Below are 741,547 nucleotides of genomic sequence, written 5' to 3' on the forward strand. Positions count from 1 at the left end.
ATCGTACCAATCGTAAACCGACTAAGTAGCTTTGTGACGGCCACCATATTACCGATGGTACGGCGTTTAAACTTGTAATATTTGGGTGTTTGCTCCACGATTTATCTTGTTTCAAATCGTTGATTGTAATATATTTAAGTGTACATTTTAGGTTGTTTAAAAGGATGGGTCGCCACTGTGAAGAGTGGTGGCCTTTTTTTTATCGCGTTGAACTTTGTGGAGTCGTAGCGGTTGAGCTAGGCGATTGCGTCACCGCCGTTCCATTATTCGCGCTGGTAGTTGTCCCATTTGATGGCCCACTTACCACCGTACCGCTACTAACCGTTGAAGAGGTTGTCCCACTGGTTGAAATACCAATGTCCGTTACCGTCGTTCCATCTGGTACATTCAGTTTAATTGTAATCGTTGTCATGGCCAGAATAGCAATGACAACGAACTTTGCCGCGTAATCGACTCGAAAGGATTGTGCTACTGTTTTCATGGAAACTGTTTTCATGGAAATTGATTTAAAGTGAAGTTGTATGTGATCAGTCAGGGTAGGCTGCCCAGTTTATTTTTATCGTACCAAGCGAGACAAGGGTATTGATGGTAATCGTAATATTAGTGGCGTCGGCCGACCAGCTTGTACCAAACTGAGCAGGCGAACTAAGCTGAAAGTTGTAGAGTACATTGACAGGCGTAGATGATAAGCCATGCGCAAACACGAACGTTTGCGAACCCAGCAGTGTAGTTGTAAACTGGTTGACACCCCGCTTCATGGTCAACGTCTCTGACTTCATATAACGCCCTTTTGTCCATGCGCCAATTGTTCGTTTGCCATCATCAGTCGCTACGCTGGTAGAGTCCCAGAAGAACACGCCACCCATCGCATCGCCCATCGACGTACCATACCGAACCAGTGCCCAACTCGCGTATGTACCGCGTTGAGCACGCAGGGAAGAGAAGTTTTCAAAACGTTGCTGCGCGTAAACTGAGCCATTTACAAGCAGCAGGAGTACTAGCTTTTTCATTTTGCTTCAATGTAAAACGTTAAGTTATTAACACCCGTTACGGGGGCTGTGGCGAACGTGGCCGTAACGTTGGTGGCGTCGGCCGACACGAACTTGAAGTTGCGCTGATCGGCATCATTAGAGCCCGAACTGAACAGCAGGAACGTTGGTGTATAGCCTAGTCCGTGGGCCGCCGTGAAGGTGGTGGCACTTCCGTTGCCCGATGTAACGACTGTGAGCTTATTACCTCCAGCGCTTACCCATGCCGTACCATTGTATAGCCATGTCCCCACCACGCCGTCAGTCTGATACACCATCAAGCCAGTGGCTGGAGAAGAAATAGCGGCCCGTTGTGAAGCGGTCATTTTTGGGAAAGGCAGCGCACCTTTTGTGGTCGAAATAACCTCCAGCTGAGCGCTTGCAGTGGCTACGGCTGAGCTACCAAGTGCCAGCGAACTAGCTAGATACCCCTGTCCGGTTGGCGTTACCCGAAACATTGCATTCGTGTAGTTTCCTGCTGTGGCAGATACGTTTGCTCCCACCGCAAAATTCCCGTCGTTGGTGATTTTTAACTGTACTGCATTGCCTAGCGTACTACCCGCTGCGGCACTAGCCCCAAACCGAAACTGCCCCTCGTTGCCCAGAAAGTAAAACAAGCCAGCCGCGCCGGTTGCGCGGTATTTAAAACCTGACCCATCGAAATACACGTTCTCGGCCAGCCAGCCATTGTTTAGTGAATAGGGCTGCATTTCCAGACTACCAATCTTTAGAGGTGAATCGGATGTATTGAATCCGGGACGCGTGAAGGAATTGGCAGTTAGTGCCCCCGTAACCGTTTCACTACCGCCCACCGTTAGATTGCCCGTCACTGCCGCGTTGGCGGTTACACTCAGGCTGCCTGTTGCGACGCTACCGGAAACCGCACTGCCCGAAACAACCGAATTCCCAGTCACGCTAATGGCAGAGGTCGAAACGGCTGAACTGCTGAGTGTACCCCCGATTGTGGCGTTTCCTGTTGTGCTGAGCGTATTGGTAGTTGTGGCTCCGGTTACTGTCAGGCCTGCCGAATTAATTGTAGTAGCGGTCAGACTACTCGTTGTCGTACCGCCGTTCAATTGTGCCAATCCCGATGCCGTGAGTGTACTTAACGCGCCTGTGCCAGTGTGTGCGCCCGAAAATGCCCCATTCATCGACACGCCATAGCCCGTAGTGTTGGTAATCGTTCCGTTGGCAATATCGAACCCATCACGAGGCTGGTAAGCCATCGTACCAAGCGTAGTAGTAAACGCATTGAACGTAGTGGTTAATAGCCGGGCGGTTAGTGCGGACGCTACCCCTGCGGTATAGCTGTTAAATGGCGTAATAGACACCTTATCGTTCAGCGACGCAGTTGTCGAGCTTACAAACGTGTTGTAGGTATCGGCCGAAACAAACCCTGCGGTATTGGTACTAATCGATTTGACCTGCAAATGCCCCCCTGAATTCTCCGCAAACGTCACGAACCGGCCCGGATAAGCAGGAATAGTCACGGTAGCAGACAGTGCCCCTGTGACCGGATTCTTTATCATATTGGCAGGATTGGTGGTGGTAAACACCCACGTACCACCACTGCCAGGGTAATCCACAAACGAAACGTTCTGACCCGATTTGAACTGATTCACCGGAATAGTAATATTTACCGTACCGCTATTTTCAATCTCTACCACATTGGTCGTAACTGGATTTAGCGTAAAGCTGCTGGCACTGGTATAAGTAAAGTTATCTGCGTTGGTTACGTGAGCGAGTGCCGCATCCCATCCCTGATCTGTTTTTTGTAGCATACTACGGTTGGGCGCGTTGGTTGCTGAGCCACGCACAGTGAGTTTTGCCTGCGGCTGCGACCCTAAAGGCGACCATAACCCGCCATTCGCTGGCTGTCCATTCGAAATGCCATTGATTGCACCAGCCCAGTTTCGAAACGCGCCAATGGTACTATTCTCATAAGCAGAGGAAAGGCGCACCAGATAGGTTTTTTGAGCACGTACAGTGGCGTGAATATCGAGATTGACGAAGCCGCCCTGCCCATCGAGCCACACAGATGAATGAGTCGTGTCGTTGGTAAACACAAACAGTGAACCAAACACACCATCCGCTTTCTTGACGTAAACGCCGGATGTGGGGGGAGCAAGTCCGGTACGGTTCGTAATGTAGAACTCAGGATGCACAAACGTTACCTGACTGAACCCATCCAGATATACCGCTTCCCGGTACGAATTAATGTGGGTGCCCTCGATTTTAACAATGGGGGTCGGATAGGATGGAGAAGTACCGTAAATACCATAATCGACACCCACAATTGACCCTTTTGTCCACGTCTCCCCCTCAATCGCAGGAACGCCATTGCTTTTTATCCAGAACCCTTTTTGCGCGGTCTGGATATTGAAGTCAATGAAATTATGCTCGACGGAAGGAATATTGGCGGTGTTCTCCACCACTACGGCGGAGAGGGTGTTCTGGTTGGCACCAACAACGTAGAGTTTTTGTACTGAGGTTCTGGAGCAATCTTTTAGATACAAGCCTGTCGTCCACTGGTTAGCCGCAACGACCGATTTGATGGCTACATCCGACACCACAGGGCCGGGTATTTGTAGGTGGTACGTACTGAGTTGTAGTGCAATACGCCCGGCTGATTTGGCTCCTGTGGATTGAATTTCAATATCCCGGATATTCACAGGGCCATAATTGCCCGTGCCGCCCAGATCCGGGTTGATAATTTTTAGCCCGTCGGTGTCATTATAGAAGCGGATCACCGACCGCCCCATCCCGGCCCCCGCAATGGTAATACCTCCTCTGTTGTAGCGTTCTAACTCAATACTCGAATCGTATACGCCAGCAGGGCAGAAATGGCGAAAGTTCCCCACTACGTTCAGCCACGCCAGCAGTGCCGCCCCATCATCCAGCCCATCGTTGGGAATAGCACCAAACATCTGGGGCGTCGCATCCCGGTTGAGTACGTTACGCAGGTAGTTTTGCCCCCCATTGGTAACGACCGACATAAAGCCATCGTCAGGCTTTGGGATACCTGTATTGAGTGAGAACGTACCACCCGCAATGGAGTCCGACACCACCACCGTTTTGGGGGCAGTAAGGGCCGATAGGGTATCTGATCGTAAGTCAGCGACTGAAGTGCGAACGCCTGAAATTTTATTAGTGGCAACGTTAATTTTCAACGGAGCCACGATCCCGGCTTTATTGCGCGTGTTCCAATAGCCGCCAGCGTCAGGACCAAGCTCGATAAGGCCAGACGTTTGGGGGACACGTGGTGTTCCAATGTAGAACTGCCCCTGCACACACAGGGTACTAAGTACAAAGAGTAGGGTGAGTAGCTTTTTCATGTATGGGTTGTATTAACTATTAATGACACGTCCAGCGTAGCCGGGCTTACGTTCGCCCTCGACCACAATAGGTAGTGCCTGATAGGTTTGATTGGAGTCCCCATTCTGCACAGCGAACTCGTACCACTGCGCTTCTGGCCCAATAAGTTTTACTTCAAACTGATTGCCACTTAATAGCCCTCCTGTTGCTCGCACCAAATCAGTCCGGGTATCATTCCAGCCCTGATTCATGCCCCCCAGTATCCAGACCGTGTAACCGAACGGTGTCGATTTATAGCGCATGATATAGGCAGGCTTCTGGCCAGCACTTGAAGAGGAGTTATACGCATCGTTGTAAGCCACCACCCCCGTATAGGACTCCCAATTGCCGACCCCGTTTATTTTTACTTCAGGATCTTCAACCAGTGTCGAGCCGGGAAAAAACTTCTCCAGCGGCTGCATGTCGAACCGAGCCTGATACAACGCTGTGTAAAAGTGGAGGTGATGGTTATAGAGTCGCCATTCGTGCGAATTCAGATCACCCCGAACGAAAATGTTACTGGTTGGAAAAATGTAAATGCCAGCCAGCGGAAAATCAGCCCCATGCAGAAACCGCCCTACCGCGTAAATACTGTACGAGCGGTAGGGTTGTAGCCAAACCTTTGGTGTTTCGATAAAATCACCGATCTGAATACTATTGTAAAGGTCAGCAAAGGGCGCACGAACGGGTCTTGGAATACCGTTTATATGGCAGGGCGCATCTGGCTCGTAAACGGGTTCAATCATGCGAATGATACCGCGCTTAACGCCCTGATTTTGCATCATCTTTTGCCGACAAAGCTGTAGATACCCTTTCTCCTCTGCTACGATGTGCACAGGATGCATCTTGCCCCACAGGTATTCGTAGGTCTGCGTACCCGGCAACCGCTGTTCCCAGATTTCGCTGAAATCCTGCTGTGAAATATCGAATCGGTAATGATAGAAGTAACCAAGCATGGCGTCTTCCTTATCGTACTGATTACCCGTCAGCGTGTAGCTACGACCATTCAAGGTAATATTCCCCGAATTATCACCGCCCACGTGCTTTACGTTCGCACCAGCAAAGGCCATAAACTGCGAAGGGTCGCCAATCTGGTTGGTGCGGGGAGGGCCTTGCTGGTTCGATGAACCGTATATGATTTTCGTACCAGCAGCCGACTTATTACGCACTACCTGAAAGAGCAGTGTCAGCCGATTTGAGCGACGTGTATGCCCCTCAATTTCAAGCAGGTTTGCATTATGTAATTGCTCTACGGTAGCGTAGCCAGATGGGAAGGTCGATTTCGCTGAATCGGATTCAAGTTGTACCGTGTTGTTCTTATGCGAATCCCAGCTTGTCCAGTGCGGGGGATTATCGTACTTGACGCGCTCCCAGCTATTACTGTTCTCGATGTTGAAGATCAGAATACCGCAAAACTTGTCGGGGCCATTGACCCCGCAGGCAGGGGTAAACTGCACAATCTGCTGTTCGTAGTCAGCGATTGTACGTTCGAAATAGCTTGCTCCTTCCCATCCGTTATTATGGAATGCCGATTCGGTAATGTAGTACATTCCGTCGGCTGGACTTAGCGACGCCTTTTCAGCTTCCGAGATAGCCCAAACGTTGAAAAGACTTATTCCATCGTTCTTACGTTCCGCAACCGTTTTAGGTCCAGGATTGAAGTCAACGCTAAACCTGTATTTTGGGTCAAAATATAGCCCTGAACCAAACTGACCCGGCACAAATGTTCGCTTCGCTTCTCTGGTATATTTCTTCTTCTGAGAAATACCTTTACGCGCTGGTGACTTGGTGATGATGCCCGTTATTAATGTGTCGGGGTTGCCCGAACCTGCCACCGACTCCGTGTAATCTTTTGTGTCGATTACAGTGCCGCCAGCATCTAATGTTTGTATCGTGAATCCGTTTGGCATATTAATAGGTGAACGTGGCCGATAGCCGGGTGCCTGATTTATCAGTTGTATCGTTACCGCCACCAGAGGTGGGATAGATGGTTGTGCGCGGCACCGATAGTGACGCACCGCCGGGTATCTGAAACTGAGCCGAAACTTCTCCGCCAGCGGGCGAACCCGTAGGGCGTACCCAAACTTTAATAAGCTGGTTTGTTATGCCGTTCGTGCTGTAGGCGTGAGTGTACCCGCTGGGGTCGTTGGTAAGCTGATAGAAGCCAGATACGTTATTTTGCCGTACGCCTGCTCCAAAGTCTGGACCTGCGTCAATATCAAGCTGCATACCACCGCCATTGCTGATCTTGAAAAAGAACGTGTACTGATTCTCCGCGTTGGGGTCGCCCGGTTTTGCCCGGTACCAGCGTGCATCGATAGCCACTACCTCTTTCTTCGCTGTTTCGGGCGGTGGCGTGGTAGGTGTATCGTTGTTTACTGTGGGTTGGGTATCCTGTAGTGTAAGCGCCTGCGTAAGAGACGCGCCGTTCCAGACAGCTTTCGCGTATTTGACGACGCCGTTATGGGTGAACTTTAGTGCGTATTCGCCAATGGGCATATTTACCCACCCTAAGAAATGGTAGTTATACTCCAATCCGCCTAGTGTCGCATCGAAACGCGTGGTCTGATATTCTGATTTGTTAACCCCTGTCGGCCCTTCCACGATCTGCACTTTAGGTGTGCCATTGCTGCCAACCGATAAAGGCCCGATGAGTGGGCGAAGCATCCGATCCGATGCAGTAGCGATTAGATACGCACGCATTGCTGGCGCTTCAGCAGGCGAACTAACCAGAAAGGCAAAAGATTTATTGGCAGTGCGTCCGTCTGATTGTATACCCTGCAATTCGAAGCTTACCGCACTACTTGAATAGTCCGACGGTAGTGTACCGCGTAGTACAGGGTTGTCATTGGGCCGGGCAAATACTTTAAGAAAGTCAGGTAGCGAAGCGCCTATAATATCTACTATTGTTTTTCCTGACGCTGGCGTGAGATAGGTAAAACGTAACTCTGCTTCGTATAACTGCCCCTTAATCCCTTCAGGAAAATCGACTGTGCCATTCCAATAAGGATCTTCTGGTGCTGGCGTTACATCGATACCACATTCTGTATCTAAGTCGGCGATATTACCCAAATAGCGTTTCCATCCATTGCGCAAAGGAGAATATACGCTCTCCAGACTAACCGCACCGTCCTGCCCAATAGGCACCAGATAGTAGATGTAATCAGAATCCTGATCAGTTCCGGATAGTACCGTTTCGATAGCCAGCCGGGGAAGTTTGACGATTATGGTTTTTCCGTTTGGCATGGCTTAGTTGGTGATTTTTTCGAGTTTGACCTTAATTGTTGCGTCTGGACTTTGCGAGGTGACAGTGAACGTCCACGGTGCCGTATTAGAGAATTCTATATCCGAGTAGGATTGCGCAGGCCGGTTGTCTGATCCAAGCAGGATTGGCCATATCTGCGTACCGGGCACTTGTAAATTGTGCTCTATGGGAAACCCGAAATCTTCGGGTGCTACACTGAAATACTGCTCTGTTTGTGGCTCAACCGGTGTGTCCATGCAGAAGATTTCCAGTACATTTCTGGAATCCCCGTCGATGGATTGACTGGGTAGGTAAGAAACAATCCGACTCGCAAGGGCAGCGAACGAGAGGTGCTTATATTCCCAAACTTGTTTTGCTGAATTGTATTCAGGACATAGTACGTAGTTGGGGTCTTGCGCTAGTGGTGCAAGGGCTGTCGACAATGTTTTGAAGATCGCGTCTGCTCCCTCTGCGCGTAGCAAAGGCGTAATGAGCTTAAAAAACGTATCATAGAATAACAATACGTGCCCGAATTCATTGGCTATTCCTCGTCCACCGTCCCCGAAAATACCTGTTGTTAAACGCGTCTGCGGGTTGGTGCCGTCACCATCGGTTTGCCGGAACGAGGTGAAGATTTGTCCGTTGTTGTGGGTGCGTGGTGTATCCAGTACCAAACCCACTTCAGGCCCACCGATAACGACCGTTTTATCGAATAAAAATTCGGTTAGGTCACGAGCGCGGTAGTTTATTACCTCTTTAAAGTCGTCTATTTCCCCTACCTGTTGAGCATCTTGTGCCAGTTCAAGCAGGGTTTTTGTGTCGATTTCTGGAGGTGCTCCCGGTTTAATTACGGGTCCATCTGGCGTTATGACAGCAATTAAATATTGCCCGTCCGCTATGCCAGTTAAATCAAAATCAGGGAACAAGGCAGCGAATCCCTCAAACTGACCATGTAGCTGCTCGGCGTTGACGTATCCTGTACCTATGCCATCGTTAACTTCTGGATCGGTCGCGTTACGCGATAGTCCAAATGTTACCTTGTCCGCGTTTGGAATTTCAGTAGAACCGCTCCCGCCCCCTTCGGCTAACTTTTCAGCAATAGCACCAGCGGAAACGGGAAGTGTATTACCAAGCGTTATTTGTGACTTATTGGTAACGAGCTTGATTGACCAGAGATTAGGGTGCGTTTCGGGTGATTGGCCCGCAACTGTATCGCCCTGCGCCTGTATCAGAATGCCATCTTTTACCGCATATTGATATTGATCATAGGAGGCTGTATTATCGTAGTCCTGAATAGCCCCTTTGGTAAGGTCTTCCAGTAAGGTACCGATACGATTCGCTGAGTTTTCGCCTGTAATCTGCGCAGTTCGAACTACACCAGCCCGTTGTAATAAGTCTTTTAGCTTCTTAATCACGATAGCGAACGGTTAAAGTTTGAGAAACAACATCTTCACCATTCGTCACCCATAGCTGAGCGGATTTAACCGTTGAGGCAGGGTCGGCATTAAGCCGGATACGCTGTACTTTTGGGTTGCCTGTTAACGGTTCGGTTTCTTCTGTTCCGACCATTACGTTAGCGCCATTAAAATACTTGGTATGCAATACGTATTCGGCCCCTTCTTCAATCAACCACAGCAATACGTCTGAATAATACCCCCGAAACACGACAGGCTCGGGTAGTAGTGTGATCCAGCGAATCGTGCCGTACACGTAGCTGGAGAGGTCATTGTCCTTTCCGGGCGGCTGCATATTAGCCGCACCAAAAAGAAAGCCGCCATTGATGGTTTGTGGCCCTTCAATAGAAATGCTACTATAGCTCACCTCGAGTCGATCCGAGAAATCAGGATCAACCAGCGCAACTTGTCCGTCAGGCACTAGATTGGGCCGTGGGTGCAGGCGGACTCGGCTTTGCAAATCGACCTGCGCTACTCCATCCACAACGGGCGTTTCAAGGGTTGATGTGCGCCCGTCGCTGTGATCGATCTTAAACTTTAAAAGCTCCCAATCAAGGCCCGTTGTTGGCGAATACCCTTTTATATCAATTGGATGTAAAGCAGAGAGGTGGCTAACAGGCGGTGTTTCTATTTCATAGGGTCCCGTTGCAGAGGTACTACGCAGCAGATTGGCCGTAAAATTCCCCTTTCCGTTGAATGAGGTGCTGGTTGATGTTTCCCAGAGCTGGAACCCTAGCGCAACAACCTGAATGAAATAGGTTTGACCTGTTGGCAACGCACCACCATTGATAACAAAAAACTTTTCTAGCTGCCCACTGGCGTCCGTTTTAGGGTAACCCGAAACACCTGTAAAGAACAGTATAGTTACATCATGTCTCCCGGCGTCGAGGATACGAACGGATGCGTCGACAACTGGCGTACCATTAGCGCGCAAAGCAGTTAATCGAAAAATTCCGTACGTAGACATTAGCCGAACAGGGTTGTTTTAATTTCTTCCTTGATGATGGGTGCTAGTTCGCTACTAACCTCCTGCGCAATGCGCGTGGCGTCGAGTGGATCAGTAATCACACCGCCGGGATTGTAAGCATTAGGAACCGCGATACCCTCTCGTGCAATTTTTGCCGCAATCGGATAGCCCGCTTCTTCTGGCATACCGTGACGGACTGCCCACGCTTTCATTTTTTGCACCATGTCGCGACTCGGCTTGCCCGATCGATTCGGGCCACGTCCGCGTTCCTGAAAACGCCAGTAGGCTGGACCTACGATTTCGAGTGTAAACCCACTACTACCGAGTCGTACCTGTGCAAACGTATTGTCGGCTGAATAGCCCGTATCGCGTAACCCTTTCTGCTGCTGGGATTGCACAACAGCTGCAACGAGTGCATCACCTTTCTGGTTGAGGTAATCGGTTCGGTTCAGCATAGCGATAGGGCGTCTAAGGTGAGCGATAGCGTTAGGCGAATTCCGTCCAGATTGCGGTCGGTTAGATTCAGGGAGAAGTTGGCCGACTCGTTGGCGTTGTTGATGATGCCCGCATTATCCAGCAGTTGATACAACCGCATGGATATTGGCGCGAGTAGATCAATATGTGCCCGTTTCTGCTCAGGCTTGTCGGATAATGCAGAAGGAATAAACAGAAACAGTGTTAACTGGTATACGCGCTGAAAAGCACCATTGGTGAGTATACGGGGTTGGGATTGCAAATAACCTTCATGAAATAGCAGTACCTCCCGTTCGTGCAAATCAGCCAGCACATTGAGTTGCGCGCGGGTGCCATAACCAAACAGCACGGCAGGCCCACCCTTGCTTTGCGAAAGGGCAGACAATTGCGACGTGATTTGTTCTAACTGGTCCAGCACAGAAGCAAATTACGTGGGTGCTTTTGTGCTATTAGGGCCTTGCTGGCTCTAAGGAGAGGAAAGATATAGGGGATTCCGTTAGGGCGAACCAACGGGCTGGGTGAGTCGGTGGAAATGGCTCAGGTAAACCACCTTTTTCTGGTCAGCAAGTCGGGCAAACATCGCTTCGTCGTGAGGTAACAGCTTCGCTTGCTGATACGAGATACTAAAAATGGAACTTAGCTGGCGAAGCGCAAAATGGTTCGTAAACGCACTAAAGCCGGGCGTAAGTTCAGCCGCCACTTTAGCCGCTTCATCGTCGGGACTGCTGCTTTGTGAAAACTGATCCTGCCAGAAGGCTGTGGACTGGTGTATCCAGTCAAAAAAAAAGCGGACAACCCCATCGCCAGGGGCATGGGCAGGCTGTTTATGTGAGGCAATACCGCTTTGGCCTGTTCAATATCGGTGTAGGGCTGGCCTGTAATCAGCGGGGCAAGGTAAATGGAGAGTAGCGTTTGGGCCACTACGGGCAATGAATCGGTTTCGGGCGTTTGCAGTGCCGATAGTTCGTCTTCGATATCCCACCGCTGCCCGATGGTGGTTTCAGCACCAATGTTTTTCGGTATCCGTATGGACTTACCGTCGATAATGATGCTCTCCGGTACGGTGGTGGAGGAGAGAAACGACAGGTCGGAAAGGAAACCAAGTTGAGACGTGGTCACCTCCGCAATGTCAGGGGCACCTAAAGTGCGAAAATCAGACTCGGGCAAGCCGGACAGGATGGTAAGGAGTTGCCGGGGCGATTTGGCATTAAAACAGGCTAGGCCCTGCATTAGCGTTACTTCATCCCATGATTCAGGTAGCGAGAAAGTGAGGGTATCAGCGCGAACGGTGATCATATTAATTAACAAAGTCTAATGTATCATATCCCATATCAAACCGAGCAAAAAGCATTTTTTCTTCTATATAGAAATAAAGATTGATCCAACTTTTGCTTTTGTAATAACCACCTATTTCAGTGATAGTAACAACTATAGGCTGTTCATTGCTACTGCTAAAGCTATAATACTCTTTACCCTTTACTTGATCTATACGCTTCCATACGTGAATCTTTTTACCAACTAGTGCGCTAGATATTATCTGCTGGAAACTTTGGGCAACTTTCATATCCTTAATTCAAACTTATCAAACACTGCACTTTACCTGTGGTCATTGTCAACTCACCGTACTTGGTGTCCTTCTGAATCATCACCCGCATGAATCTGGCTTTGTCGAGGGTGGTCAAGTCTGTGTGCCACTTGGTTAGTCGGTTCATTCGAACGAAGTAGGTATTACAACAACTTCTTTATATGGCCCCCGACTATCAGCACCGTCCCGAATGGAATATATTTTCCAGTCAGTTTTTAAGAGATCTTCTTCTTGCGGATGCCCGATAAAGTTTGCACTACCAATAGGCGAATCAACGACTGGCTGATAGGGAGAACTAACTGTTAAAGCTTCATTGATTGAAGTTGTTTCACTTTTAAAGACGTACTTTATACGATACATGATTCAATATTTAGTTTTCCGCAAAGCTAGCATTATAAAGCCTTAACACTGAATACCAAAACTTATAGTTGCCGCCTAATAACCGCTCTTGCCGTTTCTGATGATGAAGAGTTAATAGTAAAAGCTTTTCCTGACATCCAGGCTTTGCAAAAGTATTGGCAAACAAAATTAAATCTTCTAGTTCGCTCTTCGCATCTCTTCGCTTCATATCTCAACAACACGCACTATAGTGATATTCTTATCCCAATCAGGAAACACCTGTACTTCAGGGTTTTCGATCTGCTCCCGACCAATCAACTCATTCGCTTCTTTCGTTACCTCTGCTTCCATCGCATTCATAAGCGATTTAGAGCCAATGGGATTTTGCTCAATCACATTCTCCATGAATTTCTCTAAATGCTCATTCGTATAGCGAAATTCTGCAATCGTTTTCATAACCGCATCTTTCTAACAGGTGGACGGTAGGCGCGGGAGGTGCCTTGTATGGGTGAATTTAACTCAAAATATTCACGCATCATAAGCACATCGGAATTATCTGGCGAACGGTCGATCAGCTTTTTAATATCCTCCTTACTCATAACCGCCCGCTTACCCTCGCTGTCAATATCACGCTGCTTGACTTGTTCTAATTCCTCAACTGTTTCTTCGATTTCTGAATCACTCATCGTCCCCGCTTCAACGTGCATACCTGCTTTATTGATTCGGTCGGCTAGTCGAAAATAACACTGAGATTTAAGGTTTAGGTAATTCGGTGTCTGCATACCCTCAAGCGGTTGCCGTTCGTCCATTGGCCGGGCATTGTTATTGAACGCCTTACAGCCTACCAAATCGGTAACACCACCGCCCACCCCATCATCATCAACCAGCACGTGCGAAGCCGGTATGTTGAACCGATTCATGGCCTCCCGTAACTTATCAGCCAGTTCGGGAATAGATAACTTCTTGAACGTATAGTACGCAATAACTCGCCACCCATCCCAAACACATATCTTGGAGCTATCGCGACCATACCGGGCAACGTCACACGTAATATAGCGTTCGCCCGTAGCTGGCACATGTTCGTTACGCCAAATATCAAGAATGGACTCATATTCGATTAAGGCAGCCGGATCATCATCGTACTCCCAGTTTCCGTATAGCAATCGTTGCTTTTCATTGGTGGTGAGTGTACGATGAAGGTTTTCCAGATAGCCAGACGGTAAACGTTTATTATCCTGTGGTAGAGCCTGAACGAATCGTTTCCAGCTTTCGAGTTCTGAATCCTTATGCTTCCTGTAATATTGCTTGTAGAGGTAGTTCTTAGCCGGGTTGCAAGTTTGAAGTAGTTTAGGCGATAAACCGTACACATCGTTTTTCCACCGCCCAATACTGGCGGCAAGGTTGTTTTTAGCAGCTTCTTTGAACTCTCCCGCTTCTTCAATCCAGCCCCGAGTCATCTGCATGGAGCCAAACCGAGCATACAATGGATCGCGCGGAAGGTACTTTGCATCAAGTAGGTAGACCCGACTTTTATTGTAGCAGGTAAAGTAATTATCCTGCCCGTTATAGTCGTAATACGCTTCGCCAATGCCCCAATGTTCAAATACTTCGTGAATAGACGGGATAGTGTGTTTACGGATATTGGTCAGCGAATCGCGGGCAATGAAGTAGTGAGTTTCGGGGTAGGTAAACGCATCGCCGAATATTAACGAACAACCGAGGTAAGATTTACCTGAGCCTTTAGAGCCACCATAAACAATGTCTGAGACGCCTTTATCCTGCCAGAGTCGGCAGACCTGCTTTTGCTTCTCGTTACCGTAGGTGTCAAATTTAAGCTTCACGGCTACAGCACCTCCATGCCTGTTATCTGCTTGACTTCGATAGTACTGTTAACTTCTGTTTTGTCCTCCCAACCCATGTTCTTTAATGCAAAAATAACTCCTCCTCCCTTGGCGAATGGAAGTATATCTTCATATTCGCTTTCAATAATAAGTAGCGCGCGTTTTATCGGGTAAGAAAAACTCTCCCGTTTCACGTAATCCGCTAAAGACTGTCTAGACTCGAAACCTAAAAAGAGAGCAAGAGTTGTAATTTTTGGACGTTCAGGCGCACGAACACAGACCCGGTTTGATACCTCAACAGGCACTAATTCCATCTTTCCTGTTTCTTGGTTCTTTCTCCGCTTATTTACTGTATTAGTTTGGTCTTCATATTGACCTTCACAGTAAATAAAATACTCTTCTATGCGACTCTCCAACTCCTCAACAGTGGAATATTTTGCAGGGCGTCCATGCCCTAGAGCGTATTTATTTCCTTTGGGAGCTGCAAATGCCATATATAAAGATACAAACTAATTACCTAATCGGGAAGGGCTTCGACGCTGTGCTTTCTGGATAACAGGACGGCCGGAATAACCTAGCGAAGGCGAACACACATCAGGCTCTTTTAATAACCGCGAGAGTTCAACAGCTTTGCGCTCAGCAAGTGTTTTGTACTGGAGTGAAATCTCGGTTCGTCGGCGGTCAGATATGGGATCTGAATCTTGGTTAAGTTTCGTCACAATACCCGTATCCGTAACCTGTGCACCGTCACGCAGGATATACGCCGACCAAGCGGCATACGTTAGGAACTGAAGCAATACCCGCCCTGTATCGTAGTCACGCTCAGTAAGGTCTGAGAACAGCAATAGGCCGCCGGGATACCCGTCTGGTTGATCGTATATAGTGAACCGTCCATCAGCAAAGAAACCGTTCCAGTACACGAACTGCGTGGGTGTGAGTAAGTCTGTTAACCACCCTTCGTAGATTTGCGTCAGGATGGGTTCGAGCTTTTCAAAGCGAAAGGTCGGGGGAATATCGCCGATGAAGCGGTCGAACTCATTCCGCCTGGGCCACATCGTTGCCGTCATCAGGGAAGTAGTTTAAATTCTCGATTGTGAAATCGCGGTCGGTTATCGGAATATGCCAGTGACTGAAGACATCGGTAAACACACGGGCGATAGATCGCTGGTCGCGGTTTACCGTCTGCTGCATGAGTTGCGAGAATAGCTTGATTTGAATCTGAGTAAAGCTAATACCCGAACTCGTTTTACGAATACCCATCAACTCGTTGGGTACGCGGGTTCGCCGGGATATGTGGGATTCCGTTTCCTCAGCGAGTGAGTTGTAACGGTTCGCCAGATCATTACCCGCCATTGATTCAAACTTAATGGCGTCTAGTTCCTCAACGGTCGATGCTTCGATAACAAAGACCGAACCCGCGTTATCCGCTCCCTGATGCTGAGTTACCCGATTCGCCACTGAATCTTCATCGCGCTGATCCTGTTTTGCTGTTCCGCCGGGACGGAGCGCCTTAATGAATCCGGGTGAAACTAAATCAGACGTTATTAATCGGTAGCGGTATTTAGATAATTCAGCTTCCGTTTCAAAAGCAGAAGTGCCACCTGCATAGGAAGGGATATGGTAAACGTCACCCCGTTTTCTACTGGCGGGCACGTAGAGAAGTTGTCCATAATATTTCTCAATGCCGCCTACTGACTCTATTTGCGCCAGTACCACGCTCGGGTCTGGATTATACACAAACACCTCCCGCTTTTCTTCCCTACGTTTTGGGTAAATCGTAGAGTTCAGATAGGGGAATATACCCGCAATAGTGACGTTGCCCAGATCGTCAGGCTCCTTAAAACGTATTTGTTCCCACGGAACCGCCTGAATCCCTACAATTTGACCAAGCATGTTGTAAGCGACATGCAAACAAATTACTTCACCCACCGCTACGTTCCACGCTGTTTCGGCTAGAATATCATCAAGGGTATGTCCCCTTCGATTCACGACAAATTCAGCAAGCGTAACATCTTTAAACCCATTCCCTTCGATGAACTCAGCCCGTACGCTCATCGCGGCACTAGCCGTGTCCGAATCATCAATAACATCGAGAAGAGTTTGGGGAAACAAGTTGTCGGAGCCAAACGAAAGAAAGCCCGCCACTCTGCCTTTGGTGACGGGCACTTTCTTATTGACAAGTGGCTTTGCAACGCGGGCCATAGAGAGTTAGTTACTTACCGTCGCCTTCTTTTTTTTTGTCCGGTTCGGGTGCTTTGTAATCAGGATTGACAATGATATACTCCTTGTAGCCCTCGTCCAGCTTGAAAAGGTCTTCAGCGATTTTATCGGTCAGGGGCGTGTTGCCAGGCGTCTTTACCGGGCCGTTCACCAGATTGCCGAGGTTTGCTACGTGGAGTGAGCCAATCTCTGGCTTAATCATGTATTTATTTATCGCACTCATGATTGGTCTGTTTAAGAGTTTAAAGTGTTGTCGGAAGTACATAAACATCTCGTGCTTCCAGTCCGGACAACTTGTGCAGGCCGATAGTCCGAGTTGATGCAGGTACTCTTCTTTCAGGCGGGCGAGGTCGGGGCCGTTGGGTTCTCCCTCCCTCACCCACGCATTCAGTAAGTCGTAAAGCTCGTCGGTCGACATACTACGGCGTTGTCAACGTGATCAAATACGCTTCGGTGTCCTCGACACTGGAGGTAACGTGCTTGAGCGTGTACGGCGTTGTTTTTTCCTGCGCTGCCTGAAATTCCAGCACGAATTGTCCGGGCGTGTTAGCGTCGTTAGAATCGTTTGTCAGGTTCGTGCAAGCGAGTCCGGTTGGATAGCCAAACACTTTCCATCGACCTGTTGCCCCGTTCTGTTTCGCAATCGCAAACAGATTTGTTTGGTTAACAATGCTATCGACTTCCTTGTCGGCCGCTACAGAGTTATCGAGGACAACAAAGCGAAGTCCGTGAGGCAGATTGTTGCCGTAGTCGTTAGCAGCAAAGCCAATCGTTGCCTGATTCGAAAGTTTGAAACCTTCCCAGAGTTTAAGCTTTTCACCTGACTTGAGGGTTATACCAGTGATGGTTTTATTGTCGGCGTCAAACGCGACCGATTGAATCTGATCAAGGTTGCCGACGTACATTTGCGCTTTCAGTCCCTGCCCGTTCGGCTGGCAGTTATTGACCAGGTTTCGCGTAAGGCTACTGACCGAGCATGCCATAATTGAAAGATTGGATTAGGGAGCCTTTCGACTCCCGGTGAAACAATTAATAAGCAGCTACAACCAGAGCATCATCCGCGATTTGCTGGTCGCCAGCGTAAAGCTGTTTCGCGTTCCAGGTTTCGCTCATCTCATCGTAGAACACGCGCAAATCACCTTTTCCGTTGCTGTCGACAGGGTTGCCATCGAAGCGCAGTTGCAGGTTTCCTTTTACAGTCAACAGGGCGCGGTGGGGGCGATCAACCTTACCTGACAGTGAAGCAGGCTTGAAGAACTGGTTGATATACTCATCCCACTCATTAACGACCACAAACGGAACGCCCCGGAACGTTGGACGAGCCACACCGTCGGCCTGCGCTACGTAGGCTAAATCAAGGTTTTTGCTTTCGCGGTAGATGGTCCACGCATCGAAAAACGAGTTGGTAACTAGCAGTTGCTTGTTGGCGGTTGCCTGACCGGCAAGGCGCGGATCTTGCGCAGAAAACATCTGCTGCAAAATGCCCGGCACATCATTTGGATCGAGAATCTGATCCCCCGAGGTATCGTTGGCTTCAATCTCAACGTACTTAGTGAGGGTGGCCGCAACACCTAATTCAACGTTCCGCCATAAGCCGTTGAAGGTTTTAAAGAAAGGCAACAGGGCGGCAGCATTCAGTGTACGCCCGTCGGGAAGTGTAACACTGCCAGTTAATTTTGTTGACACTAAGCTCTTGTCAGCAAAGTGAGCCATGCGAACCAAGTCGTTACCAATAGCTGAACTAAGAAGCTCAACCATCAAAACGCCATATTCGGTATCGGTCAGGTCGGGCTTGTCATTGCCGGGCTTTAGCCCCCATTCCTCGGCGGTGCCGCGAATATTTGTCCAGCACTCTTTGTGCCACGCCTTGAGGTCGACAGGCGCCCATTTTTTGTTTGACTTCTTGGTGCCAAACGTGGTAGCCCCCTGACCGCATCCGGGGTCAACAATGGTGACCAGCCCTAAGCGTTCGAGAAAGCTTACGTACTGAGTACCCTTTAAGCCCTCAGTGATTGCAAAAATATCGGAAAGCGCAGGGCGCTCAACCGCCGGACGAATCGTTAATTCAGCGGCTTCCTGTCCGTTGTAGGTGTAGCTGCCATCTGCAACAAATGCCATAATCTTATTTTTCCTTTAGCTGTCTATAAATTTTACTTCTTGCGGGCTTGCTGGCGCTGTCTCGACAAAGCCAGTACCGGATCTTCGTTTGATGGCACACGGCGTTCCACTGGTGTTTCGGGTAGGCGGTTGACAAGCGGGTCCTTACTTTCCGTTTTCGCCATTGCGTCAAGAACTGGCTTTAGGCGAGCCATGAGTTTATCATGTTCGCCTACTTTTGCGGCTAGTGCCGTTTGCGATGTTTCCGATGCCTTAAGCCGGTCAAACTCTGCTTTGCTGATTGTTACCGTTTCGCCATCCTCTACCGATGCGGTAGGCTGAGCTTCTTCAGTAGGTTGTTCAGCGTCTTCCGTTGGCTCCGAAATAGCAGTGATACTACCGTCTGCCACAGTGATCGTGTTGCCATCGCTCAGGATGTAATCGCCATCGGGTACATCCGAACCGTCATCGAATTTGACCGCGTCGCCAATCACATAGGTGTCGCCGGTTGTTTCGATGTCGAGTTTTTTGCCGTCGGCAGTATCGACAACAATGTTTTTCAAGGGCTGACCGTTAGCAACGGCTTGCGCAACCCCAAAGGCGGCTAAGAGCCGTTTGCCTAGTTTGCTCATAATTGAATTGTCTGATTGTTGTTGTGGTATTTCCAATGCCTGACGACCATCCGACAGATGGGCCATGATGGGGCGAAAGCGAAGCTTATTCGTTGAAGTCTTTGTGGTTTCGTAGATGCCCGTTATCCAGCCGTAGTCAAGGGCTTGCTGGGCGGTATATTCGTGATCTTTACCGTCGGCTAGTAGTTCAGCCAGTTCGGTGTCGGGCTTTCCAGTACGCTGGGCATATACTTCGAGAAGGCGGGCTTGCTCGGACTCCAGACTATCCAGATAGGATCGGATGTCGTTGATGTTACCATCAATGCCGCCACTGGGCTGATGAACCGTAAATTTGGCGTGAGGAGAAAGTAAGCGCTCGTCGCCCAGCATCATCAGCACCGTCGCCATTGATGCTACTATACCGACGCTACGCACCTTAATGGGCTTACCTAATCCTTTCAGGTAGTCGTAACACCGCCACCCTTCTTCGATGACACCCCCACCAGAATCGAGGTCTATTTCAATCTCATCGAACTCCCCGGCTTTTTGAACGGCAGTCTGTAAACGTTTAAAGGAGATGCCTTGTCCGGGCGGATAATACGCATCGCCGGGAAACAGCCATTCGTCGGGCTGGATATAGCCAACAAGGTTGAGATTTAATGTTTTGGGCATCACAAATTGATTGATGCCGAAAGGTATAATGTAAGAAAAGTTTATTAATTTAGAAGCATTGGAAAGAACTATATCATTCCGCTCTATGGCTTCTGAACAGGAAGAAAAACAGGCACGTATTGACCGGATTCTGGTACGGGTACGCGCTGGTGAATTTATTCGAGATGCGTTGGTTCACGAAGGGCTACGCCACTGGTTTTACGGACTTCCCGTCGAGGAACGTGCCCCGGTAATGGCCGCCCGCCGGGAGTTTGAATACAGGGGGGGGCAGGCGAAGAAGCTGGGCGTAGAGTCGATTGCTAACAGCTTCATACTCGTAGAGGTGCCAACCGAACGAAAGGAATCGTTCGACGCGCTGTGCTTCCAGAAAGGCACATCAATGAACCGACGGATTAACTCGCTCATCGTCGCCGATCTGAACCTACACAAAAATACCTTTTAGCGGCTCCTTTATCGGGAGCTTTTTTGTTGGCAAATAAAAAACGCCCCGGCCAGTAGCCAGGGCGTTTCTGCATTATCAGAACAACAGTACACAGTACTGTTTATTTGTAGACCCGGTCTCTGACCAGTCTAATGTCGTTAAGCTCAGGCACCACCCGCACAGCTTCAGCGGGGATAATACCTCTGGCAATCCAGTTTGTAACGGTGTTGATACCCACGTTGTATTTCTCGGCGTATCGTTTGATAGTCAGCCATGCCGTTGTGTCCAGTATATGGTCGGGCAGGGTATGGCCCTTTGATTGAATAAACGCAATACTGGCGGCTAACTGGGCTTCAGCTTCCTGAATGGCCAGTTCTTCCGGGCTGATGGTTTGTTTGGTCTGGTCGGTTGTCATATCGGGGGATGTTTAGTTGCTTGACACGTATAGGGAAAGGGGAGATAATCTCCCCTTTTTTATTCATCGTCGGCTTTCTGTTGGTTCAGCCATCTGATTAAGTCCCGGTGGCCGATTAGCTGAAACCAAAGGCGGTAGTAGAGAGTGGCTAGTGGTTCGCCTTTTCTGTCCATCTCTCCCAGCGTTTGCCCTAGCTTTTTGATCTGGCTCTCGCTGAGAAGGATCATGTTGTCAATTTCTTTTCGTGTCATGTTGTTCTGATTAATTACTCTACAAATATACGCTTTGTGTGGTTATCACACAAGAGAAAGAGCAATTATTTTTGTCCTATCTTCAAGTATTTTTGCCTGTATGGAAGAGGGAGATTTGTACTACAATAGCGGAAAGAATATCTGGCTACGTATCAATGGTGTTCATTTCAAACGTGTAACTGGCAAAGGATGGGAGATTGTGAGTAAAGAAGAAGTAGAAAGTGGGGAGGTGAAGCGTTGGGCAGCCTTACACGAGAATCAGCGAGAAGTCTACTTGCCGCAATTGAAAAAGGAGGGGTTGATTGGGGAGTAATATAAACGCCAGCCCCGTAATGAGACTGGCGGTTTGTATTTGTACTACTGCTCAGGTTGTCGCTGGCGTAGCGTTCACCTGCAAAATGTTCGTCGCAATCGTATACAGCTTATCTAAATGCCCCAATCGCTTCAAAAGTTGAATCTTGGTTTCTTTTGGCCCTCGATTATAAGCATTGACAGAAATACGGTAGCGATAAAGCAACTCAGTATATAACATCCGCCATACCTCAACCTGAAGAACCGATTTAGCTTGTGCATACAGATTAACCAATCGGATAATCTTACTTTCTGTTGCCATATCCGGCATTTCTTCAGTGGGTGCTGGTATTGCTAGTAGTTCAGCGGTTGCGGCCTGCTGGTTCTGCTCTATGCGTTCAAGCTTTTCCTCGACAACTGACAAACGTTTCGAAGTTTCGACGTTACGCTGTGCCAACATCAGAATCAATTCGTCTTGTGTGGCTGGTAAAGTCTGCTGTTCCATCGCATCGGCAGTCTTATGAAAGACTTGACGGTAAACCTCGAAAACCTCCTTCACCTTTCTAGCTACTAAGTGTTCCATACACGAAGAGGTTAATCGATATTCTTTCTCTGGTCGGCCACCGTTTGAGTTTTTGACATTTTGGTCAAAAACCTTATAGTCCTCATTTTCAAAGAATCCCTTTTTCAGGACTCGGATTGCGACCCCTTTTTCGGCATAAACCAATGGCCATACTTCATCCAACGAAACTGGATATTCTTGACCATCTTTTACCAGTTGGCGCACTTTCTCAAAGTAAGCCTTAATTGTGACTGGATTTGTAAGGATGATTTCGTTTTTCACAGTCATTTATCGTTTAGAAGATGCTAGTTCATGTACACTGTTAATATACCCATTTCTTACCGCAACATCAATAAGATGTTCGCCTTTATAGCGCACTGCCTTGTGGATGTCAATACAATAGTATTTTTCAAAATCTTCCCACAAATCTTTCCAAAGGGTAGCGTATCGCGAAGTATAATACCTTTCGTCGCATCGTCTACTGATCATTGCAACCACCTCGTCACGTTTAACCTTAGCTGCTGATTGTTCTTTCTGGCGATCCTGCTGCTTACGTTCAATAACTTTCGCCTGAAAGTATTTCGTACGGGCTTTGTGAACTCGATCTAACTTACCTTTCAAGCCTACTACTTCATCGAGTAGCGTATTTACGACCTGCACTAAACCCTCTTCCTGCTTCTGTGTAAATTGAGTGAGTGAGTTACCCCAACGGTGAAACACTTCCCGGTAAACCTCAAAAATTTCGCGGACTTTACGAGCCACAAACCATTCTAGGCAGGGAATAGAGATATAGTACTCTTCTATTTGTCTGCCTTTTGTTTTTTCCGGTGACTTGCGTAAACTCTGATAATCAACGTGTTGCATAAAATCGGCCTTTAAAGACCGAACAGCCATATCTTTTCTATCGTAAACTAATGGCCAAACTTCATCTAGGTTCGCTGGAAACGGAACACCTGACTGAGCGAGTTGCAATACCTTTTCGAAGTATTGCCTAATGGTTGGTGGAGAGTCAAGCGACAGTGCTTGATAGGTTTGATTGGTTAACATACTGGATTTCGCAAATTATGTCCTACAATGGCATCGGACGTGAAAAAGAAAGGCGCGGCTTTGCCACTCTAACCCGCTTGCGAAGTTCCAGTTAGGGACTTGATAAGGCCATTACGACCACAATCACGGGGTGTAGCAAAGCCGCGCCTTTATATAGACACAACTGCTATAGATCCAATAAACAAAAAAGCCCGAACCGGACGTTGGGCATCGCTGCCCCTAACCAAAACTTCGCACTTCAAAAGTAGGCGGTTCTCATGGATTCTCCAAACCGTTCATCAAGTTTTTATGCCGTATAGTAAAGACAGACAGGATAGTCTGTAGCTCCATATGAATAAGTAATATTTTTTTAGGATTTTGGCTGACCTTTTTTGTGGCTGTCAGATAAAGCACCAAAAGCAACTTAACAGTCAAGTCAAAATGAAAAAGTTAATCACATTAATCGCCATTCTAATTACCTGCAACTCATGTGACGTTTTGGGTGTTGGGCCACAATGTTACACTTGCAAAACTGAGAACATGCACACTGGATCAATTGTCAAAGAAAAAGATGTTTGTGGTGTCGATGAGATGAGGCAATATCAAAAAGATAATACCGCCATAGGGCCGGGATACTTTATTCAAACAATTTGCCGTAACAAATAAAAATCAAACCCTATGAAGTATTACATATACGTTTCGTTCTTCTTCTTTATTAGTATTATTCAGGTATTTGCTCAAGCCAAAATAGAAGGCATTGGCAAATTTAAAATTGGGGTCACAAACCTTAGTGTTATTGAAGATTTATCCAATGAGTTGCGAGTAAAGCCGAAAGTATTAACTACATACTCCGAATATTTTCAAGCCGAACGGGGAAAGAGCGGAATTTATATCTTACAGGATGACGGTAAGTCTGTTTCGACCTTACCCCACAGTTCATTGTGTGATGGTGTCGAGGTGTATTACATCAACAAGTACACTATTTCTGAAATAGAACTGGAAAATATCTTTCTAACCTTTAACGATGGTGTACTTGTTGAGTTTGCATGTGATTCAAGTCGAGAACTAACTGAAGCTATAGAGCTTAAGTATGGCAAAGGGGAACTTGAAGCTAAAGCCAAAAAAGTAAGCTGCTTGTACAATTATACAGGCGCGAAAGTAGAGCTTGAAGAAACTACTTATACTACCACCTGGCAAAACAAATCAATTAAAGCTGTCAGCCTATTAATGGCCTATTATGATCGAAATTGCAAAAAGAGTTTTATAAACTCATTCGACATATCATTACCATTAGACATGCGTTATATTCACGAATGCAATGATGAAAAGAAATCTAAAAAGCAGCAATCAGACGAAGTAGAGAAGAAAAAGAAACTAAAAGACTTCTAGGTATCACCCCCCACCTCAGCATAGTAAACGTCTTTCTGCTTCTGCGTAATGGCATCAACGCCTACGCGGATATTAACCCCATTCATGCCCCGCACGATGGCATCGGCAATGTTATTAGATGTAAGCCCCAGATTAACGCCACCGTAGTTATAGCCGGGCTTGATGTTGCTAATTCGTTCGGGCGTGAATCCCATCATTGCTGATATATTGGGGAATGGCCGACCGCCCCCCGCTACGTTCATCCGGCTTAGTTCGGGGTAGAACATCTGCGTAGCTTTTGCGGTGAGGACTGATTCACCATTACTGAGCCGTGCGTTAATGCTATCGCTCTTACCTGTTCCCGGCCCCTGAATGTATGCTCCACGACCATCAGAACGGTATACGCCCCCACTGGCAAACTTTTGGTTGTCAATCACTACTTGTTGCGCAATACCCGTTGCGACAGCTAAGGCGGCTAAAATTGCGCCAACAATTGGCCCGGACGTAGCGAAAGCCTTGGTGACCGCAGCAGCGGTGTTGATAATATTCTCAATACTGGCAACCTTTCTACGTTTCTCAGCCGCTTCCTTTTCAATCTCAGCTTTTCGTTTTTGAAACTTCTCTTCTAATTGGGTACGCTGTTCAGCAGTCAAAGCAGCTGAGGATAAAACAGCTTCCTGCTCTTGTTCCAGTGCGTTTATCTGACGGGTGTAACTTGCTTCAATAAACCGGGAAATAGTAGCCGTGCCCTGCGAAAGTGCATTGATTGTTTGGTCGACTATGTTTTGGATATGATCCCGCTCCGCATCTTCATCAGCCCGACGGAACTGATCTTTAATAGTCTTCTTCTGCTCTTCTGTTTTATTTACGTCGTCAAGTTCTTTCTTTAACTGAACCGCCCGCTGCTCTTTTAGGACACGGTATTCCGCGTCAGACCCCGCACGTGTTTTCGTGAGTTTCTGTTTTATAAATTCATCCTGTCGGTTTAGCTCCGCTTGTCTAGCTTCCTGCTCAATAAGTGCCTTATCTTTCTCATATTGCTTATCAAGCTCAAGAAGTCTAAGGTTCAATTCTTCTTTGTTTTTAATCGTTGCCCTTGCTGCGTTTACATCTTCAAGGTAGGCACGTTGCAGTAACCCCTTTCTTATGTTGAACTCTTCGTCGCTTTGTGTTTTAGCCAAAGCAAGCCGCTTCCTTAGTTCACTTGCTTCAATTCTATTTTTTCGATCAAGCTCTGAAATGACTGCATTATTACTAAGCTCTGCCATTTCGGTTTGATACCGTTTACGGATAGCCTTTTCCTGTTCGCTACCCTTAACAACTCCAACCAATTCAAGTGTTAACTTCTTTTTGAGTAAGTCTTCCTGTAAAGTGCCTAATTCGAGGTTTGTTTTTTTACCTGCTTCAACGGCCAGATAGAGCGCGCGCTCCGCATTAGCAACAGCCAATTCGGCCGCACTACGTTCACCTTCGATACGTATCTGATTAAGCTTATTTTGAAGTTCAATTTGCCGGGTCGTACTTTCTTCTTTTAATTCAGAGTATCGCTGTTCAGCTTCAGCTAGATTGTCTAAGCCTTCTTTGGTATCGACACCCCGTAGCTTATTCTCAGCTTTTATATTTTCAATCTTTTGCTGCTGAATCTTTAACTGTTGCTGTAGCAAGCCATTTTCAATATTGTACGCACGTGTAGCGGCTCCTAAGCGTACCTCATTGGATTTTGTAACATCATCACTCAGTTGTTTTTGCTTCTCAACTTCAGCGCGGTTTCTTGCGCGCTCGACACTTAGTTTACGTTCAGCGTCCGCAATCTTCTGGGCTTGTTTGGCCACGGCTTCGCCAGCGACAGCAGCCTGCCGGGCCTCTTCGGTTAACTCACTTACCTTACGTCCTGCGTCTTTTATACCCGTAAATAGCTGAATAAAACCATCACGCAATTTGCTTAAATCTTTACTGGATATAGCATCAAGAATTACCGAAAACGCCTGAACGCGGTTAGTGAGGTTTTCTTTTATCAGGTCTCCTAAATCTTTTAACGCCTGCCCGGGATTTTCGAAAGCCGCAACAATGGCCTTCCCTAGGCTGACCATCTTGCTGAAAAACAGATTCACAACTGCGGTAACAGCGGCAATCTTTCGCTCGAATAGTTCAGCACCTTCTTTTGACCGGGTGAAAAACGAAACGATAGCAGTAAGTACCAGTATAATCGGTACGGCCGTTAGTGCAATGAGTGCGCCACGTGTCGACAGTATTGCTTTAGCGAACGTGCCGACGCCTGACGTACCGTTTTTAAACTTTTCGGATACGTCGCCAACGTTGATACCCATTATGTTGACTTCCTTGATGTAGTCTTTTACTGACTTCTTATTATCATCAACGGCATCAGCGTTTTTGTGCTGAGCTACAGTTAGTACATCCGTATCTTTTGCTACTTTACCTAACGCATCGCCATAATTCCCGACGTTACGTTGATTCGACCCATAAGCCGATTCGGCCTCTTTGAGCGCATCAGTAATGCTACGTATCGTTTTTTCGAGTTCCTGCCCTTCTTCCGAGTTCTCCCGCATCTCTTTTGACATGGGCGAAAGCTGGGCAATCAATAGCGGCAGTTGCGCCCGCATCTGGTCTAAACTTCCTTCAGCGGCTTTGGTAACTTTATCGTAATCGGAAAGGGTTTTCTCTCCTTTTTTGATCTCGGACGAGGCCGCTTTGATTTGTTTCTCAATGGCCTGTTGCGATTTGGCGTACTCTTTGGCGGTAATAACCCCTGTTTTATACTCCTTTTCAAGTTCTGCCTTTTCTTTACGTAAGCGAGCCAACGCTTCTCGGGCCGATACCATTTTTTCTTTCACCTCTTCCTCAGATACTTTTATCTGAATCAGGACTTCGTTTTGTGCTTCCTGTGCCATAGCTTAGAAAAATGGAATTAGCGTAACCACGCAGGGCTGATTGCCCGTATAGTTGGCTATTTTGTTGAGGTAAAAGAAACTATCTGAGATTTGCAGTGAACCGGCCCGCACTTTCTGGAGTCGTATCGGCCGCGTTAAGTCCAGTGTCGCAATATCAATGGGCTCGAGTTGCATGGATGGCGAAAACGCCCGTGGTCGACGCAGGATTCTGAGCAAGCCTTGAAAGTAGCGAGCCGCCATTGTTTGCTCCCTGCCCATATCAGGCGTTTTATTGAACGCCAATGCGAACGCTGTTTCGGGCCTGATAATCGCAAACGGACGAGGTGCCCACCAGCAGCCTGTAAGCTTTAACGATACTTTGCTGGTTACGCCACTCGGGTTCGTTTCATTCGCCTGCGTCTGCACAATCGTTTGCGCATCGATCAGAATCAGTCGGGGTGTGGTAGCTGTGCGCTCCAGCGTAGGTGGCGAGCCGGTTAACCGGCGGGTACGGATCAGTAACGGGCTTCCGTAATTGGTTATCGATGCCGTAGATAACTGACAGGCCGCAAATGGCAATTCGAATAGCTCAGTAAATGCGGGCAGGTTGGCGGAATTGCTGGTTATCGTGCCATCGCCATACTGTAACGGGCGTGGCGTCGCACTGGAAGTAGTAGTGCTATTGGATTTGGTTGGCGATAGCTCAGCCGGAAAGTCGAACTGCTTCCAACGTAGGTAGTTTACCTGCCCGTATGGATCGAGCGTTACGTTAAGTTCTGGCTCTGTCGACTCTTCAAGTTTGGTCGACCAGTCTACAGCTTCATTAACTCGGGCAATAACGTGGTCCAGCCGAATTAGCTCTACCGTTTTTTTGAATGTATCGACCTGATAGGACGAGCTGGTTAGTAAGGCCAGCGTTTTTAATAAGTCCGTGCATGACATTTCAGGCAGATTCTGCGCGACAAGCCACGTATCGTTGGGGTAGATATGTGGATCGGGTGTAAAGCTGGCCCACGTTTTTTCTGGCTCAATGATTAACACGGCCTGATAATCGGCTAGTACCGTGCGCTTACCGAACTGAAACCGGATGCGTACCTGATCGTTTGCTCGACAATCGATAGTTTCATCAAGCACCAGCGTATCCGTCTTGGTACCCGATAAATTATAAGGCCCGGAAAGTGAAAGATAGGTCTGCGCAATCTCGCCGTTACTGCGTTTGGCGGGCTGACCGTTTACTTCGACCGTCAGTTTTGCTTCAATAGCACCTGAGCTAATGTAAACGCCAAAGGTCTGGCTTGCCTGAACTTTAAGTCGCATCGCCACGTCGGGCTGATACGCATTTAGTCCAGGCTTAAAGTTATCTTTTGCTCCATCGAACCATTGCCCGTCGTTGTCGACCGTAAACGGAAGAATGATATTAATCCCCTGCGGTCGAACAATGGGCGGGGCGGCAACGGTAACTCTTGCTTTTCGGTCGTCAATCCACGACTGTTCGCGAGCCTGTGGTTGATCGTACACGAATGGCATAGCCAGACGCTTAATTACATCATCTTCCAGCCAATCGCCTACAATGCGGTAGCCCGCCTGCTTCATCATTTGCCGAATAGCGGTATGTACGTACATGGCGGGGAATACCGCATCGGCCGCAAACGTATTGCTATCGTAATTGCCGTAGTCGACAACGGGGTAAACCACCCCTTCAGTTTTGCCAGCTAGTTCGTTTATAGCCGCTACGTTCCACTTGTGGTTATATCGATCAAAATCCAGATCGCGCAGCGAGAGTGCTTGCAGAATATCGAACAGCCCTTTTTCGGCCCCGACCAGATTTACTTTCCAGCCCGCCTGAAAGGAGGAGAGTTTGGCAATACCTGAAAATATCACATCGCCCCTGTCGATTAATCGGGCCGGGATTGGTACGTACGGGTGCTTACTACCAGAATCAAGCTGCTCAGCGTTCTCTAATAGATCGCGAACGATAAGCGAATCGGGAAGCTGGAAGGAAAGTGAATACGTCGTATTGAGCGTATCGGGCTTGGTCAGATCGTTTGCCTGAATATTGAGCACCGTTCCTACTTCAGCAACCCACGTTTTATCGAAATACAGCCCATCGATCATGCCCGGGCCGACCTCCTGCCGGGAAGCTGAAGAATAACCGATAAGTCATGCACGTTCTGTCGGCTATCGTGAAGCTCGAACGTGCCGGGATCGATACTGACGTATACCTGATGGAACTTACCCGACGCGTCAGGCGCAAGCAGGTAAATAGCGACAGATTCGTAAATGGTGGCAACCGCTTCGACGGTTTGGGTAGGCAGGTTCGAGGTTCTAACCAGCAGAATATCGCCCGACTCTTTCTGATTATGAATGGTGACACCTGCCTGACGACGAAACCCGCGCGATGCAACGGATTTTTGTTTGGTAATCGGCCCCTCGAAAAGCCAATACATCCAGCCCACAGGGGATAGCCACGTTAAGTACGCTCCCGGTTTTCGGCAGGCTGTTTCGGTTGGCTGGGTAGGCGTGATGAGAACCGTTTGAAACGTATGATCAAACGTTAGGTCGAATGTTCCGGTAGCGGGAGTTGTTGGCACTCATGCAAGTTCGTAGAGTGAACTGCGCAGAATGGCACGTACTGTCGGAAAGATATAGGCGATTCCTATACAAATATAACCCGAAAATATTTCTAAAATAATCTCCTTTTTCCACTCACCTTTTCTTGTCTCGTCCTATATACTAGAAAAACAGACATAGCCATGAAGGATTTAGCAGAACAACTGGTGATTAAGTTAGAACAGGCAAAGAAGGCGGCACGTCCGAACAAGCGGCAACGTGGGTTAATGAAGATGCTGGAGCTTCCGGTTCCTCGCTAATCCCCAACACCTCCTCAATCTCCTTCCTCTGCCTCTCCAACTCGTCGGGCGTAGGTTCGGTTCGTGTGGGTTGTCGGGGCATGGTTTAGTTGAGCAACGAGTGAATGACTGCACAGTGTTCGAACATCTGCCTGTGTTCGTAATAGGCCAATAAACGCTTCTTTTGCGACTCATCCATATCAGCGCAAAATTCAATCAGATCATTGGGCGATAAGGAAGGTAAAAACGAACTCATCACATTGCCTGTTTTTTCGAGCAGGTTGGAAACTTCGGCAACACCTCTACTTAATTCGTGGAGAGCTTTTCTAGTACGGTCGAATTGATTCATGGTGCAAGTTACTTCATCCTTCGTTTATCTCGTTCTGTATCGTTTCAACTGCGTTTACAGAGCCGTCCCTAATCGACTGGTTAACCAATACATTACCACGAGCACTACGCTGTAAATCGCGTAAATTAACTGGCACTGTAGCGACTGCATAACCATTGTTTAAGTCCTGAATGTTATCTGGATCTTGGTAAGATATAATAGCCTCCATTTTCCCATCCACAGTGCTAACATGGATAACCTCAACATTTAAAAGGTTTTTCATAAAATTAACTCTTTAATGATTTCAGCCTTTATTTTAGTAAGCCGGGAAATATCAGCAGGGGTAAAATGCCTATTTTGATACCCAGTGAGCTTATTATTAAGTATAGATAGCCGCCAGCCCATACGTCGAGCTATCTCTGTTTTATTAATTGCTGGATGGTTAAGCCAATTCATCCCGTCACCTCCTCCTTTTCCACGGCAAGGCCTGATTTCAGCCAACCACGTACATCAATGGAAATTGAGTCGAGGTAGTCGTAGAGAGCAAACGTGTTGCCCCATGATGCAACACCTAAACTAGCCTTTTTACCATCCAATGTTCGACAGAATGTTTTGCCATCGTAGCCAACGTATAACCAGAATATTTCATCGCTTATGACAATTCCTTTTTTGCCTTTCACTTTAAAGTTAAAAGATGGTTCTGGATCAAGGTTAAAAGTAACAGTATAACACTTCCTTGCTTCCTCATCTATCAAACTCTCCAGCGGCCGGAGAATGGGGAATATGTTGCGGATGGTGCCATTCTGCAAGTTGGTCAGCATGTATGGTTCAAGTGCATCGGTAGCTTCGAACCAGTTGCCGTACGAAGTACCCGTTCCTTTGTACTCATACCGAACGGGCTTGCCGATGAAACGCGCCAGTTCAGCCATCGTGGCGGTGGTGGGGGTAGTGGTCGACATGGCTTAAGCTTGATCAGGATAGTTTTTATAGAACTTTGCAAGTCTACGCCTGGATTCGTCAATTTGCTTTTTCAGTGTAGCTTGGCTGGCTTTTAGCTTCATCAAATCCTTAAGTTCTTTTTCTAGAACGATTCTGGGATGATTTGCGGCATTCCATATACCAACCATTTCTGTCTTCTTTGGCAGGCAGCCTACACCTCCTGTTACTTCGTGCTTACATTTTTTACAAGTACCTCCACCTGTATTGAATGCTGAGTCATTATTATCCCAAATCATAATATCATCACTTCCGCATTTGATACAGGGAGCAACGAAAACTTTCTTGGTAGTACGTACTTCAATTTCCATCATCATGCCCAGCTTCCCGCCGGGAGGGGTGTTATTTAATTAACTCAAGCAGATCACTCTCTGAAATCGGAATACTTCGCTCTTCCCATAGTGAATGAATACGAATGTCTTCCCAATATTTTAAGAGCTTCAGTTCGGGGTAGATATACAGCGATTCGCCTAAATTGGGCTTACGGAAAACATATATATTCTTATTATCAACCTCCCAGCCTTCACTTAGTAGAATTCTAGCAATCTCCTGATACTCCTCTTCCATCGCGTTTTCTCTCGTTTATCCCTGACCCGGCATGGAGAGGGGGTTAGTTGCCCTGCATTTCCGGGCCAATCGTTGCCCGTTTTTGCATCACTTTCTCGTAGCTAATACGAGCCAGTTCGTCAATGGTCAGACCTCGACCTATAGCAATTGCGTTGAGGTAATAGAAACAGTCAGCTAGTTCGAGGTTGAAGCTATTGCCTTTATCATTACAGGCTACAGCAATACTTCTTCGCTCACGAATACCATCGGACTGGCGTAGTTCCTTTTTTATACCATCAATCTCCAAAGCGGCTTCGATAAACTTATCGACATCCTGACTGAAGGCTGTAATATCATCCTGCGCTTGCTCACGCAAAACATCCCGTAAATCAGATGCTGGAATAAAATTACACTCGTTGGCTACTTCGCCACATTCGCCCATCAGGCCAAGCATAGCGACTGGGTGTACTTCGCCCGGCACGTAGCCAATTGTTTTCTGTAAGTCTGTTAGTTTATTCAGGTATTCCATATTCCTTTCGTTGTCTAGTTATCCCTCAGCGCGTGGGGGAACGGTGGAGGGTTGTTGTAGCAGGGGCCTGATTCGAACAGGCATGGTATCATCTAGAGCATCAGCGCTTATAGGTCGCCGTAGGGATACCTCACTCGGGTGTTAGCCTAACCACGTTCGTTAGTCCTCTTAGCGTCTACCGTTCCGCCACCCTGCTAAGGTTTATTATAAGCACTGCAAACGATCTATTTCGGCAGCTAAAAACGCCCCCGCCACTTTCAATTGTCCAATTCGGTCTTTGTTCTTGATCTTTTCCTCGAAATGTTCATACCATCCATCAGGCCAACGCTTTTCGAACTCCCCATTTGGCGCAATAGCGAACAGGGCGGCTTCAACTAATTCGCCGTTTTGGTAATCATCATTAGCCTCATCAAAGCCGTGTTTATTGATCTGCTCGTTGCGCTCTTTTGCAATCAACTCAATTCCCGTTTCCATACCTATAGGGGTTATTTAATGATAACACACTCGTCAATAAACTTCTGCTTATCCGTATAAACCTTACTACTAAATTCCCATTCCTTAAAATCGTATTCTTTACCTTTAGAAGAAATGGTATAAATCGTATCCTGACTGATTCTTGCATCTGGATAATCCCAGTCAGGACCATGATACTCCTGAATATATCTACGCTTTAGGAGCCAACCCTCGTGCGGTTTACCATCCACCATAAACCATACTTTTATATTCAAATGATACCTAAACAGGTCGTCTCTGGGCTGTTCCATATATCAAATATAAGCCTACTAGGGCTTATTTTCAAATTAAATCTAAACTATTTTTAAGCCTACTAAGGCTTATTTTATATTTTTGTTTATGACGAAGGGAAAAGCAGGAGAACCGCCTGGCATCTGGTTAAAAAATGCGATCCAAGCACAAGGAAAGACACTTAAGGAAGTAAGCGAAATGATGGGGTATGTAACTCCAAGCAAGTACGACAAGCACTCACAGAATAAAAAAAAGATAGGCTTTGATTCTCTTGCTGAACTAGCCCATGCGTTCCCAACCATGAACATGCGTTACGTCCTAACTGGCGAGGGCTCGCCTATTTTATGAGTCGCGCCAACACCACCCAATCCATCCGCGACCTCTACCGTGCTAGCCCTGAATCGCTCGAACAAGCGTATATTCGCCTAAAGACTAATTCAAAATGGATAATTTAATAGTTAAAGGACAAAAGATAGACAAGAACTGGCTTGTCGAATTGGCTACTACAACTCGCTATAGCTTAGACGACCTTAACAACGCATTCTACCTGATTAAGGATAAAGACAAGTTTCTTAAGTGTGTAGACTTAGCGGCTACATATAGGCAGTCTAGCGTCTACAGCTTTATATGCGATTTAATAGCTAATGGCATAGTTACCAGACATCTTTAATACGTGCCAATCAGGACGATACAGCGATACGTAACGTGCAGACGCTGCTGGAGGATTTACCGGGTCTGTTGCCATGACACGCAAAAGGCCACACGATCCGGTGCAGCCTTGTCTACTCCCCCTGCCTGGCTATGAACTGGTAGTGGGTGGCGGTGTGGTGCCCACTACCAGTATTGAAAACTACAGTAACGAATTCTTACCAACCCGTAAACGTGCCCTGTCCACACTGGAGCCTAGCACCCGAACATAATGCTGCTCCGTTGTCGATATGCGTTTATGCCCAAGCATCCGGCTTACCTCGCCTATGTAAAAGCCATTTATGAGCATCAAACAGCCAAAGGTTTTACGGGCAATCTTGCAGGTAATTCGCCACTCTATTTCCAGTTCATCCTCAATATGTTCGGTATACCTGTTCACACAGTCTCCTGAAATATCGCGGGGACCAGTAGGGTATTTAGCGAAGAGCGTATTGACCTCATCAAGAAACGGAACGTCATACGCTTCGTGTGGAGGTTTCATGCGATTCCCTACTAACTTAGGCCCAGCCGGACCAACTCGCTCAAACTGCTGACGATTTCGGGCATACTCGACCGCGTCTGGGTAATCGAGTCCTGTACAGCACATTAACAAAAACCACCACAGCGCAATTCCTTTCGTGCCTTTCCATTTCAGGGTAAACAGGGTTGCAATGTGCTCTGGCTCAAGAAAAGATATTTCCTTATCGTTATAACGGGGCCATGTACGTTTCTTCGCGCTATTATGAGTAAGCAATTCATCTTCGACCATCCATTGCAAGACCTGCCCGATCTGACCAATATAACGTGAAGCCATTGGGGCACTGATGGGCTTTGACTGCTTTTCACTTTGTTGCCCAATAAGCCACTCGTGATATTCATTAAGCCAGGATAATGTCACCCGACAACAGGGTGGGATTGGGCGTTGTCTTACATTAGCCCACGTTTTTAGTAAATAAAGCCCCCTCTCCCATCGTAAGACTTTAATTTTCTCTTTTTTCTTAGGGCTAGGTCCGTGCTTGAGTTTCATTTCAATAATGAATGTCAATAACGCATCCTGAAGGCCACTTTCTTCAGTAAGGCCACCAAAGCCCTCAACGGTTTCGGGATGCTTCGTATATACCCAGCCTCTGCCTTTTACGTAGACCGGAGCAATAGATTCGGTTATCTCGTGGGTTACAGATTTTACGGTTGGTACCCCCGAAACACATTGCCGCTCAAAGATTGATTCAATATGTGCTTTAAGGGCTGTTATTTTTCGGTTTACCGGATCGTCACGTCTGGATGAACGTTGCGCCTTAATTTGCCATTCAGCAGGATTCACCAGTAGTTTAGCACCCGTGCCAACGGGCCAGACAGCACCAAAATGTACACGGCTACCGTTGACGGTTATCCAGACTTCGAGTAAATGGGGGTTTGTGTAGGTGTCTCCCTTTTTAGGAGAACGAAGAGCAAAACGAACGCTGATTGGCATTCTTTTTTAGTCGCATGGTTTTATAGGATTATTATATGAAAAAATAAACCTATGCCAACAATATATATACCTATGTATTTTGCACACACAACGCACTTTACTTTCCGGTATGTGTGCAAATATGATATTTACTAAAAGGTAGGTTATGGCAAAAAATGCGACTCAAGAGTGACAAAAATGCCAAAACCCGCTTTGAGGGCGGGTTTGTGGTTGGCAAGTGACATTTGTTAGTGACCGATACGGGAATCGAACCCGTGTTACCGCCGTGAAAGGGCGATGTCCTAACCGCTAGACGAATCGGCCGTCTTGTAGCCAAGACCCAACATTTTGGTTTGTTAGCCGCTGTGTTGGCGAATCGTGGTGCAAAGGTAAGGCGATGTTTTTATAATGCAATAGTCAACCGCAAAATTTTCTAAAAAAAAGTATTCGCACTCGTTTTCCTGCTATTTTTGAGGAGATTAGTTTTTCATCTTTACCTCCTTCATGAAATACATTTTTCTATGGGCAAGCCTGATTGCCACTACGTTAACGGCGGCAGCACAGGGGCCTTCATCATCAACCACCGTAACTTCAAGCACTGTCGATTCGCCCGAAAAATTTCTTGGCTATAAAATCGGCGAACGCTTCACCCCACATCATCGCGTATTGGATTACGCCGAACAGATTGCCCGGCAGCGGCCCACACGGGTAAAGCTCATTCCATATGGCACAACCCACGAAGGGCGGCAACTTATGGTGGTAGCTATTGGTTCGGAAGCCAACATAGGCAAGCTCGAGGAGATTCGAACAAACAATCTCAAACGTATTGGATTACTCGACGGCACGCCGACAGCCACTCCTCAACCACCAATTGCCTGGCTTAGCTACAACGTTCACGGGAACGAAGCGGTAAGCTCCGAAGCCTTCATGGACGTATTGCATCGGCTACTTAGCACAACAGATGCCGTTTCGCAGAAAATTACCAATACCACCGTCGTCCTGTTAGACCCTGGCTTGAATCCCGACGGTCACGACCGCTACGTGAACTGGTACAATCAGATGGCCGGACGTAACGCAGACCCAACACCTTCGGCTCGCGAACACAACGAACCTTGGCCGGGTGGTCGTTATACCCATTACTTATTCGACCCTAACCGCGACTGGGCTTGGCAAACACAGGAAATAACCCAGCAACGGATGGCACTCTATCAACAATGGATGCCACACCTTCATGGCGATTTTCACGAAATGGGTGTCGAAAGCCCGTATTATTTTGCCCCATCAGCAAAACCTTATCATGAAGACATTACCCCTTTTCAGCGGAAGTTCCAACAAACGATTGGCGATTATTGTAGTCGTTATTTTGACAAAAATGGCTGGCTTTATTACACTCGTGAACGATTCGACCTGTTTTACCCAAGTTATGGCGATACGTATCCGACCTATAATGGCGCTATCGGAATGACCTTTGAGCAGGGTGGAAACAGCCGGGCTGGCTTAGCAATTGAAAAAGCCGATGGTGATACGTTAACGCTTCGCCAACGTATCGACCATCACGTTGTGGCTAGTATTGCTACGCTCGAATCAGTCGCCGACCGGCCCTCCGAAATTGTGAAAGAGTTTGGACAGTTCTTCGACAAGGCGCGTAATACGCCAATTGGTGCGTACAAAAGCTACGTAGTGAAATGGCCGAAAGACGATAATGGCGGACGCGTGAAAGCGCTCTTGCAATTGTTGGAACGTAACAAAATACGGTACGGATACGCCGGGAAAGCCGCAACCGGTGCGGGTTATAATTACACAACCCAGAAAAATGACAAGAACGTAGCAATAGTTGCCGAAGATGTTGTTATCAGTGCATACCAGCCAAAATCTACGCTGTTGAAAATTTTGTTCGAGCAAAACTCAGCACTCGAAGATTCTGCTACGTATGATATTACGGCCTGGTCGCTGCCCTACGCATTTGGCCTGCAAACCTATGGCTTAACCACAAAGCTTGAACCATCGAGCACAATGACGGTCTCAACAGCCCCTGTTTCGGCAACCCAGAGTTCACCGAAAGCGTATGCCTATCTCATCAAATGGCAATCAGTACAATCAGCTCAGGCGTTGGCTTCGCTTCTAAAGCAGAAAATCAGAGTACGAGTTGCTGAGAAACCGTTTGAACTGGCCGGAAAAACATATCCTTCTGGCACGCTGATTATACCACGAGCAGGTAACGAGCGCTTTGGCGACCGTTTCGACGGATTAGTAACACAAGCTGCCACTAAAACCGGTTCCGGATTTGAGCCTGTACAGACAGGCTTTGTCACGAAAGGCTCTGATTTCGGCTCTGATTTTGTTTCCGGATTAAAAGCACCACGCGTGGCACTGGTCATTGGTGAAGGCACTCCCCCCCCATCAGCTGGTGAGGTCTGGCATTTTTTCGATCAGGAACTTGATTATCCCATTACGTTAATCGATGGCAACACGCTGGGTAACGTAGCATGGAATAAACTGGACGTGCTGATTCTGCCTACTAACTACAACTACGCCCGTTACCTCAACGACCGGGTATTGGCTTCGTTGAAAGAATGGATTCGGGCGGGTGGAAAGCTCATTGCCATGGAACGCGCTGCCGCTTTCCTTGCTGGTCGGGAAGGGTTCGACCTGAAAGAAAAAGCCCCTCAAGACGACGACAAGAAGGATAAAAAAGGCAATCCTGCCGATTCAGTAAAATTGTACGGCGACCGTGAACGTACCGCTATTTCCGACGAAATACCGGGCAGTATTTATCGGGTAAATATGGATACATCACACCCGCTGGGTTTTGGCCTGAACGACGGTTATTATACGCTCGTGCAAAACGCCTTCAATTTCGATTTTTTGAAAGATGGCTGGAATGTGGGCTATCTAAAAGGCAACAATTACATCGCCGGTTTCTCAGGACGTAATGCACGGGAGAAATTAAAAAATACGCTACTGATGGGTGTTCAGAATGTTGGCCGGGGAAGTGTTGTGTATCTGGCCGACGATCCGCTTTTCCGGGGATTCTGGTACAATGGCAAACTTTTGTTTAGCAACGCAGTCTTTTTTGTAGGCAATTAATTGAGCTCGTAGTTAATTTTACTCAATTCTGAATTTACTAGTACGAAGGCGTAACGATTTGCAAATCGTTACGCCTTCGTACTTTTGCACTATTCTGGCGAGTATAAAGCATACGAAAAAATACTTACTACGCATACGTAGCAGAAACAGTGAGTGTTTCTGCTACGTATCAACTCGTTCGCTTCGGGCAGGTTAATCAACAAGCTTATTTAGCCAATTATTAAACGTATCAGTTTGGTGAAACTTCTTCTACCACTTTCTTTTATTGTCCTTCTGTTAAGCCATTCGCCGGTACTGGCACAGAAGAAAAATGAAAATTACCAGCTTCATATCAGCCGTGCCCAATCGTCGGTTGTTGTTGACGGCGTTGTTGATGAACCAGCGTGGCAGGCGGCTGAAATTGCTACTAATTTCTGGATGGTGTTACCGATGGATACCAGCCGCGCGCGCGTTCGGACGGAGGTGCGCATGACATACGATGACTACAATCTTTATCTGAGCGCCGTTTGTTATCATGGGTATGTAGAAGGCCCTTATATGGTTGAATCACTCCGGCGCGATTGGGCGTTTACCAAAAACGATAATTTCATTTTTTTCATGGACCCGTTCGACGACCAGACGAATGGATTCACATTTGGAACAAATGCCGCCGGAGCTCAGTGGGATGCCCTTTTGTATGAAGGTGGTAAAGCCAATTTAAGCTGGGACAACAAGTGGACATCGGTCGTCAAAAACCATCCAGACCGCTACGTTGTTGAAATGGCTATCCCGTTCAAAACCATTCGGTACAAAAAAGGAATTAGCCGATGGGGCATCAATTTCAGTCGACTGGATTTGAAAACTACGGAGAAATCGTCCTGGACACCCATACAACGACAGTTTCCCACAGCTTCGCTGGCACTAACGGGCGTTTTAATCTGGGACCAACCACCGCCACAACCCGGCCCCAACATTTCAATTATCCCCTACACGCTTGCCGCTTTAACCCGAGATTATCAGAACAACGTACCAAACCAATATCGGCTCGACGCGGGGCTTGATGCGAAAGTGGCCGTTACGTCGTCATTGAATCTGGACCTCACGGTCAATCCCGATTTCTCACAAGTTGATGTTGACCAGCAGGTCACAAATCTTGATCGTTTTGAGTTGTTTTTTCCGGAAAGACGGCAATTCTTTCTGGAAAACGGAGACCAGTTTACCAATTTCGGATACGACCGAATTCGTCCATTTTTCAGCCGTCGGATTGGTCTGGGTGGAGTTCCGATACGTTTCGGTGCCCGGCTAAGCGGTAAGTTGAATAAAGACTGGCGCATGGGAATTATGGACATGCAAACCGGACGGGTTGATGAAACCGGATTGCCTGCGCAAAACTTTGCGGTGGTAGCCTTACAACGGCGCGTATTTGCCCGTTCGAACATCGGAATGATGTTTGTGAATAAAGAATCACTTTCCTACGAACCTGTAGCTGATAAGCCCGTTTACTCTCGGTACAACCGGAATCTTGGGTTTGAATACAATCTGGCTTCGGCCAATAATTTATGGACTGGTAAAGCGCTCTACGTTAAATCGTTTAGTCCAACGCAACCGGGCAATGATGCTGTTTATGCAGGTAACTTGCAGTATACCAGCCGTCAGTGGTTAATTAGCGGACAAGTTGAGGCAGTCGGGCAGAATTACACAGCAGAGGCTGGCTACGTTCCGCGAAGAGGTTATGAACGCGGTATGGCTACGTTGGGATATACATTTCTGCCAGCCGGTGGCAACGTACTGAATCATGGCCCTGTACTAACATCGACCTACTTTTTTGATCAGAACTGGAAACAGAGCGACAATGAGAGTGTGTTGAGTTATGCATTAACATTCAGAAGCAGAAGCACGTTTACGGGATGGGTAGCTACGGATTACGTCCGACTTCTGCAACCGTTCGATCCTACCAACACAGGCCGGGAAACCTTAGCGACTAACACCGAACATCAATGGACGGCCTGGGGCGTCGAATTTATTTCCAAACCACAAAGTGTATTTACTTACGGTTTTACGTCCCGATATGGCGGTTATTACGCCAATGGAACCCGTTTGAATCTGACTGCTACGTTAGGCTATCGCATTCAGCCTTACGTCAGTTTGGCAGCTACTGCAAGCTATAATGATATTCGCTTGCCTCAACCCTGGGGGCGTACTACGTTCTGGCTCATAAGCCCGCGTTTCGATCTTACCATGACCAATACGTTGTACCTCACTACGTTTGTTCAGTATAACGAGCAACAGAAAAACATGAACGTTAACGCTCGTATTCAATGGCGTTACAAACCTGCTTCTGACTTTTTTCTGGTTTATACCGATAATTATCTGCCTAATGCGGGCCAGATTGGGCAGGACGTACCCGGCTTCTTCTCGGTTAAAAACCGGGCACTGGTACTCAAGTGGACGTATTGGTGGAATCTTTAATGATTATGGTTTAAACAAACTGAATTTGGGCTAGTTATTTGTGCAATCTGTCGAATAAAGACAGCCATATCCTACACAAAACAAAATCAACGTTATGAAAACGCTAGTAAAATTTCTCCCAATTACTCTGGTGGCCTTCTTTCTAACTTTCCTGCTATCTAGTTGTGAGGTAGTTGGTGGTATTTTTAAGGCAGGTGCCTGGACAGGCGCCATCCTTGTTGTTCTGGGAATTGGCATCGTTATCTGGCTCATATCCAAGCTTTTTGGAGGTGGAGGAAATTCGTAGAATCATCTACTTACAAACATAAAGAGGCCGCTTCTCAGTGAATGAGAAGCGGCCTTTTTACTATTAAGTACTTTCTTAAGCCACTAATTCCAGAAACCCATCGCGCTGGAGAATAGCCCGTTGGCGTTCGCTGAGATCATCCGATGCGCGCATAAGCGGCAGGCGAACTTCAGCCGAAATCAGGTTTAATATTTCCATGATATTTTTAACGCCAACTGGGTTGCCTTCTTCGTAAAGCAATGGGTCGATACGTAGGAAATGACCAAGTTCTTTTTGCGCGAAACCAAAGTCGCCTTTCAGCGCGGCATCAATAACAGCGGAGAATTTTGCAGGGAACGCATTGGCTATCACTGACATAACTCCTACTCCACCAATGCTGATAATGGGTACTGCCTGAACGTCATCGCCCGAAATAAGCAGAAAATTATCGGGTTTATCACGCGCAATTTCCATGCATTGTTCAATTACACACGATGCTTCTTTTACACCAATAATATTCGAATGTTGAGCCAGTTCGCAAATGGTTTCGGCACTCATATTGATGCCCGTCCGGAACGGAATGTTATACAGAATAACAGGAACAGGACTTGCATCGGCAACACGGGTAAAGTGCTCAATTACACCGCGTTTTCCGGGTTTATTATAATATGGGCATACCGACAGAATAGCATCAACGCCCTCAAAATCAATATCTTTCATTCCCGACACTACGTCGGCTGTTACGTTACCACCTACGCCAAACACGATAGGTAGGCTACCCGGATTGTTTTCCTTGAGATATTGCAGCAACTGTTTCTTCTCCTGTTTGGTCACCGTTGGCGATTCGCCGGTGGTACCCTGCAGAACAACGTAACGGACACCGCCATCGGTGATGTGCCGGATGATGCGGCCGAAGCCGTCGAAATCAATTGACTGATCGGCATTGAAGGGCGTCACAATGGCAACGCCTACGCCGTGAAATTTGGTTTCCATTCTCGGAGACTTAGGTATATATTATGACAAAGTTACGGGAATTGAGCGGTAAATCTCACTCAATTTGGTAAAGGCATTACAACTACGTAGTGGAATTATGGCTCTCTGCTCAATAAACTCCTCAACGATGCGTACACTTGTTGCTTTTTTTCTGCTCGTCCTGTGTAGTTGTCAATCAACCGCTGTTTTGCCCGATGCTTCAAGTACAATTCTTGACGTACGTAATCAATCTGGCTGGAAGACAGAGCGGCTGAATGATACGTATAGCATTCAATTTCCAAATGATTACAAAGGTGGTATTGGTCAAACAATTGAAGGGCCGGAATTTAGCCTCCAAAAGAACGATCAGCGTGTTTATTTTCTGGGTGCTACGCCTTTTTCAGGCGCTGGCATATTATTGCCAACACCCGCCCCTACTCAGATCGACTACGCGAAGTTGGTTCTGGACAAAACCGTTACGATTCGGCGAGATGGGCAAACGCAGGGCATTCTATATTACGTACAGCAACAACAGGCACGCGGTCAGTTATATTTACGCCAGAATGATCAGCTTGTTTTCGCGATGACCCTTCAATACGATTTCGAGCTGCATCAGGAAGTACTCGGTATTTTGCAAACGATACGTCCCAACCAATAACCTCCAACCAAGAGGACTGATGAATAAACTCACTACGTTCTTGAGCGACCACAACTTGCGGCCTTTATGCCTTTATTTGGGATGCACTCTCTATGTCCGAGAGCTACTTATTTTTCAAAGTTGACTGGATTAGTATTGATTCGCAAATTTTCTATACTCCAATCCAAGCCTCGTAAAATACTCTTGCGATTTCCTTGCAAAGAAAAATCGTTGTCAACTTCCCATTTTCTACTTTTCAATTCTAATAGACTTGTATTTTTTGTCACTGACCAACCCGCCAATTCCTGAGTACTTTTTTTGGTAATCTGCAAATACTCACGACCTTTAACATCATATTTTTCTATATAAAACGATGAAATATACTGGTCGGATAAATCATAAATTAGAAATACCTCGTTTGAATTTTCGCTCAAAATAAACTTCCAATACTTCAGCAAATCTTTAAAAATATCTCTAATCGACAGTTCGTAATCACCCTCCTCATTTTTTTCAATTTCAAGAAAATCGGCAATATAGTAGAAATCTACTGTCTGAATTGAGCTATCCGTAATTACGACAATATTGGTTGTTTGAAAATCAAGTAGAAACCTTATCATTTTGAATTAAAACTGCGTGATGATCATTACATAATACTTATGTCAGCTTGTCAACGGATCGCTTCTCCTGTCGACTGAGCCACACAAGCTACACTGTTCCGCCTGTTCATATCATCCAACGACCGGTTACATGTTCAGCATCGCTATAAATTCATCTTCGTTAATCATGGGTACGTTCAATTTCTGCGCTTTGTCAACCTTCGACGGTCCGGCATTTTCGCCTATGATCAGGTAATTCAATTTTTTCGAAACGCCACTTACCAGCTTTCCACCATTGGCGGCAATCCGGTTTTCAAGTTCTTCCCGGCTGAAATTTGCGAACGTGCCGGTATAGAGAAACGTTTTCCCTGTCAACGTATCGCCCTCTCGTTCAACCACTTTCTTCTGGCCTACAAACTGCAAACCAGCCGCCCGTAATCGTTCGACAAACTGTCGATTCGCTTCATCGGCAAACCATGTAACGACGCTTTCAGCAATACGTGGCCCTGTATCGGGCACTGCCAGCAACTCATCCAGACTTGCGTTCATAATGGCATCCATTGAGCCAAAATAATCGACTAGTTTTTCGGCTGTGGTATTACCAACGTAGCGAATTCCAAGCGCAAAGAGCACGCTAGAAAACGGTTGTGCTTTTGAGCGCTCAATGGCTGTCAGTATGTTTTCAACCGTTTTTTCGCGGAAGCTGACCACTCGTTTCCGGGCTGGTGTTGCTTCGCCGGACGTAGTGTCTATACTTTCTTCTTCGACAAACGTTTTTTCAAGCCCCAGCAATTTATCGAAGGTTAAATCATAAAAATCGGCAGGTGTTTGTACCAGACCTTTATCGATAAGCAGTTCTATTTTGCCCTCGCCAAGTGTTTCGATATTCATTGCCCGACGCTGGATAAAATGTTCAAAACGCGCTTTACGTTGCGGAGGACAACCTTGTTCATTAGGGCAATAAAAATTCGCTTCGCCTTCTTTCCGAACCAGTGGTGTGCCACAGGCAGGGCAGTTTGTTGGATAGATAATCGGTTCGCTTTGGTCGGTACGTCGGTTTAGGTCTACACCGGTAACCTTTGGAATAATTTCTCCGCCTTTTTCAACAAATACGGTGTCGTATAAGCGAATTCCAAGCCGCTCGATTTCATTGGCATTGTGTAACGAAGCCCGTTTGACGGTGGTACCTGCCAGGAGAACCGGCGTCAGTAAAGCCACTGGAGTGACGGCGCCTGTCCGGCCTACCTGATACCGAATGCCTGTCAATACTGTACTGGCAGCCTCAGCTTTGTATTTGAAAGCAATGGCCCACCGCGGACTTTTGGCCGTATACCCGAGTTCGCGCTGCTGATCGTATCGGTTTATTTTAATAACAATACCATCGGTACCTAGCGGCAAGTCGAATCGTTTGGTTTCCCACTCGTTTATGTACGTCATTACGTCCCGAATGTCGGCGCATTTCCGCCAGGTTGGCGATACGTTGAAACCCCATTGTTTCATGGCGATAAGGCTTTCTTCATGCGTCTGGAAAACGTCCTGCTCAGAAAGAAACGAGTAGATAAAACAATCAAGTCGTCGACGAGCAACGGCCGCAGAATCTTGTTGTTTGAACGTACCCGAAGCCGCGTTACGTGGGTTTGCCAGCAAAGGTTCGCCAATATCTTCGCGTTCTTTATTGATACGTTCAAATTCGGCAAGCGGCAAAAAACCTTCCCCCCGAACCTCGAAAATAGCCGGGATGGCAGTGGGCTTGGATGGCTCGGTTTGAAAATCAAGTGAATACTGACTATTCTGATTAGCTATCCCTGCCCCCTGCCCCGTGCTCTCCACACGTAGCGGCATAGTTCGAATGGTTCGTATGTTGTTGGTAATATCGTCGCCACGAACACCATCGCCACGGGTAGCCCCCTGCACCAGCAAGCCATTTTCATAGGTCATACTTAGTGCCACGCCATCGAACTTTAGTTCGCAGATATATTCGTAAGGTTGCCCATTCAATCCTTTTCGTACCCGATTATCGAATTCCGTCAAATCTTCTTCAGAATACGTATTTCCCAGCGACAGCATCGGGAAGCGATGGTATACCGTCGGAAATTCTTTACTGATCGTACCGCCCACACGTGCCGTCGGCGAATCGGACTGGCGAAACTCAGGGTGCAGTTTTTCAAGTTCAGTCAATTCAGAAAGTAGCTGATCGAACGTAAAATCATCTACTTCTGATACGCTGTTCTGATAATATTGAAAATTATAATAATTCAGGCGATTTGTGAGTTCAACAATGTGTTCCTGGGGCGTCATGGCAAATCAGGCAATAAATTATGTAGGATAATTAGCGTATTAGGAAATGGCAATATTGGGTTTGTTTCCTCGTTCAAGCAAAAAAATAGTAGTTTTACAGAATAAAAAACTAAGCAAATCTTATAAAGGGTCTTTCAATTGTCTGATAAATAAACGATTGACTCCCACAAATTATCCATGACTCAGCCTCTCATAGCTCCTTCGCTGCTCGCATCTGACTTCGGCAATTTACAACGCGACCTGGAGTTAGTAAACAATAGTGAGGCCGATTATCTGCATTTCGATGTCATGGATGGTGTTTTTGTACCTAATATTTCCTTTGGGTTTCCGGTTCTGGAAATAGCCCGAAAGCATTGTAAAAAGCCTCTGGATGTGCATTTGATGATCACAGATCCAGATCGTTACGTTGATGCGTTCGCCGAAGGAGGTGCCTCTGTTATTCATGTTCATTACGAAGCCTGCACACATTTACACCGGACATTGACTCACATTCGTCAGTTAGGTTGCCGGGCGGGTGTAGCGTTAAATCCGCACACACCCGTTTCCGTACTGGAAGATATTCTGGAGCAAATTGACGTTGTGCTGATTATGTCGGTCAATCCGGGTTTCGGCGGTCAGTCATTTATTCCACATACACTCCAGAAAGTTGCCAAACTGAAACAGATGCTGATTAGCAGTCAATCATCGGCACTGATTGAAATTGATGGGGGCGTGGGCCTGAACAACGCACAATCCTTACTCAACGCCGGAGCTGATATCCTGGTTGCAGGAAGTTCAGTTTTCGGAGCCAAAGATCCGGTAGAAGCTATACATCTGTTAAAAAACAGCGGTCAGCCGATGCTCGCTTAATATCCTTATATCCTTTATCCAATTGATTCGCAGGAAAAATTTATGAAGACAACCCACCTGGCTGTAGTACTTAGTGTGCTGTTATTAGCTACGGCTTGTCGTGATAAAGACAAGACAAAAACCGAAGCCACTTCTGCCGACTCAGCCACAAAGGCCCCTCCTGCTCCTGACTGGGCAAAAAATGCGACGATCTATGAAATAAACCCGCGTCAGTTTTCGACGCAGGGCACCTTCAAAGCGATTGAAACACAATTACCTCGTCTGAAAGAATTGGGTGTAGATATTATCTGGCTGATGCCTATTTTTCCAATCAGTCAGGTCAATAAACAAGGTACATTAGGCAATCCGTATGCGATCACTAACTATACAACCGTCAACCCTGATTACGGTACGTTAGCCGATTTCAAGCTGCTGGTCAGTCGTGCTCATGCCCTGGGTCTACGCGTTATTCTGGATTGGGTGCCCAGCTATACTGGCCATGACCATGTATGGGTAGAGCAACACCCCGACTGGTACCTTAAACTCAATGGTAAAGTAACGGCCCCAATCGATGAACGAACCGGTAAACCCTATAAACAGGCCGATATTATTGCATTGGATTATACCAAGCCGGAACTACGGAAAGGAATGATCGAAGCCATGCAATACTGGCTAAAAGAATGTGATATCGATGGGTTTCGCTGTACGGTAGCCAGTATGGTTCCGAACGATTTCTGGGCATCGCTACGTCCTGAACTTGATAAGATCAAGCCGGTGTTTATGCTGGCTGAATGGGAAGACGATCCTAATCAATTTAAAAGCGGCTTCAACATGAACTATGCATGGAGCATGCATAACATGATGAAGGCCGTAGCCAAAGGAGCCCGAACCGCCGATAAAATTGATTCAGTACGGGAAGCAAATCAAAAACGATTCCCGATGTGGTATTACCAGATGATGTTTACCCAGAATCATGACGAAAATACCAAAAACGGTACGTTGACCGAGCTATTTGGCCCAGCCGCCGATGCTATGATTGTGCTGAGTAGTACGCTGGAAGGTATGCCTATGATTTATAATGGCATGGAATCCAATTTATCTAAACGTCTGGCCGTTTTCGATAAAGACACGATTGCCTGGGGGAATTACGCAAAAAGCGGTTTTTTTAAAACTTTGTTAACGTTAAAACACCGTAATAAGGCCCTTTGGAACGGGCTTGATGGCGGAATGGCCACGAAAATCGGTACAGATCACGACGATAAAATTTACGCCTTTTACCGTCATCGCGATAACGACCGGGTGGTTGTTCTGCTCAACTTAAGTTCAGAGCCACTTACTGCCCATTTGTCAGGTGATTCGTATACAGGTATGTATACCGACGTATTTAGCCACCAACCCGTTGAACTTCGGCCCGATATGTCGGTTACACTTAAACCGTGGGAATATCGTGTACTAACGAATTAAGATTTTTCTTAACTTACCTAAAGTAATCAGAGTTGCCGTTTTATTCGATTTATTTATCGAATAGACCCACGTGCGGCATGATTATGGATAGATTTGGAACGTAGTATACAGAAACAACAATTGCTCAATGGTTGACGAGTTATGCGTGTTTGGAGCATTTTATCAGGTTTTCTGATTTTAGTAGTGAATGGTGTCGGTATGGCGCAACCGGCCGACGAGAAGAAAAAACCGAGTAATTCCAGTGAACAAAGCGCCGTACAATGGGCGAGCCGTGTAGTTGGTGTTTCTTCTGAAAAAAAGGGCGAACCAACTGGCGAACAATATAAAGCGTCACAAGCACTGGGCCGCCCCAGTAAAGTCCCCGATATAGGAGAAAGTCCATGTGCATGGGCTCCATTTTATGTCGATGGCACCGCCGACGAATGGATTCATGTTGAATTTTCAACTCCACTACGTGCCCGTCAGATCGTTGTTGCGGAGAATGTCAATCCGGGTTCAGTTGTGAAAATAGTGGCCTTCGATGAAAAAGGAGGTGAGCACATCGTCTTCCAGTCGACCGGAATTGAGGCCCAAAAAGAACCTTTACTACGTATCTTTCCTAAAGATTCTGCCGTTTATCTATGTCGTCAGCTCAAAGTATTTATTAATGGAGCTGCGCTGAAAGGCATAAATCAGATTGATGCCATTGGAATTTCGGAAAGTACGAACCCTATTTCGGTAGGTATAAACTTGTCGAAAGACACGCCCAAAGACCTGAAAAAAGAGAATCTGGGTAAAACTGTCAACTCCAATGGGCAGGAAGTAGCTCCTGTTATTTCACCAGATGGCCGCACGCTCTACTTCACTCGAAACTTCAATAAAGCGAATACCGGCTCACCCAACCGGCAGGATGTCTGGTACTCAACGCTGGAGTCAGGTGTCTGGAGTGAGGCTATCAATATGGGCTCTCCAATTAATAACGCCGGTGATAATGCAATAAGCGGTCTTGCTACGGATGGCCGAACGGCCTACCTTATTAATGTCTATCGCCCTGATGGAGGAATGTCGTTTGGTATTTCCAGTTCGATACGTACCAAAGCAGGCTGGTCGCAACCGGTTGAGTGTAAAATCGCGAACAATTATAATCTACACGAAAAAAATCAGCTTGAATTTTGCGTAACGCCTAACGGTCAGGCCATTATTCTGGCTGTTCAGCGTAAAGACACCCGTGGTGACCGTGATCTCTACGTATCATTACTCAAGCCAGATCAAACCTGGTCTGAGCCAGTTTCGCTGGGTGGTGTTATCAATACGGCAGATTCGGAGAGTTCGCCTTTCCTGGCTGCCGATGGGCGAACGCTCTATTTCACGTCGGCTGGTCATCCGGGTTATGGGAATGGCGATATTTTTGTAAGCCGGCGGCTCGATGAGTCATGGGGCAACTGGAGCGAACCTGAGAACCTTGGCCCATCTATCAACACTGCTGAGTGGGATGGTTATTTCACCATTCCGGCCGCTGGCGACTATGCTTATCTAAGTTCACGGGCAGGTTCGCTGGGCGAAGATGATATTTTTCGATTAAAACTATACCCAGCCATAAAGCCCGATCCCGTTGCTATAGTGTCGGGGCAAGTTCTCGATTCGCAAACCAAAAAACCAGTTGCATCTGAAGTTGTATCAGGTTTGTTTGGCGAACAGAAGGAGATTTCGAAAGTAGAATACAGCCCCGAAACTGGTGAGTATAAACTAATTCTACCGACTCAGAAAACGTATAATCTGGTTGCCAACAAAGACGGCTATTTCCCTACATCTGAAACCCTAGACCTGAGTAAGGATAAGCGGTTTCGGGATATTCGTAAAAACCTGTATCTGGTAAAAATTGAACCCGGTCAGAAAATTGTGATGCGGGAAGTGCTCTTTCAGCAAAGCCAGTTTGAACTACTACCCGGTGCCAACACCGAACTTGATCGGGTAGTTGCCATGCTGGAAAAATACCCGACTATGGAACTGCTTATTGAAGGCCATACGGATAACCAAGGCGAGTGGGAACCTAATATGAAGCTCTCCGAAGATCGGGTTCGGGTTGTAAAAGAATACATTGCAAGTAAAGGAGTAGTAGCCACACGCATTCAGACAAAAGCCTGGGGACCTAGCAAACCTATTGCCAGTAACGAAACTGAAGAGAAACGTAAACAGAACCGGCGAGTAGAATTCACAATCCTGAAACTATGAGAACCGGGATTTTGCTCGTAGTTTTGGCCTAATGTTTTCCCACATATCTCGTAACACGCTCTTTTTATTAGGCATCATTCTGGTGCTGGCTTTGGGGCTTCGCCTGTACCGAATCGGTACGTATGGCATCTATTTCGACGAAAAATCGACGTTGTTGATTAGCCAAAGTGTTTGTTTGGAAGGCTTCAATCAGAAAGACGTTTTCAGCAAGCCCTATTTTACGCCAGCCGAATTCTGGAAGCCCAAAAACTTCAATGACTTTATCGAAGCCAACATTCGGGGCGACATTGGCAACAGTCCGGCCTATTATGGTGTGCTTTGGGCATGGCTTAAGGTTTTTGGTCTGAGTGATACGTCGTTACGTATGCCTTCGGTCATTTTTGGTACGTTACTCGTTGGCTTATTATTTATATTTGTACGCCGTCATTTTCGGGAGATACTACGTACTGACAAGTTCGGTGGCACTGCTTTTTTCGGCCTTACTCCATTGGACGCACTAGCGTTGCTAAGTGCCTCGATTGCCGCTGTAGAGCCGTTTTTTGTAGCCTCCAGCCACATCGCCCGGAATTACCCAATGACGTTTTTCCTAACCTTGCTTGCTACGCACCTGTTTCTATTAATTATGGAACGTGTGCAACCAATAGCTCAATATGGTCGGCAAAGTTCATCAGGAACTTCTCTACGCAGCTTATACGTAGCATATGGCTTTGTATTTATCCTTGCTATACTATCTCATTATCTGTCGGTTACAGTATTCCTGTGTCATGGTATTTATGCACTATTTTACCTGCGTAAGCCATCGGCCTGGATAACCCTGGCCCTGACCAGCGTAGTAGGAATTGGAATTGTTTCGTTGTGGTTTTTATATGGTGGGGGAAAATATACATTTTTTACCCTTGATTATCAGGCCAAGTTCTACCGAAACATTGCCTTGACAAATCCAACGGGAAGTGAATTTGGAACCATTTTACCTGCTACCATTCCGAACATTGCCGTACGGGCAATTCCTATTTTTTCCGATTTATTTATTTTCATTAACGGTCTTGGCCCTGCATTAGGCGGTCTGCGGAATTCGATACTCGCTTTAGCAATTGGTCTAGTGGTAACGGTTGTCATACATCGTTATCTGAAAAACTCTCAGCCTCCCGTTTGGATATATGCAACTCTGCCCGTATTATTTGCGATTGGCATACCCCTCTATAGCGTAGTACCGCTACGTCTGCTAGTCTTATCTGCCGCGATTCCGTTTGTGTATCTTATTGGTCGCTACGTAGTTGAGACGATCAAAACAAGCCAATACCGGCTGATTCTCTTATTGTTGCTCCTTGCATTTATTCCGACATTCTTTTTACTGTTTATGTCTTGGCGCTCGGGACATACGTTCGGTATTACACAACGATACTCCGGTTTTTCTTTTCCTTACGTTTGTATTTTTGTAGCAATGGGCTTGTTGCAATTAACGCGACTTCGGTGGTGGTTTAGTGCACCAATTGGTGTTATTCTGTTGATTCAGGCAGGATACATTGTACAGCTTTTAGGCGATATTTATAACGATGTGGCTCCGAAATATACTTTTTTCGACAAACCTCGTATTGCGAACCCATACTGGTCATCAGCACAGAAGCTAAAAGAATTGTATGTTCCCGGTGATACAATTCTGTACCCAAATAAGGAACGGAAAATTTATTCTGAGAAGATAGACAAAACTTATTCACCTGTTACGCTCATCGATGCGCAAATGGTGAATGTTTATCTGCCGAAAGATGCTCAGTATATACAGCGCGTTGACCCCAACGAACCTGACCGGATTGTTCTGGTAAAAGGAAATTCGGGCAAAAAAATTACTATTTTTGACTTTAAGGGCACTACGTATCGCTACGGTGGCTAGGCCTATAACGAGTATGACTTCAACAATAGAACTAACTGACTTCCAGACCCTTCAAGGTCAACTACGGTTAAAAATATTAGGTCTTTATCATCAGGCTCATGCCGGACATATCGGCTGCTCGCTGAGTTGTGTCGATTTGATGATTGCGACCCTTCTGCTACGTAAACGCGAGCAGGATACCTTTTTGCTGTCTAAAGGTCATGCTGCGGCTTCACTTTACGCCTGTTTGAATCATCTGGGCGATATTTCTGACGAAGAACTTGCTACGTATTATCTCAACGGTACTACGTTACCTGCTCACCCCGCTCCCAACCAGCATAAAGGAATTCCTTTTGCTACGGGTTCATTAGGGCATGGATTACCTATTGGTACGGGCATTGCACAGGCTAACAAACTCCTCAATAATGGTGGGCGCGTTTTTGTTCTTATGTCGGATGGCGAAACCAACGAAGGTACTACGTGGGAAGCCGCCCATTTCGCCATGCAGCACCAACTGGATAATTTAATTATTCTGGTCGATAAAAATGGCTTACAGGGTTTTGATAAAACAGCCAACGTACTGGGTGATACAGCCGATGTGAGAACTTGGAATGCGATTGGTTTTGAGACAGTTGAAGCAAACGGTCACACTATTGATGAATTACTGGAAACTATCGATAACCTTACCGCATCAACCAATGGCAAACCCAAAGTGTTGATTGCCAATACGGTGAAAGGTAAGGGTGTGTCGTATATGGAAAACAAGCTGGAATGGCATTACCTACCCATGACCGAAGCTCAATATGAGCAAGCCTGTGCCGATGTTAATGAGCGGTATTTACAGCCGCAACCAACGCAGGTCTAAACGCTTTCCATCGACCGTTGGCTATAAAACTAGATGGCGAGAAAGTATATACAAGCCTTTTGACGTAATATTGCGGTCTGAATGAATCAGCCTGCTGTTAATTTGCTACCTACTACTATTACCCAGCTAAATGGTCCTATCGTTGTTTTTGGGGCCAGTGGCTTTATTGGGGCCAACCTATTCGAGCAACTTTTCCGCGTACGCAAGGATGTTTACGCGCTCACCCACGACGCCACCAAAGCCTGGCGTCTGAAGTTGCTGGACGTACCAGCCGAGAACATTGTCCATTGCGACATTCTGTCCAATACGTCTGTTCAGGATGTATTCGGTCGTATAAAGCCACGTACCATTTTTAATCTGGCGGCATACGGTGCTTACAGCAAGCAGAAAAATGTTGGCTTAACCTACGAAACAAACGTATTAGGAACCGTTAATATTCTGGAAAATTGCACGTCCGACATGGTTTACATCCACGCCGGAAGCAGCTCAGAATATGGGTTTAACTGTACAGCGCCCAAAGAAACCGACCGTGTTGAGCCAAACAGTCATTACGCGGTATCGAAAGTATCGGCTGCCTATACACTCGAGTACTACGCGAAAGTGCATGGGCGGAATACGCTTAATCTCCGACTCTATTCGATTTACGGCGGTTGGGAAGAACCCGACCGGCTAATCCCTCGACTGGTAGAAGAGAATCTGAAAGGTCAGCTTCCGCCACTTGTATCACCTGATATTAGCCGTGATTTTGTTTACGTCGACGATTGTGTTTCGGCCTTTGTACAAGCTGCGCTACGTGTCAACTCTGAGATTCGGGGACGCTCGTATAACATTGCGACGGGACAGAAAACGACGATGCGCGAGTTAGTCGACGTAGCACGGGAAACGTTTGATCTCGCTCAGGAACCCGTTTGGGGAAGTATGAGCAACCGCAACTGGGACCTCTCCGACTGGTATGGCGACCCAACAGCCGCCGAAGCTGACTTAGGCTGGAAAGCTACTACGTCTCTAAGCGATGGACTACGTATGACGGCCGATTGGCAAACCAGCCACGGCTATCATGATCGGGTGATTCCGGCATTCCAGACGCCCACGTTAAATCCGGTTATCTCGCCAATTATCGCGTGTTATAAAGACGCTCAGGCTATTCCGTATATGTATGAGCGGCTGGTGAAAACATTCAACGAAATGAAGGTTCGTTACGAAATCATTTTCGTGAATGATAATTCGCCCGATAATACCGATGAGGTGCTGAACGAGCTTTGCGCCAAAGATCCGAACGTAATAGCCATTAAACATTCACGCAACTTTGGTTCACAGTCAGCGTTTTTGAGCGGAATGGAAATTGCTACGGGCGATGCCGTTGTATTGATGGATGGCGACTTGCAGGACCCGCCCGAAATTATTCCGAAGTTTTACGAAAAGTGGCAGCAGGGATTCGACGTTACGTATGGCGTTCGGGTTCAGCGCGAAATGGCGCCCCATGTTCACTTTTTCTATAAGCAGTTTTATCGCTTGTTTAAACGGACAGCCTATATCAATATTCCGGTCGATGCGGGTGATTTTTCGTTGATCGACCGGAAAGTAGTTCGCGAGTTGGTAAACCTGCCCGAAACTGAGCAATTCCTGAGGGGCTTACGGGCATGGGTTGGTTTTCGACAAACGGGTGTTGACTACGTCCGGCCAGAACGCATGTTTGGCGTATCGACCAACAACTGGACAAAAAACATCTGGTGGGCTAAGAAAGCGATTTTCTCGTTCAGCTTTGCGCCATTGGAGTTAATGACCTACGCCGGTTTTGTACTGACGGGCTTATCGATGTTAGGCATTATCTGGCAAATTATTTCCCGGCTTATCAACTTCGATCCTCATACGCCTTACGGTCTTTCAACGGTGATTATTCTGGTCACGTTCTTTGGCGGCATCAATCTGCTGGGTATTTCGTTTTTAGGCGAGTACATCAGTAAGATTTTTGAGGAGACGAAAAAACGTCCGAAATTTATCCGAACAATGGTCCGAAAAGGCCAGCGGGTCTATAAAACGGCAGCCGAAATCAGTACGTTGGTAGAGCAGCGAAAAAGTAAGTAAAGCACTACGTCCATTTCATCAGCAATAATCGGCAAAAGTCGGTACACGCTATGCGAAAAGAATTTTCAGCCGCCATTGAAAAAATTGCGCGGGAAGACGAAAAAGTTATATTCATCACGGGAGACCTGGGTTATGCTGCGCTTGAAAACGTAGCAGAAGCCATTGGCCCTCGGTTTATCAATGCGGGTGTTGCCGAACAAAATATGGTCGGCGTAGCAGCCGGTATGGCCTACAAAGGCTATAAGGTGTTTTGCTACAGTATTGCTCCGTTTGTGGTATACCGCTGTCTTGAGCAGTTTCGCAACGATGTTTGCTTGCACAAAATGCCGGTTTTTCTGGTCGGAAACGGGGGTGGGTATGGGTATGGAATCATGGGGAGCACGCACCACGCTATCGAAGATCTTGCCTGTTTGAGTAGTTTGCAGAATGTGAATACCTATATTCCAGCATTTGCCGACGAAGTACCGCCGATGCTTGATCAAATTGTAGCTGAAGGCCGGCCTACGTATCTTCGGCTGGGTGCAGGCCCTAATACACCAGATGGGGCAGTAACCTATGGTTCGTTTAAACACATTGTTCGTAGTGCGGCTTCAATTGGTACTGTCGTAGCACTTGGCCCGGTAGCAGCTAATGTATTGACAGCGCTTCAGGATGAATTATTAACGGGGCAGTTTGATGTGTATACGGCCACTAATCTCCCGCTTGACCTCCCCTCCGAACTGGCTCACCGTTGGGCAAGTAAGCCGCTTCTAGTCGTCGAAGAACATGTATCGGTTGGTGGACTGGCGCAGCAATTATCCGTTAAATTACTGGCCGATGGTGCTGCGCCAAGTCGATTTATAAGTCTGTCAGCACAGGGTTATCCGAATGGTCTATATGGCGATCAGAAATATCACCAACAACTGTCAGGGCTTGACCCGGTCAATATTGCCCGTCAACTGGCTTCATTTACCAATTAGTTTTCTGCTATCCTTTGCTGATCTCAACACCTGATACGTCACATCCGACCCACCAGCGTGGTCCGAGCCAGCCATCGATGAAGTTTGCAACTTCTGGATGGAAATGGTTAGGCTATTTACTGGTGTCGTTGCCCGTTCTTGTATTTGTACTGGTCTGGAAAGCGTATGCTCTGAATATACCGAAATGGGACGATCACGCACTACGTGCTTTTTTATATTACTCTCATCAGGAAACCACGTTTTCAGGCAAAATTTATCAGCTCTTTCGGCAGCATAACGAGCACCGTATTGTGCTCGATCGAATTATTACGTTGCTGGATTACTCGCTGTTTGGTAAACTCAATTTCATACACCTGATGGTGGCTGGAATCCTGAGCCTAATCGGTTTATTAACTGTTTTTATCGCCGTTCTGAATCGGGCAGGAAAGTCTGTCCTGTATGCCGTACCAGCGGCTCTACTCATTTTCAATCTGTCGCACTGGGAAAATATGTATTGGGGTATGGCCTCTTTGCAAAACTTTTCGGTGGTGCTCTGGATTATTGCCGCATTCTATTTTCTGAGTTATACTAATCAGTTAGGATTGGCGTTTATAGCCGCCGTTTTGGCCACGATTACCAGTGGAAACGGGTTGGTAGTCTGGCCAATTGGCCTCTTACTGATTCTGCTACGGACCACTGGTACTACGTTCAAAAAGCAAACGCTACGTTCATTAACTAGCTGGCTGGTCGGTGGCGGTCTTGTAATTGGCTTGTATTTCACCGGTTTTTCGAAACCAAATGATATAGCCTACGTTCGTCCCGGCCTATTCGACTTAGTAAAAGGCTGGTTTGCATTTCTCGGCGCAGCAGCCGAAGTTATTCCTTTTGGTTCACCGCTAAAGGCAAGTATCGCTCTGGGCGGTCTATTGGCAGTAACAACCCTTGGCCTGCTGGCATTGACTCTGCTACGTTATCGACTTACCATCATTCAGACAATTCTGAGTTTAATTAAGCCGAAATCGTTACGTAGCACTCGAACAGAATCGATTCCATCTGTTACGTTATTTTTCTGGGGATGTGCTGCTTTTCTGCTTGGAACCGCTGCCATCGTCGCCTGGGCTCGAACAGGGTTTGGCATGGATATTCTTATAACGAGTCGCTATAAGATGTACTCGCTCACGCTGATTGCACTCCTCTATGTATATCTGCTTGTTACGTTAAGTGAGCGAATAAGCCACTGGGTTTTTCTCAGTGGCAGTATCGCTACGGTTGTTTTTGCGGGTATTACCTATCTGTCATTTCTGGATGAGACAATTTGGTGGCGGCACTGGTTTACATCAAGTCAGTTCAATTGGACGTATACAACCAACCAGCCAATCGCTACGTTAGATTCGGTGTCAGAGCATTATACAGAGACTTCGCCAGCATTTTACGATGCGCATCTGCAAACAATTTACGCCCCCGCGCAACAGCCCACTCTCGACTTAAAGGTTTCTAAAACAGGAAACGGATTTGCAGTACAGAACTCAACAGTTCCGGTGCTTGGCCTGAGCGATAATGGCGCCTATTTGCTGGCACGTTCGAACAAACGAACATATCTGTTTCCAGTCTGGCAGAATCAGCAATCTGTTTTGAAAGCATTATTTTCTCCAGTCAACATTTTTGTGCCCGGTTTTAGAGGCAATTTTTTGTCAGCGGATTTAGAACGTGGTACCTATCAGCTCTTTATTCTGACAATTTCAGACAATAATCAAAAAGCGACACTTCATCCAACGAACCAGACTATATTTTCTGAAGGCCCGCCCCAACAGGCAAGGCCTAAGAACTGGTAATCAGGCTACTATAGTGCCCGATTACGCAATATTTCAATTATGCAAACGAACACCCCAGTAGTGGTTCCTTCACGTCCGGTGCTAAATCATCTACGACAGTTAGATGGTCTTCGGTTTATTGCCGTCGGTCTGGTGCTATTCGATCACTGGATGGCTGAGCACTGGTCGTCAACATATTTCGAACTTCCACTCGGCCCTCTTGGTGTGACCATCTTTTTTGTATTGAGTGGTTTTCTCATTACCCGGATTCTTTTGTCAAGCAAAGACAAACTACAGAACCAACCTTCTGGTGGGTTGGGAAAATACCTAAAAACCTTTTATATCCGCCGAACGATCCGCATTTTCCCGGTTTATTATTTAACCCTATTCGTTCTTTACCTCATTGACGAACCGCCCGTCCGCCGAACGATTGGCTGGCTTGCTTTATATGCGTCTAATATTTATATGGCATATTATGGCACCTGGATGGGTACAGTTGACCATTTGTGGTCGCTGGCGGTGGAGGAACAGGTCTATTTATTTTTTCCCTTACTACTTTTTTTCGTTCCTAAACGTTGGGTACCGCTTACTGCTACGTTGATGATTGTGGGGGGCGTTACACTACGTTACGTTCTTTTTGGGGCACGTATGCCTTGGTTCATTGGCTACGTATCGATGCCTGCATGTCTCGACTCATTCGGTTTAGGCGCCATTATGGCGTATTGGTGGTTATACCAACGGAGCCGGTTCGAGCAGGTTTTTCGTCCGACTTACTGGCTTTGGCTCAGCATATTGCTATTTGCTGTTATAATAGCTCTGACGAAAATACTACCCGCCGTTCCTGATCTTCACGGCTGGACGGGCCATCATAACATTATGTCCGACGTATTTGAGCGTTTAAGCGCTTCATTTATAGGCTTCTTCCTGATTGGGCGAGCCGTACTCGGATTTGGTGGCGCAATGAAATGGATCCTGGAAAACCCTGTAAGTCAATATCTAGGCCGTATCAGTTACGGACTTTATTTATACCACAATTTTGTCTTTAACGTATATCATACGCAACCCACACACTTCACCCTACGTGCCTGGCGACGGATTACGGATATATTACCATTTCTGAATAGTTCTTATTTTTTTCAATTCTCTTTTTTTCTGTTTCTAACTATTCTGTTGGCTACAATCTCATGGTATTTGATCGAAAAGCCAATTAATAACCTAAAAGACCGTTTTTCTTATTAAACCGATCTGCTAAAGTTAGCATCCCGCTTAATAAGTCATTTTTTGGGTAGCAGAAACAAGACAAGAGATTTCTGTATATTTGCGGAGTTTATATCCCTATAATTCACCTGCGTTGGAGCATTTTGTTTGCTTCGCGCATTGGCGGGCCGGCCCAATCGGACCACCTATAATTTCCTAGATACACTGCATGAGCATCCTGCTATCCATTGTAATGCCTGCTTATAACGAGGAAGAAGTCATTGAAGCCGTTGTTAAGCAGTGGACCGACTTGCTAACCCGTCAGTTCCCCACCGAAAACACCCGCCTGATTGTCGTTAACGATGGCTCACGCGACAATACCGGAGCGATTCTGGATCAAATTAAAGAACGTTACCCAAAGTTGATGGTTGTTCATCAGCCAAACGGTGGTCACGGCAATGCGGTTGTGAACGGATACCGGCAAGCGGTGGCACTGGACTCCGAATACGTGTTTCAGACTGATAGTGATGATCAGTTCATTGCCGATGACTTTGCCAAACTATGGTCTAAACGCCATGATTCGCCATTTATTCTGGGCTATCGGGAAGAGCGCTATGATGCGCCAGCACGGCTGGTTATCACCCGGATTCTACGGTTTAGCATTGCATTGATTTACGGCACGTATATCATGGATAGCAATATTCCGTTCCGCCTGATAAAAGGTTCATTCTTGCGCAAACTTCTTGCCCAGCTACCTACTCCAACACCGTTTGCCCCAAATATTTTTCTGGCTGTGATGGCAAAGAAATCGGGCAATACTACGTATGATATACCCATTACCCACAAAGAGCGGCTAACGGGTACAGTATCTATTTTGCGCTGGAAGTTGCTGAAAGTTTGTATGCAAAGTTTTAAGGAATTGGCTCAATTCCGGTTTGATTTAGGCGATAAAGTCAAAGCAATCAAAAAGCCAGAACCAGTAGCAGCTTAAGGGTAGTTGTAAAGTTTAGGGTTATAAAGTTATAGAGTTGAAACGTTATAGAGTTGTATTGGCAAAATTGGCGACTCTATAACGTTAGAACCATACAACTTTATAACCCTAAAACCTATCAACCTGACCCAACTCAATTATGAAATATAAATATGTCATTATTGGCTCAGGGCCAACCGGCTTGGGAGCAGCTTACCGCCTGAAAGAATTAGGCATCACCGATTTCATTGTTCTGGAACGGGAAAATAGAATTGGTGGTTTGTCGAAAAGTTTTGTTGATGAACAGGGATTTACCTGGGACGTTGGCGGACACGTACAGTTTTCTCACTATAAATACTTCGACGATCTGATGCTCAAAGCATTAGGTCAGGATGGATGGCTTAGTCACCAGCGCGAATCTTGGGTATGGATTGAGAATCGGTTTGTGCCGTATCCGTTTCAGAACAATATTAAATACCTGAGTCCAGAAACAATGTGGAAGTGCCTTGAGGGTATTATTCACAACTACAAATTTCCTTCAAATACAAAACCAGCCAATTTCCGCGAGTGGATTCTGGCTACGTTTGGACCAGGTCTGGCCGAAACGTTTATGTTTCCTTACAACTTCAAAGTGTGGGCGTATCCACCAGAGGATATGAACGCGGTTTGGGTTGGCGAACGGGTTGCTGTAACTGATTTACAACGCGTTACAAAAAATATCATCTTTGATCAGGACGATTTCTCCTGGGGGCCAAATAGTACGTTCCAGTTCCCGAAACAAGGTGGTACTGGTGGAATCTGGGAGGCCGTTGGGAATCTGGTTGGTCGCGATTATATCAAATTGAATGCATCTGTAGAGAAAGTGATCGGCCCGGAAAAGAAAATTGTTCTGGCCGACAGCGAAGAAATACAGTATGATTATTTGATGAGCACGATGCCACTCGATCTGTTTACACAACGGGTAGAAGGGCTAGACTCCGAAATTGTTCAGAAAGCACAGGGGCTCAAACACTCCTCAACCAACGTAGTGGGTATTGGTTTGAAAGGAAAACCGAAGGAAAGCCTGAAAACCATGTGCTGGATGTATTTTCCAGAATACAATAGCCCCTACTATCGCGTAACTGTATTCTCGAACTACAGCCCAAATAACGTTCCTGATATTGATCAGCATTGGTCGCTAATGACCGAAACCAGCGAATCGGCAGCCAAACCCGTTAACCGCGAAACGCTGATTGATGACACGATACGTGCGCTTATCGAAGATCAGCTTATTGAATCGGCCGACGACGTAGTATCTACATTCCATATGGCTTTCGATTACGGCTATCCTACGCCATCGGTTGAACGTGATGGTATTCTGAAAGCTGTCTTACCAAAGCTGGAGCCTTTTGGAATTTATTCACGTGGTCGTTTCGGTGCCTGGAAATATGAGGTTAGCAATCAGGATCACTCTCTTATGCAGGGTGTTGAATGGGCAAACCGGGTAGCGGCAAACGTCCCAGAAGTAACGATGCCCTTCCCTGAAACGGCCAATGCCATGTGGGGCAAATAAGGAAAGATAAAAAGTTGTAGGGTTATAGGGTTGTAAAGTTATATAGAGGTTTTTTGAAGCACTCTATCCTATAACTTTACAACCCTATAACCCTACAACTTTTTAACCCAGTAAAACACCATAGCGATTACATGACAAAACGTTTCTGGCTTGGTATTGCAGCAGCAGTGCTGGTAATTGGTGGCTGGTTTGGATATCGGCTGTTGTTTCCGGCAAAACAAACTGTTAGTTCATTCATACCGCCCGGCGCGTTGATGGTGTTAGCCAGCGATCGGTTACAGGATACAATTCCAGCGCGCGTTTTACGAACACAGATGGCAGTACGTCAGGTACCTGTTTTCGATGAAGCACGACAGCGACTTGACCGTTTTTTATATGCAACCTCTGATACGGCCACGGTTCTGAAATTCGTTTCGGGGCGAAATATCCGGTATTCGCTACATCCGATATCTAAATCAAGGTTTGATTTTATTTTCTACATTCCGGTCACCAACAACGATCAGGTTTTTCTGAACAGGGTAACCAACCCTGATCCTCGGCAATTTCGAGTTCTAAATCATACCTTTTCGGGCGAAAAAATTCTTGACCTTGTTTCGCGCGACAATGAACCCATTGGCTCTTTCATTCTTACCGACAATTTTCTGATAGGCAGTGTATCAGGAATTCTGATTGAGAACGTAGCAAAGCGGATGCACCAGTCATTGAAGCTTGATGAAAGTAAAAATGACCCGGTTGTGAATGGACCCGATTTTCGGGTCGATGCGCAGCTTCTAGCTGGGATGTCGGTACGTCCAGAGGTATTGCAATCGCTTTTTAACAATGTAGGTTCGTTGGTTCGTTTATTCCTTCCCGAACAACTGACCCTGCAATTTCGTCAGTCCGCTGCCCGCACCCATCTGATCGGGTATTCGGTCGATGAAATTGGTGCAAGACGCGACGTAGCAGCGCTTTTTGCCAACCAAAATCCGCAGCGGATTCAATATCCGCATCTTATTCCGCAAACAACCGCTACGTTATATCATATTAGTGTAAGCGATGCGGCTCGATTTGGGAAGTCGTTAAGCAATTTGCTAGGTTCAGCTTCCAGCGATTTTCTACGTGACCGATTCAGTCAGATTGAACCCGTAACAACTTCGCTTTACGAGTCATTGGGGAGCGATTTACTACTGTGTCGGATGGAGTCGCCAACGGGAACACTACGTCAGATACTGATTCTAACCGCTACTAATGGTAAGCAACTCGCCAACTCCTACCAACAGGCCGCCTATAGCGCAGGTGCCCGAACAACTGGCCCGCCCAAAACGTATCTAGGTCATAAGCTACTGCAACTCAACGTATCAGAATTACCAGCCTCACTCTTTAGCAGTTTATTTCTGGGCTTTTCACAAAGCTGGATCACTCAACACGGTACGTCGCTTATTGTCGCAAATAGTGAGGAAGCCCTTCAGGATTACCTGCAGCAAATTCAACGGGGAGCTATCTGGACTACTGACCAGCGGCAAGCCGAGTTTCTAAAAACGACGCTACGTCCGGCTAACTTCACGGCATTTGTTCGCTTGAATCGGGCACAGACTACCGTGCCTCCAACCTGGCCCCTCGCCTGGCAGAACCTCCTCGATAAAATTGATCCGATTACAGGTACAACTGCACTGGCCAATCTGGAAAATATGGCCTATCAGGCCAGTTACGGCAACGAAAATATCCAATCAACCGTTGTTTTAGGGCGTACTACGCGACGGGCAAGCCAAATGGTGCGAAACAAGTTACTGTTGCAAAAGAAAACGGAGTTTAACGCACCGCTGGTTTCTGCACCAATTGTAGCTGGTAACCTTAGCGATAGTTCAGCGCAGTTTTATGCACAAAATAACGCCGGACAGTTTGTATTAGTAACACCAAGGGGCGATAAAATCGTGCAGAGCAATATCGACGGTCCGATACGTAGCAATGCGGTAGGAGTCGATTTTCTGAATAACGGTCGCTTACAATATCTGTTCATGACCGACAGAACCCTTTATATTGCCGATCCGGTTCGTATTTCAAAAACTGTAACGCTACAATCTATTCCATTACCGGCTGGTATAGATGCTTCTTATCTGGCTCGCCCGCGAGGTAGTCATCAGCGGAACTTTGTGGCATTAGCAGCTCATCAGGATGGCCACATTTACGCACTTGACCGTCAGCGACGCACCTTCGTTCGGATTATGTCTGCTCCACATAAAGGCGCTCCACAGCTTCCGTTTCAGGTAATTCCGACCGAAACAGGCATGGACGTATTGATGATTCAGGTGAATGGTACGTTAAATTACTGGCGCGAAAATGGTTCGCAGTATCCGCATTTTCCGAGTCGAATTGAGCGGCAGAACGAAGATGAACCGGAAATTCAATTTAAAGGACCAGCGTTATTGCCCCCGGGAAGTACGTTTATCCAGACGATTGCCGATGAAGGTCAGTTACTCACAATAAATATGAACGGGCTGGTTGCAAAGCGAACGCAACTGTATCGACCGGTTCGCAGAGGCTATTTCCGATTATTTCCTGACGAAGACCAAACCAACTGGTTGTTGATACGTACTACCGATACGGAAGCAACCATTCTGGATCAGCAAGGACAGCGTCGATTCGATGTGCGAGCCTTACAATCTGGCCGAAATAACGTGCGTTATCATCGGCTTGGTGCAGGTGTCGAAATAATTAGCGTTAAATCAGGTGGTTTCACTACGTTATATGATCTGGAGGGACGAATTATTGGTGATCGCCCTATTCCCAGCGATTTTCCGGTTGCGTTACAATTCGATGAACGTACCAACGAGTTATATATTCTGAGTGGTGCACAGCAGGCTGTTTTATTATTTCGAATTCGAATAAGGTAAAGTAGTAACTGTGTGCAAGAACTATTTAGTAAATGCTCAAAGCAGTTACTATCATTAAAAATATGTCAATACTACGTTATGTTGTTCTGGCCCTTGCGCTGATTCTTTGGGCAGGCGGTATATCAAGCACAGTGTCGCACTGGCTTTATGATGCGGGAATAATTGCTGATGACTATCGATTTGGTGATCTATATCGGTTATCACCCCTGCCCCAATTTAAACAGGCTCCAACCAATTGTTCATCAGAAAATCGGTCGAGTGATACAGCATCGACACAGTTATATATTATTGGTGATAGTTTTACTGAGCCCCAACGTCTTGGTAAAAATGATTTTCGAGTAAGTCATTATCAGCGTGTTGCCTGGGACTTTCAACAACGAGCGCAACTCAACTCTACTAAACGTAACATCTTATTAATTGAATCGGTAGAACGGCATTTTAGAGAGCACTTTGCCCGTCCTATCACTGAGCTCGCTGTTCAGAATGATACGACTCAAAATCCCAAACCCCAACTTCCACTACGTCAACGTATCAGTAATGAATTTCACCGGAGCGACGTAGAAGAACGGCTGGAATCAACGTTGTTCAGTCATAATTGGGCCTTCTGGTTCAAAGAACTGAAAGCGCTGATGACTTTAAACTGGTTTGGACGCGATAATGGTAGTGTTACGTTATCGACTGATCAGCAACATGTGTTCCTAAATCTGGACACCGACACAACCAAACTCTTAAATTCATCGTTTTCGCCACTTACTGATCAGGAAGTTAACACTCTTGTCGATAGTGCAAACGCCGTAGCAGACCGGTATAGGCAGCTCGGTTTCGATGAGGTATATATTTCGTTGATTCCCAATAAGACCAGCATTCTCGAACCTAACCGGGGAAATTACAACCACCTGATTGAGCGAATTCAGGCCAATTCACGGCTAAAAGTACCCTACATTGATACGTATAGCGCATTCAAAAACGCACCCTCATCGCCATACATGATAAGTGATACTCACTGGAATTGTGAAGGACGGGCAATCTGGTTGAGGCAGGTACGCCAAAAATTACGCCTTTAAAAGAGCTATTCGAACGTAGCGACTAAGTTATCTGCGACAGAATCTGGTTATCTGACGACACAAGATCACTTAATACAGCGATTAATTAACCAGATATGGGAGGTAAGGCTCAAGTTTATCTGTATCCCGAAAAGCCGAAACCTGATGCAGTTGGCTATTAAATGCATCGTAACGAAGCTCAACGTAGAAATCACGGAGGTTATAGAGCAGAAAAATGTTTTCGCCCTCATAGCGATTGGCAAGTATATCGCCAGCAAAGTATAACGTATCGAGTTGTTGATTGGCGGGAAGTTGGGCAAAATCGGCGGGTTGCATAAGCAGACGGGGTTGACAAGCGAAATAAACAAAAGTCGGGCGGCTCACCAAATGAGTTGCCCGACTTTATATAATACAACTAAAACAACATAGCTTACATATAAAATACCATCATGTTTAAATAGCCATAATTCAGCCGATTACGCTCAATATTTAAACGATAAAATTTTAGAGTTAAAACATACTCTATCAAACTATTTTTACTTCTTTCCCGGATTTGGCGGCTGCATGAATTGCTTCTACGATTTTTATATCACGTAATCCTTCTTCGCCCGGAACCAGCATCGGTTTTTTGTTCATAATGGCTGCGGCATCGTCATCCATCTGCATAGCCTGCTGATTCGGTACGTCATACGGATGTTCAATAATTCCGCCATTACTCCAGCGACCTTTCTGGCCGTTATAACCTGAATAGGGTTCCACACGTAGCGTGCCCTTGGCTCCTACTACGTCCAAAAAATTCATATTCATGCCAAAGCTGGTCTGGATAGCGGCCCGTGCTCCACTCGGAAAAATCAACTGAGCCATACCCGTTTCTTCCAAACCATTTTTATAGATTTCCGGCCGATTTGTGTACAGTTGGGCAGTTACAGAAATTGGCTCTTCGCCCGTAGCCAGTCGTGCGCCTTGTATGGCATATACGCCCATGTCATACATGACTCCCCCTCCCATTTCTTTTTTTTGCTTCCAGTGATTAGTCCGGTTGTCGAAATAAGCCGCCGAACAGTTAACCATCTGAATTTTACCGATTTTCCCATCTCGAAGCCCTTTCATCCACGCCTGCGTATTCGGTTCATGTTGCAGTCGATAACCGATTGCCAGCGATACTTTGTTTTTGGCACAGGCATCAATCATATTCTGACACTCTTTAGCTGTAACGGCCATTGGTTTTTCGCACCAGACGTGTTTACCCGTTTTTGCGGCTCTTACTACGTATTCTTCATGCATCGACGGCGGTAGCACAACGTAGATTACGTCAATATCAGGATTATTGGCAATCTGGTCGAAGGTTTGGTATGTGTAAATATTCTTATCTGGAATGTTATACTGTTTCTTCCATTTTTCGGCTTTTTCCGGGGTGCCGGTCACAATACCAGCCAGATAACAATTCTTCGTTTTTTGAAGCGCAGGTGCCAACAGATCAGTACTGTAATAACCTAGCCCAACCAATGCTACTCCGAGCCGGTCTTTCGCGGGTTTGGTAGATGCCCAAAGTGAATTGGGTAAAATCGTGGCAGCAGCTCCTGTAAGTGCTGTAGTCTGAAGAAAAGTTCTTCGTGTTGTCATATCCTGAATGATTAAGCAGTAGAACGGATTGATTGGCACGTCCCCAATCAATATATTAGAATAAAACTAATTGATTGCTAACGAGTTAATTCAATTCGATACGTTACTTCGTTAGGTTGTATACTTCTAAACTATTTTTCTGTCGACGGGAAAGTTGCCCAGTAGTTGATAAAATCCAAAAAATCACTTCATCACTTCACTAACCAGTATAGTCGGACTGATGTTGGTATACTTTAGAATATCTGCCCGTATCGCATCTCTATTTGGGGTGATAGCGGTCTGATAATCAGTCAAACTTTTAACATAAAAACTACCAATTGCCACAAAAGGTAATGGAGCGTTAGGCATTCCATTTGCAATTCCTTTTTCTATGGTATAACGTACCAGATTAGTTCCTAGCAAACCTGCTACGTATGGCATATGGTTTTTTTCATAATAATCCATATCGAACGTTTTGCCTTCTGCATACGGATACATAACAGATACTTTAATCAATCCTTTTTCGACAACATCCGCTTTAGTTTCGGATTTCCGTTGAGCAAATGTTGAAACCGATGTGCCAAGAATTAATAAAACGAATAGGTGCTTGATTTTCATAATGATATTTATTAGGAGTTAATACACTAATTTGGGCTAATCACTCTCTCAAATTTACATAAGTACGTAGTATCACATTCCTAACGAACGAATTTTGTCTTTCTAGCAAATGTTTCGGAGCCTAGAATGAATTCTATATTATTCTTCTGGCAATCTTCAAATTGCCGTCATAAGTAGAGCACTTTTTTTTCAGCTAGTTTTCGTCCATTCACCACTCATCAACCCGTTCCCCTTCGAACCCTACCTATTACCTTTTTGTTGATAATACGGAGCGTTCGGATAGAACGCCTTATTTTTGCCCTATGTCTAAGAACGTAAATATCGGTTTAGTACAAATGAGCTGCTCGGCAGATGTCGAAGCTAATATTCAGAAAGCAATAAATGGCATTCGCGAAGCAGCCCAGAAAGGTGCTCAGATTGTTTGCTTACAGGAGTTGTTTACCTCGCTCTACTTCTGCGACGTTGAAGACCATCACAATTTCAGTCTGGCCGAAGCCATTCCTGGCCCTACTACTGAGCGGCTTGGTCAACTGGCGGGCGAGTTGGGTGTTGTCATTATTGCATCTCTGTTCGAGAAACGGGCGCAAGGACTATATCACAACACCACGGCCGTACTCGATGCCGACGGTACGTATCTGGGAAAATACAGGAAAATGCACATTCCCGACGATCCTGGTTATTATGAGAAATTTTACTTTACACCGGGCGACCTCGGCTATAAAGTTTTCGATACGAAATTCGCCCGTATTGGCGTACTAATCTGCTGGGATCAATGGTATCCAGAAGCGGCTCGTATTACGTCCTTGATGGGTGCCGAGATTCTTTTTTATCCTACCGCTATCGGTTGGGATACCAACGAACCTGATCCGAAGCAAAACGAAGAGCAATATAACGCCTGGCAAACTATTCAGCGAAGTCATGCCATTGCCAACGGCGTGCACGTAGTGTCGGTGAACCGGGTTGGTCGTGAAGCCGATCAGCAGTTCTGGGGTGGTTCATTTGTTGCAAATCCGTTTGGATCGTTACTCTATTTGGCTCCACACAGCCAGGAACTCGTTCATGTTCAGACTATTGATCTGGCTCTATCTGACAAATACCGTACTACGTGGCCTTACTTCCGCGACCGACGTATCGACTCATATAAACCCATTACCAAGCGTTATATCGATTAGGAAAATACCTCACGATACGTTTGTTACGTTAATACAGGTAAGTCGATTGCTTACCTGTATTTGTTTATTAACTCTCATCAAACCAAGTAGGCGATGCTCGCTCAGGCTTCCAATTTGCGTTACGTCTAAATTTTTCTACCCTTGCGTGCTGTGATGAAACTTCCGATAATATTAGCCGTGACGGCCCTCGGCGGTCTTGGCATCTGGTATTTATTCCCCAATACGCTTCCTGACCCGGTAGCTATTCACCTGGAGGGGCCAATGCCTCCGCAAACATCGTTAACGCCAACGCCACGGTCGCGCTTTACTCCCAGCACACGTAAAGGTTATTACAATATCGACGTTGTTGGCGATTTTACGTTGCCTCCAACCAAAACCATTACGTTCTGTGGAGCCGGGCGAAATCTGCACGTTCAGCAGGATCGGACAAAGCTTTTCCGAAGAGGATTTTCGGCTGTTGACCAAAGCCGGATGGTTCCGAATGTAGAAATCTGGAAAGATGGTTTTCCGGCAAAAGGCTGGAAAAGCGCCCTTCAACCACGTCAGCGTGCCTGGATTGTATATCGAAATTATTTTACCGATTCATTTGGGCTTGATTGGGCGCTCAATAGCGATAAGGGCAGTGAGACGTTGTATAAAGCTCCGCCGAGCCAGCCCGGTGCGCGCGTCAATCGGAATACCTTGTATCAGTCCACATCTGAAATGAGTGGTGGCTGTATCGCTTTTGGAGATTGCCCACCTAGTGGTATGAAAAGTACGTATGGTTTTATCTTTCTGGATATCGAAAATGATAACTATACCATTAGCAACAAACAGGAACAGACGAATCTGTATACGTTCATGATGAAAACCATCAGGGATAACGTGAGTCCTCAGACCGAAATCGGTTCCATCGATCCCGTAGCGCACAATAGTTTTGGCTATTCACGGGCCGAAGATTATACAGCAACAATGCGATGGCTGTTCGATATGCCTGCTAAACATACGTCGACCAGTCGCCAGCGCGGTATGCCCGATGATATAGTAGGAAAATCATTTGCCGATTATGCTGATTTTCAGATGCCCGGCACGTATTTTCTTTACCCAGAATTCGATTATTCGTTCCCACACACGGGCAACGGTGACCGGCACTGGCTGGCTGCGGTATTGGGCGAGCAGGAAGTGAACATGAAACTGTCGCCCAAGAAACGTATTGCCTGGCAATGGGTCTTCAATACGCAGGGCGATTTTCCGAAAAGTGCGAAAGCTGAACACCCAGCCCCTCCTGCCGTTGCCGAAGGAACAGCCATTTTTTACTGGTTCACTGGAGCCTACGGAGTCCTATTCTGGGACGATCACGATGCGCTAACGCCCGACCAGCCCTCTCCTACTGACCCGGCTATACAAGGTCTTGGTAATGATCGTAACTATGCTTGTTATGAACATTATATTCACGGACTCTGGCGGCTGTTCAAACACCACGGCGAACTCTTCAACGGCAAGGAAACGTACCTCAACGAAGCAACCGAATGTTCGTATGATGGAGGGAAAACATGGTTGAAGTATAATGCCAATCAGATTAAAACCCGCAACCTGCCCTTTGTTCGAGCAATTGTTAATGGTGATCAGATTCTGGTAGCTGCAACCAAAGCCTATGCCCAACCAAATCAGGCAAGTCAGGTGATGCTACGGTATATTCAGAATGGATATTCGTTTTATACGACAATCAACCTGAAAGGCGACGAAATTTATCTGGGCCGGTCTACCATGAGCCGGCCCAACGGAGGAAATTAATTCTGTACGCTATTTTTCCTTTGTGTTATCTTTCGGGATCGTTCTTTTTTCTGGCATCCATCTATAGTTACTTTACTCCATGAAGCTTGGAATTGAAATTGGTGGCACAAAATTACAATTGATAACAGGCGACATGACGGGTCAGATTACGCAGCGATTCCGCTACGTTGTTGACCAGAAACAGGGAGCCGATGGAATTTTAGCGCAGATTGCGTCCACCATTCAGCAATTACCTGAACCTCCGCAAGCAATTGGTGTTGGTTTTGGCGGCCCTGTCGATTGGCAAACGGGCCGTATTGCTACGTCGCATCAGATTGGTGGCTGGTCGGGGTTCGAGATGGTTAACTGGCTTCAGCAACAAGCGCCGGGGGCTCATGTTCGGGTAGAAAACGACGCCAACGTAGCAGCTCTTGGCGAAGCTCGTCGGGGCGTTGCAACAGGATTCAAGCATGTTTTCTACGTAACGCTCGGCAGTGGTGTAGGCGGAGGCATGGTTGTTGACCGCCACTTATATCATGGTGCTTTACCGGGCGAATCTGAAATTGGGCATTTATGGCTAGTGCCACCCAGTGCCAATTCCGAAGGACAGACCATTGAACAAACGATTTCTGGCTGGGCTGTTGACAAGCAAATTCAGGAATTGTTACCGCAACTTCCCGACGATTCGGCATTGAAAATTGCCGTAAAGCAAAGTTACGCGGAAGGAGTCATTGGAAAAGAAGCCCGGTTTCTTCACCCTGCCTACGAAGCCAGCGATCCGGCAGCCCGAATGTTGATCGAACAGATCGGTTCGGTACTCGCTCTTGGCTTATCACACGTAGTACATTTATTTCATCCCGATGCGATTGTGTTGGGAGGAGGTTTATCATTAATTGGCGAGCCACTTCGTGCTGCTGTTCGTCAGGTATTGCCTCGGTTTGTGATGAAAGCTTTCCATCCGCCATTGGTTTTACTGGCAAAACTGGGCGAAGATGCCGTACCTGTCGGCGCTCTTGAATTAGTTTACGATTGATTGATAAGCTACGTATCCTAAGAAGCCGTTTGACTTAATCTTTTCGGCCATAAAACGCGCTTTTTTGCCACCTTATAGCCTAAGAAATCCTCATTTAGCGCTGCTAAACTCCGGTTTATTAGGCTATAAGCTGACAAAAAACCATCGCTTTCTATCACAAAAATTTAAGTCAAACAGCTTCTAAAAGCAATAGAACACTTTTCACTACGTAGTAAACACTATAATTACATACCTCAATTATGAATCAAGCTTACTTCCAAACCTACCTTGACCGCCAGAAAGCTACGTATGATACGATTCCTATTGACCGCGTAGAACATATTATTCAACTAATGAAAAAATGCTGGGAAGAAGACCGGCAACTGTTCACATTCGGTAATGGTGGTAGCGCAGCCAACGCATCCCATTTCATCACCGACCTCGGCAAAGGCGCATCTGACGTACTGGGTAAGCGTTTCCGTTGTCTATCACTGAACGACAACGTAGCATGGATAACTGCCTTGGGCAACGATTATGCCTATGACGATGTGTTTGTTCGGCAATTAGAAAACTATGCCCGTCCCGGCGATTTGGTACTGACAATGAGCGTAAGTGGCAATTCGCCGAATCTGGTAAAAGCCGTAAAATGGGCGAATGAAAATGGCCTGATTACCATTGCACTGGTTGGCGGCAAACGCGGTCAGTTAGCCGATCTCGCACAGGAGGTTATCGTGATTCAGGATGAACATTACGGCCGGGTTGAGGATGCGCAGATGACAATATGCCACATGCTCTGCTATGGGTTTATGGAAGAAGAAAAACCGAACCAATAAATCTCTACATTAACCGCTCAGTAAAAGACTTTGATTTATTTTTATAAATAGATTGTGCCCCAACGTTTATCATGAAAAAGACAGGTTTAAGCCTTGTACTGCTGCTTTTTATGGCCTTTCAGGGAATTACAAACGCGTTTGCTCAGGAAACGCTTTACCTAACCAACTATACGTATTCGCCTAAGCAACTCGTAGTTGGAACCCTTCACTCGAAACAACCTGTGGCTCGCTACGTTGTGCAGGGTCCCAATGCGGCTCTGTTTAATGTAGATAAAGCCAATCAGTTATCGATCAGTCCGCAAGCAGCAAAATCGTCGGAGCCGTGGTATGATATCACGATTGAGTCACAAAATACGTCAGGTTCTCGGCGTGACGCGTTTCGGATTGTAAATGATACGTTTATCCGTAATCAGGTAATTGCTCACCGAGGGGCCTGGAAACAAAGTAACACGACCGAAAACTCATTAACCTCATTGAACAACGCCGTTAAGCTGGGTTGCATGGGCAGTGAGTTTGATGTACACATGTCGTCAGATTCGGTCATATTCGTTCACCACGACCCTACAATTGATGGTATTTCCATCGAAAAAACGTCGGCAGAAGAATTGAGTAAAATCAAACTCAAAAACGGCGAATCGTTACCGACACTAGAAGCCTATCTTAAAGAAGGCATGAAGCAGACACGTACCAAACTGATTTTGGAAATCAAAACGTCGAAGCTGGGCCGTTCAATGGCCTTAACGGAACGTGTAGTGTCTATAGTTCACGATTTAAAAGCACAGGCTTGGGTCGAATACATTGCGTTTAGTTACGATGTATGTAAGAAAGTCAGAGAATTAGACCCTACGGCTAAAGTTTCGTACCTGAACGGCGACAAAACGCCCGCTGAATTGGCCGCCGATCAGTTAAACGGCTTCGATTATTATTTATCTGTTCTGAAGAAAAACGAAACCTGGATTTCAGAAGCCAAGCAGCGAAACCTGACCACAAATGCTTGGACGGTGAATTCTCGCTCGGATCTGCAATGGTTTCTGGATCAGCATATTGATTATATCACGACTAATGAGCCTGAGCTACTTCTGGAGCTAGTCGCCAAGTAGTTTCTACTTTCGGAACGATTCCTAAATAAAAAGCGGATATACTTTGTGAGGTATATCCGCTTTTTATTTAGTGTCAAATTGCCAGCAAGATAGCGAACAAGCCCGCATTACGTCAGGAATAACGGTCATTCCGCCAAGGGTAGGCTGTGTTCGAATACCCTCGCTCCTCCCAGAAACCTAACTGGTTTTTCGAAAGAAACTCGATTCGCTTAATCCATTTAGATCCTTTCCAGGCATACAATTGTGGGGTTATCATACGCAGCGGACCACCATGCTCGCGCGTCAGTGGCTGGCCGTCGGCTGTATGCACGAGCAGTACGTCTGGCTTAAGTGCTTCTTCGAGTGCTACGTTGGTTGAGTAACCATCATATCCGTAGCACATTACGTGCGTAGCTGTCCCTTTCGGATCAACAAGTGCTGCTACGTCCATAAACCGAACCCCAACCCAAGGTACGTTCAGTCGCGACCACGTAGTAACACAGTGAAAATCGCTGGTGTCTTCTACCTGTGGTAAAGCCAGCAAATCGGCCCATTTAAGACGTATTGGATTATTGACCTCGCCATCAATCTGAAGTTGCCACTTATCAATTGGAATATTCGGTTGATAACCCAGATCCAATACTGGCCATTTCGTGGTGACGGTCTGCCCAACGGGCACTTCCGGCATTCCATGTCGATTGATTGGACCAGAACCACGCGGTTTTCCATCGGTCATGGAAGGAGTTTGAGCCATCTTCTCCTCAAACCGTCGTTTGAGCTTCATACGGGCCTCTATAATTTTGTCGGTCTTTTCGTTCGCTTCCATAGTTACATAAGTCTTATCAAACCAAAAAAGTTACAACCCCAGCCATGTTTTCACTACATTCTGGCCGCCGTAATAAGGATATTGATGTGAATAATGGGATACGTATGACCACCAAGTTACAGTCAACCTTAATAAGGTATTTGCAGAAGACGAATTTCATGCCGTGCCAGTTATTGAAGAAGATACCTAGTTGGAATTGCTACCATTATATTATTCTATTAAACATTTTATTTACCATTACTGATATTAATAAACAATGTAACCCTGTATGAGCATCAGAAAAAAGCTGCTCATACAGGGTTATGATTTAATTCCTTTACGTTTCGTTCGGTCAATACCCTAAAGGTTTTATTATGCCACCCGAACGTAGCTTCCCAACAGCTTCACTTCAGCAGCATGATGGTTCAGCACCTCCTGTAAATCGAGGTCGCTGGAGTGACCTTCACATTCTAACAAAAACCAGTATCGGAACGTAGCACCGTCACGTAATGGGCGACTTTCTATCTTGGTTAAGTTGATACGTCGGGCATTGAATTCCTGCAGAAACTCGGCCAGTACGCCCGGGCGATCGGTATTGGGAAGGCGGGCGATCAGGGTTGTTTTGTCGTGTCCACTAGGCTGGTTTACAAAATCTTTCGCTAGAATCAGGAAACGGGTCCGGTTCAGGTCACTGTCTTCAATATTATCGAACAGCACCGGTACGTCGAACAACTTGGCAGCAATGCTAGAACACACAGCGGCCGACTTTGGATTTTGCGCTGCCATCTTTGCAGCCTTTGATGTCGATTCTACCGGAACAAGCTCGGCATTTAAACCGTCGAACGAATCATTCAGAAATTTACTACACTGACGAAACGCAATATCTTTCGAGTAAATGTGCGTAATGTCGGCCAGGTTTTCAGCCTTGGTAGCAAACGTAAAATGAACTGGAATCTGTGCTTCGGCGGCAATAGTAAGATCTTTTTCGAGCAATAGATCGATGGCTTCACTGACAACACCTTCCTGATTATTTTCGATAGGAACTACGCCAAATCGAACCCGACCAGTCTCCACACTTTCGAACACTGATCGAATAGTTGGCAAAGCCATGTAAGAGCTCATCGCACCAAAGCGGCTTTCGGCCGCCTGATGCGTAAAGCTACCTTCTGGGCCTAAATACGCGACCCGTTCGGGTAGTTCCAGATTACGTGAAACGGCAAAAATTTCCAGAAAAATAGCCTCAATAGCAGCCCGATTCATCAGACCACTGTTTTTTTCGTGCAGTCGGTCTAGAATTTGCTTTTCGCGCTCGGGGCGATAAATAACGGCGTTGGTAGAACGTTTAAGCTCACCTACCCGACGTACTAGTTCCATTCGCTGATTCAGCAATGTTAAAAGTTGGTCGTCGAGGGAGTCAATGTCGTTGCGAAGGGATTGGAGCGTCATCAAAAAAATCGTCAGTCGATAGTCTATTAGCTACAGGTAGCTGTGGGTTTTGCAAAATAACGGCTAAAATCACTAACAACGAATAACTATCGACCAACGACGATTGGTGTTACGTACTATTTATACGAGAGCAGGCTCGTCCATGTCTTTTTCGATACGTAGATTATCAATAATAAACCGCTGACGGTCGGGGGTGTTCTTACCCATATAATAACTCAGCAGTTTGGGCACAGACGTCTCTTTTTCCATAATAACGGGTTCCAGCCGCATATTTTCACCAATGAAGAGGCCAAATTCTTCGGGTGAAATCTCGCCCAATCCTTTGAATCGGGTTATTTCAACTTTTTTACCGCCTTTCGTTAATTTGTCGATGGCCTTCTGCTTTTCCTCTTCCGAATAGCAGTAGTTCGTTTCCTTATGGTTTTTCGGATTTCGGACGCGAAACAGGGGCGTTTCCAGAATATACAAATGTCCGTTACGTACTAAATCCGGAAAAAACTGTAGGAAGAACGTCAACATCAACAGGCGAATGTGCATTCCATCAACATCGGCATCGGTAGCAATTACAATTCGGTTGTAACGCAGCCCTTCCAGCCCTTCTTCAATATCGAGCGCGTGCTGCAACAGGTTAAATTCTTCATTTTCATAAACAACCTTTTTGGTCAACCCAAAGCAGTTAAGTGGCTTACCACGAAGGCTGAATACGGCCTGATGCTGTACGTTACGTGATTTTGTAATGGAACCGCTGGCCGAATCTCCTTCTGTAATAAACAACGTTGACAGATACCGGTCGTCAGCCTTTGGATCTGGCAAATGGTTGCGACAGTCGCGCAGTTTTTTATTGTGCAGACTTGCTTTTTTGGCACGATCATTAGCTAACTTCTTGATACCAGCAAGTTCTTTACGCTCCCGTTCCGATTGTTCAATCCGCTTTTTAAGTGAATCGCGCACGGCTGGGTTCATATGCAGGTAATTATCCAGGCGCTCTTTCACAAAATCAAGTACAAACGAGCGCACTGACTGACTATCAGAGCCGGGTGCCATATTGATCGAGCCTAATTTCGTCTTGGTTTGCGACTCAAACACAGGCTCCTGCACCCGAATACTGACGGCAGCTATAATACTGGCCCGAATGTCGGTTGTATCATAGTTTTTGTCAAAATGCCGACGTACCGTTTCAACAATAGCTTCTTTAAGCGCATTGAGGTGTGTGCCGTGCTGGGTTGTATTTTGGCCATTTACGAACGAGTAATACTCTTCGCCATACTGATTGCCGTGCGTAATAGCAATTTCGATATCGTTTCCTTTCAGATGGATAATAGGGTAACGTAGTGAGTCTTCGTCCGTCCTATTCCGAAGCAGGTCAAGCAGTCCGTTCTGGGAAATATATTTCTGTTTATTAAATGCAATGGTTAAACCAGCATTCAGATAACAGTAATTCCAGATCATGTTTTCCAAATATTGTGGAATGAAATGGAAGTTTTTAAATACGGTATCATCGGGCTCAAAGCAAATCAACGTACCATTCCGTTCGTTGGTTATCTCTTCGCCCTGCTGCTTAAGTTCGCCCCGTTCAAATTCGGCCCAAACGGTACGTCCTTCGCGGAACGACTGAACCCGAAAATAACTCGACAACGCATTAACGGCTTTAGTACCTACCCCATTAAGACCAACCGATTTCTGGAAAGCTCCCGAATCGTATTTGCCACCTGTATTAATTTTGGAAACAACTTCTACTACTTTTCCCAATGGAATACCTCGCCCAAAATCACGCACTTCGACCCGGTGGTCGGTTACTCGAACATCAATTACTTTACCATGGCCCATAACGTGCTCATCGATACAGTTATCAATTGTTTCTTTGAGCAGCACATAAATACCATCATCAGCGGCCGATCCATCGCCGAGTTTACCAATATACATGCCCGGGCGCAGCCGAATGTGTTCGCGCCAATCGAGCGAACGAATACTATCTTCGTTATATTGAACGGTTTGATTTAGCAATTCTGCCATATAAAATGGATAACAAATAAACAGGGAAATGCAGTTGACGAACTTAATCTATCGACACAAACATCGGAAAAGTTATACCATGATGCCATTAAACCGGAAAACTCTCCGGACAATAGAAAAGTATTCATAATCCAACAAAAGTTCGCTTACTTTGCCGAATGAACTGTAGTATGTACTTATAACTGGTTGAGTTACGTTAGCTATAAAGCTTTATCTCAACTGCTTATAAGCTTGTTCGACTTCTTAAAATTATGCAAAATCGGTCAATTTTTCACGACTTTCCATCAAAATATTTTCGCTCTATTCCAATGTTTTCGACCCGTTGGTTGCGGACAAGCACAGCAACTCTTTTCTTTTCGGCGATTAGTCTGATTTCTCAGGCTCAGGTTTTACCCACAACAGGCGGTGCTACTGCCCCTGGCCTGCCGGCTGGTTCTGCCGGACGAGGTGCCTTGCCAGCAGGTGCCAATACAAATAACCTACCTGCCAATATTCGGCAACAGATTCAGCAACGGGGAGGAAAGCCTCCAGGGCAAAATATTCAGACTGCTCCTGACGGCCGTGAACTGGCAGACCCATCAGACACAACAATTTCGGCAACAAAGCCTGAAAATATCTCTCTCGCCAATGAAACGGCAGATGAAAAAGCACAACGTCTTGAAAGAGAGACAATTCGTCGAAAATTGTTCGGTTATTCCATTTTCAACGATCCTTCTCTAAAAACCTCGTTCCAGGCTGCCACCAATATAGCCACTCCTCGTAATTACGTGGTTGGCCCAGGCGATCAGCTTAATATTCAATTATATGGCTATACAGAGACCGACTTTAGCCAAAAAATTTCGCCCGATGGCAATATTTATTTTGCGCAGGGAACAGGAATTGGTCCGGTTATGGTAACTGGCTTATCCGTTGAACAGGTTAAAGCTCGTTTGATCGAACGGCTATCCAAACGATTCGTTGGCCTTCGCAAGTCATCTTACGGCCCCCAAAACACCTTTCTGGAAGTTTCGCTGGGTGGCGTAATACGTAGTATCCGCGTGACGGTTACAGGCGATGCCGTCCGGCCTGGTACGTATAGCATGTCGTCTTTATCGACCGTAATGAATGCGATTTATCAGGCAGGTGGTCCAAACGAACTAGGCTCTTTCCGCAAAGTGCAACTGATACGTAACAACCGCGCCATTGCTACGCTTGACCTATACGATTATCTGCTCAACGGAACCCAACGTAACGACATTCGTCTACAGGATAATGACAATATCCGTTTCACTACGTTCATTCAACACGTAGAAATCACGGGAACCGTTAAACGTCCCAACATATTCGAGATGCTGCCGGGCGAAAACATCGAGCGATTACTGTTTTATGCAGGTGGTTTCTCAGCTCAAGCCTATAAAAATCGGATAAAAGTTTCTCGCCTTACTGAACGTGAAATTAAGGTTATTGATGTGACCAGTTCTGAATTCAGTACGTTTGTTGTGCAGGATGGCGATCTTGTAACAGTTGAGCGTCTGCTAGATCGTTTCGAAAATCAGGTAACTATAGAAGGTGCTGTGTATCGTCCGGGCCAATACTCGCTTGATAATAGCCCCACTCTAAAGCAACTTATCACTACGGCTGAAGGTCTTAAAGGCGATGCGTTTACTGGTCGTGTTAACATTGTTCGGACACGCGATGATTTGGCGCTGGAGAATATTACAGTTAACCTCGCTAATATTCTGGCCGGCACAGAAGCCGACTTGCCCCTTCAGCGTGAAGATCAAATTATTATACCATCTCGTTTCGACCTCACCGAACGGGCTACGATTTCGGTACAAGGCGAAGTAAACCTCCCGAATACTGAAATTCCCTATATTGTAAATATGTCGCTAAATGATGCTCTGCTCCGTACTGGTGGTTTGAAAGAATCTGCAGCAGCATCAATGGTAGAAGTAATTCGCCGTAAGAAAGATGCAGATCCACGTTCCGCTTCGTCGCAGATTGCTGAAGTATTCCGGTTTAACGTAAATCGTGATCTATCGCTCAGCACCGATGATAATAAGATTGTTCTGGAACCATTTGATCAGGTTGTTGTTCGCCGTTCGCCAAATTATTTTGTTCAGACCTATGCCAGTGTTGAAGGCGAAATTATTGTTCCGGGTCAATATCCAATACGTAGTAAAGACCAGAAAATATCAGATCTGATTAGTCAGGCGGGTGGTTTAACTCCGCAAGCCTACGTAGAAGGTGCTACGTTAGTCCGGCAGATTAAACTAAGTCCAGACGAGATTGCTCGTCGGAAGCAGGCCGTAGCCGATGTAGCCGATGGCATATCGAACACACCAACGGTTGTTGAAGCAGACAGTATCGATACAAACGCTACGGAGTCAATCGGGATAAACCTGAAGAAAATTCTGGCTCGTCCTGGCTCTTCGGAAGATATCATGGTTCAGGAAAATGACATACTACGTGTTCCCAAACTTCTTGAAACGGTACGTATTCAGGGGGAGGTGTTAATGCCAAACACGGTAAAATACCGCACAGGCCAAACGTTTCAGGATTACATTTCAAATGCGGGTGGTTTCACAGCTAAGTCGCAAAAACGTCGTTCGTTCGTTATCTATGCCAATGGCTCGGTAGACCGGACACGTAAATTTATGTTCTTCAACGTATATCCGCGTGTTGAACCAGGGGCCGAGATCGTTGTTCCTAAAAAGACATCTGTACCTCTAACGGCAGCACAGGTGCTGAATTCAACAGTTGGTATTGCAGGCTCTTTACTAACCCTGATTACGACTGTCTTACTTATTACCCGAGTTCGATAAACGGTTTTTCATTTCTATGAATCCAACTAATTCAACAACTTCGACCAACGTAAACTCACCGGCCGCACCGCGTGCATTGCCACCGGATCAGATATCGCCGAAGTCTGTTGTGCTACGTCTCTTTAAACTTAAAGACGTAGCCAAACGTAACTGGAAGCTGCTGCTTATTTTGACTGGTATTGGTGCAGCAATTGGGTTTATTTTCGACATAACCCATAAAAAGGCCCCTATTTACAATTCGTCAATTATGTTCAACCTGGGTAGTGGCTCATCGGCAGGTGGCTTGGGTGAACTCAGTCAGTTAGCTGGTGCTTTTGGCTTAGGTGGTGGCGCCCCAGATGCAAATATTTTCTCAGGCGATAACTTTCTTATCTATGCACGCTCTCGTCCGGTGGTGGAAAAAACGCTGATGAAGCATGACACTATCAACGGGAAAGATACGTTGCTGGTGAATTATTACATTCGTCACAGCGGTATTCGCGATGAGGAATGGGAAGACGATGATACGTTACGTTCCTTCTATTTCAACCGTGCCAAGAAGCCCAGTGAGTACACACGGACGGAGCAAATTGTTATGTCTACGATTTACACGCGGATTCTTACTGAAATTGCGGTGAAACAACCCGAGCGAAAATCGTCGTTTATGACGCTAAGCTGCGGTATGGAAGATGAACAATTGACGGCTGCTTTTCTGACAACCCACCTCAAAACTATTGAAGAGGATTATCAGCAGAAGCAAACCAAGAAAACTCGTGAAATGTATGACTTGCTTACCTCACGAGCCGATTCGATTGCCCGAATGCTGTCGGGAACCGAAAACCGCTTGGCGCAATATCTCGACCAGAATCAGCAGGTGGTGGTAGCTCAGGCACGTATTACGGAAACCAAATTAAGTCGTAACTCGTCCTTCTTAACAACGCTGTATTATACGGCTCTTCAACAAGCCGATAATATGCGTCTGTCGCTTATTCGGGAAACCCCGTTGTTTACCATTATTGAGCCGGTTGCCTTCCCGCTTTATAAAGAAATTAAAGCATCGTTGGGTATGCAGGCTGGCATTGCTGTCGGCTTATTTTTATCGATCATCATCATCTTCCTGCGCGAGACATATCGCTCAATTATGAAGGGGGATTAAATTGGTTGTAAGGTTGTAAGGTTATAGTGTTGCAAAGTTGATTAGAAGCATGAGGCTTGTTTCTCAACAAACGCTATAACCTTACAACCCTACAACATAATAACTATCAAACTATCTGACCTAATTGAAAAATTACGAAGTTCTTATTCAGCCCGGCCGCTCCGAACGGCACTATTGGCGAGATCTATGGCGTAACCGGGAGCTGATGTATATTCTGGCCATGCGCGACGTATCAGTACGGTATAAGCAAACTGCACTTGGTACTGCATGGGGGCTAATTCGCCCATTAACCACTATGCTGATTATGGTATTCGTTTTCAGCAAAATTGCCAGACTTCCTGCCGATCCGGGTATTCCATACCCACTAATGGTGCTGGGCGGTATTACAGTCTGGACGTTTTTCGCTACGGCCTTTACGCAAATCAGCAATAGTGTAACAATGAATGCCAACCTTGTTACTAAGGTTTATTTTCCAAGGCTTATTATGCCAATCAGTTCAATCGCCATCAGTTTTGTCGATTTTCTGGTATCGTTGGGGCTTTTTATTGTTATCGCTTTGTGGTATCAATTCATACCTGACTGGCATTTGTTGCTGCTGCCTGCTTTTATTCTATTAGCCTTACTAGCTTCTTTTGCGTTTGGCCTGTTCTTTGCTGCCATCAACGTTCGCTTCCGAGACATAGGTCAGCTTATTCCGTTTATTGTTCAGGTTGGTTTTTATGTCTGCCCTATTGCCTACAGTAGCAGACTGGTTGCAGAAAAACCAGCAACCTGGTGGACCCCACTCTACTGGTATAATCCTATGGTGGGTATTATCGATGGGTTTCGCTGGTCGTTACTTGGAGAAAAAGCGTATTTCAATCCTCAGAGTTTAGTAATATCTGTTGTTGTTGTTCTCGTTTGTCTGGCATTATCGCTTTATTTTTACCGAAACCGCGAAAACACATTTGTGGATGATATTTAATCAGTTAAAGGTTTATGTTTCTCAGAATGAGCATTACAATTAGCTGGTGACCTTGATACTATGTCTGTAATTACTGTCGAAAATATTAGTAAACAATACATCATCGACCACAAGAAAGGGAAGGGTTCGAATACGTTGCGCGATATGATTGCCGAAAATTTTCGGTCTGTATTCGGTCGTAACAAAGATCAGAACGCTATTACTCACGAAGAATTCTGGGCGCTACGTGATGTAAATTTCTCGATTGAGCAGGGCGATCGTGTGGGTATTGTTGGGCACAATGGCGCCGGGAAATCGACGATGCTCAAAATTCTGAGCAAAATCATCGAACCAACCTCGGGAAGTGTTCGTATTCGTGGCCGCGTAGCAAGTCTGCTTGAAGTAGGAACAGGTTTTCACCCCGAGCTAACGGGCCGCGAAAATATCTACCTGAATGGCTCCCTTCTGGGTATGACACGTAGCGAAATCCGGAAGCAATTCGATGAAATTGTTGCATTTGCCGGCGTAGAAAAATTTCTGGATACTCCTGTTAAACGGTATTCATCGGGAATGTATGTGCGGCTTGGCTTTGCCATTTCGGCCCACCTCGATCCTGAAATTATGATTGTGGACGAAGTACTGGCCGTAGGTGATGCTGAATTTCAGAAAAAAAGTCTTGGCAAAATGCGAGACAATTCGGCCAGCGGACGTACTGTTATTTTCGTAAGCCATAACCTGACAGCGGTTCAGTCGCTCTGTAACAAAACGCTTTACTTCGAAAAAGGCCGGCTTATTGAGCAGGGCGAAACAAACGAAGTGATTGCTTCTTATTTGAGTAAGGTGTCGAAAGTACGACTAACTCGCCAGTGGAATACGCCGGAAGAAGCACCCGGCAATGATCTGGTACGTATTCGCAGAATCGAACTTATTCCTCAATTTGAGCCCGACTCGAACCGTATCGATGTTCGAACACCCATGAAACTTCAGTTCGAGTTCTGGAATCTGATGGATCGGGCCAATTTAAACTTAAGCCTGCACCTGAATTCGCTCACAGGCGAATGTATTTTTAACGTGGGGACTCAATCGCAACCCTTCGAAAAAGGATTGATTCAAGGCGAATGCACGATTCCGGGCTACTTTCTGAATGACGGTACGTATACTATATCGATGATGATTGTGAAGGATACGGTTACGGTACTGTATAATCTGGAAGAAGGCATTACCTTTGATGTAGAAGATTATCGGGAAGGAATTGCCTGGTACGGTAAGTGGCCAGGTTACGTGCGACCGCAGTTTCCTTTCCTTGCAAAAATGCTGGAACCAGCCGCCACAGAACCAGCGTCGTAAGCAGTAAGTAATAACCATATCTGGTTTACTACCCAATGCTACGTCGCCTACTTACAGCAAACTGCTACTGATTGATGATTTACGTAACAAAGTCTTATCTCCCTGATATTGAAGAATATAACAAGTATCTGGAAGAAATTTGGAAATCGGTTCATTTAACCAACGATGGCCCACTACTACGTCGGCTGGAAGATGAACTTAAGGCCTATTTGGGGGTTAAACATCTGAAATTCTGCACGAACGGTACCATTGTACTCCAGATGGCCCTTAAGGCATTGAATATTACAAAAGAGGTCATTACGACTCCTTTTTCCTACGTAGCAACAACGAACGCGCTTCTTTGGGAAGGCTGTACGCCTGTTTTTGCGGACATTCGCCCCGACGACTTCAATATCGATCCGGACAAAATCAGACCGCTGATTACGGAAAACACGCAGGCAATTCTGGCTACCCACGTTTATGGAAATGCCTGCCAGATTGAGCAGATTCAGGCAATTGCCGACGAGTTTAATCTCAAGGTTATTTATGATGCTGCCCATACATTTGGGGCTAAATACAAAGGGCAATCAATATTGAACTACGGCGATCTTAGTACATGTAGTTTCCACGCAACTAAAGTTTTTCATACGGTCGAAGGTGGTTGCATTGTAACCAACGACGATGCTATGGCCGAGAAATTGCATTTTTACCGTACGTTTGGCCATAAGAATGATGATTATAAAAGCATCGGTATTAATGCCAAAAACTCGGAATTCCATGCAGCTATGGGTCTGTGTGTACTTCCAAAAGTAGACAGTCTGATTGCAGCCCGTAAGGAGCGTTTTGGTTATTACGACAGCCAACTTGATTTTACCCGCATCAAGCGCCCAACGCTCTTGCCGGGTATGGAATACAATTATGCGTATTATCCTGTGGTATTCGATTCGGAAGAAACGCTCCTGCAGGTAATGAAAGCACTACAGGCTCAGGATATTATTCCTCGCCGGTATTTCTACCCCTCACTCAACATACTTCCGTTTGCGCTCGATAAGACAGGCGCTCAGCCTTGTCCAATTTCGGAGGAAGCTGCCCTATGCGTTCTCTCTCTGCCGATGTATCCTGATTTACCGAAAGAAATCATCGACAAGATTGCTACCATCGTCAATGAAACGGTGGCTGTTCTCGACGAAAATGTATAATGTATCGAACGGGCAGGTTATGATGGCTGACAAGTTTTTTTGAATCAGTCGTTAAGCCCCCGTGTATTCTCTATGGTCATTTTATATCTTCTCTCGCTTCTTCTTTTTCTTTATTATCTGGGGCGTATCTCGACTTACATCAGCCGTGAGTCACTAACCGAATGGTGGCTAACCACATTTCTGTTAGGTGCCGGTAGCGTCATTTTAACTGGATTTATTTTATCGGCTTTTTACCTAACAGCCAGCGCACCTGTATGGGCCGGTTCAGTTTTCATTACAGCCACAGTGTTAGGTACAATTCTGAAACAACTGGTTGGCTCACAAAAGACGTTTTCGGTACGTCAGCTCATCGTGCTACGTCGGCAAACCTTTCGAGACTGGTTTCGTCATCTTTCGGGCTATTCGAAATTTCTGTTCGCAACATTATTTGGCACGTTGCTGATCATTGCGCTCATGAATTTGTTACTGGTTTTCTTCACCGTTCCGAACGAATGGGATAGCATGACCGGACACTTGAATCGGGTGATGCAATATCTCCAGCGAGGTACCATGCGTCACTTTGGTGGTACGAACTGGAACATGGATACGTATCCGAAAAGTGTCTGTACGCTTCAGATTTATTCGTTTTTGATAACTGGCCAATTCGAGAACGGATTTAAATTTATTCACCACCTTAGTTACTGGACAGCCCTTGTTGCTGTTTTCGGAATTGTACAACGTATCGGTCAAAATCGTCTGTCGGCCAGTTTTTTTTGTGCGTTAGGTTATGCACTCCTGCCCGACTTTCTGATGCAGGCCATCACAACCGAAACAGATATCGTTCTGACAGCGTATCTGAGCGTACTGCTTTACATGCTTTTCTCCTATAGGCAAGCGCAGGATAATCGCTACCTCTATCTGGCCGGAATGGCATTCGGTATTGCCCTGGGTCATAAAATCACGTTTGCGCTTTTGCTACCGTCGGTATTTATCGTCATGATTTATACCGTCTTCCTATCCCCTTCCTGGCTTATTACGTTCGGGCGCACCTGGCGATTAGGAATTGCTATTGTGCTGGGCGTGTGCCTATGGACTTTACCAACCGGATACCTAAAAAATATCGAAGTATTTGGTCACCCGATAGGCCCGCCAACAGCTCTAAAGCATCAGTCGGTTGAACGGGCTGGCTCATTTGCGAATCTTCTGGAACAAGGTAGCCGCAATGTTGTTCGTTACGGCTATGACCACATCAATCTTGATGGCATTCGGAACATTAAAGCTGGAGCAGACCTAAATCACACGATGCGTCTACCGCTGGTTTGGCTGGAAGATAAACTACATATGCGATTGGACGAAGAAACTGATTTTTCCATCCAGACTTTCTCATTCGACCGTCGGTTTGTTTATTACAATGCCAACCCATACTGGGGAGTTATCGGTTTTGGGTTGATTTTCCCGCTACTACTTCTTGTTTTGGTAGGCTATTTGCGTTCAACTGCGCACCTCTTTCTAGGAATAGCGTTTCTGATTCATTTCATAGCCCTCTCCTACTCAGCACCTTACGACCCATTTAAAGGCCGCTATTTTATTGAGACTGGCCTCTTCGGTATAACGTTTCTGGCTCTGGTTTTTCTTTCTCCACGCTTGAATGTAGAAAGTCCGAAGCGTTACGTCTGGAAGGGCTACGTTGGGTTGATAACTGTTATGGGCTGTTTTTCGGCGTTGATGTGCGTGTTTTTCAATATTAGGGCTCTACCTTTTGCCTGGACATCACCCGACGGCATTCAGTTTACATCGGTGTTCGAGGCCGACCGAATTCGACAAATCACCATCGGACGACCTGATACGTATATTCCTTACAAACGATTTGACGAACTGGTACCTGATAGTGCCATTGTGGCGCTGGCTACCATAAACGACGATTACGAATACCCATTATATGGCCCGAAATTGTCGCGTCGGCTCATTGCCATCAATCCGTTTGAGAAAGGATTACAACCTATTCCGAAAGATGCTGATTACCTTTTCTTCGATAAATCGGTAATGAAGCCACAACCCGGTGATTTGCGGTTAGGCACAGACACAACCATGCGGGCAATAATGACCGTACCGGGGGAAGATTATTATTTACGAAAATTAAAATGAGTACGTAAAAGTGATAAGGGCGACTATGAAAAACGTTTGTCGCTTTTATTGCTCCTCACCATAGCCTATGACACTTGCCATTATGCAGCCTTATTTTCTGCCTTACATTGGCTATATGCAGCTCATGAAGGCAGTTGATACGTTCGTTCTCTACGATGACGTAGCGTTTATCAATCGAGGCTGGATAAATCGAAATCGTCTACTAATTAATGGCCAGGAATACTTGTTTACAGTGCCACTAAAAGACGCCAGCCAGAACAAACGAATTAACGAAGTACACATTGCCGACGATCCGAAATGGCGCAGCAAACTGCTTAAAACTATTGAGCAAGGCTATCGGAAAGCTCCCTTTTACCAAACGGTGATGCCATTGACCGAAAATATTGTCAACTTTACTACCGATTCAATTGCCGATTTAATTCACTTCAGTCTGGTTGAATTAAATCAGTATCTGGGCTTAACCACGCAATTGATCAAATCCTCAACGGTTTACGAAAACGACGATTTAAAAGCGCAGGAACGAATTCTTGATATTTGTCGGCAGACAGGGGCTACCCAATACATTAACCCGATTGGTGGCACCGAATTGTATGATAAACCAACGTTCGCACAAGCGGATATTCAATTAAATTTTATCAAGTCCACGAAAGTCGAGTACGCGCAGTTTAGCAAAACAAATGAGTTTGTCCCATGGCTTTCAATTATTGACATCCTGATGTTCAATGACGTAGCAGCCATCCAAACGTTGCTCGACCAATATGAACTAGTTTAAAATGGTGAAAGAGCGAAAGAATGAAAGGCTGCCCAACACGGCAATAGTCTCCCTCTCCTCCACTCTTTCGCTCTTTCACTCTTTCACTTATTAAGCATGGCAAAAGTTGTAATTTTTGGGGTAATGGACACAGCCGAACTGGCTCATTTCTACCTCACACATGACTCAGAACACGACGTAGCAGCTTTTACAGTTAGTCGTGAATATATGAATGGTAACGAATATAAAGGCCTGCCTTTAGTTGCCTTTGAAGAAGTTGAAACACTCTTCTCTCCCCAGGAATACAAGTTTTTTGCTCCTATGACGGGCCGGAATATGAATCGCAACCGCGAACGGATTTATCTGGAGGCAAAGGCAAAGGGCTACGAATTTATTTCATACATCAGCTCGAAAGCCACTCTTTTCGGAAATCAGATTGGCGAGAATTGCTTCATTCTTGAGGACAATACAATTCAGCCATTCACAACAATCGGCAATAACGTAGTGCTTTGGAGCGGAAATCATATTGGTCACCACGGGCAAATTAAAGATCATGTCTTTTTCACATCACACGTAGTGATGTCGGGCCACTGTGTTATTGAGCCTTATTGTTTTTTCGGCGTAAACAGCACCATTCGCGATTATTTGCACATTGCCACGGGAACACTGTTAGCCATGGCTTCGGCTGTTTATAAGGATACCGAAGAATGGGGGATGTATCTGGGTAATCCTGCTAAAAAACTACCCAGGCCTAGTTACGAAGCGTATTGATTCAGCGAAGAGAGCTGGATGGGTAAGTCTTGTCTAATCCTGTATCTGGCTCCTCACCTCCTTTTCATTGAAAAAAGTTCTCTTCATCGGCCACGACGCTAACCGAGCTGGTGCTCAGTTAGTTCTGTTAAATTTGATGCGCCTGCTCAAGGAGCAAGGTATTCAAATGCACCTCCTTTTAGGCGATGGTGGGCCTCTTTTGGCCGATTATCAGGCTATTTGTCCGGTAACAATCTGGCCAACTCCCAAACGATACGTAGTGGGAGCAACTGCGGATAAAGTGTTGTGGAAATTGGGGCAATGGCAAAACTTTCATGACCGAAAACAAAAAGCTGAACAGGATGCCATTCAGGCGTCCTTACAACTCGATACGTTCGACCTGATTCTGGTCAACACAGTCACTAGTAGTCGGTGGTTTTGCCAGCTAGCCATTCCCGAAACGACACCTGTTGTTACGTTTGCACATGAGCTAGCTATTTCGGTACGTATTTATACAAAACCCGATGAGCTGGAATATCTGCTACGTCGTACCAATCGTTTGCTAGCTGTATCAGAAGCAACAGCACAGTATTACGCCCAAACGCATGGTTTTCCTGCCGACCGTATAGTGCTTTACACGCTTATCGATACACCAGCTTTACAACGTAACGTAGAGACTGCCCGTCAGCTACCGAGTATTTATGAATCACTGAGCGTACCGACCAATGCGTTGATTGTGGGAGGCTGCGGTAATGCCGAATGGCGTAAAGGCAATGATTTGTTCATCACGTTAGCACGCCAGGTAATTGGTCGAATGGTAGATACTAGTCAGCCTGTGCATTTTGTGTGGGTTGGTGTACCGCAGGGCTCTCTTCGCGATGATTTGCTGCTTGATATTCAAAAGGCAGGTCTGTCGGATTACGTGCATCTGATTCCTCCTACCCCCGACGTGCTACGTTACATGAGCAGATTCGATGTATTTGTTCTCTGCTCACGCGAAGACCCCTATCCTCTTGTTGTATTTGAAGCTGGTCTTTCCAGCATTCCTGTAGTTTGTTTTCAGAATGCCGGAGGCTCTCCAGAATTGATTGAAACCGACGGTGGATTCAGCGTTCCTTACCTCGATCAGGATGCCATGAGTGCGCGTGTCATTGAGTTGCTTCAACAGCCTGCCCTCCGTCGAAAGTTAGGCGAACAGTTAAATGAAAAAATTCTCCAGCGCCATCCTGCTCATCAAAGTATTGAAAAAATAGTGACTTTATTCAACCAGCTAACTCTTAAGTAAGACAATTGCTTTTTGATTAAACGGCCTATTTGCCTAACAATCTGATTCTCAGAAAGGTTAGGATTATTTTTAATCATATTAAATCTTTTCAGGTTAATATTTCGTAAAACTTGAAATAGAGAGGTAACTTTCAGAATCAATATTGGTACACTTTCTTTTTCTCCCCTACGAATGTTAGCGGTTTTAAAAGTTCACTTTCCGAAATAATCATATAGATGAGTATTTCTTAAACAGTTTCGTATGAAAATTGCTGTATGGCACAACCTTCCTAGTGGAGGAGGGAAACGCGCAATGTTTTACCATCTGAAAGGGTTAAAAGAGCGTGGCCACCATATCGAAATCTGGACAACTCCTCAAGCAGACAGTCAATATCTTGACTTTGAATCCATTGGCCCTATCCATATTGTTCCCTTAGATTCCCCTGAAGGGCCCATTTCGACCAGTGACCGTATTGGTTATATGGGATTTCAGCAGGATTCAGCCATGCGCGCTATGGAAGCTCATAGCCGAACCTGCGCTCAGCAAATTCAGGCAGCCAATTTTGATATTCTGTTTGCTAATAGCTGCATGACGTATGCAGCGCCTTATATTTCCCGCTTTGTCGAGATTCCAACTCTTCTTTATCTGGGAGAGCCATTAAGATACCTTCATGAAGCACAACCTACTCTTCCTTGGACAGCTCCTGAAGGTACGCCGAAATGGACGAGCTGGGCTTATTGGCGCATGCTCGGTAATGATTTATGGAGAGAACGTCGCTTCCGTGTGTTACTACGCGAAGAACAGTTAAATTTTCTGGCTTTCGACAAAGTAGTGGTCAATTCGTTCTTTTCAGCAGAAACATGTGCACGAGCATACGGTAAAGATGCCGAAGTTGGTTATCTGGGTGTTGACACAGAAGTTTTTAAATCGCTTGATCTCGACCGCGAACCCTTTGTTATCTGCACGGCTAGTTTTCAGGCGCGAAAAGACCCAGCTTTCGTTATTGATGCTCTAAGCTATATACCAGCTAATAAGCGGCCTACTTTAGTCTGGGTTGCCAATTCGACAAGTTCTGCCTATGAAGCACAGATGCAACAGCACGCTCTGGATGCAGGTGTAGAGTTAGTGCTGAAAAAAATGATATCTGACGATGAACTGGTTACGTTGCTCAATCTGGCAAGCGCCTTTGTGTATGCTCCCCGGCTCGAACCGTTTGGACTAGCTCCTTTAGAAGCTAATGCCTGCGGATTGCCCGTAGTGGCTGTTGCAGAAAGTGGCATTCGGGAATCCATCCATCATCTTCAGAATGGCCTGCTGGTTGAACGAAATCCTCGTCAAATGGGTCAGGCTATTGACCGTTTACTGCATGATGATGATCTTTGGCAAAAATTATCAGCAGAAGCTCTGTATCACATAGAGACAAAATGGTCGATGAAACACTGCACCGACCGTATCGAAGACGCCCTCTATCAAACAGTGGTCAGAGCCAAAGAAATAAATCTTAAATGAAACTTGCTTTTACGATTTGTTCAGTCAATTATCTGGCGCAGGCACGAACCCTGGGCGATTCTCTTCGACAAACAAATCCTGACTACACATACATCATTGGTCTGGTCGATAAACTGAGCGTAGCCAATTTACCGGATGAGCTTATGCCAGTATATCCGATGGTTGAAGTCGATAAAATCAACATTCCTGACTTTCAGGCGATGTGCGATCGTTATGACATTACGGAGTTAAACACAGCCGTTAAGCCATTTTACTTCGATTATTTTTATAATACGTATCCCGAATTAAGCCAGATCATTTATTTCGACCCGGATATTATTGTTTACCAGCCGCTTACTCAACTGAATAATGCACTTGAGCAATACAGTCTGGTTCTAACACCTCATACCTGTTCGCCTACTCCAGATTGGAAACGCCCAAATGACCAACACCATTTAAACACAGGCATTTTCAATCTCGGATTTATTGGCCTCCGTAATGATTCAACCGCCCGACAATTCGTTGACTGGTGGAAAGAGCGGCTGGTTTACGAATGCCGAATTGACCTTTGCAGCGGTATGTTCGTTGATCAGCAATGGGTAAATTTTGCCCCCGCTTATTACGATAATGTTCTGATTGACCACCACCCGGGCTACAACGTAGCGTATTGGAATATTCACGAACGATACTTGTCGCAGAATGAGGCTGGTCAATGGCAGGTTGCCGAAACGAATAGTAAACCCGGACCACTATTACAATTTTTTCATTACAGCGGATACGACCCCTATAAACCCGATAACGTATCGAAATATCAGGATCGATACACGTTCGAGGAACGGCCAGATATAAAACCAGTATTTGAGCTGTATAAAAACCAGTTGCTTGCAAACAACAACGAGCAGTATCGCAAATATCCCTGCGTATACATAAAGCCGCCTAAAGTGCTACGTTATAGACGGGTACGTAAAGCGATTAATATGCCGTTTAATCAACTTATTTCGTTATTGGAATCGCTCTAATTGTTTCAGACTGTCCGCTTAGACGAGTTTTCAAAAACTATAGTGCCCATATCCTCACAATTGCGAAATTTGCGGGTAATTTGCTCAGTTCGCGAGGAAGTTGTCACCTGAATGAAGTCATCTGTTTCTGTTAATGTAGTCATTCCAATCTATAAGCCAGAGCTTACTGATTACGAACGTATTTCGCTAACCCAGTGCCTGCGCGTGTTAGGCAACTATCCAATCTGGTTCATCGCACCCAATTCTCTCGATATTGCTACATATCAGACCATTGAGCCATCCTTACAAATCCATCGGTTCGACGATAGTTATTTTACCGACGTACAAGGCTACAATCGGCTAATGCTTTCGGAGGAATTTTACCGGACATTTTCTGATCAGGAGTACATTTTAATTCATCAGTTAGATGCCTTTGTTTTTCAGGATGATTTAACGTACTGGTGTCAACAAGGGTATGACTACATTGGTGCTCCGTGGCTCCGCGACCGGGATTTTACCGGATTCTACGACCGTGCTACGTTCCTTATGCGTCAACAAATAGCCACCTGGCTCAACCTGAAAAAACCAGATGGCATTACCCCCCGCGAAATCATTAATCTGAATGGTGTCGGTAATGGTGGCTTTACGCTACGCCGGGTTTCGGCTATGCTACGTTGCTTGAAGAAGTTTCCGGAGAAAGCGAAGGAGTACGAACAAATTCACATGCATCAGTACCACGAAGATGTTTTCTGGAGCATTGAAGTGAACCGATACTGGCCAAATTTACGGATACCCACGTATCGAAAAGCACTCCATTTTTCGATTGAGTTTTTCCCAAAATGGGCCGTTGAGCATTACAATCATGGCAAACTGCCGTTTGGCTGCCATGCCTGGGATATTCACGGAACCGACTACTGGCGGCCAATTTTTGCCCGTTACGGATACCAAATTTAGTTCAGACCTATGACCGTACCGGAAAAACTTAGGATTTCGATTGCGCTTTGCACATATAATGGCAAAGCATATCTGCCAACGCAATGGCAAAGCCTGCTCGATCAGCAATTACTACCGGATGAGATTGTAATTTCGGATGATCTTTCGACCGACGGCACGGTTGAATTACTGAAACAGTTGTCCGCCGATGCTCCTTTCTCCGTTCGTATTCTTAACAATATCACCCGGTTAGGGTCGAACAAGAACTTTGAACGGGCGTTGTCGGCCTGCACCGGCGATTTGATTTTTCTCTGTGATCAGGACGATGCCTGGCTCCCGGAGAAAATCAGTACGATGACCCAATATATGTCGGAAAACCCTGACGTTCAGGTATGCTTTTGTGATGCCTGGGTTACAGATGAACAGCTTAAGGGTCGTCAGCAACGGTTCTGGGAAGTCGTTCGATTCGATGAACAGGCGAAACAGCGCGCTCTGCATGGCGAAATGATGGAAATTATACTCGATGGTAATCGGATGATGGGCTGCGCTACGGTTATCCGACGCTCTTTTCTTTCTGTTGTTCTTCCCATCCCGTCCGATATTTCCGGCTATATTTATGATGGCTGGATTGCTTTGGTAGCCGCCATACATAATCAGCTTCATTTTATTGATAAACCGTTGCAACTTTACCGAACCCACGTACAACAACAGGTGGGCGTTCGCGAACAGGAGGCTGCGCCAACGGTTCGGCTTCAGGATCGTTTTGCCCGACGTAGAGCCGGTAAACTAGCTCCGCTACGTGAAAAAGAAGCTTTATTCGCCAAGATTCATCAATTGTTAGGTGATCGGGTAAATGGCACCGCTTATGGAACAGCCATGCTACGTCGGCGATTAGCCCATTTTAGTATGCGGAGTCACTTACCCAGCAATCGGCTGAAGCGAGTTGGCCCAGTATTCAGTAGTTTTGCAAAAGGAAACTACCATCGTTATGCCGATGCATCGGCAAACTGGTACGCTCCTTATCTGGCTATTCTGGGCGATTTGCTTGAGTAGTTTTTTTATTACTTTAGTTTGTCCCCACTGTGTTACTAACCATCTGCACGATTCGTCAACTGCCACAAGCCTACGCGTTGGCTGATAATTTTCGTCTATTTTCTCCTAAGTCAACTGACCAGTCCAATGCGGTAATTATCGGTTTGGCCGATGATCATATCCAATTACCAGCCGGATTTGTTTCGCCTTACCCAATTCTGCCGGTTGGCGAACTGTTATCGGTTGACGAACTAAATACACTATCGGCAACCTACACACCAACTGAATTTGTAGCTGCCGTTAAGCCTCTGTTTATCAAAGAAGTATTTCGCCAATATCCTCATGCCGAGACAGTAGTATATGCTGATCCAAACATTCATTTTTTCGGAGCGTTAACGCCTATATACGAACAGCTTACGAACACCAACGCTATACTGACACCACACATCACCCAACGTCTGGAGAGTTCAGACACGTACTGGCCCGACGAAAAAGCGTTTCAGAACGTAGGGTTATACAGTGCAGATTTCATGGCTTTTCGCCGTTCTACTGAAACTGACCGACTCCTGAACTGGTGGGACGACCGTGTTCGTTCTCGTGCATATATCAACTTCTGTGAAGGTCTTTGCACTGACCAGATATGGTTGATGCACATGCCCGTTTATTTCCAGAACGTAAAAATTGTCCGAAATCCAGGTTGGCACGTTGCCCTCTGGAATTTCCCCGAACGAACCTTACGTCAAGAAAACAATAACTGGCGAGTCGATGGGCCAGCTGGAGGTAACGAAAACGTACTATTCGTTAATTTTAAAGGACTGCACAATCCCGACGAAGGTTTTTTCCCACATCAAACTCGGTTGCGCCCCGCTAAACGAGTCGACGTTACGTCGCTACTAACTACGTATCATCAGGCACTTTCGCTCCAAAAACTACCTAAGCTGGCCACAATAAAACCAGCGTTTGGCCAAAAGCCGGAGCCTGTTGTGCTACGTGGCTGGCGCTACGTAACGGTCAAGTCGCTACGTAGTATTACTGGATTCATTAGCAACGTACCGCTTCCGGTTATTAGGTAGCATGGTGCCAGAAGGCTGACAACAACAAGGTTTTATCAACAAATAGCACTATTTTTGCGGGTGTACTATCTCAGAAAAATACAACTGACTAGGCACGTACCGCTTCCTTTATGAAAGTTTTGTACGATCATCAAGCCTTCACCGGTTTACCATATGGGGGCGTTCCGCGCTACTTTTTCGAACTGATGCGTTCGTTTGCTAAATGGCCTGAAATTGATTTCGAACTCTCCTTACGCTTATCCAACAACGAATACCTCGAAGAAGAATCTTTCAGTAACCACCTTCGCTATAAACGTTTTTCGGCTTCCCGAAATGCAAATCGACTGGCGTCTTTATTAAACCGTTTATATAGTATGCAGCGGGTTCAGGCTGGTAAATTCGACGTGTTTCACCCAACGTATTACCATCGTTATTTCTTAAATGCCGTTGGCAACAAGCCTTTTGTCATTACGTTTCATGATGCCGCCAGCGAACGTTACGCAAAAGAATACCCAGATCTGGGAGAAGGTTTATACGAATTAAAAAAGCAGTTGCTACGTCGGGCCGATGCAATTATCTCGGTTTCTGAATATTCGAAGCAGGAAATATTACGTTATTTCTCCGTCGAGCCGGACAAAATAAAAGTAATTCATTTAGGTACCCGGCTGAAAAAACAAGCCTCGGAAAAAGTGCCGATGAATCGCCCCATTCCAATGCCGTATCTACTTTATGTGGGGAAGCGTGGGCTTTATAAAAATTTCAATGGATTTTTTCGGGCTATTCAACCTGTTCTTCAACGTCATCCCGATTTGCATCTGGTTTGTGCTGGCGGTGGGCCATTTACGCATCAGGAACAAAGTTTGTTCTATGCATCCCGGCTGTCGGACCGAGTTTTGTATCGTTCGGCAAGCGACGAGAATTTGCTGAAGCTCTACCAACACGCACGGGCATTTGTGTTTCCATCGTTGAATGAAGGGTTCGGAATTCCGGTACTGGAAGCTTTTGGAAATGATTGTCCGGTAGTGTTGAGTAATTGCAGTTCATTACCGGAAGTAGCTGCTGAAGCAGCTTTATATTTCGATCCGGAAGATGATGATTCGGTTGCTGATGCAATCGAACGTATCGTAACAGACGACGTACTCTGCAATGAGTTACGCCAGAAAGGCACCGAACGTCTACGTGATTTTTCATGTGATAAAACCGCCCGGCAAACGCTGGATGTTTATCAGTCATTAGCTTAACGCAATCATGGCTAAATTTTTTCGCTTTCTGCAGACAATGGATCTGGTCCGGTTAACAGTCGGAATCTGTATACTGCTCGATGGCTACCCAATCATCTTTTTCTTTCGCGATACGTTACATCTGGCACCTAACAGCACGGCTTTTACGGCCGCCGGGTTTGCAGGTGGGTTGGTACTCATGGTACCATTTACGTTTCTTCGTCGGCTTTATCGCCCGAACATATTAATGCTCACACTGTTGATTGGCTTTTTGGCTATGAGTGTGTTCTATATGTATGTGTTTAACGGCGATCCGAGTTTCAAAGATTATAATAAGGACCTGATTTACTACACGTATGTGTTGATTTTCATGTTCCTGTTGATCAATATTCCTAATGACATCATTCGAGTATTTATTCCGGTAGTGGTGTTTTTCACGCTGGTATCGAATATGGCATTACTTTTCTCGCTGATAACCGACCCTAGCTGGACGATTGGCCAACGGGCAACAATTTCGCTTGGCGACAGTGACGACGGCTCTGGTAATCCCCACGTGTTTGCCCGAAATGCATTTATGGGTATTATAGCCTGCGGTATCTGGATTTTTCGGCCAAACACGCACATTCTGTTCAAGCTCCTTTCGTTTTTTTCGGGCTCTTTCAGTCTGGCCATTCTCATTCTGACGCAAACCCGATCATCTATTGTAGCGCTTATTTTAGTTGTTGCTTTCTTCCTGTATTTCAATGCCCGTCCGGCTCAGATTCGGAATACGGTAAGAGGTCTGGTGAAGCCTGTTCCAATAGCCATTATGCTGATTGGTGTGGTCAGTATTATTGTTTTCTTCCAGCGAAATTATGATACCTACGCGGTGTTATATGGCTATGTAATCGGGTTTATGGAGCGCAATCTCGACAATATTTATGCTTTGCTGGGTTTGAAAGCCCAAGGAGCTGATTATAAAGCGGTTCTTGACGAATCGGCGGCTAACCGATCGACGAGTGCGGGGTTCTTTTATATTGTAATCACCGGCCACTTGCACATGCTGATTTTGGGGTACGGATACAAATATTTTTATCTCGATATTCCATTGGTCGAATCGCTGATCGATCAGGGTATTTTCGGACTTCTGCTGTTCGGTGGTATAAATGCCATGATTATGTACTACGTCATTAACATTATGCGGATAAACCCAAATCCGCTCAGTGTGTTTCTGGCCTATTTCTACATGCTTATTCTTGTATTACTGTTCACTGGTGGACGACCTTACGAGATAACATTCTTATTTCCGCTTGCGATAGCCACCCGATTTATGGGGCTTGAGCATCTATTTCCGGCTTATCTTCAGGAAAATCAACCTGTACCAATCGAGGAATCGCCTTATGTAGTTGTCCAGCCAGAAAGTCAGCTTTCCGTTTAGTCAATGTTTATCCGCCAATTTGCTCAGGGTGGTTATCTTGAACGATTTTTTGCTAACCCGTACTGGCACTTTTCAATAAATGCGTATTCTAATTGTCCATAACCTGTTATGGGCTCACTATAAATCCAGTGTTTTTCAGGCACTCCAACGTCTGGTCGATCAGCGTGATGATTGTCAGGTACACGTATTGCAGATTGCCCGAAATGAGCGGTCGCGGGCTGGGCTGGAAGCAATAGCCAACGACGTATCGGCACCAACGTATCAGTATAATTATGAGTTGCTTTTCGACCGATTTCTGGAAGACATTCCATTTCGAGAACGAGCGAAGGTTTTGCTACGTCGGGTAAAAGTCTATCGTCCTGACGTAATCAATCTAACTGGCTACTATGACCCCGCTCAGCTTTTAGTCCTGATCTGGGCCAAACTCAACGGTGTTAAGGTTATCATGCAAAATGAAAGCACCGAAACCGACCATCAACGTAAAGGCTGGAAAGAGCGACTAAAAAAGTGGATTTTCGACCGCTGTGATGGTTTTTTCTGTTTTGGCAGTCAATCTGCCGATTATGTCATCCAGTCGGGAGTGCCTGCCCATAAAATTCTACTACGTAAAAATGCGGTCGATAACCATAGCCTTCGGGTTGTTTACGATCGTGCGCTACATATACGGAGCCAAACGCAGGCTAATTTGGGCATACGAGCCAATAACTTCATTTTCATAGGTCGGCTGATTCCTGCGAAAAATTTATCGGCTTTAGTTAAGTCTTTTGCCGATGCCCAGCAACAAACGGCAAATGGCCAAAACTGGGGGTTACTTTTTCTGGGAGATGGGCCAGAACAGACTCGTCTTCAACAACAGATCGATACGTTGAACGTAACCGATTCGGTTCAATTTTTACCGGGGAGGCCGTGGTTTCACGTACCAGAAATTCTGGCTCTCAGCAACGTGCTTGTACTGCCAAGCCTATCAGAGCCCTGGGGTTTGGTTGTCAATGAAGCAATGGTTTGCGGGCTACCCGTCATCGTCTCGAATCGGTGTGGTTGCGTGCCAGATCTGGTATTGGACGGCCAAAATGGATTTGTATTTGACCCCAAACAACCAGATGTATTAACCCAGCGTTTATGTGAGTTTATGGAAGAAACTGTCGACGTAGCAGCGATGAGTAACGTAGCGCAAGAACATATTGCACCATACTCGCCAGAGGCCGTTGCCCAGGAAATGCTGGCTGGCTTTATGAAAATTGCATCATAAACGGTTATTTCGCCTTATCTATGCGAATTTTAAATATATGCGCCTATAGTTGGGAAACCGGTGGACCTCCCAAAATCATCTTCGATCATACACAGGTCGCGCTACGTCATGGTCATCAAGTTGATATTTTGAGTCCCATTTCTCCGGGCGAAAAACCATATACCGTTCCCGATGGAGCCCGATTAATTCTGTGCAAACGGACGCCCGGAATCAGTCGTTATTTTCGGGAATTTTCGATTGAGCTGTATCAATATCTGAAAAAGCATATTCGGGAATATGATGTTATCCATTGTCATGGCCTATGGCATTTTGGTACGTTGGCTCCGTTCATGGTCGATCGTAGCGTTGCCAAAGTCATTACCATTCATGGCGTGCTGGATCGCTGGGTATACGCACATAACAATTGGAAAAAGCGGCTCATGGATACGTTGGCGCAGAAAGCCTTTCTACGCCGGGCCGATCTGGTTCAGATCAATAATACCGATGAGCGGGAAGATTTGCTACGTTACCTGGGTTATCAGCATCCGAACGTAGTGATTATTCCGAATGGGGTAAAAATGAGCGATTTCGCTAAACTCCCGCCCCGCGCCATGTTTCGGCAAAAGTTTAAGTTTCCAGCCAATAAGAAGCTCGTGTTATTCATGAGTCGACTTAACGCCAAAAAAGGGCTGGATTTACTTTTGCCCGGCTTTCGGAATTACGTTCGCGACCACCCGGCTACTATTCTGGCGTTGGCTGGCTCTGACGATGGCTATGAAGAAGCTGCCCGGCAATTTATAGCTCAACACAAACTCGAAGATTCGATTCGGCTTGTGGGAATGTTAACGGGAGAAGACAAAAAAGCCGCTCTCGCAGGTGCCGATTTATTCACGCTTCCCTCCTACTCAGAAGGTTTCTCAATGGCCGTTTTGGAAGCAATGGCCGCCGGAACGCCAGCGCTGGTTTCTGATCGGGTCGGTTTTGGCGAGACAATACGTGAACACGAAGCCGCCGAATTAGTAGAATTAACCCCCGAAGGAGTTCGGGCTGGTCTAGAGCGAATGCTTGGTAATGATGCCCGCCGTCAGCAACTCAGCCAGAATGCAACTGCTTTGTTGAAAGCGCAATATGACATCGAAATCGTGGCGAAACGTCTGCTCGACGAATATGCGAAAATTGTAAAAAAATAAAGTTATAGGGTTATAAAGTTGTAGGGTTGTAAAGTGTGATGGCGTTCGAGCCTAACTTTACAACCCTACAACTTTATAACCCTATAACTCCATAACCCTGCAACTTTATAACGCTACAACCTTACTTGATACGTTTTTCCAGTCGACTTGGTGGTCAGCTTCAGCCAGATCGACAAAAGGAAACTCCTGAAGCAATTGCTTTAGTTTAGGCCAGCATCCTTTCAAACCATAATACGACTTAAACTGTCGGGCACGACTAAGCCCCGGAATCATCGGTTGGTCGGCGTCGAAATCACGTGGGTGAAAATAGGTCATTACGTAGTTAGATTGCCGGGTCAATTGTTTGATGAGGCTGTATGGAAATAGCCGAAAATAACCGCCACCCGAAAAAATAAGATCCTGTCCTAATATAGGTTGCGTATTGATCGGAAATTCCTTCAACAACGTACCATTCACATTCAAATAACCCGGTTCAAACATACCCAACGACGCATCGCCCCCATGCGCACGCCGGGCAGAAAATACAGAGCAATCAATCTCGATTCCCTGTTCGATCAGAATTGGAAATACCCACCGATTATACGCTTTGATCGAAAATCCGGGTGCTCTGTACGAACGCACTTTTTTGCCCGTCAAATCCTGTAGATGCTTTATCGACCGTTCTAAATCAGACTGAAATTCGGCAGGTGTTTGTTCGTAGGCCAGTTGGTGCGCGTACGAATGAGTTGCTATTTCGTAACCAGCCGCGTCGATTCGCCGAATTACGTCGGGGTGTTTATCGGCTACCCAACCCAGACAAAAAAACGTAGCACGGCTGTTGGTTTCGTCCAGAAGCTTAAAGATCAGGTCCATGTTTCGGTGAATCCGAGTCTCATATTGACCCCAGTCAGCTTCGGTTTTGGTCGATTTATTGTCCAGAATATGAAACCACTCTTCTATATCAAAAGTCAGGATGTTCATTGTAAGTCGTCAGTCGACAATTTTGGGTCGATAGAATGCGGAATTAACAATCCGGAGCTATTGACGTTATCGGCAAAAATTTAATAAAACCGTTTTCCGGCAGCCTGGAAAGCTTTTACGTCTTCGCGAGTAGGAAATGTAAAATAGGTCATTTGGGACGCGTCGTTCTCAATAAGTTCGTACTTTCCGGAGTGAACCTTTTCAATAGCTTCCAGAATGGCATCCATGCCCATTTTTTTCGTTACGTCGATCAACTCTGCCTGACTCATATTGCCAATTGCCAGTTTGTTCTGTACCAGAATCGGTCCGCTATCGATCCCCTCGTCCACAAAGAAAACAGATACCCCCGTATGCGTTTCGTTATGACGTAACACCCAGAACGATGGCATCAGTCCACGATACTTAGGCAGTAATGCTGTATGCAGATTAATACATCCATGCGTAGCAATATCGAGCAACTTACGTTTAAATATCTGATTACCAGCAATGGATACTAACAAGTCAGGCTTGTATTCCCGTATTTTATCTAGATTTTCCTCTTTGTTAATAGCACCCTCAATGGCAATAAGCGGAATATTTCGATCGGTAAGTATTTTTCGGACATTGTTGCCGCTGTCTAATTTAGACGCGACAAATTTGAGTCCGTAACGAATAAAAAATGGCAGACCAAAGATGTCATACGTTTTCTTCATCTTGTCAAAAAAACTTTCCCGCTTCCCAAACGGCGATACGTCGAAAACGACTGTTGCGACGACTTCGGCATAAGGCGGCATTTTTTTCAGCAGGTAGTCAATATTCCGGGCAAGATAAAAGGGATCATCCTGCGTAAGAATCACAATTCGCATAAACAAGTTAGAATAGTTGCGTGCAAAAGTACATATTCCAGCCGAATGCCCGTAGCCATCCTAATTCAGAACAGATACTTTCTGGCTAATGATCTGCCCGCTGGCAATTTGCGCTTTCACGATATACGTACCAATCTGAAGACTCTCTAACGAAAGAGCAAGGGTGTTAGTGGCGGTTCCCTGCCAATTTTTCACCGTCCTCCCCATACTGTCGTATAGCAGTACTTTTGTAAATACTGTTTCATAAGCCACCAGATTCAATATTCTGCCTGTACTAACAGGATTGGGAAATAGCTGTACTGTTGGGGACTTTATTTCTATATCCAGCACTAATGGACGAGCGTTTACTACGTTACTATAAAGCGATTCCGACGTAGCACTTGAAGCTCGTAATCGATAATAATAGGTACCGAACGGATCAGGAATAGTAGCATCGGTAAACGTAGTAGCCGTTCCAGTCAACGTAGTAACCGATTTAAAATTCGCGGGTGTGCCATCAGCGCGTTCAAGCACCTGCGTCTGTGCACCAGCCGATGCTGTCCAGGTTAACTGAATTTGTTTATCAGAAACTGGTTTAGCAGCTAACGTAGTGACAGGTGTAATGGGATCGGCAATCGCTACGTTATCGAACGTAAAAGCGCGCATACCCAACGTGTTTCGCAATGTTGGTCCATTGTAGAATGGCGACGCCTGATCGGCAAAATAATCGGGCAAGTAACGTAGCGTTTTAGCTGAAGCTGCTTGTTTCAAGCCCAGAACAATACGGTTTCCGCGCGCTACGCCCCCTGTTACCCATCCTGTTTGCTTGTCGAGGTAGAAATAATCTTTTTGCAGACGTGTCGACGTTATGGCTCCCGTAGCGAAACTATAAAAGTTCGTATCGGCCTTCCAGACCATTTGCATCTGATCGTCAAACACCAATGAAATAGAATCTTTTCGGGCATTATAAAAAACTTTCTTTATATCAGGCGAATTGATCTGTAAGGTATCTTTTGATCCGTAAAAATCGCGGGCTATTTGCCGGAATTGTTCAAAAGCCAACCGCTGATTCGCCAATCCATCGTAATGAACCCCATCGTAGCCCGGCGTACCGACCGTAGCAATTGTCTCTACGTTCTTAAAAAGATATTTCGTACGTCGCTGAAAATCACGTAATGCCGAGGCTCCATCTGCCAGCGCCATCAAGTTAATTTGACTCACGTAAATTCGACAATCGCCATAATCTTCCCGAAACTGATTGTAGAGCGTAGCAAATTTGGTATCGTAGCCAGCCAGACCAGTACCTGCATCTTCCTCTCCCTGTTTCCAGATAATGGCTTTTATCGATTTATCCACCCCTGCCCATTTAGCTCTGTACAATAAACGGCCATAAATAGTATTCAGGTTAGCGTGGTTCGTAGCATCGCGTGCAGACAGGTCGGCAATTGCGGTTCCGCCTTGTGCACCATTCAGTACACAGGTGGGTATACCATAGGTCTGGAGAATTAGTCGCTGAAATGTCAAGCCAAATCCGCCAACGCTCCCAAACGGGTCTTTCGCGGCAGACCAACTCATATACGCCGGAATATCATTAACCGCGACGCCGTAAGGGAAGGTGCAATTTCGCAGGTATTTATCATCAAAATTAAACGAATATAACGATTCCAATCCTGATGAGGCCAATGCATTCGACTGACCATGAATGACATAAATATCGCCACAGACAATACGCTGACGTGTCGTAAAAAGTGTGGAATCGGTTCCTTTGTAGAGATAAACTCGAAATGTATACTCAGCGGCTTCTGCTTTTATGGTATTGGCGAGTCGGAACGTAGCGTTATTAACTGCTGGGGCCAGCGTCTGGCTGACCATGTTTGAAATGGCCCCTTCACGTAGTAACTGAACTGCAATTTTTGTATAACCAGACGCAGTCATTCTGCCACTAAAAACTACTTCAGCCTGATTATTTGCGTTACGTGGATAGAGTTGTAAATCGTGTGGAACCTGATCGAATGTTAGTTGAGCGTTGGCGGGAAAATAGTACAAAAACAATATAAGACCCACGTAAAGTTGCTTCATTGGCTTTGTCACTTATAAAAAAAGTTATAATATTGCACGGTTAATATACCGGCCAGAGGATCTTGTAAAAATAGCACCTTTTTCCTACAAGCAGTAGCACTTCCGGCTATTTATTGCATTAATAGTAACTTAGAGTATGCCCGACGTATCTGTCATTATTCTGACGCATAACGAAGAAAAGCACATTACTCGCTGTTTACAGAGTCTGCTTCCATTCACAGATAAAATATTCATCGTCGACTCATTTTCTACCGATAAAACTGTAGAAATAGCCCGTTCGATGGGAGCTATAGTTGTGCAGAATGCGTGGGTAAACTATGCCACTCAGTTTAATTTCGGGATTGCCAATACGCCTTTCGAGACCGATTGGCTGATGCGGATGGACGCTGATGAGTACGTAATGCCTGAGTTAGCGGCTGAAATTAACCAGCGTCTGATGGGCTTACCAAGCCATGTTGGTGGTGTATATGTAAAGCGTCGTGTATTTTTCCTGAATCGATGGATGCGTCATGGTGGTTTTTATCCCATCTGGTTACTCCGGCTTTGGCGACGGGGCGATGGTTTCTGCGAGCAGGTTTGGCACGATGAACACATTAAACTGACAAAAGGAGAATCAATTCAGTTTGCCAACGACATTGTTGACCATAATTTAAATAACCTGACCTGGTGGACTCAGAAACATAACCATTACACAATTCTGGAAATGGTTAATTTACTGAATTATCGCCACCATTTCGATCAAGCCGATAAGGTACAGCCCCGTTTATTTGGCACGCAGGAGCAGCGAATTCGTTATCTAAAGGAGAAGTACGCATCGATGCCCTTCTTTACGCGCCCGATTCTCTACTTTATCTATCGGTATTTTATCCGGATGGGATTTCTGGATGGACGACCGGGACTCGTTTGGTGTTTTTTACAGGCACTTTGGTATCGTTTTCTGGTTGATGCCAAACTAATGGAAGTCAAACTGCGGGTTGGCGATGATAAAGAAGCACTTATCAATTATTTCCGAACGGAATATGGAAAAGACCTCCGACCAAACAAACTTGAACAAGCCAATCAGCAGTGATGGCCGTTCGGAATCGGAGATTTCAGGTAAAACCGATTTATCCCGATTCGATAATAGTTGGTACAATCCGGGGCCGAAATGGAAGGTCGTGCTTTGGTTTTTAGTCAATGCCTTCTTTCTGAACACGTACCTACCCATTCCAGTTAAATTAAAATTGACTGTTTTGCGTTTGTTTGGTGCTAAAGTTGGGCGAGGTGTAATGATTAAGCCAGCCGTAAATATAAAGTATCCATGGTTACTTCAGGTTGGCAATCACGTCTGGATTGGTGAACAGGTTTGGATCGACAATTTGAGTGAAGTACGTATCGGTGACCATGCCTGCCTATCGCAGGGAAGTATGCTTTTGACAGGTAATCATGATTATCGTCGATCAACGTTCGATCTAACGACCCGCCCAATCACTTTGGCTGATGGCGTCTGGATTGGTGCTCGGTCGGTTGTCTGTGCAGGTGTTACCTGTGAGTCACATGCTGTTCTGTCTGTCAATTCAGTGGCTACGCGATCATTAAATGCGCATGGTATTTATCAAGGGAATCCAGCAACCTGGGTTCGTCAACGAATCATTAACTCGTGAAAGTTTCTCTTATAACGGTTGTCTATAACGGGGCAAGCCATATCCGTGATTGTATCGAATCAATTCTCAATCAGACCTATTCTGATATTGAATACATTATTGTTGATGGAAAATCGACAGATGGTACGGTAGATATCGTAAAATCATACGGTTCAAAAATTGCACGATTTATATCCGAAAAGGACAAAGGTTTGTATGATGCCATGAATAAGGGTATTCGTATGGCTACCGGCGATGTGATTGGGCTGCTCAATGCTGACGATTTTTATCGGCATAATCGAGTTATTGAGAACATGGTTGCTACGTTCGAACGTACTGGCAGCGATGCTGTTTATGGCGATATGATCTATGTACATCGCGATAACACCCAAAAAATACAGCGCTACTGGCGTTCAGGCTGGTATAGCGATAATGATTTTATGTGGGGTTGGATGCCCGGCCATCTTTCGTTTTTCGCAAAAAAAGAGCTCTATGATCAACACGGACTGTTTCGAACGGATATGAAGAGTGCGGCCGATTATGAATTACTATTACGTTTCATTCATAAAAATAAAGCTAAGCTTGCTTACATGGATGAAGTAACGATTGTAATGCGGGCGGGCGGTGTGAGTAACAGTAGCTTATCGAATAGACTGGAAGCCAACCGTGACGATAAGTTAGCCTGGAAACTAAATGGAATGAAACCCTATTTTTTCACGCTTTGGTTAAAACCGTTACGTAAAATAACGCAGTATATGACAAAGCCTCCCGCAAAACCCGATGCAACCGTTTAATCAAATTTTAGTACAGTACTTGAATAAAGCTGTGAATTTTACCTATCATCGTACTGTAAAGTGTACAGTGGTATCGAAATAAACAGCACCTCAGTAAAAAAACTGGGGGTAACCTGGTGAGAACGCCTGCATTTAACTGTTCTGACTTATGAATATTGATTTATTTATCGCGTACCTGCAACATAAATTCAGTGATGAACTGTTTACACTTGGCTTGTACCAGTGTATACTTTCGTTTCTGGTGGCCACGTTTGTTTCTATCGTCTCAATTCCGGTTGTTATCAAGATTTCAGAGCTTAAATCGCTCATGGAAAAAACCGGCGAACGACGGTCACACACGGTTCCGACGCCTACGTTTGGCGGCATTGCTATCTTCGCAGCCGTACTGATTGGCTATTTCCTGTGGCCCAGCATTGATCAAACCGACATTTATCGTACCAATCTTTCCATTGTAGGTATGACAATCCTGTTCTTTATTGGAATCAAGGATGATTTAGTCGGAATTGACCCTACTAAGAAGATTCTCTTTCAGGTCTTAGCGGCTATGATTCTGATTTTCTTCGGTGATTTACGCGTTGATTATCTATATGGTATTTTCGGTTTTTACCACATTAGTGGTATTGTTGGAATAGCGCTTACTTGCTTTATTTTCATCGCCTTAACAAATGCTATAAATCTAATCGATGGCATCGACGGTTTGGCGGGTGGCATTGCAACAATAGCCAGTGCTACGTTTGGTGGATGGTTTTTGCTAACCAATCACTTTACAATGTCTTGTCTGGCATTTACGCTGGCTGGCGCGCTAATCGGCTTTTTGCGGTTTAACTTTTCAAAAACCAGCAAAATCTTTATGGGCAACACAGGCTCGTTAATCATTGGATTCATGCTCGCCTTTTTTGCCGTTCGTTTCGTTAGCTTAAATGCGTCTTATCGTTACGAACCAACTGCCTTTTTTAATGCACCGATTATTGCAATTGTCATTCTAATCATTCCAATTTTTGATACGTTACGTGTCTTTTTGGTTAGAATTCTTTCAGGGAAATCACCTTTTTCGGCCGACCGAAACCACATGCACCATATTCTTTTGGACAATGGTTTATCACATATTGAAGCGACTATGGTATTGTGTGGCGTGTCATTATTCAATACCATTACGTTCCTTCTGCTACATCGGAATATATCCAATACGATGTCGCTGGTGATTCTGTGTTGTTTATTTGGCTGTTATATGTTGATCAGTTTTGCGCTTAAAATGCGTATTAAATATATAACCACACATCCTCGTCGCCGGGCGGTTGTATTACGTCAGGAATTCCAGAAAGGTATTTCGGGAAAACGTATCGTCGATTATCTGTAAGACTTTAATCGGTTAGATCAGGAATTTGGAATAACCTGATAAATAGCGAAATCTACTATTTATCAATTCATACGCCCCAATTATAAAATTGATTTAGTAAGGCCAGATTGGTGAAGTTAGTTTTACTTCATCGAACTACTTAACTGCCCATTCCGGGTCATTAATAGTATGGCACTACTTTGGCTTTTCTGGGGAATTGATTTTATCGCATTTCTGGCAACTATTTATTTTTTCACCCAGGCACTACGTACTGGCCCCATCGCTGATCCTATTTTTTTTACTGGCTGGCTGAGTTTGTTAGTTATTCCATGCCTATTGATGGTGGCCAGTTATGAACTTTATGTATCTAGTTTTTATCTACTGTCCATTATAACGGCTGCCATTCTTGCCTTACCCGCAGTTTGCTATGCATGCTTAACTGTTTTACTCGTTCCGTTTGTATCAGACGTAGTACGCAAGTAGTCAAAAAAATTGGCCCTATACACAAATCGTATATAGGGCCAATTACGTTAATTATATTCCTTTCCGGAAATCGGATAAGGTTTCTATTTCTTACTTGCCTTAGCTGCTTTTTCTGCACTTTTCACCCCAAGTACATCCTGCATTTGTTTTACCTGTGCGGCCAATTGATTATAAGCTGTTTCACTTGCCTGAACTTTCGCTTTAAGCTGTTCTACCTCCGTGTTCAAATCTTTTACTGCCTGTACGAGTGGTATTACAAATAGTGTATAACCAAGCGTGTAGTATTTTCCACCTTCTTCCTGCTTTACCCCTTCAAAATCATAGCCGACGGCTTTTGCTGCGGCTTCAACGTCCTGCGCCAGAAAACCACTATGGCGTACTTTATCTGGCTGAATATTGGTCGTATTGTACCCAACTAATTGAGCCTCTTTCTGTTTATTAACGTAATACGTAACAGGATTCAGACGGGTAATAAAGCCTAACCCTGGTACGTTGGCTTTGATAGATTCCTTAATACGTTTGTCAGAAAGCGTTGATATTGATGTTACGTTACAACGTAGCGACGAAATCTGATTGTCGCCCAACACAATTGTGTTACTCGCATTTACCTTGGCATTTGCGCCAATTGCAGTAGTATTTGATAAATTTCCGCTTCCAGAAGGCGGTCCTGCATCGTAACCAAGAGCCGAATTATAATTTCCGGTAACATTATACCGTAATGAATTAGTACCTGCTGCAGAATTGTTTACCCCATTTGTGTTAATACTTAACGCGAGGACTCCGGCAGCCATATTCCCACCTCCCTCTATATTATCTTCTAAAGCCGAAGCTCCAATAGCTGTATTAGCATACCCTACTGTAGTGTTATATAAAGCATCTATTCCCACAGCCGTATTTACATATCCTGTTGTATTGGTTTTCAAAGCATTGAACCCTACTACTGTATTTTGATAACCAGTAGTATTATTTTCCATAGTACCAGCGCCTATAGACGTATTTTGATCGCCGGATATATTTTTGTTCAAAGCTACCTGTCCCAATGCCGTATTATTTGACCCCGTTGTATTGGCCAACAATGCAACGGCTCCAACAGCAGTGTTTCCTATACCCGCCGTATTGCTTCTTAATGACTGATAACCTGCGGCTGTATTAAAATTACCGCCTACATTAAACTGTAAAGCAGTTGCTCCAAAAGCCGTATTTCCGGTTCCTGTAGTATTTGTTGTTAGTGCCTGTAAACCCGTTCCTGTGTTATAATTTCCAGACGTATTATTGGTTAATGCCAACGATCCGAAAGCCGAATTTCCCAGACCCGTAGTAGCTAAATTCATCGAAATATAACCTAAACCGGTATTATTTTGCGATACATTGATCTGGCCTGAGTTCTGATTATTCACCCTAAAATACAGAGGAGCATTATCTGTGGTTCCTAAAAAATTACCACCACTTGTTCCAGCATTACCTGATAGATTCCAGCTACTCCCACCACCACCACCGCCACTAACAGCCCCTCCCGGAGTCCAGACTGGCCCTCCCGGCGTACCTGTATTTACTTCTATCTGATTGGTGCTCGTATTAAAAACCATTAAACCAGTTGCAGGACTTTGAATCTGATTTCTCTGAGACGTGTTTACTTTTGGCATCAGTAAACCACGGTATGGGCTACCTGATGGATAAGCGCCAGCATTGACATCAAGTGTAGCCGATCCCTCAACCACGCCCGTAGGCATACCTACCCGAATTTGCGCCTGTAGCCCTCCAGTTAAGCCTAGCAACATGGCAAGCATATACATTCTTCTGATTCTTATAGTAGTCCTTTTCATAGTTTTGTTATATTTAATATTAATAAAAATGCCAATTGTAAAACTAAACTAAATAGTTCTACAATTGGCACCATTCAATAAGACTAGTAACAAGTTTTGAAGCTAAGATCAAATGCGCTTATACTTTTCTCTTACCTGTAATCAGAGAGTAGTTGAGCCGTTGTACCAACAAAATCTTAAGTGACTGATTTCAAATTATTCGCTTTAAAGATTCTATTTATCTTTCATTAACAACTTCATCATTTGCCGTAACTCCTCAATTTCGACTTGTTGTTTCTGAAGTTTTTGTTGATGTTGGTCATTAATTGATTTCTGCTCTCGATTCGCTTTTTCTAATTGGATAGTATAGAGCGTTAATTCTTCAATTTTTTCCAGCAACTTGGCGTCCGTCTGATGCAAATCGTTTCCTTTTTCCACCATCTCCTGAGCAGAAGGAATTCCCGGCAAATGTTTGTGCGCTTTTATGTAATTTTCTATTTCAGGTAATCCCTTCAACTCATACGTATCGTCAAAAACCTTATCGCTCCAATCAGAGGTATTTTTTACAGCAACTTTCACTTTCTCCGCCAAAATCCCTCTGCTTACAAACAGATTATAACCCGCTGGCGTTTTACTCACCCCCTCACCGATTATAACAGCGTCATTCTGAACGCTTTGCAGAAATGTCCCTTTCCGCTGCCATAATGTTTCAGCAACGCCTTCACGAGTAGATGTATTCAAACTGCCCAGAATCACATCCCCCTGTGCATTCACGGTCAGAAATTTATACTGACTCGTTACGCTGGCCGGAGAGGAACTGGTTAAATTGGTAAACCGTAAACCCGACTGGTTAGCCGCCCCTTTGGTGATCTCCAGCTTGTTGGCAGGAGCCGTATTGCCGATACCCACATTCACCTGAGTATTACCCAGAATCATGGAGTTGGAGGCTGTTACGGCAGCATTAAAACCGATAGCCGTCGAATTAGTCAGGTTACCGCTGCCCACCGGATTGGTAGCGGCTACCCCAATAAAGGTATTTCGGGAACCTGTCGTATTATTGATGCCTGCATACCGGCCGATGGCGGTGTTTTCAAGTCCAGATAAATTATTATAAAACGACCCATCTCCGATAGCCGTGTTGCCCTCTCCACTGGTATTACCGTTTCCTGAACCGTTCCCAATAAACAGGTTGTAGGAACCATTGCTGTTGGCACCAGCCTGCTGGCCCAGAAATAGATTACCTATTCCGGATGTGTTGCTATACCCAGCCTGACTACCTACAAACACATTCGCCTGCCCTGTAGTACTGCTAAAGCCAGCCTGATTACCAACAAACGTATTAGCAATACCCGTAGAATTGTTTATCCCTGCTCTGGAGCCTAAAAATGTGTTATTCTGGGCTGCTAATGGCTTACTTAGCAATACAATAAATAAATAGAAGAGCTTTTTCATACGTAATCTTCTTTAAAAAATTGCTATAGTACAACTTTATGAACCCAACAAATCCTGAAAGTGAATATATAAAAGTAAGGTAACTCATTAATATTACGTTAATGAATTATAGATCATAGTCCTATTTTTATTTTTCGGCAATTACCAATCCACCGAATGGTAAAAGAATAGTAAAATTTACTTACAGAGTCAAAGCCATGTTTCGGCTTTAATGATACACAATCCGTATATTGGAAACTTAATCCGTAATAGGCAGGGTGAGGGGCACAAAATGCTTTTGATTGAGGGGCAAATTTTCTGCCGTCCATTCTACGTCTTGTACAAAAGCAAAAGCACGTACTGGGCAGTTCACTACCCGACAATAGTGACAACACTCTTTCTGACAGGGGTCGGTATGTACAAAAATCTCAACTTCTCCTTGGTTACCATCTTTCAATGTGTCCTCAAAGTGATGCACTTCATCATGAACCTGATGCAATTCCCAGTAATACGGCAAGGTAAGATGGCAGTCGATATGAAGGTCGGCCCCATATTTCTGAACCCGTAAATTATGGACATCAATCCAATTATTGTCTTTGTGGGAATTCAATTGGTCAACAACCCGATGAAGTGTCGGAATATCGGTTTCATCCATTAACCGAGCAACCGACTGACGTGTAATTGTAGAGCCATTGTATATAATCACGACGGCCAGCACTAACGATAATGCACTATCGATCCACAACTGGCCAGTCAGCCATACCAACGCCACACCAATCATAACCACTACACTACTGAACGTATCGGTCAGGAGGTGTTTTCCATCGGCAGTAAGCGCGGCAGAATCGGTTGCTCGTCCTGTTCGAATGAGCATCCAGCCGACAAATGCATTGGCCAAAGCCGTTACCGCTACCAACACTAGCCCCCAATCAAGATTGCTTAATACCTTTGGCTCGAAAAAACTCAGAATAGCCTGCCAGATAATAACCAGACCAGCCGATAAAATCATCGCCCCTTCAAAACCGGATGAAAGGAACTCAATTTTACCGTGACCATACGGATGGTTCTGGTCGGCGGGTTGCCCAGCGAGATAGATACTGTAAAAGGCAAATCCGCTAGCTATTACGTTCACAATCGATTCAACGGCATCGGTCAGAATTGCCGTTGAATACGTTAAAAAGTACGCTGTGAATTTGAGAATCAGCAGGACAATACTCAGCCCCAGCGAGATACCCATCCAGCGATATTTAGTTTGTTGATTGGCACTCATCGAAGCCTGATGAAATCGTGTTTGGTAGTGCAAAGATAAAGATTTCAGCAGGGATTTACGGCCTTGTTTCCATTCAACGGAGATAAATCAGATAGGCTCAAAGCATCAACAGAAGCGTTTCATTACGTGGTTAATTTTTAACAAATCAACAATTTATACTATCCTACTGGACTTATGGAGTCATAAATACCCAGTCAACAGTAGTATAGTGAAAGCCCGTATTCTTAGTAGGATTCCATGATCCAAGTAACGTACCGTTTTTATTTCTTTTCACCTCAAGCCGCGTCCAGGTATACGTACCGTTTTCGTAATCAAACGTCTCTCCATCATCGTCATATAGAGACCATTCTGCTTCTTTTTTCCCGTACAAACGTACCGTCAACGGTAATTTCTGATCTTTAGTTGGTGTATGAACAACAGGCGCAATCATCGGAATGATGCCACCTTCCTTCACAAATAATGGGATTTTGGCGAGTCCGGGAGTGATTTCAATAATTTCAGCTTCTCCAGCTAGTTTCCCCGTGTAGAAATCGTACCATTTGCCAGCGGGCAATACCACTTTGCGCATTTTTTCACCGGCAAACAGCGGTGCTACCAGCAGGAAATCCCCAACCATAAACTGATCGTTCAAATCTTTCCGAGTAGCCATTGCATACGGATTATCGATCGAATTTAATTGACCATTCACGGCCTCATTATTAAACGTAAAGCCATCGACTAGTTGCATCGCCCGAATCGGTGGTTTTCCCTCGAAGTGATATTGTGCGAACGTAGTGTACAGATACGGCAGGAGTTGCATACGTAGCAGCATGACGTCTTTTACCTCCTGTGCTACGTCCGGAAACGTCCAGGGTTTTGTTCCGTCGGCCCAGGCATTGAGCATGGCCATCGGCGAAAAACAAACGGTTTGCATACGCCGAAGCCATTCTTCCGATGTTTTCGACGAGCGTGCTTCTGGAGTCCATAATACACCAATAAAACTGCTACTACAGAGCGCCGTAATGAAATCGCGGTGATCGTAATAGTCGTTATAAATGACGTAAGGCATGGCCGATGCACCAGCGTTTGAACCACGTACTAGTCCATACGTCCGACGATTTTGCTGCCGAAACCAGCCATCGGTCATTTTCTGAAATTGCAACCCATAAATTTGGCGCATCTGTTCAGCATTAATCCCTGACGGAAAAGTTGTTACGTCGGGCCAGAGCCAGTTATCATAACCGTCGACCTCATCGACTTTATAGCCCGAAATACCATTTGCGAGATGCTGTTTCGTAAATAAATCTTGATACAGATCTCTAGCCTTTGCCATCGTAAAATCCGGCACACGCCCCACCCAAACCATGTGCGAAGCCGTAAACGGTAATACGTCTCTGAAAATAGGCGAGTGCGACGATACGTATGGATTCATCCACAGATTGGCCCGAATATTTTTCGCCAGTAATTCATCGAGAAACTGTTTTGGTTTTGGAAATCGGGTGCTATCCCAGACAAAGCTGTTCGGGTAGGAATGCGATTGCCAACCCGGCTCCAACCCCACGAAACTGAGTGGGTATCCTTTCATCTCAAAATCAGCTACTTCCTGCAAAATTTTTCCATCAGAAAACAAGGTTGGTGTTCTATGTGTAAAGCCCAGTCCCCACTTGGGCGGCAACGTACCACCGCCACAATATAGATTATACCGCTGTACTACGTCCATTGGATTGGTACCAGCAAACACATACACTTCGGTTCCTGCCGCAGGCACAAGTACTTCCACCGCATCGGAGTAGGGTTGGGCGCTCCAGTCGCGCTGGGTGTTACGATCTTTTTCCGGTGGTACGTCTTTACCGTCGGCTCGAACACCCGTTCCGGCATAGACGGTAATGTAGCGGGCGGAGTTAATCAGAACTCCATAACCAAGACTCGATACGTAGAACGGGACGGGTGCATGTGTACGACCATTGTCTTTACCGTTGTAATGATCGACGTGCAGCATTTTAATAGTTCCACGTTGCTGTACCGATTTGAAATTCAAGCCTAAGCCAAATAGTTGCTCACCTTTTTTAAGTGGAAATCGCAGGTATGTTTTCCCATCGGTATGTCGAAATACGCTTTCAGCCAGCGCGTTTGGAAAGGGTTTTTCGCCTAATTTTTTCAGGCCATCCAGACGAGGAGTTATGCCTGCAATCGACAAAGGGGTTATAGTTTCGGGTACACCTGCGGCACTTTTCCAGACACCTGGCGCGACCTGTTCCCAACGAAAGTTTGACTCCTGTGCAAAAAGTGAAGAATTTGGAGCCAATACGGTTGCCCAAATAATTAGGCAGTAGATGATAAACGTCTTCATTTCGGCGGGTCAGCTTTCTGATAAAACAGTACTACGTAATACGGTTACGTTACTCCTGTTTTATCTGAAAGCTATTTTTCCCCCGATTTAACCATCCACCTGATAACTTTAGTTAACAGCCTTCGCATTTAGCCACTTATCGCGAAAAGCCTGCATGGTGGGCGTAACTGATTGACCTGCTTTTTCGGCCAGCTCAACCAGAATCGCGGGATTTTCGATTAACATAACAGACGCAGTTTTAGCCTCACCTCGGTGCAGATAAGCTACGTCAATTGTTTCACCGGGTTTACGTTGATTCAAAACCGACGTAACGTCAGCCGATTTGGCAACAGTTTGGCCACCAATAGACGTAATAACGTCATCAATATCGATTCCGGCTTTGTAAAACGGTGTATCCCGAACCGTACTGACACTCAACATCGGCCCTTTCTCGGACTCGGTGTATCGAATATTACCCACCCAAGCTTTGCCTTCCTGCGCTTTTTTAATGGTTAAACCAGCTTTTGCCAGCAACGTAGTATAATCAATTGGTTCGTGTCCGTATATATATTTACTGAAAAAAGAACGGGCATAATCGGGCGTTGTTACCTGCGCCAAAACCGTCTGCAACCCATCGACCGTATAGGGCTGTTCGGTTTTACCAAAACGCTGCCAGACAGCCTGCATGTACGTATCGAGCGATAAATTCCGTTGCCGTAACTCCAGATCGAGCGCCAGCGCAACGGCGGCCCCATACGTATAATACGAAGTGAACATGTTGGCGTAATTCGACCGATCAATTGAAACACCGGCATCCACAAAAACAGCATGGCAACTGGCGTCGATTGGCGAGTAATACGTACCGCCGGGCGTCAGTTGCTTGCCCGATACAATGCTAGTCAGAATGCGTGTGTAGTCTTCAACAGGCGTAAGTCCGGCACGCACCAGCAATAATTCTCCGTAATACTGGGTAAATCCTTCGGCAAACCAGAGCTCGTAACTCATGTTGCTTTTCTCGAAATTGAACGGCTCCAGCGTTTTGGGGCGGATACGTTCTACATTCCAGGAGTGAAAAAATTCGTGGGCAAATACGCCCAGTACACGTTCTGTTCCAGTAAACGCAATTGGCACCGCAATCATCGTTGAATTTCGATGCTCCATACCATCGCCCCGAACGTAGGGATTCAGGCTTGCCAGAAACGTATACGTACCGTAGTCGTACTTGGGAAATTCACCGTAAACGGCTTTCGCCTGATCAACAATTCGGGTGATTTTCTTCGCAAAACCATCTGCTGTCGAATCAGGAACAGCAGCTTCCAGCGCCACCCGAAACGTCAATGGCTTCCCATCACTATTGCTACGTTGCCACTCTTTGACATTGAGTTTACCAATCTTTATGGGCGAATCCATGAAATATTGCAGATGGGGGGCCGTAAACGTAAAGCGATCACCAGTCGAAACGAGTTGCGTTGCTACTACGCCCATATTTTCGCCCGGTACGTTGAATTTCACTTCTATCGGACGTTGCTCCAATCCCTTGACCCACATAAACGTAGCGGGTATATTCAGATGGATACTTTGCGGATCGATGCCCATATACGTACCATCGGGGTAATTTCCGAAAATTGTATACGTGAGTTTTATCGTTCCTTTGTGCGTCGGAACGGTATACACATCGCCATCGGTTCGGGTAATAACAAGCGGCTGATTCTGCTCATCCGTTGCCACTACGTTGTAGACATTTTTACCAAACTCATGCGTAGCGTAACGCCCCGGCGACGAACGGCTCATCCGAAAAATAGCCGTCTGTTTAGGCAATTGCGTAACCGTCAGGCTGATCTGCGCTTCGTGGTGAATGGCGTTTGGAAATGAAACCTCATATCGAATAGGTTGTGCCTGACTAAACCGAAAGAGTAGCAGAAAGAGAAAAATAAGGCCAGTAAATTTCATGTTGAAAGATTCGCTCTTGAATGACAGGTTAAAAATAATTCAGGCTGCTACGTTCCCGTAAATCGTTACGTATCGTATCAGCCTGAATTATTTGATGATACTACGTAGCTATTACCGTGCAGCCTGAGCAACAGGGGCTTTACGAGGAAGTTTTTGATCGCGCATTGCCGCGTTATATACAAATCCAGCCACTACGGTTGCTGCCTGTTTCAGATCGTCGGGTTGCAGATGGTCGTAGGTATCCATGTTGGTATGGTGTGTGCGGGTGCTGTATTCAATCGGGTCCTGAATAAACTGAAATCCGGCCAGTCCAACCCGGTCGAACGAAAGGTGGTCGGTGCCACCCGTATTTTTAGGCGTAATGGTGGTAGCACCCAACTCATTAAACGGCTTTAGCCACTGTGAGAAAATTGGGCCAACGGCCTGATTACCCTGCAGATAAACGCCCCGAACTTTACCAGTTCCGTTATCGAGGTTAAAATAAGCGGCAATGTTATCGCCTTCTTTTGTCAGCTTGTTCGATGCATCAACAAGGTGATTATTTACGTAATTTTTAGAACCGTGCAATCCCTGTTCTTCACCACTCCAGAGTGCAATCCGAATGGTACGTCGCGGGCTAATGCCAATCGTTTTCAGGATTCGAACGGCCTCCATCATCACTGCACTTCCAGCGGCATTGTCAGTAGCGCCAGTTGCGGCATGCCACGAATCGAAGTGAGCACCCAGCATCACGATTTCATCTTTCAGTTTTGGGTCAGTACCCGGTATTTCGGCCAGTACGTTATATCCTTTCGTATCGTCGGTAAAAAACTTTGTTTTTACGTCGACGTCCAGCTTAACGGGCACGCCCGCTTTCATGAGTCGGCAAAGGGTCAGGTAATCTTCAACAGCTATCGACAGATCGGCCAGATCGTCGGGTGTAGCACCGATTGCCGCGTTAGCGTAGTCGCCACTAACAAACAACGTACCGTCGATACTATTCTGGGTGGTGCTGAGCATCCCAATTGCGCCCTCCTGCTTGGCGAGTTTCCGCATTTTCTGGTTAAAAGCATTTTGGGTACGCATCGCCCGTATACGACTCCGGAACGTAGTATCGCCCTCGCTACGTTGGCTGGGTGGTGCTTCGTTAGCCATTTTCTGCAATTCTTCGTCGGTATATCGAGCCGCATCAGCTTTGAAAGTGGGCGGAATTTTATACGACTGATCGATCAGAATAACTTTGTTTTTAAGTTTACTCCGATAACTTTCCAGGGCTGTGGTATCAGTTGAACTAATGTACAGAATCTCAGCAGCCTGTAATTTATTGGTACTGCCACTCCAGGCTCTGGGCACCGCAATAATTGACTTGTAGTAAGGAGCCGTCATGGCCAGATAACAGCGTTCAACAGTCCAGCCTTTCCCCCATTCTCCCCACGGTTCCAGCCGCGCATTCTGCAAGCCCCATCCCGTCAATTTGTCTTTAGCCCAGTTCGCGGCTTTCATAAAACCGGGTCCCTGCAACCGGGGGCCACTTACATCGGTCAGGTAAAAAGCCGTTTCCATCACCTGCGATTTTTGTATTCCTTCGGTTTTAATTTTCTGGATAGTCGCCATATCCAGTTTCTCTTCCTGAGCATTGGCAAGCAGCGAGCCTCCCAGCAACAGGCTGGTTAAGAGTAGTTTGTTGTGCATGAAATTGGTTAGATTATGTACCAGTCCGAAGATAGCCGATTTAGCAGGAGCGACCAGTGATCCCAGCTATCTTTTAATTAAATTTCAATAGTGTCTTTTTTTTATACAATACGTAGCATATTAACAACTACCAGCGAAATAATAGTTATGCTACGTATTACCGAAAGCGGCTACCTTTGTCGCTGTAGAACAACCTTTTCGTTGTAGATGACTGATAGCTCTTCATCAAATAAGAATGTTTCGATTGAAACGTCTGATCATGTAAATGCAACCGATAATCCCTGGCAAACGCTAAATTCGTCGGTCAAATATGAAAATCCGTGGCTTTCACTTCGCCACGAAGACGTAGTAACACCAGCCGGTACACCGGGCATTTATGGTGTTGTTAGTTTTAAAAATAAAGCCGTTGGCGTAGTGCCTATCGATGCCGAGGGTAATACGTATCTGGTTGGTCAATACCGATACACACTGAACGAATATTCCTGGGAAATTCCGGAAGGTGGCTCCCCTATCGGCACAGAGCCGCTCGATTCTGCCAAGCGTGAATTGCAGGAAGAAACGGGCCTGATAGCCAGCAAGTGGACACAAATTGCCCGTATTCACACATCAAATTCGGCTACCGACGAAGAGGGCTTTCTCTACATTGCCGAAGACCTTGTTCAGGGCGAACGCGCCCCCGAAGAAACGGAAGAACTTCGTGTCTGGAAGCTTCCCTTAGCTGAAGCAGTTAATATGGCTATGACCAGCCAGATTACCGATGCGCTCAGCGTAAGTGCTTTGCTAATCGTTGCCCGATTACGGGGAATCTAACAGTTATAGCGTTTAACTAGTTGTACAGTTATAGTCCGATAGATAGGTAGCGAGTCTACACCTATTGCCGGAAAACAACTTTACGACTGTATAACCGTACAACTATACAATTTACAATCTGTGTTTTTACCAATTCTCTTCGGCTTTTTACTGGGCGTTGCCCTATGCCTTACGTTTGGAACAGTTTTTTTCGCCTTAATTCAAAATAGCGTCGATAACGGATTTCGCTCAGGGCTAAAAATGGTAATGGGTGTTATTGTCGGCGATATAATTTTCGTCATTGCCGCTCTGGTCGGCACCTCATTTATTCCTAAGATTCAGGGTTTTGAGAATCTGATGGCTATTGTTGGCGTGATCTTTCTTGTAGCCTTGGGATTGGTCAATATTCTAAAAGGAACGCCCCGTCTGGCGTACCCGAAAACCCGGTTTGGCAACTTCGTTTATTATTTCTCGACGGGCTTTTTCCTGAATGCGCTCAATCCGGTCAACTTCGTAGCCTGGGTGGCTATTGTAGCTTATATCCGGTCGCATTTACATTACACCGAAGCCCAGCAATATGCGTTTATGATCGCTTCGCTGGTTGGGGTTTTCGCCACCGAATCGGCTTTGGCTTACTACGCCAACCGGCTCAAGCGGCTATTTACACCCCGTGTTGTCAAAATTTTCAACCGCACCACAGGCGTTGTTTTCCTTATCGGAGCGGCTAATATCGCTTATAATCGTCTGCTGGAACCGCTCACTAAAGCGTTGAACTGGTAATTTTAAAGAGCGAATGAGTGAAAGAGCGCAAGTGTGACACACTTGCGCTCTTTCACTCATTCGCTCTTTAAAAACTTCTCCCACTCCTGAATCAATCCTTTTTTCAGTACGCGGGGAAATTTATGCTGCCCCCCCATCTTTCCTTTTGATTTCATCCAATCATAAAAGGTATTAGCGGGAAGAACAGTTACGGTAATGTTTTTCAGGGCGTGTCTACGTTCAACGGCGTAATCGTCGTTCAATTCTTTAAGCTTGTTGTCAAGTCGGTCGCGGAAGTCGGTCGCATCAACTTTGTCGTCGGTGCCAATGTACCAGTTATGGGCAAACAACGTATCATGTGCCACACCAGCTACCGTAAACTCACGTATCGAAACGCTCAGTTCATCTGAAACCATTTCAATGGCCTTGTTCATATTATCGACCGAGAGGTGTTCTCCGCAAAGGCTCAGAAAATGCTTGGTACGTCCGGTAATGACAATTTCAGCCTGACTTTTATTGACAAATCGAATGGTATCACCAATCAGATACCGCCACGCCCCCGAACAGGTCGACAGCAGCAGCGCGTATTCTTTACCTTCTTCTACCTGATCAATCATCAGGGTTTCCGGATTTTCGGTCAGTTCACCATCCGACGAGAAGTTTTTTTCGTTGAACGGAATAAATTCAAAAAATAGCCCGTTGTTCAACACTAGTTGCATTCCTTCGGCATTCGGATGCGTCTGATACGCAATAAAGCCTTCGGAAGCCAGATACGTCTCGATATATGTGATCGGATGCGCCAGCAACTTCTCGAAACCCGCCCGATACGGTTCAAACGATACGCCACCATGACAGAATACCATCAGATTAGGCCAGATATCGTGAATAGTTTTTACGTTGTAGCGGGCAATGATTTTTTCCATCAGCAACTGAATCCATGCCGGAACTCCCACTACGTAGCCAATGTCCCAGTTTGCTGCCTGTTCGGTAATTTCGTCAAGCTTTAATGCCCAATCACGTTCCTGCGCAATTTCTTTACCGGGCTTGTAAAATCGCTGAAACCAGAATGGAATCTGACTTGCCGTAATACCACTCAAATCACCTTCGAAATGGCCTTCGCGCACGCTGAGTTCGGTACTGCCCCCAAGCATCAGGTACCCTTTTTCGTAGAGCGTTGACGGTAGGTTCTGGTATTTGCCAAGCGTGAGTATCTGGCGAATACTTGTCCGCTGAATTGCCTTCGACATGGCCTTAGTGACCGGAATGTATTTCGAAGCCGCTTCGGACGTACCAGAGCTTAAGGCAAAATATTTCACCCGACCGGGCCACGTAACGTTACGTTCGTTGGCCAGTGTGCGTTTCCACCAGCCGTCGAACATCTTGTTATAATCATGAATAGGAACAAATTCTTTGTACTTTTCGTAGTATTCGCGCTCGGTGCCAAACTCGACGGCACGTAGCAAATCACCGAAACGATACGTTGTTCCAAAATCCGTAAACTGCGCTTTCTGAACCAGTTTACGAAAAGTTTTTCGTTGTTGACGTAGCGGATTTACTTTCCGCAAGCGAACGACATTCGTTAGTCGAATACCGTTTTTTAGCAAACTTCCTAAGAGAGCCATGCGTTGCTGTATAATATAGGATGTATGATATAGGATGTATGATATAGGATGTAAGCCCCCTTTGTCCATCATACATTATACATCCTATATCATACATCCTACATACTTAAAGTTTCCAGTTTTTCAATTCGTCCATCATGCTGTAGGCCGTCAGATCATACTGACAGGGCACAACCGATGTATAGTTGTTGGCCAGTGCGTACTCGTCGGTATCTTCGGCGTGGGTATCGAAATTGACAAAATCGCCAGCCAGCCAGAAATAACGACGGCCATGTGGGTCGCGCCGTTCATCGAATACTTCCTGCCATTTGGCATTAGCCTGCCGACAGATACGAATCCCCTGCAACGGTTCAGCACCACGCGCCGGAAAATTCACATTTAGGGCCGTACCGGGTTTGATGCCCTTCTCTAATACATTACGAGCAATGGACAGGATATGTTCGTGCGTATGCGAAAAATCAGGTTGCCGCGTGAAATCGTTCAGCGAAAAGCCAATCGCCGGAATACCTTCAATGGCAGCCTCAATAGCGGCAGACATCGTACCCGAATACAAAATACTGATTGCCGAATTACTGCCATGATTGATGCCACTGACCACCAAATCCGGAGCTCGATCTTTCAGTACGTGGTGTTTAGCCAGTTTCACACAATCGGCAGGCGTACCGGAGCATTCATAGGCGGGTACGTCGCCGTATAAATCGGTTGGATAAAGTCGGATTGGATTGGCAATTGTAATAGCGTGTCCCATACCCGACTGCGGGCTGTTGGGCGCTACAACAACTACCGTTCCGAGTTGTTTCATCAGTTCAACTAACGTCCGAATTCCGTAGGCTGTAATGCCATCGTCGTTCGTTACTAAAATCAGCGGTTTCTGGTCTGACATAAAACTAATCGATACGTTACTGGTCGATCGTTATCACTCAGTAGCCTTGTTTTTCCTGTAGACCACTGACTGGCGAGTTCCGACCTTTATCCTGCAATACTACGCAAATACGAACGAAGCGTAGATGAAATTTATGTTGAGGTCGATTCTATTGATACGTTCAGACGTAGTGTTTCTTTTTAAACTGAAGCGGATTTTCACCCGTAACACGCCGGAAAATCTTGTTGAAATACGATAGACTTTCGAAACCGCTGGCAAAGCAGGCTTCCGTTACGTTACTATCGAGCAGTAACAGTTGCTGCGCCTGATGAACACGATATTGATTCAGAAACTGCGTGAACGTCAGATGGGTCATCCGTTTGAAATAATGACAGAAAGCCGCTTTTGTCAGATTTGCTACGTCGGCAACTTCATCAATGGTAAGTTGTCGTTGGTAATTTTCTTCGATAAACTGATATACACGTCGAAGCCGCTGCTGTTCTTTCAGTTTGTACGTAGCACTGACGGGTTTTCCATGAAGAATGGTGCGTTCGGAACTTATCGCCAGTTGCTGAAAAATAGTCAGTAAGGTCATCAATCGCTCGAAAGGCGGCAGGTTGGGCAATGTTTCGAGTTGCTCACCGATACGTCGCTTGGTTTCGCCATGAAACGAAATGCCGGTTCGAGCCAGCTCAAACAGTTGCGCGATGGCCGCAAATTCAGGCGCTTTCCAAAGCTGATCGCCCAGAAACGATTCTTTCAGTTGAACAACTACTTTTCGATGGTCGGTTCGCACACCATAATCAAAATTCAGGTGCGGAATATTAGGGCCGATAAATACCAAGTCGCTGCCTTCGTACCGCGAAATATGATCGCCCACATGCCGGGTTCCGTTGGCTCCGGTTATGTATACAATCTCGTATTCGGGGTGGTAATGCCATAGAAAAACATCGCTCAGCCGGGGCGTTTCCAGGATATGAAACGAGCTGTTGGCATCGGGGCTTATTTCCTCAAACGCAATCTTCATACAAATTCATGAGATTCTAAAGGCGAACGTACTGAACGTAGCATTCAGGTAATATGAGTCACAAAATTTGTGCATTATTTATAAATATAGCTTTCACTACGTAGCATTACAACAATATAGTGCAAAAAATGAGCAGTATCGGTGTGGAAATGAGATGCTACATTACCCTAACTTTGTTTCAACAAAATAGCTGAAAAATCCTAAACATATGGAAACGATACAACCCACGATGGTTCCGACTATGGTGCCTGACAATGCGCACAAAGACATTCCGGGCAATCCGTCAACGGCAACTAGCAGTAAAATTTCCCTCAATGACCGCTCGAACGGGCAGCCGTTACGTGTGTTATCGGAAGCAGATTGGGCTTTCTGGAAACACAACGGCTATATCATCATAAAACAGGCTGTACCAAAAGAGCAGGCAGAACGGTTAGCGAACTTCCTATGGGAGTTTGAAGAAAAAGATCCGAAGGATGCTGCTACATGGTATGCACCACCAAGGGCCGAGATGCAGATGAAAGAACTGACCAACAGCGGCATGGTCGAATTATATAATCATCAGTATGAATGGGATAACCGGCAGCAGCAACGTATCTATGATGCTTTCGTCGACATTTGGGGTACCGAAAAACTATGGGTTACCATCGACCGGGCGAATCTGAATTTCCCGGTTCGACCGGGGCATGAGTTCAAAGGGTTTATTCATTGGGATTACGACCCGGAAACTCGTCCGCAGAATGTGCAGGGCGTATTGGCTCTGGCCGACCAGACCGACGAAAATATGGGTGGTTTTCAGTGCATTCCGGAATTATACCGGACATACGACACCTGGAAACTGACCCAACCCGCCGACCGAAATCGCTTCAAACCTGATACAACCGGATTTGATTTCGTGAAAGTGAAAATGGAAGCGGGCGATCTGCTGATTTTTAACAGTACACAACCACACGGTATTCGCCCAAACCTATCTACCGATAAGGTACGTATTGCCCAATATATTTCGATGATGCCCGCTCAGGAAGAAAACGAAGCACTACGTCAATGGCGCATTACGTCCTGGCGCGACCGGCAGGCACCCGAAGGTTATGCCTTTCCCGGTGATCCGCGCAACTGGGAAAAAGAACGTCATCAAACCGCCGAACTCTCAGAACTGGGCCGTAAACTGCTGGGGCTCGATAGTTGGGAAAGCTAATTTCAATTGAGCATGTTGGGTTATCTTTGACCTCGTTAGGTCGTAAATTGATTTACTCAGCATGCTCTCTTTTCGCCAGACGTTATTTTCGGCCACCGACCAAACTCTCTGTCGGTTCCAGTACCACTATAAGTTTATACGTATTGCCGCCTGTTCTTTCGGCTTATCTTCAACGGAATACGCATCTTTAGATTAACATACTAAACCGCAATTCGCACAACATTCAGAATACACTTTTGGCACACAATATTGATGGACGTATTGTGTAGGTAATGACGCATGGATAACGTAAAAGGAAATTGGCTATAAAAAAGTAAGTATTACAACCCATTTAACTTACTTAGAGTCATAACTCTAGATAACGAAAAACCTAGCTATAGTTAACCATGAAAAACGTACTACTACTTTGCTTCCTGTTATGCGTTGGGGTTGGCTGTAAAGAGTCATCCCCCAGCCCCGATGGCTATGTAAAACCGTTATGGCTACGTGTCGAGCCTTTCCAAAATGGGGTTTCCTTGAAATGGGCTCCTGTATTTCACTTTGAAGAAGGAATGCATGGTGGGCCACTACCAGTGCCGCCAGAGCAGTATGAGGTTTACATTTCTGAAGATGTAGATAATGAGTTTAAGAAAATCGCAACACTCGACGGTACCATACAGACGTATTCAGTACAGAATCAACTAAATAGCAGAACTATTTATGTAAAGATAAAGGCCATTCATCGCCACCTTAATGGCAGCGAATCGAACGTAGCAACAACCAACATTGGTCAGTTGGGTATATCGGATATATTATTCCCCAACGATACGCTAAATACTACTTATGGGGCCTGGAGTGGGGCTGATTTGATTTATTCGACAACAGATGGCATGATTATCAGGCGCAAGGATGGCAGCATACGTAAATTAAAAAAAGGTGCCAGCAATCCCGTTCTCTCACCTGATGGCCGTTACGTTGCTTATGTCGGAACGGTAAACAATACAAGCTACATAGCACAACTCTTTATTGAATCTCTCGACACAGGTGAGATAATATTACTAGATACGCCGAATACTATTTTTTCGGTCGAATGGTCGCATGATGGTCACTCGCTGGCTTATGTTTCTGCTCGTAATATAATAACAATACGCTCCTTGATCGACGGCAAAACCACCTGGCTGAACACTCCGAAAAATATCGGCCCAAGCTATCAAATCGACTGGACTCCCGACGATCAATTTATTGTGTTTTCTCAGGAACGTATAGAAATGAATAATGAACCGACAAGTGTAGCATTTAATTTAATGAAAATGCCCATAAAAGGCGAAACAGCTCAACCTCTATTATCCTCACGATGGCAAGATGAACAACCTGCTTTTTCGCCCAATGGCCAACAGATAGCCTTTGTGAGTAATCGGGCAGGTTATAAAGCCATCTGGCTTATGGATATGCAAACGGGTAAACTTCGGCAGATTACGGGCCCTGACGAAGCTATTTATTATGAAAGCCGACTTGATTGGATGAGCGACACCCAACTAACCTACGCAGCTAATTTGCCTAAGTCTGCTGGTGTCTCTTTAAAGAAAGTCACCTTACCATAAATCGACTACAGGCTCACGTCTGTTTTCTGTCCCTGTCGGGTTTTAAAACCGAGTAGCGGAGTGTAATTCTGTGTTATTTTTCCGTAATAGCCTGAGCCATCGTATGCCCGGAGGTTCGGATCGTTTTTACAATCGTCGGTGCACGTGCCCTGATGATCGTGACCGCAGGTTTCGCACATGGTGACGTGATTGTTGCAGGTTGGACTAGAGCAGTTGATCATCCGACTGGTAGGCGTTCCACAACGAAAACAGGTTGAAACCACTGCCGGATTAACGTGATTGACAGGCACCGTTACGCGATTGTCGAATACGTAACACTCGCCATCGAAATCTTCGCCACCGGATTCCATCCCGTATTTGATGATGCCGCCGTGAAGCTGATACACATTTTCAAATCCCTGCGATAATAAATAAGCCGACGCTTTTTCGCATTTGATTCCACCGGTACAATACGTAACAATTTTCTTACCGGAACCTTTCAGGTGTTCGATTTCAGCAATATGATCGGGCAACTCGCGCAGGTTGTCCATATCGAACGTAATGGCTCCTTTGAATTTACCAACAGCGTGTTCGTAATTCGAGCGCATATCAACCAGCACTACGTCGTCATCGTTCTTGAGTTTTCGAAACTCCTCAGGTTCGAGGTGAATACCAGTTTCTATTAACGGATTGACGGGAAACTCAGAGTGAACAATTTCGGATTTTACCCGCACATGCAGTTTTTGAAACGTATGTCCGTCCGACTCATCTAGCTTAAATTCGATTCCGGCAAAACGTGGATCGTTACGTAGCGTTTCCATGTAAGCCTCACAATCGGCAGTCAATCCCGAAACGGTTCCGTTGAGTCCTTCAGGAGCCACGATGATACGTCCGAGCAGATTCAGATTCAGACACAACAGGTGATGCTCTTCCCGATAGGCCTCCGGGTTTTCGATGGGCGAATAGATATAGTATAAAAGAACACGGTACGGTTTCATAATATCAAGCGCAAAGCGGTAGTAGCCGGTGCCATACAATTGCTGCGGTTACTACGTCTTATTTATATTTACAAAATTAACTCAAAACAGTGATTAGTCGGCAGTCGTTAAAGAATAGTCGGCGGATATGCAGATAGAGAACAGGTAACGGCCCAAAAATGTCCATCTATTCTGGCCAAATCTCAATTTCGCATTTTCAGTTATCATTATTCGTTCACTACGTCATGCACATTGCCATAACGGGAAATATTGGAGCAGGGAAAACGACATTGGCCGAAATGCTGGCCGCTCATTATGGCTGGGAAGTTCTTTACGAAGCGGTTGAAGGAAATCCTTATCTCGCTGATTTTTACGAAGATATGCCCCGATGGTCGTTTAACCTTCAGATTTATTTCCTGAACAGCCGGTTCGCCCAGATGAAAAAAGTCATCGACAGTCGGCAAGCTGCCCAATCTATAGCTACCCAACCCCATACGATGGTGCAGGATCGGACGATCTATGAAGATGCGGCTATATTCGCCCGAAATCTTTATCAAAATGGCAACATGAGTGAACGGGATTATGGCACGTATCAGCAAGTGTTCGAGAATCTGACGAGTCTCGTACGTCCACCAGATTTGATGATTTATCTGCGGGCGAGCTTACCTAAACTACGTCAGCGAATCCAGAAACGGGGTCGATCTTATGAACAAAGCATTAGTGATACGTACTTAAGCGCGCTAAATCAGCTCTACGAAGAATTTGCGGAAAATTATGAATTGGGGCCACTACTGATTCTAAATGCCGACTCGATCGACTACGTATCAGATAGAGATGATTTCGACAAAATTGTGGCAATGATTAATACAAAACTAACCCATTAGTCAGCTAGATCAATAGATTTTATTCTTCAAAAAACGTGTTACTGAAACGTCATGTTCGTATTTTGCGAATGGAGAAGACCGAAAACCCTAACTTTCTCCAACGCACTTGTAAATAAATAGCTACGGTATCCTAAAGATCAACGTGAACGAAATTGATTCATCCATCAATCTGTCTGGTAGTTCGACTCAGGAGTCGGAACGTTTAAAACTTATTATTGAAGCCGCACAGGTGGGCACATGGGATTTTAATCCGATGACGGGTGAATTGATTTGGGACAATCGATGTAAAGCTTTGTTTGGTTTACCACCTGACGCAAAAATTGACTATGACGTATTTCTGAGTGGTTTACATCCTGATGATCGCGACATTACGGATCAGGTCGTACAGGAAGCACTCCGCCCCGGCAGTACTGGCCGGTATAATATCAACTATCGCACGATTGGCATTCAGGATGGGCAATTGCGCTGGATTCGAGCCAATGGTCGGGCCTTTTTCGATCAGACAGGAAAGGCCAATATTTTTATTGGTACTGTAATCGACGTAACCGAAAACTACTGGCAACAGCAGGAGTTAGAAAGACTCGTAGCTGAACGAACACAAGCCCTTCAGGAGGCAGTTCAGACCAGTAAACGGCAGGAAACCCTTGCGCAACAACAGTCGGAGGAACTATTACGTAGTAATACTGATCTTCGGCATAGTAACGAGAATCTGCGTCAGTTTGCGCAGATCGCCAGCCACGACCTTCAGGAACCGCTACGTAAAATTCAGACATTCAGCGATGTACTCCTGAACCAGTTTCTTGACAATCTGGCAGATGGCGAGCGCGATATGATACGTCGAATTCAAAAGTCGGCGCATCGTATGCAGATGCTGGTAAAAGATTTGCTTACTTATTCGCAGATAGCTACTAACCGTGATGCACCCGTGCCCGTTAATTTGTCGACTGTTGTAACGGATGTAATCGGTGATCTGGAAATTGCAATTTCTGAAAGGCAAGCCAAAATCGATGCAGCTAAACTCCCAACCTTGTTAGGCAGTTCATCCCGATATGGTCAGTTACTACAGAATCTGATTGCCAACGCGCTGAAATTTGCCAAACCAGACCAACCTCCTCTTATTGTCATCCGCGCCCAACTCAGTCAGCCAACACAACTGCCACCCACTCTTCAACATCGTCCTGACTCGTTCTGGCTCATTACTGTTTCCGACAATGGAATTGGTTTCGATGAAAAGTACAAAGACCGTATTTTCAATCCTTTCCAACGATTGCACGACACAAAATCCTACAGCGGTACCGGTATCGGACTCGCCATTTGCCAGCGAGTTGTTGAAAGTTACGGCGGGGCAATCGACGTAACCAGCCAACCCGGAATTGGGTCGGTTTTTAAAATTTACTTACCGACCTACGACGGCCTGACTACGTAGTTATTTTGCTACGTTCACTATAAAAAAACCTCCTCCAGTTTAACTGGAGGAGGTTTTCAAGACACGATATGTAAAAAAATCGCTACGGATAAAGCAGGTATTTTTTGCGCATCTTCTTATAATTCGACAAACCGGGCTCCCAGCTTTTGCGGATTTCGGCTTCGCTTACACCGTCGATAATTTGCTGTTTTAATAAACTGTTACCAGCTAATTTATTAAAATCATTAATCTCTTTACTTTGACTCGCATCAAAAAACCGGGCCTTATCCGGGTAAGCTTTGTAAAGCTCCATCAGCCAGTTCAGGTTCAGCTTTTCTGACTTACGAAGTTGATCGGTGTCGTACTTTCGCAAATCGAGCCCATAGCATTCGGTATCCTGATGCAACGGTGCTTCTTTCATTCCCTTTATGCTGATGGGTGTAAACGAGAATTCATAATTGCCTTTCAGTGCAGGTGCGCCTAAAACAGTAAATGGGAAATAGGTTCCCCTACCCTGGCTGATAATTGTTCCTTCGAACAGGCAAACACTTGGGTAAAGCACTATCGATTGGGCCGTATTCAGGTTAGGCGAAGGTGCAACCGGCAATATGTAAGGCGTATCGTGCGTGTAATGAGCCACCTTAACGATACGTAGTTTACATTTTTGTTTATTGGGCAGCCAGCCTTCTCCGTTGATCATCTGCGCAAATTCACCAATCGTCATGCCATGTGTTATAGGAATCCGAAACATACCGATCCCTGACCGCAAACGATCTTCCAGAATCGGCCCATCTACACAATAACCATTTGGATTGGGTCGGTCTAGAATCAGCAACTGTTTTTTGTTTTCGGCGCAGGCTTCCATCACATGGCTCAACGTATTGATATAGGTATAGAAGCGAGCCCCCACGTCCTGAATATCGTAAATCACTACGTCTACATCGGCCAGTTGTTGGGCCGAAGGTTTGCGGTTTTTACCATAGAGCGAGATGATCGGTATGCCCGTTTTAGGGTCTACACTGTCATCGACTTTAGTTCCATTGCTGGCATTTCCACGAAAGCCGTGTTCTGGCCCGAAAACCTTTACAATCTGAACACCAAGCTGAATCAGGCTATCGACGCTGGGCTTATCTCCAATAATTGACGTTGGATTGACAACCATTGCTACCCGTTTGCCTTTCAGAAAGGATACGTACTGATCCGTACGATCGGCCCCGGTTACTAATGAAGCAGGTGCTCGATGCATATTTTCTTCGACCGAGCCAATGCTGGGAGTCAGCGGAGATGCAATTCGAATCGTCAGCGAAATAAACGCAACCAGAGAAAAAAAGCTTACTGCTCGGAAGTCCATTGGAATAAATGTTGATACGTACGAAATGCCTGCCGAGCCCCTTCAACAATCTGATCGGCCTGATCCCCCTCCCGATTTGTCAGAAAAACGCCAAAATCACGCCATTTCAGACCGGTTTCGGCTCCATATCCTTGATAAAAACGGGCATCGGATAAAAGCGGCCTCAAATCTGGACTTTGTTGAAGGTAGTGCCAAACTGTTTTTCCGCCAAGCATAGAACCTTCTCCTACATACGTAGCACCCAGCAACGCTTCAGGTGTCCAATCGGCAAAAACGGAATCAGCCAGTATCTGGTTTTCGGTGAAAATGCTCAAATCGGCTACTAACCAGGGAGTTTTTCGGCGCGTATCTGGCGCATAATCCTGAAAGAAATCAGGGTATAGGTCTATCTCTTCTTCCAGAGCCTTATGAAAGGCTAGATGGGTACGTAATAAGTGTTGGTAATTTTCAGCCGATAACGTACCATTCCTCAATGAATCCGAATACAGTAGTTGTTCGGTTTCTTCGTGAAGCGGGCGTGTTTCAATTTTAAGTCGTTCCAGCAAAGAGGTCATGAATGGGAATGCAAAGTGTTGTTTTCGAGCCAGAACTGGCAAAGCCGTTGGAGTAATAGCCGTGTTGCCTGATAGTTGCCCGGTTTTACTATATACGCGTTGATTCCTGCAGCATAAGCCTCCCGAATGTCATTAGGACTATCGGAGGTGCTGAACGTTACAATCGGAAGCCAGCGCGTATGATCAACAGCGCGTAAATTTCGGATTACATCAAAGCCACTAAGCCCAACCAGATTCAAATCGAGCAATAAAAGTTTAGGCAACGTGTTCTTTTTTTGCCGGCCTTTCCCCGTCAGATAATCAATAGCTTCGGAACCACTTCCTAAAATAGTATATGAAATAGGCTTCTCTAACTTGCTTATTAATCGGGTGAAGATATCGGCATCATCCGGATTATCTTCAACATAGACTATATCAACCATGGGATAGAAAAATCGCTAAATGTTCGTTGTTACTGTTCGTTCGGATAACGAATTAACAAGTATTTATTTTATGTTCAGAGCTACGGTTAGGCCTGAAATTCAAAGATTTTGCTACTAAACTCTATGTTTACACTTCAATAGGAACAATTGGGAATGAAACAAAAAAAGTAGCTCCCCTGTTTGGTTCGCTTTGGTACCACACCCTCCCTTGGTGTCGATTCACGATACGTTTAACAATGGCCAGTCCAACACCACTTCCTTTAAAGGAACGGGCATTTTCCAGTCGTTTAAACAAATCGAACATACGGGCAGCCTCTTTCATATCAAACCCAATGCCATTATCGCTTATGGAATAAATAACCTCCTGTTCGTTACGTTCGCCTTTAACCTTAATCTGCGCATCTTTCGTGTTACGGGTGTATTTAGCCGCGTTCGATAATAAGTTGGTAAACAGTTGAAGTGCCATAGTTGGGTCGGCGTCAATGGCAGGCGTATCGCTAAATTCAATATGTAGTGAACGATCTTTTTCGGCAACCATAATCTCTTCCCGAATCTCTCCGAGAAGTTTTTGCATATCCACATGTTCGGCATTGATATCGGTACGGCCCATGCGCGAATAGAACAGGATGTGCCGGATAAGTGCCCGCATCCGGTCGGTCGAGTCTATTATTTTCTGAAATAACAGCTTCGCATCGGGATTAAATTCTTCCCCATATTCTTCCAGCAGAATCTCGGAATAACAGCGAATCGACGAAAGAGGTGTCCGCAAATCATGTGATACGGTATAGCTGAACGCATCCAGTTCCTCATAGGCAGCCTGAAGCTTCTGGTTCAGCAACCGAACTTCGTTTGCCTGCCGCGTTACGATCTGCAAGATATCTTCGCGTAATTTTACAGCAGCCGCTACGTCGGTTTCACTCCACGGATCAGACGTATGACGTACCAATTGAGTCCAGGCGCTAAAGCTTTTACGAGGGCTTAGCCGAATCTGGTCATCATCGGTGATGGTCATAGGCTTTTCTGGATTGCCCGCCCAAGTAACCTGCTGAATTTGTTCGGGTTTAAACCAGAATAGGTATTCGTTCAGTTCTTTCGACAACACAATGGCCAGCATACCCGCCCCAGTCGAGCTAAAGGATTCGGCAGGCGCATACAGCTTCGACAGTTGCGAAGTTTCCAGAAAGGTTTCAGTATCTGTCGTTTTGAGCCAGTCGGCCAGTTGAACGATTTCTGCATCGCTTGGTACATTGCCTAAACGATATTGGTGGTTGTTAAATACCAATACGGCTCCTGCTCCCGATGTAATATCTAATGCCGTTACGTTATGCCGGGTAAGCGCCCGCACTACGTCCTCATCGGCCAGTAATTGTTCATGAAGCATTTGCCCTTTTTGCAGGCTTTGCTGGCGAATAGTCTGATCTTCGGTATCGCGTCGAAATTCAAGCGCAGCAGAAAGCAACTGGCTAACGAATTTCGCATTTTGACGGGCCGAATAATCGACAAAACGGGGCGAATTGTGGTGGCACGACATGAGCCCCCACAATTCGCCACGATATAGCAGTGATATACTCATGGACGCCTGAACGCCCATATTTTTCAAATACTCAATATGAACAGGCGATACTGCCCGTAGCGTAGAATGCGTGAGATCGAGCGGCTGATCATCGGGCCAGATAGGACTCGATAAGATTGGTGACGGCGTACTGTTGACATCGGCAATCAGACGAATCATGTTTTTCTTATAGAGTTCGCGTGCCTGTCGAGGAATATCAGATGCGGGATAATGTAAGCCAAGAAAAGGCTCTAGTTCTGGCTCTTTCTCTTCGGCAACGACCTGTCCATGCCAGTCTGAGCTAAATCGGTACACCATCACCCGGTCGAAGCCAATTATGTCTTTTACGCGCCGGGCGGTGTTCTGAAGTAAATCCATCAATTGCCGACTCGACTGAACTTCTGTCAGGGCCTCGGTAATTAGCCGCTGATTCATAGCTTCATGAGATAGCGAATCAACAGGTTCCCATTCTAACAAAATAAACCCATTGTATTCGTGCCCAACCAGATTCCAGGGTTTGCCATTTATTTGCAATCGATACGGATTAATGGTAGCCCATGAATTGTTACGGTGCCCTACATTTAACAACTCAATAAGCGTAGCTTTCGGCAGATCTGTTTTGCTAAGTAACGTATCAAGTGGTTTTCCAAGAATGCCCTGTACGGGTTGACCAATCAATTCAGCCATGTTTGCACTGGCATGAATTATGGTATACGTATCGGGCGAAATGGCAATCAGGTATCCATGTGACTGAATATGTCCCAGAATATGAATGGGTTCCTGATCGCAATTTGTTATATCAACGCTGAGTTCGGGCATCAAAAAGAGGTTAATGGGCTAGTGTTGTACCTATTGTATAAACGCAATATAGTTCTTTTAGTAGACTATACCAGACCGTAAAAAAATAGGAAGCATATTATTAAAATAGCCAAAGACCACGTCAAAACCCCCTCTACAGGTAAGTTATGGCGTGGTCTTTGGCTATTTTATACTTGTAAATGTAGATCCAGATTAAGGCTGTTTAATCAGACGAATTGTTTTTTGCTCTCCACCTGTCTGTAACTGATAGATATAGGTACCGGCTGGCAGATTGTCGCCCGATAGATTTACTTCATGACGGCCGCTTTCTTCCCACTTAGACTCTGAAGGCAAACTCACTACCTGACCCTGTAAATTCGTCAGTGTAGCTTTCACCTGCGTAGCACGGGGTAATACGTACTCAACGCGAGTTTGCTGACGGAATGGGTTTGGATAGGCGATAACGGTCAGTTGATTAGCAGCTTCATCACCCAATACCGGACGGCTTTCGATGGTTGCTGAAAAAACAGAGCCAGCATTAGCTACAAAACCAGGTTGCAGGGTAACTGAGTTACCAGCCGTATAAATAGCAGAAGCTCGAGACGCAATTTGGTTACGTGCTGTCAGAGCAGTAACAGCATGTTGAGTCTGTTGTTCATTAGCTTCTACATTTTTGGTAAGCACGGTAGGTGCCTGCCCAAATGCAGATGCAGATGCCAACAAAGCAATGGCGAGAGATAGTTGTTTCATCGGTTTATAGGCAATTAGTTCTGAATGAATTATCGGGAACGTGTAACTGAGTGCAATATATGTTTAATTTTCTTATTTTCTTTCTGAAGTGAGTAAACGGTATTTTTAAGCTGCTGGTTATCTTTTTTGAGTTCAATCATATATAATGTTAGCTCTTCAACTTTTTCCAGCAACTTGGCATTCATGGTCAATACGTCCATACCTTGTTCAACCATTTGTTCGGCACTCGGTACGTTGGGCAGATGCTGGTGTTTATGGATGTACTGTTCTACTTCACCCAAAGATTTTAACGAATATCCGGGTGCAAACACTTTATCGCTCCACTGATCGGTATTCTTAACGGCTACTTTTACTTTTTCGGTCAGGATTCCATCTTCCACAAATAACTTATACCCGGCCGGAGTCCGATTTACGTTATTTCCAATAATCACGGCTTCACCTTCCGTGTTTTGTAGGAACGTACCGTTTTTCTGCCAGAATCCATCAGCAACGCCTTCACGAGTAGATGTATTCAAACTGCCCAGAATCACATCCCCCTGTGCATTCACGGTCAGAAATTTATACTGACTCGTTACGCTGGCCGGAGAGGAACTGGTTAAATTGGTAAACCGTAAACCCGACTGGTTAGCCGCCCCTTTGGTGATCTCCAGCTTGTTGGCAGGAGCCGTATTGCCGATACCCACATTCACCTGAGTATTACCCAGTATCATGGAGTTGGAGGCTGTTACGGCAGCATTAAAACCGATAGCCGTCGAATTAGTCAGGTTACCGCTGCCCACCGGATTGGTAGCGGCTACCCCAATAAAGGTATTTCGGGAACCTGTCGTATTATTGATGCCTGCATACCGGCCGATGGCGGTGTTTTCAAGTCCAGATAAATTATTATAAAACGACCCATCTCCAATAGCTGTATTTCCTGTGCCATTAGTATTACCGTTTCCTGAACCGTTCCCAATAAACAGGTTGTAGGAACCATTGCTGTTGGCACCAGCCTGCTGGCCCAGAAATAGATTACCTATACCGGATGTATTAGCAGCACCGGCCTGAGCGCCCACAAAAACGTTTGCTACACCGGTGGTATTTACCTGCCCTGCTGTGCTACCCAGGAATACATTTCCAATACCAGTAGTGTTATTTCGGCCCGAATTAAATCCTACAAAGACATTATTAATACCTGTGGTGTTTTGCGATCCAGCACCATTTCCCAAAAACGAATTTTGATTGAGAAAGAGAATAGAGTTTTGAGCCCAACCACTCGTCGTGTGTAACGTTATCAGACCCAGAATTGGCAATATCAAATGTAAACGTCTTACTTTCATGAAATCTATGCGCTGAATTTCACCTCCAGATTCAAAGGAGAGTTTTTCGTTAAAGATAACAGACGCTGCCCGAAAGAACATATGCATAACCCTCCATCCTCAAAAAAGTTATTCGAAATATAATCTTCGTTCTGGCTTTAGTAAATCGGGCAATTTCGGATAAATCACAACGTAATGATGCTATTCAATTCATCACAGTTTCGTACTTTTACCCAAATACGGCCAGCTTTCGGGCGTTTATTCGACAAGCTAACCTTTACTCATTGACTACTTACATTCGTATTACTTGAACCTCCCCGCTGATCATATTCGCTTATTGTTCGGGCTAAAACTTCGGCAACTTCGGCTCGATAAAGGCTTGTCTGTCAGTGAGCTGGCACAAAAGGCCGGTTTATCCATTTCATACGTAACAGAAATCGAAAAAGGCCGAAAATACCCCAAGGCCGACAAAATTTCGTCACTGGCCGATGCCATGCAGGTCGATTATGACTCGTTGGTGTCGCTCAAGTTGAGCAAAAAGCTGGAGCCTATATCCGATCTGCTACGTTCGAAATTCCTGACCGAAATTCCGCTTGAACTTTTTGGAATCGACCCTTCCGACCTGCTTGAGTTATTGGCCGAAGCTCCTGCCAAGGTGAGTGCCATGATTCGGACGTTCATGGATATTGCCCTGAGTTACAACATGAGTGTAGAACGGTTGTATCTGACTATGCTACGTTCGTATCAGGAAATGCACGATAATCATTTTCCTGAAATTGAAGCTGATGCGGCTCGTTTTCTGACAGAGTTTGCGCCGGGCTCCGATACGTTTGTGGATGAAGTGTTACTCACAAACTTGCTCAAGACGCGTTATGATATTCGAATCGAGCAATTTGACCCACTTACGCAACCTGAACTGATATCGTTACGTTCTATTTTTCGGCCAGAGCACCTTACATTACACCTCAATGCTGGCCTTTCTACCGAGCAGCGATTATTTATTCTGGCACGTGAAGCTGGTTTTCAAATACTGAATCTAAAAAATCGTCCGTATACCTATTCGTGGGTAGAAGCCGATTCGTTCGAGCAAATTCTCAATAACTATAAAGCTTCGTATTTTGCTGGCGCCATTCTTATTCGTAGAGAATCGCTGGTCGAAAAATTACGGGATTTATTTGCCCGCGATACGTGGAGTAACGATGCTTTTTTAGCGTTGATTACTCATTTTAGAGCAACTCCCGAACGGTTTTTCTATCGATTGAGCAATATTCTACCGGTCGATTTTGGCATCGATCAGTTATTCTTTTATCGCTTTAATCATACACCCGGTCAAACAACGTTTCAGCTCACAAAAGAAATGCATCTGTCTCGGCAACAGGGGCCACGTAGCATTATGGATGAGCACTTCTGTCGACGCTGGATTGCCTGGACAATTTTGCAGGAACTTCAGTTTTTGCAGCAAAACAAAGGGGTCGACGGTACGTTGTGTCGGGCACAGTTATCTGAATATGCTGATTCTGGACTTCAATACCTGATCATTTCGGTTGCCCATCCATTTCAGCCTCAATTTCAACAGAATATGAGTGTGTCGATGTGTTTCGCCGTAAACGATACGCTTAGAAAGAAGATGAAATTTATGGCAGAACCGCACACCAGTAAAAATCTGCCAGAAATTCCCTTCCGAATTGTGAATCAGACCTGCGAACGTTGCGGGATTTTCGATTGCCGGGAGCGCGTTGCGGCTCCTACTGTTCTTCAGACTAAACGGCGGTTTGAAGCGACAAAAAAAGCGATGGAAAAGCTGAAATAATCAACTACACTTTCATAAAATATTCCTTTGCCTTTAATTAATTGAAACTATTCTGTTACTATGTCCCGGATTTTAGTATCGCTCGTTTTTTGCACTCTTTTATTTCCCATATCCCAAAGCTGGGCGCAACAAAAGAAAACGTCAGGCAATCCCGTTTTTCCGGGGTGGTACGCAGATCCTGAAGGCGTTATTTTCGATAAAAAGTACTGGATTTACCCAACCTATTCTGACAAATACAATCAGCAGGTATTTTTCGATGCTTTTTCATCCCCTGACCTGGTGAACTGGACCAAGCACAGCCGAATTCTCGATTCAACGGCCGTGAAATGGGCAAAACGGGCCATGTGGGCACCTGCCATTATTGAAAAAGGAGGCAAGTATTACTTTTTCTTTGGCGCCAACGATATCCACGATCATAAAAAAGAAGTAGGTGGTATTGGCGTTGCCGTTGCCAACAATCCGGCCGGCCCTTTCCGCGATTATTTAGGCAAACCTCTGGTTGGTCAGATTATCAATGGCGCACAACCAATCGACCAGTTTGTTTTTAAGGATAAAGACAACCAATATTATTTGATTTATGGCGGTTGGGGTCATTGTAACATTGTGCGTTTAAAGGACGATTTTACAGGATTTTTACCGTTTCCAGATGGCACTACGTTCCGCGAAATCACGCCTAAAAATTACGTAGAGGGGCCAATCATGTTTATACGTAACGGTACGTATTACTTCATGTGGTCGGAAGGTGGCTGGACTGGTCCGAATTATTCTGTGGCGTATGCTACGTCTAAATCTCCCTTCGGCCCGTTCGAACGGGTTGGTAAAATTCTGGAGCAAGATCCCAAAGTTGCCAGAGGAGCTGGTCACCACTCGGTGATTCAGATTCCGGGTACTGATGAATGGTACATTATTTACCACCGCCGACCACTTACCGAAACCGACGGCAATCACCGCGAAACCTGCATCGACAGAATGTATTTTGACGAGAAGGGTGCTATTATGCCCGTAAAAATTACTGTTGAAGGCGTATCAGCCCGTCCACTACGATAGCATAAGAATACTACGTAGCAGGCGGTTAATAGTTTGCTACGTAGTACTTATTGAGGCCTCTGATCGAGAGCTTTGCGGATCAGGTCGGCAGTGTTTTTTACCCCAGCTTTTCGGATAATACTCGCTCGTTGGTTAGCCACCGTATTCGGGCTGATGCTGAACTTTTCGGCGATCTCCAGACTACTCATTCCGTCGATCAGGCAGGTCAAAATCTGTGCTTCCCGCGAGGTAATTTTACCCCAGATCGAAGGAGTTTTGGGGCTTGTGGGTGTAGTTTCTTTTTTTGACGTATTGGGTATCAGTAAATGTCTGATAATGACCGACGATGCATTGGGGGGATAATATAAATCGCCATTGACAACGGTACGTACTGCCTCCAGAATTTCTTCCTGCCCTGTGTCTTTCAACAGATATCCTGCGGCCCCATTTTGCACCGAATTCAGAATATAGTCTGGGTTATTGTGCATACTGAACATCAGTGTTCTAACATTAGGATACTGCTTCGAAACAACCTTCAGCGCTTCGATACCCGACATACGTGGCATTGTAATATCCAGTAGCAACACATCGGGTTGAATATCCGAAAGTAACGCAATTGCTTCATCGCCGTCGGCCGCTTCGCCAACAATCTGCATATCGGCTTCATCTTCCAAAAGCATCCGAATTCCTTTCCGCACAACAGAGTGGTCATCGGCAACAAGAATACGTATCGACATAGCTAACTATCTGATAAATTAATACTAACCTTAACCGTTGTTCCTTTTTTTAGCCGTGAAGATATCGTCAGATTACCCTGAAGCAAGCGCGCCCTAGTTTGCATATTGTCAAGACCATTTACAATCAGCGAATCATTTTCTTTCTTGGGCAATGACCGTATCGAAAATCCTTTCCCGTCGTCTTCAACGGCCAGCCCCAATTTCCGGCTATCCTGACGTAACGTAATACGTATCAATTGAGCATCGGCATATTTAATCGCATTGTGTAGTGCTTCCTGCGCAATACGATACAATCCGATTTCTATTGCTGGGCTCAGGCGTTTCCCTTCCCGATTTCCATCAAAAATAACGTTAACGCCCGACGAACGAGCGGTTTGTTCGGCCAGTAAATGCAAGGTAGCACCCAAACCGAAATCACTCAGGGTCGACGGCATCAGATTGTATGAGATTTGCCGGGTTGTCTGAATAGTATCGGCAATCAAATCACAGAGTTCGGCAAATCGCTGACGCTGTTTCTCTTCCAGCGTTACCGTCGATTTTAGTTTCTCAGCGTGTAGTTTCAGGCCGGTAAGCATTTGACCGATACCGTCGTGAAGTTCCCGCGCAAACCGCCGTCGTTCTTCCTCCTGCCCTTCGAGCAAAGCCGCTGAACGTATCGTGGTTTCTGAAAGTTGTAATCGGTATTTTTCCTCGGTTGCCTGAAGCAGTTCGGCTTGCGTAGCCACCAGTTTTTGGTTTGCTGCCGCCAGATTCTGATTCGTAGTTTCCAGTTCGCGATTTGCTGTTTCTTTCCGATTATTTGCCAGTTGCAAAGCTTTCTCCGAATGGTCGAGCCGTCGGATTACGTGTTGGGTATAATTGACTACCGGCCTGAAAATCAATAGTCCCTCAATCAATAACGTCAGCAACGTAGCGACTGCCAGTATCCATTCGATACGTTCCAGCGTTTTTACTCGCTCAAAACTTTCGGTATCGAACTGAAATACGATATCATTCATCTGCTGCACAAACGACAGTTCGTCCCTTAAAATCGTCTGAAGCGCAGTTTGCTTTTCTGATGCTACGTTTCTTCCGTTATTTAAACTGCTAAAACTTTGATAGAGCGACTGAAAGTAGGGTTCAATTCGAGTAAACATGCTGTCCAACGTAGCGCTTTTACGTACTGTATAGACTTTCTCCATCCGAAACACACCGTTACGTAGCTGAATGTGAGTTTGGCTCCAGGTATGTAATAATGAATCGAACGAAACTGTATCAGCCGCCGAAAATCCTGTAGAACGTAGCAGAGCAAGCTTTGTCAGTCGCTGACTTAACATACGCTGTCGCCCTGCTACGTTAACTATCCGGCTGTCGTCGTAATGCGTACTGATGGTACGTCGGATAAACAGAAGCCCACTAACCGACAAGACCGCAATAACGGTCAGTGCCAGTATATAAAAACGGGTCAGTCGACGGGCTACCTGCTGATCGAGTTGATTCACGTGCTACTACGTTATGTGTGTTGGAAGTTCTTGTAAAAACTTACCAGAATGACAACTAAAAGCTAGACACCTACATACACAATTCCCTGCTCTACCCGAATTGGGAACGTATTGATCTGATAGCCATCATCGTTCAGACATTGGCCGGTTTTGAGCGAAAAGGTGCGTTTATGAAATGGACAGGCCACTTTTGGTTCTTCACCCTGGCTTCCAATCATACCCCGACCTAGTGCCATCTGCTTCCGATGCGGACATTCGTTGTCGGTAGCGTACCATTCACCCCGGCGGGTAAAGTTGTAAATCGCGATTTGTCGCCCATCGATAAGGGCACAGGCACCGCCATCTTCAGGAATATCATCAATCCGGCAAGCTGCGTGCCAGGTAAGTTTATGGGTATTTATAGTGAGTGCTTCCATTGGTTTTTTGCAGTTGTAGAGTTATATAGTTGTAGGGTTATACAGTTGTAGAGTTGTAAGGGCAGGCGTATGTCATAAAATTCGTAACCCTACAACTTTACAACCTTACCAAGCCCATTCTTTTGCCTGAATCTGATCGCGCAGGGATTCGAATTGCACAGAAGGATCTTTCACTTCGGGCGCATTCACGAAGTGCGTGAAACGTTTGCGGAGTTCGGGGTTTTCGACAACCTCTTTCCATTCGCAGGCATACGTATCGACAATGAGTTGCATCTCACGCTCTAATTCTTCCGCGATTTCCAATACGTCGTCAACGACAACGGCTTTTAGATACGTTATGCCGCCCTCCATTTTATTCAGCCACGTAGCCGTACGGGCCAGTGGATCAGCCGTTTTTATGTAGAACATCAGGAAGCGGTCGAGGTATTTGATGCAGGTTTCCTTGTCAACATCCGACACTAGCAGTTGGGCGTGTTGCGGTTTTGTTCCACCATTGCCGCAGACGTATACGTTCCAGCCTTTTTCGGTAGCGATGATTCCAAAATCCTTACTCTGCGCTTCGGCACACTCACGCGTACAGCCCGAAACTCCCGACTTCAATTTATGCGGAGAACGTAATCCTTTATAACGGTTCTCCAGTTCGATGGCGAACGTAACCGAATCCTGAACGCCAAACCGGCACCAGGTTGTGCCGACACAGCTTTTCACGGTACGTAGCGACTTGCCATATGCATGGCCACTTTCAAAACCAACGGCAATGAGTTCCTCCCAGATTTTGGGTAAATCGCCTACGTGTGCGCCAAACAAATCGATACGTTGACCGCCGGTAATTTTAGTGTAAAGACCATATTTCTGAGCAACCTGCCCCAGCACAATCAACCGTTCGGGCGTGATTTCGCCACCAGCAATACGTGGCACTACCGAATACGTACCACCCCGTTGGATGTTGGCCAGAAACCGGTCGTTCGAATCCTGGATTGGTGCACGATCTTTAGTTAAAATGTTTTCGTTCCAGAGTCCGGCCAGAATCGACGCCACCGCAGGTTTACAAACTTCACAGCCATCGCCATGCCCGAACGTATTCAGTACGTCGGTATAGGTTTTTTGCCCGTTCATTTTCACCATGTCCAGCAATTCCTGACGGGTGTAATCGAAATGTTCGCACAGGATGTTACGTACATACACGCCTTTCTGCTTCATTACGCCCTGAATCAGGTCTTTCACCATAGGCGTACAACCACCACAACCCGTACAGGCTTTCGTCGCTTTTTTAAGCGAATCGACACTGTTATGCCCGTTCTCACCAATTTCGTGGCAGAGCATGGCCTTGGTAATAGCTTCGCACGAACAAATCAGCGCATCGTCGGGTAAACTCATCACGCCCGCGCCAGCTTCTTCTCCCCCACGCGAACCTAGGATAACATCCTCAGGGTCAGGCGGTAAAATGGTTTTATTCTTGCAGGTTTGCAGCAACATATTATACTGATCAGCATCGCCCACAAGAATGCCGCCCAGCAATTGCTTACCATCGGCCGATACGTTGATACGTTTGTAAACGCCCTTCGCTTTGTTCTCGTAAACGATGGTTCTACAGTTGGGCTCGCTGGCAAATGGATCGCCAAAACTACCCACATCTGTACCAATTAGCTTTAGCTTGGTCGACATGTCGAACGGCTTAAACTCCTTCGTTTCGCCTACTAGTTGCGACGCCACTACGTCGGCCATTTCATAACCGGGGGCAACAAGTCCATAAATCATGTGGTGTGCTACGGCGCATTCACCAATGGCAAAAATCGATGGGTCGGATGTCTGAAGCGAATTGTCGACAAGGATTCCTCCACGTGGATGCGTATCGAGCCCGGCGGATTTGGCTAGTTCGTCGCGTGGGCGAATACCTGCCGAAATAACCAGCATATCGACCTCCAGATGTGAGCCATCGGCAAACTGCATTCCCGTAATACAATCGTCGCCAGTTATTTCCTGCGTACTTTTCGAGAGATGAATAGTGAGCCCAAGCGATTCAAGTTTCTGTTGCAGAATGCCCGAACCCGCATCGTCAATCTGCCGGGGCATCAGACGAGGGGCAAATTCTACTACGTGCGCTTCATCGAGTCCTAAATCCAGCAGTGCTTTTGCAGCTTCCAATCCTAGCAGACCACCACCCAAAACGGCTCCTTTAGTGGCCAATCCAGGCCGGGCCCTGCGCGCGTACGATTGAATGAGCTCTAGATCTTCGATGGTTCGGTAGACGAAAACACCGTCTTTTTCGACCCCGGCCAATGGTGGCACAAACGCGCCTGAACCCGTTGCCAGAATCAGATAATCGTAAGGAACTACGACACCGTGGTGCGAACGAACTTCCTTCCGCTCTCGATTAATATCGACAACCGGATCGGTTAGGTACAACGTAATACCCTGTTCGGCATACCATTCTGCGGGTGCCAGGGTCAAATCCTCGGCTGTTTTACCCGCAAAATAGGCGCTCAGATGCACGCGATCGTAAGCCACACGTGGTTCTTCCCCAAAAACCGTTAGTGTAAATCGATCCCTATTTTTTTCTTTGGCTACCAGTTTTTCGCAGAATTTGTAGCCGACCATGCCATTGCCTATCACAACGACACGCTTGTTTGTGTGTGTAATCATAGTTAATAGTAACTATAATAGTATGAAAACCCTGTTTAAATATTGAACTAATTCAAGAAATCAATCAACTTTCCCCAAAATTGATTACGTCAAATTTAAAAGGTGTTTTTACAAAAACCTAACTTTATATTCCGTTTAAAGTTGATAACGAAAGATATTTTTTTGAAAATCACTTGTTTTTAAGAATTTCGACTCTAATTTTGAAGCAAGTTAGTACATAGTTAATAATAACTATAAATAGTACATTTCTACTATTTACCACTAAACACAAAAACAAATATGCAGCCAAAGCTAACACTCGTGGGGGCGGGTCCCGGCGACGGCGAATTGATCACCTTAAAAGGGATCAGGGCGCTCAGGCAGGCCGACGTTGTTTTATATGACGACCTTGCCAATGCTTCCTTATTAGATTTCGCACCAGCGCATTCATTAAAAACATATGTAGGGAAACGTGCCGGAAAAGCATCGTTCTCGCAGGACGAAATCAATACGTTAATTGTGCGACTGGCTCAGGAGCATGGGCACGTAGTACGGCTAAAAGGTGGTGATCCGTATGTATTCGGACGCGGTTTTGAAGAATTTGATTACGCACGTCAGTACGGTATTCCCTGCGAAATCGTGCCGGGTGTGTCGAGCAGTATTGCAGTACCGGCTTCACAGGGTATTCCGGTTACGAGCCGGGGTGTAAGCGAAAGTTTTTGGGTCATTACCGGCACCACACGTAACGGCGAATTATCCGACGATTTGCGGCTGGCCGTTCAGTCGAAAGCAACCGTTGTTGTGCTTATGGGGCTCAGTAAAGTAAATGAGATATGTGCGCTCTATTGTCAGGCCGGACGCGGCCATATGCCAATGGCAGTTGTACAGAACGGCACACGTGCCGATGAGCATTGTGTGGTTGGTCAAGTCTGGAATATGCCTCAATTGATAGCAGAGCAAGGTGTGGGGGCACCGGCTGTGCTGATTATCGGCGAGGTTGTTACATTGCATCCGTCGTATTTGTCGGAATGCCTACGTAACGTTTCAGTAGCCTGCTAAAATTAAAAAAGCCGATCCGGTGTGGGGGCACCTTTGGACCGGCTCAACAGGGTTTTGTCTATGCGAAAAACACAAACGCTTCAAAGAAAATGAAAAAACGTACGTAAAGCAAATCTGCCTTCCGTTCTGGCTGGCCCCGATGCTACGTTAAGCATCCGTATTTCTTCGCCCAGTCTTCTGTTGTTCTGCACGCTAACGGTCTGACCATTACCCATCTTTCATGGGCTGGGTGACTCTTGTCTTTGCCATTCATTTTCGCTCTTCTAATCACCTATCATCATGAAACCTTACCTCCGGCGAGTATCGCTTTTGGGTATCTGTATAATCGGTTTACAACCGACGCTTAGAGCACAGTTTTCCCTAACCGGACAGCTTCGTACCCGTACTGAACTACGTAACGGCGTCGGAAACTTGCCCATTAAAGATGCGCCGATGTCGGCATTTACGTCGCAGCGAACACGGCTAACGTTTGGTTATAAATGGAACCGTGCTACGTTTGGGTTTGCCATTCAGGACGTACGGGTTTGGGGGCAGGATGCCTCTACTATTTCCAATGCCGATGGCAACCGATTGATGGTACACGAAGCCTGGGCCGACCTTACGTTGCTCAACCGGGCCGATACAACCATTACAACAAAAGCAATTGATTATCTGTCCTTAAAAATTGGTCGTCAGGAGCTTGTTTACGACGATGTTCGACTATTGGGTAATCTGGACTGGTTACAGCAGGGCCGCCGTTTCGACGCTGCCGTGTTGAAAGCGCAACACAAAGGCTGGGCGCTGGACTTAGGCGTTGGTTTTAACCAGAATACCGATGCATTTGGTGTTGCCGGTACGTATTACACACCCGCCAACGTACCCGTTTCGGCGCTGTCGACACAGAACGTTACGTTAGCTGTTCCGGCGGGTTTTCTGCCTACTACTGGTAAAGGTGGTGCGCCAGTTGTTTCCAACGCGGTTAGCACGAATGGCCAGAACCAGCAGTTCAAATCGTTTCAGATGGCCTATTTGACGCGAAAATTCAATAGAACGAAATTCTCAGCGCTGGTATTCAAAGATGATTTTCAGAAGTACCGTATCGACTCCATCGGCTCAGCAACTGCAGGTTACGTATATGGTCGCCGTTATGACGTAACAGGAACAAATTCGCGCGTTACGTATGGCGCGATGCTGACCGGGCAATCAGGTGCAACGGGCAAAACGACACAGGTTTTGTGGCAGGCTTTCGGCTATTGGCAAAGTGGCAAAGACCGCGATGGACTACAGCTTAAAGGTGCACATCATTATGGAGCGAATGTCATGTTCCAACGCGGTGCGCTTAGTGTTGGACCGGGTTACGAAGTGCTTTCAGGCAACGATGACGCTACGTTAAAATCAGGCGAAACCAGCCGATTTGATCCGCTTTATGGCACCCCGCACCGGCATTGGGGCTACATGGATTATTTCTATGTCGGTACGGGTTCGCCCGCAGGTGGTTTACAGGATGCGTTTCTCAAGTTCAAATACGCGGGCAAACGCCTGACCACTACGTTCGATGTGCACTATTTCGCGCTGGCAAACACTACGTTCAACAAAATGCCCGACGTACCTACGGCAACTCCCCTATCGTCGAAGCTGGGCATGGAATACGATCTGATTGCTACGTATGCACTGAACAAATTCACGGCGATTGAAGCTGGTTATGCCATTATGAACGGCACCAATACGCTGGAATACACAAAGCAGGGCACTATGAATCAGAAAGATAAAATCGGCACGTGGGCATATCTGATGATTAATATCCGCCCCGATTTTTTCGCGGCTCAGAAGTAAAAAGTACCCCACCCTAAAACTAGGGGAGGGATTGGGACAGTCGGCCGCTGCCGTGGGGTATTCAAGTATCTATCACATTTTCAAACCTGAAATAATCATGACTTCCAATAAACCGCTTGATTCGCTGAACGTTCTCCGTTTCAAAGGCATTCAGATGCGTACCTTCCACATTACGTGGCTTACCTTTTTTGTCTGCTTTTTTGGCTGGTTCGGTTTGGCTCCACTTATGCCTGCCATTCGGGCTGACTTAGGGCTGACTAAACCACAGGTTGGCAATACGATTATTGCGGCTGTTTCGGCCACCATTTTCGCCCGATTGCTGGTTGGTAAACTCTGCGATACGTGGGGCCCACGCAAAACCTATACGGCCTTATTGGTGATTGGTGCATTGCCCGTTATGCTGGTTGGGCTGGCCCACGATTACACTACGTTCCTATTGTTTCGGCTGGCGATTGGCACCATCGGCGCATCGTTCGTGATTACACAATTTCATACGTCGATGATGTTTGCGCCCAAAATCAAAGGCACGGCCAATGCTGTAGCTGGTGGATGGGGCAACCTCGGCGGTGGTATTACGCAACTGGCGATGCCGATGATTATGGCTGCTATTGTTGGTTTCGGATACACCAAGCCCGAAGCCTGGCGGTTGGCAATGGTGGTTCCGGGCGTGATGATGCTGGTTATGGCATTCATTTATTACCGCTTTACGACTGATACGCCAAACGGCAACTACGATAAAAACAATCAAGTAGTTAGTATAACCGAGAAAGTAAGCTTCGGGAAAGCCGTTTCCGATATCCGGGTGTGGGCGCTGGCACTGGCCTATGGCTGCTGCTTTGGTATGGAAATCACCTTCGATGGTGTAGCGGCTTTATACTTCTTCGACAATTTCAAGATGGAAGAAACACAGGCCGGTTTCTGGGCCATGCTGTTCGGTGGCATGAACATTTTTGCTCGTGCACTGGGTGGTATCGTGGCCGATAAAGTCGGTACTAAATACGGTATGCGCGGAAAAGGGCTTCTGTTAGCCAGTATGTTACTCCTCGAAGGTATCGGCATAATGCTATTTGCGCAGGCAGGCAGTCTGCCATTAGCTATCGTTTCAATGATCACCTTTGCCCTGTTCCTCAAAATGGCGAACGGTGGTACGTATGCCATTGTTCCGTTCGTCAATCCAAAAGCAGTTGGTACGATCTCCGGCGTGGTTGGCGCGGGCGGAAACGTGGGTGGTATGTTAATGGGTTTTCTCTTCAAATCGCAATCCATTACGTATAGCCAGGCTTTCCTCTATATCGGTGGTATAGTTGCCGTATCCGGCCTGCTGCTTTACTTGATCAATTTCGGAAAAGCCGTTGTGGTTGAACCCGTCGAAGCCGAATTACAAACCGCTTAATCTAGTGATGAGCGATAAGTGATGAACGATGAGTTGGCTTACGCTTGCTATTCATCACTCATCACTTATCACCTATCGTTTAAAAAACTATGACTCACCAAACTACCTGTTGTTATTGTGGCGTTGGCTGTGGAATCGTGGTCAAACAGGAGCAGAACGGACGTCTGAGTCTCGAAGGTGACACCCAACACCCGTCCAATAAAGGTATGCTTTGCTCGAAAGGCATGAATCTGCATTATACGGTTATGGACCAGTCGGATCGGTTACTCTATCCACAAATGCGGTTCAACCGGAACATGCCCATGCAGCAGGTCAGTTGGGATGCGGCTCTGGAACGTACCGCAGCTATTTTCAAAACGTTCATCCAGAAATACGGCCCCGATTCAGTAGCTTTTTACGTATCGGGCCAATGCCTGACCGAAGAATATTACTTGGTCAACAAGCTCATAAAAGGGTTTATTGGCTCCAACAACATCGATACTAATTCCCGGCTCTGTATGAGTTCGGCTGTGGTGGGCTATAAACTCTCTTTAGGCGAAGATTCGGTGCCGGTTTGTTACGACGATATCGAAGAAGCCGATTTATTTCTGGTCGAAGGGGCCAATCCGGCTTGGTGTCACCCCATTCTCTGGCGACGTATTGAAGCACACAAAGCAGCTAATCCGCATGTCAAAATCATTTGCGTTGATCCACGTCGAACCGATACGGCCCGCTCGTCGGATTTGCATCTGCCACTACGTCCCGGTACCGATATTGTCCTGAATAACGCCATCGGCAGACTACTGATTGAAGGCAATTTTATTGATAACGAATTTATCGTTAACCACGCCGATGGGTTTGCTACGTATCGGGAGCAGGTAATGCTACGTTCCGTTGAGGAAGCGGCTGACATCTGCGGAATTTCTGCGGATGATATTCGTACCGCTGCAAACTGGATTGGCCGTTCGAAAGGCTTTCTGTCGCTCTGGACAATGGGGCTGAATCAGTCGGTCGTTGGTGTCAACAAGAATCTGTCGCTGATCAACCTACATCTTATTACGGGACGTATCGGCAAACCGGGCAATGGACCTTTCTCGCTTACGGGTCAACCCAATGCAATGGGTGGTCGCGAAACGGGCGGACTAGCGAACGTATTACCGGCTCACCGCGACGTAACGAATGCCGCTCACCGCGCTGAAGTGGAAGCATTCTGGAACAGCCCGGTCAAAATTGCCGATAAGCCGGGTTTGACAGCAACCGAAATGTTCGACGCGCTGGCCGACGATCGCTTGAAAGCCATCTGGATTATCAATACCAATCCGCTGGTTAGTATGCCCAATGTAAACGCCGTTGAAGAAGCTTTAAAAAAGGCGCGTTTTGTGGTGGTGCAGGACGTATCGAACCGAGCCGATACGGTGCAGTTTGCCGACGTAGTACTTCCGGCTGCGGCATGGCTCGAAAAGGAAGGCACCATGACCAACGCCGAGCGTCGGATTGCGTATTTACCGAAAGTGCTCGATGCGCCCGGCGAAGCGTTGGCCGATGTAGAAATCATCTGGCGGTTCGCGCAAAAGATGGGATTTGGTACCGATTTTTCCTACAATAGCCCATCCGACGTTTATCAGGAATACACACGTATCACCGCTGGAACCAACGTCGACGTAACGGGCGTGAGTTATGAATTGCTCAAGCAGAAACGTAGCGTTCAGTGGCCGTATCCGGCAAAAACCCAACCCCTGCCCATAAAAGCCCCTCCCTTGTTTTCAGGGGCAGGGGTTGGGCGGTCGGCCGCTGCCGTGGGGTTTGGCACGAAACGACTGTTCACTGACAAACGGTTTTACACGGCCAACGGGCGGGCACAAATTCATGCGGTTCCCGACGGAAATGCATCGGAGCCAACCGACCCCGATTTTCCGCTTGTACTAACCACAGGCCGCATTCGTGACCAGTGGCACACCATGACCAAAACGGGTCGGGTGGCTAAACTGAACCAGCACCTTCCGCAGCCATTTCTGCAAATTCATCTCAGCGATGCAAAAGAACGTAGCATTCGGGATGGACAGTTAGTAACAGTACGTGGCCGACGGGGTGAGGTTCGGGTGAAAGCGCAACTGACCGACGATGTTCGCCCGGGATTATGTTTCCTGCCGATGCACTGGGGAAAGCTGTTGAACAGCAACCTCAATCGAGCCAACAACCTGACAAGCACGCTGATTGATCCACGCTCGAAAGAACCTGATTTTAAATTTACTGCCGTCGACGTAGTACCGTATCAGAAGCCCACTGAGAAAATCATTATCATCGGAGCTGGTTCGGCAGGTCTGGGCTTTATCAATACGTATCGAACGCTGAATGTGACGGACGAAATTCATGTTTTTTCGAAGGAGATTTATCCGTTCTACAACCGGGTTTTGCTTCCTGATTACATCAGTGGCGCGCAATCGTGGGAACAACTTGTCAAGTTGCGCGAAGATCAGTTTTCGGAAGCTAATGTCATCGTTCACAAGGGCGTAGGTATCGCGCATATCGACCGAAAGGCGAAAGTAGTTATCGACACAAACGGTGACGAACATGCATACGACAAACTTCTGCTGGGCACAGGTAGTCGTGCATTTATGCCGAAAGGTGTGCCCCGTTTGCCGGGCATTTTCAACATGCGCACCCGACTCGATGCCGATGCGCTCATGCCTTTTTTTAACCAACCCGAACCGCATACCGTAATTGTGGGCGGTGGCCTGCTCGGACTGGAACTGGCGGCTTCGCTACGTCAGATTGATGTTCGTGTTACGTTGATTCAACGCGGTGGTCGCTTCATGGAACGCCAGCTCGATCCGCTTGCCAGTGAGCTGCTTTATCTGGAATTGCTGGACCGGGGCATCGAGATTTATTTCAATGAAGAAGTGCAGACCTTCGCCGGTACAGATCGGGTTACGGGCATTCGGCTGAAATCAGGTCGAAAAATTGATTGTCAGGCCGTTGTAATTGCCGCCGGAACCGAGCCAAATACTGAACTGGCGCGCACCGCCGGACTTAGCTGCAACCGGGGCGTAGTGGTCAATGATTATCTGCAAACCGACGACCCGGATATTTTTGCGGCCGGTGAAGTAGCGCAGTGGAACGGCCAGATGTGGGGCATCACGCTGGCTGCCGAACAACAGGCCGAGGTAGCCGCCCGATACATTGCCGGTGATATTTCGCAACCGTACCGGGGCAGCCTGAGCATCAGCATCCTCAAAATGGAAGGACTGCACCTCTGTAGCATGGGCCTAACAGAGGTGCCTGCCGGAAAAACGAACTACGAAGAAATTGTCTTCATTGACAAAGCAAAACGGTATTACAAGAAATGCATCGTTCACAACGACAAACTCGTTGGGACGATTCTAGTCGGCGACAAAAACGAATTTGCGGAGTTCCGCGAACTGATTGCTAATGGCATCGAACTATCCGACAAACGGCTTCAGCTCCTGCGAGCCAGTAAGAAAGTTGATCCGGTCGAAGGCAAGCTCGTTTGCTCCTGCAACACCGTTGGTCAGGGTAATCTGGAACGCGCCATTCAGGGCGGTTGCACTGATTTTCAGCAACTCTGTCAGAAAACAGGCGCGGGCACCGGCTGCGGTTCCTGTCGTCCTGAGATACGTAGCATTCTTGAAAAAATAATTGTAGAGACAGGGCATGCCCTGTCTCCCGTGCGTCAGCAATAAAAAACCATCCGGCCAGGAGACAAGGCATGCCTTGTCTCTACGTATTAAAAACTATGCGCGACTATTATACACTGAAAATCAACCTGCCTGCGGGTATTGTATCGCCCGGTACGTTACAGTCGGTTCTGCGAATAGCTTATGATGCCAAGGTCCGTACCGTTCGGCTGGGGGCTCGCCAGCAGTTGTTGATGACGGTACATTACGAAGACCTGCGTTTTCTGGAAAAAGACCTGAAAGCCGCCCAAGTTACCTACGAAATCAACACCGATCAATTCCCTAATATTATCAGTTCTTACTGTGGTGAAGACGTATTTCGAACGGGCGACTGGCTGCGGGAAGGCGAATACCACACGGTGCTGGATCAGTTTGATTATCAGCCCCGACTGAAGGTCAATCTATCTGATTCGAACCAGAGTTTTACCCCATTTTTCACAGGTAATCTCAATTTTATTGCGTCATCCGAACCGCATTTCTGGCACCTCTACATTCGGCCGAAACAAAGCAATTCGCTCTTTCACTGGCCTGATCTGATTTATTCGAACGACATTGGCCGTCTTGCGCAAACGATTGAGAAAGCGATGCTGGACGATGGTTTTCGCGATGAATCTACACTCTATCAACATATAACATCGACGCAGACGTTTATTACGCAATCTGCTACGCAGGATGTTGATTTGCCCGAATTTTCACTGCCGTATTACGAAGGCTTTAACCGATATGGGCAACGTTCGTGGATGGGGTTGTATCGGCGTGATGAGCAATTTTCGATTGCTTTTTTGCTCGACGTCTGCGAACTGTGTCTGAAAACTCGTGTCGGCGAGATTTGTACTACGCCCTGGAAATCACTCATTATTAAAGGTATTGAAGAAAAAGACCGGGCAACGTGGTCTCATATTTTAGGGAAGCATAACATTAACGTTCGTCATGCCGCTAACGAACTGGCTTGGCAAACAGAAGACCATTCCGACGAAGGAGCTAAACTCAAAAATTACGTACTACGTTATTTCGAGAAGCAGGACACGCGCACATTTGGCCTGTGCTTTGGCGTTCAGACACAGCCGAAATCGGAAGTGTTTGGCTCCGTACTTATCCGCAAACGCTCGCTGCTACGTATTGGCCAGCTTGATCTCCTGAGCGTCTACGACCTGTATTACACCGAAAATTTCAATCCAAACAGCCGAACGTATCATCTGGCCGAAAAAGGGCTTTTTAAACTATATGTACCCAATCAGTTAGAGCGACTTTGCCGACGGTTCAATACGCGACGGGCGAAAGAGACAACCGAACGGCTTCAACCAGAAGTGGAGAAACCGGAATCGGTACTACACGTAGCACCGGTTGTGTATCAGTGTCCGCATTGTTTTACGGTCTATGATCCGCAATACGGCGATGAACGTAGCGGCATTGTTGCTGGAACTTTGTTTGAGTTGTTACCCAAAACTTACAGTTGTTCTACCTGCGATGCGCCCAAAACCGACATGTTGGCCATTCAGGAAATGCTTGTCAGTTGACATCCACTATGTCACATGTGATTACTTATACAGATAACTACTCTGCTGATATACATACGAAACCACTTGGTTTATGCTAAATTGACGTCGCAGATTAAACACGGGCAGATCAAGATGGAGCATTACTACCAGCGGTTCTTCGATTTTATTGAAGAAATCATTACGTTGCCTGAATCCGATAAAGCGTCCATTCGCCAGACGTTTAAACCCGTTTTTGTTCCCCGAGACACTATTCTCGAACCCGCCGGAAACATACCTCAATACCATAATTTTATCGTATCGGGCTACATGCGCAATTTTCATCTGGACAAAGACGATAACGAAATCGTAACTGATCTGAACGACGGCCCTCGGTTTTTTACGTCTTATTTTCACTTCATGAATCGCACGGTTTCTCACGAAAACCTGCACTGCATAACCGATTGCGAGTTGCTACGTATCAGTCGGGATGATGTTGACATAACCGCCCAACGAAGTCGTACGCAGAAGGATTATACGATTCGGATTCTGCAGAAACATCTTGAAGAAGACAAACAGCGGCTTACGGACATGTCGACGCTGACCGCCGACGAACGCTATCATAAATTTCTGCGGAATAAACCAAACATCATTCAGAACGTACCACTACGTTACGTTGCGTCGTATCTGGGCATCACGCAACGCCATTTGAGCCGACTCAGAAAGGAACAAAACCCCTGACATTCGGCCCGAAATTCAACCGTTTATCCCTATTGGACATTTGTCTACTCATTGAAGAAACGGAGCATTTTAAGTTTGACCAAAACTTAACTTCTCTACTTCATGACGATGACGACATCTGTACGGCTTCCCAACGCCGGAAACGCTACGTTCGCAACCCGAATTCTATCGATTGCAGCAGCGACTTGGCTTGTTGTAACAACTGTGGGACAATGGTTATTCGGTACGTATATTCTTCTGTTCTACGGTAAGGCAACCATTGAAGGAGATTTTGAGCGATGGAATAACGTATTGCCTCACGGCTACGTTGAAGGCGACTGGAAAGGTAATTTCATTGTAGGACTCCACATATTGCTGGCAGCAATACTGGTCATTGGCGGGCCTTTGCAACTGATTCCTCAGATACGTCAGTATTTCCCTCGTTTTCATCGCTGGCTTGGCCGATGCTACGTAGTAACCGCCATTGTTGTGAGTGCAGCCGGGCTAATTATGGTCTGGACACGCGGTGCCGTTGGCGACCGCACCCAACACATCAGCATTAGTATTCAGGCTATTTATATCATTACGTTTGCCTTACTGACAATACGTTACGCCAGAATCCGCCAATTAGGTAAGCATAGAGCTTGGGCGTTGCGGTTGTTTATGGTGACTAATGGCGTCTGGTTTTTCAGGGTTCAGCTTATGTGCTGGTTACTGATCAATGGCGGCCCCGCCGGTTTTGATTCCAAGACGTTTACAGGCCCTTTTCTTACATTTCTGGCTCTGTTCACCTATGCCATTCCCCTTTCGCTGATGGTGCTGGAACTTTATTTATATGCGCAACGCCGACAAACAAGGATTCTCAGTTACGTTACGTCAGCTCTGATTTTTCTTGCAACTGTTTTGATGGCGATTGGCATTTTTGCTGCCACAATGGGCATGTGGTTACCCAGAATTTGAACAACACACCCACCCCATCACAATAGTCAATTGTAAACAAGCTACTTAAAAACCATATAGTCAACTATGCTTAACCAATGAAATAACATTAATTTGGCGGCATAACCATTCACGTCTTGCACAATCACCGATATAAGGTTTTCGTAGCTAACAGGAATCTTAAAGGTGTGATGTAAACAATTCATAAACCAATATGCAGACTTTTCAGGAAGCTCAATCGGATATGCGAGAGGGCTATGCCAACGGTTCGTTAGGCATAATCGTTTCTGGCTTTATCTGGCTTATCAGCGGACTTGTTGCTTTGTATCTTTCTCCGAAACAGGCGATTGGAGTTTTATTTTTCGGAGGTATGCTTATTCATCCGCTGAGTCTGGTAGTTGGTAAACTACTCGGCATTCGAGGGTCTCATACTAAAGATAATCCACTGGGTACACTTGCCATAACGAGCACAATCATCATGATTATGTGTATACCGCTTGCCTACATACTTTCGTTTCAACGAGTTGAATGGTTCTTTCAGGCAATGCTTGTCATTATTGGCGGGCGCTATTTATTATTTACTACGTTGTATGGCCTCTCATTTTACTGGATTCTGGGAGCACTTTTAGGAGTGGCAGGCTATGCATTGTTTTCACTAAAAGCTGATGCGGCTGTTTCTGTTTTGGCAGGCTCGTTCATCGAAATCTCACTTGGCTTATATCTTTTCATGGTTACTAGCCGGAATACCACCCAAAGCGAAGGCTGACAGGGTTTTATACCGTCTGAAGGTTATTTCAAAAGTATAAAACGTTCCAATACGGCTTCCAGTTGAAATAAGCCTTTTTTTAATGAAATCACTGATAAATCGACTTATTCTGGCTGGATTATTTTTTTGCGGCATTCATACAACACAAGCCCAGAATCGTTCACTAACAATTACCAAACGCTTTCTGAATTTGCCCGTATCACAGGCGCAAAGCCGAGGCAATATGCAGTTTGCCGTAGCAGGAAAGCCCGAACGTTCATTTAAGATACGATTGGCTGCCGATAAACCTGATTATTGGGTCTTTTGCGACATGTCGGCCTTGCAAGGCAAAACCATTACCATCAATTACAGTGGCAATACAGAAGGGCTAAACAAAATTTATCAGGACGATAAAATTGCCGGTCAGGATTCGCTCTATCAGGAAAAAAATCGCCCACAATTCCATTTCTCGACCCGTCGGGGCTGGATCAATGATCCGAATGGGATGATTTTCTATGAAGGCGAATATCACCTTTTTTACCAGCATAATCCGTACGAACGGGAATGGGAAAACATGTCATGGGGTCATGCTGTGAGCAAGGATATGGTTCACTGGCAGGAGTTACCAACGGCCCTCTCGCCCGATAGTTTGGGAACGATGTTTTCGGGGTCAACGGTGATTGACTATACCAATACAGCCGGCTTCAACAAGGGCAATACACCCGCTATGGTCGCTTTCTACACGGTCGACAATCCCGACAAGCAAATTCAGTGCATGGCCTATAGTCTGGATAAAGGACGTAGCTGGACAAAATACAACAAGAATCCGCTGATCGATTCGAAAGCCAAATGGAACAGTAAAGACACCCGCGATCCGCGCGTAATATGGTATAAACCGGGTAACCATTGGGTAATGGTATTGAATGAACGAGATGGGCATTCGATTTATACCTCTAAAAACATGAAAGACTGGACGTACCAAAGCCACGTAACAGGTTTCTGGGAATGTCCCGATTTATTCGAATTGCCCATAGATGGCGATAAGAGTAAAACAAAATGGGTGATGTACGGGGCATCTACTACGTATATGATTGGGGCTTTCGATGGCAAAACCTTCACGCCTGAATCGGGCAAGCATTATTATACCACAGGTTCCATTTATGCCGCCCAGACGTTCGCCAACATGCCCGAAAGCGATCCCCGTCGGATTCAGATTGGCTGGGGCCGGCTTGCGCAAGCCGGAATGCCCTTCAACAACATGATGCTGTTGCCAACCGAATTGCAACTCCGCAGCACCAGAAACGGCCCTCGCCTGACTAGCGTGCCGGTGAAGGAAACGGAACAACTTTTCTCCCCCGTTCAGCAATTTTCTTCACTGAGCCAAACAAATGCGAACGATAAACTGAAATCATTCAATCAGCTAGAGCGATTTCGGATGAAAACGACGCTTAAATTATCTCATGCAACCAGTGCCGGGCTTTCGCTCATGGGCCAGCGAATACTCGACTATGACATGAACAGCAATCTGGTCAATGGCGTTTTCTATTCGCCCGAAGACATGACCAGTATGGAAATAACCGCCGATATTTATGTAGATCGAACCTCAATTGAAGTGTTTATTGATGGCGGTGCTTATTCGTACTCGCTTGAACGGAAACCAGTTGCCAATAATCAGGAAGGTTTGAAGTTCTGGGGAAATCGCATCGATGTTAAAGAGCTGAAGCTTTATACTGCCAAATCCATCTGGAAGTAAGTGCTACGTTTATTATCGTTTGAATTGATACGTTCGCGTTCGGCAATCGCTCCTGTTTTGTCAGCTTTGATTGTATGGCGAATGAGCTTTACCTCTATCTCGATTCTGAGCAATTGAAATAATCCGCTTACGAAACTGTAACTTTGCCGGATGGAGAACCCCGAAAAGCCTCGCCCACGACGCGGCCAACGTAGCGATCAACAGTTTACCGTTTCGGAACCTGATCAGTTGATGACGTTTCTGATTGCCCAGTTACCGCATAAGAATCGGAACAACATCAAGTCGCTGTTACGGAACAAACAGATCTTGATTGATGATAAAGTTTATACACAATTCAACCATCCGCTACGTCCGGGGCAGGTGGTAAAAATAGGTGCCAGTCGTGCGCCTGAAACCTCGCAATATCGGGGGCTTACCATTCTTTTTGAAGATAGCGACATTATCGTCATCAATAAACAGTCGGGATTGCTCTCTATGGCTACCAACAAAGAGCGCGACCGGACAGCCTATGGCATTCTGAGCGACTACGTTAAAAAGGAGAACCCTAAAAATAAAATCTTCATCATTCACCGACTCGACCGCGATACGTCGGGCGTTATGATGTTCGCCAGAAGTGAGAAAGTGCAGCAGCTCATGCAGGAATTCTGGAATGCCACTACCAAACAACGTACCTATGTAGCATTGGTAGAAGGTGTACCCGAGCCTCCTCGAGGCACCATTACGTCGTACCTGCGTGAAAGCAAAGCTTTGATTGTGTATTCGAGCCAAAACCCCGACAATGGGCAGTTGGCCATTACCAATTACAACGTAGTGAAATCGAATCGCCATTTCGCTCTGCTGGAACTGGAACTGGAAACCGGACGTAAAAACCAGATTCGGGTACACATGCAGGACATTCAGCATCCAATTGCGGGCGATACCAAGTATGGCGCTACGTCTGACCCGATTGGTCGGTTGGGTTTACACGCCGAAGTACTCGCCTTCGATCACCCTATTACGGGCGAACCGATGCGGTTTGACGCGCCCGTTCCCAAAAGCTTTCTGAGCGTATTAAAAGAGACTAATTAACAGGCAGATAGACTTCTAAAACTTTAGTCTGCAACAGCAGTTTACGAGAGGAATACAAATCTATTTATTGTTCGTTCCTCTCGTTTGTTGTTTGGTTGTTACTGACCTCCGTTACCGGTTTCTCGCTTTCAGCAGTCAAAAATCGGCATTCGACCAGAATAATTTTCTGGTTCAGTACTCCTGACGGACCTTTGGGGCGTTAAACCTGAAGTCATGAAAACGCTGCTACTTTCCTTACTCACTCTCGTTAGCATAACCGTTTCGTTTGCGCAGGCGCCTACTATTCCGGGCACCTCAACAACAACGACACCGGCCATTAGCACACCGCCTGCTACGTCAACTGCACCCGTGTCGCCACCCGATCCGTTTGGCAACAAACCTACGAATACAGCCCCTGATAATTTTACCCTTCCCGGCTCAACACCAACTACGATTCCGGTTACGCCCGATAACGTACAGCCTCAGGCCGGGGCAACACCATCGGAAGCAGAACCGCTTGCTCGCGGAAACGGGAAAATTACGGGCGTTCTTACTGATTCGTCGACCAACCAACCGGTTGAATTTGCGACGATTGCCCTGCTAAACATTTCGACAAACAAGCCTATCGACGGCACTACGGCTGATGCAAAAGGACAGTTTACACTGCCTCGACTAGCTCCGGGGCGTTATCGGTTACTCTATTCGTTCATCGGTTACAAGGATAAACGGAGTAGCGTTATCACCATCGAGAAAGGAAGCACCATTAATGTCGGAAGCGTAAAACTAAGTGCCGACGTGCGTACGCTTAAAGAAGTGAACGTAGTAGGTCAGGCTGCTGTAATCGAGGAAAAAGTTGACCGGCTGGTATACAACGCCGATAAAGACATTACGGCCAAAGGCGGTGACGCTACCGATATTATGCGGAAAGTGCCGATGCTTTCGGTTGATTTAGATGGGAACGTATCGTTACGGGGTAGCAGCAATGTAACTGTACTGATCAACAACAAACCATCGACCATAGTTGCCAGCAGCGTAGCCGATGCGTTAAAGCAGATTCCGGCCGACATGATTAAAACGGTGGAAGTGATTACGTCGCCCTCGGCCAAATACGACGCCGAAGGTTCAGCGGGTATCATCAACATCGTTACTAAAAAGAATACCTTACAGGGCCTAACCCTCGATATTAACGGTGGAGCGGGTAACCGGGGCGCCAACCTCGGTTTGAATGGCAACTATCGTACTGGTAAAATGGGATTTTCGCTGGGCGGTTTCGGCCGGACTGAGTATAACGTAAAAGGCGCATTCCTCAACGAGCAGACAACCCGTTCCTACGATCAGGCAACCAATACGTATTCTGGCGTAACACGTACTGTTCAGAGTGCCAATACGTTGAATCAACGTTTATTTGGTAACTATCAGTTGGGTTGGGATTATGACATCGACAAGAATACGTCGCTGGTAGCCAGCATTCGTTATGGTGCTCGAAATGGTGTCAGCAACCAGTTCAACCTGCTGACACAAACTACCACACCAACCAGTTATTTCCCATCAATTAATAACCGGAATGTAAAAACAAGCGATTTATCGGGAACGGTCGATGCCAACGTAAGCTATACGAAAACCTACAAACCACAGCAGGAATTCAGCGTTCTGGCCTTGTATAGTCGGAATAACCGGACCAACAATTTCGTTGCTGATATTTTAAGTAACGCTGATTTCCAGACCATCACGTCTCGGCAGAAAAACGACAACGATAGCTACAATCAGGAGTCGACGTTACAGATTGATTATCAGACACCCATCAAAACCAATCAGTTGCTTGAATTCGGTGGTAAAGGTATTTTTCGTCAGGTAAACAGCCAGTATCAGTATTTCTTCTCAACGGGCGACAATGGAGTCTATCAACCCGATAACAGCCGTCCAGCCAACACGCTGTTCTACGATCAGAATATTGCCGGTACGTATCTGTCGTATACCTATTCGACCAAGAGCCGGTTCACGATCAAGGCTGGTGCACGTTACGAATACACCTTTATCAACGCAAAGTTCAGCAACGAATCAACCGGACAGACTTCAACCATTCCGAACTATGGCGTGCTGGTACCGAGCTTCAATATCTCGAAAAGCCTGAAAGGCGGACGTATCATTAAGTTGGCTTATAACCGCCGGATTCAACGGCCCGGTATCCAGTTCCTGAACCCGAACGTTAACTCAGCCAACCCAACCAACATCTCGATTGGTAACCCATACCTTTCGCCCGAATTGACTGATAACGTTGAATTTAGCACCAGCATGAACATCAAAGGGTTGTACCTGAATGGTTCGCTGTTTGCCCGTCGTACCAACAACGAAATCACGGCAGTACGGGACGTATCTACGCAAGCTGTTGGAGACGTAGTAAATCCAGTGTTCCAGCAGGTGATCCGTACCAGCTTTCAAAACGTTGGTCGTCAGGATGCTATCGGCATCAACCTCTTCGGTAACGGTACGTTGTTCTCGAAACTGCAATTAGGCGGTGGTATCGATTTATACCACGTTAGCCTAACCAACAACAACGCCAATCCAATCTATTCGGCATCGAATTCGGGTTGGGTTATCGGCGGGCGGGTGATGAGCAGCCTATCGCTGAGCAATGGTTGGGGTGTCCAGCTCTTCGGCGGTGGCCGTGGCAAACAGGTGCAGTTGCAGGGCGAACAAAGTGCGATGTATTTCTATAATCTGGGTGTCCGGAAGGAATTCAACAACAAGAAGGCCAGTCTGGGTATCGCTGCTGAAAACTTCTTTAACCATCCATTCACCCAACGTTCGGAATCGATGTCGCCAATTCTGACACAGAATTCGCAGAACCAGTTCTACAACGCGGGTGTTCGGCTGACGTTCAACTACAAACTTGGCAAAATGAGCTTCGACGCTCCGCAGAAAAGACGTAAATCTATCGACAACGACGACGTGAAAAGCGGTGACGACGGCGGTGGTAACAACGACAACGGCGGTGGTCAGCAACAATCTTCTCCATCGGGCGGTGGTAATCGTGGTGGTGGTGGCGGACGCGGTGGACGTCCAAGAGGTTAATCAAACTAGTTCCACAACTGGCTTTTAATTGGAAAAGGTAATGCAAAAAATCCTCCTGCGCTGCGGGAGGATTTTTTTAGTATAGTCAGTTGTCGCCATTTTTTGCAACGAACCCCCTCACTACTACGTATTGATTTATAACGATGACTCACTACGTGTTTCATCGCCTAACTACATTGATTTATAGTACTCTTAAATCAATAATCTGCATTTTTTCAGGTTTCTTTCCATTTAGTAAACTCTATTGACTACTTAAAGGTTAGCAACTTAATACGACCTGATACCACCATTTGAATGAAGCGAACACTACCCCTTGTGATTGGTCTGTTGTTGATTGTCTGGGCTCCTCTGGCTTGGGCTCAAAACAACTATATCATTAGCGGTCGGGTAACAGATGCCGCTACAGGTGAAGGCATTCCGTTTGCCAGCATAGCCCTAAAAGGCAAAACTTCGGGCACTACGTCTGATGTCGACGGACGCTATTCGCTCCGCCTGACCAGCTTGTCAGATTCCCTGCTTATACTCAGTTTAGGGTACCAAGCAGGCGCCTATGCAATTGCACAAAAATCCACCCAAACAATTGATGCCCAACTGGTAGCGGCTGCCACAAAGCTAGCCGAAGTAAAAGTATATGCTAAAGGGGGCGACCCGGCCTATCGGGTTATTCGGGAAGTAGTCCGTCGACGTGATCAGTTTAATCCGGCCCAACTATCGGGTTATCAATACGAAAATTATAGTAAGATTGAGGGCTACATAAACAGCTTCACCCACGAACGTAAAAACAAACGACGCGAGGGACTTATTAATCGTTTTCTGGGTAAACTTCCGGCAATAACCGATGCAAATGGTCAACCGGCTGTACCCGTATTTATCTCCGAAACATCGTCCAACTTTTATGCACGTACCAACCCGGAACTGGTTAAAGAACACATTCTAAAATCGCGGGTAGCGGGAGTTGGCGTTAGTGATGGCGGGCTAATTTCGCAGTTTACGGGCGCTTCGTTTCAGCAGTACAATTTCTATCGCAACTCGCTCCTGATTCTTCGGAAAGATATTCCTTCGCCAGTCGGTAGCCAGTGGGAAACGGTTTATAACTTCCGGCTTAAGGATACGGTTTTGGTCAATAATGCCGTTTGCTACGAAATCGAATGTACGCCCAAACGTACAAGCGACCTTGCGTTTACCGGAACTGTCTGGATCGATACGTTACAAAGTGCGTTGGCTCAGGTGGATGTGCTGGTCGACAGGCGGGCCAATATCAATTTTGTTGACGCTTTACACATTGAGCAAAGCTGGGAAACTCTGCCTTCTGGCATGCGGTTTCCGACCCAAACCGAGATCACGATTGATACGTATCAGCCGCTTCCCAACTCACCAGGCGCATTGATACGTTTCTTTTCAGCCGCCAGCAACATTGTCGCAAACCAGCCACAGGAGGTTAGTTTTTACAATCCATCCGTCGAAATTGCCGATAATTTTAAAGATACTGACGCTACGTTCTGGCAACATGCACGACCTGCTTCTCTTGACCCCAGCGAATTGCGGGCCATACAGGTAGTTGATTCGGTGCGCAATGTACCATTGGTAAAATTTGCTGGCGAAATTATTAAACTTGGCATACTGGGCTATGTTCCGCTGGGCAAATCGAACGTTGAACTGGGGCCAATTCTGAATACGTATGCAAGCAATAATATTGAAGGCTATCGGTTTCGGCTTGGGCTACGTACCAATGCAGGTTTCAGTCGAAAGTGGCAACTCAATGGCTATCTCGCATACGGCACCAAAGATAAGGAACTGAAATATGGCGCTACGGTTGAGTACATTTTAAGCCGCAAACCCTGGACCGTTGTCGGTATTCGACATAGTTACGACCTTGAGCGCGTGGGTGTTTCGACCGATAATATTGGCAACAACTCGCTGTTTGCAGCTTATTCCCGTTTCGGCAATATCCGACGACCTTATTTTCAGGAAGAAAATATGGTGTATTTTCGGCGCGAAATGAAAGGGGGAATTACGCAGACATTGGCGTTACGTAGCCGCAGTTTCGACCCACTGTTTGCGTTTGCGTTTCAGCCACAGGCTAACGACCCCGATCAGACCATTCGGGGTACGTATCAGACTTCGGAGTTAATAGCCGAAACCCGATATGCTCCCGACGACGTTATTCTTCAAAATGACAATATTCGGGTAAGTACGGGAGCAACCCGCAAACCCATTTATACGCTACGTTACGCACTAGGCTTTCGGAATGTGTTTGATGGTGATTTTACGTATCACCGAATTAATTTCAGCGTACGACATTCATTTCGGGTTGGTGTACTGGGACGAACGTATTACAACGTTGGTGTTGGTATTATTCCATCTACTGTTCCTTATCCGTTACTGTACATGCCATTGGGTAATGAGTCGTCGTTTTACGTCGGAAACGCTTACAACCTGATGAATTATTTCGAGTTCGTCTGCGACCGCTGGGCTACTGTGCAGTTCGAGCATAATTTTGGTGGCCTGTTGTTCAACCGGGTACCTTTGCTACGTCGGCTCAAATGGCGCGAAATCGTTACAGCTAAAGTGCTGGCAGGCAGTGTTTCTTCCAATAATATGGCGATGATTCCGACCTACGATGCAAAAGGACAGGCTGTAGAAGGGTTCAGTTCCCTCAATCACACGCCTTATATTGAAGTAGGCTACGGTATCACTAACATTTTAAAAGTGTTACGTGTTGATGCCATTCATCGGCTTACCTATCGCGACAATATCGGGCGTACTGGTATTCCTGTTACGCCCTTTGCCATCAAAGTATCGGGCTGGTTATCGCTTTAATTTCTGACTATCTCACCACGTATCACCTTCGTATTGAGTAGTGAAATTGTCTCAGACAGCATCTTGCTGTCAAATAACCGAATGGTCTGGTTAGCTGTTATTGCAGGTCAGACAGCAAGATGCTGTCTGAGATAATTTCACCACTCAGTTTATGTATTGATTAGCCGTTTTGGCAACTAATACGTAGTAGCTTATTTTATTTTCACTTTATCTCCTACTTTTTCGCATCGAGATTGGGTAAAAAAGCTGTTAGAATTCCCAGCAAGGGTAAGAACGCGCATACCTCAAACACATATGTAATGCTGGTATAATCAGCCAATTTACCCAGTAAAGCCGACCCAAGTCCGCCCATTCCGAACGCAAATCCGAAAAATAAGCCAGCAATCATACCCACTTTTCCGGGAACCAGTTCCTGTGCATACACAATGATTGCCGAAAATGCCGACGAAATAAGCAACCCTGTACAGATCGAGAGAATTGTTGTCCAGAACAGGTTGGCATGTGGCATTAACAGGGTGAAGGGAGCCGCGCCAAGAATAGATATCCAGATAATGTATTTTCGTCCAAACCGATCACCCAACGGACCACCGGCCAACGTGCCGACAGCAATAGCAGCCAGAAAGATAAACAGGTGAATCTGAGCACTTTTTACGCCCAATTGAAATTTATCCATCAGGTAAAACGTGAAATAACTCGTCATCCCTGCGAGATAGAAATACTTGGAAAAAATCAGCACAAGCAGAATAAATAGTGACAGCAGAATCCGGCGCTGGCTCAATCCTGATGAAGCCGACTCAACTACTTTATTCACTTTTGGCAAGGCAACTAGTTTGTACCAGTGTCCAATCCGAGTTAGCAGAATAATACCAATAATAGCCGCTACGCCAAACCACATCACGCTACGTTGCCCATACGGAACAACCAGCAATGCAGCCAAAAGCGGTCCTAAAGCGCTCCCGGCATTTCCGCCCAACTGAAAAATAGATTGAGCCAGTCCACGCTTCCCTCCCGATGCCAGATAAGCAACCCGCGATGAATCGGGGTGAAAAATGGATGAGCCAATTCCAATCAGACTTACGGAGGCCAGAATCCAGAAAAAACTAGGAGAAAGCGATAAACAGATTAAGCCCAGCAGCGAAATACCCATACCGACAGCCAGGGAGAAAGGCTTCGGATGCCGATCAGTATAAAGCCCCACAAAGGGTTGCAGGATAGATGCTGTAAGTTGATATGCCAGCGTTACCAACCCAATATCGCTGAAATCGAGGTGAAAATCTTCCTTGATGATTGGGTAAATCGCCGGAATAACCGCCTGAAGCATATCGTTCAGCAGGTGGGCAAAGCTGATGGCATACAAAACGGAATAGGCCGTTTGCTGGACAGTTTTCTGCGACTGTTCAGGTTGCATAATCACTTTGTTCATCATATCATCTGATGATTAATTATAAAAAATTAATGTCTTAAAATTTGATTTGCATAGAACAGCGTTTTCTCCTCGTCGCGCTCTTTGATACTCTGGAATAGAAATTTATGCAGATCGTTTGTTTGAATAAACGATTGCGTGTCTGGATGAATTTGTAAGAACCAGCTTTTAAGTTGCGAAGAGAAGGCCTGATACAAATCTATTAAAATAGCGTTGCCGGATGCTTTCGCGATACTAAGATGAAAGTTAATATCGGCCTGTACGCATTCTTCCAGCAAACCCGCCTGAGCTGCGTTTCCTCGCTGAATAAGAAACCCTTCAATGACAGCGAGCTGTTCCTCAGTATGATTAATCGCTGCCTTTTGCGCAATTTTGACTTCGACTAACTGACGTACTTCGTCAATATCTCTGGCTTTTGCCCGCCTTAGTCGCTGCTGTAATGTCTCATTGCCGCCTGAATATTCCTCGATAAATGTCCCTACACCCTGCTGCACACGTAGCATTCCAGAATTGGCCAGCATACGGATAGCTTCACGTATTGACGACCGCCCAACTCCAAACTGTTTCATAAGTTCAGGCTCGGTAGGTAATTTCTGGTTCGCTACGTAGTGCCCCGATTGTATATAAGCACTAATCTGATTGGCGACTTCGTCGGCTAAGGAACGTTTTTGAATTGGAATATTCATCCTATCATCTGATGATTAAGAGCAAAGGTAAATCGTTTTTTGACAACGACAATACCTCTGATATATATGAGTAAAGTTTTGGCAGTACGTAGCGGATACGCTCTGCTCTTAGCTTCCGGCCTTTTTCAGTACGTCTTCAACTGTTAGATTTTCAAGCGAGGGCGCTACCAGATCCGCCTGCGTCAATACGTCAGGTGAGCCTAATCCAACAACAAACATACCACCCCGCTTACCCGCTTCTACTCCTGCTACAGCATCCTCAAACACAATACACTCAGATGGCTCCACTTCCAGTTCGGCAGCTCCTTTGGTAAATACTTCCGGATCGGGTTTGCCTTTACTGATTTTTGTACCGTCGATAATGGCGTCAAAAGCTTCAGACATACCGATACGTTCCAGAATCAACGACGCATTCTTACTCACCGAACCCAGTGCCGTTTGCAATCCGGCCTTACGCACCTGCGAAAAGAAATTAGCAACACCCGGCAGAATATCGTCGGATGTCATGCGACTTACCAGTTCCAGATACCATTGATTTTTCCGCGAAGCCAGTTCGGCCTTTTCCTCGTCGGACAAAATCAGACCACCGTGAGCCAGAATAATATCCAGCGACTCCGTGCGACTAACGCCCTTGAGTTGCTCATTAAATTCTTCCGAAATATCAAAACCAAGTTCGTTGGCCAGCCGTTTCCAGGCCTGATAATGATAAATAGCCGTGTCGACAATAACCCCATCGAGGTCGAAAAGAAACGCTTTAATAGGCATAATATAATCAGATTGACGAATGGCAAAAGTAGCCGATTCAGCTGTTGATTGTGTCAATAAAAAAAACTTCACTCAAAAATTGTAAAATTCAATTTCACTTCACTTACTTTGCAACACAAAGTACTTTTATATCATCTATCATGGAACAACTACCTGCCTCCGGGCAACCTGCTTCTGTTATTGACCGTATTAACAACTGGATTCGCACATCTACCATGCTGAAACTGGCCGTTATCGGGTTTCTAGTACTTGTTTTACTGATTCCAACCAATATGTTGCAAGGGTTGATTCAGGAGCGGGAAGCCACACGCAACGAAGCCACGGCTGAGGTAAGTGCCAAATGGGGTGGTCAGCAAGTTATCGGCGGCCCGGTTCTGTCGGTACCGTATGACGTTACCACAAAGGACGACAAAGGTCAGATGCAAACCGTAACGTACTACGCTCATTTTCTACCCGACGATTTAGAGGTTGATGGCAACGTAACACCCGAACGGCGCAATCGGGGAATTTTTGTGGTCATGCTCTACAATACGAAGCTGACCATCAAAGGGAATTTCAGGAAACCGTTGGTGGCATCATTGGGATTGTCGGAAAGTAACATGCAGTGGAATAAGGCATTTTTATCGCTGGGCGTCAGCGATATGAAAGGAATTCGAAACGCCATTACGTTTCGGGTAAACAACCAAACATTGGAGGCTGAACCGGGCATTCCTAGTGCTGACCTGTTGCCATCGGGCGTGAGTGTTCCGATTAAACTCGATGCGGATACGTACCGGTTCGAGTCGGTTATTAATCTGAACGGCAGCACACAATTGAGTTTTCTACCGTTCGGTAAAGAAACCCGCGTAACGCTACGTTCGCCCTGGAATACGCCCAGCTTTGTTGGCTCTTATTTGCCCGACCAACGTAGCATTACGGCGCAGGGGTTTCAGGCATCGTGGAAAGTGTTGCAGTTTAACCGAAATTTCCCTCAGCAGGGCATTGGCAATTTCCTCGATAAATCCTATGCAAATGAGGCATTACCGACGTTTGGCGTCAAGCTGTTACTCCCGGTCGATGAATACCAGAAAACAATGCGGTCGGCCAAATACGGTATTCTGTTTGTGATCCTGACGTTTGTATCGTTTTTCTTCATCGAAATTCTCGACCGCCGACGTATTCACCCGATTCAATACCTATTGGTTGGCTTCGCTATCTGTTTATTCTATCTGTTGCTCCTGTCCATCTCTGAGCATATTTCGTTCGACGGCGCTTACCTGATTGGCAGCGGTATCATCCTGACACTCATTACGTTCTACGTTCGCTACGTATTCCAGAACACGCGACTTACCGTTTTATTTAGCGGGATTCTGGCGCTTTTGTACGGTTTCTTCTATTCGCTGCTTCAGTTAGAAGATTACTCGCTGCTGCTTGGCAGTTCCGGCCTGCTCCTGATTCTCGGTCTAATCATGTACCTGACTCGGCATGTGAACTGGTATCGGGGCTATTCGGTAGAGAAGGCTGACGTTGCTACGTAGTTCTGTTGAGTGATACGTTGTCTCAGGCATATAGGCCTACTTAGTTGCTAATCGCAGCCAGACAGCAGGATGCTGCCTGAGACAACGTCTTACTCTTTCACACCCATAAACTCCAGACCCTCGGGTTTATTGAGCGCGTGACGTACCATCAATACCCAGCGTTTTTGCGTGGAGTTGAGACTACGTAGTTCCTCAAAATTGTACTGCCCAATGGACTGGCCGTTTAGCTGTAAATCGTAGCTCACAGGACTGAGTTTTATGGCTTCAATACCCGTAAGCTGGTAACTACCAACACCAAACCGATCATACGTAAACTGGTATTTGTCAGCACCTAACGATTGAATTGTCAATCGCTGCGTAATGGGCATGGCACAACGTATCGGATCAATTTCCACACGGAAACGGCCCGGCAACGTACCGTCATCAGCAGTTGTGACTGACTTTTCTTTACAACCTGCCAGTGCGAGAATCAGGACAAAAAGTAACGTAGTGATTTTCATAGGGAAAGGATTTTAACAGAAGACTCTTAAAATCCATAAATAGTTGGAATGGAGTGTTACCTTACCGGCTGTCCTAAGAACTTACCGCCTACTTTCCCAACTCCAGAACCAGCGCCGTTTTGGCGGGAAGTTTCAGCAGCTTCAAATCGGTAATTGTTGCATCAGTCAGTACATCGCGGGCCGACGTAACGCCGTTCATTCGTTCGGCAAATCGGGACGTATCGAGCGAAATTTCTTTGTCGTTGGTGTTCGTCGCAATCATTACCGTTTTAGTACCATCGTAGCGAAAGTAAACATACGTACCGTCCTGCGGCAAAAACTGCATCAATTTACCGGAATGTAACACCGGATTGTCGCGTCGATACGTAGCGAGTTTCCGAACGTACTGAAACGCTTCATTTTCACGATTGCTACGTCCGGCCGCTTCAAACTTATTTTCCTTATCGCCCGGAAATCCTCCCGGAAAATCGCGACGTACTTCAGCATCGGAGGGGTCTTTAAAATTCTTCATCAGAATTTCTGTTCCGTAGTACATACTCGGTATTCCACGGGTTGTCAGCAGCCAGGCCAGCCCAATTTTGTACTTTTCAAAATCCTCACCAATCACCGATAAGTAGCGGTCGGTATCGTGGTTATCCAGAAACGTAACCAGCTTATCTGGATCGGCGTAAACGGCATCCTGCGCCAGTGCCTGATAGAAGCGATTCACCCCATCGTCCCAGCTAAATTTCTGTTTCAGCGCATCCAGCATCGACGCATAAAGCACAAAATCGAGCCCACCCGGCTGGTTAGACTTAAACGGAAAATCGATCCTGTTCCGAACGTAGTAGGCCTGATCCACTACGTTGTTTACCCACGATTCGCCAAAAATATGAATCTTCGGATATTCGTCCAGAAGTGCCTGATTACAGCGATTCATAAACGGCTGATCGTTATACATATACGTATCGACACGCCACGCATCGACACCAAAATTCTCCACACTCCAGATGGCGTGCTGAATCAGGAAATTCGCTACGTAGGGATTGTTTTGGTTGAGATCGGGCAGAAATGGTACGAACCAGCCATCGAGCATCACCCGTCGGTCGCGGTCGGCACCATGCGGATCGGTAACGGATTGATATTTATAGGACGTATTGGTGTAGCTTGGCCACTGGTGGAGCCAGTCTTTACTGGGCATATCTTTAATAAACCAGTGATTGATACCGCAGTGATTATAGACAGCATCCTGCACCACTTTCAGACCCATATCATGCGCTTTTTTCACGAAGGCTTTGTACGCATCATTACCGCCCATCCGCCGGTCAACGGCGTAGTGATCGGTAAAACCATAACCGTGATACGCTGAGCGCATTGAGCCTCCCTCGTTAGTGAGTGGTTGATTATTTTCCAGAACGGGCGTAAACCAGACCGCCGTAACACCCAGATCTTTGAGGTAATCAAGCCGTTGAGCCGCCCCTTCCAGATCACCCCCGTGTCGATAGAAGGGGTTAGCCCGGTCGGCGTTGGGGTCGGCCATATCATCGAATTTGTCGTTACGTTCGTTGCCATTGGCAAAGCGGTCAGGCATGGCCAGATAAATAAAATCCTTCGACGTAACCCCCTGCCCTTTTGGACCTTTATCGCGAGCTTTCAGTTCAAACGACTGCGTTAAGCTCTGATTCCCTCGCTTGCCGATAATTTTAAGCGTACCGGGTTTTGCCGTTGCCGCCACGGTTAAGTCGAGGAAGATATAGTTCGGATTTTCGACCGTATGCGTTTTGAGCAATTTAACGCCCGGATAGCTAATCGAGTAACTCAATGTTCCGGCATTGGGGCCATACACAAGCAGTTGTACATTCGGATTTTTCATACCGACCCACCAATTCGTCGGATTAACACGCTGAATTGTGGCCTGCTGAGCAAACAAACCATAAAAGGAATTAATCAGGAGTAGAAAACAGATAGCAGTACGTCGATTTATCAGGATCATAGGTTTTTCATAAAATAATGCAACAAGAACGTAAAATTAGCCCAATAGTTTCATCAAAAAAGGCCATAGTTTTGCGTCGAGAATTTAAAGAGCGAAAGAGTGAATGAGTGAAAGAGCGGCCATCCGTCAGGCTCAATCGCTCATTCACTCATTCACTCTTTCGCTCTTTAAAAATCAAATCTGGAACTATGTACACGTCATCTGCTGCCCCGGTAATCGACAAATTAATTATCTATCAGATTTTTACCCGCCTTTTTGGGAATCAGAATACAACCAATCGCTGGAACGGAAGCCGCGATGAAAATGGCGTCGGTAAATTCAACGATATCAACGCTGAAGCACTACAGGCCATTCGTCAGTTTGGGGCAACACATGTCTGGTTTACGGGCATTCTGGAGCATGCCACCCAGACGGATTATTCGGCCTTTGGTATTCGCCCCGATGATCCGGCAGTAGTAAAAGGACGGGCAGGTTCGCCGTATGCCGTAAAAGATTATTACGACGTTGATCCTGATCTGGCAGTTAGTGTGCCCGACCGGATGGCTGAATTTGACGCGCTGGTACATCGTTCGCACGCGCACGGGCTAAAAGTCATCATCGATTTTATACCAAACCACGTAGCACGTCAGTATCATTCTGACGTAAAACCTGCCAACGTAGTAGATTTGGGACAGAACGATGATACGTCGGTGAGCTTCTCGCCGAACAACAATTTTTATTACCTGCCGGGCGAAACCTTTGTGGCTCCCGGTGGCTCGCCGGGCAACGTATCAGCCGCTACGTTACACGAATTTCCGGCAAAAGTTACGGGAAGCGGCTCCATTACGGCCACGCCCGACCAGAACGACTGGTACGAGACGATAAAGCTCAACTACGGCATCAACCTGCACGACTGGAGTAACCACTTCGACCCAATTCCGGCTACGTGGCACCAGATGCTCGATATTCTGCTATTCTGGTCGGCGAAAGGGGTCGATGGGTTCCGCTGTGATATGGCGCACATGGTGCCGATTGCATTCTGGAATTGGGCGATTCGGCAGGTAAAACAACGGTATCCTAATCTTATTTTCATTGCCGAGATTTACGATCCGGGTCTGTATCGGTCGTTTATTTTTGAAGGTGGGTTCGATTACCTGTACGATAAAGTGGGGCTATATGATGCAGTCCGTGAGTTAATGGAAGGGCACGGTTCCTGTTATAAACTTACGCAAGTGTGGCAACGGGAATCCGGCGATTTCGCTCAACACATGCTTCGGTTTCTGGAAAACCACGACGAACAACGTATTGCATCGCGTTTTTTCGCAAACGACCCCTGGGCGGCCATACCCGGCATGACGCTTACGGCAACGATGCATACAGGACCGGTGCTTCTTTATTTTGGGCAGGAAGTGGGCGTACGGGCAGAAGGTAGTGAAGGGTTCAGTGGCGACGATGGACGTACTACCATTTTCGATTATTGGGGTTTATCCGACTGGCAGGGCTGGATTAACGAAGGACGTTTCGATGGTGCCGAACTCACAGATGAACAACGGTCGCTACGTTCCTTTTATCAGCAATTGAATCATCTGGTCAACGGGTCCGACGCAATTCAGAATGGTTATTTCTACGATTTGCAGTACGTAAACGATAATGGACAAAGTGCAGGTTATGACGCTCACCAGATTTATAGCTATCTGCGTTTCACCGACCGTCAGAAACTTTTGATCGTCTGTAATTTCTCAAATCAATATACCTACGACACAACCATCCATATTCCGTCGGGAGCGTTTGATGCCATGCAGCTCGAACCCAGCCGAGCGTACCGATTTACAGACATTTTCCTGACTGATACAGTTATAGAAAGTGTAGGATCGGCGGGGGTTCCGCTATTACTTCATCCACGTAGCGCATGGGTGCTGGAAATTAAATTGTAGTTTAGTGGTACTTTTCGTGTTTTTGGCAGTCTATAGGTTGTGCACGAGAAACCCACCAAACTATGCAAAAACTCTACACGGCACTTTTTCTGCTGCTGATACCCTCTATCCTGTGGGCACAGGATGGTGTCACGTCGCTTCAGTCATTGAGCTTGGTTGGCAGTAAAACACCTGCCGAAACAGCGGTTAGCTTCGGCAAAAAATTTCTGGGTTATCCGTATGTACCCCACACGCTCGACAACCAGCCTACCGAACAACTGGTAACAAATCTGCGCGAGTTTGACTGCACTACGTATCTCGAGACTGTACTGGCACTTACGCTGGCATGGCATGACGTAAACGATCGGCAGCGTCAGCCTGTACAGGAGCAAACGTATCGTAAATACCTGACGAAGCTTCGCTATCGTGACGGACGTATCGATGGCTATGCCAGCCGTTTGCATTATTTTTCAGACTGGCTACGCAACAACGAACGTAAAGGGCTGATTATTGACGTAACTGGCGAGTTACCGGGTAGTCTGTCCGTTGCCAAGCCCATTTCCTATATGACGTCGGCTACATATAAATACCAGCCGCTACGTGATCCGGCTATCTATAAACAGGTGGCACTTACCGAAGCTTCCTTAAGTCAGCAATCGTTTTCGTTTATTCCGACGAAAAACATCCGTCAGGCAGAAAGCCAGTTACGTGAAGGTGATATTGTAATGCTGACAGCCGCTCGTCCGGGCCTGGATATGAAACACGTCGGTATCGCCGTTCGTCAGCCTAACGGGCGGATGTATCTTATGCATGCATCGTCAGATCAGGGCGAGGTGGTTATTTCGCCCTACCCAATTACTGATTACGTACAACTGCATAAACGGCTGTCAGGCATTCGCGTGGCTCGTTTACGGTCAGGAGCAATTTTATCAGCTTCAACCATAGCACAGGATTAATCTACATAAAAGTAAAGTCACTACGGCGGACAGAATGTCCGCCGTTTTTTTAGATAGTCCTTACCGAACCAGATTTGTATAACTACGGATATACTCACTGGGTGCCATGCCCGTGATTTCCTTAAACTTACGGTTGAAGTTCGACAGATTGGTATAGCCACACGAAAAGGCAATCTGGCTAATGCTTAGTTTGGACTCCCGCAGGTAACGACAGGCATGCTCCACACGTACCTCGTTCAGCAACGTTGAAAAGGTTTTGCGGGTATGCTGACGAAAGAATCGGCAAAATGCGCCAGAAGTCAGATTGGCTACGTTGGCTACATCATCCAGCGAAATTGGCGTGTGGTAATTCTCCAGAACATAAGAAAACACCCGCTCGAGCCGCTGATGATCTTCCGGTCGTTGGGGATGCTCAAAAGCGGTAGCCGACAGTAGTTCACGGTTCGTGCTGGTCGACAGAAAATCCAGAATCGTCAATAACGAAAGCAACTGGTTAAACGGTCGTTCTGCCGATAACGTATCAAACTGCCCGGCCAGCCAATGCCCTTCTGGACAACGAAATCGAATACCATGCTGTGCTTCGCGAAGCAGTTGCTGCAAATGACGGGTTTCGGGGAGATTTAAAAGGGTTGATTCCAGATATTCGGGGCGAAACAATACCGAAACCGACGTTGAACGTTGGTCTGTATCAGGCCGAAAATAATCGGGGTCACTACGTAGTACGTGCGGCAGATTCGACCCAAGCATCAATACATCATTTCGGCCGAAGCGATCTAGTTTATCCCCCGCAATCAACGTACCGACTCCTTCCTGAATCAGGGTTAATTGAATTTCGGGGTGAAAATGTAAATGTCCGTAAAAGTGCGGAAAACTATATTTTTCAACGCGAAACGACCGCTCATCAATAGTTGGTACTTTGAATAATAAGGCCTTCATTCAATACCTTTTTGACGTATTACTTTTGCTACGTTTACAAATCTAGTGAAAATAGTACCAGTATTTACTAATTTCAGAAGAGCCATTTAGTAGAACAGCCTTTACTTTTACGGTAACATCGCAACATCAAAAACCTGTACAAACTGCTATGAATGTTTCTGTTCGTTGGGAAGGTGTTTATCCGGCACTTCTGACCCCTTTTACGGCTGATGATCAGCTCGACTTACCCCTTTTCGAGAAGAATCTGAACGCACAGCTCGACGCTGGTGTGCATGGGTTTATTATTGGTGGTTCGCTGGGCGAAGCCAGTACGTTGCTCAACACCGAAAAAATCGATTTACTCAAGTCGGGACTGGCCGTTTCGGATGGAAAAGTGCCCGTATTAATCAATATTGCGGAGCAGGCAACGAAACAGGCTATCGTTTGCGCGCAGGAAGCCGAAGCCAACGGCGCCGACGGCCTGATGCTGTTACCGCCTATGCGCTACCCAGCCGACTCCCGCGAAACCGTTACGTTCTTTAAAGCCATAGCAAAGGAAACATCATTGCCCATCATGATTTACAATAATCCATACGATTATAAAATCATGACCACCGTAGCCATGTTTGAGGAATTGGCCGAATTACCAAACATTCAGGCGGTTAAAGAATCCACCCGTGACCTGACCAACGTAACGCGAATGCGCAACGCTTTTGGCGACCGTTTTAAGCTGATGGGCGGAGTTGATACGTTGGCACTGGAAGCGTTATTGCTCGGCTGCGATGGCTGGGTTGGTGGTCTGGTCGATGCGTTCCCGCAGGAAACCGTAGCGATTTTTGATCTGGCAAAAGCCGGGCAGATCGCCGAAGCACTCGAAATTTACCGTTGGTTCATGCCTCTGCTCGAACTCGACATTCATCCTAAACTGGTACAATACATCAAACTGGCTGCTACCGCCACCGGCATCGGCTCGGAATATGTACGTGCTCCCCGTTTACCACTCATCGGCACCGAACGCGAGCAGGTTCTGAACATCATCGAAACAGCACTCGCAAAACGACCTGTATTAGTATAAAGAGCGAAAGAGTGCAGGAGTGAACGTAGTACGAATCATTCTTTTGCTCTTTCGCGCTTTCACTCTTTAAATCATGGGTGACTATCATTTTTTCTGTATCGATGCACATACCTGTGGCAATCCGGTTCGGGTAGTTACGGGCGGTAGTATTCCGTTTTTGCAGGGAGCGAATATGAGCGAAAAGCGCCAGCATTTTCTTCGTGAATATGACTGGATACGCACCGGCCTCATGTTCGAGCCACGCGGCCACGATATGATGTCGGGAAGTATTTTGTATCCACCCACCGATCCGGCTAACGATGCGGGCGTGCTGTTCATCGAAACATCGGGCTGTTTGCCGATGTGCGGTCATGGCACGATTGGTACCGTAACGGTCGCGATTGAGCAGAATCTGATTCGGCCAAAAACGCCCGGTCTGCTCAATCTGGAAGTACCCGCCGGACTGGTTCGGGCTGAATACGTGCAGGAAGGCAAAAAGGTGACGTCGGTGAAGATTACCAATATAAAATCGTATCTGGCTGCTGAAAATCTAACCGTCGAATGTCCGGATTTGGGTACACTTACTGTCGACGTAGCATATGGGGGTAACTTTTACGCCATTGTCGACCCACAAGCCAATTTTCCCGGACTGGAACATTACAAAGCCGAACAACTTGTTGCCTGGGCACGTGTAATGCGTCAGCGGATGAATGAACAATACACGTTTATTCATCCCGAAAACCCGACGATCAACGGACTTAGCCATATTCTCTGGACCGGAAAACCGCTCAAAGAAACATCAACGGCACGTAACGCTGTATTCTACGGCGACAAAGCCATCGACCGTTCGCCCTGCGGAACCGGAACATCGGCCCGAATGGCGCAACGCTACGCCAAAGGGTTGCTAAAACCGGGCGATGTGTTTGTGCACGAAAGCATTATCGGCTCTATTTTCAACGGACGTATCGAGGCCGAAACCGAACTGGCAGGCAAACCGGCTATTGTTCCGAGCATCGAAGGCTGGGCTCGAATTCACGGTTACAACCACCTCATTCTGGACGACGACGACCCCTACGTTCACGGTTTTCAGGTCATTTAATGAGTGAAAGAGCGAAAGAATGAAAGAGCGATTACTGACTATGAAGATCGCTCTTTCGTTCGCTTCGGTGACTCAATTCGCTCTTTTGCTCTTTCATTCTTTCGCTCTTTAAAATATGTCACACGTTGGTATTGTTGGCGGTGGTATTGTTGGACTTTGCTCCGCTTATTATCTGCACAAAGCTGGTCATCGGGTAACTGTTTTCGATCAGGATTTTATTGCCGATGGCTGCTCGTTTGGCAATGCCGGTATGATTGTGCCGAGCCACATTATTCCATTAGCGCAACCGGGTATGATTGCTAAGGGGTTGCGCTGGATGCTGAAATCAACTAGCCCGTTCTACGTTAGGCCCCGACTCAATGCCGACCTAATGCGCTGGGGATGGTTGTTTTACCAACATTCAACCCCCGAACATGTCGAGCGGTCGATTCCGGTGCTACGTGATCTGAGTTTACTGAGCAAAAATCTTTATCAGGATTTGGCGGCCAACGGCGATCTGACATTCGAGTGGCAGGAACGGGGTCTTTTTATGCTCTATAAAACGGCGTCGGCTGAACACGAAATGGCCGAAGAAGCCGACGTAGCAAATCGAGCGGGTATTGAAGCCCGCATTTTTAACGGACAGGAAGTACAGGAACGCGAACCCAATACGCGGGTCGATGTTCGGGGCGGCATCTGGTTTCCGGGCGATGCGCACGTTAACCCCGGCGAACTGGTGCATTCGCTGGTTGCCTATCTTCGTAAACAGGGGGTTCAGATTCTGGAAAAGCAGACGGTAACAGGTTTCGAGAAATCTGCATCACGTATTACGTCGATACGTACCGAGCAAGGCTCATTTCCTGTCGACGTAGCAGTTATTGCGGGAGGAGCCTGGTCGCCGGATATTGCGCGTTCTCTGGGAATCAACCTCTCGATGCAAGGCGGTAAAGGCTATAGTTTTATGCTACGTAACGTACCGAATAACGTGCGTATTCCAGCCATCATGCTCGAGTCCCGTGCCACGGCTACCCCGATGGACAACAATTTACGGTTCGCAGGAACGCTCGAAGTTGCCGGAACAGATATGACGGTGAACATGAATCGGGTACGTGGTATCGTTCAGTCGATCAATAACTATTATCCCGATATCAACGTCGAAATGCCTGTTGTCGATAAAGTATGGCGCGGCTTACGTCCTTGCTCGCCCGATGGTCTTCCTTACGTTGGCCAAACCAACCGTTTCGACAACGTAGTAGTGGCTACAGGTCATGGCATGATGGGCCTGAGTCTGGGGCCAGCAACTGGCAAACTTGTCAGCGAGTTAGTGGATCATAACGTAGTGAGTATGGACATTTCTGCTTTCAGTCCAGACCGTTTTGCGTAAACAGCAGATATAACCGCAAGTGTATGGCTTTATTATTACGCTTGCCGACGAGATTTACCCATTATCAGTTAATCAGATTTATACGATAAAATATATAGTTTGGTCAGGAATCAGCATTTCATAGCCTACTAGCAGGTTATGATTGATAGAGATAAAGCGTTAAAATTGCTTAGAAAACGCTTCAACCTGATTTATGCATACCATTTTACCGTTTCTACTTGCCATGATTGCTGCCATCGTGTTACTAAACATGTGGGCAGTTAAACTACGGATTGCTTATCCAATTCTGCTGGTAGTTGCCGGACTGCTTGTTAGTTTCATGCCGGGATTGCCAAGGGTGCGAATCGACCCTGACATGATCTTTTTTATTTTCTTACCACCACTCCTATTCGAAGCTTCCTGGACAATCTCTTTCAAGGAAATGAAACGGTGGTACCGGATCATTGGTAGTTTTGCTTTTCTGGTCGTGCTTTTCAGTGCCTTGTCGGTGGCAATAGTGGCTAACCAGTTTATTCCAGGATTCACCATTGCTTTAGGCTTTTTACTGGGTGGAATCGTATCACCACCGGATGCAGTTAGTACCGGAGCCATCACCAAATTTGTCAAAATCCCCAAATCTACATCGGCCATTCTGGAAGGCGAAAGTCTGCTCAACGATGCCTCTTCACTCATAATTTTCCGCTTTGCTTTGGTCGCGGTTGGTACTGGGCAATTCGTCTGGCAACAGGCTGCCTTGAGTTTTGTCTGGATGGTTATTGGCGGTGCGGGTATCGGCTTGCTTCTGGCCTGGATTTTCGTTCAGGGGCACAAACGGTTGCCCTTAGATGCGCAATCACATATTGCCCTGACACTCATTGAGCCTTATTTTATGTATTGGGTGGCCGAAGAATTTCACTGTTCAGGCGTATTGGCTATCGTAAGCGGTGGCCTGTATATGTCGGCCAAGCGACTCATCTTTCTAAACAGCGCCAGCCGCATCCAGAGCTTTAGCGTCTGGGAAAGTTTTGTCTTTATTTTGAACGGTATCGTTTTCCTGATTATCGGACTGGAACTGCCCGAAATTGTCGATGGATTACGTACTGAAGGAGTTCCGTTACGTACCGCCATTAGCTATGGCGTGTTGGTAACAGGCGTATTAATTGCAGCTCGTATGATCAGCTCGTATGCGGCATTGATTGCTACGTTGATTTTCCGACCAAGTGTAGCGCCATTTTCCAGGTCAAACAGACAGCGCTGGCAGATGCCTATGTTACTGGGCTGGACAGGTATGCGTGGGGTTGTGTCGCTGGCTGCGGCTTTAGCGATTCCTATTACGTTAGACAATGGTACGCCTTTCCCACATCGGAACCTTATTCTGGTAATTACGTTTGTGACGATCCTGCTTACGCTATTGGTGCAGGGCCTTACGCTTCCTTATTTTATTAATCGAACGGGATTGTTTGAGGGGTTGGTTGAAGAAGAATCAGAAGAATTGACCCGACAACGCATAAAAAAGGAGTTGAAACAGCATGTATACCAGTTTTTGAAGGCTAAATACGAAAATGAAGCTAATGGCCATGCTGGAATGGAAAAGTTTTTAAAGCTGTGGGAAGACAGGGCAAAAGCGTCTGACGATAGCTGGATGAATCGAAAAACAAAGGTGATTTTTGTGGAGATGCTCGAAATTCAACGGCAATACCTTACCGAGCTAAATAAAGATCCACAGATAAACGAAGACATGATTCGTCAGCAGTTGTATCAAATCGATCTGGAAGAAGAACGGCTAAAGATTATTTAGTGCCACCAGCAATTTTGCAACCTTTGAAAAAAGAGCCTCCTGAAGCCTAGTTACGGCATATAACTCTTTTTACTTTTTTGCCAACCCCGCTCGCCAGCTTAGCAATTTTTGCCGCATGTCTTCTACCTGTCTGGCATTCTGACTGGCTACATCCGTTTGTTCGGATAGATCGACAGCAAGATTATACAGTTCGGCGCCGGAACCATCGGAGTTTACCAACAGTTTCCAGTTGCCTTCGCGCATGGCCAGATTCGGGCTTTTGTCGCGGCCAGTCGGGTAACGAAACGATTCGTTGTTACGTCCATATTCCCAGAAAAGAGGCTTCTGACGAGCGGCAGGTTTACCTAGAAATACGGCAGCCTTGTTTTCACCATCAGCCTGAGAACTGATCCCTTTTTTACCCGCTAGACTTACAAACGTAGGCAATAAATCGACCGCGCTTAACACCGATTGATTATCAATTTTGCCTTTAGACGTTTGAGCGGGATAGCGAACAATAAATGGCATGCGAATACCGCCTTCGTAGAGTGAAAGCTTGCTGCCTCTGAACGTACCTGACCGATTACCCTGAAACGTAGGCAGAGCACCGTTATCGCTCGTAAATACAACTAGCGTGTTTTCATCAACGCCCAACGCTTTCAATCCCGCCATCAATCGACCAATCTGCACGTCGAGTTCGGCCAGAACAGTCTTGAATTCACGGGGTTTTTCGGTTCCTTTCGGAAACTCATCAAGCGTTGTTTCATCGGGTACCCAAGGTGTATGAACATCGTCGGGCCAGAGATTAACGTAGCAGGGTTTGTCTGGGTTTCGTTTCAGAAAATCGAGCGTTTTGTCGACAAAGTAGGCTGTACGATTCCAGCGTTTTATGCTATCCGATTTCGCCCAAATCCAATCAGTCGATGTGAGTAGTGGATCAGGGTCAGGACTTTCCCAGGTACTGGCATATTCATCGAAACCGTATTGCCGAATACCGGGCGCATTATCGACATCGCGTCCACCGCCCATGTGCCATTTACCAAAATGCGCCGTAGCATAACCTGCTGTTTTGAGTTCGCGTGCCACCGACGGAGCGGAAGTATCCAGAAAATCGGCCTGTTCGCAAGTGCGGTTGTGTTTCCGATCGGCGAGAAACGACGTAATACGCCATTTACCCGGTACGTTGCCCGTTGTGAGACCCACCCGCGACGGCGAACAAATGGGTGCTGCACTGTAATAATTGGTGAATTTAATTCCCTCGGCAGCCAGCCGGTCGATGTTGGGCGTAGGCGGTAATTGGTTAGCAGAGTTAGCAGGTCGATAACAACCGACATCGGCAGAACCCATGTCATCGATCAGAATCAGAATGATGTTTGGCGGTCGTTTGGCTTGCTGCTGTTTATACGGTGGTGTCGAATGACCAAAGCCGCAAAGAAGTATCGCGATACCTATTACTGAAAGTGCCAGCCGAAAATTCATAATACATTCAGATATAGGACTTTATAAAGTTGTCTCAGATAGCATCTTGCTGTCTGAGCTGTCATCGAATCACTAAAACACTTTGCAAACAGATCGCATTTTCCAGAATGCTCAACGTCTAACGTCTACTGCGGTTCTTTACGTCGAATTTTATCCAGTTGCTGTTTCATTTGTTGCACACGGTCGGGATGCTGAGCCGCTACGTTCTTTTTCTCGCCGATGTCATCGCTCAGATTGTAAAGTTGCGGGTTCGAATTATTGCCGAGTTCGGTATTAGTCTCTTTTGACATAGCAGGCCCTTCACTCGGTTCGATGTACTTCCAGTTGCCTTTAACTAGCGACAACGTACCAGCATGTTCAACAATTACCGAACGGCCAGCCGGATTACGACCCAATAACGCATTCAGTTGATTCTCACTATCGGGCGAGTCAGTTTTATTAAACGATTGGCCCAGCAACGCGGCAAAATCGGCCAGAAAATCAATTTGACTGACAGGTGCTTCTGAAACACCGGGCTTTATCTGCCCCGGCCAACGTACCAGCAACGGAACGCGTGTACCCGCTTCGAATGCGCTATACTTTCCGCCACGTAGCGGTCCTGCGGGCTTGTGACTTCCCAATTTCTCCACCGCCTGATCCTGATAGCCATCATCCACAACCGGGCCGTTATCGCTCGATAACATAACAATCGTATTATTGGCTAACCCCAGCCGATCCAGCGTTTTCAGGACTTCGCCCACTTCCCAATCAAATTCCAGCAACGCATCACCACGAGCACCTAAACCACTCTTGCCCACAAATCGCGGATGCGGTACGCGCGGTACGTGAACGTCGTGCGTGGCAAAATACAGGAAGAACGGAGTCTTCTGATTCTTTTCAATAAACTTAACCGCCTGACTTGTAAATACATCGGCCATATCCTCATCTTTCCAAAGCGCAGCTTTTCCGCCAGTCATCCAGCCGATACGTCCAACACCGTTCACGATGGTCATATCGTGGCCGTGCGAATGCTTCATTTTCAGCTTGTCGGGATTCTCACTTCCGGTTGGCCAGTTGCCGATTTTCTGTTTGTAATCGACCTGAATCGGATCTTTTGGGTCGAGATTCACAACCCGATGATCTTCTACGTATACGCAGGGCACGCGGTCGCCGGTGGCGGCCATGATGTAATTATGCGTAAAGCCAACTTCCATCGGGCCGGGTTTCAGCTCACCATTCCAGTCGGGGCCTTCGGGGCCACCCAGGCCTAAATGCCATTTACCAACAGCACCCGTCTGATAACCAGCCGCTTTAAATACGCCTGGCAACGTACTACGTCCGGGTTTTATGATAAGTGAAGCATTTCCCGGTGCAATACCCGTTCCTTTTTGTCGCCATGCATACTCGCCTGTCATGAGCGAATAACGCGAAGGTGTACAGGTGGCCGACGTAGCATAAGCATTTTTAAAACGTAAGCCCTGACTAGCCAGCCGATCGACGTTGGGCGTTTTTACGTTCGATGTACCCGTACCGGCGGACCGGTAGCAACTCAGATCGCCATAGCCAATATCGTCGGCATAGATAAGCACTACGTTCGGGCGCTGGGTTGGCTGTGAAGTAGCCGATGCGCTAACAAGCAGCAATCCAGCAATGAGAAATTTATTCATCCGATTGAAGACGTAAAATGTTGTAATACAATCAACTAATCGACCTGTTCGGGCTGAAGCGAAGAGCGTATTTCCGACGTAGTACCTTCGTCCACCGAAACGATGTAGGCGCGACCGCCTTCGCGTTCAATTGCTTCAGCAACCTGTTCGGCTTTGTCGGGGGCGTAGGCAAACATACAGCCACCTCCACCCGAACCATTGATTTTTCCACCCAATGCTCCCGCGTTCAGCGCAGCATCGAGCATCCGGTTGATTTTAGGCGTGGAAATCTGTTGCGCATCACGCAGATTTGCCTGATGTTCAGTCAGTAACCGACCAAATTTCACATGATCGAACAACGTAGTATCCGCTTTTAAAACCGTTAGTGCTTCCCTTAGAATGTCGCGATTGGAGAGCGTACCTTTCAGCAGAATATAATCGTCTTTGGTCAGTACGTCTTTGTATTCGGTAATGGCTGTAATGTCGGTTTTATGCAGTGAAAAATCTGGGTTCAACGCTGTTAACTGTTTGGCAATACGTAGCATACCATGCTTCACCCGTGCCAGAATACCAATGGTATCTTTGGGGTCCTGCGAGTTGCCCAGCACAAACGTACCTAACGGCGGATGATACGTTTCGAGATGAATAGTCGGTTGCGATTCGAGATAAATTACTCCTCCTACTGCTGTCGAATAATGGTCCATCATGCCACCCGGCTCACCAAATTCCAGCACTTCGGCTTGGTATGCCAGTTCAGCTAACCGCTTGGGAGACAACACCATAGCATTATCTGCCAGTTGCGTCAGTACATTGAGCCATGTAATCAGCAGAGCCGACGAACTCGACGTACCAGCGTTGATGGGAATACGTCCCCGCACTTCACCATCGATCCCCGCACTAAACTCAAAACCGTTGCGTAGCAATACGTTGATGGCACTTCGAAAATAATCACGATCGTGCTGGTACGTCAACGGCAGCTTGCTCAGGCTAAATCGTTCCTGACTACCAATATCCGGAAGGTTCAAGTGGACATAGTTGTCGGTGATACGTTCGGCTGCAATCTGGATACGGCATGATATGGCTGCAGCAATAACAGGCAGACCCAGATAATCCTGATGTTCGCCAAAAAGGCATATACGACCGGGCGTGGAGACGGAAATAGCGTTGTGTTTCATTCAGTAAGGAAAGCGTAACGTATCACGAACCTAATCGTTTTTGAGAAAGATATGGCTTGGGATACATCACCTTTATCGTTCGTACTAATTTATGTCAAAGCCAGATTAATAGTGACTTCTCTTTGCGGAATCGTCTAGCGTTCGTTGATTTCAGGCAAGATAGTAAGCCAACGAATCGTCTGTCAAAAATGATGACGCGGCCACATATGTTTGACCGCGTCATACATGAACCAACCTAAGTGTTAACTGAAAATAAAACCTGTACTAATCAGAATTCTGCGAGAATTTAGATCGAAAAAATTAATACACGTCTGTAAGCCCAAAAATGGGTTTGTTCGTTTTCCATTTTCCCCGCGTAAAATCGGGAATGTCAATGGGTTTGCTTCCTTTAGCGATACTTTCTTCCGAAAGCGGACTGATGGCACTCCATGCGGCTGCATCGTAGACGTCCATAGGCGGTGCAACCTGATTTTTAATGGCTTCGATAAACCCACGTAGCACGAAGAAATCGATACCGCCGTGTCCAGCATTCTGTGCCGTCTGTGCATGTTGTTTCCAGAGCGGATGGTCGTACTTATCCTGATACGTAGCAAACGGTTCCCACGTATGTGCCTTTGGGCTAAGTGGTTTGCCGTTGGCATCTTCCAGATAAATCATATCGTTATCATCCATCCAGATGCCCTGCGTTCCCTGCGCCCGGAACCCAAGCGAATAAGGGCGAGGTGAATTAGTGTCGTGAATAATCATGATATTTTCACCATTCGCACATTCCACCATCGTTGTCACTACGTCGCCCAGCTTGAATTTCGTTTTCGCATTGGGGTGATTTTCACCACCTTTATCCACTACGTACTTATGTAACCCCCGACTTTTGGTGGCCATTGAGGTAAGCCGTACAAACTGATTTCCCCGGTTGATATTGAGCCAGTGCGCTACGGGGCCGAGTCCGTGGGTTGGGTATAAATCGCCGTTACGATCAACGGAATGTTGCGTACGCCAGCTTGCTTCCGAAAACGCATTTTTACCAAATTCGGCACCTATTCCATGGCCTTTACCATCGTTGAATTTGATATTACGCAGGTCGTGCTCATAGCCACAGTGGGCGTAGGTCATCTCACCAAACATTCCCTGACGAACCATATTCAGAATCGCCATAACATCGCGACGATAACAGACGTTTTCCAGAATCATACAGTGCGAGCCGGTTTTCTCAAACGTATCGACCAGATCCCACGATTCTTTCAACGTAACGGTTGCCGATACTTCTACACCCGCATATTTCCCCGCTTTCATAGTCGCCACAGCCATCGGTACGTGCCATTCCCAGGGCGTCGCAATGACCACCCCGTCAATATCGGCGCGTTTGAGCATCTCCTTGAAAGCTTCGTCGCCTTTTGTATAGGCTGCTGGCGTTTTACGACCTGCTTTCTCGATCATAGCGTTCGTTTTGGCGATGGCATCAGTCGAAATATCACAAATGGCCGTAATTTCGACATCAGGCCGAAAAAGGGCCTGCTGCACATGATTTCGCCCACGTAAGCCCACGCCAATAAACCCCAGCCGAACTTTATCAAGCGGGGCGGGTTGATTACCACGAGCCAGACTTGTATTATACAAAGAAGGCAAAAAGGGAACAGCAGCGGTACTCACTGCGGCAGTTCGTAGAAAAGAGCGACGAGTTGTCATTTTTAAGCAGGCTTTAACAATACATTCAATGTATCGTTTGTTAAGGGAACGTGATTGAAAATTAGTGGTTTACCCACGCAACGTCAAGTATTTAGCTAGTGTATGTCTGCAAAAAAATGCGTTTGGAGCCTGCGCAAACGTTTGTCTTATGTTGTGCAAACGTTTGTCTGAAGCGACATTTATTTTTATATTTTGGCTTTATGAAGCTAATTAGATTTGGGCCAATCGACCGTCGATGAAAGAATCTATTACGATAAAGGAGATTGCCCGCCAGTTACGTATCTCACCATCGACCGTATCGAGAGCGTTGCAGGATAGTCCGCGCATTGGTGCGCAAACCAAACAGGCAGTTCGTGCCTTGGCCGAGCAGTTACAGTATTTTCCCAGTATTACCGCCCGAAATTTGCGGCAGGGCAGAACGGGAATTATAGCGGTTGTGCTGCCTGAGATTCGGGAAAATTTCTTTTCGGAAGTGGTAAATGGCATTGAAGAAGTCGTTTTTGCGGCTCACTCTACGGTTGCTTTGTATCAATCGCACGACCGTTATGACCGGGAAAAACAGATTCTGGAAACGTTGGCGTCGAATCAGGTCGACGGGGTATTGTTATCGGTCGCGAAAGAATCACAACAATTCGACCATATTCAGCGATTGCTTAACCGACGTATTCCCGTGGTATTGCTTGATCGGATTCCGCCCAAAATAGACACGCATCAGGTCGAATGTAACATGGAAAAAGGCGCTTTTGAAGCCACCAAATGGCTTGCGCAACGAGGTTGTCAACGTATCGCTTTGCTGAATGGACCGCAGCCACTGGTAGCCAGCGAAGAACGGTATCGCGGCTACGTTAAAGCCTTGATCGAAGCGAAACTTTCGGTCGAAAACTCGCTGATTAAACGGGTCGATTTAACGACGACCGACATTACCGAGAAAATGAATCAATTGCTCGATGTGGCCCAACCCGATGCAGTACTGGCCTTCAACGACTACGTAGCACTCGATGCCATGCAGGTGTGCCGAAACCGGGGCAAACGTATCAATCAGGATATTTCGTTCGTCAGTTTCTCCAATCTCCCACTCACTACGTATCTCGAATATCCGCCACTAGCGTCGGTAGAACAGCATCCTTACAAAATCGGCTTCACAGCCGCTAACATTCTCATGCATCTGAACAACGGTACGTTGAACGGAGCTGAATTACAAAAAATTGTTCTGGAGCCGGAACTGGTTGTTCGGGAACGGTAAAAAAAGCAATCGGTGATTATTACATCCTGATAAAACCGACTGGTGCAATGCACATTACACCCGAATCGTCCTTTTTGATTCCCAAAATGAACCGGTATAGCTATAAAAACTTGGAGATTGAGGTAATAGATGAATCAACCTATAGTTATGGTTCAACTGATAACAATTTCAGTTATTCAAAAACATACTTTGGTAAAGATGCTCAAGATTATCCAACGTCAAAATATGGCATCAAACTTTATAGTGACAATCAAATCATTGACAGTTGTCTTATTGTTGGTTCGGGCGGAGCAACAAGGCTTCATAAAAACTCATCTGTTTTTGATAATGACCAATTGGTTATCTGTTGTAGTAGTACAATTTTCTGTATAGGATTTCCTGAACTTAACCTTAACTGGCCAACAACAGCAGATCAGGCAACTTGCTTCCAAATTTTCAATCACGAGGAAAACTATATTATTCATGGCGAACTTCAGATAACGATGTTAACCAAAGAAGGAGACATAAAATGGGAATTTTCAGGAGCCGATATATTTGTTTCTTTCGATAATGAAGAGGTGTTTGAAATTGAATCTGATGGTATACAACTGACAGATTTTTCTAAGACAAAATATAAAATCGACTTTGAAGGTAAACTTCTTTGGGATACTTATAAACAATAAGAAAACAGAACGTACAGCCAATTCACTACTCGTCCGTGATTGTATCGCGGACGAGTAGTGAATTCAGGTTTATTGTTAGACTAGTGCTTTCCGAGCTTCGCGGTCGGGGTCGTTGGTTAGGGCGGGGGCATCGTCCAGAATCATGGTTTCTCCATTTTGTGTCGTGTACGGTTTCCAGTTGGGTAAACCTCCGCCATTTGGATTGCCAGTTTTACAGAAGTTGATAAACGAACCCGCCATCTTTTCCGACAACGCTCTGGGTCGCTTTCCTCCGCCTGTATGGGTGAGCATCAGATCGGTATTATAAAACCAGAAGCAAATATCATCGCAATGGAACGCCCGCATCCGACCGTCGAACAGCGGGGGTTGCCATCCGAACCACGCTACGTAGACAGGTGCTTTCTGCTGAGCGGCTTTCGCATCGGCAGCGGCCACCGCATTCTTACGGTTCGAGACGATCAACGCCCAAATTTCAATCGGCCGGGCTTTAGGGAAATTCTTGGCATACGCATCGACAATATCGCCCGATTTATCGCCGAAACGTGGTTTAATTTTTTCTTTTACGTCAGCCAGTGAAACGCTTTCCAACGTAGCATCCGTCCGGTTCGGATTCATCTCATGGAACGTAGTACAGAGCATTAGCGGAATGTTAGCCGAAAAATGGTTCGGGTCACGGAAGAAAGCGCCCTCGGCCATGTAGTTGCCATCGCCCACTGGACTATAACCACCGCGCTGAATGTTTAGCCGTTTGGCTTCCTCGGCCATTTTTTCAGTGGCCCGATTGGCAATGTCGATGTATTCTCGCCAGGGTATTTGTTGAAGTTTCTCGATTTCGCCGGGTTTTAGTCCTGCCTCTTCCATCACTTTCAATCCCAGCTTTTCTGAGTATTCTTTATTAACACCCGCCAGCGAACTACCGCTCAATGCTACGGCCTTATGAAACAGACCTTTGGCCGATGGCATGTTCATCAACGTAGTAACTTTCGCTCCTCCCCCCGACTGCCCGATTATGGTTACGTTATTCGGATCGCCACCGAAATTGGCAATGTTTCTCTTGACCCATTCAAGAGCTGCCACCATATCCAGATTCCCCACATTGCCCGACGCTTCGTGGCCGCCCGCTGCTTTCAGATTGGTGTAGCCAAGCGAACCCAGTCGGTGATTGAGCGAACAGAAAACAAGGTTTCCATGACGAGCCAGATTTTCGCCGTGATAGCCATCCTGTTCGATACCGTTTCCATTCACAAAGCCACCACCATGCAACCAGACAACTACGGGACGTTTCTGCGAATCCAGCGCTGGTGTCCAGACGTTTATCTTCAGACAATCTTCCGATACGTCATCGTAATTCCAGTGATCCACGAAAGATGCGTACTGATTGGCATAGCGTTTTTCCATGATCTGCGGAGCCGAATTTCCCCACCAGAGCGTCGGACGAATATCGTTCCATGAAGCGGGTTTTTGCGGTGGCATAAATCGGTTTTTGCCCGACGTATCGGCCCCATACGGAACGCCTAAAAACTGATGAATTCCACGCAGAATAAATCCACGAACTTTACCGTATTCGGTGTTGGCAATAGCAATATTATCGCCCACAAACAGAACCTGGTCATCGCCCGACGGCTTAGCTAACTTTGGCGGATTTAAAGGAGAGGCTAAAGATGGGGTCGATACGCCCAGACCGGCCACGCTAACACCCAGCGACTGCAGAAAATTACGTCTTGACGGCTTCATCGTTGACTATTTTAAACGGTTTAGGAAAGGTAAACACCAACTCCGACAGAGTCTGGCAACTGTCAATTGATCAGTATTTTGAGAAAGACCCGAAGAAGCTATTTTTTACTTTACGCTGATTGCCAGAGTTCGATTTGTTTTCTTTTACTACGTATCAAGGACTATATAACCTTAATATTTGCTTCTTTAAACGTTGTCAGTAATCGTTGTAGCAACTGACTTTTAATACTCGCTTCCGAATAAATACTACGTATCCAGACCAGCACTTTTAGTTCTACACTATCTCCGCCGATGGCTGTAATCAGTATCTCCGGTGGCATTGTGTTTATCGCTTCATCCAGCTTACTAACTTCCGTTTTTATGATGTCCTGCATCATTTGCAGGTCGGTATCGGCGCTTACTTTCAGTGTAAATTCTGATTTCAGGTACGTTTCGCTGGATGTCCAGTTCACGAGTCGGTTCGACAGTAAATCGCCGTTAGGAATAATTACCTCCGATCCCTGCGCAGTGATCATCTTGCTCGAACGAATACCAATGTCGCGGATTCTCCCTTTTTTATCGCCCAACTCTACATAGTCGCCAATCTGAAACGGCTTTTCAAAAATCAGGATAATACCTGATACAAAGTTGTTTACCAGATTTTGCATACCCAGACCAATACCTACGCTCAGGGCACCCAGCACAACGGTAAATTTATCAATTGAAATACCTGAAGCCGCAACGGCCAGCAATACACCAACAACAATAATTACCAGTCGAACCAAAGCCAGAACCGAGCTTAATTGTCCGACTTTCCCGTCTGTAACGGGCAGTTGACTTTCGCCAAAAAACAGGCCGATTTTCTTTTGTAAGAGACTCGATAGGTAAATAATAATGGAAAACGACAGCACATTGCCCAGCGTGAAACTGATGCTGCCAAACGTACGGGATTGGGTCAGGAATTTAGCGAGTAAGGCAAAGACCCAGTCTACGATTCCGATGTTGATAAAGAACACAAGCACCCACAACAGAATAGCGACAAAAGCTAACCCCTTTTTGATAGATCGACGGGTATGATTGATATTCACACGGGAGAAAACTCCTGCCGAGCTGGCACTTATTTTAATTTGAAGATCCAACGCTTCAAGCATTATTTCTATAAAAACGCCCAGCCCCATCAGTTGAATCAACCCAATAACCGACGTAATGCTAAAGGCTTTCGCCAGCGTCATGCGACCCAGAACGTTCAGGATGATGGCCAGCCCCAACCCTATCAGATACAGCTTACTAACTGACCGACTGAGTCGATTACGCGAATATTTCCGCTGCAATCGGCTAAAAAAGACAATGCCAATATACAAAAACGCTACGTCCAGCCCGATCAGGCCAAGCCGCATCACAATAGAATCAGCCACTAACGTATTGACTAACAGCAATGCTACGTATAAACCTCCCATCGACAACCACATCCACGTATCATGCTTCGAAAACTGCGGCCATAGGTGAATGGAAAGAACTATGAATAAAAGAAGGTGGGTAATTTCGATGTATAACGAAGGCGAATACGGCTCGAATAAAGGCGCCAGAATAAGCAGCACCAGCAACGAGGCTACGATTGGAACAGGCTTCAGGTTTTCATAACGTAGAAGCCCAATTTCCTTACGTAGCGTTGCTGTACGGGCTTTTTTGTAGTTGGAAAACACCCAGATAAAAAATAAGCCAGCCAGCAGAACCAGCAAAAACCGATTGTCCCAGTTCGACGAAAAGAAAAAGCTCAGTATCTTGTTTTGCCCCTCATAACTCGCCTGAAAGGCAGTCAGTAATGTATTGACATTGGGCAAATCAGGCGCTTCCCACAAATACGGCGACTCTTTTTGAAATGCATTTATTGTCGACTTCTGTAGTTGCTCGTTGATGCTGGTTTGCAGCGTACTTATGCTTAAATACGTTCCCGATACGTCGGCCAGCAAACGGCTAACGGTATCCAGTTTGCCACTAGTGCGGATACCCGCATCCTGCAATTGAACTTTCAGGCCCGATAATTGATCAACATACAGCTTTTTTTCTGTCGAATCACTTCCCGCCACTATTAGCACGGAATCACTGCTCAGGGCCAGAACATTATCGAGGTTTCGCTGTATATCGTTCGTCGATTTTGAGAGTGTAGTCCGCCATTCAGCCAGTTTTTTCAGCCCATCGTTCAGAATAATGCTGTAATTGGTCAGGCTTTTGGCATCGATCTTTTTCCTATTCCGTTGAATATCTGCGGCAATGGGCGATACGTTGGCTTTTACATTCGCTAACCCATTACGTATACGCGAAACGCCATACCCTCGCTTATTAGCCGCCTTTACTTCGGTTATGACCGATTGCGCCTTCTGTATTTTAAATAATAACGTATCTGGAATCGTTTGGACAACTTCCGGACGTATCGGCTTAGTTGTATCCTGCGCCTGTGTCGGCCCGATTATTAACCATGAAAATAAGCTGACTACTAGTATATTGAATGAAACTTTAACAACCATATTGACCTAAACGGATTGCTCTAACAATAGAAGCGTGATGGACTGATTAGCAACGAAATCAGCCTCGAAGTTTATCAGGACGAAGGCTTCTCGAACAGCCTTATCCTCTCTTTTTAACTCCCAGAATCGCCTAATGTTATTTTACCCGTTCAGTGAACAGGAAACTCCTCGGGATTAGGTTACGGCCCAAACAGGCTCCGGCTGTTTGAACCGTAGGTTTAGTTTATAGCTACATCTCAGCCATCTGATCAAACAGCCGGAGTCTGTTTGGTCCATTTAGACCATAAACGAAAACGCGCCGACAACCCAGGTTATCGACGCGTTTCATTTGTTGATGAAGGTGTTCTATTTCACTAATTCTGCGGCTGGAATGACACCTAGTTCCTGACCAACTTTTGTAAACGCAGCCACAGCTTTTTCCAGATGCTCTGGCTCATGCCCTGCTGAAATCTGCACCCGAATCCGAGCTTTGCCGTTGGGAACAACCGGATAGAAGAAACCAATTACGTAAATGCCTTCTTCCAATAGTCGGGCGGCAAATTTTTGCGCCAGCGGTGCCTCATACAGCATGATGGGTACAATCGGATGTTCGCCGGGAAGAATATCGAAACCAGCCGAAGTCATGGCGTCGCGGAAGTATTTCGTGTTCGATTCAAGTTTGTCACGTAGCGCCGTTGAGCCTTGCAGCATATCAAGCACTTTCAGTGATGCACCAACAATCGTCGGAGCTAACGTATTGGAAAACAGGTAAGGACGCGACCGCTGACGTAGCAATTCGACAATTTCCTTACGAGCCGCCGTAAATCCCCCTGATGCGCCCCCGAGTGCTTTTCCATACGTACCGGTAATGATATCGATACGTCCTACAACGTTGCGGTGTTCGGGCGTACCACGACCGGTTTTGCCCATAAATCCGCTGGCGTGGCACTCATCGACCATTGTCATGGCCCCGTACTGGTCGGCCAGATCGCAGATTTTATCGAGTTGGGCAATGGTCCCATCCATCGAGAAAACGCCATCCGTTACAACCAGAATCCGACGCGACCCCGTAGCGGCTTTCAACTGCGCTTCCAGATCGGCCATGTCGTTGTGCTTATACCGGAACCGTTTGGCTTTGCACAACCGAATGCCGTCGATGATTGATGCGTGATTCAGTTCGTCGGAAATGATGGCATCCTGTTCGCCCAGAATTGGTTCAAATACACCCCCGTTTGCATCGAAAGCAGCCGCGTATAAAATGCAGTCTTCAGCACCTACGAACTCGGCGGTACGTTTTTCCAGTTCCTTATGAATATCCTGCGTACCGCAAATGAAACGTACCGACGACATACCAAAACCGTGCGTATCCAACGTATCGTGCGCGGCCTGTACTACGTCGGGGTGCGACGACAGACCAAGGTAATTGTTGGCACAGAAATTTAAGACTTCGCGCCCGCCGTGAATGGCAATGACCGACGATTGGGGCGACACGATGATACGTTCGGATTTATACAGACCGGCTTCTTTGATGCCGTCCAGCTCCTGCTGAAGTTGTTCTTTGATCGTTCCGTACATAGTTTAATGTGTTGCGACAAGCGGCTGATAAACCGATGTCAGATGAGTAATCATTTCCTGGGTCATGCGAGTCAGATCGAAGGCGGGTTTCCAGCCCCAATCCTGTTCAGCTACTGAATCGTCGATGGTTTTAGGCCACGAATCGGCAATTGCCTGTCGGAAATCGGGTTTGTAATACGTAACAAAATGAGGAAAATGAACCTGAATCGCTTTTGTCAGTTCGGCGGGCGTAAAACTCATACCTGCCAGATTATAGGATGTACGTATCGAAATTCTGGCTTCGGGCGCATCCATCAGCTCCAACGTAGCACGTAACGCATCGTCCATATAAATCATGGGCAGCAACGTATCTTCCGAAAGAAAACACTCAAAATTATGTCCCTGAACGGCTTCGTGAAAAATGGCTACGGCATAATCGGTTGTACCACCGCCAGGCATAGACTGATAACTGATTACGCCCGGATAACGTAGCGAGCGAACATCAAGACCGTAGCGTTTGTGGTAATACATCGACCAGTTTTCGGTGGCAACTTTGCTGATGCCGTAAACCGTAGCCGGGTCCAAAAACGCCATTTGTGGAGTTTCATATTTTGGCGCATGTTCGCCAAAAGCCGCAATCGAACTTGGAATAAAGACCTTTTTAACCTTATGCAAACGAGCCACTTCCAATACGTTAAGCACGGTTTGCATGTTCAGATTCCATGCCCAAAGCGGATCGCTTTCACCTTTTGCCGATAAAACGGCCGCCAGATGATAAATCTGCGTAACGCGATACCGGCGAACAACCTCCGTTAAAGCTTCAGGTTTGGTGGCATCGAGCAGTTCAAAAATTCCCTGCTCGGTCTGCGGTTTGCGAAGATCGGCTGCAATGACATGGTTCTGGCCAAACTGAGCCTGAAGAAGGGGAATAAGCGCCGTGCCGATCTGACCGTTTGCCCCGATAACTAAAATGTTTTCTCGTTTCATAGCCAATGAATTGAACCTGTGAAAACGGATACTAGTAGTTAAACTATTTTTATTGATGAAGTGCAATCGTATTACGGCACAAAGTTATATTTACCGATAATTCACATATCAAAATAGAAAAAATTAGAAAATATTGTTGATATATCTAACTATCTCAACGAAAATTACTGATTAGATTTAGCAGAGAATTTATTTGTAGAAAAATTTTCGGCATGGAAACACTCGATGATATTGACAAGAAATTATTAAGGCTTTTGCAGAAGGATGCAAAGCTGACTACGAAAGAATTGGCGGCCCAGCTCGGACTAACCTTATCACCTGTTTATGAACGTATCAAACGACTGGAAGGGCTGGGATTTATCAAGCAATACGTAGCGGTTCTGGATAAAAGTATGCTGGGGCAGCCCATCACTACGTTCTGTCAGGTATCCATGCGCTACCACGATCAGGGATTTATCAATAATTTCGAACAGGAAGTGCAGAAGCTCGAAGAAGTGCAGGAGTGCTATCACATGGGTGGTCAGGTCGATTTCCTGCTTAAAATTCACGTAAGCAGTTTAGCCGCCTATCACGACTTTGTGAAGAACAAACTCTCTCAGATTGAGAACATTGGCGTATTGAACAGTACGTTCGTGCTTAAGGAAATCAAGCATAATCTGGGGTATTATATTCCGTAGATAGTAACCGCAAAGAGCGCTAAGGTTTTCGCAAAGATTCGCAGAGTATATCTCTTTTGCGAATCTTTGCGAAAACCTTAGCGCTCTTTGCGGTTAAATAAGCAAACTATTTATACTCTAATAACGTAGTGGCTTCACAAGCTTTATCGGTTTTAAATCGAATCCACCGCGCCTGAAAATCAGCAGGAAACGCGTAATCAACCGTTTTTCCGGCAGGCACCGAAATCGTCTTATACGGCATCCACACACCCGTACCAACCGGGTCGGCTTCGATAGTGAACGTAACAGGTGTAGTGGCTTTGTGCGACAGTTTCAAACTACGCTGGTCGTAGAAACCAATCAAATAGGGGTCCGATGCTTCATTAACGTTTACCGACGTAGCATTCCATGGGCCGCCGTGACCAGTTGGTTTGCCAAGTTTCCATAGATCATCAATTGCCCCTGCCCAAACGGCTGCCTTTTTATCGTCCGATACAACAATGTGCTCATTTTTAGCCGCTACGTTCAGATCAATACCCGTCATAACCAGCAACCCACGGTACGATGCGTAATCGTTGATACGTAGATTATGTGACGAAACAGGGCGGATTTTGGCGTATCCATCGGCATTTTCGGCGGGCAATTCATAGAACGTACCGTGGCAGTTGAGCAAATCGCGTTCGGTAGCTACTTCGCGACAGATACGTAGTGCCGCCTGATTGGTCAACTCAGTGAACGAATTATTTCCCAACGGCAACCGCCACCGACGGCCTTTATCATCCACAATCAGAACACTCGATTTGTCAATTGTTACAACCTGCTGTGGAATGGCAAATTTGCTCTTGATAAACGACTGATCGGCTGGGTTTTCTTTCCGAGCCAGTTTCATATCGGCACCCAGTTCGTAGTAGCCTACGTCGGTCGGCGTAACGTTCTGATACGTCTGCGCAGCCAAAGCCAACGCCCGCCGATCTTTCCCTAAACCATACATTAAACCGCCCGTCGTTTTGGCCGACGCTACGTTGCTCAGACCGGCAAAAATCGCATTGGCCGACGTAGTACGCGTATCGCTGGCGGAATAGGTAAACTGTGCCGAAAGGTTAGTGCCTTTATCGGTTTTCACCCGAATCCATTCACCCGATGCGTTGGCCGGAAACGCTACGTTAGCCGCGTTTTTGGCACTAACCTTTGTCGTTTGCAACGTAGTCCAGTTGCCATTTCCCGTTTTATCCACTTCGAACGTAATTGTTACGTCAGCATCGCCGTTGTTTTGCAGCCATGCCGAGCGGTTATTCCAGCCAGCAAACAAAAACGGCTCCGATGCTACGTTAGCTGTTACAGATTCGTTCAGCCAGACGGCTCCTTCGGCGGTGTTTGGACCAAGCTGGTCGGGCAGATTAAGCGGTGTAAACCATAGATTGGAATTCGATTGACCGGGGCCTTCGATGTGTCCCTTCGTTTTCCGTTTGTTCAGGAATTCCTTCTGCGCCGAATCATCACAACCAAAAACAAGCTGATTATTCCAACGCGTATAATCGCCAATCACTTTCAGATAAGCCGTTCGGGGGCGAATGCCTGCCGTATTCGATGCCGTGAATGTAGCCGGAAACTTCCAGAACATGCCGTGCATCGTCATCAGGTAATCAGCCTGCTGGTCGGTACCAATGTCCCGGATGCGCGGCCATTCGGTGTTCCACCCGTGAGCGCCATCGTAGCTGTGACTGGCTTTGGGAAGTCGGTAGAAATGCCAGCCGGATGTTTTATCACGCACCCCCATCAGTACTGATTTATGGTCCCAGCCGGTTGCCCAAATCGGATCGGTTTCGGGGTTCTTATTCCCGTAAATACCGCCCGGACCCGTCACTTCCACAAATTGATTCCGACGTACCACTTTCCAATCTTTGCCGTTCCACTCCGACAACGAACCGGCGTCAATATCGAACTGTACGAGTGCTTTTGGCCCCGGCTCACCATTGTTCGAATACACCATAACGCCCTGACCCGAATACACCCCTTTGCCATGCGCACCGGGCAGCAATGAGCTCTGATGATTATTCGCTACGTCGTCTTCTTTTTTGTGCCGAACGTTTCCGTCTTCATACAGCATTGTGGGCGTCAGGTTGTTAACATCAACTTCGTAAAAACCTTCTTCCATCGTTCCATACAGGATTTTACCTTTCGGATCAGTCAAATGGCGAGCGTTTCCGGTATGTCGACCGGGCATGGCTTTATACGGAATCGTGCGTATCTGCCCCGCGCTGTTGATGGCGTATGGCCCGATAAATAACTGATTACTTTCGGGATGAATCATCCGGTTGGCGGGCGTTCCGCCGATGCTTTCCGACCGAACAATCTGCTTCAAATCGGGCGTGATTTCATACAATTTATCCGACGAGCCAAACGGCAAATGCGGCCCATACGTAACGACCCAGAGTTTACCAGCCCAAGGCACAACCGCTCCCGTTCCGCATTCGCCTTCGTTGTTATACATGGCCAGTTGTGGGTAAATACCGCTAAACGAAGGCGTCTTTTTTGATTGGGCGACGGCGTAATTCAGGCCAAGCAACCAGCCCAGTAATGTAGCCGACAGAATGATTTTTTTCATCTGAAAATAAAGAGAATATGTGAGGTAGGATATGGGGAGTATATTTATGTTAAAAGTTTACCACCCCCACCCCCCTCCTAAAACAGGAGGGGGCTAAAAATCGCCGAGCGTAAGCCCCCTCCTGTTTTAGGAGGGAGTTGGGGGGTGGTAACTCTTTTCAAACAGTCAGAGCCTGTTTGAGCCATACACCCTACATAAATTAATAACCAGGGTTTTGCGTGATGTTGGGGTTTACGCGCCGTTCTACGGCGGGAATTGGCCAAAGGTACTGGCGGCTTTTGTCGAATTTCCGTTCAATCAGGCTTTTAACATCAGTCCCGAAAACCGAGTAGTCGGCAATATCGTCGTTGTCGAGGGGCGTAACACCGGGGAACGGCCATTTGGCACGATTCTGAACGGTTGGATCGGGTAGCCCAATAACGGGTTTTACCAGAATTTTTTCGGCCGTTTTCCAGCGAATCAGATCCATATACCGCAAGCCTTCCCGCACAAACTCAACCCGTCGTTCGCGCCGAACTAGCTGACGTAGCGCGGCAACATTGGTCGACGTAACGGCTGGATACGAGGCCGTTTGTCCAACGGCTACGCCATACGCCCGCGCCCGAACCTGATTGATGGCGTTAAGGACACTAGCGTCAATTTCGCCCAGTTCAATCTTGGCTTCAGCGTAGGTGAGCAACACTTCGGCGTATCGGAAAAGAATGGCGTCGTTGTCTTCAATCCGCCGGTCGGCCCAGGTCTGGTCGATGCCTTTTTTCCAGACGAACCCAGTAAAGCTGGCGAAAGCCGCCACGGCACGGGTGTCATTGTTTGTTACCCGCCGGTTCAATCGTGAACTAAATACCATCAGCGAATCAGGATGCGGTGTGTAGTTATAGCCGAGCCACTGCGTATTGAACTCTACTACGGTAGCCGTCAAGCGGGGATCTCGATTTTTGAACGGAGCCTTCGGATCATACAAAGACGATTCGTCGATGGGTTTGCCATCCGTACATTCAAAGGCGTCGACAATATCGCGGGTGGGCAATTGAGCACCAAAACCGCCAGCGTTTCGGGTAATGTTGTCCTGAACGTAGCCAGCGGCACCGAATACCTGAAGCTTTTCGTCGCGGGGAATGCTGATAATCAGCTCCCGACTGGTTTCGCCCTCTTTCAGAAATAACGACGAAAAACTGCTGTTTAAAACGTAGCCCGACGCGCCCAGTTGCATAATGGCGTTTGACGCTTCTTTCGCAATGGCCCATTTGCTCATATACAGCGCAGTACGTGCCTTGATGGCCAGAGCCGCGCCTTTTGTCAATCGTTTTACGTCGGCAGCAGCGTAGGAAACAGGCAGGTTTGTGGCCGCAAAATCCAGCTCTTTAAACACAAAATCGAGAATCTCATCTTTGTTCGTTCGGGTCACACCGTATGAATTTTCGAGCAGGATTGGGTCGGTCAGAAACGGTACGTCGCCAAAATGGGTAATCAATCGCGAATATTGATACGCCCGAATCAGGCGCATTTCGGCTTCCAGACGTAGCAGGATGTTGGCGGGTGTATTGGAAGCCGCTTTGTCTTTGTTGGCCAGAAAGGAATTAGCGCGGGCAATGGCTTTGTACGCGTTGAGCCAGAACGTTTGTACGTTGGCATCGTCAGCGTTCATCGTACCGCCAATTACAGCATTTGTAAGCTGGCCCCGGTGCCATTCGTTGTCGCTGAACAATTCGCTGTCGTTTCCCCAGAAAGCTAGCCGATAGAGGTCATTGACAGCCAGTTCCAACTCGGTCTGATTCGAATAGAACGTACCGGTCGAAGCCTCGGAAGGCGGATTGAGATCGAGGGTGTGGCAAGCCGATAATCCAATCGAGACCGCCAGAAAATAAACCAGTTTTTTCATGAATGATAAGGTCGTAGGAAATGATACGTAGCGTTTCATTAGAATCTGATAGTCGCTCCGGCCAATAGTGTCGTTACAATCGGATAGGCGTAGTTGCCCGATTCAGGGTCGAGATAACGCGGGAATTTGCTCACCGAAAACAGGTCGTTGGCCGATACGTAGACACGTAGCGTTTGTACTCCCGCCCGTTGTTTAATCAGGTCGCTCTTCAGTGTGTAGCCGAGGGTGATGTTTTTGGTTCGGAAATAAGAACCGTTGATCAGCCAGAAATCCGAAAGCGCGTAGTTCGATGCACTGGACGTCCGCGACAGCCGGGGATACGTAGCGAGCCGGTTTTGATCGGCCGTATTGTTCAGACTCCAGAACTTGCCAACCATGTCGGCGGGCATATTGCCAAACGCTTCCGCAAACGGCTGATTCACCTCACTCGGCAACCGCGACAATCGTTTGCCAACTCCCTGAAACGCTACCGAAAAATCGAAACCCTGATAATCGAGCCGGATGTTGCCGCCGTAGAGGTAGCGGGGCAGCGATCCGCCCAAAAGTACCCGGTCGTCGGTTGTAATGCGGCCGTCGTTATTGGCGTCAACGTAGCGCACATCGCCGGGTTTGGTCGTGGTATTCAGAACCGGAGCATTGGCAAGTTCGTCCTGCGTTTGGAAAAGCCCTGTCGACTTATAGCCGAACCATTCGTTGTATTCGCTGCCGTTCCGCGTCACCATATCGCCCCGAAACTCAGTGCCTCTCAGATCGCCAACGGTTGATCGGGCGTCCGAAAAATTAGCAGCTACCGTATAGTTCAGTTTACCGACCCGGTCGCGCCAGCCTAGCTCCAGTTCCCAGCCCCGCACGTTCATGATGCCCGCGTTCTGGTTGGGTTTGTCGTAGCCGATATAGAGCGGAATATCGAGCGGAAGCAGAATATTTCGAGTTTGTTTCAGGTAATAATCAGCGGCCACCGTCAGGCGGTTATTCAGGAAAGCGGCATCAAGCCCTACGTCGGTTGTCTGGCTGGTTTCCCAGGAAATATTTTCCACGGCATACACCTGCTGACCGGCTCCGGTAAGCGGCACTACAGCCCCATTCTGATAAAACAGTGCCTGTGAAAAATCGACCGTTGCCTGATACGGATAATAAGCCGGATTGTTGTTGCGGTCGAGCAAGCGTTCGTTCCCCGCTTCACCCCAAGACCCTCTGATTTTCAGGAACGACAGCCAGTTGTTATTCTTCAGAAACGTTTCTTCCGACAACGTCCAACCAGCCGATATGGACGGGAACACGGCCTGCCGATACTGTGAAGCAAACCGCGACGAGCGGTCAGCCCGCAGATTTCCCTGAAGGAAATATTTGTCCTTGTAGTTGTACTGTAACCGGCCAAAGAACGAATGCAGCCCCGACGCGTTGGCATTGCCCGAATTATCGCGCAGCTCCGTCGAACCGGCATCCAGATAGGGGAATCCTGTCAGGGCAAAACCACCTCGCGAAGCATTCAACGATTCGAACGAGCGGTAGTTTTCTTCAAAGCCCACCAGCAGGTCGATGGTGTGTCCGCCTTTAATTTCTTTCACATAATTGGCCAGCAATTGCCCGTTCATGCTCAGGCTTTCGCTACGTCCTTCCGACAACGTAGTGCGGGCCTGATTGACCACTGTGCTCAACGTACCATTTGGGTTGGTAAAGCGAATCTGCTTGTTGAAATATTTATTCTTGTCGTAGTCGAAAATCGGCGCCACCAGAGCCGTCAGCGTCAGGCCATTGATGGGTTTATAGGTGAACGATATTCGGCCACCAATCTGATTGTTACGGGTTTGTGAGAAACCGCCATCCCGAATCTGCGCCAGCGGATTCCGGCCATCTTTCCCCAACGCTAGCCGCCCATCCGAATACACATCGTCGTAGATCGGTGGCATCACCCGCGCTTCGTAAATGGGGTTAAACGCGCTGCTGGATAAAAACTCATTGGCATTACCGTCGCTGTTGGTACGTTTGAAAAATACGTCGAGGTTGACGTTGACTTTGTCGTTGACCTGCAAATCGTTGTTGACCCGGAACAGGTAGCGTTCGTAGGAACGATTGTCGTAGAATGCCCCAGCTTTTGAGTAACCCAGCGATGCTTTCGTTTTGATCTTGCCCGTTCCCATCGTAAACACCAGATCGTGGCGGATACGGGGCGCCGTGCTACGTGTCAGGATGGATTTTTGCCAGTCGGTATTCGGAAATAGATCGGGTTTCACGCGGTTGCTGTCGAGGTAGGACGTAATGAGTGCCTGCGAATACGGCCCAGTGCTGGCACCGTCGTTGGTCGATTGCTCGTTGAAATACCGCATGTAATCCTGAACGCCCACGTAGCTGGGTTGAGCCGTTGGCCGTTGTACGCCGTACTCGTAATTGTATTCCAGACTACTTTGGCCAGATTTTGCCCGTTTGGTAGTTACCAGAATAACCCCCGCAGCCCCACGCGAGCCATAGATAGCGGCCGACGACGCATCTTTCAGGACCGTAATATTCTCTACGTCGTTCGGGTTTACGTTATCGATGGTGCTCACCGGCACGCCATCCACAATCACCAGCGGACTGTTGGTGCCGATGGTTGTAATGCCGCGAATCAGGATGCTGGAACCCGAACCCGGCGCGCCACTGCTACGTGTCACCGACACCCCGGCAATGCTTCCCTGTAATGCTTCGGACACCTGAATCGTTTGCCGACCAGCCACCTCCTGCGATCCAATTGTGGCCACAGCTCCGGTCAGGTCTTTTTTCTTTTGCGTACCATAACCCACCACCACCACCTCGTCCAGCGAGTTGTCGTTAGGTTGCAGGCTGACGTTCAGAATTGCCTGATCTGCTACGTTCAGGTCCTGACTCTGATACCCCACAAAGGAGAACGTAACCGTAACCGGACCTTTGTCGGGAATGCTGAGCGAATACTGCCCGTTTGCATTGGTGACCGTCCCCCGTTGCGTTCCTTTCACCACAATGCTGACGCCGGGTAGTTCTTTGGCCGATTCGTCGGTAACTTTACCCGTTAGTTGCCGCGTTTGCGCGAACGACGGGATTAGTCCGATCAAAAAAAGCGCACAGATAAGTACAAGTTTGTGTCGCATATTTTTTCGATATTTAGTAGTTTCATGCCTTCCAAAAATGGAAGTTGATTAAGAGTTAATTTGGAGACAGCAAATTTAAAATTGGATTATACGGTGTTAGACCAAGCTGACTTAACCATTTCCCTAATCAAAATTTTGGACAAGATAATTTTCTAATAGACAGCAGGTTACATAGTTATGGTAGTAGAGAATGGACAAGGCAAAGCGGAGTTTTACGACTATCTGGACCGCTGTTGTCAGTTAATCAGCGAAACGTATGGAAAGCCAAACCCGGCCGAATGGCTCAATGGCGACTACGTTCAGTTGAGTACGATCCTTTTTCGGGCTACCAAAGTGCAGATTAGCCCCAATACGTTGAAGCGTATTTTCGGTAAAATCAAAACCGACGTTCGCTATTTCCCCCAGAAAGCGACCCGCAATGCACTGGCTAACTACATTGGCTATTCGAGTTGGGAGCAGTTTGTGCAAGTGCAGCAACTGGCCGGAAAAACCACTCCCCGAACAAAAGAATCTGTCGCCGAAAATCAGGTTCCAGTACGTTCGGTCATAGAAGAAAGTCAGCCCGTTCGTTCCCGAAAATGGCTGTTTCCAGTTCTGATTGTTGTAGTGCTGGCGTTGATTTTGGGAATTGTTTTTACCACCCGGCAAACTGAATCAGACGTAACGGCGAAGCTCATTTGCCGGAATCCGCTGGGTGAAAATCCCCATTCGGCCGTTTTCGAATTGCGACGTTCCACTACCGATGAGTCAGCTACGTATCGGATTCTGTTTGGCGATAACAAAAAACGAATAATGTCGCTGAGCGATAGTGTATATACGCATTATTACGAGCGGCCAGGGCGTTATTTTGCCATTCTGGAACGTAATGGAAAACATATTGATACAGTAACTGTCTATTTGCAAACAAAGGGTTGGACAGTTACCGCCAATATGATGCATGACACCAGCCGGGTCTATCCGATTGAGGTAAACCACCTTTTTAGTAACGGGCAACGTAGCGTTAGCACTTTAGAAGCGGCCCATGCTGGCGTCGATACGAACCGGACGTTTTTCATGGAATTTATTAACAGCCAGCCAACCTCTATCGACGGTGATAACTTTGAATTGATTACCCATGTGAAAACCTCCCCCGACCGGGCCGGGGTTCGTTGTTCGCAGGTGGGTATTACGGTTTGGGGCGAATCGTCGCAGCACATGTTCGACGTTATGAAGCCGGGTTGCGTTCACTGGATTGACCTGCAAACATCCGACGTATTCAAGAGTGGCCACCATGATGATTTAAGTTTTCTAGGAGCGGACTTACGGGCGGGCGGGCCAATACGTCTGGAAGTGATCGATAAACACGCCCGGATTTTTATTAATAACCAGAAAGTATACGAAGCCCGTTACCAGACACCGCTACGTCGCGTGTATGGCGTTCGGATTCAGTTTGCGGGTATCGGTACGGTCGATTCGTTTTCGCTGAGGGATTTAAAAACGAAAGAAACCTTTTCAGGAAATTTTTGAGCGAAATTCACCTAAACAGCATGAATTTACCCGAAAACGTCTGTCAATGCCACAAGCCGCCGATTCTCTATAGCGACTATACCAGTACGTTTGTCGGAGTGGACGAGACCAACGGCCGTTTTGCTAACGTAGCAATAGAAACCTGTCGGCATTGCGGCACAAACTGGATAACGTATCAGGTAGAGTATGAGGCAATCACAAAATCGGGCCGTTGGTACAGAGGAATTTTAACGCCTGAAACACAAGCAATTCGACCAGAAGATGTAGTGGCCTATCTCAAAAACCTTAACTGGCACATCTACGGCGGCTCTTACTTTGATACGCCAGGAAAATTTGGACGCGGCAACGTATGGGTTGAGTAACGCTGACATTCTGTCCGCCGGTTTACACCCCATTTTCAAAAACATGCACAAGGCCAACATCCAAAAAACCAGCGCGTTGGTAAATACGTAGTCCATCGGGCGAAGCTTGCAACACAACTTGCCTTGCATTCAAGCGATTAGCTTCCCGTAACAGATAACCAAACATTACCGAACCGAAGCCCTTCCCACGTGAAGTCGGCCGGGTAGCAATGTCGTAAATACCCGCTACGTCGCCATCAACAAAGAGCGTCCCCGTTGAAACGATCTGTCCAGCGCACTCGCCGATGTATAAACGTATCGGTTGCTCGGGTTTGTGAGCGTGGCTGATTAACTGATGATACGTTCGGATTTGCGTTGCTTCAGGCAAGTTGCCAAAAAGGTCGGCCAGTACGTCGGCAAAGTGAGCGTAGTCATCAGGCGTCTTTACGTAACGAATGTGAAAATCGGGAAGGCTTGTATCCGCTGGTGCTACGTTTGTCAGATCAGCCCACATTGCTACGTTCCGTTCTTCACCAATTAATTTGTGTTGCTGTACCAATTCCGCCAACGCATCAGAGAAGCACCACAACGCAACAGGAAAACTGTTTCTTGTAAATGTATTGATACGTTCAAAAAGCGGCAATAAAAATTCAGACTGACCCGTTTTCGGGATTGCTACGTTGAACGTACTAGTGGGCAAACCCGTATCGACAAAGGCGTATTCAGCCGTTTCAACAGCGGTCATTCCGGGAATGAGTTGCGCAAAATAAACTGCCTTCGCGATGAAATTCTGTCGAACAAGCGCCAGCCGCTGTACATCCATAATCGTTTAAAACAAACTGGCCGCTTTCAGAATCAAAAGCGGCCAGTGGAATTAATTTTTATCGTCTTTCAACGTAGCCAGGAAACTCACTACGTCTCGAATTTCCCGCTTTGTAAGCAGGTATTTCATGTCGGGCATACTCGACGGCGCATAGGTCGTTTTGGCAATCTGACTCTTTTTGAGGGTCACTTCTGGATCGTCGCCACTTTTTATCACCATTTCCGAATCGGTTTCTCGCTGAACAATGCCGACCACCGTTTTACCGTCTTTCATCTCCAGCGTGGCTGTTCCAAAACCCGGTGCCAACCGGGCACTTGGGTTGATAACGGCTTCGAGCAATTGCTCACGCGATAGGCGACTCGCGACACCATTTAAACGAGGGCCAGCGTTTCCACCCAGATCGTCGTACGAATGACACCGAATGCACTGCGCCGTCTGATGCCGGAAAAATATCCGCCGACCTTCATCGGGTACGCCACCAAACAAACTGGCCTGATACGATGCCAAAACCGCATCGGGCGATTGTTTCGCCAGCAGTGCTTTGTGTTGGGCTATTAGCTGTGGCGATTTCGTGGTAGCAATGGCTTCTTCCAGTTCCAGCGTAACCTCAACCGGCACTTTCCCCGCCGACAAATCGGTCAATAATTGATCGAAAACAGGCTTGGTATACGTAATAGGCTGTTTTCCTAACGTAACAAGTGCCGCCTGTTTTTCTTCGTTCGAATGCGTTTTGATAACGTCGGCAAGCTGCGCCACCATCTGCGGTTTAGGCATGCTGGTTTTACCAATCAAATCCAGCGCAGCTACCCGCACCTGTTTGTCTTTATCGGCAAGCGCCGTTTCAATGGCTTTACCTATTTGCTTATCGTTCAAGGCGGCCAATGCACGTAACGCTTCTACCCGAATTTCGGCATCACGGTCATTTTTCAATTCATCCATCAACACAGGTGCTGCCGAAGCTAACGACAACTTACTGATTGCCCGAATAGCACTCCGGCGTATCGGTACTTCTGAGTTAGTTGCTAAAGCTGTGTACAGACCAGACGTTTTTGTTTTAACCAATGCCAAATCGCGATTTACGACACCCCGGTAGCGTCCATCGACCCGGTCGAGCAGGGATGGTTTCGCCCAGGTACTCAGAGCATCCATTGCTTCAGCACGTAGCGCAACGGGGTTTCCATTACTGTTGGCATACTGAATCAGATTCTGCATGGCTGCGGGTGACCCAACCCGCAGGTTCGCGTTGATGGCTCGGCGAATCAGGGCTTCGTTCGTGAATTTCGTCTTCGCCAGTACGTTACCTAACGCCGGTAGTGCCGCAGGAATCGACAAATCATCGTTAATACCGCGAGCTGCTTCGGTGACGATAAACTCGTCGGAATCATTGAGGAACGTAGCAATACCTGCGTTGCCCATCCGACGTAGTGCCACCACCGCAGCGATACGTAGCGCGCGCGACGAATTGCCGGACAAGGCAATAATTGGTTCAACTTTGCCGATACGTGCCAACGCCAGACTACCCGCATGACGCAGATACGTATCTTCGTCCTTATTGGCCTCGAGCATGGCAATTACAGGCTGAACAGCAGGCGCATATGCGATACGTCCGAGTGCTTCGGCGGCAAAGAAACGTACCCGACTGTTTTCGTCTTTCAGCATCGAAACCAACGTAGCACCTGCTTCCTTGTAACGCATATCGCCCAGCCAGCGAGCCGCCTGCGCCCGAATTTCAGCATCGCTATCTTTAAGCAATGGCATCAGGCGTTGTGCATATTTGGCATCTTTACGCGCCAGTTGACTCATTCCCCAAATGCTGTGGATACGTGCCAGTTGATGCTCCTTTTGTTGAATCATCTGCCCAAACGCCGTAGCTCCCTGCTCACCCCGTTTCGCCAGTTCGAACTGCGCCTTCTGCCGAACACGCATGTCTTCGTTTTTCAGATAACCGCTTAGCTCGCCTACCGACGTTTTCGCGAAGCTCTGAGCCAGCAGTTTTTTGGTCAACGCCCGTTCGGCCCAGTTAGCACCGTCCTTATCATCGAGTTTCCAGATACGGCCATAATCTTTCGTATCCCAGCCGTTGATCCAGTCGGCAATGTACATGGCTCCATCGGGTCCGAAATCGATACCGGTAGCCAGAATATTCCCCAGAATTTTTTTGTGGTTATCTAACTCAAAACCTGCGCCTTTTGGCTTCAGCGTGAAGGTGTGAATACCCGATTTTGCTGGATTACCGACAAATTCACCAATAAAAAACGTGTTTTTGTACTTCGGACTGAGTGCTGTACCGGGATTATACAACATACCCGTTGGGCCGCTCACGAAGTTTGCCAGTGGTGGCAGAAAATACGCAGCCTGTCCATCGAAACGGGGTTTGTACATATTTTCGTCCATCCAGACTTTGTACGGATTGTTGAGCGGGTCGCGGTATTTTCCGTACTGCCAGTTGCTACGCCATCCCGTATCAGAACCGTTGACGATGTAAACCAATCGTTCTTTCTCGCCCGGATGGTCGCCGTCGTTGTCTTCGCTGATGAGGTTGCCGAACTGATCGAAAACGAACTCGTGGGTGTTCCGTACGCCATAGGCAAACACCTCAAAATCACTACCGTCCGGGTTTGAACGTACCACTACCCCACTGTTTGGGTGCTCCCATTTTTTACCATCGGCGCCAACACCGTTAAAGCCAATATCGCCGATCTGCCAGTAGATACGTCCATCAGGACCCATCTCAACGCCCGACAAACCATGACCGCTAAACCCAACGTGAATGCCGTATCCGTGCGAAAGTGATTTTTTCTCATCGGCAATGCCATCGCCGTTTTTATCGCGCAGCCGCCATAAATCCGGCGCTACCGTTACGTACAAATCGTTCCCATCCGACAATACGCCACCCATTACGTCGGTCACTTCGTCATGGAAATCTTCGACGGCCAGTTTCGATAAGTCAGCCACGCCATCACCGTTGGTATCTTCCAGTCGAAACACCTGCTCTTTCTCAACGGTCATATCGCGCCAGTCGTGCGAGCCATCACCGTTTAAGTCTTTGAGCCATTCGTTCTTTTTGCTGTTGGCGGGTGACAATACTTTATGCAGAAAGGCCCGTTTATCTTCGACGGTCTGCAAGCGATTCGATTCGATTTCCCAATCCTGATGCCCCCGAATATCGAATTCCGAATTTTTCTGACGATTAGTACGGGTATAATACAGTCGACCCAGATCGTCGATATCAATCGCAATCGGGTCAGATACCAGCGAATCGACACCCCAAAGGTTCAGTGTAAGCCCATCGGCTAGTTGTGGTTTTACCAACGCTTCTACGGCTTTCGCCATTTCAGCCGCTTTTTCGGGGGCGAGTCGTTTAATGCGTTTACTAACGGGATCTTCCTTAAATGCGGTCGAACCGGCCCAAACGGAGAGTCCAACAACTGTTAAGGGAATTAGCGATTGTCGGAACGGAAATCGAATTTTCTTTTTCATGCAGAGCAGTGGTCATCAGTCATGGTTACAGGTACGACTGAACTTTTCAGAGAAAGAGGCTTTTGGCATTGATTTACTGGAAAGTCTCCTGCGAATTGAGACAGATGATTCCGTTAATAAGTTGTTGAGGACTGTTTTTTTGGATAGAGACGTAGTACCCTACTACTAACTAATCAGGCTGCTGAGCGAAACCATAAGATTCCACAGAATCAACCTTAACCCTAAACACAATACCAGCCATACTACCTTTTTGCTTCATCGGCTGTATAGCTGTTGGCAAGCATTTGTTAATTTTGATATCCTTAGCGTTCAAATAGTAAATTCGTTGTATGCAGATCGGTGATTTAGCAACGGCCATTCCCAGCCCATTACCAGAGGAGTTAGTTGACGTACTGATAGATAATCCCAACGTTCGTATTGAACGGATTGTGTCAAGAGGGCATGCTTCTCCCGACGATTTCTGGTACGATCAAACAGAAAACGAATGGGTCGTTCTACTAACTGGCGAAGCAATTCTTGAACTGGAAAACGTAGCAGACGCCATCCATTTGAAAGCGGGAATGTACATCAACCTGCCAGCCCATCTCAAACATCGTGTTGCCTGGACAGCACCCGACGTAACGACGATCTGGATAGCCGTTTTCTATTGATACGCCCGGTTTATCGACTGGCTTTACTAACCCCCGAAGGTAATTTTTGCGGTGTGGTCGTAGGCCCTGTTATTGTGATTCGGCCGTCTTTCGCTTCCATTCTGTCAATACAAACGACACGTTCATCGCCCGTTTTAGCGGTTCGGGCATGATAAACGCAGAACATCTCTTTCCCATCTGGCGAATAGGTAATACTGTTGTGTCCTGTGCCGGTTACGTTTCCGCCCTGTTCGGTATTTTTTTGCAACACAGGATTATTAGCAGCTTTTTTGAATGGCCCCAAAGGCGAGTTGGACGTAGCATAGCCTACGGCATAATTGCCCCCGGCAAAGTGATTGGCCGAATACATCATGTAATACGTATTGCCTTTTTTAAACGTCACCGATCCTTCTGTCCAGCGCCGATTCACTTCCCGCGCTGTAACCGAGCGGCTCTCCCACTCCGCTTGTTTATCACTCAGTTTCGTGGGCGGACGTAGCAACAAAACCGGCTCACCAACAACGCCGGAGAAATCAGATTTAAGTTCGACGCCATATACCCAGCTTTCCTCAATTTCTTTATACCAGCCATTTTTGCGGGCCAGATCAGCAATTTCACTCTCGACCGCATGTTTATAACAGCAGCGTGAGTAATACAGATACGCTTTGCCATTTGTGTCGAAAAATACGTTGGCGTCGATGATGGGATAACCGGGATCAAAAACAGGTTTGGCAGCCAGATCAACAAAGGGTCCCGTTGGCTTATCCGAAACCGCTACACCTATGCGAAAATTTTCTACTTCTTGCGTCGGATTTTCTTTCCACTGGGCACTGTAGAACAGGTAAAATTTACCATTCCGCTCATACACTTCTGGCGCCCAGTAGGCACCACCCCAGCTTGCCTTGGGATCGCTCCAGCCGTTTTTATTATCGTGAAAATATACCTGACCTTCCGGCTTCCAGTTTACCAGATCATCCGACGAATAGGCCATAAATCCTTTATCGGCTCCCCCACCCGTGCCATACAGATAATATTTCCCCTTCGTAAACAATACGTATGGATCGCCAAACTGAAGCGGAAGCGGATTGGAATAGGTAGCTTTATTTGAAACGCTACGTTGTGTTGTCTGCGACAGCGCTGATTGACAAATCAGTACAGCAAGACCGAAAATCAGAAGGGTTACTTTATTCATTAACTGCTATTATTGATTGCTATTGACTCAAATGTAGTATCTAAACGAAAAAGTAGTGTCGGAATTCATATTGGTTTACTGCCAATCCGAAAAAATGAACTAAGACCGCAACGTACGCTTAGTTATCGTTTAATCCGTAAGCTCAACTATCATTGTAAGTTGAGTATTCTATCTTTACATTTATTGAATACCCAATGAGAGTGCCCACCTACTCTAGTTAGCAAGAAGTATTCGCGCCCAAAAATAGCTGATATGAAATACGCAATATTTATACTGATAATTCCTCTTTTCCTGGGTTTCTTTTCCGTTTCAACTCACCCCGATTCGCCAATAGTGACTAACGATATCGTTATCTGCGGAACAAGTGCCAACGGAATGATCACTCCGCTAGAAAACGGGAAATTTATAGTGCCTTTACCCGGCTGGGGAAACTATTCCTATACGATTTCTACACGGGTAGATAGTGCGCAGTTCTACTTCAATCAGGGGCTGACTATGTACTATAGCTACCACATGAAAGAAGCGATGGCGTCTTTTAAGGAAGCAGCCCGATTCGATTCAACGGCTGCTATGGCCTGGTGGGGGCAAGCCTTGGCCGGAGGGCCTTACTATAATACGGCCCATTTATATAAAGTCCCTGCCGACATGCCTGTTATTCTGGCGCGGATGAACGAGCTGGCTGATCAGGCAAGTCCGAAAGAAAAGAAATTGATCGAGGTGATGAATACCCGATATAATTCCGATCCGGCCGATGCCCAACGGAAGCAGCTTAATGTGGCTTACGCCAACGCTACCCGACAGTTGATTACCGAGTTCGATGATCCAGACACTAAAATGCTGTATGTAGATGCAATTATGTTACTACATGCCTGGGACTTCTGGAATACTGATGGTACGCCTAAAGAATGGACTCCCGAAGTTGTTGACATAAGTAAGAACGTACTCGAAAAATCGCCCGATCACCCGGCCGCGTTGCATTATTACATCCATCTTACCGAAGCCTCTAAACATCCGGAAGTGGCTTTTGCCAATGCGGATAAACTCAAAGCGTTGTTTCCCGGCGTAGCCCACATGGTGCATATGTCGAGCCATGAATATCAGCGAAATGGTTATTATGCACAGGGCGTGGTGGTTAACGATCTGGCCGATGTGAATCTGCTACGTTATGATTCGTTAGCCACAAATCTGGGTCTGGTAAAACATTCTCCTCACTATTTTGCCGTACAAACGTATTGTGCGCTGACAGGCGGTATGTACAAAGTTGGGCTCAACGATGCGCTACGTTGCCGACAATCGGTTTCACCGACGGTCGAGAATCCGTATGACCAGTATCTGTACATGTTGCCCTCATTAGCCCTCGTCAGACTAGGAAAATGGAACGACGTACTAGCTTCTGAAAAACCAAACGAAAAATGGGCTTATGCTATGCTACTAGATCATTTTTCGCGCGGGATGGCGTTGGTACGTACCAATAAACTCAACGAAGCAGAGCAACAGTTAGCGCAACTTCGCGAGCAACTAAAAGACCCCATTCTGGAAAAACGTCGGATTCCGTTTAATGCGTTCCTGCCAATGGCTCAGGTAGCAGCGCATATTCTGGAAGCTTCTATTTTGTTTTCATCCAACAAGCAGAAACAGGCAATGACAAGCTTGCAGGGAGCGATTACTATTGAAGACCAGTTGATTTATACCGAGCCTGCTGACTGGCCATTACCGGCTCGTCAGTTTCTAGGAGATTATCTACTAAAAATGAATCAATGGAAGGAGGCCGAAACGGTATACCGTCAGGATTTAGTGCATAATCCGGGCAACGGCTGGTCAATGGTGGGGCTTCATCAGGCGCTGAGCCGACAAAATAAAAGAGCCGAATTAGGCTCTCTTAAAAAAAGGTACCAGATGGCGTTTTCGAACGCGGAGCAAATCCCCACTACGTCTGTTTATTAATCGACTCCGTTACGTAGTGAATCTATAAACCTGTCGATTTTTCCATTTGTTCTGTATAACGACTTCCTACTACGTCAATTTTATTGGAAGCCTGCTCTATTTCCTGTAGTTCGTCGGTCGATAACTGAATAGATGCCGCTCCATTATTTTCGGCCAGACGATGCAGTTTTGTTGTTCCGGGAATTGGCACAATCCATGGTTTTTGCGCTAATACCCAGGCAAGGGCAATCTGAGCGGGCGTAGCCTGATGCTTTTCGGCAAACTGCTGAATCAAATCGAGCAACGCCTTATTGGCAATACGTGCTTCTTCGGTATATCTCGGCAATACGTTCCGAATATCGCCTTCTGCAAATTGAGTGGTTTCGTCGATTTTACCCGCCAAAAAACCTTTTCCAAGCGGACTGAAAGCTACCAGACCGATGCCTAATTCTTCGATGGTTGGAATAATTTCGTTTTCGTGCTGGCGTGTCCAGAGTGAATACTCACTTTGCAGGGCCGTAACTGGCTGAACCGCGTGCGCCTTACGAATCGTCTGTGCACCCGCTTCCGACAGACCGAAATGTTTTACTTTTCCTTCCTGAATCAGCTCTTTCACCGTACCCGCTACGTCCTCAATTGGTACGTTAGGGTCAACACGGTGCTGATAAAACAAATCGATAACGTCGATACGTAGTCGTTTCAACGAAGCTTCGGCTACCTTACGAATATTCTCGGGTCGACTGTTTACACCCGCCATTTTGCCGTCTACTATATTGAAACCGAATTTAGTAGCAATCACTACGTTCCCCTTAAAGGGTTCCAGTGCTTCGCCAACTAGTTCTTCGTTGGCAAAGGGGCCATAAACTTCTGCGGTATCGAAGAACGTAACGCCTTGTTCTACAGCGGCTCGAATCAACGATATGCCTTGCTGTTTATCAACGGCTGGCCCATAGCCAAAGCTCAGGCCCATACAGCCCAAACCAATTGACGAAACAGTCAGGCCGTTCTTTCCTAGTGTGCGCGTTTGCATTGTTGTACTCATAACGATGTGATTTTAGTATATCGCAAAATTACCCCGTTCGCAGAAGATCGAACAATGAAAAGCAAACGAAAAATTACGAAAATCAAACATTGCGAAACTTCAACGGACTCACATTGACATGTTTTTTGAAGAAGTTGTTGAAGTGCGTGGCTTCTGTGAAACCCAGTGCATACGCAATATCTACTACGTTCCAGGTACTACGTTGCAGCAGCGTTTTTGACTCCTGTAAAATACGTTCGGCAATCAGTTGAGAGGTTGTTTTCTGGGTTGTTTCTTTTACAGCCCGATTCAGGTGATTGACGTGAACGTTTAATTGTGTAGCGAAGTCGGAAGGCGACCGAAAAGTAACTTGCTGATGGGTGTCATCGATTGGAAACTGCCGTTCCAGAAGCTCCAGAAACAACGTCGAAATGCGCTGGGATGCGTTGAGCGGCTGCTTTTCGAACTTCGACGTCGACTGCATTTTCATAGCAAAGTGCAACAGCTCGAATACCAGATTCCGCAGTACGTCATATTTGTGGATGTAATCGGAGCCAATCTCCTCAAACATCCGCTTGTAGATCTGCTCAACCTGCGGCACCTGTTCGTCGGTCAGTTCGAAGATGTGATTGCCGCCCGGCTGAAAAACATCATACTGGCTCAGGTTACCATATTGGTTGAAAAACTGCTGATTGAAGATACAGTAAAAACCGCTACGTATCTGATCCAGATGCTCCCATCGGTAGGGAATAAACGGATTAGAAAACGAGAGAGCCTGTTTGTTCACTTTTATCACTTTATCGGCATAATGCACCTGACTATTGCCCACCACAAGCATGATTTTATAATAATCCCGCCGTCGGTAAGGTGCCGGTTTAGCTTTATCGCCAACCACCGGTTCTAAGCGAAACAGGTTGAAATGCCCGATCTCCCGGCGAATGTTGTCGGGAATCCACGGGTAAGCTTCTTCGTCAAACTTTCGTTTATATAATTCTTCTAAGGTTTCCCCTTTTTCCATGTACAAATTAGTGATGGGTTGCCGGTTTTTATGACTTGTGTTAAGCGCATAACCGGCGTTTTATTTCATTAAACAGCAGCCATATTAAACGGTAGCTTGCGAATCCGTTTGCCGGTCAGATCAAAAATAGCGTTGGTCAATGCCGGAGCGAAAGCGGGCAAACCGGGTTCACCAACGCCACCAGCATCGGCATCGTTTTCCATGATGTAAATATCGATGGGCGGAATATCGGTGATACGTGGTAACTGATATGAATAGAAATTTTTGTCGACCGGAATGCCGTCTTTAAACGTTACCTGATGATGCGTAGCAGCGCCCAACGCCATCACAATCGACCCTTCAACCTGCGCTTTGATAGTGTCTGGATTAACGTACCAGCCGCAATCCATAACCGCCCAGACGTGGTCAATTTTTAGTTTACCGTCTGAGCCTTTCGACACTTTCACAACCTGTCCAACCGTGCTGGCGAAACACTCCGTAATAGCCGCGCCGTAACCTTCTTTTGTCTTCCGATTTTTCCAGCCCGATACCTCTTCCATCTTATCGATGAGCTTGTTTAGCCGCTCTTCTTTAAGGTGCTCGCGACGAAACGATAGTGGATCTTTACCGGCTTCATGGGCCAATTCGTCCAGAAAACTTTCGTAAGCAAAACCGTTTGTCGACGCATATACCGACCGCCACCACATGGTTGGAATCGGTGTTTCGAACGGAACATCCTGAATGCTCAGGTTTTTAATATTATCGAAATACGGCTTGAGAAAACCTTCTGACGCACTTCGGTTCGGCTCGTCTTTTTTGCCGCCCCGCCAGTGGTTATTATTCTGTCCCGCCAGCTTGACTTTGAAAGCACTGATTTCGCCATTGTTCACAACGCCCTCGCATCGATACGTAATACCGGGTCGATAAGGTCCCTGCGTTGCGTCGTCTTCGCGGGTCCAGATGACCTGTATCGGCGCACCAACTTCTTTCGAAATTACCGACGCTTCGTGCGGATAATCCATAAACGCTTTTCGGCCGAAACCGCCACCCAGAAACGTCATGTTCACAATGACGTTTTCGCGGGGAAGATTCATCTCTTTACTGATGTAATCCTGCACCCAGTCGGGTGCCTGAATCGGCCCCCATATTTCGAGCTTATCAGCTTGATAATGAGCCACGCAATTCAGCGGCTCCATGCAGCTATGGTACTGATAGGGCGTTTCGTATAGCACGTCGAGTTTCTTCGGAGCCTGCGAAATAATAGCCGCTGGATCGCCCTGCTTTTTGAACGAAAGTCCTTCCTGCGTCTGGAGTGCTTCACGCTGACGTTTGTAGATTTCGTCGGTGCTCAGGTGCTCAAAACCACTATCGTCCCAAACCACTTTCAGCGCTTTTTTGCCCTGCAAAGCCGCCCAGGTCGAATCAGCCACTACAGCAACACCTTCGCGATACGTATTGAAAACGCCCATTCGGGTTTTTACTACGTGTTTCACACCGGGAATTTTACGAGCGGCACTATCATCGAAGCTTTTCACTTTACCACGTAGCCGGGGATTCCTTTCAACAGCCGCATACAGCATTCCCGGAATCTGTTTATCCAGCCCGAACGTAGCAGTGCCGTTGGTTTTCAGTTTGGTATCCTGACGTAGCATCGGCTTACCGATCAGCTTATACTCCGACCGTTTTTTCAGCACTACGTTCTTCGGCGTTTCCAGTTTCGACGCATCGACAACCAGTTCGCCGTAATTGGCTTTCTTGCCAGAAGGTTTGTGTAGTACGTATCCAGCCTCGGCGTAACAGTCTGCTTTTGCTACGTTCCATTTTGTCGCAGCCGCCTGAATAAGCATTTCGCGCGCTGTGGCACTGAGATTCAGCAGATTTTTATACGAACCCCGTATCGTTGAGCTTCCGCCTGTGACCTGATTGCCGTACTTTTTCTGATCGCCTTTGGCAAAAACAATGTTTACTTCATCCAGATTTACCTCCAGTTCTTCGGCAACCATTTGCGGAATGGCCTGATAAACCCCCTGTCCCATTTCGGCCCGGTGGCTGAAAATTGTAACCTTGCCCGACGTATCAATATGAATCCAGGCGTTCATCTCAACGCCAAAAGTCTCAGCTTCAGCAGCCTTAACTATTTCGGCACCTTCGCCGTGTTCGGGAACGTAGAAGCCCAGCGAGAAAACCGCTCCGGCCATGCCCGACATTTTCAGGAAATTTCTTCTGGAAACTGTCATCGTTTCGTTGATTAATGATGGTCGAAGGGTTTATGGTTTCGGGGCATAAGCACCTGTTTTAATCCAGGTAGACCAGGCTTTCGCGAATTCGGCGTGACTCATCGGCGGTAACGTCCGACCTTCGCCGGGATTCCAGCCAGCCAGTACTAATTCATCGTTGGCGTGTTCCAGCAGTTGCTCCATATTTTTACCGCCGTTCTGCTTAGGGTCGACAAGTTGTTTGGCTAACTGATGCGGAGTTCGCCCCTCAAAAACCATTTTCATGGTAGCGGGTGGCAAATGCCAGTTCGGGTTGCCCGGTGGCGTATGTACTCCCGGCGTATTGGTCGGTTGGTGACAGTTCGAGCATTTCATCGCATAAAGACCTTTGCCGTCTGTTCCCCGTCGCGGAGCCATAGTATGCAAGTGGCTATCATCGCCCTGTAACGGTACGTCGCCCGCCGGGTGGCAGTTCATACAGCGGGGACTCATCAAAACTTTATACACACTGGCAAAGGCTTTTACCGACGTAGCACTATCTTTTTTGATGGGCGCATACGTAGCGGATTCTGACTCCGAGGTAGTGCTACGTAGCGTAGTATTCGGAGTAACCGTAGTGGCCATAATTCCCGTCACCGACAGCAGAATAGCCAGAAAATAGATTGTCTTGAAAGGCATAACTGATGAGTTTTTTCTCTAACTGTTATTCGTTTTTACCAACTTTCCGATCCATTCCGGCGGCAAGGTGAATGGCTTTTCGGATACGCAGATAGGTACCACAACGACAAATATTCCCAGCCATCGCAATGTCGATATCCTCGTCGGTTGGGTTCGGATTGTCACGTAGCAGCACGGCCGCCGACATGATCTGTCCGGAATGACAATAGCCGCACTGCGGTACGTCGATTTCCTGCCAGGCGCGCTGAACAGGATGGTCATTGTTAGCCGATAAGCCTTCAATCGTTACCACTTTTTGCCCGCTAATCCGGCTCACTTTGGTAACGCACGAACGTACCGCTTCGCCGTTCAGATGTACGGTACAGGCACCGCACTGAGCCACTCCACAGCCATATTTCGTGCCTTTCAGCCCGACCACATCGCGAATTACCCAAAGTAATGGCATTTGCGGGTCAACGTCGAGCGATTGCTCCTTGCCGTTAATAATACATTTGATGAGGGCCATAACGGTGATTGTTAGGGGTTGAAACAGTTCTTCTTATAAGTGAATCGGCTAGTAGCCGTGAAAATTTTCGGAACGGATAAACCGGGGTAAACCAGCTAAAAAAGAGTATTTTCAAATAGTAGAAATCATTCATTTACAACCAGATAATTCACCATTTGTTGCTCATCTATTGATATACGCTTTATTCCTTTATTCTAATGGAGAAAAAGCTATTAAATAACCCCACCCTAAATCCCTACGTAGGGATTTAGGGTGGGGTTATTTAATTCCGCTAAATTATTGCAATGTGTTGGGCTACCATTATCATTTTCAAACAGGTAATTACAAAAATCAAACAATTCATAACAACAGCGTAGTCAATAACAGTCGCTACGTTATAAATGCTACGTTGCGAACGTAAAATCATCGAAAGCAGCTAACTAGTAATTGCATTGAGGGTAACTCATACGGCTAGTGCCGTTTTTTCGATAACTTTGACCTGTTATAGCCTGCTAAATCAGGCTTGTTTTTACGTGAACGCTACGTGTCTGGATGGGCACAGGCGGCTATTATGAAACGAATTCTGCTGTTTGATTCAATCATTGATGGGCACCATGCCGATTATCTGTCTCATCTGATTACGTACTGGCTTCAACAACAAGCTGAGGGCGAGCTAGTCGTGGTAACTCAGGCTTCGTTCGAGCCAAGATTTCGGCAATTGATCGACGCTTTACCCGCTGGTGCTTCTGTGCAGTTTGTGGCAATTCCTCAGTCGGTTATTCAGGAAACGCATCAGGCATCGATAATCGCCCGTTCGTTTAAAGAGTGGAATCTGTTGTGTAGTTACGCCAAACAGCATCGCTCGACCCACGCTGTGCTGATGTACTTCGATATTTTTCAGATGGGCTTATGGATGGGCCGAAAAGCACCCTGTGCAGTTTCGGGTATTTATTTTCGGCCTGATTTTCACTACAAAACCGTTGCTGGACTGAAAGCACGTCTGAACGTAGTACGGAAAAAACTGACGCTACGTGGCATTCTCCGCCGGGGTGCGCTAACGAATTTATTTTGTCTCGATCACTCGGTTGTTCCAAGGTTGCAGGCTATGCACCGGAGCGTCAACGTAGTGCCCTTACCTGACCCCGTTAAAGCCTATTCCATTCCATCGGCTGAAATCGATGAATTGCGAAACCAACTGAAAATCGAGGTCGGGCGTAAGGTATTTCTGCTGTTCGGTTTTCTTGATGATCGGAAAGGTATTGAACCCCTACTCGATTCACTAAAGTATCTGGATTCATCGCTTCATTCTCGTGTTTGTATTCTGTTGGCGGGAGCCATTCATTCTGATTATCAGAAACATATCGAACAGAAAATTGCAGCCATAAACCCGGCGATACAGATCGTTTGTGAGTTCAAAGAAGTGCGCGGTCAACGTATTCAGGCGTTTTTCGATCTGTCTGATTATGCGTTAGCCTTATACCAGCGCCATGTTGGCATGGCTTCGGTAATTATACGGGCTGCGGTATCGGGCAAACCGTTACTGGCGTCTGATTACGGCTACGTTGGAAAGATTGTTCAGGAAGAAAAATTAGGGGCCGTTGCCGACTCAACCTCACCCGAAGCCATTGGAAAATTGCTGGAAAAAGTACTGACAACGGGCATTCCCTATTCAGAAGAAAACCTTAAAAAGCTGGCTTACCAGAATTCTGATACCTGTTTTGCCGAAACAATCTTTAACGTATTGTAAGAGTTTTTACCGTAACGTGTGCTAAGTTTTCCGCAAAGGCCGCGAAATCCTTCTGTAATCTTAGCGAAAAGCTTAGCACACGTTGCGGCAAAAAAACCGATCTTATCATGCTTTACGGCTTATTTTCAAGATATTTTCTAATTTTTTAAAAAAATAATCTTAAAACAGGGTTAACTTTTCCTTAAAATCTGCTCATAGCTATATAGCCACCGTATAGATATGAGCAGACGGTTACCCCCACGCGAAGCGCAGCAACTTTGGCAGGATTACCAGGCAGGCGATATGTATGCCCTGGCGAAACTTATGCAGAGTTACTATCCCGATCTGTTTCATTGGGGAATGCGCCTGCATGCCAACCGCGAGTTTGTGAAAGATTGTATTCAGGAGGTATTTATGAATCTCTGGAAAATGCAGTCGTCGATACGTTCCGTCGAAAATGTCCGGTCGTATTTATTGGTGGTGCTCAAAACCCGAATTCTGCGTGAGTTAGCCAAAAATCAGACAACGTATCAAGTGTCGCTGCCCGATGAATATGCATTTTCAGTTGAGTTCGCTGCTGATGTCCGACTGATTGAAGAAGAACATGAAATCTATCAGATTCGTCGGTTACAGCACGTAATTAACCATCTGCCCGACCGACAGAAAGAACTCATTTACCTTCGTTTTTATCAGAATCTGAATTTCGAACAGATCGCCGAAGTCATGCAGCTTGGCCGACAGTCGGTTTATAATCTGCTGCAAAAATCGCTGAATAGTCTGCGCAAACACCTAGCTGTCAGCGTCACTGGAATCATGGTTTACTGGCTAAACCAGCTATAAACCAGAACCGTATCATGAGCAAAACCGAACAGTAAACGGACATGAAAAACTACGACACATACGGGGCCGATGATTTCATTCAGGACGAAGACTTTCGCGACTGGGTGCAGGGACGTAGCAACCGGGAAACATTCTGGCTTTCGTTTCTGGACCAGTACCCACAAAAACAGGAAGCGTTTCAACAGGCCGAACGATTTATTCGAGCCACTGCTGTTACGTCGGACGAAATCAGTGAAACAGAAATCAGAAATGAAATCGATCAATTTCTCGCAAAATCTAATGCGTATATACCAAACCGTTACGACAACAATACTACGCTACGTATCAGAAATGGCCGATTAAAGGGTCGTTTTCGGCTTGGCAAAAAGCTGATACTTGCAGCCTGTTTGGTTACGGCATCAGGCTTAAGCTGGTACGTTACGTCCTATAGCCCTATACAGTTCGTCCCACATCTGACTAAACGTATTGCGGCTCCCCAATTGGTTGAAACCGTCAATGCTACGCAGCAACCGCTTCGGGTAGTTCTTGGCGATAGTTCGGAAGTGTTGCTGAGTCCGAAAAGCCAGCTACGTTATCCATCCCAGTTTGCTGGAAACACCCGTAAAGTTTACCTAAAAGGCGAAGCTCAGTTTTCGGTAAAGCGTAAGAATCAACCGTTTATGGTCTATACGGGCGATATGGTAACGAAAGTACTCGGTACGCGGTTCGTAGTGCGGGCGTTCGATCTCGATAAAAAAATCACGGTTCAGGTATTGTCGGGAAAGGTGTCGGTTTATAAGCCGAAGCCGGACGCATCGCCCGAAAACAAGGAAGTGAACGGGTTGATTCTACACGCAAATCAGGCGGCAATTTTCGAAAAAGGCGCGGGCAATCTAACCAAAACGCTGGTAGCCAACCCAATCCTGATGAAGCAACGTAGCAAAGCCAATCAATTTGTGTATGATGAAGTAGCATTGCCTATCATTCTACGCGAAATGGAGCAGAGTTACGGCATTCCGATTCAGTTCGACGAAGAGAGTTTTGAGACCTGCAAAATTACGGCAGCACTAACCAGCGAGTCGCTTTACGAAAAGCTGGACGTATTGTGCAAAGCAGCATCGGCGAGTTACGAAATCACTGACGGACAGATTGTTATTACGCGTAAAAGTTTCCGATAGAAGGCCCCGACAGGCTCCGGCTGTCGGAGTTGCATAGCAACTAATTAGTACGCGAACCTATATCCGACGGCCAGAACCTGTCGGAGCCACCAATCCCCTAAACCTTTAACCATAGCTGTAATCATGAAAAAATGCCTCTCCAGCCAGCTCTGGACTACGCTTATGAGGTTTTCGCTGCTGCAAAGTGTCGCGATGCTTCTGGTGGTAGGCGTATCCTCAGCCTATCCATCCAGCGCGCAGGATTACCTTCGACGTCGCCTGACGATACACGCTGAAAATCAGGAAATAAAGAAAGTGCTGACCGACATCGAAAAAGCCACGGGCGTTCAGTTTGTCTACAGCACCGAGGTGATTGAACCGAAGCAAAAAATTACGGTTCAGGTCAACAACGCTACGTTGGAAGAAGTGCTGATCAAGTATTTTAAACCGCTTAAGGTGAATTATGAACTGGTTGGACGCAAGCTGGTTTTATCGGCCATTGCATCGGCATCACGCGAAATGGGTTTGGTTGAACCTATTGAATCAATTTCAACGGTTGATCCCAAGCGCATGATTTCGGGGAAAGTGACCGACGAAAAAGGAGCTGGTTTGCCCGGCGTAAGTGTGCTGATTAAGAGCACCCAACGCGGAACAACCACCAACTCCGAAGGCGCGTTTCAGCTCGACATTCCCGAAAGCGGAAACCCGGTACTTGTTTTTAGCTTTGTTGGTTACGACACTAAGGAAGTAACAGTAGGGAATCAATCTACGTTTCAGGTGTCGATGGCACCCGCCGACAAAGCACTTAATGAGGTCGTAGTCACGGCCTTGGGCATTAAAAAGCAATCCAAAAGTATTGGCTATGCTACGTCGACCGTTACCTCGGATCAGATAACGGTGAACCGGACAGCCAATTTTATGAATTCGCTGCAAGGCAAAATTCCGGGGGTAAACATTACGTCGCTGGGAACCGGCCCGGCGGGTACGTCTAAAATCAGGATTCGTGGGCAATCGTCGTTTGGTGGCAACAACTCACCACTGATTGTGGTCAATGGCGTACCGATTGACAACACAAACTTCGGTGCTCGGGGAGACGTATCGGAAAAAGGCAGCAACCGCACTTCAGATGGTGGCGATGGCTTGAGCAGCATCAATCCCGACAATATTGAAACGATGACGGTACTGAAAGGTGCCGCAGCGTCGGCTTTATACGGGTCACGGGCGAAAGATGGCGTTATCATGATTACGACCAAAACCAGAGGTGCTGGCTCAGGCATCGGCGTCGAATACAACACCAACTTTACCAGCGAAACGCCCCTCGATTACACGGATTATCAATACGAATACGGGCAAGGTGAAAACGGTGTACGGCCAACAGCTCCGTTTCCGACGTCGGGTCAGTGGAGTTTCGGCGAGAAATTTCAGCCGGGCATGACGCAGACTTTGTTCGATGGTATACAGGCTCCTTACGAACCGCAACGGAATCAGATTACAAAATATTACCAGAAAGGCCAGACCTGGACCAACACCATTAGTTTATCGTCGGGTGGCGAATTTGGCGGTTTCAATCTGTCGATTTCCAATCTGGACAACCGGCTGATTCTACCCGGTTCGAGCTACAACCGTAAAACGATCAATTTGGGGTTTACGCAAACATTGGCAAAAAAACTGACTGTGTCGGGTAACGTCAACTATTCCAACGAGTTCCGGAAAAACCCGCCCAATATTGCCGAGCAGGATTATAGTCCGGTAGTTATTTTTAGTATGGCAAATTCGATGCCCTTGGACTTATTGGAAAAATACGCTTCAGATGCGAATGGAAACGAGGTTGTCTGGTCGCGTTTTACTAACCGTACCAACCCATATTTCGCCCTCAAACGCTTCGATAACATACGTAACGACCGGATTTTCGGCAATCTGACCGCTCGTTATAACTTCACCGACTGGCTGTTTTTACAGGCTCGGGTTGGTCAGGATTATTACTCCCGCGAACAGGATTACAACCTACCTACTGGAACCCAGCGTCAGCCAGCCGCACCAGCGGGGTTTGTAAACGGGCAATACACGCAGGATTCGCGGATGGTTCGGGAACTGAACACCGACTTTCTGATTGGCGCGAATCGAACATTTGGCAGTTTTGGTATTAACCTAAACGCGGGTGGAAACCAGATGTACCGACGTATCAGCCGACATAACGTATTTGTTCAGGATTTCTACACCCGCGATCTCTACACCATTGGCAACGGCCGTCAGCGCGACGCTACGTATGAATTTTCGGAGCGGCAGGTAAACTCGCTTTATGGTTCGGCTGAAGTTTCGTACAAAGATGTTCTATTTGTAAACGGCACGGTACGTAACGACTGGTTTTCAACACTTTCGGCCGCTAATCGCAGTATTCTGTACCCATCTGTAACGGCTAGTTTCGTGGTCTCACAAGCGTTTGCCCAAAGTCTGCCCAGTTGGATTTCGTTTGCCAAAATCCGGGCCGCTTATGCCGAAGTGGGGAGCGATACCGACGTGCAGCCCTATTCTAATAATCTGTTTTACGGCATCAACGCGCAACAGTTCCCATCGCCGAGCGGAGCGGCTCAGCCACTGGCTACCATCAGCGGGTCAACGGTTCCCAACGCCAATCTGCGACCCATGCGTGTATCGGAAAAAGAGTTTGGCTTAGAGTTGAGGTTATTCAACAATCGCATCGGTTTCGACTTTACATATTACGACAAGCTCTCGTCGGACCAGATTCTGCGAGCCCAAACCTCAGATGCGGGCGGTTACCTCTCGCAGCTTATCAACGTAGGGCAAAGTCGGAATCAGGGTCTGGAAATGTTAGTAACGTTTTCCCCTCTGAAAACGCCCAATTTCGTCTGGGATGTTAACGTAAACGCGGCCTACAACAAAACAAAAGTACTTGACCTCGGCCCTAGTGTGAGCGATAACATGATTACGGTTGGAACGGGCGAATTTACCGGCGAACTGCGGCAGGTAGTAGGTCAGTCAATGGGTCAGCTCTACGGCTTTGGCTACTTGAGAGATGCGCAGGGACGGCAGGTGTTCGATGCCGGAAATGGTCGTCCGCTACGTACCGCTACGCAGATTCCATTTGGCAGTGCATTGCCGTTGTGGGTGGGCGGTATCACAAACAGTTTTACGTATAAAGGCATCAGTCTGTCGTTCCTGATCGATTTCAAATTGGGCGGCAAAATGATTTCGGGAACGAACCACAACGCGTGGCGGCATGGTCTTCACAAAGCCACTCTGGTTGGTCGGGCCGAAAATTTCGTGATTGGCGACGGCGTAAATCCGAACGGCGAAGTAAATAAAACGAAGTCGGGTGTACAGGCGTATTACGAAACGGTACGTTCGCAGAACATTGCCGAAGAGTTTGTGTATGATGCTGGCTTATGGCAACTACGTCAGATAACCCTTGGCTACGATTTCACCAAATTTCTACCATCACGGATTCCATTTATTAAAGGCATCCGCCTGAATGCCGTGGCTAACAACGTAGCAGTTATCAAAAAGTGGGTTCCGAACATTCACCCCGAACAGTTTGGCTTTCCATCTGATAACCTGATTGGTCTGGAAGCCACCGGCTTACCCGTAACACGTAGCATCGGCTTCAACCTGAACGTCAAATTCTAACGACAGACTATCATGAAAACTTTCCATAAATCTCTTTCGGTTAGCGTTCTAAGTGTTCTGCTACTGGCTTCCTGCGATAAAGGATTCGACCAGATGAACGTCAATCCGATTGCCCTAACAGCAGTAAATCCCGGTTTTCAATTAAATACGGCCATCGTTAACAGTGCGCCCGCTTATGGCAATTTGAGCTATGAGACAACTATTGTAAAACAGATGATTACGCCCTTCAGCGGACAGGGATCGGCGGCTAATTTCAATCAGGATAATCGGAACGTAGCGGCTGGTAACTGGAATTCGTATTACCAGACCAACGTAAAGGAACTGACCGACGTACTAGCACAGACAAAATCGGACCCGGCCCGCACGAACCTGTATAATATGGCCCGCATCTGGCGTGCCTACACATTCATGCTTCTGACCGATACGTATGGCGATGTGCCTTATACGCAGGCCGGAAAAAGCTATCTGGAAGACGTTGTTACGCCCATTTACGATACGCAGGAGTCGATTTATACCGATATTTTAAACGAACTGGATGCGGCTTCGGCGGCTCTTGATGCGTCGAAAACCAAAGTTGCCAGCGATATTATGTACGATGGCGACGTGCCGAAATGGAAACGACTGGGTTATTCATTGTTGCTACGTGCCGCCATGCGTCTGTCGAAAGTAAATCCAACCAAAGCGGCCGAATACGTAGCAAAAGCGGTAGCGGGTGGCCTGATGCAATCGAACGACGATAACGCCATTGTCCGGCATACGGCCAGCTTTACCAACCCGATTGGTTCGCAACTCAATGGCGGTCAGTCGGCTTTCTTTTATCTGGCCGACGATTTTGTGTCGTACCTGAGCAAAAATAACGACCCTCGGCTGGCATCCATCGCCGTTCGCTACGTCGGTGCAACGAGTGGTGCGCAACAGGTCGAGTCGAGAGCGAACCGCACCCCCGCTGTTCAGATTGGCGCTCCGCTTGGTTATGACAACACAACTATCAGCACTGCTGTAACAGCCAGTAAATTAGCCAGTTTGTGGGATTACAGCCAGCTCGACCGGACCCGAATGGCCAGTTTATTGGCTCCTAGTTTCCTCGTTACGTATGCACAAACACAGTTGCTACTGGCCGAAGCCGCTTTTCGGAAATGGACAACGGGCGATGCTGCTGCACTTTATGCCAACGGTATCCGGTCGCACATGCGCCAGTTTGCCAGCTACGGAGCCAGTACGGCCATTGCCGATGCCGCCATCAATACCTACGTAACGGCCAACCCGCTGACAGCCGGAAAAGAACTGGAGCAAATCAACACGCAGTATTGGGTCGCTTCGTTCCTGATTGGCCCCGAAACGTGGGCGAATTTCCGACGTAGTGGTTTCCCGGTGATGACGCCCAACCCCTACCCCGGCAGTGATCTGAAAACGGAGCCGTTTATTCGTCGCTTAACCTATACCGATGCTGAACTGAACGTGAATAAAACTAACGTTCAGCAGGCCATCACTCGGCAGGGACCAAATTTATTAGACACCCGCATTTGGTGGGATAAGAAGTAAAGCCTTCATTTCCTCGCCTTTACGTGTACATGAAAAATCTAAAAAAACGACTCCAGCAGGGAGAAACCTTAAACGGTTGCTGGTTGAATCTGGGAAGTTCGCTCACGGCCGAAATCGTTGGGCAGGCTGGTTTCGACTGGGTATTGATCGACCTCGAACACGGTGCCGGTTCTGAAAAAGACGCACTTTATCAGCTACAGGCGCTCGAACACACGGGCGTTGGTGCCATCGTTCGGGTCGAAAGTGCCGAAAGTCAGCGTATTCACCGGGTGCTGGATATGGGTGCCGAAGGAATTATGTGCCCTAAAATCAGGAATCAGGACGATGCGCAGAAAGTAGTAAACGGCCTGCATTACCCACCCCACGGAAGCCGGGGTGTAGCAAAGATGGTACGTGCCACCAACTTTGCCCAGAATTTCAATGAGTACTACGAACAATCCCGCGAGACGATTCTGGGTGTAGTGCAGATTGAAACCGTAGAAGTGCTGAATCATCTCGATGCCGTAGCTAGAATGGATGGTGTCGACGTACTGTTTATCGGCCCCGCTGATTTGTCGATGGAGTTAGGCATTTTCGGCCAGTTCGATCACCCCCGGTTCAAAGAAGCCTTACAGGAAACCGTAAATGCCGCCAAGAGAGCGGGCAAAGCAACGGGTATCCTGTTCTTCAACCCCGACGATTATCAGCGGTATTACGATCTAGGTATTCAATTGATTGCCTGCGGAGCGGACGGTACGTTCGTAGCCGAAGGCGCCCGAAACATGGCTAAAAAACTGAACGGCTTCCGCGCGGCTTATAAATAGCCAACACTACGGTTTATAAAATACCATCAGCTTACCTGCTTCCTAAACCTTAAATTCTTAATGACTGACCCACTTTTTATTTTAGCCATAGGTGTAATTATCGTAGTAGGTGGCATCATCGGGTTGAAACTACATCCATTTCTGGCCCTTTTGCTGGGTGCATTTGTGGTTGCCCTGATGACGCCAGCCGCTGCCATCGAAGCGTTTGCGATTGCCAAAGGAACCGCTCCGGCCGCAGCCGCAGCACTGGCGAAGAAAAGCGTTGGCGAACGTATCGCTACCGAATTTGGCAGTACGTGTGGCAAAATCGGTATCCTGATTGCTATGGCTGCTATCATCGGTAAATGTATGCTCGAGAGCGGGGCTGCCGAACGTATCATTCGATCAATGCTACGTCTGACCGGCATTGAAAAAGCGCCAATTGCCTTCCTGATCAGCAGTTTCTTTATCGGGATTCCCGTTTTTTTCGATACGGTTATTTTTCTGATGATGCCCCTAGCGAAAGCTATGACACTACGTATCGGCAAAAATTATCTGCTACTGGTACTCTGCATCATGGCCGGAGCCGCTATGGCAAATTCATTAGTTCCGCCCGCGCCGGGACCGTTGTTCCTTATTGGCGAAATGAAAATCCCCATCGGTATGATGATGATTGCCGGAACTATTGTGGGACTATTTACCATTACGTCGGGGTATTTTTTCGCACTCTGGGCGAATAAGAAATGGCCAATTCCGCTACGGGATTCGCTCGATGCCAGGCTGGAAGACATCAAAGCCATTGCCGCGAAAGAAGATTCTAGTCTGCCGTCATTGGGCGTATCGCTTCTGCCGATTCTGATTCCGTTGGTGTTTATCTGTGTCGATACCGCTTTCGGTGCAATGGATTCGGTCTCTGCTTCGATGAAACCGATAGCCAGTGTGTTCCATTTTCTGGGCGAAAAAAATCTCGCAGTCGTTACGGGGGGCGTAGCGGCTATGCTGATTATGATTAACCAGAAAAAAGGGGGTAAAGAAGGCTTAACGCCCTTCGTTCAGGCAGCGCTGATGAGTGGCGGGGGTATTATTCTGATCACGGCTGCCGGTGGCGCTTTTGGCGGAATGTTACAGCAATCGGGTATCAGCGGACGTATCGCCGAACTGACCAAAGGGTATCAGATGGCGTTGATTCCGATGGCGTTCTTTATCGCGGCAGTTGTCCGTACAGCGCAGGGTTCGGCAACGGTGGCGTTGATTACCGCTTCGGGAATTTTATCGGGCATGGCCACGAACGCAAATCTGGCGTTTCACCCGGTTTATCTTGGGTTAGCCATCGGTTGCGGCTCCAAACTGATTCCGTGGATGAACGATGCCGGGTTCTGGATTGTCTGCAAACTCAGCAACCTGACTGAGAAAGAAGCCCTGAAAACCATCTCTCCATTACTCGTTGTGATGGGCATTACAGGACTGATTATCATCATGATTGGCGCACAATTATTCCCACTGGTTTAAACCAGATATACGTCATTAAAATAGATTGCAACGAATGGAAAAAGTAGGATTTATTGGATTAGGAATCATGGGAAAACCCATGGCCTTAAATTTACACAAGGCAGGTTACGACGTAGCGATTTTAAGCCAGAGCAAGGCGGCTGATACGTTGGTCGAAGCTGGCGCACAGGCTTATTCAAGCAGTAAAGAACTGGTGCAAAACTGTGATATACTCATCACGATGCTTCCCGATTCGCCTGATGTAGAACAGGTTGTAAACGGTGCCGATGGCGTGCTGGAAGGCATTCAGCCGGGAACTTTATTCATCGATATGTCGACCATCGCACCAGCTACGGCACGTAGCATTTACACCAATATGCAGAAAAAAGGCGTGGAAGCGTTGGATGCGCCGGTATCGGGCGGACAGGTTGGAGCAGAATCCGCTTCGTTGTCGATTATGGTTGGCGGTAGTGAAAGCGCTTTTCAGCGAGCGTTGCCGTTGTTTCAGGTAATGGGTAAAAACATTGTTCACATCGGCGAACCGGGGGCGGGCCAAACAACCAAAGCCTGTAATCAGATGATTGTCGGCATTACGATTCAGGCCGTTGCCGAAGCATTTGCACTAGCCGACAAAGCGGGCGTGAATCTGGAAAAAATGCGCGACGTATTGCTTGGCGGATTTGCGCAGAGCCGCATTCTCGACCTACACGGCAAACGCATGATCGACCGAAATTTTGCGCCGGGTTTCAAAATCAAACTGCACAAAAAAGACATGGGCATTGCCCTGAAAACAGGTGACGAATTTTCGGTACCCTTACAGGCAACAGCATTAATAGCGAAGCAAATGGAAAACGCAGTGGCTGCCGGAAATGGTGAGTTAGACCACAGCTCGCTCCTGTTGTTGCTATAGAAATAAACGATGTTGTCAAATTCCTAAACAAACCTTACACCATGAAACGGAAGAATTTCCTTCGAACAATTGCGGCTGGCTCAGTGGGTGCCACTATCTGGAAACCAGAATCGGCCAGCGCTGCGAACGTAGTGAAACCCAAGAAAGTCTTGATGAAAGTCGGCTGTCAGTCGGGGGGCACATCCATTGAAAATCTGGAATTTAAAGCCCGGCATGGTGTCTATAATCTGGATGGCGGAGCACCCAAAACCATAGCGGGTAAAGGCTGGGATCTGGAGGATTCACTACGTAAGAAAGAAGCCTGCGAAAAATACGGGATCGCGCTGGATGCGTATCATTTTCCGCTGGCATCGTCGGGTATCGACAGAGCTGAATATCCAAACATCATGCTTGGCAAAAGCCCGGAGCGCGACCGCGAAATCGAGATTCTCCAGCAGATGATTCAGGTGGCCGGCAAAACGGGAATTAAGGTTTTGAATTATAATACCACCATTTTGCCCGTGCTTCGTACCGGACGTACTACCGACCCAAAACGAGGGAACACTACGTATAGCACCTGGAATTACGAAGAAGCCCTGAAGCAAAACCACCCCAAAACAGTAGCGGGCGACGTAAACATCGAGCAAATGTTCGAACGTATTACGTATCTCCTCGACCGGATTCTACCCGTAGCGAAAGAGTATAAAGTGAAGCTGGCCAATCACATTGCCGATCCGCCAACGCCAGTAGGTTATCGGGGCATCACCCGCTGGAACAGCCCTGACGTATTCAAAGGAATTCAGCGATTTGCTAAACTTTACGACAGCGAATACCACGGCTTCAACCTTTGCATCGGTTCAATTGCCGAAGGGCTGAAAGACCCAAAAACGGAAATTATGCCGATCATCAAATGGGTAGGCGAACGGAATCAGATTTTCAACGTACACCTACGTAACATAAAAGGCGGCTGGAACAACTTTCAGGAAGTTTATCCCGATAATGGCGATATGAATTTCCTGCACGTAGTGCGTGCCCTGCGCGATGTGGGGTATTCAGGTATGGTGATGCCCGATCACGTACCACACCATCCGGCCGCTGGCAGCGATTTACAGGCTTTTTCGTTCTGCTACGGTTACATTAAAGGGCTCATTCAAACCATAACCGACGAAGCGGCTTAGTTTTAATCAATGGATAATGTAAAATGAATAATGGTTAGTTGCTAATAAACCGACCATTGTTCATTTTGCATTATCCATTTTACATTATTCATTAATTATGGGTCCAAAGATTAAAGAAATTCATATCACGCCCATTGCCATTGTTGACCCGCCCTTGCTCAATGCGGCAGGTTTACATGCGCCCTACGCGTTACGTACCATTCTGGAGATCGTTACAGACGATGGCATTTCGGGCATCAGCGAGATTCCGGGCAACAAGGATATTGATCTGGCACTGAACGAATCGATCCGATTATTAATTGGCAAAGACGTATTTCAGCTCAACGAAATCCAGCGGATTCTTAGCAATCATTTCGGAACCGAAACGGCGGCTGAGCGGGGCGAAACGCCTTGGGATCAACGGAAGCTGGTACATATTTTTAGTTCTATTGAGGTAGCCTGTCTCGATATTATCGGGAAAGTCACAGGTCGGCCTGTTGTCGATTTATTAGGCGGAAAAATGCGCGACCGCGTACCTTTTTCGGCTTACCTTTTCTACAAATACGAAGGAGCCGGTGGCGAATTAGGTTTCGGTACCGATCCAAATGCAACAGGTTGGGCAGCAGCTCGACAGGCCAGCGGATTGACACCAGCCGAGATTGTTGCGCAGGCGAAAGCGATGTGTGCCGAGTTTGGCTTTCAGTCGATTAAACTAAAAGGTGGCGTATTTGAGCCACAGCAGGAAGTCGATGCTATGTTTGCCTTACACGAAGCATTCGGCCCCGACATACCGTTACGTGTGGACCCGAACGCCATCTGGAAGATTGAAACAGCTTTACATTACGGAAAGCTTATGGAGCCAATTCTGGAGTATCTGGAAGATCCGGTTCGCGGGCAGGAAAACATGGCGAAGGTACGTAGCGTTCTGAAAACTCCGTTGGCAACCAACATGTGTACTACGTCGTTTGGCGATATTCCCAAAAGTATTGCCATTGGTGCAGAAGATATTATTCTGAGCGATCACCATTTTTGGGGTGGTTTACGTGCATCAATGACCTTGTCGGGTATTTGTGGTACGTTCGGACGAGGATTGTCGATGCACTCCAATAGTCATTTAGGTATCTCGTTGGCCGCTATGGTTCATCTGGGCGCAGCTTTACCGCAAGTTCCTTATGCGCTCGATACACACTATCCCTGGCAGTCGGACGAAGTAATTACGGCCGGGCGTTTCAAATTTGAAGAAGGTGCCGTTCTGGTTCCACAAGAGCCTGGGCTTGGTGTAGAACTAGATCGTGAAGCACTGGCCAGACTGCACCAGAATTACCTGAAATGCGGATTGACCAAACGTGATGATGAAACGGAAATGCAAAAAAAACAGCCCGGCTGGAAATTTCAATCGGTACGTTGGTAAAAGCTTAGTTTAGCAAAGTGAAATACAGCGTGTGAACGCTACGTTCCAACATTCTTTTTCTAAGGCATGGGAACGTAGCGTTTTGTTTATGCAATGATCATACTACGTCGCCGAACTACTATCACGCGTATTTTTCTGAACGGCAATGGCAGCAAATAACGCCAGTAGAAAAGCAAACGCGTAAAATCCTTTCTCACTCGGAAGCAACGTAGCATTCCAGAGCCCCACAGAAAGTAAGACAATCGACAGGATCGTTGAAAACCAGCATATTCCGTAGTATATATCAGTAACAGGAATACCATCTAAGCGATCGCGAACGCTTTTTTGCACAGAGACTACTGAAAAAAGACCATACATCAATACGGTAAAGTAAAATCCTTTTTCGTTAAGCTCCATATCTGAACGCCATAGTCCAATTAGAAAGCCAAACATGCCCGCACCAAGTGCTACCCATGATGCACCAATAAAAGCTGCTGAAGGTTTTTGATTCATTGTATAATGATGATGGTGGTAAAGTAGTTAGGCTATAATCTTATTAGTAAAATACGTGTTATCGATACGTCAAAGTTGATAGGAAAATTAAGTGCAAACTAGCTAAAATCAATACGTAGCAGTTTTGAATAAATAATTAACACTCTGGGCCATGTAAATCCCATAAGTCTATTATTGTAATAAACTCGAATTAAACGTACTTTTGCGCCACTAAAGGGTTTGATCGTATATGTACAAAACGGTTTTATACATCTAGTCTTTCAACAACCTTTATAATTTGGTCCTGTAGCTCAGTTGGATAGAGCATCTGCCTTCTAAGCAGACGGTCAAGCGTTCGAGTCGCTTCGGGATCACCCTAGAAATCAGCCAGTTAGCCTTGTGTCTAGCTGGCTGATTTGCATTTAGGTACAACACTAGGTACAACAACATCTTCTAAAGTCCACTATGGTGTTGGGATTTAAACAAATCACCTCCGTTTACTAATACCTTTTTGCGTATTTCATAAAACGCCGTGTATAAGTTATATGAAATACTCTGTCATATGTAAAATAGAACTTGGGATCAACATCGGGATAACTATAAGTAGACTTTCAGAGATATGCTTACAATGCTGCAAAGCCTTCTTGTTAGACAACTCCATTTCATCTATAACGATAAAATATTTAGATATACCTTAAGTGATTTTTATAAAAATTGCTTTATTTGTTATAAAAAATACACTTGTATATAAAAACGGCAATGATACTCCCTAATTATTTAATTCAGAATTCTGATAGAATTAAATCTCTACCCGAACAAAATATTGCCTTGTGGAATAAAAACTACGATTATTTTCTTGATGACTACTCTATTGTTCAAGACATTTATAAATTATTCCCAGATCGAGACCCACAAAGAAAAGATGTTACACGACTTTTTGAGAAGGATTATTTTATAGGTTTTATAGCGGCTATGATGTGGGGAGGCATCAAACCTATACATTTTAATTTGTTGCTAAAATACACTGTCAATAACTTAAAGAAACTTGATCAAAGTATCCAATATGCAGAAAAGCAAATAAAGAAGAGTAATTTTAAGGAGCTATTTATGGCTTTCGATTCAGGGGCAAATAAAATACCTGGGATCGGCCCATCTTATTTCACAAAATTGTTTTTCTATTTAGGCGAAATAAATGATATAAAAATTAAACCATTGATTTTTGACAAGTGGACTTCTAATGCTCATTGTGCGCTTTCAATCCAACAACTTTCAAGTTATCCAGAGCGCATTTTTTATTATACTGGTATAAATACTAATGAAAAGCATATGTTAAACTATCGAAATAGAGAAGATCTTTACGTGCAATATGTTAATGATTTAAATAACTGGGCTAATGAATTAGATGTGCCTGCTTCTAAATTAGAGCAATTCTTGTTTGGGATATCTTTAAAAACTAACAAAGACAAAACGAACCCCAGACTAGAGTTATGGAGTATAAATAAAAATCATTTTCCTCACTTTCTTATTAAAAAATCAAATAATATATCATTAGAAAAACCCAAATTAGTGAACAGCGGAATTTCTGAGCTTTCTCCTGATAATACGTACTTTCCATTACAATTAGTGCTGAAAAAATCGGCTATAAACAAAGTTGATAAAGTAAGATTAACTATTAACGAGATTGAGAAAATTATAATGCGGCCTTTACCCCCTTGGGCTTTTTCCCATATTAAAATTTTCTGGGGAAATAGCGGCTCACAATACCATGTTCAAAAAAGTGCATGGTTATCACAAGGTTATAAAGTTGACTTATCAAGTATTACTCAAGAAAGAAGTAAAATAATTACTTTCATTAAAGATTGAATGAAGTAAACTAACGATCATGAGATTTTTAATCTTTTCGGTTGTTTGGTAAGATAAAGAGCGTTCCAACGTTAAATTTTCTGGCGTAGTGCTTGGCTTCTCCTAATGTCATTCGATGCTCTTTCCCTTTTTGTAAAAGTGTACGGGATCATCATCACTCATTGTTTGACCGCTTTCAAAGTCTAAATAATCAATGAACGGGAACTCCTCTCCATAACCTGCTGCAATCGTAGGCGGTTGGCTTGGCTTTTACTACCTTGTAAAATCTTTGTAAGCAGCCCTACCTTTTCGGCTCGTTTCATCCTGTTATTTCTTAAAGTGCCAATCGAACTTAGGAGGATCTGAGTCTAGGGAAAGCAGTAGAAAGGGGTATTTTTCAAAAGCTGACGCCGATTGCTTAAAATAATTACGGAGATCGGCAATTGTACCGCCTTGCAAATAAGTGTTGGAATAGTTGGAGTGTCGTATCTGTATATAATCTAAGGCTACAGCATCGTACTGGCTACTGTCAGGGTCTAGTGAACCGATTGCGCTGTATGAATAATATTGTTTAAGGGTAACCTCATCAAATCGGCGTAAGCAGTCTTTCAGGGTTATATAATCGTTTCTATTACCGTCTATGATGCTTTCAGTAGGCAAAACCAGTAAGTCCAACAGCAGCGGGGAACATTGGCGAATATGAACGAATCCATAAACCTCCAGAAAGGGCATTTCTTTTTTACGCTTTTGAAGATGCAGTTCCTGTAATGTCCTGTTATTACCCTGCAAGACCTCCGACAAAACCTTCAACTTGTCAAGCCGCTTCATCGGGTAAAACGGTTTGGTGAATTGTGCAAAACAGATGGTATTGCTTGCCTAATTCAGCCTTGAGTGTGTTGAACTCATTACGGCTCATGGCAGGATGGTGAACTACATGAAGAGGATGATAAAGCTGAGGATACGAAACTGTAATGTCTGTAATTAAGTCTCCGTGATGCTGTTCCGAGGTTCCTAACCTCGACAAGGGTAAGCATATTGTCGCATCAATCAAGATAAACGTTTTATGCCGCTCTTTATAACGCCGTAATAGTTTGTCATTACCTTGCAGAGCGGCTTGCAAGGCTCCCAGCCTTCCCTTTCTCTCACTAGCTTTCACGCCCACCCTGTTTAATAATTGCTTCTAATTCCTCATCCGTCATTGCTTCAAAATTGGAGCAGGATTTACCTGGCCTCAGTCGAATAAGGGCTTCTAGTTGCTCATCACTCATAGCCTCGATTTCCTCTTGGGTAAATATTGACTTTCTAGGAGGAAAGCCTTTTAACTGACGTAATAAGGCTGATTCACCCGTCAAGACTTGATGCAAAATCTTTAGCTTTCGGGTTCGATTAATAGCATTCAAACGCATGGTTAATCCAGTTTAGTCATTGCCTTATCCAGCAACTCGTCTATCTGCTCATCAGTCAGCGTTGACAGATCTATCTTCTGTTCACGTTGTTTAGGCACTACGTATTCCAGTAACTTCAGGTAGGCCGAAACGCGGTCTTTGGGCTCCAGTAACGACACATCCGTAGCGATGCTATCAAACTGCTCGCCAATCAAATTGACGATTCTGGTTTTTATATCAGCAGTGGCTTTGTTTAGACTACCTGGCTTACGCCCTCCCGTTTTTTCACGGCCTTTTTCGAATTTCATGGTCAACAGTTAATTGGTGGTAGATAGATTCTTTTCGCTTTGCGTCAAAACCATACCTAGCCATTCTGGTTTTCCTCGTTGAGGTTGGTCTTGCTTTTATTCGGCTTTAAGTTCAACGCTGGTTAGTTTCGGCATTACATAGTATAGTAAGGCCGTAAGCAATCTGGCTCGCTCGACGGGCTCTAATTGATTAAGTAATTCGGCAATTCGTTCAGGGTAGAACGAACAATACTTTGGAGTTGTTGGCGTAGCTCTGAGGTGGATTTATTGGTAGTACCAACTTGCCTTCCTCCTGTTTTTTTACGCCTTTTTTTGAACTGCATAACGTCCTCTATTTTCTCTCTAATTTAGAGGAAATATTGCGAAAATGAAAAAGACAGAAAATAATTGACAGTCTCAATTAATCATTGGTGAAAGCTTCTTAAATTCTGATTCGAATATTTGTATGTATCAATACAGAAATAAAATACTTTTATTAAAAATAAATAAACTATTGGAGACAAGTGAATAATACAAAAGATATTAGCCGAATGCACATTTATTTATTATTTTAGTGTTTGCCTATTGTACTCACTTATTAGGCTGATAGTCCGTAAAAGTATATCATCATAATTAGAGGTTCCTATACTGTTTATAACTGATGGAAGAACTGTATCTCTAAAAAGTAATATCTCAAAATTGTCTGGCTTTAGATTATATTCCTCTGCTATTTCATTTTTCCAAGCTTCAATAGTTGAGCTTTTATCACTTAAGCACCAAGTACACCAAACTCGAATTACCTCGTCGTATTCAAGACCCAGATTTTTGTATGTTGCTTTTATAGAGTTGAGATATGACTTGCCTTTCATGAAATCAGTCTTTGGATTGTTTGGGCGAGAATTTCGTACCACACCAAAAAATTTATACCCCATACTTTTTTTTATATCATTAAATGATAAACTCCATTATTCACCATGTGCAACACTTACTTCTATGTGGTAATATTTCTTTGTTTTAATATTGATGGCAAGTAAATCAAGTTGTCTATTGTTGCCACTAATAACTTTTATGTCTGACATAGTAAAACAACCTGCTTGACGATAATATATTTCAACTAAGTGTTCAGCGGTGTTCATGTAAATCAATTAAATAATTTCCAGGGCTTTACTATGTTAATCGAATTCTTTTTATAACTTAAGTTTAATAAGGAATTTGAATTTATGTTTAGAATACAAATTCAAATGTACGTTTTCTAGTTAAACAAATTAGTGCTTTTTGCTTTTCGTCTAACTAGTTTTGAATTTCTTTTTGAAATGATTTCTAACTCAGGGATTTTATTAATTATCTCTACAACCATATTTGATTTTAGTTTGTGACCTGTTATAGTATTAATCATCGAGGTTAATTCTGTCAATTTAATTTCTAGTTTTGTAGAAAATGTTTTATTGATAATGTCAAAGTATTGATTTAAGGAAATAGATTGACTAAACTCTCCCAAAGTGTTAATATTGAAGGATTCATTTAAGACACTATCTTTTGCGTTGCCTTCAAGTATAATATCAGAAGTATCAACTAGTTTTAATTTATTAATATTCGATTTTTGATCTATTACTAACGCATCACGTTTTTTGAAAAAGCGCAAATTCAATGCATCATAATAGGAATCATAAAACTTTCGAAATCCAAAAAAAGCACCTAATAAAATAACTGTACAGTAAAAATTGTCACCAAACGTCTTTAAATAATCTAAGTTTTTAAATAATCTTGTTTGTGTAAGCTCATCAGATTTGCGGATTTCATTTCGAAGCATTAAATAAAGTGGTGCTATAATATAAAGCTTTAGATTTGCTAAAGTAGTTTGAGAAATATATTTTTTAGATCTTTCGTCGGTTTCTAATTGTCTAATAATCTCAGGAAATTTAATTGTTGAATTTTCTACATTGAGATGTTCTAATAACTTATAAAGATCACTACCTTCAAAAGTTGTAAGACCTTTGCTAAATGCAAATACTTGTCCTGCGTCATAAAAATACCCAAGTGTAGAATTTGGGAAATAGTCAAATCGGTCGTAAGCTAACAGGCATTCCCAGTAGTTTTTGCCTATAATTTTATCGGCTTTAGCACCTACTCTTCTAAGCTCTATTCCTTTAAATATATTCTCAGTACCTATCGTAGATACAAAATTTTCTCTATTAACATCAATTTTACAAATAATCCATAGTGCAGAAATTGCATTCTCAATTTCCTTTTTCTCAATTTCAAATTCAATCCTAGGTAATTCAATCTCAAAAATAGGGTTTTCAAGCTTGATCCTTTGGTCAATTTTTAATTCAATTGAGGATTTTGATCTTTCAGAAAGTGGATATATTGTAACGATATCTTGTATTTCAAAAAAAATAAATTCTTCATAACTTAAAGATTTTTGAAAGTGAATTATTAAATATTCTTCTTCGTATTCGAAGGGAGCCGCCCTTGCAAATTGTTTTACAATAGCATCTTTAACGTCATGGGTAATATGGCCTTCAAATTCAATAAGACTTGATTTCGGTAAAAAAGTGTAACCGAATCTGTAAAATAGCCGAAATTGATCTCTTAATAATATATTAAGGAAATGTTTCATCACTAAAAGTCAAAATTGTCAGTTGAATGATTCGACGCCCTTTGGTTCAGTATATCTGATACCGAAATATTAGTACAATCACCTTTAAATTTATCGACAAGATCATGTGTATAACCGAAATAAGTTAGATACAAATTTTTTCTACTCCTTGTCATCGCTACCATAAAAAGTGTTTCTCTATTATAAGGGCTTATAAATAAACTATTATTCAGGAATGGTAAGAAAACATTGTCAAAATCCAAACCCTTTGAGCTATGATATGTCATAACAATAATATTCTTATTGTTTTCAGCATTTTTGAAAGAGCCTTGATTATTTCCGATATACTGTATTTTTAAACCGTACTTTCTTAAATGATTATTCAAGTTCTCATAATCAGGTCTTTGTTTCTCTTTTGGTTTATTTATATCAAACCCGATTGGCTTAAATACCCATTGTGGGCAATTATTAATTTCCAATAAAATTTGAAAAAAAGAGATAATTGATGTATGGGTTGGCAATAGAACAACTGATTTTTCATTAATATTTGCTCCTTTTTGTGATTCTAAATATATATAATTAACCTCATCTTTTATATTATCTGCTTCGCAAAGTCTTACAAAAACATCTTCCTTCGTTAAGTCTCTTTTGGAACTCCAAATATTCATATTTGGAATTAATTTTTGAACTACTTCAATTATACTTTTTGTTAACCTATGAATAAAATTTAATGTATATGGCCTAGCATTAATTATGTCACCTATGACTTCTGAATCGACTACATTCTCAAACCATTTCGGATCACTTTGATATATAGATTGATTAGAATCCCCAGCAACGATGATTTTTTTACTTCGATTTTTCATTTCATATAATACTTTAGCTGGCAAATCCTGTACTTCATCGCAAAATATATAGTCATAGTTTAAATTATCCTTATCAACAAAATCATAATAAGTTTTAACAGGGATATTTCTTGTTATTTTATAATATGTTTTAAGTTCTTCAATCCCATTCTCAAACATATCTTTTAAGGAATGAGTAAATACAAGTACAATAACACTAGATTCTGGTTGCTTTTGTAAAGTATCCATTAGCGAATGAACTAGCAACACAGATTTACCGCTACCTGCGTACCCTTTTACCCAGATGTTTCCTGTTTTCTTTGACTCAATATTAATAAAGTCCTTTTGATCTGGATCTAGTTGATCTTCTCGTATCATCCAAGCCATAGTTGATTATGATTAAGTGCTGATTGGTTTTTTTTATTCTTTTGAAGTAACTGTTAAATTTTCAGAATTATATAATTTGTCGCTTTTAAATTGAGGTTTAGATTCTCTTACTTTCTGCGCAAAATCCCTCAAGCCCAATTCGTCTGCCGCTGTTGATAGCCAACTATAATCACTTTCACTCATTTGGTTTGTTTCGAATTTTATTTTCCATATTCTAAATGCTTCTTCAATCATTTTTTTTCCTTCCATATAGTTTTCTTTTATCATTAATCTTCCCAATTCAAACAAACTATGTGGCATTTCAGGATCAAGCCTTAAAGCTTCTTCTAAAATTTCTTTGAATTTTGCTTTATCCTTATATTTATGTGAGTGTGCGTAATTAAATGCTGCAGTTGCGTTTTTATTTTGATTATATCCATTTTTATAGTGCTCTAAAGCTTTATCATAATAGCCAGCATTAGAATATAAAACCCCAATTTCATTATAATTGAATTTATTTGGATATATTTCGTTCAACAGTTCTAATGTCTCAGCCGCCTTAAAATCATTACCTATTTGTTTATAGGCTTTATATAATACTTCTAAACCTTCCTTTGTCGGCGTTCCACCATTTTGTTCGGCTTCAATATAAGCTTGTCGTTCAGCTTTCAACACAATTCTCTGCTCAGTAGTTAATTCTTTGTTAGCAAACGGATTTATAGGATCTATAAATATGGATTGCCCAACTGCTGAAGCTTTCGCAAGTAATAGTTTATCAGTTGTTATTTCTAATTCTAGTTTTACTCTTGTATTAAGTTTAAAACCATGTGGACTATCACTTACTATCTTAATATTGTATAATATTTTGTTTATATTGCCTAAGCAAATTGGTAACTCTATTGCCTGTTGCCCTTCTTGATTGGTTACTAAATCGTCAATTACAATTAAATCACAAGGTATTTGTGTCCCTGCTCTTAATATTACTTTAGGTATTTCATCCTTTGTTATTATTAATAAAGGTTCACTTGTTATTGGTTGGATTATATTTTTGTTGAACCCATTATACATGAGCGAATGTATTGCGGCACCAGCCGATACATGAGTTTGTAAATCTTTAGGAATTAATAAATATGAATCATTAAAATAAATTTTTAAAACCGCTTGTACATAAGGATTTTTAGAACTCCCACCAATTAATAATACATTGTCAATTTCATTCTTTGATAATGAAGCCTTTTTTAGCGCTGTTTGAATTGAACTAAATATTGTTACAAACTCACCCTCAGCGTACTTTGATTTGTAAGTAGTTAAATTTGTAGATTTTAGAAATACTTTCATTACTTCGTTAAATTCTTCATATGAAAGTTTTGGTTCTGTTAAAGTCAATATCCCTTTTCTTGAATCTATTTCGATACGATATCCTACTGAAACATAATCTTTGCTCACAGCTGCTATTGGCAGTATAAAGTCACTCATTTGTAAAGATATGTTCTCACAAATCAATATCTTTAATTGTTCTGATGCTTTAAGTAATTGACTTATAATTCTATTTTTTTCAGGCGTCCTGAAATCTTCTATTTTTTTATTACTTTCTTTAAGCAATTGAGGAAATAAGTACTCAGTTGCAATAAGGAGGTCTATATCGTCGCCTCCGATTTTTTCAAATTTTGAAATCGAAATATTTTTAGAATATATGCCCTTTAAATCTTTTCCTAGCTCAAGTATAGAAATGTCACAAGTTCCTGCGCCAAAATCAAAAATTAATATTTTCGGATTATCCCCTTCTGAAATAGTTAGTGAATTACTCTCTTTTGCCGAAACTTGAATATAGCTAAGGAAGGCCGCATTAGGTTCATCAATTAGTGATTGTTTATTTATGGATATCCCGGTTTGCTCTAGGGCATAAATTAGTTCCTTTCGTTGATTTGCTTCAAAAGACGCTGGAATACTTACAGCATATTGAATGTTAGAAGGTAAATTATTTGTTCTAACGTATCTGTCAATTTGAGCTTTCAAATATTGAAAGAAAATTTTTGCGGCATCTTTCGGATTTAGGATAGGAAACTTGCTGTTACGGTTGAGTTCACTGTTATAGTATTTTGAGCCAAGATCTTCGCCCAGTTCCATCTTAAAAGAGTACCAAACATTGACTCCTTTCTTAAGCTGATATTTTAAATTAGCTGCCCCTTTTCCTATTAGAAGCTGTTGATTGTACCATGCTATAACTGTAGGAATTTTTTCTGAAGCCATTATTGCACCATCATAAAGTTTTTGATTTAGCCAAATAGGGTTTGTAGCTATTTCTCTAGTTAATTTATTAATTGTTGCAACCGATACAACGGTGGTGGATGTGCCGAAATCAATTCCAATAAAAGTTGTATTGAAAACATCAAATGTTGGTCTGTCAATAAATGTTTCTCCTAATGCGGGAAATAAACTTTGAATATTAATATCTGTCGCCATTATTCTATTTTGAAATGATGTTGTTACGGAGTTGAAGTTTAATTAAATTAGAGAAGGTAAAATTTAGCTTCCGCTGATGTTGAGATTTTATTGAAATTCATTAATTCTTTGACTTATTGTATTTTCTTGATTTTCTACTGTCAAGTACTTGCATTTTGATAAATGACTTCTAGTTAAACGGAATTGATAATGATCTAGCTTCAATTTATTCTCCAAGTTAAGTCAGCTTACTAGTTTCTTAGGACTGCTTTGTAAGCCCCAGGTAATAAGGCTGTTATTTAAAAATTGTATTTGAGCAGGTGATTATACTACAAAATTTGAACCAAAGTATGTATAATCAATATTATCTGAAATATCTGCTTTTACTCTATTTCTGGGATATCTGTGAAAAACTTCTCGACAAATTCCAGAATTTTATCCTTTATTCGTTCGACAATGCTTTTCCTCTGAAGCAATTTCGGCTTTTCAGTTAGAATGCTTACCACCTCATCATTCAGCGGTGGACGTTCGGTAAATAGGTAATCACTGATTATCTTTTGCAGCCCCTCTTTGTCCAGCTTCTCTTCTTCTGATAGCTGATCTAGTGCTTTGTCTCGTTCGGCCTGTATGTATTCATCGAATGATTTAGGAACCTCATCAGCTGTAGCAATACCTGGCAGGTTTTCGGCTATGAACTTTTCTATCAGTTCGCGTTTACTACGTAGCTGCACTTCACTTGATAGTATCTTTTGAATGGCGGCACGTTGTTTACCCTGATCGGCTGGTTTAGCGGCTTTGAGGGCCATTAACAGACGAATGATGTACGCTACATTGATTTCGTCGCGTTGAATCAATTCAAGCTCAAAATCAACATCATTCAGGATGGATTCTTTTTCCTTGTGGGTACTGGTTTTTACTTTTTCGTAAAGGTCTAGATACTTGCTTTTGTAATCTTCGAAGGTCTGCTCATCGATTGCTAGACCGTCAAAGCTGAAATCACTGAAGCAGGAAAGTATATTTTTCAGGCGGATTAAATCCCGAAACGCTTTGACAAACTCCAGTTCCTCTTCTTCGCTGGGTAGCTCGTCTACGCTATCGACAGTGGGCGCAAGAGAAATTAGTTTTTGATACGCTTTATCAAACTTCTCTACGTAGTCTTCATAGGGCTGCATAATGATTTCTTCTATTGCCTCTTTGTTAGAAAAGAGGGTAATAGCTTCATCAGTAGCGGCTTTGAGGTTGCGAAAACAAACAATGTTGCCTTGTGATTTCTGTTCGTTTAAAATTCGGTTGGTACGGGAATAGGCTTGCAGTAGACCATGATAGCGTAAATTCTTATCGACATACAACGTATTGAGTTTCTTAGCATCAAAGCCTGTTAGAAACATATTGACCACTAATAGAATATCTACGCGGTCAGTCTCCAGAAATCCTTCTTTTTCACGTTCCTTTACCCGCTTGGCAATATCCTTGTAATAGTTGTAAAAAGACTGGCTGTCTTTGGTGGTGTATTTGGTGCCGTACAAAGTGTTATAGTCTTCTATATATTCTTCTAGCTTATCACGGCTATGCTGATTGACGGGCGTTCCGTCTGGTACGTCTACATCCACATCAGGAATAAAGCCGTTAGCGTCTTTGTCCTCCTCGTTGGCGGTGTAGGAAAAAATAGTAGCGAGCCGTAACGAGTGCTTGCCCTCCTGCTTTTTGCGTTTGAAGGTATCGTAGTACCGTATCAGCATATCGACGCTACTCACGCAAAGCATAGCCGAAAACTCTTTACTGTGGGTTTTGCGGTTGTGGTTAGCTATTATGTAATCAACAATTTTATCCAGCCGGTCTTCCGACTCCATTAACTCTTTGGTGTCAATGGCTTCTACGTTTATATCCAGTTCAGTACGACTGTCGTCTTTGTGCCGATAACGGCCAATGTACTCAACTGCAAACTTTAATACGTTCTCATCCCGAATAGCATCGGTAATCACGTACTTGTGTAAACACTCTTCAAACAGTTCTTTGGTAGTACGTTTACCTAGCTCATTTTTTACGGCATTGTCGGCAAAAATGGGCGTACCAGTAAAGCCAAAAAGCTGGCTATTGCTGAAGAACTCTTTTATTTTCTTGTGGGTGGCTCCGAACTGGCTCCGGTGGCACTCATCGAAAATAAAGACAATCCGCTTATCCTTCAAGGTATCCATTTTGCTCAAATGTCGGCCTTTGCTGATAGCGGTGTTGAGCTTCTGAATGGTGGTGACAATGATTTTACTATCGTCGGCAAATTGAGTAACGAGCTTACTGGTATTATCGGTAGTATCGACGCTGCCTTTAGCAAACGTATCAAATTCGCGTTGGGTCTGGTAGTCCAGGTCTTTACGGTCTACCACAAACACAACCTTGTGCACTTGCGGCATGGCCGTTAATATCTGGCTTGCTTTAAAAGAGGTAAGGGTTTTACCGCTGCCGGTGGTATGCCAGATGTAGCCGTTTTTATTGCCCGTTTTAACTCGCTCCATAATGGCTTCTACAGCGTAATACTGATAAGGTCGAAACACCATCAGTACGTTGGTTGTAGGCAAAACGATGTAGCGGGTTATCATCTTGGAGAGGTGGCAAGGCTCCAAAAAGGCTTGGGTAAAGGCTTCTAACTGCTTAATAGGCTTATTATCAACGTCCGACCAATAGAAAGTTTGCTTAAATGACTGTTTCCGGTTATTAGCGTAATATTTGGTATTTACGCCGTTGCTTATCACAAACAACTGCACATACTGAAATAGGCCGAAACCCGCCGTATAGGAATGCCGCTGATAGCGGTTGGTTTGATTAAAAGCTTCTTTGAGTTCCAGCCCACGCCGTTTTAGTTCAATCTGGACGAGTGGCAAACCGTTAATTAAAATTGTTACATCATATCGGTTTTTGTAGCTGCCTTCAATACTGATTTGATTGGTAACCTGGTATTGATTCTGACACCAAAATTCCTGATTTATGAACTCCAAATAAAGGCTAGTCCCATCAATGCGAGTAAGCTGTATCTTATCCCGTAGGATTTTAGCCCTTTCAAATACGTTACCTTTGTTGAGGTGGTTGAGCACGGTGTCAAACTCATCATCGGTTAAAGGCGTATCGGCTAGGGCGGCTTTATTGTGGGTTTCCAATTGGGTTTTCAGGTTGGCTAGCAACGCAGTTTCATCCGGAATAACGACCCGCTTATAGCCTAGCCCGACTAACTGCTGTAATAGGTTTTCTTCTAATGCTGCTTCGGATTGTGTAGCCATTAGCCCATGTATTTTGTTAACTCTTTCGATTTTAATAATTTCTTCAGCAGTAAGTACTTCATTCTGCACGGAATTAGGTTCGTTATTATCAAAATTTTCATCAAAATCATTAACCTTTATATCTACTAAATTCAACTCATTTTGATAATTTAATAGTTCTTGTTTGTAAGCTTCAACATCTTGGTCAAATAATGCTCTGCTATAACTTAATAGACCAAAAGAGTTTTCACTATCTATTTTTTCGTTAAATTCTGGATTATCCTCATATTCAATTTTTCTAACAAGTGAGACATTAGAGAAACATTGTAAAACATAATAAAGCATGCTATCAGTTAAGTTTACAACTAAATTTGAAAACTGGGCATCGCTTATATACGCTTTTGGAGCAAGTTTACCGTGAGATATGTCTCCTCTTTTATTTCTTACTTCGCCAATAGTTACAATCAAACTATTCAATCTATTCACAAAATCTATCTCAATATCACCATGCAGCTCTCCTAGCTTGGTAACAGCTTTCTTTACCAACGGCTGAAAATCCATTTTGTCTACAGCAACAGTGTCGTATGCTAAATCTATTTGTTTCCAAATAAATTTGGACATCCCTTCCAATAGAGACTTACAACTTTCAATAGCTATATCTGGATATTTATCTACGTTTTCTTCTATTTTTTCGACTATCGTAAAGTAATAGCTGATATTTTTATGCTGATTTTCAAGATGACTTAATATATCTTTTGTCTGTTTCATGTCTAACAAAACATATTTTGCAATAAACCATCTTTCCAGATTTTCATTTTTGAGACTTGCAGATTTAAAATATTTATTTTTTCGTCAAAAGCCGATAGAAAAGTTGATATTTTCTGTTGTTCAGGCAGAGACGGAAGCGAAATGTTTATTTTAGCAAGATCATTCGAGTTGATGGCAGGGTACCCGGTTCCAGTACACCTCATCATAACTTCATCAACAAATTTATCTGTATGTAGGAAGTGATAGATATATTTTGGATCATTATTAGTACGTATCTGTGCGTATCCAGTAGAAGCCACATAATCCTTACCCTCGTGAAAAAAGAGATTATTCTTTTGATATGGTCTAACCATTTGAAATATAATATCATTATTCGTAAGCAATCGTTGAGCCCGACTTGGAGCGTTGCTTGCTTCGATAATATTCCTTTTAATCAACACTCCCTTCTCAACACTTTCTAGATCTATATAAACAAATGATTGAGGTAATTCTTTCGTTTTAGGGTTTATTGTAGCCGCTTCCTCTAATTTGAGTATTTTCCAATCTGGAAAAGCATTACCCTCTTCATCTTTAAAGCGAATTTGCTGGCTAAATAACTGCTGCATAACTCCTTTTTTGTACTGCTCAAGCAGAGCTTTCTTTTTGACTAGTAGCCCAATCCTAGCGTCAACAGCCGTTAGGAACGATGCTACTTTTTGTTGTTCGGGTAGGGAAGGGACAGAAATTTTATCAGTTAAAACATGAGCATTGTTAACCTTCATATCGTTCTTTGCACCTTTTTTGACCAAGGGGCGTAGATAACTATTTAGGTTATCGTCTAACGAAAAATAATAGTCGAAGAAATTCCCTAAAGCCTTTTCATGAATCACTTTATACACAGCGTATAAAGTTGATACAATACCCGCATTCCCTTTATTACTTTTAATGATTCCGTAGGGAGCATTCTTTAAAGGGCTTTTAGTGTATACTACATCTCCATTCTCAACTACATGATAATTATGCACAGATTCTCCTGCGTATGATCTTCCTAAATGTTCTATCTGATTAACAACACCTAGTTCACCAGAAACAGAAAGTACGTCAGATTTATCGAAATGCAGCTTGGTGTTACGCTTCTTTGACTCTTGAAGCCATTGGTTTAGTTTGTCATATTCCCAATTTCCTTCAAATTCAGGGAAGCGTAGTTTGGGTACATTATGTTGGTCGATATTCATAGATCAAAAAGGCGTAGAAATATTCAATTCTTTGCAATAATCGGCAATCGTGGCATCGATAGCCAATATATCCGTTTGCAGTGCCATCAACTGTTCGGCAGTGGCTTCCAAGTCAATGTCATCTTCTGCCGCGAACGTGTCTACGTATCGCGGAATATTTAGGTTATAGTCGTTTTGCCTGATTGTATCTAACGAAGCCAGATAGCTGAACTTCTCCTCTACCCGTCGTTCGCGATATGTGTCTACAATCTTGTCAATGTCGCTTTCACGTAGGCTGTTCTGGTTCTTGCCTCTTTCGTAGTACGCGCTAGCATCTATAAACAGTACGTTGTTAGGGTTTTCGCGACACTTCTTGAACACTAGAATAGCGGTTGGAATGCTGGTGCCGTAAAAGATGTTGGCCGGTAAACCAATTACCGCGTCTAAGTAGTTTTTATCTTCAATCAAGTGTTGGCGTATGTGACCTTCGGCTCCTCCTCGAAATAGCACGCCGTGTGCCACCACTACGGCCATTGTCCCGTTTTCGGCCAGATGGTGTACCATGTGCTGCACAAAAGCAAAATCGGCTTTACTAGCCGGGGCTAACTTTCCGTACTGACTAAAGCGGTCGTCAGATATATGCAAAGGGTTCGCGCTCCATTGCGCCGAAAAAGGTGGATTAGCTACAATGGCTTCAAACCGTTTGTCAAGGTGTTGCGGGTGTTCTAAGGTATCGTCCTGCCGTATGTCAAAATTTCGATAATGCACATCATGCAAAATCATGTTCATTCGAGCAAGGTTATACGTAGTACGGTTTAGTTCCTGTCCGTAGAAGCTTGATACCTCTTTCACCTCTTTGGCAACACGTAGCAGTAATGAGCCAGAACCACAGGTAGGATCGTAAACCGATTTGAGTTTGGTTTTGCCACTCGTTACAAGCTTGGCTAATATCTTGGATACCTGTTGTGGGGTGTAAAATTCCCCCGCCTTTTTTCCGGCTCCACTGGCAAACTGTCCAATCAGGTATTCGTAAGCATCTCCTAAAACGTCAGCTTCAATGTTTTCTAACTGAAAGTCAATTACGTTCAGGTGTTCCAGTACTTTAACAATTAGGCTGTTTTTTGCCGCTTCGGTACGTCCTAACTTACTCGATGTAAGGTCAAGGTCTTCAAAGAGTCGGTTAAAATCCTCCTCACTATCCGTACCCATCGTACTTTGTTCGATGTTATTGAGGATGTTAGCCAGATCGCCCAAAATAAAATTAGACTGGCTTTCACCTATCTCATCGCCGTTTTTTCCCTGTCCACGTCTGACAATCTCTTTAAAGAGTTCGGAGGGTTTCAGAAAGAAACCTAATTTCTGAATGGACTCTTCTTTGATCGCATCCAGAAACTCTTGGCCTTCGTCGCTCTGTTCGTTTAGTTTCACGTAGGTAATCCCATCCTCGGCCAATAACTGATTGGCATACAGTTCCATTTTCTCAGATAGGTATTTATAAAAGATGAAGCCTAAAATGTAATCCCGAAAATCGTCGGCATCCATCTTGCCCCGTAGGGTATTGGCAATGTTCCAGAGTTGTTGTTCTAACTGCTTTTTTTGATCGACTGACATTCGATACGTAGCGTAAAAAGTGATTTAACGAATTGGCAAAAGTGCTGATTTTACTCCATACAGAAAAACAATTTCAGCCGGGAACTACTGCTTTTAGGGGCTTGTCTTCATTATAGAGAACGTTACGTAGCACGAAATCGAAACGGTATGCACTACAAAGTTTACGAACGTATAGAGGCTGTTCGGCTTGGCAAAACCGACACACTGGAGTTAGGTAATCTGGACTTGACGGAATTACCTGAAGAGGTATACAGCCTGACCAACTTAAAAGTATTGTCTGTTGCCAATCTTCTACTGATGAGCAATCAGGGTATTATAGATTTACTAAGTGAAGACCAGGCCAGGAGTGCAGATACTGAGACGTATTTAGAATTTTTGCTGGAAGCGGAAAAGGAATTACAGGCTGATTTGCTTGTGCCGAAGCAGTTGCAATCGATTGATGCACGAATCAGTCAGCTACGTTCGCTAGAGGTGCTTGATTTGCGTTTTAATCGGATCGAATCCCTTCCTGATTCGATTGGTACATTACCTCGTTTACGTCGACTGATTTTACATGATAATCAATTGACAATCATACCGGAGTCATTGGCTGGCCTTGCTACGTTAGAACTTCTCGATATTCGTAACAATCCAATTCAATACGTTCCGAACTTGCCACAACTTGGCAAGTACAACGTGTACAGCGAACATTACCGTTTGCAGAGAAACGAAGCGTTTAGGCAATCAAAAGATATTGATTTAAGTATTTGGCTTTATCGGAAAGAAACACAATACGGGCTGATTCAGTAAAAAGCATGGAAACCCCATATGGTGAACTAAATTTCAAATTCTTAATTGGTGGATGGGATAGTGAAAAAACAATCCTGAAAACCAAACAGAACAATGTGTATTATTTCCGTTCGGAATACCCATTCCGTGATGATGAGGCTCGTGTAGAATACGACTTTGGCGAGCCTGAAGTCATTCAGGTTGATCGAGCGGCATTATACGTAATGCTATTACCTTGCTTAGATTGGGAAAGTCTTTATGACGAAGGAATACTTGACGGAGAACAATGGACATTAGATATTGAAATGGAAGGTAAGCGTCTCCACTGTTACGGTTCTAACGTTTATCCTGATGATTTTTATGCCGTTATCGGCCAGATCGAATGGTTAATTGGTAGGCAGATATTAGGATATTCAGATGAATAGGTAAAATGAAAACACCCATAGGTTATCTGAGTTTCCGGCTGGTTATTTACTCATTCGTCTTTGGAGAAGAAATAGAGTTGCGAACCTACCGCAATAAGCTCTTGTATTTTCACGGTGAAATGGTTTCCAGATTTAACTATGAATGTCTTGAATTCACCCCTGCAAAAGAATATATACGTTACAAAAATGAACGCTTTTTAAACAATGCCGAATTACTTACTGTCGATACTATTAAACTGTATGAAATTTTAGCTCTTTGTCTGGATTGGCCAACTTACGATTATTATGCTATTTCCTATAGCTCTGGATGGGAGTTGTTTATTAGTGTTAATGATAAAAGTCGATTTATTGACTCCAGCTATCCTGATTCAGAGAAATATAATTTGTTCAGAATGGAATTAAATCAGTTGATTCAAAGACCACTGTAACAAAAACTATCTAAGTGTAAAATTATGTATCCCAATCAGCAGGGTAGCTGTCGCTTGGCTCGAACGCCAATACTTCGCCGTAAATTAGTCGCCCATCTAATAGCCAGGTATTGTTAGGCCGAACGTCACTTTGCGCTGATTGGTTTGGTATCAGTAGAAAGTCGGCAAGGTCTAATCCTTTTTGCTTCTGCTCCTCGCTGGTTACCTGCTCCAGATAGTCCGACACCTCAATATCAAACCCATTTGCCTGTAACTGTTTGGCGCGGTAGCTCCAATCAACAAACCCGTTTAGGTCGGGGAATAGCATGATTTTTCGGCCACGAATGGGTGCTAACCGGTCGGCATTCAGATATGATAAAGCTCCAACGGCTAACCAAATAAAATCAGGTAAGTAATACGTACAAATAATCGCTGTTTTTGGGGCTTCAACAATCGCAATGGGTGTATTTAGGGGCGCGGTTAATAGCTGAGACAATCCAAACAGGCAAGACGAACATTCCCCGTTTTTATTGTATTCGACTAACCAATCAGGTAAAGGTGTTCCGGCTTTTTCTAGCCGATAGGTCAAGGCCGAATGTACCCAACTTGTCTTACTGCGTTTACGGCCTTCATGGTCAATGTATTTAGCCGTATGCCAGTCAGAGCCGAACAGTTTAATTTGCCCTCCTCGCTTGCGGCCCTGCTCATCAATGTACCAGAATACACAAGCACCCGGCCAACGTGCCGACGTACCAACTTGGAACAGTTTCAATAACTCAAGAGCCTTGTTTTGTCCAAATTGCTGACTGAGCAACTTAGCAAATTGGTTTTGGTCGTAATGGCCTAATGACTGGTTGAATAGACTATCAGGAATACAGTAAATTGGTCGGGGTGGTTTCTCGCTACGGGAGACAGTTTTGGGATGTACGTTGGTTTTGGGTTGCATCGGATTATTTTCTTTCCATTGCTGGTATACCTCCTCAGCATAGCTTAGGCCCGATGCTGTTTTTTGGTAGGGGCTGAGGGAATAGCCGCAATTACTTTCCCGGTCACAACGTCCGTATAGTTTGGGCAATAGTTCGTCCGTTCTGGTATCCACATACCGGCTCAGGGTTTTACGATAACGCGGCCCACATTGGGGGCAATCGCTTTTTATGGCCTTTTTCGGTAATTGGTAGCGGTATGAATTTACACGTGGCATTTTGACACAATGGCACTAAGAGCCATAACGCATTAAGTTTCAGACTTAAGGTTTTATAGAAAGTGCCAAAGTGATTGCCAAAGTGCCAATCTAAGAGAAACGACTAGGGCAGTTTAAACAAAATCTCTTTGGCACGTTGACATTTTTTTTGGCACGTCAATGAAATGTATAATACTCTGTTTCAAGTTATTACAGCTGAAAGTGTCAAAGTGCCAAAATGCCACAGATTAACAGCATTTTTCGTATTCACCACGCCCTATCCGTTTAAATACAAGCGGGTTCCTGAGCAATCGCATGACTGTTCTTTTGGATATGGGCGGCATCATTTTAATTCCCATTTCAATGGCATCGGCTGTATTGACTTCATCAGGCATTCCATTGAAAAGGCGTTGTTGCTCACGAGGTAGGCGTTCGGCTGCGCTCTGTTCATTCAACACGTAATACACCTTTTCGGCATTTGCCTGAAAATAGGCGGTTAATTCAATGGCTCGTTCTACGCTGGAAAGCTGTATATGGGTCAGGTCAGAATCACGGCAAGTCCAATCCAATAATTCAATCAGTAGTGCAAACCGGATGCAGTACGCTTCCAGTTTGGCGTATAATCCTTTTAAGGCTGGATTATCACTTTGGTTACGCCGGTCGGTACTGGCATTCTTCCAATTTCTCATGGCCGTAAAAGCATCGGGGGCAAAGGGTAACCATCTCGTTTGTGGATTACCGTTTTCGTCGTTGGTGACACTCTCACGCAATCCGAGTAGCTTTTTGATGCAGATTCGATAATCGTCCGTAATAGCCGAATTTAAGCTACTATCCGCATCGTAAGGCGTTGTTTGTTCATCAGGATAGGCGAACAAAATCCGGTCAATAAACCCATTCTGGTTACGCCGGTCTTTTGCCAGTTCACCCAGGACGCCGGGTTGAATAGTTCCGGCAATTGAAATAAAGGGTTGATCGATTAGGATAGGGGCCGTAGTCTTTCGGATGATACTAACTGGCGAAAACGACCAGTTTGATAGCCAGAATTCCTGTTCACTCCCTTTTTGATAGCGATTGAAATTCTGGAACCATCCGGCCAACTCATCCATGAACAGACCTAGCCCAACCGGGTTATTTTGATGGGTTTGGGCTAACCCCTCAGGAGTTACATCGGAAACCAATAGCGTATGATAAAACGGTGGGTACATCATTGTAGGCAAACCCTGGTTTTTGCGTTCAGTCTTGCTCAAATTCTCCCATCGGTCATACTCGGCTTTTTCTTCTTTATACCGTTTGTAGTACTCGGCATTTAGTTGACGTAAGGGCTTTAGTGCGTATTCTGGAGGGCCGCTTTTGTTCGTTCCTGGCATGCCAACAATGGCCAGATACAGCGTTGCTTTTTGCGGCCAGTTATTGTATTTGGTTCCTATACTGTTCCCCGTTGCTACACTAGCAGCGTACAAAATCGACGTGGCTATCCATTCTGTACGGTATTGTAAATGCCGGGCTGTTTGATCAATAACCCGTTGCAGCAACTTTGGAAATATAGCGATAGGGAAAGGGCCAACATTGGGTTGTTCTCCCTGTTTAAGCCGTTGAGCATTAGCCGCAACATTGGCTTTTAAATCTTCAGTAATATTCATAACTTTGGTAAGATCAGTACAGTGCATTAGGGGCGTTCGGGGGAACGCCTTTTTTTGTGGTCAATCCTGTTCGCGGGGGGCGGGGCCAAATGGGAAGTCGTCAGGATTTTCTTCAACTTCAATTGCCGCTGGCATTGAGACGGGACGTTTTCGGGGCAATCTGAACCTCCAAAAAGTAAAATAGTTCAGGATGTCCGGTTGGAGTAAAATCAGCAGGACTATCATAAGTCTTGCTCTCCTATCATTTCACGGTTGCCTTCGTCTAGCCATTCTAAAAGCTCAGATCGTCGGAACGTTAATCGATTTCCACGCTTCTTATGGGGGAGTTTTCGCTCAGAAACGAGCGTGTAGATTCTAGCGGCACTTAAACGCGTCACGTCCTGTGCTAATTTAATACCGCCAACCTCATCGTTTGAGGATGTGGTTGTACTACGTAGGAGTTGTAGTACTTCTAAAGTTAACGCTTCTAAATTATTAAGCCGGGCGTTAATCGGCTCAAATGGATTATTCATTGCCTACCATCGTTTAATTTGATGGGGGCAAGTTGCATAAGCAGTCACGTCCGTGACTAGTCAAGACTAGTCTTGAATTTTATTATTAATCGTTTGTATCTCTGTTTGAGCTTGTCTTCTCTGCTGCTCGTTAAGATAAGGCATGATTTTCTCAATATCCTTTATCAGTGGTTTTATTGCTTTACCTTCTACGCCTGTTCTGTCACAAGTACGACTATATTTATTATAAAGTTTGTATAACCGCTCCCCACTTTGATGTTGATATTGACGAGCAACTTTATTAGCCTCATCGCCCCTGCTTAAAGGCTTGTTTTGATATATGAAAAGCAATGCAATTTGTCGTAATGATAAATTTTGCTCAGGGTCAATAAAAACTACTTCTTCGAGGGGAGCAGGTTGGGAAGATGTTTCATGTTTATAATAAGGGTTTGTTAATATCCAAGTTATAGTAGCATCTGCTTCAGCTTTATATAACAGGTTACGGTTATTTGCTAGATCCGCCAGATATTTCACATAGTCAAAGAAGGGCTGTGCTGATTCATTGGCCCGTAAACCATTATAATACTTCTCAAATTGAAAGCTCAGAAAGGGAGCTATTTGATTGACATGGCAAGTCGTAATGTAATTTATGAACGCTTCGTTTATATCTTCATTGGTTAGATTAACATTCTTTCTCTCAATCACTTTACCATTCTCATCTGTCACTACTTCATCTTTATTTACTTCTAACACGTAAGGTGACGAACTATAGTGTCTAAATTTTGTATGCCAAAAAAAAGGATGTTTATAGGGGGCTGGATTTCCTTTTGCGGCTTGGTATTGATGAACAAGCGATGTTACTCCACGTTGAAGCTTAGGGGGGTCATCAAAGCCAGGAATTTCTATTTCTATTGGTTTAATATTATCGTTAATAAGTTTATTCTCTAATGTAGTAGCGGCTTGAACTCTATTTAGTGCTTTTATTCGCTCTTTATTCCAGATATATGAGAGTATTCGCGAACTACGAAACTTGGGGTCGTCTTTATCCTGCTGCACATAAATACTTGCTTCTCTCATCTCTTTCTGTGCATCTGTAATTTCAGCATTACAGTATTCCGTGAATTGTATGTCAGTTAAAATTTCTTTTTGTTGGTTGGCCTGGAAAACTATCTGTTCGTCTATTTTAGTGGAAATGTATTCAATAAGAGGGCATTTAGGGCACAATTCACTTAAATCAACTTTAAATTCATTAGCGGTACAATGCGAGTAAATGTCATGTGAACTAGTAGCCTGTAGAGATTTTATCACTCCAGTTATATAAACATCATATTTGTTCAATTCAACTATATTCTCTGGCCTATCTTTTGGGGTTTCCTGTTTCCATCGGGCAATATTATTTTTCTCTTCTTCCAGCCAAAGCTGTTGAAAAGCATTTATTTCCTTATTACCTGTTATCAGACCAGCATTCCATCGCCTTCGGTCAATAAACTCTTTTAATTGCTTTAAATACAGGTCATAGCGAACTAATTTCATTTGTTCTGAATCATCCGTAGGTATATAAGGCAATCCTGTTATTTCTTCCAGTTTTTTAATCATTTCTTGAAATGCGACCGATTGACTACGGGGTAACCTTTGGCCACCCTGTTGAGGATCTGCATCATAAAATTTGGCATTGCGAAAGCCTTCACGAAGCATTTCTCTAATCCCCTTTTCAATCCCGGCTTTATCCATTATATCAAATACATACTTCATCGTAAGTTGTTAAGTTTAAAGTAAAGCCTCATAAGCCAAATCAACAGTTTCCGATGCAAACGAATCCAGATAAATAGCAGTAACAGCTTCGGACTTATGGCCCATTGCCTGACTTATAACAGCGGTAGACGTACCTTTTTGCCGTAAAGCGGTAGCGAATGAATGTCGTGCAACGTAAGTGGTCAAAGGGGTATCAATCTTAGCCCTTTGGCCTATTATCTTGAGGTCAGCATTTACCATTGCAGAAACCTTATGCGTTCTATTATGAATTTGTTCAGGGGTTCGGTGTTTCTTTTCGTTAAGGATTGGGAATATGTATCCCTCTTGCATGTTATGCCTAAAAGATTTGTATAGATCAATAATGGCAACAGCAGGGGGGAGTAATCGAACTGAAAACTTTCCACCTGTCTTTTGTCGAATATAAGTAAGCCGTATATTTCCTTCGGCATCAATTGCCAGATTGCTCCAACGTAATTTTACTAAATCAACAAAGTTTATTCCACCAGCATAGAAACTGAATAGGAATACGTTTTTTGCCAATGTTAAGCGTTCGACTTCAACAGTATTACGTAAACTAGCATGTGGCCCGATAGCTGTTCCGGTTGGCGTGAAGTTTTCGATTTTACGAATGTCATCCCGGCTTATAGCTCTTTTTTGTGTTGAGGTGTCGAATTTGCCGATGGAAAACCTATGCTTTTCTGCCACATTTCGAGCGAAAGGATAGTGCTCTGATTTGGCTATTCCTTCGGCAATAGCTTTATTAAGTACTGCTCGTAGGGTTCGGAAACGATTACTTAGGGTTGTATCTGAATTACCTCTTTCTCGAAAAAATGTTTCCAGCCTATTACAAAACTGTACTGTTACTTCACTAAACGAAACGTCTGCAACGTTGTACTGAAATTTGATAAAATCGGCTAATTGATTTCTAAGGTCTCTATAGATAATACTGTTGCCCTTCTGCTTCGCCTTGACCATAGTTGCTGCTAGTTCATCAATGTAAGCCAACAGTGTTACTCTACGGGCTTGTTTGCGGCTTTCAATAGCTTTGCTGGCTACGCTTTTGGAATCGTGTATTTCATCAGTATCAGCTAATGCTTCAGCGGCAATGCTATATTTCTTTTCCCACTCGTTTAATTTATTGATTAATTCGTTTCGGAATGGTTCAGGATAATTTTTACGAATGGCCTCTTTGTAACCTGTATAGTTACTATTCCAATACTTCGGTTTGAGGCTTATGCCTGTGGCAATAAAAGTAGTTTTCCGATTTTTGGTTATACGTATCCAAAACGGGTGTGAGCCATCTGAAAGAGTCTTAGCAGTTCGAAAAATAATTTTAACAGTTGCTTTGCCTTCTTTGTGTTCGGTAGTCCTTGCCATCTGTTGTACCTAACTTTTGGGTACAACGTTAGGTACAACAAATATAATAAATAACACTAGAGAACAATAAAAGACAATAATTGAATTTGATATAACCAATTGAATTTTAAATAGTTAATAAATAACGACAAACAATAAATAGTATTAACATTACGCCTTCTAAGCAGACGGTCAAGCGTTCGAGTCGCTTCGGGATCACATTGGGAATTAGCCAGTTAGCTGTAAAGTTAACTGGCTTTTGTATTTTCAGTTTAAACAATGACTCTATTCCCTTTTTGCTTGGATTGCATAATGATTAAGACTCTCCATATATTTTTTGATGAAACTTAAACGCTTTATGGTAGGAAACAACTTAGGTATTGCTCAAAAAAGGCATGTGAGATTCTATGAAATTACAGCATGAATGACTGGGTTAAAACCGTTAGGAAAAAATAAAATAGCTTTGTAACCATGTACCGCTAGTAAAGGTCAGAGCGAAAAATTACTCAAAATCTAAAAGCTCCAGAGTTAAAAATATCCCGGCTCCGGGTGGCCAGACTGATGAAATGAGCTATTCTAAAAAGTGTCATTCAGAAGAAATATATAGTCACTGCTACGAATTCCAAGTACACTTACCCAGTTGCTGAAAACCGTTTGAACCGCCAATTCAATCCAGCAAACCGACCCTCTCGACTATTATAACAGGCAATGTCAAAATGTTGCTTAGGGATTTGTCCAGTGTTTTGTTAAAAATTCAATTATAATTGTTGTAGATCAGTTAGACGGAGAAGTCAGCATCGTGAGCATATTGAAACGCCTTTTCGATGTAGTCTTCAACAATTAATATGGATGGGCCACATTTTCATGGCATTTTGGGTGTCATCCTGTTAAACTGTGCTTGAATCAGTTCAGCATCCGGATCGTGCTACACCATACGCTGATTCACGGCCAGACCAATCGGGAACTAGTTTTTGTAATAATCTTTCAGCCCTTTTTCAGGCGCTATCTACGGAGGCAACCGTCAGGACAATTAGGACGTAGAAAGTGAGTTAAGCATCAGGAAATAATTTAAGATTTTCGACTGGATTGACATGACTTACAGAATCCCAACAAGTCATGTCAATCCAGTCGAAAAAGCTTATTTATATGCGTCAATCGGCTTGATCGTCCCATCGGGATTGTATGTCAATTCGGTTACTTTCACATTCCGTAGATGGGTCTTTCCAGAAAGCTGAACATCATGGTAGAACAAATACCATTTTTGGTCAATCTGTACAATGGAATGGTGATTCGTCCAACCGAGTACGGGTTTGAGAACGATACCCTGATACGTAAAGGGCCCGTACGGATTGTCGCCAATAGCGTAGCAAAGGTTGTGCGTATCACCGGTAGAATACGAGAAGTAGTATTTGTTGTTGTATTTATGCAACCAGGCTCCTTCAAAAAAGCGTTTGTCGTTATCCTTTTCTAGAAATGGTTTTCCAGCCTTATCCAGAAGCTGCACTTCCCGTATCGGTTCGACAAAGCTTTTCATATCAGCACTTAGTTGGGCTACACGGGGCAGGTACGCTACCTCATCTTTTTTCTTCAAAGCTCCTTGGGGGTTATACGTATTGCCGCTCCAGCGTTGCAACTGCCCACCCCATATGCCTCCGAAGTAGAGATATGCCTTGCCGTCGGCATCTTGAAAAACAGTTGGGTCGATGCTGTAGCTGCCTTTAATGGGTGTTGGCTCAGGTTTGAACGGCCCCGTTGGGCTTTTGCTGGTTGCTACGCCTATGCGGAAAATATCCTGCTTGTCCTTCACCGGAAAATAGAGGTAATACGTACCATTCTTATACGTAGCATCGGGCGCCCATAGCTGACGACCCGCCCAGGGAATGTCTTTAATATCGAGGGCTACGCCATTGTCTTTCACCGGACCGCCAATTTTGTCCATCGATAGTACGTGGTAGTCACGCATGGCGAAGTGTCCCCCTTCGTCGTCCTCCTTCACATCCTTCGCATCTATGTCATGCGAGGGATAAATGTAAATTTTGCCGTTAAAGACGTGAGCCGAGGGATCAGCGGTATACATATGCGACACCAGCGGCTTATCCTTCGGCGTTTTGCCTCCGTTGGTCTGTGCATCCGTAGGTAGCGAGCAAACGGTCAGAGCTGTTAGCGTAAGACCAGGATATAACCATTTCATACAGAAAATCATTAATAGTTAAATAAAAACACTGAACACAAATTTCGTATGATTACCTAAACAGTAACGGTGTAAACATGAACAGATCGTGCCGCCAGACAGGCCAGGTATGACCACCAGCATATTCACTGTAGCTATATTTGACTCCCATCTCGTCGAACTTTTTCATCATAATCTGACAGTTCTGATAGGCAATATCTTCCTTCCCACCCATCGAAATCCACAGATTTTTCAGGTTATTGTTGATGGTGCTGGCGTTGGTTTTCATGAACTCGTATTGTGGATCAGACAGCTTGGGATTGTTAGCGAACCAGCCCGAACTAAAGACCCCAAGCGACGAAAACATATTCGTATTTTTGATACCTGCATACAGTGTCTGCAAACCACCCATCGACAGCCCTGCCAACGCCCGGTTTTTCGCATCGGTCTCGACCCGAAAATTGCTTTCCACAAAGGGGATTGCGCCCTGTTTCAGCTCGTTCTCAAAAGATCGTAATACGTTCTCGTTGAAACCCGCCAGCCCTGCGTTGCTCACATTGCCATCGAGCATCACGATCACCATCGGTTTGGCTTTTCCTTCGGCAATCAGGTTGTCCAGAATCAGGTCCGTTTTGCCCTGCGTAGCCCAGCCCCGCTGATCTTCGCCCCCACCGTGCAGGAGATACAGCACTGGATACTTTTCTGTCGACCGATCATAAGCCGGTGGGGTATATACGTACATTTCCCGCCAAGTGTTCGACGCTTTCGACAGGTAGCGCTTAATTCGTATGTCGCCGTGTGGTACGTCTTTTACTGCGTAATAGGCACCGTCTTTGTCTGGAATCTCGATGCCACTGGCCATGCGACTCATGCCGTAAAAGGATTCGCTGGCTGGGTCAGCCACGGGTAGGCCATCAATCAGCAGCGAGTAATAATGAAAACCCCGGCTGACGGAATCCGTCGTTACGTTCCAGAACCCGGCCGTATCTTTTACCATATCGTATTTCTTGCCGAGATCAATCTGTACCCTCTGCGCACCGGGCGCTTTGAACCGAAATACAACACGGTTGTCCGGTAAAATCTGGGGGTATTTGGCAGATCGGATATTCGTAGACGCTGGCGATCCTAAAACCGTGTACTTCGTCAACGTGGACGTATCGACCGGCTTGAACAGGAACTGCGAGAACATATACAGGCCATTCTTCCAGACCTTAAAATCGTGTACGCCCGGTTCAACGTAGTAAATGTGTGGTACGTTATTCTGGTATAGATAGTCGTGGGTGCGTTTGCTGAACGTAATAAGCCCATCGTTATCTCCGCACGAAATCCAGAGCAGTTTGAGTTTCTTTCTGGCTTCTTCCGCGTTCGGGACCAATTCCTGAGGAGGTTTCGTGTTGGGCGCCGACGAAAAACCACCGACCCACGCAAACGTATCGAGATTACCCAGACCGAAATTCAGCGATTGCCCGCCCCCCATCGACAACCCGGCAATGGCGCGATTCTCCCGATCTTTCAGAACCGAATATTTCTTTTCTATAAACGGAATCAGGTCGTTCAGCAAATCTTTCTCGAACGTAGCAAATGCTTCGACCTTGTCTTTGTCGAAAACGTTGCCAACCGCCCGGTCGTCTTTCATGGCGCGTCCGTTTGGCATCACCACAATCATAGGCTGGAGCTTCTTTTCTGCGTACAGATTGTCCAGAATGACCTGCGGAGTGCCGCCCCGAAGCCATTCTTTCTCATCCCCACCGATACCGTGAAGCAAATACAGCACCGGATATTTAGTCTTTTTGTTGAAACCCGGCGGAGTGTATATCAACGCTTTACGAGTAGTGCCTACCGTTTTTGATACGTATTGAATAGTATCGAGTTTGCCTGTAGCAATTCCCGTCCGAAGTTGATCGAACCCTTTGGGCGCTTCTTTTTCAATGGTCTGTGAATAGGCAGTTGACCCAATTATTAAGGTAACAACCAGATACCACCATTTTATGAATGAAATTTTTATCATGTTTTTAAGGAATGTTTTCGACAGGATTAACAGCCGGGCCGACGCTTCGGATTTTCAGGATTCTTTTCAATTCAACAAATCCTGTCAGAAAAAACGTTTATTTAAACAGCAGTGGAGCCATCTCGTGCAGGCTACGGCGCCAGGTCTGGAACTCATGACCTGTTTTATCGGACACATACGAAACCGCATTATAACCGGCGGCTTTCAGGTCTGTAGCCGACTTATTAACGCCATCGGGCCTTTCTTTGCTGCCACAGCTCAGAAAAATAAGTTTCGGTTTCGTCTTGTCCTTGAGGTCATCAGGTGAGTAGACACCGCCACTGAGCAGACCGTAATATCCAAAAACATCCGGCTTATTGAGAGTGATGGTTTTGGTTTCCATACCACCCATCGACAGCCCCGCCATCGCCCGATTGTCGCGGTTCGCCAACGTACGAAAATTAGCGTCTACGTACGGAATTAGTTCTTCGATAAGCACTGTCTGAAAGGGGTCTATCTTGAACTCTCTTATCTTACCGAATTTCACCTCGTTGGTCATGCCATAGGTCATTACGATAATGAAGGGCTTTATTTTACCTTCGGCAATCATATTGTCCATAATCAGATTTGCATGTCCCTGATTACTCCAGGCCGTTTCGTCCTCACCCCAACCATGTTGCAGATACAGCACCGGATATTTCTTTGATTTCTCTTTCTGGTAGCCCGGCGGGGTGTATACAAACGCCCGGCGGGACGTATTGGTGCTTTTGGAAGGGAACAGAATCTGCTGCACGTTTCCGTGGGAGACCTCCTTCAGCGCGTAAAAATCCTGATCATGAGCAGGTATTTCAATGCCACTCTCCCACCGCACCGAACCGTAATAATTCAGCGCGCCGGGGTCGTTGAACTTGCCGCCATCAATCGTTACGTTGTAATAATGAAACCCTTCGTCCATCGGGCCAGCCGTTGTGCCGCTCCAGAAGCCATCGTCCCCTTTGTTGAGTATCGTACCTCCGCGTCCGCCCAGCCCCAGGCTCACCCGAACACTATCGGCTTTAGGCGCTTTTATGCGGAACCGGGCATAGCCCTGAGAGTTTACCTGCGGGTACTCCTGCCCCGGCTGGTTCAACGTAGAGGGTTTAAAATCCTCTGTGACTGTTAATTGGCTGCCCTGAGAAAAACAGGTTACACTGGCTATCGCCATAGTGACGAGTGTAACTAACGAATTGCGAATCATGGGTTTGTTGGTTTAAGAAATAATGATTTTTTCTTAACTGGTTTGTTTACCCATAAGTCCCCATCAGGGGATGTATGGGTTTTTATCCTCACTTAAAGATCTCCTGTAACGTAGTGGCCAGATACTGCCTGCAGTTCATCCAGGTATGGCCACCGGGCACGATGTAGCTTTTCGTTTTGATTTTTTTCTCTTCGAACATGGCGATGTTCTTTTTTACCGGCTCGTACAGAAAATCGTCGGTGCCTACGCTGATGGTGAACAACTTCAACTGGCTGTTGATCTTATTCGCATCGGGCGACCAGTTGGCAAAGTTTTTCTGAAATTCTTCAGTAGCCGTATAGGGCGCATACGAACAGATGTAGGCGAATTTGTCAGTATTGGTCAGGCCAATGTTAAGCGTTTGGCCACCGCCCACTGAAAACCCAGCCACCGCCCGGTTTTTGCTGTCTTTCAGAACCGGATAATTTGCCTCCACGAACGGAACGATGTCATTCACCATGTCTTTCGTAAAGTCGGGCATGGGCGCGGGACGAACGTTACCGTAGGGCATCACAATCAGCATCGGTTTGGATTTGCCCTGAGCTATCAGGTTATCAGCAATCAGGTTGGCGCGGCCAACTTTGGTCCAGGTTTCTTCGGTATCCGAACCACCGTGAATCAGATATAGCACCGGGTATTTGATTTTGCCGTTGGAATTGAAGCCGGGTGGTGTGTATACCAGCAATTGACGCGTAGTGCCCAATGTGCCCGATTTGTAGTACCGATAGCTGATCTTCCCATGTGGTACGTTCTGGAGCGAATGAATCAGCGGCTGATCGCCTGGTATGTCGACAATGCTACGTTTGAAACGCTCGTTGGCAAAAATGTACGTATTGTTCGGGTCGGCAAGCTGCACACTGTCGACAGTGAAACTGTAGGGATAAATGTCGGGCTTGACGGGCGGAACCGTTACGCTCCAGATGCCAGACGTATCCTTTGTCATAGCAACGGGCGCTTTCAGGAACTCACCGCTCAGCATAACCTTGTTGGCTTTCTTCGAATAATAGCGGAACGTAACGCTGTGGTCAGGATGTACGTCAGGTGAGCTAATAGCCGGGGGCCGCTGCTGGGCGCTGACCGTCACCGAAAAAAACAGCAGAGCTTGGAATAAGTAAAGAATTCGTTTCATGAGGGTTGACGGGTTAGCGGAAGAGTAAAGGCGTAGTTTCGGCAACGTAGTGTTTGACATTCATCCAGGTATGACCGCCGTCGGTGATCAGGCTTTTGTAGTTCACCTGCTTCGCCTTCAGATAGTCCATAAATTCGACGGTGCCTTTGTAGAGAAAATCGTCGCTGCCTACGCTCACCCAGAGCAGCTTCAGCTGCTTGTTGGTTTCATTGGGCTTGCCAACTATCTGCGGGAAGCTCTTTTCCATTTCCTGGGGCGACAGATACGAACTATAGGCACATACCCACGCAAACTTATCCATGTGCCCGAAACCCGTGCGGAGCGTTTGCCCACCCCCGCGCGAGAAACCGCCGATTGCCCGATTTTCCCGGTTAGGGAGGGTACGGTAATTTTTCTCAACGTAGGGGATTACATTACCGACCAGATCATCGCCAAACGCGTTGGCCCGTTTGACGGCATCGTCGCCATCACGCACCGTTGGATCGGCGGGTTTGGCTCCCCCTTTTTGTTCGGAGATACGTGCCGCAATGTTCCCATACGGCATGACAATAATCATGGGTTTGGCTTTTCCGTCGGCGATCAGATTGTCCAGAATCCAGTTGGTTTTGCCCACTTTGAAAAAGGTTTCTTCAGTATCGGTCGTGCCGCTGATGAGGTAATAGACCGGGTATTTCTGCGACGTATTTTTATCATAACCCGGCGGGGTATACACGACCACCGAGCCAGTAGTCCCATCAGCGGATGGGTAATATTCATAATTGACTGAACCATGTAGTACGTCCTTCATCGAATGCACCAGGGGTGTATTACCGGGCACATCCACCAGACTGGCTTTAAACCGCTCGTTCGGGAAAAACGCTACGTTGGCCGGGTCCATGACTGTTACGCCATCGGCCTGGAAGCTGTAGGGATAAATATCGGGCTTGATGGGACTTGTCGTCACGCTCCAGATGCCCTGCGCGTCTTTAGTCATTGCAACGGGCGCCTTTTCAAACTGTGCGCTCAGTCGAACCTCTTTGGCCTGCGGAGCCAGATACCGGAACGTAACAGACTTATCGGCATTTACCTGGGGCGACACCACCAGCGGCCCGCGCGGAGGCTGGGCTATTGCCAGGCTACTGAGGCACAATAGTGCCCAAACAAACAGAAAACGGACGGGTAAGGGTTGATCCATAGTTATGAAAGTCTAGGAATTACGAGTTAAGTTGACTGTTTTTGCGAAACGGAAGTAGCTTATTAATAACACATTTTTTATAGCGACTTGTACTTATTCAGATGGTCTGGGCCTATTACCCAGCAACAACAGCATTTGCATGGCGTAGCGTTTCCCCAGTTCCCGATACCCGGCCGCGTTGAAATGCAGGTTATCAGCCGAGCCGGTGCAGCCAGCCGACGAAATCACGTGTGAATTTTTGATCGTCTGTGGGAGCGTAGCAATGATTTTATTCATACTTGCACATTTACCTTCCTGATCTGCATTGACCGTTTCCCCGGCCAGCAATGGCACTTTTCTGGGTTTCAGATTCAGATCGTTCATCAAGTTGTCATACACGACTTTCACCTTTTGCGTCCACAACGTATCGTTGGTGTTCGACTCACCCTGGTGCAGCAGAATACCCTTGATGATCCCATCTTTCTGAGCCAGTTTCGCCATCTCGACCAGTCGGGCATATGGATTCCCATCGTATTCCTTAATGAAATTTTTCATCCAGCCCGGCACCGTCTTAACGTACGAATCGTAGTGATCTTTATCGAACAACTCGATTTTGCAGCCGCCAATCGCTACGTTAATCACGCCCACCCGTACTTTTTCGGGAAGGTTAGATACCAACTCCCGACCAAAATAGTCGGCGGGGGTAAGGCCAGTTTTACAGCGGCACAAAGGTGGAATGGCGGTGTACCAATTCCCTTTGGTTCGGTTCAGGCTGGGGCAATCAACCGCTTCCATCACCTGAAACCGGCTAGTTACGTTAACGGTATCCTGCGGTTCAATTTTGGCGTTCCCTTCCATGTTCGACTGTCCGAAACACAGGAAAATGTAGAAATTTTTATCCTGAGCCTTCGCTAAAAAAAACTGGCAAAATAGACACGTAGTAAGAAGCAAGGCTAACTTATTCATGGTGTATCGTATCGCTTATGTGGAAATAATCGAAGTCGGCATACCCACCCGTATTCGCAGTGGCGTAGTTGAACAAACCAAATCGGTAGCCCATGAAATGCGGAATGGTGTATGACATCTTCAGCGATTCGCCGATGGGGGTCCAGGTTTTGTTATCCAGGCTGTAAAAGAGATGAACCGTATCGGCTTTGTTTTTAAAGTTGCATTCGGCTTTCAGATATACCGTTTTCTGCATTAGCGGAATGCGTTGTGCTTCAATTGGTTTGCCTGAAGCCGCACTTACCATCACTACAAAATACTGTCCATTCTCCCGCTTCACGCCGACCAATCCATAACTCTTCTGCAACAGACTCAACCCCGAAAAATCACCATCTTTCAGATTCGCTACGTCCAGCGCAGTTGCTCCAGTACATTCGGGACCTATGGTACGTTGTGTAAGTGTATTTCTGGCCATCACAAACGACGTATCCATTCGATTGGTTTTCAGCCGCAGAAAACCCTTGCGCTCGCTGACCGACCAGAGGCTGTTGGCAGGGTTGTGGTTCCACTGCCATACCAGCGGCAGGGCCGGTTCACCTTTTTTACGAGTAAACTCATCGGAAGCTACTATACCGGGTATAAAGCCTTTACTGACAGGCAGGTCAAGCGTTTGGGGTACTTTTCCATCGACACCCAACACAGGCCAGCCCCCCTCCCATTTTACCGGAACCAGATACGGAATGCGCCCCACGCCACCGAAATCACGGAACAGATACGCGTACCACCTGCCGTTGGGCGTATCGATGAGTCCACCCTGCGCTACGCCTAAATCATGCAAGGCAACCTTCCCCTCCCAGGGACCTGTCAGTTTATCGGCCCGGTGAATCACTACGGTACGCATACCCCCACGTGGCCAGGTAATGTTGAACAGGTAATATTTCCCATTCACCTTAAACAATTGAGACCCTTCGGCTGGCAAACCACCACCCATTCCCGACGGCGTACTGGCGTTTTCAATTAACACCTGCTCAGTAGTACCCGGTTTTACACCAGAAGCATCAGCGTTGAGTTCAAGTATTTTGAGTTTTCCAGCCCCGTAAATCAGATAAGTGCGACCATCGTCGTCAAAAAACAGGCTGTGATCGTGGTAGGAGGGTTTAAACGAAGATTCTTTCCAGGGACCTTTTTCAATATTTTTTGTGGTGTAGATATAGGTTTTGCCGGTAGTCTGGGCAAAGGTTGTTACGTAGTACGTACCGTTGTGGTAGCGCAGACTACTGGCCCACGAACCCCGACCATACGCACTTTTTCCGTTTGTCAGATTCAGAGCGTCCACAGTAGCCAAGGTATCGTACGCATAACCAACCATTTCCCAATTCACCAGGTCTTTCGATTTCATAATGGGTAGGCCCGGACTCAAGTGCATGGTCGTGCTGCTCATGTAGTACGTATCACCCACCCGGATCATAGCCATATCAGGCACGTCGGCGAAGATGATCGGGTTTTGGGCGATTTGCGCCACTGCTGTTACGTATCCGAGCAGCGCCCCAATTACCAGCAGACCATATCGGAGCATTCCGTTTCTCATATATCAGTGCTATTAAACAGAGCCAGCTCTATAAATATCTTCTTACTCGTGTGTATATGACCCAATTCTATTATGCAGACGAGTTAGATTATAGCCCGGGGGGATGATTTACTTTTTATACATCGGATCTTCACCCTTATAAGTCAAAAACTGGAACGAAGCTGTATTCGTACTCGGCTCACCCGACGACGTAGCATACAGGCCGTATACACAACCGACAAACCCACCCGACACTTTGGTGCTCAGAAACTTACCGTCTAGTTTATCTTTTAACAATGTCCAGTTCTTGGCATCGGTCGAGGTATAAAAACTATACGTATCGCCCTGCGACGTAATGCGAAAACCGACTTTTCCCGATTTCGGGTCCAGTAGTGTTTCCGTCAGCAACTCCATCTCCTTCGACCGGGGAACTCCTTTGTAAAGTTGAAGCACATCCTTACCTCCTGATTGTGATTTGCACAGGAAATAGAAATGACTTTCATCCTGCAAAATCACCAGACCAGCTTTTTCTTTATCTGATTTTGGCGTAAACGTCAGCTCGGTTTCGGCCGTGCTGTAAAGGTGTTGCTGGCGTTTCCCGACGAACGACGGGTTCCCGAAGTCCATTACCGTTTCGGGCTTCAGTTTTAGAGTCAACCCCTGCTTCTTCGACAGCGAATATGAATTTTTATCATGCGTCCGCATGAATAAAAGCGACGGATCAAGTTCTTTATCAAAAGAGAGGGTGTAGCCAAAATTACCCGATTGCGGCAGCGCCCCCTTTTGCTTAACTTCCTTGTAATTAACGGAATAACTATAGGCAATAGCTTTCTCGCCATGCTCGATCATCGGCCAGTCGTTTTTCCACGTCAACGGTGCAATGAAGGTTTCGCGGCCGGTGTTGTAATAATCGCCTTCGTAAGGACGTACCGCCAGAAAAATCGAATACCAGTTTCCGTCAGGACCTTCCACAAATTGCGCGTGCCCCGCCGACGTAATGGCATCTTTCCGATCAGCCGGCAACTCCCGTTGAGTCAGAATTGGATTGCCTTCGAACGGTACGTAAGGCCCCCAGACATCTTTGCTACGTAGCACCACTTCGGAGTGATTGACCGACGTACCGCCCTCGGCTGCGTATAAGTAATACCAGCCATTCCGTTTGAGAATATGCGGCCCTTCAATCCAGACCGGCTTTTTCGACAGGTCCACGCCACCGTTAACCAACTGTTTTTCTTCGCCAATAACCGTCAACTTCACCGGGTCGAACTCATACATGCGGATAGTCCGGTGGCCCGAATACAACGGCTTCCGGTCGGGGGCATCGCTGTTGTAGATAATGTAGGCTTTATCAGTACTTTCATCAAAATAAATGGATGGATCGATGCCCCGTACCTGCGGAATTTTGACGGGATTGCTCCAGGGACCAGCGGGATTTTTGGCCGTAACAACAAAGTTGCCGTCGTGGTCAATGTCGGTGCAGGTAACGTAGAATGTGCCCTTGGAATAACTAATACCCGGCGCAAAAAGACCACGGGTCAGCCGTTCGCCCATAAAGTCCATCTGTTCGGGCCGGTCAATAACGTTACCGATTTGCTTCCAGTTTTTGAGGTCTCTACTGTGCATAATCGGAAGACCGGGAAAGTACGAAAACGTGGAATTAACCAGATAATAATCCGGACCAACCTTCACGATGCTGGGGTCAGGATAAAAGCCCGTCAGGATTGGATTGACCAGCGTCATTTGAGCAGGAGCCACAAAGCTCAAGAACAAACTTAGTAGTACGAAAAGAGCCGAATAAAGGCGGTATTTCATTAGGTTATAGGTTAGTTACTTTAACTTATTCAGTGTTTTTGGTTAGCCTTTTTTGTTGTCGTCGCTTTTTTGTCATCCCAATGCAGAAGCATCTTCGGATGATACCCAAACTACCTCTTTACCGAAGATTGCTCCTGCGTCGGGATGACAAAAAACCTACTCCATCAACAGCGTATACACCTTCCCGCGCTGCGTCGGTAAGTCATAAACCAGCGTTTCTTTCAGCGATAAAGGTGTTACGTTGGCCTGAGCCGATTTAATGGCCGCTGGCGTTTCTTCCACTGTATAGAACGGGTTTGTATTTGGTCCTGATGCCAGTTTCAACATACCGCCATTGACTTTCACGGCATTCGGTATACGTAGGCGCAGGTTGCCACCCAGATTCGATTTAACGGCGGCTTTTGTAACCTTACCATCTTTCCATTCCAGGTTTATGATTTCAAAACCACCACGTGCCCGTAGGCCGCTGATGCTACCCGTTGGCCAGACATCGGGCAGGGCGGGCAGTAACTGAAGGCTACCATCAGTGCTTTGCATGAGCATTTCTGTGATACCCGACGTACAGCCAAAATTGCCATCGATCTGGAACGGAGGGTGTGCATCGAACAGGTTGTTATACGTACCGCCCCCGCCCTTCACGACGCCCAATGGCGTTAGTTGATTCTGAATCAGCGCGTAAGCATGGTTACCATCCTGAAGTTTGGCCCACCAGTTCACTTTCCAGCCCATGCTCCAGCCGGTCGATACGTCGCCCCGATGCGTTAAGGTCGTTTTGGCGGCACTAAATAAATCCGCAGTGCGGTAGGCCGAAATTTGATTGGACGGAAACAGGCCATATAAATGTGATACGTGCCGGTGGTTATCGTTGGGATCGTCAATATCTTCCAGCCATTCCTGCAACTGACCGTGTTGCCCGATGTGCATGGGCGGCAGTTTGCTACGTTTCTGCTTCAGCAATGCGACAAAATCCTTATCTTTTTTCAGCAGTTCGGCGGCTCGGATGGCCGTACTGAATACGTCGAAGACAATCTGGTTGTCCATTGTCGTACCCGCATCCAGCGACGAGCCGCCATGCGCTTTCGGTGCGTTTTCGGGCGAGGTACCGGGGTTCACCACCAGCCAGTGGTATTTCGGATGCTCAACCAGAAAATCGGCGTAGAACTGGGCGGCTCCTTTCAGAACCGGGTAAATCGATATCAGATACGTCTGATCACCGTTGTAGAGGTAATGTTCCCACAGATGCTGACTGGTCCAGCCGCCACCCGCTGTCCACATGCCCCAGAAAGCACCATCGACCGCCCCGTTTGTACGCCAGATATCGGTGTTGTGATGCGCCATCCAGCCCCCGGCGCCATACATGACCTTAGCCGTTTCCTGCCCCGTTTCAGCCAACTCCCTGACCATCCGCAAAAACGGTTCGTGAAGTTCGGCCAGATTGGTTTTCTCGGCGGGCCAATAGTTCATCTGGGCGTTGATGTTGATGGTGTATTTACTGTCCCAGGGCGGGCGCATTTTGTTGTTCCAGATTCCCTGTAAATTGGCCGGTTGGCCCAGCGTACCATCGCGGCCCGGTTGCGAGGACGAAATCAGCAGATACCGCCCGTACTGATAATACAACGTAACGAGTTGTGGGTCGTTGACTGAACGAAAGTTGTTCAGCCGTTCATCGATGGGCAGTTTGGACGCATCCGTAACGCCCAAGTCGAGCTTAACCCGATTGAAAAACTTCTGATACGTAGCAACGTGCGGATTCAGAATGGTTGCAAAGGATTTCGAAAAAGCCTTGTTTAGATACGTAGCAGTCCGCGCATTTTCGTCTCCACTTAGGTCTTTATAGTTATTAAAATTTGTGGCAATCGCTACGTAGATGGTTGCCGCATTAGCGTCTTTCACCGTGAGCGACGTATCGTTGGCCGCTAGCGTACCGCCCGACGTTTTAATTCGGGCGATACTTTTGAACTTCACCATGCCTTTTACACCCTCATGGTCCGACGTAGTGCCGAAAAGTGTGAGTTCGTTGGTAGCTGTAGTTTTGATGTCGAACGATTTGTGCTGGGTGGAAAAAGAAGCGGAAAACGACAACTTACCAGGTTTGCTGGCGGTTAGTTGCATCACAATCACATTGTCGGGAAACGAGGCCAGAACTTCCCGCGTATACGTTACGTCTCCGATGGTATAGGACGTTTTTGCTACGGCCCGTTCAATATCAAGTTCGCGGTAATAATTCGTTACGTTGTCTGATCCGTCGAAAGTAAGATTCAGATTGCCCACGGGCTGAAACATCTGCCCATGCGATTTTTTGGTGATGATGGATTTATTGGCAAGTTGCTCGGCCTCTTTCTGTTTGCCATCAAAGATCAATTGCCGGATTTCGGGCAAAGCAGCCAGTGCATCGGGATTGTCGTTTCGGTTCGGGCTACCCGACCACACCGTCTGTTCATTCAACTGAATGATTTCCTTCGCTACGTTCCCATACACCATCGCTCCCAGCCGACCGTTGCCGATGGGCAGCGCATTTTCCCAGGTTTGCCCGGAGGGTTTATTGTACCAAAGTTTTAGAACTGACTTCGTTTGTGCATAGCCAGTCGTTGAGATAATCAGTAAAAAAAGAGAAAGGAATGATCGCATCATCGTACAGAGGAAACACCTACTTCAGATTCGGAGAGGTACAAGAATAAATAATTCGTATACCTCTCCGAACGCACTTTGTTATGGCAATTAATAGCCAGGATTCTGTGGAAACTTCGGCCCATCCACTACCCGGTCTATCTGCGACGACTGCGGAATGGGACGTAGCATGTGAAAATCCTGGACATAAGGTGCAGCCTCTGGATTCCAAGCTTTTACGCGACGCACCAGCGAACGGGTACGAACCAGGTCGTGCCACCGTTGCCATTCACCGAATAATTCGCGGCTTCTCTCATCCAGAATAAAGTCTACCGTTACGTCAGCTGCGGTGATGGTCATGGCCGTAACAGCCGCTGCGTTCTGAGCCGCTGTGTTCGTTTTTCGGTAAGCGGCTCGCTGCCTTACTACGTTCAACAGAGCGGCTGCTCTTGTCGCGTCACCCGCTTTCAGATACGCTTCGGCACCAGTCAGATATACATCGGCAAAGCGATACATTACAACGGGGCGAGTTGAGGGGTCGTTGAAGTTGGCGCCCCGGCTGGGGTCCATGAATTTCTTCAAAGCTGGGAAAACATTATTATCCCATAAGCTCGGAGGAACAACAATGCCTTTGAACGGACGCGTCCCAACAAATTGTGGCGCTCCTGCTACCTCAAAATCAGGTATCCAAATGGCTGTATCCGCGCCAACTACGGTTGTATACCCAATTCCTCGGCTGTTATTAGCCGCGTTGGCTGTATTAGTAACAGACGTATTGGCGATGTAAACGGTATAGAACGAGTTTATAAATCGTGAATCAACGTTTCGATTTGTGAATGCCTGATCCAGAAAATAATTCTTACCAGCATTGGCCCCAGATGGCCATTTGTAGCTGTTTGGACGCATACGGCTGTAGGGACGTCCATACTGCGAATCGCGGATCATCAGCGACGTACCGTTATTTACAATCGTTCCCGCTGCACTTTTATAAGAGTTAATGCCGCTGAAGTTGGGGTAATTCCAGTTCGTAAACCAGGGCGACAAATTATTAGCAAAACCGCCCCCTTCCGCAGCACCTACCTTATAATAGCCATATTTTGGATCAAGTACGTGATCGCTGACAAACATGGTTTCTTTTCCATAGTCATTGGCCGGAACAAAGGCATCGCCAAAATCCTGCCATAAATCGAGTCCGTAGGTTGATTTATTAGCAATAATATCGGCGCAAAGGGTAGCAGCCTGCGTAAAATCCGAGGCTGTATTGTTCAGCCAGCCACGGGTCAGATATGCCTTGGCGAGCAGAAACTGGGCAACGGGCTTGGTGGCCGCTTTGCCCAAAAAAGGAGCCGTTGGCGTATTGGGCAGATCAGCAGCCGCTTCGGTTAGATCTTTGATAATTAACTCGTAAACCTGAGCCGCTGGTTGACGAGAGGCCGCCTGTGAGGGAACCGTAATGAATTCGGTGCTCAGTGGTACGTCGCCCCAGGTCTGCACCAGATAGAAGTACCAGAATGCCCGCAGAAACTTAGCCTGTGCCAGGTATTGCTTCCGGGTTGCTTCCGGCAGATCGATCGTTTGACCGTATTTGAGTACGCCGTTGATGGTGTTAATATCCTGAAAAGCTGTGCCCCAGGCCGCACCGAAGTTACTTCCATTTAGTCCATTATACGTGTAAGGTGGAACCCCTCCGCTACTTGACCCCTGTATAAAATCGTCGGTACCAGCCTGCATCTCTACCGTGAACCCTTCGGTGCCCCACTGGCCGCGAATGTCATTGTAGACACCGGCAATGCCGCCCAATACGCCGGATGGACTGTTGAAATAAGACGGAACAATCTGAGATTGCGGGTTTTCCTGTAGTATTTTTTCGCAGCCCGTGTTAAGCAACGCTGCAAGGCCAACTATAGACCAAATTTTTATTGTCTTCATTGTTCGATCAATGATTAGAATTTAAGATTGACCCCCAGAGTAAATTGACGCACAGGTGGGTTGTTCAGGTTTACGGAAATCTGCCGCTCGGGTGTACCGCGCTCACTGGCATTCTGCGGATTCAGCGTCGACTGACCACTGGCATAGCCGTTTCCTTCCGGATCGATGGCCAGCTTCTGGCTCACCAGGGGTGAATAAAGGATCAACGGATTGGTGGCGTTAAAATAAACCCGGGCGGAATTCATACCGATTTTCCGGATCAGCGCGCTGGAAAAGGTGTAGCCCAGATTAATACTTCTAACTTTAATGAACGACCCGTCATAATACCCCAAGGTTGATCCAAACCAGGCAACTGCCTGACCGGCATCGGGAGCTGGGTAGGCATTAGTCGGGTTCGTTTCGGTCCAGTAGTCGGTTTTCACCTGATTTACCCGGGCCTGATTGAAGAAGGCAAAACCGCCTGAACCTGTTGAGTTACCAGTCAGATACGGCACGATTACTTTCATACCCATACGGGCAAAAGTGACAATCGACAGATCGAAGTTTTTGAAGCTGAAGCGGTTGGTCAGGCCTCCCTCCCAGCTGGGCTGAAAGTTGCCAAGAATCTGACGATCAGCCGGATCAATTTTCCCATCGCCGTTTACATCTTCTACCCGGATTTGGCCCGGAAACTGAACGGGTGAGGTTTGCTTGGCCAACGTACCGTTTTCTTTATCCGATGTCTGCCAGATACCAATCTTTTTATAATCGTAGATGACCGAAAGGGGTTGGCCAACAAACCAGCCTGCGCCCAGGTTAGCCTGTTCGGCTGGCGTCGTGAGCTGCGTAATTTTCTCCCGGTTAAAGAAATAAGTAAGATCGGCACTCCAGTTAAATCCTTTCGGGTTCCGGAAAATCTCAAACGTCAGCGCCGTTTCCAACCCTTTGCCTTCCGTCCGTCCTAGGTTTTTCAGGGTCGAACCAGCCCCATTGCTAGCTGGCAGCGGCACAGACAAGAGAATGTCTTTGGTTTGCTGATGATACCAGTCTACCGAACCCGTAATGCGATTATTCAGGAAGCCAAAGTCGATACCCAGATCTACTTGTGATGTCGATTGCCAGCCCAAACTTGTAGCGGGTAAACTTGTAACGGTATAGGCCAGTTGCTGTCCGGCGGTTCCCGTACCGAAATTGTAATAGCCCGCCGATAACGCACCCAGAGTAGCATACGCACCTACGTTTCTATTACCGGATAAACCCCAGCTACCCCGTAGCTTCAGATTCGAGATAACGGGAATTTCCTTCATAAATCCCTCCTCGATAATATTCCACCCTGCGCCGATAGCCGGGTAATTAAAATATTGATTTCCAGGCGACAACGTAGACGAACCATCCCGTCTCAGCGTCAGAGTCAACAGATAGCGGTCGTTGTAGCTATAGTTTACCCGGCCCATGTAGGAGAGCAAACCGAGTTCCGAGAATGAGTTACCAAAGTCCGAAGGAGCAACCGGCGTTCCGGATGCCAACGAGAAATTAGACGTCTTGATGTAATCGGCCGGAACTCCGGTTACCGTAAAGCGGCTGCCCAGCGAGTGGTTTTTGGTAATTTCATATAGCCCGGTAACGCCAATTTTATGCTTACCGATTGTCTTGTCGTAGTATAGCAGGTGCTGGAGGTTGATGTCCCAGTATTCGGTGTTACTGATCTCGGCAGTAGACGATGACTGAACTGTCGCGTTGTTAAAATAGGTCAGTGGACCACCATAATTATTGAGGTTCGACTGGCTGTAATTCAACCCAGCATTCATTCGGTACCGCAGCCCAGACAGGATATTCACCTCCGCGTATAGGCTATTGAAGGTACGTATCGAACGGGTACGGCCCAGGTAGGCGTCTTTTTTGGTAATGATCGTCAATGGGCTGATCGTAGCGGCATCTATAGAGCCTTCTGCCGGAAACAGGTTTACCGTACCATCGGCATTGTAAGGCGCTGCCAACGGAGTTAACCGTACAAGCCCACCCGGAACACCGCCACCACCGGGCGTATTCGTATAGGTAAGCGTATTCAGTGTGTTCAATCCAAACTTGATATGTTTGCCAATACGCTGGTCAATCGTTGCCCGGATAGTATAGCGTTCAAACTTTTGACTGGGAATAATCCCCGTCTCGTTGAAATAACCTAGTCCCATCGAGTACTGCGTTGTTTCAGTACCGCCAGCCATGCCTAGCTGATGATTGGTATTGAAGCCTTGTTTATATAGTAAATCCTGCCAATCAGTTGAAATACCGGCCGCCAGCGCGTCTTTTTCTTTCTGGGTAAGCGGATAAGCAGTCGTGCCGGGGCTGGTGCGGTTATACTTGGTCGCATCGTCTTTAAACTGGGCATATTCCTGTCCATTCATCACGTTGAATTTACCCATAACATTGGTCACACCGTGGTAGCCATCGTAGCTGAATACAGGCTTGCCAACTTTACCCCGTTTGGTCGTGATTAGAATAACGCCACCCGATCCTCTCGATCCATAAATAGCCGTAGCCGACGCATCTTTCAGAATTTCCAGACTGGCAATATCATCCGGGTTGATGTCATTCAGTCCACCGTAAGGTATTCCGTCAACGACAACCAGCGGACCGTCTAGCCCATCGCTGTTCGAGCCCTGGCCGCTCGTCAGGGTACGGTTACCCCGAATTCGGATCTGCCCCTGTGAACCGGGCGTCGATCCGTTACTGACGATCGTTACTCCCGCTGCCCGGCCTTTCAACTGGTTAACCAGGTTCGGGGCGGGAACTTCTCTAAGGGTTGTTTCATTTACCGATACGACCGATCCCGTAACATCGCGTTTGCGTTGCACACCGTAGCCGACCACAACTACTTCGCTGAGGGTTTTATCGTCGGCAGCCAACGTAACGTTGACGGTCGATTGCGAGCCTACGGTGACTTCCTGGCTCAGGTAGCCAATAAAGGAAAAAACGAGGACCGTATTCCGATCCGGAATACTAATCCGGTACGTACCATTCCCGTCGGTTGTCGTTCCGCGCTGGGTCGACTTGATCTGAATATTGACGCCCGGCAAACTTTCGCCGTTCTCAGCCGTAACCCGACCGGTTATCTGAATATCCTGTGATTGTTCCAGATTAACCTCACCGGAGGTTGTTTTCTGCAGCATAACAGCGGAAACGCTCTCCTTTCTGATAACGATTTGTTGCCCGGCTATCTCATAGCTTAAATTGAGTGGAGACAAGATCTGCGTCAACACCTGCGAAAGCTGTTCGTTTTTGGCCTGATAGTTCACGTTCTGCTTCGACTGAATAATCTCCCGGCTAAACAGAAACTGAACGTTCGTCAGTTTTTCAATCCGCCGAATTACCAATCCAACATCCTCATTTTCAGCAGCTATACTAACTCTTCGATTCAGAAGTTCCTTCGCTTTACCGTTACGTGCAAAGCCCACATGGGTTAGGGTAAGGGCAAGCAAAAGTTGCAGGCTGGAAATTTTTATAATCCTGATCCAATCAATGTGATTGATGTACGGGTATTGCATACATTTATGCGTTTTTGTTGTTTTTGGTAGAAATGACAAGAAACTGGTCTCTTCTCTTATTAAAGAGCAAATGTGTGTATTTGACACATTCAGGGACTTTCGAGCGATAGTGTTGGTAGCACTATCGCTTTTCTGCTGAAAAGGATAGTTTTTATTCCATAGGTAAAAGGTTGGATTAGGGGTTAAGGGATACTTAGTTACAATTGTGATTGTGAGTGATGCCTAGGTTAACAACGATTTCAAACGTAGACTCCATAGTTAGACACATAAGCCGACTTTTCCCCAGAAAAGACGTATCGTTGAGCTGACCGGTAAAGGTGGATTTGTAAAGCAATTTTCGGTCATAGTGAATGAGAATGTAGTGCTGGACTAAGACAGGGATCGTATATGTGTGGGCTGACGTTTTACGTAAAATCAGCATTAAACAGGAATTGAACATGTAGCCGTTAAGTAAACCTTTCTGTTACTGCATATTGCTCTGAAAACCCTGTTGGAGATACACCATATAGCTCCTTAAACGCCACCGAAAAATTGTTTACGTTCGCATAACCTACGGCAAATGAGACTTCTGAAACACTTAGCCCTTTAATGGTTAGCAATTCCGCAGCCTGTTTCATCCGAATGTTTCGGATCAGGTCTCGGGTTGTTAAATTCGTTAACTCCTTGAGTTTACGATGCAGATGCACCCGACTGATGCCTATATCACCAGCGATCATTTCAACACTCAAATCAGGGTTATTCAAGTTCTTGTTGATTACCAAATGAACTTTCTCCAATAACTTTTCTTCAGCAGCCTTTATACTGATCTTTGAAATGAACTCCTCCTGATACTGCTGTTCATTTTCGTTGTTCTTCAGGATCTGCCTGTTTCGGATCAGGCCCTTAACAGTTTTTAATAATATGTCAATATTGAACGGTTTAGTGATGTAAGCATCTGCTCCCATATCGAGCCCCTGAACATTACTTGACTCCTCGGTTTTGGCGGTCAAGAGAACAATTGGTATATGGTTGACCAGCGGGTTGGCTCTCATTTTACGACAAAGCGTCATTCCGTCCATAATGGGCATCATTACATCACTAACAACCAGATCAGGTTTCTCTTTCACTATCCCTTTATAGGCTTCTTCTCCATTAGCATAGGAGAATACGCTGTACTCTTCTGATAATTCGTCGAAAAGGTAGTTGCATATTTCACTGTCATCATCAACCACCACCACACGTCTCGATTTCCGTCTGATTCGCGCTTTTATAGGTTCTTCAGGTTCGGGTAAGCGTTGGACAATACGTGTAAATGGGACCACTACTGGGAGTTCAGCAGGAATAACCTCGTCGACAGAGAGCATTATCGCAAAACAGCAGCCGATAGACTCTTTATTTTGGACTTTAATAGTCCCGCCGTGTAATTCTACGAGTTGCTTTACCAAATGAAGGCCAATGCCCGTACCATATTGATTATAGTCCCGGTGGTCGGCCGATTGGTAGAAGCAATCGAATATCCGTTCTGTCTCACTCTCATTAATACATTGGCCAGAATCTTCGATTGAAATAACCAAGTTCTGTTTGTTCTTATCTAATTTTTGAATAGATGGCTTTACTGTCAGAGTTACCCTAATTGTCCCACCGATCGGCGTAAACTTGAATGCGTTCGACAGGATATTGATAAGCACCTTATCAAAATTCAGTGGGTCAATACGGGCAAAAACTGAATCTGCCGGAAAATCCGTAACAAAGTGAATTTGCTTGTCCTGAATCTGCTCTTCGAATAACTGACAGGTCTCATTGATGAAGTGCACGATATCTACTCTGGCCAACTGCAGGGTCATCTGTCCTTTTTCGATCTTGCGGATATCCATTAGCTGACTAACCAGATCCAGTATACGTTTTGTATTACGCCCCATAATCTCATACAAGTGCCTACGGTCTTTATCCTGATCCTGACTAATCAGTTTTTGCAGCGGACTGACAACTAGTGTCAGTGGAGTACGTATCTCATGAGCAATGTTGATGAAAAACTGGAGTTTAGCTTCATTGACCTCTTCGAGTCGTTGATGAGCCAGCCTTTCCTCCTGGGTTCGTCGTCGATTACGGATCATCCGGTACACTAAACCCGATAGGAGCAGGAGCAGTAAGCCATAAACAATCTTCGCCCAGATCGATAAATACCAGGCGGGGTGAATAACGATGGTTACCTGATGCTGGTCCGATACGGCATTCGTAGCATTCGCTTTTAACCGAAACACATACGTTCCCGGTGCTAAATTGTCGAAGGTTAATCGGTTAGCCCCTGGACGTAACGCCACCCAATTATTGTTATTGATCGAATACAGGTAAGAGACGCGTTCGGCATCAATAAAATCCATAGTGGAAAACTCCAGAGTAAATGAGTTATCCTGATGCGACAAGTGAAATTCGCGGGCACTATTGACGGTTGTGTCGATTACTTGATAACCACCTGATGTTGTCCCCTTTCGGACCGGCTTATCATGAATGTAGAGATCCACAATCTGCACCGACAGCCGTTTGTTGGCGATACGTATCTCATCCGGTTTAAAATGGGTAATTCCATTTACGCCACCGAAGTAAAGCTCACCATTGTCCGTTTCGATGGATGCCCCCTGACTAAATTGATTATCCTGAAGTCCGTCGGCCGAATAGAAATTGACAAACGTATTGGTTTCCATATCCATTCTGGACAAACCTCGATTAGTACTCAGCCACAAATGTCCGTCGTTGTCACCCCGGATGGCACTGATCAGATTGCTGGGTAAACCATTATCCATATCAAACGAGGTAACCTGCCCGGTTGAACGACTAATTTTTTTCAACCCCTGAGATGTGCCTACCCACAGATTACCTTTATCATCGTCGAACAGCGAATAGATGACAACGCCCCTTAGAAGGCTATTACGACCAAACGTGGAGACAAAATTTTCTGTATCCAGATCCAGACAGGCCAGGCCGTTGAATGTACCGATAAACAACTTATTGTCTTTGGAGATGAGCAGACAGTTGATCCAACTATTCGGAATATAATTGTCGGTTGGCCGGTACAATTTGCTGGACAGCGCGTCAAAGTTTTTGACGTTGCCAGAGCGGAGATCCAGAGAAAATAAGCCGGAACCCATCGTAGCCACCCAAAGCCGCTGCTGGGAATCCTCTTTAATGCTAAAAACCCGTTGAACATTATCGCCGTTCTTATCGACAATCTTACTGATGTAGCTGCTTTTTCCTGTTTTTGGGTTGAATTGCACCAGACCGCTTAGATAGGAACCAAGCCAGACATTTTTCTTGGAGTCCTCGTAAATAGCCATGATATTGGATGGTACAGGCCCCTTTTCGGTATCAGGTTTATAGTGTATACTGGTGGTTGTGCCAGGCAAAAGTGTATATAAGCCATCGTTGTCAGTACCTACCCAAATCGCTTTTTCGGTATTCTGGAATAAAGACATGACCGTACTTGAGCCGATAGAATTGCGGTTAACCGACTTGTAGCCTATGTAACTGAACCGATTTGGGTTACCTGCCAGCAGCAACAGACCCTTCTGAAAAATTCCGATCCATAGATTCCCCGCTTTGTCTTCCAGAATTGAATGCAGCTTGGATTTAGAAAAATCGAAGGTGGTCACATTCGTGTTCAGGTCGAGAATTTTGCTGGTTGCCGGATCGAAATACTTGAGGCCTTTTCCACTGGTGGCAATAACAATCTGGTTGTTCCGATTCACGAGCAACTCCTCAATCGGAAGATCTGTACCTCCATTATACAGAATGGCAGTAAAAGATTGACTGGCAGGTGCATATTGATACAGCCCGCTGCTCATGTTACCAACAAATAGACGACCGTACCGATCCTGACAAATACTTTTTATTACGTTGTTCTGCACTTTTTTGTATCCAAAGAAGGCCTTGACCGTGGAGCCGTTAATTCGATACAGTCCTTTATCTTCGGTGGATACCCATAAATTCTGATTAATGTCCTCGAAAATCTTGATAATCAGCTCGCTGGGAATATTTAGAATGATTTTTTGGGCCCAAAGTTGTTCTCTATTTCTGGTGAGTTTAAAGATGCCCCACCCTGAGGTACCAACCAGAATATCCCCATTTTTTCGTTGGCACATACTTACTATACGCGTGCTAATGACGTCTCCATTATCCAGTTTGAGGGGAATATTGTGAAAGGAATCACTGGCCGGGTTGTAATACTGCAAACCATCGATTGAACCGACGTACATTCTACCTGCTCTATCCTCAAACAAGGTTTGAAGCAGGTTATTCAGTATTCCGGTGTCGTTTTTTTTATCGTGCCTGTATACTGTGAATTTGTTCCCATCGAACCGATTTAAGCCGTCTTCAGTGGCTACCCACACAAAACCACTACGGTCTTGATGGATATCACTGACCACACCACCCGATAAACCGTTTTCGACCGTAAACAATTTATCGGATTGGGCCAGCGCGGTGTAAGAACACCACAGCCAGAAAATAAGGAATAGGATTCGTTGATTCATGTAATATACTTTTTGCTTTGCCATTAAATCATCTACCTGCATAAAGGCTCAGCAACTAAGTTATCCTTATTCTAGTGACTTTTCCATACCGTCCACATGACAACGGGTCTACTTTTAAACACATTGAAAAGCATCCAGAGTTATTTCCTCTACGTTAACTTCTCTGTTGCGACTATCGCTTGTATGTATCTTTTCAGGTAATATGAATCAATCCAATACTAACTGAGGACAAAAGTATATTGACATAATCCAAAAACGAACAAAAGCATGTTACATGATTAATTGGCTATGTTACATTTTTGGGAGTTAGTCTAAATGAACGCGGCTGCCCAACCGCAAAGCACTGATAGTGGTGGCAAACTCAATCGGATTTTGAAGACCTTAAGACAATTTAATCTTATCCTAAGCTCATCCTTAGACCACCCAACGTATTTAGCCTCCTCAACCAAGGACTACTAACTACGTTGGGCACGAAACGAACGATCTACCTTATCTTTCTCTTACCCGCAATCAGTACACCACTTTTTGCCCAGCTCGATTGTAATAACATTGGCTTTGAACTGGGAAAAACCGACGGCTGGACGCTGACCAATGGACAGGTAACGAATAAGGGGCAACTGGTCGTCTTTCAAAGCGAAACTACCGGAACGCTTGAGAACGGACACCGAATCACAAGCCTGAGCGATGGCAACGATCCCAAAATAACTACTGAGGCAATCCCGATGGTCGCACCCGGCAGTATGCACTCGATTCGTATTGGCAACGTAACCCGTGGGAGCCGGTTTGACCGTATTAAAGGGTCGTTTTTCGTTACGGCCGACAATACGTTGTTTCAATATAAGCTGGCCGTTGTTTTGCAAAATGCCAATCACGAGGCTTACGAAAAACCAGGCTTCACCATCCGAATTACCGATAGCGATGATCAGGAATTGCCCTGTAGCTTTTACGATGTGCAGGTTTCAGCTGCCGGTACGGTCGATGGATTCAAGACGCAGGGCGATATCCAATACCGCAACTGGACCGTTGGGGCGATCGACCTGCGCAATTACGTAGGGAAACGTATCACAGTGGAAGTGACAGCGCACGGCTGTACACATAATGGTCACTTTGGCTACGCTTATTTCGATGCACAGTGCCTTAAATCGGAAATAAAACCAGCGTCGGCTTGCCCCGATGCGGAAGGTTACGTTATCCTGAATGCTCCCGACGGTTTTGAAAAATACACCTGGAACACCGGTCAGACCACTCGCTCGGTTCGAGTGAAAGCAGCAGTCGGCCAGAAATATTGGGTCAAAATAACGCCGTTCTCCAGCCTGAACGCAAGTTGCGAATTCCAGCTCGACCATCAGATTCGTTTTCAGCCCGTCGAAACCACAGTGGTAAAGAGCATTTGTGAAGGCGACGGGTTTGTGGTGGGTGACACGACGTACCGCAGCAGTGGTCAGTTCACACGCACCATCACCCACACCGCCCTGTGCGACAGCACCGTCAAACTAACCCTGACCGTCAAACCGATAGGTCGTTCAAAACAGGATGTAACCATTTGCGAAGGGGGCAGCCTGACCGTTGGCGATTCAACGTATCGCCAGGCCGGTACGTATGTCAATTACTTCACCAGTCCATCGGGATGCGATAGCGTGGTTACTACTAGACTAACTATCAATCAACTGGCTATCCAAATCAACCCTGACGTAACGATCACCCAGGGCGATAGTACGCAATTAGACGTAGTGGCAACGCCATCGGGTATCTATACCTATCAGTGGCGTTCTGCCGATCGCTTAAGTTGCCCCACCTGCGCGCAAACCTGGGCAAATCCATCGGCCAACACACAGTACGTTGTGCAGGTTTCGGATAAAAGCGGGATTTGCAGACAGGAAAAATCCGTTACGGTGACTGTCGTTCCGTGTGGCCTGTATCTGCCCACCGCATTCTCGCCCAATGCCGATCAGATGAACGATTTCTGGGAGATTAAGGGTAATTCCTGCATTCGACAGATCCGAAAAATGACGATATACAACCGCTGGGGCGAAGTGATCTATCATCAGGAAAACGTCGCACTATCGGACCAAACCCGTTGCTGGGACGGACGGTATCAGGGGCAGCAGGTCCTCGCAGGCGTCTATCCCTACACGATTCAGGCCGAACTAACTAACGGTGATTTGACAAATTATCAGGGCGTTGTCCAGTTGGTTCGATAAGATGGTTAGTTACCTAGTAACCAGTCATTAATTTATTTCTGATGGCTCGCTAATCAAAACATATTCTGACTAAAAAGGTAATCCTATTGAATGCGTATTCACCAATTGTCGCCTATGACCCAATCACTACGTTCATTTATTACTTTCTTTCTCCTGCTGTTGAGTTTGATGCGAGCAGTAGCCCAGACAACTACGTCCATTTCGGGCCGGGTGCTTGGCTATCTGGCAAACCGGGTTGGTGATTATGATGGACTACGATTACGAATAGCAACGGGGGAAGTTCACTTATCTTTCCCACCTCATGCAGCCGCTCGTATCCGACCGATAGCCGCAACCGGGCAGCAAGTAACTGCCGACGTAGCGCCCGGACTAGCCCGGCCAGTGCCCGGCATCCAGACGGAAGAAAAAAACAGAACGATACCGATAACCTACCGGTTGATTCGGCTCCGTAACGAGAAATCAGGCATCACGTTTCAACTGGCCGATTTCCCGCCACCTCCACCCCAATCGGGGCAGTTGGTGCAATCTGAGGGGCCACTGGTGAAGAAGCTATACGATGAACAGGGACGATTAACAGCTCTACTGACCGATAAGTATTTACTTGAATTAAAACCCCATCAGATTGAACAAATAAGCTCACTGCTGGACGGGGTCAAGCGAGTAGGGTTTACCGGATTTGAACGAACCGCAGAAGGCTTTGTCAATCAAACTGGTCGGCCCGTGTTACATCCTACTTCACTAACCATCCGAGGCCAAACGTTTGCACTCTAATGAAAATTCTGCTGATCGACGACGAAGAAAAACTCGTTTTGCACTTGCAAAAAGGCCTTCGACAGGCCGGTTATACGGTCGATACTGCACTGTCGGCAGCCGCTGGTCTCGAACAGGCCGCAGTGGGTAGTTACGAGTTAATTCTGCTGGATTTGATGTTGCCGGGAACAACTGGTTTCGATGTGCTACGTACGCTGCGGGCGTTTGGTATCGACGCGCCAGTCATGATACTAAGTGCGCTTAATCAGTCCCGACACGTAGTCGAGGGGCTGGATTTGGGTGCCGTCGATTATCTCCGTAAACCCTTCGAACTGGACGAACTGCTGGCCAGGATTCGTACGGTACAGCGCAGCCATGCCGGAAGTCGACTGGCCGTTTGGCGAGTAGACGATCTGACTATGGACCTGGCCAGTCGTCAGGTCAGTCGGGCAGGCCAGCCCATTACGCTAACACCCCGAGAGTACCAACTGCTGGAGCAGCTCATGCGCCAGGCCGGACGGGTTCTTTCGAAAGCGCAGTTGACCGAAAAAGTGTGGGAGTCGGATTTCGACCGGGGTAGCAACGTAGTAGAAGTCCACGTACATCAGCTTCGTAAAAAAATTGACCGGGGCTTTACGGCGCCCCTACTCGAAACGGTCGTTGGCGTTGGTTACCGGCTCAAAGGAACGCTTGAGATTAATTAACCCTTCTATCTTTAGCGTCTATGGTAGTGTTTCGGCCAGTACGTAGTATTCGGGTAAAGATTGGTCTGGTCTTCGGCCTCACGTTCTTCCTAGGCTTTGCGGGGGCAGCTACCTATGTGTTTCATGAAGTAAGAAAGGTCTTGATTCAACAGGAAAACCGGGCCATGACCGACCGGGCCATCCGGCTATCCGAGCGAACCTCGCTCTATCCGCTGGTGATTCCCCTGCCAGATCGGGGCGAAATGCTGGCACTGTGGTATACGACAGGACGGTTCTCCAAACGGCTTTACCAGTCGCCTAACTTCCCGGTGAATCCCGGCAACATGGGCAATAGCTCGGCCATGCAGCTCGATACGTTTCAACTGGCCCGTTACGTTCGAAATGCGGAAGGCGGCTACGGCAGGCTGACGACTATCGTAGGACATAGCAAACGGCCGCTGGCCCGTCAGCTACAACGGATTGGCTGGTTACTAATCATTACTCTTCTGTTGAGTATGATGCTGTCTGGCCTGGGTGCCTGGATACTAAGTGGCTGGCTGCTACGTCCACTAAAAACCATCATCACCTCGGCCCGCTCTGTCAACCTCGCCGAAGAGGTTACCCCCATCCCGACACCCAATTCGAACGATGAGCTGAAGGAGTTAGCTGAGACAATCAACGACATGCTGGCTCGTATCCGGCAGGCCGTCGATACCCAGCACAACTTTTTTGCAGCCGCTTCGCACGAACTACGTACCCCACTTAGCATCCTGCGTACCGAAATCGAAGTGGCCCAACGGGAAGCCATCAACGACCGCGAACGGAATTTTCTAGCCAGCCAATTGGCTGAGCTACGACGATTAAGCCGTCTGGTCGATGATTTACTGGCGATGAGTCAGCTTCGGGCGGGTACGCTGCAGCTCCGCCCGGAAGCCATCGAACTCGATGATATGACGCTCCAGCTAACAGAACGTTATCATTCGTCGATTAACCAACGGCAACTTTACCTGTCGGTGCAATTGGACGATGCGGCTCCTTCGCTCACCGTCCGCGCTGACCATGACAAGCTGACCAACGTATTGTTGAACCTGCTCGACAATGCCGTTAAGTATGCCCGACCAAATACCCAGCTTGACCTGAACATCACCGCACAAAACGACATGATTATCTGGTCACTAACCAACCTGACCAGCGTTCCCATCCCCGACCCGGACCGCCTGACGCGCGAGTTTTATCAGGCCGATACCCGCCACGATGGCTATGGGTTGGGCCTCTGGATTAGCCACCAGATTGTTCGGCTGATGGGTGGTACGCTTTCGGTCAGTGCAATAAATGATACGTTCCGGGCGGAGGTTCACTTTACTAACCAATAAAACCAGCCCCCTTTGGAGACTGGTTTTATTGGTTAGTGTGACGTGGCACTAATTACCCTTTTGCTTCGGCCTTCAACAACTCACCGGATGCTGAGAATCGAAGTTTGTACAATTGCTGCCCAATAGCCAGATCGACGTTGTATTCGCCCGTGGTTCCCGTCGGGGGAGTGTGCATGTCTGCCGCTAGAAATTTATACCCGCTGAAATTGGCCTGCAAATACGACGTAATGACCGATGGTAATTTAGTGGCATCCAGAATAAACTGATGATTAGCCGCAGTAGGTGGGGTAACCGTTCCCGATGCAGGTGGAGTAGTCGTACCTGATGCAGGCGGAGTTGGACCACCTGGCTTCGGCCCTGGGCCAGCCACTGCCGTTGTTGAACCCGGTCCGACTGGCCCACCCGGACCCGCTGGAGCAACCTGTGTTCCTGCCGTATCGAAATGCAACACGATGGGCTGGCTATTAATAAATAGCTTGACATCATACGTAGTCGTTCCGTCGTGAATGTGTTGCTCGGACCACCCGTAGGTATAACTCGAGTAGGTGCTGCTCAACGCGGTTTTGACAGCATCCGGCAGATTATCCCGCGATACGTAGTTGACCGAGTGCGTCGTGTTCAGATTACCGGGAGCCGTATGCGCATCGCGAAACGTACCGCTACCATCAAAATGAACGTCGACCCGTTGATTGTTAGTCAAAATTTGCACTCGGTACTCCTGCACAGCTCCACTAATCCGCATCGATTCAGCAACAACAAGCTGATAACCAGCATACGTCTGATTGAGGTAACTGCTTACCGAAGCGGGTAGTTGCCCAGCCGTCAGGCGTGTAACGACTTCTCCCCGTGGCCCGGCAGGCCGGTTCGTTGGCGAGCCATTCGTATCGAAGAAATAATCGACGGGAACGCCATTTTGCAGGACGGTCACTTTCGTTCCCCAATAGGTCGTCGTACCGGGCTGAATCATTTTTTCCACACGTATCAGCGTATAGCCCGATACGTTCTGATCCAGATAATTTTTTACCGACGCCGGTAGTGTTGAAGTTGGCAAGGCAACTAAACCCGCTGACACACGAGCACCAAAAAGCACACTGGTTTCAGTCGCCTGAGTTTGATCGGGAACCATCGCCGTTTTACTGCAACTTGCGGTGAGCAGCATTACCAGAACGGCAACGGATAAAAGGGTTCTTTTCATTGGCTTATTTGTTTGTTTAGCCAAAGGTGACCTCGCCAGATGAAGATTCCCTTAAGATAGAATTAATTCCAGGCTGAACATTCTCCAGTAAAAAAAGTACTACCATCAACGTCTTTTCAAATGCTTGACAATAGCAGATTTAGACCTGAGTATGGGAGTTAACCTATCGATTGATTTGTGTTTATTCGAAGAACTAGGTTATGATCGCTTCTTGAGATATGAGCTTATCTATGAACCAATTAATTCTCACAACCCTGCTTGTTCTGACAACGTCGGGCCTGCTAGCCCAGACCTCTTCCCATAGATCGTTCCTCATCAACGACGTGAATGTCATTCAGATGACCTCACCCAATAAAGTCCTCTATCATGCCAAAGTGGTTATTACGAATAATCACATCGAATCGATTAACGGAGCGGTTATCAACGATGCAGTCGTCATTGACGGAAAAGGGAAATGGCTTATTCCAGGACTGATTGATATGCACGTTCACCCGCTGGCCGATTTTTCCATCAATCCGCCTTTGCCAACCCAACCACCCAGTTTTACCTTCAACACACAACATCTCATGACCCCCTATATTACGAATGGGGTGACCACGATATTCAATCTGAATGCCAGTACAGAGTCCTTTTATCAACGGAAGGAAGTCGAAAAAGGCTACGTGATAGGACCTCGTATGGCGCTGGCCGCTCTCATTAATGGGGGGAGCGGGCCGGGCAGAATAGCGAATACAGCGGAAGATGGTCGTCAGGCCGTTCGAGATGCCAAAAATGAAGGATATGAGTTTATAAAGCTCTACTCGAAGTTAAGCTCCGAAACATTTATCGCCATTGTAGATGAAGCCAAAAAACTCGGATTAAAGACGGTTGGGCATATACCTGATGCGTTTCAGGGAAAGCTGAAACAAGCTTTTGTCCCTCATTTTGGACTGGTTGCCCATGCTGAGGAATTCTCCAAGCAGGCCAGAAATTTTAGTAATCAGGAAGCCCAGCAATTTGCAGAGCTGGCCAGAGAAAACGGAACCTGGCTATCGCCTACGCTAACGGCAATTGTTCGAATCGCCGATCAGGTACGTTCGCTGGATAGTATAAAAGCGTTACCAACGTTATCTTATGTGCATCCGCTACTGCAAAGCAAATGGTTAACGGCCAACAATTACAACAAGAATACTAGTCCGGAACGAGTCGCTTATTTCGATAAATTGATCCAATTTCATAGTCACCTAGTACGTGCGTTTAAAGAAGCTGGCGTGCCGATAGTTGCCGGAACGGATGCCGGAGTTTCGGGGGTGGTGTGGGGGTTTTCATTACATGATGAACTGGAGTTGTTAGCAAAAGCCGGGTTAACTTCTGAAGAAGTACTGGCTTCAGCTACCCGATTGTCGGCCATTTGGCTGGGAGTGAGCAGTCAGGTGGGAACAATTGAACCGGGGAAACTGGCCGATCTGGTTTTGCTGGATGCCAATCCACTGGAAGATATTGCCAATACCCGAAAAATTTCGGGTGTATTTGTCAATGGTCAGTGGTTAAGCAGCGGTAAATTAAGAGCTATGCTCATCGAGTTGTCAACATGGAACAGAGCCCACAAAGATCAATTTGACTGGAAAACAATAATGGGTAAATAAAGAACCGTCTTCCTATTTTTTTCAAAATACATTGTTGGTGTTCGTTTTATTATTTCTACTATATAAACTTCATCGGCGGTCTTCCTTGCATAGTTGTGTCCTTGTTTCCTACCTGTTCTCAGACAACCCTTCGGGGCATTTGTTGAGGGAGCCAGACCTCTACCCTCTCGTAATCATGAAAAAGACTAGCCGCCTATCTGTGTCAATTGAAAACGCCAGATTGATGATTAACAATCCAGCATACTGGCTTTTGATAAAACGACTTATCGATTAACTACCGCTTCCGGGACTGTCTGACAATTTCATTGAGCAGTATAGTTAAATCATTGTTCATTAATTGAAGTTCGGTTGCTAGTTGGCCCAGCATAGTCGAGCGAACGGTTAGCTCTTCAGCGGTGTAAAAATCCCCGTCGCCAAAATAATCGATTTCCTGTCGCTTACGGTGACGTGCCTGCTTCGCTTGCGTATCGAGCGACAACATAATGTTCCATCGGCTCCGCAGGGCATCGATCAACGGGGGGCTACCGGCCGATTTCGGTTTATTAACGTAGTACCAGACCAGCGGAGGAAAAACGGTTGATGTGGCCGGATGCGTCCATATATCCCGTAGCGGATTGCGCAAGTGACGATAATCGGCTTTGCAAGGTTTTTGCCAAAGGGACGTAACACCCAGACCCGCTTCCGACAGGCCGCCCCCAATACCGACCCACTCACCAGCATTATCATGGCTGCCTAATTTAAGCATACCAACCGCTAAGGCCGTCAGCGCACCGGTCGTGATTGCACTAATAGTCAGAATCTTTTCCCGGCTGTTTTCCTGCCGAGTGAGTAACGTAGCGGTTAAGGTAGCCCGTTTGCTGTCGCAGTCGACCAGCGCAACCGCCGTGGCAATATCAAAGCTGGCCAATTGAAGCTGATCGGTCATTTTTTGACGTATCGTCAGGTATTCGTTCGAGGCTGGTCCATCGGAGGTTTGTTCCCGTTCCAGCAACGTAGCGCGTACCAACAAGGGCGTAAGTCCTACGGCTTGCGCCATCCGAAGCCCACGCTCACCGTAACGCTGCCGAAGCAGTGAATCGTCCGTTGAGCCAGACAGTAAATCAACAGGGTGAAAGACATAGCCCGACGTACCGCTGGAGTCAATTGCACAATTATCACTTGCCACTTTTGCCAACATGGATGCCATCTGTCGTGATGTCATACAGCCAGTAAGCGTAGCGGCAAAATATAAACTTAGTAGGTAAACTGGTATTCTGTTCAGTGGAAGGTTGGTCATATACTCTGTGTCAATCAGTAGTAGTGAGGAATTGATCAGCCAGTGCCGATATGTGTTCCGAAGAAGTCAGCTCGCCTGTGAACTCGTTTCCGGCACGAAAAACCAGAGTACGACCAGAGCGACGACGGCCAGGGCGGCCAGGGTCAAAAAAGCAACATGGTAACTCGTCTGTTGCAACAACATTCCGGCAAACGCATTGCTGAGCGAAGCCCCTAACCCAACGGCTGTAGCAATGGCTCCCTGTGTAGTGTTGAACAGGCCTGACCCGCGCGTCAGGTCCGAGACAATTAGGATGGACAATACGCCGAAAATCCCCGCGCCCACACCGTCCAGAATCTGAATGGCAACCAGCAACATCGGGTCACTCGTGAGGGTATAGAGCAAGCCACGGATGGGCAATACAGCAAAGGCAATGATTAACAACCGCTTACGTCCACCGGCTGCTAATTTTCCGGTTAGGTAACTGACGGGAATCATCACGATCTGCGCCACAATGATACAGGCCGACATGTAGGCCGATGAAGCTCCTGCACTGATTCCCCGAGCAAGTCGCTGACCAAGCAGCGGTAACATGGCGGCATTGGCAAAGTGGAAAAGCACACAGGCCAGCGCAAAAAAGAGAATCGACCGATTGTGGAGTATGGCCTGCCAACCTGATGGTTTGTCGTCTTTATTCTGATCCTCTTCCTCCGTACAGCCTCGCGCCAGTTGATGGTCGATGTCTTTTTCTTGAATGCGCCAGATTGACAGGCTACTCATGACCGACATTCCGGCCAGCAGCAGAAAAATCCCTTTTGTGCTGACGTAGTAGCCTAGCAATCCCGCCAGCAAAGCGGCAAATACGTTCCCAGCATGGTTGAAGGTTTCATTACGTCCCACCCGCTTATCCAGAGCTTTAGGCCCAACCAGTCCCAGCGTAATGGCGGCAACGGCCGGAGCAAACCAGGCGGCTGCTACGCCCATGATGGCCTGCCCGCCTATAATCACAGGGTAAGTCGGTAAAGTAATTGTGATGATGGCAGCAAAAGCAATTAGAAGCGATGCGATGATCGAATAAATACGTTTCTGACGGGTTCGGTCAACCAATGCGCCTGCCGGTGTCTGGGCCACCACAGTAGCAATACCCATCACCGACATGGCGATACCAATATTCTGCGCATCCCAATGCAGCGTCGTTAATAAGTAGATAGCCAGATATGGACCCAGCCCATCCCGAACGTCTGCTAAAAAGAAATTGGCCACATCCAGCGCCTGCAGACTGGATGAACTTGGCTGCCGGGTCGCTGGTTTCGTTGGTGATTTAACCATTTTTTAATGATTAACGAATGCTGTTAAAATGAATGATGAGATAACATCGTTCAGGCTACGTAAATAATGTACCAAATCGGACGGATGGCCTTGATTACAGCTTAGTGTCTGATTTTTAAGGAGCAGCCTTTCGCGCATTCCACAGCTACTTACTTCTCCTGTAGAGAAAAATACCTACTAGTGGTGCTGGATATACTCATGGTTAATACGAATCATTCTGGCATGACGAATGACTCATATTAACCATGACAACGAAATCACGAGTTTTTGTAAAATGAATCCGCTTTAACGAACCAGAAACGATTGGCCGTTTACGGTGATCTGCGTAGCATTGATAATGGTCTGTTTCGAGAGCCGAACCTGGCCTTCACCAATCGGATGAACGTAGCCCTCTACCGAAATCGTGCTTTCTTTGGGGGCTACACTAACGAGCTGAGTCGCTACGTGAGGAGGCACCCGTACCAGCGTCTGGTCGCTCAGGCGTAAGCCGTTGACCTGTCCCTGTCGATCTAGCTGATAGTCTACTACTTTTCCTTTCACACTCGTGGGTGTCGGGGTGGGCAAGGTCGCAGGAGCAGCGGGTGGCGTTTCTGTTAACACGGTTTTGCCGCTGGTCAGACTAGCCAGGCGAAAAACAGTTATCCCTTCGGGTGTTGTGTCAGAAGAACCAGTCACGGTTACTTTACTACCCGCCTTGGTAGCGGCCTGAATCGCCTGACCCATGTGAGCAGGAAACCGAACCGCGACGGTTTGCGAACCCGTGTTGATGGTAAATCCATCCAGAACCGATTCGTCATTGGCCGTGAACTGCTGAACTGTACCGGAAAAAGTTGTCAGAGCAACCATACCGGGCACTTGTAGTGGACGGATACCGGCAAAGGCAACAGGGCCAGGTCCACGACCGGGACCTAGTGAGGGTTGTGCTTGCGTTGTCAATGCGACTGCCACACCAATAATGATTAGCAGAGATAATAGCTGATGGTTGCGTTTCATAATTCATAGTTGATTAATTACGAAGGCAAACCTACCGCATCCGTCTAAGAGCAATCTGAGGAAAAAATTAATTTCTCTTAAGTTTCAGCTTAAGAGAAATTCTATCAAAAATAGTGATAGAAGAGCCAGATAGTGCCCAGCGTACAGAGTAGCGGAATCGTCATCACCAGAGCACCCAGTTTAAGAAACGTCCAGGCGCTCACCGAAAGTCCTTCCCGCCGTAATGCCACTAGCCAAAGTATTGTAGCCAGCGAGCCTGTAACGGATAGATTGGGTCCTAAATCAATACCAATCAGAATGGAGCTTTTAATCGCTTCGGGCAACTGGCCCACCTGAACCACAGTGCCCGCAATTAACCCTGCGGGCAAATTGTTGACCAAGTTGCAGGCAATAGCTACACTGATGCCACTAAACCAGGTTGTTTCAGATACCGAACGGGTTGTATTTGTCCGCAACAGTGTGGTCAGTTCCTCAATCACCCCCGTCTTGGCTAGGGCTTCTACCAGCACAAACAACCCAGCCACCAATGGTAGCACAGACCAGGAAACGCCTTTAATAACGACCCAGGGATGTTTTTTAGCCCGAAGTAGTACCAATGCCGAAGTGATAATACCGGTAATGGCAGTGGGCAGTCCTAAAGGTTCATCAAGTGCCGACGCCCCCAACAGGATGAGTGCCGTGGCAGCAATACCGAAAATGGCCAATTGTCCACCTGATGAAAGCATTGGCACCGTAATATCTTGGGCAACAGACTCACGTAGCGCGTCGCGTTGGGAAAAGCGTAAGACTAGATACGTAGTGACAATCGAGATAAAGGAGGGCAATGTATAGTGACCAAGCCAGACCAGTAAAGGAGGCATATGGGCGCCGTAAATAACCAGGTTAGCGGGGTTGGAGATAGGCAGAACAAAAGAGGAGGCATTTGCAATGAACGCACAGATAAACAGATAGGGCAACGGATTTTTAACCCTTGCCGTTTTCACTGCGGCCGCCACCGCCGGAGTGAGCACCACAGCCGTAGCATCATTCGACAAAAAAGTCGTTACAACTACACCCACCAAATAAATCAGCCCAAATAATCGACCGGCCGAGCCAGTAGCCCGAACAGTTGCATGAGCTGCCAGCCAGTCAAATAGCTTTTCTTCCCGAGCGGTTTCGGCTAGGAGCATCATGCCCGTTAGGAATAGATAAACGTCCAATCCTTTGGCAATCCCCGACAGGCTTTCGGTAGGAGTAATCAAACCAAGAGCAAGCAACAAAACTGCTCCCCCAATGGGCCAAATGAATTCGGGGGTTTTAAAGGGGCGGAGGATAACCCCCGCAATCGACAAAAAAGTTATAGTCCAGATGAAGCTGTAGGTCATGTGGTGGTAAAATTAGCTTTGTTATTCCGGCTCTTCCCCAATTTCGTGCCGGAAACGCTGTTCGGTACAAAGTGAACGATATCTCATGCCTAAAATCATTCGGAGAGTTTTGTAGCGATTTAATAAAATACTAAAACGACCAGCTTAGGATAAAATTAATTTTTCTTAAGGTATCCGGATTCACTCTGTTCTTCTATACGTAAAATCTGGAACATTAAGGCGCCCGGTTCAGAGTAATGGATAAGATACTATTGATGAAGAAGTATAACGGTACTCCGTGGTGCCTGCGCAATCCGCTGATTCAGAAGGCTCGTAATGACAATCATTTACGAAAAGATTGCCTTAACAACCAAGTCCCTAGTGACCAATTATGATTGATTACCGATGTTTCAAGCCGCATGGTATGGACAATCCATTCGAAAAAGGTCGGCTTTAAGCGGTATTTCCAATAAGCTACGGTAATAGTTTCGCCTATCTTATCTATTGGCATTGAAAACAGGTCTTACACGAGTGTGCAGGATGTTGATCACACTTGACACCGGTCTGCGTTGAATGCGTTGATCCATACTTTGGCAGTTTTGGTGGCATCCCATTTTTATGAAACCAAGCCCTGTTCCTTTGTCAAATCAAGCCGAATATAGTCCCGAATTTACGTTAAGCTCAAAAGACGGTCAAACGTTTGAATCGCTTCGAGATCATACCATAAAAAAGGGTTACACAGAAATAGTGCAACCCTTTTTTATGACAATAGCCCAATATATGGCCTAATTAAGCTATCAACCTTTAAAACTAGATCATTTTATAGGTTGATAGCTATTTAAGAAATCTAAAAGGAAACCTGATGAGCTGTTGCTGGAGTCGTCATTTTTTGAATAGGCGGTGAAAACTGAGTTAGCTTAATACCTTTTACCGCAACTTTATATTCATCAATGGTAGGGGTTCTACCCAGAATGGCAGAAAGGACAACCACTGGGGTAGACGCCAATAATGACTCTCCTTTCTTGCGGTCTGAATCTTTCACCACCCGTCCCTGAAACAGACGAGTAGAGGTAGCCATCACAGTATCGCCTTTCTCTGCCTTTTCCTGATTACCCATGCACAGATTACAACCGGGCCGCTCCAGATACAAGATGTTTTCATACGCTGTGCGAGCAGTAGTTTTAGGAGCCGCATCATCGAATTCAAATCCTGAATATTTTTGCAGTACATCCCAATCCCCTTCTTCTTTGAGTTCAGCAATGATGTTGTAGGTTGGGGCTGCCACGACTAAAGGAGCCTGAAACTCAACTTTCCCATAGTGATCTTCCAGGTTTTTCAGCATTTTGGAAACGATCTTGATATCTCCTTTATGCACCATACAGGAGCCAACAAAACCGAGATCAACATGCTTCTCACCTCCATAATACGTAAGATCGCGGATAGTATCATGCGTATACCGTTTTGATGCATCCACATTATTTACGTCTGGATCGGCAATCATTGGCTCATCAATGATATCCAAATCGACTACGAATTCTGCATAATATTTAGCGTTCTCGTCAGGGGTTAATGGGGGCGTTTCTCCCGATCTGATTTGATCGATCCGTTTATTAGCTTTATCGATAAGGCCTTGAAGTACCTGTTTCTCATTATCCATGCCCTTTTCGATCATGATCTTGATTCGATCTTTCGCGATCTCTAAGGATTCGATAAGGGTATCAGGCTGAGAAATACAGATCGACGCTTTGGCTTTCATTTCAGCCGTCCAATCGGTGAAGGTAAATGCCTGATCAGAAAGCAACGTACCAATGTGTACTTCAATCACTCTTCCCTGAAATACATTCTCTCCGTTGAATTGCTTCAACATCTGTAACTGAGTAGCGTGCACCACATCCCGGAAATCCAGGTGATCATTCATTTTACCTTTGAACGTCACTTTTACGGATTCAGGGATGGGCATAGAGGCTTCGCCCGTGGCCAACGCAAGCGCAACTGTGCCGGAGTCTGCCCCAAAAGCAACACCTTTCGACATCCGGGTATGCGAGTCACCACCAATAATAATCGCCCAATCATCAACCGTAATATCATTAAGTACCTTATGAATTACATCGGTCATCGAATGATAGGCTCCTTTGGGGTCCCGAGCAGTGATGAGACCGAAGTCATTCATAAATCGCATCAGCTTGGGAATATTCTGCTGCGATTTGCTATCCCAAACCGATGCCGTATGACAACCCGATTGATAGCCTGCATCTACAATTGGCGAAATCACCGTTGCCGCCATCGACTCCAACTCCTGAGCCGTCATCAATCCCGTTGTATCCTGAGAACCAACAATGTTTACCTTGACACGCACATAAGAGCCTGCATGTAACGTAGCACCAGAGGTTCCAACCGCATTTCTATTGAATATTTTTTCGACAGCAGTAAGACCTTGTCCTGGATTCGAAATCTCTTTGGATGGGGCAAATACAGTTGGAGCCGTAATGCCAAGGGTTTGAGCGGCAAACGTCTGTAGTTTTTTACCAAATTCGATGGAATAAGACCCTCCAGCCTTCATGAATTCGATCTTCTGAGGAGTGAATGCTGAAGCCACATCCATTATCTCATGTCCATCTTTGTACAGCTTTTTGGTCTTTGTATTGACGGTCAGAACCGTGCCAGTATCTACCGAGTAGGATTGTTCTAAAATGGGCTGACCGTCAGCATCAACTACCAGCTTACCGTTTTCATCGAACTTTTTAACCCAGTTTTTAAGATCTAATCCAATTCCCCCCGTTACGCCAACGGTTGTTAGAAAGATAGGAGAAATCCCGTTTGTTCCGGCCACCACTGGAGCAATGTTAACGAATGGCACAAACGGACTGGCTTGTTTACCAATCCACAGTGCTACGTTATTCACGCCTGACATCCGCGAAGAACCTACCCCCATAGTGCCTTTTTCAGCAACCAACATGACCCGTTTATCAGGATGTTTTTCTTTAAGTTCCTTTAGTGCAGCTTGTTGAACTTTATTGTGTTCAAACATACACTGGCCATGAAGTTCACGGTCTGATCTGGAATGCGCATCACTTCCCGGCGAAAGTAAGTCTGTCGAAATATCGCCAATACCAGCAACGAACGTTACTAATTCAATCTCTTCAGGAATATCTGGCAACTTAGTATAGAACTCCGCCTGAGCATAACTTTCAAGAATATCTTTAGCGATTGGGTTACCACTGTTATACGCTTTCGCCAAACGATCGGTATCAGCTTCGTAGAGAAAAACTTGAGTTTTTAAGACCTCTGCGGCATTTTTTGCGATTGTTTCATCATCACCCAATGCTAAATCTAACAATACCTCAACAGAAGGTCCGCCCTTCATGTGAGACAATTGTTCAAAAGCAAAGGCAGGCGAAATTTCATTTACGGCAAACTCTCCAAGAATAATTTCCTTCAAAAACTTCGCCTTTACACGAGCGGCACTGGTGGTTCCCGGTAGTACATTATAAATAAAGAACTTGAGTGAATCCTCTCGGTACTCATGGTTTGCATATTTAATTTGTGCAATGACCTCGTCCATCAATTCAGCACCGTCAATCGGTAATGGATGAAGCCCCTGAGCTTCTCTTTCTATAATCTGTTTTTGATACTCACTATATCTGCTCATAAATTGAACCTTTCGTTCAAGAAGTTTTGATAAATTATGCAAATTTACAAACCTAAACAATTAATCTAAGAACGTTTTGGGAAATTGAGAAAGGTGGAAAAACCATACCAACTTTATGGATGCTCAATGACAAAGCCGTAGATTGACGGACGTAAGCCCTGTGGTATATAACTTATTTTGCTCTTGCCCACTACGTATTAGAAGTCTTCAAAATAAGGTAGAGCAAATTGCTACGTACTTATGACCTTATAACCAGATTTCCCTATTTGCCTACGCTACGTACTGGACCGTACTTTGGTTGTCGTTTGTGGTGTCATGAGCTTTCGGCGCCTTCCTAATTCCTCTACGTTCCAACATCAGTCCTATTTCAGACGCCATATAAATAGAAGCCTCAATCTCAGCTTTCCGAATAGCTACACTTTCAATATTAAAGCCGAACGGAATAGCATGTTCGGTACAAAATGTGGTTAGTTCCGACGCAATGTCGAGGCATAACTTTACTGATTTCTCCAGAATGTCGTCCGATTTTTTTAGCTCATCTTTTAGCTCATCCGGAACATGAATACCCAACCACTCCATAAAATGAAGCGTCTTTTCTGACCCGCAGGCGGTTATAGTGAATATAATTGTCGGAGGTTTTATGTTCTGCTCCTTGCACGTCTTCCCTATATCCTCGATTAACTTTCTGGCGTAATCAAGATTGAAAATACACTGTGAAATAAAGTAACTCACCCCACAGTTCATCTTATCCAGCATTCTGACGTCCTCATCCTTCAATACGTAATGTCTTTCAGGAATAGTTACTGCCCCAATAGCCGATGAATCCTGATACTGGCGCCATAGCTGATATGCTTCGGGAAGGCTAGTTTTTACCGGAAAATCGGGAGCCGGTACACCCACAAAAACTGGAAATGAATTGTGTTGGTGTAGATTTTCAAGCCAATCAGTTAGTTCCTCACTTGAAAATTTACCAGCAGGCCGGTAGATTATTTTGGAAAAAGGTAACGTATTCAGATAGTTGGAGGAAAAAACAAATGGATCGAGTGCATTAACAAACGGGAAAGGTCTTTCGGCCGTTGTCCGCGCAGACTCATCCTGTACGTCATAGACTACAAGTGCATCAATATCCAATCCCATTAGTCGCTCCATTGTTTTTTGGGCAATCTCGGCAACACGTTCAGGAGAAGTGCCAGCTTTGGGTGGAGTGATTCCGTAAAGTAATACGCCTGATTCTGCAGATTTAATTTTTTCTAGAAACATGAGGTAATTAAACTTGGGCCTTTCTTCTGTTGGTAAGGTACTAGCTAGCTTAAAATAGATTTAGTATTGCGATTCTGTTCTACCCTTCATCCATTCTTTTTCAATTATCACGCCTAAAATTACAACACGTAGCGTCATTCTGCGTGTTTATATTTCATTTATACTACGTAGTGACTATCACTGATAGGCAACAACATTATTACACATTAGCGTTGACGATGAGTTAAATGGCCTATTGGCTCCTATGCCGAACGTAGCATGTGTGTCTCTCTGGCACTCTATCGAAGATTAATTTTGTGCCTTATCAACCATCTGTCGGTAGGGTTTCAGTGATAAATACATAAAAAATACTCCTAGAAGCGTTCCGAGAATCGTCACGATCAAAATAGAATAACGTATCATCGTGGTATCCTGAAAGTATTTATCCGTTAATAAAGCAACTGAAAGGGGGCCAAAAACCAAACCTAAAATATTGACTATGAACAAATAAACAGCAGAAGCCATAGCACGCATCCGGTTAGGTGTTACTGCAGCAATGGCTGCGGTACCCGCGCCAAGCGGAGAAGATGAAAAGAAAGCGACTGGTATAATAGCACACGCAGCCCAAATACCCTCAGACATAAGTGGGAATACCCAACCAGTTAGTGAAAATGCTCCAATTAGATAAACACAGGCTCGCAATCGGCCATCCTGATAGCCTTTCTTTATCAGGTTATCGGCTAATTTTCCACCAAACCATAATCCTAATGGGCCTAATATGAAAATCAAAATTCCGAAAACAGACCCTGATTTTGATGCAGACCAGCCATACGTTCTGACGAAAAAAGAGGGTATCCAGGCTGAATTGGCATAGTTTACCAGCGTTAAAAAGCCAAGTCCCAGATTTATCGCCATATAGGTCTTTGCGTTTTTCAGCATAAAAATCCAGGTTTGGGTCAACGTCGCCTTATCTCCTTCCCCTCCTTTACGAATCGGCTCTTTTATTCTTGAAATCAGAAAAACAATTAACAGGCCGGGAAGTCCTACAACAAAGAAAACCACCTGCCACGGAAACACGTCTCCGATCAGTGGGATGTGCCACATCGTTTGTACTTTAACTAGATTTATGACAAGACCACCAATTAAGAAGGCCAAACCTGAGCCAATGAAAATGCCCATATTGTAAACGCTATTCGCCATAGCCAGTTTACTTTTTGGGAAAAGGTCGGCAATCATCGAATAGGCTGCCGGAGAAAGAGTGGCTTCGCCTACACCCACGCCCATACGAGCAAAAAACAGTTGGGTAAAATTACCAGCCATACCACAAACAGCCGTCATGAGCGACCAAAGGCCAATACCCCAGGCTACAATTTGTTTTCGACTGCGCAGATCGGCCAACCGGGCAAGAGGAATTCCCAAAAGGGTATAAAATATACCAAATGAGAGTCCCATTAACAGGCTAATTTGGGTGTCTGAAACCTGTAAATCCCGTTTAATGGGCTCAACTAGCAACGAAAGAATCTGGCGGTCAATGAACGATGAAACATAAGCCAGAGTGAGTATCCCAATAACATACCAGGACTGGCGAAGCGCGGTTGTAGATTCCAAGAGATTGAATTTATCTATTCCAGTAAAGTTTTGTCTAACCAAGCAACCACCTGATTCCAGCTTTCTACCGGAATTTTCGCATGCGTCGTATTTTTCATGACTAAAAATTCTTTCTGATTGCCCGGTACAAGATTGTAAAACTCATGTGCTTTATCGAGAGAAAATAATTCATCCTTATCGCCCATTCCTACCAAAACCGGACTATTTAACGTAGTAGGCAGCCGAAGTTCCTTAACATTCAACATGGTCAAAAACCGAAGGGTATACCTGAAATTGAACAGAGAATCTTTAGTCACGGTCATCCCTTCCCGATAATATTCAGCCGCCTGATGCGATGGACGGAAAATAGAACTGGCGAAAATCCTTGCTTTATCAAAAAATGTAGGCTGTGCTGCTACGCCCTTTCTGCCCTCATAAGCCCCCGAAAGTAAGACTAATCCAGAAATTTCATTGGGAATAGCATCGGCGACACAGATTGCAGACGCTACGCCTAAACTATGCCCTAGAATAACCACTTTGGGAAAGCCAAGCTTTTTGATGTAGCGTACTGATTCTACTAAATCAGCAATCCATCTGTCTTTGCCTGGACTATCTCCCCGATTGCCTCCCGATAAACCATGCCCTCTATAATCTAACCCAAATGTTGTATAACCTCCGGCCGCCAGGGGTTTACCCGCCATATCATATGGCCCACTATAGGCGGTGATGCCGTGAAAAATCAACACAGCAATGTCTTTTTTTGATGAGATAATACTATCGGGATTCCATCTTCTCAGAAAAAGTGTTTCCCCATCCGACGTAGTAAACAACTGATGGGGCCCTGTAAAATTCTGTCTTAAACTGGCCGCTTTTTCAGGAGAAATTCCGATATGTTTAGTCTTTGGTTCAACCGGTAGAAATGCCAGAATTAATCCAATTAGACAAACAGTTCTTAGGAAGACGATAATAGCTGTTAAGATTCGTATACCAATTTTCATGATAATTATCATTATTATCATGAATAAATATACTTTTCCGCTTTAATCCTACTATCTACGAAGGTTTACGACACAAACGATTTATAAAAATGAGGCTATGATAAATGTTTAGTGAAAGTTCACTACGTTGGTTTAGTATGAAGGGCTTATGGTTACAGACGTACGTAACGATATAGGAATACCCTTGTTACTAAAAAAATTCTTTATACGAAGAAATTAACCAAGGTAAAGTCCTCCGTCAACTTCCAGCGTCTGGCCGGTAATAAATGAGGATTCACTAGAAGACAAAAAAAGTGCTACGTTAGCAATATCTTCTGGTTGGCCCAGGCGACCTACCGCAATACGTTGCTGAATCATTTGTTTCAGCGAATCGGGTACTGCCTCAAACATGGAAGTTTGAATAGCCCCGGGCGCAATAGCATTAACTGTAATGCCATATTTCCCCAGCTCGCGCCCCCATACTTTAGTCATACCAATCAGCCCGGCCTTTGTTGCTACGTAGTTGGTCTGGCCAAAATTGCCATGGATACCTACCGACGAGGCCATATTAATAATTCGCCCATATTGTTGGCCAATCATAGTTTCCATTACGGCCTGTGTACAGTTAAGTGCCCCTGTTAGGTTTACATCAAGCACTCGTTGCCATTGTCTGGCATCCAGTTTGCGTAGGGTTGCATCTTGTGTAATACCAGCATTGTTAACCAGTATATGTATGCTCCCGAAACGACTGACAACTGAATCCACAGCCTGCTGAATTGCATCGGTTTTCGTAATGTCGATGCCAGCCATGCCCATTACAGAGAATCCTTTTTCACTTAATTCCTCAGCAGTACGTTGAGTTGCCTCAGCATCGACATCCCAGATAGCAACCTGAGCTCCTTCCCGGGCAAACCGTTCAGCAATAGCGCTCCCATTCCCCCTGCGCCACCCGTCACTATGGCTATCTGTTTGTTTAACTTATTCATGTTTTAGAGTTTTATGCACTCCGATAATTCGGCCAGTACGTATCGGCAATTAGGTAAATATAGAGATGTTGTGGAACTTTGTGACAGCCTTTACAGCCGGACTACTGACCCTAAAAGGGGGCAAATTGTTCATTTACTAGCCGATAAAGTCGTTTTCTATTTTATTAGATCAGGTTGGCGTTTAATTAGTCTCATCCATATATATGGTTATTTGGTACATAATTGATTTAGTGGGTACAAGTGTCTTTGCGATCTCAGGGGCACTTTCTGCGCTTAGTAAAAAAATGTATCACGATATAATCGCTTTATTTTTTATTGGCTTTCTAACAGCAGTAGGTGGGGGTACAATTCGGGATGTAATTATGGGCTCCTATCCTATCGCCTGGATACGAGACCCCAATTATCTGATTGTTATTATCGGTAGTGTTCTGATTGCTGTTTTCTGCCGTAAATGGTGGCGTAGTACTCTCAAACGTACTTTATTGATCTTTGACACCATCGGGATCGGGCTTTTCACCATTTTGGGCCTACAAAAAGCGCTATTAGCGGGCGTAAACGAATGGGCCTCCATTCTACTTGGCATCATCACAGCTCTTTTTGGCGGAGTGATACGTGATACCTTGGTAAATGATTTACCGCTTATATTAGACAGACAGCTTTACGTTACGCCTTGTCTGGCTGGCGCCTTGCTTTATCAATTAGATAGAACGTTAGGAATGGACTCAACCCTAAATGTTGTTGTATCAGCAGGATTAATCACATCAATCCGATTGCTCGCCATTCGGAAGAACTGGACACTGCCCCGAATTCAGGATTGAGTGAACCCTGTTTTCAATTACTTTTTTAGCTGATATTGAATACCGACACTGGTCTGCCAGAGATTAGGATATGACGAAGGGAACCAGTTCTTTCCGGCTATAGCTTCAACTGTCAGTCGTTTTCTAAGCTGATATTGAATACCAATACTGGTATTGGTTTGCCAGTTGGTATTACGTAGCGTTTTTTGAGAGGATTCTACACTGGCGGGCTGTCCATTCCCATGATGATTTTTTCCGCATAGTCCCTCTGCCTGACCGAACAGCGCGTACTTATCTGCTTTTATAAAATAATACCGAACAGATCCGCCAGCCCCCAGATAAGAGAGTTTTTGGTTTGAACGCTCTTTCTGATACCGACCAACCACAGAAACTGACCATCTGTCGGCAAGGAAATATTGAATTTGGGGCGAAAAAAAGTTAGCCGTAGAGGTATTCTCCTGACCGATGTGTAACCCCACTGTTATGACTCCCTTTGATGAAGGATATTGTTGTTTAGCAATGACCAAATTCTGAGCCTTCCCCAAAAAAGGGATACCCAGGCAAAGCAAGAGTAGATAACTGCGCATCAAAAACCAGCTTAGTTTACATCTGAGATTCTTAACTAATTCAGGTAGTTGGAAATGCTGTCAGCATTTTAAGTCTTTTTAACATACAAACGGACCTTCACAATCGACTAATGGAAAAAACTAAGTTGGAATTAATGTCAACTGACGAAGAAAAAGGATCAAGTATATGGCTGAGTCAGCCAATATAGGAAAAACTCCACCTTCCGAATCCTGCGAAACTGACTTCGAAACGCCTTGATCTTGCCATTGAACGACTCGGCAAAGGCATTGGTGCTCCGATTGTCAAAATAGTTGAAAATAGTTTCGTAGTGATTCGGGATGGATCGGCTACCGTATTAAAGCTTTTGAAACCCGTTTAGCGAACTTTTTCATGCCATTTAGCCAACCGCCCGAAGCCGTAGAGTTTGTCGGTCGTATTCTGGAAGATACAGCTCAGCGTTTGACTCAATTCATAGGCCTTCTTTAAATCAGGATATCGCTCGAAAAGCAGGCCAGCTCGTTCTTGCTGACTTTGGCTCCAATCGGTGGATTTTTTATAGAGCACATACCGGCTGCGAGCCAGCAGCTGTTTGAGCGTATAGCCATTGGTAAGAATATCGGGTTGATAGTCCATCTGCTTGAGCTTCGCTTGGTCAATGGCCTGATTTTCGGCCTTCAGGGCTTGCCAGCGATACTGGATGCGCATGTCCTGAACAGCGTTTAAGGCCAATTGTTGGGCGTGGAAACGATCAGTCACCTGGGTAGCCTGAGGGAAACATTTTTTAGCAATCAGAAAAGCCACTTTGACAATCCCGGTAGTGACGCCATAAGGCTCGGCCATCAACCCATAAAAACCACCAATTGAGTGGACGCTAGTAGGGTTGGTATCGACTGATTTGTTTTAAAAAGCGGAAAACTCACTGGTCATCCGCGTTCCATCCGCTACCTGCGTCCAGTCTCGATAAACGACTTTTCCCGTTTGGTATTGAGCCAGCGACGGCGTTTGATGTGCATGAATAACTGATGACCACGAATGGGGAAGTCCTGGACGGTGATGGTGGGCAAGAAACTTTCCAAAACGAATCGGTTTGATCAATTCACAAACCTAGAAAAATACAACCCTCTCCACAACTTTTGCACTTGATCCTGATTAATCCCACAAACCTAGAAAAATACAACGCCCTCCACAACTTTATGAATTGATCCGCTAAAAGTTGTTGTACCTAACGTTGTACCCAAAACAAAAAAAGCACTTAACATTTCTGCTAAGTTCTTGATTTTCAGTGTCGGGGTGGCAGGATTCGAACCTACGACCTCCTGCTCCCAAAGCATAAGTCTCTAATATCTGATAGCTTTTGATCAACACTCTATTTCTCTGAAAATCAACTATTTAGTAAGAGAATAATTTTCGTTGATTACTATTATTTTTGGATGTATCTTTAACAAATGCAAACCACAGTGCAAACCGGTTTGCATTTGTTAAAGCCTAAAAACATGGCAGAAATCAAAAGACTTAGAGAAAAAAAGGCCAGTGTAAAGATCGTTTTATGGACATCTAAAACATTGGCCGATGGTACACACCCATTTGTAGTTCGTATTCATAAAGAGGGAACTCGTAAACACATCACTACTGGCTTAAGCTTACATCCTCAGTTCTGGAATTCTAAGAAGCACGAAATTCGCCAAAGCTATCCGATTGAAAAACGTAAAGCACTCGAGAAGAGCTTAGAAGCATGGAAGGATAGGTTTAATGATGCCGCCGAAGAACTTGCTATAAATGATACTCGACATGATGCAAGTAGTATTGTTCATAAAGTTGCAGATGAGCGTAATGATTTGCGTCGTTTCAGGTTATTAGAATATTTTAATGATTTAATCAATCAGTTTGATAGCACTGGCAATATTGGCAACAAGCGAGTTTATAGGGATGTTCACAACGCTTTACTTCGACATATTGGCAGAGGACAAGATATATCATTTGATGCGGTTTCTGTTAAGTTTTGCAATCAATGGGAGATCAAAATGAGAAGTGAGGGAGTATCTGAAAACACTTTATCAGTCCGGTTTCGCACACTTAGAGCTGTTCTTAATAAAGCTATTGCTAACGGCTATGCTAAGCCCACCTCCTACCCTTTTGCCCGTAATACCGCCGAAAAACACAAATTTCAAATTGGCAAGTTCAATACAAAGACAGTCAAACGTGCAATTAGTAAAACCGATATCCGTAAAATAGAATCTTATCAGCCTCCGAAGAACACCGAGAAGTATAGTACATTACGTAATACACAAGAGCGGCTACAACTAGCCAAAGACTTATTCCTTTTCTCTTATTACTGTGGCGGCATTAATTTCGTTGATATGGCTGCCCTGCGCTGGTCAAATATTAGTACTGATTTGGATAATAAACTACGCCTAACTTATATACGTCAAAAGACAGGTGGTAAATTCTCAATTCGACTTATGCCGCAAAGCTTAGCAATTCTTGATCATTACCGAACAGATAATATTTATCAATCGGATTATATATTTCCTATCCTTAATACTTCTATTCACAAAACACCAAGCCAGCGGAAAAATCGTTGTAGTAAGATTATGGGACAAGTTAATATTGACCTAAAAACGATAGCTGTTAGTATTGGAATCGAAACTAATTTAACAACATATGTGGCTCGTCATAGCTTTGCTACAGCCTTAAAGCATTCAGGGGTTGCTACTGGTATAATCAGCGAAGCAATGGGACATAGTGATGAAAGGACGACTCAGATATATTTATCAGAATTTGACTCCAATATAGTTGATGCTGCCTTTGAAAATTTGTAATACAATTTAATAGAATGATGCATTGAAAGCCATGACAGAACCAGCCTACAATGATGACCAACTACTAAATAACCATGCTTATAGGTATGAAATAGTTGACCAATTCACAGCTTATATGAAAACAGTAGTGGATACTGACGAACGCTTTGAATACTTTCTGAAAATGACAAAGGCAATGGGGTTTGAGTTAAGTTTAAATGGTCATTATTCGGTTTTCAAACATCCTTACTATAACTATGATGGTCAACGATACATAGGCAATAATGGTGAAGAAATACCGCAGCCTAAAAATTGGTCTCCATATTATACCAACATAGAACGAGAGAGGGGTATAATTATAAAGGCTTATTTTTATGAGTGGAGTAAGAATTATAAATCTATTCTTTTTGGCATTAATATCATCCCAATAGATGAATTGGTTTTAAATTATCGCAAACAACCTCAGACAATAGAATATATCCAATATGAACTCAATCAAGTCATTTGCGATATAGAAGATAGATTTGAATTGATTGGTAAATTTTTACAAAGCAAACCAGAATATGAACGTCCTGAAGAGATATGTAAATTAATACCAATAAAAGAATACGGACAAGAAGAATATTATGAGAAACAGGTCAGCAAAACCATTGGGAGAATTGAGCGAGAAATTAAAGGAGTAGCATCAATAAACTGGGGAGTATTTGTTACCCGAACTCATTTAAAATATTTACTTGCCATTTGGAGCAAGATAGAATACAAACTTTTTTTAGAGCAACATATTCATCAATCAACAAAAAATACAGGCAAACAACAAAAGCGTATTAATACAGTTGCAAGGGATAAACACAAGCAGGTAATCGAGAAGTACGAAACTTATCTAAAACGCGGTTTTACAGAAACGAAAGCGATTGATGCATTAGTGCATGACTTTAGACGTGAGTATGGCAAAGGTACCCTCGAACATACAAGAAAGAGAATTCAAGATATTATTAGAAATTGGCGGAATAATAAGGAATAATTAATTTAATATTACCAATAAAAACACACCCTAAAACACTCATTTTCAACCTCTTTAATCGCGAAATATAATAATAAGAATAATAAGAAAATATCAAAGTTTTAAATAATGATTTTTACAGAACGAAAATATCTTCTGTAAAATGAAACTTGAAACAGAAATAAACATTGCTCTAACGGAATTCTTCCGACCAATAATAGCCCAGTGTCTCCAAGAGGCTATTCAAAAAATTTATACTACATCTCATACTATTTCACCTGATGTTGAACCTTACGGTGATTTCAACTGGCTTGTAGCTACCTGTGCTGGAGTACCACCGAGTACTTTACGAATAAAGTCAGCGGCAGGTGAAATTCCTGGTGTTGTCAAATTTGGCAAACGTGTTCTTTATGATAAAGCTGCCGTTTTAGGCTGGTTGCAAGGACAAACCCGACCAACCCTTGATTTAACTAAGATTAATCAAGCTGCCGAATTGCAAATGAAGACTCAGCTTGGCAAACGTTCACCAAAAAGAGAAGGAATAGCATGAGCCAATTACATCACCAACTGATTACATTGAACATGTCATTCTCTGAAAATGATACGTTCGCGCTAGCGGAGTTACTTGTAACTATAGCAAAGAATCTGCCAATAACGGACAAACAGCGCGAGTTAGCTGCCATTCTTTTTGTCAAAATGGATAAGGCAGCGAAAAACACTACAATAAAAATCAATTCAACCTCTATCCGTGCCGATTTACGACCAGCACCATATAGCCATCGCCGTAAGAAAAAGGGTAGACGATAAATTTCATCACCCACACTGTGCCGAATAGGTCTTATCGATAGAACAAAAGCACATGGGTTGGGCTAAATCTTTACAAGCCATGAACGCAAAAATTGCAAATCGGGTGATAAGCCTTTATAAAAATGCTTATCAGAAAGAATCTTATGACGAAATAACCATAACAAACTTCCTTGAAGGCGTTGCGATTGGCCGATGGAGAAAGGAAGTTGAACGCGTACGGGCTGCCAAGTATAACAAGGAGAAATACAATCAATTAAAAAAAACTGCTCCAGCAGTAACATTAGCGGGTACATTTAATCAGCGTAACACAAAGTCCATTAGAGATTTTTCAGGACTAATGGCCATTGATCTGGATCATCTTGGACCCGAGTCAGAGGGAGTTATTAACATCCTTAAATCAGACCCATATGTCTTGGCTGTATTTCGTTCCATAGGCGGTGACGGTCTTTGTGTCATCTTTCAAATCTCGCCAGATCGTTGGTTAGAATCTTTTGAAGGCATACGTATATACCTAACCGATACGTATGGACTAATAACTGGATGGGATGAATCAGTAAAGGATATTTGTCGACTGAGATTCGTTTCCTATGATCCTGATACGTATATTAATTACCAAGCGAAATTATTTAACAAGTACCCACGTAAGGAAAAGAATCAGCCAAAGAAAGAAGGCTTCGTTCATACTGAAAAGAATATTCAATATATAGTTGACCAAATCAATCAACGTGCCATAGATATTGCGCCTGATTATAATGCTTGGTATAGAGTCTGTTGGTCATTAATAAGTCAGTATGGAGTAAATGCATTGGATTTATTTCAGCAAATAAGCCAGCATAATGATGACTACAACTCGGTTGAAGTTGAAAAGAAGTTTAATTACCTAGTCAAGACTCAGCCGCAAAAAATCACAATTGGTACATTTTATTACTATTGCAAACTAGCAGGGATTGATATAATGACCCCTGAAACCAGAGAAATTGTAGGTAAAGCTGTTGCTTCAAAGCGTAACAAAGTGACTATTGAAAGCTGCTTGAAGACTGCCATAGAATTAATGGGCTCTACTGAGGAATTCGCAAAACCTATTATTGAGCAAGTTTATGCGAGTAATGAATCTTTTGATATTCAAGAAACTCTGTTTGATCAGATAGCAGATTTTTTGAAAATGAATTATTCAATACGTTACAACGAAGTAAAACGTGACTTTGAGGATGATAATGGCAATCCGCTTGAAGACTATCACTACAATGCAATGTACTTTAATATTAAGCGTGCATTAGGAGATAGTGTACGCTTCGATGATATGTATAGGATCATTCATAGTAGAGTTGTCTGTGAGTCTTTTAATCCGTTTACTTCATTTTTTAAACGCTATAAACAGCGTGGGCAAACTGGCAATATTCAGGCTTTGGCTAACACGATTGCCTCAGACACTGGTTTGGGGAGTAGTGATTTTGAATCTACGCATGTCTACCGTTTCCTCCGCAAATGGCTTATTGGATTGATTGGTTCAATCTACGGTAAACCTTGTGACTTAGTACTTGTGCTTACTGGTGGTGATGGTATCGGTAAAACGTGGTTTTTTAGATACCTCCTTCCTGAAGAATGGCAAGCTTATGCTTACGATTCAAAATGGTCTGCCGATAAAGATGAATATATTGATATGTGCAAGCATATTCTTGCTATTAATGATGAATTCAAAGGGCGAGACACGAAGGATATGGAGCATTTCAAAGCCATTACCTCCAAGCAATATTTCAATGTTCGAGAAGTCTATGCTAAGAAATCAGTTAAGTTACCTCGATTAGCTGTTCTTTGTGCGACTAGCAATCATAAAGGTATAATCTGCGAACCGGAGTACAATCGCCGAATAATTCCAATCAATGTTTTGTCGATAAATCATGAAGCCTACAATTCCATTGATAAGATTGATTTGATTATGGAAGCCTATCACGCTTATCATGCAGGTGAACAATCTACTCTCACCAAAGAGGAAAGGATTTTGTTAGGAAGTCAAACAGAAGAGTTTCAAAATAAGTCTGTTGAGCGACAACTTATTGAGCAATACTTACAGGTTCCGACTGGTAATGGTGGTGAGCAAGTTCAATTTATGAGCACGATGGATATCTTGGCAAAGCTAGAATTAAAACTTAATAATCGTAGACTTGATGATCGTAAGATGGGACGTGAATTAAACGCGTGTGGATTTACACGTAAACAAAAGCGGATAGACCATAGCAAACGGGCATGGGGGTACGATGTGGTATTACTTGAAAGTACTGTCACTAATGTCACCCAAAAGTCACTCTAAAAAAAGTTAATTGGTGACAAGCCTTAAGTTGATTATCAATACATTACTTAAGTGTCACCATTGTCATTACTTAAAATAATAAAATGTATAAAAGAGGGAATATTGATAATAAATATTTTGAACTACATAATCTTACAGTATAAACTTTTGCAAGTCATGATTGGTGACAATATTTTCAATCATTATACACTCATAATCAATCACTTACATGTCACTAAATATTTTTAAAATTACTGGTGACAGTCGTGCGATTGTTTATCTAAAATAACAAATTAAAATGAACCATAAAAAACGAGGTGCTCCAACTAAATACAAATCTGAATACGCCGAACAAGCTCGTAAATTCTGTTTACTTGAAGGAGCCACTGATGAGGAATTAGCCACAGCTTTTGGCGTATCAATTCGAACCATTGACAATTGGAGACACCAACATCCTGATTTTTTGCAGGCAGTCCAAGAAGGAAAAAAAATAGCCGATGCCAACGTTGCGGAAGGATTATATAAACGTGCTACAGGCATGAATTATACTGAGGTGATCCGTGAGTTAGTTGACGATGAGATGAAAGTCGTTAAGGAGATAACCAAGCTTATCCCCCCTGATACAGGAGCTGCTCTAAACTGGCTCAAGAACCGTCAACCGACTAAATGGCGTGATCAGCAGACAATTAATTATTTAGGTAAGATTGAATCAAATGAACTTAGTAATCTCAGCAATGAGCATTTGAATCAACTCTTAACTGAACTACAATTCAAAGCCAGACAAAACCATGATAACCCCTGACCAAATCCGCCTAGAGCAGGTACGAAGAGAGTTAGCCAGACGTGACTTTAGCCACTTTGTACAATATATTAATTCTGACTATCAGATGACTTGGTTCCATTTGGTAATCTGCCATAAGATGCAAGCATTTGCCAAAGGAGAGGTCAACAAATTAATGGTGTTTATGCCTCCTCAGAATGGTAAGAGTGAAATTGCTACGCGCTGTTTTCCGCCTTACCTATTTGGGCTGAATCCTAACCTGCGCATTGCCGTATTGAGTTATGCAGCATCCAAAGCAAAGAAGTTTAACAGAGAAATACAGCAGCGATTAACTTCATCTCGCTATCAAATGCTTTTCCCAAATATACGATTGGGAACGGCCAAAGATGAGGCAGTTGCAAGAACTACTGAACAATTTGAACTAGTAGGCTATAGAGGCTCTTTAAAATCTGTTGGTAGACAAGGCCCCTTAACAGGTGATTCAGTTGATATAGCAATTCTTGACGATTTAATAAAAGACCGTTTAGAAGCCCAATCCTTAACAATTCGGGAGAATACTTGGAATTGGATTGTAGATGTTGTTGAAACTCGCTTTCATAACGACAGTCAGATTCTGTACGTTACAACCCGTTGGGATGAGGATGATCCGGCTGGCCGTTTTCTAGAACGTGACGGATATCGTTCCGAAGAAAATCCTAAGGGCTGGGATGTCATCATCTTTCCAGCGATCAAAACAGCAGACCAAGTACCATATGATTTACGCCCAGTAGGCTCTGCCTTATGGCCAGAACGCCATTCATTGGAACGCTTACATTCTATCCAGCATAATAGTGGACTAACATTTAATAGCTTATATCAGCAAGACCCCAAGCCCTCAACCGAAGCATTAGTATTTTCAGATTGGGTAGAAGTAGATACATTTCCAGATTGCAATGTTCAGTTTTTAGGAATGGACTTTGGTTACTCAAATGATCCAACCACTCTTATTCGAATTGGGCTATCAGGGAAAAATATGTATTTAGATGAGTTAATCTATGAAACAGGTTTAACCAATCCCGATATAATACAACGAGCGCATTTAGCTAAGGTTTCGTCTTATGAAGAAATAATAGCAGATAATGCCGAACCCAAAAGTATTGAAGAAATCAGAAGAGGAAACAATCAATACAAAGGTTTGAATATCAAGGCCTGTACGAAAGGACAAGGGTCGATTAATGCAGGAATTCAAAAGTTAAAGGAGTATCAAGTACATTATACTAAACGGAGCTTAAACCTTCGTCGAGAAGTGCGCAACTATCAATGGATCATGGCTGGTGGAGTTGCAACTAATACCCCAATTGATGCCTATAATCATGCATTAGACGCCGTTCGGAGTGCGGTATATACGAAATATGCAGTACCTTTCAGCCGCCCTAAAATAACTAGGCCTATGCGCCGTAAAAAAGGCTATTTTTCCTAGGTAAGGTTTAGGCGATATTTACTTTCTCATTTAATGAATAAGTAAATTAAATCGAATTACTATCATCAAATTCACATACCGAATCATGTAGTAATAGAGCTTATTTAAAAGATTTACTTTAAAGCTTATTTATAAATAGGCTTTAAAGTAACAGATTATAGTTGGTTACAATCATTAAATCAATCAGTTTTATGTAGCCATTTACATGTATAAAATCCATAATTTTTCAAAAAATATAAAAGATAATTATAACAAATTTTATACCTTAAATTCTAAAAAAACTTTAACCTATTCATATCCAGCGACTTAACAATACTAAATATACTATTTACGATAGAAAAATTATAAAATTTTCTTCAAATAGTATATAACCTTTAAAATAGTAGTCTAAATGTACTAACTATGCGTATATGAACATAATGTAAATATACATTATAGGCAAAAACGATAAATAAGTGAGTTAAAAAACAAAAGCCACTCCTAAATTATGGAAACAATAGAAGTTAAAAGCAACACTCTGCTTGATATAAGTAATACAATTCCAGAGTCACTGGAAATAGAAGTGAGTAGAGCCACGGTGATTGACACTATTGAAAGAACATTTGATAATGGTATTGATATTGTGTTTATTGAAGGAAATACTGGTATTGGTAAAACCACCTTATTAACTCAATTTGCAAAAAAAAACCCTATAAACTCAATCACTCATTTTGTAAATCCAGCAGATAGATTTACTTACGATATTAATTTTTTTCGAGCTAGTCTTTATAATCAAATTTATTTTTGCATTAACAATAAAATTAATCCAGAAATTCAATCTGACATTACACTTTTTGAAATACGGCCTCAATTAGACAAGTTTATAAAAAAAGTCAAAAAACCTCTTTATTTTGTCTTTGATGGTCTAAATGAAATAAATCCAGAGAAGAGGGAAGTATTATTTAACACAATCGCTGATTTGCCATGGGGAAAAGTTAGATTTTTAATAAGTGGCGACTCTGATACTCTTCAAAATATTATTCCGTATTCAAGTATAAAAAGTAGAAGCTATCCATTATCGTTTTTTAGCTACACGGAAACAAAAGATTTTCTAAAAGATTTAACAACAGATGAAACTGAAATTAATGAGCTCTATAAAATTGCACAAAAGGGTTTTCCAGAAAAACTAGTTCAAGTTAAAAGGTTATGTAATCAGTATAGTGTATCAAAGTTTCTCTCAGAGGATATAACTGAAAAGACAGATTTATTAGAAATAGAGTGGAAGAATGTAAAAAATGCTAAAAACCATCAATTATTATTATCACTATTAGCATTTGACGATTATAAATATACCGTTTCTGGGCTATCAAAAAGATTAAAGTTAAGTACAGACGAAGTAGAAAAAATAATCACTAATTACAATTTTCTATCAAAAAATGACGAAATAATCACATATATATCTGAATATTTTAGATCTTTTGCATCAAAAAAACTTTCAAAATATAAGCAAGAGGCAATTAACTTAGCGATTGATTACTATATTGAAAATCCAAACTCAGATGAATCCATCAATAATTTATCTGATCTTTATCAAAAAGCTAAAAAACATAAAGATTTAATAAAACTATTATCAATAGAAAATTTTGCTATACTATTACAGAGTCATCAATCTTTCTCTTCTATTAATCAACAATTTGAATCCGGCATTAATGCTTCATTTGAATTTGATAAATATTCAGCATATTTCTTACAATTTGCATTACTAAAATCTTCGTTTAAAGATATTGAAAGATACGAAGCTTTTGAAAGTGAAGTCGATGCAAGAATTTCTTTAAATCAGTCGACCGAAGCATATAATATAGCAACAAATGCATATCTAAAAGAAGATAGATTCATTTTGCTTTCTGAATTAGCGAAACAGAAAAAAATAAATCAATTAATAGTAGAGCCTGAACTTATTGATCAAATAAAAGAACTCTACCAACAAATTAATATTATTGATTTAGGAGAAAAATCCTTATCTATTGCTTCTAATCTTCTATATAGTTGTCCTGATCTATCTATAGATATTATTGAAAGCATAAGTAAAAATAACCCGAGAACTAGTTTTAGAGATATTGCATATACACATTTATCTATAGATGCCCTTAGAGCTAATATTGATACAAATGACTTATCAAATAATATTGAATCTATTACTTCAAAAATTCAAAATCAAGATAATAGAAATGATATAAATGCTCTAGCAGGTATTTTAGGAGATTACAATTCAAAGCAAATTATAAGACGTGTCGATGATATAGGAGACGTCTCTAGAAAATTGTTTTTTTTAGAAAATTGGATAGAAATCAATAAAAACTCTATAGAAGTCCATGAAGTAATAGCAAAGACGTTAAATATAATAATCAGCAATTCATCAGATGAATTGCCCTCTTCAACACTATTATATAATATTGCTCGGCCCTTACCAGAAATCCAAGATGTACAACAAAAAGTTAATTTATTAAAAATATTTGATAGCCAAAGAAACAGTATTGTTAATCCACGCGAAGATTATATCAAGCTTCAAATATTATTAGCAGAGACTGTTGCAACTTATAACTACTCATTAGCTAAAGATAGATTTGTTGAGATTTTCTTTCAGCTAGATGAAATCAAAGATTTATGTATAAAGTCAAATTGCTTATCATATCTCTGGTTTGTATTATCAAAGTCTATCTATAAAGATACTATTGAATTAGAGGAAAATTTAGTAAGTTTAGTTTTTAATGACTTGGATTCAAGTATAGAAAAACTTTTAAATGATACAGCTTTTCATGAGAGTTTGGTATTTACATCTATAAAAAACATTGCAAATATTGATTACAATCTCTCTTTAAAATATTTACAAAAAATAAATACTCAATATAGACGAGACAAGGGCTTATATAATATAATTACTCATTATATAGAGCAAAATAAAATTAAGAATATCAATTTTGAATACATAAAACAATCATATAATCTAATTTATGACAAAGATACTAAAGAAAGGGTTGTTGTAAGAATATTAAACTTTCTCTCTGTAAGGGAAAATTTTAAAATTCTTGTTATAGATGAATTGATGTTTTATATAAATAAAGGAACTGAATTAGATCATTTATGGCTAAAGTGCAAGGCACTAGTGTACAGTATTGTGATATTAGAAAATGATGGCACTAAAAAATCCTTTACAGATTCACTATATGATCTATTAAAATCATCTTGGAGTTCAATTGATTTATCTTGGTATAAAGTAGATCTTGGATTCGAAATATCAAGTATGTTTGCGAAAGTAAAATTGAATGATATTGCCACAGAGTATTTATTAAATTCAATATCAGAGAGAGAAAGTGCAAGCTTACTTGACTCTACATCAATACCAAATACATATATTCTAAGTATAAAACTTGCAATAAGAGCTTTTAGCGCATTAATAAAGAATTTAAAAGATATTGACAGTAGTCTAATAAAAATTGAAAACCTTATTAATGTACTACCTTCTTTTGGTGAACAGGCTAGATTGTGGAGTGACGTATCATTAAACTTTTATAAAAGAGAAAAATTTGATTTATTTAGAAAAGTCACTAAAGAGCACGTTAAGCCAAATTTGTACAGTTTAAATGACAAAGATAAAGGTTATAAAAGTTTCATTATAAAGAATATTTCTCCTACTTTATATTTATATCATCCTCAGACATTTTTTGAATTAATTGCTGAAATGTCTGACATTGATAGCGATGAATCTATATATAATGTTTGTTATTTCATCATGACAAAATCATTATTAGATGAACCTCTTGATTTTAATGATAAGGGTTATGAGTTACAATATGAAGAGGCTAAAGATATTTGCTTATTAGTCGAAAAAGTTAATAGTGATGAAAAAGCTTTCATTATAATTTCACTACTAATAAAGTGCTTAAAAAATTATAAGTTAGTCTCAAGCCAAATTAATATTATAAAAAAGGATTTGTCAACAATTGTCGACAATTGCTTTCCTAAGAAAGCGCATGGAATATCACATGATGGATATAAAATTGCTTCTCAAGTTTTACTAGCAAGTTTAGATCAGTTTAATGAGAAAAAGTGGAATGCATTAAAAAGTCAAGCAATTGATATTCCGAATAAGTCAGACTCTGTATTTGTTCTTACTAAGATCGCACAATCAGTAGATCAAAAAAATAAAAAATTTCAATTAGAAATGCTAAATTTAGCATATACTGAGTCAAATAATATACCTTCAAATTATGATAGATTTGAGAGATTAGATGACATATTAGAAAACTTTTCACAAGTAAGTAAGAGTGATTTCACAAAAGTAACAAGTGAAGTTATTGGAAGTATTAATAATATTCAAGATGAAGATATGAGTGAAAAGCATAATGACTTGATCGATTTAATGTTTCAGCATGATCCTGATAATATAGATAATTATTTAAATCTGATTGATAGTGATATTGTTAAAAAAAATAAAATAAAAAAAGTAGTTAGCCAGCAAATTGACTCCTTAAAAAAGCGTAAAGAGGTTTCATCAAATTATAAAAACTTACATGATATAGTAAAAAAACGCGATTTACTTACATTTTCTGAAAATGCGCTAAAACAGCTAAATTCCGGTCGGACAGTTCCAAAGAATTCTAATGATTTATACTATATAGTTAAACAAGCTTTGAATTACACTTTATCCGATTCATATCTTTTGTATTCGCTATACATAGAAAGTCTTCTAAAAAAATATGAAAAAAGTACATCACAAAAGAATGTTGATTTTTTACAAACTATTTTTGATGCAACTATTTTCAATTCAAGCCTAATAGACATCTTATCTCAGAATAGTCCAATTAAAATAAAAAATAGGCTGAGGGCGATTAATACATCAGTGGCAAATTCTGATTTATATTTTAAGATTGGCGAGCGAGAAAAATTTGATTCTTTCTTAAGAGATTGGGTTGAAAAAAACGTTGTTAATTCATTAAATATTTTAGACCCATATTTTACCGAAGATGATCTTCCAGCTTTATTATTGATAAAGTCTGTAGTTCCAGAATGTGAAGTATTTATATTAACAAGTAAAGAAGGAAATAACAATCGTTATGAAAATAATGAAGAGGTATATAAGAATAAATGGCAAGAATTATCATTTGATTCACCTCCGCCTACCACTGTAAAAATTATTTGGAGGGAAAGTGAGCAAAACACTGGACGAGAAAACAATTTTAAATCTCCATTTCACGATAGATGGTGGATACCTGATAATGCTCAAACTGGCTTAAGATTTGGCACATCTTATAATAGTGTAGGATTAAGCAAGGATTCCGAAATATCTATCATGACAGTGGATGACGCAAAAAAAGTAGCGGATAACGCTATTAGGGATTATATTGAGGGTAATGTCCGTAAATACGGCAATGAGCGCATTAGAAATTTAAGCTTTGAACTTGATTGAAAAGCTTTAGGAATAATAGATACTTTTTGTATTCTTAATTTTGTTTATACGCTATTCATATAAGCATATGTGTATATTAGTCAAATTTTCTGTACTTCATGAGTGAATTTTGACTTTTTAACACCTTGCAGACATGTAACGTATTTATTAAATATGCTACATGTCTGCAAGAGAAGTATAAGAGATATAGTGGTATTAAAATGCTATCAAATTTACATTTGGGTCTAGGATTTAACTATCTCGTAAGCTGGAGTATTAAACTGTAATTTTTAATCTTATTTTTTAGATAAATAGATTTTTTATGAAGTCCTAGATGTTACATAGAACTATATGATTATCATTAACTACTATATGATTATCATTAACTACTATATGATTATCATTAACTACTATATGGTAAATGCCATTTATCTGTAATCAATAACAAAGTATTTTTTATAATACACTAGTGAATACTGACGAATCCACTCCTCAAAAACGCAAACCGCTATGCAAACCAAAATGAAAAAAGCACTTAACATTTCTGCTAAGTGCTTGATTTTCAGTGTCGGGGTGGCAGGATTCGAACCTACGACCTCCTGCTCCCAAAGCAGGCGCGATACCGGGCTACGCTACACCCCGAAATTTGTGTACTCCTGCGGAGAGAGAGGGATTCGAACCCTCGGTACCGTTACCAGTACGACAGTTTAGCAAACTGTTCCTTTCGGCCTCTCAGGCATCTCTCCGAAGCCCATATCATCCGTTCCTGAATGATTGGGACACAAAGATAGAGGTATTATTCGTTTTCAGCAAGGGGTAATCCAGAAAATATTTTCAGAATTGTTAATTTCGCCTTCCTGATGCGCTTTACATTTTATCTTTTTGGCTCAGCATCAGGCTGATACCTACTCAGCATGAATTGGCTATTTTTTTTCACTCGTACAGAATTTATTTTCATTGCCTTATTTATTGGTCTGTATACACTTTATATCTGGCGCACGTTCCGGCTGGCTAAACAGCTTAATACAACAGCTTGGGGTGTAGTTCCTAAACTATTTTTAAGAGGAAGTTATCTAACCTTATTAATTATAGCTCTGCTTGGACCTTCCTTTGGAGAGGCCGAAGGAGATTTTGTTACTACTGATCGCGATACGTATCTAATCGTTGACGTATCCAGATCAATGGATGCTGGCGATGTAGTACCTACTCGTTTAGAACGTATTAAGTATGATATTCAACAACTCTGTGATACGTTACCAACCAACCGCTTTGGCCTTATTCTGGCAACAGACGATCCTTTTGTTTTATCGCCACTTACAGCCGATCACAATGCATTGAAACAGTTTAGTCGGGAAATACATACCAATGCCTCCCCAACAGGAGGAGCCGATTTATGCAGTTCACTTGACCTCGCTCGCCAAAAGCTGCTTGCCGAGCCGGCTGCACAAACAAGCATAAAATCAATTATCGTATTTAGTGATGGAGAAAATTTCGGAGCCTGCGAACGCACATTAATGAATCAGTTAAGGACGCAGGGAGTATCAGTAATAACAGTAGGTATAGGTACAGACGGCGGTGCATCTATTCGCGATGGGCGAGATTTTGTACGAGATGCTGATCGACAAATTGTTCTTACACGTCTGAATAGATCTTTTCTACAAGAACTGGCTCGCGATGGCCGGGGATACTATTTGGAAGCCGACGCTAATGGTCAGTATGTGAATGAGTTAGTAAATATTATCCGCACCTTAAAAGGGCGTTCAATCGATCAACGCCGGATAGCTGTATCCACTAATAAATATTATTATTTCCTTCTGGCGGCCCTAGGTTTACTGGCTCTCGATCTAATTGTGACCATACGTACCTTCCGTTTATGAAACCTATCTCAAGGTTTCGTCTTATTTTTGGCTTTTATTCGTAATACCTTTGCCTTTCTTACCTATCCAAAACCAGGAGATAGTTAAATTTGAACGAAGCTATTATTTATGTTTTACTTCCTTGTTGCTGCTTGGTTGTTATGGTCTGAGAAGCTTCCTGTGAACCAGATTTCACAGAATAATCAGGCGCGTCAGCAAGCTCAAAAGGCATATCAGGCAGGCGATTTTAAGCAAGCTCTCCGGTTATATACCTATCTCAGTCAGGTTGCTAAAACGCCTGAACCTTCGGTTCAATTGAACCTAGGGCATACTTACTTTCAATTAAAACAATACCAGAAAGCGAAGCCCCAATATGAGTCGTTGCTTTATTCGGGTAGCCCCGAATTACGAACAGCGGCAGCTCATCAGTTAGGCGTATTGGCCTGCCTGTCTGGCGATAGTGCAACAGCACTTGCTTTGTTTCAGGAATCTCTGCTCGAAAATCCGGAAAACGAACCCGCTCGATATAATTTTGAGCTAGTCAAAAAATATTATTCGGGCAAAAAACCGAAGTCTAATCCTAATCAAAAAAATCCATCACAGCCTCCACCGGTTAACAAGCCCGTTCCTACAGGAGGTCAGCAGGTTGAACGTTCAGAGCGACAGGACGAACTGTTACGTCGTTTCCAGCGGTTGAATCTGAATGAAGCGCAGGCCCTTCAATTGCTCGAAGCAATGCAGTCCGATGATTTACCGTATGCCTTAACCAGATCGGCCAGGCGCTCGAGAAGCAAACCATCGGCTGGAGAAAATCGGTGGTAGTAGATTATTACTAGACTACGTATTATGAACGATGTTGTTATCATTTCGGCAGTACGCACCCCTATCGGAAGTTTCGGGGGAGCTTTCTCTAGTCTATCGGCTATTGATTTGGGCGCTGCCGCCATACGTGGAGCGATTAGCCGTAGCGGAATTTCTTCAGAACTTATTCAGGAAGTTTACATGGGCAACGTAGTGTCGGCCAATCTTGGTCAGGCTCCTGCTAAACAGGCGGCTCTTAAGGCTGGCTTGCCCCCAAATATTCCCTGTACAACAATCAATAAAGTCTGTGCGTCGGGTACCAAAGCGATTATGCTTGCGGCTCAGGCGATTCAACTTGGCCAAGCCGACGTAGTACTAGCAGGTGGTATGGAGAGCATGTCAAATGTGCCTTACTACGTACCCAAAGCACGATTTGGCTATAGATACGGTAACGCTGAACTGGTTGATGGTCTCGCACGCGATGGACTGGTCGATGTTTATGATCAATGTGCGATGGGTGTTTTTGCCGATCAGACAGCGAAACAGTACGCTATTAGCCGCGAAGAACAGGATGCTTACGCCATTCAATCATATCGCCGGGCGGAAGCCAGTACGCAAAATGGTCGATTTGGTGCCGAAATCGTACCAGTTGAGGTACCGGGACGTAAAGGAAGCGTGACCGTAAGCGAAGACGAAGAGTATAAGAATGTAATTTACGACAAAATTCCGTCGTTGCGGGCAGCCTTTACTCCCGACGGAAGCGTAACAGCCGCCAGTTCATCGCCCATAAGCGATGGTGCTTCGGCCCTGCTCTTGATGAGTCGTCAGAAAGCAGATGAATTGGGCGTAAAGCCGCTGGCCCATATCCTCGCTTATGCTGATGCAGAACAGGAACCACAATGGTTTACCACCGCTCCTACAAAAGCTGTTCCGCTGGCACTGGAGCGAGCGGGCCTGAAAGCCGAAGACATCGATTTTTTTGAGATAAATGAAGCGTTTGCGGTTGTTCCGTTGGCCTTTAGTAAAGTACTGAATATTCCACAGGAAAAGCTGAACGCTTTTGGTGGAGCTGTTTCCATTGGCCATCCGCTTGGCGCATCTGGAGCACGTATCGTTACTACACTTGCCAACGTATTACAGCAAAATAACGCACGTTATGGAGCTGTTGGCATCTGTAATGGAGGTGGCGGAGCATCCGCTATCGTCATTGAAAAACTTTAACATATACGCATCGTTTCAAATCTGATTTTAAACAAAAAGTATCGCATCCGAAACGTAGCAGTTGAAACCAAGAACACTTTTTATTTCGATTAAATGAACGCCATTCAGGAAACTAATTTTCAATTCCCCGGTCAAACGAGTTTTTATCGCGGTAAAGTACGGGATGTCTATTCCTTTGCCAATCAGGGCGATGGAGAAAAACTGGTTATGATTGCCTCCGACAGAATTTCAGCTTTTGACGTAGTGCTGCCCCGCCCTATTCCATACAAAGGGCAGGTACTCAACCAAACAGCAGCTCACTTTTTACAAGCAACAGCCGATATTGTTCCGAACTGGCTTCTCAACGTACCAGATCCTAATGTAAGTATTGGCCTTCGGTGCGAACCTTATGCGGTTGAAATGGTGGTACGTGGTTATCTGGCGGGCCACGCCTGGCGGACGTATCGCGATGGCATTCGAACACTTTGTGGCGTTACGTTACCAGATGGTCTACATGAAAACGACCGGCTCCCTACACCAATTATTACGCCATCGACCAAAGCACATGAAGGACACGATGAAGACATTAGCCGGGCAGAAATTCTAAGCCGGGGCATCGTTCCCGAAAGCGAATACATACAACTGGAAGAATATGCATTGGCTTTGTTTGACCGTGGTACAGCAATGGCTGCTGAGCAAGGCTTAATTCTGGTGGATACGAAATATGAGTTCGGTAATCTGAACGGAAAGGTATATTTGATAGACGAAGTCCATACACCCGATTCGTCTCGCTATTTCTATGCCGATACCTACAACGAAAACCAGAAAGCAGGGCTTCCACAAAAACAATTGTCGAAAGAATTCGTTAGAGAATGGCTTATTGCGAATAACTTTCAGGGAAAAACGGGGCAAGTTGTACCGACAATGTCGGACGAATGGGTGAATCAGATCAGTAAACGCTACGTTGAACTGTTCGAAACCGTTACGGGACAGCAGTTTCAGCCTGCCGATTCAACCAATCCACTCGAACGACTTGAAACCAATATTTTACAGGCATTACATTCATAATACGTTCGGGAATCGAAAACGCTTTCACATAGCTTGTGAACCAATCCAGATATTTCCCATTCCCTCCATATACAATCTAATATGAACTATACTATTGAAAAAAACGAACGGTACGCGCTGATTCGACTGGCAGAAAGTCAGCTCGACGAAATCGTAAATACCGATTTCGAAACACTGAGCCGGAACTTGTTCCGGGAAGGCTACAGCAACATTATTGTTGATTTCGCTCCTGTACAAACCGTGGATCAGGCTGGGGTGATGAGCCTTCGAAAAATTAGTCGTCAATGTAGCAATGAACTTGGCCTGCTTGTGCTGGTTACGAAAAACGATAGCCTGATCGATTTTCTGGATCGGGCCAACATCAGCGACTTAACGATTCTCCCAACTGTGGAGGAAGCAATCGATGCTGTGTTCATGAATGAATTAGAAAACGACTTCCGGAGTGAAGAGGACGACGAATACGACGCAGAAGGTAGCGTTGGTCGGGCCGATGTTTAACGTAATGACCGATACTGAACACGATTTTCATCCGCACCGTCCGGCTCATCAACCGTTTGCGCTCACCATCCTGGGCGCCGGTTCAGCTACGCCCACGTTACACCTTCACCAGACGGCTCAGCTACTAACCATCGGTAATGAGCATATTCTTATCGATTGTGGCGAAGGCACTCAGTTTCGGCTGATGGAGCAACGTATTCGGGCCGGGCGGCTGCGGTACATTTTTATCAGCCATCTTCATGGCGACCATTATTTCGGGCTGGCTCCGCTCCTATCAACATTTAATCTGGCCGGACGTACCGAAGATTTGTATCTGTTTGGCCCGCGTGGATTAGATGAGATACTGACTACGATTTTCCGCATTTCCGATTCAAGGCTAGGCTATAACCTGCATTTTCAGGCTGTTGATCCGTCTCAGCCTATTAAGCTCGTTGATAATTCATTTATGGCGGTGGAGTCGATTCCGCTGGAGCATCGAATCGATTGCAGTGGCTATCTTTTCCGGGAAAAACCGCACAAAGCCAAGCTGTTACGCGATAAACTACCGTCAGATACGCCTATTGATTATTTAAAGCAACTCAAAGAAGGACAGGATATTCTGGATGCAAACGGGCAGCTATTGTATGCAGCTACTGATTACACAGAACCGGGTCTTCCTCCCCGCTCTTATGCGTTTTGCTCCGATACACGCTACGTAGAAGCGCTGGTTCCGCAGTTGCAGGGCGTCGATTTACTGTATCACGAAGCCACTTTTCTGGAAGATAATGCGCAGCGTGCTGCTGAAGTGTTTCATTCTACAGCTCAGCAGGCAGCCACTATTGCCGCCAAAGCCAGCGCTGGCCGTTTACTTATTGGTCATTTTTCGTCGCGCTACAAAGACTACAATCTGTTTTTACATGAAGCCAGAGCTGTTTTTCCAGAAACGTATCTAGCCATCGAAGGTGAAACAATTAGCCTGTAGTACAACGGTTTTGAGCCCGTATGCTAAACTATGGGCAAAGAAACCGGCGAATGTCAGCTAACCCAATTGAGTTCTTTTTATCTTTAACCCCTTTAAACCTGACTCGTTACGTATAATGCTGGCTTTTCGCCTGGGATTTTTAGACATCGGTTGGCTCGATTTGCTCGACATCGGCTTGGTGGCTTTGCTCATTTATCAGATTTATAACCTCGTTCGTGGAAGTGTAGCCAGTCGGGTTTTTGTTGGTTATTTACTGGTTTATCTGGCTTATCTACTCGTCAAAGCGCTGGGTCTGAACCTGATGACGACCATTTTGGAATACTTCATCAGTGTGGGTGCCCTGGCGCTGATTATTATTTTCCAGCATGAAATCAGACGTTTTTTACTCCTCATCGGTAAGTCGACTAATCTGACTAACAATCGGTTTTTTCGACGCTGGCTGCTACGTAATACAACAGAGCGTGCAGAAACTCAAACTCCGTTAAAACCTATTCTGGATACTTGTAAAGCACTCAGTGCCGAGTTTTCGGGGGGATTGCTGGTTCTTCAGAAAAACGACGATCTTGAGAAGTTCACGCAATCGGGTGAGCCAATCGATGCCGAGGTAACAAAATCACTGTTACTAGCCATTTTCAGCCAATATAGTCCACTTCACGATGGTGCAGTTATTATTGGCGATGGGCGAATCAAAGCCGCTCGTTGTATTTTGCCCGTTTCTGAAGATGATGAATTACCACCTTCTCTTGGTTTCCGTCACCGGGCCGCGCTCGGTATGAGCGAAGCAACTGACGCTGCCGTTATCGCCGTTTCGGAGGAAAGTGGCCGTTTATCCCTTGCAATTAACGGAGAGTTGTTCACCAATCTGAGTCTGCACGAACTGGAAGGCCGTCTCGAACGATACTTACGCGAGCCGGGTCGATAGCTTTTACATCTTCCGGCCTCACTTTTTTTATTCCTACATTATGAATCAACGACTGGCTCATGTTGCGCTGGTAGTCAATGACTACGATGAAGCCATAACGTTTTACACCCAGAAATTAGGTTTCACACTTATTGAAGATACGCCCCTGAGCGACACAAAACGCTGGGTACTGGTGAAGCCAAACGGCTCAGGAGAGTGTTGTTTATTATTAGCTAAAGCCACTACGAATGAACAGGAAAGCCGTGTAGGCAATCAAACAGGTGGACGAGTTTTTTTATTTCTACACACCGACGACTTCTGGCGCGATTACAACAACTTCGTAGCTAATGGTATCCGGTTTGTCCGAGAACCAGCTGAAGAAGCCTACGGCACCGTAGCTGTTTTCGAAGATTTATACGGTAACTTGTGGGATTTAATTGACCGAAACTAACATCCATACGTAGCAAACGCTAAAGAAAAATGCCTCCTGAAAATGCTGAATTTTCAGGAGGCATTTTTCTTTACGTAACAATTAGCCTATCGCTTGCTAGTTGCCGATTTAGGCGCAGAAACTCCGCCCTGACGTAACAACCAGTTAGCCAATTCTTTAGCAGCTTTATAATTCTCGAACTGAGCCGGAATTTTACGTCCGTCAACGTATTCATTGTATAACCAAGGGTCACCTACAGTAAACACAGTTCCCTTACCCACCTTGGCTACGCCCATAATCACATCCCCATCATCGGTCACAGCCGCTTTCGCGGGTGCTTTTATACCTATCGGAGCCAATTCTTTAATATATACTGTTCTCGTAGTTGTGAAAATCTCGTTTCCAGCAGGAATACTGATTTTCCCTTGCTCATACTGATTTCCCTGAACCATATTCCGGTTCTTAGGCAAAAATTGCATACCAAAACGAGCTGCCAGTTTGTTGAACTGCTTATGTTCACAATTCGACGTATCGTTTGCCATAAGCACCAACGTACCACCAGCCTGCACCCAATTAGCAATGGCATCAATATCCTTTTCACTAACGTAGTTTGGTGAAGGTGTCTCTTTCGGCGTATCAGGATCAACGATAACATACACGTCAGTACCTTTTAATGAAGCCGACGTTGGAGCACCCGGTATAGTAGTTAGTTTAGCTCCCTGTTGCTTAAAAATGTTGCCCCACCAAAAGAAACCCGAATGCTGGCGGTCGTCCCAGGTGTAATGGAATGGTTCGGGTTTACCTGTGTAATCTTTCCGGGATTCGTGGTTGAAGTAGTTATCAACAGCAACCGTTTTTCCTTTACCTACACTGCCTTCGTCTGCCATTTCCATTTCAACGCTGGCCATAATAAACGGCCCTACTCCTTTCAAATCGTCCTGACGAAGGGGTTCACTCAGATAATATTCGTAACTACCATCCCGATACGGAGTTCCGCCTAAGCCACCTACAAGAACGGTTTTCTCCAGGTGAATCATCCCTTTTGCATCGGTAGTTATGAAATTTTTCAGCATTCCCTCATAACCTTTGCGAGCATTGGTCAGCATCGACGCAGGCAGATAACCCAATCGCACACCTTTCGCCAACGCATACACAAACATGGCCGACCCTGATGCTTCCAGATAGTTACCTTTGTCGCCTATCCGATCCGTAATCTGATACCAGCAGCCCGATTTTGGGTCTTGATATTTTACAAGGGCCGGTGCCAGTCGATTCAGAATAGCTAACAATTCGGCACGGCGTGGCTGATTTTCGGGCATAATGTCCAACACATCGACCAACGCCATCGCATACCATCCCATTGCCCGACTCCAGAAATTGGGCGAATTACCGGTTTTCGGATTGGCCCATTTCTGCTCCCGGCTTTCGTCCCAACCGTGGTAAATCAGCCCTGTTTTAGGATCACGGGCATGTTTTTCCATCCATACAAACTCATTAATAACCTCATCGTATTGTTTGGCATCGCCAAAGACTTTCGTGTATTCGGTGAAGAACGGCTCAGCCATGTAAAGCCCATCGAGCCACATCTGATATGGATACCGCTTTTTATGCCAGAAACCACCTTCCTTTGTGCGAGGCTGCTCGGTCAGTTGCTTACGTAGCAAATCAACAGCTTTCCGGTACTTTTCTTTGCCGGGCAAGCTTTGCTGATAAAGCAGCAACAACGAGCGACCCGACGTAATAAAATCCAGATTATAATCGGCCAACCGATACGTACGAATGTCTCCATCTGGCTGTACGTACTGATCCATATTTTTCTGAATGTAATTGAAATAAGTATTATCAGCCGTACGATACCACACTTGTTTGATACCTTCCAGCAAAACCCCTGTTTCATAATCCCAACGGGCTGTCACTTGTCGTCCATCACGTTTATAGGAAATCGAATCGGGATTGCTGGCTATAATAGAAGCCGCCATCCGTTGCGACCAGGGCATAGCTGTTTGGCTTGTTGTTTGGCCGAAAGCTAGTGGGCTAAACGCCAGTAAAACGGGCAATAGGTTTAGTTTCATTTTCGATTTTCTTACTTGTTACTATCGATAATTTGTACTTTTTAATTTTAATCGATGAAAAAGTATGGTAAAGTTACCTTATCTATCGATTTGTAAGCCTTTTTTCTAAAAAGAGACAAAGAGAACCCAAAATAATATTCGGCTGTTATCAAGTAAGCTTATTTTGGTTCCGATTAATTGCCGAATAGAAATCGGCCTTATTTTATGATTCATCAGCTTTCTTTGACACTTCCGCCCGAACAGGCGTTCGACGATTCCGCCTTTCGGGAATACGTACTACGTAAGCTCTCCCTGCCCGATACGGAAGAAATTGTTGTTCGAAAACGTCGCCAATCGATAGACGCCCGTAACAGACAAGTACGTGTTCAGATTGAAACTGATGTATTTGCCGGCGAAACGCCACCTCCGCTAATACGTTATCAAAAGCCCGAAAACGATGTAAGCCGAGCCCCTCAGGCAATTGTTGTGGGCGCAGGACCAGCCGGTTTATTTGCCGCCATTCGATTGGTTGAATTAGGTATAAAACCGATTGTTTTAGAACGAGGTAGCGATGTTCGCTTGCGTCGGCGCGATTTGGCGGCCATCAACAAAGATCACGTAGTAAATCCCGAATCGAATTATTGCTTTGGCGAAGGCGGAGCCGGTACATATTCAGACGGGAAACTGTATACGCGCTCAACCAAACGGGGCGATGTACGGCGCATTCTCGAAATTCTGGTTGCACACGGTGCCACTGACCAGATTCTTATTGATGCGCACCCACATATTGGCACCAACAAACTTCCCAACGTAGTAGCCGACCTACGTAACAGCATTCTGAAAGCCGGTGGCGAAGTTCGGTTCGATACCAAAGTAACCGATCTGATTCTGGATACCAATGAGATCAAAGGCGTTGGGCTTGCCAATGGTGATACCTTGACAGGTGTTGGCGTAGTATTGGCTACGGGACATTCGGCCCGCGATATTTTTCAGTTGCTGCACGAACGTAACGTTCACATCGAAGCCAAACCCTTTGCGATGGGCGTACGTATTGAGCATCAGCAATCTTTGATCGATCAGTTTCAATATCATCGACCCAATCGGGGCGATTATTTACCCGCAGCTTCCTATAGTTTGGTCACCCAAACAAAATTTAAGGGGGTAGAACGGGGCGTTTTTTCGTTTTGTATGTGTCCGGGGGGCTTTATTGTTCCTGCTGCTACGGCTCCGGGCGAGCTGGTTGTTAATGGCATGTCGCCGTCGCGTCGTGACTCGCAATATGCCAACTCGGGGCTGGTTGTTGCTATTACCGATACTGATTTAGAACCTTATGCCGATGCGGGGCCGCTGGCCGGACTTGCTCTGCAACAGGACCTCGAACGTTGGGCATGTCGAAAAGCAAACAGTCAGCACGTTGAACACTCGCAAACAGCTCCTGCTCAACGTATTGCCGACTTTGTGGATGGGCGTATCTCAAACGAATTACTGCCAACATCGTACCAGCCCGGTCTGGCATCGGTCGACATGATGGACGTATTACCTGACCATATTGCCCAACCGCTACGTCAGGGATTACGTGATTTTGGCCGTAAAATGAATGGGTATCTGAGCAATGATGGACAGATTATTGGCGTTGAAAGTCGTACATCATCACCAGTACGTATTCCGCGCCATCGCGACACCTGCGAGCACGTAACGGTTCGACGGTTGTTCCCATGTGGCGAAGGAGCGGGTTATGCAGGCGGTATCGTTTCGGCAGCAATGGATGGTGAACGATGCGCCGAAGAATTAGTTAAGCTCTATAAGTAGTTAGTTTAGGTTGACATAACGTAGCATCTGAAACGTAACGCACCGGCGGACCGGCTGAACAGAAAACTGTGATTGACACCTCATTTCATAGCTTTACCGAAGACCTCCGCCAGCGGCTGCAAAAACCGTTGCCTGGAGAAAGAGCCCATCATAAGATGGCCTCGTCTAATCGGTATAAGCTGGGAATTAAACCCAATGAGCGAACTCGTCGAAGTGCGGTGTTAATCTGTTTTTATCCCTATCAGCACTCGGTTTACCTTCCGCTCATACTACGTCCTCAATACGATGGTGTTCATGCTGGTCAGATGGCATTTCCGGGTGGGCGCATGGAACGATTCGACGAAAATCTCACCCGCACGGCGCTACGTGAGGCTCAGGAAGAAGTTGGCATTCGGGTATCCGATGTAAAGGTGCTTGGTTTACTAACCGAGTTATTTATTCCTCCCAGTAATTTCTACGTACAACCCGTAGTAGGTGTTCTGCCTTACCGGCCCGATTTTTATCCTGACCCACGCGAAGTTGAAGCAGTTGTTGAAGTGGATCTACACACTCTTCTCGATGAAACTATTGTTGGCGACACGCAGATTGAAGTACGGGGCGCCTTGATCGATGCCCCATTTTATCAAATTCAGGGGCAGCGGGTCTGGGGAGCCACCGCCATGATGATTAGCGAATTATTAATGGTAATGGCGTCCTGATTTATCATAAATGCGTTTTTATAGGCAAATAGCTTATTGATAGACCTGTGTTTTTATGATTTTTTAGAATTTTTTCTAACTAAGAAATATTTTTTTAAGATATTTTTCTAGCAAACACTACTGAGTAGTTCCTGAATAATGTTACGGTATCGGTTTATGGGTCTGGTAACGTATCCAAATGATACCCAATTGGCTATACGTATCACCATCTGCGTTAGCTATTAAAAAGAAGTTAAAATAAGACAAATAAGTATGAGCGTTTTTACGGGTAAGCTATTGCGTGTCAGGATTGTATTTAATGAGATTTAGGCGACAAATCGCTTTCTACCCCAACATCTACCGATTGATATAGTCTTCAGCCGTTAATAGCTTTGTAGTCTGTAACAAATACGTAATTTGTACCGTTTATTTCTTCGTTCCCTCTTGCTAATTTTTACTCTGTGAAAAGATGGATTGCTATCGGTCTCGTCGTTGTCGTTCTCGGCGGGATAATTGTGTATAATAAAATATTACATCCGGCTCCAGGAGCCTCAGGTGGTGGACCCGGTGGGGGCGGACGAGGAAGTGCTGACAGTAAAGGGGGCAAAGGTGGAGGAAAAGACGCTCCTCCTACGGTTGTAAATGGTTTTGTAGTTATTACCAAGCAGCTTCAGGAAGACATCGTTTCCAGTGGTTCGTTATTGGCAGCCGAACAGGTCGATATTTACCCTGAAATTTCGGCTCGTATCACACAACTTAATATTCAGGAAGGTCAACCTGTTGCAAAAGGAGCTTTGCTGGTGAAGCTTTTTGATGCTGACCTTCGTGCTCAACTCCAGAAACTTCAGGCGCAGGCCGACAACGCCCGCCGGACCGAAGAACGTAACAAACAATTGTTGGCCCGTGGCGGTATCAGCCAGCAGGAATACGACATTGTTACAACTAATCTTCAATCATCGCTGGCAGATATTGAACTGGTAAAAGCGAACCTGCAACGTACCGAAATACGCGCGCCATTTTCCGGCATCATCGGCCTACGGAATGTTAGCCCAGGCGCTGTTGTATCGCCTAATACGTTAATTGCTCGTTTGCAGCAGGTTTCGTCGTTGAAACTCGATTTCTCCATCCCCGAAAAATACGGCCCTTATGTGCGGAATGGTAGCGCAATTTCGTTTTTGGTAGATGGTAGTAATCAACAAAGTCAGGGCGTTGTTTATGCCGTTGAGCCGGGTGTTGAGGAACAAACGCGTAACCTGCGTATCCGGGCGCGGGTCAACAACGCATCGGCTCGATTCCGGCCCGGTACGTTTGCCCGCGTTACGTTAACGATTCAGAATCAGCAAAGTCTGGTTGTGCCCACTCAGGCCGTTATTCCACAAACACGCACTAACCAAGTCATTGTAGTAAAAAATGGGAAAGCGGTATTCAAAGATGTGAAAACGGGGCTACGTACGGCTGGTTCAATTCAGATTCTGTCGGGTCTGGCGGCTGGTGATACGGTAGCCACAACGGGCCTGCTCTTCTTAAAACCTGACTCGCCGGTAAAAGTGAACCGCGTTGTTCCTTTGCCAGGCGGTGCCCCTAAAGTTGCACAAAACTGATCACTTGAACTGTTATACAGTTGTAGAGTTATACGGTTGTAGAGTTTTAAAAATCAGAACTATACAACCCTGTAACCATACAACGTTACAACCATTACAACTCCAAAAACCATATAACTCATCAACTAAATGAGTCTCCCAGAGCTTAGTCTGAACCGGCCCGTTTTTGCGATGGTAATGTCCATCGTTATTGTGCTGTTTGGCATTATCGGCTTCACGTTCTTGGGGGTACGTGAGTATCCGGCCATCGACCCCCCGGTAATTTCGGTACGTACCAACTATACGGGTGCCAACCCCGAAATCATTGAGTCACAAATTACGGAGCCTATCGAAAAATCGCTGAACAGTATCGAAGGCATACGTACTATTTCGTCGAACAGCTCGTTGGGCGCCAGCACCATTACGGTTGAGTTCAATCTGGATGCCAACCTCGAACAGGCGGCTAATGATGTTCGGGATAAAGTTGCACAGGCACAGCGACAACTCCCTCAGGATATCGACTCCCCGCCTGTGGTAACGAAAGCCGATGCGAACTCCGATCCAATCATTTTCATGAACGTTCAGAGTACGAACCGCAATCCGAGTCAGCTTTCGGACTACGCAGAAAACGTACTTCAGGAGCGTTTACAGACAATTCCGGGTGTCAGTCAGGTGAATATCTATGGACTGAAGCGGCAGGCCATGCGGCTCTGGATTGATCCGATTAAACTAACAGCTTATCGGCTTACAGCTCAGGATATTCAGACGGCACTGAACGCGCAGAACGTAGAACTACCCGGTGGTAAAGTGTACGGAAATAATACCGAACTTACCGTTAAAGCAGTTGGTCGATTAACTACTGAAGATGACTTCAACAACCTGATTCTTAGGCAGACGTCTAACCAGATTGTACGTTTTAAAGACGTAGGTTACGCTACGTTAGGCGCTGAAAACGAAGAGACGATTTCGAAACAAAACGGCGTAGTGGGCGTATCGATGGCGCTTATTCCACAGCCCGGTGCTAACTACGTCAGCATTGCTGATGAATTTTACAAACGGTTCGATCAAATCAAAAAAGAGCTTCCCGACGACATTATCGTTAACATCGGAGTCGATCGCTCTACGTTCATTCGTCGGGCTATTGAGGAAGTGGGTGAAACGCTTCTGATCTCGTTTGTGCTGGTTGTACTGGTCATTTATTTTTTCTTCCGCGACTGGCTCATTGCCTTCCGACCACTGATCGATATTCCCGTATCGCTGATTGGTGCGTTTTTTATCATGTACGTTGCCGACTTTAGCGTAAACGTATTAACGCTTCTCGGTATCGTGCTGGCAACCGGTCTTGTGGTTGATGATGGTATTGTGGTAACGGAAAACATCTTCAAGAAAATTGAAGACGGTATGGAAACCAGAGAAGCCGCTCGAGAAGGTTCGAATGAGATTTTCTTTGCTGTTGTCTCTACGTCGATTACACTGGCGATCGTGTTCCTGCCAATTATCTTTCTGGAAGGGTTCGTAGGTCGGCTGTTCCGCGAATTTGGAATTGTTGTCGCCGGAGCTGTATTGATTTCTGCCTTCGTATCGCTTACGTTAACGCCTGTTCTAAGTGTTAAACTGACGAGCAAAAATCACGGACGCTCGTGGTTCTATCGGAAAACCGAACCATTTTTTGAATGGCTCGATGAATCTTATCGGGCATCGCTGGCCAGTTTCATGCGTAAACGTTGGTGGGCGCTGGGCATGATTGTGGTTTGTTTGGGTATGATTTTTGGATTAGGGTCGTTGCTCAAGTCTGAATTAGCACCTTTAGAAGACCGTGCTCGTACACGTGTGAGCATTACATCACCTGAAGGAACGAGCTATGAAGCTCAAGCTGCTCTGACCGATAAAGTCATGCAGTTTATTATGGACTCTATTCCAGAAAACAAACTGGCATTCAGCGTTGTAGCTCCAGGCTTCACCGGTTCAGGTTCTGTTAACTCATCGTTTGTAATGGTCAATCTGGTCGATGCATCAGAACGGACACGGTCGCAGCAGGATATTGTCGATTATCTGACCAAAAACCTTCGTAAGTTTAACGAAGCGCGTATGTTCCCCGGACAGGATCAGACCATTCAGGTGGGTCGCGGGGGCGGTCAGCCAGTGCAGTTTGTGATTCAAAACCTGAACTTTGAGAAACTGCGAGAAAAGCTGCCGCTCTTTCTCGATGAGGTTCAGAAAGATCCAACCTTTGTGAACCCCGACGCCGACCTGAAGTTCAACAAGCCTGAACTGAATATTACCATCGACCGAGAAAAGGCGACCAACCTTGGCATTTCAGTTCAGGACGTAGCACAGACGCTTCAGTTAGCTTTGAGTAACCGTCGGTTGGCCTACTTCCTGATGAATGGAAAACAATATCAGGTAATTGGTCAGGTAGATCGGCACGACCGCGATGAGCCTTTTGATTTAGCCTCGTTCTACGTTCGTTCGAGCACCGGCCAATTGATTCAGCTCGATAACCTGGTGAAATTTCAGGAGGTTAGTAGCCCACCTCAAGTTTATCACTACAACCGGTTCAAATCGGCAACAATCTCGGCCAGTCTAGCTCCCGGCAAAACCATTGGCGACGGCGTAGAAGCCATGCGCGCAGTTGCGGCCCGTACGCTGGACGATACGTTCCAGACGGCACTTTCTGGCCCCTCGCGTGACTATGCCGAAAGCTCATCTAATACGTTATTTGCGTTTAGTCTTGCTCTCGTACTGATTTATCTGGTCTTATCAGCACAGTTCGACTCATTTATCGATCCGTTCATCATCATGATTACGGTACCGCTGGCGCTGGCCGGAGCGGTTTTCTCACTCTGGATGTTTAATCAGACGCTGAATATTTTCAGTCAGATTGGTATTATCATGCTGGTAGGTCTGGTAACGAAAAACGGGATTCTGATTGTGGAGTTTGCCAACGAGCAACGATTAGTAGGTAAAAACAAATTCGAAGCGGCAGCCGAATCGGCAGCGCTACGTCTACGACCAATTCTGATGACAACGTTGGTAGCTGCTTTCGGCGCTTTACCACTGGCTCTCGCGCTGGGTTCTGCGGCTAAAAGCCGGGTTCCGCTCGGTATCGTTATTGTAGGCGGTCTGTTATTTTCGCTGGTTTTGACGCTCTACGTAGTACCAGTTATTTATACATACCTGACACGTCGGAAAGACGTAACGCCTGAGACAACAACAGAAAATAAAGACGATAAAGAGAAACCACAGGAAATGGTGGCGCACGCTTAGTTCGAAAATCATAAAAATGGATAAAGGGTGAACTCGAAATTTCCGGGTTCACCCTTTATTTTTTCGCTCCGTTCTTCTCATACGTAACGTAAAAGATTCTATAGTCCGATTATACCAGCGTAACTTTTTGCTTATCTACTATAACGCTACGTCTTTTACTCTCTTATACCAATCAATTATCGATATGAAACATTGTTTCGCTGCTTTACTCTTCTTCTTAGCCTTCAATACATTTGCGCAAACACCTATCAACGTAAAAAATGAATTTGCGTTTGCGGCTAAGCAGTATGAGTTGATGCTGAAGAGCCATCCCGATACCACTCAATTTCCGCAATCGACCAAGCCGGATGGCACGCCCGACAACCGGAAATCAAGCTGGTGGTGCAGCGGTTTTTTTGGCGGATCGCTCTGGCACATTTACGAATACACTAAAGCTCCCGGGTGGAAAGATGCAGCACATTTATGGACAATGGCTGTAGCGAAGGAGCAGTATAATACAGGAACGCATGACCTAGGCTTTATGCTCTACTGCCCGTTCGGAAATGGATACCGGCTCACCAAAAATGAAGCATATCCTTCTATTTTGCTTAATGGAGCTAAATCACTCTCTACTCGTTTCAATCCGCAGGTTGGCGTGATTAAATCGTGGAATAAATTTCAGAACTACGATTATCCGGTTATCATCGACAACATGATGAATCTGGAGTTTCTGTTCTGGGCTGCCAAACGTTCAGGTAATAAAGAGTTCTACAACATCTGTATCACCCACGCCGACAACACGATCAAGAATCATTATCGGCCCGATTTCAGCAGTTATCACGTCATTTGCTATAATCCAGACGGCACGGTTGCAGCCAAGAAAACGGCGCAGGGATACGCCGATAATTCGGCATGGGCGCGCGGACAAGCTTGGGGCCTTTATGGGTACACGGTTATGTATCGCGAAACGAAGGATAAAAAATATCTGGAACAGGCCCGTCATATTGCCGATTTTTACCTCAATCACCCAAATCTACCCGCCGATAAAATTCCGTACTGGGATTTCAATGCACCAAACATTCCGAACGAAGAACGGGATGCGTCGGCCGGAGCCATTACGGCTTCGGCACTACTCGAACTCTGCACGTATGGTGGTCCATCAGCAAAAACATATTACCACTTGGCGGTGAAAATGCTCGAAAGTCTGGCTAGTCCGGCTTATAAAGCAAATCTGGGCGAGAATAACAACTTTATTCTGAAGCACAGCGTAGGACATAAACCCGCTAAAAGTGAAGTCGATACGCCCATTGTATACGCCGATTACTATTTCCTCGAAGCGTTGCTACGCTACGACGCACTACGTAACAAAGCAAGTTTCAAATAGAAGATATGATTACGAAAAAGCCTTGGCTCCAATGTTGCGCCAAGGCTTTTTCGTGAGTTTATACCTATTTATCTTTCTTTGTTTTTATACATCAAACCACTTATCGCCCCGTTGGATTGTCTGAATTGTTACAATAGTTGGAGCCGATACGTAGAAGTCGAATAGCGAACGGCCTAACAATTCATGACTCACGGCGCTCAGATGTTTCTCATCGTTCGGAAGAAAATATTCTTCGCAAGGACGTATCACCGAATCAGTATCAAATACACTCACCAGCTTTTCGTCAGCTTCTTCCAGAATAATAGCCCGACTTCGCCGACTCAGCCACCGTTCAACGGGGTGACGATTCGGGAATGGCGTCAGCAGCAACACCTTATGCCGACAGGGTCGTATTTGTTTTAATAAAGCCGATAAAAATGTACGTGGATAGATCGGCAATATGGACGTTAGTAGAGTTCCTGCAATAGCTTTCAGTCGACGGGTAAAGGTTTTCCAGTTATTTTCCGGTAAATCATCAGGTAAGTACGGCAAACTTAAAACGCTGTCACCAAACTTTTTCACCGGGCTAATTGGTTGATTAGCTGTATTATCCATCTGTAAAACAATAAGATCATATTGCTCAAGTGGAAGTTTTCCTAACGTAAACAGCAACTGCGACATAGTAGGATTGGCATACGCTTCAACCGACACTGCCTGCCCCGACCGTTTGATTTGTCGAATAAAATGACCGATATAGCTTAATTTTCCACTCGGCAACCCATAGCCATATGTATGTTCATCGCCAATAATTAATACCTTCATCTGCTACGAATGAATGGGGTGAATAAGCCCTTTTCTGTCTGTACGTAGCAGAATGGCCGAATGTGGCAAACGAGCTAAAAAAATATTGACAACCTATATAACCTTTGCAACGTTACACGTTGAACGCGCGTAGTGTATTTATATTCGGAAACATTTACATAAACTATCCAAACTTTGTTCTTTCGAAAATCGCCATCGTTCGCCGAAAATGACCTGCCGAGTGTCATTAGGGCTTGCCGTGCCAACGATCCGCGTGCGCAGCGAACGCTATTCAAACAATTTTTTGGGTATGCCAAGAGTATTTGTCTGCGTTACACGTCGAATATCGAAGAGGCCGAAGACGTTCTGAATGAGGGGTTTCTTAAGGCATTTCAGCATCTGGACAGCTACGACGAAACACTACCATTCAAAGCCTGGCTACGTACCATTCTGGTCAATACGGCCATCAGCCATTACCGTAAGAATCAGCGATTTGAGCAACATAGCTCTTTGGAAACGGGCGAACAGGTAGCTTTTGACGACAACGTAGTAGACCGAATTGCAGCTGAAGAAATTCTAGCACTAGTGCAACAATTGAGCCCCACGTATCGAACCGTTTTTATGATGCACGTAGTGGATGGGTATAGCCTCCACGAAATTGCCGGCATTTTAAGTCACAACGAGGCTACAGTACGTTCGAATTACGCCCGGGCCCGACAAAAATTACAGGTACTCATCAAACAAGCTTATCCATCTTTCGAAAAAGTTGGCCCGTCGGCCACTTCACCATATCATGAAAACTGACCGATTTACCGATATTATCCGGCGAAAACTGGAAAGTATTCGGCCGGAGTTTACCGAAAAAGACTGGACCCGTATGCAAGCCTCGCTACAGCAGGCCAATTTGCCACAGCCAGACATGTCGGGAGCCGGACAACCCTTTAGCGGTGGAGTCTGGTCTGGCCAACCCTGGCTTTTGGCGGCTGCTGCCGTAAGCACCGTTGTGCTGGTTTCGCTTGGCGTCTGGCAACGTAGTGAAATCAATACGTTACGTCAGACGGTAAGCGAATTGTCGAAACAGCGGGTTGTAAAACCAGTAATTCCATCGACTGATGCTACGTCTCTCCAACAACGTAGCACAGCACCTAACATAGCACAAACCAATAAGCTAAATCAGTCTGGTATGGGTTCAGCAACGGACGTATCAGCCATAAAAATTCAGCGCGATACGGTTTATATCACGCGATACGTAGCGGTTCCTTCGCGAGGACGACCCGAAACTGTGGACGATATGCGTTCTGGAGAACGTACTAATGGATTACCTACTCAACGATATTCGGCCAACAGCCACAATAAAATTCAGGAAGAAACAGCACGTGTAGCTAATAACCTAAATTCTAAGACCGAATCGTATGATGTTACCTCTACTCCCTTATCCGTTGAAAAAAGCAGTGGTACTACGTCGGCAGATCCGGCGATTCGGCCTACTTCTGGGTCACCGGGCAAAGACCTTCTGAACGGAAACAAAAGTACGTCAGGTCAGTACGTAGCTGGTGGAACTAATGGTCAGAACAATCCTCCAACTGATTACAGGGGGAGTCAGCCTGCGGATAGTGGCAATTCGGCGAATACAAACGGGGCTACTTCAGACAAGAGTGCTACGTCGGCAACAGACAACGTGGCTGCGCAGAATGACGTAGCGACAGAAGCTAACGCTGCTAAGTTGGCAGGTGTGACGGAGTATGAACTGGTTGCCAGTCATGACTTAAAAATGGCATCGCCCAATTGGAATGCGTTATTGGCACAACGTGCCCGACGGATGCGCCCAGTTCGGACAACCGTTGTTAATCAGACCAATCAAGCTCCAGAAAGTCAGCCTGTTCAGCGGATCGGTACGCGATTCCGGGCGGGTGCAGGTGGCGAATTTGATTCTCGCTTATGGAGTGCTGGGGTGTTTACACAGGTGCTTTTTGGCCGTCATCTGATGCTTGGTGTCGGTTTAAATCAGGCAACGTACATGAACGGTATGTTCATTACTGCCGAAGAGTTTGACTTACGAACACAGCGAAATTTCCGAATGGAGTTTGGCCGCAATCTCGACCCAAGGCTCGATCTTAAAGGTGATGTTATTAATATTGATACGCGATTAGTTCGGGTTCAGATTCCTATCAGTATTAGCTATCGTATCCCAATCAATCAATCGTTAACGATGGTTTCTACGGTAGGTACGTATCTAGCGCTCAGCAACACGGAAAAAGTGACATATTATTATCGCAAATACATAAAAGGCAGTTTCACTGAAGCTAGTTTCAACGTTGAGCGACCTGTTGATTTGATTAACTCAGTGGCATTTAGCCCCGGTTTAGAGTGGCAGAACAAGCACATTGTTGTGCAGGCAGCTCCAGTTATTACCGTTCCGACCTGTCTCTACAAAGTGCCCGGCCCAAACTGGCAATCCAATACAACCATTGGACTACGCGCCGGGTTATTCTACCAGTTCTGAACACTACGTTGATTTACTACGTAAAAAAGCGCTCCCGAACTTTTCGAGAGCGCTTTTTTAGTTGACGCCCTTATTTGCTCGCTGCCACACGCCAGATGCGTCCTGACGTATCATCGGCTACGAGAATTGAACCATCGGGCAATACGGCAATACCTACTGGTCGGCCGTACGCATCTTTATCTTTCCCGGTTAGAAAACCTGTCAGAAAATCCTCCGGTGTTCCAGGTTTACCATTTTGAAAAGGTACGAAAACAACTTTATAACCCGAAAGCTGAGAGCGGTTCCAGGAGCCATGCTGACCAATAAACGCACCATTATGGTATTTTTCTGGAAACGCGGATTTATCATAGAAAGCCAATCCAAGTGAAGCCGTGTGCGAGCCCAACGGTACGTCAGGCACGACGGTTTTTTGCACTAAATCAGGGCGTTCACCTTTCCGGCGAGGATCTTCGTTCTGACCGAAATAAGCGTACGGCCAGCCATAAAATGCGCCTTCTTTAACACTTGTCATATAATCGGGCACAAGGTCATCGCCTAGTTCATCCCGCTCATTTACAGCCGTGTAAAGCGTTTTTGTAGTTGGCTGCCAACCCATACCCACTGGATTACGTAAGCCACTGGCAAAAACACGTTCGCCGGTTCCGTCCGGATTGATCTCCAGAATATTAGCCCGACGCAGTTCATTCTCAATACCATTTTCTGCTACGTTACTTCCCGAGCCAACCGAAATGTAAATTTTCTTTCCATCGGGTCCCGCCAGCAGATTACGAGTCCAGTGATTGTTGTATCCACCAGCCGGAAGCTCCAGAATTTTTTTACCGGGCGTTGTCATTTTCGTTTGCCCCGCTTTATAATCGTAGCGCATCAGTCCATCGGTGTTGGCAACGTAGAACGAATTGTCTATCACCAACATGCCGAACGGTTGATTTAGGCCAGTCAGAAAGGCTTCCCGAACTTCCGGTTTTCCATCTTTATCGGCATCGCGGAACAGGGTAACGCGATTAGCGCTACTACCTTCGTTCTCTGCCTTATTCCGCCCTTTTACAGCGTTGACAACTTTATTGGCAATTCCTTTTCGTTCGGTTTTTGCCTCCGAAACAAAAATATCACCGTTGGGTGCTACGTAAATCCAGCGCGGATTATCCAGATTTCGGGCAAATTCGGTCACAGTAAAACCCGCAGGAGCCTGAGGCATTTTTCCTTCGGGCCAGCCAATTACATTGCTGAACTTTACCGTCGATTTGGTGGCATAAGGCGCAGGCAGATCGACAGTTTCAGTGGCTGTAGCCACGGTATCTGCCGTTTGATTTTCTTCTTTCTTCTGCTGGTTACAGGAAAGAAAGGCCACCGATAAAGCAGTGGCTGTGAGTAAAATTGAAGTTATTTTCATCGTTGAGTATGATTGTTTGCCAGTTTGGTATCGACTTCCAGCCAATACCAGAACCTGGTAAACAATCAACTCATTGACTAGTCCTTTGGTTATGGCTTATCTTTCTTAGCCGATAACTCGCTTCCCTGAATAGCCATTGTAAAGCCCGTTACAGCTTTGTTAGCATCGCGGGTGAACGTAATGACTGAGCCATATGAACTAGTCGATTTATACGTATCAGCCTTTTGTTTGATAAGCTTATTTTTCCCGAAATCATCAGCGGCCCCGAAGAGTTCGCCTTTATCTGACGTAACGGTATATTTCTGAACCGGACTGCCGCTTTCAAACGTATACGAACCAGCATAAACCGTCAGGTTGGTGGAGTCGGTTGCGGCCACCGTTTGCGCATCCGCCGATATTGCCAGCATCAGCAGACTGAAAACGAGGCAAAAAGAAAATAGCTGCTTCATTGATATTGAGGGATTAGATTTGATCTTTTGTAGAAAAGACGCTACTACGCTGACTTTCCTGTCATTACGTTGAAATTTTTACTGTAAGGTTAATTTACAAGCTACGTGAAAATTTCGCATAGGGAATCGCGCCTTTGTAAAATACTTCGCTGATTGCTTCCATCTTGAAGCGTCGGTAGAAATCGGCGGCATCGAGCCGGGCATCACACCATAACGTAGTGGCTCCCAATCGGCGAGCTTCGGCGATTACGTGATTCAATAACTTCGTTCCAATGCCCTGACGCTGTAAATCCGGGCGAGCGGCAAACTTGCGAAAACGGGCCCAACCTACATTATCACGAAGTGGTTGCGTTCGATTCGAGTTTTTCTCCTGTTCTACGAAAAGCGAGATTACGGCCACCAATTCATCGTTCTTAAAGGCACCAAAATGATGGCCTTCACTGTCGTTTTCTACTTTTACATAGTCGAAAGGCTTATCCGGCCAGAGTACCGAGTGACGTAGCGGATAGGTTTGTTCAGGTGTGATGGTGCGAATATCAATCATTACTTAAAAGGTAGTTTTCCTAAATCTACATTGCCGCCAGTTATAATAATCCCGATTTTTTGCCCGGCAAACATTTGTTTATGTTTCAAAACAGCCGCCAGAGGCACTGCCGAAGACGGTTCTATTACGATCTTCATCCGTTCCCAAACCAGTCGCATAGCGGCAATAATTTCAGCATCTGAAACGGTCAGAATATCCGCTACGTTGTCACGAATGATACGTAGCGTACGTTCGCTAAGCGTCGTCATCAATCCATCAGCAACGGTGTTTATATAAGGTGCTTTTTCAACTTTTCCGCTCTGAAACGACAGAATCGCATCGGCGGCCCCTTCCGGCTCACCGGCTACAACGCGCGTTTCGGGCGAGAGGTAACGTACTGTGAGCGACGTACCGCTGAGCAGTCCGCCCCCCCCAACAGGAGCCATCACTACGTCGAACGGGCTATCAGTTCCGGCGTCTTCAATAAGTTCTTTAGCGGCTGTAGCCTGTCCGGCAATCACACGGTCATCATCAAACGGATGAACCAGCACAGCGCCTGTTTTTTCAATTATATCGCGAACGCCCGCTTCACGAGCCTCAAGAGTCGGCTCGCATTCAATGACTGTTGCGCCATAGCCAAGCACGGCGTCTTTTTTAACCTGCGGAGCCGTTCGCGGCATCACGATATAGGCAGGCAAACCCACCTGTCGGGCAGCAAAAGCAACCGCCTGCGCATGATTACCCGACGAGTGCGTAGTAATGGCGTTTCCTTCGTTATGCTCAACAACCTGAAGCACGGCATTGAGGCCACCCCGTGCCTTGAAAGCGCCGATTTTCTGGAAGTTTTCGCACTTAAAGAATAAACTGGCACCGCTACGTTCGTTGATCGTCTGATTGGTGAATACGGATGTACGGTGGATAAAAGGTCGGACGCGGTCATGCGCCTGCACAATGGTATCGAGAGAAATCATACGGGCTGATAAAGGAAACAGACACGGCCAAATTACGAAGAAAATAGCGTGGGTTGCCATAAAAATATTCACTCCGTCGTTAACGGTAATGAGTAACTTGCGACAGATTTACGATTTGTTTTCTGCCGGAGTCGTAATTCAATCCTGATAAACCGTAAACCAATCCCATGACAACCGATCGTCGTTCATTTTTAAAACAAGCTGCTGGCTCATTGGCCGGTATGGCTTTAGTACCCAGCGCATTTGCTCTGACCGAAGCTCCTAAAAAATTGTGGTTCGATATTTCGCTGGCAGAGTGGTCGCTCCACAAGGCACTGTTCGCCAAGAAAATTACGAATCTAGATTTCCCCGGTATTGCCCGTAAGGAGTTCGATATCAGTATCATTGAGTTTGTAAACCAGTTCTTTAAAGATAAAGCGCAGGACAAAACCTACCTAAACGACCTGCTCACCCGCTGTAAGGATAATGGCATTACCAATCACCTCATCATGATTGATGGGGAAGGAAACCTAGGCGCTTCGGATGCTGCCGAACGCATGAAAGCGGTTGAAAATCACCACAAGTGGGTTGAGTGCGCGAAATTTCTGGGTTGTAAAACGATTCGGGTAAACGCAGCCGGTCAGGGAACAGCCGAAGAAGTGGCTAAAGCCGCTGTTGAAGGTTTGAGCAAACTAGGGGAATTCGCTAAAACTATGAATATCAACGTCATTGTTGAGAACCACGGCGGTCATTCCTCGAACGGCCAATGGCTGTCGGGTGTGATGAAGCAGGTGAATATGAAAAACGTAGGTACGTTGCCCGACTTTGGCAACTTCTGCATCAAACGGGGCGACAACCATACCTGCGCCGAACAATACGACCGTTATCAGGGCACCAAAGAGCTGATGCCATTTGCCAAAGGTGTATCGGCCAAAACTTATGATTTTGACGCAAGCGGTAATTGTGTTGAAACGGATTACACCAAAATCCTCAAAATTGTAAAAGACAGCAAGTTCCGGGGTATTGCCGGTATTGAATACGAAGGCAGTGCGGTCGATGAATACGAAGGCATCAAGAAAACCAAAGCTTTGCTGGAACGTATCGGAACTACCGTTTAACGTTAACTGTACTACGTTTCGGATTCACTAGCCAGTGTGCTACGTATCCGGAACGTAGTGTAAACCACCATTATAAAAAACTATTTCAATCCAGTATGAATGTTACTCCTGCGTCGCTCAACGTCAATTTTATAGGCAATGAGGCTGTTGCCGGTAATGGCGACTTTTTTCAGGCTTTCGTTCCTGCCCGTCACGAATACCTGCCTGATGAATTCTCGAACGTTACTAATGGTCAGGCCAGCCAGGCGGTTGAGAAAGCCGTAGCTGCTTTTCCAGTTTACGCAAAATTAACATCCGCCCAGCGCGCTGATTTCCTAACGTTTATTGCTTCCGAAATTGAAGCGTTGGGTGATGAACTCATTGAACAGGCCGTTTTGGAGAGCGGCTTGCCCGTGGCTCGGCTTACGGGTGAGCGCGGACGTACTACCGGTCAGTTACGGATGTTTGCCAATGTATTACGTGAAGGCTCGTGGGTCGATGCACGTATCAATCCGGCCATGCCCGACCGTCAGCCCCTGCCCCGCCCCGACCTGCGTCGGATGCTGGTTCCGCTAGGACCCGTAGTTGTGTTTGGCGCGAGTAATTTTCCGTTAGCATTTTCTGTAGCTGGTGGCGATACGGCTTCAGCGTTAGCGGCTGGCTGTCCGGTTATTTTCAAGGCGCATCCATCACATCCCGGTACGTCGTCGCTGGTTGGAAAGGCCATTGTTTCAGCGGCAATAAAAGCAGGAATGCCCGACGGTGTTTTCTCCCTGTTGCATGCCAGCAACGAAACGGCGCAGGAACTGGTAGCTAATCCAGAGGTAAAAGCCGTTGGTTTTACGGGTTCACGCGCGGGTGGTATGGCGTTGCTGAAAATTGCGCAGGCACGTCCTGAACCGATTCCTGTTTATGCCGAAATGAGCGCCGTTAACCCGGTGGTTATTTTTCCGGGAGCCATCGAGAAAAACGCCGTGGCGGTAGCGTCGGGTCTGGCCGCATCGGTTACGCTTGGTGTTGGTCAGTTCTGTACGAATCCGGGACTGGTTTTTCTATTTGACTCACCACAGACCGAAGTCTTTCTGGAAACCGTTGCGGAACGTATCAAAACTTCGGCACCGGCTACGATGCTGAATGCTGGAATCTGTCAGGCGTATCAGCGGGGTCTGCAAAATAGCCGCGTGTTGCCGGGCGTACACATTTTGGCCGAAGCCGAAGTTGATGCTGAAACCAGCCGCACCGAAGGCCGTCCCACCGTGTTGACGACAACGGCACCACTCTTTCTGAGTAGTCCAGCACTGGCCGACGAAATCTTTGGGCCTACTACGTTAATCGTCGTTTGCCACACCGAAGCCGATATGGCTCAATGTGTCGAAAGCCTTGAAGGTCAGCTAACGGCAACACTCTATGCTACGTCCGACGAAGTAAGCAGCTCTGGTTTCGACTGGATTTCACTGTTACAGGCTAAATCGGGGCGCGTATTGTTCGGAGGTTTCCCAACGGGCGTTGAAGTAAGTGAAGCCATGACTCATGGCGGACCTTTCCCGGCTACCAGCGACAGCCGTACTACGTCGGTCGGCACGGGAGCTATTCTCCGATTTGTACGTCCTTTTACGTATCAGAGTTTCCCCGATGAGTTATTACCAGCTGCCTTGCAAAACGCGAACCCGCTTGGAATCTGGCGTAATGTGGATGGGGTAACGACGAAATAGGGTTAAAAAGTTGACGGGTTATCGGGTTGTAAGGTTTGGCTATTTGCTACCAACTTTACAACCCGATAACCCGTCAACTTTTTAACCCTATGACTACTAAATCGTTATACCCGGTTGGCTAACGTAACGTAACAATTCCTGACGAGTGGCTTCTTCTTCAAATTTGCCGCCATACGACGATGTAATGGTGGAGCTGTTTATATCGCGAACGCCACGGGTCGATACACACAAGTGCTTAGCATCAATGATTACCGCTACGTCGTCGGTTTCGAGAACGCGCTTCAGTTCTTCGGCAATCTGAACGGTCAAACGCTCCTGCACCTGCGGGCGTTTGCTAAAATACTCCACAATCCGGTTCAGTTTCGACAAGCCAATTACTTTACCGCTCGAAATATAGGCTACGTGCGCCTTGCCGATTATAGGCACAAAATGGTGCTCGCAGTATGTCTGAACGGTAATATCTTTCTCAACCAGCATTTCGTTGTACCGAAACTTGTTGTCGAACAGCGTTGGCTGGGGTTTATTGGCGGGATTAAGGCCGCTGAAAATTTCGTTTACGTACATCTTGGCAACGCGCCGGGGCGACCCTTTCAGGCTGTCATCGGTCAGGTCGAGGCCAAGGATGTTCATGATTTCGCGAAAATGCTCTTCAATCAAATCAATTTTGAAGTCATCATCAAGTGCAAACGCGTCGGAACGCATTGGCGTATCGATTGACGCAGCCCCATGCGCATCGCCGATTTCGTCCACTAGTTCATCACTATGGTTTCCCGCTACGTCATGGCCGTTTTTATGGGCACTATCTACTTCCCGGCCATTAGACGGGGTACTCGACGAAGTTCCGTTCAGTTTCATATAATCTGATTTTAAGCTCTAAGTTTTCGCTTAGATGGGGACGTAAAATAGTGTAAATGACAATGGCAATATTTTCGGCCGACGGATTCAGGTCGGCAAATTCAGCCGTGTCGAGATTCAGATTCTTATGGTCGAATCGTTCAATGACATGTTCTTTCATCAGGTCGCCCAGATACTTCATGTCAATGACATAACCCGTTTCGGAGTCAATCGGGCCGATTACCTGCACAATTAGCTCGTAATTATGCCCGTGAAAATGCGGATTATTGCATTTTCCATACACCCGCGCATTTTTCTCGTCTGACCAGTTTGGATTGTTCAGACGGTGCGCTGCGTTAAAATGCTCTTTACGGAATACAGCCACTCGCTGGTTAGTTAGCCGAGGAATATCTGTCCGGGGAACATCCGAATTCGTATTTTCCATAAGTATTGAATCGAAAAAACTTCAGTCAATCTGCCGTTACAAAGTTTGTGTACAACACAGAATGACCGCAGAGCGTGTAGCCAGAACGCCCTTTTTGAGTCGGTTCGGCTATATAACATCCGCTTATCCCGTATTGTTCCCTCTTATCCTGCTGTACTCGGTTTGTGGGAACTCGCCTTTCACTACGTCCGTTGTGCCCCCATGAAACGTTTAAAAACCACCATGTTAATTCTTATTTTAGTTATTGCGGGTCTAGTTGGTGCTACGTTACTTTTTATGCAACAGGCTGTTTTTGGCAGCGACCCTGCCACCACTCGACTCGAACGTATCAAACACTCACCCAATTATCGCGACGGCATGTTTCAGAATCTGGAGCTAACGCCGACGCTACGTGAAGGAGCTTCGTATTCGGCTGTGTTCTGGGAAAATCTCAACAAGCCTAAAAACAATGTTCCGCCCCTACCCATTCCATCCACTAAAACGGATTTAAAAGCCCTTACCGACGATAAACCGACGATTGTCTGGTTTGGCCACTCATCGTACCTTATCAAATCGAAAGGTGTTACGTTGCTGATGGACCCGGTTTTTAGCGGGAATGCATCGCCCGTATCGTTTTTTGGACATGCGTTTGCGGGATCTAATAGCTACGATGTTGATGACATGCCCGACATCGATATGTTGGTACTTTCGCACGATCACTACGACCACCTCGATTATAAAACGATAGTAAAGCTGATTCCTAAAGTAAAGAAATTTTATACCGCTTTGGGAGTTGGCGCTCACCTCGAACGATGGGGGGTTCCGGCCGACAAAATTGTGGAGTTCGATTGGTGGGAAAGTAATACGGTTTCGCCAGAAATCAGCATCACGGCAGTTCCGGCGCGCCATTTTTCCGGACGTAGTCTTACTCGTGGAAAAACACTCTGGACGGCTTTTGCACTGAAACTGCACGGCTACAATCTGTATCTCGGAGGTGATTCAGGTTATGGAAAGCATTTTCAGGAAATCGGCGATAAATATGGTCCGTTCGATATTGCCATTCTGGAGTGCGGTCAGTACGGGAAAGACTGGCCAAATATTCACATGATGCCCGAAGAAGTTCCTCTGGCTGCTCAGGACCTTCGCGCCCGCATCATTTTGCCCGTTCACTGGGCCAAATTTTCGTTGGCTATGCACCCCTGGAACGAGCCAATTCAACGTATGCTTAAGAAAGCCGGACAGGTGGGCATGGACGTAACAACACCACGTATCGGCGAGCCAGTTGTATTGAGTTCTGTCTATCCCCGATCAGTCTGGTGGGATTTCTGATTTATGCATTGAACGCTTTCGAAACAAAAAATTGACTTGAGTTCGCCCGACAGAATCGAGTTGGCTGTGTTTTCTGGAAAGAAACAACTTTCTTTGACACACGAACTCTTTCAGCCTTATGCAAATAACTACCCGACGCCAGTTTATTCGAACAGCCGCTCTTGCTGGCACTGCTACGTCTGTTTTTCCAACGATTTTATCGAGTGCGCAACCTCGTCTTACAAAATCAGCGGATGCGAAAGTTCGACTAGCGTTTATTGGTGTCGGGTCTCGCGGACGTAGTCACGTAGCACAGGCACTTTTCCGCGACGATGTTGACATTACGGCTATCTGCGACCCCGATTCCGAAGCGATTAGTCGCACAAATGCCATGATTGAAAAGGCAGGTCGTAAAGCACCAGTTGCTTACGGTAAGGGGGATGAAGCGTTTCGGGAGATGCTCAAACGTGACGATATCGACGGGGTTGTGATTTCGACACCTTGGGAATGGCACGTACCGATGGCGGTAGCGACCATGAAAGCGGGGAAATACGCAGGCGTTGAAGTATCGGCCACTGTTACGTTGAAAGAATCGTGGGATTTGGTCGATGCCTTTGAAAAAACCGGTTCACACTGCATGATTCTGGAGAATGTCTGCTATCGTCGCGACGTACTGGCGGTGCTGCACATGATTCGTCAGGGAATGTTCGGCGAAATGACTTATGCTCATTGTGGGTATCAGCACGACCTGCGTAACATTAAATTCAACGACGGTAAATCAATTGGCGGTGTCGGTGCAGAATTTGGCGCGAAAGGCTATTCAGAAGCCCACTGGCGTACACAACACTCGGTCGACCGTAATGGCGATATATATCCAACGCATGGCCTCGGCCCGGTAGCCCACTGGTTTAACATCAATCGGGGCAATCGATTTATGTACTTAACCAGCATGGCAACCAAAAGCCGGGGGCTTCATAAATACGTAGTGGATAAAGGTGGCGAAAAACATCCAAATGCAAAGGTTAACTTTAAGCTTGGCGACGTAGTTACTACGTCGATTCAGTGCGCCAACGGCGAAAATATCGTAATTATTCACGATACGAACTCGCCACGGCCCTACTCGCTTGGGTTCCGGGCGCAGGGAACACAGGGCATCTGGATGGACGATAATGACATGATTTATCTGGAAGATACCAATGGCAAACCCCTCAGTCCCAAGTCACACCAGTGGGAACCGTTTGCTACGTATCAGGACAAATACGACCATCCGCTCTGGAAACGTCACGCGCAAACGGCCGAAAATTCAGGTCACGGCGGCATCGACTTTTTTGTGCTACGTGCGTTTATCGAGTCGATTAAAACCAAAACAGCCCCCCCCATCGACGTATATGATGCGGCTGTCTGGAGTGCCATCAGTCCGTTATCCGAGCAAAGTATTGCGGGTGGCAGCAAACCCGTAGAGATTCCTGATTTCACACGTGGCAAGTGGAAGACTAACAAGCCAATTTTTGGCTTAACCGATAATTTCTGAGTCGGGATTTTCCTGATTGATGGATTAACAAGATTATGTTTTGCATATTTGGCAATTCATCTAAATCTGGTTGATCCATCAATCAGATAAATCTTGTTTCAAACAATGGTTTCTGCCCCCTCTAAAACCCAGAATTATTTTGGCCCATTGCTTATTATTGGCGCCCTTTTCTTTGTTTTTGGCTTCGTAACATGGACTAACAGCGTCTTGATGGCGTTTTTCAAACAGGCGTTTAATCTGAGTACGGTTGGTTCGAGTCTGGTTGCCTCTGCATTTTTTATCTCTTACACGTTGATGGCGATTCCTTCGTCGGCAGTGCTGAAACGGACGGGTTTCAAAAACGGTATGTCGCTGGGATTACTGGTTATGGCTGTGGGTGCGTTGGTTTTTGTGCCAGCTGCGCGGTCGTTTTCATACCCCTTGTTTCTGGTCGGTCTGTTTCTGATTGGCGTCGGCCTCACAGTATTGCAAACAGCATCGAACCCATACGCAACTATTCTCGGCCCACGCGAAAGTGCCGCCCAGCGAATTAGCTTTATGGGCATTGCCAACAAAATGGCCGGTATTATCAGCCAGCGGGTTTTTGGCAGCATACTTCTGACAGGTGCCAGTGTTGCGGTAGGTCCCCAAAGCTTAGAGAAAGTTGTTACGCCTTATCTCGTTTTAACGGGTATTCTGGTTGTTTTGGCGGGTCTGGTTCGTTTATCTAATTTGCCCGAAGTCTCTGAAGAACAGGACGATTCACCTGAAGATGCTACGTCTCACACAAGCGTATGGCAATTTCCTAATCTGGTGTTGGGGGTTATAGCCCTATTCTGCTACGTTGGTGCAGAGGTGATTTCGGGCGATACGATTATCAACTATGGTAAAGCTATTGGCTTTGGTAACGACGAAGCCAAGTACTTTACGGAATATACGCTTTACGGCCTTCTGGCAGGTTATCTGCTGGGGATCATTGCCATTCCACGCTGGATTTCGCAACAGAATTCGTTACGTTGGGGAATGATTCTGGCTATTATTCTGACGATTGGTGCTCTGGTTACGGATGGTTTTGCGTCAATCCTTTGCATTGCTTTGCTTGGCTTTGCTATCGCCCCAGCCTGGCCCGCTATCTGGCCATTAGCATTGAACAGATTAGGGAAATTCACAAAACTGGGTTCGGCATTACTCATTATGGCAATTGCTGGCGGGGCCATTTTACCTCCTATACACGGTTATTTATTTGATAACATCAGCCCAAAAATGGCTTACGGTCTGTTGCTACCTTTATTTGCCTTCATTCTCTACTACGCTACTGTAGGGTATAAGAAAACGAGCTGGTAAGTTTATTGACTTCAGTTGAGATCAAACATGAGTCATCCCGAATTTTGTCTCCGTAATTGGATGGAGGCTATTCGAGATGACTCATGTTTGTTTCCGTCTTTGTCTAATTAATCTAAGTTGTATGTCATAAGCTTGTTTCAAGAGTATAGGCCAGTAAAAACAAGACAAGCTTGATCAGAAACCCTGCTTCAGTAACCGCATGAATCTTTTTAGGAAATCGCAACTTAACCTGACCGCCGAGCGGCCCCGTGAAAGCTTGTTCGATGGCTTGACAACGCATCTTCTTATAAGCCAACACCTAACCTGGGTCAGCTCGGCAACTATTACTCTTACGTTGAATCTGTAAGTAAATCTGCTCACAGTCAGCATACAACGCTTCTTGTTCGTAACCCATTTAGGCTGAATCGCCAAACACCTCGCTGCCACTTGGCAATTGTAAATGCATTAACTGAAGGGCCGTCAAAATATGAACCCGGAAGAATAAAAAAGCTGTACGGGTAGTTTATAACTTGTGGGTACAACCTGTACTCGACACCCAAAGCAGAAACGTCGTTTGGAGGTAATTTTGCCCCGGAATTCCTCTCCCTTCATTAAGCGAGAACGGCTGATACAAATGTTGTAGCAAATGGATACAGGAAACGAATCGATTACGTATTGACTGGTCAAATTAAGGGTTTTAAAGAAGTCAGCCAGATAATAAAGCAGGACGCTTAGTGTATAAGACAGTTGAGGCAACCGTCGATTAAAAGCTGATTTTCAAGCATAAAAATACCTTGCTTGTCAGCCAGATAGAGCATAGCCACTACTTTTTCAAACCTAGTAAGAGCAGGTTACTAATGTTTTCGCACCGCTCCAGCGGTCTGGCTCAAAGGTACTTGCTCTTGGCTATGTTTCTTTCGTATTCAGATTAATCTGCATTCACACAACTTAGATTAATTAAAATGACTGTTTGGATGTAAGCATTTATCCCAATAGTCCAAAATCGATCGCATCTGTTCTTGTAAGCCAATAAATGTTTGCTCTTTTTTAAAGTAGCCCTGAATGGTCATCCGGTACGCCATATTGACCAGATCCCAATCGGCTGCTGTGGTTAAAAAAACAAAGGGAATACATTTCAGTTTCAGGTACTCATTCAAATCAATCAGCTGACGAAGTTCAAGGCCATTCATAGATGGCATGTTCACATCGCTGAGAATCACTAACGGTGCTTCAGGAGTAGCGATTAAATACTCAATGGCCTCAACGCCATTACTAAAAAAGACGAGAGGGTTCGCCAGTGCCAATCCTTTGATAGCTTCCTGGATAAAGAGTTGATCATCCTCATCGTCTTCAATCACCACGATGGGCGCTTTGCTAGTCATAGAATAAAGGTAATACGTTCCCTCGGTAATGGCCTGTGGGTAGCAACGGCCCTTACCGAGGCTTTGGGTAAGCACAAATATACCAAAATAAGGGTAGGCTGAGTAACCATTTCCTACCTACCTTTGCCCTATAAAGTGTAGAATAGGTAAGACCAATCCCACGATTCCACTTTACATCCCTGAATAAAAGTCGTCTTTACTGAACATACGTTTTCAACCATTGGTTGTTAGAGGGTAGTTACTTTCACTTTGCTCCAGTGACTGCACGCGACGATGTTACCTCCCCAACCTGCCCAGGAAACCAACCGGCTACTAGCCCTACAAAGTTATCAGATCCTGGATTCTTTACCAGAGACCGACTACGACCTTATTACCCGTTTGGCGGCTCAAATCTGTCAGACGCCTATCTCCTTAATTAGCCTGGTCGATGAAAAACGGCAATGGTTTAAGTCGACCCTTGGACTTTCGATCAAGGAAACACCCCGCCAGTTTTCCTTTTGCGCACACGCTATCCTCAATCCCCAACAGCCTTTCCTGGTCCCCGATACCAGGCAAGATGACCGATTTTCCAGTAATCCCTTTGTGACAGGGGACCCCCATATCGTTTTTTACGCCGGCATACCCCTGATCGGTGAGGATGGTTTCCCTCTAGGCTCCCTTTGTGTGCTGGATGACAAGCCCAGGCAATTGAGTGAGGCTCAACTGGAGGCATTAAAAACCTTGACCAGCCAAGTGGTCAATCTGCTCACGTTACGAAAAGCTAACTACGCCTTACAGCTCAGCGAACAGCGATATCGAACCCTCACGGCTGAACTGGAAGAGCAGGTACAAGTCCGCACCCAGGCCCTCAAACTAGCCAACGATGAACTCCACAGCGCCAATAAATTACTACGTCAGGCAAATGATACGTTGCACCAATTTGCCTCGGTGGCTTCCCATGACTTACAGGAACCCCTGCGCAAGATTCAATCGTTTGGTAACCTCTTGCTATCGCAGTATGCTGACCAACTGGGCGAGGGAAAAACCTATCTAGAGCGGATGCAATCGGCGGCCAATCGTATGTCAGTCCTGATTCAGGATTTATTGAGTTATTCCCGAATCTCGGCCATCCATGAGCGTCGACAACTCATTTCCCTCGCTTCGGTTGTCCAGGCTGTCCTGTCGGATTTAGAGGTGGTGATTGCCGAAACAGGTGCACGGATCGAGGTGGATGCCTTACCGGAGGTGCTGGGGGACTCGATCCAGTTGGGCCAGCTCTTCCAGAATCTGCTCAGTAACGCCCTCAAATTTAGTAGAGCACCTACGTCCATTCGGGAGACATCAGGCATCTCCAAGCCCCCAAAGATTCAGATTCGCTTCCAACTACTGCTAGCCAAGGATTTACCCCCGTCGGTAAAACCTACCCTTTCTGCCCCGCTCTACTACCGGATCGATGTCATCGATAATGGCATTGGCTTTGAGCAAAAGCATGCCGACCGCATCTTTCAGGTCTTTCATCGGCTCCACGGTAAGAATGAGTTTGCAGGCACGGGTATTGGGCTGGCGATCTGTGCGAAAGTGGTGAGTAATCATGGGGGGGCGATCCGGGCGACCAGTCAGCCAGGTCAGGGGGCAACCTTTAGTGTCTTTTTACCCAATTAACCTACCTTATAGGGAAAGCCCCTGGTGGAAATCAGTGCTACCTTCATAAACGTCTTATTGGATAAATTATTAGTTAACAGAACTAGGATGTTAGCGGGAGAATGGGCAAAATAAGTCACGTACTGGGTAATGGGTGAGAGTTTATGTTCACAAAGTTGGGCAAAAAAATCACCGTCATTCGTCACTAGTCTAGCCACTATTTCAGCATAGTATTCTGTAATACAAATAATTATCTCTTAAATTTAAGATTGGCATGATTTGAGCTTAACACAGTACAACGGGTTTTAATCTTTAGTTGTTCGCTACCCTTGGCGTAGCTTTCCTATAGATCGATGTCGTTTCACTCAACGTTAGAAAAAACAAAAAACTTGGAAAGCTCGGTATGGAACCGGGCTTTTATTTTACCCTTAGTTATAGTTTGTAGTTATGGACGATCACCCTATCATCTTCATTGACGCCGATGAAGATGATCATGACATGTTTAAACAGGCCTTGTCGGAGTTAGCGCTGCCGCATCCTGTCCACGTTTTTTCTAATGGCCAAACCGCCTTGGACTACTTGAAGTCGACGACAGATAGTCCCTTTTTGATTATTTCCGAAATCAGTATGCCGGGGATGAGTGGACTGGAACTTCGACAACAAATTGATCAGGAGCCGCACCTACGCAAAAAGTGTATTCCATTTGTGTACATGACCCATCCCGTCGAAGAAGCCGTAGTTGAGGAAGCCTATGAATTAACCATTCAAGGATTATTTGAAAAGAAGGCTACATATACTGCCTGGAAAGCACAGTTAGGGGCCATTATTGCCTACTGGACGGAGTGCCATCATCCTAAACGCATTACTTGGTAACGAGCACCAGTAAACTCGTTTGAATAAATCTGCTTCATAAATGGGACATTTTCTGAAATGTCCCATTTATGAAGCAGATTTATAATACATATATATCCCTTCGTCTCACTTTGGGGAACATTATCTAATATTTCAAAAAAATATAATACCTAAGATTTAGTAGTATATATAATTCTAGTATATTTGAGTATGAATACTACTTCGCACCAGCTACTCAAGGGCAGTCTCAGTGCCATTATCCTCAAGTTACTCTCGAACACGAACTGGATGTACGGCTATGAGATTTGTCAAAAAGTAAAGCAAATTACCGATGGCCAACTCAAGATTACCGAAGGTGCACTCTACCCCGCTTTGTACAAACTCGAAGCAGACGGCATCCTAATCACCAAAACCCAAATCGTTGACGGCCGCGCCCGTAAATACTATGCCATTGCCCAGGATCAACAAGGAAACGCCGTGGATAAACTAGCCCAGATCGAGCAGTTTCTCCACCAATTGCAACGCATACTTACTCCCACTGATCTCAATACGCTTCCTACTTCTTAATCAACTTTATCGCTATGACTCAGGCTCAACAGGTGCTCATCACTTCCTTTCTGACCCAACAATGTGAGTTGGTTGAAACCACCTTTATCCAAGAGATGACCGACCACTTTGTTGTCTCCGTGGAATCCCGGATGACTGATTATCTTTCTTTTGAGGAGGCACTTCAGCAGACAATTGATGACTTTGGTGGGCCAAGTAACATTCAGAAAATGGAATGGACCTATCGAAAAGTGTATTTGAGAAGTCTGTTGCGGAACTGGTGGACACTGGTAAAAAACCAACTCGCTAATCACAAACGAATTCGGACACTACTGGTCGTCGGCTTTGTTACGTTTGCCAGCTTGTACTTTGGCCTGATGAGTGACTTTATGGGTGTACTCGGCGCGAAGATGCTCTGGAATTCCGTTCAATGGGTAAGTATTATATGGGTTATCATGCTGAGCTGTTTTCTACTCCAACGAGTTGCTCCCCAGTTTAAGAAATTGGGGGTTGTCCGATTCCCCGCCTTGTTGATACGGCTGCTTTCGTATCTGCTATGGGCTGGCACTGTGTTGCTTTATATAGGCCTTAGTAGTATGGAGCTGTCGTTGCTGGTGAAAGGCTTAAGTTATTTCGCTCTGTGGTCAACGTCGGCACTATTTTACCTGGGTCTGGTGGATTTCTCAAAGCAAACAGACCCCAACTCGTGGTACTCAACCAGGTAGATAATAGATTTCCTATTAATCACTGGCTCAACAATCGCCCGTGCACCTCAAATGGCTGTCATACTTATTCTTGGCTTGATCTGCTGTCTTAAATTGACATCCGCCCGGTCACAAATCAACGTTTCTTCTTCAGAGCCGCAGATGAGTTCACGATGCACTTTTACAAACGTATGACCAACGTAGTACATTTGTAAAAGCTCTGTTTTGCCCACCTGCAAACGGTCGTTTATAATTAAACAGAAATGAGTCATCCCGAACAGCCTCCATCCAATTACGGAGGCAAAATTCGGGATGACTCATGTTTTTAGTACTAATACGTAGTATCCAATCAAACTTTAGCCGCTCGCTGAGCTGGAAGCCAAGACGTTAATACGGTAATCAGGATTACCAGAAAGCCTGTCAGAGCGATATCGCTTATGTCCAGACGAACGGGGTATGCATCAATAATAGAACTCGTCGTTCCCATACCGATAAAACCATATTCCTGTTGGGCCAGACAAATAACGATACCCAACACTAGGCCCGTTACAGCACCAAGCACGGCAATTAAGGCTCCTTCGATCAGGAAAATCCGACGTACCATGCCTCTCGTTGCCCCTAACGCATACAAAATCTGAATGTCGGCCTTCTTTTCAATGACCAGCATCGACAAGGAAAAGAATATATTGACCGACGCAACCAGAATAATAAACGACAATGTGAGCGCTACCAGAAACTTTTCGATACGTATCGTTCGGTAGAGATCTGTATTCAAATCGTCGCGACTTTGTACATTAAGTTCAGCGCCTACTACGTCCTGCAAAGCCTGTTTTATGGCATCTTCATTGACACCCGGATTAAGTTGAATTTCAAGACTTGTTACGTCGTCAGGACTATAGCCAAACAATTCCCGCGCTACTTTCACAGGTACCAGCACGAAATTATCATAGCGGGATTCGATAAAGAATACGCCCGAAACTGTTAACGATTCCTGATTGAATGCATCGGAATTTAGTACGTTGAACGATTTATCGCCCTGCGGATAGAGCACCTGTAAGGGCGACAGAATGTCAATAATCGAAATACCCAGATCTCGACGTACACCTTCGGCAACGATAGCATAATTTACACCATCCCGATTCAGCAACGTACGACCTTCAAGCATCGACGAATCGAGTTGCGGCCGCTGTAAATAGCTATCTTCTACGCCTTTTAATTTAATTACGGTTGTACCATTTCCATAGCGAGCCAATGCATTGTCTTGAGCTACCGACGAAAGCAAATGAACTCCGGGAACATCGCGTAACCGCTTAAGTAAGGCAGGTGATGCCTGAAATCGCTTTCCCTGCTTCGGCAATACGGTCATGTCGGCTTCGAAGGTTTTGAAAATCTCGCGATTCAATTCCTCCATGCCGTTGAACACCGAAAGAACCACCACCAGTGCCATTGTGCCCACACCTACGCCCAGCATCGACAAAGTCGAAAGCCAGCTAATGAAACTACGTTTCTTTCGGGAGAAAAAATATCGACGGGCAATCCAGACAGGGAGGTTCATACTTTACAAGAGCGAAAGAGTAAAAGAGCGAAAGAGTGAACTGAAAAAGCTACTTTTCGCTCTGCTTCGGCATTCCGACTTTACTCGTCCTCATCTTCTTCCGGCGCAGGTGGAATTTCCAGACCGGCGAAAAGTTTGTCCATTTTATCGGCGTATTCAGACGTATCATCGAGGAAGAAATGTAATTCAGGAACGATACGTAACTGATGGCGAACTCGCTCGCCAAGGTGCTGCCGAATCACTTTTCCTTTCTCCTGAATCGTTTCAAGTAACAGGTCTTTATTTTTTGTCGCTAAAAAGCTTAGATAAACCCGTGCTACGCTTAAATCAGGCGAAACGCGCACATTGGTGACGGTAATAAAAGCGCCGTTGAACAAATGTGGCACCTCACGCTGAAAAATCTCACTTAAATCTCTCTGCAATTGCCGCCCTACTTTCTGCTGTCGTTTCGATTCCATATTCTCAAAAAACTATGTATTACACTGAACGATAGAATGTCTGAATAGTTCAGCATACGCTTTTCTACTAACGATTGATTCTAGTACATCCGTAACTTATCCTGCAAATATCCGTTCATTTTTCCGTTCTGCCGAAATTGACTGTAATTTTACCGGTGTGAGTCTATGAATCAGTCGTGTAAAAACACATCGAGGACTAGACCAAGAGTGATGACTATTGACGTTTACCGGCTTTGCTACGTTTCTTTCAATCCTATTTCTCATATCAATACGTAAGCCTGCTGGGTTTGCTGTTGCTTATCCGGCTGCCGTTGCTGCTGCACTCGATTCCGTTGCTGATTCCAGAATTGAACTGGATGATTGTGGGGGAGCAAATGAGCCAGGGCGACTTGCTTTACCGCGACATCTGGGACAGTGTTAGTCCGCTTTCGGCGTTGGTTTACTGGGGAATCGATACGGTGTTTGGTCGGTCGCCAGTAGCTTTGCATGGGGCTGCTACGTTGGTGACGGTTTTCCAGATCGTTTATTTCAATTACGTAACCAACGTCCGCGATGTGTTTCCTGACCGGACGTTCTGGCCTGGGCTGCTATATATGCTGTTCATGCACCTCTCGTTCGACTGTCTGACGCTCTCACCCGTGTTGATGTCTACGAGTTTTCTGTTATTGGCGTTTGGCACATTGGTTCGCCAAATGGAACGACGCGGTGCTACCGACGAAGTTTTTGAAGTAGGCTTTTACCTTGGTATTGCGGCCTTGTTTTACCTGCCTTCCGCCTTATTTCTTCTCTGGGCAGTAATTTCCCTGCTTTTCTATACAGGTGCTACGTTCCGGCAGAATTCGCTGGCGATGTTCGGTTTCCTTTTCCCCATTGCCAGTACTATCCTGTTTTACTATCTGTTCGATAGCCTTGACGATTTCAACCGAAATTTGCTGGCATCCGTATTCCGGGTTCGTCAATATTCGCTATCTGATTTTCAGTCGTTAATCGCGTCGTTGTTAATTCCGCTTGGGTTAGGGGTATTAGGTTTTCTGAGCCTGTTCAACAGCCGAAATCGCTATGGCAATTTCCAGCAACGTATTCAGCAAATCATGGCTATCTGGTTTGTTTTTGCGGTACTAACAATCGGGCTCATGCCATTTCTGGCACCTATGGCCTTTCTGAGTTTTGTACCGCCGATGGCCTATTTCAGCTATTTCTATTTCGAGAATGTTCGAAAAGCGTGGCTGGCCGAAACAGGATTTATTATTGCTTTCAGCCTGATTCTTTTACTGTTTTATCAGGGTGCTATCGGACTGATTCCGGGGGCGGAGTTGGGTCGGTTGAGTAGTTTACAGGTACAACCTTCGCCCCTGCCACCCAACATCCAGAATCAACAGATTCTGATTATTGGCGAAGATTTGAGCGCCTATCGGCAGAATCGACTGGCAACACCCTACCTGAACTGGGATCTGGCTAAATACGACCTGAAAAATCTAGACAATTACGAATCGGTTATCAACGTATTCGACCATTTTCGAAACGATCCACCCGACTATATTATCGACCGTGAGAATGTAGTTGAAAAACTATTTCAGCGAGCCCCTGATTTAGCCAGTAGATACGAAAAAACTGCGGTCAACGACGTATATAAGCGGAAGTAATATTGTAATGGATAATGTAAAATGAACAATGGAGTTCTGATTGCTTTCCATTTCATTAGTTGCCATTCATTTTACATTATCCATTATTCATTCCCCGTTTACTATGCCTTCTTTTACCAATAAACGCACGAATCTATTTATTTTTCTAAGCGCAGTTTTTCTGACCAATGCGCTCATTGCCGAAATCATTGGCGTCAAAATTTTTTCAGGCGAAACGCTGATTGGTACGCAACCAGCCCAAATTCACCTTCTGGGCGATTTTGTATTAGACTTTAACCTAACGGCTGGAGCGGTTATCTGGCCGTTCGTATTTGTTACGTCCGATATTATTAATGAATATTTTGGCAAGGCGGGCGTCCGTCGGATTTCGTTCCTGACTGCCGGTTTTGTTGCCTATAGTTTCCTGATTATTTATGCTGTTACTACGTTGCCACCAGCGCAATTCTGGCTCGATGTGAATGCGAAGGATGCGGCCGGTAATGCGATCAATATCAACAACGCGTTTCAGATGATTTTTCGGCAGGGGTTGGGCATCATTATTGGTTCGCTGACGGCTTTTTTGATTGGCCAATTGCTTGATGCTTATGTGTTTCAGGCACTACGTAAGATTACAGGCAGCCGAAAAATATGGCTTCGGGCAACGGGTTCAACACTAATTTCTCAATTGATCGATTCGTTTGTTGTTCTTGGCATTGCCTTCTACGTATTTGGCAATTGGTCGCTGGCGCAGGTAATAGCGGTAGGTATTATCAATTACATCTACAAAGCATTTACGGCGATTCTACTGACACCACTGCTCTACATTGCCCATTATTTTATCGACCAGTATTTAGGGAAAGAACACGCCGAAGAGCTAGCGAATGAATCGGCCATGAGTTCGTTCATGTAAATACCTTATCATACATTTTTATTCAGCGTGTACTTGTCGTCTCGGCAGGATTACACGCTTTTTTTGTGGCTAATGCCTATTTATTATCAGACTAAATTACTTAAGTATAAATACCAAATATTATCCAATTAATTAGTACAATAATTAAAAAATACAACTACATTCGTTAGACATATAACCTACAGCTAATATACTGATTACCTATAGGTTATACGCATTTAACATCATATATTCTTATGGACTTTATAGGAATTTATAACTATGAAAACACTCATACCTATAAGCTTATTATGGCTGCTCTGGCAACCAACGAAAGCACAGCTTACGTCCACCACATTAGTAGCTCATGGTGCTACGTGGCGCTACTCCGATAAAAGTGCAATGCCACCCGATCAGACTGCAGGCGCCACTACGTATAGCTGGAAAGACGTAGGCTATGACGACAGTAGTCCTACGTTCTGGGCTACGGGTGCATCGGAACTTGGTTATGGTGATGGCGATGAAGCCACCGTAATCAGTTATGGCCCCGATGCCAATAACAAATACCGCACAGCCTATTTCCGAAAAACAGTTTCCGATGGTTCATACCAGAATCGCTTTCGGTATAAGATCCGCTATAAACGTGATGATGGCATTGTCATTTATGTAAATGGTGTAGAAATTCGTCGGGATGGTATGCCTTCCGGAACCATTACGTACTCGACCTCTGCTACGCTCAATACTGAAGAAACTACATTCCACGAATTTTACATTCCTAATGGAGCCCTTCGTTCGGGCAACAATGTTATTGCCGCTGAAGTACATCAGATTGGACCAACCAGTTCCGATTTAAGTTTCGACCTCGAATTTATTGCCGAATCTAATAGTAATACGCTCGCGTCCATCCCATTACCTATAACATCGACAACTTCCACAAACTGGAAATATAGTGACCATGGGACAGATCTCGGAACGAGCTGGCGAACTGTAGGATTCAACGATTCATATTGGCAGCAAACAAATATCGGTAGCGTAGCACGTGGTCGAATGGGCTACGGTGAAACCACCGACCCAAATCTGGCCACAGTTGACCCGGCCAGTAATGACCCATACAAAGCCAATATGTATACAAACTATATCAGTTATGGCCTTAATCCAGCCAATAAATTTCCAACAACCTATTTTCGAAAGACAATAAACATTCCCGACGTGAACGCGAATTCTGGTTATGAAATTCGGTTTATGCGCGACGATGGCATTCTGCTTTATGTGAATGGTGTTGAGTTGCCACGTGACGTAAACGGCAATACCAACAATATGCCCGCTGGCCCAGCTTCCTACACAACCCTGGCCACAGTTTCGGTTGACACTCCAGCAGAAACAACCTGGTCGGCCTGGCAACCCATTAGTGCTACGTTACTAACAAATGGCGACAATCTGATCGCTGCTGAAATTCATCAAGTTGGTCCTACTACGTCGGATATTACGTTTAACGTAGAGATTCGCGTACAGGGAGCTCCTGCCATTACGCGCGGGCCTTATCTGACGCTAGGTACCCGAACCGGAGCCACTATTCGCTGGCGAACCGATATCGCCAGTATCGGCAAAGTAACCTACGGGCTTTCGGCAAATAATCTATCCAGTTCGGTTAGTGAAATTGTTAGCTCAACCGATCACGAAATTCAGCTTACAAACCTTCAGCCCGATCAGCAGTATTTTTATAGTGTTGGCACAACAACAGTAGTACTTCAACAAGGTGCAGACAATTATTTTCTGACGGCCCCACCCGCTAATGCGAAGCGTAAAATCCGAATCGCTTCCTTTGGCGACAGCGGCTCCAATGAAACAAACAATAACCAAATAAAAGTACGCGATGGCTTTTTGTCGTTTCGGGGCAGCAATCCAACAGACCTATGGATGCTTATTGGCGACAATTCTTACGATGGCGATGATCCCCAATATCAGGCTAAGTTTTTTGAGCCGTATCAAAACACTAGTCTGATGAAAAACTCGATGATTTATCCGATACCGGGCAATCACGATTATAACAACAGTGCTGTTCTGGCCGCAAATCACAACATCCCCTATTTCTCTATTTTCAACTTCCCAATAAATGGCGAAGCAGGTGGTGTTCCATCGGGTACGAAAGAATGGTATTCCTTTGATTATGGCCCAATTCATTTTGTGATGCTGGATGGGTATGGGCGTCGGGATGTAAATGGTACGCAACGACGATTTTATGAAGACACGCTAAATCATCCGCAAGTTATCTGGTTAAAAGAAGACCTGGCCCAGACGAATAAGAAATGGAAAATTGTGTATCAGCACTATCCATCTTATAGTCAGGGGTCACATAACTCAGAAAACGAAGCCGATTTAATTGCCATTCGACAAGTCATCAACCCTATTCTGGAGCGATTTGGTGTTGATCTGGTCCTGACTGGCCACAGTCATGTGTATGAACGATCATATCCATTGCACGACTTGTATAGTGCCAATAGCATGACACCTTATTCAACTAATCCATCAGCCTTCCGTTTCCCTGGCGACGACAGCAACGGACGATACGATGGTTCGGGTGGTTCATGCCCCTACAAGAAAACTTCGGAGAAGAAAAAACAAGGAACTGTCTACATAGTAGCTGGATCGGCGGGGGCATTGGAAAAAATTGCGGGTCTGGGCAATCATCCAGCCATGGTTTATACGCAGAAAGATATTGGTGGGTCCTTTTACTTTGATGTAGAAGATAACCGACTCGATGCCAAATTTCTTCAAAATCAGAACATTTACCCACCCTATGGATACACTATTGCCGATCAGTTCACAATCCTGAAAGATGTTGGCATTCCGCAATCGCTAACCGTAGCAACAGGTCAATCAGTTACGCTTACTGCCCCTTTCATCAGCAATTATGTATGGAGTAACCCGGCCGATGGCGGTTTCTCGTCGTCCAGCCGGTCAGTGGTGATAAATCTGCCAGTAGGTACGCATACGTATCAGGTGCGCGACGCTCAAAGTTGTGTTCAGAATACGTTCACAGTTCACGTAACCAACACAACGTCGGCCAGTATGCAAACCCTGAAAATTGGCGACTGGAACGATCCAGCGGTTTGGTCAGGCAACCGCGTACCTGCACCTAATGACGTACTACGTTTGAAACACTTAATAACGATTCCCGATAACACGACTGTTTTTGCTGGTCAAGTCATCTACGACCCCGGCGTGCGAATTCTGCACGGCCAGAACGCCCAGTTGAAAATTCAGCCTTAACGCTCTGTCAACTTACTAGTAACGCCCACCCGATTTTCGACGGTTCCAGGCAGGATGTCCTTCAACAGCAGGTAGTTGGTAAGGACGTTTTGTCAGTCCCGTCGTATCGGTTAGGGCTTGCATAAAAGCAACGAGTGCGCGTTGTTCGTGGGGGGTTAAATCGAGTGGTTTATCGGCTAAAGTTTGCCCCTCTACGTCGATTCCGATGCCCCGGCCACCGCCCCGATTATAGAAATCGACAACCTGTTCCAGCGTTTTATAGGCCCCGTTGTGCATATACGGTGCTGTTAAGGCAGCATTACGTACCGTTGGGGTTTTAAACGCAAATCGATGCAGATCTTTCTGAAATGGGCCAAACTTGCCTAAATCGGGATCTATTTTCGCGCGGCTGATTTTTGGTCGGTTGGGTACGCCGATAATTTCGCTCTCTACTTTTTCGAAATGAGGAGGTACGTAACCATTATAAATCGGAAAAAAATGGCACGTAGCACAACGGGCTTTCCCCAGAAATAAGTTAAACCCCAACCGTTCATCGGCCGACAACGTAACGGCTTCGCCACGCAGGTACTGATCAGGACGAGCATTCAAACTACTAAGACTACGAACGTAACAGGCCAACGCATTTCGTACATTGGTAGGATTCAGTCCGTTCGGAAAGGCATCGACGAACAGCTTTTTATACTGGGCACTGGCTCCCAACTTTGTCACTACGTCCTCGGGCGATGTTCGCATTTCGTGGGCGTTTTTCAGTACGTCGTGAGCCTGATCTTCCAGATAAACCACGCGGGAATCATAAAATTGCGCCTTTTGTAAGCCAGCATTCAGCAACGTAGGCGCGTTCCGGTTTACCCGTTTGAATGGATTGCCAAAGGCACGGCTTTTGCTACGTCCGTCGGTAAAGGCTCGTTCGGGCCGATGACAGGACGCACAACTTCGTTTGTTATTACCCGACAACAACGGGTCGAAAAACAACTTCTGTCCTAAAGCCACCTTTTGCGGAGTACTGGCAAAAGCCCGAAAATTCGTTACATAGTCGGGACGAAAAGCACCCGAATCCGATAACGTAGCAACCTGTGGCGACAGAAATCGACCAGAAGACGGCTCGGCAATTCCGGCTTCCTGCCGCATCTGCTGTAAGGCTCGACAAAGCGGGTAAAGTTGTTCCCGAATAAACATAACCCGGTCGAACGTATCAAAATCAGGCTCATTGTCAACGGCTTGTATAGCCGATTTCCACCGCTTTTCCAGATACGTTACTGTTGGCTTTGGCAGTTGTTGTTCGTAAGGACGTAGCGCAGCCTGTAACGTTCGAAGCGAGATAGCTGCTTCGGGCAAAGCACTACGTACCTCAGGCGTATCGTAGCCAGTAATGCCGAGTGAAAGGAGTCGAAAAAGTTGCTGACGAGTGGCTTCAACGATATCCGAATCGGTCAGCGGAATGGGCGGAATTCCCTGCTCCAGGCGCGCCGAATAGGAAAGCAACGTAGTGAGTTCGCGGTTTAGCTCAGCCGTTTTTGCCGTATCGGTCGATTGGAATTCAGGAAACAGAAGCGGCTCAATTACCTGCAATCCAGTGGGCGGAATAGCTTGCTGACCCATTTCATAAATTTCAATCTCTGCCACAGGTGGGCCATTAACATGACTAGCCAGATAGGGCTGATAATATTCGAGCAACCATTCTATCCGTTTGTAGCTTAATCGACTTCGCCGGAACGCCATCTGAAGTGAATCCTGACTAGCGTTAGTGCGTACAAAACTGGCCAACTGCTGTACCTGCTGATGAAAGCGGACTTTATCGGCCATAAATTGCTTATACACAGCCTGTCCGTTTGTGTTAGGGCGCGGCTGCTCTGGCAGAAAGCCCAACAGCGTCAATACTCCCAGAAACAGAACTGCTAATCGGCGCATACAGGTACTCGATTTTAAGGAAAAGATACGCATTTAAGCCGAACTACGTTGAGCCAGCAACCCGTCGAATATTGTCGAGCAAAACGGCGGTGGCAATCCCTACGTTAAGCGATTCTGCCTCACCATATCGCGGAATGGTTACCCGTTGCGTTACGTACTGTGCTACGTTAGGGCTTATACCATTCGATTCATTGCCCATGATCAGATACCCCGACGTAGCAAACGACAACGTATGTACATTCTCCCCATCTAGAAACGCGCCATAAACAATTGGCCGATTTTCGGGTTGCAGACTTGCGCGATTTAATACGGCTACTACGTCGCCATACCACCAGTTTACGCGTGTAAACGAGCCTTTACTGGCCGAAATCACTTTAGGATTGTAGACATCGGCGGTTGTATCAGAGCAAAGAATTTTGCGTATCCCATACCAATCGGCAATACGTAGTATGGTTCCTAAATTACCAGGATCACGAATATCGTCTAAAATCAGGGCAATCTCATGGGTGTTAGCCAATAGCGGAGTGTTTTCTTTCGTTCTGACCACAGCCAGAGCCGTATTGTTACTTTCTAACGTACCCATGCGGGTAAGCTCGGCCGCTGAAACGATTTCCACCGGAGTTCGTTGGCGGTCTGTGAGGTGAGCGTTTTCTTTGTAAAACAATTCGGTTGCTACAACCACTTCCGTCTGAAAGTCTGATTGCAACACTTCCTGAACGCTCTTGGCGCCTTCTACCAGAAACGCACCATGCTGCTGCCGGTACTTTTTCTGATGAAGTGACTGAATATATTTAAGTTGATTTTTAGAAAGCATGAGATTGTTAATGGATAATGTACAATGGATAATGAATAATAGAAAGTCTTTCGCTTATCTGCGTCATTGTTCATTATTCATTATTCATTGTATATTATTAGCTGGTTTATCCTCCTGTTTTAGTTCAAAACAACTCCGCAGCAATGAATACATTCTGACATCGCAATCTGTTCGGGGCAATCATGCTATTTCAGACGAAGATCTGGAAAGCCTGATTCCGCAGAAACCCAACCGTCGACTGCTCGGATTACCTATCACTCCTCAACTATGGTTTTATCAGATCGGTCAGCGCCGATTCGACCGCGAAGCCGCTTTGCGTGAGTTGGAGGCCAAAACTAACGAATTTGAACAGCAAAGTCAGGCACTGGCCAATCAACCCAATGCACTACGAAAGTTAAACCGACGCTATGGCCGAAAACTGAACAAACTGCGAATACGTGCCGAAGAAGGAAACTGGGCCATGCGTAATCTAGGTGACCCACCAGCCTATTTTGCCCAGAAAGATGCCCAGACCAATGCCGCCAAGATGCAGAAATACCTGTCGGACAAGGGTTTTTTCAATGCACGGGTACGCTATAAACTCGACACACTACGTCGGCGGCAGATTCGGGTTAGTTATTTGATCAATGAAAATGCGGGGTTCTATCTGCGAAATATTTTCTATGAAGTTGCCGATCCAAAAGTTGATTCCATCGTTCGGCAATCACTCAACGTATCGAAGCTCCAGACGGGGCAACGGTTTGATTTTGAAAATATGACAGAAGAGAAAATCCGCATTGAAAGTCTGCTACGTGATCAGGGCTATTATGCGTTTTCCCGTCAGTATATCCGGGCCACCGACGTAGATACCACCCGGCGCGGCACCGACCGTTTTCAGTCGGGCGATTCAACGCTACGTAAAGTCGACGTTGTTTTACAGATTGCCAATCCGCCGGGCAGCGCAAGCCATCCCATTTATAATATTGGTGATGTGGAAGTACGTATCAGCCCCAATGGTGATGCCGAAGTAGTGGGAGACAATCCGGCTATGGCGTCAGCATCAGCTAGATACGATACGTTAAAACGCGACGGTATTCAATATCTGCTGGGAGCCCGAAATATGTCGTTGCGCTTATTGGAAAGTAAAATTCTGTTTCGACCCAATCAATTATATAGTCAGGCCAATTATCGTGATACGCAACGGCAGCTATTTCTGCTGAACCAATTCAAATTTGTCAATTTGAATTTTATCGACACCACCAATCGGCGTTTACGTACTCTGATTACAGCGTCGCCCCTCGACAAATACGATTATACGTTCGAAGGCGGATTATTTGTATTGGCCCAAAGACAGCCTGGGCCATTCGCCAACGTAACGTTTCGGGCTCGAAACCTGTTTGGCGGCCTCGAAACCTTTGAAACAACGGTACGTTATGGCATTGAATTTCAGACCGGGTTTGGCACTGACCAAGAGGATAACAGGACTTTTTATCAATCGAATGAGTTTGGTATCATAACTTCCCTTTCGTTTCCACAGATTCTTTTTCCGGGCAGAGGTCGCTTTTTTTTCACCCGATACAATCCGAATACGCAGGTCAGCCTTAGCTTTAATAATACCATCCGCCCAGATTACACACGTTCCTTGCTACGGGCAACCATGGCTTATAACTGGCAAATTACCCAATCAAAACAGTTTAATTTTCTTATAGCGGACATCAATCTCATCAACGCTAATTTTCCGAATACAGACATAGGAGCCGCTTTCCAGAAACAGCTTGCACTAGAGACAAGTACTGGGAGTACAATTGCACAGAGTTTTCGTCGGTCACTCAGTTCCAGTTTTAGTTTTGCCTATACCTATAACACCAACGTACCGGGCAAGAATCGTCGGGCAAATTTCTTTCGCAGCGCAATTGAATCGGGCGGTACAACGCTCAATTTTTTTTCAAACAAAACGATTGAGCATTGGAGCGATACGTCCGTTACAGGGCTTCAGTTTTATAAATTCTTACGGTTAAGCGTCGATTATCGTCACTACGTTCCTATTCGTTCACGTACTACGTTGGCCTTTCGATTTAACACCGGAATCGTTTATGGGTATGGCCCAAATAGCACAGCCCCTTACGAAAAACTATTCTTTGCGGGGGGCAGTAACAGCATTCGGGGCTGGCTTCCACGTCGTTTAGGACCTGGCTCTGAAATGCCACAGCCAACTCCCGATTATCCAACAGTACCTGCTTTCAACAAGCGGCCAGGTCGTGGAGATCAATTTGCCTATACCTTCGAAAAACCGGGGGATATGCTTATTGAAGGCTCAGTTGAGTTACGAGGTCGCCTGTTTCGGCTAGGTGCCGATGTGAATGGCGCATTGTTTATCGATGCGGGTAATGTCTGGTCAATCCGAGATAATCCCCGGCGTGTTGGCGAGCAATTTCAATTTGATACGTTTATTCCGCAGATCGCCGTTGGTACGGGCGTAGGCTTACGTATCGACTTCTCCTTTTTCGTGATACGCTTCGATGGTGGTATTAAAGTGTGGGACCCCGCACGAAAATATCAGCCCAAACCCGACCTTTCTTTCAAAGATGAGCGGTTCATGCTTCCCTTATTTTCATTCCGCCGAATGTCATCTGGCCCCAATCCGTTGATTATCAACTTTGGCATTGGATACCCTTTCTAATAAAAAAGCCCATTTGATTAGAACAGGCATATGGGCTTTTACTACGTATCAGATATAATAAATCCGGTTTACCAAGGATCACATTCCAGATAATTTTCGGCGCTGAATTCGTTAAACTTTGTTTCGTGCCGTCCAAAGCCATACGTATCGAATAGTACGTTTAGTGCTCCATTTTCGAAGCCTGTACTAGTAATATAGCCGACTGTTCCGGCAGGAAGTGGAACCCGATTACCGATTGATGGCGTAGCGGGCAATTGTTTTGAGAGGGTTACCTGTTTGTTTTTGCGTAGGTTAAAGTGAGGACGTACCGGGAAGGAATGCATGTTTGCTTTTAGTTAAGAATTGTCCGACCAAAATAATTTACTTTTTCGAATCTTGACAACCTACTAATAGTCAATTGAGTAAGTGGTCATAAACTAGTCGATCCAATAAATATCTCTTTACGCCAATAGGCTCACCTCCCGATGTTTAAGAGAATTTAACGAGCATCGTCTGCCAAAATGACAGCTTTTCGGGGGTTTATTCGTAAATTTGTAAAAAACACGAGAGTCGTTTGTTACGCGTCGTCAGCATAGTTGGCACCGAAACGAGTTAATTGACGGCAATCGAACAATGACAAGTAATTGACATGGCGCTCATTCCCGAACTGACCATATTGCAACCCGAAGATAAAGAGCAAATTGACCTGCCTCGCACCTCTGAAGATGAGCTGGCAATAGGTAAAAAGCGACTTTATATTGAAAGCTACGGTTGCCAGATGAATTTTGCCGACAGCGAAATTGTGGCCGCTGTCATGCGAAATGCCGGCTTTGCAACGACTTCTACAGCCGAAGATGCAGACCTTATTTTTCTGAATACCTGTGCTATCCGCGATAATGCGGAACAAAAAGTACGGAATCGGCTCAAGCACCTGACTGGACTGAAACGGCAAAAGCCCGAGTTGCTGGTAGGTATGCTGGGCTGTATGGCCGAACGGCTCAAAACCAAGCTGTTGGAAGAAGAAAAAGTGGTTGATATTGTGGCTGGTCCCGATGCCTATCGCGATATTCCGAAACTGGTCGAAGAAGCAGAGTCGGGTCAGAAGGCAGTAAATGTATTCCTCTCTCGCGAGGAAACCTACGCCGATATTTCACCGATTCGCCTGAATTCTAACGGCGTAACCGCATTCGTATCCATCATGCGAGGCTGCGATAATATGTGTAGCTTCTGCGTGGTACCTTTCACACGAGGTCGGGAACGGAGCCGCGATCCGCACAGCATTGTCCGCGAAGCACAAGATCTTTTCGATAGGGGCTATCGCGAGGTAACGCTTCTGGGGCAGAACGTGGATAGTTATAAATGGGTACTAGAAGCGAGGAGCGTGGAGCGAGAAGTAGCTGATGCAAATGATTCTCCTGACTCCTCACTCCTCGCTCTCAATACAACAACCTTCGCGAACCTACTCGAAATGGTTGCGCTTATCCATCCTGATCTGCGGGTACGTTTCTCAACGTCGCACCCAAAAGATATTACGGACGATGTGCTGCATACCATGGCCCGTTACGACAACATTTGCAACTACATTCACTTACCTGCTCAAAGCGGTAACAGCCGTGTATTGAAGATCATGAACCGGACATACGACCGGGAGTGGTACGTCGGCAAAATTGACCGTATCCGGGAAATTCTGGGTGAAGATTGTGGCATATCGACCGACATGATTTCAGGCTTCTGTACCGAAACAGAAGACGAACATCAGGAATCACTCTCGCTGATGGACTACGTTCATTACGATTATGCCTACATGTTCGCCTATTCGGAACGACCGGGTACACTGGCCGCCAAAAAATACAAGGACGATATTCCGGAAGATGTTAAGAAAAGACGTCTTAATGAAATCATCGCGAAACAACTAACCCATTCGTCTGAACGTAATAAACGACACATCGGACAGGTTCAGCGCGTACTAATCGAAGGAACATCTAAACGCTCCGACGATTTTCTGTGTGGACGTAACGATCAGAATAAAATGGTGGTTTTCCCAAAAGGTGATTACCAGAAAGGTCAATACGTTAACGTACTTGTCAACGAATGCACGTCTGCTACGTTGCTCGGTGAAGTAGTATAATACGTAGTGCTGGTTAAAGAAACCAACACTTTCGAGTTGTAAAGAGTGTCAGTTTTAAGAAACTGACACCACAGCGACCGTAGACCTTTATGAATCAACAGGAAATTCAAAGCGTAAAACAACGTTTCGGTATAATTGGTAACGCCCCTGGACTAAACTACGCTATCAACGTAGCGATGCAGGTAGCGGCTACCGATCTTACTGTGCTTATTACGGGCGAAAGTGGTAGTGGGAAAGAGTCATTTTCGAAAATCATTCATAGCCTGAGTTCCCGCAAACACGGCCAGTTTATTGCCATTAACTGTGGTGCCATTCCTGAGGGAACCATTGATTCTGAGCTATTTGGTCACGAAAAAGGATCATTTACAGGTGCTGTAGACGCTCGTAAAGGCTATTTCGAAACGACGAACGGTGGTACTATTTTTCTGGATGAAATAGGTGAGATGCCGCTGGGTACACAAGCCCGATTGCTACGTGTTCTCGAAAATGGCGAGTTTATCCGGGTAGGTTCTTCCAAAACCCAGAAGACCGACGTTCGCGTAGTTGCCGCAACCAACGTCAACCTGATGGACGCCGTTGAGAAAGGTAAATTCCGGGAAGATTTATATTATCGACTCAATACGGTACCTATCTACGTACCACCTCTGCGCGAACGTGGCACCGATATTGAATTGCTCTTTCGGAAATTCACTACAGATTTTGCCGAACGCTATCGTATCAAACCACTTCAACTTACCGAAGATGCCAAAGAAACCCTGATGGCGTTTCCATTTCCGGGTAATATTCGGCAGTTGAAAAACATCGCAGAACAGGTTTCTATTCTTGAGTCTGAACAAAACAAAGCCATCGACGCACCTGCTTTGGCAAAATACCTACCTCAGTCGCAACAACAGCCGGGCCGTGCACTGGCGTTGTTTCCTTATGCAGGAAGCGCAACGGCCAACGAAAATTTCTCAGAACGCGAACTGCTCTATAAAGTGCTTTTCGATATGCGTCGGGATGTTAACGAACTTAAAAAGCTCGTACGCGACGTACTAGGAAATGAACAGGATGGCCGCCAGATTCTGCATACGCACAAAGACCTGTTCGACTCAATTTCTCCTGATATCGATCCTCGTCCGTCCAGCGACGTAACACGCTTTTTACCAGCCACAAACGGTTCGCTACGTGCTGATTCCATTCCGCCTACATCTGAAACCTATGGTGCTCATCCGCCCGTCCAGATTTTCGATGATGTGGATCATGACGTCAACGACGTAACGGTTGAAGATGTCAGTCATGAAACAGAGGAAGACGATTCGCTCTCGCTTGAACGGCAGGAAAAGGAAATGATTCTGAAAGCCCTCCGACGTAACAATAACAAGCGCAAATACGCAGCTCAGGCACTAGGCATTTCAGAACGGACGTTGTACCGGAAAATCAAACAGTATGAGATTGATGAAGAATAAGTTAGGAGTGATGAGTGATAAGCTAAGACCGATGAATGTAATGATAAAGCAAACCTTTCTGGCACTCATCGTTCTTAGCTCATCGCTCATCGTTCAATCATGTGGAGTCTATTCTTTTACAGGAACAACGCTCTCGCCCGATATTAAAACCGTAACGGTCAACAACTTTGTACTGGCAACGGCAGGTGGTCCGGCTAACCTTCCGCTAACATTCAACGAAAAATTAAAAGAATATTACCAGCGATACACAAATTTAAAGGTAGTTCCAGCCAATGGTGATATTCTGCTGGAAGGCAATATTACTGGCTATGAATTACAGGCGGTAGCACCATCTGCACAAGACCAGGCGAGTGTTAACCGTTTACAAATCACCGTCTTAGCAAGGTTTTACAACAATAAGGATGAAAGTAAGAACTTTGAACAATCGTTCTCCTTTTATCAGGATTTCCCGCAGGGTCAAACACTAAGCCAGAATGAAAGCCGACTGGTCCCGAAAATTTTGGATCAAATTGTGCTAGATATTTTTAATAAGACAGCCGCCGACTGGTAACAAAAAGTTTAATAGAGTTACGGTTACAATTTAGTGCTGAAAAAAAAGTACTTTAGCATACGTAACAAAACCAGTTGGGCGGCTCCATTCGTCAATGACCGTTTACCGTGCAAGCACTCGATAAAGAAACATTTTCGTACTGGGTCACACATCCCGAAGACCTTTCGGTTGCTGATTTGAATCAGCTTCAGGAAAACCTGTCGGCGTTTCCGTACTGCCAGTCGCTCTATACCTTAACGGCCAAGGCTGCCTCTATTCATCAACGAACACAGGCCGTCTCGTCAGTTCGGCAGGCTGCCGCCCACGCATTAAGCCGGAACGCGCTCCGCAAACTGGTCGATAATGAATTTCAGTGGTCAACGAACCTGCTGACCCGTCTGAATGAGCTTTCGGCCAAGCATGTACCTATTCCCGACGATTATCAGCAGGAAAGTTACGCGCTCTTTAAGTCGAAAAGCGGACTGAGTGGCGGTTTTCCAAAGTTGCAGTTGTTGCGTCTGCCAACCATGCCAACGCCGGAAGATACAACGCTTACCGAAACAACACTGCAAAATGATCTGGCTCAAATAGCTGAACCTCCTACTGAAGAGTTGACACCTGCCGATCTTGAGCGTAAACGTCAATTCGACATAATCGAGAATTTCATTAAAAATGAGCCCAGCATTTCTCGTATCGCCACCAAGGAAGTGCCTGATCAGGAAGACCTGACCAAACGTAACAAAATTGTTAGTGGGGGGCTTGTGACTGAAAGTTTCGCCAAAGTTTTAGAGAAGCAGGGCAAATTTGATAAGGCTCGTGATATCTATAAAAAACTAATGTCAAGAAATCCAGAAAAAAAGGCGTACTTTGCGGATAAAATGACTGAAATGGAGAATCATCGAAAAGCAGCTGAGGAATAAACTTTGCCTGTCTCTAAATTAGTCAAGACATTAACAAAACATTTAAGTAACGTTTTTCATGGCAACGGCAATCATTGTCTTTATTTGCATTCTTACCGTTCTGTTGGTTTTAATTGTTCTGATTCAAAACTCAAAAGGCGGAGGGCTGGCTGGCGAATTTGGCGGCCTAGGCTCGAACCAATTGATGGGTGTTAAAAAAACAACTGACCTGCTCGAGCAAATCACCTGGGGTCTCGGTATTGCCGTAATGGTATTATCGCTGGCTTCATACGTAATGGTCGACCGGAATCAGGCAGGTATCATCAATAGTGCTAACGTTGACCGTGCCCAAACGCAAACGCTACCGGGTGCTGCCGCTCCTAACGCAGCCAATGGTGCTGCGCCAAGTCAGGCTGCTCCGGGCGCTGCTACTCCAGGTGCTTCAACCTCAGCGTTGACTCCACAGAAGTAATTCTGCTACGTATCATTATCATTAATAAAAAAGCCATTCTCAGACGGGAATGGCTTTTTTATTAAGCTGTTGCCTGAACCAGAAGTTGCCGGGCAATGGGCAAGAGTGTTTCCTGAACCGGATACGTATGATTACTCTCCAGCATATACGTAGCAGGATTTGGCAAATGACGATAGCGACGTATCAAATCAAGCTTAATATTTTCGAACGTATTAGCCAAGCCTTTACGTACTGCTTCAACAAACTGCAATTGCACCATGCGGCCGCCCGGTTCCTGCTCAGAATATAACGTAATACGAAACTGGTAAATCTGCGTTTCGGATTGATTTGTTACGTGCAGCAGCAGGTATCCCTCCTGAGGACGTAACGGCATTACGCCAATTGGAGCAAGTTTTAATGACTGGGCAATATCCGACCAGCGCTGCTGACCTTCTGTCAGCATTTTCTGAAAACGTGGCAATGCAAAACCAATAATCGCATCAATCTCTGCCATAAATGAGGCTTCATTCACCTCCGAAGTATATTCAATCTGGGGTGGCTGTCCACTAATCCGTTTAATACGTTTTGGGAAAGCGGCATTTAGCGTACCTTTGCCCCTCGAAAAACGAATACCAGCATCATAGTGATCGCGTAATTCAGGTAAATCAGGGCAAAGTTTATGTTCGGTGAAGTTTTTCTGGACAGCCTGGAGATATGCCATCACGACATATTTTTGGTATTCAGCATCCAGCCAGTTTTGTGTAAACCAGTCAGGTTGTAATTTTTTCATACACTGGAATTAACGATTCGGAGGGTATATGACATGGTTAATGTAAGCAATGATTCACAAACTACCAAATTCTATTTGCCCGAATAACTTCCAAAGCCAAAGGAAGTTTAGCAAATCAGACAAATGGCAGTATGTCAGTCAGAAAGCGGAAAATTTGACAGTATCTTCCCTATTGGCACAGTAATTGGCGATTGCAGAACGTCGTGTAATACAACAGTACACAAACAGTAATAACCTTAATCAACTCATTACTATCATGGTAGCAGAAACGGAAAGCGTTAAAGTGAACGTGAAACCGCTGGCCGACCGGGTGCTGGTAGAAGCAGCTCCGGCAGAAGAAAAAACCTCGTTCGGGATTATCATTCCTGATACGGCAAAGGAAAAACCCCAGCGTGGTACGGTCGTTGCCGTTGGCGCAGGTAAGAAAGATGAACCGCTGACGGTTCAGGTGGGCGATACGGTGTTGTACGGTAAATATGCTGGTACAGAAATCACCGTTGAAGGCAAAGAGTACCTCATCATGCGTGAATCCGACATTTTCGCAATCCTTTAATTGAACGATAAACGATGACCGGGTCGCCGGAGCGGTGATGAACGATGAGTAAGTACGCTTGTAAGGCACTCATCTCTCATCACTTATAACTCATCACTTAAAAAGACAATGGCTAAGAAAATATTTTTTGATACCGAAGCTCGTGAGCGCATTAAGAAGGGTGTTGATACCCTCGCCGACGCAGTGAAAGTAACGCTGGGTCCTAAAGGACGTAACGTAATCCTTGATAAAAAATTCGGCTCGCCTGCAATCACCAAAGATGGTGTAACGGTAGCTAAAGAAATTGAACTGAAAGACGCCATGGAAAACATGGGCGCTCAATTGGTTAAAGAAGTTGCTTCGAAAACTGCTGATTCGGCTGGTGATGGTACAACTACCGCTACTGTATTAGCACAGGCAATCTACTCGATCGGCGCGAAGAACGTAGCAGCGGGTGCTAACCCAATGGATCTGAAGCGTGGTATCGACAAAGCGGTTCAGGCTGTTACAGCTCAATTGGCTGAGCAAGCGCAAACCATTGGCGACGACTTCGGTAAAATCGAGCAGGTTGCTACCATCTCGGCTAACCACGACGAGGAAATCGGTAAGATGATTGCCGAAGCCATGAAAAAAGTAGGTAAAGAAGGCGTGATCACGGTTGAAGAAGCTCGTGGTACCGAAACGGAAGTTAAAACCGTTGAAGGTATGCAGTTCGACCGGGGTTACCTGTCGCCTTACTTCGTAACGAACACCGAGAAAATGGAAGTTGAACTGGAGCGTCCGTTCATCCTGATTTCGGAGAAGAAAGTTTCGTCGATGAAAGAGCTGTTGCCAGTTCTGGAGCAAGTTGCTCAAACCGGCCGTCCGCTGTTGATCATCGCTGAAGATGTTGATGGCGAAGCACTTGCTACGTTGGTAGTTAACAAAATCCGTGGTGCTCTGAAAGTAGCGGCTGTTAAAGCTCCTGGTTTCGGCGACCGTCGGAAAGCTATGCTGGAAGATATCGCTATTCTGACCGGTGGTCAGGTTATCAGCGAAGAGCGTGGCTATAAACTCGAAAATATAGATATCAACTATCTGGGTCAGGCAGAGAAGATTCTGATTGACAAAGACAACACAACTGTTGTTAACGGTGTTGGTCATAAAGACGATATCACGGGTCGGGTTAACCAAATTAAAGCACAAATCGAAAACACTACGTCGGATTACGACCGCGAGAAATTGCAGGAGCGTCTGGCTAAACTTTCGGGTGGTGTAGCTATTCTTTACATCGGTGCTGCTACCGAAGTAGAGATGAAAGAAAAGAAAGACCGTGTTGATGATGCTCTGCACGCAACTCGTGCTGCTGTTGAAGAAGGTATCGTAACGGGTGGTGGTATTGCTCTGATCCGCGCAATCCCATCTCTTGATGGTGTTAACGCTATCAATGAAGACGAGAAAACCGGTATCAACATCATCCGTCAGGCTCTGGAATCACCACTACGTACCATTGTTGCCAATGCTGGTGGCGAAGGTTCTGTAGTTGTGAACAAAGTGAAAGATGGTGAAGGCGGTTTCGGCTACAACGCGAAAAACGATACGTTCGAAGATCTGTTCGCAGCTGGTATCATTGATCCGAAAAAAGTATCACGTCTTGCTCTGGAAAACGCAGCATCTATTGCTGGTCTGTTGCTGACGACCGAATGTGTTATCGCTGATGAGCCAGAAGAAGCTCCAGCAGGTGGCGGTGGTCATGGTCACCCAGGTGGCATGGGCGGCATGATGTAATAATATCTCGAAATTTATCTGATTGATAGATTTCCCTGATTTTGTAAAAATGCTCCTGATCTTTCGATCAGGAGCATTTTTATTTATAGCTCATCTGTGTTACCTCTGCCCGGTTATAACGTATTATTCAAGTACATTAGCAGACATGCATAACATCAAAACTAGTTTATAAATGCGATTCTTTTCAGCAGAAGGCATCTATCAGGGAGTTGGACTTGCCCTGATTCGAATTATTGTTGGGCTATTATTGACCTATCACGGATGGGAAGTTTTCGATCCAATTAAAATGAAGGAGTATGCAGATTGGGACGTATTTAAAGGAACTTCATCCGCTACGTTAATGGTGTATCTAGGTAAAGGATCTGAGCTGGTAGCTGGTATTTTATTCGCTACAGGTTTTCTGATCCGATTAGCTTGCCTAATTACAATCGGTACGATGCTTTACATTAGCTTCTTCATCGGTCATGGTAAAATCTGGTATGAAGATCAGCACCCGTTTCTTTTCGTTTTACTTGCTCTGGTATTTTTCTTTACTGGCTCAGGTCAATGGAGTATCGATGCCTTACTGAATAAACGACATTAGACAAAGTGTGGAGCCATTACGTCATTAACAGCCAATTACCCGCAACATGTAAATGTCATAATTGTTACGTAGCATTATTGGCGATGAAATTCGCTACAACCTAGGCAGGAGTAAATCTGATTGATGGCGCAAAAAAAGAGGAGACTAGATGTATTAATATCAACATATATACAAACAAAAAAGCCAAGCGAGACACTCTCTTGGCTTTCTGATTTACTCAACGTTATGAAAAACTTTTCTTTTCGACACAATTATAAAACAAAAATAATAAAAAAAATATCCCTTCGTTAAAAAAATATTTCACTCAACAATAAAGCGCTCATTATTAGAACTTTATCTAAATTTTTATAAGTATAAATACTCGAACAAACAGAGTATTTATTGTCCCATTCAATAAGGATAGCAAAATAATCCTTATTGAACCATTCTTCTAGTATGCCTAACGACTAATTAGTAAACGATGAGTCTTGGTCCATTGTTCACCAGCTTGTAGTCGAATTATATATAATCCAACTGGCAAATCAGCTACAGATACCCTATGTGTTGTTGGACCTTCGAGCCTTAGTTTCTCTGTGTAAACACGGTTACCCGCTATCGAAATTAAATTTAACTCAACTTCTGTTTGATCTTCGACAGGTATGAAAACATCCACAAAAGTTTGTGCAGGGTTGGGGAATATTTTTAGCAACGATTCCAATTCTTCACCCAAGCGACCACCAGCCGAACAGCCAACGGTTTCGATCTTCCAGTGCTGAGCATAGGCTCCACTTTGTGCATATTGAATCACCGTAGCTCCTTCATCCTGGTTCGCTACGTCAAGCATTTTGTTTGAGTGAACAGCTTTCAGCGTTGAAAATCCATCCCCAACTGATTGCACCAACCAGCGTTGATGCGTAGCCGTTGATACACTTGTAGCCTGAGTCAGCATCGCCCAGTCGTTGGTTGCCGCATTCGGAACAGTAAGCGCTTTCCCGCTATGAACGGCAACAAATTGATACGTATTTGCTACGCCTGTTGGGCGCATTTCCCATTTCTGCCAGGCTTGATTAATAAAGGTACGCTGCTTAATCGAAGCGCCATCAACGGTTGAAGCACCTTCCACTTCCAACGCCCTGCCACTAATCCGGTTAGTTAGTTTATAACACAGTGAGACTGATGTTGGCGGTGCTGTTGTGGTACTAGTGCAACCCGTTGTTTCAATTTTCCAGTACTGAACATAAGCGCCACTTTGTGCGTACTGAATTACCATGGCACCTTCGCTCTGATTTGCTACGTCCAACAATTTATTTGAATGAACAGCCTTTAATGTTGAAAATCCGTCATTATCGGTCTGTATAACCCAGCGCTGATACGTAGCGTTAGCATTAGTGGTCTGACTTATACTGGCCCAGTCGTTCGTTGCACCGTTTTGTACTGTCAGTACTTTTCCGCTATGTGATGCGGTTAATTGATACGTGTTTGTTCCTACCGATTGAAACTTCCATTTCTGCCAAGGCTGATCGACGAAGGTAAATTGCTTTACAGTAGCATCATCCATAGTCGAAGCACCTTCAACTCCCAGAGATCGACCACTGACTCGGTTGGTAAGTTTATAGCATAAGGCTGGATCGAATTGGCCCGGTCCGGTTGGAGCAGAACCTGTTGTTACGCTTACTTCTACCCCACCCGACCACGCAGTTCCGGCTCTTGTAAACACCCGAAAATAATACGTTGTCTGCGGACTTAGGTTTGTTACCGTTACCATACTGGCCGTTCCGCGATAGGCTACCTTGCCCCCTTCAATCGCTGAGCCATTGCCTGTAAAATCAGCATTGGCGGTATAGCTTGTTCCTGACGGCCTATCCAGAAAACCACTTCCTGCTTTAACCGCAACAAGCACTTCATCAAACGGAGCAGTGGGCGATGACCAGTTCAGGTTCACATTTGTGTTGGCATTGACAGTTCCGACCAAATTACGGACGGCCAGATTTGCCGAAGCACAATCTGGGTAGATCTTAACCGAATCAGTTGCTGTCAATCCACCATTATCCGTCACCAGAACCTTGATCAGATAATAATACGTATCACCGTCACAACCGACCGGGGAAATCTTTACACTGGGCGAAGCTTCCGTTACTACAGGCTCGGCGTGTTGGTGGTTATTATGACGCAGAATCACCTGCCAGCTATAAGCCAGACTAGCAGGCGTTTCGTCTGTAACAGTCGCTTTTAATTGATACGTGCTTTCCCGGTCGAGCGGATAAAGGCTGTTTGCAGCAGGTGTCGTAATCTTCACCGTTGGAGCAGCGTTATTGAGCGAAATCACCATTTGCTGACTTGCCGTTTGCCCTCTTGAGTCGGTCACCGTTAATCGAACCGTAAAGCTTTGCGTTCCCGTTCCTGTAAACGTATGAGCGGGATTAATGGCCGTTGATGACGTAGCATCACCAAAATCCCAGGCATAGGTAATGGCATCGCCATCTGGGTCACTAGAACCGTCACCTTTAAACTGAACGGTCAAGGGACTACTTCCAACTGTTTTATCAGCCGAAATAACAGCAATTGGCGGCTGATTGGTACCGTAGCTTATTTTACGAATTTCGCCGTTATTGATGTTGGTAAAATAGATTGCCTCATCCAGCGGATTGTATTCAATATCGACAACACCATTTGTTCCTCCAGCAGGCACAAAATCACGCACATTCGTAACAGCTCCGTTGCTGTTTAGTGTAGCAGCTTTAATCCAGTTGTTGCCATAATCCCCAAAGAAGTAAAGGTTGCGGTATGCCGCCGGGAAATTGGTGCCCGTGTAATAGATGCCGCCCGTTACGCAGTTTCCTTTAAACGGGGTTCCTGTAGCCGGAGAACCGCTGGAGCCAATCAGAGACGCCGTAGTGGTTGTGCTTGTAAAAACAGGTACTCGAGCGTTGTTTTGTGTATGGTGATAGTCGAGCGCGGGAACACTATGGACGTAGCGTCGTTGCAAACCCGGCAAGGGCTGGTTACTACACGGATTCAATACAGTAGTTGTGCCACTTGAAGCTTGCTTTAACAGATTTGCAAAGGTCAGGTAAGGTTTATTGCACGTATTGGTTGGATTAGGCTCATCGCGATTTTCGAGTGTCTGGGCAGCGGTTGCGTAGGAACTAATCTCCAAAATGCCTTCGTAAATGGGCCAGCCCGCATTTTCTCCACCCTGCTTTATCAAATGAACATCTTCCCAGGTTGACCAGCCGACATCGCCGACATACAACGTACCTGGATTTCCATTCGCGGGATTGGTACTACCAGTACCCGACTGAAGGCTCATTCGGTTTGGATTTCGAAAACCCAACGCCCACACTCTTGAAGCAGGGGCACGGGGATTAGCTGAACTATAAAACGGATTACTGGCTACGCCATCGCCTGTATTCGGGTCGATACGTAGTACTTTACCACACAGTGACGTAATCATTTGTGCCCGAAATGCTCCAACATTTTCATTGGTCCGCATGATACCATCACTAATTGCCGTCTGCCAATACGTATCGCTGGAGCTTCCCTTGTCGGTTGTATTATAACTCGCATTATCACCAGTAGAAACCAGCAACGTACCGTCCGTTCCAAATAGAATTGTTCCGCCAGCATGAGATTCATGAGTGAGTGGTACGCCTGTTGATTTTGTTTCGCCCAGAAGAACCTTCCGGCTACTGGCATCGGCAGTCAATACGTTATTTGTTTTTAAAACTTTATAGCGTGTTACACGGCTAATAGTCGCCTTGAAATAATCGTTAGTGGCAGCATTGTAAGCAGTAGTACCGAAGTTAAGTAGATGGTGACGATCCACTACGTAGAACAGGTAAATTAAGCCATTCGTGGCAAAATTGGGATCGAGACACATACTCGCTAACCCAAAATCACGCCAGTTCCCAACTTCCGGACTAATATCTAGAACCACTGATGTTTGCTTAACGTATTGAACACCATTCCAGTTAGATACCCAAACACGACCTGCTTTATCCCAGACAAAAAGCTGTTTTCCATCAGGCGAAAAAATTGTTCCCATTGGCGTTGTATAACCATTAAGAACAAGGCTGTTATTAAAACCTGCTGGTAACGATTGCCCAGATGTGAACCACGAAATCGTCAGGAATAGAGCCGATATAAATAAGGAACGTAGCTTAATTGACTGGTGAGTAAAGTACGTAGTGTACATATTTTTCATATAGGCAGGGTTAGGTTTATAAAAGGGCAATAAAAAACTTACTCCCCAAAAAAGGGAGTAACGATAATCCAGAAAGAGTTCTAGAAATTAGACGATCACCATTCCGTCGCGAATAACAAATTTTCGGTCTGCCAGATCGGCAAGCTTTTCGTTATGCGTAACAATGACAAGTGTCTGACCAAATTCATCGCGTAACCGAAAAAAAAGCTGATGTAATTCTTCGGCATTACGGGAGTCGAGATTGCCACTGGGTTCGTCAGCGAAAACAATCGCAGGTTGGTTAATCAAGGCCCTGGCAACGGCTACTCGTTGTTGTTCACCTCCTGACAATTGAGACGGTAAGTTACCAAGTCGGTCACGTAGACCAAGTAAAGTTAGTAGCTCTTCCGCCCGTTGGCGAACCTGATTCTCAGCCGTTCCGGCTATGAACCCTGGCAAACACACATTCTCAAGGGCTGTAAACTCCGGCAAGAGATTATTGAACTGAAAAACGAAACCGATACGTTCGTTGCGAAATTTGGCCAATTGACGATCATTCAGCGTAAACACATTCTGCCCATCAATCAATAACTCGCCCGAATCAGGACGGTCGAGCGTACCGAGAATTTGAAGTAAGGTTGTTTTTCCGGCCCCCGATGCCCCAACAATCGACACAACTTCGCCTGACCCTATACTAAGATTGATGCCTTTCAGAACTGGCAGAGTGCCGTAACTCCGGCGAATATCAGTGGTTTGAAGTATCGACATTTTTGAATGATGAATGATGAATGATAAGTGATGAGTTAAAAGAGTTGTTTAAAAACTCATCACTTATCACTCATCACTCACCACTTAGTGTTAACTTGCCACGCAAAAATACGATTTCCAAATCTCCTTGTTGCAGTTGTCATGAATATACACGAGTATCAGGGTAAAGAAATTCTCAAAAAATACGGCGTTCGAATCCAGGAAGGCATCGTGGCCGAATCGCCTGAGAAAGCCGTTGAAGCCGCCAAACAAATTATGGCTCAGAGTGGGTCAAAGTTTGTTGTCGTCAAGTCGCAGATTCATGCGGGTGGCCGTGGCAAAGGGAAAGTTGTTGGTGGAGAACAACGTGGCGTTGCTCTTGCCAAATCGGTTGATGAAGTACGTGATATTGCCAAAAACCTGATTGGCAACGTACTGGTTACGCATCAGACCGGCCCTGAAGGCAAAAAAGTAAATAAAGTGCTGGTTGCACAGGATGTGTTCTATCCGGGTGCTTCGGAGCCGAAAGAGATGTATATCAGCATCCTGCTCGACCGTAGCAAAGCCTGCAACGTCATTATGGCAAGCACTGAGGGTGGTATGGATATCGAAGAGGTAGCCGAAAAGACCCCCGAGAAAATTGTAAAAGAGTGGATCGACCCATCGGTTGGCCTGCAACCTTTCCAAGCCCGTAAAGTAGCCTTTGGTCTGGGTCTCGAAGGCGAAGCGTTCAAGGAAATGGTCAAATTTGTTACGTCGCTGTATAAGGCTTACGTTGATACCGACGCATCGATGTTCGAAATCAACCCGGTTCTGAAAACATCGGATAACAAAATTCTGGCCGTTGACGCAAAAGTTAATCTGGACGACAATGCCCTGTATCGTCATCCAGATCTTGCCAACCTACGCGACATCACCGAAGAAGATCCGCTCGAAGTAGAAGCATCATCGAACGACCTGAACTACGTTAAACTTGATGGTAACGTAGGTTGTATGGTAAATGGTGCTGGTCTGGCTATGGCCACGATGGACATTATCAAGCTGTCGGGTGGTGAACCTGCTAACTTCCTCGATGTAGGCGGTGGCGCTAATGCCAAAACGGTAGAAGCTGGTTTCCGTATCATCCTGAAAGATCCGAACGTAAAAGCTATCCTGATTAATATCTTCGGTGGTATTGTTCGTTGCGACCGTGTTGCTACGGGTGTTGTAGAAGCATACAAAGCGATTGGCGACATTCCTGTACCGATTATTGTTCGTCTACAGGGTACCAATGCAGCCGAAGGCGCTAAAATCATCGACGAGTCAGGCCTGAAAGTACAATCGGCAGTTGAGCTGAAAGAAGCTGCAGAGAAAGTTCGTCAGGTCGTTGAATCGCTTTAGGGAGTTCCCTTTCTAACTAATCCAGAACGTAATGAAAAAGCCGGAGCGAAAACTCCGGCTTTTTCTATGCTACCGTTTGTAGTATTTCATTGCTTCTGGCATTAACGCCTGTAAATCGCGAATCCGTCGCTCGTCAGACGGGTGCGTCGATAGAAACTCAGGCGTTTTTCCTCCGCCACTGGCTTTTGCCATTCGTCCCCAGAACGTAACGGCTTCCTGCGGATTATAACCTGCCATCGCCATAAAAATAACGCCCAGATGATCGGCTTCTGTTTCCTGCTTGCGGCTGTGTGGCAAAGCACGTCCTACCTGATAACCAATTGGAAGTGCGGCACCTACTGCCTGAAGTAGAATTGAATTAACCTGATTGTTACTACCACGAGCCGCTATACCTGTGGCGATCTGCCCACCCTGAATCAGGCCGTTCGCTAACAAACCTTCGCTCATACGCTCGTTACCATGTTCGGCAATAGCGTGCGAAATTTCGTGTCCCATAACGGCGGCTGCACCTGCTTCATTTTGCGTATAAGGCAAAATACCCGTGTAAAAGGCCACTTTCCCACCTGGCATACACCAGGCGTTTACCTGTGGGCTCTGAATCAGGTTAAACTCCCACTGGAATCCCTGTAGCCGACTTCCTAAATTATTGGCATTCAGGTATTGCTCCATTGCCTGACGCAGTTTATTACCAACACGCCTAATCATCTCGGCATCGTTGGTGCCTCGAACAACTGTACTTGTATCTAAAACGCCTTTATAGTTGGTGAAACTAAGCGGTAGCAATTGATCATTGGGCACCAGCTTCAACTGGCTCCGGCCCGTGATCGGGACTTTCTGGCAACCAATAGCAAAGCCGACAACCAGCATTACAATAAGTGCATTTTTCATTATCTAACAGGTTTATATCTAATTGAATGGTTCTGACGTATAATGACCGCAAACGTACCGGATTTGTTCAAATTTTTCTCTATCCATGCGGTCAGGGCGTCTTTAGTCCTTAGATTTGTAGTCTATCTTTAGGTTTAATAAAACGCAGTCAGGGACGAAAATTTACCTCTTATCCGCATAGAAGCGCGCGCTACGTCTATGAAAATCATTTGTGTTGGTCGGAATTACGCTGAACATATAAAGGAACTGAATAACGAACGGCCCAACGATCCGGTTATTTTCCTAAAACCCGAAACGGCGATTCCGCTTCGAAATGAGCCGTTTTTCTATCCTGATTTCTCAAGCGATGTTCATTTCGAAGTCGAAATTCTGGTCAAAATCAACCGGGTCGGCAAAAACATCGAAGAAAAATTCGCCAATAAATATTACGACGAAATTGGCATCGGGATTGATTTTACCGCCCGCGATGTGCAGAGTAAATTAAAAGCAAAAGGATTGCCCTGGGAGTTGGCTAAAGGATTTAATGGTTCGGCGCCAATATCTGGTTTTGTACCCAAAACGAATTTTCCAGATTTGCAAAATTTGAATTTCCAGCTCGATCTGAATGGCGAAACCCGTCAGCAGGGAAATACGAGCCTGATGCTCTATAAGATCGATTACCTGATTTCGTTTGTATCAAAATACTTCCTCCTGCAACAGGGCGATATCCTGTTTACCGGAACACCACACGGTGTTGGCCCTGTGCAGATTGGCGATAAACTTGTAGCCTCCATTGAAGGCCAGAAAATGCTGGAAGTAGACGTTAAATAATCATCTTTTATCCGACCGATACGTAGCAGTCTGATAATTTAGTTTGCATTGCTTTTGAGACAACTCATTATTCATTTTTTTCTTGCGGTTTTAGTTACCAGTAGCCTAACCTTTGGGCAAAAAGGCGTAGTGCAACCTTCTCCGCCAACCCAGCCTTCGGCACCTTCAGGCGCTACGTTAGCGGGACTGATTCAGCCGGGCTATTTTCTGTTTCCCATTCAACCGGGTGCACTTAATTCATTGTCGGGGGGAATGGGCGATTTACGACCCAATCACTTCCACGCAGGTATCGACATTCGGACGGGCGGGCGCGAAGGTTTGGATGTACACGCGGCTGCCGATGGCTACGTATCACGCATTGCCGTTTTTACGGGTGGTTATGGCAACGTAGTGTTTATCAAACATCCTAATGGCCTGACCACCGTTTATGGTCACTTACGAAATCTGAATGATACGTTAGGAACGTATCTACGCACCCAGCAATACCAGAAAAAAACGTTCGAAATCGACCTACGCCCCGAACCGGGCCAATTTCCGGTTAAGAAAGGTGACGTAATAGCAGCTTCGGGGAATACCGGAGGATCAGGTGGCCCTCACCTTCATTTTGAAGTTCGCGATGCGAAAGACAATCTGATAAACCCGCTTCTTTACGGTTTCCCCGAAATCAAGGACGAGATTCCGCCCTATTTTGAACGGGTCGCGCTGAAAACAATGACATCTACGTCACGTATCAATGGTGAATACCAACGGGTTAGTTACGTTCCGGTACGTCGTTCCGATGGTACGTATACCATTACGCAACCCATTACAGCCTCTGGCCTGATTGGTATGGAGGTGCTGGCCTATGACAAAACCAGCGGATCGCCCTACCGTAACGGCATTAGCTGTCTGGAAATAAAACTGGATGGTCGTGAGGTGTTTGCCTACAACATGAACAGCTTTCCGAATGAGCTAACGCGGTTCATGAACATCCACGAAAATTACGAAGTAGAACAAACAAGCGGGCAGCGTTACCATCGGGGGTATATTGCCGACGGTAATATTCTGAATCTATACAAACTACCCAGCAACGCATCGTATCGGGGTCGACTGCCCATCCTCGACGGTCAGACTCACGAAGTTACGCTCACCCTTTTCGATGCGTATGATCAGGCTACCCGACTGATTTTCACCATTCAGCCCGAAGTCCCGGCTGTAGTATCATCTGTTATCGATACTACGTCGACTCAATCACCAGAAGAAGCTAGTTTACATGAAGCGAAAGAGCCAGTGGCAACCATTACGACAGATGAAAACGTACTGAAACTGGCAGTCAAAAATGTGTCGACGGTTAACCCGCCCAAAGCCAAATTGATTACCGGACGTAACGTAACGGAGCAATCTGTTAGTTATATACGTAACAATCAAGCCATTTATCTTATAGATTTGCGCTACGTTTTGCCCGACTCTGTTCAGTTTGGTCGAAGCGTAGTTCGTACTAACCTGAAAAAACGGATTTTCCCCGGTCGAAAAGAAACCATTATTGACGGGAACAACCGGATTGAATTCGGCGAACGAACGTTATTTGATACACTTCATCTAGCGATGCGGCTTTTGCCGGGTGGCGGGTTAGAAATAAATCAACCCACTATTCCGCTTAACGATTACCTGACGGTACAGCACACACCTACGTACCCGATTGCAATCGACACGGCTCGCACCAAAGCATACTGGACTAGCGGTGGCCGCGCAAGTTTTCTGGGTGGTACCTGGAACAAAGGGCGAATCGAATTTAAAACCCGTTCGCTTGGCCGGTTTCAGTTACTTACGGATGCCAATCCGCCAACCGTTCAGATTCTGAGCGCAACACCTGCTGGCATTACTGCCCGAATTCGGGACGATTTATCGGGCATAGCCGATTTTCGCGCACTGGTCAACGGCGAATGGGTGCTCATGCAGTACGATTATAAGCGTGCTTTGCTTTGGTCAGATAAATTCGATCCGGAAGAGCTATTTGAAATTGGGGATGAGATACTTGTGCAGGTTAAAGACCGTTCGGGAAACATAGGTTCTGACAGTACGATTATTCAGGCACCCCGGAAGTTTGCCCCTAAAAAAGCGAAAGCAGCACCCAAAAAGAAGAAACGTAGACGGTAGAAACTGTTCCGGTTTGAAACCGAAACTTGAAACATAAACGATTATGAGCTTACAAATTGGCGATGCCGCCCCCAGTTTTACGAGCACCGATCAGAATGGTCAATCTGTCAGCCTATCTGATTATCGGGGCAAAAAAGTAGTGTTGTATTTTTATCCGAAAGATGACACGCCCGGTTGTACAGCACAGGCTTGTAGCCTTCGGGACAACTACGAAAAACTACAATCATCTGGTTATGAAGTACTGGGCGTTAGCGTCGACGACGAAAAATCACACCAGAAGTTCAGCAAAAAATTCGACTTACCTTTTACGCTCGTCGCTGATACCGATCATACGATTGTAGAGGCTTATGACGTATGGAAAGAGAAATCGATGTATGGACGCAACTTTATGGGTATCGTCCGCACTACGTTCCTGATCGACGAGAACGGCGTCATTACCGAGATTATTAGTAAAATAGACACGAAAAACCACGCAGATCAAATTTTACATTAATGGACAATGAATAATGTATAATGAAGCATAGCATAACTGTCATTGTCCATTTTACCTTATTCATTATACATTACCCTTCACTATGGAAATCGAACAACTCGAACACGTTGCTACCGCCGTTCGGCGCGATATTGTCCGCATGGTTGCGGCTGTTAACTCTGGTCACCCCGGCGGTTCGCTCGGCTGCACCGACCTTATGGTTGCCCTTTATTTCGACATCCTGCGTCTGAAACGCGATGCCGACGGACAACCTATTTTTGACATGAATGGTCAGGACGAAGATTTGTTCTTCCTGTCAAACGGCCATATTTCGCCTGTTTTTTATTCGGTGCTGGCGCGGACAGGTTATTTCCCAATTGCTGAACTTGCTACGTTCCGTAAGCTGGACAGCCGTTTACAGGGGCACCCCACTACTGCCGAACATCTTCCGGGCATACGTATTGCGTCAGGCTCGTTAGGGCAGGGCTTATCGGTTGCGGCTGGAGCGGCTTACGCCAAAAAACTCAATGGCGACGATAAGCACGTATACGTATTGATGGGCGATGGCGAACAGCAGGAAGGCCAGGTTTGGGAAGCAGCTCAGTTTGCGCCCAACAAAAAGCTCGGTAACCTAACAGCGATCATCGACTTCAACCACGCCCAAATCGACGGCTCTACGCAAAACGTCAATGACAACCGTGATCTGGGAGCGAAATACCGCGCTTTCGGCTGGAATGTTGATGAGATGCAGGGAAATGACATCGCCGACGTAGTGAAAACGCTACGTAAAGCACAGGCTGATCCCGACGTACCGACGTTGATTCTGATGCACACCCAAATGGGCTTTGGCATCGATTATATGATGGATGGACACAAATGGCACGGCATTGCCCCGAATCCGGAGCAATTAACCCAAGCCCTCAACCAGTTGCCATTAACTGTGGGTTATTCAGATTATTAATAGGCCCAAATAACCTCTGGTTGTTTGTTTATCTCCATCGCAAACAGCCAGAGGCTAGTTGAGCACTACGTATGCAGATCAAAAGCCTAACCATCGAAAATTTCAAGTCCATTGAACGGATCGAGCTTATTGAGCCGAATCCGTTCACGGTCTTTGTCGGCCCTAACGGTTCCGGCAAATCGAATATTTTCGAGGCTTTGGAGTTTTTCAATTTATCAGTCAAGACGAATCGAGGTACAGTCGAAAGTCTGTTTGGCGGTAAAGATTACTTTCTAAATCGACGTAGTAGTGTAAACGTTGTTCAGATTGAAATTAAGCTAGATGGCTCTAGTGTTCATCGCCTTGTTCAACGTCATAATAATATAGGTCAACCTGAATACACTGTAGTTGGCACTCGGTGGGGAGAAGAGGACGCAATAAAGATTCAGCAGGAAAATCAGCAATTGCTAGCCAATTTCACTCATCTATTTATTAGCCAACAGAAAAAACAGAGACTTAATCTTTCTGACGACCTTCAACTGACGTTATCTGCTGATAATCTTGAAAAAGTTTTAAAAAGGATCTTAGAGCAGCCTACACTCAAAAGCGAAATTTTTGAATGGCTAGATTTATTTGTCCCAGGTTTCAAATCCGTTGAAGTAGTTGAAAACCCTTTTGACAGAACGGCGACTCTTCTTTGGCATGAGCAATCATCAGATCAGCCATTCACGAAAGATTTAATTTCCGACGGTACGTATAATATTCTGGCTTTGCTGACGGCTGTTTACCAGAGTGATGATAAACCACAATTTCTCTGTATTGAAGAACCAGAAAATGGCCTCCATCCACAGGTAGCCGGTGAATTAGTCGATTTCTTTCGCATTATGTGCGAAGAACGTGGTCACTATATCTGGCTAAATACACATTCGCAGTCGATGGCTTCGCGGGTCAAACCGGAAGAATTTGTTATTGTGGAAAAGAAACAGGGCGCCACAACCGTTCGGCAATTTAAGAAGGACGATTTTAGTGGTATACGTACTGATGAGGCCTGGCTAACAAACGTATTAAATGGAGGATTGGCATGGTAAACGTCGGGTTCATTTGCGAAGGGGATACGGAAGTAAAGATTGTCAAGTCGGAAACATTTCAACATCTGCTACGTGCATCAGGATTAAATTGTGTTTTGCCCATTGAAGATGCTGAAGGCAATGGAAATTTGTTACCTCATAACATTCTTGAACGACGTAGTACTCTTGAAAAGGCAGGTGCCGATATGATCTTTATCTTAACCGATCTTGATGAAGATGTAACGATTGATGCAACTCGCCAGCGAATAGGCGCATATCCTAACCAGCATATTATTGTCGCTGTGCAGGAAGCCGAAGCCTGGTTTCTGGCCGACTCCGATACACTCAGTACATTGCTTGGTAAGCCTGTTTATTTTGATTATCCAGAGCAAGAGAAAGAGCCATTTGAAAAAATACGCCAATTATTTATCAAAGAGACAGGGCGGGGTGTTGGCACAAAACCTATACTTGCTCGGCGGATGCTTAAATACGGCTTTAGTATTGAAAATGCAGCAAATCACCAAAATTGCCCTAGTGCCAATTATTTTTTGAGCAAATTGCAAACCCTCGCTTCGGCGAACTGAAAATAGACCATGAAAAAATACGAATACACAGATAAGAAAGATACCCGTTCCGGCTTTGGTGCGGGCATTGCTGAACTCGGCAAAACTCACCCAAACGTAGTAGCTTTGACCGCTGATCTGGCCGGTTCGCTTAAGCTCGAAACGTTTATTAAAGAGAATCCGGATCGGTTTATCCAGTGCGGTATTGCCGAAGCAAATATGATTGGCGTGTCGGCCGGTTTGACCATTGGTGGTAAGATTCCTTATGCCACTACGTTCGCCAACTTTGCTACGGGTCGCGTGTATGATCAGATCCGGCAGTCGGTAGCGTATTCGAACAAAAACGTTAAAATCTGCGCTTCGCACGCGGGTGTTACGTTGGGCGAAGATGGCGCTACGCACCAGATTCTGGAAGATTTGGGTATGATGAAAATGTTGCCCAACATGACCGTTATCAATCCCTGCGATTATAACCAGACTAAAGCCGCTACCATCGCTATTGCAGACCATGACGGACCTGTCTATCTGCGTTTTGGTCGTCCGGTTATTCCAGTATTCACACCAGCCGATCAGAAGTTTGAAATCGGTAAAGCCTGGACGGTAAACGAAGGTAACGACGTATCGATTTTCTGCACAGGCCATCTGGTTTGGGAAGCGATCAAAGCGGGTGAAATTCTGGCCGAAGAAGGAATTGAAGCCGATATTATTAACATTCATACCATCAAACCGTTAGATGAAGAAGCTATTCTGGCTTCGGTGAAGAAAACGGGTTGTGCCGTATCGGCCGAAGAGCATATGCTTAACGGCGGTTTGGGCGATAGCGTAGCGCAGGTTTTGTCGCGTCACTATCCAGCACCACTTGAGTATGTTGGTGTTCATGATACGTTTGGCGAAAGCGGTACACCTGACCAACTTATGCAGAAATATGGCCTTACTGCCGACAAAATTGTTGAGCAGGTGAAGAAAGTAATGGCAAGAAAATCGTAGAGACAACACATGTGTTGTCTCATAACCGGATGGTAATTGATCCGGATGGTTTGTTGCTGACGCATAAGAGACAGGGCATGCCCTGTCTCTACACAAATTAAAATGACTGACGAAGAACTCCTTACTAAATACCGCGACCCGTCGAGCCGGAATTATGCCTTTAATCTGATGGTACGTAAGTATCAGCAGAAGATTTATTGGCATATTCGTAAAATGGTGATCGACCACGACGATGCCGATGATTTGGTGCAGGAAACCTTTATCAAAGTATGGAATAGTCTGGAAAATTTCCGGGGTGATAGTCAGTTGTATACCTGGATTTATCGCATTGCTACCAACGAGTGTTTAAACTTCCTCAACAAAAAACGAAGGCGCTTTTTCCTGCCGATTGGTGATGTGGAAGGCGAGTTGATGGAAAAGCTCGAAAGCAACTCTGATTTCACGACGTCGGGGAATGAGCCAAGCGGTGAAGAAGTGCAAATGAAACTGCAAAAAGCACTATTGAAATTGCCCGACAAACAACGGCTGGTGTTTAACATGAAGTATTTCGATGATATGAAATACGAAGAAATTGCCGAAATTACCGGTACGTCGGTGGGTGCCTTGAAAGCGTCGTATCACCTAGCCGTAAAAAAAATCGAAGATTATATAACAAATACAGATACAACGAATTAAACCTCTGTGCGCCGGGGCTGTCAAACTCCTAAACGAGATCAGAATTGTGTAACTGACACACCACTATGAGCAATTTTAATAACATTCGGCTTGACGAACTTCCACCGGAGCATCCGTTGCGGCAAAATCCGTTTACGACGCCAGATGGCTATTTTGACGATCTGCCTTCACGGGTACAAGCTCGAATAGTAACGAAGGCAAAACCAGCTTTTCGCATTAGCTGGTCGTGGCAGCGCACGGTAGCCTCCATGGCGGGAGCCAGTTTGATTGCTATACTGGTCTGGCAAACCTTGCCACAACGGCAGGAGTCGATCGGTAACGAGGCATTGGCCGGTGTTAGTGATGAGGTCATTGCGGCCTACCTCGACGAGCAGGGTGTTAATGTGGATGAATTGGCTGATGGTCAGCAGCTTCACTCCTCTTTAGGTAGCGACACTACGGCGATTCAGTTTCTGAACGTAACACCAAATGAGATTCAGCAGCTTATCAACGAACAAAGTTTGATAGACAAGTCAGACCGCGATTCCTGATTTTACGAATGGTTAACTTCACCAAAATGAGATACGTATTGATTGGCTGCCTGGTTGTTCTCTTGTGCTCAACGCAGGCTGTAAGGGCACAGAATGACGTTAATGGGCGCCAGAAAATTGAATCCGCCAAAATTGGCATGATCACCAATCGGCTGAACTTAACAACCGATCAGGCTCCGCAATTTTGGGCAATTTATAACGAATACAACGCCAAAAAACAGGAATTGAACCGTCGTGTTCGTCAATTAAATAATGCCCCATCGCGCACTGCCCTGAACGATCAGCAACTGGTAAATGGCCTGCGAGAAGTAAACTCGACCAAACAAAAACTCGCCGATTTGGACGACGAGTATATGGAGCGTTTTTTGAAAGTAATTAGCCCTGCCCAATTAGCCGAGCTGTATAAAACAGAGCAGATGTTCAATAAAATGCTGCTTAATCGATTGAACCAGAATAACTAATTCAGAAAAGCTCCGGCGGCTGCCGGAGCTTTTCTGACTAATAACGTACTACTTTGAAGCGCGAGATGCCTCCGTCGAAACGTATCGTTATCTTTTTTGAAGCACCGTCGTAATCGGGGCTAACAAACTCTCCTCCGCCTACACTCGTAAAATCATCGAGTTGTTCGAGATTCAAAGCACCGTCTTTCTTGATACGGCAACCTACCGACTTCGGAACACGTACCGTTACAGACGCGGCACCAACATCTAATTTTACATCGGCCTGATCTGCTTTATCACCTAATTTAAGGTCAAGGTCAGCCGCACCAACAGCCAGTTTCAGATTTTTCACGGCATAGGCACTTAAATCCAGATCGCCTTCGCCTGCACCCAATGCTACGTCCATTGTCCAGACGGGTGTAGCGTTCAGGTGAATATCAACCCGGTTTTCAAACTTACCGTCTTTCCAGTCAAGGTGCTGGCTATCTTCAGTTGGTTTGAGTTCGATAGTGGGGATATGCGTTGTAGCGTCACGGTCTACCGACATAGAGTACGTACCAACGTTCTGCTTCGTATCGGCTTTGATTAATTCAGAGCCGGGATCACTAATGGTGAACTTACCGGCACCACCCGCCAACTTCAGCACCGCTTCACGCGTATCGGCATCCATCGCTTCAGAAAAGGTATTCGAACGCGACTCCCCTAACGAACGCCGTTCACGCTCCGACTTATAATCACCATCGGTGTCGTCATCATCATCGTCATCTCCGTTATTGTCGTTGTCATCGTCCTCATCATCGTCGTCGTGATTCCAGCGCATATTAAATCCATCGTTATGTCTACGATGCGAAAGAAATCCGAACAACGTAGTAGGAATAGCCACTGCCAGCATCACCGTAGTAATAAAGGCTGCCGAATGATGACGACGTTCGAGAATGATATTTGCCCCGGCCAGAATGAGCAGCAACGGCCATAAATTTACGAGTGAGTGCCAGTCGACATCGAGCCAGCCAGCACGCCGGGCCAGAAACAGAACGCCCAGCGTCAGCAGAAAAATACCCCAGAATAATCCGTTTCTTCGTTGCATGACAGTTTTAAGATATGTATGAAGTAGGAGGTAGGATTATATGATGTATGAAAGCAACTCAGCTTATCGCCTACACCTTATCTCCTACCTCATCATTTATACTACAAAGTTCCGCTTTGGTCGTTCGGGTTACTGTAGTTAGACGTATTATTATTGTCGTAAGGGGGCTTAATCCGATCCTTAAAGATTAACCATAAACCAATGGCAATCAGCATAAACGGCCACAAATCGCTGAAGTCGATATCCAGATAACGATCTAGCAAAAACAGGACACCTAAAATAATCAGGACGGCCCCGCCGACGATGCTACGGTCGGGAGATGCAGGTTTGTTGGGATTGTAGGGATTCATGGAAAAATAAGGATTAGAAAACGCGGTTGAATGAGCAGTAGTACCATCCGAACGTCGTTCGGGTAGAACCATCCACATGATAATGTAAATAATAATTGCCGGAAAATGCGGCAAAAAAATACCGATTACAAACAGTATGCGCACCAGAGCACGGTCGATGCCAAAATAATCGGCCAAACCAGCGCATACACCCCCTATCTGGGCCTGGTCGGCAATACGTTCCAATCGCTTGTTCATGACATTTAGTTGTTTAAAACGTTGTAAACCTAGCCAATAAGCGATTTCAGTGGTAACATAATTGGAAGAATGGACGCGGTTATGGATGGAAGTATGTTTTCAATGATAGTAGGTAATACATAGTAGTGGATTAATCTCGTTGGTGGCAGGGTGCTTCGTGCATGAATGGCTAGGCGTTGTCTCTACCTGGCAATCCCTGTATGAAGCCTAATCTACTTCAATCGCTTCCAGAATATCCATAAGGTCACCGAATTCTTTATTGCCGGGCCGTTCTTCATCGCCCCCACTCAGTGCTATACCTCGTACAGGTAGATTGTCCAGCAATTCATGGACGTTCTCGGCTGATACGCCTGTACCTAATAAAATCGGATAACGCGTTGATAATCGCTGGAGTAATTCTTTTAAATCAGCATCAAGGTGAAGCGAACTATTGCTTTCGAGTAGAATATAATCAGCGTTCGATGCACTGGTCTGGAACAACGTATCAAGCTGGTCGAACGTAACAAGCGACAGATCGACGCGGAGGATAAGCGGTCGTCCTAACGTGCTCAGATAAGGAAGCAAGGCCGATTCATCGACCTGTAATACGTCGGGCTGATACGTATCGACAAGTTGCTCAATGATTTCTGGATCAATAGCGGTTGTTTCGCCCACAATCTGAACACCCGCCACCCAGGACTTGATTTCTTCAAATTTTTTCGGCTCAACGTAGTCCAGCGCATCCGCATCCATCGAAAAGCCAAGCATATCGACACCCATGCCTGCACAGTAACGCGCATCGCTGAGGTTAGTAACATTAGAAATTTTAACGAGCGTTTTCAGAGCCATGGTTTCAGGTGTCTAACTAATAGAATCAGGTCGCGAAGTTACAGCCTGTTACGTATTGTCGTATCTGTTTTTCAAGCAGGAATGTTCGGCCTCGGACAAAAAACGTACGATTTCGGACAGAGAATATTGGCAAAAACCAGCTTAACGATACGTAATGACCTATTTTCAATATTGGCAAAGCATTTGTTCTACAGAAGTTGAATATATCTATTACGTATGAGACGAACGTATTTAGGCGAGTTTGAAGAGATTGTTTTGTTGACAGTTGCGGTATTGAACGAACGAGCATATGGCGTAGCGATTACCGATGAACTTGATCGACAAACCGGCCGCTCCGTTACCATTAGCGCCGTACACGCAGCCTTACACCGCTTGCAGGAAAAAGGTATGCTTTCGTCGCACATGAGCGATGCTACAGCCGAGCGCGGTGGTCGTCGGAAACGGTTGTTTACCGTTACAGCACTCGGCAGTCGGACGTTACACGACATCCGTACCATGCGCGAACAGTTGTGGACGTCTATTGCTCCAAACGCCTTACCAGCAATTAGTATATAAAATGCAGGGAATAGCAGGGAGGGCAGGGATTGATTCAACGATAACCCAAGCTCTCCCTGCCATCCCAACGCGAAGCACCCAGCCATTTCCCGCTTTTCCCTTGCCCCAAACCCTTAACCCCATGCAACCTATCCCACCTCGCCCGGCCGATAAATTGCTCGAATGGTTCTGCGCTCCGCATTTATTGGAAGAAATTCAGGGTGATTTGTATGAACGCTACGTTCGCGACGTACAACGTAGCGGACAGGCTGGAGCAAACCGACTTTATTGGCTCAACGTGCTACGTTTTGTCCGTCCTTTTGCGCTTAAACGACAAGCTAATGATTATCAAACTCCTTTTTTTCTCAGCCCACTTATGCTACGCAACTATCTAAAAACCAGCTTCCGCAGCCTGGCAAAGAACAAAGTCAGTACGCTGATTAATTTGTTTGGCCTTACGTTAGGCGTAACGGCCTGTCTGGCTATTTACCTGATTACAAGCTATGAACTCCGTTACGATACGTTTCATACCGATAGTGAGCGTATTTACAGATTAGTTGGAGAGTCTCAATATGACAAAAATACCGAAAAACACCCGGTCGGTTTTGTACCGAATGCGGTACCAGAAGCTCTCCGAAAAGAGATTTCCGGGCTGGAAACGGTAGCTGCTTTTCATAACATCTCGTCGGACGTACTGATTCCAAATGGCAAGGAAAAGCCGATACGTATTGAAGGTAAAAAACATAGTGAAATCGTTGTGGCTGAGCCCCAGTTTTTCCAGATTTTCAACTACAATTGGGTAGCTGGCAATTCCAAAACGGCTTTAAATGAACCGTTTAACGTAGTGCTGTCTGAACAGAAAGCACGCCTTTATTTCGGCGATTTACCACTTGATAAAATGCTTGGTAAGCAAGTTATTTATCAGGATTCGGTACGTGTTACGGTAACGGGCATCGTAAAAGCCTGGGCTAACCCATCTGATTTGGTATTTACTGATTTCATTTCATTCGCTACTATCCGGGCCAGCCAGTTGAAGAATGGAATCAATCTCGACCAATGGGATGATATCTGGTCGGCTTCGCAGGCTTTCGTCAAACTTCCTAAGGGCAAAAATCCCGAACAATACACAGCTCAATTTCAGCAGTTTAGCAAGAATCACTACCCAAAAGAATTTAAGTTTTCACCTGCTTTACAACCCCTGTCTGATCTCCATTTCAATGAATCCTATCAGGATAACTATGCGCGTAAAGCTCATTTGCCAACACTTTATGGATTGATGGCCGTTGCCGGATTTATTCTGCTGATTGCTAGTATCAATTTCATAAATTTATCGACAGCGCAATCGGTTCAGCGGGCCAAAGAAACCGGAATCCGCAAAGTGATGGGTAGTAGCCGTGGAGGTTTGATAGCACAATTTTTGAGTGAAACTACGTTTCTAACCGCCATTGCTATTTTGCTTTCGCTGCTTCTTGTCAAGCCCATTCTAGCGGCTTTTCATTCGTTAATGCCCGAAGGTTTGACGTTCGATTTATTTAGCCTACAAACCATGCTGTTTCTGCTGGCTGTGTTGCTTACTACGTCGCTACTGTCAGGTTTTTATCCGTCCTGGATGCTGTCGGCCTATACGCCTGCCCTATCGCTCAAAGGGCAAGCCGCGCTAACAGGTGGACAAAAGGGGCATTTTCGTAAAGTGCTGATTGTATTTCAGTTTACGGTATCACTCGTTTTTATAATCGGTACGTTGATGGTAAGTCGTCAGCTTAGTTTTATGCGAGATAAAGATCTGGGTTTCTCAACGAATGCCATTATTTCGATACGTCCGCCCTGGAATGATAAAGGGAATGGCCCTGTACTAGCGCAAAAAATTAAACAACTGGCAGGCGTGGAGGGAGTTACAATGGAGTGGTTTCCGCCGATGGGCGAAAGCCATATGGTAACAAAGTTCAAATACCAGCCTCCCAAAAAGTCAGTCATTGAATTAGACGTATCGGCTAAAGTAGGCGACGAAAACTTTGTTCCACTTTATAAAGTTCGTCTGTTGGCTGGGCGGAATTTTGTGAAAAGTGATTCGCTACGTGAATTGCTTATCAACGCTACGTATGCCAAAGCACTGGGATTCAACAAGCCAGCCGATGCCTTGAACAAAATTCTGGAATGGGACAAAGGCAAAAAAATCCCGATTGTAGGCGTAGTTGCCGATTTTCATGAGCAATCGTTTCACGAAAAAATAAGCCCAGCGTTTATTGGTTACATGCCACGGCAAGCTCGAAACATTGGTGTTAAACTGAGTACGCAGGGAAAAGGTGTAGCAGATATGAAAACAACCATCGCCAGTATCGAACAGCAATGGAACAGCCTCTTCCCCGACAATACGTTCGAGTATAAATTCCTCGACGATTCAATTGCCAAACTCTACGAAAAAGAACAGAAAACTGGCCAGCTTGTCAATGCAGCCACGATTGTTGCCATTCTGATTTCGTGTATGGGCCTGTTCGGATTGGCGCTATTTACAGCGGAGCAACGTACCAAAGAAATTGGCGTCCGCAAAGTGTTGGGGGCTTCCGTAAGTAGTATTGTTGTTCTATTGTCGAAAGATTTCCTGAAACTGGTTGTCATTGCCCTTATCATTGCATCGCCAATTGCGTGGTGGGCTATGAATCAATGGCTTAAGGATTTTGCCTACAAGGTCGACATTGCGTGGTGGGTATTTGCACTAGCGGGTTTACTATCGGTTGGAATTGCACTAGTGACAGTCAGTTTTCAAAGTATCCGGGCCGCGCTGGTTAATCCGGTCAAATCACTACGTTCGGAATAATTTGGTTACCTCCTAGACGTATTGTAGACGTTTTGTAAATGTAGAGACAAGGCATACCTTGTCTCTACAAATTTCACGGATCAGCCTTACTTGCCGCTGTAAATTTTCCGGAAGTTGATCACGCTTTCTGCGATTTCGGGGCCGTTATTTTCCCAGTGATATTCGTATTCTACTGAAATAGGGCCTTTAAATTTCTGCCGTTTCATTTCTGCAATCACCGCTGGCACTTTACAGTCGCCTGTGCTCCACACTACATCGTGATATTTCCCATCAGGCGTATCTTTCTTTACATCTTTGAAGTGCATACCCAATACGTGTCCGTTTAGCTTTTTCAGGCATTCGACCGGATCAAGGCCCGAACGTACCCAGTGGCCAATGTCGGAGCAGGAACCAACGTATTTGCTATTGCCAATAGCTGCCAATACGGTGTCAGGATGCCAGTAACGCGATGGTTTCGGGTGGTTATGTAGTGCTACGTTGATTTTATACTGATCAGCCAGTTGCCGGACCAAGGGCATCTGGGCAGGCGCTGGCTCTGTGTTGATATTCAATACGCCCATATCTTTAGCAAATTCAAACAGCTTTTTCCAGTCCTCATCGGTCTTCGGATTAACTACCCCATAAGCGACCAGTGTTAATCCTTTATCCTTAATCAATTTCTTAACAGCCTGACGAGTTGCGGCATCCATCGTAAAATCCATTTTCCCGTCGATACCTCCACCAATCGTCTGACCGGGAAAAGCCTCTACATATTTTAATCCGCAACTATCTATTTTTCGCAACGCTTCGGCAAATGGAAAAAGTCGAAACGAATACGCCTGCGCACCAAGTTTCCAGCCAGCCTTGTCTTCTGGGCCTTTCTGTGCCAGACTATTAGTTATGCTTACGAATAAAAAAGCTCCAAAGAGCAGGTATTTAAGTAACTGTTTCATTATCGGTAAGATTTGTTTCTGAACAAAAGGAAGGGAAAAAGACTCTATACCCATTTGATTGCTCAAGCCCATAATCTGGGCGTCAACCTCCCTAACCTCTACCCGAATTTTGATCGGCAGTACGCATTTTTTCTTGTCCCATACCGTACAATATATGTCCGAAACTGGACAACCAAGCAATATCCCTTTTTAGCAAAAGCACCATCTACGTAGCACAAGAGCCATTTTCTGTTTCTGGCAAAGCATTTGATCAGCAAAAATAGAACTAACGTAAACCCATGAAACGAACCTATCTAGGCGAGTTCGAAGAAATTGTTCTGCTCGCTGTGGCAGTGATGGATGGCAATGCTTATGGTGTGGCTATTACACACGAAATCAACGAGCAGACGGGTCGTTCGGTACGTTTGAATCAAATCCATTCGGCGCTGGAACGACTCGAAGATAAAGGTATGGTTAAGTCAGAAATGGGCGAGCCAACGGCAGAACGCGGTGGTCGTCGGAAACGGCTGTTTACGGTAACAGCTTATGGACGGCGCACCTTGCAGGAAATTCAGGAAGTACGTGTCAGTTTCTGGGACCGGCTGTTAAGCCCACTAAAACCAGCAACGAGCTTATAAATGCAGAGGGCTTGGGGCATAGGGTAAAACTAGCCACCCTTTACCCTAACTCCTTCCCCCAACCTCTATGTCAACGACCCCACCCAAACTCGCCGACCAATTGCTACGTCTGTTCTGTGCTCCGCACCGATTGGAGGAAGTTCAGGGCGATTTGCACGAGGAGTTTAGGTATCAGGTACGACGATTGGGCGAACGGCGTGCTCGCTGGCAGTATTGGCTAGACGTAGCAGGATTCCTGAAACCTCGATTTGTAAAAAAATACGAACCCAAACACTACCCAAAACCATCAAATACAGCTATGCTACGTAACTACCTCAAGATTGCCATTCGGAATCTGGTGCGGCACAAAGGCTACTCGGCCATCAACATTGGTGGTTTGGCCGTGGGTATGGCAGTTGCCATGCTTATCGGTATGTGGATGTATGATGAACTGTCGTACAATACGTATCATGAACATTACGACCGTATTGCGCAGGTCATGCAGCACCAGACCTCGAACGGACACGTAGGATCTCAGACTTCTATCCCAGCTCCGCTGGAAGCTGAATTGCGAGCTAAATACGGCAGTAATTTCAAACGGCTGGCAACTGCTACGTGGCAAGACAGCCGTATGCTATCGTATGGCGATAAAAAACTCAATCGGACGGGTAATTATATGGGTGCCGAAATGCCCGAAATTCTGTCGCTGCACATGCTGAAAGGTAGCCGCGATGGACTGAAAGAAACCAACACGATTTTGCTATCAGCCTCAACTGCACAGGCACTATTCGGCCCGGCCGACCCAATGGGTAAATCCATCAATATCGCAGGTAAGGCCGATGTTCGGGTAACAGGTGTATACGAAGATCTGCCGTACAACACCGAGTTTCATGAACTGACATTTATTGCCCCCTGGGAGTTATACGTAGCCACAGAGCCTTGGGTAAAACGAGCCCGTGACGAGAATCAATGGGCAAATAACTCATTTCAAGTGTTTGTACAGCTTGCCGATAACATGGACATGGAAGCGGTGAGCGAACGTATTAAAAACGTCAAGCTCAATAACGTACCGGCCGACGAAAAGAAATATAAATCGGAGATGTTTCTGCATCCAATGAGCGACTGGCGTTTGTATTCAAGCTGGGAAGAAGGGGTAAAAACAGGTGGCTACATTCAGTACGTTCGGCTGTTTGGCATTGTAGGCATTTTTGTACTGCTACTGGCCTGCATCAACTTCATGAATCTGAGTACGGCACGTAGTGAAAAACGGGCTAAAGAAGTGGGCATTCGGAAAGCTGTTGGGTCGGTACGTAGCCAGTTGATCAATCAGTTTTTCAGCGAATCGTTTCTGGTGGTTGTCTTTGCCTTCATAGGTGCTACGTTACTCATTCTGGGGCTGTTACCCTGGTTCAACGAAGTGGCAGACAAACACATTACGTTTCCATGGACCAACGCTCCTTTCTGGCTTGTCAGCCTTGCTTTTGTTGTCATTACCGGGTTGCTGGCAGGTAGTTATCCAGCTTTTTATCTGTCGTCGTTTCAACCCGTTAAAGTGCTCAAAGGTACGTTCAGAGTAGGCAGTTGGGCGGCTATTCCGCGTAAAGTACTGGTAGTGATTCAGTTTACGGTTTCCATTACGTTAATTATTGGTACCCTCATCGTGTATCGGCAAATTCAGCACACCAAAAATCGACCAATTGGCTACGATAAAAATGGTGTAGTAATGATTCAGATGATGTCGCCCGCATTTTACGGGAAATATGACGTATTGAAAACCGACCTCCAAAATGCGGGGGTCATTCAGGAAATAGCCGAATCGTCCAGTCCGTTAACAGGCATTTGGTCCGACAACGGCGGTTTTAATTGGCAAGGTAAAGATCCATCACTCGACGCTGATTTCTCGACCATTTGGGTAACGCACGATTTTGGCAAAACCGTAGGCTGGCAATTCAACGAAGGACGTGATTTTTCGAGAAAATTTTCAACCGATTCGTCGGCAGTAGTTATCAACGAAACGGCTGTCAAATTCATGGGCATTAAAAATCCAGTGGGTACCGTGATCCGCTGGGGAGATGAAAAAAATCCCAAAACCAAATCTTATACGGTGATCGGAGTTATCAAGGACGTATTAGCCCAATCGCCTTATGAACCTGTGAAACAAGCCATTTACTTCATGGATTACGAGAACGTAAACTGGATCATGCTCAAGTTGAATCCTGCCCGAAGTGCCAGCGAATCAATGGCAGTGATCGAAGCTACGTTCAAAAAGCACGTACCGTCGGCTCCGTTCGATTACAAGTTTGCAGATGACGAATTCGGTAAAAAGTTTGCTTCAGAAGAGCGTATTGGTAAACTGGCCGGCGGGTTTGCGATGCTGGCCATCTTAATCTCCTGTCTGGGACTTTTCGGGTTGGCATCCTTCACTGCCGAGCAACGTACTAAAGAAATTGGCGTCCGCAAAGTACTAGGTGCGTCGGTACTAAATCTGTGGAGCTTGCTATCGAAAGATTTCGTCATGCTGGTTATCATTTCCTGCCTGATCGCTTCGCCCATTGCTTACTACTATCTGAACGAATGGCTGACCGATTATGAGTATCGCACAGAGCTATCGTGGTGGATTTTTGCAGCCGCTGGCGTTGGTGCTCTGCTCATTACGCTGCTGACCGTCAGCTATCAAAGCATCAAAGCGGCTTTAGTGAATCCAGTGAAATCACTACGTAGTGAATGACCCCTGTAGAGACAGGGCATGCCCTGTCTCTACCCATCACAAATCATGAAACAACCACCCAAACTCGCCGACCGATTGCTACGTCTGTTCTGTGCTCCGCACCGATTGGAGGAAGTTCAGGGCGATTTGCAGGAAGAGTTTACGTATCAAGTTCGACGGGTGGGCGAACGGCGTGCTCGCTGGCGATACTGGTGGGACGTATTGGGCTTTATGAAGCCCCGATTTATGCGAAAACAACAAGCTGATACCTATCAAACAACCAATTTAATGAACCCTGTTATGATTGGAAACTATCTTAAAATTGCCCGGCGGAATCTGGTCCGCAACAAGTCGTTTACGGCGATCAACATTCTGAGTCTGGTGTTAGGTTTGGCCTGTAGCCTGCTGATTATGCTATGGGTGCAGGATGAACGTAGCATCGACGGTTTTCATGCCAATGGTGATAATCTGTATCAGGTTTATGAACGTGCGTATTTCGACGGCAAAGTAGAAGCCAACTATTTTACGCAGGGGCTGCTGGCCGACGAATTGAAGCGCGTGGTTCCCGAGGTTCAGTATGCCAGTGCGCTGGAGTGGAATAACGCATCAACATTTGCGGTTGGCGATAAGGTTGACAAAATGTCGGGCACGGCGGCTGGTGGCGATTTTTTCAAGATGTTTAGTTATTCGCTGCTGGAAGGCACTATCGAAACGGCCTTAACAACACCGGGTGGCATTGCTATTTCGCGAAAAATGGCGGAGGTTTTTTTCGGAAGTCCGGCCAAAGCGCTAGGCCAGAGCATTCGCTACAATAACAAAAGCAATCTGATGGTCAGCGCCGTGTTCGAAAACCCACCCGCCAACTCGTCGCTACAGTTCGATTTTTTAACCCCCTGGAGCGATTTCGTTAAAGAAAACGATTGGACCAAACGCTGGGGCAACACCGATCCGGTTACGTTCGTGCAGCTACGTACCGACCGAAACGGGCAAGCCATTGATCCAGCAAAGGTAGAAGCCAAAATCAAAGATTTCGTGTATCGATACACGCCCAAAACGACGGGCCACCGGATCGAAGTTGCTTTGCAGTCATTTCCTGAAAAATACCTCCATTCGACGTTTAAAGATGGTCAACTTGATGGCGGACGTATCGAGTACGTTCGGCTGTTTAGTCTGGTTGCGGTATTTATTCTGCTGATTGCCTGTATCAATTTTATGAATCTGGCTACGGCACGTTCGCAGAAACGGGCAAAGGAAGTGGGCGTTCGGAAAGTGGTCGGTGCGGCTCGGTTTGCGCTGATCGGGCAGTTTATGAGCGAAGCCATTCTGCTTACATTTTTCGCCGTGGTGATTGCGATCGGTTTAGTTTTGGCGCTCCTGCCAACGTTTAATGAGCTTACCGGAAAAACGCTGATGTTACCTCTGAACCAGCCTGTTTTTTGGCTGGGCCTGATTGGTTTATTACTACTAACGGGTTCAGTTGCGGGCAGCTACCCGGCATTGTTCCTGTCGTCGCTCAATCCGATACGTATTCTAAAAGGTTCTGTTACGTCGGTTCGGACGGGTTTAGGCGCGTTATTATTCCGGAAAGGGCTGGTGGTTTTTCAGTTCTCGCTATCAATTATTTTGATTGTGGGTATGATTGTCATTTACCGGCAGATGGCCTATTTCCAGTCTAAAAATCTTGGATTCGACCGACAGAATCTGGTCTACGTTCCGCTTGAAGGCGAATTGATTGGCAAATACGATTTATTTAAACAGGAAGCCGGACAACTGGATGGCATTGCCACCGTCTCGCGCATGGAAGAATCGCCAACGGGCTTGGGTCATCATATAACGGATGTCAACTGGACCGGGAAATCGCCCAGCCTGTTCACCTCGTTTGCCAATACGGCCGTGGGGTATGATTTCGCGAAAACACTGAATATAAAGTTGTTAACAGGACGTGATTTCTCGGAAGCCTACGGAACAGATACGCTGAATTTCCTGATCAATGAAACGGCATTGAAGAAAATTGGCTACAAACAGCCTATTGGTCAGCCATTAAGCTGGGGCTCAAGAAAAGGCACCATCGTTGGGGTGTTAAAAGATTTTCACTTCAACTCGATGCGGCAAAGTATTGAACCGCTCATTATTCGTCTCCGAAAGGAGCCACGCTGGGGCACAATTCTGATACGTACTGAAGCCGGAAAAACGCGGGAAGCATTAGCTGGACTGGAAAAAATTTGTAAAGACCTGAACCCTAATTTTCCGTTTACCTATCAGTTTTCGGATCAGGAATATGCCCGACTTTATCAGAGCGAACAGATTGTTAGTCAGCTTTCTACCTTTTTTGCCTGTTTGGCCGTCTTTATTTCCTGCTTAGGTTTGTTTGGGCTTGCTACGTTCACGGCCGAGCAACGTACTAAAGAAATTGGGGTTCGGAAAGTGCTGGGCGCGTCGGTAAACAGTATCGTCGGTTTGCTCTCGAAAGATTTTCTGAAGCTCGTCGCCATTGCCATCGTCATCGCATCGCCCGTAGCATGGTGGGCCATGAATGAGTGGTTACAGAGCTTTGCCTATAAAATCGACCTTACATGGTGGGTGTTTGCCCTCGCTGGCCTGATCGCTATAGCCATTGCGTTGCTGACGGTGAGTTTCCAGAGCGTAAGAGCTGCCCTGATGAATCCAGTGAAATCACTACGTAGTGAATGACCCCTGTAGAGACAGGGCGTGCCCTGTCTCTACCCATCTCAAATCATGAAACAACCACCCAAACTCGCCGACCAATTGCTACGTCTGTTCTGTGCTCCGCACCGATTGGAGGAAGTTCAGGGCGATTTGCAGGAAGAGTTTGCCTATCAAGTTCGACGGGTGGGCAAACGACGCGCCAACTGGCGATACTGGTGGGATGTACTCGGTTTTTTACAACCCCGTTTTGTCAAAAATCAACAGACTGATACGTATTCAAAAACCTACTTAATAAGTCCAATTATGATCCGTAGCTATTTTAGAACGGCCTGGCGGAATCTGTTAAAAAACCGATTCTATTCGCTTATCAATATAACCGGGCTAACGGCTGGATTAGCCGTCGGTATCCTGATTCTCCTATGGGTGCAGGATGAACTTAGTTTTGATCGTTTCCATCGCCAGTCTACCAACATCTACCGGCTCGAAAACTGGGCCGGTACCGGCAGCAGCCGACAAATCTGGACATCGACTGTAGCGCCCATTGCCGAAATGGGTAAAAAGGAATTACCGGAGATCAAAGAGGCAACCCGGTTGTCGTACAACTACATGTACTCCTTGTTCAAATACAAAGACAAAACGTTCAACGAAGAGAATACAACCTTTGCCGACCCGACGCTGTTTTCGATGTTCGATTTCCCGCTAATTCAGGGAAATCCGGCGAATCCATTTCCTGATAATCATTCGGTTGTGCTGACGGAAACCACGGCGAAACGGTTTTTCGGCACTGAAAATCCGATTGGTAAAGTACTGACCAGCTCCAACAATAACTCGTTTAAAGTGAGTGGTGTGATCCGGGATTTTCCGAAGAATTCGAGCATCCGACGCGACATGATTCTACCGATTTCGCTCATGTTCGACGGTATGTATAAGGATAAGACCGATGGACTGAATCGGCATAACGATTTCCATAGCTTCAACTACGATACGTATTTCGTGCTTCAACCCGGCGCATCAATCGTTACGTTGACCGACAAGCTACGTACTATTCACCTACGTAACAAACCCGACGACACCGACCTGACGTATCTGCTGCAACCGCTGACCGACATGCACCTATACAAAGCCGATGGTTCGGAAGGGGGTATCGAAACGGTACGTATGTTTTCGATTATTGCGCTGCTGATTTTGGTCATCGCCTGCATCAACTACGTGAACCTGAGCACCGCCCGCGCCCTGCTACGTTCGAAAGAAGTAAGTATGCGTAAGATTGTGGGAGCAGCTAAAAGTCAGTTGTTTATGCAATTTCTGATCGAAACAACCCTACTTTTTTCGCTGGCTGCTACGTTGGCTTTTGGATTGATGTACGTACTGTTGCCTGCTTACAATCAGCTTACCCAAAAAGAACTCATTCTCGACTTTACAGACTATCGGCTCTGGCGGCTCATTGGCCTTACCATTGCCGGTACGTTGGCGGCTTCGAGCATTTACCCGGCGTTGCTACTCTCTTCCTTTGAACCGCTCAAGGCGTTAAAAGGGAAAGTCTCAGCCAGATTTAGTGAAGCTATGTTTCGGAAAGCTCTGGTCGTGACTCAGTTTGCGGTATCGGTGATTCTGATAGCCAGTACGTTCATTATCAGCAATCAACTGAATTACATTCAATCGAAAGAGTTAGGGTACGACAAAACGCACGTGTTTGGTTTTTTCATGCGTGACGACATGAGCAAGCATTACGATGCCGTAAAAACTGAGCTAATGAGCAAACCGGGCGTAGCAGACGTTACGCGCGCCAGTAGCAATATTGTTCAGATTGGCGCGCAAACCGGCGACAATGAATGGGATGGCAAGGAGAAAGGCGAAACCATGTTTATACGTCCCATCTCCATCGACAAAGACTTTATTCCGTTTTTTAAAATTAAGCTGTTGCAGGGTGCAAATTTTGCCGGTACACCTTCCGATTCGCTCCATTTCATCCTGAACGAAACCGCAGTTAAACGGGCAAGAATTAAAGATCCGATTGGTAAATCGTTCCGTTTGTGGAAAGACAAAGGCACTATTGTTGGCGTCGTGAAAGACTTCCATTTTGAGTCGATGCGGCAGAAAATTGAACCAGCTGTTTTCTATTATCGGCCTTCGCAAATGTACGCCATGTACGTTAAAACTACGGGGCAAGATGCTCAACAGGCAGTGGCCGCAACGCAACGTTCCTTCAAACAATATAACCCTGATTTCCCGTTCGATTACGCCTTTTTAGATGAATCGTTCAACCGTCTGTATAAGTCGGAACAACAAACGGGGCAGTTGTTCAACCTCTTTGCAGGTATTGCAATTCTGATTTCATGCCTTGGTCTGTTTGGGCTTGCTACGTATACAGCGCAAGTACGCACGCGCGAAATTGGCGTTCGGAAAGTGCTGGGAGCCAGCGTAACGGGCATTATCGAACTGCTGGCGAAAGATTTTATCAAGTTGGTGCTCATTTCCATTGTGATTGCTACTCCGATTGCCTGGTACGCCATGAGCTTATGGCTGAGCGATTTTGCTTACCGTACCGACGTGCAGTGGTGGGTGTTTCTGCTGGCAGGATTCGTAGCGTTGGTAATCGCTTTGTTGACAGTGAGCTTCCAAAGCATCAAAGCCGCCCTGATGAATCCGGTGAAATCGTTACGTAGTGAATAACCCTGTAGAGACAGGGCATGCATGCCCTGTCTCTACACTAACAACCCATGCAAAGCCAACCGCCCAAGCTCGCCGACCGATTGCTCTGCTTCTTCTGCGATCCTGACCGATTGGAGGAAGTACAGGGCGACTTACATGAGGATTTTTTGTGGCAGGTACGTCAAAACGGACTGCAACGGGCACGCTGGCAATACTGGTGCGACGTAGTGGGGTTCGTCAAACCCCGATTCATTCACAAAAAACAATCTGACTCATATTCAACATCTTATATAGTAAACCCTACAATGCTACGGAACTACATCAAAATCGCACTACGTACACTTTGGCGTAGTAAAGGCTATGCCGCCATCAACATCTTCGGTTTATCAGTTGCATTTTGCGTCTGCACGTTTTTGTTTCTGATGGTGTATCGTCAGCTTACGTTCGACTCATTTCATGAAGACCTTGATCGTATTTATCAGGTCTATCGCTTCACGAACGACCCTGACAAGGCAAGCCGTTCGGGTGGTATGCCCATGCCATTGACACCGGCATTGAAAAATGAATACCCGGAAATAGAAGCCGCTACCCGGTATCTGGACGGAAGCACGCTGATTGAATACAAGGGGAAATTTATTGAGAAAGGAATTAAATACGTCGATGCCGATTTCCTGAAGGTGTTTTCGTTTCCGATGCTAAAAGGCAGCCGGGCTGTGGCGCTACGTGATTTAAGTAATCTGGTTATCAACGAAAGTACGGCTAACGCTGTTTTTGGCGATGAAGATCCGATTGGGAAAACGCTACGTCTCGGAAGCGATGGCAACCACCAGGAATACGTAGTAACAGGCGTTTTGGCCGATACTCCCGACAACTCGTCGCTTCGGTACGAAGCACTGGCTCGGATTGAAAATACGTCTGCTTACCGGAATTCTAAAAATCAATGGGATGCGTTTTCTCATTCGGCTTACGTGAAACTGGCTCCGAATGTCAGTCAGAATGCACTGGAGAATCGGCTTAAATCGTTTTCGCAGAAATACTTTGCGTTTGATATTGATAAGCTGAAAAAACAGGGTGCCAAACCCGATGAACGTGGTGATTTGTTAGCGATTCGGTTCCAGAATTTCGCCAAAGTCCACTTTGACCGGGAAATTGCTGGTTCGGGTGCGCCGGTCGCTATTGTGTATGCGTTGCTGGGGATTGCCGTTTTTATTCTGCTGATTGCCAGTATTAATTTCATCAATTTAAGCATTGCCCGTTCGTTTACGCGTGCCCGTGAGGTTGGTGTGCGCAAATCGCTGGGGGCTTTAAAGAAGCAGTTATTTGCCCAAATCTGGGGTGAGTCGGCGCTGTTGTGTCTGGCGGGTTTTCTGATCGGTACGGTGCTGGCGTTTTCACTTATAACAACGTTTAACGCCTATTTCAACGCCAGAATTGAACTGTCCTATCTTTTTAAGCCTGGTGCTATCGTCGGTATTTTGGGAATGTTTCTGCTCGTTACACTGGTGGCCGGTGGGTATCCTTCCTGGCAGATGACCAAGTTCAATACAGTTGAGGTGCTGAAAGGTAAAATCACCGTAAAAAGGCCCGGCTTCCTTCGCAACTCGTTAATTGTAACCCAGTTTACGATTTCCTGTCTATTAACCTGCTGTACCATTTTTGCGCTTCAGCAGGTCGATTTTCTGCGCACAAGGCCGCTGGGTTACGAAAAAGAACAGGTCATTAGCATTCCGGTTGGCAACAAGTATAGTGGTCGTCAATTAGTACAACGCCTACGTAACAAGCTCGCCAATGACCCGTCGGTGCTGGCAATTTCGGGGTCGGGCGTGAATCTGGGCCGGGGCAAAGATGGCTCTACGTCACGGTCGGTTTTAGGGTTCACCTACAAAGAAAAAGAAGTATCGACCGACTGGCTGCTGGTCGATTACGATTACCTTAAAACGCTCGGTATCAAACTTCTGGCAGGTCGGGAGTTCAGCCCGTCTTATCCGTCCGATTCACTAGATCGGGTAGTAATTTCGGAAACGATGGCCAAACAGATCGGAGAAAAAGATCCTGTCGGCAAGTTTTTTCAGACCGATTCGGGGGGCGCGAAAATCCAGATTATTGGGCTTATTCCTGATTTTCACCTGTATTCGCTCCAGCAAAAACCGAAGCCTATTACCATGCACATTTCGGCTACCGAGGCAATCAGTTACATTTTTGTTCGCGTAACGCCCCAGAGTCTGAACAGTTCGATGGAAAAGATGAAAAACCTATGGGCCAGTATTGCACCAGGCGCCGAATTTACGGGTACGTTCGTCGACGCAAATATCGACGCTCTTTACCGGAATGAGGAGTCGATGGCACAGATGGTCAGTTTTGCGTCGGGCATTGCAATTCTGCTGTCGTGTCTGGGCTTATTTGCCGTTGCGTTGATGGCGATTGAGCAACGTACCAAAGAAATTGGCGTTCGCAAGGTGCTGGGTGCCAGCATTCCGGGTATCATCCTGCTCATCTCCCGCGATTTTGTCAAGCTGGTGCTGGTTGCCCTAATCATTGCCATTCCGCTGACCTGGTTTTTGATGCAACAATGGTTGGCCGAGTATCCGTATCGCATCGACATCAGTATCGGCGTGTTTGCGCTCGTCGGTTTAGGAGCCATTCTGGTCGCCCTCGCAACCATCAGCTTCCACAGCATAAAAGCAGCGTTGATGAATCCGGTGAAAAGTTTACGTAGCGAGTAGTCTGAACCGCAACGGCGGCCCGCCGGGCCGCCGTTGCGGTTCTATTTCCTTTCCAGCAATTGCTTTACTAACAACTTAAGCTCACTTACTTCGGTCTTCAGTTGTTGCAATTCCTGCTTCTTGGCCTGATCGGCTTTTTCCAGTTGAATACTATAGAGGGTAAGCTCCTCTATTTTTTCGAGTAACGTAGCGTTAAACTTCGCCAGATCAACTCCATTCTTTACTACGTCCGTTGCCGATGGAACGCCGGGCAAATGACCGTGCTGACCTATATAAGTGTTTACCCACCCTAGTGTTGGCAGTCGATAAGCAGGTTCAAAAACCTTATCGCTCCATTCATCACTACTATTGATACGTAGCTGATAACGACCTTTAACTACGTCACCTTTCTCGTTAACCGTCAGAAATTGGTCAGTCAGATTCGATGCCGGACTGCTGGCCGTAAGCCGGGTCATGCGTATACCGCTCGAATGTTCACCGGGGCCAACCACCTCCAGCCGGGCTGTTGGCGACGACGTACCGATACCAACATTGGCATTATTTCCTAACACGATAGCATCGCTAATTGCTACCCGAGCACCCGCTCCCAACGCTGTAGCATGATGAAGTTCCGGCGATTCGGCACCAGCCCGGTGGCCAATAAGCGTGTTGCTCTCTCCCGCCCAAAGCCCACTACCGGCTTCACTTCCGATAATGACATGATGGCCGCCCTGCCCTTGCCCGGTCTGAGAATTATAACCTAACAGTACATTGTCGCTGCTATTCGTAATCGTTGTACCCGACTTAGGGCCAATAATTACGTTGTTATTACCAGTAGTAACATTCTGTCCTGCCTGTAACCCCACAAACGTATTGTTCATACCAGTGGTGTTAGCATACCCGGCAAAATAGCCCAGAAACGTATTTTGAGAACCGACTGAATTCGATAAGCCAGCGAAATAACCCAGAAACGTATTACTATTTCCCGACGTATTCCCGTAGCCTGAATAATAGCCCAGAAACGTATTATTTATACCTATCGAGTTCATATAACCCGAAAAGTTACCCAGAAACGTATTGTAATTTCCCGACGAGTTTACGTAGCCCGATCGGTACCCCAAGAACGTATTATAACTGCCGGTTGTATTTCCCTGTCCGGCTGCATATCCCAGAAAATTGTTGTAACTGCCGGTTGTATTCTCTCTTCCCGAGCCAAATCCGACAAAACTATTCTGAACCCCAATCGAATTACTATTGCCCGCAGCATAGCCGATAAACGTATTATTGGCTCCCGAGGTAGTATAGGTTCCGGTATTGTATCCAAAAAAACTATTATAGGAACCTGTCATCGACAGATTGCCTGCACTTGGGCCCACAAGCGTATTATACGTAGCAGGGGTAGACGAATTTGACGTATTAACCACGTAGTTGCCTTGCGCCAACACAATACCGGGAAGTAAAATCAATAGGGCAACGCTGGAAGTAAATCGTTTCTTCATTAGTGCTTACAATAAAGTGAGGACAGGCTATGATTGCTAGTTTCACTACAAGTTATTGAAGCGCGGGTTAAATATCAATTTATTTTATTATTCGAATCTTTTTTAGGATTTCAAGTAACTACGTTAACGTTAACTAGTTCAGAAGTGCCGCCTTTCGTTATACCTTGTTGATTGGCTCAAGTAGTGCATTATTGATGTTGCTCTACATTGGAACAAACCTACTGAGCGAATCTGCTACGTTGCCCTGAAAACACAAAAAAGCAATCCAGCAAAGCCAGACTGCTTTCTCCTATCTATAAATCAAAAATCGTTTTTCTGCTACGTATCGCCTTATAGGAGGCTATTCACGAAGCATACGCTACCAGCGAGAAAAGTCAGGAGTAGAGTTGGAACGAAGGTGTTCTCATTCAGATAACTGTAAGTATGTCAGATGAAGTTTAGTAGAGGTAAACCTGAAAATTGTATCATAAATTTGAGTGCAACCCGCTCCAGAACCAAATCGCTACGGTCTATTCCGGTTTTTTTTGGGTCGAAAGTCAAATTTTAAGGGTCGAAAATTGACCTTTACCAGAGGAAAAAGCATCATTACTTGCCCAGCCACTTCTTAAAATCGGTTAGTCGGTCGGGACTAACGAACACATCGTGCCGGGAAGAAGGCTCTAATTTCAGATTCGTTTTGCTACCTGAATACGTATGAATGGAAGAGATGGCTGGTAAACTGACCAGATAGGCCCGATTAACCCGAAAAAACTGATGTGGATCGAGCATGCTGGTTACTTTATCCAGACTATATTCAACCACCATATTTTGCCCGTCCTGCGTGACCAGATACGTAGTTTTGTCTTCGTAAAAAAAGTAGGCAATCTGCTCTATACCAATACTTTTAATCTTTGTACCGACCGTTACCATAAACCGGTCTTTGTAGGTAACCTGCTCAGGCGTATCCTGCCAGCTTAACAAAGCCGACCATTTTGACGTGCTGGACGTAGCGTTACGTTGATTTTGCTGAGTCCATTTGAATTTATCGATGGCCGCAGCTAGTTCGATTTCGTCAATGGGTTTCAATAAATAATCGACGCTATTCGCTTTGAAAGCCTGAATAGCATAGGTTTCGTAAGCCGTAGTAAAGATGATCGGCGTCCTGAGCTTCACTTTTTGAATAATGCTGAAGGCACTGCCATCTTCCAGATGAATGTCCATAAAAACCAGTTCGGGCTGGGCCGTAGCTGGCTGCTCCTGAAACCACTCAATGGCGTCAGCAACAGAACCTAATAAAGCAACTACCTGTATTGACGAATCATAATCACGTATCAGCGACTTCAGGCGCTGGGCCGAAAGTGACTCATCTTCAATAATAACTACGTTCATACTAAAAGGGGAATGCTGACCGTGAAGGTGTTATCCTTCTGATTAACCAATACGGGTCGGTCAGTGAGCAATCGATAACGATTCGTAATATTGGCCAGACCTATACCAGTGGAATTTTCGGTGAAGGTTCCATCCGTCAGACGACAGAGAATCGGATTGCTTATTAACAAATACTGTTCGTCGATAGTCAACGTAACAATCAGGGGTTGTTTCCGCGATATCTGATTATGTTTGACCGCATTTTCCATCAGCAACTGCAAGGTTAGCGGAGCAATGTTGAACCGGAGCGCTTCTTCTTCCGAAATGGTATTTACAAGTTGAAACCGATCATCGAAGCGAATTGTGAGCAAAAAACAATAGGCACCTAAAAACTCCAGTTCCGTTTTCAGATTGACCCGTTCTGAGCCGCGCTGCTCTAAAATATAGCGGTATACTTTAGCAAGTTGATTGATGAACCGAATGGATAATTTAGGATTGACCTCCACTAACGAAGACAAAATGCTCAGACTATTAAACAGAAAATGCGGATTGACCTGATTTTTTAAGGCATCGAATTGCGCCTGTGATGCTTCCCGTTGTAGCTGTTCGGCATTCACCTGCAAATGGGCAACTACCTTTTCTCGGCGTCGGTTGGCGGCTAAATAGTAAGCCATCAGCAAGGCCATAACCGTGAGCGCCGTTGTTGCTTTTTGTCGTCGTTGCCCTCCTTTCCTGCTTAAAATCAGCTTTCTTTCTGATGGGGTCAAGGTTTCCAAGCCGGGAATTATAGAATCTCCTGACGGGCTGAATGTTTTGCGGGCCTGATGCAAACCCTCGAAAAAAGCCCGGTCAAATCCAACCGACAGCACTCCCGCAATGAGCAGTGTAGCTACCTGAACGGTAAACTTCCCTTCCGACAGAAAAAGAAACCCTGAACGTCCATTCAGTTTATTTTCCAGCCATTCGGTAAGGCTTAGCCAAAAGGTGAAAAGCGTAATGGTAATCGGTATTTCCGACAGCCAGATAAACCACCAGAAAGCACTTACCCTTTCTAAATCAAATGAATTCAGGTTAATATAAAAACGTAGCGGCCAGTAAATCGCGAATACCGTAGCAGCCAGCCGGATTTTCTGAGATAAGGTTAAATTAATCGTTTCGGGAGCCTCCATAAAATTGACCGTCAGCAAGCCGAAAAACCGGACTCCACAGACAAGCGACTCAAGTTAGCTGATTGAGCCTGCATAAATATAGGCAGAGTACGAAAAATAGGTTTCCCCTGCGGCCAATGTGGGCGGATACACGTCCTTAATTACCGGAAAACCATATTACCCAATGCGAACCTCTACAGGCCAACTACAATACGTTCGCGAGTTTGGAGACTTTTAATTATTGCTTTGAACAGATTTTAAATACAGAAAAAATGCAAACGGTTTATATACGTTACGTTTGCACTATATTCAGAGAGGTTTTATAACTAAGAATTGTTATGTGGATTGACCAAGATTAGAAGCTAAGCGTAGCTTACCGCTTCAATTAGGAAAGTACTAAATCCTATATCTGATCGTGAGTAGCAAACACGATAAATTCGTGTTTTTCTCCTCGCTGAATATCTCTCCTCAACTTATATTTCTGATCCACAAATAAATCGGGAATATGAGCATTGCTGTTCGTAACGATATCATCAAACAGTTCTAACTCGTATTCGCTAGGTTCATCTTCAAAAATGGCCAGTAAGGTCATTCGATTAATACTTAGGTCGATATCAAGATAGATTCTCTTTAGGTTGTCAGTTATTTTGAAGGCTAAGAAGCGAAGAACAGTACGATATAAATCAAATTTCTTCTCTTCAGGACTCATGATCTGATTTGTTGTATAAGTGCGTTTATGTTAGCTTACAGCTTGTAAACTCCTTTCTGTTTAAGGAAGTCAACTATATCCAAGTCAGTGGTAATAGGTTTTGTTAAATCCCTTGAATCAGGCATATCGATTCCATATAGATACAGGATAAGCTCCCATAGTAGCTTTTCATCTTCCGGCGGCTCATAAACAAGCTTATGTTCATCTTGTAACTGCATCATGTTCCAAGCCCACCGATCAGCCTCACCATAAGTTAGTCGCTTGGTCAATAAAGACTCATATTGTTGTAGAACCGTTTCTAAAGTGACTGTCATTTCACGGTTTGAACCTGTTGTATAATCTGTTATATGTTAACAAATCAAGAGAAGGGCGCTATCGTTAGTTACTGAGGGGCAACTCATTCCGCAGTATCATATTGCGTCTTATCTGGGAATCATCCCTACGCAACTGAGTCACATCCGATATAAAATTGCTCGTTCCTGATTTCTTCTCCAATGTACATCGTTTTCGCTACGTTCGGGCAGAAATTTGCAGCGAACGAACGTATCAACCAATAATCTATCTTCACAGAATGACATTGTTAAGAGTGGTGTTTATTAGCTGGCTGATAGCTCTATTCAGCTTTAGGGCTACGTTTGCCCAACCAATTGACGCCCGCATCGATCGCTACGTTCAGGCAAGGTTTGCGAAAAGCAGCGTTCCCGGTTTAGCCATCGCTGTGGTACGTAACGATACGTTGCTTTTTTCGAAAGGTTATGGCCACACAGCCAACAAAACGCCTATAACTGCCGATACGCCCTTTGCGATTGCTTCACTCAGTAAAGCCTTTACGGCAATGGCAATTATGCAACTGGTGGATGCCGACCAAATAAACCTCGACGCGCCCGTTGTTCACTATATTCCTTCATTCCAACTAAATGATGCAAAAGGAGCCTCAATAACCGTTCGGCAACTCCTGCACCAAACAAGCGGCCTGACCGATACTGGTTTTCCAGAGTTGGCCCTCTCCGAACAACCTGCTACGTTGGATGAAGCAATCGCACAGATGAGAGCTGCCCGGCTGGTCAGCAAACCCGATGAACAATTTCATTATCATAATCCGAATTATCGCGTATTGGCAAAGATCGTAGAAACCGTCAGCCACGAGCCGTTCCCTGTTTATTTACAAGCGCATATTTTCGAACCGCTGCACATGGAACATACCAGCGATGTACCGACGACAAAAGCACTGGTTGAGGGTAAACAGCACGTAGCAAAAGGGCACGTTTATGTTCTTGGGCAACCCGTTCCGATACAGGAACCAGACTGGTTTATCGACGGCTCGGCTGGGATGCGTTCCAGCGTGAATGATATGGCCAGCTGGCTCAGACTTCAATTAAATTATGGACGCTTTGATAACCTGCAACTGCTGAGTGCTAAATCATTAGCCGCTATGCACAATCCGCTGGATAGTACCAAATCACGCTACGGTATGGGTTGGATCGTTGATCAGGAGCATAACCTTTACCACAGCGGAATTTTATGGACTTACAGTGCCGAACAACTCCTGCTTACCAAAGATGGCTATGGTGTAGTAATCCTTTTCAATGGAGGACTCAACCCGTTTGTCGATTATAATTCATTTATCCGGGGCATCGCGGCCATACTTACCAATCAGGAACCAGAATACCCTACGCTACCCGACTGGGTCTTCCCGATTGCTATCGACGCGATATTGCTGGTAATTATCGGATTGGCCGTACGTCGCCTTTTACGGTTGAATCAATGGTTTCAGACCTATCATAGACACCCTCGCTGGCGGGGCTGGCTCTATTTATTCGGTCGATTAATTCCTTTTTTCATAATCCTATTCAGTCCTCATCTGGTTACGGCTTTGAGTGGGCGCGTATTGAGTGCAGAACGTATTTTTCTGATGCTTCCCGACGTAGCGATTCTTTTCGGGACTGTGGCTTTGCTGAACCTACTTATCGTTGTTACGCGTCTGATTCACCTATTTAGACTCAAGACGACCTTCACCAATTGACCCAGCTTGTTAGGTGAAACAAGTACAAGAACACAACGTAGTAAATTTCTCCCAATACGTACTAAAAATATCCTTTCCAACTCTTTTCCAGCAGGTTAAAACTTAAAAATCAACTCAGATTGAAACAAAAAACTGATCTATCAATTACATCTGGAGAAGAGACATTCGTATTTCGCTGGATATGTCGGAGAAAATAATCAATTATAAGGGTGTACAGTTAGCCACTCAATGGTTTGGTAATTCAGACCAACCTGCTGTATTGTTACTGGCTGGCGCAACTGTGTCGATGCTATTCTGGGACGAGGAATTTTGTCAGCGTTTAGCAGACAAAGGACTTTTTGTAATTCGTTACGATTATCGGGATGTTGGTCGATCCACTACGTATCCGCCCGGTACTGCGCCTTACGATATTGTCGATCTGGCCAATGACGCAATTGCCATACTCGACGGATATCAATGTACTTCGGCTCATTTTGCAGGTATTTCTCTTGGCGGATTGATTTCTCAAATTGCAGCATTGACGTATCCAGAACGAGTGTTGTCGTTAACCCTTATCGCAACTGGTCCCTGGGGCGATTCAGATCCTGATATTCCGGAAATGGACTCACGTATCGTAGCTTTTCAGGCGAAAGCCGATTCGGTCGATTGGGCCAATGAGACAGAGGTGGTTGCGTATATGGTGGAGGGAGCCGCGCTGATGAATGGAAAAAAACCGTTCAACCGGAAACGTAGCGAAACAATGGCTCGGGAAGAATTCCGACGCGCTGACAACTACCGGAGCATGTTCAATCACGCTACGTTGCAAGGGGGCGAAGCTTATTATGGAAAGATTCAATCCATCAAACAACCCGCCTTGCTCATTCATGGCACCGATGATTTGATTTGGCCTTTTCAACACACTAAAGTGATGTTACGTGAACTAAAGAATTCAACGCTCATTCCGCTTGAAGGAACTGGTCACGAATTGCACGAAGCCGACTGGGCAACAATTATTGACGGTATTGCCGATCACGTAGCAAAAACAGAAAAAGTGGAGCTATAGCTTTTCTGGCATTAAGCAACAACTTCGTTACGTATGAAAAATGTACTTCTGTTCAGCATCTTCATCTTCTTCCTATCGCCTGTTATCAGCAACGCCCAATACGAAATCAACTCGTCGATTGCATCTGGCGAAGCGTTGTACATGTCGAACTTTTCGATGATCAACAATACGTTGATGAATTCGTATAAGAAGTCGTCCCGGAAATCGAAAAGTAAGACCATATCTTCTACATCAGCCTCGCTACGTAGTCTGGATTTCACCCGTTCATCAGCCATTAGCAATCAAGCCAAATCGACTTATATCAACCAGTTAAGTAAGGCTAATCCAACCGCTAAGCCGCAACTGGAAAAGCTTTTAGCGAATGGACGCCTGATAAATGAATTCGATAAGCTATTGGCAGGATACGGATTTTCGGGACGTAATCTGGCCGACGTTATGACTGCTTATCTGGTGCTTAACTGGCAAATTGCCAACGGGCAGGAATACAACAATAAAAGCGGTTTCAACAGCGTGCGCGAGATGGTTCAGGAATCGTTGGCGAGCAATTCGAAGATGAAAAACGTACCGGATGCCGAGAAACAGAAAGTAGCCGAAACAATGGCGTATCAATCGATGATTGCGCTGGCTGGTTACCAGAATCTGAAGAAGAAAAACGACACTGCCGGATTAGCGAAACTCCAACAGTCGGTTTATGATAGTGTCAAGCAGTTAGGCTTTGATTTAAAGGCCGTTCAGTTGACAGCAAATGGCTTTATCGGCCGATAAAATCAATTCTCAAGCCACTACGTAGTGGCTTGAGAACGTATTGGTTAGTTTACCTGATACGTCAGTGAAACCAATCCGGTTGAATACGTTTGCGAATCGATCAACGTCAGTTTGACGCGGTCTTTAATGTGCTGAAAAAGCGGTTTCCCGGCTCCCAGAATGATCGGGTGAACGGCCAGTACTAGTTCATCGACCAGTCCTTCGTTCATAAACGACGTAGTAAGATCGGCCCCGCCATACAACCAGAAATCTTTACCAGGCTGTTCTTTCAACTCAATAACTTTCGCTTTCCAGTCACCGTTAATCAGTTCTGCACCGTCACCAACTTCTGTCAACGTATTAGAGAATACGTATTTTTTGAATTGAGGGAATGAATATTCGCTGGCCTGTTCGCTCACGTCGTTTAGCAGATCGTAGCTTTTTCGGCCAATGAGAATGGCGTCGATACGTTCCAGAAACGCATTCATTCCATAATCCTGGTCGGTCATGCACCAGTCGTATTCGCCATTTGGCCCTTCGATATATCCATCCAGACTTACTGCCAGACATAAAATTACGTTTCGCATACGTATTGTTGTTTATGATCGCTGGCAAAGGTGCGACGAATTCAACATACGTAATTGTATAAATCGGACATGGTCGTAATCGTATTGAGAACTTAGGCAGCCGTTGCTATTTTTCTGGCCCAACGCCCTGAAAACGAATACGCTACTAGGCCAATAACCCCCAAAGCGGCATAGATTGTCAGCACAATCAGCGGCCACGAACCAACTGCCAGATTGTTAACGGGATCATCAACTAAAAAGAGTGACAGACCGGATAATCCCAGACCACCACCGAAAAAATAAGCCGTAGTGGCAACACCAGACGCCAGTCCGTGATTGGCTTCAGGAATCTGTTGAAAGGCAAGAACCGTCAATCCTGAATATGCCAGCGCAATACCAATTCCGTTGGCACAAGCCATTGCCAATAACAGCGGAACATAATTTTCGGGGGCAAGCTGCGTATGATAAAGCAGCAATAGTCCGCTCAGGGTTAATGAAGTCATACCCATCAGCGCAATCTGCGCCACACTGAACCGCTTGATCAACGCAGGAATGAAAACTTTTCCGGCAATGGCGGACAGTATGCTGAACGGAAACAGCAGCAACCCCGCCTGTGATGCACTCAGATGACGATCATTTTGCAGGACAAGCGATATAAGAAAAAGAAATCCGGTAAACGACGCGCCCAGACACAGAAAAACGCTGATGGCCGCTAGCGATGGCCGAAGAATACTGAAATCAATTAGCGGCTCCGTTTGTGTGGCGTTACGTTTGAGGAAGACGAAAATACCACCGATTTCCAGCAAACTCAATCCTGCTAATAAAGGCCATTCGGTACGCCAGTTGCCTAGTTCATGAACCAGATAAGAAAGTGTAATGATCAGGCCGGTTAACAGTAACCCCAGACTCATATCGGGAAATGACTCAGTGCGAGGAGAATCGTCTGGAATATATCGGTACGCCAACGCCAGCGTCAGCAAAATAACCGGTACGTTGATAAAAAATACCCACTGCCATCCGAACTGACTGGCAATGAGTCCGCCCACAGAAAGGCCACTACCAGACCCGATAGCCGCAAACGAACTGACGATACCAATGGCTCGGCTGCGTGCCGCTGTTTCGGTGAAAGTTTTGGTAACAATAGATAAAGCCGATGGCATCAATAAGGCAGCGGCTATTCCCTGCATACCTCTAAACGCAAGCAGCCACGCAAACGTACTTGCCAGACCCGCACCCAACGAAAATAGCAGAAACAGGCTAGACGCTATCAGGAAAACCCGCTTACGACCAGCAATATCGGTCAATCGGCCGCCCAGAATCAACAGACCGCCATACATCAGAACATAGAACGTTTGAAGCCACTGCACCTGATTCATTGTCAGATCGAACGCCCGCTGAATCAAAGGCATTGTCAGGTTAATAATGGCAATGTCAAGTGCTTCGAAAAATACACTAACCGATGCTATAATGAGTATGAGTTGCTGACGTGACACGCTTTAATAAAATGGTTTGTGTTCGCAAAACACCTATTTTTAGAACGCAATAAAAAGATATTGTTTACTTTTAGAACAAGTGATCAGATTTTACCAATCTGATAGAACATAGTAAAAAAATCTAGCAATTTACATGGCCGAAATAGAACAGCGAATAAGTGATACGTTACCGCTCGATGAGAAAGACTATGCCATTCTACGGTTGCTCGAACGTAACGCCAAACTAACGGTACGAGAAATTGCACAGCGCGTTCATCTTAGTCCAACACCAACTCATGAACGTATTAAACGGATGGAGCAAACGGGCGTTATCAAACAATATGCGGCCTTGCTCAACAGTCGAAAACTGAACCGAAAACTCACGGTGCTTTGCCTTGTAGCACTGAAAGAGCACGACAAACAAGCTGCTCAGGAGTTTGTGCAGGGAATTGTGGCGTTTACCGAAGTGATCGAGTGCTTCAATATTGCGGGAGAGTATGATTTCATGCTCAAGATCGTTACGGAAAACATGGAAACGTATCACGATTTTTTCATCAATCAACTAGGCGAGATGAAAGGAATAGGAAAGGCACAAAGTGTTTTCGTTATGGATATCATTAAAGACACCCATGAGCTACTGCACTGAAAAATAAACGTTTACGACTGTATAAATCGAACCTCAACAAACGCTACGTTCAGCCTAATCAATCCAGCAATACAATACGTTGTTCCTTTCGACTAACTGGCCGGGTGTAAGCCCCGAATAGTCACGGCAGGTACGAATAAAGTGAGCCTGATCATAATATCCACCTTCATAGGCAACTTCAGTTAAGCTACAAGCAGGATGTTTTTTGAGGTAGTTAAGCGCATTTTTAAACGTAACCATTCGAGCAAACTCTTTCGGCGACAAACCAACGTATTGATTAAACCGCCGTACCAGTTGCCGATTGCTGATACCTGCCTGATTAGCTAACTCTTCGAGCGAAAGCTGACCATTGGCCTGCTCTATCTGACGAACGCAGAAATCAACTCCCAGATCATACGTAGCAGACTGTTGAAGTTGCTGCATAAGGTATTGCTGAATGAGTTTAACGCGCGCTGTCATGGTCGATGCATTATCGACACGATCCATCATTTCATCGGCCTGATCGCCCCATAAATCACGAAGATCAACCACCTCGTTGGCAACATCGTGCATAGATACCGGAAAGAACCGATACGCCAGACTCCCGCAAAAACAAACCGATACAAACGCTACGTCGGTTTTCGATTGAATATCCATAAACCGGTTCATACGAGACGTAATAAAGCACCGACTAGGCGACGGAACGTTGCCAGTTGACCACGCCATTTGCTGCGGTTTTGTCAGGTTCACAAATAGCTCAACACAGGTATCGGGCAACACCCGCACTGGCAGAGCACCCAGCACTGGAGAGCTATGTTCTATGGAGCAAATTATACTGACAAATGGGCACAGAACAGGATCAATATCATAGAGCTGGTAATCCATTAGCCAAAGTTACTCATTTCTTTTTCTATCGAATTGCTTGTCCGTTTTGCGGACAACGTTTGTCCAGAATCGGACAGGTTCTGGAAAATAAACGTAGCATAAATGGCTGAATTTTATCAGGAAAGCCGATTTATAGTATTGGCCCCTTATTTGTTCGACATTATCGTATCAAATGCTTTTTACCATGAAAAGAGCCTTTTTGGGTGAATTTGAAGAAGTTGTTTTGCTGACCGTAGCGATTCTTGACGAAGAAGCCTACGGCGTAACGATTACGCAGGAAATCGAGCAGAAAACCGGGCGTTCGGTTGGGTTCAGTACGGTACATACGACCCTGCAACGGCTGGAAGAGAAAGGATTTCTATCGTCGCGGATGGGTGGTGCTACAGCCGAACGAGGTGGCCGCCGGAAGCGATATTTTACCGTAACGGCTGCCGGACGAAAGGCGCTGGCCGAAGTTAAACAGATACGCGAAGAACTTTGGAATGCCCTGCCTCCGCAAACCTTACAACTCATTAGTGAGTGAAGTCTTAACGTAACGTATTGCTGACGCACAAGAAGCTCCTCCAGATATGGCGGCTCTACACTATTAATCCTATGTTAAACACTCCTCCTCGTTTTGCCCGCTGGCTGCTCGAAAACTTCGGCCATCCCGATACGCGAGAAGAAGTTCAGGGCGATTTGCTCGAACTTTATACGTATTGGCTCGAAACACAGGGGCAACGTAGTGCCAACTGGCGGTACTGGCTGAGTGCACTGAAGTTGCTACGTCCGTTTGCCAAACCAAAATATACTCCACAGTACACAGCATCTTTTCCTCTGAGCCTCATTATGATCCGAAACTATTTGAAAATTGCGCTTCGCAATCTTGTAAAAAACAAAGTTTACTCCTTCATCAATATAGCCGGATTATCGGTAGGAATGACAGTTGCACTACTGATCGGTCTTTGGTTGTGGGACGAGCTGTCGTTCGATAGTTACCATGAGCATTCGGACCGGATTGCACAAGTAAAGCAGCATTTGACGAATAATGGCGAAGTTCAGACCTGGAATACGACTCCTTTTCCACTGGCCGATGAGCTACGCAAACAGTATGGTGATAATTTCAAATACGTAGTGCTGGCCAGAGAAGACGGCGATCATGTACTGACTCACGGCAACGAAAAATTCACGAAACGAGGCATTTATTTCGAGCCGGAAATCACGGAAATGCTCTCACTGAAAATGCTCAAAGGAAGTCGGGACGGCCTGAAAGAACCGGCTTCAATTCTTTTATCTGAATCGGTCGCAAAAGCACTCTTTAAGGATGCTGACCCAATGGATAAGCTTATTACCATCGACAATCGGCTGAGCGTAAAAGTAACCGGGGTTTACGAAGACCTCCCCCACAACTCAACCTTTGAAGAGGTGAAGTTTATGGCTCCCTGGAATTTATATTACAACAATACAGACTGGGTACGTACCGCAGCCGCATACGAACCCTGGCGACCAAATGCATTCCATACGTTTGTCCAACTGACCGAAAAAGCTGACTTCGATAATGTTTCGGCCAAAATCAAAGATGCCAAGCTGAAGCATGTGAATAAAGAGCTGGCGAACAAAAAACCGGAACTATTTCTACACCCGATGCGCCAGTGGCATTTGTATTCAGAGTTTAAAAACGGGGTGAATGTAGGCGGCAAAATACAGTATGTATGGTTATTCGGCATTATTGGCGCCTTTGTGCTGCTGCTGGCCTGCATCAATTTCATGAATCTGAGTACGGCACGTAGTGAAAAACGGGCTAAAGAAGTGGGCATTCGAAAAGCCGTTGGGTCAATACGTAGTCAGTTGATTTATCAGTTCTTTTTTGAATCGTTGGTCATGGCTATGTTCTCGCTGGTACTTTCGTTACTACTGGCGCAGTTGCTCCTGCCCTTTTTCAATGAAGTAGCCGATAAAAACGTATCTATTCTCTGGGGCAATCCAATTTTTTGGGGAATCTGCCTTGGCTTTACAGTGATCACAGGTCTGGTGGCAGGCAGCTATCCGGCGTTTTATCTGTCATCGTTCCAGCCCGTCAAGATTTTAAAAGGCACGTTCCGTTTGGGCCGTTGGGCGGCTGTTCCGCGTAAAGCGCTAGTTGTGGTTCAGTTTACCGTATCAATCACCCTAATCATTGGCACCATCATTGTATTTCGGCAGATTGAATTTGCCAAGAACCGCCCAATCGGTTACGACAGCAATGGTCTGGTAACTATACCCATCGTTACACCTAATATCCATCGCCATTTCGACGCAATTAAAAGCGAACTAACCCAGCTTGGTGCAATTAAAGCTATAGCTGAATCAGGTGAATCTGTAACCGAAATCTGGTCGAGTAGCAGTGCTTTCGACTGGACCGGCAAAGACCCGAATTTATCCATCGATTTCTCTATTGTGAACGTTTCGCACGATTATGGCCAAACAATCGGCTGGGCTTTTCGGGAAGGGCGCGACTTTTCGAAGAATTTTAAAACCGACTCCACAGGTTTAATTCTGAACGAAGCGGCCGTGAAATTTATGGGATTAACGAACCCCATCGGCCAAACCGTTAAGTGGTATGACAACTCGTTTACGATTATAGGTGTAGTGAAAAATCTTGTCATGCAATCGCCCTATCAGGAAGTCAAACCCTGCATTTTCAGTTTGGCAAACGATGCCGGTACGTATACCATACTCAAAATAAATCCTTCAGCCAGCGCGAACGATGCTTTAGGTAAAATTGAAACCATCTTCAAAAAATTTAATCCATCTCAGCCGTTTGAATACCGCTTCGTTGACGAAGAATATGCGAAGAAATTCGATAATGAGGAACGTATTGGTAAGCTGGCTACCGGCTTTGCCATTCTGGCTATTTTCATTAGCTGCCTGGGTATTTTCGGCTTAGCATCTTTTGTGGCCGAACAACGTACCAAAGAAATCGGCATTCGGAAAGTACTCGGCGCATCGGTCGTCAATCTCTGGCAGTTATTGTCGTTTGATTTTATTATACTGGTCGTCATTTCCTGTCTGATTGCCGCCCCAATTGCGTATTATTTCCTAAACGGCTGGTTACAGACATATACGTACCGAACAGCTATTTCTTGGTGGATTTTTGTAGCATCAGGCGTTGGCGCGTTGGTTATTACACTTCTAACTGTCAGTTTTCAAAGTATCAAAGCGGCATTGGTAAATCCGGTGAAGTCATTACGTGCTGAATAGTTTATTTCTTCTGTATCGTCAAAAAGCACCGTCTCAAATACGGTGCTTTTTTTGTCCGTCTACGTACGCAGTTTGTCCACAATCGGACAGCCCGACCAAGAATAAAATGCGTTTTTGAGCCAGATTGAAAGGATTTATAAGTTGGCAGGGGATTTGACATACAGAAATAGATAAAATAAGTAAATGCGGTTATTCGAGTAGTTAATCCAATGCGACGTAGCGATTTAGGGGAATTTGAAGAGGTAGTTCTACTGGCCGTAGCCGCCTTATCGCCCAAGGCTTATTCGGTCATGATTGCCGAAGAGCTTGAACGCGAAACAGGAAATTCGGTCAGTACGGGTGCAGTTCATGCCGCTCTGCAACGACTGGAACAAAAAGGGTATCTGACTTCCTATATGGGCGAGGCTACTGCCGAGCGAGGTGGTCGACGGAAACGGTTATTTACAGTAACGGCTCTGGGTGGTCGGGTGTTGAGCGACGTCCATGCTGTTCGGATTCGTCTTTGGGACCGTATTCTGCCAAACATACGTCTGGAGTGGAGTTGACAATAGCAAAGCTTGCTGGAGTTACAGAGAAATGCCTGGAAATCCTCCCTTTTCAATTCAGCCTACTCATGCCATCCTTTTATTTCCTGCTCCCCCCGCCTGCTCCCCTGCCCTATGCCAAACACACCGCCACACCTTGCCGACCGACTGCTACGTGTGCTCTGCGCTCCGCATTTGCAGGAGGAAGTACTAGGCGACTTGCACGAACGCTACGTATTGAGAGTAAAGAGGTTAGGCAAGCAAAAAGCCAAAATTCGTTACTGGCTGGACGTATCGGCTTATCTGAGACCAGCTTTCATTAAACGGCAAACGACACCTGAAAAAATGGGGCCTATGCCAACCCAATGGATTCATTCCTACGACGACCATTTTAACCAAACAACAACTACAATGCTCGGTACTTACATTAAAATCGCGTTTCGAAGTCTCTCGAAAAATCAGCGGTACTCGGCCATTAACATTTCCGGGCTAGCGGTAGGTCTGGCCTGTGCAATTATGCTGTTTCTGGTTATCAAACATGAGACCAGTTACGATACGTATCAAACCAACAGCGGCCGTATTTATCGGGTCGAAACGGAGAATATTCAGGAAAAACATACATACCCCGGTACCTATACTGGTATGGCCAACGCCTTGCTTACGGATGTTCCTGAAGCAGAGCTGGTTGTACCGTTATTTAAAGTTAATGGCAGTACGTTTGCCGAACCAACTTCCGACAAACGTTTCAAAGAATCATTTGTGTTCGCTGATAATCGACTATTCCAGCTCCTTGATTATCAATGGCTTTCCGGCAATTCACAAATAGCCTTATCGCTGCCTAATTCTGTAGTATTGAGCCGGGCGTATGCCGAGAAATATTTTGGTACTACTGATGTGCTCGGAAAAACGATTCGCTTCGACAATAAACAGGATTTGCAGGTAGTTGGTGTGCTGGAAAACCATACTAAACGAACAAGTTTTCCGTTCGACATACTGGTTTCTTTACCGACGCTGAAAACTACCAATCCTGATTTTGACCTAAATAAATGGAATGGTTGGGGCGACAATTTTCAGGTATATATTCGACTGAAAGCTGGTTTACAAGCGACTCAACTAAAACCCCGGTTTTCGGCAATAATAGCCAAGTATATAGGCAAGGAGGCTCTTCCAGACAAAAATTTCGTACTAAATCCTCTTTCCAAGCTTCATTACGAGCCGAATCTGAGCGGTCGTTCGGCAAATTCTGAATTGCTTAAAATGCTATCATTGATTGGTGTGTTTGTGCTGCTGATTGCCTGCTTCAATTTCATCAATCTGGCTACAGCTCAGGCATTTAAGCGCGCCAAAGAAGTAGGCATCCGAAAGGCCGTCGGCAGCAATCGACAATCGTTGGTATACCAGTTTTTGACCGAAGCCGGGCTCATTACAGGGATATCCATCTTACTTGCCATTCTGCTGACGCAACTTGCCCTGCCAACCACTGCCAACGTAATGAATATTCCCTTGACTACCGGAGATTTATATACCTGGCAAACGGGTCTATTCCTTATTGGCCTGGTACTAATAACTACCTTACTGGCAGGCTTATATCCGGCGTTCCGGCTGTCGGGAATGGCACCGATCTGGGCGCTTAAAAACAATACGTTGCCGCAGGTGAAACAAGGATTTACACTACGTCAGGGACTTGTTGTTGCCCAATTTACCGTATCACTCATTCTGATTGGTTGCACTTTGCTGATCAATCAGCAATTGGCATTTTTGAAAAATGCGGATTTAGGTTTTAACAAAGCGGCAATTATTACGATAGGACTACCCGATAACAGTCTATCAAAACTACAATCGCTTCGTGGTCAACTACTTGAATCATCACAAATAAAAGATGTTAGCTTCTCGTTCAACAGTGCATCGGCCGAAAGCAATTGGATGCAGAACATGGAGTACCGAAAGGAGGCTCAGCCAACGATTATAAAAACGCAGATGAAAATGGGAGACGCCCATTTTCTGGACACGTATGGAATTCAACTAGTGGCGGGAGCGTCATTAAGAGATAGTGATACGTCGTCTGCTTCGTTTAAAGTGATTGCCAATGAAGTATTTATCAACCGCTTAGGCATCAGCCGACCAGAAGCCGCCATTGGTCAGAAAGTTTACTACGGCGACGGTCAGGAATGGGCGACCATTGTGGGTATTGTCCGAAATTTCAATGTAAACTCGTTGCATCAGCAAATTGACCCAACGCTTTTTCAGGTAGTTCCGAAGAATTTTTATCAGGCCGGTATCAAGCTAAAAAATGATCAGTTTTCGTCTGAATCAGTGCAAGCGGCTTTAAGTACAATTGAAGAAGCGTGGATCACTACGTTCCCAAATCAGGTATTTGATTACAAATTTCTGGATGAGTCGCTGGAAGCAGCCTATAAATCTGAAACGCGAACGGCCCAACTTATTGAAGTTTCTATGATACTGGCGATTCTGATTGCCTGTCTGGGGCTTTTCGGGCTTGCTACGTTCACGGCCGAACAGCGTACTAAAGAAATTGGCGTGCGGAAAGTACTGGGCGCGTCGGTTGCCAGTATTATTCTACTGCTCTGTAGAGATTTTCTGAAACCTGTGCTCATTGCCATTGGCATTGCTTCGCCGATAGCCTGGTGGGTTATGGGAAAATGGCTGCAAAATTTCGCCTTCAAGATTGAGATTCATTGGTGGGTTTTTGCTCTCACGGGTGCGTTTATGACGCTTATTGCTTTAGTAACGGTCAGTTCCCAAAGTATTAAAGCGGCCCTGGTGAACCCCATAAAGTCACTACATAGTGAATAGTTTCGGACCCGCACCGACAACGTGACGTAGAGACAAGGCATGCCTTGTCTCTACCATGATAACCGACACAATCCAATGAAAAATCACGTACCGCCACGCCTTGCCGACCGACTGCTACGTATGCTCTGCGCTCCGCATTTGCAGGAGGAAGTACTAGGCGATTTGCACGAACGCTACGTTGTGCGGGTCAATCGACTCGGAATAACCAGAGCGAGACGACGGTACTGGCTCGATGTATTGGCTTACGCAAGACCTGAGTTTATCAAACGATCATCAACAGCCCCTGACTTTCCTACCCCAACAAATACGACCATGCTACGTAATTATCTCAAAATTGCCATCCGTAACCTGACACGGCAAAAAGCGTATTCGATCATCAATATTGGTGGACTGGCCGTGGGCATGGCGGTTGCGATACTCATTGGTCTGTGGATTTATGATGAGGTAGCCTTCAATAAATACCACAAAAATTACGACCGGATTGCGCAAGTCGTGCAGAATCAGCTTGAAAATGGGGAGATCAAGACCCGAAAATCATTGCCTTTTCCGTTCATCCATGAACTAAACACTAACTATAAAAGTCACTTCAAACACATCATAACTGCCACGTATCCAGAAGATTATATTTTAACGCTAGGCGAAAAGAAAGTAACAAAAAAAGGGCAGTTTGTCAGTTCAGAAGCACCTGAGATGTTTACCTTACAGATGATCAAAGGTTCGTGGGCTGGTTTGCAGGAGCAACAATCAATTTTATTGTCGGCTTCCACAGCCAAAGCGCTGTTCGGCGATACTGACCCAATGGGCAAACTGATAAAAATCAATACAGATAAGGACGTGAAGGTGACCGGCATTTATGACGATTTACCGCAGAACACCGAGTTTCATAACGTACAGTTTTTGTCGTCGTGGGATTACTACCTAGCCACGAATCCATTCATGAAAGATAAGAAATGGGACAATCATGCGCTTTCGATCTATGCTCAAATTCAGCCAAATATCACTTTCGAGCAGGCTACAGCCAGCATAAAAGATTCGGAACTAAACGTAATCAAACACATGGAGAGTATGCAGAAAGAAGCAGCGACGAATCCGCAAATCTGGCTGCATCCAATGCATAATTGGCATCTTTATTCCAATTTCAAAAACGGTGTTGCGAGCGATGGCCCCATTCAATACGTCTGGCTGGTCGGGCTGATTGGCTTCTTTGTGCTGTTATTGGCCTGTATCAACTTTATGAACCTCAGTACCGCTCGCTCCGAACAACGGGCCAAAGAAGTGGGGATTCGCAAAGCCATTGGCTCGTTACGCAGTCAATTGATCGGCCAGTTTTTTAGTGAGTCATTTCTGGTGGTAGTGATCGCATTCATTTTGGCAATCTCAATCGTAACGGTTTCGTTAACGTGGTTCAACAATTTGGCAGCCAAGCAAATGATTATGCCCTGGTCGAATGGTTATTTCTGGCTCTTCAGTCTGGGATTCACTCTGCTAACAGGCTTATTATCGGGCAGTTATCCGGCCTTCTACCTAACCTCGTTCCAGCCAGTCAGGGTATTAAAAGGATCTGGTTTGGGGCGCATACAAATGGGGCGATTTGCGTCTATGCCCCGGAAGGTACTGGTCGTTACACAGTTTACGGTTTCGATCACGCTGATTATCTGTACTATTGTTATCTATCGACAAGTCCAATTCGCCAAAGATCGGCCCGTTGGTTATTCGCGGGAGGGCTTATTGCTGGTTCAAATGCAGTCAGATGATTTTTACGGAAAAGCCGATCTGTTACGTAGCGAATTGACCAACACGGGCGCGGTAACCGACGTAGCAGAATCCCAGAGCCCAATAACCGGTGTATGGTCGTCTAATGATGGATTCCGCTGGAAAGGCATGTCGACAGCGTCAACTACTACGTTCGCTACGTTGGATATTTCGCCCGAATACGCCAAAACGGTTGGTTGGCAGTTCGTGGCAGGACGCAATTTCTCGCGGGAATTTGCGTCTGATTCCGGTGGATTTATCATTAATGAAACGGCAGCCAAGCTAATGGACTTGCCCAATCCGGTAGGCGAGACAATTCGCTGGAAAAGTCAGTGGATGACGAACAATGTAGAGAAATCGTACCGAATTCTGGGCGTGGTGAAAGACATGGTTATGGAATCACCATTTGCGCCTATAAAACCGACTGTCTTTTTGCTGGCTGGCAACCCAAACTGGATCAATATCCGGCTCAATCCGGCTGTCAGTGCCGATTACGCATTACCCAAAATTGAAGCGGTTTTTAAAAAACTGATTCCGACTGCGCCCTTCGAATACAAATTTGCGGATGATGAATATGCCGTCAAATTCCGCGCCGAAGAACGTATCGGGAAACTGGTTTCGTTCTTTGCCATACTAGCCATTTTCATTAGTTGTCTGGGTTTGTTTGGTCTGGCTTCGTTCATTGCCGAGCAACGTACCAAAGAGATTGGTGTTCGGAAAGTGTTGGGCGCTTCTGTATTTGACGTCTGGGAATTACTATCGAAAGACTTTGTGATACTAGTCTGTATCGCCTTCGGAATTGCTACGCCCATAGCCTGGTATTTTCTTCACAACTGGCTCCAGAAATATGATTATCGAACCGATATCGCCTGGTGGGTTTTTGTGGCCTCCGGCACAGGTGCTTTGCTCATTACGCTATTGACCATCAGTTTTCAGAGCATAAAAGCAGCTTTAGTGAACCCCGTAAAATCACTACGTAGCGAATAATTCCGTTCCTGCCCCGACGAACGACGTAGAGACAAGGTATGCCTTGTCTCTACAATCGACCCAATCCAATGAAAAACCACGTACCGCCCCGCTTAGCCGATCGATTGCTACGTCTGTTCTGCGCTCCCCATTTACAGGAGGAGGTATTGGGTGATTTGCACGAGCGCTACGTCGTGCGGATGAAGCGGTCAGGATCGACCCGAGCACGACGACGCTACTGGCTCGATGTGCTAGCTTACGCAAGACCTGAATTTATTAAACGACAATCAACAGTTCATGACTTTCCAACTCCAACAAATACTGCTATGATACGTAATTATCTCAAAATCACGGTCCGAACCCTACGTCGGAATAAGCTTTATACTACACTGAACGTAGCAGGGCTGACGTTTGGTGTTACGTGCTTTCTGCTGATTGGGCTCTACCTGTTCGACGAACTAACCTTCGATCAGCAACACAGTCAGGCTAGTCGAATTTATCGGGCAATTCAACACAAAAAAAGTTCGACCGAAGATCTGACCATTGCCGCATCCAGCTATAAGGTGTCGGAAGAATCGCAGAAAAGTATTGGGGAAATCGAAAATACAGCGCGTATTGTCCGAACCGGGCGGGCCAACCTGACCAATCCAGAGAATAAAAATACGTTTCAGGAAACCATAACTTATGCGAATAGTGGACTGATGGAAGTATTTGATTTTGAGGCTGTTGATGGCATTAGCAAGTCGGCTTTGAAAGAACCGAACTCCATTGTTATTGTCGAAGAGTTTGCCCAACGACTGTTCAATTCTACGCACGTAGCTGGCAAAACGCTCAGTCTGGAGTTTATGGATAAACCGCTGAAGATAACGGCTGTCCTAAAAAATCATCCCCGCAATTCAAGCTTCGATTTCAACGCAATCATTTCTGAATCAACACTTATTCACGACGACGATTTTGCCCAATGGACGTCTAAATGGGAATCACAAAATTTCATGTCGTTTTTCTTATTGAAAGAAAATGTCAATCCAGACGTAGCGGCCCGAAAAATTACCCAACTACTTAATGCAAACGCTAAACTGGACGTGGGCACGTCGATGAGCTATAGTCTGCAACCGCTGACAGATATGCACTTGTTTTCGGAACACATTGTCGACAGCGCCCGCAACTCGAACGTGTCTGAGATGAGCAAAGGAGTTTTGCTATATATTAAAGTCTTTGCCGTAGTTGCCCTTTTTGTGTTGCTGATTGCCTGCATCAACTACATGAATCTGACAACGGCCAGAGCGTCTAACCGATCAAAGGAAATTGGGGTACGGAAAGCTAATGGCGCGTTTCAGAGTCATCTTGTGAAGCAATTTCTGACCGAGTCGCTGGTTGTCACAACGATTTCGTTCCTGTTAGCCATTGCCATTGTAAATCTACTATTGCCAGCGTTCAATGAATTCACCGGCAAGCAATTATCGCTGGGTATTGGTGCCGATTACAGAATCTGGCTTTACGCATTACTCGCCCTTGCGGTGGTGGGCCTATTGTCAGGCAGTTATCCTTCGTTTTTGTTATCCAGATTCAGTCTTTTGTCGTTACTGAAAAATCTTAAACTTCAGAGTAAAAGCGATTTATCATTACGGCAGGGGTTGGTTGTCTTTCAGTTTACGATTTCGGTAGTGATGATCGTGGCGACCATTGTGCTCTTTCAGCAAATCCGATTCGCTAACAATAAGGATCTGGGTTTCAACAAAGAACTGTTGCTGGTAGTCGATATTAATTCCGCAAAAATCAGAAGTGGTGCGGAAACCATAAAAACGGAGTTCAGCAAAATTCCGACCGTGAAAAACGTATCGACTACCTCTAGAGTGCCCGGTGAGTGGAAATCCATTCCGACTATTCATATCCGACCAGAAGGAAATTCAGACGATCACAAAGTATCTTACTTTCTGGGTGTCGATGAAAACTTTGCAAAAACCTTTGAGGTGCAGGTATTAAAAGGCCGGAACTTCACGAATGCGAGCGATTCGACGTCAATTATCCTCAACGAAACGGCGGCCAAACTACTGAATATTAAAGACGTATCTGGTCAATCAGTAGAAATTCCGGATCGCGCTATGGGCGGCAGTTATAGCCCACTTCGCAACAATCATACGTTTCGTGCTCGGGTGGTTGGCGTCGTTAAGGATTTTCATTTCCACTCGCTACGTGAAAAAATAGGCCCGATGGTACTGGCTTATCAAACTAATCCGGTCCATTCTATCGACTATTTCACCTCACGCGTAGAGGGTAAAGATATTCCGGCAACACTGGCGAAGATGAATGATGTATTGACCAAAATTGATGCGACACATTTGCTCGAATATCATTTTCTGGACGAGCAATTGGCTCGTTTTTATCTTGAAGATCAACGTCGTGAAACGCTGCTGATCTGGGTTGCGCTGGCTACCATTTTCATTGCCTGCATGGGACTATTTGGTCTGGCTACCTATGCCGCCGAGCAACGTATCAAAGAAATCGGTGTTCGTAAAGTACTCGGAGCCAGCATTTTCAATTTAACAGCTTTGTTGTCGAAAGACTTCTTGAAACTTGTTTTGATTGCCAACGGCATTGCTTTTCCGCTGGCGTGGTGGGCAACAACGCAGTGGTTAAATGAATTTGCTTATCACATCAGCCTTGAATGGTGGTTTTTCGCCGTATCGGGCTTCCTGGCGATTCTTATTGCCTTGTTAACCGTTAGTTATCAGGCTATTAAAGCGGCTCTGGTGAATCCCATAAAATCGCTACGTAGCGAATAAGTCCGTTCTCTGCACCGACAACGCTGTAGAGACAAGGCATGCCTTGTCTCTACATTAATACACTACAATCTCCTTTTTGTTCGACGTTAACTTCTGATATGGGTTATTCAGAAACTGCTTCATGAATAGATTCCAATCGGCCCCACCAACGCCATGCGCTTTATTTTTGAACAATAGCCGCTGACTGTTGGGCATATAATGGTGCATCATGTCGATATACAGCGGACGGACGGCATTATCCATTTCTCCATCGGCCAGCAAGGCCGGTTTCGTTGAATAAAACGGCTGTTTGGTTTCTGGTTTTATAGGCGGTACGTTCCAGCAATCACACATGGCCCGATACACATCGTTGATGTGATATCCTTTTAAGTACGGATAGATATCGTAGAGTTGCTGAAGTACTTTTTCGCTATAATAAGCGGGTTGGTCGGCGCAATACACCGAAATCCGCATTCCCGAGGGGCCATTATTTCGCTCGAGTCTATGAACCAGATAGGGCCGTATATATCGATCATGGTTGCCTTTAACTATTTCTGTAATTGCATGAGGCACATGTTTCATCGACGTATTGACCAGAATATCAAGCAACTCGCTACGTGTGTATTCGATATGTAGCGTATCTGTTTTTCCTTTCGCTACGTAGGGCATTGTAAACTTTTTACCGCCAATAGCCGTAAAATATTGCTCGAATTTTGTCTTCAGATTAGCATAACGCACTTTATCCGTCGAATCGCTCTCTACGTTTCGAAACAGTACGTTCAGGGCTTCGGCGAAGTTGGCAGGCTCGTCTTCATCAATCGGAACAAAGGTTGGTAACGGTGAATCCAGAATGAGCGACCGAATTCGCGAAGGATCGCGCTGGAGCACAGCCGTCATGAGTCCGCCACTATAGGAGCCGCCGGCCAGATTAACCGAATCGATACGTAGCGTTACGAGCAGATCGTGAATGTCGGAAACGGTTTCATCGGTATTGTATCCACTGAGGTCAATTCCTTTAGCTTCCAGTGCTTTTTTATAGCGCTTTACCCCTACAACAACCATGCTATCCTTGTCCAGATTTTTCCAGTAAGATTGGCTGATAGCATCAGACAGTTCCTTGCTCCACAGGTTCGGCACCGCAAAACGAGTACCTCGCTGCTCGAAGGCAATGTAATCACGGTCATTAATCAATGGCGTTTTCACCACTCCCTGCGCCCACTCCAGCGAACTCCCACCCGGTCCACCAGCCGTAAAAAGTAATGGATCTTTCTGCTTATTCGGATTTTTACTTTCGACCAGAATAAAGGGGAGCTTGATGGTTTTCCCATTCGCCTTTTTCCGGTTTTCGGGCACGATCATATACGCACAACGAGTTCGGAAGCTACTGTCTATTTTAACCTGACAGGAGCAGGATTCCAGTTGGCGTAAAACACCTGGCTGGCTATGGGCAGATGTAACGAATACAAAAAGAGAAATTAGTATGACAAGGGTTGATAATCTGTTCATCGGTAGTTGTTTTTTACACAAAACAATCAGAATGCTGGCTCAGATTTTAGTAAAAAACGGACATTTAGCACCAGACAGCCACAATTACCAGCTTACACCTAAATGGCTGGCGGGAAAACTCACGATGATAGATTGGTTACAGCGATTTACGTAGTTTTTTGCCCGTAAACTTCATTACGTGTTTGTAGAAATGACTCATATCGTAATAGCCATAATCTTCGGGATAGAAGAGATCTTTATGAGCAACGTAGCTGGCCATTGCAGCCCGAATTCTCAGCATCGACAGGTATTGTTTGGGTGGCGTACCAATGACCCGATGAAAATAACGGTTAATGGTTTTCGACGTAGCAAACAGTCGATCAGCAAGTTGGCCCGTATTTAACACCATGCCGCTTTCATCGAACGTACCAATTGTGTTCGATACAAACGTGCGATAATGATCGCTCTGCTTCCCAAATTGGAATTGATTTAAAAAGTAGTTCTGAAGTAATTCGATACGTTCGTCGAAGTGATCCGCCTGTTTCACACGTAACAGCAACGTAGCAGGCAAAACGGTTTCCAGAGACACTACCTGATTTGTAAACTGAACCTGATTGATACCCAGCACGGCTTCCAGACCACCCGGATAAAACTTGACGGTGAAAATGTGATCGGTTGGCAGGTTATGCCGTTCGACAATCGTATTTCGCAGAATCAATACGTCTGCCTCTTTCGGAATTGAATACTGCTTCTCCCCTACCAGCATCTGATAGGGTTCGCCCAGATTAATGTAAAACGTCGGTGTCCAGCTTGGAAACATCCTCACTGTAAATTGATTATCCGCTACGTAGCGATACGTTTCCGAGGCCGATGATTCAGAGAAAAATTCAATATAATCGGCCAGTTCATTATCGGGGACGTAGAAGCGGTATAGCTTTCTTATATTGTCGAAAATCTCCGTCATGCGATTACAGTTAATTAAACGACCGGAAAACAGGTTTATCCTGCGTTCGCAACGTAACGTTTTTAACCGCGCCCGTTCCGCGAAAACCATACATGATGCCTACAATGTCAACTTTCTTTGTGGGAAGAGCCGCCGAATAGACTACTTTATCGCCGACAGAATAGTAAATTTTCTTGCCATCGCTGTGACAGCCTACGTGTATCCAGCTTGTGAAATCGACGCCTAACCCGGATAAATCCGTGTTTTTCCCGAACACGCTACGTGCACCGTCCATCAGCATCAGTTCAGATACGCAACCTTTTGTGGAGAGTGGGATTGTAATGGGCATCTCGTTGGTCATCAGCACAATCCAGGATAACTGACAAGTGGCTGAGCCCTCGCTATATTCATTTTTTACATCGCAACTAAAAACGAAATCTGTTACTGGTACAGGATTGAAATTGCCAACATTAAAGAATTTCACAAGTGGAGCTTCGGGCTGTAACGGTACGTTCTTCTCTTTGATGGTTGTGATGGGCAATCGCATCGCTCCCAGCTTTATGAATTCGCTGGTTTTCAAATAAATCGGCACCGACTTTGTTGCAATCGTACCCAGCCAGCCGTTTGTTGGAACCAACAGGGAATGTTCCTTCACTACCTCATGCCCCACCACCAGTTTTGCCCGGTAAAAACCCGGTTCGTAGTAAATCGACGTATGCGTTTTTCCATCTTTGGAAACCACTTCCCGGCGAGTCTGATCCCACGATTGTTGGATATAAACCGAATCGGTTGGCGATGCTGAGGCATCGTAACTAAAAATGACCGAGTTCGGGATGGTGCGGGTCAACGGTTTACTGCTAAAGCTGTATTGAGCCGCATCGACCTGTGGATTTTTTTGTTCAAAAGCAACAATGCCCAGTAAGACGATCACAGTGGTAACGCCTAAAACCCAGCCTAGTCTACGCCAATTGATGGTTGACTTGACGGTCTTTTCTGATGAGGCATCAACAGAAACAGGTAACTCATTTTTGCTCTCCTGCAACTTAACGAACTGCCGCCAGTCAGGGAATCCGGCAAATTGAGCGAGCGTATTTAACGTAGTGCCGCTCGGCATGTGCTGATAATCGACACGCCCCCAGATTCGACGTAGCGTACTGGCACTCAGTGAAACGCCCGTTTCGTCCAGAATCCGTTGATGAAGATTCTCAAAATCGGCACTATTCCAGGTTTCACTCTCACCCCAATCGAGCTTTTGCTCAATCAATTGTTTACATCGAAGCAAATCTGCCGATTCGGAGACCATTGAAAATCAATGTGATATAAATTGAAAAAACTTGATTACTGAATGATTTTATGCGGACGGGCTTTCTCGATACGTTTGCCGACACATCATTAATCGGCTACGAGTATACATCTTTTTACGGTCAACTCAACAGGCTTAAAACGATCTGTCGTCACTTTTTCGTCAATCCCAAACCCTTAATCATATCCTTTATGTACCGTCTCACTTTTCTTCTGTTTTTTCTGCTGATACGTCCAGCTCAGGCTCAGAAAACTCCTAACCGTAAACCGGCAGAACTACGTATTCCTATGACGGCTCAGCAATGGAGTTACGCTCCCGGACAGGTCGAATTTATAACAAGCAACGAGAAGGGAACGACTGCCATGAAAATTATAAAAGGCCCGAAAAGTATCGTTCTGAACGACGTTAATTTTAGTAATGGCACCATTGAATATGATGTCGAACTCACGGGGCCCGGTTTTCCCGGTATCAATTTTAGAATGGACGCCGATCAGCAAAACGGCGAAAATTTTTACCTGCGTTCATTTGGGAAAGTAACGCCCGATATACGAACTACGCTGCAATATGCCCCCATCGTCAATGGCATAAGTATGTGGGATTTGGCGGATGAATATCAGGCGGGTGGAACCCTATTCGAGGCCGGTTGGAACCACGTAAAACTAGTCATTTCGGGGCGGCAAATGAAAGCCTATCTCAACGACATGAGTCAACCTGCGCTGGTTGTTCCTGAGCTCGAAAGTCCAGCATTATCGGGTGGAATATCGTTAGGCGGTGGTGCCGTAAATTATGCCAATCTGGTGATCAGGCCCGACGTAACGGAAGGCATTAATCCGGAGGCCGGTTATAACATCACTAACCACGATACCCGCTACCTGAGAAACTGGCTCGTTGGCGAAGCGATTCCCTTCCCATTTGGCAAAGAGCCAGCCATTGGTTTACAGAGTACCTACGGCAAAACTGGCCCGGCTGAATTACCCGACAGTACTACCAAATGGTCACCCATCAAAGCCGAACATCGGGGCATTGTCAATCTGAGCCGACGATTTACCCATAAAAACAATGAAGCGCGTATGCTGACCTGGCTCAAAACTAGTATTCAATCCAGCAAAGCGCAGGAACGGCTGTTAAATCTGGGTTTCAGCGATGAAGTGTGGGTTTTTATCAACGGTCAATTTCTGTACGCCGACAAAAATTACTTTGGCACTCCTCAACAGAAATTCCCGAGTGGCCGCTGCACAATCGAGAATACAAACATTCGACTTCCTCTGAAAGAGGGAAACAACGAAATCCTGATCGGACTGGCCAATTATTTCTACGGATGGGGCATCGTTGCCCGTCTCGACGATACGGTAGGTATTCAACTTATGAAATAGACGTTCTTCAAACTACTCGTCCTATGCTACGTAATTATCTAATCATTGCGCTACGTAATTTTAAGCGCCAGAAAGGGTTTTCGCTTCTTAACGTAGTAGGGCTGGCAATTGGGCTGGCCAGCGTTACGTTGATCTATCTATTTATTATCGACGAAGAAGGCTTCGACCGCTTCCATCCCGACTCCGATAACCTCTATATTCTGGGCAGCCACCAGAAAAGTAATGGTCAGGAATATACAACGGCCTATGCCGCCGGAGCGTGGTTAAAAGCACTCAAAAGTAATTTCCCGGATGTTACAGGCGGAGCCCAAGTGGTTTCGCTGGGATACCCGGCTTCGTTCTGGCATAAACAATCCGATAAAATCCTGTTGTCGGAAAACGCGTTCTGGGTAAACGCCGATTTCAAAGAGGTTTTCCTGTTTCCTCTGCTGCACGGCGATCCTGAAACAGCATTTGAGAAACCCAACGGAATTGTTCTTAGTCGAACCATTGCCCAGCAATTTTTTGGCGACCAGAATCCCGTTGGTAAAACACTGGAGATAAGCCACATCTATGCAACGGAGAACAAATACGTACCGCTTACGGTAACGGGCGTACTAGTAGATTACCCCGCCAATTCGCACATTCAGCCCGACTATTTGATTAGTATCGGTATGCTTCGGCCAATGATGACGACAAACAATCAGAACTGGCTGGAAAACTGGGGTAACGGAGCGGGCTATTTTCTGACGTATCTGCATCTCAAACCGGATGCAGATGTCGGCAAAATTACAAAAATGCTCAATCAGGTCGTGCAGACGAACCTGAAGAAAGACCCCATGCAAACCATTGAGCCGGTTATTCTGCCGTTGAAGGATGTCCATTTTAACGAGGCACTTCGGTCGAGTTATAACAACAGTCGCATCGGCGACGTTAAATACCTTTACATTTTCGCCTGTACGGCCCTGTTGGTGATTATCATCGCCAGTATTAACTACATGAATCTGGCAACGGCCCGCGCCGTCAGACGAGCGAAAGAAATTGGCTTACGAAAAGTATTGGGGAGCAATCGATTACAACTTGTTTGGCAGTTTCTGGGCGAATCGTTGCTTACTACGTTCTTCGCTCTGTTGATTGCACTTATCCTGATTCTTGTCCTGCTGCCGGTGTTTAACCTGATTTCGGGAAAGCAATTCACGCTGGCTCATCTGGCGCAAGGCCGATTGATTGGTATGACGCTGGGCACTACGTTGTTGGTTGGCTTACTGGCCGGAAGCTACCCGGCATTGTATTTATCGGGTTTGTTGCCGATTCGTGTTCTGAAGAACGCCCGGTTTACCAGTCCCGGCTCCGACTGGCTTCGGAAAGGACTAGTCGTTTTGCAATATACCATTACGATTCTGCTGATTGTCTCGACCTGGGTTATGATGAAACAGATGAATTTTATCCATCAGTCAACGTTGAGCAAAAGCGGAGATCAGTTGCTGTCTATTCGCTGGTCGGGCATGGCGTCGATGGATAAATACCGATCCTTAAAACAACGCATTCTGGAGGATTCCGAAATCGAGGTCGTAACAATGGCCAATCACTTGCCTAATCAGGACTATTTCGGTTCGCTTGATCATGACGTTACGTTCCCGCAGTTGGGCAACCAGTCGTATCAGTGGGCCGGTATGAATGGCGACTTCGACTTACCCCAAGCCTTTACACTGGAACTACTCGCCGGACGAAGTTTTCGCAAGGATACCCCCGCCGACTCAAGCGCCTATCTGCTCAACGAAAGTGCCATAAAAGCACTGGGTTTGCCACTGGATAAAGTGCTGGGAATGCGATTAACCATAAAACGCCCTTATGAACAACCGAATCAGAAGAAGGAAGGAACGGTAATCGGTGTGGTTCGTGATTTTCCGTTTCGCTCCATTCATCATACCATTTCTCCACTTGCCATTAGCGCCCGACCTGACCCCGAAGATAGGATTGTGTATATAAAATTGCCTGCCGGAAAGTTTCAGGAAAAGATTGCAAACGTAGAAGCAAAATGGAAACAGGTGCTACCGGGAGTTGGCTTCGGGCATTGGTTCATGAGTGAGGAATTTGGGCGGATGTACGAAGGAGAGAATCGGATGGCAGGTTTGTTCAAAGCGTTTTCGCTCTTGTCGATTCTGATTGCCTGTATGGGCCTATTTGGTTTGTCGTCGTATCTGGCCGAACGACGCACCAAGGAAATTGGCATTCGGAAAGTGATGGGTGCTTCGTTAGCTCAAATTCTGCGACTCCTGTTTACCCCTTTCCTTACATTGCTGGCCGTAGCCTGCTTACTTGCCATTCCGCTGGGCTGGTTTATGATGCACCGCTGGCTTCAGGATTTTACGTACCGCGTTAGTCTGGATGTTTTCATTTTTCTGCTCAGCATTTTCCTTGTAACGCTCCTGACAATTCTTGTCGTCAGCTACGAAACGGTGCGGGCTGCCTTGGTAAACCCAATTCGCTCCCTGCGGTCGGAGTAGGTTAGTAAATGCAGGGAAAAAGCTGGGATGGCTGGGTGTAGTATGGATGGCCTAGAAACAAGGGCTCACATCAACCTCAGCCATCCACGCCATTCCACCGTGCGCAAAAAAACAAAGCCAGACGACGCGAAGTCACCTGGCTTTTTAGTTCGCTTAATAGATCAGTTCATTTGAAAAAAGCAGATGCCTTTCGCAGCATCTCCGTCTATCAGCGAATCACGAATATAAAACGTCGAGAAAGAGTGAGTTGTTTTATGTTGCGAAAAATTATCATATAGTTTTTCAATTTTTTATCGAAGATTCACAATCATTCATCAATAGCCTTGTCCATGACCGTACAGACCATGTCCGTTTCTGGACAATCTTTTTATGTAACACATTCCAAAACAGCCTTTTGCTGAACGGATTGGCCTATTTTAATTACTGGCCCACCATTTGTTATACATTTACATAACTAATATCTGGTTATGAAAGGAACCTATTTAGGTGAATTTGAAGAAGTGGTATTGCTGGCCGTTGCAATCCGGTCGGGCGATGCGTATGGAGCGGCCATTGTGAATGAAATCGAACAGCAAATGAATCGTTCGGTCAATCTGGGGGCCGTCCACTCCGCCTTGAACCGGCTTCAGGAAAAAGGGCTGGTGAGTTCTGAAATGGGCGGCATGACTGCCGAACGCGGTGGCCGTCGGAAACGGCTTTATTCGGTTACGGCTTACGGTCGGCGCGCGCTGGAAGAAATTCGGCAACTCCGCAATCAAATGTGGGACACGATTCCGAATACTGCCTGGGGACAATTTAATGTACAATAATGAATGTAACTGATTGCCCGACCCATCACTAATTCTCCATGAATACTCCACCTAGCTTTGCTACGTATCTAATCCGCCTATTGCTCCCCACTTATCGGGCCGAAGAGCTGGAGGGAGATCTGGATGAACTGTTTCAGCAACGTATCGCTCAGGAGGGATTGAGCAAAGCGCGCTGGCGCTACGTGACAGACGTAGTGAGTTTACTACGTCCCTCCCTGCTTAAAGCACAAAAATCGCAGTATCCTCAACCAACAAATACGACCATGCTACGTAATTATCTCAAAATCGCCTTCCGAAATCTGGCTAAAAACCGGGTCTATTCGGGTATAAATATCGGTGGCTTATCAGTCGGAATGGCCGTGGCAATGCTTATTGGCCTCTGGATTTACGACGAGCTGTCGTTTGACCGGTATTTTCAGAACTACAACCGTATTGCCAAAGTCATGCAATCTGGTACGTTCGAGGGGCAGGTATATCACAGTGGGTATAATCCCGTTCCCATTGGTCAGGAATTACGTACCGTTTACAGCGATGATTTTACACACGTGGTCATGTCGTCCTGGACAAACGAGCATATTCTGGCATATGGCGATAAAAAATTCACAAAAAAAGGAAACTACCTAAGTGCTGATGCCCCCGATATGCTGACGCTGAACATGCTGAGTGGTACACGGGCTGGTTTAAAAGATCAGAACTCTATTTTGCTGTCTGAATCAGTAGCTCAAGCATTGTTTGGCTCAACAAATCCCGTAGGAAAACTTATGAAAATCGACAACAGACTCAACGTGAAAGTGACGGGTGTGTATGAAGATTTTCCTTACAATACCGAGTTTCGAGAGATAACGTTTATCGCTCCCTGGAATCTGTACGTAGCATCGCAAGATTGGGTGAAGCGGGCGCAGGACAATGTCGAATGGGGTAATTTTTCCTGGCAGGTTCTGGCGCAGATCGCTCCCAACGCCGATTTCGATGCCGTTTCAGCCAAAATCAAAAATATTCGGCTGACACACAGTCCCGAAATGGCGTTCATTAAACCGGTTGTGTATTTACAACCCATGAGCCGATGGCATCTGTATACAGGCTGGGATAAATCCGGAAACCTAAACGGACGCATTCAATATGTCTGGTTATTCGGCATAATTGGTGCCTTTGTGTTGCTACTGGCCTGTATCAATTTCATGAATCTGAGTACGGCACGTAGTGAAAAAAGAGCCAAGGAAGTCGGCATTCGGAAAGCCGTCGGATCGGTACGTAGCCAGTTGATTTCGCAGTTTCTGAGTGAATCATTGCTGGTGACAGCGTTCGCATTTATCCTATCTATTCTGCTTGTAGTAGTGGCCTTGCCTTTCTTCAACGAAGTGGCCGACAAACAAATCGGTATGTTGTGGACGAATCCGATTTTCTGGCTTTGCGGTATTGGCTTTAGCTTACTTACAGGCTTACTGGCAGGCAGTTATCCGGCTTTATATTTATCATCGTTCCAGGCGGTTAAAGTGCTTAAAGGTACTTTCCGAGTTGGTCGTTTTGCGTCGATTCCCCGTCAGGTGCTGGTTGTTGTCCAGTTTACGGTATCCGTAACGCTCATTATCGGCACTATTATCGTATTCCGGCAAATTCAGCACGCCAAAAATCGTCCCGTTGGCTATGATCGAAGTGGCTTGATTACCATAGCCATGAATACGCCTGAATTACACCAGCACTATAACGCACTCAGAAACAGCCTGATCGAAACGGGGGCTGCTGTCGACATGTCGACGTCTTCTACCCCAGCTACGGATTTAAACTCACAGAATAGCGGGTTTACGTGGGCGGGTAAAAATCCGACCTTTAAAGAGAGTTTCGGAACGATTGCGGTTTCGCATGATTTCGGGAAGACGGTGGGCTGGCAGTTTGTTCAGGGAAGAGATTTATCCCGGCAGTTCCCGAGCGATTCGTCGGGCATGGTCCTCAATGAAACGGCCGTTCGTTACATGGGCTTAAAAGATCCGGTGGGTAAGCAGGTCAAGTGGAACGATAGAGCATTCCGGGTTGTAGGAGTCATTAAAGATATGCTGATGGGTTCACCTTTTGAGCCTGTCTATCAGACCGTTTATATGCTGGATTATGGCTGGGCAAATGTTATCAACATAAAATTGAACCCCAACCAGAGCGCAAGCGAGTCACTGGCAAAAATTGAGACCGTATTCCGCAAATTCAACCCCGGCAGCCCATTCGATTACAAATTCACCGATCAGCAATACGCGCAGAAATTTGCCACCGAGGAACGTATCGGCAAACTGGCGACCGTTTTCGCTATTCTCGCCATTTTAATTAGCTGTCTGGGTTTGTTTGGATTAGCGTCTTTCGTTGCCGAACAACGTACTAAAGAAATTGGCGTAAGGAAAGTGCTGGGAGCTTCTGTAACGAACCTCTGGCTATTGCTCTCGAAAGACTTCATCACGTTGGTCATAATTGCGCTGGGCATCTCTACACTCATTGCGTGGTACTTCCTGAATGGCTGGCTCCAGAAATATCAATACCATACCGAACTGTCGTGGTGGATTTTTGCCGTGTCCGGCTTAGGCGCACTGGTTGTTACATTACTGACTATCAGTTACCAAAGCATCAAAGCAGCACTGATGAACCCGGTTAAGTCGCTACGTTCGGAATGAACCACACGTAGAGACAGGGCATGCCCTGTCTCGTTGACCGGACGGTTTGTTGCTGACGCACAGGAGACAAGGCATGCTCTGTCTCTACAATAAAAACCTAAAATCATGACTCCTAAACCCGTCGAACCGCCCTGCTTTGCTACGTACCTGTTGCATCTGCTACTACCTGCTCACCGGGCTGAAGAGCTGGAAGGCGACCTCAACGAGCTATTTCAGCAACGTATCGACGAAGTAGGGTTGTCAAAGGCGCGTTGGCGCTACGTACGTGATGTTGCCAGTCTGCTACGTCCCTCCCTGCTTAAAGCACAAGAATCAAATTACCCTCAACCAACAAATACGACCATGCTACGTAATTATCTCAAAATCGCCTTTCGAAATCTGGCCAAAAATCGGGTCTACTCGTTCATCAATATTTTTGGACTGGCTTCGGGCATGGCTGTTGCGATGCTCATTGGTCTCTGGACTTATGATGAGGTTTCGTTCAATAAAAATCATAAACAGTATGACCGTATTGCCAGGCTCTGGCAGTTTGTAAAATTCGACGTAGAGAAAGCTTCCTACGATGTACTGCCTATTCCTTTGGCGGAGGAGCTACGTAGCAAATACCCTGATTTTAATTCGGTTACGTTGTCGGTCACACGAAATGTCATTCTCGCAACTGGCGATCAAAAGTTTACAAAGCTCGGTAACTACGTAGAGCCCGCATTTACCGATATACTGTCGGTGAATGTAGTAAAAGGTAAGGCTTTTGGCCCGAACGATGTCAACACAATTCTACTATCAGAATCGCTTGCCAATGCGCTGTTTGGTACCGAAAATCCGCTCAATAAGCTAATCAAACTAGATAATAAGCAGACGGTAAATGTAGCTGGTGTGTACACAGATTTTCCGGCAAATAGTACGTTCAACGATGTTACGTTTCTAGCTCCCTGGAAATTCTTTCTGGCAAATGACGATAACGCCAAACGCGATCAGAATGAGTGGGACTCCAATTCGTATCAGATTTTTGCCCAACTAAAACCGGGTGCCGACTTTGCTCAGGTATCGGCAAAAATCAAAGACATACGGATGAAGCGGGACAATCCGCCGGGCTACAAACCCGAGTTTTTCCTGCATCCAATGTCAAAATGGCATCTGTATGGTGATTTTAAAGATGGCGTCAACACGGGCGGGCTCATTACGTTTGTCTGGCTGTTTGGTAGCATCGGCGCTATCGTGCTGTTGCTGGCTTGTATTAATTTTATGAACCTGAGTACGGCACGTAGCGAGAAACGCGCCAAAGAAGTTGGTATTCGAAAAGCGATTGGTTCGTTCCGTAGTCAGCTGGTTTCGCAGTTTTTCAGCGAATCGCTGCTAATGGCAATTCTGGCTTTTATCCTTTCCATTCTGTTCGTTCAGCTTACGCTCCCGTTCTTCAATCAGGTAGCTGAGAAACAGATGGTTATTTTGTGGACGAATCCGATTTTCTGGCTTTCCAGCCTGGGATTCAGCCTGTTGACGGGTCTGATTGCGGGAAGTTATCCGGCCCTGTATTTATCTTCATTTCAGCCCGTCAAAGTTCTTAAAGGGGTGATGCGTACCACCCGCTCAGCCACTATTCCGCGTCGGTTGCTGGTTGGTTTTCAGTTCACGGTGTCCGTTACGCTTATTATCGGAACCATCATTGTGTTTCGTCAGATCGAACATGCCAAAGACCGTCCGGTTGGCTACAGTCGGAACGGTTTAATCGAAATCAGCATGAATACACCTGAACTTTACGGGAAATACCAGACGCTACGTACCGATTTACGTAATACGGGGGCCGTGGCCGACATGTCGGAGTCGTCGAATTCGATAACGGAACAAGCCGGTGGCACAACCGCCTTATCCTGGAAAGGTAAAACGCGGGGCACGATGCCATTGATTATGTCGAATTACGTATCACATGACTACGGTAAAACGGTGGGATGGCAACTCAAAGAAGGGCGCGATTTTTCCCGAAACTTTTCGACTGATTCGACAGCGATGATTTTGAATGAAGCCGCCGTGAAATTGATGGGCTTTAAACAGCCGATTGGCGAAATTATTCGGCAGAATGGTAAGGAATATCAAGTTGTCGGTGTCATTAAAGACATGCTGAAAGAAGACCCGTTTAAGCCCGTAAATCCGTCCTTTTTTCAACTGAACTACCGGAACGTCAACACGATCAATATTCGGCTTGCACCCCAATTGCCCACCCATGAGTCGCTTGCCAAAGTAGAACAGGTCTTTAAAGTACACAATCCCGGCGCTCCTTTCGACTATAAGTTTGTGGACGATGTTTACGCCAAAAAATTCGGAACCGAAGAACGTATCGGTCGATTGGCAGGCGGGTTCGCGATTCTGGCTATTCTGATCAGTTGTCTGGGCTTGTTCGGACTCGCTTCGTTCATAGCCGAGCAACGTACCAAGGAAATCGGTATTCGGAAAGTGCTTGGTGCTTCTGTTCTGAATGTCTGGGGATTACTATCGAAAGAATTTGTGGTACTGGTTGTTATTGCATTCTGTCTCGCCACTCCTCTCGCCTACTACGTATTGTCGGACTGGCTCCAGAATTACCAGTATCGTACCGAGTTGTCATGGTGGATTTTTGCCGTGTCCGGCTTAGGTGCTTTGACCGTTACGTTGCTAACGGTGAGCTATCAAAGTATAAAAGCGGCTCTGGTGAATCCGGTGAAATCACTACGTAGCGAATAACGTTATGTTGGGGCTATTAACTAAAATTTTTAGCCCCGACACCTGTAACCTTCCGGGCCGAGCGGAGTTTCCTGCCAAAATTGAAACCTATGCTTGCCTTCCGTATCACTGCTTTTCTATTCTTTATTTTCGTTGCCAACCATTTTTCCAGCGGACAAACACGACCATCCCAAGCCGAACAGGTAGATGCTTTAGTACAGCGGGAGATGCGGGAGCGTCAGATTCCGGGGCTTCAACTAGCTGTTGTTCAGCATGGTCAAATCATACTGTCGAAATCGTATGGCATTGCCAATATTCAGCACGCAGTTCCGGTGACGAAGCAAACGGTGTTTTCGATCAATTCCTGTACCAAAGCCTTTACAGGCGTAGCAATTATGCAGCTTGTTGAGGAAGGTAAAATTGATCTTGAAGCGCCCGTTTCAAACTACCTCGACAGCCTTCCAACAGCTTGGCAGTCGGTAAAAATCAGACAATTACTAACCCACGTATCGGGAATTCCTGATATTCTCCGAAAAGTACTCGACCCAAATTCTGGTGGTTTTACAGGACGGGATACGGAACAGACAGCCTGGGCAAAAGTGCTGGTTTTGCCGATGGAATTTCCTACTGGTGCGCAGTTTAGCTATAACCAGACGAATTATGTTTTACTGGGTAAAATCATTGATAAGTTTCGCCAGAAGCCATTCATACAGGTTTTTAAGGAATTGCAATTTCAGGGTGCCGATATGCCATCGACGGGATTTGGCGATTCACGCGATGTGATTCCGAATAAATCTCAGTCGTATCGGTATATAAATCGGTTTGAGGGGAAAAACCTGAGCGAGCCTAAACTAACCAATGCGTATGAAGAATTTCCAGCCTTTAAACGCACCTCATCGGGCATAAACAGCACGGCTGGCGACGTAGCACGTTGGCTCATTGCGCTGCAACAGGGAAAACTTCTTAAAACAAAATCGGCGTTGACGAAGCTCTGGACAGCCGGAACGTATAACAACGGCAAACCCACGCAATGGGCACTGGGCTGGATGACAAAACCACGTCCGAAACATCATGCCATTATTGCTACGGGAGGTGGACGTTCCGCTTTTTTTGTCTATCCTGACGATGACATATCCGTTGTGGTGCTGACCAATTTGGGAGGGGCTTATCCCGAAGAATTTATTGACGAACTAGCGGGCTACTTTAACGCCGAGATTCCAGTAGCCGACCCAATTACAGCCCTGCACATGCAGTTGCGGCAACAGGGGTTTGCAAAAGCAATCGACGTTTACAACGAAATCCAGAAAAAAGATCCCAATTTCCGCCCTACCGAAGACGAGTTGAATGACTGGGCATATCGACTGATGAGTCGGGGCCAATTGAAAGAATCGCTGGCTATTTTCAAACTCAACGTACATCTGTTCCCAAAGAGCTATAACGTGTACGACAGCTACGGCGAAGCTCTGTTCCGCAATGGGCAAAAAGAGGAATCGATAGCCCTGTATCGCAAATCGATTGAACTCAATCCTAACAATCAGAACGGCAAAGACATGTTGGAACGGCTTTCGAAATAAGGCGCTTTAAGCTCATATTTCAGACAGTGCTACGTATCACTGAAAACGCTTCCTCTACGTAGTATCGTCCGCTACGTACTAAAACGCACGTAGTATGAAACACTACAATTGCTGGCTTAACAAATCTTAACAAAATACTATTTTTTTCTCGCCCTAACTTGCTCGTCAAAAGCAACGTTTCAGTAGCTTTTACGTCTTTAATAGTGACGAACAAGTTCTTTCTTACTGCATGAACAAAGCGATTTTTACGATTATTCTTTCACTTCTATTTGCCCATTTGCAGGCTCAGAACGCGCCTTCAAAAAATGCACCTATCGAAAAAAGACAATATCATACGCAACGTATCACAGGCCAACCCATAAAACTGGATGGAATTCCAAATGAATCGGCATGGGATGCAGTTGAATGGTCGGGAAGCTTTACGCAATATCAACCCAACGAAGGAAAAGCACCTTCGCAGCCTACACTATTCAAAATTCTGTACGACGATAAGTTTCTGTATGTTGGATATCGGTGTCTGGATGCGGCACCCGATTCGGTGATCAAGCGCATGAGCCGTCGGGATGAATTTCCGGGCGATTGGGTCGAAATCAACATCGATAGTTACCATGACCAACGTACTGCTTTTTCGTTTTCGATGTCGGTTTCAGGTGTGCGGGGCGATGAATTTATTTCCCAGAATGGTAACAACTGGGATACGAGCTGGAATCCCATCTGGTACGGCAAAACGCATGTCGATTCAACGGGCTGGACTGCCGAAGTGAAAATTCCGCTGAGTCAATTACGATATGGCAACGAACCCAGTAAAGTTTGGGGTATTCAGGTAACCCGTCGATTATTTCGAAAAGAAGAACGGTCTGTGTGGCAATATATTCCGCAAAATTCGGGTGTTTGGGTGAGCGGCTTTGGCGAATTACACGGTCTGACGAACGTACCGTCGCAGAAGCAAATCGAAATTGCGCCCTACGTAGTGGCTAAAACCGAAAAATATGCCCCGGTCGAAGGAAATCCATTTGCTACTGGCACCGACTCAAAAGTAACGGTAGGGCTCGATGGGAAAGTAGCCGTCACCAGCGATCTTATTCTTGACTTCACCGTAAATCCCGATTTTGGGCAGGTTGAAGCTGATCCTTCGCGGGTACGTATCGACGGGTTTCAGAATTTCTTTGAGGAACGTCGACCCTTCTTCATCGAAAGCCGCAACATTTTCGATTATCAGGTGACGGGTTCCGAAGCCGGTGGCGACTATGACTCCGACCTTCTGTTTTATTCACGGCGGATTGGCGGTTCACCGCATGGATACCCGTCGCTGGGGCAACGAGAGTACGCGCAGGTTCCCCAAAACGCACCGATTCTGGGAGCGGCCAAGTTTAGCGGAAAAACGAAAAAAGGCTGGAGCATCGGTATTCTCGAAAGTATTACCGGACGTACTATGGCCGAAATTGACCGCGCTGGCGACCGCCGTCAGGAAGCCGTTGAACCGCTGACTAGCTATTTCGTCGGGCGATTGCAGAAAGATATCGATGCTGGTAATACGGTCATCGGCGGTATTTTCACCAGCGTCAACCGCGAGAACAATCTCAATCATCAACTACATACTAATGCTTTTTCGGGCGGGCTGGATTTTCTGCATTTCTGGAAAAATAGAACCTGGTATTTCCGGGGAAATCTGATTTTTAGTCAGGTGCAGGGTTCAAAGGAAGTGATTACCAATACGCAACGGGCTTTTGAACACTTGTTCCAACGTAGCAATGCTCCGGAAATACAGGTCGATGAAAACCGAACGTCGCTAACGGGTACGGGCGGTACGTTCCGATTGGGAAAAACTGGTGGAAAATCGGGAAAGCTTGGTCAGGTATTTAAATTTGAAACAGGCATTACGTTTCGTTCACCCGAACTCGAACTCAACGACATCGGCTTCATGCTCACCAGCAACGAAATCAATCATTTCAGCTGGGCCGGGCTACAGTACCAGAAATCATTTTCCATTTTCCGTTCCGCCCGCATCAATTACAATCACTGGTCGCGCTGGGATTTTGGCGGACAGTTTCTGTATCAGGCGTTTAACAGCAATGCACACGCTACGTTCCGCAACAACTGGCAGGTTGGTATGGGCAGCACCTGGAATCCTTATGAAGTATCGAACAATGCCCTTCGGGGCGGTTCGTCACTACGTTTGCCTTCCGGTATAAACCATTGGGGATACATTCAGAGCGACTTCCGAAAGAAAGTGTTGGGCTCTGTCGAATTTGCCAATTCGTGGGGATTCGAACGTACTGTGCACAACAACGATGTTACGGTCACGCTTCGGGTTCAGCCGCTTGATGCACTGAACGTAAGTCTGAGTGCCGGATATAGTCATAACTGGCGTCGGCAGGATCAGTTCGTTGGCAGTGCTACGTATAATGGCGCACTACGTACAATTGTGAGCGAAGTAAATCAGAATACTTTCCGCTACACGCTACGTCTGAACTACAACATCACGCCTGATCTGACACTTCAGTATTACGGCCAGCCGTTTATTACGCGCCCAACGTATCAGCATTTTGCCTACGTAGCAGATCCACTCAATAAAGACTTCGATTCACGATTTCGACCATTTACTGGTAACGAACTCCGCTATGAAAATGGCCGCTACGTTGTCGATGAAAACCGCGATGGTACAGTCGATTATTCATTCAGCAAACCTGATTTCAATTTCGTCCAGTTTCGCTCCAATCTGGTGGCTCGCTGGGAATACAAACCGGGGTCGGAGTTGTATCTGGTCTGGTCGCAGGGAAGCACGCCCGATGTAGCCAATGATCTTAGTTCGCCACTCAACCGGAGCTTGTTCGATACTATTTTTGCCCAGCAGGCACGGAACATTTTTCTTGTAAAAATGACGTATCGTTTTCTGAAATAGTTGTTGAAATAACCCCACCCTAAATCCCTCCCTACGGGGGAGGAATTTAGGGTGGGGTTTACTAGTACATATAAAAACACAACCACAAAGAATTAATAGTCAATAAATTAGACCCAGAAACCCAAATTAAAATAGTGGTCAGACCAATCCAAGAATCACGGTCGGTTGATGTTCTACATTATCAAATGCTACTTGTTCTTTTTCCGATTATACTTGATATTGAAAAAGTAGCGAGTTAACCCGTCCTGATCGTTCTGAGATTCCATCCAGGTTTCCATCGCCCGGCGAAAGGCGGTCAACGTAGCACTATTTTCGGGTGCATACGCTAGGTTTCTGAGTTCGTAAGGGTCTTTTTCCAGATCGTACAACTCTTCGGCTGGCCGTTGCTGGTAGGCTCGAACTCGTTGAGCAGTATTCGCATCCGTTTTCGCTTTTTCAACCCACGAATCCCAATAGTCTTTTCCGTCTTCGGGCTTCGCGTTGGTAATATGGGTGGTGTATGTTAGGCTGGGTTCCAGATTCATAATGTACTTGAGCTGGCGAGTTCGAATGCTACGTTGTGGATAATAATTAAAAGCACCGTAGCGGGTGTCTGCCGTATACGTTGTATAGATACTGTCTCGGTGGGCAATCTGTTTACCTGTCAGTACGGGCAAAAAACTTCGTCCGTCCAATCCGTTTGGCACGTTCCCTCCTACTGCATCCAGCAATGTTGGCAGCATATCGACCAGTGGCGTCATGGCATCGGTTGTACCCGGCTTTACTTTGCCTGGCCACCGTACTAGCATGGGTACTCGTATACCCTGATCATACAGATTCCATTTACCGAAAGGCCATTGTGGCCCGTTATCAGTGGTGTAGATAAATAACGTATTATCGACGTAGCCATACTTTTTCATCGATTTCAGGCATTCTCCCACCGTTTTATCCATGTCCGTTACATCAGTATAGTACTTCGCCCGAACCTGTCGTGTTATGTCGGTATCGACCAGAAATGGCGGAATATCAACTGTTTTGGGGTCATACCCCTCAAGATTTGGCCAGGGTACATGTGGATTGTCAGTGGCTACAACCAGAAAGAGTGGTTTTTGCCCCGGTTTGGCATGGGCGGCCAATATGGAATCAATTTTCTGGTACTCCTGATCTTTCTTTTTGAGATAGATATACGGATAGGCAGACTGCGGCCAAACATGATCTTTACCGGCCAGAATCGTCTGATAACCTAACTCTTGCATATAAATAGGCAAGGTTTTAATGCCGGAATTTATCTTACTATGATTCGGATGGGCGCCATTTCGGGCTGGCATCAACCCCGTGCTAATCACAGCCCTTGAGGGTACACAGTTCGGCGTGTTACAGAATGCGTGCGTAAATCGCAGACTTTCTTTACTAAGTGCATCCAGATTGGGCGTTCGCACAACTTTAGCTCCTGCAAATCCGGCATCTTCGTAACCGTGATCATCCGAAATAAATAAAATGATGTGGGGCTTTGTGTCAGCCAGGGGTTGTGAGGGTAGTCTCATTGGAAGTTGAGCTGTAAAGGAAAGACAACCCATCAACGTAACCAATAGCCCCCACTGCCAGCGGATAGAGTAACCAGATTTTGCCATACAGTATGCTTTTACGTAGCGAATAAAGCCAGTAGACAAAGCATGGGCACGGGTCTGTTCTACCTTTTCATAGAAGATAGCGCCTTTATCAGTTGAGAGGAAAATTGGTAAAGAATTCAGCGCAACTCCCCGGCCGTTCGATACTCACTGTATCTGTCTGATCTTTTCGTTTATTTTGATGATAAACGGGTGATATTTTACTGGTACGTGTTCTTTAACCTGATCGATTAGCCAGAATTTCCGAATACCATCATAATTATATTCAACATACAGACCACCCCAATCACCAGCATCGGGCTGACCAATTACCGGATTGCGTTCCTTCAACAGATCGTCGGGGAAATAGTTAATTATATCTTTCGCATTTTCAAACTTCTGCTGCGATAATTGTGTGTAGTCACCTTCGTAAAATTCTGTCCAAACAGGATATTTATCTCGTTTATCTTCAAGTAGTTTATCCGGCTCAAGCTTAAAGATTTCTATGCAACCCTCTCCATCGCATTCGCCATAAAAATGGCCAAAAATCAAGTAGTCAGCCCCTTCCAAACGTATACCCTGCTCTTTTTCGCACGAATTGAGCAAGACCAGACATAAACAGACGAGTATCGGCACAATCGCTTTCATTACGTTAGGATTTAGGTTGTTGGCAACTCAAAAAATTAGTTCTCAGATCTTGGTTTTGTCAAAGATTCCTGAAATCTTCCGACGGTTGTAATCACCGTTTTTTTCGTTTAAGCCCCCAAAACTGTCAGCAAACTTATCTATCAGGTAGGTATCAACGGTAGCGTCACAACAAAGTGACCGGCCTCTTCCCGAACGTTTGGTTTTAGCTGGCCCAGCATATCGTATTTTGCCATAATATTTGCCAATCCAACGCCATTTGAAACTACTCCTTTCTTTTTGAGTTGAAGATTGTTACGGATGTGTAGGTTCGCTTGCCCATCGGTCTGAATTTCAACCACAAGTGGCTGATTTGGTAAAACTACATTATGTTTCACCGCATTTTCGACCAGCAATTGAAGCGAAAGCGAAGGCAAACGATACGTAGTAAATTGAGGATCGACGTCGGTAATCAACTGAAATCTGTCGCCATAGCGTGTTTTGAGAAGATGAGTATACGAGCGGATAAAGTCGAGTTCAGTCTCCAGTGAAGTTAAATCCTGTTCGTTTGCCCTCAACACGTAGCGATACACCGAGCTTAATTCTTCGGCAAAGGTTTCTGCTTTTTGTGGATCTTCGCTAATCAACGCAATTAGCGAATTGAGACTATTAAACAAAAAATGTGGGTTTACCTGATTCTTTAATACGTTCAACTGGTTCAGCAACGCTTCCCGCTTATAGACTTCCATTGCCAGGCTGTTTTCCCGCCATTTGGTAAGCGTATAATGAAGCTCGTAGATGCAGAGTGAAATGAGATTTGAACCTAGCCCGATCCAGAAAATGATAATCTGACTCGACTCGGAAGGCTCGAAATCGAAAGTCGGAATGAGTTGGTAAACAGCGTAGGAACTTATCGAAGTGGCCATTGTCAGCACCACAAAAACCGGAAACTCCAGAACCATCCGAATCTTCGTTTGCGACAACTCAGGATATAATCGGATAATTCGCTTGATTATGGCCGTTTGGGCTGCTAATAATATGGTGCAAACGGCGTATGAATGTAGAGAAGCAATCAGAAAAATACGCCAGTCGGAGAAGTAACGCACGCCAAGCCAGACGTAGTTTCCGAGTGGAACCGTCCATGAAACGAGCCCCACCAAAATCCAGATACTCTGTGTTGGTAATTTAAAAAGAGAAAACCGCTTAAGCAGGTTCGTCATGAAATTCGCCAAAATAGACTGTTACCTGTTGCTACGTCAGATAAAACTACGAATATCATGAATTCGTCAAAGCAATTCAACAGCAACTTTCAATGAAATAAAAAATGAATTAGCTCTATCAAAAGTATACAACAGGATCAATTCATATTCACACAGACAAGCTATTCTGACTGTGCGTTACAACAACCGTAAAATCCTCAATAAAACAACCTATTCATTCATTTTTGACAACTTAACAATTTCATAATCGTAATAACGGTGACAGTCACACGCGAAATTAGTCTTACACTTTACAGCCAACTGATAGTACGTATGTTTTCGCACTGGATTAATGAAATCATGAATTTGCTCGCCGGAAATAGTCGCTACGTCCATTATTCCCGTTCCAGCAAGCTGATCGTTGTAAGCCTTTTTTTATTATTTATCGTTGCCTCTACCCTTCTGTTTACTTTCGTGTAATACGTCTTCTGACGAAAAAATACACTACTACGTATCAAAACTGAATTAACAAATACCTAGTATCTCCCTGATTATCACCCACAATCTTATACGATACGTCTGATTCTAAAAAAATAACATCTCCTACCTGCGCTTTTTTCATGGTTTCGTCAAGGGCGACCTGAATGGGTTGATCCAGAACAAAAAGCATTTGAGCTGCTCGATTTTTCATCGTACTACGTAGTGAATCAGCCGCAAGTTTAGTTTGCTGTATAACCAAATGGTTGCTCATAATAGTGGCATAGGAGCTGGCTGGCAAACTGGACTTATCCTGCCAATCGATCCAGAATGAACTTCCGATCAGCCGATCCAGATCCAGATCGGGCATCTCGTTGGAGGTATAACGCATCAGATAATACGTGAGGGGCTCCGACGTATTGTTTTCAATAGTATACTTTTCACCGGGCATGACAACAACTACATTCTCTGGCCCCAGAACTTTTCGTTTGCCGCCTAGAGTAAGTGTCAATGAGCCCGATTTGATAACTAGCATCGCTTCTTCATCAAGCTCTTGTGGCGGTTGTTTTGGCAGATTGGGCGACATGGTTATAACCTGAAGAATCAGGTGCGAAAAGTCGCGGGTAGTCCCTTCCAGCAATGTTCGTACATCGTTCCCTGAATATGTGCTAACTAGTGCGCGATTAACAGAGTAGACGGCTGACGAAATGACCTGCGCAAACGCGGGCCTACCTAAACAAGCTACAATCCAGATCAGAAACGGAATTCTCATAAAACATTTATCTCAATCCAACTTTCAGAGTCAAGCATCTAACTCCATCAAACTAATCAGCGTAAAGGCAAACAATAGGCAAGAAATACGTATCAGACAGCCATTAATACGTAGAAAAAGATTTCTGTTCGTGTCTTAAATCCCAATTTCTCATAAATCTGCAAAGCCCGAACATTATCGGAACGAACATGTAGATACGGTGTTTCTGATGCTTTCTGAATCCGATAAATCTGATCGAGAAGTAGTTGCCGGGCATAGCCTTTGCCCAGAAAGTCAGGGTGCGTGCAAACGGCACTTACTTCGGCGAAATCGAAAACATGTAATCGCTGGCCTGCCATTGCCACGAGTTTTTCATGCTCAAAAATACCCCTGTAATGCCCAAACTCAATTGTTCGTGAAGCAAAAGGACCCGGTTTTGTCAGATTGGTCAAGTCCAGCATTTGTGCTACGTGCTCATGAGACAACGACTTAATTCGCGAACTATCCCAGTCAAGATCAGCCGATTTCTCATAAACCATCTGCACACCATCGACTCGGTTTAGAACCTGCCAGCACTTAGGAACGGAGATAGGTGTATTCGATACAAGAAGTACTGGTTTAGTGAACCGATTTATCTGACAAAGTATCTCCAGATTGGCGGGTGTATTGTCGGGAACAGCCACAAATGGCGAAACTTCTATGTCAAAATATTTTGCAATGTCGTTGCCATTGGCAAGTGATTTATTCCTGGAAGTCAGCGCATTCCAAACCGGATTATCCAGAACGTGTTTCATTAGGTGAGTATACTACGTATCGACAGGATCGAATTGAGTTGGTGCGCCAGAGCAGTTTGGTCGCGTGGAATCTGTAACTCCATTTATTCACCTGTAACACAATTTAGCGAGCATTCTGTAATACGTTGATTTATGAGATATGAATCTAGGACTGAAAGTCATATTGATCAGATACAAACTTACAGTGCAGATTTCTTTGGTATGAAAACGGGCGAGATGATAAATTAATTCGGTGCATTAGCGGTAAAGTATCAGGTTAAGTAGCAGGCGACACAAATCAAAATCCCATCCGCAACGTAGCACCCATCTGATACATTAGTTTCCCCGTATTACTGTTACGTAGCATTCTGATCTGGGCAGTAGTGCTGGCTGGCAACGTCACGATGTGGTTGAGCTGAACAATGTCGATACCAATGGGCACTACGTTACAGGCCCACACCGTAGGGTCGTTCCAGTTACCAGCCTTCAGCGAGGTGACTAGCCCCTGACACGTAGTACCCCACTCGAAAGCGCCCATATCGATACGTCCCTGAGCAATGCGGGGATTACCTCCCAGATCGGTGGTATTTGAAAAGATAGTCGTATTAGGATCGCCGGAGTTAATGGCGGGGGAGGTGGGACGTAGTTGGGTGCTGGCGACAGTAGCAAAGGGGGACGTAGCGACGGCGAGATTACCCAGACCGCTGGTATAGCCCGTTACCGACGTATCGAACAGGCTGAATGTGGTCGTCACGGTAGCTGCATCGTTGAAGAAGGTGTTGCTATCGCCGTTATTCCACAGTACGCAGTTGGTCAACTTCGGATTGCTGGTGCCATTAGTACCATCACTGGTCATTGCCCCGCCCTGTGAGGCTGTGTTGCTTTGAAACGAACAGTTGGTCAGTACGGGACTGCTGGTGCCCTCAAAACCATCGTTGAACATGGCCCCGCCATCATTCGTGGCCATATTGCCCTGTAAGGCGCAGCTGGTCAGACGGGGACTGCTGTTGCCTCTGGCACCGGAATTGTTTATCGCCCCACCATATGTGGCCGTATTGTTCTGGAAGACACAATTGTTTAGCACAGGAGCGCTGCTGCCCTCCGAACTCCCATCATTATTAATAGCTCCCCCGTATACAGCCCGATTAGCCACAAACACACACTGGCGAATTTGCGGAGAGCACACGTTGCCACTGCCTGATCCATTATTCAACAGGCCACCTCCGGAATCGTCTGGAGCACTGCCGTTGGCGTTGCCAGCAGTGATAACAAAGCCATTGAGGATGGCCGCGAAGGTTAGCCCGGCGGAGTTATTGACAACGTGGTAGGAATTATCTGAATTGTTGCCCACCGTGCCGATATCTCCACTCAACGTAGTGCTGGATGGGGTGGTGGCGTTGACGGCAGGTCGCTGGTTGTAGTTGGTTTCGCTGCCAACAAACCCGCCGTAGATAGCCACCCCACTCCGCATGGCGAAACTGATGGTTCGGTTGGTGGTGGCAGTGGGTTTGTAGATGCCCGATGCCACCCAGATTTCCATCAAGCTGCCCGAACAATAGTAGTTGAGGGCACTTTGGAGGTCGGTGAAGGCGTCCGTCCAGCTCAATCCGGTGTTGGCCCCTGTGGCCGCTGCCCGCACGTAGAGCCGGGTGGCGGGAGTGCAGAACTCATACGCCCCCATGTCGATGCGACCCGTCACAAAGCGAGAGTTGCCAGCCAGATCGAAGTTGCCCAAAGCCGCTGGCAATCCCGTGGACGTAGTGGTGGCCGGATCGCCGGTGTTGATAGCCGGAGAACCAGCCGCCAGTTGGGTACTGGTGGGCGAGGCAAAGGGGGTAGTGGTTGTGGTCAGGTTACCCGTTACGTTAGTGTAGCCCGTTACCGATGCATCGAACAGACTGTAGCGAGCCAGCACCGTAGCGTTGTTGTTAGCGATGCTGCTGGCCCCACCGTTGTTGAACAGCACACAATTGGTGAGCACCGGGTTGCTGCTGCCGCTATTGCCATTGCTGAACATCATCCCGCCCTGGCTAGCTGTATTACCCAGGAATGAACAGTTGGTCAGTACCGGACTGCTGTTACCCGAGGAACTCCCATCGTTGAACATCGCCCCACCCCGAGTGATGGCCGGGAGTCCATCGCCCTGATAAACAGCCCTGTTGGCTTGAAAGGTACAATTGGTCAGCAGAGGGCTACTGCTGCCGCTACTCCCGTCGTTGATAATTGCCCCGCCAATAATGGCCGTGTTGCTTTGAAAGACGCAATTGGTCAGTACTGGGCTGCTGCTGCCTTCATTCCCATAGTTGCCGATGGCCCCACCATAGCCAGCTTCGTTGGCTACAAAGGTGCAGTAACGAATTAGTGGACTGCACATATTGCCATCCCCGTTGTTGAACATGCCGCCCCCGACAGTATCCAGCCCACCGCCGGCGTTAGCATTGCCGCTGGTAACGACGAATCCGTCGAGAATGGCGGAGTTGGTCAGGCTGAGGCTGGCGGGGTTGCTGATGACGTGGTAGGAGTTATCAGTGGTACTGGAAGGACTGCCGATTTCGCCACTCAGCGTGGAACTGGATGGAGTAGTGGCATTAATAGCGGGTCGCTGATTTAGGCTGGTTTCGATACCCACAAACCCGCCGTAGATGGCCACCCCGTTTTTCATGGCGAAGCTAACGGTGCGGTTAGTGGTAGCGGTGGGTTTGTAGGTTCCAGCCGCCACCCAGACCTGATCGCCCGAGACACTGGCGTTGATCATGGTCTGCAGACTAGCAGAAGCATTGGTCCAGGAAGAACCGTTGCCCAAGCCTGATGCAGTAGGTTTAACGTAGCGAACGGTCTGAGCCAGCAGCGGCAACGTAGTGAGGACCGTCAACAGGCCGAAGAGCAGCAGCCAGCGACGAGTAGACCGATGGATAAAGGGGACGTAGCAGTGCAGCATAGCAATAGCTTTAGGGGATAGTTGAGCAAGCCTGACAAGATAGCATGATTCACAAAACAAACTGTCAATCAGTTATTTACTGGTTATTTTCCAGAAATAATGCTACGTTAAAACATTTAGCAATAGGCAATCAAAAGCCCAATCGCAACGTAGCACCCATCTGCTACGTTACTTTGCCCGTAGCACTGTTACGTAGCATTCTGATCTGGGCGGTGGCGCTGGCGGGTAAGGTCACGACGTGCTTGAGCTGAACAATGTCGGTACTAACGGGCACTACGTTACAGGCCCACACCGTAGGGTCGTTCCAGCTACCAGCTTTCAGCGAAGTGACTAACACTAGTCGGGTGATTAGCTGATTTAAAACCCTAGCCGCAACGTAGCACTGGGCAGATGGGAGTTGATCATGGGCAGGGATTCTATGCTACTCTTGCTTATAATGGTTGTGATCGACACACCTTGACATACTGCTTGATTAACGTGAATAATGGGTAATCTGATACTATTCTTTAGTTGTTTCAGACAGCACGATAGTGACTGAAACAACCAAGATGCTACTCAACAATAAAAACCCATACCACACTGAATACCAATACCTTACAATCGTTATTGATATTTAATTACATTCAAAAGCAACTTGCAATCACCAGGTTTTAAACTATCAAAATACCCTCCCATGTGAGACTTGACTCTTGTCGATAAAATCTGCTTCATAATTGAGCTGTTAACTGAAAAGCATAAGACAGTCCCACCACCTCGTAGCTTTACCGGCATAATTAGGTAGAAAAATGCCCCCTTATTCAATAAGAAAGTATATTCGCTTAATTTTATTCGGCAACGTTAGTAGGTGAAACCACCTAAGAATAAGTCGTGTGCGTTCTCTTAAGTGAACTAGTCTGGCTTGTTTGGTTGCTGCACAAGCCTCTCCAAATCGGGTGAAAACAGTAAATCTTGTTGTAGGCATTCTAACCTGGTTATCAATCCTAACCATGGCAAAGGCACAGCCCTACGTTGCCTGGGTAAAGCATTATGGTTCTGAGAATGGTATGGCACACCGGGAAGTAAACGCCATTTTTCAGGACCAACAGGGGTTCATGTGGTTCGGCACCAAGTTCGGGCTTAATCGCTTTGATGGCAAAACGTTCACTACCTTTACTAAAGAACGTAACGGGCTTGATTTTGATGATATTCAGTCGATTGCGCAGGATGCCGACGGGTACTTATGGCTGATGGGGCCGCATGGAAAATCACAAATCACACTCTTCAATCCGATAACCAATACCGCTGCTTCGTTTGACCGACGATTCAACAAAAAGCTGACCTCTACATGTGTAAATCCGCCCCTGCGCGTTCTGAGTAGCGAAAACGGTACCATTTTCTTTGCTAACTGCCAACCTGCCAGCCTGATTACCTATCATCCAAAATCGGGACTGAGGTATGCGCTCACGTTCAGCACTTTACACATCTTCTCAACGGGAAATTCGTTGGCATGTTCCTTTATAAATCGGAATACCTCCCGTCGCTCCTGGAGAAGATGCTGACGGCCTTCTTTAGTATATCGCGTTCCAACTGAGCTTCTCTGAGCTCCCGTTGCAAGCGTTTGATCTGTTGCTGCTCGTTAGTAAGAGTGGGGGTGGCAGACAACATTTGATCATTTTTTTTGCCCCGTTGTCTCCATTTGCTGATTCGTCCCGGATCGATGTCTAATTCGCGAGCAGCTTCTTGAATCGATCCTTTTGCATACGACAACTCAACGGCCATTTCCTTGAATGTTTCGTCAAACACACGTCGTTTAATCATAGTCAAATTGAAGTTTGTCCCCAAATCTGCCTAAAAAAAGTCTCCAGTCAAATGTAGCAAGTTCACCAATCCGTTTGAACTATATCCCACAAAACCAAAGCCGACTATGAACAATACGTTTGGATGTAAAGCGACAAAGGCTGCTTAATCAGCAATATTTTGGCCCAAAACTTAACTGTTAGACTAAAAAATATTTCTAGATTAAGTTTTGCCAAATCTATGCTTGCAGGAAAATTTATAATCAATTATGGCTTTTTTACTACGGGAGATTTCCCGTATTTAACCGAGGAATCTCCCGTATATATAAATAAATATATTGTAGTATTAATTGTTTTATTTGAGGAAATTGAACAAGACAAAACACAAACGAATTATACTACCTGGCTACAATTTTAATTTAAATTTAATAAGCACAGACACTTTAGCTGGTCATTTATACTCAAATACAATTAGTAGTTACTACGCAAATCGTATATATACATCCGTTAGAATGAAAATATGACATTTCTTATAATCAATGATATTCGATTGTTTTTGACTGTATTTAGTTTCTAAATTTCGCAAGAAAGCTCCACGGCAGTTTGGCGACTACGACGTGGAGCTCGGCAGTTCAATGTAAAACCATTAAACCAAGTAAATCTATGGATTTTTTTTTAGAGTTGAAACTCGTACGGCTCTTTACCATCAGCGTAGTGCTCACTTTTGTCACAGCTTTACTCTCCTGCGAGCGATACAAAGACACTTCCGTTAGCCCTAATAATGATCTGGGCGTCTCAATTCAAAATGGGCGATTAGCCTTTAAGGATAAGGCTTCGTTTGAAAAGGTGCTCAGCCAGATCCGAACAATCAGCACGGAAGAAGAAGCTGCCAAATGGGAAAGTACGTTTAATTACACCTCATTAAGGGGGTATAACGCAGCGCATAGGAATAAGCCTCAGTTAGAGGAAATGAATCTGCCAATTTTCGTCAAAATGTTATTAAATAAAAACGCGGAATACATGATTGGTAAGACCATTGTATGGTTTAATGATGGTTATATACATTATATTGATAATCAGGACGAGAACTTATTGCAGCAGATTAAAAGCAATCCATTACTCAGTAAAAATAAATCGGAAGTTAAGACAAAAGTAATGCCTGTTCCGGAGGACGATAAAAGCACAATGGGCACAATAGGTGGTACTTCTCTATATGCTTGGTATCAAAAACCCTGGGCTCTTAACTGTGCTAGCGGTTGGTGGCGAAAAACTGTGTATGAATTGGTTTCTACTGCGGCACAATTGGGACCATATGGACAAAATTATGCTTTTGAATACACAGTTTTTATACGTATAAAGCTTGAATGGTGGGGTTCAGGCGGTTGGCAACAAAACGCTGGCGAAAGACGAGTGGTAGACGTTAACCTATCAGGCTCAGTAGGAGCACAATGCAATGTAGTCACACCGCCACCCTTTAATTTCTTCAGGACGTATGACACAAATTCAGACATCACTATTAATCTAACTGGTGACAATAAAGGTGTGGCGATCCAGAATAATAATTACGATTGTGATGGTTTAATCTATTACTCCATTAATGGTTATATTAGATCCAAAGTTTACATGAATGGTACTTGTAATGGTACTTTACAAACAGATTCACAATACGATGTTCCTGGACCTTCAACTTCTGGGACACTTTGGTAACGTATAAAGATGATTGGCTAGTTGTATTGTACTCACTAGCCAATCATATAATGAATTATATCTGCTATTGAATAGATCATCGCATCATATGAAGGTTCAACCCATAAAACAAACTCGTTAGTGCTGAAGATTTATAAACTTCATAATAAAAAATCTACTGATTAGATTAAAGTAAGGATCATACTTTATCATATAGTTTGTTGTTATTTTACTTAAAGTTCTTTAATGTCATCGATAACTAAGGTTTAATACAGCAAAGGGAATTTATTAAGTAAAATAAAGCCAATCAAAAATAATAACGTACCTTAATCTATGTGAATTTTCAAAACTTTCAATAAGAAATCAATTTACTTCTCCAAGTCCCCAAATCTTACCAACCGCAAGATAATATCTATATAAAAGTCCTAATTTTACTTATTTGAATAATATCCTAATTAAGGAGTCATCCAGCGTTTGAAATACTAACGAGCAAATTTATCGCGAATTTATTCATTTGTTTGTTACAGATTGTAGTTTTGTAAGCGCTAACCTTTTAGTAACAGTGGCTAGCGCTCAACATAATGAAGCTTTTTTTTCAGCACCCGTTCTTCTATAGTAAACGTAATATTACCATTATCTGGGCGCTGCTCGGAATTCTGACCGGTGTAAAACAATATTATTTGGGAGAACTCGGTCAACACATAAATAACTTTCTACTATTTATTAATAGTTACAAGCATTTGGTAGCCCACCAGAACCTGTTTCTGGAATACCATACTGAAACGGTCGACTCCTACCATTATGGGCCTATATTTGCCTTATTAGTTGCACCCTTTTATTGGCTTCCTACCTTGTTGAGCATTACGCTCTGGAACGTCTTCAACTCTTTATTTCTGCTCTACGCCATATATGAATTACCTCTGAGTGACCGTCAAAAAGCCGTAATAAGCTGGCTGGTACTGAATTCGTCATATACATGTCTGCTGAATACCCAGTTTCACCACATATGCGTGGGGATGATCATTCTGTCGTATACACAATTGTATAAACGTCAAGAGGTTTTAGCGGCAGCGAACATAGTTTTAGGAACACTCATTAAATTATATGGCGTCGTTGGTCTGGCGTATTTTCCGTTTGCTCAGAATAAATTTCGATACTTTATTGGAGGATTCCTATCAACGGTCGTGTTTATTACGCTGCCGATGCTATTTGTTGGGTTCGATTATACCATACAATGCTACTTCGATTGGTATGAATCTTTGTCCTACAAAAATCAGTTGAATGTAAATTTGGCAAACACACGAACGGATGTCTGTGTAATGGGCATGTTTCGTCGATTATTCCACGATGGTACGTTGTCTAACCTATACTTTATTATTCCGGGATTGATAATTTTTACGACGGCTTATCTAAAAACGAATCTGTATCAGAATATTCGGTTTCAATTGAATATTTTGGCCTCAACCCTATTGTTTCTAAATTTGGCCAGCACAGGTTTTGAATCGCCTACGTTTATTATAAGTTTCACTGGTGTGGCCATCTGGTATGTAGTCTCGGGTAAAACAAGACTGGATAATTGGTTACTGGCGTTCGCGCTACTGATTTCCAGCTTTGCGCCTACTGATATTTTCCCAGCTTATATCCGCGACCACTACGTCAATCCATACGCGCTTATGGTATTACCATTACTGTTTGTTTGGTTGCGCTTACACTGGACTATCTGGAAAGGTTTGCCAGATACACAAGTCATTGAGAGTAAGCTAGCTAGTTAAGGAATGCATCACCTGCTAAATATGTTTATTACTGACGAATTACGTAGTATAACTAATTTTTAAGTTTTCAGTTATAAACGAATTGCCAAATTGTTATCTCCTACTAGATACTCATTTCGTGATACTATTTCATGGGATCATCTTAGGCATACGTCTCAAAGCTTTCAATACTCGATGACAAAAACAGTAAGCTCATCCGCTGTGCTATTCGCTCAAATATTCTACAAGAATAGGTACGTCAAATTCTTGATAAGCAACATTCTAAAGATGTGTTAGCTTTGCGAGAGTATCTCCTAATTCTTATTATGACACTAAGCGGATTTTCTTACATCCGAAACGGATTTAAGTATCAATATCCTTTTTTAGAATCTATCAAATCTATTATACCTATTTGTGATGAATTTGTCATTGCTATCGGAAATTCCATTGACGGTACACGCGAAGCGATAGAAGCATTGAAGGAGCCGAAGATCAAGATTATCGACACCATTTGGGATGAGCGAATGAGAGAAGGCGGTAAGCTGTTTGCCCAACAGGCAAATATTGCTCTTGAGGCTTGTTCGGGTGATTGGTTATTCCACATCCAAGCCGACGAAATAATTCATGAGAATGACCTACCAACAATTAAGCAAGCCATCCACCGGGCAGACGCAAATTTGAGAATCGATGGACTTTTATTCAACTTCTTAAACTTCTATGGAAGTTATAATTATCTCAACGGCACCCGATACCAGCATAAAAAAGAAATCCGGATTATCAGAAACGGCATCAACGCCTTTTCTTATCGCGACTCACAAGGTTTTCGCAAGTATCCAAATCAGTTGGCGCGGGAGCAAAATTATAAAGGAGACAAGTTGACCGTCGTAGATATTAATGTACCTGTTTATCACTACAGTTATGTACGTCCACCTGAGGGTATGACTGAAAAGTCACGCTATTTCGCTCAATTCTGGCATGATGATTCTGAATTAGAAAAGATGTTTGGGGAAAATCCAGAAACAAATTATTACAATATTGAAAAGGTCGATCCATTTTTAGGAACTCATCCCTCAGTTATGAGTGAATGGATCAAGAATGGCAATTATGATTTTGACCCTGATAAAATTAACAAAAAAATGTCATTGAAAAGACGGATTGCCTATTGGCTAGATGGTGTGCTTGGCCGTCGAGTTGGTGAATATCGTAATTATAAAAAAATTAAGAACAATAATTAACAAAAGTCACACTAGGCATATTTCATTCACATCAGAAAAATCTGATGCCTAATTTGTGAATCTCATAATTTAATTATCATGCCTTTTCCGTCAATCAAGGCTTTCTTTCGGAAGCCGATATTTAGCGATTTCCGTTTTATCTTTTTGGTTTATTTCCTTCTATTTACATTTGCTAGTATACGCATTGTTGCCTGGTACGGCTCTAATAATTATGATATATTTTATAATTCTCTTTATCATCTCATTGACGTAAAAAGCCTTTACGCCCTATATCCCACCGAGTACGAAGATCATTACCATTACGCTCCTACGTTTGCAGCCTTATTTGCCCCTATTTTTGTCTTACCCTACTCGGTCGGTTTGTTTTTGTGGCATCTACTATTTGCCGCAATATGGGTTTATGCCATTTATCGACTACCTATTACACGTCAGCAAAAGATCTTCTCATACTGGTTTGGCCTTCACGAGCTTTTTACCTCCATTGTTAATAGTCAAACCAATCCACTTATTGCAGCTATTTCGATTTTTGCGTTTATACACTTTGAAAAGGGTCAAGTATTTTGGGCAGCCTTCTTTATTATCCTAGGTTTTAACATCAAGATTTATAGTTTAGTCGCAGCTGGTATGTTTTTGGTTTATCCGCATAAAGGCAAGTTTTTAGGATATATGTTATTATGGGCTGTGATACTGGGATTGCTGCCTTTATTATTTACCTCGCCGGATAAATTACTCTGGCAATACGACCTTTGGCTAAAACAGTTACTTATTAAGTCAGATGGCGACAAATGGGCTAACACTTCAATTCATCGACTTATTCATTTGTTTATATCGCCGAATATTTCAACATCAGCTATCATAGGTACGGGTATATTGTTATTCTGTTCGATTTACAGGCAAACAAGACGGTTTACTGAGCAACAATTTCGCATGCTTCTGTTGGCCTCGGTATTAATTTTTCAAGTCATCTTTAATCCAGTTGCGGAATCGCCAACCTACATTACAGCCGTTACAGGAGTATTGTGTTGGTGGTTTGTCACTCCGCAGACTCGCATTGACCGGATCTTGTTAATAAGCTGTTTTGTATTGACTGTCATGTCCCCAAGCGATCTATTTCCATCATTCATCCGTAGCCAACTAGTAATTCCGTACGGACTGAAAGCACTTCCTTGTGTGCTGATTTGGTTTCGGGTTATACATCTGATGAATGTTCCCAGTTCACCTAGTTCCCAAGAGCTGTCTATCGAACAAAGTAACAGAGCGTAGTTCGCGAATTAAATAGACGAGTTGTAAAGAGATCCAGTTTAGCGATATTTGAATCAACTCTATATTCGATTTGGGTCTGTGGTAAAAACCGACAACTCTTGCTATGGGGAAATCCGTAAATTAATTCTAAGGACAATACCTTATCAACAGTTTGGCAAATAGAAATTCACAAGAGGCATTCTGCCTCATTGGTAAAGTAAACTAAGTATAGTAGCTATGGAGAAGGCAATGGTCAGTGTGATAACAGCTGTCAGAAATCAACTGCCAATGAACAAGTTATTCTTTGAATATTTGGACCGTTATACCAGAAATCCGGTTCAGCTCATTATCATCGATAACGCATCGACTGATGGCAGTGGGGACTTTTTTGCTGAGCAAGGAGCCACTGTCATCCGTAATGAAGAAAATTATTCTTATCCTCATTGCCAAAATCAAGGATTAGAAATTGCTAATGGCGAAATTATTGCCTTTCTGAACAATGATTTACTGGTCTCGCCTGATTGGGATATTGAGCTCATGTTCATTATGGACAACAAGGGATACGACTTTCTGACTCCTGCCTCCAACGATCGATTGGAAACTCAAGAAGCGACGAAAACCACACGCCGACGATGGAATTGGATAAAAAACCTATACGGCTTTTTGGGAGGCTACAATGAAAAGAATCTAATCCGTATGTGCAATCAGATGTATGGGGATTGGGAGTGGTTTCAACGCAAACGCTACGATAAATTCCACCATAACTTGATTGAAGGGTTTTCGGGTAGTTGTCTTGTTGCAACAGAGAAAGGGCTAAATAAGATTGGACGCTATTTTGATCCTAAAATCCAGTCTGCTGATTTTGATTTTTATTTGCGAACTAAGAAGCAAAGTATCACAGTTGGTGATGTAAAACCTATTCATGTCGCATTGGGTGTTTATTTTCATCATTACACTCGGATGACCTCAAACAGCAAAGACTATTTACCATTTGTCGACAATACTCAAATGATAACATTACAGGAAAAATGGGGGGAGGATTTAAAGAAACTTACTAATGATATTGACGCATAATGTTTCAAATGAATGAATTCAATGTCTATTTGATTTGATAAATTAATTTCCTAAGCTCTATTTTCTATATATATGCTAGGAAGTCAAATGGGCATATTTCTTCTATTAGGACTAGTACACCACAATTCAAGTGAAGATCTCTTTAAATGCTATAAGCCGTTCAAGGTATAAATGATGGAACGGACTTATAGCATTTGTATTTTAGAAAAAATAAGACGCGTCTATCGAAATAAACATTTTTTTACAATCTCTTTTATTTTACGGCCAGAGTGCACCACTAGGCAAAGCATAATTGGATTCAGTTTGTGTAATATTATTCATTTGTACGTATGATGAGAGATTACCTGACAAGTTGTGGACTATAAAATCATAGTCCGCATCCCAAAGAGTTCCATGAGCCAATTGGCGCTGATGGTCATAATTTTGCCCTACATAAAAAGGTGTGCCAGTATTCCAACTGACACTTATCGGATAATATCCATAGGAATTAATTTGATATGCAAGGGCATAGCCACTTATATCATATACAAAGTATCGCGTTTCGCCAGCATTTTTCTGCCATCCATTACTTGGACTCCACCATTCGAGTTTAAGATACATGTCGAAAGTGAAGTTATATACATTCTCCTGGGTGTCTACGTCACTACCGAGAAATGATCGGTTAGCTGTTATTTCATAAACGGTTTTCCGCCAAGGTCCAGTTTGCCCATTAACGGCCCATATCTTCTGATAACGAGCATCAGGGTTGCCATCGGTTGGAATATAACCGTCCATTTTCCTAGCACCACGATTTTTATCTGCATAGCTGGAAATAATTTCGCTAACGATCTTATGTCTGCCTTTATAGGCAGAAGGGTCTTTTTTAGCGGCAGCCAACTGAGCTTCATCATCAGCAGGAACAACATAGGTATATCCATTATCAAACCATACTATGTTTTTACCAATGATCACTTCCCGATCTTTGTTCAACAGACTAGTGTACGAGATAGAAATCTTCATATCAACAGGATGAGGAGCATCGGGATTGGCGCTATTGAATTTTCTCAGCGAGGTAAAACTGTAGGAGTTTTCCCATTTCTCACGTTGCTCATCAGTTACTAAATTTTGCAGTTCCCCAACTGCTATATCAAAAGCGGCAGGGTCCTTAAACGCAAGGCGATTTCCTCTTACTTCAGCGATATTCTTACTTTTGGGAGCTGATTGCGGCACAAATTGATCAACCTCACTTTTACAGCAAACAAGCAGCCATACAAAAAGGGCTATTGAGCCCTTCGACAAAAAGTAATAGGCAAAATGTTTCATAAGATTTGAGTATTAGTGTGAAAAAAACCAGACAACTAAATATGCTTTTAAGAGCATCTCAATTTTAAAATCATAAAAGGCATATTAATAATTCGACAAAAAATTATAAAAAAAATTCCAACAAAGCAATCTCAAATACAAAAACTTATTTTATCGCTTCAACAGGTAATTAATACAGATTCAATGATATCTAACAATAATGTCTTCTTTCTATATCCACATAAGTAATCAACAGGGCTTTCCTATCAAAGATTATATAATCAGCAAGAATCTTTTTTACACGCCAATGAAAGCAAAATAGGAAGTATCTGCTTTATATAAATTTGAACATTTTGATGTTTTTTATTTTTTTTCAAAGCATCAAAACATTCATATGCGATACGCTATAATTGTAGTTTTTACTAGATATTAATTAACAGGCTAACTATACTTAGTTATTTATACTTAAATTAAACATATCGTTACTACGCAAATCGTATATATACATCCGTTAGAATGAAAATATGACATTTCTTATAATCAATGATATTCGATTATTTTTGACTGTATTTAGTTTCTAAATTTCGCAAGAAAGCTCCACGGCAGTTTGGCGACTACGACGTGGAGCTCGGCAGTTCAATGTAAAACCATTAAACCAAGTAAATCTATGGATTTTTTTTTAGAGTTGAAACTCGTACGGCTCTTTACCATCAGCGTAGTGCTCACTTTTGTCACAGCTTTACTCTCCTGCGAGCGATACAAAGACACTTCCGTTAGCCCTAATAATGATCTGGGCGTCTCAATTCAAAATGGGCGATTAGCCTTTAAGGATAAGGCTTCGTTTGAAAAGGTGCTCAGCCAGATCCGAACAATCAGCACGGAAGAAGAAGCTGCCAAATGGGAAAGTAAATTCAATTATGCTTCATTGAGGAAGTACAACGCAGCACATCGGGATAAGCCTAAGTTGGAGGAAATGAATCTACCAATTTTCAATAAAGTGTTATTAAATGAGAATGCTGAATACATAATTGGTAAAACGATTGTATGGTTTAATGATGGTTATGTACATTATATTGATAATCAGGATGAGAATTTATTACAGCAGATAAAAAGTAATCCGGCACTTAGTAAAAATAAATCGGCGGTTATCACTAAAGTAATACCTGTTTCAGAAGATGTAAAAAGTACAATGGGCACAATTGGTGGTACTTCTCTATACGCTTGGTATCAAAAAATGTGGTCTCTTAACTGTTCCAATGGCTTGGAACGCAAAACTGTGTATGAATTAGTGTCTACCACAATTCAGGGAGGACAAGGTAATACTTTTGATTATACACTTTATATAAGAATAAAGCTTGAATGGCGGGGCTCTAGCGGTTGGCGACCAAACGCAGGTGAGACAAGGCAAGTATACGTTAATATATCAGGTTCGGTATGGGCACAATGTAATGTCATTACACCTCCACCCTTTAGTTTCAACACATGGTACACCTCAAATTCAGATATTCATCTAAATCTAACTGGCACCAGCGGAGCTCGGGCACTTCAGAATAATGGTTCCACTTGTGATGGCCTTATCCATTACTCAGTTAATGGTGAGATCTACTCTGAAGTTCACATGAATGGTACTTGTAGCAGTACACTACAACTGACTTCACCATATCATATTTCTGGCACGCTCTGGTAATAAGGTATTCATAGTATTGGCTAGCATTTAATTTAATTAGCCAATACTATGAAGGTATATACGATTATATAGAACATCAATAAGGTTAGCATCCCCATTCACTGAAGCACAAATTGTATTTGCTCTTAAGCAAGTTGAGACCAGAGTGGTCCTAGCTGAAGTATGTCGCAAACTGGGTATGGGTGAATGCTACCTCTACCTTTTACAATTGGAAAGATAAAGTATTGCGGCTTAGACGTTGCCAAATTACACCATCTACGCCAATTGGAGCCGGGCCACCTGAGCGGTTGATAATGGCAGCGAATTCATTTCGAAAGTATTAGATAGATGGGCTTAAGACAACCAGACCACTTTAGGTTTCTCCCACCCTGGGAAGCCCACAGATAACCCATGTATTGACCGGTTCGCCGGTGCAATTTTTTAACGGTAGCTTCAGGGATGAATATCTTTCCCGCCCACTGGTTCTTAACTCTGGAGGATGCTCAAGAAAAGATTGAAAATTGGCGGCAGGAATACAATCAATTCCGGCCTCATAGTTCGTTAAATAACCTTACTCTAGAGAAGATATTTGTGGGGAGTTAAGAACGGCCGACTCTTAATTTGAGCGAAACGCTTTTCAGGGGGCTCTTAAAACTATGGGGCAATTACAGTTACAATGAGTTATTAATTCCATTTTTAATCGGCATCATAAAGATATATTAAGCCTTTTACTGCTTTTCATTTTCTATCACCCCTAAAACCAATTTAATCATGAATAATTCTCTATTTTTTTTACAAGGAAAATTTATTTTTTCCAATCAATTTCAAAAAGGTTGTAAGATATTACAATTGAAAGTCGCCCTCTTTTACTTCCTTTCATTATCCTACTGCCTTGGTGTATCAGTCAACGGCCCGGCTAATGTATGTCCAGGGGCTTCTGGCACATACACTGTTTCCTTTGGGCCATTTTTATGCGCCCAATACTGGGAATACTATGATGACTATACACAGGTAGGCATTGGTACTCCTCAAGCTTATGGCACTGTGTCGGGATGTAATCAATCGTTTCCGGTCACTGTTTTTGTCAGCAGTGCTCCTACTAATGGTCCAGGTGCACTAAATAAAGGAGCTCTGTTTGTAAAAGTTGGTACGCCTGGATTTCAATATGCTGAGTCACAGATCTTTTTCATCACACGTGATGTTCCCGTCCCTGCTCAAATAAATGGTGGATTAATAAACGTTTGCAGTAATGGCGAGCAAGTTTCCCTCTCTGTACCCGCTTTGACTAACTACGTCTGTGGATTCTGTGGTGATTATAAATGGACAGATAAAACACAATGGGGCAATTTAACATCTGCAGGAAACGGGCCTGCCCATGCGGTACATGGCTCTAATACAGCAACTCTTATTGCCCCTAACCCAATTTCTGGAAGTGGCTACGTTACATATATAGATTTACATGCCGAATGCGTCAATGATCAAACAATGGCTCAAAAGTCAACTACGTATGTCTATGTTGGTACTCCATCAGTTAGTAATGGATTAGTGAATGGAAGCCCTGGAGGTACCCCAACTTATGTCCCAGGTGGATACGCGACTTTGAGTACCCAAATCGACGGTGGAGGATCTACAAATTGGTATGTAGCAAATGGTAGTGGTAGTTTATGGCCTAGTTACAATTATTGTACCGTAAGTTGGAGTGGATTCATTCGTGTTGTTGTAGACGCCAGCAATCGATGTGGCACAGGTGGTTCTTGGACATTCTACTTAACTACACAGCAAAATTATTATGGCTACCGTATAGCTCCTAATCCTGCAAAAGAAAAATTGAGTTTATTACTTGATTACAAAGAACTGATTGGCGAGGCAATCACAGATGTTTCTCTTTATGACACAAAAAACAGATTATGGTACTCAGCCAACGCAGAGCAGTTAAAGACATCAATTACCGACGCTAATTCGATTGATATTAGAACTTTAGATTTCCCCAAGGGTACTTATTTCTTACATGTGAAAGTAGGGAATGAAGTGAAGAAAGAACAGATAATCGTTGAATAAGATTTTAACTAGGTAACGAGGGTAATTGGATTTTCTTAAATTATCTGTGAAGATCCAATTACCTTCCACTCCATTATTTATGAAGTCTTCATATCTTGAAAAAAAACTTACGATAATAGGGTTGAACTCATTTTTGGTAATGTGTTCTATGCTTTTATTTAGTCAAAAAAGTTGGTGTCAAAATTTAGTACCTAATCCTAGTTTTGAAAAGTATAAAACTTTACCGTGTGGATTTCTTTCCGTCATATATAATACAAACGTCACAAACGATCTTATTCCTGATAATATTGCAAACTATGTAGAGAATTGGTATACGCCGACAAGCGGAACGACTGATTATTGGTTCTTTAATAACACCATTCCTCGTAATCAAAATGGCAAAGATTGTACAAATGGCGCTTCAATAGAAAACAATCAACCAAGTCAGGCTCGCACAGGCTCTGGTTATATTGGCCTCTACGTTACTTACTCAGGATCAGCTAAAAATTATAGAGAATACGCACAAGTGCGTCTGACTAAACCCTTAAAGCAAGGTTATTATTACCATGTATCTTTCTATGCTCAAATAAGTAATAATGTTAATTATTGTTCTAATCAATTAGGGGCGTTATTTTCTCAATCACCTATTATTCGGCCCACTAAAGTAGATTCATCCCAATTTGGAGAGCCCTTATTATTTACACCACAAATTATGCCTTCTGAATATATCTGCCAACCCCGTCAATGGGTAGAAGTTAGTAAATGCTTTCAGGCGTCAGGGGGAGAAGAATTTTTAACAATTGGAAATTTTTTTGATGATGCACATACTTTTTTACAAAAAAAGGGTTCTGCTGGAGGAGCAACTTTTTGTTACTATCTCATTGATGATATTACTGTAGAAGAAGTAGGCGGTCCGGACTTTTTACCATCTACCAACTTTTTAGGACCCGACACAGTTCTATGTACCAACCAACATTTAAACATATCTATTCCTTACACCGATGGGGCTATGGTCTGGTCGGATGGGAATATGGATAAAACCAGAATTATTACTCAATCAGGAACATATATAGCTACTATTACAAATAGTTTGTGCAAAGTGTCAGATTCAGTACATGTGCAAGTCGTACCAAAGCTTAATTTATTATCAGATACGATTATTTGTAGAGGTGAAGTTTATAATTTAACAGTCAGTTCGGTGTTTGGTCAAATAAGTTGGGACGACAACTCTAGTGATACGGTTCGGTTGATTAGCCGTGAAGGTCATTATAAATTAAAGACAACTTATGGACAATGTGTCCAGTTAGATTCTATACATGTTAATTTTGTGGATTGCCCAGGTACAGTCCCTAATGTAATTACCCCTAATGGTGACGGTAAAAATGATACATTTTACATTGAAAATATTACTTATATCCCTTGGGAATTGACCATATATAATCGCTGGGGAACAAAGGTTTATTACACTGATTATTATAAAAATGAGTGGGATGCTGCTGGAAATTCAGTAGGACTTTATTATTATACACTTCGCGAGATACGTTCTAATAAAATTATTAAAGGTTGGATAACTGTGATTAGATAATATGACAACCGAAAAGCAGGTGAACGCAAGAACAAAATGCTAGTCCTCAATAATGTTCGAAACAAGATCGTCCTACGCATTTTCGTCTGCGTTTGAGAAGATCGAAATTATAACGAAAACTTTTCTTCCCATTTGTTGAATCATAGAAATCGGTCCGATTCTACTTACTGATCATAATCGGTTGCCCCTCGAAGCGTTTGGCTAATTCAGTCAAGGTTTTCTTTTTTTAAGGCGGGGGAATGATGCTTGCGTTTTGCTTTCATTTTGAACCATTATTTACAACCTATTTTCAACTTAGCTAGTAGTCCTAATTCGGGGGAGTATTATAGAGTAGATCAATGAATGTTACTTCGGCTCTGGTAGAAGGGAATTGTGAGAAGATAAAACATGTGGTCGTCGCTGTTTATAAAGTAATCAACTATCAGGTAAATTCAACGTTTAAGGCTGGTCTGCTGTTATAGGAACGATCACATTGAGTAATTTCTGCTGAGCATGAAGTCAATTAAATATCGATCCAGTTAAATGAATACCATACTAACTGGTGAAGATTGAAAAGCTAGCTTTGTAATATGTTGATCAGGAGATAAGACTAAAAAAGCTTAGAAAATTGACTCAAACAGCTAACGAGAAGAAATAAACTTAGTCATTTGCTAACTCCTACCGAATAGTAAAGCAATTGCGACATGTTTGCATTTTATCCTATATTGTACCCATACCAATTATGGTGTGGATAGACCGGAAAGCAACCCTGAGCTTTGGGGTTGCTTTTTCTAGTAAACCGCTCCCTCTTTTGAATGGATTTAACTTATTTTGCTGAACATAGCTTTGCAGTATTTCATTAAAAAATTCGTCGGTGAGTGTTGAATTGATAGGTAAGTTTTGATCGGTTTTTTTATAGTGCTGTCTCCATTTGCTAATTCAACCTGAATAAACGCCCAATTTGCGGGCGGCCTCTTGAATTAATCTTTTGGCGCAAGACAACTCGACAGCCTTCTCTAGGAATCACATGGCTTACATAACGGTCCGCTGTTGCGGTCTTTAACAGTTTATCCCCAGATCAGCTAAGAAAAGTCTACAATCAAATATAGCAAGTCCAGCCAAAATCTGTTCAAAAACCAATTGAGATCGCCTAGTCTCCAGAACGTATAAATATCTCAAGCAAACAAATGCTTAATTAAGATTTTATTTTTTTGGAGAAGCGTACCTATAGTTTAATAAATACTATTTTATCTCTTACTTTCATTAAAACTACTGTGAAAAAGATTCTATCCATCGATGGAGGTGGTATCCGCGGTATCATTCCAGGTCAAGTTCTGACTGCGTTAGAAAACAAACTACAGGTAGCCTCAAAAAAGCCAGACGCACGTTTAGCAGATTTCTTCGACTTTTTTGCCGGAACTAGTACAGGTGGTATTTTATGCTGCATCTATCTGTGCCCTGATGCTAAAGATCCATCTCGTTCACGATTCTCTGCTGAAGAAGCTGTTAATCTTTACGTAAAAAAAGGCCACGAAATCTTTGACCGAACTCTTCGGCAAAGAATTGAATCAGCAGATGGTATTCTAGACGAAAAATATGATGCAACCTCGCTAGAAAAGTTACTTAAGCACTTTTTCGGCAAAACACGCTTAAGCGAGTTACGCAAACCGTGTATCATTCCGGCTTACGATATTAAAAGACGTGAAGCTCATTTTTTTGCTCAACACGATTTTGCGAAAAAAGGAATTGGCCGAGATTTTTTTGTACGAGATGTTGCCCGAGCAACCTCTGCGGCACCTACATATTTTGAAGCAGCTAATATCAAATCATTGAGCAATGTCTCGTACCCACTTATTGATGGAGGTATATTTGCTAACAACCCCTCCTTATGTGCCTATTCTGAGGTCAGAAACGCAAAAAAAGATCCTAAGGCCTCTGATATGCTCATTGTATCATTAGGAACAGGTAGTGAAAATAGGCACTATGAATATGACCAAGCCAAAAATTGGGGTAAAATAAATTGGGTACAGCCTGTCATTGACATGATGATGGCAGGGGCAGCTGAAACCACCCATTATACAATAACCCGTATGTTTTCAGCAGTTGATCAACCTGATCACTACAGCCGAATACAGCCAGCTGAACTTCGAGAGGCCAGTCCAGATTTGGATGATGCTAGTCCAGATAATATAAAGGCTTTACTGGAAGTAGGAACTGAAACGGCAGAAAAATGTGGACCAGAACTAGACCGATTGGTTGATATAATTCTAAAAGATGGTCCTGATCCAATTCAATTTAGTTAATTGTTAGTATGAAAAACTTCCTTTCCTAATCAAAGGCTATTCAATTGATGAAAGACGTCTTTCATCAATTGAATAGCTTGTATATTCATTCTTGCATTCTATAGTGATCCCGCTTTTTTGTACCAGCCCTTAAGCTTGTCGGAATGGTTGCTAACTTAGTTAATCATGAAAGCAAAAAGCCGTCGCCAGTTCACCTCTGAGTTCAAGGTAAAGGTCGTTTTAGAAGTACTCCGCCAAGATAAGACGCTCAATCAGATCGCTAGCGAACATGATCTGCATCCACAGTTAGTACAGACTTGGAAACAGGCCTTTATGGCTGCTGCCCCGCAAGTATTTGATCAACAGAAGGGGGCAGAGAAACCTATTGTCGATGAAACAGGGCCGCTCTACGAACAAATTGGGCGACTTCAAATGGAGTTGACCTGGCTCAAAAAAAAATTAGCGACCAACCCTTAAGCCTGCGACGAGCCATGATTGAGCGACCTTGTACAAAGCTGAGCCTCCGACGACAATGCTGGCTATTGAGTATTAGCCGAGCCGGTCTGTCTTATCAACCTGTGCCGGTCGATGAGCAAACCTTACAGATCATGCGCCGATTGGATGAATGGTATCTCGAACATCCCGATCTGGGCCACCGGCGTTTGGTGGTTCTTCTCAATCAGGAAGGTTGGAGGATCAATATTAAGCGAGTCCGCCGTTTGCGCACTCTAATGGGTCTGGAAACACAGTTTCCTAAGCCTAATCTGTCAAAACCGGGTGTGCCCCGGCAACGTTTTTTCTATTTGTTGCGTGATTTGGTCATCCATAGTATTCATCAGGTCTGGGCAACTGATATTACTTACATTCCCATGCCCAAGGGCTTTTTCTATGTGATGGCCATCTTGGATTTGCATAGCCGATATGTACTTCATTGGCAGTTGAGCAATACCCTTGAAGCGGATTGGTGCGTAGAAACGTTGCAGCAAAGCTTACAAAAGTGGGGCAAGCCTGAGATTTTCAACACCGACCAAGGGAGCCAATTCACCAGCGATGATTTTGTGGCAGTTTTACAAGGCCATCAGATTGCCATCAGTTGGGATGGGAAAGGGCGAGCCTTAGACAATATATTTGTGGAACGGTTCTGGCGGACGCTGAAATACGAAGACGTTTATTTACGAAACTACCAAACTGGCCATGAGCTTTGAGTTGGTTTGAATAAATACTTTCAGTATTACAATCACCAACGGCCTCATCAGTCGTTAGGTTACCGAACGCCAGCAACCGTGTTAAAAGAAGGGAAAGAAAACCAAGATAAATCTGTCAACTAACCATTTCGTTTGGCCGAGTCGTGGTACAAACAATGGGGTACACTATATTCTGCTATATAAACCTTACTGTTTTGTAAGCTTACTAGAAAGCTTTTTCAAATTCATTTATAGCTTTGAATACTTCTTCTACTTTCTTTCCTAAGTTTGTTGTTGGATCTTGTAAGTCTTCACGTAATCCTTTCAAAATTTCCAGACTGGCTTTTGCCTTGCTCAAGAAATCTTTGGTATTTTTCAATTGAATAGCGTCTGACTTCAATAGCGCATGTTCGGTAGCAACATCTAAAAATTTACTTAGTGTTACCAGCTCTTTACTTAGGTCATTTAAATTTTTAAGGACTTGCTCTTTATTTTCTTTAGCTAATTCTTTAGATACTTTAAAGGCGATAGTATCCAGGTTATTGACCGAAGGAGGTGATTGCTCCTGAAACTTAAAAAGAAGATCTTGTACTTTATCAATTTCATCTTGGTCTCTCGACTTAAACGCTGCATCAGCAAGTGAGACAATTTGTTGAAGTGCTGAGGTCCAATCTGCTACTGTAATCAATTCATCGAAATTCATAAGCCTACAGTAATTTTAAGGGTTTAATGCTTTAATTTTTTCTCGCAATTCCTTCAAATCATCCACCACACTTATCAGTTCCTGAAAGTTAGGTAGTTGTTTTTTTTCGACTTGTTGCCGAATATCTGAATGAGCCTTCTCCCACGTAGCCAAAGCATCATTCGATTTTTTGAATAGTTGGTCAATCAGATTATACTCATCAACAATACGTTTTTGCGTTACCTTGACTGCATCATTTATAGGTTTTATCCGATGAAGTTCACTATCAATTCGAATTGATTGTATAACAAGGGCTGCTTGCCGAGGCTCAATGTCTTTTTCTTCCTTAATAACGATTGGGTCAATTTCTTTTAATTTGGCAAACGTTGTCATCCTGACATCCTCTGTATCAGATTTGTATTGGGAAATGAGGGATAATTTTTCAAAAATCTTAATTTGTTCTCTTTTCAAATAGTTATCATAGTCGATGCTATATTTCGATAAAGCATCTGGACGTATTAAATTATTACGCTTGATCTGATAAATAATTCGATTGTATCTAATTAACTCGTTAACCATAGCACCTAAATTGCTCCTCAACTCTTTTATAGTTGGGCTAGCTTCATCCATAATTATCTTCAATGATTTAGCGGCTCTGACCTTTGCAATTTGGCCATATAACTTACTCGCCTCTTCTGCAGTTAATTTTACGATTGAACTGGCTGTTGCAGGTGCTATCAAATCAACAATTTGAGTCAGGCTATTAGCTACCTGTGACGCATTTTTTTCTCCTGTGTTACCGCTCTCAACTAAATTATTTAGCGCACCAGCATAAGCTGTGATACCCAATAAAGCCTTATCGATTGTGCGAGCCAAATCTTTTAACTTTTTTTCGTCCCCACTAAAATCACTTGAGCTAGCCGATAAATCATCTGATAGAAGCGATTGATTGATTGCGTCAAATCCCACAGACACCCCTTTACGTAGTTGGGAAGATGCATCAACGAACGTAGTGACTCTGGGAAGAGGTCTACAGCTATTAACACTTAATACCAGTATTAAAGCCCATATATATATATAATGGCGGGGCATAGTTCGGTTAATTAGTAAAATCGTTTATCAATTGGCGACCAAAAAATATAACTTACGATTCATAGACAGTATGCCTAACTCGTAATCTGGCTTGTTGTATTTAACTTACAATATGATATAATTTAAATGGCTCAAGTCCTATTTTTATGGTACATGCATTCATGAGACGTAAAAATAAGTAGTTATATTCTTTTAAAAAAGGTATTTTTCCCGTACTTCAAAGGGGTATTTCCCCATATTAATTGTGGTTAACTAGGGTATTTTTTACTGAATAATTCTCAACAATAGTTTAGGCATATTTCATTTAGCAGATACAGAAGTGCTAGATAAGGCATTATTATTCAAATTAATGACCTGTTATATCTAATATGGACTTCCTTTGATCACTGAATTTATCAATAAGTTGAAGAGCAATTTATCTCGTTTACAATCATTTCAAATAATACTTTTGAACCTTTTACATATCAAGAAGTTATATCCATATTTCGATATATTTCAACTAATTATTTAAAAGAGAGTAATGTCAAATTTTATCAACTAAATTATTAAAACTATGAAGAACCTTTTTAGTCTATTCAGATGCTATGGTCTAGTATTCGTCTTCATCGCCAGCTCTCTTTCCTGCGGTCGGGAAAGTGTGGTAGTTAGTCCGAGTATGGACACAGAGGGAGATGTATTTGTTAAAATGGCCGTTTAACTTTTAAGGATAGGGATACTTTCTTAAAAACCGTCAAGCAATTTCAAGAAATAAGCACAGAGGAAAAGGCTGCTGAATGGGAAAGTAAGTATAACTATCACTCTTTAAGGAAATACAACTCCAAAAATAGACCCAATTCTAAATTGGAGGAAATGAATTTGCCAATTGCGTATCGAACATTTTTAAATAAAAACTGTGAGTATGTAGTTGGTAAAACAATATCTTGGTTCAATAATGGGTATGTACATTACGTTGAAAACCTTGATGAAGCTCTTCTAGAAAAGATAAAAAGTGACCCTAAATCAGATACAAATAAGTCTCCTGTTACTACGAAAGTGTATCCAACAACAAGCGATCAAAAAATGACGCTAGGCACAATTCCTCACCAGGGTTTAGACGCTCGCTACCAACATGAATGGGCTCCTAATTGTGCTAGTGGACTTTGGCGTAAAACAGTATATGATCTTGTTTCAGTGATTATTAAAACAGGGCCTAATGGTCCTTACGACTATTTTCTATACATACGATTAAAGTTAGAGTGGTATGGATCAGGCGGTTGGCAGCAAAATGCTGGTGAATATAGAGATATAAATATTAATATAAGCGGAACGGCTAATACTCCATGTGGATCACCAACTAGCTTCAATATAGTTGAAACGTTATATACGAATTCTACTGTCGAAAGATCATTAAGTCAGGGGACTTGGATTGTTCAAAATTGTAATACTTATTATAATAAAGAATATTCCATATATGGATCTATTAGTTCCAAAGTCTATATGAATGGCACCTGTAACGGAACATTACAAACGCAATCGAATTACGAAGTACCTGGTGGTGGAGTACCTGGTTATCTTTGGGAGTAAATTAATATTAAAATACAAGAGGGGTAACCATGTATATTGGTTGCCCTCCTGTATTTTAATATAAGTAGTAATCTCTTTTTGGTTGCCTAAATTGATCTTAAGCAAAGATTTCGAGCGATTTTCAGGTCATTTCACAACCAAATAATTGTCATGAAGGCGAAAAATTTATCAAGTACTTTGACACGTGTCTATTTACCGATTATTAGTTTAAAAACAGAAGAAAATGCGGATGCTTCTATTTTAGGTCAAATGTTTAAAGGCATCTTGAGATTCCGATAAGCAGTTTATTCTAGAGATGGCCCAGCAGCGGAAAAGTCATATTTCAGCGCTTACAAAGTGTTTAAAACCGTCACTCCTCATTTTCACTTACACCTGTCCAATGTCGCTTGACGATATACAGCAGTGATGTTAACCCTAATAAAAAATAACGCTTTCATAGTTCAATAGAACTCTAAAAGCGTTGTAAATAATAATGAGAAAAAAATATAGTTTAAAGCTTATTTACAATGAGGTTTATTAAAGTGTCTATTTGACTCCCCTAATTAATATAACTATAAAGCTGCTTCGTTTGAGTCCTCAGTTTACAATGCTAGAATTTAAATACGCCTAAAATTAGTGCGTCTAAAATTTTGTGGGCAGGTGGTTTTTTCATTATTAGTGATTAGCAATAGGCAAATTATTCTCTTAAAAAAAGGGGGAATTTCCCCTTTTTTTAAGTCTGATTTTTGTGGTTTTTGCTGCACTTAAAAGATTGACCTTACTAATTTTAGTTTACCCATGAATAACATCCGCAATGATGACGATGTACGAGAACTGCTAACTAAAATTCTGGTTGCTGGAGAAGCCTCGGTGGAAACCTTAACCAACCAGTTACAGGAAAAATATAATGACAAACTTCAGGCAGGTGAAGATGTAAGAGGTTTTCTTAAAGTCTCGGATATTGTGGATACTGAAGGCTACCAGTACGTTAATCTGGTTCAGGAAGGCGGTGGTGTTCTAGGGATTGCTTTGCTGGGTTACACTTACGTGCTAGAGCGTATGCATATACGCTTTCTAAAATTGGCAGGTACAAGTGCAGGAGCGATTAATGCCACAATGCTGGCGACCGTACGACCGACCCAACCAGATGACGAACTGCCTGGCCAAACTAAGCCTGATATGTCCGTGCTCAAATCGCCGACTATTCTTTATTATCTAACTCGGAAGAATTTGTTCGATTTTGTCGATGGAAATGATCTGGCCCGCTGGTTGATGAAGAACCTGATTAATTATTCATCCTATGCAAGTGGCTTACTCAGGTCGTCCCTCTACACACTATTAATCGGGCTATCGCTCATTTTAGTTGGCAGTATATTTCTGTGGAACGATGATACTAAAAGTATTATCGGCGTGGTAATAGGCCTTTGTATTACCTTAATGATTGCTTGGCTTATTTTTAGTAGAGGCCTCATCAGTGATGGCGTTATCCAGAAGTACTTACGGAATATATTCTTTCTGAGACTCTTTGGGGGTGTAGTTGGTACATTGACTTTACTAGGTCTCATTCAAACTTACTTGACTTCCCTTAGTTGGCAGTTACTTTTTGGCTTGGGTCCTATTGCAATAATAGCAATCTGGGCATTCTGGCAGGGAGCAAACCCGCTCAATAAGCGCTTTCTACCTTTTATTCAAAACTCGGTTAGCATCATAACTAGCATTGTCCTACTAAATGGCATTGTGACCAGTTTACACTATACATGGATTCTTCATTGGCCCTTTATCGAATATTCCGCTGAACAAATACCTCAACCTTACAAATACCTATCGGTAGCAGGAGTATCGTTACTCCTTTTTTTCTTTTTAATCATTGGCAGTGTTGGCTTATTCTTATGGAAGCGTTTTAATGGTAGTAAGTTTGGGATTAATCCGGGTAACGAATTCAGGCGCTGGATGGCAGATATTATGGAGAATGGCGAAGTGCATGATCCTGATAACCCCAGCAAGCCTTTTCAGACAGATGCCAAAGAGTATTTGACCAATAAGCCGATAGCCATTCAGAATGGCAAGAATGGCATTCGAACGCTGACGGATTTGGAAGCGAAATTGAGTGATACTTCCGGTCTCCGTTTGCGTTATCAACCCGCCCCAGATTCAAAGTATATACTTAAGGATGGTGATAAATTGTCTGACTTGAAACGGTATGACCCAGACGAACCAACGCTTGCCCTGATTACGACAGAGATTGCCACAGAAAATAAAATTGTATTTCCAAAAATGTGGAAACTCTTCTATTTTGATGAGGCTAAGGATAAGCCCTGGGAACTTGACCGTCCCTTGTCTGCCGATAATGGCGCGAAGAAATTGAGACCCGCCGATTTCGTTCGAACATCCATGTCGATACCAATTTTCTTTGAAGCCTTTCGTATTAAAGGAATCCCTAGTCGTCAGGACCGGCAACAGGAATGGAACAAGTATTTACGTTACGAACAGGGCGACTTGACGGAGGCTGCATTTGTCGACGGGGGGTCGATATCTAATTTCCCGATTAACGTATTTAACCCAACGAGAGCGAGCGTTCCTCGTCTACCCACGTTTGGTGCACGATTGCAGGATCAGCCGAGTGAAGACAATCGACCGATTACTACACTAGAGGGTATTATTGGCTCTATTATCAGTTCAATACGTGGAAACTACGACAAGGACTTTTTAATCACCCATCCTCAGTACGAACTTACGCTGGCCAATATTGATGTAAAGAATTTCAATTGGCTAAATTTTAATCTACCTGCTGACCAGCAAGTTGAACTCTTTCGACGAGGAGCTCAGGCAGCCGCCACCTTTTTATATGGTTTTGATTGGGAGCTTTTTAAGGCTAAACAGATAGCGCTGAATTTAGGGGTACCGACTGGTGATGTGCGCGTAGCCAATACACCGGCTGAAGTAGATAAATTAATACAAGATATCGCCAATCAAAGAGGAGTTGCTCCTTACTAAAATGGCACTGTTCTTCTTTGCTGATCTAAGCTGATGAAATCCTTTTCCTTACCAGCCCTCTTAGCTACCCTTACATTTGTTGTTGCCATCTGGACAACTTTTTACAAACCATCTGTTGCACCTCCTAATAAGTTAGACAACTTATTACCCGTATTGGCCTTTGAATTTGCTCAAACGGACCAAGACATTCACGTGCTATTTCTAGATAAATTGCACAAACCAGCGACTGATTTTATTGCTAAAATGCGTTTTCTAACTAGGTTAGACTTTGCTTTTATACTGTTTTATACGTTATTTATTCTAACCTTTATCCGAGAAGCGAGACAACTTGTACCCTCCTCTTGGATGACAATAGCCCTATTTCTTACGCCGGTTATTGGCTTTTGTGATGTAATTGAAAACATTCAGTTGCTCCACATTCTTGACAAAGTAGAAGCGAATGTAAACGTAACTTTCCAGCAAGAACTGTATTTGCTGTCCATCGCTACCTGGTTCAAATGGGAATTAACAGGTTTATTATTTCTATTCATCATACCTTTTTTGTGGCAAGGAGGACATTGGTCCAAAGGCATGGTTATTTTTTCTATAATCGTATTTATAACGGGTATTATAGCCTTAGTTCAACGATTAGCGGAGGATAATTCAATTTATTACGCCCAGATATTTGCCATCTTGGTTCTTACTTTATTTGTATTGTTTGTCTTTTATAGCATTACAAAGCGTTTAGTCCAAAAAACATACAATTGGCTCTAAACAAAATTTAAGTTAGCTTGATAATAAATATTTAGCTTGATGGCATTTCTAAGTAAAAGAGGAAAGTTTGTTCAGTATGGTACATAGTTGTTGGCCTTGTAACTCATTGATTGGCCCCCTAATCAGCTAAAATGCTAAGTCTATTTAAATATTCTGTTAATTATTCAAACGAATCTACGAGAAAATGAAAAAACAACCACATATCTGAAGTTTTAACGAGGCAAATGTTTCAAATAATTGTATGTATTTTTTTTATTGTTTACAAGCTGATGCCGCTTTAATATAGCCAAGAATTCAGGTTTACTTTGGTAATTAGACCATCGAATATCTTTAGAGTAAGTACGTAAATGGTTTTTGTCTTTCGTCATACGACAAACTCGATCAAAGCAATAATAAAAGTCCGCGTCTTTATTTTGCGTGGCCATAATTTCAGCATATGTATCCCATAAAGCTCCATCGTTTGGCTGCAAATCAATAGCCTGCTTAATAAATTCCTCTGCCTTTCTGTTATCTTTTAAAGCTAAATAACAATACGCGAGCATATTATATATATTATAATTATCAGGCATCATTTCTTTTCCTTTATCTAAATAGTCTATAGCTAAATTATATTCTTTTAAGGCATATTTAGCACGTCCAACTTCATAATATACGGAACTTAGAGTATTGTTTAGTAACGACTGCCTGTCGCCTCCAAATGTAGCACCCGTTATTTTTCCACTCAATGCTTTATTAAAACAGGTATCAATACCTATTCGTAATCGTCTTATTGTATCTTGGCTAGGATTCTGACTTTTTGTTACGCCACGTAACCGATAACTATATAGTCTCAGCAAACCTAGGTATCCTCTAGCATCTTTTGGCTCCATTAGTATCATTTCGTCATATTTTTCTTGGGCTTCTGTAAGTTTATATTGCTCTCGAAAGAGTGCTCCCCATAAATGCAGTGCCGTCATCTGATAATCTAGTCCAAAATGTGTTCGGATATAACTTATCTGTTCAATAGCTTTGCTATATTCTTTCCGAGAGATAAAAAAACGTCCCAATGCATAGGGGTTAATTTGCTGCAAAGTGTAGATAGAGGCAGAATGAAACAATGAGTCTACATTCTGTTTTGGGCTGTGGAATTGTATAGTATGTGCCCCAGTTATATTTATAGTTAAATAATTTAATGAATCCGTCTGAACTATGTGACCTTGGATATGCCGCTGTTCTTTACCCGTTAGCATGGTTATATATCTAAATAAGGAACGTAAATTGAATCCCCCGATCTCGATATCCCCCTCTTCAATATCTTCTTTAGCGCTGATTGCTACTCCGAATGTTTCGTGGTTTCCTTCTAGCTCTTCTATTATATCCTTAGTTCCTTTTAATACTTGCTGTGCAGCTACTTTTCCGTTCATACCATTTTCTATCCACGCTTTTGGCACGTCAAATGGCTCTATTGTATAATTATCCCGAAAATACTCGTGCCCGAAAATGTACAAAAACAGCACGACAATCAGAATTAATACAGTTCGGCTAAGTAATTCATAGGCCAATGTCAATCTTTCATTTAAGTGATCGAAAATTACTTTTTTAGGTAAGCGAATTCTGAATCCTTTCGTATACTGACTACTCCAAAGACGAGCCATAACTTAGAAGTTTGTATATCAAATACTATTATGTTTGTCTGCATTAATCGATAAAACCTTAAATTCAGAATCTGGAAAGATTCCGCTAGCGTCTGGAGCACACAGATTACCTTCACCATTTTATAAATAAGACTCACCAATTGGGCGGCCTTACTAGCATCAGCCTTGTAGCTATTTTTACAAACTTTTCAATATCTTCATCTAACATTGAATATACATCAAGTGTGATATCATAATCGATAAATTGTCCAAAAATAAATACACCTAGAATCAATCGTACTATTGGAGCTTCAACAATCGAAATATCTTCCAACATCTCCTATACTAATTTTTCAAGAAGTGCTTGATTTGCCGTTGAAAAAAGAAATCGAACCCGATTGATGAATAAATAGCTATAGTGATCCTGTTGACTCGAAGTCTCAAACGTAGGGAAGGTCTTTTAAAACCATACGCCAAGCGTACTACATTTTCATTAGATAAAGGCTGTAGGGTTTTCGCTTCCATGGATGTTACGGGATAAGAGACCACTAAAGTGATCAGACGATAAATCAAGGTGCGTAAAATTCATTTAGCTGACTAAAAGGTGCAACGTGAAAATCCTCATTTAGTAATGGGGGATTTTCACGTTTTTTCGACAAAAATTTTTTCTTATACCTATTACCATACATTATCAGCCTCTAATTTAAGTATACTTCTTTCAAAAAGGGTATTTTTCCCGTAGCAAAAGACAACTCAATAACTGTCATTCGCAGTTCCAATTAGCATCACTCTTTCAGAATGCATGGGGAAAGAACAAGTTATGCCATAACTAAGTGTTGCTTATTGGAAAAATGTTTAAAGAATTACCCCATGATATATGGCATCAATTAAGTGATAATTTAAAGAAATGGAATTTATTAAAACAATAGAATATCTAACAAATTCTCCAGTACTAGTATTAATATTAGTAGCATTAATACTAACACTAGTAATAAAAAGTATACGAGAAGCGATTATTCATGTTATACTAATTTGTTTTCCGCATATAAAAGAACAAGCAGAATCTGAAAGGGTACATAAAACGCTTAAAAGCATAAGTATATTTTTTATTGTATTGTCAGTTTCATCTTTCATATTTGTAACATATAACAAAAAGTCAAACAAAGAATATAAAAAAGATTTATATACAGATGAGGACGGAAATAAACTAGACTATTCCATATCTAAAATAACAATAGAGTTTAATACAAATAATATTACCGATACAATTCCATTAATTAGACGCAAATTTATAGTTCAGGCGATCGGAAAAGCTAATGAAAATTTAAAAAATAAATATCCCATTGAGTGGATCAATCTAATAAAAAAAGACATAGATAAGGGGTTGCTTCAAAAATCAGTTAGAGATAGTCTACCAGATTCATTTTTTACAAAAGATTTTAGAGATAATCATTTCATGAAAATTAATGAAATGATTGAAGATACGAACTCAAAGTATACTTATTCGGTAAGCATATCTCTAGCAAAAGGAAGCAATATAAAGGCTATAATAGACGACAAATGTAAAGAAGAAATTAAAAAAACTATTTTAAATAGAGTGACAAAAAATTGTGTAACAACTATTGGGTTTGATGAGCTTTACAGCGGATGTTCAAAAAATTGGTATTTTTTGCCTTACGTTAGCGGATGTAAACAAGGAAAAGATTGTGGAAAAGTGTACTTTGAAAGCGGCCAATATAATCCTGCTCCATTTAGCCAGGTAGTATGTGAATGTATAAGCGATATTATAAACCAATATAAATTAAAAATATACATTTCGGGATATACAGACCCTGATTCTATTATAAAGCCATTACGATATGATGGAAAAGGATTTTATTACAAAAAGGCAGGGATTTTTTTAAATGATACAACTGACTTTAGGGCAGAACGAATACCAGATTTAATTAAAACCAACTTACAATTATCTTACGCAAGAGCTTATTCTTTGTATAAACTCATTAAAAGCAATGAATCTGACTCTAGTCATTTTTACACCGGTTTTGGTATAAAAACTTCAGAAACCAATTATTTGTCCATGAGAACAGTGGTAATTCAATTTAAATGTAAATAAAAACATATGAATACCAAAAGCGATAACCAAAATCAGGAATTTAAAGCTCAAGAAACGGCAGAAAATCAAGAAGCAAAAATACCTACAACTATTCATGGAAGTTTATATGCTATTTCTAAAAGCTATGGCTTGAATGGTAATGAGAGTGATAAAGAAAAACTCATTACATCAATAAAAGATAGATATAAAGAAATTAAAACAAATGCTCAGGATGAGGTTGATCAAATAAAATCAAGTCTTGACACCATAAAAGATTTATATGTTAGTTTAGAAGATGAAATAAATAAAAAAATAAAAAATATTGAAACTACTCAAAAGAATACAATCAATAACGTAATTGAGTTAACGTCTATTCTAAAAAAATTAGACGATGAAAAGAAATTTAAAGATAAAATTGATTCTACAATTGGTGATTTACTAAATATGTTTGATGCTATTATTTCTTCTATAAAAACAACAAATGAAAATACTATCGAATCCTCCAACGAAATATTACAGGAAAAACTAAAAATCAATAATAGTATATTAGCTTCATATAAAGATTTCTTAAATACCTTAAACGGTGAATTGCTTGAGCTAGAACAGGTTGAGATCGGCTTTAATACAGGCAATTCAATTAAATTAGCATTAGATGCACTTAGAAATAAAGAAAACCAATAACCACAATATGGTCCAAGAAAATTACCGACTATGAGTTACTTGAAAAGATGGTGGTTCTTTAGAAGAATTTCTTCAATATTTTCGATAAACAATGGAAGAGAAGAGAAAAAATTAACATTACGAGAATATTTTGAATTAATATTATCCCAAAGTAAGGTTGATAATGTAAATCTAAGATTCTATGAGGAAGGCAAGAAGTTAGGTCGCTTACTGTCTAAAAATAAAGCAAAAGAATTCTCAGAAGAATATATAAAAACAACGTTTGAGGTTATAACATTTAAACTAAGACTGTACAATACTGAAATATTGAATTCTCTCAATGAAAACATACATAAATTAGGGATTGAAATAAAACAAAAATTAGAAAACCTCGATGAGTCTAACGAGTCCGGCCTTATTGGCAAATACAATATATTAATCAAAGAGGCAATCAAAAATGAGAAAGATTTTCATGATAATGCTTTTGCAGATTGGCAAATTATTAGACCGCAGAAAATAATAAGTAGATATATACAAAATTTAGAAACACTCTTGCAAGGCATGGAATCAAAAAAAGATGGATTTGATTTGATTAATTCTTTTTCAGATCAAATTATTATAAAAAAAATCAATGAAAGAGTATTGTTTGTTAACGCAGAATTTTCAAAACATTTACCCGACAATAACAGTACTTATTACCCACCTATGAAATATTTGATTATTTTTTTTTATACTCTATGTGGCCTAATTACTTACGGAGAAATTGGAATATCGCTTACTGTTTCAAAAGGGTTTATAGACTTAGTAGAGGTCTTACCAACAGGCCTTCCTCCACAAGATAAGGAAAATATGAATATATTTTTTTCTATTCTTTTTTCTTTGGCTTTTTCTTTAAGCATTGCAGTATTACTCAAAGTAATGATTGATAAACTATTATTTTCGCCCATAATTAGGTTGAGACGACTATTTTGGATGGGTTATGCCTTTCTAGTTATTATATATTTAATATATTATTATAAGGTTTCGCCGGATGATATACTAACGATAATTTCTATTTCGGTTATTTTTTCAATATTTGCATTTTCAAATGCTTTACTTTTCAGAGAAGCATCTTATTTAAATACTGTATATTATCAAATTCACAAAAAGCCTCTTATAAATTTTAATATTCTAAAATTTATAACACTAGGATTATGGCCAAGGGAGCAGTTGATTAGTAAAAAATTAGTAAAGAAAAAAGAAAAAATCATTAAAACTCAAACAGCCCTATTGAACAGGCTTAAACAAACAAAACTTGAATACGAATACCAGCTATCGACCGCGAATCGTCAATATACGACAATTAGTAGTAGTATTGTTGCATATGAAGGGTTAGCACTTTCTAAATTTTGGCAAGGTTATCAGGAGAGTCTCCTGGATAATATTGCTTCTGATGATGATTTAAATTACATTATTAAAAAGAGCATTTTCGACCAAAATCTATAAGCCATGAAAACGATTATAGTAAGTGTTATTTCTTGTTTTTTATTAATTTCCTGTTTCTCTACGAAGCCAGGAGGTTCTGACAATAGCCCTCCATCACCTCTCAAAAAAGATTTAGCAATATTTTTATATGCAGATGTTATCGATCAAGAGGCTTATGAATCTTTGATATCTCTAAGAGATAAAAAATTTAATGGAAAAAACTATATTTCCGATACACTCTCAAGCTTACAGTTTGTCTATATCCCTTCTAATTCCAGTCAAAATGGCTTTAGTGCTACTTTTACAGAAAGATCAAAAAAAAATGACATTAAAAATAAAATGTCGATATTTTTTGGTTTGATTGAGAAAAACTACATGAGAAATAAAGATAATATGTTTAATTCAAACAGAGAGATTTTAGATGCTTTTGAAAAAATGTTGGCTTTATCTACAGATCCTACTAAAGAATATAAATATATTTTCATTTCAGATATGCTCGAGTCTTCGGGTACTACTACATTCGACACTTTACAGTGTAGAGTCAATGGCAGATTTAGATTTATAGATATTAACGGTGTATGCCAATCTGGTCAAATAAATACAGCAATTACACTAATAAACGATAATAAAAATAGAAGTTGGATTTATCAAAATTTGATTGAAGAATACTCAAAGTTAGACAAATCTAAAATTAAAATTGACATTTTCACGTCAAATCTTTCACCAAGAAGTAATGGAGTGTATACGGCTAAAGATGCACTTCATAAATTTTGGAAAGAATTATTTTTAAAAGTAGGCTTCGAACAAGAAGCGATCAAAATTAATAGAATGAGTGGTTCAGTTGTTGTTATTTAATTTTTTTATCCCGAACGAGACGTGCTGCTCTGGTATTTCAAGATCAAGACTGGGGTTGGCATTATCTGTGAACGGTATTAAATTACTACTCGCGCGATGTCCTAGCTTTGGAACTGTGCCTTAATACATACATTGATAACCACATCGGACACGGGTTTTGGCAATCTCTCGATTGCGTTTTTTTATGATTGAACATTTTTGGATTGAGCTTAATAGAACCAAATTAATCGGCGTGACCAGACAGCTTCATTAGCTCGTCGATTAGAAATTCGTTTGATGTTCTTCAGACCTTGAGTCTGTCCTCGACGCTGAGCTGGCCTCTGAGCTTTTTTAATCACCTCTTGAAGCATCTGCTTAACCAAACTCAGATCCGCGACCAACTGCTTTATTGATACGTGAGTAAACTTGTAATAATTGTATCCTGTTAGAATGGCAACATGCAAACAATGAGATTACGAAGTACTTCTCTGACGCTGTGTCGAACTTGATCAGGCAGGTTAGAAGCAAAGACATATCACGCAGGCCTTACACTTAACTTAAGGTTGGGTAATATCCCCCCCAAAGAAATACCGAGAGTAAGGCGTAACAGCCTTGCAATGTCGAAAACCGACTGGGTTGACAACTAATCAACTAAAGTAACTCATCGATGAACTCAATAAAGGCGCTTATTGGCGACAATTTGGACAAGGTCTCATGTCAATGAGATCATCAGTAAGCTGTTTGGTGTCAGTTATGCCTCCTCTCAAGTTGGATGACTACTCATGGAATCGCCAGCTAGATTCTTTGGCGGTGGCATAATGGTGAGTATTTCGGAGTAAACTGGTTCAGCGTGACTTTGGAGGAGCCGTCCAATTTCGAGTCAACACTCGCAGGCGTAACAGATCAAATTTAGCTTTGCCATACATGGTTCGCTTGATGGTCTTCAGCCGATTAACCTGCCCTTCCGTTTGTCGATTACTCCACTCGGATCGAAACGCTTCTTTAACAGCGGCAAAGTCCTGACGCATACCGCGCACAAACCCACTCAAGACAGGTATCCTTTCAGCATCAGCACACCAGTTCGCTAACTCGTCCACTTGACGGCCCTGCATGAGCTGTTTGAAACGTAAACTCAGTTGGTGCACCTGACTAATCAATTCATTGGAATAGAGTAAGTGTTTTAAAAAAGGACGATCTGTTTCTGGCCAATCGACGGCTGGGTGGCCAAGTAATCGACTGAGCCGACGACTTGAATAGCTGAGTTCCTTTTGGGCAGGTGGTAAAGTAGGCTCGTAAGAAGGGCGCGGGTAATTCGCTAAAAAGGCAGCTAAGATCGTATAGCGCCCATTATAACCCTGGATTTTAATCTCATCAAACAGCGTTTTGACACATGTTTCACCGGCTTGCCAACGCTGCCGTAACCGGGTGGCCGGAGCCATAGACTTCATACGCTAACAAATTTGATTTCCTTCGCTTAGTTTTAGGGACAAAATGCGCTTGTTTGAAGTATTTTTTGACCGTATTTCGTGAGCTACCTAAATGAGCGGCAATAGCTCGTATACTATGACCTTGCTGCTGTAGTTCTTTAGCCCGTTGATAACGCTCATACCGTTTTTCTGTATGAATTGGTTGGTCTGGCGACTGATCGTCAGGCAGTTGCTGGCTTACCGGTTTTGGCAAATCCATTTCTGTTAACGAAACACTAGTTATGGGAATTGTCGATTGCTGACTAATCAACTGAGCAGCTTCTCGGATGGCTGGACGTTGGCTATCTAAAAAGCGTTCGACGGCTTCAGATAAGTTCTTCAACAGATGCCAACGGTCAGCTACTTGAGTGGCATTGGGGCAAGCCGAACTGATGGCATTCGCATAAATACTGGATCGGTCGCGTGTGATTAATTCAACCCCCGGATGAGCTCGAAGCCAGTCCTCCAACGTCTTACCTTCTCGATCCGGCAACACATCGATAGGTTTATGCTGATCCAGATCAATTAGAATGGTGCCATAGTTACGCCCTTTCTTAAAAGCAAAATCGTCGACACCTAATCGCCTGGGCGTTTCCACCGCCGAGATCAATGTTTTTCGAATGACCCGCAGAACGGTCAAGGCACTAACTGGCTGGCCAATGGTATGGCATAAGCGCGCCCCTGGCTTGGCACCAACCTGTAAACCAATGGCTTGTATTTGTTGATCTGCTCTCAAGAACCGACGTGCATATGGTTTAAAAGCTAAGCTGCATGTCTGAGCAAATACTTTCCGAGGGCAACTGGCTAGAGCGCAGAAAAACTTGCGTAGGCGCACCAATAACTTAATCCGTTTACCGCTCATGGGTAAGTCGGCTAGAGTGCGCTGATAGAAACTATGAACTCGGCGAGTGAGTGTATGACAAGCGGGCAGGTGCCGACCGTATTGGTTGCTAACAACCCCATGATTACATCATTTTGATTGACTTGTTGACCACTAAGCATGAATCCTGCTGGAAACAGTGGGGATATATCCATATCCACTCAACCTAGAAAACTACCAGGATTCAACTAAAGTGAAGCTGAACCAGCATCTCCGCAATACATATAATGTATAATGGCGAGAAGATCAATTATATAAACTCAAAAAGCGGAGGATGAACAGCGGATCATTTTATATATATTGATAAGTCGGATTGCTACCTGCTATTTTTATTATTACACACTTGGGTTACTCATGAGCAGAACCCCTAATTATTGAGCAGGCTGATCGCACCTTTCTTAGCTTAATAGCTGAATTCGCATCAGTCAGGGCAGACAAATTATGTACATGCCATCCAACTCCTAGCTCAACCACTCGGCGATAATTTTGCAGAAGGCATCGCGATTATCCGTTATCAGCAAAAGCGTTTAACAGCTATTGGCACCATCAGTTCAATGCTATTTGGAACAGATCCACCTGGCCTGAACTACGGAGGCAATCCCCTGAAAAATTACAATACTCGTTTTCGGGCTGAAAATAATTTCATCGGACAAGGACGAAAGACAATGGTGACGTATATGGATTTACGTGTATCGTACATGCTTAAGCACAATGCTTTTATTGACTTGAACAGTCTATATCGATTTCAGGATAGCCAGCACAGAGCTAATAGAAAGATGACTTTCCTTGGTTCCATTGGCTTACGCTGGAATCTTCCTTATCGAAGCTCCGTATTTTAACAGATTTTCCCTTTGGCTGTATGACCTCTTCCGGCAATTTCATCAATCCAGTTGGAATTACCGAAGGAGCCGTTTTTGAGAAGTACGGTATTTAATGATATAGATATCAAAATACTATTTAATGTTATTTATAGCATTGACAAATGCTATTTTTATGCTATAATTAGCATTATTATAACTTAATTAATGTTAGAAATAGCATAGAAAATGACCTATTGGGATAAAAAACTCATTCGAGAACAGCTGGACAAGAAAATAAAAGCCCAGTTTCTGACCGGCTATTCTGATATCAGCTGGATAAAAGCTATTCGTGAAGCCTTGGGCATGTCAACGCAACAATTGGCCAAACGGGTGGGCATTGATCAATCGCGTATCTCACGTTTAGAAAATTCGGAAATAGAGGGTGATTTGAAGCTTTCCTCACTTAAAAAAATAGCTGATGGTTTAAATATGAGATTTGTATATGGGTTTGTTCCTACTACAAGTTTGGAAGAGATGGTTTGGGACCAGGCACGAAAGATTGCCCTAAAACGCATGGGACGAGTCAACCATACGATGCGGCTAGAGGAGCAAGAGCTTAATGACGAAGCAAAAGCGAACTCTTTGAATGATCTCATCCACAAAATACTGATCGAGAACCCTAAGGATTTTTGGAATCAATGAGCTTGTTTGATTATCCGCCGGGGGCCACACCATTAGAACCAGAAGAAATCGAAGGCTTAAAACTGAGTCATATTACCACACGTAGCGAACTGGACCGATGGGAGCAAGAAAACATTCAGGATGCTCTTACGTGGTTGGCCCGTAGGCGAAAAACTGACATTCTGGATGAAGTCTTTATTTGTCAACTTCATTACAACATGTTTGGAAAAGTATGGCGCTGGGCAGGCCGTTTTCGACGTACGGATAAAAATATTGGTGTTTCCTGGAGCCGTGTTGCGGTTGAGCTTAGACAGCTTCTCCACGATACCAAGGCCTGGATTGCATATAATGCTTATACCCCGGATGAAATCGCTTGCCGCTTTCACCATCGATTGGTCTGGATACATCTGTTCCCAAATGGAAATGGCCGCCATGCGAGGCTAATGGCGGACATCTTACTGACTGATCTTTTAAAGCAGACTGCATTCAGCTGGGGAGGCACTGACCTATCCAATCCAACGGCAACACGTAAACGCTACATCACCGCTCTACAAGCAGCGGACACTCATGATTATAGGCTTTTGCAAGACTTTGTTCGATCGTAACACTTCTCTATTCTATTTACAGCGAACACCAAATGAATTATTGATTCATGTCAAACTTGCTGATCGATGAACGATCAGCAAGTTGATTTTGTGATCTTTAAAAAAGATCCTACTCCGTATATGCACGTTCAAAAAGTTCTACTTCACTAATTTCTTCTACTTTTATTTTACCTTGTTTGCTAGCAGGTAAATCGGAGTTTAAATTGATAAATATTATAAAATAGTTTTTATCATTAAATGTTATTCGAGCAGGGTATGCCTGGCTTTTGTTAGGATCGCTACTAGTAACCTTAATCTCAATAGGATCTAGGTTAAAGACAACTAAATAACCAACATCTTTGTTGTAATCGTTAGCATATTTGACGATCTGCGTAAAACCATCAATTATGCGATTCTTGCGATACGATTTAGATGTATCATATACTTTAATTTCAAGTACTAATGGATCATTGCTATCTAAATTACCAATGATGTCAGCTCGACCAGTGGCTGATTTTGGTGTTGAAAAAGGATAATTGACACCCTGATCGAACAAAAATAAGCGCAGGTCGTCTTCAAAAATCTCCTCGTAATTCTTTGTGGCTAATTGATATTTTTTAAACAAATTCTGGCGGGTGAACCATTCAGTCCGTGCTTTATATTTCTCTAAAAGGTACAAAGTAAAATTAACCTCATCTAAACTATCCTGCAAATAATTAATAATTGGCTCGATCTCAGTTTCCAAAAATCGATTTAATCCTTCATGAAAATTATTGTGAAATCCAGTAAGATTATGGTGATGAAAACCTTTTAAAAACCAATGATTGATTCGCTGATATAATATGGCTGCTAGTCTAGCTTCATCTGTAGTTTGATAAGGTGCTTTCTCTAACTCTACTCGTCTTTTTATAATACTATCTAATATGCTTTCCTCTAAACAATGCATATTAACAGCGTTATCCAATATACTTTTGAGTATGGGATTATTATCGATTCGATTACGAAACAGTGTCAGATTAGTGCCAAAATTTTCATGGTTCGACTTGTGTAAACGATTACGCCATTCCTGCAAATCACTTCTCAATCGGTGAGTATAATACATGAGTTAATTAAATTTTTCAAATGTGTTCAATAAATCACTCCATGCTCGTTCAACACTACGTATGCCAGTATGGACAGATGCAGTCTCATCTTGCAATTTGATATTTAATTTACAGTTGTGACAAATTATTGTTTCCCCTAGACGGACGCTAACAATCTGCACATCAGCAATGTAACTACAGCGAGGACAAGTAAGATTTATCCAGTGTGAATCTAAATTCATGATTAGATAAATAAGTGCAGTTCAAGTAATCAATATCAATCATATTTATTTATCAACTATAACTATACAGCTAAATGCCTTCCTACATATTTATAAGTATTAGTTCGTGTAAAAAATGCAGGGTATGTGCCCTCTAAAATTTCAACTATTTTGCTAGTAATGATTGCATTTTCTAAACCTCCTGCCATCACATATACCTCATTTTTATTTTCTTTATCTATACGCACATGAACTATTTGATCTGCATCGCAAACAACTGCAAGATTTGGATTGTGCGTTACAATAATAACCTGCCGGTTTAGTTTAGCCATTTTGATAAAAGGTACCAATATTTTAAATACGCTTTGGTTATCTAAATTTTCTTCTGGTTGATCAATAATCAAAGGGATATGATTATTATCAAGTATAAGATAAAAAATAAGTAATAAAGCCCCCCTCTCACCAGGAGAAAGTGTTGAAACGTTTTTGTTACTTAGTTTAAGATCATATCCCGGAGCCAAATAGTCTAATCCACAAAGAAAATTATAAAAATCAATAGATGAATTACCAGACTTCAGCTGCGCTTTGATTTCTCTATATGATCTATTTCCCGCTCTATTGTCATACTTAATATGGTCCAAGACTTTAAATACAAATGAATAAGCTTCTTCTTCACTAGAAAAATCCGCAACTTCAAATAAATCTTTCAATTTATTTTGCCCCTCAGTTAATCCATAAAAACTTCCTTTTGAATTAAAATTAATAAACCCCTCAAATCGGCTATATAAATCTTGCTCTTTAAATAATGTATCAAACGTAATTTTATATGAATCCATTAAAGCATTGTGTTTTGTAATAAACTCAGTAACAGACTTATACAGGTCTTGATATATAACAAGTACTTCCTGCTTCTTTTTAAAAATATCTTGAACTAACTTTTTACGCTCCCTATACTTATCCTTCAAATCATTTCCTAGTTGGTCTTTTACGTATGTAATATTGGCTATCAAGTTAGTCATTGAACCCTCTACATCAGAAGCTCCAATGATGGCCTGCCCTACTTCATCCCATTTAGCCAAATTAGTCAGGTATTCTTGGTATAGCTTAGCAGGTAAGTCTAATTGATTTTGCAGCTCTATAAGCTCTTTCTGAATTGCAGCTAGTCTAGATGAATATGCTCCATCAGGAGCAACGATTGCTTCAAGTGTTTTACTTCTAACAGCTTTCTCAGTAATCAAATTTGATATTGGGCTTGTATCTAAATGAAACGAAAAAATAGTTGACAGATCAATTCCAGCATCTCCAAGAATACGCTGGTTTTCTACAATTTGTGAATCAAGTTGTTGCTTTAAAGAATCTAAGCTCTGCTTTCTTTGTTTTAAGATCTCAATTTCACCATTCAAGATACTGATTTCTTGGTTATTCACGCGCAGCTCTTGAGTTACAAGACTATTCTCTTCTCTTAATCGCCTAATTGATTCATTTGTAGTTTCAAAATTGCTCCCAGCAATTTCTGGCTGAGCCTCTTCTTTCGGTTTTAATGCTTGGTGAGCCTCTAACTCTTCCTGTTTTAATTTTAAACTTTCTTCAAGCTTCGACAAATAGGCGGGATTTTCTTTTTCTTCTAGGGAAATTATTTTACTATTAATAATAGATACATCACTTTTTATTTTTTCTATATCATCTCTTATTATTTGCGTCTTATGATTAATTAATTCCTGCAAGTTATTTTTCCCCAACCTATCATATTGAGGTATATGAGAAAAAATAATTGCTTTCAATTCCTCTTCAAAATCTCCTCCCTCTATAGAAACGCATAGTTTTTCTAAATAGCTCTGCGGAATGTATTTAATACGTTCTTCTTGATTTACATCCGTATCTTGAGATAAACAATGGGTACTAGTCTTTCCATTTCGCCATGTCAGAGTAGCTTCAAAATTTTCTGCTTTCTTTCTTTTGTTGTCTAAGAATTTTTTGGGGTGAAGAAAAGAAAAACCTGTGTGATTATGTGTATTTCCGCAAAGACCAAGTATATCCGTTAAGGCACTTTTACCGTTTCCTTTATTGCCAATAATAGCAACCAAGCCTGGATTTAGATGAATCTCAGTATCATTAAACCATGTCTCATCGAAAATAGAACCTGTTTTTTTGCCAATTTTAATTTTTTCAACATATTTTGTTGGGTTATTTTCAACAACTTCTAAACTAGCAGGCTTTGCACCAATATAGGCTCTATCTGGCTGGTTTATTAATTGCCTTAAGATATAAAATGTTGGATCGCCTTTAATCCATAAATTCTGTTTAATTATATAATCTCTAATATCATGATTGTCACTACACACAATCAATGGTAACGTTTTATCAATTACTTTTTGTAGATGCGGTATAACGTGCTTTGTATAGCCTTCGATATCTTTTTCTTTTCCCAGTTCGAAGATATCGACCGCAATTGCAATATCTTCTTTTTGAGCACTTGCATGCGGAAGAGAATTAGTTATGTTTTCGATTCCGTTACTTTTATTCCCGGCATGAATTGTAATAATTCCGCCGAGTTCTCTAATTAATTTGCTGGTATCTAGTAAATCACAGTATACTTCATTGTGGCTTTTACTTTTACCTCTTACATGTTTTATTTCTGTGCTATTTTCGATTTGGGCCCATATATAATCCATATTACAATCTTCAGCGAAGATTGCTATGAAATGTATTGGCTCTTTTCCCCTTAAGTCGGACAAAAATTCTATTCCCGGCAGAATAGTAACTTTGCCTTTTCCTAGAGCTTGAAGCTCTTTTATCCTTTTTACGTCTATAATGTGATGGTCCGTGATACTTACAACTTCAATATTATTCTTAATTAGTCCATCAATTATTTCTTGGTTGGTGATTGACTTGTCAGCGTAGTCATATGAACTTGGTGTATGAAAATGTAAGTCCCATTTTCTCCAGATACTTCCTCTTTTATCGTGCATATATATATTATTAAATAGTAGATAGCCTTCTTGCTGAAAGTATAAAATCTGACTTAAGCAAAAGTGATAGTTCATGTAAATCTAATAATTCTATTTATTACTTTATAGGTATACTTTTTGATTGCTTGCAAAAAAGCAGTAACTCCGTGTCAATAATCTATTGACTATTAGCCTCTTAATAATACTGGGGAACTCGATATTCAATATGCAACTTAATCTGCGTTGCCTATAATCGGGGAAATTGAATAATTTATTAGGTAGTCCTTAAAAAGTAATGATCGTAACCAAAGGCCGCAGTGGGGCCGTAGTTTTGGGTCGCCAAACTCAGTCCTACGTGCATGTTTCAACAATACAATGTACGTCGTCAAATGAAATTGGACAGAGGTGAAAATGAGAAGAGACAATTCAGTAAATTGTTTCACCTAAATCACCTTGGTTATGTCCAATTCAACCAAAAAATCTCCTCCTAGCCGTTCTAAAACGACTCAAGCCACTTCCCCCGAGCGCAAACCAGCGCTATCCATCATAACGGCAGACCCGACGCCAATACACCGCCGAAGAAAAAATACGCATCGTCTTGGAAGGCCTACAAGGTGAACAATCAGTAGCCGAGATCTGTCGACGAGAAGGACTCAACACCAATATTTATTACCGCTGGATCGGTCCGCCGAAGCGGTAAAGAGTTCTTAGAAGCCGGTAAAAAACGATTGGCTGGCGATACCACTCGAGAAGCGACCGCCCCCTGAAGTTCAGTCCATCAAAGCGGAAAATGAGGCCCTCAAACAGCTGGTGGCTGAGTTGAGCCTAGAAAATAGGGCATTAAAAAAGCCTCAAAGCCGACGACTAATCGATACCATCACATGACCCAATCTGAAAAGATAGAGATCAATACCAGATAAGCTGTGAATAGATCGGTGTGAAGTTGGTAAACCGTTTTAAGAGCTTGCTTGGCTTTAAGTGTAAGCGAAATCCAGGCGTGGTAGCAACAAGCTAAGTGGTTTCGCTGAGCATGAGCCTTTCGACATTGGCAACTCTCCGAACCTGTGAGTTGCTTAAAACTACGATGAAACTGCTCAATTTGCCAACGGACAGCATTGTTAGTTTCAGCGACAAACCGGTTTGTCGTTAGCTGTAAGTCATTTGTAATAAGCCTTTCAATGCTGCCGTTTGGGGCAACTATCTTGAACAGGCCAACCAGAAAGGGGACTTCTTTAAGTTTAATCGATAAGCCAGTTTGCTCATCAGCAACTGACCAAAACCAGTTCATCCAGATGCCGGTAGCCAGTGTCTCGATTGAGGGAAACCATCCGGTTGCTCTTCAGTGTAGAGAAGAAAGCCCAACCAGACCGGTGGATAAGTTTAAGGTTATCGACTGAAGCGTACCAACTGTCGATAAGTACAGTTCTAGCTTTGAGTTGTTTGTGGGTAATAGCCCGCCGAAACATATCCTGGAAGTGATCATTTTTCGTCTTGTTATCGGTATCAGGGTGATAGACCCGATAATCAATGGGCAAAAAAATCACCCTCATTTCCTGTGGAATGGACGAGATTAACCAAATTAATACCATTTATAGTAGCGTGTTCATTGCCAGAGTATTGTCTCGTTTGGCTAGCTCAATAAAGCGAGCATATCGTTTGTCCTGAACACTATCATCAACTAATAAAAATGAATCTGCTCTGTCGTTTAAATGTGGTTCAACTAATGCGCAAAGATGTCCTGAATGAAAGCGTTCCGACTTCAGAAAGCGGTTAACCATATCGTGGCTTACCTGTTGCTTGTGATCGGCCATCTGCGTGCAGGTATAATTAAACGGGGTACTGATGAGATATTCAACGTAGTCCTTTTTGCTAATCATGCACTAAGTTAGTCGTTGGTGCGTAAGTCCTATTAGTATTAAGAACTGGGGGTGGTATTACCTCTCAACAGTGCTGGATGATTACTCGCGCTACATCCTAGCTTGGGAACTGTGTCCGGGGATGCAGGTTACGGATGTGGAGAAAACCGTGCAAACGGCTCTGAAAGCCAGTAGTTTGACTGCTGATCAGCGACCTCGTATGCTATTGGACAATGGTTCAGCGTACGTCTCTCAGTACTTAAAAGAATATCTGAACGGGGAAAGCATTGAGAATATTCGCAGTGCACCGTTTCATCCCATGATGCAGGGCAAGATTGAGCGGTATCACCGGTCGATGAAAAATGTGCTGCTACTGGAGCATTATTATAGTCCAGATGAGTTTAGAGCACGCTTAACGGAGTGGGTAGCTTACTACAATCACCAACGCTATCATGAATCACTTGAGAATGTACGGCCAGCTGATGCGTATTGGGGCCGCCAAGAGCAAATCATAGCCGAACGGCAAAAAATCAAGCAGCTATCGATGGTCCAAAGGCGGAAAAGCGGCCCACCGCTGTGGTCATATTTTTCAGAAACTACAACGTGTTTAAAACCGTCTCTTCTCTTTTCACCACCAGCTGTCCACTTTCGGCTGACAATATACACCATGAAGCCGCACGGACATTGTTATCACAATGGTTTGACTGGGTCAAAGCCAAAACCGATGTGGCGCAACAAAATCTTGGAAGAAAATCACGAATTGAAACGTGTACAAGCACTGTCTCAGCAAGCAAAACTCCAAGTCGACCGAACAAAGCTCGATCAAATTCCAGATCCAGCTTTAGGCGTTCAATATGGATCAGAGCAAGGTGGAGATGAACGGTATCTTGGGCTTAGATTCTCTATCCCTATTCCAGGTACAGGGACAAGGGCAGCAGATGTTGATGTCGCACGTGCACAGGTCTCTATAGCCGATCAGCAAGTCACTCTGAAAAATCGTGAAATTCTGAATGATATCGCTGTATCCTATGCCAAAGCGGCATCAGGTTATAGCAGCTGGGAAAGTGCAAAATTGGCGAATGATAGTCTGATGCAAAACGCTCAAAAGATGAATCGCGCCTACGAATTGGGAGAGGTAAATATGATCGATCTGCTTAACGCACAACGATTACGTGCCGAATCAGCCCAAACATATAACGCGACACGTATAGAAGCGATTGAAGCCCGGTATCGTCTATTGCTTGATGCCCACGAATTATGGCTATCATCGGGTGAGACAGACACACATATGCCAACTTTACACTCAGACCTTGTTTTTTCTAAGAACGATAAACCTGAAAGGAAAAGCGGATTACTATTTGCCAAATGAATACAGCTGTTCGCTTACATATGTACTGGTCACCGTATTTTGCCTTTGAGTAGTTCTGACCTTTATTGGTAGGATAAAGACTCCAAAAATGAAATTTGATTTTTCGTTACTTGATTAGATAGAGTGATCAAATTGAAACCTAAAGAACAATTTCCATTCCTTAGAAAGTAGATTATAAGTAGCGTCAGGATGGCATTTATAACCAAACCCTAAATTTATAACGCAATAAGAAACGCAATATATAATACTTACCCGTTGTAACTAGACAATTAAGACAAATACAAAAAAGACAATATAAGTAAAATAAGTTTTAATTTAAATAAATTTTCTGTAAAATTTATTTAAAACATATTAGATTTGCATCTATTTGCTTGTAAAACTATTAAAATACATTACTTTACATGGTATTCTATCAAAACCGATTGCAGGTTGTTATTAATCAAGAGGGTATTACGCAAGCAGAAATTCATGGGGCAGCCAATGTTAATCAGGCAACTATAAACAGAATTTGTCGCGGGGGTAACTCCCGTCCATCTGAGGCCACGATAGGAAAGATAGTAAACGGACTAAATAGTCACATTGAAAAAAGGACTGGAAAAAAGGACAAATATAAAAGAGACTATATTTTTGTGCGAGTATACAATCCGGAACCCAATACAGAAGTCGTTATTACAACTCTGTAATTCTATAATAGAATTAAAAACTACAAAAAGAAGTATTATAAAATATATTGTAATCCATCGATTACAAAGGCTTTCTTCCATTTGCTTATATAAACAAACAATTTAATTTAACTACCTGATTCACAGAAAATTAATCTTAAAAATTTGAGATTAAAATCCATTTCAATTGTTATTTTAGTGGGTGTAATACTATGACCACTAATAACATGATAGCTTTAGAAAATACTAGCTGGTTGTGTTCAGAGTCGATTTTTCTCTTACTACTACTCTTTGGATTAACAACACAGGATTCCTCTGAGCCGAAGAAAACGAAAAAATCTCCTAAGAAGAAAATTCATCAACGTTTGTTCGAACTCTTATTAGAAATTCCAAAAACAGTTATTGTAGTAATCGTCACCGGTCTATGTACTAGTTCATGGCCTATTATCCGTGTTTTTTTAGTAGCAGTGTTAGCGCAGTTTGTGAGCTTTTTCTCTAGCTTGACACTATCAGAAGCCTTTCAACTTTTAACCATTTTGCTTTTAGGTATACTTATTGCTATGAAAATCGAGGAAAAAATAAATAGAAAGTGACTTATGCTAATATTGGTATATAGATATTTTGTCTTGATTTCGCGTGAAACGTTTGCTATCTTTCTGTCGTATTAGAACTAGATAATTAATCGAGTAGGAAATGCGATGGAGACTAATCAAAATTTGAAAAGGTTTTCACAAATGATTCCCAATCTTGTTAAGCCCCTACTTCTGACCTCTGTCGGCTTGCTGATAGGCGTTCAGTCTAATAAACTCCTTACTGGTAACGAATTGAGAAATGTACGTTTTATCGACAACCATGGTGTAAAAGGTGCCATCATTGATGGTGATACCCTATGGTCAAAAGCGAATATTACTTATTCAGGTAAATACACAACCCCACGTTAATTATAGTATCTTAATCAAAAAGTGCCTGGCTAAACCAGCCCACCTCATCTACTTTATAAAAAAGCTTTCCATCAAGCTTTTCCTTCGAATTCATAGCGTGCAAACCAGTGAAAATCGCGCTCTATGGTCATCTTATTATCATAGATATCATGAAACTGCACTTTTAGTGTGATCGGTGCTAGTTGTTGCCGAGCATGATTTATGGCTGCTTCACCTTCATGCTCTTCAAAGCGAGTTTCAAAAATCACTAAGGACGAGTTTGGCAAAATGACCTTCCGCACAGATTCATTGCTATCCAGTCGTGAATAAGAACGTTTAGCCAACTCCAGACATTCTTCAATGGTCACGTAAAGTTTGCCGTCTTTGATAAAACAGAGCCGATCAATAATCATCGGCCCCACTCCGTTGTTGCTGATACGCACATAAAGATGGTCTTGCCGGTCTCTAAAATCAATTTGTGCCAATGGCTTGAGTGATTTTTCATTATGCGTCCGTTGCAGGTGTACTTGCAAAAATAGACCTATTAATGCCAACACTGAAATCCACACTGTCGCATCCACCGCCATTAGCTACCCGGCCTTTCCTATTGATACCAGCCATGAGCATAGCAGTAGTTAACCGATCTTCATATCCCGTAGCTGTTTCAATCGTTCCCTGGCTTGCAGGTCATAAAGAAGAGGAATGATCTTATGGTATAAACTGCATTGGGGATCTTTTCCATTGACTCGGTAGACAGGACAACCACTGGTACAAACCGCACTGTAACGACAAACCTTACAGTCACTCGATCTAGCCTCCTCAACATGAAGCCCTTGCTCAATCATATCGACAAGGTCTAATTCTGGATCAAAAATGGAGTGAGAAGACTGGCGCTCGTCGCCAAAATGGACATGGCAGTAATTGAGCGTACCATCTACATAAATCGCTCCTCCGGAAAACCCGGAGGCACAGGTCTGAAATCCCAGTTCACGGGGCTTGAGATCACAAAACTGATGACGCTTGGAAAAAGGCCACCCAGTTTGGATAGCTTCATCCATAAAGGCATAGGCTGATAGCAAGCCGCTTTCTAAAAGCTCGGCATCCAGGTCTTCCCCTTTGACAATTGAATAGCGAAACGGTACGTCCAATCCAATTAGATAACGGGTTAAATCAGGTAATCCTTTCAGGTTGTGATTGGTAATAACAGTATTGACCGTTACCGGAACCTGATTGGCCAGCAACTTTTTCAGATTCTGGTCAATATGCTTAAAACTTCCCATTCCCTGTTTGAAGGGCCTGCTGGTATCGTTGTACTCTTCTAAGCCATCTAACGAAATACCAAAGCTAATGCTCTGCTCCTGACAGAATGTAATGATCTCGTCTGTAAGAATAGTCAGATTGGTGATGAAGGAGACGTCAAAACGACATCTAACTTCCTGTAATCGTTGTCGGATCTGAGGGATAAATGCTTTCCAGGATTTGAACTGGGTTAATGGCTCACCACCCGCCAGTCTGAATTTAATATGAGTAAGCTTACGCTTAATAACGGTTTCGACCACCTTCTCTAGCAATTGCTGCTTGGTCGACTCCGACATCCCCTCAGTTGTATTCAATGTTGAGATATAGCAGTAGCTACACGCTAGGTTACAGCGATTGGTAGTATGAATCCAGAAATTGAGCGATTTTGGAGTGGGTGGTTTTTTGGGTTTACTAAATTGGCTATTGAACCGAATAATTTCTGTTTGATTGAGTAGGCTTGAAAACTCTTCTAATATATTGAGTGGAATAGCCAACTTCTCGCTCAACATAGAAAGCGTGGACTGCCCATCAATAGCTTCGATAATATTCGCCTGCCTCTTCGTCAACAGACGAAGGGATCGCGGGTAAGCACAGTTAACAACGTAGGAATACTCCGCATTAATTGGCCGAAGTAGCAGATGCGGGGATCGGATGGGGGTTAAGGTCTTCATCGTTCTGGTTAGCGTAATATCCATCACAATCGCAATTGGCATTGATCGAAGAAACTTTCAATGCGTTTTCACCAAACGTCGCTTCAAGGAGCGAACGATCATCGAAAAGAATATCATTATTGTATGTCCCTATCATAATTGGTTATCGTTTGGGTGTGATTAAAATTACACCATCTATTGTAACTCTTGGCTATCTTATAACTTGTATCGCACAAGACAAAAGCTTGTTTTTTACCAGTATGATTTCACTTAGATTTGTGCATGGACACGCACACGATACACCAAGGCCGCAACGTCAAACGAATTCGAGAAATACTTGGCATTAAGCAAGATGTTTTGGCTAACTCATTAGGACTTAGCCAACAAGCCATATCCCAACTCGAGCAGAAGGAAGTGTTGGATGCATCCGTCCTTCAAAAAATATCAAAACTGCTAGGTGTTTCAGAAGACGTAATTAAAAACTTTTCCGAAGAAAAGGCGATTAACATTATTTCCAACACGTATAATGATCATGCCGCTTTGATTCTCTATAATTTCAACCCTATTGACAAATGGGTTGAAGCGGTTGAAGAGAACAGAAAGCTATATGAGAGATTATTACAGTCTGAACGTGAGAAGATTGAATTATTGCAGAAGTTGCTCGACTCCAAATAAAAACGCGCGTTAGTTCGAACTAATTTTTGCTGCGGCCAGCACTTCCAGGTGTTTTTTTAGGACAGCATCAAGAAAGCAGAAGCATCGGCTGCTGCTTGTCCCTGCTCCAATAAGACCTCACGATATTTGATCAGCGTAATTGCTTTCCAATCAACTGGCGTCAATTCATCAGGAAGTTGGATTTCATCATGGGCCATGACATTCCGCATCCACATTTCAGCGATGAGTGAATGTTCCAGTTTTGGCTCATAACCTAGAAAGCGCGTTAGCCTGCTTTTCACGGCATAACCGTATGCCGCGAATGTTTTATGATAGTTTTGGTATATAGCTTCGTCATACGTCAAACTTGTATTGTGTCGCATATCAGCATTTCGGATAAGCTTCAAATGCTCTTCCAATTGCTCGATAAAAGTGTCCTCATCCAGTTGGTGCTTATAATAAAAATTAAGCAAAGCCCGTAAGTAGGGTTCAAACGGCACGATAACACTATCTCCTGGTAGATACCCCAAATAGTGTTCGATAAACTCGCGGCCTTTTTCTTTCAGGTCCGGAAATGTTGCCGCATCAGCAACTAGGTTGTCCCAACTGACGACATCTTTCCGACCTTCAACAACAGCATCAGCAAAAGCTTCTTCAAAGCGTTTCGCATCTCCGCCATAATGTTCATCAATCACTTTCTGCTTCCAGGTCATTGATAGGCCTCCAAGGAAAAACAGGTCAATTATTTCATTACATTAGCATAATATATGCTGATTATCAATCAAAAATTGACAAGGATATGGCTCAGGCAGATGATAAAGAGAATAACTTCCCTGAAGGGTATGAGCATGTCCAAGAAAGGTTAAATGAGACAACCGAACGGCTCCAATCAATCGATAACCAGATCGAAAATATCCCACAAGATCAAGGCCCCCAAATTATTTATAAACCACCTGGTTTTATAGGCTCACGGCAACCTGGCACCCGTGATCAAACCACGCAGTTTTTAAGACAACAGCAAGATCAGTTAAAAGTGGACACGCTTGCAAAGACTGAAGCAGATACTCGGAATGCAGAAAATAAGACAGGCCGGTCTATACGCGATCAGGTACGAGAGGAGCTTTTTCCTAACCCATTTCGAGGAGTGAGTCAGGAAGAAATGCAGCAATACAAAGAGATACCAAAGGAGATTGAACAATCTCAGGATTATATGGATGCCAAGCTGGTAGCAGCCGCTGCTCAACGATCCAGCCCGACAAAGCAAAAGATCCAAACACCCATAAAACAAGACAAAGCCGATTTATCAATGTCTGCACGGTTTTCAATGTCGCTGGGATATACGAAAGCGTTGGAAAACACAGATCCAGCCCCTACTCCTTCACGTGACCAAGATAAAGATCGAGATTAGATGTTACTCCTTATCTGGCTCGATACTGCGGTTTCTGGTCTTATCAGGAGAGCCCTGCTCTTTTGAAGGACGTTCACCTTTGAGCCAGGACGGAAGCTTATCCTTCAAGCGCTCTGATTGAAACTGAGTACGGCCATCTTTAAAACCTACCATACGATCACTTTCTGTTTTCACCTGAGCTAGTTTTTCTGCCAGCTCAGGCATATGTTGAGCAATCGTGTATCCCTCATTAAAGCCTTTTAGATAGTCTGGCTTAATTTTATCATTGTCTTCCATAGTTAAAATATGTCTTTGGCATTCTGTTCGAGATACGCATTGATTGAATCACGATCATAAATAATGATCTTTTTCTGTGGCTGGGAGAAACGGATTTCCCCCTTATCTCGAAGCTTCTGTAATGTGGTTTTTGATTTTATGTTGAGCAAGTGCATAGCCTGCTCATCAGAAATCCATTTATCTTTTTCTTGGGCACTCTTCTCTTTCAGACGAGCGACGACCTGTTCAACCAGAGCAAAAAATGCATCATCTTCCAGACATATGACTTCCATCAGATTTTGTATTGTATATGAAATCAGTTAAGGAAGACAAATATCCTGATTGCAAATGTGAAATCGAACACTTCGGATCCTCAACATTGTGAATGTAAACACCTTCGTATTTTGGCAATCCGCCCAGGGTGGAATTTCAATTACTCTATGATCGTGCGATTTGGTTTCATAAGAAAATTTACCTTCCCTAAGTCTAACTAAAGCAATCCCATGTTTAGCGGCAAATTCTATCGCTCCTAATTGAAATCCTGATGTTGAAAAAATCATCCCTTTATGGGCACCAAGCGACTGCAATCTACTATAAAGAATTTCAACTTTTTCTCGCTTAACAGGTGTTTTATATTTCTTACATTCAGCTAGAACCGTAATTCTCCCCCCCCTCGAAGACATCAAAAGTCGCTTTCACATCAATTTGATATGTACCGTCACCTCCCCTCTCTTTGACATTATGGATAACCTCAACAGATGGTAGCGTTTTGCCCGCTTCAGACAAAAAGCTTTTTACCAATTCTTCAAATTCAACAGGAGTAATATCGACAACATAATTTTCAGGCAAATTATGTTCCATGATCTTATCGTACTTCATAGCTGAACCGAAAAAGAATAGTCACCTCTTTGAACTCAACAACAGATTAAGCGCAAGGATAAAGCGATATGTTAGACTTTTTCTGTTAATCTATATATTTTATTTTAAAGATATTTATATTGCACTTAAATCATAAATTTAATGTCATGAAATTTAATTACTATGATTTGGGACACAAGCAACGAGGTCAAGTAATCGAAGTATCCCTTTCAGGCAATGCTGCAAATGTAAGATTGATGGATACTTCCAATTTTCAAAATTATAAAAGTGGAAGAGCCCATAAGTACTATGGTGGTTTAGCTCGTCAATCACCTGTACGAATTACAGTTCCAAATTCTGGCCATTGGTATGTCACAATTGATTTACAAGGTTTAGGTGGGTCAGTGAAATCATCTGTTCGAACACTCCCTGGCCCCTTACCAACAATGCGTCAGCCTGAGTTATCAACAGTACCATCATTGGTTCAAAAAGGTGACGACCTGCCCTACAACGATCCAGACCATTTTGAAAAGCAATTTGATGTTTTTATATCCCATGCTTCGGAAGATAAAGACAATGTTGTAAGGCCGTTAGCTCATGCTCTTTCAGCTAAACAACTTACAGTTTGGTATGATGAATTCGAAATGAAAATCGGCGATAGCCTTAGAAGAAAAATTGATAAAGGCCTTGCCAACAGTAAGTTCGGAATAGTTGTCCTATCGAAAGATTTCATAAAGAAAGGTTGGACAAACTACGAATTGGATGGAATAATCACTAAAGCAGTTACTGGTGAACAGGTTATTTTACCAATTTGGCATAATATCACTAAAAAAGAAGTTATCGATTTCAGCCCCTCTTTAGCTGACAAACTGGCAAGGAATACTTCGACTTATACTGTTGAGGAGATAGCAACAGAAATAGCTGAAGTAATATTTTCGGCTTGAAGAAATTTGAGACTATATCTTGTTTAGACTGTTGTAAGCGAATTATTGTACCTATGTTGTACCAATAAAAAATGGGCTACGCGGGCACTCGCATAACCCATTGAAAATCAGCGCTATGAGCGAAAATCGAACCCGTACGGCCCGTAAGGATCACAGGATTTTAAGTTTTGTGTATCATCCAATAACTGTGTCTAAGGCTTCATCGGCGTCTTTGTGAATGAAGTGACCTTGGTAACCAATTGTTGTTGTAACCGAGGTATGGCGGTATAGCTTTTGTAAAAGCTGAATGGGGATCTTGTCACCTGACAAATTCCCAAATGTATGCCGCGCGATGTGCATCGTCAGGCCTTTCTTAATACCTGCAAGCTTAGCAATTTCATGTAGAGCGATATCTAATCGTTTGATAGCCGAAGCTATCTTACGTTGAACATCATAAGCGTCACTGAAGTCATTCAATTTCTGAAGCTCAGGAAATATTAAGTCGTGCTTACCACTCGTTGGGTATTGATTGATGATCTGAAGTACTTTTTCTGATACCTTGACTGAACCTGGCTTGGCATTCTTACCCATCGTATAATGAAGACGCTCATCTTGAAAGTCAGTATGTTTTAAACGCAAAACATCTGACGCTCTCATACCGGCAAAATAAAAAGCGACCAGCCAGATATTTCGTGCATGCATCCAGTATGCAGGGGCAGTTGAAAGATCAAGATTTTCTATTATCTTAACTTCCTCCGCATTCAAACCAATCTTATTGGCTTCCGGTAATTTGATAGCAATCTTTCCTTTGCTAAATGGGTAGTATTTCCGATCAACCAAGCCATCATTGATTGCCTGATTGAATACCGTCCTGATGAGGATCATATAGTTCGCCACTGTCCGCTCACCAACCTGCCGACTGCCCTTCAAATACGCCTTGAACTTATTAAGCAACGAAACCGTAATTTCAGAAAAAGTAATAGCTTTTCCATTTAGAAATTCTCGAAAAACATTGAGCCTCGGCAGCTCTGTACTCACTCGGTTGTACTTTCCTTGCTTACGCATGTTCTCCATAAAAGCTTCAGCGAGTTCAAAAAAGGATGCGCCCTGATTGGATTTGATTTGCTTTTGAACAAGCTTTGACGATACGGCTTTATGCTGGGCATCTAATTCCAAAAACTTATCATTGGCCTCAGCTTTACGCTTGGTGATCAGATTATTGATACGGACTGAGTTAGGGTGGCTTTTCCGCACTTTCTCCCCCTTTGCGTCCCATTCGCTCTCACGTAGATGTTGTCCCAAATAGATATAAGAAGATTTACGATCTACAGTAACACGGATAGCTAACGGGAACATACCGTCTTGACTTGCCTTCTTACGCAGAACCACTTTGAGGGAGGAGGCCATAAAAAAGTTGAATTACGTTGAATGCTTTTTCTAGGAAACGCGTTAACTTGTATCGTGCATGAACAACACAACTCTAACAAATATAAGAAGAATTGGTACAACATAGGTACAACAAATGGTGGTTTTACCTATATTTTCATGGTTCTATCAAAATCATAAATGGCTGATTTACAATTATCATCAATACATATAACACCATATAAAACCAATTATCGGAGGGCTTTGAACCCTTGCAGATTATGAGCAAACACGGACGTATCCTGGTCGCGATGAGTGGCGGCATCGATTCTTCACTGGCAGCGGTTTTACTGCACGAAGAAGGTTACGAGGTCATCGGCATGACCATGAAAACATGGGATTATGCCTCCTCGGGCAGTTCCAAAAAAGAAACAGGCTGTTGCAGCCTCGACAGTATTAACGATGCGCGTAACATTGCGGTGAGCCTCGGTTTTCCACACTACATTCTGGATATTCGGGAAGAGTTTGGCGACTCTGTTATCGACCATTTTACGGGCGAATACATCGAAGGCCGTACGCCAAACCCCTGCGTTCTCTGCAATACGCACATTAAATGGGATGCTTTGCTTCGGCGTGCAGATCGGCTCGATTGCGAGTCGATTGCCACAGGTCACTACGCTAACATTCGGCAAGAAAATCAGGGGCCAGCATCCGGGCGCTACGTTATCTCAAAAGGAGTTGATACGTTGAAAGATCAATCCTACGTACTTTGGGGAGTATCGCAGGAGAGTCTGAGCCGGACAAAACTTCCGTTAGGGCATCTTCGGAAATCCGAGATTCGTGAAATGGCCAAAGATCGCGGTTTTATCGAACTGGTTACGAAGTCTGAATCTTACGAAATCTGTTTCGTACCCGACAATGATTACCGTGGCTTTCTGAAACGTCGGGTACCGGGTCTGGAGGCTGAGGTTGCGGGTGGTAATTTCGTGATGGAAGGAACGGGTAAAATTCTCGGCAAACATCAGGGTTATCCTTTTTACACTATTGGTCAGCGAAAAGGGTTGGGCATGGCGTTTGGACAGCCTATGTTTGTTACCGAAATTCGCAAGGAAACGAACGAAGTTGTACTAGGCCTCGATAAAGATTTGCTACGTGATGGTATGATTGTTCGTAAACTGAACCTACAGAAATACGGTCATATTGCCGAGCCAATCGAAACCGTTACGAAAGTGCGGTACAAAGATGCTGGTACGCCAGCAATCATTTCGCAACTTGAAGACGACCTGATTGACGTGCGCTTTCACGAAGGCGTTTCGGCCATTGCTCCGGGACAAGCTGCCGTTTTTTACGAAGGCGACGACGTAGTGGGTGGGGGCTGGATTATGAAAAGTTTCCGCCAGAGCGAGCAGGAACGTAGCGAAGCACAATACGTACACACGAATTAACGTACTATAACGTAGCGGTCGAATGTATATCTGGCCGCTACGTTATACTAATTTGATTAATAGCTTTATAGAGCAAACCTTTTACCTGATGAAAAAAAATCTGCTTCTGGCGGTTTTCCTGATAAGTCTTTCGCAATGTGTTTTTGCGCAGACTCCAACACCACCTAAAGGCCATCCGAACCCAAGCGGTCCTGGCTGGAAATCGCTTTTCGGTGCTGACCTGTCAGAAGCTTCTTACCAGAAAGGTATCTGGGACTTTGATGATGATGGTGCCCTAACCGCTACCGCCGATAAATCCATCTGGACCAAAGTCCCTTACGATGATTTTGTGCTAGATCTACTCTTCAAAACAGCCGATGGAACCAACAGTGGTGTGGTGGTTCATGCCAGCGATACGGCGAACTGGATTCCCAATTCAGTAGAGATTCAGATTGCCGACGATTACGCGCAGAAATGGGCCGAATCACCCACCAACTGGCAATGCGGTGCCTTTTTTGGGCATCAGGCACCAACCAAACAGGGCGTGGTGAAGAAACCCGGTGAGTGGAATCGGTATACGATTACGTGTCAGGGCAAGATGATATACGTAGTACTAAATAACCAATTGATTAACACGATCGACTTAGCTACGTTTACATCTGCAAAAGCCAATCCCGACGGCTCGAAAGTACCGGAGTGGCTCAGTAAACCACCCGCCGAATTACCGCTACGTGGCTACATTGGCTTGCAGGGCAAACACGCTGGAGCGCCGATTTATTACCGAAATATCAAGATTAAACCCTTATAGTTTACAAGCCCCGGCCCGAACTGAGTCGGGGTTTATTTTTGTTGCCAGAGTATCATGTCTACAGAGCCTCAAACGCGTCATAGTAACACCTTGCCTGAGCTACGTTTTTCACTTAGTTTGCTCTATGTAGGTCGTTTTTTGTTGGGAATGACCCCTTCGTTGCCCAATCAGAATGACAAGCTGGACGAGTTCGACGAACGTATCGAAAACGTTACAGACGAGCTGGTGGCTACTGAATTATTGCACGAAGCAGCCGTGCTGGCAGGCGACATTTTACCCGACGTATCGCTCGACAACCGCGTAAATTAGGCCGTAATACACTTTCTTTGTGACTTCATTTGCTTTTGCTGATTTCACAATTTTCTCATGGCCGCTGCTTCTTTTGCCGCTCTGTTCGATATGGACGGCGTTTTGATTGCCAATACCAATTTTCATATCAATGCCTGGCTTCAGTTCGCCCATAAACACGGCCGATCGCTAACGATTGATCAGTATGTTGAACACATCAATGGACGTGTTTCCGCCGATTCAATGGCCTACGTTTTTCAGCGACAAATTTCGCCCGGCGAACTGATTGTTCTTACCGAAGAAAAGGAAGCTATTTACCGCGAACTGTATCGCCCCCATCTTCAACCCACACCGGGCCTGATCGACTTTTTAGATTCACTTAAAGCACACAATGCCCGGCTGGCCGTTGGTACGTCGGCTCCGGAAAGCAACGTTCATTTTACCCTCGATGGTCTTTCGCTACGTCCTTATTTCGATGCGATTGTCGACGCCAGTATGATCACTCATGGCAAGCCTGATCCTGAAATTTACCTAACAGCCGCCGAGCGCGTGGGCTTAACTCCCAATCGCTGTGTTGTTTTCGAAGATGCCTTTGCCGGAATCGAAGCGGGTGTACGGGCTGGTATGATCGTGATTGCGCTGGCAACGACACACACCCGCGACGAACTGGCCGATACCGGTGCTACGTTGATCGTCGATGATTTCACACAATTGACTGTGGAAAGCGTTCAAGCCTTACTTTTGTAGTAAATTAACGTAATACGGAGATTTCTTCGCTTAGTTATTGATGCGGGTAGAATCTCCGCGTTACTCATGCCTATGTCTTTCATTCCTGCCCGCGAGGGTTTTTTCTTTCCGCCAGAGTGGCACCCGCACGTAGCGACCTGGCTAAGCTGGCCACATACCGAAGCTTCCTGGACAAAAGAACGTCAGGAGTTGATGTTTCCGGCCTATATCGACTTTATTAAAGCCATTGCCGAAAGCGAGCAAGTCTGCATTAACGCTCATAATGAGACTGTTATTCAGGCAGCTAAACTACGTTTGCTGGCAGCCGGGGCAGACATGAGCCGTATTACGTTACTACCCCACCCTACCAACGACTCCTGGTGTCGCGACCACGGCCCAGCTTTTCTCATCAATCCCGAGCAGGGCAAACGGTTGATCGTGAACTGGGGGTACAATGCATGGGGCGGTAAGTACCCGCCTTACGACCGCGATGACCTGATTCCGGTTGAGATTGCTCATTACCGAAACCTCGACTACGTAACTCCCGGTATCATCATGGAGGGCGGTTCGGTGGAGTTTAACGGAGCGGGTACGGTGCTCACCAGCCGGGCCTGCCTACTCAATCAGAACCGTAACAGCCATCTGACGCAGGAAAAAATTGAGCAGTATCTCTGCGATTATTACGGTGTGCAACAGGTTCTTTGGGTGGAAGAAGGCATCGTTGGCGACGACACCGACGGCCACATCGACGATACGGTCCGGTTTGTGAACGAAGACACAGTGATTGCCGCCTACGAGCCAAATCAGAGCGACGATAATTACCCGTTCCTGCAGGAGATACACCACGAACTGAAACAAATGCGGTTGCTCAACGGCAAACAACTCAATATTGTCGAGCTTCCCATGCCCGATCCAGTCGTGAGCGACGGACTACGTTTGCCCGCTTCTTACGCTAATTTCCTGATCACAAACGGCTCTGTTATTGTACCAACATTCCGCTGCGATAAAGATCAGCAAGCGCTGGACATCATTGCTACGTGTTTCCCCGACCGTAAAACCGTCGGTATCGACTCCACGGATATTGTCTGGGGATTAGGCAGTTTCCATTGCCTGAGCCAACAAGAACCTAGTGTCTAGATGTATTGAGTTATCAACTTCTGTTTTTAACGTCTTGTCAAAAGTTTGTACTTAGGATCTTTCAAACATTCGAAAACTCTATAACCATGAAACATATATATCCACTCCTTGCTTTTTGTATGCTGGCCATTTTTACTCAAAGTGGTGCACAGCAACTTACTCTGCAACCTCAAGGTGCAACTATTTTATCTGTTCCCGGTCAAGAAATTGCGAACCTAAGTCTTATAAATAGTTTCACAGGAGTGGGTACCGGTTTTGATACAAGAGGAGTTTCTTTTCGTGTTAGGAGAACATCGAACGAAGTTGGTGTTTATGCATTAGGCTTAGGACAATCCATAAAATTTTACATACAAGCAGGCGATTTTAATATGTACTCATCTCCATTACAAATCAATGGCGACGGAAGTGTGTATTTGCCCAATGGTATAAAAATAGGCGGAACAGAAACAGCAGGTTCAATTAGATGGACAGGCACTGATTTCGAAGGCTATAATGGCACCCAATGGAAATCATTTACAGGCTCAACTATTCAGGATACAGGTTTTTGGCAAGCATCATCAGTTGCAGGCCAACAGCCATCATGCCCAGTAAATTATGCACAATCAGTAACCTCCAGCGGTAAAGCCTGTAATAATGGTTATGGTGAAGCTATTTACAGAAATTCCAGTTCAGGCGTCTATAACTGTGGTAGTACAATTGGTCCTTTGTTGACAAGTATATGGTGCGTAAAAGTTCGATAGGACCAGATGCTGTTCCTACGGGCTTGTTCAACAAAGGAGGACTCTAATTGCCCGTCTTCTAATATGTACGACAACAAATTATTCCGATCAGTAACCAATACGCCTAATGGCGAAGTCAGTGGCGATACACTTTTTCATTACCATCAGCAAGGCAAAATTGTCTGGGCCGACTATAGTGGTGGGGCTATCGTAAAAGGTTTCCTTATTGCCAACGTCTTGGACGATAACAGCCTGGATATGCGTTATGAGCACATTAATGAACAGGGAGAGTTGATGACAGGACAATGCCTTTCCGTTCCCGAATCGCTTGCCGATAGCCGGATTCGGCTCCACGAACGTTGGCAATGGACCAGCGGTGACCGTTCGTCGGGCGAGTCCATTGTTGAAGAAGTTCTTAGTTGAAGTAAACGAGTTATGCGTTTCTATTCTATCGTTTATGGCGTTGCGCTTGTGTTTTGTTTAGTCAGTTGCGCGCGCAAAACAGCACTTACTGCCGAATTGGCTCCGCGTTCACTAAAGGCACTCAATTTAGAGGAAACCCTCAGCCGACACGATGAACTGATGATGGCGTACTCGCTCACCAGTTATGATGCGCAGAATAAGCCAGTAGCCGTGGTGAATGGCGGCTGGGGCGTAGCGTCGATAAAGAAGAATCAACAACTCGATCTACAGGCTGCCGGTGACGGACAGGCTAAACCCATCAGCCTCGACCTTCCGCGTAACGGACGTATCGTGGCTTCGGTGGTGCTGATTGAAGTCGATGATTACAATCGAGCCAAGGAGACGATGGCGAAAATTCAGCAGATTCATAATATCGTAGCCATTCCAATTGGCCTGCTCGTTGCGGTTACCGAAGCCCTTACGCCACTGAAATACGTATCGGCAGGGCTAATGGCATCGGGAGTTGGGCTGAAACTGGTCGATAAATTCGATGAAGACGATCTGCTTGGGCAAAGTAGTACCCAGCTTCGCGAAGCTGATGTTCGAAAACAGAATCAACAGGTTATTCACGTACCCGCCGAATTCAAAGGGCAACATCTGCGCGATAAATTTGCCTATCAGCTCGACTACGATATTCGGCTCAAAACCGTGAAAATCCAGCCCAGACGCCAATAAGCACCCGGCTACAACGTTGATAATTAGAACGAATGTTTTTGCCATAAACTTGGTTTTCAGGAAATGGCAGATAGTCGAAAACGGTTATCAACGCCAGACCTACAAACTACAAACCTATTTTTTACCCGACGCTATGCGCCATTTCTCAGGAGGTATTCTGCTGGCACTATTCGTAACGGCCTGTAAAACAACAGCGCCAGTTGTGCAGCAAGCACCCCCAAAGCCTGTTATTCTAACGCTAGGGAACAAAGCCTTCACTACCGACGATTTTTTTCAATCGTTCACCAAAAACCAGCTCTCTGCCGATTCTGCCCAACGGACCGACGTTAAAGAGTATTTCGATCTATATACCAATTTAAAGCTGAAAGTATTGGCCGCCGAAGCCGAAGGGCGCGACACGACCGAAGCCTTTCGGGAGGAAATGAATACGTATCGGAAGCAATTGGCACAATCCTATCTGACGGATAAAGTGCTGGTTGAATCGATGGCTGCCGAAGCGTATCAACGGATGCAGGAGGATGTCAACGTATCGCATATTTTACTGTCGGTTCCAGAAGATGCACTCCCTGCCGATACCACCAAAGCATATGAAGAAGCCCTGAAGTTACGCCGGCAAACGCAGAACGGCACCGATTTCGCCCAACTCGCCCGCGAACACTCGCAGGACGTAACAACAGCGCCAAACGGTGGTAGTCTGGGCTATGTGTCGGCATTTGGTATTGTCTATCCGCTCGAAACAGCCGCATTTACATTACCCGTTGGCGGTATTTCGCAGCCAGTACGTACCCGATTCGGGTATCATCTGGTTAAAGTCAATGGCCGTCGTCCGAGCCGGGGCCGGGTTCGTGTGGCGCACATACTGGTACGAATAAGTCAAAGTGCCGATGAAGCGGGGCAGAAAGCAGCTCAGGAACGTATCGATGAAGCATATAAGCGTTTGCAGACAGGCGAACCATTTGAGGTAGTTTGTCGCGACGTATCAGACGACGTTACGTCGAAAACAAATGGTGGGGTATTACCCATTTTTGAGCCGGGTCGTTGGGTACCGGCTTTCGAGGATGCCGCTTTTGGGTTGGGCAAATCCGGCGATTATTCGAAGCCTGTTCGCACCAATTATGGCTGGCACATTATCAAACTCATCGAACGTAGAGGTCTGGAGCCTTATACAACCATGGCCCCTCTACTACGTCAGCGAGTAACTACCGACAGCCGTGCCGATATACTACGGCAGGTCACTGTTCAGCGGTTACGTAAAGAATATTCCGTTCAGGAAGTTAAGCCAGTGATCGATGCTGCCCTTACGAAAGCCGATAGCAGTTTGCTACGTGGTCAGTGGCGCTATACCGAACCGCTCGACGCTGCTCTTCAAAACAAAACCATTCTCATTATTGGTAATCAGCCTTTTACGGCGAACCAATTTTTCGCCTACGTGCGCCAGCGTCAGCAGCCCCAGCGAAAACCAACCGCTGCGGGAAATGTTTCATCCAGCGAATTGATTGCTGCGGGGTCGCCGGGAGTGGCAATGCGTCGATTGTTCGATCGGTTTGTGGGCGATCAACTCATGGCAACCGAAGAACAGAGTCTGGACAAGAAATCGCCGGAATTTAAGGCACTACTTAGCGAAATTCGGGATGGTGTTTTACTATCTCAGGTAATGGAGCAGAATGTTTGGGAACGTTCAATGACCGATTCGACTGGGCAAAAGCAGTATTTTGAGCAGAATAAAGCGAAGTATACGTTTTCGGAACGCGCTGTTGCCACCATATTGACCGCAACAAATGACAGTCTATTGCGCCAAACAGCAACTGCCCTTACCGGAAAACAACCGTATCAACTGCGTCGGTCGGCCGCTGCACTTCCTTTCGAAAAGAACCAGACCAGCCTAAGTACCCGTCAACGTGAGAATTTATTCGACATCGTAGTCGTGATGAGTCACAATCCCAACTACGTTATTGAAGTGGCTGGCTCTCACGATCCAAATGAGCGGGATTCGGTATCGGCAGGCCGGATTCGCTCCGTTGTTACGTATCTGCAACGGAACGGTATCACGCTACGTCGTATCATGGAAAAAGATTATCAGGGTGCTCGTCCGGGCGTGGTAAAAGACGCCCAACGTAACGTAACGTTTCAGTATTTCACTACGGCCCGAGAAGACGTAGTGAAAACAATTAACAGCAAAAACGCTACGTCCACAAATCCATCACCCGTTACAATGACAACCGGTTTGTATGCAGAAGGTGAATCAGCTTATCTCAACGCCATTGAGCAATGGAAAGTAGGTACTACGTTCATAAAGCCCAATAACAAACCGGTAGCAGTTATTATTGATCGTATTGAACCTGCACGCGCCAAAACATTTGCCGAAGCTCGCGGTACGATTATCAATGAGTATCAGGCTATTCTGGAAAAACAGTGGCTTGCCCAGCTTCGACAGACGTATCCGGTGAAGGTAAATGAAGAAGAAATTCGAAAACTCGCAAAGTAATATGCACTGGTTGTTTCATGGTTTAGTAACGTTCTATATGTCAGGCTGAACCATAAATTCCGAAACAACAAATACCAACATCTTTAAAATTTCTTAAAACACAGACTGCCTGGCAATTCTGTGCGTATCTTTAGAACATGAAAAAAGTAATCAGTAGTGCGCTCGTGATTTTGGTTGGCTGGGTTCTGACTTCGCCTACCTTCGGGCAAGGACAGGGCATAAGCATCAACAAAATTATCGCGAAGGTCGATAATTACTACGTGCTACGTTCTGATCTTGAAGAAGCTCATCAATCGTATGTAGGTCAGAATCAGACTCCTCCGCAAAAATGCCAAATATTGGAAAGTCTGGTTATCAATAAAATGATGCTGGCCAAGGCTGAAATTGACTCAGTTGTGGTCGACGATAAAATTGTAGATAGCGAACTCGATCAGCGGATGCAGTACATGATTCAGCAGTTCGGTTCGGAGAAGAACATTATTGAAGCTTATGGCAAAAGTTTGGAAATGCTGAAAAGTGAACTGCGTACACAGGTACGAGACCAGAAGATTGTGCAGAAAATGCAGCAGAAAATTACGACCGATGTCAAAATCACACCACGTGAGGTTCGTAAATTTTATGATGCCATTCCGAAAGATAGTTTGCCTTACATGCCCGCTGAAGTAGAAGTCGGTCAGATTGTACGGTTTGCCAAGCCAACCAAAGAGCAAAAAGAAGCACTACGTCAACGATTGTATGACCTGAAGAAACGGGTTGAAGGTGGGGAAGATTTTGGGAAACTTGCCAAAGAAAATTCGGAAGACGTGGGCTCGGCTGAACGTAACGGTGATTTAGGTTTTGCCAAACGTGGTATGATGGTGGCCCCTTTCGAGGGAGCAGCATTGAAATTGAAGCCTAACGAAATGTCGGATGTTGTTGAATCGGAATTTGGCTTGCACCTGATCCAGCTCATCGAAACGCGTGGGGCCGAATACCACGCCCGCCACATTCTGTTACGTCCTGATTATAACCGCCTTGACCTGACCGGGCCAACAAAATATCTGGACAGTTTGCGCAATTTGATTCAGATTGATTCGCTCAAATTCGATAAAGCGGCTCACGATTATTCGGAAGATAAATCGACTGCCGATGCGGGTGGTCTACTACGTGATCCACAAACCAACAGCAGCCATCTGGCTATGGATGGCACAATGGAATACGCCCTGTTTCAGATGCTCGATACGATGCAGGTAGGCAGCGTTTCGAAGCCATTGCCTTATCGGACAGAAGATGGCAAAAGTGCGGTACGATTGTTGTACTTCAAATCCAAAACAGCTCCGCACTCGGCAGAATACTCCAAAGATTTCGAGAAGTTACAAACTGTTGTTCTCCAGAACAAAAAGAACCGGGCTATTGACGACTGGTTCCGCAAATCGGTTGGCGATGTGTATATCATTGTTGATCCGGAATTTCATAACTGCCGAATATTTGGCACGACGCAGAATAGCGCAGCCAATGCGGGGACTGGAGGTGGAAATTAATTTTGACCGGGTCGCCGGTGCGATGATAGAATGATTGAATTGTTAAATAATGTTTTCATTGTAACAATTCAATCATTCTATCATTCTATCATTCAAAACTAACTTTTATACTTGTGCCTTATACATCAGACGTAGCGGCTGCCGAAGCCTTAACCAAATCGTATCAGAAACTAAAAAGTGAAATTTCGAAAGTTGTTATCGGTCAGGATGATACCGTTCGGCTTTTATTAACCGCTATTTTCTGTCAGGGGCACTGTTTGCTGGTAGGCGTACCGGGGCTTGCCAAAACATTACTGATTCAGACCATTGCCAGTGCACTGGATCTCGATTTTAACCGGATTCAGTTTACACCCGATCTGATGCCCTCCGATATTCTGGGTTCGGAAACCCTCGATCAGGAGCGTAATTTCAAATTCATCAAAGGCCCTGTTTTCGCTAATATCATTCTGGCCGATGAGATCAACCGGACTCCGCCAAAAACACAGTCGGCGCTGCTCGAAGCCATGCAGGAATACGCGGTTACGATTGCCGGACAGAAATACAACTTAGGTCGGCCATTCTTCGTATTGGCTACGCAAAACCCAATTGAGCAGGAAGGTACGTACCCATTGCCCGAAGCCCAGCTTGACCGGTTCATGTTCAATATTTACCTCGATTATCCCTCGTATCAGTCGGAATTAGACATTGTAAAAAGTACTACGTCTGATCAGAAAGCCGAGGTAAATCGAGTGATTTCGGGAGAAGAAATTCGGGAGTTTCAGCAATTGGTACGTCGGGTACCCGTTGTCGACAATGTAGTGGAATATGCCGTAAGCCTGGTTCACAAAACCCGCCCGAACACCGAAAAAGCGTCGTCCGATGCCAATCAGTATCTGGAATGGGGTGCAGGTCCACGGGCTTCTCAGGCGTTGATTCTGGCGGCAAAATGTAATGCCTTGTTAACGGGTAAATACTCGCCAGATATCGAAGATGTAAAAGCAGTTGCTTTACCGATTCTTCGTCACCGTGTTGTACGTAACTTCAAAGCTGAAGCCGAAGGTATTTCCGTTGAACAACTCATTAAGCGAATGCTGTAACGAGTTATAAGGTTATAAAATTGAAGGGTTATAGAGTTGTAAGGTTAGCTGATGTGCAATAAACCTTACAACTCTATAACCCTTCAACTTTATAACGCCTATTCGTCTTTGTCTTTGTTGCTTTTACCCAGATAATCGTCTTCGCCCATTCCAGTCGATTTGTCATCGACACCTGATGGCGTTACCCCTTCCGTTTTTTCGCTGACTAGTATGTCTGCTTTTCCATTTGGTTCATCCTGTCCCGGATCGTCATCTTTGTCTTTCATAGCGTCAGTTAGTTTGTTGGAAACACAACCGGATACCGACGAAATGGTTCTACAAAACTAGGCTTTGATCCGCCAGAGATTATCTCCATTAATCTGGATATTGACCGACTGCTCTGGCTGTATGTACGTATTGGTAGTCAGCAGACGTAGTGATACGTAGCGCGATAGTTCTACGTCGATTTCGTAATGGCTGCCTTTAAAATAAACTGACCGCACTACCGCCGGAATGCCCGAATCCGCAAGCTTAATTTGCTCTGGTCGCAAACAGATTAATTCGTTCGGCAGATCAGATTCAGGCAAGCCCAACAACGGAAGATATTTCGCTTTGATAATGTTAACCGGCCCCGTCATTCTTGCGGCATACGCATTGACCGGACGGTGATAAATCTCAACGGGCGAGCCTAGCTGAATCAGTTTTCCGTCATTCAGAATCCCCAATGTATCGGCAATCGATAGAGCATCGGTAGCGTCATGCGTTACAAACAGACAGGCTGTTCCCTCATGACGTACCAAATCGAATAATAAATCTCTAACAATCAACCGATTAGGCAAATCGAGATGACTAAACGGTTCGTCAAGCAATAAAACGGCTGGTTTGTCAGCAATGGCTCGGGCAATGGCTGTTCGCTGTTTTTCACCACCAGAAATCTGACGAGGAGTACGCTCCTGTACATCGGTTAACCGGCAGAGTTTCAGTAGCTGATTCACGCGAAAATCGCGGTAGTTTTTCTCGAAAAAACGTAGCGCATACATGATATTTTCCCGTACTGATACGTTGGGCATCAGCTGATATTCCTGATGCACCAGCCGAATCGATTCATGCCCCGGTACCAGCACTTCCGACGGTCCTTTTAGCCGTTCACCATCAAGTTGTACCTCTCCCGAATCAGCGTCGGCGAGTCCGGCCAACAAGTTGAGTAACGTACTTTTCCCCGAACCGCTTTCGCCTACGAGCGCCATTACCTGGCCCGATTCAAGGGTAAACGATACGTTCCGTACGGCCCGAACATCGGCGTAAGCTTTGGTGAGTTTTGTAGCGGTCAGCAAAATCAATCTGATTTAATGCAAAACTTCCCGAAAGAGTTGACCTTCCGGGAAGTCGATTTGAACAGCGAATTTATACTATTGCTTCCAGAGGCTGTCGCACTACGTTAAAAAATAAAGTTCGTGCTCAAAAACTCCGACTTGTGCTGACCAACAATATCGTTCAGAATAGCCTTATTGGTATCTGTATCTTTTGTGGAAACCACGGTACGTATCGAAAAGGCACGTAGCGCATCCTCTACCGAAAGCGTACCTTCAGCAGAATCTTTTCGTCCGGTAAACGGGAACGTATCTGGCCCACGCTGGCATTGTGCGTTGATATTTACTCGGCTAACCTGATTCACAAGCGGGTCAATAAGTTCGGCAAGTTGCGTGGTATCGGTTCCGAAAATACTCACCTGCTGGCCATGATCTGACGTAATAATATAGTCGATTGGCTCTTCAATAGAATCGAAAGGAACTACAGGAACCACCGGGCCAAATTGTTCTTCGCGGTATAATTTCATACCGTTAGCCACCGGATAAATCAGTGCAGGTGCAAAGAACGAACCCACTACGTTACCTCCGCCTTCATTTACAACACTCGCCCCCTGCCCTATCGCATCCTGCAAACATTCAGTCAGATAAGCGGGTTTTTGGGGCTCTGGAATAGGCGTCACCTGAACCCCACTTTCCCACGGCATGCCCGGTTTGAGTTTGTTCAGTTCGTTGCTGAAGCTCGCCAGAAATGCATCGGCAATAGAACGGTGTACCCAGATGATTTTGATAGCTGTACAACGTTGCCCGTTGAACGACATTGAACCCAGCAAACATTCTTTAACGGCTAAATCGATATCGGCATTCTCCAGCACGATAGCGGCATTCTTGGCATCCAGCCCAAGAACGGCACGTAACCGATTACTTTTAGGATGCATTTTTTTCAAACTGTCAGCCACCCGACTTGACCCAATCAGCGTCAATACGTTAATCTGCCCCGATTGCATCAAGGGAGGCACTACGTTCGCACCTCGCCCGTAAATAGTGTTGACCACCCCTTTCGGAAAACATTCTCGAAACGCGTCAAGCATCGGATAATGCAGTAACGTACCGTGCTTGGGCGTCTTGAACAGGATGGTGTTTCCCATCAGAATAGCCGGAATGAGGGTTGTATAGGTTTCATTCAGCGGATAGTTGAACGGCCCCATACACAGTACTACGCCCAGTGGCGAACGCCGAATCTGTCCGATAATACCTTGTTCAAGTTTAAATCGGGAGCCGGCCCGATCAATATCTTTCAGCGCATCGATGGTATCATAAATGTACTCAACCGTACGGTCGAACTCTTTTGTTGAATCGCCTAGTGTTTTACCGATTTCCCACATCAGCAGACTCACAATCTGCGACTTACGCTCAATCATTTTGCCCACAAATCGCTGCATACACGTAATCCGATCAGCAATCGACATAGTTGGCCATTCGCCACGGCCATTATCATACGCTTTTATCGCAGCCTCAAGCGCGTCCATCGCTTCTTTTTCGGTCGTAACCGGATAACTTCCGACAACCTTACGCTCAAGACCATTTTCCGTCTGGAAGCAAACGGGAGATAATACATCAACAGATGGGCCATTCCAGGTACGTAGCTCGCCATTGATCAGGTATTCGCGTTGATGAACGGGTTCAATTCGATACGCTTCTGGCACCTGATTTTCGTTAGCAGGAAATAAATTGTCTAGCTGTGATTTGTTCATGGGAGGAAAAATAGAATAGACGTAACTGGCAATAAACGTCATGCATTGTCAGACAATATCCAACCCGATTGCATGTATTAATAAAATCTTAATTACCGGACGCAATTTTACCAGACTATTTATTCATTTGCTTCCTGTACACTCATGGTTATCTTACACGTTGGAATAAAGCAGTAAAAACAGACGTTTATATACTTTAATAGGCACAACAAACACTTATTATATTTATATGCTTTATCGACTACTCACGTTATTTGTTTTCCTAAACTTAACAGCTATTGCTCAGGATACTGCCTTTCAGGTTCACGAAGTTGACAGCGCAGCCACGCCACGGGGTGGAATTCCTTATTTCAATACGTTTCTACAGAGCAACCTTCGCAAGCCTTTATCAGCTGAAGCTAAGGGAATTGGTGGGACTGTCATTCTTAATGGTATCGTCGAAGCAGACGGGCGACTCTCGAACGTAACAGTTAGCCGTAGTTTCCAGCCCAACTTCGATAAAGAAGCACTACGTGTGTTTTCGCGGTTCAATGCCTGGAAACCTGCGCAAAAAGCGGGTAAAGCGGTACGTCAGCAGGTAACCATACCGATTACGTTTAAGCCCAACACGCCATTTCAGTACGTTAACGGCGCACGTATCAGTTATTTTAACAAGGACGGAAAGGCTATGCTGGACGATAGTAGTTCGGCTCAGTTTAAGCAAATTACACCGCTTGATACGTCAGGAATTCCTAGTGGAGATGTTGTGATCTATGAGGCAAAAGGCAAAAAATGGAAGGAATATCACCGCTTAACCTTTGTTAACAAGGCCCATAGTGCAGCTCATGCTCCCTGCAAGTCCTGCCGGACGGTTGGGCTTCAGAATGCACAAAAAGAGTGGCAGGGTGATGTATATATGTTAGATGCTAATGGAAATCGTATCCGGCAAACAGAATATGATGCAGGAAAACCAACAGGCACTGAGCGAATTTATCACCAAAACGGTCTGCTTTCTGAAAAAACAGTTGCCATCAACGAGCGTCTAAACGTTACGAAATGGTACGCCAATGGCCAGATAAAACAGATAAAAACATTCGATAAGCCCAAACCACTCTCTCCCTCCACACCCGAACAAGTAGCCGCAGTCTGGGATAGTACTGGTCAGCAGAGCGTGCTGGACGGTAATGGCAATGCTACGTATCAGGAGCAAGTAATCTCAAACAAGGATACCACCAAGCACACGCTTTTTATCGAAAAAGGCACCTATGCCAATGGTTTAAAACAGGGGGTTTGGAGAGGAAATTATGCTGATAATTCTTACTACTACGAAGAAACGTATGACAAGGGTTTAATGCAGAATGGGAAATCGAAAAGAGGGCAGTCCGATACATTACAGTATACCGTAACGTTCCAATCACCGGAGTTTCCGGGTGGACTACCAGGGTTGGGCAAATTTCTAAGCCAGAATCTTAGTTATCCAGTTTCGGCTCAAAAAATGGGTGTTCAGGGCAAAGTTTTTGTCAGCTTTGTCGTTTGTACAGATGGTACGTTATGCGATTATGAAGTAGTCCAAAGCGTTCAACCCGATTTAGATAAGGAAGCACTACGTGTTGTTAAAGAGATGAGTGGTAAATGGAAACCCGGCGTCCAACGAGGTCAGAAAGTCAGAGTAAAGTACAATCTGCCGATTAATTTTAGCCTGAACTGAGGTCGTCCCAAAAATACGTCGGTTGAAAGCAAGTCATCCGTTTGTACATTTGCCCGATAATCTTCTGGTACATGTCGATAAAGCAAGTTCCTCTCCATCATATTCATCAGCAACTCGGCGCGAAAATTGTGCCGTTCGCGGGCTTCGAAATGCCCGTTCGTTACTCATCTGACCTCGACGAACATAATACGGTTCGCAATAGCGTTGGCATTTTCGACGTATCGCACATGGGCGAGTTTATGCTTAAGGGCGAAGGTGCGCTGGGCCTGATTCAGCGTGTTTCTTCGAACGATGCGAGTATTCTCTTCGACGGAAAAGTACAATACAGCTATTTGCCTAACGGGCGTGGTGGCATTGTCGATGATTTTTTGATTTATCGCATCAGCGACATCGAATACATGCTGGTGGTGAATGCATCGAACATTGACAAAGACTGGAACTGGATTAGTCAGTACGCATCGGAATTTGCGGTTACGATGACCAACATCTCCAGCGATACGTGTCTGTTTGCGGTTCAGGGTCCATTGGCAGCCAAAGCGTTGCAATCGCTCACCAACGCCGATCTGGATTCGATGGAGTATTATACGTTCGAGAAAACAGATTTTGCCGGATGTGCCAACGTAATTGTATCGGCAACGGGCTATACGGGCGCGGGTGGTTTCGAAATCTACGTATCGAACGATCAGGCCGAAAGCGTCTGGAATGCGATCATGAAAGCGGGCGAACCTTATGGGATCAAACCCATCGGCCTCGGTGCACGTGATACGTTACGTCTGGAAATGGGTTATAACCTCTACGGCAATGACATCACTGACGAAACCTCTCCTATTGAAGCGGGTTTAGGCTGGGTCACTAAATTCACACACGATTTCATCGACGCGGACGTATTAAAAGCGCAGAAAGAAAACGGTGTTCCTCGCAAACTAGTTGGTTTTGAATTACTTGATCGGGGCGTTCCCCGTAGTCATTATGAGCTGACGGATGCAGACGGAAACCCAATTGGTGAGGTTACATCAGGCACTCAATCACCTACATTGAGCAAAGGTATCGGATTGGGCTATGTGCAAACGGCCTTTAGCAAACCCGGCACCGAAATCTTCGTTAAAGTCCGCGACCGGCTCCTGAAAGCCCAGATCATTAAACTTCCTTTCGTGAAAAAATAACCGCTCCGGCGTCCCGGCGGTGCGGTTCAGATAGTATGAAACAAATTGACGTTTGCTTAACCCCTGATTTATTACATCTCCACACTGTTGAGAATACCATTGTTGTTGTTGCCGACGTGTTTCGGGCTACTTCATGTATGGTAACAGCCTTTGCCTACGGTGTCAACAGTATTATTCCCGTTGCCACTATTGAGGAGTGTCAACAACTACAGGAACGTGGTTTTCTGGCCGCTGCCGAACGTAACGCCCGTAAAGTTGAAGGTTTTGAACTGGACAATTCGCCGTTTACGTATATGGACGAGCGCATTCGCGGTGCTAACGTAGCAATGACAACCACAAACGGTACGCTGGCGATCACCAAATCGCGATCTGCCGTAAAAGTGCTGGTTGGATCTTTCCTGAATCTGGATGCTATCGTACGCTTTCTAAAAACAGAGCCTTACGACGTAATGGTGCTTTGCGCAGGATGGAAAGGACGTGTAAATCTGGAAGATACGTTGTTTGCAGGTGCACTGGTCGACCGACTAAAAGACAGTTACGCCATGGCCGAAGATAGTGCTATTATGGCGTGGCGTCTCTATGCACAGGGTAAAGACAATCTGGTTGCTTATATGGCTAATGCCTCGCACATTCGACGGCTACAGCGTTTGGGTATTCAGAAAGATATTACGTATTGTCTCCAGCACGATCTGTATGACGTAGTACCGGTGCTACGTGGTAATGCGCTGGTAAGTATGAAGTTATGACTGACATTACGTAGCAATTGAAGTGCTGGTTTTCCCACTTATAATTGCTACGTAAACGATAAAGACGGACTAGTATTTCTATCTAATTACAGAAGGCCAGCCGGAAACTGAATCAGTTTCCGGCTGGCCTTCTTGGCATCAAATTTATACAGAATGGCTATGCCGTAACAGCTTGTTCGGCTTCCAGATAGGTTAATACGTTATGTACAGTTGTTAATTTGTGATGGTCTTCATCGGGTATGCGAATACCAAAAGCCTGTTCAAGCTGCATAATTAAGTCAACACTGTCGAGGCTGTCTAAACCCAGATCACGCGAGAAATGGGTCTGTTCTGTAATGGCGGTTTCAGCTACACCAAATTCTTTCAGAATCTCAATTACTCGCTCTTTCATATCCTCCTCCTTCGTTTAGTTCAACCTGATATACGCTTATAGAAGCCCGTTTAGTGGCAGTTTAGTATGCGGATTAGCGATTTTTTAACATATTTTTTATTTAAAGTAACGCTTCGCCCAACAATCGCTTCATTTCGAGTTGATTCAATAACAACTGATATTGGAAGTTCAAGCGACCTAGTTCAGCTTCTTCAACACCTGTTTCGGCACTCTGTAGTTCTACGTTGGTGATGACCCCGTTACGTAGCCGGGCGTTGGCAATCTCAAGTGCTTTTTTCGATTGAATCACCTGCGTGTCGAGGTTCGCCAGCCGGGTCAGGTTGCTACGTATGTCGGCGTTTAGCATAGCAATACTCTGGCGAACCTGCGCACTGGCATTCTCGGCTGCATAACGGCTTGCATTCAGGTTGAGCACTGCCGCCTGATTCTGCAACTCATACCGCTTACCCGAATAAATAGGTACTGCCAGCGAGATACCAGCCGCAATATTGAACTTGGGCGTATTAATTTCGGGAAGGTATCCGTTCCGATAACCAGCAGAGCCAGAGAAGCTCAGATTAGGCCGACCAGCCAGTTTGTTTACCTGAATATCGGTTTCGGCCTGACGAACTCGATCCTGCGCCAGTTGCACATCTTTATTACCTGCCAACGCTGACTGTGCGTCATTTGCCAAGGTATACGGCTGGGTTGTTACGTTGCTACCAGCCGTTTCCAGATTAAACTGATTGATAGCACCGCTGATGTTCGGGTTCGGGTTTCCGGTCAGATACGTTAACAGGGCAAGCTGACGTTCAAGCTGATTCTGAATTTCGATCTTCCGGTTCTGCGCCGACTTTACCCGTACTTGTTGCGTTAGTACGTCATATTGCAGCGCATCGCCGTTTTGCAGACGGGTTGCCAGCAACTGAACATTCGCCCCTGCCGTCCGGATAACCGAATCCTGAACACCCAGACTACGTTGCAGAAAACCGACGCCGTAGTACGCAGCCGCGACCTGATAAGCCAGCGTCTGCTGGGTAATTTCCAGACTCCGACGTAGCACCTGTGCATTGTCAGTCGCCTGTTGAACAGCCGCGTTTGTACGCCCCCAGTCGTAAATTGTCTGACCAACTCCTACGTAAGCGTTTACGTTGTGGTTCGGTTGAAACTGAAGCGTTCTGTTAACCCCGTCGACAGGCAACGTAGCCTTTGCCACCGGATTCAGGTATTGATACGATGCGTTGCCTGATACGTTCGGCTTCATTGCCGACCGAGCAATATCGACCCGCAAATCACCCGCCTGAATTTGTTGCTGCTGTTGTTTCAGAACCGGATAATTGGTGTTGGCCTGTTGAATTAACGCCCGCAGGTCGTCGGGTAGTTGGGCTGGCTGGTTTTGGGCCACTGCTACGTTGACAGACAGCCATGATACCAGAAAAAGAAGTTTACCATTCATGTTTTTATATGGTTCTGGTTTCCCGTATCGGGTTTTGACTGAATCAAAAACCGATACGGAAGAACATGAAATAATCAATGATTAATGCGCAGCGTCGGAAACCGCTTTGGCTGCGGCTGCGTCCATTTTTTTATTTTTGAGTAAGAACAGAAGTGGGAACGAAACCACGAAGAATAAGCCAGCCAGCCGGAACGTATCGAGATACGAGATCATCAGAGCCTGTCGTGAAATAATCAGATCGAGGTTTTTATAGGCTCCAGAAAGCGCATCTATGGCATTCACGCCTTTCGCCATGAGCGCCTGCGACATGGCATTCAACCGCTCGGTGGTCAGCATTTCGCCCGGTTGCAGATTCGACACCAGATCGGCCCGATGCACGGCGGTACGTTGCGTTACGTAGGTATTGGTGATGGCAATCCCGAACGCCCCACCAATTTGCCGCATCATGTTCACAATGGCAATGCCCGTCGGTAATTGATATGGCTCCAGTGTGGACACCGACTGATTAATCAATGGTACGTTTAGCAAGGCCAGCCCAATACCCCGAATAACCAGTGGCAGAATGAAATCTCCGCTGGTGGCATTCATATTGTAGGTCGACATCAGGAAACAAAAGCTGGCAAAAGCAATGTATCCGCCAATAACAATCGGCCTCGGCGAAACGCCCTTAGCCAACATTCTCCCCACAATAGCAAACATGGGCAACGTAACTAATCCACCCGGAATCAGCAATTTACCTGTTTGGGTGGCCGTAAATCCGACAACCCGTTGCGCAAACAAAGGATATAGTAATACCGACGTAAACAGGCCGTATCCAACAACAACAACCAGAATAGACCCAATAACCAGATTCTGATTCTTCATTACCCGCAGATCGACCACGGGACCTTTCGTTCCGCGCAGTTCCCACCAGATAAAGGCAGGGATAGTGGTTACGGCGGCAAATGCGAGCCAGCGAATGGTGCTATCGTCGAACCAGTCGTCAGCTTCGCCACGCTCCAGTACGTACTGTAGACTGCCAATACCAACGGCCAGAAACAGCATGCCTAAGTAATCGATGGGAATCGCCTTCCGGTTGATATTGATTTCGTCGGGTTTCTTTTCGATATAAGTCAGGCTAAGCAGTACCGCGATGATGCCAATCGGAACGTTGATGTAAAACATCCAGCTCCAGTGGTAATTGTCGATGATATAACCGCCGAGGGTTGGGCCAAGCGTTGGTCCAAGTACGATACCCATTCCGAAAAGTGCCGATGCCGTTGCCCGTTGCGAGGGCGGAAACGCGTCGTACATCAACCCCTGCGAGGTCGACAATAAAGCTCCTCCGCCTACACCTTGCAGGAAACGGAAGAAAACGAGTGTCCATAAATCACTGGCAAATCCGCACCCGTACGAAGCCAGCGTAAATAATATAATGGAGCCGATGTAGTAATTCTTACGTCCGAAATACCGTTGCAAAAAGCTCGTCATCGGAATCACAATGACGTTGGCAATGGCATACGACGTAACAACCCAGGATACGTCTTCGATGGTTGCGCCCAGATTACCGGCAATGTCATTTAATCCGACATTCACAATCGACGTATCGATCAGCTCCATGATGGCTGCTGATACCGCAGTAATAACCACGATCCAACGACCAAATCCGCTTTGTTGTGACATGATTTTTTTAAGTATTAGGAGTGAGTATTAAGTACTGAGAAGCACTCCAAAAGCTAATTTGAATACTTTCTCACTCCTTATTACTCGCTCCTCACTCCTGATACTAACTAATTAACTACCCGTACTTCGGCATCTACACTTAGGCCAGCGCGCAGCTTATTTTTGTATTGTTCCGGATTGAGAATTTCGATCTTAACCGGCACACGCTGGGTGATTTTCACGAAGTTACCCGAAGCATTGTCAGCAGGGAGCAGGGCAAAACGAGATCCAGTAGCTTCTGAAAGGGATGAAATACGCCCTTTAATGTCAAGATCGGGGTAAGCATCCAGCTTAATATCGACGGGTTGACCAACCTGCATTTTTTCGAGTTGGGTTTCTTTGAAGTTAGCCACAACCCAGAACGTAGAATCAGCAACAATCGTGAACAGATTCTGACCCGGCTGTACGTATTGTCCCGGCACTACGTTCTTCCGACCAATCTTACCCGCAATCGGGGCGGCAATGTGTGCGTAACCAACTTTCAATTTGGCATTATCGATAGCTGCCTGTTTCACTTTCAGGACTGCCTGAATTTTCTGAATATTTGCCAAAGCTTTCGCTACGCCTGCCTGCGCTACGCCCTGCGACGTTTTTGCCAGGTTAATCTGCTCTACGTTAGCGTCGTACTGACGTAGCTGAATGTCTACGTTGTTCTGCGTATCTTCCAGTTGTTTCCGCGTCAGCGACTGTTCTTTGTAGAGATTCTGATCACGTTGTAAATCCTGCTTTGCTTTGTCGCGACGAACGGCCTGTACCTGTGCATTCGATTGTGCTACGCGGGCATTCTGTGCTACGTTCCGAACATTAGCCTGTGCATTTTGCAGATCGGCCTGTGCGTTTGCGAGATCAGCTACCGACTGCTGATAATCGGCTTCTACCTGCGCTAGTGCTACGTCATACTCCTGCGGATCAATCGTAATCAGTGACTGACCGCGTTTTACCAGCGCGTAATCGTCTACGTTCACCGCTGTTACGTAGCCAGCAACACGTGCCAGTACAGGTGCCGAATTCCCTTCTATCTGCGCGTTATCTGTCGTTTCATATTGTTGCCCATGCCGGTACGCCTGATACCCAAAATACCCACCGATCAATACGACAAGGCTAATTATTATACGCGGCAGATACGCTGCTATACCGCTCTTTTCTTCTGTGGTTGCCATTTCTTTTGTTAGAGTTGCCATAGGTGTATTACTGTTTATACAGCAGTGATAAATGGCTTAGAACTTATCACGTAGTCAACTTGTTTGACTATCAACAGCAAAAGTAAACTGAGTTGACTATGAAGTCAAGCAGGTTGACTATATTTGTACAAACTTTTTGCTGATATTGTTTCGGATTAAAATATTTTAATGGAGTGTTCGTGGAAACAGACAATAAAAACTTTGATTTCGATCAGTTCCGTCTCATTCGGGATCGTTCGGTGGGGCGTTTATTCTGGCGGCTCAAGCGATATACCAGTAATTTCATAGAACCCCGCCTACATGCGATGGGTTTTACCGATTTTAAAATGAGCTACCTGATGTTTTTATCGAACATTGAGGAAAACGGTATCACAAACAATGAGTTAGCTAAACGTGCTTGTGTAACCAAGCAGATGATGAGCAAAATTGTTGGGTTGCTGGAAGCGGAAAACTATATCTATACCCAGAAAAATCCGGCTGATTCGCGTTCAAGCATCATTTTTCTGAACGAACGAGGAAAAGAGCTATTTGTAGCCCTGGAAAACTGTATGCGGGAAGCACGCACTAAATTCGACGGTATTGTTGGGCACGAACGCATGGAACAGGTTATCCAGACGATGGTTGAACTGGTCAATCAGTTAGAAAACGAAGAACAATGATTTAGAGGTAATATTCTCACTATCAGAATTTTAGCTAATTCTTTGAGCGTATAGTCATGTTACGTAGCCTTATATGAAACCGCCCTTTTGAGCGATATTTATATCACTCAAAAGGGCGGTTTCATAATTAATCTATTGACTGGTTGGCTGGTTCTCTGGAATTAGTTATTGTTTTTTCAAGTCGCTAAACTTGCCATATACAGACAGTGTATATTTCCCAATACCACTGGTGGTCGGGCCGGGAGTGATTGTTATTTTGTAGGTGCCTTTATTCACCACATTAACGAAATAGCCATAGTTGCTGGCAACAGTAGTATAATCGACACGGGTCCCAGTCGAATTATAGAGAGCTACACTGCCAACGATTTCCGGTGATCGCAGGCTGACATCTATAGGCGTATTATCTTCCGTCACAGTCAAGGTATAGTTAATAGTCCCGTTTTTGCCGATGTAACTGTCTGATTGAGTGGCCGAGTTATACACCGTCTGCTTTAGGTTTTGCACCTTGCCAAAAATCTCTAACGTATATGTACCAATTGCGTCGCGTGTACCTGAGCCAACATATAGCCCATAGGTGCCTTTGTTAAGTTTCGTAATTAGATACCGGGGCGTACCAGCAGGTAAAAGACCAAATGTGTAATCTGCTTCAGCACCAGCGGGATTTCGTAAATTCAACCATAAACTTAGGCCTGCAGCGGATACATTAATATCAGCGAACGTATTATCTTCTGTCACGTCGAAGGTATAATAGTGATTTCGGGGCGAAATTGGAAAGCGATTGCCGATGCCACCGCCACCGCCTTCTGCACCAAAACTAACGCTGGTTGCCTGAACACGATTGGCTGGTTGCAGTGTAAACTCAGAGGAAATGCCGCGCCCGGCCAATCGGAAGGCCCCAACGTCATTACGTTGACTCGTATAGATCATGACACTGTACGTACCGGCATTGGCTGTATTGTCCAATATAACCGAGCGGCCAGTGCCCCGGTTTAAAACTCGGTTACCCTGCGGATCATACAGAGCAATTCCCACGTTGATCTCTGACGAAGTGAGTGTAAATGAAATCGGCTGATTGCTCGTTGCTACGTTAAATGAATAAAACTTATTTCGGGGAGTATAATCAGTACCTCCACTCGAACCATCAGTGGAAGTCCAGCTCCCGTTGATGGTTCGAGTAGCCGGTGCGGTAGCTAAAACTGTCACATCTTGTGGCACAGGTGGCCATATACCATCAGTAATGGTCAGGCTCAAGACATACGTACCGACAATGTCGGCAGTGAACCCGGCAACGGCACTCTGTGTGTTGGTCAGTGTGGTGTTGCTACCCGTCGGCTTCGTCTTAATGGCCCAGGCATACGTCAGCTTATCTCCATCGGGATCACTGGATTTGCTGCCATCAATAGACGTTTGCTGCCCTGTTTCCACAGTCATCGATGTCGCTAAACTGATAACCGGTGGCTTGCCTGGCAATGATACCGTAAGGGTTATTTCGGTGGTTGATTTCTGGCCGTTTGCATCAGTAACAGTTAGTGCAATAATATACGTACCCGGTTTGTCGGGTATCAGCTCCGCTTTTAACGTAGTAGCATTGAGTAATGTAGCTTTACTGTCAGTAGGTGCTGTCTTGATAACCCATGCGTAGGTAAGCGTCCCTTGTCCGCCTGTGGCTGAAGCATCCAGTATTGTATTGGCATTTACCGTTCCGGTCATAACGGTGTTGGTTATGGTAATCACGGGTGGGGCGGGGTCGGCAGTTTTCTTGCAGCTCTGTAAGGCCAGATTTGACAGAGCCAACCAGAACATGAGAAGAATTCGGCCCTGGGCCACTTGACGGTAATTAACGGCCAAGTACTTAATAGTGTTGAGAAATTTCATACTGATAGATATAATTGCGGTTTAGGTCAGGCTAGTATTTCAACAGAAAATAACCAATACCAAAGCCTAACGTCCTGTTTTTCCAGGTTTCTCTTGTATTTATACCTGAATTGATATCGAGTAAACCTAGGTTGTAGAATACATTCAATGTAAGACCAGAAGGTAGGTCGACCCAGCCTGAAACACGTACTCCGGCGTCGGTTGTGCTGAAAAGTTTAGCGGCATCTACGGAATTCAAATTTGCATTTAGAAGCGTACCAAAATACCCACCACCACCTACCAAAAACTGTACGCCCGGTGTTTGAATTTTATATAAAAAATCAAACGGTACTTCGAGGTAATTAAGATTAAGGGTCAAGTTACTACTAGTAGAACTAGTGCCTTTTGATGAATACAAGGCGTGAGTACGAAAACTTCCTGCATTACCGATAGCTCTGTCAAATAGTAGTCCACCCCGAAAACCCAAGATGCTTTTAGAACCTTCTGTTGATCCATCAAAAGCTATTATAGCACTCTGACCACCTGCCCAAAGTCCGAAACGTGTCTTTTTTGAAGAGAATGATGATGGAGTCTTGTAGACAGGAGCCGGCGTGGGGGCTGAGGCAGGTTGAGTGGAGGTAGGCTGCACAGGGGCAGGCTGCACGGGAGCGTGTTGTGTAGGTGCTGGCTGGGCTGCGGTGGCAAACTGTTCTATTTCACCATTACTTCCATACTTGAGCGAACTGAAATCTGCTTTTTGTGATCGAAAAACGGGGCCGTCGAGGTTGTTGAATCGTTTGTAAACAATCTCTTTATCAGTGATTTCGATGACCCGAACTTCCTGTTGTGTCCCATCTCTGCGTATGAGTAGATCAGGCTTGGGAGTAGGCGCAGGGGGCGTCTTTACTACAGGCTTTTTAGTTGTTTGACGCGGGCGAGGTTGCGCATACGTAGTGGTTTGAAAGACAATAAGCAAACCGGTAACCAAAATGAAGTATATGTATTTGTGCATGACAATGCGGGATAGCTAAAAAAGATTTGTACTTGTTCAGTCAGCATGAGAAAATGAACTCCTCCAACCCTAGACCAATTGCTTACTTTTTTTGAAACACCAGTGTATCATCAATCTTGAAAGTCATAGTACGAGATTGGCTAAACGCAGTAAATTTGAGCGTCAGTTTATTACCTGTTATACTGCCGTTCAGATTCTGTAGATAAAGTTCCGACACGCTGTAATCAGGGTGCTGATACCCTTGGCCGGTGGCAATATTTTTGTTCTCGGCCTGAAATCCAGTACCGCTTACAGTAGCCGAAATAGAATTTGCCAGAAAATCACTAAGTATTAAAGCAGTTCCTGACTTACTAATGACAACTCCCTGAGAAGAGCTTAGCTGACCATTGGGCATGACCTCTGACCAGGAACCCACATACTGGTCGAGTGGATCGGGTTCCGATTTCTTGCTACAGGATGAACCCAGTACGATGAATATGAATACAACTAGCAGATTTGGGCAGAGCGTTTTCATGTAATTGGTTATAAAAGAATTCGTTTATCGTCAACGAGATCAATTTTAGCCATATTTTGAACACACGTTTTTTATAACTTCCCAAGTAACCTAGTTACTTTCCAAAATTCGGCAATTGCTTTCCGAACTATTTTTTGACTTACAATTTCAACGTTTAATAGACCGACAATCCGCCGTATGGAAAGGATATAATTTAGCCTCCGTTCAGTATGTAGGGTGGCTATAAATCTGGAAAATCGATAAAAATGCAGACAAATCCCCCAAAGCAGTTCTTCAAACTGATTATGAGCAAACTGGCCAGATTTACCGACGAACGATGCGGCAAATAGTCTGATTAAATGTCGAAACTACTGGTGAGAGGCAAATGGTTGGGGGTAACGTAGCGCCGATAAGATAAAGCCCGGAATGCCTGCTTGCAAAGAAGACTTAGGCCCAGTGGGCACTTTAATTGAAGCGAAAAAACGAGAAAAAAGCGGATCGGTTAACGTACAGATTCAGACAGGCTCAGTTTTTTCTGAATAGGTGAACCTGCTCCGATGCACATATGCCGTTTGGCAGTATAAAACCTCCAGCTTCGGGCGAGAACTCTCGGAAGTTAATATCAGGAGGTTCGCAACGATAAAAAAAGGATGATAAGGGATCGTTCCCTTATCATCCTTTTTTTATCGTTACGGCTACTCTACTGAAAAGTATCCTGACTATGAAATCTAAAACCTATTGTTTATCAGGAAACGGAATAATAAGCCTCTCCCCTCTTGTGGCAATATCTTTCTGCTTTTTGTTAGCCCTCATAATTGCCTCTTTGCTCACACCATATTTTTCCGCAACCACACGTAGTACGTCGCCAGCCCCAACGGTATGAACAGCCATCACTTTCACATTCAGCTTCGTGATTCCTGCTTTCACGTCCGACTCCGATACACCCGGATTCATATCCTTTAACGTACTGATTTTCATGTTATACCGATTGGCAACGCCATAAAACGTTTCGCCCGACCCAACCGTATAGGTGCTGGTTGTTCCGCCGGGTTTAATGGTTGGTTTTACAACAACTGTTTCCTTCGGTTTTTCCTCCTTCGGCTTCTCAACAGGCTTTTCCTCCTTAGGTTTTTCTTCCTTCGGTTTCTCGGCAACTTTTTCTTTTTCTGCAGCAGACGGTTTTCCACCGGTTGTTTCCCGATTATCTTCAGCAACTTCTTCGGCTACTGTATTCGCTTCAATAGCATCGGCAGGAGGTGCAGCCTGCGAAAGATCGACTGGTGCAGGTTGAGAGGACGTATCAACTTCTTCGGGAGCCATCAGAATTTCCGGACCGTTCTGAGCCAAAGGTTGCTGCGAGGCCGTATCCAACGCTACGTTCGTTAGTTCGTCAGAACCATTTGTATCGTCAACCAGATAATCATAGCCAATGTACAGCATGGCAGCTATGAGCCCTACGAGCACAGTAAGCGTAATAGCAGGCAAACTTGTGTTTTCGGCTTGGCGAGAATTAGTTGTTCGATTTACGTCTTCCATGGGTTAAATCAGTAATCAAAACTGGAGCATGAATAGTGTATCGTTGTTTACTGTCCACTATTCATCAACTGCTGGCTCATATCGGCCACTTTTTCCTTAAGTTCTTCTTTAAATTGAGCGAGTCGGCTGGCTACAGTTTCGTCAGAAGTTCCAACAATCTGCGCGGCCAGAATGCCTGCATTTCGAGCTCCGTCGAGCGCCATTGTTGCCACTGGCACGCCAGCCGGCATTTGTAATATTGATAACACCGAATCCCATCCGTCGATGGAATTGCTCGACTTTACAGGCACACCAATAACGGGTAACGTAGTAAGCGAAGCAACCATACCGGGCAAATGGGCCGCCCCTCCGGCTCCAGCCACAATTACGCGTATACCCCGGCTGCGGGCACCTTTAGCATAATCAACCATTTTTTCGGGAGTTCGGTGTGCCGACACAATGTCCATTTCCCACTTTACACCTAACGTTGTCAGAACGTCGGCAGCTTCCTGCATTACCTTGCGGTCGGAAAGACTGCCCATTATAATACCTACCATTCAGAGAATTAACTTGACTCTCTGCGAAATAACGGAGTTTATAGCAGAATCGCTCATCGTTTCTGCTAAATTTTCTGAATCTATCAATCCGTAAACAGATTTTATCGATAGCTTTCCTTGCTCCACTATCTCACTAGCAAAAACACATAAATTTAATCAATTAAGTATCAATTGTTTACACAACCAAAAAACGTACCAAAATTTAGTTTCGCATTTAGGATACGGTTTTTTTTATCATGCTATGTGGTCTCGCCTAAAAAACCGAGTGCTACGTACCGATGAACTAAAGAGAATCAGACTTACATTACTATCGAATCCTTTTGTTGTACCTTTGACGCAGGAAGGTAAAGGCGTTCATTTTAGTGAATGAATTAGCCAGTTTAATAGGGAATCCAGTGTAACTCTGGAACAGTCTCCGCTGCTGTAACTCCATTTTCAGAGTAACCAACCTCATATGCCACTGTTCAAATGGGAAGGCCGTTGGTTACTGGAGAAGTCAGAAGACCTGCCTTTTATCGAATTGATTAACGGCTTTCGGCAGAAAAGCTCATCAACTATGAATATGTGCAAACGTAGTTTCAGCCAGAGAAGGTTGTCCCTTTTTTTCTGGCTCAGTTTCTTATCCATTGCCCTTTCTGGACGTAGCGAAGCGGCACCAACTCCCGCAAAATCGGCCGAAATACCCAAGCCTAGTGCCAGCAATCAGGTAACGATTCAATACGCCAAAGGCTTTACAATCAGCTACAAAGGCCGATACAAAATCGTCTCTATTATCAATCCTTTTGAGAAAACAGTCGATACAATACGTTACGTATTGGTGCCGCGCGGAACTGTTGCCCCCAAAGGATTTGCCCGTAGTCAGGTTATCGAAACGCCGATACGTAGTCTGGTAGCTATGTCGTCGACACACGTAGCGTTGACGGGTTTTCTGGGCGTCGAGGATCTATTGGTTGGGCTGGGCAATCTTCAATACGTATCATCGCCCAAAGTTATTCAACGTATCGAAGCAGGTAAGGTTCGGGAAATCGGTCGAAATCAGTCGATTAACGAAGAATTACTTGTATCGATGCACCCCGATCTGGTAATGACAATGGGAAGCCCCACATCGCGAATGGATCGGTATACGATTTTGAACGGAGCGGGTATTCCGGTGCTGATCAACTCCGATTATATCGAAACTACGCCACTGGGTCGGGCCGAGTGGGTGAAGTTGCTGGCCGCATTGCTCAACAAAGAAAGTCTTGCGAATCAGAAATTTACACAGGTTGAACAGGAGTATAAACGACTCACAAATCTGGCAAAACAGACTCCGAACAAGCCAACGATTCTGAGCGGCATGAATTCGAAAGATGCCTGGTTCGTTCCTGACGCCGATAGTTACATGACCCGTTTTTTTCAGGACGCTGGCAGCAATTATCCGTGGGCAACTCGGCGAACAACAGGCAGTTTACCCCTCAATTTCGAAGCCGTTTATCCGGTGGCGTTAAAAGCAGATTACTGGCTTAACGTAGGCATGATGTCGGTCGATACGAAACAGCAAGTGCTGGCGAAAGATGCTCGCTACGCTGATTTTAAAGCGTTTAAGTCGGGCAAAATTTACACTTACAACAAGCGGGTTAACAGTCGCGGGTCGAACGATTTCTGGGAATCAGCCACCGTTAACCCGCAACTGGTGCTGGCCGATCTGATCAAGATTTTGCACCCGGAATTACTACCTAAACACGAACTGGTTTACTACACGCAACTGAAGTGATGAAAACCTCCGTTGCTACTACGTCTGCGTTTACGGACGCTCAAGCTGTTTCAATCTGGCGTCGGTTGATGCTTCCGGGTTTGGTGATTCTGGCCGTTCTTTTTTTTCTGGTAGATATTGGTCTTGGTTCGGTAGCCATTCCACTGAAAGACGTAGCACGAATTGTATTGCAGCAGGAATCCGATAATCAGGCGTGGCTGTATATCGTGCAGAAAATTCGTTTACCAAAAGCCATTACAGCCGTACTTGTGGGTTGTGGCCTGTCGGTCAGCGGATTGCAGATGCAGGCTTTGTTCCGAAATCCGTTAGCGGGTCCATCAGAATTAGGAATTACGGCGGGGGCCGGATTTGGCGTAGCACTGGTCATGTTAGGTAGTGGTGGTAGCACCAGCCTATACGCCATCCGACAATTGGGCATTTCCGATAGCTGGCTGCTGGTGCTGATGGCGTCGCTTGGTTCGGGACTGGTTCTATTGCTGGTGCTGTCGATTGGGAGTCGGATACGGGATAACGTTACGTTGCTGATTGTGGGCGTCATGGTCGGTACTATTACGTTAGCCGTTGTCAGTATCTGGCAATATTTCAGTCAGCCCGAACAACTTCAGGAATATTTACTCTGGACGTTCGGCTCGCTCGGCGGGGTTATTCAGTCGCATCTCTATGTATTATCGGGTGTAGTAGCAGTCGGTTTACTGCTGGCGTTTAGTTTATCTAAAGCCCTGAATGCCTTATTGCTGGGCGAAAATTATGCACGTAGCATGGGCCTGAATGTGCGCCAGAACCGACTTTTGATTCTACTCAGTACCAGCTTATTGACGGGCAGCATCACAGCCTTTTGCGGACCAATTGGGTTTGTGGGTGTTGCGGTGCCTCACCTGACCCGTTCGTTGCTGGGTACTTCTGACCATCGTTTATTGATTCCGGCAACCTGTTTGGTGAGTACTAGTTTACTGCTGGTTTGCGACAGCATCGCTCAGATGCCGGGCACACAGGCCGTGCTTCCGATCAATATCGTTACGTCGTTGCTGGGTGCGCCGGTAGTTATCTGGATCATTGTTCGTCGGAATAACCTACGTAGTGCTTTCTGATGAACGATCAACAATCCTTATTACGTGCCCAAGCGCTAACCATCGGCTATAAAGGCCGTCAATCACCCGAACGTATCGTTGCCGAATCGCTGGAACTGGAATTATTACCGGGGCAACTGGTTTGTTTGCTGGGACCAAATGGCGCAGGCAAATCAACATTGATGCGAACACTGGCGGGCCTTCAACCGCAACTAGACGGTCAAATTACCATCGATGGTCAGTCAGTAGCCACACTACGTCCGGCCGACGTAGCACGAAAGCTGAGTTTGGTACTTTCGGACCGTATCGATGCGGGAACTTTACGGGTTTGCGAGCTGGTTGCATTGGGCCGAACACCGCATACGGGCTGGCTGGGGAAGCTTTCTCAACAGGATAACGCGCTGGTTCAACAAGCCATGATGGACACCGATACGTTGGTTTTTGCCAATCGGCGGCTTCAGGAGTTGAGCGATGGCGAACGTCAGAAAGTGATGCTGGCTCGTGCGCTGGCTCAGGATACGCCCCTTATTTTGCTGGACGAACCAACGGCCCACCTCGACCTGCCTAACCGGGTAGAAATGATGCGACTTCTGCACCAGCTAACCCGCCTGACAAAAAAAGCAATTCTTCTGTCGACTCATGAGCTGGACCTCGCTTTACAAATGGCTGACAAACTCTGGCTGCTCAACCCAAAAGGTCAGTTATCAGCAGGTACACCGGAAGATTTAGTCTTGACAGGTGCCTTCGAAGCTACGTTTGATAAATCAGGCTTCTCTTTCGACCGGGCAACTGGTACGTTCCGGATGCATTCAAACGACGAAGGCCCGACGCTTACTCTCACAGGCGATGAACAACTTCTTTTCTGGACACGCCGTGCCATCCAACGGGAAGGATTTCGGGTAAATTCATCTGCTGAAACAGATTTAGATCTTAGTGCTACGTATCAGAATGGCGTTCCTGTCTGGCAGTATCAACGTAACGGTAATATACAATCTTATTACTCTATTGCGGATTTACTAGTGTCATTGCGGGCGTTTAAAAGAAAGAGCTAACCAAATCGATTAGCTCTCTAAACTTCGCTCCTAACCTAAAATAGTGGTATTAGATATAAGCCAACACCTGTTTTCCGATGGCTTCTGTACCCAGAATCTTTTCAGCAGGTGTCATTCCGTCGGCAATATCCCGCGTGCGGAAATCATTTTTGAGCAATTGGTCAACCGCATTGATAACCGTTTCGGCCTCAGCTTTCATGTTAAACGAAATATCGAGCAGTAGAGCAACAGAGAGAACAGAAGCCAGCGGATTGGCAACACCTTTGCCGGTAATATCATGCGCTGAACCGTGAATGGGCTCATAAACGCCGGTTCCATCGCCAATAGAGGCTGATGCCAGCATTCCCATCGAACCCGCAATCTGTGATGCTTCGTCGGTGAGAATATCACCGAACAAATTGGCAGTTACCACTACGTCGAACCGACGCGGGTCTTTGATGAGCAGCATGGCTAAGGCATCGGCATACTGATGTTCAACCGCTACGTCTGGATACTCAAGGGATATTTTCTGAATAACTTCACGCCATAACCGTCCTGTTTCCATTACGTTCGCCTTATCGGCAGAGCACAGTTTTTTTCGACGGCTACGTGCGGCCTCAAACGCTTTACGGGCAATGCGTTCAACTTCATAGCGGCTGTATTCGGCCATGTCAAAAGCGGTGTCTCCATTATTTTTCCGACCTTTTTCGCCGAAATACACATCCCCCGTCAACTCGCGAAAGAACAGAATATCAGCCCCTTTCAACACTTCGGGTTTTATGCTCGAAGCACCCAGCAACTCATCAAATAATTTGATTGGCCGAAGGTTGGCATAAAGCCCTAACTCTTTACGCATTCGAAACAAACCCTGTTCAGGACGTATCGGCGCACTGGGATCATTGTCGTATTTGGGATGCCCCACGGCACCAAACAGAACCGCATCCGAGTTCCGCATTTTTTCCAGTGCTTCATCGGTGAGCGGACTACCCGTTGCTTCAATCGCTACGTGCCCAATCAGTACGTCATCGTAGGTAAATTCATGCCCAAATTTATCAGCGATCTTTTCTAATACCTTTTTACCAACTACAGTAACCTCCTGACCAATGCCATCGCCGGGGGCGATAATGATGTGTTTTTTTGCCATTTCTGTTGCTTTTCTGCTAATGGTGTTACGTAGTTACAGGCTTACATCGGCCGTTTTTGATGACACAACAAAGTCCAGATTTTCAGTGATCCGTTTGCCGTCCTTTCGCAACGTATCCATATATAAATCGATACGTCGCTCGGCTTCGGCAAGGTCTGAATTGTTGAGGTTAATGTTCAGTAAATCGATATACCACGGACTTTTCAGCTTGCTTACTACGTAGTCTTCGGCAATGGCTTTGGCAATAGGCAACGTAGTGGTTTTGGAATCGTTGAATACGTCTTTATTGCTGGCGTTCAGCAATTTTTCGTATTCTTCTGCCAGCAAACGGGCAAATAATTCAGGCGTCAACGTATCACCAGCCGACGTAGCGGTTTCGGCATCTGGATCGGTGAACGTAGCGTTTTTGTGTAACCACTCCCACAGAATACTCAGCCGGATTTCGCCCGTTGCCATGTCTTCCATCAGGTAGAGAATGTCATCGTTCCCGAAAAAATCGGCGGGTTTTAGGGCGGCTGCCTGCATTCCCTGTCCGAACGCATTGCCGTATTGAAGAGCTACACTCAGCAGGTTACGCGCTCCCCGAATATCGCGGGGTGCTGGTTCCAGTTCCATCAATCCGGCTGCGTCCTGTTCGGTATAGGTCAGGCGGGGGAATTCGCGGCCTAATTGGTTCAGGTCACCTACTTTCTCCCAGACGGGCCGAACGATGTGCACCATTTTCCAATGGGCAACCCATTTGCCGCTGGCTCCGGCCTGTTGTTCCCGCTGGGCACCAGCAACCGCCTTCGCCATGCTGGCACTTACTCCGGCTTCTGAACCCACCGGAATATTCGGCTCCATACCGCCCTGCCAAAGCGCAAAATTTCCGTTCAGATCGGGCGTGTTTACGGCTCTGCGTACCCGATCTTCATAGTTGCGCATGTAGCCGTAGGTCATCGTAATGGATTCGATATTTGGATTGACAAAATCTTTGTCCCAAGCCAGCGCATCCGATACGCTATTAATGTAATCCCAACGTCCGGTGTTGAATCCGACAAAATGCTTGCCCAGCACCGCCCGAATTTCCATCAGTTGATGCGTCGCTTCCAGTTGTTCAACCAGTACGTATACCTTGATGGTACCGACAGGCAAGCCCAGATGAAGTTCGAGATCGCTCAGCAACGCATTCCAGACACCCGCTTCTTCAGCCGTCTGAATCTTAGGCAGATACAATACAATCGACGAACCTGCCTGTTGTAATGCCTGATGATTATTCGCTACGTAAAGTGCTACGTCGACAATGGAAGCGGCCATAGCTACACCATCTGCATCACGAATATGGCGGTCGTCAAGATGAAGACCACGCGCCCGAAAAATCTTGGTCGTAAAGTCGAGTTGCTCTTCCCAATTGTCAATTGTTTTATGGCCAAGAAACGACTCCGCCCATTTGTTCATTTCGGCGGCAACCTGCTCGGCAACCTTCAGAAAAACAGGATCTTTATGAATCGCCAGCTTGAGATTGCGCTGATTATCAAGTGACATGGTAGTAATCTGACCCAGTGCATCTTCCCCGTCGAACATCCAGCCATCGGCTCCCGACAGCAGTGCATATGCTACGTTCCGAATGCTGTTTTCAACGGGCGCGTTGGGTTTTGCCGCTGGTCCGGTGCCCTGAATCCATTGCCGTTGCAGGTCGTTCGGAATAACGGCTCCTTCAAATTTGCCATCGCGGGCATCCTGTACGTTGACGGTTGTTCCGGGAATTGTACTTTCAGGATCAAGGAACGTAATACGAGTCTGGGTTTGCTGACGCTGAGTCCGGCGTTGCATCCGGCTGTCCATCACCTCTTTAATACGTTTATTATACGGAGCCAGAGCCGCTAGTGCGTCGAGTGCCTGTGGCGTATATACATCGGGATACTTGTCCTGCAAATGAGGTCGGATGGTGAACATCGTATTCATAATAGCTAGTTGTGATCGTTAAATTAATGATGGGCAGTTTGTGATGTAGTTACCTTTTGCTGCCGATTTAAGAACAGAATGGTTAAGATAATAAATGCCAGCGCAACCGCCAGAATCAGCAGGTAGCTAAATCCTCGGGCCGCTTCCGAAACCGCTGCCGGGGCTTTGGTATCCAGCATCGTATAGTCTGGAATTAGCCAGGTTACTACGTATGCCTGTAACGTAACTAATACACAGACAATCAGCAGCATAATGAAGCTATGTTTGACCGTAAACCGAAACAGTTCAGACTCCCGGCCCGTCAGCCCAACCGAAGCCGTGCCGATGGCGATGGATTGGGGCGAAATCATTTTGCCCGTCACGCCACCCGATGCATTGGCACCTACCGTTATGAGCGGATCGATGCCGATAGCGTCAGCCGACGTGGCCTGAAGTTTACCAAACAACGCATTCGCTGAAGCATCGGAGCCTGTCAGGAAAACCCCAAGCCAGCCTAAAACAGGTGAGAAAAACGGAAACAAAACGCCCGTACTGGCTAGTGCCATGGCCATCGTCACCGACATTCCCGAATTATTCACCACAAACGCGAAACCAACCACCGACGCAATGGTGAGCGCGGGGAAACGCAATTGCCGCAACGTAGCGATAAATACACTGGCCCCATCCCGATAGCGCATCCCGATCAGGGGCATAGCAATCAGCGACGCAATAAGCACGGCCAATCCCGAATTCGACAGGTAATTGAACTCAAACGGTTTGATTTGCAGGAAACTACCATCTTCTTTCGTGATGGCATTCTCCAGACCGGGAATCATGAATTTTGTGGTTCCGATGGAGTTCAGAGCGTCTTTAACGGGCTGTAAACCCCACGCTACAATCATGAGGGTCATGATCAGAAAAGGCGACCATGCGCGGGCAACCTGTCCGGCTGAATACGTTAGCGTTACGTCGGTAGTCTGGGCGGGTTCTTCCTTAAAACGCCATACGTTTTTGGGTTTCCAGACACGTAGCAACAGCATCAGACTAATGAGCGAAGCCAGTCCGGCAATAACGTCCGGCAGCATCGGGCCCAGATAATTCGACGTGAGCCATTGAAAGAAAGCAAACGTAATACCGGCAACCAGAATCGCGGGCATTACGTCCATCGACCGTTTTACACCGGCCATAATCGTGACCAGATAAAACGGTACTACGACAGAAAGGAAGGGCAACGTTCGGCCAATGATCTGAGAAATCGCCATTTCTGGAATATCCGATACGTGCGAAGCAATGATGATCGGGATACCTACCGATCCAAACGCTACGGGTGCCGTATTGGCAATCAGGCAAACGGCAGCGGCATATAACGGATTGAATCCCAACCCGACCAGCATGGCCGCCGTAATAGCAACCGGAGCGCCCATTCCGGCTGAACCTTCGAGAAAAGCACCAAACGAAAACGCGATGATAATGGCCTGCAAACGACGGTCGGGCGTGATGGACGCCATAAACTGTTTTATAATCTCGAACTGCCCGCTCGCTACGGTAATGTTATACAGAAATACCGCGCCCAGAATGATCCAGCAGATTGGGAATAAGCCATACAAAGCTCCGTGCACAGCCGAAGCCAGGGCTATAGATACAGGCATTCCATAGACAACCAACGCCAGCACAACGGCGATTGCCAATGTCAGCAGACTGGATTGATACCCTTTCATTTTTCGGATGATCAACGCCCAGAAAATAAAGGCAATCGGAATAAACGCTACCAGCGCCGACAGGGCCAGATTTCCCAGCGGATTAATTTTTTGCACCCAGGTCATGGTGTTCGATACGGGTTTCGGTCAGGTAATAATTTTTACAGTTTGATGCCAAACGAAAGCATGGCGCTACGTCCGTCGGAACTCCAGATACCCGCTCCCGGATACATGGTCGGACGTTTGGTGAAGTACTGTCGGTTAGTGATGTTGTTGATACCCAGACGTAGCGTGTAATTTTTTGTCAGCCGTAACGTACCGTTCAAATCCCATAGACCGTAGGCGTGAACAATACCACGAGCCGCATTGGCCGATGGCGTAACGGTGTTGAACGGGTCGGCAAAACTCTCGCTCACGTAGCTGTACTGCAACGTAGCAAACAGCTTCCGATACTGAAACTGCACGCCGTTTCGGGTAATCCAGTTCGGCACACCTTCCAGTTTATTTCCGGTGATAGTGGTGTTTTCGTTGTTGTTGATAGCGCTGCCTTTGAGGTATTTCGCATCGAAATACGAGGTCGACGTGAAGAACGAAAGCTCGGTTGGCAGGCTGGCTTTGGTATCGATACGTAGTGGTTTGTATTCGATATAGATTTCGGCACCGCGTGTCAACGTATTACCGACATTGGTACGTAGCAAATAGGCCTGACTACTATTGTCATTTACTGATACCATGCCCATGCGGTTGTTGTAGAGCAGTTGAAAAATCCCAATATCGTATGTCAGCAGCGACCCGACATTGCCCGTTATACCCGCTTCCAGATTATAGCCAAACGCATCTTTCAGGTTTTTATCGACCCGTTCCAGCACCGAACCGGGAATAATATCTTTGAAAACTACGGGCCGATACGCCTGCGCAATGCCCGCATACAGCTTTGTATTCGCATTCGGATGATACTGCGCATTGATTCCCAGCAATGAGAACTGGTGGCGGATGCTGTTCGGCAAATCGACCGGGTTATAATAAGAAATCGTCCCCGTCATATCGGTAACGCCAGTCTCTATACGTAATCCGGGCGAGATCGTAAGTTTAGGCGTTATGTATAGCAGATTTTCGAGAAAGAAAGCGATGTTCTTCGTCTTCATGTACATATCGCGACCGAAAACAGGGTCGGTAACGGTCAGGTCGAAATCGCTGCCGGTGGTTCCTTTACCCAACTGCCGACGGCGCAGATTATTCTGCATATACTGCACACCAGCGCCTACTACGTTTGTCAAACCGGCCAGACGATACTGATGCACAACTCTCAATTCCGACGTAAAGCTGTTGAAATTGTCGATGTCGACCTGACGAGCCCGATACTGATTGGTGGCCGGATTGATCGTATCGCGCACCGTAGCAAAAGCGTCGAACATCACACTGTTACGTTCGCCATAAACGCCCGAGTTTGTCCAGCGGAGCCGGGTCGATGGGCCAATTTTCCAGTCAAGTTGCAACGATGGTACGTAGATGTCCGGGTTGAAATAATTGCGCGAACGGGTCGACTGGCGCGGGTCCTGCGCAAACTGAGCGTCGGTGAGCGGACCGGGAATCTGGTAAACATAAGCCGAGCGACCCAATTCAGCTTTTACCTGCACCGACCGACTAAACGCATACGACAGGCTAATAAACTGGGATTCAGCATCGGACCGGGCGTTTTTGCGATACCCGTTCGAATGACGTTTCTGATAATAAGCCGAATAGGTCAGCTTCCCAATTTTGCCGCCGATGGCATTGTACGAACTGAACAATCCAAATGAACCGGCTGTATTGATGCTCTCGAAACCGAACGCACGGCTCGTATCGGGCGCTTTTGTTACGTAGTTGATCATCCCGCCAAACTGCGCTCCGTATTGCAGCGAAGCCGATCCACGCACTAATTCAATACGTTCGACAGATTCCATAGCCGGGCTGTAATGGCTGGCCGGATAACCATACATGTCTGAATTCGTGATGATTCCATTCTGGCGGATATTGTATTCCCAGGAACGGTGCGGATCTAGGCCGCGTGTCGAGATGTTGATCTGGTTACCGCTTCCGTCCATATCGTAAACGAATACGCCGGGAATCTTGGCAAAAATCTGTCGGCCTGTTTTCTCCGAAATATTCCCATTTACGGCTTCCATCCGAATCACTTCATTCTTCTTCCCTGCCGTCAGATACACATTATGCACATCGGGTAGCCGGTCGACCTGAACGCTGTTTTTTCGTTCTTCAATCGTCACTTCATCCAGATTCACAACGCTTTCTTTCAACGTAACGGCAATCGGCGCTGACTGACCTTCTGCTACGTTCACCCTGACTTTCTGACTGATAAACCCAACGTTCGAAACGTGCAATGTATACGTACCAGACGGAACCGATTCTATGCTAAACGTACCGGTTTGATTGGTCGTAGCTCCTTTTTTCAGCTCAGTGATACGTACCGAAACGCCTTCAATGCCAGTTCCCTGTTCGTTACGTATCTGTCCAGTCAGCGTCGATTGCGCCCATGCCGAATGAACCGAAACGGCAATCAACAGCGTAAACACTACGTAGACAAAACCACCCAGAAAGACCATAGAAATCCCATTAGTACGAAACCGTTTCATTGGATAGTCAGGAAATTGATTGACGATTTTATCTCCAGCACTTACTCGGTTGACAAAACGGCGTAATTGCTTTTTTGCCTTTGCTTCGGCCCTTACTCCTCCAGAAAATTGAGATCTTTCCCAAATGTTTCTTCCATTCTCCAAAGGCCCATATAGGCGATCAGGATGGTCAGAAAACCCAGCAGCGCAGCTCCATTTACAATGCCTAACTGGTCTTTAAAAAGCAGAAACAAAGGCGTCATGATGTTGATACTTCCACGCACAAAGTTTGGTACAGTTGTCGCAACGGTGGCCCGGAGGTTGGTGCCAAATTGTTCGGCGGCAATGGTTACGAACAGTGCCCAATAGCCTACCCCAAAACCAAGCCCGACGCAGATGGCATAAAACACCGTGGACGACTGAAACGGCACGTAGAGATATACAACAACCAACGTAGCAGTCAGGAAGAGAAACAATCCCAGCACCTTTTTCCGACTGTTCAAGTACTGGCTGATCACACCACTCGACAAATCACCGATGGACAGACCGATGTATTCCCACATAACGGCTTTACCCGCCGTAATAGGTTCGCTCAGTCCCAGAGCTTTACCGAATTCGGGCGCGAACGTCATCAGAATACCGGCAACAAACCAGACGGGTAAGCCAATCAGAATGCAGCGTAGGTATTTCATAAACTGCGGTCGTGATGCAAACAACTTGAAGAAATTGCCTCGAGAAACAGTCTCTTTTTCTTTTATATGCGAGAAAATACCGGATTCGACAACGCTAACGCGCATCACGAGCAACAACAAACCCAAACCGCCACCGATGAAGTAAGCATTCCGCCAGTCAAACTGATCGGCGATGAAATATGCCAATACCGCGCCTAACAGACCGACCGACGCCACCAGCGACGTACCGTAACCCCGGATTTCTTTCGGCAGAATTTCGGCAACCAACGTAATACCCGCGCCCAGTTCACCCGCCAGACCAACGCCCGCAATGAACCGCAAAGCCGCGTACTGATCAACTGACGTAACAAAACCGTTGGCAATGTTAGCCAGCGAATAAATGAGGATCGACCCGAACAACACCGATAACCGCCCTCGCTTATCGCCCAAAATTCCCCAGAGGATTCCGCCTACCAGCAAGCCAGCCATCTGCATGTTAATCAAATAGATACCCTGCGGCAGCATATCGGCATCAGCAACATTCAGATCTTTCAGGCTCTGCACCCGAACAATGCTGAACAGAAGCAAGTCGTAGATGTCGACAAAATAGCCAAGGGCCGCAACGATGACCGGAATCTGTAATACCTGACGTACCAGCGAAGCACTTGGACGTACCTTAGGTTTTTTCTCGTAGATAGGTTCAATCATGTCTTCGTTTGTTAATTAATATGAATCATGCCTTACTGGTTGAGATCGTTTTTAACCCCATTCTAAGTCCTGTAGCTGGAGTTTTAAAATGACCACCCCCTGCCCCCTCCTAAAACAGGAGGGGATGGTGCAGAAACGACCCTTTTCAGGAACCCCCTCCTAAAACAGGAGGGGGCAGGGGGTGGTAAATAGTTGATAACAAGCCTGATTAATCTGCCCTACAGAGAGGTATTCAGGGCAGGACGCTTTGTCAATCTGTTAAATAATTAACAATCAATGGATTACGTTATCCAATCCCACCAAAGCACATATACTTAACTTCCGTGAAATAATCCATGCCGTATTTGGAACCTTCTCGCCCAATACCCGACTCTTTGACGCCCCCAAACGGCGCCACTTCGGTCGAAATCATGCCGTCGTTGATGCCCACCATGCCACAGTCCAGCGCTTCGGCAACCCGCCAGCATCGCTTGATGTCGCGGCTATAGAAATAGGCGGCTAATCCATAAGGTGTTGCATTGGCCTGTTCAATTACTTCCTGTTCATCGGTAAATCGAAAGACGGGAGCCACCGGACCAAAGACCTCATCCTGAGCGATAATCATATCCGACGTAGCATCGACCAGAACCGTTGGCTGAAAAAACAGACCGTCCAGCGGTTGCCCACCGACAATCGTTTTAGCGCCTTTCGAAATGGCGTCATCCAGATGTCGTTTTACTTTGTCAAGCCCTTTTTCGTTAATTAATGGGCCGATTTGTGCGTCTTCGTCAAGCCCATTGCCCACACGTAGTGCCGCTACCGCTTTAGCCAGCTTATCGATGAACGTATCATAGATCGCATCATGCACATACAGCCGATTCACACACACGCAGGTCTGTCCGCTGTTTCGAAATTTCGACGCCATTACGCCTTTTATGGCCGCATCTAAATCGGCATCTTCGAACACGATGAAAGGCGCATTACCACCCAATTCCAGCGATATTTTCTTCAGATTCGATGCGCATTGCTTCATCAGCAGTTTGCCCGTAGCCGTAGAGCCCGTAAAGGAGAGTTTCCGAACCTTACTATTCTCACACAGTTCCAGCCCAACTTCGCTGTTGTTTGAGGTGGTAATGGTGTTGTAAACGCCCGGTGGAAATCCAGCTTTTTCGGCCAGTTCTGCAACAGCCAATGCTGTTAATGGTGTTTCGGAAGGTGGTTTTACGATGACCGGACAGCCAGCCGCCAGTGCTGGACCAACTTTCCGGGTAATCATGGCCAGCGGGAAATTCCAGGGCGTAATGGTTGCTGTTACGCCAATCGATTGCTTCACGACAACAATTCGTTTGTCTTTGGTATTGGCCGGAATCACATCACCATAGGTACGTCGGGCTTCTTCGGCAAACCAGTCGATAAACGACGCGCCATATTCCACTTCACCCCGGCTTTCAGCAATCACCTTGCCGCATTCCAACGTCATGAGCCGGGCCAGTTCTTCCTTGTTTTCCAGAATGAGATTGTACCATTTACGTAGTAAAACCGCCCGTTCTTTAGCCGTTTTGTCACGATAAGCGGGCCAGGCGTTATGCGCTGCATCGATGGCTTTCCGCACATCGCTGGCGTCCATATCGGTTACCGTTGCCACTACGTCGCCTGTGGCCGGATTCACTACGTCGAACGTAGCGCCACTGGCCGCGTTTACCCACTGACCATTTACATACGCCTGTGTTTGGATAAGCGAATTTGCGGTCTGAAAATCCTGAGAAGTGCTGGTTGCAGTCATTAGTCAAAAGTGATTATCTGGCGGATGGCTTCACCTTTCGCCAGTCGTTCAAAGCCTTCATTTACCTCGTCAAGGCGTAACTTGTGTGTCATTAACTTATCGACCGGAAGCCGCCCTGCCTGATATAACGAGATGTAAGCGGGAATGTCCCGTGCGGGTACGCAACTGCCAATGTAAGAGCCCTGAAGTGTTCGCTCGTCGGCAACGAGTTTTGTCGGCGATAGCTGGATCATTTTGCTTGGGTGTGGTAGACCTGCCGTTACGGTTTTCCCGCCCCGCGCCGTAGCATTATAAGTAAACTCCAACGCTGGTACGACTCCGGCAAACTCAAACCCAATCTCTACTCCACCTCTGGTCAGGTCTTTCACCTGCTCCACCGCGTCGGGCTGCGACGAATCGACAACGGCGGTGGCTCCTAACTCCAGCGCCTTTGCCAGTTTATCTTTATTGACATCCGCCACGATAACCTTGCTCGCACCACCCGCCAAAGCACCCAGCAGAGCTGCAAAACCAACCCCGCCCATACCCGTAATCAATACGGTCTGACCAAGCGATAATTTAGCCGTATTGATAACAGCTCCTACCCCAGTCATGATGGCACATCCAAACAGAGCGGCAATATCGAAGGGCAGTGTCGAATCAATTTTCACGACCGATTTGCGGGATACCACACTGTATTCGGCAAACCCTGATACGCCCATATGATGATGTACTACGTGTTGGTGTTCATCGCGAAGCCGCAGTCCTCCATTCAGCAACTCGCCTTTGTTGTTGGCCGCAAGACCCGTATCGCAAAGGGCTGGGCGACCTGTCATACAGGGCATGCAATGACCGCAAATCGGTAAAAACGAAAACACTACGTGGTCGCCAACCGCCAGGTCATTCACACCGGGGCCTAGCTCAACAACCTCGCCAGCGGCTTCGTGACCCAGTGCCATTGGCATCTGACGAGGCCGGTTTCCGTCGATAACCGACAGATCGGAGTGACACAATCCAGCCGCTTTTATCTTCACCAAAACTTCACCCGCCTGCGGAGGCTGTAGGTCAACTGTATCTATCGAAAGGGGTTTACTGGTCGTGTATGGGCGCTCTTTACCCATTTCGTGCAAAACGGCGGCTCTGATTTTCATGCGATTAAGGGTAATGACTAACTTTCTGCAAGCGTACTGTTTTCAGAAAGTTTTGTCGAATTAATAGTACTGGCTGTCTGTAAAAACTCGTCGATATTCTTTCCTACTTTTTCCATCAGCAACGTTCGGGCTTCGATGCTCGCCCACGTAACGTGCGGGGTGAGCAGGAGTTTTTCGGGATGCCGAACGTGTAGCAATGGATTATCGGGAGAAATGGGTTCTTTGGTGAACACATCAATTCCCGCACCAGCCAGCAACCCTTCGTCGATGGCCTGCGCTAAATCCGCTTCATTCACAATCCCTCCCCGGCCAACGTTGATCAGAATGGCCGATTTTTTCATGCATTTCAGCCGGTCGTAATTCATAAAATTAGCGGTGCTGGCATTCAAAGGGGCGTGGATAGAAATGATATCTGAAGTACGCAGGAACTCGTCTAATTCCAGTCGCTGATACGTCTGTTGGTTGTTCTGGCCCGACGTTGAGTAATACACAACTTCGCACCCGAAGGCTTCGGCAATTTTTGCGACCTGACGGCCAATGTTACCGAGACCCATTATACCAAAGCGTTTGCCGGACAACTCCCAGAAACCCCGGCCAAAATGAGTGAATATATCGGTCTTCGAATAATCGCCATCTTTCACGTAGCGGTCGAAATAAGGCATATCGACCAGCAAATGGAGCAGCATGGCAAACGTTCCCTGTGCTACGCTCTGAGTCGAATAATCCATCGCGTTTTTCACCGGAATACCCCGCTTATCCGCAGCCGTTTTATCGACATTATTGGTTCCGGTAGCCGCAATACAAATCAGTTTTAGATTAGGCGATTGTTCAATAATCGACTGATCCAGAACGACTTTGTTTGTAATCACAATGTCGGCATCTTTTACCCGCTCCAGTGTCTGCTCCGGCAGTGTCATTTCGTAATAAGCGACCTGACCATATTTTTCCAGCAGATTCAGATTCGGTACGTTGCCGACAGTTTTTGTATCTAAAAACACCAATTGCATACTACGAGACTATTTGGTACATATTAACCCCACGGCAATGGCCGACCATCCTAAATCCCTCCCCGTAGGGAGGAACTTCAAAAAGTCAGTAGGTAAAGTCCCTCCCCTAGTTTTTAGGGGAGGGGTTGGGGTGGGGTTTTTACATTGAAAACTATTTGGGTGTTGTCCGAACTTTGACCACTACTTTTTTAACACCGTCATACCCATCCACTTTATTGGCCGGATTATGCGCTTCGGTGGGGGTAACGATGTAAAAAACACCCGGCTCCGCTACGTAAAACTGGCCCTGATCGGTGTTGTAAAAAGCGATGTCGTTCTCGGGTTTATACGCCATCGCTACGTTCGATTTCACGTTTTCGAAGGGAATAATACCGATTTTTTCTTTGCCTTTCACCACAAAATGGATGTCGGTGTAGTACTGGTGCGCTTCCCATTTGGCATTGGAAATTTCACGCGGTGGACCTTCTGAAATCGTCGCAAATACGTTTTCATCATCGATGGGGTATTTGCCCGGACGTAGCCGCGTAAAGTCGGTGTTTTTCAGAAAGGCGAAGGCTTTTTCCCATCCAGCTTTGTTGCTGTGATACCGTTTGGCAAACTCTTCTTTATTAATTGGGTCAGCCGGTTTGGCCGGAAGACCGTTCAACCAGTCCATTTTACTGTACCATTGGTCGGCTTTGGCACCGGTCCATTCGTTGGTCGATTGGGCACGTACCGTCAGTCCGACAGACAAGGCTATGCCCAGCAGGAAAATCGGGAGTCGTTTCACCTGTTGCTTTTTCATGATAGTTCGGGAAGTAAAAAAGACCTGATTCGAAGGCAACGCTGGCATCCACTACGTAGTAAAGCTCAGGATGCCAGCGCTTTTCGATTAATTCTTGTTCACCTTTTTCACCTGACCGAGGCCAAACTGATCGCCAGCGGCAACAGGTTTACCACCGCTGAAATGGATTTCAACCATTTTCTCGCTTTGCACGTCGTTATGATCGGCATCTTCGAGCGACGTAATGATTTTGCGCGTTTTTACGTCAATGACCTCACCTGTTGCCGGATAAGCATATTTACCATCAAGGCTAAAGGTGATCCAGCCCGGCATATCTTTCAGGGCGATAGTCGTTTTCTGAACGGGTGGCATTACCGTATTGTCGAACACGTGCAGACGGAGATTGTGACCATCACATAGCCACAGTTCTTTCTCATCGGGCGTCAGACCAATGCCGTGGCTAGGGCAACCATGCCGTCTTACCGGACCCACATTCCAGCCTTCAACTACTACGCGATGCAGAAACTTCCCGGTTACTAAATCAGCAACTTCAAACCCAAGTAATCCATTGACGTTTACGTACACCAGCGTCTGCGAACCATTGACCGTAAATGGCCGAATTTCCGCACTGAAGGGACCAACCTGCCGACTAACCGTATGGGTTTTCGTATCCGCTACGTTCAGCATGGTCGATTTCAGTCCGGCCATATAAACCTCTTTACCATCGGCTCCGTAAATGGTGTTGTGTGCGCCCGAGTTGGTAACAATTTTGGAAATCACATCGCCAGTTTTGGCATCCACTACGTTCCAATGTCCTTTTTCGAGCGAAGGTGCATAAATAGTTTTACCATCAGGCGATATGGAAATCCGGTCAACGCCCCCTTCGTATTCTTTTTCCCAGAGCGTTTTTTCCGTGACCAGATCAATGCACTGTATCTCTTCCAGCGTGCTAATATAAATGCAGTTGGTAGCCAGGCTCACATCGACACCTTTTACGTTCGATGGAATGCCTTTTTTCATCGTAACAGTGGGGGATGGAACGTCCTTTTTTAACAGACCGCCAGGAATTTTGATAAACTTCACAAACTTGTGATTATTGTCCATGTCGAAGACCTGAATGCCATGTCCACCATAGCCCAGATAGTTACGAATTCCGGGCGTTGCTACGTATAACAGACGCTGCACTTTGGGGGCTGGTTTCGGGGCTGGAGGTGTCAGTTTATCGTCCGACGAGGTTATCCAGGCTGTGGCAGAAAGGAAGAACAGACCGCAAAAAAGGAGCAGAAACGCGTTTTTGATTGTCTTCATAATCTAGTTTTTTTAGAAGCGGAGTTTGATTGGGTTCAGGCTTATAGTTTCTGTATCAGGTTCGTTACGTTGCCATTTCACGAACCTGATACAGTATTATTCGGCTTATTCGTAGCCGGGATTCTGCGCAAAAATGGATTTGTTATTGACCAACTGAATCTGCGCCAGCGGAATCGGGAATAAGGTATGGTGTGCTTTCATACCATATTTCTGCATCACCGTAAACGCCTGTCCGGTACGTGTCAGATCGAACCAACGATGTCCTTCGAAGGCCAACTCCCGACGACGTTCCAGCACAATCTGCTCACGTAGCGCGGCCTGAGTTGCGCCAGCGGCAACTGGGTCTATACCGGCTCTGGTACGCACCTGATTCAGATAAGGCAGGGCTGCCGCTGATTTACCGTTCTCGTTCAGAGCCTCGGCATACATCAGCAGTACGTCAGCATAGCGAATCACTTTCCAGTTGGCCGGGCTATCATTGGCCGTCGCAATTTTGACAATATATTTTCGGGTATAGGCCGACATATTATTCGATGAAACCAGCAGCGGAATAAACTTGCCCGTAGCATCAGTATAGCCGCGCGAAGCTGTCAGATCTTTCCGTTTGTCTTTAGCCTCAAACAAATCGAATAGCACCTGGTGCGGTGTGTTCTGATCATCGACCGAACCGGCAATACCGTAATGCGCAATCATGGACGTAACCTTTGGCGTAAAGCGATTGGTGTAAATACTACCTTCGCCACCCAGATTTTGCTCGTATTCGATGTCGTAGATGTATTCGCTGTGGTGCTCGTTTTTGGTATAATCCCACAGATCAGCCCAGTTTGAAAGCAACGAATAATTCATCGTGGTCACCTCCTGTAACTTCGCTTCAGCTTTCACAAAATCTTTCCGGGTCAGGTACACTTTTCCCAGCAAAGCGCGGGCAGCTCCTTTTGTAGCACGTCCTACTTCTGATCCGGCGTAACTAACGGGCAGTTTAGCTTCAGCATCGAGCAAATCCTTTATGATCACTTCGTCATAAATCTTATCGACTTTCTCGCGGGGTGTGGCATAAGAATCGGCAATGCTCAACGATTTTGTCACCATCGGCACATCTCCAAAAATCCTGACCAGATCGAAATATGCCATAGCCCGTAAAAATTCAGCTTCGCCCGTATGCCGATTTTTGTTGGTCACGCTGGCATCCGCTGAGCCAATTCGCTCCAGCAACGTATTGGCACGAGTGATGGCTTTATAGTAATTCCGCCACGTGTTCATCAACAGAGCATCGTCGTTGGCGAGGGTGAAATTATCGACAGCCCCAGCCGTTCCTTTTACCAGTTCATCCCACACATCGTCACCCCGGATATCACCGAAGTAGTACATGTTGGCGTACTGATCCTGAAAAATACCGTAAATACCAACCACAGCGTCCTGATAATCTTTGTCTGTTTTATAGAGTACGTCAACCGTTACGGTATCGACGGGCAGGATTTCGATAAAGTCTTTCCGGCAGGAGGTCATCAACAGCATAACCAGCGCCACCATTGAAGTTATCTTTTTCATTAGAACAGTTCGTAAGGGTTAAAAACCGATGTTGATACCAAACAGAAAGCTTTTTGCGGTAGGATAATCGTACCGTTCGTTCCCCGGCGTCAGTGGGCTGTCGCTGCGGCTCACATCGGGGTTGAAACCGATAAACTTCGTGAAAAGGAATGGGTTATTGGCTGTTACTGACAAACGAACATTAGCCAGTTTTACCTTTCTCGCCAATTCATTAGGCAGCTCATATCCTAACACAATGTTGTTGATACGTAGGTACGAACCATCGTCCAGCCAGCGCTGGCTATACGTGCCTCTGAAATTGCCCGTCGGTACGTCGTTTGGCCGCACAGCGTATCCATCGCCCTGATCGGTTTCTGATTTCCAGTAGTTATTCATGAAAGCATACTGCCGGAAGCGAGCGCGGTTGTTTGCCAGTTGCTCTCTCGACAAAGCCAATACGCTATTGCCCTGTACACCTTGCAGACTTACACTCAAACTCAGATTCTTATACGAGAAATTGTTCGTCATGCCGTAGTAGAAATCCGGGTAAGGTGATCCCATAACGGTACGATCAAGGCTATTGATAACGCCATCGGGCGTTCCATTTGGACCGCTAACGTCCACAAAGCGCACATCGCCCACGCGGGAAGCATCGCGACCACCCGGATTCCAGAGGGGACCCTTATCCAAATCGGCTTTGGTTCTGAAAATACCATCGGTCAACCAGCCGTAGAACATACCCACCGGTTGGCCAATCATGGTGATATTTCCAGCCGAGATGATGGGGTCGCCGGATGGACCAAGCCGAACCACTTTATTGCGGTACATAGAGAAGTTAAGCGCCGTCTGCCATTTAAAAGCACCCTGCGTGTTCACCGTATTCAGGGAGAGTTCCCAACCCGTATTTCTCACTTCACCAATGTTCTGAAGGGCGGTGTTAAAGCCGGTAATATCCGGGATGTTTACGTTCAGGAGCAGGTCGGTATTTTTCGACTGAAAATGGTCAAGTGTCAAGGCCAGTCGGTTGTTCAGGAAACTTACATCGAAGCCAACGTTTACCTGTTGCTGGGTTTCCCAGGTAAGATTCGGGTTAGCGAGTCGACCGGGCGAATAGCCACCAACGCCCGTGTTGCCCAATACGTATTTCTCGTAATTGATCGTGGCCAGATGGTCGTAGTTTCCGATGTTGTTGTTGCCGGTTTTACCATAACTGGCCCGTACTTTCAACTCATTGAGGAACCGGAAATCTTTAAGAAAATCCTCGTCAGACACCCGCCATGCCAAGGCGAACGAAGGGAAAAGACCGTATTTATTCTGCGCCCCAAATCGAGACGAACCATCTGTTCTGAGCGACGCCGTTACGTAGTACTTGCTGTTAAAGTTATAGTTGACACGTCCTAAATACGACAGCAACGACCATTCTGCTACGTTCGACGATCCGCCCGTCAGCAGACCACTAACGGCGCTCAATGTTGGCACTAGATTATTGGGGTAGCGGTTGCTGGTCAACGTATTAGACTCAAACTGATCGCGCTGGGTAGAATAGCCTAACAGACCGGTGAAATTATGTTTGCCCAGACTTTTGTTATAGTTCAGGGTCGTTTCGGTAATCCAGTTCAGCCGCTGTGAGGCATTGTCGGTGCCCGAAGCCAGCTCATTCAAAAAGGCGGCCATCTGCGGTTTAAAATAACTTCCTTTGATGCTCATCAGGTTGATACCCAGCATCACGTTCACCTTCAGATATTTCAGGATTTCGTATTCGAGGAACGTATTACCCAGAAAGCCGATACCCCGTTGTCTGCCTTTAATTTCCCGTGCCAACGCCACCGGATTTTTACTGGTCACCACCGCATCCAGTCCATTTCCAAACGGATAATAACTACCGTCGGGGTTGTATAACGACTGATACGGCGGAATTACCAACGCGTTATAAAGTGGGTTGTTGGTAATGTCGGCGAATGTTGTCAGGTCTTCGGCACCGGCTCCACCCACATTCGTTTTGTCAGTGTACGATGGGTTGAGGTTCACCTTTAACGAGAGTTTGGGCGACAGCTTGGCGTCGATATTGGCCCGTACCGAATACCGTTTGAAATTGGTATTGATAATAATACCGTCTTGATTGAAGTACTCGCCACTAATCGCGTAGCGAACATTTTCGCCACCGCCCGAAGCCGATAACTGATACTGCTGCTGAGGACCGTTACGTAGTATGGCATCAAGAGGGTCTTCGTTAGTCGTAATTTTCCCCGATAGTACGTCCAGAATAGTTTGCGGAACCGGCGCTTTCCAGAGAAGCGGATTACCCGATACGTCGTTTCCTTCATCAAGATTACGGTTGCGAACGCCGTCGAAATAGTGCTGAGCTTCTTCCAGACCACTTTGCAACAGCGGCCGCTTGGCTATTTTCTGAAAACCAAACTGATAGCTGAAATTGATGGCCGCCTTGCCCATTTTCCCCCGTTTGGTGTTGATAATAACAACGCCATTGGAACCACGTGAGCCGTAAATAGCTGTGGCAGAAGCATCTTTTAGTACGTCAATAGTCTCTACGTCGTTGGGGTTCAGCGTCTGAATGGTCGACACAGGAAAACCATCTACTACGTAGAGCGGGCCACCGCCAGCCGAAATACTACCAATACCCCGAATTCTAATCTGGGGAGCCGCACCCGGTTCGCCCGATACGGGTTTCACCTGAACACCCGCCACTTTTCCCATCAGCGCCTGATCGACCCGTGGAACGGCCAGCTCCTGAATCGATTTGCTACCAACCGATGCCACCGAACCTGTCAAATCTTTCTTCTGAATGGCTCCGTAACCGATTACGACAATTTCATCGAGCGTCTTGTTATCGGCTCCCAACGTAACGTTCACGCTGGTACGGCTACCCACCACAATCTCCTGCGAAGTATAACCTACAAAGCTGAAAATCAACGTAGCAGATGCATTCGGTACGTCCATTTTATACTTTCCTTCGACATCGGTGGTGGTTCCCTTCTGGGTTCCTTTCAGCAAGACGGTAACGCCCGGCAGTCCTTCGCCTTTGTCGTCCGATACAATTCCCTGAACGGTAATATCGGCAACCCGTACTTTTTCGGCTGTTACGTCCGTGGCTTCTGTCGAAAACGATTGTTGCGTACGGGAATCAGCCTGATCAGAACCTATCGGGGCAACAGCCGGAAATCGGGCACTGCTAGGCTCTCCTTTTCCAGCGGGTTCTTTACCCATAATTACGTAGCTACCGTTCTTCACTTTCTTGTAACGTAGCCCCAACGGTTTCAGAATCGCGCTCAGATTCTCTTCAATCTTCGCGTTCAGATTAACCGCATCAGCGGCAACCATCATTCCTTCTACATTCCGATCAAAAAACAGAATATCGGTTGCGTAGTGGTCCTGCAACGTTTTGAGGACGTCTTTCAGGCGCTTGGTCGAGGGTTTATTGTACACTTCCCTAGGTTGGGCCTGCTGCGCTCGGGCCAACGTTTGGGAAAAGCCAGGATGTACTCCTCCCATGACTACTCCCAGAAGGAGTAGAATACGTACTGATTTTTCCATATGGTAAGGGTTTATTTGGTTAGCGAGGCTGTGGGGGCTGGGCTATGATGAGTGAGTCGCCCTGCCGTTGATAGGTCAGATTGGAAGCACTGGTTAGCGTTTCGATCAGTTCTTCAGCATTATTCGCCGTAAAGGCGCCAGAAACAGTCCACTGCATGAGTTCTTTTTCCGGAAATACCAGTCGTATTCCATAATTTTCGCGGAACAGATTACTCAATTCTTCCAGCGTAGTTTCTTCAAACACAAATCGGTGTTCTTGTGACAACGTAAAGTTTTGCGGACTGGCTTCCTGCTTTACACGTGCATGTCCTTTCGGATCGAAAGTCACCTGATTTCCAGGCTTCATGGTAAGTTGTTTGCTGGCTTTGCCTTCCTGATACAAAAGCTGAACTTTTCCTTTGTTGAGAATTACCTGTTGCCGGTTTTCGCGGGTATTTACCACGAATTCGGTACCCAGCACCACCACTTCGAAATTCTTATTGGTCTGTACAACAAATTTCTGATGATTGGGCATGTGCTTAATGGCAAATTCGGCTTCACCATCCAGCACGACTTCTCGCGTTCGACTACCAAAACCAAAACGGGGCACCATCAACGACGAGTTGGCATTGAGAAAAACCCGGCTTCCATCCGACAGCGTGAGCGTACGCGTTTCACCAGCAGGCACCTGATACGTAGTGTAGAGCAGGTTGTTTTTATAACGAATACCGCCGAATACCAACAGCATACTTACCGAAGCCGCTACCAGCCAGCGAAACCAGGAAACCGGCCTGATTGCATACATTTCTGAATCTTCACTCGATTCATCAGCCAATTGCGGTTGCTGAGCCATCCGATTCCGATGTCGTGCAAGGGCTTCCTGAACGTCGGCGGTGAATTGACTATTCTGATTCTCCCATATCGCCAGGCATTCGAAAAACAATTCCCGATTCTGCTCCTCCCTTACCCACTCGTCAATTTGCTGTTTTTGCAGAGCGGTGGCCCGTCCGGCAAAGTAATTGAAAAGTGATTCTCTCGATACCTGCGGTTTCATGTGTAGATATTTAATAACCTGATGACGATTTTGACCTGGAAAAACACTTAGTCAATTCCTGCAAATTAATTCCAGAAGCCAGCCATCAGGCAAAGTAGAAACTGCCATTTGTTTTTCAATGCATTCCGAATCTGATGAATTGCCTGATACAGGTGCGATTCAACGGTACGTAACGACAGTCCTAATTCATTCGCAATTTCCTGATACTTTTTCCCTTCGAACCGATGCATTACGTAGATCTGGCGTCGCTTCATCGGCATGTCATTGATGGCGTTCTCAACATCCTGATATAACTCTTCATACTGCGTCATCGAATCTGGGCTTTGATTGCTGTTGGCAGCCACAAATTCGGCATTATCGAGCGATGTACTCTGGCGCATTTCAGCCCTTACGTAATCGAATGCACGATTTCGGACCGCCATAAACAGATAAGCACGATACGAACTGGTAATGTTCTGATACCGCTGTTCGCTATGAAATTCGTAGAAAATATCCGACACGATATCTTCGGCAATTGCCTTCGACGCAACGTAGCGAACAGCATGACTACATAACATTACGTAGTACTGGCGAAACAACAGACTTATGCCCGCGTCAGCATCCTGCTCGAACGTTTTACGGATAAACAATTCGGTATCCAAACACGGTTTTTCTTTGGGACTATCTGTCACTTCGTCCTCCCTCCAGAAGTTTGCATGAACCAGCTTTTCGGGAGCGTTTAGAGGCTGCATTTGTCCCATTTTGGTTGGTAGAGGAAGAAGATTATTCATAGATGGGTTTCCTATCCAGAAATTTTTCCGGATGATAAAAGCACAATACGTCTATCACCCGGTTTTTCTATTAAGACGATTTAGTCGTAAAAAACACTTAGCCTTTTTTCATTATTTTTTTGAAAAATTGAATTAAAAGGCAAAAAGTGATAAAAAGTGGCTTGATACGTATCGTTTGAAGTTTATTATGCCACTCTCACAAGACTAATCTTGTCGGAGTTTTACCACCCCTAATCCCTCCTGTTTTAGGAGGGGAACGTGCAGCAGTGACCTTTTTGAGAACCCCCTCCTGTTTTAGAAGGGGCCGGGCCAGCGTTCTGGCAGGGGGTGGTAAATACCTACCGACTGGCGGAATTCTCCTCCACAGATTTAACAACCAGTGAATCTATATGCATCAGTACTTGCTTTGGCGTTGCCTGCGAATTTTGAAAAACGAAATACACATCATGAACACCAACTGTCGGTGTCAGATTCACCAGCGCGGGCGCTTTGGTGACAGTTTTGCTTTTGTCTGGATGAGTTAAGTTTTCAGCCGTTATCATTGCTTTCCCGATCAGTTTCCCTTCGACCGAACCGAGCCGAACTTCGATGGTTCCGCCTATTCCAGCCTCTTGCGCTGGTGCCTGAGCCATCACTTCTAGCTGACCAATATTGGTCAAATCAAGTTGTGCGTACCCCAAAGACGATTGTGGGCCAGTAGCCATAAAAGGCGTATCGGGGGCCAGCGTTTTTTCGCCAGTCTTGCGCCAGTCGGCTTGCGCTGGTAACAGAACCGGACTGCGGAAATACAAAACCTTGTCAGATAGAATCGGCCCCATCGACTGGGTTCCTCTATCCTTATAAGCCGCCCGAAGCCTGAAAAAGCCGGTTTCAGTTTCGCCTTCTGGAATAACCGGTACATACGTAGCAGTTACGGGCAGTGTTTTCAACGTACTACGGGCTTCACCCACGCTCAGGATATACGTAACAATGGCTGTGGCATTTTCAACCGACAACTGTGGATGCGCGCTCATCGTCACCTCTCCCCAAACACCTCTCCCACCCGAAATCACTTTTTTGGCCAATCGGTCAATAGCGCCCGCATCGCCTTTGTATTTCTTCGCAATACGTTCATACGTTGGCCCAACGCCCGGATTATTCACACTATGGCAGGCCTGGCAGTCGCTTTCCATGATTAGTCGTTGCGCGGTTGCATACGTAGCAGACGCATCAACGGCGAGCGGTTCTACCGGGGCTGTGTTACGGTCGAAACGTTTTGCTACGTAGTCAATGCTTACTGTCACCTGATCGGGTGTAATTCTTCCGTCTGCCAGACTGCCATCTTCTGCGTCGACAACCTGTACTACGTACCCAATCGGTTTATTCGGGAAAAAGAACGTCTTATTACCCTGCTGAATGTCAATATCAACTTTGGGCGGTTCATTTTGCCTGCCGTGTTTTGGTTGAGCGGATTCATGAACCGACACGCGTTGACATGGGAAAATAGAAGCTCTATCAACCTGCATTATTGTTGGTATATAGCTACCACCAAATTCTCCGAATGTTGCCAATCCAAAACAGATCAACAACGTACTAATCTGCTGTTTTTCCACGGGTAGAGATGTAAAGTATAGGCTTGAACTGGTTCTATATGTCGAAGGGAGTATTTATACGTAGTAGCTATAAATCAACCAAACTCCCTTTATTATGAGCCATTTACATCTAAAAATCTGAACACGACTCTTCTACTGAACGTAGAAAAAATAATCTATCAGAAACCCTGCCTGTTGAATGCTGACGCATTTTTCCCGTCAACCTACCGATCTACCAGCACCTAACATCGCTACTCTATTAACTACTTAGGTATCACTAATTTCGCTCAACTAATTTTCAGTAGATTCTCTTAGGCCGTATAAACGCCAAATCGGTCGATTTCAGTGAAGAAACCGACCGATTTGGCGTTCGTTACGTTAATTATTTGCTCCGCTTGCTCCAGCCTTTTTCGACAAAGCATGTAAGATCAAATCATCATCTATCTTAAGCTTTTTTGCCTGAAATCGCTGAGCCAGTTTCGCAAACAGGATATATAATCCGGGGACGATTACCAGCCCAAAAACGGTTCCAATGAGCATTCCTCCAGCCGCTGCCGTACCAATGGAACGGTTACCCAACGCGCCAGCACCCGACGCAATACACAAGGGAATCAGACCAGCGACGAAAGCCAGCGATGTCATCAGAATGGGCCGTAGTCGCGCAACAGCACCTTCAATTGCCGCTTTCACAATCGATAAACCTTCCTGCTGGCGCTGGCTGGCAAACTCCACAATCAGAATGGCATTCTTACCCAGCAGACCGATCAGCATAACCAGTGCCACCTGCGCATAAATATTATTCTGCAAACCAGCGAGTTGCAAACAGAGGAAGGACCCGAAAATCCCGGCGGGCAATGAAAATAACACCGACAACGGCAGAAAAACGCTCTCATATTGCGCAACCAGCAACAGATATACAAAGACCAGACAGAGCATAAAAATGTAAATAGCCTGATCGCCCGACAGGATTTCCTCCCGAGACATACCCGACCATTCATACGAAAAACCACGTGGCAAACTCGTTTTGGCGACTTCTTCCACAGCCCGTAACGCATCACCACTACTAAAGCCTTTGGCGGCTTCGCCACTGATCAGCGCCGATGTATACATGTTATAGCGGGTAAGCTGTTCGGGGCCGTAAACGCGCTCCAGACGAACGAAATTCGAGTAAGGAACCATTTCGCCCTGTTCATTTTTGACGTGCAGATTCAGTACGTCTTCCGGTTTCGTTCGGTATTCGGGCGATGCCTGTACAAAAACACGGTACATCTGACCAAAACGAATGAAGTTTGTGGCGTAAATACTGCCCATCAACGTTTGCAACGTATTCATGGCATTCTCAATCGAAACCCCTTTTTGAGCCGCTTTGTCCTGATCGACGTGCAGCATATACTGCGGATAATCGGGGTTGAAGCTGGTGAAAGCGTCCGCTAGTTCAGGCCGTTTTTTCAGCGATGCAATAAACTTGTCAGCTACTTCCTTGGTCTTTTGCAAATCACCAGAACCCGTTCGGTCGAGCATACGTAGTTCGAATCCGCTGGAGTTACCAAAGCCGGGAACCGTTGGCGGAGAAAAATACTGAATGCTGGCGTCCTGAATATTTTGTGTCTTCGTTTTCAGAATGGCAATCACATCGTCGACCGTTTTTGTACGGTCGTTCCAGTCTTTCAAATTTATCATCGCCATGCCATACGAAGCCCCTGCCCCATCAGTCATCAAACTCACACCCGACAAGGTCGATACGTTCTCTACGCCTTCGATATCTTTCGATGCCTGCTGAATTTTGTCGAGCACCTGTTCGGTACGTTGCACCGTAGCACCAGCGGGAGTCGTTACGTTGGCATAAATCATTCCCTGATCTTCGGTCGGAATAAAACCCGTTGGCAACGTAGTGCTGATGCCCCAGATTCCGGTCACAAAAACCGCAAGCAGCACAAGCGTAACGGCGCTACGTCGAGCAATCTTCCGTAAAAACTGCTGATACCGACCGGTTAAGGCGTCGAAACCCCGGTTGAAGCTCGCAAAGAACCGGCCCAACAGGCCCGTTGACTCATGATCGTGGGCAGGACGTAGCAGCAAAGCACAAAGGGCTGGTGTGAGCGTAAGCGCATTAACACCCGAAATCACAATGGCAACAGCCAGTGTAAGCGAAAACTGACGGTAGAAAATACCCACCGGCCCAGACAGGAATGCCACCGGAATAAATACAGCCGACATAACCAACGTGATCGCGATCAGCGCACTGCTGATTTCTTTCATAGCTACCATTGTCGCTTCGCGCGGGGGCAGATGATCTTCGGCCATTTTAGCGTGAACCGCTTCTACCACCACAATTCCATCATCGACTACAATACCGATCGCCAGCACCAACGCAAACAAAGTCAGCAGGTTGATGGAAAAACCAATCAGACTCATAAACGCAAAGGAGCCAATAAGGGCTACGGGCACAACCAGCGCACAAATCAGCGTAGAACGCCAGTCTTGGAGAAACAGAAACACGACCAGAAACACCAATACAAACGCTTCGAGCAGGGTTCTCACAACTTCGTGAATCGAGGCATCCAAAAACCGCGATACGTCATAGGCGAAATTGTAGGTCATGCCGGGCGGAAACGAGGTCGCTTTGATTTCGGCCATGCGTTTTTTCACATTGGCAATAATTTCGCGCGCATTCGACCCCGGCCGTTGCTTGAGCATAATAGACGCCGACGGAATACCGTCCGTTTTCGACGTAACGCTATAATCGGCCGAGCCAAATTCTACTTTCGCTACGTCTTTCAACCGTAAAATAGACCCATCGGCATTGGCCCGTAACACCAGATTTTCGTACTGCTGCGGCTGGTTGAATTTACCTGTATACCGCATAACGTACTGAAGCATCTGCGGATTTTGGTCGGCACTTTCGCCTGCTTTTCCGGGGGCAGCTTCTACGTTTTGCTTCTGAATCGCTTCCACAACTTCATCGGCAGAGATAGAATAAGCCGTCATTCGGTCGGGTTGAAGCCATACGCGCATGGAGTATTCTCGCGCGCCCATAATATCGGCAAAACCAACGCCTTCAATACGTTTCAGCTCGGCCAGAATATTGATGTCGGCAAAGTTATAAATGAACTTCTCGTCCATGTCGGGGTCTGTGCTGACCAGATTGAGGTAAAGCAGCATACTGTTCACCTCTTTTTCGGTAATCACGCCCGCTTTAATCACCTCCGCCGGTAATTCATCGAGCACCGACGTAACGCGGTTTTGCACGTTCATAGCCGCCAGATCGGGGTCGGTACCTACTTTAAAAAACACCTGAATCAACGTAGTGCCGTCGTTGCTGGATACGGTGTTCATATACGTCATTCCGGGTACACCGTTGATGGCCCGCTCCAGCGGAGTTGCCACGGCTTTGGTACACACTTCGGCATTGGCCCCAACGTAGCTGGCCGTTACCGTTACAGAAGGCGGCACAATGTCTGGGAATTGCGTTACCGGCAGGTTCGTGAGTGCCAGTACGCCCATCAGAGTAATTAATATGGATATAACGGCCGATAAAAGCGGTCGCCTAATAAATAGATTGATCATCAGGAAATTAGTATCTAACCGACGTGTTCAGTAAATGGCACGTAGCACATCAGCCAACCGGTCTGGTCGGCGCTGAACTGTCGAATATTCAGAAAAGGCACAGCATCAATTGGGCATGAAACGTTACGTTCCAGCCAGAGCTAGTAGCCCAAATAGAAAGGCAGAAATACACCAGTTGCCGAGCAAATTCGGCTGGTGTTAGAAAAGACGTACTGCCCGGAAGAAGATTAGCAAGTATGCTGAGGGGGTGGCGACAGAATATCCACTACGTGGGTAAGCGCGCGCGTCAGCTTGAACGGAATCGGTTCAGCTTCTATAAAAACGGATAATAAACGCGGAGGTAACAATTGAAACAGATTGGCGAACAGATAAGTCTGCTCCAGCTTGGTCAGGTTCGAGTCATCGTCGGGTTCATCATGTTCGGGCACGGCATTGACCAGACCAAGCCCAACCTCTAGCAGAAGTTCACTGAAACTTTCAATATCATTGACCGATAAATCTTCTCCGCCATCGTTACGTAGCGTTACTTTTCCGTATCGGTCGGGCGTATCAATACTAAGATTGATGACATGCAACGCCATAATCAGGCAGATGAGCCTGTGCAGAAAAGAGCGATATGGCTTTCGTGTTTTCATCAATACATGTCAGCAACTTTCCAAAGATAGCCGCTATCAGCAAATGATTCTTTCCTAACTCGTACGAGAGAAAGAGATTAATTGTTTTGTATTATTTTTTATAAACAAGTTTCAATGGCGTTCAGGCTAGTGCTTAGCCAATTTAATTTTTAGATACAAATTGAACAGAATTTTGTCTGGGCCAAGCTCCAGCTTGGCTTTGGCAGCTAAGTTAACGGCCCAAGCTGGAGCTTGGCCCAGACAAAATTCTAATCTCTATTTTGGCAAAATACTAGGTTACAGTTGACCGTCATTGAAACATGCTCATTAATAGACAATCACTGTTTTTCCAATGGTTTTACCACTTTCCTGTAAGCGGTGCGCTTCTTTCAGGTTGTCGACCGTGAAACCGTTCAGGATTTTATTGAGCGTGGTTTTTAACGTACCATTATCCAGCAACAACGCTACGTTGTTCAGGATGTTGTGCTGCTCAATCATATCGTCGGTCTGAAACGTCGACCGCGTATACATCAGCTCCCACGAAAACGATACACTTTTGTTTTTCAGCTTATTAAGCGCAACCGGAACCGCCGAACCCGTAATAGAAGCAATATGCCCCTGTGGTTTGATAAGTTCGGCAACAGCATCCCAATATGCGTTGATATCGACGAAATCAAGAATGAAATCAACGGTTTGAAAGCCTGCTTTACGTACTTCTTCCACCAGATTCTGATGATTTATTACTACGTCGGCACCGAGTTCTTTGCACCATGCCTGCGTTTCAGGACGAGATGCCGTGGCGATGACCGTCAGGTTGGCAATTTTTTTCGCGATCTGAATAGCAATCGAGCCGACGCCCCCTGCCCCGCCAATAATCAGAACGCTTTTTCCTTTGTCTTTTTCGGGATTGATACGTATCCGGTCAAACAGGATTTCCCAGGCTGTTAGTACGGTCAGTGGCATAGCAGCCGCTTCGGCATCACTCAGCGTAGTTGGTTTATGGCCTACGATACGTTCGTCAATGAGTTGGTATTCAGCGTTTGAGCCCGAACGGGTCAGGTCGCCTGCATAATACACTTCATCGCCGGGTTTAAACAGAGAAACCGCGTCGCCAACAGCTTCCACCACCCCAACGGCATCCCAGCCAATGATTTTTGGCTCAGCCAGCACCGTATCTTTGGCGCTGTTCTGTCGAATCTTGAAATCGACAGGATTCACCGAAATAGCGCTGATCTTCACCAGCAGATCGCGGCCTTTGGGCTGAGGCACAGGCAATTCGAATTCAAGGAAGCTCTCCGGCTCCGAAATGGGCAACGACGTCTTAAAACCAATAGCTTTCATGCTGATTGTACGTAGTGTTTTTCTTTGAAGCTGATTGAAAGAGAGAAGGTTCGGGCACGTAGTGAATTCGCGCTATCGAACAAGTTCTTTCTGGTATAGTCCCACCAACGTATCGACTGCGTAATCGATCTCATCGGCGGTGTTGTATTTCCCGAACGAAAACCGAACATAGCCCCGCTCTGGGTCAAGTTCAGGGAGGGCCGCCAGTACGTGTGATCCCACATTTGACCCGCTCGAACAAGCCGAACCACCCGACGCCGAAATCCGGGCAATGTCTAAACTAAACAGCAGCATATCGCTCATATCGGAAGCAGGAAGGCTCACATTCAGCACTGTATATAAACTATTTTCCAGATCAGCGGAATTGCCATTGAACCGAATCTCCGGCATTTTTTCCCGCAGTCGCTCAATCATCCGACTTTTTAGCGACGTAATAAATGTCCGGTGCTCGTCCATATCCCGGTATGCAATTTCGAGTGCTTTGGCTAGCCCAACGATACCGTATACGTTTTCGGTGCCACCGCGCATGTTACGTTCCTGCGCACCGCCATACACGAAGGGGTTAATTTTTACCCGTTCCGCATTGATGTAGAGGAATCCCACACCTTTGGGACCGTGAAATTTGTGTCCGGCTCCAACGATAAAATCAACTGGTAACTGTTGCAGATCGTGGCGAAAATGGCCCATTGTCTGTACGGTATCGGAATGAAAAACAGCGTCGTAGGCCCGACAAATTTCTCCTGCCTGTTTTAAATCAAGCAAATTTCCGATTTCATTATTGCCGTGCATCAACGATACCAGCGACCGCGACGTAGCACCCGATACGTTGCGTTCCTGTTTCAATAACGCTTCGAGATGGGCCAGATTAATCTGACCTTTCGCATCAATCTCAACCATATCCAACCGAATGGTTCCCAATTTTGCCAGATGCTCAAGTGTATGCAATACCGCATGGTGTTCGAGGGGCGACGTAATGGCGTGCTGAATTCCGTAGGTTTCAATGCTGCTTCGAATGGCCGTATTATCGGCTTCGGTGCCGCCCGATGTAAAGAAAATCTCGGCTGGCGACGTATTGAGCAAACCAGCAACTGTTTTACGCGCTTTTTCGATAGCCGTTCGTACCATCCGGCCGTGGCTGTGAATGGATGAAGGATTACCAAATTGCTGGGTCATTAAGGGCAGCATGGTTTCCAGCACTTCAGTATCTAATTGGGTGGTGGCAGCATTATCGAGGTAAACGGCAGCAGTGGGTGTCATCAGAAGTGTCTAATTTGTATCGTACAAAGGTACGAGCAACGTAACGAATGATGAAACACATTTGACGATGGAGTCGTTCTTCTGCTACCATTTCGAACTACATATCATGGATTTTTCGCAGGCTTCGGGCCTTATTTACGCCGAACTTTCATCCTGGGTAAGCACCGCCATACGCTATATTCCCAAGTTGGCACTGGCTATTTTAATATTACTGATCTGCACAATTATCTCGCGCTGGCTAAGTCGATGGGTGATACGTGGTCTTAGCCGGATTAGTACAAATATCTCGCTCATTAACCTGACGGGGGCCATTATGCGGGTGATGGTCGTATCGGTTGGGCTATTTATGGCGTTAGGCGTTCTGGGGCTGGAGAAAACCGTGACCTCACTTCTGGCTGGTGCTGGTGTCATTGCGTTGGCCGTAGGGTTCGCTTTTCAGGACCTGACAACCAATTTTATATCAGGAACCATGATTGCGCTGGCTCGTCCGATTCAGGTGGGCGACACTGTTGAAACCAACGGATTTACGGGGAAGATACTGGATATCAAGCTCCGATCAATTGTAATGGATAATGGTCAGGGGCAAACGGTTGAGTTACCCAGCAAAGACGTTTTTCAAAAACCCATCACCAATTTTTCGCGCATTGGCCGACGACGTATCGAATTAAACGGTGGTATTTCTTATCTGGACGATATGCTCCGAGCCCAACAGATTGCCAAAGCGGCTGTGAGCAACTTACCGTTCGTTCTTAAAGACCCAGCCGTTGAACTCCACTACCGAAATTTCGGCGACAATAATGTTCAGTTTGTGCTACAATTCTGGATTAATCCGCTCAATACAAATGCACAAACTGCCTTGAGTGAAGCAATGATTTCCGTGAAACAGGCATTCGATCAAAACCAGATTCTGACCGTTTTTGCCGCTCAAACCTTTGATCAAAAACAGAAACTCAGCAACAACGTAGCGGGAAATTAATTGGTGTTACGTTAAACAACGTAGCGATTTCTTACATCAATACAAGGCTGTAAGTACCTGTTTCAGACGGCTATTGATATCATTTCCCTGCAAGTTAGCAACAACTTTTCCGCTTTTGTCAATTACTATAATAGTTGGCACCGACGTAATATGGAATTTATTATGAAAACCATACGCATTCGGAACAGGGACAAACGGCAGACTCTGAAGATTCAGATTTTTATCATTTTTCGCTTGCTCACTATTCAGAACCCCTAACACAACAGGAGCTGTTGACGAAGAATAGGAACGTAGCGTGGCTGTTAAATCAGCGTTTTGGTTATCATCCCAGAATTCTTTTTCCAGACTTATCAAAAAATTCAAAATGACTATTTTTCCAGCTAGTTCTGACGAACAATACACGTTTCCATCAAGCCCGGTCATAACAAAAGGCATAATAGATTGACCTGCTTTGGGTTGTTTTGCCGGATCACGATCACGAAACCGATGCGTTTGTCGCTCTTCGGGAGTGGAAGCGCGCATTACATAACCCTGCGCTTGCCCGAACTCGTTATATTGAGGTACCAGATGATAGGCATAAGGGTCATTTTTTGTTAACTGTGCATAGTCATTTATTGATATACGCTGCCCAGTTAACTGATTCAGAATAGGTGTAGTATCTTCAGTACGGTGATTACTTTGTCTGCTTACCTTTTTTACACCTACCTGTGCCAGACAGAATGTATCAACCAGAAGAAGAATTACGATTGGTAGTACTCTTTGATAAAAAGCCATACTATTGTTTTTGCTAAAGCTTAAGACGTAGTGATACCTGATTGAAGCAACACGCAGCCGCTAGTCAACAGAGCCCTATCTATTGCCTTTATCAAATATCAGGCCATTTAAGCTTCTAATCGCTCAAACTAGCTTTCTGGTAAGGAACTGATTATTTTTTGCATATTCACAACCACATTTTTACCCTACACAGTATGAAACTACTCTCCGAAATTCTGATTGGTCTCGTGGCGGTCGAACATATCTATATCTTATGGCTGGAAATGTTCGCCTGGACAACAAGAGGGCGGAAAACATTTCGATCGCTGGCTCCTGAATTGTTTGAACCAACAAAGGCACTAGCCGCTAATCAGGGGTTATACAACGGATTTTTAGCCGCCGGACTTATCTGGTCTTTGTTAATTCAGGACCCGATCTGGTCGCAAAACGTAGCGTTCTTCTTTCTGGGCTGTGTTATTGTGGCCGGTGTTTATGGCGCCCTCACCGCTCAAAAATCAATTTTCTACGTTCAGGCTCTACCGGCCATTCTTGCATTAGTTGCTACGTTGCTCGCTTAATCAACGCTACGTTCGGATTGCTACGTCTCTTAAAACAGGAAACCGCCCCCAAGCGGGAGCGGCTCCATGAGTACAACAAAACCACAGATAAAGCTGTCAGACTATTGATCAGACAGGTGCCTGTGGCTCTGTTGATATATCATATATGAAGTAGGAAGTATAATCGATGAAGTGTAAAATAGATCAAACCTCCTACTTCATACATAAACTATTTATGCTTCGATCAGGAATTCGTCGTGCTGACTAACATCCAGACCCAATTTCTCATCTTCTTCCGTAACACGTAGTGGCAGAATCAGATCCGTAACTTTCAGCAGAACAAACGACATACCGAAAGCGAAGACAGATACACCAACCAGTGCGATCATGTGCTCGATGAACAGACCTGATTCACCGAAAGCCAGACCTTCAACCGTTACAGCCGAATTAACACCTTTGCTGGCAAAGATACCGGTCATTACCATACCAACCATACCACCTACACCGTGGCAAGGGAATACGTCGAGTGTATCGTCGAGTGTCGATTTCGAACGCATGTGTGCTACGTAGTTCGAGATGATCGCGCTCACCGTACCGATGAAGATCGATGTTGGAATTGTTACGAAACCAGCAGCAGGCGTAATAGCAACCAGACCAACAACAGCACCGATCGAGAAACCAAGAGCCGACACTTTTTTACCTCTTGCAGCATCGAACAGAACCCAGCCCAGACCAGCAGCAGCAGCAGCCGTGTTTGTGGTAGCGAAAGCCGAAGCAGCCAATGGCGTAGCACCTACAGCCGAACCAGCGTTGAAACCGAACCAGCCGAACCACAGCAAACCTGTACCTAATAATACGAATGGGATGTTAGCTGGTGGAAAATAGCTTGCTTCGAGGTGCGATTTACGACGCTTCAGGTAAAGAGCGCCCGCCAATGCAGCCCAACCAGCCGACATGTGAACAACCGTACCACCAGCAAAATCAAGAACACCACGCTTAAAGAGGATACCTTCTGGGTGCCAGGTCATGTGTGCCAACGGAGCGTATACGAACAGGCTGAACAGAATCATGAACAGTACGTACGAGCGGAAGTTAACACGCTCTGCCATCGAACCCGTTACAAGAGCAGGCGTAATAACAGCAAATTTCAATTGAAAAAAGGCAAACACAACCAATGGAACAGTAGCAGCTAAGGGCCATGGTTTGCCATCCAGTACACCTTTGAACATGAAGTGATCCATTGGGTTACCGATAAATCCGCCGATATCACCGCCGAACGCCAAGCTAAACCCAACAACTACCCAAAGAACACTGATAACTCCCATTGCGACAAAGCTTTGCAGCATCGTAGAAATCACGTTTTTGTTGTTCACCATACCGCCGTAGAAGTACGCCAGACCGGGCGTCATCAACAAAACGAGAGCACTGGCAACGAGCATCCAGGCCGTATCGCCGGAGTTAATACCCTCTGTTACGATTTGCGTTGGAACGGAGGGAGAAATTACAGCCAATATGCTAATAACAAGCAATATGGCCAGAGGAATGTAATTGGGCTTTTGCATGGTACGTAAGCGTTTTTTGTTGTACTAGAATTGAAAATTGGTTAAGAAAACGGAGGATACGAGGATTAGAATTTGAAGATGGCAGCCATACCGAGCGTAGCTTGCGAAGGTGTCAGAGTACCATCATTTTTCTCGAACTTGTTCGCCGAATACGTATCGATACGTAGTTCAGGCTTGAGCAGTACGTGACCATCGGCAGCGGTGATATTACCAGTGATCGTGATCGAATTTACACTAGCACCATTACCAGCAGCATCTGTCAAAGCACGTACACCGTTCTTGTTATCGAACATTTCATAACGAGCGCCTAAGCCAAACTTCTCCGTGAAAGCATAGTTAGAGTACACTGCGAAACCACCCCATGTTTTCGTTGTAGATGGGCCGCCACCATTCTGGAAATCACCTTTTTGTGAACCTGTAGCTGCGTTCAGACCGAGGAAGAATTTAGACGTAATCTGATACGTAGTAGCTAAATCAAGTACGGTATAGCTTGCATCGTCCTGACTTACACCGTCTACACTTTTCGACGCTTCGTTCGACGTAATAGCGTTCACATACACACTCCAGCCTGAAGCAGGCGAAACAAAGAGTTGCCCGATCAGACCTTTCTTTTTGTTGTTATCGAAGATGTTATCAACGTTGTTCACAACACCCACCATCAACGAAACTTTATCACTGAACGCATATTGCGCTTTCAAACCCGTATGGTAGAATGGGCCGTTATTGAAAAGGTTAGACAGTGAGTAGTTGTAGTTAACCGGAGCGTCAATTACTTCATAGCCAATGTGCGTACCGAACTGACCAGCCGTGAACGATAATTTGCTGGTTGCTTTAAACGTAATATAAGCTTGCTTGATGGCCAGCGACGTAGAACCCGCCGTACCAAGCAGACCATAATTGTTACCATAGTTACCCAGATCGGCAAACGGACCAAATGCCAGATCCATAACCGCGTCTACCTTATCGGCCGTATAAACGGCTTTTGCCTGAATCAGGCCAATTCCAAACGTACCAGAGCGGTGGTCAAAAACACGAGCATTTCCAACTCCTGAACCATTCAAACCTAAGTTCGACTGGCTTTTAGGGTTATTAAAGTTTCCCAGGTAGTAGGTGTCCATGTAGCCGGAAAAAGTAAATTTTCCAGAAGAAGCAGCGGTGGAATCCTGTGCCTGAGCGGCAAAACCTAAAAACAAAGAACCAATAAGTAAAAAAGCTTTTTTCATAGTTTTAATTTGGTTGTGCTCGAATATCACTGTGGTCTTATTTCGTAGCAAATTTTATCACTTTTATTATTCTATGCAAGATACAGATCAAAATAATTATGTGTTTTTCTGTTTTTTCGCCTTTTTTGTTGAAAATATACTAATCTATCTAGCATTAATGCCTTAAAAATTCATTTTAATATATTTTTAAAATATTTTGCCAATACATCTTTTCACCAAATATTCTTTCTAAGGCCTTTTTCACATATGTCTTTCAAGGGCTATTTGGGGTAGCTCAAAAAAGTGCAAAAACAATAAGGCCCAACCAGCGAACTGGTTGGGCCTTATCAACTAAATTTCCGTTATGTCGAACTATTGCTTATGCTTCAGCATGTAGCCACGCTTTTTTAGCCAGCAATGTCTCTTCGTCTTCTTCGTGGTCCGGATCTGGTACACAGCAATCGACCGGACAAACAGCCGCACACTGGGGCTCTTCGTGGAATCCCATACACTCTGTGCACTTGTCAGGTACTATGTAATAAAATTCATTCGAGACTGGTAATTGTGGATCTTTACCATCTACAATTGTACCATCGCCAAAATCAACTTCAGTCAGTTCTGTTCCCCCACCCCACGTCCATTCAACACCACCTTCGTAGATAGCTGTATTCGGACACTCGGGTTCGCAGGCACCACAATTGATACACTCGTCAGTTATTACGATTGCCATGAGCAATACTATTTATATGCGCTAAGTATGTAACTTCTTGAATCAGACAACAAATATAACTATTTAAAGGTGGATGGCAAACTAAAATTCAATTACATTAGTTGATGGTGTATTCCATTTGTTTATTTAGTTCATGCTTCAAACAGAACGCCTGCAAACGTTCGTGGCTCTTGGCAACTTCCTTCGTTCGGCCGAAGCCCAACCCGAATTAGAGGAGATTGCTTACCGGGCTCAACACAAAAATAACTGGTTTACGCCTACTAACTCGCTCAATGCGTTACGTGCTATTGCCGATGAGTTTCTAAGTGTCGATAAACTTACTTCGTGGCTTAGTCAATACCGTACCGAGCCAGAAACCCCTCGCGTTGTTGGCGTAGTGATGGCGGGTAATATTCCGGCTGTCGGCTTTCACGATCTACTTTGCATTCTACTGAGCGGTCATAAACTGTTAGCCAAGCTGAGTAGTCAAGATTTTGTACTTATTCATTATTTAATACAAAAATTAAAAGATATCAATCCTGCATTTTCAGAATGGATTGAAGAAGCAGAACGGTTGAATGCAGCCGATGCTTACATTGCTACGGGCAGCAACAATACGTCTCGCTATTTTGAATACTATTTTTCAAAGAAACCGCACATTATTCGCAAGAACCGCACATCGGTTGGCGTATTGATGGGCGAAGAAAGTGAAGAGGAATTTCAGAAACTTGGGCATGATCTCTCCGACTATTACGGGCTGGGCTGTCGGAACGTATCAACAATATTAGTGCCTGATGATTACGATTTCACGCCACTCCTTCGGGTATTAGAACCCAATGCCAATTTGTATCTGAACAATCATAAGTACCAGAACAATTACGATTACAATAAGTCGATTTATCTGATCAACGCTGTTCCGCATCTGGATAATGGCTATTTATTACTGACCGAAAACGACGGGCTTGTATCGCCTATCTCCGTTCTGTATTTCCAGAAATACCGAACGGGGGAGGATTTAACAAATTGGCTATCAACACGTAGCGAACAGATCCAGGTTATAGCATCGGCGCAAAACTGGATTTCGGGCAATACCAACATTCCAACAGTTGCTTTCGGACAAACGCAGCGTCCCGGTCTTAACGACTACGCAGATGGCATTGATACAATGGCCTTTTTGTCGAAGCTTTAATGGTAAAAAATAAGCCAGAATCCCTACTGCTAACGTAGCGGGGTTCTGGCTTATTTTTTTACCAGATCAAAATAATCACTCGGCCTTTTGCCTACTTTATTCTTATACTCAGGATTTCGATCTGCAATATACCAGCCTTTTCGCCAGTGTTACGTTGATCGGACCTGCTGTATTTTTTTCGTGCTGCACTGCGTAATCAATTCGATTAGTACATCCTATTGGGCCTCATTAGTTTCGCCAGCGAACGTATCAGACCGGGGCACATTCGAGTTTTCGTAGATTGTAAATATTAGCAACGAGAATAAGCTCATGCTTACGTAGCAACTGCTTTTCCGATAACTTATTGCTCACAAACTTACCTGAACACTTACACCCTCGCGACTAACTTTGCTAGTCATTTTTGCTGTTTTTGCTACCCAACGACCACGAGGTTGATGGATATGGAAGCCACATCACTGAATAAACGTACTCTCGACCTTGGGTCTGGCTGCAAATTATGCACCGGGAGGTGCAAACTGTCGCAGACAGGGAAGCTACGCGAAGCGGACAACAATACAATCCTATTTTACCAATCTCTTGTTGCAGCTAACTCCTTAATGTCTGCGTCTACAAACCCATAAGTAGCGGCAATAAAGTTAAAATCTGTTGCCATACAATCTCTTGCAACGGTCTCAATTTCACTATTGGCCTCGTAAAAATCTTCTTGCAAATCGTTAAATTTATCTGTCGATGAATGTGTCAAGCGATAGAGTTCTTCCAAGCTCTTAGGCGGCTTCACCTAACAGACAACTCTACCTAAAAACTTAATATATTGTCCTGTCATACGTCATTATGAACGACGAGCCAGATTAGACAGATGTTGTTTAAGTTCACTTGCCCGACGCCGGGCAACAAGTAGCGAGCGCTCACCCGACAGGCGTACCGCCAACATGCCTCCTCTGTGCGGATAATGGCCAACGATATGGCTGGGATTTACTAATGTACCTTTATGAATTCGAATGAACTCTGGCAACTGTTCGGCAAAACGTAGCAGTGTTTTAGCAATCAGAACAGGTGGCTCGTTTTTTAAATACACATACGTATAATTTCCTTCACTCACGAAATACTCGATAGATTCAATAGCGATTCGGCGTTTACGTTTAATGTCAGCTATTTCAATTGTCTCTTTCATCAAGAATAGTACTTTTTATTCATGACGTACAGGCACTAAAGAAGTAATGCCTAAGCTTAGTATATTATTTCTATTACTTCATTACCAAAAAGAAAATTGTTGATTTATAAGGCTGTAGGCATATTAAGTAAATAAATTTTGTACCCATATTACTTTACAGCCTTATAACGCTTTAACCCTACAACTCTATAACTTTTTTAATACCTCCAGCTTTTCAGGTCGGCATTGGTTGGGTGGTTGGCTTCGATACGTTTTATGATTTTTTCGATATACATGGTATTATACCGTAAACGGCTGATGTAATTGGGTTGCGTAGGATCGCCGTTCCAGCAATGCTCGGCACGGTCGCCGTAAGCCACCTCGCTATTGGCCGATGGGCTTTTTACACGCTTCAGAAAATCCTCCATCAAATACACAGCATTGTTGAGGTAATAGTTGTCCATATCCCCGCAGTATAGGTGAATTTTGCCAGTCAGTTTTGGGCCGAGGGTTTTCCAGTCACGTTTCAGAATGTGCATCAGGTCGTAATGTTCACGCCAGTAGGCCGCTACGTTCGTATCGATTTTGCCTGTCAACTTATCCCAGATACGTTTCGGATAACCGTCAGTTCCAACTGGCGAGTAAACCGCTTCCCAGATATCGAACTGATCGCCCGAACGGCTGTTTGTACCAATCACCAATTCCCGATGATTCGATTCTTCGGTCGTGCATTTCACCTGACCAAGATAATTCCGTTGGGCGGGGCGGGGTGTTCGGCGAAATGGTCCTTCGGTGTAATACGCGTTTTTGTCTTTATATAGGTTGAAATTGGTATACGCATCGAACGTAATGGGGTCGGGGCAAGCCGCAAAACAACCGTTAAACTCATCGGGATAAAACGTTTGTACGGCCAATGCTTCCCAACCACCTGTTGAACCACCATACGCAAACCGGGCCCACCCCTGCCCAATTCCCCGAAAACGTTTTTCTATCTCGGGCAGCAATTCATACATGATAGCATCACCATACGGTCCCAGATTTTCGGAATTAACCGCATATGAATCGTCGTAATATGGGTTAGCATGTTGAATTTCAATAATCAGCATTCGCGGAAAATCCTTGCTCGTCCATTTTTTGTAGAAATCGTAGGCTTCCTGCGCCACAATTTTCTTGTAGCCGTAAATATGAAATCGCTCGGCATAATCGGTCGTATCCATATTGGCAGGCGGTGGCGTTTCGCTAAATCCATCGAAATTAGACGGAAAATGGCCGTGATAAATGCAGAGCGGATACTTTGCTTCTGGATGTTCATCGAACCCGGCCGGAATCAGTACGTGTGCGCCCAGATACATCGGTCGTCCCCAGAATTTGGTCAGCCGCTCACTCTGAATCTTAATATGCTTGATAAACTTCGTGTCTTTCGGCTCTTCGATTGGCGGATTTATCTGATCCAGCACAATAGCAATCGGCTGACTACTACCTGTTTTCAGTGTGATTTTCTGGGATTTACTAAATAAATTTCCCGGAGCTATGCGCCAGTTTTGTCCTTCTCCCCGATCCATGGGCAGTTTTACCGTATGCCCATCGCTACGTTTAAAGGTTTCGTATTTGTGCAAAACGGCCTGAACGTAGTAATCGCCCGGCGCCAGTTCTTTCAGGCTCTTTTTAGGGTATCCAAACACACTGGCATCAATCATGGCTGGTTGGCCGGGCTTCAGCCCATTCACATCTATTCCAAAAAGTTGTGCTGTTTCAACCGCATCACTTACCTGCTCACGTGGCTCTGGCTTATTTGTTTTCGCCAGAATGAGCAACACACGACCGTCGAGCGGGTGAGCCGATTGAGTTGCAGAAAATGTAATCGAGAAAACGGGCGAGCCAGTCAATTGAGAATACGCTACGTTAGTAAGTGCTCCCAACAAAAAAAGTAATACGTATTTCATATTGTAGTTCAGGTTGATATTCAGCAGGTAAGATAATAAATGGTTTCATTCATTGCCAATGCGCTACGTAGTAATATACGTTACGTAACAGCAATAGTTCGGAGACGTTAGGTACCGTATAATTCAGTTATTTGGAAGCGCTTCCTCTTGTGCTTTATCTTCACCTTTAATTTCTCTGGAAGACATAGTTTTTTACGAACCTCTCCTTATCGCACTAACTTCTGGCCGATTTTTCGGAAATTTGACATCTCCCTCAACGTTTTAGCCAATACGTATACATGATTTTAATTGTCGATGACAGACCTGAGAATATACTTCCTCTAAAAAAGCTGCTCGAGCTACATCGATTCTCCGTCGATACAGCAGGTTCGGGCGAAGAAGCGCTTAAGAAAGTTCTCAATACGTCCTATTCTGTTATCATTCTCGACGTTCAGATGCCTGATATGGACGGTTTCGAGGTTGCCAATGCAATCGCCGGTTTTGGTAAAGCCAAGTATACGTCCATTATATTTCTGTCGGCGGTCAACACCGAAAAGAAGTTCATCACCAAAGGATACACCTCGGGCGGAGTCGATTACCTGACCAAACCCGTTGATCTCGATATTCTGGTTCTGAAGGTTAAAACGCTTCAAAAATTGTATGAACAGCAGCAAGAGCTTCGGACTACGCAGGATTCGCTACGTAAAGAAATAGAGGTACGGACACAGGCCCAAGAGGCTCTGACACAACAGATGCAGGCATTGCAGGCCGTATTGGCCTCGCTGCCGCAAATGGCCTTTACCGTAACGCCCGACGGCCAGTTGGAATATGCCAATGAACACTGGTTTCAGTACGCTATAAACGCCAGAACATTACCGGAATGCCATCCAGACGATGACATTTGCGACGACTGGAAACAAGCTTTTACGGACGAAGTCGACTTTACACGGGAACTCCGCCTGAAAAACCTAAAAACGGGAGAATACCGTTATCATCTGCTACGAATCGTTCCCATTAAACAACAGGACGTATTGCTTCGCTGGATTGGTACCTTTACCGACATTCATCCGCAAAAACAGGCCGCTGAGTTACTGGAGCAGGAAGTGCGGCTACGAACAACTGAACTCCTGCACAAAAACGCTGAGCTGGAACAGACAAACCATGAGCTTCAGCAGTTTAGCTGGGTAGTTTCGCACGATTTGAAAGAACCACTACGTAAAATTCAGTTGCTCAACGACACCATCAAGGAAAAATACCTCAAACAAAACGAAGACGCTTCTGCCTACCTCGACCGTTCGATTCGGGCGTCGGCGCGTATGGCTTCGCTCATCAATGATTTACTGACCTACTCCCGCCTATCGAATGTTGAGTCGTATCAGGCTACGGATTTGAATGCGCTTATTGCTGAGTTATTACTCGACTTCGATGAAGCCATCAACCGCACTGATGCCACGATACGTATTGATAATCTTCCAGTTATCGACTCCATGCCAGGGCGCATTCGGCAGGTATTTCAGAATCTGATCAGTAACGCTCTCAAATTTATCAAACCGAACGTAGCGCCCAGTATTCACATCGGTGCTGAACGGATCACTACGTTGGCATTCGATGGTGCCCCACTGCCCGAGGGAGCCTACTGCCGAATTGTTGTGCAGGATAATGGGATTGGATTCGATGAGAAGTTTCTGGATCGAATTTTCGTTATTTTCCAACGACTCCACAATCGCACCAGTTATGAAGGAACGGGCATTGGACTAGCCATTGCCAAGAAGAATATCGAAAAGCACCACGGCCTGATTACGGCCCAAAGTCGCGAGGGCGAAGGTGCTCGTTTTACTATTGTTTTACCTATTAAGCAATCGAAATAAGTAAATGAGTAATAAAGTGAAATGGATAATCAACTAACAATCAGCGCAAAAACAGTATCTATTATCCATTTCACTTTATCCATTTAAGAAATTTCGGTCCTGTATATGCCACTATCAGCACAATCGAATTCTGTTATCCGTCAGCTTCAGATTGTTTTTACCTTGTCGACACTGCTGCTACTTATTAGCCTGGCGGCATCGTTTTATAGCATCCAGAAGCTAATCAGTAATTCCCGACTGGTCAATCACACAAATCAGGTACTTCTCGAGTCTGAGAACATCATGTCGCTGGTGAAAGATGCCGAAACGGGACAGCGTGGTTTTCTGGTTACGCTCGACCCGCTTTTTCTGCAACCTTACAATGGAAGCCACGAACGCGTAAACGGAAGCTACAATAAGCTGCTCGAATTAACCACCGACAATCCAACGCAGGAACGCAACCTTACTGAATTGAAGCGGTTGTACGAAGCTAAGTATGATCAGATGGAGCGTGTCATCGACATCGTTTCGCAAAACAGGTCCTTTGTACGGGATACGATCCAACGGCATCGGGAAATGATAAAGGGAAAAGCCATTATGGACGATCTCCGACAGGTTATCAATCGGATGAAAAACGCCGAGCAGACTTTGCTTAAAGATCGGACCGATCAACAGGAAATTTACATCACTTATACACCTTTTCTGCTCATCATTGCGGCCATCGTTTCCATGCTGATCACAGGTTTCACGTATATACGTATCAAAAGTGATATGGACGATCGGTTAGCGCGACAATTGGCCGACGAAGCTCTCTATGTTGAAACCGCCCTACGTATTGCCACGCTGGAGGATATTACCCAACAAATATCGGCTGGCAATTACACCATTCGGAGTGAAGACACCCAAGAAGATGATCTGGGGCGTATTGCGCACGCCCTGAATCAAATGGCTGCTTCGCTCGAAGAAACATTTAATGCACTCAAAAATCGAAACTGGCTACAAACGGGTTCGGTTAAACTGAGCGATGCCATCCGTGGAGAACGGGACATCAGAAAACTAGCGACTCAACTGGTTAATACGTTTGCCGGTTATCTGAAAGCTCCGTTGGGTACATTGTATCTGACCGATAACGAAACCGGCTACCGGCTCGCCAGCAGTTATGCAACCACAAATGCGCCTGAAACCATTCAGATTGGCGATGGGCTGCTTGGGCAGGCAATTGAACAGAAGAAAACGATTGTAATTCAGGATCTTCCTGACAATTATAATCGTATTACGTCATCGCTGGTCGATACGTTGCCCCGAACGGTTATTATGGCTCCGCTTCTGTATGGTAATACGTGTGTAGGTGCTCTCGAATTAGGGCTTTTACGAGCACCAGAACAGCTTGAACTCGACTTTATTGACGCCAATCTGGAAGCTGCCGCAATCAGCATCAATGCCGCACAGGATTATGTAAAGCTTCAAAATTTTCTGGAAGAAACGCAGGCTCAGTCAGAAGAGTTACAGGCACAGCACAACGAACTGGAAAACCTCAACGCCGAACTGGAAATGCAGGCACAACGGCTCCAGACTTCAGAAGAAGAACTTCGGGTACAACAGGAAGAATTGCAGCAAACAAATACTGAACTCGAAGAGCGGGGCTTGTTGCTGGAAGAAAAAAACGACGAAATTCAAAAGAAAGCCGATGAACTGGAACTGGCAACGCGCTATAAATCAGAGTTTTTGGCGAACATGAGTCATGAACTTCGTACACCGCTCAACTCCATCCTACTTCTGAGCCGACTACTTTCGGAGAATACCGACGAAAATCTGACCGACGATCAGATTGAATATGCCAAGGTAATTCAATCGTCGGGCAATGGTTTGTTAGGGCTTATCGATGAAATTCTTGATTTGTCGAAGATCGAAGCAGGTCAGATGAAGCTCGATTATCAACAGGTGGCCCTTCGCGACATTACCGACGAAATTCAGGCTTTGTTTGGCTTGCTGGCTAAAGAAAAGAAGCTCGACCTTGTTGTTTCGATTGATTCAGACGTACCAGCCATCATCGAAACCGACAAAACCCGACTGGGCCAGATTCTGAAAAATCTGATTTCGAACGCACTCAAATTCACCGCTAATGGCAGTGTTACGTTATCGGTCAAGCAAGGGAAGACCAAACGGACTGGCGACCCAATTCTTACGTTTGCCGTAACTGATACGGGCATTGGTATTCCTTCCGAAAAACAACCGATTATCTTCGAAGCGTTTCAGCAGGCGGATGGCTCTACCAAACGAAAATATGGCGGTACGGGGCTCGGCTTATCAATCAGCCGCGAACTGGCAAAATTGCTCGGTGGCGAAATCACGCTGGTCAGTCAGGTAAATCAGGGCAGTACGTTTACGGTGCGAGTGCCACTTTCGCCCAACCACGTAGTGACCGAGCCAGAACAGAATCCAGTTCCTAAACCGGTAGCTATATTGCCAATAGAGGCTCCAGCCGAAGTAAAAGAATTGGACAAATACATCAGCCCAAGCATTCCCGAAGCCATACCCGACGACCGGAAGGATATACAGCCCGGCGATAAAACGATACTGATTGTTGAAGACGATACCAACTTCGCCAAATCGCTGCTCGAATATACTCGAAAAAAAGGCTATAAAGGCGTAGTAGCCGTTAGGGGTGATGAAGGCTTACGACTGGCGGCAGCACTAAAACCGATCGGTATTCTGCTCGATATTCAACTGCCCGTAATGAGCGGTTGGGAGGTAATGGATGCCTTGAAAGCCGACCCGAAAACCCGCCCTATTCCGGTACACATCATGTCGTCGCATAGGCTCAAGAACGAGAGTCTACTGAAAGGAGCCATCAATTTCGTGGATAAACCCGTGGCCTTCGAGCAAATGCAGGAAGTGTTTAAACGGCTTGAATACGTACTGAATCGCGATCCAAAGAAAGTCCTGATCATTGAAGACAACCCCAAACATGCTAAAGCGCTGGCTTACTATCTGGAGTCGTTCAACATTACGTCGGAACTGAAAAGCAACGTAACGGAAGGCATCACCGCCCTCCATCGGAAAGAAGTCGATTGTGTGATTCTGGATATGGGTATTCCTGATCATCACGCTTATGACACGCTCGAAGCAATCAAGAAAAATCCGGGCCTGGAAGAGCTTCCGATTATCATTTTCACGGGCAAGAGCCTGTCGATGGCCGAAGAACTGCGTATAAAGAAATACGCCGATTCCATCATCATCAAAACCGCTCACTCCTACCAGCGTATGCTCGATGAAGTGTCGTTGTTTCTGCACTTGGTTGAGGAAAACAAACAGAGCAGCAACGCAGCTAAAGCATCCCGAAAATTAGGAGGTCTAAATCAGGTGCTGAATAACAAAACAGTGTTGGTAGCCGATGATGATGTGCGGAATATTTTCTCACTCTCGAAGGCACTGGAGCAATACAATATGACGGTTGTTGCGGCCCTGAATGGTCAGGAAGCACTTCAAAAGCTAGGCGAACACCCCGGCGTCGATATTGTGCTGCTGGATATGATGATGCCGCAGATGGATGGTTACGAAACCGCCCGCAAAATTCGGGAACATTATCAGTGGAAAAATCTGCCCGTTATTGCCGTTACGGCCAAGGCCATGACTGGCGACCGTGAGAAATGTATTCAGGCCGGAGCGTCTGATTACATCACCAAACCCGTTGACATCGACCAGCTTATATCGCTGTTACGTGTCTGGCTGTATGAGCGTAACTAAACGTATTGTGATTACCACCCCCAACCCCCTCCTGTTTTAGGAGGGGACACACCGAGACTCATTTGCTCCCTTATTCTAAACTTGAATAAACGACCAGTGTTGGTCTGAGAGAAAGCCCCTTCCTGTTTCAGGATGGGCTGGCCGACGCTCGGTTGGGGATGGTAACTAAACTAGAAAATTCATTTCCCCTATGTCGAAAAAGCGAATCCTGATTATTGACGACGATTCCCGCAATATTTTTGCCCTGACTGCTACGTTACGTGCCAAAGGGTTCGATTGCGTTTCATGTCAGCGCGCACAGGATGCCCTGACGTTATTAGTTTCAGATACAGCTATCGACGCCATTCTGATTGATATGATGATGCCCGAAATGGACGGTTACGAGGCCATTCCACGTATCAAAAACCTTCCAAATCACGCGGATACCCCTATTTTTTCGGTAACGGCTCAGGCCATGGTGGGCGACCGCGAGAAATGTCTTCGAGCTGGGGCAACCGAATATATTTCGAAACCGATTGATGTTGATAGGCTTCTGTCTCTTCTATCAACGATTTAAGCGGATTTTATGATTGAAGAATACGAAATCGACCTGCTCCTTAGCGACCTTATTGAGGTGCATGGCTATGATTTTACCCACTACGCCCGTGCGTCGCTGAAGCGTCGGATCAACCGGATTATGTCGCTGGATAAATTTCCCAGTTTTGCCGAATTAAGGTATCGTGTAAAATCTGATTCAGACTACGTAAAACGATTTATTGAAGAGCTGACGGTAAACGTAACGGAAATGTTTCGCGACCCGCTCTTCTACAAAACCCTGCGCGAGGACGTATTACCAACACTGGCGGCAAAGCCATTTATTCGAATCTGGCATGCGGGCTGTTCAACGGGTGAAGAAGTATTTTCAATGGCCATTCTGCTCAAGGAAATTAACCTGTTTCATAAATCGATACTCTATGCTACCGACCTGAATCCTGAAGTGCTCGAAAAAGCCCGTAAAGGAATTTTCAACATGGCACCGATGAAGCAGTATTCCGAAAATTATATTCAGGCTGGCGGCAAAAACGATTTTTCGTCCTACTATACGGCGCAATACGGTTTTGTGAAATTTAACGAAGATCTGGTCGAGAAAATGGTGTTTTCAACCCATAATCTGGTCTCGGACCGCTCCTTCAACGAGTTCGATCTGATTCTTTGCCGGAACGTACTGATTTACTTTGACAAAGCGTTACAGGAACGCGTATTAAATTTATTCGACGACAGCCTGGCAACACTCGGCTATCTGGCGCTGGGATCGAAAGAAACCCTTAAATTCTCTACATTACAATCCCGATTTAAACAGATAGCCCGCGAAAAAATATGGCGCAAAATCGGATAACGGCCGCTTGTGAGGTTTTGCTGATCGGGGGCTCAACGGGTAGTATTGAAGTCTTGTTACAGCTTTTACCAGCCCTGAAAGCTCCACTACGTATTGCCCTGATTCTTGTGCTCCACCGGAAAAATACCGCTGACTCAACACTGGTTAACCTACTCTCGCTGAAAACAACCATTCCGATTCAGGAGGTCGATGATAAAGATCCGATTGTGCCCGGCACCATTTATCTGGTACCAGCCGATTACCATGTATTGATTGAGCGTGATAATACGTTTTCGCTCGATGATTCGGAAAAAGTGAACTACAGCCGCCCATCTATCGACGTAACGTTTGAATCAGCCGCCGATGTATACGGGCCGGCAACCGTTGGCATTCTGTTATCAGGAGCAAACACCGATGGAACGGCTGGCCTGAAGGCAATAAAAAAAGCAAGTGGAATCACAGTTGTTCAGAAACCCGAAACCGCTCAGGTTGCCTATATGCCTCAGCAAGCCATTGAAGGTGCACCAATCGACTGGGTGCTCGATGTGCAGGAAATGCAGGCGTTTGTGAACGCAATCCATGATTTACCCAATTAAAAGTCGTAAATCGCAACCTATAAAAGGGCCGCCCAAACAGTAATTATTTCGTATGTCTATTGTTTCACCTGAATTAGCATTTGCCCAACTGGGCCTTTCTCTGCCACCCGCCCCTAAGCCGCTGGGTGTTTATAAACCTTACCTCATCGACGGAAAATATCTCTACGTTTCGGGTCACGGACCAGTGCAGGACGATAAAAGCCTGATCATTGGCAGAATTGGTGCCGATATAGACATCGAACAGGGGAAACTGGCTGCTCGTCAGGTGGGTTTAACTATTCTATCAACGATTAAAACCAATCTGGGTAGCCTCGACCGGGTCAAGCGCGTCATTAAAGTACTTGGCATGGTTAACTGCACAGCCGATTTTGAACGCCATCCTTACGTCATCAACGGATGCAGTGAGTTGTTTGCCAGCATCTGGGGCGAAGAAAACGGCATCGGCGTTCGATCTGCTGTAGGTATGGGTTCATTGCCCGATAATATTCCGGTTGAAGTAGAAGCGTTATTTGAACTGGCTTAAGGTATGGAACAGTTGTCGTGGTACACCATTCAATCCATTACGCAGCTCGATACGCCCGCTCTGGTGGTTTACCCCGATCGGGTCAAGGCGAATATTGCTGCGTTGGTCAAAAGTGTTGGTGATGTCAATCGGCTGCGTCCGCACGTTAAAACCAACAAATCGCGGGAAGCCTGTCAACTGCTTTTAGACGCCGGAATACGTAAGTTTAAGTGCGCCACCATTGCCGAAGCCGAAATGCTGGCTATGATTGACGCGCCCGACGTATTGCTGGCCTATCAGCCCAACGGAGCCAAAATGCACCGGTTGCTGGAGCTTATTCGTACGTATCCAGCAACCCAGTTTTCCTGTCTGGTCGACAACGTAGCAACGGCACAGCAACTTTCTGAATTGGCTGTAACGGCTAACGTAGTGGTTCCGGTATACATTGATCTCAACGTAGGCATGAACCGCACAGGCATCACTCCGGGCGAAAAGGTTTTATCGCTCTACACCGAACTTGATCAATTACCCGGTGTCCGCCCGGTGGGGCTACATGCTTATGACGGCCACATCCGTAACCCCGATTTTGCACTTCGCACTAAAGAGTGTGATGCGGCTTTCTGGCCTGTTCAGCTACTGAGTGACACTCTTTCGGCTCGCGGCTATAGCAAGCCAACGCTGGTGATGGGTGGCACGCCTACGTTTCCTATTCATGCCAAACGGCAGGGCGTCGAATGTAGTCCCGGTACGTTCATTTATTGGGACAAAGGTTACCAGACGATTCTCTCCGAACAACCATTTGAACCTGCGGCACTGGTCGTTACGCGAGTCATTTCTCTGCCAACACCTACCCGCATCTGCGTTGATTTAGGCCATAAATCAGTAGCGGCCGAAGGCGAGTTAAGTGATCGTGCTACGTTCCTGAATGCGCCGAATCTGAAAGCCATTGGCCAGAGCGAAGAACACCTGGTACTGGAAGCGGGGGAAGGACATACGTATCAGATTGGCGACGTATTGTATGGCTTACCGAATCATATTTGCCCCACGGTTGCCCTCTTCGAACGTGCCTATACGATTGATAAAGGGAACGTAACAGGCGAATGGCTCACCGTATCCCGCGATCGCGTTATTTCGGTATAAACAACCAATTACACAACGATTTGAATAACGTAGTGACCAAGGCAATGCTACGTTATTCAAATCTTTTTTATGGCTTTCCTTCACAATCCGTCAATTGGCCTGCTGCCCTTCTACGGCCAGCAAATAGACCGTCATAGATTCGCCAGAATTAGCAATCCATTGGTCATAATCTGCGATGGCCTGTATTCGCTGGCTTTCTGTTACGTAGCCATCTTTTACTAACTGAGGGCCACGTAATTCAGCCACTTCGCTCCATAATCGACTGCTTGTGGCAAACGTAGCGTCGTGACGTAGCGAAATCTCATGCTGTGTTTCTACACGAACATTCTCTAAACCAAGCTGTTGCATGAGGTCGCTCAACTGATCGGCAATGGCATTATCGAAACCGGCATCTTTCCGCCATTGAAGAAATGCGTTGTAAAAAAGGTGCATCGATACAGGTGGTTCGGGAGTCCAGCTAATTTTCTCATGATTATAATCCAGAATCGACAACCAGCCACCCGGCTTCAGCAAACGCTTCATGTTCAGAATAGCTTTTTGGGGTTCTCGCAACCACTGAAGCGTTCTGGCACACGTAATCAGGTCAAACCGTTCTAAGGTATCGAAGGTGTATACATCACCCTGTTCAAACGACAGTCCCAACGTAGCACCTGTGTTCTGGCGTGCCTGTTCAATTAATCCCGCGTTTGGGTCAATACCTAGCACACGTCCAGTTGGGCCAACGATTTCGGAGATATTGCGAGTGATCGCTCCTGAACCGCAGCCCATATCCAGTACCGACAAACCCGGCTGTAGATATTTCAGTAAATTTTGATTTGCATTCGCCACCGTCCGACGTTCCAGAACAGGGTTATGGGCAGCAGGCATGGTAGCCCGTTGCGCTAACGTTTGATTTTCCATCAGAAGAAATCTATTTCACTTTTTACTTTCCAGGCAGCAATATGTATATCGCCTTTAGGCGTTGGACTAACTGCCAGACCACGCGGCCTGTTAACTATCACTGGAAGTTATCCTACTCGGATTAAGACTATTCTCCTGAAAAATTACTTATAGGGTTGACTGGTCAAATAGTTGTATGTCAACGAGCAATGTTCAACAACGCGACCCGTGTTATCTACCACAACTAAAACGGTTTCTCCACGCCAACCGCCCTGGCTTAAATGAAGGCGAACGTAGTGCTTGTTGTCAATGGCAATATGATGAGCAACTGTTAATCGTCGAGCATTACGCTTAACAAATGGCCACTTCATTTTTAACCGAATCGGTGTCCGTAGTTTTACATAGAAACGATTCGCTACATTTTGCTGATAGAACTGTGAATCCGCCTTTTGCTCGGCTTTGATTCGTTTTTCTACACCATTAGTCCAATAAGCCGATTTTAGCGAATAGCACTTGGTAGCGAATGGAGCCAATAAGGTTGCATCTTCTTCTACTAAGCCATTGGAATAAACTGTTATATCGCCGTAAGTCTTATTCGTCAGTAAACTATCGGCATAGAAATCTAAGGCAACCTGTTCGTAGCAAATAGTTTGTTTGGCAAGTTCCAATTGATTCAAATTCAGAAAATCGATTGCCTGTTCTAAAACAGGGTCACGTCCCTCCAACATATCGTTTTGATAATGCAAGGCTCCCACATCAACAGGAACACCCTTTCCTTCATAACTGATACGTTTACTGTTAACTGTCTGCCCATCAGATAATGAAACTTCCCAACCATTAGGTAACCTCTTGCCTAACATTGGCGAGAAAATGCCGTTTGAATTTTCTCCTATTAGTCTCACATACGGAAACTCTTTCAAATACATAGCACAATGATCAGCGGCACTTATAGTGGCTCCACTGGTCAGGAGAATGGTCGGTTTTATAAGTTGCTTCGGGCCTTGGGGCGACAACTGATAGGCTCCCCAGGGCGTGTACTCAAATTTTAGTTTACTGATGCGAGTACGTCCATACCCAACCAGTCTTTTAACCTGAGTAAGTCGCCCGACCAAAGCACCTAAAAAGTCCGGCGAACCGCCACCGTTAATTCTAACGTCAATTATCAACCCCTTTACGTCAGCGAATTCAACAACCATTTCATCCAACTGTTTTTCAAAATCCGCTAAAGGCATTCCTCCAAAGCCATTTAGCTGAAGGTAGCCGAGATCTTTTGACCGACAGTAACCGCCAATCTGGTAAGGCTCACTTCTAAACTTAACCAGCGGACTGAACGCCTGTGATTGTAACACATCAAGAGTGACTTGATGAAATTTACATTGTAATTCTTTAGTAGGAAATTCCTGATAAAATCGGGAATATTTAGCACTCGCGGGCAAATCGCCAGTTGGTGAAATGACAACGTGTCCATCTTTAAGCGGAGCCACCATTTCGTTGAAAATGGCTAGTAGCTGTTCATTTGTGGTATGTGAATTGACTTTGGGCCTAAACTGTTCGTACTGCTTTTTCCAGTCTACCCCTCTGGTTTCAAAATGGGCATAATGCCTATTGAACAATCGCCAAAACTCCTCAAAGTTTCGTTCAGGATCATCGTTTAGCATTGGGTTTGCCGACACAACACTTTGGCAAAATAGTAAGAAGAATAAGTGTATATATTTTTTCATGTTGAGTTGGCTTCGTCAATTTGGGTTTGCAACCTAACAATGAAACCCTTCATGCAAGATCAATCAAACAAGTCACTACGTTCATGAATCTACCTGCGGAACAAATAGCGTCGATTCATGCTTAATTTTCCAAAGAGATTTCAGTTCAAATTAAAAATTGAGCGTAACCTCATACTACAGGAGACTTGTATGGGTACAATCGTGCATTATTGCGCTTTCATTGAATAACACTTTAGTAAACCTCATGAGCCAACCCGAATTTTCGAGTCGATTTACCAGTTCACCCGCCGAAGTAAAAGCCATGGATACGGCCCAGTTACGTCAGAATTTCCTCATCGAAAATCTGTTCGTCGCCGACCAATGCTCCTGGGTTCTTTCGTTTTATGACCGCTACCTAACAGGTGGCGCTATGCCCGTAAAAGGTTCTATTACGTTAGAAACACCCGAAAATCTGAAAGCCGCTTATTTTCTGGAACGGCGCGAACTCGGTATTATCAACGTGGGCGGTACGGGTACGGTTGTAGCCGATGGCGAAACGTATTCGCTGGCGCGGAAAGAAGCACTTTACATCGGTCAGGGTACGAAGCAGGTGGAATTCCGGTCCGATGATGCAGCAAATCCGGCCAAGTTTTACCTCAATTCGGCACCAGCTCACACTACGTATCCAAACCGTAAAGTTTCGCGCGAAGATGCCGACGTAGTAGAATTGGGAAGTATGGAAACGGCTAACCACCGCACTATCAACAAATTACTGGTCAACAGCGTATTGCCAACCTGCCAGCTTCAGATGGGCATGACCGAACTGAAAACCGGGAGCGTCTGGAACACTATGCCTGCGCACACACACGACCGTCGGATGGAAGTTTATTTTTATTTCGACATTCCCGAAGGGCAAAGTGTCTGTCATTTTATGGGCCAGCCGCAGGAAACCCGCCATATCTGGATTCAGAACGAACAGGCCGTTATCTCGCCCAACTGGTCGATTCACTCGGGAGCCGGTACGTCGAACTATACGTTTATCTGGGGTATGGCAGGCGAAAATCTCGATTATGGCGATATGGACGTTTGCCCGATAACCGAATTACGCTAACTGCTTCGTTATAGGAAAGTACAGGATGGCTATTGCCTACACGACCTGTATTTTTGATACTGTTTCGTGCGATTACAACAAAACCATGACACCGAACGTAGTGTTGCTCTTTTTTGAAACCGTTTTGAACTAGAGTACTGACAAGCGATGCGTGGATACTGTCTGAATTTTCTATGAAAGTTGGTTTATTTATTCCCTGCTACATCGATCAGTTTTATCCACACGTAGCCATGGCTACGTTGAAACTTCTCGAAAGTGTTGGCTGTGAGGTCGATTATCCGCTTCAGCAAACCTGCTGTGGTCAGCCAATGGCTAATTCGGGTTTTGAAAACCTGACGCATGGCTGCAATGAAAACTTCGTGCGAAACTTTGCCGGATACGATTATATCGTTTCGCCGTCGGGAAGTTGTACACTGCATATCAAAGATCACCTGCACGCCGACAACGAAACCGAAGCCACAACGATTCGTTCCCGCATCTATGAACTGACCGAGTTCCTGACCGACGTAGTGAAAGTGTCTTCACTGAAAGCTACGTTCCCTTATAAGGTTGGTCTGCACCAGAGCTGCCACGGCCAACGCGGACTCGGACTGGCGCAGATGTCGGAACGGATGCTGTCACCGTTTTCAAAACCGGTTCAACTACTCAATATGGTTGATGGGCTTGAACTGGTTCAACTCGACCGTCGGGATGAGTGCTGTGGTTTTGGCGGTACGTTCTGTGTAACGGAAGAAGCGGTATCGGCCAAAATGGGTAAAGACCGAGTGGCAGATCACCTTCGTCATGGCGTAAATTACATTACCGGCGTCGACGTATCGTGTCTGATGCACATGGAGGGAATTCTGCGACGGGCCAACTCCAACGTGAAGGTGAAGCACATTGCCGAAATTTTAACCGCTACGGTCTAAATCAACGTATCATTATGAATCAGCTTAATTTAGACCACGCTTCGGCCTCTACTGAGTTCAACAAAAACGAACCCCGCGTTAACTGGCACGATGAAACGCTCTGGTTCGTCCGCACAAAACGGGACCGGGCCGCCGTTCAGGTACCCGAATGGGAAGAGTTGCGGGAGGCTGCTTCGCAGATCAAAAACCACGTATTGTCGAACATGCACGATTTGCTGGTGCAGTTCGAAGAAAATGCCAAACAGAACGGCATTACAGTACACTGGGCTGCCGATGCCGACGAACATAACGCCATTGTACACGGCCTGATTCAGAAAGCGGGAGCCAATCAAATGGTGAAATCGAAGTCAATGCTGACCGAAGAATGTCACCTCAACGATTACCTGACGCGGCATGGTATTGAAGTGATTGACAGCGACTTAGGCGAACGTATTGTACAGATGCGTCAGGAGCCGCCTTCGCATATTGTTATGCCCGCTATTCACCTGACGAAGGCCGATGTGGGCGAAACCTTTCACGAGCATCTGGGCACCGAAAAAGGCGCAACTGACCCGCAATACCTCACCGAAGCCGCCCGCCAGCACTTGCGCAGTACGTTTCTGACGCGTAAAGTGGCGCTTACGGGCGTAAATTTTGCCATTGCCGAAACAGGCGGTTTTGTGGTGTGTACCAACGAAGGAAATGCCGATATGGGCGTTCATCTGGCCGATATGCACATTGCCGCGATGGGCTTCGAAAAAATCATTCCGAAAGCCGAACATCTGGGCGTTTTCCTTCGCCTACTTGCTCGTTCGGCAACAGGGCAGCCCATTACTACGTTCTCCAGCCATTTCCATAAACCTCGTCCGGGTCAGGAAATGCACCTTGTTATTCTCGATAACGGACGCAGTCGTCAACTTGGCCGGGCCGATTTCCGGAATTCGCTCAAGTGCATTCGATGTGCCGCCTGTATGAATACCTGTCCGGTTTATCGACGTTCGGGTGGGCATAGTTACCACAGCGCGGTGGCTGGGCCAATCGGGTCGATTCTGGCCCCTAATCTGGACATGAAACTCAACGCCGACCTGCCTTTTGCATCGACGCTCTGCGGTTCATGTTCGAACGTTTGCCCGGTTAAAATCGACATTCACGACCAGCTTTATAAGTGGCGGCAGGTACTCATGAAAGAAGGATACGGCCCCAGCGGAAAAGGCGCAGCCATGAAAGCGATGGCTACTGTACTCGAATCACCCCGCTTATTCCGCATGGCCGGAAAAATTGGACGAGGAGTGCTACGTTTCTCACCGGCTGTAGTCGAAAATCGGTTCAATCCCTGGTATAATCAGCGCGAAATGCCCGCACCTCCATCCGAAAGTTTCCGCGACTGGTACGTTAAAAACAAGAAATCATGACCTCCCGCGAAAAAATTCTGGCAAGTATTCAGACCAATCAGCCAGCACTACGTCCGTTGCCCGAAACGTTTACGTTTACGTCGGTTTTCCCCGATTTGACCAAACAGTTCATCGATATTCTGACGTTTGTGGGTGGAAAAGCTGAATTGGTTGCCGATTATGAGGCTATTAAAAACCACATTCAGGAGCATTACGCCGGTATTCCTAACGTAGCAACCACCATTCCTGAACTCGCTTCGCTGGCCGATGCTACGTTAGACGTAACGGACCCGCACGATCTGGCAAACCTGAATCTAACCATCATCGAAGGACCAATTGCAGTAGCTGAAAACGCAGCTATCTGGGTCGATGAGGGTCAGCTTCCGCAACGAGTAGCGCCGATGATTACGCAATATCTGGCAATTGTTATTCGGGCGTCGACTATTGTTCCGAACATGCACGACGCTTATAAACTTATTACTGTTGATACAACGGGCTTTGGTACGTTCATTTCCGGCCCTTCTAAAACAGCCGACATTGAACAGAGTTTGGTGGTGGGTGCCCACGGAGCCCGCTCGCTTACGGTGTATATTCTGCCTTAGATTATCTTTCGCACAAAAGTTTATCAATCTCAATTACAACCAATTATAGGAGATTTTCCGATTAACGTGTGCCATCAACCAAAACCCAAAATTCTGTTGGTTTTGATTGATGGCACTAACTTTTACAGACCATTCACCAATTTCTAACATACGCCAGAGTATATGAGACTGGAAACAAACAGATTAGCCTTAAGAGATTGGGAGCTGAACGATATAAATGATCTGGAAGAAGGACTAAATAACCTTGACGTATCAAAATGGTTAGCCTTTGTTCCGCATCCCTACACGATTGCTGATGCCGGAAAATGGATTCAGTATTGTCAAAAACAGGCAACCAGCGAAACGACCCGATCAGTCTATCACTTTGCCATTGAGCTTAAATCAGAGAAAAAGATCATTGGCGGGGTGGGTATCGATAAAATAAACTACTATCAGGGCACTGCCGGTGGAGGCATTTGGTTAAACGCCAACTATCAGGGGCTGGGCTATGGTACAGAAGCCTTTGGCAAACGTATCGAATTTGCTTTTGATGAATTAAAGTTAAGACGGCTTGAGAATGGTTATTTTGTAGCGAATGCTACGTCATTGAAAATGCAGGAGAAGTTTGGCTATAAAGTAGAAGGGTTACGAAGAAAAGCTTTCATGAGCATGGCTACCGGTGAAATTATGGATGAATATATCACTGGCCTATTGAAAGAGGAATGGGTGAGAGCGCTGTAATTCAAGGCTTTGAGTTGACTATTCAGGCTATTTTGATGATCTAAAAAGAAACGTTGACTTGTTTATTTTAAGGGTCGACAAGCCAGAGTTTCGGGACGTAGCGAGTATCATCTGCCGCCTTCACCTAGGATTCAGCAATTAAAAACGGGCATTCAGCTATCTTCATTTCCAATGATAACCAGCTTGCCCGACTTTTAGCTGGTTAATCCGGAATCAATGAATTATTACATGAAGAATTCAAGTTGGCCAACATATGCCGATGTCTGGCTACTATTGCTACGTATTGGTGTGACTGCTACTATGCTCACGCACGGCATTCCCAAATTAAACAAAGTGATTGCGGGAAATTTTGAATTTGGAAATCCAATCGGTATCGGTGAGCCGGCTTCACTAATCTTCGCTACGTTTGCCGAAGTTGTCTGCTCGGTTCTGGTATTGCTGGGTTTATGGACTCGACTAACCGTTATTCCGCTGGCGTTCACCATGCTGGTCACCATTTTTTTTGTGCACATCAGCGACCCTTTCGGCAAAAAAGAGTTACCCCTGCTCTACCTGTTCATCTACACTACGTTATTTATTTTCGGAAGCGGTAAATATTCTTTAGATGCTACGTTAGGCAACAAGCGCAGACGATAAAGACACGTATTACTTTTTTGCAAATTAAACTGGTAGATGAAGCAGTGTCGGCTCTTTAACTGATACTATACTTCATCGCCAGTTTTTGTCTGTTATTTGGTATGCAGACTTGATTTTAACGAGATACAGAAGCCTATTCGAATGGCACTAGCCATTATTTCTTTACATAACTACGTTCCTATTTCCTACCCTGCTGGCTTTGCCACTATAACTGTTTAACCATGAAGGGACTTTTTACCCTATTCAATTTTCTGATAACTCTTTTTCTTCCGGTATTCTTATTCGCCCAGACCGGACCAACGGCAGGGCAAACCCGAATTCGGGGGTCATTTGTCGATGAAGAAAATAAACCCATTCCTTTTGCGTCGATTGCCCTTTATCAGAATGGTGGTTCGAAACCCATTTCAGGCGCGGTTTCTGACGAAGCAGGAAAATTCGAATTGGTAGCCAAACCGGGAAATTATTTCCTGAAAATCAGTGCGGTTTCTTATCAGGAAAAGACGATTCCCGACATACACGTAACGAATCAGGATGTTCAGCTTGGTGCATCGGTGCTGAAAACCAGCACCAAACGACTGGAAGAAGTGGTAGTTGTCGGTGAAAAAAGCCAGATGGAACTGTCGCTCGATAAGCGCATTTTCAATGTCGGTAAAGATCTGGCAAACGCGGGTGGAACAGCTTCGGATATTCTCAAAAATATTCCGTCGGTAGCCGTCGATGGTGAAGGAAATGTGAGTCTGCGTGGCAGCAACAGCGTTCGAATTCTGATCGACGGAAAACCCTCTGGACTGGTCAGTATCAAAGGTGCCGCCGGTTTGCAACAATTGCAGGGCAGTATGGTGGAGCGGGTAGAAGTAATTACGAACCCATCGGCCCGTTACGAAGCCGAAGGTATGGGTGGTGTGATTAATATTATTCTGAAAAAAGAAAGAAAAGAAGGCTTCAACGGCTCATTCGACATCATAACGGGCTATCCAACCAATTTTGGAGCAGCCGCCAATGTTAATTATCGCCGTAAAAACCTGAACTTTTTCGTCAACTACACCGCTGCTTTTCGTAACACACCCGGCCGAAATTCGCTTTATCAGGAAACCTACAGCAACGACACTACGTTTGCCTACCGCCAAAGCTCAACGCATCAGCTAAAAGGACAAAACAACAACGCCCGCGCCGGTTTGGATTATTTCTTCTCGCCCAAAAGCATCCTGACGGCTTCGTACACCTGGCGACTCAGTAAAGGCAAACGTTTCTCCGATATTCAATACCTTGACTATAGACCTAATAGTAGAAACGTATTACAATCGTTCACAAACCGGACACAGGACGAAACCGAAACCGAACCAAACTCAGAATATTCAGTAAGCTGGAAAAAAACCTTCGCTCGTGAAGGTCACGAACTTACTGCCGACGTGCGCTATCTGGACAACTGGGAAAAATCGGATCAGATTTTCGCACAACGCACGTTTCAACCAGACGGTACTCCCTCTACCAGTGTTCCAAGCACGTTGCAACGGGCTATTAACGACGAAACCGAAAAGCAATTGCTGGTGCAGATCGACTACGTTCGTCCGTTCAAAAAAGACGGCAAACTGGAAGGTGGACTACGTAGCAGTACCCGCAACATGACCAACGATTACAGCGTAACGCAGCAAAATGGCGATGGAAGCTGGTTTCCATTGCCAAACCTCACCAACGATTTTCTGTATGAAGAGCGAATCAATGCCCTTTATGGCATTGTTGGGAATAAGCTGCGTAAGTTCTCCTATCAACTCGGTTTACGGGCCGAAATGACCGACGTAACCACTACGTTGAAACAAACCAACGACGTAAACCCACGCAGTTACACCAACCTGTTTCCGAGTGTGCATGGTACGTATGATCTGCCCAAACAGCACGCGATTCAGGCCAGTTACAGCCGCCGGGTTCGTCGGCCACAGTACAACGATTTGAGCCCATTCATGACCTTCAGCGACAATCGGAATTTCTTCAGCGGCAACCCCGATCTGAACCCGGAATTTACCGACGCTTATGAACTGGGACATGTCAAATACGTAGAGAAAGGCTCGTTTAGCTCGTCGCTTTATTATCGGTACACAACGGGTAAGATTATCCGGATTCGGCGTGTCGATGAGTTAGGCAACTCGAATACGCGCCCCGAAAATCTGGCGACCGAGCATTCGTATGGTGCCGAAGTTACGGGTTCGTATGCGATAGCGAAGTGGTGGAAACTAGATGGAAGCGCCAACTTTTTCCGGGCGATCACCAACGGTGGCAATCTGGATGCCAGTTACCAGAGTGATACGTATAGCTGGTTCACCCGCCTGACGTCGCGGATTACGTTCTGGAACAAGACTGATTTCCAGATGCGGGGCAACTACGAAGCTCCTCAAAAAACGCCACAGGGTACGCGTCAGGCAATTGCTACGTTAGACTTATCATTTAGCAAAGACGTACTCAACAACAACGCAACTATTGTACTCAACGTGCTCGACGTGTTCAATTCGCGCCGGTATCGAAGCATCACCGAAGGGGCTAATTTTTATACGGAAAGTAATTCACAGGGTCGTTTACGGCAGATCAATCTAACATTCAATTACCGACTACATCAGGCTAAGAAAAAAGCCAAAGATCCATCTGACGGCGAGTTTTAAGAGTTTTTACCACCCCCAACCCCCTCCTGATTCAGGAGGGGACACGCCGAGACTGACTTGTTCCTATATTCTAAACTTGAATTAATGGCAGCTGGTGGTCTTTAAGAAAGCCCCCTCCTGAATCAGGAGGGGGTTGGGGGTGGTAAACTCCATTTCTTAAACAAAGTATGCCCTAGCAACGTTATTTGGCAGATGCGATCAACGTATCCGGAGCTTTGCTCTGTTTGAATGTATACTCATCTGTTATGAAAACGAACTGGTTTTTAACAATAGCTCTTTGTGGAGCATTAACAACGGGCGCATTTGCTCAGGACGACGCGGCTGTCCGCGCAGAACGTAAAGAAAAAACACGCGAAGATGTAAAGCGTGTAGGTGATAAAGTTGAAAATGGTGTTGCCGATGGAGCTCACGCGGTTGGTACCGCCGGTCGAGCCACGGGTAAAGCTGTAGGTAAAGCTGGAAAAGCAACCGGCAATGCTGTAGCAACGGGAGCCAAAGCAACCGGAAAAGCCGTCAAAAAAGCGGCTAAAGCAACGGGCCGCGCCGTAAGTGGCAAAGAAAACGAACAATAGCCGAGCCTATTTATTGAATCAAGAGCGATGACTTTCTGGTTATCGCTCTTTTTTGTTTTGTACGAGGCCTATTTACGGTAAAAAATGGGCGTTTGTCCTTTTGCTTAAAAGCAATACCTGACTAGGTGAGTCAGAGAATACCTCAACCATAACGTTTATCAGGCATGTACATGAAAACCATTGCGCTTACACTTATCGCTGTTTATAGTATGCTCACAACAAGTTTTGCCCAATCGAAAGATGATGCTGCTGTTGCTCAGGCTGTTGAGCAATTCCGTTCGCTACTCGTTGACCCCGACAAAGCTAAATTAGAAGCCATCACCGCCAAAGAACTGAGCTACGGCCACTCGAACGGTAAAATCGAAACGCAGACCGATTTTATAGACGCTTACGTAACAGGCGCGTATGACTTCAAATCCGTTACGTTGACTGATCAGACTGTTACGGTTGTTGGAAATACGGCCGTAGTACGGCACAAGCTCGCTGCTGAATCGCAGGACAGAGGCAAGGAACTTACTCAGGTAAAACTGGGCGTAATACTAGTTTGGGCAAAAGAAAAAGGAAGCTGGAAGCTTTTGGCTCGGCAGGCTGTAAAAATCTAACGTAGTACTAAAAAATAAGCCCATCAGAAGTCTGATGGGCTTATCTGGCAAAACCTATGATAAAACGTATAGTTCAAAATTCACGATTGTTTTTGATCAAACTCTCCTGAACTCACCTGCCTGATTATCAATCCCATTAAAAAAACAGAGTTTATTTTAATTCACCTATTGTTTATCGAACGATTGATACCTCTCCTACCAATCCATTTTTAGTAACGAAACGCCCTGCCGGGGCAACGTAATCGCAACGGTTGCTGTGCCTGATGCTACGTTTAGTTTCTTCGATTTTCCGATAGTTTGCAGTTGTCCGGCTTTTTCTAACTGAGCAACTTGCGCGGTTGTCGGCTGTTGGGGAGAGCCCATTTTCTTCCAGACTTCATACGAGTTACTATGCTCGTTATCAATCCGATACTCGGTTAGTGTTACGTTACTGGAAGGCAAACCCGTTATGGTCACCTGAATAGGTTCTGCTACGTTCTGCCGATCTTCGTCGTGATAATTCCAGACCATAACAGTCGCTGTTTTTCGACCTTTACTGGCCAATCCTCCAATATCGGTTTGACTGCTACGTATGCTGGAATCGACGGTCGTTTTCAGATTATACATTCGGTTACTTTCTACCTTCACTCGCTGGCCGCTCATTTTTCCGAACATTCTGAACACATTCAATACAGGTTTGTCGACGCCGTTGGTGGCTAAATCGCGAAACCCGGCAAACCAGGGCTGATTCTCGAACTCGAATGACCATGAAACTGCGCCGTGCAGATTCAGTCCAAACTGATCCATCAGGGCATATTTCCGGGCAAACGAAGCGGCCGTATAACTCGAATACATCGTGCCATTTCGGTACGCATTTTCGGGATTCGTCATCATTCCGCAAGCGGCACAACCTTCGGGGTCCGATTCGCCAATCACAATCGGAATCTGTTTTAGTTGCGGATATTTAGCGATGACGCCAAAATGATTGGCGATGTTACGTAGCTGAACACCCATGTTCATCACTACGCGGCCATCAACTACTTTTGGCGAACCTTTGGCGTGAAAAAGAATCAGGTCGAGCGGGGAGCCGATCTTTTTTGTTACGTAGTTGGTATCCTGCAAACAGTGTTTTAAAAACGCATCCAGAAATTTCGTAGCGCCACCCGTAGCATCACAACCGCCCATTTTAGCCGTTGGCAACGCCCGTTTCACGGCATCGGCGGTATAGTCGTAGAGTTTAAAATACTCTTGCATGGTGCCTTTCCAGTACATAATATCCGGCTCGTTCCAGAGTTCCCAGTACCAGCTTTCGACTTCTTTTTTACCGTATCGTTCGGTACAATGTTTCACCCATTGATAAACGAGTTCTCCCCATTTTTCATAATCTTTTGGCGGATAGGCCCATCCGGTAGCGATTTTATTGTAAGGGTCGCCCGGCCTCCAGTCGTGTTTATAGGGCTGTGGTTTGCTCGATAACGCTTCGGGCATAAAGCCAATCTGCGCTAATGGTTTCATGCCCCGTTGCACATACGTATCAAAAATCTGATCGACAATTTTCCAATCATAAACGGGTTTACCAGTCGCATCTTCGGTATAGGCATTGGTAGAACCCCACTTGAGCGCCGGTGTGCCATCGCCCGTTGTCAGTAGGTTATGCGCCCGCACAAAAACCGGTACCGGGCTTAATGCAGCTATTTCTGAGAGCAGTTTTTTACCATCTCTCATGTAGGTAAAATTGGGTTCGTCGTAACCAAACCACGCCCAGATCGGTTTCATTGGCCCGATTTCGGTATTGAGATCAACCTGCAGGTGAGCTGGTGACGTAGCAGGTAAGGGTTGCGACTGAACAGCCGACGAAACAAGTAATCCAATCAGTAGGGTAATTAGTAGACGTATGTTGTGCATTGTGAATAGGAATCGGAAGGATTGATACGTTGCCTTTCTCAAGCATAAAATCCAGCTAGCCTACTCTTTCAATGCATCCCAAGTTGCCACCAAAACCCATTATCTTCGCGAAACCTCTTGCTCGAATGCGCTACATTCCTACCCTTCTATTCGTTCTTTTTACAGTAACGGCCCTCGCTCAACCGATTTTCAAGCAGAACAAACCAGTTACTACGTATCAGAATCCAGTCATTGCTGGTGACTTTGCCGACCCGTCCATTATTCGTGTTGGTACTACGTACTACGCAGTCGGCACGTCGTCGGAATGGGGGCCAGCTTATCCTATTTATACGTCTACGGATCTGGTCAACTGGCAATACGTTGGTCCCGTTTTCAAAAACCTGCCCGAATGGACAATGGGAAGTTATTGGGCACCCGAGCTGTTTTACCGGAATGGTTTGTACTACGTTTATTATACGGCCCGACGGAAATCTGACAAGCGTTCTTTCATTGGTGTAGCCACTACGCGCGATCTTCGTGAAGGGTTCACCGATAAGGGGTTGATAATCGAATGGACCAGCGAGGCCATAGATGCTTTTATTATTGAAGAAAACGGCAAATTGTTTATTACCTGGAAAGCGTACGGTCTTGACAAGGGCAAAGACATTGAAATACTAGGCGCTGAGTTGTCCGCCGATGGCCTAAAAGTGACTGGTAAAGAATTTATGCTCATTAAAGCGGACCGAAATACGTGGGAAGCTGGCGGAGCCGAAGGGCAGGCAATTTTCAAACGGGGGCGTTATTATTACATGACCTACTCAGGCAACTCCTGTTGCGGTTCCAATTGTAACTATCAGGTTGGTCTGGCGCGTGCCGAAAAGCTTCAGGGACCTTGGGAAAAATACGCCAAAAATCCGGTCATGGTCAGCGACAATAATTGGAAATGTCCGGGCCACGGAACGGTAGTAGAGACGCCCGACGGTCGTTATTTTTACCTGCACCATGCCTATAACGGTGTCGATTTCACGAATGTGGGTCGGCAAGGATTGTTGAGCGAACTGGTTTGGGATGATAAAACCCAATGGCCCGCTTTTCGATATGGAACGACGGCTCCCGCTCAGGCCGAATCGCCCTTCGGAAGCGTTCAGAAAAAAGGACAGGATTTACGTTTTGACTTTAGCGGTACTACGTCTGAAGTTCCGTGGGTATGGGATGTAAGTCAGACAAAGCCATCGTTCAGTGTTAAAGATGGGCAATTGCAACTGGCTGGTACTTCGACTGCTACGGGCAGCTTTCTGGGTCTGGTTATTCCGAAAGGAACCTACAAGTTTTCGGCAGATGTCAATCCAGAAAGTAATTTGCTACAAAGTATCTGCTTATATGGCGATGCTGATAATGCGCTGGGACTGGGTGTACGGAAAAACGCGCTTGAGCTTTGGCAGGTGAAAGAAGGAACGAGAACGGTGCTGAAAACACAACCGTTACCTGAAAACACAGCAAATATTACGCTACAGCTAAATAGTCAGTTTGGAAAATTCCTGAATTTTGGCTGGCTCGGGAAAGACGGAAAATTTACGTCGATGACCGAGACAGTTACAGACGGGTCACAACTTCCCCGCTGGGATCGGGCACCCCGTATCGGCGTCAGTGTAGCTGGACAATCGTCGGCTACAAGTCATATTGGTTCCCTACAATTGCAGTATAAGTAGGGCTATAGTGTTTATACTGCAAAAGCTCAGATACCCGTCAAAACACATTGATTTTGACGGGCACCTGAGTTTAAAACAGGATCAACTTAAATCGTTTTTAGAGTCGCTTTTGCGTATGAACCCCACCCTAAATCCCTCCCTACGGGGGAGGGATTTAGGGTGGGGTTCATACGTAGAGATAAACTATTTCTTCAGCAAAAGCTGTAGCGAACTATCGTTTATTTCGAACGAATGTTTCTTCAGCATATTAATTACCTCAGCACCAGCCAATAATGCAGGCCCATAACCGTGAGCGGCATACGTATTGATTGGTCGGTGGTAATAAAAAGCGGGATCGAATCCCATGCCCGTTCCTACGCAAACGCCTTCAACCTGCCCTTTGTCAGTCACTTTGGCAGCAACCGCGTTCCAGCCTAGCAACGTAGCAGGCGCATAGGCTAATGGATCGAGCCAGCCCTTGTTGATGGCCCGCGCAAACGAGTAAACGTAAATTGCCGTGGCCGATGTTTCCAGATACGAATCGTGCTTGTCGAGAAGCTGGTGCCAGAATCCCGAACCGGATTGTTGAGCCGCCAAGCCCTTCGCGTGTGAACGTAGCAAATCCAGAATCGCTGGTCTACCGGGGTGATCTTCGGGCAATACGTCGAGTAGTTCAACGGCTGTCAAAATGCCCCAACCATTGGCCCGGGCCCAGTGAAATTCAGGATGTACGGTCATGCCCTCAACCCAACCGTGCATGTATAAACCTTTCTGCGGATTGAACATGCGTTTGGCAAATTGCGTCACCTGCTTCACCGCTTCGTCGTAGTATTTCCGTTCGCCGGTTAGCTTGCCCATTTGTGCCAATGCGGGCACACTCATAAATAGATCATCGAGCCAGAGCGTGTTAGGTTGCGGTCGATTCCGTGCCAACGTACCGTCGGGCAGTCGAAATTCCTTGGTCTGAATGTAATCGATGTAATTGTTAATCAGCGGACGTAAATCTGTTTTTATACCGCCAGCACGACCCGCTTTAATCATAGCCGCACACATGGCACCAGCATCGTCGAGCGCATGAGGGGCCAGCACCGAACGCATGGGTGTATTGGCATGTGGATCAGCCGTTACCTGCGCCCGAAAATAAGGAACCTGCTCGGCAATGAACTTAAGTCGTTTGTTGGTATAATCGGCATATTGAGCATCGCCGGTGGCTTCGCTGGCGAGCAACATACCCATGTACGTAACGCCCCATTCGTAGCTGATCAGCCGAAAATCGCCGGGTTTAAAAATGGCATTGGGATTGAACGTACCAGCCGAAGCGATCTCTTTTTTTGTCTCCTTATCAATCAGTTGCGTTGGCGTATTAGCCTCCAAATACGTATAGATTCGACGTAGTACGCCTGTTACATCCGCAACGCTCGGCTGACCATATGGAACCGGATAATCAGGCTTCAGCAGATGAAGCGGAGTTGTAGAATCGTTCGCTTTTGGCTGCTGTGCATAGGTAGCACCAGCCAGAAATAAACCAGCCAGCACACCAACGTAATGAAACGTCGACGTATAAAAACGTAAAAAAGAGCACATAAAATAGGTTTGACGTTAGGTGAGTTGTTACGTATCGTTACGTTCTTTAACGAGAACAATACGTTCCATTTTCCAAAGATGAATGTTTTCAGCCTATTCTCAATCCTGCTCCCTCCTGTTGCTTATTTGGGCTACGTCAAACTTCAGTAATAGGTAGTGTATCAACAAAAAAAGCCACAGAGAATAAACTCTGCGGCCCATTTTCACCAAACAAATAAGATCAGTCAGGTAGATTATATGCTTGTTTTACCGATGCATAATTGTTGAAATCAACAGTCCCAACCCGGCCACCAGGCGTACTTCCGTTTACGATGACAATACGATACTGCGGCATCGATGCGAAATAACTTCTAAATTCGGCAGCCGTTTTTCCTGTTAATTCAGAAATGGCTGTGCCAGCGGCATTTGTGGTATAGCCATGCACGGTGAATCGCAGGTAATTCACGCCCAGATAATCGTGCGAGATTTCGTAAAGGAAGTAATCTTCTTCGCGATTGGTAGTACGACCCGGTATTTTTATATGACCCAGTGCATTTGCCGGATTGATCAGCTCCTGTAACTGCACCTGAGAACCACTCAATACTGCCCGATTTATTTTGAAATAGATATAGACAACCGACTTATCGAGCACGTCTTTGGTCAACGTAGCATTAGCCGTTGAGTTATCGTTTCCGATATAAAATTCTTTATTGTCAGGCGTTCTATAATAGCTGCTGCTCAGGTCAACAGTTTTCCAGGCGGTGTAAACGACGTTAGCGTTTCCTGTTGCTCCCGCTGGTCCGGTAGCTCCAGCTACACCAGAAGCACCCGCCGGGCCAGTAGCTCCAGTGGCACCCGTTGCGCCGGCAGGACCAGCCGGGCCAGCAGGACCTTGTGGACCTTCGGGGCCTTTACAGGAAACAACAAACAGCAGCAATCCGGCTACTACACTAAAAGCAGAATACGAAAAAAGGGAGTTAGGCATTTTCATAGTGCTATAAAAATTAATATGCCTAATTAAGACGCACAATATACCATGAAGTCATTTTTCCCTTCCATAAATGGTTACATCTAGAGTAGACTTAAATTGTTATAGCAACAAAAGTCTGTCATGGATCTAAGAGAAGCTTATTGAACAACAACGTTGAAATCGGTATTCAAGTCGTCGGTTCCGGGCGTAGGTGTGCCGTTTTTCGAGGCAGGCTGATGCCGTAGCCGCACGTTAAGTTTGCCGGTAGCCGCAGCATTTGTTTTCAGATCGAATTGTAAACCAACCGGGTAAGGACCGGGCGAGGGATTAGTATCTTTATCGGTATATGTTATAGTGAGTAACGTAGTAGATGAGGGTGTATATACGAGCAAATGCTCGTTCTGTTCTTCTTTAATTTCAGCACTTACATCAAACGTTGGCGTTTTTGTTTTGTCAGTTAGTTGAATGGTGCCCGTATACGTAGTGTTTGCTTTCAGCGTCAACGTTGCCTTACTAAAATCGGCGCTCGTATTCAGATTATCGATAGTAGCCGAAACAATTTCGCTGGCATTTGCTTTGTTCACCAGCCGCAACGTAGCAGTGGTTATCGCTTCGTTATCGTCGGTTGGTGTTACGTTCTCTTCGGATTTTTTACAGGCACCTGCCATCATAGAGACGGCTAATACAAACCAGATGGACTGTTTGAGAGATTTCATAGCTTCTTGATTATCAGGTAAAACAGAAATTAACTACGTTGAATAATTGAGAAAGGGAGTTTTATCTTGAGGCTGATGTTCCGACCCGGCTCATCGGCGAAATACCGGAACCGATTCAGGTAATCGCGGTATGCTACGTTCGCCAGATTCGTACCACTTAGAATCACGCTCATCGGTTTATTACCAACCTGCGCCGTAAAACCGACTTCAGCACCTAACAAAAAATAGGCGGGTGGCGGTGGAGCAAAATCGCCGGTAAAAATGAGCTGGCCGTTTTCCTGCCGGGTTGTTACTGCTGGTGCCCGATTCTGACGTGCTACGTACAAGCCGCTTATTGATACGTATAGATTAGACACTTTAGTCTGTTGCTTCGTTGGGAGGTCGTACCGTAGGCTGTTGTCAGATCTATTAGGCGGAATAAAAACGAGGTAATCGTTTTCGGTCTGGTTGCGCGCAAAAAGGAGTGAATTTTTCGATGTGAGCGTTAGTTGCTCTGTCAGCTTATACGTAATACTGGCGTCGACACCCTGAAACAAAGCCCGCACCTGTGTATACGTGTATGACGGAAAAGCACCCCGTTGCCGAACCAGCGGAACAGAGTCGGGTTTGAGATAGATATAGTTGTGAATCAGATTATTGTAAACACCGATTTCGCCACTCAACCGCTTTCCGGCGTAAGCCAGCACAAGGTTCGCATTATACGCCTGTTCGGGTTTGAGGTTTGGATTGCCACGTTCGTAGGCAACGGCGCTCTGGTGAAGGCCATTAGAATATAAATCCGCTACGTTCGGTGCACGCCAGGCCGTACTAAGATTAGCCGTCAGCGTTAGATCGGGCCGAAGCTGGTACGCAGCGCCAAGCGAACCGTTTACATTTTGCCAGTTATGGGTAGTGTTATATGGCTTTTTCGTAGCCTCGTCGAGGAAGTAAGCCCGGAGCCAGCGGTAATCGTAGCGAAGCCCAGCTTCCAATGTCCAGTTTCCAATGGCGTATCGTTCGATGGCAAAGGCACCAATATTATAATTACGGAAATTAGGAATCAGAAACAGGTACTGTCGAACATTTCCCTGCGTCATGGTATTGATACCCGCACTCCCCGACCAGCTTCCGTTATGTGCCGTTTTCAGAGTTCGGTGTTCCCAAACCAAATCGGCAGTATGGGTTATCAATTGCAAATACAGTTCGGGATTCGTTGCTCCGCTGAACGACACAAAATCATATTCCCGGCGTGTATTCTGCTGACGAGCAACTGTTGCGGTCAACGTACCACCTCTAGCGGAGTGCCAATACGTTCGTAGCTTAAGTAACTCATGCTGAACATCCTGATACGGTCGTTTCAAATCATACGAGAAACCGGGCTGAGACAGTGGTTGCGAGCGATTGATGGCTGCATATAAGTCCGTTAAGCTACCAACCTGCGCCCCCGTAAACAATCCAACTTTCGTATCTACACGACTGTAAAACAGCTCGATACCCAAATTTTCGTGTTCATAATGAACATCGCCGGAGAAGTTGTTTTCGTGATAACTGGTGTTTTCCAGAAAATAATTCGGCGTTTGAACGTAACCCGAGCGTTTCAGGGTTCCCTGTATTCGCCAGCTCAATCCTGCCAGCTTTGGCCCAAATGCCCCCTCCAGCAAGCCAGACGTAACACCCATTCTGCCATTGGTGGCACCTACTACGTTCAGTTCACCTCTTACACCAGATTGGGCAGGCATGGCTTTAGGCTCTATTAAAATCACTCCGCCAATGGCATCAGAACCAAACCGGATACTAGCCGCTCCTTTAATTACGGTCAATCGTGAAGCCAGAAACTGGTCGACCTGCGGAGCGTGTTCGGTGCCCCACTGCTGATCTTCCTGCCGAACGCCATTATTTAATACAATGATGCGATTACTGTAAAGCCCGTGAATAACTGGCTTCGAAATACTTGGCCCCGTCTGAATTGAATACAAGCCGGTAAGTGCTTTCAGACTTTCGCCCAGCGATTGCCCCCGGCTCTGGTCGAGTGCCGCGCCCGACAAACTGACCTGTGTTTGCAAGAGTTGTTGTGCTTCAGAACGGTGCTCGGTTACGTTAACGGGATCTAGATTTACACCTTCGGGGGTAAGCGTTACGTTACGTATTGAATCAGTAGGAATCTGAATCGATTGAACAACGGAGAGAAAACTGATATATCGATATTCGATGGTATAACGGCCTGCACACAGATTGCCCAACTGATATCGTCCGAGCGAATCGGAAACGTCCCCCTGCCCTGTTTCCCGAATAAGAATGGTTGCGCCTGGCAAGGGTAAGTTGCGCTCACTACTGGTAATAGTGCCCTTTAACGTAGCAACGCAATTCGTTTGCTGCGCCCGAACGCACTGTGCTGCTATTAACACACAGAACACTACGTTGACCAGTAGAAATCGGGGAAAATGAAATTGATTCGTAAGCATTCGTCTGAAGGCTTAAAATCCTTACAAACAGCCACTTTCAACTATCTGAATAAGAATCTTCGCCTTGTCCTGAATGCAAAACTACAACTCTTGCAACATTGTTGCAAATTAAAAACAAAAACTGCTTTTGTTTAGCTCTAAAGCGATATTGTATTCCTACAAGGTTTTGAAAAAGAGTAGTTATGGGCAATCCGGCTATATTATTTCTTCTTCATTGCAACTTCAGCACTGCCCTGCACCATTTTAAATAGCTCATTACCAACACGCTCGTTTACCATTGCACTGGCATGCCCATCGTTACGGCCAACTACTCGTTCGGCAGGTGCCAAATCGCCAATTATCTTTCCAACTTCCAGCACAGGCACGTTTTTCTGGCGAAAGAAATTGACCACTGACCGAGTATATTCAGCCGACTTGTCGAGGTTATTCATAAATGGAAACAACACCACATATAGACGAGCATGATGCTGTTGTGCATAACTTATAAACTGATTAAGCTCCGCAAGATGCGCTTTTGTAATGGTTTCTGTGCCGTAAGCTCTCCGGGCGTAGTTGTCGAATGGCGTAAAGTTTCCGTGCGGAAATTGCCAGTACAAATAATTGAGAAGATACGATTTTCGAAAAAATGGCTGCGCAAGCCGGGGCAAGTCAGTATAAGGCGTAAATACCGCTGGCACAATCCCGTTTCTGTGCGCAACTTTCTCAATATCATTAGGGAAATATTGTAAAATTAGCACGTCGGGCTTTATCGGAAAGGATGCCAATCGTTGGTATTCATCACCTGTCTCGGAGCCTAATTGGCCTAAGTTATAGGTTACATATTGTTGATTTCCGAGTTTCTTTCCCAAAATATCTCCGAAACGCTGATCCACTTTTTCAAGACCATGCCCTGCCGTAAATGAATCGCCAATAAGTAATACCTTTTTCTTGCCAAGCGTATCAGTTTTAAGCGAATCACGATAGTTATCAGGTGTTACAGGTTGCCAGTGGCGCTCAAACCAAATGTGTGAAGCTAGTGTCATTCCTCCTTCCTGGCTTTGTTCAATAAACATAAAAGCCATTTCGATTGCTACCGACAAAATAATAAGCGGCATAACTACTGTAACCATGTTCACCGCCAGTTTGGGTGCTTTCGAATTCTTGACGACTCCATAATAATAAAGCCGCATTAATTCGATAACCAGCAGCACAAGCAAACTACACTTTATTAACCTGACGTAAATGTTATCTAATAAAGTTTTGGCTGGATAATCAAAACTGACGTTAAAGTGGTCGCCGAAATATAACATAAACGTCAGAAAACCAAGTAGGAACAACCGGATGCTGCCCGCTATAATCTTTGACTGCATTGAATTATGACTAGAAGAAGGTTTTAATTACTTAATCAGCATCGTATCCTTAAATCAATTTTGTGCTTTACGATACAGGTTAATTATGGAGTGCTTTTATGTTGTTTTAGCTAAATGAATCAAAGTAAACGACATCATCTCGAAATAATAATAACGTATACTTTATAGAGCTATCATAACAAAAATTAACCCAAAGCTACCCAGAAATTATACAATTTCAGCACTAGATAATTTTATATTTCCCTTAAACATCTCTGTACCACGCATATGGCTAATTTCACTTTACTGAGCGGTATGCGCAAATTATACCAATACGTTCGTAGGTAACTCATTTCCTTTTAAGCGAGCTGTGTGATGATCAATCTACACAGTTACTTTTTCGACTATCTTTTTTGCAAATAAATATATTATAGGCTTGCTCATTGCTCATCAAAACTGAACTGTTTCTATCTACTATCAGGAATACTGGCCTACTATTTGCTCGCTATTTAGTAAGTGCTCTATCACGTTTTCGATTATTACTGTTTTCACCATTCAATGCTTACTCGCTTTAAATCTCATCGGTATTTTGGTTTTGCAGTTACGAATCTGTTAATGCTCGTTGCCTTGTCTGCTTCTGCTCAAAAGATTCGTATGTCCGAACTCTTAACCTTTATGCGTTTACCGGCCAGCCAGTTTGATTCATGCATGTTTCAGAAAGGGTTTGTATGCTATCAAAGTGCGGGCGGATTGAACGGATGGACTTGCCTGTTTGCTTATAATAGCAATACGTTGTTAACCAATCCGGCCACCGCTACTGGACTCATGCAGTATTCGCGAAATTCCCGTTCCGATCTGTTGGTTTATCAGGTTCATTCTAAAGCTGAGTACGATGCGCTCCAAAAAGAATTGATTCAACTTGGCTATACAGTTGAACCAGTGGCAAATGATCGTAATACGTATATCCATGAAAAGACGGTGGTTACATGCCAGCAAACCGACCTTTCTAATGGTATTTCCGGCAACTACAAGGGCTATACCATTTCGTTGGCCAATCTCCGCTACTAACTGGTTATTTTCAACCTTTAATCTATCGGTCTAAATCCAGACCGGAGTTGAGTTCGTATACATTATGTCCGTAACAAACTCAACACAGATGACTTTTTATTTCGAGCAATCAACCCGGTTATCGGCCGAGTTGCTGACCTATCCACCTATCAGTATACTTATACCCGACATAGGTCGTCAGTCTATTCCGTTGGCCGATTTAGTCTACATCGAAGCCCAGGAGAGCTATTCAGCGTTTCATGTGAATGCAGAAAAGCGATTTCAACTGGCACGCCCATTAAAATATCACCACGATAAGCTACCGCCTTACTGGTTTATTCGTATTCATCGCAACTACGTAGTAAACCGTCGGTATGTGGAGCGCCTAGACAGTACGGATGAAGGCTATTGGATTCATTTATCAACAGGTCTGTCTTTACCCGTTGCCCGCCGTCGCTGGCGGGATGTGTGTGAACAGATGATGGGCGATCTTCCTCAAAATATCCGTTCGCTTCGAGCTTTTTTTAACGTCCCTAAACGTAGTGAATAAGGGCTATTTTGCACATCTATTGTTACTCACTCGATCTGGTCGAATTTCCGAAACGATAGAGATAAGGTGCTTTGTGTGCTCCACCACTGTATTTTTTGTCCAGCCTTTCAAGAATGCCCGAACTAAGAATTTTACGCTGAAACCCCGATCGGTGTAGTTTCTGCCCCAGAATTGTTTCATAAAGATTCTGAAGTTCAATCATCGTAAAGGTTTCGGAGAGTAACGGAGCAGCCCAGCGATTGAAGCTAACCAGATTGTGATCCAACGTAATACGTAGCGTTTCTAAAGCTTTCTGAACCATTGTTTCATGATCCTGCATCAGGCTGGGCAAATTTACTACGTCATACCAGTTGCAGGTATCCGAAAGTACGTCGGGAGTGGGAATCGCTTTGGTAAAGTCAACAAGTGCGTAGTAGCCAACCGATACAAACCGACGTAGCAACCAATGATCGTCTGCGAGGGGCACTCCTTTAGCTTGCAAAATTGCCGTCATGGGCGCTTTAGCCGCACCATAACGTGCGTAATCGCCAAACACATAATATTGCTCCAGATAAATATCATGCAAACCCGTTCGTTCGGCCAGAATTCGGCGCGCGGCATCATTCAGATTTTCCGTGGCCCGGATAAATCCGCCCGGCAAGGCAAACAAGTCTGTATTCTGATATTCGAGCAGTAAAACCTTTAACTGATTTTCATGAAACCCGAAAATGACCAGGTCGATAGCCAGACCTGTCAAAAAACCATACCCAGCCGGATCACTGACTTTCGGAGTCGGTTGTTCACCCATACGTTTTTGATTTCGTGCAAATAACAAAATTTGCTACTCTGAGAGTAACAACTTATTATTGTAACAAATTGATACAATAATAAAACAGTTTTTAATACGTAGGTCGATGTAATGCGTTTTTAAACAAATTGCGGCTAGTTTCTGGCTTCTTTCTGTCCATAAATGCGCTGTTTCGGCAAACTCTAAACCGCAAACCGTATGAAAATTTCGCTTCTGCTTTTGCTGGTAACAGCGCATGCGTTACCAGCAGCTCTGGCTCAGACCCGGCCACAGGTAAAAACGGTCAATGGAACTGTAGAAGGTGTCACCGAAACCAGTGGCATCCGGGCTTTTAAAGGAATTCCTTTTGCTCAACCTCCTGTTGGCGACCTTCGCTGGAAAGAACCCCAACCGGTTAAAAACTGGCAAGGCGTTCGTAAAGCCGATCATTTCGGCCCTCGCGCCATGCAACGCCCCATCTTTGGTGATATGGGCTTCCGGTCGGATGGCATGAGTGAAGATTGCCTTTATCTGAATGTCTGGACACCGGCCAAGTCGGGTAAAGAAAAACTACCTGTGCTGGTTTATTTTTATGGTGGAGGTTTTGTGGCGGGCGACGGCTCTGAAGCGCGTTACGATGGCGAAAGTATGGCACAGAAAGGCATTGTTGCCCTAACGGTCAATTACCGGCTAAACGTTTTTGGCTTAATGGCGCATCCTGAACTGACCAAAGAATCGGGCCATAACGCATCGGGCAACTATGGCTACATGGATCAGGCGGCTGCGCTACGTTGGGTACAGCAAAATATTGCCGCTTTTGGTGGCGATCCTAAAAAAGTGACCATTGCGGGTGAATCGGCCGGGTCTATTTCGGTAAGTGCGCAAATGGTGTCGCCACTGGCTAAAAATCTGTTCGCAGGTGCTATCGGCGAAAGCGGTTCTTTACTCGGCGGAATGCCTCCTGTTCCGCTTTCCAAAGCCGAAGAAACGGGGGTTGCTTTTATGAAAACAGCAGGATTAAATTCATTGGCCGAATTGCGGGCCATGCCTGCCGACAAATTGCTTGAAGCAACAGCTAAACCCGGTGTTCCGTGGTTTTCATCCGCTATCGACGGTTACTTTTTCCCAAAAGCTCCGTTAGCCATTTTCGAAGCTGGCGAGCAATCACACGTACCGCTGCTGGTTGGCTGGAACTCGCAGGAAATGAGCGGTCAGGCTATACTGGGTAAAGAAGCGGCTACGCCGGAAAATTATACAGCCGCCGTAAAAAAACTTTACGGTGAACAAGCCGACGAAGTCTTAAAATTATATCCGGCCAGCACCGAAGAAGAAGTTTTACAAGCTGCTACAGATTTAGCTGGCGACCGTTTTCTGGCTTACAGCACCTGGAAATGGGCTGATATGCAAGCTAAAACCGGCGGCAAACCTGTGTATCGCTATTATTATTCTCGTCCTCGCCCAGCTATGAAGCCGGAAATGGGGAACGTAACGGCTGGTTTAGCTGGTGGTGTTGTAAAAGCCGAAGGACAAGCCCCAAAACGCCAGCCCGACCGGGGTGCCGTTCACTCGGCCGAAATCGAATATGCCATGGGCAATCTGGCCAGCAACAAAGTATATGACTGGACACCCGACGATTATAAGGTATCGAAAACCATGCAGGAGTACTTCGCCAATTTCATTAAAACGGGCAATCCGAATGGTTCAGGTCTGCCAAACTGGCCTGCCGCCAATAGTGGCAACAGCGTTCAGTATATGCAGATTGACGTGAACACGCGTCTGGAAACAGAAAAAAATCGGGGACGTTATATTTTCCTTGACCAGTCTTTCAATAAAAAATAATACGTAGTGGATTTAAACATCGCCACTACGTATAAAAAAAGGTTCGGGCTTAGCGGTCCGAACCTTTTTTTATTATAAACTCAATTCAAGTTGCGAGATTAGTTTGTCCTTGTACAACGGAATACCATTCCGTTGGGCTGATAGGGCCGCCCACTTTTTTAGAAGCAGAAGCATTTCGCAACTTGAGTTATATAAACTCAGTATAACGTAGCGTTGTAAATACTTCGTTTATCAGAGACGTATCACTCTATTCAACTTTTGTTATGAAAACTCTTCTCGTGATTTGCCTGAGCCTGTTTTGGGCTTCGAAAAGTATGGCCCAGCTTTTTGTCAATGATGTTCCTATCGACACACTGAATACATCTTTTTGTCAATTAACCTGCGAAAATGCAAGCGGTCTATCGAAAGCGCGAATTATGATTGATTTTGGACAGAACTACGTCGACAACGGTATATCTCGGCAGAAGTTTATGGATGCCGACAGAAAGCCTATTACGTTCAATTCCAGTATTGATGCGCTTAATTTTATGATTCGTCACGGCTGGGAATTGTCGTCGTTCAAGATGCGGGGCGATACGTACGTTTATTTATTACAACGCCGGAAATATCCAAAATAGAACATCGTGCTACGTGTAAGTGGTGTCGGTTTCTCAAAACCGACACCACCACAGAAGGGTAACAAATTGATGCAAATCAAACATTTCGGACAATACTAGTTCTCAAACCCGACACCACTATGTCTCAACCACGAAAACGCACCAAATAAACCTTACTACGTAGCAACTATAAAGTAGCACTACGTTTTGCGTTTTTTCTTCCGCGCCGATGGAAACAGTACGTTGTTCAGGATGAGTCGATAACCCGCCGAATGTGGGTGCAGATTCAGGTCGGTAGGATTTCGGAAACCTCCCCCGCGCGAACCTTCGGGGTCGTGCCCGCCGTAGAATGTCCACTGGCCGCGCCCAGATTCGCCATAAATGTATCGGTGCGATGATTTCCCTTCGCCCATCACCAGACTGCTTGGTTTAACCGCACCTTTTCGGAAAGCTGTTGTTTGCCCAAAAAACTCCTTGATGATGTTTTCGTGATTCTGGGTCAGCATGGCCGGAATGACATCCCATTTCGCCGAAAAGTTAAACAGTTCGAAATAGCCGCTGGGCTGATCGAAACCACGTCCGCCCGACGAGTTGATGTCGGAAAATGTCGAAAAGCCCCGGTAACCGTTGTCGCCTTCGAGTGTGAAATTGCCAAAGGCGAAGGTTTTACTAAAATCAAGTTTTCCCTGCGCATCTGGGTCTACTCCGTCGCCATCATAACTACTTCCCACAATATCCACGCCTTCGGCTGCCAATGCAATGTCGAGGGTTTCGGCGGCCGAACACATGGCAAATAAATAGCCTCCGCCTGCGCAAAACTCTTTGATTCCTTTTGCTACGGCCAGCTTCATCTGCGACACCTTCTGAAAACCGTATTTATGTGCAATATCTTCCTGCGCTTTTATATCGGCCACAGACATCCGGTGCATATTTCGCCCAAACTGTCCCGTAAAATCTTCGTGGTGCAAATGAAGCCAGTCATATTTGGGCAAATCGCCTTTCAACACTTCTTCGTCATAGACCAACTCATACGGAATTTCAGCGTAGGTAAGCACCAATAATACGGCGTCGGTATTTTCGAACTCGGCAGGACCAACTTTTACGGGCGAATAGACAATAATTTTAGCCGCTTTGTGCAGCGTCACTACGTTCATATTCACGTCGGGATTGTTGATCTCGCTCCGAATAGAAGCCGCCTGTGCATCGGAAATGGTTTCGAACGATACGCCCCGCACCCGACATTCGGTTTCGATAGACGTAGCATATTTGACCAGAAAACTTCCTCCCCGGTAGTTTAGCAGCCAATCTATCTCCATATCGTCTTTCAGAATTTTATAGGCAATGCCATACGCTTTGAGGTGATTGGCTTGCTGATCGTCCATCGGAATCAGGATGGAGCTGGCCCAGCCAGATGTTGCCTGACAGATCACAGCCAGAAATACCAGTAAAAAAGATAGGTGCTGTTTCATTACGTACCTTATTTTTGATCCAGGACTCACGAACTCCAGACCGAATGCGTTTATTCGGCCTTCTTCCCACTCGCTTTTATGATTCGTTACGGTATTACGGCAAGCCTACTATTTTTTCTGATCATGAACGGTAACGCCCAAAATAAGCCATTACTCAATGTTCCTGCCGAAACGGGCGTATCGCAGGTGCTGGCAAAGGCGCGGAAGCAAACCATCAGCAATCTGACCTATGCTTTAAAGTTCGACATTCCGGCGCAAAAAAACCAGCCCATTCCAGCTACTGAATCAATAACGTTCGACTGGGTCAAAAACGCGTCTCCGATTCAGGTTGATTTTAAAGAGGAACGTTCTCATTTGCAGGCTGTTTCTGTTAATCAGAAAACGGTTCCGATTGTCTTTCAAAACGAACATTTGCTCATTTCTACTGCTTATCTGAAGCCGGGACGTAACACGATTTCGATTCAGTTTACGGCGGGTAATTTATCGCTCAACCGAAACGACGATTTTCTGTACACGCTGCTCGTTCCCGACCGCGCCCGAACGGTGTTTCCCTGCTTCGATCAGCCCGATTTAAAAGCAAAATTTCAACTCTCGCTGACCGTGCCGAAAGGTTGGCAGGCTATGACCAACGCGCTGGTGAACGATTCGACCACAACGGGTGAACGGATCACGATAAATTTCCGTCAGTCGGAAGTGATTCCTACGTATCTGTTTTCGTTTGTGGCGGGTAAGTTCACTACGTTACGTCGGACGTTGGGGAAGCGAGCCATGACGTTGCTTCATCGCGAAACCGATACCACCAAAATCCGGCTAAGCCTTGACCCGATTTTCAAGCTCCATGCCGATGCTTTGACATTTCTGGAAGAATACACGCAAATTCCCTACCCGTTTCAGAAGTTCGATTTCGCGGCTATCCCTGATTTTCAATATGGTGGCATGGAACACGTAGGTGCTATCGATTATAAGTTAGCGAGCCTGTTTCTGGACAACGGTGCCACCCGCGACCAAAAACTGTCGCGCGCTACGTTGATTTCGCACGAAACAGCACATATGTGGTTTGGCGATATGGTGACTATGCGCTGGTTCGACGATGTATGGCTGAAAGAAGTGTTTGCCAATTTCATGGCCGACAAGATTACGGAAGTATCTAGCCCCGACGCTAATTACGATCTTCAGTTTGTGGTCGATCATTTTCCGGCGGCTTATGGCGTCGACCGTACCGAAGGCGCGAATCCGATTGGTCAGCCGCTGGCGAATTTGCAGGAAGCTGGAACGCTTTACGGCGGAATTATCTACCACAAAGCACCGATCATGATGCGTCAACTGGAGCGGCTGATGGGCAAAACGGCGCTACGTGACGGCCTTCGCGACTACCTCAAAAAATACGCATTCGGCAATGCTACGTGGGCCGATCTGATTGCTATTCTGGATGCCCGCACGCCGGTCGATCTGGCAACCTGGAATCGGGTTTGGGTTAGCGAAACAGGAAGACCACGGTTTACGTATCAACTTGAAAAACAGAGCAATAAAATCAGTCGGTTCACGATTTCGCAGAAAGGAGAAGATGGATCGAACCGAGTTTGGCCGCAGGGTTTCGAGATCGCACTGGTATATCCTGATCACGTAGAGGAATTGACTGTAGATATGAACCAGCCCAACGTTACGTTAGCCGAAGCGGTTGGCAAATCGGTTCCGCAGTTTGTGGTTTTTAACTCATCCGGGCAGGGTTACGGTGTGTTTCCGGTCGATACGGCTATGATTTCGCAGTTAGGTTCGTTGAAAAATCCGGTGACGCGAGCCGCTACGTATATCAATCTCTACGAAAATATGCTGGCTGGTCAGGTCATTACGCCCACCCGACTGGCTTCGGTCTATCAACAGATTCTGGGCCATGAATCAGAAGAACTAAATCTTCGCTTGCTCACCAATCAGTTGTCGGATATTATCTGGAATTTTACCCGTCCCGAGAATCGTCCGGCGCTCGCAACATCCGTTGAACAGGCAGCGTGGCAGGCTATGGAAAAAGAACCTGTTTCAGGGAAGAAAAAACTCTTATTCCGGCTTTATCAGAACGTAGCATTGAGCCAGGAAGCTCGCAATCGGCTTTATACTATCTGGAACGATCAGAAAGCGCCAACCGGCGTTACGTTGACCGAAGATGATTATACGAGTCTGTCACTAGCGTTGGCCGTTCGCGATTATCCGGCCGATGGGATTCTGGCGAAACAGTTGCTACGTATCAAAAACATTGACCGAAAAAAGCGGCTGGAGTTTATGATGCCTGCACTATCGGGCAACGTAGCAGAACGTGACCAGTTTTTTGCCTCACTGGCAAACGTAAACAATCGCGAACGGGAAGCCTGGGTAACGGCGGCTCTGGGTTACCTGCATCATCCGTTACGCGCCGAAACCTCGGCCAAATATCTGCCGAAAAGTCTTGAACTCCTGGAAGAAATTCAACGTACTGGCGACATTTTCTTTCCCGAATCGTGGCTCCGGTCTACGTTGTCGAGCTACCAGACGCCGGAAGTAATGCAACTGGTTCGCAAATTTCTGTCTGACCGACCAACATATAATCCGCGCTTGAAAGCCAAGCTCTTGCAGGCAGCCGACGCTACGTTTCGGGCGAGCAAGTTATTGTATCAGCCATGACAACCAGCGATTTCTTTCCGGCCATAAGTCCCGAAATGGCTCGTGACCGTTTTTTGATCAAGGATGCTACGTGGGGAGAGCGATTTCGGGACAATTTTAATCAGTTTATCATCGCACCACTCGAATACAGTCGGCCAGTGATCAAACTGCCGCTTCCGCCTTCGCGAACCAGCAATCACGCGCTGATTATGGTGGAAAGTGGGCGAGTCGATATTACGATTGGGCAACAAGCGTATACACTGACTTCGCAGGAACTGGTCATTGTGCCCGCGCTTCAGATTTTTACGATTCACTCCATTCGAGAAGACACAATCGGATTCATGAGCTTCATCAGCCAAGAGCTACTGCTTACTACGTCGGGTGAAAGTGATTTTGAGTTTTTGAAACTGACGGGTAACCCACACGTTACGTTGCCGGATGCGCAGACGCAGTACGTTAAAAATATCTTCTCGCGATTAGCGGTTGACTATCAGGAAAGTGGCGCATCCAGAACGGACCTGATTCGGCCTTACTTACTGGCCCTTTTTGCCGAAGTCAATCGGGTGTATATTGGTACAATCACCGCCAAAACCGACGCAGGCGACCGACTTGTTCAACGATTTATGGACTTGCTCACCACCCGAATTCGTGAAACTCGGTCGGCTAGCCAGTTTGCCGATTGGCTGAATGTCAGCCCTAATCATTTGAATAAGGTGGTGAAAAACCGAACCGGGAAATCCCCTTCCGTCTGGATCGACGAGCGAGTTGTGTTAGAAGCGAAAGTTCTGTTGTTTCAATCCGATCTGACCATCACGCAGATTGCACAGGAAATGGGCTTTATCGACCAATCGACGTTTGGGAAAGTTTTCCGCAAATATGCCCGCGTATCGCCGACCATATTTCGAAATCAATACGTTGATCAATCGACGCTACGTTCGAATGATTGATTTTGACGAAATTTATCCGGATTGCGCCTAGCCTGTTTTCGTTACGTTGCCCGAACTTTGCAGGCAGTAACAGCGTACCCCATTCAATGATTTATTCAATTCTACTTGTTATTCACAGTGCCCTACGCTGGCTCGTTGTTGGAAGTCTTCTGGCTTCTTTCGGACGTAGTGTTTTTGGGTTGCTATGCCATCGAAGCTATCAATCCATCGATCAGACGCTACGTATCGTTGCTACGTCCATAGCACATACACAACTGCTGATCGGTTTTTATTTGTATGCCAAAAGTCCAATTGTGAGCTACTACTGGAAAGCGCATCCAACGTTTGCCGAAGCCCGCGAATTTCCGTTTTTCAGCCTGATTCATATTGGATTGATGATTGCCGCCGTTGTGATTATGACGATTGGTTCGAGCAAAGCGAAACGTCAGAAACTGGCTTCGCAGAAGTTTAAAACAACCGTAATTTACTTTGCCATTGCGCTGGTGCTTATCTTTATAGCCATTCCGTGGCCGTTTTCTCCACTCGCAAATCGTCCGTTATATCGTACTTTTTAACCGTCAACGTACTGACCATGCATTTTTTCAATTCTCCTAAAATTCGTCTTCGTCTCATCAGCTTCGGCGAAGGACTTTCTTATATCTTGCTGTTATTCATTGCCGTACCCTTAAAACGAATCGGCGGACATCCGGAAGCCGTCCAGATTCTTGGCCCCATTCACGGTTTGCTGTTCGTGCTTTACGTACTGACTGTGATTCAGGCCAAAACAGAATACAACTGGCCCACTGGTAAAACATTCATGGCGTTACTGGCATCAATTATTCCGTTCGGTACGTTCTATGCCGACTACAAAGTTTTCCGCGATTTACCCGATTCCACCGAGGAGGCATAATTAGTCGGGCTTCTTTTGCGCTTGTTGAGCTATTTATGAAAACTGGCACTACGTTTACCGATTTTTGACATCAGTAAACGTAGTGCCAGCATCCTAAGCAAGAAATCTATTTTGCTTACCGACTAGCTCCTACAGGACGGTCGTAACGGTTATAGTCGTCTTGGGACTCGGTTCCCATTTTAGCACCATATCCGGCAGCGACAACACCGATAAGCAAACCAAAGAATCCGAAGATAGCCGCTTTAGAGGCAGCCGAAGCCGTTGCATCAGCGGCTTCTCGCGCCTTAACTTCAGCCTCCTTCTTTGTTTGTTCGAATTTCGCAACGGCTTGTTTATAGGTGTTTATCCAATTGTCAACGATTTGTTCCGACTCCGCCTGACTTTTGCCCGTGCGTTTCATCACTACATTAACCGCATCGTCCCGATCTACACTATTCACTGTAGCCTGACCCTGTTTGAAAAGCCGATCGAACAGACCGCCAGCCAGATCATCGGCCGCCTGTGGATTTTCAGCCGCCTTGCCAGCAGCCGATTTAGCCTGATCACCTGCTTGTTCTGCCTTACGTTCCAAGCGGTTAGGGTTTAACGCCGGATTGCCAGTCTGGCGCAGAATCGTATCTACCTCGCGACGCAGGTTACCTAAATCGATATTGTTGATGTCGATACCATTTTCTGCTAGTTTCCCTTTCACCGCCTGACCCAGTTCAGGACCAGCCGCCGAAACGACCGTGCCAGCAGCCGATCCGGCCGTACGCACAAGACTACCCATCAGGCGGCTTGCCCCACCAATCAGACTACCAATGGTTGTGGTCAGGAAATAAATGGTTAGCAGTGTAGCCAAACACCATGTAAGAACGCCATGAATGACGCCATCGAACAGGCGGGGCGCACTCGCTAGACGACCGGCGGCCCATCCACCCAAAAAAAGTGACAATAAACTGCTGATTATGTACCAGACTGCACTGCCTATTCCCAAGCCAGCCGTTGGGTTACGTTCTTCGATTGCATCTATCGTTCCAAGCCCAATACCTAGTCCCAACAGCGACAGCAGAATCTGGGTTACAATGGCAATTAAAACTCCTGCAAAGACAGCACCCCACGAGATGCGTTTTATGAAGCCATTTTGTTCGTTAATTGTAGCATTTGGGTGAATGTACTCACGTTCCATTTTGTTTATCTTGTTATTGATTGATAAATAAGTAAAAGCTTTTCATGACGTTGGGAGATTTATTTGTTCTTGTTGAGTAGACGGTTAACCTACTCAACAAGAACAGTTTACTAGTACTGGAAACCGTTAAGAAACTAGCTTAATCTTGCTGATTCTTTCGCTTTATCGACACCATCTTTAACATTGTCGGCAAAGTGTCCAGCTTTTTTCTCGGCCTGATGAGCGTATCCGCTAAATTTATCCTCAGCCTTATCGAGCGCAGACCCTACGTTATCCTTCAGATCACGTACCGATTGCTTCGTCTCATGTTTAGCCTTATCCCAATGTTTTTTTGCTTCCTTGGTTTGGTCGCCTAGAACACCGGAAATGTGCTTGCGCAGTTTTTTCCCTGACCGGGGCGCAAACAGAAAACCGATTGCCAAACCAGCAGCCAGACCCGTAAGAACGCCCGACAAATAGGTTTGGTCCTTAAAATAATCCTGAGGATAATTTTTCTGTAGTGAAAACATTGTAATACAGTGTTTATGAGTTTTAACTAAATTATAAATCACTTATTCGTCCTATAAAATCAGGCCAAAAAATAGTCAGCCGCAACTAGCTGATTAATTGAACTTTAACAATCTTAGACATATGAACAAAAAATCGTATTGTAGGTATTTTTACTCAATAGTGTAGTAATTACTCATCGTATTTTTCCAAATGTGAGTAAGGGTACTTATAACAGCATTATTGTTATTGGGAACAATTTGCCTGTTAGGTAATTACATTCCAAAAAGGTATAAATTTCTGTTTATATGGTAGACTTCTCTTCTGGTGTATTTATAAAACTCGTTGCTGTATACAAACTGTTAGTGATACTATTGATAGATTATTACCTATAAGATGTGTTTTCGACCAGTTATGAATTTTCCGTTAGTTGCTAACCACAATATAAACTATTTACTTGTTGGTTAAGAAGTCATTAAATGCAACAAGCCAGACATAAAGCCTGGCTTGTTGCATTTAATGTACTAGTTGAATCTAGTTAGCAGCTTCGGCAGCCGCTGCTGCTTCAATAGCTTCAATAGCCGAGCGGTTTTTCTCGCCATATTCGTCACGTTTGTTCTCGAAGTAGGCAAATATTTCGGTGATAGCGTCGTTATTTTCGGCAATTTTGGAGTGCATATCACTTAAATCTTTTTCCAGTCGCTGGTCGTTCAGCCCATTCATATTATCCACTTCAATCTGACTGATTTTAGTGATTAAAGCGGTTTGGCTGTTTTGTAAATCTTCAAGCTCCCGAACAACTTTGTTCATCAATTCAAGCTTCTGTAACTTATCCATGTTATTTCTCTTTTGTTGAGTATTAGTTTATAAACTCCAGACTGGTTGAAAGGTTTTCAGATAGGTTTAAAGCAGCCAAAACACAGCGATAATTTTCTTAGTAGAAATGGGAGGCAAGTATATTGAAGGCTTCGCAAGATTTTGTTAATCTTGCTCCAAAGCATCTGTTTTCCTAAACCATTCATTTTCCGGGCTATGTCTGTTAAGCCTTTACGCAATTTTTCATTTTTGTTTGCTACCGTTACGTTGCTTGAAATGCTCGGCGACATATTGTCTATAAAGTGGCTGCATTACGGATGTAAACCGCTGATTATGCTACTGTTGCTATATTACGCATGGCAACAATTTCGCTCGTTCTCTCCTACGTCTTTGCTACGTTGGTTTATAGTCGGGATGATATTTGCGTTGCTGGGCGACGTTTTTCTGATGATTCAGGAGGTTGATTTGTTTGCACTCGGTTTAGGCGCATTTCTGATTATGCAGCTTTGCTACAGTCGTGCATTCTGGCAGTCGATTCAAAATAGTGGTCGCCAGATTAGACCCCGTACGATCTCGCTGACTGCCATTCCGTTCGTGATTTACGATGGCATCTTTCTGTTTCTGCTCAAACCCAAGTTTTACCAAAACCCCGATTTAACCGCGCTTTGGTGGCCGGTAGTGGCCTACGTATTCTGTCTGAGTATGATGGGTATACTCGCGTTTCTACGGCGTGGCTCATTGGCTATCGACCGCGTTTCGGTTGGGGCTGTTCTCTTTATTTTATCCGACTCGGCCATTGCCGTTGATAAATTTCTGCAACCTATTCCGGGTGCTACGTGGTTCATCATGACAACGTATGCAGCCGCTCAATTTCTGATTGTTACGGGCATGTTAACGCCAGATGAAGCAACTGAATCTATTCGCCCAAAGAACACCCTATAAGCCTAAAAGTGATTTTTGAACTAGCTGCGAGTTAGTAGATTTGCACGGCTATCGATTTACTTATTTGTAACATTCTCACCGTATGAAACAAACCGCCTTATTGATTACGCCATTGGCATTTTTATTAGCCTGTGAAACTCCTCAAACACCTGTAAGCCCCCAAAATCAGACAACGCTTCAATCTGAAAAAATAAACCTTTCCAAATTAAGCCCGGTCATACAAATTACTGACTACTTACTGGTGGCCAATGGAGAGAAGACCGTAACTCTTAACGAAAGCGAATTTTCCGTAAGTCGTCGACTTGTAAATGCCTATGCGTATGATGAACAGAATCGCCTACTTAGTCAGAAAACTACGGTTGGGAATAACAGTAATTGGTGGGAAGAACGTACATATCAGTATACATCGGACCTAACTGAACGGTACCGGAATTCCGAGAATAAAGATTTCGTAAATACCCTTTTGCTTACCGATAAAGGATTTTTAAAAGGAAATCTCGGTCCAGACGAATATACGTATGATGCTGAAGGTTACCTGATTTCATACAAAGGCAATGGCCAACAGGATACCTACACGATTAAAGACAACAATGTGGTTGCCAGAGAAACAGTTTATAGTTCTGGGCTCGTGCAGAAAAATGTATATGAGTATGACCTGACCAAAGCCAGTATTCCCTCGCCATTGACGTTTCGGGGAAAGCAAACCCGAAATCTACTGATAAAACAGACAATGGTTTCAGGCACAAAAACAACCTCTGTTACAGAAACAAATGTCTTCGTTTGTACATACGATTTCGATAAAGAAAGTCGCCCTATCCGGGAGTTTGTACTAGCTAATACTGAAAAGATACCTAGAAGCATACGTGAGTTTACGTATCGGTAAAAATGGCCGCTTGCTTTAATCGAACTCGACAATTTGACTACGTTATCTGATTTGTTACAATTACGCTAAACACTACGTTGCTACGTTCAGAAGCTACATCAACTCATAGTATTTTTCGATACATTTATAAATTAAATCAATTTGATTTATAAACCTTAGATACCTAATCTTGCTATCGAAAATTGGTTAAGAACCCTTTTAACTCTACTAATTCTTATATGGAAAACTATTCAGGTGACATCAGCAAGTGCCCATTTCACAGCGGGACGCCCAAGAATGGGGAATCTCAGAAGTTTAGTGTCGCTGGTAATGGCACCCAAAACAGTGACTGGTGGCCGAATCAGCTAAAAGTTCACATTCTTCGTCAGCACTCTTCGCTATCGAACCCAATGGGTGAGAAATTTAACTATGCAGAAGAGTTCAAAAGCCTTGATCTGGAGGCTGTAAAGAAAGATTTACATGAGCTGATGACTGATTCGCAGGATTGGTGGCCAGCCGATTTTGGCCACTACGGTCCTTTGTTTATCCGTATGGCGTGGCATAGCGCCGGTACGTATCGCACAGGCGACGGTCGTGGCGGTGCGGGTGCTGGGCAGCAGCGTTTTGCTCCCCTAAACAGTTGGCCCGATAACGTGAGCCTCGACAAAGCCCGCCGGTTACTTTGGCCGATCAAACAGAAGTATGGCAAGAAAATTTCGTGGGCCGATCTGCTTATTCTGACAGGCAACGTAGCGTTGGAATCGATGGGCTTCAAAACATTTGGTTTTGCGGGTGGTCGTGAAGACGTTTGGGAACCTGAACTGGATGTTTACTGGGGCGCAGAACGTACCTGGCTTGGTGGAGACATCCGGTATGCACATGGTTCTGAGGGCGTAGAGAAAGAAGGCGGTGTACTGGTGTCTGACGATAACGCCGACGGTGATATTCACTCACGGAATCTGGAAAACCCGCTTGCAGCCGTACAAATGGGCCTTATCTACGTAAATCCGGAAGGACCAGACGGTAATCCTGACCCAATTAAAGCGGCCAAAGATATTCGCGATACGTTCGGCCGGATGGCAATGAATGACGAAGAAACGGTTGCGTTGATTGCAGGCGGTCATACGTTTGGTAAAACGCACGGTGCTTCTACGTCCGATCACGTTGGCCCTGAACCAGAAGCAACTGATCTTGAGTTGCAGGGGCTTGGCTGGAGCAACAGTTTTGGTTCGGGAAAAGGTGGCGACACCATCACCAGCGGACTGGAAGTTACCTGGACTACCACGCCAACTCAGTGGGGCAATGGCTTTTTCGAGAACCTGTTCGGCTTCGAGTGGGAATTGACCAAAAGTCCCGGTGGTGCACAACAATGGGTTGCGAAAGATGCAGGCAACATCATTCCCGATGCGCATGATTCGTCAAAAAGTCATCGGCCAACCATGCTGACCACAGACCTTTCCCTACGGTTCGACCCCGCTTACGAGAAAATTTCAAGACGTTTCCTCGAAAACCCAGACGAGTTTGCCGATGCGTTTGCCCGTGCCTGGTTTAAGCTAACACACCGCGATATGGGTCCTCGTGCTCTTTATCTTGGGCCTGAAGTACCCGAAGAAATTCTGATCTGGCAAGATCCAATTCCTGCCGTTGATCATGCATTGATTGACGAGAATGATGCCGCTGCGTTAAAAGCGAACATTCTGGCTTCAGGTTTATCGGTATCTGAACTGGTATCAACAGGCTGGGCTTCAGCCTCAACATTCCGTGGTTCTGATAAACGGGGTGGAGCAAACGGTGCTCGTGTTCGGCTGGCTCCGCAAAAAGATTGGGCTGTCAACAATCCAACACAATTGGCAAAAGTGCTGGGCATTCTGGAAAGCATTCAGGAAGAATTCAACAGCACACAATCGAACGGAAAAAAAGTATCGCTGGCCGATCTGATTGTGCTGGCTGGTAATGCTGGCGTAGAGAAAGCGGCAAAAGAGGCCGGTCATGACGTAACAGTACCGTTTACAGCCGGTCGGATGGATGCCTCACAGGAAGAAACCGACGTGGAATCTTTTGCTGTAATGGAACCGCTGGCCGACGGTTTCCGCAATTATCTGAAAGCAAAATTCACGGTATCGACCGAAGAATTGTTGATTGATAAAGCGCAACTATTAACCCTGACAGCCCCTGAACTAACGGTGTTGATTGGTGGACTACGTGCGTTAAATACAAACTTCGACGGTTCTAAACTTGGTATTTTCACCGATCGTCCGGGCGTATTGACCAACGATTTCTTCATAAACCTGCTCGACATGCGCACAGCCTGGAAAGCCGTTGCCGATCATAAGGAAGTATTTGAAGGTAGTGATCGCAAAACGGGCGAAGCCAAATGGCTGGGCACCCGGGCCGATCTGGTTTTCGGTTCAAATTCTGAACTTAGAGCAGTTGCCGAAGTATACGCAAGTTCAGATGCGCAGGAGAAATTTGTGAAGGATTTTGTGGCTGTCTGGGCTAAAATAACGAACCTTGATCGCTTTGAACTGGCCTGAACAATAAATTCGTGACGTCGGGTTTAAATAAACTGTTGTTTCAGAACCCGACACCACGTTTTTCATACGTAGTAACGTAAAAATGCCAGACTCTGAAGTCTGGCATTTTTACGTTAAGCCCTTTTGATTTTAAACCTGATTTTCAGTTTGCGATGAAGTTGGTTTCTGTCCTAATACATCGTTAATAGTCGCTTCTGCATCAGGAAAATTGGTTTTAAGTAGTTCGGCAAGCTGACTTTTTAGCTTCTCAAAATACTCAGGCGCATTATCTATTGCCCCTTCTGCTTCCGATTTCAACTGCATTCCCTTTTCTTTCAGGTCGTCCATCATTTTCTGACCTTCTTCAGTTTGTGCGTATTTATTAAGTGCTACACCTGCGGCTGCACCTAAAATAAACGTAGCTAAATGTTTTGCGTTTACTGCCATTGGTTTTAATGAATTAGTTGATGGGCGAAAACTAGAGAAACGTTATGCCAAAACAATTCGAAAATACATCGACAACCGCTACGGTATTTGTAAGGCAATTTTACCTATCCGAATGGTGGTTAGCCAGAGCTCGGCTGAATCTTAAAACTCCGCAAGAATCGGGTTTTATGGCACGGTGGGAATAGCGAATTTTGTTCAACAAATACGAGAACACTATGACAACCAGCAACACTTACACCTATCAGCAAATTGCGCGCGCTATTGAGCACCTTACCGCCAATTTTCGCGAGCAGCCTTCTTTGAGCGAACTCGCCGACAAAGCCAATATGAGTGAGTTTCATTTTCAGCGACTTTTCACTGAATGGGCAGGGGTAAGTCCCAAAAAGTTCGGCCAGTATCTAACGCTTGAACACGCAAAGAATCAGTTACGTAATGGTGCTCCGCTGGCTAACGTAGCGCACGAATCAGGCCTTTCAGGAACGGGGCGTTTGCATGATTTATTCGTCACAATTGAAGGCGTAACACCGGGCCAGTTCAAACACGCCGGTTCAGGATTGACATTGTCATATGGCGTGTTCGATAGCCCGTTTGGACATTACGTTCTGGGAACCATAAACGAAAAAATTGCACTACTTCATTTTTTGAAGGAAAATGAAAATCCCGAATCAGTTCTACGAATAGCCTGGCCCGAAGCATCGTTACGTATCGAACTCGACGTAACGCAACCGCTGGCCGATCAGATTTTCCCCAGTGTGGGCGAATCCAACCAGACTCCGAACCAGCCATTACCGGTGTTGCTACGTGGTTCAGCCTTCCAGTTGAAAGTCTGGGAAGCATTACTAAAAATACCGGAAGGGCAACTGACGAGCTATGACCAGATTGCCGAGACCATCGGCCAGCCTACCGCTTCACGGGCAGTCGGAACGGCCATCGGCTCCAATCCGGTCGGTTATCTGATTCCATGCCATCGCGTTATTAAAAAAACGGGCTTGTTCGGTGGTTATCGCTGGGGCTCTGGACGTAAACAGGCCATGCTGGGCTGGGAAGCCGCACGAGTTGACAGATAACTACAGACTCACCGTTTTATACAGCAAACATGTTAACAGACACTATTAACTGGCCTGATTATCAGGCAAATCTTTCCGAAACAGGTTTTGGTTTGCTACCCTCGATTTTGTCTGAACAGGAGTGTCAGGATTTAGCAAACCTGTTCGATATGAATGAGTTGTATCGCAAAACAATTCTGATGCAACGACACGGCTATGGTAGTGGTGAATACAAATATTCCAGTTATCCACTACCGCCCGTTGTCGATCAGCTACGACATGAGTTGTTTACTCAGCTTGCGCCCGTTGCCAACGACTGGAACGCAAAATTGGGCATTCCACTACGTTACCCCAATAACCTCGATGAATGGCTGGAAATATGCCACAAAGCAGGTCAAAACCGACCAACACCCCTCATTCTGAAATATGGCCTTGGTGACTGGAACGCGCTTCATCAGGATATATACGGCGATTTGTATTTCCCGTTTCAGGCAGTTTTGTTTCTAAGCCAGCCGACCATCGACTATACTGGTGGCGAGTTTGTGATGCTGGAACAACGGCCACGTATGCAATCGAGAGCCACGGTTTTACAACCGACACAAGGACAGATTTTAGTTTTTACCACAAAATATCGGCCTGCTAAAAGCACACGCGGTTATTATCGAATAGCGATGCGTCATGGCGTTAGCGAAGTTCGTAGCGGCCAACGTATCAATCTGGGTTTGATTTTTCACGATGCCGCATGATACGTCATATTGATCTGGGCGGAACCGATTTTGCCCGTAAACGCAGGTTGGTTAGCTTGATACGTTCAAAACAGATTTCACTGGGAGGAAATCGCCCCGGCAAGATTTACGGTAGGCTGGATTGTCGGGCAGGGAAACGGATGAAGCAGGAAAACCGAGTCTTTTTTCGTGAAGAAGCCGAAGCCATTCGGCTGGGTTATCGGCCCTGTGCCGTATGCTTGCCAGTACAGTATCAGACATGGAAGGCAACGATCTGAATTGACCTTCTATATTTTTAGTAATCTTGTTAAGATCAAATCTAGCGCGGTTATGGCTGACATCGCAGAGAAAACACCACGGCGAACCAGCCGATTATCTTCCCTCAGTATTCCTCCTGCTCTCATCGATGAAATGTGGAACGGTAAACCGATTTATTATCGCGGCTGCCGAGATATATTAGCAGGCAAAAAAACTATTGACGAAGTTATGTCATTTTCTGGTTACAGAGTGTTTTAGTTTCGTTGCTAAATGGCTATTTGTAAGGAGCAATCAATCGTATAAAGTACCTTCTGGCAACGAATGAAATAGGTTTACACCTTGACTTGAACGATAACTTTGCCAGCAACGTAGCGATTTTTGAGTAATATTAAGTAAGCTCAAAGGTAAATACTTCGATGTAGCGCCAAAGGTGACTATCGAGGTTGACCTAAAAGCCGACGTAACTGATTTCCGCATAAACTGGCCAATTACCTGATTCAGAAATCACAAAAACTACTTGATTTCGGTATTGAGAAAATTCTGTGGATCATCACCAGCATACAGAAAGTTTACATCATCGAACGTAACGATCCTACCTGATACATTGTCAACTGGTCTGAAACCATTCTGGTTATAGACGATTGCTATCTCTATATCAAGCAATTGCTCGATAAAGAAGAAATTAGCTTTTAGGCCCAAACAGTCTCCGGCTGTTTGTCAATAGTATTTCGTAAAGAAACTGTTTGCCCCTTTCTCCCCCTGTTAATTCTTACGTACCATTCACATCAAACAGCCGGAGCCTGTTTGGGCCAATTTTAAAGAATCTTCTTCAGCACCGCTACGCTACGTTCCAGTTCATCTTCTGTGCTCGACGCAAAACCAAACCGGGTGCCATTTAAACACTGTCCCGCCGGGTTGTGCGATAATCCATCCGAGAAAAATAATCCTTTTTGCCCAGCACGTAGCGCCAGCCTTTCCATATCAATCGCCGGTTCGAAACGTGCCCATACGGCCATACCACCATCGGGTTTTGCAAATTGAATGAGATTAGAAAGCTCGCTCGTAAGCAGATCGCAGAAGCGGTTACGGCGGGCCTGATATGTACGTAGCGCCTTCCGGAAATGACGTTTCAAATCGCCGGTTTTAAACAATTGGCCAATGGCAAATTCGAGCATCGGGTCGCCCTGTCGGTCAATGATACGTCGGTGTCGGGCCAGTTCGTCGATAAGTGCCGATGGAGCCACTACATAGCCGACTCGGAAAGCAGGAGCCACCGATTTTGTCAATGAACCAACGTAAACAACCATGCCCGTTGGATCGGCGCTGGCAAGCGGTAAAATCGGTCGACTCAAATAGTGGAAATCGTAGTCATAATCATCTTCCAGAATAATAAAGCCATATTGTTCCGCCAGTTGCAACAAACGAATGCGACGATCGGGACGTAACGTAACGGTGGTTGGGTAATGGTGATGGGGCGTTACAAATACCATACGTATCGACTTTTTCTGTTCGCATAATTGGGCTAGTGCATCAATATCTAATCCGTGTTGATCGACCGGAACGGTAATTAACGTAGCACCCGCCTTCTGAAAATTCATGGTTGCCCCCGCCCAGGTTGTTTCGCCCGTTACCACTACGTTGCCCGGACGTAGCAAAACCTGGCTCGACAAATGAAGTCCCATAATACTACCTCTGGTAATCAGAATGTTATCAGACGTAGTACGTAGTCCACGAGTCTCATTCAAATGCAGCGATAACTGTTCGCGCAGAAGCGAATGGCCTTTTGTGTCGCCATAACCAAAATGCGCCTGCGGATTTCCCCAACGAAAATAGGACCGATACGCCCGACTTAGCTCATCCATCGGGGCCAGTCGGATATCCGGAAAACCATCGTCGAGATGCAGGCCAACGGTTTGCCTTAGAACCGGCCGATACAAAAATGGAACCGATTCAAATGCATAACCCGGTTTGGTTTGAGCCGTTTCTGACCGTGGCAACACCAACTCCTGATTTAATGGCTGCGGTTTTACTTCCGGAAAGTGCCCTGCTACGTAGGTACCACTTCCGGGCCTGCTTTCGAGCCAGCCCTGCGCTAAGCCTTCGTCGTAAGACGCTACGATGGTCTGGCGATTTAAATCCAGTAAGTCGGCCAGTTGGCGCGTTCCGGGTAATCGATGACCCGCCGGAAGTGTTCCAGCCCGAATCAGTTGAGCCAATTGATTACTCACTTGTAAAAAAATAGGAAGCTCCGATAGCTTGTCGATCAGAATCAGGGATTTAAAGGGCACCATAACCGGACTATCAATATTCTAAAAACTGGACCATATACCTAGTCCGGCAAAGTACGACATTTGTTAGAAGAAAACACTCCACTCCAACCGGAACGCCGGATCAGACCGGTTGGAGTGGGGTTTAACGTAATAACGTATTCGTACACTTTCATTAGTATGCAAACCGCCCGCACAACCCCAAGCCGCTCAGCCAAGCGTGCTCATTACGACGAAGCTACCATTCACCCTATTCTGGACGAAGCACTTTTCTGTATCGTTAGTTACGCCCTCAACGGGCAACCAATGGCCATTCCAACGGCTTTCGCCCGAAAAGGTGATAAACTTTATATTCATGGATCGGTAGGGAGCCATTTCATCCGCTGTATCGAAAACGGCGAGCCTGTTTGTATTTCGATAATGCTGGCCGATGGGCTGGTGCTGGCGAAATCGGCGTTTCACCACTCCGTCAATTATCGTTCGGTCGTGATTTTCGCCAACGCTGAAAAAGTAACTGACGAAGACGAACGCATGGAAGCATTAGCGCTGATAACTGACCATCTGATTCCCGGTCGTTGGGACGACCTTCGCCCCACAACCGACAGCGAAATGCGTAAAACAACCGTATTGGTTTTTTCGCTTACCGAAGCTTCGGCCAAACTACGTAGCGGTGGCCCTAACGATGATCCCGAAGATGAGAATTTACCAACCTGGGCCGGGGTGATTCCGTTACAAACAGTCCGTCAAAAGCCCGTACCAGCCGCACACAATAATGTATCATTACCCGATTATCTGTCATGAGACTCGTTGAACTGACTACTTCTCAAAACTTTGGTTATCAGGCTTTCTTTCTGAATGCAGTGCAGAAAAACCGAAACTGTTTTCGAATCAGCCCAGCCGACGATGTAGCGAAATCCTTTCCGACTAATGATAAGCCCGATAGCTTTACGTTGGGCCTATTGACGGATAGTAATACGTTGGCGGGCGTTGTTAGTTTTGAGCGAGAGGGTCAGGATCGGGAAAAGTTGCGTCATAAAGGATTGTTGTTCCGAATGTACGTAGCACCGACGTATCAGGGAAAAGGGCTAGGTCGTATTTTACTGGAGTCGACTATTCAGCGGGCGCGTTTATTACCCAAGCTCGATCAAATTAATCTGACTGTTATTTCGACCAACTTCATGGCTAAACGCCAGTATGAAAAGTTGGGATTCCGGCCTTTTTCATTCGAACGAAATGCAGTTAAAGATGGCGATACGTATTACGACGAAGAGCAAATGGTGCTGTTTTTAACCGATTCAAACAAGTAATTTACGGATGATACCAACACAAGATTGGCTTCTTTTCGCCTTAGCCGCGTTAGGATTGGTGCTTAGTCCCGGCCCCAACATGATTTATCTGATTTCCAGATCGATTACGCAGGGTAAACGGGCTGGGCTTGTTTCTCTACTGGGTGTACTGGCTGGATTTCTGGGACATATTTTGTTTGTATCGTTCGGGCTAACGGCGGTGTTTCTGGCAATTCCACTGGCCTACGCTGCACTACGTTGGCTGGGGGTTCTATATCTGTTTTATCTGGCCTGGGAAGCCATTCGGAGGGGCAGTAATTATCCGTTTCAAACACGTAGCCTCACGCATCATTCAGACGTAAAACTGTTTCGGATGGGTTTTCTGACCAACGCGTTCAATCCTAAAGTGGCGGTATTTTATCTGTCATTTTTTCCACAGTTTACCCATCCTGAATACGGATCGTTGTTTCTTCAGAACATTCAACTTGGTCTAACGCAACTTATAATCAGTGCCTTGGTAAATACCCTGATTATTTTATTAACCGCACGGATGGCCAACTGGTTTCAGGATCGCCCATCTTACATTCGGCTGCAAAAATGGTTTATGGCCAGCATTCTGACAGGATTAGCAGTACGTATGGCGCTGGATAAAGGAAAATAATTTAAACTAGAAATTGTATGTATGCACCAACAACTTTTCAGGAAAACGATCGCGAGACTCTATATCAGTTCATAAAAGATAATTCGTTTGCCTTGTTCATCACAACGGGTACGGATGGCGCGCCAGTTGCCACGCATATACCCATTGAACTTCTGCCAGATGCCGAAGGTCATATGTGGCTATATGGCCACCTGTCAATAGCGAATCCTCAATGTAAACTTCTGGAGCAATCTACTCCAGCGTTAATCGTTTTTTCCGGGCCACACAGCTATATTTCATCATCCTGGTACGACCACAACAACGTACCAACCTGGAATTATCTTTCGGTGCACGTTACGGGTCAGACAAGCGTATTGACCGACGATGAAACGCTGAATTTTTTACGACAGCAGGTCGATACGTATGAAGCCTATTCGAAACACCCGGTATCCGTCGAAAGCATGACGGTCGAGTATGTTCGTAAACAAATGCGCGGGCTGGTTGCGTTTCGAATGACCATAGACAACATGCAGGGAATTGCTAAATTGAGTCAAAACCGGGACGATAAAAACTATCAGGCTATAATTACCGAATTGCAACAGACAAATCGCCCTGAAGCAGAAGCAATTGCCAGAGAAATGGCCGCCCGGCGACAATCTACCTATCAGGAATAGTTGTACGCTATTACTAAATTATTGATAGAAAATGCTGAAAGAACATCACTACGTATTGACGACAAAATGGACGGGCAACAAAGGTGAAGGTACCAGTAATTACCGTTCTTACGACCGCGACCACGTTTTGATTGCTGACAATAAACCCGAAATTCCGGGCTCGTCCGACCCTTCTTTTCGGGGCAACAAAAATCGGTATAATCCTGAAGAGCTACTGGTTGCTTCGCTGTCGTCCTGTCATATGCTTTGGTATCTGCATTTATGCTCCGAAGCCGGTGTTGTGGTTGTCAATTACACCGATAAGGCTACGGGCACGATGGCCGAAACGGCTGACGGTGGCGGACATTTTACCAACGTAACGCTTTATCCTGACGTAGTGGTGGCCGACGTATCAATGGTTGAAAAAGCCAACAAATTACACCATCAGGCCAATAAGCTTTGTTTCATTGCCAACTCCTGCAATTTCCCGGTGCATCATGTGCCGAGTTGCCGGGCCTTGGAAAAGCAATTAGGTTGATTAACAGTCTTTAACGTAGTAACGATATGCATATTCGTCCATTTGAACGTAGCGATAGCGATGAGTTACTGGATATTTTCCGTAAGAGCGTGCCGGAGGCATTCGGCGAAAACGAAATCAATGAGTATGCCGAGTTTCTTAAGACATACAGTGATCCGTATTTTGCGGCCGAACAGGATGGAGAAATTGTAGGTGCCTGTGGTTATTACGTTACAGCAACTGGCAACGAAGCACACATTTGCTGGATATTGACCGACCCTGACCGAAAAGAACTACGAATAGGCAGCGCCTTGATGAATCATATACTCCATTTAATCGGTCAGCTCCCAGACGTAGAATTAATTGTGTGTCGTACGTCGCAAGTGGCGTATAAATTCTTCGAAAAGTTTGATTTTCAGCTACAATACACAAAACCCGACGTGTGGGCGCCGGGTCTTGATCTCCATTTTATGACACGTAAAAAAACCATTTAAGTTTGTTTACGAATTATTCCTGTTTGTGGTAAACCAGCACCGGAACTTCCGATTTTTCGATCAGTTTTGCTACGTGGTTCGGGCGGAACAGCTCATCCAGAAAACCACCCCCCGGATACATTTGCATCACAATCAGATCGGCTTTCACGGTTTCGAGTTGCTCTTCGGTTAGCACCGTTAAATATGCATCAAAGAGTTTTACCAGCGATTCGGTCTGTGTGGTTACCTCATCTTGAGTTGTTTGAGCTTGCATGGCATAAGCAATAGTTTTAACCTGCGCTGGTCTGACTGCCTTACCTTCGTCGGAGGTGGGCACAATAAGTACCGGACAACGAGCGCCATCTGCTACGTCGGTAACAGCGGTACCTCCCAGCCGAGCAAAAAATGTACTGAGATCACTACGTCCCATTACAATCAGATCGGCGGAGTGCTCCTGTGCAGCATCCAGAATTCCGTCTTCAACCGAGTCGATACGCCAGTCAGTTGTTACCGAGAGTCCATCCGTTTGCAATTCTGTCACCAGTTTCTCTAGTTGCTGGCGGCTTATTTCTTCTATTTCCTGAACGGCTAACGTACCTAAACCAGGCTCTCCGAGGTTAGGTAGTGTTGTATCCGGAATTACAGGTTGCTGAATGTGTACTACGGTAATGGTTGCACCTGTTTTTTTTGCAAAAAGGCGTACCCAATCCAGTGCTGCGTTGGTGTGGTCAGAGAAATCGGTAGGGAAAAGCAGGTTTGTCATAAAAAAAAACGGTTTACACGGCCGACTTACTACGTCGAACCCCGTAAACCGTAAACTATAAATACTAAACTATGTTCAGCGTTTGGCTGGTGGCGGTGGCGTGTTTCCCTGCTCGTTGTTGTTCAATTTCTGAATCGCCATTAATTGGTTTAAGGTTTTTTCCATGCCTTCCGTTGAACCATCCAGAAAGATGACATTTCCTTTTCCGTTTTCGGCAAAATGCTTGATGGCTTCGGTCCAGATCGAGAAGAGAATCAGCGACGCATCCAGCTTGGCTTCGTTCATGACCCGAGCCGATTCGGCCATCCCTTTCGCTACTTCTTCGCGGAATAGCGCTACGCCCTGACCACGTAATTGAGAGGCTGTTTTCTCTGCTTCGGCCGAAATTTGAATGGCGTTACCCTCAGCCTGAGCCGCTTTTGTTTTGGTAATCAACAATGCCTGCCCTTCGTTCTCGGCGGCTGCTTTCAGGTTGGACGAAGCCACAACCTGCGCCATCGACCGCATGATAACTTCATCAAACGCAATGTCATTGAGCTGTAAATCAATCAGATGATAACCCCAACTTTCGAGCAATGTATCAATTTGCGATTTCACGTGTTCTATAATTTCGGTACGTAGCGACAGAATCTCCGACTGACGTTTGGTGGCTACGAAACTACGTATCGAGCCCTCGATGGTACGTACCAGAGCCTGCATAAATGATGCTTCATCGATAAACTTAAACGCTACGTTCTTGATCGTTTCTTCAGCCTGATTTAATACTGCATATACCAGCATGGCTTTGAAATTCACATTGGCCTGATCGGCAGTGATGGCCTGAAACGCCAACTCAACAGAGCGGTTCTGAATGGAAATACGGCGGTAAATAAATTCAATAAACGGAATCTTAAAGTTGAGTCCCGGCGTCATCACGCGGGTATATTTCCCAAAAACAGTTACAACAGCTACTGTACCCTGTCGGACGATGACAATCGAGAGATACAGCACAATAACGACGAGAATAACAAGTATCAGAAAGAAGTCCATGCAGTACGTATAGAAGGGGGTTAAGAAAAACGGATTCTGTACCAATGTACAGAATCCGTCGATATACTCACCAATATATTACTTAATCGGTTGAAGTTGCTTTTAATGACTAGCCGACAATTCGTAGTTAACGGCATTTTTGTGATGGTAGTAGACCATTACAGCCATCAGAAAACCCGTAAATGCCATTACGGCTCCTACCAGTTGGGGCGACGCATAACCAAGACCTGCGATAATAGGTAAACCGCCCAGATAAGCACCTAATGCATTGCCGATATTAAAACCTGCCTGACTAACCGACGAAGCCAGCATTTCGGAACCATTGGCCGCCCGAATCATTAGAATCTGAATTGGGGCACCTAATGAAAACGAGACGGCTCCTGTAATGAACGTCATGACAAGTAACGGGATTTGAAACGGTGCCACGAAGTACACAATGGTCAGACAAAATACCATAAGCAATAGAAACAAAGCCGTTGCCTTAACCGGAGATATTAAATCGGCCACCCGCCCTGAAACCACATTACCAACCGCCATACCACACCCTGCCAGTACCAGAATCCAGGTGAGCTGATTATGACTGAAATGGGCGACTTCGGTGAGTAACGGCGCAATGTAGCTGAACCAGGCGAACAAACCGCCCGTTCCGATGGCTGTGATTCCAAGAATCAACCAAGGTTCTACGTAGGTAAAAAGCTTCAGGTCTTTCCGCAAATTGGTTTCACCAACGACAGGCATTGCAGGCAGGAATCGCTGGATGCTTGCCATCGTAAGCAGACCAACAACAGCGATGATCAAAAATGTGAGTCGCCAGCTCATGGTATGGCCAATGTACGTACCGAGTGGAACGCCGATAATATTGGCTATGGTCAGCCCGGCAAACATCATCGAAATGGCCCGCGCTTCTTTACCACGACCAGCTAACCGACTGGCTACCACCGATCCGACACCAAAAAATGCACCGTGCGGCAATCCCGACAAAAGTCGGGTAATCATCATGGTTTCGTAATTGGGAGCAAATGACGAAAGCGCATTGCAAAACGTAAACAACGCCATCAGACCTATTAGAATCTTTTTCGGCGGATAATTTCCGGCAATACCCACCAGCAAGGGAGCACCTAGTACAACGCCCAGCGCATAGGACGAAATCAGGTGGCCCGCAACGGGAATTGAGATGTGTAATGAGTTGGCAATATCGGGCAGGATACCCATTATTACGAATTCGGTCATTCCAATACCGAAACCTCCGATGGTGAGAGGCAATAAGTTCTTATTCATTTTTGCAGCTTCCTGATTTCCAACAGCCCAGTGTTACATTTTCTTTAAAAAACGCAAAACACAATAGGCTTTCCAGATAGCATTCTATTATCGAAATAGAAAAAATACAAAAATGTTCCCCACTCTACGAATGTTCTAATTTATTAGTTAGCGAATGCAATTGACCAGAAATACAACATTTACAAGCTACGCTAAAAGCGCGTTGATGTAGCTTCAGTAAGCCATACATGAATATTGCTTTATTCTAAATATTTCTTTTGTTATACCTAAAATTATAAATAGTTAACTAAAGGTACCATCAATAAATATCTATTACCATTTATTAAAAATTAATTGACTTTAAATGAAGATGTTATAGGATTTAGCCAACTTTAGTAAAATTTAGGAGATATGGGCCTGGCTTTCTGATCTTTTTGTATTGAATTATCACCAAACTAAACCAATTCTTTATGATTCAACTATTACGAATAGGTACGATCATGCTATGTATGACCGCAGCTTTGCTTAGCTTAAGTGTTGACGTACTAGCACAAAATCAGCTAAAAGAAAATGCCAGATCGGCCAAGATCTCCACTGATTTATTAAACATAGCAACAAGCAACGGATTTCAGGCTCCTAATAGTGATGCTCCCCGAACGAGTCTGTTTGTATATAATGGCAAAACAATTGCCATTGATGCACTAGCCAATTCAGAGGCAGAAGGACAAGCACTGCTTCAGTCGTTACAAGCACTTGGACTTACAAGAGGAATTGTTTCTAAACATCGGGTATATGGTTTCCTGCCAATAAATAGATTGGAAGAACTAAAAAACATTCCCACGTTAAGAATTGCCATGCCTGCTTATAAACCGATGCATAACGCCGGTTTAGTGACATCACAGGGGGATGTAGCTATGCGATCCGATATTGCCCGCACTACTCATAGCGTAAATGGGAATGGCGTTAAAGTAGGAATTATCTCTGATTCCTATGATAAATTGGGCGGAGCTGCCAGTGGGGTACTATCAGGTGACTTACCCGCTGGCGTACAAGTATTACAGGAGTTTTCCGGCTCAGCGGCTGATGTCTCGGATGAGGGCCGTGGTATGGCTGAGATTATTCATGATGTTGCCCCAGGGGCTGCTCTGGCTTTCCATACGGCGTTTGATGGGTATCTGGATTTTGCGCAGGGAATTCGTGATTTGGCAGCCGCTGGCTGTAAAGTCATTGTAGATGACATTTTCTATTTTGCAGAGCCGTATTTTCAGGATGGCCCTATTGCGCAGGCGGTTGATGATGTTGTAAACAACAATGGCGTTACCTACTTCTCGTCTGCAGGAAATCATGCTCGTAATTCATACCAGAATACGTATAATAATACGCCTTTTGTTGGCCCTTTTGGACCCGGAGATTCTTATATGGGAGCGCATAATTTTAGCGGGGGCGATGTTTACCAATCCGTGACGGTACCCGCAGGGAGTCAGATTTACGTTGGTTTGCAGTGGGATAACCCATTTGCATCGGTAACGGGCTCAATGGGTGCACAAACGGATTTGGATTTGTTGGTATATCGAAGTGGTGCGTTTCAGAGTGGTTTGTCAGGGCTGACTTTTAATATTAATGGCGATCCTATTGAAATTGCTGTTCTATATAACCCTTCAGCTTCCCCTGTCACTTTTGAGTTGGTTGTTGCTAGATATGCAGGGCCAAATCCAACGCTGATCAAGTGGGTTGCTTTTACAAATGGATACACGATCACCACTGAATATAATACCAAAAGCTCAACACTAGTCGGACATGCCAATTCCACGCGTTGTATTGCAACAGGTGCCGCACCATTCTACAATACACCCGCCTTCAACAGTTCATTAACAACGGCCACCCTCGAATATTTCTCTTCGGCTGGTGGTACTCCTATCCTATTTGCTATTGATGGAACGCGCTTAGGCTCACCCATTACCCGCCCAAAACCAGAAATTACCGCTGTAGATGCAGGCAACACAACCTTCTTTGGAGAGGACATTCCCCAGGATTCGGATTCGTACCCTAACTTTTTCGGCACTTCGGCATCGGCTCCCCATGCAGCGGCTGTAGCGGCTCTAATGGTGCAGAAAGTTCCATCGATTTCTTCGGCCACTATTCTGTCAACGTTGCAAAATACTTCGCTGGATATGAACGACCCAGCAACCGATGGATTTGATATTGGGTTCGACTATGGTACAGGACATGGTTTTATTCAGGCCGACCGGGCGTTACAGGCCATTAGTAATTCTAACGATTTCGCCATTACGGGAGTCACTACAGTTAGTTGCACGACCATTAGTGCAGGTCAGCGCAGGCTGACATTCAATCCGGTATATTTAGGTGTGAGTGGTCAGCCAATTAGTTTCTCAGTGGTTAATGAGATGTTACCAACAACAGCGGCTGGCCCTTATACGCTGGACCTGTATGCCGATAACCCGGTTATCGTTTTGAAGGCTGCTCAAACGGGTTCACTGAGTACCGCCAGCTACAACTATAACTGGTTGGGTGCCTGCGGTGGCCCAACTCCTCCGCCCTCTGGTAACTTTGCTATTATCGGTGTAACAACAGTAAGTTGTCAATCTGTAACAGCCGGAATACGAACGGTTAGTTTTAATCCGCAATATTCGGGTGTAAATGGCCAGCCAATTAGTTTCTCTGTAACGAATGAAATGTTGCCCACTACAGCAGCGGGACCTTATACATTAAATCTTTATACAGATAATCCAATCATCACACTCAAAGCGCAACAGACCGGATCACCCGCAGATGCTAGCTATACCTACAACTGGTTAGCATCCTGTGGTAGCTCAACCAATGGTGCGCGCGTTAGCGCGAATGCAGAGTTGATCTTATCTGTTCGTATACTTGGCAATCCGGTTCTGGGAGAAACGGCCGAGATTGAAATAAAAGGAGCCGATGGCAAGCCGGTTGGCTTAAATCTGGTTGATATAACTGGCCGATTGATACATGAACATCGAATTTCGGAAGCAACACAGCTAGAGCATGTGCGTATCCCGTTGACCGGCAAACAGGGTGTCTTATTGCTAACCGTAACTACCCCAACTGAACATAAAGTGATTAAGCTGATAAAGCAGTAAATTGATTCCAAAATCGCAAAAAATGAATAGAGCCGGACTTAATCCGGCTCTATTCATTTTGGGCTGTATTAGTGTGCCAGCAACCAGTTTTCGCCGACACCGATGCCTGTTTCCATCCGCACAGCCATTGGAATCGCATTTTTCATGATGTCGTCTACGCGCACACGTAGCAGGTCGATTTCGTCACGGTGAGCATCGAAAACGAGTTCATCGTGTACGGTCAGAATCATTTTTGATTTCAACCGTTCTTCCTGCATAAACTCATGAATACGTATCATGGCAATTTTAAGCATATCGGCAGCACTTCCCTGAATCGGTGCATTCACAGCGTTACGTTCGGCAAACATCCGGTCGGTCTGGTTGCGCGAATTGATATCGCGCAGGTACCGGCGCCGACCCAAAATGGTTTCGGCATAACCAAAGCCACGCGCTTTTTCGATACATTGATCGATGTAATCTTTTACCGCTGGAAATCCGGCGAAATATTCGTCAATAATCTCGGCCGCTTCTTTACGCGGAATCTTTAGCCGTTGCGATAAACCAAAAGCAGAAATACCGTAGATAATACCAAAATTGATGGTTTTGGCTTTCCGGCGCATATCGCTCGTCACTTCATCCAAACCAACGTGAAAAACTTTGCTGGCCGTTTGCGTATGAATATCGACACCATTATTAAAGGCATCAAGCATCGTTTTATCGCCACTGAAAGCCGCCATGATACGTAGTTCAATCTGCGAATAATCGGCCGACATAATCAGAAACTCAGGCCCGCGCGGAACGAATGCCTTTCGAATTTCCTGACCGCGCGGTGTACGTATCGGAATGTTTTGGAGGTTCGGATTTACCGACGACAAACGCCCCGTTGCCGCAACTGCCTGATTGAACGACGTATGAATTCGGCCGGTACGTTGGCTGATCAGTTGTGGCAATACGTCGACATAGGTATTCTTGAGTTTCACCAGCTCCCGATAGTCCAGAATTTTCCGGGCTATTTCGTGCTCAGCTTCCATCTTCGATAAGATTTCTTCGCCCGTAGCGTATTGGCCAGTTTTGGTTTTCTTAGCGTTCTTATCGAGTTTCAGTTTTTCAAAAAGAACTTCACCCAACTGCTTTGGCGATCCAATGTTGAACGATTCGCCCGCGATGTCGAAGATTTCCTGCTGCACCTGCTTCATGTCGACTTCCAACGTAGCAGATAAGTCCGCCAGCGCTTTCGTATCGAGCGTAACGCCTTCTAATTCAAGGTCAGTTAGCACACGTACCAGCGGCATTTCGACCTGCTCAAACAATTTATTCAGGCTATCTTTTTCAAGTCTTGGTGCAAAGACCTCCTTTAGTTGCAACGTAACGTCGGCATCTTCAGCAGCATAATCAACCACTTTTTGCACCTCTACGTCACGCATCGACAGTTGTCCCTTCCCTTTCTTGCCAATCAGCGATTCAATCTCAACCGGACTGTAATTCAGGTACGTCATGGCCATCATGTCCATGTTGTGGCGCATTTCGGGCTCAATCAGGTAGTGAGCCAGCATCGTATCGAACAGTTTTCCCTGTACCTCCACGCCGTATTTTTTCAGCATCAGCAGGTCGTATTTCAAGTTCTGCCCGATCTTGCCAACCGACGGATTCTCGAATACGGGCTTAAACTGATCAACAATGGCCTGCGCTTCGGCTCGGTCGGCGGGTACGGGAACGTAGAACGCTTCACCAGTGCGATACGCAAACGAAAGCCCCACTAAATCGGCCTCAACCGGGTCAATGGCGGTCGTTTCAGAATCGAAACAAATGCTTTCCTGTAGACCCAAGTAATAGACCAGACTGGCCCGTAATTCTGGCGTATCGACCAGCCGATAATCGTGCTTTACCGACAAAATCGTTTTCCGGCGTTCGGGCTGATTTTCATCCAGTTCAATATCGGGATAAACGTCCAGATACGCAGGCTGCTCACTTCCTGTTTTATCGTCGGTCGTAATTGTCTCGGTCACGCCATCCGGTGTAGCTTCGGTTGCCGATGCCGCCGGTACGCTCACAGGCGTTCGTTTGCCTTTTGGTTTACTGGTCGATGGCGTTGACGACGTAGCATTGCCTGAAAAATCGAACGGCAAATCAGCGGCTCCTGACGGATTTGCGGCACTCATGTTCGGGAATGGCATGAACGCTGGCGTATCACCACCCGGCGAATCGAACAGGTTCATCTGGCCGGAGTTACTCGCTTTGAACGCAGCCGGAAGCGGTTTTTCGTCGAAATCGGCGCCCAGCAAACGAGTTTTCATCTGCCGAAATTCCAGTTCATCGAGCAAGGCCGAGAGCTTCGGTTTATCGTATTCGGTATGTCGTAACTTATCTTCATCGAACGCTAGCGGTACGTCCAAGTGAATAGTCGCGAGCTCTTTCGACAGTAATCCTTGCTGACCGAAGTTTACTACGTTCTCTTTCAGTTTTCCTTTCAGTTCGTCGGCACGGGCAATCAGGTTTTCGACTGAGCCAAAATCGGCAATCAGTTTTTGGGCCGTTTTTTCACCCACGCCGGGAATTCCCGGAATGTTATCGACCGAATCGCCCATCAGCCCAAGCATATCCGTAACCTGTTCGATACGTTCGATCTGCCAGCGTTCGAGCACTTCGGTTACGCCTAATTTTTCGGCGGGCTTGCCCATAAAGGCAGGCTTATAAATATGAATATGCTCCTCTACCAACTGCCCGTAATCTTTATCGGGCGTCATCATATAGACTTCGAAATCAGCCTGTGCCGCTTTTTTAGCAAAGGTTCCGATAATATCATCGGCTTCGTAGCCCTCCAGAATCAGAATCGGGATATGCATAGCCTCCACAATCTTTTTAATGTAAGGCATGGCGACACTAATATCCTCCGGTTGCGACTGCCGGGTGGCCTTATACATCGGAAACTGCTCGTGCCGAAACGTCTTCTTCGATGAATCGAACGCTACGCCGATATGCGTTGGTTTTTCTTTCGTCAAGACCTCAATCATGGCGTTCATGAAGCCAAATACCGCCGACGTATTGATACCACGCGACGAAATCCGAGGAGCTTTGTTAAAGGCAAAATGAGCGCGGTAAATCAGAGCCAGCGCGTCTAACAGGAAGAGTTTTTTCTGTGGTTGGGCCATTCGATGAGAGTCACAAATCAATTCACCAAAGGTCGAAAGTCTTGCGGACAATCACACTTTCTGACCTGATAAATTGACGAACTGGACAGGAAAATACTTATTTATAAAACGTTTTAAGGCGGGTTTTGATTCCTGTAAAAACAAATCGGGCCACTCAATTTTAGAGCAGCCCGACAGAAAATCTAACTCCGCCAACGTATTGATCGTCAGTCTGATTCTGAGCAATTATTGTGGCAATAAAACCCGGTCGATAATATGCACAACCCCGTTTGTTGCTGTAATATCTGGCCCTGTAATATTGGATGCGTTTGTGCCATTTCCTTTTCCGGTAACGGTTACAGCCGTAGCACTGGTAGTAGCTGTAATGGTTCCGCCCTGCAACGTAGAGAGACTCGAACCGTTGGTTATCAATGGTGTATAGGTTCGGCTATTTACTACGTGATAGCCCAAAACCCCTGTCAACGTAGCAACCGGAGCTCTGGCGATGGCTGTGGAATCATAACCCGCTGCCCGGAAAGCTGCATCTGTTGGCGCAAATACAGTAACTGGATTGGCCGCAGCAAGTGCCGTGGCAGATCCGACCCGCGTAACAGCCGCCTGTAACAGCTTAAATGATACATTCGGCATCAACGTTGGAATACTCTGAATCGTCTGTACTACGTTCCCGAATAGGGGTGGCAACAAAATCCGGTCAATGGCATGAACCACACCATTACTGGCAGTACCGTCGGCCTGTAAAATACGAGCGCCGTTTACCGAAATGGTGCTGGATGTGACGGTTGTGCTGGATGCCGATGTCACCTTTGAGATATACACCGGCGCATTCGCCAATGTCTGCTGTGGCATATTGACCCCTATCTGAATATCAGCAGAATTGACGCGTGTTGATAACATATGATATTGCAGAACCGATTTAAGCAAATCGACCGGAGCAGCATTGACAGCCGACACATCGGCATACCCAAATGCTTTAAAGGCATCATCACTTGGCGCAAATACAGTATACGTACCGGCCTGATTCAACGTAGCATCCATACCCGCCCGTGTCAGAGCTGCTTTGAGCAACGTAAACCGGCTTCCATTCGAAATGAGCTGGCCGATGGTTGAGGTAGTAGGTGTTGTATCTTCCTGTTTTTTACAGGCAGTAAAAACAAACGTTAGCAAGGCAATAGCGGTCAGTAACAGGCTCCAACTCCGCTGAACCGGAGTCAATCGATTAAGATGCATGATGAGTCGAATTGGTGAAAGTTTATCAAAACAGGTAATTCATTCTCCAATGAACGGCAATTGATTGGTTTTGTTTCTTGCGACTTCATAGCCAGCTCATTTGGCTATGTCAATTTTCGCTCGTTGGTTTGTAGAAATGTCAGATTTGCTATTGTTCTACTCCTTATAAAATGCCTCAACCCAAACTTGCACGCGAATCGGTTACTGTGATGACCGAAATGGTGTTGCCCAACGATACGAATACGCTCAATAATTTAATGGGCGGCCGACTGCTGCACTTTATGGATATAGCGGCTGCTATTGCTGCTCAAAAACATTCGAACCGCATCGTCGTAACGGCTTCGGTTGACAACGTATCGTTTTCCGAACCTATTCGTCTGGGAAACATTGTAACGATGAAAGCACAGGTAACGCGGGCGTTCAGTTCGTCGATGGAAGTTTTTATAGAAGTATGGGCCGAAGATATTCCGGCGGGTATTCGAGTCAGTACGAACAGTGCTTTCTATACGTTCGTTGCCGTTGATCAGAGTGGTCGACCGATTGAAGTTTCGGCTGTGGTTCCCGAAACTGATGAAGAAAAAGATCGGTACGCCAGTGCACTACGTCGTCGGCAACTCCGGCTCGTTTTAGCTGGCCGTATGAAACCACAGGATGCAACGGAGCTGCGTGAGTTTCTGAAAGTCTGACCGGGATTTTACCAAGATTGTAATGATTGGCAGGATTTATCTTGCCTCTCTATTTAAGCTAATCCTTTTAATCTTGGTAAAATCTGGGTTTAGACCTGCTCAATTCCGCCGGGCCGACGCTTCGGTTCAGTTGGCCAGTTTCAGCGATTGCCAGGCTACCATCTGCCACTGATTATTGTTCTTTACGTACACCGACAGGTAACGTAGCGACAAGTTATTGGTCTGTCCATTGCTAATGATTTTCGTTTTACAGACCCCATTGATAACGGCTGTATTGCCATAAACGCGGGCTTTTTGCTCTTCGGCATCAATCGATTCATATTTCGATTTGCCATCACGAAGTGATTGAATGAACGACTCCTTACTATCTCTCCCACCGTGTGAGTGCGTGTAAATCAGATCGTTAGCCAATACTTTGTTGAGGAAATTGTAGTCTCCACTCACCTGAGCGGCAAACCGCTGTTTTTCCACATCAATAACTGACTTTTCTTCAGCCGATTCGGCTTTGAGGGATGGCGACGTAGCAACTGCCGACGGCGATACGGGTGTTTGTGCGTAGATAAACTGCCCGGCAAGCAGCAGACAAATCGTCAGAATAGATTTCATAGTCATGTTGGTTCTGCGTTGAAAAAGCCTGTTGCTTAAGGTCTTTACTGATAAGCCGCAATAAACGATCGGCTACCTATCGCCGAAAAATGGCTAAATTCCTTGCCTGCCGATTTCTTTGCAGGGACATGCTTATTGCCGAACGGAAAGAAAAAACCCATACAACCCATTTGTTTAAAACGGCTTATATGGGATTGTCAACATTGTTCTGGATGATTCTCAGAAGTTTGATACTTCGTTTACGGCTTCAAACTCCTTAATGGCCTATCCAGATAAAGGGCTGAAGACGAGCCTTGTGTAGTGTCGCAGTGGTTTTATACATGTTTCGGTGGACAAGCGGAAAACCGATTGCGAAGTTAAGTAATTTTACTTAAACTCCTATTTCATCATATTAAAATTGTCCAAATTCTCCCAAATTACTCAGTCGCTTTGCCGATTGGCGTAATCTATGATTTACGGTAAGGTAAAGATATAGAAGCAGTAAACAATGTAAAAATGCGGTATGTTTACCTCATCAACGTACCGCATTTTTACACAATATTGCGGAATAGTTATTCATCAAAGCTAAAAAAATAGCCTTAACTAATTCATTATGAGCAAGAAAACAAAAATTGGCATTCTTTTCGGACAGGAAAACACATTCCCACAGGCATTTGTCGACCGGGTCAATGAAAAGCAAAGCGATTTTCCAGCCGAATTTGTCAGTATTGAGCAGGTTGAGCAAAGTGTGCCAACAGATTACGCAGTTATAATCGACCGTATTTCACAGGATGTTCCTTTCTACAAAGCCTTTCTAAAAAACGCTGCATTAACAGGTACGGCAGTTGTCAATAATCCCTTCTGGTGGAGTGCCGACGAGAAATTTTTCAACAATGCATTAGCGGTTCAGCTTGGAGTTCCCGTTCCTAAAACGATTCTGTTACCTTCGAAAGATCGCCCCGACGATACAAACCATAATTCATTCCGTAACCTGCGGCATATGAATTGGGATGCCATTTTCAACCACATTGGTTTCCCGGCATTCATGAAGCCTCACGCCGGTGGCGGCTGGAAAAGTGTTTATAAAGTCGATAATCCAGAGCAGATGTTCACGGCTTATGACGAAACAGGCCAACTGGTCATGCTTTATCAGGAAGCCATCGACTTTACCGATTATTTCCGTTGCTACTGCATTGGTGGAAAAGACGTACGTATCATGCCGTATGAGCCACGAAATCCGCATCATCTGCGCTACGCTGCCGAAATGCAAACGACCGGCGATGCGGGTAAAAAACTACTAGCGACAATGGAAGATTACGTACTGAAATTGAATCATGGACTTGGTTACGATTTCAATACGGTTGAATTTGCCGTGCGCGATGGTATACCCATTGCTATTGATTTCTGTAATCCAGCACCCGATGCCGATGTTCATTCAGTTGGACAGGCTAATTTTGATTGGGTTGTTGAAGCGGCTGCCAATATGGCCATCGACCGCGCGAAGAAAGCCCAAAAAGGAACGAACAACCTGACTTGGGGTACGTTTGTCCGTGGTTCCGTTATCGACACGCCCGTAACACCAGCAAAAGAAGAAAAAGCGCCGAAAGCCGCTAAAGAGAAAGAAGCTCCTAAGGCCGAAAAGAAGGCTGACAAACCAAAAAAAGACGAAGCAAAACCGAAGAAAGGCAAGAAGTAATAATTCATCATCCTATGTGATGTCAGATGTTAGCATCTGACATGGTGAGGTTTCTCAAAACCGAACCGTGCCGGTTAAAAGTAACCGCCCCCACTTGATCCAATGTCCCAAACGTATCAATACGTTTGGGACGTTTTTTTATAGACCTATTTGCTTCGTTTCTTTTCGAGAGGGTAGATATTGGCCTGACTACGTAGCACTACGTCCTTAGAAACTCCTTTAGTTGTTGCATCGGCACAGCGACGTAGTAGTAAATTATTTCCAGACAATTCTTCCTGAAAACGCTGCCAATCAACGTTTCTTCCGAATAATAGTAGGGAGATTCGTAAATTTCCAGTTTACCATTTGTCATAAAAACGACGTCTCTTCAGCATTTTTAGCCATATTCGCGTTTTCCGACTGTTTGAACTCAATCATCAACAACGTAGTACATGCAAAGACGCGATTTTATCCAGCTATCGGGGCTGGGCATTGGTAGCCTGTTTACCGCTGGTGTTCCTGTTTTTGGTAATAACGTATCGGCAGAGTATCTGTTCGACGTAGCAGGCCACGGAGCAGGTATCGACGCTGCTGCCAAGAAACAATTAGCCGACATAGCGTTAAATACGGCCAAAAGTCAGGGCGCTACCTATACCGACGTGCGCATTGGCCGCTATCTGCAACAATATCTTTTCACCCGCGAAACCAAGGTACAGAATGTTGTCAATGCCGAATCGTATGGCATCGGTATCCGGGTCATTGCCAACGGCACCTGGGGCTTCGCAGCTACCAGCGACGTAACGCCTGATGCAATTGCCCGATGTGCCAAAACAGCCGTTGCCATTGCTAAAGCCAATTCTCGACTTCAGGCCGAACCGGTTCAATTGGCTCCGCAAAAAGGTGTAGGTGACGTAACGTGGAAAACGCCAATTCAGAAAAATGCCTTTCAGGTTCCGGTCAGCGAAAAAATTGATCTGTTGATGAAAGTCAATGGCGAAGCACTGAAAAATGGAGCGGCTTTCGTTACGTCGAATCTGTTCTTTATCAACGAACAGAAGTATTTTGCCTCCACCGACGGTTCGTACATCGATCAGGACGTTCATCGCATTTGGCCAACCTTTACCGTATCGGCCGTTGACCGGGCAGCCGGTAAATTTAAAACCCGTGATGCGCTCAGTTCGCCAATGGGTATGGGTTATGAATATCTAGACGGACTTGCTTCTGAAAAAATAAAAGCACCCAATGGGCTGGTTGGTTATCGAAATTCATACGATATGGTCGAAGATGCTACGTTAGCAGCGAAGCAGGCGAAAGAAAAGCTCACGGCTAAAAGCGTTCAGCCGGGCAAATACGACCTTGTTCTCGACCCGAACCACCTCGGGCTTACCATCCACGAGTCGGTTGGTCACCCAACCGAACTCGACCGGGTATTAGGTTACGAAGCCAATTATGCTGGTACCAGCTTCGCTACGTTGGACAAATGGAAAAGTAAGACCTTCAACTACGGTAGTAAGCTGGTTAATATTGTGGCTGACAAAACCCAGCCGCATACGCTCGGTACTGTTGGTTACGACGATGAGGGCGTTCCCTGCAAACAGTGGGATTTAATTAAAGACGGTATTCTGGTCAACTATCAGGCCATTCGTGATCAGGCGGCTATTCTTGGCGAGAAAGAATCGAACGGATGCTGCTACGCCGACAACTGGAGTACAGTACAGTTTCAGCGTATGCCAAACGTATCGCTCAAACCCGGAACCGAAAAACGCTCGGTTTTCGACATGATTAAAGGTGTCGACAAAGGCATTTACATCATTGGCCGTGGCTCCTATTCAATTGATCAGCAACGGTATAACTTCCAGTTTGGCGGACAGTTGTTCTACGAAATCAAAAACGGCGAAATCGTCGGTATGCTCGACGACGTAGCGTATCAGTCGAACACCCAGGAATTCTGGAACTCCTGTGCACAACTCTGCGATCAGGACGACTACCGCACGTTCGGTTCCTTCTTCGACGGCAAAGGGCAACCCTCGCAGGTCAGCGCCGTTTCGCACGGGTCAGCCACTACACGCTTCAACGGAGTCAACGTAATCAATACAGGACGGAAGATATAAATGGATGTATGAACTATGATGTATGATCTAGCACGTAGCAAGATCATACATCATAGTTCATATATCATACATGAACATAAAATACATGGCTATCTTAACCAAAGACGAGGCAAAGAAGATTATTGATAAGGCCCTTTCCTTCGCAAAGGCCGATGAAACCAGTGTTACGCTGACGGGTGGACGAACGGGAAATATTCGTTATGCACGTAACGCCGTTTCGACAAGTGGCGAAGGCACGAACCTCGCAATGAGCGTAACGGCCGTTTATGGCAAACGTGCAGGAACGGCAACACTCAATGAGTTTGATGACGCATCCATAGAAAAAACGGTACGTAGAGCCGAAGAGATTGCAAAACTGGCCCCTGAGAATCCGGAATACGTACCGATGCTGGGCCCACAGACTTATCTTCCAGCCGAACCTTACTCCGAGAATACGGCCAAAATAGACCCCGAATTCCGAGCGAAAGCCACCTTCGACAGTCTCGATCCTTGCCGGAAAAAGAACCTGACGGCGGCTGGTTATATGGAAGATTCGACCCGATTTACGGCACTCGGAAACTCAAAAGGACTGTGGGCCTACAACCGCGAAACATCTGTAGAATTTTCAATCACAGTACGTACCGCCGACGGCTTAGGCTCTGGATACGCCACCCGCGACGTAACGGACGTATCGAAACTGAGCACAAAAGACGCTACTGAGATTGCCATGCAGAAAGCAATGGCTTCATCGAATGCAAGGGCTCTTGAGCCGGGCAAATACACCGTTATTCTGGAGCCAGCGGCACTGTTGAGTAACGTAGATGCTTCGCTGATGGCGGCCATGATGAACGCCTTCGACGCCCGGAATGCCGAAGAAGGTCGTAGCTTTCTGAGCAAAAAAGGCGGTGGCACTCGGCTGGGCGAAAAACTTTTCGATCAACGTATAACCATCTACTCCGACCCGACTAATCCTGAAGTTCCGGCTGCTCCATTCGGTGGTGGCGGAGGTGGCCGTTTTGGCGGTGGTGGTGGCGATGGACGCCCGCAGGAAAAAACTACATGGGTCGAAAAAGGGGTTGTGAAGAATTTATCCTATTCGCGCTATTGGGCAGAAAAAAAAGGGGTTAAGGCCATTCCTGCTCCATCCAACTTTATCGTAGAAGGCGGCACTCAATCGCTTGCCGATATGATCAAGAGCACAGAAAAAGGCATTCTAGTCACCCGATTCTGGTACATCCGTCCCGTTGATCCACAAACGTTGCTGTATACGGGCCTTACCCGCGACGGTACGTTCTACATCGAAAACGGCCAGATTAAATTCCCGATCAAGAACTTCCGCTTCAACGAAAGTCCGGTGATCATGCTCAACAACCTCGAAGCATTGGGCAAACCTGTTCGAATGGGTGGCAATCTGATTCCACCGATGAAGATTCGCGACTTTACCTTCACCAGTTTATCGGATGCAGTTTAACATGAGAAGTTGTAAAGTTATAGGGTTATAGAGTTGTAGAGTTGCTGGCGCAAAACCAACTGCACCGGCGACCCGGTCTACAACTTTATAACCATACAACCTTACAACCCTATAACTCTCAATTCAATGAATCGTCGAGACTTTAATCAATTGCTTAGTATGGGCACGGCAGGGATTCTGATGCCCTCATTGCCCGCTTTTTCCCGAACCGTTACGCCCGAGGCCTTACTCGAACCAGGCTTAGACATAGCGGTCAAAAAACGGCTGGCCGATGCCGCCCTTAACACTGCCAAAAGTAAAGGTGCTACGTATGCCGACGTACGTATTGGCCGATACCTGAATCAGTTCGTTCTCACCCGCGAAAATAAAGTACAAGGAATCGTCAACTCCGAATCGTATGGCGTTGGCGTACGGGTCATTGTCGATGGCTGTTGGGGATTTGCTTCAGTAGGCGATGCACGCGACGAATCTGTCGTTGCTAAAGCGACCGAAACTGCCGTACGAATTGCCAAAGCGAATGCTCGTCTGCTGACCGAACCCGTTCAACTGGCACCCCAGAAAGGTTTTGGCGAAGTAAGCTGGAAAGCTCCCATCAAACGGAACGCCTTTGAAGTGCCCATCAAGGAAAAAGTGGACCTATTGCTGTCGTGTAATGCTGCGGCTATGAAAAACGGAGCCAACTTCGTGAACAACGTACTGTTTCAGGTAAATGAGCAAAAATACTTTGCTTCCACCGATGGTACATATTCCGATCAGGACATTCACCGGATTGGGCCAAGCTTTACGGTTACAGCCGTTGACCCACAAAATGGACGTTTCGCTACCCGTAACTCGTTGAGTGCGCCAATGGGCATGGGCTACGATTATCTACAGGTTAATCCTGCCGACAAAATCACCGGCGTTACGACCCGTTACAACAAAGGGTACGACATGCTGGAAGATATTACCGCAGCCGCCAAACAGGCGAAAGAAAAACTGTCGGCCAAGTCGGTTGAGGCTGGTAAGTATGATCTCGTTCTTGATCCGTCGCATACGTGGTTAACGATTCACGAATCAGTTGGCCACCCGCTCGAACTCGACCGTGTACTTGGTTATGAAGCCAACTACGCCGGAACAAGTTTTGCTACGTTGGATAAATGGCAGTCGAAGAACTTCAGTTACGGCAGCAAAGACGTTAACATTTTCGCCGACAAAACACAGGAAGGTTCATTAGGGGCTGTTGGTTGGGACGACGAAGGCGTGAAAACCAAACGCTGGGATCTGGTAAAAGATGGCATTCTGGTCAACTATCAGGCCATCCGCGATCAGGTTCACATCATCGGCGAGAAAGAATCGCAGGGCTGCTGCTACGCCGACAACTGGAGTTCGGTACAGTTCCAGCGTATGGCCAACGTATCACTGGCTCCCGGCAAAACACCTTTATCTGTCGATCAGATGATTAAGGACGTAAAAAAAGGTATTTACATCATCGGCGACGGTTCGTTCTCCATCGATCAGCAACGCTACAACTTCCAGTTTGGCGGTCAGCTTTTCTACGAAATTAAGGACGGTCAGATTGTGGGTATGCTTAAAGACGTAGCGTATCAGGCCAACACCCGCGAATTCTGGAACTCCTGCGTAGCCGTTTGCGACGAAAAAGATTATCGTTTAGGAGGAGCCTTTAACGATGGAAAAGGTCAACCAGCACAATCAAGTGCTGTTTCGCACGGTAGTGCTACGGCCCGTTTCAATGGTGTGAACGTCATCAATACCGCCCGGAAAATTTAAGGTAATGTATGAATTATGATGTATGATTTATTGAGCAATATCATACATCGTAATTCATACATTATACATCAACAACTACATGTATGGCTATCTTAAGTAAAGAAGAAGCAAAAAAAATAATCGATAAGGTTCTCTCGTACGCCAAAGCTGACGAAACCAGCGTGAGCCTGACGGGAGGACGTACCGGCAACATTCGCTACGCCCGAAACTCCGTCTCGACCAGTGGCGAAGCCGACAATTTATCGTTGGCTATTACGGCGGTTTTTGGTAAACGCTCCGGTACAGCAACGATCAACGAACTAGACGACGCATCGCTCGAAAAGACGGTACGTCGGGCCGAAGAAATCGCAAAGCTGGCTCCTGAGAACCCGGAATATATGCCGATGCTGGGGCCACAAACGTATCTGAATACCAATACGTTTGCCGAAAGCACGGCTAAAATAGATCCTGAGTTTCGTGCCAAAGCTGCTTTCGACAGCATTGACCCCTGCAAAAAGAAGAATCTGACAGCCGCCGGTTATATGGAAGATACGGCCGGTTTCGTTTCGATGGGCAATAGCAAAGGGCTTTACGGTTATAACCGCTCAACAAATGTCGATTTTTCGATTACGGTACGTACTGCCGATGGTACCGGCTCCGGTTATGCTAACCCCGACGTAAACGACGTATCGAAGCTCAGTACCAAAGCCGCTACCGAAGTGGCGATGAGCAAAGCCGTAGCATCGGTAAACGCACGGGCTCTGGAACCGGGGAAATACACGGTTATTCTGGAGCCAACCGCTTCTGTTGAACTGCTTCAGAATATGATGTCGAGTATGGACGCTCGCAATGCCGACGAAGGCCGTAGCTTCTTAAGCAAAAAAGGCGGTGGCACTCGGCTGGGCGAAAAGCTTTTCGACGAGCGTGTCAATATTATCACCGACCCCATGAATGCTGAACTTCCGCTGTCGCCATTCGGTGGTGGCGGTGGTGGGCGTTTTGGTGGTGGCAGCGATGGACGTCCGCAAGAGAAAATAAGCTGGATTGAGAATGGCGTTGTCAAAAACATGCCCTTTACTCGTTACTGGGCTGAAAAAAAAGGCGTAAAGGCTGTTCCTGCTCCGGGCGGATTTATCATGCAGGGAGGTTCCGAATCGCTGGCCGACCTTATTAAAAGCACGACGAAAGGAATTCTGGTAACGCGCTTCTGGTACATACGGGCTGTTGACCCACAAACACTACTCTATACGGGCCTCACCCGCGATGGTACGTTTTACATCGAAAACGGTCAGATTAAGTACCCGGTCAAGAACTTTCGTTTCAATGAAAGTCCGGTAATCATGCTCAACAACCTCGAAGCACTGGGCAAACCTGTTCGGGCTGGTGGCAACCTGATTCCGCCCATGAAAATCCGTGACTTTACGTTTACAAGCCTGTCGGATGCGGTGTAACTAAACACCAAAGCCACTGACCGGGCCGCCGGAGCGGATGCATAAAGACACACAAAGATTCACGGAGGATTCACTAGCGACAATTACGATTGGGAAAGCAATTGAAGTACATCGGGCATTAGGACCGGGCTTACTAGAGTCGGCTTATCAGGAATGTTTGTTTTATGAACTACAACAAGCTGGACTATCTGTTGAAAGGGAAAAGCCAATGCCTATTGTGTATAAAGATGTACGTCTGGAGCATGGTTATCGCTTGGATTTATTAGTTGAAAACAAACTAGTAATCGAACTAAAAACTGTTGATTCTTTGAATGATTTGCACATGGCTCAACTTCTAACCTATCTAAAATTTGGCAATTACCGATTAGGATTACTCATAAACTTCCGCGTTAAAATGCTACGTGATGGTCTCAAACGATTTACAAATTTTTCTCTGTGAATCTCTGCAAATCTTCGTGCATCTCCGTGGCTTAAAACTCAAATTTAATGAACCGCCGAAACTTTAATCAACTGTTGGGCATGGGTACTGCGGGTATCCTCTTGCCGAACCTACCTGCCTTCTCACGCCCGGTCTCGCCCGAAGCCTTACTCGAACCAGGCTTAGACGTAGCGGTCAAAAAACGGCTGGCCGATGCCGCCCTCAACACCGCCAAAAGCAAAGGTGCTACGTATGCCGATGTACGTATTGGCCGTTACCTGAACCAGTTTGTGGTAACGCGCGAAGACAAAGTGCAGAACATCGTAAACACTGAATCGTATGGCGTTGGCGTGCGCGTAATTGCCGATGGCTGCTGGGGTTTTGCCGCCGTGGTCGATGCAAAAAACGAAACGGATTTGGCGCAGGCTGCCGAAAAAGCCGTAGCGATTGCGAAAGCGAACGCCAAACTGATGAAAGAGCCTGTTCAACTGGCTCCGCAAAAAGGCTATGGCGAGGTAAGTTGGAAGGCGCCTATCAAACGGAACGCGTTTGAAGTTCCTATTAAAGAGAAAGTCGATTTACTGTTATCCGTTAATGCATCCGCGCTGAAAAATGGTGCTAACTACGTTAACTCGGTGCTGTTTCAGGTAAACGAGCAGAAGTATTTCGCTTCTACCGACGGTACGTATGCCGATCAGGATATTCACCGAATCTGGCCCATTTTCAACGTAACAGCCATTGATTCCAAGACAGGCAAATTCGAAACCCGTAACGCCCTGAGCGCGCCAATGGGTATGGGTTATGAATACCTGCAAGCGAATCCTGCCGATAAAGTAACGGGTATCACTACGCGCTACAATAAGGGTTATGATATGCTGGAGGACGTAACGGCAGCCGCCAAACAGGCCCGCGCCAAGCATACGGCCAAATCGGTTGAAGCGGGTAAATATGACCTTGTTCTTGATCCATCGCACCTTTGGCTCACGATTCACGAATCGGTAGGTCACCCGCTTGAGCTTGACCGTGTGCTGGGTTACGAAGCCAATTTTGCGGGAACGAGCTTTGCTACGTTGGATAAATGGCAATCGAAGAATTTTAATTACGGCAGTAAGCAGGTCAACCTGTTCGCTGATAAAACGCAGATTGGCTCGTTGGGCGCTGTAGGCTACGATGACGAAGGCGTACAGACAAAAAAATGGGATTTGGTGAAAGATGGTACGTTAGTCAATTACCAGGCCATCCGCGATCAGGCCCATATCATCGGCGAAAAAGAATCGCAGGGTTGCTGCTACGCCGATAGCTGGAGTTCGGTACAGTTCCAACGCATGGCCAACGTATCGCTGGCAGCGGGTAAAACTCCTCTGTCGGTTCAGGAGATGATAAAAGATGTCAAAAAAGGCATTTATATCATCGGCGATGGCTCGTTCTCCATCGACCAGCAGCGTTACAATTTCCAGTTTGGGGGGCAGTTGTATTATGAAATCAAAAACGGCCAGATTGCTGGTATGCTCAAGGACGTAGCGTATCAATCGAATACGCAGGAATTCTGGAACTCCTGCGTGGCTGTTTGCGACGAAAAAGACTATCGACTAGGCGGTTCGTTCTTCGATGGAAAAGGGCAACCTCCGCAGTCGAGTGCGGTTTCGCATGGTAGCTCTACAACCCGTTTCAACGGTGTGAACGTAATCAACACAGCACGAAAAATCTAAAAAATATGATGCCACAGAGATGCACCAAGGTAAACGAAGATTCACAGAGAACTATAAATAAAGAACCTCAGCGAGTCTCTTTTAACCTCCGTGCCGCTCTGTGTCCCAGCCAAAAATAACCATGGCAATCATACTCACCGAAGCAGAAGCCAAGGCGCTGCTCACCAAAGTTCTCAGCTACTCGAAAGCCGACGAGTGCGAAGTCAATATTCTCGGCGAAGAACGGGGCAACCTGCGTTATGCCCGTAACGAAGTTTCGACCAGCGGCTCGCTTATCAACAAAAATTTAGCGGTTCAATCAGCATTTGGCAAAAAAGTCGGCGTAGCCACTATCGATGAATTCGACGAGGCATCGCTGGAGAAAGTGGTACGTCGATCTGAAGAACTGGCTCGGCTTGCTCCCGAAAATCCAGAATATGTAGGTGTGTTGGAACCACAGCAATACTTAAAATCGGCTGGTTTTTTCGACACAACGGCCAAAATAACGCCCGATACACGAGCCGACGCTGTGGCCAAAAGTCTGCAACTCTCGCGGGAGAAAAATCTGGTAGCGGCTGGTTTTTTACAAGACCAGTACGGCTATTCGGCCATGATGAACTCCAAAGGGCTATTTGCGTATTACCCAAGTACAAACGTCAATTTTTCGCTGACGGTACGTACCAATGACGGCAAAGGTTCTGGCTACGTAGCACGTGGTTACAGCGATTTCAGCAAGCTCGATACGTCCGAAGCTACTCAAATTGCCATTCAGAAAGCACAGGGTTCGGCCGAAGCGCGGGCCATTGAACCAGGCAAATACACGGTTATTCTCGAACCGACAGCGGCTGCGGTTCTGCTCGAAAACATTTTTTTCAATATGGACGCCCGTTCGGCCGATGAAGGTCGGTCGTATTTTAGCAAATCGGGTGGAAAATCTCGGCTGGGCGACAAGATTGTTGACGAGCGCGTCACGATTTACTCCGACCCAACCAACCCCGATTTACCGGCTTCGCCCTGGTCGGGCGATGGGCGGCCACAGGAAAAAACGATGTGGATTGAAAAAGGCGTGGCCAAAAACCTGTCTTATTCCCGTTTCTGGGCGCAAAAGCAAGGTAAAAAAGCCATTCCCGGACCTAACAACTTCATTATGCTCGGCGGCAACGAATCGCTGGAGAGTATGATCAAAAGCACACAACGGGGTATTCTGGTGACGAAACTCTGGTACATCCGTGAGGTTGATCCACAGACGATCTTACTAACGGGCCTCACCCGCGACGGTACGTTCTACATCGAAAACGGAAAAATAAAGCACCCGGTTAAGAACTTCCGGTTCAACGAAAGCCCGATTATTATGCTCAACAACCTCGAATCGTTGGGTAAACCGGAGCGTGTGGTCAGTACCGAAACCGACCAGAATTACCTGATTCCCCCGATGAAGATTCGGGAATTTACGTTCACCAGTCTTTCGGATGCGGTGTAAACGAGAACATAATGGTAGTCGAATCGAAACATATTGATGAACCGATCACAGTCCGACAGGGCGATAGTCAAGACAAAAGCGCCCTTGTTGAGCTGTATCGGGACGTAGCACGTATCAGTCAGGGTATTGCCCGGACGGAGGTTGAAATCACGGATGAATACGTACTATCGTTGTTTCAAAGCACTGAAAAACAGGGACTGATGCTTGTTGCTACCGACGTTGAGAATCGGGTAATTGCTGAAATTCACGCATCAAAATACGGCATCCATATTTTCGACCACATTCTGACTGGCTTAACCATTGCCGTTCATCCGGGTTATCAGGGCAAAGGTGTCGGGAAAAAGTTATTTCAGGCATTTCTGGCTGAAGTGCAGATTCGGTTTCCTGAAGTGCTACGTATCGAACTGGAATCGCGGGCATCGAATCAGAAATCCATCGGGCTTTACCAACGTCTGGGATTTGTTCAGGAAGGTCGAATGCAGAACAAAACCAGAAATGCGGACGGTTCTTTTGACGATAGTCTGCTGATGGCCTGGACAAAAAACATGAACGTCGAACCTGCTTAAGTATGATTGCCATTACCGAAGTTACCGAAGCGGATTTACCTGTTATCCAGAACATTGCTTACCAAACATGGCCCAGTACGTTTGGTGAAATTCTGTCGCCGACGCAAATCAGCTATATGCTTGAGATGATGTATAGTCTCGATTCGCTAAAAACGCAGATACGGGATAAAAACCACGTTTTTCTGCTGGCGGTAGACCCGCAAAGCGAAGAATATATGGGCTACGTGTCGTATGAACTGAATTACAAAGGAGAATCGTTAACTAAAGTACACAAGATCTATATGCTCCCTGCCAGTCAGGGAAAAGGCGTTGGACGGATGTTACTTGAGATGGTGGCACACATTGCCAAACGTAACGACAACAACCGACTCGGGCTAAACGTAAATCGATTCAACAAAGCCATTCAGTTTTATGAAAAGATGGGCTTTGCGGTAGTTGGTCAGGAAAACATCGACATTGGTGAAGGCTTCCTGATGGAAGACTTTATCATGGAAAAACCGTTAACGTAGTAAACACTACGTAACGAACTCAAACGTAATAAGCCATTTTGAAACCGTTCTTTTTCACACGCATACAATACACCTCTGGCGATTGGGAAACCGATCAGCGAATGCCTTCGAATCTGATGCATTCACTGGTTGAATACACTACGTTGCCGGTCGATCAGAAAGAGCGGGTGGTCCAGTTGAGCAGTCCCGATTTGTTTAAAAGTCCGTTCTGTTACTTAAGTGGGCATAAATTGGTGGAATTTTCGACGCAGGAACGTGAGCATTTCAAACGCTACGTTCAAAACGGCGGCTTTGTCTTTGTAGATGATTGCAATCATGATGTAGATGGACTGTTTGCCAAATCATTCGAGCAGGAAATGGCCCGAACATTTGGACCAAAAGCGTTGCAGAAAATTCCGAATACGCACCCGATTTACACCTGTTTTTTCAAGTTCGAAGAAGGTCCGCCCACTACGTCATTCGAGTTAAATGGCTGGGGCGATGATCTTGTTCATGATTACCTCAAAGCCATCACCATCAACGGACGAATTGGCGTATTGTACAGCAATAAAGATTATGGCTGCGAATGGGATTACGATTTCCGAAACAAGCGTTTTCTAGCCGAAGACAATACGAAATTCGGAGTCAACATTGTAACGTATGCGCTAACCGCGTGAGTAATATATAGGATATATGAGGTATGAACTGTGAAAACTACTGCAACATCATACCGCATATATCCTACATATTACTTGAATACACAACCTGATAGATAGAAACATTGGAATCAACAGACGTAACTCATTACAAAAAACTGGTGGCAAAACTGCCCCAACTACGTAGCGAAATCGGGAAAGTCATTGTCGGTCAGCAGGATGTCATCAACGAAGTGCTCATTACGTTGCTGGCGGGTGGGCATTGCTTGCTCGAGGGTGTGCCGGGTCTGGCCAAAACGTTGCTGGTGAAAACGATGTCGGATGCACTGGCGATGCGCTTCAAACGGATTCAATTTACGCCCGACCTCATGCCCGGCGATATTGTGGGCACCGAGATTCTGGAAGATGACCATGAAACCGGCCATAAAGTCTTCGTTTTCAAGCAGGGGCCGCTTTTCGCCAACGTAGTACTCGCCGATGAGATTAACCGGACTCCGCCCAAAACGCAGGCAGCCATGCTGGAGGCCATGCAGGAATACAAGGTCACCTATGGCGGCACTGATTATGAACTGCCCCGGCCATTTCTGATTATCGCCACCCAGAACCCAATTGAGCAGGCCGGTACATACCCGCTGCCCGAAGCCCAGCTCGACCGTTTCCTGCTGTATATCAAACTGAGTTATCCTTCAGAAACGGAAGAGTTGAACGTATTGAAAAGTACGACAGGTACGGCAAAACCGAAGCTCGAAACCATCCTGTCAGACCACGACATTCTTCAGTTACAAACCCTGACCCGACAGGTACACATCAGCGACGAACTCATCAGCTACATCAATCGGTTGGTACGTTCTTCTCGACCGCAAACCACTACGTCGGCATTCGTAAAACAATGGGGTGAATGGGGTGCTGGACCTCGTGCCGGACAGGCGCTGGTTTTATGTGCGAAAGCCCGTGCGGTGTTGTTCGAGCGTTTTTCAGTCATTCCCGAAGATATTCAGGCGCTGGCTTATCCCGTACTACGTCACCGGATTGCCTTAAACTTCCGCGCCGAATCCGAAGGCATCACTACCGACCGGGTGATTCAGGAACTGTTGTCTGCCGTAAAATAATAAGTTTCAGATTTTCCATTTTTGGGAAATCTGATCTGCTGTATCCTCTATGTTAACCGCTGATCTCATCAAACTAAACAACCTACAACTGGCCAGTAAACTGGTCAGCGATGAGTTGATGCTGGGTATTCAAACCAGCCGACGATCGGGCATAGGAACCGAGTTTGAACAGTTTCGACACTATGTACCGGGCGACGATCCAAAACGTATCGACTGGAAATTGTTTGCCAAAACCGGGCATCATCTGGTACGGGAATCAGCTACAGAAAGTAATCAGCAAATTCGTTTTCTGCTCGATTTGTCGGGTTCGATGAATTACGTGGAAACTGGAATCAGTCGACTCCAATACGCTCAGATTTTATTGGCCTCGTTAGCATACTTAGCGAATCGACAGGGCGACCAATTGAGTTTATACGCGTTGCAACAAGGAATGGTACAACCGTTGGTTCCAGCGGGGAAACAGGCTTTTTTGAAAATCGTGGCGCAACTCGAAGCCGTACGTGCCGCAGGGCCGTGGGTCAATCAGGGTGATTCCATACCGGCATTTGGTCGTAAACAAACCGAAATGCTCGTCATTGCCTCCGATTTTTTGCAGGTAAACGACGAATGGGTAAACCTCATTCAGGCAATGGCGGCACCACGACGAGAAATCGTTCTGTTTCAGATTCTGGGCGATCAGGAACTAGACTTTTCGATGAGCGGCTTCTATCGGTTTCAGGATCTGGAGACTGGGAAAGAGCTTGAATTACAGGCCGATGTCATTCGTGAAACCGTTAGGCAGCGTGCCAGTGCGTATTTCGAAAAACTACACGAGAGCTTGCGTCTGCCTCACGTGCGCCTGATCCGTATCCGGCTGAGCGACCCAATTGCGCTGGTACTGAAACAGTTTTTATTGAGTTAAGTAAGGTCGACGTTTTTACAGTAGTCGCCTTTTATTGATACAACCTGAAGCATGTCATTTATTGAGCCATTCTTGTTATGGGGTTCGTTGGCCGTTGTTGTGCCGGTGGTCATTCACCTTTGGCACCAGAAACAGGGCAAACCGTTGCCCTGGGCGGCTACACAATGGCTTACGGAAAAACAGCAGCAACAGAGTCGCGGACTTCGGCTCGATAATATCTGGCTACTGATTATCCGGTGTTTGCTGTTGATTTTATTAGCGCTGCTGCTCGCTCAGCCTATTTTAAACGGGCTAACCAAACCGCCCACCATTCAAAAAGTCCATCTTGTTCAGCCCAACGTAGCAGTGGCCGATAATTTCCGGTTCGAACTGGCCGAAGCCCGCAAACAGGGTGAACGTATTGCCTGGGCTGATGCACAATTATTGACATTTGACGATAATCCTTACCCTACTTCGGTTCCGCAAAAACCTGACGTGTTATCAATACAAACGGCTATTAATCAGTTAGATGTAAAGAACACAGACCTTCATCTTTACGTAATGAATAGTCCAGCGCTGGCCGATGTTCCGGCAATTGCCGTTCCCGCAAAATTCCACTTGCACACGTTTACCGATTCAACAGCCCAAGCCCGCCCATATCTGAACGTATCGCAGAATAAGAAGCTGTTTATCAATCGGCTCGGCAAACTAACCACTGATGCTACGTTAGACCCTACGCTGAAATTTCAGTCGAATCCCGTTCATTCGGGTACGCTATATACGCTGGTTAGTTACCGTAACGAGCGCGAAAAACAAACGGTAAAAGCGGCACTAAAAGCCCTCGCTGATGTGTATTCGTTTGATTTCACTGTCGATGAACGTCCTATTCCGAATCGGACGTATCACTGGGTATTAACGGATCAGGTTCCTGAAAAACCAGTACCGCAAACCCTCTACGTAGTATCGGCCCCAATGCAACTTCTGGGCGAACGTAACGTCGTTTTTACTAACGAAACGCTCACGCCACAAACTTCTGAACGGGTCGAAACGGGGCAATTACCCGAATGGCTGGGCGATAAACTGCTACGTCATTTCGAACTCAGCAACAGCAATTTACCGTTGAGTCAACAGGATTTAGCCGCTTTGTTTGTACCATCAGCAAACTCGGCGAAAGAACAACAGGCAGGTTTGCAAAATGCGCTCCTGCTGGTTTTTATCGTTTTACTAGGCGTTGAACGCTGGCTTGCTTTAACGAAAAACGCATGAACGAACTGAAACGTCTGCTTACCTCGGTCACGTACCAGCTTTACGCAAACCTACTGCTACGTTGCCTGCTTCTGGCCGTATCGGCGTATTTGCTGACGGCTACATTTACCGCTACGTTGGTATGGCCCACGCTGGCAGCCATCGTCGCTTTTGCTATTAGTGCATTTTTAAACAGAATCTATCAGCCTAAAACAGAACAGGCTGTGCAGCTTATTCACAAGACTGTTGGCGACGTAGAATATAGTCTGCCCTTGCTTACCAAATCACAACTCAATCTGGCCGAACAACTCCAGATTGCCCGGCTCAACGAGCAGATTCAGGGGGTTCGGACGCCCGTTGTCATCTGGTCGAAAATTGGTTTGTATGCGTTGCCATTGATTGTTGCACTTGGCATCCATTGGGCTTATCCATTTCTTCAGAACAACAAATCTAATAAACCAACAGAACGAGGCTTCCTAGCAACTTTCGCACCAGAACGGAAACCCGTTCCACCCACGTTCGAATCGGCTAGTTTACGCATTCAGCCGCCTGCCTACACCCGTTTGCCAGAACAAAAATCGGGCAATCTGAATGCTTCCGCTATTATCGGCACTACGTTGACCTGGCAGGTTCGGTTTAGCGATCATCAGCAACTGTCAGTACGTCTGGTTGGCAGCCGGGGGCAGGAATTGCCCTTCCGAAAAACAGGTGATGATTTCACGTATCAGGACAGGCTCGTTAGTTCAGGTTTATACGCGATCAAAGCCTACTGGCGTACGGCTAACAAACGCGATTCGCTGGTTTATCAATCGGATTTTTACCGGCTGGAAGCCAAACCCGATCTGTCTCCAAAGATTGAACCGGAATCGAAAGAGCTGTATACATTTCACTACCTGAAAGATCCGAAGCAACTAACCGTATCGGCTAAACTTTCTGACGATTTTAACGTAGCACAGGCGTTCATTGTAGCCACTGTAGCGCGGGGTTCGGGCGAAAATGTAAAATTTCGGGAAGTGAAACTGCCGTTCAATCAACGTAATTTCAAAGAATCACGACTGACAAAAACGCTCGATCTGAACGCAATGCAATTCTCGCCGGGCGATGAGCTATATTATTACTGGGCTGCTTTCGACAACCGCCAGCCCGAACCCAATTTTACCAAGTCAGATACGTATTTCGTGGTTTACAAAGACACTACGAAATTAGAAGAAAGTGAGCTGGCAACGATGGCGGTCAATATCATGCCGGAATATTTTCGCAGTCAGCGACAGATTATTATCGACACCGAAAAGCTGATTGCAAGTCGTAAAAAAATGGCCGATAAGTTGACTAAAACCCAGGCTTTCAAAAGTCAATCCAACGAAATCGGTTTCGACCAAAAAGCTTTACGATTACGGTATGGGCAGTTTCTGGGCGAAGAGTTTGAAAAAAATATTGGTCCGGGCAGTGCGATGCCTACCAACAACGAAGGTGTGGTCGTAGCGGGCATGGCGGCTATTCAGGCTTATATGCACAAGCACGATGAGGGCGAAGGCGAACAGGTTGCCACCCCTACCCCGGCTCCCGCACATAGCGCCGACGATGGCCATAACCATGGCGGAGGAGGGCGGTCCGACGAAAGCAAAGACCCGGTAGCCGCGCTGATGGAACAATACATGCACTCGCACGACGATGCGGAAACCAATACGTTCCACGAACAATCGACGCGGTCGCTGCTGAAAATGGCGCTGGAAAATATGTGGCAATCGGAATTGCATCTGCGCCTGTACGAGCCAGAAAAAGCCTTGCCCTTCGAACAGGAAGCGTTGAAATACCTGAAAATGTCGCAGCAGAAAGCCCGCTCTTACGTAAAGAAAACCGGCTTCGACCCACCACAGACCAAAGAAAAAGAAACCCGACTAACAGGCGAACTCAAGAACGTAACCGACGCTTTTCGGCAGGAACGTTCGTATAACCAGCAACGTATCGATGTATTGGTTGCCGAAACCATTGGTTATCTCGACATCCCGAATTTAAGCTCGAGGCAACGGCAAACGGTTCAGCAACTCGGTAACGCACTGGCCGAACAGGTTGTCAATAGCGGCCTCACCAACTGGTCGGTGCTGGCTTCGCTTCAGAAACTGATAGCCGGAAAATCCATTACTGCCGCCGAAAAAGCGAGTCTTAAAACCCGATTGCACGCCTTATCTAACGCATCGGAACGTACCGGTTCGGCCTACGTCAGCGACCGAAAACTGAAACAAGCTTTCTGGCGACAGCTAAAGTAATTCGTTATGCATATCACCGTCAACTGGTCAACTCCTATCAACTGGCTCATAGCCGCTACGTTGCTCATTTTGCTGATTGGTCAGATCTGGCTCATTGCCCGAAACCAATCGCTTACTACGTCGCGTAAGTGGGTTCGGGGATTGTTGAATGGATTACTTTGGCTGCTGGTGCTCGGCTATTTTCTTCAGATCGAATGGTCTGTTGATCGCCCAGCACGACACGCTTTGCTTGTTGGAGATGACGTTCCATCGGCCTTTGCCAGTCGCGTGAAAGACAGTTTACAGCTTCAGGAGAGTTTTACGAGCCAGAATTTTAAGTCAACATACGATTCCGTAACGTTAGTCGGCCAGCAATTTCCTACCGAAACACTCACTCAACTGAGCAACGTAGCGTTACGCTGGCTTCCGTACAACGCACCTGATCAGATGCAATCGCTTCGCTGGCAAGGCATTGTGCAACAGGGCGAACTACAACACGTAACGGGCCGCTTTTTTTCATCGAAAGAACAGCTATTAAAACTTCGGTTTGGCAATCGCACATTGGATAGTACTACGTTACGTTCGGGGCAAAATACGTTCTCGTTTGCCTTTCCAGCTTTCGCCCGTGGCCGAAATCAGGTCGACGTAGTGCTCGGAACTACTACGTTAGATTCGCTACGTTTTTTTGCCCAACCAGCTCGGCCACTTGCCGTTCAAATTCTGCTGAATAGTCCTGACTTTGAAAGTAAGACATTGGCCGACTGGCTTGGTAAACAAGGACATAGTGTTACAATTTCTGCTACGTTGTCCAAAAACCTCGGCAGCAGTATAAGCATCAACAAACCGGCAAAATCAGCGAATAAGACCACAGATCTCATCATTACCGAACCTATCAATGCCAACAACGTAGCGGTACGTAAAGCCATTACTGATGGAAAATCGGTGTTGTTTATCAATCTGACCAATCCTGAAACGGATTGCCAACAGATCAATCGCGCATTGGGAAGTCGCTGGCAGGTTCGGAAAGTGAGCAACGAACCGACTGTTGTAATTGGCAATAATCTAAACGCGCTCCCCTACCGCTTTGGCGATAACCTGAATCAATTTCCGGTAGCGAATTTTCCAGTGGCCGTGCAGCAAACCACCGGACGTATTGGCGTTAGTCTTCTGAGCGAAACCTATCCCCTCTCACTCAGTGGCGACAGCCTCACCTACTCACGTCTTTGGACAAGTGTATTAGCCCGCCTTTCGCGCTCGGAACAGCATACAGTTCAGGTCGAGGCTCCCATTTACAAAGGAATTCGGCAGACTATTACCGTAAATAGTGCGGGTAAACAACCTCGTTTACTACGTATTGGCGCCGACACTACGTATTTACGTCCACTTCCCATCAACGAACGACTAACGGAGGGCCTATCACTGTTCAGACAAGCAGGTTGGCAATCGGTGCAGGACTCGCTCGAAATTTACGTAACTAACGGATTGTCAGAGGATGTGCTACGTAGTCGAAACGTAATCAGTCAGTTTATTCAGGCTCATGAGCACCAACAAGCTACAGCGGGCTCGATACGTCTGGCCACAACAGCACAAGTACCAAACTGGGTTTGGTTGCTACTGTTGGTTACGTGCTTTACAGCATTATGGGCAGAACCGAAGCTTACATAAGTACGATTTTTGTAGAAGTACATTCTCGGACAAAGCGAAAACTAGTATATTTCCCTTGCGCTTAGTAGCATTTCAGGCAATCGAACTACAAATTATCTTGCTGATTAAATTATTTATACCAACCAATGTTTTATTCTCTTGACGCTCGTGAAGTCAAAAAGGTAATTGATAAAGTATTAGCCGGTAAGCCATATGATGAAAAGCAATTTATGTACTATCATCTCAACCGCAATTACTTTAATGTTCAAAACGAAATCAAGACATTAAAGAAAGTGGACGAAGGCAAATACATCGATAATTTGAGTCATGTCTGGACAGAAATTAGTACCTTAAAAAACTACTTCCATATGCCTTTTGGTAATTGGGCCGGTAGTACACTTGGCATTACAACGGCGTATAGCCGCAAGTTTGTACGAGACGATTACATATCAGGGTTAGAAGGAGAATTTGAAATGATAATCCGGCAAGATGGAAAACGTATCGATGCGCTTGTCAATGCCAAGTATCAGGAAACCTATAATTTCGGCCGAACCCGATTGTTTACGCCCCACAAAAAACTAGACGTCGATCCCCATAATAAAAATCCTAATTACACAATCCGTAGGGATACTGGCATTGTACTTATTACAGAATCAGACGAAGCCAGTGATTCCACTAAATAAATTAGAAACGTATCATTTGTAGGATAACCAGAACATTACGAGTGAAGATAACGCTCACTCAATTAATTCCACTTTTCCGTCTGTACATTCCCAAAATAAAAAAACAGATTGACCTTATCGGACGTAGTACGTCAAAGCAAAAAAATAGTATATTCCCCCTTCATTTCTTGTCAATACAAGGCTATTCTATTCTAACTCATAATGCCGATGCCAGTTTTCACCTTAGGGATTGAAGAAGAGTTTCAAACAATTGACCCAAGTTCAGGCGAGTTGCGTTCGCACATGTCGAAAATTGTCGATGGCGGACAAATTGTGCTTCAGGAGCGTGTGAAGGCCGAAATGCACCAGGCTGTGGTTGAGGTTGGCACCAATATCTGTAACAATATTCATGATGCGCGTCAGGAGGTTACGTATCTGCGCAAAATGATTATCGAACTGGCCGAAAAACAAAATCTGAAGATTGCCGCTGCCGGAACGCACCCTTTCTCCGACTGGCAGGAGCAGCTCATTACGCCCAACGAACGCTACGACCGGCTCATCGATGAAATGCGCGACGTAGCACGGTCCAACTTAATTTTTGGGCTTCATGTACACGTAGGTATTGAAAATCGTAATGTGGGTATTCAGATCATGAATTCCGTCCGGTATTTTTTGCCGCATATCTACGCGCTCTCGACCAACTCGCCGTTCTGGCGTGGACGTAACACGGGCTTTAAATCGTATCGGTCGAAAGTGTTCGATAAGTTTCCACGTACCGGTATCCCCGATTTTTTCTCGTCGGCGGCCGAATACGATGAATATATCAACCTGTTGGTAAAAACCGGCTGTATCGACAATGGCAAGAAAATCTGGTGGGACATACGGCTTCACCCCTTCTTCGATACCATCGAATTCCGAATCTGCGACGTACCGATGCGGGTTGACGAAACAATCTGTTTAGCCGCTATTATGCAGGCACTGGTTGTCAAAATTTATAAACTGCATAAACAAAATCTGAATTTCCGTCCGTATCGGCGCATTCTCATCAACGAAAACAAATGGCGGGCGGCTCGCTACGGTATCGAAGGAAAATTGATCGATTTTGGAAAACAGGAAGAAGTGCCAACCCATCACCTGATTCACGAATTACTGAATTTTATCGACGACGTAGTAGACGAACTTGGCAGCCGGGCAGAGTGTGAATACGTATTGAAAATTCTGGAAATGGGCACTGGTGCTGATCGTCAACTTGCTGTGTTTCAGCAGCAAAACAACCTGAAAAGCGTTGTCGACTATATTGTCGAAGAAACTTCTTTTGGCATCCTGTAGTTGTGAATAAATAGGCAAAGAAGCCTCTATTATCGTTGGCAGTTTCCTGTTTTTGGGTGTCCGTTTCCAATTTGTAAACGTCTAAACCCTGAAAACAGGAAACTGTCAATTCATTTAACAGATGCACTTATCTCTATGAGTTTAGTAAAAATTGCCGTTCTGGACATGAATAACAACCACGCCAACGAAGGTATGCGTTGTATTTTGCAATTGATTCGGAACGTACAGGGTAATGACCACGCCGAGCTGGCATTTGATGTATTTAATGTTCGGGCAGAGAATAAACTTCCTGATCTAAGTTATGATATTTATATCTCGTCGGGTGGCCCCGGTAGCCCAATGGCCTCGTCAGACGAATGGGAAGCCCGTTATTTTTCATTGATCGATCAGCTTTTTGCCTGGAACCAACGTAACGAACGCAAAAAGTATGTTTTCCTGATCTGCCATTCGTTTCAGTTGGTTACCCGTCATCTCAATCTAGCCGTTCTGAGCCGTAGACGTTCAACATCATTTGGCATTCTCCCCGTTCATAAAACAGACGAAGGTTGTACAGAGCCATTGCTACGTGGTCTGCCCGATCCGTTCTACGCCGTTGATTCGCGCGACTATCAGATCACTTCACCAAACCTTGAACGTATGGATGAAATGGGCGCAACGATTTTGTGCCTCGAAAAAATCCGTCCGCACGTAGCACTCGACCGGGCTATTATGTCAATTCGTTTTTCGCCCGAAGTAATTGGTACACAGTTCCATCCCGAAGCCGATAACGAAGGTATGCTACGTTATTTCATGAAGGAAGAAAAGAAAAATCAGGTGGTGAAAAATTTCGGCCAAGCCAAATACGACGAAATGCTGACGTACCTGAAAGACCCTGAAAAAATTCCACTGACGGAATCGGTTATTTTACCGGGTTTCTTACGTAGCGCCATTTCGTCGCTGGCTCCGAGCGAACAGTTTGCCGAATAATAATACCTGTCCGGTTTATTTAGAAATTCCCTTATACCAAACCCAGTAATCTACTCCCCGATTACTGGGTTTTATGAATCTGAACTATGATACAATCCGTTCGTCAATCGTTCAATGAAGCGTTTAGCCCTGAAACGTATCAGGCTTTTTTAACTAAAATCAACACTGACTTACCCGACCAGCTAGATTTTCGTGTGGCCGAAACGCCTGTTTTTGTTCCGAAACTACTGACCGATAAATTAGTACAGGCATGTACCGATATTGTTGAGGTATTAACCTGTGATGATTTTAAAACGTTGACTGAAAATGCCATTCCTGACGGCCAGCGTGTACCAAACGAAGACGAGCACACGCAGTTTCTAGCCGTTGATTTTGCCATTTGCACCGACGAATCAGGCGAACTTACTCCGCAGCTTATTGAGTTACAAGGTTTTCCTTCGCTATACGGTTTTCAGCCTTACGTAGCCAACCTGTTTAGAACATCGTACCCTATTCCAGAAAATCTCTCACACCTATTTGCTGTCAATACTAACGACGAGTATCTGCAAAACCTACGCGATTTACTCGTTGGCGATTACAATCCTGAAGAAGTCATTCTGCTGGAGATATTCCCCGAAAAACAGAAAACCCGTATCGATTTCGTACTAACGGAAAAATATACAGGCGTAAAAGCTGTTTGCCTGACCAAAATTCGGAAAGAAGGCCGTGACTTGTACTACGAAAAAGACGGCCGTCAGATACGTATCAAACGGATTTACAATCGTCTGATTTTCGATGATTTACAGAATTTCCCTGATTTACAGTCCGACTTTCAGCTAACCGACGACGTAGACGTAGAATGGGTTGGGCACCCAAACTGGTTTTTCCGTATCAGCAAATACACGTTACCTTTACTGAAAAGTCCTTACGTACCAACGAGTTATTACCTGTCTGATCTTGCTACGTATCCAGAAGATTTGGAAAATTACGTACTGAAACCATTGTTTTCCTTTGCGGGAAGTGGCGTAAAACTGAATATCACCACCGATGACCTCGACGCTATTCCGGCCGAACAACGTAGCGGTTATCTGCTTCAGCGAAAAGTAAAGTATGAGCCAGTTATTCAATCGCCCGATGGCTTGGTAAAGTGCGAAATTCGGATGCTGTTTATCTGGCCGAAAAACGATGCACGCCCAACACTAATTACCAACCTAAGCCGACTGAGCCGTGGTGAAATGATTGGTGTGAATTTCAACAAAAACAAAGATTGGGTTGGCGGCTCAGTCTGTTTCTTCGAAAAATAAAAGAGCGAAAGAATGCAAGAGCGTATTTCCAGTGCCGTCATTCTTTCGCTCTTTCGCTCTCTAAACCCTGAACAGTAAATCTACTTCTATGTTGCCAGAAAAAGCCCTTTTTGACCTTACCGATAAAGTTGCCCTCATTACCGGAGCCAGCAAAGGCATTGGTGAAGATATGGCTCGTGTTTTTGCCCGCTTTGGCGCGAAGGTTATCGTGAGCAGCCGAAAACAGGATGCCTGCGATGCACTGGCTAATGACATCAAAACACAGGGAGGAGAAGCCACCGGCATTGCCGCACACGTGGGCGATATGGAACAGCTACGGCAATTGGTCGATAAAACCATTGCTACCTATGGTGGCATCGATATTCTAGTCAACAATGCAGCAACAAACCCGGTTTTTGGCCCTTCGCTCGACTGCGATAGTATAGCATTCGACAAGATAATGCAAGCCAACGTAAAAGCACCGTTTGAGTTGAGCAAACTCTGTCATGCGAGCATGAAAGCGCGTGGTGGTGGTAGCATTATCATGATCAGCAGCATTGCCGGACACACCCCCGACCCCGGCTTGGGCATTTACAGCGTCAGCAAATCGGCGCTAAACATGCTTACGAAAGTGCTGGCCAAAGAATGGGGAACCGATGGCATACGTGTAAACGCCATTTGTCCGGGCCTGATTAAAACGAAATTTAGCCAGGCACTCTGGCAGGACGAAAAAATCCTGAATCACTTCGTCAAACGTCTTCCAATTGCCCGCATGGGCACTGCTGACGAAATCAGCCCACTGGCCTTATTTCTGGCTTCCGATGCATCCTCGTACAGTACCGGAAGCCTGTTTTACGCCGATGGCGGCACGGTGATTTGATCAATACAGATTCTGAGATGCGAGGTATCGACTGAGACGCTAGATATCGCGTCTCTACGTGTCAATTTTCGGACAGATTTAACTATTGCCCCTATGCATGATAACCCCGTTCAGGAAGCAAGACGCTACATTAATCAGGCAAGGGAGACATTGAGCAAATTCGCTAAAAAAGAGGACGGCCTCTACTCGGTCAAAAAATACGTAAAAATAGCAGGACATCAGGCTTATAAGGGAGTACTCATTGCACTGGATGCTGTTACCCCGAAAACAAACACAGAAAAAGACGTTGACTTTTATAAAAAGGAATTGGCAAAGCTGGACAAGGAAATCGTAGGCACTTATACGGTAGCCTATGAGAATCTGCATATGTTTATGGGCTACGATGGTGCCATTAGCGTAGCCATTGCCGAAAGCGGCCTATATGAAGCGGAAACTATTATAGATTGGGTAGAAGCTCGGTTGATCTAACTGAATCTTACTTTCAGACAAATAACAAAGCCCGTTCAGAAATGGACGGGCTTTGTCTTAATCCTTTTTCTAATGGACGTAGCGTTCTGACTTGAGTATGTTAAAGATGAGTTAGAAAAACTCAATACTGTCTTAATCCTTTTTCTAATGGACGTAGCGTTCTGACCTCCTCCTTTCGGGTCTATTGGATTTCTTCGAATCCAGTCTTAATCCTTTTTCTAATGGACGTAGCGTTCTGACACGAAACTATCATCATTGACTGTCCACAAACTAGTGTCTTAATCCTTTTTCTAATGGACGTAGCGTTCTGACCCCCCGCTGGAGACCTGAAGTACTAAAAGGATTAGTCTTAATCCTTTTTCTAATGGACGTAGCGTTCTGACCATGTTCTTCTTTACACAAAAATCGAAACCGATTAAAAGTCTTAATCCTTTTTCTAATGGACGTAGCGTTCTGACCTGTTACCTCAAATACACGTGCTCCACGTGGTGCTGTCTTAATCCTTTTTCTAATGGACGTAGCGTTCTGACCCCCCGCTGGAGACCTGAAGTACTAAAAGGATTAGTCTTAATCCTTTTTCTAATGGACGTAGCGTTCTGACGCTACTCAGGAGCTGCTCAAGGCTCCGATAGATATTGGTCTTAATCCTTTTTCTAATGGACGTAGCGTTCTGACAGTATGGACGAAATGTATACAGCGCCTATCAGTTCGATGGTCTTAATCCTTTTTCTAATGGACGTAGCGTTCTGACGCTAAAGGACATAAATATTATGGAATAGATTATGATGAGTCTTAATCCTTTTTCTAATGGACGTAGCGTTCTGACTGAAAGTTGCTAAAACGGGTGACATTACCGTAATAGGGTCTTAATCCTTTTTCTAATGGACGTAGCGTTCTGACATGATATAGTTTAGAACCAGACCAACCTTGGCCTGGGGTCTTAATCCTTTTTCTAATGGACGTAGCGTTCTGACTGTTTCCATCGTCTGAATGATATAGTTTAGAACCAGGTCTTAATCCTTTTTCTAATGGACGTAGCGTTCTGACTCAAGAGGCATTAGACCACCATAAGCATAAGGAGCATGTCTTAATCCTTTTTCTAATGGACGTAGCGTTCTGACCGAACTCGTAACCACTGAATCTGTCAAGGAGCAGTGTCTTAATCCTTTTTCTAATGGACGTAGCGTTCTGACGAAGATTATTTGGTGTGCTTAGATAAAACACTGGGGGTCTTAATCCTTTTTCTAATGGACGTAGCGTTCTGACCATAATAAACCTAATTTTATAGCTTTTTAAATGCATAAGTCTTAATCCTTTTTCTAATGGACGTAGCGTTCTGACCCTAAAGGACATAAATATTATGGAATAGATTATGATGAGTCTTAATCCTTTTTCTAATGGACGTAGCGTTCTGACCCTTACTTATTTACTGTGTAGCTATACTTCTAGTCGAGTCTTAATCCTTTTTCTAATGGACGTAGCGTTCTGACTGAAAGTTGCTAAAACGGGTGACATTACCGTAATAGGGTCTTAATCCTTTTTCTAATGGACGTAGCGTTCTGACACTAACCGTAGAATATGGGATATTTCGTTTCGTGTCTTAATCCTTTTTCTAATGGACGTAGCGTTCTGACAATAAAGCCTGTGACTTATAGTTGCAGGCTTTTTCTGTCTTAATCCTTTTTCTAATGGACGTAGCGTTCTGACACTAAGATTATCAATCTTGAGAAAAAGGTTTTGCGGTCTTAATCCTTTTTCTAATGGACGTAGCGTTCTGACACCATTATGGTTAGGTACAACATATAATTCAAAAGATAGTCTTAATCCTTTTTCTAATGGACGTAGCACTCTGACGCCAAGAAGGCGATGCATTGGCACAGCTGTACTGTCTTAATCCTTTTTCTAATGGACGTAGCACTCTGACTGATACAGAAGAACAAGCTTATGAAGCTCTAACTGAGCAAAAGTCTTAATCCTTTTTCTAATGGACGTAGCACTCTGACGTACTCAGTACAGCGAAAAGGTGCCCTATATAAATATGTCTTAATCCTTTTTCTAATGGACGTAGCACTCTGACATGGCACTAAACTATGGTTAGGCACAGACTACAACAGGTCTTAATCCTTTTTCTAATGGACGTAGCACTCTGACATGAATTCGCCAATGTCTCTAAAGAAGATTTTCATTCAGTTAGTCTTAATCCTTTTTCTAATGGACGTAGCACTCTGACTAAGGTCGCCAAAACAGGTGACATTACAGTGATTGGGTCTTAATCCTTTTTCTAATGGACGTAGCACTCTGACAAGCAAACAAACTACGGAATGCACTGGCGAAGATCATGTCTTAATCCTTTTTCTAATGGACGTAGCACTCTGACTGAGCGTTTGATTAAATCCAAAAGATTATACGCACTGGACTGTCTTAATCCTTTTTCTAATGGACGTAGCACTCTGACGGCTATTTTATTAAATCATTCATTATCAATAAATTAAAGAGCCAAATGTAGGTATAACTATATTTTTTCATAGTTATTTTATGTGAAAAAGGGAACGTTTTTCTATGCTCATAACTAAATATACATGAAAGAATAGTAATAATCCTGTCAATTAAAACTACCTACCTACTACGTTGTCGCCCTTTTGTAAATTAAATGAGCAGACTGTAGGCAACTATTACACAACCGTAGTCTCATCCAGATACTTGGCGGCACTGTCATTGTCGATGAACAACGTAGCGTCGGGGTGTGAACGTAATATGGTGGCCGGGTATTTTTCAGAAATGGCATCAACCAGTGTGTGCTGAATAGCGTCGGCTTTGTGGCTGGCAGGAACCATGCAATAGGCGTGTTTGGCACGTACCAATGCCGGAATGGTTAGCGTCAGGGCATACTCTGGCACCTGTTCCAATGAGTCAAAACACTTGTCGTGTACTTGCTGTATCCGGCTAGTTAAATCGAGCTGCACCCGTTTTACCAATACCGGATCGTTGAAATCGGCTACGTGTGGATCGTTGAAAGCAATGTGGCAATTTTCGCCGATGCCCATACACACAATATCAGTTGGGTATTGCTCAAGCAAGGCACCATACCGACGGCATTCTTCCTCCGCATCAGTAGCGTTGCCATTTAGATAATAAACCGACTGAATGCCTACTTTATCGAAAAGTTTCACTTTCAGAAACTGACCAAAATTCTGTGGAGCATCGGCGGATAATCCTACATATTCATCCATGTGAAAGGCACGAACCCGTTCCCAGTCGACACCCGTTTCGTTGGCCAATGTTTCCAGAAATTCGTTTTGCGAAGGTGCTGATGCAAAAATGATAGTAACAAAATCCTGTTGCTGCTGTAACGCGCTGATTTGACCGGCTACAGCCTGAGCGGCCGACATACCCAACTCTCGTCGATTACTGAACAAGTTAACCTGTAGCTGGTCTACACGGAATGTGTGGCTAGATGGTGTTACAGATGTCATACTACGTGTGAAATTCGTTTATGTTGAATAGATAAGTTTCCCGCCAACGAACGTAGCGGCAATGGTTATGTTGTTGTCGAAAATGACAATATCGGCGTCTTTTCCGGGTGTTAATGTTCCTTTTCGTGCATCTACACCCATGATACGCGCGGGGGTTGTGCTTGCCATACGCACCGCATCGAGCAATGATACGTCGGCCAGTTGCACCATATTACGTACCAATCGATTGGTTGTGGCTACGCTACCCGCAAACGAACTTCGATCAGGCAGTTTCGCTACGTCGTCTTCTATGATCACTTTCAGACCATTTTTGAACGAACCCAGCACGCTTTCGCCTTCGGGCATACCGGCCCCGCGCATCGCATCGGTAATCAGCGCCGTTTTATCGGCACCTTTGATCTTATAGACCAGCTTGAGCAACGGCGCAGGCAAATGCACACCATCGGCAATGATTTCAACATCCATATCGAGCAGAAACGCACTTTCAATGACACCCGCATATCGAAACGCATTTCGGCGGGTTACGCCCGACATGGCCGAGTATAGATGCGTGGCCAGCGAATAGCCATTTTCATAAGCCTCCAGTACGTCCTCATAAATGGCATCGGTATGAGCCACGGCTGCCAGAATTCCTTTTTCGCGCAATCGACGGCCAAACGGAACCGCGCCCGGCAATTCAGGAGCGGCACTCCAGCGAACGATAGACGACGAATAGGCTAGAACTTCTTCATACTCCTCCGGGTCTGGATTTCGGATATAACGCGGGTCCTGCGCTCCCCGCTGACTAAGGGCAAAATAGGGGCCTTCCAGATGTATCCCCAGCAACGTAGCGCCATTGTAGTTGTTTTGGATGGCCCGTTCATAGGCATCGAGAGTCTGAAGCAAGTCTTCTTTTTCAGCCGTTAACGTAGTGGGCACCAGCGACGTAGTACCATAACGAGCGTGCAATTCTGCGATCTTCAGAAACGCTTCTTCGGTACCATCCATGAAGTCGTAGCCTCCTCCCCCATGTACGTGAATGTCGATAAATCCCGGTGCTACGTATTTCCCCTCGGCATCCAGTACAGTCGCATCGGGTACGTCGATATCACCTTCATGAACACCGCGAATTTTGCCGTCTTCAATCACAACGGTTCCTCCACTAACGTAACGATAGGGCGTTAGTAACGTACCGTTGATTATTTTCAGAATGCCCATTTCCGTATCTGATGCCCTTTAATTGCGTAAAAAACTAGATAGATATAGCACGGAAGCAACACCCAATACGCCGTCCGCAGGTCGAACTGGTCGGCAAAGTAGCCATAGAAAAGCGGCATAATCGCGTTTCCGCACAGCCCCATAATCAGCAGCGATGCGCCGAGTTTGGTAAATCGGCCGAGTCCATCCAGCGCCAGCGGCCAGATACCGGCCCAAATCAACGAGTTCGCTAGCCCCAACACAACCACAAACCAAAGTGATATGTCGGTGGAGTGGCCCAGCAACGTAACGCTACCTTTGGCGAAGATGATAAGCAAGGAGAACGTAGTACCCAGCAACGTACAGATACGTAGCGCATTGACCTGACTAATAAATCGAGGAATAGTAGCAATGCCAATCAGATAGCCGCAGATAGTACAGAACAACGTATATGAAGGAAAAACCTTCGCTTCCAGCAGATCGATTCCCATTGAACCCGCGTACCCAATTACCGAATCAATGGCGATTACCTGCGAACCAACATGAAAAAAGATGGCAAACGCACCCAGCACAAGATGCGGAAATTGTAGAATACTGGTTTTACCAGAATTGGCTATTGCTACGTCCGGACTTTCTTCTTCGGTGTTCAGTTCGGGCAAAGGTGACCGATAAACCAGATAGCCCAGAATAAATAAAAAGCTTCCCAGAACTATATACGGCGGAATAACACGACGCACGAGTTCATCTAACGCGGCCGACCGTTCGGCAACACCCATCGTTTTCAGCTGGGCAAACAAATCGGTATCGGTTGGGCGCAGGATAACGGCGGCAAAAATCAGGGGCGACAGAATACCGGCAGCTTTATTGCAGATACCCATCATGCTGATTCGTTGGGCCGCCCGTTCTTTCGGGCCAAGAATCGTAATGTACGGATTCGAAGCGGTTTGCAGAATGGCTAGTCCGATACCGATGGTAAACAGGCCGATCAGAAAAATGACGTAAGTCCGTGTCATGGCTGCCGGTACGAAAATAAATGCACCTAATGCCATCGCCCAGAAACCAACCATCATTCCCTTCTTGAAACCTACTTTTTTAAGCAGATACGACGCTGGCACCGACATCACGAAGTAGGCGATGTAGAACGCAAATGCTACCAGATACGCCTGAAAACTAGTGAGTTCGCAGGCAATTTTAAAATACGGAATCAGGATGGAGTTAACCCAGGAAACAAACCCAAAGATAAAAAACATCACCCCAATCAGCAGAATCGAAATGGTGGTATCCCGTTTGGTCAAACTCCGCGCATCTATAGCTAATGTACTCATAGAGAATAATGAAGAGTGAATAATGTAGAATGAACAATGTAGAGGCAATGATAAAGAATACAGAAAGGAAGGTCTAAGGAAGACGTGTTTCCTATTTCCTCTCTACATTATTCATTTTACATTATCCATTCTTCATTAAAAATTAAACCGTTGGTTCCCAACCTTTTTCGTAGTCACGTTTCCAGAGTTTCTGCGCTTCTTTATTGTCTTTGATATGGCCGTTGGTGGGGTCGATGTTGAGCATTCCGCCCGAACGTAGCGCGATATTGCCGAGCTGGCAAAGTAGTGTGCTCTGATGCCCCCCCACAATGTCGGAAGCCAGTGGCGCACCCTTTTTGATAGCGTCGAAAAAGTTCTGGATATGAATCGCGTCCAATGCCTGCGACGGATTCATTCGATTACGCGGATCAATCTGCAAATCGTTCTTTACGTCTTTCACCAGCTTGTTATCAAGATCGAATACTTTGTATGAATTACCCGATTCGATTAGAAGAGAGCCTGTATCGCCATAAAAAATGACTCCTACACTAGTACCTTCAACAGTACGTCCATTACAACTACGTCCTTCCCAGGTCATCGACGTATTGTTCGCAAATTCCAGGCTAATCACTTGTGTATCCGGTGTTTCCCAATCGTCTTTGTAGCGATAGCGGCCACCAGTAGAAGTTACTTTTGTTGGATATTCTACACCCAGTCCCCAACGCATCAGGTCGAGCATATGCGTACCATTGTTGAGAGCTTCGCCGGTGCCCCAGTGCCACAACCAGTGCCAGTTGTAATGGATGAGATTGTCTTTGTAAGTACGACGTGGAGCGGGCCCCTGCCATAAATCATAGTTGAGCCAGGAAGGTACCGCCACTTCTTTTCCCACGCCAATCGACGCCCGATTGTTTGTGTACCAGCCTTTTACAAAATAGGGTCGACCAATAACGCCGTTTTTTACGTCCTGAATTCCCTGCGCTACGTTGGGCCACGACCGGCGCTGGTTACCCATCTGAATCACGTTTTTGTATTTTTTGGCAACCGCTACCAGCAGTTCCCCTTCGTTTGGATTGTGGCTGCACGGCTTCTCCAGATACACGTGCTTACCCGCCTTCGAAGCCAGAATAGCCGCTGGTGCGTGCCAATGATCAGGAGCGGCAACAACCAATGCATCAACATCTTTATCGTCCAGCGCCTTTCGGAAATCTGGAACATTTTTAGGTTTCGATTTCTGAGCACTTTCAACGGCTGTGATACATTTTTCGGCTGCCCGCGTATCGACATCCGATATCGAAACAACTTCACAATTGGGCTGTAAGGCAAAATTTCCGGCCAATGCCAGTCCACGGCTATTGACGCCCATTACACCCACTCGTACTTTTTCGTTGGCCCCAACGATCCGGGCATAACTCAGCGGGCTAAAACCGGGAAGAATTCCACCAGCCGCCAACGTAGCGGCACCGGTAAGTGTTTGTCGTAGAAAGGTCCTTCGCGAATGATCGTCAGATGCGGTTTCCGTTGTTTTCATATACGATATTACGTTGCGTATCAATCGATTAGATTTAGGAATAGTCAGCCGAAGGCTGTGGTTTAGTAAATGAATTCATGATCTTTAAGTCCTGAATTTCAGCATCATCATTATGCTAGAATTGAGTAACAAAAAGAAGCTTTTTACTTATTTATTTTTAAGTTTTTTCATCACGTTATCCAGACGTACCGGCGTTCCTCCCTGCCGTTTGCTTTCGTCGGCGGCTTCCATAAAGGCAAAAATCTCGATTGTTTCTTCAGGCGAAACAGGCACATTACCTGTTTCAAAATACTTGATAATCTCTTTCAGCAACGGTTCATACCCGCTATAGGGCCCTAATTTCACATTGCCCGACTGCGTATACACGGTTCCGCCGTAGTCGTGCTTTCCAGTTCGTGTCCCCCGAAACGTACCAATACGTCCATCGGCCCAGGTTCCTACCACTACGTCCGTACCGTCGGTATGTATACGTATTACTTCGCGGCAACCAGTTCCCATTGCCGTATACAACGTTTCGACGCCATGAACGCCGTACCAGAAAAAGTCGGGGTGTGTTTTTTCGAGAACCGCCGGGCTAAATGCATCAGCACCCGTCACCTGACTTCGGTCTAATCCTTCAATACCTTTTATATAACGTAGCGACGACGCAGAGAAAAGTGGAATTTTATACTGTTTCGAAGCATCGAAAATAGCCACTACGTCGGCCAGAGATGCCGCAATCGGTTTGTCGATAAATACCCGCTTTCCTGCTTTTAGCACCTGAATTGCCTGCTCCCGATGCAGTCGACCATCGTTGGTTTCGAGCAGCACTACGTCGACCTTTTTCAGCAAATCGTCAATAGAGTCAACGATTTCGACGTTTAGTTTTTTTACTTCTTCGATATAGCCCGGAATCCGTTTCGTACTGCTTTCAATATCGCGACTTCCGTAAGGGTAAGCCGCCACAATTTTATAACCTGCGTACTCAGGATTGGCATCGGCAGCATTCAGCACTTTAGTAAAAGCGGTGCTATGCGACGTATCGAGGCCAATAATACCGACTCGTTTTCCAGCCGCAACCTCACTCCTGCTCAACCACGCCAAGGACGAGTTTGGCAGACCAAGTACCAGGCTGCCTATAGCGGCATTTTTCAGAAAAACTCTTCGCGGATTACGTACATTCAACATGAGTAAAAGAGGTTAAAGATCGAAAAGTAAAGCACATATCAGCATTTACGGGTACGTACCCGTAAATGTAACAAGTTTTTTCAGGTGTCAAATCATTTTCTAAAAACTCCTAAAAAGTTTTGTCTACAGGGTCACTGAACGTAGAATCTATCGCGATATGATACGTATAGCAAACAGCTTCAATTTCGATAAAAAGTCTGATTCTCTCGGGTGACGATGTCGATTGGCATGTAGTAATCTTTGGTAACCGGAGCCGAAAAAACAAGAAACTGGTACAACGCCATAATGCTCCGATACCCCTGATCTTCGGGCTGATGGCAGATTAGAAAGTCGATTAAGCCATTGGCCAGATAACGGGTATTTTCGTTCACAAAATCATAGCCAATCAGCAATGGTTTACGGAAAAGTGGCGCACTTTCGAGAAAACGAGCTACTAAAAAAGCTCTGGAGTTGCTCACAAACACGGCGTCGATATCTGACGTAGTACTGAACAATTCCTGAAGACGTAGCGCTACCGAAACATAATCGGTCTGTTGAATATCGAGTCGGATAATTGGGTACTGCTGATTATAATCGTTGAAATACGCCCGAAATCCTTCTTCAATCTGCTCATAACTATGGGGAGCAGTGGCAATATTAACAACCACCAGTTTACTCTTTTCATGCGTCACGTAGGTGCATAACTTACCAGCCAGATAACCACTCTGAAACAAAGGCGGCCCGATATACGATAAGCTCAGTTGATTGGGTAAATTGGAGTCAATAAATACAAAGGGCGTACCCGCTTTCTGGCAGGCTTCAGCAAACTCCGCTGATTCGGCCACAAAAGAGGGAGCCAACACAACCCCATCCACCGATGCGTTCAATACGCGCTTGGCCTGTTCTACAAATGAACTGGCGTTACGTAAGTCGAAGAAGAAAAGTTCTACTTTAATACCGTACTGCCGAATTTCGGATTCGGCGCGCTGAATTCCTCGTAAAGGTGCTTCCCAGAAATCGGTTTCTTCGGTAACAGACGGAATCAGAACAGCCAACGTAATAATTTTCCCCGACGCCAGCCGACTCGCCAGCAGGTTAGGCTGGTAGTTTAGCTCGGCAATGATTTTATTAATTTTTTCGCGGGTTTTTTCCGAAACACCAGATCGGTTATGAATCACCCGGTCGACCGTAGCGATGGCTACGTTAGCCCGCCGGGCAATCTCCTTAACGCCCTGTAGTTCCTTTTTCTTCATAAACTAACGAATACGTAGCATACCGACCTTCTAAATGACAAACCTTTGCTATCAGAACAAACAAAGAGCCCAGCCATACTGATACTGGCTAGAGGCTCTTTGCTGTCGAAATAGAAGAATTATCTAAAAATCTAACGAGTTTTGGGTCATTACCCTACCTTGATATCGCCAGTAAAATAGAGTTGCACCTGTCCCGAAATATCGACTCGTCCCGGATCTTCATCTGCGCCGGGATTTAGTTTGCAACGGAGATAACCGCCCCGTTTTGAAAGTTGGCGGGCAGTGAGTTCATTTTTCCCTAACTTATCTGACCAGTAAGGCATTAACGTAGTAAAAGCTGAACCCGTAACTGGGTCTTCATCGATACCTGATTGCGGCCCAAAAAAACGGGCAACAAAATCAACGCCGGAGTCTGCATCTGCTGGAGCTGTTACAATTACTCCTCTCGCCGGAACAGTACTCATCTCCCGAAAATCAGGCGCTAATGCTTCAATCTGCGCCTGAGATTCATAGATCAACATGTAGTCAGTTTTACCTTTGTAGACTTCAAGTGGCTTTTCGACTACGCTCGCCAGCAGCGCGGGCGGCTGGAGATTTGCTTTATGCACAACATCGGCCGGAAAATCGAGTGTGAGCCAGCCATCGTCGCTCCGGCAAACTTTCAGTTGCCCACTTTGGGATTCAAAAAAAATCTGGTCGCTTTCGGGCTTCGACGCTTCCTCCAGAAAAAAGACGACGTAACCAGTAGCTAACGTAGCATGTCCGCACAGAGCCACCTCAACCGTTGGGGTAAACCAGCGAATGTGATACGTATCGGGCTGGTCGGTTTTTACGTAAAAAGCAGTTTCTGCCAGATTATTTTCGTTGGCAATTTGTTGCAACTGCTCTTCGGGTAGCCACTCGTTTAGCGGAATTACTGCCGCCGGGTTACCGGCAAACAATTGATCCGTAAACGCATCAAGCTGATAAATACGCATAAATTAGTAGAGAGTGCCAGGCACTCGTTAAGTGTTAGGAATAGTATGTATTTGTAAGGAATTGAGGGTTTCTAGCGAAAACTCCATGAGTGAATTCAGAACGATGTCGGCTAAAGCGAATTTAGCGTCATATCGCTCAAAATCGGCCGGAACGGCAATTGTCCGCATACCAGCCGCAAGGGCCGACTGAAGTCCGTTGCCCGAATCTTCGAAGGCCAAACACGTTTCTGGCTGAACACCAAGCCGACGAGCCGCTCCCAGATATACGTCGGGAGCGGGTTTGTTACGAGCTTCCAACGTAGCTGAGTGCCAGAGTGTCAACGTATCGTAAATACCGAGTCGTTTCACCACCACTTCAATCAGGCTCATTGGCGATGCCGATGCAATAGCCGTTGGAATACCCCGCTGAGCGAAAAAATTCAATGCGTCTAACGCGCCCGGCATCGGTTCGGCAAAGTTCGCAATGCGGTCGTGTACGCCTTCGGTAATAGCATCGCCCAAGTCGGCATTGCTACGTCCGGCGGCTGCTTCGGCAGTCCACGGGGCGCGGGCGTACCAATAATTCACTACGTCCAGAATGGGTAAACCTGTCGTTTGTTTACACTCTTCGTCGGTCAGATATAAGCCCACGGTGGCAAATACTTCCCGCTCCATAATTCGCCAGTGGGGTTCTGAATCCACCAGCAGGCCATCCATATCAAATATTGCTGCGCTAATTTTCATTCGTTAAATCAAACTCCTTCCTTTGGTTGAATTGCAATCTGGCTGTTGAGCCTGTAGTTGGTTGCCTTACTGTAGCTGTTTATACGTCAGCCTGCCGGAAGGGTTTTACGTCTATTTTCTCCCAAACACCCGCTACGATGTAGGGGTCTGTTTTCAAATACGTATTCAACTGCTCTTCGGTTTCCATCTCAAGCAGGAGCATGGAGCCGATCATTTTACCAGCAGAGTCGAGCAAGGCTCCCCCCAGCACGAATTGGCCATTGGCTTTTAATTGACGGGCATACTCAAAATGGGCAGGACGAGCTGCCATACGACGGCTGAGGGCATCTGCATCGGTATAGTCGTAAGCATGAACAACGTATCGCATCGAATCGGTTAGCGTTTGGTTAGGCAAGATAACATCTTTCGCCAACATAAACGCTCGCATACCGAAACAGAGCCAACCTTTAGACCGTGTATAAATTATAGCTCAATCGAGCGGATGCTGTTCAACCTAATTCTGTGTGAGATCTAAACTATTTTAGCATCATCCAATGCGATTTGGGCATGTTCAAGAAAGTGATTTACCTGTTCTTTCATACGCGCACTCCTTCTTTGCGAGCGTTCTGATATACTCCGCTAAGAGACAGGTAATGCCGCTTTAAATTCGCGTACAATCGGTTCTATAGCAGGGTTGATCACTGTTTTCATAGCGGAAAGTACTCTTTTCAGCCTTTTCTTCCTAATTTCCGGTTTCATCCATTTCATTCACTTCGTCTTAATATGCGTTACCTTTTTAGTTGGTCTTGCGCGTTGTTCGCTACGTCGGCGCTGGCACAATCAACACCAACTGCTACGTCGGCCAACACCTCTCCCCTCACCATCGAAACCATTATGCAGGACCCTAAAGACTGGATTGGCACATCGCCCTCAAATCCGTTCTGGTCCGACGATTCGCAAACGCTTTATTTTAACTGGAACCCAGAAAAAGCCAAGAGCGACTCGCTTTATAAAGTCACGTTTAGTAAATCGGGACGTAGCACCGCACTTGTTCCGTCGAAACCTGTTAAAGTAAGTCCTGCCGAACGTAACAAATTACCGACGGCTCCTGTAGAAGCATTTAATAAGGCTCGTACACAGCGACTTTTCGACCGTCAGGGCGATTTATTTTGGATAGACGTAAAAACTGGCCGGATTCGGCAACTCACAAATACGGTCGAAACCGAAAGCGATCCTGTTTTTTCGGGCGATGAGCAACGGGTTATTTTCCGACGTAGTGAAAACCTGTTCAGCATTAACCTTAACTCAGGCGAGCTAACCCAACTCACCGATTTCCGTTCTGGCACGAAAAAAGCCGACCCGAAACTGACCGACGAAGAGAAATTTCTGAAACAGGATCAGCTACGTTTGTCAACGATTTTGAAAGAACGAAAAGAGAAAAAAGACGAAGGCGAACGTATCACGAAAGCTAATAAACCCAATCGTCCGAAAGAGATTTATCTGGATGAGAAGCGGCTATTTAACCCGCAACTAAGTCCCAACGGGCGTTACGTTACGTATCGTCTGGCTAAAAATCCGACAGGTGCCAAAACAGCGCAGGTACCAAACTACGTAACAGAATCGGGTTATACCGAAGATATTCCGGCCCGAACCAAAGTAGGCGCACCGCTGGCAACGCACGAGTTTTTTGTGTACGACATTGCCAAAGACACCGTTCGGCTGGTTTCGGTGAAAGAGATTCCGGGCATTTCCGACAAACCCGACTACCTGAAAGATAGCAAACCGGCCAAGTCGGATACAGCTAAAAAAGTCCGCTCTGTAGTTATTAATGGCCCAATCTGGTCTGACGATAGTAAGTTATGCGTGGTAGTCGTTCGGTCGCTCGACAACAAAGATCGCTGGATTATGCGTTTAGACCCCGAAACGCTAAAACTCAGCCTGCTCGACCGTCAGCATGACGATGCCTGGATTGGTGGACCAAATATTGGCGGATTGAATGCTCCCGGAAATATGAATTTTCTGGCCGATAACCAGACGATCTGGTATCAGTCTGAAGCCGACGGTTATTCACACATCTATACCCTTAACGTACTGACAGGAGCAAAAAAGCAACTGACTTCGGGCAAATTTGAAGTCCAGCAGGTGCAGCTCTCGAAAGATAAAACGTATTTCTTTCTGCAAACCAACGAAGTGCATCCGGGAGAACAACATTTTTATCGAATGTCGGTCAATGGTGGCGAACGGGTTCGGCTAACAAACATGACGGGCGCTAACGACGTAACACTTTCGCCCGATGAAACCCGGCTGGCTATTCGGTACTCGGCAACTAATAAACCCTGGGAGTTATATGTGGACGTTATCAATCCCATTTCGTCAGGTAAAGCACCTAAAAACGTATCGATAACTTCTCCTGTTAAACTGACCGAATCGCTGACAGATACTTTCAAAGGCTACGAATGGCGCGAACCAACGCTGGTAACGATTCCGGCCCGCGACGGGCAGCAGATTTATGCACGGCTTTACAAACCCAAAAATCCATCGGGCAAGAGCGTCGTGTTTGTACATGGAGCGGGTTATTTGCAAAATGCCCATAAATGGTGGAGCCAGTATTTCCGCGAGTACATGTTCCATAATATGCTCGCCGACAAAGGCTATACCGTGCTCGACATCGATTATCGGGCCAGTGCTGGCTACGGTCGAAACTGGCGTACAGGTATTTATCGGCACATGGGTGGAAAAGATTTAGACGATCACGTCGATGCGGCCAAATGGCTCGTTCAGACGCAGGGCGTTGATGCCAACCGTATCGGAATTTATGGCGGCTCGTATGGCGGCTTTATTACGTTAATGGCCATGTTTACAGCGGCCGACCGGTCCGGCGTTCCGGTATTTAAAGCGGGAGCCGCACTACGTCCGGTTACCGATTGGGCTGCTTATAATCATCCGTATACGGCCAACATTCTGAACGAACCGCAAAGTGACTCCCTCTCCTATCGCCGTTCTTCTCCCATCAATTTTGCCGAAGGTTTAAAAGGCCATTTGCTTATTTGCCACGGCATGGTCGATGTAAACGTACACTTTCAGGACACTGTACGTCTAATACAGCGACTCATTGAACTTCGTAAAGAAAATTGGGAAGTAGCTGCTTACCCAGTTGAAGATCATGGCTTTGTAGAACCGACCAGTTGGATGGATGAATACAAACGTATTCTGAAACTATTCGAAGAAAAGCTTTAAGGCTACTTAAAATGCTTTCAATAATAAAACCCCGCTCCTGTTACTTCCAGAGCGGGGTTTTATATATAACCTAACAAAGATTACTGGACTAAGACACGTAGCACAGACTGACGTGAATCGGCGTTTACTTTGAGTAAATACGTTCCGGTAGAAACACCGCTCATGGGCCATTCAGCTTGTTTTTTACCTGTAAAGGCAGGAATTTCAAAAGCACGTACAGCCCGGCCAGATGCATCGAGCAATTCAACCTGTACCACCGAACGCTCTGCCTGTTCAATTTCCAGCCGCAAGCGGTCAACAATTGGGTTTGGTACAACCCGTACAGATAAACCCGTTCCTCGCTCTTCAGCCGTTAAAACAAAACTGATCGCTTCAGAAGGGGCCGATACGCAACCGTTGTTGGTAACAATAACGTAGTACTGCCCGCTGTTGAATGGCGTAAGTGTTGCTCCGGTAGCATTCGCAATGGGTTTTCCTGGTTCTGTATCCGTACGTATATACCATTGAATTCCCGCTGGTGGATCAACCACCTGTAACGTACCACCCGACTGCGCCAAAACGGGTTTTGCCGGAATCAGATATTGCGCTTTAATATTTACAAATACGGTGCTGGTTGTGCAACGATTACTGTCAACTACGCTTACTGTGTAAGCGCCTTCGGTTAACCCCGTTTGTGAGGTTGTAAATGTTTTCAGGGTGTCTTTTCGTTCCGTTGACCAGTAATAGGTAAATGGTTTTGTGCCACCAACAACCTGAACTGCTGCTTCACCGTTGTTCCCACCTTTACACAGCACATCTTTTATTGTTGCGATAGAAAGCGATAATGAATTTCCATCGGTCACAACGGCTCTGACAGAATCCGTACAACCTGCCTCATCAACTACACGTAGCAGATAGGAGTTGGGGCGAAGGCTCCCAATCTGACTGCCAATCTGGTAGGGCTGCCCCGCCACCTGAAACTGACGGAGAATTCCGGTTCCACCCGTTGTAATCAGGTTAACAGCCCCCGTCGGACAAACGCAACACGTAGCAGGAATGGGCGATGCCTGAACTTTCAACGTATCAGCTTTCGTAACCGTAACCGATACAATACTCGTACAACCATTGACGTCTGTACCGACAACCGTATAATCGCCAACCGCAACTCCAGTAAACACATTACTACTTTGCGGGTTTCGACTGGCTGTCAGTTGATACGTAACGGCACCTGTACCGCCAGCGGGCGTTACCGAAATAGAGCCGCTATTCGGTCCAAAGCAGTTTACTGGTTTGGATGTTGCCGTCATTTGCAAGGGTTTCGGCTGCTCAACCGCAACCGATTGTTTGCCTACACATCCGTTTCTATCGCGTACGGTTACGTCGTATGAGTTAGCGGCAAGGCCCGTAAATCGGGCACCTGTCTGAAAAGCACCGGTGCCAAGTTGATACTGAAATGGGGCTGTTCCGCCAGTTACAGAAACCGATATCGCTCCATCGACCGAACCCGAACAGCGCGTTAGCTGCGGAGTCAATTTAATATCCATCGTATTAGGAGCACCAACTTTTACGTCCTGAAACAAAACGCAGGCGTTCTTATCACTAACTCCTAAAGTATAGGTCGTATTGGCTTTAAGGTCAACAAATGTTCCGGTCAATTGCGGAGCACCGTTGTTCAAGATATACCGATATTGCCCGTTGCCGCCCGAAGCAACCGCAATGATTCCACCATCTGATCCTCCAGTACACTTGGTATCAACCACAGTGATACTTACGGTTATTGGAGGAGGTTGGGGTATTTGAATAGTCGTTTGAAGGTTACACCCTCGCGTGTCTCGCACAACAACAGGATAAGAACCTGCAATTAAGCCCCCAAACTGATTATTGGTTTGAAAAGGCAGATTATTAAATTGATATTGATACGATCCCGAACCTCCCGACGTAACAAGCACAACCTGGCCATCTTTCCCATTGTTACAGGCCACTGCCACGATAGACGGATTCAGGACAATAGCCGAATGCACTTGCACAGTAGCCGAAGCCGTCGACGTATTGGTTGTTACGTTAGTAGTTGTCACTACCGACGTACTGACGGCGGTTGAACTGGTAGCCGTTGAGCTACTCCCGGTACTACTAACCGGAACTGTGATTGTTCGTGTTTCGGTCGACGTAGTAGTTACGATACAACTCAACGAATACGTCGTCGTCTGGGTTGGGGCTACGGTGATTGACGACGTATTCTGGCCTGTAGACCAACGTAGTGTACCTCCGCAATCTGTTGCGGTCAGATTTACATTGGTACCAGCGCATACGGGCGATGCCCCCACGGTTATTCCTACAGCAGTCGGCGCTTTCGGATCGGCGCCATCCTTCGCCGACGTAACGGTTGAGATGCCTGTAACGGCAAAAATGCAAACAAAAAAGAATCTGATAATCCCAGACAAAGAACGTAAACGAATATCCATATATGGCCTACAACTTCCAACCCGACAAAGATAGTCAGTTAAATTACTATTTTCGCTCAATAGGCCGCACGCTTCTTACTACGTGGTATATGGTTTTTTTGCAGGGTTGCCAACGTATCAGTTATTCAGATGATTATTTACCCATCCATTTTTTGAATTCACTTACTTTTTCGCGGCTCACAATGGCTTCCTTATCGAAAACAGGACGTAGCGTAAGTGCCAGACGGTTACCGAAATAAGGCTGCATCTGATCAACGGATTTGTGCGTTACCAACATTCCCCGGTTGATTCGAAAAAACTGCTCAGGATCAAGGGCTTCCGCCAATTCGTCAAGTGTATAATCGACCAGAAATTTCTGATTGGTATGAGTTCGAAAAAAGCTAAAACGCTCATCTGTATAGAAATAAGCAATTTCTGCCGTTTCAATCGATAACAGACGTTGCCCCTGCCGCACCAAAAAACGCTTCCGATAATCTTTGGGCTGTTGCTGCAACTGAAGTTCACGCAGCAGTTTGTCCAGATTCAGTAACTGAGTGCCAGACGTAGCAGTTTCTTCCGAATGCGGCTGGCTTCGTAAATCATAAAACTTCTTCAGACTGCGCTGTAATTCTTCTTTCTGAATTGGTTTGAGCAGATAATCGATACTGTTGACCTTAAATGCCTGTAAAGCATATTCGTCATAAGATGTCGTGAAGATAACCGTGCTTTTTACGTCGACCTGCTCGAATATTTCGAAGCTCTGTCCATCGGCCAGTTCAATATCCATAAAAATAAGACTGGGCGTTGGGTTATTTTGCAACCAGTTCACCGATTCTTCGATACTGGCCGTTACACCCTCAACAGACAACGTTGGATCTACTTCATTTATAAGCTTACGAAGTTTACGAACGGCCAGATCTTCATCTTCAACAATTAAAACATTCATGCGTTTAGGGGCATTAAGAGAGGTAAAATAACTGTAAAATAGCCATCATCGTCACGAACGGAAGGCTCTGTTTTGGCAAGCAGTTGATACTTTGCCGCTATATTACTTAACCCGACGTGGTTCGATAATACGCCCGTTCCGGTTTTACGCTGTAGGTTATTCCGAACCATCAACTGGCAATGTTGATACGTTCCTGATTCATGGTTGAGCACAACCCGGATTTCGAGAAGTAATGGCCTACTGGCACTTATTACGTTGTGCTTCACGGCATTTTCGACCAGCATCTGTAAGGTTAAGGGTGGCAATAAATAAGCCTGACATTCGGTTGGTACGTCTACTTCCAATCGGATACCAGCCCGATAGCGAGTTTTCAGGAGGTGGTAGTATGAATCGATAAACGATAACTCAGTGGAGAGCGTAGTCAATTCACTTTCATTAGTTTGAAGCAGATAGCGATACACTTTTGCCATCTCGTCCACAAATTGTTCGGCCTGTTCTGGCTCGTCGGCTATCAACGACGACAGCGAGTTGAGGCTATTAAACAAGAAGTGGGGATTTACCTGACTTTTCAAGCTGGCCAGTTGGCTCTGTAGATTTATTTTTTTCAGTTGTTCGCGTTCAAGGGCATTTTCTCGCCATTTCGCCAGCGAGTAGGTTGTTTCGTCGATGCTGACCGATAACAGATTCGCGCCAACATTAATCAATAAAATCTGTCCTGTATTCGTATGGTCATATACGTACCCGAATACCTGCAAATAATCGTATAAGAATAACGTACCGAAAATAAACAGGGGCGTAACCAGCATAAAAACCAACAATAGCCGACTCACACGGGGGCAGGTTTGGCCGTAATTAGGATAGCGCCGAATCACTGCCTGTGTCAATAAATCGAGGGTAACCAAACAGGCAGAGGCAATGGTTAAATTCAGACAAGTGATTTTTATGAACGTCCAGAAATCAGCGATATACGAATCACCCAGAGCCAGATACGTAATCAAAGGGATAAACCACGGAAACAGCAATAAAAAATGCCACTGAGTCTGTGTTCGAAGCGAACTCAGCCCAAAACGGGTCCATTTTTTCTGTATCGTGGTTTTAAACTCGTTCATGCTACGTCAATAAACTAGAAATTGGCCGGTCAATACCACCCAAAAAGTAACGGCAAATAACATCGTCAGTCTGTCAATTGCACCTCATTCGTGTTCGAAATGCGGTTTGGACTACTCCTTCTGCCAAAAACAATAGTTGAGTTGTGAATAATGGATTGAAGCGCTACAAACCATTTCCTGAGATTGTCTGAAATAAAGGCAACGTAACAACAAACCGGGTCTGAGTTTCCTGAATAGCTACCGGCTCGTTGCTTAATAACTGGTATTTGGCTGTCAGATTCGATAGTTCGGATTGACGGGTTTCAACACGTAGCGTTTTTCGTTGCAGATTATTTTCAACCCGTAACTGACCAAAAGCGGTTGTCCGTATCGAAATCGAAAGTGGCTTGTCGGCCATCATAATGTTATGCTTGATCGCATTGTCGATTAGTATTTGTAAACTAAGTGGAGGCAGGTTATAGCCTTTAAACAACTCATCGATTCGGTATTCGACCTGAAGGCTTTCGCCATACCTTATTCGAAGCAGACTGATATAAATGGCAATAAAATCCATTTCGGCCTGGAGCGAAACCAGCTCACCAGCTCCAATTGGATTCTTTCCTGCCTGAAGCATATATCGGTACACTTTTGCCAGATCATCGACAAAGCGTTCTGCCTTTTCGGCATCTTCACTGATAAGCGACGAAAGCGAGTTCAAACTGTTGAACAGAAAATGCGGATTGAGTTGCCCTTTCAATCGGTCGAACTGGTGTTGAAGCGCCATTCGTTTCAACTGTTCGTTTTCGGTTATATGCTTTTTCCACTGCGAGTATGTGTAAAACATACTTAAGGCAATGCACAAAAAGAGATCGAACAGCAACCCGAGTATCCAGATGGGTCGAACCGCTTTCCAACTGAATCGAACGCCTGTGCTGGGCACGATACTATAAACCCATACATCGAAAATAGCCAGCACTACCGTTAGTCCACCCACTAAAATCAGCATCACAAGGGTTCGTTGCAAGGCCTGTCGAACATCAGGAAAACGGGCAATAACCCAACGAACGGCAACAGTCAGGGTTACAATCGACAACCAGTAAAGAAAAAATACGGTGACCGTTCCGCTAAGAAATACAAGTGGATCGGAGAAATAGCGAAGGCCAACAAAGTAATAATTACCCAGCGGAAACAGCACGGGCATCATCAGCAGATGATACCACCACTCATAGGTACTAAAAAAAGAAGGCCGTTTCAGCAAAAAGTAGGTCATAAGCGATAGGTCAAGTTAATGAAACCTGCTCGTATAGCCGTGCCAGCCTACCATAGATTGGTAATTCTTGTGTATGAATTGCCAAAAAAGATGTATGAATTGCTACGTATCAAGCGCTCACTTCGCAACTGAATTTTACCACGTTTTGCTGTTTGTCGCAAACTTCAGTAGAAGCAATACGTTTAGCTCATACCAATAAAAAAGCCGCTCATTTTCATAAGCGGCTTTTTTATATCTATTAGTGTATTAGGAATTACTTGGCAGAAACCTGACCACGTAGTGCCCGTGGGATTTCGATGCTGGCTACTGGATTTGACGCCTGCTCCAACATTTCGATGTTTGCTACTGGAATCTGACCAACCCGTACCGACTTACCAAGATCAAGACCTGATACGTCAACATCGATAAAATCAGGAATATTGTTGATGGTTCCTTTTACACGCAGTTTCCGAACGCGTGTAACCAGTTTACCACCTTTCTGAACACCCGGAGCCGAACCAACCAAACGAACAGGAACAGCTAATTTAACAGGCTTATCATCAGTCACCAACAGGAAGTCAGCGTGTAGTAACGCATCACTAACTGGGTGGAACTGAGACTCTTGAAGAATAGCCCGATATTCTGCACCTTCAATGTTCAGATTTACTTCATACACATTAGGCGTATAAATCAATTCACGGAACAGAATGGCAGGAGCATAAAAATGAACCTGATCTTCACCACCATACAATACACAGGGGATATTGCCCTCGGCCCGAATCGCCTGTGATTCCGTGCGGCCGAGATTCGCTCGTTGATACCCTACAATCTCGATTTTTTTCATGATAACAAAATTTAAAGAATGAAAGAGCGAATGAGCGTCAGAGTGAAAAAGAGGCTGACCTTGTTGTCTTTCGCTCGTTCACTCTTTCACTCTGTCGCTCTTTAGTTTTTTATAAACAATGAACTAATAGATTCATGATCGCGGATACGGCCGATGGCTTTGGCAAATAATTCAGCCACCGAAAGTACCCTGATTTTGTCGTTGGCCTGTCTCATCGGCAACGTATCGGCAACAACCAGCTCTTCTAGTACAGAATTGCCAATATTTTCGTGCGCCTTACCCGACATAACCGGGTGCGTACACACTGCCCGTACCGACTGGGCACCTTTGTCGAGAATAATCTGAGCCGCTTTTGCCATCGTGCCACCTGTATCGATCAAATCATCAACAAGTACTACGTTAGCCCCTTCCACGTCGCCAATCACTTGCATCGACGCAATTTCATTTGCCCGTTTGCGGTGCTTGTCACACAACACAATATCGGCATTGAAATGCTTGGCAAATGTGCGGGCCCGATTAGCACCGCCCACGTCGGGCGAAGCAATCACCAGATTTTCCAGATTCAGACTCTTGATATAGGGAACAAAAACCGACGTTCCTTCCAGATGATCGACCGGAAAATCGAAAAATCCCTGAATCTGACCAGCATGTAAATCGATAGTCATCAACCGATCGGCACCTGATGCTTCAAGCATATTGGCTACTAACTTAGCAGCAATAGCCACACGAGGTTTATCTTTCCGATCCTGACGAGCGTAACCGAAATAAGGAATTACTACCGTTACGTAGTGAGCCGACGCACGCCGTGCGGCATCGACCATCAGCAGCAACTCCATTAAATTGTCGCCAGGAGGAGGTGTCGACTGAATCAGAAAAACGTCGCAACCACGTACCGATTCTTCAAAACTAGGCGACATTTCACCATCGCTGAATCGACGGCACGTGTAACCACCTAAGTCTTTGCCGTAGTAATGAGCAATTTTTTCGGCCAAATAAGTTGATTGACTACCCGAAAAAATCTTAACCGGATTAAACGAAGCCATGTTACCAGACAAATTTTCCGCAAAGGTAAGGAAAAAATAAGCCAGTTGCTCGGAGTTACCCAAGTTTCTTTACCAGATGTTACCAGAGGTCTGAAACCGTTCCCGGATATTTCGGTAAATACCAACGCATAGCCATGCCGAAAGAATACCCACTCCCGTTCCTGCCAGTACGTCGAGCGGATAATGTGCCGCTACGTATATCCGGCTGTATGACACAACAGCGGCCCATAAAAAGGTCCAGCGCAGCCATGAATGCAGCCGGCCTAATAAAAACCATAAACTGGCTGCAAGCGCAAACGTAGTGGCAGCATGTGACGAAGCAAACCCGTATTGACCGCCACATTCAACCACCGGATGAATGAGTTGTTGCAACGAAAATTCATGACAGGGCCTGAGTCGGTGCGTGAGTGGCTTCAGTATAGACGATGTAATCTGATCGCCCATGGCCACAGATGCAATAATCGTCAGCAATAGCCCTATTGCCTGTTTGCGATACTTATAAATCAACCAGCCAACCAATAGTACGTAGAACGGAATCCAGGTATTACGCTCCGTAATCCCGACCATGATAGGGTCAAGCCAGGGCAGGTATTTACCATTGAGCCACAAAAACAGGTCGGTGTCGAGCCGGTTCAGTTTTTCGATCATGTTACAGCACCAAAAACTGACTCAGGTAATTTCGAGCTGTCAGAATAGCATTTTGCACATCCTCCGGACTTCCTTCGAATGCCTTATCTTCCACCTCAATGCAAACTGGGCCGCGATAACGTACATCGGTCAGAGCTGCGAAGAAATCGCGCCAGCGTACATCGCCCAGACCCGGAAGTTTAGGCGAATGAAACTCCAGCGGATTGGCCATAATACCTACCCGGTCGAGTTTGTCTTTATACAGTTTCACATCTTTCAGATGGATGTGGTGCAATCGTTCGCGGTACTGGTAAATCGGTTTTATCTCGTCCATCATCTGCCAGATCAGATGGCTCGGATCATAATTAAGGCCCAAAGCCCGCGAGGGAATAATTTCGAACATTCGGTCCCAGATAGCAGGCGTTGTTGCCAGATTTTTGCCACCGGGCCATTCATCATCGGTAAACCACATGGGGCAGTTTTCGATACCGATTTTTACATTATTCTCTTCTGCAACTTTCACAATGGCAGGCCAGTGTTCGGCATACAGTTTCAAATTATCTTTTATACTCAGCGACGGATTACGACCTATGAACGTATTGACAACCGGAATACCAAGTTTAGCTGCTGCCCGAATTATCTTTTTTATATGCTCCCTATAAAACTCGGCCTGTTCGGGGTTTGGATCGAGCGGATTCGGATAATAACCTAATCCCGATATGTTTACGTGATACAATCGGGTCAGTTTGTGTATCTGATCAACGGAGAGATTATCGACATCAATGTGTGTAACGCCAGCATATCGACGAGCGTCCGCATTGTCGGAAGGCCAGCACATGACTTCAACACATTTGAATTTGTGCTCCGACGCAAATTTCAGAACACCATTCAGATCGTAATCGGCCAGAATTGCCGAGACAAAACCAAGGTTTAGCATAATTCAAATTGATTCGAGGACGCAAAATAAGACCAATTTCCGAAAAGTGATTTTGCTACGTATTGGAAGGGACAAGTAGCGAAATCACTTTTGCCTAAACTACAACACTTTATTTCATTACTTCAACGGTGTTGATTTCTGGCCCTCCGCCGTGATTGGCAGAACCTGCTACAATATATATTTTGCCCTGATAAACAACGGCCTGGGTGCCATGACGCCCCTGTAACATCTTGGGGCCTGCTATCCAGCGATTGGTTTTGGGGTCAAGTGCTTCGGCTTCGTTGTGAGCCAGTAACTGTGTCGTTTCACCACCAATAATCCAGACTTTACCACCCTGCGTAACAGCCGTAGCACCAGCACGTTGAGTCGGGATGTTGGACGTAGCAGGCAGGGTTGTCCACTTACCCGTTTTAAAATCGTAAACATCCACTTCGGCAATGGTCGTTTCCAGCACTTTGTTGATACGTGCCGTTGAATTACGTCCGCCAGCCAGATACAATTTATCATCAACAACAGCGGCACTGATATGATCACGGGTGCGGGGAGCATCGGCCAGCCGTTTCCACGTATTGGTTTTAGGATCATACTCATCGAGCCACGCTACGTGTCCGTCATAGTGCCCGTCGATGATGCCGCAGGCCATATAAATTTTGTCTTTATACACCACAACTCCTGCTGAACCACGTAGCCGCTCCTTCGGTATTTCGGGGCCTATGCGCCATTTACCCTGTTTAGGGCTGTAGATATAGATATTTGGAATCGGTGTTTCGTGCGGATATTTTCCCTGAAACGCACCCATTACGTATAGCTCTCCATTATACGTAATAGCCTGAAAATGATTCATTTCAACAGGCGGTGCTGGCAACGCTTTCCAGGCTAACGTTTTCAGGTTGAGCGCGTCAAGCGGCCTCTCTCCCCGCCCACCCACAGCGTACATACTATCGCCAATTAACGTAGCAGCATTTTCATGACGGGCTGAGCAGGAATTTTGGGTGGTTACGGCTTGCCACGTCTGGGCCTGAAGCGTAAAGGCAGTTGCTACGTTAGCCAAAAGGAATAGACCGAATTTCATGAGCGTAAAGGGGTGAATGTAAACGTAATAAAAACCCGAACCACAGCCGATGTTACTCTATTTCACATCTATTTTTAGACATACATATCCACCTTCCCCTGAAAATCAATCATTTCGACTCTTACATGTATTATATAGAAATGTTGAACGCATAGGCTATTAAACAGCGAAGGCCAGTAGTTCAACTACTGGCCTTCGCAAATCACACGCTTCTAACTTATTTATTCTCAGGCAATACGCAACCATCTTCGGGTGTACACGTAGCATCATCTTCATTCACAGTCACCAATGGTGCATTTTGTTGCTGCCACTCAGCCCAGGCGGTTTCCAGTGCCCCCTGAAACGTTTCGGGAGCCTGCGCACCTGAAACTGCATATTTTCGATTAATTACAAAAAAAGGAACACCCCGAACCCCTAATTGCTGTGCTTCGTAAATGTCATGCCGAACAGCATCACTGTAGTTATCCGACGCCAGAACTTTGCTTAGTTCATCTGCATCGATGCCAACATCAGTACCTAATTCAAGCAACGTAGCATGATCGGCGGTATTTTTGCCTTCTGTGAAGTAGGCCCGAAACAGGCGTTCTTCGGCCGCATCACCCAGTCCATGTTTTTTTGCCAGTTGCACCATCCGATGCGCATCGAATGAGTTAGCTACAATAGCCCGGTCGAAATGATAATCCAGCCCCACTTCGCGCGCCATATCCGTTACGCGGTCATTCATCTGGGTGGCCTGTTCCAGACTCCAGCCTTTCACTTCGGCCAGATACTGATTGATACTCTTATTCGGCTCTGTTTTCATTGCCGGATTAAGCTGAAAGCTTTTCCAGACAATGTTTACATCCTTTTTATTCGCAAACTGCGCCAGCCCTGCTTCAAATTTACGCTTGCCAATGTAGCAGAATGGGCACATTACGTCACTCCATATTTCGACTTCCATAATGAGCATTATTGTAGTATGTTTTCTGAACACAAACCATCCTGAATTCGTCTCAACTAGCTCTGTAAACTCACCCCACCTCGTTCACAATTTAATGATTTACAGAGGGACTATAGTTGAGTTTTTCACTTCAGACATCACAAAAAAGCTATTAATATGCATAGCACCGGGCAATACCGACAGCCTTTCCTGATAAAACCGATTGTAAGTTTCCATATCGGCGCTTATCACTTTAAGCAAATAATCGAACGTACCTGACACTCGATTACATTCCAGCACTTCGGGCAAGTGTCGGACAGATTCATCAAACGTAGTGAACGTATCACGAGTTTGTCGGTCGAGGGTAACCTGACAATAAACCATTAATTGATGCCCGGTCTTTTTTCGATTTACAATCGTTACGTAACGTTCAATAACACCTTCTCGTTCAAGGCGCTTGATACGTTCATGAACAGGCGTTTTCGATAAATTTATCAGCTTACCGATTTCCTGAATGGTGAGCTGGGCATTTTGCTGAAGCGCATTTAATATTTTACGGTCGGTACTGTCAACGGACTCCATAGCGGCATTTTTACGGTAATACGTTTGCTGGAAGGTACTCAAAAGAATTATTTCCTATCAAGGTGACGAATTGTATTTAAATTTCCTAAAAAAAAGTTATCTGTTAGAAAACAATTACCAGCCATATAGCTTTGTAGTATTAATTGCTCGCTCACACAACGGCATCCAGATAATATGGTTATTGGTGTTCCTAAAGAAATCAAAAACAATGAGAACCGTGTAGCACTGACACCAGCAGGCGTTACGGAACTTCGCAAGCATGGCCATACAGTTTATGTACAGGTCAACGCCGGCGAAGGCAGTGGATTTGAAGACGAAGGATACATAAATGCTGGTGCTATTATGCTACCTACCATTGAGGAGGTATATGGCATTGCCGAAATGATTATGAAGGTTAAGGAGCCAATTGCTTCTGAGTATGACCTGATTAAGGAGAACCAGTTACTGTTTACTTATTTTCACTTTGCTTCGTCAGAAGAACTGACACAGGCAATGCTGACAAAAGGGGCTGTTTGTTTAGCCTACGAAACCGTTGAACGTCCCGACCGTAGTTTGCCTTTATTGGTACCAATGTCGGAAGTTGCGGGGCGGATGGCGGTTCAGGAAGGAGCCAAGTATCTCGAAAAACCCCTGAAAGGACGTGGCATTCTGCTCGGCGGTGTGCCGGGTGTTAAACCTGCCAACGTATTGATTCTGGGCGGTGGAATTGTTGGCACACAGGCGGCTAAGATGGCGGCTGGCCTGGGGGCACACGTAACAATTATGGACGTGAGTCTGGCTCGACTACGTTACCTGTCTGATATTATGCCACCGAACGTCCAGACGATGATGTCGAACGAATACAATATTCGGGAGATGATTAAAGTCTGTGATCTGATCATCGGTGCGGTGCTGATTCCCGGAGCCAAAGCTCCGCACCTCATCACCCGTGAAATGCTGAAGATGATGCGTGCCGGTACGGTACTCGTCGACGTAGCTGTTGATCAGGGCGGTTGTATTGAAACCTGCCACCCAACCACCCACGAAAATCCGACTTACATCATCGACGACGTAGTACATTACTGCGTAGCCAACATGCCGGGTGCTGTACCCTATACAAGTACTGTAGCTCTAACAAACGCTACGTTGCCCTATGCGTTACAATTAGCCAACAAAGGCTGGCAACAGGCTTGCCGCGATAACGGCGATCTGAAGCTTGGGCTGAATGTTGTGGAAGGAAAAGTTGTTTACAAAGGAGTTGCTGACGCTTTCGGATTACCTCTCACCGATGTGAGTGACGTGCTGACACCAGCCGAGGTAACCGAATAAAAATATTACTTATTCATCGACAGACGAGGCCGCGTCCGAAAGGATGCGGCTTTTTTATGGCTATACAAACTAAAGCTACTGTTTCTTAAGCGGTTAATTCCTGTTTGACCAGCACAGTCCACTCTTCTTGCAATGTTCCATCGAAAAACGGAGCACCCGCCCGACGATACCAGTAACCAGCATTGAAACGATCTCCTTCTTTGCGATGTAAGTAAGCATGAAGCCGGTCGTACCGCTGCGTACCTTCCCGGCTTTGGGCAATGTTGTGAGCCTGTTCCCAATTGTCGTTGGCATCATACCAAAGCCCTTGTAACACAGGGTGCAATTCACTTGGCGGCTTAGTAGCAGAAAGCGAGGCTGTAAACTCGTCGTAGGTCATATCAGAAAGGAGTTATAACCAGTCGTTATGTAGTATCCCATTGAGTTGTTCATACGGAACCGTTATTTGAATAGCTCCGACACTGTAGGCGGCAATCTCGTAGGGGTTATAATAAAACACCATACCGTTCTGGTTAAGGCCAATATTTTCGGGCAGAAAGAAACGCCCTTCGTGTAGAAAATAACCCTGTTCTTCCAGATTATCTTTGGGTTGTATTGACTGCTGTTTCCGAAATGCTTTTTCTACTACGCCAAGCAGGGCCGTAGTATCAGAAACAATGTCGGTTAACGTAAGACGACGACCTGTTTCCCGATCAAATGTATAATAAGTCAGATTCGAATTCGGGTGTGCCCCGCCAGTGTAGGCGTAGGTTTCAAATTTTACAGTCAACGTTTTTGGACTGACATGAAGCGTATCGGCCGTTGTTTCCAGTTCCCAGCAACCATTCAGCGCGCCCATATCCTTCCGGACTTCTTCGTAATCGGTCGCAAATAATGCAGCAGCTTTATCCAGATTGGTTCGAGCATCAGGAGTTTGTGCTACTGTAGTGCTATCCAGCCAGTTGACGATACTTCCTACAGCTAGAAGATGGAGACTGTCATTAATTTTTCGAGCACCCTCACTATCCTCTTTTAATAATACGTAAGATACCGAAACCGATATGCCTGTATTGCTGGTAGTGTCGCATCGTGTTGCGCCAGCAAACGTAAACTGTTGCCGATCAAATGCAGGCGGCCCCGAACGCGTAGACTGACAGGCGGAAAAGAAATAGACAGAGCTGAAAAGAAAAGCGGCAATAAAATACTTCATGCAAGAGACGTAATAACCGAATACGTAAACAGGAAGTAACTCAACGAGTATGAGGATTTTCTCAATTTCTGTACTACGTTCCGCCCCTTCCTGTTTACTCGTTATTACAAACTTAACAAATCTTTAAACCGAATGGCTTGCCGACGGCTAATTTCGATTTTATCGCCACCCCGTAGCGTTACCAGTAAACCACCGCTAAACCAGGGTTCAATCTTTTCAATCCATTGCAAATTGATGATGTGTTTGCGGTTGGCTCGGAAGAACGTAGCAGGATTCAGCCGATCTTCCAGTGCATTCAATGACTTGAGAACGAGTGGTTTCTGATCGTCGAAATAAAGCCGAACGTAGTTTCCCATCGACTCGAACAGGCGAACTTTGCCTAATTTTACAAACCAGCACTTTTCGCCATCTTTAACGAAAACCTGATCATTTTCGCCCAGAATTTTACTTGTCGAACCTGATGCGGTTCCATTATTTTCTGGTACGTGCTGTTCTTCTTCGACCCTGTGTATCGCTTCTGACAGGCGCGCTAACTCAACAGGCTTTAGCAGATAATCCAGCGCATTATATTCGAATGCCTTGATGGCATATTCATCGAAAGCAGTTGTAAAAATTACCTCCGGCGTTTTCCCTTCAATTGACTGTAATAGCTCGAAACCGTTTTTACCCGGCATCTGAATGTCGAGAAATAGTAGTTCAGGCTGAAGTTCATCAATCATTGGCAAGGCTTCATCGGCATTAGCCGCTTCGCCTATAATCTGGATTTTAGGAAAGTTTTCGAGTAATCTACGTAACTCATTACGAGCCAGCCGCTCGTCGTCGATGATAATGGTTTTCATACGTGTATATTATGCGGGCAAGGGAATAAAGGTACGTAGCGAGAACATAAACGCGAATTAGTTAGGTTATTGCTTCGTGGATTCCTTATCGTTCACTACTAACACCTAACTCCTTTTTTCGGAATATACCCTCCGATTGAGCAGGGATTGTTATTTCAGCACAGACAACCGGACCACCTTTGCTTAAATCAAGTGTTTCGCCCGATTGGTTATCTCTCTTTTCTTCCTGAAAAATATCAAACGTCGCTTCCGGGCCATACAACAGCTCAAGCCGTTGGGCCGTATTAGCAAGCCCAAATCCGCCAGACGCTTTTTTATCGCCCAGCACACCGGTATTACGAATCTGTATATGCAATTTGTCGGCCTCAACGGTTGATCGAACTTCAACAAACCCTCCACCTATAGCTGTCGATACGCCATGTTTTATCGCATTTTCTACAAGCGTCTGGAGCATCATGGGCGGCACCTGCCAGAATAACGTTCGGCCGTCGAGGTCGATATGCGATGTTAGCCGATCTTCATAACGTACTTTCTCAAGGGCAAGATAATCTTCTACCGTTTTGATTTCTTCCCGCAATTCGACTGTCTTGCGTCGATCGGCAAGCAGTGAATTTCGAAGCAGGTTTGAGAGTTGCGTAATTCCCTGCTGTGCTTTAGTCGGATTTTCGTAGACCAGAGCGCGAATGCTGTTCAGGGCGTTGAAAACAAAGTGCGGATTCAGTTGCGAACGTAGCACTTTGGCTTCGGTTTCTCGAATATTGGTTTTCAGGAGAATACGCTCGATTTCGGCATTCCGGTTTTCTTCAACGTAGTGGTAAACCGTATAGCTCAATACCCAAGCCAGCATAATTTTACCCCACGACATAATGTAGCCAATGAAGAGCCAGGGCTCGTCCATCAGCGTTTGCGGAACAATCAGTCGATCAATTGGCAAGTTGACCATTGTCATAACCAGTGCCATAACAAAGGCCGAGAAAAGTACGCGGGGAGCTAGTTGAAAAAAATGCATCCGGACCCAATTCCACCGACGTATCATGAGTCGGTATAGATGTGTAAGTGTAACACCCAGAAAAATATTGGCTATGGCCAGATACAACGTATCATGCTCGAATCCGAATTCAAGCACATAAGCCGAGTAGTCGACCAAAATCAGCAACGACCACCCGAAAAATTGACAAAACCAATATATTTTCTGCTTCGACATACCTATTAGTAATTCCCCCACTAGCGGACAGTAGGCGAATATACAAGATTGATATCCAGAAGAACAAGATACTACACTAATGGAAGAAAAGGATGAAGGATGGGGCCGCAAGAAGGAGGAAAGGGAAGTAAAACAAACGCTCGGCGTAGTGACAATTGATTGTTCTACTGCTGCTCGTTCGTTTCACTTCCCTTTCTAAATAGTATCAGGCCATAGCCAACGAGAGCAGGTGGGCCGTATCGTTGCTCGATTCAATCGTAAAAACCTGAGTATCGTAATTGTATCGGAGCGTATAAAGGCACAGATTGCTGTGTTCGAAATGGTCCATCATTGCCAGAGGCTGGTTGGTAAGCCAGCAAAGCAGAATTCGTATGGCCCGGCCGTGCATAGCAATCAGAATGGTTTCTTCTTCCGGATGTGACAGGATTTCGGCAAACGCTTCTTTCTGACGGACAACAACCTGTTCGGGACTTTCTCCGCCATCGGTGGCCATTGCCGTATTACCCGATGCCCATCCTTCAATTAGGTCTCTGTAATATTCATTGTCCAGGTTGCCCGGAACTTTACCTTCCATAATACCCCAGCTAATTTCATTGAGGCCAGTAAGTTTCTCGAAAGGCAATCCTAGCTCAATAAAGGACTCTGCTGTTTGATACGTCCGTTTGAGTCCTGAGATGTAGATTTTGTTGAACGGCACGTGCTGATACGCCTGAAAAAAAGCCAGCGCCTGCGCCCGACCCATTTCGTTTAAGTCCGAATCAACTCCACTTCCCTGTACTACGCCCCGACGATTGTAGTCGGTTTCGCCGTGGCGAATTAGATAAATTAACTTTTGTCCCAAACTTGTTCGCTTGCCTATTGGCAATTTTTCCCGATTTTAAAGCGCAAAATTACACAAAAACAATGGTTTTTACAGTAGCTGGAAGCTAGTAACATGAAGTGAAAAACTATAACGGAAATAATTAGTTTTCTGTCATTTATTCCATTTCTAACCTACAGTCCCTCCTACCTTTACAACTATGAAAGCGAATTTCGATCTGAATGCACTTGATTTTATTCACACAGACTCCATCGGTAAACACCTTGGTATCGAATTCATGGAAGCTGGTGAAGGCTATCTGATAGCCCGTATGCCTGTCGATAAACGAACCCAACAACCATTTGGCATTTTGCACGGCGGTGCATCGGTAGTACTGGCCGAAACATTAGGCAGCGTAGCATCATGGATGTTGCTCGACAACCCTGACACACAACGCGCCGTTGGGCTGGAAATCAACGCTAACCACATTCGGTCGATACGTGACGGTTGGGTATATGGTCGCTGTACGCCGATTCATACAGGACGTACTACACACGTATGGGACATACGTATCACCGATGAAAACAACAAAATTGTTTGTATCAGCCGGTTAACCATTGCGATTATTGGGAGTTAACTACTAGTACGTTTAAAGAGATGGTTGATCAGCAAACATATACGTTTAATGTTAAAGCAGGCTTCCAGAAACTGCGTTGGCTAAGCGTGTTCATGCTCTTCATAACCACGCTTATTCTGCCGGTTGGGCTGGCTCTTCAAAATAAACCCTACATTAATTGGGGTCAATTGCTCATTTTCGAAACGGCTATGGGGTTTATCTGGCTGTTGCTGGTAATTGAATTTGTAAAACAAACGGTTTCCATTACCTGCTATTCAGATAGTTTTACTATCAGAAAAATCGGACAGCGAACGTATCAGTATCCGTATACGAGCATTACAGGGCATCTGGTACGTAACGGAGAACTTATCGTTTATTTACCCGACAACTGGTTTCAAATTCGTGCCGATGAATTTGAGGATTACAACGAATTATACGCCATAATTAATTACCACAGTCAGGCTGTCCCATTCAAGAAAGTAATGACGCTACGTGTTCGCAACCGGCTTCGTTGGGCCATCGTTGGATTAACTTTGCTGGTAGCGGCTAATATTGGCTTTGGTTTTCTGGCCTACAATTCAGAAGACGCCCATCAGCCTGTTCAACTGACCGCCCTAACCGATACTGTACGCTACGTATCAGAAAATCGTAATAAAGGGCGATTGGTCGGTTTTACGTTTCGACTTCAGCGCTGGCCCGGCTTTGATTTTTTTGTACGACGTCGAAATTACACCAATGACATTCGCCTTCTGAAACAGGATGTTCGATTAAATCAGCCTGTTACGTTACTGATTAACTCGAGCGAATACCATAAAAAATTGCAGAAAAGCAGTCCGCTTACATTCGGCGATAAATACGTCAATTACTACGTAGTACAGGTTTTTGGAGCCAATCAGGGAAAGCATTTACACATTCGAACGGAGGAGTCGCCTAAACCGCTGACGCATACAAACCCACTACAACGTTCATTTCTGTTCGGTATACTTTTCCTGTTTTGCTGGACAGGATGGGTCTACGTTGATCAGCACAAAATTCTCCGGCCAACGTAGCTCAGACACCTTGAAAGCGTCTGAGCTACAGGCCTGATGACCTGATTCTGATGGGGGTTGAACCCGCTAGCTCAGGCAAAAAAACTAGGCCGATTAACCCCTTCCAGAGAATGCCAGTTGGAATCGCGACGACGTAACGCCTGTGCAATGAGAATCATTCGTTCGCCTTTACGTCCCTGTTCACTGATCGAAGCCTCTTTATATACCTGCTGAATAGCGGGAACCCAGTCGATCAGTTCCGTTTTGGAATCGTAAACCCCAATCGGTGTACGTCTCTTATCCATAAGTATTTGATTTATAACCACTTGAGCTTCTTCCTCCGTCGCGGCCCAGATGTGTTTGTATTGCTCGTTGAACTGATATAAAACAGAGAATCGTTTCATGATTTTACAGTTGATGAATTGAAAACAGACGCTACGTGCTGCGCGTCTGTAACTTATTTATTGACGAAGGCATACTACGCCCCGGCAGCCTGCAGGGCACGGAAACGTTTCAGCCCGATTTCGTTTTGCGATGCTGCCTTTTTAGAATGTTGATGAGCCCCCATTTTATGTCTCTTCGGCCCAGCCAGACTGTCTTTCAGTGCCAATAACGTTTGGCTTAGCTCATTCACCTGTTGTTGGAGATCCGCTAGTTGAAAATCTGAACTTGTGTGCTCAAAATTGGTCGACCTATATGCCTTTCCGGCTTTGCCCAGGTTTCTGAACAGGTCAGTATATCTGCGAACCAGCTTTTTCACAAACTGCTGATTCGATGGATTACTATCGGTTTCGTTATGTTGAGATGTGTGTGTCGTTTTCATTGTTGTTTTGATCGTTTACGGCCAATGGTACAGGAAGCTAAAGACTACATTACAGGTCTACTTCTTGCTCCCGAATTCACCTTTTGTATTGCTGCCTTAGCAGCGACCTTTATATATCGGAGGTATGTATCCAGTCCACATGAGTTTCTTTATTTTGTACTTGTTTAACAAACGTGAAGTACGCATAATGAGTTTAAACGTTTCAACAAAAAATCGATTCTAACAGTAAAATACTTTATTATCACCCTTATAATTATAATAATAATACAATTTTTGAAAGTTTTTTATGATTATTGCTCGATACTACAAATAAGTTACAGTATAAATTAACACTATTCTCATTTTAACGTTTAAACAAAAAATAGGATTATAAGAGTATTGCGGTATGGGTAAGAAAACCTCTTTGAAAGATATTGCGCAGGCGGTCGGCGTATCAACGACGCTGGTTTCGTATGTATTGAACAACCAGAAAGAAAACCGAATCAATAAGGAAGTCGCTCGCAAAATCAGGCAAACAGCTCAGGCATTAAACTATCAGCCGAATCTGCTGGCTAAGAGTCTGAAAACAAACAAAACGCGAACCCTGGGGCTGGTAGTGGCTGATATAGCCAATCCATTTTCGGCAGCTTTAGCGCGCGTCGTCGAAGATGAAGCCGATAAACAGAATTATACGGTGCTGTTTGGAAGCTCGGAGGAAAGCCCGGAAAAATTTCAGAAAATAATTAAAACTTTTTTGAACAGACAGGTCGATGGATTGCTCATTGCTGCTCCTGCCAACGCTGAAGCCCAGTTAGTTGAACTGCAAAATCAGGGTATTCCCTTCGTGCTGATTGATCGGTATTTTCCAGCCGTCAAAACCAACTACGTTGCCCTCAATAACGCTCAGGCAATTTATAAAGCCGTAATGCATCTGTTGAAAGCAAATTACACGCAGATCGGGCTCGTTACCTTTAAAACCACACTGGTTCACATGCAGGAGCGGGCTCAGGGCTATTGGCAGGCACTTCGGGAGGCCGGGCTTCCGACAAAAAAAAGCTGGCTGCACGAAATACGCCCGGCCAACTTTACCGACGATATAACCAAAGCGATGGAAGACCTGCTAACTGGCCCGAATGCGGTAGAGGCTATCGTTTTTACATCCAACGTATTGACAATGGCTGGTTTAAAAGAAATTAAACACCTGAGACGTAGCGTTCCTGACGAGCTTGCCGTAGTGGGCTTCGATGAAACCGAAGCGTATGAGCTTTTCAATACGCCTGTTACATACATCCGCCAGCCGATTCAGGAAATGGGGCAGCTTGCCACAAAAACCCTGCTTGACGCGCTGGTAGCTAACAACCGAGTTACGCAAATCAATCTGGAATCGGAGTTGATCGTTCAGGAATCTACACGGCCAGCTGGCAACGTAACGGCGGCTCATCGCTGAAAACAAATGCTGTCTCATCAGCGGGCGTTTGTGAGCACTTCAGCCTAAACATAACTTAATCCAATCGTTCTGTATCGAATATAGTTGACGGTGTTAAAATCAGGTATAGTTAGCGACGTTCGCTAATATTTCGATTGGAGCGGCCTACCTTTGTCTTTTAAAACACCCGGCCCGTATGTACGTTAAACCCAAAAAAGCGCTTGGTCAACATTTTCTGAAAGATCTTAGTATCGCTCAGGATATAGCGGACCTCCTCACCGGTCATGGTGGGTATCAGAAAATTCTGGAAATAGGGCCGGGAATGGGCGTATTGACGCAGTTTCTATTAAAGGATAACCGATTTATTACGTATGTCATTGAGATCGACCGCGAATCGGTTGATTATCTAAAAAAATACGTACCGGCATTAGAGGGACGTATTCTGCCAGCCGATTTCCTGAATATACGACCTGATTTATTACCAGATAAACAACCCGAAAATACGGAGCCATTTGCGGTCATCGGCAATTTTCCGTACAATATTTCGACGCAGATTCTTTTTAAAGTACTCGACATGCGCGACCGTGTGCCCGAAGTGGTGGGCATGTTTCAGCGCGAAGTGGCACAACGTGTTGCATCAGGACCAGGCAATAAGGATTATGGTATTCTGAGCGTATTATTACAAGCATGGTACGACATTAAATACGAGTTTACGGTGGAGCCGCACGTATTCGATCCGCCCCCAAATGTTGTTTCGGGTGTTATATCGCTGCGACGTAACGACAAAACAGAACTCGGTTGCGACGAACGTAAGTTTACGCAGGTGGTTAAACACGGATTTAATCAACGGCGAAAAACACTCCGCAACGCACTTAAACCGTTAAACCCATCCGAGGCTGCTCTGGCCAGTACTTTTATGGACAAACGAGCCGAACAATTGAGCGTGGCCCAGTTTGTGGAACTGACTCAATTAATGAGTGAATAAGTGAAAGAGCGAAAGAGCGAAAAGCTATCATCTACAAATCACTCTTTCGTTCCGGTTCGGCATTCCGATTCACTCTTTAATTCTTTCACTCTTTCGCTTTTTTAACCCGTGACGTTTGAACTTACCAAAGAATACCTTGAGCAGATTCAGGCGGCTGTTGAAGCTGGCAATGATACCTGGCTACGTACCGAAATGGAGGAGCTATTTCCGGCCGATATTTCGGGAATCCTTAATGAACTGGAGCCAGAACTCGCTCATTATCTGCTTAGTTTGCTGGATAAACCTGTTGGTGCAGAAATTCTGGCAAACCTAGATCCTGTCGAACGGGCTAACTTACTGAAATTATTTTCATCGACCGAAATTGCGCCGTTCATCAACCAAATGGATTCGGACGATGCGGTTGACTTACTGAACGAACAGCCTATTCAGGTACGGGAAGAAGTTATTGGCCTGCTTGAAGACCGCGAACAGGCACGTTTCATTCTGGATTTGCTGCATTATGAAGATGGCGTAGCAGGCAGTTTGATGCAGAAAGAGTTGATACGTATCAACGTCAATCTGACGGTCAATGCCTGCATCGAAGAAATCCGACAACAGGCCGAAGATGTTGAAAATGTCTACGCCGTCTACGTAGTGGACGATGTGGGCAAACTACTCGGCCTGGTTTCGTTGAAAAAAATTGTGCTGGCCCGTAAGAACGCCAAAATCGCCGACATCTACGATGAAGACGTAGTGTTTGTCGAAACGTATCGCCCGGTGGCCGAAGTGGCCGAAGTCATGCAGAGATATGACCTTGATGCGGTTCCGGTTGTGAATGTACAGCAGCGACTCTTGGGACGTATCACTATCGATGACGTAGTGGACGTAATTACCGAACAGGCCGAAGAAGACATTCAGGTAATTTCCGGTCTGTCGGGTGAAGTTGAAGAAGATGACAGTGTATGGCAGCGGTCAAAAATTCAATTACCCTGGCTCATTGCGGGGGCAGTTGGCAGTCTGATGGCGGCTACGGTCATCAACGGATTTCAGAGCGAATTAGGCAAAATAGCCGCATTGGCAGCCTTTATTCCAATCATCGGATCAACGGGCGGTAATGTGGGGATTCAAACCTCGTCGATGATCTTGCAAAGCCTTACCGATACGTCGGGGTTGAGCATGACGATGGCCAAACGACTGCTTCGTACCTTGCTGGTTGCCATTCTTAACGGGCTGGTTGTGGGGCTGATAGCTGGCGTTTATACCTTCATTATTGGAGAACCCCGCCTGTTTTTTGTAGTTGCTACGTCGCTACTTGCCGTTGTGCTGCTAGCGTCGTTTATGGGTACCGTTACCCCGCTGTTATTGAATCGAATTGGCATTAATCCGGCCGTTGCATCCGGCCCATTTATCACCACCGCCAACGACCTCATTGGCATCGGCGTTTATTTTATGATTGCTCAACTGCTGTTGACCGAAGTGTAACGTAGTAATTATCCGATAAAGTAATCTCCATGGCTAAACTTGTACTGATGGACCACGACGGTGCCATCGATGACCTGCTTTCGCAACTGCTCGTTCTGACAATGCCTGACACTGAGTTAATTGGTGTTACAGTAACACCCGCCGACTGCTACATTGAGCCCGCTCTTGAATCAACCTATAAACTGCTTCAGGTAATGGGTCAGGAGCAGGTTCCGCTGGGACGAGGTGATTATTACGGCATCAACGCGTTTCCGAACGAATGGCGGGCACGTCCTGAAATTATCAACGCCCTACCGATGCTAATCAATCTGCCGCAGTCGCCCAATCCATACACCTACCCAAGTGCCCCCGAACTCATTATTGACCGATTAAGAGCCCCTACCGACGACGTAACGATTCTAATGACCGGACCATGTTCCAATCTGGTGTTGGCGCTAGAACAAGCCCCCGAACTGAAATCGAAAATAGCCGAAGTAGTCTGGATGGCGGGAGCTTTCCGAACAACGGGCAATGTGCAGATGTTTCAGCATGATGGTTCTGCCGAATGGAACGTTTTCTGGGACCCAATCAGCTCGCAAAAACTCCTGACGTTTGGTCTGCCGATGACGTTAATTCCGCTCGACGTAACGAATCATGTGCCCGTTACCAAACAATTTCTCAGTACGTTAGCCAAACAAATCGATTATCCGCTCTCGAATCTAACGGGTCAACTTTGGGCGTTAACTCTCGATACAATACCAAGTTATCATTACACCTATTTTATGTGGGACATTCTGGCAACCAGCTATTTGGCGATGCCCGAACAATTTAAAACCGAGTCAATAAAAGCGAACATAAGTACCCGCCCACCAAACGCCGGACAAACCTATCTGGACGATAACGGCTATGATTTAACCATTGCTACGGATGTAAATACGGCCCTTTTTTATGATTACCTGCTGAGCCAGTTTAAACAGTAACATATTATTGACTGATGGCATAGGTGGCTGATGGTTATTTATTCAGCGTTGACGCCTTTGGCTAACGGCTTTACGTGCAATTGATTTTTGACGATTGACCTCCAGATTGTCCGATTTGCCAATTCATTCCTATGTCGAAGCGACTTCTTTGGATAATTTTTGGCTGGATTAGCGGCCTGACAGCAGCGGCTCAATCGTCAGAGCGGATTAACTATTCGGTAGAACTAGGCGGAATTGGTGCAACTGATTCACAAATACCTTTCTGGTTACGGACAAACCAATATGGAATTGTTCCATTACGTGGGTCATTTGGTACTGGCCGGCTCAGTGCGATGAAAGATTATCACCCGAAAACCGACTCGACTACTCACCGAAAATCGCGCTTCGACTGGGGTTTCGGCCTGAACGCTGTTGTCAATGTAGGCCAGCCGACTAGTCGTTACAGCACGAATTTCCTTCTGCCAGAGAGTTTCGTAAAAGCACAATTTGGTAAAGTTGAGCTATTTGTCGGCAATCGAAAAGAAACATACGGACTGGGCGATACTACGTTAACATCGGGCAACGTAGCATGGTCGGGGAATGCGCTGCCCTTTCCGAAAGTTCAGCTACACACCCCGGATTTTGTATCACTGGGTTTTACCAAACAGCTTATCGCTTTTCGAGCTGGTTATGCACATGGTTGGTTGGTCAACACCTATATTCAGGGGAGTTACCTTCATCAGAAATACGTTTACGTTCGTCTTGGTAAACCGCACTGGCGCGCGCGTTTAACGATGGGATTGAATCATCAGGTGCAATGGGGCGGTCATGCCTCCTATTTGATTGGAACGCCTGTTGCGGTAAATGGACATCTGCCAACGGGTTTTCGGGATTATCTTTCTATGGTAATTGGTCACTATCCAGATGCGCTCCAAACAGATCAGTATACGGATTTTGACGGCACTAACCGTATTGGTAATCACATTGGCAGTTACGATATAGCACTGGAATTGAAGGGGAATACACAGCATTGGCTGTTCTATCACCAGCACCCCTACGAAGATGCTTCTGGATTAGCCCTACAAAACGTACCTGATGGACTGAGTGGTATACGTTATATCAATCAAGAACTACGTTCGCGAAACGGTTTCCGGGTGCAAAAAATCGTTGTCGAATTTCTCAGCACGATGGATCAGAGCGGTCCAAAATTCGACCCAACAGCCCGATATCAGGGGGGCGATAATTACTTTAATCATAGCCAGTATCGGGAAGGTTGGTCATATCGTGGCAATACACTGGGAACACCCTTCATCATGCCTAATACGGACCTTATGGCAACTGCGGCTAATCTGGGCGGCCCCTTGTTTGCCAACAACAGACTAATGGCTTGGTATACGGGATTAGAAAGTATTATTCATCAAAAACATAGGCTTCAGCTCCGGCTATCTTATAGCCGAAATTTCGGTACGTTCAATGAGCCATATCCCAAAATACTTTATCAGATTTCTGCCCTGGCATCCATGCAGTGGGCACTTACGAAACGAGGGAATACACTGTTCACTACGTCGGTTGCCCTCGATCGTGGCGAATTGCTTCCCAGTGGTTTTGGTGGTTTTATAAGCCTTCGTAAAGTGTGGCGATAAAAATGTTACCGATTACTCAATAAACAATACCCCTTCTATTCATCACGTAACTTTCTGATCGATAGATTACTAATTTGCTGCTGCTTTATCGATGTCTGCCCTGCTATTCAAGGGTTAATTTGGACATGGGTTAGAACATTATTCTCTCTGTTTCCAAAATCTCCATCATTAATTTCAACCAGTGTCATGAAAACCTTTACACGTTATTCTCTACTGCCAGTTCTTTTGGTTATCGGTTGCGTTTTCTTTGTTGTCAGTTGTTTAGACCACCGTATTCCCAACCCCTTAACGCTAACACCCACTCAAGGGCCTCCGCTGGCAACCGGGCTGCGTTCGCCAATTGGCCTGACCGATGACCCGAAAGGGAATTTGTGGGTAACCGAAGCCGGGAGCGGTACGGCCAACGACGGTCAGGTAACAGTAATTACGCCAGCCGGTGCAAAGTATCCTGTTATTACTGGTTTTGTCTCGGCTATCAGCCCGGAGAATTCACCCGAAGGACTTAATCACCTGATTTATAAGGATGGTAAACTATATATTTTAAATGGCGTGCAGGAACAGCTCTTCATTGCCGACGTATCGGGCTTTGTTCCGGGAGTTAGTTCGCCCATTCCAGCGAGTTTATTGCTCGGTATCGATATCGGTACGTTTGTAAAAAATGCTCGCCCTAATGCCCCCGACGCCCCCGACTCCAATCCTTACAACCTGACATTTGGCCCCGGTGGTGATCTATTTATTGTTGATGCAGGCGGAAACGCAATCATCCGTCGAAACCAAGCTACTGGCGCACTAAGTGTTTTCGCCGTTTTGCCGGATGTTCCAAATTCGACTACCGTTGGCCCGCCAATGGTTGATGCCGTGCCGACGGGCATTGTATACGATGGAACCAATTTTTATGTAAGCACGCTGGCTGGATTTCCTTTCCCGGCTGGTGCGGCCAAAATTTATCAAGTAAATGCAATGGGAACAGCCCCCGTTACGCCTACTGTATATAGAAGCGGCTTTTCGGGCCTCACCGATATTACATTGGCGCCTGGCGGCCAGCCACTTGTAACCGAATTTGGTTTCGCAACGCCGGGTCGGGTCGCCAACGATGCTGGTGCTACGTTGTTATCGCCAGTCATTACTGCTGTTGATATTCATCCAAGTACGGCAAATCTTGATACGTACTACGTATTATCGTATGGGCCGGGCATCATTACAAAAGTCACGACAACGAGATAGGTACGAGCTAATAAGCTTCTCATAATAGCTTTTTCATATGGATTTGTAAACGCCATGCAACCCTTTGGTCATTGTAGGCGTATGGGTAAATGCAAGATTAGACAAGATAAATCAAAAACGCTGGGTCAATGAGAGCCCAGCGTTTTTTGTAATGAGTTAGTACGTCTGATTTACGGTCGACTCTTTGACTGTCTTTTTGATTTCAGTACGTGCCGAATCGGTTGTATTCAGTTATCTCGTAAGTTCGTGCGACTGAAACAACCTGACAATGAAACATCTTTTTTACGCACTCCTGCTTACTACGTCATCCGTTGTTGCCCAAACAATAGCGAGCCGTAACGTAGCACACACTACTACGTATCAACCACCAGTTTTTGCAGACGCCAACCGGCTGAAAAAACTCGAAGCGGCCTACCCTATCGTTGAAAAATTATATAAAGAAGCTGCCGAAAAACGACATTTTCCGGGATTGGCATTTGGTATTGTTGTCGATGGAAAGCTGGTTTATTCAGGCGGTTTTGGATTTACCAACGTAGCAAAGCAAACGCCAGCCAACACAAAATCGCTGTTTCGAATTGCTTCGATGACCAAAAGCATTACGTCGATGGCGATCCTGAAACTTCGCGACGAAGGTAAACTTCGGCTCGATGACCCTGCCGAGCAATATATTCCCGAACTGAAATCGCACAAATATCTCACTGCCGACGCACCCCGCATTACGGTACGTAACCTGATGACGCATTCGGCAGGTTTTCCCGAAGACAATCCGTGTGGTGACCGTCAATTGGCGGATTCAGATGCTGATTTACTGAAACTTATCAAAGACGGTCTCTCCAATTCAAACGTACCAGGCTTTGCCTACGAATACAGTAATCTGGGCTTTGCTATGCTCGGACGGATCATTACGGTTGTTTCGGGGAAACCCTACCAGCAATACATCACCGAAACCATTTTGAAACCATTAGGTATGAACGATACGCAGTGGGAATACAGCAAAATTCCGGCGGAGAAACTGGCCTTGGGTTATCGCTGGCAGGATGAAAAATGGCTCGAAGAACCGCTCTTACACGATGGTTCATGGGGTGCGATGGGTGGTCTCATTACGTCTATCGAAGATTTCAGCAAATACGTAGCACTGCACGAAGCCGCATGGCCACCACGTAACGACGCCGATTTGGGTCCGGTAAAACGAAGCTCCGTGCGTGAAATGCAACAGCCCTGGACATTTTCGGGCTTGTTTACACAAGCAAAAAATGGTGCGGGACAGATTTGCCCAATTACTAGCGGATATGGTTACGGACTTGGCTGGAGTAAAAACTGTGCAGGACAGATTGGCGTAGGTCACAGTGGTGGTTTGCCCGGTTTCGGAAGTCAGTGGCGCATCTTGCCCGATTATGGTATTGGTGTAGTAGCTTACGCCAATTTGACCTACGCTGGTTTAGGTTCTGTCAATACCGTAGTGCTGGATACGTTAGTTGCGCTGGCAAAACTGCAACCTCATCAGTTACCAGTATCGCCCATTCTCGCGCAACGAAAAGCCGAACTGGTCAAACTTCTGCCCAACTGGACGAACGCCGAGCAAAGTGGTATTTTTGCCGAAAATTTCTTCCCCGACAGATCCGTTGCCATACGCAGGAAACAGGTTCAGGATTTATACGTCAAAGTGGGTACAATCCGACGCGTGGGTGATCTTGTCCCTGAGAATCAGTTACGTGGACATTTTCTATTAGAAGGCGAAAAAGGGAACATCGACGTATTTTTTACGCTCACGCCCGAAAATCCCGCTCTGATTCAACAACTGGATTTCAGGGAGACAGGCCGTTAAATTCATTACCTATTCTGATTTATTGCTTTTATTACTTTTCATGAGTACCTATTTAACTACATCAATTTCGCGCGCTAACGAAACTGACATTTCTACATTAAACGTACTGGTTAATAGCGCGTACCGGGGCGAAAGCTCAAAACGTGGTTGGACCTCAGAAGGCGACTTACTGGGCGGAGTACGCACAAATCCACAAAGTTTGCAGGAAATGCTACGTAGCCCAGCCGTTACGCTTCTGAAATATGAAGAGAATGGTCAGTTGCTGGGTTGCGTTTATCTGGAAACAAAAGAACCAGATTTATACCTGGGAATGTTAACCGTTTCGCCCGATGCGCAGGCCAACGGCATTGGCAAACAACTGATGGCCGCTGCCGAACAACTAGCGTTAGAAAAGCAACTTCAGGCTATTTCTATAACCGTTATTTCTGTTCGTCATGAGCTGATTGCCTGGTACGAACGCCGGGGGTTCAAAGCAACTGGAGAGCTATTACCGTTTCCTGATGACGCCCGTTTCGGGCTACCTAATCAGCCACTGGAATTTATTGTCATGAAAAAGGAGTTAACGTAGCATTTCATTCCTCTTTCCCGAAGCATTACCTTTTCGGGATATTATAGATACGTCCGTATAATTATCGAATCGATTATGAATCAACCATCACGTAGAGGTTTTATCAAAAACAGTGTTGCCGCCGGAATTGGCGCAAGTTTGCCCGGTAACGTAGCGGCCAAAGGCGAACTGTTTGTTCACCACGTATTATTTTACCTGAAAAATGCTGGCAATGAAGCTGATAAGGCCAAATTACTGGAAGGATTGAATAAACTGGCGAAGTGCCCAACCATTAAACTGGTAAATATTGGCACGCCAGCCGCTACAAATCGGGAGGTTATTGAACGTAGCTATACGTATTCATGGCTCTGTTTCTTCGATAGTCCTACCGATGAGGAAGCTTATCAGAAACATCCGATTCACGACGAATTCCGGAATAACTACGCGCACCTCTGGGAGAAAGTTGTCATCTTCGATTCTATCGGTCCAAAGAGATAGATTAATGGATAATGTAGAATGAATAATGAGTATCAGAATTGCTCATTATTCATTCTACATTATCCATTGTTCATTAAATTATCCGTTATTCTGTGTTGCCAGAAATTCGTTGAAAGCCTGTTCCAGCGCCTTTAAAGCTTCGGATAAACCGCTGGTATCGTTCACTTTTAGCTTTGCTTCAGCAGTTTTAGAAATATCAGCCACACGAGATATGCCAATGGTACCAGCACTACCTTTCAGCGTGTGCAAATGACTTTTCACCGTTGGAATATCGCCCAGCGAATAAGCCGATATTGCTCCACTTACTAACTCGTTGGCTTCAGTAACAAACTCTTCCAGAATACTGTCGACCAATTCCTGACCGCCAATATCCCGTAATTGACCTATAATTTCCTCATCGATGATTGGCAGCGCGGGTTCAGGTGCCGTAGTCACAGGCTTCGGTACGGCAACAGCCGTTACGTTCTGTTTAGCACGAGCGATGTCGGCAATTTCTTTTACTTTGGCTATCAGGCTCTGCGCTCGAATCGGCTTGGCAATGTAATCGTCAAGTCCCTGACTTAGAAAGCGTTCCCGATCTTCTTTCATCGAATAGGCCGTCATGGCCACGACAGTTGGCAGCGTTTTCCCAAATTGCTTACGTAGCAAACTAGTTGTTTCAACGCCATCCATATCAGGCATTTGAATATCCATGAAAATAACATCGAATGGCGCGAGCGGATTATCCGGTGTTACGTTCGGCCCGTTAGTCTCGGCCCGTTTTGTTACCTCTGTAATGGCGGCCGGACCACTATCGGCCGTGGTAACGACACAACCTGATTTACGCAGAATTTCGCTGGCAACTTTCCGATTCACCGCATTATCGTCAACCAGCAATACGTTCGGGTGATACGTTGAGAAGAAGTTGGCTAGGGCAATCTCAGCAACTTCCGTTGTTTGCTGAGTCGGGCTAATGGATGTTTCTTTTAATTCGATAACAAACCAGAATGTACTACCCTGTCCTACAATTGATTCTACACCAACTTCGCCTTTCATCAAGTGCGCTAATTCTTTCGAAATCGCCAGTCCCAATCCTGTTCCGCCAAACGACTTTCGCGACGACGTATCAACCTGACTGAACGAATTGAACAACAGATTAATATTTTGGGGAGCAATGCCGATACCCGAATCTTTTACTGCTACCCGAATGCGATTAAACTTACCCCGCTTGCTAATCAGCGTAGCTTCAACCCGAATCGTGCCATGTTCTGTAAATTTGATAGCATTCGAGGTCATGTTCGACAGAATTTGGAGCAGACGGGTCTGATCGGCAATGACGAATGTTGGCAAATCCGGAGCCAGATGATACGTTAGTTCATTATCTTTCGAATTGGCCTGTTGCCCAAACAGGGCGATGAGTTTTTCGAAAATCTCTTTAAAAGCAATAGGTGCTTCGTGGAGAACCATTTTACCCGCTTCGATTTTCGACAGATCCAGAATATCGTTCAGGATGTTGAGCAGGGTTTCAGATGACCGTTTTACTGTTTTAACGTAGCCACGCTGCTCTTCATCGAGTTTTGTATCGTTCAGCAGGTCGATCATGCCGATAACACCGTTCATAGGCGTTCGAATTTCGTGGCTCATGTTGGCCAGAAACTGCTCTTTTACCTTGAGCGACCGTTCGGCTTCATCTTTCGCTTTTACCAGTTCTGCCGACTGCCGTTTTAGCTCGGTAATATCGCGGGCCAACACCGCTACCACCGATCCGCTACCAGGTTCATCGTTGAGCATCAGCATGTTAAACATAAATTGACGTTCACTACCGTCTTTTCGGCGCATGCTGGCTTCAAAGTTGCGCAAACTCTTGTTACGTCCTACTTTGAACATGGCGCTCCGAATTGCATTCTGGTCAATGAAATACTGGCTGATATCCTGCCCAAGCACTTCATCCGGCGTATAGCCCATCCGTTTGAAAACCGATGGACTAATCATGGTGATACGTCCTTTACGGTCGACACGAGCGTATATATCCTGAAGATTTTCGAAAATACCCCGGAATTTTTCCTCGTTTTGCCGGGTCGCAATCTCGGCCCGACGGCGATTGGTTATGTTTCGGGCAATGCCTGAGACTTCGTTAATTACACCACCCGCTAATTGAATCGGGTTGAGGTGAAATTCGAAATAGGTTTCGCCCGACGGCGTCATGAAATTGAGTTCAAAGTTTTGTGGTAAACCTCGGAACGCCTGCCGGTAACGGTCTTCGATTTCGTGTTTATTTTCATCGCCCACAATCCGCCAGCCGAGTTCAGGAGCCATGTGTTTTGGCGAGAGTTCTTCATTTGGCGGAAGCCCGATGAGCCGGGCATAATTCTTGTTGAACGAGGTCAGTTGCAACGCTTTATTGACCGACCAGATCAGGTACGTACTGTTATCGAAAATAGCCTGTAAACGAGCATTTTGCTTATCCAGACGGGCCTCCGCCTGTTTGCGTGCAATGGCTAAGGCAACCTGACCGGAAATAAACTCCAGCAACTCCAGATCGCGGGGACCGTAGGTTTGGGCATCATCATACGATTTTACACCAATAATTCCCGTAATCTCATCGCCAATACGTAGCGGAGCCGTCAGCATCACCTCTGGCTGTTTCTGCCCGTATAAGTCAACCAGTTTCTGATCGGCCAGTTTACGAACATCTTTCTCGTATAAAAACAGCGGTTTATTAGCCAGAATGGTGTATTCGATAATACCATTACCGAGCTTTCGTTTGGTAAACCGCATATTGCTACCGAAGTATTCATCGACGTAGTAGGGGAACGACAGAAACGTTTTTGTGGAGTCGTAAAGCGCAATGAAAAAATTGCGGGCGTCGATGATATTGCCTAGCTCCTCGTGAATTTTTTGGTATAACTCGCCAAGGTTCGGCGTATTGATCGTCCAGTTGGCAATGCTATAATAGAGCTTCTGCGATTTTTCGGCGCGAATTTTGCCCGTTGTATCATGCAGAATGCAGCGAAATGCAGTAGGACGGCCGTTTTCGAAACGACAGTTGACACTACCCGATAAAAACAGGGTTTTTCCCGACTTACTCCGAAAAACAGTCTCGAAATATGGCAGCTTATCGCCTTCCTGAATGCGTTTCAGTAAACCGAGCGTGCTGCTGGCATAATCGGGATGCAACACATCGCGGAGGTTCAAGACGGAAATTTCATCTGAATTATAGCCCAATACGTCGCGCCAGGCACGGTTAACAAAGATGAATTTCCCGTCGAGAGTTAGCAGTTGAATTAAGTCAGACGTATTATCGACCAGATCTTGCAATTGCGCATTCGTATTCGAAAGGGCCGACGCAACCCGTCGTTTGTTGGTAACATCTTCGCCAATAAGGGTAAACGAAGATGAATCGCCGTTGACAATAAACGAGTTGAGTTGAACACTACGTAGGGCACCACTACGAGCCAGCAAGGTAATTTCTTTCTGGTCGGGAAAGCCGCCTTTTAGTAGAGCCTCTTCAAATTCAGACTCAAGCCGGGTGCGGTCGGCGGGTGGAATGAAAATATCGAAAAAATTCCTGCCGACAATATCGCTTTGTTGCCAGGCAGTTACGCGATAAGTAAACGGATTGGCATACAATAACGTACCATCGCGTTCAATAGTCAGGCCAATCAGATTAAGCTGATCAACCGTCTGTCGAACGTCGAAGATATGGTGCGTATCAATTGCAGTTTGGCCGTCGCGTTCTTGATGCAGCCGTTCAACTTCGGCTACTAATTCATCTTTGGTTTTGGCAGACCAGGGCATGGGAACGGGGGTAATAGCTAAATGGTATTAGTTCAGCTAATTACGTTGTTACGTGAACTAGCTGGTTAAATTTACAAAAAATGCTGATTTTCGGCAATATCGTATTGGTGATTAGTAGGCTTATTTACCCAAATCGACACATTATTAACAATCACCGGTCAACAGTAACAGACAGGCTATAGAACGCTTTTATGTCTCAAATTGTGCATTATACCGAACAAACAAATTCGAGTGATTTAGGCCCGAATATTGCCTTAGACGAGTTATTGTGCGCAAAGTATTGCTTATTTTGGTACGTCTAGGTTAATAGATATGGTACAACGAATTTTATGTATACTGGTCTTACTGGCTATGACAGCTTGTGAGCCATTCGATTTGGCGAAGAAAAACTTTCCAGCCTGTGCTCCTCCACGTGCCGCCATTGGCTATACAGTTGGGCGACTCGACGTAACTTTTTTTCTGGAAAATGAACAGGGCGATATTGGTGCAGCCGGATGGGACCCAGGCGATGGTAAAGGAAAAGGTCGGGTAGGTACGCGCGTTACGTATACCTACGAAAAAGCGGGTACCTACACCATTACGCTCGTTCTCGCCAACCAGTGCGATGATAAATTTACCACAACCCGCGAAATCACCGTCCGAAACTGACATCCGTTATGCGATTAATTCTTACTTTTTTACTGGGTGTGGCACTGGCCATATCGACGCAAGCGCAAGATCGGGTTCAGAACATTCGGATGCGCACTATTGAGGCAGGCCAGATTGAAGTACTATATGACTTAATGGTAGCCCGCCCCGGCGACTCCATTTATCTGGAAGTGCGAAGCCGATTACGCGGAGTACTACGTATCATGCCCCAATACGTTCGGGGCGATATTGGCACACGGGTTACAGTTGGCACAGACCGACGTATCGTCTGGAATGCGGTGGCCAATGGTTATCCGCTTGATGAGGAAATTCGGGCGAGCGTTCAAATTAAAACAAACGTATTTCCAACTGTTGCACAGACTACTCCAGCCCAACGTAACGAAACGGTGAGCCCGAAACCAGTGCCGACAACGCCATCGACCGACGTAGCGGTTATAGAACCATCTCGTAAACGAAAACGCCCTAAACCTGTTGCAGTAATTGCCGATACTACTCGACCTGCTCGCCCTGAACCACCCGTATCGCAACAAATGGCTCAGGAAGACTCTGTACGTCAGCCACGTTTACGCTACGTCGGGCCGCTATGGGGAGCGGTATCGGCTATAGCTCCGGGTGTAGGAAATATATTCGTGCAACTTCCAAAGCCGAAAGTAGGGTTCAGACCACTTCTTACCGTAGCCTCTTACGGATTAGTTGCTTACGGGCTAATTGAGCGACAAAAATCGCGTGATGCCTATAAAATTTACGAAGATCAGAAGAACGTAACAGCAGCCGAACCCTATTATCAAACCGCGAACGACCACTATCATCGGTATTATTTAGCCACAAGAGGGGCCATGATTATAGCCGCTGCCGATGTGATTCTGACCGTTTTACAGGGTGTACGCAATCAGCAGATTCAGAAAGAAGCCAGTCGCTATCGAAGTTTTATGATTAGTCCGGGCCTACAGGCTGGTCAACCAACGGCTGTACTACACTATTCTTTTTAAACAGCTAAGCCGATAAATAGCGATTTAAAAAATGTCTAGAAACTAATTTTACTTTCGTTCTCGATAAAACCTCACGGCCTCTACTCTGGGGTTTTACCTAAGAGCCATTTAAATTGATATAAAAACAAATTTCCAGAGAGTTCCTAAGAGTCAAACATATTATAAATTTGTCTCTTATTCGTTAACTATCTACCCCAAAGCATATGCGTTTTTTTCTGACAGTTAGCTTTTTGCTGCTTCTTATAACCAGTAGCGTTGCTCAAAATTCCGGGCGACGTGGGCGTTCGTCCGTATATTCGGCATCAGGCGAATGGCAGAAAGTAACGCTACAACCCAATACGTCGGCGTCGTCTAGCCAGCCAGTCAACAGCACTGTAACACCAAGCCGTCAGGCCACTAATTCAGCTTCTCAACCAGCAGAACCTACAGCCACAACATCTCGAACAGAATCCAGACCTTCTACAACAACTGAATCGAGTAGTGCGGGTTTCCGACCTGCTTTTACGGGTGATTTTGTTACTAATCGAAACGGCTGGAAAGCAGGTAACAAAGGCGATTATAACTATCAGATTGGCATGGGGCGCTACAGCGTCCGTAAGCGCAAGGCTAATTCGCGTCAGGTTGCATTCAGCTTTGTACCCTTACCCAACGAGATTAATCTCAATCGCGACGAGACGTTTACCATCAAAGTCGACGTCTTGGCCGATTCGGGCCGGGTACCAACAGGCGGACTCTTATTTGGCGTAAAAGATTCGCTGAATTTTTGCGCCTTTACACTCAATAGTAAAGGCGAAGTGTCAATTATTCGGGTAATTAAAGGCGAAGCTTTTGGCGATTATATGCCCGGTGATTTTTTTGCACCGGGCGTGCCCGTCGATAAAAATCGTGATCGGCTTACTATTCGACGGAGTCAGGATGCGCTTTCTTTTTATGTGAATGAGCAGGAGGTACGTAGCAGCCCTTACCCATTTAAGAGCCTTCCCGGAAACGGTATTGGCGTAATCACCGACGCGTCATGGACAACCTTTCAGAAGCTAACCGTTACGGTTGGCGTACTTCCGGGTGATTCTCCCCCAACGGCTCCTTCGTTTCCGGTTGCTCGATCAACAACGGCTGAACGTTCAGCAACCCCAACTGCATCAACCAATGAAAATTCAGACGTAACGCCTGCACCTGTAAATTCATCAGCGCCTAAAGAAACAACACCTTCCCCATCCACAATCAGTGCTGCTGCAGGAAATCGCCCTGTTACTAAAACTGGAAACGTAGTATTTAACGAATCATTCACGGATAACCAGAACAAATGGCTGGTTGGACAAACGGGTGGTTATGAGTTTGAGGTAGCCAAGAATAGTTACTATATTCGTAAAAGGTCAATGGGCATACCTCGCGCGGCTTATGGCTACGTTACACTCCCTCCAACAGTCGATTTAAATAAAATGGAGTCCTTCACCATTACCGCCGATATGGTTGTTCCGGAGGGGATTCAGCTAAACGCAGGGCTGATTATTGGTGTCGATGATGAGGACAATCTCTGCGAATTCAGACTGGCAGGACGTGAGAAGGTTATCGTGAAAATGCTACGTAACGGAGCCACTTCTGCTACATATATGCCTGGCAACCCTGTTCTCGCTAAAGTTCGGATCGATCAGGAAAGCAATACGTTAATGATTCAGAAACGAAATAAGAAGCTGCACTTCTTCATCAATAATCGAGAAATAGAAAGCAGTCCCTACGATTTTCAGCCATTTCTAGGAAATAAGATTGGCTTTGTCACAGCCACTCAGGCCGTAAAGTTTCAGAATTTGAAAGTGATTCAGTAAACGGGTAATCGCTTAATACAATCAGATTTTCAGGCAATTACACTAATTTTCAAGCGGCTGGCCTGCCCGGTTGATGGCAAACGTTTCGCCATCGAGAAACGCTTTGGCCTGACCGTCTCTGAATGGAGTAACGGCTTCATATTGAGGCTTAATAACCCACTCATCTGCTTCGTTAACGAAACCCCATCGGCCATGACTTCGGGCACGTCGCCAGCCTTTTTCGTCAGGCCCTAGTTCAACTTTATCGAAGGGTTTATTACCGAACACATTCTGATATTTTCCCTGTCTTGCCTCAGCAGGTTCAGTCGGGCTTTCCTCAGATGCGTTGTAAGAAGGCGCTGGTTTGGGCTTTTCATCGATTGCTACTTTCTCAACCGGTTTTTCTGACGTAGCACCGGGTGATGCATTTAACGTAGGTGTAGGAGAATCGGTAACCTCATCGGTGGTTTGAGGTTCGTTTTTTTGGGTTTCGGGAGTAGCTTTCTTAGTTGATTTTTTCTCCAACAAAACACCAGACGTTTGTTTTGCCTTTTTCCGGGGTTCAGACGGTACGTCTTTTGAGCTACCTCCTTTAATAAACCAATAAATAATGGCCAATAATGCCAGTGCAAACAAAACACCATAAATTCCACTTCGATCGGGCTGAATAACTTCTATCCGAACGGTACTTAATGGATTGTTATTGGCATCAAAAAGCGTGTAATCCATACTTTTTGATGGTTTTACCCAGCCTCGGTTTTTGGGCGACAACCCTTCTCCTAAATCATCGATTGTAACCGCCAGCAAATTTTCTACCTCCCAGTCCAACGTTACCGTCTGACCTTTCTGAATACGAGCGGGCGTAGCTGTAAACGACCGAACAATGGGTGCTGGCTCAGGAGAAACAGGAACCGTTTTCTGCCGATCAATCTCTGAAAAAAATGACTCCGTCGACGTAACGACAGGAGGTGTTGATGTTGGTAGCGGTTCTGGTGTAGTTGGAACTTCTGGTGCTGGCGCAGGATTTACCGCAACGGTCGAACTTTTCTTTACTGGCTGATTGTCGAGCAATTCCTCATACGTATCGGTATTTGACGTACCATCAGCCTGCGTCGACGTAGCGGTTTCAGGTACAGAAACCTGTTCTGGTGAGCGAATTGGGTCGGCTGGTTTTACCGGAGGAGGGGCAATACGTTGCAGCACTGTGGGTACCCATCTATTACGGACAAAATCGGCAGAAAGGTTCAATGAGGTAGCCGCATTGATAATCCGTGCCAGATCCTGATCAATCAGATGCCGACGCGAGGGTTCGGCTAGCCGGGTAATACGTGCCTGTATATTTTGAAACAATAGGTTATTATTCGCAACTTCCTGACCTATTTCATTGGCCCGTTTAAGCGCATCGGCAAGCGGAATTCCCGCCTGTTGGGCATCCTGAAGGTAGCCATTGGTGCGCCAAACGTCGGGGCCGTCGAGCACAATGGCTTCGCGAAGTCGGTCGGTCAGTTCGGTTTCCGTCATAGGTGGTGCTGGCTAAATGGGTAGCTGTCGTTCAGTTGTATTCTATAAGTAAACGTCAAATGCGAATTGAACGTCACAAAATTAAATTGATAATCTACCGAAATGTAAAAAAACGCGGGTTTCTGACCAGAGATTTATCGGAATACAGGTTTATTGAGCCGATAATCTGCCCAAGGTATGCACAAATTATCCCTTATCGGGCTGTTATTCCAAGAAGCAAGGAAGCAGAGGGGGATTTATTAGGCAGAGAATACCTGACCCGATTTCAGTTATGAACGAGCGCTGAAAACCAGTAAGACAAGCGATTGCTACGTATGATTAACTGATGTTACGCAGGCCATCCTTAGATTGACAGCCTACTGATTAAATTTAACAAAAATTAGCCATGCACTTCGT

Annotated in this window: 591 protein-coding genes, 4 tRNA genes, 5 pseudogenes, 1 CRISPR repeat array and 1 riboswitch; of the genes and pseudogenes, 311 read left to right on the plus strand and 289 right to left on the minus strand. The window is 45.4% G+C overall.

The annotated features are described in order from the left end of the window. Positions 1-199: 199 nt before the first annotated feature. The 22 genes from ACYVD4_RS16395 to ACYVD4_RS16500 form a co-directional block, all read right to left on the minus strand. On the minus strand, positions 200-496 hold the full coding sequence (locus tag ACYVD4_RS16395) for a hypothetical protein (RefSeq protein ID WP_460947572.1): 297 nt from the start codon (positions 494-496) through the stop codon (positions 200-202). Positions 497-527: 31 nt separating this feature from the next. Beyond that, on the minus strand, positions 528-1,010 hold the full coding sequence (locus ACYVD4_RS16400; RefSeq protein WP_460947574.1) for a hypothetical protein: 483 nt from the start codon (positions 1,008-1,010) through the stop codon (positions 528-530). Next, entirely contained in the window at positions 1,007-4,363 is a 3,357-nt protein-coding gene (locus tag ACYVD4_RS16405; protein ID WP_460947576.1) for a hypothetical protein, read from the minus strand. Before ACYVD4_RS16405 ends, ACYVD4_RS16400 begins: the two co-directional genes overlap by 4 nt. A gap of 12 nt (positions 4,364-4,375) precedes the next feature. Next, entirely contained in the window at positions 4,376-6,292 is a 1,917-nt protein-coding gene (locus tag ACYVD4_RS16410; RefSeq protein ID WP_460947578.1) for a hypothetical protein, read from the minus strand. A 1-nt stretch (position 6,293) separates the two neighbouring features. Continuing rightward, positions 6,294-7,628 (minus strand): hypothetical protein, encoded by a 1,335-nt coding sequence (locus ACYVD4_RS16415; protein ID WP_460947580.1) that lies wholly within the window; start codon positions 7,626-7,628, stop codon positions 6,294-6,296. A gap of 3 nt (positions 7,629-7,631) precedes the next feature. Further along, on the minus strand, positions 7,632-9,041 hold the full coding sequence (locus tag ACYVD4_RS16420) for a hypothetical protein (RefSeq protein ID WP_460947582.1): 1,410 nt from the start codon (positions 9,039-9,041) through the stop codon (positions 7,632-7,634). Beyond that, complete coding sequence (locus tag ACYVD4_RS16425; RefSeq protein ID WP_460947584.1) at positions 9,034-10,047, minus strand: hypothetical protein; 1,014 nt, start codon at positions 10,045-10,047, stop codon at positions 9,034-9,036. The genes ACYVD4_RS16420 and ACYVD4_RS16425 overlap by 8 nt, the downstream gene beginning before the upstream one ends. Next, entirely contained in the window at positions 10,047-10,502 is a 456-nt protein-coding gene (locus ACYVD4_RS16430) for a hypothetical protein (RefSeq protein ID WP_460947586.1), read from the minus strand. The genes ACYVD4_RS16425 and ACYVD4_RS16430 overlap by 1 nt, the downstream gene beginning before the upstream one ends. Next, on the minus strand, positions 10,496-10,939 hold the full coding sequence (locus ACYVD4_RS16435; RefSeq protein WP_460947587.1) for a hypothetical protein: 444 nt from the start codon (positions 10,937-10,939) through the stop codon (positions 10,496-10,498). The genes ACYVD4_RS16430 and ACYVD4_RS16435 overlap by 7 nt, the downstream gene beginning before the upstream one ends. A gap of 218 nt (positions 10,940-11,157) precedes the next feature. After that, positions 11,158-11,817, minus strand: coding sequence for a hypothetical protein (locus tag ACYVD4_RS16440; protein WP_460947589.1), 660 nt, complete (start codon positions 11,815-11,817; stop codon positions 11,158-11,160). A gap of 1 nt (position 11,818) precedes the next feature. After that, positions 11,819-12,085, minus strand: a complete 267-nt coding sequence (locus ACYVD4_RS16445; RefSeq protein WP_460947591.1) for a hypothetical protein — start codon at positions 12,083-12,085, stop codon at positions 11,819-11,821. 4 nt (positions 12,086-12,089) lie between these two features. Continuing rightward, the gene (locus tag ACYVD4_RS16450) at positions 12,090-12,233 is read right to left on the minus strand and encodes a hypothetical protein (protein ID WP_460947593.1); all 144 of its coding nucleotides are present in this window, start codon (positions 12,231-12,233) and stop codon (positions 12,090-12,092) included. After that, entirely contained in the window at positions 12,230-12,466 is a 237-nt protein-coding gene (locus tag ACYVD4_RS16455; protein WP_460947595.1) for a hypothetical protein, read from the minus strand. The genes ACYVD4_RS16450 and ACYVD4_RS16455 overlap by 4 nt, the downstream gene beginning before the upstream one ends. A 204-nt stretch (positions 12,467-12,670) precedes the next feature. Continuing rightward, entirely contained in the window at positions 12,671-12,901 is a 231-nt protein-coding gene (locus ACYVD4_RS16460; protein ID WP_460947597.1) for a hypothetical protein, read from the minus strand. Further along, entirely contained in the window at positions 12,898-14,286 is a 1,389-nt protein-coding gene (locus ACYVD4_RS16465) for a terminase large subunit domain-containing protein (protein ID WP_460947599.1), read from the minus strand. The genes ACYVD4_RS16460 and ACYVD4_RS16465 overlap by 4 nt, the downstream gene beginning before the upstream one ends. A 2-nt stretch (positions 14,287-14,288) precedes the next feature. Further along, positions 14,289-14,780: a terminase small subunit gene (locus tag ACYVD4_RS16470; RefSeq protein WP_460947601.1), complete on the minus strand. Its 492-nt coding sequence runs from the start codon at positions 14,778-14,780 to the stop codon at positions 14,289-14,291. A 15-nt stretch (positions 14,781-14,795) separates the two neighbouring features. Continuing rightward, complete coding sequence (locus tag ACYVD4_RS16475) at positions 14,796-15,353, minus strand: DUF6712 family protein (protein WP_460947603.1); 558 nt, start codon at positions 15,351-15,353, stop codon at positions 14,796-14,798. Continuing rightward, complete coding sequence (locus ACYVD4_RS16480) at positions 15,322-16,488, minus strand: hypothetical protein (protein WP_460947605.1); 1,167 nt, start codon at positions 16,486-16,488, stop codon at positions 15,322-15,324. The genes ACYVD4_RS16475 and ACYVD4_RS16480 overlap by 32 nt, the downstream gene beginning before the upstream one ends. Positions 16,489-16,498: 10 nt before the next feature. Continuing rightward, complete coding sequence (locus tag ACYVD4_RS16485) at positions 16,499-16,924, minus strand: hypothetical protein (protein ID WP_460947607.1); 426 nt, start codon at positions 16,922-16,924, stop codon at positions 16,499-16,501. Between the two features lies 1 nt (position 16,925). Next, positions 16,926-17,489, minus strand: coding sequence for a hypothetical protein (locus tag ACYVD4_RS16490; RefSeq protein ID WP_460947609.1), 564 nt, complete (start codon positions 17,487-17,489; stop codon positions 16,926-16,928). A gap of 46 nt (positions 17,490-17,535) precedes the next feature. After that, positions 17,536-18,624: a hypothetical protein gene (locus tag ACYVD4_RS16495; RefSeq protein WP_460947611.1), complete on the minus strand. Its 1,089-nt coding sequence runs from the start codon at positions 18,622-18,624 to the stop codon at positions 17,536-17,538. Positions 18,625-18,656: 32 nt separating this feature from the next. Continuing rightward, a complete protein-coding gene (locus ACYVD4_RS16500) occupies positions 18,657-19,886 on the minus strand; it encodes a Clp protease ClpP (protein ID WP_460947613.1) in 1,230 nt (409 codons plus the stop codon). Positions 19,887-19,971: 85 nt separating this feature from the next. On the opposite strand from ACYVD4_RS16500, the gene ACYVD4_RS16505 reads away from it, so the two are divergent. After that, positions 19,972-20,328: a hypothetical protein gene (locus tag ACYVD4_RS16505; protein ID WP_460947615.1), complete on the plus strand. Its 357-nt coding sequence runs from the start codon at positions 19,972-19,974 to the stop codon at positions 20,326-20,328. A gap of 100 nt (positions 20,329-20,428) precedes the next feature. Here ACYVD4_RS16505 and ACYVD4_RS16510 read toward each other — a convergent pair whose 3' ends face one another. Beyond that, positions 20,429-20,722, minus strand: a complete 294-nt coding sequence (locus ACYVD4_RS16510; protein ID WP_460947617.1) for a hypothetical protein — start codon at positions 20,720-20,722, stop codon at positions 20,429-20,431. Between the two features lie 59 nt (positions 20,723-20,781). After that, positions 20,782-20,973, minus strand: coding sequence for a hypothetical protein (locus tag ACYVD4_RS16515; RefSeq protein ID WP_460947619.1), 192 nt, complete (start codon positions 20,971-20,973; stop codon positions 20,782-20,784). A 100-nt stretch (positions 20,974-21,073) separates the two neighbouring features. Between ACYVD4_RS16515 and ACYVD4_RS16520 the strand changes: the two genes are divergently transcribed. Then, a complete protein-coding gene (locus ACYVD4_RS16520; RefSeq protein ID WP_460947621.1) occupies positions 21,074-21,286 on the plus strand; it encodes a hypothetical protein in 213 nt (70 codons plus the stop codon). A gap of 51 nt (positions 21,287-21,337) precedes the next feature. Here ACYVD4_RS16520 and ACYVD4_RS16525 read toward each other — a convergent pair whose 3' ends face one another. Together ACYVD4_RS16525 and ACYVD4_RS16530 are read right to left on the minus strand one after the other, a co-directional pair. Continuing rightward, on the minus strand, positions 21,338-22,108 hold the full coding sequence (locus ACYVD4_RS16525) for a hypothetical protein (protein ID WP_460947623.1): 771 nt from the start codon (positions 22,106-22,108) through the stop codon (positions 21,338-21,340). A 6-nt stretch (positions 22,109-22,114) separates the two neighbouring features. Further along, entirely contained in the window at positions 22,115-22,873 is a 759-nt protein-coding gene (locus tag ACYVD4_RS16530) for a hypothetical protein (protein ID WP_460947624.1), read from the minus strand. A 657-nt stretch (positions 22,874-23,530) separates the two neighbouring features. On the opposite strand from ACYVD4_RS16530, the gene ACYVD4_RS16535 reads away from it, so the two are divergent. After that, on the plus strand, positions 23,531-24,241 hold the full coding sequence (locus tag ACYVD4_RS16535) for a hypothetical protein (protein ID WP_460947626.1): 711 nt from the start codon (positions 23,531-23,533) through the stop codon (positions 24,239-24,241). Here ACYVD4_RS16535 and ACYVD4_RS16540 read toward each other — a convergent pair. The 10 genes from ACYVD4_RS16540 to ACYVD4_RS16585 all read right to left on the minus strand — a co-directional run bounded on the left by ACYVD4_RS16540 (position 24,238) and on the right by ACYVD4_RS16585 (position 32,830). Further along, on the minus strand, positions 24,238-27,129 hold the full coding sequence (locus ACYVD4_RS16540; RefSeq protein ID WP_460947628.1) for a coiled-coil domain-containing protein: 2,892 nt from the start codon (positions 27,127-27,129) through the stop codon (positions 24,238-24,240). The two genes, ACYVD4_RS16535 and ACYVD4_RS16540, sit on opposite strands and share 4 nt — an antisense overlap. Before the next feature lie 3 nt (positions 27,130-27,132). Further along, positions 27,133-29,223 (minus strand): hypothetical protein, encoded by a 2,091-nt coding sequence (locus ACYVD4_RS16545; RefSeq protein ID WP_460947630.1) that lies wholly within the window; start codon positions 29,221-29,223, stop codon positions 27,133-27,135. Beyond that, positions 29,220-29,699, minus strand: a complete 480-nt coding sequence (locus tag ACYVD4_RS16550; protein WP_460947632.1) for a hypothetical protein — start codon at positions 29,697-29,699, stop codon at positions 29,220-29,222. The genes ACYVD4_RS16545 and ACYVD4_RS16550 overlap by 4 nt, the downstream gene beginning before the upstream one ends. A gap of 364 nt (positions 29,700-30,063) precedes the next feature. Continuing rightward, positions 30,064-30,306: a hypothetical protein gene (locus ACYVD4_RS16555; protein ID WP_460947634.1), complete on the minus strand. Its 243-nt coding sequence runs from the start codon at positions 30,304-30,306 to the stop codon at positions 30,064-30,066. A 13-nt stretch (positions 30,307-30,319) separates the two neighbouring features. Next, positions 30,320-30,568 carry a hypothetical protein gene (locus tag ACYVD4_RS16560; protein WP_460947636.1) on the minus strand — a complete coding sequence of 83 codons (249 nt, stop codon included), beginning with the start codon at positions 30,566-30,568 and terminating at the stop codon, positions 30,320-30,322. Between the two features lie 169 nt (positions 30,569-30,737). Continuing rightward, a complete protein-coding gene (locus ACYVD4_RS16565; RefSeq protein WP_460947638.1) occupies positions 30,738-31,244 on the minus strand; it encodes a hypothetical protein in 507 nt (168 codons plus the stop codon). Between the two features lie 3 nt (positions 31,245-31,247). After that, on the minus strand, positions 31,248-31,598 hold the full coding sequence (locus ACYVD4_RS16570; RefSeq protein WP_460947640.1) for a hypothetical protein: 351 nt from the start codon (positions 31,596-31,598) through the stop codon (positions 31,248-31,250). Between the two features lie 25 nt (positions 31,599-31,623). After that, on the minus strand, positions 31,624-31,848 hold the full coding sequence (locus tag ACYVD4_RS16575; RefSeq protein WP_460947642.1) for a hypothetical protein: 225 nt from the start codon (positions 31,846-31,848) through the stop codon (positions 31,624-31,626). Between the two features lie 43 nt (positions 31,849-31,891). Then, positions 31,892-32,356 carry a hypothetical protein gene (locus tag ACYVD4_RS16580; RefSeq protein WP_460947644.1) on the minus strand — a complete coding sequence of 155 codons (465 nt, stop codon included), beginning with the start codon at positions 32,354-32,356 and terminating at the stop codon, positions 31,892-31,894. A 204-nt stretch (positions 32,357-32,560) separates the two neighbouring features. Continuing rightward, positions 32,561-32,830 (minus strand): hypothetical protein, encoded by a 270-nt coding sequence (locus ACYVD4_RS16585; RefSeq protein WP_460947646.1) that lies wholly within the window; start codon positions 32,828-32,830, stop codon positions 32,561-32,563. 378 nt (positions 32,831-33,208) lie between these two features. Here ACYVD4_RS16585 and ACYVD4_RS16590 point away from each other — a divergent pair, with 378 nt between their 5' ends. Then, positions 33,209-33,448 carry a hypothetical protein gene (locus ACYVD4_RS16590; protein WP_460947648.1) on the plus strand — a complete coding sequence of 80 codons (240 nt, stop codon included), beginning with the start codon at positions 33,209-33,211 and terminating at the stop codon, positions 33,446-33,448. Positions 33,449-33,950: 502 nt separating this feature from the next. Here the strand turns inward: ACYVD4_RS16590 and ACYVD4_RS16595 are convergent. Together ACYVD4_RS16595 and ACYVD4_RS16600 are read right to left on the minus strand one after the other, a co-directional pair. Next, positions 33,951-35,258: a hypothetical protein gene (locus tag ACYVD4_RS16595; protein ID WP_460947650.1), complete on the minus strand. Its 1,308-nt coding sequence runs from the start codon at positions 35,256-35,258 to the stop codon at positions 33,951-33,953. Positions 35,259-35,489: 231 nt separating this feature from the next. After that, positions 35,490-35,561: transfer RNA gene (locus ACYVD4_RS16600), tRNA-Glu, on the minus strand. A 180-nt stretch (positions 35,562-35,741) separates the two neighbouring features. On the opposite strand from ACYVD4_RS16600, the gene ACYVD4_RS16605 reads away from it, so the two are divergent. The 3 genes from ACYVD4_RS16605 (at position 35,742) to ACYVD4_RS16615 (ending at position 41,058) form a co-directional block, all read left to right on the plus strand. Beyond that, positions 35,742-38,324: a M14 family metallopeptidase gene (locus ACYVD4_RS16605; protein WP_460947652.1), complete on the plus strand. Its 2,583-nt coding sequence runs from the start codon at positions 35,742-35,744 to the stop codon at positions 38,322-38,324. A 237-nt stretch (positions 38,325-38,561) separates the two neighbouring features. Next, complete coding sequence (locus tag ACYVD4_RS16610; RefSeq protein ID WP_460947654.1) at positions 38,562-40,772, plus strand: carbohydrate binding family 9 domain-containing protein; 2,211 nt, start codon at positions 38,562-38,564, stop codon at positions 40,770-40,772. A gap of 94 nt (positions 40,773-40,866) precedes the next feature. After that, positions 40,867-41,058, plus strand: coding sequence for a hypothetical protein (locus tag ACYVD4_RS16615; protein WP_460947656.1), 192 nt, complete (start codon positions 40,867-40,869; stop codon positions 41,056-41,058). A gap of 75 nt (positions 41,059-41,133) precedes the next feature. Here the strand turns inward: ACYVD4_RS16615 and dapA are convergent, their stop codons facing one another. Beyond that, entirely contained in the window at positions 41,134-42,030 is an 897-nt protein-coding gene (dapA, locus tag ACYVD4_RS16620) for a 4-hydroxy-tetrahydrodipicolinate synthase (protein WP_460947658.1), read from the minus strand. Positions 42,031-42,157: 127 nt separating this feature from the next. On the opposite strand from dapA, the gene ACYVD4_RS16625 reads away from it, so the two are divergent. After that, positions 42,158-42,667 (plus strand): hypothetical protein, encoded by a 510-nt coding sequence (locus ACYVD4_RS16625; RefSeq protein WP_460947660.1) that lies wholly within the window; start codon positions 42,158-42,160, stop codon positions 42,665-42,667. Between the two features lie 107 nt (positions 42,668-42,774). Here the strand turns inward: ACYVD4_RS16625 and ACYVD4_RS16630 are convergent, their stop codons facing one another. Then, positions 42,775-43,263, minus strand: a complete 489-nt coding sequence (locus ACYVD4_RS16630; RefSeq protein WP_460947662.1) for a hypothetical protein — start codon at positions 43,261-43,263, stop codon at positions 42,775-42,777. A gap of 126 nt (positions 43,264-43,389) precedes the next feature. Then, on the minus strand, positions 43,390-45,540 hold the full coding sequence (gene ligA, locus ACYVD4_RS16635; protein WP_460947664.1) for an NAD-dependent DNA ligase LigA: 2,151 nt from the start codon (positions 45,538-45,540) through the stop codon (positions 43,390-43,392). 177 nt (positions 45,541-45,717) lie between these two features. On the opposite strand from ligA, the gene rpe reads away from it, so the two are divergent. The 13 genes from rpe to ACYVD4_RS16700 all read left to right on the plus strand — a co-directional run bounded on the left by rpe (position 45,718) and on the right by ACYVD4_RS16700 (position 65,262). Further along, positions 45,718-46,389 carry a ribulose-phosphate 3-epimerase gene (gene rpe, locus ACYVD4_RS16640; protein WP_460947666.1) on the plus strand — a complete coding sequence of 224 codons (672 nt, stop codon included), beginning with the start codon at positions 45,718-45,720 and terminating at the stop codon, positions 46,387-46,389. 42 nt (positions 46,390-46,431) lie between these two features. Next, positions 46,432-47,832 (plus strand): alpha-amylase family glycosyl hydrolase, encoded by a 1,401-nt coding sequence (locus tag ACYVD4_RS16645; RefSeq protein WP_460947668.1) that lies wholly within the window; start codon positions 46,432-46,434, stop codon positions 47,830-47,832. A gap of 198 nt (positions 47,833-48,030) precedes the next feature. Further along, positions 48,031-50,043 carry an OmpA family protein gene (locus ACYVD4_RS16650; RefSeq protein ID WP_460948605.1) on the plus strand — a complete coding sequence of 671 codons (2,013 nt, stop codon included), beginning with the start codon at positions 48,031-48,033 and terminating at the stop codon, positions 50,041-50,043. 31 nt (positions 50,044-50,074) lie between these two features. Continuing rightward, positions 50,075-51,931, plus strand: a complete 1,857-nt coding sequence (locus ACYVD4_RS16655) for a glycosyltransferase family 39 protein (protein WP_460947670.1) — start codon at positions 50,075-50,077, stop codon at positions 51,929-51,931. Positions 51,932-51,944: 13 nt separating this feature from the next. Then, positions 51,945-52,775 (plus strand): transketolase, encoded by an 831-nt coding sequence (locus ACYVD4_RS16660; RefSeq protein ID WP_460947672.1) that lies wholly within the window; start codon positions 51,945-51,947, stop codon positions 52,773-52,775. Positions 52,776-52,856: 81 nt separating this feature from the next. Next, positions 52,857-54,860, plus strand: a complete 2,004-nt coding sequence (locus tag ACYVD4_RS16665; RefSeq protein ID WP_460947674.1) for an NAD-dependent epimerase/dehydratase family protein — start codon at positions 52,857-52,859, stop codon at positions 54,858-54,860. A 50-nt stretch (positions 54,861-54,910) separates the two neighbouring features. Continuing rightward, positions 54,911-55,819 carry a transketolase family protein gene (locus ACYVD4_RS16670; RefSeq protein ID WP_460947676.1) on the plus strand — a complete coding sequence of 303 codons (909 nt, stop codon included), beginning with the start codon at positions 54,911-54,913 and terminating at the stop codon, positions 55,817-55,819. Between the two features lie 14 nt (positions 55,820-55,833). Then, positions 55,834-57,630: a hypothetical protein gene (locus ACYVD4_RS16675; protein ID WP_460947678.1), complete on the plus strand. Its 1,797-nt coding sequence runs from the start codon at positions 55,834-55,836 to the stop codon at positions 57,628-57,630. A 39-nt stretch (positions 57,631-57,669) separates the two neighbouring features. Beyond that, on the plus strand, positions 57,670-58,848 hold the full coding sequence (locus ACYVD4_RS16680; RefSeq protein WP_460947680.1) for an acyltransferase family protein: 1,179 nt from the start codon (positions 57,670-57,672) through the stop codon (positions 58,846-58,848). Between the two features lie 187 nt (positions 58,849-59,035). Then, positions 59,036-59,797, plus strand: coding sequence for a glycosyltransferase family 2 protein (locus ACYVD4_RS16685; protein WP_460947682.1), 762 nt, complete (start codon positions 59,036-59,038; stop codon positions 59,795-59,797). 139 nt (positions 59,798-59,936) lie between these two features. Further along, complete coding sequence (locus tag ACYVD4_RS16690) at positions 59,937-61,328, plus strand: protoporphyrinogen/coproporphyrinogen oxidase (RefSeq protein ID WP_460947684.1); 1,392 nt, start codon at positions 59,937-59,939, stop codon at positions 61,326-61,328. A 131-nt stretch (positions 61,329-61,459) separates the two neighbouring features. Continuing rightward, positions 61,460-64,198, plus strand: a complete 2,739-nt coding sequence (locus tag ACYVD4_RS16695; protein WP_460947686.1) for a hypothetical protein — start codon at positions 61,460-61,462, stop codon at positions 64,196-64,198. A 32-nt stretch (positions 64,199-64,230) separates the two neighbouring features. Continuing rightward, positions 64,231-65,262: a hypothetical protein gene (locus ACYVD4_RS16700; RefSeq protein WP_460947688.1), complete on the plus strand. Its 1,032-nt coding sequence runs from the start codon at positions 64,231-64,233 to the stop codon at positions 65,260-65,262. 81 nt (positions 65,263-65,343) lie between these two features. Here the strand turns inward: ACYVD4_RS16700 and ACYVD4_RS16705 are convergent, their stop codons facing one another. From ACYVD4_RS16705 to ACYVD4_RS16715, 3 genes are all read right to left on the minus strand, one after another. Then, complete coding sequence (locus tag ACYVD4_RS16705) at positions 65,344-65,577, minus strand: hypothetical protein (RefSeq protein ID WP_460947690.1); 234 nt, start codon at positions 65,575-65,577, stop codon at positions 65,344-65,346. 189 nt (positions 65,578-65,766) lie between these two features. Further along, a complete protein-coding gene (locus ACYVD4_RS16710; RefSeq protein ID WP_460947692.1) occupies positions 65,767-66,864 on the minus strand; it encodes a Gfo/Idh/MocA family protein in 1,098 nt (365 codons plus the stop codon). A 183-nt stretch (positions 66,865-67,047) separates the two neighbouring features. Further along, positions 67,048-67,461 carry an EthD family reductase gene (locus ACYVD4_RS16715; RefSeq protein WP_460947694.1) on the minus strand — a complete coding sequence of 138 codons (414 nt, stop codon included), beginning with the start codon at positions 67,459-67,461 and terminating at the stop codon, positions 67,048-67,050. A 302-nt stretch (positions 67,462-67,763) separates the two neighbouring features. Between ACYVD4_RS16715 and ACYVD4_RS16720 the strand changes: the two genes are divergently transcribed. From ACYVD4_RS16720 to ACYVD4_RS16740, 5 genes are all read left to right on the plus strand, one after another. Then, positions 67,764-68,633 (plus strand): carbon-nitrogen hydrolase, encoded by an 870-nt coding sequence (locus tag ACYVD4_RS16720; RefSeq protein ID WP_460947696.1) that lies wholly within the window; start codon positions 67,764-67,766, stop codon positions 68,631-68,633. 153 nt (positions 68,634-68,786) lie between these two features. Then, positions 68,787-70,406, plus strand: a complete 1,620-nt coding sequence (locus ACYVD4_RS16725; RefSeq protein ID WP_460947698.1) for a hypothetical protein — start codon at positions 68,787-68,789, stop codon at positions 70,404-70,406. Between the two features lie 79 nt (positions 70,407-70,485). After that, a complete protein-coding gene (locus tag ACYVD4_RS16730; RefSeq protein ID WP_460947700.1) occupies positions 70,486-71,418 on the plus strand; it encodes an ROK family protein in 933 nt (310 codons plus the stop codon). 239 nt (positions 71,419-71,657) lie between these two features. After that, positions 71,658-72,230, plus strand: coding sequence for a D-sedoheptulose-7-phosphate isomerase (locus ACYVD4_RS16735; protein WP_460947702.1), 573 nt, complete (start codon positions 71,658-71,660; stop codon positions 72,228-72,230). A 71-nt stretch (positions 72,231-72,301) separates the two neighbouring features. Then, positions 72,302-73,330 carry a glycerophosphodiester phosphodiesterase gene (locus ACYVD4_RS16740; RefSeq protein ID WP_460947704.1) on the plus strand — a complete coding sequence of 343 codons (1,029 nt, stop codon included), beginning with the start codon at positions 72,302-72,304 and terminating at the stop codon, positions 73,328-73,330. 112 nt (positions 73,331-73,442) lie between these two features. On the opposite strand, the gene ACYVD4_RS16745 is transcribed toward ACYVD4_RS16740, so the two are convergent. The 3 genes from ACYVD4_RS16745 to ACYVD4_RS16755 all read right to left on the minus strand — a co-directional run bounded on the left by ACYVD4_RS16745 (position 73,443) and on the right by ACYVD4_RS16755 (position 77,573). After that, a complete protein-coding gene (locus ACYVD4_RS16745) occupies positions 73,443-74,135 on the minus strand; it encodes a sulfite oxidase-like oxidoreductase (protein ID WP_460947706.1) in 693 nt (230 codons plus the stop codon). 351 nt (positions 74,136-74,486) lie between these two features. After that, entirely contained in the window at positions 74,487-75,560 is a 1,074-nt protein-coding gene (gene pheA, locus ACYVD4_RS16750; RefSeq protein ID WP_460947708.1) for a prephenate dehydratase, read from the minus strand. Positions 75,561-75,680: 120 nt separating this feature from the next. Further along, positions 75,681-77,573: a DNA topoisomerase IV subunit B gene (locus ACYVD4_RS16755; protein WP_460947710.1), complete on the minus strand. Its 1,893-nt coding sequence runs from the start codon at positions 77,571-77,573 to the stop codon at positions 75,681-75,683. Between the two features lie 251 nt (positions 77,574-77,824). Between ACYVD4_RS16755 and ACYVD4_RS16760 the strand changes: the two genes are divergently transcribed. From ACYVD4_RS16760 to ACYVD4_RS16845, 18 genes are all read left to right on the plus strand, one after another. Next, on the plus strand, positions 77,825-80,377 hold the full coding sequence (locus ACYVD4_RS16760) for a polysaccharide biosynthesis/export family protein (protein ID WP_460947712.1): 2,553 nt from the start codon (positions 77,825-77,827) through the stop codon (positions 80,375-80,377). Between the two features lie 16 nt (positions 80,378-80,393). After that, complete coding sequence (locus ACYVD4_RS16765; RefSeq protein WP_460947714.1) at positions 80,394-81,512, plus strand: hypothetical protein; 1,119 nt, start codon at positions 80,394-80,396, stop codon at positions 81,510-81,512. A gap of 124 nt (positions 81,513-81,636) precedes the next feature. After that, positions 81,637-82,476, plus strand: coding sequence for an ABC transporter permease (locus tag ACYVD4_RS16770; protein WP_460947716.1), 840 nt, complete (start codon positions 81,637-81,639; stop codon positions 82,474-82,476). Positions 82,477-82,536: 60 nt separating this feature from the next. After that, on the plus strand, positions 82,537-83,802 hold the full coding sequence (locus ACYVD4_RS16775) for an ABC transporter ATP-binding protein (protein WP_460947718.1): 1,266 nt from the start codon (positions 82,537-82,539) through the stop codon (positions 83,800-83,802). A gap of 74 nt (positions 83,803-83,876) precedes the next feature. Then, positions 83,877-84,980 (plus strand): DegT/DnrJ/EryC1/StrS family aminotransferase, encoded by a 1,104-nt coding sequence (locus ACYVD4_RS16780; protein WP_460947720.1) that lies wholly within the window; start codon positions 83,877-83,879, stop codon positions 84,978-84,980. A gap of 72 nt (positions 84,981-85,052) precedes the next feature. Further along, positions 85,053-87,104, plus strand: a complete 2,052-nt coding sequence (locus ACYVD4_RS16785; RefSeq protein WP_460947722.1) for an ArnT family glycosyltransferase — start codon at positions 85,053-85,055, stop codon at positions 87,102-87,104. Positions 87,105-87,171: 67 nt separating this feature from the next. Beyond that, entirely contained in the window at positions 87,172-87,876 is a 705-nt protein-coding gene (locus tag ACYVD4_RS16790) for a WbqC family protein (protein WP_460947725.1), read from the plus strand. Positions 87,877-87,972: 96 nt separating this feature from the next. Continuing rightward, complete coding sequence (locus tag ACYVD4_RS16795; protein ID WP_460947727.1) at positions 87,973-88,626, plus strand: acetyltransferase; 654 nt, start codon at positions 87,973-87,975, stop codon at positions 88,624-88,626. A gap of 67 nt (positions 88,627-88,693) precedes the next feature. Then, positions 88,694-89,890, plus strand: coding sequence for a glycosyltransferase family 4 protein (locus ACYVD4_RS16800; RefSeq protein ID WP_460947729.1), 1,197 nt, complete (start codon positions 88,694-88,696; stop codon positions 89,888-89,890). 240 nt (positions 89,891-90,130) lie between these two features. Continuing rightward, positions 90,131-91,378 (plus strand): glycosyltransferase family 4 protein, encoded by a 1,248-nt coding sequence (locus tag ACYVD4_RS16805; protein WP_460947731.1) that lies wholly within the window; start codon positions 90,131-90,133, stop codon positions 91,376-91,378. Continuing rightward, a complete protein-coding gene (locus ACYVD4_RS16810) occupies positions 91,375-92,376 on the plus strand; it encodes a glycosyltransferase family protein (RefSeq protein ID WP_460947733.1) in 1,002 nt (333 codons plus the stop codon). The genes ACYVD4_RS16805 and ACYVD4_RS16810 overlap by 4 nt, the downstream gene beginning before the upstream one ends. A 111-nt stretch (positions 92,377-92,487) precedes the next feature. Continuing rightward, complete coding sequence (locus ACYVD4_RS16815) at positions 92,488-93,309, plus strand: DUF5672 family protein (protein ID WP_460947735.1); 822 nt, start codon at positions 92,488-92,490, stop codon at positions 93,307-93,309. A gap of 9 nt (positions 93,310-93,318) precedes the next feature. Further along, positions 93,319-94,341 (plus strand): glycosyltransferase, encoded by a 1,023-nt coding sequence (locus ACYVD4_RS16820; RefSeq protein WP_460947737.1) that lies wholly within the window; start codon positions 93,319-93,321, stop codon positions 94,339-94,341. A gap of 29 nt (positions 94,342-94,370) precedes the next feature. After that, a complete protein-coding gene (locus ACYVD4_RS16825; RefSeq protein WP_460947739.1) occupies positions 94,371-95,393 on the plus strand; it encodes a hypothetical protein in 1,023 nt (340 codons plus the stop codon). Between the two features lie 110 nt (positions 95,394-95,503). Further along, a complete protein-coding gene (locus ACYVD4_RS16830) occupies positions 95,504-96,613 on the plus strand; it encodes a glycosyltransferase family 4 protein (RefSeq protein ID WP_460947741.1) in 1,110 nt (369 codons plus the stop codon). 7 nt (positions 96,614-96,620) lie between these two features. After that, positions 96,621-98,009 (plus strand): hypothetical protein, encoded by a 1,389-nt coding sequence (locus ACYVD4_RS16835; RefSeq protein ID WP_460947743.1) that lies wholly within the window; start codon positions 96,621-96,623, stop codon positions 98,007-98,009. Positions 98,010-98,088: 79 nt separating this feature from the next. Beyond that, positions 98,089-99,258: a glycosyltransferase family 4 protein gene (locus ACYVD4_RS16840; RefSeq protein WP_460947745.1), complete on the plus strand. Its 1,170-nt coding sequence runs from the start codon at positions 98,089-98,091 to the stop codon at positions 99,256-99,258. A gap of 20 nt (positions 99,259-99,278) precedes the next feature. Next, on the plus strand, positions 99,279-100,427 hold the full coding sequence (locus ACYVD4_RS16845) for a glycosyltransferase (RefSeq protein WP_460947747.1): 1,149 nt from the start codon (positions 99,279-99,281) through the stop codon (positions 100,425-100,427). Between the two features lie 105 nt (positions 100,428-100,532). Here ACYVD4_RS16845 and ACYVD4_RS16850 read toward each other — a convergent pair whose 3' ends face one another. The 3 genes from ACYVD4_RS16850 to ACYVD4_RS16860 all read right to left on the minus strand — a co-directional run bounded on the left by ACYVD4_RS16850 (position 100,533) and on the right by ACYVD4_RS16860 (position 104,290). After that, positions 100,533-101,387 carry a polysaccharide deacetylase family protein gene (locus ACYVD4_RS16850; RefSeq protein WP_460947750.1) on the minus strand — a complete coding sequence of 285 codons (855 nt, stop codon included), beginning with the start codon at positions 101,385-101,387 and terminating at the stop codon, positions 100,533-100,535. An 80-nt stretch (positions 101,388-101,467) separates the two neighbouring features. Next, positions 101,468-102,232, minus strand: coding sequence for a methionyl-tRNA formyltransferase (locus ACYVD4_RS16855; RefSeq protein ID WP_460947752.1), 765 nt, complete (start codon positions 102,230-102,232; stop codon positions 101,468-101,470). 60 nt (positions 102,233-102,292) lie between these two features. Then, positions 102,293-104,290 carry a sialate O-acetylesterase gene (locus ACYVD4_RS16860; protein ID WP_460947754.1) on the minus strand — a complete coding sequence of 666 codons (1,998 nt, stop codon included), beginning with the start codon at positions 104,288-104,290 and terminating at the stop codon, positions 102,293-102,295. A gap of 136 nt (positions 104,291-104,426) precedes the next feature. Here ACYVD4_RS16860 and ACYVD4_RS16865 point away from each other — a divergent pair, with 136 nt between their 5' ends. The 5 genes from ACYVD4_RS16865 to ACYVD4_RS16885 all read left to right on the plus strand — a co-directional run bounded on the left by ACYVD4_RS16865 (position 104,427) and on the right by ACYVD4_RS16885 (position 108,525). After that, the gene (locus ACYVD4_RS16865) at positions 104,427-105,359 is read left to right on the plus strand and encodes a glycosyltransferase family 2 protein (protein WP_460947756.1); all 933 of its coding nucleotides are present in this window, start codon (positions 104,427-104,429) and stop codon (positions 105,357-105,359) included. Continuing rightward, positions 105,310-105,933, plus strand: coding sequence for a WcaF family extracellular polysaccharide biosynthesis acetyltransferase (locus tag ACYVD4_RS16870; RefSeq protein ID WP_460947758.1), 624 nt, complete (start codon positions 105,310-105,312; stop codon positions 105,931-105,933). Before ACYVD4_RS16865 ends, ACYVD4_RS16870 begins: the two co-directional genes overlap by 50 nt. Continuing rightward, positions 105,930-106,706, plus strand: a complete 777-nt coding sequence (locus ACYVD4_RS16875) for a glycosyltransferase family 2 protein (RefSeq protein ID WP_460947760.1) — start codon at positions 105,930-105,932, stop codon at positions 106,704-106,706. Before ACYVD4_RS16870 ends, ACYVD4_RS16875 begins: the two co-directional genes overlap by 4 nt. 148 nt (positions 106,707-106,854) lie before the next feature. Beyond that, positions 106,855-108,063 (plus strand): undecaprenyl/decaprenyl-phosphate alpha-N-acetylglucosaminyl 1-phosphate transferase, encoded by a 1,209-nt coding sequence (locus tag ACYVD4_RS16880; RefSeq protein WP_460947762.1) that lies wholly within the window; start codon positions 106,855-106,857, stop codon positions 108,061-108,063. Between the two features lie 168 nt (positions 108,064-108,231). Continuing rightward, positions 108,232-108,525, plus strand: coding sequence for a hypothetical protein (locus ACYVD4_RS16885; RefSeq protein ID WP_460947764.1), 294 nt, complete (start codon positions 108,232-108,234; stop codon positions 108,523-108,525). An 83-nt stretch (positions 108,526-108,608) separates the two neighbouring features. Here ACYVD4_RS16885 and ACYVD4_RS16890 read toward each other — a convergent pair whose 3' ends face one another. The 6 genes from ACYVD4_RS16890 to ACYVD4_RS16915 all read right to left on the minus strand — a co-directional run bounded on the left by ACYVD4_RS16890 (position 108,609) and on the right by ACYVD4_RS16915 (position 118,957). Next, positions 108,609-110,348 carry a tail fiber domain-containing protein gene (locus tag ACYVD4_RS16890; RefSeq protein ID WP_460947766.1) on the minus strand — a complete coding sequence of 580 codons (1,740 nt, stop codon included), beginning with the start codon at positions 110,346-110,348 and terminating at the stop codon, positions 108,609-108,611. A 213-nt stretch (positions 110,349-110,561) separates the two neighbouring features. Next, on the minus strand, positions 110,562-111,779 hold the full coding sequence (locus ACYVD4_RS16895) for a bZIP transcription factor (RefSeq protein WP_460947768.1): 1,218 nt from the start codon (positions 111,777-111,779) through the stop codon (positions 110,562-110,564). A gap of 238 nt (positions 111,780-112,017) precedes the next feature. Then, positions 112,018-113,028 carry a cation diffusion facilitator family transporter gene (locus ACYVD4_RS16900; protein WP_460948606.1) on the minus strand — a complete coding sequence of 337 codons (1,011 nt, stop codon included), beginning with the start codon at positions 113,026-113,028 and terminating at the stop codon, positions 112,018-112,020. Between the two features lie 172 nt (positions 113,029-113,200). Next, the gene (locus ACYVD4_RS16905; protein WP_460947770.1) at positions 113,201-115,357 is read right to left on the minus strand and encodes a glycoside hydrolase family 31 protein; all 2,157 of its coding nucleotides are present in this window, start codon (positions 115,355-115,357) and stop codon (positions 113,201-113,203) included. A 108-nt stretch (positions 115,358-115,465) separates the two neighbouring features. Then, complete coding sequence (locus ACYVD4_RS16910; protein ID WP_460947772.1) at positions 115,466-117,286, minus strand: M61 family metallopeptidase; 1,821 nt, start codon at positions 117,284-117,286, stop codon at positions 115,466-115,468. 111 nt (positions 117,287-117,397) lie between these two features. Next, positions 117,398-118,957, minus strand: coding sequence for a M28 family metallopeptidase (locus ACYVD4_RS16915; RefSeq protein WP_460947774.1), 1,560 nt, complete (start codon positions 118,955-118,957; stop codon positions 117,398-117,400). Between the two features lie 207 nt (positions 118,958-119,164). Between ACYVD4_RS16915 and ACYVD4_RS16920 the strand changes: the two genes are divergently transcribed. Further along, a complete protein-coding gene (locus ACYVD4_RS16920; protein ID WP_460947776.1) occupies positions 119,165-119,767 on the plus strand; it encodes an NUDIX domain-containing protein in 603 nt (200 codons plus the stop codon). Between the two features lie 120 nt (positions 119,768-119,887). Further along, positions 119,888-120,526: a LysE family translocator gene (locus ACYVD4_RS16925; protein WP_460947779.1), complete on the plus strand. Its 639-nt coding sequence runs from the start codon at positions 119,888-119,890 to the stop codon at positions 120,524-120,526. A 56-nt stretch (positions 120,527-120,582) separates the two neighbouring features. On the opposite strand, the gene ACYVD4_RS16930 is transcribed toward ACYVD4_RS16925, so the two are convergent. The 3 genes from ACYVD4_RS16930 to ACYVD4_RS16940 all read right to left on the minus strand — a co-directional run bounded on the left by ACYVD4_RS16930 (position 120,583) and on the right by ACYVD4_RS16940 (position 124,016). Further along, positions 120,583-122,127 carry a GH3 family acyl-acid amido synthetase gene (locus ACYVD4_RS16930; protein ID WP_460947781.1) on the minus strand — a complete coding sequence of 515 codons (1,545 nt, stop codon included), beginning with the start codon at positions 122,125-122,127 and terminating at the stop codon, positions 120,583-120,585. A 106-nt stretch (positions 122,128-122,233) separates the two neighbouring features. Beyond that, the gene (surE, locus tag ACYVD4_RS16935) at positions 122,234-123,010 is read right to left on the minus strand and encodes a 5'/3'-nucleotidase SurE (protein WP_460947783.1); all 777 of its coding nucleotides are present in this window, start codon (positions 123,008-123,010) and stop codon (positions 122,234-122,236) included. 160 nt (positions 123,011-123,170) lie between these two features. Then, positions 123,171-124,016 (minus strand): AraC family transcriptional regulator, encoded by an 846-nt coding sequence (locus ACYVD4_RS16940; protein WP_460947785.1) that lies wholly within the window; start codon positions 124,014-124,016, stop codon positions 123,171-123,173. 208 nt (positions 124,017-124,224) lie between these two features. Between ACYVD4_RS16940 and ACYVD4_RS16945 the strand changes: the two genes are divergently transcribed. Both ACYVD4_RS16945 and ACYVD4_RS16950 read left to right on the plus strand, forming a co-directional pair. Further along, on the plus strand, positions 124,225-125,208 hold the full coding sequence (locus ACYVD4_RS16945; RefSeq protein WP_460947787.1) for a phytanoyl-CoA dioxygenase family protein: 984 nt from the start codon (positions 124,225-124,227) through the stop codon (positions 125,206-125,208). A gap of 386 nt (positions 125,209-125,594) precedes the next feature. Next, on the plus strand, positions 125,595-126,788 hold the full coding sequence (locus ACYVD4_RS16950; RefSeq protein WP_460947789.1) for a hypothetical protein: 1,194 nt from the start codon (positions 125,595-125,597) through the stop codon (positions 126,786-126,788). Positions 126,789-126,793: 5 nt separating this feature from the next. Here ACYVD4_RS16950 and trhO read toward each other — a convergent pair whose 3' ends face one another. After that, positions 126,794-127,765 (minus strand): oxygen-dependent tRNA uridine(34) hydroxylase TrhO, encoded by a 972-nt coding sequence (trhO, locus tag ACYVD4_RS16955; RefSeq protein ID WP_460947791.1) that lies wholly within the window; start codon positions 127,763-127,765, stop codon positions 126,794-126,796. Positions 127,766-127,989: 224 nt separating this feature from the next. On the opposite strand from trhO, the gene ACYVD4_RS16960 reads away from it, so the two are divergent. Both ACYVD4_RS16960 and ACYVD4_RS16965 read left to right on the plus strand, forming a co-directional pair. Next, the gene (locus ACYVD4_RS16960) at positions 127,990-128,628 is read left to right on the plus strand and encodes a deoxynucleoside kinase (protein ID WP_460948607.1); all 639 of its coding nucleotides are present in this window, start codon (positions 127,990-127,992) and stop codon (positions 128,626-128,628) included. A gap of 142 nt (positions 128,629-128,770) precedes the next feature. Next, positions 128,771-130,054, plus strand: coding sequence for a sensor histidine kinase (locus ACYVD4_RS16965; RefSeq protein ID WP_460947793.1), 1,284 nt, complete (start codon positions 128,771-128,773; stop codon positions 130,052-130,054). Positions 130,055-130,136: 82 nt separating this feature from the next. On the opposite strand, the gene ACYVD4_RS16970 is transcribed toward ACYVD4_RS16965, so the two are convergent. From ACYVD4_RS16970 to ACYVD4_RS16995, 6 genes are all read right to left on the minus strand, one after another. After that, a complete protein-coding gene (locus tag ACYVD4_RS16970) occupies positions 130,137-131,384 on the minus strand; it encodes an exo-beta-N-acetylmuramidase NamZ family protein (RefSeq protein WP_460947795.1) in 1,248 nt (415 codons plus the stop codon). Continuing rightward, the gene (locus ACYVD4_RS16975; protein WP_460947797.1) at positions 131,366-131,938 is read right to left on the minus strand and encodes a biliverdin-producing heme oxygenase; all 573 of its coding nucleotides are present in this window, start codon (positions 131,936-131,938) and stop codon (positions 131,366-131,368) included. The genes ACYVD4_RS16970 and ACYVD4_RS16975 overlap by 19 nt, the downstream gene beginning before the upstream one ends. After that, positions 131,935-132,360 carry a response regulator gene (locus ACYVD4_RS16980; protein ID WP_460947799.1) on the minus strand — a complete coding sequence of 142 codons (426 nt, stop codon included), beginning with the start codon at positions 132,358-132,360 and terminating at the stop codon, positions 131,935-131,937. Before ACYVD4_RS16980 ends, ACYVD4_RS16975 begins: the two co-directional genes overlap by 4 nt. 127 nt (positions 132,361-132,487) lie before the next feature. Then, positions 132,488-134,731 (minus strand): ATP-binding protein, encoded by a 2,244-nt coding sequence (locus tag ACYVD4_RS16985; protein WP_460947801.1) that lies wholly within the window; start codon positions 134,729-134,731, stop codon positions 132,488-132,490. A 192-nt stretch (positions 134,732-134,923) separates the two neighbouring features. Further along, on the minus strand, positions 134,924-135,460 hold the full coding sequence (locus ACYVD4_RS16990; protein ID WP_460947803.1) for a T9SS type A sorting domain-containing protein: 537 nt from the start codon (positions 135,458-135,460) through the stop codon (positions 134,924-134,926). Positions 135,461-135,489: 29 nt separating this feature from the next. Then, positions 135,490-136,779, minus strand: coding sequence for a hypothetical protein (locus ACYVD4_RS16995; protein ID WP_460947805.1), 1,290 nt, complete (start codon positions 136,777-136,779; stop codon positions 135,490-135,492). Between the two features lie 286 nt (positions 136,780-137,065). Between ACYVD4_RS16995 and ACYVD4_RS17000 the strand changes: the two genes are divergently transcribed. Together ACYVD4_RS17000 and ACYVD4_RS17005 are read left to right on the plus strand one after the other, a co-directional pair. After that, positions 137,066-138,568, plus strand: coding sequence for a helix-turn-helix domain-containing protein (locus ACYVD4_RS17000; RefSeq protein ID WP_460947807.1), 1,503 nt, complete (start codon positions 137,066-137,068; stop codon positions 138,566-138,568). Positions 138,569-138,628: 60 nt separating this feature from the next. Further along, positions 138,629-139,615, plus strand: a complete 987-nt coding sequence (locus ACYVD4_RS17005) for a glycoside hydrolase family 43 protein (protein ID WP_460947809.1) — start codon at positions 138,629-138,631, stop codon at positions 139,613-139,615. 47 nt (positions 139,616-139,662) lie between these two features. On the opposite strand, the gene ACYVD4_RS17010 is transcribed toward ACYVD4_RS17005, so the two are convergent. The 4 genes from ACYVD4_RS17010 to nirB form a co-directional block, all read right to left on the minus strand. Then, positions 139,663-140,331: a response regulator transcription factor gene (locus ACYVD4_RS17010; protein ID WP_460947811.1), complete on the minus strand. Its 669-nt coding sequence runs from the start codon at positions 140,329-140,331 to the stop codon at positions 139,663-139,665. A gap of 2 nt (positions 140,332-140,333) precedes the next feature. Further along, the gene (locus ACYVD4_RS17015; protein ID WP_460947813.1) at positions 140,334-141,812 is read right to left on the minus strand and encodes an ATP-binding protein; all 1,479 of its coding nucleotides are present in this window, start codon (positions 141,810-141,812) and stop codon (positions 140,334-140,336) included. Positions 141,813-141,874: 62 nt separating this feature from the next. Further along, complete coding sequence (gene nirD, locus ACYVD4_RS17020; protein ID WP_460947815.1) at positions 141,875-142,228, minus strand: nitrite reductase small subunit NirD; 354 nt, start codon at positions 142,226-142,228, stop codon at positions 141,875-141,877. Positions 142,229-142,333: 105 nt separating this feature from the next. After that, the gene (nirB, locus tag ACYVD4_RS17025; protein WP_460947817.1) at positions 142,334-144,871 is read right to left on the minus strand and encodes a nitrite reductase large subunit NirB; all 2,538 of its coding nucleotides are present in this window, start codon (positions 144,869-144,871) and stop codon (positions 142,334-142,336) included. A gap of 279 nt (positions 144,872-145,150) precedes the next feature. Here nirB and cobA point away from each other — a divergent pair, with 279 nt between their 5' ends. The 12 genes from cobA (at position 145,151) to ACYVD4_RS17085 (ending at position 165,359) form a co-directional block, all read left to right on the plus strand. Beyond that, entirely contained in the window at positions 145,151-145,909 is a 759-nt protein-coding gene (gene cobA / locus ACYVD4_RS17030; RefSeq protein ID WP_460947819.1) for a uroporphyrinogen-III C-methyltransferase, read from the plus strand. Between the two features lie 279 nt (positions 145,910-146,188). Further along, entirely contained in the window at positions 146,189-147,721 is a 1,533-nt protein-coding gene (locus ACYVD4_RS17035; RefSeq protein ID WP_460947821.1) for an alginate export family protein, read from the plus strand. A 97-nt stretch (positions 147,722-147,818) separates the two neighbouring features. Continuing rightward, positions 147,819-149,114 (plus strand): MFS transporter, encoded by a 1,296-nt coding sequence (locus ACYVD4_RS17040; protein WP_460947823.1) that lies wholly within the window; start codon positions 147,819-147,821, stop codon positions 149,112-149,114. Positions 149,115-149,203: 89 nt separating this feature from the next. Next, entirely contained in the window at positions 149,204-152,794 is a 3,591-nt protein-coding gene (locus tag ACYVD4_RS17045; RefSeq protein WP_460947825.1) for a molybdopterin-dependent oxidoreductase, read from the plus strand. A gap of 53 nt (positions 152,795-152,847) precedes the next feature. Further along, positions 152,848-154,305: a rubredoxin gene (locus ACYVD4_RS17050; RefSeq protein WP_460947827.1), complete on the plus strand. Its 1,458-nt coding sequence runs from the start codon at positions 152,848-152,850 to the stop codon at positions 154,303-154,305. A gap of 114 nt (positions 154,306-154,419) precedes the next feature. Beyond that, entirely contained in the window at positions 154,420-155,004 is a 585-nt protein-coding gene (locus ACYVD4_RS17055; protein ID WP_460947829.1) for a Crp/Fnr family transcriptional regulator, read from the plus strand. Positions 155,005-155,112: 108 nt separating this feature from the next. Beyond that, positions 155,113-155,943 carry a DUF2306 domain-containing protein gene (locus ACYVD4_RS17060; RefSeq protein ID WP_460947831.1) on the plus strand — a complete coding sequence of 277 codons (831 nt, stop codon included), beginning with the start codon at positions 155,113-155,115 and terminating at the stop codon, positions 155,941-155,943. Between the two features lie 193 nt (positions 155,944-156,136). Next, positions 156,137-156,688, plus strand: coding sequence for a DUF7010 family protein (locus ACYVD4_RS17065; protein WP_460947833.1), 552 nt, complete (start codon positions 156,137-156,139; stop codon positions 156,686-156,688). Positions 156,689-156,770: 82 nt separating this feature from the next. Further along, the gene (locus tag ACYVD4_RS17070; protein WP_460947835.1) at positions 156,771-158,420 is read left to right on the plus strand and encodes a 2,6-beta-D-fructofuranosidase; all 1,650 of its coding nucleotides are present in this window, start codon (positions 156,771-156,773) and stop codon (positions 158,418-158,420) included. A gap of 150 nt (positions 158,421-158,570) precedes the next feature. After that, a complete protein-coding gene (locus ACYVD4_RS17075) occupies positions 158,571-159,488 on the plus strand; it encodes an RluA family pseudouridine synthase (RefSeq protein WP_460947837.1) in 918 nt (305 codons plus the stop codon). A 213-nt stretch (positions 159,489-159,701) separates the two neighbouring features. Continuing rightward, positions 159,702-162,539, plus strand: a complete 2,838-nt coding sequence (locus ACYVD4_RS17080) for a TonB-dependent receptor (protein WP_460947839.1) — start codon at positions 159,702-159,704, stop codon at positions 162,537-162,539. A 294-nt stretch (positions 162,540-162,833) separates the two neighbouring features. Further along, a complete protein-coding gene (locus tag ACYVD4_RS17085; protein ID WP_460947841.1) occupies positions 162,834-165,359 on the plus strand; it encodes a DUF5686 family protein in 2,526 nt (841 codons plus the stop codon). 214 nt (positions 165,360-165,573) lie between these two features. Here the strand turns inward: ACYVD4_RS17085 and ACYVD4_RS17090 are convergent, their stop codons facing one another. The 3 genes from ACYVD4_RS17090 to pgmB all read right to left on the minus strand — a co-directional run bounded on the left by ACYVD4_RS17090 (position 165,574) and on the right by pgmB (position 168,233). Continuing rightward, positions 165,574-166,785 (minus strand): MFS transporter, encoded by a 1,212-nt coding sequence (locus ACYVD4_RS17090; protein WP_460947843.1) that lies wholly within the window; start codon positions 166,783-166,785, stop codon positions 165,574-165,576. A gap of 26 nt (positions 166,786-166,811) precedes the next feature. Further along, complete coding sequence (locus ACYVD4_RS17095; RefSeq protein WP_460947845.1) at positions 166,812-167,468, minus strand: FadR/GntR family transcriptional regulator; 657 nt, start codon at positions 167,466-167,468, stop codon at positions 166,812-166,814. A 108-nt stretch (positions 167,469-167,576) separates the two neighbouring features. Then, positions 167,577-168,233, minus strand: coding sequence for a beta-phosphoglucomutase (pgmB, locus tag ACYVD4_RS17100; RefSeq protein WP_460947847.1), 657 nt, complete (start codon positions 168,231-168,233; stop codon positions 167,577-167,579). 140 nt (positions 168,234-168,373) lie between these two features. On the opposite strand from pgmB, the gene creD reads away from it, so the two are divergent. Continuing rightward, a complete protein-coding gene (creD, locus tag ACYVD4_RS17105; protein ID WP_460947849.1) occupies positions 168,374-169,750 on the plus strand; it encodes a cell envelope integrity protein CreD in 1,377 nt (458 codons plus the stop codon). Between the two features lie 89 nt (positions 169,751-169,839). Here creD and ACYVD4_RS17110 read toward each other — a convergent pair whose 3' ends face one another. Together ACYVD4_RS17110 and ACYVD4_RS17115 are read right to left on the minus strand one after the other, a co-directional pair. Then, the gene (locus ACYVD4_RS17110; RefSeq protein WP_460947851.1) at positions 169,840-170,250 is read right to left on the minus strand and encodes a hypothetical protein; all 411 of its coding nucleotides are present in this window, start codon (positions 170,248-170,250) and stop codon (positions 169,840-169,842) included. A gap of 88 nt (positions 170,251-170,338) precedes the next feature. After that, positions 170,339-172,222, minus strand: a complete 1,884-nt coding sequence (locus ACYVD4_RS17115) for a glycoside hydrolase family 13 protein (protein WP_460947853.1) — start codon at positions 172,220-172,222, stop codon at positions 170,339-170,341. A gap of 188 nt (positions 172,223-172,410) precedes the next feature. Here ACYVD4_RS17115 and ACYVD4_RS17120 point away from each other — a divergent pair, with 188 nt between their 5' ends. After that, positions 172,411-174,135, plus strand: coding sequence for an alpha-amylase family protein (locus ACYVD4_RS17120; protein ID WP_460947855.1), 1,725 nt, complete (start codon positions 172,411-172,413; stop codon positions 174,133-174,135). 62 nt (positions 174,136-174,197) lie between these two features. Next, entirely contained in the window at positions 174,198-175,070 is an 873-nt protein-coding gene (locus ACYVD4_RS17125; protein WP_460947857.1) for an N-acetylmuramoyl-L-alanine amidase-like domain-containing protein, read from the plus strand. A 60-nt stretch (positions 175,071-175,130) separates the two neighbouring features. On the opposite strand, the gene ACYVD4_RS17130 is transcribed toward ACYVD4_RS17125, so the two are convergent. After that, positions 175,131-176,006: a helix-turn-helix transcriptional regulator gene (locus ACYVD4_RS17130; RefSeq protein WP_460947859.1), complete on the minus strand. Its 876-nt coding sequence runs from the start codon at positions 176,004-176,006 to the stop codon at positions 175,131-175,133. A 148-nt stretch (positions 176,007-176,154) separates the two neighbouring features. On the opposite strand from ACYVD4_RS17130, the gene ACYVD4_RS17135 reads away from it, so the two are divergent. The 4 genes from ACYVD4_RS17135 to ACYVD4_RS17150 all read left to right on the plus strand — a co-directional run bounded on the left by ACYVD4_RS17135 (position 176,155) and on the right by ACYVD4_RS17150 (position 181,278). After that, positions 176,155-177,060, plus strand: coding sequence for a dihydrodipicolinate synthase family protein (locus tag ACYVD4_RS17135; RefSeq protein WP_460947861.1), 906 nt, complete (start codon positions 176,155-176,157; stop codon positions 177,058-177,060). A gap of 73 nt (positions 177,061-177,133) precedes the next feature. Further along, on the plus strand, positions 177,134-178,138 hold the full coding sequence (locus tag ACYVD4_RS17140; RefSeq protein ID WP_460947863.1) for a 4-hydroxyproline epimerase: 1,005 nt from the start codon (positions 177,134-177,136) through the stop codon (positions 178,136-178,138). A gap of 115 nt (positions 178,139-178,253) precedes the next feature. Further along, on the plus strand, positions 178,254-179,501 hold the full coding sequence (locus ACYVD4_RS17145; protein ID WP_460947866.1) for an NAD(P)/FAD-dependent oxidoreductase: 1,248 nt from the start codon (positions 178,254-178,256) through the stop codon (positions 179,499-179,501). A gap of 193 nt (positions 179,502-179,694) precedes the next feature. After that, on the plus strand, positions 179,695-181,278 hold the full coding sequence (locus tag ACYVD4_RS17150; protein ID WP_460947868.1) for a Na+/H+ antiporter: 1,584 nt from the start codon (positions 179,695-179,697) through the stop codon (positions 181,276-181,278). A 69-nt stretch (positions 181,279-181,347) separates the two neighbouring features. On the opposite strand, the gene ACYVD4_RS17155 is transcribed toward ACYVD4_RS17150, so the two are convergent. The 4 genes from ACYVD4_RS17155 to ACYVD4_RS17170 form a co-directional block, all read right to left on the minus strand. Continuing rightward, the gene (locus tag ACYVD4_RS17155) at positions 181,348-182,736 is read right to left on the minus strand and encodes a sulfatase-like hydrolase/transferase (protein ID WP_460947870.1); all 1,389 of its coding nucleotides are present in this window, start codon (positions 182,734-182,736) and stop codon (positions 181,348-181,350) included. Between the two features lie 125 nt (positions 182,737-182,861). Next, positions 182,862-184,382, minus strand: a complete 1,521-nt coding sequence (locus ACYVD4_RS17160; RefSeq protein WP_460947872.1) for a sulfatase family protein — start codon at positions 184,380-184,382, stop codon at positions 182,862-182,864. A 35-nt stretch (positions 184,383-184,417) separates the two neighbouring features. After that, positions 184,418-185,536 (minus strand): GHMP family kinase ATP-binding protein, encoded by a 1,119-nt coding sequence (locus tag ACYVD4_RS17165; protein ID WP_460947874.1) that lies wholly within the window; start codon positions 185,534-185,536, stop codon positions 184,418-184,420. A gap of 300 nt (positions 185,537-185,836) precedes the next feature. Further along, on the minus strand, positions 185,837-187,222 hold the full coding sequence (locus ACYVD4_RS17170; protein WP_460947876.1) for a Gfo/Idh/MocA family protein: 1,386 nt from the start codon (positions 187,220-187,222) through the stop codon (positions 185,837-185,839). Between the two features lie 235 nt (positions 187,223-187,457). On the opposite strand from ACYVD4_RS17170, the gene ACYVD4_RS17175 reads away from it, so the two are divergent. Both ACYVD4_RS17175 and ACYVD4_RS17180 read left to right on the plus strand, forming a co-directional pair. Continuing rightward, complete coding sequence (locus ACYVD4_RS17175) at positions 187,458-188,465, plus strand: LacI family DNA-binding transcriptional regulator (RefSeq protein ID WP_460947878.1); 1,008 nt, start codon at positions 187,458-187,460, stop codon at positions 188,463-188,465. A 110-nt stretch (positions 188,466-188,575) separates the two neighbouring features. Beyond that, complete coding sequence (locus tag ACYVD4_RS17180; RefSeq protein WP_460947880.1) at positions 188,576-189,127, plus strand: hypothetical protein; 552 nt, start codon at positions 188,576-188,578, stop codon at positions 189,125-189,127. A 75-nt stretch (positions 189,128-189,202) separates the two neighbouring features. Here ACYVD4_RS17180 and ACYVD4_RS17185 read toward each other — a convergent pair whose 3' ends face one another. From ACYVD4_RS17185 to ACYVD4_RS17200, 4 genes are all read right to left on the minus strand, one after another. After that, positions 189,203-190,861, minus strand: a complete 1,659-nt coding sequence (locus ACYVD4_RS17185) for a carboxylesterase/lipase family protein (protein WP_460947882.1) — start codon at positions 190,859-190,861, stop codon at positions 189,203-189,205. A 161-nt stretch (positions 190,862-191,022) separates the two neighbouring features. Beyond that, positions 191,023-193,365 carry a mechanosensitive ion channel family protein gene (locus tag ACYVD4_RS17190; protein WP_460947884.1) on the minus strand — a complete coding sequence of 781 codons (2,343 nt, stop codon included), beginning with the start codon at positions 193,363-193,365 and terminating at the stop codon, positions 191,023-191,025. 345 nt (positions 193,366-193,710) lie between these two features. Continuing rightward, the gene (gene kbl / locus ACYVD4_RS17195) at positions 193,711-194,919 is read right to left on the minus strand and encodes a glycine C-acetyltransferase (RefSeq protein ID WP_460947886.1); all 1,209 of its coding nucleotides are present in this window, start codon (positions 194,917-194,919) and stop codon (positions 193,711-193,713) included. 3 nt (positions 194,920-194,922) lie between these two features. After that, positions 194,923-195,885 (minus strand): NAD-dependent epimerase/dehydratase family protein, encoded by a 963-nt coding sequence (locus ACYVD4_RS17200; RefSeq protein WP_460947888.1) that lies wholly within the window; start codon positions 195,883-195,885, stop codon positions 194,923-194,925. 212 nt (positions 195,886-196,097) lie between these two features. Here ACYVD4_RS17200 and ACYVD4_RS17205 point away from each other — a divergent pair, with 212 nt between their 5' ends. After that, positions 196,098-196,562, plus strand: coding sequence for an Lrp/AsnC family transcriptional regulator (locus tag ACYVD4_RS17205; RefSeq protein ID WP_460947890.1), 465 nt, complete (start codon positions 196,098-196,100; stop codon positions 196,560-196,562). A gap of 106 nt (positions 196,563-196,668) precedes the next feature. Here the strand turns inward: ACYVD4_RS17205 and ACYVD4_RS17210 are convergent, their stop codons facing one another. The 3 genes from ACYVD4_RS17210 to ACYVD4_RS17220 form a co-directional block, all read right to left on the minus strand. After that, positions 196,669-199,146: a hypothetical protein gene (locus ACYVD4_RS17210; protein WP_460947892.1), complete on the minus strand. Its 2,478-nt coding sequence runs from the start codon at positions 199,144-199,146 to the stop codon at positions 196,669-196,671. A 199-nt stretch (positions 199,147-199,345) separates the two neighbouring features. After that, positions 199,346-201,025, minus strand: coding sequence for a RagB/SusD family nutrient uptake outer membrane protein (locus ACYVD4_RS17215; RefSeq protein WP_460947894.1), 1,680 nt, complete (start codon positions 201,023-201,025; stop codon positions 199,346-199,348). A 38-nt stretch (positions 201,026-201,063) separates the two neighbouring features. Further along, on the minus strand, positions 201,064-204,129 hold the full coding sequence (locus tag ACYVD4_RS17220) for a SusC/RagA family TonB-linked outer membrane protein (RefSeq protein ID WP_460947896.1): 3,066 nt from the start codon (positions 204,127-204,129) through the stop codon (positions 201,064-201,066). Positions 204,130-204,306: 177 nt separating this feature from the next. Here ACYVD4_RS17220 and ACYVD4_RS17225 point away from each other — a divergent pair, with 177 nt between their 5' ends. Next, positions 204,307-205,635, plus strand: coding sequence for a hypothetical protein (locus ACYVD4_RS17225; protein WP_460947898.1), 1,329 nt, complete (start codon positions 204,307-204,309; stop codon positions 205,633-205,635). A 20-nt stretch (positions 205,636-205,655) separates the two neighbouring features. Further along, entirely contained in the window at positions 205,656-205,997 is a 342-nt protein-coding gene (locus ACYVD4_RS17230; protein ID WP_460947901.1) for a hypothetical protein, read from the plus strand. 22 nt (positions 205,998-206,019) lie between these two features. On the opposite strand, the gene ACYVD4_RS17235 is transcribed toward ACYVD4_RS17230, so the two are convergent. Further along, positions 206,020-206,799 (minus strand): GNAT family N-acetyltransferase, encoded by a 780-nt coding sequence (locus tag ACYVD4_RS17235; protein ID WP_460947903.1) that lies wholly within the window; start codon positions 206,797-206,799, stop codon positions 206,020-206,022. Between the two features lie 51 nt (positions 206,800-206,850). Continuing rightward, positions 206,851-210,279: a HEAT repeat domain-containing protein gene (locus tag ACYVD4_RS17240; protein WP_460947905.1), complete on the minus strand. Its 3,429-nt coding sequence runs from the start codon at positions 210,277-210,279 to the stop codon at positions 206,851-206,853. 329 nt (positions 210,280-210,608) lie between these two features. Here ACYVD4_RS17240 and ACYVD4_RS17245 point away from each other — a divergent pair, with 329 nt between their 5' ends. Then, complete coding sequence (locus ACYVD4_RS17245) at positions 210,609-210,929, plus strand: cupin domain-containing protein (RefSeq protein WP_460947907.1); 321 nt, start codon at positions 210,609-210,611, stop codon at positions 210,927-210,929. Positions 210,930-210,939: 10 nt separating this feature from the next. Here the strand turns inward: ACYVD4_RS17245 and ACYVD4_RS17250 are convergent, their stop codons facing one another. Continuing rightward, on the minus strand, positions 210,940-212,100 hold the full coding sequence (locus ACYVD4_RS17250) for a glycoside hydrolase family 43 protein (RefSeq protein WP_460947909.1): 1,161 nt from the start codon (positions 212,098-212,100) through the stop codon (positions 210,940-210,942). Positions 212,101-212,352: 252 nt separating this feature from the next. Here ACYVD4_RS17250 and ACYVD4_RS17255 point away from each other — a divergent pair, with 252 nt between their 5' ends. Then, entirely contained in the window at positions 212,353-214,044 is a 1,692-nt protein-coding gene (locus ACYVD4_RS17255) for a tetratricopeptide repeat protein (protein WP_460947911.1), read from the plus strand. Positions 214,045-214,066: 22 nt separating this feature from the next. On the opposite strand, the gene ACYVD4_RS17260 is transcribed toward ACYVD4_RS17255, so the two are convergent. The 5 genes from ACYVD4_RS17260 to ACYVD4_RS17280 all read right to left on the minus strand — a co-directional run bounded on the left by ACYVD4_RS17260 (position 214,067) and on the right by ACYVD4_RS17280 (position 219,440). Continuing rightward, on the minus strand, positions 214,067-215,053 hold the full coding sequence (locus tag ACYVD4_RS17260) for an aldo/keto reductase (RefSeq protein ID WP_460947913.1): 987 nt from the start codon (positions 215,051-215,053) through the stop codon (positions 214,067-214,069). Positions 215,054-215,147: 94 nt separating this feature from the next. Further along, positions 215,148-216,062, minus strand: coding sequence for a helix-turn-helix domain-containing protein (locus ACYVD4_RS17265; RefSeq protein WP_460947915.1), 915 nt, complete (start codon positions 216,060-216,062; stop codon positions 215,148-215,150). 68 nt (positions 216,063-216,130) lie between these two features. Further along, on the minus strand, positions 216,131-218,278 hold the full coding sequence (locus ACYVD4_RS17270; RefSeq protein WP_460947917.1) for a molybdopterin cofactor-binding domain-containing protein: 2,148 nt from the start codon (positions 218,276-218,278) through the stop codon (positions 216,131-216,133). A gap of 30 nt (positions 218,279-218,308) precedes the next feature. Continuing rightward, positions 218,309-218,935 (minus strand): hypothetical protein, encoded by a 627-nt coding sequence (locus ACYVD4_RS17275; protein ID WP_460947919.1) that lies wholly within the window; start codon positions 218,933-218,935, stop codon positions 218,309-218,311. A gap of 25 nt (positions 218,936-218,960) precedes the next feature. Continuing rightward, on the minus strand, positions 218,961-219,440 hold the full coding sequence (locus ACYVD4_RS17280) for a (2Fe-2S)-binding protein (protein ID WP_460947921.1): 480 nt from the start codon (positions 219,438-219,440) through the stop codon (positions 218,961-218,963). Between the two features lie 502 nt (positions 219,441-219,942). Between ACYVD4_RS17280 and ACYVD4_RS17285 the strand changes: the two genes are divergently transcribed. From ACYVD4_RS17285 to ACYVD4_RS17330, 10 genes are all read left to right on the plus strand, one after another. After that, positions 219,943-221,166, plus strand: a complete 1,224-nt coding sequence (locus ACYVD4_RS17285) for a glycosyltransferase (RefSeq protein WP_460947923.1) — start codon at positions 219,943-219,945, stop codon at positions 221,164-221,166. Positions 221,167-221,385: 219 nt separating this feature from the next. Further along, complete coding sequence (locus ACYVD4_RS17290; RefSeq protein WP_460947925.1) at positions 221,386-221,985, plus strand: RNA polymerase sigma factor; 600 nt, start codon at positions 221,386-221,388, stop codon at positions 221,983-221,985. 41 nt (positions 221,986-222,026) lie between these two features. Continuing rightward, on the plus strand, positions 222,027-223,142 hold the full coding sequence (locus ACYVD4_RS17295) for a FecR family protein (RefSeq protein WP_460947927.1): 1,116 nt from the start codon (positions 222,027-222,029) through the stop codon (positions 223,140-223,142). 123 nt (positions 223,143-223,265) lie between these two features. Continuing rightward, a complete protein-coding gene (locus tag ACYVD4_RS17300; protein ID WP_460947929.1) occupies positions 223,266-226,766 on the plus strand; it encodes a SusC/RagA family TonB-linked outer membrane protein in 3,501 nt (1,166 codons plus the stop codon). Positions 226,767-226,778: 12 nt separating this feature from the next. Next, entirely contained in the window at positions 226,779-228,308 is a 1,530-nt protein-coding gene (locus tag ACYVD4_RS17305; RefSeq protein ID WP_460947931.1) for a SusD/RagB family nutrient-binding outer membrane lipoprotein, read from the plus strand. 29 nt (positions 228,309-228,337) lie between these two features. Then, entirely contained in the window at positions 228,338-229,111 is a 774-nt protein-coding gene (locus tag ACYVD4_RS17310) for an HpcH/HpaI aldolase family protein (RefSeq protein WP_460947933.1), read from the plus strand. A 60-nt stretch (positions 229,112-229,171) separates the two neighbouring features. Beyond that, positions 229,172-230,599, plus strand: coding sequence for a GntP family permease (locus ACYVD4_RS17315; RefSeq protein ID WP_460947935.1), 1,428 nt, complete (start codon positions 229,172-229,174; stop codon positions 230,597-230,599). Positions 230,600-230,633: 34 nt separating this feature from the next. Next, complete coding sequence (locus tag ACYVD4_RS17320) at positions 230,634-231,488, plus strand: 2-hydroxy-3-oxopropionate reductase (RefSeq protein ID WP_460947937.1); 855 nt, start codon at positions 230,634-230,636, stop codon at positions 231,486-231,488. Between the two features lie 41 nt (positions 231,489-231,529). Further along, positions 231,530-232,645 carry a mannonate dehydratase gene (locus tag ACYVD4_RS17325; protein ID WP_460947939.1) on the plus strand — a complete coding sequence of 372 codons (1,116 nt, stop codon included), beginning with the start codon at positions 231,530-231,532 and terminating at the stop codon, positions 232,643-232,645. A 97-nt stretch (positions 232,646-232,742) separates the two neighbouring features. Next, positions 232,743-234,035: an enolase C-terminal domain-like protein gene (locus ACYVD4_RS17330; RefSeq protein WP_460947941.1), complete on the plus strand. Its 1,293-nt coding sequence runs from the start codon at positions 232,743-232,745 to the stop codon at positions 234,033-234,035. A 102-nt stretch (positions 234,036-234,137) separates the two neighbouring features. Here the strand turns inward: ACYVD4_RS17330 and yiaA are convergent, their stop codons facing one another. After that, positions 234,138-234,527 (minus strand): inner membrane protein YiaA, encoded by a 390-nt coding sequence (gene yiaA / locus ACYVD4_RS17335; protein WP_460947943.1) that lies wholly within the window; start codon positions 234,525-234,527, stop codon positions 234,138-234,140. 279 nt (positions 234,528-234,806) lie between these two features. Here yiaA and ACYVD4_RS17340 point away from each other — a divergent pair. Continuing rightward, positions 234,807-234,880, plus strand: a tRNA-Arg gene (locus tag ACYVD4_RS17340). A gap of 385 nt (positions 234,881-235,265) precedes the next feature. Continuing rightward, entirely contained in the window at positions 235,266-236,369 is a 1,104-nt protein-coding gene (locus ACYVD4_RS17345; protein WP_460947945.1) for an 8-oxoguanine DNA glycosylase OGG fold protein, read from the plus strand. Positions 236,370-236,675: 306 nt separating this feature from the next. Here ACYVD4_RS17345 and ACYVD4_RS17350 read toward each other — a convergent pair whose 3' ends face one another. From ACYVD4_RS17350 to ACYVD4_RS17405, 12 genes and pseudogenes are all read right to left on the minus strand, one after another. Further along, positions 236,676-237,176 (minus strand): hypothetical protein, encoded by a 501-nt coding sequence (locus ACYVD4_RS17350; protein ID WP_460947948.1) that lies wholly within the window; start codon positions 237,174-237,176, stop codon positions 236,676-236,678. Then, on the minus strand, positions 237,163-237,504 hold the full coding sequence (locus ACYVD4_RS17355; protein WP_460947950.1) for a hypothetical protein: 342 nt from the start codon (positions 237,502-237,504) through the stop codon (positions 237,163-237,165). The genes ACYVD4_RS17350 and ACYVD4_RS17355 overlap by 14 nt, the downstream gene beginning before the upstream one ends. Then, complete coding sequence (locus ACYVD4_RS17360) at positions 237,494-237,754, minus strand: hypothetical protein (protein ID WP_460947952.1); 261 nt, start codon at positions 237,752-237,754, stop codon at positions 237,494-237,496. Before ACYVD4_RS17360 ends, ACYVD4_RS17355 begins: the two co-directional genes overlap by 11 nt. 2 nt (positions 237,755-237,756) lie before the next feature. Then, positions 237,757-238,041, minus strand: coding sequence for a hypothetical protein (locus tag ACYVD4_RS17365; RefSeq protein ID WP_460947954.1), 285 nt, complete (start codon positions 238,039-238,041; stop codon positions 237,757-237,759). Between the two features lie 944 nt (positions 238,042-238,985). Next, complete coding sequence (locus ACYVD4_RS17370; RefSeq protein ID WP_460947956.1) at positions 238,986-239,156, minus strand: hypothetical protein; 171 nt, start codon at positions 239,154-239,156, stop codon at positions 238,986-238,988. Positions 239,157-239,272: 116 nt separating this feature from the next. After that, on the minus strand, positions 239,273-240,640 hold the full coding sequence (locus ACYVD4_RS17375) for a hypothetical protein (protein ID WP_460947958.1): 1,368 nt from the start codon (positions 240,638-240,640) through the stop codon (positions 239,273-239,275). 2 nt (positions 240,641-240,642) lie between these two features. Then, positions 240,643-241,851: a 3'-5' exonuclease gene (locus tag ACYVD4_RS17380; RefSeq protein ID WP_460947960.1), complete on the minus strand. Its 1,209-nt coding sequence runs from the start codon at positions 241,849-241,851 to the stop codon at positions 240,643-240,645. Positions 241,852-241,884: 33 nt separating this feature from the next. Continuing rightward, the gene (locus tag ACYVD4_RS17385; protein ID WP_460947962.1) at positions 241,885-244,293 is read right to left on the minus strand and encodes an Hsp70 family protein; all 2,409 of its coding nucleotides are present in this window, start codon (positions 244,291-244,293) and stop codon (positions 241,885-241,887) included. Between the two features lie 362 nt (positions 244,294-244,655). Continuing rightward, positions 244,656-247,541 (minus strand): type I restriction endonuclease subunit R, encoded by a 2,886-nt coding sequence (locus ACYVD4_RS17390; protein WP_460948608.1) that lies wholly within the window; start codon positions 247,539-247,541, stop codon positions 244,656-244,658. A 318-nt stretch (positions 247,542-247,859) separates the two neighbouring features. Continuing rightward, a pseudogene (locus tag ACYVD4_RS17395) lies at positions 247,860-248,288 on the minus strand (abortive infection family protein); the annotation flags it as partial. A gap of 2 nt (positions 248,289-248,290) precedes the next feature. After that, complete coding sequence (locus ACYVD4_RS17400) at positions 248,291-249,502, minus strand: restriction endonuclease subunit S (RefSeq protein WP_460947964.1); 1,212 nt, start codon at positions 249,500-249,502, stop codon at positions 248,291-248,293. A 3-nt stretch (positions 249,503-249,505) separates the two neighbouring features. Further along, positions 249,506-251,092 (minus strand): type I restriction-modification system subunit M, encoded by a 1,587-nt coding sequence (locus ACYVD4_RS17405; protein WP_460947966.1) that lies wholly within the window; start codon positions 251,090-251,092, stop codon positions 249,506-249,508. 147 nt (positions 251,093-251,239) lie between these two features. On the opposite strand from ACYVD4_RS17405, the gene ACYVD4_RS17410 reads away from it, so the two are divergent. Genes ACYVD4_RS17410 through ACYVD4_RS17420 form a run of 3 tightly spaced genes read left to right on the plus strand, consistent with a single transcriptional unit; the run spans position 251,240 to position 252,713 of the window. After that, the gene (locus tag ACYVD4_RS17410) at positions 251,240-251,881 is read left to right on the plus strand and encodes a leucine-rich repeat domain-containing protein (RefSeq protein WP_460947968.1); all 642 of its coding nucleotides are present in this window, start codon (positions 251,240-251,242) and stop codon (positions 251,879-251,881) included. A 5-nt stretch (positions 251,882-251,886) separates the two neighbouring features. Beyond that, the gene (locus ACYVD4_RS17415; protein ID WP_460947970.1) at positions 251,887-252,285 is read left to right on the plus strand and encodes a hypothetical protein; all 399 of its coding nucleotides are present in this window, start codon (positions 251,887-251,889) and stop codon (positions 252,283-252,285) included. Positions 252,286-252,290: 5 nt separating this feature from the next. Further along, on the plus strand, positions 252,291-252,713 hold the full coding sequence (locus tag ACYVD4_RS17420) for a hypothetical protein (protein WP_460947972.1): 423 nt from the start codon (positions 252,291-252,293) through the stop codon (positions 252,711-252,713). 22 nt (positions 252,714-252,735) lie between these two features. On the opposite strand, the gene ACYVD4_RS17425 is transcribed toward ACYVD4_RS17420, so the two are convergent. From ACYVD4_RS17425 to ACYVD4_RS17505, 17 genes are all read right to left on the minus strand, one after another. After that, complete coding sequence (locus ACYVD4_RS17425) at positions 252,736-253,893, minus strand: DUF6371 domain-containing protein (protein WP_460947974.1); 1,158 nt, start codon at positions 253,891-253,893, stop codon at positions 252,736-252,738. A gap of 227 nt (positions 253,894-254,120) precedes the next feature. Beyond that, complete coding sequence (locus ACYVD4_RS17430; RefSeq protein WP_460947976.1) at positions 254,121-255,512, minus strand: DUF3987 domain-containing protein; 1,392 nt, start codon at positions 255,510-255,512, stop codon at positions 254,121-254,123. A 221-nt stretch (positions 255,513-255,733) separates the two neighbouring features. Continuing rightward, the gene (locus ACYVD4_RS17435; RefSeq protein WP_460947978.1) at positions 255,734-256,024 is read right to left on the minus strand and encodes a helix-turn-helix domain-containing protein; all 291 of its coding nucleotides are present in this window, start codon (positions 256,022-256,024) and stop codon (positions 255,734-255,736) included. 66 nt (positions 256,025-256,090) lie between these two features. Continuing rightward, complete coding sequence (locus ACYVD4_RS17440; RefSeq protein ID WP_460947980.1) at positions 256,091-257,755, minus strand: hypothetical protein; 1,665 nt, start codon at positions 257,753-257,755, stop codon at positions 256,091-256,093. Positions 257,756-257,770: 15 nt separating this feature from the next. Further along, positions 257,771-259,132, minus strand: a complete 1,362-nt coding sequence (locus ACYVD4_RS17445) for a phage integrase SAM-like domain-containing protein (RefSeq protein WP_460947982.1) — start codon at positions 259,130-259,132, stop codon at positions 257,771-257,773. A 1,117-nt stretch (positions 259,133-260,249) separates the two neighbouring features. Beyond that, positions 260,250-261,302, minus strand: coding sequence for a glycoside hydrolase family 43 protein (locus ACYVD4_RS17450; RefSeq protein WP_460947984.1), 1,053 nt, complete (start codon positions 261,300-261,302; stop codon positions 260,250-260,252). A gap of 52 nt (positions 261,303-261,354) precedes the next feature. Then, positions 261,355-263,289, minus strand: a complete 1,935-nt coding sequence (locus ACYVD4_RS17455) for an alpha/beta hydrolase-fold protein (RefSeq protein ID WP_460947986.1) — start codon at positions 263,287-263,289, stop codon at positions 261,355-261,357. Between the two features lie 97 nt (positions 263,290-263,386). Further along, the gene (locus ACYVD4_RS17460; protein ID WP_460947988.1) at positions 263,387-264,505 is read right to left on the minus strand and encodes an alpha/beta hydrolase-fold protein; all 1,119 of its coding nucleotides are present in this window, start codon (positions 264,503-264,505) and stop codon (positions 263,387-263,389) included. Positions 264,506-264,593: 88 nt separating this feature from the next. Next, positions 264,594-265,673, minus strand: coding sequence for an alpha/beta hydrolase (locus ACYVD4_RS17465; RefSeq protein ID WP_460947990.1), 1,080 nt, complete (start codon positions 265,671-265,673; stop codon positions 264,594-264,596). 13 nt (positions 265,674-265,686) lie between these two features. Next, positions 265,687-266,847 (minus strand): alpha/beta hydrolase-fold protein, encoded by a 1,161-nt coding sequence (locus ACYVD4_RS17470; protein WP_460947992.1) that lies wholly within the window; start codon positions 266,845-266,847, stop codon positions 265,687-265,689. A 93-nt stretch (positions 266,848-266,940) separates the two neighbouring features. Continuing rightward, positions 266,941-267,792 (minus strand): sialate O-acetylesterase, encoded by an 852-nt coding sequence (locus ACYVD4_RS17475; protein ID WP_460947994.1) that lies wholly within the window; start codon positions 267,790-267,792, stop codon positions 266,941-266,943. Continuing rightward, positions 267,785-269,359, minus strand: coding sequence for a glycoside hydrolase family 43 protein (locus ACYVD4_RS17480; RefSeq protein ID WP_460947996.1), 1,575 nt, complete (start codon positions 269,357-269,359; stop codon positions 267,785-267,787). Before ACYVD4_RS17480 ends, ACYVD4_RS17475 begins: the two co-directional genes overlap by 8 nt. Positions 269,360-269,467: 108 nt before the next feature. After that, entirely contained in the window at positions 269,468-271,150 is a 1,683-nt protein-coding gene (locus ACYVD4_RS17485; RefSeq protein WP_460947998.1) for a glycoside hydrolase family 43 protein, read from the minus strand. Between the two features lie 156 nt (positions 271,151-271,306). Beyond that, positions 271,307-273,778, minus strand: a complete 2,472-nt coding sequence (locus ACYVD4_RS17490; RefSeq protein WP_460948609.1) for a glycoside hydrolase family 95 protein — start codon at positions 273,776-273,778, stop codon at positions 271,307-271,309. Positions 273,779-273,868: 90 nt separating this feature from the next. Continuing rightward, positions 273,869-275,686 carry a RagB/SusD family nutrient uptake outer membrane protein gene (locus ACYVD4_RS17495; RefSeq protein ID WP_460948000.1) on the minus strand — a complete coding sequence of 606 codons (1,818 nt, stop codon included), beginning with the start codon at positions 275,684-275,686 and terminating at the stop codon, positions 273,869-273,871. 14 nt (positions 275,687-275,700) lie between these two features. After that, positions 275,701-279,207, minus strand: coding sequence for a TonB-dependent receptor (locus ACYVD4_RS17500; RefSeq protein ID WP_460948002.1), 3,507 nt, complete (start codon positions 279,205-279,207; stop codon positions 275,701-275,703). A gap of 446 nt (positions 279,208-279,653) precedes the next feature. Further along, positions 279,654-283,712 (minus strand): two-component regulator propeller domain-containing protein, encoded by a 4,059-nt coding sequence (locus ACYVD4_RS17505; RefSeq protein WP_460948004.1) that lies wholly within the window; start codon positions 283,710-283,712, stop codon positions 279,654-279,656. 464 nt (positions 283,713-284,176) lie between these two features. Here ACYVD4_RS17505 and ACYVD4_RS17510 point away from each other — a divergent pair, with 464 nt between their 5' ends. From ACYVD4_RS17510 to ACYVD4_RS17525, 4 genes are all read left to right on the plus strand, one after another. Next, positions 284,177-285,913 carry a gliding motility-associated C-terminal domain-containing protein gene (locus ACYVD4_RS17510; protein ID WP_460948006.1) on the plus strand — a complete coding sequence of 579 codons (1,737 nt, stop codon included), beginning with the start codon at positions 284,177-284,179 and terminating at the stop codon, positions 285,911-285,913. Positions 285,914-286,003: 90 nt separating this feature from the next. Continuing rightward, entirely contained in the window at positions 286,004-286,684 is a 681-nt protein-coding gene (locus tag ACYVD4_RS17515) for a hypothetical protein (protein ID WP_460948008.1), read from the plus strand. Then, entirely contained in the window at positions 286,684-287,367 is a 684-nt protein-coding gene (locus ACYVD4_RS17520; RefSeq protein WP_460948010.1) for a response regulator transcription factor, read from the plus strand. Before ACYVD4_RS17515 ends, ACYVD4_RS17520 begins: the two co-directional genes overlap by 1 nt. A 20-nt stretch (positions 287,368-287,387) precedes the next feature. Further along, positions 287,388-288,719 (plus strand): HAMP domain-containing sensor histidine kinase, encoded by a 1,332-nt coding sequence (locus ACYVD4_RS17525; RefSeq protein WP_460948013.1) that lies wholly within the window; start codon positions 287,388-287,390, stop codon positions 288,717-288,719. A gap of 52 nt (positions 288,720-288,771) precedes the next feature. Here the strand turns inward: ACYVD4_RS17525 and ACYVD4_RS17530 are convergent, their stop codons facing one another. Further along, positions 288,772-289,914: a PepSY-like domain-containing protein gene (locus tag ACYVD4_RS17530; RefSeq protein WP_460948015.1), complete on the minus strand. Its 1,143-nt coding sequence runs from the start codon at positions 289,912-289,914 to the stop codon at positions 288,772-288,774. A gap of 230 nt (positions 289,915-290,144) precedes the next feature. On the opposite strand from ACYVD4_RS17530, the gene ACYVD4_RS17535 reads away from it, so the two are divergent. After that, the gene (locus ACYVD4_RS17535; RefSeq protein ID WP_460948017.1) at positions 290,145-291,539 is read left to right on the plus strand and encodes an amidohydrolase family protein; all 1,395 of its coding nucleotides are present in this window, start codon (positions 290,145-290,147) and stop codon (positions 291,537-291,539) included. Between the two features lie 274 nt (positions 291,540-291,813). Here ACYVD4_RS17535 and ACYVD4_RS17540 read toward each other — a convergent pair whose 3' ends face one another. From ACYVD4_RS17540 to fabG, 9 genes are all read right to left on the minus strand, one after another. Further along, on the minus strand, positions 291,814-292,815 hold the full coding sequence (locus ACYVD4_RS17540; RefSeq protein WP_460948019.1) for a hypothetical protein: 1,002 nt from the start codon (positions 292,813-292,815) through the stop codon (positions 291,814-291,816). A gap of 66 nt (positions 292,816-292,881) precedes the next feature. Continuing rightward, positions 292,882-294,123, minus strand: a complete 1,242-nt coding sequence (locus ACYVD4_RS17545) for an MFS transporter (protein WP_460948021.1) — start codon at positions 294,121-294,123, stop codon at positions 292,882-292,884. 285 nt (positions 294,124-294,408) lie between these two features. Beyond that, on the minus strand, positions 294,409-295,116 hold the full coding sequence (locus ACYVD4_RS17550) for a hypothetical protein (protein WP_460948023.1): 708 nt from the start codon (positions 295,114-295,116) through the stop codon (positions 294,409-294,411). A 104-nt stretch (positions 295,117-295,220) separates the two neighbouring features. Then, on the minus strand, positions 295,221-296,480 hold the full coding sequence (locus tag ACYVD4_RS17555; RefSeq protein WP_460948025.1) for an arsenic transporter: 1,260 nt from the start codon (positions 296,478-296,480) through the stop codon (positions 295,221-295,223). A gap of 826 nt (positions 296,481-297,306) precedes the next feature. Continuing rightward, entirely contained in the window at positions 297,307-300,108 is a 2,802-nt protein-coding gene (locus ACYVD4_RS17560) for a bifunctional aconitate hydratase 2/2-methylisocitrate dehydratase (protein ID WP_460948027.1), read from the minus strand. Between the two features lie 270 nt (positions 300,109-300,378). Continuing rightward, positions 300,379-301,368, minus strand: coding sequence for a methylenetetrahydrofolate reductase (locus tag ACYVD4_RS17565; protein WP_460948029.1), 990 nt, complete (start codon positions 301,366-301,368; stop codon positions 300,379-300,381). 288 nt (positions 301,369-301,656) lie between these two features. Continuing rightward, positions 301,657-302,997: a spinster family MFS transporter gene (locus ACYVD4_RS17570; protein ID WP_460948031.1), complete on the minus strand. Its 1,341-nt coding sequence runs from the start codon at positions 302,995-302,997 to the stop codon at positions 301,657-301,659. Continuing rightward, positions 302,970-303,932, minus strand: a complete 963-nt coding sequence (locus tag ACYVD4_RS17575) for an alpha/beta hydrolase (RefSeq protein ID WP_460948033.1) — start codon at positions 303,930-303,932, stop codon at positions 302,970-302,972. Before ACYVD4_RS17575 ends, ACYVD4_RS17570 begins: the two co-directional genes overlap by 28 nt. A gap of 216 nt (positions 303,933-304,148) precedes the next feature. Continuing rightward, positions 304,149-304,835 carry a 3-oxoacyl-ACP reductase FabG gene (gene fabG, locus ACYVD4_RS17580; RefSeq protein ID WP_460948610.1) on the minus strand — a complete coding sequence of 229 codons (687 nt, stop codon included), beginning with the start codon at positions 304,833-304,835 and terminating at the stop codon, positions 304,149-304,151. A gap of 265 nt (positions 304,836-305,100) precedes the next feature. Between fabG and ACYVD4_RS17585 the strand changes: the two genes are divergently transcribed. Next, positions 305,101-305,715 carry a trimeric intracellular cation channel family protein gene (locus ACYVD4_RS17585; RefSeq protein ID WP_460948035.1) on the plus strand — a complete coding sequence of 205 codons (615 nt, stop codon included), beginning with the start codon at positions 305,101-305,103 and terminating at the stop codon, positions 305,713-305,715. A gap of 17 nt (positions 305,716-305,732) precedes the next feature. Here ACYVD4_RS17585 and ACYVD4_RS17590 read toward each other — a convergent pair whose 3' ends face one another. The 3 genes from ACYVD4_RS17590 to ACYVD4_RS17600 form a co-directional block, all read right to left on the minus strand. Beyond that, on the minus strand, positions 305,733-306,173 hold the full coding sequence (locus ACYVD4_RS17590; protein ID WP_460948037.1) for a porin family protein: 441 nt from the start codon (positions 306,171-306,173) through the stop codon (positions 305,733-305,735). Between the two features lie 266 nt (positions 306,174-306,439). Continuing rightward, positions 306,440-306,601 (minus strand): transposase, encoded by a 162-nt coding sequence (locus ACYVD4_RS17595; protein WP_460948611.1) that lies wholly within the window; start codon positions 306,599-306,601, stop codon positions 306,440-306,442. A gap of 35 nt (positions 306,602-306,636) precedes the next feature. After that, complete coding sequence (locus ACYVD4_RS17600; RefSeq protein WP_460948039.1) at positions 306,637-307,101, minus strand: transposase; 465 nt, start codon at positions 307,099-307,101, stop codon at positions 306,637-306,639. 605 nt (positions 307,102-307,706) lie between these two features. Here ACYVD4_RS17600 and ACYVD4_RS17605 point away from each other — a divergent pair. The 7 genes from ACYVD4_RS17605 (at position 307,707) to ACYVD4_RS17635 (ending at position 320,839) form a co-directional block, all read left to right on the plus strand. Further along, on the plus strand, positions 307,707-309,080 hold the full coding sequence (locus ACYVD4_RS17605) for a site-specific integrase (protein ID WP_460948041.1): 1,374 nt from the start codon (positions 307,707-307,709) through the stop codon (positions 309,078-309,080). 31 nt (positions 309,081-309,111) lie between these two features. Further along, positions 309,112-310,080 carry a hypothetical protein gene (locus ACYVD4_RS17610; protein WP_460948043.1) on the plus strand — a complete coding sequence of 323 codons (969 nt, stop codon included), beginning with the start codon at positions 309,112-309,114 and terminating at the stop codon, positions 310,078-310,080. Between the two features lie 142 nt (positions 310,081-310,222). After that, positions 310,223-310,609 carry a helix-turn-helix transcriptional regulator gene (locus ACYVD4_RS17615; RefSeq protein WP_460948045.1) on the plus strand — a complete coding sequence of 129 codons (387 nt, stop codon included), beginning with the start codon at positions 310,223-310,225 and terminating at the stop codon, positions 310,607-310,609. 336 nt (positions 310,610-310,945) lie between these two features. Then, entirely contained in the window at positions 310,946-313,174 is a 2,229-nt protein-coding gene (locus ACYVD4_RS17620; RefSeq protein ID WP_460948047.1) for a VapE domain-containing protein, read from the plus strand. 277 nt (positions 313,175-313,451) lie between these two features. Beyond that, on the plus strand, positions 313,452-313,955 hold the full coding sequence (locus ACYVD4_RS17625) for a helix-turn-helix domain-containing protein (protein WP_460948049.1): 504 nt from the start codon (positions 313,452-313,454) through the stop codon (positions 313,953-313,955). Then, the gene (locus ACYVD4_RS17630; protein ID WP_460948051.1) at positions 313,942-315,393 is read left to right on the plus strand and encodes a terminase large subunit; all 1,452 of its coding nucleotides are present in this window, start codon (positions 313,942-313,944) and stop codon (positions 315,391-315,393) included. The genes ACYVD4_RS17625 and ACYVD4_RS17630 overlap by 14 nt, the downstream gene beginning before the upstream one ends. Before the next feature lie 487 nt (positions 315,394-315,880). After that, positions 315,881-320,839: an ATP-binding protein gene (locus tag ACYVD4_RS17635; protein WP_460948053.1), complete on the plus strand. Its 4,959-nt coding sequence runs from the start codon at positions 315,881-315,883 to the stop codon at positions 320,837-320,839. Positions 320,840-321,386: 547 nt separating this feature from the next. On the opposite strand, the gene ACYVD4_RS17640 is transcribed toward ACYVD4_RS17635, so the two are convergent. Both ACYVD4_RS17640 and ACYVD4_RS17645 read right to left on the minus strand, forming a co-directional pair. Beyond that, a tRNA-Pro gene (locus ACYVD4_RS17640) sits at positions 321,387-321,460 on the minus strand. A gap of 17 nt (positions 321,461-321,477) precedes the next feature. Then, positions 321,478-321,564, minus strand: a tRNA-Ser gene (locus tag ACYVD4_RS17645). Positions 321,565-321,732: 168 nt separating this feature from the next. Here ACYVD4_RS17645 and ACYVD4_RS17650 point away from each other — a divergent pair. From ACYVD4_RS17650 to ACYVD4_RS17685, 8 genes are all read left to right on the plus strand, one after another. Continuing rightward, positions 321,733-322,695 carry a vWA domain-containing protein gene (locus ACYVD4_RS17650; RefSeq protein WP_460948055.1) on the plus strand — a complete coding sequence of 321 codons (963 nt, stop codon included), beginning with the start codon at positions 321,733-321,735 and terminating at the stop codon, positions 322,693-322,695. A 108-nt stretch (positions 322,696-322,803) separates the two neighbouring features. Beyond that, entirely contained in the window at positions 322,804-323,496 is a 693-nt protein-coding gene (locus tag ACYVD4_RS17655) for a tetratricopeptide repeat protein (RefSeq protein ID WP_460948057.1), read from the plus strand. A gap of 24 nt (positions 323,497-323,520) precedes the next feature. Beyond that, a complete protein-coding gene (locus tag ACYVD4_RS17660; protein ID WP_460948059.1) occupies positions 323,521-324,696 on the plus strand; it encodes an acetyl-CoA C-acyltransferase in 1,176 nt (391 codons plus the stop codon). 93 nt (positions 324,697-324,789) lie between these two features. Then, positions 324,790-325,743: a phosphoribosylaminoimidazolesuccinocarboxamide synthase gene (locus ACYVD4_RS17665; protein ID WP_460948061.1), complete on the plus strand. Its 954-nt coding sequence runs from the start codon at positions 324,790-324,792 to the stop codon at positions 325,741-325,743. A gap of 81 nt (positions 325,744-325,824) precedes the next feature. Then, a complete protein-coding gene (locus ACYVD4_RS17670) occupies positions 325,825-326,241 on the plus strand; it encodes an STAS domain-containing protein (RefSeq protein WP_460948063.1) in 417 nt (138 codons plus the stop codon). Between the two features lie 4 nt (positions 326,242-326,245). Continuing rightward, positions 326,246-327,202, plus strand: a complete 957-nt coding sequence (locus tag ACYVD4_RS17675) for a ribonuclease Z (protein ID WP_460948612.1) — start codon at positions 326,246-326,248, stop codon at positions 327,200-327,202. Between the two features lie 115 nt (positions 327,203-327,317). After that, positions 327,318-328,124, plus strand: a complete 807-nt coding sequence (gene cdaA, locus ACYVD4_RS17680) for a diadenylate cyclase CdaA (RefSeq protein ID WP_460948065.1) — start codon at positions 327,318-327,320, stop codon at positions 328,122-328,124. Between the two features lie 40 nt (positions 328,125-328,164). Continuing rightward, a complete protein-coding gene (locus ACYVD4_RS17685; RefSeq protein ID WP_460948067.1) occupies positions 328,165-328,554 on the plus strand; it encodes a VOC family protein in 390 nt (129 codons plus the stop codon). 86 nt (positions 328,555-328,640) lie between these two features. Here the strand turns inward: ACYVD4_RS17685 and ACYVD4_RS17690 are convergent, their stop codons facing one another. Next, entirely contained in the window at positions 328,641-330,605 is a 1,965-nt protein-coding gene (locus ACYVD4_RS17690) for a DUF4350 domain-containing protein (protein ID WP_460948069.1), read from the minus strand. 204 nt (positions 330,606-330,809) lie between these two features. Between ACYVD4_RS17690 and ACYVD4_RS17695 the strand changes: the two genes are divergently transcribed. From ACYVD4_RS17695 to ACYVD4_RS17715, 5 genes are all read left to right on the plus strand, one after another. Beyond that, positions 330,810-332,393, plus strand: coding sequence for an NAD(P)/FAD-dependent oxidoreductase (locus ACYVD4_RS17695; RefSeq protein ID WP_460948071.1), 1,584 nt, complete (start codon positions 330,810-330,812; stop codon positions 332,391-332,393). 68 nt (positions 332,394-332,461) lie between these two features. After that, the gene (locus tag ACYVD4_RS17700) at positions 332,462-333,091 is read left to right on the plus strand and encodes an NUDIX hydrolase (RefSeq protein ID WP_460948073.1); all 630 of its coding nucleotides are present in this window, start codon (positions 332,462-332,464) and stop codon (positions 333,089-333,091) included. Positions 333,092-333,531: 440 nt separating this feature from the next. After that, positions 333,532-334,671: an efflux RND transporter periplasmic adaptor subunit gene (locus ACYVD4_RS17705; RefSeq protein ID WP_460948075.1), complete on the plus strand. Its 1,140-nt coding sequence runs from the start codon at positions 333,532-333,534 to the stop codon at positions 334,669-334,671. A gap of 129 nt (positions 334,672-334,800) precedes the next feature. Beyond that, a complete protein-coding gene (locus ACYVD4_RS17710; RefSeq protein WP_460948077.1) occupies positions 334,801-337,917 on the plus strand; it encodes an efflux RND transporter permease subunit in 3,117 nt (1,038 codons plus the stop codon). A 184-nt stretch (positions 337,918-338,101) separates the two neighbouring features. Continuing rightward, positions 338,102-339,280, plus strand: a complete 1,179-nt coding sequence (locus tag ACYVD4_RS17715; protein WP_460948079.1) for a glycoside hydrolase family 88 protein — start codon at positions 338,102-338,104, stop codon at positions 339,278-339,280. Positions 339,281-339,364: 84 nt separating this feature from the next. On the opposite strand, the gene ACYVD4_RS17720 is transcribed toward ACYVD4_RS17715, so the two are convergent. After that, complete coding sequence (locus ACYVD4_RS17720; RefSeq protein ID WP_460948081.1) at positions 339,365-340,081, minus strand: SGNH/GDSL hydrolase family protein; 717 nt, start codon at positions 340,079-340,081, stop codon at positions 339,365-339,367. Positions 340,082-340,255: 174 nt separating this feature from the next. Between ACYVD4_RS17720 and ACYVD4_RS17725 the strand changes: the two genes are divergently transcribed. Together ACYVD4_RS17725 and ACYVD4_RS17730 are read left to right on the plus strand one after the other, a co-directional pair. Beyond that, positions 340,256-340,864, plus strand: a complete 609-nt coding sequence (locus ACYVD4_RS17725) for an RNA polymerase sigma factor (protein WP_460948083.1) — start codon at positions 340,256-340,258, stop codon at positions 340,862-340,864. Then, on the plus strand, positions 340,854-342,563 hold the full coding sequence (locus ACYVD4_RS17730; RefSeq protein ID WP_460948085.1) for a hypothetical protein: 1,710 nt from the start codon (positions 340,854-340,856) through the stop codon (positions 342,561-342,563). The genes ACYVD4_RS17725 and ACYVD4_RS17730 overlap by 11 nt, the downstream gene beginning before the upstream one ends. Before the next feature lie 70 nt (positions 342,564-342,633). Here the strand turns inward: ACYVD4_RS17730 and ACYVD4_RS17735 are convergent, their stop codons facing one another. From ACYVD4_RS17735 to ACYVD4_RS17750, 4 genes are all read right to left on the minus strand, one after another. Continuing rightward, entirely contained in the window at positions 342,634-343,953 is a 1,320-nt protein-coding gene (locus ACYVD4_RS17735; protein ID WP_460948087.1) for a PQQ-dependent sugar dehydrogenase, read from the minus strand. Between the two features lie 89 nt (positions 343,954-344,042). Then, complete coding sequence (locus ACYVD4_RS17740) at positions 344,043-344,402, minus strand: DUF3471 domain-containing protein (RefSeq protein WP_460948089.1); 360 nt, start codon at positions 344,400-344,402, stop codon at positions 344,043-344,045. Positions 344,403-344,496: 94 nt separating this feature from the next. Next, a complete protein-coding gene (locus ACYVD4_RS17745) occupies positions 344,497-344,946 on the minus strand; it encodes a GNAT family N-acetyltransferase (protein ID WP_460948091.1) in 450 nt (149 codons plus the stop codon). Next, positions 344,946-345,896: a pyridoxal-phosphate dependent enzyme gene (locus ACYVD4_RS17750; RefSeq protein ID WP_460948093.1), complete on the minus strand. Its 951-nt coding sequence runs from the start codon at positions 345,894-345,896 to the stop codon at positions 344,946-344,948. Before ACYVD4_RS17750 ends, ACYVD4_RS17745 begins: the two co-directional genes overlap by 1 nt. Positions 345,897-346,063: 167 nt before the next feature. Here ACYVD4_RS17750 and ACYVD4_RS17755 point away from each other — a divergent pair, with 167 nt between their 5' ends. Both ACYVD4_RS17755 and ACYVD4_RS17760 read left to right on the plus strand, forming a co-directional pair. Beyond that, the gene (locus ACYVD4_RS17755; RefSeq protein ID WP_460948095.1) at positions 346,064-346,993 is read left to right on the plus strand and encodes a TIM barrel protein; all 930 of its coding nucleotides are present in this window, start codon (positions 346,064-346,066) and stop codon (positions 346,991-346,993) included. 95 nt (positions 346,994-347,088) lie between these two features. After that, on the plus strand, positions 347,089-348,684 hold the full coding sequence (locus ACYVD4_RS17760) for an aldehyde dehydrogenase (NADP(+)) (protein WP_460948097.1): 1,596 nt from the start codon (positions 347,089-347,091) through the stop codon (positions 348,682-348,684). 96 nt (positions 348,685-348,780) lie between these two features. Here the strand turns inward: ACYVD4_RS17760 and folE are convergent, their stop codons facing one another. Next, complete coding sequence (gene folE / locus ACYVD4_RS17765; RefSeq protein WP_460948099.1) at positions 348,781-349,539, minus strand: GTP cyclohydrolase I FolE; 759 nt, start codon at positions 349,537-349,539, stop codon at positions 348,781-348,783. After that, positions 349,502-349,963 carry a 6-pyruvoyl trahydropterin synthase family protein gene (locus ACYVD4_RS17770; RefSeq protein WP_460948101.1) on the minus strand — a complete coding sequence of 154 codons (462 nt, stop codon included), beginning with the start codon at positions 349,961-349,963 and terminating at the stop codon, positions 349,502-349,504. Before ACYVD4_RS17770 ends, folE begins: the two co-directional genes overlap by 38 nt. 222 nt (positions 349,964-350,185) lie before the next feature. Here ACYVD4_RS17770 and ACYVD4_RS17775 point away from each other — a divergent pair, with 222 nt between their 5' ends. From ACYVD4_RS17775 to ACYVD4_RS17790, 4 genes are all read left to right on the plus strand, one after another. After that, a complete protein-coding gene (locus ACYVD4_RS17775; RefSeq protein WP_460948103.1) occupies positions 350,186-351,271 on the plus strand; it encodes an MBL fold metallo-hydrolase in 1,086 nt (361 codons plus the stop codon). Positions 351,272-351,389: 118 nt separating this feature from the next. Continuing rightward, positions 351,390-352,781, plus strand: coding sequence for a Gfo/Idh/MocA family protein (locus ACYVD4_RS17780; RefSeq protein ID WP_460948105.1), 1,392 nt, complete (start codon positions 351,390-351,392; stop codon positions 352,779-352,781). A 105-nt stretch (positions 352,782-352,886) separates the two neighbouring features. Beyond that, positions 352,887-354,104, plus strand: a complete 1,218-nt coding sequence (locus ACYVD4_RS17785) for a sugar MFS transporter (RefSeq protein WP_460948107.1) — start codon at positions 352,887-352,889, stop codon at positions 354,102-354,104. A gap of 199 nt (positions 354,105-354,303) precedes the next feature. Further along, positions 354,304-354,450 carry a hypothetical protein gene (locus ACYVD4_RS17790; protein ID WP_460948109.1) on the plus strand — a complete coding sequence of 49 codons (147 nt, stop codon included), beginning with the start codon at positions 354,304-354,306 and terminating at the stop codon, positions 354,448-354,450. A gap of 586 nt (positions 354,451-355,036) precedes the next feature. Here ACYVD4_RS17790 and ACYVD4_RS17795 read toward each other — a convergent pair. Further along, positions 355,037-355,465: a response regulator gene (locus ACYVD4_RS17795; protein ID WP_460948111.1), complete on the minus strand. Its 429-nt coding sequence runs from the start codon at positions 355,463-355,465 to the stop codon at positions 355,037-355,039. Between the two features lie 273 nt (positions 355,466-355,738). On the opposite strand from ACYVD4_RS17795, the gene ACYVD4_RS17800 reads away from it, so the two are divergent. From ACYVD4_RS17800 to ACYVD4_RS17815, 4 genes are all read left to right on the plus strand, one after another. After that, positions 355,739-357,106 carry a GAF domain-containing sensor histidine kinase gene (locus tag ACYVD4_RS17800; RefSeq protein ID WP_460948113.1) on the plus strand — a complete coding sequence of 456 codons (1,368 nt, stop codon included), beginning with the start codon at positions 355,739-355,741 and terminating at the stop codon, positions 357,104-357,106. A gap of 426 nt (positions 357,107-357,532) precedes the next feature. Then, a complete protein-coding gene (locus ACYVD4_RS17805) occupies positions 357,533-357,958 on the plus strand; it encodes a response regulator (RefSeq protein ID WP_460948115.1) in 426 nt (141 codons plus the stop codon). 189 nt (positions 357,959-358,147) lie between these two features. Beyond that, positions 358,148-358,504 (plus strand): PadR family transcriptional regulator, encoded by a 357-nt coding sequence (locus ACYVD4_RS17810; RefSeq protein WP_460948117.1) that lies wholly within the window; start codon positions 358,148-358,150, stop codon positions 358,502-358,504. Between the two features lie 14 nt (positions 358,505-358,518). Further along, positions 358,519-359,208, plus strand: a complete 690-nt coding sequence (locus ACYVD4_RS17815) for a hypothetical protein (protein WP_460948119.1) — start codon at positions 358,519-358,521, stop codon at positions 359,206-359,208. A gap of 328 nt (positions 359,209-359,536) precedes the next feature. Here ACYVD4_RS17815 and ACYVD4_RS17820 read toward each other — a convergent pair whose 3' ends face one another. Then, positions 359,537-360,742, minus strand: coding sequence for an ABC transporter permease (locus ACYVD4_RS17820; protein WP_460948121.1), 1,206 nt, complete (start codon positions 360,740-360,742; stop codon positions 359,537-359,539). An 80-nt stretch (positions 360,743-360,822) separates the two neighbouring features. Beyond that, entirely contained in the window at positions 360,823-361,200 is a 378-nt protein-coding gene (gene rbfA / locus ACYVD4_RS17825) for a 30S ribosome-binding factor RbfA (RefSeq protein WP_460948123.1), read from the minus strand. 233 nt (positions 361,201-361,433) lie between these two features. On the opposite strand from rbfA, the gene ACYVD4_RS17830 reads away from it, so the two are divergent. The 3 genes from ACYVD4_RS17830 (at position 361,434) to ACYVD4_RS17840 (ending at position 366,981) form a co-directional block, all read left to right on the plus strand. After that, complete coding sequence (locus ACYVD4_RS17830; protein WP_460948125.1) at positions 361,434-362,843, plus strand: hypothetical protein; 1,410 nt, start codon at positions 361,434-361,436, stop codon at positions 362,841-362,843. A 103-nt stretch (positions 362,844-362,946) separates the two neighbouring features. Continuing rightward, complete coding sequence (locus tag ACYVD4_RS17835) at positions 362,947-363,732, plus strand: queuosine precursor transporter (RefSeq protein ID WP_460948127.1); 786 nt, start codon at positions 362,947-362,949, stop codon at positions 363,730-363,732. Positions 363,733-363,993: 261 nt separating this feature from the next. Then, a complete protein-coding gene (locus ACYVD4_RS17840; protein ID WP_460948130.1) occupies positions 363,994-366,981 on the plus strand; it encodes a purple acid phosphatase family protein in 2,988 nt (995 codons plus the stop codon). 15 nt (positions 366,982-366,996) lie between these two features. On the opposite strand, the gene ACYVD4_RS17845 is transcribed toward ACYVD4_RS17840, so the two are convergent. Together ACYVD4_RS17845 and ACYVD4_RS17850 are read right to left on the minus strand one after the other, a co-directional pair. Continuing rightward, the gene (locus ACYVD4_RS17845; protein WP_460948132.1) at positions 366,997-368,889 is read right to left on the minus strand and encodes a cytochrome-c peroxidase; all 1,893 of its coding nucleotides are present in this window, start codon (positions 368,887-368,889) and stop codon (positions 366,997-366,999) included. A 43-nt stretch (positions 368,890-368,932) separates the two neighbouring features. Beyond that, positions 368,933-369,703: a TrmH family RNA methyltransferase gene (locus tag ACYVD4_RS17850; RefSeq protein ID WP_460948134.1), complete on the minus strand. Its 771-nt coding sequence runs from the start codon at positions 369,701-369,703 to the stop codon at positions 368,933-368,935. Between the two features lie 31 nt (positions 369,704-369,734). Here ACYVD4_RS17850 and tamL point away from each other — a divergent pair, with 31 nt between their 5' ends. Then, complete coding sequence (tamL, locus tag ACYVD4_RS17855) at positions 369,735-372,362, plus strand: translocation and assembly module lipoprotein TamL (RefSeq protein ID WP_460948136.1); 2,628 nt, start codon at positions 369,735-369,737, stop codon at positions 372,360-372,362. Positions 372,363-372,430: 68 nt separating this feature from the next. Here tamL and ACYVD4_RS17860 read toward each other — a convergent pair whose 3' ends face one another. After that, complete coding sequence (locus ACYVD4_RS17860; protein WP_460948138.1) at positions 372,431-372,685, minus strand: hypothetical protein; 255 nt, start codon at positions 372,683-372,685, stop codon at positions 372,431-372,433. Between the two features lie 305 nt (positions 372,686-372,990). Here ACYVD4_RS17860 and miaB point away from each other — a divergent pair, with 305 nt between their 5' ends. The 5 genes from miaB (at position 372,991) to secG (ending at position 377,817) form a co-directional block, all read left to right on the plus strand. Then, positions 372,991-374,469: a tRNA (N6-isopentenyl adenosine(37)-C2)-methylthiotransferase MiaB gene (miaB, locus tag ACYVD4_RS17865; protein ID WP_460948140.1), complete on the plus strand. Its 1,479-nt coding sequence runs from the start codon at positions 372,991-372,993 to the stop codon at positions 374,467-374,469. A gap of 89 nt (positions 374,470-374,558) precedes the next feature. Then, on the plus strand, positions 374,559-375,917 hold the full coding sequence (locus tag ACYVD4_RS17870) for a sigma-54 interaction domain-containing protein (protein WP_460948142.1): 1,359 nt from the start codon (positions 374,559-374,561) through the stop codon (positions 375,915-375,917). After that, positions 375,907-376,467, plus strand: coding sequence for an LPS assembly lipoprotein LptE (lptE, locus tag ACYVD4_RS17875; protein WP_460948144.1), 561 nt, complete (start codon positions 375,907-375,909; stop codon positions 376,465-376,467). Before ACYVD4_RS17870 ends, lptE begins: the two co-directional genes overlap by 11 nt. Before the next feature lie 107 nt (positions 376,468-376,574). Beyond that, positions 376,575-377,366: a hypothetical protein gene (locus tag ACYVD4_RS17880; protein ID WP_460948146.1), complete on the plus strand. Its 792-nt coding sequence runs from the start codon at positions 376,575-376,577 to the stop codon at positions 377,364-377,366. A 58-nt stretch (positions 377,367-377,424) separates the two neighbouring features. Continuing rightward, on the plus strand, positions 377,425-377,817 hold the full coding sequence (secG, locus tag ACYVD4_RS17885) for a preprotein translocase subunit SecG (protein WP_460948148.1): 393 nt from the start codon (positions 377,425-377,427) through the stop codon (positions 377,815-377,817). 61 nt (positions 377,818-377,878) lie between these two features. On the opposite strand, the gene ACYVD4_RS17890 is transcribed toward secG, so the two are convergent. Beyond that, a complete protein-coding gene (locus tag ACYVD4_RS17890; protein ID WP_460948150.1) occupies positions 377,879-378,586 on the minus strand; it encodes a hypothetical protein in 708 nt (235 codons plus the stop codon). A 256-nt stretch (positions 378,587-378,842) separates the two neighbouring features. Between ACYVD4_RS17890 and ACYVD4_RS17895 the strand changes: the two genes are divergently transcribed. The 3 genes from ACYVD4_RS17895 (at position 378,843) to ACYVD4_RS17905 (ending at position 381,468) form a co-directional block, all read left to right on the plus strand. Next, complete coding sequence (locus ACYVD4_RS17895) at positions 378,843-379,139, plus strand: co-chaperone GroES (protein ID WP_097124490.1); 297 nt, start codon at positions 378,843-378,845, stop codon at positions 379,137-379,139. A gap of 108 nt (positions 379,140-379,247) precedes the next feature. Next, positions 379,248-380,885, plus strand: coding sequence for a chaperonin GroEL (gene groL, locus ACYVD4_RS17900; RefSeq protein ID WP_460948153.1), 1,638 nt, complete (start codon positions 379,248-379,250; stop codon positions 380,883-380,885). A gap of 172 nt (positions 380,886-381,057) precedes the next feature. Next, entirely contained in the window at positions 381,058-381,468 is a 411-nt protein-coding gene (locus ACYVD4_RS17905) for a DoxX family protein (RefSeq protein WP_460948155.1), read from the plus strand. A gap of 439 nt (positions 381,469-381,907) precedes the next feature. On the opposite strand, the gene ACYVD4_RS17910 is transcribed toward ACYVD4_RS17905, so the two are convergent. Continuing rightward, positions 381,908-385,651, minus strand: coding sequence for an RICIN domain-containing protein (locus ACYVD4_RS17910; protein WP_460948157.1), 3,744 nt, complete (start codon positions 385,649-385,651; stop codon positions 381,908-381,910). A gap of 87 nt (positions 385,652-385,738) precedes the next feature. Then, positions 385,739-386,398 (minus strand): ABC transporter ATP-binding protein, encoded by a 660-nt coding sequence (locus ACYVD4_RS17915; protein ID WP_460948159.1) that lies wholly within the window; start codon positions 386,396-386,398, stop codon positions 385,739-385,741. Between the two features lie 141 nt (positions 386,399-386,539). On the opposite strand from ACYVD4_RS17915, the gene sucC reads away from it, so the two are divergent. Further along, positions 386,540-387,757, plus strand: coding sequence for an ADP-forming succinate--CoA ligase subunit beta (gene sucC / locus ACYVD4_RS17920; RefSeq protein WP_460948161.1), 1,218 nt, complete (start codon positions 386,540-386,542; stop codon positions 387,755-387,757). Positions 387,758-387,826: 69 nt separating this feature from the next. On the opposite strand, the gene ACYVD4_RS17925 is transcribed toward sucC, so the two are convergent. Then, positions 387,827-388,645 (minus strand): M48 family metallopeptidase, encoded by an 819-nt coding sequence (locus ACYVD4_RS17925; protein WP_460948163.1) that lies wholly within the window; start codon positions 388,643-388,645, stop codon positions 387,827-387,829. A gap of 198 nt (positions 388,646-388,843) precedes the next feature. On the opposite strand from ACYVD4_RS17925, the gene ACYVD4_RS17930 reads away from it, so the two are divergent. The 10 genes from ACYVD4_RS17930 (at position 388,844) to ACYVD4_RS17975 (ending at position 397,286) form a co-directional block, all read left to right on the plus strand. Beyond that, a complete protein-coding gene (locus ACYVD4_RS17930; protein ID WP_460948165.1) occupies positions 388,844-389,455 on the plus strand; it encodes a fumarylacetoacetate hydrolase family protein in 612 nt (203 codons plus the stop codon). Positions 389,456-389,707: 252 nt separating this feature from the next. Next, positions 389,708-391,591, plus strand: a complete 1,884-nt coding sequence (locus ACYVD4_RS17935; protein WP_460948613.1) for a M23 family metallopeptidase — start codon at positions 389,708-389,710, stop codon at positions 391,589-391,591. A 43-nt stretch (positions 391,592-391,634) separates the two neighbouring features. Beyond that, the gene (gene bcp, locus ACYVD4_RS17940) at positions 391,635-392,084 is read left to right on the plus strand and encodes a thioredoxin-dependent thiol peroxidase (protein ID WP_460948167.1); all 450 of its coding nucleotides are present in this window, start codon (positions 391,635-391,637) and stop codon (positions 392,082-392,084) included. A gap of 82 nt (positions 392,085-392,166) precedes the next feature. Beyond that, positions 392,167-393,024, plus strand: a complete 858-nt coding sequence (locus tag ACYVD4_RS17945; protein WP_460948169.1) for a transketolase — start codon at positions 392,167-392,169, stop codon at positions 393,022-393,024. Between the two features lie 71 nt (positions 393,025-393,095). Continuing rightward, positions 393,096-394,091 (plus strand): AAA family ATPase, encoded by a 996-nt coding sequence (locus ACYVD4_RS17950; protein ID WP_460948171.1) that lies wholly within the window; start codon positions 393,096-393,098, stop codon positions 394,089-394,091. Next, positions 394,085-394,654, plus strand: a complete 570-nt coding sequence (locus ACYVD4_RS17955; RefSeq protein ID WP_460948173.1) for a hypothetical protein — start codon at positions 394,085-394,087, stop codon at positions 394,652-394,654. Before ACYVD4_RS17950 ends, ACYVD4_RS17955 begins: the two co-directional genes overlap by 7 nt. A 9-nt stretch (positions 394,655-394,663) precedes the next feature. Next, positions 394,664-395,620, plus strand: a complete 957-nt coding sequence (locus tag ACYVD4_RS17960; RefSeq protein ID WP_460948175.1) for a transketolase family protein — start codon at positions 394,664-394,666, stop codon at positions 395,618-395,620. Between the two features lie 102 nt (positions 395,621-395,722). Then, positions 395,723-396,295 (plus strand): RNA polymerase sigma factor, encoded by a 573-nt coding sequence (locus tag ACYVD4_RS17965; RefSeq protein ID WP_460948177.1) that lies wholly within the window; start codon positions 395,723-395,725, stop codon positions 396,293-396,295. Between the two features lie 65 nt (positions 396,296-396,360). Beyond that, positions 396,361-396,825, plus strand: coding sequence for a hypothetical protein (locus ACYVD4_RS17970; RefSeq protein WP_460948179.1), 465 nt, complete (start codon positions 396,361-396,363; stop codon positions 396,823-396,825). A gap of 8 nt (positions 396,826-396,833) precedes the next feature. Further along, on the plus strand, positions 396,834-397,286 hold the full coding sequence (locus ACYVD4_RS17975) for a hypothetical protein (RefSeq protein WP_460948181.1): 453 nt from the start codon (positions 396,834-396,836) through the stop codon (positions 397,284-397,286). Between the two features lie 37 nt (positions 397,287-397,323). On the opposite strand, the gene ACYVD4_RS17980 is transcribed toward ACYVD4_RS17975, so the two are convergent. The 3 genes from ACYVD4_RS17980 to trpF all read right to left on the minus strand — a co-directional run bounded on the left by ACYVD4_RS17980 (position 397,324) and on the right by trpF (position 399,767). Next, a complete protein-coding gene (locus tag ACYVD4_RS17980; RefSeq protein WP_460948183.1) occupies positions 397,324-398,352 on the minus strand; it encodes a LiaI-LiaF-like domain-containing protein in 1,029 nt (342 codons plus the stop codon). A gap of 101 nt (positions 398,353-398,453) precedes the next feature. After that, on the minus strand, positions 398,454-398,939 hold the full coding sequence (locus ACYVD4_RS17985; RefSeq protein WP_460948185.1) for a PspC domain-containing protein: 486 nt from the start codon (positions 398,937-398,939) through the stop codon (positions 398,454-398,456). Positions 398,940-399,146: 207 nt separating this feature from the next. Beyond that, entirely contained in the window at positions 399,147-399,767 is a 621-nt protein-coding gene (trpF, locus tag ACYVD4_RS17990; RefSeq protein WP_460948187.1) for a phosphoribosylanthranilate isomerase, read from the minus strand. 216 nt (positions 399,768-399,983) lie between these two features. On the opposite strand from trpF, the gene ACYVD4_RS17995 reads away from it, so the two are divergent. After that, complete coding sequence (locus ACYVD4_RS17995) at positions 399,984-400,322, plus strand: PadR family transcriptional regulator (RefSeq protein WP_460948189.1); 339 nt, start codon at positions 399,984-399,986, stop codon at positions 400,320-400,322. A 121-nt stretch (positions 400,323-400,443) separates the two neighbouring features. Next, complete coding sequence (locus ACYVD4_RS18000; protein ID WP_460948191.1) at positions 400,444-403,116, plus strand: ABC transporter permease; 2,673 nt, start codon at positions 400,444-400,446, stop codon at positions 403,114-403,116. Positions 403,117-403,202: 86 nt separating this feature from the next. Here ACYVD4_RS18000 and ACYVD4_RS18005 read toward each other — a convergent pair whose 3' ends face one another. Next, a complete protein-coding gene (locus tag ACYVD4_RS18005; RefSeq protein ID WP_460948193.1) occupies positions 403,203-404,048 on the minus strand; it encodes a sugar phosphate isomerase/epimerase family protein in 846 nt (281 codons plus the stop codon). A gap of 278 nt (positions 404,049-404,326) precedes the next feature. Between ACYVD4_RS18005 and ACYVD4_RS18010 the strand changes: the two genes are divergently transcribed. The 5 genes from ACYVD4_RS18010 (at position 404,327) to ACYVD4_RS18030 (ending at position 415,393) form a co-directional block, all read left to right on the plus strand. Continuing rightward, complete coding sequence (locus tag ACYVD4_RS18010) at positions 404,327-404,665, plus strand: PadR family transcriptional regulator (protein ID WP_460948195.1); 339 nt, start codon at positions 404,327-404,329, stop codon at positions 404,663-404,665. Between the two features lie 67 nt (positions 404,666-404,732). Further along, the gene (locus ACYVD4_RS18015; protein WP_460948197.1) at positions 404,733-407,372 is read left to right on the plus strand and encodes an ABC transporter permease; all 2,640 of its coding nucleotides are present in this window, start codon (positions 404,733-404,735) and stop codon (positions 407,370-407,372) included. 45 nt (positions 407,373-407,417) lie between these two features. After that, complete coding sequence (locus tag ACYVD4_RS18020) at positions 407,418-410,042, plus strand: permease prefix domain 2-containing transporter (protein WP_460948199.1); 2,625 nt, start codon at positions 407,418-407,420, stop codon at positions 410,040-410,042. A 45-nt stretch (positions 410,043-410,087) separates the two neighbouring features. Next, entirely contained in the window at positions 410,088-412,691 is a 2,604-nt protein-coding gene (locus ACYVD4_RS18025) for an ABC transporter permease (protein ID WP_460948201.1), read from the plus strand. Positions 412,692-412,738: 47 nt separating this feature from the next. Further along, positions 412,739-415,393, plus strand: coding sequence for an ABC transporter permease (locus ACYVD4_RS18030; protein WP_460948203.1), 2,655 nt, complete (start codon positions 412,739-412,741; stop codon positions 415,391-415,393). A gap of 41 nt (positions 415,394-415,434) precedes the next feature. Here the strand turns inward: ACYVD4_RS18030 and ACYVD4_RS18035 are convergent, their stop codons facing one another. The 5 genes from ACYVD4_RS18035 to ACYVD4_RS18055 all read right to left on the minus strand — a co-directional run bounded on the left by ACYVD4_RS18035 (position 415,435) and on the right by ACYVD4_RS18055 (position 420,389). Continuing rightward, a complete protein-coding gene (locus tag ACYVD4_RS18035; RefSeq protein ID WP_460948205.1) occupies positions 415,435-416,871 on the minus strand; it encodes a hypothetical protein in 1,437 nt (478 codons plus the stop codon). Between the two features lie 585 nt (positions 416,872-417,456). After that, positions 417,457-418,239 carry a LytR/AlgR family response regulator transcription factor gene (locus ACYVD4_RS18040; protein ID WP_460948207.1) on the minus strand — a complete coding sequence of 261 codons (783 nt, stop codon included), beginning with the start codon at positions 418,237-418,239 and terminating at the stop codon, positions 417,457-417,459. Then, complete coding sequence (locus ACYVD4_RS18045; protein ID WP_460948209.1) at positions 418,236-419,387, minus strand: sensor histidine kinase; 1,152 nt, start codon at positions 419,385-419,387, stop codon at positions 418,236-418,238. The genes ACYVD4_RS18040 and ACYVD4_RS18045 overlap by 4 nt, the downstream gene beginning before the upstream one ends. 382 nt (positions 419,388-419,769) lie before the next feature. Next, positions 419,770-420,075, minus strand: coding sequence for a hypothetical protein (locus ACYVD4_RS18050; RefSeq protein ID WP_460948211.1), 306 nt, complete (start codon positions 420,073-420,075; stop codon positions 419,770-419,772). 35 nt (positions 420,076-420,110) lie between these two features. Next, entirely contained in the window at positions 420,111-420,389 is a 279-nt protein-coding gene (locus ACYVD4_RS18055) for a hypothetical protein (RefSeq protein WP_460948213.1), read from the minus strand. A 257-nt stretch (positions 420,390-420,646) separates the two neighbouring features. On the opposite strand from ACYVD4_RS18055, the gene ACYVD4_RS18060 reads away from it, so the two are divergent. The 3 genes from ACYVD4_RS18060 (at position 420,647) to ACYVD4_RS18070 (ending at position 423,905) form a co-directional block, all read left to right on the plus strand. Further along, the gene (locus ACYVD4_RS18060; RefSeq protein WP_460948215.1) at positions 420,647-422,098 is read left to right on the plus strand and encodes a serine hydrolase domain-containing protein; all 1,452 of its coding nucleotides are present in this window, start codon (positions 420,647-420,649) and stop codon (positions 422,096-422,098) included. A 181-nt stretch (positions 422,099-422,279) separates the two neighbouring features. Further along, on the plus strand, positions 422,280-423,140 hold the full coding sequence (estT, locus tag ACYVD4_RS18065) for a macrolide hydrolase EstT (protein WP_460948218.1): 861 nt from the start codon (positions 422,280-422,282) through the stop codon (positions 423,138-423,140). Between the two features lie 33 nt (positions 423,141-423,173). After that, the gene (locus ACYVD4_RS18070; RefSeq protein WP_460948220.1) at positions 423,174-423,905 is read left to right on the plus strand and encodes a DUF6683 family protein; all 732 of its coding nucleotides are present in this window, start codon (positions 423,174-423,176) and stop codon (positions 423,903-423,905) included. Between the two features lie 44 nt (positions 423,906-423,949). On the opposite strand, the gene ACYVD4_RS18075 is transcribed toward ACYVD4_RS18070, so the two are convergent. Continuing rightward, positions 423,950-424,471: a dihydrofolate reductase family protein gene (locus ACYVD4_RS18075; protein ID WP_460948222.1), complete on the minus strand. Its 522-nt coding sequence runs from the start codon at positions 424,469-424,471 to the stop codon at positions 423,950-423,952. Between the two features lie 92 nt (positions 424,472-424,563). Next, the gene (locus ACYVD4_RS18080; RefSeq protein ID WP_460948224.1) at positions 424,564-425,943 is read right to left on the minus strand and encodes an MFS transporter; all 1,380 of its coding nucleotides are present in this window, start codon (positions 425,941-425,943) and stop codon (positions 424,564-424,566) included. A 133-nt stretch (positions 425,944-426,076) separates the two neighbouring features. On the opposite strand from ACYVD4_RS18080, the gene ACYVD4_RS18085 reads away from it, so the two are divergent. Beyond that, the gene (locus ACYVD4_RS18085; RefSeq protein WP_460948226.1) at positions 426,077-426,568 is read left to right on the plus strand and encodes an Lrp/AsnC family transcriptional regulator; all 492 of its coding nucleotides are present in this window, start codon (positions 426,077-426,079) and stop codon (positions 426,566-426,568) included. Positions 426,569-426,622: 54 nt separating this feature from the next. On the opposite strand, the gene ACYVD4_RS18090 is transcribed toward ACYVD4_RS18085, so the two are convergent. After that, positions 426,623-427,432, minus strand: a complete 810-nt coding sequence (locus tag ACYVD4_RS18090; protein WP_460948228.1) for a helix-turn-helix domain-containing protein — start codon at positions 427,430-427,432, stop codon at positions 426,623-426,625. A 184-nt stretch (positions 427,433-427,616) separates the two neighbouring features. Here ACYVD4_RS18090 and ACYVD4_RS18095 point away from each other — a divergent pair, with 184 nt between their 5' ends. The 6 genes from ACYVD4_RS18095 to ACYVD4_RS18120 all read left to right on the plus strand — a co-directional run bounded on the left by ACYVD4_RS18095 (position 427,617) and on the right by ACYVD4_RS18120 (position 439,490). Further along, positions 427,617-427,955, plus strand: coding sequence for a PadR family transcriptional regulator (locus ACYVD4_RS18095; protein WP_460948230.1), 339 nt, complete (start codon positions 427,617-427,619; stop codon positions 427,953-427,955). A 71-nt stretch (positions 427,956-428,026) separates the two neighbouring features. Next, positions 428,027-430,651, plus strand: coding sequence for an ABC transporter permease (locus tag ACYVD4_RS18100; RefSeq protein ID WP_460948232.1), 2,625 nt, complete (start codon positions 428,027-428,029; stop codon positions 430,649-430,651). Between the two features lie 209 nt (positions 430,652-430,860). Beyond that, positions 430,861-431,196 (plus strand): PadR family transcriptional regulator, encoded by a 336-nt coding sequence (locus ACYVD4_RS18105; RefSeq protein WP_460948234.1) that lies wholly within the window; start codon positions 430,861-430,863, stop codon positions 431,194-431,196. Positions 431,197-431,310: 114 nt separating this feature from the next. Next, positions 431,311-433,989, plus strand: coding sequence for an ABC transporter permease (locus ACYVD4_RS18110; protein WP_460948236.1), 2,679 nt, complete (start codon positions 431,311-431,313; stop codon positions 433,987-433,989). A 75-nt stretch (positions 433,990-434,064) separates the two neighbouring features. Then, positions 434,065-436,728 (plus strand): ABC transporter permease, encoded by a 2,664-nt coding sequence (locus ACYVD4_RS18115; RefSeq protein ID WP_460948238.1) that lies wholly within the window; start codon positions 434,065-434,067, stop codon positions 436,726-436,728. A 68-nt stretch (positions 436,729-436,796) separates the two neighbouring features. Further along, positions 436,797-439,490, plus strand: a complete 2,694-nt coding sequence (locus tag ACYVD4_RS18120) for an ABC transporter permease (RefSeq protein ID WP_460948240.1) — start codon at positions 436,797-436,799, stop codon at positions 439,488-439,490. 54 nt (positions 439,491-439,544) lie between these two features. On the opposite strand, the gene ACYVD4_RS18125 is transcribed toward ACYVD4_RS18120, so the two are convergent. The 3 genes from ACYVD4_RS18125 to ACYVD4_RS18135 all read right to left on the minus strand — a co-directional run bounded on the left by ACYVD4_RS18125 (position 439,545) and on the right by ACYVD4_RS18135 (position 443,161). Beyond that, entirely contained in the window at positions 439,545-440,975 is a 1,431-nt protein-coding gene (locus ACYVD4_RS18125; RefSeq protein ID WP_460948242.1) for an alpha/beta fold hydrolase, read from the minus strand. A gap of 136 nt (positions 440,976-441,111) precedes the next feature. Next, positions 441,112-441,918 (minus strand): helix-turn-helix domain-containing protein, encoded by an 807-nt coding sequence (locus ACYVD4_RS18130; protein ID WP_460948244.1) that lies wholly within the window; start codon positions 441,916-441,918, stop codon positions 441,112-441,114. Positions 441,919-441,928: 10 nt separating this feature from the next. After that, a complete protein-coding gene (locus tag ACYVD4_RS18135; protein WP_460948246.1) occupies positions 441,929-443,161 on the minus strand; it encodes a hypothetical protein in 1,233 nt (410 codons plus the stop codon). A gap of 230 nt (positions 443,162-443,391) precedes the next feature. Here ACYVD4_RS18135 and ACYVD4_RS18140 point away from each other — a divergent pair, with 230 nt between their 5' ends. The 7 genes from ACYVD4_RS18140 to ACYVD4_RS18170 all read left to right on the plus strand — a co-directional run bounded on the left by ACYVD4_RS18140 (position 443,392) and on the right by ACYVD4_RS18170 (position 457,689). After that, a complete protein-coding gene (locus ACYVD4_RS18140) occupies positions 443,392-444,573 on the plus strand; it encodes a hypothetical protein (protein ID WP_460948248.1) in 1,182 nt (393 codons plus the stop codon). Positions 444,574-444,596: 23 nt separating this feature from the next. Further along, complete coding sequence (locus ACYVD4_RS18145) at positions 444,597-447,059, plus strand: ABC transporter permease (protein WP_460948250.1); 2,463 nt, start codon at positions 444,597-444,599, stop codon at positions 447,057-447,059. Positions 447,060-447,526: 467 nt separating this feature from the next. Then, entirely contained in the window at positions 447,527-447,868 is a 342-nt protein-coding gene (locus ACYVD4_RS18150; protein WP_460948252.1) for a PadR family transcriptional regulator, read from the plus strand. A gap of 38 nt (positions 447,869-447,906) precedes the next feature. Beyond that, positions 447,907-450,519: an ABC transporter permease gene (locus tag ACYVD4_RS18155; RefSeq protein WP_460948254.1), complete on the plus strand. Its 2,613-nt coding sequence runs from the start codon at positions 447,907-447,909 to the stop codon at positions 450,517-450,519. A gap of 105 nt (positions 450,520-450,624) precedes the next feature. Beyond that, positions 450,625-453,234 carry an ABC transporter permease gene (locus ACYVD4_RS18160; RefSeq protein ID WP_460948256.1) on the plus strand — a complete coding sequence of 870 codons (2,610 nt, stop codon included), beginning with the start codon at positions 450,625-450,627 and terminating at the stop codon, positions 453,232-453,234. 89 nt (positions 453,235-453,323) lie between these two features. Further along, positions 453,324-454,787, plus strand: a complete 1,464-nt coding sequence (locus ACYVD4_RS18165) for a serine hydrolase (protein WP_460948258.1) — start codon at positions 453,324-453,326, stop codon at positions 454,785-454,787. Positions 454,788-455,016: 229 nt separating this feature from the next. Then, a complete protein-coding gene (locus tag ACYVD4_RS18170; RefSeq protein ID WP_460948260.1) occupies positions 455,017-457,689 on the plus strand; it encodes a DUF5916 domain-containing protein in 2,673 nt (890 codons plus the stop codon). 188 nt (positions 457,690-457,877) lie between these two features. Here ACYVD4_RS18170 and ACYVD4_RS18175 read toward each other — a convergent pair whose 3' ends face one another. From ACYVD4_RS18175 to ACYVD4_RS18205, 7 genes are all read right to left on the minus strand, one after another. After that, a complete protein-coding gene (locus ACYVD4_RS18175) occupies positions 457,878-459,299 on the minus strand; it encodes a sulfatase family protein (RefSeq protein WP_460948262.1) in 1,422 nt (473 codons plus the stop codon). Positions 459,300-459,443: 144 nt separating this feature from the next. After that, the gene (locus ACYVD4_RS18180; protein ID WP_460948264.1) at positions 459,444-459,923 is read right to left on the minus strand and encodes a hypothetical protein; all 480 of its coding nucleotides are present in this window, start codon (positions 459,921-459,923) and stop codon (positions 459,444-459,446) included. 140 nt (positions 459,924-460,063) lie between these two features. Further along, on the minus strand, positions 460,064-461,119 hold the full coding sequence (locus ACYVD4_RS18185) for a sensor histidine kinase (protein WP_460948266.1): 1,056 nt from the start codon (positions 461,117-461,119) through the stop codon (positions 460,064-460,066). Positions 461,120-461,612: 493 nt separating this feature from the next. Next, entirely contained in the window at positions 461,613-462,347 is a 735-nt protein-coding gene (locus tag ACYVD4_RS18190; RefSeq protein ID WP_460948268.1) for a cupin domain-containing protein, read from the minus strand. A 92-nt stretch (positions 462,348-462,439) separates the two neighbouring features. After that, the gene (locus ACYVD4_RS18195) at positions 462,440-463,120 is read right to left on the minus strand and encodes a GNAT family N-acetyltransferase (RefSeq protein WP_460948270.1); all 681 of its coding nucleotides are present in this window, start codon (positions 463,118-463,120) and stop codon (positions 462,440-462,442) included. Between the two features lie 277 nt (positions 463,121-463,397). Beyond that, complete coding sequence (locus tag ACYVD4_RS18200) at positions 463,398-466,037, minus strand: choice-of-anchor Q domain-containing protein (protein WP_460948272.1); 2,640 nt, start codon at positions 466,035-466,037, stop codon at positions 463,398-463,400. Between the two features lie 163 nt (positions 466,038-466,200). After that, positions 466,201-466,374 (minus strand): hypothetical protein, encoded by a 174-nt coding sequence (locus ACYVD4_RS18205; protein WP_460948274.1) that lies wholly within the window; start codon positions 466,372-466,374, stop codon positions 466,201-466,203. Between the two features lie 649 nt (positions 466,375-467,023). Here ACYVD4_RS18205 and ACYVD4_RS18210 point away from each other — a divergent pair. Then, a complete protein-coding gene (locus tag ACYVD4_RS18210) occupies positions 467,024-467,575 on the plus strand; it encodes a ligand-binding sensor domain-containing protein (RefSeq protein ID WP_460948276.1) in 552 nt (183 codons plus the stop codon). Here ACYVD4_RS18210 and ACYVD4_RS18215 read toward each other — a convergent pair. Beyond that, complete coding sequence (locus tag ACYVD4_RS18215) at positions 467,532-467,834, minus strand: transposase (protein ID WP_460948278.1); 303 nt, start codon at positions 467,832-467,834, stop codon at positions 467,532-467,534. The two genes, ACYVD4_RS18210 and ACYVD4_RS18215, sit on opposite strands and share 44 nt — an antisense overlap. Before the next feature lie 641 nt (positions 467,835-468,475). Between ACYVD4_RS18215 and ACYVD4_RS18220 the strand changes: the two genes are divergently transcribed. From ACYVD4_RS18220 to ACYVD4_RS18240, 5 genes are all read left to right on the plus strand, one after another. Then, positions 468,476-469,519, plus strand: coding sequence for a hypothetical protein (locus ACYVD4_RS18220; RefSeq protein ID WP_460948280.1), 1,044 nt, complete (start codon positions 468,476-468,478; stop codon positions 469,517-469,519). A gap of 560 nt (positions 469,520-470,079) precedes the next feature. Beyond that, positions 470,080-471,270 carry a glycosyltransferase family 87 protein gene (locus ACYVD4_RS18225; RefSeq protein ID WP_460948282.1) on the plus strand — a complete coding sequence of 397 codons (1,191 nt, stop codon included), beginning with the start codon at positions 470,080-470,082 and terminating at the stop codon, positions 471,268-471,270. 305 nt (positions 471,271-471,575) lie between these two features. After that, entirely contained in the window at positions 471,576-472,484 is a 909-nt protein-coding gene (locus ACYVD4_RS18230) for a glycosyltransferase (RefSeq protein ID WP_460948283.1), read from the plus strand. A 78-nt stretch (positions 472,485-472,562) separates the two neighbouring features. After that, the gene (locus ACYVD4_RS18235; RefSeq protein WP_460948285.1) at positions 472,563-473,747 is read left to right on the plus strand and encodes a glycosyltransferase family 87 protein; all 1,185 of its coding nucleotides are present in this window, start codon (positions 472,563-472,565) and stop codon (positions 473,745-473,747) included. Positions 473,748-473,963: 216 nt separating this feature from the next. Further along, positions 473,964-474,800, plus strand: a complete 837-nt coding sequence (locus ACYVD4_RS18240; protein ID WP_460948287.1) for a glycosyltransferase family 2 protein — start codon at positions 473,964-473,966, stop codon at positions 474,798-474,800. 258 nt (positions 474,801-475,058) lie between these two features. Here ACYVD4_RS18240 and ACYVD4_RS18245 read toward each other — a convergent pair whose 3' ends face one another. Further along, entirely contained in the window at positions 475,059-476,102 is a 1,044-nt protein-coding gene (locus tag ACYVD4_RS18245) for a hypothetical protein (protein ID WP_460948289.1), read from the minus strand. Between the two features lie 646 nt (positions 476,103-476,748). On the opposite strand from ACYVD4_RS18245, the gene ACYVD4_RS18250 reads away from it, so the two are divergent. From ACYVD4_RS18250 to ACYVD4_RS18285, 8 genes and pseudogenes are all read left to right on the plus strand, one after another. Then, positions 476,749-477,768 carry a hypothetical protein gene (locus ACYVD4_RS18250; protein WP_460948291.1) on the plus strand — a complete coding sequence of 340 codons (1,020 nt, stop codon included), beginning with the start codon at positions 476,749-476,751 and terminating at the stop codon, positions 477,766-477,768. 289 nt (positions 477,769-478,057) lie between these two features. Then, a pseudogene (locus tag ACYVD4_RS18255) lies at positions 478,058-478,350 on the plus strand (integrase core domain-containing protein); the annotation flags it as partial. A gap of 168 nt (positions 478,351-478,518) precedes the next feature. Next, positions 478,519-479,805, plus strand: a complete 1,287-nt coding sequence (locus ACYVD4_RS18260; RefSeq protein ID WP_460948293.1) for a T9SS type A sorting domain-containing protein — start codon at positions 478,519-478,521, stop codon at positions 479,803-479,805. Between the two features lie 79 nt (positions 479,806-479,884). Beyond that, positions 479,885-481,369, plus strand: a complete 1,485-nt coding sequence (locus ACYVD4_RS18265) for a gliding motility-associated C-terminal domain-containing protein (protein ID WP_460948295.1) — start codon at positions 479,885-479,887, stop codon at positions 481,367-481,369. Between the two features lie 1,190 nt (positions 481,370-482,559). Next, positions 482,560-483,651, plus strand: a complete 1,092-nt coding sequence (locus tag ACYVD4_RS18270; protein WP_460948297.1) for a patatin-like phospholipase family protein — start codon at positions 482,560-482,562, stop codon at positions 483,649-483,651. A 165-nt stretch (positions 483,652-483,816) separates the two neighbouring features. After that, positions 483,817-484,107, plus strand: a complete 291-nt coding sequence (locus ACYVD4_RS18275) for a transposase (protein ID WP_460948299.1) — start codon at positions 483,817-483,819, stop codon at positions 484,105-484,107. 14 nt (positions 484,108-484,121) lie between these two features. Beyond that, positions 484,122-484,835, plus strand: a complete 714-nt coding sequence (locus ACYVD4_RS18280; RefSeq protein WP_460948301.1) for an IS3 family transposase — start codon at positions 484,122-484,124, stop codon at positions 484,833-484,835. Between the two features lie 6 nt (positions 484,836-484,841). Next, a complete protein-coding gene (locus tag ACYVD4_RS18285) occupies positions 484,842-484,958 on the plus strand; it encodes an integrase core domain-containing protein (protein ID WP_460948303.1) in 117 nt (38 codons plus the stop codon). An 82-nt stretch (positions 484,959-485,040) separates the two neighbouring features. Here the strand turns inward: ACYVD4_RS18285 and ACYVD4_RS18290 are convergent, their stop codons facing one another. Both ACYVD4_RS18290 and ACYVD4_RS18295 read right to left on the minus strand, forming a co-directional pair. Continuing rightward, entirely contained in the window at positions 485,041-485,517 is a 477-nt protein-coding gene (locus ACYVD4_RS18290) for a hypothetical protein (RefSeq protein ID WP_460948305.1), read from the minus strand. A 15-nt stretch (positions 485,518-485,532) separates the two neighbouring features. Next, positions 485,533-486,465: a hypothetical protein gene (locus ACYVD4_RS18295; protein WP_460948307.1), complete on the minus strand. Its 933-nt coding sequence runs from the start codon at positions 486,463-486,465 to the stop codon at positions 485,533-485,535. A 972-nt stretch (positions 486,466-487,437) separates the two neighbouring features. On the opposite strand from ACYVD4_RS18295, the gene ACYVD4_RS18300 reads away from it, so the two are divergent. The 3 genes from ACYVD4_RS18300 to ACYVD4_RS18310 all read left to right on the plus strand — a co-directional run bounded on the left by ACYVD4_RS18300 (position 487,438) and on the right by ACYVD4_RS18310 (position 491,877). Beyond that, positions 487,438-488,151: a hypothetical protein gene (locus tag ACYVD4_RS18300; RefSeq protein WP_460948308.1), complete on the plus strand. Its 714-nt coding sequence runs from the start codon at positions 487,438-487,440 to the stop codon at positions 488,149-488,151. A 777-nt stretch (positions 488,152-488,928) separates the two neighbouring features. Beyond that, positions 488,929-491,124: a patatin-like phospholipase family protein gene (locus ACYVD4_RS18305; RefSeq protein WP_460948310.1), complete on the plus strand. Its 2,196-nt coding sequence runs from the start codon at positions 488,929-488,931 to the stop codon at positions 491,122-491,124. A gap of 33 nt (positions 491,125-491,157) precedes the next feature. Further along, positions 491,158-491,877 carry a hypothetical protein gene (locus tag ACYVD4_RS18310; protein WP_460948312.1) on the plus strand — a complete coding sequence of 240 codons (720 nt, stop codon included), beginning with the start codon at positions 491,158-491,160 and terminating at the stop codon, positions 491,875-491,877. 212 nt (positions 491,878-492,089) lie between these two features. Here the strand turns inward: ACYVD4_RS18310 and ACYVD4_RS18315 are convergent, their stop codons facing one another. Continuing rightward, complete coding sequence (locus ACYVD4_RS18315; RefSeq protein ID WP_460948314.1) at positions 492,090-493,511, minus strand: tetratricopeptide repeat protein; 1,422 nt, start codon at positions 493,509-493,511, stop codon at positions 492,090-492,092. Positions 493,512-494,397: 886 nt separating this feature from the next. On the opposite strand from ACYVD4_RS18315, the gene ACYVD4_RS18320 reads away from it, so the two are divergent. From ACYVD4_RS18320 to ACYVD4_RS18335, 4 genes are read left to right on the plus strand one after another with little or no spacing between them, the layout of a single operon-like run. After that, entirely contained in the window at positions 494,398-495,603 is a 1,206-nt protein-coding gene (locus tag ACYVD4_RS18320; protein WP_460948316.1) for a hypothetical protein, read from the plus strand. A gap of 6 nt (positions 495,604-495,609) precedes the next feature. Beyond that, a complete protein-coding gene (locus ACYVD4_RS18325) occupies positions 495,610-496,263 on the plus strand; it encodes a hypothetical protein (RefSeq protein WP_460948318.1) in 654 nt (217 codons plus the stop codon). A 30-nt stretch (positions 496,264-496,293) separates the two neighbouring features. After that, complete coding sequence (locus ACYVD4_RS18330) at positions 496,294-497,727, plus strand: hypothetical protein (RefSeq protein WP_460948320.1); 1,434 nt, start codon at positions 496,294-496,296, stop codon at positions 497,725-497,727. 3 nt (positions 497,728-497,730) lie between these two features. Further along, the gene (locus tag ACYVD4_RS18335; protein WP_460948322.1) at positions 497,731-498,561 is read left to right on the plus strand and encodes a hypothetical protein; all 831 of its coding nucleotides are present in this window, start codon (positions 497,731-497,733) and stop codon (positions 498,559-498,561) included. An 824-nt stretch (positions 498,562-499,385) separates the two neighbouring features. Here the strand turns inward: ACYVD4_RS18335 and ACYVD4_RS18340 are convergent. Together ACYVD4_RS18340 and ACYVD4_RS18345 are read right to left on the minus strand one after the other, a co-directional pair. After that, on the minus strand, positions 499,386-499,988 hold the full coding sequence (locus ACYVD4_RS18340; RefSeq protein WP_460948324.1) for a transposase: 603 nt from the start codon (positions 499,986-499,988) through the stop codon (positions 499,386-499,388). Then, a complete protein-coding gene (locus ACYVD4_RS18345) occupies positions 499,936-500,937 on the minus strand; it encodes an ISL3 family transposase (RefSeq protein ID WP_460948614.1) in 1,002 nt (333 codons plus the stop codon). The genes ACYVD4_RS18340 and ACYVD4_RS18345 overlap by 53 nt, the downstream gene beginning before the upstream one ends. Before the next feature lie 995 nt (positions 500,938-501,932). Between ACYVD4_RS18345 and ACYVD4_RS18350 the strand changes: the two genes are divergently transcribed. After that, on the plus strand, positions 501,933-502,388 hold the full coding sequence (locus ACYVD4_RS18350) for a mobile mystery protein A (RefSeq protein ID WP_460948326.1): 456 nt from the start codon (positions 501,933-501,935) through the stop codon (positions 502,386-502,388). Beyond that, on the plus strand, positions 502,385-502,972 hold the full coding sequence (locus ACYVD4_RS18355; RefSeq protein WP_460948328.1) for a mobile mystery protein B: 588 nt from the start codon (positions 502,385-502,387) through the stop codon (positions 502,970-502,972). Before ACYVD4_RS18350 ends, ACYVD4_RS18355 begins: the two co-directional genes overlap by 4 nt. A 109-nt stretch (positions 502,973-503,081) precedes the next feature. Here the strand turns inward: ACYVD4_RS18355 and ACYVD4_RS18360 are convergent, their stop codons facing one another. Next, positions 503,082-504,053 carry a hypothetical protein gene (locus tag ACYVD4_RS18360; protein WP_460948330.1) on the minus strand — a complete coding sequence of 324 codons (972 nt, stop codon included), beginning with the start codon at positions 504,051-504,053 and terminating at the stop codon, positions 503,082-503,084. A gap of 284 nt (positions 504,054-504,337) precedes the next feature. Beyond that, complete coding sequence (locus ACYVD4_RS18365; protein WP_460948332.1) at positions 504,338-507,223, minus strand: TrlF family AAA-like ATPase; 2,886 nt, start codon at positions 507,221-507,223, stop codon at positions 504,338-504,340. Positions 507,224-507,661: 438 nt separating this feature from the next. Here ACYVD4_RS18365 and ACYVD4_RS18370 point away from each other — a divergent pair. After that, positions 507,662-508,051, plus strand: a pseudogene (locus ACYVD4_RS18370) (transposase); the annotation flags it as partial. 28 nt (positions 508,052-508,079) lie between these two features. Here the strand turns inward: ACYVD4_RS18370 and ACYVD4_RS18375 are convergent. Next, a pseudogene (locus ACYVD4_RS18375) lies at positions 508,080-509,079 on the minus strand (IS701 family transposase). Positions 509,080-509,116: 37 nt separating this feature from the next. Between ACYVD4_RS18375 and ACYVD4_RS18380 the strand changes: the two are divergent. From ACYVD4_RS18380 to ACYVD4_RS18390, 3 genes are all read left to right on the plus strand, one after another. Next, positions 509,117-510,427, plus strand: a complete 1,311-nt coding sequence (locus ACYVD4_RS18380; protein WP_460948615.1) for a TolC family protein — start codon at positions 509,117-509,119, stop codon at positions 510,425-510,427. A gap of 401 nt (positions 510,428-510,828) precedes the next feature. Beyond that, on the plus strand, positions 510,829-511,110 hold the full coding sequence (locus ACYVD4_RS18385) for a helix-turn-helix domain-containing protein (protein WP_460948334.1): 282 nt from the start codon (positions 510,829-510,831) through the stop codon (positions 511,108-511,110). Between the two features lie 191 nt (positions 511,111-511,301). Then, entirely contained in the window at positions 511,302-511,682 is a 381-nt protein-coding gene (locus ACYVD4_RS18390; protein ID WP_460948336.1) for a hypothetical protein, read from the plus strand. A 419-nt stretch (positions 511,683-512,101) separates the two neighbouring features. Here the strand turns inward: ACYVD4_RS18390 and ACYVD4_RS18395 are convergent, their stop codons facing one another. The 3 genes from ACYVD4_RS18395 to ACYVD4_RS18405 are packed head-to-tail and all read right to left on the minus strand — an operon-like array spanning position 512,102 to position 514,115. Beyond that, positions 512,102-512,596, minus strand: coding sequence for a hypothetical protein (locus ACYVD4_RS18395; protein ID WP_460948338.1), 495 nt, complete (start codon positions 512,594-512,596; stop codon positions 512,102-512,104). 48 nt (positions 512,597-512,644) lie between these two features. Further along, positions 512,645-513,874, minus strand: coding sequence for a radical SAM protein (locus tag ACYVD4_RS18400; RefSeq protein WP_460948340.1), 1,230 nt, complete (start codon positions 513,872-513,874; stop codon positions 512,645-512,647). Between the two features lie 52 nt (positions 513,875-513,926). Next, a complete protein-coding gene (locus ACYVD4_RS18405; RefSeq protein WP_460948342.1) occupies positions 513,927-514,115 on the minus strand; it encodes a hypothetical protein in 189 nt (62 codons plus the stop codon). Positions 514,116-514,240: 125 nt separating this feature from the next. On the opposite strand from ACYVD4_RS18405, the gene ACYVD4_RS18410 reads away from it, so the two are divergent. Continuing rightward, positions 514,241-514,633, plus strand: coding sequence for a helix-turn-helix domain-containing protein (locus ACYVD4_RS18410; protein WP_460948344.1), 393 nt, complete (start codon positions 514,241-514,243; stop codon positions 514,631-514,633). A 56-nt stretch (positions 514,634-514,689) separates the two neighbouring features. On the opposite strand, the gene ACYVD4_RS18415 is transcribed toward ACYVD4_RS18410, so the two are convergent. Next, positions 514,690-515,325: a hypothetical protein gene (locus ACYVD4_RS18415; protein ID WP_460948346.1), complete on the minus strand. Its 636-nt coding sequence runs from the start codon at positions 515,323-515,325 to the stop codon at positions 514,690-514,692. Between the two features lie 86 nt (positions 515,326-515,411). Between ACYVD4_RS18415 and ACYVD4_RS18420 the strand changes: the two genes are divergently transcribed. Continuing rightward, entirely contained in the window at positions 515,412-516,020 is a 609-nt protein-coding gene (locus ACYVD4_RS18420) for a hypothetical protein (protein ID WP_460948348.1), read from the plus strand. 3 nt (positions 516,021-516,023) lie between these two features. On the opposite strand, the gene ACYVD4_RS18425 is transcribed toward ACYVD4_RS18420, so the two are convergent. Genes ACYVD4_RS18425 through ACYVD4_RS18440 form a run of 4 tightly spaced genes read right to left on the minus strand, consistent with a single transcriptional unit; the run spans position 516,024 to position 517,154 of the window. Further along, entirely contained in the window at positions 516,024-516,296 is a 273-nt protein-coding gene (locus ACYVD4_RS18425) for a hypothetical protein (protein WP_460948350.1), read from the minus strand. A 2-nt stretch (positions 516,297-516,298) separates the two neighbouring features. After that, positions 516,299-516,568, minus strand: a complete 270-nt coding sequence (locus tag ACYVD4_RS18430) for a helix-turn-helix domain-containing protein (RefSeq protein WP_460948352.1) — start codon at positions 516,566-516,568, stop codon at positions 516,299-516,301. 27 nt (positions 516,569-516,595) lie between these two features. Continuing rightward, positions 516,596-516,958: a restriction endonuclease gene (locus ACYVD4_RS18435; RefSeq protein ID WP_460948354.1), complete on the minus strand. Its 363-nt coding sequence runs from the start codon at positions 516,956-516,958 to the stop codon at positions 516,596-516,598. Continuing rightward, on the minus strand, positions 516,921-517,154 hold the full coding sequence (locus ACYVD4_RS18440; RefSeq protein WP_460948357.1) for a hypothetical protein: 234 nt from the start codon (positions 517,152-517,154) through the stop codon (positions 516,921-516,923). The genes ACYVD4_RS18435 and ACYVD4_RS18440 overlap by 38 nt, the downstream gene beginning before the upstream one ends. Positions 517,155-517,300: 146 nt before the next feature. Between ACYVD4_RS18440 and ACYVD4_RS18445 the strand changes: the two genes are divergently transcribed. Beyond that, entirely contained in the window at positions 517,301-518,077 is a 777-nt protein-coding gene (locus ACYVD4_RS18445) for a DUF1883 domain-containing protein (RefSeq protein WP_460948359.1), read from the plus strand. Between the two features lie 174 nt (positions 518,078-518,251). Here ACYVD4_RS18445 and ACYVD4_RS18450 read toward each other — a convergent pair whose 3' ends face one another. After that, positions 518,252-519,463: a phage integrase SAM-like domain-containing protein gene (locus ACYVD4_RS18450; RefSeq protein WP_460948361.1), complete on the minus strand. Its 1,212-nt coding sequence runs from the start codon at positions 519,461-519,463 to the stop codon at positions 518,252-518,254. 239 nt (positions 519,464-519,702) lie between these two features. On the opposite strand from ACYVD4_RS18450, the gene mnmA reads away from it, so the two are divergent. The 11 genes from mnmA (at position 519,703) to ACYVD4_RS18505 (ending at position 530,741) form a co-directional block, all read left to right on the plus strand. Next, positions 519,703-520,866 (plus strand): tRNA 2-thiouridine(34) synthase MnmA, encoded by a 1,164-nt coding sequence (gene mnmA, locus ACYVD4_RS18455; protein ID WP_460948363.1) that lies wholly within the window; start codon positions 519,703-519,705, stop codon positions 520,864-520,866. An 88-nt stretch (positions 520,867-520,954) separates the two neighbouring features. Then, entirely contained in the window at positions 520,955-521,653 is a 699-nt protein-coding gene (locus tag ACYVD4_RS18460) for a 3-keto-disaccharide hydrolase (protein ID WP_460948365.1), read from the plus strand. Positions 521,654-521,707: 54 nt separating this feature from the next. Then, positions 521,708-521,962 (plus strand): hypothetical protein, encoded by a 255-nt coding sequence (locus ACYVD4_RS18465; protein WP_460948367.1) that lies wholly within the window; start codon positions 521,708-521,710, stop codon positions 521,960-521,962. Positions 521,963-522,019: 57 nt separating this feature from the next. Further along, entirely contained in the window at positions 522,020-522,688 is a 669-nt protein-coding gene (locus ACYVD4_RS18470) for an HAD family hydrolase (RefSeq protein ID WP_460948369.1), read from the plus strand. Positions 522,689-522,760: 72 nt separating this feature from the next. Next, positions 522,761-523,804 carry an agmatine deiminase family protein gene (locus ACYVD4_RS18475; RefSeq protein ID WP_460948371.1) on the plus strand — a complete coding sequence of 348 codons (1,044 nt, stop codon included), beginning with the start codon at positions 522,761-522,763 and terminating at the stop codon, positions 523,802-523,804. 86 nt (positions 523,805-523,890) lie between these two features. Then, positions 523,891-524,544: a hypothetical protein gene (locus ACYVD4_RS18480; protein ID WP_460948373.1), complete on the plus strand. Its 654-nt coding sequence runs from the start codon at positions 523,891-523,893 to the stop codon at positions 524,542-524,544. 63 nt (positions 524,545-524,607) lie between these two features. Then, complete coding sequence (locus ACYVD4_RS18485; RefSeq protein ID WP_460948375.1) at positions 524,608-524,946, plus strand: n-acetylglutamate synthase; 339 nt, start codon at positions 524,608-524,610, stop codon at positions 524,944-524,946. Positions 524,947-524,958: 12 nt separating this feature from the next. After that, on the plus strand, positions 524,959-525,660 hold the full coding sequence (locus tag ACYVD4_RS18490; protein ID WP_460948377.1) for a hypothetical protein: 702 nt from the start codon (positions 524,959-524,961) through the stop codon (positions 525,658-525,660). A gap of 133 nt (positions 525,661-525,793) precedes the next feature. Next, positions 525,794-528,145: a peptidylprolyl isomerase gene (locus ACYVD4_RS18495; RefSeq protein ID WP_460948616.1), complete on the plus strand. Its 2,352-nt coding sequence runs from the start codon at positions 525,794-525,796 to the stop codon at positions 528,143-528,145. Between the two features lie 137 nt (positions 528,146-528,282). After that, positions 528,283-529,665, plus strand: a complete 1,383-nt coding sequence (locus tag ACYVD4_RS18500; RefSeq protein ID WP_460948379.1) for a peptidylprolyl isomerase — start codon at positions 528,283-528,285, stop codon at positions 529,663-529,665. Between the two features lie 113 nt (positions 529,666-529,778). Beyond that, positions 529,779-530,741, plus strand: coding sequence for an AAA family ATPase (locus ACYVD4_RS18505; protein WP_460948381.1), 963 nt, complete (start codon positions 529,779-529,781; stop codon positions 530,739-530,741). Positions 530,742-530,839: 98 nt separating this feature from the next. On the opposite strand, the gene ACYVD4_RS18510 is transcribed toward ACYVD4_RS18505, so the two are convergent. The 3 genes from ACYVD4_RS18510 to ACYVD4_RS18520 all read right to left on the minus strand — a co-directional run bounded on the left by ACYVD4_RS18510 (position 530,840) and on the right by ACYVD4_RS18520 (position 533,781). Next, positions 530,840-531,007, minus strand: coding sequence for a hypothetical protein (locus ACYVD4_RS18510; protein ID WP_460948383.1), 168 nt, complete (start codon positions 531,005-531,007; stop codon positions 530,840-530,842). Positions 531,008-531,064: 57 nt separating this feature from the next. Next, positions 531,065-532,054, minus strand: coding sequence for an ABC transporter ATP-binding protein (locus ACYVD4_RS18515; RefSeq protein WP_460948385.1), 990 nt, complete (start codon positions 532,052-532,054; stop codon positions 531,065-531,067). A gap of 104 nt (positions 532,055-532,158) precedes the next feature. Further along, complete coding sequence (locus tag ACYVD4_RS18520) at positions 532,159-533,781, minus strand: NADP-dependent glyceraldehyde-3-phosphate dehydrogenase (protein ID WP_460948387.1); 1,623 nt, start codon at positions 533,779-533,781, stop codon at positions 532,159-532,161. Between the two features lie 229 nt (positions 533,782-534,010). Here ACYVD4_RS18520 and ACYVD4_RS18525 point away from each other — a divergent pair, with 229 nt between their 5' ends. The 3 genes from ACYVD4_RS18525 to ACYVD4_RS18535 all read left to right on the plus strand — a co-directional run bounded on the left by ACYVD4_RS18525 (position 534,011) and on the right by ACYVD4_RS18535 (position 537,377). Continuing rightward, complete coding sequence (locus ACYVD4_RS18525) at positions 534,011-535,468, plus strand: TonB family protein (RefSeq protein ID WP_460948389.1); 1,458 nt, start codon at positions 534,011-534,013, stop codon at positions 535,466-535,468. Positions 535,469-535,539: 71 nt separating this feature from the next. Further along, positions 535,540-536,631: a glycine cleavage system aminomethyltransferase GcvT gene (gcvT, locus tag ACYVD4_RS18530; protein ID WP_460948391.1), complete on the plus strand. Its 1,092-nt coding sequence runs from the start codon at positions 535,540-535,542 to the stop codon at positions 536,629-536,631. Positions 536,632-536,666: 35 nt separating this feature from the next. After that, positions 536,667-537,377 (plus strand): 2-phosphosulfolactate phosphatase, encoded by a 711-nt coding sequence (locus ACYVD4_RS18535; protein ID WP_460948393.1) that lies wholly within the window; start codon positions 536,667-536,669, stop codon positions 537,375-537,377. A gap of 157 nt (positions 537,378-537,534) precedes the next feature. Here the strand turns inward: ACYVD4_RS18535 and acpP are convergent, their stop codons facing one another. From acpP to ACYVD4_RS18555, 4 genes are all read right to left on the minus strand, one after another. Beyond that, the gene (gene acpP / locus ACYVD4_RS18540) at positions 537,535-537,768 is read right to left on the minus strand and encodes an acyl carrier protein (protein ID WP_460948395.1); all 234 of its coding nucleotides are present in this window, start codon (positions 537,766-537,768) and stop codon (positions 537,535-537,537) included. A gap of 100 nt (positions 537,769-537,868) precedes the next feature. Further along, positions 537,869-539,203: a TolC family protein gene (locus ACYVD4_RS18545; RefSeq protein WP_460948397.1), complete on the minus strand. Its 1,335-nt coding sequence runs from the start codon at positions 539,201-539,203 to the stop codon at positions 537,869-537,871. 81 nt (positions 539,204-539,284) lie between these two features. Further along, on the minus strand, positions 539,285-540,865 hold the full coding sequence (locus ACYVD4_RS18550) for a DHA2 family efflux MFS transporter permease subunit (protein ID WP_460948399.1): 1,581 nt from the start codon (positions 540,863-540,865) through the stop codon (positions 539,285-539,287). A gap of 107 nt (positions 540,866-540,972) precedes the next feature. Beyond that, positions 540,973-542,085 carry an HlyD family secretion protein gene (locus tag ACYVD4_RS18555; RefSeq protein ID WP_460948401.1) on the minus strand — a complete coding sequence of 371 codons (1,113 nt, stop codon included), beginning with the start codon at positions 542,083-542,085 and terminating at the stop codon, positions 540,973-540,975. Positions 542,086-542,264: 179 nt separating this feature from the next. On the opposite strand from ACYVD4_RS18555, the gene ACYVD4_RS18560 reads away from it, so the two are divergent. Next, the gene (locus ACYVD4_RS18560; protein ID WP_460948403.1) at positions 542,265-542,744 is read left to right on the plus strand and encodes a MarR family winged helix-turn-helix transcriptional regulator; all 480 of its coding nucleotides are present in this window, start codon (positions 542,265-542,267) and stop codon (positions 542,742-542,744) included. Between the two features lie 165 nt (positions 542,745-542,909). On the opposite strand, the gene ACYVD4_RS18565 is transcribed toward ACYVD4_RS18560, so the two are convergent. The 5 genes from ACYVD4_RS18565 to purE all read right to left on the minus strand — a co-directional run bounded on the left by ACYVD4_RS18565 (position 542,910) and on the right by purE (position 548,175). Beyond that, positions 542,910-544,619 carry a PKD domain-containing protein gene (locus ACYVD4_RS18565; protein WP_460948405.1) on the minus strand — a complete coding sequence of 570 codons (1,710 nt, stop codon included), beginning with the start codon at positions 544,617-544,619 and terminating at the stop codon, positions 542,910-542,912. Between the two features lie 31 nt (positions 544,620-544,650). Beyond that, a complete protein-coding gene (locus tag ACYVD4_RS18570; protein ID WP_460948407.1) occupies positions 544,651-545,610 on the minus strand; it encodes a PorT family protein in 960 nt (319 codons plus the stop codon). Between the two features lie 82 nt (positions 545,611-545,692). After that, entirely contained in the window at positions 545,693-546,124 is a 432-nt protein-coding gene (locus ACYVD4_RS18575) for a hypothetical protein (RefSeq protein ID WP_460948409.1), read from the minus strand. A 714-nt stretch (positions 546,125-546,838) separates the two neighbouring features. Beyond that, a complete protein-coding gene (locus ACYVD4_RS18580) occupies positions 546,839-547,639 on the minus strand; it encodes a LysM peptidoglycan-binding domain-containing protein (protein ID WP_460948411.1) in 801 nt (266 codons plus the stop codon). Between the two features lie 47 nt (positions 547,640-547,686). Then, positions 547,687-548,175 (minus strand): 5-(carboxyamino)imidazole ribonucleotide mutase, encoded by a 489-nt coding sequence (gene purE, locus ACYVD4_RS18585; RefSeq protein ID WP_460948414.1) that lies wholly within the window; start codon positions 548,173-548,175, stop codon positions 547,687-547,689. A 325-nt stretch (positions 548,176-548,500) separates the two neighbouring features. Further along, positions 548,501-548,702, plus strand: a riboswitch (cobalamin riboswitch). Between the two features lie 29 nt (positions 548,703-548,731). Here purE and ACYVD4_RS18590 point away from each other — a divergent pair. From ACYVD4_RS18590 to ACYVD4_RS18600, 3 genes are read left to right on the plus strand one after another with little or no spacing between them, the layout of a single operon-like run. Next, positions 548,732-549,928 carry an ABC transporter substrate-binding protein gene (locus tag ACYVD4_RS18590; protein WP_460948415.1) on the plus strand — a complete coding sequence of 399 codons (1,197 nt, stop codon included), beginning with the start codon at positions 548,732-548,734 and terminating at the stop codon, positions 549,926-549,928. Then, a complete protein-coding gene (locus ACYVD4_RS18595) occupies positions 549,928-551,016 on the plus strand; it encodes an iron chelate uptake ABC transporter family permease subunit (RefSeq protein ID WP_460948417.1) in 1,089 nt (362 codons plus the stop codon). Before ACYVD4_RS18590 ends, ACYVD4_RS18595 begins: the two co-directional genes overlap by 1 nt. Continuing rightward, the gene (locus ACYVD4_RS18600) at positions 551,016-552,047 is read left to right on the plus strand and encodes an ABC transporter ATP-binding protein (protein ID WP_460948420.1); all 1,032 of its coding nucleotides are present in this window, start codon (positions 551,016-551,018) and stop codon (positions 552,045-552,047) included. Before ACYVD4_RS18595 ends, ACYVD4_RS18600 begins: the two co-directional genes overlap by 1 nt. A 49-nt stretch (positions 552,048-552,096) precedes the next feature. Here the strand turns inward: ACYVD4_RS18600 and leuB are convergent, their stop codons facing one another. From leuB to ACYVD4_RS18695, 19 genes are all read right to left on the minus strand, one after another. Then, positions 552,097-553,170 carry a 3-isopropylmalate dehydrogenase gene (gene leuB, locus ACYVD4_RS18605; RefSeq protein WP_460948422.1) on the minus strand — a complete coding sequence of 358 codons (1,074 nt, stop codon included), beginning with the start codon at positions 553,168-553,170 and terminating at the stop codon, positions 552,097-552,099. Between the two features lie 33 nt (positions 553,171-553,203). Continuing rightward, the gene (locus ACYVD4_RS18610; RefSeq protein WP_460948424.1) at positions 553,204-555,114 is read right to left on the minus strand and encodes a malate synthase; all 1,911 of its coding nucleotides are present in this window, start codon (positions 555,112-555,114) and stop codon (positions 553,204-553,206) included. Positions 555,115-555,137: 23 nt separating this feature from the next. Further along, positions 555,138-556,916 carry an L-lactate permease gene (locus ACYVD4_RS18615; RefSeq protein WP_460948426.1) on the minus strand — a complete coding sequence of 593 codons (1,779 nt, stop codon included), beginning with the start codon at positions 556,914-556,916 and terminating at the stop codon, positions 555,138-555,140. Positions 556,917-556,951: 35 nt separating this feature from the next. Continuing rightward, a complete protein-coding gene (locus ACYVD4_RS18620) occupies positions 556,952-559,420 on the minus strand; it encodes a TonB-dependent receptor domain-containing protein (RefSeq protein WP_460948428.1) in 2,469 nt (822 codons plus the stop codon). Between the two features lie 92 nt (positions 559,421-559,512). Further along, positions 559,513-560,778 (minus strand): MFS transporter, encoded by a 1,266-nt coding sequence (locus ACYVD4_RS18625; RefSeq protein WP_460948430.1) that lies wholly within the window; start codon positions 560,776-560,778, stop codon positions 559,513-559,515. Between the two features lie 286 nt (positions 560,779-561,064). Next, on the minus strand, positions 561,065-562,540 hold the full coding sequence (locus ACYVD4_RS18630; RefSeq protein ID WP_460948432.1) for an NAD-dependent succinate-semialdehyde dehydrogenase: 1,476 nt from the start codon (positions 562,538-562,540) through the stop codon (positions 561,065-561,067). Next, positions 562,540-563,670: a zinc-dependent alcohol dehydrogenase family protein gene (locus tag ACYVD4_RS18635; RefSeq protein WP_460948434.1), complete on the minus strand. Its 1,131-nt coding sequence runs from the start codon at positions 563,668-563,670 to the stop codon at positions 562,540-562,542. The genes ACYVD4_RS18630 and ACYVD4_RS18635 overlap by 1 nt, the downstream gene beginning before the upstream one ends. 17 nt (positions 563,671-563,687) lie before the next feature. Beyond that, entirely contained in the window at positions 563,688-564,677 is a 990-nt protein-coding gene (locus tag ACYVD4_RS18640) for a D-2-hydroxyacid dehydrogenase (RefSeq protein WP_460948436.1), read from the minus strand. Positions 564,678-564,828: 151 nt separating this feature from the next. Next, positions 564,829-565,461 carry a NanQ anomerase/TabA/YiaL family protein gene (locus ACYVD4_RS18645; RefSeq protein ID WP_460948438.1) on the minus strand — a complete coding sequence of 211 codons (633 nt, stop codon included), beginning with the start codon at positions 565,459-565,461 and terminating at the stop codon, positions 564,829-564,831. An 87-nt stretch (positions 565,462-565,548) separates the two neighbouring features. After that, positions 565,549-566,748 carry a YncE family protein gene (locus ACYVD4_RS18650; protein WP_460948440.1) on the minus strand — a complete coding sequence of 400 codons (1,200 nt, stop codon included), beginning with the start codon at positions 566,746-566,748 and terminating at the stop codon, positions 565,549-565,551. A 105-nt stretch (positions 566,749-566,853) separates the two neighbouring features. Further along, entirely contained in the window at positions 566,854-568,296 is a 1,443-nt protein-coding gene (locus ACYVD4_RS18655; RefSeq protein ID WP_460948443.1) for a RagB/SusD family nutrient uptake outer membrane protein, read from the minus strand. 18 nt (positions 568,297-568,314) lie between these two features. Continuing rightward, entirely contained in the window at positions 568,315-571,827 is a 3,513-nt protein-coding gene (locus ACYVD4_RS18660) for a SusC/RagA family TonB-linked outer membrane protein (protein WP_460948445.1), read from the minus strand. A 19-nt stretch (positions 571,828-571,846) separates the two neighbouring features. Beyond that, entirely contained in the window at positions 571,847-572,860 is a 1,014-nt protein-coding gene (locus tag ACYVD4_RS18665; RefSeq protein ID WP_460948447.1) for a FecR family protein, read from the minus strand. Positions 572,861-572,925: 65 nt separating this feature from the next. Next, complete coding sequence (locus ACYVD4_RS18670) at positions 572,926-573,630, minus strand: RNA polymerase sigma-70 factor (RefSeq protein WP_460948449.1); 705 nt, start codon at positions 573,628-573,630, stop codon at positions 572,926-572,928. 338 nt (positions 573,631-573,968) lie between these two features. Beyond that, positions 573,969-575,222: a c-type cytochrome gene (locus ACYVD4_RS18675; protein ID WP_460948451.1), complete on the minus strand. Its 1,254-nt coding sequence runs from the start codon at positions 575,220-575,222 to the stop codon at positions 573,969-573,971. 357 nt (positions 575,223-575,579) lie between these two features. Beyond that, positions 575,580-578,768: an efflux RND transporter permease subunit gene (locus ACYVD4_RS18680; protein WP_460948453.1), complete on the minus strand. Its 3,189-nt coding sequence runs from the start codon at positions 578,766-578,768 to the stop codon at positions 575,580-575,582. Between the two features lie 227 nt (positions 578,769-578,995). Next, positions 578,996-579,403, minus strand: coding sequence for a hypothetical protein (locus tag ACYVD4_RS18685; RefSeq protein ID WP_460948455.1), 408 nt, complete (start codon positions 579,401-579,403; stop codon positions 578,996-578,998). 306 nt (positions 579,404-579,709) lie between these two features. After that, positions 579,710-580,723 carry a zinc-binding alcohol dehydrogenase family protein gene (locus tag ACYVD4_RS18690; protein WP_460948457.1) on the minus strand — a complete coding sequence of 338 codons (1,014 nt, stop codon included), beginning with the start codon at positions 580,721-580,723 and terminating at the stop codon, positions 579,710-579,712. A 72-nt stretch (positions 580,724-580,795) separates the two neighbouring features. Then, complete coding sequence (locus ACYVD4_RS18695; RefSeq protein ID WP_460948459.1) at positions 580,796-581,980, minus strand: cysteine desulfurase family protein; 1,185 nt, start codon at positions 581,978-581,980, stop codon at positions 580,796-580,798. A gap of 67 nt (positions 581,981-582,047) precedes the next feature. On the opposite strand from ACYVD4_RS18695, the gene ACYVD4_RS18700 reads away from it, so the two are divergent. Continuing rightward, positions 582,048-582,956, plus strand: a complete 909-nt coding sequence (locus tag ACYVD4_RS18700; RefSeq protein WP_460948461.1) for a mechanosensitive ion channel family protein — start codon at positions 582,048-582,050, stop codon at positions 582,954-582,956. Between the two features lie 36 nt (positions 582,957-582,992). Here ACYVD4_RS18700 and ACYVD4_RS18705 read toward each other — a convergent pair whose 3' ends face one another. Beyond that, positions 582,993-583,730: a TlpA family protein disulfide reductase gene (locus ACYVD4_RS18705; protein WP_460948463.1), complete on the minus strand. Its 738-nt coding sequence runs from the start codon at positions 583,728-583,730 to the stop codon at positions 582,993-582,995. 194 nt (positions 583,731-583,924) lie between these two features. On the opposite strand from ACYVD4_RS18705, the gene ACYVD4_RS18710 reads away from it, so the two are divergent. Next, positions 583,925-584,287 carry a DUF1304 domain-containing protein gene (locus tag ACYVD4_RS18710; RefSeq protein ID WP_460948465.1) on the plus strand — a complete coding sequence of 121 codons (363 nt, stop codon included), beginning with the start codon at positions 583,925-583,927 and terminating at the stop codon, positions 584,285-584,287. A gap of 212 nt (positions 584,288-584,499) precedes the next feature. On the opposite strand, the gene ACYVD4_RS18715 is transcribed toward ACYVD4_RS18710, so the two are convergent. The 3 genes from ACYVD4_RS18715 to ACYVD4_RS18725 all read right to left on the minus strand — a co-directional run bounded on the left by ACYVD4_RS18715 (position 584,500) and on the right by ACYVD4_RS18725 (position 587,760). After that, positions 584,500-585,828, minus strand: a complete 1,329-nt coding sequence (locus tag ACYVD4_RS18715; protein ID WP_460948467.1) for an ammonium transporter — start codon at positions 585,826-585,828, stop codon at positions 584,500-584,502. Between the two features lie 65 nt (positions 585,829-585,893). After that, the gene (locus tag ACYVD4_RS18720) at positions 585,894-587,051 is read right to left on the minus strand and encodes a porin (RefSeq protein WP_460948469.1); all 1,158 of its coding nucleotides are present in this window, start codon (positions 587,049-587,051) and stop codon (positions 585,894-585,896) included. Positions 587,052-587,409: 358 nt separating this feature from the next. After that, positions 587,410-587,760 carry a 4Fe-4S dicluster domain-containing protein gene (locus ACYVD4_RS18725; protein ID WP_460948471.1) on the minus strand — a complete coding sequence of 117 codons (351 nt, stop codon included), beginning with the start codon at positions 587,758-587,760 and terminating at the stop codon, positions 587,410-587,412. Between the two features lie 133 nt (positions 587,761-587,893). Here ACYVD4_RS18725 and ACYVD4_RS18730 point away from each other — a divergent pair, with 133 nt between their 5' ends. Next, on the plus strand, positions 587,894-588,928 hold the full coding sequence (locus ACYVD4_RS18730) for an acyl-CoA reductase (protein WP_460948473.1): 1,035 nt from the start codon (positions 587,894-587,896) through the stop codon (positions 588,926-588,928). A gap of 249 nt (positions 588,929-589,177) precedes the next feature. Here ACYVD4_RS18730 and ACYVD4_RS18735 read toward each other — a convergent pair. The 4 genes and pseudogenes from ACYVD4_RS18735 to ACYVD4_RS18750 form a co-directional block, all read right to left on the minus strand. Beyond that, positions 589,178-589,294, minus strand: a pseudogene (locus ACYVD4_RS18735) (hypothetical protein); the annotation flags it as partial. Between the two features lie 199 nt (positions 589,295-589,493). Next, entirely contained in the window at positions 589,494-589,688 is a 195-nt protein-coding gene (locus ACYVD4_RS18740) for a DUF5713 family protein (RefSeq protein WP_460948475.1), read from the minus strand. Between the two features lie 69 nt (positions 589,689-589,757). Next, positions 589,758-590,099 (minus strand): LytR/AlgR family response regulator transcription factor, encoded by a 342-nt coding sequence (locus ACYVD4_RS18745; RefSeq protein ID WP_460948476.1) that lies wholly within the window; start codon positions 590,097-590,099, stop codon positions 589,758-589,760. Positions 590,100-590,296: 197 nt separating this feature from the next. Next, positions 590,297-592,021: an alpha/beta hydrolase gene (locus ACYVD4_RS18750; RefSeq protein ID WP_460948477.1), complete on the minus strand. Its 1,725-nt coding sequence runs from the start codon at positions 592,019-592,021 to the stop codon at positions 590,297-590,299. A 278-nt stretch (positions 592,022-592,299) separates the two neighbouring features. Here ACYVD4_RS18750 and ACYVD4_RS18755 point away from each other — a divergent pair, with 278 nt between their 5' ends. The 7 genes from ACYVD4_RS18755 to ACYVD4_RS18785 all read left to right on the plus strand — a co-directional run bounded on the left by ACYVD4_RS18755 (position 592,300) and on the right by ACYVD4_RS18785 (position 601,186). Beyond that, positions 592,300-593,868 carry a hybrid sensor histidine kinase/response regulator gene (locus tag ACYVD4_RS18755; RefSeq protein WP_460948478.1) on the plus strand — a complete coding sequence of 523 codons (1,569 nt, stop codon included), beginning with the start codon at positions 592,300-592,302 and terminating at the stop codon, positions 593,866-593,868. Positions 593,869-593,973: 105 nt separating this feature from the next. Beyond that, positions 593,974-597,594, plus strand: coding sequence for a response regulator (locus ACYVD4_RS18760; RefSeq protein WP_460948479.1), 3,621 nt, complete (start codon positions 593,974-593,976; stop codon positions 597,592-597,594). Positions 597,595-597,784: 190 nt separating this feature from the next. Then, positions 597,785-598,150: a response regulator gene (locus ACYVD4_RS18765; protein WP_460948480.1), complete on the plus strand. Its 366-nt coding sequence runs from the start codon at positions 597,785-597,787 to the stop codon at positions 598,148-598,150. 9 nt (positions 598,151-598,159) lie between these two features. Continuing rightward, positions 598,160-598,969 (plus strand): CheR family methyltransferase, encoded by an 810-nt coding sequence (locus ACYVD4_RS18770; protein ID WP_460948481.1) that lies wholly within the window; start codon positions 598,160-598,162, stop codon positions 598,967-598,969. Further along, a complete protein-coding gene (locus ACYVD4_RS18775) occupies positions 598,951-599,544 on the plus strand; it encodes a chemotaxis protein CheB (RefSeq protein WP_460948482.1) in 594 nt (197 codons plus the stop codon). Before ACYVD4_RS18770 ends, ACYVD4_RS18775 begins: the two co-directional genes overlap by 19 nt. A 52-nt stretch (positions 599,545-599,596) precedes the next feature. Then, the gene (locus ACYVD4_RS18780) at positions 599,597-600,067 is read left to right on the plus strand and encodes a RidA family protein (protein ID WP_460948483.1); all 471 of its coding nucleotides are present in this window, start codon (positions 599,597-599,599) and stop codon (positions 600,065-600,067) included. Between the two features lie 3 nt (positions 600,068-600,070). Then, on the plus strand, positions 600,071-601,186 hold the full coding sequence (locus tag ACYVD4_RS18785; RefSeq protein ID WP_460948484.1) for a D-TA family PLP-dependent enzyme: 1,116 nt from the start codon (positions 600,071-600,073) through the stop codon (positions 601,184-601,186). 90 nt (positions 601,187-601,276) lie between these two features. On the opposite strand, the gene ACYVD4_RS18790 is transcribed toward ACYVD4_RS18785, so the two are convergent. Together ACYVD4_RS18790 and ACYVD4_RS18795 are read right to left on the minus strand one after the other, a co-directional pair. After that, the gene (locus ACYVD4_RS18790; protein ID WP_460948485.1) at positions 601,277-602,086 is read right to left on the minus strand and encodes a class I SAM-dependent methyltransferase; all 810 of its coding nucleotides are present in this window, start codon (positions 602,084-602,086) and stop codon (positions 601,277-601,279) included. 143 nt (positions 602,087-602,229) lie between these two features. After that, positions 602,230-603,786 carry a S41 family peptidase gene (locus ACYVD4_RS18795; protein WP_460948486.1) on the minus strand — a complete coding sequence of 519 codons (1,557 nt, stop codon included), beginning with the start codon at positions 603,784-603,786 and terminating at the stop codon, positions 602,230-602,232. Positions 603,787-604,030: 244 nt separating this feature from the next. Between ACYVD4_RS18795 and kduI the strand changes: the two genes are divergently transcribed. From kduI to ACYVD4_RS18840, 9 genes are all read left to right on the plus strand, one after another. Beyond that, positions 604,031-604,876: a 5-dehydro-4-deoxy-D-glucuronate isomerase gene (gene kduI / locus ACYVD4_RS18800; protein WP_460948487.1), complete on the plus strand. Its 846-nt coding sequence runs from the start codon at positions 604,031-604,033 to the stop codon at positions 604,874-604,876. Between the two features lie 173 nt (positions 604,877-605,049). Then, a complete protein-coding gene (locus ACYVD4_RS18805; protein WP_460948488.1) occupies positions 605,050-605,784 on the plus strand; it encodes a (Fe-S)-binding protein in 735 nt (244 codons plus the stop codon). Between the two features lie 14 nt (positions 605,785-605,798). Then, complete coding sequence (locus tag ACYVD4_RS18810; RefSeq protein WP_460948489.1) at positions 605,799-607,175, plus strand: lactate utilization protein B; 1,377 nt, start codon at positions 605,799-605,801, stop codon at positions 607,173-607,175. After that, complete coding sequence (locus ACYVD4_RS18815; protein ID WP_460948490.1) at positions 607,172-607,756, plus strand: LutC/YkgG family protein; 585 nt, start codon at positions 607,172-607,174, stop codon at positions 607,754-607,756. The genes ACYVD4_RS18810 and ACYVD4_RS18815 overlap by 4 nt, the downstream gene beginning before the upstream one ends. Positions 607,757-607,918: 162 nt before the next feature. Continuing rightward, positions 607,919-608,476, plus strand: a complete 558-nt coding sequence (locus ACYVD4_RS18820) for a GNAT family N-acetyltransferase (protein ID WP_460948491.1) — start codon at positions 607,919-607,921, stop codon at positions 608,474-608,476. A gap of 228 nt (positions 608,477-608,704) precedes the next feature. After that, positions 608,705-609,112, plus strand: a complete 408-nt coding sequence (locus tag ACYVD4_RS18825) for a DoxX family protein (RefSeq protein ID WP_460948492.1) — start codon at positions 608,705-608,707, stop codon at positions 609,110-609,112. Positions 609,113-609,333: 221 nt separating this feature from the next. Continuing rightward, on the plus strand, positions 609,334-611,763 hold the full coding sequence (locus tag ACYVD4_RS18830; RefSeq protein WP_460948493.1) for a TonB-dependent receptor: 2,430 nt from the start codon (positions 609,334-609,336) through the stop codon (positions 611,761-611,763). A 245-nt stretch (positions 611,764-612,008) separates the two neighbouring features. After that, on the plus strand, positions 612,009-612,335 hold the full coding sequence (locus ACYVD4_RS18835) for a hypothetical protein (RefSeq protein WP_460948494.1): 327 nt from the start codon (positions 612,009-612,011) through the stop codon (positions 612,333-612,335). Positions 612,336-612,505: 170 nt separating this feature from the next. Further along, positions 612,506-612,937, plus strand: coding sequence for a nuclear transport factor 2 family protein (locus ACYVD4_RS18840; protein ID WP_460948495.1), 432 nt, complete (start codon positions 612,506-612,508; stop codon positions 612,935-612,937). A 195-nt stretch (positions 612,938-613,132) separates the two neighbouring features. Here ACYVD4_RS18840 and ACYVD4_RS18845 read toward each other — a convergent pair whose 3' ends face one another. Beyond that, positions 613,133-614,821, minus strand: coding sequence for a GH39 family glycosyl hydrolase (locus ACYVD4_RS18845; RefSeq protein WP_460948496.1), 1,689 nt, complete (start codon positions 614,819-614,821; stop codon positions 613,133-613,135). Between the two features lie 125 nt (positions 614,822-614,946). On the opposite strand from ACYVD4_RS18845, the gene ACYVD4_RS18850 reads away from it, so the two are divergent. After that, positions 614,947-616,509, plus strand: a complete 1,563-nt coding sequence (locus ACYVD4_RS18850; RefSeq protein ID WP_460948497.1) for a glycoside hydrolase family 43 protein — start codon at positions 614,947-614,949, stop codon at positions 616,507-616,509. A 183-nt stretch (positions 616,510-616,692) separates the two neighbouring features. Here the strand turns inward: ACYVD4_RS18850 and ACYVD4_RS18855 are convergent, their stop codons facing one another. The 5 genes from ACYVD4_RS18855 to ACYVD4_RS18875 all read right to left on the minus strand — a co-directional run bounded on the left by ACYVD4_RS18855 (position 616,693) and on the right by ACYVD4_RS18875 (position 623,527). After that, positions 616,693-618,072 carry a glycoside hydrolase family 88/105 protein gene (locus tag ACYVD4_RS18855; RefSeq protein WP_460948498.1) on the minus strand — a complete coding sequence of 460 codons (1,380 nt, stop codon included), beginning with the start codon at positions 618,070-618,072 and terminating at the stop codon, positions 616,693-616,695. Positions 618,073-618,292: 220 nt separating this feature from the next. Then, a complete protein-coding gene (locus tag ACYVD4_RS18860; RefSeq protein ID WP_460948499.1) occupies positions 618,293-619,036 on the minus strand; it encodes a hypothetical protein in 744 nt (247 codons plus the stop codon). Between the two features lie 143 nt (positions 619,037-619,179). Next, positions 619,180-619,737, minus strand: coding sequence for a hypothetical protein (locus tag ACYVD4_RS18865; RefSeq protein ID WP_460948500.1), 558 nt, complete (start codon positions 619,735-619,737; stop codon positions 619,180-619,182). Positions 619,738-619,766: 29 nt separating this feature from the next. Next, positions 619,767-622,178: a TonB-dependent receptor gene (locus ACYVD4_RS18870; protein ID WP_460948501.1), complete on the minus strand. Its 2,412-nt coding sequence runs from the start codon at positions 622,176-622,178 to the stop codon at positions 619,767-619,769. A gap of 200 nt (positions 622,179-622,378) precedes the next feature. After that, positions 622,379-623,527, minus strand: a complete 1,149-nt coding sequence (locus ACYVD4_RS18875) for an SGNH/GDSL hydrolase family protein (RefSeq protein WP_460948502.1) — start codon at positions 623,525-623,527, stop codon at positions 622,379-622,381. Between the two features lie 633 nt (positions 623,528-624,160). On the opposite strand from ACYVD4_RS18875, the gene ACYVD4_RS18880 reads away from it, so the two are divergent. Together ACYVD4_RS18880 and ACYVD4_RS18885 are read left to right on the plus strand one after the other, a co-directional pair. Beyond that, positions 624,161-624,574, plus strand: coding sequence for a hypothetical protein (locus ACYVD4_RS18880; RefSeq protein ID WP_460948503.1), 414 nt, complete (start codon positions 624,161-624,163; stop codon positions 624,572-624,574). An 88-nt stretch (positions 624,575-624,662) separates the two neighbouring features. Further along, positions 624,663-625,103 carry a LytR/AlgR family response regulator transcription factor gene (locus tag ACYVD4_RS18885; protein ID WP_460948504.1) on the plus strand — a complete coding sequence of 147 codons (441 nt, stop codon included), beginning with the start codon at positions 624,663-624,665 and terminating at the stop codon, positions 625,101-625,103. A gap of 22 nt (positions 625,104-625,125) precedes the next feature. Here the strand turns inward: ACYVD4_RS18885 and ACYVD4_RS18890 are convergent, their stop codons facing one another. Further along, on the minus strand, positions 625,126-625,890 hold the full coding sequence (locus tag ACYVD4_RS18890) for an NrtR DNA-binding winged helix domain-containing protein (RefSeq protein WP_460948505.1): 765 nt from the start codon (positions 625,888-625,890) through the stop codon (positions 625,126-625,128). A gap of 198 nt (positions 625,891-626,088) precedes the next feature. Between ACYVD4_RS18890 and ACYVD4_RS18895 the strand changes: the two genes are divergently transcribed. Both ACYVD4_RS18895 and ACYVD4_RS18900 read left to right on the plus strand, forming a co-directional pair. Then, positions 626,089-627,708, plus strand: coding sequence for a carboxylesterase/lipase family protein (locus ACYVD4_RS18895; RefSeq protein WP_460948506.1), 1,620 nt, complete (start codon positions 626,089-626,091; stop codon positions 627,706-627,708). A 263-nt stretch (positions 627,709-627,971) separates the two neighbouring features. Continuing rightward, positions 627,972-628,325, plus strand: a complete 354-nt coding sequence (locus tag ACYVD4_RS18900) for a hypothetical protein (RefSeq protein WP_460948507.1) — start codon at positions 627,972-627,974, stop codon at positions 628,323-628,325. 179 nt (positions 628,326-628,504) lie between these two features. On the opposite strand, the gene ACYVD4_RS18905 is transcribed toward ACYVD4_RS18900, so the two are convergent. Further along, on the minus strand, positions 628,505-629,773 hold the full coding sequence (locus ACYVD4_RS18905; protein ID WP_460948508.1) for an asparagine synthetase B: 1,269 nt from the start codon (positions 629,771-629,773) through the stop codon (positions 628,505-628,507). 123 nt (positions 629,774-629,896) lie between these two features. On the opposite strand from ACYVD4_RS18905, the gene ACYVD4_RS18910 reads away from it, so the two are divergent. The 4 genes from ACYVD4_RS18910 to ACYVD4_RS18925 all read left to right on the plus strand — a co-directional run bounded on the left by ACYVD4_RS18910 (position 629,897) and on the right by ACYVD4_RS18925 (position 634,240). Further along, complete coding sequence (locus ACYVD4_RS18910) at positions 629,897-632,425, plus strand: M1 family aminopeptidase (protein ID WP_460948617.1); 2,529 nt, start codon at positions 629,897-629,899, stop codon at positions 632,423-632,425. Beyond that, the gene (locus ACYVD4_RS18915; RefSeq protein ID WP_460948509.1) at positions 632,422-633,351 is read left to right on the plus strand and encodes a helix-turn-helix domain-containing protein; all 930 of its coding nucleotides are present in this window, start codon (positions 632,422-632,424) and stop codon (positions 633,349-633,351) included. Before ACYVD4_RS18910 ends, ACYVD4_RS18915 begins: the two co-directional genes overlap by 4 nt. A gap of 86 nt (positions 633,352-633,437) precedes the next feature. After that, on the plus strand, positions 633,438-633,905 hold the full coding sequence (locus ACYVD4_RS18920) for a hypothetical protein (RefSeq protein WP_460948510.1): 468 nt from the start codon (positions 633,438-633,440) through the stop codon (positions 633,903-633,905). A 17-nt stretch (positions 633,906-633,922) separates the two neighbouring features. Next, entirely contained in the window at positions 633,923-634,240 is a 318-nt protein-coding gene (locus ACYVD4_RS18925) for a DUF3817 domain-containing protein (RefSeq protein WP_460948511.1), read from the plus strand. Between the two features lie 115 nt (positions 634,241-634,355). On the opposite strand, the gene ACYVD4_RS18930 is transcribed toward ACYVD4_RS18925, so the two are convergent. The 3 genes from ACYVD4_RS18930 to ACYVD4_RS18940 all read right to left on the minus strand — a co-directional run bounded on the left by ACYVD4_RS18930 (position 634,356) and on the right by ACYVD4_RS18940 (position 636,731). Further along, positions 634,356-635,408 carry a phage holin family protein gene (locus tag ACYVD4_RS18930; protein WP_460948512.1) on the minus strand — a complete coding sequence of 351 codons (1,053 nt, stop codon included), beginning with the start codon at positions 635,406-635,408 and terminating at the stop codon, positions 634,356-634,358. Between the two features lie 134 nt (positions 635,409-635,542). Continuing rightward, positions 635,543-635,917: a YtxH domain-containing protein gene (locus ACYVD4_RS18935; protein ID WP_460948513.1), complete on the minus strand. Its 375-nt coding sequence runs from the start codon at positions 635,915-635,917 to the stop codon at positions 635,543-635,545. A 511-nt stretch (positions 635,918-636,428) separates the two neighbouring features. Beyond that, positions 636,429-636,731, minus strand: coding sequence for a hypothetical protein (locus ACYVD4_RS18940; RefSeq protein WP_460948514.1), 303 nt, complete (start codon positions 636,729-636,731; stop codon positions 636,429-636,431). 195 nt (positions 636,732-636,926) lie between these two features. On the opposite strand from ACYVD4_RS18940, the gene ACYVD4_RS18945 reads away from it, so the two are divergent. The 3 genes from ACYVD4_RS18945 to katG all read left to right on the plus strand — a co-directional run bounded on the left by ACYVD4_RS18945 (position 636,927) and on the right by katG (position 641,048). Beyond that, on the plus strand, positions 636,927-637,652 hold the full coding sequence (locus tag ACYVD4_RS18945) for a lysoplasmalogenase (RefSeq protein WP_460948515.1): 726 nt from the start codon (positions 636,927-636,929) through the stop codon (positions 637,650-637,652). A gap of 82 nt (positions 637,653-637,734) precedes the next feature. Next, positions 637,735-638,535 (plus strand): hypothetical protein, encoded by an 801-nt coding sequence (locus ACYVD4_RS18950; RefSeq protein WP_460948516.1) that lies wholly within the window; start codon positions 637,735-637,737, stop codon positions 638,533-638,535. A 218-nt stretch (positions 638,536-638,753) separates the two neighbouring features. Then, positions 638,754-641,048, plus strand: coding sequence for a catalase/peroxidase HPI (gene katG / locus ACYVD4_RS18955; protein ID WP_460948517.1), 2,295 nt, complete (start codon positions 638,754-638,756; stop codon positions 641,046-641,048). Between the two features lie 129 nt (positions 641,049-641,177). Here katG and ACYVD4_RS18960 read toward each other — a convergent pair whose 3' ends face one another. Further along, positions 641,178-641,474 carry a YtxH domain-containing protein gene (locus tag ACYVD4_RS18960; protein WP_460948518.1) on the minus strand — a complete coding sequence of 99 codons (297 nt, stop codon included), beginning with the start codon at positions 641,472-641,474 and terminating at the stop codon, positions 641,178-641,180. A 215-nt stretch (positions 641,475-641,689) separates the two neighbouring features. Between ACYVD4_RS18960 and ACYVD4_RS18965 the strand changes: the two genes are divergently transcribed. Genes ACYVD4_RS18965 through ACYVD4_RS18975 form a run of 3 tightly spaced genes read left to right on the plus strand, consistent with a single transcriptional unit; the run spans position 641,690 to position 643,523 of the window. Next, complete coding sequence (locus tag ACYVD4_RS18965; protein ID WP_460948519.1) at positions 641,690-642,541, plus strand: methylated-DNA--[protein]-cysteine S-methyltransferase; 852 nt, start codon at positions 641,690-641,692, stop codon at positions 642,539-642,541. Between the two features lie 29 nt (positions 642,542-642,570). After that, complete coding sequence (locus ACYVD4_RS18970; protein WP_460948520.1) at positions 642,571-643,266, plus strand: 2OG-Fe(II) oxygenase; 696 nt, start codon at positions 642,571-642,573, stop codon at positions 643,264-643,266. Next, positions 643,263-643,523, plus strand: a complete 261-nt coding sequence (locus ACYVD4_RS18975; RefSeq protein WP_460948521.1) for an Ada metal-binding domain-containing protein — start codon at positions 643,263-643,265, stop codon at positions 643,521-643,523. Before ACYVD4_RS18970 ends, ACYVD4_RS18975 begins: the two co-directional genes overlap by 4 nt. A gap of 493 nt (positions 643,524-644,016) precedes the next feature. Here ACYVD4_RS18975 and ACYVD4_RS18980 read toward each other — a convergent pair whose 3' ends face one another. Further along, positions 644,017-644,202, minus strand: a complete 186-nt coding sequence (locus tag ACYVD4_RS18980) for a hypothetical protein (RefSeq protein ID WP_460948522.1) — start codon at positions 644,200-644,202, stop codon at positions 644,017-644,019. Between the two features lie 116 nt (positions 644,203-644,318). Continuing rightward, complete coding sequence (locus ACYVD4_RS18985; RefSeq protein WP_460948523.1) at positions 644,319-645,794, minus strand: aminotransferase-like domain-containing protein; 1,476 nt, start codon at positions 645,792-645,794, stop codon at positions 644,319-644,321. A gap of 156 nt (positions 645,795-645,950) precedes the next feature. Here ACYVD4_RS18985 and ACYVD4_RS18990 point away from each other — a divergent pair, with 156 nt between their 5' ends. From ACYVD4_RS18990 to ACYVD4_RS19015, 6 genes are read left to right on the plus strand one after another with little or no spacing between them, the layout of a single operon-like run. Continuing rightward, entirely contained in the window at positions 645,951-646,571 is a 621-nt protein-coding gene (locus ACYVD4_RS18990; protein WP_460948524.1) for a pyridoxamine 5'-phosphate oxidase family protein, read from the plus strand. After that, positions 646,568-647,077: a GNAT family N-acetyltransferase gene (locus ACYVD4_RS18995; RefSeq protein ID WP_460948525.1), complete on the plus strand. Its 510-nt coding sequence runs from the start codon at positions 646,568-646,570 to the stop codon at positions 647,075-647,077. Before ACYVD4_RS18990 ends, ACYVD4_RS18995 begins: the two co-directional genes overlap by 4 nt. 7 nt (positions 647,078-647,084) lie before the next feature. Next, a complete protein-coding gene (locus tag ACYVD4_RS19000; protein WP_460948526.1) occupies positions 647,085-647,717 on the plus strand; it encodes a LysE family translocator in 633 nt (210 codons plus the stop codon). A gap of 17 nt (positions 647,718-647,734) precedes the next feature. Beyond that, positions 647,735-648,370: an FMN-binding negative transcriptional regulator gene (locus ACYVD4_RS19005; protein ID WP_460948527.1), complete on the plus strand. Its 636-nt coding sequence runs from the start codon at positions 647,735-647,737 to the stop codon at positions 648,368-648,370. A 31-nt stretch (positions 648,371-648,401) separates the two neighbouring features. Then, complete coding sequence (locus ACYVD4_RS19010) at positions 648,402-648,887, plus strand: OsmC family protein (protein WP_460948528.1); 486 nt, start codon at positions 648,402-648,404, stop codon at positions 648,885-648,887. 26 nt (positions 648,888-648,913) lie between these two features. After that, positions 648,914-649,360: a GNAT family N-acetyltransferase gene (locus ACYVD4_RS19015; protein ID WP_460948529.1), complete on the plus strand. Its 447-nt coding sequence runs from the start codon at positions 648,914-648,916 to the stop codon at positions 649,358-649,360. Positions 649,361-649,373: 13 nt separating this feature from the next. On the opposite strand, the gene ACYVD4_RS19020 is transcribed toward ACYVD4_RS19015, so the two are convergent. From ACYVD4_RS19020 to ACYVD4_RS19030, 3 genes are all read right to left on the minus strand, one after another. Beyond that, a complete protein-coding gene (locus ACYVD4_RS19020; RefSeq protein ID WP_460948530.1) occupies positions 649,374-650,102 on the minus strand; it encodes a universal stress protein in 729 nt (242 codons plus the stop codon). A 75-nt stretch (positions 650,103-650,177) separates the two neighbouring features. Further along, positions 650,178-651,131 (minus strand): SPFH domain-containing protein, encoded by a 954-nt coding sequence (locus tag ACYVD4_RS19025; RefSeq protein ID WP_460948531.1) that lies wholly within the window; start codon positions 651,129-651,131, stop codon positions 650,178-650,180. Positions 651,132-651,233: 102 nt separating this feature from the next. Then, positions 651,234-652,409: an MFS transporter gene (locus ACYVD4_RS19030; RefSeq protein WP_460948532.1), complete on the minus strand. Its 1,176-nt coding sequence runs from the start codon at positions 652,407-652,409 to the stop codon at positions 651,234-651,236. Between the two features lie 449 nt (positions 652,410-652,858). Here ACYVD4_RS19030 and ACYVD4_RS19035 point away from each other — a divergent pair, with 449 nt between their 5' ends. Further along, entirely contained in the window at positions 652,859-655,510 is a 2,652-nt protein-coding gene (locus ACYVD4_RS19035; RefSeq protein ID WP_460948533.1) for a S8 family peptidase, read from the plus strand. Positions 655,511-655,578: 68 nt separating this feature from the next. Here ACYVD4_RS19035 and polA read toward each other — a convergent pair whose 3' ends face one another. Together polA and ACYVD4_RS19045 are read right to left on the minus strand one after the other, a co-directional pair. Next, positions 655,579-658,638 carry a DNA polymerase I gene (polA, locus tag ACYVD4_RS19040; RefSeq protein ID WP_460948534.1) on the minus strand — a complete coding sequence of 1,020 codons (3,060 nt, stop codon included), beginning with the start codon at positions 658,636-658,638 and terminating at the stop codon, positions 655,579-655,581. 225 nt (positions 658,639-658,863) lie between these two features. After that, entirely contained in the window at positions 658,864-659,865 is a 1,002-nt protein-coding gene (locus tag ACYVD4_RS19045; RefSeq protein WP_460948535.1) for a fasciclin domain-containing protein, read from the minus strand. 170 nt (positions 659,866-660,035) lie between these two features. On the opposite strand from ACYVD4_RS19045, the gene ACYVD4_RS19050 reads away from it, so the two are divergent. Next, positions 660,036-660,551 (plus strand): acyl-CoA thioesterase, encoded by a 516-nt coding sequence (locus ACYVD4_RS19050; RefSeq protein WP_460948536.1) that lies wholly within the window; start codon positions 660,036-660,038, stop codon positions 660,549-660,551. Between the two features lie 126 nt (positions 660,552-660,677). Here ACYVD4_RS19050 and ACYVD4_RS19055 read toward each other — a convergent pair whose 3' ends face one another. Continuing rightward, positions 660,678-661,157, minus strand: coding sequence for a nuclear transport factor 2 family protein (locus tag ACYVD4_RS19055; protein WP_460948537.1), 480 nt, complete (start codon positions 661,155-661,157; stop codon positions 660,678-660,680). 592 nt (positions 661,158-661,749) lie between these two features. Between ACYVD4_RS19055 and ACYVD4_RS19060 the strand changes: the two genes are divergently transcribed. The 22 genes from ACYVD4_RS19060 to ACYVD4_RS19165 all read left to right on the plus strand — a co-directional run bounded on the left by ACYVD4_RS19060 (position 661,750) and on the right by ACYVD4_RS19165 (position 687,556). After that, positions 661,750-662,832, plus strand: coding sequence for an ATP-grasp domain-containing protein (locus ACYVD4_RS19060; protein WP_460948538.1), 1,083 nt, complete (start codon positions 661,750-661,752; stop codon positions 662,830-662,832). 431 nt (positions 662,833-663,263) lie between these two features. Continuing rightward, positions 663,264-664,922 carry a TldD/PmbA family protein gene (locus ACYVD4_RS19065; RefSeq protein WP_460948539.1) on the plus strand — a complete coding sequence of 553 codons (1,659 nt, stop codon included), beginning with the start codon at positions 663,264-663,266 and terminating at the stop codon, positions 664,920-664,922. Between the two features lie 85 nt (positions 664,923-665,007). Beyond that, positions 665,008-666,372: a TldD/PmbA family protein gene (locus tag ACYVD4_RS19070; protein WP_460948540.1), complete on the plus strand. Its 1,365-nt coding sequence runs from the start codon at positions 665,008-665,010 to the stop codon at positions 666,370-666,372. A gap of 126 nt (positions 666,373-666,498) precedes the next feature. After that, positions 666,499-668,139: a TldD/PmbA family protein gene (locus ACYVD4_RS19075; protein WP_460948541.1), complete on the plus strand. Its 1,641-nt coding sequence runs from the start codon at positions 666,499-666,501 to the stop codon at positions 668,137-668,139. A gap of 83 nt (positions 668,140-668,222) precedes the next feature. Further along, entirely contained in the window at positions 668,223-669,569 is a 1,347-nt protein-coding gene (locus ACYVD4_RS19080; protein ID WP_460948542.1) for a TldD/PmbA family protein, read from the plus strand. Positions 669,570-669,606: 37 nt separating this feature from the next. Next, entirely contained in the window at positions 669,607-670,008 is a 402-nt protein-coding gene (locus ACYVD4_RS19085; RefSeq protein ID WP_460948543.1) for a GxxExxY protein, read from the plus strand. Positions 670,009-670,055: 47 nt separating this feature from the next. Beyond that, positions 670,056-671,696, plus strand: coding sequence for a TldD/PmbA family protein (locus ACYVD4_RS19090; protein WP_460948544.1), 1,641 nt, complete (start codon positions 670,056-670,058; stop codon positions 671,694-671,696). A 121-nt stretch (positions 671,697-671,817) separates the two neighbouring features. Next, complete coding sequence (locus tag ACYVD4_RS19095; protein WP_460948545.1) at positions 671,818-673,155, plus strand: TldD/PmbA family protein; 1,338 nt, start codon at positions 671,818-671,820, stop codon at positions 673,153-673,155. 11 nt (positions 673,156-673,166) lie between these two features. Next, positions 673,167-673,721 (plus strand): GNAT family N-acetyltransferase, encoded by a 555-nt coding sequence (locus tag ACYVD4_RS19100; protein WP_460948546.1) that lies wholly within the window; start codon positions 673,167-673,169, stop codon positions 673,719-673,721. Between the two features lie 2 nt (positions 673,722-673,723). Then, positions 673,724-674,230 (plus strand): GNAT family N-acetyltransferase, encoded by a 507-nt coding sequence (locus ACYVD4_RS19105; protein ID WP_460948547.1) that lies wholly within the window; start codon positions 673,724-673,726, stop codon positions 674,228-674,230. A gap of 38 nt (positions 674,231-674,268) precedes the next feature. After that, complete coding sequence (locus tag ACYVD4_RS19110; RefSeq protein WP_460948548.1) at positions 674,269-674,886, plus strand: DUF4159 domain-containing protein; 618 nt, start codon at positions 674,269-674,271, stop codon at positions 674,884-674,886. A gap of 104 nt (positions 674,887-674,990) precedes the next feature. Next, positions 674,991-675,974 (plus strand): AAA family ATPase, encoded by a 984-nt coding sequence (locus ACYVD4_RS19115; RefSeq protein ID WP_460948549.1) that lies wholly within the window; start codon positions 674,991-674,993, stop codon positions 675,972-675,974. 49 nt (positions 675,975-676,023) lie between these two features. Beyond that, positions 676,024-676,875 carry a DUF58 domain-containing protein gene (locus ACYVD4_RS19120; protein ID WP_460948550.1) on the plus strand — a complete coding sequence of 284 codons (852 nt, stop codon included), beginning with the start codon at positions 676,024-676,026 and terminating at the stop codon, positions 676,873-676,875. A gap of 51 nt (positions 676,876-676,926) precedes the next feature. After that, a complete protein-coding gene (locus ACYVD4_RS19125) occupies positions 676,927-678,120 on the plus strand; it encodes a BatA domain-containing protein (protein ID WP_460948551.1) in 1,194 nt (397 codons plus the stop codon). Beyond that, positions 678,117-680,366 carry a hypothetical protein gene (locus ACYVD4_RS19130; protein WP_460948552.1) on the plus strand — a complete coding sequence of 750 codons (2,250 nt, stop codon included), beginning with the start codon at positions 678,117-678,119 and terminating at the stop codon, positions 680,364-680,366. The genes ACYVD4_RS19125 and ACYVD4_RS19130 overlap by 4 nt, the downstream gene beginning before the upstream one ends. A gap of 6 nt (positions 680,367-680,372) precedes the next feature. After that, positions 680,373-682,010: a hypothetical protein gene (locus ACYVD4_RS19135; RefSeq protein ID WP_460948553.1), complete on the plus strand. Its 1,638-nt coding sequence runs from the start codon at positions 680,373-680,375 to the stop codon at positions 682,008-682,010. A gap of 125 nt (positions 682,011-682,135) precedes the next feature. Next, positions 682,136-682,672 carry a hypothetical protein gene (locus ACYVD4_RS19140; protein ID WP_460948554.1) on the plus strand — a complete coding sequence of 179 codons (537 nt, stop codon included), beginning with the start codon at positions 682,136-682,138 and terminating at the stop codon, positions 682,670-682,672. Between the two features lie 207 nt (positions 682,673-682,879). After that, a complete protein-coding gene (locus ACYVD4_RS19145; RefSeq protein WP_460948555.1) occupies positions 682,880-683,980 on the plus strand; it encodes a carboxylate-amine ligase in 1,101 nt (366 codons plus the stop codon). 135 nt (positions 683,981-684,115) lie between these two features. Beyond that, entirely contained in the window at positions 684,116-684,946 is an 831-nt protein-coding gene (locus tag ACYVD4_RS19150) for a type 1 glutamine amidotransferase (RefSeq protein WP_460948556.1), read from the plus strand. 86 nt (positions 684,947-685,032) lie between these two features. Then, a complete protein-coding gene (locus tag ACYVD4_RS19155) occupies positions 685,033-686,229 on the plus strand; it encodes a hypothetical protein (RefSeq protein ID WP_460948557.1) in 1,197 nt (398 codons plus the stop codon). 88 nt (positions 686,230-686,317) lie between these two features. Further along, entirely contained in the window at positions 686,318-687,088 is a 771-nt protein-coding gene (locus ACYVD4_RS19160) for a glucose 1-dehydrogenase (protein WP_460948558.1), read from the plus strand. 93 nt (positions 687,089-687,181) lie between these two features. Next, positions 687,182-687,556: a DUF5618 family protein gene (locus tag ACYVD4_RS19165; RefSeq protein WP_460948559.1), complete on the plus strand. Its 375-nt coding sequence runs from the start codon at positions 687,182-687,184 to the stop codon at positions 687,554-687,556. Positions 687,557-687,610: 54 nt separating this feature from the next. Next, positions 687,611-690,011: a CRISPR direct-repeat array (repeat unit 37 nt; unit sequence GTCTTAATCCTTTTTCTAATGGACGTAGCGTTCTGAC). Between the two features lie 217 nt (positions 690,012-690,228). On the opposite strand, the gene ACYVD4_RS19170 is transcribed toward ACYVD4_RS19165, so the two are convergent. The 9 genes from ACYVD4_RS19170 to ACYVD4_RS19210 form a co-directional block, all read right to left on the minus strand. After that, entirely contained in the window at positions 690,229-691,029 is an 801-nt protein-coding gene (locus tag ACYVD4_RS19170; RefSeq protein WP_460948560.1) for a glucosamine-6-phosphate deaminase, read from the minus strand. 18 nt (positions 691,030-691,047) lie between these two features. After that, entirely contained in the window at positions 691,048-692,226 is a 1,179-nt protein-coding gene (nagA, locus tag ACYVD4_RS19175; protein WP_460948561.1) for an N-acetylglucosamine-6-phosphate deacetylase, read from the minus strand. Then, positions 692,214-693,530 (minus strand): sugar MFS transporter, encoded by a 1,317-nt coding sequence (locus tag ACYVD4_RS19180; RefSeq protein WP_460948562.1) that lies wholly within the window; start codon positions 693,528-693,530, stop codon positions 692,214-692,216. Before ACYVD4_RS19180 ends, nagA begins: the two co-directional genes overlap by 13 nt. A gap of 142 nt (positions 693,531-693,672) precedes the next feature. Further along, complete coding sequence (locus ACYVD4_RS19185) at positions 693,673-695,040, minus strand: Gfo/Idh/MocA family protein (RefSeq protein ID WP_460948563.1); 1,368 nt, start codon at positions 695,038-695,040, stop codon at positions 693,673-693,675. Between the two features lie 147 nt (positions 695,041-695,187). Further along, positions 695,188-696,207: a Gfo/Idh/MocA family protein gene (locus tag ACYVD4_RS19190; RefSeq protein WP_460948564.1), complete on the minus strand. Its 1,020-nt coding sequence runs from the start codon at positions 696,205-696,207 to the stop codon at positions 695,188-695,190. A gap of 179 nt (positions 696,208-696,386) precedes the next feature. Continuing rightward, a complete protein-coding gene (locus tag ACYVD4_RS19195; RefSeq protein WP_460948565.1) occupies positions 696,387-697,439 on the minus strand; it encodes a LacI family DNA-binding transcriptional regulator in 1,053 nt (350 codons plus the stop codon). 149 nt (positions 697,440-697,588) lie between these two features. Next, a complete protein-coding gene (locus ACYVD4_RS19200) occupies positions 697,589-698,416 on the minus strand; it encodes a PhzF family phenazine biosynthesis protein (protein ID WP_460948566.1) in 828 nt (275 codons plus the stop codon). A 27-nt stretch (positions 698,417-698,443) separates the two neighbouring features. After that, positions 698,444-699,139 carry a hexitol phosphatase HxpB gene (gene hxpB / locus ACYVD4_RS19205; protein WP_460948567.1) on the minus strand — a complete coding sequence of 232 codons (696 nt, stop codon included), beginning with the start codon at positions 699,137-699,139 and terminating at the stop codon, positions 698,444-698,446. A gap of 79 nt (positions 699,140-699,218) precedes the next feature. Continuing rightward, positions 699,219-699,566, minus strand: a complete 348-nt coding sequence (locus ACYVD4_RS19210) for a YciI family protein (RefSeq protein WP_460948568.1) — start codon at positions 699,564-699,566, stop codon at positions 699,219-699,221. A 335-nt stretch (positions 699,567-699,901) separates the two neighbouring features. Here ACYVD4_RS19210 and ACYVD4_RS19215 point away from each other — a divergent pair, with 335 nt between their 5' ends. Continuing rightward, positions 699,902-702,355: a prolyl oligopeptidase family serine peptidase gene (locus ACYVD4_RS19215; RefSeq protein WP_460948569.1), complete on the plus strand. Its 2,454-nt coding sequence runs from the start codon at positions 699,902-699,904 to the stop codon at positions 702,353-702,355. Positions 702,356-702,435: 80 nt separating this feature from the next. Here ACYVD4_RS19215 and ACYVD4_RS19220 read toward each other — a convergent pair whose 3' ends face one another. From ACYVD4_RS19220 to ACYVD4_RS19270, 11 genes are all read right to left on the minus strand, one after another. Next, entirely contained in the window at positions 702,436-704,796 is a 2,361-nt protein-coding gene (locus ACYVD4_RS19220) for a T9SS type A sorting domain-containing protein (protein WP_460948570.1), read from the minus strand. Positions 704,797-704,929: 133 nt separating this feature from the next. Next, entirely contained in the window at positions 704,930-705,721 is a 792-nt protein-coding gene (locus tag ACYVD4_RS19225) for a LytR/AlgR family response regulator transcription factor (RefSeq protein WP_460948571.1), read from the minus strand. Beyond that, the gene (locus ACYVD4_RS19230; RefSeq protein WP_460948572.1) at positions 705,718-706,830 is read right to left on the minus strand and encodes a sensor histidine kinase; all 1,113 of its coding nucleotides are present in this window, start codon (positions 706,828-706,830) and stop codon (positions 705,718-705,720) included. The genes ACYVD4_RS19225 and ACYVD4_RS19230 overlap by 4 nt, the downstream gene beginning before the upstream one ends. Positions 706,831-706,993: 163 nt before the next feature. Continuing rightward, positions 706,994-708,079 carry a sensor histidine kinase gene (locus ACYVD4_RS19235; protein ID WP_460948573.1) on the minus strand — a complete coding sequence of 362 codons (1,086 nt, stop codon included), beginning with the start codon at positions 708,077-708,079 and terminating at the stop codon, positions 706,994-706,996. A gap of 253 nt (positions 708,080-708,332) precedes the next feature. Then, a complete protein-coding gene (locus ACYVD4_RS19240) occupies positions 708,333-708,902 on the minus strand; it encodes a 50S ribosomal protein L25/general stress protein Ctc (RefSeq protein ID WP_460948574.1) in 570 nt (189 codons plus the stop codon). 101 nt (positions 708,903-709,003) lie between these two features. Beyond that, the gene (locus ACYVD4_RS19245) at positions 709,004-709,945 is read right to left on the minus strand and encodes a ribose-phosphate pyrophosphokinase (RefSeq protein ID WP_460948575.1); all 942 of its coding nucleotides are present in this window, start codon (positions 709,943-709,945) and stop codon (positions 709,004-709,006) included. 69 nt (positions 709,946-710,014) lie between these two features. Next, positions 710,015-710,593 (minus strand): phosphatase PAP2 family protein, encoded by a 579-nt coding sequence (locus ACYVD4_RS19250; protein WP_460948576.1) that lies wholly within the window; start codon positions 710,591-710,593, stop codon positions 710,015-710,017. Between the two features lies 1 nt (position 710,594). Further along, positions 710,595-711,509, minus strand: coding sequence for a sugar phosphate isomerase/epimerase family protein (locus tag ACYVD4_RS19255; protein WP_460948577.1), 915 nt, complete (start codon positions 711,507-711,509; stop codon positions 710,595-710,597). 109 nt (positions 711,510-711,618) lie between these two features. Beyond that, positions 711,619-712,581, minus strand: coding sequence for a Kelch repeat-containing protein (locus tag ACYVD4_RS19260; protein ID WP_460948578.1), 963 nt, complete (start codon positions 712,579-712,581; stop codon positions 711,619-711,621). Between the two features lie 217 nt (positions 712,582-712,798). Next, positions 712,799-713,521, minus strand: coding sequence for a DsbA family oxidoreductase (locus ACYVD4_RS19265; protein ID WP_460948579.1), 723 nt, complete (start codon positions 713,519-713,521; stop codon positions 712,799-712,801). A gap of 99 nt (positions 713,522-713,620) precedes the next feature. After that, entirely contained in the window at positions 713,621-714,082 is a 462-nt protein-coding gene (locus ACYVD4_RS19270) for an Lrp/AsnC family transcriptional regulator (protein WP_460948580.1), read from the minus strand. 174 nt (positions 714,083-714,256) lie between these two features. On the opposite strand from ACYVD4_RS19270, the gene ald reads away from it, so the two are divergent. Further along, the gene (gene ald / locus ACYVD4_RS19275) at positions 714,257-715,390 is read left to right on the plus strand and encodes an alanine dehydrogenase (RefSeq protein WP_460948581.1); all 1,134 of its coding nucleotides are present in this window, start codon (positions 714,257-714,259) and stop codon (positions 715,388-715,390) included. 85 nt (positions 715,391-715,475) lie between these two features. Here ald and ACYVD4_RS19280 read toward each other — a convergent pair whose 3' ends face one another. From ACYVD4_RS19280 to ACYVD4_RS19300, 5 genes are all read right to left on the minus strand, one after another. Further along, complete coding sequence (locus ACYVD4_RS19280) at positions 715,476-715,769, minus strand: hypothetical protein (protein ID WP_460948582.1); 294 nt, start codon at positions 715,767-715,769, stop codon at positions 715,476-715,478. A gap of 12 nt (positions 715,770-715,781) precedes the next feature. Then, a complete protein-coding gene (locus ACYVD4_RS19285) occupies positions 715,782-716,579 on the minus strand; it encodes a DUF3298 and DUF4163 domain-containing protein (protein ID WP_460948583.1) in 798 nt (265 codons plus the stop codon). Positions 716,580-716,683: 104 nt separating this feature from the next. Beyond that, positions 716,684-717,418, minus strand: coding sequence for a LytR/AlgR family response regulator transcription factor (locus ACYVD4_RS19290; RefSeq protein WP_460948584.1), 735 nt, complete (start codon positions 717,416-717,418; stop codon positions 716,684-716,686). Positions 717,419-717,503: 85 nt separating this feature from the next. Further along, complete coding sequence (locus tag ACYVD4_RS19295; protein WP_460948585.1) at positions 717,504-718,622, minus strand: sensor histidine kinase; 1,119 nt, start codon at positions 718,620-718,622, stop codon at positions 717,504-717,506. A 205-nt stretch (positions 718,623-718,827) separates the two neighbouring features. After that, the gene (locus ACYVD4_RS19300) at positions 718,828-719,463 is read right to left on the minus strand and encodes a histidine phosphatase family protein (protein ID WP_460948586.1); all 636 of its coding nucleotides are present in this window, start codon (positions 719,461-719,463) and stop codon (positions 718,828-718,830) included. A 178-nt stretch (positions 719,464-719,641) separates the two neighbouring features. Between ACYVD4_RS19300 and ACYVD4_RS19305 the strand changes: the two genes are divergently transcribed. Together ACYVD4_RS19305 and ACYVD4_RS19310 are read left to right on the plus strand one after the other, a co-directional pair. Next, positions 719,642-720,058: a hotdog fold thioesterase gene (locus ACYVD4_RS19305; RefSeq protein WP_460948587.1), complete on the plus strand. Its 417-nt coding sequence runs from the start codon at positions 719,642-719,644 to the stop codon at positions 720,056-720,058. A gap of 92 nt (positions 720,059-720,150) precedes the next feature. Continuing rightward, entirely contained in the window at positions 720,151-721,086 is a 936-nt protein-coding gene (locus ACYVD4_RS19310) for a hypothetical protein (protein WP_460948588.1), read from the plus strand. A 71-nt stretch (positions 721,087-721,157) separates the two neighbouring features. Here the strand turns inward: ACYVD4_RS19310 and ACYVD4_RS19315 are convergent, their stop codons facing one another. Both ACYVD4_RS19315 and ACYVD4_RS19320 read right to left on the minus strand, forming a co-directional pair. Beyond that, a complete protein-coding gene (locus tag ACYVD4_RS19315; RefSeq protein ID WP_460948589.1) occupies positions 721,158-721,469 on the minus strand; it encodes a hypothetical protein in 312 nt (103 codons plus the stop codon). Between the two features lie 74 nt (positions 721,470-721,543). Further along, positions 721,544-721,888 carry a hypothetical protein gene (locus ACYVD4_RS19320; protein WP_460948590.1) on the minus strand — a complete coding sequence of 115 codons (345 nt, stop codon included), beginning with the start codon at positions 721,886-721,888 and terminating at the stop codon, positions 721,544-721,546. 385 nt (positions 721,889-722,273) lie between these two features. Between ACYVD4_RS19320 and ACYVD4_RS19325 the strand changes: the two genes are divergently transcribed. From ACYVD4_RS19325 to ACYVD4_RS19365, 9 genes are all read left to right on the plus strand, one after another. After that, positions 722,274-723,314 (plus strand): LacI family DNA-binding transcriptional regulator, encoded by a 1,041-nt coding sequence (locus tag ACYVD4_RS19325; RefSeq protein WP_460948591.1) that lies wholly within the window; start codon positions 722,274-722,276, stop codon positions 723,312-723,314. A 175-nt stretch (positions 723,315-723,489) separates the two neighbouring features. Beyond that, the gene (rsmA, locus tag ACYVD4_RS19330) at positions 723,490-724,278 is read left to right on the plus strand and encodes a 16S rRNA (adenine(1518)-N(6)/adenine(1519)-N(6))-dimethyltransferase RsmA (protein WP_460948592.1); all 789 of its coding nucleotides are present in this window, start codon (positions 723,490-723,492) and stop codon (positions 724,276-724,278) included. A gap of 108 nt (positions 724,279-724,386) precedes the next feature. Continuing rightward, positions 724,387-725,739, plus strand: coding sequence for a magnesium transporter (gene mgtE, locus ACYVD4_RS19335; protein ID WP_460948593.1), 1,353 nt, complete (start codon positions 724,387-724,389; stop codon positions 725,737-725,739). Between the two features lie 29 nt (positions 725,740-725,768). Next, entirely contained in the window at positions 725,769-726,698 is a 930-nt protein-coding gene (locus tag ACYVD4_RS19340) for a nucleoside hydrolase (protein ID WP_460948594.1), read from the plus strand. A gap of 131 nt (positions 726,699-726,829) precedes the next feature. Then, the gene (locus ACYVD4_RS19345) at positions 726,830-728,320 is read left to right on the plus strand and encodes a capsule assembly Wzi family protein (protein WP_460948595.1); all 1,491 of its coding nucleotides are present in this window, start codon (positions 726,830-726,832) and stop codon (positions 728,318-728,320) included. A 186-nt stretch (positions 728,321-728,506) separates the two neighbouring features. After that, positions 728,507-729,544 carry a ScyD/ScyE family protein gene (locus ACYVD4_RS19350; RefSeq protein WP_460948596.1) on the plus strand — a complete coding sequence of 346 codons (1,038 nt, stop codon included), beginning with the start codon at positions 728,507-728,509 and terminating at the stop codon, positions 729,542-729,544. A gap of 268 nt (positions 729,545-729,812) precedes the next feature. Further along, complete coding sequence (locus ACYVD4_RS19355; protein ID WP_460948597.1) at positions 729,813-731,369, plus strand: serine hydrolase domain-containing protein; 1,557 nt, start codon at positions 729,813-729,815, stop codon at positions 731,367-731,369. Positions 731,370-731,409: 40 nt separating this feature from the next. Continuing rightward, positions 731,410-731,937, plus strand: a complete 528-nt coding sequence (locus tag ACYVD4_RS19360) for a GNAT family N-acetyltransferase (RefSeq protein WP_460948598.1) — start codon at positions 731,410-731,412, stop codon at positions 731,935-731,937. A gap of 75 nt (positions 731,938-732,012) precedes the next feature. Next, positions 732,013-732,414 carry a Dabb family protein gene (locus tag ACYVD4_RS19365; protein ID WP_460948599.1) on the plus strand — a complete coding sequence of 134 codons (402 nt, stop codon included), beginning with the start codon at positions 732,013-732,015 and terminating at the stop codon, positions 732,412-732,414. 78 nt (positions 732,415-732,492) lie between these two features. Here ACYVD4_RS19365 and ACYVD4_RS19370 read toward each other — a convergent pair whose 3' ends face one another. Next, positions 732,493-736,191 (minus strand): PAS domain S-box protein, encoded by a 3,699-nt coding sequence (locus tag ACYVD4_RS19370; RefSeq protein WP_460948600.1) that lies wholly within the window; start codon positions 736,189-736,191, stop codon positions 732,493-732,495. 312 nt (positions 736,192-736,503) lie between these two features. On the opposite strand from ACYVD4_RS19370, the gene ACYVD4_RS19375 reads away from it, so the two are divergent. The 3 genes from ACYVD4_RS19375 (at position 736,504) to ACYVD4_RS19385 (ending at position 739,651) form a co-directional block, all read left to right on the plus strand. After that, entirely contained in the window at positions 736,504-736,839 is a 336-nt protein-coding gene (locus tag ACYVD4_RS19375; RefSeq protein WP_460948601.1) for a PKD domain-containing protein, read from the plus strand. An 8-nt stretch (positions 736,840-736,847) separates the two neighbouring features. After that, entirely contained in the window at positions 736,848-737,828 is a 981-nt protein-coding gene (locus tag ACYVD4_RS19380) for a hypothetical protein (RefSeq protein WP_460948602.1), read from the plus strand. 203 nt (positions 737,829-738,031) lie between these two features. After that, a complete protein-coding gene (locus ACYVD4_RS19385; protein ID WP_460948603.1) occupies positions 738,032-739,651 on the plus strand; it encodes a hypothetical protein in 1,620 nt (539 codons plus the stop codon). Between the two features lie 42 nt (positions 739,652-739,693). Here ACYVD4_RS19385 and ACYVD4_RS19390 read toward each other — a convergent pair whose 3' ends face one another. Further along, positions 739,694-741,151 carry a WG repeat-containing protein gene (locus ACYVD4_RS19390; RefSeq protein WP_460948604.1) on the minus strand — a complete coding sequence of 486 codons (1,458 nt, stop codon included), beginning with the start codon at positions 741,149-741,151 and terminating at the stop codon, positions 739,694-739,696. Positions 741,152-741,547 lie beyond the last annotated feature (396 nt).

The sequence above is a fragment of the Spirosoma daeguense genome (genome assembly GCF_054776875.1).

What these genes read in the sequence shown, in the direction of transcription:
- ACYVD4_RS16395 (WP_460947572.1), bottom strand. Translation starts at nt 496, where the DNA reads ATGAAAACAGTTTCCATGAAAACAGTAGCACAATCCTTTCGAGTCGAT.
- ACYVD4_RS16400 (WP_460947574.1), bottom strand. Translation starts at nt 1,010, where the DNA reads ATGAAAAAGCTAGTACTCCTGCTGCTTGTAAATGGCTCAGTTTACGCG.
- ACYVD4_RS16405 (WP_460947576.1), bottom strand. Translation starts at nt 4,363, where the DNA reads ATGAAAAAGCTACTCACCCTACTCTTTGTACTTAGTACCCTGTGTGTG.
- ACYVD4_RS16410 (WP_460947578.1), bottom strand. Translation starts at nt 6,292, where the DNA reads ATGCCAAACGGATTCACGATACAAACATTAGATGCTGGCGGCACTGTA.
- ACYVD4_RS16415 (WP_460947580.1), bottom strand. Translation starts at nt 7,628, where the DNA reads ATGCCAAACGGAAAAACCATAATCGTCAAACTTCCCCGGCTGGCTATC.
- ACYVD4_RS16425 (WP_460947584.1), bottom strand. Translation starts at nt 10,047, where the DNA reads ATGTCTACGTACGGAATTTTTCGATTAACTGCTTTGCGCGCTAATGGT.
- ACYVD4_RS16430 (WP_460947586.1), bottom strand. Translation starts at nt 10,502, where the DNA reads ATGCTGAACCGAACCGATTACCTCAACCAGAAAGGTGATGCACTCGTT.
- ACYVD4_RS16440 (WP_460947589.1), bottom strand. Translation starts at nt 11,817, where the DNA reads ATGATCACCGTTCGCGCTGATACCCTCACTTTCTCGCTACCTGAATCA.
- ACYVD4_RS16445 (WP_460947591.1), bottom strand. Translation starts at nt 12,085, where the DNA reads ATGAAAGTTGCCCAAAGTTTCCAGCAGATAATATCTAGCGCACTAGTT.
- ACYVD4_RS16450 (WP_460947593.1), bottom strand. Translation starts at nt 12,233, where the DNA reads ATGAACCGACTAACCAAGTGGCACACAGACTTGACCACCCTCGACAAA.
- ACYVD4_RS16455 (WP_460947595.1), bottom strand. Translation starts at nt 12,466, where the DNA reads ATGTATCGTATAAAGTACGTCTTTAAAAGTGAAACAACTTCAATCAAT.
- ACYVD4_RS16460 (WP_460947597.1), bottom strand. Translation starts at nt 12,901, where the DNA reads ATGAAAACGATTGCAGAATTTCGCTATACGAATGAGCATTTAGAGAAA.
- ACYVD4_RS16470 (WP_460947601.1), bottom strand. Translation starts at nt 14,780, where the DNA reads ATGGCATTTGCAGCTCCCAAAGGAAATAAATACGCTCTAGGGCATGGA.
- ACYVD4_RS16475 (WP_460947603.1), bottom strand. Translation starts at nt 15,353, where the DNA reads ATGACGGCAACGATGTGGCCCAGGCGGAATGAGTTCGACCGCTTCATC.
- ACYVD4_RS16480 (WP_460947605.1), bottom strand. Translation starts at nt 16,488, where the DNA reads ATGGCCCGCGTTGCAAAGCCACTTGTCAATAAGAAAGTGCCCGTCACC.
- ACYVD4_RS16485 (WP_460947607.1), bottom strand. Translation starts at nt 16,924, where the DNA reads ATGTCGACCGACGAGCTTTACGACTTACTGAATGCGTGGGTGAGGGAG.
- ACYVD4_RS16490 (WP_460947609.1), bottom strand. Translation starts at nt 17,489, where the DNA reads ATGGCATGCTCGGTCAGTAGCCTTACGCGAAACCTGGTCAATAACTGC.
- ACYVD4_RS16495 (WP_460947611.1), bottom strand. Translation starts at nt 18,624, where the DNA reads ATGGCATTTGTTGCAGATGGCAGCTACACCTACAACGGACAGGAAGCC.
- ACYVD4_RS16500 (WP_460947613.1), bottom strand. Translation starts at nt 19,886, where the DNA reads ATGCCCAAAACATTAAATCTCAACCTTGTTGGCTATATCCAGCCCGAC.
- ACYVD4_RS16505 (WP_460947615.1), top strand. Translation starts at nt 19,972, where the DNA reads ATGGCTTCTGAACAGGAAGAAAAACAGGCACGTATTGACCGGATTCTG.
- ACYVD4_RS16510 (WP_460947617.1), bottom strand. Translation starts at nt 20,722, where the DNA reads ATGACAACCGACCAGACCAAACAAACCATCAGCCCGGAAGAACTGGCC.
- ACYVD4_RS16515 (WP_460947619.1), bottom strand. Translation starts at nt 20,973, where the DNA reads ATGACACGAAAAGAAATTGACAACATGATCCTTCTCAGCGAGAGCCAG.
- ACYVD4_RS16520 (WP_460947621.1), top strand. Translation starts at nt 21,074, where the DNA reads ATGGAAGAGGGAGATTTGTACTACAATAGCGGAAAGAATATCTGGCTA.
- ACYVD4_RS16530 (WP_460947624.1), bottom strand. Translation starts at nt 22,873, where the DNA reads ATGTTAACCAATCAAACCTATCAAGCACTGTCGCTTGACTCTCCACCA.
- ACYVD4_RS16535 (WP_460947626.1), top strand. Translation starts at nt 23,531, where the DNA reads ATGAAGTATTACATATACGTTTCGTTCTTCTTCTTTATTAGTATTATT.
- ACYVD4_RS16540 (WP_460947628.1), bottom strand. Translation starts at nt 27,129, where the DNA reads ATGGCACAGGAAGCACAAAACGAAGTCCTGATTCAGATAAAAGTATCT.
- ACYVD4_RS16545 (WP_460947630.1), bottom strand. Translation starts at nt 29,223, where the DNA reads ATGATCGATGGGCTGTATTTCGATAAAACGTGGGTTGCTGAAGTAGGA.
- ACYVD4_RS16555 (WP_460947634.1), bottom strand. Translation starts at nt 30,306, where the DNA reads ATGAATCAATTCGACCGTACTAGAAAAGCTCTCCACGAATTAAGTAGA.
- ACYVD4_RS16560 (WP_460947636.1), bottom strand. Translation starts at nt 30,568, where the DNA reads ATGAAAAACCTTTTAAATGTTGAGGTTATCCATGTTAGCACTGTGGAT.
- ACYVD4_RS16565 (WP_460947638.1), bottom strand. Translation starts at nt 31,244, where the DNA reads ATGTCGACCACTACCCCCACCACCGCCACGATGGCTGAACTGGCGCGT.
- ACYVD4_RS16570 (WP_460947640.1), bottom strand. Translation starts at nt 31,598, where the DNA reads ATGATGATGGAAATTGAAGTACGTACTACCAAGAAAGTTTTCGTTGCT.
- ACYVD4_RS16575 (WP_460947642.1), bottom strand. Translation starts at nt 31,848, where the DNA reads ATGGAAGAGGAGTATCAGGAGATTGCTAGAATTCTACTAAGTGAAGGC.
- ACYVD4_RS16580 (WP_460947644.1), bottom strand. Translation starts at nt 32,356, where the DNA reads ATGGAATACCTGAATAAACTAACAGACTTACAGAAAACAATTGGCTAC.
- ACYVD4_RS16585 (WP_460947646.1), bottom strand. Translation starts at nt 32,830, where the DNA reads ATGGAAACGGGAATTGAGTTGATTGCAAAAGAGCGCAACGAGCAGATC.
- ACYVD4_RS16590 (WP_460947648.1), top strand. Translation starts at nt 33,209, where the DNA reads ATGACGAAGGGAAAAGCAGGAGAACCGCCTGGCATCTGGTTAAAAAAT.
- ACYVD4_RS16595 (WP_460947650.1), bottom strand. Translation starts at nt 35,258, where the DNA reads ATGCCAATCAGCGTTCGTTTTGCTCTTCGTTCTCCTAAAAAGGGAGAC.
- ACYVD4_RS16605 (WP_460947652.1), top strand. Translation starts at nt 35,742, where the DNA reads ATGAAATACATTTTTCTATGGGCAAGCCTGATTGCCACTACGTTAACG.
- ACYVD4_RS16615 (WP_460947656.1), top strand. Translation starts at nt 40,867, where the DNA reads ATGAAAACGCTAGTAAAATTTCTCCCAATTACTCTGGTGGCCTTCTTT.
- dapA (WP_460947658.1), bottom strand. Translation starts at nt 42,030, where the DNA reads ATGGAAACCAAATTTCACGGCGTAGGCGTTGCCATTGTGACGCCCTTC.
- ACYVD4_RS16625 (WP_460947660.1), top strand. Translation starts at nt 42,158, where the DNA reads ATGCGTACACTTGTTGCTTTTTTTCTGCTCGTCCTGTGTAGTTGTCAA.
- ACYVD4_RS16630 (WP_460947662.1), bottom strand. Translation starts at nt 43,263, where the DNA reads ATGATAAGGTTTCTACTTGATTTTCAAACAACCAATATTGTCGTAATT.
- ligA (WP_460947664.1), bottom strand. Translation starts at nt 45,540, where the DNA reads ATGACGCCCCAGGAACACATTGTTGAACTCACAAATCGCCTGAATTAT.
- rpe (WP_460947666.1), top strand. Translation starts at nt 45,718, where the DNA reads ATGACTCAGCCTCTCATAGCTCCTTCGCTGCTCGCATCTGACTTCGGC.
- ACYVD4_RS16645 (WP_460947668.1), top strand. Translation starts at nt 46,432, where the DNA reads ATGAAGACAACCCACCTGGCTGTAGTACTTAGTGTGCTGTTATTAGCT.
- ACYVD4_RS16650 (WP_460948605.1), top strand. Translation starts at nt 48,031, where the DNA reads ATGGCGCAACCGGCCGACGAGAAGAAAAAACCGAGTAATTCCAGTGAA.
- ACYVD4_RS16655 (WP_460947670.1), top strand. Translation starts at nt 50,075, where the DNA reads ATGTTTTCCCACATATCTCGTAACACGCTCTTTTTATTAGGCATCATT.
- ACYVD4_RS16660 (WP_460947672.1), top strand. Translation starts at nt 51,945, where the DNA reads ATGACTTCAACAATAGAACTAACTGACTTCCAGACCCTTCAAGGTCAA.
- ACYVD4_RS16665 (WP_460947674.1), top strand. Translation starts at nt 52,857, where the DNA reads ATGAATCAGCCTGCTGTTAATTTGCTACCTACTACTATTACCCAGCTA.
- ACYVD4_RS16670 (WP_460947676.1), top strand. Translation starts at nt 54,911, where the DNA reads ATGCGAAAAGAATTTTCAGCCGCCATTGAAAAAATTGCGCGGGAAGAC.
- ACYVD4_RS16680 (WP_460947680.1), top strand. Translation starts at nt 57,670, where the DNA reads ATGCAAACGAACACCCCAGTAGTGGTTCCTTCACGTCCGGTGCTAAAT.
- ACYVD4_RS16685 (WP_460947682.1), top strand. Translation starts at nt 59,036, where the DNA reads ATGAGCATCCTGCTATCCATTGTAATGCCTGCTTATAACGAGGAAGAA.
- ACYVD4_RS16690 (WP_460947684.1), top strand. Translation starts at nt 59,937, where the DNA reads ATGAAATATAAATATGTCATTATTGGCTCAGGGCCAACCGGCTTGGGA.
- ACYVD4_RS16695 (WP_460947686.1), top strand. Translation starts at nt 61,460, where the DNA reads ATGACAAAACGTTTCTGGCTTGGTATTGCAGCAGCAGTGCTGGTAATT.
- ACYVD4_RS16700 (WP_460947688.1), top strand. Translation starts at nt 64,231, where the DNA reads ATGCTCAAAGCAGTTACTATCATTAAAAATATGTCAATACTACGTTAT.
- ACYVD4_RS16705 (WP_460947690.1), bottom strand. Translation starts at nt 65,577, where the DNA reads ATGCAACCCGCCGATTTTGCCCAACTTCCCGCCAATCAACAACTCGAT.
- ACYVD4_RS16710 (WP_460947692.1), bottom strand. Translation starts at nt 66,864, where the DNA reads ATGACAACACGAAGAACTTTTCTTCAGACTACAGCACTTACAGGAGCT.
- ACYVD4_RS16715 (WP_460947694.1), bottom strand. Translation starts at nt 67,461, where the DNA reads ATGAAAATCAAGCACCTATTCGTTTTATTAATTCTTGGCACATCGGTT.
- ACYVD4_RS16720 (WP_460947696.1), top strand. Translation starts at nt 67,764, where the DNA reads ATGTCTAAGAACGTAAATATCGGTTTAGTACAAATGAGCTGCTCGGCA.
- ACYVD4_RS16725 (WP_460947698.1), top strand. Translation starts at nt 68,787, where the DNA reads ATGAAACTTCCGATAATATTAGCCGTGACGGCCCTCGGCGGTCTTGGC.
- ACYVD4_RS16730 (WP_460947700.1), top strand. Translation starts at nt 70,486, where the DNA reads ATGAAGCTTGGAATTGAAATTGGTGGCACAAAATTACAATTGATAACA.
- ACYVD4_RS16735 (WP_460947702.1), top strand. Translation starts at nt 71,658, where the DNA reads ATGAATCAAGCTTACTTCCAAACCTACCTTGACCGCCAGAAAGCTACG.
- ACYVD4_RS16740 (WP_460947704.1), top strand. Translation starts at nt 72,302, where the DNA reads ATGAAAAAGACAGGTTTAAGCCTTGTACTGCTGCTTTTTATGGCCTTT.
- ACYVD4_RS16745 (WP_460947706.1), bottom strand. Translation starts at nt 74,135, where the DNA reads ATGGAAGCGAACGAAAAGACCGACAAAATTATAGAGGCCCGTATGAAG.
- pheA (WP_460947708.1), bottom strand. Translation starts at nt 75,560, where the DNA reads ATGACGCTCCAATCCCTTCGCAACGACATTGACTCCCTCGACGACCAA.
- ACYVD4_RS16755 (WP_460947710.1), bottom strand. Translation starts at nt 77,573, where the DNA reads ATGGCAGAATTGCTAAATCAAACCGTTCAATATAACGAAGATAGTATT.
- ACYVD4_RS16760 (WP_460947712.1), top strand. Translation starts at nt 77,825, where the DNA reads ATGCAAAATCGGTCAATTTTTCACGACTTTCCATCAAAATATTTTCGC.
- ACYVD4_RS16765 (WP_460947714.1), top strand. Translation starts at nt 80,394, where the DNA reads ATGAATCCAACTAATTCAACAACTTCGACCAACGTAAACTCACCGGCC.
- ACYVD4_RS16775 (WP_460947718.1), top strand. Translation starts at nt 82,537, where the DNA reads ATGTCTGTAATTACTGTCGAAAATATTAGTAAACAATACATCATCGAC.
- ACYVD4_RS16780 (WP_460947720.1), top strand. Translation starts at nt 83,877, where the DNA reads ATGATTTACGTAACAAAGTCTTATCTCCCTGATATTGAAGAATATAAC.
- ACYVD4_RS16785 (WP_460947722.1), top strand. Translation starts at nt 85,053, where the DNA reads ATGGTCATTTTATATCTTCTCTCGCTTCTTCTTTTTCTTTATTATCTG.
- ACYVD4_RS16790 (WP_460947725.1), top strand. Translation starts at nt 87,172, where the DNA reads ATGACACTTGCCATTATGCAGCCTTATTTTCTGCCTTACATTGGCTAT.
- ACYVD4_RS16795 (WP_460947727.1), top strand. Translation starts at nt 87,973, where the DNA reads ATGGCAAAAGTTGTAATTTTTGGGGTAATGGACACAGCCGAACTGGCT.
- ACYVD4_RS16805 (WP_460947731.1), top strand. Translation starts at nt 90,131, where the DNA reads ATGAAAATTGCTGTATGGCACAACCTTCCTAGTGGAGGAGGGAAACGC.
- ACYVD4_RS16810 (WP_460947733.1), top strand. Translation starts at nt 91,375, where the DNA reads ATGAAACTTGCTTTTACGATTTGTTCAGTCAATTATCTGGCGCAGGCA.
- ACYVD4_RS16815 (WP_460947735.1), top strand. Translation starts at nt 92,488, where the DNA reads ATGAAGTCATCTGTTTCTGTTAATGTAGTCATTCCAATCTATAAGCCA.
- ACYVD4_RS16820 (WP_460947737.1), top strand. Translation starts at nt 93,319, where the DNA reads ATGACCGTACCGGAAAAACTTAGGATTTCGATTGCGCTTTGCACATAT.
- ACYVD4_RS16830 (WP_460947741.1), top strand. Translation starts at nt 95,504, where the DNA reads ATGAAAGTTTTGTACGATCATCAAGCCTTCACCGGTTTACCATATGGG.
- ACYVD4_RS16835 (WP_460947743.1), top strand. Translation starts at nt 96,621, where the DNA reads ATGGCTAAATTTTTTCGCTTTCTGCAGACAATGGATCTGGTCCGGTTA.
- ACYVD4_RS16840 (WP_460947745.1), top strand. Translation starts at nt 98,089, where the DNA reads ATGCGTATTCTAATTGTCCATAACCTGTTATGGGCTCACTATAAATCC.
- ACYVD4_RS16845 (WP_460947747.1), top strand. Translation starts at nt 99,279, where the DNA reads ATGCGAATTTTAAATATATGCGCCTATAGTTGGGAAACCGGTGGACCT.
- ACYVD4_RS16850 (WP_460947750.1), bottom strand. Translation starts at nt 101,387, where the DNA reads ATGAACATCCTGACTTTTGATATAGAAGAGTGGTTTCATATTCTGGAC.
- ACYVD4_RS16855 (WP_460947752.1), bottom strand. Translation starts at nt 102,232, where the DNA reads ATGCGAATTGTGATTCTTACGCAGGATGATCCCTTTTATCTTGCCCGG.
- ACYVD4_RS16860 (WP_460947754.1), bottom strand. Translation starts at nt 104,290, where the DNA reads ATGAAGCAACTTTACGTGGGTCTTATATTGTTTTTGTACTATTTTCCC.
- ACYVD4_RS16865 (WP_460947756.1), top strand. Translation starts at nt 104,427, where the DNA reads ATGCCCGACGTATCTGTCATTATTCTGACGCATAACGAAGAAAAGCAC.
- ACYVD4_RS16870 (WP_460947758.1), top strand. Translation starts at nt 105,310, where the DNA reads ATGGAAAAGACCTCCGACCAAACAAACTTGAACAAGCCAATCAGCAGT.
- ACYVD4_RS16880 (WP_460947762.1), top strand. Translation starts at nt 106,855, where the DNA reads ATGAATATTGATTTATTTATCGCGTACCTGCAACATAAATTCAGTGAT.
- ACYVD4_RS16885 (WP_460947764.1), top strand. Translation starts at nt 108,232, where the DNA reads ATGGCACTACTTTGGCTTTTCTGGGGAATTGATTTTATCGCATTTCTG.
- ACYVD4_RS16890 (WP_460947766.1), bottom strand. Translation starts at nt 110,348, where the DNA reads ATGAAAAGGACTACTATAAGAATCAGAAGAATGTATATGCTTGCCATG.
- ACYVD4_RS16895 (WP_460947768.1), bottom strand. Translation starts at nt 111,779, where the DNA reads ATGAAAAAGCTCTTCTATTTATTTATTGTATTGCTAAGTAAGCCATTA.
- ACYVD4_RS16900 (WP_460948606.1), bottom strand. Translation starts at nt 113,028, where the DNA reads ATGAGTGCCAATCAACAAACTAAATATCGCTGGATGGGTATCTCGCTG.
- ACYVD4_RS16905 (WP_460947770.1), bottom strand. Translation starts at nt 115,357, where the DNA reads ATGAAGACGTTTATCATCTACTGCCTAATTATTTGGGCAACCGTATTG.
- ACYVD4_RS16910 (WP_460947772.1), bottom strand. Translation starts at nt 117,286, where the DNA reads ATGAAATTTACTGGCCTTATTTTTCTCTTTCTGCTACTCTTTCGGTTT.
- ACYVD4_RS16915 (WP_460947774.1), bottom strand. Translation starts at nt 118,957, where the DNA reads ATGCACAACAAACTACTCTTAACCAGCCTGTTGCTGGGAGGCTCGCTG.
- ACYVD4_RS16920 (WP_460947776.1), top strand. Translation starts at nt 119,165, where the DNA reads ATGACTGATAGCTCTTCATCAAATAAGAATGTTTCGATTGAAACGTCT.
- ACYVD4_RS16930 (WP_460947781.1), bottom strand. Translation starts at nt 122,127, where the DNA reads ATGGCTCTCTTAGGAAGTTTGCTAAAAAACGGTATTCGACTAACGAAT.
- surE (WP_460947783.1), bottom strand. Translation starts at nt 123,010, where the DNA reads ATGTCAGACCAGAAACCGCTGATTTTAGTAACGAACGACGATGGCATT.
- ACYVD4_RS16940 (WP_460947785.1), bottom strand. Translation starts at nt 124,016, where the DNA reads ATGAAGATTGCGTTTGAGGAAATAAGCCCCGATGCCAACAGCTCGTTT.
- ACYVD4_RS16945 (WP_460947787.1), top strand. Translation starts at nt 124,225, where the DNA reads ATGGAAACGATACAACCCACGATGGTTCCGACTATGGTGCCTGACAAT.
- ACYVD4_RS16950 (WP_460947789.1), top strand. Translation starts at nt 125,595, where the DNA reads ATGAAAAACGTACTACTACTTTGCTTCCTGTTATGCGTTGGGGTTGGC.
- trhO (WP_460947791.1), bottom strand. Translation starts at nt 127,765, where the DNA reads ATGAAACCGTACCGTGTTCTTTTATACTATATCTATTCGCCCATCGAA.
- ACYVD4_RS16960 (WP_460948607.1), top strand. Translation starts at nt 127,990, where the DNA reads ATGCACATTGCCATAACGGGAAATATTGGAGCAGGGAAAACGACATTG.
- ACYVD4_RS16970 (WP_460947795.1), bottom strand. Translation starts at nt 131,384, where the DNA reads ATGGACTTCCGAGCAGTAAGCTTTTTTTCTCTGGTTGCGTTTATTTCG.
- ACYVD4_RS16975 (WP_460947797.1), bottom strand. Translation starts at nt 131,938, where the DNA reads ATGACCTCTTTGCTGGAACGACTTAAAATTGAAACACGCCCGCTTCAC.
- ACYVD4_RS16980 (WP_460947799.1), bottom strand. Translation starts at nt 132,360, where the DNA reads ATGGTTGATATAGTCTATGTTGAAGATAATCCGGATGATGCCGATATC.
- ACYVD4_RS16985 (WP_460947801.1), bottom strand. Translation starts at nt 134,731, where the DNA reads ATGCCCGAACTCAGCGTTGATATAACAAATTGCGATCAGGAACCCATT.
- ACYVD4_RS16990 (WP_460947803.1), bottom strand. Translation starts at nt 135,460, where the DNA reads ATGAAACAACTATCTCTCGCCATTGCTTTGTTGGCATCTGCATCTGCA.
- ACYVD4_RS16995 (WP_460947805.1), bottom strand. Translation starts at nt 136,779, where the DNA reads ATGAAAGTAAGACGTTTACATTTGATATTGCCAATTCTGGGTCTGATA.
- ACYVD4_RS17005 (WP_460947809.1), top strand. Translation starts at nt 138,629, where the DNA reads ATGTCCCGGATTTTAGTATCGCTCGTTTTTTGCACTCTTTTATTTCCC.
- ACYVD4_RS17010 (WP_460947811.1), bottom strand. Translation starts at nt 140,331, where the DNA reads ATGTCGATACGTATTCTTGTTGCCGATGACCACTCTGTTGTGCGGAAA.
- nirD (WP_460947815.1), bottom strand. Translation starts at nt 142,228, where the DNA reads ATGGAAGCACTCACTATAAATACCCATAAACTTACCTGGCACGCAGCT.
- nirB (WP_460947817.1), bottom strand. Translation starts at nt 144,871, where the DNA reads ATGATTACACACACAAACAAGCGTGTCGTTGTGATAGGCAATGGCATG.
- cobA (WP_460947819.1), top strand. Translation starts at nt 145,151, where the DNA reads ATGCAGCCAAAGCTAACACTCGTGGGGGCGGGTCCCGGCGACGGCGAA.
- ACYVD4_RS17035 (WP_460947821.1), top strand. Translation starts at nt 146,189, where the DNA reads ATGAAACCTTACCTCCGGCGAGTATCGCTTTTGGGTATCTGTATAATC.
- ACYVD4_RS17040 (WP_460947823.1), top strand. Translation starts at nt 147,819, where the DNA reads ATGACTTCCAATAAACCGCTTGATTCGCTGAACGTTCTCCGTTTCAAA.
- ACYVD4_RS17045 (WP_460947825.1), top strand. Translation starts at nt 149,204, where the DNA reads ATGACTCACCAAACTACCTGTTGTTATTGTGGCGTTGGCTGTGGAATC.
- ACYVD4_RS17050 (WP_460947827.1), top strand. Translation starts at nt 152,848, where the DNA reads ATGCGCGACTATTATACACTGAAAATCAACCTGCCTGCGGGTATTGTA.
- ACYVD4_RS17055 (WP_460947829.1), top strand. Translation starts at nt 154,420, where the DNA reads ATGGAGCATTACTACCAGCGGTTCTTCGATTTTATTGAAGAAATCATT.
- ACYVD4_RS17060 (WP_460947831.1), top strand. Translation starts at nt 155,113, where the DNA reads ATGACGACATCTGTACGGCTTCCCAACGCCGGAAACGCTACGTTCGCA.
- ACYVD4_RS17065 (WP_460947833.1), top strand. Translation starts at nt 156,137, where the DNA reads ATGCAGACTTTTCAGGAAGCTCAATCGGATATGCGAGAGGGCTATGCC.
- ACYVD4_RS17070 (WP_460947835.1), top strand. Translation starts at nt 156,771, where the DNA reads ATGAAATCACTGATAAATCGACTTATTCTGGCTGGATTATTTTTTTGC.
- ACYVD4_RS17075 (WP_460947837.1), top strand. Translation starts at nt 158,571, where the DNA reads ATGGAGAACCCCGAAAAGCCTCGCCCACGACGCGGCCAACGTAGCGAT.
- ACYVD4_RS17080 (WP_460947839.1), top strand. Translation starts at nt 159,702, where the DNA reads ATGAAAACGCTGCTACTTTCCTTACTCACTCTCGTTAGCATAACCGTT.
- ACYVD4_RS17085 (WP_460947841.1), top strand. Translation starts at nt 162,834, where the DNA reads ATGAAGCGAACACTACCCCTTGTGATTGGTCTGTTGTTGATTGTCTGG.
- ACYVD4_RS17090 (WP_460947843.1), bottom strand. Translation starts at nt 166,785, where the DNA reads ATGATGAACAAAGTGATTATGCAACCTGAACAGTCGCAGAAAACTGTC.
- ACYVD4_RS17095 (WP_460947845.1), bottom strand. Translation starts at nt 167,468, where the DNA reads ATGAATATTCCAATTCAAAAACGTTCCTTAGCCGACGAAGTCGCCAAT.
- pgmB (WP_460947847.1), bottom strand. Translation starts at nt 168,233, where the DNA reads ATGCCTATTAAAGCGTTTCTTTTCGACCTCGATGGGGTTATTGTCGAC.
- creD (WP_460947849.1), top strand. Translation starts at nt 168,374, where the DNA reads ATGGAACAACTACCTGCCTCCGGGCAACCTGCTTCTGTTATTGACCGT.
- ACYVD4_RS17110 (WP_460947851.1), bottom strand. Translation starts at nt 170,250, where the DNA reads ATGAAAATCACTACGTTACTTTTTGTCCTGATTCTCGCACTGGCAGGT.
- ACYVD4_RS17115 (WP_460947853.1), bottom strand. Translation starts at nt 172,222, where the DNA reads ATGATCCTGATAAATCGACGTACTGCTATCTGTTTTCTACTCCTGATT.
- ACYVD4_RS17120 (WP_460947855.1), top strand. Translation starts at nt 172,411, where the DNA reads ATGTACACGTCATCTGCTGCCCCGGTAATCGACAAATTAATTATCTAT.
- ACYVD4_RS17125 (WP_460947857.1), top strand. Translation starts at nt 174,198, where the DNA reads ATGCAAAAACTCTACACGGCACTTTTTCTGCTGCTGATACCCTCTATC.
- ACYVD4_RS17130 (WP_460947859.1), bottom strand. Translation starts at nt 176,006, where the DNA reads ATGAAGGCCTTATTATTCAAAGTACCAACTATTGATGAGCGGTCGTTT.
- ACYVD4_RS17135 (WP_460947861.1), top strand. Translation starts at nt 176,155, where the DNA reads ATGAATGTTTCTGTTCGTTGGGAAGGTGTTTATCCGGCACTTCTGACC.
- ACYVD4_RS17140 (WP_460947863.1), top strand. Translation starts at nt 177,134, where the DNA reads ATGGGTGACTATCATTTTTTCTGTATCGATGCACATACCTGTGGCAAT.
- ACYVD4_RS17145 (WP_460947866.1), top strand. Translation starts at nt 178,254, where the DNA reads ATGTCACACGTTGGTATTGTTGGCGGTGGTATTGTTGGACTTTGCTCC.
- ACYVD4_RS17150 (WP_460947868.1), top strand. Translation starts at nt 179,695, where the DNA reads ATGCATACCATTTTACCGTTTCTACTTGCCATGATTGCTGCCATCGTG.
- ACYVD4_RS17155 (WP_460947870.1), bottom strand. Translation starts at nt 182,736, where the DNA reads ATGAATTTTCGGCTGGCACTTTCAGTAATAGGTATCGCGATACTTCTT.
- ACYVD4_RS17160 (WP_460947872.1), bottom strand. Translation starts at nt 184,382, where the DNA reads ATGAATAAATTTCTCATTGCTGGATTGCTGCTTGTTAGCGCATCGGCT.
- ACYVD4_RS17165 (WP_460947874.1), bottom strand. Translation starts at nt 185,536, where the DNA reads ATGAAACACAACGCTATTTCCGTCTCCACGCCCGGTCGTATATGCCTT.
- ACYVD4_RS17170 (WP_460947876.1), bottom strand. Translation starts at nt 187,222, where the DNA reads ATGACAACTCGTCGCTCTTTTCTACGAACTGCCGCAGTGAGTACCGCT.
- ACYVD4_RS17175 (WP_460947878.1), top strand. Translation starts at nt 187,458, where the DNA reads ATGAAAGAATCTATTACGATAAAGGAGATTGCCCGCCAGTTACGTATC.
- ACYVD4_RS17185 (WP_460947882.1), bottom strand. Translation starts at nt 190,861, where the DNA reads ATGAAGCCGTCAAGACGTAATTTTCTGCAGTCGCTGGGTGTTAGCGTG.
- ACYVD4_RS17190 (WP_460947884.1), bottom strand. Translation starts at nt 193,365, where the DNA reads ATGGTTGTTAAAGTTTCATTCAATATACTAGTAGTCAGCTTATTTTCA.
- kbl (WP_460947886.1), bottom strand. Translation starts at nt 194,919, where the DNA reads ATGTACGGAACGATCAAAGAACAACTTCAGCAGGAGCTGGACGGCATC.
- ACYVD4_RS17200 (WP_460947888.1), bottom strand. Translation starts at nt 195,885, where the DNA reads ATGAAACGAGAAAACATTTTAGTTATCGGGGCAAACGGTCAGATCGGC.
- ACYVD4_RS17205 (WP_460947890.1), top strand. Translation starts at nt 196,098, where the DNA reads ATGGAAACACTCGATGATATTGACAAGAAATTATTAAGGCTTTTGCAG.
- ACYVD4_RS17210 (WP_460947892.1), bottom strand. Translation starts at nt 199,146, where the DNA reads ATGAAAAAAATCATTCTGTCGGCTACATTACTGGGCTGGTTGCTTGGC.
- ACYVD4_RS17215 (WP_460947894.1), bottom strand. Translation starts at nt 201,025, where the DNA reads ATGAAAAAACTGGTTTATTTTCTGGCGGTCTCGATTGGATTATCGGCT.
- ACYVD4_RS17220 (WP_460947896.1), bottom strand. Translation starts at nt 204,129, where the DNA reads ATGCGACACAAACTTGTACTTATCTGTGCGCTTTTTTTGATCGGACTA.
- ACYVD4_RS17225 (WP_460947898.1), top strand. Translation starts at nt 204,307, where the DNA reads ATGGTAGTAGAGAATGGACAAGGCAAAGCGGAGTTTTACGACTATCTG.
- ACYVD4_RS17230 (WP_460947901.1), top strand. Translation starts at nt 205,656, where the DNA reads ATGAATTTACCCGAAAACGTCTGTCAATGCCACAAGCCGCCGATTCTC.
- ACYVD4_RS17235 (WP_460947903.1), bottom strand. Translation starts at nt 206,799, where the DNA reads ATGGATGTACAGCGGCTGGCGCTTGTTCGACAGAATTTCATCGCGAAG.
- ACYVD4_RS17240 (WP_460947905.1), bottom strand. Translation starts at nt 210,279, where the DNA reads ATGAAAAAGAAAATTCGATTTCCGTTCCGACAATCGCTAATTCCCTTA.
- ACYVD4_RS17245 (WP_460947907.1), top strand. Translation starts at nt 210,609, where the DNA reads ATGCAGATCGGTGATTTAGCAACGGCCATTCCCAGCCCATTACCAGAG.
- ACYVD4_RS17250 (WP_460947909.1), bottom strand. Translation starts at nt 212,100, where the DNA reads ATGAATAAAGTAACCCTTCTGATTTTCGGTCTTGCTGTACTGATTTGT.
- ACYVD4_RS17255 (WP_460947911.1), top strand. Translation starts at nt 212,353, where the DNA reads ATGAAATACGCAATATTTATACTGATAATTCCTCTTTTCCTGGGTTTC.
- ACYVD4_RS17260 (WP_460947913.1), bottom strand. Translation starts at nt 215,053, where the DNA reads ATGCAAACGCGCACACTAGGAAAGAACGGCCTGACTGTTTCGTCAATT.
- ACYVD4_RS17265 (WP_460947915.1), bottom strand. Translation starts at nt 216,062, where the DNA reads ATGGAAAAAGGGGAAACCTTAGAAGAATTATATAAACGAAAGTTTGAC.
- ACYVD4_RS17270 (WP_460947917.1), bottom strand. Translation starts at nt 218,278, where the DNA reads ATGACAGTTTCCAGAAGAAATTTCCTGAAAATGTCGGGCATGGCCGGA.
- ACYVD4_RS17275 (WP_460947919.1), bottom strand. Translation starts at nt 218,935, where the DNA reads ATGCCTTTCAAGACAATCTATTTTCTGGCTATTCTGCTGTCGGTGACG.
- ACYVD4_RS17280 (WP_460947921.1), bottom strand. Translation starts at nt 219,440, where the DNA reads ATGGCCCTCATCAAATGTATTATTAACGGCAAGGAGCAATCGCTCGAC.
- ACYVD4_RS17290 (WP_460947925.1), top strand. Translation starts at nt 221,386, where the DNA reads ATGAGCAGACGGTTACCCCCACGCGAAGCGCAGCAACTTTGGCAGGAT.
- ACYVD4_RS17295 (WP_460947927.1), top strand. Translation starts at nt 222,027, where the DNA reads ATGAAAAACTACGACACATACGGGGCCGATGATTTCATTCAGGACGAA.
- ACYVD4_RS17300 (WP_460947929.1), top strand. Translation starts at nt 223,266, where the DNA reads ATGAAAAAATGCCTCTCCAGCCAGCTCTGGACTACGCTTATGAGGTTT.
- ACYVD4_RS17305 (WP_460947931.1), top strand. Translation starts at nt 226,779, where the DNA reads ATGAAAACTTTCCATAAATCTCTTTCGGTTAGCGTTCTAAGTGTTCTG.
- ACYVD4_RS17310 (WP_460947933.1), top strand. Translation starts at nt 228,338, where the DNA reads ATGAAAAATCTAAAAAAACGACTCCAGCAGGGAGAAACCTTAAACGGT.
- ACYVD4_RS17315 (WP_460947935.1), top strand. Translation starts at nt 229,172, where the DNA reads ATGACTGACCCACTTTTTATTTTAGCCATAGGTGTAATTATCGTAGTA.
- ACYVD4_RS17320 (WP_460947937.1), top strand. Translation starts at nt 230,634, where the DNA reads ATGGAAAAAGTAGGATTTATTGGATTAGGAATCATGGGAAAACCCATG.
- ACYVD4_RS17325 (WP_460947939.1), top strand. Translation starts at nt 231,530, where the DNA reads ATGAAACGGAAGAATTTCCTTCGAACAATTGCGGCTGGCTCAGTGGGT.
- ACYVD4_RS17330 (WP_460947941.1), top strand. Translation starts at nt 232,743, where the DNA reads ATGGGTCCAAAGATTAAAGAAATTCATATCACGCCCATTGCCATTGTT.
- yiaA (WP_460947943.1), bottom strand. Translation starts at nt 234,527, where the DNA reads ATGAATCAAAAACCTTCAGCAGCTTTTATTGGTGCATCATGGGTAGCA.
- ACYVD4_RS17345 (WP_460947945.1), top strand. Translation starts at nt 235,266, where the DNA reads ATGATACTCCCTAATTATTTAATTCAGAATTCTGATAGAATTAAATCT.
- ACYVD4_RS17350 (WP_460947948.1), bottom strand. Translation starts at nt 237,176, where the DNA reads ATGAAGCGGCTTGACAAGTTGAAGGTTTTGTCGGAGGTCTTGCAGGGT.
- ACYVD4_RS17360 (WP_460947952.1), bottom strand. Translation starts at nt 237,754, where the DNA reads ATGCGTTTGAATGCTATTAATCGAACCCGAAAGCTAAAGATTTTGCAT.
- ACYVD4_RS17365 (WP_460947954.1), bottom strand. Translation starts at nt 238,041, where the DNA reads ATGAAATTCGAAAAAGGCCGTGAAAAAACGGGAGGGCGTAAGCCAGGT.
- ACYVD4_RS17370 (WP_460947956.1), bottom strand. Translation starts at nt 239,156, where the DNA reads ATGAACACCGCTGAACACTTAGTTGAAATATATTATCGTCAAGCAGGT.
- ACYVD4_RS17375 (WP_460947958.1), bottom strand. Translation starts at nt 240,640, where the DNA reads ATGAAACATTTCCTTAATATATTATTAAGAGATCAATTTCGGCTATTT.
- ACYVD4_RS17380 (WP_460947960.1), bottom strand. Translation starts at nt 241,851, where the DNA reads ATGGCTTGGATGATACGAGAAGATCAACTAGATCCAGATCAAAAGGAC.
- ACYVD4_RS17385 (WP_460947962.1), bottom strand. Translation starts at nt 244,293, where the DNA reads ATGGCGACAGATATTAATATTCAAAGTTTATTTCCCGCATTAGGAGAA.
- ACYVD4_RS17390 (WP_460948608.1), bottom strand. Translation starts at nt 247,541, where the DNA reads ATGGCTACACAATCCGAAGCAGCATTAGAAGAAAACCTATTACAGCAG.
- ACYVD4_RS17400 (WP_460947964.1), bottom strand. Translation starts at nt 249,502, where the DNA reads ATGAATATCGACCAACATAATGTACCCAAACTACGCTTCCCTGAATTT.
- ACYVD4_RS17405 (WP_460947966.1), bottom strand. Translation starts at nt 251,092, where the DNA reads ATGTCAGTCGATCAAAAAAAGCAGTTAGAACAACAACTCTGGAACATT.
- ACYVD4_RS17410 (WP_460947968.1), top strand. Translation starts at nt 251,240, where the DNA reads ATGCACTACAAAGTTTACGAACGTATAGAGGCTGTTCGGCTTGGCAAA.
- ACYVD4_RS17415 (WP_460947970.1), top strand. Translation starts at nt 251,887, where the DNA reads ATGGAAACCCCATATGGTGAACTAAATTTCAAATTCTTAATTGGTGGA.
- ACYVD4_RS17420 (WP_460947972.1), top strand. Translation starts at nt 252,291, where the DNA reads ATGAAAACACCCATAGGTTATCTGAGTTTCCGGCTGGTTATTTACTCA.
- ACYVD4_RS17425 (WP_460947974.1), bottom strand. Translation starts at nt 253,893, where the DNA reads ATGCCACGTGTAAATTCATACCGCTACCAATTACCGAAAAAGGCCATA.
- ACYVD4_RS17430 (WP_460947976.1), bottom strand. Translation starts at nt 255,512, where the DNA reads ATGAATATTACTGAAGATTTAAAAGCCAATGTTGCGGCTAATGCTCAA.
- ACYVD4_RS17435 (WP_460947978.1), bottom strand. Translation starts at nt 256,024, where the DNA reads ATGAATAATCCATTTGAGCCGATTAACGCCCGGCTTAATAATTTAGAA.
- ACYVD4_RS17440 (WP_460947980.1), bottom strand. Translation starts at nt 257,755, where the DNA reads ATGAAGTATGTATTTGATATAATGGATAAAGCCGGGATTGAAAAGGGG.
- ACYVD4_RS17445 (WP_460947982.1), bottom strand. Translation starts at nt 259,132, where the DNA reads ATGGCAAGGACTACCGAACACAAAGAAGGCAAAGCAACTGTTAAAATT.
- ACYVD4_RS17450 (WP_460947984.1), bottom strand. Translation starts at nt 261,302, where the DNA reads ATGAAATGGTTATATCCTGGTCTTACGCTAACAGCTCTGACCGTTTGC.
- ACYVD4_RS17455 (WP_460947986.1), bottom strand. Translation starts at nt 263,289, where the DNA reads ATGATAAAAATTTCATTCATAAAATGGTGGTATCTGGTTGTTACCTTA.
- ACYVD4_RS17460 (WP_460947988.1), bottom strand. Translation starts at nt 264,505, where the DNA reads ATGATTCGCAATTCGTTAGTTACACTCGTCACTATGGCGATAGCCAGT.
- ACYVD4_RS17465 (WP_460947990.1), bottom strand. Translation starts at nt 265,673, where the DNA reads ATGAAACGAATTCTTTACTTATTCCAAGCTCTGCTGTTTTTTTCGGTG.
- ACYVD4_RS17470 (WP_460947992.1), bottom strand. Translation starts at nt 266,847, where the DNA reads ATGGATCAACCCTTACCCGTCCGTTTTCTGTTTGTTTGGGCACTATTG.
- ACYVD4_RS17475 (WP_460947994.1), bottom strand. Translation starts at nt 267,792, where the DNA reads ATGAATAAGTTAGCCTTGCTTCTTACTACGTGTCTATTTTGCCAGTTT.
- ACYVD4_RS17480 (WP_460947996.1), bottom strand. Translation starts at nt 269,359, where the DNA reads ATGAGAAACGGAATGCTCCGATATGGTCTGCTGGTAATTGGGGCGCTG.
- ACYVD4_RS17485 (WP_460947998.1), bottom strand. Translation starts at nt 271,150, where the DNA reads ATGAAATACCGCCTTTATTCGGCTCTTTTCGTACTACTAAGTTTGTTC.
- ACYVD4_RS17490 (WP_460948609.1), bottom strand. Translation starts at nt 273,778, where the DNA reads ATGCGATCATTCCTTTCTCTTTTTTTACTGATTATCTCAACGACTGGC.
- ACYVD4_RS17495 (WP_460948000.1), bottom strand. Translation starts at nt 275,686, where the DNA reads ATGAAGACAATAAAAATTTGGTCTATAGTTGGCCTTGCAGCGTTGCTT.
- ACYVD4_RS17500 (WP_460948002.1), bottom strand. Translation starts at nt 279,207, where the DNA reads ATGCAATACCCGTACATCAATCACATTGATTGGATCAGGATTATAAAA.
- ACYVD4_RS17505 (WP_460948004.1), bottom strand. Translation starts at nt 283,712, where the DNA reads ATGAATCAACGAATCCTATTCCTTATTTTCTGGCTGTGGTGTTCTTAC.
- ACYVD4_RS17515 (WP_460948008.1), top strand. Translation starts at nt 286,004, where the DNA reads ATGCGTATTCACCAATTGTCGCCTATGACCCAATCACTACGTTCATTT.
- ACYVD4_RS17520 (WP_460948010.1), top strand. Translation starts at nt 286,684, where the DNA reads ATGAAAATTCTGCTGATCGACGACGAAGAAAAACTCGTTTTGCACTTG.
- ACYVD4_RS17525 (WP_460948013.1), top strand. Translation starts at nt 287,388, where the DNA reads ATGGTAGTGTTTCGGCCAGTACGTAGTATTCGGGTAAAGATTGGTCTG.
- ACYVD4_RS17530 (WP_460948015.1), bottom strand. Translation starts at nt 289,914, where the DNA reads ATGAAAAGAACCCTTTTATCCGTTGCCGTTCTGGTAATGCTGCTCACC.
- ACYVD4_RS17535 (WP_460948017.1), top strand. Translation starts at nt 290,145, where the DNA reads ATGAACCAATTAATTCTCACAACCCTGCTTGTTCTGACAACGTCGGGC.
- ACYVD4_RS17540 (WP_460948019.1), bottom strand. Translation starts at nt 292,815, where the DNA reads ATGACCAACCTTCCACTGAACAGAATACCAGTTTACCTACTAAGTTTA.
- ACYVD4_RS17545 (WP_460948021.1), bottom strand. Translation starts at nt 294,123, where the DNA reads ATGGTTAAATCACCAACGAAACCAGCGACCCGGCAGCCAAGTTCATCC.
- ACYVD4_RS17550 (WP_460948023.1), bottom strand. Translation starts at nt 295,116, where the DNA reads ATGAAACGCAACCATCAGCTATTATCTCTGCTAATCATTATTGGTGTG.
- ACYVD4_RS17555 (WP_460948025.1), bottom strand. Translation starts at nt 296,480, where the DNA reads ATGACCTACAGCTTCATCTGGACTATAACTTTTTTGTCGATTGCGGGG.
- ACYVD4_RS17560 (WP_460948027.1), bottom strand. Translation starts at nt 300,108, where the DNA reads ATGAGCAGATATAGTGAGTATCAAAAACAGATTATAGAAAGAGAAGCT.
- ACYVD4_RS17565 (WP_460948029.1), bottom strand. Translation starts at nt 301,368, where the DNA reads ATGTTTCTAGAAAAAATTAAATCTGCAGAATCAGGCGTATTACTTTAC.
- ACYVD4_RS17575 (WP_460948033.1), bottom strand. Translation starts at nt 303,932, where the DNA reads ATGAAAATTGGTATACGAATCTTAACAGCTATTATCGTCTTCCTAAGA.
- ACYVD4_RS17585 (WP_460948035.1), top strand. Translation starts at nt 305,101, where the DNA reads ATGGTTATTTGGTACATAATTGATTTAGTGGGTACAAGTGTCTTTGCG.
- ACYVD4_RS17600 (WP_460948039.1), bottom strand. Translation starts at nt 307,101, where the DNA reads ATGGCCGAGCCTTATGGCGTCACTACCGGGATTGTCAAAGTGGCTTTT.
- ACYVD4_RS17605 (WP_460948041.1), top strand. Translation starts at nt 307,707, where the DNA reads ATGCAAACCACAGTGCAAACCGGTTTGCATTTGTTAAAGCCTAAAAAC.
- ACYVD4_RS17610 (WP_460948043.1), top strand. Translation starts at nt 309,112, where the DNA reads ATGACAGAACCAGCCTACAATGATGACCAACTACTAAATAACCATGCT.
- ACYVD4_RS17615 (WP_460948045.1), top strand. Translation starts at nt 310,223, where the DNA reads ATGAAACTTGAAACAGAAATAAACATTGCTCTAACGGAATTCTTCCGA.
- ACYVD4_RS17620 (WP_460948047.1), top strand. Translation starts at nt 310,946, where the DNA reads ATGAACGCAAAAATTGCAAATCGGGTGATAAGCCTTTATAAAAATGCT.
- ACYVD4_RS17625 (WP_460948049.1), top strand. Translation starts at nt 313,452, where the DNA reads ATGAACCATAAAAAACGAGGTGCTCCAACTAAATACAAATCTGAATAC.
- ACYVD4_RS17630 (WP_460948051.1), top strand. Translation starts at nt 313,942, where the DNA reads ATGATAACCCCTGACCAAATCCGCCTAGAGCAGGTACGAAGAGAGTTA.
- ACYVD4_RS17635 (WP_460948053.1), top strand. Translation starts at nt 315,881, where the DNA reads ATGGAAACAATAGAAGTTAAAAGCAACACTCTGCTTGATATAAGTAAT.
- ACYVD4_RS17650 (WP_460948055.1), top strand. Translation starts at nt 321,733, where the DNA reads ATGAATTGGCTATTTTTTTTCACTCGTACAGAATTTATTTTCATTGCC.
- ACYVD4_RS17655 (WP_460948057.1), top strand. Translation starts at nt 322,804, where the DNA reads ATGTTTTACTTCCTTGTTGCTGCTTGGTTGTTATGGTCTGAGAAGCTT.
- ACYVD4_RS17660 (WP_460948059.1), top strand. Translation starts at nt 323,521, where the DNA reads ATGAACGATGTTGTTATCATTTCGGCAGTACGCACCCCTATCGGAAGT.
- ACYVD4_RS17665 (WP_460948061.1), top strand. Translation starts at nt 324,790, where the DNA reads ATGAACGCCATTCAGGAAACTAATTTTCAATTCCCCGGTCAAACGAGT.
- ACYVD4_RS17670 (WP_460948063.1), top strand. Translation starts at nt 325,825, where the DNA reads ATGAACTATACTATTGAAAAAAACGAACGGTACGCGCTGATTCGACTG.
- ACYVD4_RS17675 (WP_460948612.1), top strand. Translation starts at nt 326,246, where the DNA reads ATGACCGATACTGAACACGATTTTCATCCGCACCGTCCGGCTCATCAA.
- cdaA (WP_460948065.1), top strand. Translation starts at nt 327,318, where the DNA reads ATGCTGGCTTTTCGCCTGGGATTTTTAGACATCGGTTGGCTCGATTTG.
- ACYVD4_RS17685 (WP_460948067.1), top strand. Translation starts at nt 328,165, where the DNA reads ATGAATCAACGACTGGCTCATGTTGCGCTGGTAGTCAATGACTACGAT.
- ACYVD4_RS17690 (WP_460948069.1), bottom strand. Translation starts at nt 330,605, where the DNA reads ATGAAACTAAACCTATTGCCCGTTTTACTGGCGTTTAGCCCACTAGCT.
- ACYVD4_RS17695 (WP_460948071.1), top strand. Translation starts at nt 330,810, where the DNA reads ATGATTCATCAGCTTTCTTTGACACTTCCGCCCGAACAGGCGTTCGAC.
- ACYVD4_RS17710 (WP_460948077.1), top strand. Translation starts at nt 334,801, where the DNA reads ATGAGTCTCCCAGAGCTTAGTCTGAACCGGCCCGTTTTTGCGATGGTA.
- ACYVD4_RS17715 (WP_460948079.1), top strand. Translation starts at nt 338,102, where the DNA reads ATGAAACATTGTTTCGCTGCTTTACTCTTCTTCTTAGCCTTCAATACA.
- ACYVD4_RS17720 (WP_460948081.1), bottom strand. Translation starts at nt 340,081, where the DNA reads ATGAAGGTATTAATTATTGGCGATGAACATACATATGGCTATGGGTTG.
- ACYVD4_RS17730 (WP_460948085.1), top strand. Translation starts at nt 340,854, where the DNA reads ATGAAAACTGACCGATTTACCGATATTATCCGGCGAAAACTGGAAAGT.
- ACYVD4_RS17735 (WP_460948087.1), bottom strand. Translation starts at nt 343,953, where the DNA reads ATGAAAATAACTTCAATTTTACTCACAGCCACTGCTTTATCGGTGGCC.
- ACYVD4_RS17740 (WP_460948089.1), bottom strand. Translation starts at nt 344,402, where the DNA reads ATGAAGCAGCTATTTTCTTTTTGCCTCGTTTTCAGTCTGCTGATGCTG.
- ACYVD4_RS17745 (WP_460948091.1), bottom strand. Translation starts at nt 344,946, where the DNA reads ATGATTGATATTCGCACCATCACACCTGAACAAACCTATCCGCTACGT.
- ACYVD4_RS17750 (WP_460948093.1), bottom strand. Translation starts at nt 345,896, where the DNA reads ATGATTTCTCTCGATACCATTGTGCAGGCGCATGACCGCGTCCGACCT.
- ACYVD4_RS17755 (WP_460948095.1), top strand. Translation starts at nt 346,064, where the DNA reads ATGACAACCGATCGTCGTTCATTTTTAAAACAAGCTGCTGGCTCATTG.
- ACYVD4_RS17760 (WP_460948097.1), top strand. Translation starts at nt 347,089, where the DNA reads ATGAATGTTACTCCTGCGTCGCTCAACGTCAATTTTATAGGCAATGAG.
- folE (WP_460948099.1), bottom strand. Translation starts at nt 349,539, where the DNA reads ATGAAACTGAACGGAACTTCGTCGAGTACCCCGTCTAATGGCCGGGAA.
- ACYVD4_RS17770 (WP_460948101.1), bottom strand. Translation starts at nt 349,963, where the DNA reads ATGGAAAATACGAATTCGGATGTTCCCCGGACAGATATTCCTCGGCTA.
- ACYVD4_RS17775 (WP_460948103.1), top strand. Translation starts at nt 350,186, where the DNA reads ATGTTAATTCTTATTTTAGTTATTGCGGGTCTAGTTGGTGCTACGTTA.
- ACYVD4_RS17780 (WP_460948105.1), top strand. Translation starts at nt 351,390, where the DNA reads ATGCAAATAACTACCCGACGCCAGTTTATTCGAACAGCCGCTCTTGCT.
- ACYVD4_RS17785 (WP_460948107.1), top strand. Translation starts at nt 352,887, where the DNA reads ATGGTTTCTGCCCCCTCTAAAACCCAGAATTATTTTGGCCCATTGCTT.
- ACYVD4_RS17790 (WP_460948109.1), top strand. Translation starts at nt 354,304, where the DNA reads ATGAATCTTTTTAGGAAATCGCAACTTAACCTGACCGCCGAGCGGCCC.
- ACYVD4_RS17795 (WP_460948111.1), bottom strand. Translation starts at nt 355,465, where the DNA reads ATGACTAGCAAAGCGCCCATCGTGGTGATTGAAGACGATGAGGATGAT.
- ACYVD4_RS17800 (WP_460948113.1), top strand. Translation starts at nt 355,739, where the DNA reads ATGTTACCTCCCCAACCTGCCCAGGAAACCAACCGGCTACTAGCCCTA.
- ACYVD4_RS17805 (WP_460948115.1), top strand. Translation starts at nt 357,533, where the DNA reads ATGGACGATCACCCTATCATCTTCATTGACGCCGATGAAGATGATCAT.
- ACYVD4_RS17810 (WP_460948117.1), top strand. Translation starts at nt 358,148, where the DNA reads ATGAATACTACTTCGCACCAGCTACTCAAGGGCAGTCTCAGTGCCATT.
- ACYVD4_RS17815 (WP_460948119.1), top strand. Translation starts at nt 358,519, where the DNA reads ATGACTCAGGCTCAACAGGTGCTCATCACTTCCTTTCTGACCCAACAA.
- ACYVD4_RS17820 (WP_460948121.1), bottom strand. Translation starts at nt 360,742, where the DNA reads ATGAACCTCCCTGTCTGGATTGCCCGTCGATATTTTTTCTCCCGAAAG.
- rbfA (WP_460948123.1), bottom strand. Translation starts at nt 361,200, where the DNA reads ATGGAATCGAAACGACAGCAGAAAGTAGGGCGGCAATTGCAGAGAGAT.
- ACYVD4_RS17835 (WP_460948127.1), top strand. Translation starts at nt 362,947, where the DNA reads ATGCCTTCTTTTACCAATAAACGCACGAATCTATTTATTTTTCTAAGC.
- ACYVD4_RS17840 (WP_460948130.1), top strand. Translation starts at nt 363,994, where the DNA reads ATGAAAACACTCATACCTATAAGCTTATTATGGCTGCTCTGGCAACCA.
- ACYVD4_RS17845 (WP_460948132.1), bottom strand. Translation starts at nt 368,889, where the DNA reads ATGCGCCGATTAGCAGTTCTGTTTCTGGGAGTATTGACGCTGTTGGGC.
- ACYVD4_RS17850 (WP_460948134.1), bottom strand. Translation starts at nt 369,703, where the DNA reads ATGCTTTCTAAAAATCAACTTAAATATATTCAGTCACTTCATCAGAAA.
- tamL (WP_460948136.1), top strand. Translation starts at nt 369,735, where the DNA reads ATGAATAATAGAAAGTCTTTCGCTTATCTGCGTCATTGTTCATTATTC.
- ACYVD4_RS17860 (WP_460948138.1), bottom strand. Translation starts at nt 372,685, where the DNA reads ATGCATTCCTTCCCGGTACGTCCTCACTTTAACCTACGCAAAAACAAA.
- miaB (WP_460948140.1), top strand. Translation starts at nt 372,991, where the DNA reads ATGGCGCTCATTCCCGAACTGACCATATTGCAACCCGAAGATAAAGAG.
- ACYVD4_RS17870 (WP_460948142.1), top strand. Translation starts at nt 374,559, where the DNA reads ATGAATCAACAGGAAATTCAAAGCGTAAAACAACGTTTCGGTATAATT.
- lptE (WP_460948144.1), top strand. Translation starts at nt 375,907, where the DNA reads ATGAAGAATAAGTTAGGAGTGATGAGTGATAAGCTAAGACCGATGAAT.
- secG (WP_460948148.1), top strand. Translation starts at nt 377,425, where the DNA reads ATGGCAACGGCAATCATTGTCTTTATTTGCATTCTTACCGTTCTGTTG.
- ACYVD4_RS17890 (WP_460948150.1), bottom strand. Translation starts at nt 378,586, where the DNA reads ATGAAAAAATTACAACCTGACTGGTTTACACAAAACTGGCTGGATGCT.
- ACYVD4_RS17895 (WP_097124490.1), top strand. Translation starts at nt 378,843, where the DNA reads ATGGTAGCAGAAACGGAAAGCGTTAAAGTGAACGTGAAACCGCTGGCC.
- groL (WP_460948153.1), top strand. Translation starts at nt 379,248, where the DNA reads ATGGCTAAGAAAATATTTTTTGATACCGAAGCTCGTGAGCGCATTAAG.
- ACYVD4_RS17905 (WP_460948155.1), top strand. Translation starts at nt 381,058, where the DNA reads ATGCGATTCTTTTCAGCAGAAGGCATCTATCAGGGAGTTGGACTTGCC.
- ACYVD4_RS17910 (WP_460948157.1), bottom strand. Translation starts at nt 385,651, where the DNA reads ATGAAAAATATGTACACTACGTACTTTACTCACCAGTCAATTAAGCTA.
- ACYVD4_RS17915 (WP_460948159.1), bottom strand. Translation starts at nt 386,398, where the DNA reads ATGTCGATACTTCAAACCACTGATATTCGCCGGAGTTACGGCACTCTG.
- sucC (WP_460948161.1), top strand. Translation starts at nt 386,540, where the DNA reads ATGAATATACACGAGTATCAGGGTAAAGAAATTCTCAAAAAATACGGC.
- ACYVD4_RS17925 (WP_460948163.1), bottom strand. Translation starts at nt 388,645, where the DNA reads ATGAAAAATGCACTTATTGTAATGCTGGTTGTCGGCTTTGCTATTGGT.
- ACYVD4_RS17930 (WP_460948165.1), top strand. Translation starts at nt 388,844, where the DNA reads ATGAAAATCATTTGTGTTGGTCGGAATTACGCTGAACATATAAAGGAA.
- ACYVD4_RS17935 (WP_460948613.1), top strand. Translation starts at nt 389,708, where the DNA reads ATGGGCGATTTACGACCCAATCACTTCCACGCAGGTATCGACATTCGG.
- bcp (WP_460948167.1), top strand. Translation starts at nt 391,635, where the DNA reads ATGAGCTTACAAATTGGCGATGCCGCCCCCAGTTTTACGAGCACCGAT.
- ACYVD4_RS17945 (WP_460948169.1), top strand. Translation starts at nt 392,167, where the DNA reads ATGGAAATCGAACAACTCGAACACGTTGCTACCGCCGTTCGGCGCGAT.
- ACYVD4_RS17950 (WP_460948171.1), top strand. Translation starts at nt 393,096, where the DNA reads ATGCAGATCAAAAGCCTAACCATCGAAAATTTCAAGTCCATTGAACGG.
- ACYVD4_RS17955 (WP_460948173.1), top strand. Translation starts at nt 394,085, where the DNA reads ATGGTAAACGTCGGGTTCATTTGCGAAGGGGATACGGAAGTAAAGATT.
- ACYVD4_RS17960 (WP_460948175.1), top strand. Translation starts at nt 394,664, where the DNA reads ATGAAAAAATACGAATACACAGATAAGAAAGATACCCGTTCCGGCTTT.
- ACYVD4_RS17965 (WP_460948177.1), top strand. Translation starts at nt 395,723, where the DNA reads ATGACTGACGAAGAACTCCTTACTAAATACCGCGACCCGTCGAGCCGG.
- ACYVD4_RS17970 (WP_460948179.1), top strand. Translation starts at nt 396,361, where the DNA reads ATGAGCAATTTTAATAACATTCGGCTTGACGAACTTCCACCGGAGCAT.
- ACYVD4_RS17975 (WP_460948181.1), top strand. Translation starts at nt 396,834, where the DNA reads ATGGTTAACTTCACCAAAATGAGATACGTATTGATTGGCTGCCTGGTT.
- ACYVD4_RS17980 (WP_460948183.1), bottom strand. Translation starts at nt 398,352, where the DNA reads ATGCAACGAAGAAACGGATTATTCTGGGGTATTTTTCTGCTGACGCTG.
- ACYVD4_RS17985 (WP_460948185.1), bottom strand. Translation starts at nt 398,939, where the DNA reads ATGAACAAGCGATTGGAACGTATTGCCGACCAGGCCCAGATAGGGGGT.
- trpF (WP_460948187.1), bottom strand. Translation starts at nt 399,767, where the DNA reads ATGGCTCTGAAAACGCTCGTTAAAATTTCTAATGTTACTAACCTCAGC.
- ACYVD4_RS17995 (WP_460948189.1), top strand. Translation starts at nt 399,984, where the DNA reads ATGAGACGAACGTATTTAGGCGAGTTTGAAGAGATTGTTTTGTTGACA.
- ACYVD4_RS18000 (WP_460948191.1), top strand. Translation starts at nt 400,444, where the DNA reads ATGCAACCTATCCCACCTCGCCCGGCCGATAAATTGCTCGAATGGTTC.
- ACYVD4_RS18005 (WP_460948193.1), bottom strand. Translation starts at nt 404,048, where the DNA reads ATGAAACAGTTACTTAAATACCTGCTCTTTGGAGCTTTTTTATTCGTA.
- ACYVD4_RS18010 (WP_460948195.1), top strand. Translation starts at nt 404,327, where the DNA reads ATGAAACGAACCTATCTAGGCGAGTTCGAAGAAATTGTTCTGCTCGCT.
- ACYVD4_RS18015 (WP_460948197.1), top strand. Translation starts at nt 404,733, where the DNA reads ATGTCAACGACCCCACCCAAACTCGCCGACCAATTGCTACGTCTGTTC.
- ACYVD4_RS18020 (WP_460948199.1), top strand. Translation starts at nt 407,418, where the DNA reads ATGAAACAACCACCCAAACTCGCCGACCGATTGCTACGTCTGTTCTGT.
- ACYVD4_RS18025 (WP_460948201.1), top strand. Translation starts at nt 410,088, where the DNA reads ATGAAACAACCACCCAAACTCGCCGACCAATTGCTACGTCTGTTCTGT.
- ACYVD4_RS18030 (WP_460948203.1), top strand. Translation starts at nt 412,739, where the DNA reads ATGCAAAGCCAACCGCCCAAGCTCGCCGACCGATTGCTCTGCTTCTTC.
- ACYVD4_RS18035 (WP_460948205.1), bottom strand. Translation starts at nt 416,871, where the DNA reads ATGAAGAAACGATTTACTTCCAGCGTTGCCCTATTGATTTTACTTCCC.
- ACYVD4_RS18040 (WP_460948207.1), bottom strand. Translation starts at nt 418,239, where the DNA reads ATGAACGTAGTTATTATTGAAGATGAGTCACTTTCGGCCCAGCGCCTG.
- ACYVD4_RS18045 (WP_460948209.1), bottom strand. Translation starts at nt 419,387, where the DNA reads ATGGAGGCTCCCGAAACGATTAATTTAACCTTATCTCAGAAAATCCGG.
- ACYVD4_RS18050 (WP_460948211.1), bottom strand. Translation starts at nt 420,075, where the DNA reads ATGAGTCCTGAAGAGAAGAAATTTGATTTATATCGTACTGTTCTTCGC.
- ACYVD4_RS18055 (WP_460948213.1), bottom strand. Translation starts at nt 420,389, where the DNA reads ATGACAGTCACTTTAGAAACGGTTCTACAACAATATGAGTCTTTATTG.
- ACYVD4_RS18060 (WP_460948215.1), top strand. Translation starts at nt 420,647, where the DNA reads ATGACATTGTTAAGAGTGGTGTTTATTAGCTGGCTGATAGCTCTATTC.
- estT (WP_460948218.1), top strand. Translation starts at nt 422,280, where the DNA reads ATGTCGGAGAAAATAATCAATTATAAGGGTGTACAGTTAGCCACTCAA.
- ACYVD4_RS18070 (WP_460948220.1), top strand. Translation starts at nt 423,174, where the DNA reads ATGAAAAATGTACTTCTGTTCAGCATCTTCATCTTCTTCCTATCGCCT.
- ACYVD4_RS18075 (WP_460948222.1), bottom strand. Translation starts at nt 424,471, where the DNA reads ATGCGAAACGTAATTTTATGTCTGGCAGTAAGTCTGGATGGATATATC.
- ACYVD4_RS18085 (WP_460948226.1), top strand. Translation starts at nt 426,077, where the DNA reads ATGGCCGAAATAGAACAGCGAATAAGTGATACGTTACCGCTCGATGAG.
- ACYVD4_RS18090 (WP_460948228.1), bottom strand. Translation starts at nt 427,432, where the DNA reads ATGGATTACCAGCTCTATGATATTGATCCTGTTCTGTGCCCATTTGTC.
- ACYVD4_RS18095 (WP_460948230.1), top strand. Translation starts at nt 427,617, where the DNA reads ATGAAAAGAGCCTTTTTGGGTGAATTTGAAGAAGTTGTTTTGCTGACC.
- ACYVD4_RS18100 (WP_460948232.1), top strand. Translation starts at nt 428,027, where the DNA reads ATGTTAAACACTCCTCCTCGTTTTGCCCGCTGGCTGCTCGAAAACTTC.
- ACYVD4_RS18105 (WP_460948234.1), top strand. Translation starts at nt 430,861, where the DNA reads ATGCGACGTAGCGATTTAGGGGAATTTGAAGAGGTAGTTCTACTGGCC.
- ACYVD4_RS18110 (WP_460948236.1), top strand. Translation starts at nt 431,311, where the DNA reads ATGCCAAACACACCGCCACACCTTGCCGACCGACTGCTACGTGTGCTC.
- ACYVD4_RS18115 (WP_460948238.1), top strand. Translation starts at nt 434,065, where the DNA reads ATGAAAAATCACGTACCGCCACGCCTTGCCGACCGACTGCTACGTATG.
- ACYVD4_RS18120 (WP_460948240.1), top strand. Translation starts at nt 436,797, where the DNA reads ATGAAAAACCACGTACCGCCCCGCTTAGCCGATCGATTGCTACGTCTG.
- ACYVD4_RS18125 (WP_460948242.1), bottom strand. Translation starts at nt 440,975, where the DNA reads ATGAACAGATTATCAACCCTTGTCATACTAATTTCTCTTTTTGTATTC.
- ACYVD4_RS18130 (WP_460948244.1), bottom strand. Translation starts at nt 441,918, where the DNA reads ATGACGGAGATTTTCGACAATATAAGAAAGCTATACCGCTTCTACGTC.
- ACYVD4_RS18140 (WP_460948248.1), top strand. Translation starts at nt 443,392, where the DNA reads ATGTACCGTCTCACTTTTCTTCTGTTTTTTCTGCTGATACGTCCAGCT.
- ACYVD4_RS18145 (WP_460948250.1), top strand. Translation starts at nt 444,597, where the DNA reads ATGCTACGTAATTATCTAATCATTGCGCTACGTAATTTTAAGCGCCAG.
- ACYVD4_RS18150 (WP_460948252.1), top strand. Translation starts at nt 447,527, where the DNA reads ATGAAAGGAACCTATTTAGGTGAATTTGAAGAAGTGGTATTGCTGGCC.
- ACYVD4_RS18155 (WP_460948254.1), top strand. Translation starts at nt 447,907, where the DNA reads ATGAATACTCCACCTAGCTTTGCTACGTATCTAATCCGCCTATTGCTC.
- ACYVD4_RS18160 (WP_460948256.1), top strand. Translation starts at nt 450,625, where the DNA reads ATGACTCCTAAACCCGTCGAACCGCCCTGCTTTGCTACGTACCTGTTG.
- ACYVD4_RS18165 (WP_460948258.1), top strand. Translation starts at nt 453,324, where the DNA reads ATGCTTGCCTTCCGTATCACTGCTTTTCTATTCTTTATTTTCGTTGCC.
- ACYVD4_RS18170 (WP_460948260.1), top strand. Translation starts at nt 455,017, where the DNA reads ATGAACAAAGCGATTTTTACGATTATTCTTTCACTTCTATTTGCCCAT.
- ACYVD4_RS18175 (WP_460948262.1), bottom strand. Translation starts at nt 459,299, where the DNA reads ATGGCAAAATCTGGTTACTCTATCCGCTGGCAGTGGGGGCTATTGGTT.
- ACYVD4_RS18180 (WP_460948264.1), bottom strand. Translation starts at nt 459,923, where the DNA reads ATGAAAGCGATTGTGCCGATACTCGTCTGTTTATGTCTGGTCTTGCTC.
- ACYVD4_RS18185 (WP_460948266.1), bottom strand. Translation starts at nt 461,119, where the DNA reads ATGACGAACCTGCTTAAGCGGTTTTCTCTTTTTAAATTACCAACACAG.
- ACYVD4_RS18190 (WP_460948268.1), bottom strand. Translation starts at nt 462,347, where the DNA reads ATGAGAATTCCGTTTCTGATCTGGATTGTAGCTTGTTTAGGTAGGCCC.
- ACYVD4_RS18195 (WP_460948270.1), bottom strand. Translation starts at nt 463,120, where the DNA reads ATGAAACACGTTCTGGATAATCCGGTTTGGAATGCGCTGACTTCCAGG.
- ACYVD4_RS18200 (WP_460948272.1), bottom strand. Translation starts at nt 466,037, where the DNA reads ATGCTGCACTGCTACGTCCCCTTTATCCATCGGTCTACTCGTCGCTGG.
- ACYVD4_RS18210 (WP_460948276.1), top strand. Translation starts at nt 467,024, where the DNA reads ATGGCAAAGGCACAGCCCTACGTTGCCTGGGTAAAGCATTATGGTTCT.
- ACYVD4_RS18215 (WP_460948278.1), bottom strand. Translation starts at nt 467,834, where the DNA reads ATGATTAAACGACGTGTGTTTGACGAAACATTCAAGGAAATGGCCGTT.
- ACYVD4_RS18220 (WP_460948280.1), top strand. Translation starts at nt 468,476, where the DNA reads ATGGATTTTTTTTTAGAGTTGAAACTCGTACGGCTCTTTACCATCAGC.
- ACYVD4_RS18225 (WP_460948282.1), top strand. Translation starts at nt 470,080, where the DNA reads ATGAAGCTTTTTTTTCAGCACCCGTTCTTCTATAGTAAACGTAATATT.
- ACYVD4_RS18230 (WP_460948283.1), top strand. Translation starts at nt 471,576, where the DNA reads ATGACACTAAGCGGATTTTCTTACATCCGAAACGGATTTAAGTATCAA.
- ACYVD4_RS18235 (WP_460948285.1), top strand. Translation starts at nt 472,563, where the DNA reads ATGCCTTTTCCGTCAATCAAGGCTTTCTTTCGGAAGCCGATATTTAGC.
- ACYVD4_RS18240 (WP_460948287.1), top strand. Translation starts at nt 473,964, where the DNA reads ATGGAGAAGGCAATGGTCAGTGTGATAACAGCTGTCAGAAATCAACTG.
- ACYVD4_RS18245 (WP_460948289.1), bottom strand. Translation starts at nt 476,102, where the DNA reads ATGAAACATTTTGCCTATTACTTTTTGTCGAAGGGCTCAATAGCCCTT.
- ACYVD4_RS18250 (WP_460948291.1), top strand. Translation starts at nt 476,749, where the DNA reads ATGGATTTTTTTTTAGAGTTGAAACTCGTACGGCTCTTTACCATCAGC.
- ACYVD4_RS18260 (WP_460948293.1), top strand. Translation starts at nt 478,519, where the DNA reads ATGAATAATTCTCTATTTTTTTTACAAGGAAAATTTATTTTTTCCAAT.
- ACYVD4_RS18265 (WP_460948295.1), top strand. Translation starts at nt 479,885, where the DNA reads ATGAAGTCTTCATATCTTGAAAAAAAACTTACGATAATAGGGTTGAAC.
- ACYVD4_RS18275 (WP_460948299.1), top strand. Translation starts at nt 483,817, where the DNA reads ATGAAAGCAAAAAGCCGTCGCCAGTTCACCTCTGAGTTCAAGGTAAAG.
- ACYVD4_RS18280 (WP_460948301.1), top strand. Translation starts at nt 484,122, where the DNA reads ATGATTGAGCGACCTTGTACAAAGCTGAGCCTCCGACGACAATGCTGG.
- ACYVD4_RS18290 (WP_460948305.1), bottom strand. Translation starts at nt 485,517, where the DNA reads ATGAATTTCGATGAATTGATTACAGTAGCAGATTGGACCTCAGCACTT.
- ACYVD4_RS18300 (WP_460948308.1), top strand. Translation starts at nt 487,438, where the DNA reads ATGAATTTGCCAATTGCGTATCGAACATTTTTAAATAAAAACTGTGAG.
- ACYVD4_RS18305 (WP_460948310.1), top strand. Translation starts at nt 488,929, where the DNA reads ATGAATAACATCCGCAATGATGACGATGTACGAGAACTGCTAACTAAA.
- ACYVD4_RS18310 (WP_460948312.1), top strand. Translation starts at nt 491,158, where the DNA reads ATGAAATCCTTTTCCTTACCAGCCCTCTTAGCTACCCTTACATTTGTT.
- ACYVD4_RS18315 (WP_460948314.1), bottom strand. Translation starts at nt 493,511, where the DNA reads ATGGCTCGTCTTTGGAGTAGTCAGTATACGAAAGGATTCAGAATTCGC.
- ACYVD4_RS18320 (WP_460948316.1), top strand. Translation starts at nt 494,398, where the DNA reads ATGGAATTTATTAAAACAATAGAATATCTAACAAATTCTCCAGTACTA.
- ACYVD4_RS18325 (WP_460948318.1), top strand. Translation starts at nt 495,610, where the DNA reads ATGAATACCAAAAGCGATAACCAAAATCAGGAATTTAAAGCTCAAGAA.
- ACYVD4_RS18330 (WP_460948320.1), top strand. Translation starts at nt 496,294, where the DNA reads ATGAGTTACTTGAAAAGATGGTGGTTCTTTAGAAGAATTTCTTCAATA.
- ACYVD4_RS18335 (WP_460948322.1), top strand. Translation starts at nt 497,731, where the DNA reads ATGAAAACGATTATAGTAAGTGTTATTTCTTGTTTTTTATTAATTTCC.
- ACYVD4_RS18340 (WP_460948324.1), bottom strand. Translation starts at nt 499,988, where the DNA reads ATGAAGTCTATGGCTCCGGCCACCCGGTTACGGCAGCGTTGGCAAGCC.
- ACYVD4_RS18350 (WP_460948326.1), top strand. Translation starts at nt 501,933, where the DNA reads ATGACCTATTGGGATAAAAAACTCATTCGAGAACAGCTGGACAAGAAA.
- ACYVD4_RS18355 (WP_460948328.1), top strand. Translation starts at nt 502,385, where the DNA reads ATGAGCTTGTTTGATTATCCGCCGGGGGCCACACCATTAGAACCAGAA.
- ACYVD4_RS18360 (WP_460948330.1), bottom strand. Translation starts at nt 504,053, where the DNA reads ATGTATTATACTCACCGATTGAGAAGTGATTTGCAGGAATGGCGTAAT.
- ACYVD4_RS18365 (WP_460948332.1), bottom strand. Translation starts at nt 507,223, where the DNA reads ATGCACGATAAAAGAGGAAGTATCTGGAGAAAATGGGACTTACATTTT.
- ACYVD4_RS18385 (WP_460948334.1), top strand. Translation starts at nt 510,829, where the DNA reads ATGGTATTCTATCAAAACCGATTGCAGGTTGTTATTAATCAAGAGGGT.
- ACYVD4_RS18390 (WP_460948336.1), top strand. Translation starts at nt 511,302, where the DNA reads ATGACCACTAATAACATGATAGCTTTAGAAAATACTAGCTGGTTGTGT.
- ACYVD4_RS18395 (WP_460948338.1), bottom strand. Translation starts at nt 512,596, where the DNA reads ATGGCGGTGGATGCGACAGTGTGGATTTCAGTGTTGGCATTAATAGGT.
- ACYVD4_RS18405 (WP_460948342.1), bottom strand. Translation starts at nt 514,115, where the DNA reads ATGATAGGGACATACAATAATGATATTCTTTTCGATGATCGTTCGCTC.
- ACYVD4_RS18410 (WP_460948344.1), top strand. Translation starts at nt 514,241, where the DNA reads ATGGACACGCACACGATACACCAAGGCCGCAACGTCAAACGAATTCGA.
- ACYVD4_RS18415 (WP_460948346.1), bottom strand. Translation starts at nt 515,325, where the DNA reads ATGACCTGGAAGCAGAAAGTGATTGATGAACATTATGGCGGAGATGCG.
- ACYVD4_RS18420 (WP_460948348.1), top strand. Translation starts at nt 515,412, where the DNA reads ATGGCTCAGGCAGATGATAAAGAGAATAACTTCCCTGAAGGGTATGAG.
- ACYVD4_RS18425 (WP_460948350.1), bottom strand. Translation starts at nt 516,296, where the DNA reads ATGGAAGACAATGATAAAATTAAGCCAGACTATCTAAAAGGCTTTAAT.
- ACYVD4_RS18430 (WP_460948352.1), bottom strand. Translation starts at nt 516,568, where the DNA reads ATGGAAGTCATATGTCTGGAAGATGATGCATTTTTTGCTCTGGTTGAA.
- ACYVD4_RS18435 (WP_460948354.1), bottom strand. Translation starts at nt 516,958, where the DNA reads ATGTCTTCGAGGGGGGGGAGAATTACGGTTCTAGCTGAATGTAAGAAA.
- ACYVD4_RS18440 (WP_460948357.1), bottom strand. Translation starts at nt 517,154, where the DNA reads ATGAAGTACGATAAGATCATGGAACATAATTTGCCTGAAAATTATGTT.
- ACYVD4_RS18445 (WP_460948359.1), top strand. Translation starts at nt 517,301, where the DNA reads ATGAAATTTAATTACTATGATTTGGGACACAAGCAACGAGGTCAAGTA.
- ACYVD4_RS18450 (WP_460948361.1), bottom strand. Translation starts at nt 519,463, where the DNA reads ATGGCCTCCTCCCTCAAAGTGGTTCTGCGTAAGAAGGCAAGTCAAGAC.
- mnmA (WP_460948363.1), top strand. Translation starts at nt 519,703, where the DNA reads ATGAGCAAACACGGACGTATCCTGGTCGCGATGAGTGGCGGCATCGAT.
- ACYVD4_RS18460 (WP_460948365.1), top strand. Translation starts at nt 520,955, where the DNA reads ATGAAAAAAAATCTGCTTCTGGCGGTTTTCCTGATAAGTCTTTCGCAA.
- ACYVD4_RS18465 (WP_460948367.1), top strand. Translation starts at nt 521,708, where the DNA reads ATGTCTACAGAGCCTCAAACGCGTCATAGTAACACCTTGCCTGAGCTA.
- ACYVD4_RS18470 (WP_460948369.1), top strand. Translation starts at nt 522,020, where the DNA reads ATGGCCGCTGCTTCTTTTGCCGCTCTGTTCGATATGGACGGCGTTTTG.
- ACYVD4_RS18475 (WP_460948371.1), top strand. Translation starts at nt 522,761, where the DNA reads ATGTCTTTCATTCCTGCCCGCGAGGGTTTTTTCTTTCCGCCAGAGTGG.
- ACYVD4_RS18480 (WP_460948373.1), top strand. Translation starts at nt 523,891, where the DNA reads ATGAAACATATATATCCACTCCTTGCTTTTTGTATGCTGGCCATTTTT.
- ACYVD4_RS18485 (WP_460948375.1), top strand. Translation starts at nt 524,608, where the DNA reads ATGTACGACAACAAATTATTCCGATCAGTAACCAATACGCCTAATGGC.
- ACYVD4_RS18490 (WP_460948377.1), top strand. Translation starts at nt 524,959, where the DNA reads ATGCGTTTCTATTCTATCGTTTATGGCGTTGCGCTTGTGTTTTGTTTA.
- ACYVD4_RS18495 (WP_460948616.1), top strand. Translation starts at nt 525,794, where the DNA reads ATGCGCCATTTCTCAGGAGGTATTCTGCTGGCACTATTCGTAACGGCC.
- ACYVD4_RS18500 (WP_460948379.1), top strand. Translation starts at nt 528,283, where the DNA reads ATGAAAAAAGTAATCAGTAGTGCGCTCGTGATTTTGGTTGGCTGGGTT.
- ACYVD4_RS18510 (WP_460948383.1), bottom strand. Translation starts at nt 531,007, where the DNA reads ATGAAAGACAAAGATGACGATCCGGGACAGGATGAACCAAATGGAAAA.
- ACYVD4_RS18520 (WP_460948387.1), bottom strand. Translation starts at nt 533,781, where the DNA reads ATGAACAAATCACAGCTAGACAATTTATTTCCTGCTAACGAAAATCAG.
- ACYVD4_RS18525 (WP_460948389.1), top strand. Translation starts at nt 534,011, where the DNA reads ATGCTTTATCGACTACTCACGTTATTTGTTTTCCTAAACTTAACAGCT.
- gcvT (WP_460948391.1), top strand. Translation starts at nt 535,540, where the DNA reads ATGTCGATAAAGCAAGTTCCTCTCCATCATATTCATCAGCAACTCGGC.
- ACYVD4_RS18535 (WP_460948393.1), top strand. Translation starts at nt 536,667, where the DNA reads ATGAAACAAATTGACGTTTGCTTAACCCCTGATTTATTACATCTCCAC.
- acpP (WP_460948395.1), bottom strand. Translation starts at nt 537,768, where the DNA reads ATGAAAGAGCGAGTAATTGAGATTCTGAAAGAATTTGGTGTAGCTGAA.
- ACYVD4_RS18545 (WP_460948397.1), bottom strand. Translation starts at nt 539,203, where the DNA reads ATGAATGGTAAACTTCTTTTTCTGGTATCATGGCTGTCTGTCAACGTA.
- ACYVD4_RS18550 (WP_460948399.1), bottom strand. Translation starts at nt 540,865, where the DNA reads ATGTCACAACAAAGCGGATTTGGTCGTTGGATCGTGGTTATTACTGCG.
- ACYVD4_RS18555 (WP_460948401.1), bottom strand. Translation starts at nt 542,085, where the DNA reads ATGGCAACTCTAACAAAAGAAATGGCAACCACAGAAGAAAAGAGCGGT.
- ACYVD4_RS18565 (WP_460948405.1), bottom strand. Translation starts at nt 544,619, where the DNA reads ATGAAATTTCTCAACACTATTAAGTACTTGGCCGTTAATTACCGTCAA.
- ACYVD4_RS18570 (WP_460948407.1), bottom strand. Translation starts at nt 545,610, where the DNA reads ATGCACAAATACATATACTTCATTTTGGTTACCGGTTTGCTTATTGTC.
- ACYVD4_RS18575 (WP_460948409.1), bottom strand. Translation starts at nt 546,124, where the DNA reads ATGAAAACGCTCTGCCCAAATCTGCTAGTTGTATTCATATTCATCGTA.
- ACYVD4_RS18580 (WP_460948411.1), bottom strand. Translation starts at nt 547,639, where the DNA reads ATGGAAGACGTAAATCGAACAACTAATTCTCGCCAAGCCGAAAACACA.
- purE (WP_460948414.1), bottom strand. Translation starts at nt 548,175, where the DNA reads ATGGTAGGTATTATAATGGGCAGTCTTTCCGACCGCAAGGTAATGCAG.
- ACYVD4_RS18590 (WP_460948415.1), top strand. Translation starts at nt 548,732, where the DNA reads ATGAATATGTGCAAACGTAGTTTCAGCCAGAGAAGGTTGTCCCTTTTT.
- ACYVD4_RS18595 (WP_460948417.1), top strand. Translation starts at nt 549,928, where the DNA reads ATGAAAACCTCCGTTGCTACTACGTCTGCGTTTACGGACGCTCAAGCT.
- ACYVD4_RS18600 (WP_460948420.1), top strand. Translation starts at nt 551,016, where the DNA reads ATGAACGATCAACAATCCTTATTACGTGCCCAAGCGCTAACCATCGGC.
- leuB (WP_460948422.1), bottom strand. Translation starts at nt 553,170, where the DNA reads ATGGCAAAAAAACACATCATTATCGCCCCCGGCGATGGCATTGGTCAG.
- ACYVD4_RS18610 (WP_460948424.1), bottom strand. Translation starts at nt 555,114, where the DNA reads ATGAATACGATGTTCACCATCCGACCTCATTTGCAGGACAAGTATCCC.
- ACYVD4_RS18615 (WP_460948426.1), bottom strand. Translation starts at nt 556,916, where the DNA reads ATGACCTGGGTGCAAAAAATTAATCCGCTGGGAAATCTGGCCCTGTCG.
- ACYVD4_RS18620 (WP_460948428.1), bottom strand. Translation starts at nt 559,420, where the DNA reads ATGAAACGGTTTCGTACTAATGGGATTTCTATGGTCTTTCTGGGTGGT.
- ACYVD4_RS18625 (WP_460948430.1), bottom strand. Translation starts at nt 560,778, where the DNA reads ATGATTGAACCTATCTACGAGAAAAAACCTAAGGTACGTCCAAGTGCT.
- ACYVD4_RS18630 (WP_460948432.1), bottom strand. Translation starts at nt 562,540, where the DNA reads ATGACTGCAACCAGCACTTCTCAGGATTTTCAGACCGCAAATTCGCTT.
- ACYVD4_RS18635 (WP_460948434.1), bottom strand. Translation starts at nt 563,670, where the DNA reads ATGAAAATCAGAGCCGCCGTTTTGCACGAAATGGGTAAAGAGCGCCCA.
- ACYVD4_RS18640 (WP_460948436.1), bottom strand. Translation starts at nt 564,677, where the DNA reads ATGCAATTGGTGTTTTTAGATACAAAAACTGTCGGCAACGTACCGAAT.
- ACYVD4_RS18645 (WP_460948438.1), bottom strand. Translation starts at nt 565,461, where the DNA reads ATGAAAAAGCAACAGGTGAAACGACTCCCGATTTTCCTGCTGGGCATA.
- ACYVD4_RS18650 (WP_460948440.1), bottom strand. Translation starts at nt 566,748, where the DNA reads ATGAAGACAATCAAAAACGCGTTTCTGCTCCTTTTTTGCGGTCTGTTC.
- ACYVD4_RS18655 (WP_460948443.1), bottom strand. Translation starts at nt 568,296, where the DNA reads ATGAAAAAGATAACTTCAATGGTGGCGCTGGTTATGCTGTTGATGACC.
- ACYVD4_RS18660 (WP_460948445.1), bottom strand. Translation starts at nt 571,827, where the DNA reads ATGGAAAAATCAGTACGTATTCTACTCCTTCTGGGAGTAGTCATGGGA.
- ACYVD4_RS18665 (WP_460948447.1), bottom strand. Translation starts at nt 572,860, where the DNA reads ATGAAACCGCAGGTATCGAGAGAATCACTTTTCAATTACTTTGCCGGA.
- ACYVD4_RS18670 (WP_460948449.1), bottom strand. Translation starts at nt 573,630, where the DNA reads ATGAATAATCTTCTTCCTCTACCAACCAAAATGGGACAAATGCAGCCT.
- ACYVD4_RS18680 (WP_460948453.1), bottom strand. Translation starts at nt 578,768, where the DNA reads ATGATCAATCTATTTATTAGGCGACCGCTTTTATCGGCCGTTATATCC.
- ACYVD4_RS18685 (WP_460948455.1), bottom strand. Translation starts at nt 579,403, where the DNA reads ATGAAAACACGAAAGCCATATCGCTCTTTTCTGCACAGGCTCATCTGC.
- ACYVD4_RS18690 (WP_460948457.1), bottom strand. Translation starts at nt 580,723, where the DNA reads ATGAAAGCTATTGGTTTTAAGACGTCGTTGCCCATTTCGGAGCCGGAG.
- ACYVD4_RS18695 (WP_460948459.1), bottom strand. Translation starts at nt 581,980, where the DNA reads ATGACACCCACTGCTGCCGTTTACCTCGATAATGCTGCCACCACCCAA.
- ACYVD4_RS18700 (WP_460948461.1), top strand. Translation starts at nt 582,048, where the DNA reads ATGGAGTCGTTCTTCTGCTACCATTTCGAACTACATATCATGGATTTT.
- ACYVD4_RS18705 (WP_460948463.1), bottom strand. Translation starts at nt 583,730, where the DNA reads ATGGCTTTTTATCAAAGAGTACTACCAATCGTAATTCTTCTTCTGGTT.
- ACYVD4_RS18710 (WP_460948465.1), top strand. Translation starts at nt 583,925, where the DNA reads ATGAAACTACTCTCCGAAATTCTGATTGGTCTCGTGGCGGTCGAACAT.
- ACYVD4_RS18715 (WP_460948467.1), bottom strand. Translation starts at nt 585,828, where the DNA reads ATGCAAAAGCCCAATTACATTCCTCTGGCCATATTGCTTGTTATTAGC.
- ACYVD4_RS18720 (WP_460948469.1), bottom strand. Translation starts at nt 587,051, where the DNA reads ATGAAAAAAGCTTTTTTACTTATTGGTTCTTTGTTTTTAGGTTTTGCC.
- ACYVD4_RS18725 (WP_460948471.1), bottom strand. Translation starts at nt 587,760, where the DNA reads ATGGCAATCGTAATAACTGACGAGTGTATCAATTGTGGTGCCTGCGAA.
- ACYVD4_RS18730 (WP_460948473.1), top strand. Translation starts at nt 587,894, where the DNA reads ATGCTTCAAACAGAACGCCTGCAAACGTTCGTGGCTCTTGGCAACTTC.
- ACYVD4_RS18745 (WP_460948476.1), bottom strand. Translation starts at nt 590,099, where the DNA reads ATGAAAGAGACAATTGAAATAGCTGACATTAAACGTAAACGCCGAATC.
- ACYVD4_RS18750 (WP_460948477.1), bottom strand. Translation starts at nt 592,021, where the DNA reads ATGAAATACGTATTACTTTTTTTGTTGGGAGCACTTACTAACGTAGCG.
- ACYVD4_RS18755 (WP_460948478.1), top strand. Translation starts at nt 592,300, where the DNA reads ATGATTTTAATTGTCGATGACAGACCTGAGAATATACTTCCTCTAAAA.
- ACYVD4_RS18760 (WP_460948479.1), top strand. Translation starts at nt 593,974, where the DNA reads ATGCCACTATCAGCACAATCGAATTCTGTTATCCGTCAGCTTCAGATT.
- ACYVD4_RS18765 (WP_460948480.1), top strand. Translation starts at nt 597,785, where the DNA reads ATGTCGAAAAAGCGAATCCTGATTATTGACGACGATTCCCGCAATATT.
- ACYVD4_RS18770 (WP_460948481.1), top strand. Translation starts at nt 598,160, where the DNA reads ATGATTGAAGAATACGAAATCGACCTGCTCCTTAGCGACCTTATTGAG.
- ACYVD4_RS18775 (WP_460948482.1), top strand. Translation starts at nt 598,951, where the DNA reads ATGGCGCAAAATCGGATAACGGCCGCTTGTGAGGTTTTGCTGATCGGG.
- ACYVD4_RS18780 (WP_460948483.1), top strand. Translation starts at nt 599,597, where the DNA reads ATGTCTATTGTTTCACCTGAATTAGCATTTGCCCAACTGGGCCTTTCT.
- ACYVD4_RS18785 (WP_460948484.1), top strand. Translation starts at nt 600,071, where the DNA reads ATGGAACAGTTGTCGTGGTACACCATTCAATCCATTACGCAGCTCGAT.
- ACYVD4_RS18790 (WP_460948485.1), bottom strand. Translation starts at nt 602,086, where the DNA reads ATGGAAAATCAAACGTTAGCGCAACGGGCTACCATGCCTGCTGCCCAT.
- ACYVD4_RS18795 (WP_460948486.1), bottom strand. Translation starts at nt 603,786, where the DNA reads ATGAAAAAATATATACACTTATTCTTCTTACTATTTTGCCAAAGTGTT.
- kduI (WP_460948487.1), top strand. Translation starts at nt 604,031, where the DNA reads ATGAGCCAACCCGAATTTTCGAGTCGATTTACCAGTTCACCCGCCGAA.
- ACYVD4_RS18805 (WP_460948488.1), top strand. Translation starts at nt 605,050, where the DNA reads ATGAAAGTTGGTTTATTTATTCCCTGCTACATCGATCAGTTTTATCCA.
- ACYVD4_RS18810 (WP_460948489.1), top strand. Translation starts at nt 605,799, where the DNA reads ATGAATCAGCTTAATTTAGACCACGCTTCGGCCTCTACTGAGTTCAAC.
- ACYVD4_RS18815 (WP_460948490.1), top strand. Translation starts at nt 607,172, where the DNA reads ATGACCTCCCGCGAAAAAATTCTGGCAAGTATTCAGACCAATCAGCCA.
- ACYVD4_RS18820 (WP_460948491.1), top strand. Translation starts at nt 607,919, where the DNA reads ATGAGACTGGAAACAAACAGATTAGCCTTAAGAGATTGGGAGCTGAAC.
- ACYVD4_RS18825 (WP_460948492.1), top strand. Translation starts at nt 608,705, where the DNA reads ATGAAGAATTCAAGTTGGCCAACATATGCCGATGTCTGGCTACTATTG.
- ACYVD4_RS18830 (WP_460948493.1), top strand. Translation starts at nt 609,334, where the DNA reads ATGAAGGGACTTTTTACCCTATTCAATTTTCTGATAACTCTTTTTCTT.
- ACYVD4_RS18835 (WP_460948494.1), top strand. Translation starts at nt 612,009, where the DNA reads ATGAAAACGAACTGGTTTTTAACAATAGCTCTTTGTGGAGCATTAACA.
- ACYVD4_RS18840 (WP_460948495.1), top strand. Translation starts at nt 612,506, where the DNA reads ATGAAAACCATTGCGCTTACACTTATCGCTGTTTATAGTATGCTCACA.
- ACYVD4_RS18845 (WP_460948496.1), bottom strand. Translation starts at nt 614,821, where the DNA reads ATGCACAACATACGTCTACTAATTACCCTACTGATTGGATTACTTGTT.
- ACYVD4_RS18850 (WP_460948497.1), top strand. Translation starts at nt 614,947, where the DNA reads ATGCGCTACATTCCTACCCTTCTATTCGTTCTTTTTACAGTAACGGCC.
- ACYVD4_RS18855 (WP_460948498.1), bottom strand. Translation starts at nt 618,072, where the DNA reads ATGTGCTCTTTTTTACGTTTTTATACGTCGACGTTTCATTACGTTGGT.
- ACYVD4_RS18860 (WP_460948499.1), bottom strand. Translation starts at nt 619,036, where the DNA reads ATGCCTAACTCCCTTTTTTCGTATTCTGCTTTTAGTGTAGTAGCCGGA.
- ACYVD4_RS18865 (WP_460948500.1), bottom strand. Translation starts at nt 619,737, where the DNA reads ATGAAATCTCTCAAACAGTCCATCTGGTTTGTATTAGCCGTCTCTATG.
- ACYVD4_RS18870 (WP_460948501.1), bottom strand. Translation starts at nt 622,178, where the DNA reads ATGCTTACGAATCAATTTCATTTTCCCCGATTTCTACTGGTCAACGTA.
- ACYVD4_RS18875 (WP_460948502.1), bottom strand. Translation starts at nt 623,527, where the DNA reads ATGCAGTCAAAGATTATAGCGGGCAGCATCCGGTTGTTCCTACTTGGT.
- ACYVD4_RS18880 (WP_460948503.1), top strand. Translation starts at nt 624,161, where the DNA reads ATGTCCGAACTCTTAACCTTTATGCGTTTACCGGCCAGCCAGTTTGAT.
- ACYVD4_RS18885 (WP_460948504.1), top strand. Translation starts at nt 624,663, where the DNA reads ATGACTTTTTATTTCGAGCAATCAACCCGGTTATCGGCCGAGTTGCTG.
- ACYVD4_RS18890 (WP_460948505.1), bottom strand. Translation starts at nt 625,890, where the DNA reads ATGGGTGAACAACCGACTCCGAAAGTCAGTGATCCGGCTGGGTATGGT.
- ACYVD4_RS18895 (WP_460948506.1), top strand. Translation starts at nt 626,089, where the DNA reads ATGAAAATTTCGCTTCTGCTTTTGCTGGTAACAGCGCATGCGTTACCA.
- ACYVD4_RS18900 (WP_460948507.1), top strand. Translation starts at nt 627,972, where the DNA reads ATGAAAACTCTTCTCGTGATTTGCCTGAGCCTGTTTTGGGCTTCGAAA.
- ACYVD4_RS18905 (WP_460948508.1), bottom strand. Translation starts at nt 629,773, where the DNA reads ATGAAACAGCACCTATCTTTTTTACTGGTATTTCTGGCTGTGATCTGT.
- ACYVD4_RS18910 (WP_460948617.1), top strand. Translation starts at nt 629,897, where the DNA reads ATGAACGGTAACGCCCAAAATAAGCCATTACTCAATGTTCCTGCCGAA.
- ACYVD4_RS18915 (WP_460948509.1), top strand. Translation starts at nt 632,422, where the DNA reads ATGACAACCAGCGATTTCTTTCCGGCCATAAGTCCCGAAATGGCTCGT.
- ACYVD4_RS18920 (WP_460948510.1), top strand. Translation starts at nt 633,438, where the DNA reads ATGATTTATTCAATTCTACTTGTTATTCACAGTGCCCTACGCTGGCTC.
- ACYVD4_RS18925 (WP_460948511.1), top strand. Translation starts at nt 633,923, where the DNA reads ATGCATTTTTTCAATTCTCCTAAAATTCGTCTTCGTCTCATCAGCTTC.
- ACYVD4_RS18930 (WP_460948512.1), bottom strand. Translation starts at nt 635,408, where the DNA reads ATGGAACGTGAGTACATTCACCCAAATGCTACAATTAACGAACAAAAT.
- ACYVD4_RS18935 (WP_460948513.1), bottom strand. Translation starts at nt 635,917, where the DNA reads ATGTTTTCACTACAGAAAAATTATCCTCAGGATTATTTTAAGGACCAA.
- ACYVD4_RS18940 (WP_460948514.1), bottom strand. Translation starts at nt 636,731, where the DNA reads ATGGATAAGTTACAGAAGCTTGAATTGATGAACAAAGTTGTTCGGGAG.
- ACYVD4_RS18945 (WP_460948515.1), top strand. Translation starts at nt 636,927, where the DNA reads ATGTCTGTTAAGCCTTTACGCAATTTTTCATTTTTGTTTGCTACCGTT.
- ACYVD4_RS18950 (WP_460948516.1), top strand. Translation starts at nt 637,735, where the DNA reads ATGAAACAAACCGCCTTATTGATTACGCCATTGGCATTTTTATTAGCC.
- katG (WP_460948517.1), top strand. Translation starts at nt 638,754, where the DNA reads ATGGAAAACTATTCAGGTGACATCAGCAAGTGCCCATTTCACAGCGGG.
- ACYVD4_RS18960 (WP_460948518.1), bottom strand. Translation starts at nt 641,474, where the DNA reads ATGGCAGTAAACGCAAAACATTTAGCTACGTTTATTTTAGGTGCAGCC.
- ACYVD4_RS18965 (WP_460948519.1), top strand. Translation starts at nt 641,690, where the DNA reads ATGACAACCAGCAACACTTACACCTATCAGCAAATTGCGCGCGCTATT.
- ACYVD4_RS18970 (WP_460948520.1), top strand. Translation starts at nt 642,571, where the DNA reads ATGTTAACAGACACTATTAACTGGCCTGATTATCAGGCAAATCTTTCC.
- ACYVD4_RS18975 (WP_460948521.1), top strand. Translation starts at nt 643,263, where the DNA reads ATGATACGTCATATTGATCTGGGCGGAACCGATTTTGCCCGTAAACGC.
- ACYVD4_RS18985 (WP_460948523.1), bottom strand. Translation starts at nt 645,794, where the DNA reads ATGGTGCCCTTTAAATCCCTGATTCTGATCGACAAGCTATCGGAGCTT.
- ACYVD4_RS18990 (WP_460948524.1), top strand. Translation starts at nt 645,951, where the DNA reads ATGCAAACCGCCCGCACAACCCCAAGCCGCTCAGCCAAGCGTGCTCAT.
- ACYVD4_RS18995 (WP_460948525.1), top strand. Translation starts at nt 646,568, where the DNA reads ATGAGACTCGTTGAACTGACTACTTCTCAAAACTTTGGTTATCAGGCT.
- ACYVD4_RS19000 (WP_460948526.1), top strand. Translation starts at nt 647,085, where the DNA reads ATGATACCAACACAAGATTGGCTTCTTTTCGCCTTAGCCGCGTTAGGA.
- ACYVD4_RS19005 (WP_460948527.1), top strand. Translation starts at nt 647,735, where the DNA reads ATGTATGCACCAACAACTTTTCAGGAAAACGATCGCGAGACTCTATAT.
- ACYVD4_RS19010 (WP_460948528.1), top strand. Translation starts at nt 648,402, where the DNA reads ATGCTGAAAGAACATCACTACGTATTGACGACAAAATGGACGGGCAAC.
- ACYVD4_RS19015 (WP_460948529.1), top strand. Translation starts at nt 648,914, where the DNA reads ATGCATATTCGTCCATTTGAACGTAGCGATAGCGATGAGTTACTGGAT.
- ACYVD4_RS19020 (WP_460948530.1), bottom strand. Translation starts at nt 650,102, where the DNA reads ATGACAAACCTGCTTTTCCCTACCGATTTCTCTGACCACACCAACGCA.
- ACYVD4_RS19025 (WP_460948531.1), bottom strand. Translation starts at nt 651,131, where the DNA reads ATGGACTTCTTTCTGATACTTGTTATTCTCGTCGTTATTGTGCTGTAT.
- ACYVD4_RS19030 (WP_460948532.1), bottom strand. Translation starts at nt 652,409, where the DNA reads ATGAATAAGAACTTATTGCCTCTCACCATCGGAGGTTTCGGTATTGGA.
- ACYVD4_RS19035 (WP_460948533.1), top strand. Translation starts at nt 652,859, where the DNA reads ATGATTCAACTATTACGAATAGGTACGATCATGCTATGTATGACCGCA.
- polA (WP_460948534.1), bottom strand. Translation starts at nt 658,638, where the DNA reads ATGGCCCAACCACAGAAAAAACTCTTCCTGTTAGACGCGCTGGCTCTG.
- ACYVD4_RS19045 (WP_460948535.1), bottom strand. Translation starts at nt 659,865, where the DNA reads ATGCATCTTAATCGATTGACTCCGGTTCAGCGGAGTTGGAGCCTGTTA.
- ACYVD4_RS19050 (WP_460948536.1), top strand. Translation starts at nt 660,036, where the DNA reads ATGCCTCAACCCAAACTTGCACGCGAATCGGTTACTGTGATGACCGAA.
- ACYVD4_RS19055 (WP_460948537.1), bottom strand. Translation starts at nt 661,157, where the DNA reads ATGAAATCTATTCTGACGATTTGTCTGCTGCTTGCCGGGCAGTTTATC.
- ACYVD4_RS19060 (WP_460948538.1), top strand. Translation starts at nt 661,750, where the DNA reads ATGAGCAAGAAAACAAAAATTGGCATTCTTTTCGGACAGGAAAACACA.
- ACYVD4_RS19065 (WP_460948539.1), top strand. Translation starts at nt 663,264, where the DNA reads ATGCAAAGACGCGATTTTATCCAGCTATCGGGGCTGGGCATTGGTAGC.
- ACYVD4_RS19070 (WP_460948540.1), top strand. Translation starts at nt 665,008, where the DNA reads ATGGCTATCTTAACCAAAGACGAGGCAAAGAAGATTATTGATAAGGCC.
- ACYVD4_RS19075 (WP_460948541.1), top strand. Translation starts at nt 666,499, where the DNA reads ATGAATCGTCGAGACTTTAATCAATTGCTTAGTATGGGCACGGCAGGG.
- ACYVD4_RS19080 (WP_460948542.1), top strand. Translation starts at nt 668,223, where the DNA reads ATGGCTATCTTAAGTAAAGAAGAAGCAAAAAAAATAATCGATAAGGTT.
- ACYVD4_RS19085 (WP_460948543.1), top strand. Translation starts at nt 669,607, where the DNA reads ATGCATAAAGACACACAAAGATTCACGGAGGATTCACTAGCGACAATT.
- ACYVD4_RS19090 (WP_460948544.1), top strand. Translation starts at nt 670,056, where the DNA reads ATGAACCGCCGAAACTTTAATCAACTGTTGGGCATGGGTACTGCGGGT.
- ACYVD4_RS19095 (WP_460948545.1), top strand. Translation starts at nt 671,818, where the DNA reads ATGGCAATCATACTCACCGAAGCAGAAGCCAAGGCGCTGCTCACCAAA.
- ACYVD4_RS19100 (WP_460948546.1), top strand. Translation starts at nt 673,167, where the DNA reads ATGGTAGTCGAATCGAAACATATTGATGAACCGATCACAGTCCGACAG.
- ACYVD4_RS19105 (WP_460948547.1), top strand. Translation starts at nt 673,724, where the DNA reads ATGATTGCCATTACCGAAGTTACCGAAGCGGATTTACCTGTTATCCAG.
- ACYVD4_RS19120 (WP_460948550.1), top strand. Translation starts at nt 676,024, where the DNA reads ATGTTAACCGCTGATCTCATCAAACTAAACAACCTACAACTGGCCAGT.
- ACYVD4_RS19125 (WP_460948551.1), top strand. Translation starts at nt 676,927, where the DNA reads ATGTCATTTATTGAGCCATTCTTGTTATGGGGTTCGTTGGCCGTTGTT.
- ACYVD4_RS19130 (WP_460948552.1), top strand. Translation starts at nt 678,117, where the DNA reads ATGAACGAACTGAAACGTCTGCTTACCTCGGTCACGTACCAGCTTTAC.
- ACYVD4_RS19135 (WP_460948553.1), top strand. Translation starts at nt 680,373, where the DNA reads ATGCATATCACCGTCAACTGGTCAACTCCTATCAACTGGCTCATAGCC.
- ACYVD4_RS19140 (WP_460948554.1), top strand. Translation starts at nt 682,136, where the DNA reads ATGTTTTATTCTCTTGACGCTCGTGAAGTCAAAAAGGTAATTGATAAA.
- ACYVD4_RS19145 (WP_460948555.1), top strand. Translation starts at nt 682,880, where the DNA reads ATGCCAGTTTTCACCTTAGGGATTGAAGAAGAGTTTCAAACAATTGAC.
- ACYVD4_RS19150 (WP_460948556.1), top strand. Translation starts at nt 684,116, where the DNA reads ATGAGTTTAGTAAAAATTGCCGTTCTGGACATGAATAACAACCACGCC.
- ACYVD4_RS19155 (WP_460948557.1), top strand. Translation starts at nt 685,033, where the DNA reads ATGATACAATCCGTTCGTCAATCGTTCAATGAAGCGTTTAGCCCTGAA.
- ACYVD4_RS19160 (WP_460948558.1), top strand. Translation starts at nt 686,318, where the DNA reads ATGTTGCCAGAAAAAGCCCTTTTTGACCTTACCGATAAAGTTGCCCTC.
- ACYVD4_RS19165 (WP_460948559.1), top strand. Translation starts at nt 687,182, where the DNA reads ATGCATGATAACCCCGTTCAGGAAGCAAGACGCTACATTAATCAGGCA.
- ACYVD4_RS19170 (WP_460948560.1), bottom strand. Translation starts at nt 691,029, where the DNA reads ATGACATCTGTAACACCATCTAGCCACACATTCCGTGTAGACCAGCTA.
- nagA (WP_460948561.1), bottom strand. Translation starts at nt 692,226, where the DNA reads ATGGGCATTCTGAAAATAATCAACGGTACGTTACTAACGCCCTATCGT.
- ACYVD4_RS19180 (WP_460948562.1), bottom strand. Translation starts at nt 693,530, where the DNA reads ATGAGTACATTAGCTATAGATGCGCGGAGTTTGACCAAACGGGATACC.
- ACYVD4_RS19185 (WP_460948563.1), bottom strand. Translation starts at nt 695,040, where the DNA reads ATGAAAACAACGGAAACCGCATCTGACGATCATTCGCGAAGGACCTTT.
- ACYVD4_RS19190 (WP_460948564.1), bottom strand. Translation starts at nt 696,207, where the DNA reads ATGTTGAATGTACGTAATCCGCGAAGAGTTTTTCTGAAAAATGCCGCT.
- ACYVD4_RS19195 (WP_460948565.1), bottom strand. Translation starts at nt 697,439, where the DNA reads ATGAAGAAAAAGGAACTACAGGGCGTTAAGGAGATTGCCCGGCGGGCT.
- ACYVD4_RS19200 (WP_460948566.1), bottom strand. Translation starts at nt 698,416, where the DNA reads ATGCGTATTTATCAGCTTGATGCGTTTACGGATCAATTGTTTGCCGGT.
- hxpB (WP_460948567.1), bottom strand. Translation starts at nt 699,139, where the DNA reads ATGAAAATTAGCGCAGCAATATTTGATATGGATGGCCTGCTGGTGGAT.
- ACYVD4_RS19210 (WP_460948568.1), bottom strand. Translation starts at nt 699,566, where the DNA reads ATGCGAGCGTTTATGTTGGCGAAAGATGTTATCTTGCCTAACCAAACG.
- ACYVD4_RS19215 (WP_460948569.1), top strand. Translation starts at nt 699,902, where the DNA reads ATGCGTTACCTTTTTAGTTGGTCTTGCGCGTTGTTCGCTACGTCGGCG.
- ACYVD4_RS19220 (WP_460948570.1), bottom strand. Translation starts at nt 704,796, where the DNA reads ATGGATATTCGTTTACGTTCTTTGTCTGGGATTATCAGATTCTTTTTT.
- ACYVD4_RS19225 (WP_460948571.1), bottom strand. Translation starts at nt 705,721, where the DNA reads ATGAATGTTTTAATTGTTGAAGATGAAGATCTGGCCGTTCGTAAACTT.
- ACYVD4_RS19230 (WP_460948572.1), bottom strand. Translation starts at nt 706,830, where the DNA reads ATGAACGAGTTTAAAACCACGATACAGAAAAAATGGACCCGTTTTGGG.
- ACYVD4_RS19235 (WP_460948573.1), bottom strand. Translation starts at nt 708,079, where the DNA reads ATGACCTACTTTTTGCTGAAACGGCCTTCTTTTTTTAGTACCTATGAG.
- ACYVD4_RS19240 (WP_460948574.1), bottom strand. Translation starts at nt 708,902, where the DNA reads ATGAAAAAAATCGAGATTGTAGGGTATCAACGAGCGAATCTCGGCCGC.
- ACYVD4_RS19245 (WP_460948575.1), bottom strand. Translation starts at nt 709,945, where the DNA reads ATGGCTTCGTTTAATCCGGTTAAGATTTTTTCGGGTAGTCAATCAACT.
- ACYVD4_RS19250 (WP_460948576.1), bottom strand. Translation starts at nt 710,593, where the DNA reads ATGATCGAAAAACTGAACCGGCTCGACACCGACCTGTTTTTGTGGCTC.
- ACYVD4_RS19255 (WP_460948577.1), bottom strand. Translation starts at nt 711,509, where the DNA reads ATGCTAAACCTTGGTTTTGTCTCGGCAATTCTGGCCGATTACGATCTG.
- ACYVD4_RS19260 (WP_460948578.1), bottom strand. Translation starts at nt 712,581, where the DNA reads ATGAAATTCGGTCTATTCCTTTTGGCTAACGTAGCAACTGCCTTTACG.
- ACYVD4_RS19265 (WP_460948579.1), bottom strand. Translation starts at nt 713,521, where the DNA reads ATGGAAGTCGAAATATGGAGTGACGTAATGTGCCCATTCTGCTACATT.
- ACYVD4_RS19270 (WP_460948580.1), bottom strand. Translation starts at nt 714,082, where the DNA reads ATGGAGTCCGTTGACAGTACCGACCGTAAAATATTAAATGCGCTTCAG.
- ald (WP_460948581.1), top strand. Translation starts at nt 714,257, where the DNA reads ATGGTTATTGGTGTTCCTAAAGAAATCAAAAACAATGAGAACCGTGTA.
- ACYVD4_RS19280 (WP_460948582.1), bottom strand. Translation starts at nt 715,769, where the DNA reads ATGACCTACGACGAGTTTACAGCCTCGCTTTCTGCTACTAAGCCGCCA.
- ACYVD4_RS19285 (WP_460948583.1), bottom strand. Translation starts at nt 716,579, where the DNA reads ATGAAGTATTTTATTGCCGCTTTTCTTTTCAGCTCTGTCTATTTCTTT.
- ACYVD4_RS19290 (WP_460948584.1), bottom strand. Translation starts at nt 717,418, where the DNA reads ATGAAAACCATTATCATCGACGACGAGCGGCTGGCTCGTAATGAGTTA.
- ACYVD4_RS19295 (WP_460948585.1), bottom strand. Translation starts at nt 718,622, where the DNA reads ATGTCGAAGCAGAAAATATATTGGTTTTGTCAATTTTTCGGGTGGTCG.
- ACYVD4_RS19305 (WP_460948587.1), top strand. Translation starts at nt 719,642, where the DNA reads ATGAAAGCGAATTTCGATCTGAATGCACTTGATTTTATTCACACAGAC.
- ACYVD4_RS19310 (WP_460948588.1), top strand. Translation starts at nt 720,151, where the DNA reads ATGCTCTTCATAACCACGCTTATTCTGCCGGTTGGGCTGGCTCTTCAA.
- ACYVD4_RS19315 (WP_460948589.1), bottom strand. Translation starts at nt 721,469, where the DNA reads ATGAAACGATTCTCTGTTTTATATCAGTTCAACGAGCAATACAAACAC.
- ACYVD4_RS19320 (WP_460948590.1), bottom strand. Translation starts at nt 721,888, where the DNA reads ATGAAAACGACACACACATCTCAACATAACGAAACCGATAGTAATCCA.
- ACYVD4_RS19325 (WP_460948591.1), top strand. Translation starts at nt 722,274, where the DNA reads ATGGGTAAGAAAACCTCTTTGAAAGATATTGCGCAGGCGGTCGGCGTA.
- rsmA (WP_460948592.1), top strand. Translation starts at nt 723,490, where the DNA reads ATGTACGTTAAACCCAAAAAAGCGCTTGGTCAACATTTTCTGAAAGAT.
- ACYVD4_RS19340 (WP_460948594.1), top strand. Translation starts at nt 725,769, where the DNA reads ATGGCTAAACTTGTACTGATGGACCACGACGGTGCCATCGATGACCTG.
- ACYVD4_RS19345 (WP_460948595.1), top strand. Translation starts at nt 726,830, where the DNA reads ATGTCGAAGCGACTTCTTTGGATAATTTTTGGCTGGATTAGCGGCCTG.
- ACYVD4_RS19350 (WP_460948596.1), top strand. Translation starts at nt 728,507, where the DNA reads ATGAAAACCTTTACACGTTATTCTCTACTGCCAGTTCTTTTGGTTATC.
- ACYVD4_RS19355 (WP_460948597.1), top strand. Translation starts at nt 729,813, where the DNA reads ATGAAACATCTTTTTTACGCACTCCTGCTTACTACGTCATCCGTTGTT.
- ACYVD4_RS19360 (WP_460948598.1), top strand. Translation starts at nt 731,410, where the DNA reads ATGAGTACCTATTTAACTACATCAATTTCGCGCGCTAACGAAACTGAC.
- ACYVD4_RS19365 (WP_460948599.1), top strand. Translation starts at nt 732,013, where the DNA reads ATGAATCAACCATCACGTAGAGGTTTTATCAAAAACAGTGTTGCCGCC.
- ACYVD4_RS19370 (WP_460948600.1), bottom strand. Translation starts at nt 736,191, where the DNA reads ATGCCCTGGTCTGCCAAAACCAAAGATGAATTAGTAGCCGAAGTTGAA.
- ACYVD4_RS19375 (WP_460948601.1), top strand. Translation starts at nt 736,504, where the DNA reads ATGGTACAACGAATTTTATGTATACTGGTCTTACTGGCTATGACAGCT.
- ACYVD4_RS19380 (WP_460948602.1), top strand. Translation starts at nt 736,848, where the DNA reads ATGCGATTAATTCTTACTTTTTTACTGGGTGTGGCACTGGCCATATCG.
- ACYVD4_RS19385 (WP_460948603.1), top strand. Translation starts at nt 738,032, where the DNA reads ATGCGTTTTTTTCTGACAGTTAGCTTTTTGCTGCTTCTTATAACCAGT.
- ACYVD4_RS19390 (WP_460948604.1), bottom strand. Translation starts at nt 741,151, where the DNA reads ATGACGGAAACCGAACTGACCGACCGACTTCGCGAAGCCATTGTGCTC.